Origin of the sequence: Bradyrhizobium sp. ISRA464 (genome assembly GCF_029910095.1) — a bacterium.
Lineage (GTDB): Bacteria > Pseudomonadota > Alphaproteobacteria > Rhizobiales > Xanthobacteraceae > Bradyrhizobium.
In genome coordinates, this window is record NZ_CP094526.1 from 5,979,448 (window position 1) to 6,902,193 (window position 922,746).

Sequence of the window (922,746 nt, forward strand, 5' to 3'; positions counted from 1 at the left end):
AAAGCGATGTCGCGGGCGGCGGCGCGGTGGAACGTGACGTCCTCGCCATCGAGCAGGATCTTGCCTTCGGTAGACAGCTCCAGACCGGCAATCACGCGCAAGGTGGTGGTCTTGCCACAGCCGGAGGGTCCGAGCATCGCGAAGAAGCTGCCGTCGTCGATGGTGAAGGTCGAGCCTTCCACCGCCGTGAACTGATCGAACGATTTGCGTAGGTTTTCGATGCGGATCTGTGCCATGGTCCTATTCCGGAAAATGGCTGACGATGACGAAGCCGACCGTTCCGGCGAGGATCGTCACGAAGGAGTAGCTGTACAGGTCGATCGACCAGGGCTGAACCAGCATGATGATGCCGCCCCCGATCAAGGTCATCGCACCGGCTTCCCACGGCCCGCGACGGAACCAGCGCTGGAATGAACCCTTGGCAACAGCAGAACCGCTCATTTGCGCACCGCTCCGAAGGTGATGCCGCGCAACAGGTGCTTGCGCAACAGCACGGTGAACATGACGATGGGAACGACGAACAGCGTGGTCGCGGCGGCAACGGCCGGCCAGTCCTGCCCACCCTCGCCGATGATGAAGGGGATGAATGGCGGCATTGTCTGCGCTTCACCGCTGGTCAGGAGAACCGCAAAGGCGTATTCGTTCCAGGAGAAAATCAGGCAGAAGATCGCGGTCGCCGCAATGCCTGTAACGGCCTGCGGCAGTACCACCTTGCGCAGCGCCTGTAGCCGCGTATAGCCGTCGACCAGCGCGGCCTCCTCATATTCGCGCGGAATTTCGTCGATAAATCCCTTGAGCAGCCAGACCGCGAGCGAGACATTCACCGCGGTGTAGAGCAGGATCATTCCTAGGCGCGTGTCGGTCAGGTTGAGCTGCCGGTACATCAGATAGATCGGGATCGCGACTGCGACCGGCGGCATCATGCGCGTCGAGAGGATAAAGAATAAAAGATCGTCGGCGAGCGGAATGCGGAAGCGCGAGAACGCGTAGGCGGACAGCGTGCCGAGAAAGACCGCTAGGAACGTCGAGCCGAAGCCGATGATCAGCGAGTTGACGAAGCGCGGCACGACCTTTGATGGTCCGGCGATCACCATGTCGTGCTTGCGCACCAGCTTGTCGTACCAGGTCGCGGGCGGCGGCAACTTGGCGATGAAATCCGGGGTCTGGCGGGTGCGCACGGTGAACAGGTTCACATAGCCCTCAAGGGTCGGCTCGAAGATTACCTTGGGCGGATAGGCGATGGCATCGCTCTGCGACTTGAATGCGGTGGCAACGATCCAAAGCAGCGGCAGGATCGTGATCAGGGCATAGAGAATGACGAGGCCGCCGGCGAACGCCTTGGCGCGCGGCGAGGCTTCGACGATGGAATGCGCGGTCGATTTGGCCAGGACAGATTTGGCGACGGCAGCGGTCATCGTTGCTTCACCTTGTTCAGCGTTTTGACGTAGATGTTGGCGGCACCGAACACGGTCACGAACAGGATGATGGCGAGCGCCGAGGAATAGCCGGTGCGCCACTTCTCGAACGCCGCACGCTTCAGCGAGATCGACACCAGCTCGGTGGTCGAGCCCGGTCCGCCCGAGGTCAGGAGATTGACCATGTCGAACATCTTGAAGTTCTCGATCGCGCGGAACAACACCGCGAGCATCAGGAACGGTACCGTCATCGGCAGCGTGATCGACCAGAACTGCCGCCACGCCGAGGCACGATCAACTTCGGCCGCCTCATAGATGTAGTCGGGGATCGATCGAAGCCCGGCAAGGCAAATCAGCATCACGTAGGGCGCCCACATCCAGGTGTCGACCAGCACGATGGTCCAGGGCGCGAGCGAGACCTGCCCGGTCATGCTGAACGAGCTCGGCGGCGCACCGGTGAACAGGCCGATCAGATAGTTGAACGGCCCGATCTGCGGCTGCAGCAATAGCGTCCAGAAATTGCCGACGACCGCCGGCGACAGCATCATCGGCAGCAGGATAATCGTAGTCCAGAAGCTGTGACCGCGGAACTGGCGGTTGATTAGCAGCGCCAGACCAAACCCGACCACCACCTGCAAGGCCACCGAGCAGATCACGAACTGCGCTGTGGTCTGGAGCCGGATCCAGACGTCCTCGTCGGTGAGGATGTCGCTGAAATTGTCGAGGCCAACGAACCGCAGCGGCAGGTAGGACATGCTGAGGTTCAGGTTGGTGAAGGATAGCCGGATCATCCAGACCAGCGGGAAGATGTTGATCGCGAGCAGAAGTGCGATCGTCGGCGCAACGAACAGCCACGCAATGGTCCGGTCGGACAGTCCGCGGACGCGCAGCGCGGCGCGGGATTTGGCGGGCTCGCTCACGCTCGGAATCGTAACATGATCAGGTTGGAAGATCGTCGTCATCTTGTCCATCGGCTGGGCTGGTTCGGCTTCCCCGGGGGCGACCTCGGGGAAGCCAGTTCAGTTGGGTCGCGGCGTAGCGGGTCTATTGCGAGGCGACCTCCTTGCCTTGCTCCTTGAACACCTTGGTCCAGTCCTTGACCAGGAGATCGAGCGCCTGCTGCGCCGCGCCCTTGTCGGCAACAACGTAGTCGTGCACCCGCTTCTGCATGTCGAGCAGCAGCTGCGCGTAGGACGGCTCGGCCCAGAAGTCTTTCACGATGCTCATCGATTCCAGGAATTGCGGTGCGAACGGCGCGCTTTTCGGGAAGTCGGGCGCATCAACGACCGCCTTCAGGGCAGAGTAGCCGCCGATCTGCCACCATTTCTGCTGCACTGCGGGCTGCGCGAACCACTTGATGTAGGCGAGCGCGTCGTCCTTGTGGTCGGAGGTCGACACCACCGAGATGCCCTGTCCGCCGAGCTGGGTGAAATGCCCTTTCGGACCGGCCGGATTGACGAAGAAGCCGATCTTGTCGCCGCCGACGTTGGGATCCTTGTAGAGGCCGGGGAAGAAGGCGAACCAGTTCATCTGCATCGCCACCTGGCCAGACTTGAAGGCATCCAGCCCTTCCTGCATGTAGGCGTTGGTCAGGCCCGGCGCGGTGCAGCATTTGTAGAGCTCCTTGTAGAACTCGAGCCCCTTGGCCGCGTCGGCGGAATTGACGATGCCCTGCATCTGGTACGGCTTCTTCGGATTGTCGTAGGCGAAGCCGTAATTGTAGAGCACGTTGGTCACGCCCATGGTGATGCCTTCCGAGCCACGCTCGGTGAAGATGTAGGCGCCATAGACCTTCTTGCCGTCGATCTCGCGGCCCTGGAAGAACTCAGCGATCTGCTTCAGCTCGTCATAGGTCTTCGGCGGCGCCAGATCCCGGCCGTACTTGGCCTTGAATGCCGATTGAACGTCGGGCCGCGAGAACCAGTCCTTGCGGTAGGTCCAGCCCACCGCATCGGCCATGGCCGGCAGCGCCCAGTAGTTCGGCGAATTCTTCGGCCATTGCGAGTAGCCGACCACTGTCGCAGGAACGAAGTCGTCCATCGAGATGTGCTCTTTGTCGAAGAAGTCGTTGAGCTTGACGTACCACTTGTTCTCGGCGGCGCCGCCGATCCATTGGCTGTCGCCGATGATCAGGTCGCAGAGCTTGCCGTGGGAGTTGAGCTCGTTGAGGAAGCGATCCGCATAGCTCGTCCAGGGGACGAACTCGTATTTCATCTCGATGCCGGACTGCTTGGTGAAGTCCTTGCCTAGTTCGACCAGTGCATTGGCCGGATCCCACGCCGCCCAGCACAGCGTGAGCTGCTTGCTCTGGGCTGCCGCTTCGCCTCCGCCGAATATCCCGAGCAGCGCCGCCCCGAGGACGGTGGTTGCAGCCGAGCTTTTTAACCAATTGAATGTCCGCATATTCGTTTCCTCTCTCGTTGATGCATCCAACCCGCACGCCGTTCCCTGCCGGAACGACGCCAAGACCTGAAACCGAGTTTGAGGAGCGATGAGTGAAGGACGAGACGAACCATTCCGGACATGGGTCCAGATGGACTTGGGCTCCTCCCGCACATCTTGCTCGATGCGCAGTGTTTAGTATTTTTGTTGCGCTAAATGTATTACTAAATTTCCGAGACGGTCAAGTGGGTTTCTCGCAGGCCCTACGAAAAGATTTGAGACGTACACGCGCGCAAGCGCCGCGAAGCCTTTTCATTCAACCAATCGCATATCGCTGGGGATTATGATCGTCGATCTAGCTCGGCGATGGCTGTCCAGCGCGCCCCGACGACTGGCACGCAGGATGACTGGCTAGGACGACATGTTTAGTAATCAGTTTTACTGAACGTTCAATGAAGCTAAGGCGATGGCTGTCCGAACACGGCGAGGATCAAGTATGAAATGAAGCTCATCCTCTATTTCGATCTTTTTGGCGCAGGACCACGGTGAGCTTCAGGTCGACGACATCGTGCAGGCGAGCGCGGCACGCGGCAATTTCGCGCTACGGCCCGGCAACACGCCGGTTGTCCTGTTATGTGCCGGCATCGATTTAACGCCGATGCTCGCGATGCTTCATGCGTTGGCGGCTCAATCTTCGACGAGAGATATTTGCGGCTATACGGAGCGCGTAGCGGCCGGGAGCATCCCCTTGTCGCTTCGCCACGCTAGCCTCCACATTTGCCGGTAGGTGGCTCTCGTCCGGCGCCACGAGCTTCGCCCGCGCGACCGTCATTGTGGTCGCGCGCTCCGGCCCGAACCAGGGTTTCGTGCGACCGGCGTTCACGGGCTTGCGCGTGGTGGTGACGAGCCACGTGGGGTCCACGGAGAGGGACGACGCGTCGAAGCGCGCGCCGGTCGCGCCCAAGCCTGCGCATCCGCCAAGCGCGAGGGCGCTGCCTGCCGACACAAGCCCGCCCAGGAGCGCGCGGCGCGACACGAGAGCCTCATGTTGAAGAAGATGTCGGACGATCACACGGAACCTTCGGAAATTCTGCCCACCGTTTGCCCCGCCCTGGTAGCTCCGTGAATGATGGAAAAATGGCAATCCGGTTCCGCTTCAATCAGAACCGATCAGTGCTGGCGCTGATGCCGGGTCTAGCTCAGGATTCTTGCCATGACGGTGTTGCAGATCGCGGATCAGGTTTCATCCTTGCCACAACTTCAGGCCGGTTCTTCTCGAGCCAGGCCAAAGCTTCCGGCCCGTCGACGACACACTCGAAAGTCTCCCAGGTTGGGTCCTCCAGGGATTCCGATTGCAGTCGCTTTGCCGCATACTCAATGAGGTCGTGCAAGCGTTCATATCCTCGTCGGTGCTCGAGGGAATCTGCAATCGCCGTGCTGGTCCATCCTCGTTGGGCCAAATCGATAATGATCGGAGCATCAGCCTCGCTGAACCACGGTGTGGCATCGAACTCGATGCAGCGGACATTGTCGGCTGTATGGCAAGTGGCGTGGATCATTGGATTCCTCCGTTTGCCGGCTCCAACCTGCGCTAGCATTGCACTTCTTACATCGCCGCTTCGCACGCCCTCAGGCTTTGACCAGGTCCCCCAGCAGGTTCGCCGCCACCGTCAGCTTGGCGAGCGTCAGGCCGCTGGCAGCAATTTCCTCGACCGAGCGGCGGATACGCGTCGCTTCGGGGTGAGCCGCGAGCCATGTCTCGACGGCCGGATGGCCGGACTGACCGGTTGCCAGCATATCCGCGGCCAGCCTTCTTTCGGCGCCAGCGATCTGCTCAACGGCGCGATCAATGGCCATACGTTCGAAATAATCGTTTGCCGGCACGCTGCGCGCGGCGGCGATGATGCGGTCGAGACGGAAATTCGCCTCGGCGTCGAAGAAGGTCGCGGCGGCGTCACCGATGGGGCGCGTGGTGCGCTCGGCAACCGTCACGATGTCGGGTGCCGAGACCAGAGCGTCAAGATCGGCGAGCTCGCCGGCAAGGCCGGCCGGGACACCAGCATCGGTCAGGTCCTGTCGACGCTTGCTGCGCGCGGCTTGCAAGTCCGGCGGCAGGGCGGTGTCGAGCCCGGCGACGATCTCGCGGATCGCCGGGCCGAAACGCGCGATGACCGCCTCGAGGCCATCCTTGAAATCAACATTGCGCACGTACCAGACCATGCGGGAGAGCAGGAGATCTTGGACGGTCGCGTAGAGCGACAGCTGCAACTGCCCGTCGATGCAGGCGTCGAGTGCATCGATCGCGTCATTGAGCCACTTCAGCCCGTAGGATTCGTCCACCGCCACGTAGGCCATGACGATGGTTGGGATATCGGCATCCGTCTCGTCGATCAGGCGCACGACGCAGGCCGGGCCGCCGCGGTTGATCACGGCATTGACGAGACTGGTCGCGATGATCTCCCGTCGCAGGCGATGGAAGTCGACCGCCGTCGGGAATTTGTCCCGAACCTCGCGCGGAAAATACTGAGATAACTCGCGGGCAAGATAGGGGTCATCGGGCACGCTGGTGACGAGCAGATCATCGTAGAGGGTCAGCTTCGCGTAGGCGAGCAACACGGCAAGCTCGGGCCGCGTCAGGAACTGGCCGCGCCGTGTGCGCTCGGTGAGCGCTGCGTCGTCGGGCAAGAACTCCACCGCGCGGCTGAGCAAGCCGCGCTGCTCGAGCGACTGCATCAGGCGGGCGAGGAAGCCGGTCTCGGCCACCCCCTTGCGCTCGGCCAGCGAGAGCGCCAGCGTCTGCAGATAGTTATTGCGCAGCACCAGCGCGCCGACCTCGTCGGTCATCGCGGCAAGCAGGCTGTTGCGGTCAGTAGGACTTAGGCGTCCCTCGCGCTCGGGGCGCGCCAGCGCGATCTTGATATTGACCTCGACGTCGGACGTGTTCACGCCGGCCGAATTGTCGATGGCGTCGGTGTTGAGCTTGACGCCCTTCAGCGCCGCTTCAATGCGGCCGCGCTGGGTGACGCCGAGGTTGGCCCCTTCGCCGATCACCCGGGCGCGCACGTCGCCACCCGTGATGCGGATCGGATCGTTGGCGCGGTCCCCGACCTGATCGTCGCTTTCCCCGGAGGACCGGACATAGGTGCCGATGCCGCCGAACCACAGGAGGTCCGCGCGAGCCTTCAGGATCGCCGTCATCACCTCGAAAGGCGTGGCTTGCGGCTTGTCGAGATCGAGCAGAGTGCGCACTTCCGGAGCGAGCGGGATCGCCTTGAGCAGGCGCGAGAACACGCCGCCGCCCTGCGAGATCAGCGACTTGTTGTAGTCCTGCCAGCTCGATCGCGGCGCGTCGAACAAGCGCTTGCGCTCAGCGAAGCTGATCGAGGGATCAGGCGAGGGATCGATGAAGATGTCGCGATGATCGAAAGCCGCCACAAGCTTTGTCGCCGGCGAGAGCAGCATGCCATTGCCGAAAACGTCGCCGGACATGTCGCCCACGCCGACCGCGGTGAACGGCATGGTCTGAATGTCGGTGCCGAGCTCGCGGAAGTGGTGCTTGACCGCCTCCCAGGCGCCGCGCGCCGTGATCCCCATCTTCTTGTGGTCGTAGCCCTGGCTGCCGCCGGATGCGAAAGCATCGCCGAGCCAATGGTTCTTCTCGGCCGAGATCGCATTGGCGACGTCGGAGAAGGTGGCGGTGCCCTTGTCGGCGGCGACGACAAGGTAGGGGTCGTCGCCGTCATGGCGCAAGGTGGATTCGGGCGGCACGACGATGTCGCCGTCGAGATTGTCGGTGAGTTCGAGCAGCGAGCGAACGAAGATGCGATAGACTTCGGTGCCCTCCGCGAGCCAGGCGTCGCGATTGGAAGGTGGCGGCAGGCGCTTGGGCACGAAGCCGCCCTTGGCGCCGACCGGCACGATCACGGCGTTCTTGACCTGCTGCGCTTTCGCAAGGCCGAGGATCTCGGTGCGGAAATCCTGCGGCCGGTCGGACCAGCGCAAGCCACCGCGCGCAACCTTGCCGAAGCGCAGGTGAATACCTTCGACACGAGGTGAATAGACAAAGATCTCGTAGAGAGGTCGTGGAGCGGGCAAGTCGTCGATCCGGCGCGCCTCGAACTTGAAGGAGATCACCGGACGCGGATGTCCATTCTCGCCGATCTGCCACAGATTGGTGCGAACGGTTGCCTGCACCAGATTGGTGAAACGGCGCAGGATGCGATCTTCGTCGAGCGAGGCGACTGATGTGAGCTGATCCTCGATCTCGGCGAGCAGAGCCGTCTCGCGCGCCGAGCGCTCGGCATCCGTCAAGGCGAGGCGCGGATCGAGGCGGGCCTGGAACAGCGCGACGAGGGTGGCCGTGATCGCGGCGTTCTTGCGCAAGGTCTCCCACATGTAATCCTGGGTGAATGGAGCGCGGATCTGGTGCAGGTAGCGCGACAGCGCCCGGATGGTCGAAACTTCCCGCCAGCCCAGGGCCGTGCGCAGGATCAGGGCATTGTATCCGTCGGATTCGGCGCGGTCGGTGACCACCGCCATGATCGAGGCTTCCAGGCGATGGCTGAATTCCGGGTTGATCTCGATGGGCTGGCCGTCACTGGTCTCGATCGTCATGTCGTGCAGCCAGACCGGCTCCGGCCGGTTACCGGGCACGATCTGATAGGTGCGTTCGTTGACCACGCGCAGACCATGATTTTCGATCACCGGCACGCGATAAGACAGCGACAGCGGTGCGGCGTCCGAAAACACCTTCAGGCCGAAGCGCCTGGGATCGTCGCCATCGATGCGGTAAACCGAAATCGTCACCGGGCGGGCTGGCGTCAGCTTCTCGATGGTTGTGATATCGGCGATCGCCTGCTCCGCCGTGAAAACCTCGGTATAGCCGCCGCTAAAGGCCCGGGCATATCGGTTGGTCAGCATGCGCGCCCGCATGCCGTCGGTCGACGCAGTGAGCGCGGCCCTCAACTTGTCGGCCCAGGTTGCGGCAATGGCGCTGATTCCGGCTTCCAGGGTGGCGCGCTCGACGACGGGCGTTTTGCCTTCGTAGCGACCGACGATGTAGTGGACGCGCGCAAGCGCCCCCTCAGGGAATGATACGTAGGAGGCGGCAAGGGTCCCCTTGTAGACTTGCGACAGGAAGGCGCCGACGCGCGTGCGGACGTCGGTGTCGTATTTGTCGCGCGGAATGAAAGTGAGGATGGAGACGAAGCGATCGAACTTGTCGACCCGCGCCAGCGTCCGGATGCGCGGGCGCTCGTAGAGGATCAGGATTTCTATGACGAAATTGTAGAGAGCGTCGACATCGATCTGGAACAGTTCGTCACGCGGATATTCTTCGAGAATATGCATGAGCGCCTTGCCGGAATGGCCGCTCGGGTCGAAGCCGGCGCGCTGGAGCACCCGCGAAACCTTGTGGCGGACATAAGGGATCTGTCGTACCGAGCGGGTATAGGCGCCCGAGGTGAACAGGCCGACGACTCGCAGTTCGCCCTCGAGCCGGCCGTCGGGCGTATAGAGCTTGATGCCGACATAATCCATCCGGATGCGGCGATGGACGCGGCTGGAGACATTGGCCTTGATGACGATGAGCAGGGTGGGTTCGTGCAAGAACTCGCGGATTTCCGACGTCATCACCACCATTTCGGTACCGCGGCGCAGGACCTTCGCTTCCGGATCGCGGAGGATGCCGAGGCCTTCACCGGTGGTGATGTCGTCCGACGCATCGCTGTCGGGCGAGAAGCGATATTCGCGCACGCCCAGGAAGGTGAAATTGTCCGCGCAGAGCCATTGCAGGAACTGGTTGGCTTCGGCCACCTCGTCGATTGGCAGCGGCGGCGGATTGGAAGAGAAAGTCTTTATCGCTTCCTCGACCCGGTCGCGCATGGTTCGCCAGTCGGTGACGCAGGCGCGCACGTCGTTCAACGTCCCGGTCAGGCCGTCGATCAGCTTCTGCCGGTCGGTCTCGACATCCAGACGGGTGATGTGGAGGTGAATCAGGCTCTCTCTCGCGCCCTTTGCCCCTTCCGGCAATGCTTCGCCGTAGAAGTGCAGGAGCTTGCCTTGGTCATCGCGCTCCACCGCGATGATCGGGTGAGCGACGAGGGCGACTTCGATGCCCTGCTCGGCGAGCTCCGCCATGGTGGAATCGAACAGGAAGGGCATGTTGTCGTTGAGAATTTCGAGCACGGAAATCTCGCGCCCATCCGACATCATCGGATTGACGATGCGGATATCGGCGCTGCCGGCTGCGCGCCGCTGCACGTGCTCCCAGGCTTGCTCTGCGAGGAGGGCAAGCGAGGCGGCATCGCAATTGGCGAGGTCCTCGATATTGGTGTAGCCGAACAAAAGCTCGGCAAAGGCCCGGGGGCTCTTGCCCGGCTGCACCCTGCCCGCGGCATCGCGGATCAAAGTTGCCCGGGCCTTGTCGTCGCGCCACGGCATAATATCCTCCATTTGCCGCACCGTCCGACCGCAGTCGCGATCATCAGCTTGATTCTGGAGTGCATCTCTTCGAGCGCCATCGCCTTGACCGTGATCGAGCGCGTACGCGCAATCCTCGATCTCAACACTTCGACAGCTCGAGACGACAATACTACCAGAGCGGTCCAGGCACACGTTGTCGTGAGGCGCACCGAGATGCACTACGGTAGCCGAAGTCGGTGCCGACGGCCGCCGAGCCATCGGGAGGAATCACAAGCAATTTCAATCGGGTGCGGCCCCATGGCGCGTACAACGAATCCTAGGTCAGCCATCCCCGCGCGCACGAGATTCCGCAGCACGTTGCTCGCCTAATCCGAGACAGACTGCACGTTGATGGGGGAAGGTCTTAGTGGCCTATACTGCTTCCCCGCGGACCGCGCGCCGGTTTCGGTCTGGGTGGGGGATGGCGCCGGCTTCAACGTTGCGCCAATCCGACCGTGCTTCTTCCGCTTTCAAAAATATGTGCGGCGACGCCGCGCTTTTCCAGCGCTTCGCCGAGCTTGATGCGCAGAAAGCCCGACGTGGTGTAACGGGAGACGCCCGAATAAAAGCGGTCGGTTAGGCCTTGCACCATTCCTGAATAGTCGTCGAGCAACTCGGGAAGAACCGAGAAGTTGTCGTAGTTGACGATCGCATAGACGCGGCGATCGATGTGGCCGAGCTTGGCTTCGACGGCGCGCGCGATCGCATCGATGTCGCCCCTGCCGCGCAGCGCGAAGCGCTCCAGGTTGACGAAGAACAGGTTCTGCTGCTCGTCCAGCGTGAAGCGCCGGTCGAGCGGAATGGTCAACAGGTCGTTGCGCAGGTCCATCGGGCCGTCGCGGAAAATCCGCGCGTCCATGAGGAGCGGATCGCGCGGGATGAGCGGCCTGAAATCCATCAGCCCGAGGATGTCGCGCTCGATATCGATGCCGGGCGCGACCTCGATCAGCTCGAGTCCGCCTTCGGTCAGCGCAAGCACGCAACGCTCGGTGACGTAGTGCACGGTCTGCCCGCGTTTGGCGGCGAACGCGCCGCTGAACGTCACATGCTCGACTGCCTCGACGAATTTGCGGGCTTTCGGTTCCTCGGCGATAACCAGCCTGCCGTCGGTTACGCCAATGCGCTGGCGTCCCGCGCCAAACGTACCGACAAAGATCACCTTCTTGGCGTTCTGGCTGATGTTGATGAAGCCCCCGGCCCCGGCGAGCTTGGGACCGAACTTGCTGACGTTGAGATTGCCGGTACGATCGACCTGGGCGAGGCCCAGGAATGCGGCGTCGAGCCCGCCGCCATCATAGAAATCGAATTGATAGGGCTGGTCGATCACCGCCTGCGTGTTGACGGCGGCGCCGAAGTCGATCCCGCTCGCCGGCACGCCGCCAATCACGCCGGGCTCGGCCGTCAGCGTGATCAGGTCGATGACCCGCTCCTCGTTGGCGACGGATGCGATGCCTTCGGGCATGCCGATGCCGAGATTGACGACGCTATTGGCCTGGAGCTCGAACGCCGCCCGGCGTGCGATGATCTTGCGCTCGCTCATCGGCATCGGTGGCAGCGAGCCGGCGCGCACCCTGATCTCGCCGCTGTAAGCCGGATTGTAATGCGTGCCAAAGGTCTGCCAGTGGTTTTCCGGTTTCGCCACCACGACGCAGTCGACGAGGACGCCGGGGATTTTCACCTGGCGCGGATTGAGGCTGCCGTTTTCTGCGACGCGCTCGACCTGGGCGATGACGATGCCGCCGGAATTATGCGCCGCCATGGCGATCGCGAGCGCTTCGAGCGTCAGCGCTTCCTTCTCCATGGTGAGGTTGCCGTCGGCGTCGCCCGTGGTGGCACGGATAATCCCGATGTTGATTGGAAAGGTCTTGTAAAACAGGCACTCCTCACCGCCGAGCGTGACCAGCTCGACCAAATCCTCGATTGTGCGGGCGTTGAGCTTGCCGCCGCCCTGACGTGGGTCGACGAAGGTGCCGATGCCGACGCGCGAGATGTGGCCGGGACGACGCGCGGCGATGTCGCGGAACATATGGGTGATGACGCCCTGCGGCAGATTATAGGCCTCGATCTGGTTTGAGATCGCGAGTTGCTGCAATTTGGGCGCGAGCCCCCAATGACCGCCGATCACGCGCCTGACCAGACCCTCATGCGCGAAATGGTTGAGGCCGCGGTGCTTGCCGTCTCCCTGTCCCGCCGCATAGACCAGCGTCAGGTTGCGAGGCTTGCCCTGCGTGTAGGGGGCGACCGTTTCGTTGGCGAGATAGAGTTGCTCCAGCGCGAGCGCGATCTCTTCGGCAAAACCGATGCCGACAAAGCCGCCGGTCGCCACCGTGTCGCCGTCGTGGATCAGGCGCACCGCTTCGGCGGCTGTGACGATCTTGCCCTTCTCCGCCGTGCGCAGATACGACAAGGCCTGCTGGCTCACGGCATTCCTCCCAATTTATTGCCGCTTTGAGCGGTCGGGAAATGACTTTTCGTCAGATCGTCAGCCCGCTCTATCTTCTTGTTTGAGCATGATCTTCTCGAAAAACTGCGTCTAACGCGGCCCTCCGGGTCCGGATCATGCTCTAAGGCGGGCGCTTGTCAGGCCTCGGCGTTCTTCCGTGTTTCAGTCGCGAAATACACCGAGACGATGGTGATCAGCGCCAGCGCGACCATATAGAGCGAGACCGGCCACGTCGCGGGTGCATAGGCGGCCATCAGACCGGTGGCGATCAACGGCGACAGCGCGCCGGCGAAGATCGAGGCGAGGTTGTAGCCGAGCGACACGCCGCTATAGCGCACCTTGGTGCCGAACAGCTCGGACAGGAAGCTCGCCTGCGGGCCGTACATCGCGGCGCGCCCGACGGCGAGCCCGAGCACGATAGCGACCCAGGCCGCATGCGGGTTCTTGGTTCCAAGCAGCATGAACAGCGGAAACGACATAAGCGCCGAGAAGATGGCACCGAAAATATAGACCGGACGGCGCCCGACGCGATCGGAGAGCGCACCGAAGGCGGGAATGGTGAAGGTTTCGATCGCAGCCGCGATCAAGACGCCGTTCAGCATGTCCTGCCGGTTCAGGCCGAGCGACTGGGTTGCGTAGGCCAGGACAAACGTGGCGTAGATATAGAAGAAGCCGTTCTCCGCAAAGCGGGCGCCCATCGCCAGCAGGATGTTCTTGGGATAGAAGCGGATCGCGTCGAGGATCGGCATCTTCACCTCCTGCTTGGAATCCTTGACCTTCTGGAACTCGGGCGATTCCGCGATGGTGAATCGGATCCATAGGCCGACCAGCACGAGGACGATGCTGAACAGGAACGGCAGACGCCAACCCCAGGCGTAGAGCTGGGCGTCGGTCAGGAATGCCGAGACGATCGAAAAAACCAGCGTGCCAAGCACGAGACCAAGCGGCGCGCCGAGCTGCGGCCAGCTGCCGTAAAAGCCCTTCTTGTCTTCCGGCGCGTGTTCAACCGCCATTAGCACCGCGCCGCCCCATTCGCCGCCGAGGCCAAAACCCTGCACCAGACGGCAGGTGATCAAAAGGATCGCTGCCCAGACGCCCGCCGTCTCATAGGTCGGCAAGAGACCGACCACCGCGGTCGCGGCGCCCATGATCAGAAGCGTCAGATACAGCATCGTCTTGCGGCCGATCTTGTCGCCGTAGTGGCCGAAGACGAGCCCGCCGAGCGGCCGCGCGACGAACCCGAGCGCATAGGTCGCGAATGCGAGCAGCGTGCCGATCATGGGGTCGAAGGTCGGGAAAAATAGCTTGTTGAAGATCAACGCTGCGGCGGTGCCGTACAAGAAGAAATCGTACCATTCGATGGCGGTGCCGATCAGGCTCGCGGTCGCTACCGTCACGTGCGACGGCGCCGATGGTCTGCTTTCCAGCGCAATGGTCATATCGTCCCTCCCATGGTCAACGTTCGCGCATTTGCCATGCGTCGCGTCGGAGGGAGCAGAGCAAGGCGCGGGCCAATTGCCTCGCGATGCATCAAATGATTGAAAGGCCAGCGGGTTCAGCGCCGGCCTGTGGATGTGCGGCGGATCGAGTCATGTCAACGGTCTGAGACTCAAGACACCTTGAAGTCTCAAAACTCAGACGGCTGATGTATCCGATTGGGCGAGACCGAATTTTGCGAGCTTCTTATAGAATGTGGCACGCGAGATGCGCAGCATCCTCGCGGCTTCCGAAATCTGCCCATTGGCGGCCTGAAGCGCGCACTCGAGCGTCCGCTTTTCGAACGCCGCTTCGGCCTGCGCGTAGGGGATCACGGTCCCCGCAGGAAGCGCCGGCGCGGCGACCCGCCCCTCGGCGCCGACGGGCAGGATGCGGGCGAAATCGTCGCCGGCGAGGCGGCCCGAGTCGCTTAGAATCAGCGCACGCTCCAGCACGTTGCGCAGCTCACGGACGTTTCCGGGCCAATCGTAGCAGGCGAGCGCGGCAAGGCCCGACGGCGTGATCTTCGCGTTGAGGTAATCGCCGGAACGGACGATGTCATCCAGCAGCCTTGCGCAGATTTCCGGGAGATCGCCGGCGCAATCGCGTAACGGCGGCAGCGCGATCGTGAGCACGTTGAGCCGGTAGAAAAGGTCGGCCCGGAACGTGCCCTCGCTGACGCGCTTCTGCAGCTCGACATTGGTCGCGGCGATGACGCGAACGTCGACTTTCGTCACCTTGTCGGAGCCAACCGGCTCGATTTCCCGCTCCTGCAAAACCCGCAGCAGCTTGGCCTGCAGGTGCAGTGGCATTTCGCCGATTTCATCCAGGAACAGTGTGCCACCGTCGGCGCTCCTGAACTTGCCGTCGCGACCTTTGCGGTCGGCGCCGGTATAGGCCCCCGGCACCGTCCCGAAGAACTCGGACTCGATCAGCGTATCCGGGATGGCGGCGACATTGACGCTGACGAAGGGTTTTTCTGCACGCGCGGAGGCGTTATGGATGGCCTGCGCCAGCAGCTCCTTGCCGGTTCCGGTTTCCCCGATCAGCAGGACCGTCACGCTTTGGCGTGCCGCCCGGCGGGCGAGCTCCTTGGCTCGCGCGATGCGCTCGGTCTTGCCGACATAGTCATCGAAGGTAAACCGCGCGCTGCGCGGCTGCGACAACTGCCGCTTCGCGAGCCTGAGGTCGCTTTCGAGTTGGCCCATCCGCGCGATCAGGGGCTTCAGGTTGTCGAGACGGTCTGACAGCACGAAGCCGATCGCGCCGATGACGTTCCTGTTCTCGTCCTCGATCGGCATGCGCGTGACCACGAGCTGCTCGCCGCCGAGCTCCATGATGTCCAGAAGGATCGGCTCGCCGGTTTCGGCCACGCGGCGCATCAGACTGTTGGGAATAATCTCCTCGATCGGGCGCCCGATCGCCTCGGAGACATGATCAAGGCGAAGCGAGTGAAGGTATTTTTCATTGACGTAAACCACGCGCCCGTCGCGATCGATCGCGATGGCGCCTTCGCAGAGATCCTCGAGGCGCTCAAACAGCGTTTCCATGGCGCGTGCGCGGATGGTCGCGGGATCGCTGACGATGGGCTGGCGATCGGACATGGGGTTGCGAATGGCCCTTCAACAATTACCGAACGCGGATCGTGGCGAAATGACCCATGCGTCCCGTCCCGCGCTCCATTTGTCTCCGGAAGGGGCTGGAACTGCGAAGCTCACTGGTTCGCGCCAAACCTAGCAGGAGATTGCATGGTTTCACATCAACGCCGGACAAAAATTCGAGGTCAGCGCCGCGGCGTATCTGCATCGTAGGCGGGATAATTATGTCGTAATTTCAATAATATAAGAGCTCGTTGTTTTATTCTGGATGGCGCGCCGGTTTCGCGAAATATCGCGGATCTCTTAACCACGCCGCACCGCGATCTTTTTGACATCGATGCGCGGCTCGGCGGCTGACGCAATTCGATCCGTGAACTCCGATTGCTACAATCTGGCGTACAAAATCGTAGCAGATCGTAGTTGGCGCACCAAATCGTGGCTGTGGTAGCGGGGTCCGCTACATCGCGAAACCCACCATTTTAGAACCCGTCTTTTCCTACTGGAGGGCATCCTAGCTCCCAGCGTGCGGTGCTCGTCGAGGAGCGCACGCTTGGCATTTCCTTTCGAAATACTCCCGCGAAACTCGCCTATCGTCCGAGCTCCGGAATCAGAACTCTTACGCTCTCGAATTCCTTCGCTCTGACATCAGGTAGCAGGACGATGACGAGTGCTGCGATGAGGAAACCAGCACCGCACGGCCCGATCGAAACTGAAAGTCCAAACGAGGCGGCGAGACTCCCCAAAATGAATGGCGCAAAGGGGCTTCAATGCTGCGACTGGCGAATATCAGGATCTGGTCAAGGCCGGCGTGATCGATCCCGCAAAGGTCGTCCGCACTGCGCTGCAGGATGGCGCCTCGATTGCTTCGCTTCTGGAGGGCGTTGACGCATGTCGGCCGCGACAATCGTTTCGATCAGGAATCTGAAGCTCGCACTGCCGCCGGGCTCCGACCGTCCCTACGCCGTCGACGACGTCTCCTTCGATCTTGTGCCTGGCAAGATTCTCTGCGTGGTCGGCGAGTCCGGCTCCGGCAAGTCGATGTGCGCGCACGCGCTGATGGGGCTGTTGCCGGACACCATCATCCGCGAGTTATCGTGATCCGCTGTGATTTATGGCCAGTTTCCGCGAATTGGATACATTAGGTCTAAGCCAGCTCAGACCGATGGCACTAGCTTGTTCACGATCGGTAGGCTGTGCGGATCAAGGCGTTTGAGTCTAGGACCGCTGACCTAGCCCCACGGGCTTAATCCAGTTTGAAGTTCGTTCTGGCCCACGACAAGGACCAGAGCATGAAGCGCAGCCGCTTTTCGGAAGAGCAGATCATCGGGATTTTGAAGGAGCACGAGGCCGGCGTTTCGGTCGCCGACCTGTGCCGCAAGCACGGTGTCAGCGACGCCAGCATCTACAAATGGAAGGCCAAGTTCGGCGGGATGGAGGTGTCGGAGGCCAAGCGGCTGAAGGCACTGGAGGATGAGAACACGCGGCTGAAGCGGCTGCTGGCGGATGCCATGCTCGACAATGTCGCGCTGAAGGACTTGCTGGGAAAGAAATGGTGACGCCCGCGGCCAAGCGGAAAGCTGTCGCCCATCTCATGGATGCCCACGGGATGAGCGAACGGCGGGCGTGTAAAACCATCGGCAGCTGCCGCATGACGATGAGATACCGGACGATCCGGACGGACGATGCCGGCCTGCGCCAACGCATGCGAGCGATCGCCCAAGAGCGTCGCCGTTTCGGCTACCGGCGCCTGCATGCTCTGCTCAAGCGGGAGGGCTATGCAATCAACCACAAGAAGCTGTTCCGGCTCTACCGGGAAGAGAAGCTTGCGGTGCGTCGCCGTGGCGGCCGCAAGCGGGCGATCGGGACCCGGGCGCCGATGACGGTGCCGCTGGCGCCGAACGACCGCTGGTCGCTCGACTTCGTCTCGGATCAACTGACCGACGGCCGCCGCTTCCGCATCCTGACCGTGGTCGATGACTGCACCCGCGAGTGCCTGGCGCTGGTCGCCGACACCTCGCTCTCGGGCAGGCGGGTGGCGCGGGAACTGGACCGGCTGGTGATCGAGCGCGGCAAGCCGACAATGGTGGTCAGCGACAACGGCAGCGAGTTGACCAGCAACGCCATCCTGACCTGGGCCGATCAGAGCCGCGTCGCATGGCATTACATCGCGCCGGGCAAGCCCATGCAGAACGCCTTCATCGAGAGCTTCAACGGCCGGCTGCGCGACGAATTGTTGAACGAGACGCTGTTCACGTCGCTGGCCCAGGCCCGCGTCGCACTCGGATGTTGGCGGGCCGATTACAATAACACACGACCGCACTCGCAGCTCGGATGGAAGACCCCATCCGAGTTCGCCATCACCTACCATCCGCGCCGGGATCTGGCGCTGCGCTATGCCGAAGGCTCCGCGCCAGCTCCCGTCGCTCCCACCGCCCGACCGGGCAAATCCAACAGCCAGGGCGAGCTCAGGACTGGATAAAACTTGGGGGCAAGGTCACCGCGTTAGGGGCTGCCGTCAATCAAGCCTCCTGCCGCCGCACGTGACGTGCTTCGTCAGGCAGGTAGCTTGCCACAGCTATCGCACGTCCGCTCGCGGCGAGTGCGGACGCGCCTCGTGAGGCCATAAGTACGCGGGTAGCTTATCGACCGTCGTTCCAAATGTCGGCGGCAAGCTTCCAGTCATTTCCGACCTTTTCCCAAATCACAACGTACTTCCCGGTCACGTCCTTTGGGTTCGGGCCCTTCGTCTTCAAACTGAAAGTCCCTATCTCGCGCGCCGCCGACGGACCGAGCGGCTTGACGTCAAGAGTCTCGAGCCTCGGGTCGCCAATTTCGTTCGCTGTGCCTTTCCACATCGCTCCAATGGCGGTGTTGCCATGCACCATCGCGGAGCCAGGTGGAAATGCAGTCGCATCAACGGTGTAAAGCGACGCAATGCCGGCAAAATCCCCCTTATTGAAAAACTCAATCCATTTTGCATTCGCGGCCTCGATCTCGGCTTTCTGGGCGAACGCCGGCAGGCTCATTCCAACCACAACTGCAATCGACAATGCAATTCTGTGCATCATGCAACTCCATTGGCTAGACAAGTTGATACCACATCGCAAATTGACGGGCCGATTGACACTGATCCCTACGTCGACGGCAACCCTGCCTCTGTTAAGGCCTGGTGAAAAAGCTGTTGTATCACCTTAGGCCGCACTGGCTGTATGGGCATCGACTTGATCGACAAACGGGGCAGCGCAGCCAACAAGCCGGCACACGCCATCGCTGCTTCATTGGTCTTGCCAACGATCTGAAGGCTTGCCGTCAAAATCGCGTGCGCCACCCAATAATCAGGCTTTCTCTCGATAGAAGATCGCGCCCATCTTGCTGCTTCCGAATAATCCGCCAGCAAGAAATACGAAATGGACAGCACGGTGTACCGAAAGAAAATGCTGGGGTCTTTCGGATTTAGCCTTATCGCAAACTTAGTTGTCTCGATGCTTTCTTGCGCGCGGCCGCCGTAGGCGAGAGTTGTGCCTAACGTCCCATAACCGAGTGAAAAGTTCGGATTGATGTCGATCGAGCGTTGAAGGGCACCGATCGCCTCGTCAATCCGGTCGTTCAGGACACCAAATACAATTCCAAGACCCCAATAGACATGCTCATCGTTGACCGAGAGCTTCAGTGCGGTTCGAATTGACTGTTCCGCCTCAGATTTGAGCTCCTCCACGTTTGAGGCAAAGCCCATAAATATTATGTGGCTCGTTACTAGGGACAATAATTTGTCGCCCTCTGGGCTTCCCGGGAAATCGACGGTCATTTGCTTCGCAAGATCTCTCGCCTTCGCTAGGCTATCCCGATTAAGTCCGTAGAACTCTTTCCAAGCCTTCTTGCTCGCAGCCCAAATATCGAAGCCAGCCGACGATGTCCGATCTATCAGGCTGCCCTCCAAGAATATCAGCTCAGTCTGGAGCGTCGCGACGACCCGCTTCGTGATGTCGTCTTGCAAGTCGAAAATGTCGACCAAGTCACCGTCGTATCGCTCCGCCCAGATATGACCACCTGTCTCAACGTTTAATAACTGAGCATTAATACGCACTCTCTGACCCGCGCGTCGAACGCTCCCTTCGAGGATGTATTTGACGCCTAGCTCGGTGCCGATCTTCTTTATGTCTACCGGCTTTCCCTTGTACGTGAAGGTGGAGTTGCGTGCGATTACGAGCAGTCCCTTAAAACGAGAGAGCTCAGTGATGATGTCTTCCGTGATGCCGTCGGCAAAGAAATCTTGCTCGGGATCGCTGCTCATGTTGTTGAATGGCAGGACCGCGATCGATGGGGTCGCGTCCAAGGCGGGGAGCGCTTGGCTTGGGTTTTGCATCCCTATCCCAACCGAATATGCTCGGATGGGCTTGCCAATGTTTTTCAGCTTCAACTCACCGCGGTCCTCAAACCGAACATCGATTTTGCGGACTACCTCGGAATAGAGCTTCTCCGATACCAGGATCGCTCCTGGCTCACACAGCCCCTCTAGGCGAGCAGCAATGTTTACTCCTTCACCGTAGACGTCACCGTCGGCCTGTATGATTACGTCGCCCAGATTGAGGCCTATCCGAAGCTGCAGGGGTAGAACGAGTTGGGAAACCTGTTCTTGGATTGTGATTGCGCTGCGGAGTGCCGCCATCGGACTAGCAAATTCAGCAAGAAAGCCATCTCCGGTCGTCTTAATGAGCCGCCCGTGCTCCTCTTGGAGACAGGGCTCAATAACTTCCGTCCGAAGTTCAGTAACGCGCGCAACGGTGCCTTCTTCGTCCGCCTCCATGAGGGCGGAGAAGCCAACAATGTCAGCTGCTAGAATGACTGCGAGGCGTCTCAGCATCTAGACACCGCATGCATGAAACAATTGATCAAATGTATGGGCTTAATCATACCCACTCATTCTAGGTTGTAAATCGACTGTTCTCGCTGTTCGGACACTATTCCTGGTCGACCCAAGCCTCAGCTTAGATTGCTCCGCAGATGACAACTTCGATTCTCCGACAATGGCCGCCCGAGCCCATTTTTTCCCGGTAATGTCGGCTTGAGGGCCTATAGCTGACGGTTCTTTGACCCTATCGGAATATCGGCTGTTCGGGATAGATCGGACGTCGCGTCGCCGGTCGCCCTTGCATGATCTCCGACGTCGCCCTCTTGGTAACCCCCGGCCATGCGGGTAGCGGATCTTCATTGCAGCGGAAAGCGTCTCGCTCTCTGCGTGGGCCGGAACAGTCGATTGCATTTTTCGTCTGACAGCAAGGCACTAGCCTCGGGACTCCGGCCATCCGTAGACGGTGACGCACGCGCTCGCGCTCGGCGAGGTAACCTGGATGATCACTTTGCGCGCCGTCGCAGCGCGACGAGGGGTAAAGCTTCCTCGACGACGGGCGCCTTTGCATGTCGAACAATGCCGCCGAACGCGAGCTGCGGGCTGTCGCTATGGGAAGAAGAAACTGGACCTTCGCCGGCTCCGATGAAAGCGGCCGGCGTGCGGCTGCAATCTACACCCTTATTGCCAGCGCCAAGCTCAACGACATTGATCCGCAGGCTTGGCTCGCCGACGTCCTGGCCCGCCTAGCGGATCATCCCGCCAAGCGCATTCACGAACTGCTGCCCTGGAATTGGCAGCCTCAGAGCGTTGCTCACGCCGCCTGAGCCAATCAGCCATTCGCGCCAAACGGCTTAACCAGGGGTCTTCACCGGATGCTTACAGCCAAACGACTGGCGGCCAGCAATTTTTGGCGTGTACAATCGTATGCCAAAGGGATCAAAGCTCCGGCTTTCCGAAGTCCTTAAGCTGTTCGAGTTGATGCGATGATCGGAACGCCTGGGCGCAATCTGAAGAGAGACCAATGACAGTCTTCGTCTATGTCAACACCAGCAAGCAGGTTGGCGACAAGGATCATCTCAAGGTCTTCGCCAACGAGGATGCCGCGGAAAAATGGTTCGAGGAGAACGACCCAGAAGGCGTAGCGTTCGAGTACGAGGTTCTCGAGTGAGTCTTAGATCAACGCCTGCTCGTGATCTGATCGCTAAAGAGATACCCGGTTAGGCCGAACAGAGATGCACCCGCTATGATGAAAAGGACGACCTGCACCACAATCATGTTGAGCCCCCTAAACCTATAAGGCTCTCTAACATCGTGACTGCAGCTGCGTAAATCCCGTCAATCTACGGGTGGCGAAGCCCCATCTCCGGCTCATAAAAGTCGCGCGCCAAACGCGCAGCGGCGCCGCCCGCGTCCCCCGTAGAACCACGGCGACCTGATCGGCGCCGCCTACCGCGCCCAGGCGGATGCGCTTGAGATCGAGGCCGGCGCCAAGCGTCGCCTCGCCGATGAATACGACGCAGCGCAGGAGCGTGGCCAAGTAGCGACCGTAGGCAAACGTCCCCAACCGGAACGTTTGCAGGAAGCGCCCGTCAGCCGCCGACATTCGGTCTTTCTCTCCCAGGGGGCACTCGCCCCATGTCGCACGCGTGCGGCACCTGAACGACAAGAAGGAGCCGGACCATTGAAGAGAGGTCTAGCGTAGCGGCCTCGGCATCAATCCTCTTCGATACTGGGGCCGCTGCTATTCGACAATTTGATTGCCAGCCTTCGAATGGAGTCTCGCAATGACAGCAGTTTGGAATCTACGTGAATACAAGCAAGCAAGTTGGCGATGCCGATCATCTCAAGGTCTTTGCCTCCCTTGAGGCCTCGGAGCATTGGCTCGAGGAGCATGATCCTGAAGGTGTCGCGTTCGAATATCCCGTGATTGTCAGAGCGACTTAAGCGGTGGGGGCGTGCGACTGCGCAACATTCTCGATCCTAGGTCCGGCGGGTGGCATGAACCGTGCTGTAGATTTCCTGCGGGGGATTTCAGTGCCCCAGTTCAGGAATATACGCCGCCGAGCGGTGTCATTTTGAGACCGCCGGCCCGACAATTCGGGAGGTATCGTTGAACGACTCAGCACCTCTGCAGGCTAGGTTCCTTGTACGGCAAGGAACCACTGGCTGGATGGTTTATGATCGAGAACGCAAGGGGCCGGCGCTGCTGAAGAACGGCGACTTTGCTGAGAAGCTGACGAGAGAAAAGGCCGAATACGTAAAGCAGTGGCTGACGGACCAGCCCCACCTGAGCGAAGGCCGGCGCCAAGGGCGCTGACGGATTAGCAAGTCCGGCCCCGGATACCTATCTTCGGGGTGTCGATTACCCGAAAGCCGATCGAGATCCCTCCGGAAGTCGCGCGCCAGTTTGTCGCCGACATGGAGGCTTATCACGCGGAGCGCGACCTCTTGCGCCGTGACGAGATCGCCGGGCGCACGCGACACACGCTCCTCGGGCACATGCCTGCCGGCTCAAAGCTCCGGCTCAGCGAGGTCAAGGAACTCTTCGACCAGTTGAGGTCGCTGGCATGACCGTCCAATGCATTCTCTGCGATGACACCGGCTGGGTCTGTGAGAACCATCCGGACCAGCCCTGGAGCGGTAATCACGCCTGTAGGTGCGGCGGTGCCGGCGCGCCCTGCCCGAAGTGCAACAGGCCGAATCCGGATGATGGGATTCCGCGGCTGCTGCGAGGGTTTCGGAACGTGTTCAGCAGGCGCGACCGCAGACGCTGATGGCCGGCGATGCGTCCCAATCTTGAACGCATGATCGAAATCTTGGGCATTATGACCTTGCTGGGAGGCGGTCGCGCCGCGGAACTTTGGGAAGGACGGGCCAATCTTCTTCAAAACAGCTTCTTCTCGAGTTCGCGCGCCTCGTCCGATCCAATCGATCTTCCGATGGAAGCGACCATCTTCCCTAGGGAGACTTTCCTCGCTCCGCGAACCCGGGCCGAAGCCGCATGATCCAACCTGTTCTACTGGAACGGTTAAACAAGGGCGAACACTTTGCCACTTTCGAGCAGCCGGAAGTTTTCGCGAAGGAAATGTGGCAAGCCTTTGAAACGATCCGAGGCTGAGCCGCGGACCGCATCGTAGACAAAAGCATCTTCGAATCCGACACGTTGTGCCGACCACCCTGCTCGTCGGCGGGCCGGCTAGATGTCGAAGAACACCGTCTCGTTGTCACCCTGCAGGTGAATGTCGAGCGTGTAGACATGCCCCGCACCGGCCTTGCGCCTGGCGATCAGGGTCGTGCGACGATCGGCCGGCACTAGCGCCAGCACGGGATCGCTGGCGTTGCCGGCTTCGTCGTCGAAATAGATCCGCGTGTAGAGATGCAGCAGCATGCCGCGCGCGTAGACCGCGAGCAGGATGTGCGGCGCCTGCGGCTTGCCGTCGGGGTCCGGCACCACACCCGGTTTGATGGTGTCGAAGGCGTAACCGCCGCTCGCATCAGTGCCGCAGCGGCCAAAACCCTTGAAGCTCGAGTTCGGCAGCGCGCGCTTGTCCTGCGGATCGGAGAAGCGGCCCTGGGCATCGGCCTGCCAGATCTCCAGCATGCAGTCCGGGATCACGGCGCCGTCGCCGTCATAGACCTTGCCCTCGATGCGGATGCGCTCGCCGGAGACGTCGGGCGTCAGCAGGTTGTTGGTGAAGGCGTCGTTCCACGCATATTCGCCGTTCGGCGTCAGGCCGTACTTGAAATAAGGGCCGACGGTTTGCGACGGCGTGATGCCATCGGGACGCTGGTTCGACACGTTACTTGGTCTCCATCGGCGTGGCGTTGCGCCCGCGCAGCACGATATCGAAGCGGTAGCAGAGCGCCCATTCCGGCTTGGTGTTTTCGAGATCGAACGACGAGATCATCCGCGCCCGCGCCTTCTCATCGGTCACCGAATTGAAGATCGGATCGAACGGAAACAGCGGGTCGCCCGGAAAATACATCTGCGTGACCAGCCGCGAGACGAAGGAGGGGCCGAACACCGAGAAGTGGATATGCGCGGGCCGCCAGGCATTGTGATGATTGCCCCAGGGATAGGCGCCGGGCTTGATGGTGATGAACTTGTAGTAGCCCTTGGCGTCGCTCTGGGTGCGGCCGGCGCCGGTGAAGTTCGGATCGAGCGGCGCCGGATGCTGGTCGACGACGTGGATGTAACGGCCGCAGGCGTTGGCCTGCCACAGCTCGACCAGCGTGTTGGGCACGCCGCGGCCGTCCTCGTCGAGCACATAGCCGTGCACGATGATGCGCTCGCCGAGCGGCTCACCCTTGTGCTGGATGGTGAGGTCGTTGTCGTGCTCGCGCACGGTCTCATGACCATAGACCGGACCGGTGAGCTCCGAGAGCGTGTGCCGCATCGGGATCAACGGCTTCGAAGGCGCGCGCTTGATCGCGCTCCGATACGCGGGAGACAGACGCGCGGGATGGACGCTGTTCGAAGCGACCGGATAGATCAACGCCATGTGCCTTCTCCAGACCGGATTACTGCCGTGGCCTATGCCACCGGCGCGCGACATCAGGCCGGCGCCTTGAAATCGTAGGAGATGCGCCCGGCCGGCAGATAAAACAGGGCGATCATCGCGCCGCCCCTGACCTCGGGATAATGCCGGCTACCGGGATCCGGCGCCGTCCATCCTGGTCCTTGCCAGCCCTGCAATCCCTTGAGCTGCGCCCCCTTGTCGAGGGGAACGACGAGGTTGAGCTCGCCATAGGGATGGCCGTGATATTGCCCGCGCAGCACGTGATGGTCGTCCTCGTCCTTGAAACGGCGTGGATCGGTGCTGTTCATGTAGACCGCGGTGATGCTGAACTGGAACGTTTCGGGGACCGGCTCAAGGATGCGGCTGCGCCGATAGTTCGGGCCATCCACCTCCTGGTTCGCCGCCCAGCCCTCCTCGACCCCCATTTTGATGAGGCGAGCGAGATCCTGGTAGAGCGCGCTGTCCTCTCCATAGGTCTCGTTGAGCCATCGCTCCATCGCCGCGCTCGGCGTCATGTCCTTGACCTCGCGCAGAAACGGAATGCTGCGTTCGATCAGTTGTTCACGGCTTCCCATGACTTTCTCCTGTTCTAATTCTCGAAACCCTTGAAGGAGGCGAACGCCTCCAAATCCGCGCGTGGCATCAGCCGCTCCCTCGCCTGCTCCTTGGGGTGACCCATCGAAATCCCGCAGGCGACCATCTGCTCGGCAGGAATCGACAATAGCGGACGCAGTATTCGGTGGTACCTGGCGAAGGTTTCCTGCGGACAGGATTGCAGCCCTCGTCCCACCGCTGCCAGCATCACGTTCTGGATGAACATGCCGAGATCGAGCCAGCTTCCCATCGCCAGGCGGCGATCGATTGTAACGATCAATCCAACCGGTGCACCGAAGAACGCGAAGTTCTTTGCGGTCTGCCTGCTCCTCGCCGCACCGTCGCTCTGCGCGATTCCGAGCGAGCCATAGAACAATCGCCCGAACTCCTGGCGACGACCAAGATACGGCTCGGGAAACTCGCTGGCGTAGTATTGATATTCGGAGACGTGCTCGTTCGGCTCCTTCTCATACGCGTGCAGAAGCGCAGCCGACACCTCGGCCTTGGCGGCGCCCGCCAGCACGTAGACGTGCCAGGGCTGAATGTTTGCGCCACTCGGCGCAAACCGCGCCACGCGCAGGATTTGCTCGATGGTCGAGCGTGAGACCGGACTGCCGGAGAACTCACGGCACGAGAGACGGGCAGCGATCACTTCATCGATCGGATTGCGCGGAGCTCCACACGCCACGCCGCGGTCGATCACGGCTTCTCCACAAGCGGGCATCCGCTGTCCTCCATCGGTCTGAAGGCCTCATCTCCCGGGATGGCGGCCAGCAGCTGGTAGTAGTCGAACTGGTACTTCGACTCCTCCGGAGATTTGACGCGGAAGAGATACATGTCGCGGACCAGCCGGCCGTCCGGACGGATCTTGCCGTTACGGGTCATGAAATCGTTCACCGGTAATTCGCGCATCTTGGCAGCAACAGTGGGTCCATCGAGCGTGCCCGCGGCTGTGACTGCCTTGAGATAGTGCATCACCGCGCCATAGGTGCCGGCGTGGATCATGGTGGGCACCTTCCTGGTCTTCTCGATGAAGCGCTTCGACCACGCGCGCGTCTCATCGTTGAGATCCCAGTAGAACGCCGAGCTGAGCATCAGGCCTTGCGCGCTCTGCAGACCGAGGCTGTGAACGTCGGCGATGAAGACGATCAGGCCGGCGAGCTTTTGCCCGTGCGTCACGCCGAACTCGCCCGCCTGCTTCACGGCGTTGATGAAATCGCCGCCGGCGTCAGCGAGTGCGATCACGTCCGCCTTGGAGGCTTGCGCCTGCAGCAGGAAGGACGAGAAATCGGGCGTATTGATCGGATGCTTCACCGCGCCGACGACCTTGCCGCCGGTGGCATCGATCACCTTGCGGCTGTCGGCCTCGAGCTGCGCGCCGAGCGAATAGTCGGCCGAAACGAAGAACCACGACTTGGCGCCGAGACGTGAAATCGCTCTCGTCGTCCCCTGCGACAGCGCGTAGGTGTCGTAGGTCCAGTGGATGCCGGTCGGCGAGCACTCATCGTCGGTCAGCCGGGACGTCGCTGTGCCGGTGGCGAGAAATAGCTTCTTCTTGTCGCGCGTGATGCCTTGCACGGCCAGCGCGACAGCGGAATTCGGCACATCGAGGATGACCTCAACGTTCTCGTTCGCCAGCCACCGCCGGGCAATCGCCGAACCGACGTCCGCCTTGTTCTGGTGGTCTCCCGCTATGATCTCGATCGGGCGCCCGAGTACCTTGCCCTTGAAATCGTCTACCGCCATCTGCGCGGCGACGACCGAGCCCTGGCCGCCATTGTCGGCGTAGAGCGACGACATGTCGGTCAGCACGCCGAGCCTGATCGGACCGGTCTGTGCAATCGCCGACGTCGCCACCGCCACGAGTGTCAGCGCCAGTCCGAGCGATTTGTGTGCGCCGCTTCGTGCCAATCTCACCCAGACCTTCATCGCTTTTCTCCTCCCAACCCGGCGGCGGCAATCTTGGCCAGAACGGCGCGTTGCGGAAGTGAAAGTCTTGCAGGGTGATCCTGAACCGGCTTCAGATAGCCGGCGGTGACGGCACGGCGAGACGCTCATGATGAAATCCGATCGGTTGCATCCGCCGAACGTCTGGCCTTAACTGCGCGCGATCGCACAATCCTGCCAAGGCGCGCGATCCGCTACAGACGGGACTCCCAGCGTGTCGGTTTCCTTCAAGACATTGGACCTGAACCTGCTCAAGGTGTTCGACGCCGTCATGGAGGAGCGCAGCGTGCTGCGCGCCAGCCAGAAGGTCGCGTTGAGTCAGTCCGCCGTCAGCCACTCGCTGGCGCGGTTGCGCGAGATGCTGGACGACGAACTGTTCGTCCGCACCGCCACCGGCATGCAGCCGACGGCGCGTGCGCTCACGATGGCGCCGCAGGTTCGCCAGGCGCTGCGATCGCTGGAGGCCGCGGTCGAACTGCCGACCTTCGCTCCGGCGGTCTCCACCAAGCCGTTCACGCTCGCCGCCAATGACTTCACGACGATGGTGCTGGCGCCACCGCTGCTGAAGATCTTGAGCCGGGAGGCTCCCGTCGATCGACCTCACCATCAAGCCGGTGACGCGGATCGATCTCGCCGAGCAGATCGACCTCGGGCGCATCGACGTCGCCGTCGGCGTGTTCTCGTCGCCGCCGAGCCGCTTCCGTTCGGCACTGCTGTTCGAATATGACGATGTGCTGATCGTTGGCAGAAAGTGCAAGCTTGGCCGGCTCGACAAGGCAAGGCTCGCGACCTTGCCGCTGGTCGTCGTCTCCTTTGGCGGAGAGCAGGAAGGCGCGATCGGCGGCTTCATTTCCGAGCGCGGGCTTGCCAGACGTTCAGAGATGTACGACCGCCCCGCGCTTGAACGGGCGCTGTCCGACAGCGACCGGCCGCCACGGATCGCGGTCTCGCTGCCGCATTTCCTTGCATTGCCCGCACTGCTGGTCGATTCCGAGCTGGCGGCCATCGTTCCGCGGCCGTTGGCGCGCGCCTTCGAGCAAGCGCACGCGATCACGACTTATGAACTACCCTACAGCACGACTCCCGTGGAGGTGCGGATGCTGTGGCACGAGCGGATCGAGGACGAGCCATCGCACGAATGGCTTCACGAGGTACTCCGCCGCGCGACCGAAGAGCTGAGGCGCGGGGGTTAGTTGGTCGTCAGCGGCAATCACCGGCCGGCGCTTCATCTCGCGGCCATGGTGCCTGACCCAATGGCGGCGTGGTTGACTTGCCGATATCTACTGTTGCGGACAAAAGCGGCTTCGAAGCGCTCGTAGATGACATGGCCGATGCCCATGGACTGACGCTGAATACCGTGGAAGACGCCGACGATCTGCCGGTGTTATTGCAGTTGGTGAGGTCGGGCTTCGGCTGCACGATCCTCGACGCGTCATTCATTCCGACGCTGCCACCCGGTGTCAGACCACTCAAACTTGATGGCGTGACAGCGGCGCTCGACATTTCCTTAGTATGGCGACCCGACGGTATGTCACCCTTGGTACCCCGCTTCGTGAAAGTCGCCGAACGGTTGAAGCGCAAATCGAGCCGGGCACGTCGCAATGATTGAGACTGAGACACCCAAGCCTCGCAACCTTCCTTTGGTCCGCTTCACGGAGTTGGTGAGCGGCGCATTGCTTCGCCGGAAATTGAAAGGCCACCGCGTCCGCTTTTGGGGATCAGTTGCGTCGATCGGATCATGCCGTGAGGACGTCTGGTTTATCGGGACCGCGCTTGTTTCCGCATGCAACGCTCCTGCTGTGCGAGACGGAACACGCGACAGAACAAATCAACGGCCATGCGGCGCTATGGCATCGATCTAGGACTCATAGGACGAAGAATACCGCCCAGTCGATCCGAGAACGGTTGGCGCAACCGCATCAGACCAGACTTCCTCACACTTCCAGCACGGCGACCGTCTTACCCTCGTCAACTGCGCCGCCTTCTTCGACCGCGATCGTAACGATCACGCCGTCAGCTTCTGCCACGACCGGAATTTCCATTTTCATGGACTCAATTACGATGAGCGTGTCGCCCTTCGCCACGCGCTTGCCGAGCTCAGTCTCCACCTTCCAGACGAAACCGCTGACCTCGGATTTTGCTTCCAGCTTTGCCATTCCAAATTACCTTCCAATTGTCTCAATGTAACTCACTCAGGTGTTCGATTATCTGCCGCCGAAGGCGCCCGCGGCGGCCAGTTGCGCCAGGCGCTCCTCGTCGCAGTCCAGCACCCGCCGGAGCGCGTCCCTCGTCTGTGATCCCAGCAGCGGAGCACCAGCCGGCTTGCGCATCGGCGTCTCCGAGAATTTGATCGGCAATCCAACATTCGGAATCTTGCCGAGCTTCTCGTGCTCGGCTTTACCGAGGATACCCAGCGCGCGCACCTCGTCTGATTCCAGGGCCTCGCCGACGCTACGCACCGCAGCGGCAGGAACGCCCACGCGCTGCATCGCGCTCAGCCAGTCCTCGCGTGTGCCCTGCGACAGCGCCGCGCTGATGATCTGCTTGAGCGCTTCATTGTTGGCGCGGCGGCTGGCGCTGGTGCGAAAGCGCTCGTCATCGGCAAGCTCCGGGCTCTTCAGCACATCCCGCATCAAGCGCCTGAACGTGCCGTCGTTCGCGCAGGCGATGTAGAGCGGGCCCGTCCTGGTGGCGAAGGAGCCAACCGGCACCGCGGTCACCTGCCAATTGCCGAACCGCTTCGGACTCACGCCCGACATGAGGTAGCCCATGTGGAAATTGCCGAGCATGTTGACGGCCGCGCCCAGCAGATTGGTCTCGATCAGCTGTCCCCTGCCGTTCCGCGCACGCGCGTGCAGCGCCGCGAGGATGGCGTTGCAGGAAAGCATCGCCGTTGCCATGTCCATGATCGACGATCCGGCCCGCATGCCCTCATCATCCGGACGCCCGTTCATCGAGATGAAGCCGCTTTCGGCCTGCGCGATCGGATCGAAACCGAGACGGTGTGCGAACGGGCCGCTGCGGCCATAGGCCGAGATCGAGCAATAGATCAGGCCCGGATTGCGCTTCCTGAGCGCCACGTAGTCGAGGCCGAGCCTTTGCATGACGCCGGCCGAGAAATTCTCGACGACGACGTCTGCCTTGTCAGCGAGCTCGAGCGCAACCTGACGGCCGGCCTCGGTTTTCAGGTCGAGGGCAACGCTGTCCTTGTTCCGGTTGGTCCAGAGATACGGCGCGCCCTCCCCGGCGCGGTGCGGCGGATATTGCCGGAAGCCATCGCCCCCATCCGGGGATTCGATCTTGATCACCTCGGCACCGAAATCCGCGAGGATCATGGTGCAGAAGGGCCCGGCAATGAAATGGGTAAAATCGACGATGCGCACATCCATCAGCGGCGTCTCGACCTCGCATTCGCTCATCGCGCGGCCCTCAGAATGGCTCGATGACCCGCTTGCGCGTCGCGCGTAGTGCGGGCTGCGGCAGCGTCTCGAGTGTCTTGACGAGGATGTCGCGCGTGTCGGCGGGATCGATCACGTCGTCGTAGAGGAACTTGGCACCGCTTTCGACAGCTGTATTCGAGCGCTTCAGCTCAGCGGTCAGGCTGGCATGCAGTCCGGCCCGTTCCTCCGGCGTCGCCGCTGCCTCGAGCTCCTTTGCGTAGATAATATTGACGGCTCCCTCGAGACCCATGCCGCCGAACTCGGCGGTGGGCCAGGCGACGAGAATCGCCGGCTCGAACGGACGCGAGCCCATGATGTAATAGCCGAGGCCATAGGCCTTGCGCAGCACGACCGTCAGCACCGGAACGGTGGCGTTGGCGAGCGCCGATAGCACGCGCGCGCTGTGACGCATCAGTCCGGTCTTTTCGACCTCCGGTCCAACCATCAGGCCGGGGGTATCGCAGAGGACGACAAGGGGGATATCGAAGGCGTCGCAGATCTGGATGAAACGTGCCATCTTGAGGCAGGCTGGCGTATCCATGGCACCAGCGAGATACATCGGCTGATTGGCCACGATTCCCACAGTTCGGCCCGCGATACGGCCGAAGGCCGTCACCGCGGCCTTGCCGTAACCCGCCTTGACCTCCATCACGCTGTCGATGTCACAGAGCGTCTGGATCACCGTGCGGACGTTGTAGGCCCTGCGGGGATTTTCCGGCACGATGTCGCGCAGAAGCGTCTGGTCCGGCGCTTCACCCGCCGGCTTCTGCATGTCGAAATAACCGAGATATTTCTTTGCTGCGGCGATTGCCTCGGCCTCGTCCTTGACGAGGATGTCGATCACGCCCGAGGCCCAGTGCACCGACGACGGACCGATCTCTTCCGGCGTGTATTTTTTGCCGAGCGCGGCTTCGACCAGTGGCGGACCCGCCATGCCCATGGCCGAATCCTCCGTGGCGATCAGGACATCGCACAGCCCTGCCAGATTGGCGTGCCCCGCGAAGGCGCGGCCGGGCGAGATGCCAATCGTCGGCACGAGACCGGAAAGACGGGCGAACACGACGAACGTTGGTGTCGAAGGGCGGGCTGTCACATGCATGTCGTGCGGCCGGGCACCGCCGCCATCGAGCCAGCAGATCACTGGCAACCGGTGTTTCTCGGCATGCGTGAACATTCGCGAAATCTTCGCGTGGTTCATCGCACTCTGCGTGCCGGCATAGACCGAATAATCGTAGAGGACCATATCGACCGGCCGCCCGCCGACCTTGGCCATCCCCATGACCAGCCCATCGGCCGCGCCTTCCATCCCCTTCGTCGCAGGACGCACCAGCCCGCCATATTCGACGAAGCTATCCTGATCTGCGATGGTCTCGACTGCCCGACGCGCGGTCCAGCGTCCTCGCTTTTCCTGACGCGCGACGGCGCCGGGACGCGCGGCATCAAGACGCTCGGCTTGGGCATCCAGAACGAGCCTGAGATCAGGCCGCAGTTTCGTATCGTCCTTCATCGTGCGACCTTCAAATCTCCGACTGAGAGTTTCTCACGCTTGAGGCGGATACCCGCCTGCTCGCGATCCCACGTGTCGCCGGTCACGCCTTCCGCGCGCAGCACATGCTTTTCGATCTTCTGCGTCGGCGTCTTCGGCAGCTCCGCCAGGAAGCGGATGTAGCGGGGCACCATGAAGTGCGGCAGGCGCAGCGTCAGGAACGAGATGATCTCGAGCGGGTCGAGATCGGCACCGGGCACCGGTGAGATGACGGCCATGACCTCGTCTTCAGCGAACTCGCTGGGAACGCCGACGACGGCACTCTCGCGCACCTTCGGATGCGCACCGATTTCCGCCTCGACCTCGAAAGAGGAGATATTCTCGCCGCGCCGGCGAATGGCGTCCTTCATGCGATCGACGAAGAAGAAATTGCCGGCCTCATCCTGGCGAAACGCGTCGCCCGTGTGGAACCAGCCATTGCGCCAGGCGCGCGCGGTTGCTTCCGGGTTGCCATAGTAGCCGTGGTTCATCGTCCAGGGCTCATCGGCCCGGACCATCAACTCGCCGACGGTGCCGTGCGGCACCTCGACATCGTTCTCGTCGACGACCCGGGCCTCAAAGCCGGCGCGCACCCGCCCACAGGTCTTGAGCACATCGGGATTCCGCACCGACACGATTGGGCACGAAATCTCCGTCATGTTGAAGACCGTATAGATGTCGACGCCGAAACGCGCGGTAAACTCCGCCGCGTCGTCGGCAAGCGGCACCATGATCGCCTGCCGGAACGAGTGATCGCGGTCGCGGGAGGTTGGCGGCGCCTTCATTAGAAAAGGGATCATTGCGCCGAGCAGCGTCATCGTGGTGGCGCCGGTCCTGCGTACGGTGTCCCAGAAGGTCTGTGTGTCGAACGCCTCAACCAGCGCGACGGAGCCGCCGCGCACCAGCATGCGGTACACACCGCTGGTGCCGCCGACATGGAACAAGGGCAGATTGACCAATGCGCGGTCGTCGGAAGTCACGGTATCGATCGCCTCCGTCGTCGCCGCCAGATGCCGGTAGGACGACAGCACGCCTTTCGACGGACCCGTGGTGCCGGACGTGTAGATCACCGCATGCGTGTCCCAGGGCATGATCGCGCGGCATGGATCGGCGGGTTCGCGGGTTGCGGATGCAAGCGCATCTTCGGTCAGGCCGCGAATTGCGTTCAGGCCCGATGGCGGATTCCCTGACACCGCGACGAGCGTGTCGAGCGCGGCCGTCTCCACCTCGGTGAGACGCTCGGCGAGCCTCGCGTCGGCGATCATCAGGCGCGCGCCGGAATTTTTGATCACATGGGCAAGTAGCCGCCCGCGATAGGAGACGTTCACCGGCACATAGACCGCGCCGATGTAGTTCAACGCGAACCAGACCGCGATCGCATGCGGACCGTTGGGGAGCCAGGACAGGACGAAATCGTCCTGCTTCACGCCGAGCGCTTGGAGGCTGGCGGCAACCCTGCGCACATTTTCGCGCAGCTGCGTGTACGTCCATTCTTCCCCCGTCGACAGCACGATGAACGTCTTGTCGCCCCACTCGCGCGCATGGCGGTCGAGCAGATTGCGCAGCACGTATCTGTCCGACGGGGACAGCGACAGCCGATCGTCATCGCCACTCATTGGCGCCTCCCATTGCGCCGCCTTCAGGCGGTCGTTCTATTTCGGCGCGAACGCCGTCAGTCGTTCTTTCGACGGCCGGAAGCGTTTCCTCCCGCACCGTTGAGCCGCTTGCGCAAGCCCGCATCAATGAATGCATGAATCTGCGCCCGGTTCGTTGCGAGACTCCTGGCATCGCCCTCGAGCAGCGACTGGATGATCAGGCCGCGCAACATGCCGACCAGGATGTTGGCCATCTTCGAGCAATCGACCCTTTCGCGCAGCTCACCGCTGCGGCGCGCCTGTTCAAGATGCCTGCGAAAGCCGTCATGGAAGCTGGCGCTCAGCGCACGCGTGCGGGGCTGCAACTCCGGGATGGCACAGAGAGATTCGACGAACAGCGAATAGAGCGCGGCGGTCGCCACCGGGCTGGCGCAGGCACTGTCCACATGCGCGTCAATCCGCGCTTGCACGGCGTCGAGGCCTGCCTTGTCGCCGATTGCGTCGCGCAAGCGCTCGGCAAACCAGCCCTCCATGAAATCCATCAGCGCGTTCAGGAGCGCGAGCTTTGTCCCGAAGCGCTCGGCCGGAAGTCCACGGCTGAAACCCGCGGCGACACCGATTTCAGCCAGCGTCGCACCCGCAGCCCCCTTCTGCGCGATGATCGACATCGCTGCGCGCAACATGCGTGAGTCTGATGCACGCCGCCGCTCATCCTGCCGTGATGGGGGCTTTGTCTTGAGTTGAGGCGCTGGAGAAACCATGGCCGAAGTTAATAATCTACTTGCTGGTCGATTAGCAAGTATTATGATCAGCCAAATGATGGCCGACGAATGAGCCGTTCATCCGGGAGAGAAAACGCATGCGCACGACGCCCGCAATCCCTTTGCTTGCCCGCAACGTCATCGACAGGCGCGCGCTGCTGCGGCTCGCCGCACAGCTTGGTGTTGCCTCGTTGGTCGGCCCCGCCTTCGCGCAACAACAGCAAGCCTTCAAGGTCGGCTGGATCAGGCCAACGACCGGCCGCCTCGCCTCGTCCTTTGCTCCGCTTTATTTCGGTGGCCTCATCGCCGTGGATGAAATCAACGCCGCCGGCGGCATTCTGGGTCGCCGGATCGCGCGTGTCGAGGAGGATGACGAGGCGTCGCCGGCGAAGGAACCCGGCATCGTCCGCAAACTGCGGGAACAGGATATCGGATGTTTTGTCGGACCAACCGGCAGTTCCCAGTCGCTCGCATCGATCGCTGCTACGACGTCAGCGAAGACCATCCAGGCGACCTATGCGGCCGCCGCGGAAGCCGGCGATGGCCGCAAATATCCCTATCACTACCAGATCATGTTCAACACCGACCAGCAGGCCGGTGTCTGCGTCGAATACATGGTCCGCTCGCTCGGCTTGAAGAAGATCGGCATCCTCCAGGAAAACACGGCGTTCGGCGAGCAGGGAACGGCCGCAACGAAAGCGATCCTGCAGAAAACGTTCGGCCTCACACCGGTCAGCGAGCAGGTGTACCCGATCTCCGCGCCCGATCTGTCGGCCTACGTCGCCAACCTCCAGAAGGCCGGCGCGGACGGCGTGATCGGCTGGATCGCGAACGTCCCCAATGCCGCGATGATCTTCAATGCGATGAAGACGCTCAAATGGTTCCCGCCGGTCACCGGTCACAGCGGCCTGATGCTGCCGGCCCTGTTCGATCTCGTGCCCGCCGAGGCGGTGAAGAACGTGTTCGCGACCTACTACCGCAACTTCACCTGGACCGACACCGAGCAACCCGGAACGCGGCAGGTCGAGTTCGCCAAGAAGCTCGCGCAGTACCCGGAGTCGAACGGCTACGAGGTCAACGTCGCCGCCGCGCCCTACTACGACTTCCTTTATTGCCTCAAGGCGGCGATCGAATCGGAAAAGAGCTTCGAGCCCGAAGCCATCAAGCGCGGGCTCGACAATCTCAAAAACCATAAGGGCCTGCTGGGCGACATTTCCTTCACGCCCGAAAACCATTCGGGGATCGGGGCAAAGGACGTCGTGCTCGTATCGGTGGCGTCGGGACAGGATCCGCGCGCAATGGGGTGCCTGCGCGCTCGCGCGGCCGGTCAGTGAAAGCACGCCGATGGATATCGACGTCCTCGCGCATGGAATAGTCGCCGGCAGCCTCTACGCGCTGGTCGCGGTGAGCTTTAACATCCTCTACCGGCCGACCAACGTGTTCAATTTCGCGCAGGGTGAGCTTGTCATGCTCGGCGCGATGATCTTTGCGAGCCTCACCTCGCTCGCGGGCATGCCCTGGCTGGTCGCCTTTGCCGGAACGCTCGTGACCGTCGGATGCATCGGGCTGGTCGAGGAGCGTATCGCGGTTGCCCCCATCCTTGCCCGGTCGCAGACGGGAACAGGCTGGGTCATCACGACGCTCGCGACCTCCCTGATCATCTCCAATCTCGTCGGTCGCTTCTGGGGACCCGACCCGATCCTGGTCAAGCCGCCCGCGCTGCTCAGCATGGATTCGCTCGACATCGGGTCATCGCGCATCTCGTCCTACGAGATCGCGCTCGTCCTCGTGACCCTGGTTCTCGTCGCCATCGTCGAGAGGGTGTACCGCACGCTCAAAGGCAAGGCCGTCATGGCGGTCGCCGAAGATCGCGAGGCCGCCCTGCTGCGCGGCATCGATCCTGGCAGTCTCGGCCGCTGGTCCTTCTTCCTGGGAGCGGCCTTCGCGGCCATGACTGGCGTTCTCGCCGCACCCATTCTCTATGCTTCAACCTCTCTTGGACCGGATCTGCTGCTGAAGGGCTTCGCCGCCGCCGCGGTCGGCTCGATCGGCAACAACCGCGGGGCTCTCATTGCCGGATACGTCATCGGTGTGACGGAAGCGGTCGGCGCCGCCTTGTTGTCGCCCGGCTACCAGGAAGCGGTGATTTTCATCGTCGTCCTGGCCATGCTGCTGTTGAAGCCCGAAGGGCTGTTCGGTAGCCCGAACGCACGGACAGTTTGACCATGTCGCGCGCCGTCATCCCCTTCGCCACGCAGGCCGCCGCGCTCGGCGTTGCACTCGCACTCCCCGCCGTCGTTGGCGCCAATTCCTATGCGCTGTTCGTCGCAACCCAACTCGGAATCTACATCATCGCGGCGATCGGCCTCAACCTGCTGGCGGGCTATGCCGGACAGGTCTCGCTCGGGCATGCCGCGTTCGTCGCGATCGGCGCCTACTCCGTCGCGCTCCTGACCGTCGATCATCAGTGGCCGTTCTGGGCCGCTGCCGTGGTCGGGATGGTGCTGGCGGCCGCGCTCGGTGTGCTGGCGGCCCTGCCAGCCTTTCGGCTCAACACCTGGTACTTTGCTTTCATCACGCTCGCCTTTGCGCTCGTCTTCGAGAAAATGATCGTCGAATGGCGCTGGCTCACGAAGGGCTTTGCCGGCGTTGTCGGCGTACCGCCGCCCTCGGCGTTCGGCTACGAGTTCGGCCCGCGGCCGCTCTACTACACCGTCGTCGCCGTCACGATCATCGCCTTCATCCTCGTGCGCAATGTCGTCCACTCGCGCTTCGGGCGCGCCTTCGTCGCCGTGCGCGACGTCGAACCCGCTGCGCTGGCGGTCGGCGCCTCGCCGCAGCGGACCAAACTCGTCGCCTTCGTGATGTCGGCCGCGCTCGCGGGCATCGCCGGCGCCTTCTTCGCCGTGCAGAAGACAGTGGTCACGCCGGACGATTTCACCGCCGACTTTTCGATCTTCTTCCTGCTGACTGTCGTGCTCGGCGGCCTTGGCACCCTGTGGGGCCCCATCATCGGCGCGCTCGTCTTCTTCCTTATCCCCGAACTACTGGCCGGCCTGCAGAGCTGGCGCATGCTGATCTACGGCGGCATGCTGCTTGGCCTGATGCTGTTCGCACCACATGGCCTGTACGGCGCGCTGCGGCAAGTCTGGCGGCGCTTTGCGGGCCCCTCTCCAAGAGCGAGCGCCGCAGCGGAGGCTTCCGAAGCCAGGGAACATCCTCCAATCGCCGGCCTCGCGCTCGCAATCTCCGGATTGCGCAAGCAATTCGGCGGCGTTCAGGCGCTCGACGGCGTGGATCTCTCCGTTCCCGCCGGAAGCTGTTGCGCAATCGTCGGCCCGAACGGCTCCGGCAAGACGACGCTGCTCAATCTCGCGAGCGGATACTACGTGCCCGATGCCGGCAGCGTGAAGATCGGCGACGTCGAGGCGCTTGGATCCGGCGCACAATGGATCGCCGCACGCGGCGTCGGTCGCACCTTCCAGACCCCCCGCCTCGTTGCCGACCTCACCGCGCTCGATAACGTCATGCTCGGTGCGTATACGCGCGAACGCGCCGGGCTGCTTTCGACGGCGCTGCGCCTGCCATTTGCGCGCGCGGAGGCGCGCAGGCTGCGGCAGGAGGCACTCGGCTTTCTGCAATTCGTCGGCGTGGCCGACCGCGCGGACGTCGAGGCCGGCGAGATCCCGCACGGCCAGCAGCGGCTGATCGAGATCGCGCGCGCCATGATAGGTGGTGCACGGCTGATCCTGCTCGATGAACCCGCGGCGGGGCTGTCGATGTCCGAACTGGAGCGGCTCGAGCGGCTGATCATGCGCATCTGCGGGCTCGGCGCGACGATCGTCATCGTCGAACACCACCTCGACCTCGTCGCCAATGTCGCAAGCCACGTGACCGTTCTCGACCGCGGCACGGTGCTCGCGGCGGGCAAGCCTGCGGCGGTGTTCAACGACGGACGCGTCATGCGGGCCTATATGGGCGAACGGGCCCTGAAAGCAGGAGTTCCCGCATGAAGGTGACGGTCTCCCGGCCGCTTCTGTCGGCGACCAATGTCGACGCGGGGTATGGTCACGTCCGCGTGCTGGAGGACGTTTCCATCGACGTACGCCAGAGTCGCATCGTCGTGCTGGTCGGCCGCAATGGCGCGGGCAAGTCGACGCTGCTGCGCGCCTTGTCCGGCCTCAATCGCCCGACTTCAGGCAAGGTTACTTTCGACGGCCGCGACATCACCGGCGCGCGGCCGAATGCGATCGTCGATGCCGGCCTGCTGCACGTCGCGGAAGGCCGGCGGCTGTTTCGGCGCCAGAGCGTCGCCGACAATATCGAACTCGGCCGCTATGGGCTGCGCCTGACCGAGCAGGAGCACGATCGGCGCGTCGACTGCATCCACCAGCTCTTTCCTGTTCTGCAGGAAAAAATGGATCTGCCGGCCGGCAGCCTGTCCGGCGGCCAGCAACAGATGCTCGCCATTGCCCAGGCGATGATGCGGGAGCCGAAGTTGCTCATGCTCGACGAGCCCTCGCTCGGCCTTGCGCCGGTGCTGGTGGACCAGATGCTTGCCGCCATCCTCGCTCTGCGCGCGCAGGGCGTCGCCATCCTCCTTGTCGAGCAGATGGTGGAGCGCGCACTCGAGATCGCCGACGATGCCTATGTCATGCAGAATGGCCGCGTCATCGCCAGCGGACCAGCGCCCGAGATCGCGGCCGGAGACGCATTGCACGCCGCGTTCATGGGCGAGCACGGCGCACCTCATCATTCCGAACCACGACAGAGCGGATCATGAAATACCATCCGGACGCCGGACAACGGCAAATCCTCGAAGCCATCGAGAGCGAGCGCGCCCAGTTGATGGACGAGGCCCGCCCCGAAGCGATGATGCGGCTTGCCGAACGCGGCCGCATGTCGCCGCGTGCACGGATCGCGAAGCTCGTCGATCCCGGCACGTTCGATGAGATCGGAGCGCTCGCCTCGGAAGAGCCGGAAGCGGGCCAGCCACATCCCCGGAACAAATCGCCGGCCGACGGCGTCGTCACGGGCACGGCGCGTATCGACGGGCGGCCCGTCGCAATCGTCGCCCAGGATTTCAGCGTGTTCGGCGGCAGCATCGGCAAGCTCGGCAGCGCCAAGACGCAGCGCATGGTGAAGATCGCCATCCGCCGCGGCATCCCCATGGTCATGATGCTCGATGGCGGCGGTCACCGGATCCAGGGCGGGCAGAACTCGCGGCACTTTGCCCAGGCCAACGGCATGTTTCACGACCTCGCGCGAGCCTCGGGCTGGGTCCCGATGGTCGCGCTGATGCTGGGCGCTGGCTTTGCCGGGCCCACCAACTACGCCGGCCTTGCCGATCTCGTCGTCATGGTGCGCGGCCAGTCCGTGATGGGCCTTGCAGGGCCGGCGCTGGTGAGAGCCGGGACCGGCGAAGAGACCGACCAGGAGACGCTCGGCGGCGCCGCGGTCCAGGTGGACAAGCAGGGCCTCGCCGATCTTGGCGTCGGCAGCGAGGACGAAGCGTTTGCCGCGGCAAGGCGCTTCCTGTCCTACTTGCCCGGAAACGCCCGCAAGCCCCTGCCCCTGGTCGCGACCGACGATCCCTCCGATCGCGGCGACGATGCGCTGCTCGACATCGTACCCGCTTCGACGCGACGTGCCTACGACATGCGCCGGATCATCAGCGGTATCGCCGATGTCGGCAGCCTGTTCGAGATCAAGCCAACCTTTGCCGCCAACATCATCACGACCTTCGCGCGGCTGGGCGGACGGCCGGTCGGCTTCATCGCGAACCAGCCAATGCGGACCGGCGGCATCCTCGACGCCAACGCCTGCGAGAAAGGGGCGCACTTCATTGCCCTGTGCGATGCCTACGGTCTGCCGCTGATTTCGCTGATCGACGTGCCCGGCTTCTATATCGGCTCGGCCGCGGAACGCACCACGCTCGGGCGCCGCAGCGCCAAGCTTATCTACGAATGGGGCCATGCCAGCGTGCCACGCGCATCAGTGGTCATCCGCAAGGGCTTTGGTCTCGGCTATTTCGCCATGAACGGCGGTCGCGCCTTCGATTCCGACGCCTCCTTTGCCTGGCCTTCGGCGCAGATCTGCGCGATGTCGATTGAGGGCGCGATCGACGTGGCTTTCCGCAAGGAATACATGTCGGCTCCCGATCCGCAGGCCCGCAGGCAGGAGATGATCGAGGAGACGCGCGCCCAAACCGGCTCCATCCATGCGGCCGAAGGCTTCGGCGTCGACGACGTGATCGATCCGCGCACCACGCGCCGACGCATCATCGAGATCTTCGAGCAGGCACCGCCGCGGCGCGAGCCCGATCACCCTCCAAAGTTCCGATCGATCCCGCCGATCTAGTGCCGGCGCGTTGCGCCGCGCGCTAGCGGCAGGGAAGAAACAAGCAAACACTGGGAGGAGTGCTATGAAAATCCAACGCAACACACTCGACCGCCGTCTGTTTCTGGGGGGTGTGGCGGCCCTGGGCGCAAACGCCCTCCTGCGGCCAGCCTTCGCGGCGGACAATGCGTTCAATATCGGCTGGGTGCGACCGACGACCGGCCGGCTCACCTCCTCCTACGCGCCGCTCTACATCGGCGGGCTGATCGCGATTGATGAGATCAATGCCGCCGGCGGCGTGATGGGCCGGAAGATCGCGCGCCAGGAAGAAGACGACGAGGCGTCTCCCGCACGCGAACCGGCCGTCATCAAGAAGCTTCAGGAGGGTGGCGTTCGCTACATCTGCGGTCCCACCGGTTCGAGCCAGTCGTTGGCTGCGCTCGCGGTCACGACGGCGTCGAAGACCATCACCACCATGTACGCCATCGCCTCGGAAGCTGGGGACGGCACGCGCTATCCCTGGCACTATCAATGCACCTTCAATTCGGACCTGCAGGCGGAGATGGCCTCGCGCTACCTCGTCGAGACGCTGAAGCTGAAGAAGATCGGCATTCTCCAGGAGAACACTGCTTACGGCGAGCAGGTCGTCACCGCCTGCCAGACCATCTTGAAGAAGCTTGGCGTGACGCCCGTCGGCGTCGAAGTGTTTCCGATCACGGCGCCTGACCTCAACGGCTACGTCGGCAATCTTCGCAAGGCCGGCGCCGATGGCGTGCTGTTCTGGACCGGCTCGACGCCAATCACGGCCAAGGGCTTCAACTCCATGCACGGCCAGAAATACTATCCGGCGATCGCCGGCCACAGCTCGCTGTTCGCGGATTCGCTGCTCGATCTCGTGCCTGCGGAAGCGTTGCAAAATGCGGCCGGCACCTACTACAAGACGCTGACCTGGAGCGACAAGGAAGACATCGGTAACAGGCAGATGGAATTTGCCAGGAAGGCGAACGCTTTCCCTGAAACCAAGGAAACCGGCGTCAATGTTGCCGCTTCGCCCTTTTACGACTTCCTCTACATGGTGCGCGCGGCGATCGAGTCGGAGAAGTCGTTCGAGCCCGAAAAGGTCAAGCGCGCGATGGATGAGACCAAGGACTACAAGGGTCTGCTCGGCAACCTGAACTTCACGCCGACCAAACACGCTGCGATCTCGATCGAGGACATGACGATGGCAACGCTGTTGTCGGGCCGCGATCCCAAGGCGATGGCCGTCTTCCGCAAGCGCGCGATCTGAGGAACGACGGACATGCAAGCCACGAGTTCGACCGCCGAGGCGACCTGGAAGGACCCGCGTATCCTTCCGCCCGAAGTCTGCGTGCTGCGTCACGTCCTCGACCGCAACGCGGCGGAGGCGCCGGACAAGGTGTTCGTCCACTTCGATGACGGCCACGAATGGACCTATGCGCGGATCCACACGACCGTTCGACGCACTGCGGCAGCCCTGCAACGCATGGGAGTTGCCCAGGGCGACCACGTCCTTACCTGGTTGCCCAACAGTCCGGATGCGCTGCGCATCTGGTTCGCCATCAATTATATCGGCGCCGTCTACGTCCCCATGAATATTGCCTGGCGCGGACAGGTGCTCGAGAATGCCGTGCGGATTTCCGGCGCGCGCCTGCTGATTTCGCACGCCGAACTCGCGGACCGCCTTCACGATATCGACCGGTGCGCACTGACTGACCTGCTGCTGATTGGGCCAGACGTTCACGACAAACGCCTCTCCGGCTTCTGGCACCATGACGCCGCCGATCTCTCCGCGCCCGGCGAGCCGGACGCGCTACAGCGGCCGATCATGCCCTGGGACAACCAGATGATCATCTACACGTCGGGCACGACCGGCCCGTCCAAGGGCGTGCTCTGCACCTACATGCATTGCGGCTCCAGCGCGCTCGCCTTCTCGCCGCTCACCGCTGATGACCGCAATCTTGTCAACCTGCCCTTGTTCCACATGAGCGGTACGGGCGCCGTTTACCGCATGCTCGTGAAGGGCGGTTCGATCGCGCTCGTCGAGTCCTTCGACACGCGCTCGTTCTGGGACACGGTGCGGCGAACGCGATCGACCTACCTGACCCTTCTTGGCGCTATGGTGCCCTTTCTGCTGAAGGAGCCGCCAGGCCCTCGCGACCGGGACCATACGCTGCGCGTGGTCAACATCGTGCCGCTGGCCGACGGCTTCCGGCAGTTCGGCGAGCGTTTCGGGGTTGAGGTCTACACGGTGTTCAACATGACCGAGACATCCTGGCCGATCATTTCCGAACGCGATCCGGAGACGCTCGGCACCTGTGGTCGTCCCCGCCCCGGCGTGTTCGCACGCGTCGTCGACGAAAACGATGTCGAGGTCACGCCCGGCAAAACCGGCGAACTCATATTGCGCACAGACGCGCCCTGGGCCATGAGCCACGGCTACTATGGCAACCCGGAAGCAACCGCGCGAGCCTGGCGCAATGGCTGGTTCCACACCGGCGACGCTTTCCGCCAGAATGAGCGCGGCGAGTTTTTCTTCGTCGATCGCATGAAGGACGCGATCCGGCGGCGCGGTGAAAACATCTCCTCGTTCGAGGTGGAAGCTGCGATCAACGGACATCCTGACATACGCGAGGTCGCGGTTGTCGGCGTCCCCAGCGAGTTCGGCGAGGACGAGGTGCTGGCCGTAGTCGCACCGGTCGAGGGACGATCGGTCGACGCTGCCGCCTTGCTCGAGTGGCTGCGGCCGCGGCTCGCACATTTCATGATCCCGCGCTACATCCGCATCATGCCGGAGCTGCCGAAGACGCCGACGCAAAAGGTCCAGAAACACCTTCTGCGCGCCGACGGCGTCGCCAGTGACACATGGGACCGCGAAGCGGCGGGGCTCAAGGTCCGCCGCGAAAAACTTGCGAGCCTTGGTGGCGCCGGCGAGATCAGCCGATGAGCGGACCGCTCGCCGGCTTGCGCGTCGTCGAGATGGCAGGAATCGGTCCCGGCCCCTTCTGCGCTATGCTGCTCGCGGATCTCGGCGCAGAAGTCGTCCGCGTTCGCCGGCCGGGCGGCACCATGTTCGACACGGAGCCGCGTTTGGACGTGACAGGGCGCGGCTGCCGCTTCGTCGATCTCGACTTGCGCCAAGACGACGCCGTCGCGGACGCTCTTGCATTGATTGAAAAAGCCGAGGTCCTGATTGAGGGCTATCGCCCCGGCGTGATGGAGCGCTTGGGTCTCGGACCCAATATTTGCCTCGCGCACAATCCGCGTCTCGTCTACGGTCGCATGACCGGCTGGGGTCAGGACGGCCCGCTCGCGCAGCGCGCCGGGCACGATATCAACTACATCGCCCTGACCGGGGCATTGCACGCGATCGGCCGCCCCGACTCGCCGCCTCCACCGCCCCTGAACCTGGTCGGGGATTTCGGCGGCGGCGCGATGTTCCTGGCCTTCGGCATCATGGCGGCGCTGCTCGATGCCCGCGCGTCAGGCAAGGGACAGGTCGTCGACGCCGCCATGACCGATGGCGCGGCCCTGCTCGCCGCCGGGCGCTATGCTGGCCGTGCCTCCGGAAGCCAGACCAACGAGCGCGGCAACAACCTGCTCGACGGCGGCGCCCCCTTCTACGACACCTATGTCTGCGCCGACGGAAAGTTCATCGCTCTTGGCGCGATCGAGCCGCAATTCTACGCACGCTTCCGCAAGCTTTGCGGGCTGACGGATCCGCTGTTCGACGAGCAGATGAACAAGGCAAAATGGCCGGCGCAGAAGGAGCGACTTGCGGCGATGTTTCGCACGCGGAGCCGTGCCGAATGGATCGCTCTTCTGGGTGGCGACGATACCTGTGTCTCGCCCGTCCTCGACTGGGACGAGGCGCCGGCCGATCAGCACAACATCGCACGAAAGACCTTCGTCACAATCGACGATGTGACGCAGCCGGCCCCGGCGCCGCGTTTCAGCCGCACGCCGACCGCCATCCCACGATCCGCTCGCATCTCCGGCGATGATACACATGAGGTCCTCCGCAATTGGGGCCTAGCGCAGCCGATCATCGAGGGCCTCTTGCCGCCCCTTGCGGTGCGAGACTGAAAGAAAGCTCCGGCAGGTTGCAATGACTCGAGCCGTTCCATCGCGACGGAGAACTGTTCTTTCGTAAAGGGCCTCACGTCGACCCACCACCCGCACTTGATGGAGCCATCTCAGGAAGTGGCCAAGCTGGGCACCAGCCGGAACGCCGCGCGCGGCATCAGATCGTGGGTGGCCCGACTCAGCGGTTCTCATCGCATCGACGCACAGCCGACATTCCACCCACGGCCGTCTTCGCCAAACATCTCGTATCCGGTCGCAGTGACCGCGATTGTGTCCTCAAGCTTGATGAAGCCGCGCTCGAGATGCTTCATCGTGGTTTCGACCGAGATCACCATGCCAGGTTCGAGCGGACGGTCGGCATCGGCAGCATCGTAGCGGACGGGGCCTGAGGCGGTCAGCCGGGGCGCTTCGTGGCTGACAAGGCCCATCCCATGAGCCAGGAACTCGGTGTTGTCACGCTGGCTCGTCTCCTTGAGCGCGCGCTCGGCCGCGGTATATATCACGCCGCCCATCGCACCCGGCTTGATGACCGCAAAAGCCGCCTGCTGCACGGTGTCGATCTCGGCAAGCAGGTCCTTCAGCTCGGTATCCGGCTCGCCGAGCACAGCCATGCGGGCAAGGTCGCCGATATAGCCGTGATAATTGCCGCCTGAATCAAGCGAGAGCACGTCGCCCTCTTCCCAGCGCTGCTCCGAGGGCGCGCGGTTGTGGCTCCTGCCGGCGGCCAACAGGCAATATTCGAAGGTGAGCCCGCGCTTCACCTCGGCGACCCGTAGCGCTTCGAATAGCTCCCGCTTGGTGGTGCCCGGGCCGTGTTGGGCGATCACATCAAGCATGGCTTCGGTCACGAGTTCGGAGGCGGCGCGCAGTTTGGCGAGTTCGGCCGGCGTCTTCACCGCGCGCAGCCGTTCCAGCACGAACAGTGCATCCTTGATCTCGCTGTTGGGAAACGCGTCCTGCAGTGCCTTGCCCGCGTCCATCGGCAGAAAGGCGGTCTCGACGCCGATGCGTTTGGCGGGCACGCCGCTGGCGCGGATCATCTGCACGGCGGTCGCGATCGCATCCACACTGCCATGGCCGGAGGTCTTGAGCGTCGGCACCCAGGGACGCACCACCTCCCGCTGATGCGTCTCCAGCCCGTGGCCGACATAGCCGGCCTTGTCGGGCGCGCCCTTGGCATAAACCACGACCGGCAGATAGCGGCTGATGCCGAGCGCATCCATGTAGTCGAAGAAAATCGCCCGCTCGACATCGAGCATGTACTGCACGTTATGTTTGGACGTGACGAGCAGCACGTCGAGGCCGGCCTCCTCCATCAGCCGGTCGAGCTTGGCGGTATCGAAGGGGATGGCCCGGGCGGCCGCTCTGGTCTGGACGCTGTCCTGCATGATGCGTTTCCTTGTTTGTTGTGACGGCTGTTGGACAGGAGCTATGACGGCGTCGGGCGTGCCGCAACGCCCTCCGCGTCCCGGCCGAGACGAACGACAACGGTTTCCGCGCCTTCGACGGGTTGCGGCATCTCCAATGCGAGCGGGCGGCCATGGGTTTCGACACCGAGCAAGGTGAAGGCAAGCCCGATCGCCAGCCCGCACGCCGCAAGGAACAGGAACGCCGGCGTCACCGCGTCGATGGTGGCCTTGGGCGTGATCAGGTTCGAAGTGCCGGCAATCAGCGCGAGACACAACGGACCCGCGATCTTGCCGACACCGTTGGCGGCCTGCGCGAGCCCCACGCCACGCGCGCTCAAGCGAACGGGAAAGATCTCAGCGGAATACGGCGCGATGTTGGAAAAGCCGCCGTCAAAGAAGAGTGCTGCGGGGACCAGGAGCACCACGAAGGCAGGATAACCGAACAGTGTCCGGTCGAAGACTAGCCCTGCCGCACCGAGGGATAATGCGATGCCGTAGCCCATGATCTCGCCGCAGCGCCGCCGCCCGATCCGTTGCGCCAGCACGGAAAAGATGGCGCGCCCGATCATGCCGGTGAGCGAAACGATCACGAACAAATGAGCGACCTCAACCGCGGACACGCCCATCAGCAGGGCGACGATCGTTGGCCCCCAAAGAAACACGCCGTAGTTCGCCGTGCTGGCGCCGAACCAGACGATCAGGGCCAACCAGACTCACCTTGGCTCCTGCAGCAGTTCCGCAAATCCCGCACTTTGCAGCTTGACGGTCATCTCGACCGCAGATGACGACGGCAATGTGTCGGGCGCAACCCTCAGTGCGCGCGCGACGATGCGGCGAGCCTCCGCATCGCGCCCGCGCGACACCAGCCAGCGCACGGATTCCGGCATGATCAGCCCGATCAAGAGCGCCGGCAGCAGCGGCAGGAAGCCGAGCGCAGCAAGGCCCCGCCAGCCGATCTGGTGCAGCAAGGTCGCGGCCGACAACGACGCGGCGAGGATACCAAGCGAGACCGGGATGACGGTGGCGCTGGTCACCAGGGTGCGGTGGCGCGTCGGCGTATACTCCACGATCAACGGGACAGCGACCGAGGCTGCGGCGCCGACACCAAAGCCGACAAAGAAGCGCAGAGCGGCGAAGGTAATCCATGCCCCGTCCGGTATCAGCGAGACGGAGCCCGCGCTCAACGCGCAGAGCGTAACAGCGGCGACCAGGAGCACCTTGCGGCCGAAGCGGTCGGCGAGCGCGCCCCACGCCAGCGATCCCAGGATTGCGCCGACGCCCGCACTGAGCAGGATCAGCGAGGTCTGCCCGAAGGTCAGCTGCCATTGTGGCGCCAGCACCGCGACGAGGAAGCCGACGACGTAATAGTCGAAATAGTCGAACACGCTGGTCGAGATACCGAGTGCGATGCTGGTCCAGTAGCGGGCATTGAGCCGCGCGCCGTCATAGGCTGTAACGAGATCCTCTCCTGACTCCACCATTGTCGTCCTCCTCCACGATTTGCCTTAGTTCTTGCTTTGCAGAAAGGCCCTCACTTGCGCTGCCACCGCCGCCGGATCCTGAATCGTGCCGACATGGCCGATGCCTTCGATGACGGCGCTACGGACGCCCGGAATCTCACGCGCCAGCGACTGCGTATGCGCGGGCGGAATCAGGCGGTCCTCGCTTCCCGCCAACACCAGCGTTGGCGCCTTGATCGCGCCGAGCGAGATCTCGATCGGCTGCCCCAGCACCGCACCGCGGCGCTCTCTCTGTCCGGTGTCACGCTTGTTGCCCGTGAAGAGAGCGAGCGCTTCCGGATGCGCCGCGATGTAGCTTGGCGCGAAGAAATATTCGGCGAATGCCGGCAGGCTCTCCGGCAGGCGTGCACGCAGCTCGGCAAACCTCGGAACGCCTTCAGGGTTGATCGACGCGACCGACACGCCGACGCGAAAGGTCGAGGCGAGCACCAGGCGGTCGATCCGCGCCGGGTGACAGACGGCAGCCAGCTGCGCAATCGCGCCACCAAAGGAGGTGCCGAACACATGCGCGCGCACATAGCCGAGTGCTGCGATCAGCGCGGCAAGATCGTCGGCGAGCTCGCCCAGGCCGTAGGGCACTGGCGGATTGCGCGTGGCGCCGGAATCGCGCTGATCATAGGCGATGACGGTGAAATGTAGTGCAAGCACAGCACCAAAAGCATCGAACATGGAATGATCGGCTTCCGCGCCATGCAGCAGAAACAGCGGCGGCCCCTCGCCGCTGCGTTTGAAGCTGATCGAGGTGCCGTTGGCCTCAACTCTCTCCATGGCTAGTGCAACACGGCTTGCAGAGCGCCGGCGAGTTCGCGCGCGGGATCCTGCGGGATGTAGGGCATGCGCCAGGCCACATGGCCGTCGGGTCGGACCAGCGCGGCGCCGCGCAAGCCCATCTGGATGCCCTCCGATTGATGCGCATTCGGCAATTGCTGGAGGTTGAGCGGGATGCCGAGCTTGTCGGAGACAACGCGGCCGGCCTCCAGCCATTCGCCGCCGAGCGCGCCGGTGACGACGGTGAACTCCTTGTCGAACCAGTCGAGCGTCGAGCGCTTGCGCGCCATGTCGAGCCACAGATGCGGAAAACGTCCGCCCGGGCGGTCGGATGGGAAGTAGGTTCGCGTCAGGTGGCCGCCGCGCGGCGTGCCGTCAGGAACCACGGCGCCCTCCTCATAGGAGAAGCCGAGCGCCTGGCCGATCGAGTGCAGATGATTGTCGAGGTCGTTGACCCAGAAGCGGATGCGGTCCTCATTGCCGGATCGCACGGCCTCGTCGAGCCGGCGGAAGCGGATCAGGTTGCCGTAGCTGAAATCGGCGTTCGATTGCGCCACCGGGCGGCGCTCGACATCGTAGCTCTCGAGCAGCCGCTCCGAGGCGAGCCCGCGCAACGCATAAGCGAGCTTCCAGGCGAGGTTGTGTGCGTCCTGCACGCCCGAGTTCAGGCCGAAGCCGCCGGTCGGCGGAAAGCGATGCGCGGCATCGCCGACCACGAAGACGCGGCCCTTGCGGAACTGCGCGGCAACCTGCTTGCTCATCCGCCAGATCGAGCGGTTGAGCAGCGTCACCTCGAGGTCGGGGACGCCTGCGTGGGTACGGATGATCTCGACGGTCTCCGCATCCGTCCACGGCCGCGGCCGCTCATCCTTCTCCTCGCCGATCTGCATCACCGACAGCCAGCGATCGCGGCCATTGGTGTTGAGAATGCCCGCTCGCCGCGGCATACCCGGCTTGTCGCTATAGACCTGGTAGCCCGCGGCCTCGCGCGTGATCGGAAACCGTGAGAGATCGCCGCGCCAATATTCGTTGAGCATCACCGCAAGCGTCGCTGGGCCCACCATGTCGATGCCGGCGCGGCGCCGGGTCTGGCTGCCGGCGCCGTCGCAGGCAAGAAGATATCTGGCGTGCCGGCGCTCGCTGCGACCCGTCTCCACCGATCGGATCTCGCAGACAACGCCATCCTCGACCTCCTCGAAGCCCACCAATTCGGTCGAGAAATGCACGTGAACCAGGTTGGAATGCGCAATGACCTTGTAGATCTCCTCCTCGACCGCATCCTGCGCGACGAGCGATTTCCAGGCCGGAGTCTGGCCGAGATTGGGCTCGGGGCGCGAGCGGCTGATCTCGCGGCCGGCGATACTTTCGACCTGAACGAACATGTCGGAGGAATCCTGCAGGCCGCGATCGCGGATCGCCTGCTCGATCCCCCATTGACGGAAGATCTCCATGGTCCGAACCCAGCAGCCGCGCGACTTCGGATGATCGGTCGTGGTTGGGCTCTTCTCGACGATGATGGCGTCGATGCCGAAGCGATCGAGCAGCAGCCCCATCGCGAGCCCAACCGGTCCGCCGCCGACGATCATGATCGATGTCCGGCGCTGCGTCTCGACAGAGGTGCCCATCAGCGTTTCCTTCCCCGTTACGCGTTGTTCGCCGTAGGATGCGTTCTTTTTGACATCTCACAAGAACATGTTTGATATGCTCTCCATCTCATTCCGAGATGGAGAGGCGAATGGACCTGCGTCAGCTTCGCTATTTCATCGGTGTGGCGGAGCGCGGCGGCTTTGGCGCAGCCGCCAGCGCGCTGAACATCGCGCAGTCCGCGCTCAGCCGTCACATCAAGGAGCTGGAACATGAGCTCGGCGGCGCGCTGCTCACGCGCACCGCGCGCGGCGTCGCGGTGACCGAATCCGGCAAGGTGCTGCTGGAGCGCGGGCGGTGGCTGCTCGGAGCGGTCGACGACATCAAGGCCGAGGTGCGCACCGAGAACCGCGAGCCGAGCGGCACGGTACGGCTGGGCGCGCCATCGAGCGTTGCGGAGATCTTCTATCCGCCGCTCGCCCGTCTCATTGCCGAACGCTTTCCTCGCGTGCAGCTCGAACTCGGCGAGGCCCTGACCGAGCTTGCCTGCGACCGCCTGATGCGCGGCCAGCTCGATCTTGCAATCGTCACGGCGCCGCAGCCGAACGATCATCTGGCCTATGAGACGTTGGTGGTGGAGCAGGTGTTTCTGATCGGCCCGCCACGCGATCCCCTGCTCAAGCGCGGCAGGATGACAGTCAATGACGTGAAGCACCTGCCGCGTGCCGTCCTCCCGTTGAGCCGCACGCCGTTCCCTGCGGAAGTCCCCTCTTTCGTGCGCGTCGAAAGCAGCACGCCGATGAAACGCATCGTCGCTTCCGGTCTCGGCTACGCGCTATTGCCCTATTCCGGCATCTACCAGGAGATCGACGCCGGCCAGCTCTCAGCGGCACTCTTGCCGTGGATGCGCGCCGAACGGGTGCTCGCCCTGCCGCGTGGCCGCCCCATCAGCAGAGCGACGCATGAGACCACGACCCTTCTCAAGGAGATCTGCGGCGATCTGATCCGCGACGGCATCATCCGGACCACACAACGCGCGACCACGCGCAAGAGAACGACCTGACGAGGCGATGCCGGATTGAAGGCAAAAACAGGTTAAATGCCAGCGCCGCGACACCCATCATCAACGAACGGATCCAAGAGACGACCTCACGAGAAGGCGCCACCAAGATACCCTTGTCGAACTCCCGTGCCTTCACATATACGCCGAGCTCGGAATTGGCCTATAGGCGGACTTTCGGATCAGCTCTAGCTCTTCTCGTCAATCGGTCGCGCCTGCTGCCTTCACCTAACTGATGTTCCATCTAGCCCGGAGCCACAGAACAACCGCGCCGATCAAAGCCGTCATCAGACCGCTCCACCAGATCGACCGCGATCGCGCGGCGTTGATGGAGACGAGGTACAGGATCGCACCAAGCACGACGCCATAGTGCTTCCGAAAGTCGCCGTTTCTGCGCGCGATCTCAACGAGGTCCGAAGACCTGACGTGTTCATCCGACATCACCGAACCCCAACTCACTGAGACAGGATTATACCGGCGATCGGTCAACTGGTCGAGTCGCATTTCTGTTTTTCAGCAATAAGTGATTGAGCGGATGCTATGCACGGCGCGAGGGTTTTCGAAGCCGGCAGCCATCACTCGATGCGGCACGATTCACCAGAACCCGCCACGCATGCGCGGGCCCGCCAATCTGGAGGTCAGTCACCAACCACTTGCGGCGATCCGACCCCTCTAATCGCACGCAAACTCGACACCTCTGCATCAGCGTTTCCCAAACCCCGGCCGTTCTACGTGTCTATCCACAGGCGGGATGTGCCCGCCTTGTGCCGGATCGGTTAGACTGCGAGCCCATGCATGGAGTCCTCCACCGCCAACATGACCGCTCATCCGACTCTCGCCGACATCGCGGCCACGCTGGAGCAATCCCCCGACTACCGGGTGTTGCGCCGTCTGGTTCCGCGCTCGGAGTTCACCCCGGGCAATGGCGAAGCTGCAAAGACCGCGATCTTGCTTGACGTCGAGACCACTGGCCTCGATCCGGTCCGTGACGAGATCATTGAACTCGGCATGGTCAAGTTCACTTATCTGCCGGACGGCCGGATCGCACGCGTCATCGACAGCTTCAGCTGCTTCAACCAACCCTCGGTGGCCATTCCCGCCGAGATCACCGCCCTCACCGGGATAACCGATGAGATGGTCCGTGGGCACCAGCTTGAGGAGGATCGTGTCAACCAATTCGTCTCCGATGCTGTCGTGGTCATCGCCCACAATGCGGCCTTCGATCGCAAGTTCATGGAGCGCTACGCGCCGCTGTTCGCGCACAAGGCCTGGGCGTGTTCGGTCAGCGAGGTGGAATGGCGCAGCCACGGTTTTGAAGGATCGCGCCTGTCCTATCTCCTCATGAAGGCCGGCCTGTTTCACGAGGCGCACCGGGCGGTCGACGATTGCCTGGCGCTGCTCGAGATCCTGGCGCTTCGCCTGCCCAACCTCGATCGCACCATCCTCTCCATCCTGCTCGAGCGAGCCCGGCGCAAGACGATCAGGATCTGGGCTGAGCACTCGCCCTTTGAACTCAAGGACGAGCTCAAGCGGCGCGGCTATCGCTGGAGCGACGGCGCCGACGGTCGACCGCGATCCTGGTACATCGACGTTGAGGAAAGCGATCAGGCGGCGGAGATCGACTACCTGCAGCGAACAATCTATCAGCGCGAGCTCGAGGTGCGAATTCAGACCCTGACCGCGTTCGACCGCTTCTCGATCCGGGTCTAGGCGATTGATGGTGTGCAGCGGCCTTTGTGCGTCGCGAAGCGCCTCGCCCTGCGAGGGCCTAGCGACAGCCGATCTATCGTATCCGTGCATTTCGGCGTATCCCACGTCATCAACTCCTGCCGCCAAGCACTTTGGGCTTGGTCTTGGCAGCTTGGCCCTGAATTTGTCGCGCCCGCCGCAGAGACGGTCGAGCTTGCGCGCAAGCAACGCTTTGGCCGAGCGCAACGGTATACCAGCAGGTTCTAGCGAGTGCGCGATTTACGAGGTCGGGCCCACGCGGGAGATCTGCGTGCACACAGGAAAGCTACGATTCTCGTCAGGTCGAAGAGGACTAGAGTACTGTCTTGAACATGAGCTTAGATGGCAAGGAGCGGAACGGCATCTATGTCGGCCGGCGCAAGGGCGACTCGCCAAGCTGTCCAGCACGAGATGGCATGCCTCTGATCCTCGGTGTGCAGGCTGCTACACGCTGGTGTGTTCGGCACCCGAACACCTCCCGCCCTGGACCGCGTTGTCGTCTGATAATAATCGCGCCGCCCTTCCGAACACTGCATGAGGGTCGAGATGCTGCAGGAGGCACTCGCAGAGGCATTCGTCACCGGCCATCCGAGCATGCCCGAGTTCAGCTTCGAGCCGGATCAGGTCAATGATTTCATCCTGTTCCTGAAGTCGCTGGAGGGCAGGAAGCCTGGCCGTTGAGTGAGATCAATGCGTCGCTCGGACGGTGGCGGAGGGATAGGCCTTGCGACAATGCCATGATCATCCGCAAGCTCGAATTAGCTCACCCCGGGGCGGAGCGGGGCATGGCAGCCCTATCGCGCGATCTCTATCGGCACGCCGGGCGCCCGATCAAGCGGCGGGTGTGGCTTCGCAAGCCCGGTCGTACCTGGCGGCGTGTCATTGCTGGCCACGCGCGTCTTGACGTTCTCCAGCGTGGTAACTGTTGCTGCTATAAGTGCGAGCGCGAGAGCGAATGCGAAAAGGATCAGTGCCGTTCGATGACTGTTCATCACACTCACCTCCAGCGGAAACTGGAATAACGCACTGCAGCGATTTTGGGTTCCGCGCCAACCTACCGAAGGGCCCTCATGCTTTACGAAACGAGAGGCTCAGACCGGCACACCGCTAAATTGCGAGCATCCCCAAAATGGGAAAACTCGGATCTCCAGGGGACTTACGGCGATGTGGCCAAAGTAGTGCGGCTGCACGACGAGCGCGCTACTGGGAACGAACCCCACGATGGTTCGTTGGCCGGACCGCACCACGATCGGGGAAACCGTCATGACCGACCCTTTAACGCCCGCCGACACACGGCAGCGATCATCAGCACTGTGGCTGGTGGCTGCACTACTTGTCATCATCGCGGCTGGCAGCTTCCTTTGGGTGCACTACAGTACCGGCAGCAAGTCGGTTGCCCCGCAACAAAAGGCCGAGGTGGCGTCTCCCCCAGACCCGGCGGTTGAGCAGATCAGGCAGACTTTGTCGTCGCTCCAACAGGCGGTGCAAGGGATTCAGTCTGATCAACAGAAGCTGGCTGCTCAGGTCAACGAAATTCAACAGAAGGCATCAGTACAACAGGGCGAGCAAAAGCTATTGTCTGATCAGCTTGGTTCGCTGACTTCGCGACTTGACTCACTGGCATCGGCGAACGCTGAGAACCCCGCTGCAACACAGCAGACCGCTCCAGCCCCGCAAAGAGCCAAGCGTAGCAAGCGATAGCGGTCACGATTCTGCCGCGAATCTTGGGCGAACTCAGACTGCGCTGCCTCACATGGCTGTCGCAAAGCGGCCTCAGTCCAACCCCAGCCACTACCCCGGACCGAGGCCGCTCTTTTTCCGCGGTCTAGTCGAGCGCTTGGCGCGTACCCCAGCACATTTTGCGCCGAAGCATCTCACGACATTTGCGAATCTGCATCCGGGGTCATCAACCCTACCACAGGCGCGCCAAAGCGCATCTTGAAGCGGCCGTCCTTGGAATTCGTCAGGGGTGCTCCCTTCCGTCATGCGGCTGTCGGCCCCGGATCGTCATCCGATGTCCCTGCCTCTGCGAATGTTGGAGCGCGGAACACCGGCACGACATTCGAGCGCGATCGTTCCACGTTCTCGATCCTGACGACGTTCAGGCAACCGGCGACGAAGTAAGGCATCCGGTCGCCCGCCGCAGGCCAATCAGGGCGGCCCCCAATGTCGACAGCACCGAGATGCGGGCAAGATCGAAAGACTGGTCTTCAGGCCAGACCAGTTGAACCGTCTTTAGCGGAACGCCCCAGTTCGCCCGGTAGGTCACCCATGATCCTATCCTCAAGCGAGTCGGCATCTTCCACGTCGGACACGATCTCCGCCCGATTGATCTCACCCATCAGGAGAAGTGCGTCCATATCCCCTCGATTCCAGGCTGCGCGCGAGTCGCGGGTAGTCTGATGCCGTCAACGCAATCTTCGGAAAAGGCAACAAGAGCGACCTCGTTCTTCGCAAGATGAAGGGGCTTCGAAGATGAAGCCACTCTCTCAGGTTTTAAGGAGGTGAAGGACCCGGACGGCGCGAGCAGCCGATTCGGAAAAAAGGGGACCGCAAATGCGCGACCTGCATGCGGACGATGGCGCGCGACACCTGAATCGATTTCGACGACTTAAGTCATGGATTTTCGCCAACATAGTCTGTTACCTGGAGGTCGGCATTGCGACGAAAGCGCACACGTCGAATTCAAGCGACGATCACTTCACCTTGCGTCCGCATTACGCCAAACGAGGTACAGTCAAGGCAAGCGAATTGAATTGACATTTTTCTGCAAAGATCCTGCTATCAACGCATGGATATCGAACTCGCCAGAACATTTGTCGAGATCGTCTCAACCGGCAGCTTCATCAAGGCTGCCGAACGCCTGAATGTCGCACAGACGACGGTCAGCGCGCGCATACGCCTCCTTGAGCAGCAACTCGGGCGGCCTCTGTTCGTTCGAAACAAGGCTGGCGCGAATCTCACTCCCGCCGGTCAGCAGTTCTTGCGCTTTGCCCCAAATTTCGTGCAGTTGTGGCAGCGTGCAAAGCAGCAGGTGGCGGTGCCCGAAGGCCACAGCGCCGTGTTGACGATCGGAAGCGAAGTCAGCTTATGGCAGCCGCTTCTGGTCGATTGGGTCAGGATGATGCGACGCTCCCATCCCGACATCGCACTTCGTGTTCATGTCGACGTTCCCCTGGATTTGACTTCGCACGTTGCGGCGGGACTCGTGGATATTGCCATCATGTATGCTCCGCACCATCGGCCGGGAATAGGGGTCGATTTGTTGATGGAGGAAGAGCTCGTACTCGTGACCACCGATCTTGCGAAACATCGCAAAAGCGATCCTCGGTATGTCCATGTCGAATGGGGCTCGGAGTTCTCCCTTCATCACGCAATGAGTTTTCCGGATACGGTCCCGAGCCTGCTGACCAATCTCGGTCCGTTTGCCCTGACCTACACTCTTTTGGAAGGAGGCTCCGGATACTTTCGAATGCACGCGATTCAGCCCTATCTATTGACCGGAGACCTCCATCTGGTGCCGGGCGCGCCGCGGTTCTCTTTCCCAGTCTACGCAACGTACTCCACGAATGTTGATGCCGCCGCGCTGGACGTGGCGCTTGCCGCACTGCGCGCCGCTACAGTCGTGAAGAAGTAGGAGACGCCTTCGTGAAGAGATCGACCGCGCCGATATTGTTCCGGATGGCGTCGTGCTGAATTCGGTCGTCAGACTCGGATCCAAGGTAAAATTCGTCGAGCACGCAAATACACTTGCTCGACCTGCCCGTCTTGTCGTTCCGGAGCAGGCCGGAGGTCGCCAGTGCATATCGGTCCTGACTTCGGTCGGAAGTGCTCTAATCGGCCTCGGGCCCGGACAGTCGTTCCGTTGGACGGAGCATGGCTGGGAACGAAGCCTCACGGTCCTGGACGTAGGAGCAAGCCGGGGATCAGCTCAACCCCCATCCAATATGACACGCCCATTGCGCCGACGTTGACGGGGCGAACAATCACCCGCGTTTCTGACGGCGCCGTTTTCCGCCGCGTTGCACATTGGATGCCCGCTCGGCCTCCCTAAGAAACCACACGAAGGCGGCACCCAGTCCGACGGCAACGGCCACAAGAACGAATGTCAAGGCCGGCGCGGCAAGCATTCAGCTACCGTTCTTTGAGACCTTGCCGTCGGGAGCTCGCGTCACGATCTATCACCGCTCGGACAGAGATCGGGACTTTCCGCTCGCGGCACCGGCATGAACCGTATCGAGTAGCTCGACCTGCTTGCGATGCAGCAGCAGCAAATACATCAGCTTCGCATTCAGTCTTGAATCGAAGATGTTCAAGACGGCATCCTCGATCATATCCGCCAACCGGGCCTGATGCGAGCGGGCGAATGCGATGGCACTCCGAATGCCGCCTGCCGGATTGGACGGAGCGGCCTCCCTTCTCCGGCCCACCATGTGTGCGCCGCCTTTCCTGATCATTTCCTTTTTAAGCAGAACGCAAATCGCTCCCTGCGCCAGTTCGGACTCGAAGATGAGGTCTGCGAGATGCTGTTCGATAGAGCGGCCGATCGCTGCGAACGCTCCGATGCCTGCTCGCTCGCCTTCGAGGAGGCTATCAAGAAAGATCAACACTTCTCCCCTGGACCAATAACCGATGTACGCGGGGTCGCTCTCGCTCATTCCACATGGAGATGATGCGAGTTTACGGCCGCTATCGTCTACGCCAGCTTGTAACGAGGCTTTGTGCATGATGTCGTTCCTCAAACGAGGAGAATTGGCCGTCAAGACCGCTCACTTGATGATGCGTCTCGGCCATTTTGACTTGTCGTTCTTTGCACGACATTTGCAAACGAGAAGATTTGCCGATTTTCAGCAAGGACGTTGATGGGTCCGAGATGCCGGAGAGCCTCGAACATTCAGCACACTCGCGTCGTGCGCCCCACCGCGCCTCATGTCCAAGCAATCAATAATGTTGCCGTCAAATGACGGGACTTTTCATTTGCCGCGATTGATCGGGGGAATATGTTGACGCCAGGCCCCTAGCTCTGGCCGAATGTCATCATAAGCGGCGTGTTCGCCAGAGACCAATCGCAAAGAGGGAGATTGCACGTGTACCAAAGAATTCTCTTGGCCTTCGACGGATCGGCAGACGGCCGCGAAGCGCTCGCTCAGACCCAAGGCTTGGCATTGTCGTGCGGTGCTACCGTTCATCTCGTCGCGATCATCGACGGGACCGAAAGCATGCCAGTCGTCGAGGCGATGTCGTTTGTCGTTTCCGACGCCCAACGATTTGCAGTACAGGCGGCGATTGACGAAGGCGTGAGACGCCTGCATGACGCCGGCTGCTCAACAATGGGAGCCCTGAGGTACGGCAAGCCATCCGAACAAATCGTTCGTGCTGCCAAGGAGATGAGCGCCGATTTGATCGTGGTCGGTCATCGAGATCAAGGAACGCTCGCGCGTTGGTTGAATGGCTCCGTGGGAGAAACCATCTTGCACAAGCCGCCATGCAGCGTGCTCGTCGCCGTAAAGTCCGAGACCCGTACGGACAATGTCAGGCCGGAAGCCAAAGACGAGAGGGAAGCAGCACACTCCGTGATCAATTCGTTCTGACCTGCCACATGGTCTTGGTGGGACGTAGAGGTCGGCCCCCTCGCCCCGCTGCGCTGGGCTCTATTCCCCACAGGCGACATCCAGCGTCGCCCCCTACTCGCAACGAAGAACCGTTTTGCTGCTGCGGTCTCCGCTGGCCGCGCACCAATCAATCGAAGCGCCCTCGGACAACCCAATCAAGGCGGCTCCCAGGAGCGTCAACACCGAAAGGGCATTTGGTCCGGCGCACGTCTCGCCGGGAAGCACGAGGGTAATTCGGCTGTCTTCTCCCGTGATATTGTCGCGCAAGTGAACCCGCGAGTGGACGGCGACGACATTTTCTGGAAATTGAGCGTCCGGGACAATGGTGGCGCGGTCGAGTTCTCGCAGCAGATTTGAAGCGGCCGCGGACCGCCGCCTGTCTGTCAGTGCTGCAACGGCGATAGAGACCAGTCTTGCTCGATCTGTCTTTGAGATCGTAACCGGCGGCAATTTGGTCGGATGAAAATGGCTGGATCTTGCGTAGTTCACGCTCGCCCCTCATTCTCGGCTGGTTGACGGATCAATTGCGACTCTCCGGAAGGCGCCTCCTGACGATGCAGCGGACGGTCCCTACGATTCCGATCGGCTTTGCCGTCTACCGACCGAAGCGTCCATTCCCAATGCTTCGCTAGACTTGGCGACGCCTGATCGCGCTTGACAAGCGACAAATATTGCGTGTTCGAAGCAAAAACGCTGATCGCTCCTCGAATAACCCCGCGCGCCGCGGAGAACTCGCGCCTGAGGACTGTCGTCCTTGTACGTCTTGCAGCGTTTCTTTGATACGAACGAGCACAAATTATCGCTTGTCAACGGAGAGGAAAGGAAGGCAATGAGCGGGACAGAACCATCGTCCATGCATGTCTGCGTCTCCGGCACTTTCAACCTGGAACGCAGGGGAGGATCAGATGGAGATCCGTACAACCTCTGTGCCGTCGTCCAGATATGACGACTTTCTGTTTGCAGTGATCTGCGAGGATAGTAGCGGAACGCAGCTCAGTGTCATTTCTGCATTGACACGAATGGGTGTCGACCCCTGGGAAGAAGCGGCTCGTCTTGAAACAATGGCCGGGACACTTGCGCAGAAGCGTTTGGTCTCGGTGCTCCGCAACGTATCCGGACAGAGCTGGAGCGTCGCCCAGAGGGAAGCGGTCGCGTCGCGGTTGACTGGACTGCTGCCGTCTTCCAAAGCAGACGCAAATTCGATGCCGGCTTCGGAGATAAGCGTCCGACTGCTGTTTTGCGTCGTAGTTTGGTGGAGCTTCCTGTTCGCAACCGCCGTCTCGACGTATTACAACAACAACAAGGCGGATGGCGCCTCCGCAAGTTACTCCAGCGCAACGGCCCCCCTGCCGAACTCGAGCACGAGCAGCAGCGCAAGGATTGCCACGGACTGACGTTTCCGACAGCACCGCAATGATCGAACCCGGATGTTTCGCTGTGGTGTTTTCTCCAACCCGGTGTCACGACCGGGGTGCGCTCACCCCATTGCCCGGCGGCACGAACTCCTTCGTAAGTTTCTTCCCTCCCACACATCGTGTCAGTCCTTCGACGTTCACTGCAATTCTTTTGGTTTAATTGAGCGATTAAATTCGTTTGTTTGTCCGGAAAGGGCGAGCGACCATTCGGGCAACCAGACAGACATATTTCGCCGTGGGCGACAAACATCCGGGAGGTCGCTATGCCGGAGGATAGCAACGGTTCAGCACTCGTCGCGCTGTTGTGGGGACTTTGGGTCTACGGGTTATTCACCTTCTGGTTCGAGCATTTTTCATCGCTTGCGAGGGCAAGAGCCGCTCAACGATCGGGGCGAACAATCTCTCCTGCGAATGCTTCAGCATTGAACGTTCCAGCACGCTGCGCAGAACTCGAAGCGATGGCATCCAATGTCCTCAAGCGTTGTGGCGGCATCGCCTTGAACGACTTCCTCAGCGACAGACTTGCGGCCTACGAGGCGATCGTCGCGGCATTCGATGCCGGCGACCAAGTGACACTGCTCAGGCACGTTTCCCCTGAGGTCTATGCTGCTTTTTCGGACGCGATCGCGGCGAGAGAGGATCGACACGAGAAGGCGGACACTCTGTTCGCACTGATCGCGCCTCCTGAGATCGTTGCCGCGCGCATCGACGATGATCGTGTCGAGATTTCCATCCGCTTCATCGCCGGCTCTTATAGGCTTTCGGAAAGCAGCCAAAGAAGGACCGAAGAGCGACACAGCATCGACATCTGGACATTCGGTTGCGCGCCACCGACCAACAAGTGGCGCCTGATCGCGACGCAGGCCGGGCGATGACTCAGAACCGTGGATGCTTTGACCGATACGAGGACGAACCCAGCCCTCACGAATCTGCGTCGTCCCCCTGTTATATGCACGAAGTCTATCCCGCCTACTTCGGGTCGTTGCCCCCGACCTGGCCAACTTCGGACTGGAAACCGAACGACCGCCTGAAAGATCGCGTTCCGACGGAAGCAAACGTCTCGTGGACGACATTGCTAAGCGACGCGCTTTCTCGGGCCATCGGACGACACGCAGCAACACAAGTCGAACGAGTTGAGAGCCGGATCACCGCTCGACTGGAATCGAATAGCCGGGATTAAGCCGGCTCCGCGCATCTCGAAGCTCAAGGAAGAACAAAAATGTCAATTTCCACAGATGTCTCTTCCCATGGCCACCCACACGATCAGCCGACTGGTTGGCGTCGGTACGTCTATTCGACCAATCACAAAGACATCGGCACGATGTATTTCGTGTTTGCGATCTGCGCGGGATTGATCGGCGGGATCCTCTCGGTCGTGATCCGGGCCGAATTGCAGGAGCCGGCCCTTCAGATCTTCGCGAACCCGCATGCCTATAACGTCTTCGTAACAGGCCACGGCCTGATCATGATCTTTTTCACACTTATGCCGGCCATGATGGGCGGCTTTGGCAACTGGATGGTGCCATTAATGATCGGCTCGCCAGACATGGCGTTCCCGCGCATGAACAATATCTCGTTCTGGCTGCTTCCTGCATCGTTCGCGCTCCTCATCATTTCGATGTTCGTCGAGGGAGAGCCCGGCTCCTCCGGAGCCGGTACGGGCTGGACGCTCTACGCGCCGCTCTCTACCGCCGGACATCCCGGGCCGTCGGTCGATTTCGTCATTCTATCGCTACATCTGGCCGGCGCATCCTCGATCCTTGGCGCGATCAATTTCATCACCACTATCTTCAACATGCGCGCTCCAGGCATGACCATGCACAAGATGCCACTCTTCGTATGGTCGGTGCTGGTGACCGCATTTCTGCTGTTGCTCTCGCTGCCTGTGCTCGCCGGCGGAATTACCATGCTGCTTACCGATCGGAATTTTGGGACAACATTCTTCGCGCCAGAGGGCGGCGGCGATCCACTGCTGTTCCAACATCTCTTTTGGTTCTTTGGCCATCCGGAGGTCTACATCATGATCTTACCGGGCTTCGGGATTGTCAGCCAAGTTGTCTCGACCTTCAGCCGCAAACCCGTGTTCGGGTATCTCGGAATGGCCTATGCGATCGTTGCCATCGGATTCATCGGCTTCGTCGTTTGGGCCCACCATATGTACACCGTGGGTATGTCGAGCAGCGCTCAGGCCTATTTTGCCGTCGCCAGCATGGTGATCGCGGTGCCCACCGGCGTCAAAATCTTCTCTTGGATCGCCACCATGTGGGGCGGATCGCTCACGTTTGAAACGCCCATGCTGTGGGCCATTGGCTTCATCTTCGTGTTCACGATCGGAGGCGTAACCGGTGTAGTGCTGGCCAATCCAGGCATCGACCGGTCACTTCAGGATACCTATTATGTCGTCGCGCACTTCCACTATGTGCTGTCACTAGGTGCCGTGTTCTCGATTTTCGCGGGCTGGTACTACTGGTTTCCGAAATTCACGGGATACATGTATTCCGAAACTCTCGGCAAGTTGCACTTCTGGCTGACGTTTGTCGGTGTCAATCTTGCGTTCTTCCCGATGCATTTCCTCGGCCTGTCGGGCATGCCGAGGCGCATTGTCGATTATCCGCACGCTTTCGCTGGTATGAACCTGATTTCCTCGATCGGAGCCTATATTTCCGCCGCCGGGTTCGTCGTTTTCTTTCTGGGCGTGATTTATGCTCTCGTCCGCAAGTCGAGGGCGGCCGGTAACCCTTGGGGCAGTGGAGCAACAACACTAGAATGGACGCTGCCTTCACCGCCGCGATTTCACGAATTCGAGGTTCTTCCTCTAATTCGATGATCCGCCGAGGACAGAAAACGGCCGGCCGTGACGACCGACGATTGACCCTGCGTCGGCCACGATGCCACGTCCTCACTCCGAGCATCGCGTCAGCATTTGACGCTCCCCTCGCGCTGCGCCGCCACGTCGGCATTTGCGAGCGCGGGAAGAAGCTGCGGCTAAATGACAATCGCTCCAAATGATGAGCAGCGTTAGTCTGATGCCCGGGAGCAATTGGGGGAGCGATCGGCGGCGTCAGACATCAAAAAACCGGCCTATATACGATCGAGATCAAGATGGAAGACGGTTCACGCGCTCACGCGAGCGGCGTTCTCGTTCTCCTCAACGGTCGCATCTTGGGCGGCGAACCTACTTCTATTATTCGGGATCGTACAGTTTCGAGAATGGAAAGTGGCGCGGAGAATTGACGACGCGCCAGCATGCCGACGCGATCGGCGTCAGTCTGATTTTCGGCGGTCGAGAAGTATCGTGTGGCTTTACCGGCACTTATGACAGCAGCATGGCGAGGGTCGACGGGACGGCCTTGGTCGGCAAGAATAGCGTGGCGTTTACAGCTAAGCTGATGCTCAAAACAGCACTCCAGCCCCCACTAACCTGACAGGAAGCGCGGCTTTTATGTACCTGTGAGGGCGGTCTTAGGTATCGCTCTTGCTGCAGAATCGACGATCTCGGCTGATCCCGAGATGACGCTCCGAGGAATAAGTCTGATGCAAATCCTCGATCAATGCCGGCACAGATCAGATGCATTCAGATTTGGCTGCAGTTTGCAGTTTGCACTTGCCCACTTCGCCTGCAGCGCGGACTTGCCGGGACAGAAGACTTCGCGAACAAGACCCACTCATACCAGGCGTCGTTAGGTCCGATCTGCTCAGCAGCTATGCGGGTGAGTTAGCCGACGCGGCAAACCCTTTTTGCGAACTGAACGGAATTGATAAAATGCGACGCATCGGTTTCGACGGCAAGAAACCGCCTTCATCGAAAATTCGTGCGCATGAGGAAATCGCAACACGGGCTTCTGTGGACCGCCCTATGCTTGTTGCGATGATGTCACTGTGCCGCTGAGTTGCCCGACGTGTCAAGCCAACGGGCAGTTCATCGTTCGGCTCAGCATCAGGACAATTCTGACTGGCGTTGGCCGGATTGGCACGCGCCGTTCTCGCATCGCAAGGAGGCGTCAATGTATTTCGTTGCTGCCATGCTCGCGGTCTTGTCTGGCCTGTTCTATGCCGCGGGTCATCATCAGGTCGGCTCGCTCGGCACTACCATGTGCCAGTATGGCGGCGTGTTCTGCGATAGTCCGTTCCTGGTTCTGGTCGGGGCCGGCCTTGCCGCAGCGTGGGGCATGCTCGTCAGCGTGCGCTGACTGCTGCAATCTCGAATGATGGCTTTGTGCCGCTGATTTGCCCGACCGCGTCAATTCTTGTCTCGCGGCTCATTCGACGTACGAAGGATGCATGCTGACGCCTCGCTCGTCGTGTCACGTCTAGGTTTGCGTCGGATCAGGTTTCCACCACGCAACGGAATCTGAATCTATTGCAATGGACTCGGGTTCGCTGGTTGGACCGGCGTCGGTCCCGGCGGCGCGGGTTCGATCGGTGCCCTGGGTTCGGTCGGTATCACCTTTGCACCGGCTGAACGTGCAGCCTCGCCGGTCGTTGTGTGGTTGGCCGTCGCGGCCGGCTGCACCTTGGGCTTGCTCCATGGGCCGTGATCCACGATCAACATGCCCAGCACGCCGAGAGTAGCGACAACCACTGCGACCACGAGCGGCGCGCCGCCGTGCCGCTTCCTCTCCTTGATCGGACGAACATCCGTCATGACTTGGGGCCTGCGCTGCGATTGTCGTTACTGCAACAAGCCCTGACATGCCCGGAAGTTTCCGGTTCCCTTCATTGAAAGCGAGGTTATCCCGCGGAACCAATCCGCACCTGCAGCATTTTCAGAACGTGGCCGTAATCCGCCGCTCAGACCGGCGCCTGTCGCGGATAGTCAAAGCTCATTGACCCACCGTTCAAGGCAAGCGCACGCGCGGATAGCGAGATCACGGCCGCCTCTAATCCTTCAGTGCAACCACGGCATGTCGCATGAGTTTCGAAACGCCGGAATCCCCGCGGCAACCCAGCCTCGCCGAACGCGCGATCGATACGGCAACCGATGTTTCGCGCACGATCACGGAGGTGTCGGATGGGCTTCGGGCCGCAGTCGATCGACTCAGCCGCACGATCGCTCATTCGCGTCGTCAGGGCGGAGCCCTTGCCACCGTGAGTGCAGTCACGCGCGAAGCACCGCTTGCCAGCCTGTTCGTCGCCTTCCTGCTCGGCGTCGCGGTTGCCCGCCGACGCTGAGCACGCGGGAAACTCTGTCCTAGGTTTTGCCCTTGGTTGCGTCCTTGGTGGCAGACATCACGCTGCCGGTGATCTGCCGCATATGTTCGCCGGCATTGGTGAACTGGCTGCGCAGGAATTCCGACTGGATCCGCATCGCCTCCTCAAGGTCGGTCGCGTGCACCAGCTTTCGCGCATGCTCGAACGCTGCTTTCATATTCTGCTCGGTGAATGACAGCGCCTGTTTGGAGATTTCCGTTCCGCTACCCGGCATCGTCGCCATCGATTTGCTGGCCGCATCGAAGAACAGGCCGAAGGCCTTCTCGGCCTGATCGATGGTCTTTTCCGCGAGGTCGCGGAGCTCGGCAGGAACTTCAAGCTTCGGCTCGATCATGATCGCCCCCTGAACATAAGCGTCCGGCGACGTTAGCATAGATTGCGGTCCCGTCAGCGCTGGATCGCTAACCGCCATTGTGATCACCCGATCTGGCCTGGCAAGAAAAAGTTCCCTAGTCCGGGAGTTTCAGACCCCGTTACCGCCCGAATTCGGATCGGGTCAGTGCAATTCCGGCGAGAGCTTCCTGAAAGCCCACTAGATCACTGCAGCTCCGCCCTAGCCGCTCAGGATTTCGGCTCCCTCCGGTGTCAGCGCCGGACCATCATCGTGCAATTCGATCAGACCGAGCTCAGTGAGGACGCGCAAGTCCTCGTCGTTGACCGGCGACAGTTTCAGCCGGCGGGCCTGTATATCCCGCAAGATCCAGCGTAAGCCGATAGCTCTCTCAAGTGAAAATTCAGCGAATGAATCGTCTGCCATTCGCCTCAACTAATGCGGCATTTCGATCAGACTTTGTCTTTGCCGCGGCGTCTTCATGGACATCAGAGACGCCGCGCCCGCCAGGTCATTCGCGCGAGCCTGGCCCGCGGCTCAATAACGGTAGGGTTCGATGTCCAGAAGCGGGAATGCGCTGAACACGCTCGGCAGGTTGGTCGGCATGGCCGAATGCAGATAGGACTTGTCGAGCTCGGCAAAGCTGGTGACCCCGAGCAGTCCGAGGCAGCGGATCACCTCGTCCTCCAGCAGTTCAAGCATCCGCACAATGCCAGCCTCGCCTGCGGCGGCAAGCGCCCAGCACTGCAGCCGGCCAATGCCGACGAGATCAGCTCCCGAGATGATCGCCTTCACGATGTCGGTGCCGCGATAGAACGAGCCGTCGACCATGATCTTCGCACGGCCCGCGACCGCCTGGACGATCTCGGGCAACACATGCATCGAACCGCGGCCGTGGTCGAGCTGCCGCCCGCCATGGTTCGACACGTAGATCCAGTCAACCCCGTGATCGAGGGCGATCTTCGCATCCTCCGCGGTGGCAATCCCCTTGAGGACGAGTGGGATCTTGAACTTGTCCTTGATCAACTTCACCGTCCGCCATTCCAGACCTTTCTGGAAATCGCCGCCGGTGGCGCGAATTCGGCTTTCACGCACATAGCGCTTGGCAATGTCGCGTTCGCGCCGGCTGTAGTGCGCGGTATCGACCGTGAGACAGAACGCGGCATAGCCGTTGGCGATGGTACGGCTGACGACATCCTCGACGAAAGCGTCATCGCCGCGCACATACAGCTGATAGATACGCAAGGCGTCAGGCGCCGCCTTGGCGGTGTTTTCCAGCCCCGGCTCCGACACCGAACTCAGCATATGCGCCGCACCGAACGTCCCCGCACCGCGCGCGACGGCCGCGCCCGCGTCGAGATCGAAGATCTCGAGCGCTCCGACCGGGGCGATCATTACCGGAAGCCGGACTTTGCGACCGAACACCTCGACGGAGGGATCGACATTGACGACGTTGCGCAATACGCGGGGCCTGAAGGCGATCTCGTCCAGCGCCATTCTGTTGCGGCGCATCGTGGTCTCGGTTTCCGAGGCGCCGACGATATAGTCCCAGGCATTCTGGTTCAGCTTGGCACGGGCCTTCCGCACGAATTCGTGCAGATTCTGATATTCCTCGCCGCTGGCGCCGAGCTCGACGTTGCGCGCCGATTGAATGGGGGTCCCGTCATTCATGGTGTTTCTTCTCCCGATTTGGCCGGCACATTAGCCGCAGACAAACCGGAAAAGCTACCGTCTTGAACGGTGAATCCCGCCAGCGAAGGCCAGCTATTCGCTCGCGAGATGGATCCGCTTTGCATGAATAGGCCGTGTCCGAACACACCTCTTCAGTCGGGCTACCCGCCCGAAAAGCGGTTTCGATATTCGGTCGGAGATACGCCGAGGTGCCGCAGGAAGGCCCGACGCATCCGCTCGTCATCGCCGAACCCTGCGCGCTTGGCGACCTCGACCACGCCGCCGATCTGGCGGCTCTCTAGCAGCAAGCGCGCCGTCTCCACGCGGAGTGCCTCGACGCCGCTCGCAGGCGTCATCCCGGTGCGGCTGACATAGGTCCGGGCGAATGTGCGCGGTGTCATCCCAGCCCTTTCCGCGAGCGTCTCGACCCTTAGGTCGCTGGTGATGTTCTCGATGATCCATGCATGCAGCGCGCTGAAGCGCCCCTCGACATCCGATGCCTGCGCCGCAAGGACAGTCGAAAACTGGCTCTGACCACCCGGTCGCTTCAGGAAAACCACAAGTCTGCGTGCGACATCCAGCGCGGTGGTATGGCCGAAATCCTCCTCGATCATGGCGAGGGCAAGGTCGATGCCGGCGCTGACGCCGGCCGACGACCAAACCCGCCCGTCCTTGACGAAGATCGCATTCGGCTCGACCCGGATTTTGGGGAAGCTGTCCTGCAACCGCGGACAATAGCGCCAGTGCGTTGCAGCACGCTTGCCGTCAAGAATGCCGGTCCAGGCCAGCGCGAACGCTCCGAGACAAACGGACGCGACGCGACGCGCTTTCGGAAGCGCCCCCACAATCCAGTTCATCAGCCTTGCGTCATTGCGGATCTGCCAAATGCCCGGTCCACCGGGGATCACCAGCGTGTCGACCTCGCCAGGTCCAAGAGTCTCGATCGGAGCAGTGTCGATCATCATCCCGACATCGGTCGGCACCAGTCCGCCCGCGGCTGAAAGGTACGACAGCGAATAGCCCGGCCCGGGCAGTTCGATCGCCTCAAGTTCCGCAAACACCTGCGCGGGCCCGGAGATGTCGAGCAAGGTCACGCCCGGAAAGGCGACGATCGCGATCCGTCGCGTGAATGTCTTGTCGGCTGGCTCGGGCCGGGACGGTTTGGCAGTTTTCGAGGGCATATTGTCCTTTAAGCCATTTGAGGCGCCCCTGTATAGCTCGCGATGGAATACGGGAGTTCCTGCCATGTTGCGAAATCTGGGCGGTCGATATCAGGCGATCAAATCGCCGTGGCCGGATTACGCGATCTACAGCCTACCCGACGCCTCCCGGATCGAAGCCTGCGACCGCCAGTCGCTGATGGACGCAATGAACGGCATTATCGCCGTCAACTGGCAGGCCACCGAGCCGCACTGGACAGCAATCTCCTCGCCCTTCGACAGGAAATACAGCCTCATCCTGGTCTATGACGGCTCCGCCCTCGTGGCCTTCTCAGTCTATCGCATCCTTCAGCTGTCGGCCGGACCCGGGATCTACCGCAGCGGCACCGAAGTGCTGCCGGCTCATCAGGGCCGCGGTCTCTACGGCTTCTTCACCGCCGAAGTTCTGAAATGTTCGGGTGCCGCGGAAGGAGCCGACGGCAGCGTGCTCTACGGTTGGCGCACCCGCAATCCCATCGTTTGGGCGGCCAACGCCAAGATTTGCGAGAAGGTGACGCCATCGCTGCTCGACGAGGTGCAGGATCCTGCATTGCAGGCTGCCTGTGTCGAGATGTGCGCTTCGCTTTATCCGGGCAAGCCGCTCGAGCTGCCCGACATGATCATGCGCGGCGCGTACGGCCACATCAAGCATCATCGCCAAGCCTATCACGGCACTGCGTCGCTCGTCGACGCGGCGATGTCACGGAAGATACCGAATTCAGCGGACGCTCTTTTCTCTGTCGGTTACGCGAGGGTCTGATGTCGGTACTCGGACAACAAGCCGTCTATACGCCGACGTCGCGGTTGACCGACCGCGCCTATCTCGCCTGGGCGGCTGTGGCGATCGCTTACGCCATCGCGTTCCTGCAGCGCGTCTCGCCGCAATCCATGAGCCTGAGCTTCATGCACGACTTCAACACCGATGCGGCCGGTGTTGCGATGCTCGCCTCCAGCTATTTCTGGGGCTACACCTTGATGCAGATTCCGGCGGGTCTTCTGGTCGACCGGTTCGGTGTCAAGCGCGTCGTTCTGACCAGCATGATTGCGTCGTCTCTCGGTAGTGCCGCGTTCGCGCTGGCACCGAGCCTGCTTGACGTCTTTGCCGCGCGCTTGATCGTCGCCTGCGGCGACGCGCTGGTCTTCACCGCACTCCTGAAACTCGTCGCGCAAAGCTTCGCGGACGAGCGGTTCGGCGTGATGTCGGGGATTTCGCAGGTTTCCGGCTATGTCGGGGGTGTGATCGCGACCACGCCGCTTGCGGCTGCGGTCTCGGGCTTCGGCTGGCGTGCCTGTTTCCTCTTCATTGCCTGCATCGGCCTTGCCAACCTTGCTTTCGCCAAGCTTGCGCTCAAGCCTGATCCGGTCCCGCACAGCAACAAGACGCTGAAGGGCGTCGTCAGGGTTGCGCGGCAATCGCTGTCACACATTGGCAACTGGGGTTGCGCAATGACCTTTGCGTCGCACTTTGCGGTTGTGACCACGCTATCCGGCGTCTGGGGCATCCCGATGGTGGCGCACTTCTTCCACATTTCCCCGACGACCGCCGGCACGCCCCTGCTCGCCTTCATGATCGGCAATGCCATTGGTTCGATCTTCCTGGGCCACGCCGCCGATCGCGCCGCGGCGACGCTCGATCGCGCGCTGATCCGCATTTGTTTGTTGCGCATGCTGCTGATCGCGATGCTCCTGCCGTCGGTCGCACGCGCATTTGGCTTTGTCTATGTCACCGTCGTTTTCACGGCGCTGGGCCTCGTCGCCGGCGGCACCGTCCCGCTTGTGCTGAAATGCGTCAAGAAACTCTACACCGCCGATCTCATCGGCGTCGGCGCTTCGGTGAACACCACGGCTGCCGGGATCTTCGCCGGCGCGTCGCAACCCGTGATCGGCTTCGCCATGCTTGCCGCCAGCCGGGTTTCAGGAACCGATGCGGTGCACAACGCGGCATCGATCGGCGACGCCGGCTACGGCGCCTTGATTGTCATTCTGCTCCTCATGTCGCTGCCGGGCATTGCCGGGCCGCTACTGATGAGGAGCAAATTGATATCTCGGTAGTCTCGTTATGAGTGAAGGGGGTGTTATGGAGCGCTTGTTTTTAAAAAAAGGCGAAGTATCCGCAAACTTTCCGGTGAGCAGCTGGCAAAGCGTGATGTTCTCGGAATTCGAGGCGCAGATGAGCAGCGAAGCGAGGCCGTTTCCTTGCGTGTTCGGCGTGACAGGCCATCGCCAGGATCAGCTGCGGTACCTCTTCCTTGATCCATACGACGTCGCCGTACTCGGCGAACAACTCGCGCGTTACGTTTCTCAGGCTCGCTCGTTCGGCCCCAATACCTCGTTGATCGTTTTCACGCGGCCTCGGCCGGTGCAGACGCTCGACGCGTATTACCGCAAGATGTGGATGACGCTCGACCAACTGGCGCGCCTGGACAAAAGTCCGTGGCCGGCCGACATCCCGGAACAGATCGACCACCCGATGTGGGAGTTCTCGTTCGCGGGCGAGCCGATCTTCGTGGTGTGCACCACGCCCGCGCATGTGATGCGGCAGAGCCGTCGATCCAGCGCGTTCATGCTCACCTTCCAGCCACGCTGGGTGTTCGAAAAGATCCTTGGCACCGAAAAGGCGGCCAATGCTGCGTTCGGCGAGGTCCGCAAGCGTCTCGTCCCGTACGACAGCGCAAGCCCGTCGCCGCTGCTCGGTCGCTACGGCGCAACCGACGGGCGCGAGTATCTGCAGTACTTCCTGCATGACGACAACAATACGAGCGCGGGCTGCCCGTTCGCCAAGCTCGCGCAGAACAAGACACCATCCATTGCAGACAAGGAGCAGGCGGCATGACCCAGATCATCGCAGGCACAAAGACCGAATTTTCCATCGATCCGGAGATCCTGAACCTGCTTCCAGCGCAGGGCTCCGTGGAGCTGCAGCACGACGCAGCCGGCAAGGTGCATCACTTCCATACGCACCCGGTCGACGAGATCCTGATGATCATCCGCGGGCGACTGAACTTCATCTGGGATGGCGGCGAGCGTGTCGTGACCGCTGGGGACACCATCCTGTTGCCGGCCGGCACCCGCCATCAATCGGAGGCGCTCGAAGGTGGTGCAGTCTACGTGATCGCGACACAGCCGCCGGCCAAGCCAGTCAGCAACTGACATGCAGCGGGAATTGAAGCCCTCAAGACAATGAGGGATCGCCAGGCGGTTCAGCCGCCAAACGTTCGACCAGCTCGATGACCTCGCTACGCTGGTCAGGCGCAAGCCGAAGGAAGGCCTTCAACAGTCGCAGGCCTTCTACTGTTTCGCTCGATGGAGCTCCGAGCTTCTTGTGCAGCTCCGCAACATAAGTGGGATTTTTCATCTCGCACCGTAAGTGAGGATCACGAATGGCATACCCAGGTAAACGTGAAGGCTTGGCCCAGAAGGTCGAGACCGCAGCTCAGGAGGCCGAGCGCCTCGGCCTGACGACGGCAACCTTGATACTTCGGATGGCGCGCCTCGAAATCGACCGGGCGGAGCCTGAAGAGGTTGAAAGTATGCCAAGGAACAACCTGCGCAGCAAGCCGAACTGAGTATCGAAACGGACCGATTTCGGTGCCGCGCTATCGGCGGGCGCCAGTCGGCCCGTGTCGCGGGAACGATGTCGGCATGAGCTTGCGGGCGGGCGTCTCTCTGCTCACCTGCGATCAGGTTGGCTTGTGACGATTGGCGGTCGATGCAACCAGTGCACGCCGGCGCGTCAATCGGTGTTCCCTGGCTTACCGAAGGCTCCTGCGTCAGCCAACGCCGCGATGCGCCGGTCGTCATAGCCAAGCGTCTTGCGCAGGACGTCCCTGGTATGTTGACCGAGCAACGGAGCGGCGACCGGGGCGACCGCCGGCGTCAGGCTCATGCCGACCGGTGACTCGATGTTTGGAACCGAACCGGCGGTTGGGTGCGGGATCTTGCTGAGGCGATCGCGATCGCGCACCTCGGGTGCATTGAACCCCTCCTCGACCGTCCGCAAATAGCCGACCGGAATGTTGGCCTTCTTCATCTTCGCCATCCAGTTTTCCAGCGTATCGCTCGCAAACACGCTGGCAATGATGGCGCGCAGCTTCTCTCTGTTGGCGGTTCGGGCCTTGCGCTGAGCAAACTCCGGATCGGTGACGAGATCCGGGCGCTGGAGCACCTCGGTGACAAGCCGGCGATAGAGCCGGTCGTTGGCGCAGGCCATGTAGAGCGGCCCATCGGACGCCCGGTAGACGCCTACGGTCGGTGAACCGTTCGGAGAGTTTCCGAAGCGGCCGGGATTGTTGCCATTGATCAGATAGGCCATGCCGTAGAAGCCGGTCATTGCCACCGCGGTGTCGATCAGGGCGACCTCGACCTGCTGACCACGACCGAGCCGATCGCGCGCGATCAGGGCGAGCAGAATGGCATTACAGGCCGACATTCCCGTTGCCATGTCGACAATCGGCGGCCCGGTGCGAACCGGTTCGCCGTCCGGAAAGCCGTTGAGCGACATGAATCCGCTTTCGGCCTGCGTGATCGGGTCGAAGCCGGGGCGCAGCGCGAAATCGCCCTTGCGGCCATAGGCCGAGATCGAGCAATAGATCAAGCGCGGGTTGGTCGGCGCCACCGAGGCATAGTCGAGACCGAACTTCTTCATGACGCCGCCGGAGAAATTCTCCACCACGACGTCGGCCTTGGCGATCAACTCGCGCGCCACCTCCAGCGCGGCCGGGTTGTTGAAATCGAGCGCAATGCCGCGCTTGTTGCGATTGAGGCTGAGGAATGCGGCGCTCTCACCGCCGATTTCCGCGTGCTCGTAAGCGCGCGTGTCGTCGCCGCCGTCCGGGTTCTCGATCTTGATGACTTCGGCTCCGAAGTCGGCCAGCGTCTGCGTGCAGGCGGGCCCGGCCACGACGCGGGTGAAGTCGACAACCAGCAGACCGTCTAGCGCCGTCGGGACGTCCTCTCCGCGCGGCGTGCGCTCTGGCAATTCTGGTCTGGCGGTCATGGTCGGAGGTTTCCTCTGGTTATTTTGTCAGGCGAAATTCGATAGCCGCCACTGAAGGCGGCTTGACCGCCTTTTAGCGGAAGCGTGCTATCAGAACCAAATCCGGATTTTGCAGAGCGGGACCTTCGCCCGACATGGCTGTCGCCGGCCACGGGGCCGACGACCTTCGCTATCGTCGTGCTGGACGGTCGTGGAAACCCGTCAGAGACCAGCTCGATCGGGCATCGGACGGTGACGAGACGACACGTCAAACGCGTGGCGCCACGAGTCGCCACGCCGTTCTCGTTATCGGACGACCGCCGAGCTATTCGGCGAGCATTTCGCCGGAGCCACCGAACTCGGCCGGAAAATCCTTCAGCTTCGGCAGACCGTCGCGTATCGGCAGCACCGCCTCGGCATAATTGACGTGAACGCCGGGGGTGAATTTGAGCGTCGGGATCGTGGCGCTGAAAACGTCGATGAGCCCAAGCGTCGGATGGTTCGTCATCAAATGGCCGCCGCATTTGCTGCAATATTTGCGCTGGCTCATCGGGGTCTTCTCGAATGTCGCGATATGATCAGCTCCCTTTGTGACCTCAACCGCCTGAGGCTTCCAAAGGCTGAACGCATTCACCGGACCGCCGGACCAGGAGCGGCACGAGCGACAGTGGCAGTAGCCCATGGCCTCCGGCTCCCCGGTGACCTGCAGTTCGACGGCGCCGCAAAAGCAATTTCCAGTGTGCTTCATCAGTCAGTTCTCCTTGGGTGATTTGATCACGTCAATCTTCCCACCGGGCACCAGACACATCCTGCAGTCCTTGAGATATTGTTTTGAGCAGAGAGACGCTGGAGAGGATTCAGGCGGTGACGATCGCCGCAAACTCCGGTTCTTCGACGCGCCAGACGGTTGCCTGCACGGCGCTGATGCTCCAACAACCCACGAGCCGTGACGCTACGCTCGACCGCAAACAGGACCATCAGCACAGGCGAGAACGTTACATGAAAGTCCGATCCGCTGTCGACCGTCTTCGACACAACCAAGCCGAACGCATCAGATCGTGGGGAAATGTGAGGTGCGGCACAGAACCGTGCTGCAATGTGATGAACTTTATACTCGGTTCCCTGACGGGGCCGAGCATACTCCACCTGACGACCTCTGCTGGGGAGCTTTTGCCGCGCCGGACAACGGCGCGGCAATCGATGTGCTAGACAAGCGCCCCGCTTCAAAGACTTTTCGCTGGCCCCCGATGCGGTGTGGCAAAGCCATAGATCAATGCCAGCCGGTCCAGGCATTCCTTGAGGCGTCGTGCGAAATAGTCCTGCCAACGCTGGGTACGCAGCCCTCTCCTCTGCCCAACCTGCTCCATCGTCATGCCGAGGATCAGAACTTCGTGGACCAGCATCGAACCGTCGGCCCCGAGCTCGTGCTCGGCACGCTGCAGCCGCAGGACCGCCTGACGTTGGCCTTCCGTGATCGGCTCGCGCCGCTGGCCGCCATCGACATATTCGCGCGTCGTATCGACAGCACGCGGCCCGCGCTCGGCCTTTTCCCAATCGCCCTGGAAGGCGCGGCCTCCCCGATATTGCGAATCGTCGATCTGGCGGTGCGCATGCAGCCGACCGAGCGGATCGTTGCGGATCGAGCGCAGCGCGACAATCCTTTCGCCCCGTTGAAGCGCGAAAGGATCGTCGACTTCGACCGTCGCCACCTCGGCATTGTAGGGCAGGTCCTGGGAGCGGCGGTCGTGCCCGCTCGCAGGATCGTACGGTTTCCGGCGTTTGGCTCACGGCATTAATGATTCTCCGTAGTGTCTGATGAAGGGCGCGCGGACAGTTCCGCGCGATCGTGATCGCGGACCGAAATCCGGTACTCAGGAGATGATCTGCGTCAGGTCGCCCCGACGACGTGGAGCCAGGCGGCGCTCAGGACCGGCTCTGCCGACAGCTCGGGATCGCGGCTCAGGTGGAAATGCGGCGTGCAATAGTTCGAGCCCGGGCGACGCGGGTGGACACAAAAGGTGATCGGCTCATCGTCACGGTGTCGAGTCCCCACGTTCAAGTTCGACCAGCGAAAGATGGCGCGGCGTGATCTCGACACAGTGAAGCTTCGGCGCCTGCGCTTCTCCCGAGAAGGGTTTCGGCCAGCGAACCACGTCGGCCCTTGGCTCCCTGTGAACCTCTCGCGCCATCTCGATACGCGGCGGCACCGGTGCGGTCGATTCGGGTCGGTCGACCCGCTTTGGCAACGACGGTTCAAGCCGCTCGAGACTTCCCAGCGCCATGCGCTGGCCCCGGCTGAGGGGCGCGTTTCGCGTGTAGGCCGTGTGGAACCTTTCATTGATTGTGTCGGCAATCTCCGAATAGGACATGCCGCGGGCACGAAGATCCCGTAGCGCCGCCGAATGCTCCGGCAGCCAGTTTGTCATTTCCATTCCAAATTCCCATTTCTGCCATTCCCCCGGCGCCGCCGTTAATTTCCGATATTCAGAGAGGAAAAAATCAAGCTTGATTTCTGATTATCGTAACTGCTATGAAGGTACAGAGATTCGGAGAGGATGAGCCATGCTGGACGCGAAACTGATCGAACGGGGACTGGAGAAAACGGGCAAGTCCAAGGGCGGTCTTGCCCGCGCGATGGGCGTTCGGGCCGGCGCGGTGTCCGAGATTCTCTCTGGAATACGACTGATCAAGGCGGCGGAGATCCCCCTGATCGTCGAGTATCTCGAGCTGAACTCGGTGCCGATCATGGGGCGGATCGGCGCCGGAGCCTCGATCGAGCCGGATTACGAGCAGGTACCGCCCGAAGGTCTCGGCGAGGTCGAACTTCCGTTTCCCCTCTCGGAGGAGACCATCGCCTTCGAGGTATCGGGCGATTCCATGCTGCCGAAATACGAGAATGGCGATGTCATCGTGGTCTATCGCGAGCAGCGCCATCCGCTGTCGAGCTTCTACGGAGAAGAGGCCGCGGTCCGGCTGAAGTCCGGTGAGCGCTATCTCAAGACGGTCGAGCGCGGTCATTCATCCGGCGTCGTCAACCTGACCAGCTTCAATGCCAAGCCGATCAACGGCGTGAAGCTCGAATGGATCGGCGAGATCTGCGTTACCTTGCCGCGCGGCCAGATCGCAAGGATGCGGGGCAAGACCGCATCGAAGGGCCGCAAGGCTGCCCGGACATCCGGCGGACGCTCTTCCGAGAAGTAGGAGGGAGTTGCCTGGGACCGCCCGGCCGATTCGCGCGAGGCCCAGACCGCGGCGACCCCGTCAACGACGCCGAATTCTGATTATCAGAATCATGACTTGGTTCGAATCATCGGAAATGATGCCCGATGACAGTCAAGGCATCGAACTTCGAGCATGCAGTATTTGGTCGTGATGATCGACTATGGCCGCCGCGGTCGCGCGGCCATCGTCGATCCGAAATGACACGACGCGAGGTGGTCGCGCGGGTCGCATCGGGAGAGTACGCGAATATCAGCTTCATCGATGAGATCGCGGTGTCCTCCGTCGAGGACGTCACGGATGACATCCTCGCCGAGGCCGCCCTCCCCAAGGTCGGCTTGACCGAGGCAGATTTGCAAGCCAATACCTTCGATCATGCTCGCGACCTGCACAAGCACGAGCCGGTCTGACATCGTATCATTCACGTGACAATTTCGAGAACGTGATTTTCTTCGCGTTCGGCTACTTGGCCGGAACTGAATGCAGACTAGATATCGTTCACGCAAAGTCTATTCGGACTGCGCGGAGCTTCCCGCTAGGGTAGCGATTTCGATTCTCGGGCCGGTAGACGTCTGCTTTCAATGAATCCGACAACAAACGCCGAGATCGCGGCACGCAATAGCGATCTCAGGATTGCGCTGCTGCTTGGCATCGCCAACTGGTTTCTGTTCCTGGACCACATCCCTCACAACGCAGTCAGCATGCTGACCCTGCGCAACTTCGGCTTTAGCGGCGCGACCGACCTGTTCGCTTTCGTGGGCGGCTACGCTGCGACCTTGATCTATGCCGGGATGGCCCGGGAACGCGGGTTCCTGGTAGCCGCAACCCGCATCTTCAAGCGCGTGTGGCAACTCTATGCAGCCTACATCGTACTGTTCGTGATTTATGTCGAATTGATCAGCTATGCAGCCAGCCGGACCGCAGCCCCCGAGATCATCAGCGAATTCAACATCACCGGATTCATCGATCACCCGATCCGGACTCTGATCTACGGCCTGTTCTTGCAGGCCAAGCCGCTCAATCTCGATGTCCTGCAACTCGTCATCGCCTTGATGGCATCCCTGCCCATCATCCTGTTCGGATTGCTTCGCTTGCCGAACGTGACGCTCGCCGCGTCGGCGGCACTCTATATGGCCGCACATACGCTTGACTGGAATCTGGCGGCCTATCCGGACGGTCGCTGGTACTACAATCCATTCTGCTGGCAGTTCCTGTTCGTGATGGGAGGCTGGTTCGCCCTCATAAGCAAGCGCTACGCGCGCGTTATCCGCGCCATGCAGGCCGTGCCCGCGTTGCGTGCCGCGGCGCTGCTGTATCTCCTGTTCGCGCTGACCATCGTCGCCAGCAGCAATATCCCGATACTCGCTGAGATGATTCCCGGCTCGTTCGTCGGTGTATTCCTGCCGGACGACAAGGAAAGCGTTGAGCCGTACCGTATCCTGCACTTCCTGACGCTGGCATTCCTGTTCACCCCGTGGGTGCCGCGTGGCTGGACACATCTGCGGTCCTTCATCCTGCAGCCCATTATCAAGTGCGGCGAGGAATGGCTGGCTGTGTTTTGTTCGGGCGTGTTCCTCTCCTTTGCCGCGCACTTCATCCTGATTACCGGCCCGAACGCGCTGGCGATGCAGGTCGTCGTCAGCGTCGCCGGCATCGCGGCGATGATTGGAGTGGCCTACTACGTCTCGTGGTCGAAGCATCAGGACTACAAGTCGGCAGTTGGCGCACCGTCCTGATCGGTCTGAACCGGCTCAGACGCGCTCGATGATGATCGCCGGGGCCATGCCCCCGGCAGCACACATCGTAACCAGGCCGCGCTTGAGGTCGCGACGCTCGAGCTCGTCCAGCACCGTCCCGATCAGGATCGAGCCGGTCGCGCCGATCGGGTGGCCGAGCGCGATCGAGCCGCCATTGACGTTGACCTTGTCGCGGTCGAGCTTGAGGTCGCGGATGTATTTCTCGGCGACCACGGCAAACGCCTCGTTGATCTCGAACAGATCGATGTCGTCGAGCGTCAGGCCGGCCTTGGCCAGCACCTTGCGGGTCGCCGGCACTGGCGCGTTGAGCATCAAGGTCGGCGAGTCCCCCATATTGGCCGTCGCGACCACGCGCGCACGCGGCGTCAGACCATGCTTGCGGGCATAGTCCGGCGACGCCAGCAAGATCGCCGCAGAGCCGTCCACCACACCCGAGGAATTTCCCGCGTGGTGGACAAAGTTGATGTCGAGATCCGGATATTTCTCCAGGATCAGCTTCCGATAGGTCGTCCCCTTGTCGTCGAGCGCGTAGTCGGCAATGGCGGGGAACGCCGGTTTCAGTCCGGCAAGGCCCTCCATCGTCGTCTGCGGCCGCGGATACTCCTCGCGGTCGAGCGCCAATGCGCCATCCTCGCGACGGACCGGAACCAGGCTTTTGTCGAAATGCCCGCCCTTGATCGCCGCAGCCGCGCGCTTTTGGCTCTCGAGACCAAGCGCGTCGACGTCCTGCCGGGTGATCCCTTCCATGGTCGCAATGGCATCGGCGCAGACGCCCTGGTGCGATTGCGGGTGGCGGGCGCGCAGGCGAAGGTTGCCGTTGTCCATCATGAACGGCCCCTCGCCGCGGCGGCCTTCCATCGACATCATTTCCGTGCCGCCCGCGATCACGAGGTCCTCGGAGCCTGCCATGATGGCATTGGCAGCCATGCTGACGCTGGTGATGCCGGAGCCGCAGAAGCGATCGAGCGTCACGCCGCTGGCGCGCACGTCATAGCCGGCATCGAGCGCCGACATCCGGCCGAGGTCGCCGCTCTGCGGACCGCGCTGCGAACTGGTGCCCCAGATGATGTCGTCGACGTCGGCCGTGTTGATACCGGTCCTGTCGGCCAGCGCGCGCAGCACCGTGGCGCCGAGCTGCTGCGGATGGATGCCCGAGAGCGCGCCCTTGCCGGCCTTACCGATGCCTCGCGGGGTCCTGCATGCATCGATGATCAGCGCGTCAGCCATGGTGATTTCCTCTCGGCAGTATTGGTTTGAGGCATTTGCCGTCGATCCCGGATCAAAGTCAATTCGCGGCGGCGGGCGCACGATGCATGGCGCCCCGCGCTTTCCGGTTGTCCGATCGGCCCTGCTCAGCCGAGCCATGCTTGACGCGCAAATTCGTTTATGCGCAGCTAATCAAAACAACAACGGATCCTCAGGGGAGGAAATATGGGCGGGCTCTGGCGGGCGGTGGTCGGTTACGGCTTTCTCGTCGCATCGGTCAATCTGGCGGCAGCGGAGCCGATCAAGCTGCGTGTGGCCGACTCCTTTCCGAAGGGGCACTATCTCGTCAAGCTCGTGCTCGAGCCCTGGATGGAACAGGTTCAGAAGCGCACCAACAATGCGGTGACGTTCGAGCACTATCCGGCTCAGCAACTCGGCAAGGCTGCCGACATGCTCAAGCTGACGCAAACCGGCGTCGCCGATATCGGCTATGTCGCCCCCGCCTACGTATCCGACAAGATGCCGGTCTCCGAAGTCGCGATGCTGCCGGGCGCGTTCGATCATTCCTGCCAGGGTACGCTGGCCTACTGGAAGGCTGCGCGAAGCGGCGTCATCGCGGAGCAGGATTATACTCCCAATGGGATCCGCCTCCTGCTCGCGGTAAGCCTGCCGCCCTATCGCATCCTGACCGTGAAACATCCGGTGAAGGACGTCGCCGACATCAACGGACTGAAGTTGCGTTCGACCGGCGGCGCGCAAGATCTCACCTTGCGCGCCATCGGTGCGGTGCCCGTGCGCATGGCTGCGCCTGACGCTTACGAATCCCTGTCGCGGGGCACGATGGATGGCCTGCTGTTTCCGCTTGAGAGCGTTGTCGCTTACGGCGCCGACAAGCTCGTGAAATATTCCACCGACGGCTTCGGCTTCGCAAGCTTCGTGGTTGCCTATTCGATCAGCGAGAATGCCTGGAAGAAACTGTCGCCTGAGATCCAGAAGGCGATGGTCGACGCAGCCGAGGAGATCCTGCCCTCCGCCTGCAAGGAAGTTCAGAGGCAGGACAGCGAGACGATGAAGTCGATGGAGGGCGCAGGTGTCCACTTCGAGACCTTGCAGCCCGGCGCAGTTGCAAAGCTCAAGGATTTGACGAAGGGCGTGGGCAAGGCGTGGGCCGATGGGCTCGATGCGCGCGGCAAGCGCGGCAGCGACGCATTGAGGGAGTTCGACGCGGCGGTTGCCACCATTCCGGCCAAATGAACGCGCGAAACGACAGGGGCGAAGTTTGATCGACGGATTACTAAAGGCGCTCCGCGCCATCGAGAATGTCGCGTCGACGATAGCCGCGGCATTCATGTTCGCGATCATGGTCATCGTGTTTGGCGATGTCATCATGCGTTACGTGTTCAACAGGCCATTCTCTTGGGCTTATGACCTGATCTCGCTCTACCTGATGGCCGGTATTTTCTTCCTGGTGCTGTCGGAGGCTTACGCCAGCCACGCGCATGTCAGCGTCGATATCCTGCAGCAGAAATTCTCGCCCGCGATGATCCGCGTCTCGGAGATCGTCACCTGTATCGTCGGCATCGCCGTATTCTCGCTGATCGCATATCTCGGCTACTTGCGCGCCGTCGACAGCTTCGAGTCCGCCGACGTGATGGCCGGCGCGATACCTTGGCCGATGTGGCCGTCGATTGGACTTGTGCCGTTCGGCGCCGGACTGATCACGATCCGCCTCGCGCTGCACCTCATTGCTCACGTGCTCTCGCTCGCGACCGGGCGCAGCGTGATTGCGCTGCCCTCCTCTCACGCCGCCGGAGAGACGTTCGAATGACGCTGATCTTGGCGATCCTGCTGCTCTTTGTGCTGCTTGCGATCGGCACACCGGTCGGCTTGGCGATGGCAGGGGCCGGCGTACTCGGCCTGTACCTGATCGGCGGCATGCCGATTCTGACAGGCATCCTGCAGACCGCACCGCTCTCGGCGGTCACTTCCTACGAGCTGATCACTATCCCGATGTTCTTGCTGATGGCGGAATTCGTGCTCGTGAGCGGCATCGCCAACGACCTGTTCAAGGCAACCGCTGCCTGGGTGGGACGAATTCCGGGCGGCCTCGGCATGGCAACGGCGCTGGCCGGCGCCGGCTTCGGCGCAATCTGTGGCACAAGCACAGCTTCCGCCGCCACCCTGTCCGCCACAAGCCTGCCGGCGATGCTCAAGCAGGGCTATGAACCGAAGATGGCAGCCGGCGTCGTGGCGATCTCAGGCACTCTCGCAATGCTGATCCCTCCATCGGTGGCGCTGGTGATCTACGGCCTGCTCGCGGAAGTGAACATCGGGGCGCTTCTGATCGGCGGCGTGATCCCCGGGATTCTGGTCACCTTCACGATCATGGCCACGGTCTGGTTCCTGGCCTGGCAGGACCCTTCGCGGGCTCCGTCAGCGCCCTCCGTCCCGCTCGCGGAGAAAATGCGGATGCTTCGCGTGGTCGGACCCATGCTGCTGCTGTTCGGCCTGGTCACCGGCGTTATCTACACCGGCGTCGCCACGCCGACCGAGGCATCTGCGCTTGGCGCATTTGGCGCGTTCGGGCTCGCCTGCTGGAAGGGCAGGATCAACCGCAAGACGCTGCGCAGTGCGTTGCTACGCTCGGCACACGGCACGTGCATGATCGCCATGATCCTGTTTGGCGCCTCGATCTTCGGCTACTTCTTCACGCTGACGCAGGTGACGCAGAATCTGGTGAGCTGGGTCGGCGGCCTGCCGGTGCCGCCGTGGCTGGTCCTGACCATCATTCTGTTCGGCTACATCGTGCTCGGCTCGTTCATGGACCAGATCGCGATCCTGGTGTTGACCGTTCCGATCGTGCTGCCGCTGATCAAGTCGCTCGGTTACGATCCCCTGTGGTTCGGCGTCGTCAAGATCGTGACCGCGGAAGTCGGCATGATCACACCTCCGGTCGGCCTCAATTGCTTCGTGGTAGCGCGCTACTCGGGGCGTCCCGTGGCCGAGGTCTTCCACGGCGTCTTTCCGCACTTCGTCGCTCATTTGATCGCAATCGCAATCCTTGTGATCTGGCCGATCATCATCCTCTGGCTGCCCATGAAGATGGGCTACTGACAACGAATAAGGGAGAGAGTTGTGATGTCCGCCTGTCCAATGAGGCCGCTTACGCTAGCCGCAGCGCTGTACGTGGCCACAGTCGGTTCCGGCCATGCCCAGACGAACATCACGCTGCGCCTTGCCGACAGCCTGCCGTCCGGCCATGTGATCCACGAGTTCGTCGGCAAGCCGTTTTCGGAGCTCGTCGGCAAGCTAACCAACGGCCAGGTCACGTTTCAGCACTTCCCGGCGGAACAGCTCGGCAAGGCCAAGGACATGGCCCAGCTCACCGCGCTGGGCGTTGCAGACGTCTCCTACATTGTGCCGTCCTACTCGTCCGACAAGTTTCCGCTGACCGCCGTGGCCGAGCTTCCCGGCATCTTCGACAACGAATGCCAGGGCTCACTCGCCTTCTACAAGGTCTCGCACAATGGCGGGATCCTGGAGACCAAGGAGTTTGCCCCCAACCAGCTCCGCCCGCTGGTGACGCTTGCGCTGCCGGCCTATCAGGTCCAGCTTGCCACCGGCCGCGACGTGAAGACGGCAAAGGACCTCGAAGGCTTGAAGATCCGCACCACCGGCGGCGCGATGGATCTGATGATGCGCTCGATCGGCGGCGTGCCGGTCCGGATGGCCGCACCCGAGATTTATGAATCGCTGACACGCGGAACGCTCGACGGGCTGATCTTCTCCTATCAGAGCTCGGTGTCCTACGACTTCGGCAAGATCCTGAAATCCGGCACCGAGGGACTGAACTTCGGCACCGCAATCTTCACCTATTCGATCGGCGAGACGAAGTTCAAGTCGCTGCCCGAGAACGTGCGCAAGGCGCTGGTCGAGGCCGGCGAGCAGACCACGCGCGAGGCCTGCAAGCGCTTCGAGGACGGCGAGAAGGCTGCGACCGACAAGATCAAGTCGCAGGGCATGAGGGTCATCAACTTCGGCGCCGACGACAAGAAGGTGTTCAATGCCGCGTTCAAGTCCGTCGCGCAGGAATGGGTGAAGGACGTCGACAAGCGCGGCAAGCCCGGCACCGATGTCTACAAGGCCTTCACTGAAGCGCTGGCCGCGACCCATTGAGCGGGACGCCGACCAAAGACGCGCAATCCGCGCCGGCGGGTCCGCTCGCCGGCGTCAGGATCATCGACCTCACCAGCGTGATGATGGGGCCGTACGCGACTATGATCCTCGGCGACTACGGCGCCGACGTGATCAAGGTCGAGAGCCCCGATGGCGACGTCATGCGCCATGCAGCCCCGATGCGTCATCCGCGGATGGGGGCGATGTACTTGCAGGGCAACCGCAACAAGCGCTCGATCGTGCTTGACCTCAAGAAGGCCGGTGGCCGCGCGGCGTTGCTGCGTCTTGCCGCCACAGCCGACGTGTTCGTGCACAATGTCCGCCCCGCGGCGATGGCGCGACTGAAGCTCGGGGCGGACGATCTGCTCGCGGTCAATTCGCGGCTGATCTACGCCAGCCTGCACGGCTTCGGCGAGACCGGGCCCTATGCGGGACAGCCTGCCTATGACGACCTGATCCAGGGCCTGACCGCTCTGCCCGCGCTCACCGGCCGGATCACCGGCGAGCCGCGCTATTCGCCGGCGACCATGGCCGACCGCATCGTCGGCCTGAACGCCCTCCACGCGATCCTCGCAGCGCTGTTCCACCGCGAGCGGACCGGCGAAGGCCAGGCCATCGAAATCCCGATGTTCGAGACCATGGCGCAGTTCGTGCTCGGTGATCACATGGCCGGCCGCAGCTTCGAGCCGCCGGTCGGGCCGCCGGGCTATTCCCGGCTGCTGTCACCCGACCGCCGCCCCTATCAGACCAGCGACGGCTACATCTGCGCGCTGGTCTATTCCGACAAGCAGTGGAACGCGTTCTTCGCCAAGATCGGGCTCGCCCATGAGGCCGACCGCGACCCCAGGCTCAACAGCATCTCGGCGCGAACCCGCAACTACGACTTCGTCTACGATTGGTTCTCGCAGATGATGAAGACCCGCACGACGGCCGAGTGGATGCGTTTCTTCGAAGAGGCGGATATTCCGCATGCGCCCTTGCACGACCTCGACAGCCTGATCGACGATCCGCATCTGACAGCGGTCGGGCTGATCCAGACCATCGAGCACCCGACGGAGGGCAGGCTACGGGTCGCCGGTCCCGCCGCGACCTGGAGCAGGACGCCGCCGTCGATCCGGAGCCATCCCCCGGGGCTTGGCGAGCACGGCCGGGAGATCCTGCGCGAGGCAGGGCTCGCAGAGGCGGAGATCGCCGCCCTCATCGAGGGCGGCGCACTGATCGAGCCTGCTTCCTGACTATTTTCCGCGCGACGCCAAGATCTTCTCGGCGGCGCGAAGATGCGGCTTGTCCAGCATCTTGCCGTCCATCTTGACGACACCGGACGGATTACCCGCAAACGCGGCGATCACTCGCTTCGACCATTCGACCTCCTCGTCGGTCGGCATGAACGCTGCGTTGACGATGTCGACATGCTTGGGATGGATCACGGCCTTGGCCAGGAAGCCGTCCTGCCGCGCGGCGATCGCCTCGGCCTTCAGCGCGTCGAGATCGTTGATGTCGGTGGCGATCGTGTCGATGGCAACGACGCCGGCTGCTGCCGCGCCAATCAGGCAGAGGTCGCGGGCCAGGATGAAGGGCGAATGATAGCGGCCGTCGGTGCGGTTGCGCGACGCACCGAGCGAGGCCGCGAGGTCTTCCGCACCCCACATCATGCCCCATAGCCGCGGGCTCATGTTCTCGAAGTCGAGGATCTTGAGGACCGCACGCGCCGTCTCGGTCGCAACCGTCACGATCCGCGTGGTGCCCTGCTCGATGCCCGAGGCCGCCTCGAAGGCATCGAGATAGAGCGCGAGCTTGTTGACGTCGGCGACACCTGCGCATTTCGGTAGCACGATGCCGTCAGGCTTGCCCGGCATCACGGCCGCGAGGTCGCCGAGCGTCAGGTCGGTATCCAGCGCGTTGACGCGGATGTAGAGCTTCTGGCCCGGATTGCGCTCGTCGAGCATCTTTCGGGTGATGCCGCGCGCCGTCACCTTCTGGTCGGGTGCGATCGAATCCTCGAGGTCGAGGATCAGCGCATCGGCCGCGGTCTTCTTGGCGCTTTCATATTTCCGGCTGCTGTCGCCGGGAACGAACAGGAACGATCGCATCACTCAGGCCTTCGGTTTGCAATGCATCAGGCCGGTACGACGGCAGCTCGCCACCACCTCGCCGCGCTGATTGGTCATGGTGTGCTCGAACTCGACTAGGCCCTGGTTCGGCCGCGACTTGCTGGCGCGCTTGCCGATGATCTTGGTGTGCGCCTTCAGCGTGTCGCCGTGGAAGACGGGCTTGGGAAACTTGACGTCGGTCATACCGAGATTGCCGACCGTGGTTCCCAGCGTCGTGTCGTACACGCTCATGCCGATCATGATGCCGAGCGTGTAGAGGCTGTTGAACAGCCGCTGCCCAAACTCGGTCTTCTCGGAGAAATGCGCATCGAGGTGCAACGGCTGCGGGTTCATGGTCAGCAGGCTGAACATGGTGTTGTCCATCTCCGTCACGGTCCGGCTGAACTCGTGATGGAACTCCTGCCCGACCTCGAACTCTTCGAAATACAATCCGGCCATTTACCGTCCCTTGTAGTTGGGCGTCCGCTTCTCGACGAACGCATTCAGTCCTTCCTGACAATCCTCGGTCGACGCGACGACGACGAAGCTTTCCGCCGTGTTCTCGACCGACCGGCGGAAATCCGCATCGACCGCGCGCATGAAGGCGTCACGGCCGATCTTCATCACGATCGGCGACTTCGTCGCAAACTTGCGCGCGATCTCGCGGGCGCGATCGAGCGCCGTGCCTTTCGGCACGACTTCGCTGAGCAGGCCCATGCGATAGGCGGTGGCTGCATCGAAGGGCTCGCCGAGGAACAAGGGGGCGAAGGCGTGGTGCTTTCCGACCAGCCGCGGCAGCTGCACGAAGTGGATCGCCGGGATCAGGCCGACGTCGATCTCGGGATAGCCGAAGGTCGAGCCGTCACCGGCGATGATCATGTCGCAGGAAATCGCGATCGTCATGCCGCCGGCCCGCACCGCGCCATCGACAGCCGCAATCGTCGGCTTGCCCATGCGGTACTGCATGTCATTCAGCGCGAAGTAGAGACGCTCCAGGAACGTCTTGGTCTCGATCGCAGGCTTGCCCCTGACGATGTCGAGATCGAGGCCGGCGCAGAACACCTTATGGGCGCTGCCGATGATGACGGCGCGGACAGTCTCATCATCGCGCGCCTTGGCCAGCGCCGCCAGCAACGCGTCGATCAAGGGCAGGCTGAGCGCATTGACCGGCCCGCGATCCAGCATGATTTCGGCGATTTGGTCTCTCACCGAGTAGCGTACGAGATCTGTACTCATGAATGCTTGCCTTCGTTATTTCTTGGCCTGCCGCACGGCGCCAGATTGCAGCAGCCGGTCGATCGCGGCAGGCGCAAAGCCGGCCTCGACAAGCACTGCATGGCTGTCCTGCCCGACATCCGGCGCGGGACAGAGCCGATCCTCGGACAGGCTCGCGATCCCCGGCGTCCGCGGCGTGTAGACCGGGCCGACGCCGGGCGTATCCTGGCACACCGACGCTTTGGTCGCCTCGACATGGGCGTTGCGCAACCATTCGCCCGGATTGAGGATGCGCTCTGCGATGATATCGGCGCCATGCAGCCGCGTCAGCCAAGCCTCCGTCGGCTGGGTCAGAAAGACCTCTCGCAACTGCGGGATCAGCGCGTCGGCCGCATCGGCGCGCCGGGCGAAATCGGCGAAGCGTGGATCGCTGGCGAGATCCTCGCGGCCGACCGCTGCGCACAGGCGCTTGTACTGCGGCTCGTTTACCAGCGTCACCATCATCCAGCCGTCCCGCGTCTGATAGGTGCCGGCCGGCACATTGAGCGCGCGCGGCGCGCCGCCTTCGAGGATGAACTCGGCCACTTTGTGACCGAGCAGCGCCGCCGTCGACTGGCATAGATTGACGTCGATCCAGCGGCCAGTGCCGACGGTCGCACGCGCGAACAGGGTCGTGGCAATTGCCTGAAAGGAATAGACGCCGGTGACGACGTCGGAGATCGTGGTGCCAACCCGATGCGGCACGCCATCGGTGCCGACATTAACGGAGACCAGCCCCGAAAATGCCTGAGCCACCGAATCCGAACCGGGCCGCTTGGCATACGGCCCGCTCTGCCCGAAGCCGCTGACCGACAGATAGACTAGGCCGGGATTGTCGCACGACAGGCTCTCATAGCCGAGCCCGAGCCGCTCGGCGACGCCGGGCCGGAATCCCTCGATCAGAACGTCCGCTTCCTTCGCCAGCCGCTGCGCGATCGCAATGCCGTCCTTGTGCTTCATGTCCAGGCACAGGCTGCGCTTGCCGCGGTTATAGACGGCCGACAGAGTGGTATGATTGCCGTAGGTCGTCCCGAGATAGCGCGACCAGTCGCCCTCGGGCGGCTCCACCTTGATGACATCGGCGCCATAGACCCCGAGCAGCATCGCGCAATAGGGCGACGCGATGCCCTGCCCGAAATCCAGCACCTTCAAGCCCCGATAGGGCGCCTCATGCGTCGGCGTCAGCTTGCGTTCGCCCGCCATTTATCCTCCCACAGCTTGCGAAGGGCCTTACAGCGCGAGATAGCGCTGCCGAATATTGTCGTTGGCCTTGAGCTCTTCGATGGAGGATGTGTAGACGATCTGGCCCTTGTCGATAACCGTCGCGTGGCTCGCAAGGCCAAGGCAAAAATGCATGTTTTGCTCGGCGATCAATACCGTGGCACCAGCGCCGCGGAGCTGCCGCAACAGGTCGCCGATTCGCTGCACGATGATCGGCGCCAGCCCCTCGCTCGGCTCGTCCAGCAACAGGAGCACCGGATTGCCCATTAGCGTGCGGGCGATCGCCAGCATCTGCTGCTCGCCGCCGGACAGCCGGCCGGCGATCCGGTGCCGCAGCGGCTCCAGCAGCGGAAACACATCATAGACGCGACGGATCGACCATTCGTCCTCGCCGTTCGGCCCTCTCTTCTGGCCGATGACGAGGTTGTCCTCGACCGTATGCTCGGGAAAGATCTGGCGGTCTTCCGGCACGAAGCCGAGCCCGGCCCGCGCGATGTGATGCGGCTTCATCCCCGACACCACATTGCCGCGCAAGGTCACCCTGCCGCGGCGCGCAGGCGCCAGTCCCATGATCGCCTTCATGGTCGTCGACTTGCCGGCGCCGTTGCGTCCCAACAGCGCCATGGTCTCGCCCTGCCGCACCGACAGGCCGACGCCGAACAGGATCTGGCTGGTGCCGTAGTAGACGTCGAGGTCCTCGACCTGCACCACCGGCTGCGCGCTCATGCGACAGCTCCCGCATGGTCTTCGCTGCCGAGATAGGCCTCGATCACAGCATCGTTCCGGCGGATCGCGTCCGGCGTGCCGGTCGCCAGAATCCGGCCGTAGCACAGCACGACGATCTCGGGTGCGATCTTGAACACGATGTCCATGTCGTGCTCGATGAACACGACCGTGATCTTCTGCTTCTCCCAGAGCTCGCGCACCTTGTCGATCATGCGCCAGCGCTCTTCGGGGCCCATGCCTGCGGTCGGCTCGTCAAGCAGCAGCACCTTCGGTTCGAGCACCAGCGCGAGCGCGATATCGAGCAGCTTCTGGTCGCCGTGCGATAGCGTGGCGGCGGTTCTGTTGCGCTTGTTGACGAGGCCGAGCAGCTCCATGGCATGCTCGGCGCGGTCCCGCGTCTCGGCCAAAGGAAAGCGGCGATGCATCACGCCGGCCCGGCGTTGGTCGGCGCAGACCGCGGCCAGCATCGTCTCCTCCACCGTCAGCGACGGGAAGATGCTCGCAACCTGAAAGGCGCGGCCGATGCCGTGACGCACGATCTCGGGCGGCGCCTTGCCCGCCATGTCGACACCATTGAGCAGGATCTGGCCGGCATCCGGCCTCAGCGCGCCTGTGATCATGTTGAAGAACGTGCTCTTGCCGGCGCCGTTCGGACCGATCACGGCGGTGAGCGACCCGTCGGCAAAGTCGAGCGAGACGTTGTCGGTTGCCTTGACGCCGCCAAAGGATTTCGAGAGGGAGCGGATCTCCAGCATGGTCAGCCGTTCGCCTCCCGCAAGCCGCCATAGGTGCTCCACGAGGTGGCGGCGAGCCAGCCGCAATCGACCGGAACGTTGGCGCCGGTCATGGCCGACGCGGCACTCGATGCAAGGAATGCGACCACACGGCCGATCTCCGCAGGATCGACCAGACGACGCAAGGCCGCATTGGCCGCCAGGGCGGAGACATCCCGCTCCCCGCGATCGATCGCATTCTTCAACGCCGGTGTGAGCGTGTAGCCGGGAGACACCGCGTTGACGCGAATGCCGGACGGCCCCCACTCGGCCGCCAGACATTCCGTGATCGCGATCACGGCGGCCTTGGCTGGCGCATAGGCGTGCAGCGGCATCGACCGCATGCCGGCGATCGAGGCGATGTTGACGATGCTGCCGCGCTTGCGCGCGATCATCTGCCGCGCAAAGGCGACGCAGGCGACGTAGGTGCCGCGCTGGTCGACGCGCACGACATCGTCCCATGAGGTCATCGGCAGCTCGTGCGGCCGAACCGGCACCTGGATGATCCCGGCGCTGTTGACCAGCACGTCGACCGGACCGCAGTCCCGCTCGACCGCGGCCGCACAGGCCTCGACGCTGCGCTCGTCCGCGACATCGGTGGCAAACGCCTTGCCGCCGACCTCGGCCGCAACCGCCTGAGCCTTCGTCATATCGCGGTCGACGACCGCCACCAGATCGCCTGACGCTGCAAGCTCACGGACGCACGCCGCGCCGATGCCGCTCGCGCCGCCGGTGACCACGCTGACCCGTCCCTTTGTCGTCATGGCGCGCGCTCCCCGGTTTCACTGCGACGATGGCCGTACCATTCGACGACGAAGTCCATCAGCCCCTTCCGCAGGCCGATGGCAAAGAACAGGATCACGATGCCCAGCACGATGCCGTGATATTCGGTCAGGCGGGTGACGGTGTCGTTGAGGATCAGCAGCAGCACCGTCCCCACCATCGGTCCGAGGAACGTGGTGACGCCGCCGAGCATGTTGATGAAGATGCCCTCGCCCGAGATCGTCCAGTAAGCGAATTCGGGATAGGCGCCGGAAACGAACAGCGCCATGATCATGCCGCCGGTCGACGCGAACAGCGCCGCAAGCACGAAGATCACCAGCTTCGCGCGCCAGACATTGATTCCGATGAAGCTCGCGCGCGTCGGGTTGTCGCGGATCATGCGCAGCGTATAACCGAATGGCGACTGCGCGATCTGGCGCATCAGCAGCAGGCCGATCACGAGCAACGCACAGCTCGCGATGTAGAGATGCAGGGGGTGCGACAGATCGATGCCGAGGAATGGCGGTCGCGGAATGCCGCCGCGCAGGCCCTGATCGCCACCGGTCAGCGATTGCCACGACAGGATGGTCGAATGGATCAGCATCTGGAATGCCAGTGTGACGAAGGCGAAATAGATCTCCTTCAGCCGCACGCAGATCGCGCCGATCACGGCGGCAACGACCAACGTCATCGCCAGAGTTGCAACAAAGGCCACCGGGATCGACACGCCGGTCTTCTGCATCATCAGGCCGAAGCCATAGGCGCCCAGGCCGAAGAACATGCCATGGCCGAACGAAATCATCCCGGTGTAGCCGACCAGCAGGTTGAGCGAGGTCGCAAACAGTCCATAGGCCGCGCAGCGGATCACGAAGTCGAGCAGTTGCTTGCTGCCGAAGATGGTCGGCAAGAGCGCCAGCACGACGAAGGCCGCGAGCGCGATCAGGATATCGCGAAAGCGTTGTGGCCTGGCATCGATGCGGGGCACCTTGACGACCCGAGCGCACTCACTGGCCTGCAATTCGGTCATGCGACCTCCTTGCCGAACAGGCCGGTTGGGCGCGACACCAGCACGATCACCATGAAGAGATACATCAGCCCTTCGGTGAACAGCGGAAAGCCGAGCGATCCGAATGAGCGGATCAGGCCGATCAGGAGTGCCCCGAGTAGCGCGCCCAGGATCGAGCCCATGCCGCCGATCACGGTGACGATGAAGGACTCTATCAGTACCGAGAACCCCATGCCCGGCGTCAACGAACGCACGGGCGCTGCCAGCGCGCCAGCCAACCCCGCCAGCATGCCGCCGAGCGCGAACACACCGCCATAGATCAGTCCGGTGTTGATGCCGAGTGCGGACACCATTCCCGGATTATGTGCCGCGGCGCGGATCACCTTGCCGATCCTGGTGCGCGCCAGCCCGAGCCCAAGAACCACGGCAGCAGCCAGCGCGACGCCGATCAGCAGCAGATAATATGGCGGCACCACGCCACCGGCGATGAACAGCGGCGCGACCTGGAATGCGGCCGGCATGCCCATCGATTTGAATTCCGGCCCCCAGATCATGCGGACGACGTCATCGAAGATCAGCACGAAAGCGTAGCAGACCAGGAGCTGCATCAGGACGTCGGCGCCGTAGACCCGGCTCATGAAGGCGCGTTCGAAGATCAGGCCAAGGATCGCCGTACCTACGGCGCCGCTCAGCATCGCCAGCGCAAAGCTGCCCGTGAGCTGGTAGGCGGTCATCGCGAAATAGGCGCCGAACATATAGAAGGCGCCGTGGCTGAAATTGACCACCTTGAGCACACCGAAGATCAGGGTGAGCCCGACGGCGACGAGAAACAGCAGCATGCCGATGATCAGGCCGCTGGTGGTTTGAGTCACCAGGCAAGCGGGACTGGCGAAACAACTGGCGAGCGCGTCGAGGTCCACGGGAAGTCATCCATTACGGCGGCCGCAACGCCGGCGCGCGACAAGCATCAGATGGCCGGCGGAGACAGCCCATCGCTGTCCCGCCTGGCATGCGGATCAGGTGTAACCCTTGCTCTTCTTCCACTCGGCCTCGAGTTCGAAGATGGTCTTCCAGTCACCGGCCTTCACGTCAGGCACGTAAGGCTCCTGCGGAATCGTGGTGCCCCACCCGATCGCATAGCCGACCAGCGTATGGTCGTCGGCGCGCATGGTGACTGTGCCATCGGCACCGAACGGACATTTGATGGTCAGTCCGGTCAGTGCTTCCGCGACCTTCTTGCCGTCCGTCGAATTCGCCTTCTTGACGGCCTCGTTGAGGAACATGACCGCCGTTGCGTTCTGCCAGGACCAGTTGGTCGGATACTCGTTGTACTTCGCCTTGTAGGCGTCGCCCCAGGCCGCATTCTCCGGTGTCGGCGGGAACGTCTTGATGTAGCGGTCGCCGGAGTGGATGCCCTTGGGCAGGTTCTTCACCACGGTGAGCGCGGTGTAGTCGGCCATATTGACCGCGAACACCTCCATCTGGGCGAACATGGCATAGATGTTGGCCTGGTCGATGTAGGAGGTGAGATCGCCGCCCCACAGGCAGGAATAGAGCGCCTGCGGCTTGGCTTGCAGGATCTTCGTGATCACGTCGGTGTAGTCGGGCTGGAACAGCTTTGGCCAGGATTCGCTGATGACCTCGACATCGGGCGCGAACTTCTTCAGATACAGCACGAACTCGCCGGTGGTGTCGCGGCCATAGGCATAATCAGGCGAGCAGGTCGCCCATTTCTTCAGGCCCTTGGCCTTTGCGATCGACGCCGCATAGCTGCCGCCGACGATCGAGTCGTGAATGCCCTGGCGGACGCAACGGAATGCATTCGGGATGTGCTGCTTGGGGTCGGCCGTCAGCGACGAGGCCTCCGAGCAGGTGTGGATGCAGAGCACGCCGAGATCGCGCGCCACCTCGTGAACTGCAAACGAGCCCGACGACGCCTCGCCATCGAGCAGCATCTCGCAGCCGTCGGTGTTGACGAGCTCGCGCGCGATGCGGGCGGCTTCCTGCGGCTGCCCCTTGGAATCGCGGATCACCATCTCGATCTGCCGGCCGGCGAGCCCGCCGGCCGCATTGACCTTCTCCACTTCCAGCAGCACCGCGTTTCGGGAGGAGGTTCCGAGCTGTGCCACCCGGCCCGACAGGATGGTCGGCATGCCGATCTTGATCGTCTTGGCCTGTGCGCGCGCCACCCATGGCGCAGCCAAGGTCGCCGCACCGGCGCCCATCAGCGCGAGAGTCGCACGCCGGCTGACGCCCGGTTTACGGGTTCTCTTCATTCTCCCCTCCCTGTCGGGTTCGCGTTCCCAAATCCCTGTTGGAGATCGTTCCGTCTCCGTGTCCACGATGTTTTCAGAGCAAGGGGGGTGACGTCAAGCCAAATATGAATTACGAGTCACAGTTCATTCAGGGAGAAAACCGGCCGGCAACCGGCCTTGTCGAGCGGCGAATGATCAATCTTTCCAGCTTCATCGCCTTTCATGCCAAGCGGACGCCGGATCGCTGTGCGCTGAAATATCGCGGCGAAGATATCTCCTATGCGAGCTTCGACCTGCGGATCAGGCAGGTCGGCGGCTGGCTGGCCGCACGCGGCATCGGTCCCGGCGACGTCGTCGCCGTCCTGATGAAGAACAGCGCGGCCTTTCTCGAACTGGTGTTCGCGGTAAGCCACATCGGCGCGGTGTTCCTGCCGATCAACTATCGCCTGTCGGCCGACGAGGTTGGCTACATCGTCGGCAATTCCGGCGCGCGCCTCCTGATCGCGGACGAGGAGCTTGCGGCGATCGCGGCCGGCGGCGCAGCCGTCGTGCTGCTCGACGAAGTCGCGCAATCCAGCATCACGAGCCTCGCGCCCGACATCGCGCCGGCGCCGATGCATGTGTGCCAGCCGCGCGACCTGATGCGGCTGATGTACACCTCTGGCACAACCGATCGCCCCAAGGGGGTGATGCTTACCTACGAGAACATCTACTGGAAATCCGCCGACCAGACGCTGGTGCTCGGATTGAATGCGGATACGCGACTGCTCGTTGTCGGTCCGCTCTATCATGTCGGCGCGCTCGACCTGCCCGGCATCGCCGTGCTCTGGCACGGCGGCATGCTGTGCATTCATCGCACCTTCGAGCCCGAACCGGCGCTCGCCGCGATTGAGCGAGAGCAGCTGAATGCCGCGTGGTTCGCGCCGGTCATGACCACCGCCCTGCTCACCTGCCCGAACCGTGAGCGCTACGACGTCTCCAGCCTGCAATGGGCGATCGGCGGCGGCGAAAAGACGCCGGAGGTGCGGATCCGCGCCTTCTCGGAGTATTTCAGGAATGCACGCTACATCGACGCCTACGGCCTCACCGAGAGCTGCGGCGGCGACACGTTCATGGAGCCGGGGCGCGAGATCGAGAAAATCGGCTCGACTGGCCGTGCTATCGCCCATGTCGAAATCGAAATCCGCGACGACGCCGGCAAGCGTGTGGCCGCTGGTCAGAACGGCGAGATCTGCCTGCGCGGTCCGAAGGTCACCCAAGGCTACTGGAAGGATCCGGAGAAGACGGCGTCCGCGTTCTTCGGCGATTGGTTCCGGACCGGCGATATCGGCTATCTCGACGAAGACGGCTTCCTGTATCTCACCGACCGCAAGAAGGACATGATCATTTCGGGCGGCGAGAATATCGCCTCCTCCGAGGTCGAGCGCGTCATCTATGAAATGCCTGAGGTGCGCGAGGTCGCCGTGGTCGGCCTCCCCGACGACCGCTGGGGCGAAAAGCCGGTTGCCATCGTGGTGCTCGCCGATGACGCAAGGCTCGACCTGCCCGCTCTTACTGACTACTGCCGTGCCCGGCTCGCCGGCTTCAAGGTGCCGAAGCAATTGATCATTCGCGACAGCCTGCCGCGCAACCCGTCCGGCAAGGTGCTCAAGCGCGTTCTCCGCACCGAACTCGAGGCCATCGCATGACGCAAGCCACATCCGCCAAGGTGACAAAGCTCAACCGGGTCGAGCGCAACGCCTGGACCAAGCAGAAGATCTTCGACGCCGCGACCAAGATCGTTGGCAAATACGGCTACGCCGAAGCATCCGTTGCCCGCATCACGGAAGCCGCCGGTGTCGCGCAAGGCACCTTCTACAATCACTTCGAGAACCGCCAGGAACTACTCGATCAATTGCTGCCGAAGATCGGCCTCGACATGGTTCGCTTCATCCGTGCCCGGACCGGGACTGCCGACGCTGCACGCCAGGAGATCGAGCGCTTCAGCGCATTCTTCGATTTCATCCGCGAGGTGCCGGAGTTCCTGCGCATCCTCAACGAGGCCGAGTTCTTCGCGCCAATCGGCTATCAGAAGCACTTCGACAACATCTCGAGCGCTTATGTGCGGATCCTCCAGCGTGCACGGGCTGCGGGAGCCACCAACACGTTCAGCGATGAGGAGTTCGAGGCCATCGTTCAGGTGTTGATGGGTGCGCGGGGCTATCTCAGCCGCCGTTACTCGTATTCCGAACGAGGCGTCACCGCGGTGCCCGATTACGTTATCTCCGCGTACCAGAAGCTGGTGACGCGCGGCCTGTTCGCCGCCAGCGGCAAGGAACGAAAGTCGTGAGCGCTGACGGCACCATCCTCGTCACCGGCGGCAGCCGTGGCATCGGCGCGGCGACCGCGTCCCTGCTTGCTGATCAGGGCCATCACGTCGTCATCGTCGACATCGCACCCGAGCCGCTGGTCGGAACCACGGTCATCCTTTGGCCGGCGCCGTTCGACGTCGCGAGTGAAAGTGCCGTCGTCGCCGGCGTCGCCGATATCGAGAAGGCGCACGGTCCGATCACGGGCCTCGTCAACGCCGCCGGCGTGTTCGGCAAGATGCATTCGATCGAGCGGGTGCGGATGGAGCAATGGGACCACGAGGTCAACATCGACCTGCGCGGCACGTTCCTGGTCGCGCGCAGCGTCGGCGTCGGTATGGCGAAGCGGCGACACGGTGCGATCGTCAACGTCGCCTCGGTCGCCGGCATGACCTCGGGACCGATCCATGCCTATACGGCGGCGAAGGCCGGCGTCATCCAGATCACACAGACACTCGCCGCCGAATGGGGCCGCGTCGGCATCCGCGTCAACGCGGTGTCGCCCGGCTTCACCCGCACCGCGGCGCTCGAGGCCGGCATCGCATCGGGCGCCCTGAACAAGGACATGCTCGCGCGCCCGACCGCCATGAACCGGCTGGTCGAGCCGATGGAGGTAGCGCAGGCGATCGTCTGGCTGCTCTCGCCCCTGAGCAGCGGCCTCACCGGCATCAACCTGCCGGTCGACGCCGGCTACATCGCGGGCACCACCTGGGCGGCCTATGGCGGCCTGCCGGACGCGCCGGTCAGCTAGGAACAACAACGCATGAACATCGAGCTTCCGCGCAAGACCCTCGATCTGTCCTCCGCCATCGCGGAAGGCGATATCCGCGTGCTGCTGATGGTGCTGGTGCACATGACCGGCGACGAGAAGTGGCTGGAGCCTCCCTACAAGCCGAAGCGCGACGTCCGCCTGATCCCCGATCCCGATGCCGGCGTGCCGAGGGAGATCCAGGATGAGATCCGTGCGGCCGTGCTCAATCTGTTCGCGCACGGTACACCCAAGCCCATCATCAGCGATCCCGGCGACGAACTGATGCTGAGGATGATGCGGGCAACGCTTGGTGAAAACGTTGCGGCGGAATATGCGCCGTTGATGCGCGAAGAGATGGGCTTCATCCCCCGCGACGCGCGCTGGCAAAAGCGCCCCTCCGACGAGACGTTGGCGCGGCAGCATGTGCTGATCGTCGGCGCCGGCGTCTGCGCGATTGCGCTCGGTGTCGCGCTCGGACGGCTCGGCATCCCCTACACGATCGTCGAGAAGGAAGACGAGATCGGCGGCACCTGGTACGTCAACCGCTATCCCGGTTGCGGCGTCGATACGCCGAACCACTCCTATTCCTTCTCCTTCGGCGCACGCAATCCATGGACGCGCTATTTCGCGCAGCGCCAGGAGTTGCTGGACTATCTGCTCAAGGTCGTGCGCGAATATGGCATCCGCAAGAACGTCCGCCTCAACACCGAGCTCGTCGCCGCGCGCTGGGATGAGGGCAAACGGCGCTGGATCTCGACCCTCAAGACACACAACGGTGAAGAGACTTTCGAGTCGACCGCGCTGGTCAGCGCGATCGGCCAGCTCAACGATCCCTCGCCGGCCCGCTTCAGAGGAGACGAGGATTTCAAGGGCCTGACGGTTCATTCGTCGCTGTGGTCCGACGACATCAAGCTCGACGGCAAGCATGTCGCGGTGATCGGCACCGGCGCGACCGCGATGCAGCTCGTGCCGTCAATTGCCGATCGTGTCGCCTCGGTGACCGTCTATCAGCGCACCGCGCAGTGGGCGCGCCCGGTGAAGGGCTATTCCGATCCGATCACCGACGGCGCGCAATGGCTGCTCGCGCATCTGCCGTTCTATGTGCAGTGGTACCGCTTCAACATGTTCTGGCGCTACGGCGACGGTTTGCTGCCATTCCTGCGCAAGGATCCGGCCTGGCCGCATCCGGACCGCGCCGTCAACAAGGGCAACGATCGGCATCGGCAGGAACTGACCGATTTCATCCTGTCGGAATTGAAGGATCGCCCCGACCTGATCGAGAAATGCGTGCCGACCTACCCGCCCTACGGCAAGCGCATCCTGCTCGACAACAACTGGTTCAAGACGCTGACCAAGCCGAACGTCGAACTCGTCACCGACACGATCGACCACTTCGCACCGGAAGGCATCGTCACCGCCGACGGCAGGCTGCGGCCGCACGACATCATCGTGATCTCGACCGGCTTCAAGGTCTCCGAGATGGCCGCGCGACTGAACATCACCGGGCGCGACGGCAAGAACCTCAAGCAGGTCTGGCGCGACGACAATCCGACCGCATATCTCGGACTCACCGTGCCGGACTTTCCCAATCTCTTCCTGATGCTCGGACCCAACTCCGGACCCGCGCACGGCGGCAGCGTGATCTTCCAGTCCGAATGCCAGAGCCGCTACATCTCCGCCTGTCTGGTCGAGATGATCGAGAACGACATCGCGGCGATCGACGTGCATCCTGACGCGCATGATCAGTATGTCCGCGAGGTCGACGCCGAGCATGAGCAGTTGATCTGGACGCATCCGGGCATGACGACCTACTACCGCAACAGCCGAGGGCGGGTGTTCTCGGCGATGCCGTGGCGATTCGTCGACTACTGGAGAATGACCCACGATCCGGATTTCAGCCAATATCGCCAGACCAGAGCCTGACAGGGAACCTGACCTGAATCGCCTTCTCCTTAACTTGACAGGTCGCGATATCTGCCGCAGCATTTGCGCAATGCACCTGTTGAGGTGACGGAGCGAGTGCTCCCCACGTCGCAGGAAATGACGGCGGATCATATGGTCTGCCGGCACGCAGTAGAAGCGGACAGATGTCCGTCGGACCACCCTTGGAGAGGAGCATGACGCCACCGGCGAAAGCCAGCGACCTTGCTCAGCGGCAAGGTCTCGGCGCACGTTGAAGCGAACAGCAGCTGCTAGCTACGTCGCGCCGCCGACAATCTGAACATATCCGCAGGACAGGAGCGCAAAGGCCAAGCGCTTTGGGTCCCGAAATACTACTGGTGTGTACCAGATATCCTTCGCTAAAACGAAGTTGCAGGGCCCCGCGATGCTTGAATGCACCGGGGCCCGTTCGTTTGCGCTCTCCCGTCCGGGATCGCCACCTCGCATTTGCGTCGTTGCTTCCGATCGGGAACAATCGCCCTGAGCAAGCGAGGATCGATGATGGAAAAGCCGCGGGTACGCATCTACACCGACTACAAGAGTCCGTATGCCTACGTCGCCAACAAGCGACTGTTCGAGCTCGAGGAGAAATACGGCGCTGAACTGGAATGGCTTCCGTACACCCTGCGCATTCCCGAATTCATGGGCACGGTCGAGGAGCGGACGCCGCATTTCTGGCGCAAGGTGCGCTACTCCTATATGGACGCGCGGCGCTTCGCCAACGCACAAGGCCTCATCATGAAGGGCCCGCGCCGAATCTACGACGCGTTCTATTCCAGCGCCGGAATGCTGTTCGCGCAGCGCCATGGATTGTTCCGGCCGTACCACGACACGGTGTTCCGGCGGTTCTGGAACCATGAGCTGGAGATCGACGACCTAGCCGAGATTGCCGGCGTGATTTCCTCGATTGGCGGCTCCGCCGGCGACTTCGAGGCCTATGTCCGCGGGCCCGCCCGCGCGGAGCACGACCGCATCATCGACGAGGCCGAAGCGCTCGGCGTGTTCGGAGTTCCGAGCATGGTGTTCAATGGCGAACTGTTCTGGGGCGGCGACCGCATCGATATGCTGATCGAACGGATCGAACGCCCGGAGACAATCGCGATCGCACTCGGAAGCCGGCATCGCAAGTAGACTCAGCTGGGAACACCGACCGCGCTCGTTTCGAATCTGTTTACCCTCTTTGACTAGCCTCGCCGGCGACGTGAGCATCGAGAGCCGGGCATGTTCAAGGAAGGCCTCCCGATTTCCTATGATGCGCCAGCCGACCTGAAGAAGTGGCCTTCTCTCAGGAACGAGCGGATCGCCAGCAAGGCGCCCTACCTGGTCTACAACGGCACGCTGGCGGACTGCATCCGGCTGCTGCTGGCCAAACCGGTCAACCAGATTTCGCTCTACGACATCGTGACCGAGCGCCAGGTGGCGTTCGACAGCAATGTGCTGTCCCCCGCCGACGCAGCCGAGATCGCGCTGCGCAAGGACTTTCCGAAGGCTTGACGATCACCCTCCGTCCAGGACGGCCCAGCAGCCGGTGCGCTCGAGTACGCCCCTCAAGGCGGCACGATCGGCGCCGTCGAGCGCGGCGAACTTCGCGCGAAGCTGCTGCAGGCACTTGACCTGATATTTGAACGGCGCCAGCGCGTAAGACAGGCCCCAGACGTTGATCTCGAGCCGGTCGAGTCCTTTCGCGTGGGCATCCGCATTGGCGACCAGGAACGGCAAATAGAGCTCGCCGGCGATCCGCAGCAGCGCTTCGGCGAACCCGCCGAGCGCCTGCTCACGCGAATACCACGCTCCTTCGACGCCGGACGCGTCATCGAGCCGCCGCACCCAATGATCGGTGAACGGCGCCCGCTGCCGCATGATCCGCATCGGCGTGGGATCCGTCGCCATCTCGCTCAGTTGTCCGAACCAGGCAAAATCCGCCAGCGACGGCCGGCTGCCGAACAGATAATTCGTCATGCCGACATGTGGCTCGAAGGCCGCGAGGATGCGGCGGTGGCTCTCTTCCAGAAGCGGCTTGTTCTCGGCGGTCGCGCCGAGAATGACCATGCGCGAGATCTGCCGCTCGCGGAATTCCTCGATCTCCTCCGGGCTGCCGGTCTCGGCATCCGATGTCGACCATTCCTCGGCGGCCCAGCGCGAAACATAGGCCTGGTCCTCCGGATCCCACCAACGATAGAGAAACAGCGGCTTCACCGCCCACTCGTCGGCGAGGTCCTCGAGCAGGTCGCAGACGAAGGCGACCGCCTTGTCGTCAGGGATCACCGAACGTCCCTGATGCCGCGCTTCCAGATCATGGGCGAGCGCCGTGGTCTCACCGCGATAGCTGCCGTCGGGATATTGCAGCACCGGGATCAGCATCGGCTTCAGATGCGCGGTCGCCTTGCGCAATGCCTTGGTCATGATGACCCAGTCATGCGGAATCCGTCGGTAACGCATCAGCGCGCGCAGCTTGATCGCATAGGGTGACGCGGTCGATCCGATCAGGCGATAGCGGCCGTCAGTCATGATATCGCTCCTCGCCGTCACACGGAAAAGCCCGGATTGCCGTAGGGATAGAACTGCGTGAGCCACCCATGTAGTTGGTGGGATCGGAGCGCAGCAACGCCTCGCCCTTGGCCGGCGAGCCCGGACAGATGAAGTCGTCGCGCGTGGTCTCGTTCGGCAGGAAGGAGACGGTTTCGTGGGAGAATTGCAGGACGGCGATACGTATCTTGCGATCGCTCATTTTGGGCGCCTCGGCTCTTTTCCTGCATACTGACATCGATCCCGGCGCGCGCCAATGGCGCATTCGGATTTTGCCCGCCAGACCTGCAAATAAGCTGACGAGGTCCGGCTTTCCCTCAGGCGAATTCTGCTATCTTTCCGTCCAATCAGCGGCCTCGGCCCGCTCCATTTCTTCAGGAGAGAACGCATGAACCCGCCCGTCAGTTCGCCTGCGATCAAGGTCGCCAAATCGGTTCGCGATCAGGTGAGCGCAGAGGAATGGCAGGCCCGCGTCGATCTCGCCGCTTGCTACCGGTTGACGGCGATGTACGGCATGACCGAGATGATCGCCAACCACATCTCCTGCCGCGTTCCCGGCACCACAGACCAATTCCTGATCAATCCCTACGGCATGCTCTACGAAGAAATCGACGCGTCCTGCCTGATCAGGGTGGACGTCGAGGGCAACACGCTGTTCAACGCAACAGACTATGACGTCAACGTCGCGGGCTTTGTCATTCACAGCGCCATCCACATGGCCAAGCACGACATCGACTGCGTCGCGCACACCCACACGCCGGCCGGCATGGCGGTCTCGGCGATGGAATGCGGCCTGCTGCCGATTGCGCAGACCTCGATGCGCTTCCTGCACATCGCCTATCACGACTTCGAAGGCATCGCCGACAATATCGACGAGCGTGAGCGGCTCGTCCGCGACCTCGACGACAACGAGGCGATGATCCTGCGCAACCACGGCCTGCTGGTCGTCGGCCGCTCCGTGCCGGCCGCATTCAACGTGCTGTTCCGCCTCGAACGCGCCTGCCAGACCCAGGTCATGGCCCTGTCCTGCAACACAAAGCTGGTCTATCCGCCGCAGAACATCCTCGAAGACACCTATGAGCGGATGCTGCCCAAGCCCGGCCGTGCCGCGCGCAACGGCGAGCTCGCCTGGCCCGCTTTGCTGCGCAAGCTCGACCGCGTGGATCCCTCGTTCCGGAATTGAGGTCCGGCGTTCCTCTGCACGTATCAGTGAGTCTGTCCACGATGTCATCACCCGTGCATGCGGGTGATCCAGTACTCCAGTGACGCCGGGACTTGAACCGAGAGGCCGCGGCGTACTGGATGCCTCGCATGCGCGGAGCATGACGACTGATACCAACGGCCCCCGGATTTGACTCACATTTGGGATTCCCAAATCAGTGAGTTTCTGAATCGATGTTGCTGCGTAGACAGGAGCAATATCGATGGGGGCAGCGGTAGCGATTACGCGGCTTGATTTGACCGCGGGCGAGCTTCGGAAGGCGGCGCGCAGAGAGAAGAATAGTACGGTAGCGCGGCGGATATTGGCGCTTGCGCTTGTGCTGGAGGGCGCGGACCGCAAGAAGGCAGCCGAAAGTTGCGGGATGGATCGTCAGACCCTGCGGGACTGGGTGCATCGTTATAACGCCGAAGGCTTGGCGGGACTGCGGTCGCGCAAACCGACGGGACCGCGGTCGCGGCTGACGACAGAGCAGCAGGCCGAATTGGCCGCGTTGGTCGAGGCCGGTCCCGATCCTGAGCAGCATGGGGTCGTACGTTGGCGGCGGGTGGATTTGCGCGACGCGCTTGAGCGGCGGTTTGGCGTCAAACTGCACGAACGTTCGGTCGGCAAGGTTCTGGCCAAGCTCGGGTACCGCCGGCTCTCGGTGCGGCCGCGCCATCCGCAAGCCGATGAAGCGGCTCAGGAAGCGTTCAAAAAAACTTTGCTACGACCCTCACGACAACGCTCCCCGCTCACGCCCAAGGCAAGCCGATCGAAATCTGGTTCCAGGACGAGGCGCGGATCGGCCAGCAGGGCACGCTGACACGCGTGTGGGCCAAGCGTGGCTCACGGCCTCGCGCGCCGCGCGATCGACGTTACGATTGGGCTTATCTCTTCGGTGCCGCCTGTCCTCAACGTGGCGTCGCCGCGGGTCTTGTCATGCCGACGGCAAATGCAGAGGCGATGTCACTGCATTTGGAGGCAATCAGCCGCAAAGTTGCACCCGACGCACATGCCGTTCTCGTCTTCGACGGCGCCGGCTATCACAGTGCCGGCACCGTCCGAGCTCCGGAAAATATCACTCTGTTACAGCTGCCGCCTTATGCGCCCGAGCTCAATCCGATTGAAAACGTCTGGCAGTACCTGCGCGCCAACAAGCTCGCCATCACCGTCTTCGACGACTACGACGATATCGTCGCCAAGACCTGCGAAGCCTGGAACTTCTTCGCAAATGATCCAGATCGCATCGCCTCAATCACAAGCCGCACTTGGGCAACAGTCAATCCTTAGGGCCATTGGTATGAGAGGATATGGGTCCGCATTCTCGCGACATGATTTGTCCGAGTTTTTGCATTTCGTTCTGCCCTCTCATCGAGCAGAGGGCGCAGGGAAAGCCGGGTGCCGATCGCACCCATGGGTCCCGTGCAAATGGAAAGCACGGGAGATAGGACCACAGGTGAAACCGGAGCAATCCCGGCTTTCCCTGCGCGATGGGTTACGGCTTACTTCGTGCTCTCCCCGGCGAGACTTGGCTTTTTTGTCACCGTCTTCGCAAAGATGCGTTCCGCATCTTGCGAGGAGACACCTGCCACTGGGGCGTCGGAACCACACGACTTCACCGTCCGCCTTACGCGTGCTCGTCAGTCACACGCTCGGCGTCCACCGCATCTCGACCCAACACTCGTGACGATCGCGAAGCGCCCCTCAAGCGGGTGAGACAGAGGCATTAGACTGCTGAGTTGGGTCAAACGCGAAACGAAAAATTGCCCGTCGGGTTACTTTGTCGCAGGCGCCGTGCGACAAGGCGCTCTAAACTGCCCCGCATTTTCGGTTTTGATCTATCGCAAATGTTACCCGCCCATGCCGGCCAATTTTATATATAGTTCAATTCCACCATTGGAAGTTCGCGCCATGTTGACAGGAAAGGATTGCGAGAGGTACGCGGCAGAATACAAGCGTCTCTCCGAACAGTCCGGTCTTTCGCACGACTGCGTCGCAGTCATGAAGAACATCTCGCGAAGTCTCAAGGGGCTTGCGGGCCAGCTCGATCGCCTCGCAGCGCTACAACGACACGCGACACAGTCTGACGCTGGTGATCGCTGCCCACCTCTTCCGCCCGGATGAATTCCGACGCTAAGCACTCGCGCGCTCCCGAGCGAGAATCTCGCAATCCCGCTACGGCTAAGCGCGGCGTCGACCACCGACTTGGGCAGCATCCGATCCATCCCCGTGGGCCGACGTGCCGATGGTCATTGAAGCTTGGGCCTCAGCAGGAGCAGAAATTCAAGCTGGAGGCATCTTTGGCGCCGGTGAGGCCCGCTCGATGAAGCCCTTGGCGAGTGCGTGATAGACCCCCTCCTTGCAAATCAAGCGCGAACTGGCGTGAGCGATCAACGCAGCGGTCATCAGTGGCACGACCATCGCGTGGTTGTCGGTCATTTCAGTCACGATCACGAAGGCGGTAATGGGGGCCTGAACGACGCCTGCGAAATATGAAACCATGCCGAGCAGCATGATCGCGGCCAGCGGCGCACCGTGAAACAGCGCCGCGATGTTGGAGCCGATCCCTGCGCCCACCGCGAGCGAGGGGGAGAAGATGCCGCCCGGCATGCCGCTGATCGACGAAAACGTCGTCGCTAGGAACTTCAACACGCTGAAGCTCGACGACAACGGCGCTCCGCCTTCGAGAGCGGCTTTGACCTGCGAATATCCGGTGCCGTAGATCGCCCCGTCGGAGGCGAGACTGCAGATCGCAGCCGCCAATCCGCACACCGCGGCAAAGCCGACCGGGTAGCGCTTGATCGCCCTCCCCACCGGATTGGAGAACCCTTGCGCCATCATGATCAGGATGCGGCTGAAAAGACCTCCCGCGAGGCCTCCGACCACGCCGCAGACGGGGATGGCCATCCAGTCGATGCCGTTGCGCAAGCCCATCGCGCTGGTGCCGAAATAGGTGTAGTTGCCCATCAGTGCGAGCGAGGTGAGACCGGCAGCGATCACCGCGCCGATAATCAGGCTGCTGGTTCTCGTCTCGAACGCGCGGCTCATTTCCTCGATGCCGAATACGATTCCGGCCAGCGGAGTATTGAAGGCCGCCGCGACTCCGGCCGCGGCACCGGCAAGAATCAAGCCGGGTTGACGGCGCGGCGAGAAGCGGCCGATCGCGAACATGATCGAGGCGCCGATCTGAACGGTCGGCCCCTCGCGCCCGACCGACGCGCCACATAGCAGGCCCAACAGGGTCAGGATGATCTTGCCGGCTGCAATCCGCAGCGAGACCAGACCTTCGCGCGCGGTCTGATCTGTCAAATGGCGTGCCGCGATGGCCTGCGGAATTCCGCTGCCCTGGGCGTTTCGAAACAGGCGGTTGGTCAGGAATACCGACAGCGCAAATCCAGCCGGCGCCACCACAAGCGAGGCATATCGAAAATGCGACACCAGCGTGGAAAACGCAATCTGTGCCACATCGGCGAGCTGTGCGAGCGCGACAGCCGCAGCACCAACCGCAATGCCGCCCAGCAGGAAAATGGCCCGCCGTTGCCAACGCGCGGAGATGACTATGAACAGCCGCTTGTGGCGGTTGGATGGGAACGTCATGCTAGTGGTATTCTCGCTGATTTCACGGCCGAAACCGAGGGATCCTTACGCTTCATTCTTAGCGTGTCCCTCAAGACCCGTCGATGGGGCTTCTGGCTTGCGAACCTGCGAGGCTCAAGGAGCCTGGTCGGCAAGGCGCTGGCTCAAGCGAATGTATCTCCTGCTGTCGCTATCAACAGTTGTCGACTGCTCTCCGCGATAACGTTAGCGACACGCCAACCGATATCGAATTGCTACTCAGCTCTCATTTCGATCTTGTGTGGGCTGGTTCATAAAGCTGGCGTGCGCTGTCGCTGTAGCGATCCACATGTTCCGGTCGCCGATGGAAGCGACAATGCCGGCTCGATCCGCAATCCGGCCGCCACAACAACCTGCTTGCGCTCCGACCCACGCAAGCCACCCTAATGAGTCAGCGGGTCCGGACGTAACTGGAATTGTACCACCAGCGGGCTCGACCGCGTTGCCTCGGTCGCGCCTGGCGCTCCCGGATGAGGCGCATCAATACCCTCGATATGAACGGGTGTGCGGTTGCCGGAGCTCACCCAGAGAGCGCGGCCTTTCCAGCCCGCAGCGGGATCGTCGATCCGCCCGTCGATCTGCTTGGCGAAGAAGCCCATCGGATAGGGTACTCGCAATTCGACGATGTGGCCATTCACCAGCGCGTGCAGGGAGTCGGACTGATTGCCGGTGGCGATCGGCGTGTTCGCGCCGAGTCCCAGGATATCGTGCTGATCGACCCACAAGTAGTATGGGTTTTCGGCCGCACCTGTGTCGCCCTGCAACGGCGGGCCCGGCAGCGGGTAGAAGCTCCAGCCTTCCGGACATTTGTCGCCAGTCTCGGCGCCGGGACCGTTGAGCGGTCCTTTGCATTTGCGCCGATCGAAGCTGCCGATATGGCCGCTGTCGAGCGGCACCCACACGACGCCGTTGCGATCGACGTCCATACCGCGAATGCCGTAGCCGGGCAGCGGCACCTTGTAGACCTCCGCGAGCGCCGTGTCGGGTGGATTCGTTCCGGGATCGATGCGGATGATATAGCCGGGATGCGGCAGGCTCGAGCCCCAGACCGCGCCATCGAGCGGGCTCACGGAGATGCCGTAGAGCCCGAGCGCGATGCGCGTGTCCTTGGCGGCATCAACCGGCTGACCGGGCTCGTTATAGCCCTCGTCGCGCTTGCCGTTGCCGTTGGTGTCGACCACGAGCGCGCTCCAGCCCTGTGACGCCGCCGCGTCGCCGGACGCCCAGAATTTGTTCGTGTTCACCCAGCCGACGACGGCGTTCTTGCCCTGCGTATTGTTGCTGAACCAGAGTGTGTTGGCGTCGTCCTCGGCGAAGTTCAGGTGCTGGGTGCCGAAGCAGGTATCGATGAATGTGAACTTCCCGTTGCGGGGATCATACACCGTCACCTGCCGGGAGTTCTGACTGAACCCCTCGGGCCTCGTCGTCAGCGGATAGAGCTGTGCAGAGCGGAGCTGCGAGTCCTTGCCGCAATAGGCGGGGACCTCGATCGGCGGCCGTACCTGGGCAGTGAAATAGACGCGCCCTTCCCGATCCATCGCCGGCGAATGGGCGTTGACCTGACTGTCCCAAACCTGCTCGCGCCCGAAATAGGGCGAGGATGCGAACACCGGATTCGCCAGTGCCGAGCTCGGCGTATGTTCCGGCTCGCGGACCGGCACAGGGACGACACGCTTGAGGTTGGCCAGGGGATCGAGCACGGGCATCGTGTTGCTGGAAAGCTCGGTCGCACCATAAAGCGGTCCATTGGCATTCACGGTCGGCTGGCGCTTGTCGGTCGCCAGGAGGTCATGCAGATAATGTTTCGGATCGAGCCAGTCGCGCACCGTGACGACGAAGTTGCGCTCGATACCGGCCGGACGCGGCGGTGCGGCTTTCGGAAGCTCGCCCGCCTTGATGCGGTCGGTCCAGTCCGCGAGCGCAGCGAGGTGCCCGCCATCAGGCGTCAGCAACCGGCCCATGGTGTGTACCATCGTGGTCCCGCCGGGCCCCGACTGCAGGCGGCGCGCCCATGCGGCAATTCCGGATTGAAAATGATCGAAGGCCGGCGGCATCGTGCGCGTGGCATAATTTCCGATCTGATGACAGTTGCCGCAGCCGTTCGTCTTGATGACGTCGAGCCATTGATCGCGGGTCTTGAACTCAGTTGGAATGCCGTTGCCGTTCGGACCGGTGCCGGGAAACCTGTCGGTGCCGGGCGGCCTGAGCAGCGAGAACCAGTAGATCGCGGGATAGTACTGCGCCGCCGCGGCACGATCCGGCGCGATCACCGCATCAAGGTTTACGTGCTGCCCTCTCTCAGCCGCAACCCTCGGCGCGTCGACAAGACCATAGCCGCGGACCCAGAGCTGATAGTGCGCCTCTGGTAGATCCGGAATGACGAAGCGGCCCGCATCGTCGGTGACGACGATCTTGGCGAAGCGCGTGCCGAGATCCCTCGTCTCGGCGATCACCCAGACGCCGCCTTCCGGTCCGTTCGCACTCTTGACGACGCCGCCGACATCGTGCGCGCCGATTTCGACCGGAGCAGCCTCTTGTGTCGACGCCGGGCACACGAACGATTGAACGATCGCCAAGACTCCGAGCAACCCTGTCGGCAGTCTCATGGGCGCCTCTATTTCTGGGCCGCCAAATAGGCGACGAGATCGTCAATCTCTGCATCCGGGACGCCCTGGAACACGGACATCCTGTTGCCGGGAATCATGAGGCCGGGTGCAGCGACGAAAGATGCGATGGCGTTCGGGCTCCAGGTCCAGATCGCCATCGTGATGAATTCCGGCGAATACGCGTATCCGGGCGCTGTGGCGGCCTTGCGCTCGGTGATTCCAAACAGATTGGGTCCAAAGCGATTTGGTTCGCCCTTGCCGATCGTGTGGCAAAGCGCGCATTCGCGGGCGAAAATCGCGGCGCCCTTCACGGGATCGCCCGCCGCGAAGCAGAAGCCGGCGCCGCACGCGGTTGCAACTACCGTCAGGGCAAGAAGACGCGTGAGCGCAAACAACGCCTGGCGCACGGGCGTGACTCCTTTTGATGATCGCGGCTACAACACCTTCTCCAAGGGTCAGTTCCTAGCCGTAGGCAGGGATCAAGGAACTACGCCGCGACCGGCCAGTTGGGTTGAGCCCGCCACGCCTCGGGCCCGTGAAGGCGCAGCACGGCCAGCAGGAGGTTCAGAGATGAAGCCCGCTTTACACCGACGAGCACTCATTCATGCCGCATCGGCATTGTTGATCGCGAGCACGGCCGGCACGCACGCGGCGGAAGCCGATCAGGCCGCGCAGGTGACGCCTCCCGAAGATCTGATGCGAGAGCACGGCGTGCTCAACCGCGTGTTGCTGGTCTACGAAGCGGGTCTGCAAAAGCTGACTCGGGGCGAGGATTTCGATGTTGGCGTTCTGTCTCGCGCGGCAACGATCGTGCATGAATTCATCGAAGACTATCACGAGCGCAACGAAGAGCAGCAGCTCTTTCCCCGCTTTCGCAAGGCGGGGCAAATGGTCGAGCTGGTCGACGTGCTCTACCAGCAGCATCAGGCCGGCCGCCGTCTCACCGACACGATTCTCGCGCTTGCGCCGGCAAGCCGGGCGCCAGGGGAAAGCCGGGGCCGCGTGATCACGAGCCTGCAGAGCTTCATTGCCATGTATCGGCCGCACGAGGCGCGGGAAGATACGGAGCTCTTTCCGAAGCTCAGGAGCATCGTCTCGCCGCACGAATTCGACGCCATGGCGGAGGATTTCGAGCGCGACGAGCGGCGCAAATTCGGTGAGGACGGATTCGAGCGCTACGTGGCACGGGTTGCGGTGCTCGAGCAGGCGCTCGGAATCCACGACCTCGCCCGAATGACTCCTACCTGACGCCGCATGCTTCGCTCGCTATGACCACGACGGGTTGCTTCCGCTTCCTTGCGGCGCTCGCGCACCCGGTCGGCCCCGCGCGCCTTTTTGCGCTTCGCCCGGCCGCAGCCATCTCAGCGCAGTGTGCCAAAGAACTCGCGCGTTTCTCGGACGAACAGCTCAGGCTGCTCGAATGCGGAGAAGTGCCCGCCCTTCGGCATCTCCTTCCAGTGCTGGATGTTGGTGTAGCTCGCCTCCATCCACTTGCGCACCGGGGTGACGATCTCCCTGGGAAAGACCGCGACGCCGGTCGGCACCGTCACCTTGTGCACGGTTCGCTTGTTCGCGCCAAAACTTTCCCAGTAAAGCCGCGCCGACGATGTCGCCGTCGCGGTGACCCAGTACAGCATGACATTGTCGAGCAGTTCGTCGCGGCTGAGGATGTTTTCGGGATGCCCGTCGCAATCCGTCCACGCCCAGAACTTTTCCAGGATCCACGCCGCCTGCCCGCTGGGTGAATCCGTCAGCGCGTAGCCAAGCGTCTGCGGCCGGGTGGATTGCTGCTTGGAATATCCGGAATCCCAGTCGGCATAGTATTTGATGCCGTTGAGCGCGCGGGTCTCTTCCGGCGTCGGCTGTCCCTCGACATTGGGCCGCGTCGACATCGCAAGCGTGATGTGGATGCCCGCGCAGTGCGCCGCATCCTGCCCGCCGATCGCGGCCGTGACCGCCGAGCCCCAATCGCCGCCTTGCGCGAAATAGCTAATGTAGCCGAGCCGCTCCATCAGGACGGCCCACGCCTTGGCGATCCGATCGACGCCCCACCCCGTCGTGGTCGGCTTGGCGGAGAAGCCGAAGCCCGGCAGCGACGGGCACACCACATGGAAGGCGTCGGCGGCGCTGGCGCCATGCGCGGTCGGGTCGGTCAAGGGTTCGATCACCTTGTGGAATTCGACCACCGATCCCGGCCAGCCGTGAGTAATGATCAGCGGCCTGGCGTCCGCGTGCGGCGAGCGGACATGGATGAAGTGGATGTCGAGCCCGTCGATTTCGGTCGTGAACTGGCTGAAACGATTGAGCCGCGCCTCGCGCTGGCGCCAATCATAATCCTCCGCCCAATAGCGGCAGACGTCCTGGATCCATTGCAGCGGCGCACCCTGGCTCCAGTCGTCGACCAGCTCCGCCTCGGGCCAGCGCGTCCGGCGCAGCCGGGTGCGGAGATCGTCAAGGACATCGTCACTCACGGCAATGCGAAACGGGCTGATGGCGGTGTTCATGGCGTCTCCCCGGGGGCACAAGACCTCGGGAGACGATAGGCTCGGGCCGTCGCCCGATCAAACCGGCGTGTGCCCCTATTGGCCGAGAGACGTTTCCAGGAGCACCTGTGCCTGCCTGGTCGCCTCGGCGAAGGCCGGTTGCTGCGGCGCGCGCTCCGTGAAGCATCGTTTGAAGGCCTCGTCGCCCTGCTGACGCAGATTGCCGAGCTTGTCGTAGGCCTTCTTGTCGATCCGCTTCTGGCGGAATTTCTCCTCCGCCTCCTCCGCCCTCCTGGTGTAGCCGGCGCGGATCGCGGTGCAGGCGGAAATCTGCACGGCCGGGTCGATGGCGCCGTAGGCGATATAGACCTTGCCGTTGGCAAGCGCGGCCACGAACACCTCGTCGGCCATGTCTGGGCTCTCGTCCTGGGTGCGGCCGGCAAGGAACGCGTAGCTCGACGTGACCGCCGCCGGTTTGGTGATCGGCAGTGCGTTGAAATTGATCACCGCGGCATCGGTCGAAATCGCCTGGGTATAGAGGCCTTCGAACTTCAGGGCCGCATCGGTCTGCTGCGGCACGTTCTTGACGCCCTTGTCCCACCAGGTCTTGTGTGCGTGGAGCCACCGGGTGAACAGGACTTCGGTCGTGACGATGATGTGGGCTTTCGGCTCGACATAGCTGCCGTCGGCGGCCTGTCCCACCTTCACGCCCCCCTTGCCGGTCTCGGCATCGAAGCGCAGGCCGTCCAGCATGCCGAAGCCCTCATCGCCTTTATATAGAGTGTCGAGATTGAGCTGGGCCGGCGCAAAGCCCGGGCGAGCGGGTTCGGACAGAATCGTGGTTAGCTGGGCCCTGAGATCTTCCCGCGCCGCAGCCTCGGCCTTGTCGACGGCGTCGCCGGTCTGTCCGGCGTCCATCTGTTTGGCGAACCTGGCGACCGCGGCGTCACGGGTGGCGATGTAACGGTCTTCCGGCGACGCGGCGTTGGCGTGCGACAGGACCAGGATCGGAGCGAGACAAAGGGAAAGCCGAATAAAAAAATGCATGCCCTGTGGTCGTCCGCAGAGCATGCAAGGTTCACCAGTCACGGGGTACTGGAGCCTCGGTCCTGGTTGAATCAGGACCGGGGGCTCAAGATTCCTGCCCTGACGCGCCTTCCGCGCGCGGACCGGTGTCCACGTCGCTCGAAGCGCTCTCACGGATCATTCCATGCCGACGGCGGCAGCCGCCGGCACGGGATTTCGTCAAGCGAAGCCGCTCAGGCCGCCTTGGCCTTCGCCACGTGGGTGGCAATCGCATCCATCAAAGCCGGCGACAGGCAGTCATAGGGCTCGAGCCCGAGCTCCTTCAACCGCGCCCTGATGCCGGCCATCTCGGTCGGCTTGACGCCGGACTCGATGACGGAGGACACGAACGCGGCAAATCCGGGCGCCGCCGAGCCGGACTCCTGGAACAGCTCGGGATGGATGAAATCGAGGCCGTAGAACGGATGGCCCTTGTTCTCGATCCGGCCATACATATGCGTTCCGCAGCCCTTGCAGGCATAGCGCTGGATTACCGCCGCGGTGTCGACGATCTGCAGCTTGTCGCCGTTCTCCAGCACGGTGACGTTCTCGCGCGGCACCACCGCGACCACCGAGAAGATCGCGCCCGAGGGCTTCCAGCACTTGGTGCAGCCGCAGGCGTGGTTGTGGGCGACGTCTCCCTTGATACCGACCTTGACCGGCTTGTCCGCGCATTTGCAGACCAGGGTGCCGCCGGCGAAGTTGCCGGAGCCTTGCTTGACGCCGTTGTCGACCGATGGGTGGATATGAACAGTCATTGGCCTATCCTCCTAGTGCTTGGTGTTTTGATTTCAGAACACGACGACCGAGCGGATCGATTTTCCCTCGTGCATCAGGTCGAACCCGTTGTTGATCTCCTCGAGCTTCAGCACGTGGGTGATCATCGGATCGATCTGGATCTTTCCGTTCATGTACCAGTCGACAATCTTCGGCACGTCGGTGCGGCCGCGCGCGCCGCCGAACGCGGTGCCCTTCCAGACGCGGCCGGTGACGAGCTGGAACGGCCGGGTTGCGATCTCCTTGCCGGATTCCGCGACGCCGATCACCACCGAGACGCCCCAGCCGCGATGGCAGGCTTCCAGCGCCTGGCGCATCACGTTGGTGTTGCCGGTGCAGTCGAAGGTGAAGTCGGCGCCGCCGTCGGTCAGCGTCACCAGATGCTGCACGATATCGCCGCTCACCTTGGTCGGATTGACGAAGTGCGTCATGCCGAACTGGCGGCCCCAATTATCCTTCGAATCGTTGATGTCGACGCCGATGATCTTGTCGGCGCCGACCATCTTGGCGCCCTGGATCACGTTGAGGCCGATGCCGCCGAGCCCGAACACCACGACGTTGGAGCCCGGGGTCACCTTGGCGGTATTGACGACCGCACCGACACCGGTGGTGACGCCGCAGCCGATGTAGCAGCTCTTGTCGAACGGCGCGTCCTCGCGGATCTTCGCCACCGCGATTTCAGGCAGCACGGTGAAGTTCGAGAAGGTCGAGCAGCCCATGTAATGATAGATGGTCTGCCCCTTGTAGCTGAAGCGCGAGGTGCCGTCGGGCATCACGCCCTTGCCCTGGGTGGCGCGGATCGCCGTGCAGAGGTTGGTCTTCTGGCTGAGGCAGCTTTTGCACTGGCGGCATTCGGGCGTGTAGAGCGGGATCACGTGATCGCCGGGCTTGACCGACGTCACGCCGGCGCCGACCTCGCGAACGATGCCGGCGCCCTCGTGGCCGAGGATCGAGGGGAAGATCCCCTCGCTGTCGAATCCATCGAGCGTGTAGGCGTCGGTGTGACAGATACCCGTCGCCTTGATCTCGACGAGGACCTCGCCGGCCTTGGGTCCCTCCAGATCAAGCTCGACAATCTCGAGCGGCTTCTTTGCCTGGAATGCGACTGCGGCGCGCGTTTTCATCTTGGTCTCTCCAAAACACTCATAGGGTTATCATCCGCGCCGGTCACTTTTTCTCGCTGTTGCCCATGCAGGCGTCTTCAGCCTTTGTGTAGGCTTCCGACTTGTCTTCGTGCTTGGCGGGCCGGCCGCGCGGGACCGCGTTGTTGGCGCGGGCGCGCAGGTACACATAGAGGTCGTCCATGTAGCAGGCAACGTTCGGGTTATCGCCGAACGCCGGCATCACGTTTTCCTGCGCTGTGTTGACGTTCTTGCGTCCGCTCGCGACGATGCCGAGGAAATCGGCGTAGCTCATCGTCTTCAGCGAATTCGCCAACGCGGGCGCATAAGTCGATCCCATGCCGTCGGGACCGTGGCAGACATGGCACTCCGAATGATAGCGGCGGAATCCGGAATAGGTGTACCAGTCCACGGTGCCATCGGGTGCCACCTTGAAGGTCGGGTTTCCATCCTTGTCCAGATACTTTCCGTCCTCGGACTTGACGGCGGTCGGATCACCGACGTCTTCGGCGGAAGCAACTCCTCCCATTGCCACGACAAAGATCGCGGCAGTCACAAACCAGATCTTACGCAAAAGCCTATCCTCGCGGGCGATTTGAAGACGGACCGGCGCATGGAGATCACCCCATGCGCCGGAACAGGGTTGCATCAGCTCACTGCGGCAACGCGAACACGGTGAGCGTCCCGCCGAGCGCAGTGTAGTTGCTCAACGCAGCGTAGCCACCGACGGCACCGAGACCGGCAGTCGGATCGGTCAGACCAGCCGCGAGGCCGATGCCTGCCCAACCACCGACACCCGAGAGCACGGCAATGTACTGCTTGCCATTGTGTTCATAGGTCGTGACGTTGCCGATGATGCCGGACGGAGTCTTGAACTTGTAGAGCTCCTTGCCCGTCTTGGCGTCGACCGCCTTCAGGTAGCCTTCCAGCGTGCCGTAGAACACCACGCCGCCGGCGGTCGCGAGTGCACCCGACCAGACCGAGAACTCCTCCGGATCCGACCAAACGATCTTGCCGGTCTTGGCGTCCCAGGCAATGAAGTTGCCCATGTTCTTGTCGCCGGGAGGCGGATACATCGACAGCGTCGCGCCAACATAGGGCTGACCTGCGGTGTAGCTCACCTTGAACGGCTCATAGTCCATGCAGACGTGGTTGGTCGGCACGTAGAACAGCTGAGTCTCCGGCGAGTAGGCTGCAGGCTGCTCGTCCTTGGTGCCGAGCGCGGCCGGGCAGATGCCCTTGGTGTTGTGATCCTCTCCGCCCTTCTCGGTCGAGGCCGCGTCAAGAACCTTCGGACGACCGTAGGTCGGCGAGCTCTTGTTCATGTCGACGCCGGAGGTCCAGTTCACCTTCGGATCGTACTTTTCGGCGACCAGCAGCTCGCCGTCGGTGCGATCCAGCGTGTAGGCAAGGCCGTTACGATCGAAATGGGTCAAGAGCTTGCGCTCCTTGCCGTCGATCTTCTGGTCGGTGAGGATCATCTCGTTGACGCCGTCATAGTCCCACTCGTCGTGCGGCGTCATCTGGTAGACCCACTTGGCGATACCGGTGTCCGGATTGCGCGCGAAGATGGTCATCGACCACTTGTTGTCGCCGGGGCGCTGTTTCGGATTCCAGGTCGAAGGATTGCCCGAACCGTAATAGACCATATCGAGCTCCGGGTCGTAGGCGATCCAACCCCACGTGCAACCGCCTCCGATCTTCCACTGATCGCCTTGCCAGGTCTTGAGGCTGGAATCCTTGCCGACCGGCTTGCCGAGCGCCGTGGTCTTGTCGTTGAACAAGAGCTCGCTATCCGGCCCTTCCGAGTAGGCTTTCCAGACCTGCTTGCCGTCCTTGACGTCGTAGGCCGTCATGCTGCACTGAACGCCGAACTCGCCGCCCGAGGTTCCGACCAGCACCTTGTCCTTGACGACCAGAGGCGCCGACGTGCCGGTCTGCCCCTTCTTGGGGTCGCCGTTCTTCACCGACCACGCCACCTTGCCGGTCTTGGAATCAAGCGCGACCAGCGTGTCGTCGGCCTGATGCAGGAAGATCTTGCCGTCTGCATAGGCGAGGCCACGGTTGACCGTGTCGCAGCACATCACAGGGATAACATTTGGGTCCTGCTTGGGCTCGTAGCTCCAGATGATCTTGCTCTCCTGAGATAGGTCAAGAGCATAGACCTTGTTCGGGAACGGCGTGTGCACGTACATCGTATTGCCGATGATCAGCGGGCCGCCTTCGTGGCCACGCAGCACGCCGGTCGAGAACGTCCAGGCGACCTGCAACTTTCCGACGTTCGACGCGTTGATTTCATTCAGCTTCGAATAGCGGGTGTTGGCGTAGTCCCCGGCCGGCATGACCCAGTCCTTGGGGTTCTTCGCCATCTTGATGAGTTCTTCGTTGGCGTTGGCAGCCCCGGCGGCAAACATCGCCATTGCCCCAACACCCGTCGCGTAAAGCACCTTGCGCATCGTGGATTCCTCCCAGTTTCAAGAGCTCAGGGTTTCCGTCGAAACGGCCCGCTTCTTCCATTTTGGTTCCCTAGCCGTACCCTGATCGGTTCTTGCCGACTTGCCCAAGAGAGAACACCCGTTTGCTCGAAAGCGAACCTTCGCTAATTTTTTGCCGCTCCGGCCTGAATTGGTTTGGGAGGCTGGGCTTATGCTGCAAAGCATTAGGCCCGGCGGCAGCCTTCGCCGGCCCTTGTGCCCTCCAAGGTTGCGCTTGACGGCGCAAGAACTTAGACGGAGGATTGCCCAACATTGACCGGGAGGAATCCCGTCGCTCCCCTCTGCCTCTCGCGAAATGAGGGAAAAGGCGCGGCATCTCGGGCCAGGCTTCGCGCGGTGGGCAGTCACGCTTGGGGATCGAATCGGTGGCTGGAAAGATGTCCGACACAATCCATTCACTCAACACGACCGGCTTGACGCCCAAGCGGCAAATCGAGCGCTGGTCAGACGCATTGACTGACCTATGTGGTCAGTTCGAGGTCGATGCTCTGGAAGGATCCTCGCTCGAGGGACGGATCAACTACACGACGGTGTCGCGCTTGAAGCTGTGCCAGATCGAGGTAGGCCAGCATCGGATCGCGCACACGATCTCGCGCATCAAGTTGAGCGAGCATCCTTACATCAAGATCCTCTTCCAGACCTATGGCGTGTCGCATTTCGAGCAGGAAGGCCGGCATTTCGACATCATGCCCGGCGATTGCTTCGCCTATGACGTGTCCTGCCCGCACACCATCGTCAGCCCGTCGCTGACTCGTCATGAAGTCGTCATCGTGCCGAAGGACCTCTTGAAGGAGCGCGGCTTCCAGCTCTCCAAGATGGCGCCGTGCAAGCTGTCGGCGCGCAACGGCACCGGCCGCATCGCCTATGACTTCGTGCATGCCGCTTTCGGCGAGGCGTCGAAGCTGTCTCCGCTCAACGCGGTCGGCGTCGCCGATTCGCTGATCGACCTGCTGCTGCTGCCGCTGCGCGAGACCGGCGCGATGTTCGACCGCGGCAGTGCCGAGGCGACCTATGTCCGGGCGCAGGGCTTCATCCGCGAGCACCTGCGCGACCCCGACCTTTGCATCGACCGCATTTCCGGGGCGCTCGGCTGCTCCAAGCGCTACCTGCACATGCTGTTCAGCGATCGCGGCATGACGGTCAGCGATTACATTTGGAAGGCCCGGCTGCAGCATTGCCGGCAGGAGCTGGAATCGCAGAACGGCAAGACCATCACCGACGTCGCGTTCTCGTGGGGCTTCTCGAGCTCCTCGCATTTCAGCCGGGTGTTCCGGAAATATTTCGGCATCGCGCCCTCCTCCGTCCACAAGGGTCAGCACGGCGGCATGCCGGCGGACGTGGTGCTGGAGTAACGTCTCCGTTCGGCGTGCAAGCACGCCGACGGGCATTCCCTGTCATGCTTTCCAGCATCAAAGCCTGGGCGCGCAACCTCAAACGGGATAGCTACGCGCTCTATTTGGCATCACGCGATCCGCGTGTGCCCTGGCACGCCAAGGCACTCGCCGTCGCGATCGCGGCCTATGCGCTCTCGCCCATCGACCTGATTCCGGACTTCATTCCGGTTATCGGCTATCTCGACGATCTGATCCTGCTGCCGCTCGGCATCTGGCTCGCGATCTCGCTCATCCCACCCGATGTCATGGCCGAGTGCCGGGCGAGCGCAAACAGCGCCCTGCAGCGGCCGACGAGCCGGGCCGGAATGATCGCGATCATCCTGCTCTGGATCGCCGGTGCGCTCGCGCTGGCGTGGGCGATTGTCGTCCACTGGCCGCGACAATCCTAGGAGCCTGTCTGAGTAGTGACTGGTCAAGAGGGTGCGAGTCTGATTCCTTACATAGCGATGAGCAAGGAATTTCGCCCCTGGAAGATCGATGAGGCCCAGCTTCTGCCGCCGCGCGTGCAGGATTATGTGCCGCAAGATCACGTTTCGCGGTTGATCGTGTCGCTGGTCAGGGAAAGCCTTGATCTATCGGCGCTCCTCGGCAGCTACCGGAGTGGGCTGGGTCAGCCGCCGTTTGATCCGCGGATGATGACGGCGCTGCTTCTGCACGGCTATGCGAGCGGCATCTACTCGTCGCGGCGGATCGCCAAGGCGACGGTGGAGCGGGCGGATTTCATGATGATCGTGGCCGGCGACCCGCCGGACTTCCGCACGATCTCGGAGTTCCGGCGGCGGCACCTTAAGGCGCTGGCCGACCTGTTTGTGCAGGTGCTGAAGCTCGCCGAGAAGGCCGGGTTGGTGAAGCTCGGGCACGTTGCGCTCGACGGCACCAAGATCAAGGCGAACGCGTCCAAGCACAAGGCGATGAGCTACGATCGCATGAAGAAGCGGGAAGCGGAGCTTGAAGCGGAGGTCGATCGCTGGCTCAAGGCCGCCGAGGCCGCCGATGCGGAGGAGGACCAGCGCTACGGCGACCAGCGCGGCGACGAAATGCCCGATTGGGTGGCCGACAAGCAGAAGCGGCTTGAGAAGATACGCGAGGCCAAGGCCGCGCTGGAGGCCGAAGCCAAGGCTGCAGCCGAGGCGGAGAGCAAGGCGCGGGCCGAGGCCGAGGAGCGTCGCGTCGCCGAAGGCCGCAAGAAGAGCGGCAAGACGCCGACGAAAACCGAGCCCGACGGCAAGGCGCAACGCAATTTCACCGACCCGGAGAGCCGCATCCTGAAGACCAAGGACGGTTACATCCAGGGCTACAACGCCCAGGCCGCGGTCGATGGTGCCCATCAGATCATCGTGGCGCAGACGCTGACCGGTTCCTCCAGCGATCAGGCGCAACTGGCGCCGTTGCTCGACGGGATCAGGGCCAATTTGGGGACCAATCCCGACGAAGTGTCGGCCGACGCCGGCTACTGCTCCGCCGCCAATCTTCGCACGATCAAGCGGCGGCGCATCGAGGGCTACATCGCCACCGGGAGGCAGAAGCACGGCACCCCGTCCGCCACTGCGAAAACGGCTTCAAGAGCCGGATCGCTGATCGCCAGGATGAGCACCAAGCTCAAGCGCGCCGGCTACCGAAGTCGCTACCGCTTGCGTAAGCAGATCGTCGAACCCGTCTTCGGACAGATCAAACAGGCAAGAGGGTTCAGGCAATTCCTGCTGCGCGGCATCGACAAAGTGAAGGCCGAATGGGCCCTGATCTGCACCGCTCACAACCTCGTCAAGCTGGCGAGGGTCGCATGAGCCGCTATCATTAGCCCGCCTTCCCGGAGCTAACTGGACAGGCTCCTAGAGCGTTTTCGGGCGAAGTGGACACCGGTTCGCGTGAAGAAAACGCGTCAAGACAGGAAATCCGGAGATTCGGTTCTGATTCAATCAGAACCGAAAACGCTCTAGCTAGAACGTCGCCTTCAAGCCGGCATAGAACGCGCGCGGCCGCGCCGGGCTCAGCGAGGTCGGATCCGTAAACGGCGCGCCGCCATTGGCGAAGTTCGGCAGCACGTCGGTCTGGAAGAAGGTGCCGTAGGTCGCGTACCGCTTGTCGAAGATGTTGTCGACGCGGCCATAGATCTGAAAGGTCTTGTTGATCTGGTACGAGGCGTGCACGTTGAAGACAGCATAGGAGGGCAGCTTCGGCGCCTGGTTGGATTCGTCGCCGACGAAGAACTGGCTGCTGACCCAGAGAGCGTCGCCACCGATCTTGAACGCATCGGTCACGGCGTAATCGAAGCCAGCCTTGACGCGATGGCGGGGCACGGCCGGAATCTGGTTGCCCGGCAAGATCTGGACGTTGCCGTTGGCATCCGCAAACGGGCTGTTCGAGCCGACCTGCAGCGAATCCAGGAAGCGGGCATCGACGAAGGAGTAGCTCGCATAGACCTGGAATGCCGACGATTTCAGGTTGACCTCGGCCTCGATGCCCTGCCGGTGCGTCGAACCGACATTCTGGTAGTAGCCGTGGCCCGGTAGAAGCGGGCTCGGAATGGCGAGGATATCGTCAGTGTTCTTGGCGCGGAAGCCTCCGAGCTTCCAGCTCAGCGTGCCGATGTTGAGGTCCTTGGTGCCACGCAACCCCGCTTCGACCGTGTGCGACACCACCTGCTTGAGGTCCGGGTCCGACACCAGGAAGGCCGCAATGGTGCAGGGATTGCTCGGATCGGCACAGCCCAGCTCCAGCGGCGTCGGGGCGCGATTGGCCTCCGAATAGCCGGCATAGGCCGTCAGCTCCGGCGTGATCTTGAAGGTGCCGCCGATGATGGGATTGAAGCGGTCATATTCGTGGGTGCCGTTCAGCGCGGTGCCGAGCTGGTCCTCGAGCGAGATATGGGCCGCGTTGAACCGGCCGCCGCCGGTGATCGAGAACCTGTTGGTGACGTCGAAGGTGTCGAGCGCGTAGATGCCGGTGTACTGGTTGGTGGTTCGCAGCGACACCGGGCCGATCTCACCGACCGTGGGATTGCCGGATTGCCCGAGATAGATGCCGCTGCCTGACAGGACATAATCCGTGCCGATGGTGGCGAGCTCGGCGCTGGCGTTGAACCAGGTGACGCTGGTGTCGTAGCTGCCGCCGATGGTGAAGCGGTTGTCGTGCCCGAATAGCTTGTCGTCGTTGGTCGCCTGCAACGAGAAGCCGGCGGTGGTCGACCGTGTCGACGTTCGATCGATCTCGCCAAGGAATGCGCTTGACGGGAACGGATTGCTGAGCTGGACGCCGTTCACGTCGTTCGCCGGCGTTGCACCGTCGCCGAAGCACAGCAGTGTCGGATCGTCGCAGGGCTGCACGCCGGTCGGATTTCCGTCCACGGTCTTCTGGCCGAAGAAGCGCAGATGTGCGGCGCCCTCGATCGTCCAGGTCGGGGCGGCCTCGACCTTGCCGGTGAGGTTCAGGTAGCCGACGCGATTCGCTGTGGTTTGCGGCGTCGTGTAGGTCGCGCCCCAATATTGCTGCAGCAATTCGGCCGGCACGGTGACTGTGGCGCCGAACTTGTTGTCGGCAACGCCCATGCTGAGATGGAATTCGTTGACGTCGTTCCTGTAGGCGACGTCGCCGTAGAAGCGCCGGACGTCGGACTGCGAGAAGTTGCGGAAGCCGTCGTCGTGCACGCCCTCGAGGGCGCCGTAGACGGCATAGTTGTTGTCGATCTGCTTGCCCCACTGCGCGGAGCCCTGGATGCGGCCGAACGAGCCGCCCATCACGTTGAGCTCGGTGCCGTGATAGCTGAAGCCATCCTTCATCTGGAGGTCGACCGCGCCGCCCAGCGCATTCAGGCCGAAGGCCGGATTGTTGGTCACAATGGTGGCTGACCTGATCGCCGCGGTCGGGATCAAATCCCAGTTGACGGTGTCGCCGAAGGCTTCGTTGATGCGAACCCCGTTCTGGTAGACCGCGAGTCCTTGCGGCGTGCCCGACAACGGCGAGGCGACGAAACCGCGGAACTCCAGGTTCGGCTGGAATGGATTGCCGGAGACCTCGTTGATGTTGACGGACGGCACGTTATGCAACAGCGCGTCCGTGACATTGGGCGAGCCGGTCCGTTCGATCTGCTTGCTGTCGACGACGTTGACGCTGGCAGAAACCTTGTCGGCATCGATTTCGGAGGCGGACGACGCTGTGGCTGCAGGCGCGGTCGGTATCACAACTCTCGGCCGGGGACGAACGATGCGCGGGCCCTCCCGCGAGCGACTGCGCTTGACGCCCTCGCTCGGCGCCGTGACCTCAACGGGCGGCAGCGTTTGAACGTGCTCGGACCCGCCTTGAGCAAAGGCAGCGTCTTTGCCAACGACAATGCCAGTCGCGATTGATGCGACCATCACAAATCGCACGCCGCCCATCTTCCCACCCATCGACGGCCGGCCTTGCTTGTCCCCGCCGGTTCGTGCCGCGATACTAGTGAGCAGGTTGCACGCCACGCCACCGAAATCTGTTCCCGAAAGATTCGGGAATAATTCCCGAAGAGAAGGCGAGCGATAGCTCCCAAGCTGGTACGGCCTTCAAGCCTGCACGGCTTTGGGAACGAGAGCCTCGACCGTCACGCCATCATCGCCGGAGTTGACGTTGAGCGTCCCGCCCAATGCGAGGATCCGTTCGCGCATGCCGGTCAGACCTCGCCCAAGCCTGTAGTCCGGTCGGAGACCGCGGCCGTTGTCGCTCACCCTCACCAGCGCGCATCCCCGGCTGTCGCGCACGCCGGTCTGCCGCTCCGCCGGTTCGATCGTGATGCTGACCGCGGTCGCGCCGGCGTGCCGGAAAACATTGGTGAGCGCCTCCTGCACGATGCGATAGATCGTCAGATCGGCCGTCTCGCCGGTGTCGCCGAGCGCGCTCGAAACGCTGCTCTCGATCTCCACCTCGGGATGCGTCTCGCTCCACAACCGCACCAATGCACCGAGAGCCTCGCGAAGCCCGAGTTCGGCGAGACCGGCGGGCCGCAACCGTTCGAGGATACGACGCGTGAATTGCTGAAGCGCATTGACCTGTTCGAGGATGGCATTGCCGTGCTTGCGCAGCGCCGCCGGATCCGGCTTGTCGACCTCCGCCATGCGCATCAGGGCGCCGGCGTGCGCGCGCAGCGCAAACAGATAGGGCCCGAACTCGTCGTGCAGCTCGCGTGCGATCTCCTTGCGCTCGGAATCCTGCAACGACACCGCGCGCTCGGCGAGCTGCCGCTTGCCGTCCACGGCCTCGCCCAATGTCGCCGCCAGATGGTTCAGTTTGGAACAGATCGCGGCCAGTTCGGGCGATCCCCCCGGCTCGACGCGCACGTCGTAGAACCCTGCCTCGATGCTGGTCATGGCTTTCGATAACCCTTCCAGCGGCGCAAGTGCGCGGCCGACAACCAGCATGGTCACCAGAAAGAGCGCGACCGCGATTGCAGAGCCGACCTCGACCTGGGTGACAATGCCGTCCCAGATCTCGGCCATTTCGTCGTCGGGGTGCGAGGTGATGAGCAGCGATTGCGGCTCGCCGTGAATCGAAATCGGCACCCGCACCGAGGTCTGCTCGGGATGGACCAGGGCGACGAACCATGCCGGCGGAGCGCGCGGATTGCCGGTTTGCTCCGCGGGCTCGGACGCTTTGGCCGTCGCGTCATCCTGCCGCGTGATGCTGACATGGCGCAGCCGGCTCAGGTCCTGGACGATCTGATCGAGCCGCGCATCGGGATCCGGCGCCCCCTTGAGGCCCGCAACGATCGTCTCGACGAACTCGCGCGCCAGCCGGATCGTGCTCTGGTCCTCGGCCTGCACCCGAGGTCCCGCTTCCAGCACGAGCCGCGCAATATTGACGCCCAGTCCGATCAACAGGATCAGCGCCAGCAGCAGGTTGATCCGTGCGCGCAAGGATAGTTTTCGCCACATTGCGTTGCCCCTGACCGCGAAGTCCTCCTCCCAGAGGATCGTTGACAGCCAAACTTGCCCGGCTATCTAATCCCACCCTACTGCAATCCCGCACGAGGTGTACAACCGGATTGGAACCGGTGTTCGCCTGCACGTCGTGCAAGCTGATGCGATGATGAACGGATCGAAGCGGGCCGACGGGAAACACCATGCGCATTCTGATCGTTGATGACCATCCCATCGTCGCGTCGGGTTGCCGCACCGTGTTCGCCGACGATCCCGATGTCGTGCTGCTGGAAGCGCCGGACGCCGAGAGCGGCGAGCGTGCCTTTGTCGCCGAAAAGCCGGATATCTGCGTGATCGACATCAACCTGCCGACGGTCTCGGGTTTCGAGCTGGCGCGCCGCATCCTGGCGCGCGAGGCGGGAGCCCGCATCATCATGTTCAGCATGAACGATGATCCGGTGTTTGCCGCCCGCGCCATCGATATCGGCGCCAAGGGCTACGTCTCCAAGACCGGCGATCCCAATGATCTCCTGGAAGCCGTGCGCGAGGTCGGCAATGGCGGCGTCTATCTGCCGCCCGCGATCGCGCGCAGCGTCGCCTTCGCGCGGCCGGCCTTCGCGCAGAACCCGCTGTCGAAGCTGACATCGCGCGAGATGGAAATCCTGCGCCTGCTCTCCTCGGGCAAGAGCCTGTCGGAGATCGCCTGGCTGGTTCATTCCTCGTACAAGACGGTCGCCAACACGTCATCGATCATGCGCCAAAAGCTCGGCGTGCGCACCTCGGCGGAGCTGGTGCGATTGGCGATCGAAAGCGGCGTCGCCTGACGTTACGCTCCGCCGTCAAGGAACATGACAATGCAGATGGTTTCCCAGAACAAATCCCATGGCGGCGTCCAGGGCGTGTATCGGCATCCGAGCCGCGAGACCAAGACCGACATGACCTTCTCGGTCTTCGTCCCAGCCCATTCGGCAGGCGCCAAGCTGCCGGTCGTCACCTATCTGTCGGGACTAACCTGCACCCACGCCAACGTCACGGAGAAGGGCGAGTTCCGGCAGGCATGCGCCGAGCTCGGCCTGATCTTCGTCGCGCCCGACACCAGCCCGCGCGGCGAAGGCGTGCCCGGCGATCCCGCCAATTCATATGATTTCGGGCTTGGGGCGGGCTTCTATGTCGATGCAACGGAAGCGCCGTTTGCCCGCAATTATCGCATGTGGAGCTATGTCACCGAGGAGTTGCCGAAGCTGATCGCCGAGCAATTCCCTGTCGATACGCCACGGCAATCGATCCTCGGCCACTCCATGGGCGGTCACGGGGCATTGACCGTGGCGCTGCGCCACCCCGAGCGCTATCGCGCGGCGAGCGCGTTTGCGCCGATCGTGGCGCCCTCGCAGGTGCCATGGGGCAACAAGGCGCTCGGTGGCTATCTCGGCAGCAACAAGGCTGCGTGGCGGAAGCACGACGCCGTCGCGCTGATCGAGGACGGCGCCCGCTTCTCCGACCTGCTCGTCGACTATGGCGATGCCGACCAGTTCCTCACCGAGCAGCTGCGCCCCGAACTGCTGAAGACTGCATGCGAGAAGGCCAACATTCCCCTCACCCTGCGGCGCCAGCCGGGCTACGACCACAGCTACTACTTCATTTCAACGTTCATGGCGGATCACCTGCGCTGGCATGCGGCCCGACTGAAGGCTTGAACTTTCGCTAAACTCTAGCGCGACTGCGGCGCGCCGTAATTCGGCGCGAGCAGGCGGTTGCGCACGAGATAGTCGGTGGCGCGCTGCCAGGACTCGTCGGTGTTGCCGCGCATGTCGACGCTGGCAGCCGCAAGCAGCTTCCCGCTATGGACGTCGCGCAGATAGAGATTGATGTTGAGGATGAGATTTGAGACCTTCTGTACCACGCCGGTGATCGCGAGATCGGCGCCGAGTTTGTCAGCCAATGTCACTTCGCATCCGCCGCAGGCCTGGAGATGGCGGCCGTGCGCCGCAGCATTAACCGGTGCAATATCGACAACCCGGAACTTGCCGGACTCGGCCAGCTCCTTGCGCACCTGATCGCCGACCCGGCCGAGCCGGGCCTGCTCATCGGCCCGCGGCCCGCTCACTTCGCCCTGCAGACTGGTATCGATCATTTCGAAATCGAACACCGCGAGCTTGGGCGGTTCGGCATGTGCCGCCGACATCACCAGCGTTGCAACGATGACAATGAACGTCGATCTCACGATTGTGAACCAGCCAAATTTGTAATCTCGCAACGCCAAAAGGCGGGGTTGCAAGCTAGGACAATTCGGTCATCTTGCAAGCCAAGGCATGATCCGGAAGAGTGCAAGCCGGTCTTCATGCTCCGACAACGAGAAGACGTGACGGGAGGAATTATGTTCCGATGGCTGATCGCCGCGCTCGCGCTCGGCCTGGCGACAAGCCAGGCGCTGGCGGCGGATCCGGTCGAGATCCATATCGGCTATCTCGGCCATGCCGGCGTCAAGGAAACGCTGTCGCTGGCCGAGCAACCCGCCGACAATAACGGCATCGCCGGCGCGCAGCTTGCGATCGACGACAACAATACGACAGGCAAATTCCTCAACCAGCACTTCGCCCTCGATGTGGTGCGCGTCAAGGACGGTGACGACATCGCCAAGGCGGCAACCGATCTCGCCGGACGCGACGATTATATCATCACCGACCTGCCTGCCGATGCGCTGCTCAAGGTCGCTGACGCCCTGCGCGATCGCGGCACGCTGCTCTTGAATGCGGGTGCAACCGACGATCGGCTGCGCGAGCAGGACTGCCGCGCCAACGTCGTCCATGTCGCGCCGACGCGCTCGATGCTCGCGGATGCGCTTGGCCAATATCTGGTGTGGAAGCAGTGGAAGCGCTGGCTGCTGGTGGTCGGCTCGCATGAGCCGGACAAGCTCTACGCCGACGCGCTGCGCCGCGCCGCCACGCGCTTCGGCGCCAAGATCGTCCAGGAGCGGACCTTCGAGGACACCGGCGGCGCGCGCCGCACGGACAGCGGCGTGACGCTGATCCAGCGCCAGATGCCGGTGTTCACGCAGCAGGCACCGGCCTATGATGTCCTCGTCGCGGCCGACGAGAGCGAAGTGTTCGCCGGCTATCTGCCCTATAGGACCTGGGACCCGCGGCCCGTGGCCGGTTCGGCCGGCCTGGTGCCGACCAGCTGGGACGCCGCACATGACCAATGGGGCGCCGTCCAGATTCAAAACCGCTTCATGAAGTTGAACATGCGGCACATGACTGCGCTCGACATGCAGGCCTGGACCGCGGCCCGCATGATCGGAGAGGCAACGGCCCGCACCAATTCCGGTGACCCGAAGAAGGTCATCGCCTTCCTGAAGGGGCCGAACTTCTCGGTCGCTGCCTTCAAGGGCACGCGGCTGACCCTACGGGACTGGAATCTGCAGCTCCGGCAGCCGATCCTGCTGGCCGACGGACGCATGGTCGTCTCGGTGTCGCCGCAGGAGGGTTTCCTGCACCAGTTCTCCGAACTCGACACGCTCGGTGTTGACCGGCCGGAGACGAAGTGCAAGCTGCAGTGAAGGAGATTTAACGCATGTGGCGCCGCTGTCTGTTCACCGGGATGCTCGCCTGGCTCGTCGCCGCCGCACCGGCGTCCGCATTCGTCGCCTACGTCTCCAACGAGAAGGGCAACACGGTCACGGTGATCGACACCGACAACTGGACCGTCACCAACACGATCAAGGTCGGCCAGCGGCCGCGCGGCATCGAGTTCTCGCACGACGGCAAGTTCGTGTGGGTCGCGGTGGGAGACGACGACACGATCCAGGTGATCGATACCAAGACCCGGCAGATCGTCGACACCCTTCCCTCCGGTCCCGACCCCGAACTGTTCACCCAGGATGCCTCCGGCAAGATCATGTATGTCGCCAACGAGAACGACAACACGGTCACGGTGATCGATCTCGAGAAACGTGCCCGGCTCGGCGACATCCAGGTCGGCGTCGAACCCGAAGGCATGGCCGTCAGTCCCGACGGCAAGATCCTGATCAACACGTCCGAAACCACCAGCATGGCGCATTTCATCGACACGACGACGCGCCAGGTGGTGGCCAACGTGCTGGTCGACTCGCGACCGCGCTTCGCCGTCTTCAAGCAGGACGGTTCCGAACTGTGGGTCTCCTCCGAGATCGGCGGCACGGTGTCGATCATCGATCCCGCCAAGCACGAGGTGACCGGCAAGATCACCTTCGCCATTCCTGGCCTGCGCAGCGAGGCGATCCAGCCTGTCGGCATCGGCATGACCAAGGACGGCAAGACCGCGTTTGTCGCGCTCGGCCCGGCCAACCGCGTCGCGGTGGTCGACGCCACCACGCACAAGGTGCTCAAATATCTGCTGGTCGGCCAGCGGGTTTGGCACATGGACTTCACCCCGGACGAAAAGTACCTGATGGTCACTAACGGCGTCTCGAACGACGTCTCGGTGATCGATGTCGCCTCGCAGAAGGTGATCAAGACCATCCAGGTCGGCGAGTTGCCCTGGGGAGTGACGATCGGGAAGCCATGACAGCAACGGACGCGCACATCGCAAGTCAGCCTTTGCCGGACCCGGCTCCCGGACCCGGCGCAGCGGTGCAACCCGCGCTGTCGATCGACAATATCAGCCACAGCTATGGTTCGCGCCGCGCCCTGATCGACGTCAACTTCACCGTGGCGCCGGCCAGCTTCACGGCCCTGCTCGGGCTCAACGGGGCGGGAAAGAGCACGCTGTTCTCGCTGGTGACGCGACTGTTCGGCATCCAGAGTGGCCGGATCAGCATCTTTGGCCACGACATCAGCCGGGCGCCTGGCGAAGCGCTGCGGCTGCTGGGCGTGGTGTTCCAGCCGCGAACGCTCGACCTCGACCTCTCGCTGACGCAGAACCTGCTCTATCACGCCGCGCTCCACGGCATTTCGCGGCGCGAGGCGCGCCTGCGCAGCGCCGAGGTGCTGGGCCGCATCGGTCTCGCCGATCGCGCCGGCAGCAAGGTGCGCAACCTCTCCGGTGGCCAGATGCGGCGGCTCGAGATCGCCCGCGCGCTGCTGCACCGGCCACGGCTGCTGCTGCTCGACGAGGCGACCGTCGGGCTCGACGTCAAGGCGCGCGCCGACATTCTGGATCATGTCCGGCAGCTCGTCACCGAGCAGGGCATCGGCGTGCTGTGGGCGACGCATCTGTTCGACGAGATCATGCCGAGCGACGATCTGGTCGTGCTGCATCAGGGCAAGATGCTGGCGCACGGCCAGGTGTCGCGCGTGATCGCCGATGCCGGGGCCCAGGACGTCAACACCGCGTTCATGCGCCTGACCGGCACGCAGACGCTTACCGGGAGGCCGCCATCATGAGCAGTACGACGGTTACACCCGCGCGAAGCGGCTTCTCGCTGTCGGAGTACATCGTCTGCCTCAACGGCATCGTGTGGCGCGAGGCGCTGCGCTTCCTGCATCAGCGCGAGCGCTTCGTCTCGGCGCTGGTCCGGCCGCTGGTGTGGCTGTTCATCTTCGCCGCCGGCTTCCGCCAGGTGCTCGGCATCTCGATCATCCCGCCCTACGAGACCTACATCCTCTACGAGGTCTATATCGCGCCCGGCCTGATGGCGATGATACAGCTCTTCAACGGCATGCAATCCTCGCTGTCGATGGTCTATGACCGCGAGATGGGCAACATGCGGACACTGCTCGTGAGCCCACTGCCGCGCGGCTACCTCTTGTTCTGCAAGCTGCTGGCCGGCACGGCCGTTTCCCTGCTCCAGGTCTACACGTTCCTGCTGATCGCGTGGTTCTGGGACATCGCGCCGCCGACGATCGGCTATTTCACGGAGCTTCCGGCGCTGGTGCTGTCCGGTCTGATGCTCGGCGCGCTGGGCATGCTGATCTCGTCCGTCATCAAGCAGCTCGAGAATTTCGCCGGTGTGATGAACTTTGTGATCTTCCCGATGTTCTTTGCATCATCGGCCCTCTACCCGCTCTGGCGCGTGCAGGAAGGCAGCCCGATGCTGTATTACGTTTGCCAGTGCAATCCCTTCACCCATGCGGTGGAGCTGATACGGTTTGCATTGTACGGCAAGATGAACTGGATCTCGCTCGCAGTGGTTGGAGGCTGCACCGTGGTCTTCATGATCGGCGCCATCGTTGCATACGATCCATCGCGCGGCCTGGTGCGCCGCGGGCCTGGCGGAGGCGAGGCATGAGATGGCACATCGAAATATGGCGGATCACAATCTGGCGGATCGCGCTCGGCGCGCTGTTCACCGTCACGTTGTGGAACCAGGCGGCGCTGGCCGTGGACCCGCGCTATCCGGACTGGCCGTGCGCCCAGGCCAAGGTGCCTGAAATCTCGGTCGCCGCCGTCTGGGCCGGGCCGCCGCTCGATGACGCGGAAAGCAAATGGAAGGACGATCCGAAAGTCAGCGCACTGGTGGCGAAGCTTTCGGCGCGCCGTGTCCCGCTCGATGAGGCGGAGAAGGAGATCACCAGTTTCCTGTCGGCTTCGGCGGTAGACAAAGCCAATGCCGGAAAGCTGCTGTTTGCCGGCCTGTTCGATACGCTCAATGCGCAGCGCGCATCCGTCATGAACGGACTGGAGCGCGTCATGCGCAAGCAGCGCCAGGCGGCGGAGAAGATCCGCACCGATACGCTTGCGCTGCAGGCGCTGCAGGACGCCACGCCGCCGGACGAGGCCAAGGTCGGTGAGCTCGGCAATCAGCTGACCTGGGAGACGCGGATCTTCGAAGATCGCCGGCACGTGGTGAAATATGTCTGCGAGGTGCCGACCACCATCGATCAGCGCCTTTTTGCGCTCAGCCGCGCGATCCAGCAGGAACTGGACTGACGCCTGCGGCGAGACACCTCGGATATCCTGAGCAAACGTCCACGACAAAGTGCGGAACCAACCCGTCCACCTCTCCGTTGTCTGCAACTATCTCTGAAATTGGGAGACATCGATGAGAGCAGCTAAGATCGCCCTGACCAGCCTTGCGGCCGCAAGCCTGGTCATGTCAGCGGCTTTGGCCCAGCAATCCATGTCGGGAATGATCACCAAGATTGACCGATTGGCCGGAACTATCACCATCCAGCAGACGCAGTCCGGCACGGTCGGCGCGGCCGCCGGCGCGGCCCAGGAATACAAGGTGCCAAAGGGACAGACACTCGAACCCTTCCACGCCGGCGACAAGGTCTCCTTCTCAACCACCGAGAACAACGGCACCAAGACGATCGACAAGCTCGAGAAACAGAAACCGTAGCCCCTCACGGACGGACGCGCGAACCGCAGGGGTCATTTCTCTTCGCCGCTCCGCGGTTCGGGCTCAGCGGGTGCAAGCGGCAGGAGGGCTCGCTCCCAACCGTCGGTTCCATCCGGATACCACGCGACGTTGCGATAGCCGTAGGACAGCACGCGCTTGGCGGCGTTCCAGGACATCCAGCAATTCTCCTGGCAGTAGATCACGAGCAACGTCGCGGTGTTGCCGCCGGAGGCATGGACCAGCCCGCGCTTCAGATAATCCTCCGTCGATGCGGCAAGCATGCCGTAGCCGGTATCGGGCAGCCAGATGCTGCCGGGGATATCGAGGCGCGGCTTGTCACGCCATACCGTGCCGGCAGGCAGGTTGGCCGGCTTTGGCGCGCGCGGCAGCACGTCGATGAAGGCGCCGGACTTCTCGCGCCAGACGGCCTCCGCTTCCTCCGTGGTGAGCACGCGTGCCCCTGCCAGCCGCGCAGGCACCGGCGCGCGGTAATCCTCAGTGCGATAGCCCGCGGGTTCAGCAGGCGCCGGGATGTCCTGCGCGAAAGCAGGCGCCGCCGCGACGAGCATCGCGGCAAGGACGGCTGCAGACAATCCGATCATGGCGCCTTGTTCACGGTCTCCGGGCCGATGAGTTGGTCATTTTCGTCGAGGAGCGGCACGCCGTAGTCGAGCAGGATCTTGTTGATCGCCGGCTGGTTCTCCTTGATCAGGCGATTGAGCTGCCGCTTCCAGTTCTGGTCGGCCGCCCGTACCCCCATCCCGATGCGATAGACGAGCTTCGGTCCCGTGGTCTCCTTGACCAGCGGCGTGACATGCAGCGGCGGGTTGGTCTTCTTGGCATAGAAGCCTGCCATCGGCCCCCACAGGATGCCGGCGTCTATCTCACCTTTGGCGAGATCGTTCATCATGTCCTGCACAGATGAATCAAAGCGCGTGTCGATCATCAGCGGGTAAGGCTTCGCATTCCCCATCAGACCGGCGATGGCCATATTGGTCGCGGGCGGCGTACCCGCAATGATGCCGATATGCTTGCCCTTCAGCCGCTCATCTTCCAGCGTTGCGACGTCATCGAGCCCGCCGCCCGGCTTGGTGACCAGGGCGTAAGCCGTGCGGTAATAGGGATTGGTTCCCTGCGCGAGGTCGTCGCCCTGCGGGAATCCCATGATCACATCGCAACGATGCGATCCGAGCGTCACCCGCACGAAGCCTGTCGCCTGCGGAAAATACATGTAGTCGAGCTTCTTCTGCAGCTTCTCCGCGAACAGCTCGCCGATCTTGTTCTCGAACCCCTCGCCCTTGTCGTTCGAGAACGGCAGGTTGCGCGGATCGGCGCAGATGCGCAGGACCTTGGGATCGACGAGTTCGATGGAGAGTTCGCCCTGCTCGTTGACCTGGGCGCGCGCCATGTCCCGTCCGACGAGGCAGGCGATAACGCCGGCAAGCGCGAACAATACGGGACGACATCCGACAATTCTCATCACATGGTCTCCTCTCGATCGGATGGGTCGCCATCCATAGATTGCCCCGCGCACCGTGGCATGCAACAGGAATAATCTTCGCGACGGCGCCGCGTTGCTTGCTGCAATGCAAACCGGGAGCTCAAGCGATCGACCGCGCGCTCCGGCGAAACTAAGGCGGGAACATGGCACATGGCGTTTCAGTGATGGCGCTGTTCCTGATGCTCGGCGCGTCGACCATAGCGCGCGCGCAGGAACCGGAATTGCCTGTAAGCGAAGTCGCCCCGGGAATATTCGTGCATGTCGGGGTCGTCGCGCTGATGACGCATGAGAACGAAGGTGCCATCGCCAATGTCGGGTTTGTCGTCGGCGACAGCGCCGTCGCCGTGATTGACACCGGCGGCAGTGTCCGCGAGGGGCGCCAGTTGCTGGCCGCGGTCCGTAGCCATACCGACAAGCCGATCCGCTATGTCATCAACACACACGCCCACCCGGACCACAGCTTCGGTAACGCCGCCTTCGTGAAGGAGGGCACGAGGTTCGTCGGCCACAAGAACCTGCCGAACGCGCTGGCCACGCGCGGGCAATTCTATCTCGACGGCTTCCGCCGGACGATGGGCGACGCGCTGATCGACGAGGTCCGCATCATTCCACCGACCGTGCTGGTCAATGACACGCTCAAGCTCGACCTCGGCGGCCGGATCCTCACCCTCAAGGCATGGCCGGCCGCGCACAGTGACAACGACCTTACGGTGCTTGATGAGCGGACCAGAACCCTGTTCGCCGGCGATCTGGTGTTCCTGACCCATATTCCCGTGGTCGACGGCAGCCTGAAGGGCTGGCTGCGTGCGCTCGACGACCTTGCCGCCATCCCCGCGCAGCGCGTGGTTCCCGGTCACGGAGCCGTGAGCAAATGGCCTGCGGCGCTCGCGGACGAACGGCGTTATCTCGGCACGCTGGCCGTGGACGTTCGCGCGCTGATCGCGAGCGGCAAGCCGATCACGGAGGCGGCCGAACATGCCGCAGCGTCCGAACGAACCCGCTGGCAGCTGTTCGACGATTACAATGCGCGCAACGCAACTGCAGCATTTTCGGAAATGGAATGGGAATAGCCGTCGCGGTGCCCTATAGTGACGCGGCCACATTGGATCAGCGAACATGCTTCGACATCGCATCCGCCTGCTCTGCCTCGCCAGCCTTGTGTCGGTCGCGCTGGCTGTACCCGTCGCGCCCGCGGCAAGCACGGATTCCTACGATCCCTGGCCGGGGCTCGTCCAGGACATCTTCAACAACCGTCCGATGAACGATGGCAGCGACGTCATCGGCATCGAGATGCCGGCGCGGGCGGAAGACGCCGCGATCGTCCCGGTGAGGCTGCGCACCAAGCTGTCGCCCGGCGACAACCGCCGCATCAAGACGATCACGCTCGTGATCGACCAGAACCCCGCACCGATGGCAGCGAAGTTCACGCTGGCTCCGGACGCCAACGTCACCGAGATCTCCACCCGGGTCCGCGTCAACAACTATACCAATGTGCACGCGGTCGCCGAGCTCAGCGACGGCAAGCTCTACGTGACCAAGACCTATGTGAAGGCGTCCGGCGGCTGCTCGGCGCCGGCGGTCAAGAACGCCGAAGAAGCGAAGAATCGGCTCGGCCAGATGCGCTACCGGCAATTCGCAAGGCCGGAACAGGGACCGGCGAGCAATATCCGCGAAGCCCAGATCATGATCGGCCATCCCAACAATTCCGGTCTTCAGATGGATCAGATCACGCACCTCTACATCCCGGCCTTCTTCATCAACGAACTGCACCTTTGGCAGGACGACAGCCCGGTGCTGGCGATGGAGGGAGGAATCTCGATCTCCGAGGACCCCAATATCCGCCTCACCTATGTGTCGAACGGGGCGAAGCACTTCCGCGCCGAGGCCAAGGACACCGACGGGCATGTCTTCCAGCACGAATGGAATGCCGACGCTTCCGGGACCTGACGCCCGTAGCGGGCACGGACGCAAAGTTCACTGCATCACATGCCATACCCTCATCCTGAGGGCCCGCGAGACGCGGACGTCTCGATGTAGGCCAAGAACAAGGCCTCCTGGTTCGCCTGGCGATGCGCAGCATCGTCCAGAGACGCGCGTTCCGCGCTCCTCACCATGAGGGGCTGTTAGAAGCACCTGACTTCGGCTTCCGCCTGCGCGCGCCGCAGATCGTTGAGCGCGTTCGTCGCCTGCTCGGACGAGCGGAACTGCGTTCCCAGATTGCCGCGCACCTGCGACATGCTCAATACGGTCTCGGCCGTGACATAGCGGTCATAGGGTATGAGCGACGCAACGACGTCCACCGAGCAGGAACACTGCTCGAGCGTCTGCCGGGTCTCGCCATTGGCCTTCATGCAGCCGAACACATATTCGGCCCGCGCCGAGGTCGGATAGTCGTTGACCTCATCGGCCCGCGCGCTCATGCCCGTCGCGGCGAGCATGGCCGAGACGGCGACAATCGGTCCTAGCATGCCAGCTCGTGCCATGGTCCTGCTTCCTCTTCTCCTGCCGCAGGCTATGCTATGAGTCGACGACAGAAAAGAAAACATTCGGGGAAGTGGCTCACGAGGCAATGAAGAGTTCTGTTCGCATGCTGCTGGCCGCGGCCATTCTGGCCGTCATGCAGGTCGGCACCTCCTGCGACGCGGAGACAATCCGCGTTGCAGCGCAGAAGACCGGGACGCTGGCCTGGGAACTGGCGGTCATCCGCTCCCACGGTCTCGACAAGAAGGCCAACCTGTCGATCGACATCGTCGAACTCGCAAGTCCCGAGGCCGGCAAGATCGCGCTGCGTGCCGGCACGGCCGACGTGATGGTGTCCGACTGGCCCTGGGTGTCGCGCGAGCGATCGCTCGGCGCCAAGCTGCAGTTCTATCCCTATTCGAGCGCGCTCGGCGCCGTGATGGTCCCGGCGTCGTCCCCGATCAAGACGCTCGCCGATCTCAGGGGCCGCAAGCTCGCCGTCGCCGGCGGGGCGATCGACAAGAACTGGCTGCTGCTGCAGGCGGCGTTGAAGCAGGAGGGTATCGACCTGAAGTCGCAATCGACCATCGTCTACGGCGCCCCACCGCTGCTCGCGGCCAAGACGCTCGGCGGCGAGATGGACGCTGTCCTCAACTACTGGAATTTCTGTGCCGCGCTCGAGGCCAAGGGCTTTCGCCGCCTCGCCGGCATGGAAGACGTCCTCAAGAAGCTCGGCACCAAGGGACGGATTGCGATGATCGGTTACGTCTTCGACGAAGCCTGGGCCAACGCCAACCGCGACCTGGTCGCCCGCTTCATCGCCATGACGCGCGCGGCAAAGGAGATCCTCGCGACATCGGACGCCGAATGGGATGCGATTGCGCCGCTCACCGGCGCACCCGATGCCGCCACCCTGCACGCCTATCGCGACCGCTATCGCGAAGGCATTCCGCGCCGATCGGTCGCCGACGAAGAGGCCGATGCGCGCGTGCTCTACCGCGTGCTGGCGCAGATCGGCGGCCGCGAACTCGTCGGGAACGCGACCGAACTCGACCCTGGTACCTTCTATCAAGCAAATCCCGGAGACTGAGGTGCTGCGTCTCCTGTCATTCGCGCTGTTCATTACGACCTGGTGGATTGCCTCGCTCCTGGTCGGCGAGGCGAAATTGCCGGCGCCGCCGGTGGTGCTGTCGGCGATGATCGCCGAGGCCAGGACCGGGGCGTTGTTTCTCAATCTGGGCGCGACGCTGGCGCGCGTTGCGCTGGCATTCACACTGGCCATGGCGCTCGGCTCGGCGATCGGCTACGCGATGGGCCGGGTCCGGCTGGTCAACCGGCTCGGCGATCCCTGGCTGATTCTGCTGCTCAACCTGCCGGCGCTCGTCGTCATCGTGCTGGCCTATATCTGGGCCGGGCTCACCGAGGTTGCGGCCATCGCGGCGATCGCCATCAACAAGCTACCGACCGCCGTCGTGACGCTGCGCGAGGGGGCGCGCGCGCTCGACCCGGCGCTGGACGAGATGGCGACGGCGTTTGCGTTTCCGCGTGGCCGCCTGTACCGGCACGTGATCCTGCCGCAGCTTGCGCCCTACATCGCGGCCGCTGCGCGGTCCGGGCTCTCACTGGTCTGGAAGATCGTGCTGGTCGCCGAGCTGCTGGGCCGGCCGAACGGCGTCGGCTTCGAGATCGGCGTCGCCTTCCAGCTCTTCGACATCCCGCTGCTGCTCGCCTACTCGCTGAGCTTTGCGGCGGTCGTGCTGGTCATCGAAACCCTGCTGGTACAGCCGTTTGAAACTAGGCTATCGCGGTGGCGGCTCCGTGCAGCTTGACGTCAATATCACGGGCAAGAGCTTCGAGAACGCCGCCGGCAAGCGCCACGACGTGCTCGGTAGCATCACCTTCACGCTGAATGCCGGCGAAGTCGGCGTGGTGTTCGGCCCCTCGGGCTGCGGCAAGAGCACCTTGCTCAGGATTCTTGCCGGCCTCGACCGCAACTACCAGGGCAAGGTCGCGCGCTCCGCCGACGTTCGGCTCGGCATGGTATTTCAGGAGCCGCGGCTGTTGCCCTGGCGCTCGGTCGAGGAGAATGTGCGGCTCGCCGCGCCACATGTCGACGACAGCGGGCTTGCGACGCTGTTCGATGTGCTGGAGTTGACCGCGCACCGCAGCCATTTCCCCGGTGAACTGTCGCTCGGCCTCGCCCGCCGCGTCGCGCTGGCGAGGGCCTTTGCCATCGACCCCGATTTCCTGATCCTCGACGAGCCGCTGGCTTCGCTCGACAGCGCGCTTGCCGGCCGGCTGCGGGACCAGATCGCCACGCTGGTCGCCAGTCGAAAGATGATGACGCTCCTGGTCACCCATGATCTCGACGATGCGGTCCGCCTCGGCGACCGCCTGTTCTTCCTGTCGGCGCGGCCGGCCCGGATCGTTCACGTCGAAACGATTGCGACGCCGCGGGCGACACGAAGCGAGCAGGAGATCACCGAAATCAAGACGCGCCTCTCGCAGCTGGACCTTGCAAATATGTGAGGCGCGTTCATCCTTGAGGAAAATCCACGGAGGTTTCTCGATGTCGCGTGCGTTGATCGTGGTTGCTGTCTCGTTGCTCGCCGTGCCGAGCCTGGCGCTCGCGCAAAGCAAGGGCAAGGGCATCCGCCTGTGGAACCTGACCAGCGCGACGATTTCGGGCTTCGAACTGTCGCCGGCCGGCAAGAACGAGTGGGGTCCCAACCAGACGCTGAACGACAAGGACAAGGAGGTCGACCACGACGAGAGGCTGCGCATCACCGGCGTCGAGCCCGGCCGCTACGATGCCAAGGTCAGCTACGCCGGATCGAGGCAGTGCTTCGTCCGCGACATCGAGATCAAGGCCGACGCCGTGTTCTCGGTCTCCGACAAGGACCTGAAGGACTGCAACAAGTAAGAGCCTTCGATTCTGATCGAATCAGAACCGAAGCTCTAGATTGTAGTCTTGACGCATTTTCTTCGCGCGAACCGGTGCCCACTTCGCTCGAAACGCCCTAGACTAGCCGGGCGACATGTTGCCGCCCGCGCCGGCATGGTCATGAGCGTGCGGATATTCGCAACGCCACCTCACCGCTGTCCATTTCGGATGCTCGCCGATCCATTGCGCGATATAGGGTGGCGCGGCCATCGCACATTGCTGCGGCGATCCCTGCCAGTCGAAGACCAGGTGCTTCTCCTCGCAGGTGGCGGGCGACGTCACGACACATACGGTGACGATCAAATCGATCAGGTTCATGTGCTATCCTCAAACATGCCCATTGGCAGATAACACTGCAAAGTACGCAATCAGGCAATCCGCAGTTTCACAGCCCCGTGAAACAGCGCAGGAACCGGCCCCTGGCGAAGCGACCCGTGGTCTCGCTTTGGAATTCGCGCTCGCCGACGGTGTCGACATCCGATCCGATCATGAACCCGAAGAAGATGTGTTCGGTATCGATTTCCTCGGCTTGCACGGCAAGCGGTAACTCCGCGGCGACGATCGCGGTCGCAGCACATGGGGTCTCTGCCCACCTAACCTTGTTGATTCCGAAAACCATCGGGCCGGCTTGAAAACCCGCGCCCCTGCAACAACGATGTCCCCCTAACTCAGCCGTAGGGCGGCGAGCAAATCTGGCTGCAAGCGCAGATCAGCGCGCAACGCGGCCTCTGCCGATCGCGGCGATCGATGGTTCAGAGCCCGGCGGCACAGTCGCCGCCGAAACGCAGACGCCTGCCACGGCTCGACGCAGCGAGCCGCACGAGCCGGGCAGAACGTCTCAACTCACTTGCGCGCTGCGCAGGCGTACATGTTGATTTCCATGCCCACCGGCACTTCGACGATCTTCGGGGTTTTCCAGGTCATTCGCGTGCTCCCAAGTAAGCTGGCGCGAGACTCGCGCCGGGGGCGAAACCTAGGGCCGCCTCCAACCCGGCGCAAGCGGCCGGGACAATGGCCGACTTCGCTGCTGGACATATGTCTTGACCGATGGCTCGACCGCATCCGTCCGGGCGGGAGCTGGCCAGGCAACGCCCGACACTGTTCTGTCAGGCATTTTCCGGCTTCCGCCACGTGCGGGGGCAATCCCCGCCCCCTGTCACTTCAACCGTGTCTTGTCCAGGAGTGAAATCGCAATTTTTTTTATCATTGCCGGAGCAAGACCTTCAGGGCCTGCTCCCGACCCACGAATGCTCCGCCGAAGCCGCCCCCAGCCCTATTTGAGCAGGCGCAGCAGCGCACGTCCGGCGCGCGAATTCAGCTCCTTCGCATCCAACGTTCCGTCCTTGTCCGGATCGGCCGCATTGAAGCGCTGTTCGACGACCGCAAGATATTCGTCGAGAGTAAGCGTGCCATCGTGATCGGGATCCGCGGCAGCCAGCCCCTTTGCGGTCAGTCGTCCTCTCAATTCGCGCACGTCGAGTGTGCCGTCATGATCATGATCGAGCCGCGCAAACAGATCGGCGGCGGCCTTCTTGGCCTCGGCGAGATCGACCGTGCCGTCATTGTCCAGGTCGAGCATCTTGAGCGCGCTGGTACGGCGGGAGGCCGCCAACGCGGGACCTGACAGGACTGCTGCCAGCAGCGTCAGAGCAACAGATCGGCGCGATATCATCGTTCGTCTCCTCCTGGAGCCCCCGACAGCGATGCGGAGCGCAGCCCGCAAGTCGAGACTGATCATAGCAGATTTCAGCGAAACTTCGCACAGATTGTGCAGCCCGCGGAATGCCGTCAGGTTTCGGGTGGAAAGAAACGACCTATCTGATCATCTGACGGTGTCTCTCGATTGCGTCGCACCATGAGAACGAGCGAGGCCAATCATGTGCTGCATTGACCGGAATGCCTTGGGCTGCGTCTTCGCGCTCTGTCTGGTCGCATCTGCGTCTGCCCAGAGCGGGCACCCTGCTCCGCTCGGACAGACGACCCTGCAGGGTACGCTGACCGGCAAGGAGCGGCTCGGCCGCAAATGGACGGATGAGCAGCGCATCGACAATTGCAACGTGCCGCCCGACAAGCGGGGTGCCAAGCCGCGCCCGACCGCCTGCCGGCACGCACCATCGAGTTGATCGATTCTCTCACGTCGAGCCGGCCGCGAGCGGCGGCGCACCGCTGTGTTGGGTATTCCACGGCGGGGTAAGCCGTGGAGACATTTGTGGAAAATCGAATGCTCGAAGCCTGCTCGCACCAGCAGCAGGCTTCGCGCGCGTTTCCGTATTGACGCGTTTTGGTTTCCAGCGGATGGTTGCAACTGCAACGTCAGGAATAGGCGTGCAAAAAAGGTCCATTGGAGGAAACAATGAAACGCATTGCGCTGGCCGCAAGCCTCGTAATCCTTGCATCCTATGGTGCAAGCGCCCAGACCACGGAGCAATTGGTCAAGGGTGCGACTGATACTTCGAACGTTCTCAATTATGGCATGGGCTACAATCTTCAGCGTTTCTCGACGCTGAATCAGATCAACAAGGACACAATCAAGAACCTGGTCCCGGTCTGGAATTACAGTCTCAACGACGACCGCAGCGAGGAATCGCAGCCGCTGGTCTATCAGGGCGTCATCTACCTCACCACACACAACGCAACGATTGCGGTCGACACCAAGACCGGCAAGCAGATCTGGAAGAGCAAGGTCGAATATCCCGCGGAGACACCGCGTATCGTCTGCTGCGGCATCATCAACCGCGGCGCTGCGCTGTACGACGGCAAGGTGTTCCGCACCACGCTCGACGCCAATGTGATCGCGCTCGATGCCAAGACCGGCAAGGAGCTGTGGCGCCAGAAGGCCGCCGATATCAAGGAAGGCTATTCGATGACGGTCGCCCCGCTGGTCGCCGACGGCGTGGTCATCACCGGCATCTCCGGCGCCGAGTTCGGCACTCGCGGCTTCATCGACGGCTGGGATCCAGCGACCGGCAAGCGGCTCTGGCGCACCTACTCGATCCCGACCCCGGATGAACCCGGCGGCGATACCTGGAAGGGTGACACCTGGAAGCTGGGTGGCGGCTCGACCTGGATCACCGGCTCCTACGATCCGGAGCTGAACACGGTCTATTGGGGCATCGGCAATCCCGGACCGTTCAATGCGGCCGTACGTCCCGGCGACAACCTCTATACGTGCTCGGTGCTCGCGCTCGATCCGAAGACCGGCAAGATCAAGTGGCACTACCAGTTCTCGCCGAACAATCCGTTCGACTACGACTCGGTGGCCGAAATGGTGCTTGCCGACATGAACGTCGAGGGCAAGCCGACCAAGGTGCTGATGGATGCCAACCGCAACGGCTTCTTCTACGTGCTCGACCGCACCAACGGAAAGCTGCTCGCGGCCAATCCTTACGTGAAGGTCAACTGGGCCACCGGCATCGATATGAAGACCGGCCGCCCGATCGAGACCGACGTCGCCAAGGACGCCCGCGACGGCAAGAAGGTCACCGTCTATCCGTCGATCCTCGGCGGCAAGAACTGGGAGCCGATGTCGTACAACCCGCAGACCGGCCTCGCCTATGCGAACACGCTCGCATTCGGCGGCAAGTACAAGACCGAACCTGTCACCTACAAGCAGGGCGAGTGGTATCTCGGCATGGACCTGACCGATCCCTGGGAATGGGGTGATGGCCCGCGCGGTCATCTCAAGGCGATCGATCCATTGACCGGCAAGGCGAAGTGGGAAGCACCGAGCGACATTCCGCGCTTCTCCGGCGTGCTGTCGACCGCGGGCGGCGTGGTCTTCACCGGTGCGTTGACCGGCGAGTTCGAAGCCTTCGACGCCGACAGCGGCAAGAAGCTCTGGCAGTTCCAGACCGGCTCGGGCATCGAGGGTCAGCCGGTGACCTGGCAGCAGGACGGCGTGCAATATGTCGCCGTCACGTCGGGCTATGGCGGCGTCTACTCGCTGTTCTCCGGCGACGAGCGGCTTGGCAAGGTGCCGCCCGGCGGCTCGCTCTGGGTCTTCGCGGTCAAGCACTGAGCGCGGAGCGGACGTGACTGAAAGAGCAACTCTGTTGACGGCGGCGATCCTCGCCGCCGTCGCGACGGCCTCGATCGTGCAGATTGCGGCTGCCGCCCAGCAACCCAGTGCAATTGACCTTCAGGGTCAGGTCGACCAGGGCAAGGTGACCTACGCGAAGAACTGCTCGCATTGCCATGGGCCCAACATGGTCAACTCCGGAACCATCACACCGGACCTGCGGACCTTCCCCGACGACAAAACGCGCTTCGTGACGACCGTGAAGCAGGGAAAGAACGGCAGGATGCCGCCCTGGGCGGATATTCTGACTGACCAGGAGATCGCCGACGTCTGGGCCTTCGTGTCGAGTCGGAGGAGCCCATGAGGGCCTTCCTTGCGGGCTCGGTGACCGCCCTCCTCCTTGCAATGGCGGCGGCGGCCGCGGTGCGGGCCGCCGCCGAGCCGCTGAAGGTGTGCCTCGATGAGGATCTTCCGCCCCTCTCCGCGCATCATCGCGGCAAGCCCGACTCAGGCTTCGACGTGGCGCTCGCGCAAGTGATCGCCGAACGGCTTGGGCGGCCGCTGAAGATCCAGTGGTTCGAGAGCAAGCTCGACGAGGACTCGAGCCCCTCTCTCGAGGCCAACGCGCTGCTGTCGGACAGCCGCTGCTCGCTGGTCGGTGGCTACGCGCTGACCAGGGACTCCCTCGTCGTGCCCGGCGTCAAGACGGCAAAGCTGCCCGACTTCGACGGCGCGACACGTGACGATCATCGACGACGCATCCCGATCGGTGTGCTGGTGCCGAGCCAGCCCTACATCTATTCGCCGATGACGGTCGTGCTCGGCCCCAAGGCCAGAGATCACAAGATCGCCGGCATCGGCGATCTCGCGGGCCTCCGGATCGGAATCGAGAGCGGCACGCTGGGCGATGCCATCCTGATGACGTTCGACAAGGGCAAGCTGATCGACGACGTCACCCATCTCGTCCCGGGCCGCAGCGATCTGCTCGGCTCGATCGAACGCGGCGAGTTCGATGCGACGCTGCTCGACCTGCGCCGGTTCGATGCCTATCGCGCAAACCATCCCGACACCAAGATCGCTACGTCCGGCTACTACTATCCGATCGGCGCCAACCGCGGCTACGTCGCGCTCGACAGCGATAGGGCGCTGCTGGACGCGGTGAACAAGGCACTCTCGGAGTTGCAGTCCGCCGGCAAGATCGTTGAGCTGGGCCAGACGGCCGGCCTCACCTACCTCGCCCCGCGCGAGCCGATCATCCTGGGCGACGTCTGGCTGAAGATCCTGAACCGGTAAGGTTGGGACCGCTCCCTGGAGGCCGGTTACTTCAGGTAGTTCGCCAGGCTAGAGCATGATGTTTTTATACGGAAACGTAACCTGAGTTTTTGAAGTAGTTGGTGCACTCCTCCTTGGAGAAGAGATCGAGGAGTTCACCGGCCTTTCGCCAGGTTGCCTCCACGTCACGAGGCTCTGCAGCTCGCATGAGGTGTTTGAGTTTGGCGAAGACCTGCTCGATCGGATTGAGGTCAGGGCTATAGGGCGGGAGGAAGATGCGGTGGGCGCCTCTGGCGCGGATGGCTTGGCGAGCCGCTTTGCCCTTATGGCTGCCAAGATTGTCGAGGATGACGATCTCGCCCGGTGCGAGGGTGGGTGCCAACACCTTCTCGACGTACAGCGTGAAGAACTCACCATTGATGGGACCATCGATCACCCAAGGCGCGCTGATCCGATCGTGACGCAGCGCCGCGATGAAGGTCATGGTCTTCCAATGACCGAAAGGCGCAGATGCTTGGAGGCGCTGCCCACAGGGCCCCCAGCCGCGCAGCGGCGCCATATTGGTTTTGATCCACGTCTCGTCGATAAAAACCAACCGCGCTACGTCGATCCTGCCTTGATGTGCTTTCCAGCGGGTCCGCTTACGGGCGACGTCGGGGCGATCCTGCTCGGCTGGTAGAAGCGTTTTTTTTGAAGCTGAGCCCCTCGGTGTGAACAAAAGTCCACACCGCCCGCACGTCTGTCTTGATCCCGCGTGCAGCCAGCTCCTGTGTCAGCTTGCGCAAGGTGAATGGCCCCGAGCGAATGCGTTTGCGCAGCCAGTCGGCGTTGGCATCCGATAGAACCCGCTTCTTGTGGCCGCCGATCTTGCCAGGCGACAGGCTACCGGTATCCCGCCTCAGATTCTTCCACTTCGTCACACAGGAGGGACTGATCTGTAGCGCCTCTGCAATCGAACGAACTGTCTCCCCCGCGTCAGCTCGCGCCAAGGCCCGCTCGCGGATGTCTTCCGAATAAGGTCGCGTCATCCATGCTGGCCTCCGTCCTCCAGCATGGAGTTTGAATCAGAAATTGCCTCCTCTGGGAATCCCGATTCCAGCCAAAAACAACGTGCTCTAAGGCTCCGGATCTTGGCGATCGCCGAGTAGGACGCAGTCAGCTGCGTCTGGTAGGTCGATAGTTGCGCGGTGACAGCGGCAACGTCGACATTGGTGAGGTCGCCGCCCAGGGTTTGAGCGAAGTTCTGGTAGTCGCTCTGGTTCTCGCTCGCCGTCTCGATCTGCGACGCCGCGGTCGAGAGCTTTGCCTGCACCGTGGACACCGCATCGAGCGCGCTGCTGGCGAGGTCGAGCGCCTGCGAGATATCGCTCGACGACAGCGACGTGCTGTTGCCGACGAACTTCAGCACCCGCATGACCTGCTCGAAGGCCGAATTGTCGGCGGTGACGCCGTAGGAGACGGTCTGGTTGTCCGCGACCCGAACCGATGCGATTTCGCTGTCGCCCTGGTAGTAGCTGGCATCGGGCGTCGTCAGCGACCCGGTCCCCGTCGAAAAGCTGGTCAGATCCACCGGCGCGGTGTCGGTGCGGGCGCCGCTGAACACATACTGCCCATCATATTGTGTGTTGAGCAACCCGCCCATTTGCGACAGCGCCTGCTGGGCCGAGTTGATCACCGACGTTGTCGCCGTGCTGCTACCCGTCGTGGCGGCGCTGAGCTGGGTGCGCAGCTGCGTGATGATATTAGTCATCGTGCCGACTGCCGAATACATCACCTGCACCTTGCTGTCGGCGACATTGGCGGCGTCGATGTAGGACTGCGAACGCGTCACCGAGACCTGCAGGTTGAATCACGCGCTCCGCGTCGGCCCCATAGCCGGCGAAATCCTGCGATTTCTGCCCGGAGGATTCCTGCACCTGCTCATTGGCCATCACAGCCTGCATCCGCAGGGCGCTTGCGATCATCTGGTCCGACAGCGCAACGGTGGCGACACGCATCACCATGACCGTACCCTCACTCTCAGCCCGCCGACTGCAGCGCGGTGATCAGTGACGAAAACATGCTGTTGATCACCTGAATCAGCTCGGAAGCGGCCGAATACTTGTTCTGCAGCGTGCTCAGGTTCGCGGTCTCCTCGTCGATATTGACGCCGGACTGCGAGGACAGCGAGTTCGCATTGTGTCGCGTAATCTCGCGTGCGATCCCTCACCGCCGGCCGCGTTGCCGATCGCCTGGTGCGGGATCAAGAGCACACGGCGGATGTACCGGGAAATATGCGAGCTTCCCTCGGGCATCAGCGCCGCCGAACTGGCGCGCCGTATCAGAGCGTTCCACGACGATTTCCGCGGCATCCCGCTGACCTACAGCCTGCACGGCATCCGCTTCCAACTCGCGACGGCGCCTGCTCAGTTGACAGCGGAGCCGGCGGTCGTTTCGCCGCCGCTCGCCGCTGCATCCTGAGCAGCGGCGCCAGGGCATTTTCGCGCAGGAGACAGCTTGTGCCCTGCGCGAAGCCAACGTCACCCCACTTGAGCGACCCGCGTTGACTGCTCAGTCGGCACCACCTGCGTCCTCCGCTCCAGCCCGGAGTTGATGCCGAGCCGATCGAGCAGCTCGGCGTCCCGGTCACGCTGCGGATTGCGCGTGGTCAGAAGCACGTCACCGATGAAGATCGAATTGGCGCCGGCGAGAAAGCAGAGCGCCTGCAACTCGTCGGTCATGTATTGCCGTCCGGCAGACAGCCGCACCACGCTCTGCGGCATCATGATGCGGGCAACCGCGACGAGGCGCACAAGGGCGATTGGATCCGGCCGCTCCGCGGTGGCGTTGACCGGCACGCCCTTGACCTCGTTCCAGAGATTGATCGGAACGCTCTCCGGATGGGTGGGCAGATTGGCGAGCAGCACGAGCATGCCGAGCCGGTCAGTGACCTGTTCACCCATGCCGATGATGCCGCCGCAACAGACCTTGATGCCGGCCTCGCGCACGTGGCTGAGCGTATCGATCCGGTCCTGCAACGTCCGCGTGGTGATGATCCGGTCGTAATGCTCCGGGGAGGTGTCGACGTTGTGATTATAGAAATCGAGCCCGGCATCGCGGAGCCGGCTGGCCTGCGCAGGCGTCAGCATGCCCAGCGTGACGCAGGTCTCCATGCCGAGGCCCTTGACAGCGCTGACCATCTCGCAGACCTGGTCGAGATCGCGATCCTTCGGATTGCGCCACGCCGCAGCCATGCAGAAGCGCTCCGCGCCGGCATCCTTGGCACGCTTCGCGGTCGCGATCACGTCCGCCTTGTCCATCAGGCGCGTCGCCTTCAGGCCGGTGTCGTAATGGGCGCTCTGCGAGCAATAGCCGCAATCCTCCGGGCAGCCGCCGGTCTTGATGCTGAGAAGGCTCGCGGTCTCGACATGGTTCGGATCGAAGTTGGCACGATGGACCGTTTGCGCGCGAAACATCAGGTCGGAGAACGGCAGGTCGTAGAGGATTTCGGCCTCGGCGCGGGTCCAGTCGTTGCGGACGGGCTCGGGATGATTCCCCGTGCCCTGTTTTGCGCCTGCGGTCTTGGTCATAACGCTCAGTCTCCGGTTTTCGACATTCACGCTCCTGGCAGCCTAATCTGCCAGAGCAGATGCATCTCAGCTGGAGATATGCGTCCATTCCATGGCGGACCGCAACCGCCCCTGCAGGGCGGCCACCGCGTCGCATATTCATGACGAGGTATTATCTGCCGATCCCGCGCCGGCCGGATGGCAGGATGTCCCCGGCGTCCGGCCGCGCGCTGGCTTAGGGCACGATCGGCGGGTGGTAGGCGAAGGTGGCCATCAGGATCGCGGCCAGCAGCATCACGATCGGGAAGTGGATGAAGAACTGCACCGACGTATAGCCGATCAGATCCTTCGACTTCAGGCCGAGAATACCGAGCAGCGGCAGCATCCAGAACGGGTTGATGAAGTTCGGCAACGTCTCGGCGATGTTGTAGACCATCACCGTCCAGCCCAGATGCGCGCCGATATCGTTGGCCGCCTTCATGATGTAGGGCGCCTCGATGATCCACTTCCCGCCGGCCGAGGGCACGAAGAAGCCGAGCAGCGCCGAATAGATTCCGACCAGGAACGAGAATACGGTGGAGTTGCTGGAGGCGCCGACGAACCAATGCGCGATGGTGTCGGACAACGTCGTGCCATGGCTGTTCGGCACCTTGGTCAGGATCTGCGCGATGCCGGCATAGAACGGGAACTGCAGCAGCACGCCCGAGACGCTTGGCATGGCCTTGGAGAACGACTCGATCAGGCTGCGCGGACGCCAGTGCAGCACGATGCCGAGGATGAGGAAGACGAAATTGTAGGTGTTCAGCCCCGACAACGTGATCAGCGGATTGCCGGACTGAAACGTCTGCCACATCCAGCCGCAGGCGAGAACGGCAATCAGGATCGTCAGGATCGGGCTGAACTCCAGCCAGTCGCCGGGGCGGGCCGGTTTCTTCGCTTCGATGCGATCGTCTCCGAGAGCGACGCCGAGATCCTCCGCGGTCTTTGCCTGTTCAGGCGCCGGCGTCGTGAAATAGCAGATCACCGCCGAAATCACCGTCACCGCCACGACGGTGACCATGTTCTGCCAGGTCAGGATGGTTTCGGAGAATCCGATGACGCCGGTGATCGGCAGAAGAGACGCAGGAATGCTGCCGGCATTGGCCTGGAGCTGCGCGGCCGACGACGTGATGCCGAGGGTGAAGCCGCAGCCGAGCCCGAGATAGCCGGCGGCTCCGGCCGCACGGTAGTCGAGCCGGATGTCCGAGCGTCGCGCGATCTCGCGCACGAGCAGACCGGAGAAGATCAGGCTCAGGCCCCAGTTCAACAGCGACAGGAAGATGCTGAGCATGCCGACGAAGACCACCGCGCCGCGGCCGGTCTTCGGCAGGCTTGCGAGACGCGCAAGAAGCGCGGCCACCGGTGGCGACATCGCGACGACATACCCCCCGATGGCGACCAGGGCCATCTGCATGGTGAAGGGGATCAGATTCCAGAACCCGTCGCCAAATGCACGGCTGACCGCAAGCGGCGAGCCGCCATGCAGGATCGCGCCAACGGCAACCGCAATCACAGCGATCAATACGAAGACATAGGCATCCGGAAACCAGCGCTCCGCAAAAGACACCAGGGCCTGCGAAAATCGCGCCATGATGTTATCAGCAACCGGTTTTTGCAGGCTCATGGTCTGATCGTGCGTTGCATTCGTCATCAATCTGATCCCCCTTCTGGTGACGCGGTTACAGCCTTCAGTCTGTGTTGATATTCAAAGCGCGAGCGTGAGATCGGTTAAGGGCACCGCCTGGCAGGCAAGGCATTGCCTCTCGCTTCCATCGACGGGACCGAGGTGCGTGAAGTCTCCGTCGACGACCTGCACCGCGCAGCTCTCGCATTGACCGACGCGGCAGCCGCTTGGCAGCGCGACGCCGACCGCATTCGCGGCGTCGAGCAGCGTCCCCTGCTCCGGCCCCCAGGAAAAGCTCTGCTCGCTGTGGGCGATCCGGATGGTGCGCGGGACAAGATCGCTCGGGACAACCGGCGGCGACACGAAACTCTCGGCGAAGATGTCGAAGCGCGGCACGCCGAGCGCAGCCACTGCCTCGATCTGAGCCGTAACGAACTCCGGCGAGCCGCAGATGTAGACAAGCGGACGCCGCGCCGACAGCGGCTTGACCAGCTCAAGATCAAGACGACCTGTGCGCAACGGACCGCAATCAACGTGATCCTGCGCAAGCGGCGCGGAATAGAACGTCACCCGCTTCAGCTCCGGCGTGGCATCCTCCAGCTCGGCAAGCCGTTGTGCGAAGGGATGCTCGCGGCTGGAGCGACAGCCGTGGAGCAGCAGGATCTCGGGAACGCGGTCCTGCCGCGCAACGCGCTGCAGCGTCTCGAGATGGCTCATGAACGGCGTGATGCCGATCCCCGCCGCGAGGAAGACAAGAGGCCGCGGCCCCTTCAAGGGCGGTGTGAAGATGCCAGCCGGCGGCTTCAACACGATTTCGTCGCCGACGGCGAGACCATGCAGGCGATCCGGCATGAAGAACGGCGCGTCGCTGCTGCGCGTTTCGTCAACGAAGCGCCCTTTCACCGCGATCGAAAGGACGCCGGGCGTGTCGCCTGGCCCGGTCAGGGAATAGGCACGCCCCTCCCGAGAACCGGGCAGCGATGTCATGACGTGCTGGCCGGGCAAGAAATCCGGCAACGGACCGTTGTCATGCGGCAACAGGTCAAACGCCACAACATTGCCGGCTTCAGTGCGCCGGCCGCCGACCACGAACCGCCGTTGGCCGCTCCACACGCCGCGGCTTGCGATTGCGTCGCGCCTGATGTCGCAGACCGTCGCGCGCAGCGGAACGGAGCCGCTGACGGGATCGCGCGCATCGTCGTGCAGCACGGCGTTGATGTTGCGCGTGCCAGTGCCGGCCGCCGCGGAGCGATCGCGGCCAAGCGGCGGACAGTCCTCCCACCAGCCGAATTCGGCAACGACCACGCGCTCGTCGAGCGCCGCATTGAGACGCACCTTCAGGCGCACGGCGCCGCCGCGCGTCTGCACCACGGCCCAATCGCCCTCGACAAGCCCGCGCCGCGCGGCGAGCTGCGGACTGATCTCGACGGCGGGATCGGGTGACTTTCGCCGCAGCGAGGCGATGTGCCGATATGACGTGTGAACGAACCATCCGCTCTTGGCCGTGGTGAGCACGAGCGGATAGTGTTCGTCCGCCGCCGCGAACGGGCTGCCGGCGGGTTCGACATGATCGGGCAAGGGATCATAGCCGTGCCCGAGCATGAGCTCCGAATAGAGCTCGACGCGGCGTGTCGGCGTTGCAAAGCCCGTCACGGTCCCATCGTCCCGCGCCGCGGCGTATTTCTCGTCGCGGACGCTCTGCGGGAAGCGGCGTCCCTCGGGATGGCCGCGCAAGTCGTCGACGCCGATCCCAAGCGGCGCCAACTGGTAATTCCAGCCGGCCTTGATATCGCCTCCGAAGAACAGCTCATCCATCCCTAGCTTCAGCGCGAGCGCCGCTGCGATCTCGTAGTCGGCCTTCACGTCGCCGACCGGTTCGACCATGCGCGGGCGAAATTGCACGGTTTCGACCGCCTCCTGCGTGATTTCGAAGCCGATCTTGAGCGCATCGCGCTCCCACGGCGTGCTCGCCGGCAGAACGAAATCGGCGCTCTCCGCGGTCGGGTTCATGAACATGTCGATATGAACCTGGAATTCGAGCGCGTTCAGCGCTTCGCGGTTTCGTTCCGAATGCCCCTGCGAGACGACGAAATTGGTGCCGAAGGCGACCAGCGCGCGCACCCGGTAAGGCTCGCCATCGAGCGCGGCCCTGCTGAAATCCCGCGCCGTGATCCATCCTTTGGCCGGCGGGCCGAGCGGCAGTTCGGCAAGGCCAAGCGCCTTGGCCTGCTGCTCCGGCGGCAGGATGTTGTAGTCGTTGAGCGCGCGGGTCGGCGGCGGGACCGGCCAGCGATTGCCGCCCGGCCGATCGCAGGCGCCCGTCAATGCATAGAGCGTCGCGATCGCGCGCTCGATCCCGGTCGCGTTGGTGTGCTGGCCGACGCCGGTCCAGGAGTGGTAGGCGAGCCGTGGTCGACCAGCGAACAGCGCGTTGAACGCTTCGATGTCATCGATAGGAAGCCAGGTCAGCGCTGCCACACGCTCAGGCGTGTAATCGGCGACCCGCGCGGCCAGCAGTTCGTACGCCGTCGCTGCCGAGATCAGGCGGCCGTCGCGCCCGCGGATAGACAATGTTCCGCGCAGTTGACCGCCGGTCTCCGGCGCGTAACGGGTATCGCAGGGCACAGGTGAGCCCGCCGCATCCAGGCGAACGAAGTTGTCCGGCGCGCCATCCGACCACAGCGCGTCGGCGTGGAGAAAGCGTCCGGTCGCGCGATCAACCAGCAGAGGCCCGTTGGTCCATCCGTTGACGAATTCCGCGTCGTAAGCGCAGGTCGCGATGAGGTGACGGATCGCGCCCAGCGCCAATGCGGCATCGGCGCCCGGGCGGATGCGCAGCCAGAGATCCGCCTGCTCGCCCGACCCGTTCGGCTTGGGATCGACGACCACGACCTTTGCGCCGCGTCGCCGCGCGTCGGCGATCCGCGTCGCCTGGGCGAGCCAGGTGCGGGCCGGATTGTGGCCCCACAGCACGATCGCATCCGCATTGTCGTAATCGGGGAAGCCGATGCCCAGGCCGAAGGTCAGGGCATGGGCATAATCCTTGTGCCAGCCGCAGATCTCGACCGCGTAGATCAGGTTGGGACTGCCGAAGCCGCGGATGAAGCGCTTGACCCACTCGAAGCTGTCCACCATCGGCGTGCCGCTCGGCGTGGTGACGCCAAAGGCGACCGCTTCGGCGCCGCTCTGGGCACGGATGGTGCCGAGCCGCCCAGCGATCTCGGTCAGCGCCTGGTCCCAGGACACCTCGACCCAGCCGGGGTCGGCTGCATCGCGCGGGTTGGTGCGCTTGAGCGGGACTGTCAGGCGCCGCGGGCTCGCCACGATTTCCGGCGCCGCACGCCCCTTTGCGCAGAGCGCGCCTCCGGTCGGATGGTTACTTAATACCTCTACACCGACAAGGCGCCCGTCCTCGACGACGCTGAGGGCACCGCAGCGCGAGCGACAAATAGCCGGGCAGCCGCTGTTTCATCTTGGTCTCGCAATCCAGCGCGGGTCAATTGTAACGCATCTTTGTAATGCGTTACACATTTACGTCACACACTACCAGCCTCGTCAAGACTAAGTAATAATCAGAGACGAATCGGAATTCCCAACGAGAGGCGGCCGCGACCACCCATAGACCAGAATTTGCGAGAGCAGGTGCTGCAGCGCGTGCGCGCCGAGATCATTTCCGGGCAAAGTGCGCCCGGCACGATGTATTCGGTCCCTAGCTTGGCGGCGAGCCTCGGCGTCTCCTCGACGCCAGTGCGGGAGGCGCTGCTGGAGCTCAGCCGGGGCGGGCTGGTCGAGCCGATGCGCAATCGCGGCTTCAAGGTCGTGGAGCCGACGCTGACCGAGTTGCGCAACCTCTTCGACATGCGCGAGGTGCTGGAGCTGCACGCGGCCGCGCTGGTCGCCGCCAATCCCCCGCAGGATCTACCCGCGGTGCGTGAGTGGGCCGACCAGATCGCGAAGGCCGTCGCGACCGACGACGTCCAGCTCTATCTGGAAGCCGACCGAAACTATCATCGCGAGTTCATTGCGGCCGCCGGCAACGACTTGCTGACCGAGATGGTGATGGGCCTGCGCGACAAGATGCGGCTCTACGGCATCAGCTCGCGCGCCGGCCTGGAGCGGCAGCAGGCGTCGGTCCCCGAGCACTATCGGCTGATTGAGCTCGCCCTTGCCGGCGAGACCGAGGCGCTGACGACCCTGCTGAGGAGCCACATCCGGTCCTGGGAGCCGATCTTCGTCGACGCGCTGCTGCGTTCGAAGGAATACGCCCGCGAACCGCTGTTGAGACAGGCGCGCAGCTGACAACGGCGATCCGATGCCACCGCCAGCGCTCGCACGCCGCGACGGATCGTCGTGACCTTCGATCTGCGGAAAATAAAACAGGCCCTTGACGGGCCATCACTTGAGAGTGGTGGGCGCACCAGGGCTCGAACCTGGGACCCGCTGATTAAGAGTCCTGCATTTATCCGCCTTATCAATTAGTTGGCAGCAAACCGACGGCCTGAGGGGCCATTGATTCGATTCGAGAAATTCGAACTCTTCAAACTATCGGAGCATCCGACCGCGCTGACATTTCAGACTAACGAGGATTACCGCCGCCCCCGGACATGCCGCGGGGTGGGTAACTTAGGGGATCGGGTCTAAAGGTCATTCCTCGCCTACTTCTCTCTGCTGGCTTTTAGCCCGGCCTCGATCAGAGCCCGGATCGCGTCCGACAGGTTCGGGATGGGCCGCTGTTTCGCCCGCCACTTCTCAATGGCATCCAGCATCGTCTGATTGAACCCGATGATCTTCTTCACCGGGTAAAGCTCGGTACGCGGCACTGCACCCTCCAAAAATATTTCGCATATATCGCATATGTCTTATTGACGCATATAGAGCATATATCTTATATTTCATTCGAGAGCAAGCCAACCCGGAGACAGCCAATGCCCAAGCGCACCAAAGCCACCATCAAGGACACCCGCGCCCCGTTCGCGATCTTCCTCGATCAGCAGAGCATCGACGAAAACCTCCCCTGCGCGATCCGCGAAACGAAGATCATCGCCGACTATCGGAAGGACGGCGACGAAGCCTCGCTCTGGACCGCGCTGACAGAGTTGCAGTGGGACTACGCATCCATTGAAGCCGTGATCGCGAACCGCTCCTACCAGCCGCGGACGATCTACGGTCTCGCCTCATCATTTTAAGCCCTCAACCCGGAGTGACAGCCATGCTGCGGCTTTCTCAGTTCATCAAAGACCCGATGGTCCGTGCAGCCTTCGAGCGTGCCGAGCGGGACAACCCGCCGGCTCCGGTGCAAACGCAGCGCCCTGCCCCGAAACTCAGTGGTGGCGAAGCTGTGCGGGTTCTGGAGGATGCTTAGAGACTTGCCCCACCTCACACGGATGAACGACCATGCCCAAACTCTACATCAAGGAATTCTCGAAGGTCCTGAACGGTGTCGGGGTCGAACCGGCCTATAATCAACCTCCGATCGAAATCGGCAGTGCGTCAAATGCGTCTGATGCACTGCAACTTGACACCGTGCTGGTTCGAATTTGGACCGACGTTGACTGCCACTTCGTCGTCGACTGTCCGACTGATGACAAAGATCCGATTGCAACGATCAAAGATGCTCCGTTGACCGCCGGGAGTGAAGCGGCGTTCGCGATTTGGGAAGGCGGACTCAAGATCGCGGTCATCGCGAAGGACGGCCGGCTTTCTTGAGCCGTCTTTTCTCTCTTTCGGCTCGTTCTTGCTCCACAAACTCGCGTCTCTTGGTCGTCAAATTGGCCAGTGCCTTGTCCAGAGCCATGTTGGCAATTCGCTCCCCGGTCAGTCCAAACGGCAACGGCGGCTCTGGTTGAGGCGCCTTCCAACCATCCATTGGATGCGGCTTGGGTTTCACGCGACACTTCTCGCGCATCTCGGCAATTGCTTTTAGGGAAACGTAGTCCTTGCCGGCAATTCGCTCCATAACCAGGCGACCTTTTTCGGCCTCGCGTCTCAAGCCAGCGGCAGTCATTCCGCCATTCGGGAACGCCAAGGCCGCGGCGTCCTTAAGTCGCAGCGGAGTGTCGTCGGTCCAGTCGATGGTCATCGCGCGACCTTCCGGGTTGCGTATCGACGCTCCCATTCCTCCTCAGCCGCTTGGGCTTTGCGCGCCGCATTTTCACGCTCCCACTTCTGCCAGGCTAATTCCGCTTCATCCGTAGCCGGTGACGCTATCCCCGACGCTTTGTTGAGCGCCAGGTCGATCGCGTGGCGATCCCATCGACGTGTACCGGTGATTGGTGACGGCATGATTCCGGCCCCACTTGGAGAATGTCACCCTTGTAACGCCGCAATAAGCCGCGGCGTCGGCACCAGAAAGCAAACGGGGTTCTACCATAGGGCGGCAACGTAACGCCGATTCGAAATCACGAAAAGTACTTATTTTACAGCGGTTTTGCTACGTTGATGTAGTTAGTCACCTCCAGGTAAAGTGCTTGCGCTCGCGTCGGGGTTGCGGGATGATGTGGCTTTAAACCAAAGCCAATTTTCAACGCGAGTTCTCCAGATGATTTTGATACCGTTCCGTTGCTCAACGATAGCAATACCGGCATTTGCAGCCACCCTGTTTCTAAGCGCCAGCTTGATGTTTCTCGTCGAGCCAATGGTAGCGAAGATGGTGTTGCCAAAACTGGGCGGGGCCGCAGCAGTCTGGAGCACATGCCTCGTTTTCTTCCAAGCCATGCTGCTACTTGGCTACGCCTACGCTCATTTCTTAACGAGACTATCATCGCGAGCAGCCCAGGTTATTCTTCACGTTTGCATCCTGTTGCCGATAGCGGCCACTGTGCTTCCATTAGCGCTTGGCGCCGACGGCCCCTCAGCAGAGCAATCCCCCATCTGGTGGCTTTTGCTGCGCCTCACCCTGGCGTGCGGGATCCCCGTGTTTTTTATTTCGGCGACCGCCCCGCTTCTGCAGCATTGGTTTGCGGATGGCGATCATAAGGGAGCGCACGATCCATACTTCCTTTATGCCGTGAGCAACGCCGGCAGTCTTCTAGCGCTGCTTGCATATCCACTGATCGTTGAGCCGTTGCTGCCACTTGACCTGCAGGCGACACTTTGGTCCGCCGGATTTGCAGCGCTAACTCTAGGTGTCGCCTTGTGCGCGGCAATCATGTTGTCACACAAACGGCTGGACGCGCCGAAGCGAGTCATTGAAGAAAGGACAGCCGTCGGCGCGCGAGACCGCTTAGCGTGGACGGTGCTCGCGTTTATTCCCTCGTCTCTACTGCTCGGAGTCACCCAACATATCGCCGCGGACATTGTGTCCGCGCCGTTGCTATGGGTGTTTCCACTGATGCTGTATCTTCTGACATTCATTTTTGCCTTTGCGCGACGGCCGCCCTTGCCTCATGCAATCATGCTACGCGCGCTTCCGATAATGCTAATTTTAGTTGTGATGACCAGTGGTGCTAGCGGCAATTTGCTTCCCCTTCCAATGGCCTTAGCTTTCCACCTCGGCTGCTTCTTCGTCGTCGGTATGGTCTGCCATGGGGAGCTAGCAAAACGGCGGCCACCCACCACGCAACTGACCGGATTCTATTTCTTTCTCTCGTTGGGCGGTGTTTTGGGCGGCGTCTTTAATGCGCTGATCGCACCGTTCATCTTCAACGGCATATGGGAATATCCGCTAGCATTGATCGCAGCGTGGCTGATCAGGCCCCGGATGCCTGCCGACAAACAGCGCAACCTGCCGATGGATATTGTGCTGCCCTTGCTGCTGTCGGCGGGTTTGCTGATTGGTCGAAGCATCCTCGTTGGAGCCATCAGTTCGGGACCGCTATCGATGGTGCTCCTTTACGGGCTGTATCTTGTGCCCGCGTTGGCGCTAGTAAATTTCTCCCGAAGGCGATGGCGCTTCGGTCTTGCCATTGCACTCATTCTGCTTTTTCAATTGATGCCTCATAATACAGGAAAGCAGATCATCGCCGAGCGAAGCTTCTTCGGCGTTCATCGGATCGAGCTGATTTCCGATGCGGAGACGCCGACCCTCGTCCTCATGAACGGCACGACACTGCACGGGGCTAAGAGTTTGCGGTCGGATGAAGCCACGCTGCCGATGACGTACTATAGCAAGGAAGGTCCCTTCGGCCGCTTCTTCAACGCATCAGCCCCGGACAAAGTGCGACATGTCGCAGTTATCGGATTGGGCACAGGCGCCCTCGCTTGTTACGCGAAAGATCGGCAGGACTGGACCTTCTATGAAATCGATCCGGTCGTTGAGCGGCTGGCGCGAGACCGTTTCCAATTTTTAGAAAAGTGCGCCCCTGCTGCGCGCGTCGTGTTGGGCGATGCTCGGATGACCATCGGACATGCGCGGGACGGCGCCTACGATGTGCTGATCGTCGACGCATTCAGTTCGGATAGCATCCCGATGCATTTACTGACTCGGGAAGCTCTCGCGCTTTATATGCGAAAGCTAGCGCCGGGCGGACGGCTCTTGTTCCACATCAGCAGTCGAAGACTAAACCTGGCTCCCGTGGTCGGAGCCTTGGCAGCAGACGCGGGCTTCCCAGCACGAATATTGTCTGACAGCCCGCCTCCTGGCACGTCGCCCTTGCGACGCTCGGCGGCGCTGGTAGTCATAATCGCTGCTCAAACCAGCGACCTTGACGCCTTATCAAGCAAGGATGGCTGGAAAGCGCTTCCGCCGGCACAACCTAAGTATCTCTGGACCGATCAGCGCGCCGACATTTTACGGGTGATCAGTTTCTGATTGTGCTCGATGGGTCAATCGCATGCCACGCTCTCCTCGCGTCGGCACCTACATCCCCCACTTGCTCTTGAGATAAGAATCCAGCAGGGCGACGGTGGCTGCGTCGTGATATCCTGTCGCGATGCCGATCTCGGCAATCGCACCGTGGAAATAGTGGCCGAAGATGCTCGCATCTCGCGAACCACCGACGACCAGGTCACCTGTAGCCGCAAAGGTACCGGCGGACGTCACCGTGGCAGATGCAACACCATCCACATAGATTGTCATCGTACCGTCGGCTTTTACCGTTGCTATGACGCGACGGGGTGTCCCGTAGCCAACCGATGTTGACGGAGTTTGCAGGGAGTTTCGGACGAAAAGTGCGTTGCTTGTTTGGGCATCCCGCGCAAGAGCGAACGAGCCGACGTTCTGGTCATCATGAGACTGCCCGGTCGCCGTGTATGAGATCAGGCGCCCGCTCTGATCCATAAAGAAGCCGGTTTCGAAAGAGGCCGCAGCAAAAACGGTCAGCGTGCTGCCGCCCCCGAATACGAAGCTTGCCTTTCTCAGGGCCTGCTGGCCGTTCCCGCTGAACACCATCGCAGGATGACTGCCGTTAAATCCGGTCGCACTATAACTCGGAGTGCCTGAACCAGGGTCACCGAGATTGTTCCCATGTCCGCTCTGATCGGCGATGCTCAGGATCGCATTATCGGTGCCGTTAACCGCGAGTGTCATGCTGTCGAAGATGCTCGCATCCCACCATCCGATCAGCCCGGTCAGCTCTGGAATCGGCGTTAGCGGTATGGTCGGCGGCGGTGTGGTCAGCGCCTCCACGTCGCATCGAAGGATCGATTCTGCGGTGAATTCGACCATGTAGATTTCGCCGGTCATTGCGCGATCTCCTCATCCGCGATCGAGTCAGCAAATCCCCGCGAAAGCGTCTCGTCGGCGCCCCACTTACGTCCCTCACGCATCCAACTGCGCGCAACCTCTTCCGAAATGCCGAGCCGAGCTGTTAGCAGGGCCGCTACCTTGTCGTCGCTGGCCAACAGCGACTCGTTGATAACGTCCTTATCTGCCTCGGGCATCTGTTGAATCGCGTCCCATTGCTCACGCACATAAATGCGGGCGGCGCGATGGATCAACACCGTTCCGTGAGGAACAATGCTTCGCCGGTCTGCCGCCAGCGCAATGAGCACTGCGGCACTCGAACAGCGCCCGACAATGCGCGCGCTTACTCGAAACGGATGCTGCAAAAGGGCGAGCGCGATCGGCAGAGCATCGTCTTCCCGACCGCCAGCGCAATCTATCCGGCATTCGATACTGCGATTGCCGGCGCCTCGGATGGCCTGGAGATAGGCAAGAGTATCGCGGCGGGGCATTTTTCCCGCCGCCACGTCCTCACCCGCCGGCACGGGTGAGTGAAACTCCAACACCAAAGACGGCCCGACGCCTTCCGGCCGGTCCGTCGGGTTGGGAAAGACTGGCAGAGGCATCGGCACGCTTCGCGGCGTCGCGCGGACGCAATAGATCTCGGACATTCAGAGGATCCCTTAATGCAGCGCGTCGATAATTACGCTCCAACTGGCCGACGTATTTGACGTGGTGAACGACAAGCCAGAAGCCGGCGAAGAAATCGTCTCATAAAACGCCTGTATGTAGGCGAATTGCGATCCGCCACCATTTTGCTGAGGCGCTCGAACGGCCGTGGTACCGGGCGGCAATGTCACGACGATACTTCGCCACGATCCCCAAGAACCGATGATCATGCCAGGGTTATCTGTGCTTACTCCGCTGACGGTCAGACTCGTGTTGAATGATGTAGCGCCCGTATCAGCATTAGCCGACGGCAAAGACGCATTTGTGTCCCATGGCGACGATATATTCGAGCAACCATTGACGCCGAACACCTGATAAGCTGCATCGTCAATTGTGCCAGTCATCGTTATGGTGATGACCTCTGACGATAGCGCCGCGCTTGCCGGAGCCCACCATATCTCATGAGTGCTCGGGACCGGCCCGGCAGCGGTATACGTCCACGAATATCCCTTACGCTTGGCCCACGTAAGATGCGGAGACGTGACGCTGGAGATCGTCTGCGCGGCTCCTCCAGAGTGCTCGGCATAAAACATCAGAACGATAACGTCGTTCGCCTTTGTAGTCGTCAAGGTGACGGTGCCGGTGTTGGTCCCGCTAAACTGGCCGCCCGCCGTTCCGTCGATCGTCAACGTCGCGCCGCCGGCCGTAGCCGCTTCAGCGAACATCAACATCTGCATGTTAGTCGCCATTAGACCTGTCCCCCTGATTGTGTTTAACTAGCTTTTCGGATCGACCACTTCCAAAGCCTGCTTGAAGGCTAGTCCCGTAGCATGCACGAGGAACGGCGCGTACTGACGCATCGCTCCGTAGCCAAGGGCTGGCCCGAATATTAGCGTGAGCCCGTGCGCAATGAACTCCAACCCAGCCTCGTGCTTGTGATCGGGCGATAGCTCCGCGGCAAAACGGGCCGCGATCTCTGCGTGGTTCAAGCCCGCATTGTTATCTTGTTTGATCATGCGACAAGCTTCCGAGCGTTGGCGGGCGCGTTATTGTTCAAAGGGTTCCGGAATGACTGTTGCCGCTCAGCCCGCCAATGGAGCCAACCCACGTAGCGCTCGACAGGTGTCGGCTCAATCCGCGCACCCACTACGTCCGGCCACGTGTGAATTCGCCGTTGCCTTACATTATGCCTGGTTACGGTGGTCAACGTGGCAAAGCCGCCGACCAAATGGTGTCCTGTTCTTTCGAACCTATGACGTCGTTGCAGTTCCATGATCTGCAAGAGATCAATTTCAGGAACGAGTTTGTCCGAAGCGGTGAGCGACGTCGGAAAGAGTGCCTGAGACAGGTCCGGCACCGGGTTGAAATGGATTCCGATCGGGTGAAGTTCGCTAACGACGAACGGTCGAAGCAAATGGGGGTCGTTGCTCTCTTCGTAATCCGCCATGTGATCCATCGAGATCGTGAAGCCTTCAGGACGACGACGACGCTTTGACCAACCGACGACCCAGGCCATGCAGGTCACACGGCTCCATCTCGTGATGGTTCGGGCATGACGATCGAACAACTCTTGCAAAACCGGACCAATCCCGGCTTTAAGATCATCGAATGATCTGAAGTTGTCGCGGATGGCATCAAACACGATCGGCTGCCAACTCGTCGGCCCTAGCGTCGTGATTGCGCATCCCAAGTCGGGAAATGCTTTCGTCTTCTCCCGAAAGTTTGCAACAATCCCGTCTTCGAAGTACTCAGCACCATCGGTTAGAAGATGGATGCGATCTTTCTGCCGCAACATGATAACTGCAGACATAAATTTATCCTCGTCCCTCTAGGGTTTGAATGGCCCGCGCCACAACCGATTGATCAGTGGGCTTTTCGAGAGCGAGAGCGACCGATTGGCCGACGTCGCCCCACTGCGTGCTGATCTCTTTGACGCGCTGATTGTAATTTGCGGCCTTCTCTTGCGCGTCTTGGAGCGCGGCAATTTGATTTTGGAGTGCCGTGACGGCGTTATCGTCTTGACCAAGTGACCTGCTCACGCCGGGTGTGTCCTGCGCGGCTTGCAGTGCGGTCAATGCCTTTTGCAGACTATTAATCTGATCAATCTGCGGAATGACCGATTTGACGACAGCGTCACCGGCCTCGGACATGGCATTAAGCTGCCCGCTAATCCCCTTAGCGCTGAATGCATCCATCTTCTTCTGCAGAGCATCGATCTGCGCGTCGAGGTCAGCAAGTTGCTGCGATTTGCCGCCCGCGAGAGCACCGGTATTCAGGAGGCCATAGCCGCCGGCATTCGAACCGACGAGACTCGGAGAGGCCGCCGCCGCCGCCCGCTGTGCCTGCAACTGCGCGAGCTTATCGGCGTCAGACGTCGTATTCGGGGCGCCGTGGAAAACGTTGCTGATGACGTTGGCAAACCCCTGATACGCCTTGGTCAGAACGCCGACGCTGTCGGCTGCCTTCTGATTGGCGGGAGCCATCGCGTTGAGAACGACTTGTATGGCCCCGGATCGATCCCCGGCGAGTTCGAGCGTCCGGATGTATTCCAATGTACCGGAATTCAGGCCCCCGTAGGTCTGGTCGATCTTCTCTGCACCCTTAACCAGATCCCCGCTCAGCGCATCGGCGAATGTTTTCGTTGCGGCCGTTGCGTCCTGGCCAGTCAAGACCGCGTAACCATGGATGGCGTCGCCAACACCCTTCAAACCCTGAACCGCGATGTTACCGGTCTTCGTAAACTCGATCGCGACGTTTCGAGCCTCGCTGATGGTGAGACCGGTCGCCGACGAATTCGCCCTCGCGAAGTTGTTGAGATCCGTCGAGGTGGCTCCGGTTCGGGCACCGATACCGATCAGAGCCCGGTCAACCTGCGCGGAGGATTCCGACCAGCTATTGCCGAGGTAGAGCGCACCAGCCGCCAGTGCGGCCGTTGCCGTTACGGGGTTGACCAGCGACGACACGAGGCGTCCGGCCATGGTGGCAACACCGCTGAACGCGCCCGCCAGGCCACCTTCACCCGAGGCTGCGTAGGTCAGGTGATTCATCTGAGCGGTGAGCGCCTGCGTTACCGGCACACCCATACCGATCTGCTCGATCGAGCCGCGGATCGCGTGAAACAGCGACATGCTCTGCGTCGAGAGACCGGCATGTGACGCGGCGAGCGCATCCGTGGCGGTCTTGGCGGCAGTCATGCCGGTCGACATTGAAGCGAAGCTTGAGTTGACGCGATCGGCGTTCGTAACCGACGCTCCAACGTTCTTTACCGCCGTGCTGGCCTTGGTGCCAAAATCTTCCGCAGCCTTGCCGGCGGAATTGGTCGTAACGACGAGCTTGTCGAGTTTCGCGTTCGCATCGTCGATGCCGTTCGTCGTTACGGCAATACCGAGTGTTGCAAGGTCGGTCACTGATGTTGCCCCTTAATCATGCCGCCGAAGACGCCGGCCAAATCGAACTTCATTGGTTGGCCGGGGCATTTTGCGAGAGCTTTCAGCCAATGCTCCGGAAGATGATCGCGCTCGATTGGCGGGTCGAACTTTTCATCCGCCGGCCACTGCTGACCATCTTTCGAGCGGCCCCAAATTGAAATTGACATGATGCGTCCGTCAGACTCGCACATCGTGAATATCTTCGACCGATCGGCGTCGATCTGAGCGACCTCAAGGGACCTGATGCGATCCTTCAATCTGCTCACGCGGGCTCCCCCAGCGCTGCTATTTGCTCGTCGGTCCACTTCCCAAGTTCCACACCAAGCAGATCGGCGCGCGGTGAAACGAAGACGATTTCGATGGGCGGTGCATTGCGGCGTGTGCGCGTAATGCACCCAATGCCAAGTACGATCGGCTTGCTGCGGATGGGGATGCCTATACTGTCCAGGTTCGGAGCTACAATGGTGTTGAGGATGGTCACTCGCCGCCATCGCTTCGGAGCGTGCTTCTCTGCTTCCTTGAGCCGGTGATCAGTCAGGCGTATGCGACGCATAGCGCTCCTCGATTGCTGCCACGCGCCGCTCCAGCTCGACCGTATCGACGGCCGAGCAGTACCGATCCAAGGTCGCGGCGATCGCAGCGCCCTCCTCCGGTGAAATGCGCCCCTTGGCGACGGCATTGATCAGGAAAGCGTGCGCCGCTGGCACATCGGCAAGAGTTTTCACCCGCGGGAAATCCGGCAACTCGATGCGGGCACCCTTCCGGACCGGCGCCAGGCGATCGATGACCATCTTAATGGCGGGTGAATCGCCTGCTTTTGCCAACTCAATTGCCTTCCTGGCGATTGCCTCCGCTTCACCTTCGAACAGCGCTTCGAGTGCCACTGTCCGCTTATTGCGCGATCCGCGCGGACGCCCCGGTGGGCGAGCCGGTGGCGTGATCGGCTCGGGCGGAGGTGGCAGAACAATCGGCGGGGGCTGCGGAATCATATTTGGAGGATCAATCGACAAGTTTCCATCCGTCTCGGATCTTCTCCGCCCTCCCCATGGGGTCTAATTTGTCCCAATCGGCGCGATAGATCTGGTTGCCGCTCAATGCGGGCCTAACTTTCTTAGGGTCCGGCACGATGCGATAACCCGACTTGATCAAGGTCGCGCGCTGCCTTTGATCGAGACCGTCAAAGGTCGATCGCGTGACGAACGGCGCAGGCGCGAGTGGATCGTAGGTCATTTCCTCAATTCCTTGCTGTCGGCTCATGGGGTAGCGCTGTCGGCGAGGCTCTTGAGCCATTGGTCGCGGTCTTCGATCCGAATGACCGATCGGCAGCCGATCCTGGTCACACGAGGACCACGGCCGTCCTTGATCAACTGATAGAGGAGCGATTTGGACACGCCGGCCGACACGGCGGCCTCAGGAATGCTTAAGGCGGCGATAGTGGACGACATTGAGTGTTTCCCATCCGATGAAGTTCATCTGGACAGAATTGTCTCACAGGAAGCTGCGCACGTCACCGCGTCGAAGTTTGAACAATTAACGACCGTTAGTAACTGCGTTGTCGAATGACTCGCCAAGCCGGCGACCACTTCTGCATCAAGCGGAGCATAGTATCTTCGTTACGACCGGAGGCTCTCGGATCATTCTCGGCAGCCCATGTGGCAGCTTCCATTTGAGAATCGGTCGACGACGTAACGTAGTCGCCTTTACCGAAAGTGATGCGATCTAGCATAGCGAATGCAAGCTCGCGATCCGCCGTGTTCTTAGCGGCTCCATACCCCGGTGATCCCTCCGGATGCAGTTCTCCCGAAAGCAGTTCCGCAAGCATGAGACGAGAGGCGCGATCTAACGTCTTTGCTCTAAGCAAACTGATCAAAGTAGTTGTGGCATTGGACGCGGCCTCTCGAAGTTTTCGGCCTCGTTTTGAGAACGCCCTTCCGGCGTTCAAGACCAGTGCTCTAAATTCGTCGTCTATCGGTACCGGCACCTTCTTCGGCCGCCCGCGCGGCGGAACACATCTTCCTGCAATTAGATCGGCTAATAGGGCTTGCGAATTAGCCGGAAGCACTTCATCGGAGAGAAGTTTCAAAATGAGTGGTTTCAGCGGACCATTACGCGTAGCCTTCCGCAGATCGGCGCCTCGAAACGCATCGCGTGCTACCATTATGGCTTGCGCCAAAACAGAATCACGCAACGGATATTCGTTCAGTACGTTCGCAAAGGCATCACGAACGGCGGGATCCATGTCCCGACGCTTTCTCGGTCGATGTGCCGTCACCATGACGTTCGCTTGTTTTCATGCCGTAGTTTATTGGCAATATAACCAAAACCTGGATGGCGTTTGGACGCCACTGGACACCACGACGTTGGTGTAATGCCGTTCTCCATCCAGTGGTTTTGTCTCCGTGTAATTATGAGTTGACTCCTACATCGTTTCGTTCGTTTCACCCCAAGGATATGGATGAAACGGAACGATCCTGGCGGAGGCGTAAACGCCCCGCCGCCATGGGGGTGTCGTTTCAGATGTCGTTCCGTGTGAAACGCCCATTTTGCAAGGGTTTCTTGAATCGTCGTTCCGCGATCGTTCCGAAATCGTTTCACTGCTTTTGCGGCAAAATCGGTAGTGGAAAACGCCCACCCCCAAGAAGCGGCTGAAACGATGGTGAAACGATCGCATCTAGGCTGTTCAGTTCTTTTTCGCCAATTTGCGTCAACACCAATTTGCGGCCTTCGCGTCGGACCATTTTGATTGCGGTCAGTTTTTCGACCAGCCGATTTACCTTCGACTTGTTCAATCTGAGCAGGCCGGCCAATTCCTGAAGGGACGCCTTCGGGTGCTTTTCGATTGTCCGCAACAGGCGGTTTTCGTCACGTTCCTGGCTGGCAGCATTGGACGCCATTTCACTATCGCTGATTGCGCGTGCGATCACCGTCGGGATGTTGCGTCCCTTGCTGTCCTTCAACAGCGGATGCTCTCTCACGGCGTCGAGTTTGAACGCCAACGGCGAGAACGCCGGTCCGCGGAACTTCCCCTGCGCCTCGGCGCCGACGATGGTGTCGTTCGCTTTCAGGGCAATATTGCCGTCCACCTCGTTGAGGAACGCACCGCCGCCGCGTGGCAAGAGATCGTCATCAGCCGCTCGCTTCGTGGGGTGGCACAGGATCAGTACGCATGGACCGCCCGGAAGCCGTGTCAGCGACCGAAGCAGGCGAGCATTGTTTCCCTGTTGGACGTTGTCGTTTTCATTGTCGCCTTCAAAGTACGCTGCCGCAGTGTCGACGACCACCAAGGTCGGAAAGAGCGCCCTGTCCTTCACTTCCCGCTCAATGTTCGCGACGTTTTGCGAAATCGATACGACGCCAGGGAGGAAGTAGACGGGCACCGTTTCAGGGTCGATCCGCATTTCCTGCGTGAGGCCCAACCAGCGCATTTGAATATCGGTCGGGTTTTCACCGGCCAGGTAGACGACCGAGCCTTGTGACACACCAAGGCCATTGAGCGGGCGTCCCGTAGCCACGTGGGCACTGAAGCACATGGCGACTGCGGTTTTGCCCGTGCCAGTCTTTGCCGTCATCGAATAGCAAAAGCCGCGCTGCAAGACGCCGTCCAAAATGTAATCCGGCGGCACGAACCCGCGAAGGAACTCGCCAGAAGACTTGATCAGTGTCGTTGCAGCGGGCGCCAAGGAAGGCGCTGCTATCGTATCGGCACTATTGCCGAACATATCCGTGATCGTCTTGGCCGGATCTTTCCTGCCGGCACCGAGCCCGCTTTGGATCGTAGCCAGGCATTGACGCTCGCCATCCTCTGCGAGCAGTCCGTTTTCTCCGCAAGCCGCGAGCAGATCATGGACTGCAACGTCTGTAGCGATCTCGCCGTTTGCGACGTAACGCCCGACTTTCAAGGCCTGCTTGTTGAGTTCGTCGTTTCGGCCGGTCTCGGTCGTGGCGATCTTTTCACACGCGTCGGCGAGCACCTTAGCGGCGTGTGTCCCTACTGAGGGTCGATGCCCGGCGGGTGCAACTATCGTCGGGAGGTTGCGATCGGCTTTGATCTGTTCCGACTTTCTGAGTACAGGCAAATCGCGCAACCACTGTGGCGCCTCGGCGATCGTATGGCCCGCGTTGAGCCATCTGTACTGGTCGCCGTTTGGCTTAATGCTCGGCGGTGCAATGACAAAGCCGCCGTCGCCTTTGACGTCGATTCCGGGAGCGAGACCTTTCGCATCCGTACCCGCGATAGTCTTAACTTCAAAACCGGGATGCTTGAAAAAATAGTGCCGAGATCCCGACGGACTTTCCGCCATCAGTGTGGGTGGTAGCGGGCCATGCCGGGCTTCCAGCATCGCAAGGGATGCGAACCCATCGAAGGTGTGTCCACCTTCGATCGTATCGACATCGAGAACGAAAATGCCATTGCGCGCGCCAGTCGGAATACCGATCATTTGGCGCGTTGGGTCGGCGAAATCGTTGCGGATTTCATCTAAGTTACGCGTCGCGCCCCAATTGATGCCAGCGCCTTCGCCTTCGGCAGTGTCTGCGCTCTTATAGGATTTCTTGGATTTGCCCTCGATCCGCGCCGGAAATACAGCCAATTTCCATTTGTCAGCGAAGTTCAAGGCATGTGGCAGCAAACTACTTGCGGAATCCGCAGAGCATGATATTGTGTTCGTCATTCAATATGCGCCCTCCTACGGCGCTCATCCAAGAAGCCCCGCCCTGGCCGGCGGGGTTTTCTTTTTGAGATCAGAGGCGGCTACCTCGGGCAGCAATGAGGGACGGACAACGCTCTCTCACGAATTCGAGTCGTTCGAGGTCTTCGCGAAGAAGATCAAAAACTCTTTGCCAGCCGATCAACACCAACGGATCCCCGTCGAGCGGATAAAATTCGCAATGGCGGATGATGGCATTGCGACGATTTTCGAGAACAACGTCGAGCGGTTGTCTCATTCGGTCACCGCCTTTCCGTCGTCGATGAGACACGTCCCCCAATCTCGGATGGTGTCTGCGTCAAGACGGCGGATCAATTGTGAGCCGGGTTTTCGTGAAACAAATTCGTTCTCAGCATCGGGCATAGGCTGGATGAACCGAACCTCAATCGTGTCGGCTTCAGTGTGATCCCGTGAATAGACGCGATTGCGCGAAACGACCAATCTAAGTGCGAATTCGTCGATGTAGAAATCGAGCGTCATCTGATGGCGGATGGCCCCTTTGCCCCCGTTCACTCGGTCAAATTCGTCGCCGGTCTCCTTCAGCCATGCGTCAAGCGCGCCGCCGTTTAGGTCTTCCCGAATTAGTCCAACGAGGAAGTCTTTGACATTTTGTGCTCGTGTGAACGCGAAACGATCGTCTCGCGCTGCAGCGTCAATCCGAACGAGTCGACGCCAAATGCGGACATGCTCGGCCGCGCGGTTGGCCACTTCCACTCCGCATACGCCGAGCAAAAGATTGATCTTATCGTCATCAGTCATTTCCGCACCGCGCGGACTTCGACCGACCGAAGAAATCAGCCCGGCTGGCTGCAAGACCCTGGCCACCGTTTTGACGTTCGCTTCCGCGATCCGCAGCCGCTCTGAGGTATGCGGAATGAGCTGAGAAAGCTTCATCTCAAAATTTCCGTTGACTTTCTACTATGTGGAAAGTAGTGCCAATCTCGCCGATTTCGATCTGCACTTCCACGATTTACGAGGAACAGCGGTGACCCGTCTGGCGATGGCAGGGTGCAGCGTGCCGCAGATAGCGGCAATCACCGGCCATAGCTTGCGGGACGTCGAAGTGATTCTGAACGCTAATTATCTCGGCGGCCAGGCTGAGTTGGCCGAACAAGCGCACCTAAAGTTGCTGGCGAGGTATGGAAATGGCCATCAGGAGAGTAAATCTGAACGCTCCAACTGACGCCTTTTGCCTCGGCGTCCATTCTTTCGTCGTGGGACCTTTGCCACTTCTCGAAACACAAGTTTGGGTTTGTAATCTTCCGGTACGATCTGTGGTTCGTCGCTAAACAAAAGCGACTGCTCCAAATCATCTTCTTTCCGCAAAGCCGCCTTTGGCTCCTCGGGAGCCGGCCAGTTTTCAGGAGGCGGCAGCTTGGTACGCTTCAGCGTTGGTGAGAGCAACTGCCTCTCTTCAGGCGAAAGGTGCTCCGTGATAGATTCCAATTCTGACCGCAATCTTCCTAATTCTCGTTGCATGTCGTGCGGGCTCAACTCGCCGACTGATTTTTCTAGTTGTTCAAGCCGTTTATCAAGACGATACAGTTTTCCCGGGACCTTCAACCGACGCTCAAATCGATAAACATCCTCTTTCGGAACTCCAGCTTTCTTGATGAACGGCTTGCAAACATCTACCGCGAACTCCCGCGCGTCATTGCACATTTCAACGACGCCTTCCTTAAAGCCTTTGTAATTCGCGACGAACCCGTAGACTCCCAAGAAGATCGAGCCAGCGACCGTGACACGCGTGATGAGCGAGCCCTCTTCAATCTGAACTTCGATTTCGACTTCGCCGCCATAAATGTCCGCCGCAGCCCTAATGGCGACGCGCTTTGCGTAACGCCCGAGCGATCGAATTTGCTTATGAGAGGCAGAATACGGCTTTAGATGAATGTATGCTTGCGCAAGTTGTGTCACTGAAAGGCCCCCGCCTAACGCGAGAGTTCAGCACGGAGCTCGACCGAAATGAAGGTGTATTGAACGAATTACGAACAGAAACTGCAAACTGAGCACCAAACCGGCGCAACCGTTCCGGTGCCGTTCTCACTGAGGGTCGTCCAAGTGATTGATTTCCTTGGTGGGCGCACCAGGGCTCGAACCTGGGACCCGCTGATTAAGAGTCCGATGACAATCCAAATCATTTCAATGACTTGGCTTCTAAAGAGCGGATAGAGCACAGAAGGAAGATCAATCACTTACGAACGGATTTCGAAATGAAGGCTATCAACTTTACCGCTATTACTTTCGCGCTCACGACCTCCGCGTCTTTCGCCGATAGCCCCCGACGCCAAAGCCTGATGGCTCTCAGCGCATCCAGAGGACCGGTACCTGCCCTAGCTACGTCGGAGTCGGCAAGGTCGAAGGACACCCCCAGCGCATCCCGCAAGACCGGCAACCGCCGGTAGACCCCGAAATAAAGTACAAGTAAGCTATTGGCCGGCAGGGGGAAATTCGGAATGCCGGAACCACTTTTCGAGCCGATACCTATTGCGTACAGAGGACTACTTGCCGACCAGCATTTTGTGGACGCACAGCAGTTCGGGCGATCGCTCATCGGCGCGACCAAGCTCGCGAACAGCATTTGTCACGAACTCTTTTGGGAGAGCATCACCCACGACCCGCGCTCTTACCACATACGCTTTTGCGTCGGGCCGAGTCGCGAGAACGGTCTGCTGCAGGAGATCTTCGCCATTTCCAATTCGGGACAGCTCCCACTCTATAGTCCGATCCTCATCACGGTTGCGAAGAAGTTCATCGAGCTCTCGATCAAAGCGATCATCGACAAAGTCCTATCGAAGAAGGACAGCAGCAGTGTCGTTGACCGGATCCATGAACTCGCGATGGCCCACAACGAGTTCGCCAAGCAGGTTCACGAAGGCCATATGCGCGATAAGGTCTGGCTACAACGGATGATCACAACGATGGCGCGCGAGAACCGCGCCTCGGTCCGGCAGCTCCCCGACCCGGTCGGAAGGACTGTCAATCACATGCAGATCGGCGATGCGACCGCCGCTACTGTGATCGACGAGCCCGCAGCTGAAGTGCTCCGATCGCCGGATACTCTCAGCCTCGGCGATAAGGAGGAGTATGTTGTTCGCATTCACGGCGTCTTTAAGACAAACGGCGCCTGTCGCGTCGAAATCCTGAACGAGCCAAAGAAGAAGATCGTCTCCGGGAAGATCGCCGACGATGAACTTGGCAAGCCTGGGAACGTGTACACTCGCGCACTTAATGAAGGCCTCATCCTTAAGGTCTTCGCACAGCCGACGATGAAGGATGGAAAGATCAACCGGCTCTTTATTACGCAAGCGGAGATTGCGGACAGGGAACTCGTCTAGCTGCTCCTAGTCCATGCTGATCACTCGGACAATCGAGGTGCCGATCATCTGCACGCCGGCATCATGGACAGTGGCGAGTGCGTCTATGATTACGATTCTACACACCAGCGCGACCGTCCCGACCATAGGGACACGGCTTCGCGGCTTTCGGAGAACTGAAGTGGCGCGCAAAACCAAATCGACACGATGGACCCGCGCTGCATTATTAGACGGATTGAAGCAGCTACCGGACCGCGCACCAATCGCGGAGGCGCTTCCCGGAGCGGATGCACCTCTGAAGGAACGATGGATTGACTGGGTCTCGAATTACAGCAGGGGCCGGCAAAAAAAGAACGCGTCTGCACGCACCATCTACAATCGGGTGCAACAACCACGATGGATTGTGTGGCTCGCTGAAGCAAGCGGGATCAATACTCGTTTGATCCGAAAGGCGACTAACAGTGTCGCCCGTCACGTTCGCCGCCAAACGCAAGCCAAGGAGGTACGGCGTATATTGCCATGGTCGCTCGTTGCTCGCCACCTCGAACAGATAAGATCATCTCGAGAGGTGGACAGTTCCCGTCAGTCTCCAAAGCATTTCGTCGGATATCACAATCGAGACGAGCAGGGTCCTTATCTTAAGGGCGACACGGTCCGTCAAGGCGATGAACTTGGCTTTGTTACGGCCAAACCCTTCCGCGAAGATACATTACTAAATCAACGCCTCTGGGTGTTCGAAGGTGTAGGATCGCCAAAGCGATACCACTTGGTCAGTTCTGGCCTGATCAAGCGGCTGTCGCCATGGAAGCGCCCCGCAGTTTACCGTAAGCGCGGCCGTCAATACGGAAAACGAATCCACTACAGAGTGGACCTGACCCAGGATGCGATGGAGGTCACTGACCTGCCCTGGTTCAAGCAGCTTTTGCGCCAGCAGCAATCGTTCCGCAACGGTTTCAACCGCTTGTCCGACCGCAATATCATCCGTTCCCTCGAGCAGCTCCCACGGTGCACGGTGACCATCGACTTAACTGTAGACCGGACCTCACTCGTGGCAGACCTGGAGCAAATCAAGAAAGGGGTCAAGGATCGAACAACGAGGAAGGCCTTGATCGACGCCCGTCTAGGGCAGGGGCAGTTTCGTGTCGCCGTCGAGAAGCTCTGGGAAAGCGCATGCGGGGTGACGGGCTGCAGGGTTTCCGCAGTGCTCCGCGCTTCGCACATCAAGCCATGGTCTCAGTCGAACAATCAGGAACGCCTTGATCCGGAAAATGGGATTCTGCTTGCGGCACACATTGACGCCCTATTCGATCAAGGTCTCATAACTTTCTCGGATGATGGGGCCATGATGATATCCAAGCGCATCAGCGTTCACGATCGCAAGCTCCTGGGGTTACCAGGACGACTACGGTGCCCGCCCACCAAAGCGCAACGCCATTTCCTCGGTCATCACCGGCGTGATATCTTTGAATGAGGTAGATATCCGATGCGGTCCGGCGAATAGCGCCTTGCGCCGTCTCGCGCCGCTTCTAGGTAACCACGTTGGGCTTTGTCGAGGGTCGAAGGGCAGATCAATCGGTTAAGCCGCGCGATCCCGCTCAATTCAGCTTGCAGCCTTACTCCTAAGGGCGACAAAATTCTTGAGCTTGTCTATTCCACCGCCGACGTTGCAGTACCCGCAGTAGAACAGGCTTCGATCCGGCTGGAGTTCTAAGGTGTGATTGGTTCCGGGGCATCGAGCGTGCCACGTTCGCCGGGCACGGTGACGCCTCCGGCGCTAGTCCGAGCGACTCCGCTCTGACCACAATTTCGGAATCACGTAACGCAGCGCTTTCATTCGCGACACGCTCCATCTCGCGGCAGACATCTTCAACAATTTTTTCGACGTGCTCCTTGCTCAGCAACCCTGATCAGACGGATCTTAGTTTCCCGACAAACGCTAAACAGCCCCTTATGATGTCTGGCAACAACAGCTCGACCGAATTGAGCAGGATCGAATCGCTCGGCCGTTCGGCACGCAGCCAGGGCATGGTTGATGAAAAGAGCCGGATCGCTGCGAAATCGGCTTGGGCCCGCGCCCTCCCACAACGGCTGCGTGCGTTCCTCGAAAACTGCCTGGACCTCCCTCCGCGAGTGAAACACAGACCTGTATGCATTAGACTTGGGGCTAACCCAATGAAAACGCCTACCAAATTACAGAGCCGTTATGTAATGTCGTATCAACCAATAGATGATAGCGGAGGGGTTGGCTATCGTGAACGTATTCGATCTCGATAGTGCTTTAGTCCGAGATTACGAGCGGTTTGCTCGGTCTTTCACAAAAATTCGTGCAAAGGACATTCGCGAACAGGTTGAAAGCCTTTATTCAAGCGATCGCTTCTGGCCTGACCCGCTCATCAGCATTAATCCCCGGTTCGAACGCGGCGAATCGGTGCGCAAGCTTGTTCGCGAGGGCACACTTCACGAATCGACGGCACGCGTATTCAGCATCGACGGGACAGGCATAACGCTCCACCGCCACCAAGCGCAGTCGGTGGCGAAGTCCGCAGCCGGCCAGAGCTTTGTCGTCACAACGGGTACCGGATCAGGCAAGTCCCTCTGCTTTTTCATTCCAGTTATCGACGCGGCGATCCGCGCCCGCGCGACCGGCGAGGCCCCCCGCACCCGCGCAATCGTGATTTATCCCATGAACGCTCTGGCTAACAGCCAGCGCGAGGAACTGGACAAATTCCTCAAACAGTCTGGTTTGCCGGACCATCTCCGGCCGACGTTCGCCCGCTACACCGGGCAAGAGAGCCAAGAAGAGCGCGAGCAAATCCGGGACGCTAAGCCGGACATTCTTCTGACCAACTTCATGATGCTCGAGCTGCTGATGACGCGCCAGAATCAGCTTGACCGGGCTGTGATCGCGAATGCGCATGGGCTCAATTTCATAGTGCTGGACGAGCTTCACACGTATCGCGGTCGGCAAGGTGCCGACGTTGCTATGCTGGTCCGTCGCGTAAGAGACAGGTTGTGTCCTGATGAAGCCCCGATCTGCATCGGCACATCGGCAACGATGGCGACTGAAGGCGATGATGCCGAGCGAGCGAAAGTGGTCGCGAATGTTGCGTCTCGACTGTTCGGAACGAAGATCACGCCTGATGCCGTAATCGGGGAGAGTTTAGAGCGATGCACTGATCCAACGCTGAAACCGGCAGCTCTCAAGGATGCCCTGGTCAACGCGATCTTATCAGACCTCCCGCCAACTTTGGACGATGACGCTCTCTGTCGGCATCCGCTTGCGGTCTGGACCGAGCTCGAAGTTGGCTTGGAAGATGGTCAGCGGCTGTCCCGTCGTCAGCCCATCACCGTAACCGAGGCAGCAAAACGACTTAGCAAACAGACGGGTTGCGATGAAACGCGCTGCAGATCGCAGCTACAGGCATTCCTAATTCTGGCCAGCCGTCCAGCCCATGAGCGTGGCGGCACCGGTGAACGTGCCTTTATGGCGTTCAAGCTGCACCGGTTCATCTCAGGGGCCGGCCACGTCTATGCGACGTTGCGTGGTGCTGGCCAGCGGCGAGTCACCCTGGACGGACAACAGTTCGATCCGGGGGACAAGGATGCGCGGCTCTATCAGACCTTCTTCTGCCGACGATGCGGTCAGGAGCACCATCCGGTCGCTCTAACTATTGCAGACGGCATTGCTCACGTCCTTCCTCGGGACATTGACGACACGCCACTCGATGATTCCGCTGTCGCAGAACGGCCCGGTTACCTGATGCCGGTCCCGGAGAAGGATGATGACTTCATCTTCAACGGCGATCTCGATGGTTATCCCGAGGATTGGCTCGACTTAGACCGCGGTGGAGCGCCCAAGCTTCGCAAGGACCGTAGGGCGTTTGCACCCGAGCCATTGACAGTTGACGCCTCTGGTGTTGTCGGTTCGGCTGGACAGGCGTCCTGGTTCATGCCGGGAAAGTTCCGTTTCTGTCCGGCGTGCAAGCATCAGCCACCTAGCCAGGCCCGTGAGATCAACAAGCTTGCCGGTCTTTCTGCCGAAGGTCGAAGCTCAGCAACTACTCTTCTCGTGTCCAGCACCATACGCTGGATGCACAAACATGGCGTCCTGAAGAAGCACAGCCGCAAGCTACTGGGCTTCACCGATAACCGGCAGGATGCGGCGCTGCAGGCGGGCCATTTCAACGACTTCTTGTTTGTCGCACAACTGCGCGCGGCCATTTTTGCGGCAGTCCGGAACACCGGTTGTGCAGGTCTGAGCGAAGCAGATTTCGGCCGGCATGTGCAGGCAGCCCTTGGCTTCACGGCCGCCAATCATGAACGTCGACAGGAGTGGATGCTAGACCCTCAAAGCAAAGGTGTGGCTCCGCTCAACGCGGAGCAAACGCTTTCCCGGGTGCTGGCCTACCGGGTTTGGGCCGACCAGCGGCGCGGTTGGCGCTTTACAAACCCCAATCTGGAAGAGCTGGGCCTCGTCCGCGCAGAGTACCTCTCCATCGATGAACTCGCTACCGACGACGCGGCATTTGCAGAGTCCCCACCTGAGCTCCGGAACGCGCCAGCGGAAAAGCGCAAAGAGGCACTGACGGACCTCCTCACTTACATGCGCCAGGGCCTTGCCATCACCGCCGACTCACTCGACCCCGGATCTGTAGAGACAGTGGGCAATGCTGCGCGTCAAGCCCTGCGTGATCCCTGGTCTATTTCCGCCCAGGAAACCCCAAGGATCGCAGCTTCGCTGATCATCGATGCTCCAAAGAGAGCTGAAGTTGGCGTACGCGGCGAACCGCTGATCGTGCGTGCGGGACCGCGCAGTCGGTTAGCGCGACAGATGAGCCGTGCTGGACTCTGGGGCAAACGTCTCGATCAGAAGACGTACCTTGATGTAATCAGGGCGCTCTTGGGAGCTGCATCACAGTACGGACTTGTGGCCAACGTGGCCACGCCGTTTGAGGTTGAAGGCTGGAGACTGAAGGCGGACGCAATCAGGCTCGTTGCGGGCGATGGGACGCTCGACGGTCGCGTCGTAAACTCCTACTTCGTCGAGCTATACACCACGCTCGCGGATTCACTCGTTGCTAAGAGCCATGCCTTATTCGGGATCGAAGGACGCGAACACACTGCACAAGTTGATCAGAACCGACGCGAGTGGCGCGAGTGGCGATTTCGTTACGGAGAGGACGATAAGGCCAAGCTCGCGGAGAGCAAGGACGAACTCCGCTTGGCCGGAGAGCCGGACGTGTTTCTTCCCGTCCTATTCTGTTCGCCGACGATGGAGCTCGGCATCGACATATCGGCCCTAAACGCCGTGTACCTGCGTAACATGCCGCCGACGCCGGCGAACTATGCCCAGCGCAGCGGACGTGCCGGACGATCCGGCCAGGCTGCGCTCGTCGTGACATATTGCTCCGCCCAAGGCCCCCACGACCAGTACTACTTCGGCAAAAGAGAGGCGATGGTAAGCGGAATCGTGCGGCCGCCTGCGATTGAACTTGCTAATCGCCAACTCATTGAATCTCATCTCCATGCCGTATGGCTTGCAGAGTCAGCACAGGAGCTGCAAGCCGACATTCCGCATGTACTTGACCTCACCAACGCCGCGCTGCCGGTTCAGCCTGACATCGCACAAGCTTTCGCCGACCCGAAACTGACCGAGCGCGCTACCAATTCAATGCAGCGAGTGCTCGACAGCGTGAAAGGCGAACTCACGAACGAGGCCGCGCCCTGGGCGGCCGACCGCGCAGCCTTTGCGAAAGGCACAGCGGCGCTTGCTTCAAATAGCTTCTCGGACGCATTCGAAAGATGGAGGCAATTGTATTTGGGGGCGCGTGCGCAATTGCTGGAAGCCAATCGCCGCTCAGAAATGCACGGCCTGTCGCCGGCAGAGCGCAAAGAGGCCAAGACCCAGCAAGCACAAGCAAATGAACAACTGGCCCTCCTCGAAAGGGGCGCAGCCAGCAATGGCTCGGATTTCTATACCTATCGCTATCTCGCGACAGAAGGATTCCTCCCAGGATATAACTTCCCTCGCCTGCCGCTCTACGCTTACGTTCCGGCCGCGGGCCAAGGTTCAAGGGCCGCTTATCTGCAGCGAGCGCGTTTTATTGCCATCTCGGAATTTGGCCCCCGCAGCCTGATCTATCACGAAGGCCGCGCTTATCGGGTTTGGAAAGCCAAGTTGCCTCCAGGAACGCGGACAGAGGACGGCAGCCGTCTCGCCACGACTGCGGTCTTTATTTGCGACGAGTGCGGGGCGTCGCACGCAAACGAAATGGAAAAGTGTCACGCCTGTGGCGGCTCGATGGTCGGCGTTCATCCGATTCGAAATGTTCTCCGTATCGATAACGTCGAGACGAAAGCCGCTGAGCGCATCACCGCGAACGATGAAGACCGTCAACGTCAGGGGTTTGAGATCCAGACTATTTTCGCGTGGTCGCAACGGGATGCAGGCTTTGACGTTGTACCAGCGATTGCCGGTGACAGCGCAGATCCTGTTGCGAGATTGAGCTATGCCCCTGGAGCCTCGATCAGCCGACTGAACAAAGGTCTCCGCCGACGGAAGGAAAAGACGATCTTCGGGTTTGGTATTGATCCTGCGACGGGCCGCTGGACCGGGAGTCCAGTCGATGATGACCCGGACGCCGATCCTGATGAACCGGTCAAACAGCGGGTCGTGCCCATCGTACAGGACCACAAAAACGCGCTCCTGCTCCGGGTCGGAGATGGACCGTTATCCGAAGGCGCGATGACGACCCTTCAGCATGCGCTTGCACGCGGCCTCGAAATCGTCTTCCAGCTTGAAGAGGGGGAAATTCAGACCGAGCCTGTCCCCTCGCGTGAGAACCGGCGAGGAATTCTGGCGTTCGAAGCGACGGAGGGCGGTGCCGGCGTGCTTGGCCGCCTCACAAGCGATCGGGATGCGCTCGCGAAGGTAGCGCGGGCAGCATTGGACCTGATGCACTACCGCAGGATTCCTCGGGCAATCGAGGCAACTGATCCCTCGCTGCTTGAAGAGGTCGATAACGCCAATTGCGTCAAAGGCTGCTATCGCTGTCTTCTGTCATACTATAACCAACCGGATCACGAGCTGATCGATCGCACCGATAAGGACGTCCTGTCAGTCGTGCTGAAGATCGCAGCAAGCGAAGTGGCAATCGCTCCATGGGCAGCGACCAGCGATGCGGCCGCGGGCGCCGGGAACGCCGAGTGGCGTGCCGCCTTCAACCGTTGGGGATTACCCACACCTGACGGCCCTCCGCTCACAGTGGATGGGATCACCTTACCGCTGACATGGCCCGCTCATCTCGCTGCTGCGTCTATTGGACCGATCGACGACAAGACGCGCATGGCTGCCGAACAGCTCGGTTACGCCGTTGCCACATTGCCCGCAGAGCCCGGCGAGCAGCCTCCAGCTGAACTCGTCGCCCTACTTGGGGCCACGACATGAGTGCCTTGTTCGCTCCGGGCGATCTCGTCTATGCGCGGGGAAGAGAATGGGTCGCCCTGCCCTCGCCCGCCGATGAAACTCTTTGCCTTCGCCCGCTCGCCGGCGCCGAGAGTGACGTCCAAGTCATTCATCCAGCGCTCGAGCGCGAACCCGTCCGTCCGGCACGTTTTGCGCTTCCGACCAGTGAAGAGATATCTACACAGGAGGGCGCTCGGCTGTTGTCGCAAGCGCTTCGTCTTTCGCTCAGACGAGGAGCCGGGCCGTTTCGCTCGGCCGCGAGGTTGAGCTTTGAGCCGCGCGCTTACCAACTCGTGCCGCTGCTGATGGCCTTGCGTCTCGATGTCGTACGACTGCTGATTGCCGACGATGTCGGTATTGGCAAGACAATTGAAGCGGCATTGATCCTGCGGGAACTGATCGATCGCGGAGAGGCCGATCGCTTCGCGATCTTGTGCCCACCGCATCTGGTCGAGCAGTGGACGGGCGAGCTCAACGCCAAGTTCGATCTCGACGCGGTCTCGGTGACGGCAGCCTCAGCGGCACGGCTGGAGCGTGGTCTTCCGGCGTCCCAAACCCTGTTCGATGCTCACCCTTATACCGTGGTAAGCCTTGACTACATCAAGGCGGACCGCCGTCGTGACAGTTTCGCCCGTTCCTGCCCCGCTCTCGTCATTGTCGACGAGGCCCATGCGTGTGTCGGCACGCATCAAAGCCGGCACCAGCGGTTCGAGCTGCTGAAGAGGCTTGCCGAAGACAAAGCGCGACACCTCATTCTTTTGACCGCGACGCCTCATAGCGGTGATGAGGCTGCGTTCGACCGGCTACTCGGCCTGCTCGATCCAGCGTTCAGCCAAGGCGCGCTTGAAAGCGAGCAAGGCCGCACGAAGCTCGCGCGGCATTTCGTGCAACGCCGGCGAATAGACATTACCGGACGCGATTGGGGAGAGGATCGCGCATTTCCGAAACACGACACGGCTGAGCAGGCCTACGAGCTGACGCCCGCTCACAAAGCCTTTCACGACGCTGTGCTCGACTATTGCCTTGGCGTGGTCGAGAGCGCCGGCGCCAGCCAGAACCGACGACGACTGGCGTTCTGGGGTACACTAGCTCTGATGCGATGTGTCGGCTCCTCGCCGGCAGCCGCCGCGAGTGCCTTGCGCAACCGGCTCGCCGCCGATCCTGATCGCCTGGAAGGTCAAGTCTTCGATGAAGATTCTGATGAAAGCGACGCAGTAGACGTTGAACCCACGTCCGGCCTTGAGCAGGATGGTCCGCTTGAGGCGCTGGTGGTACAAGCAGAGCGCCTAGGTAAGGCACCCGACCCCAAGTTCAATGCAGTCGCGAAGCTGCTGAAGCCGCTCGTCGATGAAGGTGCAAATCCGGTTATCTTCTGCCGCTTCATTGCGACGGCGGAGCACGTCGCTAGCGCGCTACGCAAGATCTTCCCAGAACTCCGGATCGAGGCCGTCACGGGAGAGCTTACGTCAGAGGAGCGCCGCGAGCGCGTGGAGGCAATGGTCGGAGCCGAGCAACGACTTCTCGTTGCGACAGACTGCCTTTCTGAGGGCATCAATCTTCAAAACCTGTTCGACACGGTGATCCATTACGATCTATCGTGGAACCCGACCCGCCATCAGCAGCGCGAAGGGCGCGTCGATCGCTTCGGCCAGCCCGCCAAGCTCGTGCGCTCTGTTCTTCTCTTCTCCCCCGACAGCGCGATCGATGGCGCGGTTCTCGAGGTTATCCTGCGCAAGGCGGAGCAAATCCGCAAGGCAACCGGTGTGACTGTTCCACTGCCCGACGAGCGAGGCGCGGTCACTGGGGCACTGATGAATGCCGTGTTGCTGCGCAAAGGTCGAAGCCAACAGCTGAGCCTGGACCTTGGCCTCGCTGGCGACGCGAAAGAGATGGAAACCATCTGGCGCGACGCCGAAGAAGGCGAACGGCGCTCGCGCGCACGCTTCGCGCAGAACACGATCCGACCCGAGGAGGTCAAGCCGGAGTGGCAGCGCTGGCGCGATCTGCTCGGTGGTCCCGACGAGGTCCGTCGTTTCGTGGAGCGCGCGATGAGCAGGCTCGACGCGGCGCTCGACAACGGCAAGAATGGCACCGTACGCGCGCACATTTCGGCCTTGCCGGCAGCGGTGCGGGAACGGCTTTCATTGCGCGGTCTCGAGGGCACGGTTCAGATTGCGTTTGATGAGCCTGCGCCGTCAGGCGCAGAAATGATCTCGCGTAGCCATCCGCTGCCAGCGACGCTGGCAGAGACACTGCTGGAAAGTGCGCTCGATCCAAGTTCAGGCCCACTTCCCTCTCTTGGGCGGGCCGGTGTGTGGCCAACACCGGCGGTCAAAACCGTTACAACCGTCGCCGCACTGAGATTGCGTTATAAGCTGATTGTGCACGGTCGCCGCGAGCGCATGCTTTTGGCCGAGGAAGCGGTCATGATCGCGTGGGATTCCGGCGGCAACACGAGGCTGTTAACTGCGAAAGAGATCGCGACGTTGCTCGATCAGCCCGCTAGCGCCGACCTGGCGGAGATCGCGCGAAAGCGCCTGATCGCAAAGGCCCTCGAACAAACGCCGGCCATGCTTGAGGGGCCGATTACCATCCATGTACGGGAGCGTGCAAAGGCACTTGAGAATGATCACGCGCGCGTACGCGCCGCCGCCTCTGGCAGCCCGCGTGTCACGGTCGAACCCGTCCTGCCGGCCGACGTCATAGGCCTTTACGTCCTGGCGCCAGCGGGTCACTGACGATGGCACGATTTCGCAGAGATCTTACTTCCGCGCTGATCTTCGATGCTATCGAGGTGGAAGGTGCGCTGATTTCTCCGGCCATGCTGGCGCTCATCGCACAGCATCAGGCGGGAGGGCAGACCGAGGCGGACTATTGTGTGCCGAAAGGTCTCTCACTCAGAGACGAGATTGCCCGCTATTTCCGCATCGGTCAGGCTATATTCCGAGAGCTTACTGCAAGCGACGCCCCCTCCCCCACGACAACGCTCAATTTTGTCGAAAAGCTTTTGCGCGACGTGTTCGGCTTCACCGACATCGCTCGGGTCGGCGCACGTGTCCTGCAGGAGCGCCAATTCACAATCTCCCTCGAGGCCCTTGGGGGCCGCGTACCGGTGACGGTGGTCCCGGCAACGGACGACCTGGATCGGCCAAGCGCCCAGCTACTGACCGATGGACAAAGACGCTCTGCCTCGTCGGCGCTCCAGAATTGGTTGAATGCTTCTGACTCTGCGCTGTGGGGTTTGTGTAGCAACGGCCTACTACTACGTCTCGTGCGCGACAATGCGAGTCTCACGCGGCCTGCCTTTGTCGAGGCTGATCTGCGACGCATCTTCGAAGGCGATGCCTTTGCGGATTTCGCCGCCCTATGGTTGCTCATCCATGCCAGCCGTTTTGGAGCTCCAGGGACCCTGCCGAGCGACTGTGGGCTCGAACGGTGGCGTGACGCAGGCCAAAAGCAAGGCGTGGCGGCGCGGGATAAGCTACGAGACGGGGTCGAGGACGCCCTGTTGAGCCTCGGTACCGGTTTTCTGTCGCATCCCGACAATGGCGCGCTACGTGGGCGATTGCAGAGCGGCGACCTGCCGCTCCCCGAGTTTTTCGGCGAGCTGCTTCGCCTAGTTTATCGGCTGATCTTTCTGTTCGCCGCCGAGGATCGCGATCTCCTCCACCAGCCTGGCACGGCAGTCGGCGCTCGTCAGCTTTACGCCAAGGGCTATTCGGTGGGCGCGCTGCGCGGCCGTGCGGTTAAGCGCGCAGCCTGGGACCGGTACCACGACCGCTGGGAAGGATTGTTGATCACCTTTGCCGCGCTTATCCGAGGCGAGAAGCGGTTAGGTTTGCCGGCACTTGCTGGCCTATTTGCGCACGACGTAATCCCGAATTTGGAGAATTCGCGCCTCGCCAACCGCAACCTCATGGAGGCAATTTTTCGTCTCGCCTGGCTACGCGACGAATCCGGATTGATGCCGGTAAACTGGCGCGACATGGAGACGGAAGAGCTTGGCTCGGTCTACGAAAGTCTGCTCGAACTCACCCCGCAATTGAGCGATGACGGGTGGGCGCTGGCGTTCGCCGAAGGCGGTGCAGCCAAGGGGCACGCCCGCAAGACGACCGGCAGCTACTATACGCCCGATAATCTGGTGCAGGCGTTGCTCGACAGCGCGCTCGATCCGGTCCTTGACCGGGTCGAGGCCGAAACAAACGACTCCTCGAAGGCTCTACTCGCCGTAACTGTACTCGATCCGGCCTGTGGGTCGGGCCACTTTCTGCTCGCCGCCGCGCGGCGAATCGCCACCCGATTGGCTCGCGTTCGCACCGGTGGTCTAGCGACCCCGGCCGATTATCGGCACGCGCTCCGCGACGTAGCGCGCGCCTGCGTCTATGGTGTGGACCGCAACCCGATGGCGGTCGAATTGACTAAGGTTGCGCTGTGGATCGAGACGGTCGAGCCCGGCAAGCCGCTCGGCTTTCTCGACGCCAACATTCGCTGTGGCGATGCGCTAATCGGTGTCTTTGACCTCACAGCGCTGGAGAAGGGTATCCCCGATCCCGCCTACAAACCACTAGCGGGTGACGACAGGGAAACAGCGAAGCATTTCGAGAAGAACAATAAGGCCGAACGTGATGGCCAAGGCACTCTCGACTTTGCTGTTGGATCGGGCCGGCTCCCGGCCGCGACGCCGATTGCCGGCGAGGCGAAAGCCCTTCGAGCGATGCCAGAAGACAGCCCCGAAGAGATCGTGGCCAAGCGCAAGCAATTCGATGTCGCGCTCAGCGATCCGCGCCGCTGGCGTTTGCGGGTCGCTGCTGATCTTTACATCTCTGCATTTTTTAAGACCAAGATCGGGGGCGTTCCGATCAACCGCAACACGGCCACGATTCCGACGACGGCGCATGTCTGGGAGGCGCTCGCCGGCCGCATGCCCTATGATCCGCTGGTCGGTCGTGCGCAGGTCTTGGCCGGGCACGCGGGGGCCTTCCACTGGCCGCTGGAATTTCCTGATATTATAGCGGCGGGCGGCTTCGACGTCGTGCTTGGCAATCCACCTTGGGAGCGCGTCAAACTCCAAGAGCAGGAGTTCTTTGCTGCACGCGATCCCGAAATCGCAACCGCGCCGAACGCATCTGCGCGCGGCAGGTTAATCGAAAAGCTCAAGGACGCCGCACCCGGTACGCGAGAGCGAGCGCTGTACGAGGAGTTCGAGACAGCCAAGCGCACAGCCGAGGCTTCATCGGTCTTTGCCCGCGTTCCAGTGGAAGACGGTGGCCGCTTTCCGCTCACCGGCCGCGGCGACGTGAACACCTACGCGCTGTTTACCGAATTGTTCGCAAACCTCACGTCCACCCGCGGACGCGCCGGCGTGATCGTGCCTACCGGCATTGCGACTGACGCGACCACTGCCCCGTTCTTCGCTGCACTTGTGAGTCAAGAGCGATTGGCGCAACTGATCGATTTCGAGAACCGTGATGCGATCTTTCCGGCAGTTCATCGAAGCTACAAGTTCAGTCTTCTGACCATCGGCCGCCACGTCAAACAGAGTCATTTTGTCTTCTTCCTGACTGAGCCGCGTCAGCTCGCCGAACGCGAGCGCCGCTTCACTCTCTCCACCAACGACATCGCCCACATCAATCCGAATACCAAGACAGCACCTATCTTTCGCTCGCGGGCCGATGCCGAGCTGACGGCGAAAATCTACGCGCGCGTACCGGTGTTGAGCGATGAAACGAAGGCCAAGGACGGCAATCCCTGGGGCATGTCCTTCCACACCCGAATTTGGCACATGGCAGAGGACTCGGAATGGTTCCGCACCGCTGCGCAATTGCACAAAGCAGGCTTTGTGCGCGACGGCAGCCATTGGGACCCGCCGATAGGCGCGCGGCCGCGCCAGAGCGCGCTTGCGCTTGCAGGCGGGCACGACAACCGCAGTCTCGCTTTGAAGGGCGGATCGCCAGGCCGCGACCGGGAGCGCTACGTGCCGCTCTATGAAGCCAAGATGATCCACCAGTTTGATCATCGCTGGGCGACCTATGACGCTGGCGACAGCCGCGACACGACCGTCGCCGAGAAGACCGATCCTGATTTCGAGCCGACCCCGCGCTATTGGGTGCCCGAACGCGAGGTCGCTGATCGCCTAACCCATCAGGGGTGGACGCGAGGCTGGCTCATGGGCTGGCGGGACATCGCGCGCGCAACGGACGAACGAACATTGATATCGGACGTAATTCCAGCGTTTGGATCAGGGGACAAGTTCCTCTTAATGTTTCCTGTTGCTGAGCCGGCTAAATGCGCCGCCTTGTTAGCATCCCTGAATAGCTTGGCATGCGATTTTGTGGCGAGACAAAAAATTGGCGCCACGTCGTTCAAGCTTTACCTTATTAAGCAGATTCCTATTCTTCCACCTTCCTTTTACACCCCCGCCGATCTCTCCTTCATCACACCGCGCGTGCTCGAGCTCACTTACACCAGCCATTCTATGGCGCCGTTCGCGCGCGACCTCGGCTATGACGGCCCTCCATTCAATTGGGATGAGGACCGCCGCGCACGGCTGCGGGCCGAGCTCGACGCCTTCTACGCCCGGGCCTATGGGCTTACACGCGACGAGCTTCGCTACGTCCTCGATCCCACTGACGTCAAGGGCCCGGACTATCCGTCGGAGACTTTCCGTGTTCTGAAGAAGAATGAGACTGCGAGATACGGCGAATATCGTACCGCGCGGCTTGTGCTGCAGGTTTGGGATCGTCTGGAACGTGGAGAGCTTACGACATGAGCGCTGGCGAATGGCACGACGCGGAACCCGTTGACGCGCGGTTTGCTCGATGTCTTCCTCATTCTCATCTGATCGCATCAACTGATCAGCTACAATTGCGACGGGGGCAATACAGTGACGAAGATTAGTGAGTTACTTGACGATATTCGAACCCAAGATCTGGTTCTGCCCGAGTTTCAGCGCGAATATGTTTGGACCTTAGATCAGGCAAAGCAACTATTGGTGTCCCTTGTAAAGGGATATCCAGTTGGAGGCCTTTTGATCTGGAAAACGGATCGACCACCCGAATTGAAGAATGTTGCAAGGCTCCCAGACAAGATGGGAACTGTTCAGGTTCTGCTTGATGGGCAGCAACGCCTGACCACGCTTCATATGCTGCTCACCGGAGCAATACCCGCCTACTACCGCGAAGAAGATATTCTAAGTGATCCGCGGGAGCTGTATTTCAATCTAGAGAGTGGCGAATTTCAATACTATCAAAGTTCACGGATGCACGGCGATCCGATGTGGCGACGGGTTGTCGATTGCTTCGTAGATAACAGCATCGACCCCATCGGCATCGCAATGGAAAGCGGGCGTGAAAGCGCTATCGTTCCAAAACTTGCCCAACAACTCAACAAGAACCTGAACTTGTTGCGAGCGATTAAGGACGTCAATCTTCCCGCTCAAGTTGTCCCGCAACATGCAGAGCTGGAGGAAGCGATTGATATTTTCGATCGGATCAATAGCCAGGGTACCAAGCTGACTGATGCCGAGCTAGCACTTACGCACGTAACAGCGAAATGGCCCCAGGCACGACGCGCGTTAAAGGAGAAGATGACCTTTTGCGCAGATCGGGATTTTGATTTTAATCTTACCTTCATGACACGCGCACTTGTGACGAGCGTCACGGGTCGCGCGCTTTATGAACTGATTCATCCGAGACCATTGGGGGAATTACAAAGCGGCTGGAAGACCCTCAGCAACGTGCTCGACTACCTGATGAACTTGTTGCCTAAAACGGCGCATGTGCACGGCACCGACGATCTGAGCACAACCAACGCCCTGATTCCAATCATCGCGTACCTGGCCCGAAGCAATGGCGTGTTTCCAGATCAGAAATCAGCGCAGCATGCGCTCAATTGGTTGTACTCAGCTCTTGTGTGGGCGCGGTATGGATCTCAGACGGATCAACGCCTGGAAGCGGACTTGTCGATCGTTGCCAAGGAAGTAGAGCCATGGTCGGCGCTTCGCGCCAACATCATCGAGCAACGTGGCAGGATCGATGTAAAGTCAGACGACTTTGAAGGCCGCACTGCACAACACCCATTGTATCGAATGGTATACATCCTGATGAAGGCCCACGGCGCATTCGATTGGTTCAATGGAGTGCCGTTGGGTAAGACGGTTGGAACGTCATATGCGATCCATAGCCATCATATCTTCCCCCAAGCGCTGCTGTATCGTTCGGGACTGGATGCCGACAATCACGTACATCGGCAGATGGTCAATGAAATTGCAAATCGTGCCTTCCTCACGGCAGTTAGCAACATCCCACTCTCCGATACAGAGCCAAGCGCCTATCTCCCTACGATTGAAGAAAAATATCCCGGTGCGCTTAAGAAGCAGTTCATACCCATGGATCCGGCGCTCTGGCGCGTGGATCGGTACGAAGACTTCTTGAATGCGAGACGTGAACTCCTGTCGCTCAAGCTGAATGAATATCTCGACAGCCTGATCGCTGAGCCCGACGAGGTCAAACATCGCCCTATTGCCGAACTGGTTAAGCTTGGCGAAAGCTCCGTCCTGGAGTTCAAGAGCACCCTACAATGGGATGTTACTCAGAAGCAGGCGAACAAAGGGCTGCGCAGGGAGTGTTTGAAAACAATTGCTGCTTTCATGAATTCGGATGGAGGAACACTTCTGATAGGCGTCGAAGACAACGGCAACGTTCTTGGGCTTAGTCATGATTTTAGTTTGTTCGGCGGCTCACGTGACAGGTTCGAGCAGACGCTGGTCAACATCATCTTCGAAGCGATTGGAGCAGCGTTCGGCCCCTATTACAGAATTCGATTCGAGCCGATCGATGATAAGCTAGTTTGCGTGGTTGAAGTCGATCCAGTTCGTGATGGCGGCGTCTTTGTGAAGACCGAGAAAGGTAACGAGTTTTTTGTCAGGCAGGGCAACACGACGCGATCACTCGACCCAGCAGAAACGCACGACTACCTAAAGACACGCTGAGCGGGAGGGGCGCGGGCAGCTTTTGGTTTTCATGGCGGCATGAGATGAAAAGCATTGAAGATCCTCCCGGCTTTATTCTACGCACACAGGTGCAACAGGTGGCTTGGGAGAATGGGTATAGGCTGGAGCGAGGCGTGGAGGCCGGCTGGCTTCACTACGCATCAACCACTGCGCCCGGTTCTATCTGGATAGCGGGAGACTCTGGTCAAGGCCCATGGCATCTGTCGCTCGACCGATCGAGCATCGCGGCCGAAATCGGAGACCTTCCTACTTCGTCCGTTAGAGGGCCTGGATTGATAACCTACGTTCTGCAAACTCTAACGGAGCTCCACAGCGCCCTTGACCATATCTATCGGTTGGCTATCAGCCTTCCAGAGGCGCCGCTCGACCGTTTCAAAGCCAAGACGGCCAATCTTCCTCGGACCACGGAGGCCGAGAGGATGCTCGTTCAGCGAATCGGGCAAGACGTGTTCCGTGACGCCTTGATGAACTATTGGGGCAGTCGCTGCCCAATGACCGGCATCACCCAACCCGCGCTGCTTCGTGCGTCACATATCGTCCCTTGGGCAGAGTGCACGGATGAAAAGCGGCTTGATGTACACAATGGTCTGCTGCTGTCAGCACTATGGGACGCTGCGTTCGATCGTGGGCTTGTCAGTTTTGGCGACGATGGATTGGTGCTCGCAAGTCCGAAGTTGGACGTCAAGGCGCGCAACGCGCTCGGACTGGCTGCCGCTCCTCAACTTCTGCGCTTGCACGACGAGCACCGCGCCAACCTTGCTCATCACCGGAGCCGATATGGATTCTAACGTTGCGATCTCTTCTGGCAAAAATCCATGCGAAGCAGCGAAAGATCGAAGTAGCAGCTATTCCGCGACCTGGTTCGGGCTGCTTAAATCTTTCCAGAACGCGTCCCTCCGATTGGAGCTTATCTAATCCGAAAATCAGCCTCTTCGTAAACATTAACACTTGAGACGCCAACCGTGCTTGAGCTCGCTAATACATTTCATCGCAGCCTGGATCGGCTTACAAATGCCGAGCAAATGGCGACCAAGACCGTAGTGTTCGACTATATGGCCGACCCATCCAGACCTGGATTGTCGGCGCATCGCATAGACAGGGCTAGGGACAAGGGATTCTGGACCATCAGGGTCAACCGTGACTTGCGCATCGTGGTCTATAAGCAGCACCAAAAGTCGGTCTTTTGCTACGTCGCTCATCACGACGACGCCTATTCCTGGGCAGCACGTCGGCGGTTCGAGGTACACCCTGTCACCGGTGCGGCGCAAATAATCGAACTCGTTGAAGTTGTTCGCGAGGAAGTCAGAACTGTTGCTCGCGAGGCCACGAGGGCCAGCGTCCTCGCGAATGAGGACCAGGATTATCTGCTCTCGCTCGGCGTGCCCGCGACTTATCTCGAGCTTGTGCAACAAGTTGACGAAGACGGCTTGCTTGAACTGCTACCACGGCTACCGGAGGAAGCGCAGGAAGCTTTGATGGCCATCGCGACCGGTGAGCGTCCGGAGCCTCGTCCGGTTATACAAACCAGCGCTGAAGCCGATCCCTTTACACATCCCGATGCTCTGCGGCGCTTCTGGGTTGCTAGTGACGAGCAGATGGTCGCTCAGGCACTTGAGAAGCCGTGGGCGGAGTGGCTCGTTTTTCTTCATCCCTCACAGCGAGCTGCCGTCGAGAAGAATGTTATCGGGCCCGCACGAATATCCGGATCGGCCGGAACCGGAAAGAGCGTCGTTGCCATGCACCGCGCCGCTCACTTGGCACGTGAAACTCAGTCCGGAAGAATCCTGCTGACGACGTTCTCGAAAGTCTTATCGGCGAGACTATCCGAGGGAATGGATACGTTGCTGGGGTTCTCATCTGAGGTACGGCAAAAAGTTGAAGTAATCCACCTTCATGCTTACGCCCATAGTCATGCGTCGCGGCTCAAGCCGCTGGCGATTGCTGACGACCGCGCGATCGATGACCTCATTGAACAGGCGCGGCATGACTTGGATGCAACCATAACGAACGAGTTTCTAAGGGCTGAATGGGACGCCGTCGTTGACTATTGGGGCATCAGATCGTTTGACGAATATAAAGGCATCGCACGCACCGGCCGCGGCGCGGCCATTAGCGTTGGTCTTCGTCGGCGATTATGGGACGTTTTCGAACGTGTGCAGCGGCAACTAGCTGCAAAAGAACTGCATACGTTTGGCGAGGTCTGCGATCGGTTACGACAGCGGATCGAGGAAGACGGGGCCCGACCATTCACACATGTCGTAGTGGATGAAGCTCAAGACCTGGGTCCGCGTGAGTTGAGATTAGTCGCCGCCCTGGCACCGCCCGGCCCTCGCTCGCTGACATTTGCCGGGGATGTGGGTCAGCGCATCTTCCGCTGGCCCTTCTCCTGGCTGAGCGCCGGCATTGACGTTCGTGGACGATCTCACCGTCTTAAGGTCAACTATCGAACGACTACCGAGATACGCCAATTCTCGGACCGCCTCTTGCCAGCTCGTCTTACCGAGGTGGACGGAGAAGCGGAAGAGCGTGGGGTCGTCTCACTGTTGAGCGGGCCCAAACCGGATCTCAAAGGTTCGACCGACCTTGCTGGAGAAGTACAGATCCTGGCCAACTGGCTCAGTGGCCTTCGTGAACGCGGTATTGCACCCAGTGAAATCGCGATCTTTGCGCGCACAAGGCGGGTGCTTCAGGAAAGGGCCGCCCCCGCATTGAAACGCGCTGACATGAGCAGCATCTGGCTCGTGCCGGACAAGACCCATGAAGGCGGAAACGTCGTTCTGGGTACACTTCATTCCGCCAAAGGCCTTGAGTTTCGAGCAGTCGCAATCGTTGCATGCGACGACTCCCAAGTGCCCCTCCAGGTCGCCCTGGACTTGATGAAGGAGCCTGACGAGAAGCGCCTGACCCAAGAACGGGAACTAAGCCTGTTGTACGTCGGCTGCACCAGGGCTCGCGATCAACTGCTGATAACCTGGTCCGGAAACCCATCGCGATTTCTCGATGCTGCGATGTAAGCTCGCGATCAGCTCCGCACGGTTTTGCCGAATAAGCTCTCAATGTCGCTGTCGCTCGTCGGCGGCGTCAGCATGTCGCGCGACAATCTGCGCTTGGCCTCAAGTAATCTGTCCAGGACTTCATCGAAGGACTCGTTGGGCAAATCCGGATGGGTAGCCATAGGGATGTGGATGTTAACCGGCTTGGTCTGCCCAATCCGATATGCGCGATCGTTGCACTGATCTTCGACGGCGGGATTCCACCACCTGCTGAGGTGAATGACATGATTGGCCGCGACGATATTAAGACCAACGCCAGCAGCCTTTGGCGAGAGAATCAGCAATCCGAAGCCATCCCCAGATTTCTCAAAGCTCTCGACGATGGCCAACCGCCGCTCGCCGGGCGTAGAGCCATTGATGATCGCGGGCTTTCGGTCCAACCCGAAAGACATGGCAAGCCCCCGCGCAAGCACCTCCTGCATGGCTAGGTTTTCTATGAAGAGCAGAGCCTTCTCGTTCCGGCTCGCGATTTGTTCGAGTAGCTCGACCGTCGTCAACAGGCGAGCGGACCCACGCACAAACATATCGAAGCGAGCCTTGCCCGTCAGATCGATTGAAGATGGATCCTCCGGATGCAGCGAAACGCCTCGCATTCCGTGCAAGACCTTCAGCATGAAGCCCCGGGATCGATCGCCGCTGCCACGGGCCTCCTGAATCAATTCTCGATATGCCTGAGCTTGTCCCGCAGGCATCTCAGTCGGATATTTCTTCTCTTGCTTCGTTGGAAGACCCTCTAAGATATCGACTTTCATACGACGCTTCATGACCGGCGGCGCCGCTTGCAGTGGAGTATCGAGCGTTCGTTTCAGTTCGCTCAGCTTTTCCGGAGAGTCTTGTTGGAATGTTCTTGAAAAGCTTTTCAGATCACCCAAGAACCCTGGAACTAGCCGATCGAACAGGCACCAGAGATCCTCCATCCGGTTTTCTATCGGGGTGCCGGTCAGACCAATCACAAATTCAGCATTCAGCGCTTTTGCCGCCTTGGTGTTGAGAGTATCCGGCGACTTGATTTTCTGCATCTCGTCGAAGAGCACAACCGAATAGGCGACCCGCGCAAACGATCGTTCATGATCGGTCAAGGTTTCATAAGTGGTCAAAATCCAGTCGGCTTCGCGCAGCTGTGCGACGTCAAGTGTGTCCTGATCGTTGCCCTCTGCGGAGCGCGGTAGCTTGAGCTGCTTGAGCGCGCTGCCATAGGCGTCGATCCGCTGTCCTAGCCCAAGCCCGGAGAGTCGGTCGAGGCTTTCCTTCTCCCAATTCCTCAGCAAAGCCGTCGGCGCAACGATAAGGAATGGTCCATGAGTTGCGCCCTGGGCGCGCAATGCCGCCGCATTGGCCTTGAGCCAAGCCAGAAACGCAAGAGCCTGGTACGTCTTACCCAAGCCCATGTCATCGGCAAGAAGAACACCCGGCCAGCCAGCTGTCCAAGTTTGGACCAGCCACCTGAAGCCCTCGATTTGATGAGGTTTGAGAGGGGTTGACCCCATCCGCGCCGCCGGCGGCGTTTCGGCGTCGATCAAAGCCGTCCGCCGTCTCAGTCCGAGTTCGTACTCGACTCCATCGAAATTGGTTTTCTTGATCAGCAAGACCAACCGCTGTTTGGGATCCTTGCCGTGGCCTTCAGTCTGAATATCCTCCAAAGTTAAGACTTCTTCCTGCGGCACCGTAGCTGACCGGCGGCGCTCTTCCGCCAGTACTTCTGGAGCAGAGTCGATTGGAATAGGACAGCCGCGAATGACAACGTGTGCATCACCGCGGATCTCGGCCTTTTGTATATCTTCCTCAACCTGTGCCAGTTCTTCCGCGCTGAGTGGCGCCAATTCCGAGACTGGCCCGTCCACGATCCAGCCGGCTTCGGGCAGCCAAGCATTCGGGCGGCGCGTCAACCAGGGTAGTTGTGGACGCTCCCACAGCCCCAGTCCTTCCACGCGGTCCGAATAGTGCTTGGTCTCCACGAACAACTGTCCGGGCACAGTGCCCTCACCGGCGCTTTCCAGTGCGTGAGCAATGGCTGCCCGGGGATTTCGAACGAAGGCGCGCCGCTCCTCTTCCGAGCCTTTTCGCTTTTCCTTGAGGACGTCAAGCGCCAGCTTCAGCGCAGGATCTATCAGGACGAAGCGATTGCGGCCGACCTGATAGGCATCTCTCGCCTGCCCCGCCCCGCCGATCGCCTGTACAACAAACGACCGCTGATCCTCGGCTGATAGCAGAGCCGCGTTCCAGTCCTCCGATGCATGGGCCTTAATCGAATCGGTTACGTTGGACTCTATTGGGCTTTCGGCGGCATCGGCCGGTTCGTCGTCCTGCGCAGTGAACTCCCGATTTCGACTCATGAGCACGGGAGCAAAATCCACCCCATTTGCGGTCTCGCGAACGTCTAGAGCAAAGGCGCCAGCCTGATATAGCGTAAACGTTTCCAGAAAGCCGTCGCGCTTCACCTCGGCTCCCGTGAGATGCTTCAACGTATCCTGCACCGGAAGCCAGGCAGACACCCGCCGCTCAAAATCGCTCCCGATGGTGCCGTTATACGTACCGATCGCATCCACGAGTCGAAACAATGTCGCATTGAGTCGACCAACCTGCTCTCCCCATTGCAGCAGCAGGCCGGCTCGTTCCGGCCGCACCTCCCTCCCCCACTTGTCGGTCCAACGGAGCCTGAGCAGGCCCGCGGGAGTTTCGATTCTTCCATCCAGCGCTATCGATAGCCCGAGCGCGGCGGGAGGCGGAAATCCCAGGGCGTCACAAATTCGGCCCGGCAACGACACCGCCTGGTCTGATGATATCCAGACATCCATGTCTGTCGATTTGGTCGCTCCGTTCTCGACCAGAGACTCCAATTCGAGCAGACACTCGCGGTCTAGCCCGGCGGCAGACCAATCCACGCGTGGAATGTCACGCATCCGGCCAAACCTACGTTTCTCGAGAGCACGAACATGAACGCCGTGCGTCGTAAACTCAGCCTTGAAGGACGCTCCCATCTTAGCGCACGGTGTATTCAGATTGCGGGATACGAACTCCCGTCAATTCCTGCAATCTGCGGGCGACTCGATTCTGCCAAACGTAATTTTCTGAACCGCCATGACCAAAGATGTCGTGGCGCGTGAGACTTTGTTCGGTGCGATCGGTTGGAACAGGTCGTCTGACATCATCCGAGCTGTATGCCCTCAAATTGAGACCTGGTGGCTTTGCCCGGCTATTGTTCGGCCAAATATTGCAAAATCCGTTGTAGCTCCAATCCGCAACGATGCACTGTCCGAAGTCGAGCAGAAGCACGGCGTGACCTCTTTGGACAGCCTTACGCCCGCCATAGTTGAAGACCCCAAAAGGCGCTTCGCGGCCAAATGCGCTGCGCGCCTCTGCGGCTCCATCCTCTCCGAACACAACCCAGGCATTTCTGATAAGCCCATGATTATGAAAAGCGAGCCAGAATTTGCGACGATATTTCCAGGCTCCATCCGGCGCTATTCTGTCGACAACGTCGAAGAACTGTCGCAACGACTGCTCGGTTAGCCACCGCTTCAAAATGTCGGCGACATCATCCAAACCTATCCATTGCGCGCCATTGATTCTGGGATCGCCGAAACGGCCAACCAAGAAGTTGGAAATAAGGTCTCGATCGGCCTGAGCCGGAAGCGCGTTTCCGAAAGGCAACGTCAGCGCACGCGCCATTTCCTTGCGCCAGACAGGGAAGATGAGCCTGTCATCTGGTCCGAGGCACCATCTGCGAATGATGTCCAGTCGCTCCGGAGCCGCCACGATGGGAGCTCCTTGCAAGATTTTGAGTCCCGCTGCGTGCATGAATGCCGCAAATTCTCCCTCAGCGAATGAGCTGGAAAGTCCAATCGTCTCCAGAAATGCTTGGACGTTCAGCTGCTTGCCAAGCGCTGCCTGTGCCAGTTGAACGATTCGAGCAGCTCCATTGAAAATGTCATATCGAGCGTTCAGACCGATCCACGGTTCTCCTGCAACGGGCGCAAAGCTGCTGAGGACGTATGATATTCGATCTAATTGAGGTCGATTTGGTGCGAACTCCATCAAATACACAGAGGCGAGCTGGCGATAGGGGCGCTTGCGTCTCATCTCAGCCACTCGCGCGAGGACAGCCTCGAGAGCGCCATTGTACTCCGCTATGGCAGGTTTCGTTGTCCAAATGCACCAGGTGATCTTGTTCCAGTCTCCGACGGTGGGCTCTCCACCGCGAGACAGTTGGTAAACAAACCTCTCCGCTACTGCATTGAGATCAACCGTCGGTTTCGCGAACTCGCCAGATGGTCTTGCCGATAGCGTTGAAAGAAGGCGCGCCACCGCTGTCGGTCCGCACAATGGCGGGGGAAGCCTTCTCCGCGCTTTTAAAGCGTCACGGAAGATCATAGGGAACCACCCTTCAGTTCCTGAATGGCAGCCCTCATCCTCTGAAGCAGGCCCTGCACCTCCTCAAGTCCAGAGGTCGGGTCAGTATCCATCACGAATCGCAAATCGATCCTGCGATTTCTTCCCCGAGCGATTGTAGTTTCTGACGGATCAATCGGACGGGTCGACGAATATCCTGAAATCGATAGAATCTCTTGTTTACGCCGATTGACGATCCTACGGAGCTCCGGCGCTACTGCTATAAGCTCGCGATAGGTACTGGCAGCACGCTGAGCCGAGAGCGACCAATTCTGATCATCATTCCCAGTCTCGTCGGTGTGCCCCTCAATGAAAACAGTTTCGACCGATGCTTGATCGGGATTCCGACATGCGAACTGAGAGCGCGGGCCGGGACAGATCGAATAGGCAGGCAACACCCGAGAGAGGACATGCGCAATCTTGTCAACATTCTTCTTTGCGTCACCAAGAAGAGAAAAATTGTTGACTGGAAACTGAACCGCGGCTTCCGTCAGGCGGAGCACATCACCTGAGGGCGATATCTCAACAGTTAGCCCTTCCCGACTCAATTGATCTCGAACTTCAGTAAGGAGGCGCAGGCGCAGTTCACTTGCTTCGCGAATTTCGTCAAGCCGCCTCCGGATCCGCAATTCCGTCTCGTCAAGCTCTCGTCCTACCGATTCTGCGACCTCAATCTTCTTGGATTGGACCTTTGTCTTGGCCACCTGGACATCAGTCTGCTGCCGAAACAGAAGAGCGAAGCTCATCAACAAGATGATGAAGATGAACAGCACCCCCACCATCATGTCCGTCATCGAAATGAAATAATTTTCGCCCTCCTCATGCGAATCCGAAGAACCTTGAGGCGGCAAGTCGGAAGCTGCATCGTGGTAGGTCATATCATGTTACTCGGCAGGCTCACGGGTAATCATGGCCTGCAGAAACCCGTCGAGCGTTTCATGGAGGGTCTCCACGTTCTCAGAAAGACTTACCACTGCGGAGCTAATCTTGCCCAAGATGGCTCCCGTGTGATCGTCTATTTGCTTGACGAAGTCGCGCATAGACTCCTGATGCCGAGAAACCTCCTCGTGAAAGCGGTCTGCGGCCCTGCCGAGGTCTTCGTCAACCGACTTGAACCTTGTTTCGTACTGATCCCAGACCTGTGCGATCTGAGCGAGATGCGCTGAAAGTTTTTCAGCAACGTTGTCCGCAGATTCCTGCGTGCTGGAAAGTGCTTCCACAGATTCCGCCATGGACGTACTCATGCGCTCAGTCGATTCGGCGACACGAGCTGAATGCATCAAAAGTGGCTCGCTCGCTGAACGGACATCACTTGCCACTTGGCTGAACGCATCAGCCGTCTCTCTCGAACGATCGCTGATCGTCTCGATTTGCGCAGTTTGCCCAGAAAGAGCCAATGAGACTGATCGCAATGTGTCAGAAAGAGCGGCAATATCGCTCCGTAGCACCCCAACCACTTCATCTATGCCGGCATGCACGGCCGCGGCCGCTTGCTCTCCTGCAGTTACGGATCGCCGAGTGCTTTCCTCCAGCTGATCAGCAAGTCGCTTCTGCAGATCTGTAAGCGTACCGCCGAACCCCTTCGATTGCGCTTCAAGACTTTCCATTACCTGAGCAAGACCGGCTTGAACCGATTTTGCGACATCCGCCGCAGAGCCGCTCAGGTTCTCACTCGCGGTGGCGAGCACCTTGCCGATCGCCTCCGCCGCTTGCGTTAACTTGCTAGAGAAGTCTTGTCCTGAACCCGACAAGTTGTGTTGTGTCTTGTCCAGCGAGTCGCGAAGGCTCTTGAGCGTATCAACAATCTCTCGCATCTCACGACTGGCACCTTGATCAAGCCGCTCGACGAAATTTTGAACCAAGCTGTCCGCACCCGTCCGGGAGGTTCGCGCGAGTTCCTCCGTGGTCCGCTCGAGCCGATCCGAAAGAGGAGCGACTGCTTTCGTTATCGCACTCCCTAACGCCGGAGCCACCGACTCGCCGAGACGCGCAAAGAAGCGTTCGCTGTTTATCTCCTTCAACTGATCCCTTTGCGCAGCGAGTATCTGACGCGACTCTTCTGCAATGCGCTGGGGCGGCGAAAATATCATCCGCTGCTCGATCGCGCGTGATAGCCCCTCGAAAGCGCCCTCGATCCAAATCTGGTACGTTCGAAACGTCAGGGCCAACCCCAACGACGCACCCAAACCCGCGATTGAGGTTGAGAACTTGAATGTCGCCGCAGCGAGCAGTTCGTTCAGAGAAGTGGTCATTGCCTCAGCTGAACCTGCAGCAGTGCTGCCCGCAGCCCGATTTAGCGCCAAGACAAGACCAATGAATGTCAAGAGGAGTCCGAGCCCGACGAAGTAGCCTGGGATCGAACTCATCATCTTGAGCCCGAAGAGCTCACCACGAGCATCGGCTAGGTTGATGTAAGTTTGCGGCCGGACGGTATACCGAACTACGTTGTCGTCTCGGATAACTGTCGCCGAGAATTGGCGCCATCCGTGGCCGACCACAGCATTGCACTCCAGTCGGCCTGAAATCCCGTCAAATGCCAGCGCGAAACCTGCAAAATCACCGGGACGCCCGAGGAAACCTCGGGCGCCCCTCAACGTAGCTCGAAGCAGAAGTACGTGCGAGATCAAGAAGGCGCCGGCGAGCGCGATCGCTATTTGTCCGATCCCGGACGATAACGCAAAAGCGAAGCTCCGCTCTGACACGTGCTCGATGTCCCCGTTGCTGACTTCTCGCAGCACATCGAGAACATGGTTCCAATCTGAGTGGGGAGCGAATCGGGCCATTGCAATTAGAGTGGCCGCGAAGCTTCCCCAGAAAAGCGCCAGGCGAAACCAGCCACGCCAGAGCAACGGTGTACCGAGAACCCCCAAGACTGCCCCCACTGTAGTCACTCGAAACAAGTACGTGTCAATTCTTTCTTATACAACTGAACTTCAGTCCCGCCCTCACTGCCAGTATTGGAGAAGGCATGCAGCCCCTGGCCATCGCGTCTCTGGAACACCGTATTTACACGGTTCGGGTTGAAAATCAGGTATCTCACTACCTGGCAAAGATCCGATCATGGCTACGATTAGCGAGATCTTCCCCTCCGACCAAATAACCGATTGATTTATCTACTTAAAACACACCTTTGGCACAAACAGTGAACGTCAAGATGAGAAACTTTCCAAATGCAACTATCAGTTTTAGATCTACCTTGGCTCACATCTAGAGCAGAGTGCGAGATCTTCGACGAGTTCAGATTCTGCGCGATCGTCATCACGAGACCGATCCAAGGTCGATCCTTACGCATCAGTTAGACGGGATACCCACGTCGTCTCCGGAACATCACCCTTCACGCCATCGCCTGGACGGTCGATCCCGTGATTGCACGGCGCGAGGTCAAGGAAGTTACGTTGTTGCTCGACAGCCGCCGCCTGACCACGGACGTTATGACGTATCGGTCGAGGTGGGAGCGCAGCTAGTCGATACCGAGTTCGGCGATCTTCATGCCCCCTCGATCAGCTCACTATCTACGAGTCTCGTCGGAGATGATAATAGTGCCGAAATTTAGAAATTTTTGAGCGCGATCTCCGCGGCACTATGCCAACGCGATGCGATCGTCGCCCCTATAAAACCATCCACCCCTTCGATGTCACGGTGGACCATCAAGGGCGCGTGACTGCGGCTGACCGATCGTCTTGAAACCCGCGCGCATCAGAATTTCGATTGAAATCCGGTAGCAGCGACGCTCGCTGAATCCATGGGCTGGCTCGAACGCCGCGCGGGAGCTGCGCACACCAGCAGCATCGGATCCGGCTGAGGCTCGAGCGGCATCAGCCGGATCTGTATCGCTATTTCTCGCTCTGAGTCCCTAGCGTTTCCACTCTCTAAGAATCTCCGGATACTCTTCCTCCGGCTCGGGAGCAGACGGCATCCTAATCCAGCCCTTTATGATTTCGCCGCCGACGACGTCTGAGAGCGCGAATTCGAATGACACGTCGCGTGACAGTGCCTCGATGTCCTCATCGACTTCCCCGCGTTCGACGCCGATTGCAGGCACTTTGCCCGGCCAGGTTATGGCCGCCGGAGCGTCGACCACACAATATTCACAGTCGTCAGGATCGATGATCGCTTCGACCATCCACCACAGCGTCTCAAGGTCCGGCGCCCAATAGAGCCCGACAGCCTCTTTGGTGTCGACACAGCGAATTGCAAAAAGGACCAACTGCAACATTTTCTCTCCACGGTGAGATCAGCTAAAGACATTTTCGGATTGATTGATGTGCCGGCCTGACAAACCAGCCCGTCGAGCGGATCGTGGTCATGGCTGAACACGCTGCTTGTAGTGCTCGATGAGAAGTCCGACAGGATCGGGGCACGTGCGGCCCCAACATTCGATGCACTGCCGCGCTCGCGTCAGGAGATCGATGCCCTCGTGAATGCTGGGGAGATCTTCGTCGTCGACGTCCCCAAATTCGAGTGCCAGGGCCGCGGCCAAGGCGCCGATCAGATCGATTTCATCTGCTGTCATTGAAAAAGCCTTTGGTTTTGCTCAATATGAAAAGACCGCTTTAGTCGGACAGGCGACGGCCCTGCGCACCGCCGACTTGTTAATATTGGAAAGTCGCAATGAGTTCCGGATACAATCAAAAAAAGAAAGCACGTAGGTTCGGAAGACCACCGACATACGCGACGCCGATTATGGTGCGCCTGCTTCCTGAGCAGCTGGCTGCCCTTGACGCATGGATCAAGCGGCAACCAGATAAGCCCGGGCGCCCGGAAATGATCAGGCGGATCCTGAACGAGTACTTGGCATTGGAATAGGTGACGAAGAAGCGTCTTAGCGAGTGCCTCAAGCCGGGGACTAGCATACGGGACCTCGAGTAACAGCTAACCAGATAAATTGTGTGGTTCGAAGCTAGAGCCAGGACCTCATACTCCACCCGGGTCAGACCGGTCGGGTTATGCCTCGAAGCGTTTCGGATTGCTGATCTGCTGGCGCAGTCAAATGCACACAAACGGCGATGGGCAGGCGAAGGGGAGTGTGTATCTACTCGACAAATCGAAGGCTTGAAGCTTGGACAACGGCTCTCCACCTCATTCAAATCCAAAGAGAATACTTTACGAACAACCGCCATTACTAAACTGACGATTGCACTGAGACTGAGACTGACACTGAGACTTAATTCGTACCCCCCTATGAAACTCACATTCATAGGGTGTTCGTCGCCCGCTGCTGGTGAGCATGTGGCGGCTTTATTGAAGTATTCACCTCAGCGACAGAATGCACGACTTATGTAGTGTTGAGACGAATTCCACCCTGACCGCCGCTTTGGATCTTATCCGGCGTGGCTTTAAGATCTTTCCTGCTCGTGCTCGCGACAAGGTGCCGGCGCTCTCCGGCTGGCAGGAGCACGCTACCACAAATGAGGACCAGATCCGGGAATGGTTCTCGCGAGACGGCTACAACATTGGCGTCAAAACAGGCCGGGACACTGGCCTGCTCGTCGTTGACATTGATCCGAAGAATGGTGGCGACGAGAGTTGGGAGCAGCTCAAGGCAGATCTCGGAATCGCCGATATCCTCACTCTGACCTGTCGCACCGGTGGCGGAGGGCGGCATCTTTATTTCGCCCTGCCGAGCGGGTTGCCGCACCGCGTTAAGGGGCCCGCCCCCTTCATGGGCTATGCCGGCGTCGACATCCGCGCCGACGGCAATCTTGTCATTGGCCCTGGTTCTGTCCATTCGAACGGTGGTCGCTACGAATTCGTCGATCCGGCGATTCCTATCGCTACTGTCCCGGATGTTATTCTGCAGAACCTTGTTCCGAGCCCCGGAAAAAGCGTTTCGGGCGCAGCAGCTGGAGCATCTATCCCCGAGGGAAGCCGGAACACTAATCTGCACCGCGAGGCTACCAGACTTCGTCTGCATGGCCTCGCCCAGGATGAGGTCCTCGCAGCTATCAACCAGATGAATCAGGGCCGTTGTCGTCCGCCGCTACCTGACGGAGAGGTGGAGCGGCTGGTCAAGTCCGCATTCGATTGGGTGCCTACCGTCATTCCCACGACCCACATCGAAGCGGCAGAGCACTTCGGGAAACTCATTCGCGGCTACGCCTCATGGGTACCCGAAGAAAAGACCTGGCGTGTTTTTGACGGCCGGGTCTGGCAGAAAGACATCACCGGTGACGTCGAGAGGCGGATCAAGGGATGGGTCAAGCTGCTTATCGAGCATGCCGAGGCCCTCCCCGACTTGGACCTTCGCAAGAGCTTGTCGAAGGTCGCCCGGCGCCTCGGCCAGGGCCGTGACATCGCAGCGGTCCTCAACCTCACCAAGTCTGAGCCCGAGATTTCGTGGTCGAGAACGAGCTTTGACCAGCACGCCGACCTTATCTCCGTGTCGAATGGCGTCCTTCGATTTGCGGCGAGTGGTGAGATTGAGTTCCGCCAGCACCGGCCCGAAGATTTGCTCACGAAGAACCTCGACGTTGAGTTCAATGCCGCAGCCGAAGCACCCACTTGGCACCGCTTCTTGACGCGCACGTTCGATAACGATGCTGAGATGATTGCATTCGTGAAGCGGGCCGCCGGCTACTCCATGCTGGGCGAGGTACGCGAGCAGATCTTTTTCATCGGGTATGGTATCGGCCGCAACGGCAAGAACACGTTTATAGACGCCATTGCGCACGTCTTGGGAGCCTACGCGCGCACCGTAGCGTCGGGAAGCTTTCTGAAGGGCAAGAGCGGTATCAGGTCGGACATCGCCTCACTGGCTGGGGTACGGTTCGCCTACACGTCCGAGATTCCCGAAGGCCAGAGCTTCGACGCCGCCCTGCTAAAGTCGCTCACGGGCGATGCCAAGATCTCGGCTCGTTTCCTGTTCGGTAATGAGTTCGAATTTTCGCCGACGGCGAAGCACTGGTTCGTGACCAACTACCTCCCCGAGGCTGACGCTGAGGATTACGGCTTGTGGCGCCGGCTCATCCCGATCCCCTTCAAGATCGTGATCCCGGATGAAGAGACCGATCCTCTTCTACTCGATAAGCTTCGCGCCGAAGCTCCCGGAATTCTTCGTTGGCTCGTCGAGGGCGCTCAGGACTGGCTGAAATCCGGCATCGTCCCACCGGCATCGATCAGGGACGCACGGCAGTCTTATCGGCAGGATGTCGATGTCCTGGGTGCGTTCCTCACAGAAGAATGCAAGCAGGCCGACGAGCTCCAGGTCGGAGCGAGCGAGTTGTTTCAGCATTTTCGCTTCTGGACGCGCTCGCAGGGCCATCCCGATTGGTCAATGCGGAAGTTCAAGGAAAATCTCCTCCGCAAGCATTTCCGCCAGAGGAAGACCAACAAGGGTCAGGTCTGGCATGGCCTGCGTTGGGAGCCTGGGCGGTAGCCCGACCCGCCACTACGCCTCCTCCGGGGTGACATCCGCCGTGGAGGAGTGGTGACGGTGACGTTAGTCAGCAGACGTTCAATACAGAACTAGTTACTCGAGATCACAACAATGAAAAACTCCTCCACCTCCTCCACTCTCTGCAAACCCCACTCCTCCCCAACGGAGGGAGCGGCGCAGCCGGCTGATATTAGAAGGACGAGAGCATCGTCCACAGGCCTCCATCATCTCCCTTCCCCGGACGAACTGGATCTTGCCGGTCAAAATCCTTGGGGTGTGGTTGGCACAAAAATTCTCGCCAAGGCTCTCAGCGTAGACCGAGCGCTCCTGAACGTGTGGCACTACCGTACCATCCTCCCCCCACCAATGCCGCGAAAGTGGTTCCGTACCAACACCTTGGTTTTTCGGGTCGATCATATTTTGGCTTGGCTTGGCGACACCCGCGAACCGCATGAGATCTGGAGGCCGCATCTGCGTAAGATTTATGGAGATCAGACTAACGATCTCAGCGGCGATGAAGTCTGCCGATTGACTGCACACCTGGTCGACCTGCTTGGCCGGGGAAGTGCAACACCTGAAGGCATCAATTGGAAGGACTGGGGCTTCAACGAATACGTCTTGAGTCTGGCAAGCACAGCGGGGGTCATGCGATGAACGACTTCCACTACGATGCCGACAGCGGCTTCTATGTTCACGTTCGGACAGGTCGCCCAATTGCCACCGCTTTTGAAAGGAGCGTGCATATCTTCCCTTGGGAATTTCGGGACGTGGTCAAAGTTATTTGCCCGTACTGCGGACAGGTCCACGAACACGATGCCTGCACTGGCCTTAGGGGATCGCACTGTCAGTTCATTCAGCCCCCTGACTACTACGTCTACGTGCCACCGCGAACACCATTGGTATTGCGATACGGCATACTCCGGCCGATCACAGTGATCCCTCGCCTGTAAAGTCACCTCGATCGCGCCGTCCCGTTCCACCAGAACGCAGCTTATGCCGGATGACAGAGAGCGACATGACGTTCGCTCTCATCATCTGAAACATCTTCTGCGGCCCGCAGCTTAAGTTTGGGAAGTGTATATGTACTTCCCCACACCGATACTCGCGAAGAAGCCGTCAAGTATCTAGATTTCTGCTGGTTGCAGATCGTTAGGACGTCTCAATGAGCAAAAGCGGTCAGGTCGAGTTGCCTTCGCGATTTCGGAATGTAGCGCCCAGAGGTATGACGAAGGATGAGGCAGCAGAATACTGCGGATGCGACACTAAGGCAGCATTCGATAGCTGGGTCATTAAAGGGATCGTGCCCGGTCCAATTCCGGGGACACAACGCTGGGATCGCAAGGCCATTGATATATACTTGGATCGCGCGTCCAACATCTCGACGACACTGTCAGGCAGCGCCTTGGCCGACTGGAAGACAAGGCGTGCGGCTCGAACAAATTGACTGATACAAACGCCAATAGTGATAGACTTTCGTTTCAGACCTTTTGGAAGCCAGCAATGCGTATGAACCTGGTGGGCCTATATTGGACCCAAGCCAAGTTGGCCAATGGCACTCTCGTCAAGTACTACTACGCTTGGAAGAAAGGCCCACGCATTAAGGCCAAGTACGGCACCCAGGATTTTATCCGCGAGTACAACGAGCATATCGCCTCCAGGAAGAAGCCGAAACAGGGCCTGGTTTTCGCGCTGATCGCAGAATTCAAGATCTCGTCTGAGTTCAAACAGCTCAGCGACAAGACGAAGAAAGATTACCTTCGCTACATCAAATTAATCGAGGAAGAGTTTGGCGACATGCCCCTCGAGGCAATCGAAGAGCCCGGTGCTCGCGGTGAGTTCAAGTCCTGGCGCGACAGCATGGCCAACAACCCACGCAAGGCGGACTACGCCTGGACAGTGATGGCCCGTATTTTCTCCGTTGCCAAGGATCGCGGACGCATCACAATTAATCCCTGCGAGCGCGGCGGCCGGCTTTATGAAAGCGGCGATCGCCTGGAGAAGGTTTGGGGTGAGAACGCCATCCAGCAGATGATCGAAGCCGCAGCCCCGCCTCTGGTCGATGCCATGATGCTTGCACTTTGGACCGGCCAGCGTGAAGGCGACCTTCTGAAGCTGAAATGGTCCGATTATGACGGAAGATATATCCGCCTCATTCAATCCAAGTCGATCCGTCACGGCAAGAGGAGCAAGGCAAAGCGGGTGACCATTCCAGTCAGCGGGCCACTTAAAACCTATCTCGACGCGAGCAAGAAGCGAGGCATCTTCATTCTGATGAACACTCGCGATCGCCCATGGACCAAGGATGGGTTTCGCTCGTCATGGGGCAAGGCATTCGCCAGCGCCCGGATCAATGAGGATCTGACATTTCACGATCTGCGCGGCTCGGCGGTGATCCGTTTGGCGCTTGCCGGATCGACAGTCCCGGAGATCGCGACCTTCACTGGCCACAGCCTGAAAGACGTAGAGACCATCCTAGATAAGCACTATCTCGGCCGCGACGTGAGGTTGGCGGAGAGTGCCGCACGCAAGCTTGAGGCAATGTTTCACGGCAGGGTCTCGGCAAGCTCGGGACTTGCATCGAACGAAGGCACCTGAGCGCTTGCTTGAGGCTGTTCAACCGGCATCGGGCGGCGTCCGTACGCAGCCGTATAGAAAACAGTAGGGCGACCGGAGAAATTGAAGCGAAATGGCGCTCAGGGGCACCGGTTGCCAACATCACATCAGGATCAACGAATGACGCTTTGTGTTGGCTTCATCGATTCAGAAGCGGTTTACCTTACTGCCGATTCAGCCGTGACCGTTCCGCACAGACCGCTGAACACCGAGTACAGCACGTTTGGAGAAAAGCAGCCTCAGACCCCCGTTTTCAACGTCGAAGAGTCCGCCCTAAAGATCCTGAGGCACGGCGAGACGGCCGCAGCGTTTGCGGGGGACGCATCCCCGATCAACGATCTATTTTCCAACTACATCAGTGCGTCGCGCATGTGGTCTCCCCAGCAGGCGTTCGGCAACGCCTGGGCAAGTTCACACGATGGGCGAAATTTACAAGCTTTGCTCGCCTACCACGACGAGGGCGGGCCGCACCTTGTAAGATACGATGCGACGTCGGTTGCCGGAACTGAAGTGACATCTGCAAGCATTGGCAATATCGCTGCAGAAGACAAGGAATATCTTCGCTCTGCTCTACAGACGATGCCGCTCAACTCTGACGTAACGGATCGTCTTGCTTGCACCGTTTGCATCTCGCAGCGCGTCAGCATTCTCCTCAATATCTTGGAGACGCACGGGATCGGTGGCGCGATAGCCGGCTGTTCGGTGAGCAAGAAGGGGCTTTGCTGGGCTCCCGACACCTTGCATGTTATCCTCAGAGGAGAAATGGCGGATCAACTGTCGAACGACGTTCTCACCACAGTCTTGACCTGCACGCGGCTCGACACTCTCTTTGTCCGTAATAATTTTGGTCCCAGTTACAGCGGCTTCACAACCAACTTCGGCGTCAACACTGGACGAAGTCGGCGAGAAGTAGTCGACAGCATCCTGAGCAACATCGCACTTCTGCCTCCGGTCGATACTGACCTAAAGGTCGAATACATCGTCTTTCACGATGTCCTCACTCACCTAAGCACCATCTTTGATGTCCGGGCCGGAGAGCATCCAAACCTAAAATATTGGCTCCATCGCGCTCCATCCGGACAGCTGAATGTTCACTTTACAGCATCCGGAAATGGTTTGGGTGCTTTGAGGAGGCCAACAACCAGTGGTGACATAGCCTTCGTGCCGCTGAGATATTGAACTCGGCACTCCCCCTTGAGAACTGTGGTTATGCGCCAATGGTTGGCGGAAGGGGCGGGCCGCCGCCATGACCACCTGATCCAAAGTCTCTCAGAAAATCGATGATCGGACCAATGTGCGGCCTCAGCAGATGATACGTCCTCCGCCAACCTTCGGCGGCCTGCGCGGTTTCCTTCCCCTTTTGTAGAATCCACCAGATCCGATTGAAGGCGCTGGCGATGATGTAGCTTCGCGACTTTTGGGGATCGGCATCAGCGATTGGATCCTTCGGTGGCTTCGGCCGAGTTGCGTCTGCCGGCGGCAGGTCTTCAGCTGGCAGCGCCTTGAAATCCTGCTCCGGTTTGGTCGCTTCATCGATCGCGGGCGAGAGAGTTTCATCGAAGACTTCTGGAGTCTGAGCGTGAATTATCCTCTGAATTGCCTCGACCGCGTCTCGCGCAAGCGGCTTTACCAGGCGGCCGATCGACACTGCATGGTAGTGCTTTTCAATCTCGGGATAGAACGATCGTAGACCGATATGATCCTCCAGCAAGACGGCAAGCTTGCTCGCGAACGCGGGAGAGAGAATAGGTTCATCTGCTGTAAAAAGCTTGTTGAGGGTTCTGGCTTCGCCGTCCGCCAGCAACATATTTCCCGTTCCGATCTCAGTCGGTAGCCATTCGACGTAGGCGGTAAGAATCTGCGCGTAGTCAGAGCGGCTTTGGAATTTCGGTGATGACGCCAGTTCTGCAAGCTGCAGTGCTCGACTTCGACACGCCATCAGCGCGTCGCGGTGGTGGCCGGACGTGAAGGATGGTGGCAACGTTGGCAATGAAAAGGAGCCGGGCTCAGTTCCGATACGGCCGTTCGGAAGACGGTTGATCGTTATCGGACTGACGATACCCTCGACTGCAACGGGATCAGGTTGCGTGGCCCACAATCGACGTTCGATCTCGGCATTAACGGCTTCCGCACCCTGATCCCAAGGCAAATCTCCAGGAACATCCGTCACGGCAGCATCTGCAAGCTTGGCCATGCGCGGACCATGAAGGAGAGCTTCGTACCAACTGATCCACACCTCCCAGTGATCACCATCGTCGAGCATGTGCTGCGATAGCCGTTGCCACCAATGATCGAATTTTGCGGGTGGCCCGTTAGGCCAAGGTGGCTCATCCGCCAACTGTTCAAAGGTAGAAGCGCCCGTTTGCAGGCGCTCTATGTCGACAGTCACAGCTCTCAGAAATTCTGCAGCAACATCCATCATGGCCGCGGCACGGAATGCTTCTGAAACGGCGTTGGCCGCAGCGGAGTGCGCGGAAGCGGCCTCCGTCCGAGTAATACGAGCCTTAGCGACCTCTGCGGCGACCCGGGCGGCGGCCGACGCTGATTGAGCGCTGGCCGACGGAACCGATGCGGCTTGTGTGCTTGCCTCCACAGCCAGCCTGACGAAAGGTAAGTCCACCGCGTCGTTCGGATGTTTGGCAGAAAACCGGGCTAGCGAATTTGCACGAAAAATCGAAAGTACGTTCAGATCTCCGAGCTGATCCAACTGAGAGGCAGGTAGGATCCTTAGGGACGCCCGAACGGCAATGACCGTCGACCACTGTAGCGGCTGCGGCCGCAGCCAGGTCGCGAACTCACTGGCGTCCGTCAGCATTGACAAGTCGACCATTGATTTGCCCGTCCCGTCGGGGCCCGCGTCTGCTCCCGATTGATTCCAGAGATGTATTTTGCTCACTTTTCAGGTGGTTTATGCAACCGCGCAATAGGTTACAGTGTTTCGTGGGTGGATTTGCAAGGCTTAGCCACAAGCTATGTGCTGGGAAATGACTGCGATCTGCAGTGGCTTACCCGCGTTCCGTGCCCCACATGTTGACGATTTGCGCCGACCGCTGACCCCCGCTTTGATGCCCAGCATGGGCTCGAAATCGCGCGAGTATATGTTCGGCGCCACCGTTCGGCATCTGGCCGAGCGGGCCGAGGAGGCGCGGCTGAACGCCGACGTGGCGGCCTGCCAGGCCTGGAACGCCCGCATGCTCGCATTCCAGGGGGCGGCTCAGCCGTCCCCTGCGCTCGGCGACGCGCTCAACGCCGGCTATCGCTACCTCGAAGTGAAGTGCCTTGGATGCGAAACGCATCAGACGGTCGCGCTCGACGTCGTCCGGCGCCCAAAGTGGACGCCGATCCACGAGCTCGAGCGTTACATGCGGTGCAAGCAGTGTTCTCGATCGAATGGCTATCCGTTCAAGCGCAGCCACCTTGTGGCGCTGCGGACCAATAGGATATCGACCATGAACCCGCCATCGACATGGTGGCCGGGGGAGAGGTGACTGACAGCGCCGATGTGCAACCTTTACAGTATCACCACCAATCAAGCCGCGATCCTGAACCTGTTCAAGGTCGTCAACCGATACGTCGGAAACCTCGCCCCCATGCCGGGCGTCTTCCCTGATTACCCAGCTCCTGTCGTGCGCAATGCCGGCGTCGAGCGCGAGATGGTGCTGATGCGCTGGGGCATGCCTCCGCCGCCGCGCACCGGCGGCCCACCGGCGACCAACATCCGTAATACGTCATCGCCGCACTGGCGAGGGTGGCTCAAGCTGGAAAACCGTTGCCTAGTGCCATTTAACAGCTTTGCCGAATATGCGCCCGAGGCAAATCCGGAGACCAAGAAAAAGGACGTCGTTTGGTTCGCGCTCGGCGATGACCGGCCGTTGACTTCGTTCGCCGGCATCTGGACCGAGTTCAAGGGGGACCGCGGCACCAAATCCACGCCGGTCCCGGGGCCCCACTTGGTCTATGGTTTCCTGACGACCGAGCCGAACGTAGTCGTCGAGCCGATCCATCCCAAAGCCATGCATGTGATCTTGACGACCGACGAGGAGCGCGACGTCTGGATGCGCGCACCGTGGGACGAAGCGAAAGCACTGCAGCGCCCATTGGCCGACGATGCGCTCAGGATCGTCGCCAGGGGCGAGGCGAAGAAGATATCTTGGTGTCAGGTGAGAGGTCGTGCTGGCGTCTCGTTGCCGCGGTGGCTGGTTTGTTCATCGCTACACCTGCGACAGCAGATGATGTTGCGGGTCGGGCTACCGTGATCGACGGCGACACGATCGAAATCCACGGCACGCGCATTCGACTGTGGGGCATCGACGCCCCCGAAAGCGATCAACTCTGCAGAAACGGTGATAGCGAGCTCTACCAGTGCGGCCAGCGGGCCGCGACCGCGTTAGATGCGCTCCTATACCTGGTTAAGCGTCCGGTCATCTCCGCACCGAAAGACCATGACCAGTACGGCCGGACCGTCGCCGTTTGCAAGGTGGGCGATCCTGGTCCCGACATGGCCCATTACCTTGTCGGAAAGGGGCTGGCTCTGGATTGGCCGAAATACTCCGGCCGCTACTACGCGGCGGCCCAAGCCAAAGCACAAGCCGCCGGCCGCGGCATGTGGGCGGGATCCTTCGTCACCCCTTGGCTTTACCGGACCTGCATCCGAGCCGGCCAGAGGCCGTCCTACTGCTCGGACGAGGCCAAATGATCAGCGTCCGAGGCGTCGCTACGACGCGCTTCCGGCTGTTGCCCACCTTCTTGACCGCCTTCTTCACTCAGGCCGCCGACTTGCGGGTCTTCTTTGCCTCTTAGCGAACTTCGTAGTCCCCGCAGCGACGCGCGCCCGGTCCTGCTTGCGCCAGCGCGCCCTGAAGCCAAAACGTCCCACCAGTCGATGCGGACGACTTCGACGGCTAAGAACACTTGTCGTACGAGAGCGTCTAAATAGCCCCAAAAAGCGTCTAAACGTTCACACTCTGTGCTAAGTGAATGGAACGCTAGATGCTTGATATTGCTGAGGAGTTCATGGTGGGCGCACCAGGGCTCGAACCTGGGACCCGCTGATTAAGAGTTCAAAATCAGCGCTTCGCTGCAATTTCTGAATCCACGACGCGCTACGACGATGATCGAGAAGTCCTTTGTTTATGGGCATTTCTCGCATAGCTTCGCAGTTCGTCGAACCCGAACCCCCAAACACCCCGGTTTGCCAAAACCGTTTGAAAAACCGTTTTAGTTGACTGCTCCCTCCAATGAACAACACTCGCATTCTCCTGAGCGACAAGACCATCGCTCAGTTACCTACCCCGAAGGACGGATGGTACCTAGCCCGCGACACCGAGTTGAAGGGCTTCTTCGTCGTCGTGGGGCGGAGGAAAAGGACCTTCACTGTCCAAGGCGACCTCCGGCAAGGAGGAAAGCGGTCATCTTCCATCAGAGTCTCTATCGGTGATACGCGCGAGTTGACGACCCGAACCGCGCGCGCGATGGCGAAGGAATATCTGGCCCAGATCAGCAAGGGACAGCACCCGAAGGCGACAAAGGAAGTGGGGCACAGTGGCTCCGTCCCGGTCGGAAATACGGTCGGCGCGACTGTTACACTCAGGCAAGCATGGCAGCGATATCTGGTGGCCCATCTGATCCGAAAGGGGCGTAGTGAGAAGACCATAAGTGGTTATCGCGACCATGTAGAACGTCTCTTTGCGGAGTGGCTTGATACTCCATTGAGCGAACTTGCGATGAATCCTGCTCGTGTTGCGAACAAGCACGACGACCTCACGAAGCAGAACGGTCCCTATATTGCGAATGGCAGCATGCGAACGCTGCGCGCAATTTACAATCACGCTCGTAAGACCAACAGATCACTGCCGCGCGACAATCCAGCAGACGCTATCGACTGGAATGAGGAAAAACGTCGCGATACTGGCATGGGCATCATCGACCTGACCGAATGGTTCAGGGAGTTGGCCGCTCTTGAGAATCCAGTCCGTCGTGAATTTCATCTGCTCACGCTGCTGTCTGGTTCCCGGACCACCGCGTTGCAGCAAGTAAAGCCAAGCCACATCGATTTTCACCGCCGGACTTTGCATATCGAAAAACCGAAGGGTGGCAGGAAGCGAGCTTTTGACATCCCGCTCTCCCGCGAAATGATCCTGTGTCTCATTCGGACAATCCGATTCGGCAGACAAATTTATCCGTTGCAGTCGCAGAAATGGGTATTTCCCGGCGACAGCGCGTCAGGGCATCTAGCTGAAACAAAGGAGGATCGGGGTACACTCTCGAAATGGGGCAATGATCTTCGCCAAACGTTCCGCACTGTTGCATCGGCTGCTGGAGTGTCCGAATTCGATGCGAAGCTTCTTATGAACCATTCGATTCCAGGCGTGAACGCCGGCTACGTTACCCGACAGAAACTCCTCGAGGATCACCTGCGCGGCCAGCAGCAAGCTATCAGCACTGCTGTATTCTCCGCTCTTGGTAAGTCGCTCACGAAAGATTCCGATTTGGGAGCTTGGCTCGGCCGATGGGCAAGCTGCCGTGCAGCCAGCAGAGTTCAAACGAAGCCAGACGTTCCGAGCAACGAACAAGACCGAGCTACCTCCGCGCATACCCGAAGAGGCTGAACTCATATATCGTCGATTTGCCGCGCGCCTGCTGCTCTGTGAGGCGGCTTATCGAGCTTATCGACCGGCGTCATTGTTCGATTCCCTACGTTAACGCACCCAAGAGATCGTCTAAGCTGGCTCAACACGGTTGCGTGAATTGCCGCATGATGCAGAGGCCACGGCCGTGTCGCAAGGCGTTGTATTCCGGCCAGCGAAGCGCTCCGTCAGACGAGCTACTACCCGCGCTGCAATCTTCGGCGATCATCTCGGATGATTGCGCCGTTAGCGAACTCGCACGCCGTCGCGGCTGCCGTGTGCGAATGCCGCCGTTCGGATCGCCGGCCCATGCGTCCCCTGCCACATTCGGGCTTGATCTAGAATCGAACTCGCGGTCGGAACGAACACTCGGCCCACGGCACGACCAAAGTGATTGAGCCCACAGCCGATCCCTTCAAGATCCGACGCGCAGCCGTGGACTTTTTACCATCTTAAGTTCGCGGACCGGCGGCCTCTGGGCCATTACAACCGCCTTACTTAGCCACATCCCTTTCCAACGGGCGCGACGTTCTCTGCCTGATCATCGGCTGGCCAGGTCATGAGCAAGGCCGCTGGATCCACCGGCGAGCCTCTGCCGGGCCGACCGGAACTGGCAGTTTCCAGCGTGCCGACCTGGGTTTATCTCAGAACCACAAACCGGAGAGCTTTCATGTACATACCACCGGCCTTTAGAGATGACGATCTCGATAACATTCGAGAGACGATCCGCTCCGGCCGTCTCGCCAATTTGATCACGGCTACGTCAGACGGACCACTTGCGACACCCCTCCCGCTCTTCCTAGACGAGACCGAAGGCGAACACGGAGCACTGTACGGGCACCTGGCGAAGGCCAATCCGCAGTGGCGTGCGGCCTCGATCGGTGAAGCTCTGGCGATCTTCATGGGGGCGGAGGCCTATGTGACGCCCTCCTGGTATGTCACCAAACAAGAAGCTGAATGTGTGGTGCCGACCTGGAATTACGTCGCGGTCCACGCCCACGGGCCGATTGAGTTCTTCGAGGATCCCGAACGTCTGCTTGCGGTCGTTACGCGGTTGACCAATATTCACGAGACGTTACGCGCGACGCCTTGGTCAGTCAGTGATGCCCCCGCTGATTTCATCGCCGCCCAGCTCTGTGGAATTGTTGGCGTGCACATTCCCATCACCAAGATCGAAGGCAAGCGCAAGATGAGCCAAAATCGTCCCGCGGCTGACCGCATCGGTGTTGCCACCGGCCTCGCGGCGAGCAAACAGCCACGGGATCAGGAAGTGGCTGCCCTGATTCTAGCTCAGGCCTGAGGCGAGCGTAACGAAAATGTACAAGACCAGTTAGGAACGACAGCTGATGCAACGTCGGGTGAGTATCTTGGGTCTCCAAGCTTGGCCCTCATGCATGGACGTGTCCATGGAATCCATGGTCATCGGTCCAAGTTCGGCAGGCGAGACTCGAGCCTCGATTCAACGTACAGCCGAAATACCACAACATGACCAGTCGTCAGTTCGACACCTCGGCCCCGCCCGCCGTGCAGGTTCTTGTCCATGTTCCGACAGCGGCACAATTGTTGTGTCGGCTTCAGTACACCCCGCGAAAGCACGGGTTGATATTTTCCAACGGATACTCAGCCGCTTAGTACGCACTAGCAGAGCTGGCACGACCATTGCTCCAGCAAAAGCCGACCTAGAGCATCCAAAGGCACGAAACCGGCAGGCAATCTCTCCTTTCCTAAATCCTCGTGTCTAGCTCTCGGAAGAATGGTCAACGCGGTCAACGCACCTCTCAATCCCTCACTGGAGCCTAAACGTAACTGAGGCAGGTCCACATTTGTGGCTCGTATGCTCAGATGAGACCCTTACGATCTGCTCGACGCAGACATATGGATCCAAACTTTAACAATCACGAGCAGACTTACCGCGCCACCACTGCTCTAGGTTCACGCATGAAATCCGCGATCGTATTCGACTGGAATGGTACGCTGCTCGACGATGCCAATGCGGTGTTGCAAACCGTCAATGCCATTTTGAGCCGGTTCAGTCGCGCGACCGTAGACATGCAAAGGTTCCGCGAGGAGTTTGAGCTTCCGCTCTCCGTTCTTTACCGCAATCTGGACATGTCGGAAGATGAAGTCGAAGTCGTGCATAGTAACGACAGCGCCATCTTTCACGACACCTACGAATCCTTGGCAAGTAAAGCTCTTTTACGGAAAGGCGCACGAAATATCTTGCTAGCTGCACATCGCCAAGCCGTTCAAACCGTCATTCTGAGCAATCACATTGTCGAACCAATTCGCGTACAGGTGCGAAGACTTGGCATCAAGAGTTGCGTCACCGAGATTTTGGCGTTTGAGAGCCGCGCAACTCAGTTTAGGAGCATGAGCAAGGAGGACCGGCTGCGCCTGTACATGCAGGCCAATGATCTGTCCGTCGAAAGAACCGTCGTCGTCGGCGACATGCCAATCGAAACGGAGATCGCCCGCAATCTCGGCCTTATCAGCGTGTCGATCACGGGCGGATTTGTTTCCGAATCGCGCTTGCGCGCCGCACGGCCGGACTACATGATACATGACCACCATGACCTAGTACCCATTTTGCAGAAACACCGCATTCTCAATTGAGTGATCGAAGGTCTGCCGTTGGTCACTATTGCTAATCACTGCTTCTTCGCGACTCCATGATATTGAAGGATGATGCCGGCGACCGAGCCCGTTGACTGTCCGTTCCAGTCATCGGTTCTATCCGGTGACCGCACGATTCCTATTGCTCATCTCGGTCCGTAGCCACTCAGGCTCGATCTTTGCGACTGGCACAATGCTTGCTGCTGATCATTCGCTACCGAGGGGCCTAGGAAGCGAACCGCAAGCTTGGAAAATACCGCTATGAGCGAAACGGATTTGATCGATGATGTCATCTCGCGTACCGACGTCGTAAAACGAGCAGTGCGTATCGGCGCCGAGGTCAAAAATATCAAGCTATCGGGGGACTTGCCGAGCCGGACGATTGCAGCGATCAACAGCTTGCTGCTCGAACACAAAGTAATCTTCTTCCGTGGGCAAGGCCATCTCGATGACGCCGAGCAGGAGCGCTTTGCCGCTCGTTTAGGAACTCTAGTGCCGCATCCGATGCTCGGCGTTACCAAGGGAATGGCATCGATCCTCGAACTGGATTCCACCCGCGGCGGCGGTCGCGCCGATGTGTGGCATGCGGATGGGACATTCGCCGATGCCTATCCAAAGATTCTGGTGCTACGAGCCGTTGTAATGCCGCCGTTCGGCGGCGATACGGTGTGGTCGAATACAGCGGCAGCCTATCTCGATCTGGCGCCACCGCTACAACGACTTGCCGACGAGCTCTGGGCCGTTCACAGCAACGTTTTCGATTACGCCGGAATGGCTCGCGTCCGCGACATTGACAAGAAGCATTTTGACGAGGTCTTTACCAGAACGATTTTCGAGACTGAGCATCCCGTCGTGCGAGTTCACCCCGAGACAGGCGAGCGGGCGCTAGTGCTCGGCGCCTTGGTGCAGCGTTTTGTCGGCGTTCCCAAATATGACGGCCAGAAGCTGTTCGATCTATTCCAGTCTCATATCACCGCGCCCGAAAATACCGTGCGCTGGAACTGGATGGAAGGTGATGTCGCGATATGGGATAACCGCGCAACACAGCATTATGCGGTCAACGACTATGGCGATCAGCATCGCGTCGTGCGACGTGCCACAATCGACGGTGATGTGCCCGTCAGCGTTGACGGCCGAAACAGTGTCAGGCGGCTCAAGGTCAACAAACAGCCGCCTATCGACGTCGCTCAACACTCGCGAAGCTAAGAACTCGACAGAACCTGGTGAGCGCGGCGGTATCCCGGGAGACGCGGGTGCACACCTCCCGACAGGGCATCTCCACGCGCACTCCGTGTCGGGCTGCCGCGATCAAGTTGCGCACGCCCACTCGCCCGACATGCCGGCGGGCTCGGCCGTTGCAACGAGAGCGATCCGCTTCGGCTGATGCGGAGCATGTCTTCAGCAGTGGTCGACAGGTTCGTGAAGCGGTAGTGGACGACTATCCTTCACCAGCGACAGGCACGTGAGCTCCACGCTTCAGCCTGGAAAATCCTCGATCGGTGGCCATGAAGCGCGCCAACATAGGTGCGATGAGCTTGGTCGCCTCGATCGGCTGACCACCCTGACGTGTCAAGACTTCTGCATAGGCAATGAGATCACGGTGCACCGCCGCCGGCAATTCCACACTCACTTTGACCGACCTGTCGTCTGGGAGCGCTCCAATTTTGAGCTTTGGCATGTTTTCACCCTCTGTACGGTTCAAGAACGAGATCACGATGGACAATGACACGGACCGGGAACCCCGGCCGTATGGTCAAAGTAGGCTGGATATTCAGGCCGCGTCGAACCACCTGCTGTCCGGTTTGGCTCAGCGAATCGGCCGCGCCGTGGCGCAACGCCTGAACGATTGCGCCATTATTGCTATTGGCGTCTGAGCCCTCACCTAGCTCCGTGCCGATTGCCAATGAGGTCGACAGCGCCGCGGCTTTGACTAACTCACCCCAGTGATTGTCGACTTCATCTTCGAGGCCAGCATAACCTGCGGCGTCGGCACCAGGCTGTCGCTCGAGAACGATGGAACGTCCGTTCGGCATGATCAGCCGCGTCCATACGAGCAGCACGCGAGACTGACCGAAGGCGATCTGACTATCGTAAAGACCAATCAGGCGTGCTCCCTGCGGAACCAGCAGAAAACGTCCCGTTGGAGAATCATATACGTTCTCTGTTACTTGCGCCACGATTTGGCCAGGTAGATCCGAGCGAATACCTGTGATGAGTGCTCCGGGAACGACGGTTCCTGCCTGAACCACAAATGCTGACGCCGCTTTCGTGATGCGATCCGCGTTCGTGGTGCGGCGATCCACGACGGCGTTGGCGAAAGCAAGCTTTCTGTCCTGCGCGTTCAGCGTTAGTCCATCTTCATTGTTGGATGGCGACGTAGATGGAATCACGCGATCGCCGGTCGATTCGTTCGTTGTCGGATTTTGACTCCCTCGAACGCTTGTCGACACGAAGAGACGGCTGACACGCGCAGCTTCGTTCTCCTGGTTCTGCCGTTGCTGATCTTGGTCAAGTGTAGTCCCAAAGACTGTTGGCGACTGCCCTTGAGCAGAAAGAATCGGACGACCAAGATCGCCCGGAAGCGGCGGCCCGAGTTGCGGCACCTGACGTTGGGCGGCAGCGTAGTCACGTGGTAGAGCCGCAATGCTATCAGCAATGCTATGATGGTCGGTACTATAGAGCTCTTCCGGGGAAGGGCCCGTTGTCTTGTTCTTCTGTAGGGCCCAAAACGCTGCGCCAGCGACGACCGTCAACCCCATCGCGCTGCCAGCCAGGAGAACCTTTCGAGAGAGTCGCGTAACGCGTGGATACCCCGGTCTGAGCCGAAAGGCGTTTGGCGTTTCGGCAGGACCTTGCATTTCAACAGGTGGACGATCGTCCGAAAGATTCTGGCTCATTATGATGGCCTCCCGTCGGTCCGAACAATTCTTACCTTCTGCTGATGCTCCCCTCCCAGGCGCAGTTCGGCAGCGGCGAACAGACGATCGACGATGAGCAGATTGCTGTAGGCACGATAGTTGACGATTTCGGACTTACCGTCCGGGCCAAGCACGAACAGTGGAGGCATCTCGCCCTGAACGATACCTTGGGGGAACTCTATGTAGACCTTGCGGCCGTCATCGTAAGCCGCGAGCGGTCGCCAAGGCGGGCGATCACCTTCGATCGCGTAACGGAAGCGGCGTTGTGAGGCATCAGGCAAGGTGGGCGTTAGAGATAGTGATTGCCCCTTTATTTGCTCTTCCGGATAGTACCACGAGATCAGCGGCATGTAGGGCTTCTCGCGGGAGCGGAGTTCAATGAGATAGGTCCGCCGGTCGGTGTTGATAACGAGGTTCGTCTCGATCGAGGAACGAGTCGGCTTGACCAGGACATGGACCCGTCGAGCCTCACCACTACCGCTCTCGGTATCACCGATGACCCAGCGCACGGTGTCACCGGCTGCAATCGGCCCGGAACCGACCAGTTGCTCGCCCTCCTCGAGTGCAATGTCGGTAATCTCTCCCGGCGCCGCGTAAACCTGATAGAGCGCGCCCGCACTGAAACTGTAGATCTGTGCGGCGTTGAAGTATCCTCGTCTCCGCGGTTCGACCCGAGCCGCACTATTCGCGACTTCGATCCTGCCAACCGGTTCGGCTTCTTCCTTGGTTCCTGCTTTCCCGCCAAGGGTTGGCTTCCAGGCCGGCGGAACGTGGAGCGGCCGCGACCGATCGTCGAAGGTCGCCGGCGCGGGCGGTAACGGCGGCACGTCGGAATCGTATGAGATCTCGGGCGGGATGAATGTTGAGCAGCCTCCCAACGGGCACACGAAGATGGCTATCATTGAGACCAGCGCACATCTGGGGGCGATGACTCCGGTCCGGCGTTCATAAGGTTGCCGCTTCATTGTCCGAGCTCCTTCGACCAGCTGATTGCGTTGACGTAGATCCCGAGCGGGTTCTTGCGCAAGCGATCGGCGTCGTGAGGCGTCTGAATGACGACAGTCAGAATAGCGGTCCAGCGTTCGGTCGATGCCAGCGATCCCTTCTCATAAGAACGCTGGATCCAGGCGACACGAAAACTTTCGATAGAGGCGCGGATCGCACTGGAGACTTCGACCGAGATCTGCGCCTTGCCGAGCTTGGCAAATGGATCATTGCTCCTGGCATACTCGTTGAGCGCGGCAGCTCCGCGATCGGTGGTGAAATCGTAAGCCCGCAGCCAATTTTGACGAAGGACGATGCCGTCTGCCGGCAGGCCGCGAACGTCTTCGATGAAGCGGGCTAGATGATAGGCAATCTGCGGATCGGTCGGCTCATAATCCGAGTTGGCGGGCGCAACTCTCTGTGCTTGCCCGATGTGATCGACTTCGACAATCCACGGCGTGATCGCTCCCTGCGTCGACTGCCAGACCAATCCTCCGGCTAGGCCGCACGACAACACCAGGCAGCAGAATGCCATTAGCCTCCAGTTCTTCGCCTGTATGCGAGCCGATCCGATACGCTCATCCCACACTTGGGCGGCCTTTTGATATGGTGTGACTGGCGCTGGCGCTCGCCCGTAGTGAACTGAAGACCTTTTGAACATTAGCATTTCCCCAACAGAGCAGAGTTTTTGACCAACTAGCGCCCGCCCTCCGACAGATCGACTGAGCCGCCACTTCCCCCGGGATCACCTGACCGAACAGCGTGTGTTGCCGCCGAAACGCCCTGACTGATCGTCTGGGTGCGCTTCATGTGCCGTGCCCATTCCGGCGGGCTTTCGACCGAGCCCCCTGACACCTGGCCGACGGATTGGGCGCTGCCGCCCACAGCCGCAGCGAGCCGGCGTAGAGGACTCCCTGGCGCGGAGGTGGCAGCTTCGGCAACGCCGAGAACGCCGCCGCTCCGGTAGGCAGCAGCCGTTCCGCTTGCGATCGCGCTGCCTCCCCGCACAGCACCTGCGATCGCTCCGCTGGCGAGTCCCATGCCGCCGGCGGCGAGACCGGCACCCGCGGCAACAACGCCACCGGCAGCGAGGCTCGTACCGACTGCGGCGCCCGCCCCGAGCTGCGGGCCACCCGAAACCAGACCATTGGCAATGCCAGGCCCAAAGATCCCCAGCCCCAGCAGCGACAACGCGGCAAGAACCAGCGTCATTGCATCTTCAATAGTCGGCTGGCCGCCATTGAAGCCGGAGGTAAATTGGGAGAATAAGGTCGATCCAATGCCGACGATCACGGCCAGCACCAGCACCTTGATGCCGGATGAGACGACATTGCCGAGGACCCGCTCGGCGGCAAATGCAGTCTTGCCGAACAGACCGAACGGAATCAGCACGAAGCCAGCAAGCGTCGTCAACTTGAATTCGATCAACGTGACAAAGAGCTGAATGGCCAGGATGAAGAAGGCCATCAGAACAACGGCCCAAGCGAAGAGCAGAACGGCGATCTGAACGAAATTCTCGAAGAAGCTGACATAGCCCATTAGATTCGAGATCGAGTCCAGGATCGGCCGGCCGGCATCGAGGCCGACCTGCGCAATCTTCCCGGGGTGAACGAAATCACCGGCCGAAAGACCGGTCCCTGATGCCTTCAGTCCAAGACCGGCGAAGCTTTCAAAAACGATCCTGGCGAGACTGTTCCAGTTCCCGATCAGATAGGCAAAGATCCCGACAAAGAGGATCTTCTTGATGAGCCGCGCGATTACGTCATCATCCGTGCCCCAGCTCCAGAACAGACCTGCCAGCGTAAGGTCGATGGCAGCCAGCGTCGTCGCGAGATAGCCGACCTCACCTCCGACAAGACCAAAGCCGTTGTCGATGTAGCGGGTGAACGTTTCGAGGAACTGGTCGATGACTCCGGTGCCCGTCATTGATCACCTTCCCGTGGCGCAACGACCGAGGGACTGCCCTGCGGGATACGGCTTTGATCCTTTGGTGCGGACAATGATGGCGAACCACCGGTATCAGCTTCGGCGATACCGGGCGAGTTTGCCTTGTGACCAAAGAATCGCCGTCGGTTTTCGGCCCAAGCCCTTTGGCAGCGCTCGTAAGCGGGTGCTTGCTCCGACGTCACCGAACGGCAACGTGCCAGATCCGACTCGAGCGCAGTGTTCGCCTTCTCGTTCGATTGCGTCGGCCCCGCAACCTTGTGAGGCTCACGCAGTTGGATCGTGCAGGCAACGATGGCTGCCAGTCCGGCGATCGCCGAAATAGCCAGCGATAGTGCTCTAAAGGCCTTGAGGTCGGTCATCAGTGAAACATCTGGACGTTGGAGGACTGATAACCTTGGCCTTGTCTCAGAAACCGCCAAAGCTGCTCGCGCCCTTGGTCTTGGGCAGCGGCGCGCTGCGCGGATTCAAGCGATTGAGCCCTGCCCTGCGCCGCCACAGTTGCGGTCAGATCGGCGAGCTGCTCCGCCTCAAGCGCAAGGATCTGATTGCCGGCTTGCGTCGCTTGCAAGGCGCCACTTGCGCCCTGGCTTGAGCTCACGAGGGCCGAGGTCTGAATGCGGTTGGTATCGAGGTTACCCACGACACCCGCCTGCACACGAAGCGCGTCCTGAAACGCCGCAACCGAGTTTTGCCAGCGTGCTTGTGCACCTACAAAGAGCGCGGAATCGGATTGGCTGCTGTTCGTCGGCGCGTAACTGGTCGCGAAGGCCCGATCGATCTGTTGCACGTCGTAAGCGATACGCTGTGCCTGGGCCAGGAGTTTCTGGGTCCGTTGAATCGACGCCTGAAGCTGCTGCAGCGAAGAGTACGGCAGGCTCGCCAGGTTCTTCGCCTGATTAATCAGCATCTGTGCCTGGTTCTGCAACGAGGTGATCTGATTGCTGATCTGCTGCAGCTCGCGCGCTGCGGTCAGAACATTCTGAACGTAGTTGTTGGGATCAAAGACGATCAGTGCCCGCGCCGGTCCGGTAGCTGCAAATGACAATACGATGATGCTGATGACTAGGAATCTATGACGGATCATTGTGACTTCTCCAGATTGCTGAGACTGGGAATGAGATCCACGGCCCAACTCGCTTCGCGGTGCCGGAGCCAGGCGGCCACGAAGCCATCGCGGCCGTGCTCTGCGATCAGCCTCTCAATCGCCGCCTGGTCAGTCTTGGAGGATGCGGCCGTAAAGGCGAGCGCAACCTCGCCGAGACCGAGGTCGAACATGCGATTGCCGCGGCGAGATTGGCAGTAATAGTCCCGCTTCGGGGTGGCTCGGCTCAACAGCTCGATCTGGCGATCATTGAGCCCGAAGCGGCGATAGATCGCGGTGATCTGAGGTTCGATCGCCCGCTCGTTTGGCAGAAGCAGCCGGGTCGGGCAGCTCTCAATGATGGCCGGAGCAATGGCTGACCCATCGATATCCGATAGCGACTGGGTAGCGAAGATGACAGACGCGTTCTTTTTCCGCAACGTCTTCAACCACTCGCGGAGCTGACCGGCGAAATCCACATCATCGAGCGCAAGCCATCCTTCGTCGACGATGATGAGGGTCGGACTGCCGTCGAGACGGTCGCCAATGCGGTGAAATAGATAGGCAAGTACTGAGGGCGCCGCGCCAGTTCCAATCAATCCTTCCGTCTCGAATGCCTGGACGGAGGCCTCGCCGAGGCGCTCGAACTCCGCGTCAAGCAGTCGGCCGTAGGGACCGCCAAGGCAATATGGTTGCAAGGCGCGCTTCAGAGCCGTCGACTGAAGAAGCACTGAAAGTCCCGTCAACGTCCGTTCCGCGCGGGGTGCAGAGGCCAGGGACGTCAGCGCCGACCACAGAAGGTCCTTCGCCTCCGGCGTAATGTCGACCTTCTCGCGGGTGAGGATTGAAGCAACCCATTCGGTGGCCCAGCCTCTTTCGGCCGGATCGTCGATCCAGGCCAATGGCTGCAGCGCGACCGGCCCCGTCGCATCTTGCGACAGCACTCCACCAAGGTCGTGCCAATCTCCATCCATCGCGATCGCGGCCGCGCGGATCGAACCGCCGAAATCGAACGCGAAGACTTGGGCGTTGGGGTAGCGGCGGAACTGCAGCGCCATGAGCGCCAGCAGAACCGATTTTCCGGCACCGGTCGGGCCCACAATCAAAGTGTGTCCGACGTCTCCGACGTGAAGCGAGAAACGGAAGGGGTTCGCTCCCTCTGTTTTGCCATAAAACAGGGGCGGACCCTTGAGATGATGGTCCCTCGCCTCGCCGGCCCACACGGCTGATAGGGGAATCATATGCGCGAGATTAAGTGTCGAGATCGGCGGCTGCCGGACGTTCGCGTACACATGTCCGGGCAAGCTGCCGAGCCAAGCCTCGACAGCATTGATCGTCTCGATCATGCAGGTGAAATCGCGCCCCTGAATCACCTTTTCGACCAGCCGTAGTCTCTCATCGGCCGAACGCGGGTCTTGGCTCCAAACCGTCACGGTTGCCGTGATGAGGGCTTCACCAATCTGGTCAGCCCCCAGCTCCTGGAGCGCAGCGTCGGCATCCATAGCCTTGTTCTGGGCGTCGGTATCGAGAAGCGAGGACGCCTCGTTGGTCATCACTTCTTTGAGGATCGCCGCGATCGATTTGCGCTTGGCGAACCATTGGCGCCTGATTTTCGTCAGTAGTTTTGTGGCATCGGTTTTGTCGAGCATGATAGCCCGCGTCGACCATCGGTACGGAAATGCCAGACGGTTGAGGTCGTCAAGAATGCCGGGCGTTGTCGCGGTCGGAAATCCGACGACTGTCAACACACGCAGGTGTGCCGCGCCCAGCATTGGCTCGAGCCCGCCCGTCATCGGCTGGTCCGCAAGCAGCACGTCCAGATACATCGGGATTTCCGGCACACGAACCCGATGCCTTTTCGAGGAAATCGTCGAGTGGAGGTAAGTCAGCGTCTCCGAGTCATCGAGCCAAGCGCATTCCGGCATGAACCCCTCGACGAGTTGCAGAATGCGATCGGTTCGATCGACGAACCCACCGAGAACCTCGCGCGCGTCGCTGCTCGGAGCGCGATTACTGCCTTCATATAGAAGCCGTTCGGCTCTCGCCGCGTCCTCTACCGGTGGCAGGTACAGAAACGTCAGGTAATAGCTCGACTGGTAATGGGCGCCCTCCTCATCGAACTGCGCCTTCCGCTCCGCATCGACCAGCGCGGACGCCACATCCGGAAACGAGTTCAGCGGATAGACTCCAGCGGAATGGCGCTGCGCCTCCACGAACACCGCCCAGCCGGAACCCAGACGACGCAACACGTTGTTCAGCCGGCCCGCGACGGCGACGAGTTCGGCCGGTACAGCACTGTCGAGATCCGGTCCGCGGAATCTGGCTGTCCGCTGGAATGAGCCATCCTTGTTCAGGACGATCCCCTCATTGACCAGGGCCGCCCACGGCAGAAAATCGGCAAGCCGCGTATTCGATCGGCGATATTCGGCAAGATTCATCATGGAAGGCTCTAAAGGCTGAGATGAGCCGGAACCCGCAGATGGCGGCGCACGACCTCGACGAAGGCGGGATCGCGTTTGGCGGCCCAGACGGCTGCGGCATGGCCGATGGCCCAGAACAGCAGGCCCGCGATCCACAGACGCAGTCCGAGTCCAAGAGCCGCGGCAAGGGTCCCATTCACGATGGCGACCGCGCGAGGCGCTCCCCCCATCAGGATCGGTTCGGTCAACGCACGGCGCACTGGCGTGACGAACCCTGCAACTGGCTCGTCCATCAGATCACCATGCCGCCGCCGAAGGAGAAGAACGACAGGAAGAAGCTCGAGGCTGCGAAGGCAATCGAAAGCCCGAATACGATCTGAATGAGCCTGCGAAAGCCGCCGGACGTATCGCCAAACGCCAGCGTTAGGCCTGTGACCACGATGATAATGACAGCGATGATCTTCGCGACCGGTCCTTCAACCGACTGCAGGATTTGGTTCAGCGGTTGCTCCCATGGCATGTTGGAGCCCGCAGCTCGGACAGGTGAGCTCGCAAGCATACCCATCGCCGCTGCGAGCAGCCAAGTCGCGCGCGGCGAGATTGAAAATGGAAAGCTCATGTCAAGTCTCCTGCTGGTGAGAGGCTGTAATCGCCGGTCGCCCCAAGGCCGTCGACACGTGCAAGCTCGGTGAGCCGGCGGGCGGCGCCGCGCCCGGAAAGGACAGCAATGACGTTGATGGTCTCGGCGATCAGCGCGCGCGGTACCGTGACGACGACTTCCTGAATGAGCTGCTCGAGCCGGCGCAACGCGCCGAGGGCGGTGCCCGCATGGATGGTGCCGATGCCGCCGGGGTGCCCCGTTCCCCAGGCTTTGAGCAGATCGAGCGCTTCAGCGCCTCTAACCTCGCCGATAGGAATACGATCTGGGCGCAGTCGAAGGGAGGAGCGCACAAGATCCGAAAGCGTGACCACCCCGTCCTTGGTGCGCAGCGCGACGAGGTTCGGCGCCTTGCATTGCAATTCGCGAGTGTCCTCGATTAGAACCACGCGATCGCTGGTCTTCGCGACCTCCGCAAGCAAGGCATTGGTAAGCGTCGTTTTTCCCGTCGAAGTACCGCCGGCGACCAAGATGTTCTTGCGTGCGCCGACAGCCAGACGCAGAGCAACTGCCTGCTCAGGCATTATGATGCCCGCGGCAGTATAATCGTCGAGCGTGAATACCGCGACCGCGGGCTTGCGGATAGCGAAGGCTGGCGCGACCACGACAGGCGGCAAGAGTCCTTCGAACCGCTCTCCAGTTTCGGGTAGTTCCGCAGAAATGCGCGGCGCAGCGGCATGGACCTCGGCACCGACATGATGCGCCACCAGGCGGATGATACGCTCTCCATCTGTCGCGGAGAGCTGCTCACCGGTTTCGGTCAGGCCGCCTGGCAGCCGGTCGATCCATAGCCGTCCATCGGGATTCAGCATCACCTCGACGATTGCCTCGTCTTCAAGGTAACGAGCAATAGCGGGCCCTAGTGCACTGCGGAGCATTCGCGCACCGCGCGAGGTCACCTCCGATTGAAACGAATGGATTGCCACTGCCGCCCCCGCCGACCGAGGGCAGAACAAGCAGCGCCCTCAGATGGGGATGATTAGAAAAGGCAGAAATAGACCGGGATCAACAAGGGTGTTGCCGCGTTCGTAGCCTGGCGTATGAAAAGAAAGGTTGGGAGTGGCTCACAGCAGGTTCCGGACCCATGCCGTATACGATCATCCTCGAATGTGACATGAACCGCAAAAGATCGGCGTCACCATTCCGCTCCTTCAAGTGGCTCCAGGATGGCGGTGTCCGCCGACGGCACCATCGACTCGTGCCAGTCGCCTGAAGGCTCTCGCACGAACGACGGTGTAGTCGTCCGGCCAAGACGACGGATACTGGGCCAAATGAACCATGCCAACGCCAGCACCTGGAAGCCAACACTGGCACCAAATGCCATCCGGTAGGCGACCACTGGGTAATGGCCATCCTGCGGCAACCATTGCCCAAGGATGAGGCCAGTGCTCCATTGGACCACGAAGGCCCATCCAAAATGAAGAAGGTTTAAGCCGCCATTGGCACGGGCGCCAAGTTCAGTTGGGAAATAGTCGGCTATGATCGCGTAGCTGAGGACGGAGGCCGCTCCCACGACTGACACGACAGACCATGGTAACAGCGAAGGGAACGGCAGACGCAGAATCAGCGCAAGCTCCGCCGCAACAAACACCACCGCCAGTGCGGCAAACAAGACTTCGGTTTGGACCCTACGTCGACGCAACCGATCCGCGACGATGCCTAAAAGCGACGCACCAACGCTGATCCCTAGCGCCATAACGAAAAGGTGCGTGGCCAAGCTCGGCCGATCCAGTCCTTCCACGTCTGTAAGCCAGGGCGCCGCCCACAAGGCCTGGAGGGCCCAGGCTGATCCGACGCAGGATGCAGAGAGAGGCGCTATTCGCCAGAAGCGCCGATTCAGATAGATTTCTTTGAGAGCGCGCGAGTGAGAGTGCTGGCTCTGAGCCGGTGGACTGTCAGGAACCAACAGGTAGATCAGCGCGGCCACCCCGCCAGTTGCCACGGCCAGGAGTTCGAACAACCCCCGCCAACCTATCCAGCCCAGCAGGACGTCGGCAGGCGCGGTCGCGGTTACGGCCCCGAGCGAGCCCAGCATGACCATGTAGCCATTGACCAGCGCGACCCGCTCTCTCGGAAACCATACGATAATCGCCTTCAGCCCGGCCATCAAGGAGGCCGCAACGCCGAGTGCGATCAACGCGCGGGCGAGCAAGAGCGGGACAAATGCCGTTGATGTGGCAAATAAGCCCGCACCCGCGGCAGCAATTGACATCAGCCCGCTCTGAACCCGACGCGGTCCGAACCGGTCCAGGAGGGTGCCAACAGGAATCTGGGCAGCTGCGAAGACCAGGAAATACACCGATGTCAGCAGCCCGAGCTCTGCCGCATCGAGACCGAGGTCACTGACAAGTGGACCAGAGATCAGCGTATTGATCGTCCGGAATAGATAGGAAAGGTAGTAACCGGCCGCGAACGGCAGAAATACACCCGCGATTAGGCGCCAGGTCGGAAGGCGTCGCGCGATACCCCACATTTGACTGTCGAATCGATCGCCCTTCGCGCGTGGCGCGCTAGGCTCGACCTTACCGGCCGTCTCAGCAGAATTTGTTCGGCAGGTGCCGAAAATTGGGCTGCCGTCCTCCCGGACGGCAGCCGTTAACTCGGAGTTCGGGACCTCAGCGGCTATCGGAGGCGTCTCTTGATCGGCTGTTCTCGAACTCTTCGAAGTATCCTTCTGACTCTCAAGCAGGGATCCCGCGACGTTGGGCACGGTTAGCCCGCTGATCGTTTCCTGGATCAGTGATCGGCCGAGACGAAAGCGGCTGTCGACTTGCCCGGCGAGAACCGTGGGCCGGTCATGATCGATCTGACACGCTTCGCGCTGCTGCGACTGCGGCATCGGCGGGACGGTCAGGCGGTACCGGACGTGAAGAGCGGCAGTTTCGCCGATGATGCGGAGCTCGTGTTCAAGACGCTCAAGCTGTTTGCTGATCCGATCGAGATGCCCATGGGCGATGTCTTCGCCGCTTGGCACTGGATCAAGGTACCGTTCAAGAGCCGCCTCTACGACCATCCTCTTACCTGCGCTCGAGTGCTCCATTGTGGCCTTAAGCTGTTCGAACAGCTGCTCGGAAAGCTGGACGCATACCTTTCTTGTCATTGCGAACCTCACTAAGGAGCGCATCTCGTCAGCTGTTTGCGCGAGTAGCTCCGTCGAGCGCAGAATTGCGGTCTCTGCACGGTCGCGCAGAGTGCAAACCTAGCTATCACTCGGACTGGATGAATTGCCCCGTTGATACGGCGCCTCACAAAGGACAGGGCGATCGCTGCTTCAAGAGTGCAAGGCCCCTCATCGTAGGCGGGCGTGAGGAAAGAAAGGATCGGCCAGTTTTCTGGCGGGATAAGAACAGCTGACGTGAAAGGAAATGCCCAGGTCCATCAGTCGGCGACATCATCCGATGCGCCGCGCAAAATGTCCGCAGGGATCTCGCGCAAATAACTCTGGCCCTTCTGCAGGCGACGCCCCAAGGTCTCAACGAATCCCTCAAACCGCTCGCGGCCCTTGATCTGTGCGGCTGTCTGAGCCTCGTTCGGCAAGGGCGGTGTGATCGTCAGCCAAAAGCGCACGAACAGGGCCAAAGTCTCGGCCGTCACACCGACGTCACGCTCGAGCCTCTGCATTTGACGCGACAATCGGTCAAGACGGCGGACGAAGGCCGCTTCTCTTCGGTCAGCTCCGTCGGGCGACAGAAAGGAGTTGACAGCCGCCTCGACGATTGCCGAACGAGAGAGATCCTTGCGATCCGCAAGATCGGAAATCTGCTTCAGTAACTCGGGCGGGAAATACACGTTCATGCGATTGCGCATGGAACCTCACAGATCGATACCGTCGTTCGGGTCGAGAGCTACTTGGCGGACGACACCGCGCATCTGTTGGCAGAGAAGCCGGGATTGACGAACGGCGTCATCGTCGTCCTCGAGAACGGCGAACTCTTCCGCTGGCGTCACGTCAGTCGTCTCCTTGACGATGGCGATATGATCTGGAAGCTCAGGCTCGCGGCGAAGACCAGTGTTGGCGGCATCCGATTGGGTCTGCTCGGCCTCCACAGCCAAGTTGGTCGGCACGAGCGGCCTAAGATTAGACCAACCGTCCTCGCGCGAAGACCGCGGCAACCCGGCCGAATCTGGCGGCGCGAGAACTCGTTCCGTGAGGCGTCTGTCTTCGTAGTAACGTACCTTCTTGGCTCGGATCGGTGGCGTGCCCGCCACCATCACAATCTCATCGGTCGGAGGAAGCTGCATCACCTCGCCAGGCGTCAGCAGCGGCCTTGCGGTCTCTTGCCGGGAGACCATCAGGTGCCCAAGCCAGGGATTGAGGCGGTGACCAGCATAGTTCTTCATGGCTCGCATCTCGGTCGCGGTACCGAGCGCGTCCGAGACACGCCTTGCTGTCCTTTCGTCGTTCGTCGCGAAACTCACACGGACATGGCAATTGTCCAGGATTGCGTTGTTTGGACCGTAGGCTTTCTCAATCTGATTCAGCGATTGCGCGATCAGGAAGGCCTTGATCCCGTATCCGGCCATGAAGGCGAGTGCAGATTCGAAGAAGTCGAGGCGCCCCAATGCCGGAAACTCGTCCAGCATCATGAGAACACGATGCCGGCGGACCTTGGCCTGCAGCTCTTCCGTGATGCGGCGGCCAATTTGATTCAACACCAGACGGATCAGCGGCTTCGTTCGGGAGATGTCGGATGGCGGTACCACAAGGTATAGCGTGGTCGGACGATGATCTGCGATCAGGTCCGCAATCCGCCAATCGCATCGGCTTGTCACCTCGGCGACGACCGGATCCCGATAGAGCCCGAGGAACGACATCGCGGTCGAGAGCACCCCAGAGCGCTCATTCTCGGATTTGTTCAGGAGCTCCCGCGCCGTTGAGGCAACGACCGGGTGCGGTCCCTCCTCGCCCAAATGCGGCGTCGTCATCATCGCCTTCAAGGTTGCCTCGATCGGCCGCCTAGGATCCGACAGAAAGGCGGCGACGCCGGCCAGCGTCTTGTCGCGCTCTGCGTAGAGCACATGCAGGATTGCTCCGACCAGCAAAGAGTGGCTGGTCTTCTCCCAGTGGTTCCGCTTGTCGAGAGAGCCTTCGGGATCAACAAGAACGTCGGCGACATTCTGGACGTCCCGGACCTCCCACTCTCCGCGGCGAACCTCGAGGAGCGGGTTATAGGCTGAAGATCTGGCGTTCGTCGGATCGAACAACAGTACCCGGCCATGGCGCGACCGAAAGCCAGCCGTCAGTTGCCAGTTTTCGCCCTTAATGTCGTGTACGATCACTGACTCTGGCCAGGTCAGCAGCGATGGAACTACGAGGCCGACGCCCTTGCCCGAACGGGTCGGCGCAAAGCAAAGCACGTGTTCCGGTCCGTCGTGGCGGAGGTAGTCCTTGGCAAGCCTACCGAGAACGACCCCGTCAACACCTACCAGCCCGGCCTTCCTCACCTCGTTCGGGTCCGCCCACCGCGCCGATCCATAGGTCTCTACATCCTTGGCTTCGCGTGCCCGCCAGACCGACATCCCGATGGCGACCGCGATCGAAAAAAGACTCCCCGACGCGGCGATGTAGGCGCCTTCCACGAAGATGCTGGGCGCATAGGCATCGTAGACAAACCACCACCAGAAGAAGGCATGTGGGTAGTAGAGCGGAAAGCCATGTACCGTGAACCACGGTTGCCCCAGCTCTGGCTGGTAGGCCAACCGCCAGGCGGTCCACTGTGTGGCTCCCCAGATTGCGAGGAGCACGATCGTTCCCACGATGATGATCTGTCCCCATAGAATCTTGGTTCCGGACATGCTGAGTGCTCTTACTTCTGTTCGGGCCGGATCACGTCGGACTAGAGTCCAAGATCTCGTTTCCGACCGAAGCTCCATTCGATGCCACCGGCGTCTTTGGCGGTACCGGTGACATGTCGGCCGATCCTTTTCTCGAGCTCGCGCGACCAAGGCACGAGCTGAAAGCCCAACCCGTCGTCGATCATTGCAAAGCGGCCTGAGGTCATCGTCACACGCTGCCGGTACGTGCCCGACACTTGCTCACCGACGGCCGCCTTCCGTTGCGGCAATCCCGTCTCGGCAGCGATCCTAGATCCGACTGCATCGAGTTCTCGACGGCGCAAGGTATTCAAGAGATCGCGCTGGAAAATGATGCGTTGGCCCTGCCGTCTTCCTAACCCTGTTGCGGCGAGATGCTCAGCTCTGGCCTGCATCGCGTCCCGCGCCTCGCGGCCGAACCCACTGAGCGCAAGTGGCATGGGTTCTCGCTCGACAAGGCGATGGTCAAGCCAGGTCGCACCTTGCGCCTTGATCTGAGCCGCGAGGTCGAAATCCGATCGGTTCGCAAGCAGTCGCGTCGGCTGCAGTTCCTCGGCAGCTCCAAATTCCCGGATCTCGACAATCCCTCCGACTGGCGGCGCATGTTCGAAGGCCTCAACACCTCTAAAGCGAACGTGATGGACACGGCCGTCAGTGGCATCGATCAACGCATATGCCTCACCGGTCAGCTCGTTGTGAAGTCCCGTTCCGACCAGCCGTCCGAGGATCGGCGCTGAAGATTTTTCGCCCTCGATAACGAAGTTGGCAACGCTGCGCTCTTGCCCACGCTCCACATAGGCGCGATGCATGGTCTTGATGATGTCACCGCGCATGCCGAGATCGCGGAGGTGGCGCTCGACTTCAAGCCCCACCATCCATTCGCCGGGGGAGGCCGAGGAGGCCAGCCCCATTTTTTGGAGATGCTGGAGGCGCCCGATCATGAGGCGACGGACTTCGGGATCGAAGGTAGCAGGATTGTCAGGACGGAGGTCGATGTAGCCCGTTTCATCGGCGGCGAGGCGAATTTCGCGATCAAGCCGCGTCCAGCGCTCGGCGGAAACCTCCCGTTCAAGAGCATTGCGAACCTCGTGCTCCGGTTTGGGTCCGAGCTCAATCGAGACCAGCTCTTCGGCACGCGAGCGCAAACCGCGACTGATGTAGTCGCGGGAGATCACGAGATCGCCGCCTGTCTCGTCCACCCCACGAATAAGCAGATGGATGTGAGGATTGTCTGTGTTCCAGTGATCGACGGCGATCCATTCGAGCCGGGTGCCTAAATCCGGTTCCATATGCTTGGCCAGGTCACGCGTGAATGATTTGAGGTCGGTCAGGTCGCTGGCGTCCTCCGGCGAGATGATGAAGCGAAAATGATGCCGGTCCTCCTTGCATCGGGCAGCGAAGCTAGCACCATCGACGTGATCGCTCTGCGCATCGAACATCGCGGCCTCTTGCCCGCTTCGGCTCACGCCGTCGCGCTTCAAATAGACGAGATGAGCGTTCAGCGACGCAGATCGGAACGCACGTCCCTGATGACGCACCACGCGCGCTTTCACTGTGACGCGACGCGTCGGGCTGAACAGGCGATCACGGCTGAAATGGGTTCGGCCGCGCCCGAACGTCGAGCGTCCGCGACCTGAAGCGCACCGATAGACCCCTGCGTGAGTCGAGGTGTGGCCAGCCCTCATTGCCGCACGCAGCACCTGGTTGATGAAGCTCTTCTGCTTTGGCGCCCGTGTGCTGCGGATTCGTCCCGGTCGGATGCGGAGATCGCTATCGCGCGCAATCATGTCAGGTCCTCCGCCGATGCAAGAAAGCCAGGAGTGCCGAAGGCAGTCTTGAATTTGCTCGTGAATTCGAAAGGCGCGGCACGCGTCACGACCGGCCGGCACGGAAGAACGCATGCCATGACAATGGCTTGCGGCTTGACGGGCGAGCCCCTTTTATCTTGCCGTCGTGCTGTCGTGCGCTCCTGTCCTCTCGTTTCCGCCAACTTCCCTCTACCGCTTCCCATCGCTCGTCGATTCACGCAGTTGCTCATCGTGTGCCTCCAACATCGGATCTCACGATGAACAGACCGGTCCCTGTGGGAATCATGGACGATAGAGGGTGAACACCTGAAGAAGCGAGTGCCCCGTTCGCGACGCTTCTAGCCTGCTCCCAATCCGGACGACTCTTGTGTTCCGATCGCCTAACAAAGAACGGGGCGGTGGTCCAAAGGACCTCGCGACAGGAGCGACGGGAAGCGAGCTCAACTGCCAACAAATTTGCGAGATGGCTGACATAGGCTTGAGTCTCGACTGGCAATGGGGCGCCGGCGAGATGCCTTTCGTAGCGTGCTGGCCCAGCATTGTATGCTGCAAGCGCACCGGGCATGCCATACCTGTCGCGCAGTTCCGCCAGATATGCCGTGCCGGCCACAATATTGTCGCGAGCGTCGTAGGGATCGTTGCCGAGATCGTGCCGCCGACGAAGATCCGCCCAGGTCTTTGGCGTGATTTGCATCAATCCCATTGCGCCTTTCGACGATTTGGCACGCACGTCGCCGGCGCTCTCCAGCCGGATCACGGATCTGATCCAGCGCACGGGCACTGCGAACCGTTGTGAGGCTTCTACAATGAATAGCGCAAACGCATTGCTGACCTGTTCCTCGGCTGGCTGGCTAGCAGATTCTTCTCCGGCAACAGCGGCATTGCCGCAGACCGTGAAAACGAACAGCAGCGGCTCGACAGCCCAGACGAGCGCTCCCGACCCAGCCAAGCATGCCACCGTGCTCACGCCCGTCCAGGGTAAAGCTGCTTCGCGCCGGCCGTTCGGCCGCCCTGGACCGCCGCTGCGCACGTCGGCCTTGCAGACATTGGTCGGGATGGAGGAATGGTCCCTCAATTGATCGAACAGAGGAATGGCGCGCTGGCCACATGAAACACGCACGATCACTCCTCCCACGTCCACATGGGAAAGGCACGGCCGATGACAGCCGATGCGGGCAGAAAACGAAAATACCGGCCATCGAGTGAATCATCCGACTGCCAATTCATGAGAAAGAGTTCGGCGTCCCCGACCACGCGGCACCCGTCCCACTTGGGCAGCGGTCGGCCGCGCCTGTCGCGATCCCTCGCCTCGCCCACCGCAATCCCGTCGACCGAAATCGTGAGTCCGGTTCTGCAGACCGTCTGTCCTGGAACCGCTAGCACGCGTTTGAGCATCGGGACGCCCGAGGGCAGATAGCCGTTCAGGTCGAGAAAGGTCGCGAGCGGCTCCGGCGGCAGAACGGCGACCAGCTCCGTGACGAAGAGCTTTTCCAGGGGCCGCAAGCGATAGAGGCCGATCGGGACACTCGCAGACCCGTTCCAGATGTAGAGTGGATTTGATTCGAGCACCATTGTCGTTATCAGCGCAGCAGCGGCCCCACACATCGCTATCATGATCTTCAGCTTGCTGATCATCGCATGACTCTCCGCCGGTGAAGCCAAGCCTGATGTCGCGCTTTCGTGTACGGACGCGGGCTCTCATTCACAGAGAGGCGGTTGTGAACGTGATGCCAATGATCAGGAGCAACATCGGCTGGATCAATGTCGAGCGCCTCAATCGCATCAATCATCTGCAACACCCGCTCGACCCTCAGCCAACCGGAAAGCCGTAGCAGGATTTCCCCTCCAGGCTTCACATAGGGTACGGTTGAGCAGCGCTGCCCCGGTGCAACTGCGCGCAAGATGTCAATTCGTGAGACGACCGTTCCAAAGTCGTTCGATGTCCAGCGGACAAAGGCGAAGATGCTGTGCGGCGCAAATGACAGGATACGGCGGTGACGATCGACCTTTTTTTCTTCGATGATGCGACCGAACCGGATACGGTTTTCGATGCGCCTCTCAAGCCACAGGACTTCCACTTGCGTGAGATCGCTCATGCGTCAGCTCTTCCGTTGTGGAGGCAAGCGCTATCCGTCGAAGCCCTGGATGCGGACCAGTGCGGCGGCGGGGCAGAGATGTAAATCTTGGTACGGTTCGTCGACCGCCGTTGTCTGTCGATCGGAACGACGCAAAAGACATCGTACAGGCACGGACCGGCTGGTTCCGGGCTGTGCACGTCAAGTCGGAGGACGTACAGACCCTGCAGGCGCTGCTGGTCCGGCGCAGGGCAATGCTCGGCAGGGTGCTGCCCATGGAGAACATGATCCGCGGCCTGTTGCGCCCGTTTTGCCTCAAAGTCGGCAGGATCTCGGTCGACCGCCTTGACGCGCGGGTGCACGAGATCATGGCCGGGAAGAAGAAACCGGAGGCGGTTATCGCGTCGCTGGTCCACGCCCGAAACGCGATGCCGCCGCGATTGGCCGAACTGCAGCGCCCGGCGCTGATGGCGCGGCCGCACACCATACTGCTGCTCAAGGTCTGGATCGGCGGCACGACCTTCCAGTTTGACGCCGGCAACAGGCGCCGCCGGGTCGCGGCGTCCGCTCAAGGACCTCCGCGACCCGGCCCCTTCCATGAGGGCCTTCGCCTTCCGCCACGGCGGAGCGGCGTCTTTCGAGGAGGCGGAGCTGTGGGTGAGACCGGAACTTTTGTTGCCGGCGGCTTTGAGCCCCTCATTGAGGTCATCACGAACGGCGCAGCTTAGCGTGAGTGCCCATTTTGCAGCTTCCGGCATGCTGCGGGCATCGTGCCCACCACGGATATTGCAGAGTTCTTCTCGCCGCGTGAGCTGCCGCAAGGGAAAGTGACGAACACGACGCAGCGATGTCGATACTGATGATCGCGAGCGCTTGCGTGCGACTGCGAAGGCACGCGTGGCTTCGACAGGAGAATCGGATTGCAGAAGGGCGGCGCGCGAGAGAGAGAACGTGCATGAGGCATCCTCACCAGAGCGGCGCACGACTTGTTCACAACGCACTGATTCACAACAAGAAGTTAGTGTCAGTATGTTAGTAACGTTACAGCGACCGCAAAGCGCTGAAAAACAGGCACTTGAGCTCGATTTCGGTCCTCGATAGCACGAGGATTCGGTCCTCGATAGCACGAGGGGCGCAGTCCCCGATAGCACGAGCTGATTCACAGGCCGTCCTCCGAGTTTGGAGTGATACCGCGCCCGCGAAGTCCTTGGGTGAGCGGGCCGATCGGGTTGCACGCGAACTTCAACCGCTCAGCGCCGGTCCGATCGCGGGTGAGCAAGAGCCGGTAGCCGGGCAATGTCTGACGCTGGACAATCTGCCGTACGTCGTATGCAAAATGCTTGAGCGGCGAGAGGCTGCCGGACTTGGCATGGAGGTGCACAAGGTCAAAACTCCAGCCGCCGACCTGGCGGCCACCGTGCTTGCGCACGAGCCGATAAAGCCAGCGCTCAAGTCCGCCTGTCAGATCGAAGTAAGTGCGATCGATCGTGAGCACGAGCGAGTCGTCGATAACGCCTGCATAGAACCAATCGGGGAGGATCAACTCCAGCCCGCGTGCGCGCCCGTTTGCATCGGCAGTTTCTTTCCACTCGTTGATCCATGAAAAACGATGTCGCCGCCGCTCAGCAGGTTGACGGATCGATGTCAGCACCGTCGTTGACTGCAACCTGTCGAGGCCCGCCTTCAGCCGATCATAGTCTCGCGCGCCTGTCCCGCGGCCGGCAAACGTCAGAATCTCGTAAGGCGTTGCAGCCATGAGGCGTGAAGTCTTCAAGCCCGCGTCGCGTGCTTCGACGATCTGGGAAGCTGCCCAGATCAGAACATCCGCATCCCAGATGGTGGCCATACCGTGCTCCGGCACGGCTTCAACGCGAATTGCTATTGTGCCGGCGCGGAAATCGATAGGCACGATCCGCTTCGTTTTCGCGAGCGAAAAGAATGGATACGCCATAAGATCCTGGGTGTCCCGGGGCGCGAGATCGCCAGGCAGCGCTCGAAACAGCTGGAGTTGGTCTCGCTCGGAGTGATGTTTAAGTCGCATCGCAAGCTCCCCCCGATGCTCACCGGCGTTCTTGTCCCGCATACGGGCGCAGGGTCGGGTGCTTCTTGGCCGGCAGTACAGCCCCCTTGCCGGGATCGGAAGTTGATGTCCGGGAGCCGAGATCGGCCCAAGCTTTCAGATCATCCAAGGCGTAGACGACGCGACCGCCAATCTTGCGATAGGTCGGGCCAGTGCCGTATGTACGGTGCTTTTCAAGCGTGCGACCGGACAGGCCGAGATAACGCGCCGCTTCTGCCGTACGCAGAAAGCGTGGGGGTAGGCCGGCCATTGGATCGGGCATTAGATAGCTCCTGGATGACAGCACGCTGCGCACGGCAGCGCCGCCGTGCGTGTGGTCATTATGGAGGAGCTTGTTTTCGGAGCGGGATGCCGAATATTGAGGGGCCGATTTTCGATACCCCAAGCTGATAGCGCTAGCTCTCTACGTCCAGCTCATGGAAGTCAGCCATATCCACCCTGCATCAGTGGCAGGCCCCGTCGGCGCTCTCATCTGTTCGCTGGCCACTGGGGCGCACCGAAACGGGGCAAACGGGAGCTTTTAGATGCGCCGAAGGGCGGGGTTTACCCGGCGCATGCTGCATTCGCGCGGCATTCTCCTGCTCAGCGATGGAGGTCGAGCCGGCCACAGTCAAACGAATTTGAGCCTCTATGGCTTTCCTTTCCGTCAGGTCCGCTTTTCGAAAGCCGCGCCTGGAATACTGAAGAAACCTTGAACGGCCTACGTTGGGGACAGAATGAAGATCGATCCACGAAGCATTGAAGTCGGCTGGCCGTTGCCCCGAGTGCACAAACCAGCTCACCAGCGCACGCGTCCGCCAATCAACCAGCCTTCGAGTGTCAGCTAAGTGAGTTGCGGCCAATCCAGCAAACATTGGATGCCGTTACCATTTTGACAGATTCGGAGACTGGGCCGACTGCAATGACGAGCCGCGATGCGCGAGTGCCCCCTGTCCGAGAAGCCGATCGCTGCCTGGCGATATCATATGTCAGGGGGGGCACCGAACTTGCTGCATCGCTGGCCGGGCGAATGTCGAGGTGCTCAGGAGTGAGATCGGGCTGGCTGAGCAACGATCAACACGGTGGCCTGCAATGACCGGATCGCTCGTCAGCAGTGTGGATACCGACAGCGTTTTCAAGACGGTGCTGGCATCGTGCTATGCAGCTGCACCGTTTTCAGAACGAGGCGGGATTGCACGCCGCGCCTCGATGGGAGTCAGCACGACGACTACAGAGGGGGCCCATTGTCGGCTGCCGACGGCGAACCGTCGCCCGAGATCGCGCGTATCTGGAGTTTCCCCGAACAGCCGGCGCGTACGCCAGCTGCGAACCAGCCCGCCCTGATTCATAGCAAAGTCGCGACCGCGAGCGCCCTGGCGGTCGCAACTGTATCGCATGGGACGCCGAGCGAGCGCCTCGGGCGCAGATCGAGTAGTCGATGCGAGCGGGTCATCCGGCGACGACGGATACTCGCTGACCAGTGGACAAAACAACGAAGCGCCCCGCCCGATGAACCGGGCGGGGCTTCGACGGATCGACCTCAGTCGCCGTTCTTGCGCGGCCGCGACCAGAGCAGCGTATAGCCTTCGCCGGCTTCATCGTCGAACAAATTCGCATAGATCGGCGCGTTGAACGACGGATCATCGAGCTTGAGTGACAGGTAATCCCGGCCCTCCTCGGAGCGCTTTGACCAGGCCGCTCCGATCTCCGCTCGACCCACATAGACGCGATGGCTCGGAGCGTTCTCGTTTCCGCGGCTGGCCTCGGCGACGATTCGGACACCCTTGGCCTGCAGGCTCAGCGTGATGATCTCTCCCTGAAAATCGTTGCCGACCTTCTTGAAAGAACCGATGTTAGCCATGTCTCTTCTCCTTCTGTTGTTCGAGCCCGCGACCACCGCAGCCTCGATGGCGATCTACAGGCCGACGACGATCGGCGGCGCACCCGCTTCTGGGCCGGAGCGCAGCGAAGGACGCCGGCGAGAAACTTTCTTGTCTCGCGAGGAATGGGCGTCAGCCCAGGGGAAGAAAGTTTTGATTGCCGGCGTTGCGGCTCAGACGATCGAGGCGCAGCCGGTCGTCGGCCAGATCGAGCCAACGAGGTCAGGTGCGTCCGAGCGCTGAACACTCTGGAGAGCAAGACTTGGCGGACGTCGTTGTCCAACACAAGGGGTCGTCTGGGCTGGGCGTAGAGAAGGAAAGAGCATGCGAAGAAAAGGCGCAATCGTCGAATGGCACAATGCCGCAACGACGCGCCTGCCGCCGGCACATCATCGGCCCAATGACACTCGGCACGCTCAGTGCGACCCAGGCCGCGCGTTCGCCGACACGTCATCCGGCGACGCCCTCCGGCCTGGGCGCGTGTCCAGAACAATAATCCGCGTCCGCGCTATGCCGACACTGACGGCCGCACAGAGGCAGGCGGTCGTACCAGCTGTCCGGAACCACTCAGATGCAGACGAGAGCATCGTCCGGCGCTTGAGCCGTCGTCCGACTGGTTCGCTGACCGTACGCGCTGCCTGCTCTAAATGATTTCGAAGTACCGCTGACGTTCAAAGTCAGTGACTCGGTGCTGAACCACTTCCCACTCCCAGCGGCGGGACGACGAAAAAGCTTCGACAAACTCGCCTCCAAAAAGGTCAACCGCCTCTGGAGATTGTACAAACCGACCTGTCGCCTCCGATAGATCTTGGGGAAGACGCTCGGCCGCAGCGCAGTTTAGTGCACTTGCATCACCGGCAACTGGAGCTGTCAAGCCAACGTCCTCCTCGATCCCCAGCAGGCCGGAGCCGATAGCACATGAGAGGGCGAGATAGGGGTTCACGTCGGCGCCACTCAGCCTGTATTCGATGCGGTGCGCGGCTGGCTCTCCCGGAATGACGCGTACTGCGCAGGAGCGGTTGTCGAGCCCCCAGCTCGGGCAGGTTGGAGCCCAATAGCCGGGCCTTAGCCGTTTATAGCTGTTCACGTTGGGCGCGGCGAGCACACAAAACTCTTTCATGTACTTCAGCTGTCCGCCGACGAACTGACGCATGGCTTTCGAGACGTTACGGTTAGTTTCGCGGTCGTAGAATAGATTCTCGCCGCCCGACGACATCGAGATATGAATATGGCCCGACTGGCCCGGCCAGTTCTCGGACACCTTGGCCATGAAGGTCGCCATCAGGCCTCGCGTCTGCGCCCACGATTTTATCATCGACTTGAATATCACGGCACGGTCGGCAGCATCCAGGGCATCGCAATGGCGAAGTGCCGCTTCAATAACGCCAGGCCCCGTTTCAAAATGAAGCCCGCTGAGAGGTATTCCAGCGTTCTTGCAAAGCACGCGGATTTCGTCGAACAGCTCATTGTGTGCGACGGCGCGTGCGACTGAATAGCCGAACGGACCGTGCGTCAAAGGAGTCCATTGGTCAAATGGCTTGCCGTCAATTGTCTCGGCGGTTTCCTTGAATAGCACAAACTCGAACTCGAATCCGGCTGTGCAGCCATATCCGTGATCGGCAGCTCTTCGTAGGACTTTACGCAAGACGCCACGCGGGCAGATGCTCTCATGCGCTCCCACAAACTCAGCAAGATAGAGGTACTGACGACGATCAGGAGACACCGGGCGACCAGTGCGTGAGAGAATCCGCAGGTCGGCATCTGCGAATGCTGATGTCGGCTTTTGTGTAACAGTCGCCGGGATCACCTGGTCTGCGCAGTCCCAGGCGAGCACGGCCTCCGAGAATTTGATGAGCTTATCTCCATCAAGGACATCGTCGGCCATCACGTGCTTGCCTCGAAGGACGCCGTCAAAGTCGCACACGCCAATCATTGCCGCACGGGCTCCATTCGCGGCGCTCCCCCGTACTTCGCCCGACATCAATGCTGTCCTTGCGTCTTCAATTCGAACACCTGGTCCATACGCATGGCGCGCAACGCTCGATAGTCATCCTCGAGCTGGATCAAGTTATTGTTGACGAGATACACGATGCCCGGTGTTGACGCCAAGTCAATCGTCGGTACCAGGTTCTGACCAATCGGAACGAATGCAATCGCATCCGCAAAGCTCGGCAGTCCGCGGATTGCCTCGAGTCCCGGATATCCAGCAACAACACCGCCCACATCGGAGATGAGCGAGACACACAGCGAGTGAGCGCGCCGCATGTACGGCCCGCGCCGCCTCATATACTCCGCAAAGCCGACGGGATCTGCATAGCGCCACGCAGTCAGCGTCATATGATTGTGACCCAAAGCCATCGTCCGGGCCTTTGTCGACATTGTCCCTTGAAGCCTTGCTCCAAAGTCCACCAAAACCGCTCCCCGATCATCAACGAAGATCTCGGCATGAGCGGGTCCGTTGACGATCTTCAGCGCCTGCAATGCTCGGACCAAATAGTCGGACAGCTCTTGAACGACGGGCTCCTTACCTCCCAACAGTCGCTCGAGCGAGCAGACCGACCCCGCCCCTTTTATGGGAACGGTGTCATAGGTCCACACCTCGGTGACGAACGTTTCCCCCTCGATCGAGACTGCATTTACGGTGTACTGTTGACCGTTTATCTTCTCCTGAGCAAGGGCAACGCGGTTCAACGATCCGACCCGGTTCGTCTTTCCGACGATGACACTTAACGCTCGCCGGACATCCGCATCAGTCGCGCAGAAAAATACATCCTCCGTACCGGTGCTGTTCACCGGCTTGATGACGATTTCGTCGAAATGTTCCTGACGCATCCAACTTATGACGTCCTCCGCATTATCAGACACCAGTTGACTGATCGATCGTACCCCTGCAGACCTCAACGCCTCAGCCAGGCGCGATTTGTCTCGTCTTGCAGACGACATGGCGGTCCCATTCGTCGGCAAGCCCAGCCGTTCGGACAGGCAATCGGCCAGCTCAACTCCTGTCTCACATCCGGCTATCACGAAGTCGAATTCTCGACCTCTAAGGGCTTGCAGGTGATGCTCGACAAGCCGATCGTCAGCCATGCATTCGCTCGGACGAATGACCTCATCATATGACCGATCGTCGAAATGCGAGCGAAAGATGGCCGGAATCTGTGCAGACGACATCACATGCACCGTTCCAATTCCATACCGCTTGAACTCCTCCGGCAGGTATCGGCCGGTTGAGTATGCGTCCACTATTACACAATGCCGTTCCTTCATGCGGATCTCCGATACTGCAAGTAGATGTTGCACAGGGCGATAGCCGTGATGAGAAGATTTCCAACGAACGTGTATGAAGACGGCACGATGCGAGCGTCGAAATACTGGAACAAAAATGTGATGATCGGAGCCGTGGACAGGACCATGTTCACCGTGAACGGCTCCACGCGGCGAATGCCCTCCTGTATCAAGAGCAAAGGCACAATGATTGTCGATAGCGCGATCACTACGATTGCGCACCAATGCTGCGCGATCTCCGACGCGATAGACGAATGATCGCTCAGCGCAAGCAGCAAGAGGATCGCCCCGTAGAAGCGATGGGCCAGCACTTGACGACCGGAGAATCCACGATCGAACAGCATTTTCACGAGGATATTGGTAAGGGCAAGCGATAGACCGGCCACGACTGCCAGGAAGATGCCAAAGGACGATTGAGGTCCCCACGCGACGCCGGCGTTTCCGGTCGCCGAAATCCAGATCATGTAACTGCCAACGACCGCAATCAGAAGGCTCACGACAATATCTGACCTTGGGGGAATGCCCTGCTTTCTGATCAGCGCGTTTAGCCACACTGTTGCGGAAGGCCCCAACGCCACCATGAACGCGACGATGATGGCAGGTTCGGCGTACGTCAGTCCGACGAACAGCCCAACCCAGCTTATCGCGGTCACGAAATTGAGTGAGACAAAGACCGGAAGCGACGACTTCGTGACTTCCACTCGTCCGCCTGCCCCGCGAGCCAAGACGTTGAAGGTCATACATACCACACCAAAGGACAGCAGAAGAGCGATGGCCGCGTCTGCCTGCTGGAAATATGAAGCAGCATAGACCTCACCTGCGGCACTCACGGTGACGTAGAGGGCCACAAAGACCACTCCCGCGGCGAAGCGATTGGTCAGCAGCCCGGGCGCGGCTTGCGGCGAACCGGACCTGCGGGATTCTCCGTTCGGCTCCGCAGGGCCGCATTTCGATCGGAACTTCACGATCCGCCCCTAGTATGTCTTGCTTTGGCAGTACGCAGCGCACGCGTCGCCAAATGCGCTGAAGAGGTGCTTGCTCACGCGGTCGGTTGCCACGTGCCATTCGGGGTGCCATTGCACGCCAATCTGCAGCGTCGGCGCGCCAATGACAGACGCCGCTTCAACCAGACCGTCGGACGCCCAGGCCTCTGGCTTCAGCGCAGCGGCAAGCTGTTCGATGCCTTGATTATGCAAGGAGTTCACTTGCGCTTCGATCGCGCCGGCGATCGGAAAGAGCGCGCCGTCAGGACATATCCTTACGCTATGTGCCACATCGTATTGCCGATCCCTTGGAAGATCTGCTTTCTCGGCATGCATCTGACCACTTTCGGACTTCCACTGCGAAAGCGACGGGTGAAGCGTGCCGCCGAAGTAGACGTTAAGCTCCTGCAGCCCACGGCAAATACCCAAGATCGGCATCCCGTAGGCAACGGCCCTCTCGATGGCCGCCGCCGACAGCCGGTCGCGTGGGCGGTCGCGGATGCCTCCTTCAACGTCCTGCTCGCTTGTCTTCGCAAGGGAAGCGGGCGCGCGCAAGATTGCAGGATCAATGTTCGATTCATCTCCTGTCAACACGAGGCCGTCCAATCTGGGCATGATCGCCAGTCCGGCATCGGCGTTCACATCCTCAGCATCGATGGTCGGCAGTATCACACAGGTCGCGCCGGCATAGTGAGCGAGGGCGTGCAGATACTTGCGGCGCAACCAGTCGCGGTGCACGCCATCCACCAAGAGGCGATTTGACGTGACGCCCACGACGGCTCGGGTCGAGAGTCTCCGTTGCGGTGTCAAGCTGGTTGCTCTTTCGTATCGACGCTGGTCAACGACTGCTCATACAGGCGTCGATTTCGTTCCTTTAGTTGAGTCATGACGCTGGGTTGACCTTGGGGTCCCTTGACGAAGAGCCCTCCCCAGGTCGCAGCAACGCTTGCGTAATGAGGATCTTGCATTCGAATCTTCTGTGCCTTGTGCAGGAGCCAAAACGGAATGCCGGGCGACAGATGATGCTCGAGGTGATATTCATCCAGGTTCTGACCAAAGATGGCTCGCTCGAGGAAGTTTCCTTTCCTATTCCGGGTTAGATAGACGTTCTGCGTCTCCGTCTCGCACATGGGGGAGTGTTCGGCGAGCTCGATAAACCAGCCGAGGACCTGAAACGTGGAGAGATAGGGCACGATCCAGAACAGCACGACGATGTGGAGCAGTCCAAGGGCATATGATCCGACCAAGATGGTCGTCCAGAAAAGATAGAAGCCATACTTGTCGATAAGTATGCCCGACCGGCTCGCGTCGTCGGCATCTGTTATCGAAAACCGGTTGGTCCAGAGATACTTCAGGTACGCGACTGTCGCGCCACCCAATATCGGCTTCCAGATCATGTTGAAGGCGTAGCGTCCCGGGGGCTGGACGTCGTAGACGCCGCTGGCCAGGAAGAACTTCAGATCAGGGTCCTTCTGCGGGTCGCCGAGATAGGGATGATGTTGGTAGACATGTGAAATCCGGTAAGCCCAGTGGCGCTGAAACAAGGGATAGGCGGCGAACAGAATGCCAAGGACATAGTTCCAGGTCGTGTTTTTCGCGAGGGTGCGGTGAGCCGCATCGTGCGCGATCGTTGTCAATCCCCGCTGGTAGGCGCCGATCAGAAGAACAGCGAGCGGATAGAGCCACCATGAGACGTAGACCGTCGCGAGCGCGCAAGCTGTAATGACAGCGTAATCTTTCGCGATATAGGCGGCTCCCGTTATGTTGTCCGGTCTCAGCTCGGAGAGCTGCTTGTTGATCTCGCGGCTGAATTGAACAGCCTCATAGCGCGACGACCTCAGTTTCCAAGCCTCTGCCTGTGTCATGAGAAATCCCTTCCTGATGGGCTTACAGGTTGTCAGATTGCGGAAAGCGCCTTGTCCAAGTCCTTGATGATGTCGTTGACATCTTCAATGCCGACGCACAGTCGGACTGAGCCACCAAATATGCCGGCGGCCTCACGCTTTTCCCGTGGGACAGTGGTGTGGGTCGTGGACACAGGATGCGTCACGAGCGTGCGGGCATCCCCCACATTGGACACGTGATACATCAAGTCGACGTTCTGGATGAACCTGCGCCCTGCCTGTTCGTCCTCCACCTCAAACATCACCATCGCCCCATATCCGTACGCGACATCGAGGGTCTGATCGACAGTTTCCCGATCGGCTCCTTCAAAGAGCCCTGGGTAGAAGACGCGCCGCACTTTTGGATGCTCCTGAAGAACGCTGGCCACGATCCTGGCATTCTCGCAGTGCTGCTTCATGCGAAGAGGCAGTGTCTCGAGCCCTTGGATCAGTTGAAAACTCGCAAAGGGGGCGATGGCGGCCCCGGTATCGCGCAGCCATGTCATTCGCGCTTTCAGTAGAAACTCGCTCTTGCCGAGGTCTTCGACATCCCGCAGCGCGTTGCGCCAGATAATTCCCCCATGCGCGTCGTCAGGATGATTGAACAGGGGAAAGCGAGACGCTCCCCGGTAATCGAACTCTCCGTTGTCAACGATCAGACCGCCTAGTGTCGTGCCGTGGCCGCATATGTATTTGGTTGCAGAGTACGTCGTGATCGCCGCACCGAGCGCTGACGGCCGACACACCAAGGGTGTCGTCGTATTGTCCACGACCAGGGGGACGCCGTGCTTTCTGCCGATCTCCGCCAGTTGCTTGACAGGGAGCGGAATAAGGCATGGGTTCGAGATCACCTCTCCGAACAGACATATCGTGCGATCATCGATTGCACGTTCGAAGGTCTCGGGCCTACGAGGATCCGCTGTCCTGACGCTAATACCAAGACGCTTTAGCGTGTTGTGGAGCAGGTTCCAGGTATTGCCGTACAGATACGGAGAGGCGACGACGTTGTCCCCCACCTCGCCGCTTGATAGGTTGACGATCGCAAGGAATGTCGCGGCTTGACCCGATGCAACCGCGAGCGCGTCGCTTCCCACGTCGACGGCGGCGTACCTTCGTTCCAGCGCTCGGGTCGTTGGGTTGATGATCCTGGTATAGGTGAAACCATCAGCCTTTACGTTGTAGACATCGGCGATATGGTTCAGATCGCCGTCGAGTTCATAAGCCGTGTTCTGATAGATCGGCACCGCGACAGCTTTTGTTGTCGGATCACGCCGGTATCCCGCATGCAGAACGGCAGTTTCGGTGGAAAATGGGGGCTGGGAGGTTGTCGCGACCGGACGCGAGATCTCGCCTTGCCGGCCGGCAATCTCCTGGGGTGACATCCGCCCCGCCAACGGCGCCGGACCTGACCTGAAATATGTGCGAAAAGCGCACCCCAACCGTTCGATCCAACTGGATTGGATTTCTCCAATACAACCGATCCGAAAGCTGCGGGTAGGAGGATGCAACTTGGAGTAGACGTAAAGGTTATGAGCCGCCAGATGACGATATAGGCCATCGAACGCGACCTGGTCCGAGATTCCGGTCGGCGCGGTGAACGCGACGCAAATGGGCGACTGCAGGTCGGCTGGCAGAAGTGGAGACACTACTCCTTCGAGTTCTTTGATAAGATGGTCCCTTATCTTCTCATACCTGCGGCGCCTGGCATCAATGCCTTCGGCGTGCAAAATCTCCAACGCTTTTGTAACCGCTTGAACGATATGAGTGGGAGGGGTCGATCGCCACTCTCCCGTGCGCTCGAACGAACGCCATTGGTCTCTTACGTCGAGCACAAATGACCTTGGTTCGTGAGCCGCATTCTCCAGCAGCTCGCGAGAGGCGATGACAAAAGCGACTCCCGGCGGCGCTTCTATGCACTTGTTGCTAGACGTGACAAGGACTTCCGGTCCGTCGTGGCTCAGATCGGTGTTGATGGCACCAAACGAGCTCATCCCGTCGACAATGGTCTTCACGCCACGCCGCTTCGCCTCCGCCACAATCGCTTCCAGCGGGTTGACGATCCCGGTCGTGGTCTCGCAATGGACAAAGCAGATGTGCGTGATGCCTGGATTTTGACTGAGACGCTCAGCAACCTCCTGGGGATCCAAAGGCTCGGTGGCTCGCTTGACAAAGTGGAGCGCGTCGACGCCCCATAGCCGCAAGATCTTGAGAATGCGCTCCCCGTAGATCCCGTTGATGCAAACGAGCGGCTTGTCGGCCTGGGCAACGAACGAACAGAGAGCGGCTTCCATGGCAAAAGAGCCGCCACCCTGAATAGGCACCACAGAATAGGTTTCAGGGTTCCCCGACAGATTGAGCATCAGCCGCCTCATACGGGCGGTTACTTCCTTGAACTCGCAATCACGCGATGCAAGATCAAATTGCATCTGGGTCTTAACCGCCGCCGACAGCGACATTGGACCAGGCGTCAGCAGAGAGCGCTGCCTTGTCATACCATCCCCCTCATTGTTGTATTCAACGGATCTGAAGCATTGCGGCGCGACCGAGAAACGGCGCTTTGTCAAGCCCGGAAGCCGGCGACGATTCCCTCATTGCGGCCGCTTTGAACGACACGGCACTCGGCGGAATCAGGATGGCGCCTCGCGTGTCGGCCTTTCGAAGGTCCGCGAACAACAACCTCCATATCTACGCAGATGCGGAACGATCTCCGCAAAACCAGTGGCTGACGTCATTGAGCTCTCTTGGACATTGCGCTTACGATCCACGCCTCCGATCGCAATTGGTACAATGGTCAGCTCGATCCTGAGCTTGCGCACAGGCAGGTTGAGCTTGCCGCCAATCTTCGATCGCAGGCGAGGCAGGTCAGCCGATCTGCTTACGTAGGATGTCGACGTTCGGCCAACGGCGCCCGTCAGACCATCGCGTGCCGATCCTGATCCGGAGATCGCCCGCCTTACAGTGTCGCTAACAGTGGGGCTCGTCTTGCATGAGACTGAGACTGAGACTTGAGACATTCGTACCTTTGTTGCTCGCTCGAAGCTTTTCGGTTTGTGAATACCAACACTGCCTATTCCGAGACCGTACAACTTGACGTTAGGTGCGATTCAACCCTCACCGAGATGTTGTCGCGTGAATATTTCCTGACACGCACCTCAACTAGTGGCGAATAGGTCAAAGTCGGCGGCCGAATTGAAGGGACCGCGGGACCGAGCCGCGCCCGCGGCGTCGTACGGTTGCTGTTCTTGAAACCAGTTGCGCAATTGCATGTGCACTCATGCGACGGAAGAAGACGCAGCTGCAGCAGCCCTGGCGGTAGGATCGGGTCTCAGAGTTCGACGCAAGGTTCGGCACTTCGGCCTGCGCGCTTCGGACACCCGCAGGCACGTGAGGCGGATGGAGATTCTCGCTCATGCGCGATCCTTGCCAAACCTCCAGACAGGGATGCCGAGCTTCTTCGCCTTGTCGGCAAGATTTTCCTGGATGCCGGTGCCTGGGAAGTGCATGAGGCCGATCGGCATGACCGCCAGCATGGCATCGTTGCGCTTGAATGGCGCAGCCTTGGCATGTTTCGTCCAGTCCGGTTTGAAGGCAATCTGGGGTACCTTGCGATTGCTGGCCCATCTTGCAGCGATCAATTCGACGCCCTTCGGCGATCCGCCGTGGAGCAGAACCATGTCGGGATGTTTTGCGTGGACCTTGTCGAGCCGATCCCAGATGAATGACACATCATTGAAGTCGAGTCCGCCCGTGAGCGCGATCTTCGGGCCGGGCGGCAGCATCAGTTCGGCGTCAGCGCGGCGCTTTGCGGCGAGGAAATCGCGAGAGTCGATCATTGCGGCGGTCAATGTGCGGTGGCTGACGACAGAACCTGAGCGCGGGCGCCAAGGCGAACCGATCTGGACTTCGAATCGTTCGGCGGCCTGATCGCGGAAGAGCTCCATCGCGTTGCGGCGCTCGACGAGTGTGATTCCCTCGGCCGTGAGCCGTTCGAGTTCGACGGATCGCACCTCTGAGCCATTCTGTTCGTGTTGGCTTCTCTGCTGTGCCTGCTCGTTGGCGTCGAGCTCGCGTTCGATCCAGCCTGTTGCACGGTGAAACAGGTTGACGGTCTGCCAGAGCAGGTCCTCGAGGTCCGATTCGAGGCGAGTGCCGTGCAAGGTCGAGACCAGGGCGCCGAAAATGTCGGAAACGGCGCCGGCGACAGCGTTGCCTTCCGGAAGGGGCCTCGGGTCGGGTTCATCCTTCAAGGGACGGAAGCCATAAAGCTGAAGCTCGTCGAGGATGTGAGCGGTCGGGGACGGACTGTGGGGCGGTTCGAGGTCGCTGTCGTCGTGGTCGCTTGCCATGGGTGGGCTCCTTTGGCCGGCTCGGCCGCGCCCATCGCGGCCTTCGTGGCGATCACCCGACGGCAAGCGGAATGGACCAGAACCCGGAGCGCAGCGAAGGGCCGAAGCGTCAGCGGAGGATGGCAGAGGCGCGGCTATTTTGTTTCGCGATGCAAAGGCGCTGATAAGCGCCGGCGGAAAATAGCCGCGATCCATGCCATTGAAGGGCCGAGCCGCTTGCCGTCCGATCGCCCTTCAGAAGGCTGGGGTGCGGATTTGGCCGGGAGAGGACGCCCTCGTGGAATCGGATGACGACGCCACGAACTCGTCATTCAGCCAATCCCGGTCATGACGGGACAGATGAAGCGCGCGGCGTCCTGTGGAGTTGAACTGGGCGGATAAGGCTGAGCGCAAGTGACCGAGCCCGAAATGTCGCAGCTCCTCATTGAACTCCCCGAGCCGGGCAACAGTGCGATTGCCTCGATACCTGTCTGTTCGGCGCGCCTGGTCAGGGCCGACACTGCTGTATCGCCGGCCGAATCGGCACCACGCACCATGTAGAGCCGGCCGGAAGCTGGAGCGCAGCAAGGTGCTTTGCGGAGAGCGCTGCACGATTGGCAGCATCGGAGCTGGGCATCGCAGCGACAGCGTGGTCTTGATGCCCTCTCCCGCTGCGAGCACTTCGTCGGCCGTCCCGAATCGAAGCGCATTACCAAGAAGGAAGGCCGGGTCCGTGATCTGGCGCTGTTCAACGTGGCCATCGACGGTAAACTTCGTGGCTGCGATGTCGTGGCGCTGAAAGTCGACGACCGATCGTGCAAGCGTCCGACAAAAGAAGACGGGACGGCCGCTCAGATTCGAACTCACCGGGTCAACGAGCCAAGCCATCGACGCCTATCTGAGGGCGACGGGCAAGAAGCCGGACGAATACTTATTCACCGGCCGGCGAGGACCTAACTGCAGCCTAACCACGCACCAGTACGCACGGCTACTGTCTGATTGGCTTACCAGTGTAGGACTCGATCCGCACCTGTTCGGAACACAATTCACCACGTCGAACAAAGGCGCCCCTCATCTACCGATGGAGCAACGTGACGCCGATCGCTTGGCATGGTATTTTGTTCGGCCGATCCTGGAGATTTAAAATCGACTACGGACCGCTTGGGTCAAGAACGACGGCCGGCCCCTGAGACAATTTGCCCGGTGTATCCCCGACAGCCGACGCATAGAGGCAGACATTCGCGGTCTATCCGATCTGCGTCTCCAAAAAGAAGTCGGCGTCGGGTTTGACCATCGAGTTCATCGTTACATGCAGCGAGTGTACCTGCTCGCCACGTTGTTTGACGTATTCGTACGCGGCATGCTCCCGCTCCAGGTCTGGATAGATGAGTTCGCCTCGATACATGAAAACCGGCAGCGTTCTGCCGAAACCGGTCAGTGCCTCGCGGCGCATGATGCGATAGCTGGTAGCAAACCCAATATCTATGAAATGCTGGAGGAAGGCGTGCAATCTTGGCAAAAACTCTTCTTCACTGATGCCGTCGCGCAAAGTAAACACCCGCTAAAGCTAACCAATGACGTCTCCCGCATCTGTATCCGTTTCCTTACCATTTCGAATTCTGCTGCCTGACTCGATCACCACTTCGGCATAGACGAGCGTCCGCTGATCGCGGCTACTGGATCATTCGGGTAACCCGGCAAGGCGCAGTGGCTTCATCAGTGCGTCCAGGTGTTCCTGGTGGCGGTAAGGTAATCCCTGCGCCCAGCGGCTTGCGGTAAGGTTGGGATGGGTTGTCAGCATCTTCCTGACGATTGCTCGAGCCTCGTCCTCACTGCCGAGGTTCCAGAGCGACGCTGCAAGAACGGCCTGCCCTGTTAGCCAGTGTGGCCTCTCGATTAGGACGCGCGAGGCAATGTCGCGTGCAGCGGTAAGATTACCAAGGTGAAACTTTGCCCGTGCCTCATCGACCATCGATTGACTAATACTAAGCGGGCTGAGCCGCTGTGCTTGCTCCTCGTACTGAGCGGCTTTTCGGAAATCGCCAGCGTAGCCGTGAAACATGCCAGCCATGTGATACGCATCCGCGCAGTTCGGGCCGAGGGCAATCGCCTTGTCGCCGGCTGCCAAAGCCTCATCATGCCGGTGTTGAAACAACCGCGCATAACCTATCACCACGTATGCCATGTAGCTGTCTGGGTCGGCCGCCAGAGCCCGGGCAGCACACTCCATCGCCGCCTCGTAGGTTGTCGCCTCGTCTCTTTCCCAGCCAAAGCGAACCTGGTCGGTTAATGTGAGCCCCAACAGGTAAAGCACCGGAGTATAGTCAAGGTTGATGGCCAAGGCCCGTTCAAATTCGAGGCGCGCTTGTGCATGAGTGTGCTTGGCAAAATTGACGTACAGGGTACGGCCTTTGAGGAAATGCTCGTAAACCAGCGGGCTGCCGGAGCGCTTGCGCCACACCCGCACCTGTTCGCCAAGCGTCAACCGGACCTCGAGCGCGGCAGCGATGTCCTGCGTAATCCGGTCCTGAAGTTCGAACACGTCCTCGAGGTCGCCCTCGAAACGGTCGGCCCACACATGACTGCCATTCAGGCTGTCGATTAACTGTGCCGACAATCTCACGCGATTGCCGGCCTTGCGAACGCTCCCCTCCAGTATGTAGCGAGCCCCAAGTATTCGCCCGATTTCGCGGATATCCCGCGCCTGTCCCTTGAACACGAAACTCGAATTGCGTGCGATGACCAGCAATTCTTGGATTTTCGACAAAGTCGTCAGCAAGTCTTCAGCGATGCCGTCGACAAAATACTCCTGCTCGGGATCGCCGGACATGTTCTGGAACGGCAGGATCGCGATGGACGGCTTGTCCGCGAGTGGCGGAGGCGGTCTCAGCCTGTCGCTCAGCCCGCCAGACGCTCCCGCGCGCACAGCAAAAGCGCGGACCGGCCTGGAGATGTTCTTGAGGTGCTGTTGACCCCGGTCCTCGAAGCCAACGTCCAGCTTACCCTCGACCTCGCTGTACACCTTCTCGGAAATCAGGATGCCGCCGGGATCGGCGACACCCTCTAGCCGGACAGCAATGTTGATCCCGTCGCCATAAAGGTCTCCGTCCTGCCCAACAATAACGTCACCGAGGTTCAGCCCGATACGTAACCTTAGGGGGCTGCTGCCTGAGGCAAGATGATCCTGGATCTCGACCGCGCATCTCACGGCGGCAACGGGACTCGCGAACTCGGCGAGCGCACCATCGCCCGTTGTCTTGATGAGCCGCCCTTCGTGGCGGGAGAGGCCAGGCTCGATCAATTCCCGCTTGAGCCGCTCAAACTCGGAATAGGTGGCTTCCTCGGCGCGTTGCATCAACGCGGAGTAACCGACCACATCGGCGGCCAAAATCGCCGCCAATCGCCTTTGAACCCGCTGCTCGGTCAAGGCGCCCTCTAAACGACCAGACTAACCACGCCGCTGGCACAAGGGGTACCCTAGCATTTTGTTGCCGACATGTGAGCGGTAATCGCAGGAGCCCGATTGCCTCAAATGGCACTTTGCCGGGACCACAGCGCGGAACGCTCAACTCGGGAGGTCCGAGTTGGGCCAGGAATGGTCAGTCGCCCTTCCGAAGTCACCGATACCTCCCAGCTTCTGTTCGTTGCCTCTGGTTGGTGATATCTTCGACTGCCGCGGCTCTTTCTAAACGCCACCAAGAAACTCTGATCGGGGTTCAGAACATGCCAATTCAGGTGTCGAACGAGCCGGACGCTTTTCGAGACTTTGAACGAAGCGGATGGAACGCAGTATCCGAGGGTTACGAAGCTGTCTTTGGTCCGCTGACGGCGCAGTCGGTTGATGTCACGCTCGATGCAGCTGGGGTCATTCGCGGATGTGACGTGCTCGATGTCTGCACGGGACACGGCGTGCTCGCGCTGGCTGCTACGGAGCGCGGTGCGAAGGTATCAGCTGTCGATTTTTCAGAGGCCATGGTCGCCGCCGCCCGCCGGAACGCTCCTTCGGTCGATTGTCGCCAAGGGGACGCGCAAGATTTGCCATATCCCGACAATATGTTCGATGCCGTTGTTTGCGGCTACGGTTTACTCCATGTGCCCGAGCCGGACCGCGCTTTGGCGGAAATGTATCGTGTCCTTCGTCCCGGCGGCCGCGTGGCGATCAGCGTTTGGGAACGACCCTCACCAGCCAATGGCTTCGGCCTTATCTTGGGGACGGTGAAAGCTCACGGGCGTGTTGACGTTCCCCTGCCGCACGGTCCCGATTTCTTCCAGTTCGGCGATCCGGAGGATATGAAGGCCGCGCTTGCGCAAGTGGACTTCTCCGATGTCGCTGCAACTACTGTGGCTCAGACGCTGCTGCTGAAAACTGCGACCGGATTGGTCAATCTGGCGTTGCAGGGAGGGGTAAGGATAAGGGCCCTTCTTCTTGCTCAAGACAGCGCTGCTCTCTCGGCAATCAACGTCGCCGTCGCTGAAGGCGTGGATCAGCTGTTCCGAAACGGGGACCGCTTCCGGGTCCCCATGCCTGCCATTCTTGGAAGCGGGGTAAAGCCGCGACAGTAATAGATCCGATCTGTTTCCGATGGAGCAACGTGATGCCGGTCGCTTGGCATAGCATTTCGTTGGGTCGACCGTGGAGACTTACAACGATCCATGCGGCGAGGCGGCTACCCCAACAGAGGAGGCCGGTTGGCGCGGCCCAACGTTGCCTCAAGCGATAAGCCGACGGACAGCAGCTCCCGGTCCTGTCCGCTCAATGCGTCAAATTCCAATCCGACAGGCAGACCACTGGGGGTCTCACCGGCTGGCAGAACCAAGCTAGACATGCTTGCACAGACTCCCAAGGCGATGTTGCGCCCGATCGCGACACTTTTGTCCGCCGACCTCGGTTTCACTTCGGTCAGACATCTTCGGTGGGAGACCCATGATCACGGGATGTGCAAGCATCAGAATATTGTGTTGGCTGTACCAATCGCGGACGGTAGCCTTCAGTTGATCGCGCCTGGCCAGCGCTGCCTCATAAGCCTCACGACTGGGTCTGCTCGGTGGCAGCGCTCGAGTCTCGATGTATGTTTTCATCGAAGGGCCGACTTGCGCAAACATTGCCTCGAAGGGTCAGGCCAGTCCCCTGCTCCTGCAAGTACCTCGCGACCCCCTGGACGAGTTCGCTGATCAGGATCGTCCCTCCAATGTCCGTAGCCGCCCGCACAACATCGGGGGTGGCGACCTCCACCAGCGTCGCGCCGGCCTCACGGAGCTTGCCGAACGCTTCAGTGACAACGCGCCCGACCTCCGGGTCGAGGCCGCTGAGGAGATGATCGCACGACAGGCCAATTCTGACACCGCGCGACGGCGTCGCGGTCGGCGCCGTGTCGTCGCCGGTGACGACGCGATCGAACAGAAGGAGATCGACGACGGCGCGCGCCAGCGGACCGACCTGATCAAACTTGTTGTCGGTCAGCGCCATGATGCCCTGACCGGGGTAGCGACCAAAGCTCGGCCGCAAGCCCGCCAGCCCGCAACATGTTGCCGGCACCCTGATCGACCCGAACGTATCCTCGCCGATTGCCAGTGGCGCAATGCGCGCGGCGACCGCTGCGGCCGATCCGCCGCTGCTGCCGCCCGGAATCCGCGCGCGGTCATAGGGGTTGCACACACTGCCGAAGGTTTCATTATTGCTTGTCCAGCCAAACGAGAGTTCGTGCAGGTTTGTCTTTCCCATCACGATTGCGCCCTCGGTCAGCAGTGGCTCGAAACGGCTGCGTTCTGTTTGGGCCTGAAATCGCGCAAGGCACGGGTGCCATTGGAGGTCGGGAAGTCGCGCGTGTTGATGCTGTCTTTCACGGGGATGGGCAGTCCGTGCAGCTTGCCAAGCACGCCGCCTGCCCTGCGCCTTATGTCGGCAGCGCGAGCAGCTTCGAGCAACATTTCGGGATCAAGCGTTCGAAAGGCGTTAAGGTCAGAAAACTTCGAGCCCGCTCCAACAGAGCTTTCGCATAATGCTCCGCAGAGACGTCGCCTCGACGCATCAAGTCAATTGCGGCCGTTGCCGTAAGGTCAATCAGGCTATCGTTAGCCGTGTTGCCTTCTCGAGCCGTCACAGTGTGCTCACTCCGCCGTCTAAGTGAATGCCCATATTATAGCATTGATAGGGAGGCCCGCATTGGGTCATGTGCTGCCTTCCGGAATGCGTCAGTGCCACGACCCGTGTACCCCGGATAGCTGCCGACTTGCTGCACCGCGCAAGTCGGCAGGGGTGGGCAAATCCGGCTGTGCGCTCCAGCGTCCAATATGGACGGCAGTCCGCAACACTACAACACGACATGATCTGCCCAATTGCCGGCGGCGCCGGAGGCCGATCGGTCAATCCGCCTCGGCCTCAGTGAAGAGCATGAAACGAACGACCTCCTGTGGCGCGAGCTGGATGCGCAGTGCCGCTTGCAGCGCGCCGAGGCCGAATGCACGCAGGTCCTCGTTGAAGTCGTCCGTCTGCGGCGACAGGGCAAGCGCCTCGATGCCCGCCGCTTCGGCGCGTTCGGTCAATGCCGCGAGCGCCATGTCACCTGAGGCATCGGCATCGCGGGCGATGTAGAGGCGGCGCAGCGTCAGCGGAAGCAGCAAGGCGGCAAGGTGGTTGGCCGAGAGCGCGGCAGCCATCGGCATGGCAGGCAGCGCACAGCGCAGCGACAGCATCGTCTCGATGCCTTCGCCGACAGCGAGGACGTCGTCGGCCGCGCCAAAGCGGACGGCATGGCCGAGCAGACCGCCCATGGCACGTCGTGGCGTGTCGATCGGCGCCTTGCCGAGCGTCGCCTCGCTGAATCCGTCAGGGTCGAGCCAGGTCCGGTGCGCGCCGGTGAGTTTGCCCTCAAGGTCGGTGACGGCGGCGATCATCGCCGGCCAGGTCTCGGTTGTGCTGTGCTCATCCGGCCGGTAGTAACAGCGCGGATGGAAGCGCAACGATGCGGTGTCGTGCAACGTCGTAATGCCGCGATGGCGCAAGTACGCTGCCGCGAGCGTACCTGTGATCGGTTGCGATATCGCGAAGAGCCGCTGCGCTGCTTCCGGCGATCCGGCGGGGACAGGCGTGCCCACGTGCTTTGGGCTGCGGCGCGGTTCGGCGCGCGGCAGACTCAGAAAGCGTCGTGCCTCATCGGCGACGTCGCGGAAGTCGATGAATCCGCAGCTCTCGCGGATCACGTCAAGCAGATCGCCATATTCGGTCGAGGCGGAATCGGTCCAGCGCCCGGCGGCGCCGGGACCGGATTCCGGTCCGCTCAGCCGGACGAACATCGACCGGCCTGGCGTGTTGCGAACGTCGCCCACCGTCCAGTAGCGGCCCTGGCGCCGTCCGTTGGACAGGTAATGGCGGCATACCGCCTCGGCATCACGGGCAAGGCGGCGCGCCAGCTCGGCAGCGTCACGCGGCATCACCGGACCTCCCGTTTACCGATGCTCCTTGACAACTTTGCACAACCGTTGCCGCGTGGTTTCGATATTGCCTGCCGGGCGCCAGCACGCCGAACGCGCCGTAGTCGTTTCGGACAGCCATCATCATTTCGGTTCTCCAGAACGGGCAGCCGAGAGCCTCTCTCTCGACCTCCGACCCGTCGCGGAAACCCGCCCGCCTCCTCTCACTCTTCGCCCGTAAAGTGAGGCTTCAAGCCACGTGAATCCGTGCCTTCTGCTGCGATGTCCACGTCGGAATCGGGCAAAAAGCCGAGAATGTAATCCGCGGCCCTGCTGGCCTGGCTTGCCGCGCGGATGATGGCCCGATTATCCTCGCGCAGCACTTCAAGCCATGACGCGATGTAATCGGCATGCCGGACAGTCGGCGTGATCCCGAGCGAGGCACAGCAGAAAGCCGCGTTCAGTTCGGCGATCAGTTCCTCAAAGGCATACTTCCTGGTGCCATATGAACCACTGAGATCACGATTGAGGCGTGAGGGGTGGCCGCTGGCGTGACCGATCTCGTGCAAGGCTGTGCGGTGCCAATTGATCGGTTCGAAATAGGCCGCCGGTGGCGGCACTTGCACGTAGTCTTCGGCCGGAACGTAGAAGGCGCGGTCGCCGCCGATGCGAAAATCGATGCCGATCGCCTTGATCAGATTGTCGACGGTCGGCTCGATCATACCCGGCGGTGGAGGTGTCGCGCACGTCGCAATCTCCGCGGGCAAGTCGTCGCACTGATCCGTGTTAAAGACAGTGAAACGTTTCAGAAACGGGATCGCCTGCGCTTCATCGCCGGCCTCGCATGCACGGCGTTTTTCGTCGGCCGGAACGAAACGATCGGCATAAACGACAGTAGCGCCGCGCTCGCCTTTGCGGACGTGACCGCCAAGCGACAGCGCCTGACGGAAGGTGATCCAGCTCTGAGCTGCGAATCCGCGCACCGTCGCTGCGCTCCAGAGAAGCAGGATGTTTATGCCACCATAGCGGCGTCCGGTGGCGGCGTTTCTCGGCATGGCCGGCGGCGCCCCGTCCGTCGCCGCCCTCCAGGGCTGAACCCACGGCACATGGCCGGCTTCGAGTTCGGCGATGATCTTATCGGTGATTTCGTCATAGAGGCAGGCCCGGTCCTGGCCGGCGCGCGCCCGGGAAGGATTTCGCTTCATCGCGAGTCTCCGCGACGGGCGTCGCGAGACTCTCTCGCGGCTACAAACCCGTCACGGCGAAGCGGGCGCTCCTCTCACTCTGCTCTGCAGCTGCGGCCCTCGGTGCCGATTTGTTCGCGGGCAGACCGGCAGCCTGCCTCTTGAACCGTCTATCTGTTCGCGCTCCGGCCGAGCGGCCGGCAAAAACGAGGCCACGAGGAAAGGACCAGCATGGCGCCGCCGGTCGCGAGAATTCGGAACCGACTGCTTCTCCCCGAAGTGGTTCACAGCGTATGGCAGAAGGTCATCGCCCGGGCCCAGTCACGACGGGGATACCTCATTGGTGCGCGAGGGATCGACGCCGGCTGGCCCGAGACGCTGCGTGGCTCGGTTCGAGAGCCCGGTGCGGCGCCAGCCGCACGCGCGGAAAAACACGTCTACGGAACAATCAAGCGCGTGGAAGCCGGACTTCCTCCCGGGCCTTTGTCAGGGTGTTGTAGATTCTGACCTGAAGCATCGGACGACGCGCCTTAAGCTCCTCCGCTCGTGCCCAGGCTCCATCTCGGGTCGAGAATTCGGCTTTCAATTGGCCGTCGACTTCGAGCACGTAACCGGAAGTCGGCAGTCCACGGGTGGGTGCGACCATTTTATTCCTTTCGGCCAGTTCGTCTGATCAATGAGCACGGCTTAACCCGAGTCGACCCGACCGGGCCAGGATGCCGGTGATAGTCATGTGCTGCAAAATCGGTGATGGACCTACAGGGCGTGCCGATGCTAGCGACCGCCAATGATTCCGCGCGCCGCCAAGAAATCGACGACAGTCTCCGCCAATTTGTCGGGCGTCTGCCCCACGGTCCTGAGGTGAATTTCGGGCCTCGTCGGCGCTTCGTAGGGCGCATCGACGCCCGTGAAGTTCTTGATCTTTCCGGACCTCGCCTTTGCATACAGACCCTTAGGATCGCGCCGCGCGCATTCCTCGATCGGCGTGTCGACGAAGACTTCGATGAACTCCGCCTCAGCAACGAGGTTTCGCACCATATCTCGTTCGGCCCTGTGGGGCGAGATGAACGAGCACAACACGATCAAGCCGCTGTCGGCCATCAGCTTGGCGGCTTCGCCGGCGCGCCGGATGTTCTCCACGCGGTCAGCCTCGCTGAAGCCAAGATCGCAGTTCAATCCGTGGCGGACGTTGTCGCCATCCAACAGCATGGTGTGGCGCGACGCTGCGAACAGCTTTTGATCGACGAGGTTGGCAATTGTCGATTTTCCCGCGCCTGACAGGCCAGTGAACCAGACGATGCAAGGTTTCTGATTCATCAGTGCGGCGCGCTCGCTCCTGCCCACCGAAACCGCTTGCCAGGCAACATTGGTGGCCCGCCGCAGCGGAAACGCAATCATGCCCGCGCCAACCGTACGATTGGTGTAACGATCGATGACGATAAATGATCCGGTTTTCCGATTGACATCGTAAGGATCGAATACGGCCGGCAATGCGGTCGCAACATTGCAGAATGCGATCTCGTTGAGAGAAAGCGTCCGGGCTGCGAGGTGCTCACATGTGTTGACCTCGATCCGGTGCCTGATTGCGGTAACGTTGCCGGCCACGGTCTGCGATCCGATCCGCAGGATGTAATTGCGTCCCGGAACGAGTTGCTCCTCGTCCATCCAGATCAGATAAGCGGCGAAGTGATCAGCGACTTTCGGCCGCTCGCCTGGCCGCGCCAGAAGATCGCCACGGCTGATATCGATCTCATCTTCCAGCGTAAGGGTGACGGCATCGCCAGCCTCGGCTCGGGGCAGGTCACCCGCCTGGGTCACGATCCGCTTGACGCGCGTCGTTCGTCCGGATGCGGCGACAACGATCTCGTCTCCCGCCGAAATACTCCCCGAGGCTACTGACCCGGCATAGCCACGGAAATCCAAGTCGGGTCGGTTCACCCATTGGACCGGAAAACGGAAAGCCTGGCTTGCGGCGTCGGACTAGATATCGACGCTCTCCAAATGCCCGAGCAGACATGGACCATGGTACCACTTGGTATGCGCGGAGCGGTCCACGACGTTGTCGCCGTAGCGGGCCGAAATCGGGATCGGAATGATCGAAGTAAAGCCAAGACCGGCGGCAAAGCCAAGGTACTCACCGACGATCCGATCAAAGCACTCCTTCTTGTATGCAACGAGGTCGATCTTGTTCACCGCTAGTGTCCCGAATCTGAAGTTCAGCGGACTCCAAATCGACTCGAAGATAGCAGACTGTCCTGATGGTTTGAGGAGGATGGTTATGGGTCGACGCTTTGCTCCGCTGGAATTGACTGAGGTTGAATGCGCTGAGTTGACGTCGCTGGCCTCGCGCCGAAGCACGGCGCAGGGCTTGGCGCAGCGAGCCCGGATCATCCTGGCCAGTGCCGACGGCGAGCAGAGCAAGATCGTGGCGGCTCGCCTGGGTATTGATCCCGATACGGTCGGCAAGTGGCGCCGGCGCTTCGCCGAGCATCGGCTTGAAGGTCTTCGGGATGGGCCGCGATCAGGGACGCCGCGCACGATCGAAGATGCCCGGATCGAGGCGGTGATCGTCCGCACCCTTGAGACGAAGCCGCCCAACGCCACCCACTGGAGCTCGCGCAGCATGGCGCGGGCCAGTGGACTGTCAGTCTCGACGGTCCAGCGGATATGGCGCGCCTTCGGCTTACAGCCGCATCGGTTGGAGACCTTCAAGCTTTCAACCGATCCCGACTTCGTCGCCAAGGTTCGCGACGTCGTCGGTCTCTACGTGGCCCCGCCCGAGCGGGCCATCGTGCTGTGTGTCGACGAGAAGTCACAGATCCAGGCACTGGATCGCAGCCAACCCACGTTCCCGATGCGACCTGGTCAGGCGGAACGCCGCAGTCACGATTACAAGCGCCATGGCACGACATCGCTATTTGCCGCCCTCGACATCGCAACCGGCCGGGTCATCGGCAAGTGTTACGGGCGCCATCGCGCCACAGAGTTCCGCAAGTTTCTCGATGAGATCGAGGCCGCCGTTCCAGACGATCTGGACGTTCATCTCGTCATGGACAATTACGCAACCCACAAGACGCCGCTGATCCGCAACTGGCTGGCCAAGAGGCCGCGCTGGCACGTCCATCTGACGCCCACCAGTTCATCCTGGCTCAATCAGGTCGAACGTTTCTTTGCCCTCATCACCGAGCGCAAAATCAGGCGCGGCATCTATCGCAGTGTGGCGGCGCTACGTGCCGAGATCACGGCCTTCATCGAACATCACAACGCCGACCCAAGACCATTCCGATGGACCAGATCAGCCGACGACATTCTCAGCTCCATCGAACGCTTCTGCGCTTACAATGCGCCAGCCAAAGCCTAAAATGCCATGAACTTCCGGTTCAGGACACTAGCACGATATGGCGAATACCGAGCAGCGAGCAGATAAAGGAGTGGCGCCGGGTCTGGACCAACACGCCTTTGCGCGCATCGATCAGGATGATGGCGAGCTGGGCGTTCGAGGCGCCGGTTGCCATGTTGCGGGTGTACTGCTCGTGCCCGGGCGTGTCGGCCACCATGAAGGAGCGCCGCGACGTCGTGAAGAAGCGGTAGGCGACGTCGATCGTGATGCCCTGCTCCCGTTCGGCTTCGAGCCCGTCCACGAGCAGCGCGAAATCGATGTCATTGCAGGCCGAGCCGTGCTTGGCGCTATCGAGTTCCAGCGCCGTGAGCTGATCGCCGGGAATCATCTTGCCGTCATGCAGCAGGCGTCCGATCAGCGTCGACTTTCCGTCGTCTACGGAACCGCAGGTGATGAATCGCAGCTGATCCTTTGTTCCGGCCTCAACGGGTGCAGTTGTCATTGTGGAAGCCATCAAAAGTAGCCTTCCCGCTTCTTCTTTTCCATCGAAGCGGCCTCATCGGTATCAATCAGGCGTCCTTGACGCTCCGACGCCGTTGCCGAGCGCATTTCCGCGACGATGCCCTCGATCGTGGTCGCGTCTGACTCGATGGCTCCGCTCAGGGGATAGCACCCCAACGTGCGAAACCGGACCATCCGCATCTCCGGGGTTTCGTTGCATTCAAGCGGCAACCGTTCGTCGTCCACCATGATCGTCGCACTGCCTCGTCGCACGACAGGCCTTCGCTTAGCGAAATAGAGCGGCACGACTGGGATCTTTTCGAACATGACGTACTCCCAGATGTCGAGCTCGGTCCAATTCGACAGCGCGAACACGCGCATGGTTTCGCCCTGACGAATTCGCGTGTTGAAGAGATTCCAGAGCTCCGGCCGCTGATTGCGGGGGTCCCACACATGACGCGCTGATCGGAAAGAGAAGATTCGTTCCTTTGCGCGGCTCCTTTCTTCGTCACGTCGTGCGCCGCCGAAGGCTGCATCGAACTGGTAGAGGTCGAGTGCCTGCTTCAGAGCGTCGGTCTTCATCACCTGGGTATGGAGAGCCGAACCGGATACGATCGGGTTGATCCCGCGTTCGATGCCTTCATTGTTCACATGGATGATCAGATCGACGCCGAGCCGCTTGGCCGTCTCATCCCGGAACGTGATCATTTCGCGGAACTTCCAGGTCGTGTCGACGTGAAGCAGGGGAAACGGCAACTTCGCGGGATAAAAGGCCTTGATCGCGATGTGCAGCATGACGCTCGAGTCCTTTCCGATCGAATAGAGCATGACCGGCTTTTTGAACTCGGCGACCACGTCGCGCATGATTTCGATCGATTCAGCTTCGAGTCGGCGCAGATGTTTCGGCAGCATATGTCTTTCTTCGATGCAGGATCTCTGCTCGCTCAGTCCCGTATTGACGTACTTGCTCCGATCCGCACAGCCGTTCCGGCGATCGGGTGTGCTATATCGCGTGGCTTTCAATTGGGTCAAATACCGCGACGGTCGCAAGGCTAGTTATCTGGACGTCCTGCCGCTCCTTCGTTGCTCTCCACGACCAGCCCATCGGATGTTTTGTTGACGTGCTTCGTCGCGAGACAACGATCACCAAAAGGTCAGGTCGTTCAGTTTGATGGCAAGCCTATCGGTCATCGCTCGATTCCCTTGAGGCTTTGCTCGAGCCGCACGATCTCGGCCCGCAACGCCGCGATCGTGGCATCGCGATCGCGAATTGCCTCCACTTGCGTACCTCGAGCGGCCTCAGAGGCTGAAAGTGCGTTGCGCAACGGAGCCGCCATCGCAGCTTCCAGCCGCGCACTCGCCTCGACTATGGTCTCGGATGTTTGCTGCGACTCCGGGGAGCAAGCATTGTCTGAAGCCTGCCGAGCCACGGAGGTCAATTCGCCGGCGTTGGTTGGGAAGCCGGAGGACGTGCGCAAATCCCACCAGATTCGAAATATCCGGCGATATAGTTCAGTTACGTCACGTCCCTTATCCACGATTCCAGCTTGTTGCGCATGCCGAAGCTCCTCCTCATAACCGAGCTTTATCATGAGCTCGGCGCCGACCAGATCGGTTACCGTTTGCATTTCTTCGATGCTCAACTGGGCTTGCCACGCGTGGACGGAGCCGCCATCGATGGTCCTTCTTTCCAGGATCTTTCGATCTCCAAAACTGCTGGACAGCAAATAGCCCGCTTGCTCCATAGTCGCCCCAATGCTGATTGGTTCACAGCCGAGGCCAGCAACCAGGCGCTGTATTTCCTGCTCCGGACGTGCCACCAGCAGTTCATACTGCACGACCTGCGTCTGTAGGCGAGCGCGGTGCGCCGCAAGCCGGGGCAGGCCCAGAACCAGGTCGGCGAGCGCCGACGCAATACCGTCGGGTAGACGGAGCATAAGATCAGCGAGAGACGAGACGCTGACGGATCGAGTGTTTTCTGCCTGAAGTGGAATTCCCCATGTCGACTTCAGGGATGCAGCAATGGCGTAGGGATTGCGCATCAGGAGGATTTGCGGAGCGTCCGGATAAAGCGCGTCCAAAAATTCGAGCACCATCCAATAGCGGGGGGTCTTATCTATGATGATGCGCTTGCCCGCGGCAGCCAAATATTGACCGTATGCCGCATCTGCAAAAGCGCGGCTGACCATATTGCGGTCGATACGACCCAGGAATTCGGAGGCCGCGGCTTCAATCAGTGATGACCCAGCCGGATGACCGTGGCGCAACCTGCCAAATGCCTCAAGCGCCAGCATGAGCCAAGGTTCAGGCGGAGCCGCAATATCCGGATGCTGCTGGAGCAAATGCGCCAGCAGCGTCGTCCCGGACCGTGGAAGACCGAGAAGAAAACAGACTGCAGGTGCGCAATTAACATCCCGGCTCATGATACTGCTCCCTCTGCCCCTTGGACAGCGCAAGCGCAGCCCACCCCTTCCCCACCGGAAAGAAATGATGGTGGCCGCGGCATTCTACACAGGCGGACCGCTCGGACCGAGCCATCGTGCACGAAGGATTTCGGCTGCAACTCTTCATCCGGGAGCCATCAAACTCGGATGACCTGGCCGGATGTCAGCAATTTCAGGTCCTGGCCCGGGATCGCCCGACGGCCTACAGAGCTAACGCAGACAGAACGGCGAGTTCAATTCTACGAAGATAAGCAGCCGATATAGAATCGCTTCGAAAAACTATACGAACGTTTATCGCGCAAGTGCTCATCCGCATGGATCTGTTGTCGGGACGACTCGGCCCTCGATGCTGCTTCCAAGATCGCTAGCTAGTCGAACGGAGAGACGGTCGACACGATCGGAGATGCGTGGACGAGGCCGCTACGATGCAAGGAACTCACCACGCGGGAGGCCCAGCCGATACATCACCAACAAGCCGGGTGCCGCGAGATATTCGCAAGCATCTCACCTAGGCGGAACGAGATCGCCTTCCGCGTGGATACCCACTCCAGGTCAACGCACGAGGAGCTTGCAGGCACGCTCGATGCTAGTATACGTCGCGAACTCGCCTGCAGGTACAGCTGCCTCCTTCATCGCGTGCCGTTCAGCCCCTTATTCCGTCCAGATCGTACCAAGCATTTGATCCGCTTTCCGCAAGCTGCCATTTACCCACACGCCCAATTCGCGGTAAGAGAACAATCGAGAAGGACATCTTGATTTACAATGCTGTCGGATCCGCCCAGCTCCGCGAAAGCGCGGGGTCGTACCATTGCTGAACATCAGGAGATGGTGCGAAAGTTCTCATGGGAGATCAGATCCATCAACGGATGCCTGGAGGACGTTCGTCAACTGTTGGCGCACGCGCTTGGCATTACCGGGCCGCAGTGGATGGTCTTGGTCGGCTTGGCAGATTTGAAGGCAGAGAATGGTGTTCCCGTTAATGTGGTATCAAAGCTGATACACGCCGACGCTTCATTCGTCACGCTCCAATCAAAGGCACTGGAGAAAAAGGGCCTGGTGCGTCGCAAGTCCTGCACAAGCGATGCTCGGGTTGTGCGGCTGTCGCTGACGGAAACAGCTTACAAGCATCTAGCGAACGTTGCTACGCAACAGAAGGCACTGGATGAGTTCATTTTCGGCGAATTCAGCGCTGCGGAGTTCGCCGAGTTCGCTGGCAAGCTGGCCGCCGTCAGGCGTCGTCTGGAAAAGGCTCGCTTGAAAATCGCCCTGGAGTTCTGAGGACCAGTTGCACGATCCTCAGAAATAACGAGGGGCAAATGCCGTGTCCGATCTTTCAACTTTCGACGTTTTGTTAAAGCAACGCAGACGACGCTGGCTGTGGTCAGTTTGCACGATCGATGGTGCGCCGATTATGACATGCTCAGGACGGAGCCGATCTGCCGCCAACTATGAAGCCACGCGAGCACTTTTCTTGTTGCTACTCAGGGCACCGTATCGTTCGGGACGTCGAGGACTCAAACCGAGCAGGAGACCCATCCGCAGCGCTTGCTTTCACCTACACTTCAGGCCCACCGGGCTCTTCGATGAATGGCCGGCTCCGGAATTTGTCTCTTCTTGAGCCTGCGCGACTGACGACGGTTGTTGAGCATTTGCCGCATTACGCCTCGGCCTAGTGTCGCGGAAGGCTGCTATCCCGTCGAGTCGATGCAAGCATCGGCTGAAGATAACAGCCGGTGCATTCGGGTCAGGCGATCACATTGCTCCGCCATTCTGGCACCTTGCCGCGGATTTCGGGGTCTTCGGAAACCATTGGATCCGCACTTGGCGGTATCAGCAAATCGCCTCAACCTCGAGGATATGGGCCCTCCAGCCTAAGTGGGATTGGCCGTGCAGCACTATTGCGCCGAACCCCGGCGGGAACGTCATACGCCCGCCGCTTGCGTCTCCTGGATGGAATCCGGAAGCCTCTTACTGGCTTACTGGGTACATCGATCTATTTCGTGCGATCCTGAATTTCACGACGAACTCGGCATGGACGGCGAAGCAATGCTCTCATCTCTGCTGCACTGATACGGCCAGCGAAGCCGGCCTCCCCGCCGCGGTGAACCTTAGCATTCCGATTGCCGCGGCGATGCAAATTACTCGGCAGCATGTGAAGAAAACGAAACGCTTGTGAGGAAGCCGATAAGCAAGCTGCTTCGCTCGCAATTCGACCACTCAACAATGTACGGCAGGGGGTCCGCAGGTTTCCAGGATTACCCCGCTCAAACAGAAAATGGTGCGGGACAACGCAGAGGACGAGTGGCGGACAACAACGCAGTCTGCAGTCAGGTCTAAGACACAATCTCCAATCGCTCACAAGGGCGGCTCGCGAGCCGCCCTACTCTGTTCCGCGACACGGAGTTGCTATCGCAGATGTCCGAGTCCAATTCCGAGATTCAAGGCCTTCTGGCGTAGCGCACCGACAGTACGCTTGGTCATCTTTGCTAATTTTGCGACCGGAGTCCGAGCCTTCGAATGGGCCTTGAGCTCCTTGATATCTGCCTTGGTCCACTCGCGCCGCTTAACGCGTTTCTTCTTTGCTTGCTTCACAGTAGATGCTCCTTTCAGAGGAGCGGCTTGTAGCACAACTTTTCCGCAGCGACGACCCATAAAAGACGATCAATCACAGGAACTCGCGCTGCTTTGGCGACCCAAGAGCTAAAGCGATTATCAATGGCAGCTGCGGCGTTGCGTGAATTCGTCAGGTTTCGGCCCGACTTGGCTACGCATTTGCAAACGCAGCAATCCGCGTTTACGGGCTTCAACAGGGCAGCGCTCGCTATTGAGCGAGGACGAATCGCACAACGCCTGAAAATGATCCGACCCCGGAGTTCCCTGTTTCTTTCCTTCATTTTTCCATCCTGTTGGACGCCTTTTTGAGAGATGGGCCCGTCTCATGGAATCACAGGAGCGCACGCTGTAGTTTGGATCACCGCTCACACATACACCATATAACTATGCAGCCTTGCTGTGATATACTTTGTGTGCAGCTACTTGACCGGCACGATTCACACGAGATGCGAGGCATCATAACCATAGCGCAGGACATTTCTGCGAAATGGATACAACTTATGTGCCGCTGAACAAGCGCTTCTCCCCGCCGCGATGACGAAGTAACAGGCGCGGAGACAACACGAGTATCCACGCAGTCGACTACTGGCCCTTCCATGCGGTATCGCCGATTCAACCTTCGCACGGAACATATTCGGCTTCAGCCCCGCCTATTCCGGGCGAGCCGACGAATCCTTTTGCTCATCGGAGCATACCGCGGGCGCCTGGACCGTCTCCTCATCTGATTCCGATCCGCGTTTTGTTTCGTCACCGGATTCCTGACCTTCGTCCACCGTGCAGGGACGGATCCGACTGATACGCGTCCGAAAGATTTCCGCGCGCTCACATCGCGGACATGCACACCATGATGGCGTTCGTCGAGACCCGGAAGTGCTCACTGGCCGGATTGACGCCTTGGGGTAAACGATTGCGGATTTGCGATACGCAACCGATGCACCGCTGTTGATCATGTCATTCACGATGGTATCCACGGCGTTGTCGAGAGCATGATGCCGAAGATCTGAGCACAGTCCGGCGGCGCTGGATGTTGTCGATGTGCGGCCCGATCAGATGGAACAGCGCTACGAATAGTCAAGCCCCTCAGCGCGCTTCTTGGAGATTAGTACGAGCCCCCACGAAGCGGGCGCTGCAGATCGACTGGAGCCCATATATCGAGGCCACGACAATTGCGTTGGCGCCGAACGCCAGGTTTGTCCATTGCGCTATAAGACGCCCAGAGCCGATCAGAGCTGACTCCAAGGAACGGCAAGCTCAGCACCCGTGGCGTAAAGTGTTAAGCGATCACTGGCCCACAAGTTGGGCGATGCAGGGGCACAGCCAGGCCGCTCATCTTCGGATCGAACAATGGCTATCGGATCGTATCCCCGAGCACGACGGATTGGCATCAATCCCCAACGTACTGCAGGTGTTGTCCGCCTCACGAGCGAGGGCGTGCAGCGTCGCCTCGTTCGGGCAGTATTTCACGGCACTTGCCGGCTTCTCTCGTTTAAGGCTGGCCGCACATCGGGCCTTGACGTGGCACAGTCCACATACGCGCTGAAGATCGCGCAACACGTCGCCTTGCGCGGAGGCAAGCGATTCCTCGGAAATGCCGGCACGCGCGAGACGCTTGCTCAAGAGCTCGGGCAAGCTCGGACTTTGCGCCAGCGCTCGAAAATCGGACGTGGAGAGATTAAGCTCCCGCGCGATAAAGTCGATGTCCTGCCGGCTCAAGTAAGCCAATTCTGATTGCTGGGAGAGGCTCGCCCGTAACCTGCGGAGCAGATTTTTGAACAGTCCAGAACCACGAATATGTGCAGGTTGAGTAACCATGCGCGATACTTCTCAAGCTTGCTTTAGCTGCCCGAGCCTGGCTGGTTTTTGACATCCATCAAATAGGACCCCGACTTGCGGGAAGAAACTCCCCGGGTAACGCCCACCGAAATGCATCTGCGGCGACAGCGAGCTAGCTACGTTCCCTGGTGACAAAAACCCGTCTATCGGTGGCGATAGCCCCGCTGGCCAACAAGGATTGGCGACAGAGAAGTCTCCCTAATCTCATGTTCGCGAGCAACTGAAAACCAACGCGTTGTCGCTCTTGAGGGCCCCTCAGCGGCCGCGATCGCATAGCCAGTGATCAGGTTGATGCGAGCCTACACGATGCCGCCGAGACTCGGTTCTTCAGTGCTCATAGCTGTGGCCGCGACCAGTGCCGGAAAGACCATCGACAATCCGCGGTAAGCAATCAATCCGCCAACTGCTTCGCAGCCCACGTCACCACACGTCTCGCCCTGATCTACAGCGAACCAGTGCGATTCTCCTTCGATTCTCTTCCCACCAGAATCCTCACATCATTGCGCATTCGAGATTTTGATCTCGCTCAATCCGATTGCGCACCGGCCTGATAAGGTACCACGCGGGGGGATGAAGGCACGCTTAAAACGCATAGGACACACCATTCATGATACACATTCTCCCGGCGTCGATCGGTCTGATCTTGGTCATTATCATCACATCCGCTCAGATGGCTGCACTGCCCCGGCCGATTCAGCGGAGACATCCAGCTAGCCTCGCCGGCTCGTCGCCGCCGTCCATTCTACGCCGCGTTTGACGTTCGTTGACCTGCAACATGGGTCGGTTGCGTCTTGCCATCGCGGGCGAGACAGGCGATGCGGACCGCACTGCCCGGAAGATTGCTTGATCTTGTCAACCAGCAACGATGAACGGCACCGCGGAGCCGGTCGCCATCTCACTTGGGAACGCATCGAAACGGCGCCCTTTGATCGCGTGTTGGAGATTGCCGTGATCGAGGGGAACATCATTCACCGGCTGGTCTTCCCCTGCCGCCGCAGCTTCGGTGGCTGGATCAAGGTACAGACGGGAGAACGCGTCGCCGTGCAGCCCACCCATTGGCGCGTCTGGTGCGAATAGCATCGGATGTCATCACCGCGGATCGGGACGCATCTGCTGGCTCGACTGCCACCCTTGAAGCCGCAATGCAATCGGCACGATCGCACCAGGCGAGTTCCGAGCACCGCGCTAATTTAGATCGCTCGCCACGGCCTTGAAACACGAGTGGCGCAAGCCAAGGACAATTGAGAGCGGCGAGGTTCGCGGCACAATCCTCAGCTACCCCCGAGCCACCTGCAACTTCTTCATTATCCCGCCAGTGAGAGCTTCACTCGAGAGTGTGCCGACCGCCCCCATTCGAAATTTCACGGTTGATCGGCTCGATGTACTCGGGCACCACCCTCATCGTGTCTTGGCCGACTTTCTGGTTGCTCTCCTACATTCAGTCGAGGTGGAATCGCTTTCGTCCCAATGCCACGATTTCCCGGTCGCTCGGCCGATCGCACGACTCAACGTGCACGGTGAGGTCCGGCCGCGCCCTTATCAGAAAGTGCATAAGGTCGGTCTTCTCGGCACCTGGCCCAATGATGAGCAGATCAGTGCAGCCGCCGACAGCTTCGCCGACCCTGATGAAGAATGTGGGATCTTCATGGATGCAGCCAGGGCCGGTCGTATTCGCTTTGTGATGCAGCTGCTGGGATGGCAAACGCGCACGCACGGCCGTTGCGCTGGCGCCTGTCATTCCGACAGAAAATATCTTGGCTATGAAGTGATCGATCCAGATGACTGAGTGCACATGCGTTCGAACTGTCATTCCGCTCATGAACTGGCTCCAATATCCCCTCTCGCGGTTTACTCCCTCAATCGGAGCACTGCCGCCGCAAGCCTTACTGCGGCTGACGCACCGATTGCGGTTCCTGCGGCGACGACGGGACCTGAGCAACGCCGTAGATGTCTAACGCCTCGGCCACATCGTCGACACTCCGTGGCAAACAGCGCGCCCGTGACGACCACACGTCGGCAGCTAGGAATGCGAAGGCTCCGACGAGCTTTCCGGGTCGGCCTCATTGTCCGATCTGTGCTGCGGCAGAATGGCGGTTTGCATGAATCGCGAGCTATCGCGACCAGCAGGCCTGTGTTGACATGCACGAGACGCAGCCAGTCGATCACAACGCCGGAACCCGCAGATTGGGGTGACATTGCGCGTGTAGTGGCTGCGCTCGACCGATTTTGCCACCGTAGAGTTCGCCTGCCCGAGCGATCGCCCATCGCATGGTCTGAATTGACGGCATCGTGGGGCATCGTCCGAGCCGCCACCCATGACGCGCGGGAACGGGTCTCGATTTCTCAGCTCCACCGATTACTAATGCGACAGGCATCATGCCGGTTCTCCTTACTCGGCATCAGAGCATTGCAAGAAATACGCCGCGGCCGAGTTGATCTCGCTCAAACGAAGTCGGCAAACGATTATGCGAAACGTCCAACTGTCCCCGCGAAGGCCAGGGTCTGACGGGCAACGCGTCCTTTCATGTTAGGAGAAGGGCAATGTTCGGAACCATACTGGTCCACATTCCCACGGAACTTCCGGTGCGTCCTGCGCTGAACGGATCGATCTCCCTCGCCGTCAGCACGGGTGCCCATCTCGACGCTACGGCGATCGGATACGAGAGAACGATCATGCCCCTCATTGCGACCGGCGGCGCACCGGTCACCTCGATTTTCGAAGTCGAGCACGACCGGGCGCTGAAGCGAGCTGAGGCGGCGATTCGCGTCTTTGATCGGGAGGCGAGGAACGCCGGCATCTCCTACGCGACCCGCGCGGTCAGTGCGGTCCCATCCGAGGCGCGCGCGCTCCTCTGCGCGAGCGCGCGCGTCCACGACGTGACTATCGTCACGCAGCCGCGGAGCGACCACGACAGCTATGATAACGTTATGCCAAGCGAGATCCTTTTTAGGGCCGGAGGTCCAGTCCTGTTCATGCCTTACGCCTTTCATAGCCCTTTTTCAGCCAAGCGAATCGGGATTTGCTGGGACAGCAGCCGGCTGGCAGCCCGCGCGGTGCACGATGCTATGCCGCTGCTGCGCAAAGCCGATGCTCTCACCATCATCATGGTCACCGGCCGCGGCACTGTCTCGCCCGAAAGCTCCTGCGACCATCTGGTAACGCATCTGGCAAGGCTGGGCCTCGCGGCGAAGGTCACCTCGGTCCTCCCGGTGCGCCGGTCGAAGCTCCAATCGATCCTCTCGCGCGCAATGGACGATAGCTTCGATCTCATAGTGATGAGCGCGTGCAGCTCCTCCTGGCTGCACGGAAAGCTCCTCGGCCGTATGAGGCGCGATCTGCTTCGGTCAATGACCGTCCCGACCTTAATGTCGCACTGAGCGAGGGATCATCCATGCGATTTTCCGCCATTCCCTCCTGCATGCTCCCAGCGCCAGCCAGATATGAGTCATCACGATCGAGGGCATCTGAAGCTAATGGCCGATGAGCGTCGGCGAACCAAATCAGCGACGCCGTCGATCCGACGGGACGTACTCAGGTTTCCTCTTCGTCACGAGCGATTGATCGAGACCCATCGATCAGATGCTGCGATGCTGCCATGCGGACCCAGGCGACGGGTCCTTTCCCAGATCAGCTCATCCAAGCAGCGTGTTGCATTAAGGAACGTTCGCTTGATCGGCAAGTCGACGGTTTTCCTGCTGCACCGCAATTGGCCTGAGCTGATCTGCGCGCGACGGAACGGCTGGTGAACTGCGGCCTCCTCTTTGCGACTTAGGCTGGCAGCGCCCGGTGGATCCCGGCTCGGATCGGGCTTGATCCAGCGCAATTGGGCACAATCGCTTTCAGCTTACATTGTCTAAGTCGAAGGTTCTTGCCTGGGAGCACTACAATGATCGTCGATCGTTTGCGTCGAGAGCATCGCAATATCGACCTGCTCCTCAACGCGCTTCAGCGCGAACTGGATATTTTTGAACGTGGGGATCGTCCCGACTATGAAGTTATTCGCGCGATTATCAGCTACTTCGAAGTCTACCCGGAACTGTACCATCACCCGCAGGAAGATTTGATCTTCGCCAAACTGAAGATCCGTGATCCGGATGCGGCTGCAAGCCTCGGAGACATCACATGTGAGCATCACGAAGGCGCTGATCGTTTGCATCATCTCGCTGAAGCGATCGATGGCGTTCTCGCAGATCGAGAGATCCTTCGGCAAGATGTCGGCAACATTGTGCGCAATTTTATAATGCACGAGCGACATCACATGACGTGGGAAGAACGGGATCTCTTTCCCACCGCCCTCAAGGTGCTATCAGCTGAGGATTGGGCGGACGCTGCTTCCGCCCTCAACGATCATGGAGATCCGCTATTTAGTGAGGATGCCGAAGCGATTTCCGACGCGCTAAGAGCGCACATTCTGGAACTCGCGCAAGAGGCTGAAGCCGAACGACGCTCGGCCGCGCTTTCATCCGCGATGGCGGTGGTCGCACGCGGCGGCACCGAGGCAAACGGGCCGTTGCCTTGACGGCGGGTCATCTTCGGCGATGTCAAGTAACTGCAAACCGGCGACTTCGGCGATTGTCGCAGAATGTGCATATTCGGGTCCCGCGCCGGACCACATCACACCAAGCCGGATGGGCATCGTTGCCTATAACCACACTGCATGCGCGAAGGCGCCTCCAAGTTCCTCACGACATGCCCGTTTATCGCCGGTTGGCAAACCTCGGCTGGATGGCGTGTCAAGACAGACGCCCACGACGTCGGCGAACGGACGAAGAGCGATCCCGGCGGATCGAGACGGCCTGCCTTGAACCGCTGTCACTTGCGGCTCGAGGCGATCCGACGCAGGCAACGGACAGGCCTCACCGAACATGCTGGGGGCGCGAACGGCTTTGGCCACTCTGCGCGATGACAGGCGCGAATGGGCCGCCACGAGAACTGCGGTACCTTGGTAGCACGCGCATATCGCTCGTACCTTGTCAGTTCATCCGCGAACTCATCTATGCGCCGTGTGGTCATCGCCTAGCCGATCCCGACTTGAGGATGGTTGCATGGGCACGCCGGGCAATTTTTTTGAGCAAGCGCAATGATCGTCTGCCGCAAGTCCGATAGTCGCGCCGGAGAGAAAGAAAGGAAACCGAATGCGACCGGATCTGGCAAACTCCTACGGGCAGGACCGGCTACCGCGCTACACCAGCTATCCCACAGCTCCGCATTTCTCGTCGTCGATCAGGGAATCAGACTACCGCGTATGGCTCAAGTCGCTGCGGAGCCGGCAGTCGGCATCGATCTACCTGCACGTGCCCTTCTGTCGCTCGATGTGCCGGTACTGCGGGTGCCACACGTCTGTCATGAAGCGGAGCGAACCGATCGCGACCTATGCGGCAGGGCTGCGCACTGAGGCCCACCTCGTCGCAGAAGCCATCGGTCAGCAACTGTCGATCTCTCATGTCCATTTCGGGGGTGGCACTCCGACGATCATGATGCCCGAAACCTTCGCTGATCTCGTCGGCGCGCTACGCTATTCGTTCCTTGTGTTGCCTGGTGCCGAGATCGCGGTCGAGATCGATCCGCGGACGTTGACAGAGCCGATGGCGGAGGCGCTGGGCTATTGCGGGGTCAATCGAGCGAGCCTTGGCGTCCAGAGCTTCGATCCTTTGGTGCAGCGCGCCATCAATCGCCGGCAGAGCTTCGAACAGACCGCAATTTCGGTCGAGTGGCTGCGCCGTGCCGGCGTGAACCGGATCAATTTCGACCTGTTATATGGCCTTCCCGTGCAGACCGTCGCGTCGTGCCGGAACACCGTAGCCAGGTGCCTCGAGCTGCGGCCGGCTCGATTTTCGGTTTTTGGCTATGGTCATGTTCCATCGTTCAAGAAACATCAGCGCAAGATCGACGAAGCCTCTTTGCCTGACAGCGTCGCACGGCACCTCCAAGCCGAGACAATCGCGGAAGTTCTGGTCGATGCCGGGTACGTACGCATTGGCCTCGATCACTTTGCCCTCCCGGACGACAAGCTGGCTCTGGCGAGGCGGCAAGGCACGCTGAGGAGGAACTTCCAGGGCTATACGGACGATTCAGCGGACGCTCTCATCGGTCTCGGCGCCAGTGCGATCGGTCGCCTGCCCCACGGATTTGTCCAGAACACCGTCGCGATACGCGAGTATCTCGCTCGTATCATCGACGATCGGCTCCCAACCGCCAAGGGTTACCTGCTCTCGAAGGACGATCGCTTGCGCGCCGAGATCATCGAAAGGATCATGTGCGACATGTCCGTCGATCTTTCTCAAATACTTCGCCTTCATGGCCAGGATCCGGAATCGGCCATCATCGACCGTTCTCGGCTCGACAGGCTTGTCGCGGACGGCGTCGTGATCATGGACGGTGACCGCCTTACCGTCAGCGACGGTGCACAGTTCCTTGTCAGAAGCGTCGCCTCGGCGTTCGACGCTCATCTTCCTCGTTCGGAAGCTCCCCACACTCGGGCGGTTTAACTCGACTCGCCACCGTCCTGTCCAGAAGGACGACCGTCTCCAGACAGTCGCTGAAAGAGGCGCTCGGCGCACAAATTGATCGCACATCCAGCAGACCACTTCGTTCCGGCGCAGGACAATCGTATCTGTCGCAGAAGCAAGTGCCTGGCTCCTGCAGAGCCCACCCCGTTAAGGGGACCTTCGCGCTTCACTCACTCATTTCAAAGCAGATTCTGGACGAGCTCATGGTCCCCGGACGCACTTAAGGTGCGTCGAGCAACTCAACAAGCCTGTCAGCAAAAGAGCTCCGATTGCACCGATCCAGGCACGGTCAGCCATGTCGACGCCCGCTGGTCGAGCGCACCGCGCCGCCAAAGAACGGTTTACGTCGCAAACCTTCGTATATGTTCCCAAACCCATTCTATATTGGCCGCATACCGCCGCGCAATTGAGCCACGTCTCAACTGCGTCTAGCCTACCGACTATCGGACCAGCGATTTTCCGGCGCCAAGCGGTCGTACAGTCGAGCTCGCTGATCCAATGTCCAATGCAGTCAAGTCGGTTGAACGATGAAGGCAACCTCCTTGGTGGATCTGACGCGAATGCTCTGCTCGTTCACTGTCACATTTTGTCCGGATGACAATGGGCCGGCTCGTGACGTGTCGTCGGCGTTCCCAAGGACGCGACAGCCATCCAAGGTTACGCGAAGGAGACACAGACTCCATTACCGACTTTGTTGCACGCAAAGGCCGGGTTGACTTTCACGGGACGTTGTCCAAGTCGGCCAGACTGATCCGAGGCCCGATTTCGCTCAGCCATCGGGTTTTTCGCGACCACAGTTTACGGCGAATGCCCTCGCCGTAGTCGAGCCGTCGGTAGCCCTCCCTCTACCGATGGAAGTTGGCGCGATGTGTAACAGCGTCGCTCCTCCCGGGCTCACTTCCGCCCGGCCGCCGAACAGCGGCCGGGCGTTTTTTTTGCGAACGCGCCGAAATTCACGAGGTCGCGGTTCCGGAGCAGAGGGAGCCACTTCTTTATCGGAATAAATCCCTTGAACCTCACGTTGCGTCAGGGCGTAGGACTCATACGCGCGCTTTTTCAAAGCAGGACGCCGGATGGGGATGCAACGCAAGCCGAATAACAGACATGGTGCCATCAAGCGGCCCGATGGGAAGGCCGAATTGAACGTGTTTACTAGCGGATCGGTCAAATGCACACCGTTGTTGTGATGAAGCACTGCGTTGTCATCACGACGTTGCTCGCTGTCACCGCAGCTCCGGTTTGCGCGGCAAAACTCAGCGGCCCGGCGCGCGTCATCGACGGCAATACGATCGAGATCGAGCAAACCAAAATTCGGCTCTCGGGCATCGACGCGCCGGAAACAGATCAGATTTGCCTCGACGTCCATGGCCAGAAATGGGCCTGTGGCATAAAGGCCCGCGACGAACTTATCAAGCATTCGAATGGCCAACTCTGGGACTGTCATACCACAGGTGTCGACCAGTACGGCAGGTCACTCGGCAACTGCTTCATCGCAGGCGAAGACGTGAGCGCTTGGATGGTACGGTCGGGCTGGGCACTTTCATTGGGGCGATATACCCATAGCTACGATATTTATGAAGTTGTGGCGAGCAATGCCTATGCAGGCCTGTGGTCGGGGGCGTTCATCGCGCCTTGGGACTGGCGTCACCGCAACAAAGCGACGATCATCGTCGGCGCGAGCTCGGTACCAACCAACGCTCAGGAACTGCTGCTCGGACCCGATTTGCTGTCGGACCCGCCCTCACCCGAATGCCTGATAAAGGGCACCGTGGACGGCAAGGGCAAGCGCGTTTATCACTTGCCCGGACAACTCAGTTACGGACAAATCAACATGACGAAGAAACCGGATGAGCGCTGGCTCTGCAGCGAAGCGGAGGCCGAGGCCACTGGTTGGCGCAAAGCCGCGCGATAAGATGACCCATATGCGTGCAGACCTCTCCCCAAATATGTCTCGTCCGATCGCGATCTCCCCTTCTCGTCGTTCCCTGATGCTGCTCGCAGCTTCGGCTGTCGGCTTGCTGCTTGGCAACAGCATTGTTGATGCGAAGGACGTAAAGGCGCCGCCAAAGCCGGATAACTTGCTTTCGCCGGACGCAGCCCTAAAGCGGCTCATGGAAGGTAATGCCCGCTATGTCCAGGGCGTATCGCGCCGCGACGATTTCAAGCACGAGCGCGAAGTATTGGTCGATGGGCAAAATCCCTATGCGGCGGTTCTGAGCTGCGCCGACTCTCGTATAGCACCTGAACTTGCCTTCGACAGCGGACTTGGCGATCTGTTCGTCTGCCGCCTCGCCGGCAATTTCGCCAACGACGACACCGTCGCCAGTATGGAATATGCGGTGGCCGTGCTGCATACGCCGCTGATCTTCGTACTCGGTCATGACCGTTGCGGCGCCGTCGACGCCGCGATCAACTCGCTCAAGGACAACAAGCCACCGCCGGGGCATATTTCGTCCCTCGTCACCGCTCTGAGGCCCGCGGTAGAGGCATCTCGCCACCAAAGCGGCGATGTGTTCGCCAATGCGATCCGGCAAAACGTGATCGATAACGTCAACAAGCTCAAAACGGCAACCCCCATCCTGAACGCGGCAGTTGATCAGAACAAGCTGAAGGTCTTAGGCGGCCTCTATCGGCTCGACACCGGCAGGGTCGATATGCTGAACTGACGCGGACATCGGACGTTGCTTCGCGCGACTGCGAACGACCACACTCAAAGATCACCCGCGCCACGCACAACGACCATTTGATTTGGCGCAGTGTTGCAGCCACATGAACAGATCTTTGACCCTCTTGCGGCGAAGACAGGAGATATTCGAGTTCCGAGTTTTCGATCGAGGAGCCCTCGCCCGTTGCGGGCCTTACAAAATTGGGTGTGGCGATAGGCTCTTCTCGCCACAACCTAGGCCAACGCGCCGAACGTGGGCTGCGTCACACTTACAGTACAGCTTCAGGAGTAAGCTTTGATATGCGTGGGCTCTTAATCCTCCTCGTACTCTTGGTAGTGATGTTGGCAACGCGGGGCCAGTACCAAGATAGATTCGCGCCACGGCCGACGGCGTCAATACCTGCCGTCAATGCGCCCTAGCCAACAGAGTTGATTGGAGCGGCAGATTGCGCCGAGGCACGTTGGATTTGACCGGCCGCCGAATATCGAGTGCACTCCAACCTGGCAGGACAGACCCGGCGCGGAGACCGCTTCGTTCATAACGTCATGAATGGCGCCGGATCAGTCCGGCGGGCCGGCCCTCAACTGTTACCGCATGAAGAACTAATCAGCATCATCGACCCGAGTCTGAGCACCACCTTCCATCGGAACATCCATTCAGCGACGTGGTTGAATTCATCCTCGCAGATCGACCAGTCATAGCCCATCGACGCGGACGGGTGGGTGAGCTCGATACCATTGTCCCCATGGAGTTTCTTGCCGACGCGAGACAATCTGGCAAATATTCTCGTGGCTCATCTGCCGTTGCCGTCGATACAAATCATCCTGCTCAGGATCAAGCGGTCAGCCTGGACTGAAGACCAGATAGAGCAGGATTACGACCACGACAGCTGCCCAGCCCACCGACGTGAGGAAGATTGATGCTCGCGTTGGCATTCGGATAGGCTCTCCCGCATCAGGCAAACGAAGGGACCGCCGACGCCAAAAGCGGTCTGGTCCACCTCGCGCCATGACTTTGGACCCGCCATAAGCTCGGAACTTCCGCGGGTGTGAAGTAAAAACAGCTTGCGATCGAGTGGAATAGTTACGACGTTGCGAAAGCGACACACCCGGCGTACGATACGGACGGATCCACGAGCGCATTCTGCACGATTGCCGTCATCCCTCTGCCGGTCCGGTTCAGCAACCGCTCATGGTCGAGTCCTATCGGGACGCTCCGTTAACTCCGGTAGCGACGTTCACGTGTCCGCTGGGTTTTGTCGCCAGTTCTGGGGTCTGCGCGCTCCGACGCGGGGTCCGATGCGGATCAGTGAGAGGGGACGTGCAGAAACGCCATTTCCTTCGGTTTTCTATCGACGTCGCTGCTGTTTACCAGCCCAGGCCTCCCATAAGGCGTCGATCGCACCGTGCCCACGGGACAACATTGGTGCGCAACGCATGGCTTCATCATTGAGCTGCCTCGTCACGGGTATCTCGTCGCCATTGGATGAGCTGTTGGACGTATGGAAGGATGTGTCGCTCTGGCGGCAGCGCCATGATCACGATCAGCGGATTCACCGCGCGTCACCCCACGTCTCTTCGACCAAGGCATCAACCATATCGGATACATCGTCTTGTCCGACGTTAAGCGTCAGGGAGATTCGCAACCGGGCCGTTCCCACGGGCACGGTTGGCGGCCGTATTCCACGGATGTCAAAGCCGCGCGACTGCAGCGCAGAGGCTAGCCGCATCGCGCGCGCGTTGTCGCCCACAACGTAAGGAATGATCTGTGAGTTCGAGGTGGTCGGGCGGCCGCACAAAGCGAGTTCCCGGTGCGTGAACTCCATCAGATCGACCAATTTTTTCTGCCGCTCAGGCTCCTCCTGCAGGATCAACAGTGCTTCCCGCACGGCGACCGCCATCAGGGGTGACGGCGCGGTGGCGAACATGAATGGTCGGCAGTGATTGATCATAAAGTCACGCAGTACACCGGAGGCGGTGACAAGCGCGCCCGCTGCGCCAAGCGCCTTCCCACAGGTGTGGATCACCACGAGATTTTCTCGCCCTTCATAGGGCTCGGTGAGCCCTCGCCCCTGCTTGCCGTAAACGCCTGTGGCATGAGCCTCGTCCACCACCAGGAACGCCTCGTGTCGTTCGGCGATTGCCATCAGATCCTTCAGCGGCGCAAAATCGCCGTCCATGCTGTACAGGCTTTCCACCACGATCCAGACGCGCCCCATTCCGCCCTTGGCGCGCCAATGGCCAATCGTGTCTTCGACCGACTGGGGCTCGTTATGGCCGCTTATCTGGCACTTGGCTCGACCGGCTCGCGCGCCTTCATGGATACTGGCATGCACGAGCGAATCGATAACAAGTAGGTCGCCTTGCTGCGGCAGCGTTGTCAGAACAGCAAAATTGGCGATGTAACCGCCGCCGAAGAAAAGGGCTGATTCGGCTCTGAAGAACTGCGCCGCTTCAGCTTCAAGAGCTTCGTGCTCTTCACAATTGCCGCGCAGGAGCCGCGATCCACCTGCGCCAATTGGCGTGCCGGCCCCAAGCGCGGCGAACAGAGCCTCTTTCATGCGCGGCGCGCTCGCCAGTGCCAGATAATCATTCGATGCAAAATCGAGTCCTGTGCGCGGCTTCAGCCCGCGCAGCCGGTCATCGTCCTTCAGGGCCTCCAAGGCCGTGACATAGCGGTTAAGCTTGCCGATGTAGGTTGGGTTCATTGCTCACTCCGCCCGATGCCATCATCGCGATGACGGCCTCATGGCCGCAAAACGACAGATGAAAGATCCACAATTGTCTCCGTCAACCGGCACAACTCAGGGCCCTGCACGTTTCGCTCTCTCGCGCGTTCACCTCTCTGCGGATGCCGCAACTCGTGTATCCACCATTCGGGTCTGATTGGAATCATTGGGCACACCTTGATTACATCGATGACAGGGTGCGCTTCGCTTCGATATTGGTCGGTTTCGGCGTGTTTGTTGATCAGGTATCCTGTCGCTTTGAGCACCGCGATGGATCGAATCCTGATAGTGCAGATCGGCTTCTGTCACGCGACGAACTTGCAAGAAGATCCAATGCGCGCCGTCCCAAAACGCGCAGCGCCTGCACGTCATCGGTCATGAACTGACGTCCGGCGACGAGGACGCGTGCCCGGATGCGTCAGGGTTTGGGTCGTCGCGAGCAAGCGTGCCGGTGCGGTCGGATCGAGGCACTCAGCGGCAGCGTCGCTCATCGGCATACGATTGGCTTCGTTGCACAAAGCGGATCGGCAAGCAGGGCGAACATGCCGAGGCAACCATCGACACGCTCGCCCATGCCGTGCCGCCCCCGCCGCGTACCTCAATGCCAGCGCCATGCAGAGACGTCCGCACCCGCGATCGTTCGCACCTTAAAGGGCCTTTCCCGAATGCCGCCGAGAGAACGAGAACCAGAGAATAGCGCGGGCAATTCCGCACTCCGCGTCGTGTTGTTGGCATATTGCGCTTCGCTATGCGCGCGCAAACTTCGTTCAGAACGGACAAATGCGCCCGCACTTAGCGGTCGTGACCTAATCGCATCATAAACGTACGATACGTACTATATCTTTCCTAACGCGACCGCCCACTTCGTCGTCTCGAACCACCAACCGCCATCCCGCGTGTTGCGCCAGGCCGGAGCGGCGTTGCGAAGCCGTCGATCTCAAGATAGTTATCTGACCGATCTGCGACAGAAGCTCCCTCACCCATGATTCGTCACATCGTCTTGTTTGCTGCCAAGGATGAGGCTCGGCTTGATCAGCTCATCGAAGGCTTGGCGGTACTCACCACAATCCCGCATGCACGCCGCATCGAGATTGCTCACAATCGCAAGACCGACCAGTTCGACAACGATATCGACGTCGTGGTCTATGCGGAGTTCAACAACGAGACGGAGCTCGCGGCCTACAAAGCGCACGGCCTGTACCAGCAGGCGATCAGGCTGGTAAGGCCGTTTCGGGAGCTGCGGTTCGCGGCCGACTACAATGTATCCACAGATGCGCGCTACGCGGCGATAGGAGGAATGATTCAACTTTGCCGACGCACCGCGCCTACACGCGAGCGACCACCCGACAATTGACGTCAAGGACTTACGGGATCCCGGCGAGCGGCGCTCTCGCTTTGGGATGGGACTCACAATGGAAGCGCCTCGGTCGCCAGTGATTTTCGTGACAAATCGTTCAACGCACATCCGAGAATTGCAATGGATCGCGCCTGTCACCGCAATGCGCTGCCTGGCGCACCGACCGCATCTGACGTTTCTCGATAGCGCAGCGATGCATACCTTGCTCGGACGTTACTCTTATCTGAGCTGCGAACCATTCAGCACTTACGTGGTCGAGAACGGCCAGGCAAGTTACGATGGAGAGCCCCTGGATGGCGACCCATGGGAAGTGCTTCGCAGCCTTCTCGCCAAGTATCCGCAGGAGCACGATCCCGATCTGCCGCCGTTTCAAGGAGGCGCAGCCGGCTTTCTTGCCTACGATCTCAACCGGACACTGGAGCGATTGCCGGCGCCGGCGATTGCCGGTCAGCATTTGCCCCAATCGATCCTGCACTTCTATGACGTGGTCGTCAGCTTCGATCACCGCGACAAGAGATGCTGGATCGTCTCGACCGGATGGCCAGAGCAGGATCCCGCGCGACGAGCCGAACGTGCGCGCCGTCGAGCCGATGAGTTCGCTGCATTGCTGGCCAGGCCACGGTCGCCGCGAATTGTGCTCCCTGGCACAGCGGGCGCATGGCGTTCGAACTTCAGCCGCGCGAGATACATTGCGGCAGTACAGCGCGTTATCGAATTGATCCTGGCTGGTGACTTGTTTCAAGCGAATATCGCGCAACGTTTCAGCGCCAGGGTGTCGCGTCTATTCGACCCACTTACTTTCTATTCCCAGCTACGTTCGTTGAACCCGGCGCCTTTTGCAGCTCTGCTGCGTTACGGCAAGCTGACCATCGCATCGAGCTCGCCGGAGCGTTTTCTCAAGCTTGACGGACGACAGGTCGAAACGCGCCCCATCAAGGGCACGTGTGCGCGGTCTACGGATTGTGTAGAGGACCGGCGCCGCGCCGAACTGCTTCTCGCGTCCGAAAAGGACCGCGCGGAAAATATTATGATTGTCGATCTTCTGCGTAACGACTTGTCACGTGTCTGCCTTCCGCACTCAGTAGACGTTCCGGCGCTGTGCAACCTCGAATCCTACGCTTCAGTACACCATCTCGTGTCCGTCGTTACGGGTGAGCTGGCAGACAATCAGGATGCAGTCGCCCTGCTTCGGGCCTGCTTTCCCGGCGGCTCCGTGACCGGGGCGCCGAAGGTGCGCTCAATGGAAATCATCTCCGAAATCGAGCAAGTGGCACGAGAGGTCTATTGCGGGGCAATCGGCTTCATCGGCTTCAATGGGCAGATGGACACGAACATTGCGATTCGAACTGTCACGATCGACGATGGTCTGGCCGTGTTTCACGCAGGTGGCGGGATAACTGCGATGTCGGATCCAGAGGCCGAATACGAGGAGACGCTCGCCAAGGCGCAGCGGATATTTGACGCGTTTCGTGCTGAAACGTCCGCCACATTGTGACTGTCATCATCGATAATCGTCTTGCTGGGTCCTTAAACCTTCCCTGGAGCAATTCGGTTGCACGCAACATCAGCCAGAACACAGGCAAGAGGACCGGCAGATGGACAGATGCTCAAATAAGGCACCGCATCACTAAGGCATCGGCCGCGACGGCCACCATCTCAAGCCTCCGACGGGAGTCCACTCTCGCTCCACGACAAATCCCCGACGTCGATTCCGCTTCGGACGCCGTTTGTTGAGACCCAGGACCGGGGGTTGGTTGTTGCTTACGCCGGGCGGGTCTATCCCGGCGCCAAGATCTTCGAACGCGACGAACTCTCGCATGAGCGATGGCAATCGTGGCCCATAACCGCGAGGATGCACCTGCTGCCCGCGCCGTTCGAATGCGGATGCCCCTAAAGCGCGATGAGATTGGGATCATTGATCATCGCGCTTTGGCTTCGTACTTGAGCAAGATTTCCGCAAAAGCTAAAAGGCCGGATTTCGCGTGTGCAGCATGACGTGTACTTCGTGACGACGTCGCGAGTCCACGTCAGCAAGAACATCACCCTATCAGCCACCTCGCTGGCCTCGAGGAGATTTTCGGAAAATCCCAGGCCCGTCTCAGCTTTTCGGGCGGCTCGTCCGCGAGGAGCGCGCGTCAACCACACCAAGGTCGTCCTCGCGCCGCGCATGTTTCGCCCAGCTCACCAGCCCGCTTAAGCAAGCATTTGAGACGGATCGCGACCCAAGCCAATCAACTGAAAAATTGAAGAAGAGCGCCTTGGCCTCGATTAACCAACTGGTTCTTCTGCCGAGATTGCAGATTGACACGAGACGTAGGCGCTTGAGACAAGCTTATAACAACAGCACGCTTTTTGCTCGAGTTTCTTGCGCTCGTCGATCTGCAGAAAGCCCCGTATCTTGCGAATTAGTCCTTGTTCTTCGAATCGGATCAGCGTCTCCGTGACGCCTGCACGACCCAGTCCCAAGACGTTGGAAAGGTAGTCACGCGTCACGGGCAGCATGCGGGCTTCGGCAGCATCGCTCGCCAAACAGAGCCAGGACGCGAGCCGCTGTTCCCGATTATGCCGAACTCCGCACAATCCCGTCTGAACGCATTGAAACGTCAGCGCTTGAACGTACTCAAAAAGGCGATCTCGGATCACAGGACGTCCCTTTATCACCCGGCGCAAATCCTCAACAGGGATCCTGCGCGCGCGCCCGTGAAAGAGCACAACCGATTGATGCGTCGAACGACGCCCTCCCCACAAGAACGAACCGCCGACCAGACCCCGGTAGCCCACGACCGCCGTTTCAAGCATGCTTCCCCCCGCGGCAACCCTAAGCGAGATGAGCCCTGAGTCGATGAAGTAGACGTGCTCGACATGTCCTTTCGGCTCTTGCAGGATCATGCGCTCTTTCAGCACAATCGGCTCAAGGCATTTTCCGATCGCGGTACGGTCTCGCAGGGGGAGGCTCGTCAGGATCGCATTCTCGACAAAAGGCCGCTTCTTACGCGTCGCAAAGGGCCGGTGCGGCATCGGCCATGCGCCGTACACCGGTTTGCGAGCTGCATTTCTGGAACCGGCAGGCGCGTCGACGACGGCGGACACGTGGTCGGTCATGGTCCCTCTCCGGCCGAGCGGTTTTGTGCATCACGCAGTCAGTAGCCCGGCCTCTACCGAAACGAGGGCCGGGCCGGGTCCCTCTTGTCAGGAGGCGATAAATCGCGCTGCGCCATAGGCTCGCGGCAGTTCGGCTCTTCCGCGCGTTTTACGACGTCGCGTAAGACAATTTCGGATAGCCATACAACCAGCTCTTTGAGGCGCGCATTCTCTTGCTTGCAACGCTCCAGCTCATCGCGCTCGTCTGTCATTGTTGATGCTTCATGGAGACTTTGTCGTCATGGTTCAGTCATGATTGATGTAAAACCTGCGCAAGACAAGAATGCTCCGACGAACACCGCACGTCGGGTACAAACAATCGAGCTTCTGGGCGGAGTGTGTGATCCCGGCCTCAGATTGGATCGTTTCGTACAGCTGGCGGATGGATCTCAGGAGCTTTCCATGGCGCCGCAGATGATCGGGGCACGACGACATCGCGGCGTCCCAAGCCCGCATGGGGTTGTCCGACAGACCGAGAACGCTCTGGCACCAGCGTGAGCGCGATTCGCAGGGCGAATGGCTGTTGATGCCATCGTTCTAGAAGAGAATCGCGAAGGGCTGCCTGATGTTGCAAGGCGCAACCAAGCTTGGCATCTCGCGTCATCGGGCTCGATCAACGTCAAGAACGGGCCGCGATCAACCCATCGTTCTCTCCAGGTGGAGTGCATCACATGCACGCTCGCTTCTTAACGATCCTGCCGATTGGAGGCTTCCTCGACGGCAACGGTACTCTTCGCACCGATCAGGTTCGACATACCTTGTGTTGCGCGAGAAACTCTGCAGCGCTTCTCGTTCTGTTGACCTCCGGGCAACTCGTCGCTCGTCCGTCGATACCGCGGTCGATCGTGACGCTGTCGCACGGACGCCGATGCGATCGGCGCGTTTGGAGTCGAGTTGTTCAAGATCTATGCCGCTGGCCGCCAAGCGGGTCGGGGTGATGTCCCCTTGCTCAACTGGCAGAACTAGGATGGCTTTGCCCCGCGAGCCGGCATGCAGGCCGGCTTGTCATGCCCTCGACCAGCTTTGACCGCTGAGCATTTGGGTCAGTAGGGCCGCCCATAGACACGACGCTCGCGCGCAAAGGCAAACCTCGGATTAATGCCGCAATAAGCGTACGTGCCGGAAGCCGTCGCCATGCATTGCGCGTAGCTTGCGAATTGGCAGTTGCCTGGATAACCCCAAATCCGCCCCTGCAGGCAGTAAGGATAATCTCGAGCGGCGGCGGAAGTTGATCCGGCCGCTGCCAGCGCGGCAGCAGCGCATACAAACAGAAGACGGCGCATGAAGAGCTCCTCTGTCCTGGTCGATCAGATAGGGCGGCCACAGAGCCATTCGCTGAACCGAGATCGACCGCTCGCTCAAGATGGCGACTCAAGTCTCACCCGTCAATCGATATGACGATCCGCTCGGCCAGCTTTCTGCCGCGGGGCCGGCCAGTTTCGCGCGCGAGGCCTGCCAACACCGTAGCTCAGCCCTGACCAGACGTGCGGTACATGTTTGAAGAACGCCTCCCCCGTCAGAGATGAATGATGAACTCTTTAGCTCACGGGCGCTCGTCACAATCATGAACTGATCGACGCGGCCGTGGCTGCCACACTGCCCAAATTGATGCGCCAGGTCGCGCCGGTTATCTGCAATTTCGAATCATTCTGTAGATATGACGATTGTATGTCTTGACTTCTCCAAGAATAATTTGCGGACAAGCGTCGGAAACCCAACAGACAGTGTGAGTTTGGCCGAGCATACTGCCATCCGTGTTGGATTGAAGCTCAGCTCATAGCCGAACATCGGAGCGGAACTACCGTCCGCCTCCGCGACAGTCTTGCGACCGCAATCTCGGGATGTGTATTCGCTTGAGAAAGGTACGGCGCCATGAGTGAGAGCGAACCAAATGGACAACACGGCTTCGCGATGTCGTTGTTCACGCTCCCGAGAGCCACGTCGCCAGCCACAACTGGCGAACACGCCGCCCAGAGCATCGCCAGCGCTCAAGACGCCTGCAGGAAGATCAAGGCCATATCGCAGGAGATGGCGGCGACGTTGCGTGAAACGTACTCACGGAACGCCAGAAGCGTAACTGACTATGGCCTCAAGGTCATCGAACTCTCCAACGCCAATACCACGTCCGCGATCGATTTTTTCACCCATCTCCTGGAGAGCAAATCAGTGACGGACGTCCTCATCCTGTCCGCAACTGAGGCGCGCAGGTCGTTCGAGACCACATCGGCACTGAACCGCGAACTCCTGGAGCTTGCGCAGAAACTTGCGAAGGACACCGCAGAGCCGATGAGGAAGAGCGTCACGAAGGCTCTGTGTCAACCCAGCTAAAGTGGCGCTGCTCCAATCGGACGGTTTCAATCACGAGAACCAAATCCAAGGAGGCTCACATGGGTATGGTGATGGTCAAATGCCCGCAGACCGGACGCGCGATCCCGACTGGCCTCACGATCGATCGTGAGGGTTTTCGGCGTAGCGCAGTTTTCTTCAGCAGAACCCACTGCCCGATCTGCCGCGCCGATCATATGTGGTTCGCGCAGGACGCGTGGGTCGACGAGCCGAACACCTTGCCGCCGTGCCGCCCCGCCAAGCCCCAACAGTCGTTCGTCTGAGGAAAGTCCTCTGCTTGGTCAACGATTGCGATGGAACCGACATCATGGCCGACATGCAAATTCAACCGCAATGTCTACTTGGCGGCTGCAGGCCAAGGACTTTCTTGAAGGGGCACGGCGGATGAAGCCGGGTCCCACGCGCAACGAGCTGCGCGAGGTGGCCAAAGTGTTACGCGCGATTGCCAAGCTCGACGAGCATCTGCGGATCGCGCCAAACGGGGTGAGGCGACAGGCCGCTGATCGCCTCTCCTCACCTTCCGGCAACGACGTTCCGATTACAGGGACGTCTCGCCAGTCGTCGAAAGAGGCGGTGCCTTGGAGCAGCCTTGTGGTGAGGCCTACTCAAACCGCGACGTTGCCCCCTCCTCGGCATACATCCCGTCGATCCGACGACGCATCAGCGCGTAGCATGCGCAAGCCGAGGCCTGGAGCCGCGGCCGGTCGATCTCGATCATCCCCCGCCGGTCAGACCTGATGGCACCGGCGGCCCGCAACTTGCTCATCTCCAGCGTCACCGTCGTCCGCTGCACCCCGAGCAGTTGCGCGAGTGCTTCCTGGGTGAGAGGCAGGACGTCGTCCGCAACGCGATCGCGCAGCTGCAAAAGCCAGCGTGCGATACGAGCCTCCACAGGGTGCAGCGCGTTGCAGGCAGCCACGTGTTGCAGCTGAAGGAAGAGCGCGCGAGTGTGAAGCTCGACAACGTGCCTGATGGCTGGACTTCGCGCGTAAGCGAACCGAAACTTTGCGGCGGAGATCTGCGACACGGTGCCGGCCACGCGAACGATGGCGGTAACTGAAGACTGCGAGTGTCCAAGTATGGACAGCAACGGCCCGACCGCGCCTTCCCGCCCGATCAACGTGGTGGCGACTGTCTGGCCGTCAGGCATATCGATCATCAACGTTACGGCGCCGCTATGAGGAAAATAGACCTGATCGAGCTCTTCGCCTGATCGAACCAGCAGGGCGTTTGGCTTCAACGACAGGTTGCGAAAATGGGGCGCGAGCAAACCGAAGTCTGCAGGCGCCAGTGCGGCCAGGAGCCGATTCCCAACCTTGGTCGAGGCCCTCGTCACAGGCTGCTTGCCTGCCGCCAAGAGCCCGGAGGAAGAGGTACGTTCATTGCAATGTCCCGGATGCTGGCAGATCCCGTTTGCGCACTTCCGTCACTCATTCGCTGAGGTCGCGTGCGCCCCATACGGAAAAGGTACCTGACGCCCGCTCATCCAAGGTCAAGCGAGCTCGTCGTTAGAAGTTGACCAATGCCATACAATACAGACAGTGCCACGCCCACAGCGTAGAGATAGACAGCAAGTTGAGGCCAGAATTCACCGTCACGGTCGAACATTAGCGCCCGTATTGTTATTGATCGGATGTTTGTCCACATAGAACCTCAAAGGAAGCGGCCGATCGGAAATCCTGTCGATTGCGATCTCCGCCGCCGCCGGAAGGCGCCAAACCCTCTTGGGTGTGCTCCGGCGACGAAGAAAGTCGGGCAAGATGCTCGTTATCACCCCCGCGGCTTCGGTACTATGTGCCGCGCGTCATGGACCAATCGGATTAGGATCGCAATTGAACCTCTCATTGCGCAAATATTGGTCACACCAGCTCAGACGCACTCTGCTGCCATATCCCAAGATAAATGCTCCGATGAGCACCGCACGAAACGTACGGAAGATCCCGCTTCCTACGCGAACGTGTCTCCGCAGCTCCAGATTGGAACGAATCGTACCAACGCTCTGCTGGCCGCCAGCTTGGACTTGCTCTCCAAGAGCTGCGGTCGTGACGTGAAGGCAACCGAACTCACTAAAACCGCGTGAGCACTCGACTATTGGTTTGCCGCGGCAAGAATGGCTTGGTCCCTCCGTGGCGCCAAGGAGCCGATCGCGCTCGCAGAATTTGGTAGGTCTTCGACCGGCCGCACGTTTGCGCAAGAAGCGCGCGGCGCACGCAGGATCTGAACGCAGCCGCCCTCGTGTAGCCGGAGGCGCGGATCGAGCATCCTGCCTGGCGGGGTCCATGAACTGTCAAAGCTTTCCTTTCAGCGCATCGCGGGTTCAGCCTGCACCCGGCGCGCCGAGGTCCGCTTGATCGATGGGCGGACATTTATGCTTACGTTGCCCGGTCGCAGGTGACCCCGCTTGATAAACCGGCCCTGGCCCGACTTCACGAAGGTCCCCGCTGGCCATCCGTCGCGATGCAAGGTGAACGCCAGCTGAATGCTCTGTGATCACGACAAGACGCTCTCGATCGTTGCTGCACGCAAACTTCTGTGCCGCCGCAAAGTGAGATGAGTAATTCCGCGAAATCGCCTGAAAATCACTCAACGATGACCACACGAAGCAGATTGTTATGACAGCCGCGCCGTTCGCACGATTGACGCGATGTGACGGGTCTGTCGAGGCGAATGGCGCGGGGAATCATCAAATCGTTCCCTCGCAAAACACTCAATCCAGGAGACAAGGATGACGTTAGTGAAGACCTCTGTGATCGCATGCGCCCTTTCGGCTTTGCTTGCGGGCCCTGTGCTTGCGCAAGGTCCGTCAGCCGACACCAAGGGTCGCAATGGCGCGCAGAGCATCCAGGGCGGCATGAGCGAAGATGAGGACTTGGCCCCTGAGCCTCACGCCACGGGTGGAAAGATGGGCGTGAAATCGACGAAATCGACTAAGGACACCAAGGGTGCGGCCGGCACCGCCACGCACAAGGGGACAGTTGGCGATTCCGCAACCAGCGGCGCGCCGGTAAGCGGCAAACGCCAATAACGCGTACGCCTACGTCCGCAAACCTCCGGCCGCGCTGCGGCCGGAGGTTTTTGTGCGACGACGACCCACTGGCACGGCCACCACCAGAAACGCCCCTTTGTAAAGTCCAACCTAGTTGAGGTCGGACACCTGCGCCTTCATTGACCAGGCGGACGATGTCGAGGACGGCACGCAACGAGGTCGCGACGAGGAAACCGATGATCGAGTTTGGTCAGGCTTCACGATCCGCCTGCGGTAACATGACCAGCCGGATCGGCCACCCAAGGCTCAGTTCGAGCCTGCGGCCTCCTCCTAAGTGATCTCCGCTGGGGGCGGCAAATCTGGATCGTGGGACGTGGCACGGACCGTACCGTTATGTTGCTACCAGAACACGCCTGCCAGGCGTCGGCTTCACATCAGTCCATTCTGTACAAAATTTGCGCACCGACAACGCACCCACTCGCTTATGCATCGCTCGGGCGATGTCTGCTCACTCCCAGACTTGGGCCCCGCTTCGGCGGGGCTTTTTTGTGCCTATTTTCCGCCCTCGGCTGATCGGCCAACGCTTTCGCCAAGATGCCGGACCCCGCTGCGCCGCGCGAAGGTTTTTGACACTGGCGACGGCTTTTTTGCAGGTCACAGTGATCCCGCAATACCCAGAGATCGGAGCTGGCGACGATCCAACTTACAATCCACCCCGCCGCGTAGATCCCCCGGCCGGGATGCACGCCAGCCGAATTCAATTCACGATGTCCGGTTGACGACGCGTTATGCCTTGAATCAGACACTGAGGCGCAAGCATCCCGTTGAGGAGACCGAACCACGTGGTCCCGCCTCCGTTCAAACGCAGCCAGAACGATGGCACGTCGTTTGCTGGAGGACTGTAAAGGATCCGCAGGCTGGGGCTGTCTCGCAGTCACCGACCAGACGTTCACAGATGTGGGCTGCCGTAGTTGGCGCTTGGTGAAACCGCCAATTGGGAAGCCATGACAAAACGTGCGCGGCCGCTCCAAGACGCAGTGCAGCAGCGCCACTCGCATCACGCCATCGAGGACCAGCTATGAACGCGCCGCCAGGGACGATCACGCGAGAGACTGACATTACGGCTGCAGCCGAGGACACCCTGTCGACGCTCCTCGCCGAGATCCGTGCGCGTCGAAACGAGTTCGGCGCCGCACAGAAGGTTCCAGATGACATCATCGACGGCTTCAAGCGCGTTGGCGTCTATCGGGCCATGGTCGCCAAACGTTTCGGCGGCGAGGAGCGCACTCCGGCCGATTTTTGTCGCCTGATCGAGCGCATTTCCGAGGCGGACGGCTCCGCCGGTTGGGTGGCGAGCTTCGGTGATGGGGCGTGCTATCTCTCTGCTCTCCCGGATGACACGCTTGGCGAATTATATGCGAATGGCCCCGACGTGGTCTACGCAGGTGCGCTTTTCCCGCTACAGCCCGCCAAGCGGAGCATCGGCGGTTTTGTTGTCAATGGCGTGTGGCCGTTCGCCAGCGGCTCGCCCGGTGCGGAGATGATCGGCGTCGGCATCACGGTGGAAGGTGATCCAGTCGATGGCCTTCCTCGTATCGCCGTCATTCCGGCCGAGAAGGTGACAATTCGCCCCAATTGGGACGTCATCGGCCTGCAAGGCACTGGCAGCCACGATTTGGTTGTCAAAGATGTCGTTGTGCCGGAGGAATGGACCTTGATCCGCGGCGGTCCGTCGACGCTCGATGCGCCGATCTACCGTTATCCGTCCGTGGTTTTCGCGGCCCAGGCGCACGCGATCGTCGGCGTCGGCATTGCGCGCTCCGCGCTGGACGACGTGATTGCCATGGCCGGAAGCCGTACCTCGATCACTGGAGCGCCGGTGATGGCGGAGCGTGGCTACGTTCAACTGGAGATGGCCAGAGCTGAAGCCATGCTGCGTTCCGCCCGCTCCTTCTTCTATGAGGCCACCGATCAGCTGTGGAACGAAGCGCTCAACGGCGTGATCAATCCGAACACGGCGATGCTGATGCGGTTAGCCGCGACAAACGCTGCGCGGCAGAGCGCCGAAGTTTGCAAGATCGCCTGCGGTCTCGCTGGAGCCGGTTCGGTGTACACGACGAGCAATCTCGCGCGTGCGATGTGTGATAGTTTCGTGGTGGCCCAGCATGCGGTCTTCAGCGAGGGAACACTTCAGAGCGCTGGCCGACTCTTGCTCGGATATCCGGCGCAGCCGGGCGTTCTATAAAATCATTCTTCTGCGAACATTTCCGCCCTTCGCGCGATAAGACGCTTGCGAGATCAACATGGGGGCATCCCCAATCGTCTGTCCATTTACCTGCGGGGTTGCCGGGTCTGGGCTATGAAGCGGTCTGCAGCGCGATGCCCTGTTCGGCAACCGCTTCACGCGCAATGCCTGCCGGGTCCAACTCACGAAGTCTCCTCGCGCCAAGTGCTCCTGCCGTAGCACAATGCCAAATTGAATCCGGACGCAAGGGCGGGCTCGTCAGCTTGTCGAAAGCTAGCACGACTAGACTGGCTAGTCGTGCTGCGAACGTACGAGGTGAGAATGGACCCGCACAATTTCAATCCATTCGACCCGGGGTGGCGGGATATGTACCACGCCATGCTGGAACGACAGCAGGCCGGGCAAGAGGACTTTGAGCAGAACCTGGACCGGGCGCGCCGAGCCGATAGCGCTCCCATCGCAGCGGCTCCGCCGCCTCTGGACCGGTATCCTCATCTGTCTCACCAAGACCGGAGCCTGATCGAGGCCGCGATCAAGGCCGAGGCCGAGCACGGGACTCTGAAAGAAAAGACGTGCCTGGGTTATGCGATTGCTCTTCGCAAATTGGGAAATGATCTCGGCTCTCGGGGTCAAACGATTGATGCGCTCGATCACAATTCCCTGGTCGCTCATGCCGAACAGGTCTTTCCGCGCGTCACAGCCATGAGGCCTGCATTGGCGGCGGTTCGCAAATATCGCGAGCCCGACGCATCCGCTGACGAGCGGCGATATGAACTCTCTGCGGACGACAAGAGCCTCATCGACGCTGCGGTCCGGGCAGGCGCTGAGCGTCATGGATGGAAATCGACGTCTGCCCAGAATTATGCTGGGGTTCTTCAAAGATTGGCGAATTCCCTCGGGCCCGGCCAAACGATTGCTGCACTCGGTCACAACTCGCTGCTCGCTCACGCCAACAAGTCATTCCCGAACAACCGTCCAATGAAGGCCGCGTTGACGGCGCTTCGAGAGTATCGTGAGCTCGGCGAGGCTACCCGCGGTGCGGGCGGGTCTGGCCAGGCGGAGGGGCAGACCATTCCGTCGCCAGTGCAAGTTTCGATCCAGAGGAGCTTTGGCGGGCGGTGGATCAAGCCGGCCCGTTGCCAGCCGACAGCTGGGGTGCGGCAAACGTCTGGCAGAGCGGCCCTTCAATGCCTCACTTGCCAGCGCCAAGCGTCAATCAACCAAGTTCGGCATGCTGGGAGCACAGCCTCGAGGAGTCGATCTTGGGCTCGCCATATCAACCGGCTGACGCGGCGCCTGCCCCGCCTAATCTATCACTGTGCCTCGCCGGGCCCTGGCAGCATGGCGACCAATGGGCGCCGCCAGACCTCATTGAAGGAATGCGCTTGCACAACGTCCTGCCGAACCCGTCTCAGCCGCAGACAAATCTCACCATTCACGGCGTGAACTACACGGCCATGCAGGGGCCTCCAGGCCTGCAGCACGTGATTTTCCTCCGCCGAGCCTGAGCAGGATCCCCCAACTAATCCTGGTAGCTGATGGAGCGGCGTCTTCCTGACTCATACTGGTTGCTCCAACCCCAACGGACGTGGAATCCTGTTCGCCGTCGCGGCAAGGCGCGGCAGAGCGAGCCTGATCGTTTCTGACATAAGACCTCTCCAACCGAACACGGCTGAACAGAGTAGCCCGGGTGCCGACTTGGTGTCGGCCGGCCTCTCAATCCAGGTCGAACATTGGCTCAAAATGATGCCCGACCCCGCGCAGCTGATGGACGCCGCTCTGGTACGCGCCGATAGGATTGGCCTACGAGCGATAGTCCAAATTGCCACCGCGATGGGACCGACGGAGCGTCGGCATCCCGCTGCACGAGAAAGCGGATCGGCAGATCGGCGATCTGCGAGCAGATGTCGATGCCTTCGAGATGGTCCAAGAGACAGGTCACGCGCCAGGAGAGAAGTCATGCTCCTTCAACGAATACAGCAATACTTTCGTTGCCTCATTGGCTCTCAGAGGAGAAGCTTTTGCTTTCGGCAACCTCAGACCACGTTGCCTGTATAGCTCAGCGCTTGGATACGTCCGTTTAAAGGCCGGTCGTCCGACACTGGACGGCAAGAGCCCGCCTTCAGTAAGCGGACCGACGGACCCATCATGGAGCGTATGTGAATGGACGACCAATCCCGAGGGCTGAGCCAAATCAGCGGTCACCGATGCAGCGAAGGCCGTAACAGCTCGATCTGGAGATTTCGATACGAGGGACGGCTGTAAAGGGTTCGATCGCAAACAATAAAAAAAGATATCGCCCCATATTGGCTGAGTTGTCCTGGTCAGGTAGTGGGAAACACCGCACGGCTCCCGGGATGTTGCGATCGATCTGGAGTTGGCAGCGGGCGCACCTATTAAGGCTCGGTGCTTGACTGCAGCCCCCGCTACTTTGAAGGCCAACCGGAGCTGATTTGCGAGTGATATGAAGCCGCTGCGAGCCTGATGAAGACTCACGTCCTGGTGGCGTAACGCATTGTCCGGCGCCACGCCGAAACTGGAAGCTAACGAAATGCCCCCTTTCGATGCCGCCGCGATCTTTCTGGCCGCAACGGCCTTTTTTGCGGCCTTTGTGAACGGAGCCATCGGTTATGGTTTTTCGTCCCTCACAGTACCGCTTGCGCTCATTGTCTACACCAATCGTATCCTCAATCCCGCGATCGTCATTATCGAGGTCCTCGTCAACTTCTACGTCCTCTTGATCAATCTGAACGGAGTCCGGGCGGTTTGGAAACGGGTGCTTCCCATCTTGCTCGGCCTCTTACCGGGCATTGCGATTGGTGGTTATGTTCTGGCCTCGCTTCAGCCGGGCTGGATGAAGTTCGCTACCTACTTAGGTATTCTGCCCCTGATCTTGCTGCAGGCGGCGGGGTGGCGGCGCTCGATCAGGGCGAACTGGCTGATAGGTCTGCCGTTCGGTTCGATGCTGGGTGTCCTCTATTCCGTGACGACCATCTCCGGCCCTCCCTTGGCGATGCTGTTCAACAACCAGGGCTTGGTCAAGAACGAGTTTCGCGCCGGCCTTGCGCTGGTTCGCGTGGTGGAATCGAGCGTGACTGCCATCGTCTATTACAAGCTCGGCCTGTTCGTCTCGGAAAGCGCGAGCCTGCTTTATGTTTTTGTTCCCAGCGTCGTGCTGGGTATCCCGGCGGGATCCTATGTCATCCGGCGGATTGATGCGGAGACCTTCCGCCGCATCTGCATGAGCTTCGATGCGTGGGTCGTTGGCTTCGGTTTATCGCGGGTGCTGATCGAGTTGAAGCTGATGGAAAGCCCATGGGCCTATGGCGTCATGGCGGCCACGATGCTGATCGACCTTTGCTTGCTGTACACGTTCTTTATGGCGCATGCGCCCTTGCCCAGACGGGACAATCGTTTCGCCAAGTGACGCGGCATCGGGGCCGACCTCGCCGCGATGAGGTCGCGTTATTTGTGCATGGGCCAAAGGATCGCCGTCCATTCGACGGTGATTGCCAGGGCACTCACGATCTAATTTTGAACCGGCAGGTCCGAGCCTCGGACCGCTCGACGAGCCGGTCCCCTTCCGTTTACGACTGCCAGACGGTCCGCGTCTACAACCATTATGTACGGCGCTTTGCCGATCTATCGGCGAGAGCCGTTCCAGCCAGCTCGATCAGTCCAAGCCGGATGAGCCCTGACTAGGTTTTGGAGTGGCCGCCGATCGGCGCGGAGGTTGTCGAGCTGTGGCACGGCTGGCCGTCGTCTTTGCGCCAATCGGCGAATCAGTGCCCACGTGCCATCCACCACGAACGCTCCGCAATCGTAGTCGGTCCCCTGACGGCTGCGATCGTCGGCAAGACGATCGGCAGGTTGACGATAGTCGGCGCGCTTTCTGGTCCGGCGGCCGTTCGCACAAGCGATCGGGGATTCGGTGCTAACCGCTGGCGGTTGTCGGTTTAGCGGTGCTTCATGTAGGCCGCTTCTGCGGTTGCCGCCGTTGTGCAAGGCCTCCGACCTGTGATTGAGCGCGGTCGTCTGTCAGGTCTTTCTCTTTCGACGATTGCAGAAGCCGTCCGCCGGTATGGTGATCCACGGGCCAGGTCCAAATCTCACATTCGTACGGGTCGGCTGTAGCTGGCTGTCCTCATCCAACCTATTCGATCGTTACGCCCATTCGGTTCGTCGTCTACCAGCCACACGTTATCATCGTGATTGATAGAGCATCTGGCGATGGTGATGACTACTGGATCTAGTAGGTTTGTTGCTTTCCGGCCTGAGCTAGTGGTTAGAGCTGGTTTGACAGACGCCACGCGCACCAAAGTGCGCGTCGGGACAGGAGCAACTCGATGCAATTGACCGCGCCGCACCGCACGTCTCTTGCGGTGATCCTGTTTGCCTGCGGTGTAATGGGGAGCGCGCGTGCCGCAGATCCGCCGCCGCCTACCCAGATCACGACGGCGGACGGCCAGAATGGTGGCGCCGGCCAGACGCCGAGTATGCCGTCGGCGACCGAGCAGCATCGCCTGCCGCCGGACTCCAGCACCAGGCATACGCTTGAGCTCCCTGGGCGGACGCTTTCTTTCATCGCGACCGCTGGCTCCATCCGCTTGTTTGACGATAAGGGCAAGCCGCAGGCCGACATCGCCTACACCTCCTATCAGCTTGACGGCACCGATCGCGGCACTCGCCCGGTAACATTCTTCTTCAACGGCGGACCGGGCTCATCATCGGCCTGGCTGCAGCTCGGCAATGCCGGACCGTGGCGGCTGCCAATCAATGCTGACGAGGTCACGCCATCGACATCGCCGGAAGTAAGGCCAAACGCAGAAACTTGGCTCGATTTCACCGATCTGGTGTTTCTCGATCCCGTGGGCACCGGCTTTAGCCGTTTCGTGGGGACCGGCAAGGATGTGCGCAAGCGGCTCTATTCCGTTGAGGGCGACGTCAACGCGCTCGCGCTGGTGGTTCGCCGCTGGCTCGAAAAGCATGACCGGCTGTTGTCGCCGAAGTATCTCGCGGGTGAAAGCTATGGCGGCATTCGCGGGCCAAAGGTTGCCCACCAATTGCAGACGCGGCAGGGCATAGGCATCAAGGGCCTGATCATGGTCTCGCCAGCATTCGATTACAGCCAGTTTGCCCGCACGAGCCTACTGCAATACGTCGCAAGGCTACCAAGCTATGTCGCGACCATGCGTGAAGCCGAGAGCCCGGTGAAGCGAGCCGATCTCGCCGACGTAGAAGCTTATGCTCGCGGCGAATTTCTGGTCGACCTCATCAAAGGCCAGGCGGATAAGGAAGCGACCACGCGTCTGGCCGACAAGGCCGCGGCGCTGACCGGCATCGACCAAGCGGTCAGTCGCAGGCTCGCGGGCCGCTTTGGGCTCGCCGAGTTCCGCCGTGAATTCGACCGTAAGAACGGCAAGTTAATCGGCAATTATGACGCCTCAGTGCGTGGCCTCGATCCATATCCGGAGTTCGATTTCCAGCTGTCCGGCGATCCCTCGAGCGATACGCTCCTGGCGCCTCTGACCAGCGCCACCGTCGATCTCCTCACGCGCAAACTTAATTGGCGACCGGATGGGTCCTATGAGCTGCTCAACGACACGGTCCGGCCGGCTTGGGATTTCGGCCGTAGCCCTCCGGAGTCTCTTTCGGAGCTGCGCCAGATCCTGGCAACGGACCGCAAGATGAAATTGCTGGTCGCGCATGGCCTTTTTGACCTCGTCACGCCGTATTTCGGATCACAGATCGTGCTTGATCAATTGCCGCCATTTGCCTCCACACCGCGTGTCAAACTTATGGTGTTTCCGGGCGGGCACATGTTCTATTCACGGGACGCCTCGCGCCAGGCTTTTCGTGCGGAAGTCGAGGCGATGATGAAGTAAGCCGACCAGGACCTCGTCACAGGCAAGCTCGCGCTCCACAAGCATCTTCAATCTTGCGCTAGTGCTGCCGAATCCTGGCGCCTGTTCCGACGCCAGACCCAGCCAGAACCTTCGGGCAATCGAGGCGGTCCTGGATGGATTTGTGCCTGATCATCCAGCAGTGCCCTGGACTGTTTGAGATTCCGGCCATCGAACGGTTTTGTCTGTCTCGATGGGAATTCCGCTCCGATCTGGCGCGCACTCGAGTGCGCTCAACAGCACTGCGCTGGCCGCAATTGCAAGCGACAGGAGGTTCCGGCTCATCTTGCGAGTCGGCGAGCACCCGGTCTGATACCGGGAGGCATCCTGCCCGGCGAGGCGCATATTCAGTGCTTCGCGCTACGGCCGGGAGCCAATCCAGCGGGGCTCGATGAGATCCCGCTTGATGTAGTCAGCCCGTACGGGGCGTGACGCCTGCCCAATCCCTTTTCACGCTGTCCATTCCTTTTCTGAAAGCACCATTGGCCTCCGACCTCCGGTGTCACAGCAAAGCCCGCTCAAGAGCGCGCGCGATCTCGATGGTGTTTAAATATGATTATTGAGCGCACAATCGAGTATCGTTGGGAAGGCCGGGCGCTCTCGATCGGAATGGCCAGCGCGGGAAACGGTCCGGACGTTAGGGGTCCTTACGCACACCTACGCTCTCGGCCAGCCCGACCGCAGTGCCGGGCGAGTACCAACATGCCCAAGTAACGGCAGTATCCGCAAACTTTGCTGTCTCTTATGTTGTGGGCTTAGTCGGGCGGAATTGTCATCTGAGAAGACACTGAAGATGGCGCACCTTGTACCATCTAGCAGCGCACCCTCGTACGCGAAGAGGACGCGGCCGCTGTCCCCGCGAGCGGCCGGTGCACGAGACCTCCATCCTATTCTCTGCTTGGTTTGTTTTCTGTTATTAATGCTGCACGCACGACGGATCGGTCAAACAAAAGAAGAGATCGCAGATACCGTCCAACGGGTCATCCGCGCATTGAGGATATGACGTATCGGCTACCTGCACCGTGGTGGTGACCCGTTGCGCGGCAACCTTCGCAGCAAAAGTCGGCACCGCCGCCGTTCCAAGCGCGAGGGCGCTCGCAGTCACAAACACGAATCTTTTCATTCGAGAGTCGCTTCCCTAGGTTGGCCCCAGCCGTCCTTCAAGGACTATATGACTACGCCACAAGTGGTAAAATTGATTTTCTTGATTGGGTCCATCTACGGCATGGATAAGCTCGGACATCGCGGCCGCCTTGATCTTAAGTCGCGCAGAACGAGCGACGCTGCTTATGGTCTGCCTCTCGCTCCGCTCCGAAATGGCCGACGCATTTCTCGGAGCATCGAACATCACGTGTTAACCCCGACTATGTCGTCCGCACCGGACCAGTGAGTTGCATTGGTTCGAGGCCCGACGTGTGCTGCCAACGGCCCTACGTCACCTTCCGTGATGAGATGGACAAGCAATTTCTTCATGTCCAAGATGGCGACTGGGGAGATCGCTGCAATTCCATTCTTTTGTTCGGCTGCGCTGCAGGCCGCACCACACGGCTTCGACCGACTCGAGCACGGTGGCATGCTGGCAGGGAACAGGACTACATTCCCGGCTAGAACTTGCCATCGCCGCGATATAGTTGTTGAGGGCGGCCGATCTTGTAGCGCATTGACTGCAAGCGCCAATGCCCATTTTGTCTTTCCGAGCTGAGGCGGCGGCGCGCCGGTTCTTGCCGCCGAGGGTTTTCATTGCAACTCGAATCGTTCGTAGCCTTGCCGGGGTTGGGTGGCAATTCTCGCGGTCGCGCGGCGCCTTAGTGATGTGAGCTTAGGCTATTCGCGGTGTGTTGCGGATGCCTGGCTCGAAGTGCACCGCGCGGGCCTTGTTGGCGACAAGCGCCGCGCGCCCGCGCGAATCCTCGCCGCTCGGTACAGTCGCAAGGACTGGATTTTCTTCAAGCAATGAGTCGTCCGTGAAGAATGCGGATTGATCTGAGAAATAAGCAGAATTGGTCTTGATGTAGCATTCAATTTTGTAGGAAAGGGGGATATTGGACCTCGCTTTCTTGCGTTTTTGGTTTTGCTTTTGGGCGATTCGTGATTCCCTGACGGCGTCGTCGACATTGCGAATTGCGATGAGCAAGCCGCGGGATGATCGCCAGAAAGACTTGTTGCTTCCGCCGCTTGATCAGATCATCGACATGGGTCATCCGCGGGTGCGGTCGGCAGCGCTGATCGACTGGAACATCGTGAATGAGCGCTTCAGTTCAGCTCGCCTATGTGGTGAACGGCGTCTGACGCGTGCGTTACGACAATGAACGCGGCAAGGGCGATCATCGCCATCTGGATGGCAAGGAAAGCCCATATGCGTTTCGTGGGCTGGAGCGGCTGCTGGCGGATTTTTCGCGCGACGTGAATAAACGGAGATAGAGCATGCGGACGGTTATCCTGAGCGTCGAGACACAAAGCGACGTGATGCGCCGCATCCTGGCGAGTGCGCACGGGCAGCGTAAAGCCGGCGACGACCGAATTTCGTTCGAGAGCGTCAGCGATCGTTGGCGAGTGCTTGCGCCCAAACGCATGGAAATTGTGCGCGTTATGACCGGAACCGGCCCCCTGACGATCCGGGAAGTCGCACGTCGGGTCGATCGTGACTTCAAGGGGGTTCCACTCTGACGTGACCCTGCTGCGGGGATTTTGGAGCGCACCGAAAGTGGGGGTGTGGAATTCCCCTATGACCGCGTGCATGTCGAGTTTGACATGATGGCGGCGTGACGTCGCCGCCCGTATCAATAGTCAGGTTGAACCGGGCAGTCAGACAATGCCGTCCCTGCTCAATTATCTTTGACGTCCGACCGCCCGTGCGCTGGCCTGTTCAGGCGGCCCGAAATTCGTCTGGTTCGACCGGAGCATCGAAGAAATAGTTGTCAGTCGCGGCATAACGCTTCTGCTGGCGTGCCCAGTCGTAGTGACCACGCATCAGCGTGCCCATGTCGTGGAGGAAACGCCGAAGCTCGGCACCCGACCAAGGCGTGATCCGCGCCTCCAGGTCTAGATACTCGCGGACCACATCATTGTGAATGCGCACCGTATTCGTAATAGCTTCCTGTTGCGACATGCCCTGTGCGATCAGGATGTTCGGCAGATTCCAGATTACGCCGATTTCGCGGGGGAACGACATGACGTCGTTGCATAGACTGAGGACGATACCCACGAGAGTCTGTAGCCGTCTGACCTCGACGCGCTGGTGCTCGTTGGCCGGCACCTCGTATCCGGCGACGATATCGGCCAGCGCGCAGGTAGGTGGCGCGCCGGAAAAGCTGGCCCGGCCGAGCAAATACTCCTGCACACTTGGCGGCGGCCCGCTCATGTCGAGTCCCAGCTGCCAGATGGTGCTGAGAAAATAGCACGTCATACTTTCCATCCAGCGCACGTATTGCATCGGGCTGCTCACCTTCTCGATGCGTTGCGCCATGTCGGTGGTCGCCTCTCCCGTCCTGATGCAAAGTTCGGCATATTCAGCCGGAAGGCCGCGGACAATCTCCCGGTACATCGACCGCCAGTCGTATCCGCCCGGATCGGTCAAGATCGCCCTTAGCCAGAGGTGGAATTGTGCAAGTCGGCCCGGCGAACCGTGATACGCGCCGGTCTCGCAGAAGTGCTCGTCCACCAGGAACATCCACGCACTCCAGATCGATGCAGCCAGGAATGCTTCGCGGTTCCTGCAATGATACATCCGGCCGCATACGTCGGCTGGGCCGAGGCTGCGCAGCATGGCTTCACCCTTGCCGCCGCGCCCGACGAGCGCATAGCGGACCGCCCATTCCACGACTTCCGCTTCCACGGCGTCGGTATTCGGATCGCGCTCCTCCGGAAACGGATAGTAAAACGCTGGAAGACGCAGCTTGCTGCCGAGCAGTGTGCTGTTGGGGAGGAGCCTGCTTTCGGGATTGCTCGGATGTGCCGATTGATTCATATGCGATCTCCGGGACGTATCGTTACTGTCGATTCTGTCGCTTCTACGCCGGCGGCGAGCCCGTATGGCGATGCCACATGTACAGCAGGCCGTTGACTTCGTGCGCGGGCCGGCGGTGCCCGAGCGAGACGCGCCGCGGCCGGTCGCCGCGCCCCGTGCGTGCGCATGCGCCTTGCTTGTCGTATGCGAATGCGTGGAACAGGGAGACGAGGTGATCTTCGCCGTCGACGCAACCGCCGTAGCCCAAATGCGTGTCGAGGTGCAGACACTACGTCACATATACCCGCGCGTCTGTACGATAGAGCATGCGTCCTCGTTCATCAGACCCGCGGCGGCGACTTCGCCCGGCCGGATCTTGTCGCTGGCCAGGATCGCGAACCATCCTTCGGGATAGGGAGACGTCATTGCCCGAATCTGCGATGCCGCAACCGATAGACCGTGAGCGCCTCCTCGAAATCCGCGCGGCTGAAATCAGGCCAACAGACCGGCGTAAAATGAAACTCGGAGAACGCACACTGCCAAAGCATAAAGTTCGACAGCCGCTGCTCTCCGGACGTCCGGATGACGAGATCCGGATCGGATTGCCCTGCCGTATAGAGCCGGCTCGCGATCGATTCAGGACCCAGGTCAGTTTGCAGCGTGTCCACGGTGCCGGCCGTGAGGTGGTCCGCGATCAGCGTCCTGATGGCATGCAGCAATTCGAGGCGGCCGCTGTATGCGACGGCGATGTTCACGTCGAGCCCGGCAATGCCTGCAGTATGGCACTCGGCGTTGCGAATGCGGCGCTCCGCATCGGGCGGAAGACGGGACAGGTCGCCGATCGCGCGCAGGTGCCAGAGGTGGCTGCATGCAAGTTCCTCAAAAACATCGGCGATGACGGTCAGCAGTGCGTGCAGTTCTTCCGGATCGCGAGTGAGGTTTTCTGCGGACAGCGGCCATAGAGTGACTATCGGAATGCCGGCCTCGCTGCACCACGATAACAGGGCATGAACGTTGCGTCCCCCTGCCCGGTAGCCTTCGATCGACTGCAGGCCGAGTCGTTCCGCCCACCGCCGGTTGCCGTCGAGGATGACGGCAAGATGCCGAATCGCTACGGGTCGATCGGACAACTGCGCATCGCCCCGGTTCGTCGCGCACGCGTCGGAAGTAGCCAAAGCGGTGACTTGCATCATCAGCGCTCCCTCAATTGATCACGAAGACAAGAGGCTTCCTTCGCGAATGCATTGCGCGCTCGGGCGGGATAGCTCGGCGTGACCGTCGCTTGATCATTGAACGGTCTTCCTAGTATCTTAACTATTCAGCGGCAGGTACAAACTACCAGCTATGGGGGGGGCAGCGATTGCTCCGCCGCCGCCGGCCAACGCGACTGCGGCGATGCCCATAGAACTAAAATTCGAATAGCGGCACTGCCAACCTCAGAGCGACCGACGTTCAGAACCTACCCTGCACATCCCTTGGTAGATTTGCTCAGCGTTAAAGACCGTGTAGCCCTTCATGAAAGGAATCGCCCGTTCGGCTTCGTCGCCGGTCTCGGAATTCGTCTCTTTGCGAATGATCTTGTCGGCATAGACCACGAGCGTTCCGGTTTCGGCTTTGCGAATGTAGGACTCGGACGAAGGTAGATCGTGCCGTCGGCGCGACGCTCGACCGTCATCTCGGGATTGCCGAACGAGATCGGACGAAGCAAATGCGCGCCGGCGAGCGGCGAAGGCCTATCAGGCTTTGCGCTCATGTCGGCTTCACCTTAGCGGTCTTGCGATCAAGGAACGCGTGGATGCGCCGCTTGGCTTCCTTGTCGCTCTGCGCGACGGTCGCCATCAGGGATTGTATCAAAAGCCCGGTCTGCGGATTGGCCTCCGCGATCATCGGCAACGCCTGAAGCACCGCGAAATTTGTCAGCGGCGCGTTCGCGGCGACCCGTTCGGCAAGCTCCAGCGGGGCCATGGGCGTCGCCTCAACCGTGGCTGGCGGGCTCACCGACCATACTATGTTTGTCGATGGGCAAGTTCGCCCTGATCAAGCACCAGCGCGATGCCCACGCCAAGCAGTTCAAGCGCGCCAACCGGGCCTTGAGGACGCTGCGAACCTATCTCGGCCGCGTCATCCGCGATATCACCCGCAAGCTCGAAGGCAGCGTCGGCTTGCTTCATGAGATCGCGCTCGACCGCATGCTGGCGCTGGCGCGAGGGGTGCTTGACCAGAAGCAGCGCCAGCGAGGACCGAAGGTCTACTCGCTGCACGCGCCGGAGGTAGAGTGCATCGGCAAGGCAAGGTGCACCGGCCCTACGAGTTCGGCGTCAAGGTCTCGGTCGCCACGACGCTATCGCCGGCCTGCGGCGGCCAGTTCGTCACCCATGTGAAGGCCTTGCCCGGCAACCCCTATGACGGCCACACGCTCAAAACCGTGATCCGGACATGGAGGCGCTGATCGGCAACATCATCGAGCGCCTCGTTTTCGACAAAGGCTATCGCGACCACGATGCGCCACCCGACTACAAGTTCAGGATGTTCATCTCAGGGCAGAAGCCAAACGGTGTCGTCGCGCTCGGCGTGAAGGGTCTATGGTTGTGTCCGCCGTGAACCCAACGGGCAAACGTCCGGCGAGACTTGGCTTTCGGATGGTTGGCAAGCCAGCGAGATAATCATTCCCGCCGGTTTGATGAATCGACTTCGCGATGCACAATGACGCCGCCTATCCGTTTGCATCTCTTGGATAAGGCTACGACGGCCTCAGCACCTTGGCTTCCACGGCTCGCAGAACGTGCTGGGGCTTTTCGTTCTTCCTTAAGTTCCTTCGGCCCATGAGGTCGGAGCTGCTCCTCTTCAAAGCGGATGGCGAGGCGCTCCTGCCAAGGTACAACTGCGGTACGAAGCCTTACATAGGCGTACCGCAGCCATGTACCTTTCAGTCGCCATCACCCTTTAAGTAACGATGGCATCGCCGATAGACGATGCCTCCGTAGCCGATCACCTCGGCAGGGCCGTCATTGCGTAGGGGTGCGATCTCATGACAGCAATCTGTATCATGGGTCTGGCCGATCTTTACAGTTCGACACTAAGCCTCCCAACCGCCCGGCAGCATGACCTTGCTTTTGATTTCCCGGGCGATCTCACTGACGATTTGAGGTCAAGCGTCCGCTCGGCAGCGGCGTCGCCCGTCAGACCCTCTTCAGCGAGCCGCTGGTTCAGGCGAGTTTGAAACTCATCGCCCATCGCGCGATGAGCCGATCTTCCATCTCTGCATGGTCATCCGAGGCAATGCGCCTCAGCACGGTGCCCCAAGGATGCCAACGTGTAGCCAAATAGTCCGCAAAGCCTCTAGCTTCCTCGCCCGGCACCGTCGCCATGGCCCCGGCAACGTCGTCTCGGGCGACGTGAGAGACAGTAAGAAAGCGCACGTAGCTCCAATGGCTCGCGCAACGGGGTCTGGTAGGCGAGGTAGACCTCGATATCATTGATCGGCTCGGACCGGCCAAGGGCTACACTCTGGCGCACTAGCGCGCTATTTCGTCCAGCGCCCCCAAACGGAATATGACACGGCCATGCTGGAGACCTGCTCAACCAGCCTGCGACGCCCTCGTGTAGCGGCAGGGGCCCGGCCTCCATCGGTTCAAACGAGAAAAGGATCTGCGAACCGGCATAGTCGTCGCCACGCATGACCGTCGTCAGATTGGTCTGCGACACCTCGTGCAATGATGACTGCGTCACCGTCGCGCGAAGCTCGTTGTTGCTCTGCTGGCATTGCCGTCAGACTCGCGCATGAAGCTCTGCAGACTATAGCGGTGCTATATTGGGATCTTGGCGAGCGAAATACCCTGTCTTCAGTCCGACGACAAGCGCGGCGAATCTGAAAACGGTACAGGCTTCGGGGGAAACTCTGATTGTCGAAGTGCGGTACGCGGCCAGCTCCACCGCTCGCCACTTCGATCGGACTATCATAGATGCCGCAAACGCTGCTTCCGATTTTTTCGAGCATCGCAACAAGACATATCGCCTCTCTGGATCTTCTACCTCAGCCTCTTGTCTCTGACTTTCTGTATGGATTCGATTCGCTAGCGGTCCGATAGTCATCCAGATTCCCGCCCAGAAACAGTACCTCCCGCTCCTCAGTTGGGGTATCGCTCACCCATGCTAGACTGGGTTCATCATTCTCAGTCCCGTCCTCAAGAATCCTGACGATCTCTTCGGCCGTCCAAGTGGTGACCCTCGGCACCGTGTAAGTGTGCAACTCGTTCGCGTTTTCCGCGATTGCTTTGGCGCCATACCCGTCGTCATCGTCCGGCGAAACGAGCAGTTGTGAAGCGTCCTCGGACAGTGATACAAAAGGTGAAGAATTGGTGTCCCCTCTCATGTGCTCTGCCGCTGCGCGACCCAGATCAAGTTGTTGGCCTCCCCAAATATTCCAGGGAGCGGCGTCGAAACGCAAAGCCGCCATGGAACGCAAATGGTCCAACGCGCTTTGACGGTCCAGCACATGTGGCTTGCAATGGCTGGCGTGGTCTTGAAAGCGCTGCAGCTCCGCGTACGACGATGCCACTACGTCGTCGTAAACGCGACCACTATCGACGCCGCTGGCTGACGGCCTGGTCGCGCTTGACCATTGTGCTGATCTTTGCGCAGCAAGTTCGATTTCTCTTCTGAGTTCCGCAACGTTTGCGCAGGTCAGCGTTGCGGCAAGCTGAGCGCGCGTTCTGACAAAGGATGCAGCTGCGCACCGCTCGTTCTCCTGGATAGACTGCGCTCTCACATTGCCTTCCGTCACAGTGCGGGTCGATCCAGCCCCGGGTGAAGCTGATGTTCGAAGGATTGGCTGAGGCTCTCTAAGCCGCCGCTCAAAGTCTGCTTGCCCTGTCTCTTCCTGTTGCGACTCGACGTAATTTGTCCGAGCCGCGGATGGGTCGACATTGTGAAATGGGTCCATTCCATTTTTCCTTTGGTAGCCTTATCGACATCAATCCAACAAAGTTGATCCGATTTGAGCGAGTCACGAGTCAGAAATCGAGACGCGCGCAAATGTCTGTAAAATGATCGGATCTGGTTTCTCGAACGGTTCGGTATGTTGAGGGGGGGGCAGGTCCTTCTCTTCCAGATTTTGGTGAGCCCATCAAACTTGGCCCTTGTCTGGATAGAGATGTTCGTATGCTAGAGGGCTTAGCTGTCGATCAGCTGACCAGCCTCATTGGTCGTCCGTGAAGAACCCAGCACTTCAGCTCGGGGCGAGGTGAAGTCGGAGGATGAGGTGATCAGCGCAGACCTCGAAGCGGCGCTGACAGCGCGCCGAGGCGCTCGGGGGAATGGCGTCGGCCGCCGCCCGCGGATAGTGTGCGTCAAAGTCACCCGGTTGTTGCTCCAATAGTCGTTGCTCGCGCAGGAGATCATAACGTCAATGAAATCTCGGCATGGGTCGAGTTGGGTCGTTTCGGCTAGATTTTTGCAAGGGGAGCTTTCGAGAAGCTGACGAGTGAGGAACGGTACGCACGTCCACCTCGCCCAATAGTTCGGATCCTCCCAGCCTTCTGCCATCACTCTGATACTACGTGGCTCGACGTAATCAACCTTCGCGTGGCCACAGGCCTCCATGGCAATTGGGCATGTCGAGCGATTCACGAAGTTGCGATAAATATCTTGCACTTGAGCTGGCCGCCAATCAGTTCGCTGGTTTCTATACGGGATCTTAGGTGACGAGGTTATTCAGGCGGCTGGTTCGCCGACATCCGAATCTGACGTCTGCAGTGAGCTTCGGCAACTGATCCGTGTCTTTGAGCTGCCCCAGATCCTTGACGCGGCGATCACACCATCAGCCTGGCGGTGGTCTGCACAACGAGCCCCTGGTGCGCACCGTGCGGTACTGCGCGGTCGCGAACACGCTGGGGTTCGTCGTGCAAGAGGCATCTTGAAGCCAGCCCAGCAGCATTCGCGATAAATCCCGATCCGGGATAGCCTGCTTACGTTACGCTGGCATCCATCTATACCAATGTCTATACGAGCTAGCCACGCGGATGATTGGCACGAAGCGCGCACGCAATCATTCTGCTCTTATGGCTATGTACACTCAAGCTTATCCCTTATGCGATGAGGCGCAGGAACGCACGTCTGAACTTGGTGCACCTACTGCCCTATATTCCCGTTTGATCGATGACCTCAGTCAGTTGAATTTCGCAGACGCGGATGACCGTCGAGCATTCCCTCCGACCCTGCACAGCGTATTGGCAAAGCATGGGCTATTCGGGCTCACGACACCAACAGAGCATGGCGGGCTAGCTCTTCCCCTGCAAGACGCCATCGACCTCATCTCCGCCACTGCGTCCTTCGACGTCTCGGCTGCCTCTACCCTCGTGATCCATAACTTCCTGGCCTTGCCCTGCATCGAAGCGGCACCGCATATCCCTGAACAGAGGCAGGTCATGCGGGGCGCAACACGCGGCGACCTTTGCGCTTTCGCTTTAACAGAGCCTGGAGCTGGCTCCGCCCCGCGACATATAGAGGCTTCGGCTTTCATGCACGAAGATAGAGTTCGCGTCTCTGGCCGCAAAATTTGGATCGGCCTCGCTGACTGGGCTCGTTGGATCGTTTGCTTTGCGCGCGCTTCCGGTCCCGATGCGAAAGGCCGGGTCGTTGGCGTATTGGTTGATAGGCAGGCTCCTGGCCTAAAGGTCACGCACGAGCATCGCACGCTCGGTCTACGCGGAATTATTCAGAATACCCTGGAGTTCCACGACGTCGAGCTGCCGAGTGCTTACGTGCTCTCTCGCGATCAGGACGGCTGGGGAGCGGCAGCATCCAGTATGAACCGCGGGCGCATCGGTGTGGCAGCCATGGGCCTTGGAGCGCTTGAACGCGCCATCCAGGTCGCAGCCTCATATGCAAGCCATCGTCGACTAGGCAAGCTGCGCATGCTCGAGAACAGCTATATCGAGCAGTTATTTGGACAGATGGTACTGCGGCGGGAAATCGTGAAGGCAATGCTGGCTGCATCCTGCCGACTTGTCTCAACGCAGGGCGCACCCAACGTCCACCTTGCGTCAGCAACGAAGGTTTTGTCGTCAGAGTGGTGCGGCCTCGTCGCTGATCAATGCGTCCAACTGCTGGGCGGACGTGGTTACGATGAGGGAACGCCTGTCGCTAAGATCTATCGAGACGCACGCATTCTCCGCATCTTCGAAGGTCCGACCGAGACGCTGCTATCACATCTCGGCCGCTGCCTTCTCTCTCGAGCCACACGTGACGAAATAGCCGCTCTCTTTCGGTCTCTCGGTGCGGCACAAGTCCACGCTGCTGCAATTGAGGATCTGTCTGGGCTCAATGAGACAGACGGCGCCGTACTCGTCTATGCGGGTTGGCTCACCACACTCGGACTGGCACAAGCTGTCATGTCTGCCGGTTGCTTCTCGGCCTCAGATTGTTCGGCGGCCGCAGCGGACCTGGTCAGTTCCGAATTAGCGATTCTCCGTACTCGCGCGCCGAAGCGGCTATCTTTCGAAGACCGCATTCGCGCTCGCCGGACTCTGAATACCTTCCTTCACGACGCGGCTTCTTCCATCCGCTCACCAGTCCTCACGGACGATTACCTCAAATTGGTGCAGTATGTCTGACATCCCAGATGGCAAGGGGAGCGAGGGAGGCCGGCCGAAGACGACTTCGGCCTCGTTTGACCAGGCTGTCTGCCCGAAACGTTAAAGACATGAGCGCCTTCGCTGAGGCGTGTCGAATGGCGAATTTGTGCAACAGCTTGCTGCACTATTGCCTTGGGCCAGAACGTCCGCCCGCTTGACGCAGTCAAGGCGCCGACGCGCTTGATACGCTCGCCACCGGGACGGTCAGCCGACTATTGGCATCATCCAGGACGATACGCGAAGAGGGAGCTGCTCCAAATCTGCGCAAGCCCCTGCTCGCGCGCTTCCCATCCAGATTGTCGCGCTATAAGTGGACGCTTTCGACCGGGTACGTGGAACCCGGGAGCGGCAGGCGCTTCGACCGCCCAAGTTCGCGGTGGCCCTCTCACATGCCAAGGCAATCGGCGCCAAACTGCTCATTGCGAAGCTTGACCGGCTCACCCGCAACGTGGACCCGCTTCGGTCGCTGATGGCCATAGTCGAGCCAACCGGGTGTTCTGCAGCGACGCTCGTCAGCTAATTGACAGGTAGGCCTGCTAACGGCAGCACGCTTCCGCGTTGACGGCCTTTCCGGATTTATCCGGTCAACGAAACGGCAGGAAGCAATCGTCGGCGGAAGTTCGAAGATGATGTCAAGCACGATCGATCTTTCGGCGGCGCCACAGTGCACCCAAATATTTCTCCGAGAATCTTGGGAAGTCTCATAGTTCGAGGCCACGGTCTGCGAGCACACGGTGCATGACCTCGCGTTTGATCTCGCCGGCGATTTCGTTTCGGACTTGGGCTCCGAGCACCCGCTCGGCATCCAGGTCGCCGAGCAGGTTATGCTCGGCCAGTCGCTGATCCAGGCGGTTTTGAAACTCCTCGCCCATGGCTTCGACGAGCCGGTCTGGCATCGCCGCATGTTCGTCCGGAGCGATACGCTCTAGCACCGTCTCCCACGGTTACCAGCGGGTTGCCATGTAGTCGGTGAATTGGTTCGCTTCCTGCTCTCGAATCAAGTCCAGCGCCCGCGCAGCATCATCCGGAGTTACGTGAGAGACCCCCAGGAAGCGCATGTCAGGGGCGACGTGACTGAGCTCGAGCGGGGTGCGCAGCAGATGTTGATAGGCCAGGTAGACTTCGACGTCGTCTATGCTCGGGTCGGAGTTGACCCTGTCGCGCGCGATCCGGTCCAGCGCCTCCAAGCGGAACGCAACACGGCCATGTTGGATCAGTTCGGCAAGCCGATCGTCATATACCCCGGCCTCGACGTCAGCGTTAAGGCGCGCGGTCCGCATACCGTTCCAGTGCAAAGTAACACGATCCTCGCAGCTCTCATTGGCCTCGGAAGCCTGTGCGAAAAACAGCTCGCGCAATCTCGGATTGGTCGTCGCCTGCCGCAGATCATCAGCCACTGCCTGCCGAAATGCGTCATTGCGGTAGTTCACGGTTCCTCGTAGCCTCTCTAGAAACCGTGCGTAGTCCTGGGCGCCTGGCTCATCCGCAAAGTGCTGCCATTCGGCCAGTGCCGCCGGGTCGTCCCCGAGCCAGTTCGCGGCCGCCTCGTCCAGAGACGGCTGCGCAAGCCGCGGTAACGCCTCAGCCGCCAGATGAGCGAGGACGGCGGCCGGCAGTGGGTTATCCCCGAACTCGAGGTTCGCCAAATGCGGGTAACTAAGTAGAAGGCCCTCAAGAAGCCCCTCAGGCAGGCTGGTCAGGCGGTTACCGCTGAGATTGAGCGATTGAAGCCAGCTCGGAAGGGGTTCGGGAAGGTCGGTCAATTGATTGCCGCTGACGTCGAGCTCGATGAGCCCCGATGGGAGGGACGGCAGGTCGGTCAGCTGATTGCCGCTAATCGCGAGCGAGGAGAGTGTGCTCGGAAGAGAGGCGGGCAGGCTACTTAGCTGGTTGTTATTTGCGCTCAGGATTTCGAGCTGAGCCGGCAGAGTGGCCGGCAGACTGCCCAACATGTTATCGCTCACGTCCAGCTCAACGAGGCTCGCCGGAAGGGTGTCCGGCAAACTGGTCAAACGGTTGTGGCTGATGAGAAGTTGTCGGAGACCGGGCGGGAATCCAGCGGGCAGGCTGCTCAGCTCGTTGTGGGTGGCGCGAAGTTGCAGCAACCTTCGCGGCAGGGCGGCGGGCAAAGCGGTCAGGGACAGGGATGACAAATCCACCGAACGCGAGCCGATGTTGTTTGAAGCCCTAATTCGTGAAACCCCCCGTTGCCGATCCTCGGCTTCGCCCAGCCCCTCCTCGCCAGCCCAGTCTCTCAGGATTCGCTCGCGCGAGGAGGCGGAGGTCTGATACCCCGTCAAGGCTTCGACCCAATCCGCCACGGCTCGGGTGGAGCCGCCGAGGTAACTTTCCTGCGGCCCCTCTTCAAACGTGTTCGGGGAAGAACCTGCACTCCGCTGTGCCTGTCCTGCGTCCATCAATTTCTCCATCGTCAGAACTAAAGAATACGCTTGCCGCTTCTCAAGGGCCGCCAAGCAGGTGGTCCTGCAGCAACGATCAGTCGAGAGTCAGTGCACGTGCGGCCGCGCTCCCGCTCCCGATTAGAGCCGGCACAGGTTCACACGAAGCCCAACGCCGCAAATGGATCGATACTGCTGCGGCCGCTTGGCGCTCGACTTTCATCAGCGGATCAAATAACGCGGGCCGGGCCATGGAGACCCTTCGGCCCGCTCAAGAGCGATGTGCAAGTGACGGCGTGGCAGAAATGGTGATCGATCGAACGGCACGCAGCGGGAGCGATAAACCCTGCCGAAGACACTCACAGCATAGTCTCGCAGGCTTGGGACGATCCAGTTGTGCATTGCCGGGCCTTGCTCACGACGCGATGTGGCCCGGCCTAAGCAAGGGAGTTGCTGGTCGACATGGGGTCGGAAGCATACGTTCTTTCAGCACGGGTTCCCGCAGGTGCGCTCGGACCTGAGCCACTGGCGCCAACGGCTCTGCGACGAGCTAGAGCCGTTGCCGTCTGAGAGCTTGCTGGATGCTGCGTGGCGTCGTCACAGCAGAGCCAGCGTTGGTCAGTGTCTCTTGACCCGTTGAGCGGACGCGCAGCAAATTATCAAAGACCTCGCATGGAAGGCACGCCAAGACAACTGCAGTTGCGGCGGTGGCAAGCGAGTTGCTCGGCTTCATTTTGGCGGTATGCCAAAACGTTAAGCCAGTTGAAGGTAACTCCGGCGATCCCTCCAATCCGGCTTCGCGCCAAAGAACGGAAATCGCATTGCCCGAGGGCATGGGGTGCGGTGTGGAGACCCCTCCGGCAAGTCAAAGGGCGAGCATCGATCCCCGCAGCCAGAACGAGGCAGGCCACGGCGCATGGTCACGACTGGATAAGCGCAGGTCACCTCACGGCCCGTGGATCCTCATTTTGAGGTCACGGTCCAGTCGTTGAAATTGAAGTTCATTCCGCCTGGGGACGAGGTGATCTCGACGCCGTATTGGACGCTACCGACGTTTATGTCGCCAAAGTAGCCCTTCGACTTGATCCACTCCAGGATACTCTTGATGTCCACTGTCCCACTGTTGGTCTTCGAAGTGCGAAGGAGTGAGATGACCTTGTGACCATTGAAGCCTTCAAACACGTTCCAAGTCGCCCCGCCTGCATCGATATTTCGATAGACCGGGATCGCCGCCCGCGAAGGAGAGTAATGATATGAAATGGGCTTTACGTTGCCGCCGCCGTCCGAGTTTCCGGTGTAGTTTGTCCATAGCATTATCTCATACTGGTTTGAGCTGTCCCAGATATCGTAGGCAACGTCCCAGGCGCCGCCGGCAGGAACACCCTGATTGAAGCTCGAGCGTAGCGTGTTGATTGAACTCAGCGGCTTCCCGACATTGAAAGCCTGGTGCGGATAGCTCTTGATTCCCCCGGTATTAGGCTGGTTCGACCACACGCCCCACTGGTTGACCGCACGCACAGAAATCGTCTGAGGTCCGGCGCCCGCGCCCCATACGTCGTTGTTCCAAGCGTAGCCATCGCGTGAGAAGTTCCCGTATGGAGCGCTCGAACTCCAGATCGGAGCCTTTCCAGGCGTGGCAGACGATGACCTGGCTTCATTCAGAGCCTGCCCAAATAGAAGACTATGATCCTCCTGTGCGCCAATATACCGCGTTGGCGCCGCTGGCGAGCCGGTACCGCTTATCCGATTGGAATCCATATTGCCCTCCTCGCTGTTATGAGAACTAAGCTTCTCGCCGATCCGCCCAGCGGGTACCCCAAGGTTTGTGACCAGTTCAGTCATGGACGGCATCGACACCTAGAGACCAGGTTCGAATGCTAGGAAGGTTGGCTTTCGAGAAGCTGACTAACGCGAGGAGAAGGGTGAGCCCCCGCTGCTGGGTCTGCCGTCTCGGATGACGGCAGGCTGGCTGAGAGGCGTTCTGGACTCTGTTGGTGCGACGAGCGCGCTCCTCGACTCCGACAAGCACCGGCACCTCAACCCTCGGTTGCGCCTGGGCAATCGTCGGCGAAAGCCCCTGATTTCAGGCCGGAGCAACGACTAAGGACGCGGCGGCGGGACGAGACAGGATTTGCCGCAACAGAAGCCTGAGCCAGCGCGTGCGGCGGCGGAAGCGTCGCCGACGGCAACTCGGGTTGAGCCGTGCCGCATCTGGACCCATTCATCATGCGTATCGTACGGATGCGCCAGACATTGCATCAGCATAATATGGCTCTGACTGTGTCCCGACGCACCGCCAAATGGACTGAAGGAGCAGAGCGCCGGGGCGACCGTGCTCCGCCCTGGTGCGGTCGTAACCGCTCGACACATGCCTGCCGTCATCGCGGTCGCCAAACGACACGCGAGCACGGTCGCTGGCCGTTCCACTTGAGAGTCTCTCGCGGCTGCGTCGCGCTCAGTCAATTCGGTGCTCGGATATCGCTACGGAAACAGTCCACGCGTGTCCTTTGCACCACGGACCCGCTCCACACCAATTGCCATAGCGGCGCTCCGGTTGAAAATCTTGTCTCGCCTGCTTCGCGACAATACGCGCTCAAACGCGCGATCGAGCACTTGGTACTCTCGCCGCATCACCTCTTCCTCCTCCCAGAACAATCGCTGAAGGTCCTGCACCCATTCGAAGTAGCTGACCACCACACCTCCTGAGTTGCACAAAATATCCGGGATCACAAAGATCTCCTTCTGACGCTTCTCGAGAACTCGATCGGCCTCTGGCGTGGTCGGACCATTCGCTCCTTCAGCAAGTATCCGGCAACGCAGGTTACCGGCAATTTTGCCGTTGATGACCCGTTCCACGGCGGCTGGAACAAGCACATCGCACTGCAACGTCAGCATCTCCATTGAGTCCAAAGCAAGTTCGCTGGAGTAGCCGTTCAGGCTCCCTCGCGAGGCTGCATGCCTGACCAACTGGGGAATGTCGAGGCCCGCGGGCCGATATAGCGCGCCGGTGTGATCGCTTACCGCAATCACTTTCACACCCATATTGTGCAGTTCGAGCGCGGCGATCGAACCGACATTTCCGAACCCCTGTACGACCGCGGTTGCACCACTGAGACGGATCTTAAGCTCATCTGCGGCACGATGAACCAAATGAGCGACGCCTCTGCCTGTGGCTTCACGACGTCCCAATGTTCCGCCGGCGCTGACGGGCTTTCCCGTCACGATTTCCGTGACTGTTTGCCCTTGATACATAGAGTAGGTGTCCATGAACCAGGCCATGATCTGCTCGTTGGTTCCCATGTCGGGCGCCATCACATCTGTATGCGGTCCAACGAACGGAATCATCTCCTGCATATAGCGACGCGAAAGCACCTCAAGTTCGCGCTTGGACAAGCTTGAGGGATCGACGTTGATTCCTCCCTTCGCGCCACCATAGGGCAATCCGACCAGTGCGCACTTCCAGCTCATCCAGATGGCGAGTGCCGCAACTTCGCCGAGATCAACGCTTGCAGCGAAGCGCGTACCACCTTTCGTTGGGCCAAGCGTTAGGTGATGCTGCACGCGATAGCCCTCGAAGACCGCCATCGTGCCGTCATCACGATGAATCGGACAAGAGACCGTGACCGCGCGCTTTGGCATCAGTAGCCGAGCTCTCGCGTCCTGCGGTATGCATAGATAATCTGCGATGACCTCGAATTGCTTCACGGCCATGTCAAAGACAGGTCCACGGTATGCCGTCACGTTCGCTTCCCTAGGATGAAGATTGCATGGTGGATCAAGCAACGGTGTCAGTATTTCGATTCTCGAATACTTTCATTCCACCTGCGATAGACCCGCTCTCCGCGGCCTCAACAATCGTTGGTCCCGCAGCTCCAATCGAGATCGATCTCTTGCGCCATCTTGCGTTCGGCGGAGCTCGTTCGCTAGCATCGCCGCCTGAGACGGGTTAGAACCCGCGCCAGACACACTGGCACGAAGCCATTCGGTAGGCGACAGCAAACTCCACCAATCACCGCACACCTGTGTGAGTTTGATATTGGACAAGTCCCGCGACATGGAATGTGTCGGCTCCGTCTGATCGAGAGCGCAGTTCACCACGCATCTCGCGGCGCAGAACATTTCGTACACCGCTGGCAGGGTTATATTGACAGATTGTGCTCGCAGTTGGATGCGCACTTTGTACGAAACGGACCAATGCGATCGTTCTACGCCCGCCTTCTTCTCGTGGCATAGCGCGCCTTCATCGTCTTCAGCGATCGCCGGACGTTGTGGGACAAGTTGCGACAGGTGGCTCGAGGAGCAAAAGCGTACGCGAGAGCGCGATCGGCGCTTCCCTGTTGCATCTTCGTTGCATCATGTCGTGATAGGAGATTGCAGATATCACGCCGGTAAGGGTGCCGCTTCGCACGCCGCCATTATCATCGTCTGCGTCACAGGCGATCGACGCAGCGCTTCACGCATGCCAGACTTTTGAGCGCGGCATCGCGCCGGGAACATCCTTGTGATCCGCACCCGACTCGAATCATGGTAGATCATCACGAACCGATATGATCGATCGAGCCAAAGTCCAGATGCGTAGCGCTGCCGACGGCATCACGGCGCCGCTTCGGCACGCGACCTTCCGGCGCATCTGGCTTGCGAGCCTCCTCTCGAATCTCGGCATCCTGATTCAAGGTGTTGGTGCGGCTTGGGCAATGACGCAGATGACGTCCTCGGCCGACAAGGTCGCATTGGTGCAGACCGCACTGTTGCTGCCGGTGATGCTGATTTCGTTACCAGCCGGCGCGATCGCCGATATGTATGACCGTCGCATCGTCGCACTGATCTCGCTTGGCATCGCGTGCGCCGGCGCAACCGCCCTCACCGTGGTCGCCTGGCTTAGTCTAGCCACACCGAACCTCTTGCTCATGCTTTGCTTCATCGTCGGCAGCGGCATGGCGCTGATGGGACCGGCTTGGCAATCGTCGGTTGGCGAACAAGTGCCGTTGGAAGCGCAGCTGCCTGCGGCAGTCGCGCTGAACGGCATCAGCTACAATATCGCGCGCAGCGTAGGTCCGGCGATCGGCGGCGTCGTGGTGGCGACTGCGGGCGCAGTGGCCGCATTCGCGCTTAACACGTTGCTCTATCTGCCGCTGGTAATCGCCTTGTTCCTTTGGAAACGCAGCAGCGCGCCCTCACGCCTGCCGCCTGAAGGGTTCAGCCGCGCGATAGTGTCCGGTGTGCGCTACATCAGCAATTCGCCATCGATCAAGATTGTGCTCGTCCGCACTTTGGTGACCGGCGTCGTCGGCGGCGCAGTCACCGCGCTGATGCCGCTGGTGGCGCGCGACCTCTTGCATGGTGACGCTCAGACCTACGGCATCATGCTCGGCGCCTTTGGCCTGGGCGCGGTGGTCGGCGCACTGAACATCACCGAGATCCGCAAGCGGATGAGCGGCGAGGCCGCAATCCGCGCCTGCGCGCTGACGATGGGCGCGGCGATCGCCGCGGTCGCGCTCAGCCGCGAAGCTGTGTTGACCGCGGCGGCACTGGTCCTGGCCGGGGCCGTCTGGATGATGGCGTGGACCGTGTTCAACATTGGGGTGCAGTTGTCGGCACCGCGCTGGGTGGCCGGACGCTCGCTCGCAGCCTATCAGGCGGCGAGCTCAGGCGGAATTGCCGTCGGCAGCTGGGGTTGGGGTCATCTAACCGACGCGGCAGGGGTCGAAACTGCGCTCATGGTGTCGGCCGCCTTGATGCTGGCCTCTCCACTGATCGGCCGTTGGCTGCCCATGCCCCGCGTCGGCGCGAGAGGAGAAGAAGCCGCGCTTGTCGGCGATCCCGAGGTACGTCTCGCCTTGACCGGGCGTAGCGGACCGCTCGTCGTCGAGATCGAGTATCGGGTTGCACAGGAGAATGCGCGAGCGTTTCATAATGTGATGCAGGACGTGCAACTGTCACGCCAGCGCAACGGGGCCTATGGCTGGTCGATCGCGCGCGACATTGCCGATCCCGAATTGTGGACCGAGCGCTATCACTGCCCGACCTGGTTCGACTACTTGCGCTGGCGCAACCGCTCGACCCAGTGGGAACGTGAATTAGAGCAGCGGGCCATTCGTTTCCATATCGGCCCTGCGCCGGTACGCGTCCGCCGCATGTTGGAGAGGCCGTTCGGCTCAGTCCGTTGGAAGGACGACACGCCCGAACTGGGACCCGCGATAATACGGCCGCAAGCTCGGCAAAGGCACCAATAGCCGGCCGCCCCGGCCGATCGGGTGGACCAGCTTGCTGAGAGTTGAACCGTCTGGGACACTAAACAGCCGAACACCGATTTTCCCGCAGGTTCCACAGCGAGTTCAAAGGCTGGCCATCGGCCCGCGATCGGGTCATTGGTCTCAGCTTCGCCTGGCGTGCCGATCAACATTCGACAATCGCCGCATCAGATCCTGCCTTTTTCGGAAGGCTCTCAAAGAGCCTGCCTGCGCCAAAGTTCAACGAACTTCAGTCCAATGGCGCAGCGAAGATGCATGATGTCCTCGAAGAAGCAGGAATAGTGCATCCGGAATCAGTTATCGGTTTTATATCAAAGTGGGCATTGGAACTACCGCTCCTGGCTTGTCTAATTGTGCAATCGAGGGTGATTGATGCGCAATCATGACCTTGTCTCCGGCAGCCTTCTCGCACTGACTGCGACCAGCTTCGCGCTGCTCTGTTCGAGCCTGCTCGTCCTTGCCTTCATTTAGCCGGACGTCCTGATTGTTTTACACGCGCCGTGAAGGCGAACCACCGCGCTCCACGGGGCCCAAAGCCGGCAAGGACTTTGATGCCGTCGTTGTCCGAGGGAAGCTGAGAACGTCGCGTTGCACGTGCAGCCTACAGCCAGGACAGCGGACACAACTGCGTGCATATGCATGTCTGGGTTCGTCGAGGCGCATGAGGCACGTAGACTGTCCTGGACGACGTCGCATAAGCGCCCTTCTTTCTGCGCGATCGTCACGAGCTTCGAATGGCTCACCCCTCGGTGGAAATGGATCATTGCCGCGCTGATCGGCGCAGCCGGCCTCATATCAAGGGCCGCAGAGAATGTCCGCTGTCGACGGTCGTGGTTTGACCGCTCACCGTCGTCAACCTAACCATCCGATTTCAGCGGTGACGGTCATGGGTCAGGTAGAAAAACGCTTCAATTTGAGTCCGCGCCGGCCGCATGGCGAGTACGGCCGCATTGCGCATAGACGAAACAAAAGACAGCCTTGTGGTGATTGCGGGCGAAGATCAGTTGCCCTGTGGTCACGCGGTTTCTTTTGGCCAAATACATCTGTCGAGCTGCTTGTCGGATGGTGAGGATACCGTCTCGCATTGCATCTCGCGCTTCAGGCGCTCGCGCATTTCCTTGCCGGCCTTGAAGGACGGAAGGCGCTTCTGGTCAATGTGAACGTTCCGCCCTGTTCGTGGGTCGCGGCCCGTGCGAGCCCGGCGTTGCTTGACCGAAAATACTCCGAAGCCACGCAACTCGACCCGGTCGCCGCGCACGAGTGCGTCGACGATCTCGTCCAGGATTGCGCTTACGATTTTCTCGACGTCACGCTGATAAAGATGCGGGCTGCGGTCGCTGATGCGCTGAACGAGCTCGGACTTGATCATCGACGCGGGTATCCACTCTATTTTGCGAGAGGCCGCCATATCTGCGAAAGCGTCGGCAACTGTCAAGCATGCCAGGCAGATCGGGCGACGCTTGAGACACCCGCCATTGTCACTGTCAAATTTGGCAGACTACGGGAATTTGTCCTCGTCCTAGACGAAACCAGCGCCTGCCATACCTCGCTGCTCGGCGCTGGGCGGCCGACGAGTTTCGGCGCCGTCCGGATCGTACCAGCGTTGGTGCCCTTGCAGGCCAGCGCGAGATCAGTGCGGACCTCGAGGCAAGACTGTCCATGGCCGAATAAAAGCACCTCAGATCAAAATGAGGATTATTGACGAAAACACGCCGTCACCAACGAAGGACGACCCAGGACTTTCACGATCGGCTTATAGAAAACGGTCGCGCAGATGTAGGCAATAAGACGCAAAGGCAGCGATTGGCAAGATCGCGACATGTCAGCATTCGCTCAGTGGTCGGATGGCGTCTCCTCTGGAACAGCAAAGCCGGCCTTTACGCGATCCAACACGACCATCATTTTGACCCTCGATGTCCTGGTTCCAGAGAGAGTGCTGGTGAACTGCTCGAATTCTCCCATGATGCGGGCCGTATTATATAGGACGAAATCCGCCTCGCCGGATTATCGAGGTACATCGGCTCCTGCTGAGGCCGTTCGCTCTGCGCCAATCGTCCAACCAGCGCCCGCGTTGCGTCCACGACATGGACGCCGCAATCATCTGGTCATTGACGATTCCGAGGACGGTTTCTCGCCGATCGTGCTCGGCCCGGGCCGCAACGTCAGTCGATACCGACGGCTTTTGCCGAACCTCGGGCAAACACGGAACCTTCTTGAGCCAGGCAGGACAAATTGAGCTCCTGAACGCGCTCTTTCGGCGGAACCCATCGGCTCGCTCCATAGGCTTGATCACCACCAGGAAACCATGACGTTCTGACGCACGGCCGCGGAGATAGAATTGATCGACCGCGTATCGAATATTCAGGCGATGTGGGCGCGTGGACTGCGCCGTTGCCGCGATCTTCCACGAGCTCGCCGAGATGCCTTACCCCTCATCGGCGGGATTTTACCAAGGGCACATTCGGGCTCTGGAGTGTTTGTGTCGACGACTGACGGCCGCTCGTGGCTCTCCATGTATTCCAGCACGCCACGCCCCTTCTCCGTGATGTGCCATCCGAACGAGTAGCGTTCGACAAGCCTCATGGAAAATATACTCAGATCAGGTACCCTGGCAGCGAGGCGCTTGGTGCGCTCGGACCAATCTTGGCCGCTCGTGGCCAGAATGGCAATGTCGCGCTTGAGATCGTCGAGCTTGGCGAGGCCATTCGGATAGCTAACAAGCAGCTTCAAAATGGTCACCTGAAGATTCATGGACCACTACAGGGCAACGAGAAATAGGCGAGCTTCTGAAGCAGGCCGACACATGGGACGTCACTCAAAAAGTATGGAGCGCAATGTGCCTCAACTGCTTATGCGGAACAAGCCCATCCGAAGACGGCGCGAGCGTACGCCTCGGACATAGTGCGCGGATGAGCTCTCGCCTGTGAGAAGCGGCCGCCTTGAAATATTCGAGCGACCGCCAGTTCAAGGGTCTTGAATCGCACGTGGCGTCATATTGTAATATCTGAAACCAGATCAACCGACGGGGAAACCCGGCCGTCTGGGACGATCGCGTAGATCCGGCGCGACGAATTTCACCTCGTTGGCCTGCAGATCCTTTGCCGCGCCTGAGGCGAGGCAAAGACGGTCGATGCCGTTGATCGATGCAGGGTCGCAGGCGGCGCCGGGAATCAATAGTCGCGCGCGAGATCGCTCGACAGGAGCATGGCGGGTCTGATGCTGGACGAAGATGGGTCGTGCTGACTGCCAAGTACCGTTAGGACTGAAGATTGCGCCGATTGCAACCATTCAAGCGCGACGGTCGGGATTGAAGCGAGGATGCGCCATCAAAACCAATCGTGCACCATCTCGCTCCTCTTCGCAACGTGCCGCATAGAAGCTGGCAGGGTCGATATCACAAAACGAGTACCCTGTGGTTCACGGTCGGCCACGATGCGAACATTGGATGGCACGCCTGTCGTGCCCAAAAGCGGCGATCGTTCTAAAATCGCGTGTTCTTGAGCAGCACATCGCCTTCTACCGCGCCCGGATAATGGGTTGCCACTTCGAACGAAGGCAACAGCTCAAGAATGGCCTGCAAGGATAGCTGCCCTTCGTAGAGCTCCCGGTCGCTGTATTCTGTATAAATAAAGCGCGTATTGCTGAAGGCCTTTCTGCCGCCCGCGATCACATCGGACTCTGCTCCCTGCACGTCCATCCAAATGAAATCGATCTTGTCCAGCTTCGCTTCGCTACACCAGTCGTCCAGCCGTCGCGTTTCAACCGAGAATGGCTTGTCAAACCGGACCCACCCGTACTCGGTCAGATGGTTTTTGGGCCGGCGTATCGAGCCCGAGAGATCCCATTCCTTCGCCTCTCCCTCCCCATTGCTTGGGTGGAATTCGATCGTTCCATTTCGATCGCTGATCGCGACCTCAAACAGCCTCACCTTGTCGAGGCACGGCCCCAGGTTGTTCTTGAAACGAGCGATCGCTCGAGGGTCCGGCTCAAAGCAATAGAGCTGCGCCTGCGGGCACAGCTTGAGAAAATGTTTCGTATCGGTGCCGTCGTTGCAACCGATGTCCAGGATGACCGGGTTTGGCTTCTGGAGAAGCGAAATAATGTGCCGGTGCACTTCTGCGGAAGACATGGGCTCTTTTCCCATCGGCGTGGAGGTCCATTGATACCTTGTCCGAAAAGCGCAATTACACGGCAGCTCTCCACGCACAACGTATATCAACGTATATTGTAGATATCCCGAAACTGGCCATGGTTCAGGGCGTCGCTAGCATCGATGGTGCCACTCGCACGCGAGCCTGGCGATCTACTGCCCACCGGAGGGTCAACGCTCCAAGAACCGAAAACGGTGGCAGCGAAGGATCGCGTCTCGAGCACATCAGATGATCTCGAATCTCTGCAAGAAGAGCGTTCTGCACGCCGGCGCGCTCGATACTCTCGGCGGAATGATGATGCGGATCTCCTTTACTGCAAGCAAAAAGGCTGATGACGTCAATACTTGACGAGATTCGACGATTGGCTTGGACTGCCAAGGCGTCCGCGTGCTGCTCGCTGCAGGCAAGCCATCCGGTGTCTGCAGTCCGCCAAGCTGTCTGCTGCGCGACATTTGCCGCACAAGGAATGTCGGTATTTCTCAACATTTGCAATGGCCCAAATCCTGCTTCTTGTTCGAGACCAAGAAGATCGAGGTGAAGTCATCTGCCTCGACACCACATTCAACCATCGCTCGCCAGATATGAATTGATGCATCTTTTTCCCACCTTCTTCATTGCGCGTGTCTCGGCTCCTTCGAGATCAGACTGGCGTCGCTGCAGGTCTTTCTATCGACAACGAAGACGCACCGCTGGGCGTGACTGAAGAAACCGGAGAACCTGCAGGTCTATCCCATCGCTTCACACTCCGATCACGGATGCTCGTTGACGCGGCATCTTCGTGGCCGGCGCCATTGACGGCTGGCGGTCCGGCCTCAACAGCAACCGATCACCAAAATCCGTCCGACGGCCGCTTGCCGGACCTTCGTCGGCCCCAACCACCAGCAGACGCCGGCGGCAGCGCCTGTTGCCGACGCCGGCTGCGAACAATGCCAAGCAGCGAGCACTTTCTTGATTGAACGATTGGGGGCCGCAAGCCGCTGGACGCTCACCGCTGGGGCCGGCTGTCTGCTGACATCGAACCTGAAGTTCCGATCCATGATAAAGAAGAGAGGGCGATAGAAGAATGAAAGGGGATCTCATACTCGTTGGGCTTGGTCCCTACGCCCGGGCGAAGTACATTCCTCTGATCGAGAATGCCGTCGCCGGCAGGCTGGCGTCGGACTTTCATGTCGTTGAGCTTGAGAGCGCCAGAGATGGCGTGAATGCCTTCTTTCGGAGTCGCGCATGCAAGCCGGCGAGCGTCTCATACGTCCCCGATCTGCGCCGATACGGAATCTGGTACTCCCGTGATGGGGAGGACGTTCTCAAAGCCAGAGCAACTCCAGCCACGAAAGTAATCATCTCAACGGAACCAAAGGCTCATCTAGGCTACCTCCGAGCGGCTCTCGGACTTGGCCTCGATTGTCTGGTCGATAAGCCCGTCATACTTCCCATGACTTCGTGTGGGCGCCCTGCAGCCAACCGCATCGTTGATGCAATCACGGAGCTGAAGGAGATCTGCAGGCGCACAGGCGGCCGTTGCGCCGTAATGACGCCTCGCCGTTACAAGCCGTCTACGAACTGATTGGACGGTATGCGCGCCACGCTTCTCGCAAGCTCGGTACCCCGGTCACGTATATTGGTATCGAGCATCACGCGGGGGTATGGAACACCGAGGAGGAGATACTCTGCCGCGAAGACCATCCCTACCGGTACGGCTACGGAATGCTTTGTCATTCCGGCTATCACTACATCGACGTTCTTTCCGGCATGCTGGCTCACAACGAGGATAACTTTGGGGGCCTCGCGATCGAATTGGATATCCACCGGGCGACGGCGGCCGACCAGGTCCGGCAGATCGGCCCGGACGCGGTGCGCAGGCTTCGGGGCGAGGCACCAATTCCTGGACTGTCCCCCACTCCGACGTTCTGGGGCGAGACTGACCTCGTCTCAGCTGGAGCCGCACGCCGTAGTGGAAGCCGCGAAACCGTTTGCCTTTTCCGGCTCGACCTCCTGCAGACCAGCGTATCACTTCGCAATTGGCGCCAGCTGCCAATCAATGTCTACAACAAGAATGGGCGGCACACCTTGGAGGCTATCCGCTTGAACATCGGTCCGTTCGCTGCGATCGAGGCTAGAGTTTTTCAGCGGATGCATTCGGACAGAGACGGTGGTCCGCGGTCCGCCAAGGAGGCGCATATTATGCTTTGGCGGAATGGCGGCTTCCTCGGCCGATCCGCTTTGCGGGAGAGGGTCTATTCAGCACGCGATACCCTCGTCGAAAACGCCGACCTTGGCGCTAGCCGCAAACGACTGTTTAACGATTGGCTTGGAGGCCGCAGCGGCAAGAGCGCCCTCGAGTCGCACACCCGAACGATCTCACTCTTCGCTCGCTATCTGGCGGCGCTCACAACGGATCCGGCTGATTCCACCGCATCACTCACGATTGACGATGTCTCGGCGTGACATTCGTCCAAGTTGAGTTCGGCGTGCTCTGGCCCGTTCCGCAACGTTGGCGCGAGAATTATCGAACCCGGAGGATACCAATTTTCATTGTAAGCCGGCAGGCCCACCGGGTGCGGCCCCGCATTGGCGGGGGATGTCCGTCCCGAATGGACTGCCATATGATTGGAGCGTTCATGAAATTCGTATTTGCCTTCGCCCGGTCGCTGTAGCTGGCGGCCGGGCTTTTTGGGCCGGTCTTCCAGCGGGACGATCAGGCCAGACGCCCGTCCGCGATGGGCCACTTCTTCACAGTTGCCGCCGCTTGCGCCGCGCTGGCAGGCACGCATAACTGCGTAGGCTGGGTGTCAATCCAGCGTGATGGATGAACGCCGGCACCAGAGAACCGAGAGAGAGTCGCCTGAAGGCGAGGCTGAGCGACTGCAGGATAGCGAAGTCACCGCTTGCCGACTGGATTTGACGCCGACTTCGCTGCAGCCCGTCGCGTCGGAGGCCTGAGGGTGGCGAACCAAATTCCTCGCGGCCATAGCAGCTCCCACGCCGGTGGCCGCCCAGTCTGCCCGATGATCGACGACGAGCAAGCGAGAAGCAGCCCTCATGCGCAGTCCGGCCCATTCCTCCTATAGCTCCACGAAATGTCGACGGTTTGCTATCCGTGCGAGCCGCGGCGAGGGTCAGCTTCCCGGTATTCCGGCAACCGATACACAATCGGGAACAGAGCCACATCCCTTGAATGGCGGCACATCCCGTCCCGCCGATCATCGCTAGCCAGAGTTGTGGAGGCGGGTCGTCACCAGCGCATCCGCGGTCAGATCACGCACTGCCTTGGCTGTCGCCAACACCGCAAGGTCGGCGAACGGCTCGATGACGATGACGATCACATAGGATGCGGCGAAAGTTACGATGTTGGAAAGGTTCGCCGCGCCAAATCCGGCGCCATACAGGGCCCAGAAGGCCACCCACGCCACGATACCCGACTGATATGCGGTCGATAGCGCCAGCGTTTGCGAGTATCGGAGGTCGACATAAGCGGTGTTGCGGGAAACGATACGCTGGGCAAGCGCCTGAATCGCGAGCAGCGGGACCAAGAGTGTGGTTACGTTCATGCCATATTGCGGTAGGTCGGTCGGCACGAAGCACAGGCCTTGCACCAGAAGGCCGAGCGCCAATCCGAGCGCAGCTGGCGCTGCACCGAACAACAAGAACAGCGTCGAGCCGAGGATGAAGTGCACTTCGGACACCCCGACCGGAAAGTGCGGCAAGATCTCGAAAAACGTGAAGACGAGCGCAGTCGCCACGCCCGTCCGCACCAGAAACGACGCGATGCCCTTTTCACGAACGGTTTCGACCGCGAGCTTGAGTGCGACGCCGCCTACGGCCATACCCGTCGCGTAGCCCAGCACGAGCTTCGTGCCCGTTACGAGTCCCGGTTCGATATGCATCCTCTTATGTCCTTCCTGCCGTCACACCCGACGGCCCTGGCGCCAAAGAACGAGCGGAGCCGCTCTCCTGGCTTGCGGGCCAAGAGAGATCGCCGGCATTGCTTTGCTGCTCGGGCCAGTGGCGCATTGCAGCCTCTCGCCTTGCGGTCGTAAGGGCGAGCGCAATACTGGGCGCAGCAACTGCCTCATCGCTCATTCCCGATCATGCTTCGACCTCTTGTGCTATAGTTCGAGTGGCATGCATGTGGTGTTTGCCTCTTCCGAGCAACGGACGTCAAGTGTGGAGTGAGCGATGGCGTTATCGCGAGATGTTCGCCGCCAGCGAACTGACTGGGACGACGAAGGTCGTGATCGCCGCGCCGACGCTCGAAATAAGAGTGGCGAGCGCTGCGAGCTTGGCGCGGACGGGCCGGTTATCGGCAAGCGTTGGGAGCGAAACCGTGTTGGAGCAGTTTTCTGCCCGTTCGCGAGTAAGCGACTCACCTAGATCACGCTGGTGTTGGTGGATGGGCGAGCGTCGTCCAACCGAAATCTGCGCGGCAATTCGCCGCGCTCGGCGTCCGGTCCGCGAAGCTGCAAGGCAACGTCTTTCCCCGACCTTCAGAGATGCTCAACGAAGGCGAGCAGATCTCCTTTGCAGCCGCTCGACGTCATTGACCAGTTACCGACATCATCGATCAAGTCACGATGTCGCCGTCATCTGCGCAAACAACGTTGCAGAGTCCGACGGTCCAAGTCCGACAATGCCTACAAAGCTTGGCGGTGGCATCGGAATGTCCCGATATGTCGGCTTCCACAGATGCAGGCAATAGCGGCTGTTATTCACATATTGCGAATGAGGCGGATGCAGCTGCATCACGCATTCCTCTTCATCCCAGAACAGATCCTTGACAAAGCACATCTCTTCCCAGTTCGGGCAGCGCCGCGCCGTCGACGCGGAGACATGCTCCCAGCCTGGGCGAACCAGTCCGCTGATCTTGAGTTCACAGCCGCAAGGCCCTTGGACCAAGAACAGGCCGCAGGGACCTGATCCCGGAACACTGGCGAATCGGCCGGATCGTATACGGCCAGCCTCCAGCTTTTCTATGATCCGTGATCGCATGCCCCCTCCTTCGCTTCGCGGATCCTTTTGAAATCCACGTGGATTACGTTGTCCCGCGTCCCATTGATCGGCGCGAGTTGAGTTTTCAATGCAACATTCCGGTCAGCCTGCGTGAGCGGCTGCACGAACAATCTGCGAAGCAAGGCGCAGATGCCGGTCATCATTCATCCCTCCACTACCCATTTTTGAAAGCTCAGGACCCTCTTCGAAGAATTCGATCAAGCGGTCTTGCCGGCGCGCCGGAATGGCGCTTTCCCGATTCATCACCGCCTAATGGCAAAGCGGCTCTCACAGAACCCGGCGCGACAGGGATCCGGAGGACTTTGCCAACCCCAGATTTGGTTTTCCTCGCTCTTGCCCACGTACGATCCGTCTTGCGAGCCGACCGCAATCCGGGCCGCAAGACGCGCGACTGACACGGACCGGTTGGAAGCGAAGGAAGAACGCCCGAAGGCAGGCCTACGAACCCGTGACAGCTCGGCCGGTGATCGTCTCGCCCAGCCTTCGTTTACGACGCGATCATTGCGAGCGACCCGATCGAACGCAGAGAGCGCATAGTCGCGGCGGTGGGCGGAATAAATGAGCAGCACAGGACTTGCGCCGCTGACAAATGGTCTCCTTCATCGCGGATGCGTCGACTGGCGTGCGCAATACAATCCTATCGAGCATGTTTCGTCCGGACTTTCCGTCATGGCCAGCAAGCCGTGTGGCGCCCTCACATGGTTGTGGCTTCCACAAGCGTTGCCGCCTCGGTCAGATGCGCGCTTGTCGCCGTAGTACTCGATCATTCCTAGGCCCTCGCTCCTCGGCGAGCCTGAAACAGGCCAATGCGTCATCTATGTGGCCGCATGAGCGAAGTTCGGCTCGAAAGCCTGATAAAGCGTCTGCATTCGCGGGGTGGACGGTCACGTGCGCCGATGCCGCCCCTCTTTAATGTCCCATGCCGGCGGCGAGCTCCCGCCATAGATCTGCATCAGCCTGTCAGATGCGCTTTGCAGAATAAGACCACATGCTTTCCAGTATCTGACGGACTGCCATCGCCACGTCAGTTTCAAGCCGAGCGAGCAAGCCAAGGGCGACGATGGTTCGCTGGCACTGTCTCCAAACTGACGGCGCGCCGAGGGCCAGATCGTCAAGCGACCTTGATCGGCCGCGAGCCCGGGGTTGTCTGGCACGCCGAAGCCGCAACGCGGCGGCCGCCACGGGGGCGACGTCCAGATCCTGCGCTTGATGCTCGAACTTGAGCGGCATCACTTGGGGTCGTCCTACCATCGGCGTCTGTTTGAGGACAAAGCAGGCCGGAAACCTGACAACGGGGTTCTGTCCATTCCAGAGTAGCGCGGGCATCTATCCCCGTTTCGTGCTCGTTGGGCACGGAACGCGCCGTGCTTCGCGAGCGGCACGGCGATTGCTGGATGGGGAGCAATGAGTCGCCGCGGCCCAGCGCTAGAGGCGACGCTGTCTCAGGAGATTTCGATGAGGCTCGCCCAACTGATGCTTGTCAATTCGGTTCTGATTCCTCTCCTGCTTGGAAGCGCGGACGCGTCGGACATCAATATACCGGTCGTCCCGAACCTTCCTGTGTTGGCCAACGCGCCCGCGGGGTCGTCGAAGCAGGCAAACCGGCCCAAGGATCGCCTTGAACGTGCGCTCCAGCGAGAGGTCTTACAGAGAATTCACCAACGCCGTGGCATTTCAGGTGTCGCTCTCGCCTGGCGACGTCCGCCCGATCCAGCTCATCGAGAACACCCATACGGCTGCGAAGGTCCATTTCATGCCTACGCTTGGCGACCTCTGCCCGTCGCGTTCGATTTCCGACGTCATGGATGGTGCCAGGACAGTGGTCATGACAGCTGTCACAACATTGAGTATCCGCGACCGCGCCGGTAGAGTCGGGGAAGGGCGCGGTAGCTTGGGCCATTCGGCAACGCCCCGTTTCCCTTCCTCGCTCATCAAACCGGACGTGCGGAGCTACCGCATCCGGCTTTCCGACTGGCTTCAGTGCAAGGCCCACGGCGGCGGTCCCAAGTGGACGCGTCGGAGGTGCAAGACCCCGAGCGCGCCAAACACAGCCTCTCGCGGGAAGAGGCGGGTGCCACGCGACGGCACCTTGTGACGTCGGACCAGGAATCCGCGGACCCGTTCGTACACATGGTTATCGACGGTCCGGTACGCCGGTTTCCGAGTGCCGTAGCCGAAGTACGTGCTCCAGCCTCGCAACAAGCGATTGAGCCGGTCACGCACGTCAAGCCAGCACCCGGTGTTGCCGGGGACCAGGATATCGCTCACCTTGGCTTTGAGCCGCTGAACACTCTTCTTGGACGGGCTCGCGCCCAGATACCAATGGCCATCTTTCCGGTACCGATGCGGCCCGAAGCTATAACCAAGGAAGTCGAAGCTCTCGCGCCGGGCATCCTTCACCGAGGTTTTCGCCTCGTTGAGCGTCAGCCCGAGTTTCGTCATCACCGCTTTCGTCCACGCCAGAGCCTCGTGCGCATAGCCGCGGCTGAGGATGACGAAGTCGTCGGCGTACGAGACGATGTGGGCGCGGAAGGCTTCGCCGCGTCCGGTCAATCGCCAATGCTTCAGGAACCGGTTCATATAGATGACGGAGAGCAGCGGGCTTGCAACACCGCCTTGCGGTGTGCCGCGCTTGCTGTTCTTGCCGCCACTCATGCGCCGCTTCCCGTTGCCGTCCCGCTCCTCGACCGGCGCTTGCAGCCACAGCTTGATCAGCCACAGCACATGCCGGTCAACGATGCGTCGGGCCACCGATTTGAGGAGGTCCGAATGCGGGATCGTGTCGAAATATTTCGACAAATCGGCGTCAACCACGTCGGTATAGCCCCGGCAAATCAGCCGGTGCGTTTCCTTGATCGCATCGACCGCGCTGCGACGCGGACGATAGCCATAAGCACTGTCCTCGAAGTCCGCTTCGAATATCGGTTCCAACACGAGTTTGGCGGCAGTCTGAATGACGCGACAGCGGATCGTGGGAATGCCGAGCGCGCGCTCGCCTCCCCCGGGCTTCGGGATCATCACCCGCCGCACCGGATCGGGTCGGTACGTCTTCGAAACGAGGTCCTCGCGCAGCCCCGCTAACCATGCTTCCACGCCCGACGCCTCGATCTGCTCAAAGGTCACCCCGTCAACACCAGGCGCACCCGCATTGGCACGGGCCAGCGCGTAGGCGTGGCGCAGAATGTCCTCACGGCAGATCTTGTCGTAGAGCAAATAGAAGCGGTAGGCAGGCTCCGCCTTCGCCTTGCAATAGAGCTTTCTCTGAAGGGTCCTGATCCTTTCAGGCGTTTCGAGGCTCATCGCCAATCACCTGTTTCCTCACCGTCTTTGAAAGCACACCAGAAGTCAGGGACCTTCCCTCCGCCGGCATTACCCGGTTTCAACGGTACCGCGTCCCTGTCCGACTCCCGCTGCAGGCCGCCGCCAATTGCGACGTTGAAGACGCGACCTCCGCCCGCTGCGGGTCTCCCCCGATTACCCGCATCGCCCTTCCAGCGTGCCGAGTCCACTACCCCGGCGGATCAAACAGGTGCGCACGTCGATTGCTTCCCTATCCACACGGCCTTCCCCGTATCTCAGGCGGGTCGGCATCCGCATCTTCACTTTCGAGGCCTGCTCAGACTTCACTCATATTACGGCCCGCTGGATTGCTCGACCGCCCAAGGCGGCCTTTGTCACGAGGCTTCGAACCGGCCGGTTACCCGACCGATCCGCTCGTCAGCTACCAGATCAATCGACAACTATCTGGGTGGAATCCTCCTCCACTGGTGATGCGCGCCGTCGGGGCGCACTGAGATATGACGGCGCAGGCAAGATGCAGACGATGAATGCGTTCGCAACACCTGATGCGGAGCGGCAGACGCTCTTTGCGCTGGCAGCCACCACTGAGCTTCATCGACGTGTGGAGATCGCAGGCGCCGATGTTGGCCCCGCCGCTCCGTTACGACCAAGCAGCGAAAGCACGCACCGGACGGAAGCAGAGCAGTTTAGTGATCCGAGCTGGATGGGTGCCGCGTCCTTGCTCAGTGACGCTGCTACGACGGCGATGGGCATCCTTGCCGTTTTTGCCAGCGAGCTTGATGTCCAGGCGGTCGTAGCGCGACCCGGCTTGCTGCCGTCAACCTTGGGGTAGCGTGGATGGATGCCTTTTCGACCGAGATCTGGCAGTCGGTCGCGCTGACAATCGAGCTTGCGGGCATAACGACCGCAATTCTCTTGATTTTCGGCACGCCGCTCGCGTGGTGGTTGGCGCGCTCGAAAGGCGCTTTGGCCAGCGCGATCGCGACGATTGTTGCGCTTCCGCTGGTTCTGCCACCGACCGTCCTCGGATTCTGCGTGCTTATCCTGCTCGGTCCGAACGGTCCAGGGGGCTTTCTGGCCTCTCTGTGGGGCGAGCACACGCTCGCCTTCACCTTTGTTGGTGTCGTGGTCGGCTCGGTTTTCTCCGCGCTACCGCTTGTGGTGCAGCCAATCCGAAACGCCTTCGTCGCAATGGGTGACCGCCCGCTGGAAGATGCGGCGGCTCGCCGCGCCTCTGCGATGTATTCGTTCTTCGCAGTCGCCCTGCCGTTGGCTCGGCCGGAATGTCTCAAGGCAGCTGTGCTAGGCTTTGCTCATACGATCGGGACGTTTGGCGTCGTGATGATGATCGGCGGCAACATTCCTGGGCGCACCAAAGTGGTGTCGGCCTATGTTTTGGAATATGTTCAAGCGTCGCGTTGGCAGGAAGCAAGCTGGGTCGCCGGCGGCATGGTGCTGTTCGCCTTTGCAGTGCTCCTCAGCCTAGGCGTGATCGACAAATACTGTGGAAAGAGGGGCAGTTGAGGACAGGTGCCCCACGCCGGATCGGATCGCCCCTAGCAGCCGAGGCAGCAGCATCTCGGCTTGATGGGGCTCAATGTGGCAGCCGGCGGCCAGGCTGCGATCTTCAGACCGGCTCGGCCGCGACCCACCAAGGTCCGGATTCATCCTCGAAGCTGGAGCGTTTCGGCGCCGATCTCCGCAATCGATGGCGAGGCCAAACATCGACAGACGGGGTCTTTCGCGCATCCATCAATCCACGACCGCTTGTTCGATGTTCGGACCATTTGCGCAAAGATGGTCAAGGCAGACATCGCTCAAGATGCCGGCCTGCGGTCGGATCAAGGCAGGTAGGGACGGCGCCGCGGATGCGACGCGGCTCGTCGTGTAAAGGCCGCGCTCTGCACAGGGCCGGATGGCCGCACGTTTTTAAGGCGAACAACCGGGCTATCAACAATGTGATCCGATCATGCAAACACGAGGGACAGGTTGCACGACGAAAGATCCATCCATCCTGTGAGGGAGATGCCCATGAAGGAGCTTATCATCGGCGCGGCGGCAGCGGTAATCGGCCTCAATTCGGGGCAGGCCGCGCCTCTACCTGAGGTCAAGGCCGATGACGTCGGAGTTTCGCAGCAGCGGCTCACCAGGCTGGATGAGTTCTTCGCGCGCGAGATCGCGGACCAGCGCGTGCCAGGGGCGGTGGTCGCCATCGCCAGAGACGGCAAGCTGGTTCACTACAAGGCGTACGGGCAGCTCGATCCGGCAAAAGGCACGCCCATGCCGCTCAATGCAGTGTTCGCACTTGCCTCCATGACCAAGCCGATGGTGGCGGTTGCCGGGCTTACGCTCATGGAACAAGGCCGCCTGCCCCTGCAGGCCAAGCTTACGGACTACTATCCGACATTCGCTAACATGAAAGTGGGCGTTCCGCGGTTTGACGAATCGCTGGAGTTCAAATCGCAGGCCTCGCCGATCCGCATTCATGATCTCTATCGCCACACGTCAGGCCTCGCCTATGGTGGGCGGCCGGACAGCTCGAACCAGGTCGCGCGCCTCTATCCGGATTTTGCAACTCCAGCGATCAGAGGCGATAAAGAGGCTTTCATCGACAGCATTACCAGGCTTCCACTGGCGCACCAACCGGGGACGGAATTCGAATACGGCTGCTCGATCGATGTGCTGGACGCCGTCGTCGAGCTGGTCACTGAACAGCGATTGGGGGAGTACCTTACGAAGGCCCTGTGGGATCCGATCGGGATGCACGATGCCACGTTTCACCCTTCCGCGCGGCAACGTGAACGTCTCGCGCGTCCATTTCCGCACGATCCGCTGACCGGCAAGCCACAGGCGATTGAGCTGCTCGACACGCCAACGAAGTTCGATTGCGGGGGAGCCTGCGCATTTTCGACGGTCGGTGACTACGTGCGCTTTGCACAAATGCTGCTAAACGGCGGGGAACTCGAGGGACGGCGCATTCTCGGTCCCAGGACGGTGCATCACATGATCTCCAATCATCTTGGGCCGGAGATCAAGAATAACGTCGCTCATGTGGAGCCACATCGTGCTGGCTTCGGGTTCGGGCTCGGAGTGGCGGTCCGGACGAATGAGGGTCTGTCGGCAGTGCCAGGTAATCCAGGCGAGTTCACCTGGGCAGGCGCATACGGTACGCAATTCTTCTGTGATCCCAAGGAACGTCTCGTCGTCGTGGTGGGAACGGCAGCTCCCGGAGAAATCCGGACGTATTACCGTGAGCAGGTCCAGGACATCGTTTATTCCGCAATCGTCCGATAGTCCGACTGCGGTTGGGCTCGCCGAACAAAGTGAACAGCGATTCTGGCCACGTGACGCCTGATGGCCGCTGACCTGAGAGCGCAACAGAACTCGCCGATCGGCAACGAGGCATGGGTTGAGGCCTGCGGCTGTCGCGCAACTCCAGGCGCCAGGGCTCCGACAACGGAAGTGATCGCTATTCGCCGCCTGCTTGCAATTGCTACATCCGACACAAGGACGTTTAGTCGCCGGCGCCGGAAGGCACGTCCTCATGCTTGAGGTGACGCTTTCGGATATTGTAACTCACCAGCCAGATCACGCCGACGGCGATCGGCACGAAGACCGCGGTCAAGTACGACGGCTCGACACGAAGTCCGACATCGTGCGCGCCCTTGGCAAGGTAGCTAAACAGGCTGACGACATAGTATCCGATCGCCGCAACCGATAATCCCTCTACCGTGCATTGCAACCGCAATTGTTGCTTAGTGCGATCATTGATGGCGCGCAACAGGTCACGATTTTGTCGTTCGATTTCAACATCGACACGGGTGCGCAACAAATCGGCAGCACGGGCCAGCTTGATCGATAATGTCGCCTGACGATCCTCCACTGTTGCGCAGGTTCGCATCGCAGGCGCCATGCGGCGCGCCAGAAACGACGACCAGGTCGGATAACCCGTAACCTCGTTGCCTTCGATGATGGACAGGCGCGATTGGACCAGCTCGTTATAGGCCCTGCTGGCGCCGAATCGAAACAGGCTGCCGGTTGCGCTTCGCTCGAAAGATGAGGCCAGAGCCGTCAATTCCGCAAGCAGATGGCTGTTGAGCTTCAATCCCTCCGCGCCTTGCATTTCTTCGAGCACTTCAACAAGACGTTTATCGATGCGATCGACTGTCGGCGACAGCTCAAGGGCGGCCGACAGGCCAAGCAGTGCCAGCGGACGATAGGTCTCGATTTCCAGGAGCCGTTGCACCAGCGCGCCGAGGTCGTGCGGCGTCAGTCCGAGATCGCAAATGCGGATTTTGGTGAAGCCCTTGTCGTCGACACGAAAGTCCGAGGCCACCACGGCTGCACCGCCCCTTATACGGACCATAGCCAGGCTATTCTTGTCAAACATCTGTTCCGCACGTTTAGTCGGAAACGCGTCGCGCTCCGCCTCCAACTTGATCGCGACCAGCAGCTGTCCATCCTGCCGCAGCGCGCGCATCAGCGACTGGACCGTACCTCCGGCTGGGTCGAATTGGTGAGCGGTCGGACTGTTCGCGGTACTCCAGATCAAGGTGAATGTCGCAAATTCCGAATGCTGCTCCCAACGCAGCACAATAGGTCCGATCCCTATCTCATGATGTTTCGCCGATAGCTCGGGCACGGGAAGGTTATTCTGCCGGCAGAACTCAAGAAAGCGGCGACGATCGCTAGCGGCCACCTCGCCCTGCGCTAGGAGAGCAAAGTGGACCACGGTGAATGGTGAAACGAGGCGCATGAAAGGCCGGGCATGCACTTCACCGAGGGCGGCCTCGCGTTGCGGATGCAGCGTGAAGATTCGCAAATCCAGTTCATCGAGCATATTGTGACGACCCGCCTCAGAAGAGCAACAACCGTCAGCCTTGGCATGAGCGGCCTTGGCGTGAGCGGGCCATAGGCGGGCACCCCAGCCGTGGGCTGCAGTCTTGTCGACGACCGATTCCGAGGTCGCCTTCAGTACCTGAAAGCTTTTTTCCCGGAGCAGAATCAGCGTCGGCAACCAGGGACGGAATAGCGTCTTTCAGCTTTGGGCTAAGGCCGTCCAGGACGTCAGCTGGATACCGCCCCGCGCCTGGAGCCAAATCCGGGCATTGTCGATCGGTGCCCGTAACGCGGCGGCCGCGGGTCGCTCCATGACCTCGGCGACCACTGGTGCTGGCCGATGATTGGCTCCGCCATTCGACCGACATCGCGCGCCGTCGAAGCGACGCGATATGCCGATCACGATGTGCCAACGGAGTTTCGAAAGTGGCTTTCCGGCAGTGAGGCCAGCGCTGCGGGATGCTTTGATGAGCGCAAGGCTCTTCGGTGTTCACTCCAGCATGCGCATGGGCGGCCTGCGAAGTCGGCATTTGACCGGCAACCGCATCGTCCATTGGCAGATCGAGGCTCAAACGCGACTCCCGTTCCATTGCCGCAGCCGTCTTCTCTGACGCGCAGACGATGGTGCAGGATTCGGGCCAGCACCGGAGCAGCCGACCGCTCCCATATTTCGTGCAAGGGTGTTCTGAATACAGTTGGAATCGATTTCAGGGAAAGCCAGCTAGCATTCTGGACGAAAGATACTCGCAACGCGAGCCGCGCATGTTCGGCAGGCTGACGCGTATGCACACCCTCAGCCGTGGTCGTCGCATTGACCGATCCGTCAGCCAAATTGCTTCGCATGCAGACGAGCCGCGTAGCTAAGGCCTGCGATTGATAAAAGGGCTGTCCAAACCTGGACTGGTCAGCTGATCGCAAGACGCTGGCGCGTGCGTGATCGCCTGGGTCACTTTTTGGCGTGGGCTTGGCTTCCCAGCGATCGCCCACTGCGGGCCGAGCATCTCTTGCTGCGAGCATCTTGAGCCGGCCACAACGACGTCCGGTAGCGCAGGTACATCCGGACCATTTCAACTTCGGCTGCGGCTGGCGCGCTCTGGCTCACTGATGAGCCACGCCCGTCCAATTCCGCCGTGCTGGGGCGCATTCGCAAACCTCGCGCGCAAGCCGGGAGCCAATCCCGGGAGGATTGCGACAAGATGCTGGCATTCGGACGACATGGAACCAATCCAAAGCCTGAACGCGGGGCGCAGCGCGAGCCGTCGGAGCCTCCGACAACGTCAGGCCAGCCGCTTCGCAGGTCTACGACGCGCTTGGGCATTCCACCTGCGCCCACGCCAACGGTATCCGCTTTCGCGCTGCCCCTCACCATCGTGCAGACACCGATTCTCTCCTTAGCGCGCCCATCGCGAGCTCGTTGGAAGTCAAGTCGTGCCAACCGATATCGTCCCGCGTGATGCGCCCCGTTCAGCTCTGGCCAGAACGCAGCGCCAGACCGCGATCCTCATTCGGCGCCCTTGCCGGGGCGCATGGGTTGTTCGTTCACCGACCCAGAACCGCCCGACGCCGCTGCTGCTCGTGAGCTCCTGGATGATTCCCTCGCGGAACAAAGTTAATTCCATGCGCACGGATCCGACAATCGAACTGTCTGTCGCGCAGCCGCTATGAAAAGGAGATCATCGCTGGAGACCATGATGCGCATGCGCATTTCAAGCGAAAGAGCCGCGGACTGTTCGGGAGGAGTCACCCAGTTCTCACGCATCGCGTTGTGTTTAAGACGTCGTCGTAGCGAATGCGACGATTGCGCAGCTAAATCATTCCGCCGCCCCGCGGCGAACACGCTCGTTTCTCATTTATAGCGACGCTCGGTACGTTTCACTCGTGGCATGGCGATTGCTCAGATGAAGATGCAGGAACCAAGGCCCACCGCATGACCTCGTCCTCACGACCCTGATCCCAGGCATCGGAACGAGGTATGGCCTTGAGTGACCTTATTCGACCATAAGCCAAGCCATGGCTCGTGACGACGGCAGGGTAAGAAAGCGTACGGATGACACACTGGCGCGTATCAAGACATTCCGTGATCAAACACGACAACCGCGCATCGGACCTCAGCGCTTCACAAGCGCGGACCGTCTGGAACTTCTGGCCGCTTGCGGCGCTCCTCCTCAACGCGCTGCTCTGGATTTTGATCTGCTGGGCCATCGCCTGGGCTTTCGCCGTGTTCTTTTGACCGGAACAAGCCACCGAACGTCGTAAGCCAGCGCACATGCAAGCCTGTCGTCGGAGCCACGGATCGACGCGCGTCGGGCTGTCGACCGAACACGCGCCTCACGACCTGTCGGGAACATGCGCCCCCAGATGGGATGCTTGGGAGCGCGTGATGAGCTGGCTCGGGCAAGATGAGCCGACCCGGCGCACATTGCAGGAGATCAATGTGCGTCGAGCCGCTCAGGGCATCGGCGAGGCAGTGGACCATCGTGGCGCTTCCCGGCGCACGGCCATCGCGATGCCCATATTTGCTTTTGCAAATGCCGTGCCGAGCCATTCGCAGATCGCTTGACCGCACCATCAAGTCGACCTTCTCGTTTGCAAGGAAGCGTCCAAGCACTTGGTTCGGGCTCAACCCCTCGCTTGTCACTGGAATAGATCGAGATCGCTCCCCTTCTCGGCCTTGCGAATTCGACCAGCCACGCTCGCATGTGCGTAAACCCGATATCGAACAAGGCCGGCTGGCCTTCCCAAAGGGCTCCGACCGAGCGTCGGCCCGCCCAACTCTCACTTAGCCCAGACGCAGCGAAGCATCAGAACTCCTGACCAGGATCTGGCTCGTCGTCGTTTCTGCGCGCTTGCCATTCTTGGGCACGCCGGGCCAGCTTCTCGTATTCTTCGGCAACCCTGAGGAGTTTGTCTCGGGGCCTGCCATTCGCCAACGATTCGGCCTTGGTTCGCGTTGCTCGCGCACGGCCTCGCCAATGGTCGGGATCGTAGAGTTTACTCTTCGGATTCATGTCGACCAAGATGCAGTCTTCGGATCAAAGTAATGCGACATGTGGGCTCCGTACGATTACGTAAGCGCCTTCCCTCGCAACACGAATTGTCGAAATGACGTCCGAGCTTTGCACGCTCTTGCAGCGTTGTGACGGTCGATCCGTGTGCTCACCAGCAAGGCGGTGCGCGGTTGCTCGCAAAACGAGAGTGGCTGATTCGACGCGCATTCGTTCGGATCGTTGTTCACGTCCGGCGATCAGCAACAGACCTGTGAGCGGCCATGCGCAAATGAGCCGGATCGCACGCCTACAAGCCACGAGATCCTCTATCGCTTACGCCGAGCCGCCATGCCAGCACTATCGTGCGTATCGCGCACCATCGCTCAGCCATCCAGTCGAGCGAGAGCGAGCCGCGCAATTCCGCTTGTGACCTTCCGCCCTCGCTTTGTGCGAGGTTCATCTCGAACATATGTAAGTGCGAATATATTCGCACGACCATCGCGAATGGGCTTGAATCGCACGTAGCGTCAGATTGTACGATCAAGGACAATTGGGAGCCACCCCGGACAATCTAGACGATTCATGACAGCCAATGAGAATTGCGAATGTCTCACACCTGAAAGCTCAATCACCATTCTCAAGCATGCTGAGCGACGTTGGACGACGTCAATCATGAACTGCCGACTGCATTGGCCCTCGATCGAGCGTTCACTCCTGCTTCAGGGCGCTCCGCTTAATCGCGAGCCATCCCTGTGGCGCCTCGCGGGCAACCAGCGCTAATCGCCTTCGCTTCTCCGCCGTCGCGACCGTCTCCCATCGGGACCGCAAGTCTCACTTTGCGTTCCGGTCGATGATCTCATCGGATCGCCGACGATTTCCGGTAGCGACCGGCGTGTGACGACAAAAGCTACACATCAAAGCCATGGTACAACCAAGAGCACACATCGGAAGGTCGCCCTATCAATTGCGCAGCGAGCCTTGCTGCAACTCCAGCGGATCTGATTCCGCTTCAATCGCGGCCGTGGCCGAGCAGCGACCAACAACCGAGCCACCACCGCGGTAAGCCCGCAGAAAGATCGCGACGGTCGAGACCTTCAATGACTTCGGCCTGTTATCGGTAGTCAGGTCACAGTGCGCCTCGCGCAGGAAAACCGCTACCGCAGGCACCACCATCCAAAGAGGATATCGTGAATCAACAACGACGAACGCATAGGTCTTCGCGCCCCAAGGCCAATCGCTGTGCGATTGGGATTGTTGCTGGTCTTACAGCAACCTTTCTAGGTTTCGGATGCGTGAGTGCGCGAGATCAGACACCGACCGCGGATGAGAAAGAGGCCTGCATGGAGGACGTCTTCCGCCTGTGCAGCAGCCAGATACCGGATCGGGCCGCCATCACTGCGTGTCTCAGGGCCAAGCAGGCGAGCCTGAGCCACCAATGCCGCTACGTGATGTCAACGCGAGACACGACCAAAGGAAAAGCTGACTCCCGATGAAGTGCGACAGGGCAGCCCGTATCTCCGGGCGCCTTCGGTTCGGGGAGCTCCTCCAGAGCCACGCCTGACGGAGACTGCTCGCCGGCACGGGCGTTCGGGACGAACGACCCGCTCTCGCAACCAATGGACTGTCTGATTTCACGCATTGATTCGGAACGGCGAATGCACACACTCCCCTTCGATACGGTTCTGATCGCCAACAGGGGCGAGATCGCCGTCCGAATTATCAAGACATTACGCAAGCTGGGACTTCGGTCCGCAATCGTCTATCACGAGATCGATGCGCAAACTCCCGCCATCGCCATGGCCGACGCAGCGATTGAGGTCAGCGCTCGCACGCCGATCGCGGCCTACCTGGATATCGCGCAGATCATCGCCGCGGCCCGCAAGGCGAACGCCGGCGCGCTACATCCGGGTTACGGCTTTCTCTCCGAAAATGCGCAGTTCGCCAGGGCGGTGATACAGGCCGGAATGGCGTTCATCGGACCCACTCCCGAGACCATAGAACTCATGGGCGATAAGATCCGGGCCCGCAACTTCGTGCAGCGGAACGGATTTCCGGTCGCCCCCTCTGCGATTGAGGAGGATGATCCGGCGACGTTTGTTTCCAAAGCGCGGGCTATCGGCGCGCCCCTGCTGGTCAAACCGTCGGCAGGCGGTGGCGGCAAGGGCATGCGGATCGTGCGCGATCTCGATACCCTGGAAGACGCTATTGACCTGTCGCGGAGCGAGGGCCGGCGATACTTCGGCGATGGCCGGCTCTACGTCGAGCGATATGTCGAAGACCCACGGCACATCGAGGTTCAGGTGCTTGGCGACGCCTTCGGAAACGTGGTGCATTTGTTCGAGCGCGAATGTTCTGTCCAGCGTCGCTTCCAAAAAATCATCGAAGAATCGCCCTCTCCAGCGCTGTCACCAGAATTGCGGGAGCGGATCTGCGAAACCGCGGTCGGCATCGCCCGCGCCGCGAACTACCAGAACGCAGGGACCGTCGAGTTCATTTTCGGCCGAGGTGAGTTTTATTTTCTGGAGATGAACACCCGCCTGCAAGTTGAGCACCCTGTGACGGAGATGGCCACCGGCATAGATCTTGTTGCCCAACAGATCTATGCGGCCGCGGGCCGAGAACTCGACTTCTCGCAATCGGCCATAGTCTCGGACGGACACGCGATCGAAGTCAGGCTGTATGCAGAAGCTCCCGAGCGCGGATACGTTCCGACGACCGGCAAGGTACTGCTTCTGGAGTACCCGCACGGCGTGCGCATCGACAGCGGTATCCTGCAAGGTCAGCACATCACGACGGCATTCGATCCGATGCTTGCCAAGATTATATCTCATGCTCCGACGCGCATGGATGCCGTGACAAAGGCCCATCGGGCGGTTCAGGAACTGGTGCTTCTCGGCTGCGAGACGAATGCCGGCTTTCTCGCCCGCATTCTCGCCGACGAAGCATTTCTCGGCGGACAATTCCATACCGGATACCTTGAACAGAACCCGCACATCGCAGTGGGCAATACTTCTGACGGCTTGTCCGCCTTCCTGGCATCGGCAGCCCTTTTGACGCGAACCGTCCGTGATTCGGCCGATGCTATCCCTGATCTTCACGCAGCAATCGGCAGTTGGAGAAATTGACGTGTATCACACTTTCGAGGTTGATGGCGTCGACCACAAGCTGTGGCTTTCACCCTGCCGGCAAGGGTACCGTCTTCACCTAACTGACCAGGTGATTGCTCCGGTCAAGTTCGTCTATCACAACGACAGTTGCGGTCTGCTGACCATTGCCGGCGAAGCCGAGCCAGTCCGCTTCGTCGTCGACGGTGATGTCATTCACGTTCTCATTCGCGGCAGGACGCGTACCTTGCGCTACCGCGACCCACTGCGAACGCTCGCTTCCGTAGCTGGACAGGACAATTCCCTTGTGGCCCGCGCGCCGATGCCGGGCGTGGTTGTAACGACCACGGTATCACCGGGCCAATCGGTCTCCGCGGGCATGGCGCTGATGATGATCGAGAGCATGAAGTTGGAAACCATCATACGCTGCCCGCAGGACGGTGTCGTCGATCGAATTCACTTCGAGGAAGGGGACAGCTTCGAGCGGGACGCAGTGCTGGTCACGCTGACCAAGGAAGGACGCTGACATGCAGCGGATCACTTCTGTTCTGAAGGTCAACTCGCACGAATTCCGCAACAACGAGCTCCACAACAGACGCCTTGCGGACGAATTGAAGGAGCGGCAGCGTGCTGCCCGCTTCCAGAGGCCGGAGCGAGAGCTCGAGCGCTTGCGTCGCCAGAATAAGCTCTTTGTTCGAGATCGGGTCGAAGCGTTGCTCGATCCACACACGCCGTTCCTTGAATTTTCGACGTTAGCCGCCAACAAGGCTTACGAGGGCGAGGTACCCGGTGCAGCCCAGGTGGTCGGCATCGGCATCGTAGCAGGTCGCGAGGTGATTGTTCACGCCGATGATGCCAGCGTCAAGGGCGGGGCATGGTATCCGCTCTCCGTCAAGAAGATCGTGCGAGCGTTGGACATAGCCATCGAAAATCGCTTGCCGGTGGTCCATCTATGCGACTGCGCCGGCGGATTCCTGCCGTTGCAGGCCGAGTTCTTTGCAGATCGTTACCACGCTGGTCGAATTCTGCGCAATCAATCGATCCTGTCCAAGATGGGAGTACCGCAGGTCGCCATTGCGATGGGCCACTGCACGGCGGGAGGCGCCTATGTCCCCGCGCTCAGCGACTACAACATTATCGTTGAAGGAACGGGAGCGATTTTTCTTGGCGGCCCGCCGGTCGTGAAGGCCGCCACCGGCGAAAATGTATCGGTTGAGGAGCTTGGCGGAGCCCATATGCATACCGGCGTGTCGGGCACGAGCGACTACCTCGCAAGCTCCGAGATGCATGCGATTGCAATTGCCCGCGACATCGTGGCTCACCTTAAGCGTCCCGCCAAGGCGTCGATTGATCGAGCTGCCCCGGAGCCGCCCCTCTACGATCCGTGCGAACTGTATGGCATCATCCCGAAGGATCCCCGTGTCCAGTTCGACATGCGGGAGATCGTCGCCCGACTGGTTGATGGCAGCCGATTCCACGAATACCAGCCGCGCTTTGGTACATCGCTGGTTTGCGGCTTCGCGCGGCTTCATGGCTATCAAATTGGCGTAATCGCAAACAACGGCGTTTTGTTCAACGAAAGCGCATTGAAGGGTGCTCATTTCATCCAGCTGTGCGACCGCAACCGCACGCCCCTGCTTTTTCTGCAGAATGTCACGGGCTTCATGGTCGGCCGCGAGTACGAACGGCGCGGTATTACCAAGGATGGCGCCAAGCTCATCATGGCGATGTCCGGCGCGTCGGTGCCAAAATTGACCGTCATTTGCAATGGCTCACACGGCGCAGGTACTTACGCGATGGCGGGACGCGCTTTCGATCCCCGTTTTGTGTTCACTTGGCCGCAAGCTCAGATCTCTGCGATGGGCGCCGAGCAAGCGGCCGGCGTGCTCACTCATGTCAAGGCAAGGCAATTGGCCCGCGAGGGCGGTCGTCTGTCGGAGCAGGAGCTGGAAACCATTCGCGAACCGATTCTCGAAGAGTATCGGGAGCGTTCCAGCGCCTACTATGCAACCTCTGAAATCTGGGACGACGGCATTCTTGATCCGATCGATACCAGAAGCGCGCTCGCGGTTGCCCTGAGTGCTTCGTTAAGTGCTCCAATTGAAGCACCGCATTACGGCGTATTCCGAATGTAGCGGCGGATCTGGGTACGCGGTGCAGCTGGATGCGACCTTGGGTTCGCGAGGGCGCCACGGTCCATGATAGGGCGCGATCATCAGTGATGCGGTCCGGTCGCCTGCGCCGCAGTTGAGCGTGGCGGATCCGTAGCGCCAAGTGCCGGCCCAACCTCAGCGCGAAACCGCTCATCTATGAATTTCCGGATTTCGTCTTGTTGCGGATCGCTCTCGATCAGCCTTTGAGCTGACGAGAGCTCCACGAGCCGGAAACAGCGAGGCGATGCGTCAGGCGGAATGCAGCGATAAACGGGTCGCCAAGCTATCCCTACGCGGCTTGTCGAACGTGCCTGCAATTTGTCTGCAATGTCGCGAGGTCGTTCGCAGCGCGCCGGCACAGCAGAGCCGGCGTCGGTCAGACCGGAAAGCCGGGCACCGCCTTGATGATCCACCTCTGCGTTTCGGCCCGCGCACCACAATTTTCATTTGGCAACCTCGGTCGGATGATGACTTACTCGAACGGCACCAGTCCATCCCACGGATCAGATTGCAACGTTCGCGACCACCCTTGCGCTTTGCACTGGCCCACCGCCAGATTGGAATGGAAGGGCTTGAATCTGACGTGACGTCAGGTTGTAGCTTCCACAGCGCTCCCGGGATCAAGCTAACACCACGCATCCGTCGAAGGCGCGTCAGCTGGGTCTATGTTCGGGCGACGGGTAACTCGCCACTTCCGTCTCGGACCAGGAGATGAGGCGGGCTAGCCGGTCGATGGGGCTGCATGCGCATACGGCTAATTGGGACAACTAGGCACGCTCTGGAGCACGATGGACGTCCTCAAATCGATCATTGGCAAAGTCGCCAGCGGTGCCACCCTGACCCGCGAGGAGACAGCGATCGCCTTCGACATCATCATGTCAGGCCAGGCGACGCCCTCGCAGATCGGCGGACTGTTGCTGGCAATGCGGGTGCGCGGCGAGACGGTGGAAGAAGTCACCGGGGCAGCGTCAGCGATACGAAGCAAAATGCTGTCGGTGAGCGTACCGGGCGATCCCGTCGACATCGTGGGCACGGGTGGCGATGCTTCTAGCTCGCTCAACGTGTCGACATGCGCCTCCTTTATCGTCGCCGGCGCCGGCGTTCCGGTGGCCAAGCACGGCAACCGCGCGGTGTCCTCGCGATCAGGCGCCGCGGACGTTTTGGCGCGCCTTGGCGTGAAGATTGACCTCAAGCCGAAAGCCGTTGGTCGTTGTATGCACGAGGCCGGCATAGGTTTCATGTTTGCGCCGACCCATCATCCGGCCATGCAGCGCGTTAGACAAATTCGGACCGCACTTGGGACCCGCACGATCTTTAATCTGATCGGACCTCTATCCAATCCTGCTGGGGTCAAGCGGCAGATCGTCGGAGTATTCTCGCGCCAGTGGGTGCAGCCTTTGGCGCAGGTGTTGCAGACCCTCGGCGCTACGTCGGTGTGGGTGGTTCACGGCTCAGACGGGCTCGATGAGATCACTCTCACTGGCTCCACATTTGTTGCCGCGCTTGATGCGGGTGCGATCCGCACCTTCGAAGTAGCGCCCGAAGACGCTGGTCTGGCCCGCTGTGACGTCGATTCACTGAAAGGCAGCGACGCCGACGCCAACGCGGTAGCGCTCAAAGGCGTGCTCGACGGCAAACCAGGCTCCTATCGCGACGTCGCGCTTCTAAATGCCGCCGCGGCATTGATCGTAGCCGGCCGGGCTGCGACTTTGGAGGAGGGTGTTGCGCTCGGCCAGCGCTCGCTTGACAGCGGCGCTGCCGCCGCACGATTGAAACGTCTGATAGCGGTCTCCAACGCTTAACCGCCGAGCTGACCGATGTCCGATATTCTGACCAGGATCGAGTCCTATAAGCGCGAGGAAATTGCAGCTGCCAAACGGGCGTTACCGCTGCCGGACGTCGAGGCACTCGCGAAGCGAGCGCAAGCTCCCCGCGGCTTTGTCGACGCGATCCGCAATAAGCAGGCTTCCGGCGAGCATGCTCTCATAGCCGAGATCAAGAAGGCCTCGCCTTCCAAGGGTTGCATTCGTGGCGACTTCGACGCCCCTGCGCTCGCGCAAGCCTATGAGGCGGGTGGCGCAGCCTGCCTCTCTGTCCTGACCGATACGCCATCGTTCCAGGGACATCTCGATTTCATGGTGGCGGCGCGTAGCCAGACAACTCTTCCGGTGCTGCGGAAGGACTTCATGTTCGATACCTATCAGGTGGCCGAGGCACGCGCCCATGGCGCCGACTGCATCCTGATCATCATGGCAGCGCTGGAGGCCGCTGCCGCGCGCGATATCGAAGCCGCTGCCCTAACGCACGGCATGGACGTGCTGGTCGAGATCCACGACGTCGCGGAACTCGACCGTGCTCTCACCCTTCGCTCACCGATGATCGGCATCAATAATCGCAATTTGCGCACGTTCGAAACCACGCTCTCAACGAGCGAGACCCTGGCACCGCTCATCCCGAAAGATCGTCTGATCGTCTCGGAAAGCGGCATACTCGGGCCCGGCGATCTTACGAGGCTTTCGCGTGTTGGGATTTCGACCTTCCTGGTCGGTGAGAGCTTGATGCGGCAAGCTGATGTACGCACCGCAACACGTTCGCTGCTGGCGCCGATGGCAGCCATTACAACTTAGTGAAAGACACGCAGTGCGTCAAAGGAGACAATCGACGATGTCATGGCAAACGCTGGAAGTTCTCGGATCGATCGCGAAGATAGAACACATTATTCGAAAGTTTCGAGAACTGATCGATACAGATGGCTCGATCCCGCCGGAGCTGCGGGGCACGCTGCACATCACGCTCGATGAGCATCTGTGCGCGGCAAAACAGCGCGTTCTGGATACGCAACCGGTGCGATGATGCCCCTTATACGAAGAGAAACACGAACGGCGGTCCAATATCGGAATCGGCCTCACATGGCGCCGCCAAACACTTGCAGACCTGGCAGGCGCGCTCTGACGCCGATTGCCGCCAGAAGGCGGTCATGAGCCCGTACGCCGAACCGCAAGTTCGAGAACGGCCACCACGGCACTCTCCGCGCGGCGAATGAGACAGCCAACTCGACGCCCCTTTACAGGCCAATCATCATGAGCTGCCGGTCCCCTTTCAAGATGCACGATATTCCGTCGGTCCAGGCGATCGAGTTCCGCCAGGCTATGCGAAATCTGGCGAGTGGCGTCGCGATTGTGACGACTGGAGCGGCCGTCAGGCGGCGCGGGTTAACAGTCAGTTCTGTGACTTCGATCTGCATGGAGCCTCCCTGTCTTCTGGTCGCCATTAACGCCAGTTCCGAGACGCATGACGCGATATTCGCCAACAACAGTTTTGGAGTGAGTTTTCTGTGCAGCGATCAGGAAGACCTTGCGCTGCGGTTTGGGGGGCGGGATGGCGCGAAAGGAGTTCACCGTTTCGTTTCGGCGCAGTGGAATCAGGGTATTCTCGACGTACCGCTTTTGCAAAGCGCGATGTTTACGCTCGAGTGCATCTTGCATGACCATAAGAGGATTGGCACGCATACCATCTTTGTCGGACGAATTGTCGCGACCCGGCCAGGCCAGGGCGATCCGTTGATCAACTTCCGCGGTACGCTTCGAACCATACCGGAAGATTGAATGCATTTTGCACGCAAGAGGCGGACGAGCAGCCGGCTCAATCACGTTGAAGACCGCAATGAGGACCGGAGCAAATGATCATAGAATACTCACCCGAAAGCGGCGTACAGTTGGTGGATCCTTTGGACTTTGGCGGATTCAAACTCGTGCTGAAGGGCTCACTTGCTCTAACACTCAAGCCTTGAGGGGCATCACCCTCGTTGACAAAGGCAATGCGCTTGTCCCTGTCGACTTGGTGCCTACGCTGTCCGGTTGCCCCAAGGAAAGCAAAGCCTGGCAAGTGGCCTATGGCAAGATGGTGGCGAGCGCTCGCGAGTACGGCTGGATTGACGTCGACGCAGATGCGATTCGCGCACACATCGAAAGAAGGTCCTAAGGTCGGAGACGCTATCGCTCATTTCGAGAGCGAGTCAGATCTGTCCTGCATGATTTGCGTCGACACCTACCAACGTTGACAGCTCCGTTCCTGCCGGCAAGTAAGTAACATCAGTTTCCGCCGACAGGGCCACTCTCGGCCGGTAACGGGTTGCGAGCGGAACGTATCCTCGCGGGACATCATGGTTGGGACCAGGCGAATCGTATCATGATCTCGTGCCCGCAATGACAATCTCATTTCACAGGCGGCGACAACATCCATGTCGAGCAACCGGTTCCAATCAGGCGCGATCCTCGACGGCATCCGCCGCTGGGTCGAGATCGAGTCGCCGACCGAACGGCCCGATCAGGTCAACAAGCTCGCCGACCTCGTCGCCTCAAGCTATCGCGATCTGCCGGCCACCGTGGAACGTATCGCGGGGCGCGACGGCCGCGGCGATCACCTGGTCGCACGCTCGTCCTGGGGCCAGGAAGCGCCGGGCATCCTGGTGCTGAGCCATCTCGACACCGTGCACCCGATGGGCTTCATCGAACGGCTGCCGTTCAGGATCGACGGCGACAGCGCGTTCGGCCCCGGCATCTACGACATGAAGGGCGGCGCTTATCTCGCCTATCACGCCTTCCGGCAAATCTGCGCCGACGATGCACGCGCGCCGCTCGGCATCACCCAGCTCTACGTCTCCGACGAAGAAGTCGGCAGCCCGACCTCGCGGGCGCTGATCGAGGCCGAGGGCCGCAAGGCCAAATACGTGCTGGTCACCGAGCCGGCGCGCGCCGGCGGCAAGATCGTCACCGGGCGCAAGGGCGTCGCCCGGTTCGACGTGTTCATCAAGGGTGCGCCGGCCCATGCCGGCACGCGCCCCGAGGATGGCCGCAGTGCGATCCGCGAGCTCGGCAACGTGATCTTGACACTGGAGGCGATGAACGATCTCAAGCGCGGCGTCACCGTCAATGTCGGCGTGGTCCGCGGCGGCACCAAGCCGAACGTGATCGCCGAAGAGGCCTATGCCGAAGTCGACCTGCGCGTGCCGACCATGGCCGACGCCGACGAGCTGGTGTCGAAGATCCTCGGGATCACATCGCGCACCGAGGGCGTCACCGTGACGGTGACGGGCGAGCTCAATCGTCCGCCCTATGAGAAGAGCAATTCCGGCACCGCGCTCTACGAGCACGCGAGGACGGTCGCCGCCGAGCTCGGCTTCGATCTGCTCGATGTCTTCACCGGCGGCGGCTCCGACGGCAATTTCACCGCGCCGCACACCGCGACCCTCGACGGTCTCGGCGTCGACGGCAAGGGTGCGCATACCCATTACGAGCAGCTTTATATCTCCTCGCTCGAGCCGCGCGCGCGGCTCCTGCATCGCCTCTATCAGACGCTGCGATGATCGCTGCTCCACGCGATGCCGGCGACCATGACGCGCCCAGGGGACGACCGGACAACGCGGACGCTAGTGCGGGAAACACCAGAAGGCGACGTGCCTTTCGCTCGTCGCGACTAGCCTGACTTACGACCGCCGAGCACTCGTTTTGACCATCGCAGGTTACGCAGCAAATCGTGCACGGTTGTGTCCTGGAATTCGCTACCGCCGTCCCAGCACACACGAGCGGCGAACGGACTGCTTCGGGCTCGCGCCAAAGGGTTGGGATCATCCAGCTTTCTTGTCGCGTTTCCCACGTCCGGTTGTAGATATTCCACATGACCAGCTCCGAGGGACTTGAATCGCACGTAACGTTAAATTGTACGTTCTTGAGGTGGCCAGTCTTTGACTTGCATCGAGGTAAGGATTCCGAATGCCCCAAATTGAAAGACTGACGCCACGAGATCTCATCTTGACACTGGATCCCGACATCGAGCTTGCCGACATGGTGATGCATCGATCGTCAACTGCGGCGCCGTTATTGGCGAACGATAGTGAAAGACAGGGCAATCCAGAACCGAGGCCATATGCCCGCTGCGATCGGCATCGCCTGAGAGATTCTGCGCGGGTCCACCGTTTCACACATCCGAACACAAGCACCTTTGCCAGCCGACGTGCGCCTCGAAACCAGTTTGGCGAACATGCCGCTCACAGCGGTCGATGAGCAATGGTATGGTGCTGCTATCGCGCAAATCCATGACGATCGGTCTTACTGTGGAGATTTTCAACCGCGTTAGGTTGAAAGGGCCGCTCTGCATAAGCGGCGCTTCGATTGCTTGGCAGATCGGAGCAGCAAAGTGAAAAAACCCGATGGCGCCAGGAAGGTTCTCTTGATCGACCATACTGAGGGGCAATGCCGGGCCATTGTCGGTTTCAAAGATGAGGATGAGAGAGAGGCGTATATGTGCGGCGAACCTGTACTTAGAAAGCCGGGCAAGAAGATTTCGTCGTGGTGCGCCTATCATTACGGACAGATGCACTCAACATCCGTTGAGCAACCCTCAGCGCGAAATGAAGCGTCCGGATCACCAGCTCTCGAGGGCCCTTCACCGAAACGATTGTAACATCGTTTGACTGGCATTCACTGAGACAGTCTGACGATCGTCCGCATCTGAGATGCCTATCAACACAATAGCATCACCATCAACAGACTTTCCAAAGAATTTCAGGAAGGGCCTGATCGCGCATGGACCGATCCAGGGGAACGGAAATGAATCTCGCAACACTGATTGAGCGTAATGCGGCGTTCGCTCCCAACAGGCCGGCGATCCATTTCGAGGGCGAGACTTTAAGTTATGCGGCCTTCAATCAACGGATCGGGCAGATCGCTGGCGCCTTGAAAAGCCGGCTCGGTGTGGATAAAGGCGACCGGGTCGCGATTCTCAGCTTCAACCGGCCTGACTATCTGGCGCTGCTTTATGCCTGTGCACGGCTCGGAGCCATGGTCGTGCCGTTGAATTGGCGCCTTGCTGTCACCGAGCAGCTCTTCATCCTGTCCGACGCCGGGGCCAAGGTGCTGCTTCTCGAGCAGGCGTTCGACGGTCTGCTGCCCGCACTTGCACAGAAATCGCCTGATACCGCCGTTGTCGGGTTGGATTTTGCGCCTCCCGGCGGCAGCAAGTGGGACAGCCTGCTGGACCGTGCCCCCGGCGATGGTCGCAATCCGGGTGCGGACCTCTCCTGCCCGCTTCTCATTGTTTACACCTCCGGCACCACCGGTCGGCCGAAAGGCGCCGTGCTACGGCAGGACGCGTTGCTGTGGAATGGGGTCATGAGTCAGCACATGCATGACCTCAGTTCGTCGGATCATGTCTTGACAGTATTGCCGCTGTTTCACGTTGGCGGCCTCAATATCCAGACAACGCCAGCCTTGCACAATGGCGCGACCATCACTCTCCACGCGCGGTTTACGCCGGAGGCGACGCTCGCTGCATTTGAGCGCGATCGGCCGACGCTTGCGGCATTGGTGCCGGCAGCGATTCAGGCCCTCACAAACCATCCATCATGGCCGACGACGGACTTGTCCTCGCTGAAAGCAATTTGCACCGGCTCAACGATGGTGCCGCGGCATCTTACCGACCGTTTTGCCGCGCGGGGGGTGCCGGTTCTGGAGGTTTACGGTTCGACGGAGACCTGCCCCATTGCTGTCTATACGAAGCTTGGCGGCGATCCTGCGCACGAGGGTTCGAGCGGCTTGCCCGGTCTATGCTGTGAAGCAGCGATCATCAATGATGCCGGCACCACGGTGCCCCCGGATAGCCCAGGCGAGATCGTGGTGCGCGGCCCCAACGTCTTCTGCGGATATTGGGGTGACAAACAAGCAACCGAGGCGGCCCTACATGGCGGGTGGTATCGCACCGGCGACATCGGACGACGCGATGGTGATGGGTATTTTTGGATCCAAGATCGCAAGAAGAATCTGATCATTTCCGGTGGGGAGAATATCTCTCCTGCCGAAGTTGAGCGTGTGCTCAGGGAGCATGGCGACGTCGCGGACTGCGCCGTTGTCGGTCGTCCGGACCCACGCTGGGAGGAAGTTCCTGTCGCTTATGTGATCAAACGAGCTGGAGCACAAATTGAGGCTGAAGCGCTGATCGCCCATCTGCGATCGCAACTCGCCGGCTTTAAGGTGCCGCGCGAGATCATTTTCACAGAAGAATTGCCGCGAACGGCGCTGGGTAAGGTCCAGCACTTCATGCTGAAGCAACTCGGTACGCGATCACCACAGCAAGGCGATAACAATTGAACTCCGTCACCTGGAATCGGCACGGCATCCCTCAACCAGGCACGGACGACGTTCATTCTCGCCGCGATGAAAGTCGCGGCGATCAAAAAGACCACGCGAATTTGCGGCTAGGTGTTTGTCGTCACGGATGGCGGCCCTCTGCGGCCAACAAAGCCAAAAGCGCCCGAGACAGCTGATGCCTCAGATCCTCATCATGAACGCCGGTACGGCTCAAATGTCGGGGACCGACTTGACGGCGATCCAGCTTTCGCTTGCCGCGAAGTCGGCCTGGCGCTCGGTGTGGCTGGCACAGGAGGGTGACTTGATTGTCTCGCCGATCCCCATCCCAGCAGATCTGCTGTCATTCGTTGGCTCGACGCTTAAGTTCGATCCTGCGAGCCTGCTGCTGTTTGTTCCTGAGGGCGCGCACGACCATCCGGTCCTTTGTGATGTCACCCTACAGTCCGATGCTGTTGTCGAACGAATAAGCCACATCGTTCGTCAGAATACACATTGGAAGATATCCGCCTGCTACGCAACTGAAGGTGTTGCCCGGCTGGCCGCCGTGCTCGGCATAGCCAAGGACGGGGACAAGTTCGCTCTTCAGCGAGGGCCCGACCTACTGAATCGCAAGAGCCACTTTCGTCAGTTGGCAACGAGTGTCGCCCTTCCGTTGGCCAATGGATGCGTAGCGACGAGCTCGGACGAACTCCTCGCAGCCGTTACCTGCCTGAGGTCTGAGACCGGCAACGTGATCCTAAAACTGGACAACGGAGCCGGCGGCGCGGGGAATATCGTCCTAACCAGCAAGAAGACCACGCCGCTCCCCGGCGCAAGAGAAACTCGGCGAGTCCATTGGCCGACGTTTGATCCCGATGCAGTTTGGTCCGAGATGACAACACCGTCATGCAGGACGCTGGTTGTTGAATCGTACCACCTGGCTCGGTCCATGTTCTACCTCGAGTTCGAGATCGAGGAAAAAGGTGCAATCACATACGTCAATAGTGGAGACATCCGTCTGCGTCGAAGCAAAGATCGGTCGGAAAGAGCTCTCGTCTGGACCGGACTCGAGCTTCCAAGTGACATGAGCAATCGTCAACGCTCGATCGCTCACGCTCACGCCTATCGATTTGCAGAGTTGGCGCGGACCTTGGGGTACCGCGGCTTGATCAACATCGACGCCATCTTCTCGACGGACGGTCGACTGCTGTTCAATGAGGCGAACGGCCGGTGGGGTGGAGGCTCGGTGTTGCACAGCATCGCAGCCCGGCTGCTCGGTTCCGACTATTCTGATTCCTACGTGGTTTCGTCTGTACGGGACGTTCGATCAAGCTCCCTGCGAGCTGCAATTGACCATTTCGCCAAGAGGGGATGGCTGTTCGACGACACACGCAAGGAAGGGCTCATTCCGCTCGCCGCCGACCAAGATGCAGGCACGGTAGAGTGTCTGGTGATCGCGCACGACAGGCTGTCGGCTCGCAATTTGCAGTATCGACTACCGAGATAATCCGATTTGGATCATGGCGACTCTTTCCGAGGTTGAGCACGAACGCCCACAAATCGGGTATCTACCGCTGGGTCGTGCCTGCTTGATCTGTCTGGCCCCGGTCGTCAAAGCGTTGGGGCAAGTAGTATTTTGGCCAATTAAGAAAAGGGCGCCGCCTAAGCGGGGCCTTCAAAATTTAGGCGTATGCGCGGGCTAGTTCGTATTGAGCCGTCAGGGCATCAATTGGAATGTTCCACTCCTTGCTAATGGTGCGGATCATTTCCAGCGTTAGAGGTCGAATTCGGTTCAGTATTTCAGATGCGCGATTGCGCCCGATAAGATTGCCGAGTTCGGCTTGAGATTTGCCCATAGACTCAATCGCAAAATGGAGAACGTCTACCGGGTCGCCGCGAGGCGTGGAAAAGTGCCCATCCTCGTACTCCTTAATAAGTGAGGAAAGGACTTCGAAACGATCACCATCGGGCGTGCCTGGAGCGGGCTCTGCCTCGAAATAACGGGTTACTTCGCGGATCGCCCAGTCGTAGTCCTGTTCGTTGTGGAGAGGCCTTACGTCCATCATCACACAGTCTCCGCATTAATTCCGTTGTACTCGTCGTGCGTGCCTACAAACTTGATCAGGCCGGTTTTGAACTTGTAGGAGAAATGGACCACGAGGCGGTACTTGTTGCCGCCGATATCGAAAATGGCCCGATTATCTCCAACAAAGTCCACATTGTTCCCAAATGCCGTCTTCAGGTCTGCTGGGCCACCCCAGTTACCTTTGGAAACGATTTCGTACCAAGTTCCCAAAGGGGTCTCTGCTTGGGGGTACCGCTCCCAAAAGACTTTGAGCGCCCTCCTCGCTATTACGTTCATTGCCATAGCATGTTCCCAATATGGGATCAATTTAAAAATTCCCAACGTGGGAACGGTTCTCGTGGGTTTCGTGGCGGCCTCTTGTAATGTTGATTTTTGTGACCTACTTGTAGGGCGAGAAAATCAACATCGAGGGCTCTATGGATATCGTCCAAGCCATCATACTGCGCGAGCCTTGGGAAGTGACGCCTAGGTTGCAGGAACTAACTCTCCACAAGAATAAGTTGCTAGAGGTTCGTGATATTGCAGTGCACGAAAGGGCCAATGCGACGGCGTTCCATGCCGCCAACGCACCCGGCACGTTCTCATATCACCACGGCATTTGGGCGCTCCGACACCGCTTCGTCGGAGCCGATTGGCGAGTGGATCGGACCAACGGGGTAGAAACGATCCGGAACGACAGACTCAAACTGGTGGTGAGTTTCTGCAACGTCGATCTTGCCTGCGTGGATTTCCATAAACCTCAACCAAGAACGAAGAAAGGAAGCGGTGTTGAGCGAGCATCCGAGCCCGGATTGTTCGAGCAGCTTCCCCAGTATGCGCCGCGTCCCAAAGGGGAATGGCAGTTCTTTTACCTTATGGTCGATGAAAACGGGGCGGCTGAGTTATCTAGGCCTGTGGTGAAAGGCGGTGGATTCACAGCCATGATCGAGCGCATCTATCTATCCTACGGAGCTGACGACGATGGGACTGGGCTCCTGCAAGATACACCGGACGCGCCCGTCGAATTTGATCCGCAGATTGCGCGCAAGCTCTGAGTAAGTAGATGTTCAATCCTAGGAGGCTCAGCCTTGCGCGAATGCGCAGAAGGCTGACAGCGCGAGCGCTTGCGGAAAAGACAGGGCTAGCCGAGTTAACAATATCTCGGCTGGAGAAGGGCACCAACGTGCCTGATGCCGCAACATTCGACAAACTTGTGCAGGCTTTAGAGTTTCCGCGTGAGTTTTTCCTCGACCGTGATCCGGAAGAAATTGACACAGGCGCGGTTAGCTTTCGCAGCTTCACTAAAATGAGCGCGAAGGAGCGCGATGCGGCTATTGCCGCTGGCACGATGGGCTTGCAGTTGAGCGCATGGGTAGAAGAGCGCTTTCAGCTTCCCCAGCCGAGTTTGATAGATCTAAGCTATGAGACCGAGCCGGAATCCGCTGCTGCGGCGCTTCGTCAGCACTGGGGACTGGGCGAGCGCCCAATAGCCAACATGCTGGCCCTTCTGGAAACCAAAGGAGTGCGGATTTTTTCCCTTGCCGAGAACACCGCGTCAGTCAATGCGTTCTCATTCTGGCGAGATAATAAGCCGTATATTTTCCTGAACAATTTCAAGACAGCGGAAAGCAGTATTTTTGACTCGGCTCACGAGCTTGGCCATCTCGTAATGCACAAGCACGGTGACCCTAAAGAAACGAGAGCTGCCGAACGAGAGGCCAACGGTTTCGCGTCCGCATTTTTGATGCCTTCAAGAGATGTGCGGGCCCAAGTTCAAAGACCAATCTCCACGCAGGCGATCTTAGGAGCGAAGTCCAGGTGGCGCGTTTCCGCGATGGCTCTCTCATATCGTCTGCATGCCTTAGGCATGCTGTCAGACTGGCGTTACAAGTCGATCATCATGGACTTGGGCAAATGGGGATATCGCGACGGAGAACCGAATGGCATTCAAAGAGAAACGTCAGCAATTTGGCGAAAGGTGCTTACACAGCTATGGAGCGAGAGAACTACGAAGAACGACATCGCAAAAAGCCTCCATTTGCCCCTTGATGAGCTTGAAGGACTGATTTGGAACCTAGCAGGTCCGGAGAGCCGTCCGGGAGAGAGGGAGTTGCGGGAAGTCAAGTAAATGAATTTTCACATTGACGCTAAGCATAAATACTCGGGGCATGAACAAGCTGTCGCTCCAAACCCGCGTCCAAATCCGCGAGGGGTATGACGCAACCGGCGCAACGTGCCCTCAAAGCCCGTCCAGTGTGATGAAATCTGGTCGTTCAGCTACGCCAAGGCCAGGAATGTCAAGTTCGCCAAGTCAGCCCCGGCCGATGCTGGCGACGTTTGGACGTGGACCGCGATGGATCCAGACTCCGAACTGATCGTTTCTTGGCATGTGGGCAACCGTGGCTCGCACACCGGTACGGCGTTCATGCACGACTTGAAGGCCCAGCTCGAGCCTATTCAGCATGCCAGAGATTGCCGGCATACATCAATCGTCCTCGTCCGGATCCGAATCCGACCGTTCCTCTCAGCTGGCCTGGATTATCCGGCAACTACGACGTCTTCGATCATCCGGCGGTTTGCACCGCCGCGCCTCGAACAAAAGTACACCAATGAGCGGCGTTCCCCGCTATGCACGGGCTTGACCTCGTGGCGGAACTTGCACGTGGTGATAACCACCGTACCTAGCGATGGACGAAATATTTCGGGCTCGCGCCCGGTTGGATATACGACGAACTCACCACCCTCGAAGTCTTTCGCGAGCTGAACAATCACAGAATACTCAAAGTCTGGGTCGCTCTCAGCATCCAAATGAATGCCGACAAAGGACCCAGGCGGCATGCGATGCATTTGGCATCGCCGGACGACGTACTCTGACGATGCTCCGAAGATCTTCTTAAGCACGGAACTACGGTCCTTCCTTTCGAGAAGTTCGATGATCCGCGCTGATGATTTCCCATTTACGTTGCTGGGACGACGGCCGGGGTGATCTGTGCGGAGCCGCCTCACGAACAGATTGTGAGAGTCTCCAGCATCTCCCTGTAGAACCACCTCTTCAGGGATATCTGACTGCAGCTGATTGATCTCCGCCAGGTCGTCTTGGGTGAAGAGCACCCCGGGACTAACCAGGACGGTACCTTTATCTCTTAGCTCGCCTCGGTATTTCGCGAGAGCTTCTTCTATAAGCAGGCTGGATTTATCGTTCATTGTGCACGCCTTTCAGGTTCATTCAACGATTCGAATTTAGGGAAGCCTACTGTATCTGCCATGAGCGGATCGCCTGCTCCCAATTCTCACCGTCGAACTCATCCACTGTGATGCTTTCGATGGTGGTCTTATCCAGGCAGCGAACGTTCACACTGAATCCTGCAGGATTTGACCGCGGCCGGTAAAATGGCTTTACGCCGCAAATCCGACAGAAGGTGTGATGAGCAATATTGCTGTTGAACTTGTATGTCGTTAGGAATTCTTCGCCGCACTCGATTCTGAACTTGTCGCCAGGAACGAGCAGGTGCAGAAATCCGGACATATCGCAGATTGAGCAATTGCAGCTCACTGCAGCTACGTCCTGCGGCGCACGGACGCAAAATTTGACAGATCCGCAGTGGCAGCGACCGTAATGCTCAATCTCGAGCCGATCGTCTCCACCAGGAGAGCCGGATCGAGCGACGTTGCGGCACCATTCCAAGTTGAGGCGGTACGCACGATCGTACTCATCTGAGAAACGGCTATAGGCGTCGATGGGGACCAGTTCGCTGATAAGGCGGCTTGTCATCTCACCATGGTACTTCTCCGCGGGATCCTCTCCACCGACGTGGATTCGGAAATACTCAAGGTCGTCAGAGCGAACATCAAAGGTTTTAACCACACTGCCCCACAGCGCCTGGATCATCTCGGCAGCGTGCAGCTCAAACGCGACCATGTAGGCGCAACGCACTATGGCGTCTGTAGATGACAAGCCATGATACAGCGCTCGCAGGTACCGGCGCGTCGTGGAGCTGTAACTAGGCTGTATCGGCCGGCCGAGCAGCCGCGACGCGTCTCTTCTAAAGAGATTGGCGTGAAAGCTGTCTGTGTCCAGAATATCGGGCAACGCAGCGTTGCCGCCTTTGAGAACGCGACCATGGCCTCCCGTCTCGTCCCAGCAGATGAAATTTGCGACCACGCTGGTTAATTCAACGTCCTTCGGCACGCTTCGATTGCGATGCATTGCATCGAAGATGAGATCGCTTTGTGATCCCGATTGCAGATACGGAAACGCCTGTGACATCGCGAAGTATTCAGGCAGTAGGGTCGCAAGCTGCTCTTTGGACATCTCCGCAGCGAACGGATGGGGGCCGAACCTGGCCCGAGCTTGGTGCACCGGGTGATCGCCGGCTGATAGCCCGGAAGGTTGCTGCATCTTAGAGTGAGAAGCGAGAGACGACGTCATGCGACCCCAACTATGCACGAGAGCTTTCCCTGGATAAGCGGGAAAGACACAAAACAGGAGCTAACCAAGATGGGTGCCTTTCGTTTTCAATAGCTCTGGCGGTTGGCAAGAGATCGTGGTGAGCCAAAGAGACCAGTAGAACGTCGTCCGACATGTGTGCTTGCGGCTGTGATCGCCCGGTCGGCCCATGCATCGCGCGATGCAAGTCCACATGTCTCACGACGTTGTCGCGTTGCAGCGAGTTGCGGCTGAGCTTCGTGGCCAGCGTCTTGGTCAGTTCGACCTCCTTATCGGTGTGCCGCATGTTTGCAGATCGGGACGAGCGGCAGGCAGCAATGTTACTCTCCTATCGGCAGCTTTGCGAAAAGTTGCACGCATGTGAGACGCATTAAGATGAAGGAAAGCGGCGCGCCTCCGCATGCCCTCGCCTCATTCCGCGTTGTAGCATGCTCAGAGCAACCGCCGTGCCAACCCGTCCTCACATTGTAAGACACTGAGTATGCGTTGAAGGTGCGCAACTAACCGATCACGCCAAATGTTTTGAATCCGACAGGATTGATGGGCGGTCAGAAAGTGAACAATGGCGACGGCTAAGAAGCGACGGTTTGCCACTTCCGCTAACCAGAGGTAGTTGAAATCGTGGTGCTCAAAGCGCTGCTCACAGATCACCAACTAGCCCGAGGAATCGGACACATGAACGCACAGTCCACTTGCTGGCGCAGGGGACGCCATTCATGGGGAAACAAGATACGGTGAATTTAGCGCCTGCGCCCTCACGACGAGCAAGAGCCCGATCAGCTTCTTTCACTCATCTGGCGATATGTAGGATGCCCCTCGCCCCAATGAGGCGCTTCGTAAGCCGGCGCGCCGGCTTCACCAGCGACCCCGAGCAGAGCGCGGAAGCCGTTAACGGACAGAATAGCCGAACCGGAAGCTGAACTCGTTGAGGCACGCTTGCAGGTGCTGCGGGCTGACGCCGTGGCACGATGAGCAAGTCCAGTTTCAGGAAAACCGGCGACTCGACCTCGGCGATGTTCCACATTCGCCCAATCGAAAATGTCAAAAAGCGAGCGATCGATTGGAGATTACGCCGGCTGGCGGAGATTTCAGAACCTCCTTGAACGCGTCAACTCCGACGCATTCGATGAGCGCGGTGCCGTCTTCCCACGTACCCATCTCCATCACATTGGCAACGAGCCTTGACATTCCTTCGGACACGACGATGTCGGGGGGGCGTCCACCAGACGTATTTGGCCGCGAGCCGCAGCATTTCTGCGCTTCGAACAGATTCGGTCATTGCGGCGTCTCCAGTGACAACAGTGGCACGACTTGGTGCGGGTATCAACCGGATAGGTATACGGCGCACCTCGCGGGACAAGGCAGGTTTGCAAGAGGAAAGTAAGAACCCGCAAACGACATCAGTGTTGCGAGAGTGCGCGTATATTGCGCGATATTTGCCTTCGCTGACCGCCACAAGCGTCGCGGCGCCCTCGCAATTCCGTCAATTTTGACAATCTGACGGCATCACGGATCTGAGGCGGATTGCCTTCAATTTGATGGGGCAGCGACGGATATTTCCGTCGCCGCCCGCTTGTAAGGCGCCGCCAATCAATAGCAATTTGTTGGGCATGCAGCTCGCACAGCCGACGAGCACGATTAGAGGAGCGGCCCTGGTGGCGAGCAAGCGGCAAGATTAATCTAGTCGCGCACCTCCCAGTGACAACAGGGGATCCAGATCCCGATAAAAGGTGCCGCTCCCCAAGCGAACTCGTCGCTCGAGAGAGCCCAACCGAAGTTATCGCAGATGTCGCGACAGATGACGTCCGCGGCGCGGCAGCCGACATACGCTCATGCCACCTCCCTCTCCGCGCGGTCCGTCCAATACTCGCTCGACAAACACCTCTATGCGGAGGACCACCTGGTCGAGTGCGGCCTCGCCAAACTGAACCAACTTCGTGGCGGCTAGCCGCCACGAGAGGAAGGCCAAAAAACTATCCGGACGTACCTGCGATCGCGGCCACCGAGACATGGCTGCGACGAACGTTTCGCGGATCAGGCTGGAAGAGCGGCACCCGTCGGGTGCGCGGTGCTTCTCCAATTACCAGATAAACTTGGCGCCGTCCGGCAGTTCGCAGACGAATTCGCCCTGGTTCACGACCTCGGTCGCCCCCGCGGCCAGCTTAGCGGCCCGCACGGTGAGCCTGCCTTCGCGGCTGAGGCTGTGGCGGATGTACTCCGTCACCGGGCGTCCGGAACTATCCAAGGTCTGATGCGCATTGGCAAAGCTAATACCATTCTGGCTGGTCACCCTGAAGGCACTGATTACCAGCCCTCCCTGCGTGGCCGGCCCCGGCTTGCCCCCATCGACGGTGGCACAACGACTGAGGTCCAGGATCAGCTTCACATTCTTGCCGGCTTGCAGTGCACTGAGCACCTCAACGTATTTCGGCGATGGTTCATCGGCCTTGGCGATCGGGCTCACGGCTGCAGCCATAAGCAAGGACAACAGGATCGACAGGCCTTTGCCACTGAGTTGCATACTCTTCTCCTCTACAAGAACCATAGACCACGCAACTGGCCGACTTGCCTGATGTCGTGTTCGCGAACATCCTGGCGGATTCCAAACATCAGGAACGTTCACATTCGGACAGCAGCAGCTGTCGCAGCGGCTCGCAAGCGGTTCTGAACCCTATCGAACGTCACGACTTCGTAGGTCAGGTTTGCGAAGTGACGCTGTCACGCCCGCACCGGTTCCGTGCCCGCCAAATTGCTCGCGACGATCTGGCGCATGCTTGCTTCATCCAGGAAGCCTGCCCGACGCGTTCACCGAGCATCGATGCGAAGCTGCATCCCACCCAAATCGACAGGCGACAGCATGTTGTGCGTAGCACAGTATGCGCGGCGATCATTCAACAAGATAACAAGCGTCTGGCAGATCGCCTGCACCGGTTCGGAGCAATCAGATGATCACGCCGGTTCGGCGGAATTGGGATGCGAAAGGGTTATTCAATTCATTGACGCCGGCGATGTTCGCCGCCGAACCACCAGTTGTCCGCGCTCGCTGGGACAAATTGTGGCCAGACCTGTACACGGAATATGATGCAAGGTATCTGCAGGCAGAGCTATCCAATCGCCACTTGATTGCGACCAGCGAAGCCGAGGCGTTTCTTAATGCCTGGACGGTGGACGAGGAGCGCCACACCAATGGCTTCATCCGCATCATTGAACTGGTCGCTGGTGGATCCGAAAGGGATCTTTGGGAGCGACTGGACGCTCGACCGCATGATTTTAGTCACATCACCGAATTTCTGAAGGACGAATTCGCACTGATGGTCGTGATCGCATTCGATGAAATGTGTACTTGCCGCGCTTACGCTGCGGATAAGGATTTCTATGCCGTATTTCAGAACCAGAGCTTCGTTTGTTGGCTGAGGGAGTTGATCGCCGACGAGGCGGTTCATTCGATGAACGCTGTTAATGTTATCCGTGCCCGCTATCGCGGTCGCGTTCGCGAAGCCGGCGCAATTCTCGATCGCCTGATCAGCGGCGTCGTCAATGATCCGACTTATCGTGGCACCTTCCTTCTGGACTACTTCGGCCGGGTGTACACGAAGGAAATGCTTGCCAGGTGCCGCGCCACGATCCTGAGAAATATCGCAAAGCCGCTCACAGCCGCAGAGCAAGACGAACTGAATCGCCCACCCAATTGATCCCGACGCCGTCGCAGCCCACCAGAGCGCGATGAAAGACACCACGCGCGCAGCCCGCTTGGGCCCGCACAAAGACCGCTCCCCCGAAAGCGAACAAGTCAGATGAACCTGGTCGTCCAAGGCGTCGGCGGACTGACCACGCTCCTGCTTCCATTTCACATCACCTCGTTTTCCCGGATCAGACTTTGTCAGCATCGGATCAGGGATGATCTATCGTCGGTCTTGGCCGTGCCGCAGTTGGCCAGTGTCTCAGCCTATAACGGCAGTTCGCGCGGTGCCGACCTGAAGATCGGATTGCGATCCAGCCTCCCGATAACGGACTATCATGTGCTTGGCGAGCCGGTGACTGTTGACGAGCAAGGCGGTCCAGAAAACCCACCTCCGGCGACGGTGCTTGTCGTTGCGATCGTTCGCCACGATGGGCCTTCTGCCTTGAACGACCAGGTTCCGCTTGTTGTCAGCTCACACGGTCGAAGCCAATGAAGGCGTGGGTTACCTATCTTGAGATGACAGATCCATCGAAGGTCATGAGATTTCCAGCGCCAGCGCTGCCGCTCTCGATTACCGGACGGCGACTTGCTGTGAAGGACTACCTGCGCCTATTCCGTCTGGTCGGGGATCGCGTTCAATGGGACCTTCGCACCAAGGCATCCGAGGCCGAGGTAGCGCAGCTGATCAGCGCGCACGACCTGATGACGCTCGTGCTGCGTGTCAGCGATGTTGCCCGCGGTCTATGTGAATTCCGCCAACAATCCGACCGCGAAGTCGAGCTCCTGTTCTTCGGCATCGATGCCCAACTGGAAGGGCAAGGACTTGGACGTTATTTTCTGTCGAAATGCCTTACAATTGCATGGGCTCGCCAGCCAGGCCGGATTTGGCTTCGGACCGACGAGTTCGACAGTCCGAAGGCGGTGAAGTTGTACGCATCCGTTGGCTTCTCGATTTTCGACCGCCGATATGAGGACATCGCCGATTGATGACGTGAACCTTGGGTTGCACCTGCATATTTGGTGTGCAGCTACGTCATCGACGAGAACGGTCACATCCACGCCGTCCATCACAAGATGCACGATCGCCTTGGAGGTTTGACCTGCTCAGGCAGGCCTGATTCGGCTAAACAGCTTGACGATCGCGCAGCTGCGAGAAGTTTGCGCGGGCGGTCGATGATGTGCGCCTACCAACGGCCAAAGCTGCCACTTCCTCCGCGATTGGTTCCTGACGTAACAGAAAAAAACTGGTCTTGATAATCTGTGTAACCACGCGGCAACCGCCGAAAATATGCCGAAAAGATCAGGCGCTGTCCGACCGGTCGGCAATACCCAATCATGGCAATTCCCGGCCCGAATTACAGCTCGGCCGGCGAGAGGGTCTTCCGCAACCGGCCATTTCAGATGGGAAGGAAACTCGCGGTGTCACAAGCGTCCAATTCGCATGCAACGGCCAAGTCGCGCATCGGCGCGATCTTGCGTGCGACCAGCGGCAATTTCCTCGAGCAGTTCGACTTTTTTCTGTTCGGCTTTTACGCCAGCGCCATTGGGAAGGCGTTCTTCCCCTCGGAGAGCGAAACAGCTTCGCTGCTCAACACCTTCGGCGTGTTCTGGCTCGGCGCCCTGATGCGTCCGGTTGGCGCGATCGTGCTCGGAGCCTATATCGACAAGCTCGGACGTCGGCAAGGCTTGATCGTCACACTCTCGATCATGGCAATCGGCACCGTGATTATCGCCTTCTGTCCGACTTACGCGACAATCGGCATCGCAGCGCCCATCATCGTGCTGGTCGGGCGGTTGCTGCAGGGCTTTTCTGCCGGCGTCGAGGTTGGCGGCGTTTCGGTTTATCTGTCGGAAATCGCAACGCCGGGCCGGCGCGGTTTCTACACCTCCTTCCAGTCGTCCAGCCAGCAGGTCGCGATCTTCGTCGCAGCGATCATAGGCTACGTCCTGAACGAATCGATTCCGGCCGAAACGGTGGCCGCTTGGGGCTGGCGCATCCCGTTCTTTCTCGGCTGCCTCATTATTCCGCTAATCTTCTTCCTGCGAAGGACGCTGGAGGAAACGCCGGAATTTCTGGCCATGAAGAAGCATCCCACGACCCGCGAGGTGTTTGCTTCGGCGCTGGCCAACTGGCGCGTGGTCATTCTCGGCATGATGATCGCAATCCTGACCACGACGACCTTCTATTTCGTCACGGTTTACACGCCTACATTTGGCAAGAGTATCTTGAAACTGTCCAGCCAGGACGCTCTCTTCGTGACACTCTTGGTTGCCGTCACCAATTTCATCTGGAATCCGGTTGGCGGCGCCGTTTCTGACCGAATCGGCCGCAAGCCGGTTCTGCTGACCATTGCGGGGCTCGCGCTGGTGACCACCTATCCTGCCTTGTCCTGGCTCGTCAGCGCGCCCTCGTTCGCCAAGATGCTGGCAGTGGCGATGATGTTCTCATTCTATTTCGGCATCTACAGTGGCACCATGTTGGGCGCGCTTGTTGAGATCGTACCGATGCATGTGCGCACCACCTGCTTCTCCCTGGCCTTTGCGCTCGCGGCCGCCCTGTTTGGCACCTTTACGCCATTTGCCTCGACCTGGCTCATCAATCAAACTGACGATAAGGCTTCGCCCGGCTTTTGGCTGATGTTCGCGGCCCTGCTCGGCATCATTGCGGCACTTACGGTCTATCCCGGAACCAAAAAGCCCTCGAGAGTTGCGAAGCCGGCGCGGCCCGAACGACCCACCGGGGCTTTGCAGGCCACACCGCGCTAGCCCCAATCGCTTGGCCGTCATGACGGCCCCTGACGCGAATCGTCAGGGGCCGTCTTGGCGGATGGACTCTCGACCCCGCTCGCGATCGCCATCAGCGCAATTCTGGCGCTGACGCCCGCGCCGCGAGGACACGACCATCATCGCGATCATCGACTTGCTCCAGTTGGGATTCGTGGATCGGTATCGGTGGCCTCTGATCCCCACTGTGGCTCGGCTGGCAGGCGCTCCGCTTCACCTCGCAGAGGTCGGCCTCGACCCGGCTGCATCCTCCGCCTGAAACAGAGCGAATTCATCATCAGGGCCGAAGTATCGCGCCACCTTGAAGTGATACGATGGTATACCACACGCGCTCGACTGGGCAGACAGTTCAGCGAGCCGTCATGCGATACGAGAATATTCGCGACCCGCGAGCTGCGCTGTACGCACTGAACAGCTCTTTTGACGAGGGTATGCTCACTCGCCGGCAACGCGCTGCTCCGACAACGTGGCCCATCGCCAAACGATCCTGCGGATCAGACATCGCGGACGAGTGTCGCAAGATCGGTCTCAAGCTTTGGCTGGTGCTTGAAGATGGCATCGATCAACGCTTGCGCCGGCTGCTCGGCCGCCTCCACCAGCGCCGCCTTTTCAGCGCGCGCAGAGGGAGCGAACACGCGCTTGACGACGGTCGGCGAGCCCTTGAGTCCGCATTTGGAGAGGTCCTCGACGCCGGCGTCCTGCGCGCTCCATTTCACGATTGACGCGCGAGCGGCGCGCAATGCATCGGCCATGGCACCGCGGCGAATCTGGTTGGTCGCCTCGAGCATCGTAATGAGACATGGCAGTTTGGTCTGCAGAACTTGGACGCCGCCTTCGGAGCGTCGCTCCGCTTCGATCGTACGCGCTGTCAAATCCAGATCTCTGATCTTGGCGACGTAGGTCAGCTGCAGGGCGCCGAGCCGCTTGGCGATGCCGGGCCCGACCTGCGCGGTATCTCCGTCGATAGTCTGCTTGCCGGTAAATATGACGTCTGGCGCGCCATATTCCTGACCAATCTTTTGAATCGCAGTCGCCAGCGCATAGGTCGTTGCCAGAGTATCGGAGCCGGCGAAGCAGCGATCGGTAAGCAGAACGGCGCGGTCGGCGCCAAAGGTCAACGCCTTGCGTAACGAATCCTCCGCCGACGGCGGCCCCATTGTAAGCACCGTGATCTCACCGCCGAATCGATCGCGCAGCTCCAGTGCGGCCTCAAGCGCAAAGAGATCGTACGGGTTGATGATGGTCGGCACGCCCTGGCGCATGATCGTATTGGTGACTGGGTGAACGCGGATCTGCGCGGAATCGGGGACCTGCTTGATGCAGACGACGGTGTGCATGTTGTTCTCCGGAGGCTTCGACAGCCAACGGGAACAGCAAGTGTCGTACCATCGCAGATTCCAGTAATAAATTAATTAGTACAGCAACTTATACGATTCCAGCATAACCAGCCCAAGCTCCGGCGACGACAGAACTCCGACATTCGTCGTGGGTGCGACAGCAGGTTCGGCCTGCTTGATGTGGAGTTGACCTGCGACCTACGGCGCACCATTCAAAATGGAATCTGTGTTGCTGGCGTCAATCCCGACGCTGATCAGGCAGCGGCAGCAAGGCCGCAGCGCCCAACGGACGACAGGTTTGACGTGGCGGGCCGTTGGTGATCGCGCCGCTTTGGCGGCGCTCTCAGCGTCCAGTTAACTACCTACGGGCAGCCTTTGACGCGCTTCACCGCTGCGACTAATCATATGCAGGAGTCCGCGCGAACCCTTGAGCCTTGCTCTGTGCCGACCGCTTGCCTCACTTGATTGCCGTCGCGACGCGCTCTTGCGTTCAGAAGCGCTTGATCTCGACTCCATATTTCCTCAATGCATAGCCAATCTGCCGCGGCGTTAGTCCAAGCAGCCGTGCTGCCTTTGCCTGCACCCAGCCCGACCGTTCCATCGCGGCAATGACGCGCTCGCGATCGGCCGTCTTCCCGCCCGCCACGAGAGCTGTGCCGGCAGCAGGCAGCGGAGGCCGATCATCGCTGACAGGTACGAGCGGCGCAGCCGCTTCAGTGGGCCGCGTGGCCGGCCTCACCGACATTGGCGCAGCAAGTCCCGGTTGGGGCGTCGCCTCTTCCGGCTTGCTCTTCCACAGCATCGCGGAAAGGCATTGACCGTGGCAGCATGCAAAGTCACTCCTGACGATTGAAGGTCCCGGCGCCAGAGTGGCAGTGCGTTCGACGCAATTTTCAAGCTCGCGGACATTGCCAGGAAATCCGCAGTTCATCAGCACCTCAATCGCGCTGGTATCGAACGTCAGCGCGCGGCCGTTCTCCTTGTTGAAAGCGGCGAGAAACTCAACGGCGAGCAGCGGAATATCACTGCGCCTTTCGCGCAGCGCCGGCAGCAGCAGAGGAACCACGCTGATCCGATAATACAGATCGGCGCGGAATTCGTTCCTTACGACCGCCTCTTCGAGGTTCTTATTGGTTGCCGCAATCACGCGAACGTCGACTTTGATGGTCTGATTGCTGCCGAGGCGCTCAAACTCCTGCTCTTGCAGGACGCGTAGTAACTTTGCCTGAAACGAGGGCGAGATCTCGCCGATTTCATCAAGGAACAGAGTGCCTTTGTCGGCGAGCTCGAAGCGTCCCTTGCGCGAACTGAACGCGCTGGTAAACGCACCTTTCTCATGACCGAACAACTCGGACTCCAGCACCGCCTCCGGGAGGGCAGCGCAATTCAGCTTGATGAAGGGCCGCTTGGCACGCGGCGAGAGCTCGTGAATAGCCTTGGCGACCAGCTCCTTACCCGTTCCGGATTCGCCGCGCAGCAGAACCGTGCTGTTAGACTTGGCAACCACGGCAATCTTGTCCAGCAAGCCTCGCAGAGCCGGGCTGTCGCCAATGATGCCCTGAACATGAACCTTCTTACGTTCCCGCGCGGGCGGCTTAAGCTCGAGCAGTTGCTTCTGCAGCCGGTCCTTTTCCGTCATCAGTCGCTCGCGGTCACAGGCGAACAGGCGATGCAGCTTCACTGTCTGCCCGACCAGATTGGCGATCATGGTCAGCAGACGTACGTCGTAATCGAGCAAAACGTCCGACCTGTCGTCGAGAATGCGGTCGATGGTCAGGGTCCCGACGACTTTTGCGTCGATGCGAATGGGCACACCGATGAAGGAGACCGGCTGATTGTCGGACGCCCCAAGCACCTCCAGGTCCGCGGCAGTAAAGGCCGGCTCAGCAGCCACATTTTGAGCGACGAGCGGCCTGTCCGTCGCCATAATTTGATCGATCGCCTTCTGTGGCAGACGCATCCGATAACGCTCATCACTGCCTTCGCTCCAGCCGGCTCCGACCGTGATATCCGGCATGCCATCATCGTCGAACAGCGAGACGATGCCGTGTCGCATCTGCACAAACGATTGCAGCAGATCCACGACATTGGTCAACGTGACTTCGAGCCGGCACGGAGCGGCGAGCACCTTCGATATTTCAAAGATGCCGCTCAGCGCACTCTCGCGCCGCGGCTCAACACAGATCTCGCGGTCTGTCTCTGACTGTGATCTTTCGCGCGCGCAAGCCATATGCAGCATGCGAAGGTCTCCGTTGTTATGATCATCCTGCCTGGCATCTTGTTCGGGTCTGCGAGCTTCGTGTTGCATGTCATGCTCAATCTAGCGCCCAGTTTGACGAGATGACATAGATAGATGACATCCTTTCATGGTGCGACAGCAACTTCACAAAGCGTTGATCCGCCATCTTCATGTTCGTGGATCGCTGCACGTTATCGGCGGAGAACGCGAGATCCATTGATCTGCTCAAATCAAGTTATGAATTGCCAGATCCTGCCGGCTACAGATGCTGGCCGCCATTAATCGGCACCTCGGTACCCGTGACATAGCTTGCCGCGTCTGAGCATAGGAAGAAGATGACCTTGGCGACTTCTTCGGGCGTGCCTATCCGACGTAGCGGGATGTTTGGCACAAGCTGGGCTTCCGTGTCCGGCGATAACATCTCGGTCCTGATTTCGCCAGGAGCGATCGCGTTCACGCGAATGCCGTGTGGCGCATAATCGTGCGCCATTTCGCGCGTGAGACTTGCAAGCGCAGCCTTCGACGTCGCATAGGCGCTGCCCGCAAACGGATGCACCCGTGAGCCGGCGATCGAGGTCACGTTGACGACCGAACCTGACGCTGATTTCAGCTCGTCAAACAAACCCTGTACGAGCAGGATCGGCGCCACCAGATTGAGATGAAACACCTGCATCCAGGTCTCGATAGACGTCGCCAATGATGTCAAGCGGGTGCCATCTGGTGTCTTCGGTGACATGCCGGCGTTGTTGATCAACGCATTCAACGGCGTCCCTGCAAGTCGCTCCTTGACCTCGGCGATGGCGCGCGGGAGCATCCGATGGTCGCTGAGGTCGGCCTGAACATGATCGTCAGTCCCTGATTCCCATGGGCAGCGGCTGCCATCAAACGGTTGGCGCGCGCAGGAAATGATACGCCAACCCGCGTCCGAAAACAGCTTGGCGGTCGCATGGCCAATGCCACGCGATGCCCCTGTCAGCAACAGCGTTTTCTGTTCTCCCGGTCGGACGCGCGCTTGATCGGCATGAAACGGGCAAGCCACGCCCCTCACCAAAGGCGCGGTGGCTGCCGGATCGGCATTTGCGAAATTGAGATTCAAGCACGCCTCCCCATCCTTCAGCCTGCTCCCGAATGCATTGCAGGATTTGGGCCACGGCAAGGCAGACGATGTCCGCGTCGGTTTTGCAGCCCAATGTCGCGTTCGCGCACAGCCTGTTCTGTTCCAGACATTGCGCGTTTGCATTCTGACAATGACAAATCGTAGGGCACGCGCCCTCCCCTTGAGCATGGCGGCGCGCGCCATGTGATCCATCCGACGTTAACCGACACATCTTGCCCGTCGCGCGCTATCGAACTCATCTATAATTCGCGCGTGCCCGACAGGCTGCCGGCCCACGCTCATTGACCCGATAGAGTTGGCCTCGCCCGATCGCATCCGCAAGCTGGTTGTGAGAGCGCAGACGAGCTACTTCTGGCCGGATCGGAGTGCTGCGTCAAGAAGGCGCGTCGCCGCAGCTTCCAACGGCGCACGATCGCAAGCACAAATCTGACGCGACATGCTTCTACGTCAGGTTTGCCTACGACTGCGCTTTGCATCGATATGACATTGCAAAGTTTGGTCTGCCGCTAACACCACGAAACGAGGGAGACGTCGTAAAGCTGATCCGCCCGCAACAACTCTACACTGCGCGTCGGTTCATACGAGTGTGCACGACCGTTGCACGCACAGCGTCGCTCCCCGATTTGGCGTCGGAAACCGGCCATTGATACGTTGACGCTCCGGCTTGAGGCTCTTGGATGCCGGCGTCGGACGCGATGCGTAAGATTTCGTGATGGAGACCCGTCAGATCGGCCGGGTCGCGATTGGTCTTTCCGGCCTCGCTTGGTACGCACGCGTTGGCCGCGCGCCATGCATAAGCAAGACCATTTGTTCGCACTCCGTCAGCTTGATGAGGCCGTCGCCTTTCAAGGCTACCGCCCCCGCCAAAAATCACACTTGCACCCAGCGTCATCTATTGTGAAGGGACAGATTCTCGCAATGGAGGATCGCCGGGGCGACTGACGCGGATGCTGCCGAGCTCACAAATGCACAGCTGTGATCGCCATCAATCGGCACACTCCGCCGCCGGCTCTTCAATCACGATCAAGCGGCTCGGGTCATTTAGATCGAACTCGATCACACGCGGGACGAACAGGCTGGCATAGCGGGTGAACGCGCTGGTCGGCGGAAACCGAACCACAGTTTCGCACCTCGCCAGGAGATACATCTCGATGAGGGCCGAAAAGCCGCCGTCTGCTCCGAGTGTTGCACTATGCAAGGGTCCGGCATGAGGCGCCTGGAACCGCTTTGGGGTCGTGAAAACATCAGGAAATATACCTGTTATCTTCTCAAGGACGAGCTCACTGTCCGTGCACACGAACACCCGTACGGGTCTTGGGTGAGGCATCGCCTTGGCTTTATCAATCGCCGCACAGACTTGGCGCAAAGCGAGTGTCGGGTCCGCCCAGTAGGGCGCATGTCCCATAATGTCTTCGCCGTTGCCGTGACGGACGTGAACTCCGATGATGCTGCGCCCCTCAAAGTGCTCGCGGTAGATCGCGTCAATCCGGGTCTGCACTTCCGATCGCGGTTTGACACTCCGGAATATCTGCCGCTCGGCGTCAGAATCGCAACGCCACATGAGGCAGGCGTCACACACTACCGTATTGGCGTCGGTGTCCTCTTCGCTTTGGAACAGCTTGTCCAGTTCGTCGCGCTCTCGGAAAATCTGCTCATCTGGCCGATAAACGCACTCGATCGGTGGCTTATTCCACCACTGCGGAAAGAAGGGGCCCGGAAATGCAAGCTGATTGATCCGATCATCGCAAATGACCGGCACACCGGCGATCTCCTGAACCGGCTCAAAAAACACTGGAAATGCATTGGTGAATGGTTGATCGAGATAGCAGGAGCCCCGCCAATCAATGGCAAGCGTGCGCCCGGTTCGCCGCGCATACCGCCACGCTGCGGCCAGGGACCATAGGCAATCACCGAACCCTGTGCGTCGTCGAGAAACAACGAAGCGATCGTTCGTCGAGTTACCAGCGAGCATTTGCTTTGCCTCGTTCCGGGATATGGGTTGGATAAGAGAAGGCGTCGCGGAAGCGGGATTTGCCTATCCCACAATAAATTGGGCTGTCCCCTCGAAGTCCTCCTGAAACCCGCGCGACAAACATCCCAACCGAGCTCCTCACAAGTCTCGCCCGACTTGGCGACTTGCGATCAATCAATCGCGCCTCTCTTGCTTCGTGGCGCCGAGACGGCATGCCCTGGGCTGCGACCTGGCACTGACTGGCATTGTCCGTCCGAAGACAGGTGTGCGCCCGACGTGTCATGCTGCGGCGTTCCGAGGTGCCGCGACCCCAACCGCAGGCCGCATCCTTTGTAACCTCTTCCTTCAGCCTCACGTGAGGTCAACGCATCAGGCGCCGACGGAACAGTGCTGTCGAAACCAGGAACGGCAATATCGCGTATACGCACAGCGCTGCGATGTGCAGGGTAATGCCACCATCGGCCCGCCCAAGCATCACCGGGCGGATGAGGTCGACCGAATGCGCCAGCGGCAATAAGCTCGCCAGGCGTTGTAATGCGCCCGGCAGTTCGCTGGCGGGAAAGACTGCCCCGCACAGGAATACCATGGGCGTGATGAAGAGCGTCTGGTAAAACACGAAGTAGTCATAGCTGGGCGCGAGAGATATCACGACCATGGCTAGGCTCGCGAATACGACGCCGGTCAAGGCAATTGCAGGCATTGCGTAGAAAACGGAGCGCCACGGCGCATAGCCCAGCATGACCGCGACAATTCCGATTGCCGTCCCCGCCAGGACGGACTTGCTCGCCGCCCACGCCAATTCGCCCAGAACAATGTCGCCGAGCGTAAGCTGCGTGGACAGGATCGCTTCCCAGGTGCGCTTTGCGTCCATGCGGGCGAACGCTGCGTACATTGTTTCGAAGGTCGCCGACGTCATCGCGCTAGTCGCGACCATTCCGGCCGCTAGAAATGCGATGTATGAGGTACCCTCGACACGACCAACGATGATGCCGAGGCCGAAGCCCAGACCAAACAGATTGGTGAGGGGATCGGCGAGATTGCCGAGAACGGATGCGATCGCCACTTTCCTCCATGCCAGAAAGTTGCGTCGCCATACCGCGATCCAGTTATATGCGTTGGCGGGCAAGGTCGCCGCATAACCTTGAACCATCCTCATTTCTCCATCTCGCGCCCAGTCAATCGCAAGAAGACGTCCTCGAGATTTGGCGGGCGCTGCAGAAGGCGGAGCCCCGCCCGACCTTGCAGTCTGCTGCGAACCTGGCCTGGATCTGCCGCATAGCAAAACAGCGTCTCGCCGCTCGCTTCGACGTGCCGTACATACGGTTCAATCAGCGCACGCAGGTCGTGTGGGTCGCCGCCGTAGATTTCGATCACGTCGCACCCGATCTGCTCATCAATCAACGAGCGGGGTTTGCCCTCGACGAGCTTGACTCCATTTTCTAGCACGCACAGCCGATCGCATAACCGCTCGGCTTCCTCCATGAAGTGGGTGGTGAGGAGAATCGTCATACCGCGCGCCACCAGCACTCGAAGACGTTCCCAAATCAGATGGCGCGCGTGCGGATCGAGACCGGTGGTTGGTTCATCCATGACCAGCAGGTGCGGATCGTTGATCAGCGCACGCGCCAGCGTCAGCCGCCGTTTCATCCCGCCCGACAATTGGGCGACGCGCGCGTCGGCCTTGCTCTGGAGGCGGGCGAAATCGAGCAGTTCCGGCACGGCCGCCTCGACCTGACGTGAACTCATGCCGAAGTAGCGACCGAAGACCAGCAGATTTTCTCGTACCGTAAACTCGAGTTCAAGGTTGTCGAACTGCGGCACCACGCCGATACGCAGGCGTGCCACCCGAGCGCGGGCCGGCACAGGTTCGTTGAGGACTGTAATCTTTCCCGCATCGGGCGCCATCATCCCCATGACCATCCGCGCAATCGTGCTCTTGCCGGCGCCGTTCGGCCCGAGCAGACCGAAGCATTCCCCTCGTGCCACGCTGAACGACAGATCGTTGACAACGATCCTGTCGTCGAATGACTTTCTAACGCCGGCAAGGTCGATTGCTACGCTCGACATGTTTACCTTAGGCTGAAAGAAGCGGTTCAGGCGACAACGGATTCCTGACAACCGCTTTGGTCCAGAGCAGGCCGTCGCACCATATGTGTTCAACGCGACCCCATTGGCAGGCCGCGGCAGCGTCTGGGAAAAAGCCGCGTCCGTGGTGATTGGCGCTGGTGTTGCAAAGCAAAGGAAGGCCTGTGAGGCGCTCGTACTCGACAAGGAGCTCGGCGACTTTGTGTTGCGATGTCCTGGGAACGGTCTGCAATCGCGCAGATCCGTCCAGATGGACTATAGCGGGGACCTTATGGCGCCATTCCGCTCGCGTCTGATGATCGAAGAGCATGTACGGATCTGGCGTTCCAGGATCGAAGATCTCCGGTGCCCGGTCCTCAAGGCAAATCGGGGCGACCGGTCGGAAGTGTTCGCGACGCTTGATGTCGTTGAGGTGATCCTTCATCTCGGGAGACGTTGCGGCTGCAAGGATGCTTCTGCCACCCAAAGCCCGCGGTCCGAGCTCGGCGCGTCCGGTAAGGAAGATCACGGGCTTGTTGCTGGCGAGAATGGCTGCAAGCTCCTGCATGCTGCAGGGCGTGGCCTCCCATTCCGGGGCGACCTCTCCGGCCTGCAGGGCCGGACCACTGTAGACTGACCATTCGAGCGGAACGTAGCCATTCTGCGCCGCCATTGCAGCGCAAGCAGCCCCAATTGCCGAGCCGCTATCATTCGGAAACGGCGGCACCCAGACATCATCGAACAGACCGGTCGCGCGTAGCGCACTGTTCCATTTGATATTGAGGCCGCATCCACCGGCGACGCAGAGATTTCGTGCGCCCGGAAGTGATGAGTGCCGCAGCAAGACAAGCGCAATTTCCCGCACGAGCAGGCGTTCGAGGAACTCATGGAATGATGCAAGTACATCTTCCGGCCGCTTCTCGCCCAATCGCAGCGCACATGCGTCGAAGAAGTCGTGCAGAGCCGCAAGCGAGGACTCCGCGTTGTTGATATCGGCACGATAACGACGAGCTTCGTCCGTATCGGATGCAAAGCGTTTTTCGTAGAGCTCCTGAAACACCGCCACGATGGTTTCATCAACGGCTCCGAGAGCGATGTAAGCCATCAGTTTGCCGGCGACGCCTAAATCCCAATTGCTGCGGTTCGCCTGCTTGTAAGGTCCGAAATGATGGCCTGCGACAGCATAGGCGTGACCGATCATGGGAAGCAGGCAGTCAATGAGGCGCGCGCCGCGGCGTTCAACATAGTAAAGGCGCGGAAAGATGCAGCCGTCCCAGACCAGGCAGAACGCGGGTCGCCCGGCTTTGGCAAATGGGCTCGTACAGTATGCGGAGGCGACATGGCCCGTGACATGCGGATAGCTCTTATATGGAAAGACCTTATTGGCCAGGATCAGGCCAAAGCCGTCCACCGAATCGAGCAGTCCCTCGCCATGGCGCTCGACATAGGGCCCCCCTTTGAGCGTGATGGGTACCGCCCCGCTGAGAACCTGGAATTTGGACTCGACTTCCCCGTCCCAGCCGTCGATGACAAACTGATCAATATCCCGCGGATCGAGACCATGCTCGGTGAGGGCAGTCACGACTGCATCGAGGTTGTCGATGAGCTGGTAGCGAGGATTGTTGCTCCGCTTCTCCTGCTCGGTGCAGAAGACAAGCCGCCCGTCGTCGACAACAGCAATCGCCCCGTCATGGGTTAGTTTGATACCACAGATACGCATACGTCCCCCTTGCCTAGTCGCGGCGATTCGATTGGTCTGAAGATTGGATCGGACTGCGGAACTGGACCAGCAGGCAGCCTTCGTCGATCAGATCCCCCTGGCAGTGCAGACGTTCGACCTCGATCAAGGTCTCCTTGAAAATGTCAATGACGGTCTCGGCACCGGCCGCGTGCCCCCAGCGCCGGCACGTGGCATCACGCGCGGACCCAAACACCAGACGTCCATCCGGCGCCAGCATCTTCACCAGCTTCGCGATGGCCTCGCGCATCTGGGGTATGTCTTCGAGGTAATACAGAACCTCCGCCACCACGATCAGATCGAACTGCTCCGGGGGTGAAAACAGTTGGATGCTGGCGGTGACCCACGTGATGTGCGACCATTTGCTCATTCGTTGACGCGCACGCGCGATCGCACGCGGCATGACGTCGACCACTGTGAGCCGCTGGCAATTGGGCGCCAGCTTTTCCGTGAACGCTCCGGCTGCACAGCCGACCTCGAGTGCGTTTGCAATTGCACCTCTGGAAAGCGACATCCGGAGCATTTGCGCGTGACGCTCGTGTTCGAACGGATTACCGTCGAGCCGCCACGGATCATCGGCCGCGAGCTCACGCTCCAGCAAGTGGTACATTGTGCCCTGCGTCACGAGAAACCCCATCCAGTTGTCGGTCTTTTGGTCACTCGCCGCTGCAAACGTTGTCGCTCGTCACCAAGCCTGACGGCCTGCGCGAAAGATCGGCCCGCCGAACGGCGTCGTCAGTGCCCGCGCCCGCTGCGGCTTTTCGTCGAGTGTTGGCCTGATGAACGGCGAGGCGTTCTTCACTGCCAGCCGGTAGACTGGTGACCTTACGCGACAGCCAATCGCTGTTGCTCAAGGTACACAGGGCGTACGCTTTCACGGGAAGCAAGAGAAGGATATTGATCGGCGTATGCAGCGAAAAGCCGAGAAATCGAATATCGCGAGCGCGAAACGCTGCCACGCTGCATCGAATCATGGTCATCGATGCGATCGTCAGCACGGTCCACCATGGCATTGTACCCGTGACAGCGATCTGCGCGAGCGCGGTCAGGAACGACACAGCAAGAAGCAGGGGGCCGAGATTCTGTCCGATCACGTCCAGCGTCAGGTAGCTATCGAGACCGGGCAGCAGGCGCATCGCCAGCCACGTGTCGCGGAAGGTGCTCCGCGCCCACCGCAGTTGCTGGCGCAGATACGGCGCAAGCCTGTCCGGAACCACTGTTGCGGCGATAGCGTCAGGAACATATTCGGTTCGAAACCCTGCCTTCAGCATGAGAATCGTAAGATGGCGATCCTCACCGAAATCACTCGGCTTTCCGCGAAAGAACTGCGCTTCGTACTGATCGAGCAGCAGAACGAGCGCCGACCTGCGATACATCGCACATGGGCCGCAGCAGCACATAACCGCGCCAAAGCGGGCCTGTGCGGCCCGCTCTTCGTTGCAGGCCAGCCAGTACTCCATGTCAATCAGCCTGGTCAGCCAGGTGTCATTCCGATTGCTGGCAGTCAACTGCCCCATGGACGCACCGATCTCAGGATCGCTCATCTTCGATGCGAGTTTCGTTATCACGTCGGCGTCGATGACAGTGTCCGAGTCGACGTTGAGCACCAGATCACCGGATGAGCGGCGTATGGCGGCGATCTGCGCTTTGCGCTTTCCGGCGTTCTGGCGCAGCAGAATGAAGCTGAATCTCGGATCATCGGCGTAGATCCTCTGGACGGCCCCAACCGCATCCCGGTTTGCCGAACCGTCATCGACGACAAAGACCTGGAGCTTGCCGGCATAATCCTGATTTGCAATGGACTGCAGGCACGCCGACAGGATTTGCGGGTCTTCGTTGAAGCAGGGCACGATGACATCTACACTCGGCAGACCGGCAGCCGTTTGCCGCAGTCCGGGCGGCGGAGATGGCGCCTCTGTCGGCGTAGCATAGAGCGCCTGCACGCTCTTATAGACGGTCGAGAGCAGCGCATAAGACGAGACAGCGACGGTACTGGTTGCGGCGAGCAAATCCATAGGAAGCCAGTCTGTTCAGTGGAGTTGAGGAAGCGGACGGATTGCAAACCCGCGCGTGCGCAGCGCGGGGATCAGAGTCGATAGCGCAATGAGGGTCTGGTCGCGATCACCAGCTTGATGGTCCAGCTCCAACTCACCAGGCGGACATCCGTCGTGCAGCAGCACAACTGCGCCCGGCCGGACAGCTGCCAGTACCGTGTTCACGATGCTATCAACGCCCGGTCGAGACCAGTCCAGTGGATCTACCGACCAGTGGAGGGCCGCAAGCCCGCTCTGAGCTGACAGAGCGAGAACCTCTTCGGTCCATCGGCCATAGGGCGCGCGCACGTGCCTGACCGAAGCCTGCGGGCACGCCGCATTGATGAGCCTGCTTGTCGCGACGATTTCATGTTCCACGTCGGCTGGCTCGCATCGGGACAGGTCAGGATGCGTCATTGTGTGGTTTGCTACTTCATGCCCTTCGGCAATCATTCGTCGGACGAGCCCGGGCTGATCGGCTGCATGAACGCCGATGACAAAGAACGTCGCCGGACACTGGTGCTCCGCCAGCGCGTCGAGGATCGCCGGCGTGCAGAGCGGATTTGGGCCATCGTCAAACGTCAAATAGACGCTCCGACTCCCGTCAATGTCCGGGTACTCGCTTCGCACCACGGACAAACAATCGCGCCGCTTCACAGCTCGGGCCCGTTCCGATCAATGAAGGTGCCGGTCGGCCAATCGCTGATTGCGCGTGAAATCGGGAACACGACGAGGATGACCTCTTCGATCCGAGTGGGCGGCACATTGAGATACACGTCTGGACGGGTCGACCGTACGCGAACTCCAGGGGTCAGGGTCGCGAGCTTTTGTCGGCCAACCAATCTTGTGAGATGCTTCTCGAGTGCTGGACGAACCGTACCAAAGCCGAATGGGACATCGAGTTGCTGGAGGACCGGATACATCACGCGCAGTGAATGGCTGATGCCGAGTCCTTCGAGATCCGGTCGTACAGCGTAGAGTCCCAGTTCGGCGACGAGCAGGTCGACTTCGTCGACCTTGATGCAGCGCCGCAACAAGCCGAGATGTGCCGCTACGCCGCGGTTATCGTAACCGATTATGCGCAGCTCAGGCCGCGCACCGGCCCAACTTCGACCACCTTCGAAGGGCTGCGCGTTGAACGCGCCCGTCGGGCCGTAGCTCTTTCGAAAGAATTCGGACAGCTCGATATGGTCGGCGAGCTGAAGCTCGCTTTCCCAGCGCACGATCCACTGCACTTGAGAGCGCATGGGAACACCTTCCGTCGAGCCTGAAACAGCAATATTCATGGCGTGCTCTCCTTCGACAGCGGCTCGAAAGCGGCCTCGGTGACGTGAGCAGTCCGCCAACCACGTCCGCCCGACCGGCAATCACACGCCGAAAGCACGGAAGCGTTTCGACGGCCTCGCGGTCTGTCGAACGAGCTATCGGCACGGGCGATGGTTGCAATCTCCTGCACCGCAGGCCGCCGATCTATGAGTGTCATTTGCATTTTCGATACACTTTGAACGCGATGGACGCGCGAACCATTTCGCAGGTGGTACGGAGAGTTGCGCGCGCGATCCGCGTCTGCCGTGTCGTCGCGAACCTAAGTCAATGACGATCGTTGCCTCAAGTGTACGCGGGTAAATCGCCGGTATGGAAAGGCATGAAAAAACCATACCAAGGTTTATCGAAAGTAGGTGCCTGTCAGTCTTTCCAAGCGCCCGCCGAACCAAATTGACGGAATTCAGTTCGCATAGTCCAGCAAGACAGACCGGCCCAGCGTGGCCCGGCTGACGCTGCGCGCATTCCCTGGAACTGTTTTCGGAAACCACGGCGCGAAGAGCGACAGCCATCTTGCTATGCCTGATTCACTTTCTCCAACTGATGTTTGCTATCCAACATTCGGCATGATTGGGTAAAATCGATTGTTTTGATAGAACACATCCATACGATGGATAGAGTCACAAGATGCGGTTCAAGGGCCTTGATCTAAATCTTCTCGTTGCGCTCGATGCTCTGATGACCGAGCGCAATCTCACTGCAGCGGCACGCAAGATCAATCTCAGTCAACCGGCCATGAGCGCCGCGATCGCACGGCTGCGGACATACTTCCGCGACGAACTATTTACGATGAGGGGTCGCGAACTTGTCCCAACATCGCGCGCAGAAGGGCTCGCTGCTCCAATTCGGGAGACCTTGCTGCACATCCAGCTCTCCATCATTTCGCGGGACGCGTTCGACCCGGCTCAATCGAGCCGGCGCTTCCGGATTATCCTCTCCGATTTCATGACGATCGTATTCTTCCGAAAGATCATAGACCGCGTCGCTCGGGAGGCTCCCGCTGTCCGCTTCGAGTTGCTTCCGTTCTCAGATGAACCCGGCGAGCTTCTCAGACGTGGCGAAGTCGATTTCCTTGTCGTGCCCGAATTGTTCATGTCGAGCGCGCACCCCAAGGCCAGTCTGTTTGAGGAAACACTGGTATGCGTCGGCTGCCGTACAAATAAGCAGCTCGCACGCAAGTTCACGGCCGAGAGATACATGTCGATGGGACATGTCGCGGCCAAGTTCGGCAGAGCCCTGAGGCCCAATATCGAGGAGTGGTATTTGCTTGAGCACGGCCTCAAGAGACGAATCGAGGTCGTCGTGCAGGGCTTCAGCCTCATCCCCCCGGTCGTATTGGACACCACTCGGATCGGAACAATGCCTTTAAGATTGGCTCGGCACTTTGAAAAACTGGTGCCCCTACGGATCGTCGAACCACCGCTGGCCCTTCCCGCCTTCACCGAAGCCATCCAATGGCCTGCCACCCACAATACCGATCCGGCCAGCATCTGGATGCGGCGGATATTGCTGCAGGAAGCGTCAAGCATGACCTTGCCACCCGAGACGCCACCACGTCGCAGACGCTGCTAGGTTGATCGCGAACCTTCGCAAGCCGTTGCGGGCGGGGATACTGATTTGCGCCTGAGAGCATTCGAAGGCCCTTCGGTCGCTGACCTGCGACGTTTCAGCAGGACCGCGTTCACGGCATCTTGGCAGGGCCGGCTTCGATCGGACGATAGCCGCGGCGCGGACCCAACGTGCCCGCCGAGCTTTCCGGTGCCGACGTCCCACTCATCCAGATCTAAAGCCGGTTTTGGCGGGCGCCTCCCGCCTGCCGATGCTGCCAGACCTTGCCAAGCAAGCACCACGATCGGCTCTTGCACGATGGTGATGCTCTGGATTCGACCGTGCGCCTTCGCCGAAGGCAGCAGAGACCTAGGAACGCTCCACTTTACGGACCATAACAACAGCAGTGGAACGAAAACGCTTGAACCTTACACTGCGTCAGGTTGTAGGCTGGCAATCGTGAGCAACGCTCCGTCACACGGATGTCGATAGCGCACTTGCGACATTGTCGGCGTGAACACCAGCGTTCTACCTAGAATGGTCTTCACGCTGAGGGATGTTGTTGCCGGAGTGCGGCAACGATCAGGTCCGAAACCGCCGAGTTACACGCTCCTCGCCCGCTCCACCTCGGGTCGATCAGCCTGTTGGCCCAAACACGTGAGCTGTTTCTCACGATCGCGCCGCCAGATCGAGACCTCCTGGACGGTTAGCGCGATCGTTCCAGACCTAACCGTTGCGGCTCAAGGAGTGCAACGCAAACGCTTTCAGCGGGGTGAAAAGATATGCGTTTCAAGGGCCTTGACCTGAATCTTCTCGTCGCCCTCGATTCCCTGATGACCGAGCGCAACCTGACCGCGGCAGCGCGCCGAATCAATCTCAGTCAGCCGGCCATGAGTGCTGCCGTCGCCCGGCTGCGCGCCTATTTCCGCGATGACTTGTTTGCGATGAGCGGCCGAACACTTGTCCCAACACCGCGGGCGGAAGCGCTCGCTGGTCCCGTTCGCGAGGCCTTGCTGCACATCCAGCTTTCTGTGATTTCGCGGGAGGCGTTCAATCCAGCCCAATCGGAGCGCCGGTTCAGGATCAGCCTTTCCGATTTCGTCACGCTGGTGTTTTTTCGTCGGATCGTGGAACGTGTTGCGCAGGAAGCGCCCACGGTCAGCTTCGAACTGCTGCCGGTCGCCGACGACCACGATCAGCTGCTCCGGCGTGGGGAAGTCGACTTTCTGATTTTTCCGGATTCATTCATGTCAAACGGGCATCCTAAAGCAGCGCTATTCGAGGAACGGCTCGTCTGCGTCGGCTGTCACACGAACAAGCGGCTATCGCGTCGGCTTACACTCGAAAGATATATGTCTATCGGGCAGGTCGCCGTTGGATGCGATCTGACGCGAAAGCCCTCGATCGAAGAATATTTTTTGCTTAGACATGGGCTCAAGCGCCGCGTCGACCTCGTCGTGCAAAGCTTCAGCATGATCCCACCGATGCTGATAGGTACTGACCGAATCGGAATGATGCCTCTAAGGTTGGTTAAGCACTTCGAGAAAACGACGCCACTGCGCATTGTGACACTTCCGTTCTCGCTTCCCGCATTCACTGAAGCCGTCCAGTGGCCTGCTCTTCACAATAGTGATCCAGCAAGCATATGGATGCGAGACATACTGTTACAGGAAGCGTCATGCATGTCCCCTCCTCGTGACGTCGCGCGAGCATCTAAACGCTCGAAGTCCAGTCGGCACCTCGCTTCAGCCATTCTTCCCACCAATCAGCGCCCGTCCGGATACTTCGTGAGGGCGGACTCCCATTCATCGTGAGCGCAATTCCATAAAGCGCGCCACACCCGTGAATCGGATGCCGGATTTGGCCACCTCAACCGCCTGACATTTGGACTCTGCCGATTGCTATTGTCGTCTCGCGCGCGACAGCTTTCAGACTGACCACTTGCACCACCCTATTGTGCAGCCCGTCGCAAATTGCTATCGAGCCGCCCGCCCGAGCAACGGCGCTCAGCCGGCAATAGAGTCTGCTCAGGAAACAGAGCCCAACATCCGACGGCAGCAATATAGTGCTATTCTCGCTTTGCTCGGCCACTCCAATGTCGTCAGCTGATAGATTGTGCGAAGAACGGCTCGCTCAATCGCTCGCGAGACATCAAGACAAAGCGATGCACGATTGTGTTGCTCGACGGCATCACTTGAGGGCATACCGCATCATCGCCGCTGCACGCCGCCAGCCCGTCTCCTTTTGGCCCTACCGCAGCCAAACGTCTTGGCCATGGGCGCGCGCCTCGCACAATGACAAATAGGGAGCCCGACGTTGCAGCAGCACAATGGTATCTTCGATCCCGAGGATCCATCAGTCCTGGGAACGATGTTTGACAAAGCCGTCACTGCGCTGCCCGCCTCGATGCGCACTCCTGAAAACCGAACGGCAATCGCAAAGCTCATTCTGGAGCGAGCAGCGACGAGCGAAGCTGGCTTGGCGTCCCTGATCAGCTTGATGGACGCTATTTCCCCTGCCGCTTGATCGAGCGGCACCCTAAGATCGTCCCCTTGCTTGCGCCGGAATGGAAGAAGATTCAGCTAGGTCATTGAAATAGCTTGAATCTCACGTGACGTCAGGTTGTAGGCTTTGAAATCGAAAGAACATGACCAAAGCTACACAACGAAGGCGTCGATGGCGCATTGGCGAACTTGCAGATGCTACCGGAGTAACGGTACGCACGCTGCATCACTATGAGCATACCGGACTCCTTGCCGCCTCGGGGCGCACGGATGGCGGTCATCGCATGTATGATCGCGAAAGCATGCAACGTGTCCATCAGATTCGAGCGCTGCGCGAGCTTGGCTTCTCCCTTCAGGAGATCCGCAGAGCAATGGAGGGACGCACCTCGCTTACTGACTTGTTGCGCAAGCATCTGGAGCGTATCGAGCTGCAAGTTGCTCGTGCGACTCTGTTGCGAGACCGCTTACGCAATATGACAACCGATGGCGAAGTTCGCGTCAGTGTAGATGAGCTGCCCGCCACGCTGGATGCGATGGCGCGGGTGGAGAAACGCACCGAGCCACGACCATGCACGTGCACCCTGGCTGCGGATCGCGAGGAGCGGTGGCGACGAATCCGCGATGAACTGCGTGACTGTGTGGATCGCGACGAGCATCCATGCAGCGAGCGGACAAGATCGGTGGCTCTTGAGGCACGCCAGTTGATCGGCGAAATCGCAGGAGCCGATTCGACCGTCCCAAAAATCCTGAAAGTGCTCGCGCGATTGAGTGCGCCTCAGAGCCTTGCTGGTTGGGATCCCAATCTCATGCAGTATCTCGATCTCGCACTCGCCGCCCTGGAGGATCAGCCGTACTGAGCGGCGCCGCCTGATCATACGAGACTGCCGACCTGCCTCCTGATGCTGATGTCACTGACCTCCGGTTTCCGACCTTCGCGGGGGGGGGGGGGGGTGAGCGAGCTATCGCATATCTCTTTCTACTGTAGCTTCATCAGCCGACGAATTTTTGACTTATTGATCGCGCGCTCCCGATAAGGGGCTTGAAACGCACCTAGCGTCAAATTGTACGGTCTAACCCGGGTCCCACGGTCTTCGACGAACGATCGGGGATAACCCTGGCCCATCGCACCGACCAGCCCATGATCGGAGCGACCAGGCTGACAGCACAAGGCAAACATCGGGAGCTCCACAATGTCGAGTTGGCATATCCGTTGCGCTGCAAGCGCAGCCATCCTGTGTTGTGCCCTGGCTTCCGCAGCGTCTGCCGCCGATGTCTCCATTGCGGTAGCTGGTCCAATGAGTGGAAGCAGCGCTGCATTCGGTAAGCAGATGCGCGATGGTGCCACTGCGGCCGTCGATGCGCTAAACGCATCGGGCCTGCTTGCCGACACCAGGATCGTATTGAGTGTCGTCGATGATGCGTGCGACCCCAAACAGGCCGTCGCGGTTGCAAACAAGCTGACCATCGATCGGGTCCGGCTGGTCGTCGGCCACTTCTGCTCGTCCTCGTCGATTCCAGCCTCCGATGTTTACGCCGAGGCGGGAATTATTCAGATTTCGCCTGGATCCACCCATCCGCGGCTGACAGAGCGCGGACTTAAGACCGTCTTTCGCATTTGCGGCCGCGACGACCACCAAGGCATCGTGGCAGCCGAATACATCCTGCGGCACTATCCGAACAAGGCGATCGCTGTCCTTGACGACAAGAGTACAGCTGGCAAGGGCATTGCCGATATTGTCGAGGCAAGGCTTCGCGACGGCAGCGCAAGTGTCGTGCGGCAAAGCTATGTGGCCGGCGAAAAGGACTACATGGCACTCGTCTCGAGACTGAAAAAGGACGGGATCCAGATTGCCTATATCGGCGGCTATCACACTGAAATCGGGCTGATTGTGCGACAGGCGGCACAAGCTGGTACCGGCCTGACGGTGGTGGGGAACGATCCACTGATGACCTCTGAATTCTGGGCCATCACGGGCAGTGCTGGGAACGGTACCTTGTTCACCTTCATGCCAGATCCCGCCAAGAACGCGAGCGCAGCCGACGTCGTGGCAAGGCTCAAAGCTTCGAATTCATCCGTCGAAGGCTACACGCTTTACGCCTACGCAGCCGTCCAAGCATGGGCCGAAGCGGTGAAACGGTCCGGATCCTTCAACGCGACACGGGTGGCCGCTGCGCTTCGTTCGCAGCCGATCGATACGGTGATCGGCCCGGTCCGATTCGATCCCAATGGAGACAACGCGTCTCCAGGCTTCGTCGTCTATCGCTGGCACGATAACGCCATCGAAGCCGCCGAGCAGAACTGATCGTCCCGATCCGAATAGCGCCTGGATATTGAGCAAGGCCATCGCATGACGAGACATCCTCTCGACCTAGGCGTTGCGATCCTCGCGATTGTCGTGGCGTTCGCGATCATCATCGCGTTCGTTGTGCTCGCTGTCGTGCTATCGGACTTGTCTGATGCCAATGTGCCGAACGACGAATTCGCACCCGGAACACTGACGCCAAAGCTGATTAGGCGCGGAAGCGCTTCCTCGCGGAACGAGTCATGATTTGCTTCGCGCCGACAAGTCGAGCTCGTCACAGTCTGTCTGGTATCGGTCATTTCGCGTCGAGGACTCCTGGTTCGACCTCCCCTCGCTGCGAGGCTTTGGTTACCTGCAGCGTCGTCCGCGAATAACAATCATCAATCTCCTGCAACGTCTCATCAGCTCAATCGACCCGCATACGCTGCGCCGGCACTTGGCTATTCTTAGGGAGAACACACCATGTCGGACGATAAACTGCGAAGCGTGCTTTCCGCCCTCAGCCCGGTGGCGCGCGGATTGGAAGTTCTGCCAACTGCCCGGGCGGCTCCAGACACAAGCTACGTGAAGCTGGATATGAACGAGAATCCCTTCCCCATGCCCGCCATTGTTATGCAAGGCGCGCTAGCGGCCCTTGAACGGCAGCATCTCTATCCGGAGCATGACAACCTCCGCTTGAGGGAGGCAGCCGCCAACGCCTACGGCGTCCCGACGAATCATGTGATCGCTGGCAACGGATCATCTGAACTTCTCGGCTTGATCTACAAGGCTTTCCTTGTCTCTGGCGACCGCATCGCAATGGTCGCCCCAGGCTTCACGTTCAACCGCAAGCTCGCCATGTTGCAAGCTGCCCAATTGATAGAGGTCGAATGCGCAGCTCCTCAGCGTTTGCCGATCGAACAGCTTCTGTCCGGGCCTGCAACAGCTGCCAAGTTTCTTCTGTTGGCGAACCCGAATAATCCGACCGGACTCTTCATTCCGATCGCCGATATCGAACGCCTGCTGGCCCAATCCGATCGCCTGATCGTTCTGGACGAGGCTTATGTCGACTTCGCTCCTGACAACGGCCTGCGTCTCCTTAGCCGTTATCCAAATCTTCTCATCCTGCGGACGCTCTCGAAAAGCTATGCCGCCGCGGGCATTCGCGTTGGCTTTGGTATCGGTCATCCCGAGCTCATTGGCAGACTCCGTAACATCCAGAACGTCTTCAATATGAATGTGATCGCTCACGCGGTTGGCATCAGCATTCTTGCACATCGCAGCGCTTATGAAGCCAATCATCGGCATATCAAGCAAGAACGGGAGAGAGTTAGCGCCGAATTGTCGCAGCTTGGCTTCTGCGTGGCGCCGTCCCACGCAAACTTCGTGCTTGCCCGCGTGCCGGGACCACAAGACGGCAGATGGTGGCAGGCAGCCCTGGAGAAGCAGAAGATCCTTGTCGCCTTCTTTGCCGACAAGGGTCTGGAAAACAGCATTCGCATTAGTATCGGGACAACAAGCCAGATCGATGCGTTTCTCGCCGCGGTCCACGCGATTTCCGCACACTTGAAGACGGCCAGCAACCAGGCGCGAACGTTATGCAGCGGGTGCAGATGTCCAAACGGCAAACAGTGACGACAAGTAGAAACCAACGCCGGGTGACGGCGGCGGGCGGCCGAGATCATCTTCGCGCTTGCGCATCGTGCAACCGGCCAAAGAGGCAACGAATGCTGACAAGCCGTCGCATGCATGAACGTCGATAACACTGCTCCTTCGACGGCGCGGATCGGGCCGGCCTGCAGTAACCTACAATCGGAGACAATTCGAATGAACAACGGCATTCCTTCAAAGTTGACCTGCGGCATCTTCGACCATCTGGATGACGACGGCCGCGACGCAGCTCAGCAATACGCGGACCGTCTCACATTGGCGGAGAAGTGCGACTCTCTTGGTTTCTACGCGTATCACCTGGCAGAGCACCACTGCACCCCACACGGCAGAGGTCCGTCGCCGAATCTGTTCCTGTCAAGTGTCGCGCAGCGCACGCGGCGCCTTCGTCTTGGTCCTCTGGTCATGCTGCTCAATCTTTATCATCCATTACGCGCGTTTGAAGAAGTCTGTATGTTGGACCAATTGAGCGGCGGCCGGCTCGAGCTCGGCATCGGACGAGGCTCGGTGCCGATCGAGTTGGGCTATTTCGGTATTGGCGCCGACGTCGCGCCGAGCCGCTATGACGAAGCCAGCGAAATCCTTGCGAGCGCGATGAAACAGCATTCACTGTCCTATCAGGGGCAGCATTTTGAACTCAGCGGCATCCCTGTGACGCTGAGGCCTCATCAGCGTCCCAATCCGCCGACATGGATCGCCAGCAATCGAGCCGAGTCGGCGGCTTGGGCGGCCGCGAACGGCGCCAATCTCGCATGTGTAGGTCCCTCCTCAATCGTGCGAACAGTCACGGACGCCTTCCGAGCTCATCGAACGCACAGCGCTGAGGCGAGCGATCGGGAGCCATTCCTTGGGTTGCTCCGCATGGTTGTGATTGCGCGCGACCACCAAGACGCCTACTCCTTGGCGGCAACGGCTTACCAACGATGGCTGGAGAGCTTTAAATTTCTTTATGAGCTCAATGCCATTCCCACACCACCTAACCTGCCGCTGACCTTCGATGCGGCACTTGAGAGTGAGTTGTGCGTCGTCGGAACGCCATCTTCCGTGCGACAGGACCTTCTTAACCAGATGGAGGAGGCAGGCGCCAACTACCTGCTTTGTCAGCTTGCTTTTGGGAATCTGCCGCTGGATGTCTCGCTGTACACCGCAAGCACGATCCAATCCGAAATCATCGCTCGGGCATGCTGACCGCCATGCGGCCCTTGGGATCACATCGTGTGGCAGGGCAGCCTCAGTTCCAGCCCCGTTCGGATAGATTTTCCGGCCACGCTGGTTTTTCACCGCGTTCGAGCATGAGCGTGACCATGGACCATCCGCGTCTTTGACAAAAATCCTGAACATGAACCTGTGATCGACGAACGTCCGTGGAGGACGCTTGCGCGCCCCCCACGAGCGCCTCCAGGTCGGTCCCAGCGTTCGGCGAAATGATGAGGTCCAGGCTGTCGCTCCGCCGCGTTGGAAGGCTACGCTGTGAGAGAAGGCGCCTGGAGATCCGACCAGATTTCCAATCGTCACTTCGACAAATGGTAGCGCGACAATCTCTGCAGACAGATTGTCATCCTTTTTTGATGCGGCAAACAATATCGCCTCGAAGGCACTCTGCCTGTCTTTGGCCATTAGCGCAGGCCGCGGCTGACATCGTTGCACATGGCACAGAGATTTGGCTCGTCCTAAGCCGAGCTTGCCGAAATATTGCTCAATAATCGCACTGGCATTTACGAGGTCGTGGACACTTGCCTCGTTGGATTTTCATCATCCAGCCAGCCGATCTTGCTCTTCAGGAAGCTGAAACCGAGCGCTTGAAAGCCGGCCCGCTCCTTGTTGTTCTTGCCATAGCTGTGGCCGCCCGCGGCGAGTTCGTAGAGATAGGCCTCATAGCCCATCGCTTGCAGCTTCGCCACCATCTTGCGGGCATGGCCGGGATGAACGCGATCGTCGCGCCGCGTGGTGGCGATCAGGATCGGCGGATAGGGCCGGCCAGGCTTTGCGGCATGATAGGCCGAATAGGTTTTCAGCCAATTCCAGTCTTCTGCCTTGTCGGGATCGCCATATTCAGCGATCCAGCTCGTTCCCGCGAGCAGCTTGGTGTAGCGACGCATGTCGATCAGCGGGACCGTGCAGAACAGCGCGCCGAAGCGCTCAGGATATCGCGTGAGCATGTTGGCGATGAGGAGGCCGCCGTTCGATCCGCCCTCGGCGACGATGCGTTTCGGCCGTGTCACGCCGCGGCGGACAAGATCGGCGGCGACCGCTGCGAAATCATCGTGCGACAATCTCTTGCCGGCGAAGCGGCCGGCGTCGTGCCAGCGCGTGCCGAACTCACCGCCACCGCGCAAATTCGCCAGCACCGTGGTGCCGCCGCGCTCCAGCCACAGCTTGCCGAGCGCCGAATTGTAATATGGTTTCATCGAAAGCCCAAAGCCGCCATAGCCGCTCATATGGACCGGCGCTTTGCCCGTCTGGTCCGCAGGACCAGTTTCTACGTAAGGAATGCGCTTGCCATCGACCGAGACGGCCTCATGTCGCCTGACCACAAGACCATCCGCGGCAAACGCTTTGGGCTCCCGCTTGAGCACGGCTGGACTGGCGACACCTTGCTCGATCAACATCAGTGACGGAGGCGTAAGCGGATCCTGGATGTTGGCGAGCAAGTCGCCATTGCTCTCGGACGGATAGCGATCGAGAGGCCAGACGTCCGCGACACCGATATCGGGCAGTCCACGCAACTGCTCGCGGGTCCAACCGTCTGCGTGCGGCGTAGCTATTTCGAAGACAGGCCGCAGTTCGTCCAGAATGGAGAGCACAAGCCTGCCTGCGCTCCAAAAAAATCCCTGCAGCGCGCGGCGCGGGCCCGGTTCGAAGAGAATGTCGAACTGACGGTTGCCTCCGAGGAAAGCCGCCAATGAGGTGACGAGGACCGTATCCGCGGCATAGGTCTGCCTGGCCGGAGACCAGGTTTCGCGGGGCTTCATGGCAAGCCAGTCGCGATGAGGCTGTATCCGGATGCTGCTCGGCAGATCCAGCTTCGTCGTGGGGCCCGATCTATCGCCGAGCCAGACGACAGAATTGAAGAAGTCCGCGTCGTCCACGTACCACATCCTTGGCGATGCAGCGGTGTGGTCGACTGCGCAACGGACGCCCACATGATCGGTTGTGGTCTCAAACGTGACTGTCGCTTGGTTCGCTCGCGTGCCGCGCCGCCACAGTCTCACCGTGCGTGCATAACCGGCGGTCGTCGCCATGCCGTCTCCATAAGAGCTTGACAGCACCAGCGTGTCCGGGTCGAGCCAATCGACGCTGCTCTTGGCTTCCGGCAGGAGGAAGCCGCCGCGAACAAAGCTTTTCGCCTCGGTATCGAACTCTCGCAGAGTGACGGCATCGCCGCCGCCGCGCGACAGGCTCAAAATCGTCCGCGAATGAGACCCAGGCAGCCAGGCTGTCGCCCTCAATAGCCAGTCTTCACCCTCGGCGGCGGCGAGCTGATCGATGTCGAGGAGGAATTCCCACCTCGGCTCCGGCTTGCGAAATTCCTTTAAAGTGGTTCGCCGCCAGAGCCCGCGTGGATTGTCAGCATCCTTCCAGAGATTGTAGAGATAGCCACCGCGCCGGCTGACATAGGGAATATTGTCTGGCCGGTCGTAGATCGCCGTGAGCGTGTCGCGATCGCGGCCGGTTGCCGCTCCGCCAAACGCTTGCAGCGTTCTACTCTTCTGCCGCTCGACAAAGTCAAGCGCTCTTCTGCCTTCGATCTGTTCCAGCCACAGATAGGGATCATCGTCTGGATCAGCGAGCGTGGGCTTTTCAACTCGCGACTTTGCCTTGACCACGCTTCACTCCAACCTCGGCAGCCTTCGAACAGTCCGCCCCACAGGTAGTCGTATTCCCGAGAGTGGACCAACTACGAGTTCTGGTAGGGCTCGTCTCCCGATCGGTCCGATTAACAACTCTCCGATGTTCCATGCCGAAGTCAATTTGCTCCGTCGGCAGGCTGACGTTCAAGCGCTCTCCTCGAGGAGATGGTCACGGTCACGACCAATCGTCATCGTCCCGGCTGGGCCGCACTTTGCATATGTCGGGACTGACGACACCTGCTCGTTGCAGAAGCCGAAAGTCCAGTACAGTAGCGGGCTTTCGTATCGCTTATCCCGGTCGCCGAGGGCATCGAAACCCGGTCCGAGGCCGCCTGCCTGACGCTATGGGGGTACATTCCCGCAACGCTATTCCCTCGCCCAAGCCGATACAGATTCGGATCTGCTTATCGCTTCGGCGAGTCCGCCCTGGTCATTGGCAAGCTCCTAGGTCCTCGATTTTGAGACGATCGGTCCGTATGTCGAAGCGCGCAGAAGCCGGACCAAGTCCGCCCATATCGCACCTATGACGGATATATGCTGAGTGCTCGTGGTTCAGGGACGCAGTCGCCAATCATGACCATCGACCCATATCCCGCACTTGCCTCAAGGCACACGCATGAGGCTATCCGCGCATCGACCACGGCCGATCGGTGGCCTGGATGCGTTCCATAAACACAATGGATTTTACCGGTTCCAGTCGAACGCCCATACTCAACTGCCAATTCTTAAAAAGCATCCCCGGAATGTCACATCACGAGCAATTCCAGATCTTCGGTCCCTGCAGGCCGAAGCGACCTTTTGCGAGCAAGCTGTTGCCCCAACATCGAGGTCCCTGCCCGTCAGCTTGCGATCATCGCGCAGCCGTGGCAGTCGGTTCACCTCGCCCGATCACGCGCTCGGCCAATAACAATCATCTTTCGCCAAGCGAGCAATCAGAACGATTGGGTCTCGCCTCCTTTCATCGGTTGGTGCGCGTGGGTACGCCGCGCGAGAGCCAAGCCAACGAACTGTCGCCAATCGCCAGGACCGCCTTGTGCAGCCCTGCGCGGGTCGTCAGACTGGCCACCGGCACGGCCGCCACCTTCCGCCGATCAGTCCGGGCTGCTCTCTGGCGAAACGAGTTTGTGCTCTTACGCAATGCATCTGCTCCTCTGCGTCGGACCAATGACAGAACGTTCGGCCATTTGATCATCGCAGCTCGTCCGGTTTTTTTCGTGCTTTTCATGACAGCGCTTCTCAAGCCGCCTGCTTGGCAATCTCGATGAGTAAGCAATCTCGCAGTGGACCTGCCCGCTACGGCCGATAGTTCGCTCGCGTCTTATGCCCGGCTCTCGCCGATTTTTTGGAAGCGACAAGCGCTGTGTGCTTGTCGGAAAGCCGTTCGCCAGTGTCCGATGACGTGATCGCTCTCCACGCCCCCGCCAATGGTCGATGTCATCGTATCTCAGCGTCAAGATACGCTCCGTGCACCCGCCGCGCATCAGAGCAGTTCACGATCATACCGGAACGTCATGGGGAGGTTGTGCGATTTGTAACGATGATGAAGACCAGGGCGCTGCGGTCCCGAGTCCGGCACCTACGCGCCTGACTTTCAACGGACGTCGATTGCGAAGACGCAGGTCATTGATCGACACGGGGTTTCCGCGCGAGGTCAAGACCTACCAAGCGGAATTGGGAAGACAACTCGTCTTCCCGCAGTTATCACTCATTTTCGATTAATCCGGAGAACTACAGTGGACATCGAGCGTTGCGATTCAAGCACTCACTGCTTCAAACACGGCGCCAACCAGCTGGCAGACGCCAGCGCAGGACCCGTTTGCGAAGACAAGGGTGCTCGCGAAACGATTCAGTTGCTCAACGCGCTGACAAGCGCACTGATAGTGGCGGAAACAGAGCGCGATAGCCTCGATAGGCCGAGAACCAGCGATGGCGTTGGCGAGCGGGAAACCGGACGAATATTACAGGGACCCAACGTTGTCTACTATCCGGAAGACCTTCAGCTTCTCGGCAGAATTTTTGACCTCGCGATCGCTGCCTTACCAGAAGCCTTGCAAACTCCAACCAACCGGTCGACAGTCGCCAAGTTCATTTTGTCGCATGCCGTGATTACCGAGGGTCGGCTGCATGTTTCCGATCCAACTCCTGCGGCACTTTGCTCCTGCCGATTGATAAAGCCGACCTCCAATCCTTGCGCGTGCAGTTCATAGATGCTCTGATGCCGCATTATCCGAAGACTATTCTCTCAGATTGCGAGCTGCCAACAAGCATCTTTCCGGCCTGCCGCAATTCCTCTTCGACACAAATCGTCGTTGTCCTGCTGGCGTGATGCAAGGCGCACGGGCGCCATGCGTCCGTCGCGCGAGGCCAGCATCACAGACGACGAACTAAGCGGCATCCTTTCCGCTGTCGAGCGAAAGCCGGCAAGCAACCGGGGACCTGGCTTACGCTGCAGACCGCCGGAGCCACGACGACAAGATGCTTATCGCAATGGCCGCGTGCCGACGAGAGCTGATACGGCAGCGATTCGTTCGTTTGCGCCGGCATGCAAGCCGGCATGCAATGCAACTCGGTGAACCGCGAACTTTTGACGGTTACATCAACCCACCAAGAACGACATCCCCGCACCTGTCGAACGCTGCGTGAAGCCCACAATCGGGCAAGCGTGCCCGCGCTGCTAGGCATGATCGCCTCAATTGAACCACCACTCCTCTCTCATGCACGATTCGCTCCGCTGAGAAGCAAACGCTGCGCCACGCGCGCCGGACTTCCGCATCCGGGCACCTCGGCAACAGTCCCGATCCGGATGGGCATGTCACGAATACGAGCGTCCCGGAAACAAATTTGCAGAAAGCCGCTCTAAAGTTCGGAAGCGCTAAATTGAACGATCGGATCGCTGCACCGGAAGAGCGCAAAAGCCGGTTACGACTTCAAAGTCCATGTCGCACGGCCGCCACCGCAAGCAGAGTACTCGGCCACAAGCAATGCAAATTACTTCGAGACCTGACGGCGGGTCATCTCAAGTTCAACGAGCGTTGCTATTAATGTCAGCGGCCGCGTCGAGTTCTCCCTCAATGGGCATGCCGCCAACGGATCCAATGCTCCACTATGGCACGCTGAGCACGCAAATCGGGGAGCCGGATTGCTCATCACCCTCTGCATCAGCATGTCGCAGGAGCATTTGAGATGGACCAGACTTTATCCAAGCCCGATCAAACGCCGCAGGCTCTCGTAAGCGCTGCATTTGATAAGGCGTGGCGCTTTGTCGAGGCCGATCCGATCTTGGCACACACTCGCAAGACAGTTTTGCACAGCCGACTGCGAGCTCATCTGCAATGCTCAATTATGAGCGGTGAACGCAGCACATTGAAGCTAGCAAACGAGGCGATAGCAAAGCTACGTGCCGAACTGGCGGGGCCACCAAAACGATAGGCGGGGATAGAGAGATGTTAGCGACCGCTTTCCGGACTAAAGGTGGGCGTCTGAGGATCTCAGTCTGGCAATGCCCAGCGCCGAATAAGCATTTATGATCGAGGCACGAGTCCACTGGACGGTCGAGATCGTTCTTTGCCAGATCAAAACGAGCGACGACCGAGCGATCGATAAGATCCGGGTGGCGCGCCAATGTCCGCGACTCGGCGAGTATCATGACGTCGTAAGTGCGGGCACACGACCTGCGTCCCGCCCGACGAATGATACTCGGTGGGAGCTCGCACCTGCCGCTTTCGACAATGGCCTGCGGCAGGACGAAGCGGCTGCCGTCGTCATCACGCATCATCACGACGACTCTGCAAGCTGACGCAGCGTACGATTGCAGCCATTTCTTCCGAAAACATGTTGTGCTGAAGTTACAGCAATTCGTGACGATCTTGCTAAGACGCGCAGCGCCGGGCACATCGAAAGGAACGACACCAGAATGAAGAATTTGCTGCTTTTGACTGCAAGCATCCTCGCGCTTGGCGCGTTGACGCCTGCATTTGGCGCGGACCTCGCTGCGCAGCCGATCGCCAAGGCTCCCCCGCCCCCCGTAACCGCCACGCTCAATGACTGGACGGGCTACTATATCGGTATCAATGGCGGCTGGGGCTCGAGCCGCAACTGCTGGGACGCCGGGGGCATCCTACCCGAGGGCTGCCATGACGCGGTTGGCGGAACCCTCGGTGGCCAGATCGGCCATCGTTGGCAGATATTCAACACGGTCTACGGTCTCGAAGCCCAAGGTAACTGGGCCGACTTCAGCGGCTCCAATGTGAGCGCTGCCTTCCCCGCAGATACGATTCGCACCAAGGTCGATGCGTTCGGTCTGCTTACCGGTCAGATCGGTTACGCGTTCAATAACGTTCTGCTCTACGCAAAGGGCGGAGCTGCGGTGACCAGCAATACCTATCAGATCAACGCGGCGTCTACCGGTACCGAGCTTGCCAAGAGCGACAATATTCGTTGGGGTGGTACGATCGGCGCGGGTTTTGAAGTCAGCCTGACGCCCAGCTGGTCGGTTGGCGTCGAGTATGACCACCTGTTCATGCCAGACAGCAATCTCACCTTCACCACGGCCGCTGGCGGGGTCGCCACCGATCGTATCAGCCAGGATATCGATCTCGTGACCGCGCGGCTCAATTACAAGTTCGGCCCGGCATTGCCCAAGTACTGATCTCTGCGCGCTTGGGGCGACGGATCAAGGAGCCCCGACCTTTGGTCGGGGCTCCTGCTTTTGGTGCGTCTGTCGCGAGCAACAATCATTCATGCGGCTGCCGCATTCCAAGCTCCCCGATTCGAGATCGCGGGCTCGTTTTTCCGGCGAGCCGGTTCGGCTCGTCAGGACCGATCGTCCTCAATGGGCTACTCTGGTTCGCGATGCCCAGAGGCGTTTTGTGATCGTTGCAACACGTCCCGCGCCAACTTCCTGGACGTGTCAGGATCCGATGTCACATCTGCATTCGCTCAACACGACTTCCACGCAGTTGGTTTCAGAGAAGATTGAGACGCATCGCAATAATGATGGCTTGGATCCGACTTGTCGCACCCAGTTTACGCATCGCGTTCTTGAGATGAAAGTTAACTGTGTTTTCGCTGATCTTCAATATTACCCCCATTTCCCACGACGATTTGCCCTCTGCCGCCCACCGCATACACTCTAATTCGCGCTCGGAGAGCGTCACTTTCCTATTGCAGCTGTCGTCGGAGGGACGCACGATCTCCACGCACGCGGTGTGAAAGTGCCAAGCGAGCGCGTTGAGATGGCTGATGCGATGTCGAGGATCAACATCGTCAGACGGCGATGCAAACGATACCACCGAGAGTCGTCCAAGCGGCCCGAACAATGGCACACTCATTCCGTGCTTCAGTCCCGCTTCTCTGGCTTCATTCAGTACCCGCCTTTCATCGGCCTGGAGTTGATAGTACTCGGGGAGCTGATCCCACAGAAACGGCCGAGCAAGCATTGGTGTTCGGCGGACGATTGGATCGATCGTATGGTACTTGCGTTTAAAATATCGATCGCACCAATCTGCAGGCCATTTCACGGCCACTGTGGGCGGTGGATACTCCGGAAAACGAAGCGGCTCCACGAAATTGAGCGCTCCGTAGGCAACTTCGCTGAATCCCTCCTTGCTCGCGCAGCTCACCAGGAGCTCGAATAACACTCTGAGGGATTGCGTTTGATTTGCGCATTCGGTGAAGCTGAAAAGATCCATTATGGGCGCCTCTGGAGGGCGCGCCAAACGGTCAGCCTCGCGCCGTTCTATTGAGCTTGCTCTGGGCGAAGGCAAGTTCTGTACGATCAACTGCACTGTCCGACTCCACTCTTTGCGCGCTTAGACGCTCCGCCCGTGGCAGCCGCTGTTGTCGGATCCGTTACTCTTTGCGGCAGGTGCAAAATCGCGGGCGGGTCGATCAAGCAGCAGCGCTGCGGCGACGCTCGCTTTTCCAGGCTTAAACAGCACGCCGGGCGTGCCGGAAACCCTCGGAAGTCGCTAGAGGCGACAATTGCTCTTGCGAGGTCGCCGCGCGGCATCAACGACGCTTCGCTGCATCTCGAGGGAGCGTTCGGCCAGAGCCGGGATGACGAGGTTCTCCACTTTGGTGAACTACAGCGTGCTGACCCGCTTCGCGACACCGGACACCACCAAGGCTGTTGCGCGGTTGATGCTCGGCTTGCCGGCGAAGACGAAATCAAGTGGGTCATATCCCGTCCCGATCCTGCAGATCGGCGTTACCGGCCCGCATCTGGTCGTCAGTATGTGGCTGCGGGCGAGCACACGATCGGTGAGGTGCCGGGCCTAATCGTTGCGAATGGAGCGCTCCTTGCGCGACTATGAGGCGTCTGCAGCTCTCAGTTCGGCGCGAACAAATCGTATGGCTCAATGGCGATCGGCTTCCCCAGTGCATGCCGGCCGGGCTACCCAGGCACTCGTGGAGCCGAGAGACCTGCTTGACGCAGAGGACACTTTGCATGCGCATCTCCAGGCGGGAGAAGAACTGGGGTGGCAGCAGCAAGTGTCGTACCAATCGCAGGAGCTGAGAAAATCGACCATCAAGACAAGTACTTGACCAGGATTGCAGCGCACTGCAGATTGAAGCAATCGCGACATCAGGAGGAAATGCGACAATGCCGTTCGTGCGGCCTGACATTGGTTGACGTCGATCAAGCAAGGCGCTGTAAGACGACACCTCCAGGCCGGATTTCAGCCCAAGCGCGCGTCGAGAGACTACTCGATGCCAAGGTCACTGCGATGCTGTGACAACTCATTCGCAGCAGCTCTACTATTCTTATTGCCAGCCGGTTTAGGTGGCTGCCGCCCGCTTTTACCCAGAGCTGTCGCATATGCGGCTCGTGCCGCGGTTTCGATGCGCCCTTTTTACGTTGGATAACTCCACAAACTCGTCATGCCGGCCTTGGGCCGCCCTTGGCATCCATGTCTTGGCTTCCCGGCGAAAAAGACGTCATTGCCGGGACAAGGTGCCCGACGAATCTCGGAGCGTCCATCACATAAGCTCGCCAGTGCCATATGCGATAGCCGTGTCTTTTCACCGTGATAGGCACTCTCAACCTTCCCTCGTGACCTGCCACTGAGTTGCGGTTAACCTCTCGGAATTGTTGCAGCGAGACCGAAGTTTGGACCACCGAGAACTAGAGATTTGCGCCTCTGTCACGTTGGTGGGTTGGCTGCGCCCTGGGGGCGACGTCGGCCTCTTGCCGCACTCCGGTCAGGCCGCCTCGATGTCAGTCTGCGCAAAATCGCCACCTTTGAACATTAAGGGCTGGCCCAGGTGTCTGGCGCAGGCATAGGCGAAACAGTCCCCGAAATTGAGCCGCGCGGGATGGCGGCCCTTGCCGTAGCGATCGAAGGCGTCGAGCGCGATCCTGGCCGCCTGCGGCGGCACCGCCACCATCTCGATCTTGACCAGCACGAGATAGGATTCTAATGCCTGCGCCGCCTCGTGGATCGGCAGGTTGAGCACCCGCGCGACCGCGATTGCCGCCTCCCACGCCGCCAGCGGCGAAGTCAGGCGGGTTCGCGTCATCTGCAGGCGGGCCAGAAGCTCGCGCGCTTCGCTCTCATCAGTGAACAGCGCCCGTCAGCGCCGAGGCATCGATGAACATCAGCCATCCTCGTACAGGCTGTCGCGGAACGCCCGGTCGGCCGGTTGGCCCTTCGCCGGATTGCCTTTCGCGCGCAGCTCGCTGCAGAACCGAACGCCGATCTCGACTAGGGAGGGAGTGCCTTGTTCGCGCTCGAGCTCATGGGCCAACGCGGTGTGCACGGCCTCGGTGAGGCCAATTCGTTTGAGCGCGGCCACCTTGCGGGCCAGCGCATCGGGCTCCGGATTCTTAATATAGAAGGCCATGACGCAGCTCTCTACACTACGCGTATATCCGCATATATAGATTTAGATATACTAGGCAAGGACAGATTGGCAATTGCGGGCAAAATGAAAACCCGACCCTCCCCTATTCCGGTGAGAATAGCAGCTTCCTGCTCAACATTGTGGTGATTGAGCCCTGGTTCCATCCCGGTCGAACTTGATCGCGGCGATCTTCCGTCGGCCTTCGCTCAGTTCCATATGCAACCGTTAGTTTAATCATACGTGAGTACGATCTTAGGAAGAGCGCACGGCGCTTGGCGATCAAGCCGGCGGCTTGGGGCGATGTCGCGCTTCACCGCCCCGCCCCAAAACTGGCTCGGCCAGTATTCATGGCTGCCGTGACAAATCTTCGTTTCCAAAACAGCGAAAATCGGGACGCGTTCAAGGGCGACCGATCGGCCGGCGCTCGCCACCGGCGCTGGATCATCGAGAGATTGTATCTATATCATTTCACACGCCTCGCCTCCCTTGGGGAGCCTGTTCGTCCTGGCGCGTCCCACCCATCGAACGTCCGTTTGGCGATGTTCGGCGTCGCGATGCCGAGATGAAAAGCATGAGCGATTTTGTGCGAATGACACAAGCTCCGGCCCTAACGGGCAGTAAGCGATTGCGTGAGAGCAGACGACAGCAGGTGCTGACGCACAAGAGCGCATCGCGTGCGCGTGCTGACAGGATCGAACGTTCCAAACTCTTATGAAAGCTAGATGAGCTGCTTGGCTCTGGTCATCGAAGGCCCTGAACCAAGGCGCCCCCGACGCACTTTGCCGGGTAATAAGTGCGCCGGGTCCACCCCACATCATCAGTACATCCGGATGATATTGCCGGGAATGAAACAAGTAGCGTGGCGGAATTGAGGCGCGCTGCGCTTGAGCCCGGGTGTTCAAAAATACATTCGTGCGCAACCGTGCGGGAGCTTGAATCGTACGTAGCGTCAAGTTGTATGATTTCCAATTCGGCGCACCCTTCCGTAAACAGTTTCCCGTTCGTGATCGCGCGGGCCTTGCGACAACGATCAAGGAAGGCATGATGCTCTCATCGTCAGCGTCTCACAACATTGCCGCTGTCGTCATGCACCGCAGAACGGACCTCACGCGTCCGCTCTCCTCAAGCTTTCAAATATTTTTTCCGCGAAACCCTCCAGCGGCGAAGCTGGGTGTCCTCCGAGCACGATCGCGTTCAGGCACTCATTACCCCGGGAACTCGACGTGGAGTTCAAGGCCTCTGTCCGAGAGGTGTCTTAATCGAGCGATCCGGCTTATTCGATCGGCGTCATTCACGGCGTGAACCATTTGGCAGGAGCGCCGTATCACACCAGGGTCGAGTTGGTGGTTAGCAGGTAGGCACGGCATGTAGGCCGATCATCGATAAATTTAGTCTCACGCCACCTCACCGGCGATCCGCCGCTAAGCCGCGCGCTTCGCAAGGAGATCACGGAACGCAGGCTTTGCAACGAGGGCGGACCGATTGACATAGCGCAAAGACAGGTTCGCGCGCAGCGAACAGGTTAATGGCAACAGAACTCTGGGACAGCAAAGCATTGCAGACTTCAATCCTGGATAAATACTGCGATGCTCGGCTGCCCTGGTACACGATTTATCCAACTGTGTCGGAGTTCTCAGCGGCAGTCAGCGTCGGCGCCTGTGAGAGATGGTTGAGGCGTCTTCCTGGTGACGATCCTGTATCGCTCTATCTCCACGTTCCGTTCTGCCGATCGATTTGCTGGTACTGCGGCTTTCCGACACAGCTTACGTGTCGGGATAAGCCGATCCTCGATTTTGTGGCAATGCTGCGAGAAGAGATCCGTTTGGTGGCAGATCACGTGCCGCAGGCGTTACCGGTGAGTGACGTGCACTTCGGTGGCGGAACACCGACCAGCATCGGGCCAACGGCGTTCCTGGAGCTATTGGAACTTCTACGCCGCTGCTTCATGTTCAGCAAAATGGCAACGATCGCAATCGAGATCGATCCGCGCGCGTTGACGGCTGAGATGGCCGAAACCCTGGGAGTCGCCGGGGTCAATCGCGCAAGCATCGGCGTGCAAAGCTTCGATCCCATCGTTCAAAAGGCGGTCAACCGGGTCCAGAGCGAGGCTCAGACGGCGACCGCGGTCGAACGTCTGCGTCGACACGGTATACGCCGCATCAATTTCGACCTGATCTTCGGTCTCCCAAATCAGACCGTACCGTCCTGCGTCCAGTCTGCGAAAACGGCGATTGCCATGCGCCCCGATCGGCTCGCGGTTTTCGGCTACGCGCACGTTCCGTCCTATATGAAGCGACAGCGCTTGATTGACGAGGAAGCACTCCCGGATAACGCCGCTCGCGCCGAGCAAGCTGCGGCCGTGGCCGATACGCTGGTTGCCGCCGGCTACCGTCAAATCGGGCTCGACCATTTTGCCTTGCCGGACGACGAACTTACGCTGGCGCAGAAAGCCGGCCGGCTGCGACGCAACTCCCTGGGCTACTCGGCTGACACCTGCAAGACCGTGATCGGCTTCGGCCCGTCGGCCATCGGCCGTCTTGGTGATGGCTACGTCCAGAACGAAATCGCGACGGGTTCCTACAACCAGCACATCAGGGCCGGCCGTCTGGCAATATCGAGGGGCTACACTCTCACCGACGAAGACCGCCTCCGCGCCGCAATCATCGAGCGGCTGATGTGCGACTTGCAGGTCGATGTGTCGGCCATCTGCGCCGCTCACGGGTTCGACCCGGCCGCTTTTCTTGATTCGGCTGAACGCCTGGAGATGCTCGCCGAGGACGGCCTCGTGGACATCGATAAGGGTTTCATCCGCGTAAAGCAGGAGCACCGCTTTGTACTTCGCGCGGTTGCTTCCGCGTTCGACGCCTATCTCGGCCGCTCACCCTATTAACAGGGCCAGACAGGATAAGATTGCGGCTGCTGCGGCTCCGTTCCATCTTCGGTCGGGCGCTTCGGTATTCATCAACCGCTCCTCTGCAGTGGTGCGGCTGACAGCATCGGCTCAACATTGCCGGCGAAGCGTGCGATGGAGCTGCAACCTTCCTCTCACACGGCTGATTATTCGCTCTGCTGACTGAGCGAAGCGAGCCGCGAGAAACCTCACGATGACTCTTGGGATAGTCCACGCGTGCCGCTCCCCGCGAAGCATCTGATGGTAGAAAGCCGCGTGATGCTCGGCCGGCAAACAGCATCAGCTACCGGTCCGACGTGTATTTCTCGCGCCTTTCACGGGCGGGACTGCGCCGTTCGCACTCTTGAGAGCATCAAGGCTCGTCTGTCTTTGAGCTCGATGTCAACGGCGCCCCTCCGACTGAAACTGGCCCTTGTGGTTTGGCGGACCGCGGCATTCTTTTGGCGGGGTTCGCAACGGCTTGGTCTGGCGAACGAGGAACAAAAGAGGAAGAAGAAGAAGAAGCGGAGGACGTCAGTTTCTGCAACAAATCGATTCGTAAAGCCAAGGCTGCGATCTGATCCGCGATTCGCTTTAGGTCGGCCCGTTGGGCATCGATGCTGAGCTTGAGCTCGGCGATCCCATCGCCGACCTCGCGTTGTCCTGATTGAATTTCAGACAGGGCTGCCTTGTCCTGCCAGACAAGGCCAGCGGTGCGACAGCTTCACGGGAGGCCGCTACCTCGCCAACCTCTTCGATGCTTGCCCCAAAATAAACTCCCGCAGCGCCCAGCCCGAGGCAGAAAACTAAGAGCACCAGAACACACAGGGGGGCGCCTGGACGACCTCCGCAAGATCGGCGGCAACTCCGACGTCACGGCTTGATCCATCATCTACATCATCCCTCGTCCGACGCACCGATCCGGATCGGCTCCGTTGACGCGCCCAGAAGCGGGTCAGCGAACCGCGGCCGCCACAACATCTTGAGCGGCGACGTTATCCCATCGTTTTGGGTCATGTGCCCTATGAGGCGCACTTGATGAGGAGCGCGATGCGACACCGTTGCGCACGCGCGCCTCTACATCATCGCGCCACCGCGACGCAACAGTTCTCGTCACTATTGACCCCGCCGCAGCATTTTGTCGCCATTGAGAAGAACCTTGCAGATTATCTTTCGTCTTTTTGGGCGCTCGAATGCGCGCCAGCCGAAATTCCCTCGATTGCCGTTCGGCAGCTCAGCCTGGCTTCGTCACTTGGCATGGCCAGCAAAGTCTTGATCGGGCACCGCGGCTGCTCGACGAGCTGCTCGCCGGTTTACGCCAGGTCACCCGGCAGTAACGCGGCAGCCGGCATAACCCGCAAGACCAATCATGTGGATCACTCGCCAATCTCACCGCCCCCGGACACGGATCTTCGATGCTCGACTGAACTGCAGACTCGACCAGCTTGTTGCGGGTCTATCTATCCGGCCCTCGATCGGCAGAGCGCGGCGTTCGCGATGCAGAACTTTGCGGTTCAACGCCGCCTCGCCGAGACAGCGGCGCATAAGAGCGGGTGTCAGCCAGCAGCACTTTGGAGTGACTGACACTCGATTTGTAACTGACGAGCCGGCCTTGCCGAATCTCCTGATTGTGCCGCGACCCAAGCGCGGGATCGCGACGGTCTCGGGTGACGCCTTGAGAACCAGTCAACTGCCAACCTTGGCAATTGATCGAGATGACCGGGACATGGCAATCGTGGCCAGCGAATACCGGACGGATCACAGGTCAGGAAACTTGGGATTGCAGTATCAATCTGGCCGCACCAACGGACCTGTTGGGTTTGCCACTCCTCATCTGCAGCTTTCAGATCCGCTCGAACGCCATATAGGACATTCGGACGCGATCGCCTGGCGCTCATGCGTCAAAGGTCCTTGGTCTCCGGGCCCATGGTCGTTCGGCGACACGATGCCTCCGGCACGTCCTGGAGTCCCGCCCTGGCGGGCGAGGACCTCCTTCTGGGCGACTGGCATATGTTCGAAGGAGAGGTCTTTGACGAGATATGTTTAGGGCCAGCACTGCGGAACGCGCCGCATGCGCGCCAACGAGTCGTCATCGTGTACTCGCCTTGCCTGCCATGACGTAACGGCCTGCGATCTAGCTCGGGGGATGGCTGAGCTGCGGCTCGCTGGTCGGCCAAGTGCTGTCAAATCCCGACTGCCCTCAGTCACCGGGCAGCTCAACAACCAGTCGAGCCGCAGCGCAATTCATTCAAGACCAGCAGTACAGACGCGGAGTTCACGATGCATGATCGCCTGTTCGTGGCTATATCGATTTTGATGTATCCGGCTGCGGCAGCCGTACTCGAGCGTCGATCGACTCCGATACAGCGAGCGCATGTTGTCGCATTGTCTGTGGCAGCAAGTCTGCTTCCTAGTCCCGCGCTGGCACAAAGCGTCAACGTGCTCAACCCAGGAACAGACATTCTGCATGAAGCTAGCAAAAGACAAGCTCAAACGGCGTCGAATCCGGCGACGACGCCCCGACGCCGCCAGCTGAACCAGGCACCGCGTCCAATCGGCAGCTTAGCGCTGGCACCGACCACCAGTATGCTTGCCGCAAAGCGCGACGGCGCGCATGACGTTGCTTTGAAGAGAACTCAAAAGCAGATCGATCCGTTCGCAAAATTCGAGAACCTTCGTGAAAAAGGCATGTGGCTCAATATACCCGGTCCCGCTGATACGATAGATCAGGATACTGGCGGCGTTAGATCCGCGCTAGCCGACCTCGGGATCGGTTACGCCGGCTGGACGCTCAACGCCATTGTCGACAATCAACTTCCAAATGCGGCTCGAAGCACCATCGCCAATCAGCTCTACATGGGCCAGAATCCGACGTTCTACAGCGCAAATATCGTGACCGTAACCTACGATCTCAGCCGCTTTGGAATTTCAGATGGCCAGATTGTCGTGGGCGCCGAGCAGCAATACTGGACATGGGAGCGGCCAGGCCCGGATCGACTGGGACTCAATACGCTGGCCTACTATCAGACCTTTTTCGACAGGAAACTCGAACTCAAGCTCGGTTATCTCAGGAATCAAAATGAGTTCGCAGGTGCAGTGACCGGAGCGATTACGGGCGCGACCCTTTTTCTCCTGTACCAGGCCGGCATGAGCAACAATGCCGCGCCAAGGCCTGCCGTCAACCTGAAGTACAATTTTGACGATCGCTTGTATGACAAAGTCTCGATCCAACGCTCGCTCAATCCGGACGGTCAATATGCGGAAATAACCGAGAACCCGACGGGCTTAAACTGGAGCACGGCCAACGCCGGCGTTCTTCTCATCGATGAAATTGGCTACAAGACCAAAGCTGCTCCTGGCATACCCGATACTTGGCTGCGGGCAGGCTTTGGCTTCAACAATAGTCATTACAGGAACGTCGTGGACCCGGCTCGACCAAGGGCAAACGACAATCATTTCTATTATGTCGCTGCCGACAGACAGCTCTGGCAAAGTGATGCCCGGAGTGCACCATCTCATGGCATCTATGGTGGTTTCTCGGTCATGGGCGCTCCGCCCGACGTGAATAGGCTCAGCCAGTATTACGAGCTTCGCCTTTATGCGAGGGGACTGTTTGATAGCAGGCCGACTGATCAGATTGCTCTTGTTGCCACCAACATGGTCTGGAGCAAGTTTGCAGTGGATGCCGCCTTGACCAAACAGCAACTTGCGCATCGCGACACTACGGCGATCTCGGCAACATATACCGCGCATCTGGCACCAGGTATCTATGCAAGCGTCGGTCTGACATACATTCATACCCCGACAAGCATCACGCACGCGGTAGAAACAGGACATGCCCTGAATCTCCTGGTATCGACATCTATATTCTTCTAACGGCCCGTCTGAAATGCGAAATACCTTCCCTACAGGGACCCATGACCTGCGTCATCTCGAATATCTCGCCTGCAAGGCAGGCCAATCAGGGCTCGACGCGCATCTGCCGGCTTTCGACCAATTTGTGGTAGGGCCGGCCCCCTCGAACGCGAATGCGCTGCGGATGGGTGTTGCAGCAGCGTAAGCGCGAAGCTGAGGCCGTTCATGCTTTGAAGTGCCAGGGCATGAGAGCATCGATCTGAGAGATCGGCCAGCCCTGCGCGATCCGTTCGAGAGTTTGCGTGAGCCAGGCGTACGGATCGACATCGTTCATCTTCGCGGTCTGCAGAAGCGTGGCGATGGTCGCCCAGGTCCGGCCGCCGCCATGGCTACCCGCAAAGAGCGCATTTTTTCTTGTAATGGTTTGCGGCCGGATTGCCCGCTCGACGGTGTTGGAGTCGATCTCGATACGGCCGTCGCTTAGAAAGCGCTCGAGGGCGGCGCGTCTGGATGTGGCGTAGCGGATCGCCTCGGCGAGTTTGGATTTGCCCGACAGGCGCGGCAGCCCCTTGTCCCACAGATCGAAGAGCGCCGCGACGATCGCGGCGGACTTTTTCCTGGCGCGCTTTCACTCGCGTGTCAGGATCGAGGCCGCGGATTTCCGCTTCGATCGCCCACAGCTCCGCCATAGTCGTGACAGTCTGCGTCGCCAGGGGCGAGCTCTCATTGACGTGCAGCTCGTAGAATCGTCTCCTGACATGCGCGAAGCAAGCCGCAAGTCGCACGCCCTCATTGGCACCCGCTGACCTGACGAGCCGATTGTAGGCGGCATAGCCATCGACCTGCAGGATGCCGGCAAAGCCCGCCGGATGCCGCTCGACGCATTCGCCGCCGCGACTGTCCTCAAAGCGATAAGCCACCATCGGTGGACCGATGCCGCCAAATGGCCGATCGTCGCGCGCATAGGCCCACAACCAGGCCTTTTGCGTCTTGCCGGATCTGGGAGCGAGCGTTGGCAGGGTCGTCTCGTCGGCGAAGATCCGTTCGCCCTGCTTGATCTTCTCAAGCACATAGTCGGCCAGCGGCTGCAATTCAAAACCGACCTTGCCCATCCATTGCGCCATCAACGACCGGTCGAGATCGACGCCGTCACGCGCGTAGATCGCTTCCTGCCGGTAGAGCGGTAGCCCGTCGGCATATTTGGCCACCGCGATCTGGGCGAGAAGGGCTTCGGTCGGAAGGCCGCTCTCGATCAGATGCGCGGGGGCCGGAGCCTGAGCCACGCCATCGCGGTTGCGATACGCGTATTTCGGGCGGCGCGTGACGATCACGCGGAACTTCGCCGGCGTCACGTCCAGCCGCCTCGACACATCCTCGCCGATCAGGACTTTCTCCAACCCTTCACACCCAGGGGGCACCTCGGGCTCGACAACGATCTCCACCCGCTCCAGATGCGCGCCGAACTCCTTGCGCGGCCGCGGCGCGCGTTTCGATTTGTCCCGGCCGCCCGCCTTGGCCAGTTCGGCTTCAATGGCCGCCACGCCGGTGGCGATCTCGTCAAATACGAAGGCGATCTGCTCATCGCTCGGCGTGTCGCTACGCAAGCGTTCCGAGCGCGTGCCGTAAAGCGTGCGCTCCAACATCTTCACGATCGCCGTCAGCTCCACGATCCGCCCGTCGGCCGCCTGATTGACCGCGGCAAGATCGGCGTTGGCTGCCGTCAGTGTTGCAATCTCAGAGGCGATGCGGCTGTTTTCGGCCTCGATCACCGCCCGCTCTTCCGCCAAAGCGAGGATCAGCGCATGGGCTTCGGCAAGGGTCGTCGGAAGCTCTGCAACGGGCGTCGTCATCGCCGCCATCACAGCAGAGTCGCCGCCAATCTCCCAAACCTTTCAGCCGCCCTGATTCAATTCGCCGCAGCTTGTCAGCCCACCGATTCCGGGCGCTTCACAACCACCGGACGGACCTTCGTCCAGTCCAGCCCGTCGATCAGCGCGAGCAATTGCGCATGGTTCAGCTGCACCCGGGTCGGCGCAATCCTCGGCCAGCAGAACTTTGTTTCCTCAAGCGTCTTGGCAAAAAGGCAAACCCCAGTTCCATCAAACCACACGATCTTGATTTTGTCCGCTCGTTTCGAGCGGAAGACGTGGAGCGCCCCTGAGAACGGATCGATGCCACCATCCCGCACCAGCGCCATCAGCCCCATCGCTCCCTTGCGGAAGTCGACTGGCGTGCTGGCTACGTGAACCTGAACACCCGCCGGGATCATGCCTGCCGAACCGTCCGGATCACGGCGGCAAGCCGCTCTACCTCCACCTCTCCGCCAATGCGCACCACAACATCGCCGACGACAATTTCCACCATTTCGCCCGCCACGGCTTCAAACCGCGCGAACTTGACCGCTTGCGCTCGCGCCCCAGACGCCGGCGCAACCAGCCCCGAGGCCAGCGCCTTGCGTCGCCACGCAAACAACTGCGATGGATCGAGCCCGTGGGAGCGCGCGATCGCCGAAACGTTCGCTCCCGGTGCAAACGTTTCGCCGACGATCCGTTCCTTCTCCTCCCGCGACCAAGTGCGGTAGCTCCGCCCAGGACTGACCGAAAGCCGCTCAGCTGTAGCCGTGATAACTTCGAAATTCTTGCTATCAGACATATGTTCGCTCTCATGAACTCCTGGGACAAATCACCAGGAGATTCTCCGACAATCGAACATCATCCGCTACGTGGGGTGACCTACGCGCTTACGCAGCAGCGGCCGCCGACAATGACTTGACAGGATGCTGGTATCACGACCGTTGGGCGGTCGACTGCGTACCGTCTGATGTCCCGTTGCGGCAAACGCCATCCTTGATGGACTGATTCACAATTGGTCGGTGATTGCTGTTGCTCCGTTTGCTGCAACGCCATCGCGGCGCTACCGGCCAAAGTGAAGGGCATCTTGGCCGGAGCTCAACATATCTTGTGCTGCCGAGCTGCTACTGCCGTCCGGCTCCTTCGTCCTCAGCCCATTTCAGTAGCGACAGTTCGGCCGAGAACCCTGGTCCGAACGCAGCCAGGATTCCGTATGATCCTGGCGCCTGCTCCGCATGCGCGAGCACGTGATCTAAAACGAACAATACGGTTGCGCTCGACATATTTCCATGACGTCGAAGGGTCTCATAACTGGACATGAATTCATTAGACGGCCTACCCAGGCTCTGCTCAAAAACCTCCAAGACTCTCCTGCCGCCTGGATGAAAGATCAAGCTCTTCACCTGATCAAGATGGATGCCATCCTCCCCTAGCAACGACCGCAACGCCTTGGGCATCAATTCGCTGATCATTGATGGGATACGCTCTGAGACGACGACTTCAAATCCGGTGTCGCCAAAATGCCAGCCCATCAAAGACGTCGTTTCGGGGTAAAGCAAACTCGTACTTCTCACGATATCCAATTTGCCGACACCGATTTCAGCTGGGCCAATCAGGACCGCGCCAGCGCCATCACCAAAGAGGCTCGCAGCGACAACGTTCTTCGGTGTGAGATCATTCGGCTGGAATGTCAGCGATGTCAGTTCGACAGCCACAAGAAGAACACGTTCGTTCGCCGCGCGGCAGATCGCTCCTGCCAAACTCACCCCGGATGCGCCCCCCGCGCATCCGAGGCCAAAGACGGGCGTCCGTTTTACATCCGTTCGTAATCCTGCCTTCAAGATCAGATCCACATCGAGACTGGGGGTCGCTATCCCGCTCGTTGAAATGAATATGACCCTATCGACTTGCTCGGGCTTTATGCCGGCGCTGTCGAGACAGCGCACTGTCGCTTCGTACGCGAGCTGCTTTGCCCACTCCAAATATATTTGATTTGTTTCACTTATCCGATGCTCGCGGAGAAGCCATTCGGGGGCAACACAAAGGAAACGCTGATCGACTAACGCGTGGTCGAATACGCTGAGATACCTCTTAAGCGCCTGTACCCTGGACCCGAAGTGGCCCCCCGCCAGTTGCTTGGCGTCGCTCTGCGAAAGTCGGAATGGCGGTAGCGCCGTCCCAACAGCCAAAATTCTGGACATCGGTTCCTCTGTTTGCTGTGCGGAAGGCTTGATCCAATGCCAGGATCAGTATGTCACGACGTCCGCGCCATTTCGGTGGACGTTGGCACGGAGCAAACCAATGTCGATGTCCCTGCAGAGGCCATTCCCGCGAGAGCTCACGGACGACCAAGGCCCATCTCGTCGCCGAATGGGCCTCCTGTCGCATGATGGCATGCCATGGCAAGCGGTGCAGCGAAGCCCTCACCTCCAGATCGGCGGCGGAGGCGGGAGTGGCCAGCGCGATGAAAGCCACGGCGCCCAGCAAGACCTTTTTCATTCTTGAGCCCAATTCCGGTGCGACTTCCTTCACGATTTATGGAGCAGGATTGCCATGCGTCGGTCTGCTCCATCAATTGCCAAGGTTGGTAGTTGGCCGGCAAGGTTGTTAGCTCGCCTCGTGACGGCTCCGGCCTATACTACGCGCGGAAAGGTTGCTCTGGTGGTCGAAGCCGATGTTCACATAGCGCAATTGCGGCTGGCTTCTTGACCTTGGAAAACAGATCATGGCGACGTACTGGGAACGAGACATGATCCAACATCTCGATGATCGGGCGTCGATGTGAGGACTGTGGCGTCCATTGTCGCCCGAGGCCCGAGATCGGCAAAGTCCGGGCGCTTGATGATGGGCCCTGGCTAGGTAGACAACCCAGCCGCGGGGCAGTTGAAGGTTCGGCACCGGCTCACAATCAGCATCGTCGGGGCCTCAACCGGTGTCGGTGCTCCCGGATCAGTCAATGCCACCATTGATGTCCGACTGCCCGACAAAGGGTACCAGCGCGGGTTGCTCGGCATGGCGGCCACTTATCCGCATCGATGTCTTCAGATCAATCAGCGTCCCAATTCTCGTAACGGCGCCGGCGGATGGCGCCGACCGTCCAGTTTACGATCTGCGGCGAAAGTCTGACCGTGCGATCCTCTGCTAAAGGGCCTGCGCAGCGCTCCGGCGGAAAAGCGCGAGCTTAATGGTCGCAAGAGATCTGCAGCGCCGAGCCCAGCTCGGCCCCGGCAGGAATCGAGCCAGAGCGGATCGATCGATCACCCCTGCAGATCCAGGCTGCCGTGAACTCCTTCGCACAGTCTGGAGCCGGATCTCCAATATCCTCCATTCTTGTCCGGAATGTGCACTCGTTCTTGCCATTACAGGCCGCGGCAAGCGCGCGCGTGGCGTTGCCGCGCGCTGACATCCAGCGGCAATTACCGCCATAAGTGCCAGCGACAACTGAAATACCCGGCTGTGTGACGGCGTATGCGGTTGCACCTTGGACTGCATACACAACGGCAGCGGCGGCAAGGGTGACAAAGCCTGCACCGCACAATCGAATCACGGACCTGCGCTGCTGAGCGGTGGCGTCTTGAAAGCATCCTCGAATCAGCCTTCGTGCAGGCACCTCAAAACTGAAATGCAGCAGGACGGCGACGCAAACAGCCAGCGTGAAAGCCAATGCGAGCGCCCCGAGATGGGCGAACAGTTCGCTGCTCGTCTGCCAATGCACGACGGGAAAGCGCTTGTAGATGATGAAGTGAACAAGATACAGGCCAAAGCTCGCTTCTCCGAGGAAGACAAGCCATCTTGCCGACAACAACCGTCCTGCACTGCTGACGGGATGAGCGGCTGCAACAAGGATCAACGCAACCGGCGCCGTCAGGGCGACGTTGCAGCGCGCGATATCGAACAGGGTGAGTTGCAAGCCAAATGGCGATTTATGAGCAGTAAACCAGAACACCGAGGTTACCGCGACGACACCAATCGCTGCGACGATGTCAAGGAGAACTCGAGATGGTCTCAAATTCTGAGCCAGGCACAGCTCGTGAAGTTTAGCCAAAGAGCAGCCGAGAAAAAACTCCCATACCCTGCAGAAGGGCGAGAAGTAAACGAGCCAAAGGATGGGGCTGTTGTTCCAATTCGGCAGAGCCGTCTCCGTCCCATAGGTATGAAGCGCAAACAGATTGATATGGTTCTGAAAAGTCAATATCGCAACGTCGATTCCCAGTTCGATTGTGACCGCCCCGATTGCGCACAGGATTGCATCAGGCACGGTTCTGATGCGCGAAAGTAACGGGCAAACGATCGGAAAGGCGAGATAGAAGAACCATTCGGTGCTGACCGACCAACTGACTGTTCCGATCGACTCATACTGCCAGATCGGCGCGACACCAGCGACGTTTGCGAAGAACCAGCTTTGGAGCATTGCGAGTTGAAACGGCACAATGTGCCACGAAAATCCCTCTGCCGGTCCCGGCGTTCCGAGAAGCCAGCGCCAGGCCATCGGTCCGGTCAGCAGTTCAACAAGGAAAAGAACGACAAAGAGTGGATAGATTCGCGCTATGCGCGCCACCAGGAAGTCCGGTATCGCTTTCCGCGGACTGTCGGCAATCGTGGTGCCGTAGTTGTATTGGATAACAAAACCACTCAATACGAAGAAGACCGACATTCCAAGCAGGCCAAGCGTCCCGATACTGATATCGAGTGTCAGGTTGGCGCCCTCCAGGAACAGGCTGCCGCCGTGAGACAATGCCACGCTTGCTGCGGCGATAAATCGGATGCCGGTCAATGCGGGTATCTGTTTCGCCATCGATGTCCTTCGCCGGTCGCGGCAGCGTGTACCAACCCTGGTGGCCGAGTAAACGAAACGCAGTCTGCCAGGGGTCCAGACTCATCAAATCTACCGCACGACAGCGACGGAGACGCAAACAGAGCGAGAGAAGAAAACGGAGGCGAGCCCGCTCACGCGAGCTTGTCCGATCGAGTGGCCGATCCGCCCAAGTCGCTCGACCGGTTGAACGCGCCCTGCGCAGCCTATAGAGGAGTTCGTTGAATCTGCACCTCTGCTTTCTGGTAGGATGGTTCGGAAAAGGCTGGTCTGTTTCTCGTACTCGACAATTTCTTGCGCAAGCCACCCTCTTTTCGTGACCGTGAAAGGCGACACGTTCGGTGAACCGCGTGGGCCTCGATTTGATCGTCGTCTGCAAGGACGATGACATCGTCGAAACAACCAAAGCGAGAGTCGAGCATCGGCAACATCCTGCGGCACGAGTATCAGCGAGCCGATAGCCAGATTGTCTGGAAGGCGGTGAAGGACGATCTGCCCGCTCAAGGAAGCCCTCCTGGAAATGAAAGCTGCCCTGGAGGAGGATGAGTAGCATCAAGGTTAACTCAGCACGGATGGTGGTCCATCTTGACATCTATCTCTTGCTCAAGCGCGAGACCTCAACTCGCGATCACCGCAGGATTGTGCCAAAGGCCGGCTCGACGCGTGGCGAACCTCCAAGAGCTGCTCCCGTGCGCTGTTGACGATATCCTGAAGCGATCGCGATCCCGTGCTAGGGCCTGACTAGAACGCCGCTCGCGTGAGCTGCGCCAGCGATCCTGTGAGGTTGCAGGCCAGGCGGATTCTTCAGCCAGGTTCAGGGCGAATGCGAACGCGCCGGCGGCCGCCTGTTTCCTCCAATTCGCCTCTATAGGGCACGCCGCGAATGTTGAAATACGTTGGGTTCTCGGCGTCCGGCATCAGGTTCTGGCCCTCCAGTGCGCTGACAAGGAAAGACGGAAGGTAGCGTTCGCGGTGCTGCCATCCTCCGTGAATGAGATAACCAAGATCCACGACGCCTTCGCGCGATGGCCCAGCGTCGCTTACCTGCGGCGGCTGATGGCGCTGCCGCGATGGCCCGGCTGACTGATTGATCTGCCGGGTGCCAGGATAGTGGATGAGACGAACGTCCCTGCGTCCTCCCGGTCCGAACGTAGCCGAGTAGCGCTCACCGTTGATCGCAAACTGGCTTGGCCCGTATTGGTTCGGCAGCAGATTGATATTGCCCAGTACGTCGATCAGGACGTCTGAGGCCGGTTGTGAGCCGTGCTGCCAGTCCTCGCCAACGATAGTTCCGATGTCCCGTAGTTCCTGCGGTGTCCCTGATGGTCCAGCAACCGACGGCGGTCCAGCGAACCGAGGCGCAGGCACGGACTGGGCATCGTCACGCAGTTCATACGGCGTGGGCGGATCCAGATTAACCAATTGATCGAGACTGCCGTAGATGTCTGACGACGGGCGCCTCACAGATGATGGTGAGGCGGCTTCGTGCATCTGTTGCCCGAGCCAATCCCAAGCTCCCGTGCTCGGCGTGGCTGGGGTCGCCGGAAGCCCGTGTGACAAACTGGGCTGCCGGTCCCGTGGCGGCGCTGGCAATGCTGACGTGGATCCATGGATCTGCTCGCTGAGCCAGTCCCAGGCTCCCGCGCTCGGGGTGGCCGGCGTTGTGGGAAGGCCCTGCGACAAGCTGCCTTGAGGGCCGCGTTGCGGTGTGGACGACGATGATGAGGGTCCATGGATCTGCTCCCCGAGCCAATTCCAGGCTCCCGCGCTTGGGGTAGCTGGCGTTGCCGGCAATTCCAGCGGCGCCGATCGCTGCGCACCTTCCCTGGCGAACGGGGGCGCACCCGCGGCAGGAGACAGCCCGAGCGCTCTATTCGCGTCGAGGACTTGTTGGTATTGGCCAAGCCTCATCAAATCAGGGCCAATTTTAGTCTCCTGTGTTTCACGCTTGTAGTCCTCGACGTCACCAGAAAGCCCGTCGGTGAAGAGCCGGCCAGCGATGGGCTCCAGGTTTCGGGCTTGCAGCCACTCGCTCAGCCTGTAAAGGCGACGAACCTGCCTGTCGACGGTCTTCGGCTCGATCCTGTGCGTCGCCTTTTCCGCCGCAGCCCACATGTCGATAAGCGTTGCGTCTGCAGGATAGGGATTCAGTCGGCGAACATCGGCCGATAGGGCCCGTCCGGCGCCAACCTCACGAAGTTTTTTCAAGGCCGCCTTGATCCGCCTGCCGCGGTCATTTGCATAGGTGTCCACATCCTGATCGAGCTCGGCTTCCAGCTGATGGTTGTCCACCTCCGGATTTTCCAATTGCGCGTTTTCCAACTCACGGCGAATCCGGTCTGCTATTGATGGCCTGCCGTTCATGCTCAGGCGCGCGCTCAAATGACGCAGATCTGCGGCCGCATTTTTGATGGTGCCGTCGCTGAGATTGCCTCCCGCTTTGTTTCTGAAATCCTGCATGAGCGCCTCGTCCGCCGCAGGGACAGGGCCACCGCGCGCCCGGCCGGGCTGCCTGGCGTAATCCACGCGAAACGTTGGAAGGGCCTCTTGCTGCATCGTGGCGCCGGACGAGCCTTCACTGCGACCTCCTCCGAACGCCTTTCCGACCCCTGACTTGATGCGCGACCACAGTCCGCGGCCTTTGCTGCTCTTAGATTGAATCGCAGGCTCTGCATCTGGCAAGGTGTAGCGCGCGCTGCTGAACACGTTATCGCGCAAATTGGAGCGCGGCAGCTGGGCCGCACTTCCAGGACGAGGGCGGGGAACGTCCACGCTGTGGCGCGCGCTACTGAATAACTCGTCCCTGAGCTGGGGATACGGCGGCATCCGCATCGAACCGCCGAGGCCAGCGTGCTGGTGCTGTGCAGTCCGCTCTGCGGGGCTTTCATCAGGCGAAGCTGAGCTGGCTGAACTCCGATCAGGTGAACTGAGTTGCAAACTCTCCATCTGCTGCTCAAAGCCGCCTTGCTGGCTCGCGTTGCCCGATTGCTGCCCCGCCCGCTGCCGTTCCTGCCTGGCAGCGTATTCCTGTATCCAGGCTTCTGAATTGAAAAATGGGTCGATTGGATCCATCCTGCTCTCCTCTTGACGGTGTAGGTGCTGCGCAATCTGGACTTACACTTCGGCCTGGAGTGCCAGCGAGCAGCGTTTTCAGTCAGAGCTAGATTGTGCTTTTTGCAGGAGCTAGCTTTCGAGAAGCTGACGAGTGTAGGGAGCCGCAAGTCGGAAACGGCGATCGCGCCCGCGTCTTCGAAGGAGCCGCCAATAACTGGCGCGAGCCCGCAATGGCTGCCTGAGCGCGTCGCACGGTCCACCGGCAGCGGTTAGATCGCCGGAGGTTTGTTAACGCCGACCCGCCAGCGAGCGCTTGTCGACATTCATGTCCCACGCGGCAGGCTCGGCCGCAGCATCGGGCGTCATGCGCTAAGCGAGCTCGTGTCGACGGAATTTTCGAGACCAAAGGTGACGCGGCGCGCCGATCATTGCAAAGACCGTTCTACAGATTCCAACTGGAGAGCGCCGCGCCTTAGATGGCGAGTACGAACAGGATAGCTTCCCTATCGGTTATCATAACCGGCATGCCTATTGTGATTCGGGCGCACCGGCGCAATCGCACGGACAACGACAGAACGATGACGACTGCCGGCTAACAACTGCCGAGCTATGAGGACGTTAGATATCCCCGACCTTCTCAAATACGACGTGTACTGGGCTCCCTTGGACGACAAGGGCCTGGACGCTACCATCAGCAAAATCGTCCGGCCAATCGAGCGCGATGCTCCATCTGCTGCCCGCAGGTACCTGAGCGTCGGTTACAAGCGTGCCACCGGTCGGCGCATAAAGATCAACAGTGCCCTGCAAGCGGCCGCCCTGCTCCGTAAAGGTGCCTGTATAGCGCAGGTTTCCGACATCGATCCCGACGATCTTGCCATTACCAACATAAACGGCACCGCCACCCCTTCCGCCCTTTCCAACAAAGTGTGCATCGCGTAAAGCGCACTCATGGCGAAAGCCCTCTTAAATCAAGCCTCTCCATAGAAGCGCCGTCGAATTGATCGCCAAACACAACAATTGCGAGATTGGCGCAACGCGGGTGCCATCCCAAACGTCTCATCGATCTCGAAGTCGGAGTTCCCTCAATCGCCGATACCCTCGAATCGACATTGCGCTCTGCCGAGAGCAACACGCAACTGGTTCGAAAGCGGCCGCGGACAAGCCAAGCCGAACGTCAGGACCGCAACAACAATCTCACGCCTGCAAAAAGCAAAATCGTTGCCAGAACATATCGAGTGGTCCAATTCGACATCCAGCGCAGCCCAATGAAGGTTCCCAGCACTGCGCCAAATACCGCACCGATCGCATAGAACGCGACCTCGGAATTCACCGATTGGCCGGACACCAGCACTCCAGCCAGTGCGAGCACCGAATTGACAAGGATGAACGGAGGAGAGAGTCCAGCTGCCTGTCTCGGCGAGACCCAACCAAGCGCCAGGATCAATGGGATCAGAAAGACACCACCACCTATCCCCGTCAAGCCGGAGAGCAGCCCCGTGGCAGCACCGACCGACGCGGCATGAGCGGGCCACACCTGGCGGTGCCTGGTGCCGTCAAGTCCAGGCTTGAGCAACATCAGGATGGAGGCAGCGATCAGCAGAACGCCGGTCATGACACAGTACAGCGACCCGTCAAGCGCCAACCATCCGCCGACAAAGGCGGTCAACATCGATGGGATTGCGAGCTGCCAAAGCAGCTGCCACTCAATCTTTTTGTGCTGATGCAACACGAAAGTCGCATAGCCGGCGGCAAGCACGTTTAAAACAAGCGCCGTCGGACGCATCTGCTCGGCCGGAAGCCCTGCGAAGGCCATGACAGCGAGAAACGCTGTCCCCCCGACCAGGCCGGTGGACGCGTACAACAGCGAGACAACGCCTATCAACAGCGCGGCGAACAGGGTCAATTCGATTGTCCGTGGGCAGCAGGACTCGAACATGGCCGAACGGGACCCGACAGGCGCTTTACCCACATTCGCTCATTTCGATCTAGCAAACAGAGCGCGTGACTAACATATTTATCCGCCACTGCGACCTCCTCTTGCGCAAGCCCTGCTCAACAAAGTGAAATCACGGCCGAACATGACCATGCTTGCGAACATCTCCCACTGCATCATTTGCTCTACCTGCAATGGTTGGGCCATGCCGCGATAGATGACGACGCGATCATGATCAAGGACACGCGTGTCCTTCTCCCGAAGAGCGGCCATGACGTCGCGCAATGTACGAATGCCGACAAATCCTGTCCGCAGTCAGACAACGAGGACATTGATCGTGCTGACAGCGTCCGAGACGTGCCTCAACCGAGCAGCAGGTCTGGAATCATCTTGGCGAGCCTCGAATATGCCACCGGATCCCATTTTGATGGCTAGTGGGGCAGCCACGCCGTCTCGCCGGCAAAGAACGTCTTGAGTGACCACTGCATGGCTTCGCTGCCATTCAGTTGATGGGAGTAAGGTTCGCGCCTTGCGGGATTGGATCCGATGCCGGTGGACTTGTATTCGGCGTAGTAGGCCGTTGTCAGTGTGTCAGTCTTTCCGGGCGTCCATTCGCGCCAGCCTTGTGGGATCACTGGCGCGTCTATCTCAGTCGACAAGAAGATCACCGCAGCATAGGGCCGCCAGGCGCGCCCGAGGGCGATCTCTCGCGCGGCAGGATCGGCCGTCAGCCTGCAGTGATCGAACACATAGGCGCTATCCTCGTCCGGCGAGGCCTTGCTTTGCGCGGTATACACGACCGTGTGGTGGGCGATGGCGTGCAACTCGCATCGATGGAAATAAGCCTTCGCGTTGCCAAAGATGAAATCGACATGGCCTTCGATGTAGCAGTCCGAAAAGTATTGACGCGACATTCGGCCGTTCGGCCCCTTATTGGCGAACAGCGTGTCCTGTGCGCCGAGCACGCGGACGTGGGTGATCACGTCCTTGTCTCCGGTCACGGATAACGCCACCGCTTGGGAGGGCGGATTGGCCTTGTCTAGGGAGTAGTCGTTTTGGACCGTCAGATTGTCGAGCCGAAAGTCGTCGCCTGACGCCTCCAGGGTCGCGGAATGGGAGGTTCCCCCCACATTGATCGCGGCGTCGTTGTAGACAACAACCGTGTCGTCCGGCTTCTTGCCGGAGCCTTTTATATGAACACCAGGCTTGACGACTTTGACTTTCTCGCGATAGGTGCCCGGCGCTATCAGGATATCGCCGCCGCGCGCCGGCAATGCCTCGATCGCCGCTTGAAGGGAGTGATACGCATTCTGGTCGACTTGCGAGACCAGAAGTGGTTGCGCATGTGCTTGCGAGGGATCAAAGCATCCGGCCAGAACGACGGCGGAAAGCGCGAAAATCCTCACAACAATCTTACTGTTGATGATGACCCAAGATGTCATCTAACCGCCGCAATAGTCGCAGTCGGGGTTTGAGCGCGTCCGTGCGCTGATGCCGAGGGTTCACGCCCGCTTGCGCGTTGCGATCGCTTTCCGGATGCGTCCGACATCAGCTTGTTCCGACGGCCTAGTGATTGGGAAGTGTCTGCGAACAGCCTTCCCATCCAATAGCTAGCGGTCCGGCAGTCGCCCCGGCAGGGGCGGCGATACGCCGGAATTTCCCACCGTCACGTCGGCATTTTCGATCTGCCAAGCCGCTGACTTGCCAAAGCGCACGTCGTCCATCGTAATCTGAAGAGCATGCGCCTGGTCAAGCCCGCGCATCAACAGCGTCCCATTATCGCCGCGGACATGACGCAGAACGATCTGGCGATAGAGCGGAATTCTATCACCATCGGCGCGAGGATCGTATTTTGTATCGAACATGATTGGCCACCGGTTGCCGCGCAGGCACACATTCTCATAGGTCACCCGTTCCACCAGGCCGCCTCGACTGACATCGCTCTTGATGCGCAGGCCTGATGTCGTGCCGTCCAGGGTCAGGTCGCGCACGAGGATGTCGCTGACACCGGAGTTCACTTCGCTGCCAATCGACATCCCGTGTCCCCATCCGAAATAATTATGGATGATCGAGATATACCGGGTCGAACCGTTGTTGCCAGCCTTTACCGCGACATTGTCGTCTCCAGTGCGGATCATGCTATGGGAGATGGTGACATCCTGGCTAGCGCCCGGATCGATGCCATCGGTGTTGCGGGCGTCCGCGGGCGTATCGATGGTGACGTCCCAGAAGGTGGCTCCCTCGACGCGGTTCATCGCAACGTGGAAATTGGGCGCATTGCGCAAGGTGATGCCGTGGAAAGTAATGTCTTGTGCATGGTCAATCTGAATCAAACGCGGCGCGTTCTGGTGGCCGCCCTCTGCCTGCGCACGGCGAGCAAGCTGCCACCAGGTTTCGGCACTGCCGGCCATGGCTGTGCCGCCTTGGCCATCGATGATGCCCTCGCCATAGATGCCGCCGCCACGCGTTTTGGAAAAGCTGATGAGCGGCCGGCAACCGTCACCTTTGCCGGCGATGCGCCCACAATGGCCCCAGCCCTTGTCATACGCAGTTGGTTCGGGAATGGCAAAAAGCCTGGCCCCACGCCCGATCCAGAGCGTTACGCCCGATTTCATCTCGAGTGGACCCGAGCTGAACTCACCACGCCCCAAATAGACCGCTGCGCCAGCTGGACAATGGTCAATCGCGTCTTGCAGCCTGGCCGTATCGTTGTTGCCAGATGGCACCGGCCGGTCACAGACCGCACGAGGTGCAACGGGTTCGACGACCACGCGGCGGTCTTGCGCTCTGGCAGCGGGGCAAAGAGTCATCACGCCAACTATGGACAACAAGATCCAGTCGCGAAACAGATTTGTCATCGACCTCTTCATGCTTTGCTGCGTGCATCCTTGCGGCCTGCCCTGTCGGGGCTGCGCGCAGACCAGATCAACCGCCGCTCGGCGCACTGGCCCGTGCAAGATGACAATTGTAAGACGCAAAGCAGACGTGGACTTGACGAACTCGCAGGAGCGCTGCGCGAAGAAAGACTTTTCCTGCAAGAGGTCACCCGTTCAGGATGGCTATCGCGAGGGCGCACTTTCTCGTAGACCCGTCTCACCGTGCCTTTCGTCGAGCTGGATCGACTCTATTCGCGAGAGGAAGAGCGATCCTGCAGGGCGTCGGTGCGCGGCTGCGAAAGCAATTGATGGATGCGCGGACTGCCTCTCTGAACGTTGTTGTAATCCTGACATAGCCCCTATCGTTCGCCTATTACGGCTACCGCTATCATCACGCGGCCAGGCCGGCATTCGCCTATGACCCGCATGCATCGACAACGCTCGCGTTTTGGTCGTAAGCGTAGCTCTGAGGCCCATTTGATTGGCGCTTGACGTCTATTTTGAGCGCGTGGTGCGCCGGCGCGGCTTCCATATGTCGGACAACGCATTGACAGCGGCCGCAAGCGCCTTCCGGTCGATGACGTTGGGATCGAACTGCTGCGGGCCCCAGAGGCGCATATGTTCGTGCTCCGGATGGGTGGGGTCGCTGATGGCGTCGAGGTATTCGGCATAGCCTGGCGCACCGCCGACATCTTCCGGAGGACAACGGCCGGCGGCCTCGAGCAAGAACGGAAGTCCCTCTGTTGTCGTGTTGTCGAACCACTTTTCGAGCTTGATCACGTGATCCCAGCTATCGCCGAAGTCGTAGAGATAATGGATCGTCTTCGCGCCGGTCTCCTGAACGATATTAGAGAGCCGCGTCTTGCGGGCATCGATGGGCTGAGGGCCAAAATCTCCATCGGGATCAGGGATACCCCACGTCCTTCGCCGGCCAGGAACTCGAAGAGATGGCTGTTCGTCCAGCCAAACGCCGCCTGAAGCGTCAGATGCAGCCGATCAAGGCGCAGCGTGAGCGGCACGACAAGGCATCGCATCACCTCCGGTTTCACATCCTTGAGGGTCACCTTGATCCGGACCGCGGTCGTGTTCAGGCTCATGCCGCCAGCCTCGGATCGTGTGCATGCATCGTGTAGATCGACGCCCAAGGGAGCAGTTCGTCCAGTCGCGCCGCAGGCCAACCATTGACGAGCTTCGCGAGAACATCAGCGAGCCAGTGCTCGGCGCTGACGCCATTGAGCTTACAGGTCTCGATTAACGAAGCCAGAACTGCCCAATTCTCGGCGCCCTCGTCGCAACCGGCAAAAAGGGAGTTCTTGGCGTTGAGCTTGATCGGCCGCATCGCACGCTCGACAGCATTCCATCTCGATGCGCCCGTCATCAAGGTAGAGCGTCAGGCCGTCCCAATGACGCAACGCGTAACGCAAGGCCTTCGCCGTGTCGCTCTTTTGTGCAAGGTGATCAAGCTTGGCCTCAAACCACTGCTTCAAGGCTGTAGCCAGAGGTCGGGCATGCGCCTGCCTGCCAGCACGGCGCTCGGCATCCGATCGGCCGCGGAGCGCTTTCTCGACCGCGTAAAGTTGGGCGATGCGCTCAAGAGCCTCGCGGGCAACCGGAGCTGGCGCCGGAGCAGCCTCGCGCTCGATCTTCACAAACTGGCGCCTCAGATGCGACCAGCAGAAGGCGAGCGTTCCGGACAAGGCGTCCGCACGCGTCTCTCGGGTCATGGTCTTGTAAGCCTGATAGCCGTCGCAGTGGATGATGCCGCGATAGCCCTCGAGCAGCCTCAAGCCATGAACGGCCCCACGGCCCGGTGCATAGGCGTAAACCACGCCAGGTGGGTCAGGTCCGGCCCAGGGCCTGTCATCGCGTGACAGCGCCCAGAAGTAGCCGGTTTTGGTCCTGCCGCGCCCTGGATCCAGCACCGGCGCCGGGGTCTCATCGACACAGAGCTTCGAAGAGGCGAGCAGAAGCTGGCGCAGACGATGCCACAAGGGCTTCAATTCCTGGGCGGCGTAGCCGACCCAGAAGGCGAGCGTGGAACGGTCCAGCGCTATTCCGTGCGTCGCCAGCATCTGCGCCTGGCGGTAAAGCGGCAAATGCCAATGATACTTGGCATCGATCACATGCGCGACCAGCCGCTCGGTGGGCAATCCTCCCCTGATCAATCGCTCGGGAGCGGCGTGCTGGAGGACGACGCCATGACAGGCGCGGCAGGCCAGTCTGGGTCGGCGGGTAACGATGACGCGATACTGCGCCGGTACGACGTCCAGCCTCTGGCTCTCATCGTGACCGATCTCAAAAAGGGCGCACGGGCAGCAGGTTGCAGCCGGCATCAGGGTTTCGACGATGCGCGGCAAATGCTCCGGCAACTGACCACGATTGGCTCTGCGCTCGGCAGCTCTCTTCTCGCATGTTTTGGGATTGGCACTATCTTCGGCTGCTTCGAGAGCCGCGACGGCCTGATCGATATCCTCCAGAACAAGCTGGAGCTGATCAGCGTCCAGCTTTTCCGAGGACCGACCGAACTGCGCATCCTTCGCAAGCTTGAGCAACCGCTCAAGCCTGGCGCAGCGATCCAGCAGAGCCGCGGCAAAGACACGCAGCTCGGCTGGATCGCTGGGCAGCTCATCAGGCAAATCACTCATTGGCCCAAGTCTGCCATGCTTCGCGCCCCGATGCAGCGAAGATTTTATGTCCTACGCAAGTGCTTTCGGCTGCGGGATTCGAGGCGCGTGCATCCGCGTCCAATCCATGCCGGCCAGAAGCGCGGACAGCTGGGCGGCATTCATCCGCATCACGCCGGCCACGATGGGAGGCCATTTGAAGCCGCTGCCATCGAGCCGCTTCCAATACATCACAAGGCCGCTGCCATCCCAGACGACAATCTTCACCCGATCGGCGCGCTTCGCACGGAACACCACCGCCACGCCCTTCATCGGGTCATGGCCCAGCGTCTCCTTCGCCAACAGCGCCAAGCCCTCCGCACCTTTTCTGAAGTCCACAGGTTGCGTCGCCACGTAGATCATGAGGCTCGCGGGCGGCATCAGCATGAACGTGTCCGTCGAAGCGCCAAGAACATCACTCAACACAGCAAGGCCAGGCGTCCCCCGCACCTCCACGCGTGCCCCCTGGAGCTCAACCGTCACTACGGCTGCTTCCGGCGACCCGGTGGCCTCTGCGGCCGCTGGTAGCGCCGATTCCGACACCACCGGCACGAACGACAGCGTGTCCGCCGAAGCCGGCAGCACTGGCCCAAACGCGCCCGGCGCCGCCAGTCGTGCACCTGCTGGGGTCGGCACCCATGGCGACGCGCGACATCTGTGACAATCGCGCCCGGCTCGAGGCTTTCCGCGGCAATCTGTGCCTTCAAATCGTCCGGCCAGCGCTTTCGACCTGCGCCTGCGTACACTTCGATACGCGGTGACAACGGTCGTCTTATGTCGTCCGAATGGTCGTCCATTGTGAGCACCCTTGCAGAAGATGACTCTTCTAGCGGTGCTCTCAGGATTGAGTACCAAAATTCTCAAGGGCCTCAACGCCACGCTTACTTTTGGTCGTAGTGATAACACTCACCAGCGCGAACTCACCGGAGAAGCGGGTTCGTCATTGCAGAACAGATTCCCGGATCGCGGCCGAACGATAAAGCTGGACTGAAAGTGAGCAATCGTACCCCCCGCTTGCCAAAAAGAACCCGCGGGAGCGCCGGAAAATCACCCTATATCGGCATCCGCCAAACCGGCGACATATCATCCCTTATGGCCACTTTTCTTTCCACAGCATAAATTCGATCTTGCCAGGGACATCAAGATGCTCAGGAAAATCGGGAAAGGAAACTGACTTTCCGTCTCGTACGAAGATGGCAACATCAGTCCCGCTATTCGTTTCAGAATAATGTTCTCGCCTTACCTTCCCGCGACTGGAATCGAACACAAAGCGTGTCGAATTGATCCATGATGGTGAAATGAAGTTAAGACGATCAGAAATGTGCCAGACGCGACTCAAACGCACGCGGAAGGCTGCGGAGAAGTTGATGGGATCCGGAATGAAGATCGACAGATTGCGCACGCCCCTGTCGTCGAGCATTTCCAGGAGTCGATAAAGGACCAACTGGTGATCATTAGTGTTACGTAGCAGCGGAAATTGGTTGTAAAGTCTAAGCTTGCGCTGTCGAAGCTCTGCGATCTTTTCGGACACTTCGTCACAAATTTCGTATGGGTGCACGATGTGGAAGGTGATACGGAGGTTATGTTTCGCAAAGAGATCAATTTTCTCCGCAGTGAAAGCCTTCGGTTCATACACGATCGCCCTTGTATGAATTCGGATTGACTTCACCGATGGAACCGATCGAATTCCTTCAATGATTGCCTCCAGCCGTGATCCTGGCAGGATCAACGGATCTCCACCCGACAGGATCACCTCAGTGACTTCTGGTTGGCTACGAAGGTATTCGAGCAGATAACGCAGATCTGCATCTAGTTCAGATCGCCCGTCAATGGCGGCGTTCTCTCTAAGTACGTCCGTGCGGAAGCAATACTGGCAATTCCCAAAGCACCTCGAGGTGGTCAAGAAAAGCACGCGATCGGCGTACTTTCTGACGGCGGAGGTCTTATTGGCGGGGCCACACGCATTTGACCGGTCGTCGACGAAGTCCTTTACCTCGTTGGGGGCCCTCAATGAGATTCTGTCCCGCGTTGGAAAGGACACCCGGTGAAGCGGTCCCAGATGATTGCCTAGCGCCCCAACTTCTTCCTTGATCTTCCTTTCATAGAATGGCGTGACCTTCACGGGTAACAGGCCCTCCTCGATCGAGATGGCCCTGAATACCTCATTGATATGGAGCTGGTTCATATCAATCTCGTTCGATTGTTTCGGACTAAGACGTAGGCAATGAGGGCAGTCGATGCGATATAAGAAACAGAAGACGCGGCGCTGAATATGATCAACCCGGAGGGAATCAAAATCGCAGCAGCGAGCAACCACGCAGCCAATCCTCCTCGGAGCCTAACCAATGCAATCGCAGAAATCACGTAAACGGCAATAAAGTTCGTTCCAGCCAAGCTGAACATCATTTCAATATCGAGCAACCCAATCTTGTCGCAGACCACGATTACGATCAGTGATGCAGCCACGAAATAGACACTGTTGCGGGGCGCACCGTCGCGCAAGTATCCGAGGCTGGCAGGAAGGAAGCGTCGACCGGACAGGTAAAGAACAAGTCGTGAGACGGCCACAACTGACCCGAAGAGATTGGCAACGATCAGCGATACACCAAGCAAAGGAACCAGCCAGCCTGGTGCGAATGGCGCGACTTGCGCCGCAGCCTGAAATATTGGTGTATTGAAATTCGCCTTAATATCAGCGATATGCACGAGCGCCGCGCTGCCGACGTATGCACTACAAACCAGAACAAATGCGAAGAACATTGCTCGGCCAAAATTCTTAGGATTCCGAAAATCCGCGGACAAATGGGACGCGATTTCCCAACCCGTGAAGGAGAAGAAGATCAACGGGATCTGACTCGCAACCGACAAGAAATCTGAGGGGCGACTGAACCCAACACCGCTGGCTCGCACTGCTAGCACGATGAGGGCAACGAGAGCGCCTACCAGAAGGAATAACGACGATCCGCCCACCAGCCTCACGCCACTTGAGAGTGTCTCGCCGCCAGACAGGGCAATGAAGGCAGCAAGCAAAATCAACAGCGCGGCAAGCAGATGAATATCCACGCTGGAGCCGGTTAATTTCTGTAAGTAGGCCGATCCCACAATTGCGATCGATGGCAAACCCAATAATGTCGCTCCAAGAAAGAGCAGTGCCACGAGCAACTCTGGGTACTGGCCGAAGGCAAGTTTTGCATAGTATGCAACCCCGCCAGTGTTCGGATATGCGCTACCGAGAACAACCATCGTTGTTAGGATCGGTACAGAGAGCAGCGAACATGCGAGCCAAGCGTAGATGCCATCCCGCCCGATTTTCTGGAACACAAGTCCTGGGAGCACGAGGATGCCGGACCCAAGGATTATTGTGACTATAAGCAATATCCCTGAGGCAAGTCCCAGGTGTCCCTTGAACTCACCTTGACTTTCATCTTTCACACCAGTCCTCGGAATGAGAAATAGATTCTCTGTAGTAACCACACCGAGTCGTGCGTCTGCGTACTACCGACAGTATGTCGCAAGCGGGCATCACCGCAGCGTCTCTCATTTGCAAGACCATTGACCCTGCTCAATCATTGTACGGCCACAAAAGCGAAGCGCGACCGGCCACATTGCCTGACACCCAAATTGGTCTCAAGATCCAGGTGGAGAGAAGGACGGAGGGAAGCCGTTGACATGCCGCCAGTCACTTGAAGTGCAGAGGGCACTCGAGTGGAGCGTCCTCATTGTTGTCGGGGATCATGTACTGCTGCCACTGCGCTTCCCCTAGAACGTACGATCCTAGCAATGGGCTGTGTGTGACATCATCATAGATGTCGATGCTGCGTCTGATCTTCGCTGTAATAGCTCTGCCTCGCTGATCGGCGGGAGCTGCAATGTCGAAGATCTTTCGCGGATTGATAACGAAGGCCAGTCCGGCTCCCATGTTCCTGCTTCTGCGAAGAACGTAGGCAGGATGACTTACATTCACGAAGAGTTCACATCCGTGAAAGCACATCGTCCACGTGTGGTGCGCAGGATCCTTGGCCACGTGCACAGGCCAAGGTCGCCGATCTTCATCGATGAGAAACTGCATCGCTTCTATGAAGACCTGTTTGAAGTGATCCGTGGTGGAGAGCGCGGCGACTGGCTCAAAAAGCACGAGGAGTGGGTGGTGGCCCTTAACATCGAGAGCGTCGATATCGATCTGTTCAATGTAAGTTCGTAAGCCGCAAGCTAGAATATCAAGCTCGTACCGTGATTTTCCGTAATCGTATGGAATGAGGAGAAAGCGCAACTTGCCGCGCTTGACCGCGCTCCGCCCGAAAAAACATGGAAATCCAGGACCGTTTTCGGCCACATTGTTGAACTTCGATAGAACATACGAGATCGCTGCGTGCCCCCACTGGAATTTATCAGTGAGGTTGGCAAGTTCTCCTTGATTGATTAGCATATGTTTTCCTCGGATTTAGGTGACAAGCATTGTTGACGATCCCTGACGGATTGACGCGATGCGGCGTACACGTTTGCGACGACCGGCTCCGTTCTATCGGCCCCTACCGTGTTCCCGCGCAAAGAGCATCCCTCATAAAGCGTTGCCGGATGTCTCCATCTGGGCCCCCAATGCGCGGGGTCGGCTCGGGAGCGCAGCCACTGCTGACAACCGTATGTTCGGCGCGCCCGACCAAGGGATGAGTTGTTCTCAGTCCATGATACAGCGCGTTCGCGGATCCCTTGCAGGCGTCGTGCCAAATGAGAAACTCATTTCAGAGCAATACGACCACTCCGACATCGCTATGTCGGATGTCCTACAGACGACACCGAGGCTCGCAACGGCGCGCGAGTCAGGGGGCATTGAGGGCGGCAAAGGAGGATGCGAGTTCGCCGAGGACGTTCGCTTTGCGCGGGCACGGCGGTTGTTGCCCTATTGAACCAACTCGGCGGGTTCAATGCTCCGCTTTCGGCGATGAGCCTTGCGTAGCGACTTTCCTGCGAATGGTCGCTCCCCTCTTTCGGCAGGAACAGGCATTTGTCATCAAGATGCTGCAGCATTTTTGCGGTGCAATCGAAGGTATCGCAAGGACGCTATTCGATATGGCATTGCTGCGGCAGTCGCTTGAAGAGCTTGCTTGTCCGCAGAGCGCATAGCGGATCATCGCAGCGGACAATCGCTTCGCGAGCACACATTCAAACACATCTGCGGGCAACACGAACGAAGGAGAGTATCTACGCGAGCGAACGGGTCCTGCCCCGGGCGGATAGCTCTGTATTCGTGATTGACAACATATTTTTGTAGGCAGCCAAAGCACGTAACAGGCGCATCGCCATAAAATAACGCGGCGATCGCACCCCTATCTGCGTTGCCATCCGCGCGCATGTGATCGCCAAGCACCGCGACCGACCCGATCCCGCCGCCGAGTTCGCAACGCGATGCGCCCAAGATGCATGGCTCCGTGATGTTTGTGCCTCATGACACCACCTTTCTCCGACGACGCGCGCGGCCGCCGCTGTCAACGATCCGCGATCGAGGCGTCAACGCCATGGCATCCGCTTGCGGGCCAATAGGCTCCGCGGCGGTTCGAGGCTTGCGCAGTCGCGCGCTCCGTGCCGCAGCACTTGCCGCAGCGCTGCTCTGGCGTTCACCGAGCGCCGACAGGCCCTCCCCACGCTCAAGCCTCTGCTCGAGGTCCGCCAATTCTGCCTTGCACTCGATTACAACCGTTGAGCGCGAAGGAGTGTTATCTTGAGCTCGTCTCGTCGCCTCGATATTTCTTCGAGCTCCCAATCGCCCTGCATCATCTTTCTTGTTATCTATAATTGCCGATGCGTGTCCGGCGGTCAGCTTTAAGAACACAGGTTCGGCATCTCGCCGCCATGCGATACTTGCGCTTGAGCCTCAGGTTAACGGCCGCGCGGTCGATTGCCTCGTGGCATAACGTTTTGACTATGGTGCACACCATCTCTTTGAGTCCCGCCATTCGTCCATGCCTTGTACCGGGCAATTGGATAGCGGCCGACAAACTGAACGCCACCCGAAGATGAGAGACGTCGCGAGGCAGCTGCGCGCTTTGGACGCGAGCGCATCAGGACAGCTCTGACCGCGATCAATTGAGCAAGTCTCATCTGAATATGTCGATCAGGGTTGGACGACGATCATGATCGCGACGGATTTCGCCGCATCTTCAAGCAACCGGCATGCCAAAGACATTTGAGAGCTTTCTCGATGAAAGGACAGCTCTCGCCGCACTGTCTGGATGCAGACATCTTGTTGTCGCGCCTAAGCCAAGCGACGTCTTGAACGAGACAGTTCAACGTCGCAGCACGACGTCGATAGCCGCGATTACTGAAGAGAAACCTCCCTTGCAGCCAGAATGCTCTCACCAATTTCGGGTGGCGCGCTATCGAGTAGAACATTCTATCAATAGACATGACGCCGGTGATGCGAACGCGACCGCGGCGAGACGATCGTCTCAACAAAGCAAAAGATCGGTGTTCTGGAGAGCGCAATCCGGAGCCAACCTATTGAATGAGCAAGACAGTACAAGCAAGGTAGCATCGCCGTGGCGTCACCAGCGTCCGTCGCGTGACCGGCGACTCGCCGCAACCGTGACGCCCGCGACACCGATAGCGCTCACGCAGCTTGGGCACGTCGCAATGATGGGCCAGCGAGCCGATCAAGCACCGCTGGCGCTGAGTGCGGAGGACGTTGCCCGTTTCCTGGAGGCTGTCCCGATCCTGCGCGACCGCATTGCGTTGGTGACGGCCTACGCTGCCGGGGCTACGGGTCGGCGAGGTCGGCCGCCTGACGCCAGCGCAATCGACAGCAAGCGCATGCTGATCCTGATGACGGCCCGCAAGGGCGGCAACGATCGCTACATGATGCTGTCGCTGCGGCTGCTCATCATCCTGCGATCCTATTGGTATCTTGCCAAACCGCGCCATTGGCTGTCTTCGGGATGCAATCTGGGCGATCTGGTGAGCGTTGCCACCTCCAGGAGACTTGCCGCAAAGCTTGGCAGCATGCCCGCCTCGATCAGCGGGTGATGGCACATGTTCTGCGGCACAGCTTTGCTACTCACCGTTATGGGCGCGGTACTGGTATCCGGCTCATCCAAGTACTTCTTAGGCATGCGCGACTGTCGTCGACGGAGCGATGCACGCAAGTCGCAACCAATCGGACGCACTAGCCAGAAGTCCGCTCGACGATCTCGACGCACGATTGAGATCTCGCCCAGGGCAGGTGCCGGGCGCACGTCCGCGTTCGAGGTGGCGGACTCTTCCCCCAGCGCGGCAATGCGCTCCGCGTCACCCACGCCGGGCACCTGAGCCGGTTCCAGCTACGCTTAATGGGGGTCATCGAAGAGTGCTGGACTGCGGCGCGCTCGTGCCCGGCTCGCGCATCCTCAGGCGCAACCAAGCTCAACTCTAAAGATTTCGATCGCTTGCACTGAATGCGAAGGTCGACCGACTGTGCCGCGAGCTCCACCTTGAGCTCGTTGCTCAGTGCAACCACGCATGGCCCGAAGCGCCGCGGTCGAAAGCCACGCCAGCTCCTCCGGCGCGATCCGCTGCACTCAGCTCGATCTCGACCAGCCCGCAGGCCTTCGTCGGCCGCGCGCTGATGTCCAAAGGCCTCGCCGATGAAATACGCACGTCAGCTGCGCTGCGGCTCTCGACACCAATTTAGATCGGCACGAAGCTCGGCGTCTTGACCGCCGGCGCCGCAACCTGGCGGCGCCCTCCCGTGAGCAGTCCGGGCCGATGCCATTGCGCTGCGTCACCTCCGAAGCGTTCGTTCGCTCCCGCCTCAAAGCTCTGCGCCGACTATTGTTGGGTTTGTCGAGTTCGCAACAGGTGGTGTTTCGACCCTTGCTGTTTCGCGCTCACTTAAGTCTCTGAATAAAATGCAGAACGGTTTCAGGGGTGCCTTTCGCAGCAGTCGGCACGAGTCTTGATTTGGCAGGTGCCGCCCGAGCTCAACGAGCGATCATCTCATTCGAAGGAACAACAGTGAAGACCAACCTGTCAGCCATGGTGCATCCGAACAAAACGCATATGCAGCGTCTGGCGCGCCGCTTTGGATAGAGGCGGGAGCGGCTGACGGAGCTTTGTTGCTCCCTAGCTGCATGTCTACGCGCCTCCCGTAATTGCGAATTCCGGACGACGCTGAGCTACGCGCGCTTCTATTGGTCCCCCGAGCTGAGGCTATAAATTGAGAACGAAACAATTCGCAAGGACGGCTACGGCCGTCGCGGCCTATGCGTTGCTCGCCACGCCCAGCCAGGCCATTGAAACTTATGATGTCAGGGATTCGAACGGTGTGCCGTTTATACGGGCGCGAATATTCGGTACCGGCGACGCCCCCTATTGTTGCGAAAATGCGGAGCCGGTGTCCTCGGTGCGGAATTTGTCGCAATGGGAAACAGATCAGGCGCTGGCCGGGATTCAGTATTGGGCTGAAATCATCAAGGTTGTCCCTGGTCAATCGCCGGCCATTATCAATATCGTCGCAGACCATAGTGACAACGCGTCTGGCTTTTCCGCTTATCAGGGGGTCGTCACGAAGGTGCAGGCGGCACTCACCGGTCAGGATCCGGGCGAGCTTGACGATGGTGCGCATGGCGTGATTGGAATCGGCCAGATGGGATTCTCATCCGAGCCGTATATCCCGTCCCAAGTGTCGATGACACCCAGTACGAATCTACCAGCGGTCGTAGTGCACGAGATGGCACATGCGTTGGGCATGCTGGGCGACGGTACTAACTGGGTGTCTTTTTCCAAAACGATAGATGGGTGGACGAGCCATTGGTACGATGACAATGGCAAACAGGCTCGGCCGGGGCAGACGATTTATTGTTCCCGATGCTTGAACCCACCAGCTGCCGACGTTTTCGACCTCCGGCGCGATCAAGGCTATTTCGGTGGGAGGCACGTGAGCGAAGTGCTCGCCGGCGCCATGCCAGGTGTTCCGCTGCGATCGACGAGTGGCATGTCGCATATCGAGCTCAACAACAGTTTGATGAGCCATCAGAAATACCGGAACTACACCAATCTGATGGAGGCGGAGCTCGCAGCGCTCCAGGATCTCGGCTACACCATCGATCGGCGCAATTTCTTCGGCTACTCACTGTACGGCAGTGGCCAGACTCTGGTGAACGACAACCCCTTCTTCAGCCGCAACGCCGGTGGTACCGCCTACCTTCCGAACACCTACAATACGGCCATGCTTGGGCTGGGATTGCACGTGTATGGCAGCAATAATACGGTGGTTCAGCGCGCCGACCTGCTCTCACGCGGCGTCGGCGGTGCGGGCATCCGCGTCGACGGCGGAAACAATTCAATAACAATCCTGCCCGGGACTCGCGTCTATGCGGACGGCGCCAATGGGCGCGCCGTCATGTTCATCTACGGCAAGGATCACACATTTACCCAGCGTGGTGACGTGCAGGCTGTCGGCAACCATGGCATCGCCGCAAGCTTCGATTTCGGCAACAACGTGGTAGGGAATCGCTTCGAGTATCGTGGCTCGTACATTCACACCACGCGTAATGAACCGGCCCCAATTCTCGATGAAATCAATGGTCCGCTGGTCAGCACGTTCGACCTGACCGGACGTCTGGCTGGCAACTATGCGGCGATGTACATGTCGAACAACGCTTATGTGGGCCAGATCAATGTGATGCGTGGGGCGGTGCTATCAGGGGACATCCGTTCAGATTACGCCCAGGTTGATGGAAACGGTGCGCCGCGGCTAACAAAGTTGACGTTCGGCATAGCGCCCGATGCGAGTGGTCACTCTACAGGGCAACCAGACCCAAGCTTTGCATTTCGCTATCATGGCAATATCGTCGGACACAACAATCTGTCATTGCAATTGTTGGGCGGCAGCTCTTTTTTTACCGGACATCACGAAGTGTACGACGCGAATGTCGCGCAAAGTGCAACGCTGACTGGCAATGGCAGTTACCTGCTCAACACCGATGGCCGTTTCATCAATAGCGGCACGTTCGCGCCGCTAATCAATGGCCGTGACAACAGCATAACGGTGAAAGGCGACTTCTTACAGACCTCTAGCGGCCGCTTGCAAGTCGCACTGAACGATACTGGCGCATTCAGCCGACTCGTGGTGAACGGCAATGCAGCTGTCAACGGTACGTTCACGATTGCGCCGCAGCGTGGCTGGTATGGCAGCGGTTTCAAGTTTGCATCCAATCAGTGGTTGAACGCCACAGCTCTCACCGGTTCATTCACGAACGTGGCGACATCTCTTCAATCACCTACCCTGACAGCCGTGGCCGCGGCTCAGGGCAACAATACGTACGCTGTGACGTTCTCGCGTCCACCCGAGGCTTACTCTCGCTATGCCGCCGATTCCAACAGCCGGCAGGTGGGAGCGGCACTTGATCAAGTCGCGGGCAACGCCGCTTTAGGGTTGCACACCCTCGTCGGAGCACTCGACTTCTCCGCGCCGGACGGTACAGGGGTTACATCTGCGCTGGGTCAGCTTTCGCCAGCGGCCTATGCGTCGGCCACAGCCGAGCAGGTCAACAACAGCTTCTATGCCCGTTCGGCGGTCTACAACCGTCTGAAGCAGGCTTTCGGCGGCGCGCCATCCCACCCGATTGCGGTGATGACTTATGGGTCTGAGCAGGCTACCGGCAAATCCGGCACCGCTGTCGGTTCGATCGGACAGACGCCTCCCGGCGCTCCATCCGATGACTTGCTGCGTTACGCGGCGTGGGGCTTCGCCTTTGGTGGCTGGTCAACGCAATCAGGTGAGAGCAATGCCGCCAAGACCAAATCCACCATTGGCGGTTTCCTAACTGGTATTGATACGGCCGTCGATGACGACTGGCGTTTCGGCGTTCTTGCAGGCTACAGCCGCTCTACCTTGATAGCTAATTCTCCTCGGTCGTTCGGCAGCAGCGAGGAGTACACAGTCGGTACCTACGCCGGCACCGAGTGGGCTGCACCAAAAGGAGCTATCGCGTTCCGCTCAGGCCTGGCCTTCACATGGCACGATCTGCAGATGACCCGCAACGTTGCCTTCCCGGGCTTCAGGGACAATCTGAGCTCCGACTACGATGCACGCACCTTCCAGATCTTCGGGGAGCTCGGCTACACGGCTCACGTCAGCGACCATTCCTTGGTCGAGCCCTATGCCAATCTCGCCTATGTTCAGGGCGAAACGGACGGTTTTAGCGAGAAAGGATGGAGCGGAGCGACACTTGATATGCGCGCCGACACAATAAGAACGACCCTCTCCACCCTCGGCATCCGAGCCACTAACAGCCTTCAGTTTGGGCACGTAGCCTCGACAGTACGGACCGGCCTTGGCTGGCGCCATGCCTTTGGGGACTACATTCCGCTGTCAACAGGCAGCTTCGCTGCCGGTTCTAGCGCCTTTGCAGCTTCGGGCCTATCCATTGGCAGGGACTTGGCACTCGTAGAATCCGGTGTGGACTTCCAGCTCTCCAGCAACACGACCCTTGGCGTCGCCTATCAGGGTCAGTTCGGCTCAGGCGTCGCACAGAACAGCCTCCACGCCAACTTCAACGTGAAGTTCTGAGGACGCCGGAGGCGAGAGCTTTTGGAGGACCGGGTGTCCGGATCGACCCGGAATCCGAAGGGATCGAGGAGAAGTATAGGGCTATCATCGAGGGGTGACCCACAGATTGTCAAGGATCGACAGCGTCACGTCCCCGCGCTTGAATCGGCCTTGCACGGCTGCGCAGTCAGGTTCGGCGAGGCGCCAATGCCGCGTGCCGGCTGCCGGGGCCGCACTTGGCGAATAGCGAATAGCCCCGCTTCCAGGACCGCGTCGGTGACATCGTCCGGCAGTCCCGTGCAACTCCGAGGCAGTTTGCAGTTGCCCGCGGCAATTAGCCAGTCATGTCCAACGGTGCACTAAAAGACTGGGTGGCACTTGGAGTAAGATCAGACTCGACCGATAGTTTCAGCTCGAGATGACAATTGCATTCGCGCGTTCTGTGCGAGACCGAACAACATTGTCGGCGAGACTTCAAACAGCACAGCCTCCACGCACGCTGATTGTCGCGCAAGCCTGTGACGTTGGATAGCTTGTCAGCGCCATCGTGACTCGCATCAATGCAAGGCGCGAGCGAAATCACAAAAGCTCGCCGGATGAACAAATGGTCAAGAGCCTGGAGCAAATGGCGTCAGGTACGATGCTTGAGGACGAGAAAAGCATGCCAAGTGAGGCCGGGTGCACTGGCGGGTTACGGGTCGGGGTCGTTGGTCTGGGACATGGCTTCGTGATGGCGCAGCAGGTTCTCGCGACCAGAAAGGCGATGCTGGCAGGATTATGCGTTAAAGATCCGTCCAAACACGCTCAAAAGGCCGAATACCTTGGAGCTCCAGTCTATAACTCTATCGCGGCTTTGCTTGACAATGCCAGGCCGGACGGCGTCATCGTCGCAGCCTCGACTGACAGCCTGGTTGAGATGGCCGAGCGATGCATTGAACGAGGCGTTCCTGTCCTGCTCGAGAAACCAGGAGCTCGAGACGTGACGGAGATTGGACGCCTACAATCAGCCGTCAAATTGCGTCGAACGCCGGTGCTTGTCGGATATCACCGCAGATTCTCAAATCAAATTGGATGGCTGAAGCGCGCCATCGACGAAAAGATCGTAGGATCAATCAACCGCGCCGTTGCGCTTTGGCTGGTACGCAAGCCAGACGATTATTTTGGTTCCTGGCGCGTTGAACCGTCTGCTGGTGGCGGCATGATGATGATCAACATCGTGCACGAGATAGATACGTTTCAGCATCTTCTTGGTCCGATCTGCGAGGTGAGCGCTGTCGGTCAGGAGACGATACGTACTCGGGATGAACTCGATCATTCATGTACGATCACGGCCAAAATCGAGAACAGGATGGGCGGCGCCTGTCACCTCACCTTTATCCACTCTGACCTAAGCCCCTCACCGTTCAGCTATGAGAACGACGCTGCAGAGAACGGCGTCTTTCACAGATATCCCAAGGACTGTTACCTCCTGTTCGGAGCAACCGGCACGATTTGCTTTCCATCGGGAGAGATCTGGTCGACCAAGCGGCCCGGTAAGGGATGGACGGAGCGGCTTGAACACTCGATCTTTGCAGACGTGACCGACAATGCTTCGTGCAATCCTCTTTTACGCGAGGTCGAGCACTTTCTTGCCGTGATCGAGGGACAGTGCAATCCGGCAATTACCCTGGAAGACGCCGCGTCGACATTGTCTGTCATACAGGCAATCAAAGACTCCATGTCGTTGGGCCGACCCGTTGCTCCGCGTGCCTGCCTCGCGCCAACCGGCACACGCTCGAATGGAGGCGGTGTCCTTGCGGGTCGCCGCGGCAAAGGAGGGTAACAGGATGCATTCCGCGTTTGAGGGCAAGACCGTGGTCGTGACTGGAGGCACGCAAGGAATAGGCGGCGCCATCACATCGCTTTTTCTGGAACAGGGGGCCAATGTGTGCGCTTTCTTTCATAGTGACGAGCAGGCTGCCAAGCAGCTGCGCGAACATGTTGGGGAGCACCGCGATCGGCTCCTGACGCTTCGCGTCGATGTTTCTGATTACCATGCGGTGAGTTCTGCGTTCGACATGCTCAGGGTCCGTTGGGGAAATGCAAATATCCTGGTCAACAATGCCGGGGTCCATTGCCCGGTCAGCCCGTTCGAACAGCATGACAATCAGACCTGGAGTGACGTCTTCTCGACCAACGTGTTTGGAGTTGTATTCGCGACCAAAATTGTCATTCCCGCCATGAAAGAAGCACGCTGGGGTCGCATCATCAACATTTCTTCGATAGCCGCGACAGAAGGCTTGCCCAATGGCAGCCCCTATGCGGCAAGCAAGGCAAGCTTGCTCGGGCTTACGCGCAGCCTGGCAAAGGAAGTCGCCTCCTACGCCATAACGGTCAATGCGCTCTTGCCTGGGATGACGGAAACGCGAATGGCCGATGCGTTGCCGCGTGACGCTTACGACCGCATCCTATCAACGATCCCGATCGGCCGAATTGCGACGTCGATGGAAGTCGCCTCCTTGGTCGGGTTTCTCGCGAGCGATGCGGCAAACTATGTCTCCGGTTCACTGATCCATGTGTCGGGCGGGCGCTAATGGCCCAGCGCCGATGGACGCTCTCAAAGCGCGATCGAGCGCGACGGGATGGCTCGGACATATTTATCAAGAAACCATTCAGCCAAGCAGATGCAACCGCATTTGGCTTGCCTGGAACAAAAACGGAGATTTCTTAATGCTCGCTAACCGGCAGGTTGCAATCGTCACGGGCGGTTCTGGCAATATCGGACAAAGTATCGTGCACGCATTGTCGGATCAGGGCTATCGCACAGCCGTTTTCGATCGACGTCCCCCATCGCGGGATCGTTCCTCCGATGAGGTGATCTACTTGCCGGGAGATGCTTGCAGAGAAGATCAGGTCAACGGGGCCTTCGCGCAACTGTTTGATCGGGAGGGCAGACTTGATCTATTGGTCAACGCGGCAGGAATCTCGCCCAAGCGAGAGGGCTCAACAAGAGCACGGCTTTGGGATCTGACCCTTGATGAGTGGACCAATGTGATCAACGTCAATCTGAACGGCGTGTTCTTGACCTGCAAGGCCGCAAGCGAGTATTTCCGTCGGCAGCGCTCGGGTCATATCGTCAACATCGGCTCAGTGATGGGCTTCATTGGAGCCACAAGCGCGACGTCAAACAGGTTTCCGTACAGCAATTCCGGTCTGCATTATTGCGCATCAAAAGCCGCGGTCCACAACCTCACCAAATCACTGGCGCGCGAACTTGCAGAGTTCAATATCAGGGTCAATTGCATCGCGCCTGGCGGAGTAGAGGGAGGAATGTTTCGCCTGCAGGAGGAACAGCAGCAATCGCTCCTACGCCAGGTGCCTTTAAACAGCTTCTGTCAGGCTCGAGATATCGCCGAGGTCGTCCTCTTCCTCGCCTCCGACACCAAGAGCCGGATGATCACAGGCCACACCGTAACGGTGGATGGCGGCTGGAACATGCGTTAGTCGGCATGCGTGTCGTCACGGCCGTCGAGCAGTTGCATAACGGCCGTCGATATTTTGACGTCCGTCAATCCAAAGCTGTCGAGCGCGTCCTCATAGGACAGATTGTTTTGATATCTCGAGGAACCAGAGAGCGGCAAGTGTCTGACGTGATCCAGGCGATGCCGTACGAGCAACTCCGAAACAATGCTGGCTAGCCCGCCGACCTTCCCATGTTCTTCGACAGTGACGAGTACGTCTGTTTCTTTGAGCACTGTCAGAAAGCTGGTTTCGTCAAACGGCCACAGACGGATTGCATTGAGAAGGCTGCAGCTGATCCCTTTGTCATTTAGCAAATCAGCGGCGTCGATCGCGCCGAGAAGGCAGCGGCCCATGCTCAGAATTGTCACGTGATGGCCTCGCCTGAGGATCTGCACCCTGCCGAGTTCCAAGCTCTCTCCACCATGCTCCTTCATCCTTGCCGGCAAGAACGAGTTCTCCACGCGCAGGTAAGCAAATCCCCGTTCGGCAAATAAGCGATCGACGATGTTGCGCATGTCGAGCTCGCTGCTTGGGCAGTAGATGGATACGTTGTCCAAGCTACGCATGATCGAAATATCTTCGTGGGGAACATGGGTATGCCCCTGGAAGGTGTAGTAGAGGCCAGACCACAGGCCGACAATCTTAACGTCGTAGTTTTCATGAGACAGGACTGTGCGGATCTGCTCATAAGCCCTCATGGTGACGAACGATGCGATGCCGACAATGAATACTTTGTGGCCGCAGCTGGCCAGTCCGGCAGCGACGCCGGCCGCACACTGCTCCATCACCCCGAGGTCAAGGAAGTAAGCCGGATACTCTGCTTCGATTTGCTCGACCTGCGATGATGTCTTCGAATCAACGGAAATGAGGGTGAAGGCGTGTCCCTTCCTTGCTTTTCCGATGAGCGCGGCTGCGAACGCGGAACGAAGATCAAGAGATTGGTTTGGCACGACTATGTGCAGCTCCTGACTGGACTTAACAGGCTTCTGGCCATAAGCACCGACTATTGCGGTCACGGCCCAATGAATTGGATCTGCGTTGCGAGGGACACTCGGATGGAACTTGTGTCACGCCTTTGACATGGCACCCCGACGATGAGCATTGCGCCGCATTTCTTCCGCAAGGCGGAGCGAGCGAACCATACTCTGCAGTCGGCGCAATCGCGGAGATATTGGGTCTTTTGGCTTGACGGGTATGTCCGCTGCGGTCCAGTCGACAGACCTCAAAAGACATCGTCAACACAATCGGATTCTGACGCAGGATCTCAGCCGTGTCGGATCGCGCGCAGGAGCTGCGCTCTGGAGAGCACGATAATCCTCAAGGAGGGCGGGTTGCCATCTGTTGCTTTTGCTCCATCGAAGATTCGCGCCGCGGGACAACTCGGCGCGCCACATTGGCCGGTCTATTCCGCCAGCCGGCGCTTCGCCAGCGAGGCTCACTCACGACATTCCAGGTCTCTGAGCTGGGCCAACCTGATCCACAGGTCACGGCTGTTATTGACCGCGAGCGCACCGGCACGCCTCCAGCTCTTTGATCGCCATCTCGTACTCCGCCTCAGATGGAACCCGGTAATGCCAATCCAAAGAATTCTCCATGAAGGATACACCCCGCCCCTTGGTCGTGTGCGCGATCAAGATTTGCGGAGATGTGGACGTTTCAGCGTTGGCCCTGGCAAGGTCGAGCGCGTGCAAGATGTCCGATGGCGAGTGTCCGTCGGTTTCTTGCACAGTCCAACCGAACGATTTCCATTTCTCAGCCACGGGCTCAAGGGCCATGATCGATTCGGTTGGGCCATCAATCTGAAGTCGATTTCGGTTGATGACGACCAGAAGATTGCTCAGCTTGAGGTGGCTGCCCGCCAGAGCTGCCTCCCAGATGGATCCTTCGTTCATTTCCCCGTCGCCGATAAGCACGACAGTTAAGTAGGATTGACCATATCGTCTTGCGGACAGCGCCGTTCCGATTCCAAACGCGATCCCGTGCCCTAAGGATCCCCCCGTCATCTCCACGCCGGGTATCTTGGTGGTTGGAAACATCGTCAGTTCAGAACCGGGCGCGAGAAACCGCTCCAGCGAACAAGGCGGCAAGAACCCGCGAAGCTGCATGACGGCAAAGAGCGCCACGGCTCCTTGGCATGAACTCAAAATGAAGCGATCTCTGCCAGGATCGTCTGGTTTCAGCGGATCGATGCGCAGAAATCGATAAACCAGGCAATAGAGGATTTCGATCAACGAAAGCGATGAGCCAATGTGTCCACCCCCGCTTTCCTGGACTGCACTTAGCGTGCGAACTCGAAGTGAGCGGCAGAGCAATTCGTCGGCTCTATGCATTTCCGCCGCCGACGCGAGCTTCGATAGGTCGTTGGTCGGCTTGATCTGCTCCATAAGATTCAACGCCTGATAAGGGTGCTGCATGCGCAATATCGTGCCGAGATGGAGTGGCGTGGCCTCGTTGGTTAGTTTGATGGACTTCCTGTCGTCGAACTGAGCAACAACCTGCCGTCCATGCTGTGCGGTGCGGCACTGTCCGCCACGATGAAAATGTCAATATCTCGTTCACTGGACGTCGCACGCTCCGTCGACTGGCCATTGCCGAGCCCATAACGTTCAGACATTGGATTGGCAATGAGTTTGTCCCCCTTCACAATCATGATCTAAACGCTCTTAAGCTGCTTCAACACCACCACTTCCGGCTTCTCGCACGAGCGCCGAAATCGTCGACCCGCATTTCGCTCCGCGGTTCGAGCATCCGGTTGGCCAGACTGACGTCGGCCGGCTCCATCTCATGGAAGAGCTCTCCGCCGGCGAGTGCCTGGGAGCTCCCTCTGCTGCCCTCAAGGACCGACGCCGCCGCGCGCGCAACAATGACGCGCTCGAGCCACATGGCAGCGCTTCGATCCATGAAGCTGCCTTCAACGGATTGATCAGCTGAGATCGAGCAAGTTCCATCAGAAATCCAAGGCCGGTGACCGGTTGAGACCGTCTGGGTCGTAAAGGCTCTGTCAGGGGATGTCAGAGCAATCGGCATGCCGCAAAGACGCTGTCATAAGCCTGCCTGAGAGGGCGGCATCACGTCCCTCGCCCGAAGATTGGACGTCAGTTGTCGGACTCCTGACACACATAGTGTCTTCACCCCGACGCCGTTTGGACAAGACGGGATGAATCGCCAAGTCAAAAAAGTCGTCTTTGGTGACGAGCTCGAAGGTCCTCGAGGCGGGCCGGTGGCTCTCACGACGGGAGCGCCCACGCTCAAATGTGGCGGTTGCGCTTGCGTGCTTGCCGACCAGCGGATCGTCGCTCGACAGGAGATCCCGCTCATGCGAGACTGTTGATGAAATCCGTCCGGGCCGTTGCCGTCGCTCGCCAAGGTCTAGCTCCTGTGTCGATCGAAAGATTTGACTGTCGCGCCGATCGTGATCGCGGCCGTCCGCTCGTCCAAGACTTCGAGGCCTGTCAATGGCCCCGCGAGCCATCTTGTCGTCCTAAGCCAACATCGGCTGACGCGCGTGCTCCGCAACAACACTTGCCGCGACGGCATCTTCAGGTCGATCGGCCGAACACAGCCTGGCGCGGCTGGTCCCTGCAAGCTCAACACGGGAGAACCCGACGGCGAGCTGCGCGCCGGGGCTCGCGAAGCGCCGTAGCCCGTCCTTCAGCGAACTGCGGGCTCGGTTCGCAAGCGAAGGCTTGATGCGCAAGATCATTGACGGCTCGACGCAGCTCCTTGGTATTGTTGGGGATCCGATTGAGCAGGTGCGCGCACCTGAAGTCTGGAGCGCTCTGTTTCGCGCAAATGGCTTCAATGCGGTCTGCGTCCCGCTCCATGTCAAGCCTGCCGAGCTGAAGACCGCCCTCAGGAGTCTGCAAACGATCCGGAACCTGGCCGGTCTGATCGTTACGATCCCGCACAAGCTGGCGGCTGTGCACCATGCGGACATCCATACAGACCGGGCACGTCGGGTGCAGTCTGTGAACGTCATGCGGCGGGACGACCAAGGCCGCTGGCATGCAGACATTCTCGACGGCGTCGGGTTCGTCAGGGGATTGCTGGGCGCAGGTCAACGCATTGAGGGACGTCGCGCGCTCGTCGTTGGCGCGGGAGGAGCTGGCACTGCGATCGCCTTCGCCATTGCAGAAGCGGCGGCGGCATCTGTCCATGTCGCGGACATCGTGACAGATCGCGCGCACGCTCTCGCGAGCCGACTTCAGGCAGCCGGAATCCCGTCCGGGATTTCGGCAGCATCGGCGCGAGGATACGATCTCATTGTGAATGCCAGTCCGGTCGGGATGAAACCGGATGATCCGATCTCGATCGACTGCACTGATCTGGTGCCTTGGGCATTGGTTGGGGACGTTGTCGTTCATCCCCAGATGACCCCGCTGCTGCTTACCGCACAAGCGCGCGGCTGCTACGTGCAGCCGGGCGTCGTGATGATGGACAACCAACTCACCGAGATGCGCGAATTCTTTGGTTTTCCTCAAGGAGACTACAGCCCTACGGCGGTCACGCGGGCGACCTCCATATAGGTCTTGGGCTCGCCAACTTGCCCCGCTCGAGCTCGAAGGGAATAGCGGACTCGTGTATTGGCGATGGATCGCTGAGCACGTGGCGCCACGGTCCTTGGTTGCTTGCGACTTTTTGCGTTCAGCCGGTGAATATCCCGAACCTGATCGGTGCTCATCGGAGCTTTTGCCAACGCGATCGCCACACTCGTCCAAGGCGAAGATACCAACGACATCGAGGTTCCAGCTGATCGGGCCAGCCGAGCAGCCGCAACGACCGCATGAACAGGTTGATGAGGTCTAGGTGCGGTCACGGCGCATTGTGGTGGCCGCACGCTCCGTGATGCCACCGACGGCCGAGCACAATGTCGAGTGACATTGTCCGATCTACGACGACCCCAGATATCGGACATTGGCCGTTGCGGACGACTTTGTTGCGTTTGCACCTTGGCATGACGAATGCATACAGCAGATCGGACACTTGCCGCTCAGAGCGCAGAACGGCGACGGAGGCCATGAAACGTTCATGTTAATCGAGCAGCGAACGAACCGGGGCGGTGACGATACAGGGAGCAGTTCGTCGGGTGGGATTTGCCGATCTTCGAGAGGAATACCCGCGTCGAGGGCACCTACGTTTTCATCGGCTGTCTTCGCATTGAGAGCAACCAGAACCGCCCATCCAGATGTCCGCCAGTGCGCCGTGTGATTCTGCCCAGCTCGAGCCAACGTTCGCGGTCGCGTCATGCGCAAGACGGCCAGAGCGGCTCTCCCCAAGAAGACATTGACGCTGCTGCACGTGATTGGCGACGTTCAATCCCAGCATTCCGGTATCGACATACAAACAGGAGGGATCATGTACAAGTACGGCGCCTTGATGCTTGCGCTGTTGGCTGCGCAGGACTCGGCAGCCGCGCGGACTCTGCCCGAGGACATCGCTAAACCACCGCCGGCGCTATCCGATTACGAGCGAGCGCTCACGATCGGCGCTCGCTATGGCCGGCTCACCGTGAATGTCCCCGCCGAACCATTCTGGCTCCGCGAGGGCGAGGCGTTCGTCTACCGACGGACGACCCAAGGCAAGCAGCAGTTCATGCTGGTGAATGCGGCAACTGGCGTAAAGCAGCCGGCTTTTGATCAGGCCCGCCTCGCGAAGGCTCTGAACAGGGCGAGCCACAAGAACTATAAGGCCGACGACCTGCCCTTCGCCCGTTTCGAGCTGACCGACAATAAGATCGACTTCAGCATTGAAAATATCCGATGGAGCTGCGACCTTGTAAGCTACGCCTGCACACGAAACGCATCGCGCCTGGACGCCGATCAGCAGAGCTACTACGACCACACGCCACCCGCGGAGAATGATCCGCACAAGGCAAGCGTATCGCCTGACGGCAAATGGCTGGCCTATACCAGGAACTACAATATCGTCCTGCGCAGCAAGGACGGCTTGCAGGACATTCCACTGACCTTTGACGGATCCGAAGGCAACTACTATGCCGTCTCGACGCTGAAATGGTCTCCAGATTCACGTCACCTCGCAGCTTACCGCATCCGTCCGGGCCACAAGCGAGAGATCCATTACGTGGAGTCATCGCCGAGGGATCAGCTTCAACCCAGACATTCGACGATACCGTATCCGAAGCCAGGTGATGCCCTGGCACTGTCCCAGCCGGTGCTGTTAGACATCGTTAGCCAGCGCGAGATCACAATCGATAATACCCTGTTTCCAAATCCCTATGAACTTTCGCCGATCCAGTGGTGGGAGGACGGGCGCGGCTTCACCTTCGACTACAATCAACGTGGGCATCAGCTCTATCGACTTGTCGCGGTAGACGCCGCCACGGGCCACGCGAGCTCTTTGATTGATGAGGTCAGCCAAACCTTTGTCGACTACCATCCTCTGGTGAACCAGCCGCATAGTGGAAAGATCTTCCGCTACGACGTGGACGACGGAAACGAGATCATCTGGGCCTCCGAGCGCGATGGATACGAGCATCTTTATTTGTTCAACGGCCGGACCGGCGAGCTCAAAAACCAGATCACCAAAGGAGATTGGGTGGTCCGCGCGGTCTATCATGTCGATCCGATCAAGCGCCAGATCTGGTTTGGCGCCAGCGGGATGAACCCGAGGGAGGATCCCTACTACGTCCACGCCTATCGCATCGATTTCGATGGGAAGGGCTTGACTGCGCTCACGCCTGAGCAGGCCAATCACCACATCGAATTCTCACCTGACGGCCGCTACTATGTCGACCTATGGTCCCGCATCGATGCCGCGCCGCGCATGGTGCTGTATCGCGCCAGCGATAATGCCAAACTGATGGATGTCGAGAGTGCCGAGATCGCCGAACTCAGCGCTGCCGGCTGGCGGCCGCCGCTCAGCTTCCATGCCAAGGGGCGCGACGGCAAGACCGATATATGGGGCATCATTCACCTGCCGGCCAACTTCGATCCAAACAAGAGATATCCGGTCGTCGAGCGGATCTATGCCGGTCCGCAGGGCTCTTTCGTTCCGAAATCCTTCTCGACCTGGGTCGAGCCGCTCACCGAGCTGGGATTTGTCGTCGTTCAGATCGATGGCATGGGGACGAACAACCGCTCGCGCGCCTTCCATGATATCGCCTGGAAGAACCTGAAGGACGCAGGCCTTCCCGACCGCATCCTCTGGCACAAGGCGGCGAGCGCGAAGTATCCGTGGTACGATATCTCCAACGTCGGCATTTTTGGCACGTCCGCCGGCGGCCAGAATGCGGTGAGCGCGCTGCTCTTCCATCCTGATTTTTACAAGGTGGCCGTGGCCAACAGTGGCAACTACGACAACCGGATGGACAAGATCTGGTGGAACGAACAGTGGATGGGTTGGCCGGTCGGCATCGAATATTCGCAATCCTCCGCCATCGACAACGCCCACAGGCTGCAGGGCAAGCTGTTGCTCATTGTCGGCGAAATGGACCGCAACGTCGATCCGTCCTCCACCTTCCAGCTTGCCGATCGGCTCATCAGGGCGGGAAAATACTTCGACATGCTTTATGTGCCCGGCGCCGATCACGGAACGCCCGGCCGTTATACCCAGCTCAAGGTCCTAGACTACTTCGTTCGTAACATACTCGGGCAGGTCCCGCCGAACTGGAATGCCGCATCGATCGAGCTGCCGAAGAGCGAACCAGGCCTCGATGGCATGAAGGCGCTTCTGCATTCATGTCCGAGGCCGTGACGCTTCGCATCAAGCGCCTTCGCGAAATCGGGACCCTTGGTCCGGGTCTGAAAGCGAAAGCCAGTTGGATCAAGTACACGAGATCGGCGGGCATTGCTCTTTACGCAAAGCATGCCCCTGGTGACTTGCCGCAACTCGCCTAACCCGCCTTGAAATTCGCTTTGGCCAAAGGGACCAGAGCATGAAGCGCAGCCGCTTTGTGGTAGAACAGATCACCGCAATCGCGGTCCGGCGATTGCGGTCCCGGTCATGCCAAGGCGATCGCCGCGATCATCGCCGTATCGATCGCGACGCCGACGATCATCATGCTGCCGCTGATGCTGCCGGCACTGACCTGCTTCGCCGAAAAGCTAGGTTCTCTTTAGTAGACGTTGGCAGTCATTGGCTCTTTTACGCAGCAAGGTTGCCAATCGCCCGACGACGGCGTTATCCAACCCCTCTTTTTGTGCGCGCGCGTGAATATCCGCCACGCGGTTGGGAATCTGTTCGGCCATGGAAACCAGGCTTGCAATAAGCTCGTCCGGATCAACGCGCGTTTCGCGCGCAAATTTCTGCCATTGACGCACACCAATTTGGTCAAGCTTGTATTCGCCCCCGACCTTCACGGCGAGCTTGACTTTTCGCGGGTCAATGCGGTCGTAGGTAAGAATGCTCGCTATATCGTACAGCGGTGCGAGACGGACGTGAGGGCCGCTGGCCAGAAGCAAGGAATAGTTCTTGGCATGGGCATCGGAGCCTCCAATGAGCCAGTTGAAGCCCAAAGCCCTGACGAACGTCTCAAGGTCGGCCGCGCGGTCCGTCGAGTGGGTGCGTAAGAGCTCAATCACATCCGCAGGCGTTGGTCCGCCCTCGTTCTGGTATTTCCTGGTCGGCGGGATGCCCATGGCCAGGCAGATATCTTCCTGGTGTACCCGGATGATGTCGTTCCCACTGGCTTGCCGGTCGTAGCGTTCAACAACGATCGCGACTTCCTTTTCGAACCGCATCACCCTAGATTCGGCGGCGGGCAGCGCGAGTTCGCGTGCGAGCTGCAGGCAGATGTGCTCATTCTCGGCGTGGCCATCGAAGTGGCTCGTCGGCGGCTTCAGCAAGCTTGATCGGGAAAAGCCAAAAGCTGCCGGCGCTCCCGCGACCGGGACGAGTCCGTCGAGGAGGCCCATGCGTTTCAAGCCGAGCGGCGCGGAAATGCCGGACCAGCCGATTGCCGAGTTCGTTCAGCGCAGTCGAATTCGTGCCCCGCGTCGCAAGACCTTCAGCCGCAAGCGGGGTAGCTATGGCCTGAGACACGATGCGGAGCGCACGACAGTCGGCTATGTGCGAACGACATGTTACTCGCGGCCATACTGACCGTGGGTTTTGCGGCCGCGCCTCCCTATTCGGCTTTGCCGGGCGCTCCCCTTCGATATCGCCCCCAATGCCGCATAAGCGGCCCGAAGAGTAGCTAACAGTTCCCGGTTTCAACAGTTGCGTCAATATTTCGCTCAAGTTGTTGAAGCCAGATCCCGAATGATAAATACGGTTTCAACAGTGAGGACCAAGCCAAGCATCTAATGTTGAAACCGTGTATTTTCAAGAACTTAATAACGATCAGCGCCGCGAGATGGTGAACAGCCTGCAACGGTTTCAGGCCCTGCGAGACGCTAAGGGAATCCATGCCGCGCATCGCGGTTCCCTGACCTGGATGAAGTCCAAAGGCCACGAATACCTCGTCCGCAGCTATTACGACAAAGCCTGCCGCCGAAAGCAAAGTTCCCTCGGGGCGCGGTCTCCCGGAACCGAAAAGATGAAGGCCGACTTTGAGGCCAAGCGTGCTGCGGCGGAAGACCGATTGAAGAATTTGCGCGATACGATGGAGCGCCAAGCCGCGGTCAATCGCGCGCTCGGCCTTGGTCGCGTACCGCTGATCGGAGCCCGGATTATGCGCGCCCTCGATGGCTTCGGGGTGCTGGGTTCGGGCATTCGGATTCTCGGAACGAACGCGATGTACGGTTATGAGGCCCCCTCCGGCGTCAGGATCGATTCAGGCCTGGCCACGACGGAACATATCGACCTTCTGTTCGACGCGCGTGGCGGACTTACGTTCGTGGGAGATGACGACGTCTCCGAATCTTCACTGCTGAGAATACTTCAGCGCGTCGACACCAGCTTCGAACGCGCCAAGCAGCCATGTCGAGCTGTGAACCGGGATGGCTATCTCGTCGATCTGATCAAGCCCATGCAGAGCCGTCCTTGGAAGGAGGTTCCGGGCAAGATCGGCTCGGACCCCGAAGTTCCTTCTGCCATTCAAATCGAAGGACTCGATTGGCTACAGAATTCTCCGGGTTTCGAGGCGGTCGCAATCGACGAAAAGGGCGAGCCGGTTCGCATCGCCGCTCCAGATCCGCGGGCCTGGGCCGCCCATAAGCTTTGGTTGTCCGGTCGCGCGAACAGGGAGCCACTGAAGCGCCAACGAGATGCAGCACAGGCGGAAGCCGTGGGCGCTCTGGTCGCGAACTATCTGACCCACCTGCCCTTCGACACAGAGCAGCTAAGGATGCTACCGAAAGAATTGGTAGACAGCGCGGCGCGACTTTTCGTTCAGAAAGATACCGCAGTGCGGACCTAGCGGTCAGGCTCGACAATAGCCGGCGCGTAGCGGCGGTACCATGATTATGATCCAGCGCTCCTGCTCATCCCCGTAAAGGTCCGCCATGGGGATATACGGGAGATGAGTGGAGTAATGCTCGACACGGTGGAATACTTATGCGCAGTCGCGACTGCCGAATTGGCTTCGACGAGACAGGTCTCATTACCGAACTGAAATCTGCCATCGATCTGTTCGTCCATTAATCGAAAGGCTGCCGTTGCGCGAAGCCAGAGGCGATCGAACAGACCGTGGAGAGATTTTTTCGAAAGCGTAGCCGCGCGCATGCGCTTCTAGCGCAGCCAAGCCGAGGAACGTCATGTCAATGGATCTAATGTTGTTCATGATGCGCCCTCGCGCATCGGATTGACGATCTGTAGCCCGACGAAATCCTTTTCGTGATCGGTAACCACGACGCAGTCATTCGCACCAGCGACGGCGGCGGTGACATGCCCACTGCGCGACGGGCGGCGGCCTCACCCTCCGCCATGAGGCGGGCCCAGACCAGGCTGGCCCAGTCGTCGAACGGCAGGATGCGCCCCGCAAACAAGACCTGAGGCCCCTCCGATCCCGAGCACCAGGTGTCGAGCGCATCGCGCTTCTTGCCGCGCGGCTTTTCGAGAGCCGCGCGACGAATTTCCGTGACGGTTGGTGACGCGATGACGGTTGGTGACGCGATGAACAGATCTTCATCTCGCTGCGCCACCATCCAGGCCAGCAGCGACCCCGACGGCTATGGGTTGACGACGTTGCTGATGATGTTGGTGTCGAGAAGGTAGCGCTTCACGGGCCGACCTTGCGCCCCTCTTCACGATGGCGGGAAAGATCAGGTCAGCACCCACCAGAGGCGAACGACGCAGTGCGGTGAGGATAGCACCATGTTTGGAGGGCTCGCCCGCGATGACCGTCTTCACGGCGACGCGAACCTGCTCTGCTTCCGGTCCTTCCTCGGCCAGGCCGCGGGCCAGCGTCCGGATCAGATCGCGACCGGACTCGTGGGCCATAACTTCGAAGCGCGTGAAGCCGCGCTGCGTACAGGCGCGCACGGTAGTTCTTCGTCGCTCTCTTCCGTGCGGCGTTGCCCATGGCCCGCCCTCCATACTACATCTGGTGGCAATGGTCCCGAACCGCGCCTGATCGAATTGACTCATCTGCTCGCCCGTCGTGCCGGCCGAGACTGTTCGAGGAGCAGAGAAGGCACGCCATTTGATACGCTCCTGAGTGCGGCTGAGACTCGCGATGGGCAGACCGGTCCGGCCGGACACCGCTGTGTAGCGCTCGATGCCCCTGAAGAAGGCACCCGAATCCTCAGATTCCGGGCGCATGCGGTCCATGACGGCATTGAATAATTGGTGCTCTTCAGTACGGCCAGCGGCTGGTCCAACACGAGAGGCGTCGGCGTTGGCAGCTTCATTGGCCCAAAGATCGGAAATGGGCGATTGCCCGCGCTCGTCAATGTCCCGCATAAATCATCTCCGATGAAAACGGGACGGCGCCGCCTGCCCGCAACGATTTCGTTCTTCCGAAACGGACGATCGTCACGCGCCGGGGCGACGCCGATACTTGGGTTACCTGACGGAACGCTAATGGTTGAAACGATCGGCCGTCGACTGGTGTCAGCGCCATCGTTCGTCTGTGATCGATGGCAGAGTTCCAGCGCCAATACTGATCAGCAGAAGTTCAGTGGTATCGCCGCAAAGGCTCAGAGCGCGTGGCTCTGCTTAGCAGTGCGGTGACTACCAAGCGCATCCAGAGCAGCGTGAATTTGGGACGGCCGACGTGGACTTTGCGGTTCCGCCGCGCGTGAATATGAAGTTCGTAAACTCGACGGATAGTGGAAGGACGATGTCCGCGGCCTGGGCGACTGATCGCTTGCCTGTAAGATCTGAGAGGCCTCACGACGAGCACGCGTCGCGCGAGCAATCGGCTTGCCGTCGGACTCATGCAGGCCGATATAGCTGCGGCATAACGTGGCTATCCACCCGCACTCCGCGCCCGCCTGGTCCGCTTCGCTTTTCGCACTAGCGTATTTGCCTTTGCAGGAACAGGACCGATCAAAGGCAAACTCTGTACGAAACGGACCAACACGCGCGCTCGGCGAGCGTGAACTATTCGGGTCATAGTGCTACGCTTCATATCGGAATGCCCGACGCCATGACCGATTTCGACGTCTCAAGCCAACAACCGCATTACCGCGCGTCACGGCGGGCCGCTTTAGTCTCGTAGACTTGCTGGTGTCCTTCAAATCGTCGGGGGGCGCTAACTACTTACCGCGGAATGAAGCGCCCTTCGGATTCCGGACGCTCGCGCACCTGTTTAGTCCAACCATGGCACTCACACCACTGATCGCCTACGCCCATGTCGTGAAGAGCTTTGGTAACGGTCATGACGCCGGACGCGTCATGGCCGTCGACGATGTCTCGCTCGATATTGCAGCGGGGGAATTCGTGGCGATCGTGGGCGCCTCGGGCTCCGGCAAATCCACGCTGTTGCGGCTTGCCAATCGTCTGCTCGACGCCGACAGCGGTCGTGTTGTGGTAGAAGGCGCGGACGTGCGCGACGTCGATCCGGTGCGTTTGCGCCGGCGCATGGGCTACGTGTTCCAGAGTGGCGGGCTATTTCCGCATCTGCGCGTCGCCGACAACATCGCGATCACGCCGAGACTGCTCGGATGGGCCGCCGCCGAGATCGCCGCGCGGGTCGATGAGCTCCTCGATCTGGTACGTCTCGATCACTCCCTCCATCGCGATCGCCTTCCGCATGAACTGTCGGGCGGGCAGCAGCAGCGTGTAGGTGTGGCGCGGGCGCTCGCCGCCCGTCCTCGTATCATGCTGATGGACGAACCCTTCGGCGCGCTCGATCCGCTGACCCGCGACACTCTCGGCGAGGACTACCGCGCTCTGCATCGCAGGCTCGCCTTGACCACGGTCATGGTCACCCACGATATGACGGCGGCCTTGCTGCTTGCCGATCGCATCGCGGTGATGCGGGCCGGGACAGGTTGTAGCGCAAGGCCGGCCAACTGAGCTCTCAAACAACAACGATCCCTATGTGGCGGAGCTGTTGCGCACGCCCAGGCGTCAGGCGGAGCGGCTGAACGCCCTGCTCCCGGGGGCAAGCACTGGATGAGTTTCCTGTCCGACCCGCGTTGGCGCGACGCGGCAGCGCACCTGCCGGACTATCTTGGCAGCCATGTTCAGGTCAGCTTGGCAGCACTGGCGCTCGGGCTTGTGATCAGCCTGCCACTCGCGATCCTCGCGCGCAACCACACCGTGAGTCGCGGCATCCTGCTAGGCCTCGCAAGCATCGTCCAGACAGTGCCGGGACTGGCACTGCTCGCGCTGTTCTACCCGCTCCTGCTCGCCATTGCGTCGTTGACGCTTCGCTGGTTCGGCTTCGACTTTTCCGGGTTCGGATTTTTGCCAGCCATGCTGGCGCTGGCGCTCTATTCCATGCTGCCGGTGCTGCGCAACACCATCACCGGGCTGAACGGCGTCGATCCCACACTGCTTGAGGCAGCGCGAGGAGTAGGCATGACCCCGGGGCAATCGCTGTTCACGGTGGAGTTGCCGTTGGCGCTGCCGGTGATCATGGCCGGCATCCGCACCTCGGCGGTATGGGTGATCGGGACCGCGACATTGTCGACGCCGATCGGGCAGACCAGCCTCGGCAATTACATCTTCGCCGGATTGCAGACGCAGAACTGGGTGTTCGTGCTGTTCGGCTGTGTCGCTTCAGCGGTGCTCGCGCTCGCGGTCGATCAGCTTCTGGCGCTGATTGAGCGAGGCTTGCGCGAACGCAGGCGCCTGCGCACGACGTTTGGCAGCGTCGGGATTGCCGCACTTATCGCGGCCACCCTGACCCCTTCGATAGCGCGGGCGCCGTCGACCTACATCGTCGGCGCCAAGACGTTTGCCGAGCAATATGTGCTGTCCGCGTTGATCGAGCAGCGGTTGCAGGCGGCGGGATTGCAGGCCTCGACGCGCGAGGGCCTCGGCTCCAACGTGATCTTCCAAGCGCTCGCAGCCAACAACATCGACGTCTACGTGGATTATTCCGGCACGCTGTGGGTCAACCAGTTTCACCGCACCGATATGCCGCCGCGCGAAACGTTGCTCGCCGAGTTGACGACGATCCTGGCAAAGCAGAATATCACCCTGCTCGGCGCGCTCGGTTTCGAGAACGCCTATGCGCTGGTGATGCCGCGGCAGCGCGCCGATGCGCTGGGAATGCATTCGATCGCCGACCTGGCTGCGCACGCACCGGCGCTGTCGATTGCGGGCGACTACGAGTTCTTCTCACGCCCTGAATGGGCCTCCCTGCACAAGGCTTATGGCCTGTTATTCCGCACGCAACGACAGATGCAGCCGGATTTCATGTATGCGGCAGTGGCCAGTGGCGACGTCGACGTCATCGCGGGCTATACCAGCGATGGGCGGATCAAGAAATACGACCTGGTGGCGCTGGCCGATCCCAAGCACGCGATCCCACCTTATGATGCGGTCCTGCTGCTGGCACCGCGGCGCGCGCATGACGCGGCGTTGCAGGCCGAACTGAAGCCGCTGCTTGGCCGGATCGACATCGCGACGATGCGCGAAGCCAATTTGCGCGCCGGCGGAAGCGACGCGAATTCTTCGCCCGCCGCGGTGGCACGTTGGCTGTGGCAGAGGATCAGTGGGCAGTAGGCGGGGGCCGGCGCGCAAAATAATCAGGGCACAGCACGGTGGACGCAGTGCGGTCGGCCTCTGCCCTCCGCCCCTCCCCCCGCTTACGCACTCACGCCCGAAGTCTTGCCGCTAAAACAGCACGTGGCCGGTCACGACGAGCAGAATGGTGCCGGCGATCGGGCCGCCTCTGCGACCAGGCGATCACGAGGCTTCGGACAGTGGCAGCGGCGCGCCTCATCACGGCGTTTTGCGACGTGTGGAGGACGAGAGCCACGATCTTGCCAGCGGCGATCTTGTGGAGATCGGCGACTTCGTCATTCTTGACGACGCCGTCTCCTCAGTTCGTCGGATCCATCGGCGACGCGCCAAGGGACGGTGTCCAGCTCCCGTCGATTTACAGTGCGTCCCGGGCCTGATGTACGAAGACGTATTTCGCGCGCGAGTCCGCGTCCCTTACGTTGCAGGGTGCGCTCGCGGGGCGTGCCGATGACGTTGGTCTCGCGCAGCATCGCCTCTTTATCAGAGGCGCCGACCATGGAGCGACAATCGCTCCTCGCGATGCGCATCAGCGGAAAGGTTACCGAGGGACGATCCCAGAGACGTGCATAATTGTGCCGATTCCGGGCATTGATCTCAGATCCGTGCGTATGGGCCATCGCTTATTCCATGCTTATACGGGCTTGCGTATAAATCTGAAATATACGCGATCACGTGTATTTACTTAGTATACGAGATCGCGTATATCCCCCTTGGAGGCTGGATATGACGCAGCATATTGCCCGCACGGAAAGGCAACTTGGAGCCGTCCTGCGCCGGGTTCGCAAACAGGCCGGGCTGACGCAGTCCGATCTAGGTAAGCGCATTCACCTGCGTCAGGGAACAGTTTCCCGCCTGGAGGGGGGCGCGCCCGCAATTCAATTGCGCACCCTGATGGAAGCCCTGGCAGCCCTTGATCTCGAACTGGTGATCCGCCCGCGCAGCAAGTCGAGCGCTGCCGACATTGAAAGCGTCTTCTGATGGCCCGTCGACGAGCGAACGCCCCCTTAAATGTGTTCGTCAACGGACGGTTGGTCGGCATGCTTCGGCGCGAATCAAGCGGAGCAATCGATTTCCGGTACGATCCGCAATGGCTGGCCTGGGAATCCACTTTTCCAATTTCTCTCTCGCTGCCCCTTCGAGAGGACCGCTACATCGGCGCGCCGGTCGTCAACGTGTTCGACAATCTGCTTCCCGATAGCGAACCGATGCGCAGACGCGTGGCCGAACGTGTCGGGGCGAGTGGAATCGACGCCTACAGCATGCTGTCCGCGCTCGGGCATGATTGCGTTGGCGCGCTCCAGTTTTTGCCTGAGGGGGTCGATCCAGGTCCGGCCGGGAAGGTCGACGGGAAGCCGGTTAGTGACGCCGATATTGGCAACATCATCCAGAACCTCGCTACAGCTCCGCTCGGGGTTGGCGAGGATGAAGACTTCAGACTTTCGATTGCGGGCGCGCAGGAGAAAACCGCCTTACTTCGCCGCGATGGCAAATGGTACAAGCCGGTCGGCACTGCCGCGACCACGCACATTCTCAAGCCGCAAATTGGCAGGCTGCCAAACGGCATTGACCTCTCCAACAGCGTTGAGAACGAATATTTCTGTCTGAAACTGCTGTCCGGCCTCGGCATACCGACTGCCAACGCGGAGATCGGCGAGTTCGGGGGACGCCGGACCCTGATCATCCAGCGATTTGATCGACGCTGGACAGGCAACGGGCGCTTGCTGCGCCTTCCCCAGGAAGATTGTTGCCAGTCTCTGTCGGTGCCGCCTTCGAGGAAATACCAGTCGGAAGGTGGCCCCGGGATGAAAGAGATTCTGGAACTGCTCAAGGGTAGCGACGCGCCGGCGGAGGATCTGGCGACATTCATGCGCGCGGCCGTCGCGTTCTGGCTGATTGGAGCAACGGATGGTCACGCCAAGAACTTCAGTGTCTTCTTGAGCCCTGGGGGGCGCTTCCGCCTCACCCCCCTGTACGACGTGCTGACCGCCCAACCGAGCCTGGATGCAAAGCAGATTCAGCCCAAGGTATTCAAGCTCGCGATGTCCGTCGGCAAGAGCCGACACTATAGAATGAGCGAAATCCAGCCTCGCCACTTCATCCAGACGGCCGAAATGTCCGGTGTCGGAGCTCCCCTCGTCCGTTCAGTTTTCGAGTCTCTGGTCGAAAGTTTCGAGCCGGCTTTCGCCCGGGTTCTTGACAAGCTTCCGAAGGAATTTCCGTCGGAGCTCACGGAGTCGATCAGGATCGCCGCACTGCACCGGATCACCCTGATGAAGGAAGCCTGGTCCAATGCAGCACCTTGATTCCGGTCAGGATCATGACAGAGGAACCAGCGGAGCACGGGATTCTTGAGGTGCGACGCATGGACCTATTCAAGGCTTCGACGTCGGCACGGGCGAAGACCGACAGACAAGAAGCGATCCAGCATGGCATTGACCTGATCGGCAACCTCGATCGTGTTGAAATGTCCGGCGAGCATCGTTTTCGCGATCACCAGCTGCGGGCAGATCTCCTGCAGCCGATCGAGGTCGCGCGCCATGTTCACCAGCGGAACGTCTGCGGAAATATAGGCCATAGGGATCCGGCAGGCTCGAGCGGCAGGGACGGGATCATAGTTCAAGGTTGCGTTCCGTATCATCGAATAGGCCACATGCTGTGGCGTTTTCTCGCAAGACGGACGTACATAGGTCTCGTAGATCGTCTTTCTCCGGGCGGGATCGTCGAAATCGCAGCCCATGTCCCATGCGTTTGCGGTCAAGACCGCAAGATAGTCGGGCCCGCCGATACCTTCCAGGAACGCGGAAAGCTCGCGAGAATCGCGCAAGCTGGGCGGTGGCATGACAATTGTGTCGATCATGACCACGCCTGAGGCCAAGTCCGGATAGCGGCCACACAGTTCGAGCGCGATCCGGCCTCCCATGCTGTGGCCGATCACAACCGGCTTGATCAGGTCCAGTTGAGCGCATTGCCAGGCGATATCGTCCGCAAATCCCGCGATGGTGTACTCCTGCTCAGGCGCATCGCTGGCGCCATGGCCGCGAATATTGACGGCCACCACGCGACGGTGCTGCGCAAAATGGGCGATCTGCGGCGTGAAGATGCCGTGGTCGCCAGTCCAGCCATTGATAAGGAGCAGCGGAGGGATTTGACCGGTGCCAGGTCCGGCCTCAACATGCGCCAGACGTACGCCGTCGCGACGAAGCACGATGGGCTCCAACGTGTCATAAGAAATCACGATCGTTCCTTTCGAAATTGGTTGGTGTTCAAGTGGCCTCGACGACATGTTCGGCTGGAAGAACGAGGCCGACATAGATGGCGAAGGCCAACAGGCAAAAGCCAAGCATCACGGCAGCCATCGAAAATGCCGAATGCCCGTCGAAAAGTGCCGCGACCATTGCGCTCGACAACGCCGCGCCGATCATTTGAACGAAAGCCCTTGCAGCACTGATGGTGCCTACGATTTCGGGCATCGGCCGCACGGCTTCGTTCGTGGTGTGAGGCGAGATCAAGCCGAACGACAATGCGACTCCGACGATCACGATCACCACCAGACTGGCCGACGTGCCTTCCGCGAGCATCACGACGACCAGGGAGGTGGCCAGGAAAGTCGAGAGTGCGAGGCCCGTCACAATCACTTGCGCCGGCGATAGCCCCGAACGGCCGAGAATCCTGTTAACGCGGGTACCGAGCATGACCGATAGCGAACTGGCTGCGAAGATCACACCATATTGATACGGGCTGAGCCCCAGAGCATTGATGAAGAATAGTGATGAACCGGTAACGTAGGCGAATACGGCTCCGGCGGCCGCGGCGTTGCAAAGGATGTAGCCCACACAGAGTGGATGCCGCAGAACGCGACGATAGTTTTGCAGCATCGTCGCATGGCCGAGCTTGAGGTTCGGATCGATTGTCGCGCTCTCGCTGAAGGCCGACATTGCGGCGAGCAGCACTAATCCTGCCGCAAGCGGCACAAGGTAAACAGTCCGCCAACTGCCCAGCGCAAGCAGCGCTGCGCCGACGATTGGCGCAATCATCGGGACGACGTAGATCGCGAGCACCACATTGGCCATCCTTGCCGCCGCGGTCTCGCCCTCAAAGAGATCGTTGACAATCGCAACCGCGGCGATCCCGGTTGCGGATGCGCCTGCTCCTTGGAGGGCACGAAAGACTAGGAGCTGCGATAGCGAACTTGACAGGAGGCAGCCTAAGCTCGCGGCGACAACGAGTGCACAGCCAAACATAATGATCGGCTTGCGGCCGAAGCGATCGGATACCGGCCCATAGATGAGAAGCGATGCTCCCATGGTCATGAGATAGACGCTCATCGCGAGCCCGACATCGGCCGACGTCACGCCGAGATCGGCTGCCGCAGCCGAGAGGCTTGGCAGGATCATGTCGATGCCAAATGTCGGCAAGGAGGCCAGAAGGCCGAGCAACAAGGTGAAGGCGAACGAATTTGGATTGATGCGCACGGCCATGTTTCCATTGATCGGCGTCAAGGCGGGCGCCATGTCGCGGGCTTGGAGGAGTTTCATCAGGGAAAGACAACGCATCGATCAGGCAACTGTCCGGAAGCACCGCCCGATCAGCACCTCGGCTCGCTCGTCATGCGCGGCTGCGCCGCCGTCGTCCGATCGCCGCAAGGATCTCCATCTCTTGGACAACAGGCGAAGTGTCGATATCAGCCTGGATGATTTGGCCAAGCCTTCGGGCTGCGACTTTGAATTGCGGTTCGCTGATCAGCTGCTTGATGGCTGCCGCTATCTCCGGCGCGGACGCTGTCGGTGCCAATCGAAGCCCTGCTCCCTTCGCCTCTATCCGCGCTGCATTGGCTGATTGGTCTCGTCCCATTGGCAGGATGAGTTGCGGCAAAGCATTGATGAGTGCCCGGGTGACGGTTCCGTGGCCGCCTTGGGATATGACAACAGAAACGTCCTTCATAATGGTGTCGTGAGACGCGCCGCGCACCAGATGGACGTTCTTCAGAGCTTGAAGATCGGCGATGTCCAGATTTGGACCGGTCGTGAAAACAGCCTCGAGATCCATGGCGCCGACGGCATTGATGACGCGCTGAAATACGTCGCGCTGGCCCTGTGCACCCGTGCTGCAGGCGATCAGCGCACGAGGGCGATCGGATCGCGGGGACCTGGGACCCTGCCACGACTTCGACCAACTCGGCACGTCAAGCAAAGGCCCGATGTAGCGAAAATTGCCCGGAAGAGCGTCCGCCTCAAAATCGAAGGCCTGGCTGATGGCAAGCAGAACGCGATCGGCTTCGTCAAACAGCTCCATAGCGTCGCTAAGGACGGGAAGACCGAACTCGAGACGGGCTTGATTGAGGATAGGAAGAGAGGCATTGAATGTTGCCGCGAGCGCATCGGAGGCTCGCCTGACTTCGGCGTGTTCCTCCGGCGTTTTCGGTTGCCCCAGTCCGGAGGTCGCGGGCGGCATTCCGGGCAGCGGACGAATGCTGACATGAGGCGAGAGAAACGCGAACGGCACGCCACATGCTTTCGCCCCGACCGCCGCACCAAATAGCAGGTCGAGACCGAGCACCGCATCCGTTGGCACGCGTCCAATCTCCTCGCGAATGTCGGCTGCGTAGGCAGAACAAGGCTCGAAGACGACCCTGCGCATCCTCTCGCGCATATCCGAGACATCGGTCGGGTCCGCGGCCCCGCCTGTTGGAGCGCGGCGCCATGTCACGAACTCGAAATCCGCGGCCTCGACTTCGACCCGCATGGCCGGATCGGCGATCACGCGGACATGGTGACCATACCGGCGCAATCGGCGGGCGACTGTCAAGAGCGGACTGAGATTTCCCAACGTACCCCACGAGGCGAAGAGAAAATTGTAAGAAGTCATCGGCGTCTTTCTTCGCAGTCGCGCATTCCAAGATCTGCGGCCCTCGCCCGGAAGGCGCAACTTAAAGCCCGCGCGCTAGCCCAAGGATGCTGCGCGCGAGCCGTCCAGCATGTGGGGACGGAACGGTGCGCCCCCGCGTGACACAAACGCTTCGAGTTTCCGACGTGCCAGTCACCCCGTTCCATCGACGACGCGTCTTCTACAGCGCGCCAGGTCAGCTTTCTCGTATTGACGAGATCTGGTCGATCTGTTTGACGCGGATCTGTTTCGACCTAATGGAGCGACGTCGTGCAACCGAAGAGAATTCGATTGAACCCGTCGTTACGACTCGCCTTGCGCTCTACTGCGTACGATTCTCCCAAGAGATACGCAAAGCGCACAGATGATTTGCCGATGATCCGGCGATGCCAGCGCGTTGTTTTGATCATGGCCTCAAACCTACAATCTGACGCCACGAGAGATTCAAGCTGTTTTTGACGATCTCGGGAGACCTCATTCCAATCTGCCGAAGGCGACGCTTGGAAAGCTTCGTCTGATGGAAACGTGATGGATCGGCTCGTGCCGATTTGGGCGCAGTGCCCGGACGACGTGCGCGCAGCAAGCGATTTACATTCGTTTGGCGTCGGGTGAGGTTTTCCCGCAGAGAGCACGGTCAACAACGAAGCGGCCCCAGCACCTTTGGGGGCCATGGAGGCGGGTGCTGGGGCCGTCGTCGCCTGACCCGGGACTAGCGCGGATCAGCAACCTGATCGTGCATATCCAATTCGATTCCCGCAATGACCTGAGCCATCAAAATCGCGTAGGTCATATTATTTGTTCTGGCGAGTGTCCCAATTGAGACAGCGGCCGATCACGACGACAATGACCGCACCTCGCGGATCATGATCACGAAGGAAGGAACTGATGTCAGTCGAAGCTGACGGATCGTTGTGCCGACATTTTCAAAGACAACGACATCGGAAATTCGGACCAAGCTGTGCGAAATCAAGCCCGCCGCCGCCCCGCTGGCGAGCGTCTTGGCCGAAGCGCCAACAGATCATCATTCGATCGCGTCATCCGACCTGAACATGGCGATTGAACTGCAAGCCTCGATATAGACGTTCTGTGCAAGACGCCGGGAACGCGCCTTGTCTCACCGCACGGCGATCTCGGCATCGACATCGGCAAGCCCCGCCAGAATATTTTAAGAGCCAAGCGATCTGGACCAGCCGTCCACGCTCGAAAAAGGCGCGCCGACAAACTGCGTCATAAGCGATTTACGTTCGTTTGAGACCCAAACCGAAATCTGTTTGCGATTACGAGGCGCTTGGATTTTTCTGGTATACCAACGAGAGCTTTTTTGGCGCGGGGGAAAGACCGCTCGAGCTGGCGGCCGAATAGACCGGCGCCGGGATGACGCGACGCGGGAAAAACCTTTAGCTGAAAACGTCAGATAACCCAGCGGGTTGGTCGGGGCAGGATGAGATCAGCCAATCCGCAGATTTTCGGCGGACGTCTTGCCCGAGCGATTGGCCTTTAGCTCGTAACTGACGCGAGCGCCCTCCTCAAGACCGGTATAGCCCGCCTTTTCGACGGCACGGATGTGCACGAAAACGTCTGGCCCTCCATCGTCCGGCCTGATGAAGCCATACCCTTTGGTCGAACTGAACCACTTCACAATACCCATAGCCACCGCACTATCTCCATAATTGAACGATGGTGATTTAGTGAAGAGTTTTGCAGTCATCAAGCTTGTGGCAGGGGAAACGCACGGCTTGGCAGCGTACGTTACGTACCAACTTTTTTGCCGCATGGCTTGAGTCCCGCCGCTTTGTGCGGGGACCACCAGCACAAGCCCTGGCTCGGAGCACACTTCGCTTTGAGGCTTCAGGACACGGACGGCGTTTTCACTTGCGCGTCATTCGTCGCAGGCTTACCGGTTACAGGACAATTGCAGAGCCGGAACCATACCGCACTCATGAGGAGCCGAGCTGGAGCGGAGCGTCCGATCCGCCTTGCAGAACCAGGCGGCCGTGAACTCCATCCCGAAGCTCGTCGCGTAACTCCCTGAAAATCTGAAGCCGTCTCCTCGAGGCAAGGGACGCAGCCGGGCGTCGGCCGTCATGTACTGAAGCCGAGTTTGAAGGTGCTCGAGATCGGCCATGAAGATGGCTGCGCGTCGGCCGGCGCGCACACATCGGATCTTCGCCAGCACTTGACGCGACCGGGACGCTGGACATCTCATCGGGACATGGTGAGAACCGGCCGGCCAGGCTCAAAACCCGAAAACTCGGCCCTTTCAAAAAAACCGCCGGAGCCCGCCGCTCGCTCCTGATTGCATAGCCGTTTCAAAGAGCTCGCGCCATTCTCGATTGCCAGGCCCTCACCGATGGTCCCGATTCCGACGGCAGACCGGACGAAGGAGGCTGCGCATCTTTTCAAGGAAACGTATCTCACGAAAAACGAAGGACGAGACTTCCCTCGCCCGCTGCTGCCGGGCCAGCGCGCTGGCCCGAGCTAGCGCCGCCTTGCCGCGAACTGGCTATTGCGCACCGGCATGAGGCAACCGCCGCTTCCGACGCGCAGCGGCCAGCAAGCAGCAGCGGCTAAACGGTACCGCCGCCACTCGCGAGACTGTCGTTTCCTGGCAGGAACAGGACATTGGCTTGTCGCTGCCATTTCTGGTCCTGGACGATTGTCTCATGGAAGGTCCATGCGAGCCATTCACGCGGCGAGCCGCGAGCCAGGATTGGGGCGGCTGCACGAGCGCCCGCCGGATCGGATCGTCCCCTGTGCAATGCCTGCTACGGCAGAGCGTAATCCGCCGCGATATGCTCCTCATCCGGTCGGTCGCTCGCGGCCGGCTCTTGTCCGCTGGGGCCGATGGGCGGAGCCGTCGTTGTCGGTAGCGCGCAAAGGCTATCCTGCGGATGTTTCACCGGGTCCGCTAACGCCGCAAAGGCTTCTCTCGCATGGGCGCCCTCCCTCGGCTCCGTGCCGGCGGGTTTGATCCTGTCGTGGGCGGTCACCGCGGCTGCGGTAACTCGGCTTTTGTCCAGCTCTCGAAGGTAGTCTGCCGACCAGTCGTGGATCGTATATGCTTCTAGTTTGTCCATCATCGACCGCCAGCGCCTGACACGCTCCTCACGCGGCATCTTGGCCGCCTGCAAAATTGCATCCCTGATCTCTTCAGGACGGTTCGGATCCACCAAGAGCGCCTCGTCGTCGTTGAAGTCTTCAGCCGCACCCGCAAACTTCGAGAGCACCAGAACGCCGGGGTCCTTCGGATCCTGTGCAGCAACATATTCTTTCGCGACAAGATTCATGCCGTCACGCAACGGCGTCACGACGCCAACACGCGCCGCGCGGTAAAGACGCGCGAGTGCCGACTGGCTGAACGATTCGTTCCTGTACTGGATCGGGCTCCACTCGTCAGTGCCGTGCTCGGCATTGACCTGGTTGATCCGGCTCTCGACCTCGTTTTTATACTTCTGATACTCCTCGACGTCGGCGCGTGAGGGGGGCGCGATCTGCAACAGCGAGATGCTGCGCGGCTTGGCCTTCGCCAAAGCCTGATTGAAACCTTCGACCCTTTTGTCGATGCCCTTGGTGTAGTCGAGCCGGTCGACGCCGATCGCAAGCGTGGTGCCCTCGACGCTTTTCAGCAAGGACGAGACTTTTTCCTGCTCTGCGGGAGACAAGTCTGCAGCCAGGTAGTCTGCGAACTGCTTCGGATCGATACCTATCGGGAACTTTTGACATCGCGTCCGGCCACGTTCCGAGATCACAACGCCGTCCTTGCTCTCCAGCCCGAGATGGGAACGCAGACAGTCGAGAAAGTTGTTCACGTCTCGGTTCGTCTGAAAGCCGAGCAGATCATACTCCAGCATCGACTTCATCAGTTCGCGATGATTGGACACGAGCTTGATCATGTCAGGGGTCGGCCATGGCGTATGCAGGAAAAAGCCGGTCGGCCGCTCGATGCCGAGCTGACGCAGATCGGCCGCGAGCGGAAATAAGTGATAGTCATGCACCCAGAACGCGTTCCGATCCTGCAAGCCGGACGCTGCCCGCGCGATGAAGGCGTTCATCTCTCGATAGCTGCGGTACCCCTCTTCCGCGCGCGACATCCGATCGGGCAGGGAGTGCAATACCGGCCACAACGTCGCGTTCGAATAATCTCGATAGTAACCGGGATAATGCGCGGCCGGCAGATCGAGCTTGGCCACATGGCCTTCGCCAGCTTCCTGGAGCGGGAGAGGCTTCTCAGTCCCGTCGCCGCGGCTGTCCGAGGAGAACATCCAGATCGCGCCGGACCGTTCAACGACCGGCTCGAGACCCGCGGCAAGTCCGCCGACCTGGGGTTCATTGGGATCGAAGGGCGCGCCGCGGTTCGAAATGACGACCAGCTTCATGTCCGGTCGCCGGGCTCGCGTATCGACGCGATCATTCAGGTCGCTGGAGACAACGCAATGGGAAGGGCCCGCGCCGGCTTGTTGCTCCAGTTTCAGTGGGATCTCGCTCAGGTGTCGATCAAACGCCGCCTCCTCTGTCGTGTCAGGTTGCTGAGTGGCGTATGATATAGCATCGGGGCTCGATGTGGCTGCGTCGAGAGTGTCATGGACTCGATCCATTCCGTAACTCCGTTTGACGATGTTTGCGTTTGATGCGGTTTGCCGATCAGCTCCCAGTCATTTCCACCTCACAAGGCTGACAGGTCTAGCTTTCGGGAAGCTGACCGGTCGTACAAGTGGCCGCATTAGTTCTCCCATCGAGGACTATCGGCTCGATCGGAGCGGTAGGTGCGACGACACGTCAGATTGAAGGGAAGACGAGCTCGACCTTCATCGCCTTGATGAGCGCACGCCGCCACAGGCGGTCCGGCGAGGACATGACGGGCCCGACGCCAAGGACCCGAGCGCTGGAGCAGGATCGCCCCTTACGTGATCATCACTTGGGCGGCCGTCCGCGCGCATCTGCGAGCATATGCAGGAGTAGGCATGGACCGTGACTTGACCTTTTTGCCCCGCCCGGCGGCTCGATGGACAAGCGGTCAAATCCATTGCGGAACATCACGAGCTATCACCCGCGCCTGCTGGTGAGCACGCGCAAGGGTCACGGGCCGCGCCAAATCGTTTGCTCGAGCAAATTCTGGACAGGTTTGCGAAGACTGGGGCGCACTTAAGATTTTGTCCTTGACAAGATCCGCTGCGACCGCGGACGTGCGCTATCGATGCCTGCGACCCGCGTTCGGATTTGCTTGAGCGCGACGCGGCGGCTGGAGGCTCGTCACCTATTTGATGCCAATCGGAATGGGGTCATCGCGCCAAAAGCACACTTCGGCGACCTCGAGCGCGGGCGCCAACCTTCGAGGTTGGGCTCGGCGATCACTGTGCTCCAGTTGCGGGATGGCGGTCGTGACCGAGCCGGTTTCAATGCCGAACCCTGCTTGCGCAAGCTGGGCCATACATCGCGCTCGTTTTCCGCTCGCGCCGTCCACCACCTGCGACAGCTTCCCGAATGCGGCCTGCCGCTGTCCGAAAGCCGATGGAGCCTGTATGCCTCGACAACCGTTTCGTCGACATGATCGCGATCGGTCGATACGTCCGCTCCACCAAGTTCGGCGCGGTTAAGCGTTTCGTCGTCCGCGAACGGTCGGCCGTTGTCGAATTGGCAGACAAGTCGGCGCTGCCAGCCCTCAAGGCTTCATTGCGCCTTGCACATTTGTGTCAAGTGCGTAGATCGACGTCGTGCCGCAGATATACAGTCTGTTTGGCTGCTGACCGCCGAAGCACAAATTGGCGACGGTTTCCGGGATGTGGACCCTGCCGATCAAATCTCCATCCGGCGTGTAGCAGCGTACGCCGTCCTCGCTGGGATCGCCCCAACCCACGGAGCACCAAACCCGTCCGGCGGTGTCGCAACGCACCCCGTCGCTGACATTCGACTTGGGCATTCCGCAAAGACTTTGCCGTTGAGCAGCTTTCCGGCTCCGACATCGACGTCGAATACGCGGATCTGGCAGGGATTGTCATGACTGTCCGAGAAGCCACTGTCGATGATGTAGAGCTTCTTTTCGTCGGGTGAGAAGGCAATGCCGTTGGGCTCCACGAAATCATCAGCAACAACCCTGACCTCGCCGGATTTCGGATCGACCCGGTAGACGTTCCTCGTTTCCTGCTCAGGCTCGGCTATGTTGCCACCCGAATAGTCGCTGATGCCGTAAGCAGGATCGGTAAACCAGATCGAACCATCGGACGAGACAACCACCTCGTTGGGTGAATTCAGCTTCTTGCCATTGTACTTGTCGGCGACGATCGTGATCGAGCCGTCGAGCTCGGTCCGGGTGACCCGTCGGCCGCTGTGTTCGCAAGTGATCAGGCGACCTTTCTCGATCAATGGTGTTGCCGTTGGCATTCATGGATGGTTGGCGGAATACGCTTAAGTGATTGTCATCCTCTGATAGCCGCATGATGCGGTTGCTCGGAATATCGCTGAACAGGAGGTAGCGCCCTGCCGGGAAGTAAACCGGTCCCTCGGCCCAGCGCAATCCAGTCGCGATGCGCTCAACCGCGCTTGCGCCAGAAAAAATCGGAAGGTCCGTGGAGCCAAACAAAATCTTGGGCTCCTTGAGAAACTCAATGTGAGTGTCTGGATGGCGACTTCCGGCGAGTGGTCCCAAGGGCAACGGATCCGCATTCGTGATAGGAGCGCCTGTGTGGCCGAACGGCGTGACGGTCGACCCGGCGGCCGTCTTCATGGTTGTGGCCGTCGCAGCTGCAGCGGCCGCCGTGGTCAGGAATGCGCGTCTGTTCATCATTTCCTCTTTTGCATCCGTCTTGAACGATGCCAGGCGGCCTTCCGGCACAGCGGGACCGTTCTTGACCGGTTTCTGCGGGTGGGGAGTCGTCTAAGACACCAGAGATCGCACGTTGCCGAAGCGCCGACTGCGATCTATTCGTCTTGGCGATCAGGGCAAATCGCGCCGGTCATCGGAAGCTCCCCGAAGGACCGCTGTCCGTCCTGCTTGCGGTCGGTCGTCCATCTCGTCCCAGCAATTGGCGTGCCGGTCGCGGTCCTGTGCGTACGTCGCGTCAGGGCGGAAAACATGCGTTTGCTACCAGCATGACTCTGGAACGACGCTGCCCCTTGTCAGAATTCCGACATTGCCGTTTCCAACCGGACGTCGCTCTGATCTCACAGCACCGACGCATTTCGCGACTGCTTTCGGTGGAGACGGACGGATGACGCGCTTCAATGCGACACGGTGACTACGGTCCTATTCGAACCTTCCCGAAGGAAGGGTGCCGGTCCGCAGTGCTGCGAGCAGCGAACCGTCGTCGGCGAACAGGTCCCAAATCATGATCCCGGCGAGTGCACGGTTGCGCGCGTATAATGCCTTGCGTGCGATGGAGAGCGGATCGTCGTAGCTGATCCATATGCGCTGCTCGGCGTTATAGAGCCACGGCACCTGGCCCTCGTCGCTCCAATACCTGTGAAAGCCATGCTGCTGCGGCCGCCTGGCGACGAGATCCCGATAGTCGATGCCGTCGCCCCCTCCCCACTCGCCGCTCGCTGTCGCGCCCGTTTGGAAGAGCCCGCCGTTTTCCGGCGGAACGCCTGCGACGGCTCGGCCATAGAAGGCGACCCCGAGCGTCACCTTGGCGGGCGGCACGCCGGCCCCGATCAAGGCGTTTACACTCGCATCGACATTGAGATCAGGATTTGGATCACCGGCGCTGGCGAATAACGGGGCATTGAAGGCGGCAAGGGCCGAGCCCGCGTGATAGTCGTAGGCCATCAGATTAATGCGGTCGACCAACCGGGCCAGAGCGGCCGCCTCCAGATTGACAATCTTGTCGGGGGCGGCCGACACGGCAATGGTGAGTTCGAGCTCCCTGTGCTCGACGGCGGACAGCTCGGCGAGTTTTCGGCGGAGCTCTGCGATCAGGAGCGTGAAATTGATACGGTCTTCAGGGCGCGCGAGATTTCCTGGAGTTCCTCCTGAGACGGGAAACTCCCAATCGACGTCGACGCCATCGAACAGGCCCGGATACGGCCGAAAGAACACCTCGATGACGGATTGGGCGAACCGTGCACGCGACCGCGCAGTTGCAGCAGCCGCCGAGAAATATTTCGATCCGCTCCAACCACCCAATGAAATCAGGATCCGAAGCTGTGGATTATGCCGCTTCAATTCGGCGAGCTGGGCGAAATTGCCGCCCAACGGTCTGGCCGCTGCGGTCCCGTCGCACACTCCGGCGTCGAGGCAACGATCCGCAAGTTCAGCCAGTCCTTCTGGCGAGACGGTGCCGAACGCGTACATCAAGTGGGTCAGTTCGCGAGCCCGGATCGTCTTGATGTTTGGACCGCCGGTCCGGGCCTTCCACGGGGCGACATAACCGGCGACCACAGAGCTTGAGGCCGGCGCAGTCCGCCCCTGCTGCATCAGCGCGTATCCGCACATAAGGGTAGAAAACCCCGCGGCGGTGAATATTCGACGATTAACTGTCACTGCTCACGCCCTTAAGCTCTCTGCCGGATTGCTCCTTGGTACCACTGACAGCTTGATCACCCCCACCATATCGCCCGCCATTATAACCGCATCGACCAACCTCGCACTGATCGAGTCCGCAGCTTGTAGTTAGCCGATCAGCGAAGAGTTCAGGAGGTGTCGTCCTTATCTTTGCGCTTGCGACGGAGCAAGTCACGATAGCCGCCCCGCATGAGACGCAGCCCCATCTGGACCAAGCGAATGGTCCGGCTGCGCAGATCGTGTGTCTTCCACCCGCGATCGGGAATGCGAGGCGTGCCAAACAGGCCCTGGGCGATTTGGCGATAGCTGTTCCCTTCCAGCCACCCGTCCACACCACGCAGCGCGAGAATGTGCCGGTGCCGGGTCGCGATCGATTGAGAAAGAGGAGCCGGTCCAAGGGAACGGTGTTCGAGCGCCAACCACAATCGATGTGCTGCGTGCAAACGGATGTCGAAGTTACGGTCGATTGGCAGGTCGACGGCAACCAGTAAGCCTCGCGGTGGAAGTTCTCTTAGCCAAAGGCGATGCTTCACTCCTCCGAGCGGCACGATAGCATGCCATCCATCTGGCGCGTGACGGAGCTCGGCGCCTGCCAGTATGCCGAAATCAAGCTCGTACGGTTTGGACGTCGAGCAGACCGCCGCGTGGACGCTTAGTACGGTCGACAACGCCTCAGGCGCCCAGAAAACAGCTTGTTTGTCGAATGCTTTTTGCGGATCAGCCGCGAAACGTCAGCCCCCACTTCCTCCGGAAGTGATCCGTCGCGTTTGATTGTTTGCTGATGAGGAGGGCCTTATAGTCTTTTTGATAGTCGCGATCGCGGCGTAACCATTCCCAGGCTATGTCGATTGTTTCTGCTTTCTTGACATCCTGGTACGCGCTCTCTGATCTCCAGTCGTCCCCAGGCATCGCACCATTTCCCTGCATGTTCTCAATGCGCGCTAAGGAAACTGCTACTTGTGACGATTTATGGTTGTGCCCTCGCTGTTATTCAATATTTGACGCACTTACGCGATGGAACGATCCACTTTTTCGATTGGAACGAGGTCTGATCCGTTTCAGTGCGTTCACCCTTCCGCATTTGGTCGCCCCCAGCGCAGGGGATCGGCGCGCCACCCAGTTCGTTCGTTTATGAATCGGGATGACCGCTTGCGAAAAGGTCGAGCTTTGGCATGGTGAATACAACGAAGTGAGACCCGTAGGACAATCGGATGATGGATGCCTATGTCCCCTTCCATCAGCCTCGATCAACCGGCGCGGAGACTCGCACTTGGTCCGACCCACAGTTTTGCGGGGGGCCAACGGGCGCAAAAATCGAGGTCTGGGCAGGTTCGGCTTCGGTCTCATTGAGCACGTCCCGCCGTCGTGTCTCCTGTGCAATCCCACGACAGTCGCGTCCGGCCCCGAACAGGAAGCCGAGATTGGCCTGTGCGCGCTACACACGGGGCTGCTGGTTGAGCGGCACGGGCGATGTGGGTTCTACCAGCGCGGCCTCGGTCCGCTTGGCAGCTTGGATCGTCTCAGCCGCACGCTCGGCCGCTGTGGCGATCTCGCGGGAGGCTTTTTCGTAGTGCGAATGCAGAGCTCGTAACAAACCCGCGAATGCAGCCTGCTCGTTGACCAGTTTACCGCCGAGTTGGCGGGCGAGATCATCAAGCGCGTCATAGGCGACGATCACGGCCGAAGAATCGGCTTCGATCGGCACATTCCTCGCCAATTCCGGCCCAAGGCGAGTAACGAGCCAATCGACCGCTTCGAGCCGCGCACGTTGCTGCTTGATCGGCGGAAATAGCTGCTCCCAATGCGCGTACATCATGCCACGCAGGATGCCGAGACCGACGGCAAGACCTTCATATCCCTCGATCCGAAACGAACCATAAGTCGCCCAACAGCCGATCAGAATGTCCTTGGACCGGTTCGACAGGATATTGAGCGACAGCGTATTGACTTTAATCCAATCAACCGCCGTCGGTCCGTCGACGTCCATGCGCCGTACCTCGGCTTCAAGCCATTTGAATTCGTCTGTCTCACGAATGTCGACGCCGGCAGGTACAGGACCGGGCACGGGCGCAGCGCCGCGGCGCGAGCGCAGGGCAACGTTGTCGCGAACCATGATCCAGTAATCGATCATGGTGACAAAACCACGCGGGCTCCCCTGTTTCGACAGGTCCCGCTATTGGAACGGTTGACGTCGTGCCCGCCCCAGGCAATCCACTGAGAATCGATGATCTTGTAAGCCACCACTGCCGCTCCTTGCACAGGCGCTGCTGCTGACATGCCTCAATCAAGGCCTATGCCAATAGCGATAGATTGATTTGCAAGAGCTATTTGCTCGATCGCCGTGTCATGGTCCCTACACCATGTCGCACACGTAACATCAGAGACTCTGGCTGCGCTTAGGTCGGCCCCATCATTGGCCCACTGCCGGTGTCTCAGGCTCAGGTAGACCGCGCCCTGCGCCCTGCAAAAACTCAAATACCGGGATCGCCGCCGAAGACTACGCTTTCAAGCTATGGAACCGAGCAGCGGGAGGCGGTCATACTGTCGCAACTGAGACTAGAATCTAAGCTGGCGGACTCTGGGGGCTCCCCAACCGGCTCCGACGGCGACCGCCTCTGCGACGTCTGATGATCCAAGGGCCATCGAATGCAGATAAAGGTGAACCCTCGGTAGAAGCAGAGCGCCTCCAAACCGCAGGGAGGATTGGCAAGATCAACGTGGTTTCCTCCAGGGACGCTCGGACATCTCGTGATCGTCTGACGTATCGCGCACCTAAGGCGAGACCCAGCAATTTGAGCTCATGTCAACTACCCACCCTCGTGATTGAACGAGATGCCAGACGCATGTCACCTTCACTGATGAACGTCGGCCGGTCAGGCGCACAAGGAATCGGCATGCAAGACCAATCACCATCTGTCGTCTCCGTTCAATCTGCCGATTCCTCATTTGCCGAATCGATGCGTGCGCAGGTCTGCTGCAGCGGCGAACTCTCCTTCCTCATGGAGGCGCATGATGGTCTCTCTGCCGCGATCGCTGAGCGCGCGGGTTTCAAGGGCCTCTGGGCGTCGGGTTTATCGATAGCCTCCTCTCTAGGATATCGCGACGCCAACGAAGCATCGTGGAGTCAACTTGTCGACGCCGTCGAGCGGATTGTGGATACGAGCCAGTTGCCGGTCCTGGTCGACGGCGACGGGGGCTTCGGCAACTTCAATAACGCTCGCCTGCTGGCACGCAAGCTCCATCAGCGTGGCGCTGCCGGCCTCGCGCTGGAAGACAGCTGCTTTCCGAAGACGAATTCGTTCGTTGGTGATCGGCATCTCCTCGCCGACGTCGATGAATACTCTGGCCGCTTGCGCGCCGTGAAGGACACGGTCGCGGACGATCTCATTCTCGTCGCGCGCACCGAAGCGTTAATCGCCGGACAAGGAATGGACGAAGCCATTTCGCGCGCTCACGCTTACGCCGATGCCGGAGCCGATGCGATCCTCATTCACTCGCGAAGGAGCGCCGCGGACGAGATCCTTGCGTTCATGCGCGCCTGGCAAAACAGGCTGCCGGTGGTGATCGTTCCAACGAAATACTATCGAACGCCGGTCTCGACCTACCGCAAAGCCCGCATTTCCACAGTGATCTGGGCCAACCACTCGATGCGAGCTGCAATAGCGGCAATGCGGCAAGTCTGCGGTCGCATTTTCGCTGAGGAGACTCCTGCGAGCATTGAGCCCAATATTGCGACGCTCGACGAGCTCTTCGAACTGTTTAAGTACGGCGAACTCGCCAGTGCGGAAGCGCGATATCTGCATCCTGACGACATCCGGCAATAGCCTCATTCTGCTTTTGTATACTCCTTCTCGAAGGACTGCCGCCATGCAACCATCTGCTCTGCTACAACACTCTATTTCACCTTCAGGCGAGGCTCTTGTTAGCCCTCTTGAAAGTGGACATAGCATCATGTGGCATGAAACTTCTTACCAAGGTGACCTGTGCATTGCTGCGGCGCCTGGCCCCGATCCTCTCACCCAGCGGAATAGCCAACTGAGATCTACAAGCACTTTGAGTCGGCCGATGCGGACAATATTTCGCTCCTCTTGAATGCGCGTTCTCCTTTGCAAGGTCTCCGTCGACCTCGCGCCACAACCGCCAACTGTCAGCAACAACTTGGACCGACGGAGCGCGCTCGTGTTGGCGCAACGGACAGCTCGATTCGACTTTCGTGAATAAGAAATGGTGTCTCAGCGACAAACGATGAGAACACGCTGTGCGCCGATTTCAGCGGCGTGGACCAACGTTCATTGACGTCTCTGGCTCGAACGCCCCTGACACGGCTCGTCGAAAACTCTGAACGCCTTTGAACGAAGACGAGATACCTGGCGACGGTAAAGCGAATTCAAATGGCAATCAATGCTCCCAAGAAAGCGGTCATCCTCGCTGCCGGCGTCGGCTCTCGCCTGCGACCATTGACGGATCTGCGGCCGAAGCCCCTGGTCGAGGTCAACGGCACGACGATCCTCCACAATGCCCTGCGCAAGTTGGAGGCAGTCGGCGTCGACGAGGTGACGATCGTCGTCGGTTATCGCAAGGATGCTATTCAATACGTATGTAGCCGCCGGTTCGGTGCGATCGATATCAATTATGTTGAATCGCCGGTCTTTGACCGCACCGGCAGCGCCTACTCGCTCTGGCTGGCACGCGACACGCTGCTTTCCGGAGACTGTTTTCTCCTCGAGGGCGACGTCTTCTTCGAGGAAGATGCGTTGCGCTATCTGATGCTCAGCCAAGCGACCGACGTTGCTGCACTTGTTCCTTTCGACGAAACGATGGAAGGGTCGGCAGTTCTGTTGTCGGATAGCGGCTTCATCACAGAATTCCGAATGAAGCAAAGTGGAGCGAACCTAGTTGCGAATGGGCCAAGGCTTTTCAAGGCGATGAACCTGTTACGATTCTCGGCACGGACTCTCAAGGCAACGATCGTTCCTGCGTTGGACGAGATCATTGGGTCTGGAGCGACCCAGGCCTACATAGAGGAGCTTCTTTCTTATCTTGTCGAACTGCGCGGCCTGCAGCTTACAGCGGTGCGATGTGATGGCCTCAGGTGGTACGAAATTGATACGACCGAAGACCTGCAGGTCGCAGAACGCATTTTCAGGAGGGCGCAAGGCCAAGGCTTGCGCCGCAGAAGGTGAAAACCCAATGCTCAAATATCTTTGGGATCCGGCGAACGCCATAACGATCGGCGGCCTTCTTTGTTCTTCCGCCAGCTTATTTCTTGCTCTTTCCGGGCGCCTTGAGCTGTCGGTCGCGGCAGCGCTTTGGGCCGTTCTATCGGATCACCTCGATGGAATCGTGGCAGGTCGTACGAAGGATCGCGATCCAGATGTTGCAAAAATGGGAAAGAGTCTCGACGGGTTCGGTGACATTGTCTACGGAGCTGTTTTGCCTGCGGTCATTGTGATACAGCTCAGCCACGCCTCACTTCTTGCCCTTATGACCGCAACCGCGCTGCTGGTTGCGGGAGCAATCAGGCTTAGCTACTTCGCCAATTTCGGCAGGTCGTCCGATGGGCGCTTCCTGGGTGTTCCCTTATCATACGATATGCCTTTACTGGCGCTCCTATTCCTTCTCAAGCCTCTAATCCCTGCTGAAGGATTTCCTGGCGCCGTCAACATCTGCTGCTTGCTTCTCGCTATCGCTCATGTGTCGTCTATTCGTGTGCCGTCACCGAACGCGGCAATGTATGCGGTAATCAGCGTCTTCGCCGTCGCGTCCTCGGCGGCTTTAGCCAGTCGTTCCTTTTGAATGGTCGTGAGCAGGTACGTACCCTACCTGGAAGCGCCTTTGTTCGCCAGCCGCGGCGCAACTTGCTGATCATCACCCGACACTTTACCGGGCCAGGGCGGCTGGTACTGAGACCATCTTATGATGATGACGCGTCCGACGATGAGCACCGCCCAGATCAATGTGGATCTTAGATCCGGCAACGATTCCGACCTCGTCAACCGATTCCCCGGCGGCTATTGGAAGTATGACATCAAAGACTTTGTCCTTCTGGTCAATCCTTATTTTCCGCCGCAGGCGTTCCTTGACGAGCTTAAGGACGCTCTACCGAGGCTAATTACCTGCTATCCCTCCCCTAATGCGCAGATGGTCGAGCTTCTTGCCGACGTCGTGAAAATCCCAGCGAACAATCTCGTCGTTTGCAATGGCGTGGCCGAATTGCTTCCCATCTTTCTCGGTCGACTGGGTATGAAGATCGCAGTCCCGGTCCCATCCTTCAATCCCTATGAGACGACTGCCCTACCGGGGCGGTTGTCGCGCTTTATTCTTCCACCGCCAGATTTCGAACTCGATGTGCACCATTACGCAGCTTTCGCGCGTGCGAATAGAGTGAGCGGTGCAGTCGTGATATCCCCGAATAATCCTACCTCACGAATGGTTCGATGCGAGGATCTGCTGAGTCTCGCCTCGGCGCTTCGCGCTCAACAGCAGCTCCTACTGCTCGATGAATCGTTCATCGAATTCAGCGAGGCCGGACATCGTGCGAGTCTCGAAAATCATCTGTTCGAATTTCCCAATGTAATCATTCTGAAAAGCCTGGGCAAGATCTACGGGACCTGCGGTTTGCGGATCGGCTACGCCGCATCCGCGAATGAACAACTGATCAATGATATTCGAGCGGCCCTCCCGACGTGGAATGTCAATACGTGTGCTGAGTTCTTTCTGAGCAAGCTTCCTTACCTGACGCACAATGCAAAGGAGTCTTGGGCGAGGGCGGGCAACGATAGGGACAAACTATACACAGATCTGCTCGGCATCGATGGGATGAAGGTTCTAAAGCCCGACGCCAATTTCGTCTTTTGCGAGCTCCCGCCTCATTGGCCGAACGGGGACGTTATCGCCTCAAGACTTCTGAAGAATAGGCGCATATTGATCAGGCACAACGGCGGCAAGACCCTTCACAACGGCAAACGATACTTGCGCATTGCAAGCCGCACTGGGGATGACAATGAATTTTTGGTCGAAGCACTGAGAGACATCGCCAATTAAACGCAATGAGCGGTTTCTGTGCAACGTTCTCGCTCGGACGAGATGATCCGAAGACCGGCGATGTTGGCTAAAGCCAGAATCGATCGCGCCGGCGGCCGCGGAATCCGACTGCGGCGATGCGTTGCTGAAAGTGACGTCTTCGGTCTGAGGAGATTTTCTTGCCCTTTCGATCCTAACGGCCTCGGATCAAGACCGACTGATGCATATCGTTCAGACAGGCAAAGGCTTTGAGGACGAGACCGAGCTACCGCACTGCGGTCAGACCGTCGGCGCTAACGCGGATCGACGCGCGACTTGTGTCAAGTGCGGGGAGCACATCATAGAGCAGCGGCGGCATCAAGATAGACGGCCGCACCGACCTGCACGCGACGGAGGTTCTGCCGGTATGCGCCCTCGCTCGTCTCGTAGGACGTCTCGATCGTTCGAGGCATCTCCTCTCCGCCCTCGATAAAGACCTCAGTGAGGGAACGACCGGTCATCCCTGACGGCTGAGAGATGCCAAGGAGACGGAGCACAGTCGGTGCGAGGTCGCAGATCCCTGAGGGGACCTGAGAGGTGAAGCCGCTCTTGATCTGCGACCCCGCCAAGATGCCGACCGATGACATCTCCTTGGCATGCAATCCGCCGTGCACGCCGACGCCAATCGGCCAATTTTCGCTCCAGCAGCGGCCACCAAGACCGAATGGATCGAGACCGTCGTCGGCCCGGAACGAGAACAGGATGTCCGCCGAACGGGCATGATCGGCGAAGACCAAGTGGCGGGCGAAGCTGCCCGGTGCAACGCCATCGACCCCGCCTCGGCCGGCGGTGAAAACTGGCCCACACCAGGGCCGCTCGATCATCGCTGCTACAGCGCGGCGGATACGGGCATCCGACGGCTCGGCGAGGTAAATCGCTCCGACCTGCCCTGGTATGACGATAGCGTCGATCCGCGGCGCGGGTGCCGGGCCGCAGCATAGCCCTGTTGCCTCAAGTGTCTCGAGGAGATCCGCCCGCGCATGCACCGTCACATGGCCGTGATCGGATATGGCCATCAGATGCACCCCTTGGGGTTCGCCCTCGGCCTCCCACCAATCGAGCACACGGCCAAACTGGCGGTCGACAAAGCTGATCGCCTCCAGCGTCTTTGGCGCGCCAGTTCCGCAATCGTGCGAAGAAATATCGGGCTCGCCAAAGGAGAGGATTGCGACGTCGGGTCGAATTTGAGGCCAGATTACGTCGAGGAAAGCAGACGTTAGAAAGGCTTGAGCTGTCAGATCCGGTACGCCCGGAGGAGACGGCGCCGGCGTCGGCCCGAGCAGGGTTTCGACCCGAGCGAGCACCTTGGTCGAGGTCGCGACGTGAGGGAAGTGGCCGGAGAGCGTCACGTGGCCGAGCTTTCGAGCCCTATGATTCAGCAGGCAGGTTGCACCGGCCGAGTTGGAAGCGAGAACCGACAAGGTCCTGCCGTTCGCCTGGAGCACCTCGCCAAGCGACGGCACGCCAAATAAATGGCCGCCGCCGGCGGCATCAAGATCCTCGATCAGGCGCGCGTCACCGGTATCGACATAGCGCGGCGTCGGCGACAGCCGGTCGAGATACTCGTTCCCAACGATGCCGTGGCGATCTGGCGTCGTGCCCGTGACGAGGCTTGTTAGGGCGATCCGGGTCTCGCTGGGGTAGACCGTGCGCTGCCGCGCCAACATCGCGCCTCGGCGCTGAAGCCTAACCAGGTTTGGCGTGAGCGATGGTTTGACGAGATCGGGCCGAAGCCCATCGAACAGAACGATGAGAACCCGGTTCGGGGTCGATCGGTCAGACATGGTGCAGGCTCTTGCTTAGCTGAGACGTAGCGGGTCGGGAGCAGGCAGGCGCCAAATTGACGCAAGAGCGGCGGCATCGGAGAACACATCTCGACCAGTGCCGCGCCGGACAAAAGCGGCCCAGGATCGCGATGCGAGCGAGCAACTCTCATCGGCCGTGGACTGCGCCCGTCGGATTGGACGGCCGGATCGATTCGGGGGGCGCCCTACATCTCGTGCGATCGTCATGGATTGCGCAGATGCCGGGTTCGCAAACCTGCTGAAACCCGGCGTTGCCCTGACTAAGCGTGATCGCATCGACGGCTTGATCGTACGGCTCGGCCGCATGAGTCTCATGACTTGCTTTTCGAGCGAGGGACTAGGCTGAAAAGCGCGCGAGTTGTTAAAGAACGCTTTGAGACTTTACTCGCTGTCAAACTGGCCAGCCAATTTGACCATCGAATTTTGGGATGAAATTATCGAAATATACGATGTTTGCATCGTGCACAGTCTCTTTGCAGGCGCGCTATGAACGGCGACTCGTTGCGGCCGGCACGTTTCATCCGCCCCAAAAGTTCGCCCCGGTGGTCATGCACGCCACCGGATAATTTATGCTTCAACCGTAACGTTGCACCGGCTTGCCAAGCGTCGAAAGCGGAGAATGAGGAGTGCTGCGTAGACAGTCGTCCCTGTCGACAAGCCAATCCAGATACCAATGACGCCAAGGCCGATGTTCAAACCAAGCAGGTAGCTGAGGGAAAAGCCGACGAGCCACCAAGCGATACTGGCAAACAGAAGTGGCACCCGCGTGTCCTTCAGTCCGCGCAGACCACCAGCCGTAATGCACTGCGCGGCATCAGTGATAAAGAGGATTGCGCCGACCAGGAGGAGCTTTGCCGTAAGTCCGATCGTCGTGTCGGCATCGTCGCCGGTTCTAACGAGAAACAGCTCAGCGATCTTAAAACGGGCGGCGATCACCGCAAGCGTTAGCGTTGCGGCGATGACGACACCGATCAGCATCGCGGCCCGATTTGCCCGTTTGATGCCGCCACCGTCGTTGCGGCCGACCGCTTGGCCAACCCGCACAGCGGCCGCCATGCCGACGCCGAAATAGATCATGTACAGGATCGCGGCGACCTGAACCGCGATCTGATGAGCGGCGAGCGCACTGGTGCTGATCAGGCCCGCCAGGAGTGCCGTGGCCCAGAATAGACCCGACTCGATCAAGGAGGCGATTGAGATCGGCGTTCCGATCGCGATCAGCTGCCGCAAGACAGGCCAATCGAAGCGCCAGGGACGCGCAAAGGCATGGTAGTCACCAAACGGCCGACGCTTTGTAGCGCACCACAAGCCGGCCAAAAACGTGCCGCAGTTCACCAGCGTGGTCGCAAGACCCGCCCCGAACAGCTCCAGCCGGGGCAGTCCGAGCTTCCCATAGCCGAGCATATAGACCAGCAGTGCATTGATCGGAATGGCTGCCGACGTGATCCAGAAGATCGGCTGCGGCCGATTGACCGCGCCCATGAAACTGCGAATGGCCAGAAAGCACAGCGCCGGCGCTGCGCCCCACGCTAGTCCGAACAGGTATTGCTGGGCGAGCCGCGCCACGTCCGGCGCCTGATCAAGAGCAAGCAGTATTTGCTCCCCTTGCAGCGCAATCGCCATAATCGGCAAGGACAGAATCAGCGCCGCCCATAGGCCCATGCGCAGCGCGCGCCGGACTAGGGCCAGATTATTCGCCCCAAACGCCTGCGCCGCCAAAGGCGCTATGGCAGACATCAGCCCTACACCGAGCGTGACGCTGATGAGGTAGAACCGGCCGGCTAGCGCTGCGGCGGCGAGCGCCTCAGCGCTGATGCGTCCGATGAAGGCAAGATCAGTCGTCATCATCGCGATCTGACCAACCTGGGTCAGTACCATCGGCAAGGCGAGTCTCGCGGTTTCACTGAGCTCGACAGCGAATTGATGGGCGGCCGCCCCTCTCGTCAGTCGGCGCCGGGAAGCCGATACCGCCTTTGGTTTGGCTGTCTTGCCCATGAAAATGCGCAGCCCGCTAGTGTCGGCGGACGAACCATTGCCATTCCTCCGCGAGGTTCCTCATCTTGCCTCAAATCCGCGATCGCCCCTCGGATGCTGGCTCATGCGCAGCCCGCTGCGGCTGCGCGTCACAGAGGTGAAGCGTGCCAACGGCTCAGACCTGCTTGATCTCGATCAGCGCTTTCGACCTTGTCGCAAAGAAGATGCGGCAGGTGGTGGGCAACCCAAAAAATGGACGACCACCGCCATCACGCAATGTTGCCGGCGCGTCTGGGACCTGAGCGTGGTCAATCAGGATGCTAACGTCGTGCGCGCAGTGCGATGGATCGCACCGGTTGGAGACCTCGAACTCGGACCATATGGTGAGCTGAAGGGCGATCATCTTGTAAGCCATCACTGCAACTCCTCCTGAGGCGGCCTCTCTTCAAGGTTCGTGCCAATGGAGAGCTTGATGAGGCAGAGTTGCTCAAATCGGAGCTGTCGTGGATCCGATAACTTGTCAAAGTCCGATGATGGGACTTATGATGCTTCGTGTGTGACCCGTCACGTTGCGACTAACTCGCTGGAGGGCTGCTCTCGTCGATTGGGAAGACTTATCGGGATCATTCGCCTGGAGGTCTTCAACCCAGCTTCAGCTCGAGCAGATCAAGGTCGATGAGCATTCGCATGTCGAAGGGCTACGCAGGCCTTACACTGGGGCCTTGGCGTCCTACGGTCGAAGTTCTTCAGCGTGCCGAGACCTCTGCGGCGTCTCCACTCGGATAGCACATGCTCGCAATGCAGGTCATGGTGCAACCGATCGCCGCATTCGGCGCCTGACACCAAGCTCTTGCTGGGTGTACTCTTCGACCCTTGACTCGCGCCGTGCAACGCATTCGAGACTGTTGAGGCCATCAAGTCTCATCTTCCATCGAATGTTGTGATACAAAAGGCAGGGAGGCCTCCGACAGGCATGTCGGAGGCCTCCTTGGAGGTTAACTTTTGTCCATAGAGCCTTTTTCTTTGTCTGCTTTCGCTGGGTTTTGCACTCACCAGTTACGCTGAGCTCGGAGTAGCAGGGTCAGCGTGCTCTGGTCCTTCAACTCGTAGACGGCAGCCGGTTTGGCGATGGCCGACTGTGGCGGCAATGTAACCGTGCTTCCGCTCGCGTATTTTTGGTCGAGCATGGTGTAGGCGAGGTCAGCCGAAAACGTCAGGTTCTTGACCGGCGTCCACTGCGTGACAACACCAACGACCCCGTAGTTGAAGTCTGGATTGCAGCCAGCAGAACCGCTCGAGAGCGAAAGGTTCGCAACGAAGGCGCTGCAGATATAGCTTTTGGCCGTGCTATTATGCCGAACGGCGGCCCACCCGCCGTAGAGGCTCGTATTCCAGTGTGGATCCCAGTTATGCGTGTAACCACCATGGAAGCCGTAGGTCGTGGTTAACTCCTGGCCGGCGCCGGCGACGAACGCGGAGTCAGACAGACCGGCTAGGCCGACGCTCTGGTAAGCGCCCGCCAGCCCCGTACCACCGTACATCGCGTAAGTGGTCGCCATCAGGTCGTTGAAATTGTAGCGCGTGGCACCACTCGTATAGGCGCCGGACAAGTTGACCGTGTCACCCGCCCCAGTCGGGATGTTTTTAAGAGACAACGCCAACTGAGCAGCCCACCCCCACTTGCCACCGGGATGGCCGCTCGTTTCGTCAACGCCGTAATAGGCCGCATGGTTGTCATGTGCAGCAAGTGAGGCCTGAAAAAGACCCCAGGCTTGATCGATGCGTATCATTGCGATGAGGTCCGGAGAGCGCGAACCGCCGATGTCGTTGACGCCGTACGCCCCTGTCGCAAGGCTGGCAGCCGTGCCGCCGTTTATGTTCCAGATGTTGGTCGTGCCATAGGCGACCTGATCCTGGGCTGAGACCGAGGCTGTAATGCCTTGGCCGAAGTCAGCGGTATAGGTCAGCTGGTTCACGCCAGTGACCCAGCCGCCGCCCCCGGGTAGATCATCGAAGTTGTTCGCCGGATAATTGGTCCAAGGTGCGGAGAATTGCGAGATGGCTTTACCCACAGTAAAGCCCGCGAACTGGATGAACGCCGAATAGACGCCGAGCGATCCTTGGGCGATCGCGCCAGTGCCCTGTCCTCCGGAAATAGCCCCGTTATATGTGGTTGCACCTCCGGCGTCACCTACGCCCGCACCAACATAGCCACCCGAAGTCCAGCTGAACACGCCTTGGAAGAAGGTGCGAACCACGCCGTACTCGGTCGCAGTGCGCGTGTCGACATTCAAGCCTTCGCGAGAGCGCCAGGTGTAGAAGTTACTCAAGCGGTTCCGCGCCCCTGCCGCACCATTAGCAGCCGGATCAAAATCGCTGTTACTGTTCGCGATCAAGTCAACGCGTAGATAACCACCCAGCTTGATACATGTGTCGGTGCCAGGGATGTAGTAGAAGCCAGCACCATACAGCGCGCAAGCCTTCACGTACTCGATCGCTTTGGCCTTGACGGGAAGGTCAGCTGCCCGTGCTCCACTCAACGCGATCAGACCTGTCGCTGACGCCAGGACAGCCTTTTTGATCGTTCGAAATAGATCAGAGCTCATCTTTGAGAATGTCATTGCCCTATCCTCTAGGTCAGAACTTGTGCGGGCGAGGCAGTATCGTTCCGACGCAACCATTGGGTGACAAACATCAAATAGTGCGATGGGACGCTCCGATTTGATGATGGATCGATTGAATATCGACTGCTGGACCAATCGCGAGTCGGCTCACCAAGCTGGCAAATCGGGCGTAGTACTGGTCATGTTAGAAACAGCGCGACGGAGCGCTTTCAAATCTCTTCTCGTGACGCAGCAGGCCAGAGGGATTTCTGCTGCGGGCGGGCTGTGACACACTGCATTTGCGGCAAAGCCATTTTTTGGCTTCACGTCGCGCTCGCTATCACAACGCAGGTCCCTATTCGGCGTCTGCAGTATCCTCAGAACGCCTTCCACAAGTGCTAGCGATTGGCGCAACGGCGCAGGATCAATACGAGCAAACATAAAATGATGTACGCGCTGATCCCGTCGACAATCCCAAACACCCTACCCTTCAGCAGATCGGGCACGACAACACAGCCGATCAAACGCCTGCCGTGACACTTGCGACCTTCTCACGCCCGAGATAGCAGCGCGCGCTCGGTCCCGATCCCCTTGTGCAGCCACTTGGTGATGTCACCACGATGGTCCAGCGCTTGCAAGCGATGCACCGCGTCGGCAGCATCGCGAGCGCGATGGCAGCTCCAGATTCCATCAATCCTAACCACGGGTCGGCTGATCTACCGCACGGACCGCGCCGGCATGCCGGCCCCCCCATTGGATCGTCCAGTCCGCCATGGTCCGGTCCGCTGCAGCTTGTCGAGAGAGGATGGTAAGATTAGTAGCAGGCGCTCAACTGGAGGTCTCAAGACAATGTCTTGTCGATCCGGTCGCGCAGCCAATCGCCGACGAGCGAAATTGATAGCGTCGTGAGCGAAATGGCCAGCGAGGGCAGCGCGAGGATCCAGGGCGCACGCGCCAGATAGTCACGACCGTAGCCAACCATATTGCCGAGCGACGTAAGCGGCGGCTGTACCCCAAGGCCAAGAAAGCTGAGACCGCTCTCGAGCAGAATGACGTCCGGAAACGCAAGCGTCATGGTGACGATCAAGGTCGAGGCGATGTTCGGCAGAATATGTCGCAAGTAGACGCGCCATGGCCCTGCGCCAAGCTGGCGCACGGCGATCGCATAGCCTTGCGCATTCGAGCTCATCGCAAGCGCGCGCGTGACACGAGCGTATCGCTCCCAGCCGTGGAGACCGACGAGCGCCACGAAGAGCAGCAGAGAATTGCCGAAAAACGCGAGCACCGCGAGCGCCAGAATGAGAAACGGTATGCTTGCCTGGAAATCGACGCACGCGAGAATGACTTGCTCGACCCAGCCGCGGAAATGAGCGGCGAGCACGCCTAGCATGGTGCCGAGGGCGGCACTGATCAGTGTGGCTCCGAAGGCGATAAGAAGGCTCACACGGATCGATATGACGAGACGCGCAAGTACGTCGCGGCCGAGCTCATCCGAGCCGAAAAGGTGCGCGGCGCTTCCACCCAGGCCAAGAGGTGGAGCGAGTCGATGGCGAAGGTCGAGGGTTGCATAGTCGTAAGGGGCGAGGCGATCAGCCAAGACCGCGACCGCAAGCATGAGGGCAAGCCAGACGACCGCCACGCCGATTGCACGATCGCGCCACCGCCATAGCCTGCCCATCCTGGAAGACGGCAGAACCCGTTCTGCGGAAATTTCGGACAATTATGATCCTCCGGCAGAGCGGAATTCGCGCAAGCGTGGATCGAGGATGCCATAGAGCAGATCGACCGCGACATTAGTGGTGATCATGGCGGCCGCTACGAAGAGCATGATGCACTGGACGACGGCCAGATCGCGGCTTGCGACCGAAACGACCAGCAGGCTGCCAATCCCTGGCCATGAAAAGACGCTTTCAACGAGGACCGTTCCCGCAATGAGGTTGCCAACCATGAAGCCTATGATGGTCAAGAGCGCTATGGCGGCGTTGGGCAAGGCGTGGCCGGTCACGACGCTGCACCAGGGCACTCCCTTGGCGCTGGCGGTGCGGATATAGGGCTGCCCAAGGACTTCGAGCATGGCGCTGCGGGTGAAGCGAGCCAGAACGGCTGCGCCAGCAAGGCCGAGCGTTAAGACCGGCAGCACCATATGGGGCCCACTGCCCGCACCGCCCGAGGGAAACCAGGGGAGCTTGACCGCGAAGAGCAGCACGAGCACGAGGCCGAGCACGAAAGACGGCACCGTGAAGCCAACAACCGCCACCATCATCACCAGCCGGTCAGCAAGGCGATCGCGTTTGAGCGCCGCGTAGATGCCGGCCGGGATGCCGAAGCAAAGATTCAGGATGAGTGCGGGCACAGTCAGCATCAGCGTGACAGGAATGCGCTCGGCGACCACCGCGATGGCGGCCCGCCCGTCACGCATGGATTGGCCAAGATCTCCATGGACGACCGCAACCAGATATCTGGCGTATTGGACCCAGATCGGCGCGTCGAGCCCCCATGATTTCCGGAAGGCCTCGACCGCTGCCGCGGGAGTCTCCGGCGATAACAGCGCGCGGGCGGGATCGCCGGAGGCACGCAGCACCACGAAAGCGAATGTGACCACTAGTCCGATGGTGAGCGACGCGCGCACCAATCGGATCGCTATGAAGCGAGCCATCATGCTTCCCTTCCGCGCTCGGGGTCACCATCGCCGATCAGATGGCAGGCGACGCGGCGCCCGTCAGGCGCGGATCTGAGTTCTGGCGCGAACCGCGCGCAAATGGGACGCGCTGCTGGACAGCGGGGATGGAATGCGCACCCGCTTGGTCGCGCAGCCGGATTCGGCGGATCTCCTTGAAGGGTCGTGCGATCGCGACGTCTTCCGGGCCTCGGCACGGCGGAAACGAGGGCCTTGGAATAGGGATGCAAAGGATCCAGCAGAACCGTGTCGGACACTCCTTCTTCGACGATGGCGCCGAGATACATGACAGCAATCCGGTCGCTGATTTGCCGGACCACGCGCAGATCATGGCTGATGAAGATCATCGCCATGCGCCACCGCTCCCGTAGATCATGGAAAAGATTGATCACTTGCGCCTGGATGGAGACATCCAGAGCTGATACCGGCTCGTCGCAGACGATGAGATCTGGATTGGTCGCGAGCGCACGGGCCAAGACGGCACGTTGGCGCTGGCCGCCTGAAAGCTCATGCGGATAGCGCTTGACGTGGTCGGGTCTGAGCCCGACATCGGCGAACAGCACGTTGACCCGATCCTCACGTTCGGACCTGCTGCCGATCCGATGAATTTCGAGCGGCTCGGCGATCTGCGCGCCGATGGTCAGGCGAGGATCGAGCGCGCCCAGCGGATCCTGAAACACCATTTGGATCCGCATCCTCAGACGCCGCCATTGAATATCGCCAATGGGAGGTAAAGCTTCCCCGCCGAAGGTGACCACGCCGGCATCGGGCTGTTCCAGGCCGATCAGGAGCCGGCCGGCCGTGGACTTACCGCAGCCGGATTCGCCAACCAATCCGAGCGTTTCGCCACGCGCCAATTTCAGAGAGAGCCCATTGACGGCATAGACCATCGCTTGATGTCGGAACAGGCCCTGTCGCAAACAATAATGGCGGACCAGCCGATCGGCTTGGAGAAGCGGCGGAGCAGTCCTCGTCATGCAGCCACGACCTCACCCCCAGGCGGTTCGCCGGTAACATGCAAGCAGGCGGCCCTGTGTCGGGCATCGCCACGGAGCGACGCGAGCTCAGTCACCCATGCACCGCAGCGTTCGATCCGCAGATCACAACGCGGGGCGAACGGACAGCCTGGCGGAAAATCTGCTGCGTTTGGAACCACACCCGGAATGGCCGGCAAGCGGTGCCGTGGCGCTTCCAGGCTGGGAAGCGCTGCAAGCAGACCTCGGGTATAGGGGTGAATAGGCTGGTCAAAGAGGCGATCCGCGGGCAATTCTTCGACGATGTGACCCGCGTAGAGGACCAGGATGCGTTCGCAAATCTGGCCGACGACGCCCAGATCATGCGAAATCAGCACCAGCGCCATGCCCGTCTCGCGCTGGATGTGCTGCAGAAGGTCAAGGATCTGCGCTTGAATGGTGACGTCCAAGGCGGTCGTGGGTTCATCAGCAATCAAGACATCGGGCTGCCCGGCGAGTGCCATGGCGATCATGGCGCGCTGGCTCTGCCCGCCGGAGAGTTCGTGCGGATAGGCGCCAACCCGGCGCGCCGCATCGGGAATGCCAACCTGGTCCAGCAGGCGCCGCGCTTCGGCCAATGCGGTGCGCCGGTCCATGCCGCGATGGAGCCGCAGGGCCTCGATGATCTGATCGCCGACCGTGTGCACTGGATTGAGCGCGCTCGCCGGATCCTGAAAGATCATGGCGATTCGACCACCGCGTACCCTATCGAGGCAAGAGGCGGGCGCGTGCAGAAGCTCCTCGCCGGCCAAGCGTACGCTGCCCGTTATCCGAGCGCGCCGGGTTAAAAGTCCAAGCGCCGCAAGCCATGTCACGGACTTGCCGCAACCGCTTTCGCCGACCATGCCTAGCGATTCACCCCGCGCGAGCGTGAGATCGATCCCACGCAGCATCGGCACACCGTCGAACGCGACACGCAGACCAGTGATCTCAAGAATCTGCTCCATCTGAGGTCCCTGCCCTTGGCGCATCATCGCGGCTGCATCTGTTCAAAGCGAGCGGCATCGTTGCGGCCGCAGGACCGCGACGTCAGCGCGGCGAGGAACTCCAGGGATGGTGATCCGTCGCAAGGATCCAGACGCCGGCGGCCGATTGCACAAGATGTGCGTCCGCGTGCCCGAACCTTGCTGGTATCGATGGTGACCGCCAGGCTACCCGACCGCTCGTCAAGCATCCTCCCGATCGTGGCAACCGGCTCAGAAATTGCCTCGTTCGTACGCATCTCGAACAATGGCAGGATAGCTTCAGCGGCCAGCACCTCGCCCTCATGCCCGATCTCTGGGCGCTTCGTAACCGACAGTTGCGCCGTCAGATCGAGGCGATAGCTTGGAGCCGCGCCACCATGAACGCGACGCAGCGTCCCGGCATCCTCAAGGGCGCGGTTGTCGCGTCGGCCGGTCTGTTCGCACTGGATCGCAGGATTGCCATCGGCGATGATATTGCCGGGCGGGATCATCAGGACGATTCTCCGTTGAGGAGAGCCCCCAAACCGGGGATTGATGCAAGATCGTAGATTGGAGCCGTCCATCATTACGGTCAGGTCCGGATCAGAGCTTTGTTGGACGGTCCGAAATTGAGATCGAGCGTCAGCCCCGGCAACCACGGCACGTCGCGGCGCTTGCCGTAGAACTGTCCTGACACGTGCAGGATCACGCAAGGCGGATCGACCTCGTTGATGATTTCGAGCATCCGACGGATGATCGGCCGGCGCTGTTCCGGCTGGACGGCTTCCTGCAGCTTCTCGCCGAGGGAGAAATATTCCTCGTTCCTCCAGATTCCGATCGACTTTGGCAGGGAGCCGCTCGGACCATATTCGCGCCAGGGATGGCCGAGATGATCGAGAAACAGCGCCGTGTTGGACGTATCAAAGATGGCCCGCACCGGTTGAGCTTGAACTTGCGCGAAATTTTCCATCATCTGGATTTCGACATTCAGCCCAACAGCACGCCACATCTCGATCATGGTCTGCGCGGTGGAGACCTGATTGGGATAGTAATTGTTGAGCAGGCGATAGGTGATCTGCTCTCCATGGTAGCGCGCCGCCGCGAGCAGCTCCTTTGCTTTCTCGGGGTCATAGGCAAGCGGCGGGAATTCTTCGATATAGCCTGCGCCATAGCTCGGCAGCTGATAGCCATTCGGGATCGGAAGCCGGTTCTCCCACAGGCTTTCCACGATCAGCCTGCGATCGAGTGCAAGGCTCATCGCGCGGCGGACGCGTACATCCTTCAGAACTGGATCGGTCTGATCAAGCACGAGGGAGCGGATATTCTGCACAGCGCCGCCCACGACCTCGAGATCGGTACGCTTCTGGATGCCGTCGAACTGGTCCGGTGGAATGTCGGTCACGATATCGACCTCGCTGGCGAGCAGGCCGTTGACGCGCGCGGAGAGTTCGGGAACGATGCGGTACTCGATACCTTCGAATGGCGGCCGTCCGCCCCAATACGCATTATGCGCGGCCAACGTGACATGGATGTCGAGCTTATGATCGACCAGCTTGTACGGCCCGCTTCCGACGGGTGCCGTCATCCAGCGCTCCCACGATCCCGCCGCCGCGAAGGCGCGCTTACTGACGATCTCCGATCCCCAAGCGGCGAGCCGCTGCTCGAGCAGCGCGTCAGCGCCCTTTGCACGCACGACGATGGTGTAGGGATCGACAATTTCGACCTTCTCAAGGCGGTCAAGCGACTGCAGCGCCTCTGACATTCCGCTGCGCCCAGGTCCCAACAGGTGGTCGGGACCCAGGCTGAAGGCGACGTCTTCGGCAGTCAGCTGGGTACCGTCGTGAAAAGTTACGCCCTTACGCAAAAAAAGTCGTAGCGACTGCGCGTCGATCCGCTCCCACCTCTCAGCCAAGCTGGGCTGCAGCGTCATGTCCTGGCCGTGGTCGAAGGTGATAAGCGTATCGAAAAGCTGCGGCATGATCCGGCGAATCGCAGTGTCGGTCGCAATGACTGGATCGAATGCGCGAGGAAATCCGGACATTCCAACTCTCAGCCGGGGACGCGCCAGCTTCTGAAGGTCGCCCTCGGCAGCTCCCAGGCCCGTGCTGGCCAACATGCTTGCCGAAAGGGCGCCAGTGAGCGCTTGTCGTCGCGTCAGATTTATCGGGGTCATCACCGCCTCCGGAGTCCGCTTTAAACGATTAAGGATGCCATAGTCGTGACTTCGAGATCAGCATGAGACATGGCAGATCACAGAAATCGAACGTCTATCCCGTCTAGGCATCTCGCGAATGTGCACGACCTTAGAAACCTGCACTGCTACGGTAGAATGACATTCATCGAATAAGTCGACGTGAACTTACGAACATGCGATGATCCATGGATCTCCGGGGACGAAAACGAAGAACGAGGAAGCCGTATCTCTCAACGCAATCACTGGTTGGTGCGTAGGGTTATGGTGTGGGACCTTGCCACTGATCAAGGCCACGAACCCGATCCAAAGCCAAACCTCTTCACACGCCACTCAATCTCGCAATATGCCGCCATCGAGGCGATGTCTGGCGGAGGGAAATATATCGATGAATTTGCGAGCCGTTGCTATCGACAATGACGAGCCTCGTTGCCGATGGGCGTCAGGAACTGCTGCGCATGGTGGAATTCCGCGGCAAGATCGAGGCTGCCGGGACCCGGACTTTCTTGTCATCGCGCGGACCGAAGCCCTAATAGCAGGTCTCGGCGAGGCGGAAGCCCTGCATAGGGCCCAAGCCTATGTGGGGCCTGGCGCCGACCAGATCCTGATCCACTCGAAAAAGAAGGATCCTTGCGAGACCGAGAGTTTTTCGCGCGCCTGGATCGGATCGGCGCCGCTCGTGATCGTGCCGAACGCTTACCCGGATCTCGACGCCAAGCGGGTCAAGACGCTGCGCAATGTCCGCATGATGATCTACGGCAATTGCGGCATCCGCGCCTCCGGCACTGCCATGGAGGAGACTTTCTGCCGAATCATGGCCGACAGCGGTGTCCAGAACGTCCGCAAGGACATCCTGCCAGTGGAGGAGACCTTCAGGTTTCAGAATATGCATGAGGTTAAGGCGATCGAAGCTAGCTTCCTTCGCTGAACGCTGCGGTCCCCTCTGTCACCAGCGAGATCTTGAGACCATATTCAGCGCGTGACCTCCGCCCAGCGCTACCCTGAGCTGTCGGGGACAATCTGAGTAAAAGGCTTTTCATCTAAAACGTTGCGCGCTCGTCGAGGCGAGAGCCAGTGATCGGGACGACCATCCTCACCTTCCGCTTAGATAAACCCCTGAAGACAGCCGTCGACGATCATTGAAGTCGTGAGTCCGATCGCACGTATCGTACCAAAGAGGCCGATTTTGCGCGCGAGGTATCATTGATAGGCAGTAATCCGGCTATACACATCGAATAATGTGATGGAGCCTTCATTTTTGACAATGACCTACCGCGACAATTAGCGGACATTCAAGATGCTACCGGAGCGGAAGATGGCCGCCGAACACGATGGAGTGCCCCTCAATGCGATCCGAGTGTTTGTGACGATTGCACGAGAGGGAAGTGTAACACGCGCAGCTAGCACATTGGGAACAACACAGAGCTCGGTCAGCCGTTATCTGGCTGTGTTGCAAGACTACTTTGGTGCAGACCTCGTGGAACGGAAGGGTCGGCGCAGCGAGTTGACGGAATTCGGACGGCTTTTTGTAAACACCGTTGCCGAACCGCTTGATACAGTGTGCTTTACCGCCAAGAGAATGCGGCGCCGGAATCGACCTGACGACGCCAATCGGATTGTGGTCCGCACCTCGCTTTCCACTTTTGCCTACTCCGTTCTGATTCCGAATCTCCAGGCGTTCTCTGCTGAGATGGGCGGCGTAATCGTGGACGTGATCAGTTCATTGTCTCCGCCAACATCCTCCGACAATTTCGACGTCTTGATTACTCGTGATCTTTCCGTCGTTGAACCAGCCGACGATTGGGAGATCTACAATGAGACACTTGTATGCGTAGGGTCTCCAAATCACGTAGCGGGAAAAACGCTCTCCGTTGTTCGTTCGATGCCAATTTTGAACATCACATCTCGGCCGGATATCCTGCCCACATGGCTGAGGGCGATGAATCTCACCACAAAAGATATAAAGTCGGGAGCGCGATACGATCACAATTACCTTGCTCTACCGGCTGCCATCACGGGAAACTGCTTGCTGGTAGCGCCTGAAATCATTGTCAGCGAACTCGTGCGCGGCGGCGCGCTGCATGCGATACCAGGATCGCGGGCTCCCAGTGGCATGCAGTATCGCGCCTACGCGGTCGATCGCAGCGACAATCCTGAAATCGCTCGTGCCTTCTGCCGATGGATCGCTCGGCTCTGCAAAAAGGCCGCAATCCCGGAAGCCGCCTAATACCGCATCAACTGATAATACAAACTAGGTATATAGACACAGAGACCGCAGCCCAACGTGGCCGATCATTCAAGCGGCGAGACGAATAGTGCAAACCAATCTAGTCCTTTCCATTCATCTATAGTCCTTCCGCGGTCACTAAAACCGAAGCGAAGCAATGCCAAGGATACCAAAAGCGCAAGGATGACATCACTTAGCTTACCTGCCGGTTGTTTTCCGGTACAGCCGCGACAGATCAGAGCTTATAACTCATCGTACTTGTCTTTGCGCTTGTGACGGAGCAAAGCGCGATAACCGCCCCGGACAAGACGCAGCCCCATCTTGACCAGGCGAATGATCCGGCTGCGCAGATCGCTTGTTTTCCATCCTCGATCGGGCATGCGAAGCGCGCCGAACAGGCCTTGCGCGACTTTGCGATAGCTGTTTCCTTCCAGCCATCCATCTGCGGCACGCAGAGCAAGAATGAGCCGATGCCGGGTCTGGATTGGCAGAGCACGTGGAGACGGGCCGAGGGGACGCTGTTCGAGCGCTCGCCAGAAGCGCTGTGCCGCCTGCGATCGAATGTCGAAATCGCGGTCGAGCGGCAGGTCGACGACAATCACTGAGCGGCTCGATGGCAGTTCTCTCAGCCAAAGACGGTGTTTCGCTCCTCCGAGCGGCACGATGGCATGCCATCCATCTGGCGCCCGTCGAAGCTCGCTACCCGACAGTTTGCCGAGATCCAGGTCGTACCGTTTGGACGACTTCAAAGCGGTAGCTGGGTGGACGGACAGCACGGTCGACAGCGCCTCGGGCGCCCAGAAAATGGCTTGTTTGTCGAACGCCGTTCGCGGATCCGCGGCGAAACGAAAGCCCCCACTTCCCCCGGAAGTGATCCGTCGTCGCGTCGGATCGTTCGCTGCTGGTCAGGACCTCATAGTCTCTTTCATACGCAAGGTCGCGACGTAGACATTCCCAGGCTATGTCCTCAGTTTCTGCCGCCTTGGCGTCAGGATATGCTTGCTTTGATCTCCAGTCAGCAGCTGCCATCCTACTTTCTTCCCCGCACGTCCATGCAAGGGAATTGCAGCCCGCGATTGTGACGATTTCTGGTTGCGTCAATGCATTTGTTTGAATATTGATGTGCTCCGACGATGGAACAATCAATTTTTGCGATTAGAGCTGGACAAGGAATCACGTTCCCTTCAAGAGCATCCATTATTCACCCTTCGGCCAACCGCGTCGCAGGAGATGACGATAGCCGTGACGCGCCATCCATTTGGCCCGAGCCAAATGAGTGTCGAAAGCACGGCGCGCGCGATCCGGCTCAAGGACCGGATCAACACCGAGCACAATGCGCGCGACTTCGCGCCAATCTGCATTATCCGCCTGTGCATCGAGAAGGCGCATGTAGGTAACGACGTGCTGCTCGTCGTATGGCGTAAGCTCAGGCGCGTTGGGCGCCACATCTGCAATCTTCGGATCGGCCGACACTGCCTGGAACTCCTAACAAACTGAATAACCTCTATCCAAATCGAATCGATGGCAACCGTATTCACGGCACCTTGGTACCGCCCAATTGTTGCGATCCGCGGGAATCCCGCCGAGATTGGAGCCCACCACGGGAAACTTTGGCATCCTTGGTTGTCGATCGTTCTCCATCTGATTGCAGTTCATGTCGCTCGCAGCCTGATCAGCAGATTTGCGGTCCAGCCAGTGTGTTCACTTCTTGCCTGCGAGACCGAATCGAGGTCGTGCGATTTGCGCGACGCGTTGCGTGCTCGCTACCGGATGGCTTGGTCGCGCGGCCCGGCCGGCTGGCGAGAACTCGTTCTCAATTTCGTATGCCAGGTGTCTCGATTTGCTTGGTCGCGCAGCCAGGAAACACCGTAATCTTGGTTTGCTGGCTGTCCGTTTTGCGCCCACCAACGCCTCGCGAGCACGTTCCGCCCAGCGATCTGGATTGATATGCAGTACGATCCGAGCAACGTCTTTCCAGCCGGCGTCAGCGGCTTCGGTATCAAGAAGTTGCCAGCAGATGATGAAGTGCCGCTCGTCACGGGCAGTGAGCACTGAAGTATCCGAAGCAGGATCGGTGAGGATTGAGTGGCGGGTTCCGGTTGATCTTAAGCATGCGAGCAGATTGATGCAGTTTCCGTTCCCAACGGACACGCGACGACATTTTGTCGAGTATATCGAGGTGCAGTATATTGAGCAAGCGGCATCCTTTCCTGCATGGACCTGCGGGAGACATTCGCCACTAACTTGCGCCGTCTGCGCAATGCGAGGGGATGGTCGCAGGACGAGCTTGCCTTCGAGGCAAAGATAAGCCGGGGCTATTTGAGTGAGCTTGAAACGGGCGAGTACTACGTCAGCATAAAAATCATAGGTCGCCTTGCCGACAAGCTCGACGTTGAGCCTGCTGAGTTCTTGAAACGGCCTTCAAAGAGAGGGCGCTAGCTAGACCCACCTCGATACAGGTGTTGCTCTCAATCCATTTCTTCTGGCTACCGTAGCCGTTGAATGCTGGTCCAGGAGACGATCTCCGTCGGCGCACACGCGGCAGATTGAGCAGTTTCGGTTCTCAATGCGCATGAGACGACGTTTTGTGAAGTATATCGAGGTGCAGTATGTCGAACAACCGGCTTCCTGTCCCGCATGGATTTGCGGGAGACATTCGCCACCAATTTGCGCCGTCTGCGCAATGCGAGGAGATGGTCCCAGGACGAACTTGCCTTCGAGGCCGAGATTAGCAGGAGCTATTTGAGCAAGCTTGAAAAGGGCACGTACTACGTCAGCATCAAAATCATAGGTCGCCTTGCCGACACGCTCGACGTTGAGCCCGCTGAGTTCCTGAAACGGTCCGGAAAGAGAGGCCGCTAGGTAAACACATCTCAATACACGTCTTCCTCCTGATCTGCCCCCGAGTATTTCCTCCAGAAGGAGTTAGAGTCCGACATGAGTGTGCAGCGAGGCCGAAGTTAGAACCACTCAGAACGAAAGTTTTGGACCTCTAATCACTTTTGGCGAGTTGGTTGCGCCAGTTTTGCAGCAAAAATCGGCGGTTGATGCCGATCGCTCCATCGGAGCCGTACTTCATTATAGTATGTGCGCCAATCCTCCACTTTTTCCCGGGCGTCCGCAAGGGACAGGAGCCAATGGGCGTTGAGGCATTCGGCCCAGAAGCGTTGAAGGCCTCGATGAACGCTTGTCGGTTGGCTTGCCGGGCCGCGAGAAGTCCAGCGTGACGCCGCGCGGGTAGGCCCGCCGGTCAAGATCGCGCGACACGAACTCGCTGCCTTTGATCGACGCGGATTGTCGCCGGGAAGCCCACTTCCTTGCAGGCCCTTTCCAGCACCACCATGTCGTCGGCGCCGCGGAAGGTGAATCGTGGCGTCAGCGCCGGTGAGAATCGCGAGAAGATATCGACGATCGCAAGCACGCGAAGCTTGTGCCCTTTTGCCAACCGATCATGGACGAAGTCCATCGCCCCGGTGTCATTGGATCGCGTCGCCGGCTTGCGGTCATCGCGCAGCTTGGCCTTGACGCGGCGCTTGAGCGCTTTGTAGCGCAATTGCAGGGCACACTCGCGGTAGACGCGCCGGTCTTGTTCTGGCCTGGCGCCACCATTCACGACGCAGTAGCACGCGAACGAAGCGATAGCCGCAGCGAACGCGGAGCATGACAGATCTCCTTGATCTTCTGTTCGAGGGCGGCCCTGGCCGGAGCGACGTGGCGTGTAATGGTAGGTCGACCTGTAAAACTCTAGCGCCGCCAACCCCTGCGGATTGAAACGCTGCCATTCGTTGCGGACTTCGTCGACCGGGTTGCGCTTCCGGCCAGGCATCATAGCTTTCGGCAGATTACATCCTGCAGCATCTCCTGACAGTCCGCCAGTAGCTATTTCGTAACCGGTATGAGCCCCCACCTGGGCATCGCGCGAATGAGATGCGATACAGCCGGGCATGAACTGTCTTTGGAGGTGGGCTATGGCAGATGCCATGCTTGATGCTAGGCAGGGCACTGGACGGCGGAAGAGAAGGCCCCAATCGTGGCGGAGAGCTTCGAGGAAGAGGCCAATATTTCCGAAGTCGCTCGGCGCCATGGCGTTGTCCATGGGCTGCTGACGGTGTGGCGGCGCAAGTTCGCGACGGCAGCGCACTTTCAGGCGCACAGGCTTCGTGCCGGTCCGGAATGCCGAGATCGCGTTGTTGCCACTCCGCAGGGTCGGGTGCGATCGCTAACTGACCTATTGAGCGAACGCGGCCTCGCCCATCACGAACCGCGGCCGATCTTCGTCGGGGTCCATAACAGCGCTTGCGCGTTTCGGCGCGACACACATCGTGCGGCGTGCCGCCTCCCAGACCGGGTCCACCAAGCCAACCTTGGAGGCAAGCCGACATCGCCGCACATCTTCCGGCATTCCCTCGCCATGAAGCTTCTCCCGTCAGGCGTGGACCTCCTAACGATCCAGGCCTGGCTTGGCCACGCTCAGGTCGCCACAACCCACCGATGCGCCGCTGCGGATGTCGAGATGATGGCGCCGGAGACTCGAGAAGGCGGGCGTCTCAGGCGACCGCAGCGCGCTTCAGGCCAAATGATACCGTCCCGCAACTGCTGGCCCTGTGGCAGAGGAATCCAGCCGTGAGCCGGCGTTAGGGCGCCCCCGCCACATAATCTCGTCCGACGCATAAGAACGGGTCGAGACCAAGCGTCTCCTGCACCTTCGCAGCAAGGCCATCGTGGCCAAAGCGGAAGTCGACAGGCCGCGTCGAGATATAAATCTTCAGCTCGGCGCCGGGCACGATCATCGTGGCGCTCGCGCCGCGGGAATCACCCGAGACAGCTGCTTCCCATCTATCGCCCCGTTCGTCCGCACAACGACGTCGCCAATCGCAATCTCGAGCTCGACTGCCGGGACCTGACACTACTCTAACGGCGCCTCCACCAGCAGCGGCGTGAATGTCAACTGCGACGCCTCGCACGATGGCAATTCGCCGCTCTGGCGAAAGCAGCGTCGCCAATCGTAAGCCTGTCAGCGCGTCTCCCCTACTTGGGCGCCGCCCCAACTGAGCGGCGGGCAGCAGCTACTACGAAGGCATTTCACTCGGATTGGCGCAGCGAACTTCTATCCTCAATCCCGTATGGCTGACGGAGCGATCGCCCGGTTACTCACGCCTTGAAAGCAAGAGCGCGATGAAAAGAAGATTGCTGAAATCAAGACGACTACCTATCGCAGCTGAGGCAATTCCACGCATTGCGAATCGAGGTCAGCGGTGGGCGCAACGTCGTCCCAAGTCTCCAGTCCCAAGCATCCTAAGATAGATGATTGAGCGAATATGTAAATCGAGAGTGGATTTGCGCCTCTCTCCAAAATTGGTAGTGGCCGCCCCTTTTCCTCTGGCTGTACTCTTCAGCGTTGAGATCGACTACCGGTCCGGGACTAAAGCTCCGTAGTTTATCAGCGGCGGCGAGCTCGGACGATGGCGTGAATGGAGGTCGTGAACCTCCAGAGGCTGATACATGATGGAGAGGAGCTTATTCAAGAATCACGTCACAAGATTTGGGGCTCCACACGCATGGTCAATAAACAACCCACACCTCCAGAATTGTTTACAAATTCTGCGCGTAGCATGTCGACTGCTGGCCTGAGAAAGAGCCGGCGCTGAAGCGATGGCTCTTACGTCAGGCGTTTGCGATGGGGCTTTGCCGATTGAGCCTCGGGCATTCTCTGACGAGGCTCTCTGCTTGCCACATAGGCGACGAAGATCAACGTCTCCTGATAAGGTTCGGCGAAAGCGGACGGCTTTGCAAGCGGATCAACCAGGCACGCCGCTTCAGATGCCTTTCCCGGCCAGGGACTCCCGCGTGAAGAAAACTCGCCAAAGGATGGTCTCGCGGTTCCTAGAAAGCCGCATCACTTATACCATCAATACGCTCGAGCTGTGCGGGACCACGGCGAGCTTCAGGAATAGCGGCGATATAATCAAGTCACCCATCAATTATGTCAGGGCCCTTGTTACCTGCCGGATCCGATGATGCGTAAATCTGTCGGATTCATCGAGTTGGAAGTCCTCATCGACGGCTTGCGGCTGGCGGAAGTTCACAATGCGCGCAATCGATCTCTACACCAAAAGCCTTGTCAACAAACATGAACTCCTCGAGCGTGCCACCACTCGAATCCAGTGTACACAGGCCGCCGACAGCCCCTGGAGATCCCGAGCGGCGTTTGTTCCCAATTTTCGGAAAGCACTTTCGTTCGCATATCGACCCTTAGGGCACTCCTTTGAGATCCTATTGCGTATTCTGGATGCGCTTGCAGGTCGCGTGAGGGCCGGTCATGGCAAATGACATCCGGCCAAGTGGCGTCTCTGACTCAGACAGTGAGCACACACTGATCAATTTCGTCAAATTTGTGCTGGTCGGTATCGTCAACACAGCCTTCGGTTATGCCTTGTTTGCGCTTTTCTACCTTCTGCTCGGATCTCATCAACTTGCCATAACACTCGCGACACCATGCGGTGCTGTATTCAATTTTCATTCCACCGGAAGGCTGGTGTTTCGCAATCGAAGGCTTTCCGCACTCCTCCCATTTGTGGCTGGCTGCGCAGCCGTTTGGCTAGTCAATATTCTACTGCTCCACGAATTGACTGCTCTCGCAATATCGCCCCTTGCCGGACAACTTCTCGCCCTTCCGCTACTTGCTCTGCTCTCTTACGTGGTCAATCGCTACCTGGTATTTGGTCGGTCCCGATGAAGACGAGTTCCGATCGCGACGCAGCGCTTCAATGAAGACCCGTAGCGTTTAGCCGCAATGAGATCGATTGTCAGACCCATCGGACTCTGCGGACCTAGGCGATGGCTCCACCAGTTCTTGGAGGAGATTGCGGAGGTCAAGTGCGGTACAAGCTCCTCAAGCTGGTTCGATAGCGGACATCGCCAGAAACCTACAGAGCTACGACTTCCAATCAAGATATCTACAAGATAAGTACGCGGGACCAAAGTAAGAAAGATACTCGAGCTCACGAGGAAAGCTCCGCGAGCATGTATTCGCGGCGGATCCTCGCCCAACTCATAGGGAATTGAGAATGACGGATGATGCAGACTATAGGTGGCAGAAGCGACTTCTGAATGCTGGGCGGCTCCGCGGACAACACTTCCCTTCCTTCCATAGGGTATAACCTTGGATAAAAGTGCCATCGAGGATAGGAGCGTCATCGATAATTCGGCCGGAAGCCGCCTTGGGCAGAGTCGACCAACCTCTCTCTCTATTGTGGTACCCTGCTACAATGAAGAGGACGTTATCGCTGAGCTTATTAGAAGGTGTCGAGGGAGCGCATCTGATGTGGCCGGCGATAATTATGAAATTGTGCTCGTGGATGATGGATCCGCCGATGGAACGTGGCAGGCGATCTCAGCAGAGACCGAGCGCGGAAGCAATATCGTCGGCATCAGGCTCTCTCGGAATTTCGGGCATCAGGTTGCGCTAACGGCGGGTCTAGCAACGGCAACGGGCGAGCTGGTTCTCGTTATCGACGCGGATCTACAGGACCCTCCGGAATTGCTTTCGCCCATGATTGAGGTCCTAAAACGCGATGGTGCGGATGTCGTATATGGTCAGAGGAAAACTCGCGCCGGGGAAGGCTGGTTTAAAACGAAGTCAGCAAGCATCTTCTATCGGCTGCTCAAACGAGCGAGCAGCTTTCCGATTCCCGTCGACGCCGGCGACTTCAGGTTAATGACGAGCCGGGTCGCGCAACTTGTAGCGGAAATGCCCGAACGAGACAGGTTCATCCGAGGAATGGTGGCCTCCGTTGGCTTCAAGCAGGTAGCGTTTATGTATGATAGGGATCAGAGATTTTCCGGAGCATCCAAGTATCCATTGTCAAAGATGGTTCGTTTTGCAATAGATGCCTTGCTCAGCTATTCGTCGACGTTGTTGCGCCTATTATCGGCGAGCGCAGCCTTGCTGTTAGTGACGATCATCGCGGTCTCCGTCTACTCAATATACTCTTCGCTTTACCTTGAAATGGTCCCCGGTTGGACCAGCTTGATGATTTCGCACTTGGTCGTGTCGTTCTTCCAACTTGCCTCACTGAGCATTATCGGAGAGTATATTGGTCGCATCTATTTCAGCACGAAGAATAGGCCACTGTTTATCGTCGATCAGATCAAACGCAGCAGTTAAGTGATGGTGAGGCTATACTGGACATTGCAGGCAGCGTAGCCGGTCCCCTGACGCCGAGGTGATGCCAAAGTGCGCGTAGATTTTGAGGATGCGCCACAGAATTGGCTTACCTCCGATCTCGACCATCGGCTTGGGCCGGGGTACCCATTCGGCGTAGGCCGCAGGGTACCGCCTCAGTAGTCCAGGGTTCTCTTTATAGAACTCGAGGAGCTCGATGAGGTTTTCGATTCCGAAGTCGGTGAACTCCTGGACGCCGTCTTCTCCGATGCCATAGACCCAGATGACGCCGTCCTCGATCTCCATCTCGTGGCAATGTCCCACAACCAATCGTCATCTTCGCCGAGGCTCTTTGCGACCTGGTGACGGATCAACGTCATTCATCTCGCAGGTTTATGCCGCCCGCCGAACCATGCCGAGTTGGGTCGTTTTCCCCCAGACTTCTCGCTGACCGGCGTTTGGTCGGTTCGGCATAGTTCGTTCTGTGCCCCCGCTTTCAACAGCAGGGAACAGGAAGATGGAAGAGTACTTGGGCAGCAGCCGGCTGTACCGGCGTCTCAGAAGCGGGCCGCACGGCAGCTCGTCGAGCGCTACGCCGCTCGTCTCGTCGAAGAGAGGCTCGTTCGGCATGGCGCGTGGCGTTGCCTCAACGTGGTCGACGGGCTCCTGAGTTGGATCGCCGGCCGTCGCTACAAGCTGGCTCGATGAACAGGTCGTTGAGCGGTACCTCCGACATCGAGGCGGGAGGCAGTCTATCCAACCCGGTGACCGCGCCGCTCTCAAGCGATGGCTGTCGGTGCTGCGGGCGGAAGGCGCGATCGCGCCGTTGGTGCTACCGCCTCTCACCCCGCACGAACGGATTTTCAAGGAGTTCGATGCCTAACTACGATCAGAGCGCGGCTTGGCCCCGAGGTCCATCGTCCGCCATCTCCCGGTCATCCGCAGGTTCCTGCACGAGGTGTGCTCCGGTGGCACCGCCGCCCTGTGTAAGATCAGCCAAGAGGACGTGATCCGCTACATTGAGCGCCACGCCCAGGATTGGAGTCAGGCAAGGCGATGCGCTGGTCGTTGCGCGCCTTTCTCCGTTGCCTCCACCATCGGGGGCTGAACGCCCTTGGCGGATTGCGTTCCATCGATGTGACGATGGAAGCTCGCAACTCTGCCGGAGCTATCTGCCTGCCGCTCAGGTGCGGAAGGCTCTCGACGGTTGCGACCGAGGGACGGTGATGGGACGGCGCGACTACGCCATTCTGTTGTTGCTGGCCAAGCTCGGCCTGCGGGCCGACGAGGTCGCGACGCTCAGCCTTGATGATATCGACTGGCGCGCCAGCGAGATACTCGTTCGCGCCAAGGGCCGACAGCGCGCTCGGAGCCGATACCGCCAGACGTTGGCGCGGCCATCGTTGCATATCTCCGCAATGGCCGGCCAAAGTCGCCGTGCCGACGGTTGTTCGTCCGTACGCTCGCGCCACACGTCGGCTTTGCTTCCGGATGTGCGATCACCATGATCGCCAAGGCCGCTCTCGATCGCGTTGGAATCGAAGGTTGCGCCCACCGCGCGCCCATATCTTCCGACACAGTCTCGCGACCGAGCTTCTCCGATCTGGGCGCGACCTTGTCGGAAATCGGACAGTTGCTGCGGCACGAGAACCACGACACCACCCGGATTTACGCGAAGGTCGACCTCGATGCGTTCAGAACATTGAGCCTGCCCTGACCGGGAGGCATGCAATGACCAATCTGCGCGCCGCGCTTGATAAGTCCCTGAGCATGCGCAAGGGTTTGGATACAAGTACGAGCACCAGACCAGTCGGCTCGCTGACTTCGTCGCCTTCATGGCGAAGCGCAATGCCAGGAGCATCACGACGATGCTGGCCATGGAATGGGCAACGCTGCCGCCCGATCCTGGGCGCTGCGATTGAGCGACGTGCGCGGGTCCGCGCGCCATGTCGCCAACTTCGATCTGAGACCGGAGGTGCCGCCCGTCGGCTGCCCGGATGGAAGCGCGCCAAGCCCCATGTTTACAGCGACGCGGAGATCGCGTTGCAACAGGAGCGCTGGCTCTGCCGCCAGCGGACGGGCTGCGCCGATGGACCTACCGTGACCTGTTCGGGCTGATCGCGGTGACAGGCATGCGTATATCCGAGGCGATGGGCCTGGAGCGCGGTGACGTCGACCTCGACGCCGGCGTGCTGACGGTCCGGCTAACGAAGTTCGGCAAGTCGCGGCTCGTACCATTGCATCCGAAACGAGAACCGCGCTGCGCGACTACGCCCACTGGCGCGATGCGCGGCTCAGATCACGCTGCGGCTCGACCTTCTTCGTTGCTGAACAGGGAGGCCGCTTGCTGCACCAGTACGTTCATCGCGTCTTCCGGCGATTGTCCAGAGAGATCGGGCTGCGGCGCCCAGGTGATCGTACCGGGCCACGCGTGCATGACTTCCGTCATCGCTTCGCCATCCGGACGTTGCTCGACTGGTATCGCGAAGGCAAGGACGTCGAACAGCAACTCCCAGCGCTCGCCACTTACCTCGGCCACGCCTGCGTGCGCGATACTTGCTGGTCTCTCTCGGCCTGCCCAGAGTTGATGGAAGAAGCGGCGCAGCGTCTCGATCAGCGATTGGAGGTGACGCCATGAAGCCCGCCTGCAATGTCGCCACGTTGATCGAGCGCTTCTTCACCGAGCGCCTCATGCGCCAGCGCAATGTTAGCGGCAACACGATCGCCTCCTACAGAGACACGTTCCGGCTGCTGTTCATGTTCGCACAGGTGCGGCTGCGGAAGTCCCTATCGGCCCATACCGAGCGAGCGTCACGACAAGCGACAGGTGCACTTTCTGACGCGTCCCGAGATCGAGGCGGTTCTCGCCGCGCCCGATCGAACAACGTGGCTGGCGCCACGATCACACCTTGCTGCTGGTCGCGGCTCAAACAGGCTTACGCCTCTCAGAGCTGACTGGCCTTGACCGGGATGCCGTCCACCCCGGGTCTGGCGCACACGTACGATGCGTCGGAAAGGGCGGAAGGAGCGGACCACTCCGCTGACCACACTCTCGGTGTGTATGCTCCAGGCATGGCTCAAGGAAGCGTTGCGGAACGGAGCAACAGCGTTGTTCCCGAACGTGGAAGGGGGCCGGCTCAGTGCCGACAGCTTCCAGTCGCTGCTGGCGTGTCGCTCACAAGAGTTGCCCGTCTTTGAAGGCCAAGAGCGTGTCGCCGCACGTGCTGAGGCACAGCGCTACGATGGAACGTCCAATGCTCGGTCAGGTTGACTTGAAAGTCGACCCGGTTCTCAGATCAAGCAAATCCACTTGGTCACCGTCCGATTCTCTGGCACATCATGAAGGGATACCCACTGGCTTCTAGTTATAAGAGATGAGAAAGTCATCAAGCCCTACTAACAACTGAGCGGCTTTGGCCAAGCGCGTTCCCCATCCCGGACAGAATGACGACCTTCATTCTTACCTCCAAAAGCCGCCAGGAAACTCGCCACTGGGTGAGCTGAATTTGCTCTGTCCGCGCGTGCGAGGATCCCGCTTGTAGGGAACCCCGATCTGCTCGACCCCTAGTCCGGCGATCATACCGCGCAGGTACGGACTCGGCGCGTTCATTCTCGTCAGTGCGTCGAGGACCGCGCGATCGATCGAAGTCGCCTGCGTCCCTGGGAATGGGATACTCGCTCAATTTGTTGATTGTCCAGTAGCCAAGCTGCCGAAACAGATTTATCGTGGCGCCTTCCGCTCGCACCCAGCGAATACCTTAAACAACCCGGTGGCCCGATCGCCACAAGTCAAGGAAATCAGCAAGAAGTTCGGGCGGATCCGGGAGGTCGGCATCGATCTGCATCACGGCTTCGCCGCGCACATGCAGATACTTGGCGAGAATCGACCGCTGAAACCCGACGTTCTTGCTGAAGCGAATGGCCCTTACGCGGGAGTCCTTGCTCGCCAACTGCGAGAGCTTCGTCCAGGTCAGATCACTCGAATGGTTATCGCTGAACACGAATTCAAGTGTGCAGCGCCCGCCATCGTTTCTCCCAGACGGCAAAGTCGCTCGTACAGCGCATCGAGATTGTCGGCCTCATTGAGGACTGAAATGGCGATCGTGATCAGCGGGAGGGACGATTGTCGATCACTGTGGGTCTTGGACGGAGCTTCCTGGGTCATCAATCGACATAGACCCTTAGATATTCAGCGATCGCCGGGCACGCGTCCTTGAACTCGATGTCTCGAACGAGCGGCGACGGCGAACACACAACGTCTAAATTCTCAGGATACGCCATCGGCCGGGCGCCCAGCCGAAACTTGTCAAGGCAGCCGAAGGCTGCAAAGATATGAGTGGCAATCGCAGAGGCGGATTGGCTGTCCGTGGTTGAGATCAAACGCGCCGTTGATATCCGACTGCAGCAAGTGGATGATTGCGCTTACGTCGTCGGCGACGTGATGATACTCGCGCAATTGCGTTCCGTGAGATATCTCAAATTGCGCCTTGCGCGCAATGGCGTCGCGCATCTGTCCGAGGAAAATGTGACCGCTAGGTGGACCTCCGCCATATAGGGTATGCATCCGGATGTGGATGACTCTTCCCCATCTGGCGGAAAAGTCCTCGATAAAATCCCCTAATCGAACCTTGCTGGCCACATAGAGATTGTCGGACTGGTCCGCCCAGGAAGCATCAGCAAAGGCCAAACCGTCGGTGAACAGGCGCTCAGCTAACGCAAGATATCCGGAAAGGGGTTCGAGCACATGTTGCCACGGACGAACAGCGGTCGGCGAGCCGATTTTTGCCACTTCCCCCACTGAAAGGGCGCGCAGGATGTCGGGGATCAAGCGATCCTGGGCCCAGTCGCCACCACCGATGACGTTGCCGGCACGGGCTGTGGCCAGCGCTACCGTGTGGCCCTCATTGCGCCCCGGGGTGGAAAAGGAATCGCGGAAGGCCGAGGGATACAAGCTCGGCACAGGCCTTACTGTTGCTATAAGGATCACGTCCGCCGAGCCGATCGTTTTCACGATAGCCCCAGATCCATTCACGGTTCTCGTAGCACTTGTCAGAGGTGATGTTGAGCACGGCGCGGACCGGGTTTACCTGCCGAACAGCCTGCAACAAGTGCACCGTTCCCATGACATTGGTGCGATACGTCTCATTTGGATTGGCATAGGAATAGCGCACCAGTGGTTGTGCGGCCATGTGGATAACGATATCGAGCACAGCGCGACGAAGCGTGCCAAGCAAATGGTCGTAGTTGGTCACGTCGCCCAGAATCGACTCGATGCCAGCCCGACGCGAGCGATTTCAAAGAGGCACGGCGTCGCGGGCAGCGGGGCCATGGCTTAACCGGTCACCCGAGCGCCGAGATGTTGTAACCAAAGCGCAAGCGCGAGCCCTTGAAGCCCGTGTGCCCCGAGACGCGCTTGCCCATCCAGAAGTCGCTCACTCCTCCCACACTTTCCACGGAGCCTTGCTTTCAATCCAGAGCGCATCAAGAAATGTCTTGTCGCGCAGAGTATCCATGGGTTGCCGGAAGCCATGGCGCTGGTAGGCCGAAAGCTGTTGCTGCTCAGCCAAGGCTGCGAGCGGCTCGCGCTCCCAAACAGTGGAGTCGCCGCCACCAGGTCAATTGCTTTCGGCGAGAGCACGAAGAAGGCTACCATTGATCATCCTCCCATCACCCCGGGGCTTTTCCTTGAAAGTGGCGACGCGGTGATCAGCACGAATTTTCGAGTGCACCAAAACGGCCAGGCGGATAGGTAGCAGTTAGGGTGGCGAGCGTACCTTGGCGACGGTGGAAGGCGATCAATGCGGTTATGTCGATATCTCCCACATCATCTCCATAGGTCAAACAAAAAGCGTCGTCATCGATCAGGTAATTAGGGACTCGCTTGAGCCGACCACCAGTCATCGTCTTCTCGCCAGTATCAACCAATGTCACCTTCCGGGGTTCGGCATGGTGCCGATGAACCTCCATGCAGTTTCTTGTCATGTCAAAGGTAACATCCGACACGTGCAGGAAGTAGTTGGCAATGTATTCCTTAGTCAGATGGCCCTTGTAGCCGCAGCAGATGATGAACTCGTTGATTCCATAGTGCGAGTAGATTTTGGGGATGTGCCACAGAATCGGCTTGCTACCGATCTCGATCATGGGCTTGGGCCGAAGATGGGTTTTCTCCGAGATTCGGATTCCAAGACCACCCGCGAGGATCACAGCTTTCACTGTTGGCTCTATTTCTGGAAATCCGACCGTTGTCGCCTAGCGTCACGGCAGGATTGCTCCGCCAGCGCGGCGGGGCGTACGGGCTTCAACAGAAACTGCCTGACGGGTTTCGGATAGTCCCCTTCAAAGATGCGAGGATCCCACGTAGCAGCGACAACCCAGCTCAACTCAAGGTCAATGAAGGGGCGCTCGAACGTAGCGGCGACGACGTAGTCCGACTGCCCCGCTCCAAAGGAGGCTAAGACACTGGCTTGCTCAAGATGAAGAGGGCCGTCAGGCTCGATTAGTATCCACGCTTTGGCAAGATCGGCGCAATCCTCAAGTCCGAGCGTGCTCACCGCAACCGCACTGCTGCCCCGATATCCCCCAAACAGCCACGGTAGACCGAGCGCTCGCGTCTCGAGCACATACAGCAAGCTCGCCCCGAGGCCAGCGAGATTGACCATGGGGGCACCGCTATCAAGGCCAGCTGCACGAGCCTGGGCTATGGCCGGGGCGAGATAGTCGCGGAAGGATTGCGAGAGCACCAGCTTTCCACCGCCCCGCATTGTCATGATAGCGGTATAAGAGCGCAAATCTTTCACTTGGCCGTGCGGCTTGAGGAGGCCAGCATTGACGACAGATGCAGTCAGCAACTGTGCGAACACCATCAGGGGAACTAGGGTGACGAGGCTGCGCTCCTGTTGCGCAAGAGGGCTCAGAAAGGCAACGACCGCGAGCATCCAAAACAAGGCTGCAAACCCAGCGATGCCCCAGTAATTAACATTGGAGCCCAGTGCTTGCAGGTGCGGCAGGACTAAAAAAATCAGCGCTAGAGCGATGCTTCTGGGAGTCTGGGTGCGCAGAACCAATCCCTGATGATAGAACGTCGCGCCAAGGCATGTCAATGTCGGCACCAGGAACAACAGGTCCGCTCGGGGCTTGATGCTGATCGGATCGATCCCCAAGACGGCAATCGCTATTGTTACGATCAACACCGCAGCGAGAGACAGCGATTGGAGCAACTTGTGCGTCGCCCCGATGAACATGCTAAGCAGAAGAGCTGTCGCCACTAACACAGCGATAGCGATCCCGGATCGACTGGTGGGGAGCCGATCGATCCGAAACATGCGAGACACCTCATGCCCGCTACCCAACAGGATTTCAGTCTCAGCGGTGTTGACCATACGGCTAACCAGCCCCGTGATGCCGCCGTCAATCAAGTATGCTGTAACGATCAATAGAGCGAGAGCGACCAGCGCCGCGCCAAGCATGGGCAGCAGCGACTTTCGGCGCAAAAAGACCACATAGAGAATAACGATGAGAGCAATGGCCGCAGCGGTTGTCGGCCTGGCCATGAAGCAGCCCCAGCCGCCAACGCCAACCAGAATCCCCCCCAAGACCTGCCGCAGGCGCCCTGGCCGATCGGCTAGCAGCAAGCCGATCATCACCATCGAGATCGACTGAATATTCAGTGTATGGTAGTTCGGCGTGAGCCGCAGCCGGGTGAAAAAGGCGAGTAATGCCATACTGGCGATCCCTGCCGATAGCACCGCCGCATACGGCCAGGCCACCGTCCAGAGGCGCCGGATCACAAGAAAGCTGAGAATCCAGCCCAGCGCCATGGTAAGCGTGACGTTCGCCATACGAAGCACTGCGATGTCGCCTCCGGCCCACTTATATGGCCAGTGATAGACGAAACCAAAAAGGCTCGGTGGCATATTGATTGCGTAGGCGAATGGGTTCGCGATGGAGTTGAGGTAAAAACCTTCGTCGTTGAGACTGAGACCGTAGCTGGTGTAATATAGCAGCCAAGCGAAAAGGATCGCTGTGGTAACGGCGGACAGAGCCAGCAAAGTCCGATCCAGCAAGACTGACAATGATCTTCCAATAGTAAAGTAGTTATCTCTCAGCACAGATCGCTTCCCGCCACTCACAGACGAGGCTCATCCCAATGCATCGCGGCCTCAAGGAGCTTCTAGCTGACCTGAGCCCCGCAATCTCCTCCCAACATTGGTAGACCTGCCGCCCCGGAGCGAGATGGACATGACGCCGAGCCGGTACACGGAAGAACGAATAGGATCTTGCGGGACGCTTAGGGAGCAGCTCTAGCTCCGGCTATTTAGAGCTCACGATTCTCATCCGAGCCTGATTGTGATTCAAGCGATCGATGAGCCGATGACTGCAAACAAAGATAAGCCGTTGGCCTTGGCAAGTGAGAGAGCTTGGCCGCAGCAACAAGGGGCCTCGATGACTTGTACGCATCCGGCCAGCATCCCGGGGAGGCGCGGCGGTCTGCCGCAGCAGGCAGAAGCTGCTTTGGATAGTTGGGTCGCCTTCCAATTCCGCGGGAGCAGGTCGGCGACTCTGTTGTCTGGGCGATCTAGCGGCTTGGCCAACACGTCAGCGAGCCAAGCTTGCCGATCGACGTCGTTCATCTCGCGCGTTTCGGTCAGCGTATAGGCAGCGGCGGCACGATTGCCGCCAGCATCTGAATCGGCGAAAGTCCAATTTCTGCGTCCGACCACCACGCCGCTTAACGCTCGTTCGGCAGCGTTGTTCGAGAGGCAGACGCGGCCATCGTCCAGGAAGCCGGTGAACGCCACCCAGCAGTTGAGCAGGTAGTTGATCGCCTTTGCAGTATCGTTGCCTGATGAGAGCAAGGTCGCTGCTGGCGCATCCAGATTTCGAGATCGGCGACGATCGACCTCGACTTATCACGACGTACCGCAAGCCGCTGTTCTGGCGTTCCGCCGTTGATGGCACACTCGACCTCGAACAGAAGATCGATGCGTCGCACGGCCTCGCTGGCAATCGGCGCCTCTAATGACAACGGTCGCCACCATGTTGGCAGAGGAGAGGGCGCCGGGGTTTCAAGAGATCGGTTTGTACAGGACATTTCAACAAAAGCAGACAAAGTGACGAATGATTTACTGGCTTTCTTAATCGAACAGAAGTGCGCAGGCAGGACGGTCGCTGCTTACGGCGACTTCCAGAGGCAGTACATTGATGAACTATGCCGGGTTGAAACACGATCTGATCAGGTCTATCTGCGATCCGGCGGCATCGAAGCAGAACAGTTTCATGCCAACCAGCCATGTCCGGTCTTTGATCCAGCAGAGCTAATGGAGCGAAAGCCCAATTGGGTGGTGATCTTGCCCTGAACATCGCCGCGGAGGTGATGGAGCAGCAACAGCAGATCAGACATGGCGCGCCACGTTTGTCGTTGCACTTCCTGAACTGAAGAGTTTCTGAAATAGGTCGCGGCGGTCTGCGCGATCCTCGTCGAGGCGGGATGTGGTCTCGAGCTGTTAAGCTCGACCATTCCATTGTTGACACCGAGTGCCACCGAGTTTGCATCCAGCGGCGGTTAGATTCTTGGTGCCTTGCACCCCTTGCGTGGTGGAGCAACGGGCGATCGGTTCAGCACGTCGATGCTGCGTAGCTGATCGTTCCTTGCAGTGAGGTGGGCGGCAAGAGTCAACTATTTTGGCGTCGAATACAATCTCGGGGGCACTCCGCTCGCCAGCCAGTGGTGTCCTCGTCCAGATCGAAGGGTGAGGTTCGTTGAGCAGTTGTCGCTCAAGGGTCGGAGTTGACTTTTGGCCAACAAGACCACAGGTAGAGCGACTTTGCGAAGCAGACGTCAAACACTGCATGACGGGGGCGAATCCGGAGGTTTAGGCCTCGATCTCGGACGCTATTATCGCGCGACGCAATGATTTTCGGCACTCAACTGCCAAGGCTAGCAGTTGATCGAGGTGAGGGAAACTTGCCAAGTGTCCATTGAATAGCTTTTGGCCGCCGACTGCAATTCCAAGAGAGCATGATGCAAGATTAACGCAATCTCTTCGTCAAAGATGAACCAGCAATCTCTTCGTCAAGATGAGTAGCCAAGAGATTCCGGAATTTCGGCTCATTGAGATACGATCTGCACCAGCTGGAGGACCTTTTGATCCCCGTGGGTCATCGTGGTTTCTTGCTTGAGGTGCGTAATCGGTCACGGAACTCAATTGTGGAGCGATCGTCATCTGTAACTCTGGCGATACTCGAAGCGGAAGCTCGCGGCCACCTTGTGCACGGAGCGATCTGGTGCTGACGCTCACGTTCTACTGCAGTGTGGTGCCGCTGCTCGCCACCATGCAGATCGACAACGGCCATATTACGAGGAGGTACTGCAGCAGTACCTGCTACAGGGAGCGAACTGACATGCGCCTGCAAGATCGCGTCGCCATCGTCGTCGGCGCCGGCCAAAGCCCCGGTGAGGGCATCGGCAATGGCCGTGCCGCCGCGCTGACCTTCGCCCGCGAAGGCGCCAAGGTGCTGTGCGTCGATCACAATCTGGATTCGGCAGGGGAAACCGTCGATCTGATCGCGGCGAAGGGCGGCACCGCGGTCGCCTTCAAAGCCGACGTCGCGAGGAATGCCGACATCAAGGCGATGGTGGCCGATGCGCATGGGCGCTGGGGCAGCGTCGACATCCTGCACAACAATGTCGGCGTCAGCCACTCCGGCGGCGATGCGGAGTTGCTCGAGATAACAGAGGAAGCGTTCGATCGCTGCATGGCGATCAATCTGAAGAGCTGCATCCTCGCGGCAAAGCACGTAATCCCGATCATGCGCAAGCAGCAACGCGGCTCCATTATTAACATCTCCTCGATGGCCGCGATCACGACCTTTCCCTACGTCGCCTACAAGGCGACCAAGTCGGCGATGATCGCGTTCACCGAGCAGCTCGCCTACCAGAATGCGCAATACGGCATTCGTGCCAATGTGATCCTTCCGGGATTGATGAACACACCGATGGCGGTGGACACCCGCGCACGCGAATTCAAGAAGACCCGCGCCGAAGTGGAGGCGGAACGGGATGCCAAGGTCCCGCTGCGCCACAAAATGGGTACCGCTTGGGACGTTGCCAATGCCGCGCTATTCCTTGCGTCGGATGAAGCCAACTTCGTTACCGGGGTGTCGTTGCCGGTCGATGGCGGTTCGAGTGTGCGGCGCGGCTAAGGCAAGCGATTAACCAGGATTAACCTCGTTAAACAGCTGATGATTAACTTATGTGACGATGTGCGGTCAATCACTGTGACGACATCGCGCGTCAATAGTCGGCAAAGATTCGAATAATTCAAGTATTCCAATGATACGGCGCCTCCACACAAATCGAAATCCTGACTCGTTGTGGTCGCACCAGATGGTATCTAGCGCGCAGAAATTGAGGTGCCTGGAGCGATGAGCGAAGAATTCGAACTCAGACCCCATTAGTGGGAAAGCGCTGAAAGCGTTGCCGGCTCCCACAACGGCCCCCTTCACGGCTGAACCCGTTCGCCGTCGAGGGCCTGATCACGCTCGGCTATGTTGCGGTTACAGGGAGATTGGTTCGCCCTGACGCCTACGGGTGACCTGCCACTGAGTTTTTATCGATCAGCGGTTAGCGTCTCGGGGTTTTGTACGCTAGGTGGCGCGGTTGGAGCAACGGACGATCGGCGGAGTTGGTCGGGGTTGCGCAGCCGATTGTCCGTTGCGGTGAGGTGGGCGGCATAAGCCGCGGGGATCAGGTATTTCAGCGACGAGTGAGGCCGCCGGATATTGTAGTCGGCGACCCAGTTGGCGATCTTGGCGCTGTCATCCAGTTCGAAGAACGGGGTCTCGTTGAGCAGTTCATCGCGCATCCGGCCATTAAAACTCGATGAAGCCGTTCTGCATCAGCTTTCCCGGCGCGATAAAGTGCCAATCGATGACCGTGTCCTTGCTCCAGGCGAGCATGGCGTTGCTAGTGAACGCGGTGCCATGGTCGGACACGATCATTCCTGGCTTGCCGCGTCGCTCGACGATTGCCGTCAGTTCGCGGGCGACGCGCCGTCCTGAGAGCGGCGTCTCCGGAATGGCGCCAAGCATTCCTTAGTGACTCGTCGACGATGTTGAGAATGCGGAAGCGCCGGCCGTTAGCGACTGGTCGTGGACGAAGTCCAGCGACCAGCGCGCGTTGGGCCTCGCCTCGATCAGGATCGGGGCACGGGTCTTCCAGCTTTGCGGCGAGTCTGCCACTTGCGGACGGTGAGCCCTTCCTCGCGATAAAGCCGGTAGACCCGGTTGATCCCCGAGGGCTCTCCCTCCCGTCGCAGTAGGACGAATAGCCGGCGGTAGCCGAACCGCCGCCGCTCGTTGGCGAGATCGCCCAACTGGCCGCGCAGAGCCCGTCCGCAGGTCGGCTGGAGCAATGCGCGACCGCAGCGCGCTTGGCGGCAGGCCTACCATTTTTTAAAGCAGATCGCGAAGAGCGGCCGCGTCGAGCAGCTGCTCGGCCAGAAGCTTCTTCAGCTTCGCGTTCTCCTCTTCCAAGGCCCTCTTCGCCTCGGAAACGTCCATGCCGCCGAATTTGGCCTTCCAATTGTAGATCGTCGCTTCGGAGACCCATGCTTGCGAGCCAGGTCAGCCGTCCTAGCCTCATGCTCCTTCAATTCCGCGGCGCGATCTTTTTCGAGAGCTGTTTTGGGGGAGGAGATCCGCCCCTTGCCATTGCTTGCGAATAGGTCTCCTTGTTACCTAAGCGGATCGATGATGCGCGAATAAGCCGAAACATTGCGTTGGCAAGTCATAGATTTCTGGAAGTTCTCGGGCGCGTGCTTTGGTAAAGTCCTGTAAGCAAGAAGGTGCCCTTGAGCTTACTGCGCTTCAGCGCTCAAATCCGGTTTGCGGCCGACAGATCCTCGGCGGGTTTGCTCCGAATTTCCAAGCTGTTTCGCGCGGGCGTCGACGCTAGTGCCACTACTTGAAGCGAATTTGCCTGTCCTCGAAGCCTCGAGGCGGCCGCAGTCCGCGACAACCGCCCATGGCAAGTGACGATCAGCAAGCGGCCGTGGCCGCGAGGCCGAGCGCACATGGGCGAATTCTCGCAATTCGTGCTGGTTGGTGTCGGCGACGCGGCATCGGCTATAGTGTGTTTGGCTTTTTGTTTTGCTTGGCTCGCCAAACGTTCGCCACTGCTTGCCGAGTTGTCTTCATTTTGCTTCGTCCCCGTGGCGTGTATTTCGCCGTCGAAGACTTTCCGTACTGTCACCTCTGTGGTCGGATACGCAGCGCTCTGGCTAGACAACATCCTGCTGCTGGAATTGAAAGCGCTCGCATTATCACCGCTCGCGGGCAACTCCTCGCGCCCCCTCTGGTTCTGCGGGCTCACGCAATCAATTGCTATCTTATTTGGCAGGCCACGATGAAGGTGATTTCGATCGTAACATTTTGCTTTGATGGAGAGGCTGAACGTCAGAGGTGCCTAAGGTCCGGTTCACCTCGTCTCAGCCCGCAACGCCCGACGAGTAGACATGATCTCGACCACACAAGGCTGGCCCTGGGGCGCCAGTTTCGCAAACTTGAGTAACAGACGATAGTAGACGCTGCGGATCTCCTAACGGCCCTTCTTCAAGCATAGAGCGCGCACCTTGAACCGGACCCACCCGCGTCGTAGCAAAACGCAACTGCTTCGTTTGCTTCGAATTTCGTCGCACATCTGATGCTGATACATCTGACGCAGACGGATAGGCTAGGCTGCATGCTTTGTCACTTATCGTATTTCTTAAACAGTCGACCGGTTAAGAAGCCGCATCGGTCTAAGCTGAACTGTTGAGCGTGCGCCAGAGTGAGACTGGCGACAGGCGCAAAGGTGCTTTGAACCGGGCGTGCGGAGGTGACGGAAGTTGCGGCCGGCGGCTGAGAGGACGGCGTAGATCGCATCATTTGGCAGGGACGCTCGAAGTAGCACCGCCCGAGGTGTCCCTCGGCTTTGACAGGTAACCTTCCCGGCGGGAACTCGTGCTGCGTCCGATCGATCCGATGTGTTCGGCGGTAAACCAACCAGGATCGATCCGGTCCTTTTGCCACAGGATGTTCTTGTCGCTCACTAGGACGCCTCTCGAATGTTGGTTCGCCGATTCCTTTGCCAAGCCGGATTTTAGCGGTCCGCAGGGCCACACCAACCGACTGTCGACTTGAGGTGTCAAACGCCATCCGGAACTGCCCCCTTTGCGTCATGAAGAACTGCCCCCACCATCGGGTTCATGATGTCGGTTGAAGATTGGCTCCGCCGCTGACGGGACGGAGGGAGGCGGAGCCGACCGGAGGGCCGTCAGCGGCGGGCGGCTTGATGAGGCCGCTCTTTCGCTTGGCGCGGAGCCGGTAGCTGTCGCCGCGGATGGTCAGCACGTGGCTGTGGTGCAAGAGCCGGTCGAGGATCGCGGTGGCGACCACCGGATCGGCGAACACGGTGCCCCATTCGGCAACGCTGCGGTTCGACGTGATCAGCATGGCGCCGGTTTCGTAGCGGCGGCTGACCAGCTGGAAGAACAGATGCGCCGCATCGGGCTCCAGCGGCAGGTAGCCGAGTTCGTCGACGATCAGCAGCTTTGGCTTCGCCAGCGCGAGCAGTTTCTCGTCCAGGCGCCGCTCACCATGCGCCTTGGCGAGGCCAGCGACCAGCGTCGTCGCCGTGGTGAACTGCACCGTGTAACCGGCCAGGATCGCCTCTCGCCCGAGCGCGATCGACAAGTGCGTCTTACCGACGCCTGGCGGGCCGAGCAGCAGCACGTTCTCGCCGTTGGCGATCCAACGTGACGCGGCCAGGTCGCGGATCTGCTTCGGATCGATCGACGGCTGCGCCTCGAAGTCGAAGCCCGCAAGCTCCTTCACGGCCGGGAAGTGTGCGAGTTTCAGCGCCATCTCGATGCGGCGATGATCCTTGCGCGCGATCTCGCGCTCGCACAGCAGGATCAGCGTCTCACGCGCCGATAGGTTCGCGCGCGCCGCCTCATCGAGCAGGTTGTCGAGCTGGTCGCGGATGCCGGATAGCTGCAATCGCGCCAGCATGGCGTCGAGCCGATCGATTGGTGCTTCGGTAGCCTTCTTTGTGCGCGCCATCAGAAGCTCCCTCCGATCGCTGCTTCGTATTCGGCAAGAGGACGCAATAACGAGGGCAGTGGAGAAGGCGCCGGCACTGTCGGTGTCGCGATTACCGGTCGGCAGACCGCGCCATTGCGGCCGGCAACCCCGTCCAGGTGGGCGGAATCGACGATCCGCAGCCGGCGACCTTCCGATTGCCTGTGGACCGCAACCTCGCGCATGCCGTGGCGGATGCGCACCTCGCCGGCCGCAACGGTCACCGCCACGCGCTCGCCGATCAGCCGCCACGGCACCGAGTAGCTGTTCGTGTCGATCTCGACGGCACAATCGTTGCCGACGACGCGGGTCAGTTCGCGCAACAATCCGAACGACGGCAGCCCGCCGAGCGGCTTCAACCGGTGTGCCTCGTCACGCACAAAGCGAGCGATCGGCGCCTCGCCGGTGGTGCCATGGATACGCACGTTCGCCACCTCACGCTCCCACTCGGCGAGATGCACCTCAAATGCCTCCCAGCTCGCGAAGGAATGCCCCGCGATCGCGTTCTTCTTCACGTAGCCGACGCCATTCTCCGTCTTGCCCTTCGTGCGCGCCCGATACGGCGCGCAGGCGCGAGGACGGAAGCCCCAATGCTTTGCAAACGCGATGAGCTTGTCGTTGAACTGAACCGATCGGCTCACCGCGTCGTGGCGCACCACGAGCGCGCGTGGATTGTCCATCAGCACTTCCTCCGGCACGCCGCCGAAGGTCGTGAATGCGCTCTCGAGCCCGGCGAACCAGTGCTCTTGCTTCTCGCCCCGGAACGCACGGACATGCAGCCGCCGCGAATGCCCGAGCGTCGCCACGAACACGAATGCCTTGATCTTTACCCCGCCGATCTCGACCAGACGCTCCCCGAAGTCGATCTGCAGCTGTCGGCCTGGGGGCGTCTCGAACCGCGTCGTCGCCAGCGCCTCCGCCTTCAGCGCCTGGCGATAGGGCTGCACGGCGCGTTGCAGCGTTCGCCGGCTGATTGCTACCCCTTTCTCGGCCAACAGGTCCTGGCGCACCACATCCGCATTGCCGCGATGCCGAATGAACCTCTCGCGCAGCCAGCCTTCAAGGCCATCGAGCCGCTTCGCCCGGTCAGGCGACTTGAACGGCTTCACCCCGCCCGCCGCCACGTAGTCCTTCACCGTGTGATGGCTGCAGCCCAGCTGCCGCGCAATCCGCTTCAGACCCCACCCGCACGCCCTCAGGCGCAACATCTCCGCCACGTCATCCGGCGTCTTCATCACCTGCCCCCGTGGATCACTCCACGACGAGCCTTCCGTGATTCGTTCCTCGTTCATTCGCTCTCTCCTCGGCTATCCAGGGAGGGGGCAATTCCTCGTGACGCCGAGGGGGCAGTTTTCCATGGCGCGCGACACTTGAGGGGTCGGTCATTGACGATCCTAGCGAGGGCATCGGTGATATAGGCCAGCGGGTCCACGTGATTCAGCCCGCAGGTTTCGATCAAGGAGGCGATGACGGCCCAGTGCTGGGCACCGCCGTCCGAGCGGGGGCCATAGTACCGGGTTTCTGACATTCGAAGCCGTCATTGTCTATCCGTACAACCCGCTGGTCGGGGACGGGCCTAGTGACCGGCGACCGTGAGAACGACGGTGTTCATTATTTTGTGATGCGGCAACCACAAGTCGGTGGCGCTTCTGCTAGTGCTGCAGAAGCGACAGCGGAGCCGGCAAGCGAGCCTCAGGCCAACTGCAAAAAGGGAGCAGACAACGAGTAAGACCACGCCCCGCGCACTTGGCCCGTGCCGCTTTCCTGCACATCCGACAATCTACAGCGTATCAGCTCGTCAACAATTTCGAGAGCCAACGACGGCAATATGGCTAGGTCGCACGCGCGCGGCACCTTGGCTGAGGAAGACGTCCAGCTTTTCGATGATGATTTCGGTCGATCCGGTGGTACCAAGGGAACAAGCGGCAGGCCACTGACCTGGTGGTATCGAGTGGCCGGGCGATCACGGCGGCCGCAACGAACTCGACTGCGCGACCCAGTTCTTCGGGGCTGGGTAGAGAAGCTCCGGCGGGAGCCTGCTCGGCGATGCCGGCTCCCCACCACGCAAGCGGCGCCGATGTCGGTGGACCAAGCTGCCGAGGTCGCTCGGCTGCCCGAGGAGAACGAGCGGCTGCGGATGGAACGGGACATTACAAAAAGGTTGATCGGAGCCTTTAGCTGACCTGAGCCGCGCAGTCTACTCGCAAAGTTGGTAGAGGATTTCAGTTCGGGGCAGGCTCATTGGGAAGCCTGCACGGAGGCGAGGATGATCGACGGTGCCGGCAATACAACCCAGCGGACCAGGCGCGGTCCAAAACTATCGGCGTCAAGCAAATGTAGCCGCTGAATGGAAGATGACGACTTTGTCGGGAGATGACTGACAATGTATGGCCCCTTCCATCCACCTCTCATATGCCCTGTCCCTAATGCCACCAGCCCACCAATGCCAAGCGGCTAAGAGCGTTGAGCCTGAAGTCATCGGTGATTAGCACCATGGCCACAGTAGACAAGCGGCGCGGGCAAACACGCCGATCTCGCAATTGGTGATCTTGCCCGCCGAACCAGTGCTCCCGCGCCCAACGAGACGAACCGTTTGCTTGCAGAAATTCCGAGCTCCGGTAAAATTTGCTTTGGTAATTGCAGACAAGATACTGGGTGTATTCAATTTGGCGTGGCAGCGACTACGGTCTAGCCCGACTGTTAAGAGGCTGGCCGCCGCTTCCCGAGACACGGTCGTCATACCCAGCGCGCCGCTTGACCTGCGGATACTGCAAGCAGCGACGCACCGATCAGCGCAAAGCAGAGTAGTCTTAGTGCAGTTTGCGAACGCCCTAGCTAGCCGACGTTCGGGATGGGCTGCTTTTTGGCTTTGACGTGCGTTACACTACACTGTCCATGGACACTTACGGGCAGCTCTGCCTCGATCGTGGAGCGACAGACGACCCGATGCTGCTCACCGTAATCCCTAATCCCATAATGTTCGGTTGCGCGGTTATCCCAAATCGCGACATCGCCCTCCTTCCACGTCCAGCGCACGGTGTTTTCCGGCGCAGTGACGTGAGAATGGAACAAATCGAACAACCTCTGGCCATCATATCTCTCAACCCCAACAAAGCGCTGCAGGTAACTTCCGAGCACCAGCGTACGTTCCCCGGTCTCGGGGAGGACGCGCACGACGGGATGCTCGGTCTCATAAATCGTTCTGGTCATAATATCGTCCCAAAACTTTTTGTCGGCTTCGTTGCTTGCGGCCATTACGGCCGCGTCAAGGGCATTGCTGTGGACGGCCCAGAGTTCGTCGGCAAGTCGCTGCAGCTGTGGTGGAAGGTCGAGATAGGCGGCTGCGGTGTTTGACCAAATCGTATCCCCGCCGAATGCTGGGATCACGGCACCTCGCGTCATCGTGATTTTGGGATAAGCGTCGAAGAAGGCCAAATCGATATGCCACGCGTCGGCTCGGTGACCTGCGCAAGCGGAATCAAGCTTGAGGACCGAGGCCGTTCCTTCCGTGACACGGCCCATCGGCGGCACGAGCTTTCCTAAGCGAAGGGCAACGCGCTCCTGCTCCGCGTCATCGAGATGACCTTGGTCACGGAAAAAGATGACCTTGTGTTCGTGTAGGACACGGGTAATTGCAGAAACTGTCTGGTCCGGTAAATCGCCTGACAACTTGATATTTAGGATTTCAGCGCCAATGCGGGCTGCTCGTTTGAGAATGTCACTGCGCGGGATGACGTCGTTGATTACGGCGGTTCCACTCATAGGTGTCCTCCAAATTTGAGCTTCCTTCAGAAGCAATCCATTCAGCTGCTGTCGTTCAACTGTGCACGAACTCGGGAGCGTCGTGTCCCGCACCTGACGTTTGCCCCGAGTGCTCCAAGCAAACACCGGGCCAATCGCGAACGACGGCGCGAAGTGCTCACCCCCGAAGAGAAGCTTGCTCATCTTAGTCTCGTCACCGAGGGCAGCATCTTTAAATGAAACGTCAGTTCGGGAATTGGCAGGCGCCGTGCGACCGTCGTGGACATCGAGCCTACCCCGACCGTCGGTCTCGAGCTTTGCTATTGAGCTGGGCTTTTGCTAGCGAGGCGCACTAAACTAGAGGCGGTCTCGAAAGCGGAGAGGATGATTAGCGAACGGTATCGTGCTCATGCACATTGAGCGAAGCTTTCGAGCACAGCCGACAACTGTATACAAGCACCTGGATGCGCCCTTCGGCGAGGTCGCACATTGTTTCAAACTCAGAGCGCAATAGGCTCGCGTCGCTATAGCGTTGTGTTAGGTCGCGCTTTCTGCCCGTACGTTGTAGTTTCTCGTACGCAGAACTCGCGCGCTCGCGCGAATTGAGATCCGTTCTTTTTTCTTGTCTCATAACGTTAGATCGTAGGTTGTAGGAACTGAACGTCGACACAAGCCAGCCGAACCGATGAATTGCGCCGGACCAGCACTTTCGTCGATCGCAAGATCTCCCCGGTTGATCTTGGAGCGCGGGCATCTAATTGGGCACCATCTCCTCATGCGCGGCAGCCCATCGCCCCCCGTCTATTCCAGAGAACGAGCGAATCACAACTCGCGTCTCAACTCATCCTTCACTATTGAAGGCTTCACCATAGGCCTAAATGCCCGCATTTGTGAAAGCCCAAGCAAATCTGTAAAGCGAAAGGATTCTTTCTTCAGGAACTGGTAGGGGGACTCTCTTTTCATCGAGGTATATATTGTTGACCGAGACTGATGGTCAATTCGAGATGCTCAGAGCTCGTATAAAGCTCTCCAGAGCATGCAGCTACTTGGTGGAGGGCCGCACATTCAAGGAGCAAGTCGGACGTCACGTCCGCCAAGCAACGCATGACATACCGGAGTCTTTCATGCGCAAGTGGACTGCCTTGAGGCAAAGTACGTTAGGCGTTTCCTTTCGAGTGCTTCTTTCTGGCTGATTTTTCCAACCAAACGAGGATAGCGCGCCGTCGTTCTCAGAACCAGGCATCACGTACACCGAGCCATGCTGGATGGCCGCAAATGCCGCGACGGCACGCAGACGCCAAGTTGCCAGCATGTTCAGTAGAGGATGTGAGCTTCTCAAGATCGGCATACCCCGTTCGAGTCCTCAGCTCTGGCCAATACTCGGCGCGGTTAGCGAACTTGGGGTTTGAACAGCTACGGGATTGCTTGGCTATGTCGCCAATTTGCTGCGGTTTTGAATGCGACGGAGCAATCATGAACATGGAGTACTTGCTGCCTGCATTTAGCCCGGCAATCCTGATCATATTTGTAGGAAGGAACAGTGTGGCAACTGGATCGCCCGCGAACGAAATGGTCTTTTCGGTGGGCTCTTCGTGAACCGTGCCCAAGCGCTCAAATACGCGCGCTTCAAGAATGGCAACCGTCGACAAGCCATTATTGAGGTATTGCACGACATTGAGCTCGAATTCCCGGCCAATTCGCAAACCGCCAGCGAGAGGTCGTTCGCCTCACGTGTCGATGCAGCCAGGAAGGACTATGTTGCGGGCTTTGCGGCATCATGATGGGGAGTTGATCGTCGGTTCCATAGTCGCGCTCAGGCCCGGTTACGGCCAAGTGCAGGCGGACCGAGGGACATAACGACGCGCTCTGGTAAGCTCGGTTCACGTGACCTGATCGTTGCCGCCGTCGTTCGGCGGACGTGAAAGCAGCAACGATCGGCGCACGTCGGACAATTTGTATTAGCGCCGCTCATGGGTAAGCTTGGTCCCGCTCCCATTCTCGCGGCACATGAGATAGGCGAGTTTCACGATGCCTTTGAATGGGTCCGCTTGTGTCTATGCCTGACCATACGCTTAAAATGGATCAGCCGGACCTCGTGACCGAATTTACCGATCTCCCGTCCCCAATAATGAGCGCTGCGCAGGCCTCCATCGCGACCACACACCATGGCAACTTGGCGAAGAAGTCGAGCAATTTGCTACGCTTGAGCTAGAACGGTGCTTCCGTCTTGCCCAGCGACATGGAGCTGAGGTACGTTCTTGGTCAAATCCAAACCAATGATGTTAACTGGATGTCCTCCTTGCTGGCTTGAAACACCCGCACTTTGGGTCGATGCTGTCATGGGGCGTCCACTCCATCGGGTGCACCGCGTACTCCAACGAGGCGGGGATGTTGCGATCCCCGCCCTCAGAGACCCGGACGAGCGGATTACCCGCATCCGGTTCTTCACGCGTAAGCTTCGCTCACGAGACGGCATATTGGTGGACGATCTTGGCTGTCGGCAGCGGGTGTCGCGCGGGCATGGCCCGGAAGCGTGACCACGGCAGATTGCTGTGGCGATCTCGCCGCGCGAGCCATTTCTTCCAGATCCGCGTGAGCTGGTGGTGATACCATCTGATCCGTCGGCCGTTGCCGGAGATGCCGTAGTAGGCGCAGTGCCTCCGGATCACGCGCGACAAGTGCGCGTGCTGTTCCCGGAACGGGCGATGCAGGTTGAGCCGACACCATTCCGTCACGGAAGCCATAACGGTCTTTTGCCGTTATCTGTCGGAAGACATTCTTACCTTTCCTCGATTGATCCCATACATGGGTGAAGCCAAGGAAGTTGAATGTGGTCCCCGCCGTCGCGGGATGACGCCCACCGGGGCGTTTGAACCGGAAGTCTACGAAGCGCGTCTTGGTCGGATGGAGAAGCCCGTACCGACCGAGCCGCTTACCCAGCACATTCAGCAATCGCTTGCCGGACAGATGGTCCTCGAAGGCGATCACCGCGTCATCAGCGTATCGGACCAGTTGGCATCGCCCTTTGAGCCGCGGTCGCGCCACCTGCTCGGACCATTCATCCAGCACATAGTGCAGATAGATGTTTGCAAGCAGTGGCGAGATCACGCCGCCTTGGGACGTTCCACCAGTCGTGCGGCGCAAGCCGCCCTTTTCGAACACCCCGCCTTCAGCCACTTATCAATCATCCTCCGGACGACGCCGTCCGTGACTCGCTGATCAAGGAATCGGCGCAGGTGCGTGTGATCGATGGTGTCAAAGTATTTCGAGATGTCGACGTCCTCCACCCAGCGCAGCCCTTGCTCCATGAACCCATTACTCAGGGCATGTAGGGCATCATGGGCCGATCGTCCCGGTCGGAAGCCGTACGAGCACGACGGAAGTCAGTCTCGTAGATCGGCTCTAGCAGCAGGAGAATCGTCCGCTGTGCCACCTTGTCTTCCAATGTCGGGATGCCGAGTGGCCGTTTCGATCCCATCCGCCTTCGGGATGTAGTGCCGTCGCACCGGCGGCGCGATGTAACGTCCGGATTTGATGCGCGCCAGGAGCTCGCCGAGATTGGCCTCCAGGTTCGCTTCATAGTCCGTCGCCATCATGCCGTCGATGCCGGGCGCGCCATCCTTGCGCGTCAGGCGATAGGCCTCGAGCATCCATTCGCGGTCGATCAGGTGATGCAGCCAGGTCAGCACCCGCTTGGAATTCTTCCTCGCCAGATCGGCTATCCATTGTCGTTTCGTGGACAGGTTCGTGGGACTCAGCGTTCCCTCCGTGTTTCTCGTCAATGGGTCTTAACGCGTGGCGGCTCCCTTCCCTCAAGCGGGTCCCGGTGAGCCCAGCTCCCCACCTTCCTCGGTACTACGAAGCCGCTACGACTTCCCGCCGTGCGCGTCCGTCGGCTTATGTCTTCACCTCGGGATTCCACATGCCTTGATGTTTTCGTGTTCGCGTGCGCGCTCCCGATGCTCGTCAAGTCGGTCATCAGGCCTGGAGCGTTGTTGTGGCCGGTGCTCCGTGCCGGCTTTCCCATGTGGGCACAAACGGGACCTCTCAGGTTTCCTGGTGGCCCATCCCGTACCTTTGCCCTGCTCAGAGACCCCGGCCGAACCGGTCAGCCTAGCCATAGCGGCTTTCCCAGTGCTGCCCCCGGATCCAACACGGCGAAGGCTTCAGCACGACCATGATTCGAGGCTAGTCACAGGGCTTCAGTACCCGCTGTCTACGCTTCACGAGTGACGTTTCCGTCACCCATGCAAGACTCGCTTCCGGCTGGCGTGCTCCGGCTTTGCCGGGAGGGCGTCGAACCCTCTGGGTCACGTTGAAGGTTTCAGATCACATTCTTCCTCCTTTCCAGGACTTGTCCTGACGCAAGCTGATCACACTGCAGACGCAAGTTCTATGGGCTCGCAACACCTGGCCCGGCACCCATCGCGAGTGAGGCGCTGAAGCACATCGCCGCTTCTATGTGATCGAGAAGAGATCCGCGGCCGCAGCGCGGAGGAACGTCTCTCGTGCGGCAGCAGAGCCGACCACCAGCCGATCTTTCGAAGTATGATTGTGCGCGGGCTGCTTCTCATCAGACAGAAGATCAAGCTCGCCGAGGCCATCCGCTATGCCATCTCGCGCTGGCAAGGCTTAACACGCTTCATCGATGACGCCGCATCGAACTCAACAACAATACCGTCGAACGATGGATCGGCGGTATCAAGCTCAGCCGCAAGAACGCGCTGTTTGCCGGATCCGCCGGCGGTGCCGAACACTGGGCTGTCGTTGCGTCCCTAGTCGGGGACTTGTAAGCTCACGACGTCGATCCACTCGCCTATCTCACCGACGTCTCGACCAGGATCGTCAATGGGCATCCAAACCGCGACATCGACCAGCTACTGCCTTGGGCTTACCGAGGTCACGCATTCAAAGCCGTGGCCTGAGAACGACGCTCTGATGTGGGTTCGCTACCGTATTTCCGATTGTGCGTCCGAGGTCTGCTTATCTTATAAGGGCGTCGGCGCTCTTGCCGGCTACAAAGCGTCTGACGGCATTCCGTCTGCCGCGGCTCCACATCCGCCCATGCACGATGAAGGGTACCTGATTAGGCCCTCCGCACTTGCTTCGTGCGTGTTTCGGCAATTACCGGACACGGCATTTCGGTAATTCGCGGACAGCGATTTCAGTAATTCCGGGACAGGGATTCCGCTAAATCGCGGACAGTTGTGAAGGTTGGTTTTCGGGAGCGCCGTTCGGGCAAGGTTCCCTCTCAAGCTGAGTTTGAGAGGGGCAACGCCGAGATGGAAGCAAGCGAAACGGACAACCGTGAAGGACCTTCGGTCGATCCTGAGGCTAACATATGAGCAAGGCCTGTCGGTCCGGGCTATCTCGGAACGGCTGCAGATCAGCAAGACCTCGGTTGCCACCTACCTGCTGCGGGCACGCGAAGCCGGCGTAAGCTGGCTGCTGCCGCCGATTTACGAGAGCGAGGCGGCGTTAGAGCGGGCCCTGTTCCGCCGGCTCGGACGGCCGCCTCAGGACAAGAGAGCCTGAGTAGCCGCGCGTTGCGCAGGAGCTCAAGCGCAAGGGCGTGACGTTGATGCTGCTGTGGCAGGAATACCGAACGGCCCATCCCGACGGTTAAGGCTATACATGGTTCTGCGAGAAGTTTGCCGTCCACCAGCGCCGGGCGTATCCGACCTTCGGCCATCGCCGTGCGGCAGGGGCGGTCATGCAGACCGATTATGCCGGCCACACGGTGGAGGTGATCAACCGCCAACCGGCGAGATCCGTCAGGCTCAGATTTTTGTCGCGGTGCTCGGGCCTCGTCGCTGACCTTCGCTATGGCGAGCTTCGGTCAGCGACTGCCAGACTGGATTGAAGGCCAGACCCGGGCCTTTGGCGTACTTCGGCGGCGTTCCCAAAGCGATCGTCTGCGACAATCTGAAGGCCGGGGTCGTCAAGGCGTTGTGGTTCGAGCCGACGCTCAATCAAACCTTTGCCGCCGTGGCCAAGCATTGCGACACGACGATTTTGCCGACCCGCAGCCGCAAGCCGCGCGACAGGGGCAAGGTTGAAGGCGCGGTGCTGATTGTCGAGCGCTGGATTCTGGCACGGCTGCGCCACCGGCGGTTCTTCAACCTGGCCGATCTCAATAGCGCGATTGGTGAATTGCTCGAGGAGCTGAACAGCCGGCAGATGCGCCATGTCGGGAAATCCCGCCGGGAGCTGTTCGAGGAGATCGAACGTGCCGCGCTGGCGCCACTCCCCGGCGAACCATTCGAATATGCCGGAAAACGGCCAAGGTCCACCCCCGATTATCATGTCGAGGTCGACAAGACCTTTTACTCAGTGCCGCACCGGCTGACTGGTCGTCGAGTGGACGTCCGGCTTACGTATCGGGCCGTCGAGATCTTCCAGGATCATTAGCGTGTCGCCAGCCATGTGCGTCGTTCCCGGCGCGGCGGCCATGTTACGGTGAATAGCACATGCCCAAGGCCCATCAGCGTTACGCCTATATGACGCCGGCGGCCTTGATCAAGATGGCGGCGCGGATTCGCATCTGCGTCGCCACGCTGGTCGAGCGGTTGATGCGCGAGCGCCCGCATCCGAACAGGGTTATCGTTCCGCCATGGGCATCATCGCTCTGGCGCGACGCTACGAGCGCAGTCGGCTGGAAGCAGCCCGCGAGAGGGCGCTCGCCATCAACGCGATCAGCTACTCCTCCGTGAGCGCCATCCTCAAGTCCGGGCTCGACCGTGCGAGCTCTGCCACCGAACCCGTCAAAGCCACGCCCTCTCACGCCAACATCCGTGCCGGGCCTACTATCAATGAAGGAAAGGACCATCGTGATGCTGCCCCGCGCCCCTCGACCAGATGCAGGCACTCGGCCTGGCCGGAATGGCGGCCGCCTACCGGCAATTGGCCGAACAGGACAATGCCGCCGATCTCAGCCGGGAGGAGTGGCTTGGCCTGATGCTCGATCGCGAAGCCGCCACGCGTGCCGACAAACGCCTGACCAATCGCCTGGCCGCAGCAAAGCTGCGCTTCGTCGACGCCTGTATCGAAGATATCGACTTCGCGTCCCGCCGCGGGCTTGATCGGCGTAACACCCTGCAGCTGGCGCAAGGCGCCTGGCTCAAAGCCCATGAGAACTTCATCGTCACCGGCCAGACCGGTATCGGCAAAACTGGCTGGCCTGTGCCTTCGGACGTCAGGCTCGATCATTCCATCCTCTACTTGCGGATGCCACGCCTGTTCGAACACCTCGCCATGGCCCGCCTCGACGGTCGCTTCCAACGTCTGATCGACAAGCTCGCGCGTCCAGTTGCTCATCGTGGATGATTGGGGCACCCACACCCTCAATGACCAGCAGCGCCTCGATCTCCTGGAAATCTTCGAAGAGCGCTACAGGCGCAACTCCACCCTGATCACGGCCCAGCTGCCCGTTGCGCAATGGCATGACATGATCGGAGAACCCACCATCGCCGACGCCATCCTTGACCGGATCATCCACAATGCGCACCGCATCGCTCTCGAAGGCGACAGCATACCCAGCGGCTCCCCCCCAAAGTGATAGGCGACGGGGTCAGCCCTTTGCGTATTTACTCCATTTGGAGCTACCTATGAGCGTCTACATCGAGCATAGGTCAACCGAAATATTCTAGTCGCCTCGAACCGGTCGAAACTGTAACCCAACGGGAACTCTTTCATGAGAGCGCCTGCTCAGGCAATGACCACCACAGGATTCCTTCACCAAATCGTGCGCGACAGAAAGCCGGAGTCGGCTGCGGATGCCGTTGACAAACGACGTGAGCAACTTATGGTCATTATTGACCTAATTCGTTATGCTGAGGTTGAGGTGCTCGAGTTGAACCTTGAAACATCGGCCGTTCTTTTGGAAGCAGCCATCACCGATCTCACTCGATTTTTGGATTAGATTGTGGACAGCCTTAGCTTTCATGGGTGTTCGCCTCGTTGAGATGGATCTCGGTTCCCGAAGTGCGATACGACGGAATAGGCCCCGACCGTACCCGAAGCGCATTCAACAGCGTCTCGATGCGGATCTTGGATTGGTGTTGTGGGTTGCCGCCAGTGGACTGGCATCTTGATTCAGCAATGCAGACCGCTGCTGCGCCTGAGCTTGTTCCATATGCGAAGAGCCCCGCCGCTACGTGAGTCCATTGGACTCAGTCTCCCAACTTGGCGCGGCCCCGGTGTGCTGTAGCCTAGTGCAAGCGAGCGCAGGGATTGAGGTAGTCGATGGTGTCAGCTTGCATACCAGCGTTCGAATTCGATACGTCGGTATAAATCGGCGCTCCTAATCAACCGCTTCGGCATGCGCTCGGCCTTTAACAGTAGAAAAGCTCACCGGCCCTAGCTAGGAGCTCGTGGCATTCGAGAACGGGTATTCGGACGCATCGGCTCAGGGCAACCGGGTCGCAGTTTCATCCACCCCGGCGACCGCGCAATGCTGCCTCGACGGTACACATGCTACAACTTTGGCTCCTCCTTCTGCATGGCTTTCGGGCTTTGTGCCTCATCCGCACGTTTCTTAAACCGGCAGAATTCATCGCCAAGCGAAGCGTACTTCTTCGCGAATCACTCCTAAATAGAAGACGAACATGCCGCCAGCATCGCCAATGTCCCGAGTCACAAGTTCGCAATCGTAGATTGCGCATCAGATTCTCGTCGGTGTGCCAGAGATGGCGAGTGCAACAGGCGATGGCAACTTGCAGCCCTTATATTAACCGATGATGAGCGTGCCGAACTACAGTCGCTGACGATGCTTCGGAAGAGGGCAGGCGCTGGCTCTGACAGTGCGGGTCGTGCTGACCTGCGCGGAAGGCGCTCAGAACAACGAACTGGCAGCCAAGCTGGAGCTGGGCCGGTAGACCGTGGGCAAGTGGCGGCGTTTTGTAGAGCGGCGCGTGGCCGGGCTGCAGGAGGAGCCGCGTTCCGGGGCGCAGCGCGCGATTGACGATGCCCGCATCGAAGCCGTGATCGTGCAGACGCTGGAGAACTGCCCCGAGAACGCCACCCATTGAAGTTCCCGCGGCATGGCGAAGGCCAGCGGCCTGTCGGTGTCAACGGTGCAACGCATCTGGCGGGCCTTCGGGCTCCAGCCGCACCGGCTGGAGCCGTTCAAGCTCTCGACCGATCCAAACTTCGTGGCCAGGGTGCGCGACGTCGTGGATCTCTACGTCTCACCGCCGGAGCATGCCATCGTTCTGTGTGTGGATGAGAAGTCGCAAGGCCAGGCGTTGGACCGCAGTCAGCCGATGTTGCCGATGCGTCCCGATCAGCCGGCCCGAAGGAGCCATGACGACAAAAGGCACGGCACCACATCGCTGTTCGCCGCCCTCGACATCATCGCGCTCCTTACCGATAAGAAGATTAGGCGCGGTGTCTATCGCAGCGTCGTCGCCCTCAGGGCCGACATCACTTCGTTCGTCGACAGACACAACGTCGATCCCAAGCCGTTCCGATGGACCAAATCCGCCGATGACATCCTTTCATCCATCGAGCGCTTCTGCCGATACAACGCCCGGGCAGAACACGACACGATGTTGCGAACTTCCGGTCAGGACAGTAGCTCTCTAGCAACGTCGTGGCTCCCCTCCTATCCAAACGACGATCGATCGATGCAAATTCGCTGATTCCGGTCCGTCAACTTCGCTTGCAATCCAGAGGCAACGAACGCCATTCGTCCTCATTGTAGTATCAGGGCTTCCATTTTCTTTGCGTAATTCGAGCGAAATGCGCTTGGGCAAAGCTGCTACGGAATCCATCCAGAATGATATCTTTCGCCATTGGCTTCAGCTCCTCCAGTCCCCCAATGAAAGAACGGTTCACCGACTCTTTCGTTCGCTGGTAAGCGACTTGCGGATATTCCCCAAGCACGCCGGCTCTCCAAATTGCTCTCTCGACGACGTCCTGCCTCTCGGCAATCTCATTGAAGAACTTGTGCTCTAGAGCCCAGTCAGGCGGCACAACCTCACAGCCGAAGATAACATCAGACATCGCGGAACGACCAAATGATTTCCGAAGCATGTAGGCGCCGATTGGACAGGCCAGCCCCTGCTTGAGCTCCCACCCCAGTGCCTTCGTCGCGGCCGTTCCTACACGCCAGTCGCAGCAGAGTGCGATCTGGAGCCCGGCGCCTATGGCATATCCGTCAATTCCTGCGACGATGGGCTTGGTCACGCTGAGGATGGCAACGTAAAGCCCGATTGTCCGATCTATCAGATCTTCGACGCCGGCCGGGGTTTTGATTTCGCGTGCTTCGTTTAAGTCATCACCGACACCGAAGGAGCGATCCACTCCACCAGTAAGGACGATTGCCCTGATGGCCGGTTCGGCTTGCGCCCATCGACATGTCTCGACAATACCTTGCTCGAGTTCGCGGTTGAGTGGATTTAGAGGTTTCTCGCGGTTGAACTGCGCCACAAGAACGGTCCGCGCCTTATGAACATTTAGGGCTGGCATGGAAATCTCCGGTCAGGTTGGAGGAACGCCACCGCTTGGCAGCCCGTAGGCCCAAATACGATCAGGAAACGTGTAACCGAGCCCGACCATTAAGCCGGGGCCAGTCCATCACCTCTCCTGGTGCTTGGAGCCGCTCCTTCGCGTCTGAACCTTATCAGTTTTGCCATTCAATCCAACAACCAATTTCTCAACCGAGATGCAGTTACCCATTCAAAAAATCTCCTAGCAGGTGTATTGTGCTTTTCAGTTGCGCAGCACGACAAGCCACTAGGCATCGCTGGCGCTCCGGAAGAGAGATACCTGAACAGAAACGGAGAGCCGCTTTTTGCCCGCCGCAAGTACAAGTGCCTGGAGAAAGAGATCGTGCCTCATTGGACAGGCTCGCGATCGCGTCGAGCTGGATCTCTCACCCGATCGGATGGCAGTTCAGCGTGAATGGATATCAGATGCGCTACCCGCCATGCGCAGGCGCCCATGCCCGGAGTGGCCGTAGTGTTGTCTCACTCCCAGAGCTCACGGGCTTAAGGGATCTCGGCAGCCGAGCAATGGGCCGCAAATGCCGCCTTGCAGCCAAGCATCGACTGACATTGCAGGGGATCGTTTGACGGGCACATGAAGGGACGAGGGCGACTGGCCCGGTTTCCCGTGCCCGTCGTTATTTCATGAGGTGACTGATGAGCGGAATGAATCAATGCAACGGACAGGATCCGTCGACTGTCAAGAGTGTCCGGCCGATGGAGAAGGATCTCTACGAGATTGGCGAAATTCCACCATTGGGCTATGCACCGAAGCACATGTTTGCATGGGTCATACGCCGGGAGCGGCATGGAGATCCGGAGGATGCAATGAAGGTGGAGGTGATTGAGACCCCCACTGTGGGACCCGAGGATGCCCTAGTCATGATCATGGCGGCAGGGGTAGGCTACAACGGCGTCTGGGCCTCTCTGGGGCAGCCTGTTTCGCCCTTCGATCTTCATCGGCACTCCCGTCACGTCGCGGGATCGGATGCCTCCGGAATTGTTTGGTCGGTTGGAGAGCGAGTAAAGAGATGGAAGGTGGGTGACGAGGTCGTTGTCCATTGCCATCAGGACGATGGCGACGATCTCGAGTGCAACGGCGGAGATCCCATGTTGTCGCCCTCCCAGAGAATTTGGGGATATGAAACTCCGGACGGAGCTTTGGCGCAATTCGCTCGCGTACAGTCCCGTCAACTGTTGGCAAGGCCGATGCACCTCAGCTGGGAGGAGAGCGCGTGCTATATGGGCACGGTAGGCACTGCATACAGAATGCTGTTTGGCCATCACCCGCATGCCGTTCGACCAGGTCAGAACGTGCTGGTGTGGGGTGCAGCTGGTGGGTTGGGCTCGATGGCGATCCAGCTTGTATCACTGACGGGCGCCAATGCAATCGGCATTGTTTCCAATGACTCAAAGCGCCGCTATGTGATGTCATTGGGCGCAAAAGGCGTGATCAACCGTAAAGAATTTGACTGTTGGGGGCGGCTTCCGGATAGTCATGACGTGACTGCTTACAGGGAATACATGAAGGAGGTGCGCCGCTTTGGCAGAGCTATCCGGGAGATTGCAGGAGCCACCGATATTGACATTGTTTTTGAGCATCCGGGAGAGACGACATTTCCAGTGAGCTGCTACATCGTGAAACGGGGCGGAATGGTTGTGTTCTGTGGTGGGACTTCTGGCTACCACCTTACTATGGACGCTCGCTTCGTGTGGATGAGACAAAAGAGAGTACAAGGCAGCCATTTCGCAAATCCATATCAATTGTGGGAAGTGAACCGGCTTGTTCATGAGCGGCGTATCGATCCATGCCTTTCCGAAGTCTTTACCTGGGAGGAAATCCCACGCGCACACATGAAAATGTCAAGGAACGAGCACCGGCCCGGAAACATGGCTGTTCTCGTCCAGGCAAATGTGGCACAGGCCAGCTCTCAGGCTTCAGGAGTTTGACTGAGGCTCAGGTCCCGACGAAGGCTGATGCTGCCGGACAGCAATCATTCAGAGGCTAACCGGGTCCAGCAGAATGGCTGCTCGCACCTAACGAACTACATCCTTTCAAAGCGCTCTCGAAGAAGAATTAGCGAGATCGCGACCCGGTGCAGTCCCGAGGTCTCCACCGGGCAGGGCCAAACAGAGCGTTTGATCGCCATCAATTCGGGATCTGACCGACGATCCTGACGAGCCTCTCTCGATGTCAAGGCGGTATTCTCGCGACGTTCGCCCGTGAGCCAGACCCGCTTCGGATCGCCTGAACAGCTCGCCGGCGTCGCCCTGCGACTCCGATCCTGGCCAACCGACCGGAGTTACTGACCTGCGCGGACGTTGTTGAGGTTGAAAAGTTCGTTAAGCCTCATTCGCATCCCTAAGCAGAGGCAGTTGAACGAACTATCTGAGAATGCTATCGATTTTTATCTGTCAATGCGAAAAGAGCCTGAGGCCGGACCTAATCCGTGACATACAACGACCTTGACGCGAGAATTGGCGAACGCATTCGAACGCAGCGAAAGCTGGTTGGCCTGAGTCAGAAAGAGCTCGCCAGTCGATTGGACATAGTCTTTCAGCAACTGCAAAAGCACGAAAATGGCACAAGCAGAGTGCCGGCCAGTCGGCTTTACGAGATCGCTCAAGCACTGAACACGCCGATCACACATTTCTATGAAGTTGATGACAGCGTAACACAGCGGCGGAGGTCGCCACTCACGGATGTTTCCGCGATCGTCGGCGCACAAAGGGGCAAGCTGGCAAAGCAGGTTCTTGAACTTGTCACGGATTTCATGAAGATCAAGGATGAGCGTGCCCGAACGGACATTGTTTCGTTGGTCGCCAAACTTTCGAAGTCAAACGCCAAGCGTTAGAGTTGCCGTCAGACGGCTTACGAGATCAACAATTGCAGGCTGGGCCATCGCATTTCTGGCCACTGCATAGCACGCTTTTGAAATGCTGTTGTGCGGCACTGCTCGCAACACCAGCAACATGTCCCTGTTTTGCCTCGAGTGAGATGCTGCGCAAACCAGCAAGCAAGCCTTGATTGATCGATTCCTTCGTTCGGCGGAAGGTGATTCCGGGAAATTCGCCGAGGATCCGCGCGCGCGCAATAGCCGTCTCCATAAGGTCTCCTGGATCCGCGACCTCGTGAAGCAACTTGTGGTCCAGCGCCCAGGAAACCGGAACGGCCTCGCACCCGTAGACGATGCTGGACATCGCGGCCCGACCGACGAAACTCTCGAGCAGATACCCGCCGACAATACAAGCGATGCCGTGCTTCAGTTCCCACATAATCAGCTTCGTTCCGAGCACTCCAACGCGCCAGTCGCAGCATAGCGCGAGCTGAAAGCCCAGACCTATGGCATAGCCAGCAATTGCGGCAACTGTAGGTTTCTTGATGCTGAGTATCGTCGAATAAAAGTCAATCAACCGGTCGATATACGCCTCCACTGCCACACTTCCGGAAAGCTGGGCCACTTCCGTGAAATCGCCGCCAGCGCAAAAGGATCTCTCATTGCCTCCTGTCAATACCAGAGCCCGCACCTCAGGATTGTCATTTGTTTCCCGGCATATCGAGCGGACTGCAGTCTCGAGTTCCAAGCTCATCGGATTATGGGGCGTTGCGTGATTGAACCGCGCGACCAGAACCTCACCTCGTGACTCGGTTTCCAATATAGCCATGGTTTCTCCGATTGATCACGTCCATATGAAAGCCGTAGCTTAGGTCCTCCTGATGATGCACCTATAATGAGAACATGTCAATCAACAAAAACACCCATAGTAAGAGTTCAATCTTGCAAACGAGGCCATTGGGCAGCATAGTGTGAGCTAGCCGCGTCGCTGCATGCATGTGAAAACGGTGAGTTCCATGCCACTTTCCGATCCTGTCGAACGAGAAATGCTTCATCGCCGGGTAATAGAAGTGATTGGCTACCATCGTCGCGATCTCCTCTGGGATATTGAGGCCCGCCTGATCGACTCAAAAACCGGTGCGTACGCGAATCCTTGGCGTGAAGTTCTCCCTGGGCAAGCGATGCATGACATGTCACTGCGGTTGACTGTCGATACAAGCTTCAGGATACGCGCAGTCGATGCTGTCAGCGACAGTAATCCGTATCCGCCATGCTCGGAAGCAGCGGCTGCCTTTGCTCCGCTCGTGGGTCTTACGATCGAGCCTGGCTGGAAAAAGAATGTCAGGGAGCGCGTCCCTCAAAGTGCTTGCTGCACGCACCTTTACGAACTTATTGGCTCTGTCGGATCAGTCATATTCCAGACCATCTTGCCGGTCCTGCAGCAACAAGGAGCTTTCGACAGGCATCCTCGCCCAGGCCTGATCGACAGTTGCTGCGCTTACCGGAGGGGCAACGAGGTGGTAAGGCATTTATGGCCTGACTTGCCGATCAAGTAGTTGGTGATCATCAGGTACGTCGGCTGATGCCAACCTTGAGCAGTACTCAAACAATATCTGCTGCGTGAAGCTGGAAATCTTGCTCGCAAATACATCTGCCATCTAGGTATTTGCCTTAAACGAAGGCTCCTGCTGACATGCGTGGAGCACTGTTCCTGCAATAGATTTTCATGCCAGAGCGCAGAGACAAACGCCGACGTCTAATCGAGCATTGACTGCCTAACTGCCTCTTCTTCGGTTGGCCTCTCGCCCAGATAGCCTGATCAAAGTCCGACCGATATGACAGGACATCCATCGGTAATCGCGCCAGAGGAGCACACCAGCAGATCGTCGCTTGACGCGGCATGCCGAGTTCTTCCTGCCAGAATGCGCCCTCGAGGCGCGAAGAGATTTTTGGCAGGCCAAAACATCTTTCCCGGAAAAGCAGCGACTCGTATGGATCAAGCGGTGAATGCCGTTCGCGACGAACCGGTCTGCCATCATGCTGACGGCACAGATCGGCGCAAAGACGCCAGCTCTACCGTTGTTCGCAATCAACCTCCCGCGATAACGAGCTTTGATCTCCAGATTTGCATTCGCATCTCCAGTCGGATCCACGCCCTGGATTGGATATGTCAAGCTGACGCCGGTTTCGTCGATGCGAGCTCGTTTTCAGAGAGCATTGCCGTACCTATAATGCCATCCTTCATTAACTGAGCAATCGAGCACTCGGAAGCCCGAGAAGTTCCGACAGCACTTCTACATTGTGCTCTCCGACGGTAGGCGCAGCCGCGGATACGACATGGCACCTTCACGTATACGGGCTGATGGCTGCGGGTGTCGGCCAATGAATGCTCGTTCAACATCCTGCAGGAATCCTCGCGACGCAAGATGCCGACCTTTAGGAAGTTCAATCGGCAGGCTAGCCACGCCAGAAGCTATCCCTGCTGCCTGCAACTCAGACATGGCCTGATCTGCGTCCCGCGAGATCGTCCAGGCTGCAATGCCTGCTTCAATTAGGTCATCGATGTCACGGCGGTCGTGTCCCCATTGGTGGTGTAGCTCGGTAGAGCAAAGCCGTCCGCACGCGCGGCCTCCCATGGCGCCGTAGCGGGCGGGCGGCTTTGCGGTGGTCACCGGCAGTTCGCCGGTAGGGTCGGGTTGCTGATACCAACCTGATTCGAGGAACCACCGATGACCGATGAGATGATGAACCTCCGCACGCTCGTGGAGAAGACCCCTGATGCCGATCTGCTGCGCGAGATGATCGGCTTTGCCGCCCAGCGCCTGATGGAGCTGGAAGTGGAAGGCCAGACTGGGGCCGCCTATGGCGAGAAGAGCTCCGAGCGCCTGGCGCAGCGCAACGGCTACCGCGACCGGACCTGGGAGACCCGCGCCGGCACGGTCGAGCTGCGTATCCCCAAGCTGCGCAAGGGTTCCTACTTCCCCGGCTTTCTGGAGCCGCGCCGGATGGCCGAGAAGGCGCTCACCGCCGTGGTGCAGGAAGCCTATGTGCAGGGCGTCTCCACCCGCTCGGTCGACGACCTGGTGCAGGCGATGGGCATGAGCGGCATCTCCAAGAGCCAGGTCTCGCGGCTGTGCGCGGAGATCGACGACAAGGTGAAGGCGTTCCTCGCTCGCCCGATCGAGGGCGATTGGCCGTATCTGTGGATCGACGCCACCTACGTGAAGGTGCGCCAGCAGGGGCGCATCGTGTCGGTCGCGGTGATCGTCGCGGTCGGCGTCAACAGCGATGGCCGGCGCGAAGTTCTCGGTATGGACATTGGTCCCTCGGAGGCCGAGACATTCTGGACGGCGTTCCTGCGCAAGCTCGCCCGCCGCGGCCTGCGCGGCGTCAAGCTGGTCGTCTCCGACGCCCACGAGGGCATCAAGGCGACCGTCGCCAAGGTGCTCAACGCCAGTTGGCAGCGTTGCCGCGTGCACTTCATGCGCAACGCGCTGGCCCATGCCGGCAAAAGCGGACGGCGTGTCGTCTCCGCCTTCATCGCCACTGCGTTTGCCCAGGACGATGCCGAAGCCGCACGAGCGCAATGGCGAAAGGTCGCCGATCAGCTCCGCCCCAAGCTACCCAAGCTCGCCGGCTTCCTCGACGAGGCCGAGACCGATGTGCTGGCCTACATGACGTTCCCGCCGCAGCACCGCACCAAGCTGCACTCGACCAACCCGATCGAGCGCCTCAACGGCGAGATCAAGCGCCGGACCGAGGTCGTCGGCATCTTCCCCAATGAGGACGCCATCGTCCGCCTCATCGGCGCGATCCTGCTCGAACAGAATGATGAATGGGCCGTCCAGCGCGCCCGTTACATGACGCTGGAAACCATCGCGCCGTTGAGCGATGATCCAACCGTCAGTCTCCCGGCTATCGCCAGCTGACCAGTCCGGCTCTTGCCGGCGAACGCGGTGTCCCACCGCCAGTTACACCACGCTCAGGGACACGATCTGTCACGGCAGCCTTCTGCTGATTCCAACGATGGGTCCCTGCCCCAGTCCGGCCGGCCAATGAGGCGCGTGAGCTGACGCCACATGTCCGCGCCAGTAACCGCTGTCATGATCCAGTTGTCCTCACCGGCATAGCGAAGGCACCCATCCGGCACGAACTTGGGGGTGTCGATTGCCGTATCTCAGCGGTGGGACACCCTCTATCGGGTGGAGGGTGATCCACGGCGCTGCGAACGGCATCATGCAGTCTATCCGCGCCAGATCGATGAATTGCCCCTGCCCGGTGTTCCGGGCGTGAACCGGACGACCAGAACCGCAGCGCATCCGTTTAACCCGCCAACTGCATCGCCAAAGGCGGTGTGGCTCATTGTGGGCGGGCCATTGGGTCTTCCAATCACGCTCGGTAAGCCCGATCCCTGCTCGAGAGTTGAGCCATTGGCACGGCAATCGCGATGCATGCTGTCTGCACCAAACGCAGGCGTCGACATCGTGACGAGCTGCCGGTTTAGCTGTTTGAGCACATCATAACAAAGCCCGAGCCCGGGCAGTACATCAAATGAATAGTTATTGACGACGACGTCCGCTCCCACCACAAGCCGTTTGGCGAGCGCTGCGCCTTACGGCCGCGTCAAGTCCAGCGTGATACCGCGTTTGTTGCGGTTCATAACGCAAAATTGTATCGTCTTTTCGTACATCCGCCATCGATGTAAGCAAGACGCCGGTCAACACCGCGCCACCAATCGGGATATTGAATGGCCTCGATCTTGAGCACGTCAGCGCCAAGATCAGCCAATGTTCGGGTGCATAGCGGCCCCGCCCGGCCCATCGAAAGTCGATCACGCGAATTCCATGCAACGGCGGTCCCGCCGGATTCATGGGATGGGCTCTCGATCCAGCGGCGCAGCTTACATATCTCGAACTCGGGAAAGCTTCCTGCTGCGCGGGGACCGGTACCTTCCCGCCCCGACGCGGCGGAGTGACCGTAAGCCGCTGGACCGAGCCAACCGTCAGGCCATTTTCTTCGCCCAAGACGACAGGCACGATGGCGCCACGTTCACCTTTCTCGGGATCGAGGAATAGATCAGATATTTCGGGCACCGGGATGATCGGGATTTTGCGTCTGAAATTCAGGAACAAACCTTCCTTCCAGCTCTTGCGCCCGCTTCAGGCGATCTTCCCCAAGCATGAGAGCAGGATCATCAAGCAAGTCGGAAAGACCAAGCATGTCTCAAAATGCGCGCCATTGTGCTGGCGTTACCCTGGTAACACCCAACCCTCTCCTTGTCGCATAGATTCCCACCGGAAAGCCCGGCCAGAATGTCGGCCATCAAGTCTCCAACAGCCGTTGCCCACAGCTTCGCTCATAGAGCACGCTGCCGCTGATGTTGCACAGGCGCTCCTGTGATCGAGTGAACGAGCGCCCTTGTCTGCGCCAAGTCCCCGCCACTTTCGATCGGCACTCTTCTCTGGCGCGCTCTCCACAGGGAGCCACTGGAACTTCAGGGTTAACAACCCTGCAGCACCGCAGATATCGAACCGTTGTGACGGCGTGCGAAGATTCATCTTAGCCTCGCCACGATCATTTACCTCTCCGCGTCGCGATCGCTCGACTTCTTCATCTAGCGCTATCGTTGACAATCGCTGTTCCAACAATCTATATCGCCTCCACAGAAGGGCTCGATGCTGCAGGCCGCACATCCTGCTGGGCACGAATTCTTTGTTACTCATTGGAGCTAGATCAGGCGCTTGCGCCAGGACTGCAATGTGCATCGCCTCAGGCGGCGAACTCTCCTCCTGTCATGTCGATGGTGGCACCGGTGATAAAGCCTGCCATCGGCGAGGCCAGAAAGGCCGCCACGTGTGCCACTTCTTCAGCTGTTCCAAATCGCCCGACTGGAATCCGGTTGAGAGCTGCCACGTTGATCGGGGCTTCGGCTGGCCCACTCAGATCGCTGAGAACCCTGCCGGGAGCAATACAATTGACCGTGATACCATACGGCGCCAGATCTCGCGCAGCAGCGCGGGTTAGTCCGACCAGACCAGCCTTCGACGCGGCGTAGTGCGGCCCTGCGATCAGTGGCATGGTACGGCCGGCGACCGACCCCACGTTGATGATACGCCCATGACCTTTCGCAATCATTGCTGGCCCGATCAGTCTCATGAAGATGAACGGTCCGCTGAGATTGACATCGATGACCCGCATCCATTCCTCATGGGAGGTCTGCGATATCCATGGTGTATTCTGATCGAGCCGTTTGGGCGAGATGCCGGCATTGTTCACCAACACGGCAATGTCGCCCCAACGAGACCGGATGCGGTCAATGAACCCCGAAGCCACATCCTGTCGCGATACATCACCGTTTTCAGCATAGAGTCGGCCCTCCGGCCGGCCAAGGGCGTCAAGCGCCCGCTCCACGTGCTCGGCTCTCATCGAAATGAAGGCGACCTGATAGCCGTCGGTCACGAATCTGCGTACGATTTCGAATCCGATCCCTCGCGCTCCTCCGGTAACGAGCGCAACCCGCCCGTCGCTTTGATCGTTGGACTTCGCTGCTTTCATGTGTTCGGCAACTCAACAACGACATGAATTTGATTTGCACGGCGGCTGGCAGGCTACGTACGAACAGAGAGGATGCGTCTCTTACGATCCTTTCGGGTTCTCTGGAGCTTTAGGTACAGCCATCCTAGGCAGCTTCCCATCATTGGCCCGACAGCAAGAAGATGCGGAAATCCGTGGATCTTCCCGAGCGAGGCGCGTTGCTACGAAAGGCGAACCGCTCGAAACTCAGCGCGTGTGATAATCGGTGCATTCCGTCGGCCGTTGCACGTTCCATGTCTGGCGTCACGTCATCCTCGTTTCGACAGCGCCGACTTGTTCACTCTATCATCGTATCGGGAGTCGCGGATACCGTGGCGACTCCGGTTGTGCCGGCCGCGGTTTCCAAGATGCAGTCGCACAGACGTTCAATATCGTTCGCTTCGTGATCTGCCGTGATACACACGCGAACTCCCGCTTTTCCGCGAGGGACGGTCGGGAAGAAGGTTACGGAAGTATAGAAGCCGGCGTCGAGGAGCTTTCTTGATATCGCAATCGCCTTGGCTTCTTCCCCGATTTCAATCATCCTAATAGGGAAACGATTGCCTTTCTCCGCGGTCGTGACACGACGGTCAAAGATACTGATCCGCTGCGCCAGCTTCCGCTGCCGCTCGCCTAGCTCTGCAGAGCGGTGAATCTTGCACGACCCAAGCGCAGCACCAACTGCCGCCAGATTTGGCGCCACGGAAAAGGCATAGGGAATGGAGTAGCGTCGAAACAGAGCTTCATGGTTGGCTCCGCCAACCATCAACATGCCGCCCGATGCGCCGAACCCTTTTGCGAGCGATGCCGCTATGATCGTCCGGTCGCCCAGCGATTGCGGAAACTGAGAGCGAGCAAATCCTTCGCCTTGGCGTCCAAAGAGAGATATGCCATGGGCGTCATCGATAAAAAGAAAAAGCCCATATCGCTCCTGGAGTTCGCGGAGCTCCTTTATCGGCGAACTCCCACCCATGGAGTAGACACCATCGCAGACGTAGGCGACAAGCGGGTGTTCGCGACACAGGCGCTCGAGAGCATCGACATCGTTATGCGCAATGGTTTCAACTCGGGTTTCATCAGCGACGACCGGCTTGTGGTAAGCGAGCGATACATGCGCGGTCCGATCGAATACGACGACTGGTTTTCTTCCGTTCGTCAATTGGCCCGATGCGAGAAGGGGCATCGCGCCAAGATTGGCCAGCATGACCGTGGAAAATGCGAGCACGCGCGCGCAGAACATCTCGGAAAGAGTTTCTTCAAGCTCTGCCAGGAGATCGAAATTGAGCCGCGTTCGTGCGCACGACCAGTGCAGAGAGCGATGTAGCTCGATTGCTTCCATCGCGCCATCAATGACCACCGGATGATTATCGAGGCCAAGATAGGAGCAGCGCACGAAATCAGTCACTAGAGGTCGACTGTCGAGAGGACCAGTACCCAAGGCGACCATGCGCCCGCCCCTGGACCTTGCCTGGAGGGCCATAAGACCAGATGTGTGGGCAGCATCGAAATAAGGCTTGCTTTCGTTGACCACGTAAGCAGTGTTCCGAAAGCGTCCACGTTTGCGGCGACTATCCGGAACCGTCAACCCTTGCTGCTCTTGCTGCATTTAATTACCCGTTCCGATCTGCCGAAAGAACGTGCTTGACCACTCAAATGACAGCGCGCGACCACCATTCCTGACAATATCGCGCCAAATCGCAAGGTTCTGTCTCTTGCAAGCTCCGGCCGACGCAAACTAACTACGAAAGATGCACTTCGCAGCTACCTAATGGAGTAGGTTGGGATGCGGAGATGTCGCGCACGGAGCGGTGCCGGGTGACTGATCCTATCTCCATCGCGTGGCGCCGACATTCTGCTACTACAGCAGCTGGCGGCTCCCCGGTACGCATGCGACGAAGACCGCGTGATTGACGCACGCGCGCGGGCACAGTGAGTTCTATGATTGCTTGGGTGAAGGTCAGGCGGCCTGCTGACCGGCTGCTTGGCGCAGGAGTTTCCATTCCCAGGACAGCAGTTCGTGCAGACGCGATGCGGGCGAGGACGTCGGCGAGCCAGGCTTTCGGACGTCGTTGAGACGACAGGTCGTGATCATCGTCAGTGTGATGGCGGAACGGTCGGCGCCACGCTGGCTGCCGGCGAAGGTCCAGTTGCGCCTTCCCAGGGCGATGCCTCTCAATCGGTCCAATTGTTGGTCAAGCAGATCTGCCATCGTCGAGGAAGCGGGCGAAGTCGTCCCAGCGCCTTAGCATGTAGTTGATCGGCTTAAGGACCTCGGAGGAGCGTGAGAGGATTTCGCGCTCACGCAACAACCAGGCGTGCATGCCCTCGAGAAGCGGCTTGCTCTCTTCCTGGCGCACGGCGCGCCGCTCGTCGGCGCAGCGGCCGTTGATGGCGCGCTCGACCTCGAACAATGCATCAAGGCGCCTGACCGCCTCCAGCGCGATCGGAGAGGCCGGTTTGCCCTTCTTGCCTTCCCGAGCATTTTTCTCGATGTGGGCCAGTTCGAAGAAGCCCCGTCGTGCATGGGCAAAGCAAAATGCCGGCGTAGTCCGCCGCACCTTCTTCTGCGGGTCGAACAGCGGTTCGAAGCCGCTGTAACAATCGGCTTGCAGGCTACCCATGAAGGAGGCCAGATGCTTCTGGGGATGCTCGCCTCGTCGGTCGCTCGAGGCGTAATAGACCGCCGCCGGCGGCGGGCCCGGCGAAGGACCGGTCATCCCGCACATAAGTCCAGATCCGTCCGGTCGTACACTTGCCCTTCGCCAGGATACGGATGGTGGTGTCATCGCCATGAAGACGTTCGGCAGCCAGCACATGACGTTCGATCAAGTGAAAGAGCGGCATGACGGCGAAGGTCCCGTGGCCGATCTGGTCGGCCAGCGTCGACAACGACAGGTCGATCCCCTCGGCCTTGAAGCGCGCACTCTGGCGGTTGAGCGGGGATATGCATGCCGAACTCGTCGAACAGGATCGTCGCCAGCAATTGTGGGCCAATGAAGCCGCGCGACGTGGCATGGAACGGTGCGGGCGGCTGGCTGACCTTCTCGCAATCGCGGCAGGTGAACTTCTCGCGTACCGTCTCGATCAGCTTGAACCGGCGTGGGATCTCCTCCAGCGTCCTGGTCACATCCTCGCCGATCTTCGCCAGCCGCGAATCCACCGCAGCAGGCGCAGGTCGTTGGAGCCTCAATGACGACGCGCTCGCGTTCGATGTCATCCGGCCAGGGCTTGCGCACCGGCCGCTTGCGCGTGAAGGAACGGATGTTCTGCGTCTTTGCTGCTTCAGCCTGCGCGGCAAGCTCATCCTCGTTCGCCGTGGTAACGAGTTCATCGAGCTCCAACTCCAGCTCGCTGAAGCAGCCACGCCGTGCGCTCGGAGCGCAGTCCGTACAGCTCGCGTTTGAGCTTCTCGATCCGCAGCTCAAGATGCGCGATCAGCGCCTCGTTGTCCGACAGCTCCGCCCGCACACTGGCAGCCACCGCCTCGGCTCGCAGCCGCGCCTCACGCTCGGCCTGCAGCGCAGCCAGGGCACTCGCAAGGTCCGATGGAAGATCGTCCGGCTTCGATATCATGAAGCCGGTGAATCAGATCAAGCTGCAGATTCAAGCCGGAAAAACGGCTATCCCACCCGCGTCGACCGATGGGTTTCTTGAGGGTTACGCCAATCGGTCCCGGACAGCAGATAGCTCAACCGCGCCGGCGAGATCGATACCGATTCACCGGCAACCGATGGCCAGATGAACTTTCCTCTCTCGAGTCTTTTTGTGAACAAGCAGGCTCCCTCGCCATCATGCCAGATCGCCTTCACAAGATCGCTGCGGCGACCGCGGAAAACGAACAGATGACCGTTGAGCTGGTCTTTACCTCCTGCACTTGGAGTGCCAGCGACGGAAAACCTATGCGCATATCCGTGTAGCCTGTCGCGAGCCACACTCGCACATTCCTCGGTATCGCAATCATCGGCGTCCAAGCGCATCGAGGACCCGCGCCAGCGCCTCTGGATCGACGTGCTCATCCAGCCGGATGCACCGTCGGTTGCCGAGATCGATCTCTATCATTCCAGTACGCGCGGCTGCGACGGAGCGAACTCGGCCATCAACCGTAGGCAAAAGCATCGGAGTTTCCTCAGCCGATGCCGCTACGGCGGCGATCTGCGCCGGCGTAAACGATGTACAACTTGTTCCGATGTCCGCGCTTGTCGACGCCAGGTAAACACCAGGCTGGCCGCTACTTCGTTGCGACGCGCAACCTCAGTCATCTTCGCGCCCGGCGCCAATGTCTCCTCGACAATCCGTGCCCTGTGGTCCTACGACCAGCGCCGCCGCTCCAGCCCGCCCAAAACCTCGACCCGCATCGCCTGATGACCTTAAAGCTAGACTTAAGGCAACACGCTTCGCGAATTGCCACCCGTCACGTAAGACGGCTCCCGTCGGCTTTCAACTACCCACATCTTCTGGGTGACCCGGTAGCGATGAAGGCGACATCTTGCAACTTGGTCAGACGTCGCCAAACAACGATGTTTCCTGGAGGATGATCACGTGTGCGGGCGAGATAGCCGCCAAGCATGGTGATCTGCAAAAGGTAAGTTGCGAGCGTTCGGCGAAGGATGCGCGGTTTGGAACGCGCCGCATCTATGCGGTCGAGTGTTTCAATCTCCGCGGGGGTAAGGACAGTCTCGGGTCTCGCATCCGGTTGAGCGCGCGCGGACATAGTGATCCAAAAAATGCGCCAGCTGACAACCGTAATGAGAGCGAGAAGCTTCACCAGCCGCTCGGTGGTCTGCAATCTCGCGTCCTCTGCACGGCAACCAGATTCATGATCTTATGGAACATCTCGACCTTCCAGCGCAAGGCGTACCAGTCGAGCTTTTCGACGGCGGCTGCCAGATCGTCGACAGGCAAATTGGTCACGAGCTTCCAGTCGATCGGGTCACGATTCGAAGGCGGATCGACATCCAAAACATAAATATAGATGAGCGTTTGTAGCGCGTAGCGCTTTTGCTTGCCGATAGGCGGCAATGTTTTCACCGAGGCGAACTTGATCTGCAGGAAAGCAGTTTCGCCATCTTGACCGCCAGTCGCGACTCGGTGGCGGCCGGACCAAGGGACCGCGGCAACTTGAGCGAAGACGCGATGGGCCGCATTCGTCGGCGAGGGACTCGACGGTGGCTCGGCGAGCCGATTGGTCTGAACGCGCACAAGAAACCGTGCCCCGAGAACCTGCGCCAGGCAAAAAAAGTTCGTAGATATCGCTTTCGCGATCGCCAATGTGCACACAGCGCTCGGGCGAGCCCAGAAGCGCGATGGACTGACGCAAATTCTCGAGCCAGCAATAACTTTCTTTGGTCTCGATCGGCACGCGCGTTTGGTTCAGGAGCCGCCTGAGCGCAGCCGTTGCTTTGAACTTGCTGCGGGTCCATAACTTCACCGCCGACAGGCCGAGTGGAGTCCCGCTGGTGGTGACGACCAGACTCGAATGCATCAACACGCCGCACAAGTTGCAGGCGGTGGGTTGTCCGGCTTTATAGCGCCCAGCATTGATGGTCTTTGTGTAGCCGATCTTGCCGGGCGACTCGCGACTGTAGGTGAACTCGGTCGTATCCTGCAGGATCAGGACACAGGCCCTTCGCTGGCTTTGGATATACTTGTCGAGGCTGGACGATCGCGCAAAATCGCAAGGATGAGACTGGCCTGCCCGGCTCGTTTTGAGCAGGCCAGACCTCCTCATGAGGTTGTGTCTCGAAAGGTAAAACGATCACTTCCATGGAAGAGCCGTGCAGCACCGACCTTTTGGCAAATTCTCTCACCCCTCATGCTAACAGCCTGCGGGCGAGGGCTCTGTATTTCAGAACCTCCGTTGCGCCTTCGTAGATGCGAGCCATCCGTTGCTTGTCGTACCAATGCGCTAGTGGACTCTCATAGGTACAACCCGCACCGCCATGAATCTGGATGGCACGATCGATGATGCGCCAGACCATCTCCGTGCACGTAAACTTGGTGACCGCCGCTTCGACGCGGGTGTCATCACCGCGATCACCTTTCTCGGCGTACTTATACATCATCAGTCGATGCTGCTGGATTTCAATCCATGAGTCCACGATAGCGGACTGAATGGCCTGCATTTCGCTAAGCGCCCCCCCGAACAGCATTCGTTGCTTGGCTTGTTCGACCATCATCTCGTAGCAGCGCATGGCAATGCCGGTAGCCGCCGCAGCATTCCCGAATCGGGTCCAACTAAGTGCGTTTTGCGCTTCCTTGAATCCTGCGCCTTCGGTGCCGATGCGGGCAAGATCGTCCACTCTGCAATCTCTAAATATGAGCCGGTATGTAGTGATATAAGCTCCCCTGTCGATTGAGTTCGCGCCACCGAGCATCGGCACCGGGCCTTCTTCAATGAGCCCCGGGTTGCCTCTCTCCACCGCGAACATCGACAAACTGCCGAGCTTTTCTTCTGCACTTGTGATGGCCAAAACGAATACGAGGTCAGCATCCTCCAAGCCGCTAACGAAACTCTTTGAACCGTCGATGACCCATCCGCTACCGCTCCGTTTCGCACATGTGGACGTTTTTCGAGCCGGATCCGACCCCCCCTCCGGCTCAACAAACGCAAAGGCGCACCGTTTGGTATCGGAGAGGACGGGATCGAGGTAACGCGCTCTCTGCTCGTCGCGCAAATGGAGTAAGTCAGGGGGGACCTCGCCCCCGAAGAGGATGGGCGTCAGGCATTTCCGGTTTTCCTCAATAATGGCAAGTCGATCGATAAGAGAAAGGTTCGCCCCGCCAAATTCGGGCGGCAGGCTAAGCCCCCACAGGCCAGCCCTCCGGGCCGCGTCCCGTCCAGGCTCATAGTCCGCCAGAAATAGATCCTCGCCTCTGAGCTTACGCTTTTCGAGTGGCTCCTGGTGATCCTTCACGATTTTACGGACAAGCTCTACGAGTGCCCGTGTTTGTTCCTTGAACGCATACATGTACTTTTTGCCTCATTTCTCTTCGATGCAGCACGATCGAGGATCGCCGGCTGCGTGCTACCCGCAGTCCGCAATTGGGTGTTGCTGTAGCATTCCAGCTTCGTTGATACTTGCAAATAAATGCGGAGTCTGCGCCGGTCGCGATCTATCTAGATCCCTGTGGACGTCAACAGATGCCGAGCAAGCACACGATACTTGAGCACTTCGCTCGGCCCAACCCAGATGCGAGACATTCGCTGAGTATCGTACCAGTGAGCAAGTGGACTTTCATATGTGCAACCCGCGCCGCCATGAATTTGGATAGCACGGTCAATGACGCGGCCGACCATTTCCGTGCAGGTCAACTTGGTCATGCTTGCTCCAACACGGGTCTCCTCGCCGCGATCATGCTTCTCGGCGCAGGTGTACATCATCAGCCGGTTCTGTTGTATTTCGATCCATGAATCGACTATCATAGACTGGATCGCTTGCTTGTCGCTGAGCGCGCCTCCGAACAGCACGCGCCCCTTGGCATACTCTACCATCATGTCGTAGCAGCGCTGCGCAATTCCGAGGGTAGCCGCCGCATTTGCGAACCTGGTCGCGTTTAGTGCGTTCTGTGCACCTTTGAATCCGGCGCCTTCAGCGCCGATGCGCGCGATCTCGTCCACTCTGCAATCTTCAAGAATCAACTGATGCGTCGTGTACCCCCCGAGCATCGGCACTGCACGTGCAATAAGCCCCGGGTTTCCTTTCTCCACAACGAACGTCGAAATACTGGAATCTGTATTCTCGTTGGCTATGCGAGCGAAAACGAATACCCGATCGGCTTCATCGTAATCGCTGACCCAGAGTTTGGAACCGTTGATCAACCAATCTCTACCGTCGCGCTTGGCACGCGTCGAAGTATTGCGAGCCGGATCAGAACCGCCGCTCGGCTCGGTCAGCGCAAAGCATATCGCAGTAGCATCAGACAGAAACGGGTCGAGGTATCGCGCCTTCTGCTCGCCCTCAAGGTGCAGCAGGTCAGGCAACGCGTCGCCCCCAAAACGGATCGGTGTTAGGCTTTTCCTGTTTTCTTCAATTACAGCCAGTCGATCCACGAGACAAAGCTCCGCGCCACCTAGATTGCGTGGTAGGCTTAGTCCCCACAGTCCACACTTTCGAGCCGCTTCCCGTCCAGGCTGAAAGTCAGCAGAGGTCAGCTTCTCACCTCTGAGTCTGCGCGCCTCCAGCGGCGCTTGGTGATCCTTGACTATCCGCCGAACCAGTTCGACCAGAGCCTGTGTTTCTTGCTTAAATCCATACATATCGTCTCTCGTTTCCTATCTGCTATCCTGGCTAATCAAAGTGGAAGCTGCCCGCACTTCAGTTCCTGCCGTTCTGTTATGACCGAGCGACCGCCACTCACTCTATGCCGCGGCATCTCCCGACGTGGGATGCTCTGGCATGAACGACTGTCAGACTGTTGCTGTGATCGGTCAATCTACCGACGCGGGTAGGCCGAACGCATTTTTCTGTTCCTATGATTCGTCCATCTCTCGGTATGCTTGTGGCGCCAACGTTCAAGGGAATGGCAGCATGCTCCGATACGATGATTATCACGTCAGGCCGGATCATTTGTGCGCTGGTACCGATGCTGGCAGATAGCCAGAGCCACAAACTGGCGTCATGGATCGCGACGACGAGCAGCCCCCGGATTCATCCGGACGTTGCCACTCTCCAGTTTAGTGGTTGACATTAGCAATCACGCGAGATTGATCGCGGGACGCGACGTTCGCCATACATTCGTGCACGGCCTTTTACCTAACGACCGACATTGCCAAGGTAGAGCCGCCGACTGGCTACTTCGATCGGCGCCATCGATTTATAGATAACGCTTCCAACGACTCGATAGCGTGCGCAGCGCGTCGACCAGCGTCAGTGGAGACAGTCATCGCGTTCATACCGGGTCACAATCTCATGCGTCACTGCCCCCCCGCGCTCAAGCCAGAATGTTCTCCTAGATGAAGATCGAGTGTGGATGTGGTGAACGACAATGTCCATCGTGAGCGTACTCACGCCACATCGGGCCTATGAGCTTCTTGGTGCCTTCTATGAGATCCCGAGCGCATTGCGGCCAGCATTCGTTTGGCGCGCACAGGCTGAGAGTAGTTTTGACCGGATCTCGCGCTAGAACTACGCGATCTCGCGGCGCCACGCCTTCCAGTTCCACAGATCTTAGAATATCAGAAAACGCCCTCGCCAGAAAGACGGACCAAGAAGGCTTGCAGCCTCCCCACGAACGGCCAGCGAATGACAAATTTCGAACATTGGACAAGACGCTAACAGTTGAGTTAGCCGTCCCTTTTTGCGGACAGAATTGCCCACACGTGTCCTTAGATAAGTACCAGCTTGAGCCGCATTGCGTTCATGCCGGCCCGGACCAGCGGTGCTGGAACGGCCTGCGATTGCATCGACGTTCCTCAAGTTTGCAAGTTCCGGTAGCACGCCTTTGAGCCGACAAATGCGACGACAGCCGCACGCGGAATGCGCTTATGAGCTCTGGCAACTGCGTAGAAGCCGACGTTAAGGTGTGCGAAATCACTTATTGGAGTGTCCGTGTTGATATCGCGGCACATCGGCCCACTCGCGCCCACCCTATGCTGGGTTGTCCCGGAATAATGGCTGGCAGCGATATAGGGCTTCGTCCGGACAGACTATCTTGGCCGATCTGAGTGTCAGCGCGAAGCACACCCATTCTAGGTAAGGAAACGCGAGCAGCCATATTCGGAGCCAAGCGCAGCGGGTGGTTGACGTACGAAGTCAAATCTCTCCTGCGATCCGGGTGTGCCGCCGGCAGCCATGACATCGGAGAGATCGACTTTTCGTAACTGAGATACTGTATGGATAACAGCACACTGGTAAGATACGGATTTCGACGAGATCAAGCGGATGAATGACTATACGGGCCGCCATCGCGCTCGACCCGAGCTGGCATGGACATCACGCCCGGCCGCGCAGTCGCCGTCTGCGGTCGGCGTTTCGCTTTATAACTCGTGTAAAGCAGGGGACCGCCACACGAGCTCGAGCCGGCGATTGCAAGTGAACCATCCAGTTGACGTCGAAATCGGTGCAATCAGCTATGAGGACCGTCGGTCGAGTGGCGGCTACCGAGGCCCCGACATCACGACCAAGCCCGGTGGCTCCCAACAGCACGATTCTGGGCTTATAGATATTTATGAGTTCGGTCAGCGTCTTGACGCAAAATTCATTTGGCATACCCGCCAGCACATAGTTGGCCACGAGGTCGGCTAGGTCCGCCTCGTAGCAGAACACATCGAGCGCGATGTTGCTTGTGACATCGCCTTCCTGGCCGGTTACGACAGCCTCGAGGTCGGCCTGCAGTTTGTCGGCAATCTTGCGTCCATGGCCTACAACGACACAGGATGTATTCGACCCTGCTGCTGCTCGACAAGGACCCAGATCTGATTGTAAGCGTGAAAGCGTTCCGCCCATCTTTTCCTTTGGGCGGCGCGATGGCCTCCGGGTGAAGTGCGGATCTTAGCAACTTTGTTCATGTCTTGAACTCTGCTCGTTCAGGCGCGCCAGCGCTTATCGACGAATGTCTGGCTTAACCCGGCATTTAGGCTTTGTTAGCGCCGCCTCCTCATCGAATCTAGGAAACGGGGCCGGCCGTGCCCCTAGAGAATAGTGCTTGTCACGTCGCCCGATCCACCCAATCAACCATATACAAACATCTCGTCGTCCAGATTGATCGCCGGAATCGCATCTTTCTCCGTCCAGTAATCTTGACTGTGCTGCCATTCGGATCGGTCAGCGCGTTTGGGAAACAGGTGCATGTTACGCATCAGGTAGCCAGGATTAAATATATTCGGGTCAATCCAGGGTAAGAGACGCATGCTGTGGTCTTCGGGACGCATTGCAACTTCCACTCTCTTGGCCCGCTTCTCCGTCATGTGTTTGAGTAGGCGGCAGACGAACTCAGCAACGAGGTCTACACGCAATGTCCAGCTGGCACGGAAGTATCCGAATACCCATACCATATTCGGAACGCCGGTAAACATCATCCCGCGATAGGTGACCGTCTCAGCGAATTGCAGCGGCTTGCCATCAATCGCGAAATCGATATCGCCGAGCACGCAAAGATTGAAGCCAGTCGCAGTGACAATGATGTCTGCTTTGAGTGTCCTACCCGATTTCAATAGAATGCCTTGCTTAGTAAAGCGCTCGATCTCGTCGGTGACGACAGATGCCTTCCCATTCTTGATACCCAAGAACATGTCGGCATCTGGCACGAAAGCCAGACGCTGCTGCATCGGGTTATACCGCGGGGTGAAGTGGGTGGCGACGTCATACTCTGGCCCTAGCACGGCGGCAATCTGGCTGATCAGCTCCTTCTTCACTTGCTCCGGTTCGGTCAGGCAGCGTCTGCTGAACGCATACTGCTCGAATAGCTTCTTGCGTCGGACTATCTCATGGATCCACGCTTCATCAATCTGGAGCCGGCGCAGTTCTTCCGCGAGTTCGATTGCGTTGCGCCCGATCCAGAAGTATGTAGGCGAGCGCTGCAGCATCGTTACGTGGGCGCACCGATCTGCCAGGTTCGGGATCAAGGTTGCTGCGGTGGCGCCGGACCCGATCACGATCACCTGCTTGCTCGAAACATTCAGATTATCCGGCCAATGTTGCGGATGCACGACGGGCCCGGCAAAATCCTTCAGACCGGGCCAATCGGGCGTATAGCCTTCCGAATGGCGATAATAGCCTTGGCACATCCACAAGAAACTCGCGGTAAAAGTCGCACGTTCAGTGTTATCGGCGATCCCCACCTCGAGCGTCCAGAGGTTTGTCTCGCTCGACCAGTACGCCGACAGGACGCGGTGCTTGTAACGAATGTGCCTCGCTAAACTATTCTCCTCGATCACTTCATTCATGTAGGACAGAATTTCGGCAGCCGTCGCGATCGGCGGACCGACCCAAGGTTTGAAGCTATAGCCGAACGTGTGAAGATCACTGTCGGAGCGGATGCCGGGATACTTGTGCGTGATCCATGTGCCGCCGAAGCTCTCCTGCTCATCGAGGATAACAAACCTGGTTCCGGGAAGCTGCCTCCTCAGGTGATACGCAGAGCCAATCCCGGAAATACCAGCGCCGACTATCAGTACGTCGAAATGTTCGGTGGCGGGGGACACTGAACGGGTGGCTCTCGCGGTTTCGACGTTCATCTGAGCGTTCTCTGTGTTCATTACTCGCCTCTTTTGCGTGCGCCTCGGGCGCTCTCGGCCCTGGGTTGCTCATCGTAGGTCTCGATCTACCTCAGCCGGGCTCGCATCATCGGGCGGCGATCGATATCTTTTCGCACGCAACGCTGCGTGCCTGCTCTCTGTCACTTCAGGATCGGCCTCGTTCAGGACATCTTGATAACGGCAGTTTGTTAGCGCTGGCGGCAGCGGTCATGACAAGCCCGTTTTGTGATTAGCTCGTGCTATTCTGAGCAAGCGGCATGCCACGCTCGGATTCCTCCCAACCTTCTAAGCAATAGATAGTTTTCGTCACGTCGCATTGTCGTAAAGGCAACGCTTCAGTTCGACTCTGAACACTTTGCTGGAATCAACTTGGCCTGTCGCGCGAATGGATGATGAATCTGCTGTCAAGTAGCTCCATCTGTCGTACCTGCCTGCGGACTTTGCGGTCAGCTCGCGCGGGCACAATCGTGGACCACACTAAGAATGCAGAGCTGTCGGTGAGCTGATGCGAGCGAAGTCGAGCGACCAGTGATGGTTTGGTGTTGTCGGGCATTCGGGGTCTGATCGCGCACCAGGGGCCGCCACGGCCACGCACCGCGAGCCTCCAGTAGAATCGGACCGGGCTGTTATTGTCGACTAGGTGTGAGCTTTCAGGAGGTTGTCCATCTGGTCTGAAGCAAGGAAGCTGAGGTTGCGACGCTTCAGGGTTCCCCGGAGAGACCAGATGAACGTCCACAAGAATGCGCCTCTGACACCGAAAGGTCGAGAGGCGATGGTGCGGAGCGTGATCGAGGGCGGTCTGACGCAGGCGGCAGCCGCGCTCCAATTCAATGTCACAGCGAACGCGGTCGCCAGATGAGTCGGGCGCTTCCGCGCAGAAGGCGTCGATGGTTGCAGGATCGGTCCTCGCGGCCGCATTCCTTGCCAAGCCAAACCCCCGCAGCCACATGCGCCGCGGTCGAGACGTTCCGCCGGCAGCGCCAAACGGGCAAGCAGATCGCGCTCGAAGTTGGCATCTCGCCAGCAACCGTCAGCCGGATCCTGCGCCGGCTCGGTCTGAACCGGCTGGCTGCTCTGGAGCCGGCCGAGGCGATCCGGCGCTATGAGCGCGACCGTCCCGGAGCTCGGAAGCTGAGAAGCCAAGACCAGCCGTCCCGTCCATAGCCAACCCACAGCTTCCGCTCTTGTTCATATACAGCTGCTTACAGCTCGTTGACTAAACCGATTAAGGGGTCGCTTAAGACCAAGATTCTCTCTCAATGTTTGTCCGGAATATTTAGACCTGAACCTTCCTCGTCGGCGTAATTCTGGAACGACGAGCTCAACAAAATCCTTCAGACCGCTAGGGACGATCGCTGGCAGTATGTTAAAACCGTCAGCCGCACGTTGATCGAACATATCCACCATGCTATCGGCAACCTCGTCCGGTGTTCCAGCGACCATGAAGTGGCCTTGGCTATCCGCTATGAAGCGGATGAGATGCCTCCAAGTCCATTTCTGGCGGACGGCGAGGTCTACGAGCGACTTCTGACGACTCTGGAACAAATTCGTCTGCGGTAAGGCGTCAGGCACGAATGAGTCCAGATCCATTGAACGGAGGTCGACCACCAGTCCCAGCCAACGATTGGCCACTCCTGTCAGAACGTCTATGTGCGCACGAGAATGTAGCCCTTCTAGTTTTGCGGAAGCTTCTTCCTTTGTCCTCCCAACAATCGGGACAATGCCCGGCATGACTAGGACCTGATCATCCTCGCGCCCCAGTGCGCGAGCCTTCCCTTTGAGGGTTGCGTAGTATCTTTTACCGTCCTCTAAAGAAGACACCGCGGTGAACACGACCTCGCCGAATTCAGCTGCGAAATCTATTCCGGCCTCGGATGCGCCAGCTTGAACTAAAACGGGATACCCTTGCGGCGGCCTCGCGATATTAAGCGGACCTCTCACTGACAAGTAAGCTCCTTGGTGATTGAGCAAATGCAGCTTCGTAGTGTCAGCGTAAATCCCACTATCCTTATCGCGAAGGAACGCGTCATCCTCCCATGTATCCCAAAGACCCTTGACAGTCTCTACGAACTCCTTTGCTCGAGCATAGCGCGCGTCGTGATCTGGAAGTTCGCTTTCACCGAAATTGGCCGCTTCAAACTTGTATCCCGAGGTAACGATGTTCCAAGCCGCACGTCCACGTGACATGTGGTCAAGTGAGGCAAACATGCGTGCCAGATGATAAGGTTGGTGGTACGTCGTCGTCGCTGTCGCGACGAGACCGATGTTTTTTGTTCTCGATGAAAGCGCTGACAGGAGTGTAATTGGCTCGAATCCATCATTTCGGCTTACACGGGCTATGGTCGCATTATCTTGATCTAATATGCTTGGGCTATCGGGCCGAAATATGAAGTGAAATGCCGCAGCTTCGGCAAGTGATGCCAGATGAGCAGAATGGTCGATATCCACTCCGCCATTCACCGGCACGCTTGGATCGCGCCACGCACTTTCGTGTAGTCCCGCCTGAAGGACCATCACACCGAGTGCCATTTCGTCATTTCGCCGCATACCTTATCTCCTTTCCTTTGACTGTCTGCGCGCCGTTAGCCGGTGGATCGTAAGCCGTTGATGCTACATGTCAGCCTGACTTAGCGCGTGCACTCCGGGCAAAGTTGCTGGAACGCGGGCGACCAGAGCCCTCAATGCCTGGTCAATGTTCGTCCTCTGTTGAGCTTCCCTAAATATTCCCGGATCAGCGACTCCACAGACGTTCAACGCTTCGCCGAATTCTTCGAAACCAGGTTACTAGCGCTAGCAGGATGGGAGTCACATGACGTTACGATCTTTCAAAGGACCCGCCGAAAATGCTTGCTGTGCCGCCGCCGGCTGTTTCGGCAGAACAAATGCCCATCAATCCTACTCATTCTCAGTCGAATCTTGAGCAGCGACCGGCTGTGTAGCCAGCGAGCGCGGACAACGCTGCCTGCGCGTAAGGAAGCGCACATTGTTGGAACTCTCGATGTGGATACTGTCGGAATTCGGTCGACACCGGGAGAGTCGGCCCTTGACGAGCCCGACGCTCATGACTCCTTTCAGACCGGTGCGACCGCAACTCGAGCCGCAAAGCTCATCATGCGAATCCAATCCCAATTGGAGCAAACATGACTGCCCTGAACTCCTGTTGGCAAGGACGCAGTGATCCGAGCCGCTGGCGACGACAGATCGCAATAATGTCTCATGTCTCCAGTCCTTACATTGATTTTAGGCCGCCCTGTTGGTTAGCCCAGCGGTGCCATGCTTCTGTTATGTAGATCAATTACCAACGTTGGTAGTTGTCCGGGATTGCCGCGCCAAGCTCCAGGTGGTGGAGGATTCGAAGGATTCTCTTTTGAGAGCAAATTGGATTCAAAGCTGCCTTTTCGGAGGTCGCCGTGGCTGTCATGGATCGATTGGTATTGAGCGACGCGGCGTGGAAGCGGATCGCGCCGCTGATCATAACTCGGTCAGATCAGAAGGGCTCAACCCGGGCGCGACAATCGGATGTTCGTAGAAACTCACCTGTGGACCGTGCGTACGGGTGCTTCCTGGCATGATCTTCCGGACGCATTTGGAGAGTGGAACAGTGTGTTCCGCCGCTTCAGTCGATGGAGTGCCAAAGATATCCGGATATCCGAGGCGATGTCCGAGGATCCGGAGTTCGAGTGTCTGATCGTCGATTCAACCACTGTCCGGACCCACCAGACTGCCGATGCTAAAACGTATGGCCCGCCCCAGTGCGAGCGTGAGGAGCGATGGTTTGAATACTCTGCACAGGCGCTCTGGCCGCTGCCAAGATGGAGATCAGCATGTCCCGATCCTCATAAAGGGTAGCGACCTCGAATCCATCAACTGCAAGTCATTTTTCCGCACCGCTCACGGTTCGTCGCGTCCGACAAAGTATCCGTCAGGCGCTTATTCCTTATGCCGCTATCGACACGGCAGATAAGTCCGTTCATGGCGGAGTAACGCCCAGACGGTGCGGCCCATCTTCTCTGCTAAGGCGACTACGGTGACGTCGGATGGGCGCGAGCAAGAAGCGCCCGCAGTCAGCTCCAGTCGCCGCATCACTCTTGACCAGCGATGGTCATGACGGATCGTGGGTGACCTGCCGCTGAAGTTTCATCCAGCAGCGGTGAGAGTCTCGGGTTTTGTACGCCAAGTGGCGCGGTTGGAGCAACGGACGATCGGCGGAGCTGGTCGGGGTTGCGCAGCCGATCGTCCGTTGCGGCGAGGTGGGCGGCATTGGGACGCCGAGATCATCCCGATCCTGAAGGCGGCGCCCGGCATCCGCGTGATCGGCGTGCTGGACGAGCTTCGCCGCCGGCATCCCGACCTCAACCCCAACATCGACGCACGCTGGAGCGGCGCATCGATGCCTGGAGGGCGCTCAACGGCCCCGAACAGGACGTGATCTTCCGCCAGGAGCACGAGCCCAGCCGCCTGGGTCTGTCGGACTTCACCGACGTGAGCGCGCTCGGCATTGTCGTCGCGGGTGAGCCGCTCGATCACCGGCTCTATCACTTCCGGCTGGTGTTCTCCGGCTTCGAGCATGCCCATGTCGTGCTTGGCGGCGAAAGCTTCGTCGCCCTGGCGGAAGGCTTGCAGAACGCCCTGTGGGCGCTCGGCGGCGTGCCGCGGGAGCATCGCAGCGACAGCCTGTCGGCAGCATTCCGCAATCTGGCGGCCGACGAGCGGGAGGATCTGACACAGCGCTACGCCGCGCTGATGGACCACTACGGTATGGCGCCAACGAGCAACAATGCGGGGATCGCACACGAGAATGGCTCGATCGAGAGTGCGCACGGTCATCTCAAACGAGCCCTGGAGGATGCGCTGTTGCTGCGGGGCACGCGCGACTTCGCCAGTCGCGATGCCTACCGGGCCTTTGTCGACGAGATCGTCGGCCGGCGCAACGCCAACCTCGCCAAGCGGATCGCGATTGGCCATTGCCTGCCTGTGCGCATCTTCGACGACCGGCTCGAATGCTTCCTCGGCGTCACGCCGGTCGGGACGCTGCGGCGCGGCCGGCTTGTGTCGGAGAGCCAGGGCGGGCATGTCGTCGATTATCGGCACGTCATCCATGCCCTGCGGCGCAAGCAGATGGCGCTCGTCAATCTCGTCTATCGCGACCAGCTCTTCCCGCGCGCGGCTTACAAATGTCTGTTCGAGACCTTGCGGGAGCACGGTGACGACCGGCGAGCCTGGAAGGTGACGGTCGAGCTTCTGGCGCTGGCCCACGAGCGAACCTGCGAGGCCGAACTCGCCGAGGCGATCGCGACCGATGTCGATGCCGGACGGCTACCCGATCCGGGCGCACTGCGCGCTCGCTTCCGACCCTAGGCGACGTCGATCCCGAGTGTCGCCGTCAAGCTGGCGCCGCTCGACGTATACGATGAGCTGGCCTCCGTCAGCATCGTGTCGGACCGCTCGAATCTGGGAGAAGCAGCATGACCAGCATAGTGACCTCAATCGATGCCGCCCGCGTCGAGCTGCTGCTCAATGAGCTCTGCCTGCCGGGCGTCAAGGCGATCTGGCCGAAGCTCGCCGCACGGTCGGACAACGAAGGCTGGCCTGCCGCCCGCTTCCTCGCTGCTCTTGCCGAGCACGAGGCCGCGCATCGTACCCGCCGTCGCATAGAGCGACACATGGCGGAAGCGCGTTTGCCCGCCGGCAAGACGCTCGCCACGTTCGACTTCGAGAGCGTGCCAATGCTATCAAAGGCTCAGGCGATGGCGCTCGCCGCCGGCGACGTCTGGTTGAAGACTGCATTGCCTCGCCCTAAATGTTACCGGATGCTGAGCCGTTGCCTCACGTAAATTGCTCCCTTGGGAACGAGCGGGGGCAAAGATGGGGTGGCTGAGCATGGCGACGCTCGAGAAGGGGCTCGAGCAAAGCTGCGTCATCATGCCGTGCCCGAGGATATCGACTACCGCGCACCCCGTGGGTTCGACCGCCGCTTGTTCGACATGCTGCTCAAGGGAGACTGGATCAAAAACCACGACAATTGCGCCATTGTCGGGCCGACCGGCGTCGGAAAAAGCTGGCTTGGCTGTGCGCTTGGTCACAAGGCCTGCCGGGACAATCACTCTGTACTTTACACCCGGCTGCCGCGGTTGTTCGAAGAACTGGACCTTGCCCGGGGCGACGGCTGGCTCACCTCGCGGATGAAGAGCATCGCCGCCGTCGAGCTCCTGATTTTGGACGATTGGGGCCTCCAGGCCATCGACGCCAATGCGCGACATCATCCGCTCGAGACTGCAGTCCTGAATCTGATTTGCTCCTAAAAGGAATCCCTAGAATCCAAACCACCTAGCGCCTCCGCGGCCTTGTGCAGTTTGCGAGCAGTGCGGTTACGAAAGACCTGGCGGACGGTAGAAGTGTAGCCACGCAGTTATCACCAGAGTGGCTTAGCTTTCGTACCACTCACGTCGCACGATTGGGCTACAAGCGTTGGTGAGCTCGAGGAAGTAGGCGGTCGCCGCATTGAGGCTTTTGAAACTCTTTTGATCCGCACCGATCCGGCGCACCTCCTGTACTTGTGCTGTCTTTGGGCGAGCTGTGTTCCGCACCGCCGCGACTGCCCGCGCTGGACGTCGGTTGCGCGCAACACCAGAAACGCGAGCGCTCTGCATTACAGGAAGAGGGCGAATCCCGAGAGCTAAATGCCACCGGTGCCATAAAGTGAACAGATTTTCACGTACTGGACCGCCTTGGTGTTGATGCGCAGATCAGCTGCCTGCACTCACGCCGCTTGCCGCGGCCAGACACACCGTCGAACCTAGGAAAAGGTTTTTCACGATCTTGATAAGAATTCTCCGAATTGGCGGACCTCAAAGACGGCCGGTCAACCGTTACCGCAGAGATCAGCCACCTTTATTTTACAGTCGAATTCGGGGCGAGTCCTTTTGAGCAGAGCAGCATCGCGCGAGACTTGCCTCAATCAAAAAGTGGATCAGAAGTCTAAAAAGCCCCCGGCGGGCATGCCGGAGGCCTTCTTGGAGGTTAAGCTTTGATCTATTTAGTCGGTCCTTTTCTCCTTCCGCTAGTTTGACGAAGACTCACCAGTTGCGCTGCGCTCGGATTAGTAGGCTCACCGTGCTCTGGTCCCTCAGCTCGTAAGTGGCGCCGGGCTTGGCGACACCTGCTTGCGTCGGCAACGCCACCGTGCTTCCGGCCGCGTACTTTTGGTCGAGCATGGTGTAAGTCAGATCGGCCGAGAAGGTCAGGTTCTTGACCGGAGTCCAGCGTGTGATCGTACCAACAACCGCGTAGTTGAAGTCGGGGTTACAGCCGCCAATTCCACTAGAGAGCGCTAGGCCCGCGACGAAGGCGCCGCAAATGTAGCCTTTGGCTGTGTCATTGTACCGCACGGCACCCCACCCACCATAGACCGATGTATTCCAGCGAGGGTCCCAGTTATGGGTGTAAGCACCGCTGAAGCCATAGGTCGTGGTCAGTTCCTGGCCGGCGCCGGCCACGAACACGGAGTCAGAAAGACCGGCAAGGCCGACGCTCTGGTAAGCGCCCGCGAGGCCCGTACTACCGTACATCGCGTAGGTGGTGGACGTGTATTGCTGGAAATTGTAACGGCTTGCACCGTTTGTATATACGCCGGACATGTTGATCGTATCGCCCGCACCAGTCGGGATGTTCTTGATCGACAAGGCCAACTGACCAGCCCAGCCCCATTTGTCGCCCGGATAGCTCGTGTTTTCGGTGGCACCGTAGTAAGCGGCATGATTGTCATGCGCGGCGACCGACGCTTGGAAGAGCCCCCAGGCGTGATCGACGCGAAGCATGGCGACGAGGTCGGGGGACCGCGAACCGCCGATGTCGTTGGCACCGTAAGCACCGGTCGCAAGGCCTGCGACGGTCGTGCCGCTCACGTTCCAGATGTTTGTCGTGTCATGTTGGACTTGATCTTCAGCCGAGAAGGACGCCGAAACGCCCTGACCGAAGTCCGCGGTGTAGGTGAACTGGCTCACAGGTTCAAAGCCGCCACCTCCCGGCAGACCGTCAAAATTGTTCCCAGGATAGTTCATCCAGGGCGCGGAGAACTGCGAGGTTGCCTTACCGATCGTGAAACCAGCGAATTGGATAAAGGCATAGTAGACGCCGAGCGAGCCGCCTGCGACGAAGTCACCAGAGTAGGCGGTACCGCCACCGCCGGCACCAGCATAGCCACCTGAAGTCCAGCTGAACACGCCGTCGAAGAAGGTTCGGACCACGCCGTACTCCGTCGCGGTGCGCGTATCGATGCTAAGATCCTCACGAGAACGAGTCGTGTAATAGTTACTCAGGCGGTTGTTAGCTCCGCCGACACCGTTCACTCGCCCTGACGCGTAAATCCCGTTGGTGTTTAGCGCTACCTCAGCGCGCAGGTATCCCCCAAGTTTAATACACGTATCAGTCCCGGGAATGTAGTAGAAGCCAGCACCATACAGTGAGCAGATTTTCACATATTCGATCGCCTTGGCTTTAACAGGCAGATCGGCTGCCTGCACTCCGCCTGCGGCGATCAGACCTGCCGCCCAACCGAGCAAAAGGCTCTTCACCGTTTTCATAAAATCCTCCGAATTGTTTCATCTCAAAAGCGGCCGCCTCAATCGACGCAGCCACTGTCGCCCCCAATCATTCTCGACCTGCAGGGCCCTTCCCCGAACGCCGACTGATAAATCGAACCAGTGAACGTCGCGGCGCGGACCATTCCGCAGCTCGCTCGATTATGTTGACAGATTGCGTTCGTTGTCCGCGCGCAAACTTTGCACGGAACGAACCAATGCGTATGCGCGCTGTGTAAGCGTGTTCTAATCGCGTCACAACGGTACGTACCGTACTTCTTCGTATCGTTCGTTTCGTGCGCTGCGGATAGAAGTGGCGCTCAAAACTCAAATGTTCTCGGACGCATAGCACGACATTAATCCAAGCGAGCCACCCATCCGGCAGTTCGCAGAATCAATTGCGCACGAGTCCAAAATTCGCTGAAACAGAACCGTGAGCTCCAAGGACGGCATGCTCAATGATCATCCGTGCGCACCGGAAACTAAGGGTCGAGCTTCGGCAAAACGTAGTCGCAGCCCTCCTTGGAGCACTGCGGCGCCCGTGCAAGTTAAAAAAATCGGTCGATCGGACCGACGAGCGATCCGCTCCCATACGTTAACGCGCGCACGATGGAAGCAATTTACCCAGCAATATGGCTCCGGCGTGTGCCTCTATTTAAAAAGGCTTGAGAAGGCGAGGTTCTGCTAGTGTCCTGAACCGGAAGTTCATGGCATTTTAGGCTTTGGCTGGCGCATTGTAAGCGCAGAAGCGTTCGATGGAGCTGAGAATGTCGTCGGCTGATCTGGTCCATCGGAATGGTCTTGGGTCGGCGTTGTGATGTTCGATGAAGGCCGTGATCTCGGCACGTAGCGCCGCCACACTGCGATAGATGCCGCGCCTGATTTTGCGCTCGGTGATGAGGGCAAAGAAACGTTCGACCTGATTGAGCCAGGATGAACTGGTGGGCGTCAGATGGACGTGCCAGCGCGGCCTCTTGGCCAGCCAGTTGCGGATCAGCGGCGTCTTGTGGGTTGCGTAATTGTCCATGACGAGATGAACGTCCAGATCGTCTGGAACGGCGGCCTCGATCTCATCGAGAAACTTGCGGAACTCTGTGGCGCGATGGCGCCCGTAACACTTGCCGATGACCCGGCCGGTTGCGATGTCGAGGGCGGCAAATAGCGATGTCGTGCCATGGCGCTTGTAATCGTGACTGCGGCGTTCCGCCTGACCAGGTCGCATCGGGAACGTGGGTTGGCTGCGATCCAGTGCCTGGATCTGTGACTTCTCGTCGACACACAGCACGATGGCCCGCTCGGGCGGGGCCACGTAGAGACCGACGACGTCGCGAACCTTGGCGACGAAGTCGGGATCGGTTGAAAGCTTGAAGGTCTCCAACCGATGCGGCTGTAAGCCGAAGGCGCGCCATATCCGCTGGACCGTCGAGACTGACAGTCCACTGGCCCGCGCCATGCTGCGCGAGCTCCAGTGGGTGGCGTTGGGCGGCTTCGTCTCAAGGGTGCGGACGATCACCGCCTCGATCCGGGCATCTTCGATCGTGCGCGGCGTCCCTGATCGCGGCCCATCCCGAAGACCTTCAAGCCGATGCTCGGCGAAGCGCCGGCGCCACTTGCCGACCGTATCGGGATCAATACCCAGGCGAGCCGCCACGATCTTGCTCTGCTCGCCGTCGGCACTGGCCAGGATGATCCGGGCTCGCTGCGCCAAGCCCTGCGCCGTGCTTCGGCGCGAGGCCAGCGACGTCAACTCAGCGCATTCAACCTCAGTCAATTCCAGCGGAGCAAAGCGTCGACCCATAACCATCCTCCTCAAACCATCAGGACAGTCTGCTATCTTCGAGTCGATTTGGAGTCCGCTGAACTTCAGATTCGGGACACTAGCCGCGGATCGGATATCATCGGGTGCAGCTGAATGCTGCGCAGTTGATGGCACTGGTGGATGGGATGGACTGGAAGCGGGTCCGGACCGCGGCGGTCGAGCCGCCGGAGATTGTTGGGTAAAAGCACTGTGGCGAAGTGAATCAGTGAGCTGAAAGCGCAAGAGATCCGGAGCAAAATGTGCTCGGGTCGGGTCAATGACGCCGCCCGATCCCAGCCTCCCGAATGACGTAGGGACGCTGAAGGCCATGGTACTTGCCATGGCCGAGAAAGCGGCCCGCGCCGATGCTCTGGCGAGCGAAGTCGCCGATCTCAAGGCCCGCAATGCCGATGCCGATGCGCGCATCGAGCGGCTCACGCAGATCCTGAAGGCCTTCGACCGCGCCCGGTTCGGCCGACGATTGGAAAAGCTCGGTTCGGCGAACGGCGACGATGAACAGCAGGCCTTTGTCTTCGAGGAGATCGAGACCGGCATCGCCGCCATAAAGGCCCAGGTCAGCGAGGGCCGTGCGCAAGCGGATGGCAAGCGTGCACCGCGTCGGCGCAAGGGCTTTGCGCCCCATCTGGAACGAATCGAAACCGTCATTGAGCCGGAAGAGCTGGCTGAGCATGCCGGCAAGCAGAAGGTGCTGATCGGCGAGGACAGTGTCGAAGCGTCTGGATGTGGTGCCGGCGAAGTTCCGGGTGATCGTCACGCGCCGTCCCAAGTATGCCTTCAAGAATGCGGACGGCGTCATCCAGGCTCTGGCCCTGGCCCATATCATTGAAGGAGGTATTCCAACGGAAGCGCTTCTGACCCAGATCGCCGTCGCCAAATATGCCGATGGCCTGCCGCTCTACCGGGCGTAGATGGCCTCCTGCCCGACGCTCGCTCCGGGCTCCGGATCGACAAAGACGGCCTAGCTATGGGTCTATGCCCGAGATGACCGAACCTGCGGGCTGTTGAACCGGCTGATGTTGCCGATCGCCGCCATGATCCCGGCGGCGACCGCCAGATTCACGCCGGTGATCGTCATCAATCTGTTGACCGCGGAATCTTCGATTGCGTCCTGTGCGATCTCGCGGTCGAGCAGGGCCAGGTCTTCCGCTAGCCGATCCAGTTCACGGACGCGCCGATCGATGGCCGCTCGCTCGTCGTCCGGCAATTGTTGAGCGGCCAGCCACGTCCGACCGCGGGCGTTGAAAAGATCGGCATGTGGGCACTTCGGGATCAGGTGTGCGTGCAGGATCGAATGTACCTCGTTCTTGAGCCGCGTGCGATGCCGCACTACCTGGTAGCGCCGCGCCACCAGCCTGCGTCGGCGTTCGGTCTGCGCGTCAGGACGTCCAGATTTGCGGCAGGTACCGCGCCGCCTGCAGACTGGCGAGCGTGCTCCATCGATCTTGTCGGTCTTGACGTGAGCCTGGGCGATCGCCTTCACCTGCAGCGGATTGGCGATAATCACCCGCGCCACGAATGGTGCCAGAACCCGCGACACCGCGATGCTGTTGCCGGTTGCCTCGAGCACCACCTCGTCACTGGCCAGCAAGGTCTTGCCAACCCCCTCCAGCGCAGTCCGCGTCATATCAATGCGGCCCGCACGTCGGAGCCTGCCGTCCTCCCAAAACACCACCTCTCCGAAAGTTCGGTGGACGTCGATGCCAATCACCCGTCGCATTCGCTCCTCCTGTCCGCCACATGACGGGGAGCCGCGGGCGACACGACAACTACGGATTCGTGCTCTCGGCGCAACCGCGCGAGTCGCAGAGGCGGCTCTTGGCTCATCGTGTGTATCGGCCTGCCCGAACTTCGTGCTCCCGGTGCCTCTGTCCCGATGGTCGCGCATACGCTACGATGTGGAATATCGCAGCGGAACGTTGGCAGCGAGAAATCTAATACCGGTTACCAACCCGATCGAGCGCCTCAACGGCGAGATCAAGCGGCGCACCAAGGAGGTCGGCATCTTCCCCAACGAAGACGTCATCGTCCGCCTCATCGGCGCGGTCCTCCTCGAACAGAACGATGAATGGGCCGTCCAGCGCGCCCGCTACATGACGCTGGAAACCATCGCGCCGTTGAGCGATGATCCAACCGTCAGCTTCCGGGCTATCGCCAGCTGACCAGTCTGGCTCTTGCCGGCGAACGCGGTATCCCACCGCAAGTTACACCACGCTCAGGGACACGATCTCCGCGACAATCCTCACTGAGACCAGGACCCTCTCTCTCAAATAGAGTGATCAGGATGCCTTCGCGGCTCTTCCGGAACCATACGTTCTCTGAGAACAATCCGCTCTAGGGAGTGCCGCAGCGAGATCTGACACAATTCTCGCCAGAATCGCATTCTTGAATAGGGATCGCGCGCATTCGACGCATGCAACGTGTCCTATTTCCTCTGTCCTGCGTATGCAAATGTCCCAAGTAGGCACGGCCGCTACGCGTGGAGTCGCTGCCGACGAGCGGGAGCTTTGAACCGACGGGACTTTGGCCTTGCCAAAGACCGACAAGACGATCAATCGACTGAGGATGGTCAACGACTGCGCAGCGATGCGCGGTCTACGCGGCTGCCCAAAGTCAAGCGCTGCCTGCGAGTGAACCAAGTGATCCATTCCGTATTGCATTGTGACGGATGTTTCGGGTAGCATCGATGCTTTGGAGATGCCTTGGCATGGACGATCGGGATTTGCGTCAGCAACTGGTATCAGCGGGTACTGAAATTGTCGGAAGTCACGGAATGCTGTACCAATCCGAAGACACTGCTTCATATTTTGAGGATTGGAGGCGGCGCTATAAGGGCCGCGCATTGGCAGTGGCGCTGCCCAAGAGTGCAGAGCAAGTTGCTGCGCTTGTGAAGGTTTGCTGTGGGTTGGGCGTGTCGATCGTGCCGCAGGGGGGAAACACTGGCATGACAGGTGGTGCTATCCCTCTGGCAAATCGTCCCTCGATGATACTGAACGTTTCCAAATTGAACCGGGTTAGAGAGATCGATATTCAGAATAACTCCGTGATCGCTGAAGCTGGCTGCGTTCTCGGATCCCTCAGAGAAGTCGTAAAGAAGAAACAGCGTCAGTTTCCGATGCTTCTTGGAAGCGTTGGAAGCTGCCAAATAGGAGGACTTATTTCCACCAACGCCGGTGGAACCGGCGCCGTCAGGTATGGCAATATGCGCGATCTCGTCTTTGGATTGGAAGTTGTTTTGCCGGACGGTCGAATCTGGAACGGCTTGAAAGTGCTCCGAAAGGATAATTCGGGATACGACCTAAAACAACTATTCATCGGCGCCGAAGGAACGCTTGGGATTGTAACTGCAGCAGCCTTGAAGCTGTTTCCGTTGCCGACGAACAGCGGAACAGCAATGGCGTCATTCTCCCGCGTCTCAGCAGCCCTTGATCTCCTGACGTTGCTGACCGAACGAAGCGGCAGCAAAGTTGAAGCATTCGAGCTGATGTCCAGAGGACAGTTAGAAAATGTCCTTGCCCATTTGAACGAACGGTCCCCCTTGGATATCTCGTTCCCATGGTACGCGATAATCGAGCTTGCCGACAGCAACTTGAATTGGGAACTGTCTGAACTGCTCGAGCAGATTTTGGGCGAGGCGCTCGAACGGAACCAGATCGATGACGCGATCATAGCTTCCGACTTGTCGAAGGCTGAACGTATTTGGAGGCTTCGACATCATGTCTCTGAAGCCAATATGCATAAGGGCTTTTCAGTGGCTAACGACACGTCCGTTCCCATCTCAAAGCTGGAGACGTTCATCGAGCGTGTCGACGCGCGACTTAAGACCGAATTTCCTTTCGCGAATATCTATCATTGCGGACATATCGGAGACGGCAACATCCACGTCATCATCGTCTTTTGCAATCGCTTTTACGATACCGCTGCGAAGAAGGAGGCTGCTGCCGCGCGCGCCAACTTTATCGTTCATGAAACAAGTGTCGAATTGGGAGGAAGCATCAGCGCGGAGCATGGTATCGGCATGATGCATGTCAAAGAGCTTGAGAAATTTAAACCAAGGCTTGATATAGAAATGATGGCAAGCATCAAGCGAAGCCTCGACCCGCGAAACATAATGAATCCAGGCAAGATCTTGGCCTGCTAACGGCCAAGAGCAACATCGCTCCGATTATCAGTGGTGGGAATTCATCATTCCATCAACGCCAGTTTGACGTTGATGGCCACCGCAATCGGGAGACGGTGTGAAGAGCGGGCTCTCTCACGGTAGTGACAGCTTTGCAAAAGATTTTTCTTTCTGCTTTCTCGCAGTTTCAGCATGATGGACGGGCGCGTTCGCTAAGCTTATCCCGCTCTCTCTTCGACACCGGGGGAGAGTTGTCTTCAATAGAACTATTTTATGCTCAGCTACTTTGTATTCGGAAAAACCTGCAAAGGTTCAGGAGAGACGTTTCATGAGTAGATTGTTGGGCAAGGTGGCTATCATTACGGGCGGGGCGAGCGGGATCGGACGCGGGACCGTTGCTCTCTTTGTCAAAGAAGGCGCGTCAGTGGTTGTCGCCGATCTTCAGGATGACAAGGGAGAGCAGCTTGTCTCGGAATACGGTCGGAAAGTCAGCTATGTGCGGTGTGACGTAACCAGTGAGGCAGACGTCAAGGCGGCGATTGCTCACGCGACTGAGAGGTTCGGCAGGCTTGACTGCCTATTTAATAACGCCGGAGTTCCCGGATCGGGCGGACCAATCGCCGACACGCCGGTGGAGGAATTCGACTCTGTTGTTGCAGTCGGATTGCGTGGGGCATTCCTCGGGATCAAGCATGCGTCGCGGATTACGTGTGTACAGAAGTCTGGCTCTATTATTTCGACCGCCTCCGTAGCAGGTATCCGCGTCGGACTTGGGCCGCACGTATATAGCGCCGCAAAGGCTGCCGTGATCCAACTCACGAAATCGGCGGCGCTTGAACTTGGCGAGAGCAATGTGCGGGTTAATTGCATATGTCCTGGCGGTGTCGCTACTCCTATTTTCGGCAAGATGTTCGGGCTTGCAACGCAGATCGCCGACCAGACGGTCCCGGCGATGGAAATGGTGCTAGGCGTGACGCAGCCAATCCCCCGAGCGGGCAGCACGGAAGACATAGCTCGAGCGGCGTTATGGCTGGCGAGCGATGACTCCAGCTATGTTACCGGCCACGAACTTGTGGTTGACGGGGGAGCGGCGCTCGGGCGAAAGTGGTCTGAAATCCGAGGCGGACGTCAGATCATGATGGATGCTATGGGTATCAGCGAACGCAAGTAGCGCTTCGGACCGCGGCAGTGACACAAGTGTTCTGTAAAGCAGAACGAACAGTATATTTGACCGATGAGAGCTACTTGGCGAAGAAGCTCTTGAGGCGGCTCGCGATAGTCGACCGTTAAGAAGCCGAATTGAGCTGAGCTGGACAGTTGAGCGTGCGCCATAGCGCGACCGGCAACAGGCACAAAAGTTCTCTGAACCAGGCGAGGATGCGACGGAAGTTGTGGCCGACACCTGAGAGGACGACGTTGGCGGCATCGCCGGCGCGGCCTTTGAGGTAGCACCGGCCGAGGTGTCCTTCGGCTTTGAGGTGTCCGACGATGGACTCGATGGCGGAGCGGCGGCGCAGCTCGCGCTTGGTGGCGCCGATGACGCCGCGCTTCTGGCCGGAGATGAAGAGGCGGCGGGGATTTTGCGCGTCGTGGCCGCGGTAGCCCTTGTCGACATCAGCTCGCTCAATCGCACAGCCGGTGAGTGTCTCGGTACGGTCAAGGACGTCCCGCAAGATGTGACCGTCGTATGGGTTGTCGGGCAGCGACCTGGCGTGCAGCACGAACAGGCCGCCGGGAGCCCGGCGATTGTTGGTGACGATGGAGCCTTCACCCCGAATTCGTAAGGCGCGGCGGCCTTGCCCTTGCCGATGCACTCCACCTTCGGGGCATGGAAGGAATAAAGCTTGGAGCCGCGCTGGCGCTGTTGCTGCGAGCGGATCTGCGCGGCCCGGCCAAGCGGTAGAGCGAACGTGTCCTCCAGCGCTGGCTGGCCCTCGGTCTTGCAGCGGATGTCGCGGATGTTCCGACCCAGCCGGCTGCACAGGATGCGCAGCTGCCGCTGGCACCGGTTGAACTGTTTGGCATGAGCGTAATGGCCCGCCATCATCGCTGCGCCTTTGGCACGCGAGAGTAGGATTGCCGCGACCTGACTCCGCGCATCCTCGCCGGGCGATTCACCCCCGGATCGCTGCATGCAGCAGTTTGGGGTCGGTCGGAAAGCTAATCGCCTTCGGTTGCACTGTGGTGTCGACTGTGACCCGGCTGAGGTCCTGGCTACGTAACGCGCCGGCTTCGTGCGCCACCCGATGGCTCTCGGCCAACAACTGCTCCAGCTTGTCGCCGAGCCGCTCGCGCCAATGGCTCAGGTCTGAGCGCTCGTGCGGGAAAACGTGCCGGAAAAACTCTTCGCCGGTGAAGAACTGGAAGTACGGATCGTGGACCCAGCGCTCGCCCCCCATCAGCCCGTAAATGTGCTTGAGCAACAACGGCCCGATCATGAAGCGGGTCTCGATTCCTGGCCTGCCGCCCTCGCTGTAGAGCGGGGCGATCTCGCCGTCGATCCAGTCTCAATCGATCTTGCCGGCAAGCAGAACAAGCTCGTGCTTCATGTTGATGATCTGGTCCAGCCGGGCCGGAACAGATCGTTCGATCCCGTCGTCTTGTGCTTCTTCGGCCGCATCCTCCTCCCTCGATGCGCCACACAAGCACGGTTCACGGCGAAGGAGAATCCTCAAACGAATTTGCAAGGTTTGGGGCGCTCAAGCACCAAATCCCTGCAATCTCAAACGCCCGCAAATCCCAAAAACAGACTCCTGCCCAATCGCTTAGAGACTTGTTCACAGGCGACGCGATAATCTCCCTGAAATCAAACTGTTCGCTAGCGTGGCGATAAAACGCTCGATCAGTTGCTCGACAATAACTTACGCGCAAAAGGATGCGACGCTCATGACCGTTATTAGCAAGTCCTAAGCCGCTGGCAGCTCATCGTCAAGTTGTCATTAGACTGGCAGGATCATCCGTGTGCAGACCTGAGGGCTAGGAAGGGTAACAAACGTCGATCTAGAATGCGCACGCAAGCAGCGGTCGTCCCACAATTTTGAGACGACCGATCTGCCCGCAGCATAGTGCCTAGCTCTGACATCCAAGGTATGGTGTCTATCGAACCATCTCTCGCAAAGTACTCAAGATCGCGTCTGCCAAGGCATCGATGTGGTCCGCATTCATCGGCGTCGACAAATAACCATGCCCCTTAGTTGAGAGGATGAAGCCCCGCTCTAACATGCCGCGCTGTAGCAGCCGGGTTGCCTGAACTTCTTCAGGCAACTGGCGGACGCTGCGATAATCCCGAATGTCGCGTTGATTCATGTGAATTTGGAACATTGACCCAACGCCAGTGACTTGGCCCGGAAAGCGACTGTCTACGATAGCCTTGGTGATCACCGCTCGAGCACGTTCGCCCAGCGCCTCGAGATGATTGACTCTGTCCTTCGTCAACAGTTTTATCGCCGCAATTCCTGCTGTCAGGCCAATCGGATTAGCGGTGAAGGTGCCGCTTGAGGGATTGAGTGGCTTGCCCTTGCTGTGGTCGAATACTGACATCACTTCTTCTTTGCCAGCGACACACGCAACTGGAAAGCCGCCCCCGATAAGCTTCGCCGCGGTGGTCAGATCGGGTTCAAGTCCGAAACGCCCTTGACCACCGTTGTACCCGAGACGGATAGATATAACTTCATCGGCGATCAGGACTGCGCCGATTTCCTTCGTGACCCTGTGCAACATGTCGATGTATCGGGGCGACAGTGGCGCGAAGCCCAAGGTCGAGGGACACAGATCAATGAGAACTCCAGCCAGTTCGTCGGAATGCTCTCGAATGATGCGCTCGGATGCTTCTACCTGATTGAAGGGGAGGACCACTACGTCTTCCAGCACGCCGCGCGGCGTGCCGCGCGTGTAGGGCACTGATTGCGGCTCATTACCCCAGTTAGCAGGTGAGGAATCTAGGCTTACTTCGGCAAAATCGTACATGCCGTGATAGGCCCCCTCGAGCTTGGCGATCTTGGGTCGGCCGGTGTAGGCGCGCGCAGCCTTCAACGCCAGCATGACTGCTTCCGTACCGGTGTTGCAGTAGCGCACCTTCTCGAAGCTCGCGATGCGTTCGCACAGGATCTCCGCAAGCTCGACTTCGAGCCGAGTAGGAAGCGCAAAGCATGTACCGTTATTCACCGCAGCACAAACGGCATCAACGATCGTCGGATGCGCGTGCCCGTGAATCAAGGACGCAAAATTGTTGACAAAATCGATGCGAACCGTGCCGTCCTCGTCGGTGACATGCACCCCGGAGCCGGACTTAGCGTAAAGGGGAAATGGCTCGCTCCAGATCGTAAGTCTACTAATGCCTCCCGGCAAGACATCGAGCGCACGACGGTAAAGCTGCGCGGAGTTGGAAGATGGATCCGACCATTTGGTCATGCACGAGGCCTCCGTTCGGTTCTTGGTTGATGCTGCACCTCTGCGACTCCAGAGTGCCGCAGCTCGGGCAGATTCACGCTGGACTATAAACGAACATTCGTTAATGTACCATGACACAGGCTGTACGCAGCGTACGGAACTCATGCTTGCACAACTGGCCCGATGAGGCACAGCTGTGCGCCGATAATTGTCTAGGGGAAAGCGCTTCATGGGATACCGCGTTTCGGTTGATACGGGTGGGACCTTCACGGACGTGGTTGTTGCCGACGCGAACGGTAATCATACGGTCGGCAAGGCACTCACCACGCACGACCGCATATTTGAGGGAATGAGAAAGGCACTAGCGGCAGCTGCAGAGGAGCTGGGCTTCGGACTTGAGGATCTGCTCAGCCAATCGGAGCTCCTAATCTACGGCACCACACGCTCAACAAATGCCATCGTCACGCGCAAAGTAGCGAAGACAGCCTTTCTTACGACGAAAGGCTTTCCTGACACTCTAGTGCTGAAGGAGGGCGGCAAGTATAACCCGCACGACTTCAGCGTCGCGTATCCCGAACCTTACATTCCACGACGCTATACGTTCGAGATCACCGAACGTGTTAGTTCGGAGGGCGAGGTTCTAGTGCCGCTTGATCCCGAACAGGCGGTCGAAATATTGCGTACACTTAAGCACCGCAATTTTGAGGCGGTGGCTGTGAGCTTTTTGTGGTCGATCACCAATCCAGTCAACGAGCAGGCGATGGGCGAACTCATCGAGACGGTATTGCCGGGCATTCCCTACACACTCTCTCACAGGCTGATTCCGATCGTACGTGAATATCGTCGCGCCTCAGCAACCGCGATTGATGCCTCGTTGAAGCCGTTGATGCAGACCCATCTCAAGGAGATGGAAGAAGACCTACGCGCTGCGGGATATCACGGCGAAATACTGGTGAGCACCAGTGTGGGCGGCTGCATGCATGTCGCCGAAGTCATCGAGAAGCCGATCCATACCGCAAAATCCGGGCCGGCCATGGCGCCGGTCGCCGGGCTCACTTACTCAGAGATGGAGGGGTTGGGCAACAATGTCGTCGTTTGCGACACTGGTGGCACAACCTTTGACGTCGGATTGGTGCGCGACGGCCGCCTTGTCTACAGTCGCGAAACATGGCTCGGACCGCAGTGGACCGGCCATCTGCTGAGCATTTCGTCGGTTGACGTGCGCAGTGTTGGAGCTGGCGGCGGGTCCATCGCCTGGATCGATTCGGGTGGTCTACTCCGCATCGGGCCACATAGCGCTGGCTCGGATCCTGGTCCCGCCTGCTACGGTGCTGGGGGGCAGCAGCCAACAGTGACAGATGCCGCCGTGGTGCTGGGCTATCTCGACCCAGAATTCTTCCTTGGCGGACGTATGAAGCTTGACGTGAACGCGGCGCATCGCGTGATTGGTGATCTCGCCAAAAGGATGAACAAAACGACGGAAGAGACCGCCTATTCAGTGATCCAGCTGAGCAGTGAATTGATGATCAAAGCGGTAAACGAGATCACTGTGAGAGAAGGGTTCAATCCGAGGGAGAGTACTTTGGTCGCTGGCGGCGGGGCGGCCGGGCTCAACATTATCCCGATCGCTGCTGAGCTTGGGTGCGAGAAGATCGTGGTGCCGAAGACGGCAGGTGCGCTGAGCGCTTGTGGCATGCAGTTCTCGGACATCGTCGCGGAGCATACGGCAAGCTACGTCACCCTCTCACGAAGATTTAATTTCGAAGCTGTCAATGCTGCTCTGCAAAACATTGACGACGAGCTCCATCGTTTTCTAGCGACGCTAGCGGGAAAGGGCTTCGAGAACCATAAGATCGAATACTTTGTGGAGGCGCGCTACCAATTCCAAGTATGGGAGCTTGACACGGCCCTGCCCGTGAGGAGGTTCTGCGACAAGGCCGATGTCGAAGCTCTCGTGAACGCGTTCCATGAAGTGCACGAGCGAGTGTTTGCCGTTTACGACGAAGATAGCCAACTCGAATGCCTGAATTGGAAAGGTCGGCTGACTGTACGGCTCCCGAATTCGGTTAGGAGGGACGGCGTGAAATCCAAGGCGGTCCGTACGGGTGAACCGTTCGCCCGTCGTCGTGTGTACTTCAGTGAGACCGGTAGCGTTGAAGCACCGATCTATAAAGGTTCAAACCTGGCGCGCGGCAATCGCATTACCGGGCCTGCGATCATCGAAGAACCGACGACCACCATCGTCATCTATCCTCTGGCCACCGCACGGGTGAGCGACTCGGACAACTATATTCTGGAACGGAATTGACGGGAGCAGCGGAGATTCTCTATGTCAGCAATCGGCAATGCCAAGACCAGCCCAGCGTTTGACCCAGTCCTCACCTCGGTGATGGCCAATCGTCTGGACGGCATAATTCGCGAAATGTCTAACACGATGCTTCGCACCGCGCGCTCGGCGGTGATCAACATGGCCCGTGATTTCTCGTGTGCCATCACTACTGGCGACAATCAGCTGCTGTCGTCGGCGGAAGGTTTGCCTGTCCACATCTTCGGCTCGCACCTGCAAAGTGCCGCGATGACCGCCCTACACAAGGATCTTGCCAAGGGCGATGCCTTCCTGCACAACGATCCATATCTAGGCAATACTCACCCTGCCGATCATACCATCCTCGTGCCGGTGTTCTTCGAGGGCGAGCATCTATTCACCGCTTGTGCGAAGGCCCATCAGGCCGACATCGGTAATAGCATTCCTACGACCTACCATGCCGCAGCGAAGGACGTATATGAGGAAGGCTCCCTAATCTTTCCCTGCGTACGCGTGCAGCGGAATTATCAGACTATCGGCGACATCGTGCGCATGTGTCGAAGCCGTATCCGAGTGGCTGAGCAGTGGCACGGCGATTTCCTCGCCGGCATCGGCTCGGCCCGCATCGGCGAACGGCGGCTGATGGATTTTTGTGCAAAGTACGGCAAGGAAACAGTTAAGGCATTCATTCGCACGTGGCTGGATTATTCCGAAGAACGAATGACCCAAGCTGTCCGCAAGTTGCCCAGGGCGCGCTTGGTGAACGAAGGGCGTTACGACCCGTTCTTGCCGTTGTTGCCGGAAGGCATCCCTCTTAAGGTTGTGGTAGACATCAATCCTGACGCTGGCGTGATCGAGCTCGATCTGCGCGACAACATCGATTGCGTCGACTGCGGCCTTAACCAATCGGAGGCATGCACCATCAACAATGCGCTCACCGGCGTGTTCAATTGTATAGAGTCCGATATTCCCCACAATTCCGGCTCATTCAGACGGCTGAAGCTGCTGCTGCGCGAGAACTGTGTCGTCGGGATCCCGCAGTTTCCGCATAGCTGCTCTGTGGCGACGACGAACGTCGGCGATCGCTTGGTAAATATTACGCAGAGCGCCTTCGCCCAACTGGGGGATGGCTACGGCTTGTCCGAAGGAGGCGAATCGGGAGGTGCGGGCTGCGCTGTGGTCTCGGGTACCGACTACCGGCATGCTAACAGCGCCTACATCAACCAGCTTTGCATCGGAAGTAATGGTGGCCCGGCGAATCCCAAATGTGATGGCTGGGTTACCTACGGGTTTCCCGTGGTGGGCGGGCTCATGTACCGCGATTCAGTTGAGATCGACGAACTTAAGCACCCCATCCAGTTTGATGAGCTGCGGTTGGTGCCCGGCACCGGGGGCGCAGGTCGCTTCCGCGGCGCTCCCGGCGCTGAAGTCGTCTACGGTCCCAGAAACAGCGAAATGACGGTCGCAGCTACAAGCGATGGTCAGGAAAACCCACCTAGGGGAATGCAGGGCGGTTGGGACGGAAGGCCGGCGGCGATGTTTCATGTGAGTGCCGAAGGCGGTGAGACCAAGTTGCCCAGCGTCATCAAACTCGTATTGAAACCTGGCGAAAAGATTCGCAGTGTAGACAACGGGGGTGGCGGCTACGGAAATCCATTGGAGCGCGACCCCAAACGTGTGCTGCATGATATCTTGGAAAACTGGGAAACCATGGAGCGCGCGTACGACGTCTACGGCGTAGTATTGACTGGCTCCGCCGCCGATGAATCACTAGTCGTCGACATGGTCGCCACTCATGCGCGGCGTGTCGAGCTCGCGGCCATTCGCAACATCTGAGCACAGCACAGCGAACGGTGGTGCAAGAAGCAATATGATGAGCAGGTCAACTGAAGTTCGGCGCGGGAAATCTTGCCTGTGTCCTGCTCATCGTACGCGCCTTGGTTTCCGGCTAGCTCTGTCTCGATGGTATTGCAAGGTGCCCTCCCCTTGTGGAGCAAAGAGGGGTTTCGCTCCTCATGGCATCGCTGCTGGCGTAGCGCCTCAGGCTTAGATCATTTTCGTATTTGCCTTTCGCGCTTATCATCTTTTGAGCTTGCTGGTGCGACTTGAGCCCCATAGGATGAGCGCTGTTATGGTCTTTGGCATTACATTCACCGGCCAAAAATCCTCCTCGCCTCAAGCTAGAGCAGTCCCCGATCAGGTTGGTTGGTATCCAGCGGCGGCGAAGTAGTTGGCGCATTCGTGCGGCGTGAAGCGGTCGAGGCGGTGTCCGATTGCGTTCCACAAGCCTTCGACGCTCTGCGGCGGCGCGCAGCAGCGCTTTCAGCTTGGCGAAGGCGTTCTCTATCGGATTGAAGTCGGGACTGTAGGGGCGGCAGATAGAGGAGTTTTGCGCCAGCAGCTTCGATCGCTGCGGGCACGCCTGCGCCTTTGTGGCTGCCGAGATTGTCCATGACGACGATGTCGCCTTCCCGCAATTCTGGAACGAGCACGTGATCGACATAGGCCCGGAAGGCGAGGCCATTGATGGGCCCATCGAGTACCATCGGTGCGACCATACCCGACAGGCGCAGGCCTGCAACGAAGGTCGTTGTCTTCCGGTGGCCGTGCGGAATGGAGACCCGCAGCCGCTCGCCGCAGGGTGCGCGCCCGCGCGCGCGCGCCATGTTGGTCGATGCCCATGGGTGAGTAGGCCGGGCGATTTCCGTCCCCTGCCTCTCGCAGAACGGTGCGTGAGCCTCTCGGTTCACACCGCTCCCGTCAGTTGAACGTGGCCGTTCCGAACAACTTCCAGCGTACGAACAGCTCCGCATTGTCCCGAGCCAGCTTTCGCAAGAACAGCGAAGCACCGGTTTTGTGGAGCCGGAAGCGCTTGTACTTTCGCATGATCCACCCCTTCAGCTTCTGATTGACGTAGTCGACCAGGGAGAACAGCGCTGAACGGCTGAATCGACCGTAATAACCTATCCACCCCCGGAGGAGCGGATTGATCTGTTGGGCAATCTCAGCCAGCGTCCCCGGCGTTTGCCGGGGAATGTGCAAGCTTCGGATCGTTGCTCGCATGGCCTTCAAAGCTGTCGGACTGAGCGCCGGGGTGTATCCACAAAAGAATCCCTTCCGTTGTGACGTTGCCACCTGCCGCGAAAGTCAAACTTGACCCTTGGATACGTTCGCCGACGCCTGTTGTCCTTTGCAATAGACGATCTGCGTCTTTGTCAGGTGCATCTGAAGTCCGCACACCTCCAACCTCGCTTGAAGCTCCGCCCTAATGGCCTCTGCTTCGTCCGGCTGTGCACCAGTCCGTCGTCAGCATATCGACACCAAGGGAGGTCGGGATGTGTCCGCGCCATCCAGAGATCGAACGTATAATGCAGGAACAGGTTGACTAGTATTGGGCTGATGACGCCCCCTTGCGAGGTTGCGCAGCTCCGCTCAACAAGCTCCCCGTCCTTTTCAATTGACGCCATCAGCTACCTTTCGATGTAGAGCAGCGCCCATCTGCATTGTACGTGTTTCCAGACCGCCTTCAGCAGAAGATCATGCGGAAGATTGTCAAACAGCCCTTTGATGTCGAACTCCAGAACCCAATCATATTTCCAGCACCGCTGACGCGTGACCCCCACGGCGTCCGGAGCCGATTTTCCTGGCCTGTATCCGTAGGAGTCCTGCAGAAAGATGGATTCCAGTTCGGGCTCATCATCTGTTTGACCACCATCTGCGCGATCCGATCGCAGATAGTGGGCACACCTAAAATCCTTTCGCCGCCAGTCTTCTTTGGAATGGAGACAGCACGCACCGGTGGTGGAAAGTAGGTCCCTGACGACATGCGATTCCAGATCTAGTAGAGATCCCCTGCAAGATCTGTCTCGAACATCTCCAAGGTTCGTCCGTCCACGCCGGCCGCTCCGCGATTAGATTTGACCGCCTTGTACGCTTCGTACACTCGCCGCTTATCTATCGAGAACGGCTTGTTTGTCGCACTGTTCGAAGTCATCCTGTTTCCAAATGGTTCAAGAGTGCCGATTCCGAGGTGATGGTGCGCACCGTACCGACTTGATGGCGCGCAGCGTTCCGAAATGATCGCGCGCAGCATTCCGAGCATTGTCCGCGCAGCATTCCGATTTGATCGCGCGCAGTTTCGGATGGTGTGAGGCCCGATCGTTGGGCCATTTCTCCGGCTGGAAGCAGCTGGTAGGATTGGATGCCGACGAGAAGGGTTATCATGCGCCAGGTGCGCGAGATTGTGAGGCTGAGCCTTGAGGCTGGGCTCTCGACGCGCGTGGTTGGCGAGCGCGTCGGCATCGGGCCGACGACGGTACGTGACACACTGAAGCGGTTTGCGCGCGCGGGCCTGGTATGGCCAGTCCCGGAAGCGATAAGCGACGCCGAGCTGGAGCAACGGCTGTACGGGGTGCCCGGCGTGAAGCCGGGTCGCCGCAAGGTGGCAGAGCCTGACTGGTCCGTTATTGCCCGCGAGCTCAAGCGCAAGCATGTGACCTTGCAGGTGCTGTGGGACGAGTACATTGCAGAGCATCCGGACGTGCACCGGTACAGCCGCTTCTGTGACTTGTTCCACAACTGGGAAGGCCGGCTGCCGCTGGTGATGCGCCAGCACCACGGCGGGGCTAGAAATTGTTTGTCGACTATGCCGACGACACAGTGCCGGTGGTTGACCGTAAGACTGGCGAGGTGCGTGACGCGCACATCTTCGTCGCGGTCATGGGCGCATCCAGCCTGTCGTTCGCGCTGGCGACGTGGACCGAGCAGCTCGGCGACTGGATCGCGGGACATAACGCGGCCTACAGCTTTTTTGGCGGCGCGACCCAACTGCTGGTGCCCGACAACGCCAAGGTCGCGGTGATCAAGGCCTGCCTCTATGACCCTATGGACAACCGCAGCTACAGCGATATGGCGCAGCATTACGGCGATTTTGCCGGCACGGCCGCGTCGCCCGAGAGATAAGGCGAAAGTTGAGGCCTGCGTCGGAATCATCGAGCGCTGGCTGCTGGGGCGGCTGCGCAACCGGACCTTTTACAGCTTGGCCGAGCTCAACGGTGCGATCGCCGAGTGGCTGGCCAAGCTCAATGACGGACGGGTGCTGCGCCAGTATGGCCGCCAGCTGTTCGAGGAAATTGATGCGCCGAATCTTAAGCCGCTACCCGGCGAACCGTGGGTCCATGCCGAATGGCGTCGCTGCCGGGTCGGGCTCGACTATCACGTCGAGATCGAACGATACTACTACTCGGTGCCCTATCGCTTCGTCCGTCGCGAGGTAGAAGCGCGGATCTGTGCGCGAACGATTTAAATCTTCCTGGGGGCGAGCGTATCGCCGCGCACATGCGCGGCAGCGGCAACGGGCGGCACACGACGATCAGCGCCCACATGCCTTCCAGCCACCGGCGCTATGGCAAGTGGACGCCGGCAAAGATCCGCAGCGAGGCAACCCGGATCGGCCCGATGCCGCGCTTGCTGGTCGACCGGATCATCGAGGATCGGCCGCATCCCGAACAGGGTTATCGTTCGTGCCTGGGGATCATCCGGCTTGAGAAGCGCTTTGGCGCCGAGCGCCTCGAGGCGGCCGCGCTGCGCGCGATTGAGATCCAGGCTCGCAACTACCCAAGCGTCAAATCGATCCTCGAGAAGGGGCTGGATCGTGTTGCAACGCCCGCGTCCCCCGAGGGCGAGCCGATCATACACAACAACATCAGAGGCTCGGACTATTACCACTAATAGGGAAGAAAATGCTGACACACCCCACGCTCCACTTGCTTACCCAGCTCGGCCTTACCGGCATGGCCGAAGCTTTTAAGAGCCTCGCCGACAACGAGGAGGTCCATGGTCTCGCTCACGCCGAATGGTTGGCGTTGCTGCTGGACCATGAAGCGACCTGGCGTAACAACCGGCGCCTGGCGCTTCGTCTTCGCAAGGCAAAGCTGCGTCATCATGCGTGCCCGAGGATATCGACTACCGCGCCCCCCGTGGGCTCGACCGCCGCTTGTTCGACATGCTGCTCAAGGGAGACTGGATCAAGAACCACGAGAATTGCGCCGTTGTCGGGCCGACTGGCGTCGGGAAAAGCTGGCTTGGCTGTGCGCTTGGTCACAAGGCCTGCCGGGACAACCACTCTGTACTTTACACCCGGCTGCCGCGGTTGTTCGAACTGGACCTTGCCCGGGGCGACGGCCGACTCGCCTCGCGGATGAAGAGCATCGCCGCCGTCGAGCTCCTGATTTTGGACGATTGGGGCCTCCAGGCCATCGACGCCAATGCCCGGCATCATCTGCTCGAAATCCTCGAAGACCGCTACGGCCGTCGATCAACACTCGTCACCAGCCAGCTTCCAATTGCCAAATGGCATGAGCTCATAAATGACCCAACTTACGCTGATGCCATACTTGATCGGTTGCTTCACAACGCTCACAGGCTCGAACTGAACGGTGACTCCATGCGTCGCCCGCCGGTTCTTCCTCAGCCTTGATTACATCGTCGGCCCGATGAAGACCGGGACTGCAGCCCGCGAAGCTGACCGGCCGCTACGGCACTGTCGGGGGTGCGCGTCCAGTCAGCTTCGCTCCATCGAGCGACACCAGACGTGATCTCTTCGGCGGCCGCTTGACCACGGGCTACCGATAGTGCCAATTGCCTTTAACGATCGGGGCTCACATGCGCGCGATCAGATTGGAATGCTGCGCGGCATCGGATTGGAATAGCTGCGCGCGATCATCGGAATCCGCACAAGAGTACGACGACCTGACCCGATCCCTTCTCCGACCCATTACAGGGCCCTCAACGCTCCTACGGATCGGTCCGCCCCAGTCTCTTGCATCGGAACTCTCACCTCACGGTTGGCGCCGCTTGCGCTTTTCCCTTGGCATCAAGAGCCTGGTTCCTGCAGTTCCGCGCGAAAGCCTGTGTCCGACTCGCGCCCTCTCTACGCCGGTCGCCGCCCGCCCGGTCCTCAGGCATCTGGCGGACTTGTCCCAGGATGACGAGACGGTCCTGGTTTTGACGATACTTGGATTCATAACGACGCGTCCTCGGAGGGTTCACTTTCGTTCGTCTTTCGGACACTCACCTGCTCGGTTTGATCCGAACTTTTGATCCGATGCTCACCACCACGGCTCCTTACCGCAGCAGCTCGGACTGGTTTGAGACCCGCTCCTGAAAGCCGATCTCGGAGGGCCTGCCCCCATCTTTCCCGCAGCTTCACCACCGCTCTTAGTTCATGTTGAACTTCTTCCGCTGTCTGCAGCACGCTCTCTTCAATGAAGATGAGCTTGTCAGGATCGAGGCCAATCTGGCCATCGCCCCATTCTTCTCGCCTCTTCAGGACCTCCGGCCGCTCCTGCTCGGCGGCGTGTGCGGCCTTTTTTTGAGCGTGATCTTGCGACGCTGGAAGAAGCGAGACAACGCGGAGGCGCTGAACGTATGTCCATCGGCGGCAACGCTGCCTTCAATTCCTCCAATGTGCTGTCGGGCTCAGCCGCAATCAGCGCGAGGATGCGTTCAGGCTGCGCCTCGATCGCCTGCGAGCGTCGATCGCCGCCTTGTGGCTTCGGCGTCACCTCGCCGGTCTCGCGCGCTTGTGTTACCCATCTGATCGCGCTCGACACGTCCACTCGAAAGTGCGCTGCGGCCTCCCGACAGGACATGCTGTCCGCGACGGCTCCAACTACACGCTTGCGGAGATCAATCGAAAGAGGTGGCGCCGTGCCTGCCGGCCTCCTTCGCCAGCAGGCAGTTTGAATCAGAACCGGCGTGATTTGGGAATCCCAAATGCTTCAATCCGGTCGGGAACCGCCCTAGTGCGAGTTTGGCCTTGGCGCTCCATAGCTTCGGCGCATGAAGGTATCTCTCCGTCGGCTTTCAACTACCCACATCTTCTGGGTGACCCGATAGCGATGAAGGCGATATCTTGCAACTTGGTCAGACGTCGCCAAACAACGATGTTTCCTGGAGGATGATCACGTGTGCGGGCGAGATAGCCGCCGAGCATGGTGATCTGCAAAAGGTAAGTTGCGAGCGTTCGGCGAAGGATGCGCGGTTTGGAACGCGCCGCATCTATGCGGTCGAGTGTTTCAATCTCCGCGGGGGTAAGGACAGTCTCGGGTCTCGCATCCGGTTGAGCGCGCGCGGACATAGTGATCCAAAAAATGCGCCAGCTGACAACCGTAATGAGAGCGAGAAGCTTCACCAGCCGCTCGGTGGTCTGCAATCTCGCGTCCTCTGCACGGCAACCAGATTCATGATCTTATGGAACATCTCGACCTTCCAGCGCAAGGCGTACCAGTCGAGCTTTTCGACGGCGGCTGCCAGATCGTCGACAGGCAAATTGGTCACGAGCTTCCAGTCGATCGGGTCACGATTCGAAGGCGGATCGACATCCAAAACATAAATATAGATGAGCGTTTGTAGCGCGTAGCGCTTTTGCTTGCCGATAGGCGGCAATGTTTTCACCGAGGCGAACTTGATCTGCAGGAAAGCAGTTTCGCCATCTTGACCGCCAGTCGCGACTCGGTGGCGGCCGGACCAAGGGACCGCGGCAACTTGAGCGAAGACGCGATGGGCCGCATTCGTCGGCGAGGGACTCGACGGTGGCTCGGCGAGCCGATTGGTCTGAACGCGCACAAGAAACCGTGCCCCGAGAACCTGCGCCAGGCAAAAAAAGTTCGTAGATATCGCTTTCGCGATCGCCAATGTGCACACAGCGCTCGGGCGAGCCCAGAAGCGCGATGGACTGACGCAAATTCTCGAGCCAGCAATAACTTTCTTTGGTCTCGATCGGCACGCGCGTTTGGTTCAGGAGCCGCCTGAGCGCAGCCGTTGCTTTGAACTTGCTGCGGGTCCATAACTTCACCGCCGACAGGCCGAGTGGAGTCCCGCTGGTGGTGACGACCAGACTCGAATGCATCAACACGCCGCACAAGTTGCAGGCGGTGGGTTGTCCGGCTTTATAGCGCCCAGCATTGATGGTCTTTGTGTAGCCGATCTTGCCGGGCGACTCGCGACTGTAGGTGAACTCGGTCGTATCCTGCAGGATCAGGACAGGCCCTTCGCTGGCCTTGAAACGCGCTGCAGTCGCAGCGAAATGTCCCGCCATCATGCCGTGTTCGGTGACGCGCGGATTTTCGAAAATCTATGGCCGCCTTCGTCGCAGCCCAGTCGCCGCACGCCGCCGGAACCGGCTTACCCGGCGCGGCGGAAAGCTGTCCAGCAACCGTCGTAAACGACGTTGCAAACGCTTATCGGGAAGACTCGCCGCCGCAACCTCGGCATCTTGCCAGCCGGCCGGGCCGGACTCCGATCCAACATTCATCCATGACGCCCTAGTGATTCGGCGTCATGGACAGAATCACGCCAGATTCAGACTGGGCAAGCCCGCTCGAAGTTGTGGGTAATTGAAAGCCGGCGAAGGCCGCCTTGTGTAGTTTGCGAGGCGGCCTGAGGCATCGCGCAGACGAGGGCGCTGTGCCGGCAGATGTTTGACACCGAAGGGCGCGTTGGACAACGCGCGTCATGGGCGGTGAATACTCCCCAATTATGGGCATCGAAAATTCCCTACCTGGCATCCCAGCCTGAAGGGGCCGCGGCGCGTAGGCCCCACATATCGGAGCGCTGCGGACCCAAGTATATCGCCCGCGGTCTCGAACCACCCGCCTACGGGCCACGGCAGGCTGGTCGGCCTGGCAAGCTCGCGTCCAGTCAGCTTCGCTCCATCGAGCGACACCAGACGTGATCTCTTCATCGGACCACGGGCTACCGATAGTGCCAATTGCCTTTAACGATCGGGCGCTTCATATGCGCGCGATCAGATTGGCATAGTTGCGCGCGATCATCGGAATCCGCATCCGCCTTTATCGCGACCGACTTCGCCCAAGACAAAGCCGAAGCGGCCAGGGCTCAGTGGCGCAAGGTCGCCGACCAGCTCCGCCCCAAGCTGCCCAAACGCCCAAGCTCGCCGCCTTCATGGATGAAGCCGAAGCCGACGTGTTCGCCGACATGAGCTTCCCGGCTCAGTACCGGGCCAAATCGCGCCGTTGCAGAATGTTTTCGACCGGGATCTCGAGGCCCTCGAAAACCAGCTCGCGATGGCCGTCATGCTCGTCCAGCCCCATGGTCGCGATGCGCCGGTCGATCTTCCAGCCGGGCTGGTCGCGGTCGAACCGTCAGCCGTTGCGCGGATAGTGTGAGGTACGCGCGAGCAGGATGAAATGCCTCTCCTCCGCCCCTGTTGGGAACCATTTGCAGCCGCGGATCACGTACCCGTCGCCCTTTCTCGTCGCCGTGTCAGCATCATCGAAATGTCGGAGCCGCTGCCCGGATGCGGCTCGGTCATCACAAAGGCTGAACGCACTTTGCCTGCGACGATGGGCGCGATCCAACACTCCTTCTCTCGGCCGGCGTCGCCGCCATCTCCAGCACCGTCATGTTGCCGTTGTTAGGGGCCACCAATTGAAGACCAAAGGGCCTCATAGCCCTTCGGCCCGCGCCTACGCGCTCAGTTCGTTGGCAAGGTCGAGCCGGATGTTGTCATGCGCGTCGTAGTTTGCGGGGTTCGCCTTCAGCGGCAGCAAGCGGTCCTTGACGAAGCGGACGATGCGGGCGCGGAAATCCTCCACGCGCGGCGAAACCATGAAATCCATGTCGTTTCCTTGCTCGGTGTTGCCTAGTTCAAAGGCTCTAGACGAGGTGGCCGCCATCGACCGCGAGCGATGCGCCGGTGATGTAGCGGCCTACGTCGTAGGCGAACAGCAGCAACGCGCCGTCGAGATCCTCCGGCCTGTCAAGCCGGCGCTGCCGAATGCGCTTGACGAGGGCCTTGCCCGATTCGCTCTCGAAGAAGTCGCGGTTGAGGTCGGTTTCGATGTAGCCGGGACACAGCGCGTTGACACGGATGCCATAGCGTCCACTCCAGTGCGAGAGCCTCCGTGAGCCGAACCACGCCCGCCTTCGACGCGGCGTAAGAGGAGACATTGCCGGCGACGCGGTGCCCCAGAATGGAGGCAACATTGACGATCGAACCGCCGCTGCCCTCGGCGTTCATTCCTCTTGCAGCCACCTGCGCGAGACCAGAAACACATCCTTGAGATTGGTGTCGATCACGCGGTCAAAGTCTAAGGCCGTCATCTCGAGCGCCGGCTTCGCTTCCGAGACCCCAGCATTGTGGACGAGGATGTCCGGCGCGCCGCCGGTTTCCGTAAAGGCTGCAGCAATGGATTCCGAATCGGTGACGTCGAGAGCGACGGCGGACAGCTTTCCGTCCGCGCGGGCGATCTCGGCGCAGACCTCGTCCAGTGCATCGAGCTGGCGCGCGCGCCAGAACCACGGTTGCCGGCCGAGTCCAGCGGACGCGCCGGTGACGGGAGCGGTCTTGCCGTCGAGTCTGTCGACCATTAGAGTGTTTCGCTCCTCATAGCACCGCTGCCGCCATAGCGCCTCAGGCTTGGATCGCTTTCGTATTTTCCTTTCGTCGCTTGCACCTTTCGAGCTTACTGATGCGACTTGACGTCTCCATAGGATGAGCGCTGATTATGGCCTTGAGCATACTAATCGTCGGCCAAAAAGCTCTCTCTTTTGGCAGTGCGAATTCCGGCCTCTGGCCCTCTCCATAGCTTCGGTGCCATTAAAGACATCTCCATGTGATGTTATTCTTGGAGTCCGTTCCCGTGGCCGGCCCAGTGTGATTCTCGCAGCTAAATCACCCTGCGGTAGGCCGCCATCCGCTAATGTCTTGCTGTGGGGACGGCTCGGCATCTACATCTGCATGACCATCAGGCACGGCGCTGCTAGTCACCGCGAGAGAAAAGATCGCGCGGCTGCTGGGCGGCAACCCCGAACCTTAGGCGGATCTGTTCCAGCCGGCGCAGCGGAGGCGAGAGCTCAAAGCCCCTCATCAGGCCCTGAGGCCGAAAAATCAGAATCAGCGCCATGGCGATCCCGAGTCCGATCTCCGCTGATCCTTGCGGCAACGCGAACTTCTCGCTGGCTATGACGATACCATCCTCCAGTGTACGCAGGCTTTCGATAATCAGCGTGACCGCGACGCTGCCAATAACTGCGCCGGTCAGGCTGCCGATGCCGCCAACGACCAGCATCGCCAGAGTGGTGAAGGTCAGCCCCATGTAGAACATGTCAGGCGTCAGGAAGCCCAGGAACTGCGCATACAAACTGCCTCCGGCCCCAATCAGGAAGGCACTGATGACGAAAGCGATGAGCCGAACCTTGACTACGTCGACGGCCGAGGCCTTGGCGGCAATCTCGTCGTCACGCGAGGCACGCAGCATTAGGCCGAAATGCGATCGCTGAAACACGCTGGCCACGACGATCGCCAGGCAAGCAAAGGCGAGGGCGCCCCAGGGGCCGCCGAGTGTGGGAATACCCAAGATCGAGCTGGTGGCACCCGTGACTGACGTCCAATTCGAATAGACGCTATTGACCACGACGAGAAACGCGAAAGTGGCGATCGACGCACCAATTCCCGAAAGCCGGAGCACGACATAACCGAACAAAAACGCCACCGCCGCCGACAACGACGACGCCATAACTATGGGAAGCGGAAACGGGTACGTGCGCTCCTTCAGAAAGTTTGGCAGACCCTGCAGCATGATCTGTTTCCAGTTCGGTTCGGAGGTGGCCCACGCGGTGGCGTAGGCTCCGATACACATGAAGCCGATCTGACCGAACGAGAAGATTCCCGAATTTCCTATGAAGACGTACATGGCAACGACGATGCCGAGGTGTATCAGCATCGCAGTCAGCGTTACGCGCAACGATTCGCCGCCCACCAACTGAACGCCGACGACACAGATTACCAGTCCGAGGGACAGGCAAGCGGGCAGCCATACTTCATCGATCAAATGGCGAAAGGTAATGATCATGGTGCGCCCACTCAAACGCGTTGTGCTAGCGCCTTGGTCGGGACGATCCCGGCCGGTCGCACTAGCAGGACAAGTATCACCACTCCGAACACGAACGCGTCGCGGAACGACCTCAGATCGTCCGGCAGATATGCCTGGAGCATGACGGCTAAGAACCCGACGGCAAAGCCGCCCACAACGGCGCCGACCAGGCTGCCCATGCCGCCGACGACCGTGGCGATGAACGCATAGAGCATAAGCGGCACGCCCAGGGCGCTGGTTAACGTGCCAGTCTGGCTGATGTATAGCAATGATACAGCCGCCGCCAGAATGCCGGACAGAGCGAACGCCACGCCGATGGCAATATTAGCTTTGACGCCAAGATAGCGCGCCATCTGGAAGTCCTCCGCCGCAGCGCGGATCTGGACGCCATATGGTGTCCGCTTGAGGAACGCTGTGAGCGCCAACATCAACAGTAGCGTGACGCCGATTGTCACCAGCTGGATCTGGGGGACGTGGATCGGGCCGATGGTAATGGATTTTCCGAGAGCCGACCAAAGGTCGATTCCCTTGGGCCGTGCGCCGAAGATCACCAGGATCGAATGTTGGATAACATAACTTACCGATGAGGACGCGATCATCAACGTTGGCGCATTTGCCCGCCGTAGCGGGCTAAACACGAGCCTGTCGGACACCAGAGCAGTGATTACGACGACAGCGCATACGGCCAGAACCATGAAAAGAAGCGGCAAGCTACCAATGCCCATAACTGCTGTTTCATTGCGCGACGGTACAATGAGGGCGAAGGCGCCGATCGTTATGAAATCTCCGTGCGCCAAGTTGATGAGCCGCAGTATACCGAACAAAAGGCCAATTCCCAGCGCGGCCAAGGCATAGAGACTACCGAGGCTCAGGGCATCGACGACATTTTGAATAAATCCGATCACTGGCTGCTCCCACTCGCGGTCGCCGGCTGTACCGGCTGAGCATTGAACCCAAAATAGGCATTCATGATCGCCTTGCCGTCCTGCAGGTTGGCAGCGCTGTCGCTCAGCTGAATCTCACCATTGCGCAACACGTAGACGTGATCGGCGAACCTGAGGATACGTTCGGACGATTGCTCGTTGATCAGCAATGTGAGCCCTTTGCGTCGCCGAAGATCGAGAAGCAGCTCGTACACTTGGTCGACGATGATCGGCGCTAGTCCCAGAGAGGGCTCATCCATCATCAGCATACGAGCGTTAGTAAGCAAGGCACGACAAATGACCAGCATCTGCTGCTCACCACCCGAAAGGCGGCCGGCCGGCTGGTGGATACGCTCGCGCAATCGTGGGAACAACTCGAGGACCCCTTTCAGCTCCTTGGCGGCTTCTCGACGATCGCGGCGCTGATACGTGCCGATTAATAGATTCTCCTCGACCGTCAGGGTACCAAAGACGTGCCTCCCCTCTGGGACAAGAGCCAATCCGCGGCGCGAGATCGCCTCTGGCATTAGGCTGGACGTAGTCTCTCCCTTCCAACGAACGGCGCCTGCATGGATTGGGACGCCACCGGCAATAGCTGCAAGCGCCGTCGACTTGCCAGCGCCATTGGGGCCCAAGACGCATACTACCTGTCCTTCGTCGACCCTCAGCGATACGCCGCGCAACGCCGTTAGCTGACCATATCGAACGCTCAGACCTTCCACTTCAAGCATCATATCTATTTCGGCCGTATGTTGCCGGTCCCAAGATAGGCGTTGATGACGGCTGTGTTAGTTTGGATCTCAGTCGGTGTCCCTTCGGCAATAGTGCGTCCGCCGTCGAGAACATGAATCCTATCGCAGACGCCCATAACCACGCGCATGTTGTGCTCGACAAGCAAGACTCCACACGCGAAGCTCCCAGGGATCTGCGAGATCGCCCTCATCAGTTCATCACACTCGGCGTTCGTCATCCCAGCTGCTGGTTCGTCTAACAGCACGAACGCTGGCGCCACCACTAGAGCGCGCGCGATTCCCACGCGGCGCTCATCGGTGTATGGCAGCGTGCCGGCGACTATATGCGCTTTGTCAGCTAGACCGAAGTAACCTAGTATATCCAGTGCCAAGCGACGCGATACTTGGCGGCTTCGCCCTAGACCGGCCGCCGTCACCTCAACATTTTCTAGAACCGTCATTTCGCGGAATAGCCGGCCCGCCTGGAAGGTCCGACAGATACCCGCCTTGCGATAACGCTCAGGGCTCCAGGCCGAAGTGACCAACTCGCCGACCCTTATCTCACCGCTGCTCGGCTCCTGGAAGCCAGTGAAACAGTTCACCATCGTGGTCTTCCCAGCACCGTTCGGTCCAATCAGACCGAGTATCTCGCGACGCTCAAGCCGCAGACTGACATTCCCAAGAGCGGTGAGGCCGCCGAACGCCACCGTGACGTCATGAGCGACCAAATCGGCGATTTCGGATTGCTTTGCCATAATGCCCGCTGCCGTCTCCGTCGCGGAGGAGACGGCGAATAGCAAAGCGCGCCCCAGCGTTGCCATTCGCCCATCCGCCACGTTCTGCCTAGTTTCCGGTTCGATACAGGACCTTGCTCGGTATTGGTTCCTTGTCATAGACCTGATCAATTACTTTGCCTTCGCCGTTGCTGATGCTGATGATCAAGAGCGGCACCGAGGTCTGGATATGCTGGCCAGACGCGAACGTGCGCGGCCCAAGCGTTGTCGGCTCATGTTTGAACGTGTTCATGACCTGAACGACCTTCGCTGTATCAAGGCTGCCAACCTTGGCAACGGCCTTGGCCCAAAGCTCCAAAAAGGAATAGATCGGAAAGGCATAGTTGGTAGCCGGCGTCGAGTTGAACTTTGCTTTGTACCTTTCGATTAGCGCCGCCACCTCCTTACGTGGATCATCGCCAAAGATCGACACCGCCACCGGAAGGTAGAACTCCTTCAGACCAGGGACTGAATTCAGCCAGTAGGTGCCGTCCATGGCACTATCACTCATCACCGGCAGGTCGATGCCAGCGGCCCGGATCTGGCGCATCGCGCTTGCCCCACCTGGCGGATTCGAGCACAGCATGATGACATCAACCTTCTTGGCCGCGGCGGCTTCCCTGATCCTAGTCACCTGCGAGGCGATCGAGACGTCGGTATTCTTGAAGGTGTCACGACCTACAACGCTGCCGCCGTTGCTGGCGAACTTCCACTCGAATCCACCGCACACCGACTTGCCGTACTCAACGTAATCGTCTAGCAGCACATATGCTGAGCGAAAGCCTTTCTTCTCGTAGCCCCAGTTGGCCATAGCAACTCCTTGAGCCTGGGCGACGGCGGAGGTTGTGAAAACATTGGGCCCCGCGATACCCGCCTTGGGATCCTCTGCACAGAGATAGGCTCCGATCTTGCCCGCCTTCTGCGCCTCGAACACTGCGGGCGAGCCGTAATCGTAGTCACAGCTGCCAAACACGATGTCTGCACCTTGCCGCAAGACTTCCTGGGCCGCCTTCACTCCTTCGACGCGGTCGGATTTTGCATCCGCGAAAACCACCTTCAACTTCTTGCCGAGCAACCCGCCCTTCGCATTGATGTCGTCGACGAAGATCTGCGCCATCTTGGTGGGATTGTCGTCAAAGGATGCCATTGCCCCTGAGGTCGAGCCGGCTAAGCCGATTAAAATCTCGTCAGCCGCGCGCGCCGAACTCCAACCCGCTGCAATTGCCACGATGACGCCTAGCAACGATAAAACAAACTTAGCCTTCTTTTTCCCCATGTCTCAGTCCTCCGTTTGCACCACCTAATTTAAGCATGCCCTTCTCGGGACGCTGACGAACCGACTACGTAATCCTCGCGAACCAATTTCTCATTCCGCCGATCGGGGAAGTTGTTTGCAACATCGCCCTGTATCGCGCCACTCAGACTTCCCTAAACCGCCGCGTCTGTTGTGCCTCGACAATGGAAATTGTCTTTGCCAGCGATCCCACGGCATTTCATGTTCTTATGCGTACGAACATTCGTTAATGTACGAGCGCCTCAAAGTTGCTGTCAAGCCCATTTCCGCGGCCTCAGGCTTCGACCTGCGGCTGGTTACAAAGCTCGCTCAAAGATTTCTCTCTTGAGCGGCTTCAATGATGTCGGTGACGACCTGGAGGCCGGCAACGCCGGATACCTCCGGTTCGCGATTCTCGCGGATGGCATCGGCAAAATCCTGTATCTGCGCCTCAAAAGGTAGAACCGGAGAGAAGTCGAGCGCCTGCCCGTTAACTAGAATCGTCCCTTTCCCGTGCTCACCGAGTGTCCCATCGCAAATGGCAAATCCCTTGTCGCCGTACAGTTCGAGCCGAGAGGGACCATCGAACAGAACGGATGTCGTGATTTCTGCCGTCAAGCCATCCGAGAATTGCAAAGCGACGAGAGCAGTTTCATCGTGTGGACCACCGTAGATTTTTCGGTTGATGAGACTGCGGCGGCCTTCAACGGTCCGCGGCGCATCGCCCGCAAACCAATGCATGAGATCGAAACAATGCGGTCCGACCGCAGCGAGAGACCACCAGCGCCCAAGCTCTTCGTGAGCTCTCCAATTCAAAGGGTCCAGCTCCTTATAAGCCCACTGAATCCGGATGTGGCAAAGCCGGCCGATCACTCCATCCTGCAATAATCTATGCAGTTTGCGATGGCCCATGTGCCACCGTAGATGCATGGCCACGCCTAGCTTGACACTATGTATTTGGCATACCTCGATGACTTTCAGTCCCTCCTCACGAGAGGTGACCATTGGCTTCTCAACGAGCACATGCTTTCGGGCGCTAGCGCATGCAATGACATGTTGAGCGTGAAGATTGTCCGGGCTTGTGATCAAGACGGCCTGGAGGTACGGATCCTCCAGGAACTCCGACAAGACCGCGTGGGCAGGATGCGGTGATGCCGCACCGTGCTTTTGCGCGAACTCCTCGGCTCGAGCCTTGTCGCGGCTTAACACGCTCCATAGGGTGGCGCCCGGAATGCGCCGTAAGGCCGGCGCATGGGCAGCATCGGCAATGCTACTGGCTGCAACGATGCCAAAGCGTATGTGCTCGTCATCCATTGATTACCTCTCGATGGGAAGCCGGATACATGGAAGAGCCAGATGATGTCCCTCTGCGGCCTGCCCCAATGCGGAAAGATCGATTGCGCGATGAGAACGTTGACATACAAGCATCTGATTATCTGAGATTGACGAAGTGCAGCAGGACAACGTCAGCCCCCTTTCGAAACATGAGGATGCAAGCGCGGCGGCGATGGCAGTCGAGCCCGTTCGACTGCGACATCGCAGCTGATGATCCATCGCGCATGTGGCCACAAGAGGTACGTTCGCAGCGCCACAATTACCACGTTGCTCATCAAGTGCCTTTCGAAAGATCTGTGGTTCTCGGCTAGATCTCTTTGGGGTGAGGTTCTTCAAGTCCACGCTGCTCATATGACTTCGCACGCAAGAAGGAGCCTACGGCTTATGAGCCAATTTTGTGCCTGCTCATGCGAATCTCAGTAAGTCCGATAATCCACCTTTCCGATCTCTTTCGTGCTGCGCACCTGCTCGACGGCCTCAGCGAGATTGGCCAAGTAATCATTGAGAGCGGGAGCTACGCTCGGGTTAAGCGCAACGTGGATCGCCTTCGGCGTGATTGACTTGCCGACGAACCATCCCTTCTTGCCCATGCGATCTGCGACGGCATAGATGTCGACGTGCGGATCGATCGAGTCGTACATCAGGATACAAAGATCCGTCGGCCGAATGACCCGAAGACCTTTGATATGTTCGACGCCGGCGATGAGCCGGTCCCTGGTGCCCATGATCACACGCGCGATGTCGCGGTAGCCGGCGCGACCCAGGGTATTCATCACCGCCCAAGCCGACGCGACGGGTCCGGCAGCCCGACTTCCCTGGAAGGTCTTGGTCACATAAGTTCCGCGTGGCCAACTGCTGAACTCGAAGCCCTGGTACTTCTGGTACTCGCGATCCGCGAAGAGGAGCAAGGACGCTGGCTTGGCGGCGAAGCCATACTTGTGGAGGTCGGCCGACAAGCTGCTGACGCCTGGGACCGACAGATCGAAGGGTGGAATGGGATAGCCGATGTCTCGTGCAAAGGGCGCCAGAAAACCGCCTACGCAAGCATCGATGTGCAGCCACAACCCGCGCTTCCTGGCGAGCGCTCCAATCTCCTCGATGGGGTCGATGACCCCATGGGGATAGCCCGGCGCCGAGGCGTAGATCATGCACGTGCGTTCGTCGATTGCGGCTTCGAACAAGCCGACGTCCGCGCGGAAGTCCTCTCGCAACGGGGTGCGTACGACCTCCATCCCCAAATAACTGGCCGCCTTGTCGGCCGCGGCGTGAGCGGAGAAAGCCGCCACGACCTTGGGACGGTCAATGCCTTTCTCCTTTCGTGCCCAATCTCTGGCGGTCTTGAACGCAAGGAAAATGCTTTCAGTTCCGCCGCTGGTAAACGTACCTCCGGCTTGCGGGCCCCCGCCCAGGAGATCAATACCCATCTCGATGACTTCCCTCTCGAGTTGGGCGACGCTCGGAAACGCGTGGGCGCCCAAGGCGTTCTCAGTGAAGAACTCCGTGTAGGCTTCTTGCGAGACCCGCAGGAGCTCCTCAGTGTAATAATAAATATAGACTGGAAGCCGCCCGTCTTTCCAGGCGTAGTCGCCCTGCTTCATATCGCGCAGCCGAGCTTTGAGCTTAGTCCAGTCGGTTCCGGTCTGAGGCAGTGAAGTCATGACTTTGATCCCATCTTTGAAATTCAGAAGAACCGCAGCCCCAACTAGGCGCTGCGGAGCCGCGAAGTCTTTGCCTGGTCAATGCTGCATCCGTCGGATGTGATGGCCACGGCATAGTCCCGCTCGGCCGCTCCGACGCTTACGACGCCGTCGCGCACGTCACGCAACACCCGGGATGGGTCCCGCGTTTTTGGGTCGCCGAAGCCGCCGCCGCCGCCAGCGAGCGCTTGGTAGGTAGCGGGACCGTGGCGTTCTACTTCGCAGTTGAGGGGTTGGATCTTTGTGCCGTCAGGCAGCAAGACTGTAAGTTCCGGGACGGAGCCCGGCTTACCTAGTCCGACACCGAAAGAGGCCGATCGTTCGGGGACTCCGACGATCATGTAGGCATAGTCGGCGGGCGTGAACACCTCGACTTCGTAGTCGCATCCCGTTCCGCCGCGGAAGCGGCCGGGACCAGCGCTGTCGCAGCGGAATTCCTGGCGGTTGAAGCGCACCGGATAGAGCTGCTCGTAGTCCTCGAGGTTGGGCAACGTGAGCCCACCCAGCGTAATCAGGTTGCCCAACGAATTGATGCCATCCCGGCCTTCGACAGCGCCGATGCCAGACGCCGCGGCGAAGTGATACATGACGTAGCGGTCGCCATCAGGGCGAAAGCCAGCAGTAATGACTTGCCCCTCCTTCGACCAACCGGCCGAAGCGCGTTCTGGCAAAGCTTGGGCCAGCGCCTTCCAAACCGCATGGATGATCTCGAAGGCCGGGAACATCGTATTCGCCGTCATCGCCGCCGGCGGCCGCGCGTTCACGAGAGTGCCTTCGGGCAGACGGATCTCGACGCTGCGGAAGGCGCCCTCGTTCTTGGGCAGATCCGGTTCGAAGAACGCCGCCAGCGCCATGAACACCGCCGACGTGGTGTTGGCAATCGAGCTGTTCTTGAAGCCGCGCATCTGCGGCGACGTTCCTTCGAAGTCGACGATCAGGCCCGTCTCGCCGACGGTCAACGTCACCGCGATCACACTGTCCACGGGGCCAAAGCAATCGTGGTCCATGGGTTCCTCCGCCTTCCAGCTGCCCTGGGGCAAGCGGGACACAGCCGCCCGAAAACGCCGGTCGGCGTGGTCCACCACGGCTTCGAAGAACTCGTCGGCACGATCCGCTCCTACCTCATCGACCAGCATCGCTATGCGCTCCGCGCCGATGCGGGTCGAGCCGATCATGGCGCGCACATCACCATCGATCCCCTCGGGCAGACGCGTATTGAGAAGCAGCAGGCGCCAGAGGTCCTCGCGCATTCGGCCCGCTTCGATCAGCTTCAGCACGGGAAGGCGGATGCCTTCGTGGAAAATCTCTGTTGCCATCGGGTTGTAGGAGCCGGCCGCACCACCGCCGATGTCCACTTGATGTGCACGATTGCAGGCAAAGGCAACAAGCCTGCCCTGCACGAACACCGGCGTCGCAATCACCCAATCGGGCAGATGATTGCCGCCGGCCGTATACGGGTCGCTTAGCAGGAAGACATCTTCGGGCGCAATCGCGTCCTTGAAGTCGCGCAGGATGGCACGAACAGCGAACCCGCCTCCGCCGGTATGAATAGGAAGGCCATCCGCCTGGCTCATCAAGATGCCCCGGCCATCGGCAATGAAGCAGGAGAAGTCGTGGCTCTGGGTCAAGTGGGGACATCGCGCGGTTCGCGTCATCACCCATCCCATCTGGCGCGAAATATGATCCAGCCGGTTCTGCACCATCGCGAGCGCTATCGGGTCCATGGCGGGATTCATGCGGCAGCTCCAATATGGACCAGGAAGTCGGCGGCGGCGTTGACTTCGACGATGTCGCTCGGGCCGACGAAGGCGGTGGTCGTACGCTCTTCGATCAGCAATGGCCCTTGCAGCTTGCAGCCCGGCCTGAGATCCTCTCCGTCGTAGACTGGGATGTCTTGCCAGCCGCGGGTCGAATCAATCCAGACAGGACGTTTTAGACGCGGCATAGGAGTCTCTTGCCCAGAGACATCCATCGGCGGAAGCGACCACTCCAGATGGCCGCGCCCGACGACGCGCAAAGCCCTGATCTCGAGGCGGCCACCAGGCTGGATGTGCCCGAACAGGCGCTGGTGTTCGGCTTCGAAGGCCTGCCGTACTGCAGCTTCGTGGAAACGGTTGCCTTCGAGGGCGACGCGCACGGGCCATTGCTGCCCCGCATAGCGCAGATCGATCTCGCGCTGGATCGCGCTCTTATCGGCAAAGCCCTGTCGTGCCAACGAATCTCGCGCCCTCGCTTCAAGCTGGGCAAAGCCGGCCTCGAGTGCGGAACGGTCGACCTTGTCGAGGTCGGCGACAAAGACATGCAAGTAATCTTGCCGCACATCCGATTGCAGGGCCCCCATGGCGCAGAAAGCGCCGGCGGCGCGCGGCAAGAGCGCGCGCTTGCATCCCAAACTGCGCGCGACGGACGAGCCATGCATGGGCCCCGCGCCGCCTGCGGCGACCAACGTGAAGTGCGCCGGGTTGTGGCCTCGCTCGATGCTGAGGCGCTCGACCGCGTGCAACAGGTTCTGCTCCAGCAGACGGATCACGCCTGCCGCAGCATCTTCGACAGAGAGGCCAAGCGGGCGCGCCAGCTTGGTTTCGATGGCGTGTCGCGCCAGGCCGAGATCGAGTTTCACCGTTCCGCCGGCGAGCGGTCCTTCGCGCATCCGGCCGAGGACCAGTTGCGCATCGGTCACCGTCGGCTCCTCCCCTCCGAGTCCATAGGCCGCGGGACCCGGCTGCGCACCAGCGCCCTTCGGGCCGACATTCAACAGACCAGCGGAATCGACCCAAGCAATGGTGCCGCCGCCGGCGCCCACGGTGTGGATCTCCACGGACGGCGTGGTGAGGTGATACCCATCGATGACCAGTTGGTCTCTCACCGGCACCTCGCCCTTCGCCATGACCATCACGTCGCAACTGGTGCCACCAATCTCCATCGAGATAAAGTTGGCGAGATCTTGCGAGGAAGCACAGCCCTTGAGCGCACCGACGGCCGCGGCCGGTCCGGACAAGACGAGCATCACCGGACGGTTGGCGACCTCCATCACGGACACGGCGCCGCCATTGCTCTGCAACATGAGAAGCGAACGAGGCAGGCCAAGTTCGCGGAGCCGTTCGTCGAGGGCTTTAAGATAGCGCGTCACCTTGGGAGCGACATAGGCATTCACCACGGCCGTAGAGCCGCGCTCATACTCACCTATCGTCGGCATGATATCGCTCGAGAGCGAGATCCAATCGCCGCCCCAGCTCTTGGCCAACGCCTCTCGGGCCTGGTACTCGTGCCGACCATCGAGAAAGCTGTTGAAAAGGCATACCGCGACGGCTTCGACTCCTTCTTGTTTGAAGATATCGGCGGCCTTGGCCACATCCTCGGCGGCCAGTGGCGCGGCTTCAGTGCCGTCGGCGGCGATCCTTCCGCGGACGGGCTGGCGCAGATAGCGCGGCACCAGGACCTGCGGCGGCGGCGCACGATGGTCCCATTGGTTCTCGCGAATGCCGCGGCGGATTTCTAGGGAATCGCGGAAGCCATGGGTGGTCAACATCCCAACTCGCGCGCCCTTCTTTTCCAGGATCGTGTTGGTCGCAACCGTCGAGCCGTGGACGAACAGCGCGCAATTCCGCAGCAGAGCAGAGACAGGCAGATCGAGTTCAGCCGCGGCTCGCCGCAATACGTTCAACACGCCCTCGCTGGGATCAGCGGTGATCGATGGCGCCTTGAAGATACGCACATACTCCTTTGCATCCCGGAGGACCATGTCTGTAAAGGTCCCGCCTACATCGACGCCGATCCGCCAGGGAGCTGCCAAGAAGGTAGAAGGCTCTCTCATTTACACCTCGAACGATCCAAGTGTTGCTAAGTGATCTTTGCAGGCCGCTACGCTACGAGCAGGCTCTCCGCCTGGATCACGTTGCTAGCTTACCGGTTGCCTGTGCCGAAGGCGCGGAGCAGGACGAAACATAAGCCGCGGTAATTAGTTTGTAACAACAGCATGCTTTTTGCTCGAGGCACTTGTGTTCAATTATCTGCAAGACGCCGCGCGTCTTACGAATTAACCCTTGTTCTTCGAATCGGATTAGCGTTTCCGTCACCCCAGCGCGGCGCAATGCCAAGACGGAGGAGAGATAGTCATGGGTAATTGGAAGTACATGAGCGCCAACAGCATCACTCGCCAAACAGAGCCAGGAGGCGAGCCGCTTTTCGCGATCGTGGCGAACGCCGCATAATCCTGTCTGAGCGCTATGCAAGGTCAGCGCTTGAACGTACCGCGCAAGATATTCTCGGATCTCGGGACGCGCGTTCATCACCCGACGCAAATCCTCTACACGGATCCTGTGGGCTCTTCCGGGAAGGAGCACAACAGATTGGTGCGTTGAAAGATGTCCCTCCAACAATAGCGGAGCGCCAACTGCGCCCCGATATCCTATTACCGCCGTCTCAAGGATGTTTCCCTCCGCGACAATCCTCTGTGAGACCAAGCCCGACTCTATGAAATAGACGTGATCAAGATGCCTTTTCGGCTCTTGCAGAACCATACGTTCTCTGAGAACAATCGGCTCTAAAAACTCCCCTATTGTGGCGAGATCCGGCATGATTATTCTCGCCAGAATCGCATTCTTGAAAAAGGATGGCGTATTGGGACGCATGCGTCGTTCCTATTTCCTCTTCCCTGCGGTCGCAAATGACGGTCAGTACCCGAGCCCTCTCAAATGGGAACGCTTGGACAACAGGCTGAAGTCTATGTCCTAGTGTGTGCGTCGAGTTCGGCCTCTGCGTGGATCTGCCGCTTCGCTCTCGCAGCGGTCGAACAGACGGACTTGCCGTCCGCGGAGATCTCGATGCCATAGAGGGCGAGCGCCGCCTCTTTGGAGACGACTTCATCGCGAACGTCCCTTAGTACGGCTTCCGGATCCCGGTTATGAGGATGACCCCATCCTCCGCCAGCAGAGGCTTCGATAACGAGGCGAAACGGCTTGACCTGCTGAACACCATACTGCGGACAGTAAAACTCTTCGCCCGTAGTCGAATCGAATCCCCTCAATGAACCTTTTGCACCCCAAAGCCCCCCGTTGACGCCCGCGCCTGTTGGCTTTCGCGAGCCCTCACCACGCAACAGATGCTCACCGCCGACCAGGATGTCAGCAACATAGTCGACTCCAGGTCCGCCTCGGTATTGTCCGGCCCCCCCAGCATCGAGGCGCATCTGATAACGATGAATGCGAATCGGATAGGATTGCTCGTATGATTCCACATTCGGAATGATCATTCCGCCGAGCGTCATCTGGTGGCTGGTCGTGACGAAGCCATCACGTCCCTTGACTGCTCCGCCCCCTGAACTGCCATGCCAATGGTAAAGTACAAATACTTCCCCAGAAGGCTTGGTGCCGGCGGAGATGCTATACACCGCCTTGCCCCAGCCCGCGCACGCACGATCAGGGTCGACTTGCGCTAACGCGCCCCAACATGCGTTCATGATATCGATGGCCGGAAATACCGTGTTCATGGTCATGGGCGCGGGCGGCAAGGCATTGACGATCGTGCCATCCGGAGCAACAATTTTGACGCAGCGATAAACCCCTTCGTTGCGCGGAATGGCCGAATCTAAGAACGACGAGAGTGCGCAATAAACGGCAGAGTGTGTATTGGCGATGCTGCTGTTCTTGAAGCCCTTTATTTGTGGCGAAGTGCCGGTGAAATCAAATGTGATCTCGTCTCCGCGAATCGTGACCTTTACACGCGTTTCGATGTCGACGCTTTCGAAGCAGTCATTGTCACTAACGTCGGCCGCCTCCCAACTCCCATCGGGGAGTTCGGCGATTGCTTGACGCATCCTACGCTCTCCATAGTCAAGAAGCGCCGCCAAATAGGCATTACCCTTTTGCACGCCGAGTTGTTCGATGACTTCTTTCATCCGATTTGCGCCGATCCGCGTCGAGCCGAGCATCGCGCCCAGATCACCTTCCATGAGTTCCGGGCAGCGAGTGTTCAAAAGCAACAGGCGCCAGAGATCGTCTCGCAATTTTCCCTTTTCAACCAGCTTGAGTACTGGCAGTCGAATGCCTTCGTGAAAGATTTCTGTAGCCGCGGCGTTATAGGTTCCAGCGGCTCCGCCGCCGATGTCGGACTGATGAGCGCGGTTGCTGCAAAATCCTAGCATTTCTCCGTCAACAAAAACGGGACGAATGAGTGTCCAATCAGGCAGGTGGTTTCCGCCGGCAACGTAAGGATCGCTCAGCATGAACACGTCTTCATCTTCGATGTGATCAGCAAAGTCTCTTAGAACCGCGCGAACGGCGAAACCTCCGCCCCCTGAATGAACCGGCAAGCCATCGGCTTGTGCGACCGTCTCTCCAGTTGCATTGCTCATAAAGCAGGAAAAGTCGTGGCTCTGGCTGAAGATTGGGCTGCGCGCCGTGCGCATCATGACGGTGCCCATCTGCAAGGTAATGTGATCTAGCTGACGCTGCAGAATGGCAAGCATAACAGGATCTTGATACCTGGCGGCCGCGACATTCATGATCTCACCTCGTTCAAAACTCTGTCGACAGAATGCTGAGCAGCGAACCTCGACCTTCCAGCGGCGTGTCCCGTTTCTTCGCGCCACGAATGATCGTCAAGTGCGTTCTCACGCCACTTCCTCGGCATGAGCAAGCCGCACATGATAGTTGCCTGCATCGGTTATCGTAAGCCGATCACCAAGACCTATAAAAATCGTAGTGGTGGCCTCTTCGACGACTGCGGGGCCCACCATTTGTTGACGTGGCGTAAGTTTAGTGCCGTCATAGATGGGGATATCAGCGAACCCCGTCTCCCTACCGATCCACACTCGTCGACGTGAATGTGGCAGCGGGTCTGATACAGTGGACGGCACTGGAGCTACCTTCAATGCGTCCAGTTTGCCAATTGCTGCAAGCCGCAGATTAACAACCTCGATAGACCCAGCGGTCTGGACATAGCCAAACAGCCGCTCAAAGACCTTCTCGAATGCTGCACGTATGGCTGTCGGATCCGTCGAGGAACATTCAACCGCAACTGTCCATTGCTGACCAAAATATCGAAGGTCATAGGCGCGCTGCAGGACGGCTTTGTCGCCCTCGAACCCCTCTCGGGCAAGGAGTTTGCCTGCAGCCTCATGCATCTCCCTAAAAGCGCCTTCAAGTATCTCGGTGCTGCATGTCGTTCGGCTGTCAAGGTCTTGCAACCAACTCCGTACGTGGTCATGCCGGAGATCCGAGTTGCACATGCCAAAGGCGCAGAATACGCCTGCCAGACGCGGAATATACAGGCTCTTGCTGCCAAGCAGGCGGGCCGTGGCAACACCGTGCAAAGGTCCCGCCCCCCCCGCCGCAACGAGCGTAAACGTTCTTGGATTGAAGCCTTTTTCGAGAGAGGCTCGCTCCACGGCGTGGAGGATGTTCTGCTCAACTAACTGAATGATGCCGGCAGCCGCATCCTCGACACTAAGCCCAAGTGGTCGCGCGACGTAGTCGTTAATAGCTCTAACTGCGCTATCCAAGTTCAATGCAATTGCCCCCCCAGCATAGGGGCCAGGCTTGAGGCGACCCAAAACCAATTGCGCGTCAGTTATCGTGGGGCGTTCGCCGCCGCCACCGTAGCAGGCAGGGCCTGGGATCGAGCCAGCACCTTCGGGGCCTGCCTTAAGCAGGCCGGCGGCGTCTACCGAAGCAATGGTGCCACCTCCCGCACCTACGGTATGGATGTCAACCGCGGGAATATTGAGATGGTAACCGTCGACCACGATTTGATCTGTCATACTGACGCCGCCGTTCTGCATTAGCGTGACATCGCAACTCGTGCCGCCAACCTCGATCGAGATCAAATTGTCCGACCCAGTGTCATGGCCAAAGAACTTCAGCGAGCCAACCCCGGCTGCAGGCCCCGATAGAACTAGACTCGCCGGAAGATGCCCAATCTCATCGACCGAAATTGCACCGCCGTTCGACTGGATCATCAAGAGCTTTCGGGGCAGCCCCAGCTCACCAAGCCGATCCGCCAAGCTATTCAGATAAGGAACGACCCGAGGAGCCACGTACGCATTGACGACCGTGGTCGAGGTCCGTTCATATTCACCGATCGTTGGCGCAACTTCGGAAGAGGCGGTGATCCACACCTTCGGTAGGAGCTTTTTCAACTCGTACTTTGCTGCCTGCTCGTGGGCCGGATTCATGTAGGAATGCAAAAAGCAGATTGCGACCGCCTCGACTCCCTCTTCATCAAAGACACGCGCCGCCGTCGCGAGCGAAGCGGGATCGAATGCAATCCGGACACTTCCATCGGCTTCCATCCGTTCCCTTATCGGCAACCTCAGATAACGAGGGACTAAAACTTGTGGGAATGGTCGACGATGGTCCCAAATATTCTCTCGGATTGAACGACGAATTTCCAACGAGTCGCGAAAACCTTCCGTGACCAACAATCCAACCTTGGAACCTTTTTTTTCGAGCAGCGTGTTGGTGGCAATTGTTGAGCCATGAACGAACAAGTTGGTGTTGGTGAGGAAGGTTTTGGGACTGCCCTTCAGATATTGCGCGGCCAGTTCAACGGCGGCGAGGACACCTTTGGTGGGATTGGCTGGTACGGATGGAGACTTGAACGCCCGGACCTCGCCCCGAGCATCGACAAGCACCAAATCGGTAAATGTGCCACCGACATCAACTCCAACTCGATAAGGCGCAACTAGCATTGACGATCCATCAGCCCCATTTTCGTTGCAGATCAGGTGATCGAGCGCTGTCATCCCGGAAGCGCACTTGTATCGGCTAACTCCTTCGCAACCACAGCGATGAGCTTGTCCGCGAGAAGGGAGACTTCGGCTTCCGTCATAGGAGTGGATAGCGCGCCGGAGCAGTTGGGTGTCAACAGGATGCCCTCGTCAAGTATCGCCAGATGGATTCGACGGATTAGCTCCGCCTTCTCAGGAGCGGCGTAGGCAGTCCTGTACCCGGTGATATTGGTCGAGCCTAGATGAAGCCGAAACAGAGAACCCATGCCCGTGAGACTGGCCTCGATGCCAGCCGCGGAGAAACCTTCGCGGACTCTATTTCGAAGCTTGCAACCAAATCCGTTCAGTCTTTCGATGGCCGGCCGTGAATAGTGGGAAAGCGATTCGAGCCCCGCTGCCATACTCAGCGGATTGGCACTGAAGGTGCCTCCCATTGAGACTTTTGGCTTGCCATTTGCATGGTTGAAGACCGACATCCGATCGGACGGACCGGAAACCGCACCAATGGGAAGCCCTCCACCAATGATCTTGGCCGTCGTTACTAGATCGGGCTCAAGATCGAAAAGCGGAGAAGCACCTTCATATGAAAGACGAAAACTGATGACCTCGTCGCAGATCAGAAGAATGCCATCTCGGCGGCAGGCGTCTTGCACGACGGCGGCGGTTTCTTTCGACACAGGCACCATTCCGGCGCGGGCGGCGTGAGGATCGAGAACAACTGCGGCGAGCGAAGGCCCCTCACGTTGAAGAATGTCAGCGCAGCGCTGGGGATCATCATAAGGTAGCACAACTGTCTCGCGGAGCACCGATTCCGGCGTGCCGGCGCTGTTTCGCACCGAAGCGGGATTTCCGCTCTTGTCGCTCCAAGCGGCGGGCGTTGGATCCAGGCTCACCTCGATCCAGTCGTAGGCGCCGTGATAGCAGCCCTCAAACTTGGCGATTCTTTCCCTAGCCGTGATGCCCCGCGCTGCCTTGACTGCAGCAAGCACCGCCTCAGTTCCAGAATTGCAGAAGCGGGTCTGCTCCATCCTTGGATTCCGAGCAGCGAGCGCCTCCGCAAGCAGGATCTCGCTCTCGGTAGGCATACCGAACGCCGTTCCCTTGGTCATCGCATCGCGCACCGCATCGATCACCGGCGGAAATACGTGGCCGTGAACAAGAGAGAAGAAGTTGTTGGCGCAATCCAATATGCGCCGCCCATCAATATCAACTACCCAGCACCCCTCGCCGCGAGCGGCATACGGGGGATGAGGCCTAAACCATGAAGCCGCCCGCATCGACCCCCCCGGAACGACCTTCGCCTCGCGCAGGTAGGCGGCCTCGGACCGCGATTTCACCGTAGCGCTCGCTGCACTGCTCTTATGCCCCCGACCCGGCGCCGTCATTACTATCTCCGATCAATCAGACTGGAGTGTAACCACATGATCCCATCATATGTCAATTGGATCAATTGATCCAAATCGCATTGGGATGCGACTTCCGGGACCGCAGCTTCATCAGCGAGGGCCGTGACTGCTCTCGCCGTCGAAGCGCGAGTCTCAGCTTTTGTGAGCGTTCTCTTCCTCGTTCGGCCGAAAAGTCGGGCTCGACACACAAGGATTCCGGGACCTGCTGGCGCTAATGCCATCGAGCAGCGGCTACCGCCGGACCGCAACCATGACTACGGATTTTCAGAAGTGGCCAAGCAGGTGTTTAGTCCCTGCATTTGCTGGAGCGGATTGAGTTTGAATCGTTCTGGCTGGGAAGTCCAGCATTTGCAGATGTATTCGTAGGGCGTGAGACCCTTCAGGGTCTTCAGCCGCCGGGCGTAATTGCAGGCGGTGACGACGACGGCAAGGTGAGCTTCGAGCTGATCGTGTCGATCGTCATGGTAGCGTTGGACAGTCGATTCCTTGATCGTGCGGTTCATGCGCTCGAACTGGCCATTGGCCAGGGATGCTTGATCTGGTCAGCCGATGTTCGATCCTGTTTTCTTGGCATCGCATATGGAACATATGCATCGTGTATCTTGCCGTCGGGCCGTCCGAATCGCTGGTCGGACGAGTTTAAGGCCCAAGTCGTGACGGAGGCGCTGGAGCCTGGCGCGAGCGTCTCGGCGATCGCTCGCCGGATTGGCATTCACCCGTCGCAGCTGTTTGCCTGGCGCCGTGATGCTCGGGCGGAACGACATGGTCGCGAGCGGCACTCGAGTTGCGGGGTGAGGTGGCGTCTGTGGTAGTCGATGATCCGGACGCTCCACTTTTGCGCTCCTTTTCTGACTATCTGAGCAGGGTACGAGGCCCTTGAGCAAAGGTCCCGCGATGGCGTTCTCTTGGGCGCACGGCGCTTTCTGGATTGGCTCCGCCATCGCCATCCTGGCCTGGCCCATTTACCGGCCCGGCTTTCGTGGGATGTGCGATCGATTGCAACGGGGAAGTAGAGCTGCCTTCGGCGGTCTGAAGCTCGGCGATATCGATGTGGGAATAACCGATCGGATAAGCCTTGAACTTTTTCTTCGAAGGCTTGCCGCCTTCAACCTCCGGCAATGGCTGATGCCGTGGCGCGCTACGGACAGCGATGCAGGAATGACCGCGTCGGATGCGGGATGGTCGGCTGCAGGGCATAGAGGCAATCGTCGAGCGGCAGCAGCGTATGCCGCCGGAAGCGACGATGATCGCCTTCTCGATGGAAAGGACTGTTTTACTTGGCTTTCTTGGGGCCAGTCGAACGATCGGCGACGGTCTCGCGCTGCTTCCATTTCGCGACAGTCTTCTGATTGATCCCGTAGCGCCTGGCGAGTGCTCTTCAGGCTCTCTTGACTATTTTGTATTGCTCGACAGACTGCCTCCCTCGTGGCGGCGCAGCCGTGTAAAACTTCTCCCAGAGCGCTTTCTTCGAATCGTGCGATAAGGATGCGCACCATCAAAGTCTGGGACTACACACCTACCGCTTTGAGCGCTTTTGGGAGGCCGCAGTTCGCGCAGGGCGCCGTTTGGCAGCATTGCCAGACAGGATATATTCACCAGATCCAACTAAGAATTGCTCGTTCTCGCGGATCCTAGTCTGCGCAGGCTCACCAAGGCGGCTAATCGTCAAAGCCGCCAGGAGTTGGGCCACAGCAATGGCCCCAAGCGCCGACTCCGGAAAGGCTTGTCCAGATGTTTGCGCCACAAAATGTAGACGCCTGGCGAATTCGGCGACAGGCGCAGCATAGCTGTCGGTGATTGCTACGATACGAGCGCCCGATAGCGACGCTTTCTCCGTCAACCGGTGAACCAATCGATTGAAAGGCGCGAAGGTCACCGCCACAAATGCGTCGCTTGGCAAGAGGTCTTCCAAAACGCCCTCAGGCGCCCCTCCCGGGCCGTCTAACAGAATGACGTTTGGCCTCGCTTTTCGCAAGCTGTAAGCTAGCGTATAGGCCGGAGTAAATGCGCTTCTCCTACCAAATACAAAGACCTTTGGCGCGTTCGCCAGAAGCTCGACCGCTTCTCTCAGCTTTTCTTCCGATAAGTGCGCACGAGCCTGTCTTACGACATCCAGCTCAGCAGCAAAGAATGAATCGACGAAGTCCTCCAATCCGATACCTTCACCCATCTTGCGAATGAGTGCCGAAGCGCTCTGCTGGTTGCGAGTGATCGAAAGGCGATCTCTCTGCTGACGATCTCGCATCATATCGATGAAGCGCTGTCGCAGTTCGCTATAGCCGGCCAATCCCAGTCGTTGTGCCAGCCGCACGAGACTCACGGGAGGAACGTTTGCGCGTCGAGAGATTTCGCGCATCGTCTGAAAGGCGACTTCATCCGGATTATTGATTAGGTAGTGAGCTGCGTCCACCGCCTGCCCGGACAGTTCGGTGCATATCTCCTTAATCTCTTCGACCAGATCAGCCGAACTCATGCGCATCTCCGATCCTCGTATTGGGTACAATACCAAAACCAAAAAAACTTGCCGGAGCGCGCCAGCCAGACGCTGTCACGAAAGTGGCACAATCGGCTTTGGCAGACGCTTCCATATTCAGCTTTTAGGCGAGCCGCCACGATAACGCCAGAGATCGTTTGCTATCTCCGAGGTGATGTGATCGGCATCCGGCGGATTTGGCGGTGCCATCTACCGCGTGCACATGCGATCGAGAATCGGGAAGCACCACGCGCGGTCCCGCGACTGAAAAATCCATCAAATCGGCAACAGTTAAGTATCCGGCCTACAACTTCGGGACGCAGGACTGATTTGACGATTTGAAATCAGCACCAGTCCATTGTCGTTCCCATCGCACATGACGTTTACAGGCGCTTTATCACTTGTTCTACTTCAGGGGAGTGCGGAGGTCGAAGGGCCGCGAGCGCGTCCGAGCTTTCCCGGCTCATCCTTCTTGGGCTGCTCTCCTCTCTGATCACGAGGAGCCCGGATAGAGTGTCTTGCAGGTTCACGCTGCCAACGTGATTTTCGCCCACGAGCTAATCGGCCGATATCCCCCCACAATGGGTTTCACATGAGGCGGCGGCTTTACGGTGGTAATCCATGATTCATCGGTGGGATTCTCATTCGACGACCTACTACGCTGAAGGCGCGCTGCATTCTGGCAGCACGCCGCGGACACTGAGCGAAATTCGGTGGCCGACATTCTCGAAAGGGCTTAGGGACATTTAATCCAAGAATAGCCTATGTGACCAAAACCGTTGTGGACAATACGACGCACGAGGGGCGGCAACGCCAGCTTGTGGCACGTGTGCAAGTCGCATGAGCAAAAGTTGCGAGCAACGTGCTGAATTTTCTGATCGGACGAGAGGCAGAGCCGGTCGTGGCAATGAAGGAGTCTATCGTCGTCTTCGATGCGGCCGAACACGAGAGCATTGACCCGAAGGGCATCGCGATCCGGGGGCCAGAATTAGCTCAACAACGAAGGGCGCCCCAACGAGATCATCGACACGGTTCTGACCGGCCCTCGCCGAAAAAGGGTTCGCGCCGATCGTCGAGCCGGTACGCGAATCGCTCGGAGGCCTTGGGCGAACGCTGAAAGCAATCTGTGATGCCGGCGGCGGGCAATAGAAATCGTCAATCCCTATCACGGCGACCATCAGGAGTGTGGCGCGAGCATCAGCGCACTACTGCGGAAGGAGTATATCGGTAACGAGCTATCGCTGCGGGCATTCTGCTCCGTAGTGACATGACGGCGGACGAGGCAGCCGCTAAGTTATGCCGAATAACCTTCGGTCATGAAAAACATTCACCGGCCCTGAAAATCGCGTGCTCATTCAATCTTCACTGAAAACCCTCCCCTTTACGAATTTCCTTCACAATAGCCCCGCTTGGACCAGCAATCTTATCGTGGAATTCGAGCTGGATGGGAAGACCATTGCGGTTCGGTGTTGACACGGCCGCGCCCTGCCGGTTTTGGAGTTCACAATCGGACCATTCGGTGGCCTAAGGAGCATTCAAGCGCGCGACCACTGCAATGATCAGCGAGGCATCACGATCACTCTCATCGCCCATCCGGTAAGGGAGAGATCGCGAACCAACCTTCAGCACCGTAGCGCCGCGAGGAAAACCAAGGCGGCAATGGTCTTACCCTCCAGCTCATCGTGAACCGCGAGTGCGGGAACGGAGGGACCGCTCGAATCTGAGCACAGCATCCACGAGCATAGTGCGCAAAGATGCATGTCTCGTGGGTCAAGACGGGCGAGAGCCGGCGCCGGGGCTTCGGCTTGAGCGTCGGCAGCCGATGAGCGCGGCGCAGGCCCTCGCGAGATCCGCGGCCGTTCCAGCTCGACCACGAAAGCCGCCGAGTTTCTCGCCGCGAGCTTTCACCGCCGCCAGCGCGGCCTTGGTCCGCGTCGAAAATCATGCCGGCTTCCAGCTCGGCAACGGACATCATGCTCTGAAGCAGAAAGCGGCCCGTCGCCCCCTCGATCTGCGGCAGGTCGCAAAGACGGACGTCGACCCAGATTCCAGAACGCGAGACGGAAACCCCTGCGAACGAGCTAGGCGATCAACCTTTGCGCAACCAGCGCCGCCTGTGCGCGCGGGCACAACGCAAGCGCCTTCGCTGCTCCGGTCTATCGGCGCGGTTGCCGCCTTCGACATAGCGCATCGTCACGCCATCGTCTGTGGTGGCGGCTATGCAAAGAAGGCGCCAGCGTTAATAGCGAGGCTCAAATCGTGGCGCGAACACTGGCCCGTTATCCCACAGACGCTGCGAGAAGACACCTCGTTGTCGTCAGATTGGCCGGTTCATCCTTGGCTTTTTGCTCCTGAAGAGGTGATGGTACAGTTGCGGCCCATTGCAAAGCATCCCGATGTCCGGTTTATGGAGCTGGAAAAGATTGTGCCTTGGCGCTATCGCACCTGGGATCGTCATCACGATGAGCCGCCAGAGCCGCTAACGATTTCTCCCTTGGCCCAGTTGATTAGATGCTGTCGGCGTTCGAGACTGGGTCCTTCCGCACGGGGACCTACGACCCGGGACTCGCGATCCCCGGCTTCAAAAGCGTCCACCTTCGCCGCCAGCCGCTGGTATCGCACATCACATCCGGTGCTGGCACGGAATTTGAGGATGCAAAGGGACGACATCGGGGCGAACCGCCGATGGGCGACGAGATGATGAGCCTGTGCGCCGTCGAGGAGAAAACTCCCTTGTACGATCTGTTGCGCGAAATGGTCGGCGTTGCAGCACAGCCGCCGCGTTGGAGAACATGCTGGCGCGCAGTTAATGGCTCGATCTTGCGCTCGAAGCCTTGGAGTTGCTACGGCCCGGCAACCGGATTGCTCGTGGCTCCCACCCCCACCAACAGCGCGTGGCACTGGCGCGCGATTGTCTCCAAGCGGGGCATCCTACTGCTCGACGAACCGCCCGGTGCGCGCGATCGATGCCGCGACGTTCTGAATGGCAAAAGCGCAATAGCACGCCGATGACTTCGGCGCATAGGCATGGCGTACCAAGATCGGCCCTACGCTCAGCTTGTTCTAGTAATCGCCAAGAACGCTTCGATACAGAAGCCGAACTTCAACGCCAGGCAACCATCTGCGCGGCCAGCGAAGTGCCTGCACCGCTTGCTGCCTCTCGCTGTCAGTTGAGTCCAACCGATCCTCCGACCATCAAGTGACGGGTGAACCAATCGCGCGCACTATTGCTGGTTAGGCCAAATTCCTCGGCATAGGGAACGAAGTGGTTGCCTGGGACCAGGACAAGCTTTTTGGGTTGAAGCGCAGCCTCGTAGGCGCGAAGCGAGAGGTCGGGCGGCACCAGTTCGTCGTCCAATGACAATATCATGAGCAGCGGAGTCGGCATGATGTATGGCGTGAAGGCTCCATTTTCCAAGCCACGGAGCAGGTCGAGAGAACGCAGCGTTAGCTCGTTCTTCCAATTCGGCGCTTGCTTAGCCTGATCCATGAAGTAGCTATACGCGGCTTGTCCTGGCATTGCACATGGTTCGGCCGGGTCGTCTGATACCGCCTTTATGGTCGCTGGTTTCTGGCCAAGAAACCGAGCCTCCCGGTCAGCATCCTGGGCAGCCAGGACTTCATTGCGCTGTTGCGGCTGGACACGGCGCAAGAAGTTCTGAAAGCCACTTGAGAATCCACTCTGTGAAACAACGCATTTAACCCGCCGATCATGCGCGGCGACCTCTAGGACGTGACCACCGGAATAGCTTGTGCCCCAGATTCCGATCCGACCGCCATCGACCTCCGGCCGCAATGATAAGAAGGTGATAGCATCACGATAGCCACGGCGCTGCAAGACGGGATCCGCTTCCTGCCGAGGCTCACCTTCCGATTCGCCGAAATTAATGTTGTCGTAGGCCAAAACCACGAAGCCACCGCGCGCGAAGAACTCGGCATATTTGTAAATGGAGCCTTCCTTCACGCCTGACATTCCCGGCGCCATAACGATGCCCGGCAACGTTCCCTCGCGTTTGACTGGAACCAGCAATAGCCCTCGAAGCATCACATTGCATGACGGAAATTCGACTTTCATGCGTTCAAATGCATGATCCTTATCGTTGTGGACGATATTAGCAGACCGACCATCTGCCTGCTTTGATTTCACTTCTTTTGTCCTTCCCTATTTCAATCGGACATACTCTACGACGCATTGTGCGCATCGAGGACCTCACGAATTTCGCTACGCGTCTGCGGCCAACAAGTGGAGTTCCTGTTGGTGATGATTAAGGCGAATGCATTCTAGGTGCGGCCACGGCCTGCCAAAGCCGACTGCGCATTAGGTCCAGCTGCCGTGCATTAAGACCGTGGGAAGTTAAAGACCAATCATCTTCGACCAAGTGCTGCCTTCTTCGTGCCTGCAAGCTCCAGTTAAGACGATCACAATTTTGAACGCAAATCAACCCGCATAATGAACGATCGTTAAGGTGAGCTTCCTAGACGAACGAACACTAGCTAAGATAGCCTGAGCATGTATTTGAGGCTCATAGAGTGAAGCTACGTACTTGAAGGGTCGTGAGATAACAGCGACCCAAAATTCCAACGCCCAGCGCGACGCCCATCTCATTCCTGTATGGCTACGGTCCTCTATCCTCCCTTGAAATCGCCGGACCGACCGTGTTCACCGCCGGCAAGGGCGTCTGGGTTTACGACGAGAACGGCCGACCGTTCCTGGAAGCTCTAGCGGGCATGCGGTGCACCTCGCTAGGATTTGGCGACGTCGAGCTTATCGAGGCGGCCGTCGAGCAGCTGCGAGTTGCCATTTTATCATACCGCTGGAAACAAATCGGTAGTTCGCAGCATTGAACTCGCCGACAGGCTCTGTACGTTTGTTCCGATCAAGGATGCGCGCATCTATTTCGCGTTGTCGGGGTCGGAGGCAAATGATTTCTTGGCCAAGTTCACTCGCTTCGCGAATGCCGCGAGCGGCAAGCCTTCAAAGATGAAGATCATAAGTCGGGTGAATAGCTACCACGGCGCGACTCTCGCTGCCACGAGCATGACCGGTATCGCAACGGCGTATGCTTTATTCGGACCGCCGCTGCCAGGCTTCCTCCATACAGACGAGCCGAACTTTTATACGCCCTACCGAGCGAATCAGGGCAGGATTTCGTTGCTCGCCTCGCCAGGAATCTTGAGGCCCTCATCGAACGCGAGGGCGTCCGACACGATCGCCGCCTTCATCACCGAACCGGCGACTGGAGGGGTGGCGTGATTATTCCACCGACTGGTTACTATCCGGCTGTCCAAGACGTGCTGAAGCGCCATGATATCAGCTTCATCGCCGACAATGTCATTACCAGCTTCAGTCGCACGGCAGCATGTTCGGTTGCGAAACGTTCCGCATGAGCCCTGAGGCCATGACCCTCGCCAAGGGGATGACCTCGGCGTATCAGACCTTGGCGGCGATAGTCATTCCCGATGAAAGCCGGTGCTGAATCCGCGACGGGCGGGATACTCACCCATGGCGCGACCTGCTCCAGACGCCCGGTCGGATGCGCTGTCGCGCTGAGGGTTCTCGAGATATTCGAGAAGCGCCAGCTACTCACACACATTCGCGCCGTTTCGCAGGTGTTTTCCAGACGCATCCATGGTTTCGCGGATCACCCTTTGGTCAGCCAGACGCGGGCGTCGGCCTTCTGGGGGCGATCGAGCTAGTGGCGTGCGAGCCAAGCCCCCGTGGCCTTAGGGAAACTTGTGAAGGAGATCAGCGAAAGCCGCTATGGCCTGATCTTCCGCTCGATGCGCCTTCTCGCCGCCTCCAATCATCTCTAAGGAGGAAATTAATGAATTGTTTGACCGGTTCGGTAAGGCGCTGGATGACGCTATGGCAGTCACCACGAGGGAGTAATTGCTGGCGTCTGACCATAGCATTAACTGACCGGAGAGACCTGCAGCTGGAGCGTTCTGTAACAACGTGCAGCCAAGGTGATGGCGGGACCGCTTGGCGCGCGTCCTGCCGGATAGTCGCCATCTCGCCCCGCGCGACGTAGAAGGCTTCTGGGCGCAATAATCGCAGCGGGGCGCCACGCTAACAGCATCCTGATCAGCCTGGACGAGGTTGGCGAGACGGCTAGTGTCGTCACGATGAATTTGTCGACCGCGAAGCGTGCGACTAACTCAATCGTCACGTGAGAGAGTACGTACGACTTCGCTTCGGGCTCTGAACGGGGTTGGTTATGCGGTCGAGCGCTGTCTTGTCGAGCTCCGCTACTAAACTGGATGCGACTTGGATCGGAAGCTGCTCAATGTTAGGTTATCGTCGGCCAAAGCGAAGGAGATTGTCGGGATGTACAAAGAATCAGCGAGGCGCAGGAACGGCCGAAGCCAAAATGCGCTCGCATTGCCAAAGCCGCGTCAGCGCCGCTCTGTAAGCGCCCGGGCCCTGCGCTCGGATACCCGCGAACGCATTCTGGAGGCGGCTATACGCATGTTCGGCGCTTACGGCTTCGAGTCAACCACAATGCGCGACCTCGCCGACGCCGTCGGCATCAAGGCACCGGGCATCTACAGTCATTTTAGTTCGAAGGAAGCGATCCTGAATGCCGCCGTCGAATGGGCGATGCACAGTTTCAGCAGCCAAGTGATTGGACCCGACGACCCCTTGGACCTACCAGCACATCGGTTGAAGGGCATTGTGATGCGCCACGTCAGCAATGAAATCAACGACCCCCAAGCTACCAAGGCCTTCAGCATGTTCATTTTCGGCCCAGCACGCGAACGGTACGTTAGTAAGCAGGCCGTTGCTCAAGTGCGCTCCTTGTCGAAGCAGTACATCGACACCGTTACGGATATACTCCAACAGATCGACCGCAATCTCAAGCCGCGCGAAGCACGGATGCGAGCCTTGATCATCACCGACATGTGCGACTCGGTCACTCGCTGGTACCGTGCCGACGGCCCCTACTCCCCGGAGAAGATCGGCAACTTCTATTGGCTATTGGTCAGCAAGATCGTCGGCCTCAAATAGCCGAATTTCGCTTACGAATCGCTCATAGGTGAGCAGGGTCAATTTAGCTTGACAAAACGCCACTCCCGACCAATAGGGAACTGTGGGAGAGGAGCCTATCTGGATAGCAGGGTTCAGCTATGACGGCTCATTGTTTGCTAAAGTAAGCGTTCGACCGCGCACCTGCGCTCGGGCCGGCCTACCAGCAACCGCCTGCAAACCAATAGCCGCCGTGGTCCCCAACAATGGACGTCGACTGATCTAACAGCCACCCATGTGCGTCTCCTCTGTCGATATGGACAACTTGAGAAAGATGACAGGCCACTGCCCGTGCTTCGCATAGTTGATGCTTCCTTACCACTGCGGACAGTGGTGGAGCTGCAAGACCCCGAATAGCTGCACCTCTTGCGCTGAACTCGCGACCTCAGCACCTGCCCTGCGCTGAGAGCGCGTTTACCGAATGCCTGAGACTGCAGAAAAAAGATCGCGCAATACAGATGACATACGGCGGCGGACGACGGCTGCAAATTTGTACCGGCGTTCTTAGGAAGGTATTGCACGCCTTCCACTCCGCATTCGGATGCCGCAAAAAGTAGCGACGACTTTTGCCAGCATACTAGTGATGAGAAGGGCGGATGAACCTCCTCCGAATGAGTGGACACCTTTAGTAGGCTCAGAGAGCTCGGAGGTGTCGAATGCCGGAACGTTAACGTCAATCTTTTACAGAGGACTACAAGCGCCAGCGCGCGGAACCTTGAGCGGTCAAAATAGGCGCTTGAGCTGGCGCAGTCAGGTCACCCCCCTGCAGATGCGAGAGGCATCCAAAGAATCTAGTTCCAACCGCTTGCACCGCGCCTCCAGGGCCATGCGCGACTCCCCTACTCTTGCCGGGAGCAAGAATCTCCATTATTCGCTACGCGCGGCAATCGAGCGTGGCACTAATGTACGGTATCGCCTGGTTTAAGCATGTCGGCCGAGCCGCCGGCGCACCGGGTGATAGCATGGATCGCTCCAGCCAAGAGATGCAGCGACTGCTTCCACAACTCGCAACCTACCTTAGCGATATCGATATCGGTTCAAGGCAGCGCTGTTTGCAGATGGACGCCGCGTTCTCCTCCAAGGTCGGCGAGCTGTAGCTCGAGCTGATCCAGCAATGCAATTCGCTCGGAGGACTGTCCGGACTGCTCGTGCCAGAGCTTCTTGATCGCGAGTTTGAGCTTCTCGATCAGCAAGGTGCCTGCGTGGGCGTCGGCTTCCGCTGCCGACCGGGCCGCTCGCTCGCGCGCAGCATCGCCTGCAGCGTGGTCGCATCGTCGGGAAGAGAATCATCGGCACCCATCGCCGACCAGAGAATCACAAGACGCGGTCTCTGTCCGAACCGCTGATCGTGCCGCCGATTCAAATCCCAGCGATCAGCCAGCCGCCTGCGGTCGCTAGGTCTGTTGCAACATCCGCTAGTCGATGCCCTCCAGCCCCGCGATTGGACCGGGAGATCGGTGAGGAGCTTCCACTCGACCTTCTTTCGCCGCTTCGGCCTTCCCCGCTCTTGAGCATGGATCACGGTCAGAGTGAGTGTGGGATATTTCGTCTGTTTTCCGATCGGCGGCAGGACGCGTATCTTGCGATACCTGATCTCAAGAACGGCGTCGTCTGGATCGCCTTTGTCGTTCCTAACGGTGATCCGATGTAGACCCTTGATCGTAACCTCGTCCATTTCGTCGGCAATTGTATGATTGCCGTCCCCGGCAAGCCGATCAACACTGGTTCGCACCAGGAAGTGCGTTCCAACCTCCTCGGCCAGCAAAACAGCGCATAGATGTCGCTCTCGCGATCACCAATGTGAACACATCGTCCAGGGGAAGCGAGAAGGTCGGTCGATCGCCGTAGATTTCTCGAGCCAGCGGATGCTCTCCTTCTGCTCGATGGGCACCCGTGCCGGATTGATCTTTCGCTTCAGCGCCGTCCTGCCCTTGAACTTCTTGCGAGTCCAGAACTTGATTGACGACAGTCCAAGCCGAAGCCCCTCGGTCGTCACCGCGAGACTCGAATGCATCAAGATGCCGCACTGCGTGCGTCCTGCCGTCTTGCCCGTAAAGCCGTTCAGATCCGGCTTCTCGCGCTTGAAGCTGAATTCCGTTGTGTCATGGAGGACGAGGATCGGTCCTTCCGTCGCCACCACGCGCCCGCGCGTCGCCTCGAATGACCGCAAAGAATATCCGCCTCGTTGACCCATCCATTGGAGAAGAAGCGATAGGCGGCCTTCGCGTTGGCCCAGTCCTGACAAACCAACGGGATGCTTTGACCCGTCTCGCTCCCGATTTGTGCGAGCAATTTGCAGAAACGGCGGCCAAGCCGCTCATCCTTAAACTCGCGTCCCGCAGCTTCCCGATCAAGCCACGTCTCGATAGCCGTCGTCAATCGCTGAGCATGCGCCCCTGCGCGTTCCTTCACCAAGTTCATCGAGCACCCCGCGCCTCAGAATCAGGTGCTCAACAATGAATCACAATAGATTCTGCCGATTCAAGATTTCGCCTGCGAAGCATCGCTCAAATCCGACGTCAAATGTGGGTAATTGAAAGCTTCACCGGACGGATACGATAGGGGACTATCACTGCACTCAGCAAAATCGTTGGGAGGACGTACGCGACCACAACGAAAAAGCTAGGAGAGCATCGTCTCGCGTACCGGACGGATCGCTGCCCCCACTACGGAAATTCTCGTTTGCCGAGCGAGCGGTGAAGTGACAGCCGCCTATGCGGTAAACTATGGATCCTAACTAGCAAGCCTGCTGCTTGTCAGCAAGTGGAAACGCAGAACGATAAGGACCGCGTAAATGGTCGTGCCAATTGATGAGCCAATCCAGATACCGGTGACGCCAAGGTCCGCCTTGAAACCAAGGAGATAGCTTAGGGAGAAGCCAATCAGCAAATAAGCGATGCAAACGAACAAAAGCGGCACCCGCGTATCCTTCAGGCCGCGCAGGCTTCCTACCCCGATAAGTTGCACGGCATCCGCAACAGAAACGGTTCCCCCGATCAAGAGTAGTTTTGCAGCCACTTCGATCGTCGTGTGGGCGTCGACCGCTGATTCATCGAGGAACAATGCGGCGATCTCAACACGCATGGCAATCACCGGAATCGTCAGCGTCACTGCAATCACAATACCGAGCAGGATCGCGGCCAAGCCTGCACGCTTAATGCCGGCATAGTTGTTGCGGCCAACCGCCTGAGCAACCCGCACGGCCGCGGCTGTGCTAACACCCAAATGGACCATAGACAGTATCATGGTGACCTGAAGCGCGATCTGATGAGCAGCGAGTGCGCTGGTACCGATCAGACCGACCAGCAGCGCCCCAGCCAAGGCCGCTCCAAAGCCCATCAACGTGGCAATTGAGCTCGGAGCGCCGATCCCGATCAGTTGCCGCGCCAGAGGCCAGTCAAAGCGCCAAAACTGCGCAAGTACGTGATAGTCACGGAAAGGTCTACGCATTGTGACGAACCATAAGCCAGCAGAGAACGTCGCACAGTTCACGAAGGTCGTAGCAAGGGCCGCTCCGAGCAGTTCAAGACGCGGCAGGCCAAGTCTTCCATAGATCATAAGATAGGCTAGCAAGGTGTTGATGGGAATGGCCGCGAGCGTAATCCAAAAGATCGGCTCTGGCCGGTTGACCGCGCCCATGAAACTGCGGATAGCTACAAAGCCCAGCGCTGGCGGCGCGCCCCAAGCCAATCCGAACAGATATATCTGAGCGAGACGCGCAGTATCGGGCGCCTGACCGAAAGCTTGGAATGCTCGCTCTCCGCATAACGCGAACGCCATAATCACGAATGATAGCATCATAGCTGCCCAAAGCCCAATGCGCATCGCGCTCCGTACCATAGCGAGATTGTTCGCTCCAAACGCCTGCGCCGCCAATGGCGCGATCGGCGCCAGGAATGCCGCACCGAATGTAAAGGCAAGAATATAGACTCTGCCGGCGAGTCCTGCCGCGGCGACTGCCTCTGTACCGATGTGCCCGATGAAGGCGAGATCAGTTGCCGTCATCACGATCTGCCCAACTTGAGTCAACGCCATCGGCCACGCGAGCTTTGCGGTCTTCTTGAGCTCGACAACGAACTGATAGCCCATCCGTCTCGTCACTTCGCGCCGCGAATTCCACAGCGACCTTCTTTCGACTACATTTCGCAACATTTATGCCGCTCCCAGTTATTTTTCTGGGTCTAGCGCACCCTTGCCCAATTTGAGATGACTTCCGTGGCTTTTCGCAAAAACGTTGCTGTCAACGGATCATCTTTTCGCGCGTTAATTCGAAGAAGAGCGCCAAGTGGTCCGCACATCAAACGCTCGATCGTCAGGATCTTGCAATGGATGCGGTGCGAGCCCTGATTGATCACGAGATCGACTCGCAAGTGAGCACACAGCAAAATGGAGAGACGGTGCTGCAAGCGCCTGAAACCAAAACGCGCACTGGCGTGAGCTTGAGACGCGATATTCCACTAGACAATCTGGCACTCCTTGAGCGAAGCAGCATTTGCTGAGTGTAGTCCTTCTGCAAGGCTCGCGCCAACTCCGAGAACTCTATGAAGCCGCAGTTATTTGCTCAAACTGCACGTGTCGTAGGTCCGACATGTCACAGACCCAACAGCCGGTATTAGATATACTTGAGTTAAGCGCCCGCGGCAGGCTGCCGCCGCTGGCGGGCGCTCTCAACTGCTAGGAGTAACTGGCGTGAGGTCCCCACCTAGCCATCCCTCGGTTAGCGCTCGATACAGCCTGGCACGAGCGGATCAGGGGAAGTGGAACGATGGCAAATGCCATGCTTGATGCCAGGCAGGAAGACGGACCTGTCGTCGCGTCGAGATGATTACCGGCGAACGTCGGCGGCGGCGATGGGCGGGCGAGGAGAAGGCCCGATCGTGGCGGAGAGCTTTGAGGAAGGCGTGAACATCTTCGATGTAGCGCGGCGCGATGGCGTCGCCCGCGGGCTGCACACGTTGTGGCGACGCGAGGTTGCGGCGATGGCCATCAAGGTGCCGAGCTTTGTCCAATCGAAGTTGGTGCCGGGAGCAGCGGCACAGCCGACGAGCGCATTGCGTCGGCACAGATGAGGTCTTTGGAGACCAGCGCGCCGCCGATCAAGACCTGCGGGGTGGTCGAGATCGAGCTGAGTGGGGCGCATCCAGATCGAGCCGGGCGTGGAGCTGGCGACGCTTTCGACGGTGCGTCGGCGCTTCGGGGCCTCCGGTGATTGCACTGAGATCCGACCTCAAGTGGTGCTGGCGGCACAGCCGGTCGACTTTCCCAAGTCGGTGGGCAAGCTGTCGGCGCTGCTGAGCGAAGCGCTGCGCGCGAACCCGTATTGCGGCGACGTCATCGTGTTCCGCAGCGAGCGCGTGGACAGAGTGAAGCTCCTGGCGTAGGACGGCAGCGGCATGGTGCTGGTAACGAAGTGATTGCACCAGGGCCACCCTGGCCACCGATCCGCGACGGCTTGCTGCATCTAAGTACGACGCAGCTCGCAATGCTGCTTGACGGGTTGGAGTGGACGCGTGTCACACCCAAGCCTGTGAAACACAGCGAGGCGTTGAACGTGATCCCCGCGATCCTGCGCGTGCTGTGGACGATCCGTCCCAAGTACGCCTGCCGCAGCTGCACCGATGGCGTGGTCCAGCCGAAGGTGCAATCTATACACTAGCTAGGAGAACATCCTCTCGTTTCCTGCCTCGAGAACAGTGCGAACTTCACGTGCAATACCGCGGCTCTGTAGGAAACGTCATCCTTTTTCGGCTATTCTCACGATCTTCTCAAGCATCGAGCTTTGCAACGAGACCCGAAAGAACTGCTTGGCGATCCCAAAACAGGCTTTCGAAGTCCCTGCAGCCGTTCGGAGTAGCTGAGGATGACCGCGCGGAGTTGCATAGGACGAGCCCCGCGAGCGCGCTAGCCGAGGACCTCCTCGCAAAGGGCAGTCTTTGGACCGTTTGCGCCCGCGGCAAATATTGTCAGTTGAGATGCGGAGCGAGGTCGCCATCAATCAGGCGTTCGGCCACGGCCGGAAGGAGGACGTCTGATTCCTGTGCGAAGAGCAGATTGCCAGCTCGCTGGTGACTCCCTCCAGCCTAACCATTACGCTATGAGCTGATGCACGCACGCTCCTTACGCCGCACCTGTCCAGTTCGTCGGCCGCACGGACATTGCCAAACCCGAAGCCGGATTCGAAGTTCGGGCGGGCCATCAAATGCGATCAGGCAGCGAGGTATCTCGCAATTGGCCGCTGCTCATCTTCTAACTTCAGCGGAGACTTGCCATGAGCTACTAGGTCCATCTTCGAGAAAGACCTGGCCCGTGTCCTTCTCAGCCGTCCGTCGTATGTGCCGGTGATCATTGACGTCACGGTCACAGATCGGATCATTTATTTGCGCGGATTCAACGCTCGCCACACCTTTTGGGCTGTGATGGGCATGTCAAGATGAAGCACGCCGAGAGGGCGCAGCGCATCAACAATGGCATTGCCGACCGCAGCAGGCGCGCCGTTGGTCGGCAGCTCCCCAACGCCCTTGATTCCCATAAAATTGTTTGGCGAGGGCGTGCTGATCGTCTCGATGCGGAAATTCGGCACCTCGTCTGCGCGCGGAAGTGCATAGTCCATGAGGTTGCGGCTGAGCAGCTGGCCTGTAGTCTCATCATAGATGGCTGCTTCCATCAGGGCATTGCCGATTCCTTGAACTGTGCCGCCGTGTATCTGACCGGCGAGCAGGCGCGGATTCACGATAACTCCGCAATCAGCGACCGCTGTGAAACGGTCGATCCGTGTTACGCCGATCTCGGGATCGATCTCGACTTCGCAGACCATGACGCCGGTAGGATAGGATTCGATTTTATCGGCGAAGACCGCCCTTGCCTCGAACGGCTCATAAGCTGCGAGCTCCAGCAAGCTTATGCTACGGTCGGTTCCGACGATCTCGAATGCGCCGAGGCGGAACGTGATGTCCTGCGTCGCTATCTCCAACCACTCGGCCGCGAGGTCGCGTCCGCGTTGGATCAGGACGTCCGCCGCGCGCCTCAGCGTAGTGCCAGTAATAATCAGTGACGAGGAACCGCCGGTACCACCGCCGTGGGCGTTGGCGCACGTGTCGCCTTGCCGGATCTCGATCGTGTGCGTCGGAATGCCGAGGGCCGCCGACAGGATCTGCGCGTAGACGGTCTCGTGTCCCTGTCCCTGGCTTTGCGTGCCGATTTTGGCGACTACGCGCCGGGCATCGACCTGGAGGATGGCATGTTCATCTGCGATCCCGCCTGTCGCGTGGAGGTGGCAGGAGACGCCAAGCCCCCGTCGCAGACCGCGAGCTTCGCTGGAGGCGCGGCGGATGGGGAAGGCCGGCTCGTCGGCGGCCTCGAGCGCCGTCTCAAACAGCCGCCGACAGTCGGCTGCGTCATAGGTGTAGCCGCTCGCCGACGCATACGGCATTTTCTCAAGATTCAGCAAATTGAGCCGGCGCAATTCGATAGGCGACCGGCCCGTCTCGTGCGCGGCGATATCGACCAGCCTTTCCAGCAGGAACAGTGCTTCCGGTTTGCCAGCGCCGCGCATGGCGTCAACAGGAACAGTGTTGGTGAAGGCGCAGTCGAAGTCAAGACGGATCGCCGGGATTCGGTAGAGCCCAGAGATCACTTTGGCAAGACCGGTCGTGGGGGTAGTCGGCGCGAACATCGAGACATAGGCGCCTACGTTGGCATCGGCTTTCACGCGCACGGCGAGAAAGTGGCCTTCGCCATCGAGGCCGAGCTCAGCCGAGGCGATAAGGTCTCGCGCGTGGATATCAGCGACTGCTAGCTCGGAACGCTCACAGACCCAGCGCAGGCCTCTTCCGAGCTTGCGCGTCGCCCACGCGATCAGCGCCACTTCGGCATAGATCTGGTACTTTGGCCCGAAACCGCCCCCAACATCCTCAGTAATCAGACGAAGCTTCTCCTTCGGAACGTGGAGCACGTGCTCGCACATGAGTCGGTGCGGAATGTGCACGCCCTGCGAGGAAAGAGTAACGGTGACGAGATCGTGGCCCATGTCGTAAGCCGACCAAGCCGCTCGCGGTTCCAAATAGTGCGCGATCTGGCGCGGCGAGCGGATGGTAAGCTTCGAGACATGCGCTGCGCTGTCAATGGCCGCCTTGGTCGCGGCCGCATCGCCCTTGCTCCACCGGCACATTAAATTGCCTGGCGCTTCGTCGTGCAGCAGTGGCGCGCCAGGCGCGAGCGCCTGCGCCACCGTTACAACAACGGGCAGTTGCTGGTATTCGACAGCCAGCAGCTCGGCCGCGTCTCGCGCCTGATTCAGCGTTTCGGCGACGATCATTGCCACGATGTCGCCGACGTGGCGCACCTTGCCCTCCGGCATCGGTGGATGCGATGGCTCGCGATGGCGCTTACCCTCAGCATCCTTGATCTCGCTGACGGCAGGGAGATGGCCGAGTTTGTCGGCAGTAGTATCCGCCGCGGTATAGATTGCCATGACCCCCGGCGTTCTTAAGGCGGCCTCGTTGTGGATGCTGACGATGAGTGCATGAGCATGGGGCGAGCGTACGAACAGCACTGAAAGCGCGTCGGCGGGTGCTGTGTTGCTGGCATAGCGCCCGCGTCCAGTAAGGAAGCGCTGGTCCTCGCGGCGGGCGATTGGCTCGCCTATCTCACTTGGTGCGTTCATGGAATAAGGGCGTGTCATCGTCTCGAGAAGGCAAGAATGTCCCGGCGTTCCACAGAATGCCGTTTGGATAAGCGCTAAATAACTCGTCGCGCTCAAACCAGAGCGCCGTTCAACGGTTTGGCAGCCCTTACGGACGACGCTGACGCGTACCGCCTAAACGGATTAACTGGCCGCTTGAGGCGAGGCCCTCTACCTCCCTTCGAATTTCCTTGGTGACGATAACGAGCTCGACATCAATCCACCGAAAAGACGCGAGCACAGCGCTTGCGGCGAGTTCCGTTTACTGCGAGCCGGATCGGGCATCGATGAGCAAGTATGTATTGGACAGACCGCCCCCTTCATGGGAGCGCGGGGTCGACTGGGCTCGAACAAGGATTCGAGGTCGGACCTCCGCTTAAGTTTCCGAGAGCGCGCCACGCATTTCAGTGAGATCCAACAAGTTCGGTTCCTGGAAAAGCGCCGGCTTAGTTTCGCTGATGCAAGGTCCGCATGCCGCACAGCTTATTGGTTTCCTATGGTTTTATGCATAGCGGCTAGCCGAAACGGGCCCCTTGCTTCTCTATCTCCGCGCGCTCGGCGATCACGTCGGAGATTCGATTATGCGGCTCCACGAGACGAGAGAGTCGCGGTTGGCCGAACCGCTGGATCTGCACGCGATGAGTCAGCGCATCGATCGAGATTCTTCGTTAGAAACGAATTGGGTGAGTGTGCATGCTGCGTGCTTCCCGACGTTTGGCAGCTCTGAGAGCTAGAGGCTTCTCAACTGATGGTCGTATGCTTCCGTTTTTTAGACAACTACAAGCTTTGGTAGGAACCAGGCACACAGATTGTAGAATCGCCCAGAGATCAGGATACACTAGCGCCGTTAGTGTGCTGTCCCGGCAATTCGTGAGCAAAGTCGATGCAGCTTCTCGAGGATTGCGTCTGCCGTAGACGTCCAGCGGAATGGCTGGCAGGTGGCGTTGTATGCCGAGACGAAGTGATCGATTTTCCGGACGAGTTGCTTAACGTTGGAGAAGGAGCCGCGGCGGATCGCCTTGTCGGTGATCAATGCAAAGAAGCGCTCCACCTAGTTAAGCCAAGAACTGTAGCTGGGAATGAAGTGCATCTGCCAGCGAGGTCTGATCGCGAGCCAGGCCTTGATCTTCGGGTGATTGTGGGTCGCGTAATTGTCGATGATACAGTGGATATCCAGTCCAATGGGAACCGCTTTATCGATCGCGCGCAGGAACGACAGGAATTCCTGATGCCGATGACGCGTCTCGGGATCGCCAGGCAGGGCGTCGCCAAATCAGAGCATATTCGTCGCCATCTGGCGACGCGTTCGGCGCTCCTGATTCACTTCGCCGCAGCACTACCAACAGCTATCCGTGCTGCGCTGGCGCCGGTGTCTCCCGTGCCTCATGCACAAACCGCCAGTCGAGTCCTTCCAGCAGCGCCGACAATTGCGCCGCTGACAGGCGCATCACACCGTACTCGATCTTCGGCCAGCGGAAGATCCCATCCTCAAGCCTCTTGGCGAACAAGCACAGGCCCGTTCCATCCCAGAACACCAGCTTGATCCGGTCCGCCCGCTTGGCCCAGAACACATAGACAGCTCCCGAGAATGGATCTGCACCCATGCTCTCGCGCACCAGGGTCGCAAGACCCTCTATGCCCTTGCGGAAGTCTACCGGTTTGGTTGCCACCATCACCCGGACCGCGCCTGACGGACCGATCACCGGCTCGCCTTCAGCGCCTGGACGATCGACGCAATCATCGCGGTGTCCGCTCCCGGACCGGCTCGGATCGTGATGCCGTCGACTTCAATCTCGATGATCCCGCTATCTGCCTTGCGCACCGCTTTACGCTCCCGGTGAGCAGTCGGCAGCGGCACCACGGCGTCCACCACCGCCGGCACAAACTGAACTTCGTCCTCTTGGGAACGACCGCCTGATGCTTCTCGCAACTGGCGTCGCCAGCGAAACAGCTGCTGCGGCGACAATCCATGCCGTCGCGCCACAGAACACACCGAGTCGCCACTCGCCACGATTAAGGCAATCGCCAACCTCTAGATTCCGCCCATTGCTGCTCTCCATGGCCAAAACGATCGGAGCGCATCTCTTGCTGGGGAAGCTGCCTCTTTACGGTGCCTGTCAACGGCGGAGGCGATCGCCCTGGACGCTCGCAAAGGCGATGATCCACCTAGATGGCATGACTACGCGCAAGCCTCCACGCGCTAGGTGACGTAGTGGATGACGATGGCGCCAACGTACCATTCCCTACCGTAGCCCCATCAGGTTCAGGCGCGCTTTGGCTTCTCCGTAGCACAAAGATTATCACAAGCGTAGAATCAAGGGCTGGAAAACGCTGCCCGCAAAACCCATGCCATTTGAACCGCGTAATGAGATAGCTTCAAGTATCGGCTACGCTTTTGGGGAAAGTTCGACCGTTTGAGCCGCGATCTTCACGGCTTCGTTGGCGCTTTCCTTGATCAAGTCCGCGCCCTTCTCGGCCACCATGATCGTCGGGCCACAGGTGTTACCGGAGGGCACCGTCGGCATAATCGAGGCGTCGATCACGCGTAGACCGGCAAGGCCGCGCACGCGCAGTCGGTCATCGACCACGGCCATCGGGTCATGACCCATCTTGCAGGTGCCGACAGGATGGTACATCGTACGTCCAGCGCGGCGCGCGTAGTCGAGCCATTCGTCGTAGGTCTGTATCTTCTCTCCGGGAGAGTGCTCGAAGGCGATGTATTTGGCGATGGTGGGATGTTGCATGATCTTGCGCGCGATCTGCATACCGGCCACCGTACAGTCACGGTCGGTTTCCGCGCAGAGGAAGTTCGATTGTATGAGGGGCTCGCTGCTGGCTACCCGTGACTTTATATGGATTGAACCGCGCGAGTCGGGCCGGCACTGGTTTATGGTGACCGTCATACCGGGCTTCAACTCGAGGCGCGTCCGCGGAAACTGCGCAGCGTCGTAGCTTGCGGGCAACACGTGGAACTGCACGTCTGGCGTAGGAAGACCAGGCAGCGAGCGCACAAAGCCGAATACTGGACCGGCCGACCGGGTGAGCAAGCCTGTGCCGGTGAAATAGTATCGTACGATCTCCCGCAGGAGCCGGAGTCCGCGCGCCTGCTCGTTAATGGTGATCGGCTGGTTGACACGCCAGTTCATATCTAGCGCGCAGTGATTGCCATAATTTTCGCCGACCCCTTTGAGTTCGTGGCATACTTCAATGCCCAGATTCTTGAGGACCTCGGGCTGACCAATGCCGGAACGCTCCAGCACGCCAGGCGACTGAACCGCGCCGCAGGATAGGATCACCTCTCGGCCACAGCGCGCCTTGCGCTTCTCGCCATGCAAGGTATAGCCAATGCCGACGGCGCGCTTGCCCTCGAGCAGTATGCGGTTCACGAGTGCATTAGTCTCAATGCATAAGTTGCGCCGGGCTCGCGCTGGATCCAGGAAGGCACGAGCGGCTGACCAGCGCCGACCGTTCTTAATCGTTACCTGATAGTAGCCAAAGCCTTCCTGACGCCCATTATTATAGTCTTTTTTGCGCGGAAACCCACTGGCTTGCGCGGCATCGATGAAGGCGTCGCCAAGAACATGGTGCTCATCGATGTCCCGCACGTTGAGGAGGCCTCCTCTGCCGCGCGACTCGTCTCCGCTGCCCTCGTAGTGCTCCGACTTTTTGAAGTAAGGCAGCAGGTCCGCGTAGGACCAGCCCCAATTGCCTAGTTGACTCCAAGTGTCGTAATCGAGCGGCTGACCGCGCACATAGAGTAAGCCGTTGATCGAGCTGGAGCCGCCGAGGGTGCGGCCACTCGAAAGCGGTAACCGCCGGCGATTCATGCCCTCCCCCGCATCTATCTCAAAATTCCAGCTGAACTTCTTGTGGTTGAGGAGCTTGGTGAAACCGGCGGGGATATCGATCCAAATCGATCGATCACGGGGTCCTGCCTCAAGGAGCAGGACCCTCATGCTCGCATTTTCAGTTAGACGATTTGCAAGGACGCAAGCGGCCGCCCCACCACCGATAATGATGTAATCCCAAACCGGCATCGCCGGATCCTCTCTTCACCCACCTTGCCTTCAATATGCCCGCAACATTGAGCGGGCCTTACAGTTCAAAGCCGAGGGAGCCGCAAGCGCTTATGCAAGGGCCTCGCGTTGCACTTAGGCCAACCCAAGCGTCTTCCCGCCGGGGTAGGAACTTACGCGTTGTCCCAGACCGGATAACCTCCGACAGCACCTCACTTCTCCTTCATTGAGTGCGATGGAATAATTGGATCGCCGGAAACAGGCTCCATTGAGTTCAAGACAACCCGCGACGCCATTCCACAACGTGCAGCGACAGGGGTAGCTCCTTTTCCTAAAGAATCGCCGAGGATTGCCCTCCGAAATTGCGACGCATCCCGCTTGGCTGACGCCGCGGAGCCGCAACATTGGGATGAAATCGGTTAACCTGTAGGTGTGTTCCAAGGTCTTCGTGAATTCAATTTGTTCGATACTTGCGATTTCCTCGAAGGTTAGTCGGCGCGTCACCGGATTGCCAAGATAGCAGCAGAGACGATTCATGCTGACCTTGACCTGCGCGCGAAAACCATCGTTTACGAGCTTCGCGATGTAGTTGGCGCAAACTTCGTTACGCTGAACGTCCTCCATCCCGATTTGATCGAACCCGATGTAAGAGCCAGCATCCACTATCCTTTGATGGTAAGCGTGATCGGGGTTGGTGCACGCGCCGCCAATCGGCACCCTTTACGCCTATGTAGGCAGCGGTGAAGGATTTCCTCTCCCGGTTCTATACCGCCAAGCTCCGGCACACTGACTTAATTACAACAAGCAACCGATGCGATGACAACTACCATTTCTCGCAATTGAAATGTGCCGTTAGTGGATATACGTTTTACTGTCCAGAAATCGCACCGGGCTCTGGGATATCCCGGCACGTCGTGGCTCCACATCCGCCCTTGCTATCCTCGTCGTTGACGTTCATCCTTAGTGCAACGCCGGTCATGCCTCCCTGGGGCGCCCAGACGAGAGCCTTTGCGTTGTGCAAGTGTGAAACGTCGTCGCCGCTTTGGCGACTCTCTCGCCGCTCACCCAGGTTGAGAATAATCCAACCTCAACTACTCTCAAAACCGCAAAAGCAAATTTAATGGTCAAAGGCTTGGTCGCAATTCGGTCTTAGCTGTTGCTCAAAGTTGGCTCCAATCCGCGGGCGCGTGTGTTGATGAGTTGGTATGTTAGTTTACTGCTGCTGTTGTAAGATCGAACTCGCCAATGGGCTCTTCTGCGGTGCTCCGTGGATTGACATTTCTTGTCGTACCCTCAAGTACGCATCTTCATGTGATCCTTTCGTCGGTGGCCTTTGAGACGCTGACGAGTCGGAAGGAATTACTTCAGCACCGAACCTTGTTCGAACACCAGCCCGCACTTGGCTACGCCGCTGAGGACACAGTCCAGTGAGACACAAAACCGAAGATTTGACCAAGAGTGGCAAAGAAAAGCCGGATGGACAGTGCATGCAGGGAAGACGAGGCCCTGGATGCGTCAGCCAAGGCTACTTGCCTCCGGCATGCCCACGCATCATCATCCTTGAGCGGATGCGACTTGAATTGAGAGATAGCGCCCCTAATCCAACACTCCCAATACTCCATTGTTGTGTTCGGTCGCGTCGAGTTGACGACATCCAATGTCCGCAACAGATCCGTGACGCGCAACTATTGTGTCTTCGCGCCCAAAGCTCATATTTTGGTTCACTTTAAGCAAGGCTCAGTTCGTGGCACATCAATTGCTGTGACATAGTGATGGATCCTTATGAGGATGGCAGAATCGCAATCGCCACACGCTGAACTTAGATGGGATCGCTCGACCAATGATAACTAATGCCATCGCGTCGCGATCGTTAATCAGGTACAGCAGGATGCCTTGCCGCTCGGCCGTGGTCGTCATCGGAGTAGGTTAGCGCACGACTGTCGAACCTCTTTTGATTCGGCGCGATCACCACCGGGCGAGAGCGTCATAGGTGAGGCCACTATATATGACTGCAACCGCAATTTACGAACTATTGGCCTATCGAGGGCGGGGCAAACCTAGCAACGGAGCCTTTGATGGCTGCGCGACAGACGCATCTGCATCACGTGCGTAATTTGTTCTTTTGCAACTTGGCACGAGCGCTGATCCCGCCCACGCGAGGCAGGCAAATTTGGCAACGTCAATCTGCGATAGTCGCGGCGCTTATGGACAACTTATCGCGCATTTCCAAACTCTCGACATGGGCACCAAGGCGATGACTTCACTGCCTCAGACCGGAACCGACTGGACTAAGCTCAAAGCTCGGCTGCGCGATATGAAGCAGGGCGACTACGCCTGGAAAGACGGGCGGCTTCCAGTCTATATTTATTATTACACTGAGGAGCTCCTGCGGGTCTCGCAAGAAGCCTACACGGAGTTCTTCACTGAGAACGCCTTGGGCGCCCACGCGTTTCCGAGCGTCGCCCAACTCGAGAGGGAAGTCATCGAGATGGGTATTGATCTCCTGGGCGGGGGCCCGCAAGCCGGAGGTACGTTTACCAGCGGCGGAACTGAAAGCATTTTCCTTGCGTTCAAGACCGCCAGAGATTGGGCACGAAAGGAGAAAGGCATTGACCGTCCCAAGGTCGTGGCGGCTTTCTCCGCTCACGCCGCGGCCGACAAGGCGGCCAGTTATTTGGGGATGGAGGTCGTACGCACCCCGTTGCGAGAGGACTTCCGCGCGGACGTCGGCTTGTTCGAAGCCGCAATCGACGAACGCACGTGCATGATCTACGCCTCGGCGCCGGGCTATCCCCATGGGGTCATCGACCCCATCGAGGAGATTGGAGCGCTCGCCAGGAAGCGCGGGTTGTGGCTGCACATCGATGCTTGCGTAGGCGGTTTTCTGGCGCCCTTTGCACGAGACATCGGCTATCCCATTCCACCCTTCGATCTGTCGGTCCCAGGCGTCAGCAGCTTGTCGGCCGACCTCCACAAGTATGGCTTCGCCGCCAAGCCAGCGTCCTTGCTCCTCTTCGCGGATCGCGAGTACCAGAAGTACCAGGGCTTCGAGTTCAGCAGTTGGCCACGCGGAACTTATGTGACCAAGACCTTCCAGGGAAGTCGGGCTGCCGGACCCGTCGCGTCGGCTTGGGCGGTGATGAATACCCTGGGTCGCGCCGGCTACCGCGACATCGCGCGTGTGATCATGGGCACCAGGGACCGGCTCATCGCCGGCGTCGAACATATCAAAGGTCTTCGGGTCATTCGGCCGACGGATCTTTGTATCCTGATGTACGACTCGATCGATCCGCACGTCGACATCTATGCCGTCGCAGATCGCATGGGCAAGAAGGGATGGTTCGTCAGCAAGTCAATCACGCCGAAGGCGATCCACGTTGCGCTTAACCCGAGCGTAGCTCCCGCTCTCAATGATTACTTGGCCAATCTCGCTGAGGCCGTCGAGCAGGTGCGCAGCACTAAAATAGGTCGGAACGGTCGATCTCCACATTCGATCTGAGGCCAGCGAAACTAGAATCGCTGCCGAATCTGCCGAGTGAGAGGAGCGACGGATTTGGCTTCAATTTTTCGGACAATAAGCGTACGAGATGTAGAATTTGATACCTGACGCGTCTTGTTGGCGACAGCACACATCAGAGGCAGCGCCTTCGCAAGATCATGCACGATTTCTAAGCGTAACGATAGTTCGACCTTGATAAGTCTAACGATCCACTCACGAGATCAACTTTCGGCTCCCCGCCGATCGCTTGACTTGCCCAACTTATCAGTCGAACTTCGTGCGGACGCCTCGGCGACCGCATCAACGCTGTTCTCGCCGCTGCCGGCTATAACTTCGGCCTGCTGCCGCGATGGCTCGCAGAGCTCTTGCGTGTCATCATCCGAGCCTTCTTCGAGACCGTCCCGGCTCGAAACATCGCTTGAGCCGGGCGCCGTGCCAGTTCTTCACGAACGGCGAATTCAACCGTCTCAGCGAGGTCGTCGTCCACACGGACCTCGCTATCCCGTTCCGGGTCTCAAGCCCTCCCAGCCAGATATGTAGAGGCGTTTTAGCCGGGGTTGGCGACCGAAACTGGTCCACGGGCACGCAAAACAAGTGAGCTGCGCCTAACTGATGCAGCCTCGCTGAGCCGCGGTCCGGCCTCGCTGGCATTGAGACACACGACGTAAAGCTCCACTGCATAATACGCTTAGCCGATTATGTCAGCAGTTTTCTACGGGGCAGGGCTTCTACCGGAGATCCACATTGGAAGCCGGACTTGATTGGTAACTTGCCCCCACCATAGCTCAATCCGCAGCAGTATGTTCCAATCGTCGGCGCGGACAGCTGTCATTTCCTTAAGTCCCGCTACGGTCTCAGGGTGGCCACGAGGAGTCCAAGTCGTCGGCGGAGCGAGGGATGCCGCGTCTTCATCATCCGCAAGGCCGCCTCTCCTCGACGCGAGCATCATTCAACGCAAACTTCGCGACCACGAGCTAGCACCGTGTGAAGCCTTTCGATAGCCCAGGTTGACGCTGCCGCGGCGGCCGCGAGGCCTTGCTGCCGAGGGTTCCTTAGAGGTGTGCTTCGCAACCCAGGCATGATCTCCAACCCGGAGCGAAGATTCGATCACAATTAATACAATGAGCCCGCTCGCCAACATTAAACCCCTTGCACTAGTCGCCTCTTTGATTGCGAACGGCTGACGAACAACGCCAGCTACCGCACGCGTTGTACGGCCTCCATCGCTTGACTTGATGGCGCCGAGCGCAAGCATCTGCTCAGGCGAATCGAAAGCTTTGTCGCAGATGCGCGTGTGGCTTATTTTGGGAAGCGCTCGCGCAGCTTGATTTTCCAAAACTTGCCGGTCGAGTTTCGCGGTATGCTCTCGATGATCTCGTAGCGCTCGGGCAATTGCCACTTGGCGAAGCTCTTTGCCAGCAGATGGTCGTTTAACTCCTTTGGTTCGAATTGCTGGTCAGGCTTGAGCACGACACAGGCAAGCGGCCGTTCGCTCCATTTCTCGTCGGGGACCGCGATCACTGCTGCTTCGGCGACCACCGGATGCTCCATCAGCGCTTTCTCAAGGTCCGCCGAGCTGATCCACTCACCGCCGGACTTGATGAGATCCTTCGTGCGATCCGTAATGCGCACGAAGCCAAGCGGATCGATAGAGGCGACGTCACCGGTGCGCAACCAGCCATCCTCTGTGAACTTGTCCAGCGTTAGAGGCACCTCGTGATACGATCCAGTAATGAAGGGTCCGCGCACCTGGATCTCGCCGACGCTCTTGCCGTCCCACGGACGTTCGCCTTCATCATCCCACAGACGCAAGTCCACCAGCGGCACCGGCACACCGGCCAAGGTCGCGCGACGGAACGTCTCGTCTTCACCGGCATCACGCAGTTCGGCCCGGCGGTATGATCTCGTGCAAACCGGCGAGGTTTCAGTCATGCCCCATCCCTGCTCGAGCCAGACGCCATGCTTGTGAAAAGCGCGGATGAGGGTTTCAGGCACGGTGGCGCCGCCTGTTATTCCGTGCATTGCCTTCGGCAACGTCCATCGCCCCTTGTTGGGCGCCCCTTCGGCTTGTGAGGCCTCGAATGTCTGCATCAAGGTCATCCAAATCGTCGGCACCCCGATGGCAAGGGTCGGCGGCTCGACCTGCATCAGATCGAGAAGGTCATCGGCATGCAAATGCGGTCCCGGGAACACGAGCTTCGCGCCAAGATTCACCGCGCCATAAGGGATGCCCCAGGCATTCACGTGGAACATTGGTGTGACTGGCAGCACGACGTCCGTGCTGCGCAAGGCCCAGAACTCGGCAAGACTGGCCACCAACGTGTGCAAGACCGTCGAACGATGTGAGTATATCACGCCTTTGGAGCGTCCGGTCGTGCCGGACGTGTAGCACATCGCAACTGGATCGGTTTCTTCGTGCGGAACATACTCAAAACCGGCAGCATCGCCGCATGCCACTAAGGCCTCATAGTCTTCCATATCCGGCGCAACCTGCCCCCCAGAGAACGGGAACACAATCACGCTGTCGAAGTGATGTAGGTGTGCGAACTGCTTGTACAATGGCAGCAGGATGTCGTCGACGATCAGAAAACGATCTCTGGCGCTCTCCGCGATCCAACCGATTTCGTCTGGCGGCAAGCGCAAGTTCAGCGTGTGCATCACGCCGCCCGCGGCGGGGATGCCGAAGTAACACTCAAGATGGGCGTGGTGGTTCCAGCACAGTGTCGCAACGCGCTCACCCTTCTTCAGGCCAAGCTGCCGCAGCGCTGATGCAAGCGAACGCGTGCGTCGGTAAAACTCGCCGTAGCTGTGTCGACGCAGGCTTTTGTCCGGCAGTCGGGAGACGATCTCGTTTTTGGAGAAGATTTTTCCTGCACGCTCCAACAGGTGATTGAGCGAGAGCGGCACATCCATCATCGTGGCTTGCAACTTGTGTCTCCTTGTTTCGAGGCGATGCAGTGCGGCGAAGCAGCGAACCGTCAGGTCCGCGGCACACGTCGCGGCCGGACAACGACACTGTCAAAGATGCCGGGCACGAAGCGCATTGTGACCTTCCGCCTGGATCTGGGTAACTGATGGCATGCCAGAGGTCCGGGCTTGGCCTGGATGGAGGGCCGTGCGATTCCGGCCGCCCTTTGCTTGACCAGAAACTGATAAAATCGCTGCACGCAAAGCTGCGAATGACCGCACGTCTTTGCTGCTACAATCCGTCTCGAGCACCTTATGCCACCTCGAAAAGGCCGGCCGCTCCCATGCCGCCTCCGACGCACATCGCGACCACGACATACTTCGCGCCGCGGCGCTTGCCCTCGATCAGGGCATGCCCCACGAGTCGCGCTCCGGTCATGCCATAGGGATGGCCTATTGAGATGGCTCCGCCATTGACGTTGTAGATGGCGGGATCGATCTCGAGGTGGTCGCGGCAATAGAGGGCCTGGCAGGCAAAGGCCTCGTTGAGCTCCCACAGGCCGATGTCGCCAACCTTTAAGCCATGTAGCTTTAACAGCTTCGGAATGGCGTAGATCGGGCCGAATCCCATTTCTTCCGGAGGACAGCCGACAACTGCGATGCCGCGATAGATCCCGAGCGGCTCGATGCCGCGCCTCTCCGCCAGCGATCGTTCCATAAGAACGCAGGCTGAAGCGCCGTCCGACAGCTGGCTGGCATTTCCGGCCGTCACAAAACCACCCTCGATCACGGGCTTCAGTCCTTGCAGGGAATCGAATGTCGTATTCGGCCGATTTCCTTCGTCGGCCGCGATGGTTACATCTTCGTAGCTTGTCTGACCTGTTGTTTTGTCGACCACCGCCATCGTGGTCGTGAGAGGAACGATTTCCGCGTCCAATCGCCCGGACTTTTGGGCTGCCGCCGTCCGTCGCTGAGATTCCAGGGCATATTGATCCTGGATCTCGCGGCTGATGCCGTACTTCTTTGAGATAAATTCGGCAGTCTGTAACATCGGCATGTAAGCGTGAGGTACCCGGGCCGTCACGGCATCGTCGTGCGTACGGCCCGTCCATTGGTAGTACTCATTCTGAACAGCGGAGATGTTCTCGAGGCCACCAGCTACCGTCACATTCATGCCGTCAAGCATGATCTGCTTGGCGGCCGTCGCGATCGCCATCAAGCCTGAAGAGCATTGCCGATCGATGGTCTGAGCCGAAACTTGCACCGGGAGCCCGGCGGCAAAGACCCCGAGGCGAGCGACATTCATGCTCGAGGTGCCCGCAGCAAGACAACATCCGATCACAGCGTCCTCGACCTCCGCGCCATCGATTTTCGCACGCTGGACCGCGTGATGGATGGCATGACCAAGAAGCGTTGGCGACTTGATGTTATTGAAAGCGCCCTTGAATGCACGTCCGATCGGTGTGCGGGCTGTGGAAACAATGACTGCTTCGCGCATGATGTCCCTTCGGTCGTCCTTTGCATCTAGATCGATACCGCAGATGCCGGCGCGGGGAGCCGCACGTCCGTCTCCGCTTCGGATACGAGACGACGACTGCTGGTCAGACGCTGCGCCACCGTGACGACAGAGGCGCGGATTTGCGTCACCTCCCCTTCCATCCGAAGCGTTTCTCCGGCGAAGGCCATCGACTTCATCTTGAATGACAGCCGCGTGACGAACGCCTGCGGTCCGGCCCAATCCACGACGGCACGCGCGAACAATGCGCCGAATACCTGCCCGTCGATGACCACGTTCGGCAGTTTCATGGCAGCCCATGCAAAATCGATATCGTAATGCATGCGGTGCCAATCCCAGGTGGCAGCGCCGTACGCCATGAGATCGACCGCGGTGAAAGTCTTCTCCAGCACCGGCAGCGACTCCCCCGCCTGGACCATCGCGGCGCTCCTGGTCGGCTTGATCATGGGTTTCCCATCGGCTGGTAGACGACCGTCTCGCGGTTGATGGCGATCACCTCGCCGGCTGCATCCTTGTAGCGGGCGAGCGAACTGACGAAGAGCTGCGTGCCGCCGCGCGAAGAAGAGCGCTCCACGATGTCTTCCAGCGTCCAGGTGACGGAGATGCGGTCGTCCGGCAGGACCGTTCGCATGAACTGATACTCGTTGCCGGCGCGGATCATGCGGCAGTCGGTGATGGGCAGATGCCACTCGTGGCCAATATAGCCGTTCGCCTCCGGCTTGCGATGGGCGTATTGGCAGGTTTCGCAGACCAGCGTCGGCGGCGCGATCACAGATGGATAGCCAGCCGCCTGCGCGTAAGCTTCGTCGAGGTAGAGCGGATTCTCGTCACCCAGGGCCAGTGCAAAATAGCGGATCGAGGCACGGCCGAGCTCCTCCCGCGCCGGGTAGTTGACTTCCCGGCCGATCGAGGCCTTGAGCTCGTCAGTCAACAGCGCCATGGGTCAGTCCAAAACAGCAAGGGCATCGACATCGATCCGCATGCCGGGTTGCAACAGTGCTTCGCTGATGAGGCCGGTGGAGGCCGGGCGCGGTTCCTGGAGCATCTTCGAGCGTAGCCCAGAGACTTCGCGATAATGCTCGAGCGAAGCGGGCGTCACGTACTCGATGGTCTTGACCAGGTGACGTGGCTCGCCTCCGGCCAACCGGACCAGCTGGAGCACGTTGTTATAGACGTATTCGGCCTGCGCGACGACGTCCCCCTTGTGCAAGACCCGACCAGTCGTCGGGTCGAGGGCGCCTTGGCCCGACATGTAGAGCAGCTTTCCGGCCCGCACCGCCGGGCTGCAAGCCAAGCCGTCGTAGCGCTTCCAGCCGGGGTTCACCGCCACTGGCGTTTCGTGCGTGGCGATGAAGTCGCACTGGACAACTGCCTGTGGATGAAGCAGCCGCGGCATGACGATGTCCACTGCGGCTGGAAAGACAGGACCGAGCCGCTCGTGCCGTACTCGTAGCGCGTTCTCGTAATCAGGCAGCGCACGCGGCGTGATGTATGTGGCGGTCTTCACGACGCGATCGAGACCGATGCCCAGCGCGGACAGCATGCGCGCGGCGCGGTCGTACACGACCTTGGTCTGGACTACGAGGTCGCCGGCGCCCAGGATATTCCCCTGGTCGTCCACAGGCTGAACCGACGGCAGGAAGACGGAGCTGGGGCCAACACCAGGTGCGGCCGCTGCGCTCACCTCGATCTCAATGAAGGCGTCTGATCTGAGCAGGCTTTTCACCGGGACCGTGTTGACCACGGGCTGATATCCGCCGAACAATTCCGCCCGCACCGCCGCAGCTTCCGCATAGCGCTCGATGCCCTCGGGGCGCACGTATTCAACTATTCTGGACACATCGCCGTATCCGAGGCCGCCGCCCTCCAGAATGGCCGCGACCTTGGCATAGACGGTACGCGCCTGCTCGGTCATTCCGCCGCGCACGACCATGCGCATTGTTGCGGCCTCGTACTCGGAGGCTGTGTGGCCTGACAGATAAGTGCCCGCGGATGTTTTGAGCCCGAGGGAGAAGGAATAGCGTTTGTGGTCATACCAGGGGAAGTGGCCTGGATTTATGGGCGTAATGGTCATCGGATCGTCCAACTCGTCTTTGCTGTCGTCGGAGGCGCCCTCAGTAGCTTCGAGGGAGCCCCAGGCGCTCCCCGATAAAGTTGCGCACCATCTCGTTGGAGATCGGGCTGAACGGCCCGAGACGCGCGTCGCGGAACAGCCGCTCCAACGGCGACTCCTCGACCATCCCGAAGCCGCCGAGCACGCGCATGCAGCGGTCGGTGGCGCGCACCGCGACCTCGCTGGCCGCAAGCTTGGCCATCGCAGCCTCCGTCGCGCAGTCGTGACCGTTGCTTTGCAGCCAGGCGGCCTTCGCGGTGAGCAAACGGATCTGCTCGAGCTCGGCGGCAGTGTCAGCCAGCGGATGCTGCACGGCCTGATAGGCACCGATCGGCCGGCCGAATGCCGTGCGGTCCTTTGCGTACTGCAACGCCAAGTCCAGCGCGGCGGCGGTGATGCCAACATACATCGCCGCGCATAGGATGCGCTCCTCGTCCAGGGAACGCAGCAGCGTATGCCATCCACGCCCCAATTCTCCGACCACTGCGTCGGCCGGCGCACGGGCGTCGTCCAGGAACACTTCGCAGGTACAGGCGGCGCGTTGGCCCATCAGCTCGAGGCGGCGCACCTGCACGCCGTCTTGATGCCGGGGCGTCAGCACCAAGGATAATCCGCGCGAACGCTTGGCGCCCTCGGCGGGTTCGGTGCGGCACAACACCAGGATTGCGTCGGCATCATCTGCAAGCGACGTGTAGAGCTTCTGCCCGCGCACCACCCACTCCTCGCCCACAAGCGTCGCCCGTGTTTTCAGGCCGAGGACGTCCGTCCCCCCACCCGGCTCGGTCATCCCGAAGCTCATCAAAAATTCGCCGGCGGCGAGTTTGGGTAGGAGTTCCGACTGCTGCTTCTTCGTGCCGGATTCACGCAACACCCGTGCAGTCATCGAAATGAGCAACCAGTCGGTGGCAAGCGAGGGGAAGCGCCGCGCGATCTCCTCACAGAGGATCGCACCCGTCATCACATCGGCGCCACTGCCGCCATACTCGGCGGGCACCGACAGTCCGGGCCAGCCAAGCTGGGCGAGGCGCTTCCAGAGATCACGCGGTATGCGCCGCGCGCGATCCATCGCGCGAATCTTCGGCTCTTGAAGCTCACGGTCAAAGAAATCGCGCACGCTGTCGCGCAGAACCTCGTGCTCGCTGATGCGCTCGAAGTTCATTGCCGACCTCGATGAAGAAATTCCTCTTTCGTCACCGCCATTACGCTTCCCTTCATCACGCCGGAGAAAAGCTCTTGACGAGCGTTCCGTTTTTCGGTACGTTATTCCGATATTCAATACGATGACTCGTCCTCCCATCAAAGTCAAGGGAGGCGGGTTAATTTGCTTGAGAGAGGTGGAAAATGGACTCGCAAGGAGCAGCCGCGGAAGATCCGGCAGGCCCACTTGAGCGCTACATGCAAATTCTTGAGGTGCTCGCAGCCTTTCCTGGTGCTCTCACCTTGGGCGATGTCGCCGCCCTGCTCGAACTACCGAAGACTACGGCGCATCGCTTGCTGAGAGGCTTGGCCCGCTCCGGGCTTGCCAAGGGCGGAGGAAATCGCCCTTACGAACTTGGTGAGCGCCTGATGAGGCTGCTTCACGCTTCCGCCGATGACGGTTGGCTGACGTCACTTGTACGTCCTCATCTTCGCGCATTGACCGATAGCACCGGAGAGACGTGCTATATCACACGTTTGATGGGTGCGCGCGTTGTCGTCGTTGCATCTCTTTCACCTGACGCGAGATGGCGTGGTTACGTCCAGCCTGACGTCGAGATGCCGATCAACGCCGCGGCATCGGCGAAGGCAATTATGGCGTATCAGTCGAAGGCTGTGATCGAAGAAGCCCTCTCACACGAATTGCCGACGTTGACGGCCAATACACAAAACGATCGCGTGTGGATCGAACAGCAACTTGCCGAGACACGACACCGAGGTTACGCGACCTGCATTGGAGAGATAGATGAAGGCCTTGCCGCGATCGCCGTACCGATAAAGCTTTCGAACGGAATGGTATTGCACTCTGTAGCCATGACAGGTCCCCTGCAACGCATCATGAACGACCAATTGGCTGACAGGCTGAGAGCTTTGCGCGGTGCGGCCGATGCGCTAGCGGCGTCGCTCTCCATCGGAGAGCGATTGAAGCGGACTCGAGAAATCAGCCGCCCTTGAAAAAGCCCAACTTGGTTTCACATCGCCCTGGTCGATAGCAGTGCGATCAGCACGGCCGATCGGGCCGCTTTAGCTTGGGCGGCCGTGCTGTTCGTCGCGAAATCCGTCCGCCGACCCCCACGCTCAGAAGCTGCGGCGCGCGCGTTGACCAGGGGTCACGTCACGAAACTGGCCGCAACAACCGTTGTCGCGCTACTCATTGATTTGTTGCCGGATCGAACGATCGGATACAATGAAGACTGGGCAGCGCCGCATAATCGGCGACGACTTTTTTTCTCTCGTCAGCGACGGGACAACTTCGCCGGCCCGCGGCCGGGCTCCAAGATCAGCCTTGACTCGAGCCTTGGAAAGGCCGTGTGCAGCCCTGGTTTCTTAGCCCCCTTAACAAACCATCGAGGTGGTTCGATAAATTAGAACGACGAAATATTAAACCCATTATGAGGGGTTGAATAGTCGTCAGCTTGGATGTATAAACCCATTAAAGTGGGTGTATAAAATGATCCTGACTATCCAATCCTTCTTCGACGAAGCATGGCACGACGCCGCCGTGGTGGAGATCGAAAAGCCCGAACTAGGGCATAAGGGACCTTCGAAGACGAGCTACGAAATCGAGTACTTCGCGGAGCATGCCGCCCTCGCTTTGGCGGACGGAAAGACGGTGCGGGATCTGCGCGCGTATTCGGTCGCGGCACCCGTGGATCTCGACGATCGATACGCCAACACTTGGCCGGCATTCATTCTGGATTTCGTCCCACAAGGGCGGCAGGCCAGACGCATCGCAGAGTTCATGCAACTCGATCCGAATGCCGCCTCTACCGAAATCGAGCTACTCAAACGGTCCGCCGGCTCCCCCGTCGGAAATCTTCGAGTCAAAGAAGCTCATCTCCTGGAGGTCCAGCGGGTCGCCAAGATGACGCCTGTAGGCGTGACCATGCAAGACATCCTGAGCCATGACGCGACCTTCCTCGAAGTCGCGGATCACTTCTCGATGCTGGCATCCGGATCGTCGGGCCTTCAAGGAGATTGGCCGAAGGTCGCTCTCACTCAGTCGAAGGATGGTCTTTGGTATCCTGCTCCCATGGTGGAGGACCAGGACGCGCGCGCTCATGTCATCGCCAAGCTCCTACGAAGCGCCGAACCTACCGACAAGCGTATCCTCGAGGCCGAAGCCGGCTATCTGAAGGTCGCCAAGGATTTCGGACTGAACGTCGAAGGCGAAAACACCTACGGCGACGGAGTGCTTGTCATTCCCCGCTTCGACCGCCTAGTCACCGACCAAGGACTGGTACGCTATGGCCAGGAAAGCCTCATATCGGCGCTCGGGGTAGCCGAGTTCGGCGCGCGAGCCCGACACGAGACCTATATCAAGCTCATTCAAGACGTTTCGGCGGATCCCTTCGAGGATACGGTCGAATACATACTGCGGGACATCCTCAACCTTGCGATGGGAAACCCGGACAACCACGGCCGGAACACTGCGCTCAGGAAGTTTCCGGACGGACGCATCCGGCTGTCTCCGCTGTTCGACTTCTGCCCCATGAAGATCGACGCGGCCGCGATTCCCAGATCCACGACTTGGGAATGCATGAGGATGAAGAACCGGGACACGAACCCGGATTGGCGCGAAGTCTGCGAGGCCGTGGCCGCTCCGAACGTTCCTGCGGGCCGCCTGATGGAGCGCTTGGCGGCGAAGGAGAATCTTCTGCGTGCCCTCCCCGGCCTCGCAGCACAGCACAAGGTGCCGGAGTCGGTCGTGAAGAACGCAATCGTCAGAAACATCGAAATGGCGGACGGCGTCGCGGCATTGCGCAGCCTTCCCACCCAAAGGTGATCGATATGCCCCGATGGCGTAAACCCACCAAAGAGGAAATCCGCGATCGTCGCGCGGCGGTCTCGGCGAAAGCACGAGCGGGAGAGTTGCGGCTTCCCCACGCGGTCGCGGAGATGCGACATGCTCTCGGACTGTCGCAACCCGAGTTCGCGAAGCTTTTCAAGCTGACGACGCGTCAAATCGCCGAGATAGAGCGCGGCGTGGCAAATCCGACCTCCGAGACGCTTCAGAAGATAGGCCGTGCGTTCGGCTTCCAGATCGGCTTCGTGCCGATCCCGACTTCCAGGCCTGCGCAGAACGCGGAAGCATGATCGCTCTCGGCCCGGAGACCGAGCTATTCGACCTGCTGAAGCCGGCAGCCGAACCGGCCCCGTTCCTACCGCGACCGGCAGCAGCATCACCATCATCATGGTGGTGTCGGAATGCGGTGATCGCGGCGATCATCGCGTTCATCGCCCGTGACGCGACCGTGATCGTCGCACTCGCACCACGCGGACCAAAAGCAGAGATCGACGACGACAAGGCCGCAAAGATCGGGCCGAAGGTCGGAACCTGAATACGCGCCCGCCTCACGATCGCAACGCTCGAGTCCGTGCTGGCGTTCACGGATCGGAGATTGCGAGCCAAACCTGGATCGGACGCTCGACAGCAAGCGTCACGGCTAGAATCAATTACAGGTAGATTAGCTCGCGGGAGCATCCATGCCTGCGAAAACCTGGAGTTCTATTTTTCTGTCTTTTTTCTTTGGGCGGCGGCAGCCGCACAGGGACTTCAGGTCATCGGGAACGGTCCGCAAGGGCCCATTTGCGCCGGTCCGCGCTGCGGTCCAACAATGCATCATGGCCCATCCCGCGCCGCCACCGATGGTGGGTCCCCTGCCGCCTCCCGTAGTCGTTCCGCTTGCGATGCCGCCGCCAGTAGTACCAGCCCAGATCGCTCTCGGCGGTCCGATATCACGCCGATTCGGCCGGGCGCATTGCCGCAAAGGGATCGCCGTCGCGTGCGCCTCAGCTCGAGGGGCCAATGTCGCTGGTTTCGTAGAGTGCACCGGAGCCCAAGTCATCCTTCAGCAGCACGATCATTCTTGATTGCGCTGTATCGTCGAGAACAAACGCGGACTTCGCGCAATGTGCAGCGGCGAAGGCTGGCATCACCCCAAACAGCGACCAACGCGTCCTGGCCAACTGCGCGATGAAATCGGAAGGAGACGAGGACGATTTTATTTCGTGCGCCAGCTCCATCGTCGGGAATCATCTAACGCCAGCAGCAGAAGCGGCTCCTCAACCGCGCCGCAGATGCGAGCGACACGTCGGATGTCGCCACCAAGAACTTCCTCGGTTCGAGACTTACGAAGGAGCAGGCCGTCGCCATCGAGTGTACGGCGGACTCTGGGGCCGATTTCCAGCAATTCGCCTCGTGTGCGGGCACCCGATATCTCAAAATGAACCTCAATCCAGAACAACAGATCGCGGTTAGTGAGTCGTCACAACGGGTGGACAGCCGTATGCGGCGGACGGGTGCATGGTCAGCCGATGGACCGCGAGGGAACTGCAAAAGTGCTTCCAGCACGGCTTTGGCGGCAGCGACGGGTGCTTCAGACACAACGACGATCTTATCGGCAGGAGCGGTTGGGTCGCACGCAGGTTTGGCCAGATTGTCGGGGGCCCTAACTCAGTAGTTCACAATCCGTCCCAGATATTCGGAGGACCCAACTCGGTATTCAACAATCCGTCGCAACTCACCGGCGGACCGAATTCCGTAATCAACAATCCAGGGCAAATTGCAGGTGGCCCGAATTCGATCATCAACAATCCAAGACAAATCAGGGGTGGCTCCAACTCCGTAATCAACAATCCGGGGCAGCTAATACCCAAGATAAAGTTCTAGGAAGCCGAGTGGCGCGATCTATGCGCCGCTCACCTCATTCGCTCGAAGACCACCTCTTCATGTTACCGGACCCTTGTCATGGCGACGAGACGATAAGTCTACTCGCAGCCGTCCAGAGCAGAGGCGGACGCAGGTCCCATGCGCCGCTGTCGTGTGCCAATGGTCATATCGATCCAGCCGCGCCGCTGATCGTAGATCGGCCCACTGATGAGGCTATAATCGAAACTCATCGACCTCTTGTCTGCGGAAATCACCGGCGTCGGAAACTGTAGGCTCGGCGGATTAAGGCTTTCGCGCCCGACTGCTTCGATAGCTTCGATGGCGAACCCATCGCGTGCCTGGATGACGTCATGATAAGATTTCACGGTCTCGCCAGTCAGCGCGTGATCGGTTTGCGTTCTGGAGAGAGCATCCGAAACATGGATGACCTCCGCCGCCTGCTTGGCTCCCTGGACCTGCGATGAAGAGACATCAGGCGGAAGGATGGCGCCGAGCGAAACGACCGGCACTGCGAATTTGAGTCCGTAGACCGGTTGCCCTTCGCGGCTGGTGATCGCACCATAGACGACGCCGATCACGCACCCATGTGCGTCAACGACCGGGCCGCCGCTGTTGCCCTTATCAACGAGCGCATTCGTGGTTATGGCGTCTTGTGCGACTGCGCCCACTCGTCCGTCCAAAAAGTGTGCATCCGGCAAGCCTAGCGGATAGCCGAGCACGAAAAGCAGCTCGCCGACTTTCGCGGGACTGCGCCTCAGAGGAAGGACCGTAAGACGCGAGGGCGGCGTGACGAACCGGAGCAGCGCCACGTCGTAGGAATCGCTCCGCTTGACGAGTTCGAGACGGGACGGCTTTGCATCCGCTGTTGTCGGACCGAGTGTACCCCCCAAGATGAGCGTCGTGTATTTGGCGTCGTCCGGTATCACATGACTCGCCGTCAGGACGTAACCGCTCCGACTGATGACGAAGCCGGATCCGTCTTCACCGTCCATCGAGCCGTCGGCTTTTACCCCGACCGCGTGAATACGAACGACGCCCGGGGCTTCAGTCGCGTAGATCACCGGCCCCGTGTCATCGTTTTGCTGAGCTACCGCCGCCTGCATCGAGCAGACGGTCGCAGTTGCGACAAGCCGGCCGTATCGAGCCCATCGCTTGGCCCGATGCCTCGTTACAAAAGATTTCCGCATCGGAGCATCTATTTGAGCGTTTTTGCGAAGTCGGCGGCGTTACCGTCGAAGACGTCCGCATCGACGGTACGAGCGGTCGGCAGCCCTCCTTTTTCCGCCGTCGCCGTGAAGGTGAATTGCCAGAGATGCCATTTCCCCTTGTAGATGTACGGCTGCTCGACCTTCAGGCCCTTCGAGGACAGGTCGCTGATCCAAACTCGATATTGAGACAGCGATTGCTCGATGCTGCCCGCCTTTCCGATGCGTTCCTCCCACCAAAGTGCGTTCGTGTAGACGATCGGCACTTTGTTCGTTCGCGCTTGAACGACTTTCAGCCACGCCAGAACGCGACCGAGTATCACGGCGCCGTCGGTACCCTTCCAGAAATCCTTCGGCTTTCCATCCGGCCCGAGAATAACCTTTCCGGACGCGTCCGTGCGGACATCCCATTCCACATCAAGGGACGGTGTGAGGTCGTCCTTACCCAACTTCGAACCGACCACATCCAGAAAGTTCTTCGCCTGGTCTTCACCGGCGCCGTCCGCGGAGAGAAAGTGGAAAGCACCCACGTCAATCTTTTTCCCGGCTGGGAGCGCCCGAATGCCATCGAGGTTGGGCTCGAACGAGCGGTCATAGTAGCTGACGCCCTGCGTAGCCTTAAGGTATGCGAAGGCAACCTTCTGATCGGCGAGCAGGGACCAATCGATCTTGCAGCGACATTTGTCTGTCAGATGATGCGAGATATCGATACCGAATATTTGATCGGCGCGAGCATCCTCCTCGAGAACTGGATTGCGCCAGAGCGCATCGTGAGCGAAGCGGAAATTGGAGCGAAAAGCGAACTGACTGAACTCGCCGGCCGGAGTTTGTCCTTCGACGACCTGCCCCATGAGTTCGAAGAGCTCGCCGCGCGATGCATCGCTCGTCAACGGCGTCTTGCCTTCCTGGCCCGAAGCGACTGGCGGGCTCATGACGATAATGAGGGAGAGAACGATTATCGTCCGAACTGGACAATTCCACCAACGAAATGATTTAAACACGATCCCCTCCTAACAATAAGGTTTTATGGTAATGTCCATACAATGGAACGGCAACTAAGTCCGCGCGCTTTTTTGCTCCCGATCCCGCCGAGTTCGGCGTCAAGAGCCAGGTCAAGACCGCGTCGTGCTCCCGCCTTAATCCGCCGAGAGATGAGAATTGACAAAGCGGGCGGACCGAACGCGTTACTTCGCGCGTCGCAGCCACCGATCACGGCACGACTACCGTGGGATTGCTTGCGAGGACGGCGGCGGCAAGCTTGGCCGGATCGACTTTCTTATCCACGGCCCACGCGGCGACGCTCCCGATCTGAGCCGCTGTCTCGGGCACTACGTCCCTAGCGGATACGGCGGATCGAACATCACGACCGGACGCTTCGGCGGCACTACTCAGACGGCGGGATCGCTCGGACATGCGTTCTACCGCGGCCGGCGCGGCGCACGCTCCGCGCTCACCGGTCGCTCGACGGAGGAGATCGCCACTGCGATCATCGAAGCGGTCAAACCCGTCGACGGTACGCTGGACGCCGAAGCCGAGCGCGCCTCGATCCACGACGCGATGTCCGAGCTGCTGGCGGAATACCCGGACGCGGATCTGCTCGATCTCTCGGACGACGAGCGCAAGTTTGTCATCGAGAAGTTCACCGCCATCGACGTCGCCCAACGCTTCGCGTTGGATGTCGGCAAGCACCTGCTCGAGAGAGCGCCGACCGCGGCCGTTGCAATGGCGCGCCGCGAGCAGATGAGGGCCTACATCGCCGAGACAGTCGCCGCTTCGTTCCGCAACCTGAAGTCCGCTGGAGGCACCCTCACGACCGGGCGCGTCGCACGCGTCGTTCAGGCCGCGCTTGGGCGAGCCAGAGCCTGTGTAAACGAACATAGGCGCAATCATCAGCATCGAGCTTGTCGACGTTCTCCTTGAGCTGGTTGCCCGAGTAGATCGCAGACTTGCGGCCGAGGCGCTGCTCGACCGGGCGCAGGAAGGAGACGTCCTGCGTGATCGTCGAGAAAGGCGCCTCCTCGTCGCTCGAGATGGATATTGCTTTCCCGCCGCGTCGTGGTCCAGCAGGAAGCTCACTGGCGGCTCAAATACTGGCGCGAAATAAAACACCGGGCCACGACGGCAACACTGGAGAGGATGGTTCGTTTACTTTGCCCCGTCGTCCCTGTTCGTCTCGGGTCTGCTTCGTTGATTGATACGATCCATCTCGCGTCGCAGGACCTGTAGTTCGATCTGCGTCTCCTCGAGTTGGGTTCGCAACCGCTGGACCTCATCTATGGATCCCTTTGCACCGATGGCGTCCACCGCCGTCCGAAGGTCCTTTACGTCGTCTTGCGCTCTCTTGGCATCGGACGCCGCTTGTGTCGCAGCGATCGAGACGCTCGACGCAAGATTGACTGCGGCGATCACGTTGGCCTTCACGGACTCGAAGAACGAAAATAGGCCAATGACGAGGCCAGCGACCGCCAACAAACCGCCTCCGACGAAGATCCTGTTCGTCCGCTCCGCCCTCGTTGCTGCATCGACCGCATCCTTGGCCTGAGAGCGGGCTTCGGCGACCACTAACGGAATCGAGCTCCGGATCGGCCGATTTTTGCTGGCCCGATCGAAATAGTACTCGGGCGGCTGGTCGTTCTTGCGTGGCTCGATCGGCTCGAACTTCTCCTTGACGCGATTCCTGACGATCCCTTCCGTCGCCTTGCGCGAGGTCTTGGTGAATTCCATCCAAATCAGACCTTCGTCGCCGCGTATCGTGTATTCGTCCGACGTCAGATTATGAAGAGGAATGAGCAGCTTGCCATGAAATCCTGGGTCTACCAGGGGCCCGGTACCCAGAAGGAGCCCGCGGTGAACGCGGGTGATCCGCAGGTTGAAGCGTACCGCGATGTATTGGGGTAGACGGAACGTGATGTCGACCTGGACATAGCTAATGGAGTTCGGAGGCAGCGTGATGGTGCCATCCTTCTCGATTGGCTTGGAGATCTTCTCGCCTTTCTCGTCCCAATAGATGAAGCGTCCGCCCGCGCCGACCTCGTAGGAAGCCGACTTGAGGTGTCCTTCAGCGAACGGATGTATCATCCCGGTCTGCCGAACGTATGCCTTGACGTCCTCGGATGACAGCAAGGCGCGCGGAATGTCCGGGAATGGATCTATGTCCTTACCCCCAACCAGGTATCGGGCCGAGCGAGTTTCGGCTACAGCTTCGCTGTCTGCGAAATCGACTTCCGCCAAGAATGTCGGCGGGTCCTCGCCTGGCTCCTGAGCCTGTTCATCGCTGGGAGGCGACATTTGAAAGTCCTCATGCTGGAAGCGGCGCTTTTGCTGGCCATGTCGGTCGGCGTCATCGGCGCGACGGTAGTGTCATACGTCGGCGCCACCCTCTTGCGCAACGTGCGAGATGACGTCGAATCCCTGTTGCGGAGTTTGCCGACGCGGGCTGCGGAAGAGAAACTTGAGGCTAGAGAAGCAAATAGACTGAAGGCGAGGAACGAACTCATCGTGCTCGTCGCGGTCCGCAGCGCCCCTGGGACCATACTCGCTCTCTTGGGGTTTTTCCTCCTTTGCTCACTGTCCTCGCGCGTGCTCGACATCGTAGCGGCCGCGCTGCGGGCATCCTGAGCGGCGGAGTCCGGGACGAATTCGGACTCGACCGGGAGGAAACGGCACGAGAATTTAGGCAGATCGAGGTCGCTTCGCTTGCCGAGAAGCCAGCGAACGTGCCTATCTGGGCGCTCGCAAAATTTCTTGTCGGGTCATCGCACCGACATCGGATCAAGCGCGGCTAGTGCAAAGTTGGCATACATGAGATGAACTACCGTCACGAGTTTCACGCAGGCAATCATTCGGAGGTCTTCAAACATGCCTTGCTGTGCGCGCTGATCGACCGGCTTCAGTTGAAGCCGAGGCCAATCTGCGTGGTCGATACGCATGCCGGATCCGGCCTGTATGACCTCGAGTCACCTGAGGCCGCAATGACAGGCGAGGCCGATCGCGGGATCCGCCTCGTCTATCCGAAGCGGACGCGGGCCCTGCAGAGATATCTCGGAGTCGTCGAACACTTCAATCCAGACCGGCTGCGGTTCTATCCAGGTTCACCGGCGATCGTTCGTCATATGCTCCGCCGCGACGACCGCTTGGTCGCCTGCGAGTCGGAACCCGGACCGGTCGCGCGCCTCAAGGATTTCATAGGGGGCGACAGCCGCGCAGCTGTCCACCAGCGAGATGGCTTCGCCGCGGTTTATGCCTTCGTTCCGCCCAAAGAACGGCGAGGCCTCGTCTTCATGGACCCCCCCTTCGAGGATCCGGACGAACTCGCCCTCGCGGCCGAGGCGCTCAATTCCGGGCTCCGCAAATGGCCGACAGGGACCTATGCCCTCTGGTACCCGATCAAAGGACGCAGTCAAATCAACAAGCTCAGGAAGCTCGTCGTCGCGGAAGTCCCGACGTTCTGCGTCGAGTTTCTCGCCTATGCGAAGAGCCAGGAAGGGCTGATCGGGAGCGGCGTCGTCATCTTCAATCCACCTTGGCAATACGAAAAGGACGTGCACGCCATATGTAAGGCCCTTCAGCCGATCTTCGAGGGGACCGGTTCCGGATACTCGACCGAGTGGTGGGTCAGGCCGAGCTGAACTAGTTCATCCGCCACTTATCGCATTGATCCGAACTGATGGCGTGGATGGCTGCCATCAAGTTGCGCCAGCGCACCGCCGAAGGTACGTCCCGTCGATCCACGCATCTCTCCGCGCGCCGATCGAGCTCCGCCAGCGCCTTATCAGCGCCGAAGCGCCCGATCAGTCGGGCGGCTCTGCGCCACACTGCGGGGACCAATTGAGGAGAAATGCCTTGACCCGATGCAGCGCTTTCGTCGATCACATCCATAGTGACCGTCATCTGGCCGAATGAGGCAATCAGTACTCTTCGAACGATCATGAGCCCTATATAGCAGCCGAACGGAGGCAATTGAATAGGATTCGATACCTGTGTGTGCGACAATCGCCTATGTGAACGTCTCGATCAGGGTCTTTTTGCCTTCGCAAGAGCTTTCCTAGCCCGCTTCCTTGGTGGGGAATTCAGCTTCTCCAACTGCGCATTTAGCTCGTTCATGCGGACATTTAGTTTTTCGTTCGCGTCTTTCAATTCGGCCGATTCGTCAGCTAAGCTCTTGTTGTCTGCCGACAACGTTGTGATTTTCTCGGCCATCGCCTTCGCATCCGTCGAAATCGACGCGATGAGTGATTGGGAATTCTGCACCATCGATGTGAACTGCTGGCCGATTTGGTAAAGTCCGAAGGCGATGCCTGCACCGGCGACAAGGGCAGCGATCAGCCCTATATTTTGGATGTTTCTTGCGCTCTTTTCGGCCTTACGCGCCGAATCGGCCGATTTTGCAATTGCGTTCGGGATCGAGCTTTGAATCGGATTTCCGGCATTGGCTTTTCGCAGGTATTTGTCAGGATCCAGGTATCGTTTGTCGGGGGGAAAACCCTTGAAACTCCGCGCGTCTCGCTGGGCAGCTAGATCGTCTTCGACCTCCGGTTGATAACCGAACGAAGTTTTGGTGAACTCAATCCATATCAGAGCTTCGTTCGTGTCGATGGCGTAGTCGGTGGACGTGAGGTTATGGAGAGGTATCAAAAGCTTTCCATGGAATCCCGGATCCACCAAGGGCCCCGTACCGAGGAGCAAGCCACGATGGACATGCGTGATCCTCAAATTGAAACGAATGGCAATGTAATTCGGCAACCTGAAGATTGGCTCGACTTGAGCGAACACGATGGAATTTGCTTCCAGAACTAGTGGCGTCCCTCTCTTGACGATTTTCGTTTGCCTCCGTCCCTTGCCGTCCCACCAGATCACTTCCCCGCCTATGAACACTTCGTAGGAGGCCGACTTGAGCTGCTTCTCGGCAAACGGCCACATCATTCCCGTGACGCGAGCATAGTCGGCAATCTCGAATGAGGAGAGCAGGGCACGGGGGACGTTGGGAAATGGATCTATATTCTCGAACCTGATGGCACGGGCTTTGGCGTCGTCACCGTCCTTTGGTAGATTCGCTAAATTCATTGCTGGCTGTTTTCTTGGGAAGAGGTTCCGGAACGAGATGCAGAACCGATACGTCGGCGACATCGGCGATTTCGCGAAGTACGCCCTGCTCAGAGCTATCGCCCGAGAAACCAAGCTTCGAATCGCAGTCATATGGTACTTGTATTCGGACGAAGACCACAACGCAGACGGGAGACATATAAGCTACCTCCGCGACGAGGCTCTTGCACGGCTCGATCCGACCCTCCATTCCGCGCTCGCTCGCCTTATTCACAAGAGGAAGAGGAGCGTACGTTCGGTAGCAGCTGCGGGAATTCTACCTCCCGACACCTCTTTTTTTACAAATCTGATTTCCGACCGCCGCAGCGATACGGGATTGAGCCGCGCGCAACGTGCTCTATTCCGAGCTGCTTGGCTTAAGAAGGCACTCGCTAGCGCAAAGGATCACCAGCTGGTCTTTCTAGATCCGGACAACGGGCTCGAGACCGCATCGGTCCAACGACACTCTCCGAAGAGCGGGAAATACGTCTTCTGGAACGAGATCGCGGAGTTCTGGAGTGCGGGTCACTCGCTGGTCATCTATCACCACCTCAACAGGACGGCGACGGTGGCGCGTCAAGCTGAAGTCCTGAAGGCCAAATTCCAGGAGCGATTTCCGGATGCTCCCCTCTTGCGGCATTTCCTGGCGCGCCGCGGATCGTGTCGGCACTTTTGGATAGTGGCGCAAGGCCAACATGCACAGGCCCTCGCCCACGCGATCGAACAGATATCTCAGACGGCCCTGAGGGAATGTCTCGAAGTCGGATGAGTTCGGCCGTCCTTCTCGAACTCGGATCGCGGCACCAAGGAATCAGGTCCGAAGCCGACCATCGTGATCGACGCTCCAATCGACGACTCCACGCGGAGGAGAAACTCGCGCGCAAGTCCACTTCGCTTGTCCCGGCCATGAGCACGATCGACATAATCCAGGTGGTTCAAGACGATCGACGTCGGCTGGTTGGCGGCGATAGCCCTTCGCACCACGTCGACCTCGAAGCGGCCGACACGCCTCACTTTTTTGGTCGCGGTGGTGAGTTCCTGGTAGTCCTCGGACAAACCGGCTTCGGCCGCGAGGTCCTTCCAACTCATCTCGTCCTCGAGCGGGCCAGACGTACCCGCCACCCGGATCGGATGAGCGCGTAAGACGAGCACGATTTCGTCGACGTCGAACGGACTCAGACCGGCTTCCGATACGAAAGCTGCGGCCGTCGTATCCCGGCTGGTCGCGTGCGGGTAGAAGCCTCCGTGGAGCACCGAAAGTCCGAATCCCTGCGATCCTTCGATGACGATGCGCTCGTTCTTCGTCAGAACGTCGCGCATCATACGAGCCGTGTCGTCGATGTATGGGTGCAGCCTCGGCTCCCCCTTCGCCAAGCGGACGGCCGAACCGCGGTCGATGCGACGTACGAGGGCGGCACCTGTTCCCGAACCGGTAGAGCCGATCCTATCAACGAGCCCGGTCGACCTTTCCTTCTCGCGATCTTCCGGAGAGATCAGACTAGCGAACGGGCTGACCTTGACACGGTCGGGCCCCAACCCGAGTTCGGCGACTTCTTTCTCGAATATGTCGACGTCGATGAGGGCTCCGGGCGGGAGCACCGCGATGGTGTCTTTCGCGAAGACGGAGGCAGGCAACTGACGGAAGGAACGAGGCTCTCCTCGTTCGTCGATGATAGTATGCCCCGAATTCGTGCCGCCGACACGGACGACGCAATGTGCGGCCTTCTCGCGAGCGAGCGCGAGCGCGACCTTGCCTTTTCCTTCCGATCCGTATTGACCGCCTACGACTACTGAGACAGGCATTTGCCGCTCTTCGAGATCTCCAAAAGAAGCTGATCAAGCGACTGCTTCAACTCAGACAGACTTCCTTCGTTCTTTAGTTGTATCCGAGCCAACTTCGCGAGCGGTGCGATGCCGGCTTCGACCGGCTGGCCATCCGCCGCCTCGAACGAAACGGCCGCATCCTCCGCATATCTGGCGCGGCGGACATCGTCCGGGGCGGAGATGTGGAGATGAACGAAACGAGCACCGAACGTCTCCACGAAATAGGCTCGATCCTCGGGAAAACGAAGCCCATCGATCACGATCAGGCTCTGGCCTTCGACACGCCGAAGAACGCGCTCGCAGAGCCATCTCTGGCCCTTCTCGCGATGTATCCGTTCACCGAACTGCTGACGCATCGCGCGATCGGGAGTTTCTCCCGCCTCCTTGATCTCGTCGTCGATGACCAGGCTGAAGCGCGTATAGGCGAAGCCTTGCTCTTCCAGCATCCTTGCGGCGGTGGTCTTTCCGGAGCAGATGCGCCCGCTTATGCCCAAGACGAGAGGAGCATCGACGCCGTCGGTTAGCCTCGGCACGATCAAAGCACCCTCGGTCGGACCGCTGAGCGCTTCATACTTGCCCGCAAGGAAGAACGAGCCGACCAACGCCGCCGTAATGGCGTCGAGCTCGTCATGCGTGACCTCTTCCGAGATATATGATCCTTCGATGCCGAAGTCGGATAGTCCGCGCTTCAAGTATTCGATGCCAGCCCCCTTGCGGGGAATGGCCATGATGTCCTGAGCCGCGCCCGGATAGCTCTCGATGACGGCGATTCCTTCGCTTCGGATCCTAGCCGCAAGCAGCATTCCGCGGCGAGTCAGTCCCTGCATGCTCGGCAGCAGCGCAGGATAAACGTTGACGCCGCGCCGCTTCAACTCGCGCTCGCACTTGCGCATGATGCCGTACTGCTTGCGTCCCGGATCGTCGTCGGTCACCACCGTACGTCCGAACGGAAGCGAGAGCGGAGAATCGATGGAGACCAGATCCGGCGTGAGGGCGATAATCCGACCAACCATTTCCTCATCAGTATGTACCGTGAGTGTTTCGGCGTTCGCGCCCTCCAGCACGCACCACCCGGAGCCCCGCTTTTCCGAACCCGTCAGATCGATGCCGACGATCCGGGCGCGCTCGGCAGCGGTGTCGGAGAAGATCGACGCGAAACTGCGGAACGTCACGGCGGGTCGGAGCGACCGATCCGAGATCAGCGGCACCGGTTCGCCGAATATGCGCCGGGCGATTTCCTCGAACGCCTGAGGCTGAAGCCAAAAATCGCGCTGCAGATTGAGCCGAGCCATCACGATGTCCAGGATGGCAGCCATCCCTAGAACGTCGCTGCGATTGTACAGGATGAGCTTCTGCAGCGCAGGTAGACTTCCGCGCAAATAGTCGTGCCAGAGAAGCACGGCTGCGGCACCGTCGACGTCTTCGAGATCGCTCCGGAAGTCGATCCTGAGCTCTCTCTCGATGTTCTTCTGTCCGCCAGCCAGTCCCACCCGGCGCGAAAGGTAGCGCAGATCGACGTGAACCGCCGGCAGCACGAGCTCGCCGAAGGTCTTCTGCAGAAATCGAAGATCGAAAAGAGTGCCGTTGAACGTTACCAGGACGGTGGCGGAGGCGAGATCCCGTAGCAACGGCGCCGGATCTTCGCCCTTCACCAAGACTTTGTATGCGCCATCGATCGCCCAACCGATGATCGTGATCTCGTCGTAGAACCAGCTGAGGCCGGTAGTCTCGACGTCAAGGAACAGGACCCGAGCTTCCCGCGAGAGAATCGGCGACAAGTTGACGTCCGGCGGAGCACTCTTGCGGGCAGATTGGACCGCTTGCGTCCGCGAGGTCGGCGGCTTGCTGCCCCCCTCCGCATCGAATAATGAAAACAAGATGTCGCTCCGCCTCACGCGCGCCGCAGCACGACTTCATCGAGGTTATCCCCGAACGTTCCTTGCCGAAAGTCGCTTTCCGGATCCCACTCACGGAACCCCCTGAAGCTCCACAGGAGATTGGGTTTCGTCGGAAACGCCTCGGATAGATTCTCTCGAATCTCGCCGCTTCCGTGCTTCCTATCTGGAAATCGCGCACGCCGCGAGCCCCGACCTGCATAATCCGCGACATAGACATAAAATGGGCGCCCCGCACCTCCCAAGTCCTTGTTTATTAATGCAAAAATGTCGAAAAACGACCGTATTCCCACCGCGAACTGGTAAAGTATTCCTTCGCCACGACCGCACTGCTGATCTTTAACCGCACCCGGCTAAGCGCGATGTCCCCGAAAAGTCAGCTAATCGGCCAGCCGATCGCTGGGCCGGGCTAACCGTGCGGAATGAGGAACAGGGCAGACTGGCTCGCGTCGGGACAGGCGAAGCGGGGCCCACGGCGATCGTGGTGTCGGAGGCGAACTTGAAAGCGTCCCCGGCAATCGTTCTCTCTGTTGAGAGGGGTATCTGGACCCGCAACCCCGTCCGTGATCGTAACCAAGCGGCGAAATTCAAAAACCCAGTTTGCTGAACAACGATCTTTCATCCGGCAAAAACAAACGGTCCTCCCACCCTATCGTCTTCGCTCTGGGTTTCTTCGATCCGTCGGGCGCGACGATCGTCAATTCGCCCTCGTCGCGAAGGAAAATGAGTTGCTTCTGGAGGATTTCCGAAGTCACAGGCGTGTCGTTGCAATTGCCGGCGAACAGCTCCTCCACGAGAAGACCGCGTCCCGCCCTGCTCGCAGAATGGATCATGGGCGGCAACTGCTCCAGAACCGCCGCCTCTGAGCGCCTCCGTGCATCGTCGTCGAACATGAATGTGAGCATGCCTTGTCGCAGATCCTTCGACGGATCGAAGCCAAGAGCATGGAAACCCGCACCCCCGTGATGTTGGAAGTGGTTGTTCAGCCGCCAATGCAGCTTTCCCATTTCGTCCCGCGCCTGCCGGTGCTTGGACAGGTGCAAAAGCCAGTACGACCGGTGAGCCTCCACTGAGCGAATGAAGAAGGGAGTGTAGAACCGAGCGCCGGCCCGATCGCGGATGTGGCGATAGAGACCGTTCTGGATCAGATAGCGCCAACCATCGTCGTCGCGTAGGCCCGTTAACGCGCGGACATCTTCCCTGTCGAGTTCGACGTTGAGGAGCGCTTGCGTCTCGTTTGTCTTTTCCGATAGGAAATCGATGAGGGCGTCCACGGCGAAGGTCAGGAGGATTTCCGGCTTTTCGATCGAGCTCATGATCTCGCGCATGATCCAGAGGGCGACGTCGCTCCAACCGTATTGATCGAGGAAGAACAGCGACCGCTGCGCAGTGCCCTTTTTGCGGATGTGGGCCACGACCTCGGGAAGCGCTTCCTGGAAGGTGGCTCGCCGGATGAAAACATCCCGACCAATCCTCGAGCCGTACCCGCGCTTGCGAAGCACGTCATCAAGGAAGTCGATGTGATGACGCTTTTCGTCGATGAAGAAAAAATCGACCCTTAGATCGAACCCCTTGGCGCGAGCGGCTCCCAGCGCCTCATCGACGGCCTCGACGGCCTTCAAAAGCCGTAGGGGCGATCCGTCCACCTCTCTCGATCCCGATCGATAAAGGCCGCCGCCGCAGAAGCCATCGACGATGGTCAGATTGAGCATCGTCTGGCTCGGCGTCCGCGTGACGCGATCGATGTAAATCTTCACGTAGTGTTCGAAGATTTCGTGCTTCGCGAGGCTATGCTCTCCCAGGACGGGAGGGCGCTCACCCAGCTTCCAGGCGTACTGTCCGCTCATGTCGCCGACGTTTCTCGGGGAATTCCGGAAAATCAGCCTATTCGATTCGCTTTCGGCCTGGCGAGGCTCGACGCGGCCATCCCTGCTGTCCACAGACCCCAAGGTATCGCGCGTGGCCTGCTACGCCGCTCCGACCGAGCCGATCCGCCCGCCCGGACAGCGCCAAAGGAATGTTGAGGCCGTCAGGAGAACGATACGGACCGAGGCATCTCGTCCCAGACCTGGTCGCGGTAGATCCGTCCATTGGCCTTCTTTGAGCGGCGCCTGTTGTCCTTCCCCCACGTGCCCCATTGCTTGAAGAAGAACGCTGTATGATACGCTGCGCAGCGGTCGAAGATCTCATCGATCCACTCTTCGCGGATCGGCCGGGCCGACCTGCCGCTCTCGCCCCCGACGATAGCCCAATCGATTCCTCTCAAGTTCACCATGCCGACCGAACCGATCAGCGGTTCGAACGATATGAAGCGGATCGCTGCCGGAATGGATCTCAGATGATCGATACGGTTGACCACGTCCGCGTTTTCGACGCTGGTGCCGAGCCAGACGTTCGGTAACACCTTGCCGATCTTCGCTTCGATCAATTCACCCATGCGTTCGGGCCGCTTACTGAGAATCTGGTAGTGGTGATGTGGTGTGCGACCCATGACGTCCCAAACCCTTAGGATGAAGGCGTCGGAGACGCGCTCGTGGAATAGGTCCGACATAGAGTTGACGAATATCTTGCGGGGCTTCCGCCAGCGCAGAGGAATCTCAAGCGCGTCCGGATCCTCTCGGACGACGCCGTTCCAAACAGTCCTCCTCCCGCTACGGCGCGTAAGCCCCTTGTATTTGGGGACGCCCATCGCCTGAAGTCGCTTCGCCATCTCCATGGCGTAGCAGTTGGTGCAGCCGGCACTGACGATCGAACATCCGGCTACAGGATTCCAGGTGGCATCGGTCCATTCGATCTGTGTCTCGGCCATGACCGTCTCCGAATAATGCCGCATCCGTCGCAGCAAGCCGAAACCGGCTATAGCAAAGCATCGGTTAACACCCGGTTTGAGCCTTCCGACGCATCGAACGGTGACTGGAACATATCAGGAACGGGCCTACACGGCAACTCAAACGTCGACTCCGCCGTCACGGGCGTCTCGCTCAAATCGGCAGCGAGCGCGCGGGTCGCCCTCTCTCGCTTGACCGTGGCGCTTTCTTTCGAAGAACTTGCGCCGGTTCAATTCGCACCGCGGGGCCTCAGGAACAGACCATTTGGCTTTGGCTGACGATAGGGCTTCGGGTTCGCATAGTGGAGTAACGTGAAAAACAGCGACCGAATGTTACAGAAATTCGTATCGTTCGCGTAGAGGCGGGAGAGCGCCGACGTATCTGTCGGCCGCCACGCCAACCGATCCGGGTCAGCACTGAAAAGCCGCCTGGCGTTGGAGCACCACAAGTTCTCAGCCTTCCTGCATCGCAGCAGCGTGGCGACGGCTCCTGTCCTGGAAGACTCCCGCAACAGGCATGCGGTGATCGTTTAGGGCTCTTCCATTCAAGGTAGCAAGATCATCAATGCGTTGCTAGAAGAGGCCGTCCTGAAGCTCATCGGCGGCTCGGAGATCGTGATCGTTCACGTTGAACGGCGGCAACAAAAGCTTATGGATGACATTCAAAAGAGCTACCCCGGCGAGGCGAGAGCCGAAGGCCCCTGGTCGACGCTCGCCCTTGAGACGATCGCCTGGAAGGCATGTGCTCCCAGGTCTGTGAAGAAGTCCTAAGGCCGCCCGTCCAAGTCTACAGAGAGGCGCAGGACGGGGGTCAAGATGCCGTCTTCCTGGTCGATGGACTCCACGGCGCTGTGGACGCGAGGGTGCAATGCAAACACGCGTCCGATCCGCACAGGCGGCTGAAGGAAAGCGACCTAACGGCAGAGCTCGAGGTCGTGACGGAGCTCGTGGCGAGGAAGCAGGCCGACACGTACTATCTGATGACAAGTATGGGGGTCGATGCGCCGATAGCGCTCAAAATTCGCGCGAGACTGCGAACTCTTGGGGTCCGAAAACCGCATGTGTTGGGCCGCGAATACTTGGTGCGAACGATCCGGGGCAGCGCCCGTCTACGCGCGCTCGTTCCACAGGTATACGGGTTGGGCGACCTGGCGGCGATTCTCGACCAACGATTAATCCAGCGGACTAGGATGCTCCTCGATCATTGGATTCCTAAGCTCAAGCTTTACGTCCCAACGTCCTCCCATCGAAAAGCGGTGGTTGCGGAGATGGTCGGAGACCCGCCTCACCGATGGCGCGGCCCCATCGTTGGATACGATCTTGAGGAACTTTCACCTTCGATCGCATCGCTCGACTTCGAATCCTTCAGCAGCAGAAACGAGTCTGTCCTCGGCAGCAAATCCTTTGGGACGTCGCTCAGGACCGTACTAAGGCCTGTTTCCAGTCAACGGCTTGCGAGGAAGCTCGCGACGAGATTGAGAAGGCCGGCAAAGCTGGCATCGGTTTTTCGTGGCGAGTTGCGATGCGCCGGAATGCCTTGAGGGAACAGAAGAAGTTCTCGACGAGATGGCGCCATTTGTACATTTCGGCGTCATGAGGGATGCGCCCGGCGCGGCCGGCCTTGGACAGGATGACCGCGGCGCGGCGTAACCCGCCAGGGCTGCCCTTTCGGGTAGTCTCCGGTCATGAATAAACATTCGTCGACCCTGAAAATTGCGCGCTCACCCAATCGTCCTTGAAAAACCATCCCCTTGTGAATTTCCTTCACGATAGCCCACTTGGGACCGAAATCTCATCCCATATTGCGAAAAATAGTCTGCTAAACCGATTCTCATGAAAAACATTCTCGGATAGCCCGCAAAATGTGCGTTCCTCCCCGAAAGAGGAGAATGGCGCTTACGCGCCTTTCTCCTCGCTATTTTCGGAAGGCTCGCGTAGGACCCGTCCGCCTGCGACCGGGAAAGATCGAGCTAGACGAGAAGACCCTTGCGGCGCGATGTTGAGGCGCGCCCTGTCGGGTTCTGGCGTTCACAGTCGGACCACTCGGCAGCCTACCGCAGGGAAATCACTCCGCAGAAGCGCGGCGCCCACGTCGAAGACGCCGTGCTGGCGCGAATGTAAGCGGCAAGGAGACTTCGCCTGGCGGATTGGGGAACGATTGGCTATCGGCTGCTGTGTTGCAAGCCGATGTGAGCTTCTCTGTCCGCCTAGTTCTGGAACTAGAACCTTCCATATGATCGAAGCGGTCGCCGGCCGTCTTCAGGGAGCGCCGCAGCAGCTTCGCCGACGCTGGTCGGACGAGTTCAAAGCGCAAGTTGTGACTGAGGCGCTGGAGCCAGATCCGAGCGTCTCGGCGATCGCCCATCGGATCGGCATTCACCCGTCGCGGCCGTTCGCCTGGCGCCGTGATACTCGGCCGAGCGGTAGCGCTGCCAGATGACTGCGCTGAAACGAAAGCCTGGCACGGGCGAACGGCCTCGAAGAGTATACACGAAAAAAGAGGCCGCCAAACAGGCGGCCTCCCAAGATAATCAAACCTACCATCCGCAGTTTGGATTAGGCAGATTCGCAGGCGAAGGCGGATTGTAGATACTCGTCGCTGCGCCAAATACATACTTCGATGTCGCGCCGGCCGGCTCTTTCTCAGAAAAGCAGCCAACCTGTAGTACGGTTGCTCCAACTGCTTGGCCCATGTTGCGGCAATCGTCCAATCCCCAAGTGCTTGGTACTGGTGTGACTGTTCGCCAGACATTTGGGACGAAAGGCGCACATGTCTTCGTTGTCCCCGCCGGTGGCGGAGCGACAGCGGCCTGCTGCGCGGCCGCCACTCCGACCGATCCTAGCAATAACGCGGAAGCAATAGTCAGACGGACCAAATTCATGATCAAATCTCCATCAGTATTTGCGCCCCACTTGGGAGCGGCACAACTCTAGCGGATAGGAACGTTATCGACAATCTAGCGATGCGTTTAATTCTGATGCCTCCACCACGGAGCAAACAACAAACGCCGGAATCCTCCGCTCGACCCGCGCGCCCGATCCGGGTTGCCTTAAAGCGATCATCGATCAAGGCTTCGTAACTGCGGCGTCGATACGCGCGATGCGATTAGGCATGCTCGGGGTTGTCGTAATCGGCGCACTTTGCTACTTTGACGAACGCGATCGAATGCCGCGGCAGGCCGAATCCGTCGCCCGTGTATTGCCAAGGCCAGCACTTCGCGAAGCCGTCCGGCAGCGCGGCGTACGCGCCGTACTGGGCGAGCAGAGCCTATGTGAGCGAACCATAAGCGCGATCATCGGCATCGAGCTTGTCGATGTTCTCCTTGAGCTTGCCGCCCGAGTAGATCGCGCTCTTGCGGCCGAGGCGCTGCTCGACCAGGCGAAGGAGACGTCCTGCACGATCGACATGTCACCCTTCTCCTTCACGCTCTGCCGCTCGAAGTCGAGCACCACGTGGTCTCGTCCGGCTCCGCTTCCTTAAAGAAGCGGTCAACTTGCGCGATAACGACCTCGCCCGCGTCGAAATGGCACGATCCGTACAGAATAACCGCCTGCTTGATCTGCTGGCGGCGCAGTCGATTGGTTGGATCGCCGTAGCGGGCGCCCTCGCTAGCCTTGTGAATCACGCCCCGGATACCGTTGCTGGCGAGTAGATCCAGTCGATTCCGCCGCTCGGCAGCGGCCGACATTATGGTGCGAGATATCGATCACGCGCGCGGTCATGGTCAGGACTTGTTCCGAGGTTGTGAGGTGGTTGCTGCCGCAGGCAGCAAAAAGCCGCCCGAAGGCCGCTTGTTCGCTCACGACGGGCGCAGCGCTGCTCGGTGAACTCACCCGCTGCGTCGGTTCAAAATCACACAACCGCACGCTACGTACAAACAATAATGCACTGGCGCGTCGCTCAACCTGCGTGTGGATAGTATCCACACGCCGATCGTGCAGAGGCAGACCAGATTGCAAAGTCCGGTTCGCGCTACCGTTCCGGTGTACCTAGGAGCTTGCATCCTTACTAGCGGCGCTGCCGCATTGATTCCCTTCATGTTCGGACAGAAAAAGTTGTGTCGGAATTTCTATCCGGCTCCCGTTCGACTGGGTGACGGCGGTTGCCAACGTATTGGGTTCTCTTTTCCTTTTGTTGGCGCTTCTGCCGCTAGCGGCTTTTACATCCGCCAAGGTCGCAACCAGGTTCACACCAGAGATCAATGTCAATGCGCCGCTATGGGGGTCTGTCGCAGTCTTTGGGGCGAAGACGGTATATTGCGCATGGAAGTTGGCTCAAGCCGGCGCCCTCAGCGCTCGCGCGCTCTGGGACACGGGCATTTGCTACGACCAGCGCACTTTGCGGCGAGGAGAGCTTTCTACCCTGCTCGGAAACAAGTATTTCGACTTCGCTTTTCGTGTCTGCCGATCATCAGAGCATAGGTATTGGACGGCGGACTTCGAGAGCGGCAACGAGGCTTGTTGATCCATAACCTCCAGCCGCGCCGCCCTCTCCAACTGCGCTGTGAGCAGCAACTGATCGCATTCATTATCGATTGACCTTATCAAAACAGATCGATGGCACGGCATGGGACAGCGTATATGGGCTCGCCGACCATCGCCCATTAGTGCCGAACCATTCCTGCCAACGCTGCGAGGCTGTGCATTGTATCAAGTACCGCTTGATGGAGCCGGCGAGGGTGATGGAGCAAAGCGCCGATCGAGTCGATCGTGACGCTCAACCTCGCGCCTCAGCTCCTCGCCGGTTATCCACACCAGCCAATCGTCGTCAACGATATCCTCTTCCACCAGCCGCAATATCGATCCGCCGGGTTCATGATGCGTGACCTCGTAGACACCTTTTTCCACTGTCCAGCGCGCGACAAGTCCGCATAGGAAGTCAGGAGCCCACATGGCAAATGATACGCCGCGCGCTATTCCTCCGATGATCTTAGCGATCCCCTGGCCCCTAAAGTCTCCGCGGATCCAAGTATCCCCATGGTACGCTATTTTCCCCGTCATCTTCTTCGCACTTGGCGCTGTGCAAGTACAACGGTCCTGAGGATGTGCCTGTATGGTCGGATCTGCGTAAAACGCTTTGAGGGACTGAAGATGTTCTGCAAAGTTGCTCTGCGAAAGATCATACAGCCGAGCGGCCTGTAGAACCGTGACCTCGTCCTTCTTATCGACACCCATAATCCAATACCCCTCGCCGGGCTTGATTGGCGAGCGATCGGGCCGAAAATTGGGATAGGTCAGCCGCTTCGTGGGGGTGGCCCTTGTGATCGAGACGTACTCTTCAAAATCAAATCCGATCGAAAGCTTGATTTCTTTTTGGGCGGCGGCGGCGTCGTATACTTGCAGGAGGCGTGAGACGTGCAACGGATTGACAACGTTCTTCATCGCTGCGCTTCATCCTCTCGTGAGAGCGGGGCCCCGACCTATGTGGCGAGCTGCTAGCTGATCGTCATCACTGATGACCAATCAGGACAACTACCTCCTCTGGTAGGTCAGTTTGCAGTGGGCGTTTGAAGCGGTGATCGGCGCCTGTCAGCAGTTGACGGCTGCGGCGCGCTCTTGAGCGACAGCGGCCGATCGGACGATCCGCGCATTCGGGAGAGCTCAGCGCCAAGGGTATTGCTTCGGGCGCCCATGTCCTGCCAAGGCAGCAAGTCATTCGCAAGAGAACTCGTGCATCAACGAGCGTACCGTGATTGCAAGTAGGCTGTCGGATCTAGACAGCGATCGGTTGGGCATCGCCGACCGGCTCTATTTTCCTTTGGCCGTGGCGCCAATCACCCGCGCCCGTGGCCTCGTCTGGATGGCAGCACGCTCAGGTCACTCGACTCTAGCTTGCTTCACTGTCTCGGCTAGAGAGACTTCGAATATGTCAATACCTCGATTTAAGGCCTCCAGGTCGATCGTGAGAGCAGGCAAGAATTTTACGACCTCATCCCTGGGGCCGCATCGCTCGATAATCAATCCCTTCTCAAATGCCTTGCGCGTCGTCGCCTCCGCGATTTCAGCAATCTGGCAATCAAACCCCACGGCCATGCCTCGTCCGCGAACAGAAAAGCTGTTTCCGTGGCCGGACGCAATGGCCTCAAGCCGGCGGCGCATAAGCTCTCCCATGCGCTGGACCCCTTCTGAGAACGTCCGGCTGCGCCAGTAGACGTTTATAGCTGCGGTCGCAGATACAAGCGCAAGATTATTTCCTCGAAACGTCGCTGTATGTTCTCCCGGGCGCCAAGCGTCGCGCTCCTCCCTGATCAATAGCATCGACAACGGCAGGCCATACCCACTTAGCGACTTCGACAGTACGACGATGTCCGGCGACAACCCTGCGAACTCGAAGCTGAAGAATTCGCCTGTGCGACCGCACCCCATCTGGATATCATCAACTATGAAAAGGGCACCAACGTCCTTTGCTATCGCCTGAAGTGACTGTAACCATTCCTTGCCAGCTACGTTTATTCCGCCTTCTCCCTGCACAGTTTCGACGAGAATGGCTGCTGGCAAATCAACGCCACTGCTCTCGTCCAGCAAGACCTTCCGCAGGTAGTCCGACGTATCAGCACCCGGTCCGAGGTAACCGTCATAGGGCATGAAAGTCGCGCCGGACAAAGCTACGCCACTGGCTATGCGAAAATGACGACCACCGGTTACGGCGGTCGCGCCTAAACTGAGGCCATGGTATCCATGCGTGAACGAGATGACGTTCTGACGTCCCGTGATCTTACGTGAGAGCTTTAGTGCTGCCTCAACCGCATTGGCACCTGTCGGCCCTGTGAACTGAAAGCGATAGTTCTGCAGACCGCGGTCTCGAAGTATGACAGCGTCGAACGTCTCCATGAATTCGCGTTTTGCAGGAGTGGCCATATCAAGCCCGTGCACAACAGCATCTGAGGCCAGATACTCGGTAATAGCCGCTTTGATCTCATGATTGTTGTGGCCGTAGTTCAGCGTTCCGGCGCCTGAGAGGAAGTCAATGACCTCGCGGCCACCATCCGTTAGCATGATGGAACCGCGTGCCCGGCTGAACACATCCGGAAGCGAGCGTGAGTACAAGCGGACATTCGATTCTAACGCTTCGAAAGCTCGCAGGTTAGCCGGCTCGCCGATTACCTCAACCATCGCGTTTCCTTTGCAAGTCAGAGGTTCATGAACGAAAGAGGTTCATGACCAAAGCGGGCTCTTGTCAGATTGCGTGAACGGTGGACTCAGCACTCGGACAGACGCATGTGCAGGCTTGCGTCATTGGGTGTTGCACGATGCCCGCCGCCAAATACGTCCCTCTATGTACTTACATGAGAACCGAAAATCGCGGACCTACTAAGGTCAGCAGCTGTCGTTTCGACTGCTCCCATGAATTTTAACAAGGGCTTTCCGCGAGCCTGCCAAATCAGGCCGCCCGCCTCGCGGCAGGCCAAACTCGAAGCGAGGGAGCCCCATCATGGACATCACCACCCCGGTCCGTCACACCAATTACGGCTTGAACCCGGGGGACGATCTAAACGACCTTCGCATGTCTGAGACCGTGCGGCCGTTGTATGAGCGGGTGCGAGAATTCATCCGCGAAACCGTGGAACCAATTTCGGCTGAGCTCGAGAAGTCTTATGATAACACAGCCGACCGCTGGAGCTTCACCCGGGCGCAGCTCGACATGCTGGAGTGGGCGAAGTCCAAGGCCAAGGCGGAGGGCCTGTGGAACTTCTTCCTACCCGATGCCCACACCGGCGAGGGAATGAAGAATTTGGACTTCGCCTACATCGCCGCCGAGCTCGGCAAGAACCTGCTTGCACCTGAGACCATGAACTGCGCGGCGCCCGATACTGGCAACATGGAGGTGCTGGAACGCGTCGGCACGCCAAAGCAGAAGGAGAAGTGGCTGACGCCGCTGCTCAACGGGGAAATCCGCTCGGCTTATGCCATGACCGAGCCAACCGTGGCCTCCTCTGACGCCAAGAACATCTCGACAAGCGCCAAGCTTATCGGGGACGAGTGGGTGATTAACGGCGAAAAATACTTCATCTCCGGTGCAGGCGACCCGCGCTGCAAGATTATGATTGTGATGGTGAAGACCAACCAGGATGCAGCACCGAGCAAGCAGCACTCGCAGATCCTGGTGCCGATGGACACCCCCGGCATCGAGATCCTCGGACCTATGCACGTTTTTGGACAGGACCATGCGCCGCGCGGCCACATGCATCTACGCTTCAACAATGTGCGGGTGCCGAAGGAGAACCTCCTGCTCGACGAGGGCCGCGGGTTCGAGATCTCGCAACTCCGCCTCGGCCCCGGCCGCATCCATCACTGCATGCGTGTCATCGGCAAGGCGGAGAAGGCGCTCGACATGATGGTGCAGCGCGGGCTCACGCGCGAAGCCTTCGGCAAGAAGATCGCCTATCTCGGCGGCAATCTGCAGTTAATCGCGCAGGCACGCTGCGAGATTGAGGCCATGCGGCTGATGGTCCTGAAGGCGGCGAGAGCCATGGACGTGCTCGGCAACAAAGATGCACGGATCTGGGTCAGTATGATCAAGGCGATGGTGCCGGAGCGTGCCTCCAAGATCATCGATCAGGCGATCCAGATGCACGGCGCGACCGGCATTTCGAATTGGACGCCGCTCGCCGAGATGTACACCGATGTCCGCCAGTTGCGCCTGACCGATGGCCCCGACGAGGTCCACTGGATGGTCGTTGGTCGCCACGAACTGAGCATGCCGTAGGAGGACGAAACGCGTGGCCAAATTCGACTATGCACAGTTGGTTCGGCGGCCCTGCCATGGCAGGCGCAAAGAAGCCGCGGGTCTTCGATTCCCGTCAGGCAGCAGACTTCTCGGTCCTTCGACGGACAAAGTGTGAGTTCTTTACGTCAAGTTCAGCAAATTCGATCATGGGGTCCGGCCGAGCCATCCCCTGGGAGCCGCCGTCGCTCGCTCGCCCAAAGCGTAGCGCTGGCGAGCGACGGCGGCGGAGAGGTGGCGTAACTCCTCCTTCTTGTACTCCTTGAGCAGGTCCATGTTGAGATAGCGATGGTCCTCGAGCCAGGCCTCGTGACGCTCGACGGTCCCGGCTACGATCCGCGTCGATCAAGACAGCGAGTTGGTGTCGCCGCGATCTTGACCTGTGGCCTACCGACGCGGCATCACGCTCAACTTCTCGCGGCCCGGCCGACCGACCTCGAATGCCTTCCGTCGAGGCCTTCCACGGCTGCTTTTGCGCCGAACCCCTCAACGCCCATTGATTGCTCTCAGCCTTGTGGACGCTCAGGAACGAGCGGAGGGATTGGCGCGGGGGTACTACAATGAAGAGCGGCCCCCTGTACCCTTTCATGCGGTCTCTGGGATGAGCGCCGCGGGTCGCGCGAAGTGAAGCGTAGCGGAACGTAGCGTGACCCGCGGGCGACGGCCCGAATTGGCGTAGCCTTCCGGAACCGAGCCGATTCGTCGGGAGCGACCAATCGCCCCCTGTGGCCCGACCACCTGGGGGGGACGCGTGCCCCGTCGGATTGGCCGTGATCGATGCCCCGTGGGGAGTTCGCGCCGGACCAGAGCTGTTTTCTCCGAGCGCCAGTACAGGGATCGGCAAAGGTCGCGGTGGCTCGCTTGCGGCGACAAGGAGAGGGTATGACGGATCAGAAGCATTGGTATGCCGGCGTCGACTGGGCGTCGGAGAGCCATCATGTGTTCCTCACGGATGGCGATGGCCGAAAAATCGGCGAAAGGGTCTTCAGGCACGGTGGCGAGGGACTCGCGGAGATGGCGGGCTGGCTGATGGCGACAAGCGGCGCGGTCGAGGGGCCTCAAATCCAGGTCGCAATCGAGGTACCACATGGCCCCGTGGTCGAAACGCTGATCGAACGCGGGTTCAAGGTGCACGCCATCAATCCGAAACAGATGGATCGCTTCCGCGACCGCTTCACCCTGGCTGGAGCCAAGGACGACAGCCGCGATGCCGAAGTGATGGCGTCGGCCTTGCGTACGGATCGGCGTTGCTTCCGGCTGCTCGCAGCCGCTGACCCCGTCGTCATCGAATTGCGCGAGTGGTCGCGCATCGCGGAGGACCTCGGTGCCGAACGCAACCGGTTGACGAACCGCTTGCGCGAGCAGCTTTGGCGCTACTTCCCCGCAATGCTCGAGCTCGAAAACGACCTTGGAGCAGAGTGGCTGCTCGATCTCTGGGAGACCGTGCCCACGCCAGCCAAAGCCGCGCGGATCCGTGGGGCGGCGATCGCCAGGTTGCTCAAGCGTCATCGTATCCGTCGCTTCGACGCCGTCCATGTGCTCGATATCCTGCGTAAGCCGCCCGTTAAGGTGGCCGCCGGTGCGACCGAGGCCGCCAGTGCCCACATCGCTACGCTTATCGCGCGTGTCCGCTTGGTGAACCGCCAGCTCAGGCAAGCGCATCATCAGCTCGACACACTGACCGCCCGTCTCGTCGCGACCGACGAGGCCGAGCCGGGGCACAGGAAGCAGCATGACGTGGAGATCCTCGCATCCTTGCCGGGAGTGGGAAGGATCGTCCTCGCCACGCTGCTTGCAGAAGCCCTCGATGCCCTGCAGCGACGTGACTACGCCGCCTTGCGCAGTTTGACAGGAGTCGCGCCAGTCACCAAACGGTCGGGTAAGAGCTGCCTTGTGGTCAGAAGACAGGCCTGTCATGACCGCCTCGCCAACGCCATGTACCATTGGGCGCGCGTCGCCATCCAGCACGACCCCAGAAGCCGCTCGAAATACGTCGCGCTTCGAAGCCGAGGTCACAGCCACGGTCGAGCTCTCCGATCGGTTGCCGACCGCCTTCTCAACGTCGCTTGCGCCATGCTGAAAACCGGTACCACCTTCGACCCGTCGTTGGCTGCCCAAAAATCCACTTGTTAAATGGTGGGGAGTCCCCCCCCCGGAGCGACCAGCAATCGACCGCCGATCTTGCGGCAGAACCACGTTGGCGCGACCAGCCCGCCAACTTGATGAGAGACGCAAAGCTCTAGACTAGGCGGGACTTGCGGACGACTGCTTGATGATCTTGACACGGGGCACACTGCACCGGCCGTCGACGCTGACGGGTACCTCGCCCTCGACGGCAGCGCGACGAACGATGCGGCGCTGCTCGCCGTAATCATCGACTGCATAATGCATTGTGGCGCGGTTATCCCAAATCGCGATGTCACCCTGCTTCCAATTCCAACGCACAGTGTTTTCCGGCGCGGTGATATGAGACTCAAACAGATCGAGTAGCTTCTGGCCGTCATATTTTGGGACATCTACAAAACGTGTCACATAGGAGCCTAGGACCAGCGCACGCTCGCCGGTCTCGGGATGGATGCGCACGACGGGATGTTCGGTCTCGAACCTCGCCCTGGTAAGAGCCTCGTCATCGAGATTCTTATCCGCTTCGGTGCGGTGCGCGACCAGCCTGAGGCTGTGAACAGCCCAAAGCGCGTCAGCGAGCCGTTGCAGCGGCTGCGGCAAGTCGAGATAGGCGGCTGCGGTATTTGACCACACCGTGTCGCCACCGACTGGCGGGATCACAACACCACGCAGCACCGAAATCTTGGGATAGGCATCCAGGCAGGACCAGTCGACGTGCCAGACGTCTGTCTGGATGTTTCTGCGCGCGGAATCAATGTCAAGGACCGAGATCGTTCCCTCGGTCGGAACCATCTCTGGATGTAGCGCGGGCTTCCCAAACCGTCGAGCAAAACGCTCGTGCTCAAGATCGTCAAGATGACCCTGGTCGCGAAAGAAGATGAGCTTGTGCTCGAGCAGGAGGGTCTTGATCGCAGCGATGGTTTGGTCCGGCAAATCGCTCGAGAGCTTGATATTGCGGATTTCCGCGCCGATACGCGCCGACCGTTTGATGACATCCATCCCCGGAATGACGCTATTGCTCGAACCCCTTTCGCTCATGGTGGCATTCTCCAGGTTGTGGTTTTTCGCCAGGCAACGCTATTTGGGAACACGAAGGCCATTCATTCGTGGCACTGTGACCGCCCGGTCCGACTTTCGAATTGGCTGTCGGCACGCTCTTGAGCGCCTGTTGAATGTCGCGAGGATGATCGACCTCCAAATCCCGAGCAGGAATACACGATCAAATTGAATGAGAGCAGGCTCGAATGAGGCCAGGTTCTCGGAAGTAGGAGTCAGCGGGCCAGCAAACAGAGCCAGCATTCTCGATCAGTGACACTGGTGCTGTGCTGCACGACGGGTCTCTCTGCGTCGACGAGCCGTCGTGGGAATGATCACGACCGATCCATTCTCCGCAAAACTGCGCCAGCGCGGCAGTTCGCAAGCGCATCAGATGTTCTTTCGGCATATATCCTGATCGGAGTGCCAAGGTTCGGCGCTTTCGCTGGCACGTGCTCGGCAGCTACCGCTTGCTCCATGTCGCCATATCGATTCCCTCGTTTCCTGTTCGCTGGCCACGACCGTTGCATCTCTCCATTGCAACCGCACCTACCTCTCCTGGTGGGCCGCCCCCAACTGACCGAAACCAGCGCGAGGTTGAAACCGCAAAGGGCCATGGCGCCAAACTCAACGTGCGGGGGTTTGCCGAGGCATTCGGCTTCGAAGCAAAGAGCGCTTATCCGCCAGCTCCGCTTTTGGGGCTGCTTTCGGCGCGCGAACGCTCCTTCTCAAAATATCACCTACAGATTGTCCAGGCCTTCTTGGCGCTGACAGATGCCGCTAGTACGATTAACAGCGAGGATCATTTCAGCTTCATGCAGTGTGTGCCAGCCTGGGGAGAGCGTCGGCCTTGCTTGCCAAGACCATCCTAGTCCTGCAAGTCGCGTCCAAGTTGCGGAGCCACATCCTCACAAGCTTCAACTAAATCTCGAAGATCTTGCGCGGCGCTTTGGTTAGGACTTCGACGCCGGACTCGGCCACGCGAAAAGTCTCACTGATTACGTAGCCGAAATCTTCGTCGATCCAATTGCCGAGCATGAGATGAAAGGTCATGTTCGGCTTGAACTCTGTCATGTCCCCTTGCTTGAGACTGGTGACCGCCTCCGTCCAATCAATGCCTATCCCGTAGCCACAACGGGAGTCTTTCTGGAAGCCGAACTTCTCGATCGTGCGATTGAATGCGTGGGCGACATCGCTGCAGGTTGCCCCGGGTCGAACCTCCCCCAGCGCGGCCTCCAGGCCAGTCAACTCCGCCTCATGGATTCGACGCAGGCGATCGGAGGGCTTGCCAATTGAGAACGTTCGCATGATCGCCGCTGTGTAGGTATGCCGCACGCCGGCGAGTTCTAGATTTACCTGCGTACCCTGCCGGAAGACATCGTCGCTCCAAGTAATGTGGCTTGTCCCGGTGCGAGGCGAGGAGCACATGAAAATATTTGCGATCTCCGTTCCGCGCTTGCCATTAGCGCCGCGCGCCAGCGTTCCCAGAATCTCGGCGATCGCGTCAGCTTCATGCACGCCCGGCCGTATCACCTCCGAGGCACGCAGCACGCCGGCATCGGCAATGGCGGCCGCTTCCCTCATCAGCGCGATCTCCAGCTCCGACTTGACGGTTCGGATCCAGGTTACAGCATTCGTACAATCTACGATTCTCGCCTGCGGTAGGCGGGCTTTGAACCTTTCAGCCGACTGCGCCGGCAATTGACCGAGTTCAAGCCCCACGCCGCGCTTCGCGAGACCCGCCTCATGAAGGAAATTGATGATGGCATCGAAGCCGTCCGCCTCCTGGTTTCCAATGAGCGCTTCCGGATAGCCCATTATGCTATTCCGCTCCAAGAAAGTGAGGTGAATGGCCGCTGGCGCATCCTGGCGGCGCAGGATGAACATCGGTTCCTCTCTGTGGATCAAAACCACCAAGCCTTGAGGAACATAGGCGGAGCGCGCAGTATAACCCGTTAGATAATTGATGTTGCGGTCAAAGGTCACGACGAGCGCATCGATGTCGTGCCAAGCCATTTCGGATTTCACTGCGCTTAGTCTGCGCAGATATTCGCTTCGCGGAAATGCCTGCGGTCCTTTGCTGATCGCCATGGTCGGTAGCTCCATTGGGTCTGGTTGCGCTGGAAGGTCGACCGGCGCCCCGGCCGTTACTTAGCTCTCGAACGCCGAGCCAACACCTGCAGCTTCCGCTCGCGCCAAGGCCAACGAGGCGATCGCCGTGTCCTGGACGCCGGTCCCAGTGAGATCGACGATCGTGATCTGCGTCTCGCTCAGACGCCCCATTTTTGAGCCGGCAACAATCTCTCCAAGTTCAGGAAAGCTTGTATCGGCGGGGACCGTGCTCGCTGCAATAGCATGGTGCAGTTCGCCAAGTAGGCGCGTCTGCTTGAGGCTGTCTGCGACGTAGAGATCAGCCCGGGCAATCGCATTCGGATCAACCTCATTCTTATGTTCGGCATCCGATCCCATCGCTGTAACATGCTGTCCGGGCTCCAACCATGCAGCACTCAGGATCGGTCGGTCGGCCGGTGTCGTCGTGACGATGACATCGGAGCCGGCCACTGCCATTATCGGTTCCGGATGTGCCGTTACAGGAAATCCGAGCTCTACCGATAGTTCGCGCGCTGTCGTTTCAGCCCTCAACGCATTGCGAGCCCAGATGCGAGCCTGACGAATTGGCCGAACCAGGGTGAGCGCGTGCAGCTGTAGCCTCGCCTGAATTCCAGCACCCAAGATTGCAGCAACACAGGCGTCCTTGCGCGCGAGATACTTTGCTGCGACAGCGCCTGCGGCGGCGGTGCGCACATTGGTCAAATAGCCATTGTCCAGCAATAGCGCTTGCATCAAACCCGTTTTGCTGGAAAGTAGCACCATCATGCCATTGGTGCTCGGCAGACCGATCCTTGGATTATTAAAGAAGCCAGGGCTGATCTTGACAGCGAAGCCATCAAGCCCCGGAACATAGGCCGTTTTGACGTCAACCTCGCCCCGATGTTCTCTAATATCCAGCCGCAGGATGGGTGGCATCGTTACCGTCTTGGTGGCGAGCGAATGGAATGCCCACTCGATGCATTGAACTGCCACAAGGTCGAGCGGCACGATTTGCCGCAGCTCGCGCTCCGTCAGAATCTTCATTTTCGGCATCAGCCATCTTCCCCGAGCGGCTTGCTCATCCCAGTTACGACACGGCGATGCAGCTCCATGTCGATATTGCGACCGGAAAGCACGAGAGCGATCGGTCCGCGCAATCCAGCGACCTTGTTGGCGAGCAGCGCTCCGATCCCGACCGCGCCGGCACCTTCTAGGATTTCGCGTTCTTTCTCATAAGCATGGCGGATGCCGGCCGCGATCTCACTCTCACTCAGCAAGATGAAATCATCGAGCAAAGTTTGACACATCGCGAATGTCAGCTTGTTGTCGAGGCCAATGCCGCCGCCCAATGCATCGGAGAGACTGCGGACTTCCTTCACCTGGACCGGTCGGCCAGCGTCGAGGCTCGCCTTCATCGCCGCGCCGCATTGCATGCTAACCCCGATGACTTTCACATCTGGCCGCAAGGCCTTGACGGCTGCTGCGATGCCGGCAGCCAGTCCACCACCGGAAACCGGCACGAGCACGGCGGCGATATCGGGCATCGCTTCGACGATCTCGAGACCAATCGTCCCCTGTCCGGCAACAATATCCCGATGATCGAAGGGAGGCAGCAAAACGAGCCGATCTTCACGCACCAGACGCTCGACCTCATCCTGCGCCTCGTCCTGTGACTCTCCGATGATGCGCACGTCCGCACCGAGGCTCCGGATCTCGGAAATCTTGTTCTCCGGCACCAGCCGCGACATGCAGATCGTCGCCCGCGAACCCACGGCGCGGGCGGCATATGCCAGCGCCCGGCCATGATTGCCGGTCGAGACGGAGACGACCCCGGATGCCCGCTCGGCTTCGGTAAGCTTGAGGATAGCATTGCTCGCACCGCGCAGCTTGAAACTGCCTGTCGTTTGGTGATGCTCAAGCTTCAGACCGACCGGCACGCCGCAAATGTCTGAGAGCGTCGGCGAGCGTACAAGTGGTGTTGGAATAATGTGGCCGACGATCCGGCTGCGCGCATCCTCAATAGCAGAGAGATCGATCATAGATAATCTTCCGTCAAGTAGATGTGGCCGCCATGGCCCAATGTTGCGCTCTGATTGCAATTGCTTTCGATCGGCGCAGTCTGGCCTCTGTTAGTCGCCAGCAACTTCATCTGAGCAGAGATAAGATAGATCTGAACGGAGGTGGATCGCCGGCGATCGAGCCATTCTGGTTCCGGTCTCGGCTTGGAAACGGCTTCAGATGGGCTCGATCTTGGTATTGCCGCCGGTCAACTCCACCGACCAAGCCCCTCACCTGACGCAAGGTTCGCGCCATAACTCGGGCGGCGCTACCTGGAATTCCGGGTTCCGAGGACGAGGGTTGGCGAGCTTTTCCTGCATGGGACGCGTGCGACTTACAAAGCGACTCAATTGTTTCCCTTACGTATTGGCGTTTCCATCCACCTCGCAAATATTATTTCGCCTCGAAGATGAATTTCATCATTGTAAGGCCTTACTCAGCCGAAATTCTGCGATCCGTGGGACCATGCGAAGTTTTGTGTCACGCACGACGGGTCTTGCTGGATTACCAGGACGCGGCTTTGCACAAGCCCAATCCGCGGCTGGGTTGGGCTAGTTCGCAACTCTGACCACGCGGAGACGACTCGCAGAGATCCCCCATCGGACATGGTGGTGCGGTCTCGGAAAATCGGACTGATTTTATAGCGGTTCGGCTCTCTCCATCTTGCTTGGATCGAAAACCCACCTGCTACGCTGCGAGCGCGGCAACAGGGTTAGTCTGTTCTGATCCTTAAGGATTCCTGGAGGCGCTATCTGCGTCAATCGCCTCGCCGCGCGGTTTCACAATCCAGAACCGTGGCGACCTCGTTCGTCATCACCTCCGTCAGGAGCAAGGTTGTCGATTTGCGCTTAGCAAGCGCATTGCCTCTCCGATCCTGAGCCATGACGCCAATCAAGCCGCTTAATCTGATAGTTTTGTCCCTGCAAGTCGTTCAGTATTGGTGGGTCCCATCCGACAGGCCATGTCACAGCATGCAAACACCTCGGCGATTGTGCTCTCGCCCATCGACCCGTCGCCAGTCGAAATGGTCAATGCCAGCGGACGAGCGGACGTTGTCCTGATCTGCGACCACGCGGGAGCCGTCATCACCACGAGGTTCGAGACCCTTAATCCGCCTGCGGCCGAACTGCGCAGGCATGTCGCCTGTGAGATCGGCACTGAGGGTGTGGCGTGTCATCTTGCGGCCCGGCGCGAGGCGCCGCTCGTTCTGCAAAACCACCGCCGGCTCGTTGTCGACTGTCACCGTTCCTTCGACGCGCTGGACTGCATTCCAGAGGTGAATGCCGGCAGGACCGTTCCAGGCAACCCGGGCCTGTCGAGAGCTATCGCCGTCAACGCTGTGCGAAAATCCACGAACCGTTCCATCAGGAGGCCTCCCGCCGACCGGCTCGTCGCGCGGCCGTCGGTATACCCACGACCTTGCCGTATCTGGTCGATGATATCAGCGATTACACGATTCCGATGCACGGCGAAGCGCGTGATCTTCCTGTACCTGCTTGAGATCCGCAACGCTCTGATTGGCGAAGCCGATGGCAGCGCTGTGGGCCGGCTTGATCGCCAAGGTATTGCTCGACACAAAAGCGAAAGACCCCACCCATGGATGATATTCCGACGACGCGTGAGATCCCACTCAAGCCGAAAGAGTCGGCGCTATTGTTTATTGATGTGCAGAACTTTTGTGTTCGACGCGATGGCGGCGAGTTCAAGGACGTGCCTGACGCCGATATCGCCGGCAAGTATGGCTATTATTTCGATCGCTTGAGGTCGGTCGCGATCCCTAACATGCAGCGGCTGCAGGCAGCGTTCCGCATGGCAGGCATTGAGGTGCTCTACACGACGATCGAAAGCCTCACCAAGGACGGTCGCGATCAAAGCCTCAGCTACAAGATCGTCGGCTATAACGTCCCGAAAGGCTCGTGGGACGGAAAAGTGATCGACGAGATCGCGCCCGGCGACGACGAGATCGTGCTGCCGAAATCATCTTCAAGCGTCTTTGTATCGACCCATATCGATTACCTGCTGCGCAACCTTAAGGTCAAGCAGCTCGTGCTATGCGGTCTCGTGACCGACGAGTGCGTGGACTCTGCAGTCCGCGACGCCTGCGACTTGGGTTATCTCGTCACGCTCGTGCCAGATGCCTGCGCCACTTATACCCAGGAGCGCCACGACAACAGTCTACGAGTCATCAAGGGGTATTGCCGTTTGGTTCCCACGGACGCACTGATCGCGGAGATCTCGGTCGCCGGCATAGGTGGGGCGGCGGCAGAGGCCCCGACTTAGCGTGCACCGGCGGATTGAAGACGAACCTTTAGCCATCCTCGATCTTGTTGCTGAGCATCGTCGGCGCTCGGCTTGCTGAGCGGCCTCCGGGCGTGGCACGTGGGAGCCGGTCCGGCGATCAGTGGCATGCTGCAGGCAACGCGTGCTTATGTGCAATGGAGCGACGCTCACCGCCTCGCTCAGGCTAAAAGACAGCTGGCGGAAGCAATTGCTCGAGGGATCGGCGCGGGCGTCCGGCTTCAACCTCTCGAGCAGCTGCGAGATCAACCGAGCAACCGAGGTCCACCATCAGGAGCGCGTCGACGTGTATCGGGGTCGGACGGCGAACCTGAGGCGCAGATACGCCAATGAAGAGGTACACTTTCATCGGATATGTTTGAAGCCGGCTGTCGACATTGCGACATGTCGGGCCCACGACACGTCCGCGCGGAAGATTGCCTTCCCAAATCAAGCCCACGCAATTGGCACGAGCCTTGAAGAGGCAGTACCATCCAGCATCGCTTGCTCGGGGAGTCGCATAGTGACTTATGAGATTATGGCCTGTCGCTTCACCGCCAGCATCATGGGCGATTTTGATTGCCTCGATGTCGCTATCCGTCTCATCGCGCACCTGCGCGCGATCGTGCGATGGCGATAGATCAGGGGCGGATCGCGGTAAACGGCGGCCTTCGCGCTGATCGCACAGGCTCGGCGTACCGGCCACCTGCCTCCTGCCTTGCGCGCGTGGACAAGCGCCGGTCGAGGCGCCGGTCACTGCAAAGCAGCTGATCGCATCAGTGGGCGCTGAAAGCGTGATACCTCGGGCGAAATAGCACGATTCAAGCCAACGGAGCGCCTCGTTTGTGAACAGCCAGACAAGGCTTGCAACCTGCGTCTGCGGGTTATCGTGCCCCCTCACCAGCTCGTCGCACAAGAACGCGCTCCTCCAAGAGAACAGGAACTCTTTTCTCGGCCGAGACAAACGGGCAGGTTTCCCATGGATGAGTTCGCCGAAAGAAACCGCCTCCCGTCGCGGCCCGGAGTTGAACCAGCGGCCGCCCGCCGCCACTTCGCCGTTGAGCTCAGCCAGTGCGCTGAACTCGCATTGCCGATGGCGCTGACGCAGCTTGGGCATATCGTGATGGTATCGACTGATCTTGCCTTTATTGGACGTCTCGGGGCTGAGGCGGTCGGCGCGGCTGCACTGGCGGGAACTGTCTATTTCATCAGCATCAACATCGGCATCGGCCTGCTGGCGGCAATCGCACCGCTTGCAGCGCAGGCGTTTGGCGCAGGTCATCTAGGCGTGCTGCGGCGCTCGCTGCGCATGGGGTTGTGGGCCGCCCTGTTGTTGTCCGTTCCGATGATGGCGCTCGCACTGCATGGCGAACAAGTCCTTCTTGCAGCAGGGCAAGCGCCGGATGCGGCGCGGCGCGCTCAGCAATATCTGTTCGGATTGGCCTGGGGCGTGGCGCCGGCACTGTGCTTTCAGGCCATCCGCTGTTTTTTGGGCGCGGCCAACCGGCCCGCGCCGATCTTGTGGATCATGCTCGCTGCCATCCCCGTGAATGGGCTACTGGTTTATCTATTTGTTCAGGGGAGGCTTGGCCTACCACGGCTGGAGCTGTTCGGTGCAGGTCTTGCGACGACGCTGGTGAACTGCACGACGTTCTTGGCCGGTTTGTGGTTCGTCACAATGCGTCGTCCTTTCCGCGCCTATCACCTGCTTGCCCGTTTCTGGCATTTCGACTGGGTTTTGATGCGGCAGCTCATCTGGATCGGCGCACCGAGCTCGATCGCCTTTGTGATGGAATCAGGACTTTTTCCTGCTGCAGCGCTGTTGATTGGTGTGATTGACGCCAGGGCCATTGCCGCCCACCAGATCGCGTTCCAGACTGCCGCGATCGTGTTCATGATTCCTTTGGGCATTGGCATGGCGGCAACGGTGCGGATTGGTCAAGCCCTTGGCCGCAATGACTGTGCCGGTATCAAGCGGGCAGGTCTTGCGGCCCTGTGCCTAGGTATTGTCATCGCCGCAATGTCGGCACTTGTGGTGATCACTGCGCGTTTTGCGATCGCGGAGTTCTTCTTGGGCAAATCGGCCGCTGATCGCGATGCCACGATCGAACTTGCGGCACGTCTGCTTTTGGTTGCCGCGAGCTCCTTTGTCCCGGCCGCAATGCACAGCATTGCCTCAGGCAGCTTGCGCGGACTCAAAGACACGCGGGTTCCGCTTGTGTTCGCCGCAACGGGTTATTGGTTGATCGGCGCATCGCTTTGCTACGTGCTCGGTTTGAAGGCCGGCCTTGGCGCCACTGGTGTCTGGATTGGCTTATCAATCGGGACGATGGTCTACGCCGTACCCGTCGTCGTGCGCTTCCAGCTGCTGGCGAACAGGCTTGCTGCTCAGAGCCGATATATGACCGAGCGGTCGTTCCAGCCCTTTTTCGGGAGTTCAAAGCCTTAAGTGCCCATTCTTCGAAAATGAATGCTGCGGCAACGCGGACAAATCGATAAAAGCTGCATTGAGATCGTTCATTTTCTTTGCAGTATGGCTCTAGCCCGAACTGCCATCGACGCCGCTCCGACAGCTCGCAAGCGCACTCTCTTTGATCATTCCGAGGCGACGTCACGGCAGTCCGTCATTCCGGCTTAGAGATCGCCAGGTGAGCGCGTTGCAACTTTTGACATACAGTCGTCACTCGCGAACAAAGAGTTGAGCCGCTTGGCAGTGGACCCAGGACGCCAACCCTAGTAGCCATTTGCTTCGATTCTTCCACTTAGCCCGATCGAACAGGCCTGCCGCCGGGTGGGATCGATCAAGCCCGGACCTCCATCGAGCACCGACACGCCACGAGCTGCGCGATCTGAGAGTGAGGTTTCGCTGGTGCGCAGCTTGCAAGCAAATTTTGTCCATCCTTTCCCGTGAGTGCATGTCATGGAAGCTCGCTAGGCTCGGCGCAAACGTACCGTATCGACCTATCTTATGCGATGCGGTGGACGGCGGGTCGCTTCTTGCGCGGACATCACGGAAGACTTGAGCGACAGTGACCGCTCTATGCACGTTTCGCGGCCGGAAAGCCATCTCGTGCGCTTGCCACATCGAGACGCGAGGCGCGACGAAGTGGACATGTCGTGACCAAGTGGATGATCCAGTCGAATGAACATTGCGGTTGCTAGCGGCCGGCTCGCAGGCGCACCTGTGATACGGGAGCCTTCCGTCTTTCTCTGTGGTTACGAGTTGTGGCTCGTTTGCACTAGGCGGCGATCTGGAAAGACGTTAGAAGCCATCGTCAGCGAGCGGATGATGAGCAGCGTAGGATATCAGGTGTATTCGAAGAACGGCAACAGCGCCATCGGAGTTGTCGTTTCCTCAGCAAAGCAAGCTCTCGCCAAGGCCCAAGAACTCGCCGAAGCTGGCAACGAGGTCTTGATCAAGGACCTCGCCGGCCGGATCCTCGATATGGCCACGGTCGTTGAACTTGCCGCGCGCGAATAGCGTTCCGCTGGACCACAAGATTGAGCGATTGGACAATTCTCCTTCTAGAGCCAAGAGAGAAACGGCAACGCCGCTCGATTTGATCAGAGCCATGTATTCTCGGCCTCTGCTCCGTCGAGGTCACATTTGCAAGTTGCATGACCGTGGATGAACGGCAACTCAGCGTGGCGGAAGCCGATAGCCTTTGCCCCTGTCCGACCGGCCGGATGACAACAGTCGGCTCGTTGGAGCGGCGCCGATCGCAAACGCGATCTTCGCCAAGCGCCTCATTTCGGTCACGCTCGGCACCCCGGGCGGCAGGATCTCGACGCGGAAGGACCGCCAAACTATTCCAGACTTCCGTCGCTCTACACGCCGGCACGATGAAGGGGCCCTATTCCCGGGTAATGTGGTCCTTCATTTCGGGAGAGCCTTAGACCGAATAGATCGAGACGACATGCGTCAGCTGCGGATGATCCTTTACGTCCTCGCCACCAATCGCAGCGATTGCGCGCGATCAAATCAACGCCGTCGGCGAAGCGCCCCTACCCTCGAGCAGCAATCGAGCGAACAAACCCGGGTTCATTGTCAGCGTCATGGCCCGGCCAGGCGAGCCTCAGCTGCCTCGGTGCGGTCGCGGCCGGCGCCGTTCATGGCTTGGTCGGCACTCGCATCGGCGCGGTGATCGGACGCGATCGCGACATAGACCGCCGGCAGCACGAAAAGCGTGAACAGCGTGCCGATCAACAAGCCCGCGACAAGCACGAGCCCGATGGAAAAGCGGCTTGCGGCGCCAGCCCCCGTTGCGGTCAACAAAGGTACGAGCCCCGTAACCATCGCCGCTGTGGTCATCAGGATTGGACGGAGTCGGACGCGCGCCGCCATCTCGATCGCCGAGCGGCGATCTAACCTCTCCTTGAGCTGCAGCTCATTGGCGAACTCGACCATCAGGATACCGTGCTTGGAAATCAGCCCGACCAGTGTCAGGAGCCCGACCTGGGTGTAGATGTTCATCGTCGACGCGCCAAAGAATAGCGGGATCAAGGCGCCGACGATTGCCATCGGCACGCTGATCATGATGATGAGGGGATCGCGCAGGCTTTCGAACTGCGCCGCCAGCACTAAGAAGATGATGATGAGTGCAAATGCAAAAGTGATCGCAAGTTGGCTACCCTCCTGGACATATTGGCGGGCGTCAGCAAGGAAGTCGTGGCTGAAGCCCGCGGGCAGCTTCTTTGCCTCCCCGTCCAGGAAGTCCACGGCCTGGCCGATCGTGACGCCGGGCATCGGGACGGCCTGGAAGGTTGCGGAGTTGAGCTGATTGTAGTGGGTGAGTGCATTCGGATCGGTCCCGGTCTCGATGGAAACCAGGGTTGATAGCGGCACCATCGAACCCGTTGCAGCCTTCACATAGTAGCTCCCGAGTGATTCCGGCGTCAGGCGGCTCGCGCGCGGCACCTGCGGGATCACCTGGTAGGAGCGGCCCTGCAGGTTGAAGCGATTGACGTAGTTTCCCCCGAGTAACGTCGCAAGCGCGCTGCCAATGCTCTGCATGGTGATGCCAAGGTCGTTGGCCTTGGACCGATCGACCTTGATTCGCGCCACCGGCTGGTTGAATTCGAGGTCAGAGTCGCTCACCGCGAATAGGCCGCTCCTGCGCGCGGCGTCCTTCAGCTTCGACATCTGCTCATAGACGGATTGGAAACCGAACGTCGAGTTGATCACCATCTGCACAGGTAAGCCATCGGAACCGCCCGGAAGCGGCGGCAAGCTAAAGGCAAATGCGTTGACACCTTCGATTTTGGACAGCTCAGCCTGAACCTGCGACTTTAACGCGATTGATGATCGCTTGCGCTCGTCCCAAGGCTTGAGCAACATGCCCGCCAAACCGGCCTGCGACCCGTTGATACCGTTGAGCATGAAGCGTAAGTCGGTCTCGGGAAACTTCTTAAACGCCGTGTCGAGTTTGGCGCCATAATAGTCGAGGTAATCGATATTGGCGTATTTTGGCGCCTTGGTCAGCGCGAAGACGATGCCCTGATCCTCCTCGGGCGCCAGTTCCTTGGAGGTATGCAGATAGAGAAAGCCGACCAGGCCCAACATGGTTAGCGCAAACAGCCCGGTAATCGGCGAATAATCGAGCGAGCGGTCGAGCTTGCGGCCGTACCAGCGCGTCATGGCGCCGAACGTGCGGTTTACAGCCCTTGCAAATCGCCCCTCCTCCGCGTTCGTGAGAAAGACCGAGCACATCATCGGCGACAGCGTGAGCGCAATCACGCCCGAGACGATCACTGAGCCCGCTAGCGTAAACGCAAACTCGCGGAACAGCGCACCGGTGAGGCCGCCAAGAAAGCCGATCGGCGCGTATACGGCGGCGAGCGTCATCGTCATGGAGACGACAGGGCCGACAATCTCGCGCGCCCCCTTTGTAGCGGCCTCTAAGGGCGGTGCGCCGTCTTCCAGATGGCGATAAATGTTTTCCACCACAACGATCGCGTCGTCGACCACAAGACCGATCGCAAGCACCATCGCCAGCAGGGTTAAAAGATTGAATGAAAACCCCAGCGCTAGCATCATGCTGCAAGCACCAACGAGCGACAGTGGAATGGTGACGACAGGAATGATGACGCTCCGCAGCGAGGCCAGGAAGAGGAAGATCACCAGCACCACGATCACGACAGCCTCGATGAGCGTCTTCTCCACCTCATCGATCGATGATTGAATGAACTTGGTGGAGTCGTAGGCGACCTTCATCTTCAGCGATGGCGGCAGGTTGCGCTCGATGTCTGGAAACAGAGCTCGAACGCCTCGCACGATGTTCAGCGGATTGCCCTGCGGGCTTGCCCGAACGCCGATGAAAATCGCGTGTTCACCATTCATGGCAACGCTGGCGTCAGCGCTCTGCGCGGCAAGCTCGACGGTCGCAATGTCCTCCATGCGCACAAAGCCGCCGTCCTTGGCCTTGACGACTATGCGCTTGAAGTCGTCGACATTGCGCAGATCAGTGTTGGCCGTGACATCGAAGAGATTGAAGTGGCCCTTGACCTGGCCGGCCGCGGCCTGGAAGTTGTTGGCGGAAATTGCAGCCGAAACGTCAGCCGGCGACACGCCGCGCCCCGCCATTTTTGCAGGATCGAGCCATAGCCGCATCGCAAAACTCTGGCCACCCAGGATGTCTGCCGCTGCGACGCCGTCTACGGTCGACATAATCGGTTGCACCACGCGAGAGAGATAGTCGGTGATCGCGCTGGCCGTCAGTTCCTCGCTGGAGAAGCCGACATACATGACAGCCGTGGCCTGACCGCTCGACTTGGTGACGACCGGATCGTTCGATTCTTTCGGGATCAAATATCTGACCGAGTTGACCTTGGAGAGCACCTCGGTGAGCGCCTCGTTAGGATCAAAATTGAGCTTGATATAGACTTGGATCGTCGAAGTGCCGAGTACCGAGGAGGACGTAATGTAGTCGACGCCCTCGGCAGAAGCGACCGCCTGCTCCAGGGGCGTGGTGATGAACCCCTGGATCATGTCGGCGGAGGCGCCCGGATAGGATGTCGTGATGTTGACGACTGTGTTCGACAACTTGGGATATTGCCGGATCGGCAAAACGGTGGCCGCGCGAAAGCCGATCAGCAGGATCAGGAGACTGACGACGATGGACAACACCGGACGTTTGATGAAAAGCTCGGTAAATGCCATCGCAACGCTCGCATTCAAATAACTGACGCAAACTCGCCAGCAAGTCAGGCTACGGCTACGGTCACTCAATGCAGCGATGCTGCTAAGGCCCGTCGCATGAGAAAGCGGAATCGGTGGCCCTAAAGGCTCATACTCTCGACCAACGCGCTCCCCCTCAAAGCGCGATCAGATGGCCATCTGGTGACCACTTCGAAGGTCGATGCTTTGGCATGGTAAAGCCGAAGAGCACGTAACGAGCCGTGGCAAGAACCTAAGCCCGAAATCACCGGATCAGGCTTCCACAGCAACGAAGCGGTGTTTTGATGGACCCTCAACTCGGACCTTGGCTCGACGTATTTGCATCTAACTTCGTGTCCACGCCTCCATGGCGAGCAAGAACTTCCAGCAATCATACCGGGTCGGCTGAAGGCTTTGTGCCGATTCGGCACTTGCCTTGACGTGATCCGGCTTCGACGTCGAAACTACAAGCAGGTTGACGGGCGGCTCAACTCTACAAAGGTAAGCGCGCGATATAGAGCGGTTTGCAAAAACCTATACCAAGGTTTGTCGATCGCGCGACGAGGCTGTAAGCCGCGCACGACGTGTAATGTCACGCAGGCGAAAAGCTGTTCATACAGCGTGGCGAACGAGCCGCTTCGAACTGACACGGGCTTGTATTGATACTCCGTCGTCCTGTCTTTCTCGCTGAGGGGGCTGGATGGTTCATCATTTTCGACCTCGATCGAGCCTCCAAGATTCGCCGTCCTCGTGATCCGTAAACTCGACCGGCTTGCTGGGCGGCATCCACACAATGGTCACACACATGCATTCTGGAGCATCTTTGGCTCTGATTGAATCAGAAACCGAGGCTCTCAATTCTTGTTTTGACGCAGCTTATTTACGCGAACCGGTAGCCAGCTCGCCACAAATGCTCTAGCGCTTGGGATGCCGACTGGGGCCCGTGACCGCCGCCGTGACGGCCTCGTAGATTGTCGCCAAATCGCTTTGCAACGCGCGCCTGGCCTGTGGAAGAACCACCTGCAGGATCGCCGTGCCGAGGTCTGATGGCGCTGTCTCCTTTTGTGGTTACACTTCGCAAATAGCGAGGGCTCAAGGCGGTCCTCCCTTGAGGCGTGAACGCAGAGGGGAACAACGGCTTGAGAGGCCACTAACGGCTTGAGAGGCCACACGGCACGTCGCCCTGATTGCCGGCGTAGCGGACAGGACCGCACCGACCCCGCGGAGTATCTGCTTCAGCTCGGCTATGCCGCGCATGGCACCGAGCGCCGCTGGTCCTGGTTCAATAGCGCTCGCGTCAGCCAAACATGCCGGCGCCCTATGCCGTTCACTTCGACCCATCCAGAACAAGGGAACGGGACCCAACTCTTCCTTGGTATGCTCAAGCAAATGCTTGCCATGGGTCACTGAAAGTGCCCCCAGGTGACGTCAAGGTGCGGATGAAATCCGGCTTCCAGCTGATCGTTAAGTCGCCGGCTGTTCAGCCTCGCCCTTCTGGTCGTTCGGCAGCCGAGCTCCCTCCCGCTCCCGTTCATCGCCGCCGTGGCGTTTGTTGCGGCTTCGCAGCAAGGCTCGCGGCAGCACCGAGGCAAGACCCTTCGGAAAGAACACGAGGACGACAATCATGGCGGCCGCAATCAGCATGAACCGGCCCTCCGCAAAGTTTTCGATATTTGCAAGGCCTTCCGAGATGAACGTCAGCACAATCGCAGCGAATATCGGACCGTAGATCGTGGAGGTGCCGCCGACGAGCACCATGCTCAGCACCAAAGAAGATGTCGAGAAGTAGAAGATCTCTGGCGAGGCCACGCGCAGATATATGACATAGAAGCCGCCAGCCAGCCCGGCAAAGAAGGCACTGGCGACAAGGGCTTTGAGTCGCTGGCCGGCGATTGGGATGCCGCGCGACACGGCATACTGCTCGCTGTCGCGCAGCGCCTTGATCGAAAGGCCGAAATCGGAGCGCGCCAAGAGGCGCAACGACAGGGTCGCTACGACCAGAAGCCCGAAGGCGACATAGTAGTAGCCGAATTTGTAGTCGCGCAGAAAATTGTAGCCCGGCAGGTGGATGGTCGGCACGCTCACCAGACCGAGTGTGCCGCCGGTGATCTGGGACTGGCTGATCACGAGTTGAAGCATCAGTTGACTGAAGGCGACGGTGACGAGCACCACATAAACGCCCTGGAGGCGAACGACTGGCAGCGCAACAATCGCTGCGGCGAGTGATGCAGCAAAGCCACCGACCAGCATCGCGACCCATGGATCGATTCCGAGAAGCTTCGCCGTCAGCCCCGTCGCATAGACCCCGACGCCGAAGAAGGCGATGTGGGCGAAATTGAAAATCCCGGCATAGCCGAGCGTCAGGTCCCAGCTTGCGGCAACCACTCCGTAGATGAACGCCATGATGAACAGATGTCGCAAGTAAGTGTCCTGGACGAAGATCGGCAGGAGCCCTCCCGCGACGAGCAGGGCCACCAGAGACCAGGTCTTGCCGTTGAGGAGCCTTGCCATCACCGCACCACCTTTCCAAGCAACCCCTGCGGCCGGACGAGGAGGACGAGGATCAGCAGGAGGAAGATCATGGAGGGCGTCCAATAAATGCCGATGAAGAAGGTGAGCGCCGCCTCCACGATGCCCATGAGGTAGGCCGCGACGATAGTTCCTCCAAGCGAGCCGAGCCCTCCGACGATCACGATGATCAGGGCCTTGACCAACGGGTCGGACCCAAATTCCGGGGTCAGTAGCCGGACCGAGCCGAGGAGCACACCCGTCAAGCCGGCAAGGACGGCGGAGAGGGCAAAGGTAATGATGAAAAGACGGGAGACGTCGATTCCGATCAGGCGAGCGCCATCCGGATTCTGCCCGACCGCCCTGATGCCGCGGCCGATCCGCGAGCGACTGAGGAAGAGCCACAGCGCACCGAGCAATAGCGGTGCCAGGATGATGATCAGCGCTTCCTGGGCCGAAATCATCGTGGAGAGCAGCTGAACGTTGCCGTTCACGATCGGAGCCAATTGCTTGAGCCTTGCTCCCCACAAGAGCTGGATTCCCTTCTGCAGGAAGATCATCGCGGCAAGGGTCGTCATCACCGTGATGAGCAGGATATCGCGATGATCATAGAACGGCCGAACCACCACCCGTTCGAGCAGGATGCCTATGCCGATCATGGCTGCGACCGCGACCGCGATGCCTGCGGCGATCCCGAGATCGAGACCGGCCGCGTTGGAGACTGTCCAAGCGATATAGGCACCGAGCGTCATCAGGACGCCATGGGCGAAATTGAAGATGCCCAGCGTCGTCCAGACCAATGAGAGCCCGCTCGCCATCAGGGCATAGCCGGACCCAAGCACGATCCCGCTGACAAGAATGGCGCTGAGAGTATCGACGGTCATGAGGCGCCCTCCGACCCGAAATACATGTCCATGATCTGTTGATGGTCGACGTCCGCGCTGCGGTTGATCTCGCGGGTGATCTCGCCGTGATCGACGAGATACATGCGCTCGACCAGGGATAGGACGAAAGCGATGTCCTGCTCAACCAGCATGAGCGGAATACCGCGCCTTGATATCTCCGCGATCGCCTCGGCAAGTTCATCCTTGAGCTTGGGCGACAGCCCAAGCGTCGGTTCATCGAGCATCAGCATGCGCGGTGCGCACATCAACCCGACGCCGATTGACAGCATTTGCCGCTCGCCCCCCGAGAGCGTCTTGCACGGCTGATGACGGCGCTCGGCCAGTCGAGGAAAAAGGCCAAGCACGTAATCGAGATTGTCCTTCATGTCCTGGCGCGCGCGAGGCGTGAAGGCCGCTAGCTCGAGCGTCTCCATGATCTGCATGTCGGGGAAGAGATGATTTCCCTGCGGCAAGTGAATCAAACCGCGTCCAACGATTCGATGGGGCGCGAGCTTGTCGATCGGCTCGCCCATGAAGCGCACGCTCCCTGCGCGAGGACGGATCACGCGTGAGATCGTGTTGAGAAGCGTGGTCTTGCCGTGCCCGTTCGGCCCAAACAGTCCAACGCGCTCGTTGGCTCCGACGTGCAGGCTCATGCCGTGCAACACATCGGACGCCTCATAGCCGGCGCGCAGATCAACGATGTCCAGCGCGTTCGTATTGTCGCTCAAGGCCATATGGTTGCTAAAAGCTGTCGTGTTGATCAAAGTCTTGCCTCCCGCTTGCCGAGATAGGCTGCGACGACCTTGGCGTTGCGCACGACCTCTTCCGGCTTGCCGGAAGCGATCACGGCGCCGTGATTGAGCACCATCAGACGTTCGGAGACTTTCAGGAGAAGCGGCAGGACGTGCTCGATGAGCACGATAGCTATGCCGCGTCGATGCACATTACCAATCAGCTCGGCAAGCCCCGCGATTTCCGGCCTGGTGAGACCGGCGGCCGGCTCGTCGAGAAGAAGAACCTTGGGCCGGCCAGCGATCGCGGAGGCGATCATCAACTGCTTGCGTTCGAAGACCGAGAGGCCGGAGGCGGCTTTCGTTCGTCGTTCAGGCGCCAGCGACACATCATCCAGCGCCTGTTCGGACGCATCTGTTGCCTCAGACGAGGTCATTTGCCCGCAATAGACGGCGCTGGCATAGACGTTCTCGCGCGCGGTCAGGGTGGCAAACTCTGCATCCTTCTGGAAGGTGCGCAAGACGCCGGCGCGGCTGATCTGATGCGGCTTCAGGCGATGGATAGGCTTGCCGCAGAGGAGCACCTCACCCTCGCTCGGCGGAAATGGAATGCCGGTGATGACGTTAAAGAGCGTGCTCTTTCCGCTACCGTTCGGACCGGCGATGCCGAAGATCTCATCCTTTTGGAGCGAGAACGAAACCTTATCGACGGCAACCAGTGCGCCGAAGCGCCGGGTCACGTCGCGGATTTCGAGCAGCGGCTCGCTATCGTTTGCGTCGACCATCGTGTGTTCTTCGCGGCTCGCGTAAAGGGAGCGGCCCGCACCGGATGTCCCGCGCGGACCGACTGGTGCTACGGCTTCATCCACGGAGGCATGCGAAACTCGCCGTTGAGATACTGCTTCGGGGAGAAAAGAACGTGCTTGCCGTCCCAGATCTGGTAGAACAGTACGGGAAGCGCATCGTCGCCCTGAACGGCAAGATGGGTCTTCGGATCAAAGGACAGCATGCCCTGTGCAACCTCTTTGCGGGTCTCGCCGATGGCTTTTCCGATGGCGAGCCGCTTGGTCGGATCACCGACTTTCTTGAGCGCGTCGGCGTAAATCATGACCTCTTCGTAGACCGCCGGCGCAGTTGACCCGGGTTCGTAGCCATAGGTTTTCGTAAATTCCTTGATGATCTCAGCTGTCCGAGCATTGGGGATCGTGCCGCCGATCAGGTTATAGATCACACCGGTGCTCTTCTTCCCTGTCAGCTTGAGGAATTCCGGGATTGCCGGCGCGTATTGGATGAAGACGATACTGTCGGTCGGTTGCTCCAGAAACTGAGTGATGAACTTCGCCGCGTTGCCCGTCTGGGGGTCGATGTTCATGATCACCGCTGGATTGTCCTGGCGAACCTTGGCGAGGAACGTGCGCCAGTCATCGATTGTGCCCCACGGCACGAGGTCAGCGGATGTAATGGTCCAGCCGGCCTCCTTGAAGTTCTTGATCAAGCCGTTCATGATCGTCTTCGAATAGGGGATGTCGGGTGCGATGAAAGCCACCTTCTTATTTGGCAGCTTCAGCTTGCCGCTCTTTTCCAGCGCCTGAACGACCGGGATCATATCCGTTTCATAGGCGTCAAACGACGGGCTCAATGACCAGACCGTCGGGAACTTGTCTGGATGGGGCGCAATGATATCACGTGTCTGGTTGGCGCTGCCGTAAAGCAGATACGGCATGTCCTGTTCAGCCATGATATTGATCTCGAAATTGCCGGCGCTCGCATATCCGGTGACGATGGCGTTCAGCTCACGCTCGCCGGTCAGGCGCTCGATGGCGCTCGTCACCTTATCCGCGCTCGAGTCTTGCGCATCGCCAACGACGACCTGCAATTTGTAGCCGGCAGCGCCGCCTCGCGCATTGATCACGTCGACGGCAAGCTTGGCTCCATCGACCATTTCCCTGGCGTCTGCCGCCGATCCGCCTGTCAGCGGCGCGAGCACGCCGATCTTGGCAATCTTGTCTGCTGCATGGGCAGGCATCGCCGCGGCCAGCCCGGAAAAAACAAGACTCGTCCATAGACTAGCAAGTTTCATCGTCATGTTCCCCTCCTCGTTTGATCTGAGCGCTACTTGACGCCGCACCATTCGATTGCCGCCGCTGCCAAGGTTTTGGTCGTCTCCTCCAGCGACGCGATGTCCACGTACTCGTCGGCGCCATGGAAACCATCGCCAGACGGACCACAAATCATGGAGGCGACGCCTGCGCCGGCGTAATGCGCGGCATCGGCTGCGCCGATCATCCCCGTGATCTTGGGCTCCCCGCCAAGTTGCTTGCGGCGCTTCAAAAGCGATAGCGCAAGCGGATGATCTGGCGGGGTGTCCATCGGCGGAAAATGCAAGCCGCAAAGTTCCCATTGAACCTTGACGGGATTCTCCTGCAACCACAGGTCCTGCTGGCAGAAGTAATGGACGAAGGTCTCGAACTCGGATCGAACATCTTCCTTGGTCTGATTGGGGAGAAACTTGTAGTCGAGATCGATGACTGCGACATCCGGGATGATGGCGGGATTGCTCATGATGAGCGGCAAACCATCCGGCCCAAGCCCGGCACCACCGCGTATCGCGCCGACGTTGATCGTGTTCATGCCCGGAGGCAGCAGCGGATGCTGACGATTGCGGCAGCGCGAGCTTTCGAAGTTCGACAGAGCGTGCAGGAAGCGCACTGCGATATCGATCGCATTCACCGCACGTCTCGGCCGATCGGGACCATCGCGTTGTGGCCAGATCTCATTGTAGCGCGTCGCCGAATGGCCCGACCGGCCGGTGATGGTCACACGTATCCATTCAAGCCCACCTTCGCAGACCTGAATCTGGCCCGAACTCGGCTCCGTGATAATCGCGGCACTCGCAAGATGGCCTTTCTTGACCGCATCGATCGCGCCGAAGCCGCCGGCTTCTTCATCGACGACGGAATGGATGGCGATACGGCCCTGAAGTTCGATGCCCGCGGCGCGAATACCTCTGATGGCGCCAATGGCGGCGGCGACGCCGCTCTTCATATCGATGGCCCCGCGGCCATAGAGCTTGCCGCCCCTGATCTCGCCACCGAAGGGCTCAACCGTCCAAGTGCCATTGACCGGCACCACGTCGATATGACCGCACAAAAGGAGGCTTCGCTCTTCCGAACCCGCGATCTGGCCGACGACGTTTGGCCTGCCCGGAAAGACGTCCCAGCGGTCGATCGACATGCCCATTGAGGTCAGCTGCGATTCGACCAGATCTTGGACAGCCCCCTCGCGGTTCTGGTCAGGATCCATGATGAACTTCGGGTTGACCGACGGAATGCGCACCAGCCTTTGGGTAAGGTCGGTCGCATAGCCCCGCTCCTTCTCAATCGCCTTCCATGCGGCTTTCACCGCAGCTTCGACTTTCTGCATTTCGACCTCTCCTCAGGTCCTCAATCACTTTCTTCATCGCCTCGCTCAAGGCGGCTAGCTTGCGCCGCCTATCTCGTCGATCAGCGCGCTTGTAGAGAGTTGACGGCAATATCCCTTGATCGCGCGCAGAGTGTTATCGTGGCGCTCCTGGGTATAGGTGGCGCAGGCATCTGGCACGAGTGTCACGAGGTAGCCCAAGTCGCAGGCGTCGCGGACCGCAGATTCCACGCATTGGTCAGTCACGAGCCCGCACAGTACCAGCTGCTTGATCTTGAGGTTGCGCAGCAGGTAATCGATATGCGTCGACACAAAGACGCTCGAAGATGATTTCGGCAGCACGATCTCGTCGTCGCCGGGCGCGATTTCGTCGATCACTTTGCCGTCCCACGCGCCCTTTGGCACGTTGAAGCCCGTGATCTTGTAGTCGAGGCTCCGATCGCGACCGTCCTTGGTAAGGCTTTCGATCGTCGTGTAGAGCACCTCAATGCCTGCGGCACGGAACGCCGCCTGCAGCCGTTGCATGTTGGGGATCGCGACCGACCTCAAGCGATCGAAATAATAGCCGTACTTGCCGGCGATATCGGCGTCGGGCACATCCTTGAACTCGCCACCATCGCGGCGAACGCAAAAGTTCTGCACGTCGATGAACAATAGCGCCGACTCTTTCGGCTTGAGCGGTATCTCGCGCGTCGTCGGAAACTCAGCCATTGGTGGAGCCTTTCGTTGTGGCATCGAGCAACGTCTCGGCGATTAAGCTGGCCCATAAGCGCCGCCCCCTTGCATCGCCAATCAGATCGTTGCGGATCTCAAGCAGCAGGTGCGGCAGACCACGGGCTTCGCCGTGCATCGGAATCGTGTAATCGCTGATGTCATCGACCAGATACGGCTCATTGTGCGCCGATGGCGTTGTCGGATTGCGCTCCTGGAAGGCACTGAGGAAACGCTCGGCAAAGCTGCGATCACGGTTCGACAGCACGCCGAGCTGCCAGGGCCGCTCAACGCCTCCTGCCAGCCGTGGCGTGAAGCTATGCACCGCAACCAGGGTCGTGGGTAAACCGAGCCCCGCGCGACGATCCAGAAGGCGGGTGACTTGCTGATGGAACGGCTCGTGGATCTCCGCATAGCGCTGACGACGATCACTCTCCGACAGCCCCAGGTTACCTGGCACGAGTGTGCCATCGCTCACTTGCGGAATGCAGTCCGGCGCGTCGAAGGGACGGTTGCAGTCGATGACGAGCCGGCTGTAGGGCTGCAGGATGAGCGGCGCCTTCAGCTCGTCCGCTAGATGACGCGCGACGCCTTCGGCGCCGATGTCATAAGCGATGTGCCTGCGCAGTTCGGCCGCAGGCAGACCAAGGTCCTCGAGCTTCGTTGGGATAGCAGCTCCCGCATGCTCGCAGATCAGGACAACTCCCGCACATCCGTCGGCATTGACCACTTCGACCGGTCGGGGGTCGGACGGCGAGATCACACTCGTGGATAGTTTGCAATGCGACAAAGCATCATCCGAGGCTGTTGCATGGCACCCATCGCCACGCTGCATACCCCGAGTGCACGAAATTATTGGATCAATGTCAAACAATTTTTTCCATTTGACATATTTTTTTCATAGCCATATTCCCCTGATCAGGCCTTTCATGGCTGACGCTCCCAAATCAGGTTAGATTGATGACAACCGTGCGAGAGACGATAAGGCGTGAAAGCGCCAATCTGACCTTAAGCGAACGCAAGATCGGCGATGCGGTCCTGGCGGACTACCCGTTCGGCGCCCTTCAAACCATTCAAGAACTGGCCGAGCGCACGGGCGTCAGTGCGCCCTCGATCACGCGCTTTGTCGGCAAATTGGGCTTTGCCGGCTATCAGGAGTTCCAGCGTCAGCTGATCACGGAGGTGCGGGAAAGTCGAAGATCCCCACTGCAGCTCAAAGCGACCGAAAAGCTCGGTAGCGCCGGCTCGTTCCTGGCCGACTACGCGCGGCGCGCCACAGAACGCATTCACGAGATGAGCGCAAGCGTGCCCCAGGAACAATTCGATCGCGTCCTGACGCTGCTTGCGGATCCTAATCGGGCCGTTTTCCTGGTCGGCGGGCGCATCAGCGACAATATCGCGGGCTTCCTGTCGGTCCACCTCAAGCAGATTCGACCGAAGGTACATCATCTTCCGCCCAACCCGGAGCACTGGCCGGACTTGCTGTTATCGATCCGCAAGCAAGATGTTTTGGTGCTGTTCGACTTTCGCCGCTATCAGCGCGACCTCGAGCATCTCGCCGAGATCGTCGCAAAGCAGTGTCGACCCTCGATTGTGCTGATCACTGACAAATGGATGTCGCCAATCGCGCGTCATAGCGACCACGTCGTTGCCCTGCCGATCGAAATTGAAACAGCGTGGGATACGCTCGTTTGCGCGATCGCCTTCGCCGAAGCGCTGATCGTCAAAGTCTCAGAAATGAACTGGCCCACGACGAAGGATCGACTCGCGGCTTGGGATAGACTTCGCCTGTCGCCGCCAAGCCAGCCTTTGGAGGAAAGCGATGATCGCTGAGGAAATGGTGATTGCCTGCTGCACTGATCTTGCGGGCAAGGTCCGGGGCAAGGCCTTCCCAGCTTCACAATTCGAGGCGCGCAGAAAGCGAGGCATCGGCTGGACGCCGACCAACGTCCAGATCACCTGTTTCGACACCATAGCCGAAAGTCCATTCGGCTCGCTCGGTGACCTGGTTCTGCTTCCTGACGAAGCCGCCCGCGTGCGGGTTCAACTTGATGACGACATGCCAGCGGAACATTTTGCGCTGGGGGACATTCGCCATACCGATGGTCGACCGTGGGAATTCTGTACCCGCTCACTCCTCAAAGCCGCTCTAGAGCGTCTCAATCGCGTTTCCGGCTTGGCGCTGTTTGGCGCTTTCGAGCACGAATTTCAGTTTCGGAATGCCACCAAACTGATTGGAGAGGCATATAGCGTTAATGGCTTTCGTATCGAGCGCCGTCTGGCTGAGACTCTCGTGGCCGCGATGCGCGCGGCAGGCTTGGAGCCGGACACCTTCATGAAGGAGTTTGGGGCCGGGCAGTATGAAATCACGATGGGACCATCGCGCGGGGTCGCCATTGCGGATCAGTCGACGATCATACGTGAGCTGGTGCATCTGGTTGCAAGCGCTTCAGGGAAGGAAGCGACCTTCACCCCAATTCGCGACCCAGCCAGCGTCGGCAATGGTGTGCACATTCACATCAGCTTTTTGAAGGGGGACGAGCCGGCCACATGGGATCCAAGTGGGAAGCATGAACTTTCCAAGGTGGCCGGCCAATTCATTGCCGGCATTCTCAAATACCTGGACGCGATCGTCGCGATGACTGCGCCAAGCGTCGTTTCTTACCTTCGGTTGACCCCACATCGCTGGAGCGCTGCCTTCAACAACCTCGGCTTCCGCGACCGCGAGGCGTCCGTCCGTATTTGTCCCGTTTCTGATTTGAGTGATATTTCCAAGTCTGCTCAATTCAACTTCGAATTCCGCGCTGCCGACGCGACCGCCAGCCCGCATCTGCAACTCGCCGCGATCGTCCACGCCGGAGTGCAAGGCATCGAGGAAGAACTGCCGACGCCGGACGCAACAGCCGAGGATCTCTCGCTTCTTGATCCCTCCGCCTTGGCGGCGCGCCAACTAGTTCGCCTACCGAAATCGCTACCCGAAGCTCTCGACCGCTTACTGGCGAACCAGACAGTCAATCGATGGTTTCCTGCAGGGTTCGTCGACACCTACGCAAAGCATAAGAATGGAGAAATGGCGTTCCTCGAGGGAAAAACCCAACAGGAGATCTGCAGCTTGTATGAGCAGGTCTACTGAAGGCACGAACACCGGAAGCGTACCCGTAACGTCGACGAAGATGGCACGGGCGCGGGTTCCTCTCGGATAGTTCTTCTCGACCGGCGCTGGATCAATGCCCTCTTCTTTCGTCACGATCCGGATCAGGTCCACACATTGCAGGTGATTGTGGAGACAGTCAGCCGGCAGGCAGCTCCCCCTCTCAGCACACCGCCGAAGACTTTCTTCGTTCGTTTCCGTGCTTGCGAACCGTACTGCGAAGGCCGTCGATCGATTGCCGCTGCGCGTCGTGTCAGCGAACCCAATCATAATAAGACGTCTAAGGCAGCGAAGGCTGCGAGCGATTACCGCACGTCGCATTGCGCATTCCTACTCCGCGACACCTTCGTCGGAGCATGTGATCAGGCTACCATCCTTGCGCATGCAAGCCCGATAGCGCCACGGTTCGACATAGCTTCCTTCCCACATGCCCTGTTCTGCTTGCTTCGCTTGACGCTGCGCGAGGGCGTATGCGCCTCCGGAATATCGTGCCCAGTCGAGGGCGTGTCCGTTACGAACTAGCCATTCTCCAAGATCGTCTTTGCCGACACTGCAAGTGGCGACGGATCGTCCATAACGATCACGGCCAACTTCAATGCATGACAGGGAACGACTTGCGATGAACGCATCCAACGCATTGGCGGCCCGGGCACCGCATCGGTATTGCTCACCTTCCTGATTGCGGCAAAGCTGGGAACTCTCCGGAGCATCTATGCCCCAGATTCGGATGCGCGATCCGTGAATTTCGATGGTATCGCCGTCGATGACGCTCGCTTTGCCGGTGACGTCTTGAGCTGCCGCGGAGGCAACTATGACCAGCAGTGACACGGATGTCACGAAGATGCGGAATATTGAACTCATTCTTCGAAGGCAACCTTGAACAGAGCGCTATCATTCCGATAGGACCGGCCTCCTTCTTTTTGCAATATGAGTCTTCCATGAGGCGGCCACGGAGCACCCGAGCTCGGTCCGTCAGACCCTTACAAGAATGTCGGGGCTTCGGCATGCCATCGCACGAGCTCCTCGATATCCACCAGAACGATTTTTTCCGACAGCCCAGCTGACTCTCTCGCTTCTTCGGTAAACGTCGACGTGGAGACAAGGTAGCCCCGAAGTGCGTCCTGCTCTTCAATCACGCCCTTGAACTGTTGAATCGTCGGCCGCCCTACCCTCTTCGCAGAGGAGTTTCGTTTGCATTGAACGATAATCAACCCATCGGGGTGAATGGCGAACCCATCGACTCCGAAGTCGTTTGAGGCGCGTGTCGCCCAAGCTTCAAAGCCCGCCGCATCGAAAAAGCTCATCGTGTGGCGCTCGAAGTGAAACGGATCCATGCCGAGCAGATAAGCGCGAAGAGCCAACTCTTCAGGCGGAACCGCGAACCGTGTGGGATCCATCGGCTGCTCTCTCATGGCAGCCTTCATTTGTGCGCTCGTGCGGCGCAAGCGGTCGTCTTGGACTATGGCGTCAATGATTTCGGCAATGTGGGGCCGCGCTTGCGGGTTCGCAGCGACAGCTTCGATGATCGAGGTAATTCCTGCTGTACCAAGAAAAATCAGCAACAGCACGGGTACACCGACAGCACCGCCAAACGCGGCAACGCCGGCGGCTTGCCCTCCGACCAACGGGATAGCGGACAACGTTATGGGAAGAGCGATCTTCATCGACAACGGCAGATCAGAGTTCCGGTAATCTGACACTGCCGTCGAAAGGTTCTTTGCAATCGCAACGATTGCCGCTCGCGAATTCACGAGCGAATTCAATTCTTTGAATTTTTCCGTCGGACTCAAATCGCTGCCGATAACAGCGCGAGATTCGCTGAGCCATCGTAAGGCGGCTACCCGGTCTTCCGCACGCGTCGTATGCCTTATGGCTGACGCAAACCGGGCGACTAGCCACTTTCGAATTCCCTCCGTGATAACATCAAACATCGCTGCTTCCATAGTGCGGATTGGCGTACCAGTCCTAAAGCGAACCATCCGCTCCCCTGCCGCATTCAGCATCTTTCGGCGCCTCGACAACCTATACTTTAGGCGCACCTGCTATTGCGCGCATCTCCTGGTTGATATTCTATCCGCCTCCAAAGTCCCGGGGCGCTTACAATGCGAATAGTTTCCACAATCTCTGCTTTGCTTGCGGCTAATTTGATGTTCCTCGTCGTGCCGGTTCAGGCCGGAGACGGCCCTCCTAGCAGGCTAGACAGCATGACCAAATCTGCCCGCGAGATGATGCCCTCGATTCCGTCTGTCTCGCTCCCGTCAATGCCAGACCTATCGCTTGCCGATCTCTTCGATCCGACCGGTCGACTGATGGCCGAATTCAATTCGTTCACCCAACAGGTTGGCGACGCCTTGCCCCTGCTCGAACAGATGGGTTACGAGGTAACCATGTTCAAAGTCGCGTGGGGTCTTCCACCCAAGGCGCGGTTGCGGCTCAAGTCCAACAGCAATGCTGACCCGCAGAAGGTAGCTGCTATCGCCGCAAAGGCTCCGAGCAGCGGCGTATTGGTATCCGCGCTCATCTCCAGCGCGGCAGCCGCCAAGCGCATTCAGAGCAACATGAAATTGGTCACGGCATTTCTTGACGTGGATTTTGCAGTTCCGCCGCGCGTGAATATGAAGTTCGTGAACTCAAAGGAAAGCGATAGGGACAAGCCGCGCGATCTAGATGACCTCGAAATCGCCTGCAAGTGATTGGGCATTCCCTCAAACCGTCTCGCGGGAATAGAGCTTAGAAGACCTTTCAAGAGCTCGAAATCTCTGTTCCGGTCCCCCAATTCGTTCGTCTGTGTCCAAATGGCCGCGTGCGTGCCGAGCGAAGTTAATGGGGCGTTTGCACAACGCAAGAGATAGGACGGGTTGCATTGGAGGTATCCAGTTCGCAGCCGCGGCGCCGCTCGCGGGTCGAGCTCACTCTCGTGGCTGCGGCACGGCTGGGTGCTCTCTGTGCCCAGAACGAACCCACTTAAGCCCACGTCTACGAATGGTGGCAGGCTGCAGACGGCCGCGGCACAAGCCGTCAGCCGTTGGCGGTAAGCATCACCATGACAGCAAAGAGAAATACGAAGCCGATCAAGAAGAAACCGATCTTCCGTCCAAGAGCACGCTGTAGGTCGAGCTTTTGCGCACATGCCGGACAGAGCGTTCGCAGAGCAAAGTAGCTCCTGATAGAGGGCGCCTTGGCTCCCGTCAGGGCCGCCAAGACGACGAGGAGGAGCGACGGCGGGACAGTGAATAGGCCCGCCACGCTTGTCCCCGTCCTGACGTTCCTCCGAGCGCCTTGCCCTTTCGTCACAGACGCACCACAGAGATAGCAGTCCGGCATGCTTGCCCCCCTCACTATCTACATCGATAGTATGTCGCATTACCTTTCGCGCTCGACCAGGACAGTGCTATCCCGGAGACGGCAAAATTTATTGTGGCTGGCCACCTGTCCGCTCCAACCTGACAATGGCCTCTTACCGTCCAGCCAGATCGGCTGGGAAGGAAGGCCTCGAACGTGCACACGCCTCCGTCCGTCCGGGCCTCTTGGACCGAGATCGTGAGCTGGGTGCCTTGCGCGCAACTCGGATCAGTGGCCCAGCCCCCAAGAAACGAACGATTGCGAGCAATTGCCCGAGGTGACTGCAATGCCTGAGTGGTCGCCAAGTCCAAACGTGTGTCAGGCGGCAAGTGATTGACGACCTTGAATTCCCGCAGCCCGCTGAGCGCCGCAGCACTCCAGGAAGGCTCAACGGACGCTGCAAATCCCAGATCTTTCAGCCGGCTCAGCCCAGGATCGGGCGCCGCTGCGTTTGGTGTCAGTTGGGCAACGCTTGGCCTAGGATCAGCCGGCGGCTGCGGCGGAGGCCTGATCTCACGCGGCGGATCGAGGGGCGGCAGGACTGGCGGAGCAATTGCCGCCGCTGCGACGCTCTTCTGCAGATCCTGCGTGGGGCTCTCAGCTCGCGGCGCAATCAATGGGACTGAATTCCAAGCCTGCGGCGACGCTGTAGGTTGCGACGTCGTCCGGCTGGGCAAGGTCACATTTGGCGGATTGCTGCTTGGTGCAGCCGCAACATTCGGCGCAATTGTCGCCGATCGAGACGAGGTTGGCGCCGAGGACGTCGTAGTCGCACGAGGGCCGCTGCTATTCGCGCCAGCGACAATGAACGCCGCAGAACACGCGACCCCAAACACCCAACGTCGAGCTACGACATCACCGAACACTCGCACTTTTTCATCAGCTTCGGCTTGCTTGAACTCAACCCAGATCGCTCGTGCTCGATTGGTGAGGTCGGTACGCGAACGCTGAATTTCGGCGGCAGTCGTCCTGATCGCAATCAAGTCAGCCTTCAAGGCGGTCTCGAGAGCAAGACGCCGCTGAGCGATATCGGACTTCACTCGGCCAATATCATTGGGATTGATCGGCTGACTGGGGTCGAAGACAAAACGTCTTTCAAGGCCTGCACGCCATGACAAGAGGAGCGAGGCCGTTGCAGGTCCGAAGCCCGGAATTTGCTCGATGCTCTGTCTTGAAATATCCGCGGCGGTATCAATTCCATGCGACCGCAAGGTCGCCTTTCTTGCGCTGCCGACGTTCTTGATTTTCGCATTTACAAGGCTAAACCGATCAAGAAAATGCTTGAGCTGCATTTCGCGCTGCCGGCGAGACAGATCCGCCAGGCGCCGCGACTCTTCGTTTGGAAGATCGTTATACTCGCGAATTCTCAGCTCGGATTGACGTCTTGCTTCGGCAAAACGGGATGCGTCTCCTTCAGTCCTGTACCGCTGTTCGACTTGATCCCACGCCTGTTTGAGCTGATACGAGCGCGGGCCGTTGGCGTGCGGCTTCTTCGGGTTTCGAAGAGCGAAGTATGCGGACGCGCCGAGAGCCACGAGCCCGATCAAAGGTGGAACAAACCCCAGCCCGAGGAGAATAGCCGCCGCAATGCCACCAACGGTCGACAATAAAAACTGTCCAGCAGAACTATCAAGCGAGCCCTTGTTCTGAGCGCTCGGCACGCTCTGAACCGTCGGCATTGCCGAAGACAATGCTGGCGCGCTTCCCGGATCGGTCACCCCGCGTATCGCGTTGATGAGTTGACCCAGGTTCGGGGGAGTTGTCGTATTGATGATCAGCGGGGATGGAAATGCAACAAAACCGGGAATGGCCTTTTCGAGCCTGCACCAAGGGCAATCCGGTGCGGACGAGAAGTAGTAGTGCCCCGCCGTCGCAGTGCACTTAACTAGCTGCGACTCCGCTTGCTGCAAGAGTGATATCCAATCGGCGGGCTTAGGACGCCCACCGCTCGCTCCACTTGGACCAAAGCAGGCCTCAAAAGCGCTGGCCATCTCTCTTGGCACATAGGCAAGCGTCGGAGCAAAGGGTGGCGGTTCGGTTTGGGTGCGCGAGGTGTCCACCGAATACGCAAAGCGATACTCGGCGATCGCCCGCTCCTCGGGCATATCGCCTCGACCGCGGTATCGCCCCGCGAATGGATGGCGGCCCAAAAACAGCAAGCTGAAGATTGCAACGCCCAATCCAAATGCGTCGTGGTTCGGCGTTCGAAGAATATTCTCGAGCGACCTGCCTTGCAGTTCTGGCGGCGTATAATCAGGCACCCCGACTGCGCAGTAGAACGTTTTGCCATCCTTGGAAAACTGAAAAGAATCGCAATCAATCAGGGTCGCCGTGGCGTCGGCTCCAACCAAGATGCCGGAGTGATTCAGATCCCCTATGACGCAGCCGGTGGCATGCACGGCGGCAACTGCTTTTGCAATATTCAAAGAGGTTCGAAGCAACAGCCTATAGTCTGCGTTCGGAAATTCATTCCGCCGGCTCGCCGGAGAGTACAGCTCATGAACCGGCTTCTGCTTTCCAATGCGCCGCATTGTGAAGCCGGCAAATGTACCGGCTCCTTCATACAATGGTGCAATAGGGAATGCCGCGTTGGACACCTTTGCCTGCAACCCGCTGGCGACCATAGCCGGAATCTTTTGCTGCCGCTCCCGGGCTTTATCAGGATGGTAGATCTTCGCGACGAGATCTGGCTGGCCGACGATCTCGAAGACAGCCCCTTCCCCGCCGCGCCCCAACAGCTTGCCGAGTTGGACCGCCTTCCCCTGCTGATCAAAGATGCTCTTGAGACGCGACATGGCGGATTCGACGTATGAGCAACAGGGTTTTGTCATCATCAGTCCTGTCGCACACCGACGGACTGCTCAAATAGCTGCATAAGTGCCGCGACAGCTTGCGGTTTTTCGCAATCCCGTCGGACCTGAAGCCGGAAAACATCTGGTTGAAGAACGGAGGGAATGCGCTGCGCGTCGCAAAATTCAGAACGAGATGCTCGATGCCGTCGGTAAACACGGCCAGCTCGGATACACCACCTTCAATCTCATTCAACTGAAACGAAGGCTCAGGATCGTCCGTTACAAAGTAGGTGGTCGATGCATATTCTCCATGTGACGGCCAGCTACCAACAGCCCAATCTTCCGAATTGATCGTGCGATAGACGGCGGCCCCGTCGCCGACATGCAGAATTTTTGATCTTTCATCGCCGATAATGCAGCCGACTAACGTCGCTGCAAAGTCGCGCGGCGTAAGCTCCGCAGACCTTGAGCTGATCTCAATCCGTCCGCGCATGTCGTCGAGCCAGTCGCTTGCAATCTCCCGCGAAAGGCCAGCTAACGTTCCTCCGCTCTGAAGATAGCTCCTCGCGCTTCGGCAAAAGGCACGGACGATGATGCGAGACCCTATAGCGGATTTCTGGGCGGATCCCGCGCCATCAGAGCAGACCGCGACGAGCGCGGACTCATTCTTGCCTTCAACAAATATACACGCGCCCGCGTCGTCGCAGCCCCGGTTAACTCGAAGATGCGACGTACCGGTTGCGCTCGCTGAAACCCATTCCCAAGCGGGTCTGGTCATCCCGCCGTGGCCCACCCATCAGGAGCCGTGGGATTCTGAAGCGGCACTTGATCCCCTGGATTCGACTTCGAGACGGATGAAAGCGAGGCAGAAAGCCACTGGAAGAATTCCTTGAACTGAAGTCCTTTCAGCTTCAAAGGCTCGCGAACCGCAATCGTACGCAAAGTACCGAAGTCGGCACCCTCTACGCCCACGGCATAGAACATGAAGGATTTCGCCGCCTCTCCTTCGTGGACGAGTTGGGTGGCGCGACTTACGGAATCTGTCGGGGTGCCATCGGTGATCAAGAACAACCAAGGGCGATAGTGCTTGATGCCGGCCGACCGGTATGTAGCCTTCCTGTCGCGCAGCATGTCGAGCGCTCGCTCGATAGCTTCTCCCATTGGAGTGGCGCCTGCACTTTCGATCCGCGGCGGATAAAAATTATGAACGGTCGCGAAATCGGATTGAACTTGAACGGGCCCGAAGGTGATGACCGCCACCTCAACTCTCTTGGCGGCCAGACTATCCGTGGACAGTTCGTCGCGAAATGCCTGCAGACCGTCGTTGAGTTGCTGGATGGGAGCACCGCTCATCGAACCAGAATTGTCGAGAACGAGAATAACAGGGCACCGATTTTCAGGATTCTCTACGAATTCCGCTGCACTGAACGGCTGTTGCGCAAAATCGGCTTCTGACATACCAGGCCCCCTAAAGAATTCAACAAAACAAGGGATTTCTATACAATGGGCCGGGCTTTACAACTAAAAGAAGTATCCGACCCCATCGTTTTCGACTAAATGAGGATGCCGCATTTGAGCGACCGCCATCGAGCTTTGTCAGCTCGCGTCTAAAGCTTTCGCCATTTATCCCTTCCAGGACCAATGTCACGCACCCGCTCGACGTGAATCGTTGCGTTGGGATCCAAGGCCTTGGCTTTGTCTATGGCCTCAGCTTGAGTGTTAGTTGTTGCGCTCGCCCGATCCGCGTTTGGCCGCAACACGTTGTAGCGACCGTCCTCACGCTGTTCGATAAAGAATTCATTCTTGGCCATGTTTTCCCTCAGAATCGGCAATAGTTTGTGTCAGCAGTGGGCACACAGATAAGCGGCCGTCGTTGAACTACAAGCCGCCCGCACAGGTAGTACTCCAATTTTTAATGGCTGCCAGCCCTTCCAAGGTTGGACGACGAAGGGAGGATGCAGAATCTTGAAACGTTGTCAGCCAGCACCGGCGCCGACGGCCTCTTGCAGTCGTCGAGCTGGGACCGCGAACGGCAAAGGCGATGCTCCCGTTGCGGATCGGCCGCCGTCCAATGTCGTCAATTCGATCAAGAGCGGCAATCGTCCGCACCTGATGTAGAAGTCCGTCAAAAATACTCGAGCCGCTTATCGATGCCTTCCGCAAAACAAGGTGCTGCTGGTACTCGACCCGTTCTGCGGATCGGGCTCAACGCCGGTCGCCGCAAGCGCCAGGGGTGGCTACGTGGACCGTGAGGCGGAGAGCCGGCACTTCGACACCGGCCAGCTTCGGCTGCACTCGTGAGTTTCGGGGGGCGATAACTTCCGGTCAGGATGCACAGCGCTGGGCGTCTGGCCCCGCGCGGTGTGGAAGTGTACGGCCCGTACTCAAATGCGGCCGTCACCGACGTCGATCGGCCTAGGCAGCGTTTAGATGTGGGTTGTAGCGCCCCGGTCGCGCAATCTCGCTTGCAGTCCCTGAAAAGGCCGCTTAACGTTCCGGATCATTTTTCGAGCATCAATTATGTTGCGCCTTGTTTCCATACTCATAGCCACATTGATCGGCGGTGCAGCCATGGCAGGAACGGATTCACCCCCTCCATCATCTCCGGGACCGACGACCAAACAGCACGACTCGGGTCCAAAACCGCAGAAGGCTCCCTCGCCCAAACAGCAATCCAGGGCGACTCCGTTGCCTGGAAAGCCTGGCTCGCCGACGACCACACGAGTGCCGCTGAAGGACGAGTAGCGATGTCGATCCGTCGCTCTCGCGCGCTACTCGCCTTATGCGCCGCGCTGCTCGTTGCCTCCTGTGCGGCTGTCGATCAGTTCGGCTCTCGAATCGACGACGCCAACAAGAACTCCCAAGATGCGCTGAATACGGAAACCCTGCTGAACATTCTGCGTGCCAGCCGCATGCAGCCTCTCAATTTCGTTGCCATCACTCAGATCACCGGCGGTCAATCCGAGTCGCTCAATACCGGACTTCCAACCATCACCATCGGTCCGGAACAAACCGTCGCCCAGCATCAGTTCCAGGTGTCAAATTCGGTGACGAGCGGCGTCAGCAGCGGCTTCCAGTCCAATCCCCTGGTGTCGACGGCCTTTCAGACGGCAATGCTCTCGCCGATCACGCCTCGCGAAGCTGCCCTGCTGTTGGCCGCCCATCCCCGCGAACCCGTATTCAACGCGATCCTCCGCCAAATCACGTTTCGTCAAACGGCTTCCGGGCGCGTGTACACGTTCACTGGCGATACGATTAACGACACCGCTGACGATTGCCAGGCGCAGTACGACCAGGCACCGCCCGAGAAACTTATCAACCTGGCCAGATCCTGCAACTATACGCTTTTCGTCAACTACCTCGCCGTGTTCGTACTGGCTGGACTGTCGGTGGAACTGCTTCCCGCACCACCGTCAAAGGCCGGCAAATCGGGGGGCAGCGGCTCCGGCGGCGGTGGGTCCGCCGACACCGGTTCAGACAAGAGCGCTCAATCCGTTGTGGGCCATATCTGCTTTAATCCGAGCCAGGCATCGGAGAACGTTCCCCAGCCAAGATGCGGCACCCTGAAGGCCGCCAAGGGGCAGCAACCGCCTCTCGTATTCCTCCCGGGATTTGGCGATGTAGAAGTTGAGTTCGGATTTCGGTCACCTATCGGTGCATTCAATCACTTCGGCGACCTCCTCCGTCAGCCGAAGTACAACATTGCCAACTATCACACGAAGGAATCGACGCTCGTCATTCAACCGGGTGAGCCATATCTCAACATTACATATGGCGCCGGCAGAGGCTGCTTCTCGGGCGTCGCCTATGGCGGCGGCTTTTATTGCGTGCCTGCAGATTCGGCGCACACTGCGATGCTGTTTGATATCCTGATTCAGCTCCGCAATATGAGCATCCAGACGACCGATCTCAATTCAGCCTTTACGGTCAGGCTCACGAACTGAAAATCGTCGGCGTATTTTAAGCTGCGCCGCTTTCCTCACCGAAGATAACGAGACAATGACCACATCAGCTACCGCAACAGTCAAGCCCGATGTCCTCGAACAGGCACTTGCAGATTTTAAGCGAAGCGTAGAGATCACCCGCGACGTCCGCTTCCAGGCGAATCTTCGATTGTCGGACCGACAGAGAGGATCGTCGTACATCGTCTCGCTTCTGTCGCTGTATGTCATCGTTCTCTCGATCATCCCGAACATCGTTGAGCTCAAGCAATTCCAGAGCCAAATTTTGCTAGGCTGCTCCATATTTCTGTCAGTCTTCGTGATCTTCACGAGCTTGATCGACGGCGCACAGAATTTCTTCCACCAGGGGGAATTGCTTCATCAATGCGCCCGGAAAATCGCGACAGTACACCACGCGTTAAAGAATATCGACATCGCGGCAGATCCAACCGCGGCAAAAGGCCAGCTGGAGGCGCTCCAGAAGCGATACCAGGAAGCGCTCGACGAGTGCCCGATCAATCATGAGAACCTCGACTACTACAAAGAAGTGGCATCGAAACCTCACCTGTTCCCGAAGCAATACGCCACGAGGATTCCTCGTGCTCTAGTCTCCGGCGGTTACCGCGTTCTCTACCTCGCTCTCGGCAAGCTTTGGATGATGCCGCATTTGTTGGCCGTTCTCTCCATCTCGGCGGTCGTCTATTTCTCGATATTTTGTGATCCTCACCCGATCGGGAAGTAGTCTGGTTCAACAGCTGTCTCGTTACACAGCAGCCCGCAAGCTACGAAACATGGGCGCAACTTGGTCTGAAGTGGTGGGCCAGCAGCGATGTCACACCGCGCGCGGTCTGACCTGAAAGCGGAGGATATGATGATGAAGCGCATTATTGTCTGCTGTGATGGCACCTGGAATGCGGACGACACCCAGACCGACGACACGAACGTCGCGATTCTCGCGCGATCGATCCACGGCTCCCAGCAGACCGGTGGCACGCTGCAGATCGTCCTGTATTTGCGGGGGGTAGGAACGACAGGCCTAAAGCTCGAGAGCTGGATCGAAGGCGCCACCGGTGTCGGCGTCGATGACAACATCCGCTCCGCCTATCAATTCATCGCGCAGAACTATCTGCCTGGCGACGAGATCTATCTTTTCGGGTTCTCGCGCGGCGCGTTCACCGCCCGCAGCCTTGCGGGCCTGATCACAGCTTGCGGCATTTTATTTCGCCAGTCGTTGGGCGCGCTGCCCGATGCCTGGAAATACTACCGCAGCCCTAAACCTCACTCGCCTAAGGCCTTCGCCGACGCATACAGGGTGAAATGTCACCTGGAGCCCAGCATCACCTTCCTCGGAGTCTGGGACACTGTGGGAAGCCTTGGCATACCGGGCAGCCTTCTGGCAGCCAGCAACAAGGAGAAGTTCGCGTTTCACGATACGACCCCGTCGCCGTTCGTGAAGCACGCCGTGCATGCTCTCGCCATCGATGAACACAGGCACGACTTTACGCCCACGTTCTGGACCGGCGACGTCCCCACAGGCGCCACGATTCAACAGGTCTGGTTTGCGGGTGCTCACTCCGACGTCGGCGGCGGCTACAACACCCGAACCCTTGCCGACATCCCGCTGGTTTGGATGGCCAAGCAGGCCGAAGGGATTGGCCTTGCCCTGGACTGGACCTGCCTTCCCGACCCCACCATGCTCGACCCCACAGCGCCCTCACATGATTCCTCTTCGGGTTTGTTCGCACTGGACCGTTACCATCCGACCATCCGCGATGTCGGAATGAAGAAGTGCCCGGTCAAGTTCAACGAAAGCCTCTATTGCGCTCTCGATGAAAACGGCAAACCGACCACCACCATCAATGAGGGCGTCCACCGCAGCGTTCTGGCCCGCTACTCGGGCTCCGCACAGATCTGTTCGGACGACGCCAAAGGCATTTGCGGTCAGGGGCCGTATAGGCCGGAAAATCTGGCGCCCTTGTTCAACGGCGGCACGTTCACCGGTCTGCCGATTGTCGACTGAATCTGGGATGAGAGCCTCGTTGCCGGTAGGCCTGCCGAGCGGCCATCAGTCATGGTGAGCTACGCCTGTATTGTCGTTGACCGTCTGACAATCCGGCCTGGACGTCTTGTCGGCCCGCGAAATCGCAGCGACGAGGATCATTGACGAGCATGTTGATGCCGACGGTTGCTGGTCAGCGAGCGCTCCTGCCGCGCACGCAATTGCACCCAGAAATGGAAATGGGTGCAACCCATGCGGCGGTCCGAGCGGCAGATTTTGGTGTCGACGTTTGATTGGCTGAGGAGATACCCTGGAAGCCTATACGCTCGGTGGGCATCGCGAGCTGGCGCTCTGCGCCGCACGCCAAACAGCGCAAGCAAGCTTTGATCCGACGAACCAGATTGCGAACAACGCGGACGGTCCGCGCACCGGGCTCGAAAACCTCGCAACTCGCGCGACAAGTTCCCGCTCAGCCGGGCGATGCCTCAGCCTCAGCTAGCCCGACCCTCGTCAAAACCAGCACTCCGAGCGCTGTAATCGAAAGACATCCTTCCGGCTCACCGGAAAATCGATCGAATTGAGGGAGTCCCGTTTCATGGTCGACGCGAATATGATTGTTCAGCAGGGCCAAGCGCTCCAATTTTTGGAGCGATGCCGCGTGAAGTTGCCAGCGTTCAATGAGTTCTGGCGGCGATCCAATCACCGGCCGCTCGGGAGCGAGCTTCTGGTATTTTTGATACCCTTCGCGATGAGATTTCGGATCGTTACGCGTATTGTATGACTCCAGTAGCAGCATGTCACCGTTGTCGAGTTCACCGATTAGGACGAGAATACGTTTTGCCTTCAGTTTTTCAGCGTCATCATCCGCGATACCTGTGGCTACGGCTCGAGCGAGATAGCGCCTCCGATCATCGCTCAAAGCGCGGACAGCTTGATAGGCGCCATCTTCGATTAGATCGATATTCTCAGGTTCCTTCACTTTGTCCGCTGAAACCTTCATCTCCTCCAATTGTCTTCCCAAGAGCTCCAGATATCTTTCGACCCGCTCAATTCGCTGATTTGGGATCAGGTCGCTGATAATTTCGCAGAGAGCCTGGCCGAAGATTGGAACGTTGGACATGACTGAACGGACAACGGCTGCTGTTCGGTCTCCTCCTCCTGCACCGAGCGTAGGAAAGCGCCGATTGTTTTTGTCTTGGTCGGTCATAACTCAGCCTGAATATCAACGAGAGCCCATGGTCCCGATCGCGCAAGGGCAGACCGCGATTGCCGATTGCACTGCGGCACAAGGAAGTCTTTCATCCCACGTCGGATTGCGCCATCCCCCTGCGACACCTTCGTCGGACGATGCCCAGATAGTTTTCTGAACGAACGGCGCCCATGCGAGCGCGTACAGCTTCAAAACTCCGACATGCGCAACACTTAAGGGTTTTCCCGTGAACTCGGCTAGCCTGGCGGCGCCTGGCGATATCCCGTGCAGTCCCACCGAGCCCAGAATAGTCCGCCCGCCGTCAGGAATTACCGTCTGATCACTGTCAAGCCGGTATGCCGGTCAAGTGCGCGTACCGGGAAGAAGGAGACCATCGCAAATCGCAAAGGATGTTCCGGCAGGGATAGAAGAGCGCCGAGGTGCTCCGACCGCGGGGCCTTTCACTTGGGTCGTCGGACACAAATTGGAATACGAAAGGCCCCCGACGGGCATGCCGGAGGCCTTCCTGGAGGTCAAGTTGAGATCAATAGAGCCGCTCGGTCTCCTTTCGCTGGTTGATACAGACTACCAATTGCGCTGAGCGCGGAGCAGAAGCGTGAGGCTGTTCTGATCCTTGAGCTCATATACAGTCCCGGGCTTTGCGATACCTGGCTGCGCTGGCAACGTGACCGTACTTCCGCTCGCATACTTCTGGTCGAGCATCGCATAAGCGAGGTCAGCCGAGAACGTCAGGTTCTTGACCGGAGTCCAGCCAGTCGTCAGGCCGACAACCGCATAGTTGAAGTCTGGATTACAGCCGGCGACGCCGCTCGACAGTGCAAGCGTTGTGGCGAACGCGCTGCAGATATAGCCTTTGGCTGTGTTATTATATCTCACAGCGGCCCACGCACCGTAAGCGCTGGTGGCCCAGTGCGGATCCCAGTTGTGGGTGTAGCCGCCGCGGAAGCCGTAGGTCGTGGTCAACTCCTGCCCCGAACCCGCGACGAACACAGCATCAGAAAGGCCACCAAGTCCGACGCTCTGGTAAGCGCCCGCGAGGCCCGTACCCCCGTACATCGCGAAAGTGGTCGTCACATAATCCTGGAAGTTGTAACGGCTCGCGCCGTTCGTATAAACGCCCGTCAAGTTGACTGTGTCACCCGGGCCGGTCGGGATATTCTTGATCGACAATGCCAGCTGGCCAGCCCAGCCCCACTTGTCCGCCGGATGACCGGTCGTTTCATCGGCGCCGTAGTAGGCGGCATGATTGTCGTGCGCAGCGATCGCCGCCTGGAAGAGGCCCCAAGCCTGGTCAACGCGCAACATAGCAACCAGATCAGGAGCGGCTGCACCGCCGATATCGTTGCCACCATACGCACCGGTCGCGAGCCCTGCGGCCGTCGCCGCACTCACGTTCCAGATATTGGTCGTGTCGTGCTGGACTTGATCCTGCGCCGAGAAGGAGACTGAGATGCCTTGACCGAAGTCCGCGGTGTAGCTGAACTGGTTGACAGGATCCCAGCCGCCGCCGCCAGGAAGACCGTCGAAATTGTTACCCGGATAATTCGCCCAAGGAGTGGAGAATTGCGACTGCGCCTTACCCAATGTGAAGCCAGCGAACTGAATGAACGCATAGTAAACACCAAGCGTGCCACCGGCGACGGTCGCTCCACTATAAGCCGTCGAAGCATTTGAGGCCGTTGTACCGGCACCGGCATAGCCACCCGAATTCCAGGTGAACACGCCATCAAAGAACGTACGGACCACGCCATACTGTGTCTCAGTGCGCGTATCGATGGTCAGGTCTTCACGTGAGCCTGTGCTATAGTAGTTGCGGAGCCGATTTTGCGCGCCGGCCACCCCGCTATTGGCCGTGTCATAAAGACCGTTCGTGGCCAGCCCCGCTTGGACACGCAGGTAGCCGCCGAGCTTGATACAGGTATCCGTGCCAGGAATGTAGTAGAAGCCGGCTCCATATAGGGAGCAGGTCTTCACGTACTCGACCGCTTTGGCCTTCACGGGAAGATCGGCGGCCTGCGCGCCAACGCCGGCGAACATGGCCGCGGAACAGAGCACAAGTCTCTTCGTCAACTTCATCGATGAACCTCCAAGTTGGAAACATGGGTCCCGTCCCCCGGCGATCCGCCGCTGCTCTTGCAGCTCGACGGGTGGTCTTTGACGGAACGACTCGAGGCCCCCCTCGATGTCTGGCAAAAACGTTACTCAGTTACCGAAGTCGAGGTTTGGCAAACTCGGCCCTCGCAACTTCCAAATTCTGCGCGTGAGTGGGTGGTTTCGCAGCTTTTGTGCAACTAGGCCGTCAGCCTTAGTCTTACGCTCGGGTCGACGATGGTTGTCGGCTGGCTGCCTAATCCACATGGCTGAACCGTTGCTTCAAACAGCGACTGTCTCGGATGGCATCCCCAGCCCGCGGAGCAAATAGGTCCGAGGTGAAGCTAGTGAGGCAAAGCCGATGAGGTCGATGCACGTCGCATTCGCGAGGGCAAGCCTTGCGCATCCTCGATTTGAATGCCTTGGCGTCCGCCAGCTGGCTGCGCGCCTAGCGCGCGCAACCATTTTTCGGTATGAGCTGATCTTGTCAGCGAAACGCTGTCGTGGACAGCTCGCAACAATCCGCAAGCGACATATGGAATTCGCCTTCAGGCGAAGGCCGATTCTTTCGAGAGCTCGTCGAGCACCTGCTTTGTCGCTGCGTGCGCCAATTCGACAATCTCATCGATTTCAGCTTCGGATACGATTAGAGGCGGGGCGAAACCAAGGATGTCCCCGTGCGGCATCGCGCGAGCAATAAGGCCCCGATCCCGGGCAGCTTTCGAGATGCGGGCGCCCACTTTGAGCTGCGTATCAAATCGGCGTTTCGTGTGGCGATCTGCAACAAACTCGATCGCAGCGAGCAAGCCCACGCCTCGCACTTCCCCGACGATCTCCACCTGCTCGAACCGCTCCTTAAGCCGCTTCTGGAAATGCGAGCCCACGGTTCGGGCGCGGTCGCTGAGTCGTTCCTTCTCGACAATATCCAGGACCGCATTTGCGGCAGCGGCCGCAATAGGATGCCCCGAATAGGTGTAACCGTGCGAAAACGCCCCGACCCGATCTGCGGCTTCCTCCATGACCGCGTAAACCCTTTCGCCAACAATGGCTGCGGAAAGCGGCACGTAGCCGGAGGTCAGACCTTTGGCGACGGTCACCAGGTCAGGCTCGATCTCGTAAAGCGTGCTGCCGAAGTCCGCTCCGGTTCGGCCAAATCCACAAATCACCTCATCGGCGATTAGAAGCACGTCGTAGCGGCGAAGCACCGCCTGAATGTCAGGCCAGTATCCCACCGGCGGCGGCGTGATACCGCCCGTTCCCAGCACCGGCTCAGCAATGAAGGCGCCAACGGTTTCGGGCCCTTCTCTTAGGATCAGCTCTTCAAGTTCGGCCGCACGGCGGCGAGAAAAGGCGTCCTCCGTTTCGCCCGGTTCGGCGCCCCAATAGTGGTGCGGCGCGCCCGTGTGCAAGATGCCCGGAAAGGGAAGGTCCATATGATCATGGTAGAAGGACATTCCAGTCATCGAGCCAGAAACGACTGAGCATCCATGGTAACCGCGCTCACGCGAGATGATCTTTTTCTTGTTCGGCTTGCCACGCAGGTTGTTGTAGTACCAAACGAGCTTGGCTTGGGTTTCATTGGCATCCGATCCGGACAGCCCGAAGAACACCTTGCTTGGCTTGCCCGGCGCCATTCGGACGAGGCGATCAGACAGGGTCGCCAGCTCTTCAGTCGTGTGGGCGGCATATGTGTGGTAGTATGCCAACTTGTAGGCTTGCCGCGCGATGGCCTCGGCCACTTCGGTCCGACCGTACCCGATATTGACGCAATAGAGGCCAGCAAAGCCATCGATGTAGCTGCGTCCCTCTGCGTCCTGGATGCGAATGCCTTGGCCGCCCGTGACGATCGTAGGATCGCCGATCTCACCTCGGGCGAATTCCTTGAGCTGGGTGAAGGGATGCAAGACACTCGAGCGATCTCGCTCAGCGATGGTTTTTATGTCGATCATTCTTTTCTCCTAGGCTACCAAATCGCCGAAGCAGACGTATTTGAGTTCCATGTATTCCGCTAAGCCGTGTCGTGAACCCTCGCGGCCGAGTCCGGATTGCTTCCATCCCCCAAATGGAATTGGCGGCCCCGTGAACGAGGCAGTATTGACGCCGAGCATGCCGCACTCGATTTGCTCAGAAAGGCGGAGCGCTCGACGCAGACTGTCCGTGTAGACATAGCCGGCCAGTCCCATTTCGTTGGCATTGGCACGGGCAACAACCTCTTCTTCAGACTCGAACGGAAGTACGGCAGCTACCGGCCCAAACGTTTCCTCACGCGCAATGAGCATGTCTTCAGTGACATCGCTTAACAGCGTCGGAGGAACAAAGTTCGGCCCCAAACTGGCGCCTTGGTGAGTGCAAAAGACGCGCGCCCCCTTTTTCACCGCGTCGTCGACCTGACTCCTACACTTGTTCGCGCCCGACAATCTGGTCATCGGCCCGATGTCCGTCGCAGGGTCTAGACCGTGACCGACCTTCAGTTGCGCCATGGCCGCGGCAAATGCCTCGACGAAGGCCTTGTAGATACCTGCTTGAACATAGATGCGGTTAGCGGCCAAGCAGTCCTGACCCGATGTCGCAAACTTTGCGACCATCGCTCCCTCGACAGCCTTCTCAAGATCAACGTCATCAAAGATGATGAAAGGGGCATGCCCTCCAAGCTCGAGCGACACCTTCTTGACCGTGTCGGCTGCCCCCTCAAGAAGCAAGCGACCGACCTCAGTAGAACCGGTGAACGAAAGGGCACGTATCCTAGTATCGCGCAACAGCGGCGCGGAAAGCTCGATCGAATTGCCAACCACGACTTGAAACACACCGTGTGGGACCCCGGCTTCTTCGGCCAACCTGGCCACAGCAAGAGCAGAGAGCGGCGTCTCGGGTGCAGGCTTGGCAATCATCGGGCAGCCGGCCGCAAGGGCTGCCCCCGCCTTTCGCGTCATCATGGCAACAGGGAAGTTCCATGGAGTGATCGCCGCCGCCACACCGATTGGCTGCATCCGCACCTGAAGCAGACTCCCAAGCTTGTGGCTGGGAATTGTCTCCCCGTATGCGCGCTCGCCCTCCGCGGCGAACCAATCCAGAAATCCAGCACCGTATGCAATTTCCTGGCGAGCCTCTTCGAGTGGCTTGCCCTGCTCGCTCGTCACCAGAATGGCGAGTTCTTCCGAATGGTCGAGCATCAATGATGCCCAAGACCTGAGGATCGCCCCTCGTCTTGCCGGCAACAATTCTCGCCAAGGGGCAAACGATCGATCAGCTGCCGCAATCGCACGATCCATATCGGCAGCAGAGCAACGAGCCACGTCCGCGATCTCTTCCCCGGTCGCGGGATCGATCACGACGTCTCTTTGGTCACCCCCAATCCAGCGTCCGTCGATCAACGCCGCTCCCGCCACAAAGTCGCGACGACGTAAATTTTCCAAGTGACTGGCAACAAGACCGACCAAATGAGGGCTCTTGTGCCGGATCGTCTGAAAGGCCATTCGAAGTCCGAAGCGTTCATTTTGTTGGAGTTTTCTGTGCATTCAGGATACTGGTGACGCAAAAGACATTTGCGTCGCATTTCCTGCCGCTCGGATGATTTCCTGCATCGCACAGGCATTTTGCGGCGAAATTCACCTGAAGGCTGGAGACGACTATGCAGTACGATCGGATAGACGCTCGAATCCTCGAGATCGTGCAAAAGAACAATCGTTTGACTTCCGAGGTGATCGGCGAAATGGCGGGCCTTTCGGCGACCGCATGTCAGCGACGACTGAAGAGGCTCCGTTCAGAAGGAATCATCGAGGCCGATGTCTCGATCGTTTCCGCGAAGGCGGTCGGAAGACCTATTCAAATGCTCGTACTTGTGAACCTGGAGCGGGAGCGTTCAGATATCATTGATCGGTTCAAGAAGGCGATCAAGTCATCCATTGACGTCGTCAATGGATTCTATGTCACCGGCGATGCCGACTTTGTCTTGTACATCACCGCGCGCACCATGGAGGAATATGAGCAGTTCACCCGGCGCTTCTTCTATGAGAACCCGGACATAAAAGGCTTCAAAACGATGGTTATCATGGATCGCGTCAAAGCGGGCTTTGCTGTTCCAATCGAGGCTCCGCCAGAAGATTGATGTGACAGTCCTCTCTCGCGGATAAGCGCTTTTCATCGCCGTGCAGCTGTCGGGACAAACCGCAGATCATCTATGCGCAAGTAGCAATTCACGTCACGTTGACTGCGCCTCGTTACGAGCCGCCGAGAACGATGATCATCGCATTTCCACCTCCGGCTGCCCGACATGCGCGGTCAGCGTGGATGGCGCAAGGGATGCTGGGCATCAAGGTTCTGCTGCTGCATGGCCTTCAGCCTATCGAAGAACTCAAGCACGGTCTCGATGAACTTGGGGTCATCGAAGATGTCCGGGTTAGTGTCGCCCAGCGCCCTGGCGATGATCCACCGCGAGGTGTTGATGGCCTGGCCGGCCTCGAAACGCTGCACGGTCCTGATGGTCACGAATGCGTTGGTGACCAGTGCCTCCCGCGACAGATGCCCGCTTCGCGGACGCAGCGGGCTGAGAAGCCGAGCATCTCGGGGGCAAGCCGAGCTGAGTAAGGACACGAAGCCATGAACACGCTCCTCGACCGGATTATCGATGAGCACGGGCTGATTATCTGCGGCCTGCCTGAACTAACTCCGAGCGATAACACCTCGCGAGGCCTCGAGTCGCGCGACTTGAAAGTTGCAGTTGTGTCGGGACCTTGCCCGGTAACGCACTTGCCATCACGATCGGGACGATCAGGTGATGACCGGGAGGATGCCCGGTCCGAAACACCGCATGGCTTGCCGCAAGGGTGGCCCCTGGCACGTTTGTACCTGGTCGGTCCGGTACAGGACGCATGCCGGCTGGGGACTCTTCAGGAAATTTCCGTGTCCACACGCGTAACGCGAGCCGCCTGGGTGAAACATTCCGCCAGAACGACAGGTGGATGTCTGACGTATCTACACTGAGACATTACACCGCTCGCGCATGGGAGTTGACGGCAAGTTACGGAAGTTGCCACCTACGAATAAGGAGCGCTTTTCCTGTCGACGCGACGCCAAACGGTCATTGAGTTGGTGCTGCAACACTGGCCCTGCTGTTGCGAAATCCGGGCGCATCATCGGTGAGGCCGAGCTGCTCCCCTCATGCCTTCTGTCCTCTGCCCGTCGCGCGCCATCCCTCATTCCATCGAACAGGAGGCGGGGACGGCGGCCTTCCAGCCCGGGCGGGCAGATAACTGGATCAAGCCACGCAGGGCATGATCTCGCGAGCACCGCTGCCCAGGCTGAAAAAGAGAGCAGCCCGTGCCAAGTGCCTTCTGTCCGGAAGAAGACCTTTGACCATCAGGGACCCGCCAGTGCGTTGCAAATGCGACAATTACCTGGGAAATTTCGCAGCAGTCCTCTCTGGCCCAATTCATGCACGTGAGTGACGCAGGTCAATACAATGTCGTCAGGAGCGCCGCAGCGCCTTGAGCCTTCTCGCTGAAACCGTATCTCTTCCCGGCGCGCTGTCGATGCGGTCCTTCTTCGCATCTATCGTCCTGATGCGAACAGAATCTGCCAGATGCCGCGGAGCGGATACCCCCTCATTGAACGCTCCGCTACGACGATCGCCAGGTTCACGTCCTGCTGCGTCAAAGGGAAGGCGCCACGGCCAGGCTGCGCCATCATCGCAATCTTGCGAGGCGACCCACGATAGCTGGGCGATGGACTTCGCACCTGGCAAGCCAGCGATTGCAGTGTTTTGCAGCAAACCGGCGGCTCGGTTGCCGGTGATCCGCGGGACCGCTCCTCGGTTTCATGTCTGCGTCAACCCTCGATTTTTCCCGCCATCCGATCGTCGAAGGTAAGGACAGCGAGGTACGTGGAGGCCGCCATTGGGCAGACACAACCTGGACGGATCGAATGCCTGCTTCCGGAAAGCACACAGATAGGCGCTCAGACAAGACACCCGAGAGACGTGGAGCTCATGATGATTGAGACGGTTACGGGGGCGATCCCGGTCGAAAGCCTCGGGCGCACCCTGATGCATGAGCATCTGTTCATCGCCTTTCCAGGCGCTTGGTTCGATCCGCTCGCCAGGTTCAGCCGCGCAGAATTGATCGCAGAGGCGGTCCGGCGGCTGGCGCAACTGCGTGCGGAACATAAGGTGCGCACCTTTGTCGACCCCTGCCCGATCGAACTCGGACGCGACGTCACCCTCATGAAGGAGGTTTCGGAAAAGGCTGGCATACAGATCATTTGCACCACCGGATTCTACTACGAGGAAAGGGGGCTGCCGGTCTACTGGCGCTGCCGTACCGAAGATGAAATCGCGGAGTTATACATCCGCGAAATCACCCACGGGATCGGCGACACCGGGGTGAAGGCGGGGGCACTCAAAGTCTCAACGAGCGCGCAGGCTGTCACCGATCAGGAGAAGAAATTTCTCGCCGCAGCCTGTATCGCCCAGAAGGCGACGGGCGTGCCCATTATTACCCACACGACAAATGGCTGCGCCGGGCCGGAGCAGCAGCAGCTGTTCGCCGGCGGCGGCGTTGCCGCCCATCGATGCCTTATCGGCCATTGCTGCGCCAACGCTGATCATGCTTATCATCGGCGGATCGTGGATGGTGGCTCCTACATCGGGTTCGATCAGATCGGGATGGACTACGTCCAGCGTGACAACGTTCGCGCCGACAACTTGGCGAAGCTCGTGCGCGATGGTTTTCGGGCGCAGATCATGATGAGTATGGATCGCCTCTGCGGCTACCTGGGCAAGTCGGTTGTGCGCCAACTGACCTCCGAGGAAATCGCGAAGATCGAACAATTGAAGTCACGGAGGCTCTGGCAGGAGCACACCTACATGTTCACCGATTTCATCCCGATGCTGCGCGCCCGCGGCGTGCAGGAATCCGACATCGTCTCAATCCTCGAGGACAATCCTCGACGCTTCTTTGCCGGTGCGGTTCTGCCGGCAAACGCGGCAAACTAGAGCGCACGCGGCACTTCATCGGGCAAGGGACGGACGCGTTTGCGTCGGAAGCCCTCATCTACGCGGAGCGCCGTCCGACGAACGATGACAGTGCGACAGAGTTCGCTATTTCAAATCTGCACCGTCCCCGCCGGCGTCCCGATGCCCGGGGCATATAGTCCCAACTGCTTCCTGGGATCGACAATTTAGAAGGGGTTGCATCCAGCACGCAAGCCAATCGGTCTCGATGTCCCCGGCCAAGCGATCAAGCAGTCCCAGATGACAGGCCCGACAGCGATCCCGAGAACAAGATTTTCGGAGAGAGTAGCTGATACGGCGGCTGCCGGGGCACATCGGTCGCCGTAACGTTGCACGCCGAACGGCCCACCGCCGCCCTTGCAACCTACGCTTTTAGGGGCTTGACATCCATATGGCAGAACGCGTCCGCAAGTCCTCCCGTCCGCTGATGGATGCGACCCTGCTGCCCCAATTCCTTTTCGAAGTATCCGCTTACAGCCTCGCGCCGCAGGTCATGAAAACGCAGCTCCCGTCAACCGGCCTCGCCTTCGGCATTGTTCTTGCGCTTCTTTTTCCTGCCCTGGTTTTTCGGCGAAATGTCTTCGATGAATCCAAAGCTGGCGCGGACGCTCATAACCTGCAGTGCCTTCATGTTGCGCATCAGGCTTATGCGGGAAAAGAGCGGCAAGTTGTCGGACATGAGCTGTTTATCCTTATGGGTCACAATTCCAAAGACGACATGGAATTTCTGGTCATCCAGCGGTTGGAGTAACTGTTGCGCCGTTCCCTCGGCCGCCTTTTCCTCAATCCCCGCCTTGAGCCGGTCAACAGATTCCGGATCGAGCTTGAGCAGCTCAATAGCGTTTGTTCCCTGATTGAACAGATGGCTGAGCTGCGCCGATAGCGTCGAAATTTTTACATGATTGAAGATGCAATGGCCGTCCGTAACCGTATAGAGATCGCACGGCTCGATCTGCGTCTGCCCCGGCGCGGCTATATTGCCCTTATCGAGGCACACGATTGCGGGATCGCCCGCGGCAACCGCTTCGTTGTAGGCGCCCTCGCCATCGTGGTTGTAGGGCGGCAGCGCGAGATCAGCGTAGAGCGGGTCGAGATATGTCTTGAGTTTTGCGACATACTCGTTCTCGATCCTGTACCAGTTGCCTTCGCATAGATGGAAAGTTTCAGAACCACCGTTCAGGGTGGTATCGAAGATCAGGCAATTGAAGATCGGAAAGCGTTGATGAGGATTGCCATCTTCATCCGTAAGGCGGAGGGTATGCTTCGTCAGATCGCCGAGGCTAATGTCCCCAGCCGTCTTATTGTTCGATTCAAGATAATCGTAATAGCGGTCGATGAAGACATCATCATAGATCAGGCTCGCGCCAGCGCCGGAAAACGAAGAGAAAACGTTGTCATGGTAATCGACCATGGCCGGAATAGTTAGATAGAGATCACCACTTTTCTCACGCAGCGCCGCCAGAAGTTTGGCATCAAGTTGTTTCACCACAACAGGATCACGAATCGGCGCGATGTTTTGAATGTCCGGAAATGTAATCTTGAAAGCGTCGCTTTCATAGAGTTCCTGAAGCTTCTCGCAGAGCTCCGTCAGTCCATCGGAGGTGACTGCTGAACTGATGCGCAAATTACTCGCCCCCGTCGCGTGTTTGAACAATTCTTCGTGCTCGTCTTTCACCTTGCCGGTAAGGCTCTTGAGGATTGCACTGTCGCGGTCGAAGTCGAAATAGGTAAGATCGGAATCAACGGGCACCTGGGTGCGTTGCCGCCGCGCGGCTCCGGGTTCAAGCACATCGGTGCTCTTCAGCTTTTTCGGATCAACGCTGTTGAGCGTGACACGCAAACCGAAATCGTATTCATAGCTCGTATCCTTGAGGTTATGGGCCACATGACCGAAGGAGAGGGCAAAACAGCGATCTCCGACCGTTAGACAAATCAGCGCTCCCTTGCTGACTTGAGTGAGCGGCATGGTCATCCCAAAGTAAGACTTCCACCACGGCTCACGTGGCTCACCGTCGAGTACAAACAGCGTCGCGTTCTCAGGCAGGTGCGCGGCGTCGACACCCTCTTCGAGAACATGATCGTCTTTCAGAGTGTTGGTAGCGTCGAATCCGTCCTTCAGCAGATAAATTGAAAACGATCTGCTCTTACTCACGTCCGCTCCTCCACTGCGAAGCTGAGCCGGACTGTGAACTTGCGGCCATGAACGGCCTGTCAGCTATTAATCTGGCCCTTTTCGATCCCCTCACATTGCAACCTCGGAAAGCGAGGCCAAGACGATGCAATCCACCACAATTGTTAAGAAATGCTCGCGCCCGCAAACAATCTTCCGATTCTCCTTCGTCCAACGCTCTTCCGGGTCGAAGAGCGCCGGTGCCCGCAATATCGGCCAGCAGCGCCGTGCCGTTCTCCTGTCGCCTGACGCGGTCCGGCTCCGGCGTCCCGGAGTGCCAAATTGGGGGGCCGACCCACATGGTGAGGCGCCAGTCGCCGAGCGCCGGATGCTCGAGACCCGCGCGGCTCGGGCGGGCTGGATCGATCGAATTCGAGGCGTCGCTTTCCCGGCGAAAATTTATGATAGATCCGCGCGCATCCGATACGTACCGGCTCTTCCGGCGCCGGCGCGAAATCCATCCGCCAATCGGCCTTACGGCAAAGAGGTGCCGGCATGAGAAGGGCGTCGCCTCCGCGACGGGCCACCACGGGCGCAAGGTATGGATCGACATGCCTCGGTAAGCCGAGCTTCGCAGTGCGATCCCGGATGCCTTCGCGGCGGTGCGGATCGTGACTGCCCAGCAACAGCCGACACCGAGCGGCCTAAAGGCTTTGCCAATTTGCCAATCAGCTGAATGGATAAGACGCATTCCCACTTCTCGTCGCAATGGTTGCAGTTTTAATTCTCCTCTGGTTCCTCGCGCGCGAGAATTCGAACACGTACCCCTGGAGACCCATCAGGCGAGCGGTCCAGATCGGCTCGTTGAGTTGAGGATGGCCGGTGCGCTCCGGCCGGCTTGCTACTCCATCAACCGCGGCAGGCCTGAGGGCTTAAGAATCAGTCGCTAAAAAAGCTGCCGGTCTGGTAAGACCGGCAGCCAAGTCAAGGGAGGAAACGCCCATACGGGCAGCGGCAGCGAGGCTACCGCACGGTACCGCCGATAACTCGGCGGATCTCGACCAAATCAAAGTTCGACAAGCCTTATTCGCAGCTCATGTAATTCAATCGATACTGTACTAGAAGAAGAATCTGCGTACGCGACGTACCGAAGCACTGCTCTGCATATTGCACCTTCGAAAACGTCCCGCACCCAGGTGTTGCCGGGGCAACCTGACTGGATATCAGTTGACGTCTCGAGGCCATGGAGCCTCGAGGATGACACTTTTCGCAATCCGGATGCCGACCAGTGATCTCCCCTAATTTTTCGAGCTACGACGGCCATAGCGCTCGCCGCTCGTCCGTGCTAGCTTGCGAAAGAAGGTGAAGCCGCTCGGCGTAGATGTCACGTGCACCTTGCATTCCACCGCGCTAGAAGACGAAAGGTCGCCAAGACACGTGCACGCCTGGCAGGATGCAGCATATTACAACTGAGGTATCGAGTTGAGCCGGAGCTGGTCGAGATCAATTCTTCTCGCTGCAAGGGGCGGCACATAGATCACCGGGCGAGCGCGCATCACCAGGCCGGACAGCCCTTTGCACCCACTCGGGAACGCACAAGACATTCACCGTTCAGCTGCCGTTAGCAGCCCGTCCAGGTCTCGACGGCCTCTTCAATGTCTGCGTCACCGCCTAGCCAGATGGGCATCGGCCACCTCGGCAAGGTCGCGCCCGGCGACGTTCTTGGCATGGTCGGCAGTCGCGTCGGCACGATGATCGGACGCGATCACGACATTCACCGCCGGCAGCACGAAGAGCGTGAACACCGTGCCGATCGACAAACTCGCGACGATCACGATCCCCAATCGAAAAAGCGGCCCGCGGCACCAGCCTCCGTTGCGGTCAACTAGGCTACGAAGCCCGTAACCATCGCCGCCGTGGTCATCAGGATTGGACGGAGTCGGACGCGCGCCGCTATCTCGATCGCCGAGCGGAGCTCCAGTCTCTCGTTTAGTTGCGGCTCCTTGGCGAACTCGACCATCAGGACGCCGTACTTGGAAATCGGCCCGACCGGTGTCAACAGCCCGACTGGGTGTCGCTGTTCATCGTCGCCACGCCACAGAATTGCGGGCTCAAGGCGCCGACCATTGCCATCGGAACGCTGATCATGACGATGACATGACTCCACTGCGTGTCGCGCGCCGGGCCAAACGATCGATTGACCATGCGCATCAGAACTTCGCGGTGAAGATGGCATTGACTCCGTTCTGGGTGATGCCGGAGCCAAACTGGCCCTGGTAGGCAATGCCAAGGGTGCTATTGCTGGAAAGCTGGAAGTCCAGACCAGATTCAACCAATGCCACGTTCTTGCCAATGGATAAGCCCGAAGCTGCAAAAGCGCTGGACCCGGCAACAAAGCTGGCCGTCGCCAGCGGAATGCGATCACCAACGGCATGGCGCCAGCCAATATCGGCTCGGGCGGTCGTGGCGATTTGGCCAAGTTGAAAACGCCTGGTCGCGTAGACGCCAAGGGTCGAGAGCGTCGTTTCCATCGTGTCAGCGCGAATATCAAGCGCCGCTCCGCTCAGTCCGCGCTCGCTAAAACCATCTGTTGCGACACGAACATGGGCAAGATTGGCATAGGGCTCGATCACCGACCCGTTGCCGACATGGACCTTGTAGCCCAGCTCTCCGAACATCTGGAAAGTGCCTGCATCGTAATCCGAGATCAAGTTGTCATTAAACCCCGGGAACGTAACATTGCGGCTCATCTCAAGATCGTGCCACGTATAGGCAAGACCTGAGCGGAAGCCGATGGCCCCCTCCTGGCACGGTCCACTCGGTGCCGGCATAGGTCCCGAACGTGTAGTTGTCGCTGCGGCCCGACGACGAACGACCGCTAGCGTTGAAAGTGGAACGGCTATAGCCTGCAAGAACACCGAAACGCCAGTCGTCAAATGCCGCCGCGTCGATACCGGTCATGATGCCGCTAATGCTGGATTTGGTGCTTGCAGCGTTGCCGTCACCTGATTGGGTCGTCCAGCCGCCAAAGGTAGAACCCCACGCCGCATAACGCTGCAAGTCATAGGATGGCAGGTCAGAGGAAGCCACGCCGCCGTCACCGATGGCAGAGGCAGAATTGCCGCCTGGCCTCTGCCAGGACCACAACCCATCACCGTCGTCGCCGAGGATGGCGCACCGCCGAACGCCTGTTCGAGGCGGTTATAGACTGCCGAACGCGCATAGAAGCTGTCATTGACACGCCTGCCCTTCTCCGACGCATAGACGGACGGCGAAAGCTGACGCAGCGCAGACGTCACCACCGTGCCGTCGGAGGTGGAGAAGTCGAGTGCCGCGACGAGCGGGTGCAGTCCCGCCGCAGCGTTGCCAGCTGCTCGATCGAGTGCAGTGCCCACCTGGCGGCTGTTGGCATCGGCCCCATAACGCGAATAGGCATCGATTGGGCGGGAGAGTGTCAACGCGTAGGTATTGTCGCCCTGGGCTGTCGCGCTCGCCAGCAAGGTTGGCGATTGCAGCGATGCCGTCACGTTCGTGAACGAGCCCGTCAGATTTGCTGCATTCAGCCATCGATTAGAGGAAACGCTAAAATCGTTGCCATACCAGCCACGCAGGGGCGTGATCGCGAGCGCAGCGTCGCATTGCCGCTCACCACGAGGCGGCTGAACGCACCCATATCGTTCACCTCAACCTGTAAGCGACCGGTCGAGGTTTGCAGATAGTCGCCATTCACCATGATGCTGTTGTCAAGACCATCGATGAGCGGCGCGATCGCGCCATTATTGGTGAAGCGGCCACTGGTATTGAGGAGATAACTGCCATTGCCGGACAAGGTTGCGCCTTGCGCGACGGTGGCGCCGTACACTTCATGATTGCCGGTAAAGAACACGGCGCCACCAGACAGCTCCAGCGACAGGTTGTTGCGTCCAACGATGTTTCCTTCATAGCGGGTTGCAAAGCTTGCGTCGGGCTGTCCCGTGGAATGACCATTCGCGTCGGGCGCCATGCCGAACGTTAATTTGGTCAGGCGCGGAGAACTGTTCTGGTCAAGCTGGGCGTAATCAGACAGGATGTCCCCTGACAATGTTGCGCCACGCATCACATTGATCTGGCCCACATAACCATTGTTCGACATGTACATCGCGGCATAACTACCGGCCAGGCGCCCGGTCAGATCGTACGTGCTCACGAGCGGACCGTCGATTTCATTCAGCATCGGGGCCGGCTTATGTCAATCGTGCGAATATATGAGCCGCGATATTCACGGTCATCGCCTATCGAATTGTGGCCAAAGTCGAAGCTTGCTGCGATACCATGCTCGCCGAGAGCCTGCACGTCACCACGCTGAGTGAACGTATGATCTTTGCCGTAGGCGAACATGACGCCGCGCGCATAGGCGCCGTCCGCATGAACGCGGGTCCCCGGCGGAATTGCGATCCGATGTTTTCGCCATCGACGCGGATGCCAGCGCCGCCCGCTCCTCCCGAAAGCAGGTCGGCGCGCTGAACAACGGTGTTGCCGCTGCCGTAGACATGCAGTCCCACTCCAAGCGTGGCCGTGTTGTAGGTGTTTGGGAGATAGGCGGTACCGTCAGCAGTACGAGCGAAGAATGGATTGTCGTTTACCACATTCAGACCGCTGCCGTAGATGGAGTAGCCGAAGAGTTTGCGTCGATCGATGCTGTAGCCGATATCCTGCAACGCGGCGAGCTCCGCCTCCATCAGGAAGGTGTAATTCCCGTATTGCTGGTGGCTCATCAGGCTGTTCTTGAGCTCGCTATGGGAAGCGAAGGGCGCATCCAGTCGACCATCCTCGTTCATCACTCGCACCGGAATACCCGGCATGGCGCCGGCCAGCACTTCACTGACATACTTGCCTGCGAAATAGCCCCGGTCGCGGCGCAGGTCAAAAACATCGTCAGCTCGCGGGTTCGCGCAGGCGGAACAATAGATCGTCTGTCCCGGCTTGGCTCGTTTGCCGTTGTCGTCGTACAAATGGTCGGTCCAGCCATTGATTGCTTCAGGGAAATGCCCTGACAACGCATACGGCGACCTTTCATAACTGATAGTACTGGAGAATCCCAGCTGATGGGCGAATTCATGAATCATAACGGACGTAAGACCTATCTTTGCGGTCATCGGCAACTGCGAAGGGATGTAGGCTTCGGATGAAAAACCCATCTGGCCGATCATGACCATGCCGTGCGCACCGTAGTGCAATTCGCCCGGATCCTGCCCCGTAAGTGCCGCCTGCACCTTGGTGCCACTACCGGGTGACGCAGGGACAAAGGCATATGCGTTGTCATCGCCAACTCCGCCGATGTTGACAATGGCCGGCGATTGACCCGGTGCGACCTTGATAATTTCAGCCCAATACCGAATTGCCGCCAGTGAATGATCTATTTCCCATTGCGGCAAATTCCGCAGTGAATGCTCGTCATCTCCTTGACAACAAAAAGGGCCATCGCCGGTACCGAATATCCGCGCCCGCATGAAGCGTACGCCGCTCGAATTCCAGACATCGTAAGTTTCAACAGCCCTGCTGGGCGAGCCAAGCAACGCGAGAGCCGCCAGCACGGTGATGGTTAGTGTCTTCGTTCTCATACTACACGTTCTATTCAGAGCTTTGGTTGCAGGGGTGCTTTGTCGTCCGTCTTCGAGCGCGAGCGCACGCTGATGCGCGAGCGAAGCGCGGCCGTCATTGGTCAAACATTGGCCACGAGCCTCTGCGGTCATAACCTGACGGCAGCGCCGCAATATGAAAGGAAGGCCGCTCGTCTGCTGCAACCTTGATGCACCCGGATCCAAGAGGCGCGTCGTCGCTATCGCTGTCTTTGACTTCGACTTCCTGGAGCTCAGACTCTGGACGCATCACGCTTGGCATTTTCGCGCCGCCAACTACGCTCGCGATGAGCAAATATCACCGCCTGATGCCTGCGTCGCCGACGCGATAGCGGTCGTTTTCATGATGCCGTCAACAATGCGAGCTCCTATTAGCTCTGATCGTACAAAGATCCTCTATTCCGCAGGGGAGACTCCCGACAAAGCAGCTTCCCGCACGCAATCGGAAAGCAGTGGGCAAAAGCCGGGCCAATCCCCTCACGCTTGCGCAGACGCGCAGCCGGCCGAACGCACTATGCACGCGCGGCAGTCCTTGTGTGTGAAAGCAGGCCTAGCTGTTCGGCGCCCGCCAACCTTGTCGCAAACTCGCCATTGCACAGGGGCACCATGACTGCCCGTGCCCGACGGTTGCAGCGGGTCGCTATCCAAGTTTCTGGCGATTGCCGCGATCAGTTCTGGGCGTGAATGGGGCTGCAAGAGGCAGGCATTTTTATTGCACTTGCGGTCATAAGCAATAACGCCCCGAACCAGATGCATCGTTCGGACGATGGAAGCTTTGAAGAGCTTCCCTTACGCATCACGTCCACGACAGCGGTGGACTCCAAAGCCAGTCGGTCGGTCCAGTTTTGCGATATCCTGGCAAGGCTGAGCGACTGTGCCGCCAGCGTCGGCAGCCCCGCGCCAACCGGCCACGGAGCCCCCATACCTGGGTCGTCTCTCGGAGATCGAATGACGCTGCCGGCTTACGATCAAGTTCGTCCGTCACATGATACCCCAAGCAGACGGGCATCAGCCATGTAATCCGCGAGCTGCGGCGATGCCTCCAGAAGAGGACCGGCCCGATCGGTCAGCCCGATCTCGACAAGCCATCGCTCGAATTCCGGCGCCGGTGGCCGCTTCAAAATTTCGCGGCAATAGATGGCGTCGTGATGCGCGAGCAACCGCTGGTTCAGCATCACGTCGTCGACACCCGTCACCGTGATGACGAAGTTGACGTTGGCCACGCAGGAGCAGCGTCAGCAGCGCGTTCATATCGTCCTGATCCGCATGGTGTAGCAGACGTCCACGCCCATCGGCAGGCCGAGCAGCTTGCGCAAAAAATGATCCTAGAGGCCAGCTCCGAATGATCTGCTTGCCATTGAAGAGTTATTCCGGCTCGATGAATCCGACCACGGTGTTGACGAGCAGCGGGTTGAACTCCCGCGCAACGGCATAGGCCCCGGCTTCCATGGTCTGCTGATCAACGCCGAAATTTGCTTCGGCCGACAGTGCTGCGCCCTGCCCGGTCTCGAAATACATCGAGTTGGCACCGACGCGCTGGGCCCCGGCCGGGCACGGCCTCGTGGGCCTCCTTCAACAAAGGGAGGCTAACATCGAACCTTTCATTGGCCTTCTGCGAGCCGGCGACCGACTGGAACCCAAGGCCGACAGGCGCGTTCACTGCACTGATTTCAACGCCGTCGTCACATGGCCCAGATAGCAGGTTTGCATCGGGATCGACAGGCGGCTGCGCAATTCGTACAGCAGGGAAACAATCCGGATATAGTCATCCACCGTATCGGTAGCTGGATTGACCCCGATCACTGCGTCGCCCGATCCTATCAAGAGCCCATCGATGGCCGACGCGGCAATGTCATAGCCATCATCGGTTGGGTGGTTGGGTTGATTGCATGTCGAAAGCCGTCCCTTGAGCCCGATCGTCGAGCGAAATGTCGTGACTACTCGCCGACGGTGAGCGATGAGACGATCGCAAAGGACGCCGGATCATGTCGATCCAAGATCAGGCAAGAGACGTCGTCAGTATCGGCCGGACAAGTTCCTCGGCCAGGAAGCCCTTGAGCGGCACATCGGCCAGCGCCATCTGGGCCGCAAGCCGCTCGACCGGACCGTTAGCGGAGATGCCGGCGAGCTGATCGGCCGACCGCTCGGGCGTCGCCTTGGCCCTAAGATCCCTGAAGTCGGCAAAGCCGAAGACTGCCTCCGATGGTTGTCCAGTAGGGCATGATCGGTGGTTATCCCTGGATCAAGGCGAGCGCTTCGGCATGAAGCCGCGGCGTTGCAGTTGCCAAGATGCGCCCTTCCGAGTGAACCGAGAGCGGGCATCCCTCCCAATCGGTGATGCAGCCGCCGGCGCCCTGCACAATCGGTACCAACGCCATGTAGTCATATGGTTGAAGCCCCGTTTCGAGAACGATGTCGCAGTGTCCCGACGCAAGCAGGCCATAGACGTAGCAATCGCCGCCGAAACGGCGCATCCGCGCAGCTCGCGACAGCCGCTCGAATGGCTCCATCTCGCCTTTGCGGAACATGTCAGGCGATGTGGTGTAGAAGCGCGCGTCGGCGACGCTCTCGTATGCGCTGGTCCGTGCCAATCCATCGCCGAACCATGCCACGCCAGGCTTCGCCATCCACCGCTCGCCCGTAAAGGGGACGTCGATCAGGCCGCAGAACGGCTGCTGCTGATAGGTCAACGCGATCAGCGTACCGAACAAGGGAAAGCCGCTGATAAAGCTCTTGGTGCCGTCGATCGGGTCGACGATCCACGTAAACGCTCTGCCGGGCTTGGCTCCGATCTCCTCGCCGATGATGCCATGCTCCGGAAAGCGCGCCTCGATCCTTTCCCTGAGACGCAACTCGACGGCTCGATCGGCGATCGTCACCGGGCTGGCATCAGACTTGGCGACGACATCCAGCGGCGTGCGGAAATAGGACAGCACGATGGGCCTGACCGAATCCGCAAGCTCGGCGGCGAATGACAGATAGATATCGGCATCGTCTGCCGTGACGGCATATTGGACCATTACAGCGCCCTCAGGAACGGCGGCCATCGCGGATTCATTTGCGCCAGGTGCGGTCCAGCCACACGGCATGCCGGTCCGGAGCGCGCCAAGATAGGCTCAAGCAATCCGCTTAGGCGGCTGCAGGCTCCCGCCCGAAACGTCCTGCGCCTGCCACCAGGATTTCAAGAGCCGTTTCGCCACCGCGGTGGGATCATCGTCGTCGCCAAGGGCGGCCTGATACGCAACGCCACTATCTTTGAACTTGTTAAGCAGTACGTATCCATCCTCGACCTTGTATTGTCCTTCCGCTATCTCGCCGGTATCGCCCTTCGCGCCCGACGGGGACCGAACGATAACACTAAGGCTGCGATATTCATGCGGCATTTGGACACCCTAGATATGTGATTGGTCTATCAACGCGTTGCCGATCAAACGTGGCGCGCGAGGTGCGATACGCGTTCGTCAAACGCTACGACATTGCCCTTTCACCTGATCGAGCATGGCCGGTGAAGGAACTTCGTGCGGCTGCCCAGGCACCTTTCGGGCAGCGCCTGACTAACCCCATTCCCTGACCAAAAGCTGACGGCCGCGGTCAATTCCTCGAAGTTGGGAACTTGCGGGGCCGGATGCACTCGAGTCAACTTAGAACAGCGATGCTACGAGCCTCAAACTTGTCAGAGTTTTGCAGCTGCGCGGGCAGTCTTCCTCTTTGTCAAGGCCACCACCAATCGCGGCGACTTGATCGACATTGCCGCCACGTCAGCAACTGCGGGTTCAAAGCTGAAGGGCTGACCGCCAAAAACAAAGACCACTTGGTCATCTTCGATTCGCTTTAACGATCTCAGCCCTCGGAGGGTGAATTGGGTAGTCGGCCCCGTCGACTTCACTCGGCCGTGAATACGCCAACCCGGTTACATCCTTGGAAATAAGTAGCTCGAGCGAAAACGTGCGGGTGGCGATCAATTCGATCTGGTTCTCCGGTAGAGGTTCATTAGGCTCAATATCGATGCCGAGAGCTGCAATCCTTTTCGTCCCTGCAATAGCGGCGGCCGCGACTGTATCGTGGTGCGCCAAAGGTCCGACGACGCCGGCTGGCCAGATCGGAACACCGAAGCGCGTCTTTAGGATCGGCATTGGTGGGACTACGCAGTGGCAGGTCATTCGTGCAAGTGACGGAGATCGCGCCTATATCCCGGTCAAAGCTGTTGACGCTCAATGTTGAGCTTATTGGTTGGTGGTCCAGGTCCAGATAGTTTGCGCCTTTGCCGGAGTGACTAGGATCACTCCAAAACACAAGCATACCGAAGCTAGCGGGACGAATATCTTGGGGGCAATCGCGATTGCCTTTCACGATGGCGACAGAAGGCACCTTTTATACGACCGCCGCGGTCGCCGACTTCAGAGAACGAGGTGAAAGATGCAAACCGGCGGAGACGACTACAACAGAATCCGCCGGGCCGACGCGACGTACACAAAGCGTTCAGAAGCGCAATCGGCGAGCCCGCGGACTAGAGCCGAGGAACGCCAAGCTTAGGGGGTAGGTAGGGAAGGCCTTGGAAAGTGGACGGGATCTAGAATCGGGCTCATTTCTTCGATTTTAGCGTCGATCAATTTGAGAAGGGCGGCCGGAACGACATCCCGCTCTGGGAGCTGCCACCAATGGTCGTTCACCAACGATACGACCTCCTCGACGGCCGAGATGACCGCCGGTTCAGGTAGCCGGGCGCGATTGGCGAACTTGCGCCAGCGGTCCGGAGTAAGCGCTTTGAAAGATTTCTCTCCTCCCAAAGAGAGCGCCATATCGTCCTTCGGAAAATAAGCGGTGGTTGATAGGACGTCGTACACTGGGGCGATGGCCGGAGTGCAACCATCACCTGGGTATATTGTGGACCAGTTCTTCAAGTGCATGTCGCCATTGCCGACGAGCGCGGCAAGGGTCAGTCGGCGAACGAACTCGAGTGCGGCGTCGGTCGAAACCGCCACGTTCAGCACGGAGGCGATGTCGTGGTATGATGCGTCATCGTATTTTTTAGATGGCTGGCGGCCAAAGATTTGAGCGAAGTCTTCGATGTGGATTCGGGTGCCTTTCGGCTCACGGTCGAAACGCTTCACCAGCAACACCTTGCCGGTCGACAGAGTATTGAATTCTTCGGGAATTCCCTCGAAATCGGATTTTTCGACAAGCTCGCGTTCCGGCACATCCATTCCGAGGATTTCGGACAGCGCCAAAATGGCGAACTCGTTTTCCGACAATCCGATAAGGTTGGCCGAAGGGAATTTTGCGATGTACTGACCTTGCTCGTCGCCGATAGGCAAAGTCAGTCCGCCACCCTTGCCCGTGTTTTTCATCACAGAAAGCTTCATCTGAACTCCCGCTAAGGAGAACCGAGCTTTGATCTCATGTGGGTTTTCTTGAACCGCTATCGTTGTGCTGCCGTCGCTCGGCACGACACGCACCGCGCCTGGCAGGTCCTCGCCAAGCGCCGCCAGGAGGTCGAAATCGTTTCCTCGCCTCACTGCGCCCGCGTGGTGCTTTTCCATCGCCTCGCGAAGCTTATCCTCGGGCAGCATGTTCGCGAAGAATGCCGGCAGTATGTGTGCTGCGGGCTTCGGATCTTTGCGAAGGCCACCATCAGCGGAGCGGAACGAGAGACTCAATATCGGGGGCCGCGCCATAGCTCGATAGGTCGGATCGAGACTGAAGGCATTGAAATCGCCCGGCGTGCGCACGAGCGTTCCAACCTTGAGTTGTTGAAGGAACACATCCAGCGACTGAATGGTGTTAGGGGCGCGGACCCGGGTGCTCATCATCATCATCCATGTCGGTCGTGAATGCCGGCCGATCTTCGTCTTCGGATGGACGAAGAAGTGCATTGACGCCGGGCACCATCGCCTGTGGGATCAGCATCAGCTCCATGCCGAGCGCGCGCGCGACGTTAATCAGCGTGGTCGCCCGTGCAGCGGCGTCGCCCAACTCAATATCGCGGTATCGCGGTCGAGAAATGCCCGCGCGTTCGGCCACCCGCCCTTGGGTCAGGCCCGCTTGCTTTCTTGCGTCCCGGAGGAGCCGTCCTAGTTGTTTGGTTGCTTCTGAGTTCCGCCCCATGATCTGTTTTCGTATCTTCTAGCGCCATGAAGAAACGTAAAGGTATCAAACTCCGCTTACATTGTCAATGTCACGATCTGTTAGCGTATCATTATGTGATAAAATGGCCCGCAAACGCATCTTTTAGAGTGCCCCTCCTCTTCGGCCCCCCCAGGGGCCAGGAGAGCCATCGAATCTGCGGCTGCTCCTCCACCTTACTAAAACGGCCATCAAGAGGTCCTCGACAGCACGGACGCCCCCCGCTCCGATCATTGCCGAACATGGGGGCGGTTGTGCTCGAGGACGGGGAATCTCGAATTCCGGAGACCTCAACAACGGAAATCGCGGTCGTCTTCCAGGCGTTGCACAGGGAGAAAGCTGGCGAACCGCCTAAGCTAAGCAGTCCGTGAAGGTGGGATCGATCTTGATCGAGACATCGACCGTTCCGTTGCAGTGACGACCCGGCAAATCTGGTCGCTCGAAGGCGGGCGACCTCCGATAATCCGAATATTTAACAAAACTCTCCTGAGGGGCAGTGGGTTAGCTCTCATTCATCTCCTTGATGAATGCACGCAAGTCGTTGCTGGCATTGGTCGTGTCGGCGAGGACATGATGGGCCACGACGCCCTCGAGGAGTTCGGGTGCTGTGGTGATGTCGCACTGCTGACCGGGGGTGATTATCACCCTGAGTGGCCGCCCGCGCGTCGGCGGGCATGTGGATCTTGGTGGTTAATCCGCCTCTGGAACGCCCCAGAGCCTGGTCACGCACCCCTTTATGGATGCCCCGCCCCTCCCGCCGACGTCGGTATAGGATGTCGGTTTTCAGAAATGGAAGGAGCGGACCGTATTGATCCTTGGCATCGACCTGGGCAAAGCACAGCTGCAGTGTCGTCGGATTGGACGAGCGCGGGACGATCGTTGTGCGACGGCGGATGCGTCGCGACGGGGTGATCGCGTTCGCCGCAAGCTGGCGCCTGCACAATGCCGATCGAAGCGTGCTGCGGCGCCCATCATACGGGGCGGTGGCTGGCGGCGTTGGGCACAAGGTTCGGCTGCTGTCGCCGGAGTATGTGCGCCCTTACGTCAAGGCCCAGAAGAACGACCATCGCGAAGCCGAGGCTATCGCTGAAGCTGCGACCCGCCCCATCGTGCGCTTTGTTGAACTCGAGGAGCAGCTTGACGTTCAGACGCTGCATCGGGCGCGCGACCGCCTGATCGCCGAACGCACGTCATTGACGAACCAGATCAGGAACCTTCTGCTAGAGCGTAGGCACATCGTGGCGCAGGGCCACGCTCGACTACGCCACCTTGCTCGGCGGACTGCTGGATTGCGGCTCCGGTATGTTGAGCCGGCGCATGACGTTCCTGCTCGGAGATATGCACATACGCTGGGAAGGAACTGGACCGGCGCATCGCCACCTTTGACGCTGAGTTCTCTGCCATGGCCCGGGCCGTAGGTCGACTCTAGCGGTTCTCCATGGCTCAATTTTCTGGATCAAAAGCACTCGAGAAAAGCATGGCTAGGATGTTCGAATCTCGCGGTATTTATCTCTTGGAGTCCGCCCTGGCCGTCGCTTTGGCCGCTAATTTCGTTCAGAGGCGCGGACACAACCAAGATTGTCGGCGGAGCGGTCCTTGCCTCCATCGCAATCGCTATCCTCAGCTACAAAAGTTGGCGAGCGGAGCAACTGGCGCGCCATGACTGTGAAGCCGCAGCCTTCTATTGCCTCGATGGCGAGCCATAATCGCGCCCTGGATACGTCCAGGGCTGTACGTCCGCTCAGCGGGTCCCAAATCCGCGTAGAGTCGCGAGGGTGCTTCCCGCAGAATGAAGCGAGCTTTGGATTTGCGACACTAGCGCAGTGGTCCAGTCCAACCATAGCACTCGCACCCTGACCGCTTGCGCCAATGTCGGGAAGAGCTTTACCAACTGTCATGACGCCGAACGAGGCGTGGCCGTCGACGATGTTCGGCTCGATGTTGCAGCGGCGGAATTCCTGGGGATCGTCGGCGCATCCGGCTCCGGCAAATCCACGTTGCTGTGGCTCGTCAACCGCCTGCTCGATCCGCAGCGGCCGCGTCATGCTGGAAGGCAAGGACGTCCGTAACGTCGATCCGGTTCGCTCGCGCCGGCGCATGGGCTACGTGTTTCAGAGCGGTGGCTCCAACGGGCCGGCGTTGAGGATCTTGAAAGCACCTAGTGTCCTGAACCAGAAGTTCATGGCATTTTAGGCTTTGGCTGGCGCATTGTAAGCGCAGAAGCGTTCGATGGAGCTGAGAATGTCGTCGGCTGATCTGGTCCATCGGAATGGTCTTGGGTCGGCGTTGTGATGTTCGATGAAGGCCGTGATCTCGGCACGTAGCGCCGCCACACTGCGATAGATGCCGCGCCTGATTTTGCGCTCGGTGATGAGGGCAAAGAAACGTTCGACCTGATTGAGCCAGGATGAACTGGTGGGCGTCAGATGGACGTGCCAGCGCGGCCTCTTGGCCAGCCAGTTGCGGATCAGCGGCGTCTTGTGGGTTGCGTAATTGTCCATGACGAGATGAACGTCCAGATCGTCTGGAACGGCGGCCTCGATCTCATCGAGAAACTTGCGGAACTCTGTGGCGCGATGGCGCCCGTAACACTTGCCGATGACCCGGCCGGTTGCGATGTCGAGGGCGGCAAATAGCGATGTCGTGCCATGGCGCTTGTAATCGTGACTGCGGCGTTCCGCCTGACCAGGTCGCATCGGGAACGTGGGTTGGCTGCGATCCAGTGCCTGGATCTGTGACTTCTCGTCGACACACAGCACGATGGCCCGCTCGGGCGGGGCCACGTAGAGACCGACGACGTCGCGAACCTTGGCGACGAAGTCGGGATCGGTTGAAAGCTTGAAGGTCTCCAACCGATGCGGCTGTAAGCCGAAGGCGCGCCATATCCGCTGGACCGTCGAGACTGACAGTCCACTGGCCCGCGCCATGCTGCGCGAGCTCCAGTGGGTGGCGTTGGGCGGCTTCGTCTCAAGGGTGCGGACGATCACCGCCTCGATCCGGGCATCTTCGATCGTGCGCGGCGTCCCTGATCGCGGCCCATCCCGAAGACCTTCAAGCCGATGCTCGGCGAAGCGCCGGCGCCACTTGCCGACCGTATCGGGATCAATACCCAGGCGAGCCGCCACGATCTTGCTCTGCTCGCCGTCGGCACTGGCCAGGATGATCCGGGCTCGCTGCGCCAAGCCCTGCGCCGTGCTTCGGCGCGAGGCCAGCGACGTCAACTCAGCGCATTCAACCTCAGTCAATTCCAGCGGAGCAAAGCGTCGACCCATAACCATCCTCCTCAAACCATCAGGACAGTCTGCTATCTTCGAGTCGATTTGGAGTCCGCTGAACTTCAGATTCGGGACACTAGCGCCAACCGAGGAGCAAGGATACGGCAAGGACAGCGAGCACCGGCAAAACTGGTATGACGATGTCGCAACAGAAGCCTAGCGGGTTACTTTCATTGGGTCGCTGGAGGGCTAAAGCGTGGATAATGAGCAGACTTATCTTTGCCTTTGCATAGAAGCCGCAGCGCCTTTGGGAGGCGCTGCGCTTTTCCGCCTGAGTTTGAGTGCCCCTCAGAAGGTGAAGGTCACGTATCGTGTCGGGCGCGCCATTTGCGTACAAAACCGCGAACATTTTCATTCTCGGTCTGTCCGCCGGTGATGGCTGCTTGCGGGACATCCTTGCTGCCGATGATCCTGATGGCATCGCCATCGACTGCATCGATGATCGAACGGATATAACCCCGGCGAGCGTTCGTCTCGCCGGTATCCAGCGATCATGAGTCTCGCCAACGCGCGACGGCATTGGCGGCGAAAGCCGTAAGATGGTAAGAAAGTCCCCCCTGCGAGCAACCCAGTGCCGACTGAAGTCCGACTGCTCGCACCAGCTTGTTCGGGATCGCCATGGCGTCCCCGTCCAGTCCCCGGCGGCATGCCGCGAAAGCATCGCAGCGATAGCCTGTCGGTGACGTAACGGAATCTGGCAGCCTGCGCGCGGGAGGAGCTGGCACAGCACTCCGCCGCGCCACATCAGACATTGTCAGAAGTCCGACAAAGGAACGTTTTTCAAGCCGGACGACAGCTGCCCGTCAGCTCGCCATCAGCTTGTCTGGGTATCCTCGCAGCAGGGCCTAAGCAGCCCGAATTGATGCGTAGATACTAGCGCAGCACAGAAAGGTGAATCGTCATGTATGATCGAATCAGTGGCTTATCCACACGCGTTAGACAAGCTGACGAACCGAGCCAGTCGGTGGATAGCGGCAGATTTACGAAGATAGTTGCAGATCTCGCGCCTCAGTGGAGCTCACAACCGGGGGAATTGCCTGACAAGATGGGAGCCTGCTGCAGCAAGCCACATACCTCGGATGCAAACGTTCACACTTCTAGCGCCTCCGACCCCAGTACATCCTCTTCAGAGAGTTCGGCCACCTCCTTGTTCGAGTACAGAACGGCCGGCCTGCGTGATGCGAATGTGGACGGCATCTGCGTTGGGCTGACTGCGGAATGGTTCCGCCATCTTAACAACAGCCCATCTACCCGAATGAGTGCGCTCACACCCGGATCGGGAACGCATGCCTCAGCGGCTGAACGGCAGCAGCAATATCAAACTCTCAAGGATTTGTTGCGGAGGAGGGGAGCAGGATCTTCTCAGGCCGACCTTCAGGCACAAAATACCATGTTGGAGGACGCAGGCTTGGAACCGGCTGGAGAAGAGAAGAGATTCGTATTCGGCAAGTCTTCGAACATCAAGCGGATGGTGAACGAAATCAACGAAGATGGATCAAATCATTTGCTCAGCTTGTATTTCGCCGAAGGCGGCGCACACACAGTGGCGACGTCGGCCTCGAATGGAAGGACCACACTTTTCGATCCTAACTATGGAGAATTTACTGTTCGATCAGATCCGGACGAGATGGCTTCGTTATTACAAAGCCTCGCCAATCGTTACAGGAATCCCAACGGGCAGCATTTATCGACAATCACGACGCAAAGGATGCAGTGAGTTGGGCCTTTCAGGCCGCTGGTGATTGACGCCTCGTGCGAAGGCGCGGATGCGCCGGCCGTCGCTCGCGTTCGGTTGTGGCGTCGGCGCCAAATCTGCAGCGGACAGCCGGCTGCATGCCGGCTGGCGAGTGTGCCGGCATCGAAAGCGGGGGTGCCGGCCCTCGCGATCCATGACGGCCGGTACAAATTGCAATTCTGTTTCGTTGACCGCCTGCAGTTGCTCTGTACGCATGCGACGAAGACCGCGTGATTGACGCACGCGCGCGGGCGCGGCGAGCTCTATGATGGCGTTGAGTGAAGGTCAGGCGGCCTGTTGACCGGCGGGCTTGTCGGCTTGACGCAAGAGCTTCCATTCCCAGGGCAGCAATTCGTGCAGACGTGACGCGGGAAGATCCGCGATACGGGCGAGCACGTCGGCGAGCCAGGCCTTGGGATCGACGTCATTGAGGCGACGGGTCGTGATCATCGTCAGCATGATGGCGGCACGGTCACCTCGCCAATGGCAATCTCGATCACCGTGCCTGCCACAGGCGCCACCACATCCTCGCAACTCGAGTGCCGTGAGCGAGAAGCCATCCTCCCGAGGTCGCGGCTGCTTCGTGAGCGGTTAGTTCCAGCCAGATTGTAAGATGGCATATCGAGCTTCATTGTTAGCCCCTCTCGAATTGCGGAACGATCGGTCATGCAGGTCGGCAGCTCCTGCGGCCCCCAGAGAGGTTAACGGTCTCTGAGATCGCCAGCCGCCAGCATTGTGTCCTGCCGCAGAGCAACGGACTCCGAGCCACGCAAGCCGACGGCAATATTCGCGCCATAGCTATGGCGCGAAAGCGTCTCGTTCGACAGAATTGCAAAGGGCAGAGGCGAGCCGGCCTGCAGCTTGGCCACTGGCCGGCTCACCAGCTACTTTTCACACAAGTTGCTTAGACAAAGATTGGCTGCTTGTGGGCGACACCCTCAGAAGCACGGATCAATGGGGTCGAAGGGATCGAAGGGGTCTTCGCCCCCACAATCGGGCGGCGGCAAGTCACAATGCCCGCCCGCAGCAGCACACGCCTCTTCGAAGGTCAGTTCGGTTACTTCGTAAGCTGCCAGATTCATGCTTTTCCTTTCGACAGTACGACGGGTCAGCAACTGTTGCCGCCAGCCCACGGGCTTCAAATTTCGTGCCAGACGTTCAGGGAGGCAGCAGGGCGCGTGTTGTTCAAAGGTCTGCGTGAAATTGCGGCAGACGGCTGGAAGCATGTGTCGCGGACGCGACTCGTCGCGAACACAACAAGTCTGAAGAAGGCCGTGAGCATCCGGATAGTGTGAGCCCGCTATCCGAAAATGTGCTCTAAGCGAAATTCCCATTCGTGAAGCTTGCGAGATTGTAGCTGAGGCAGTAAGGCTCGAATGTGGAGATTCTCGTGGAAGGAGGCGTTGCGGATTGGAGGCATCGCGCATCCGTGGTGCAACTGATGTATCGAGCGATTGTTTGGCACTGATCGATTCATAGAAGGCATTGGACCTCGCTTCAGCAAGCAGCGAGAATCCACGCATGGCGAACCTCACGCCAGCGCTTCGTCTTCGCCGCATCGTGCCACCCGCAATACGCGGCAGTTTTTCTTACTTTCGATGCAGCCGACCCTGTTCGGCGGGTCGCGCTGATCCGCAACTGGGGCCGAATGGCACAGTGGCCGTCATGATGCGAACCTTCGAGGACCGCGCGACAAAGCGCGAAGCATTCGGGCGGCTGGAGCGCACCAAGCGCAGGCGCGGATCCAGCTCCGCTGAGGAGAAAGTCTAAGGCTTCGTCAGTTTTCCGGGGATTGTGGCTCTGCCTGCGATATCGGCCTACCCGTCCGGCGCTTTTCATGTCAGACGGGAGAAAATCACAGCAAGATGGAGCCCGTTCCATGACCACCGCGAATGAAATCGCCGAAAAGATCGCCGCCGAGAACAGCCTGACAAAGACGCAGGCGAAGGCCATCGTCGACGGCGTGTTCAAGGCGATCGCCGATGCAGCCGTGAGCGGGGCCGAGACAAGCATCTCCGGCTTTGGTAAGTTTAAGGTCAAGGACACGCCTGCCCGCGAGGGTCGTAATCCGTCGACCGGCGCAGCGATCGCCATCGCAGCTTCGAAGAAGCTGACTTTTACACCAGCCAAAGCCATCAAGGACGTTCTCAACGGATGAGCGGAGCCGTTGCACGGCCCTGCCGTAAATCGCCAGATGAGGAAGGCTACGCTCGCTCCTCGACCCTAAGTGCTTCGTTGCCTTGGCGGATGAGGCCGGCCAGCTCGGCTCCGAGCACTTGGCGCTCCCCCCGGGCGTGAACAGGGATTCCCGCAGTTCGGCGCGCAATTCCTCGATGGTGTCGACGGTCATGAGGGCCTCTCCCACTAAAAGGAAAGAAGGCCTCGCCTCGCGGCAAGGTCAATTACAGGTCAATGGCTTTAAAAGCAGGAAACCAACCGGGAGAGCTGATCACGATCGGAAGACTGGCGCATCCAAAACGTCAGGGGTTCGAGTCACTGGTCCAGTGCATCGCGAACCCCACCAATTTGGAAGCCGCTTTTTCCTATCGAAGGGCAGCGTAGTTGGTTTAGCAGCGCTTTTGGCGGCCCCGTAAATCTGTCTCTTGTGGGCGATCTACCAATCGCCCGCCAAATTCCCTTGAGACGCTACCGGTTCACCGTCGACTGACGAATTAGGCCACGCAGCTTCGCCGGCGTCAGCGGCAAGAAATCGGCTTTAACTCCGAATGGCTTCAACGCGTCCTCTATTGCGCTGGCAATGGCGGCCGGGGCGCCCATCCTGCCACCCTCGCCACCGCCTTTGATCCCATACTCGGTAAAGGGGGATGGCGTTACCACGTGGCCAACCCGGATGTTCGAAGGCACTTCGTGGATACTGGGCAGGATATAGTCGGCGAAGTTTGCGTTCAGGAACTGGCCATCCTCGGCGTACTTGTACTCTTCATAGATCGCTGTACCGATCCCCTGCGCCGTACCGCCCCGAACATGACCTGCGAGTGTCATCGGGTTCACGATCGTGCCGCAGTCATGCACCGCAACGTAGTCGAGAAACTTGACCTTGCCGGTGTCAACATCAACTTCCACGACCGGCATGTGACACATATGGCCCATGATGGGATAGAAGATGCCCAGATCCTTGCGGTCCTCCGACGGCATGGTGGTCAGCGGATGGTCATAGGTGCAGGAAGCATCCAGTCCAGTGTCGAATTCCGGCGTCTCTGGAAACGAGAGGCGAAAGAAATGCGCCATCATTGCAAGATCGGCGATGGACTTTTCAACGCCTTGCCGCCCGTTGACCCTGATCTTTCCGTCGAACAATTCCAAGTCGGAAGGGTCGGCGTCCAGCAGGTGAGCGGCGAGGAAGAACAACTTCTTCCTGATCACTTGAGAGGCAGAGACGATTGCCCCGGCCACCATCACTGTGAAGCGACTTCCCCCTGGCCCGGTGCCGGCGATGCCGCTATCGGTATCAGCGTAGGTGACCGAGATATTTGCAGGATCCATGGTCAGATGCTCGGCCAAGAGCATGGTCGCCATGGTTTCCGGACTGTTGCCCCAGAAGGGAGCCTGAAGGGTGATTACGGCATTGCCGGTCGGATCGATCTTGACCTTGACGCCCTCGGGCGATGAGGTCAGCGCAAAACCGGCCTCGTGGTTCAGCATCCAGAATTCGGTTGCCGAAAAAACCGATCGCTCCTGGCAGGTCGCAAGTCCGATTCCAATGTAGCGCCCCTCCTTGCGAGCCTGTTCCTGCTTCTTCCGCCAGCCATCATAGTCGAGCATCTGCAGCGCCCTCTCGAGCACGGCGGGATAATTGCCACTGTCATAGAGATTACCGGTGGGGATGAAATAGGGAAACTGCTCGGGCTTGATGAAATTCCTGCGCCGGAACTCCACCGGATCGAGGTCAAACTCGGCACACGCCGCGTCGACCATTCTCTCCATGACATAGTTCGACACTTCCGAGCCGAAACCGCGATACGCGCCCTGCTGGCATTTGTTCGTCATGACGGCGGTGATGTCGGCCTCGACACTGCCGATCTGATAAGGACCGGTGATCTGCGACAATGCGTTGCCGTGGTGCCCGATACCGAACTGGAAGTAGGCGCCGTAGTCGTCAATGACCTTGCAGCGCATCGAGATCATCATGTCGTCGTGATCGAGCGCCAGTTCGCAATCATAGAAGCGGTCCGAGCCGTGATGGTCGCAAGCCAGGATGTTGTCGGCGCGGTCCTCAATGTATTTCACCGGTCGCCCCGTTTCGCGAGCCAGAACCGCCGAGATCACCGGCACCTTGTGAAGGAAAAGCTTTGAGCCGAAGCTGCCGCCAGCGATTGTGGGCACGATGTTGAGCTTGTGGGCCGGCACACCCAGCGTGACCGCCAGAAGCCATCCTACATAATTGTACATCGAACTGTTGACGTGAATGGTGAACTTACCCGTCGCGCTGTCGAGCTCGCTGACGGCGCCGCAGGTCTCCAACGGCTGAGCACCCGACCGGGACCAGCGGAGCGAACGTTTGACAACCCGCTTGGCGCGGGCGAAGTCGCCAGCAACATTTCCGAAAGAGAACTTGCGGTGGATTGCGACGTTGGTGTCGCCACGCGCAGGATGCAGAACGCCCTCCCCCGTCACGTGCATCGCCTTGCGCGGATCGTTCATCGGTGGCAGCGGCTCGTACTCGACTTCGATCAGACGTGCCGCATCCTCGGCGATATAACGACTGTCAGCCGCGATGATCGCCACCGGCTCCCCGACATGACGGACACGGTCGGTCGCAACACAGCGTTGTTCCACAGGCGGGTTTGAAAAACAGGGCAACGGCCCCGTCGATCTCGCCACCTCCTCGCCTGTCATCACCGCATGGACACCCGGCAATGCACGTGCCGCGGACGCATCAATCGATATGATCCGGGCGTGGGCGTGAGGGCTGGGCAGAGCGGCCGCATGCAGCATGCCAGGCAGGCGCACATCATCAGCATAGCGGCCCCGTCCGGCCAGAAGGCGCGGGTCTTCGACGCGCTTCATGTCGGTACCGATCCACTTTGTCTTCTGGCCCGGCCTTTCGCGCTGGCGGCTAACGGGGATACGCGTGGCCCGGTCATTCATCTCACGCCTCCGCCTTTTGCGATTTCGGAAAGTGTCGCCGCATGCTCAATCGCGTCCACGATCGTCTGGTAGCCGGTGCAACGGCAAAGATTGCCACTAATCCCTTCGATGATGTCTTCCCGTCCAGGATTCGGATTACTGGCCAGAAACTCCTCGGCTCGCATCAGCATGCCGGGAGTACAATAGCCGCACTGCAAGCCATGTTTTTCCCAGAATGCTTGCTGGATCGGATGAAGCGCGCCTTGTTTGCCGAGGGCCTCCACCGTGCGAATATCATGCCCCTCTGCTTGTATTGCGAAGGTCAAACAGGATCGTGCCGTCATGCCGTCGATTTGAACCGTGCAGACGCCACATACGCCATGTTCGCATCCTACATGGGTGCCGGTAAGCCGAGCCACTTGCCGGATGAAATCCGACAGAAGCATGCGGGGCTCAACCTGACCGGAATAGGTCGCGCCATTGATCGTTAGGTCCACCCTCTGTGTCGTCATCGCGGCCACTCCCTACTTCGCGGCCATTTGGACTGCGGATGTCAGCACGCGACGCGACAAGGCCCGCACAAGGTCAAGCTTGTATGCCACGTCGGCATGAATGTCGTCGCTTGGATCAGCATTCACGACCGCAAGCTCCGCCGCATCGGTCAGAACTCGATCGTCTGGAACGGCACCTTCCAACCTCGCCTCCACCACCGACATTCGCCGCTTTCGGTCTCCGGCACCAGTAAGACCGAAATGTACATTCATCATCCGCCCCTCGCGCATCGACAGCCTGCAGCCAGCGGAGACAATGGCGAAATCGCCCTTGCGCTGTGACATCTCTTCGAATGCATAGCCTTCGCCTGCGGCCTGAGCCGGAATGCGGATCTCGGTCAGCATCTCAGCAGGTCCCACTTGCGTTTCGAAGGCGTCGATGAAGAAATTGTCAGCCGCCACAACGCGTTCGCCACGCGCACCTCGGATGACCATCGAGGCGTCAAGAAGCATGAGGACCAGCGGCATTTCGGACGCGGGATCTGCGTGGCAAATGTTGCCACCAAGTGTCCCGCGATTGCGGATCGTGTGGTGTGCCACGCTCTGATAGGCGACGATGAGCATCGGGCAAGCCAATGCTGAGGGGCCCGCCCCCATGATGGCACTGTGGGTCGCCAGCGCGCCGATCCGAAGACTCCCATCTTGGACCCGGACATACCTCAGATCGGAGAGATTCCCGACGTCAACGAGCAGATCCGGCGTCGCCAGCCCCAAGTTCATCATCGGAATCAGACTTTGTCCGCCGGCCAGCAGCAGCGCTCCCTCTCCATGCCTCGCAAGCGCCGCGATCGCATCCTCGATCGAACTGGCACGATGGTATTCGAAGGGCGACGGCTTCATTCGGATCCTCCCGGCGATCTATTTATTGACCACTTGCTCATCCTCAAGAGTCCGAACCAACCGCCGGAGGGTTTCGCCCGCTTCCTGTCGCCCATCACGCAAAGCACCTTGATCAACATTACGACGGGCGACGGCCCTTTCATGAAGGTCGACGAGCGCAGTGGCATTGTCGGTATTTATCAGAACTACAAGTATCAAGCTGAAATGCGAGAAGCCGTTGATAAATACGAGTGGTTCATAAAGCGGCTGCTCGCTTCCAAGCCAACCCAAAACGTTGCGGCGGCTCCTCCACTTGAGGACACTTGCATTAAAACTATCGTTCGAGAGCGAAGTGAAAGCGCTGACACACTGGTCGCGTGCTTATAGAAGCGCTCGACGAGGTTCGAAATTCCCCAAGGATGGGCGGGTGGTGAGTGCAACCGTGTCGGCACGGACGCTTTGGGGGCCGGAAGGGAGTCGAGAGGCATGTGGGGCTCGCACCGACTGGTACTCATTCTTTGCATGCAAGCTGAGCTCTGCTCGATTCCGTCATTACCCACGGCGTCGGCGCCCGATTTTGGCGCCGACGTCGATGCCCACGAACCGGCTTTGGATGGCTCGAGAGGAAGCCTGGAGCTTGGCTGGTCGGGCCCTTCAATCGAACTTATAGGAGGCCTGAAAGAACGTGCCCCAGCGCTCCATGCTGTACTTCCCAAATACGGACGGTTCACCCACGCAGCCGTGGCTGCTGCACAGAGAGTCGCCCCGTTTTTTGGTCCACATGGCCCAATAGCGCCCCCCGACGCCGACGCTGATGTTCTTTGTGAGGAAGTAGGACAACACGCCTTCAACCTGGACTCCGCCGCCACCATTGCCGTGTTGCTCATCAAAGGTGGTCTCGTCGCGCAAGAGATGATAGTCACGTCCCTTGAAATCGGTCCAGGGCAGATAAGCGATATCAGCGCTCAAGCGCCAGCGCTCGGTCAGCATGGTTTCGGCGCTCAGGCCGATCCGGGGCGCATTCCATTGAGTATCCTCGCCGCCGATGACCCGGCTGTCACCCGGCGCTAAACATCGATGCAGCGGGTTAGCCACTTGCACGCATCCAATCGAGTCCGAGCTCTGGCCGTAATAGGTCCAGCCTATAAATCCGCCGACCTTGTAGTCGCTACCGCGCAGGAAATCGTAACCGACATCGGCCGTGTAGTATGTGAACCTTCCATTTGCTTGCCCTGATAACGTATTGACATATGAGCCGCCCCAATCTTCATCATTCATGTTTCCTTTGTTGAACTGCCCGAGGCCAACATTGCTCTTCAGGAACACTCCCCAAGGGCTATCAAGGCGGCCAAATAACTCTCCCGAAAGTCCGTCCAGTCCGTGATAAGTGAGCCTCGATATGAGCATGCTGGGCTCATACGGCCGGCCATAGCGCACTCCGCTGTGGTCCCACTGGAATCGTCCTCGGCTCAGCCAGAGCCGCGAGCCGCCTTCGAATGACCAGCCGGACGCGTAGGGAATGGGTGGTGCGCTGCTGGCTGACTTCGCGTACGGCGGCGCATTGGACCATTCTGTCGCTTTTGGGTCGGCGTCAAAATGGTAGTTCAGGCCAATCTTTCCGATGTGATAGTTGCTGGACAGATTGGTGGTGTTCGGCGGCAGAATTGCAGACGGGAACTGGACTGTCGCGGCGGTCGCGACAGCTGGCCCGCCGAAATGCAGATAGTCATACTCAACGTTCACCGACCATGCAGGCGTGAGGGCTTGCTCGACGCCCAGCCCGATGACGCTACCGACACGACCATCGTCGAAATGGGTTTTCCCCTGTGGAAAGCGGCCGCCTTCAGCGTTGTTGACGACGTCGCCCCGATTGTTTTGCCAAGCCAAGCCTGCCTTGAGATAGGCCAGCGTGTGCCCGAGCGTGCCAAAGGCGTAACCGACGCGGCCGGTCCCGGTGGCAAAGAGGCTCGGACCTGCTTTGCAGTTTGCGCTCACGACGAAGCCCGAAGAGGCAAGGCATGTATTTGTGCCATCGGAGACAGCGCCGCTGGCATCCAGCTCGATGCCAAACACCCAGCTGTTGTTCTGCCAGTTGTAGCCGACCTGGCCACCTGCAAGGAACGCCGGGGTATCGACGATGCCGCCATAGATTGATGGACCGTACGGACTACTGAAGGAGGTTCGGCCGTACCCACCGCCGACGTGTCCGCCAATATAGCCGCCAGACCAGTCCCACACCGCCCTTGGCAGTTTAAGTTGTGGCTCAAGGTCCGCCGCCTTGGCTGCGCTGCTTGCGACGAGCGCAATTGTTGTCGCACCACAAAAAATAATTGTCGATCGCATCAAAGGTTGCCCTGCACTTCCCGGTCCATAATTCGACTCCTTAAGTTCTCGCCGCACGGCAAATCGTTGGGGCAGACCAGACACTCGCCGCTGCGCGCGCCAAGTCGGCCTCGAAGATCACCGTAGTGCGACTGGTGATGATGCCCTGAACGAAGCAAGCCCCGTGCCGAGCCAAATTCGTATGTTGTGCCGGCGTTTCGTGAGAGTGTGTCGCGTCAACTTGCTGACAATGGTCTAGAGTCTGACAATCGAAGCGCGCGACAATCTCTCCATCGCGTGTTGAATGTGCGAGGCAGGCCCAATGCGCAACATTCATATTTCGTGGAGTGGTCGCGCTGCAAAGCGTGGTATCGACCAACTGGTTTCGAGTTAACGTGATAAGAAAGCTATTTTATGAGGAAGCGAATCGCCGCTTCACTGTTGCGCCCTTATCGTCATCGCACTGAATGGCCGGCTCGGCATGCCGTCGATCATGAGCTTGAGATACATGTGATGGTTTTCTTCCGCAACCAGCCAAGGGTCTTGCTTCGAAAGGAGTTGCATATGCCGATTCTTCCAATCGCCTACTTCATCCTCGGAATTGTGCAGCTTGCCGCATATCTCGAGGGAGTTGAGCTTTGGCTCGGCTTCGGGTTCGTGGTCGACCTGATCAGCTTCGTGATGCTCGCCTTAGCACCGCTCGGCTCGATCGTAGCGGCAGCTGTTTCATTCTATGGGGCGTATCGCGGCTGACATTGGAAGTGGTGGCAAGCCGCACTGCTCTGCTTCCCGTTTGCTATCTTGTCGATTGCGATGCTTGTCCTGCAGGGCTCGGCGAACGTTCTCGACGGTCTGGTAATGCGCCAGGGATCGGTGTGATGAGGCACTTCCATCCCGGTTCGAAGCGATACACCGGCTGGTCGAGCAGGCCCTCGAAGCCTGCACATTCAGCGCAGGAGATCGATCCCAAAGCCTCGCCTTGATGATGCAATCCTCTAAGCTGCGGCGGCCGGCTTCGGCGACGACGCGCCACAGCCGATGAAGATGATGGGATGGACGGCCCCTGCTCCCCGGCATCGAAGTGCCGTAACGTGGTCCTCGCTGAACGCCACAACGAGAGGAGCCGTCCGCATCGGGCGACGGCGTTGCGTCGGGATCGGACGGACGGCAGCGGACGCACGCCGCTACCTCCCGTGTGTTCAGGCCGGCGCACGCTGGCCTTCCCCCGCAGCGTCGCTGCGGTAGCGGCCGGTCGAGGTCTGGTAGTATTGCGCGCGGATCGCCGCCATGGCCTTGATCAACGGTCCCCACGGCGCGGGAAAGCGTTCTTCCGCCATCACCCGGTGCAGCATGCGCGTATGGCCGGCCAGCTCGTCGTTGAGGAACTCCACCACAGGCATAGCCGGATAGCGCTGCAGGAGCAGGATCGCCGCGTTGTCAGCCTCGCCGGCCGACTTGTCCTTGTCGCATCCATGCAGATCGTTCTGCAGGCGCCCTATCGCGCAGATGAGCCGCAGGACCTGGCGAAACGCCGGACGCGCGCGCAAGGTCGCCATGTCCAGCCCCCACAGCAACGACAGGCAACAGAGCACGTTCGCGTAGGCGATCGAATCAATGCCGTTGTAGAGGTACTCGGCGTAGGACCAGCGTTCTGGCCCTGCCGCCTGCGCGCGTCCGGCGCGCAGCGCCGCGCAGTAGGAGCGGGTATCGTCGAGAAGCTGAGCATAGTCGCGACGATCGTAGGCGAGCGCGGCCAGCGAAGCGCGCAGCACAGCACAGCCCTCGAATCCGGGGAGCGCGCACGGCTCGCCTTGCCCCAGCGCCTGCTCCACCGCGGCGAGCTGCTCCGGCGCGACCAGGCCGAGGTCATTGCAATCGTCAAGCCAGAACAGCAGCGCCAGTTCGCGATAGAACGCCACGATCAGGGTTTCGTCCTGTGGATCGCGGCCAGTGCGGGCGCTGGTCTCGCGCAGGCTCGGGTGGATGCGCTGCAGGATGTACTGGCCGCCCCTGACCGCTTCCACCGCATGCTCGTCGGCAAACCCGGTCAGGGAATGCCCCCACTCCAGCACCTGCTGCAGGGCGCGTTCGGTCTTCATCATGGCGCCGCTCCTGCTCCCTCGGCCAGGACGCGCCGCCCCCAACGAAGCGCCAGCCACAACCCGGCGAGTTCGGCCACGCGCACGACCCGGGTGGGGCAATACAGTTCCTTGCCGATCCACAGCGGCGTCCGCGGCAATGCATGCGCCGCGTGGCGGGCGAGCATCCACTCCAGCGCACGCGCCACCGCCTGCGCGATGCGCCGGCGCCCTGTCGGCTCTTCGCTGCCGTCCATCACGTTCAACGCGAACAGCGCATAGGCGGTTTCCTCGAATGTGGCCGCGCGACCGGCGCCCCAGCCGCCATCGTCGCGCTGGGCCTGCAGCAGCGTCGCCAGCGCACGCTCGTCGCGCCACTGGGGCTTGCCTTGCGCCAGCGCAGCGACCGCATGCGCTGTGGGATACAGCCACGAAACGTGCCATTTTTCGTTGTCCCATAGACCGTGCGGGTTGCGACTGGCCTCGACGTAGGCGCTGGTGCCCCCGGCGGGTTTTCCCAACAGTCGCAACGCATGCAGGGCATGGATGTTGGTCGACACCGACGCATTGCGCTCGCCGGGAAAGGTGACGAACAGCTCGCCGATTTCGAAACGGCGCAACGCATCAACCGCCGGGTCGCGGCCTGCAAGGCGCAGGACGCACAACGCAACGGCGGTGTCGTCCGCATCGGCCGCGAAGTGCAAGGCCGGGCCCAGACCGCGCACGCCCAGGCGGGCGCCGAGCTGGGCGACGATGACGCGCACCGCCTCGGCGAGCGCGGGATGCCCGAACAGCCCGGCCAGATGCAGGGTGTACAGCGACCAGCACGGCTCGAACACATTGATTGGCCAGACGTTGGGAACGACACCTTCGATGCCGCTGCGCGTCGCCCGCGATGCCGCCTGCAGATACGCGTCGGCGCGCCCGATCTGCGGCGTGCTCCCCTGTGTCACGGCGCGCGCACGCCACGCGGCGGTGGCCGCCGGACTGATGCCGATGCTGCCGTCGTCATCCGGGCATGCGGTGCTCGGCGACGTTCCCCATGCTTCCCAGGAGTGCAGCGACGGATGGCCGCTCGGCAACGTCGCCACCGCTCTCAGCTTGACCAGGCGCGCTTGCCGCAACGGCAACAGCGCCGGGTGGCGTGGGAACGCCTGGCCGCCCAGCAAGGATGCGGCCTCGCCGCAAACCTGCGGCAGGATCAGCTCCGCGCCGATCGGCGCATCTTCCGGCACCGCATGCGCGTAGGGATCGGGCTGGCACTGGAGGAACCGGGTTGCAGCCTTAACCGCGTCGGCGGCGCCGGGAAGAGGATCGGCACGTTGCAATGCCAGCAACGCCGCCCACGTGGGCGCATGGCGGAACAGCGGAAAGTCGGCGCTTCCCCATCCGCCATCGGCCTGTTGCTGCGCGATGAGCCACGCGTATGCGTCCTGCCGACCGGTGACGTTGCCGTGGAACTGCAGCGCTCGCGCCGTATCGTAGACGGATGGACCGACGCTGCCGCCATCACTCATCTCGCTCAGCAGGCGTCGCAATTCGGAAAGAATCTGTTCGGACAGCGCATTCACGCGGGATGTTCTTTCTGCAGACGGTTGACGAGAACCGATCGGGCAGACGCCGCGCATGTCGCCGTAGGCCCGAAGCGTAGCCAGCGCCGGACGGCCGCCCTGTGCGGGCACGGCGATGCGCCCCGATGCCGGCGCCGCTCCGCCGCATAGGCTTGCGCGCAGCGCGCCGCGTGCGCCGCGGCCGTGCTGGGCAACCGCTGCGATCGGCGCCGCGGACTCGGACACAGTGCCGCATGCACCGCTGCCGCCGGCCGATCGCAGCGGCACAGCGGCGGCTCCATGCGGACGGGCGCGCTCATGCGCATGGCGCGTGCTTGAACAGGTACGCGTTGGCCCGCTGTAGGATTTGCGCCAACCGTTCCGCACGCGGCCCCAGCGGCGCGATGGCCTCCCCGGCATCGCGCAACAAATCCAGCGCGAACTGGCGAGCTGCCTTAAGTCCCATGATCGACGCGCAGGTCGGCTTCTGCGCCGCCGCGTCCTTGCCGGGGGTCTTGCCCAGCGTCGCGGTATCCGCTGTCACGTCGAGAATGTCGTCGATCACCTGCAACGCCAGGCCGAAACAGGCGCTGTAGCGATCGAGCGCACAATACAGCGCGGCGTGCGCGGCATCCTCCGCGACGGCGCATAGAGCGCCCATGCGGACGGACGCTCGCACGAGCGCTCCGCTCTTCATCCGGTGCATCGCCACGATCCTGTCCAGCTCCACGTGCTGTCCAACCAGCGACAGATCCATGGCCTGCCCGCCTGCGGCACCCTCGGCGGACACCGCCTGCGCCAGTTCGCGCACGAGCGCGATAGTCTTGTCGCCCGGCGCATCCAGGCTCGCCAGGGTCAGGAAGGCGTGCGCCTGCAGCGCATCGCCGACCAGGATCGCGGTAGCTTCGCCGAACTTGACGTGCACGGTCGGAAGGCCGCGACGAAGCACGTCGTCGTCCATCGCGGGCAGATCGTCGTGGACCAGGGTACAGGCGTGCATCATCTCGATGGCGGCGCCGACGTCGTCGAGCATGTGCGCCGGCGTGTCGGCCAGTGCGCCGGCAGCCAGACAGAGCAAGGCGCGGGTGCGCTTGCCGCCATGCAAGGTGGCGTAGCGCATCGCCGCCATCAGCTCGGTCTTGCCATCATGTTCGGCGCAGAGAAGACGCGCCAGCACCTGTTCGACCCGCTTTGCGCCGTCCCGCATCCAGATCTCGGGCAGCAGCCCGCCGGATGCGACGCACGCCTGCGCGCCCCATCCGCCGAGCGCGGAATCACCAGTTCTGTCGTCCTGTGGCGTAGAGCCGGTCTGCATGTTGCTCATGTCCTTGTCCCTGACAGGAGACCGCCATGGCGGGCGGCGAGCCGACGCGGTGTTGTCGGCGTCGCACCGAGCGCGCGCGCCGAATGCGGCAATGCCGCGCCGCATCGGCGCCGCTGCCTCGCCACACGCGCATGCGATGCCAGCTCATGAGAATCCGATGCGGACAGTCATGGACGGATGTGCGGTCGGGTAATAGCGCCGGCCTTTTTCGGCGTCGCTCAGCAACCGCGGCCGCACCCCGGCCTCGTGCATGGTCAGCGCCAAGGCGGTGCAAAACTGCACCAGTTCCAGCCACGCCAGGTGGTAGCCGATGCAGACATGGGGGCCGGTACCGAACTGCATCATGTCCACCGGCCGGATCGGCTCCGTGCGTTGCAGCCACCGCGCCAGCCGAAACTGATCAGGCGCCTCGTGCAGCAGCGCGGAGGTCGAGAAATGCAGCAGCGGGATGCACAGATCGGTGGCCGCGGGAATGCGCCGCTCGCCGAGTTGCAATTCACGCCGTGCGCGACGCACCAGGAGCGGCGTCGCCGGATGCAGGCGCAGCGTCTCGCGGAACAGCGCCTCGGCGACCGGACACTGCGCCAGGTCCGCGTGCCGGGTCGGCACCGCGCCCACCCGCTGCGCCTCCTCGACCAGGGCGTCCCACAGAAGAGGCTGCCGCGCCAGCTCGATCACCATCCAAGCCATCGTCGAGGCGGTGGTGTCGTGACCACCAAGCAACAGCAAGCGGATATTGGCGACCAGGACATCATCGGAGAGCGCATCGTCGCTGCGATCGAAGGCGCTCACCATGTCGGTGATCAATCCGGTGCGCGCGGCATGTTCGCGCGCGTCGCGGACGAACTCACGCAACCGCGCATCGATCCAGTCGCGGGCGGCGCGGCCGCGCCGCAAGGGCAGTCCGGGCAGGTCGACCGGGGGCGCGACGATCAACTGCAGCAGTTGCCGGTACTTGCGACGCCATCCCGGCAGATCCTGCGCGGTGATTCCCATGAGGCTGAAGATGAGCTTGAGCATCAGATCGCCGGTTTCGCGCAGGATGGTTACGTCGCCGCGGTCGCGCCACCTCTGCACCCGCGCCTGGATGACAGGTGCGAGCAGCTCGCCGATGCCGGCCTGGGTCAGCCCCGGGGGCAGGAACGCCGCCTGGATCGCATCGCGCGCCTGCCGGTGCGCGCCGCCGTCCTGGGTGACCAACGTTCCGCCAAACAATTCGGGCGCGATCTCTTCGATCAGCGCCGAGGACACGTCCTTGTGCCGGAGCAGTGCGAAAGCATCCGGATCAAGACAGGTCATCAGCTGTCCGGCAGGGCCGAAATCCAGCCAGAAGTGGCTGCCCAGCGTCCGTTCCGCGTGCCGCAGCAGGCGCGGCAGGTCGCAGACGATGGCGGGAAGATGCCCGACCAAGGGGAAAGCGCCGGGCACGAGCGGGATGTCGTGCCGCAGCCGATGCCGACGGTTCAGCGGGTTGAGCAGCATGTTCATCAGCAGCGCGGCGAGGCGGCCGCTTCGGCGGTCTCGTCGGAAGGCCGCGCGGCGCGGCTGTTGCCACCGTCGGCGTACGTCGGCACATGCGCCAGCATGCCGCCGTCGATGCACACGACCTGGCCGGTGATGAACGCAGCATCGTCGGAGAGCAGGAACGCCACCAGCGCTGCCACGTCCTCAGGGCGGCCGACGCGCGGCAGGAGCTGGTGCCGGCGCAGATGCCGTTGCATGCACTCGTCCAGCTTGGCGAGGAGACGCTCGGTCATGATGAGACCCGGCGCAACCGCGTTGCAGCGGATCTGCGCATGACCGTACTGGGTGGCGAGCGAGGCCGATAGCATGTTCATCGCCGCCTTCGACGCGGCGTAGGAGGTCTGCGCGGTGTCACCGCTGAGCCCCTGGCACGACGACATGTTGACGATCGCGCCGCCGCCCCGGGCGATCATCCGTGGGATGGCCTGCCGGCAGCAGAGCAACGTGCCGCGCAGATTGGTCGCCATGGTCTGATCCCAAACCGCCAGGTCCAGGTCGAGGATCGCGCCGTCGCACGGCGTCAGATGCATGGCGCTCGCGTTGTTCACCAGCAGGTCGACCCCAGTGAAGTGCCGCTCCGCCGTCTCGAACAGCGCTGCCACCGCCTGCGCATCGGCGATGTCGATCGCCAGGGCGAGCGCGTGGCCCGCTTCGGCCGCGATTTGCGCGGTGCAGGCAATGGCCGCCGAGCCATCAATGTCGGCGACCACCACTCTGCCGCCCTCACGCGCGATGGCGAGGGCGCATGCCTTGCCGATGCCGGCGCCGGCGCCGGTCACCACGGCCACCTTGCCTTCAAACCGTCCCATCGTGTCCTCCCGGATTGCGTTGGTCTTTCGCGGCATGCTGCTCGGCCTCCGCCGCGGAAGACACACTGTCGGCGCTGGTGCGCTCGTCATCGCCAGCATCGCTTTCGATGACCCGAATGGCGGCAACCGGGCACTGGCTGGCTGCGAGCCGCACGGCGGCGTGCAGCGCCTGCGGGACTGTCGCCCCGCACACTTCGGCCACGCCGTCCGGTTCGCGCTGGCGAAAGGTGCCCGGCAGCGTCAGCACACACTGCCCGCTGGTTCCGCACAGATCCTGGTCGACCACGACGCACATCTCAGTCCCCTGCGCACGCAGCCGCACCGGCAGCCCGCGGAACGTCCTAAGGAACGCGGACGGCTCCCGGGTCGGCTGCTCGGCCAATGCCAGCGTGGGAAAGCGCGCCTCAATCCGCGGCAAGCTCTCGGCCAACTGCACCCGGGCCAGTTGCGCACCAAGGCAGAAGTGGATGCCGTGGCCGAAGCTCAGCATGATCTTCCCATCGGTCGACATGCCAGGACTGGTGCCGTAGAACCGCGCCGGATCGAAGCGGTCGGGATCGGCGAAGGCGTCCGGGTCGCGGTTGCCGGACGCGATCAGCACGCGCACGTCCGCGTTCTTCGGGATCACCACGCCCCCCAGTTCGATGTCGCGCTGGGCGATACGGGGAATGGAGCTGAACATGGCGGGCGGATCGCAGCGCAGGACTTCTTCGACGAACGCCTTCACCCCCGCAGCGTCTCCCCGCAGCCAGTGCCGCTGTTCGGGATACGCCAGCATGGCCAGGACCGCATGGTCGATGGTCGCAGCAGTGGTGGCGAAGCCGCCCAGCAGCATGCCCCACAACATGCTGATCAACTCCGCATCCGACAGCATGTCGGCATCATCGTCGTGTGCACCGATCAACATCGACACGATGTCGTGGCGGGGATCGGTGCGCTTGCGCTGTATGAGGCCGCCGAAGTAGGCCTTCACTGTGGCACTGGCCGCATCCGCCGCGGCGAGCTGGGGATCGCAGGCGTGCGGGCTCAGGCCTTCCAGAATGGTGCCGATGCCGGCGGCGAGGGCGAACATGTCGTCCTGGGGCATGCCGAACAGTTCGGCGAAGACCAGCATCGGCAAGGCCAGCGCGAATTCCCGATGCAGGTCTACCGCCTCCCCGCGCTCCAGCACGGGCGCCATGCCGTCCAGGCGCGCTGTGACGATGCGCGCGATGCTCGGCCGCAGGTTGTCGATCTGGCTCATGGTGAAATCGCGCGAGATCAGCCGGCGCAGACGCGTATGCGTCGGTGGGTCCTTCATCGCTAGCGTGGAGGCCAGCAGATTGAGCGACAGGCTGGTCGCCGCACGCGGGAAATAGCGCGCCAGTTCGCCCGGCGCCGGTCCCCGAAACGCATCGCCCGTGGCCTTGAGTGCCCAGTAGATGTCGGCGTGGCGGCTCAACAGAAAGAGGCCCGATGCCGCGCGATGCACCGGATCGTGCTCGCGCAACCACCGCATGAACGGATACGGATCGCGGATGCACGCTGGCGACGCCAGTTCGGCGAAGGCGTCGGAGCATGGTGCCGTGGTTTCTTGCACGTCCATCTTGGTTACCTGTCGGCTGGCTGATCTGACCGGCGCACGGCGGGCGCGCCGGCAAATTGCTGAGAAGATCGCAATCCCCGAGCGGCTTCCGCGCATCACCAGAGCACCGGGAACTCCTCGAACCCGCCAGTGATGATCTCCTTGCGCAACTTCAGTTCTTCGGGCGCCACGGCTAGGCGCAGCGCGGGAAAGCGCTGGAAGATCGAACCGAACACCGCTTTGAGTTCCAGCCTCGCCAGCGCCTCGCCGATGCAGGAGTGCGGCCCGTAGGAGAACGCCAGGTGCGGCTTTCCTTCGCGTCCGATGTCGAAGATTTGCGGGTCGTCGAAATGGCGCCGATCGAACGACGTTGCCGGCAGACCGACCAGTACCTTGCTCTCCGCGGGAATATGCACGCCCGCGATGGTCACGTCGGTCCTCGGATAGCGCATGATGCCGTCCCAGCCCGCGCCCGGCGGGTACATGCGCAGGATTTCCTCCACCGCCTTGTCCACCAGGGACGGATCGCCGACCAGGCGTTCGCGCTGTTGCGGATGGCGGAACATGGCCAGCAGGCCGAATTCGATCTGCGCGACGGTGCTCTCGTGCCCCGCCACAAGCATGCCCGCCGCCAGGCCGATCGCTTCTTCCTCGGTTGCCTTGCCCTGGTCGACCGCGGTGAGCAGATCCGTCAGTAGATTGTCGCCCGGATCCTGGCGCTTGTCCCGCATCTTGCCGCGAATATAGGCGCGCAGTTCGTCCCAGGCCAAGCGCGATGCCCTGCGCGGGCCGCTTTCATGCTGATGCGTCATCACCTCGTCGGACAGCCCGGCGAAAAAGGCGTGATCCTCGTAGGGCACGCCCATCAGCGCGCTGATGACCATGGCCGGAAGCGGAAAGGAGACGTGGCGCCGCAGGTCCGCGGGCTGGCGCTGGGCCGCCAACGTCTCGAACAACTGCGCGGCGATCGCCTCGACCTGCTGCGCGATCAACTTCACCCTGTGGCTGCTGAAGGCCGGCGCCACGATCGTGCGCAACCGGACATGCTCGCTCCCCTCGTGCGAGACCAGCCACCCCGGCGAACCGAGAATCACCGAATCCGGGGTGAATGCCGCCGGCGGCATTCCCGCCGGCCGGAACGCAGCGTCGGATAGCGCCGCCTCGGCCTCGTCGTAGCCCGTCACCCACCAGCCTTCGTGCCCGGACGGGAAACGCACGCGGTGGATCGGACCGTTGGCGCATAGCGCCAACATCTCGGGCGAGGGCTCGATGTGATCGACGCGCCACATCGGCAGCGTCGGCAAGGGTTGTTCGGGCATGGTGGCGCTTCACTCTCCAAGCGATGGAAGCGCGGAAGGCGACCGGCAGACGCTCCGGGCAGCGGCTTGAGGTGCGATTGCGCTCACTTCTGTTCGTCGATGATGATCGGCGGGGAAGGCGGCCGGACCCTAGGGCCTCAAGTTGGCCTTAGTCATCTACCGAATCTTGTAGTAGCCCCTAACGCCTGGATGTCGCAGACGTCCTTGATCTTCGCTTTACGCGCGTGCCCGAGATGCTGCCGCTGGTCTGCTCTGTTCAATGGTACCCCAGCAGCGTCCGCGCGACCGGTTGCGGCTACGGTCTGGCTCCGCAACCGATCTGGCTGCCCTCTCAGACAACCTCGGCAGCCACAAGTCTGCTGTCCTGCGCAGCCTGATCAAAGCCGCCGGCGCCAGACTCTGGTACCTGCCGCCATACTCGCCAGGCCTCAATCCGATCGAAGAGACCCTCGCCAAGGTCAAGCACTGGATGCGCTCCCCCTAGAAGCTCACGATCGACGATATTTGCCGCCATATCGGCGGCCTTGTCTCAACTATCCAGCCCAACGAATGCAGCAACTATTTCCAAAATTCAGAATAGGCTTCTATCAAAACGTGAAACGCTCTAAATGGCCGGCTGAGCCCCCGACCTCGGCAGTAAACCTATCGTCGCCAGGGGAATTGCGTCGCCTGGGTCAGAGCCGACCCCGTTCGCACGCATTTCAAGCCGGCGACCTTTTGCGCACTCTGCAAGTCAAAGGCCCGACGCGCGACTAGGTAAATGTCAGGCCTTCTTTTGCAGATGCTGGTGCGCTCCGAGAGTGCACTCGCGGGGGACTTCGTTCCAGCCGGACGCAAGCAAACGTTCTGGCCCGCCAGCCCGCACGTCAGGCGAAGTTAGCGCGTGGCATATCCCTTGCTGATCTCTCGCTGCTGGAATTGCACGTCCAGCTTTGAAACAGGGCGCCGTCGGGACAACGTATTTCGAGCCCGGCGGCGTATCTTTCTGGGATGAGGGGATCAGGCGCATTTCCGGCCTCCGATCAAACACCACCATTGCTGGTTTCCCTGGCTGCTGCGAGCCAATCCACTCTTACAACGGGCGATATCTGCCAGGGGTCAAATTGTTCTTCGAGCAGGAATACGGCCCCCTGTATCGGGAAGGAAGCATGCGCGAGAGGCGGCTCGCGTGCACTACTTTTGGCTATCCCGGACGCCCACGGGCTTGCTCTTCACCAATGGTTGCGCTTAAGCCGATGGCGGGAGAGGCTCTTTGATGAAAATCAGCATCGAGTTGGACGTCGCGTCGTGACCGCTCGGCTCCTCGTCACCATTGCAATACTGCTTTGTCTTGCAGGACCGGCAGTCGCAGAGTGCGGAGAACGTGGCGGCCCCGGATATCGTGGCCCGAGTGGCAAATGCGTCGGCTGGGCTGAAATAGGTCGCGTATGCGGCATCCCGCCCGAAACGCGGTGTCGGGCTGAGGCTGTGGCCCCGAACGCAGCTGAGGCAGCCGGTCACGGCGCCAGGATTGAAGAACTGCGCCAGCTGCAGAAAAAGTAAGCGACTCCTGTGACTGAAGGCGCAGTTATCAACACCCACGAAGCGCAGCAGACCGGCGCAGCCTCAAGAGATTGATAATTTGCAAGCTGTCCGCACCCGCCGAAGCAATCGAGCAGCGCCGCAAGCTCGCTCATTATCTCCGATATTGGTCTGGTCCGTCGATCGAAACTGCGCCTTCAGGGCGGTGCTGGTCTATTGCGTCAGCCGCCAGCATCACAGCGGGCGGCTGAACCTCGCCGACCTCCTCAACTGGGATTGGTACGACATCTCGGCGCGCCTCAAGTGAAGCGCCTGCAGCAAGATCGGATGGGTTGATACCCGTCTGGATTGGAACGAGGTGATCGACTTCGCCAAGGGCATCTTGGGCTAAGCCACCTCTCGACAGTCAGCCGGGAAACTGCGGTTGGAGCAGCGATACGATCATCAGGGCGGCGATCAGAATCGCCGGCGCAAAGCCGACCACCGCAGCTAACCAAAGCTCGGCATTGCGAAAGTAGTCGTGCATGGAGGGCTCTCCAGCAAGTCAAAGCGGTCAACGGAAAGATCTGGGCAGCGTTCCTGCATTGGCAGGGTTGACACTCAAACGGGCTTCGAACTCGCGCTCCCGTGGGGCGCCAGCCGAGGCGCCGCTCGTGGTAAGTCCCATCCAAACCAAATCACGGCATACAGCGCGAGCAACCAGAGCACGATCAGTGCTATGTCCCGTTTCACAGCTAAGTTGCGCGCTGAAGGCGAGCGATGCGCCTGTGATCGCGCCAAAGCTCAATGATATCGTGGGTCGCCAAATATGTTTCGGCTCGCCTTCGCGCCTCCGTATCGTCCAGGCTGTTAAATTCGTAAGTCGCGCGCGCTACGCCCGCTGCGTCGACTGCGAAGGCCACGTAGTGTTTCAGCCCTTCGTCCATTGTTGGCATCACGCCTGATGGCAATTGGGAAAGGCCAGAATTGACCCTCGACCGGCCGCTGAAAGAACATTCCTCGTGAGGGCTCGTTCCTATTTACGCGACCCGATTTGGAACATCGTTGCGCTTACGGAGTCGATTCCTCACTCCCGGTTCTATTGCCCCAACCCAGCCGGGAGAAGACCTGTCCCCAACAGGCTGGCGACCCTTGGCGCTCTATCCGCCGGGGGTCGTTTGGGAGTTGGCACTTTTGGCCTGTCGACTCTAGTACAGGCTGACCAACCGCGAGAGAGACCAATGAAAACGGTCTGGATCTACGTAGATATAAACAAGCAAATTGGGGATGGCGAATATCTCAAAGTATTTGCCTCCAATGAGGCCGCCGAGCATTGGCTTGAGGAGCACGCTCCTGAAGGCGTCGCAGTCGAGTATCCTGTTATCGTCAGAGCGACCTGAGAAAACCTCGATCAACGCCTGCTCGCGATCTGATCTTTAGAGAGATACCCAGTCAAGCCGAACAGAAATGCGCCCGCTGCGATGAAAAGGACGAGCTGCACCACGATCACGAGCCCTCCCATTTTCTACAGGGTTCTCTAACATCGTGACTGCAGCTGGGTAAATTCCGTCGACCTACGGGCGCAAGCGGAGCGATCCCCCATTGAGCTCACGGCGTCTCGGCCAACCAGCGCTCCGTTTCCTCTGATGATGCTTTAGGAACAAGACCCAGCGCCGCGGAGTTTACGCCGCGATTTGGGAAACGTACATCCTGGGCCCCCGGTAATGCCTCTGCCGGGTCGAAACTTGCGCCCGCAAAAATGAGGACCATCTTGGATCACGCAGCACCTCTGCAGGCTCGTTTCCTCGTCCGGCAAGGAACCATTGGCTGGATGGTTTATGATCGGCAGCGCAAGGGGCCCGCGCTACTAAAGGACGGCAACTTCGCTGAGAAGCTGACGATGGAGCAAGCCGAACACGTAAAGGAGAGGCTGACGAGGCAGCCCACCTGATCGAAGGTTGGCGCCAAGGCCTTTGGCGGATTCGCGAAGGCATTGCTGATAGGATTCCCGGGCCTCTACCTGCTGCTGGTTACCGAATTCTACGGGCCGTTCAGGGCCCCACCCGACTCTTCCTCGGGCGAGACCCCAACGAGGCCGGGAGAGCCATACATTTCGCGCCGATCCGTGGCCGTTGACCGCGGCCCTCCCGCCGCCGTCGTCAAACTATAGTGCAATCAATACAGTTCGGAGGACGAGATATCCTCCATCGATTGTCGGTCGCCGCGCAGATGCTCGCCGCGGCAAGCGACCTCAAGGATATCGGGAAGAGGAATCTCAGGTTGAGCTTGAGCTGGATCTGTCCTGCGAGCGTGACCCCGCATTCGGACGAGCGCGGAACTCCGGCGCCGGGAGCGAACCGCGGCCGGTCGTTGTGGCACGGTTGGCGCAATCGCATGATGGAAATGGGGGAATTGCTTGAGGATGACGCGTCGAGGTCTTTGGCGCGCGGCACACGGGCCGCGAAGGTAATCGAAAAATGACAGATGTAATCGACGGGGCTCGCGAGTTCGCGAAGGGAAAACACGCGCAGTAGCTACGCAAATACACAGTGAACCCTACTTCGTTTACCTTGAGGATGTCGCCGGAAATGGTCGAGCACGCCGGGCTATCGGCGGAAGGCCCGCCGCGTGGGTGGCATGACGTCTTCGAAGACACCGAAACTCCGGTAGCCGAGCTCGAGGAACAATTCCGCGCCGATGTCACACGCGCCGTCTGGCTCCCGACCAACACGCCGCAGTGGCGATAGATTGAGGTGCCAGAAACCGAAGCTGCGGTTGAAGACCGGCGTCGATCGTCGTCCACGCGATGCTGGACAAGGCGGTGCACCGCATCAGCAACGGAGAGCTCGCGAGCTATTCTGTATCCCTCTCCCAAGGCAGTGGCGGGAGGAAGAACTCCAGGAGGTAATCAATAAAGAAGCGCACTTTGGGAGCTACGTGACGTGTTGCCGGATAAACCGCGGAGATCGTATATGGCGCCTGGACAGCATCCGGCAGAGCTGGAACCAATGTGCCTTGCCGCAAAGGTTCCGCCGCCAGAAACGCCGGAAGCGATGCGATCCCCAAGCCGGCAATCGCCATGTCTCTGATTGCGTCGCCATTATTTGCAATAATGCGGGACCGGATTGGCAATGAGATCGCCCGCCGCCCCTTCTTGCCATCACGTTCGAAGCGCCAGAACCGTTTGGCGTGGACATAGGCGTAGTCAATACAAATATGCTCGGCCAGTTCGGCAGCGCGCTTCGGAAGGCCATGTTGATTCGCGTAGCTTGGACTGCAACAGACCACTCGCGCACACTCACCCAGCTTACGTGCTTTTAGGCTTGAGTCCCGCATATCCCCTATTCGGATGCCAAGATCGTAGCCTCCACGGACCAAGTCAACGTGACGATCCTCGTAGTCGATCGCGAGTTCGAGGTCTGGATGGCGCCGCGCAAACTCGGCAATCACTGGCCCAAGATACATTATCCCGAAAGACATTGGCGTCGTGATGCGCAACTGTCCGCGCAAGGAGCTCACGCCGCGCTCTGACAAGCTCTCTGCCGTTTCGCTGATCTCATGTAAGAGGGGGACCATTCGTTCGAAGAAAGCTCCACCGTTGTCCGTAGGTCGCAGCTGGCGCGTCGAACGCTGAAACAGCTCGACATCCAAGGCGGCTTCCAAGTCACTAATGCGCTTGCTGATCACCGATTTCGACAGGTTCATGCGATCGGCAGCGGCAGTGATGCTTCCCGCTTGCATCACCTGCACAAACGTAACGATATCATCGAAGCGCCACTTCATTGTTCAATCGTAGCGAATGCGACCACGTTTGTGAAGCAAATGCGCTTTCGCGTTAAACTGGGGCATGGCTTGAATCCTCCTTCTGAGCAAGCAGCCAAGAAGGATCGAACCATGCGCATTGCAGTCGTCCTTTCGCCGAACAAACAAATGGGTGATGGACTGTCCCGGGTCGAGGGACGTTCGAGCAGGTCGCGCGTCTCTGCGTGACCGAGCGCAGGCGGCTTCCGTCGACACTTAGTAATCCCCATCTGCGCGGAGCGTCATATTGGGAATGCGCTATCCTCAGATGAGTGTTCGACCAGCCAGAACACCGAGTTCGAGAAATAGAACTTCCGTCCGCACCCTGGAGGGCGCTGATATTTGCGCGGTAGCGCTCAGCTATGCTGTCCAGCATCGCTCCGCGAGCGGGGGGGGAAGGGAAATGAGCAGCGAACCTCTCCGAGGCTCTCAGAAGCATCATCTTCTCAGGTCACAGAATTCAGCATTCATCTATGTTGTCGCCGACGCCGTCGGAGGTGCCTCCATCCCAGCTCACGAAGCGGCGCTTCGGCGCGTAGAGCCGGCCGGCGCTCAGCTCGTCAGTAAATGCAGCTCTTCTACGAACTTCAGTGCGACTGGGCACACAAGAAGACTGTTCCCGACTTTATTGATGTCTTCGAGGCTCGGATCCCGAAAAGGATTTCAACGGATAGAGGCCTGCCGAGATTTAGGGATGTCAAACGTGGAAGCTGTTGTCAGCCCGAAGCCGAAAGCAGGAAAAGGAGACTCACTGCGGCATAATCTGGCAGTCGAGCCCCGACGCAGACAGGAAGGGAGTCGGGCATAAGTGTTCTGATGCTGCGGAGGCCAAAGCGGCGCGAGGCAGCCCAATCCAATTCATTAAAAAAGTGGCGACCAGAATTGCAATGGTGGAGACGAAATGATGATGCATCGCTTGCTGCACCGCGCTTTTCTTTCAACCAGCTCTTGCCAGGCTTTGGCGGGACCGCGGGCGCTGCTGATACCCCTGGTGACGAGCCTAATGGCGCTATGCGTCAGCACCGATCCTGCGTTCTCGGCGCAGCCGACCACACAGGGCCCCACCCAAGCGGAGTTGGATCGCGCCGATGCGGACTCCGTCAACTGGCTCACTGACAACAAAGGCTATATGGGAACTCGCTTTTCGACATTGTCGGAGATTAACCCGCTCAACATTCGCAATCTCAGGGAGGTCTGCTCCTTTGACATCGGAGAAACCGGCTCTTTTCAGAGCGGGCCGATCGTCTACGACGGCCTGTTGTACACGACGACCGGGCCGACCACCGTCGCAATCGACGCGGCGACGTGCGCGAAGAAGTGGGAGTACCACCACAAGGGTAGTCATGTGCTCGTGTCGAACAACAAGGGGCCAGCGATCGCCGGCGGCCGCGTCATTCGTGGCACGCCCGATGGCCATCTGATCGCGCTGGATGCGAAGACAGGCGCATTGCTGTGGGATCAACAGATCATGGATGCAGTGAACGGCGAATACGCAACGGCTGCGCCGCTCGTCTGGAACGATATCGTTTTCATGGGAAAGGCCGGTGCAGACCGTGGTATCCGCGGCGAGATGATGGCTTTTGGCGCTGACGACGGTCACATGATATGGAGCTTCCACGTCATCCCCTCGCCTGGCGAGAAGGGATCAGAAACGTGGAAGAATCCGGCAAGCATCGAGCATGGCGGAGGTTCGCTCTGGACGACGTTTGCGCTCGATTCAGCTGCCGGTCTGCTGTTACTGCCGATCGGTAATCCAGGGCCGGACTTCGACGATGATTCCCGGCCTGGCACCAACCTCTTCACGAATTCACTGGTCGCACTCGATGCTCGAACCGGAGAGCTGAAATGGTGGCATCAGTTGCTTGCGCCCGATGATCGGGATTGGGATACGGCTGTCACCGCAGCCATTGACGCCGCCGACGGCAGTAAGCTGGCAATGGCAGCAGGTAAGGACGGCGTGGTTCACATCGTTGACCGGACCACGGGCGAGCTGAAGGTAGGGGCTCCGCTGGTGACGCGTTATCAGAACACGACAGGCCCTGTGCCCAGGGGCAGCGGCATACGGCTGTGCCCGATCGCTGCCGTGCAATGGAACGGACCAGCCTACAATCCCGAAACCAAATTGATGTACATGAACGGGATCGATTGGTGCGCGCAGGCGATCAAGGGACCGACGCCCACCGCCAAGCCAGGCGAGGAGTATCTAGGCTGGGCCAACTATTATGGGACGCGTGATCCGGTCGATGAGGCATTTGGTTTGGTCAACGCCATCGATCCAACCACGGGCAATGTCGTTTGGCGCGCCAAGACGAAATCGATTCCACTTGGTGGCCTGGTTGCCACGGCCAGCGACCTCATTATTACCGGAACGATCGCCGGAGAGGTACTAGTGCTGGACGCGAAGACCGGCGCGGAAATTCACAAGACCGATGTGAAAGGAGGCATCGGCGGCGGTGTCATCACCTACCAAGCTGGCGGCAGGCAGCTCATCGCCGTCGCGGCCGGAGACAATAACCTCACCTACGGCACGAAGGGTCAGAACACGATCGTTGTCCTGGGAGTACCGAAATAGCCTGAAGTGATTGCGCAACGTCTCCGTCCGCGCAGGGAGCTGATCAAATGGGGCAGATGCTTTTCGAGAGCAACCGGTGTCCGAGGCTCTCCTCCACCCAAGCACCGAGCCAACGCCCGCCGCACCCCTTCGCCGCGCCACAGGTAACGATCAGGACCTGTCGTTATGCGGTCGCTCTGTTCCTGATCGTGGCGACGGCGGGAGCGGTACCATCGGCATTCGGACAGCAGATGCCGACACCGACATCCAGCCAGCCCCAGATCACGCAAACCTGGCCGGCTCCCGCTCACATTTTCGGAGATTGGGGCGGACTACGCACCAAGCTCGAGGATCTCGGCGTCACCTATTCCCTGACATACACGTCGGAGAGCGTCTACAACACGGTAGGCGGCTTGAGGCCTGGCGCCGACTATGCGCAGCAGATCGGATTTACGGCGAACGTCGATTGGGAGAAAGTCGCGGGCGTTCCGGGCCTCGTCACCCACATGTATCTCATCAACCGTGCCGGCCGCAACGCAAGCGCCGACTATGTCGGCGACACCGTGCTCCAGGCCCAGGAAATCTACGGCGCGGGGTTTGGGGTGGGCGCCAAGCTGGTTTGGCTCTACGGCGAGGAGAAACTGTTCAACGACCGCGTCAACATCGCCTTCGGCCGCTTCGCGCCTGGCACGGACTACAACGCATCGCCCTTTTATTGCACCTTCATGACCCTGACCATCTGCGGTCATAATCGGGGTCTGACGGCCAACCAGGGCTTCGAAGACTGGCCGATGAACGTGTGGGGTGCCCGGGTCCGCTTCCGCCCCACGGAAGATACCTACGTGATGGTGGGAGCCTTCCAGTCGCAGCCTTTCCCGACTGCCGCTGAACCCTTCACCCAGGGCGGCCATAGTGGCTGGGACTGGACCTTGCAAGGCACCACCGGTGCCAGCTTTCCGGTCGAAGTCGCCTATGAACCGATCATTGGCAAGGACAGGATGCCCGGACACTACAAGCTCGGCTTCAACTGGGATACCTCCACCTACCGGGATAACTTCTTCGACGTGATCGGGCAGCCGCTTGCATTGACGGGTCTTCCAGGCGCTCCCCACCGAGGTCGCGCCCAGTTCTGGGCGTCCGTGGATCAGATGATCTTTAGGAATGGCCCGAACCCGAATGACGGGCTTATTCTGCTCGCCACCTTCGCGCACAACGAGTCCGATACGACGCTGTTCAACAACTTTGCCTGGGCCGGCATCATCGATCGCGGCTTTTGGCCTGCGCGTCCGACCGATCAAATCGCGTTCGGCATTTCCTACTATGACGTCAGCAAGAAGTTGACCGACACCCAGCGCATCCAGGCGATGCTCGGCTCGCCGCTCGCTGGCGGAGCCTTAGGCGTGCAGCAATACGCCATGGTGCTGGAGGCCAATTACGGGATCTCTCCTATACCCGGCCTTCTTATCCAGCCTGAGCTTGAATATTTCATCCGTCCCGGTGGCACGAACGCCGTTCGCAATGCTTTCCTGGTCGGGCTCAAAGTCGCGGCGGACTTTTGATCCATCCTCGGATGGGAGGCTTTGGTTGGTCCAGATCCGGAGCCGGCCTGGTCCGCTCTTGATGTTGTAAAGACTCATCCACCGGCAGGACAGCGCCGCCGCTTAAGGCTCGCCACGATTCGGAAGGAGCCGGCGATCCAGTCGATTCGACAATTATCTCGATATCGCCAAGTCAGTTCTGCAAGTGCGCGGCCTTGATGCGGCCAGCCAAGTCGCCGGCATTGCACGCGAAGTGAATCGTTAGACCATAGCCATCACAGGCGAGGCCATTGGAGCGAGCAACCAGGCCGAGCACCAACCGGGCCGCGCCTTGACCTGGCGCATATCGACCCGTAGCGCCTTTGCTCGGCAGGCGCAGCAGGACTCGAACCTGCGATGTCGGAATCAAATCCGATGCCTTGACCAGCTTGGCTGCTGGCCCGTGAATGGCGCTCCCTGCGGGAGTCGAACCCGTTTCCTCACCTTGAAAGGGCGATATCCTGATCGGTAGACAAAGGGAGCATACGTTGGATCATACAATGCCGCGCCGATGGATCGAAGAAGCCCGCATGGGCCTTTTCAGGCCCAGTACGTGTATATTTGAATGCGCTGACCGCTGGCTTCACTAGAAGATGCTTAAAATAGTCGTCCGTACCTTAATAGCGGTGACTTGCCACTGAACTTTCATCCAGCAGCGTCGCGATGGTTTTGATCTGAGGCCGGCAAACCGCACCATCTTTGGCTAGAGTTTTCGCTGCCAAATCCCCTCGGCGGGGAGGAAAAGACGATGATGGCCGCGAAGTTCTCGGACGCGCAAAACGCGTTCATCCTGAAGCCGTGAAACCAAGATGTTCCTGTTGCGGAGATCTGCCGCAAGGTCGAGATCAGCCAGGCTGACCTACTTCAATTGGAAGGAGAAGTATGGCTGACTGCTGCCGAGGCAGATGCTGCGCTTGAGATATCTTGAGCAGGATAACGGCAAGCCTCTTCTCGCGGTTCTCAACGGCGCTGGCGCCGCGGGTCACCTTCCGCGGGCCGCCATCGTGGGGGTGCTGGAACGGGCCTGTAAGGAGGTGAGCTTCCCGGCGACGATCCGCGTCGATCAAGGCAGCGAGTTCGCGTCGCGCGATCTTCTATGGGCCTACCGGCGCGGCCACTGGACTTCTCACGGCCCGGCAAGCCGACCGACAATGCCCTCATCGAATCCTTCAACGGTAAATCCCAGATTCGCTTCAGTACACTTACCTTGTCACCCACTCGCAACAAGGGACGCGCTCTCTAAGAGCTCCACGAGCGCTTGAGCGTCGGATGCAGAGATCGTTGGAGATAGGTAAACGACAGGCTGCCTGGCGCGGATGTGGCGAGCAAGCAAGCCTCCTTCATTTCCATACACGACCACGCCGCGTGCACCTGTTAATTCGAGGTACTCCGCTAAATCAATTGCGATACAGATCTCATCTGGGGTTCGGCCGGTCGTAAGGGTGGCCGTGCCGTGCCAAGGGGTGCGCTTCCTCGTTGGACTCACGTGAATGGTAAAATGACCAGAAGATTCCGGTTTTTGGTGGATTGACATACGCAGTGCATTCGGAAACACCGCGGCGACATCATCGAAGCCTACCGGATTTTTCGAACCTGTATTGGCCTCATATGCCGAGCAATATAAAATGGCTCCCCGCAAAGATTCCTCAATTAACTGCCGACGCAATCGCTCAAGCTTCTCATCATCCTGAGGCAAGTATATTGTCTGCATGGCTTCGACGTAGAGCCGCTTCTCGTCCAGCCCGGTTTGGCGCGCAGCATCAGATATACAAGAATGTTCGAGAGAAAATAAAATTGGCTCGAAGAGAGGCCTTAACACTCCCTCCGGATCAATCTCGGATAGTTCCTTGTGCATTTCATCGCGTCCGCGCGCCGACCATATAGCAGGTAGAATTCGCTCTACATCAGATAGGAAAGCAGCTTTGCGTTTGGCGTAGTAGCGCATGGCCTCTTTGTGACCAGATGTGTCTTGCACGCTTTTCTTAATTTCCGCGTAGTCAACAAGACGGAAGAATCGTTGATCAACGGAGAATGCCTCTAACGCATCAGATAGGACTGCGCGATATGCAGCGATTTGTTCCAACGAAACTGTGTCGAAGCACGGATAGCGCCCGGCATCACGACATGCAAGAATTCGCACCGGTATTACAGGAGCGTCTTTGAACGAGAACCAACTGCGTATTGGAATGGACGATACCGCAAGCTCGACGAGCAGACGAACAAAAGTGGGTTCATGGTTTACCTGAAGGCCCGGAGGATTCGCTGCGGCCTTCCGAAGCAGCTTTCGAGTCGCGGCGCATTCTTTAGGGTTTTTAATAAGCTTCTCACATTCCTGGATGGCTGCTTTAAGGAGATGCTTTATGCCGCACGTCTCGTCTGCCGCAGTGGATTGAGCGCATTCGCGGGCGCCGTCTCCTACCCGCTTGGCAACATCTTCGATCAGCTTGGCCATCTTCATCTGCGCGACGTGGCACGCACGTGACAAGCTGTAGAGCAATATCAGAGTATAAAACTCTCCCATGTCGGGAAGTGTTCCACGGTTCTTCAACGGCGTCGACGTGCGAAATGGGAGAAGCAAAATTGCGAACTCTACCTCACCATTTTGTTTAATTGCATGAGAGATTTGGCAGCATCGCTCGTATCGGCCCGCCTCGCTGATAAAACCTTTTCGAATCGACTTTTCGGTCACCACTTCAGAAATCAGCGCCGCGGGACCAATCTCGCCCAAGCGCTCATTCCGCAGGACGCGATTCACTGCCTTTGACGAAAGATTGGTTACCAGCTGGTCTCCGGCACGCTGCAATGACCTTATCATTGTGCGCTCGAACACCTTGGCATCGATCTTCACAGATTCAGCATTAGAGTCTTCGCTACCGCCGAGGGCTTCAATTCGCGTCAAACGCTCAAACGTGCCGCCGAGCGCATCAGTATTGTATTCGATTTTCCGGAACATCCTGGGATCTGTACCTAACAACCGAGTGAACCGCTCCGGGTTTGCCGGAGGCAATTTGGTTTAAGTCATGCAGCCATGCGTCCACATTGGCCGCTTTGGGGAAGACCATCGCCGGCCTTTGTCTCCAGTGACCGGCCCCCGAGTGCTTCCTCCAGGTGAAGTTTGAGTCCAGCCTGAGCTGCAGCGAGACCGAAGCTTCGACCGCTTAAAACTAGATTATTGCGTCTCGCACCACGTTGGCGGGCTGGTTGCGACGACGTGGCTCTGCAGCAAATCGGCGGTCAGTTGCCGATCGCTCCATGGGGCCGCTCTTCGTTGTACAACAAGGTTCAAGAAACCGGGTCGCCGACGCGGTCGCCCGCTCGCGCTTCCCATAAAACGTGGCGCGCGGATTTCCCGCACCGGCTCAGACGTCGGCCGCTCGTCTTGGCGGCCAGACCTGACGGCAGAACATACGAAGGAAGGCTATTTCCCTTGGGTCGGCCGTGATGAAACCAAATCCACTCACAAAGGCGCGTCCCTCATTGCTCGCAACTTTGATTTCAACATCCTCGGAGCTCGATCCCTGGCGCATGACGCTTGCCACTTGCGAACCGCCGAGCCTGACCGAGCATTATCGCCTGATCCCTGCGGCGCCGGGCGAGGTTGATCGTTTTCATGGCACCGGCAACAATGCGAGCTCCTATTGTCTTTTGACCGCACACAGACCCTGCATTGCCCAGCGGACCAACCCGACCAAGCAGGCGGTTGCGCGCAACTAACAAGCAGCGGAGCAAAAGCTGGGCCAAATCGCCTGATGCGTTAGCCCGCGCGCAACCAGCTGAACGCAGCAACCACGCGGCGGCCCTTCTGCGTGAAAACAGGCGCTGCCTGTTCGTCGCCCGCCAATGTTGTCGCAAACCCGCCATTGCACCGGAGCACAACGACTGCCCCGCCCGACAATTGCAGCGCGTTGCCTATTCATCTTTGCTGGTGATCGCCGCGATCGGTTCAACGTTTGAATGGGACAAGAGCCAGGCATTTTTGTTGCACTCATCGCCGTGAGCTTCGTCCTGGCATGCGTCAGCCAGATGTAGCGCGCTGGAACCCGGGCCCGGCCGCCTTGAGCGAGACGACGTGTAGAGCAAGCAAAATGCAACGCCCCCGACCTGACTGGACGAAATGTTCGGCCGGTGATCGGGCTTCAGACGGATCGTGGATGGCTAAGCAATTTACTCGGGAGAAGCCGGAGCCGGTCCTCGTTCCGGCAGACGAACGCTTGACCGGCCGCGCCGTGTGGGGAGCAACCATCGGCAATATTCTGGAATTCTACGACTTCGGCACATATAGCTTTTTCGCGATCCAGATCGGCCAGGCGTTCTTCCCGGCAAGCGACTCGTTCGCCAGCCTCATGTTGTCGCTTGCAACGTTCGGCGCGGGTTTTGTGACCAGACCGATCGGGGCCATCGTGCTCGGCTCGTACTCGGACCGGGCCGGCCGCCGGCCCGTGATGACGGTCAGCTTTGCCATGATGAGCGCGGCGATCCTAGTGTTGGCGCTCACGCCCTCGTACGGGACAATAGGAATTGCCGCTCCGTTACTGGCCATTTTTGCTCGTTTGGTGCAGGGCTTTGCGCTGGGCGGTGAAGTCGGTCCGACGACCGCCTATTTGATGGAAGCAGCCCCGGCCAAAGCCCGCGGTCTTGCTGTCTCGTTTCAGCCTGCCAGCCAACAGATAGCTGCCACGGCCGGAGCGTTGGTTGGAGAAATACTCTCCCTCACCATGACAAGTGAGGCACTGCATGCGTACGGGTGGCGGATCGCGCTTTTGCTCGGCGCCGGTATGCTGCCGTTCGGACTTTGGTTGCGGAGCGCCCTGCCCGAAACGTTACATCGCCCCGAAGCCCCGCCTCCCACCGTCCAGCCTGGAAGGAAATCGTCTGCCGCTCGCCGGCTCATGAGCTTGGGATTCGTCATTTTGGCCAGCTGCACGATTATCACCTACGTCACGGAATATATGACCACCTATGCGCTGAACACCCTGCAAGTGTCTGCGCCTCTCGCCTTTGCCACCACGCTTATCAGCAATGCGGTGGGAATTGTTGCTGCGCTGCTGGGCGGTTGGCTTACGGATCGATTCGGACGCAGGCACATCATGATATGGCCGCAGATCGCTGCGTTGCTGATGACCTACCCGGTGTTCTTGTGGATCGCAGAGAGCCGCAGTGCCGCCGCACTTCTCGGAGGGCTCGGCGCGCTCACGCTCATCGGAACGATTCCGTACAGCGCCTTCTATGTCAGCATGGTCGAAGGTTTGCCCAAGACTATTCGCGGCGGCGCCTTCGCGACGATCTACGCTATTGCGATCGCGATCTTCGGAGGCACAGCTCAACCTGTCGTCGCCTGGCTGATCCACCTGACCGGGAACGCGCTGGCGCCCGCCTGGTATATGCTTGTCGCCAGCGCATCCGGGCTGTTTGCCATGCTCATGATGCCCGAGACCGCACCGCCGAAAATTCTGAGCGCCGCGAATAAGCGAAGCCCGTCATAGCGCTGAACGATGTGATCAGGGGTCTCTTCCGGCTCATATTGCGCGCCCCGTCGCGTCGTCCGCGACGAGTGATCGTGTTGAGAGAAGGGGAACAGATGTCTTGGTGAAGCATTCATTCATTTTTACGGGAAATCAGGCGTTGAATCGCGTCTTAGTGTTGAGATTTTGGTTGGCTCTCAAGCTTTTCGTTTTGTGCTGACGGATGGTCGTCGGCACTTGGAAAAGCGATGGCAAGCCCCGCGATGGTTGCCGCATCACGGCGGTTTCTTGCCGTGCAGCGCCAGAAGCGCCCTTGCCGGGCAGAATAAGTCACCTGTGCCTGCCCATGTCGTTGATGTGATCGATGCTGCGACCGGCATTCGTCAGGCAAGGACGAAGCGGAACAATCAAGAAGCTCCTGCGCATATTTTGCTTCAACCCATCCATCCGGATGGCCAAAGCGCTGCTCCACGTGAGCTCGCAAGTTGAAGGCGTGGATCTGAACGCTCAGCCTGCCGCACTCACGGGCGTCGCTTGCCGCCTAGGCGCCCGACCTTCGCGGCAATCGACCGATTTACCTCGTGGCGCGAGACGTACTCCGTCTTCGTCTGGGCTTCGTTCTCATAGGGCGTTGGCCCCTCCGGACCCAGGTGCGGTTCAGTGCCGCTGGATCGGACTTGGGTGCAGGGCTGATGGTGCCCCAAGCGGCACTCTGCCACAAGACAGCCAGCTCACTACATCCCGAGGCGAGCGAACTGCATCGACGCGTGCTCCGTCTCGGAAAGAGGATATCCCGGGTTGCCGCTCGCGGCGTTCAACAAAGACCTACAGAATGCAGGCGTGAGCCTGCCACGGTGGACCACGACGTTTTCGTGCCCCATCTTAGCTCGCGCGTTCTGCCAGTCCCGATTGTAGCCGCGCTGTTCATGGGACTTCACATGGCAAGCGGCGAAGTCGGCATTGCCCAGCGTCGCCAACTGCCACGCGGGTACCGGTCGCTTGGTATGGATGTGCACCCACATCGGACTCGGCATCGTACCATTGCGCAACGCCTTGGGCTGCAGCTTGATCTCGAACAGCGTCCCCTCGCCATTCAACGCGCGCGGTTGATCCGGAGGCGCCAACTCCCCGGCCGCCTTTAATTGTTCAAGGTAATTCTGGGAAGGAAACGCGTAGCTCTTCATGCAATCGATCATGATTGCGGTCTTTCGCGCGTTCAAAGCGTTTGCCTGCCCCTGCACCTCCGACAACATCGCCTTCAGTCGTACTAATTTGCTATGCACTTCGCGCACTTGCACGGGCGTGAAGAGGCCGCTGCGACGGGGCTCCTCCAGCGCGAACACACAGGCCTCAATCTCAGCGGCCTGGCCTTGCAGGCGCTCAATGACGGTTCCCACGATGTGGTCAGCATCTTCGGGTTTCATCTGGCGGGCTTGCGAGACGGCCCTTTGCTGACGGGGCAGGTCGAACTCCAAGAGTTCGTCCAATCGAGCGAGCAGTCCGGTCAGTGCTTTCCTGGAGGGGGGAGCCTGCCACATCGCCAGCTGTGCAGTTGCCGACGATGACGCCCTCGCGTGTGCCTCCTCCGCGCTCGCGAGTTTCTTCGTGCCGAGATCCGAGAGCACGATAACCTTGGCAGTTGGAGCCGTGCCGGCGTCAGACCTGGCGAGCTGCGGCTCGGGCCGCCCCGTCGAACTCCCCTCGCCTGCGGCCGGCGCGCGCTTGCCTTTCCCCTTCTTGCGCGATGCACTCCCTTCAGCCACTACAGCCCCGGCTGGCGGTTCGACCACGGCTGGCCTCTCAGGCTGCACTGCCATGAGCCGCATGACTTCGTTCGCCGTGACCCACGCACCTTCAACGATGTGATCCAACAGCTCCCATGGCAGGTCGGCACTGGTTCCGACATCTCTTAGCCCGGCAACGATCCCGTGCAATCCTGAAGCGAACTCCGAAAGCCGCTCCATGACCCCTTCAAGGACGGCACGGTGCTCTGCATCGAGTGGCCGTCCTTCGCCTTTTAGGACAGGGCCGGACGCCGAGACGAATGCCGGAAAAACATCCCCAATGAACGTCCCGAGCAGACGTACCCGCCCGTCCTCACCCATGAGGGCGCCGCTCACCGCTGGCTCGAACGTGCTCGCCTGCGCCTCAATCAAGATCTGCGCAAGAGCGATTCGCGATTGCAGATACATGCACTTCGTATACAGCGCCCAGCCTGTATGCAGCCGTAGTCCAGCCTCTTCGGCCTGTCGCATTTCGGGCGAGGCACTTGGCAAGCCAGCGGCGGCTGCGCAGACGGACTGCATCCGCTCCGAGCGCAATGCCTTCTTTCCCCACCACTCCATGCAGTCGATATAGCGTTTCGACACACTGGCGACGATGCGGCTCAACTGATAGGACGGAGCGTCGCGCGTCTTCTCGAGCAGATCAGCCGCATTCTTCCTGGCCTTCTCCAAGTTGTCGATAATGCCTTTGGCCACGACGTTACATTGATTCCCGGCATCCAGCGTGTCATCGCGGAGCCGGCGAGCCTGATCGTCGGAAAGAATGCGACGCGCCAAATCTGGGGGCAGACTCGCGTAGTAGTTCAGAACTGCTGAGCCTGCGCTGACGACTTGATCGATCAGCTCTTGGGCTTCCGCCTCGTTCCGGGCCCGCATGGCAGCATTGCGGCTAGCATCAAAATTCTCAAGCAGGTTGCCGATCTTTCGCTTCGCTGCCTTGATCTCGCCGATCCTTGGGGCTGCCGCCCCCGAACTGATTGCGTGGCTGGAGTGCGACGTCGCCCCATCTCGGTGCCCAGAGCGCATCCGCTCCAAGACGGTGTCGAAGAATTGGCTGCCTTCCCCGGGGGCGAGGGCGGAGTTCGAGCGCGAACTGCTTAATCCTCCAGCGCTGTCCGCACCTGAAGTCCCAACGTGCGATTTGCCAGATCGATCAATGCCCGTCATATTCTATCTCCGGTAAGGTCGAGAATGCGCGGCCTCCCTGGATAGACAGCCTGGCTGACGAGCAGCTGACGAAAGGCGCTTTTCCCGGATGCGCAAGAACCCAGATCACCGCGACTTACAATTCCATGGAAGCTGGCGTGCTGCTGAAGGCAGGGATGCAAGGACGATGGCGTCAGTGACGGATAGTGAGCTGCGGCGGATGACGGCGCGCTGACGCCGCCTCGCCCTGACCGCCATAAGGATCTGCGCTGTCAGGCTGCGACAGGATCCGCCGTGACGGCGCTCCCAAAGAGCCCGCCCGCCAGCGACTTTGTCTGGATGGACCTGGCATCCGGACACCGGAAAGCCGCTACAGCATGCCCCGTCCTCAAACGGTCGGCAGGATCGTCGCGAGAGAAAACTATCTGTGGTATCGATTGCGAGATCTTCGGCTGCCGCGCACGTCTCATCTTCCGAAGGAGGTGCCAATAGCGGACCGAAAACCTTATGGATCCAACCCTGATGCGCCAATCCCGACCAGAGGTAGAACGCTCGTCCTCGTGTTCGATCTCGCAGGGCCGACTTGCGCTATTTCCTCTTCAAAGTACAGCCGTCCACAATACGTTCATAGAAGTATCACGCAATATCGCAGCGAGCGCGCCAAGCGCGCCTAGCGCCAGCCTGCTCAGCGAACCGGCCGTCGGCGCCTCTCGAAAGAGCAGAGCATGAGGATCGGCTCACCGGCAAAAATAACTCCGACCGATACTTACGATCATGCTCCAGATATCCTTAAGGTGCATATTGCCGAATGTGTACCCGCAGACGAGCAGGATGCCGCCGTACGATATCAGCAGGAACATCGGCAGAAGCATAGTCGGATCCCCGCCGGTTTTTCCGAACTGTCTTGAGGCGATCAACTCGGCAATGACCGAAAGCGCTTCTCCAGGAAAACTCGCTGCCACCGCCACGGTTTTCAATAGCAAGCGCATCGCCTGACGATCGAGAACGTAAGGTCAACACCTTGGAATATACAAACCATCCATGGGCTGCCTTGGCCTGTTGGCAACGCAAACGCCTCAGTCAGGCATCACCGTTCATCGCTGGCGAGGCCGCGTAGCAGACGGCTGAAGCCGTGCTGCGTGTCGGGCCCAAGCCAGAGCATCACAGTCTAAGCTGCAATCTTCACAGGGAGTGCCGAATAACCGTGCACAAAGTTAGACGCAATTCGCTCGGGTTCGCCGACCACCTGGACCTCCAACCGCGCGTTCAACATCTCTTCCCAGAGGACTTTCAACTGAAGCTCCGCAAGATGTCGACCAACGCAGCGATGGATGCCGAATCCGAAGGAAAGATGCTGCCGCACGTTCTTGCGGTCGATGATGAAGCTGCTGGCATTCTCGAAGACTTCGTCGTCCCGGTTGCCGGAGATGTACCACATGATGACCTTGTCGCCCTTCCTGATCTTTTTTCCACCTAGGATGCTATCGGTCGCGGCGTTGCGGCGCATATGTGCGATAGGCGTCTGGTATCGAATAATCTCAGACACAGCGCTCGACAGCAGCTTGGGATTGTCACGCAGTTTTCGCAGTTCGCACGGGTACTGATCCATGAACAGGAGGCCGCTGGTAATCGAATTGCGCGTGGTGTCATTTCCCCCCACGATCAGAAGAATCAGATTCCCGAGAAACTCACTCGGCTCCATATGGCGTGTGGCGGGCGAGTGCGCCATCAAGGAAATCAGGTCGAGGCGCGGCTCGGCCTCAATGCGTTCATTCCAAAGTCGAGTGAAATAACTTTGGCACTCGGACAAGATTGCGCTTCGCTTGTCCCAGCTGTCGATCGCCTGACCTGTTTTCGGAGCTGCGACGGCGACGTCCGACCAATAGGTCAACAGCCGCCGATCTTCAAATGGAAAGTCGAACAGCGTGGCGAGCATCTGCGTCGTCAACTCAATGGAGACCATCTCCACCCAATTGAAGGCATCATTGCGCGGCAAGCCCTGCAGAATTGTCCTGGCCCGAGAGCGGATTAGGCTCTCGAGCTTCGTCAAGTTTTCCGCTGCGACTATCGGACTTATGGTGTTGCGTTGCGCGGCGTGTTTGGGAGGCCCCAGCTTGATGAAACTCTGGGTCCAGTGCTTATCAGGCACGTCGACAATCGTGACGCCTTGTTCTGACGAGAATACCTTGTGGTTTGTATCTACTGCTACGATATCTCGGTATTTCGTAACCGACCAATATGGACCGTAGGGACTGTCGTGGCAGTAGTGAACGGGATCTTCCCTTCGCAACCGTTCGAAGCAACCCCATATGCTGTCGTCTCGAAACCGCTTGGCGTCGCTTACATCCAGATTGCTCAGCGGGATATCGCACGCATCATCAGCTCCGTAATCTTCTGAGTGCTTTTCCATTATCGTCTCCCAAGATTCTGCTCTCCCGAGAGCTTCCCGATCCAGGGGTTGCGAGTCAGGACTTCGAACTGTCGTGGCTTTTGGCTGCGGGCGTGTGGCTGCGGGCGTGTCGCTTGATCAGACTATCCCAAACTGCAGGTAGCCCACCCCTGCCAGATCCGGCAGTATGGATCGTATTGACTTTCCAAATCGATCTGCTCTGTGGACGGATGAGAGCTCTTACCGCTCGGTTGGCGGATTGGTGTCGTGCCCAAGGCGACGCAAAGCCAGGATGCACGGACAGCCGCTCCCGATGGGTACTGGCGGCGGCGCGGCTCGATGCTCTATGAGCATCGACTGAGCTGGGATATCGATGTGTTGATCGAGGCGGCTGCTGTTACGGTGGCGCGCGCAGGCAAAATCTTCATCGAGCCTCTCGTCACTTCTGACGGTCGCCCTGGTCCCTTTCGGTGTTGAGAAAGCCGAAAATGAGGATTTCGCGGCGCAAGAATATTCGGCCCGAATAGCTGTCAAGCGCCACTTCCCCATCGCGGCCGCGAGCCCTTGCGACGGCACGTCGCCAGGTGCATTTTTTCGCGGCCACCCCTTGAAACGGCTTTGCGTTTTTCTAAGTCATTTTTTGCCGCGAATGCGGTGCGCCGGGCGCCTTAACGGGTCCGGCGCGGGCGCCGGGCCGGGTAATCAGACCCGCTCTGACTCCTGCCCTTGCGCTCCTTGTATCCATCTTGCTCTTTGGAGGACTTGGTTATGAGGACCACCTTTGACTTCGCGCCCCTGTGGCGCACCACCATCGGCTTCGACCACCTGGCCGATCTCGTCGACAGCACGTTGCGCCAGGCGAGCGAAGACCCCTATCCTCCCTACAACATCGAACGCTCCGGCGAGGACCACTATCGGATCTCGCTCGCCGTCGCCGGCTTCGGGGCCGACGACATCTCCGTGACGGCCGAGCAGAACGCGCTCACCATCGAGGGCAGGAAACCCGAGAAAGCGGCCGGCGAGTTCCTGTACCGGGGCATCGCCGCCCGTCCGTTTCGGCGCGTGTTCAATCTCGCCGACTACGTCCAAGTGAAGGGGGCCTCCTTCCGCGACGGACTACTGATCGTCGACCTCGTGCGCGAAGTGCCGGAGACCATGAGGCCGCGCCGGATTCAAATCGGAAGCGGCGCCTCTCCCGCCTCGCAGATCGAGCAGAAGAAGGCGGCCTGACGCCTGATCGAGGTTCGACAACGGAACGCGGCGCGCGCAGGCGTGGCCGCGCTCCCTGGCCCATGCAACGAAGGAGAAAACCATGGCAGTTCGTGATCTCATTCCCTGGTCGAGACACCAGGAGCTCGCGCCGGCGCGCGGCACCCATGATCCGTTCATGACGCTTCATCGCGAAATGAACCGACTGTTCGAAGATGTCTTCCGCGGCTTCGGCGGGACGGCCCTGTCCCCGCTCATGGAAGGGCAATTCGGCTGGCCCAAGATTGAGCTCAGCGAGACCGACAAGGCTCTGACGATCTCGGCCGAGCTTCCCGGCATGACGGAGAATGACATCCAGATCGAAATCGCGAACGGGGTGCTAACCATCCGCGGCGAGAAGAAGAGCGAGCGCAAGGACGAAGGCAGATACTTCAGCGAGCGCTACTACGGCTCGTTCCAGCGACAGATCGCCCTCGAGGACGTCGAGGAGGACAAGGCCGCGGCGTCGTTCAAGAACGGCGTCCTGACCATCTCGCTGCCGAAGTCCGCGACCCCGCGAGCGGGCGTCAAGCGCATCGCGATCACTTCGCAGTAAAGACGATCACGGGCGGCGGCCGCCGCCGCCCGAACTCACCGAAACCCGTCCCGAGGAAAGGAGCGTAAGGGGAGGCAATCGATGACCAATGCCAACACGAACGCAGGCAATCTTGATCCCCTCTTCCACCCCGCTGCGCACTATGCGTCTGCAGAGGATGTCCTGAACGACGACGAACTCTCCGCGCCGGAAAAGCGGATCATCTTGTCGTCCTGGGCATCCGACATGTTCGCCGTCGAATCCTGTCCTGCTTTGCGCGAGGTCCCCGGCATGGGCCACACTATCCGGCTCGCCGATATCCTCGCCTCGTTGCGCAAGCTCGACGGCGACGACGATCCGCCGCCCCCCGGGGGCGTGCCGATGCGGCTGCGGCGGCCTTGGGCCGCCGCCCCGCGAAGGTTGGCATGATGCTCACACAGACTGTCGTGACGATGGTTCTGCTTGGGCGTGCTTCGGCGACGTGGGCCATTCCGTTCATCGCTTTCATGAGCCGATCGGGGAACCGCCCCGCGCGGCGAGCGTAGGCGACACTCTGGCGATAATTCCGGCACCGGCGTGGCCTGGCCTGACCGCTCTCCGTTGCTTCGTGCCTCCTGTCCGGCCCTAGTTCGGTTACGCGGCCCATCTTTTATGAATGGTTGATGAACGAAATGCGGCAAGCCGCGTTTAGCCACGATGGAACGCAATCCTGGAAAGGTGGGCGCGACGGGCGCTTATGACAGTCACGCTGAGCACGGCGACGCTCATTACGTGCCTTGGACTTCTGGTCACGGTGATCCGTTGAGGCGGCCTCAGTTGGCGGCCTCTTTAGGCGCAACCGCTGCTTTCGCGGGCAGGAGTGACTTGTTGCCGAAGGCGCGTTGTTACCCGATCACCGAGCCGGTGACACGCTGTTCGAGGCGCTGCCTTTAGCACGAGGTGAGCCGTTTCAAGAGGAGCCAGTTTGCGACGGTCATTTCGCATTTCACGTGCATGCCAAGTAGTGGCGGGCGAACGATGTAGATTCATCAACGATGAACAAGGGGATTGAGTATCGAGGTCATCGACTTCTGGTCATCGAGCAACCAGGCGGTGGCTCGTTGGTTGAGATCACACCCCTGGCCGGCGGGCAAGCCATCCGGACAATGACTTACCAAACCAGTCAGGAGGCGCTGGCTGCGGCAAGAGCGAATGTCGATTCTCATCCCGAGGCCAAGCGTGACTGAATTTGCGGATTCGACAACCTAACGGCTGCGCTGCTTCGCGCGGGAGCCCAGACGTCGCTGCACCCGCTTGCGGCTGTCGCCAACTTTCTTTGCCGCCTTCTTCATCAATCGTGCAGACTTGTGGTTGTCTTGGTTTCGTACCTGATCTCGTAGTTCCTACCCACCCGCGACCAGAGCACGGTCGCCGCGCGCCGTGAGCTTCATTGCTTTCGCCACGCGAGCAGCCAGTCGCCGCGGATGATCGGCAAGGAACGGAGACGCTGTCGTATTGCGTCCTGAGCTTCCTGAGCCTGACATTAAGTGTACCCGAACCGAATACTTCGACGACGTCGTGAAGATCAAGAAAGATATGCCGGATCCTGCCAAGCATCTCGTCCAGAAGAAGTCCGAGCACTTCGAACCCGAGAAGTTCGAGGACCATCACGAGTCCACGTTTCAGCAATTGCACGCCAAGAAGCAACATGGCCAGCCGACCGCGCCAACGCGAAATCCAGGCCGCAACGTCGTCACGGGTTGCGGCAAGCATCAAGCCCCTCGCACACTAAGCCAACGAGGACGGCAAAGAGTGCAGCGAAACCGCGCCGCAAGGCCGACGAACGCGGGGCCGACGCGCATCTGCGAGACCCGCCTTCGACGAGCGGGCCGGGAGCGGTAGGCTCGCCGCCGAAACCCGATTCGGTTCTTGGCAATTTGGTCAATTAGCACGCGGCCCGATTTGGAATGCGTTTGCAGCGTCGATTTCCTTGCTCGCGATCTAGTGTTGCCCCTGCCCCTAAACCGGGAGAAGACGTGCCCCTTCCGGCGTTCAGTAACGTTGGCGTTGCCGAGCATCTCGCGCGTGGTGCATTATCGATGTGCTTGAACAGAGATGTCTGAAGAAGCGGATGGAACCTCGAGCGAGCGCGGAAACACCACGGCGGTATTGGCAGTTCCTAGCAGTTGAGCGCCTCTTGTGTGAGCCGGGTCGCAACATTCACACCAAAGCAAGGCGGTCAAACACTAGTCTAGATTGTCTGACAACCGACCGCCCCCCTCCCGGACGAATTGAGAATCGCCGACGCATCCTGGCTAATTACCCCAACCAATCACCAGGCGCGCACCCCATACCAGGCCAGCCAACGCGGCCAGTGTGGCAAGCGCGGCGACGGCAAAGGTCTCCAATTTCCTGATCGTCGCGCTCAGCCGACGGATCGAAGCCGGTCCGGATTGGGCTGGGATCTCGGCAGCGCTGCGAGATCGGAATCGGCTTGTTCGAGGCGTTTAAGGCTTCGCCTCCGCGACCAAAAGGTTCCATGCACCACGGATTCCGGGCGCCGGGATTTCCGAGCACACTGATCACTGGCTCCCGCTCTCCGCCAACCCGCTAAGCCAACGCTACGCAATCTCGCCTCGTCATTGGGCCCTGAATGTGCTGCCAAATCATCGATTTACGGCTTGTCAGGAAGCCCATCAGATATTACATTTGTTTCATTTATTACAGTTGGAGGCCGCGCGTGGCTCAGGCTTTGACCCGGCTAAACATCAAAAGTAGCGAGCGCAACGCGGCGCGTAAGGCAGCCGATTTCCTGGATCGCACCGCGATGCTCGGGCATGGTGGGCTTTTCGCCATCACAGCCGATGGCAAGACACTCACGGAAGAACTGCCTCGGTCTCTGCTCGCAGCCATGAAAGGCATTCTCGCCGTGCTGTCCGAAACGGGCGAAGCTGTTGTTCTCAACCCAGAGCTCGAGATCTCGGCCGAGAAAGCGGCTGAACTCCTCGGCATGTCACGGCCGCTGGTTTATCAGCGAATGGATTCGGGCAAGCTCCCTTTTCGTCTGGTCGGAACGCACCGCAGGATCCGTATCAACGACGTCATGATCCTGAAGAAATTTGAGGAACGCCGGCGCGGCTTCGCGGAGGCGCTCACTGCCGATGCAGAGAAAGGCAAATCAGCGGGGCGCGCGAAGAGATCGAAGAAGAGCATTCAACGCTCTTCCAATCTGCCCCGCAGACCTAGTGATATCGATCAACTCGTTCTGGGCACCACGAACGCTCCGTATCGCCGAACCATGAATGCGGCTGATCTTGTGGCTCGCATTACCTCGAGGGATTGGCACGACTGGATAGCGCACGTCGTGACGTTCTTTACGGAAGTACGACCCGAGCTTGTCTTGGAGTTCGCTCGCTTTCACGCTATTCCCATTCAAGACTTGGCCACTTCTTATCGGTCGATGAAGTCGGCCACCGGCGAAGCCAACCCAGCATTGGAGATCGCACTTGAGCAGCTGGCATAAACTGCTTGGTCGCACGCTCGACGGGCCTTCGGACCTCCAGCAACAGGGCCGCGGTCCCCGAATGGGTACTGGGCGGCGGCACGGCCCTGATGCTCTACGCCGACCATCGACTGAGCCGAGACATCGATGCGTTCATCGACGACCCGCAATATCTTGCCCTATTATCGCCGGATACGACGGACGTGTGGAACTGCACCGATTGGGACAATGCCGCCCACTATCTCAAACTCAGATATCCCGAGGGCGAGATCGACTTCATCGTCAGCGGCGCGCTATCGGGTCTTGATCCAGTTGAAAAAGAGATCGATTTGACGTCGGTTCGAGCGGGATGGAATCCGACGATTGCGGTCGAGCCCCCAGCCGAGATCGGGCTCAAAAAACTGCACCATCGTGCAACAATGCTGAAGCCTCGTGACATCTTCGATCTCGCAGTTATCAAGAAGATCGACGGCAACGCGCTTACCGCAAATTTGAGTGCGGCCGCTTCGAAGAAGAACGACCTTCTTCAGCGTGTCAATAGCATCCGCGTCGACTACCTGAAGGCTGACCTTGCAGAGCTCGCCAACCTGGATGGGAGCATGAGCAGAAGACGTGTCTGGAAACCGTTCGCGTGCTCGTGGCGCAGATTCCATAAGTCGGTCAATTCGGCGATAAAATAGCTCGCCTGGCAGGCGGCAGCTAAAATTGCGAGCGTTTCCTATCGGGGGCCGATCCCGAGCAGGCTCATCGCGGTTGATGGAAGAGACACGTTGCTTGACGACCTTGCCGATTTTGCCAATCCGCTGAATGAATAACCGCAGTCCTTTCGCTATCGCAAAGGCTGCAATTTAAGATGTCATCTGATCCACAAGTGGTGCGCTCGCTGAAACAGGCCAGCAGAACCGTCGGCGGCGATACGTGACCGACAACGTTGCGAAATCCAGAACGCCAGCGCCGTTCGCCCCGATGAATCCGGTCTGGCGCGGCGCCAGCAAGCGGCTATTGAATGACGCTTCAGTGCAGGAGTCAGGGCGCAGCCGAATTGGAAGTCGATCTGCCGCTGGCCACGCACGCGAACGACCTCCTATGTCAGCGCATCAGCAGCGTCCATGATGGCTGCGTATATTGTGTCGAGGTCCGGCTTCGTGACGCAGTATGGCGGCATCACGTAGATCGTGTTGCCGAGCGGCCGCAACAGCAGGCTTCGCTCCTTGAAGAATGTCTGAAGCTTCGGACCGATATCGGCGAGATAGCCAGCGTCGCTCGTTTTCAGATCAACTGCGGTAATGGTGCCGGTGCGACGGACGTTTTCAAAGCGCGAGTCGGCGCGGAATGGCTCGATTGCCTGCTCTTGCATCATCGACATCGCCGCCACCCGCTGGCGAGCTTCCTCATTTCGCCATAGGTCCAGGTTGGCCTTCGCGGCAGCGCAGGCCACGGGATTTGCGGTATATGAGCTCGAATGAAAAAACGTGCGCGTACGGTCTTTCGAATAATGCGCCTCAAAAATATCGCCGCGGCAAAGTGTCACCGCGAGTGGAAGCGCACCTCCCGTGATGCCCTTCGAATAGCAGACGATATCAGGCGTGACGTTGGCCTGCTCGCAGGCGAATAGTGTTCCGGTGCGCCCCCAGCCGGTCATCACCTCGTCGGAAATGAAGAGAACATTAGATGCTTCGCAGATCCGCTTCATCTCCTTGAGCACCCAGGCTGGGTACATCAGCATCCCGCCGGCACCCAATATAAGAGGCTCGACAATGAATGCTGCGGGTCTTTCATTTCGACAAGCGAACTCGAGCGCATCGAGCGTCGCCTGTTCGCAACCTTTCACCGGAAACGGAACCGAGGTCACGTCGAACAGCAGAGGCTCGTAGGCCGCGTTGAATACGCTCCGGCCACCTACGGACATCGCCCCGACCGTATCGCCGTGATAGGAATGCTGCATCATGACAATGCGTGTTCGCTGTTTGCCTATGTTATGCCAGTAGCCGAGCGCCATCTTTAATGCCACTTCTACACTGGCTGAGCCACTGTCGGAGAAGAAGACATGATCGAGACCGGGCGGCGCGAGCTTTAGCAGCTGCGCTGCGACCTCTTCGGCCGGATCATGGGTGTACCCGGCGAAGATGATCTGGTTGAGCTTGCCAACCTGCTCCTGGATTGCGCCAACGATATGTGGATGGCAGTGCCCATGGGTTACGACCCACCAGGAGGAGATGGCATCAATGATGCGGCGCCCGTCTGCGGTGTAAAGATAAGCCCCCTCGCCGCGTACGATCCTTGTCATCTCGTCTTGATGCGCGTGTTGCGTAAACGGATGCCAGATCGGCGACCTCTTCCTTGGTATCATGGCGCGAAATCATCTCGACGAAACGAGGCATTAAACGCGGCCTGCAGCGTCTCTGACGACAGAGGCGCAATCAGGGGTAGCCGCCCCAACCAACGTACCCGGCCAATCTCGCATATCGCCCTTACAGCTTCCGAGTTCTTTTCGCCAATGAAAGCTATTCCGAGAATGTCGATCTGACGCTTTCGCAGGGCCTCTATCGAGAGCAGCGAGTGATTAATCGTTCCCAGCGCAGTGCTCGCGCAGAGCACGACTGGAAGCCGCCATCGCTCAAAAATATCAATGTAGAGTGTGCCGCCACTCAGCGGCACCATGAGCCCGCCGGCTCCCTCGATCACGAGCGGACGCCCTCCGGTGTCCGGCACATCAAGCGTGTCCGTGTTGATGCGAACTTCGTCGAGCTCCGCAGAAAGGTGCGGCGAAGCGGGCGTTCGCAGGCGGTAGAGCTCCGGCACGATGCGATCGGACGCAAGACCGCCAAGCCGCGCGACGACCTCGGTATCGGTCTCTCCTTCAAGGCCAGCCTGAATCGGCTTCCAATAATTCGCATCGAGAAGATTGGCGAGCCCCGCGCAGAAAACCGTCTTTCCAACCCCGGTATCTGTGCCAGTCACCACAATTCGCTGCTGCCTCATTGACTATCACCTCTTGTCTCCTCGACCAGAGCGGTCGAGCATCGTACTCACGTCATCCGCTACGGCATTCTGCGCCCGTGAAATTCGCGAACGGATGCCACTTTGCAGGAACTGTCACTGCCTTGTGGAGGATCGGGGGCCGGTCCAAGGTGATCAGCGCCAGCGCAGAACCGAGCAAACGGCGCTCGGCGCGCTTATAACGGCGTTCCGGATCGCCTCATTTCAACGGTGGCCGCGCAATCGTCATACAGGCGGCCCATCGCCTTCGCTCCATCCTTGAACCAGAGGATCTTGCTCGAATGCCAACAGACGGGTTAAACGCATAGAAGGTCAAGGCACGGCGCATCGCGGCCGCTCTCATGAGTTGAATTTCAAGCGTTGTGACAGGTTGAGATTGCCGTGGGCAGGCAAACATTGTCCGGATCGGACGAATGCGCATGTGCGCTGCAGGATGTCTCCTAATTGACGCAGAACGGTACGCTTTGAACGGCGGTGACGTGTTGGGTGGTCGAGTTCATTTCGTCCAGCGCCGTCGAAAAGAGCTGCATCATCAACCTGGAGACTATTCACTGACACATCCGGCTCGGCCGTTCAAAGCGAATGGTGCGGACAGCGCCAGCGTCGGTAACTTGTCTAACACACGAGCGCCGGTCTTCGGTGTCCGGCCACATCGAGCAACGTCCGTGTCGTTCGCGAACGCCCGCAAAATTGCCAGGATAATTGAGCGAGGCAGGCATTCGAAGACCATAAAATTCGGCCAAGATTCGACCGGGTGCCCGATTGTCCGGCGGCCCGGAAAGTTCGATCTCGATCTCATCATCGGGCTCGGCCAGCATCGGCCTCTTGATAGCTCGCGACCAAAAGATGCCGACACAAGAAGCCGTTTGTCCGATCCTTCACCTGTCACCATGACCCCGACCTGATAACGCGTCATCTCTCGTCTCCTCGAATAGAGCATCGAGCATTGAACGCACGTCATCCTGCCCCGCATTGAGTGTCAGCGAAATGCGTAAACGGGCTGTTCCTGCCGGCACGGTTGGTGGCCGGATTGCGCGGACGTCGAAGCCGCGAGCCTGTAGCGCAGAGGCAAGATTCATTGCACCTGCGTTGTTGCCAACGATGTATGGCACGATCTGCGAGATCGATGAACTTTCCCAACCGCGCACAGCCAACTGTCGATGAGTGAACGCGACCAGCTCGGCCAGGCGTTGCTGACGCTCGGGCTCCTCCTGCAGGATCAAGAGTGCCTCGCGTACGGCGACGGCCATCAGCGGTGAGGGCGCGGTGGCGAAAATGAACGGACGGCAGCGATTGACCATGAAGTCGCGCAGCACACCGGAGGCGGTAACAAGCGCTCCGGCAGCACCGAGCGCCTTGCCGCAGGTGTGGACGACCAGGAGATTTTCGAGCGTCCCGTAAGGCGCGGTGAGCCCTCGTCCCTGCTCGCCGTAGACGCCCGTCGCATGAGCCTCGTCCACCATCAGGAATGCGTCGTACCGGTCTGCGAGCGCGACCAGGTCTTCCAGCGGAGCGAAATCGCCGTCCATGCTGTAGAGGCTTTCGACCACAATCCATACGCGGCCTGTTCCGCCTTTCGCACGCCAATCGCGTATCGCGTTTTCGACCGATTCAGGGTCGTTGTGAGCGCTTATGCGGAAATCGGCCCGCCCTGCCCGCGCGCCCTCATGAATACTCGCGTGCACAAGGCAATCGAGAACGAGCAAATCGCCTCGTTGCGGCAACGTCGTCAAGACGGCAAAATTTGCAACGTAACCGCCGCCAAAGAACAGCGCAGTCTCTGCGCCGAAGAACTGCGCTGCTTCGGCCTCAAGTCTTTCGTGCTCCTCGCAATTGCCGCGCAGCAGCCGCGACCCGCCGGCTCCGATCGGCGTGCCGGTCTCGAGAGCAGCCAGGACGGCCTTTTTCATGCTCGGCGCGCTCGCGAGCGCAAGATAATCGTTCGACGCAAAATCGATGCCCGCGCGCGGTTTGAGGCCGCGCAACCGATCGTCTTCTTTTAAGGCGCGCAGGGCCGCGACATAGTCGGTCACCTTCGCGGCGTGGATCGAGTTCATCGTTGACTTCCTAACGTCGTCAGCTGGCCATATACGTCTCAATTGGCAGACGAAGACCAAGCGGTCCCAACATTGGCCTCGTTCATTTCAGCCCCGCAGAATACGATTTTCTCGATCAACCAGCACAACGCGAGGCTTGAACTCCTTGGCTTCCGCCTTCTCGAAAGAGGCATATGCAACGATGATCACCTTGTCGCCAGTCATCGCCAGCCGCGCGGCTGCACCGTTCAGACCTATGGTGCCCGATCCTTCCGGCGCCTCAATGACGTAGGTGGCGAACCGTGCTCCGGTTTCGATGTTGTAGATTTCGACGCGCTCGTTGACCAGAAATCCCGCCGCATCCAATAGCGCGCGATCGATCGATATCGAGCCCTCATAGTGCAGATCGGCCTGCGTGACCGAGGCGCGATGGATTTTGCCTTTCATCAACGTGACTTGCATGGCTCACCTTTGCTGGAGTTTGCGCGCAATGCGCTCACTGCTCTGTTTCACTTGGCTGAGGACTTGATGCCGAGCCGACCGAGCAAGTTTGCATCGCAATCGGCTTGCGGGTTTTTGGTGGTCAGAAGTACGTCACCAATGAAGATCGAATTCGCGCCAGCCAAAAAACACAGCGCCTGGGCCTCGTCGGTCATGTATTGTCGTCCGGCGGAGAGCCGCACCACGCTCTTTGGCATCATGATCCTGGCGGTTGCAACCAGCCGCGCAAATGCGATCGGATCGGGACGCGCCGCGGTGTCGTTCACTGGCACGCCCTTGACTTCGTTCCACAGATTGATCGGCACGCTTTCCGGGTGCTTTTCGAGATTGGCGAGCATGACGAGCATGCCCAGTCGGTCCGCGGTGCACTCGCCCATCCCGACAATGCCGCCGCTGCACAGCTTGAGACCGGCCCTGCGGGCATGTCCAAGCGTGTCGATGCGGTCCTGCAGGGCGCGGGTCGAGATGATCTTGCCGTAGAATTCGGCTGAAGTGTCGACGTTATGATTGTAGAAGTCGAGCCCGGCGTTGGCGAGTTGTGTCGCTTGCTTGAATGTCAGCATACCAAGTGTGGCACAGGTTTCCATGCCAAGATCTTTAACCGCACTCACCATGTCGCAGACAGTATCGAGATCGCGGCCTTTCGGACTGCGCCAGGCTGCGGCCATGCAGAAGCGGGCGGCGCCAGCAGCCTTGGCGCGCTGCGCGGCGGCAACCACATTTGCGCGATCCATCAGGCGCGTGGCTTTCAGGCCCGTTTCGTAATGTGCGCTCTGCGAGCAGTAGCCGCAGTCCTCCGGACAGCCGCCGGTCTTGATGCTGAGCAGGCTTGCCGTTTCGATGTGGTTTGGATCGAAGTTCTCGCGATGGACGCACTGCGCCTGAAACATCAGGTCGGAAAACGGCAGGTCATGGAGCGCTGCGGCCTCCGCTAGTTCCCAATCACTTCGGATCGATGCGCGGCTCGCGCCATCGTTCCGCTCGCCCTCCACAGCCGCGTCCATCTTGATTTTCCCACCCTCGACGGATCATAGATAATAACCGATATTATCTATGATGTGATTGATTACGGGATGCTAGCCTAGGCCAGATGCGAATGCATTCGTTTTTATGATAGATAATCTATGATGAACGGAGAGAACGCAACCATGACTGGCCGCATTGCGCAAGCAATCGGCGAGCGCATCATCAACGGCGCGCTGCAGCCAGACGCCCCGCTCCGGCAGGATCACATCGCGCGGGAATTCAACTCAAGCCACGTTCCGGTGCGCGAGGCCTTTCGACAATTGGAGGCGCAGTACCTTGTCGTAGCTCAGCCTCGTCGCGGGGTCCGGGTTGCGCCACTCGACACCAATTCAGTGAGGGAAATCGCCGAGATGCGCGCCGCGCTCGAAGTGGTCGCGTTGCGCAATGCGGCCCCAAAGCTCACGTCTCACCATTTGGCACGCATCGAGCTCGCTCTGATCGAGGGGGAAAATGCGCAGACCATTCAGGAATTTGAGGCTACCAACCGCGCCTTTCATCAGGCCCTCGTCGCGCCCTGCGCAATGCCCCGCCTGCTCGCCAGTCTCGACGGACTGCAGCTTGCAAATTCTCGATTGGTGTTCGCGATGGCCCGCACGAGCGGCTGGCGACCGCGGCCCAGTCAGGATCACCGCCTAATTCTGCAAGCGCTGCGAGCGCGCAATATCGATCAAGCCTGCCGCCTGCTCGCGCGTCACATTCAAACGATTGAGCGCCTTGCCCTTCCGGCCTCCTGACGAAATAAGGTCGTTGCAAGTACCAAGGCAGACTGCGGGCAACATCGCTAGCGCCAAGCCCTTGAGCGGTCTAGCGCGGTCCCTATGGCTGCGGCCATTGCGGCGGCCCGGCTCTCAAGATAGTTATGCGGCCTCCTTGCGGCATCACTCCTCCTTTAGGGCTTCCATGATTCGTCACATCGTCTTGTTCTCCGCGAAGGATAGGGCCCATATCGAGCAAATCATCGAAGGCCTATCGCTTCTCACTACAATCCCACATGCGCGCCGGCTTGAGGTTGCACGTAACCGCAAGAGCGATGCCCTCGGCAACGATATCGATGTCGTGGTTTACGGTGAGTTCGACAACGAGACGGAACTCGCGGCCTACAAAGCGCATCATCTGTACCAGGAATCAATCAGGCGGGTGCGACCACTCCGTGAGCTGCGGTTTGCCGCGGACTACGATGTATCGACCAATGCGCGCCCGGCTTCGACGCCGACATGAGCTAAGTGACTGCACGCATCGGTCCGCTGGCAGTCAGCCGGGTCCACCGGCGGGAATAGTTTGAAACCGGTCTCGATGGCTTGCAAGTCGCGGACGATGGTCACCGTCGCGCAAGACCACCCAATGGGAGACCTCTCGCAGCGCTCCACTCGTTGGTCATTGACGGCAACTGCGGTGAATCGAGCCTGCCGCAGCAATGCGACGTCTCGAGCAATCGCCTGATCTTGCGTTTCTCGATAGCGCAGCAAGGCATGAGCTGCTCGGCGGCTACTCATATCCGGCCTGCAAGCCGTTCTGAACCTACATGGTTGCGGACGGAGGGCGGTTGCAACGGAGATGCTATCGAGGACGATTCATGGAGAGTTCTTTGCTCGCCAAGTATCCGTAAGAGCATTGACCGATTTGCTTCTGTTCCAGAGATGCCTGCAGGCTTTTTTGCCTGTCATCTGAACAGGACGTCAGAACGACTTGCCGATCCCGGCAATCGCCCGTCAGCGCTTGTCTCAATCAATCCTGCGCATCTATGGGCTGGTCGTCAGCTTCGAGGCCATCATGATTGCGCAGGATTGTTTCCGCCGGACGGCCCGAACAGGACGCTGCACGGCGGAGCCAGCGTTGGCGTAGTCGCGCCGACGGCAGCTCGCCCCGCTAGCCCGAGCTCGCCGCAGAATAGGGGCTCCAGCTCAACCGACCCGTGGCATTCGAACTTTCAGCCGGCAAAACTAATTGCAGCGTTCCAACACGTCGTCGACCTCGATTCTGGCAGGCGACGTCTTCCAGGTGAACGCTGGGCAGCACTCTTTGCGCACAGCTGTCGACCTCATTGGATCAGCTTGCCTTCTACTGCGGGCTGCCGTCGTCGAATCCAGCGCGCTTTGCAGCGCTGCTGGGCCAGGGCAAGCTGACAATTGCATCGCCGGAACGATTCCTGAGACTCGACGGACGACGCATGGAAGCGCGCTCCGTCAAGGGCACGATCGCACATTCTGGAACTCCAAGGCAAACCGACGCCGTGCTAAAATCCCGCTTCCGTCCGAAAAGGACAGTGGCCGATCGTTGACCCGCTGCGCAACGATCTATCCGCCGTTACACTGGCGGCGGTTGATGGAAGTTCCTTGCGCTGTGCCACCTCGAATCCTGTGCGTCGGCGAACCACTTCGGCTCGATGGTCAGGCGCCGCACTGCAGCAGACCAAGACGCAGAGTGCTCTGAGCTTCGCTTCCGGACAGTTCCGCGAACTGGAGCGTCAACGATGCGATTGATGGGAATCATTGCGGATATCGAACGAGCGGCGCGAGACGTATATTGCGGCATGATCGGCTTCACGGGTTGAATGGGCTCATGGGTAGGAACATTGCGATCCGCAGTATGATGATCGACAATGACCTGGCCGCGCTGCATGCACGCCGCGGGATAATGGCGATGCCTGGTCGGGAGGCCGAATATGAAGAGGCGCTCGCAAAGGCACAGCGAATCGTTGACGCTTTCGCGTCTCAACATTTGGTGCATTTTGATCGTCATCATCGATAACTACGACTCCTTCGTCTTCAATATTGCCCGCCATGTCCGTAAGCTCGGGGAAGAGGCGCAAGTGATCCGAAATGACGCGGTCACCGTCGGCGACGTCCTCGGCCTCAAGCCACAGGCAGTCGTCATCTCGCCCGGTCCCCGCACGCCTATGGAGGCTGGGATATCCACCGCCGTGGTCCGCGAGCTCTCCGGTCGCGTCCCAATTCTCGGGATCTGCCTCGGGCACCAGTGCGTTGGAAGCGCTTTCGGCGGGCGCGTGGCGCGCGCGCGTCGCCCCATGCATGGCCGGCCCTCGTGCATAACCCATGACGGCCGGGGGCTGTTTAAGGGATTACAGTCTCCGCTTTGCGTCGGGCGCTACCATTCTCTGATCGTCGAACTCACTGAGCCATGCGCGCAGGATCTCATGGTGACAGCCCGTTCAGCTGAAGGTGAGATCATGGCTTTGGCCCATCGCCATCAACCAACCTATGGCGTACAGTTTCATCCGGAATCGATACTGACCCAAGGAGGAGACGAGCTCCTTGCGAACTTCCTGCAATTGGCAAGAACTTTCGGCAGCGCGACAGTCGAAAAGGTCACGCCAGCCCAAACCTGAGAAACCAGACCGGGAGATGCTGTATGGCGCGACAATCAATCAGGATGAGAGCGAAGTCTCACTCTGTTCGCCACCGCGCAATGCTGATCGCTTAATGCGCGCTGAGCTGTGGTTAATCGCGCGTGCGAGACAGGCGCAGCACGTATCGGGGATACGCGCGCGACGGGGCGGGGATCACGCGTCTAGTACACGGAATCAGAGCTGAGTGATACGGCGTCCTTTGAAACGGCGTTGATGGACCTTTTTCTTGGTCCAGACGAAGGGTTCGTATCTGTCGTTCTACGCGTTGACGTAGGCATCGATGTGATCCTGCAGCTGCTTGAGGCTTGCGAAGGAGGTGTCGCTGAGCGACTGCCCCTGCAAGATCGAAAACCACACCTCGACCTGATTGAACCAGGACACTCTTGTCGCCGTGAAATGTAATTGCACGTTGGGTGGGCCTTGCCAGTCCTCGCTCTTCTTGTGGGTGTTGAGGTTGTCGAGGATGACGTGAAGCTTCCGGTTCGGAAAAGCCGCGGTGAGGCTGTTCATGAAATCGAGAAATTCGACGCGGCGCCGGCGTTTTGAATGCGTCGCGATGATCTTTCCGGTGGCGACTTCGAGCGCGGCGATTAATGTTGTCGTGCCATGCCGCTTGTAATCGTGGCTCTGGTCGGTCAAGGCGTGGCCAAGAACGCGTTAGGTTTTCTTCGCAGCTTTGGCCATTGGCTCTTCCCAAACAATAAAGGGACGATGGCTTTCGGCTCAACGAGGAGTCGCTGAGCGATGTTGCGCGCAAGTTCATCGGGACGGGCAGCGCTCATTTGCACCGCCCGCCCCATTGCCAAGGTCGCAGAGTCGCTGGAGCAAGCTGCCGTCCAATAACAACCCCGCTATCAGAGCTATCTGGACGGGCTCCTAGTGTCGAGTGTTCCTCGGCGTCTACATTCGTGGATAATGGATGAGCCGAACGTCGTTGGGCCCTTCCGGACCCAAGAGGGCGGTATAGCGCTCGCCGCGAATGTCATATTGTTTTTCCGGCTGCGCCGCGTCCGGCAAGAGGCCCCAGCGGCCGAGCTTCGAAATCATCGTGGGCGGGGCGGGTTGGGTGCCGTGCGAAAAGCCCTCGGGAACGGCCCATGATGCTGCATAAATCTCGCGGACCGCGGGGGACGTCCTCTCAGCCCTGGAGGACGCCGGGGCGGCTTGCTCCGTCGACCGTCCAAGCCGCGCTGGCGAGGCCGGATTCGCCGGCCGCGCGCTAGGCTGCGGAACGCTTTCCAATCGAGATCCGCGACGAATGGCAGCGCCTGGCGGATTGAGTGGGGTGCTTCGCCTCATCGCCGCCGCGGGCACGAACAGCGCGGTGTAGCGGTCAGTGTGAACCAGGAAACTGTTGGGTCGGCTGTCCTGGCTCGGCGGAATGCTGCTACCGTCAGGCGCAGCCAACACGTGCTGGTCGCCTTGCCGGAAGTTGAAGGGACGAACGACGGCTCCTGAATCCAGGGTCTGCTGATGGCGCGCGGTTGGCTCGAGAGACGATGATGGGCCGACGTCTTCCACCATCGCCCACAGCTGATCCTGATCGTAACCTTCCTCAGGAAGGACCAATGGCGAATCGACCGCTGGCCCGAAAGGCGACGGTGCGCCTGCGCTTTCCATCAGCACACGAGCTATTGAATTGCCCGGCTCGCTCAGCTGGCGCTCAATAGCATCCAGTTCCGCATGGCCTAGCGTCCTCTGCCTCTTCGCAGGACACAACTGCCGGCTGTAATCCTCACCCACGCGAGCCGCGTGACTTGAAAGGGGGAGGCTCCCGGTCAGCTCGTTGTGAGCCGGCTGGGAACCGTAGCTCCAGTTGGAGTGACGAACGGCTTCTCCGGGATCCGGTGTTTGGTGATCGCGCGCGGCTGGCTTGAGAGACGATGCTAGGATGACTTCGCCCGTTATAGCTCGCGGCGGATCCTGATCGTGACCTTCGGCAGTCATCTCCTTAGGCCAGTTCAAAGCTTCACGCGACGCGCTGCGCTGAGAAGCGGCGTCCCCAACGCGTCTAGTGACTGCGTCCGGGGGATGAGGACCGCGTGCAGTATGGTCCCCAAGTTCCGACGCCTCGGTGAATCTACGGTCTTCATCAGACAGATGAGGATTGTAGCGATCTGGAGAAACGGGAATCCCGTCGACGGCAGTGGTATCAAGCTGCGGCACTTCATCCAAGTACGGCTCAAACTCCGCTTGCTGCTGTTGCGGTTGTGGCACCGCGGCGTTGTAAGCAGCAAAGTCTCGGTCGAATGGGTTGATGCTGTTAAACGGGTCCATGTCCCCTCTCGGTTTGAGTCGGTTCGCAATCCTGAGCAGATAGGGTCGCTCTCTGGTTCTCGCTCTATCGGGATTAGCTGTCGACAAGCTGACGCGCTTAAGTGAGCCAAGTTGGCCAGTCCGACGCGCCTGCCGGATTGCCTATTTAAGGAAACACTGACCGGTTAAGTCGGAGCCGGCACGAGCAGCTTCTATTGGTGGAATACCAGCATGGGGCCTGCAAGATCGTCCCAAAATAAAGGGTACTGGGAAGCGTTCTGGACGATGCGGTCCCGATGGCGGCCAACTGAGACGGACCTCTTCGTTGAAGGCATGCCGGCCGCTTGGTTGGGCTAGGCCGGTGCCCACCGGTTAGGCTCGCTCCTGCTGGAAGTAGCTGGGGAACACAAAGCGCCGGAGCAGGTGCTCGGCAGATTATGTGCCGATTGCGCGCAGCATTCTTCGCTTCCGTCACTTCTCTGCCGCGATACTTTGCTAGCTGTGGCTTCGTTCCGAGGCTCTGCGCGACTTCCAGCCCGTAAAAAGGATGGGGCAGCACGGCTGCGAGCACACTCCCAGCGGCTGCTAAACTATTTGGCAGATGAGTTACACAGCCGCAACGTCATCCCATGACCCATCAGGCACGCGAATGCGCCGGATTACCTGGCGTACGCAGTTCGTGGGACGCTCTCCCGCAGCGTGGCTAGCCGACCGGGAAGCCCCCCCGAAAAGTTGGCGGCCGCATGCTTTCCTCATTTGTCAGCTTCTCGAAAGCCGCACCTGCCAAGATCAAACCGAACGATCCGCGCGCGAGGGGAGCAGATGAACATCGATCCACAGAACACAATAGAACGCTTGACCCAGCAGCAGCGGACGCAGCAAGAGCCGGGCAGACTAAGCCTACAAACCAGCTCACTAGCATACCCGTCCCCGGATCAAGCGGACTTTGAGCAGCAGCTGAGTGAACTGCGCTCAACATCAGATTCAGCTGCCGCTTCCATGGATTTCCGGATTGGATCACCCTCGACCATGACGACGGGCAATCGGAGAGCGAGCGCCATCCGGGAAAGCGAGCGCTGCCCGGCCGCATCCTTTGTGAGAGGGCGCGCCGAACTTGCGGCATCGCTGGCCGGAGCGAGCGTTAAGGCGCTGAAGAACGAGATCAAACTCGCTGCGCAGCGAGCAACACAGTGGCCACGAACCACCGGATCTTCTGCCGGCAGTGTCGACGGCAAGCGCATTTTCGACGATGTGGTGGCATCATCATATCTGTCGCTGCACCGTTTTCAGAACGAGAACATCGATTGTGAGCCGATTCTAGACGAAAAGGTGAGTGCCATCGCGCATGTGCGTTCCCTAGCGGGTTTGCGTGCTCAGGCTAGCCCGCATGTTTATAAGGCTGCTATCTGCTCGGACGACGAAAGAGAGGACGAAATTGATATGGCGCGCCTCGCGGCATGGCACACGAAAGGCCTTACAGAGAGTGCTTTTGTGTCATTGTGCCAGACCCCCTCGCGACTGCTCCTTTCAAAGGACCATAGCGAGAATGGCGCGAACGCAATTGCAAAAAACGCTAAGAAGCTGCACACTTATACGGTACCAAGCGTCACCGCCTGGCCGATCAAAAAGATCAACGATATTCTAGAGCGTGGGCATGCTCCCGGAGATGAGGAGTTGCGAGATTGGTTAGGGGTAATACCGAGCGAGGAGACCGAGGTCTTGTTTCTGGGCGGCAATCTAGCTGATTATTGGACAGCCAGCGTGGATAATCCGAATACGGCTCGCGCACCGCAAGATCATACACCGATCAAGAAGGTAAGAATCAACTCCGATACGCCCGAGATGGTGACCGACTCTCGAACTCATTCGCCATCGGATTCCGGCCACTGACCTTCGCAGTCCAGGCGAGCTATCGACTATTGCCGAATCGGCCGGGACTGGCGCGCCCGCTTTCAGCTATTTGGAAGTCGAGCGTGCCGGGCGCATGCGCGTCCGGTCCGAAGGTGCGATCGAGTTTGGCCGTGATGATGAGGTCGCTGCCTAGGTTAGGCCATCCGCGTATTCTAGGTCGCGATGATCTTTCCGGTGGCGACTTCGAGCGCGGCAAATAATGTTGTCGTGCCATGCACGCTTGTAATCGTGGCTCTGGCCGATCAAGGCGCGGTCATCGAACAACTTCAGATAACCCTGCGCTCGCTCCAAAGCCTGGATCGAGGGCTTCTCGACCACGCACAGCACAATGGCGTTCGCGGGCGGGGCAACATAGGGCCGACAACATCGGCGGCTTTGGCCGTAAAGTTCGGGTCGTTGCTCTCACATGAGGGCTTGCGAGTCGACAAGTCAACCTGGTGGCTGCGCACAAACCGCCAGACATATTGGACGTCAACATCCCCTGGCGCCTCGGCCAGCAGAGCGCCGGTCCAGCGCGCAAACTTTGCGGGGCTAGCTTGTCCGACAGCTTCAGAATTCGCTTGTCGGTCGTCTTCGTATAGATCGGCTGCTTGTCAGACCGCGGCATGTCCTTCAGACCTTCAAGGCCATGGTCGGCATAGCGATGCCGCCAAAGGTTAACGATCCGTGTTTGGATCCAACTTCCTTGTCGATCGACCGCGTGCTGCGCTCGGCCGGCGCCAAAAGAACTATCCGCACCCACTCCAAATCGGCCTGGAACGTCACTGGCGAATGACAGCACGCCACAAGCACCTTGCGATCTCCCTCGAAAGGTGGACTTCTCTCGCTTTGGGTATCATCCATATCTTGAATCACGACTCACGATCCAAGAAAAGTGGGTACTAGCGATGAAGAACGCTACTACCGGGCATTCGAAAGTTGCTTCAGAAGCACATCTTGATCGCGCGAAAGCGTGATCCTGTGGCGAGAACATCACCAACGCCCCAATGCTCGGAAGCACTCCGATAGCTGATCCCGCAATCGATGATGCGACATCTTGGACGGCCGAAAGGCCGTTGAACATCGTCCAGTCCCGGCGTGCCATGCGGGCGGCTGGGCGTGCCGCACTAGCGATCTATCAGTCCGATCTGAATGGCTTTGGCGCGCATCGAGACCGCCGTATAGTGCTGCGCCGCCTTGATGGACTTGCGTCGCTCCGGGTCGTTCTTCGCTATATCAGGATCGGCCAAGAGCCGCTGGAGGCGAGCCCTGCGCCACGCCTGCACGCGACGGAGGCGCCGAAGAATCGCGGATCTCTCTACCCTCTCGACGCGTTCAAGCCTGCTCGCCATGCTCTTCTCTCTTCAAGGTTGTGATGCTATCCAACTCGGCAGGCCAGGGGAAGAGTGTCCCGTGCTCCTACGGGCCGGTCGCCTAGAACGCCACTCCTGCTGCTATCGCTCGCCTAGAATTTGTGCATTGGTTGCAGTCGCACAGGAGGTACCGGGCGTTTCGTTTTCGGCGCGCTTCGAAAGCTACGCAGAGCCGATACATCGATGCTGGGCACGGCAGTTCCTCGCTTTTGCGTCGTTCGGCTGCGGCACCTGTGCTTGCAGCCACCCATCCTCGCTCCACAGCGCGCATGCCCAAGACGGCGATTTCTTCAAACTTTTCGAGGGCATCACCGCCGCCGGGCGAAACTTCTGGACATCCTCCTCAAAGACACGGGGAAGGCCGAAGTACAAGTTACTCTCTCGTTCTCTCTTAGTGTCATTCCGAGATAAGGCGGTCCGTTAGCACGCAACGCGCTTTGCGCCTTGCTCGAACAGCAGTGGTCGGACCATATGAACGTTCGCTGGATGGCCGAGAAGCCTCGCTGAGCTCCAACCAGGATGGGCGGCGACTCTGCTCAAGTCCTACGGAGAACAATTTCGTGCTCCAGACCTGCCGGTCCGATAGTGGCCGTGTAGTTCACGTCCCGAAGAGTTAGATTTTTGTTTGGGTCAGCCGCGGTTGGCACGTTGTGCAAGCGCATTCCTTCCTTGAGGTCTTCCGGCGCGCACTGGTCCCAGTGCTGCCAGCCCTGGGGAAGATACAGAGATAGAGCCGGCGGCGGACTGCGGTCGAAACCCGGCTGATCTGCCGAACCCAAATTGACGAACGGGGCGGAGTGATCCTCCAACGACGGCCGAAGCTCACCTGGAGGCAAGCTGAAGTCCTCTGGACCGACAAGGAAGGCGCGCGATGTGACGGGTTCATCTTCCAGCAATCACCGAAGCTCATCTGGGGCGGAACTGAAGTCCCCGGATCGACGCTGAAGAGTGGCGCCGCGGCGGGTTCATCACCTAGCAAGGACCGAAGCTCGCCTGGAGGGAACTGGGCCGGATCGAAGGTGAAGAGTTCAGGGTCGACGAGCGCCAACGACGCGGCCTCGCCACCTCGCCCTGGCTGACGCTCATCCCAGGCTGACCGAGACTGTCAATTGTGCGGGCTCATTATTTCCGCAATCGTTGACGCTTTGCCGGAGGGCCCATGAAGTCATTTCGAACATCCAGGATGAAGCCCGACTGCAGGGGGCCAACTTCGAGGCCGCGGCTCGCCGCATCTGCAGATTGGTCACGGAACTTACGAAGGTCATTCAACCCGGTGGGCAAATGCTGCCACGATTGTGTCCCGCCTTTACGTAAGCGCGCAATTCAGCGTCATCGAGCCCCGGACATCGACAGACCCTCAGAGCCAAGGCTATCTGGCCAGATGGTTGGCCTACCGAATGCCGAATCCACCTCCCCGCTCGCAAAAGCGGCACCGATCGCACGCTCGATCAACCTCCAGTCCGAGTTGGACAGATGCGGATAGCACCGACAGAGATCATCGGGCAGAAACGGGCGCCCGTTGGAAAGCCGCCTCCGGGCGTTTCGCTTGCTCCTCTTGCGCGACTGGCTGAGGCACGTGCGCCCAAGCCGTTATGTTGAAATTGCGCACACCCATCCCATCAGATCACCTGAAGAAGACGCAACGACCAAGCTTAGCTGCGAGGAGCTGACGAGCCCTATCCCGCCTCGAACCAAAGCGGCCCATGTAGGCCGCTTGCCGTCGACACGGACAGAACTGCAGGGCTGCTGCCTTTGGTGGTCTCAATCACCGGCCAGGCCAAGACTTGCCACGATTCCATTTTGAGGCTGCTCCCGAACGAGTGGGGTGGGCGGTGTCAGCCACCAAAGCAGGAATAGTAACGCAAGCCCATTTGAGACCATCGCAGTCGACAGTGGGACGTTCACGAGGACCTCTGCCGCTGCCGCCGACGACGCGGCAATAAACGGCGGCGACAGATGGCGGCTCGCAAGCGAACCGATCGACAAGATAGTACCGCAAATCAGCGCCGCCACCGGCGTCCATTGAAGCCCAACCGACGCAATTCCTTCCGTCGCCAGGAACGAGGCATTGAAGTTGCCAGCGCGGTAGACTTGCGCCATGACGGGTCCAAGCTCGCCGTATCGGCAGCCCATGAGGGCGCGCACCAATGAGATTTGGCAAAAGTTCGTCAGCGCGTGATCGTGAAAGAAATTCGCATAATGGTCTATGGCCAGTGCCGGAACACTGATCATGCGTAGATTGAAGACCCCAAACAAGTAATAAGGATCGTTCGGAGAATACAGCCGAACGAGCTCATATTGTGTGAGACCTATGACCATCGGAATTAGCAACGACAGGATCGTCGCGAGCCTTGGATTGAGCCGCGCGTAGAGCAAGAACACGATCGGCAGCCAAAGCGGCAGCAGCAATACGGTTTTATTGACAGCGATGGGATAGTACGCAGCCGTTAGGACAAGCACCAGGAACGCCGCAATCGGCTGCCTGCCGCTCGCAAACCAGGCGAACAGATACGGCAATATCCCCGAGATCACGATACCCGTCAGGTAGTTCAGCACAAGCGGGCGGGTGACCGAATTGCGGGCGGCGCCAAGCGGGCTGCCGAACGTGAGGCCATAAGAGGCATCCGCAGCGAGCACCAAGACCGCGATCGCTGCAAGCGCGAGCGCTATTCGGCGCGATGCATCCTCCGTGACGGCAGGCCGTGAAATCTCAAAATTCACGAACAGCAGCGGCGTCGCGGCACCGACGAGCGCTCCAAACATCGACCACCGCGCCAAGGCATGAGGATAGTCGAATCCGGAATAGAAGGAGAGCCAGACGTAACCGAGCACAGCCGACAGCAGAAAGAATGCGACGATGTAGCCGAACGAGAACCGCGCGACGGCAAAGGCTGGAATGAACAGCATCATTGCGCCCACTCCAACTAGCGTGTCCGGCGACATATTGTCTGACGGCCAAAATTGCATGTTGCGAAACGTCGCTCCGGCGACCATGAGCGAGACGATACTGACCACAAAGAAGACGAGCAGTGCGACTGCAATAATGAGGTCGTCTCGCTTCAACCTGGCTATGGTCTGTTTGAAATAACTGGCGCATTCCGCAGCTACTGAATGAGTATATGACAATCCCCAATCCCCTCTCGGGCCCCATCTGGTAATTTAGCAGACTATAGCCCCACCTTGAGCGTGATGGTGAAGAAGCTGACGCCACTCAACACGGCACTGGTGAAGAACTCCTGACTTGAGGGAAACTCCGTTGCTGCGGTTGTCGGCCGCGACTGACGCCAACAATCAAAGACGCGCTCCGTGTACGTTTCGTACAAACCTATTTCTTTTCTGGACGGCCAACTCAGCTAATATTCGCATGGACACCTTTGTGGCGTTGACTGGCCAGCATGAGACGGGTCGCGTAAAGTTGGCACCGGCGAGCGCGCTTAACGTTCAATCGTTGCTTGGCACATGCGCGCTGGTTCGTTCTTCTGTCCCGACGCCTGCAGAGGTTCTCTCTTTTCGGCCAAGCTTTCTGCAGATGCCTTCGCGACCAGAAGCTTGGTCATTTGAGAGAGGCAGATGTCCTCCTAGCGAGACAAGACAGGACTGCTGCTCTTTTCCGGGACGCGATCGAGGGGTTTGATGCACGATGAAGCCGGCGTCAGCAACAGTGATCTAGCGCGACTGCAGCCGCCAGCGCACTGCTCCACTCGTGCTCACTCGCCATTGCCTTCACTTTGTGAGGACCATTCATGAAATTATTCGACCTCATCGGCCTCGCACTTGGTGCATCCTTCGCGTTCTCCACAGCGGTGTTCGCGGAAGACATCACCATCGCCGTTGCGGGACCCATAACCGGCGGTGAGTCGGCCTTCGGCCGGCAAATGAAGAACGGCGCCGAAATGGCGGTCGCCGATATCAACGCATCTGGCGGCGTGCTCGGCAAGAAGCTCGTGCTCGACGTCGAGGACGATGCTTGCGATCCCAAGCAGGCACGCTCGGTGGCGGAAAAGGTCGCCGGAGCCAAGATCCCGTTCGTAGCCGGACATTTTTGCTCTTCATCCTCGATCCCAGCGTCGGACGCCTATGCCGACGGCGGCGTGTTGCAGATCACGCCGGCTTCGACCAATCCACTCTTGACTGACCGCAAGCTTTGGAACGTAGCGCGCGTCTGCGGGCGTGACGACCAGCAGGGTCTGGTTGCCGGCCGCTTCATCGCCAAGAACTTCAAGGGCAAGAATATCGCTATCCTCAATGACAAGACCACCTATGGCAAGGGACTTGCCGACGAGACTAAGAAGGCCCTTAACGCGGCCGGCATTACCGAAAAGCTGTACGAATCCTATAACAAGGGCGACAAGGACTTTAATGCGATCGTCTCGCGCCTGAAGCGAGACAATATCGATCTCGTCTATGTCGGCGGCTATCACCAGGAGGCAGGCCTCATCCTTCGTCAGATGCGCGATCAGGGGCTAAACACGACGCTGATGTCGGGCGACGCATTGGCCGACAAGGAATATGCCTCGATCACCGGCGCCGCCGGTGCGGGCACGCTCTTCACCTTCGGACCGGACCCACGCAAGAAGCCGACGGCGGCCGCGATTGTCGAGAAATTCAAGGCCAGGAACATCGATCCCGAAGGCTACACGCTCTACACTTATGCGGCGGTGCAAGTGTGGACTCAAGCCGTGGCCAAGGCCGGCACCATAGATCCAAGGAAGGTGATGGATACGATCAAAGCGAGCTCTTGGGACACCGTAATCGGCAATCTTGAATATGACGTCAAGGGCGACATCAAGCAGCTCGACTATGTCGTTTACAAATGGGACGATAAGGGCGGCTATGCCGAAGTGAACTCGAACGGTTCCTGACGCCGATAGGAAAATCCCTGACCACTATCAGTGGCATATTGTTTTGGAGCTCTCGTTGGCGCGACAGCAGCGCCTTCGGGCCCGACCGTGAGTGGGGCGCCTGAGGACAAAACGCGGGCCGAAACAAAGCTGAGCCATCTGAGGCTCGGCCTTCGACCAACCCTACGATCGCCTTGCGCCGGAAATCATTGCAAGGAAGGGCACCAAGATCGGTACAACCGGCGTTTGCGATCCAGCGGAGCTCTCTATGGTTGTCGGCGATCCGTTTGGCATCGACGGACGTCATTGGACCAAACGACGGCCCCCCTCCAGTTGATGGCACGTCAATCAGACGCGAGCGCTCCCTTTGCTTGGCTCGCAAGAGCTCTACGGTTGAAGACTTGCAGGTCCTTCCCGATAAATTTCGAAGCTTGCGCGGCAGCTTGATATCCAGGCTGGAACGTTTCCGCGTCGGGTAACAACGAAGTGAGACCCCGGCTCCAATCTCACGGCAATAGCGCTCCCAGGAGCCGGCCACATCGGTCAGAATACATTTCCACCGCTGCGATCGAATTGAGCGGTTCATAACCCACCGCTTTCACAGAACCACGGTAATTTAGCCTGACACAGATAGCGCTTATAAAAATATCGCTGCCAGAGTGCCAAGTGCGCCCAGTGCCAGCCCAACCAGCGAACCGATCGTCGGCACGTCCCGAAAGAGTAAGAACGAGAGAATCGGTTCCACCACGAGGATCGATCCCACCGATACTGCGACTATGATCCAAATATTCTTGAGATGCATGTAGCCGAGAGCATATCCGCAGACGAGCAAGATACCGCCCAGCATGATCAGCAGGAACATCGGAAGCAGCGTCGTCAGATTCCCGCCAGCTTTTCCGAACTCCTTTGAGGCGATCAACTCCGCGATAATCGAAAGGGCCTCTCCCAGGAAGATCGCTCCCACTGCCGCTACAATCTTCAACATTGAGCTCATCGCCTGAGCATACCGCAATGGGGAGGCAAAAAGGTACTCCCAACATTCGCACTTGGATTCCAATTGCGAGAGCTCGAATCGCGATCGCTTGAAAAGGGCCGACCCATGGCTCCGACTTAACCAGCGACGAATGCGAAGCGTTCGGAGCTGCAATCTTCCGGCCGTTGGACTAACCACCCTAAAGCGCGATGAGATGAGGTCGAACCGTCATCGCGCTTTAGCTTCTTGTTTGAGCATGATCTTTTCGGAAGGCCAGCTCCGGATCATGCTCTAGAAGCTCGACATAGTCGGCCTCTGTTCCGGTGTGGCGCGCCAACAAAGACTGCTTCAGCGCCGCCTTGGTCCTTCCTTGGCCCTCCGACGGTTATGATGAGCTTGGAGATCTACGCTCGCCTCGTCGATGCAATCCATGCTCGGTCGGCGCGTTTGCTCAACTACGCCGCGTCAAGCTGCTCGCTGAATCGGCGCTGGGCTCGCCCGTGGCCGGCAGGACCCAGATTCTGTCCAATGTACTGATCAACACGTCCCGGGGCAGCGCGGCGTCATTGCTCTAGCGGAAGCCGATATGTCCGAAATGATCCGCTGGCACCGTAGCCGGAACGGCGACGTCCGGATATGACACCCGTTCCGAGTGATCTATCGCACCCGATGGGCCTGCTGGGTCGTCGTGGATGGTCCGGCTCTCTGAGCGACTGGAAGCTCCCGCGTCTAACGGAATGGAGTCGCCCGCGGCTACGCCGATCCGGCTATCCTCGAGCTTCGCAACGAAGTCGGCCCACCATGCGCCTATCGGATAGTCTTGGAGCTTCTTGATCATCTTGCGGTAGGAGTCGAGGCGGCGTTCGGGCGGCATCTCTATGGCCTTCGCAATCGTCTCCGCCATACCCTCGATATCGTTGGGATCGACTAGTAGTGCCGCATCGAGCTCCTTGGCCGCGCCGGCATATTTCGACAGAACCAGCACGCCGGGACTTATTGGGTCTTGCGCGGCGACATATTCTTTCGCTACGAGATTCATCCCGTCACGCAGGGGAGTCACGACGCCGACACGTGCGGCGCGGTAGAGACCCGCGAGCACCGCCTGACTGACAGGCTCGGTCTCGTAGCGGATCGGCATCCAGTCGTCCGCGCCGTGGCGAGCGTTGACATCGTCGACAACAGCTTTGACGTCGTTCTGATAATCTCTGTAGCTCGGAATGCCATCTCGAGAGCTGGTGGCGACCTGCAAAAGCGCGATGCTCTTCGGCTTTTTGTCCAAGGCGCGACCGACAGCCTGGATACGATTGTCGATGCCCTTGGTGTAATCCAGCCGGTCGACGCCGACGGCAAGCTTCTCGCGATTGAGACCGTCCAGCAGCTTGGAGACATCGGGATTCGAACTTGCGTCTTTAGCATATCGTGCAAATTTGTCCGTATCGATGCCAATTGGGAACACTTGGCATCTGGTGATGCCACGGGGCGAGATAACAACACCGTCTTCGCTGGGGGCCAGCCCGAGCTCGGCACGGACGCAGGCAAGGAAATTCTGCCGGTCCTCGTCGGTCTGAAAGCCGGCCAAATCGTACGCAAGCATCGCTTCGATCAGTTCGCGATGAGGCCGCACCAGCTGCATCACACCGGGCGCCGGCCATGGCGTGTGCAGAAAGAAGCCGATCGGCCGGTCGACGCGCCGATCACGCAGCTCGGCGCCGAGCGTGAGCCAATGATAGTCATGCACCCAGAATGCGTCCCGCTCCTTGTAGTCAAGCAGGGCATCCGCCATGAAGGCATTCATCTTACGATAGCTCTTGTAGTCGTCCTCCGAGAAGGAGATTCGCTCTCTCAGCGAATGTAGTGCCGGCCACAGTGTCGAATTCGAAAAACCGTTGTAGTAGCCGTCATAATCTGCGGCGGGTAAATCGAGCTTCACCAGCGCTCCCTCGCCGAGCTCGTGGTTGCCGGCTTTCAGCGGGCCCGAGGCCCCGACCCAGAGCGCTCCGGAACGTTCCACCGCGGGAAGCAAAGCCGCAGCCAGGCCGCCTGTCATGGCCCCACCAGGCTTGGAAAGGCGGTTTGAAACAACGACAAGGCGCGGAGATTGCGCCTCCGCCGCCACGATGTGCTCCGCGACACCCGGCGCAACACCGCGACGCGAAGGGGCCGGATCGGTTTGCGGCGGCTCGCGCTGTTGTGCTTCACTGAGATGTTGCTCAAAGGCCGTTTGCTCTACCGGCTGCTTTTGCAGCATAGAGTCGGCCGTCGCGACGGTTTCTGACGCTGATGGTTTGACGTTGCTAGCAGGTTCCACGTATTACCTCCGTTTGATGCAGATTGCAGATCGGAGCACTGGCCTCGGGACCTCTATCTCGCTCATGTTAGGAGCGTCGGCTTTCGAGAAGCTGACGAGTCAGAAAGATTTCTTGGTTGGATGACGGACCCGGCATTGCGTTGCCGCGGGCTCTGCAGGGTCAATGATTCGGAGGCAAAGGCCGGATCGATCAAAGATCGTTTTGTCCCGCGCCGCAAACGTGCTCGCCGCCGATCCAGTAGCCGAGGCTCTGGAAACCAGCATGGAAGTTTCGAGCCGTCGAAATCAGGCTGGTTTGGCCGAACGCTTCGGACAGGCGCTAGCCTAACCCAGGCGTTCTTAATCCGTTTGACGCTGCCGTAATTAGCCTCGCCGCACCCCTCGGCGGCGACTTCGAGACAAGACGACAACTACTGATGCCGTCGATCCCGGCGTTGGCGGACAAGCCTCCGATCACGCCCACTTCAACCAGCCAGCTCACTTTTGGCCAGACAGCGCAATTCCAGTCGGCCCCAGTCTCGCTTCCGCTCCACGGGCGGGACAGGACCGGTAACGCCCCCGTTAAGTGATTACCCAGCATCAGATGAACGTGCCCGGTGTGACGGTCGGCCGCATGAAATCACGCCTGCCGGCCGCGAACACTTGCGCAGCCGATCGCCTACAGATGCCGCAATCGTAGCGCACGGTCTATGCCAGCGCTACCGAACGCCATGCAGTTGGCTGATGAGCTAGAGCGGGCTTTTGCTGGCCGCCGGCCTCTTCCGATCGGATGTCTGGAATAGAGACCTCACTTGCCCGCCCGCAAGGGCGATCCCGACAACACGCTCATCACTTGCTATGCTCGAACATTTCGCGCAGCCGGATAGCAGATCGGTTCGCTACGTACAAAGAATTGGATTGCACTGTTTGGGAGGCCACGATGGAATATCCAGGCAAACAACGATCGGACAAGGATACCGATGAGGCGCCTCCTCCATCCAGGTTCTTAGTGCGTCAAGGGTCAAGCGGGTGGATGGTTTATGATCGGCAACGTAAGGGGCCAGCGGTGATCGGGGTCGGCTTGGCCGTCAATCTCACGAAAGCACAAGCTGATCGCTTCGAGCGGATGCTGGCAGCCAAGGAGGAACACAAGCGTTCCAGTTGAGCAGATCCGATCATTTGGTCGATGGTGCGCAATTTCGATCGTGCACGCTGCATCAGCGACGATGCGCCCGAACCAAAGACATCCGGCTTCATCGTACTCAATGCAAATTTCGAATCAGCGTGCATGTGAACGATAAAAGTGACTTTTGTCGCGGGGTTAGCGCCGTCGTGACTGCCATCAATAAATTGCTCCAGGGCCGCAACCTCGGACCGGACGAAGTCGAGCGCCTAACGTCGGCCTATGAATTGACCCTGCACTCGCTTTGCTTGGTCGATCGTGATGACCCGATCGCCGAAATCGTCGCGAGAAAGACCATCGAGATCGGCGCAACGGGCGTTCGCGATCCAACAAAGATTTCCAAGCTCGTCATCGAGCAGCTTGGCATCGGCAGAAGACCATTGACCTAAAGCCAGCGCGCTCGTGCGGCGTTTTTTGCTATCGCGTTCGTGACCAACAAGCGTAGGTCAAGTCAGGAGGTGCGCCTTCCGCGGTTAGGTGATTTTCGTCGGCAACGTCCATGCCATTTCAGGGGACAAACGGTCTCGATCATGTTCAGCAGCATGTACCGATCCGACACCTCGTCCTCCAAAGCCCTCTTGCGTAGACTCGTACTATACTGAACGCGGCACAATCCACGATTCGCTCCGACGCTGAACGCTCAGCCTCTTGCTCCCCACCCCGCTCCATCACGAACGAGCTCTGCCGATGCAGTCAGAATGGTCCATCGATCGGTTGGCTGCCAGATGGCGCACGCTCTCGAAGCTTTGCGCCTGCCGAACCCGCGAGCGGCCACATCTGCCTTCGCGTCCGCTTCGTTCGACGCTTCAGCGCGGCCAGTGAGACGCTGCCCTCCGCTCGCATGGCGCTCACGGATGACCCGTCACCACCACTGCCGACGCGCCGATCTACGCGACGGGCAGCGAGCTTATCCCGCTCAACACATGGACATTCCGGCGCAAGGATTGATGCAGCGCCTGGTGCACGCGCGCGCAACGTGCCATGATAATCGATCTGGTACCCGCGCACGCGTTGATCGTTTCGGCAGCAGTCGCGCCGGCTGATACCGACAACGACCACGTCTCCTCTCCCGTTGTCTTGGCGTTATCGAACAGTCTGCTCACGCAGGCAGAACCCGGCGACACGCCGCTTGATACTCCCATGCATCTGAGCCCAAGCGCTGGTTTGGACGTTGAGCCAACGTCACGTCGTAAGCAGAAATGCCCCGCCGCTTCTCGATAGCCCGAGCCAGACATGGCCGCGCGTCCAGGCGCTCATGGGGCTTGAACCGCACGTCACGTCAGGTTGTAGAATATTCCGAGCAGCGGACGGTGTATAAGATTCGATGATCGACAGTGAACAGCACGAAGCCTCAAGTCTTAGAGCTCGCTCTGCAGGACCTCCATCACGTCATTCTCGGACGTCCTGGTGTCCGATATGGTCTACGCTCGGCATCGATGGTGGCGCTCCGCCGAGCCGGAGCAGGATTTTTCGACCGATGCCGCGTGATACAAACATACTTGCACGCGCGCGGCCCCATCGTCCGCCGATCGATGATGGCGAACGACAATATACGCCGCCGGACCGATCGTCGCTCTTGCAAGGGCAAGTCGACTGCCGTCTGGAGCCAGCAGTTCTGGTCAGGAGCTCGTAAGACAAAGCGCCGTTTGCGCTTTCAAACGGCTCGGCCTGCGCGGTGATGCCGTTTGCATCTCATGATGAACTACGCCAAAGCGAGCAAGACACGACAAACTACCGCTTCAGACGCCCGCTGCGTTGCCCTGCATGAATGAGAGTGATGCGTGTCGCTCTTGATCCACTTCCGATATCCAACAAAAACCGGTGCTGCACGCCATGAAGAAGTTAGCGATACGAGAGCTTTCCATTGTACGCAAGGTATACATCCTGGGCGTCGGGATGCTGGTGTCGTCAGCAGCCGCCGCGAATGACGATTTGATGAGCGCCGCCAGACAGATCTTCAAGCCGATTCCCTCGATCGTTCCTGCGGTGAAGGACAATCCGGTCACCCATGAAAAGGTCGAACTTGGCAAGGTGCTGTTCTTCGATCCGCGGCTCTCATCGAGCGGGATCATTAGCTGCAATACGTGCCACAATCTTGGTGCCGGCGGCGTGGATGCCGGCCCAACGTCGGTCGGTCATGGCTGGCAGCGCGGTCCACGCCGGGCGCCTACCGTCTATAATGCGGTATTCAATGTGGCGCAGTTCTGGGATGGACGGGCAGCAGACCTCAAGGCGCAAGCCAAGGGACCAGTCCAGGCAAGTGTCGAAATGAATGCGACGCCAGATAGAGTGCTCGACACGTTGAATTCGATGAACGACTATGTCGTCATGTTCAGCAGGGCATTTCCTAACGATGCGACGCCCGTCACCTTTGACAATTTCGCAAAAGCGATCGAGGCTTTCGAAGCGACCCTTATTACACCCGCTGCGCCTTTCGATCAGTACCTCGAGGGTGACAAGCATGCGCTCGATGATCGGCAGAAGGCGGGCCTGAAGCTATTTATGGAAAAGGGATGCTCGTCCTGCCACAATGGAATCAACGTCGGAGGGCAGGATTACTTCCCGTTCGGCGTGGTCGGAAGGCCGGCCGCGCCACTGCTTCCAGCCGCCGACAAAGGCCGCTTCGCGGTCACCAAGATGGCTGGTGACGAGTACGTTTTCCGCTCTGCGCCCTTGCGCAACGTCGCCTTGCGAGCCCCTTACTTCCATTCGGGCCAGGTTTGGAGCCTCAAGCAAGCAGTTGGCGTGATGAGCGAGGTTCAGCTCGGCACCAAGCTCAGCGATCAGGACGAAAACGACATCGTCGCATTTCTCAATTCGCTGACAGGACAGCGGCCCAAGATCGAGTACCCGATATTGCCCGCGCGTACCGAGGCAACCCCGCGGCCCTCTCTGGACAAGTAGGGTCTGTCACGATAGCTGATTCGAAATATACGTAGCGCAGCCTCGCGCAAACAGATCAAAGCCAGGTCAAGATGCCCCAAGCTGTCGCCCACAATTCGAACGTCCAAAAAGACAGGCTTCCGGCTGGTTCGTCCACGATATCGAAATCTAATTCCGGGCCGAAAGGCACAAAACGAGCCGTGCCGGAGCCTCCAGGAGATGCGGCCCGCGGCGACGCCATCAAACAACGAGCGAGCGGCCACGGGGTCATGGTATCGCTGCTCGATCGTTGTGTTGGCGCCATGGCTTGCAGCATTGAACCTATGACATAGGGCGGCCGGCGCGCTGAGGTCTCATGCCCACTGAAACCACGGGCACGTTCGTCTGACGATCAGGAGCTTGCGGGCCTATCCGACGAGCCAAGTCAGGACTTTTCCTCATCGGCCCGTGGGCGAACCATGCCCTGCGCATCGTCTCGTGCTGACATGGTCTCAACCATCTCGATGATACGGCGACGATCGGCAGGATTTCGGAGCGCGCGAAACGCTCTCAAGAGACGAAACGTCTCAGCCACCTCATCGGAACGGCTCTTGATCGACAAATTGCCTCCCACCATTTGCAGCCAACGTTCAGGATAGTACGATCCCGCTTACAGTAACAAGGATCGCGCGCGCGCAAAAATACGGAGCGTGCTGAATTGGACTTCGTCCGCTTTGATGCACAACATGTTGCCGACGGGGGCAAGTTCTGTCCATGCCAACCGAGCGCGTGTCTCACGCGCAAGGCCTTTGACTTGAGGATTCCTGCGACGTCTGGCGTGCACGGATGGATGAGCAGGCGCGGTGGGTCACCGAACGGCCCGGGCGCGGCCGTCCACCAATCAGAACGTTCCGAAGGCGTACCGTTTGATCGTGCTATGACGATCCGATCAAGATCAGCTACATGATTACGATCATCACGGCGGAGCCGCTCTGCTCCCTTTGATCATCGCAGCCTTTGTTTGGCTGACGACTGACACGGCCCGCCAGTCGTTTGGTGCCCGCCCGATACAAGGAATGTCGGCTGGACCCGAAGAAGCTGACTGCGGGGCCGCCAGTCCAATTCTAACTTTCTCCAAGCCGCGTCAGGTTTCAGAAAGCTAACGTGAGTAGCGAGAGAACAACAGCGCGCCACCACCGGACGGGATCATGGACGGATTTAACAATATCAACCCGGGCGATAAAAGCTCGGCTACGTCCAATGCCACAGTGGAGCAGCCGCGCACGCAACAGCAGCAAGCGGAGTTTGAGCAGCACTTGGGAGACGTGCGACAGGTCGATGCCGTCTATCCACACAGAGATCTTTTTGACATCGCTGACGAAGACGACCGCCTCATTCAAGCAGCCTCTGGCGCCGCCCTCGAGCGGGGACCACCGCCGGGCGCTACCACAATCAGTATCTACGATCGTCGACTTCGCAAATTGGCTGAGGCGCTGAAGCAGTATGGCCAATCAATGGCTGGGTTCGATGAAGAAAGTCTGCTCGATTATGCCAAGAAGCTGCTGCCAAAGGACAAGGTCATCGCCCCCGCATTGTCGATGGTTAGTAGGTACCGCGAGCCTGACGCCCCCGCGCGGCCCATCCGAACGCATTACCGTCCGTCCAAGGAAGACGACCGCCTCATCAGGCAGGCCGCTGAAGCAGGCTTTGGCCGACAGATCGACGAGAAAACCGCCGGAAATTATTCTAGCGATCTTCGGAAGTTGGCTGCAGCACTTCGACCGTTATCAATTTCTAAGCTTGGTCACGCCGCGCTGCTCGGCCATGCCGACACTTTGTTTCCGGGCGACAAGAAACTCATCTATGCCTTGAACAGGCTCCGCCACTACCGCGACAGCATCGTGCAGGACCATTGTCGCAGCAGCTCCCGTCAGCCAACAGAGCCGGCCGGCCGCTCACCCGTGCAAGATTTTGATCGGCAGCAGCCTTTGGAGGGTGTCGCGGATCGGGGGAGCCAGCTGGCGGCTGACGGATTCAACGCGCCGGAGCTTGGGCAGGGAACGGGTTCAGCCGCTCACTTTCCCGTACAAAATGCCGGCCACGAACCGCTTTTCGATGTCGCGCATCGAGAGAGCTCGCTTCTGGTCACCACCTTCGATGCACCGGTGCTTTGGCCGACAATGAGTTCGATCGCCCACTCGCCCGTGCGAAGTGTTGCTGCGGATCAGAACGGCCTCACACTTGCCGACGGAATCGATACGCAGGAACCGTGGCAGGCCTTGGCTTCAGCTGCCTACTCGCCAGTGCAAAGCGTCGACCAGGACGAGCTGTTTGATGCCGCTGATCGGGGCGGCTGGACATGCGCCAGCGGGTTCGATGCGCCGGAGCTTTGGCAGCAAATGGATTCAGCCGCTCACCGGCGCACACAAAGTGTCGACCGGGTCGGGCCCTTCGATGCCGCGGCGAGACAGTCCAGCTCGCAGCTGCGCTATCCCGCCTCGTCAGAATTCTTTGGACGGGCAATGGAGCAAGCCGGGCCGCCGCCCGACAGGGCTGCGCAGACGACGCCCACCTCGATCGGCGAGACTTTCGATGCTTCGCTGGTCGTTCCCAATGACTTTGCCCACGGCACTCAACCCGCTCCGGACACGATGCTCTCCAAATCGGGCCGCCTTGGGCTCTTGCCAGACGCGGTACAGCGGATGAAGGACTATGACATTCGCGGAGAACACTACACTGCCGTACTGGGGCCCGCGGGTCCCCATGACGTTCAGCTTATTCACCTTGGGTCGCCGCCCGTCGGCGAGACATTTGATGTTTCCTTCGCCGTCCCCGGGAACTTTTCCCACCGAACCCAGCCCGCCCCGGATACGATGCTCGAAAGGCTGCGTCGCCTGGGCTTCCTGCCGGACGCTGATCAGCGGATCATGAGCTACGACATTGGCGGTGAGCGCTACGCCGCCACGTTAGGGCCAGGAGGGCTGAATGACGTTCAGCTCATCCACCACGCTCGCCTTCGGCCGATGGGTGAAGCTGCGCCAGCGACGAAGCTGCGGGCTCCGACTGATATCTACGGCGGTCTTGAATCTCTGCTTGATCTCAATCCCCCTACACCGCTCGAATTGCGGGACGATGCCCATTCTGCGCCGGTGCCGGATTTTCGACCGCCGTCTACCGAGCCTGAACCGGGTCATCGCCGGCTTCCGAAGCTGGCCGATATCGGCGAGTTCGTCGGCCTCGACTGGCACCACGGCCCCCGAGAGGCCTCACCCGCCGTCATTGACATGCTCCAAACCCTTGGCCTCCTGCCGCACCGGGATGCACCAATGACGTGTTTCTTGATCAACGGTGAGCCCTACACGGCCGAAAACCTGCCCGCAGGGCGCGTTCTTCTGTTCCATCGCCCACATCTTGACTGAACGAGCGGCGGGCCGAGTCGCCTGCTCGCCGGAAGGAGCGCTCCTCGAGCGATTGCCACGGGGCACCGTCTTAGCGCGCGAGCTTGACCGGCGATTTATCGAAGGTATGAGATAACGATCAGATCCGCGATTTTCTGGGCGTCCTTGAGTCCAGGGAACGCCATCTTGGTACCGGGAACCTTCGCCTTCGGGTCCTTGATGTAATCGGCAAACGTTGCCTCGTCCCACGTGATGCCTGAGCCCTTCATGGCTTCTGAATAGCTGAAGCCCTCGACCGATCCTGCCTTCCGCCCGATCAGCCCGTTCAACGTTGGGCCGACGGCGTTCCTGGCGCTGTCGCCGACCCGGTGGCAAGGCTTGCAGGCCGTGAACACCATTTCGCCGGCGGCTGGGGTTTGACCTCTTGCCTGCTCAAGTCCGGCGGCGACTAGCAAGGTCGCGAGAGCAATCCGTTTCATCAACTTATCCCTTTTGCACCTGCCCGGAGTCGAGATGACTGCGTGGGTCGCCCTTGGTCGTGCTTAAAGCCTACAACTTCACGCCACGTGCGGTTCAAGCCTTTCCCGTCGTCTCGCAGTTTGATTGCCGGTTGCTGCGTGCCTCTCCGTTAGTCGTCTGATCGCGGCGAGCGGCTTTCCGACAGTGGTACTTGCGGATGATCTCAGCATCGCCATCGGAAGCCCGATCTCGGTGGCGATTCCGCCGTTTCAGCCGGCACGTGTCGAATGCTACCAACTTGGCGCAGGAGACGACGCATTCTCTGCAAGGCCCCTCGCGCTCGATGGAAAGGACAATGCCCGCGATCCGAGACGGGCCGAGTCACGAGCGAGGCGCAGCATTCACGCAACGGGCAATATGGCCATCAGTTCTCGAAGCCAACACTGGTATCGAAACTGGCTTTCGATGGATTCGCTCCGGCTGCGAGCGATGCACGTCGAGCGTCACAAGATGCACCCAAAAAAGGGGGGCCCGCGCCCCTCACCCGACCAGAAGAGCCTGCCCGACGACCGAAATAATCATTCACTTCCTGACTCGTCAGCTTCTCGAAAGCTGCTTCTACCAAAAAACTCTTGAACGGACCTGTAACTTGAGAGAGCAAATGAATATCGACTCACGGCACGGCCCAGAAGTCGCCAAAGCCCGCGATTTTGAGCCGCAGCGGCAACAGACCGGCGATGCGAGCGCTCAAGCCGGCTCGCCGGCGCACCCGTCCGAGGACCAGGTGGATTTTGAGCAGCAGCTCGATCGCTTCCGCCCGGTCGACCGAACGTCAGACGGCGCTTCCTCATCGGCCAATCCCGGGATTGGACCATCCTCGACTGCAACCAACGGGCCTCGCCCAAGTGAACGCTGCTCGGCTTCATCGTTTGTAGGCGCGCGCGCCCAGCTTGCCGCAACGCTGACTGGGGCGACGCTCGCGGCACTCAGGAACGAGATTGAACTTGCCGAGCAGCAATCGGCACCGTGGTCATCAGCGTCTGGGCCTGCAGACCGCGGCGTCGATCGCGAACGCATCTTCAACGACGTTGTTGGATCGTCGTATGTAGAGCTGAGACGGTTTCAGAACGCGGATGGCGATTGCAAGCCGCGCAGAGCAGCCGAGACCAGCGCAATATCGTATGTGCGTGACGCGGCGCGCGAACACTCCTCCGTTGGAGATCATCCGGAACGATATCCTATGACTCTGGCGCGTCAGGCTGGATGGCATATGCGCGGCAAGGTTGACTCTCCTTTTGTGTCTTTGATTGAGGACCCCTCCAAACTGTCCGCGTCGCGCGATCCGTGGGCCCGAGCAATCGCCAATAACGCGACGATGCTGCACACCTACACTATACCGAAGTCGGCGGTCTGGACCCCTGACCAGATCTTGAGCAGCATTGCGCTCGGGATGAATGTCGACGATCACGAGAACATAGATGCGGATGTGGACCTGATGTGCTCCCTGGGTAGAACACCCACCCGGGAGACCGAGCGCTTGTTTTTGGGCGGCGATCTGGAGGCCTATCGGACCGCCAAGCAAGAAAATCCGTTCAAGACTGAGAGCACTGACTAAATAGTCGATCGCCTTTCGCGTGCGGAGGTCGTGCGCATGTCGGGTTATGCCGAGAGCAGTTTATCGCATCTCGGAGAGGGTCGTCAGTTCGCCCATCACATCCGCCAGCCCGCTCCGTTGCATTTTGGACCATCGGCATCTCGGTGATATCGGCTCTTGGGCGAGCAACGGCGGCTGTGCCAGTCTGTCGATCAGGCTGCGTCTGTCCTCCTGGTCCGGCGCCCTACGAAACGCGAAGACCCAGGCGCTTACCGCAGACACTGCTGAACGAGAGCGCCATGGCGATGCACGTCATGATCACGAACGACCGCGGGTCATGTCCGGGCCGTTCGCAGAAAAGTGAGCTAAGCATCGAGACCCCAGCCCACTTTACTCCTCCCGGGGCCCGAATTCCGCCGGGCGGCCCCAACCAGACGATTGCTTTCCTCCTCCGCTCCAAGCAGCGCACAGCTGCCCGTCAGTTCGTCGTCAGCTTGCTTGATTATCTAGTTCAGCACAGCTTAAGCAGCCTCGTGCTTACCACGAGGAACCGTGCGCTGAAGGGACACGAGAATCGCCATGTATCATCGGATCAGCGACTCATCCACGCGCGCCAATCAAGCGGACCCGCTGAATCAATCGACGGACAGCCGTAACTTTACGGAAACACTTGCCGATCTCGCGCTGCGAGAGGCCTCCTCACCAGGGGAATTGTCCGACAGAATGGGACTCTGCTGCAGCAGGCCAAACACCTCGGATGCAAACGTTCACAGCCCAAGCTCCTTCGACCTCAGCACATCCTCTCTCTCTTCCAGTTCCAGTCCATCCTCTCCCGCAAGGCCGATCCGCCCTCTGTTCGATTACAGGACCGCCGATTTGCCTGAGGCGAATGTCAACGGCATCTGCGTCGGTTTGGCCGCGGAGTGGCTCCGCAATCGTCACAGCAGTCCGTCATCGCGAATGCGTGCGCTGCGACCGGGTTCGGAAAACCACGCCTCTGCGGCAACGCGGCAGCAGCGCTATGAAGACCTCAAGGCACAATTGCGAAGCGACAGGGCACGAGGTTCGCACAATCTTCAAGCGAAAATCACGACGTTGCGGGAAGCAGGCCTGGAACCATCAGGACAACAGACGAGACATAGATTTAGCGCGTCCTCGCGCAACGCGCAGCTCGTAAACGAAGTCACTGAAAACGGTTCGATCTATTTGCTCAGCCTGCGTTTCGCCGGCGGCGACGCACACACAATCACAACGTCGACCTCGAATGGAATGACCACTCTCTTTGATCCTAACTATGGAGAATTTACCGTCCGATCAGGCCAGATAGGTGACTTGTTCAAAAGTCTCGCTGAACGTTACAGGAACCCCAATGGGCTCGTTATATCGACTGTCGTCACGCAAAAGATAGCCTAACTAGCGATTCTGGATTGCCCACGGCGTGCGCCTCATGCAAGGCGCGGATACGCATTCGAGCCGGCTCCGGCCTCTTGTCGCATAGCAGGCAGCGCCTGCTATCCAAGCCACGAGACTTCAAATAGGCCCGTCCGAAGAAGGGGGGCCTCCGACTGCAAATGGGCTCGCTTCATCCCGGCGGCCCACTGTGGCCCAGCACGTGTCAGCAGCTCAGCTTGACGCGCTGACGCTGCGATACGCTCAAGGCACGCATCGCGGCGCCGCCAGATGCGCCTGCGCACGTTCCGCTACACGTCGATCACAGGTCCCCGGCCCGCGTAGCGCGACCTGCGGGCTGACACGGCTCGCACGCCCTAGTTCAGCCGCGCTTGCCTCGCCAACGCGCACCTCTTCGAACGAACAGCGGTCCCATGCGATCCTTCGCTACAGACCTTTATTGCCGACATTAGAAGGTTATTTCCCCCACGCAGCGCTCGTAATGATCAGGCTCGCAACCTCGTTGAAGGTCAGCTTGTGTCCGGCCTGCCCTGCTGCCTGTCGAGGACGCGCCCGGGAGCTCGGGGGTATCGCCTCATTGTCCATTCGTCACTTGGATGTGTTCCATCGAAACAATCGATTTTTCCAATCTTGCCCGAAGGGCCCATAGTCACGCGTCCATTCGCAGCAGCGTTCAGGAGCGCCGTGTGACAATCGATTCTCCCTTCAGACCAGTTGCCGGCGAATGTGATCTTCGCGAACCCATGCTTGCGTCCGGAACGCGACCTTCCTTTGTTCAGATCGTGACATGCGGTTCAACAGCAACCTGGCTGCTGGCGGCAGCGGCAACGCGGATCGATTCACCGCGTCGCGTCGCCGAACACACTCAAGAAAGATTGCCTTTCATGCGCACCACTTGCTGCGGCCATACGTCGGCCGTGCGACGCCTCGATCGACAAAATGCCTGCCAATTCAAGGCGCGCTGGACTTGCCCACGCGCAGATCGATTGTACGCCCCAGAGTGAGGATCATCGCTGCGTCAGGAGGCCTACAAGTTCGTAGGTATTGACGTAATCACCGCTCGAATGGGCTTGAACCGCACGTAACGTCAGATTGTAAGTTTTCTGACAAGTCGCGACGTTCTGTGTCGCGCCAACATTTCTGGCAGGTAGCAAGAATTGCGAATGTCTCAATGTCTCAAGGTCGCGCCGGCCGGCTCGGCCACGCTTGTCGAGCACTCCTCCCGAAGACGCCCTGTCGGTGTCACCGATGCACAGAGGGCAGGAACTGTCGGTGGGTTCGTTGCAGCCGGAACGCCGCGTACCGATCGAGATCAGGACGCGCAACCCTCTGCTCGCCCTCGCCGCGCGCAACCCCGCCCCAATTTTGAGATGCGATCAATCCGTCGCTGTTCGTGGCGAGAGACGACATCCGGCCGGCGACACCGCCTAACTAGGTGCGTGACGTTGCAGACCTGGGATCGCACTCGTCGCGCAACAACCGTGTTCGACGGGCTGCAGCACCGGCGATGTTGTAGGCGATCGGATGCCTGCACCGCTCGCGTTCGCCAGGTCGGATTGCCGGCTATCGAGAGAACTTGTCTTTAGCTCGAACGCGCATCGGTCGTTTCGTCTAGCGGCTTCCGACACATGGGCCAGCTGCGACACGTCACCTGCCTTCAAATGCGATACTTGCATTTGCCGTGACTTAGAGAGGCCACAAGGTCAACGGCATAGCAAGGCCGACTTCGGACTAAGGCAACTTGGGAGCTCCAAATGCCAACTTCTTGTCTCTGTTCAACTTCAACCCCGGACATTCTCTTTACATTGGTTTCGACCGCGCGCATTTGCGCCAAGGACACTTCTCCCAACAGGTCGATGACCGGAAGCACTGCTGCCACTGGCGCGCAGAAGCGCGAGCGGTTCATCAAGGCGCATGATGCAGTGAATAATTTCGTCAGGCTTGCAGGCAATAGATGCACTTTGAGCATCGCCGACGACGCGTGCGGTCACGGGCACGCGGTCAGTTATCGGCCGGTAATGGATCGGGTGAGATTGATCTCGGCTCACTATGCCAGTCCTCGTGGTCGCCACTCGTCAACGCTCGTGCCGAAGCAGCCGTTGTTCAGATTCGCCCGAGATCGTGGTCAATCGTGACGCGCTCAGCTTGGAGGTGATGGACGAAAGGCAATCAAATGCGAATTCTCCTGGTCGACGACCATACGGATTTTGCGCGCGCAGTGAAGGAAGCGCTATTGAACCACGGTTTTGCGGTCGATCTGACGCGCACCCTGGACGAGGCGGCAGCCGCGCTCGATTGCGCTAGCTACGACGTTCTCCTGCTGGAGTTGGTTCTTCCAGACGGAGACGGCTTGAGCTGGCTGAAACATTTGCGGCGCGAGGGATGTTCGACGCCGGCCATGATGATGAGCAGCCTGAATGAGCTCGGCAGGCGGATTGCCGTTTTCAACGCTGGCGCTGACGATTTCCTGCCAAAGCCCGTGTCGACCGACGAACTCATCGCTCGCATGCGCGCTCTTTTGCGACGGGCAACCCAAATGACAGCCCCGCTCGTTACGTTCGGCAATCTTAATTTCGATCCAGTCGCCAGACAAGTCTCGGTTGGAGACCGCATCTTGAGAATTGCGCGCCGAGAAGTGTGTATACTTGAGCATTTGCTCAGTCGCGCTGGCCGTACCGTACCGCGATCCTCACTGGAAGACAGCCTATATGCCTTCGACGACCATGTCTCGACCAACGCGCTTGAGGTCGGAATCTACCGCTTGCGCTGCATTTTGAGCGAATCAGGTGCGACGCTAACCATCAAGACCGCGCGCGGCGTCGGTTACTCCCTTGCGCTGAGTAATGCCGCGTCAGCGGCGTAGCTCGCTCGAACATGAAAGCAAAGACAGCCTTGAAGGCCTTCTCTCGTCGTGACGCTGGACGCCGGATGATCGCCGTGCCGTACATCTCGTGCGCGGCTGCGCTACTGTTTCCATTGTGCGCTGCAGCTCAGACACAACGCGATGGCGTTCAGAGGGCGGCGCGCGCCACTGCTGATAGCCTCAACGGAACCCTCGATCTTGCCTCCTCTCAAGGTAAGACTATCCATCTTCCTGCGCCGGCGGCGAGCATCTTTGTTGCCGACCCGGCGATTGCCGACTATCAGGCGCCGTCGAACACGACCATCTTCGTGTTCGGAAAAAAGTCGGGGCGAACCAGCTTGTTTGCTTTGAACGACAATGGAGAAGCTTTAGCCGAGCTTCGTGTTGTTGTCAGGCAACCCGTCGAGGATCTCCGTGCCGCGCTCAAGGCCGAACTCGGGGACTATCCAATCCAAGTCAGCTATACCCCACGCGGCGCGATTCTGAGTGGGACGGCACCAAACGCCGATGTTGTTGATGCCGCCAAGAAGGTGACGGAGCAATTTCTCGGTGCGGGCGCACTGGTCGTGAATAAGGTTCAGGTTGCCGGCTCATTACAGGTCAATTTGAGCGTGCGCATCGCCGAAGTCTCGCGCAGCGCCATGAAGGAGCTCGGCGTTAACCTCTCCGTCTCAGGTCAAAACGGCACGTTCGTTTTTGGCTTTAGCCGCGGTGGACCTAGCAGTACCGCCGCGGCACGCGGCGGCGGCACGGCAAATATCGGATTCGGCGTCGGCGGCGCGAATATCAGCGCTGTTCTTGACGCGCTCGCCAGCGAACACCTCGCTTCGGTACTTGCCGAACCTAATCTTACCGCCATGTCCGGAGAGTCAGCAAGTTTCCTGGCAGGTGGCGAATTTCCCATTCCGGTCATGCAGGACAATCGGCAGGTCTCAGTCCAATTCCGTCAATTTGGCATCAGCCTGGAGTTCGTTCCGACCGTTCTCAGCAACAATCAGATCAATATCCACGTGAAGCCTGAAGTGAGCGAATTGTCGAAAGAAGGTGAGGTCAGCGTCAACGGAATCTCTGTGCCTGGTCTCTCCACGCGGCGTGCCAGTACCGTCGTCGAGCTTGCCAGTGGTCAAAGCTTTGCAATTGGAGGGCTCATCAGGCGCAATTTCAACACCGACATTGGTGCTTTTCCTTGGTTAGGCGATGTACCGATCTTAGGCGCGCTGTTTCGCTCATCGTCATTTCAGAAGCAGGAGACGGAGCTGGTCATAGTTGTCACGCCCTATATCGTGCGGCCAGCTTCGAATCCGGGCAAGATAAGCGCTCCCACCGGCCGTATCGGACCGCCCTCGGACGCCGGCCGCACTTTAACAAACACATTGGCAAGTTCGCCGCGAGGCCGCACCCCTCCCCCCATGGCAGCACCGGGCACGGCCGGCGGTGCGGGCTTCATCATCGAATGAGGACCGACAATGATCTTACGTCAGCTGTGCTGTTTGTTGGCTATTGGCGTAGCGGTAGGCGGATGCACAAATAGTGGTCCGAGCTCTTTCGGGCCACCCGAACAAGCGATCGAAGTGGAGCAGAAGACCAGCGTCTTGTCCCTAGGCAGCCTGCGTCGTGCCGAGAGGTATCGCCTGCGGGATTTCATTGCGAAGGCAAGTCGCGGTCGGCGGGATGCCCTCCATCTCGACGTCACTGGCTCACCCCGGCTCATTGCTCAAGTGGCGCATGAGGCCCGCGCAATGGGCGTTGCCCCTTATAATATTCGCTTGGCTGCCTCACCCGTCGATTTACCCGCCCATTTCGGTGTACGGATCGAGGCAATTATCTACGAAGCACGGCCTCCCGTTTGCCGGCCGATTTCGATCGTCGGCCCCTCAACTGACGATAATTCCTTTGACCCGACGCTGGGCTGCTCGGTCCGGAATAATCTCGGAGTCATGATCAACGATCCTGGCGACTTGCTGGGGAATAGTGCCGTCATGCCAACGCGTGGTGATCGTGCGGTGCGCCCCCTTACCGCTCGTGAGATCTCCACACCGGACAGCGGCAGCAGATCGGAAGGTGGAACTCATGACAGGGCTTCACCGGAATCCCCATGAGCGGATCACGAGCCCATACTCGTAGCATGACATGCAGTGTCGGCTCATGTTCTGGTCGCTAGGTTCGCGATAGGGACCAGCCACTTCTGTGATTACTACGCCGCTTTTCGATCAAATTGTGTATTTGACCAGGATACAGCGCATCAACCTTACGCGAAGTTACACCAGGCCGGCAGCAAAGACTGCCTTTGCGACCCGCTCAAAACACGCAATCGGAACGGCCCTCCCCATCGTCGCCTTTTGGATCAACTCACGCGCTAAAACATGGTCCTGGACAACAGTCAGATGCAGGGCCCGCGCCTCTTCAAGCAGCCGCGAAGCAAGTTCGCCCTCAGCGCGGCACACCAGCACTGGCACTCCGGTCTCGCCGCGAACGTAGCGCAGCCCGATCACCGTCGCGGGTCCCGTCAGTATCAATGTGGCTCGACGAATGCCGATCGGGGATTCGTTTGCCGCCTCGCGACGGATCCGGCGGTGTTCGCCCTTGATCTGCGGATTGCCCTGCTGTTCCTTGGATTCGCGCTTCGCTTCGCTCTCCGTCATGCGCATGTCGCGCAAAAATAGCCAGCGCTGAATGAGCAGATCAGCCAAGCCGCCGATCAGAAAGGCCCCGGCCGCAATCTCGATCAGGACTTTGAGCTCTTGGAAGACGAAGCCGAAACATCCCATTCCGCAGACAGGCAAGTATACCAACGCCTTCCAGCTTGCGATCACAGTAAGAAGAAGGATTGCGCCCAGGCTGAGCACCTTGATCAGCGACTTACCAAGCTCTACAAGCGATCGCTGAGAGAAAAGCCGCTTCAACCCTTTGATGGGATCCAATTTCTCAAGGCTTGGTTTGAGCGGCTCGACAGAAAATGTCGGTCCACCAGTGGCCAGGACACTGGCCAGAACGGCTGCGGCCGCGGCCGCCCCAATAATTGGGGCGACGGCTGCCATACAGAGTTCGATCAATCCGATCAGCGCCTGCGCGACCGCGTCGTTGAAGGGCTGCGCCTGTACCTTGTCGACGAGCCGCACCGCTTCATGCCATCCATCTTTGATCGAGCCCGCTCTGAGGCATAGACAGCCGAAACCGGCGCAAATGCTGAACGCGCTCACGAAGTCGCCGCTGCGCGCGAGCTGGCCTTTCTTACGGGCGTCACGTAGCTTCTTGGCAGTTGGTGGAAGCTTCTTCTCCTCGCTCGAATCGTTCATTTCAAGAACTTCTCGAGCCACTCCAGCACACCGTTGAACTGGGTGATCTCCGCTCCCATGTATTCGATGAGGTAGACGGTGTAGCTGACCATGATGACGCCAAACGCGGCGTTCTTGATGGTCGGGGAAAGGTCGTTCAGCTTGATTTGCGGGGCAAAGCGCCCGAGCAACATGAGCGATGCCTCAATCAGGAGCAGCAGAGCCAGCACAGGCCCCGAGACCAGCAGGGTCGTACGCATGATATGATCGAGAAGCGCTACGAATTCCATTGCCCCTTGCTGGGTGAGGGGTGGTAGTAGCCGATCCACGGGCCAGATCAGATAGCTGCCGTAGAGGCACCTGACCATCGTCTGCAGACCTCCAGATAGAACGAAAATCGTAACTGCAGCAGTCCCGAGAAAAAGACCTGTCGCCGAGGCTTGGCTGTGTGTCGCAGGATCGTCCACCTGGCTCGAAATACCGCGCTGGGTGTCGATGATGTCACCAACTGCCTGAATGCTCCATAGTGGTATACTGAGCAGGATGCCGAACAGCAGGCCGATGAATATCTCCTTGAGACCGAGCAGCGCGACTGCGACCATACGAGTGCCCGGATCTAGCATCTGCAGGCTGTGCCTGATATGAGCCAAGCATGGCAGCCCAAGCGCGATCGTCAAGCTTCCGCGGATCATCCCGCTAATGTGCGGCCGCGTGAACACGGGATGCACCAACATAATGCCGAGGGCCCGGGCTGCACCAAGACCTGCTGCAATAATGAACTCGGTACCAGTCTGGATCAGACTCTGCGTCTCGGTGAAGGACACATTATGCATTTGAAGTCTGTTGATCGTTCGCCTCGGCCAATCGAACCAGCCACGCTCGCCGCGCCATGATGTTAGAATTCAAGAAGGTCGCAGATAATCCGTCCGTTTCGCTCCAGATCCTGCAAGGTGACGCGCCCATGATGTGAAAGGCAGATCACTTCGGCCCCAACTGCCTCCCATGGCTTCCCCCGCGACGAGACATGGCCAGTTTCAAGGATAGCACCAGCCGCCCTCAGGGCCCGCAGGGCTGACAAACCAGGCTCTATTGACCTCTCACGCCGAACGCATCGTTCGAGCGTCTGCCAACCGTCCTAGCCATCATCGATCTTGACGCCTCGCTTTCCGGTCTCGAGCAGCACTCTTTCGGAGGCGAAATCGTTAAGGCCGCTTGCGATCGAAGTAGCGGTCTTCTGCTCATGCTACTGAGGCTCGCTTTCGATAAGCTGACGGACAATCTCCTCGTGATTCACACGAGCGATGGCGATGGCGGCCCTGTGCCGGACACTCACTCTTTCGTTCCACTTGTTAATACCTCGTGAGAGTTGGGAACTCCGCGAAGATCTGCTGGGCTTGTTCGATAAGTGGCGCGCTCAGCACCGGAGAAAACAAAACAAGCACGGCAACAACAACAAGGAGTTTGACGGTAAGCGGCAAGGTTTGATCCTGCAGCTGCGTTGCCGCCTGGATGATGCCGATGCCCAATCCGACGACGAGAGCCGCGATGAGCGGCGGTAGAACCCAAATCATGAAGAGGACGAGCGATCGGCTCAGGTGAGTGAGAATACTGGCCTCATCCATCTTAACCTCCCCGCGTTGCGTAACTTAGGACTAATCCGTGCATGAGCCGCGACCAGCCGTCGATCGTAACGAACAGAAAGAGCTTGAAAGGGACGGAGATCAGCGTTGGTGAAACCATCGACATTCCCATTGCCATCAAGATCGTCGTTACGATCAGGTCGATCGTGATGAATGGAAGATAGAGAAGGAAGCCGATTTCAAAGGCGCGCTTGAGTTCCGATATCAGAAAGGACGGTATCAGAATCACAAAATCATCGGCCGTTGTGTTGCTGCGCATTTCCTCCGACCAGACATGTTCTGTCGACGAGAGGAAGAACGAACGCTGCTCCTCATTGGTGGACTTCTTGAGATGGGTGCGCAGCGGCTCGCTCCCTTCCTTGGCAGCGGTCACCCAATCATCGAACGTTTGATATCGAAGTTGCGGTTCGGTCAGACGATTGTAGGTCTGCTCAAATACTGGAGCGCCAATGAAGACGGTAAGGATCAATGCAGCGCCATACAGAACGATGTTCGGGGGTATCGACTGTGTCCCGAGCGCGTTACGGACCAGGAAGAGAACAACGGAAACCTTGATGAAGGCGGTCGTTGTGACCACCGCGAACGCGAGCAGGCCAAGGCCGACCGTCACCGCGAGAAGCGCAACGATGCTTGGTTGAATGTCACTCATTGACCGCCAACCTGTCGCGTAACCTGACGGCCAGCTCCTCACCGACACGCACGATGTCGCCGCGGCCGATCAATCGACCGTTCGCAAGAATGTCGACCGGACCATCAAGCGGTCGCCCGAGGTCGAACACATACCCTTCGTTGACGTTTCGCAACGTACCTAACGGTATAGGCCAGCGACCGCATTCGAACACAAGCGTGATCTCAATATTGTCGATGTCGGCTTCCGATGGCGGAACCAGCTGCTGCGCTTGAGGTCGTGGCGTCATATGGGCACACTCTAGAGGATGGGGTGGCAGGCGGAACGGCCCCTGTAGGACCAGTCTGGCACCGGCCACCTGAGCCGGAGCCCATAGCTTGTCCGCATTGAGGATGACTATGTGCTGAGCGAAGGGAATGATGTCCGGCAGTAGCGCGTCGCCACCCTGTGCTTGACGAAGGAGTGCGATGCTCACACGAAGCGAGCCGATTTCTATCGCGACCGTGACAGGAAACTCCGGAGAAAGCTTAGGCATTTCCAGCGGCAGTTGGCCAAGCAGCTGGGCTAAGATCCCGAATGCAGGGGGAACCCGACGATCGAGAGGCGAGAACAGGAATAGGCGCGCCTTGTCAGTGAGCGGTCCGTAGGCAGTGTCGAATTCTAGATAAGGCCCTTCTGTCCGTGCTTCGTCGATGCGGACAAGTTGTAAATCTCGCGCGAACAAGGCCTCTAGTCGCGTGAGCCACGATTCAAGCGCAAGCTCGAGAAGGAGCGAACGGGTTGGGTCGGAAGGTAGAGTAAGGCCTTGCTGCACCGTCGAAATCAGTGCCTCGGCAAGCCGACACGGCAAAGACAAGATCGCCATGTCGTCCCCGACGCGAACTACGCAGTCAAGCATCGAGACGGCCGATGGCTCTGCATGCCAGACAAGCCGGCTCATGCGCACGAACAGGGGATTGTCGCCAAGGCGGCTCTGAAGAACCACGCGCGGCGCGGCGACCTCATTGACCCACGAGACGACCTCGTGGGTCAGCGTTAGCGGTGGTTCGAATGGTAACGGTTCGCCCCGAGTATTTGCCGACCCCATTTGTATAGAACCGCGAGCTCGCGCCGAGATCAGTGAATCAGCCATTAGATCGAATCGCCGACCGCCCGCCCAGACGAGCCGCACTGATAGCGAAGCAAAACCTCATCGTCGGCCTCGATTTCGGCGGCGGACTCCAAACGAGCATTGGTTGTACTGTGAACATCAGATTCAATCTGTTCCCATTTACGGCGCGCTGCCAAACGCCTGGTCCACAGAGCCCGCGCGTCCGCCACTTCCGTCTCGGCCTGCTCTCGAGCGACGCAGGCCTCCTCAAGCGCCTGACGTGCCGATGCGATGCCGGCTGCGAGCCGTTCAATGACGAGATGGCGGCGACGATCGAGTTCTGTGACGGACATCGCTTCGATGGATGACAGCTGCAGATAAAGTTCGGCTTCGACGCTTGCGCGATGTTTCTCGGCGCTTGCAAGCGTCTCGGAAGCTCGCTTCACCCTTTCATCGGCGATGCGGCGCTTGCCCTCCATGTTGGACAATTCCCGAAGCGCACTTCGCTCCCTCATGTCCTTCACGAGCCGCAATTTTGCGGCTTCGACGAGATTCAGGCGGTCAGACGCGACATCCACGTGACGGCCTCCTCAAAACTGGACGGTTCATGTTGGCCCTGGCGCAGGAATGCCCGCAGCTCCTCGATTGAGCCGATTGCCCGGTCCGTTAGCGGATCGCTACCCGGCTTGTACTCGCCTACCTTGATCAGGAACTCCGCCTCATTGTAGCGCGAGAGCAGATCGCGGAAGAGGGATGCCGCCCTGCGATGTGGCGCCGAGACGACCGCATCCATGACGCGACTTCGGCTCGACAACACGTCAATGGCGGGAAAATGCTCTCGCGCCGCAAGCGCGCGCGACAGAATGATATGACCATCGAGAATACCGCGCGTCTCTTCGGCGATTGGATCGCCTGTACCGTCACCTTCGACAAGCACGGTATAGAAAGCCGTGATCGAGCCGCGCTCGCCCATACCGGCGCGCTCCAACAGACCGGGCAGTAGCGCAAATACCGAGGGAGGAAAGCCGCGTCTCGTGGGAGGTTCGCCCGCGGCAAGGCCGATTTCGCGCATCGCGCGGCTAAAGCGCGTCAATGAATCCATCATCAAAACGACGCGCAGTCCTTGATCACGAAAATACTCGGCGAGTGCCGTCGCCGTATGGGCGCATTGCGCGCGCTCCATCGGCGAACGGTCGGACGTCTCAACGACAACGATCGTGCGACCGAGCGCCTCTCCAATGTGACGCTCGATGAATTCACGTACCTCACGTCCACGCTCGCCTATTAGCGCGACCACCGTGACGTCGGCGGCAGCTCCCTTTACAATTTGCGACATCAGCGTCGACTTGCCGCAACCGGCGTCTCCATAGATTCCGATTCGCTGGCCTTCCCCACACGTCAGAAGTCCATCCAGCACGCGGATGCCGAGCGGAAACGGCTGCTCGATACCGCGCCGCGTCATTGGATTGGGCGCCGCGCCGCGCAGCGGGCGAGTGTGCGCTGCCTTTACCGTGCCCTTGCCGTCGAGTGGCCGGCCAAAGCTATCGATCACGCGGCCGAGCAAATCGGGACCGACCGATACTTCCTGCATTCGCCCGGTCGGAACCACCTCCGCACGGCTAGATAAACCCACCATGTCGCCGATTGGCGTGAGTAACACGCCGTCCGGAAGCAGCCCGATCACCTCGGCCTCAAGCGACCATCCCGTACCATGATCCTGCAACACGCAAATCTCTCCAACGCGAGCCCCTGGTAGCACGGCGTGAAGCAACGTGCCGATTGCCCGTTTGACTCGTCCGCGCACAGCACGCGTATCGATCTGCATTGCCGCAGATCGCAAAGACGATAACGCAGCGTGGACGGATTTTTCTCCAGCTGCGTCGTGGTCGCTTGATCGCGACACGGTCACGGTTCACCCATCCGAGAAGACGAGCCAAGTTCGAGACGCAAAGTACGCAGCTGCGCGGCAAGCCCCACATCGACATTGCCAAACTCGGTCCACAAAACGCACTGGTCCGGCGTCAGCGCCGGATCGGGATCAATTCTGATTTTGGGCCGTCCATCCGTTCCATCAAATGCTGCGAACTCACGGGTCAGTGCATCGGCATTCAATGGAGACACATGAAGACATAGTTCGGCACCGCCACAGCTTCGTTCGATGGCATGACGAACGGTCCTGATCAGCATCTCGCCCGGATCGAAGGAGCCTAGCAAATCGCTCAAGATCTCAAGGACGAGCTGTGGTAACTCCCGTTCCAGAACGGCCTTTCGCCGCGCCAACTCAAAAGCTGCGCGGGCGACGATCCGCGCCATTTCGTCCGAGCCTGCCTTCATGCCCTCGGCGTGGCCACGCATACGCTCGCGCTGATAGGCTTTGCTCGCCCAGCTGCGAACCTGCTGTAGATACCGCTCTGCCAGTGCGCGCGTCCGTATTGCATCGTACCATATCCCGAGTTCAGCGGCCGGTATGAGTGGACCAAGCGGACGTATCTGGGGCGCTTCTGGCAACGCTGGGTCAGTGACAATCATGCCGCTGGTGTCTCCGTCGCCAGGTGCTGCATCACCAAAGACAGCAATTGGCTTGCGGCGATGTGGTGTTCGCTGGCAGGGGTCTCCGCGGAGGACCCTACAGGCAGGCGGAGAAGCACGCGGGCGCGGTCGAGCTGCGACGCATTTTCAAGCCAAGCGCCAAGACATGCATATCCATCATGTTCAATCTGGTGCGAAAGTCGCTCCGGATCGGCAATCGACATGGTTGCGATGGCGTTGGATAAGTGTCGGATACCGAAGGCATGTGCTTCCGTTCCGATATTTCCGATTAGAATCGTGAGATCATGTTTTGACACCAGCTTGAGCACCGAACGTGCATGCCAGATGCTGCCAGCGAGCAACGCCACCCGACGCGGATCGTGCCCGGCTAGAACGTCTGTCCCCCAGTTACTTCCTTTCGAGACCAGTTCACTGCCTAACACCAATTCCGCGAATCTTTTCTGCAGCCTGTAAGAATTCTGCAACTTCAGCACTGTTGGAGCCGACAGCAGCGCATCAAGATGTGCGGCAAAACGGCTCGGATGGATCAAGACAGCAAGCTCGCGCAGGCGATCGGAATGCGGGTCGAGTGATTGATTTGGTTCGGCGGACGTCGATACCGACACTGCATTTTACCTATCTCACGTCGGAGGTTAGCTTTTTGCCGACGGCTTGGACCACCGGTCTACTCGAAGCTCCACCGAGATTTGTCAGTTTGCGCAATGATTGACCGAGCTGGCGCGCACGTGTGCTCAGCAGCACGTAAGCCACAATGCCGAACGCTGCGCCCACGCCTCCGACACCGATGGCAAGCATGGAGGGCGCTGACAAGAACTTGGCCGGCTGGGCCGAAGTCGCGGCAGGCGCAGGCGACAGCTCATGCTGAGCCCGCTCGACTGGCACGAACACAACTGCGACCTTGTCGTAGGAGAGCCCTTCGATGCTGTTGGCCACGAGCATCTTGATTTGCGGCAGCAAAGCCGAGAGCTTCGCATCGGAGCTGTGACGAATGAAGACTGACGCCGAGGATGGTGTCGAATCCTGTCGCAGAAGATCATTCTTCGGCAGAACAACATGGACACGGGCGGAGAGCACCCCATCGATATCGTTGATCGTGCGCGACAATTCTTCGCTTAAGGCGTAGACGTAACGGGCACGTTCCTCAACCGGAGAGGCGACCAAGCCCGATCCCTTGAACACTTCACCGAGATTCTTGTAAGGCTGCCTCGGCAAACCCTGCTCGTTCAGCATCTCGATCGAAAAGGCGAGCTGCTTTTCTTCGACTTGAATCGTGCTCGTCCCATCCTTAGCGACAACACGGACAGCGTCGACGCCTTTGCTAAGGAGGATCGCCAGCATCTCGTTGGCTTCACGCTCCTGAACTTTAGTGTAGAGATCGGCCTTACAACCGGCCAGCAAAAGCAGAAGCGGCAGCACGAGGAAAACATGAAACCAGCTTCCCGCCGGCACGTTGCGACCAACCTCTCTTTGCATCGAAACAGCCATCGAGGTCGCTCAGCCCGACGATAGCAGCTTGTTCAAGGATGAACTCACTGTGCCGGCACTCTTGGAGATAAGCGAAACCTGAATGACGCTGTTGTAAACATCCCGCAAATTCGACAGCATCACTTCGAAATTATCCACGCCTTCCGGCTTTCCGATGGAATGAACCTGCATTTCGTGCGACCGCATGACGGGCTGCGCGGCCGGCCCAAGCTGGAGACTTTTCGCAGGAATAGGCTCGCCGCCGATCATCGAAGGGATTGCACCCGAGGGAAATGGTTTGCCCTGGTGCAAGACAGATAGATTCTGAAGAATACGATCGCCGACTGGATTTGCCGGCGCGACGGCACGCTGAAGTTCCACGGCTTGTGGAGCCAAGGCGCCATCGGTCACGGAAGAGGCGACATCTTGATGCAAGGCGACCTGTGCAAGTTTCTGCTGAAACTCGGCCTGCGTCGGTGAACAGGCCCTGGAGAGGCACTCGACAAGGCCGGCGGAGATCGGAGTGACGCCAAACATGAAATCATAGCTCTCACGTGATGCGATTAGCCGCTTGTTTGATCGGCCCAGCACCCTAGCCAAGAGAGCTGACGAAAAGCTGACGAGCATCGCCAAGATCGTCATCTAAAGATCACGCTTGGTCTCCAGTTTGGGCGAAATTTTCGATTTCCAATTTTGGGCGAGTTTCGATGGCTGGTCTCAAGCGCAAATTCCAAGCACACCCACCCGAGCCACGAGGCTACACATCTTGAAGACCATGCTATACGTTTGGGTTTTTATTTCGCTGGGTATCGTTAGGGCGCTCGGCGCTGACCTACCGCTGCCATCGACACCTTATAGCTATACGATCCTGGATCAGGACCTCGCTGCGGCGCTCCAGGAATTCAGCAACAACTTGAATATTCGGGTCAACGTCAGCGCCGAGGTGAAGGGGAGAATTCGGGGGCGGATGCCGGATCTCACTCCGAGAGCGTTTCTCGACCATTTGACCAACCTCTACAATCTTCAGTGGTACTATGATGGATTGGTGCTGTACGTATCTGACGCGCGCGAGGCGCAAAGCCGCCTGCTCGACTTGAATCCGATCACTTTCGATGCATTCAGGGCGGCGCTCGATGCACTTAAGATCTCTGATGAGCGCTATATCCTGAAAGCTGTACCGGGAGATGGCCTCGTCCTCGCGTCTGGTCCACCTCGCTTTGTCGCGCTCGTGGACCAGACGCTCAAAGCCCTGGTAGCGGAGGCAGAGGCGCGGCGAAGCCCGATCGTCGAAAAGCCTTCGCACGAGACGGTTTTAATGCTGTTTCGCGGATCCTCAAGCGTGGTGGTTCGTGATGGACGACCAGAGGCCCCTATGTCGCCCACCGGGCCGCATCAAGGTGGCGTCGTCCACGCGCCGGGCCCAGATCACTGATGACAAGAGGTGGCCTACGAGAAAATTCAATGCCGCTTTGTCAGCTTTTCGAAAGCTGATCCTGCCAGCATGGGAGCCTGCACGAGCGCCGCGATAGACGTCGATATGACAGACGATCGAACCGGAAAGGCTGGCAGCATCATTCTTGACGGCAAGTTTAGTTTAGCTCCCCGCGCGCTGCTCCGAACAACTCCTCCCAACCTCGAGCCGGTCTGTGATCTGAAAGGTGGAACAGGATGGACTTTAACTCAATAAGCCGAACAGACGCGAGCCCGGAGCCAAATTCCTCATCGCGCCAATATCCGAGCGACTTTGAACACGAACTGTTAGCGCCGCATGAAGTCGCCGATGTCAGCCAGGACCTGATTTGGCGGGAGCTCGAGGCCGGATCTTCGCACGCCGAACCATCATCAGGCGCCGGCGTCCGCTCGAACTCCCAACAGCCGATTGCGCACTCCCTCGCGAGCGGCTGCGATCGCGGCAAGGATCCAGTTTGGCAGGAGCTTGAACCCGGGCCAATGCGGGGCCGGCCGCCTCAAGCCGGACCATCGCAAGTCGAGCCGTCGTCACGCGCCGGTGATGCGCCGCCAGAACTCGGAGATTTTGTCCTGAGGGACGGACGTCGCGCCAAGGACTACTGGGTCTTCACTGGCCAAACCGCAACGCGATCCCAGATCGACATGCTAGGAAGTGGCCTTGTCATGCCGAGCAAGGCCTTGCCGATGACGACTTTCACTATCCTGGGTGTACCTCACACAGCCGAATGGCGAGAAGATGGGGTGATTCGTCTTAGACCATCACTGGACCCTGGCTTTTGGCCTCGAGAGTCGAGCGAAGGTCCGCCGGGCGGCCAAACGTAGATGATAAGGAATAAACGCTGAAGCATTTCAGCTTGGTCGCGCTCGAGGCCACCGTCGACCTCCGCTCAACATGCTCGACGATGGCAATAATATCGTGGAATTGCACCGGCAAACAGTATCTGGTCGCATGACTTCGCCGCGGCAATGGAGCAGATGCAGATAGCCTTGTGGCGGAGACGCAGGCGTCGCAACGCGATTAAGTCCGGCATGGGATGTCGGCGGTCCGAGCTTGTCGCGCAAATCGCCGAACGCGACCATTACAGGATAGCACCCGCGAGTTCTTGATTCCGCCAATGTGCCGCGTCAGGACACGATCAAGCATGACGAGACTAAGGTACGTATTGTGCGCCATAGCCGTCGGCTACTTCTCTTTCATTGGCTCGTTGCGAATTCTTCTGAGAGCCGTCAGCTTCTCGAAAGCTAATCCCACCTATCATAACAGCGTGAATAGCTAGACGGCGATGTGCCGATAGATTGTAGCGGAACCAAGCGCTCGGGACGTGCTGAGCAACCGCAAGGGCTCTTGGACTCCGCCTATCGATCTTCTTGCTCGTTGTCCGGCGCGATTTCCCGCTGCGCCATCGACCGGCTTGTGGTGCAATCTCACATCAGAGGAAGTATAATGTCAGTCAACAACCTACCGCTAACCGCTTGCTCAACGGTGACTTTGTCCGGGCTTGCTCCGGGCCTCCCGTCAGCCGGGGAGCTTTCAAGCTTCGAGGCGATTCTGGCCGGTTGCTCCTTGAAAGATAAGACGGGCGATCACTCGGTACCGCAGGATACGGAGGCGGCAGAGTCAGCCAAGCAACTGGCGGAGGAGCTCACGCAGGAAACGCGAAATATCTTGCCGCCAGACCTCAGGGCAGCATTGGATGGATTTGGGCAAGCTCCACCGCCCGCGCCGGCTGCGGGCAGCATTGGAATTGCGGCGGCGCCGGTACCCAGCTCAAGGATTACATGGAACAGCGGCACTCTGACTGATACGGAGTTGCAGATTGTGTCGGTGTTGAACCGTCACAAAGACAAGTGCCCGCTGGATTGGAAATCGCTTGGAGATTTGGCCAATGATCCCTCCACACCGCCGGATCTCAAGGCGGCGATCGAAGCACTGCAGCAGGACCCGGAACTCTTCTATGCGATAGGATCGCAAGGCGACGGCCGCTGCGGTGGCAAGATCAAGGCAGATGACCTCTCCAGCTTCTCCGATCATCACGCACAGGTAGCCGCATTCCAGGACCAGCAGGCGCGACGCTACGAGCACAACTACATTCCATCCGACGGCACCGGAAGCGGTCAGCCATCGGTTATGAGCGAAAACGATGCATTGCGCGAACTTTATCGGTATTCGGATAACCTGCCCAAGAACCTGAGCCTTGCGGATTTCAAGCAGATCGTCGACGGCGAGGCCAAAACCGGCAAATGTCCGCCGCAGGTTGTCGCAGCCGCGCAATACTTCCTCGATCATCCCAACGAATGGAAACAGTTGTATGGTGGCTCGATAGATAAAGTCCATAAGGAGGACTTCCTGCAGGTTGCTTCATCGTCGATGAACCTCTCGCAGACCGAGCTGGATACGTTGAACACGATCAACAAGAATCAAGCCGCTTTCTTCGGAAAGGGCGACCTGACGCGGGACAAGCTCGCCAGCATGGTCGATGACAAGAGCCTGGCTCCCGAGGTACGACAGGCGGCCTCACAGCTGCTGTCGGATCCTCTGTTGTTCGGGCTCCTGAACAATTCGATCACAGGCTACAAGACCCACCATAAGGTCTTTGACTTCGGCGGCGGTCATACGGTCGATTCCGGCAACATCAGCAATAACGACTTCACCCACTTCTTCAGCAACATGTCGGCTGCCAACCGCACGCCCCATCACTTGAAGACGCATGTCGCCAAAACGGCTGCCGATCAGTCCGCTGTCGCAGACATGATGATTGGCGTGGAGGATCAGCCCGATATCAAGTCTCCCAAGAAGAACGGGGGCGCCTTCATGCACGTGCTTGACGATGTGCTCAAGGTGGGCTCGAAGGTGATCGACTGGGCCGCAACGGCGGTTGGTGTACTTGGCGTCATTCCAGGCTTGGGTGAATTGGCCGATCTGGCGTCAATGGTGCTCGAGAGCGAGGCGCAAGCAGCCAATCTTCTGCACACAGCCATCACAGGCGGCAACTTGAAACAAGCGCTGGAAGAAGCCGGCCTCAGTCTTGCGGCTCAGGCGGTGGGCTGTATAGCCGGCCCTGAGGTCAAACTGGCCATGCGCGAAGGCTTGGTGAAACAGGCCATTCAAGAAGCGGCGACAGCCGGCATCAACCTGCCGGTTTCGATGGCGCAGTCCTACGCGGAAAATTATTTGAACGACCTGAAGGCTCGCATCGAGTCCGAGCGGACGCAAGCCGGCGGCGTTTACAGCTAGTCGGAGCGGCACACCGTCCTCTCGAATGATGGCAGGACAATAATGTAGGCGAGCTTGCGTGGTCTTCGCGCAGTCGGGTCCCCCTGCCGATCAGCAGGCCCCGCAAGCTTGCCGGCGAATTCGCGACCGCGGTCTAGCACTCGCTTCATCGGTTCCCGCCTCGTTATCTGCCTTTCGGCGCACCGACACACGATCGACGTCAAGTCGGGCTCGTAGTTGCCGAACCTTAATCGCGCGCCATCCGGCTCTCGTCAGCAACTCTGAAGTTGTCGAGACTGCAATCACCGGCGGAAGACGCGGATGGAGATCGAATGCCACGGTTACAATGTGAGATGGAGAGCCCGTTCTGCAGTTCGTGCAGACCGGGAACAGGCTGGAGACTGCCTCACGAGGGTCGGCACCGGCTCGACACCACGCGAAACCGGACTGATCGCGATCGTCGTGAAGAGCGACGATTTGTCATTGGCTCGCTCCATCTTTTTTTAATTCGTCAGCTTGTCGAAAGCTAATGCTTCCACAATGAGGTCAGCAGAGAGAGTTGCCTCCACTGGCTTAACTGGAACGAGATAGGAGAACCCGATGCGGATTACGAACGCACGCGGCGGTGGGCACGTTGATACCGACGTGCATGCGAATCGTGGCGGCAAAGACCGTGCACGGGCGGATGGCAATCATCGCCAATCGCCGGGTGCAGGTAGCCCGCTCGATAGCGTGGCCAATCCAGCCGATAACTCGCAGGATGCGGCAATGCGTCAAGCGTTTAACGTCGCCCTCGGCTCCATCGCCACCCAAATGTTAGGTAGTCAGATGAGCCGTTTTGACGATGTAATGGCTGAGACTGCCGAGGATTCCTGACGTCGAGCGTTGCGGCGTCAGCGAAGAGGAGCCGCAAATGGCGGTAACACCCTACAAATAGGAGAAACAACATGCCTAACGTTGGTGCGTCTCATACCTCGACTGCAGGTGGGGCAGCTGGCACTATCACTTCTGCGGCTGGTTCCGCGGCTGCTGAAGCCGCAGGAGAAGCGGCCTTCAATCGGCAACTCGCGGCCCTGACCGCCACCAGCACGAAGGCTGCTGAGAGGGACGTGGAAGTGCGCGTCGTTTCAACTGAGCTTTCAACCGTCAAGAAGGTCGCCGACGAGCGGGTTCAATAATAGTTGAAGTGGGACGACGCTGTCGTCCCACTTTTCCCAGGTGCGCAATCTGCGAACTCGGGTTGAGTCGTACGGCGTTGCCGTGCGGCTCTGTTCGCTGTTCAGGAGGCCGGCCGTGAATGAACAGAATCGCCCCCGTTTCGAAGTGCTGTCGGGACCGTATTGCGGACTTACGGGCACAGCAGAGGCCGGACCAACCCTGATTGGCAGCGGCCTCGATGCGGATTTTGTATTTGTCGAGCAAGGCCTCGAACGGCATCACCTGCGCGTCACTCCACATTGCAATGCCATCGAGATCGAGGCTCTTGCCAACGAAATCCGGGTTGATGGAGGTGAGAACATTGCACCGAACGAGCGCGTCGTTGTCCCTCTTCCCGCCGTCATTCACGCCGGCGCGATGTCCATTCGTTGGTCGATAGAAGACTCTCAACCGGCCCGCCGTACCGACCGCTGGCGTGTGTCGATCGTCGCGCTCGCCTTGGTCCTGCTCAGCTCTGTTACGGCCGGCACATTCTCAACGCTTTTCGTTCGTACCGACAGCGCTGCGTCACCTAGCTCCGGCTCCTCCCCTGCCGTGGCAGTTGCGCCACGATCGGCGCTTAACGCAGCTGATGCTCTGACCACGGTTGCAGCGGCCGAACGGCTGCAAGAGGAAGTTGATAGAGCGGGCCTTCTCAACATCAAAGTGGGTTCTGGGACGGGCGTTGTCACCGCCAATGGCACCCTTGCGCCCGCCTCTCTTGCGAAATGGGAGGAAGTCCAGAAATGGTTCGATCGCCAGAGCAATGGCGCTTATACGCTTGTCAATGCAGTAGCCGTCAGGGAGGAAAAGACGCCGTCGTCCATTGCTGTCCAAGCTGTTTGGCGCGGAAGCGACCCTTATCTCGTCATCTCTGGTCAAAAGTATTTCGTGGGCGCGCTGTTGAATAATGGATGGACAGTCAATGGGATCGAAGAAGGGCGTGTGCTGCTGAGCCGGAATGGCCAAGTTGCTATTCTGCCTTATTAACGTTGCAGCCCCACAGATAAGGAAACTGTCATGACGAGGTTGCCCAACCATTCTATCGAGCCTGGCACCTCCTTTCGCCCGCCCAATGTCGACGATCATGGACCTTCCATTACCCCGCTCATTCCTCGAGCAAAGAGCCTCGAGATCGCAAACACGGATGGGAATGCAGGCACGAGCCGCTCGTCGGCTTTTGGGGATTCCTACACACGAGAGCTCCCTGCTGAAGCTACGATCGAGAGCGAACTAGCGCTCGACCCGATCGATCCAGTTTCGCGCATCAATCCTAGCGGTACCCCCGCTCAGCTCGGTGAGGTCGCGCGTAGCGCGGAACTGACTTGCCTCAATGACCCCACTCTCGCTGGCAACCTGCTCGCCTTCGTCACGCCCCGCCTACGTCATTGCGATGTTTTGCGCCCAGAGAAACACGGCCCTCTTCTCGAACGTTTGGCCGATGCGCTATCGAACGCGCCAGAGGATGCGGCCTCACGCGAGGGGATAGCCGTTCTGCAGCTGGAGCTGCGAAGGTTGATCCTGCTCCGCCAGAATAACAACGGCTTGATCAAAGGTTAGCAATGTCCAATTCGGATGGACTGCAACAGCTTCCACCTGGTCGACCGCCAAACGTTCCAAAACCCGGTGAGGCCGTGCTGATCTCCGGGCCGGAGCGTGATTTACTCTGCGCACTTGCCTATGTCCATCTTGCGTGTGGGCAGAGTGCACAGAGCTTAGCCTTGTTGCGCATCGTCGCTCACGAACATTCTCGGGATATCGACCTGCTACGCATGCTGGCCTACGCTCTCATCTCGGAGCGACAGGGTCACGAGGCACTGGCCGTTTTGGACAGGCTTGACACACTTGACGACCAGCCGTCTTCGCGACTGCCTTTGATGCTATTGCGCAGTCACGCCCTGCGTCAGGCTGGCCGCATGGCTGAGGCGCAATCCACCTTCAAACGCTATGTCTCGTTGCGGGCCAGCAGAGCTCCAATCAAACAACAATAAGGCTCATCATGGCCAACGTCTTACGCAGTCTCATCATGCGCGCGCCGGCACACCCGGATTTGATGGTCGCGTTGATGCTTCTTCTGGCGATCGGAATGATGATCATGCCGATCCCCATCGTCGTGATCGACATGTTGATCGGCTTCAACCTGGGCTTTGCCATACTGCTGCTCATGGTCGCGCTGTATCTCAACACCCCACTTGACTTCTCGTCCCTGCCGGGCGTCATCCTGATCTCAACCGTCTTTCGCTTGGCTCTCACCGTCGCAACGACGCGGCTGATTCTCGCTGAGGGCGACGCCGGCAGCATCATCCAGACGTTCGGCGATTTCGTCATATCAGGCAACATCGCGGTCGGAATCGTCATATTCCTAATCGTGACCATGGTGCAGTTCATGGTTCTTGCCAAAGGTGCCGAACGGGTCGCAGAGGTGTCGGCACGTTTCACGTTGGACGCGCTGCCCGGCAAGCAGATGGCGATAGACGCGGAGCTGCGCAACGGTCATATCGATCAACACGAAGCTCGCAGCCGGCGCGCCGTACTCGAGCGAGAAAGCCAACTTCACGGCGCTATGGACGGCGCCATGAAATTCGTGAAAGGCGACGCCATCGCCGGGCTCATAGTCATCTGCATCAATATGCTCGGAGGCATCTCGATCGCTATACTCTCCAAGGGCATGTCCCTTGAAGAGGCGCTGCATCAATATACGATCCTGACAATAGGTGATGCGCTCATCTCGCAGATTCCCGCTCTTCTGTTGTCAATTACGGCCGCAACTATCGTCACCCGTGTCAACGGTCCTTCCAAACTCAATCTTGGCGCCGATATCGTCAACCAGCTGACGGCCAGCACACAAGCGCTTCGATTGGCTGCCTGCGTCCTGGTTGTGATGGGGCTCGTCCCAGGTTTCCCTTTGCCTCCGTTCGTCATGCTGGCCACGCTCTTTGCTGCGGCAAGCTTCGTCAAGGTCGGCATACCCGGCAGCAAGACCGCCGCCAAGCCGGGCACCGGCACCAGCGGTTCGGCTCCGGCTCAGGCCCAAGCTCAGAAGCAGACCGTGCCTGCAGAGGCGCTTCCAATCACGCTGGTCCTCGCCCCGAATCTGATCCATGCAATCGACAAAGACGAGCTTGAGCAAAGCATCGGGCAGATTTCGGCAACGGTCTCCTCAGATCTTGGCATCACGGTTCCACGCATCCCCACCCAAGTCGACCAACACTTAAATGAATCGCAATTCCGGGTCGACGTCGAGGGAGTGCCGGTTGAAGGTGATTTCGTTGACCCGACGCAACTCGTGCTTAACGATGACGCGGCGAACATCGAGTTGAGCGGCATCCCCTTTCGGCAAGATCCCGAGACGAATCGAATCTGGATCGAACAAGGTCATGCGACGGCTCTCAAAGCCGCCGGAATCGGACATCACCGCCCGAGCGACGTCATCGCCTTGCGCGTCCACGCGACATTGACACGCTACGCACAGCGTTTGGTGGGCATTCAGGAGACGCGTCAACTGCTGGGCCGGATGGAGCAAGAGTATGCTGATCTGGTAAAGGAAGTGCTGCGCACAACACCGGTACCCCGGATCGCTGACGTCCTACGCCGCCTATTGGACGAGGGGATTCCCATTCGCAATACCCGCCTGGTCCTGGAGGCGTTGGCAGAATGGAGTGAACGGGAGCAGAACGCCGTGCTGCTCGCCGAATATGTTCGCTCCGGTCTGAAACGACAAATATGTCATCGCTATGCAAACGCCCACGGCGTGGTGGCCGCCTTCATCATCGAACGTGAGACCGAGGAGATCGTGCGTGGCGCGGTGCGCGATACTGCAGTCGGTCCCTACCTGGTGTTAGAGGATTGGCAGAGCGAGAAGCTGCTTTCACAATTCCGCCAGATCCATTCCAGCGTCGCACGGAGCAAGAACCGGCCGGTAGTTCTTGGTTCAATGGATATCCGGCGCTTCGTGCGCGGCTTTCTTACCCGCAACGCGATTGATCTGCCTGTTCTGTCCTACCAGGATCTCGCCTCGGATTTCACCGTCCAGCCAATTGGATCGGTCAAGCTCACGGCTGCCAAGGATAGCGCTTCATCAGGAGCGATTCGTGACCCGATCCCCGCCGCCAGTTAACAGTACACAGTAGTCGCAAGGAGATCGCATGAGCCCGGATGAGATAAAGGATGGGCGGCACTTATGCTCGTTGCGCCCTCCGGTGTGTTCAGCCCTCTTCACCTCACTTGCCATCGTACTGCTCGGAGGCTGCACCAGCATCACTAATCCAGGCCTCTCGCCAGAGACGTCAGCGCGAGAGCCGTTGAACACCAAGGAGATTGACCCTGCTACGCGAGAACGCATCGCGACCGCCCTTGGTCGAGATGCCGATGAGGACGCCTTGCGAGATTCATTAAAGCAACAACCGGGTAATGTTGATGCGGCGATTCCGCTTGCGCGCGCCTTGCTGGCGCACAAGCGTCCCGATGAAGCGCTCGAGGTGCTCGACAACGTCTTGCGTGCCGTCCCCGGTGATCTACGCGCCCTGAACGCGAAGGGAGTTGCTCTCGACAGTGAGGGTCGTCATCGTGAGGCGCAGGCCCTCTATCGGCAAGCTCTCGCAGCCGAGCCCGCAAATCCGATGTTGCGCAACAATCTGAGGCTATCGCTCGCACTTGACGGAACGGCCGAAACCAGCCGCGCTAGCCAACCACCGCGGATGAGCGAGCCACAATGAGCTCCGGCGGTCGCAGTAGCACCCCTCAGGCGGTTCTCACATGCTAGCGTATCCTCGTCATCTTGTCGTCAGCTTGGGTGAATATCTACCTGCTCCAGGGCTTGAGCGGCACACACTCAACGTCAAGTCATTTGTCGAAAGGAATACGCACCGACATGTATGGCCGTATCAACGGCTCATCCAACATCCAATCCAGCCATTCTCCCAACTCCGATAATGCCGAGGACCAGAGCTTTACCGGCATGCTAGACGGCACACCATAGCAGCGCGTGGCTCTCACGCCAGTTCATCTTCGGCAGCTCCACGGCCGTATTCCCCGGCTTCCGATCCGCCTGTGGTAGAGCTCTCACAATCTTCATTTGCGGCGAAAGTGAAAGACTTCTATGGCGACGAGATAAAGGATATCGCCGCAAGACCGCAGAGGTACTCGCGTTCAGTGTCGTTGAGAGCCGAACACGCAGCGGACGTCGCTTACAACCACGGCGGAACGGATTCTGATTCGAAGGACGCACGATATTTCAGCTACCAGTTAGGCAACACGAGCGCAGATGATATGAGCGATGTGTTCGAAGGAGAACAATGGCAGCAGCAATTTCCAGGACGGATCGCCACATCCGTTGTAAGTTTTCAGGTCACTCACCCGCTTGTGGACAACGCAGGCGATATTCTGCTGGAACACCAGCTTCGGCGTGACGGCGAGCGACCATTGCTGCTCTCTCATCCTATCAACGAACAAGCGAAAGCCCGCACGGCAGCATTGGGTTTTGGTGATGTGGGTCACTCGATCATGGCGCTTGACCCGACCCGCCACGGCGACGAGTGGACCAAGAACAGCGAAGGCAAATGGCAGCGAAAAGACAAACCGCCGTTATATCTGTCGACAATCGACGATGGCGAACGCAATGCTCATCACGCCAGCCCCGCGCGTGCACCAGCTCACGCGCCGGAATGGGACGATGACTTGATGTAAGCGAGCGGGCGGACTGCGAAAACGAAAATGGGTCATGCGCCAGACGGAACCGGATATGACAACGGACCGTAACACCGCATTTGGGCGGCGCAGGGCCACTGATGCTGTGGGCATGAGTTCCGGCAAACTCCCGCTTTGTGAATGTCTGAATACGTCCGGTGGCTATACGTTCTCAAGCGCCAACCATGGCGCGCCTGGTCCAAGCTGAGAGACCATCTTGGGGCGGCTCGCCGGGGCTCGTCACGCGCGACCGTTCGCCGGTGGGCGCCGTTGCTGTTTCAAGCTCTCGAGCGCGCGACGCCGCGCTCATGGGTCTCGGGCATCGGACTTCCTGCAAGCTGGGGTCCAGGCCGCGGCATCGCGCGTCACTGCCCCGAGATGCCAGCAGATTCGCAAAAGGCGATATGTAGGGAGGACCTCGAGCAGACCGCCCATATGATGACGATACCTGCGCTATGACAGGCATTTCTTCATAAAATGCTGATCCGTAACGTCGTGCCGAAACCGCAGCTCTACATACTGCCGACACGACTCTTACAAGGTAGGTGCCTTGCACGACCTCCTGCCACATATCCTCGGATCTCACGCTCGGCCCGAGAGTGCCGCCACTGGCAGAGCCCCGCAACGCCGCAGCCCATTGTTGACACGCTTGTTGCCGGCCGTCGTCCATTTTACGCGGCTTACGTTCCGGATGGCCTCACGAATTCTCACTCAAGGACGCCATCGTCAGGTTCGCGTGGTTAGCGACATCGCTTCCCGGCAGCCGCAACGAGATCTCAGTTCGCCAACTTTGGGTTTTCAGTCAATCATCCGATTGCTGGGCACCACGCCGGGCCGGGTGACGAGAGCGGATGGAATTGCAATCCATCTGGCGAACCGCGCCAGATTTCCGATTATGCAACCGCCGCTCAGTGACATGCGCACGCGGTCCGCCATCGCCAACCGCCCATGCGCGTCTGCAACACGATAGATCGGATCTATCCGCTTCTTGATCGCAAGTTCGCCGCTGGCAGCTATCCGTACACAGTTGGCGTCGCTCCGGTTATCTCCGTGACAGCTCCACAACCTGACGCAACGTCAGATTCAACTCGTTTCGCTGGCCATCACTCCAAGGTGCGGATCGTGATGCGATTGACTTTCATCTCCACGGCCCGCCCTTTGCGAGGCGCTGTACTGAACATTCGCACATAGCTCGACATCAACATTGGCGCCGACAGCTCCGTTCTGATCTTTTGTCGCTCGTTGTGTGCGCCGTCATGTCAGCTTGGCAATAAAGCTGTCTATCACTAACGCAGCTCTGCATCATACATTCGAGCGTCCCTCGTTCTGCCATGTTCGCAGCCAAAGCACACGCTTGCCGCAGACGCATGTCGCGTCCGCGATGGTGAGTGTCGCAGGAGAGTTCTATGGTGAAGCCAGTTGTGATCGTGGTTGGTGCAGACAAGGGTGGCGTCGGCAAGACGACAGTGTCCAGAACGCTTCTGGACTACTTCAGCGCCAATAGTGTGCAGATACGTGCATTCGATACGGAATCACCTCGAGGAACATTGAAGCGCTTCTATCCGGATATCACCGAGATCGTCGACATGACGACGACTTCGGATCAGATGAAGATCTTTGATACTCTCAATTCGGGAATCTCCGTCACGGTGATTGATGCTCGGGCTGGCCTGCTATCCTCAGCGCTCGGCTCGCTGCGCGACATCGGCTTTCTGGATGCAGCACGGTCGGGCCAGATCACTTTCGCTGTATTCCACATCCTCGGACCGTCCATCGCTTCGCTTGACGAAATCGCCGAGACTGCATCCTTCATGGCCGGCGCAAAATATTTTCTGGTAAAGAACTTCATCAATGATACGCAGTTCTTCCAGTGGGACCAATCCACCTACAATTCGTATTTCCAGCGTATCAAGTATGCAACAGAGCTGACCATCCCCAAGCTCAACGAGATGGCCTACGAGCAGGTCGAAGTGGCCGCGGTCCCGTTCGTTGACTTCATCGCGAACAAGGCGCGAAACGACGAGCCTGCGAACTACTCCTTCGTGCTACGCGGCTATGTCCGGCACTGGCTCGCAAATGTCTGGAGTGAATACGACCGCATCAGCTTGACAGAATTGGCTGGCGCCAAATCAGTGACTCGCGGCGGCGAGAAATAGACGCATAGTTGGCGAGTCAAGGGCAGCCCAGGTACGACACTCGACTGATATTGCTGGCGATGTTAGCAACACCCGTCTACATCATCTGCTCTCCGAGCCCTCAGGTCGGCAAAACCCTTGTCGCTCGCCTCGTGAGCGAGTTCTTGTTGCTGAAGAACGGCGCGGCGCTCTCCTTCGACGTCAATTTGAAGGAGCCATCATTGCTGGATTACCTGCCAAGGATCACCGAGACAGCGGACGTGATCGACACTTACGGCAAGATGCAGCTAGTGGACCCGCTGATCATCCATGATCGGGTGGCCAAGGTGATTGATCTCGGTTTCCATGCCTTCGACGAGTTCTTCAAGATGTGCGATGAGATCGGGTTCATGAAGGAGACGGCGCGCCAGTATGTCGCGCCGATCATCCTGTTCGTCGCTGGCGCCGATCGTATCTCCTGGCGGAGTTATGAAATGCTGCGGCGACAGGTTCCGCCAGGGAATCTGGTCACCGTTCATAATGAATTCGTGCTGCGCGGCGGATTGCCCGAGAACATGAATGACGGACGTGTGCTCCACATCCCTGCGCTACCGATATTTCTAAAGGCCTACATCGATCGACTGAATTTCTCTTTTACCGGATATCTGCGCAACGAGAGGGATTGGTCAACCGAGCTGCATCAATGGATCCGACGGAACTACACGATGCTTCGGGACTTGGAACTGAGCCTGATCATGCAACGGCGGTACTGAGTACGAGGCTTATATGGAAGGCCGACGTGCCCGCTGTCCATTCTGAGGTTCGTCCGGATTGCTGTATTCAATGCGCAGCTTCACCGGGGCTGTCGAAGCCTACGTTCGCGACATGCCTGGCACAGTCGGCTCGTCGAGCTCGGCGCGCATCGCGCGTTAAGATAACGGCATCAATTCTCGTCGAGGCCGGTCCGGTCGCCGCTCTGATCTTCTGATAGTCGCCAAGTGATCGGGCCGAGCAGACCCAGCTAGCGTATGGCTCCAGTTCAGTGGATACCGACCACTGCACTTGTTTCACTGTAGTTGACGCGCATCGCGAGCGATGAACTCCAGCACCGACCGCGCCCCGTGGATCTCTCGAGAGACACGCTTTAGGATCCGGATCGTCGATTCATCCGTTGCGATCAGCCCCGCTCTTTCGCAAGCAAGCCCGAAATGATGCATCACCTGTTTATCGGTGGGCGCAATGCGGTTCTGCAATGAGATCGTCGTCAATGACGAGAGCATATGCTCGACCACGTCGTTCTCAGCCTGGATCAAGGGTTGCTTTCTTTTAAGCATTGGCTCGGCCTTGGGGAATCTGCGTACCATGGACGGATCCGCGAGAGCTATGCTGCGTGCGGCTTCCGTGTTTTGACGTCTTCGCACCATGCGGGTCGACGATTGCTTGCGAAAGACCGCTTATGTCTGTCGCCGAATCGAGCGCGTGATCTAATCGCTTCTCTCCAATGCAATTCGCTACGGTTTGACGCTGTATGACCTGGAGCTCCGTGGTGATATCCACTATGGCAGACTGGCGCGCGACCTCTTCGGGCCATTGGCTAAAAGCGTTGATCAACCTCTCGGCTTCGAGCCGCGTAAAATCAAAGAGCCCGATACCACGGCGATTGATCTCATCGGCAGCCGCGATTGCGGCTTGGCGAGACGCCACCTGCTCCGGCCATCTGCTGAGACCCATCACGAGCCCCCTCAGGTCTTGAGCAGTAAAACCCGGCAGTCCTGTCTCAGGGTTGGCGCTCCGGAGGACCTCGCCCGCAAGCGCGACGACCGCTTGGCCGCACGGCGGATTCTCTGGCCAGTTGCTGAAGCCGTTCACCAAGAGCGCCAATCCCTGACGGGTAAAATCACCTAGCCGAGGGGACCGGCGCAGGATCTCTCGAGCGAGTGCGGCGGCGGCCTGACGAGAGACCACCTCGTCCGGCCATTTGCTGAAGCCGTTCACCAGGTTTGCCAATCCTTGATGAGTATGATCCGGAAGTTGGCTGTCGCGGCAAAGGACCTCACCTGCGATCGCGATGGTGGCCCTGCGACAGACTTCATCTTCAGGCCATTTGCTGAAGCCATTCACCAGGTTCGCAAGGCCTTGCTGAGTGTAGCCACGCAGTTGGGCGGCACTACGAAGCAGTTCCTGCGCGATCGCGACTGTCGCTTGACGAGCGCCTAGCTCATCTGGCCACTTGCTGAAGCCATTCACCAGGTTTGCCAAATCCTGCTGGCTGAAACTATCAAACCATTTGGCACGCCGAACGACCTCATGCGCGATTGCAACCGCGGCTTGACCACACGCCGGTTCTTCCGGCCACTTGCTGAAACCGTTCACCAGGATGGACAATCCTTGGGGGGCAAACTCTGGCAACTGCGCGGCACGGCGCTGGACCTCACGGGCGAGCACGACCGCGGCTTGGCATAACGCTGGCTCTCCTGGCCATTTGCAAAAGCCGTTCACCAGGTTTGCCATTCCCTGCTGCGTAAAATCAGCGAGCCGGCCGCGGCCGCCCGCGCGGGAAGTGATCTCACCGGCGATCGCAAGGGTGGCCTCGCGAAAGGCCGCCTCTTCCGGCCATTTGCAAAATCCATTTACCAGTGCTGCCAGGCTCAAATTGTTCAATTCCCGAAGTGACCTGCTCTCATCGCGACAGAACTTGGCAATTCTGATTGCTCCGTTGCGGCATTCCGCTCTTCTGGGATGGCGCCCGAATGACGATGCAAAAATCGACAGCGCCCTGATCCCGACTTTCCTGATCAGGGTGTCATCGAATCGCGATAACTGGGCAGCTATCCTTTCGCATGCCTCCATGCCTGGCTGACCACCGGCCCTTCGGCTAACGGCATTGCATGTCGTGGCGTAGCCCCACGATTTTCTCGCACGGATGGTTTCCTCGAAGCATGTCATGAATCTACGCTGAAACTCCGCAGCAGCCTTCTGCAAGAACACTGCCTGTTCGGTCATCCGCAACTGCTTGTCGTGGCTGACCACCGCAGTCGAGAATTCCGCGATGTTGCGAGCCCATTCAATCTCACTCAGCGCGGCATCGAGCTTCGTTTGCGCGAACATCAGACCTCCCGTACTTCCCCCACGAGCGCCCTCGTGGCTATGCGAGCGAAGCGCCCCATCCGGCGCCCAAGAGTGGAGATGAACTGCCTCGTGCCAAGCCTCGCGTCACTGATCGATCGGGCCGACCTGATCGCGAGCGCGGCTGCAGCCTTCACGAAAGCGTTTCAGTGGTCACGCCATTCGATCGTTCTGTGCCACATGGCGCGAGGCTCCTCGTTAGGACCAATCAACTGCTGGCGTGTCAGCTTTTCCTGACGCTCGGTGGACCTGGGGTTAACCAACAGCCCCTCCCACCGAGAGAACTGAGGATGAGCAAGCTGCTCGAGTTTGAGTGCCAATGCATCATGATCCCTGCGCGGCATAGCCTCGTTCATCGCCTTTCGAACCTACAACCTGACGCGACGTAAGGTTCAAGCGGTAAACTGGCCTATGCAGAGAGCGACGTACACCTGACCGAAACGCTCAGCCGGGTATCACAGCGCGGGTTTGTGGCATGGCCCGCCATGGAGGAAGGCCGCCTGCTCGCGCCACCTGAGGTATCGAGCACGGTCGGTTCGTTCTGTTGATTGGTTCGAGCGCGATTGGCGTGTTCCAATTGGACGCAGATGCGGAGATAGCCTATTCCGTGACGTTGATGAGCGCACGCACCCCGCTCGTTGACCGAAGAGGCGATTGCCGCGCCCGGAACTCGGCGTGCGACCGGGCGCGGTCTGGATCGCCGCGAGCGGACGCGCCGGTCGCGCTAGCGCCATCGGCGGTCGCATCGTCACAACGGCTTGCGAACTGCTGCTCTCGTCTAGGCGCAGATCCGAGCACCCGCCGATGAACAAGGTCGGCCACGCTCATGTCAATACTGGCAGCGTCGAGACGAGATCAGGACCCGGCCGGTTCGACCCCGGACCGACCGCCGGCTTCGACCAAGAAGCCATTCCAGCCCTCCCATCAGCTGAGGCGAGAAAGCCCGACCATGGCTCGTGATCAACCGCTGATATCTTCGCAGTCGATCCCGGCACGAGCACATCGTCCTTGTGGACTCGGCCCCAGAGAGACGAGCGTATCCCGCGTCACGTTTGATTCGCCCGTCTAGAAAGAACTTCTCTCATGCGCGCCCACCAAGCTTGGTAGGAGCGCGCATGAATTCCGCACCGTAGATGACCATAACGCAGGGAAACCTCTCGACCTGCGGCAAATTCCAACACATGCGCAGTGACAAGATGATAATCGATTGATGAGGGCCTTCGTGCACACCATGCCTTCGCTCTCCTGACCACCTAAGCAATCTGTGACAGGCTCTCCTCAGCGACTTAATCGAATTGAACATCGCTTCGTGGGAGGGCTGCCTAAGATTGGGAGATTGGACGGGTTTCTTGGCGACTTGAAAGTCGGGTCAGCTTGCGTGATGACGTCAATTGACGACAGATTGAGCGAGATAAGATCGGTAAGAAACAGCATTTGGCGTTGTCGTCGGTTGCTCGAAGCCGAGTTGCCGGACGCGGAACGACACGCCCTTGAAAAGCGCCTGCTTGAGCAACATTCTACTTTTGAGCGACTCTTGGCGACAACATTTCCTCTGACGCTGCGGTTCTGACGTCAATCGAGGTACGCGTCGTTAGAACATCAATAAGTGACGAGGATCGGGCACATTGTCGAAGAACACATCTTGGCCGAGACGCGAGCAAACTCGTCTCCTCCCGCTTCCTACCCGATTGATCAACCTCGATTCACTCAGCGTGATGAAGACTTTCGTGGAGCATCGGTTCGGAAACTCATTCCGTCACCGTTTCCGAATCGACCGCTTCGATGGTTTCTCACGACGGATCACACGCGACGCTGCCTTCTTGTGGACGCCGCCTCGTTTCGCGCTTTCCTTTCGTTCCGTCGCGACCGGAATGGCGCGACGGCATTCAGCACGCAAGGTTTTGAAGTTATCTCTGAGACAGAACATAACGACATCCGTATCCTGACGTCCAGTAAAGTGGCCACAAAAGCGCGTCAAATCCAACCTGCAAGACGACAATGCGTCCTCTGCTTCTACCGCTCGAGCACGTGCGTGTTCCGTGTACAAAGCCGTTATTATCGCCACGACCGCGATAGCCGTCGCAAAGCGAGGTCCTTTATAGATCCAACGAGTGCGCGACCCTTGGTTCACGGCATCTCTCTTGACCCGCACGTCCTCCAGGATTGTTTGAATGCGCAACATCACCCGTCTACCGGAGAACAGGTGGAAGCTGCCAAAGCGGCGAGGCAGGGAACGCGATGTTTGCGACCAGGCGGCGCTCCCAAGGCGCTTGCTGATCATCGTTCTCGAGACGGCCACAACCTCGCGGCTGAGACTGGCTTCGCTTGCTGTTGAACAGCGCCACGAATCGAGATCGGGACGTCTCGATTTGTGCGGCTTGATACATGGCCGGTCTCGAACGTCCTGCGTAACTATAGTTGATGATTCTACGGCCAACCGATGACCTGGGAGCCCCGAGGGCCGAAGGGAATGATCCACGCGGCGATGCTGGATGAGGAACCTCAGAGCTAGAGCGACGTCAAACCGCGCACCGCTCGCTCCTCTTGCACGCGCGCGTCCAAGACGTTGGTGACGAAGTAGCCGCACAAGGAAAACGAAGCCATTTACGGCCACGCAATCGACCCGTCATGCGATTTCAGTGACCTCGCAAGCCTGGCTACCTTCGTCCGCAAAGACGAGCACGCGGGCCAGCCAAGATGGGGCCTGATCCTGGTACGCCGTCGCTGCACAGCGGTAAAGCGAAGGCGCCCCGGTTTGACCCCGAATGGAATGCCCTGCTCAGGCCGCAAACGCAGGGACGTTACCCGCGCGGGGCGTAAGCGACGCAAGGCGCATGCAGCGGCCTCGGGCAGAGCGAGACTGAAGTCTTTGGACATTCGCAACGTTTGTTATCCATCGTGAGGCTTCGGGGCCGTCGCCTTGTACTTCAGATCGTACGACCTGACGCTACGTGCGATTCAAGCCCTTTAAACGTCGGGCGCGAAAATATGTCCTGCGTTGCACATGTCGAGGCCCGGGCGCGAGCATGCAGCATGGCGGTCGCCGATGCCGACGACCTGGCCGCCCGGCGCACAACCGACTGTCGAAGGTTGTGCGCAGCGGTTGTTGCCAATGCCGACAGAGCGACAGCACAATTCGAGCGACTTGCTTGCGGCAGGGCTGTCGCACTCGGGACTCAAGGCCAAATGAACGCCAGATCGCAAGCTCGCGCCAATCGCCGCGCGGCGAGCTAACCAGGCGGCTGGCTCCCGGAATCGGGAACGATTTGCGGCTGCTGGTTTGCGTGATCCGAGCAGCGCACACTACAAATGCAGGAGAAATGAAGAGGCCGTTGCCATCTGCGGCGTCGATCTCCGAAAAGGTCATGACTGTAATGACGATTGCGGATGGATCGACGGCCCTTGCCCTTGGAGGACCGCTTCAGAGCGCAAGCCCTCGGTCTGTGAGCACCTTGCGCAGGAGATCGCCCTTGATCTCGCAAGCGAGCTTGCTGCTGATCTCGGCTCCAAGCTCCCGCTCGGCATCCTGCAACCAGGACGTGGAAGAGGATGCCTGGGTGTCTGCGGTCATCTGAAGCGCGGCGAGGCTTTGGGCCAAGCGAGTCTTGAATTCATTTTCTACTGCATCGGCGAGCCGCTTCTCCATCGCTTCGTAGTCTTTGGGCGCGATACGGCGCGCGACCGTCGCCCAAGGTTGCCAGCGCGTTGCCAGATAATCGGCGAACCCTGTTTTCTCCTGGTTCCGCACGAATGTCTCAGCCGCAGCGACGTCGTTCTGATCGACGTGCGAGACGGCCAAGAAGCGCATGTCGGGGGCGATGTGCAACAATTCCAGCGGGTCACGCAGCTGATTCTGGTAAGCAAGGTAGACTTCGATCTCGTCGACGTCGGAGTCCGGATCGGCGCGGCGGAGCGACTTGACCCTGTCGCGCGCGATGCCGTCCAGCGTCTCCAGGCGGAACATGACACGACCGTGCTGGAGCAGTTCCTCGAGCCGCCCGTCATAGACCCCGTCCTCGACATCAACGTTCAGACGGGCGGTCTGCATGCCATTCCAAGTCAAAGTGATGCGATCTTCGCAACTCGTGCTCGCGTCGAGGGCGAGTTGGAAGTACTGCTCGCGCAATCGCGGCCTGATCGCAGCTTGCCTCAGGTCATCGCGCACCGCCTGCCGGAACGTCTCATTGCCGTAGTTCACGGTACCTCTCAGCCTGTCCAGACAGTGTGCGTATTGCTGGGCGCCCGGTTCTTGGGCGAAGCCCTGCCAGGCGGCCACCATCTTCGGCTCACCAACGAGCCAGTCCGCGACAACATCGGACAAGGAGCGCGCCTGAACTTGTGCGACCCCTTCATCCCCTGTAAAAAACACCTGCGGGCCAGCGTAGTCCCCAGACTGCAGGGCCGTCATCAGGTTGGCCTGCACCTCCTCGGGCAGCGGATTATCCTCCAGGTTGATGCTGGACTCTCGACCTAGCCGGGCCAGCAGGGGCTCGGGCACGCTGGTCAACTGGTTATTGCTGGCATCAAGCCATAGGAGCTCTGACGGGACAGTCTCGGGCAAGCTGGTTAGCCGATTGTGGCTGGCGCTGAGCCACTCGAGCGCAGCCGGAAGGGGATCGGGGAGATCGGCCAGCTGATTATAGTCGACGTTCAAGCGCTCGAGCCCGGCTGGAAGGGCGGGCAGGCTGGTCAGATGGTTGCCGCTGGCATCGAGCTCCTGAAGTGTTGGTGGAAGGTCGGGCAGATCGGTTAGCCGATTGCTGTTGACGTTCAGGCGGCGGAGCCCGGGCGGCAGCTCAGCGGGCAGGCTGGTTAGCCGATTGCTGATGGCGTAAAGCCGCCGCAGTGCGGCAGGAAGGTCGGGCAGACTGGATAGGCGATTGCCGCTGGCATAGAGCCGCCGGAGACCGGCCGGAAGAGGATGGGGTAAAGTGGTCAACTGGTTGTCGTCAAGATTCAGGCGGCGGAGGCCGGCCGGGAGAGCAGCCGGCAAGGTGGTCAGGGACAATGACGACAAATCCAGCGCTTCATCGATATCGCCCGCCTCTTCCCAAGCTCTCGTTCGCCTCGTCGCCTCCGGCCCGTTCGTGTTCTCGCCCTGCCCCTCTTCGGCAGCCCTGTTCTCCGCAACCTGATTGCGCGGCGATTCGCTCGGAGCCGAAGCTTCGCGAGGAGTCTGATCGGCGGCAGACGCCCTCGCCAGTGTCATGGCTTCGCCCCATCGCTCCCTCGGTTCGGAAGTTTCACCAGTTTCCGACGTTTCGGAAGTCGTGCGAGCGCCCCGCTGAGCCCGTCCTGCGTCCATAGATCCAACCTCTGCTGTCACCAAGCAAGGGAATGCGTCAGACCGGCACTTTTCAAAGCCTGAGTCGTCACGACGGACGAACATCACCTGAATGACAAAGCAGAGATCAAAGACCGCCGTTGCCAACCAAGAGTGCTGAACGCCCGCCCAAGGTCGTGAGCGGATCAAGCCGGAGCTGCCATTCCGGGTAGAGAGGTCTTCAACTGCCAGGTTTAGCTGTCGACCAGCTGACGCACGATGCACCATTGCGCCCGGCCCATTTCGCCGTCAGCATAGCACCCGGCAAGCGCAAATGAGGCGACGCCGTCGACGCAAGTGTTCGAGCGCAATGCACGGAGCCGTTCACGAACCTCGTCGTCGCCGTGTCCGTCGCCACAACCGTGGGGCTAACCGCAACTCGTCCGTTATCCGACGGCTCCGCCTGGCGAGATCCTGCGCTCCGATATCGACAGCGACCGAGGCTAGGCGGTAGGTGCCGCCGATCAGGCGGATGACCTCGTCTGCTCCGACATTTCGCAGATAATCGCAGCGGCTCGACGCGATGGACGGGCTGCCTATGATCAAGCCGGTCTCCGCATCGGTGCACATGACACTTATCGCTGCCGTTGGGTCCGCTGCCTCCACGAGTGTGATGTCGCAGTCCCGATAGGGGGATTTGGGGGCGCTGATGCGCAGCGAAGCGATAGCCATGGCCAGTCCTATGTGCCAGCACGAGCGAGTGAGGCGCGAATTTGTGCGCTCTCAGACAAGGCCTGCCGGCGTGCTGCTCGATGAAATCAGGAAATCGTTCGGGAGTTTGCGCTTGGGCGCACGGTGCTCACTCTTGGCGCGATGGTCGCCAAAGTCGTGCGAGGAGGTCGATCGTGATGCTCATGAAGCATAGATGCCTGAAATCTCTGAAAGGTCCGTCCAAGAGATCACTAAACTTCTAGCTAAGGGGTCAATGCCATCACAGTAGCCGTCGGGCGACGCATTTCCCTCGGGTAGCTCGATCGATGAGATCGAGATCGTACACATTCCAACAATGTCGGCTTATGCCCACGGTAGACGTCTCGGTCATCACATCGTCAGACGAACTCATCCTTGACAGTTCAACGCAGAGCCGTCCGACCATCTCTCCCATCCGCGATATGCGGTTGGAGGACTGCAACGTCGAAGACCCGAGCATAACGCGCAGCCATTCGAGAGTACGGCGCTGAGCCACCTGTCCTCGGTTCGATTGGCGCGAAAACGGTTCGGCACAGTATTGCTCGAGCGGCACGAAGCTTGCTGGGATGGGGCGCAAGGTGCTGCAGCGGCAAGAGCGGTTGCAGTACCGGCTTCTGGAGTCGCGATGAGCCTGGTCAATTGATCCCAATCGATGCAACTCTGACGCAGCCTGTGCACGCAGATGCGCTGGCAATAAACCGTACTTTGGTGATAGGCCCGCAGTCCACACGGCCAGCCGACGTCATTGCGGCACGTTGCAAAAACGCAGGGCGCGAGGCCACCTTTGACTTTATCACGACCCGCGGGCAATGCGGCCAGGCCCCACAAGCGGTGCTGCGTCCGATCGGACTGGTCGAGCATCGTCCCACAAGTGCGAAAACCTTGTTCAGCTGTGTGATCGGCCGGCACGCGTTGCGGCGCTCGACTGCGGCCCTCGTAAACGGCACGGAACTATTCAAAGCGCCGCCTATCGTACAGCTGTCAACCTGCAATGCTGCGGCCGCGCCTTATGGCATCGCCGTGATGCAGACGTCACGCTGGAGCGAAACGAACTGGCTCGTTGGCGGCACGCTGATCTTGCTGCTTGCGGTGATCCTGCTCGTTGCCTTAATCGAAATTTGCAGCATGAGCGCCGACAAGTGAGAGCAGCAAAACCAGGCTGTATCGAAGTTGCGTTCAGCGGCTCTCGCGGGCGCATCCCGCTTGATGCGCAGTTTAGCGTACCGGCCAAGGGTATAACCGCGATCGTCGGCCCGCCAGGTTGCGGCAAGAAGACCGTCGCGCGCTGCATCGCCGGCTTTACGCGCCTGCCGGCCGGCTTCTGTGCGCTCGATGGTGAGGTGTGGCAGGACGAGGCCAGGTTCCGCCCGCCGCATCTGCGCCCCGTCGCCTATGTTGCCCAGCGCCCGATCCTGTTTTCGCAGCTGTCCGTCAGACGCAACTTGCTTTACGCCGCCGCCAAGTCCACACCAACCAAGGTTGACTGCAATGAAGTGGTCGAACTGCTTGGCCTGGCGTCGCTGCTTGACCGCTCGGCCTCAACTCTGTCGGCCGACGAACGGCAACGTGTCGCGATAGGCTCCGCCTTGTTGTCAAAACCCCAGCTCCTCGTGGTGGAGGATTTGCTCGCTGCGCAAAATCGAGAGATTCGTCCATTCCTTGAGCGGTTGCACGAAAATCCTACACTGCCAATGATCTATCTCAGCCATCATGCGGCCGATATAGAACATTTTGCCGATCATCTGGTCATGATGGAACATGGAACCGTGACCGCTGCTGGCCCGTTACAGGCCTTGCAAAGCGATCCTGCCCTGCCACTTGCCTCGCGCCGCGATGCCGCAGTCAGTCTTGACGCTGTCGTCAGCGGCTACGACGGACGATATGGATTAATCATCCTGCGCCTCAAAGGCGCGCGCCTGTTGGTGCCCGGGACGCCGCTTGCGCCAGGCACCCGGCGACGGCTGCGCATTGCGGCCCGTGACGTCAGCGTCGCGCGCGAGGCGCCGCGCGCGAGCTCGATCCTCAATATCATTCCGGCACGCATCAAAGCCTCGATGCCGTTCGACGCGGCTGAGGCCACGTTGGTGCTCGCGCTCGAAATTGGAGGCTCAGCCGCCCAGATTCTGGCGCGCATTCCGCGTCGATCCTTCGATGCCCTGGGGCTCTCCGACGGGATGGACGTTTTCGCCGAAGTCGCGCGCTTCTTGCCGGTCGCTGCCTTCGATCCGTCACCGCGCGCCGTGGCGGCTGCGACGCGGGCGAATGAGCAACAATAGGATCAAACCATGACCACCGCATTTGGCGAGATCGATCCAAATTTCTTGGCCGCCATTCTCTACCGGCCCGAAGACCACGTCGATGCCCTGCTCGCCGACTTTGCTCAGGATCTCGCTCATCAAGGCGCACGAGTCGGCGGGATTGTCCAACGATACGTCGAGAACGCAAACGGCACGACGATCATGCTCGCGGTCGACATTGCGACAGGACGCGAGATTTCGATCTGTCAATCCCTGGGGACAGGAGCGACCTCCTGCAAGCTCGATACGAGTGGACTTGCCGAAGCCGCAAGCGTCGTATCCCGGGCGATCAACGAGAACGCCGATCTTATCGTGATCAACAAATTCTCCAGCCAGGAGGCATTGGGCCAGGGCCTACGCGCCGAATTTTCTGATGCGATCGTGCATGGCTTGCCACTTCTTACGGCCGTCCCCGCAAAATGTCTTGCTGACTGGCGGGCTTTCACCGGGGACGCCTTCACGACGCTTGCGTGCGAGCGCCAATGCATGGCGCGATGGTGGAACCGTGTCGACAAGCACCTGGCGGCCATCCGCGTACACAATTCCAGCCACAGCCATCTGGGAACGATCATACCCGACAGGCTGATCACGGTCCCGACGCGATCGACGACGGCGGATCCCCGACGATCCGGCCGATTCACTCGTCATCTGCGGAAGCAGCCTTAAACTCTTTCATTCATGACGTGACGAGTTGTATTTACGGGCGTGCTGTTCAGCGCGGGCCCGGCAAACCCGGCTGTGTTGGGTTCCGCCCTGTGAAGCCCTACGACCGCGTCAGCACTCGACTTAGACGGACGCATCGCTTCGACTCCTGGCTCAAAGGCGTCCGCGACCGCAACTCGTCTTGATCCGGGTGAAGGCAGTTCTAAGCCAAACTGGGGTTCCAACGCCCATGATGCGCCTTCCTTGCTGCACCGTCGACAATTGCATCTTGCGAACAAATGGCATGTCGCTTGCTTCGCCCATGCTTCAGGATCCCTGCGGAGCAATTTTAGTGAGGACAAGCATGCTCGGAATTGGTTGTAAGTTGCCACCGTTCGAAATCACTGGCGTGAAGCCCGGGTTTCACGCGCACGAAGAAGAAGGACAGAGCGCGTTCGAGACGCTGACTGAAAAGAGCTTCCCGGGGAAATGGAAGATCATCTTCTTCTATCCCAAGGACTTTACCTTCGTCTGCCCGACCGAGATCGCCGAGTTTGCTCGGCTGTCCAAAGACTTTGCCGATCGTGAGGCGGTCGTGCTCGGTGGCTCGACGGACAACGAGTTCTGCAAGCTGGCCTGGCGGCGCGCGCACGAGGACCTGCGCAATTTGCCTATCTGGCAGTTTGCCGACACCAAGGGAGCGCTTGTCGACGGCCTCGGCGTGCGTTCGCCAGACGGTGTCGCCTATCGCTACACCTTTATCGCTGACCCCGACAACACCATCCAGCACCTCTATGCCACGAACCTCAATGTCGGCCGTAGCCCTAAGGACACGTTACGCGTTTTGGACGCGCTGCAAACCGACGAGCTCTGTCCCTGCAACCGCGAGATCGGTGGCGAAACCTTGAAAGTTGCTTGAGGCGGCATGTCATCGATCGAGCAACTGAAAGAGAAAATCCCTGACTTCGCCAAGGATGTCCGGCTCAACCTGGCGTCCTTGGTGGCCGATGAGACGCTGTCACCGCAGCGCCAGTATGGACTGCTGCTGGCGAGCGCGATCGCCACTCGTCATCCGGCCGTGATCGCCGCGATGGAGTCGGCCGCGGCCGCCGTGATGCGGCCAGAGGCGATCACCGCGGCAAAATCCGCAGCCTGCGTGATGGCGATGAACAACGTCTACTACCGCTTCGTGCACCTGGCTTCCAACCCGGAATACAAGACGATGGCGGCGAGGCTGCGTATGAACGTGATCGGCAATCCCGGGGTAGACAAATCCGATTTCGAGCTGTGGTCGCTGGCAGTTTCGGCGATCAACGGCTGCGGCACCTGTCTCGACGCCCACGAGAAGGCGCTGCGGGCAGCAGGCGTCAGTTCCGAAGCAATTCAGACGGCGGTGCGCTTTGCCGCCGTCGTGCAGTCAGTTGCGGTTGCGATCGAAGCGGCCGGGCCCGAGCTGCCTGCCGCGACGGGTGATCGGCCCTCTCCAGCTATTCGCGGCGCCGGAGTGAAAGGCAGATAGCCAAGGCTCGGCTTGCAAGAGCGCTCCACCATTCGAGCCCTGCTCGAACTCTCGCCTTCCGCGCACGAGCCTGGCCAGGCAGAATGGGTGCGTCGGTGACTACCGTTCGAGACGGAGATCACTCCCCCGTTTCGTGCACCTTTCAGCCGAATTTGAATAGCACCCCATATCCGCCGCGCGGATAGTTCCATTCGATGTCGCCAGTCGGTTCGGCGATCACGCGGCAGGTACCGCATTCAATGCAGCCGTCGACCGCGACTTCGACCTGGCCCTTGTCGTTGAGTTCGTAGCAGCGCGCGGGGCAGGCTCTCAAAAGTGCAAGCAGCTGCGGCGACGGCGTCGTGTGCCGGCGGACCTTGACGTGCGGGCGACCGACATCGACGAGATAGCGATTGTAGTATAACTTGTCCTCGACGCGTACCGACTGCTCGGCATTCATGTTCCAGTCTCCTTTGTCCAGCTTCGACATTGCTCGTCAGCGCCACGCGCGAGCAAAACGGACGGCATCTCCGAACAGGCCTGTCCAGGACCGCGCCTTGACGAAGGATTTGATTGTCACTTTCTCCTTATCGACCTTCGGCGTACCATCGACGCGCACGAAGTTCTGCATTGCGCGGGAGACGAGCTGCGGATAGGTGAGAAAGAAGCTTTGGCAATTGGTATGCATCAGCCGCGGTAAATCCTTGTACTTCTTGAGATCCTTGATCACGAAGGACTCGTCCAGCATTTTCTTGTAGAGCGACAGATTTTTTGCGGTCATGCCATCGCGGCGCGATTTCACCTGAGAAATCGCTTCGGCCGCGATGCGGCCTGAGGTCATCGCGAGGTTGGAGCCTTCGCGATGAACCGCGTTGTTGAATTGCGCGGCGTCGCCCACCACCACCCAGCCCTCTCCGTAGAGCTGCGGGATTGCCCTATATCCGCCCTCGGGAATGAGATGCGCGGAATATTCCTTGACCTCGGAGCCTGCGATCAACGATGCCACGGACGGATGCTTCTTGAAGTGATCCAACAGCCCGTAGGGTGTCTCGCCGGTCCGCTGGAAGTCGGCGACAAGACAGCCAATGCCGAGCGAAATGGACTCCTTGTTGGCATAGATAAAGCCCATCCCGGTCATGCCGCGGGAAATGGTTCCCGCCGCCTCGATCACGACGCCTTCGTCGTCCTTGAGATTGAAACGAGCCTCGATCGTCTCGCGTGGCAAAAAGTGCATTTCCTTCACCGCGAGTGCCACTTTGTCGGGTGTCGGCCGCGCACGCAAGCCCGCGCGCGTCCCGAGCAGGCCATTGACGCCTTCCGCCAGCACAACGACGTCGGCTTGGATTTCACCGTCACGGCGATCCGTCCGAACACCTCTGACTTTCCCGTAATTGTCTCGTACAAGCTCGGTGGCCGTGGTCTCATACAGAACGGTCGCGCCAGCCTCCCGCACTTTCGACGAGAACCATTTGTCGAACTGCGCGCGGATGATGGTGTAGCGGTTTGGCCGCTCCTCGTTGAAGTCTTCGGAGCGGTAATGCATGCCGACGTGGGACCGATCGTCCATCATCCAAAACCGCTGCTCGACCAAATGACGTTCGAGCGGCGCGTCCTCGCGAAAGTCGGGTATCAGCTTTTCCATCATATCGGCATAGAGGATCGCGCCCTGGACGTTCTTCGATCCGGCATATTCGCCGCGCTCGAGCTGCAGGACCTTCATCCCGCGTTCGGCCATGGTCAGCGCCGCAGCGTTTCCAGCCATGCCGGCCCCGACAACGATCGCATCGAATCTCTCCTGGATCATGACAATCTCCTCTAGCTTGCGATCCGGGCGCGCGACTGTGGCAAAAGCCGCGCTCGAAATGCCGCCGTCAACGACGGTAACAACTGCATGGCGTCATTGACGATCGCGATATGGGCAAAATCGAAGATCGGGGCGTTCTTGTCGGTATTGATCGCGACGATCAGATCGGCGCCCTCCACGCCGACCCTGTGCTGGATCGCGCCGGAAATGCCGGCAGCAATATAGAGCTTTGGTCGGATGGTCTTGCCGGTTTGGCCGATCTGGCGCTCAGAGTGAACCCAACCCTTCTGGACCAGAGGGCGCGAGCAACCATATTCGGCGCCAAGCACGCCTGCGAGTTGGCGCACCAGCTCGAAGTTCTCCGACGATCCAAGCCCTAGGCCGCCGGCTACCACGACATCGGCATAAGCGAGCTTGGATGTTTCGGAATCGCGATCTGGGATAAACGACAGCACCTTGGTGACAATACTGTCTTCAATGAGACCGAGCGGATGGATGATGATGCGGGCGGCATCGCGCATCACGCGCTCGGGCATCGGCATGACGCGCGGGCGGACTGTTGCCATCTGCGGCCTGTAATTCAACGTATAGATCGTGCAAAGCAGCGAACCGCCAAAGGTCGGACGCGTGGCCGCAAGCGAACCATCGGCATCGACTTCGAGGGCGGTGCAATCGGCGGTGAGCCCGGTCAATAGCGTGGTCGCGACAGAACCCGCAAGGTCGCGGCCGAGGGTGGTCGCTCCCAACAGCAAGATCTCGGGCTTATAGGTGTTGACGAGATCGGTTAGCGCCTTGGTATAGGATTCGTTGCGATACTCTGCCAGCACACTATCGGAGACGAGATAACTCAGATCGGCGCCGTAGCAGAAGGCTTCAAGGGCGGCGTTACGCGTGGTCTCTCCTTCCGGACCGATGACAACGGCGGCGAGATCGACATTCAGCCTGTCGGCGAGCCGTCGGCCGGCGCCCATGAGCTCCCAGGAGACGGGATGCACTTGACCGCGCTCCTGCTCGACGAAGACCCAGACATGCTTGTAGGCCTTGAAATGCTCCGGCAGTTCTTTTTTGGCTGCTGCGCGACCGCCTGCGGCCGGCATCGCGGCTTGAGTGACTTTGCTCATATCTATGAATTCCCCTCAGACCCTGCGCACCTGCGCCATAAGATTAGTCTTCCTGCCGGGTCGTCCCCGAAGATGGACCTGATCAGCATCTGACAGCTTCTCGGCAGTCTGCACGGGGCCTGTCTTCCCGGTGCAGGCGCGGTGAGTAAGGAGGCGCTTGACGATGGCGGCCGTACCGCGCGGATCGTAGTTCGAGCTTTTCTCGACAGCAGACCCTGCCCACTCCGTTTCACGACGAGCGTCACCGCTGGCACCGCGCCGCCCCTGCAACCGCGTCGAATCTGGCAGATCACGTCCGGCACGATCGGCCAGGCAAGTGCGCCTTGCGCGAGATGCTTGCACCCCAGCCGCGGCACAGCGCGCCGCATACGACGTGGCGAGCCATGTGACGTTGCTGCTGAGCCGCTTGTGACGTTCGTGCGTGGCGCCGGACGAGCAAGCCGTCTGCGGCCGCTTCCCTCGACATTTGATGCTGTTAGTCAAGCGCTGGACGCGGGACTGCGCCGAACCGAGGACCGACTTGATATAAACGACGTTATGCATGTTTTCTCCAGCTGTTGCGCGGGTGCAGGAACGACCCATTGGCCACCACCTTCCGGCCAAGCCCGGCCTCGACCGCGTCAAAGGCGATTTCGAACGCAAGCTTTGGTCCGCAAACTGATGCGGCGCGAGCGGCGAGCAGTGAAAGAAACGTCATTGATCTTCCTTAACTCTCTTCGGACCTTGCCAAGTCTGTAGCGTCGGCGTCGATAACAGACTGCCGGACAGCAAGCGCCATACCAGTTGCGAGGCCGCCGAAAATCATGTGTCAAAGCAACCGCTTGAGGCTGATTGGACGGCGTAGTCACGATCGCCGACACGACGCCTCCGGACATCGGTCCGGAATGTGACAGCACCGCCTTGTATTTCGCCGCGCAGCCGATCCGGATGAAAGCGAAGACGACGTAACACGCCGAAACAACGCCCATTGAGGGCAGCGACGTGATGCCCAGGACTACTTCAGTGCACTCAGCGGCACGAATGCCGCCGGCTTCTTCGGTTCGACGACTGCATCCTTCAACACCTTGAAGACCCGCTGCTCGATCGGCGATGACGCCACAAAATCGGCGTAGGCCCGCTCCAGCATCGCCTTGCAACGCTCCGTCACCTCCGCCTCCGCGACCCCAGCGAATTGTTCCTTGGCGAGATATTGCCCCATGCGCCTTAAGACATGCAGGCGCGCGACATTGAGGATCTTGGGGTCGTAGGGAACGCCGAGCAGTGCAAAAAAGTCTTCCGCCGAGGAGGCTTCGTCGAGTCGATCCAGGATGCTGCCTGTTCCCTGTGCGCCGTTCATCGAAAAATCTCCGTCGGGTTGGGCCGCCGGTGGCTCGTTGAAATCCGGCAAAGCCTGATGCTCTCGATACAGTCGCTCCTCGCGCAGGCGCTAGATATCGCTCGACCACGCCTGTAAAAGTTCGAATAAATGGACCGGAATGGCGATGACATCGCCGGCAGGAGTCGTGATCAGCTGACAGTAACGCTCGAGGTGAGCAGGCCGGAAATGACCGCCTTGCGGCCGCAGGCATGTCAGAAGATCGCGCACAGTGGCGTCGCGTTGAGCATGCGCGATGGCCGGAGAATTTGCATTGACCCGCGCCTTTGCCGCCCGTCGAGGGAGGGATCCTCTCGACGTCCGGGCCGAGTACGACGCAGCCTTTCGAGGCTCGGCGGCACCTGTCGGTTGCCTTGGCCGGTGGACCGCCACAGGACCAAAAGCTCTGGAGTCCACGGAGCGCGCCGCGCAAGCACGAGCGGACGGCTGCACTATTTTCGCCGATCAACGAGATCGAAGACTGCGCTCGGCGTGCGGCGGCTTTTTCGAAGCGTTCGCAAGCGACAATGCTGGACATCGCCGCCTCAAGGGTGTTCGCAGACGTCGCGCCAGATGGAAATCACCGTCTCGCGCTGAACCGGCAGTTTGTGCGCGATGGCATGCTTTTGCACGCGCGAAAGTATCTGCCTTGCTTGATCGGCGTTGGCTGCAAGCTGCAATTCGTCGAGCAGCAAGGTGATTGCCGAAAGCCCGGAATGCTTTCCGATCGCAAAGCGGTTGGAGCGACCGAACAGGTGGGGATCAAGCGACTGATAGGTGCGTTGATCCTTCAACAGGCCATCGACATGAATACCTGATTCATGAGTGAACACGTGCTCACCCACGATCGCCTTATTCAGCGGAATCGTACGCGCCGCCGCGGCCGCGACCACGGTCGCGACGTTCTCGAGTTCCGACAGAATGATGCCGGTCTCGACTCCGTAGAGCTGTTGAAGTGCCACCGCGACTTCCTCCAGCGGGGCATTTCCGGCCCGCTCGCCCAGTCCGATGACGGTCACCGAGGCATGGCTCGCGCCGCCCTTGATGGCTGCAAGCGTATTTGCGGTCGCAAGCCCGAGATCATCGTGGCCGTGAAATTCGAGCTCAAGATTCGCGGCCGCGCGTAGCTCCCCGACCAGGGCATAGGTGGAATCGGGATCGAGCACACTGAGCGTATCGGCAATACGAAATCGCCGCGCACCCGCGGCTTCTGCGGCTGCGATCAGCCGCTTGAGAAATTCGATATCGGCGCGGGAGGCGTCCTCTCCGCCGACCGCGACCTCAAGCCCCCGCTCACGGGCGTAACCCACCACCTGCTTCACCCGTTCGAGCGCCAGCTGGCGACTGCCGCCGATCTTGGCGGCGATCTGCACATCGGAGGCCGGGATCGACATATTGACCATGGACAGCTTTGCCTCGATCGCCGCGTCGACATCGGCTTCACGCATCCGGCACCAGCCAATCGTGGTCAGCGGAAGAGCCGCCTCGACAATGGTGCGGATGGCAGCAATCTCCTCACCGCCCATGGCGGGCGTTCCTGCCTCGAGCTCCGTGACTCCTGCCCGCGCCAGCGCCTGCGCGATCGCGAGCTTCTCATCCGCGCTGAACGCAACGCCAGGCGCCTGTTCGCCGTCGCGCAGGGTCGTGTCATTGAGCACGATCGGCGTGGCCCGCGTCATCTCGGACCAGGAAGGTTTGGCAGTGGCAGCGATCACGACAACTCCTTACCGTGTTTGATCAAGCAGCGTTTCAGCAACCGCCATGCCACGCCGCCCTCTCCTCAAGTCATTGACAACTCAACCCTTTCCTAGTGAGCCGAGTGTCGCAAACGCGACAGCGTTACAATGTCGACGCCTCAATTCAATTCTTGTCACGCTGAGCTCGAGCTAACGCGGCTTGCGTGGGTGGAGAAATCGCCTGGAACACCAGACTTGTGCGTGCCCTAAGTGGGCTTGAGATCAGGGAGCCGCCCGCAGCAAAACGTCGCGTCGGCGTTCGGCCATCCGGCTCTCGCCGCTTTCATCGCCAAAGCAGACACTGAAGTCGTTGCATTGTGTGCATATCGGCGTCGTGCACATCAGGAGGCCATCATCTTCGCACAGCATGCGATAGAAGAAGCGCTTCCATCGCATATTGTTGATATTGCGCGCGGCGAGCGGCGCGAAATGGCGGTTGAGGAGCCGAGAGAGCTCGCCACGATTGCGCAATCCAAGATCCTCCCACAGGTGGTTTGGCTCTATGGCGCGGCGCGCGATCATTGCAGCCAGCCAGCGGCCGATATCTCCGTTCGTCGATCGTTGCGCGAGCAGAAGGTCACGCACCATTGCGATCTCGTCGGCCCCGTCGCACTCAAAGTTCGAGATCGGCTCCTCGACTTCGATCTGGATTGACGGGAAGTATTGATCGAGCACGGCAGCAAGTTCGTGGCACGACAGGCCAGCCTTCTCGGCAAGTAGACCACCATCCATCGTGGCAACGGACAGAATCGATGCCAGCACATGACGATCGAAATCTCTGTCGCTGGTAATGTCGGCGTCTGCGGGCGCCACTCCAGTGAGCAGGCGGTAGGCGGCCATTCCCGTATGAAGGTCCTCGCTCGCGTCGGTCGTCCCGCCGGCCGAGAACGGAAGCGTTTGCGTTTCGAACATGATGGTTTCTCCACAGCGGCCAAACATGCCACGCCGCGTCCTCATCCCGGAGACGGGTCTTCCGCCAGAATGCCGATCTCCCGGGGATGGGGGTTCGGGAGACCGGCATCCGCTCGCGTGCCCTTACGAGGCCACGAGTCGCAGCCTTTTACGAGGCCGCGAGTTCGGCGGCGGTCTTGCCAATGATGGATTCGTCAACCGGCTTCATAATGCCGTGCTCCATCAGCATATCCTCGAGCTCGTCCATCGAGATTGGAGTCGGGATGATGCCTTTACCGCCATTGTTGTGGACCCTGGTCGCGAGGTTGCGATAATGATCGGCCTGCTTGGAATCGGGCGCATACTCCAGCACCGTCATGCGGCGCAGCTCCGCGTGCTGTACGATGTTGTCGCGCGGTACGAAATAGATCAGCGTGGTTCCCAGCTTCTTGGCCAGCGCCTCTGCCAACTCCAGCTCCTTATCGGTCTGTCGTTCGTTGCAGACCAGGCCCCCGAGCCGCACACCGCCGGAATTGGCATATTTGAGGATTCCTTTGGAGATGTTGTTGGCGGCGTACATCGCCATCATCTCACCGGACATCACGATATAGATTTCTTGTGCCTTGTTTTCGCGGATCGGCATCGCAAAGCCGCCACAGACGACGTCGCCGAGCACATCGTAGGACACGTAGTCGATGCCCTCATAGGCACCGTTCTCCTCCAGGAAGTTGATCGAGGTAATGACGCCGCGCCCCGCGCAGCCCACACCTGGCTCGGGCCCGCCTGACTCGACGCAGCGAATGTCCTTGTAGCCAATCTTCATGACGTCCTCGAGTTCGAGGTCCTCCACACTTCCGGCGCTGGCTGCGAGGCTCAAGATGGTGTCCTGAGCCTTGGCGTGAAGGATCAAGCGGGTCGAGTCCGCTTTAGGGTCACAGCCCACAATCAGGATCTTGTGACCCATCTCAGCCAGCGCTGCCAGCGTATTCTGCGAAGTCGTCGACTTGCCGATGCCGCCCTTGCCGTAGAATGCGATTTGTCTCAGTGAAGACATGTTGCTCTCCATCAACCGATTTGCCGAACGTTGCGCGCTGTTTTGCGCGCGAGCTTGTTTCTCTCTCAGAAACGGGGCACACGGGTCCAAGGGAAGGAGAGCATCGCTCGTCTTGCGCGTCGGCGTGCACTCAGCCCTCACTCAGTGGTGCTGCATCGCAGTAGCAACCGTCGTGCCAGTGCCTACCGACGTTTGTAAGCTCCTGATTTGGTTCGACAATCGTCACAAGAGCGCAGCAGAGCTCGGGTGTTTTGGACATGACAGGATTCGGTGGCCTGTCAGAAATCGAACAGAACATCCGAGTACCAAGCTGCAACACGCGCCTGCCTTCAGCAGTTCGATGTCCCCATCTGTGGAACGAAACTTGCGGATCGCCCTGCAAACCACCTCGGCAGGTCCGAGGAGCGCGATCATGCAAGTCTGGCCGGACACGCTGATCGAGCCGCTAACCATGCAAGCCGCCCGTAGACCAGGACGAGCGTTCTCAAACCCGCCAGCGTCCCTTTGATCGTTCCCAACGTGCACGAACAGGCCACCATGGCGACAATCATTTTCTATCAAAAGCCCGGCTGCTCCACCAATGCGCGCCAGATGCAGGCGTTGAGGGCGGCAGGACACGACGTGATCGCCAAGGATATTTTGAATGAGCCGTGGTGCACGCAGACACTGCGTCGCTTCTTCGGGGATATGCCGGTCGCTTCCTGGTTCAACCGTGCCGCCCCGCGGATCAAGTCGGGAGAAATCGATCCGGGCACCTGCGACGCGGCGAGCGCACTCGCGCTGATGCTGGACGATCCATTGCTGATCCGGCGCCCGCTGATTGAGGCCGGCAGCGCCAGATGTGCAGGATTCAACCAGGCGCTCGCGCGAGCGCTCCTGGGGCAGGCTATCCCAGACGAACTCGATCGATGCTCGCGCAAAGAAGCCGACCCGTCCTGTCCGCGGATGCCGATCGATCACAGCAATCGACCAACCGCGGCGCGAGGTCAAGACGATAGCCCCTCTGATGCTTCATGAAGCTACAAGGAGAGAGGCTCGCGCTGGGACGGTCGCGGGGTGAGAGACACTATCCAGAATGCAGGAGACGACGGTCTTCCCGCTCCCGGATTTCGTACCGCGCATATCGGATCTCGCGCAAGCACTCGACACAACAGGCGCTGTGCAAGATCGATTTGGTGCGTACATGACCATGGGCTCGACGACGCAATTGCGAAGTGACTAGTTCGATTTGATCCGCATCAAATCCTTCGCCACCTCGTTCATGTGAGAGAGCATCGTGCGATTCCTCGCGCTGAGTTCGAGAACGGAGAGTCTGATGAGAACGACAACAATCTTGATGATTACCGCATCACCGCTCGTGCTTGCGGCATGGCTTGGTGGAATGACCACGCCACTACGCGCAGCGGATCTGGCGCCAGCGCCAGCGCCGGTTTATTTCAAAGCGCCCCCACAAGCTGAGCCGTTCAATCCGTGGATGCTCCGCTTGCGCCTACTCGGCGTGTTGCCGGACACCCGGGGCAGCTCGGTAAATGTTATCGGCGTTTCGCCCCTGTCCTCGCCGAGTTCCGGGCTCTCGATCAGCGATCAAGCCATCCCTGAGCTCGACATCACCTACTTCTTCACTCCGAACGTCGCCGCCGAACTGATTCTCGGTGTAAGCCGGCATCACATCAGTGGCGACGGTGCGCTCAATGGGCTCAACATCGGCAAGGCCTCGCTGCTGCCGCCGACGCTGACCCTGCAGTATCACTTCACGGACTTCGGCGCCTTCAAGCCGTATATCGGCGCTGGCATCAATTACACCCTATTTTTCAACCAAACGGCAGCTAATACGCCGTTCGCCGGCCTGACCGTGACGGATTTGCACATCAACAACCAGGTCGGCCCAGCAGTCCAGTTCGGCTTCGATTACATGTTGGACCGTCATTGGGGCATCAACGTTGACGCGAAGAAACTATGGCTACGGCCGGAATATTCGGCGACCGTCAACGGCGTAATTCCCGTCACCGGGCGCGTCAACATCGACCCGTGGTTCGTCAGCGGCGGCATCACATACAAGTTCTGAGGCGCGGCACGATCCGAGAAGAAGCAAACCGATTCACTTAACAGCGGGATCGAGCGCGATGACGATCAAAGCATCATCCCGCTCGGTGCCCGAAGTCGAGCACAGCGCAGCATCCGCTCTAGCCGCGAGCGATCGGCGGCTCCGAAATGAAGTGCGCGGAGGCTATCAGTCAGGCTTGGGAGTGATCAGGTCACTTTCTGATTCCGGCGCGTGCAGAACATCCGCCCTGACATCAGATCAGTGCGGCGGCAACATGGCTGACTTCATCCACAGATGAAGCGCGGCAAGCAGGGGAACATCCATCTCATCTCATCGAAGATTGCGATGAAATCGACGGTCACGCCTGCAAAGTGGAGAGCACGGCCCGTCCGCGCGGCGGTCTTGAATGGGAATGTGAGGCTCCCCTCGCCGTCCAACCAGGGAGGGGAGTCCAATGATCCGGAGTTGCCTGACCTTCGATGGATAAACCGGGCCGACAGTCCGCGCCGCCGAGCGAGCCTCCAGCTACCGTTTCAACGCCATCACGAGACGATCGACACGATGGCCTCGCTTGAGATGGGACTCTACGATTTCGTCAATGTCTTCAGGCGTGGTCGCACGATACCAGACGCCGTCGGGATAGACCACCATCAAGGGACCGGCGCTGCAAAAGCCGAGGCAGCTCGTTGCCGTGAAACCGATATCGGTGAGACCTTGGGTTTCGATCGACTTGACCATCCTATCCCACAGGGCTTGCGCACCTGAGGTGACGCAGCTGCCGTGCGGATGAGTGGGCGGACGCTCGGTGTGGCAGGCGAAGACATGATGCCTATAGAGCTGAGGAAGTTCGAACTTGGTTTCTGCGTTCATACGCCTGCCCGTGATCAGTTCGCTTGATCTGAAGAAATTGTGGGTCGAAGCCCATGCCGCTCGACGCAATTTCGTATTGATCGTCGCATAGACGATCCGATGCGGCAGGCGGTCTTTTCAGCCCGCGAAGAAACGCGGACGGTCCGAATGCTAGAACAATTGTCGACGGGCGAGCGATCAGTCACGGACGCCTCCACCGTCTGGAACGGCGTTCCTGATCAAGGTTACAACGTCTCGTCCTGTCATTACTTGCTTCCGCTTCGTCTGTTTCATCGCCCCGCCTTCTCTATGCAAGCTCCGCACCAAGACACGAGGTGTACTTCTGCGGCGATCGCCCTCGGTTTGCCGGATTGCAACTATCGACCATTGTCAGATTTGCGACAGCAATGTTGTCTTTCGCTGGACATCGCGCACATCGAGCGCCGATTTCGCACTCACGTTTCAGGCTTCCAACGCCTGATCCAGGTCAGCCAAAACGCTCGCTCCTTCTCTATGAGCCGGCCCCTGCAACAGCATCTGACGGGATCGGAAAACGATCCTCGTGATTGTCGTCCTCTCCATAAGGCCTGCGGCTACCACGACATGCCCCAGAAAGACGCTTGCCGCCACTTCACCGCGAACATGCGCACGCGCTGGCTTAAGGTGCCAAGGTCACTCAGCCATCGGCGCGGGACGCCGAGACCGACGACGGCAATCGCAGTCACGCGCTAATCCGTCACAGGAGCACACGCTGTGGCACCGTAATTGCAGTGCGCTTGATGGAGGACGTCACCATATGACAACGCTGGATGTTAGTCAGCCTGATTTCTCTGCCAAACCGACGACGAGGAGGCCTGATCCATCAGATCGAGCCATGTCCCGGCGTGACGGCAGGCATCGGGCCGACAATGCCCGGTTACCTCATCTGTGGCGAGATATCGAAGCCGACGCTGAAATGCGGACAGCGAAGTCGACGGCATCAAAAACATCGATATCTGGTTTGTCTTCGATTCATTCCGGGACACAGCGCGTCAATAAGTCCACTTCAAACCTTTGTGGCGGATCTCATGAGCTCGGCATTCAATCTTGCGAGGCGAGCATAACAATGATCGAAGCCACGGCCCGCGACGGACATAGCCTTTTCACCGATCGCGCCGATCGCGACGGTGCATTTACGAAGGATTCGTACTTTGCAGGGTTATTCCCCGTATCGCCGCAGGTGCAGCCGTCGCGTCACTTTCCCAAGGATCTACGATACAGGATCGTCATTTCACGCCCCCAACGGTCCTGTTAGTCTGGGCCTCCCATTCTCCCTGCCCCAGACGGTGCCCTCGGTGGGACTCCAAGGCCGCCGAGGGCATTTCTTTTTTCGTCGAAGTCATTCCTATCCGTCACAAACAAGGATTGAATTCGGGCCAGCCAGTCCATTCGGGATAACGCTTAGCCGCCTCCTTGGTGCCGCCGATATCGTCCCGGTGCATGATGCGAATGAGTTCGCTTCGTTCACTCCATCTGCGAGCCAGGCGTCGATCAGCCGGCCGATCCTTGCGAGGCCGCCAAATGCGCTCGACGATCGGAACATGGCTGGCCCGACCGTTGCGGCTTGGGCATTCTGCCCACACGACTTGCGCCGGCGCACGCGGGTCCCCTTTGGCTTTCATGGCATCACAAGCAGTTCCGCGGGTAGACTTGGGTCGATAATGACAAGACGGGTGGCTCCATCCGCTGGTCACACAACGCGTGAACGACCTGATCAACGGTCGAGAGATCGCGCCGGCTAATCCGGATGGATCGCAATAGCCATGGTTTCATCGCTGTCTTCGAGCCAATCGGAAGGCCGATTGTCCTCCAGCAGCTTGACGCCACACAGACAGACTTCGCCCTCCTTCACGGTGATCGCGATCGGCTCGAGGAGGCGTCCATTACAGGGGCCGTCGATGCAATAGCCGCTGTCGATCTCGAAGATCGCTCCATGCCGGCCGCATCTAAGAAAAGAGCGGTCCGCTGAGAAAAATTCGCCACCGCCGACGTTGAGCCAGACCCCGTCATGTGGGCAGCGATTGATATAACCGAAAAAGTCATTGTCAAACGTCCGCACGACGACAATTGGGAATGGCCGGCTCTCACCGCCGCCGTCGATCCGGGCCAGGCTAAACCCCTTGGCACCGCCCCGCTCAATGGCGCCGGCAGGACAGACGGCAAACAGGTCGATCTCGCGAGCCGCCATATCGTCGCTGATCCCTTATCGCCGCCTCACAGCTTCCAGTCTGAAGGCATCGACCGCAGTTCGCGGCAACCGAAATAGCCCGCAGCCGCGAGCGAGCGGCCGATAGGCATGGCCTGCGCGCGCGTTGAGAACATTGAACCACTGGTTTGGCGTGAGCTTCGCGGGGCGCTCACTGATCTGCGCCACCGTCCCGTCTGGGGCGAATCGGACGTGAATGATGACCTGTTGCGCGTTCATACTCGTTCCTTTTTTTGGTCGAATTTCGAGGCTTGAGACGAACGCTCAGGAGATTGGTCCCTGACACCCTGGGCTTCGAAGCGCTGAGCGTCGCGTCGAACAGCGGGCTCGAAGCGGCATCTACGCTGCGTTCGCGCTTGCCATTGTCCTCGCGCCCGACCTTTGAGCGCCTCCTGAGCTCTTCCCCACGCCCCGTTGGAGCCGACCTGCTCCGCCCTCGCAATTTGCCTCACGTGGCATTCTCCGCGCCAGGCAACAGATGCGCAGCAATCGACCCCGCCGTCTTGGGCAATGGCAAATCGGTGATCATCATTCGATGCTTGCCCAGCCTGGTTTATGAGATGGCGGCTAGCTCAGTAGATGGCCGCGCCAGCGCCTACATTGACCGATGCATCCTTCATCGTCTCCACGATAAACTCGATCTGTTTGTTCGAGAGATGAGTGTGAAATGGCAGAGCCACGGCGCGATCGGCAATTTTTTCCGTAACCGGGAAATCACCCCGTCGATAGCCGAGATCAAGATAGTGAGGCTGCAAATGTAACGGATGGCTGTAGGCGACAGCTTCGACCTGCTCGACGCGCAAATCGTCGACAATGGCATCGCGGCTCGATCGCGTAAAGCGCGTCCCGAGATGAACCAAATACAGAAACCAGTTCACCTCGGTCGCATCGGGGCCGATATAGGGCGGCTTGATGCCCTCAAACGATTGCATATGCGCATTGTAGAGCTGCTCGATCAGCCGCCGCCGCTCCAGAATTTCCGCAAGGCGCTTGAGCTGCGCAAGTCCTAAGGCCGCTGTGAGATCGCTCATGCCTGCCTGGTAGGGCGGCGCGCTTCCGACGACGACGGAGAAGCGCTCATCTGCTCCATGGGCGCGGTGGCGACGCAGGCTAACGGCGAAGTCGATGTCGTCGGTGACCACCATTCCGCCTTCGCCACAACTCAGTGCCGACGGCTGAGCAAAGTCGAAAACGGCGACGTCGCCAAAGCATCCGACAAGTTCGCCCCTATATCTTGATCCAATCGCCTCGGTGGAATCCTCCAAAAGAAGCAGCCGGCGGCGCTGCGCGATTGCGCGCAGCTCCGACCAGGGTGCCGGATGGCCATTTGGATTCCCAGCGATGATCGCTCGCGTGTTGAGCGTGATTCGCTCTTCGAGTTTCGCCGGGACCAACGCTCCGGACCAATAGTCAATATCAGCAAACACCGCTCGCGCGCCTGCGAGACTGACCGCATGGACCGTCTCGCGAAACGAGTAGGGCGAGGCGATCACCTCCTGCCCTGGCCCGATGCCGAGCGCCTTTAGCGCAAGCAGAAGACCGATAGTGCCGCTCGGCACGGCAACGGCATAGCTGCGGCCAACATAACTCGCAAATGCCTGCTCGAATTCATCGGTGATCGGCCCGTTCGAGAGCCGCGGCGAACACAGCAACGCCTCCACAGCAGAGAGTTCGGCGCTTGTGATATCGGGATCGGACAGCGGAACGAAGGAAACATCCATCCTTGCGTCGGCGGCACAATTATTGTGGTTCTCCGCCAGTCCAATACCGCTCACCGCTCAATATTCCTTCTCGCCAGCAGCATTCCGGTTGCCTTTGCAGGGTCGGCCGTCATGTGAACGCAATGATCGGATCCATCGATGAGATGCAGATCGAAGTCCAAGAAGCGCCGGAATGGCTGCTCCGTCACATCGGACGCGTCACAGCGCATCCAGGCGAGCTTCGGAAAGCGACGGCGCAACGCCTCAAGCGATGCCGCATCGGCGCCAGTCGCCGCAAGCAGCCCTTCGATTTCGGTCAGTTCATCGGCAGCCAGCGCCATTGTAGCTCCTCCATGACGGTCCCCGACCGCATCATTGCCAGAACAATCGCTCGGGATCCGCGTTCAGCTCGTCGATCGCTGACGTCAACCGTTGGAAAATGCTGTAAAATTCCCAGCTCTCTCGCACGTGGTTCTTGAAGAAAAGCTTCCAGACCTCGCTCACGACATCATAATGGACCAGCGCGATATCGATCAGGCCGCCGCCCTTGTCGATATTGTGCGAGCAGCAGGGACTCTCGACGAGATAGCCGCTCCTCACCGGCTTCACATTCGGCATGACGTAGCGATAGCGATTGCGCGTGATCAACGCGCGCTCGATCCGCTTGCGATCGAGTTCGTTCGGGTGAGGAACAAGCCCGGTCTGTGACTTCCGCACTACCGCTGCAGTCATCGCGAAAGTCTCCCCTCAAAGTAGCGCAGTTTCTTCTTCGAGACAGCCGATGACCAGCTGTCCACCACAATCGACAATGTAGATCGGCACATCCGCTTGCGTATGCATGGCGACCCGGATGATGTTTCCGATCCGTCCGGCACTGAGCAGGAGTCCGTCGGCTGGCGCATCGGGAAAAGAATCGTCATTGATGAGGTCGACCGCGGTTTTGACCCGCTGGCCTGATCGATATTTCGGAAGGCCCGTCTCCGTCATGATCCGCTCTTTTTCGGCAGCGCCAGATGATCAGACGCCTCGCGCATGCCGACCGGATCGAGCTCCTTGCGCTTCATACCGACGCGGTAGCCGGTTTCAAGAAATTCGACTCCGTAGATATAGAATTGCTGGAGGAACGTGCCGATGGAAACGACGTAACCAACCTCGCCTTTCTTGGCCAGGAGAGCGCCGATGTCCTTGCCGGGATAGGTGCCATCATTGCGGATATTGCGGTTGGCCCGCACCTTGTCGCCGAAATTGAAGGCCGGGGGCCCGTCCAGCTCAACCACGTCACTGTCGCGAGCGATGTTGCTCATGCTCGCCATCCTTGTGGGCTGATGGACGAGACGGTCAACCGAGCGCGGGCGACCTCCTGCACCATGCTATCCTCGTCTTTGACAAGATCTGCCAACTCGTCGGCCGCAATGCGGCTCGCTACTTCGTAACGGATACGCCAATCAGGGTCACGCCGCAGCGTGGTCAGGGACTGAGGTGACAGTCGCCGCGCGATCTCGAGCCGGATCGAAGCCTGCGGGTCGTTCACCATGGCCATCAGCCAATCGTATGGAATACGTCGCGCCACCATGCGGCGAACCTCGGTGTCCTCGTCATTCATCAGTGATCCGAGCCGCCACGGCGCAATCCGGTATGCCACGACGCGACGGACGTAATAGTCATCGTCCGACAGCATCGGCACCAGTTCGTCGTCATCAAGCAAAGCCGCGACGCCAATCCTGACCGCGCGATGCGGATCGTTGCGCAGACGCAGGACATAACGTCTGGGCAGCCGCTGCGCCGCGTTCCAGCGCACGGTCTCATCCCCGTCATTGATTAGCCGCAGCAATAGAAAGCGATTGGCGTATCTGGCCACAATCGCTCGCACCTCGAAATACGGGTGGCCAATATAACCGTCGGCGAGCCCCGGGTTCTGCTCGAAGAAGCGATCGATGCGGCGAGCGTACCTGTCGTGGACGCAGGCGTGCGAGGGCTCGCAGCCGCCCCTTTTCTTCAGCGACCGATGAGGGCAGGCGCCGCAATCGATCTCACGCCCGAGCCAGTCGAGGGCATCGCCGATGTCAATCGTCATCGCACTTGCTCATCTGTTCTGGAACGTCCAAGGCAAACGCCGGCGCCGACCTCGCCGGCGGGTTCGAATTCGAGCAGATTTTCGTTGCCACAGCCGTTATTCGGATTGCCGAACACCATCTTCAGCAAAAATCGACAGAAGCGCGTCTCATAGCGATCGAGAGCGCTCGCGGCCGCGCTGACTGTTAACCAACCGTCGGCGCCTGTGTTTCCGCGCTTGATCCGGCGCAGACAGGGCTTTGCGATCTCCAATGCTTGGGTTAACCGAGCCGTGTAGAAACAGACATGGTAACGGACCACGGCATGGTCCGCGGCCAGCGCTTGAGCTTTCAACAGGTAAGTTTCGGCTGTCTCGTCCTGGTAACGTCCAGCCCACCGCAGTTGATCTTCGGCGTCACGCGGCAGGTCGTCACCGTGCTGTGTGTGCATGATCTGCACCCCCTTGCGGCAACATGTCGGGTCGACTGCAATGTTCCGCGTAATCGTCGGCCTTGCTCGTTTATTGGAGCGCTCTCGGCGTCGTTGGGCAGCGGTGCTCCTGGTTCCGATTGACTTGCTACGAACTGCGCCGCCACGTCGATCACATCGGCAGCGACACTGCCGAATAGACAATCGGTCCACGGCCTCGAAGCGCAACTTTTGACCAGCACTGGGCTCGACCAGCACACCCGATCCCGGAGGCCGATGCAGCATCGATGCGCGCGACGAACGCTCTCGAGCGATCGGTTCCCTTGATCCGAACCGAAAGCGGGCTTCTGGGACACCATCAACGCGCCGCACGGAACTTATCGACTGCGCTCCGACGCAGCTTGGCCTGAACTTCATCGTCTCATCCCGTTAACCCGGTGCCTTGTAGCGCGGCAATGACACATCGATCACGCAGGTGTCGTCGACCGGGCAAACCTCGACACATTGCGGATCGTCGAAATAGCCGATGCATTCGGTGCACTTCTTCGGATCTATTGCGAAGATTCCACCTTTCTCGACGATCGCAACGTTCGGGCAAATCGGCTCGCAGGCTGAGCAGCCGGTGCATTGCGAAGCGATGATCTTGAACGGCATCGATAGTTCCCCTACGCCACCGAGGTCATCGCTGAATCTCGCATTGCCGTGCGTGCGACATGCTGGATCTCACCGCTTTGCACCCTGCGGAGATAGGCTTTGAACCAGGCGATCATCGAGGTCTCGATGAACTCATGGGCGTATTGATCGACCGGCTCGATGCCGGCATTGATCAGGCTGTTCTTCGGGCAACCGCCGATCTTCGCGACGAATACCGCATGGCAATCGCCAATGGCGGCGATGATGGGTGCAAGCCTGTCCTGCTCGCCATAACCGGCCTGACAATAGAGATCGACCCTGCGGTGGCCAACGAATTTGGTGCCGGATGTCGAAAGTTCGTACACCTGGAACTCATTGGCATGTCCAAAATGCTGATTGATCAGGCCCGAGCCCTTGGTCGCGACCGCGACCAGAAGCGTGATATCGCTCATCTCGCCAGCCAATTCCATAAGCTCCTCTTGCTTGGCTGCGGCCTTTGCCGCGCGCTGATGCTCGACGTTGGCTTGGTAGGCCTTTCGCGTCTCAAAGTCATATTTGAGCTCCATGGTCATGAGCCTCTCTGCCGTGAACTCGGAGCTGCGATCCTGTCCAAGTAGGCCGACGGCGTCGGCGCGGCATTGGCGACAATGCCGCATCATGTTTATCTCGCCTTCACAAGTGTCCTGCAGTGCCTTCAATTCCTGCGCGGTTGGCCCCCGCTGGCCATTGAGGCCGAATACCGTGCCGTGCTCGGGCGCGGAGATCAGTGGCATGATATTGTGCAGGAAGGCACCGCGCGACTTTACCGCCTTGTTGACCTCGACCAGGTGCTCGTCGTTGACGCCCGGGATCATCACCGAATTGACCTTGCACAGGACGCCTCGTTGCGCGAGCATCTCAAGGCCCTCAAGCTGACGGTCCGCGAGTATCCTCGAGGCTTCGGTCCCGGTGTAGCGCCTATGATTGAAGAATATCCAGGGATAGATTTTCGCACCGATTTTTGGATCGATCATGTTGATCGTGATGGTGACGTGATCGACCTTGCAGCGGACGATTGCGTCGATATGGTCAGGCAGGGCCAGCCCGTTAGTCGACAGGCACAGCTTGATGTCGGGCGCGGTCGTTGCGATCAGGTCGAAGGTCCTGAAGCTCTTTACGGGATTCGCGAGCGCATCGCCGGGACCTGCGATGCCAACCACGGTCAGCTGCGGGATGTTTGCGGCAACCGCGAGCACTTTTCTCGCTGCCTGCTCAGGGCTGATCTTTTCGCTCACCACGCCGGGACGCGATTCATTGGCGCAATCGTATTTGCGATTACAGTAATTGCACTGGATATTGCAGGCTGGCGCGACCGCGACATGCATGCGGGCATAGTGATGATGCGCTTCTTCGCTGTAGCAGGGATGGTTCTTCACCTTTTCCCAGACTTCGCTCGGCAAATCGCCTTGACCCGCATATGAGCCACAGCTCGCCTTGCCTCCGGCCGCCGAGGCGCGGCAGCCCTTATGCTCGCCAGTGGGCAGCATCTTGCTGCTCGTCGCCGGATGATTGGCGCCATTTCCGCCTCCCGCCACTGCCTTCATGTTCGGTTCTCCCCTGCGGGCCGGATCGGCTCCCTGGACCGGCCCAGGCGAGCATAGCGAGGAGTTAGCAACCGGCGTGCCATCGCTGACACGACCGGATCTGTTCTTCACGTCAATGAGTTAGCTGGAGCGATCGGGCTCGTCCGTTTGTAGGACAACGATGATGCACGTGTTGGAAAAACGACAAGCCGAACGATTTGGCGCAGAGCCGGCGTTTGTCAGCACAATCGTCCGCCAAGTGAGTCGCCGAGATTCTCCGGACGCAAGCCCGGCCGTTCGCCCCCGGGGTGCGGGTCGAGCCTCGCCGGCTCCGCTTTGCGAGCGCCTAAAGCACGATGGGTTTGAGCTGACTTCTCATCGCGCTTTAGCGCCTGGTCTAACTATGATCCTTTCGGGAGGACCGCATCACACTTTTCCGGGTCATGCTCTAGCTGATCAATATCTCCACCGCGCGCGGGAGCCCGATCGCGAGTGGTATCAGGTCCTGCTCGACCAGAAAGCGAAGCTCGTTGCGCGTAAGCCTGTCCGGATCGACGATCGCGTAGTGGATGTCGGCCGAACGCTTGGTGATCTGGCGCGCATAGGTACGCAACAGCTGGTCGTTGAAGCGACAGCCAACGAAAAGGAATCTCCTACCGGTCCGCCTTTCCTTGATGATGTCGGGGACCGGCGACTGGATATCGATCTCAGTGAGAACCTCGACGTAATCAGCCTCCGAAATCAGGAAGTTCTTGGCCGGCAGCGCGCCGCCATGCGGCTTGTACAGCACTGTCGTCCAATTGCCGGCTGCGGCACGATCAACCTCTTTGCCCGCTGAATCGCAAAAGCGATACCAGCGGTCCTCGCCTATGCCGCTGCGCACGCCCCCCTGCACCTCACCCCATCCGTCGCGTTTGCCGAGTGCGGCACGCATGGCGCCATCGTACCAAGCATCGACAATCATCGGCACCGACAGAGCCGCAAGATGATGATGCAGGGGCGTCGGATCGACCGGGAGGGCGAACGCCTGCGCCATCAACGCCGTCACCGTGGAACGATGCCTTCTGCTCTCGATGTACTGGGCCGACGCCCAGGCATTGCCCTTGACCCGGCGCGGCACCGCCACCTTGCTGGCAAAGAACGCCGCCAAGGCTTCGGGCGTCATTGGCACTTGGGGAGCGGACAAGGCGGCGAGGTCAGGTCCAAGATAGGGAACGATGCTGCCATCTCTCAAGCTGTCCGCGACGTCGGTGAGAACCGCCTCGGCATCGGCGGCGTTGACATAATCGATTCGCGGGGACGCCCTCATCGGCTGTCCCCGTCCTCCCCACGCTTCCTGGCGTTGATTGTAATCGGCAGCGGCGTGTCGCTCGCCATCTCGGGCAAGTCCAGTACCCAGCCATTGGCTATTTTGATCCAGCCGCCCCAAAGCGTTTCATACTCGGACTCCACGATCGGCTCTTCGAGATCTTTCTTGGGCACGTAGATCGACAGCCCCGCCTCGGGAGAGCGACGGATCATGATTTTCATGAGGTCAGCCTTCTGAATGATGCCGTATCGCTGGCTGGATTGGCGCACGCGCGCGGCATGGCGCGCAACTGGGCCACGATATCAGATAGTACACTCACGACCTGATCGACATCTTCGACGGTCGTTTCACGCGACAGGGAAAAGCGCACTGCGCCGCGCAGGCTCGTCGCCGGCACCCGCATCGCGCGCAGAACATGGGACGGCTCCATCGAGCCGGAATTGCAGGCGGCCCCGAGCGAGGCTGCAATGCCAGCACGATTGAGATGATGGACGATTGCTTCGCCGTCGAGATGTTCAAAGGCGATGTCGGCCGTGTTCGATAGCCGATTGCCGACATCGCCGAGCACCGTGCAGTCGCCACCATGCAAAATGGCCTGTTCCAGACGATCGCGCAATGCGCCAATGCGAACCCGCTCCGGCTCGAGCCGTTCGGCCGCAAGCTCTGCGGCCTTTCCAAGGCCGACAATGCCGGGGACATTCTCAGTTCCGCCGCGGCGCCGTCGCTCCTGCGATCCGCCCCAGATTAGCGGCTTGAACTTCGTACCCTTTCGCAAATAAAGCGCGCCGATGCCCTTGGGACCGTGCAGTTTGTGCGCGGATAGCGACAGCATGTCGATCGCACTGTCCTTGAGATCGATGCGCACCTTGCCAACGGCCTGCACCGCGTCGCAGTGAAACAGCGCACCTGCCTCACGCGCCAACCCAGCCAGAAATTCTACTGGAAAGATCGTACCGGTCTCGTTATTGGCCCACATCACGGACGCAATCGCCGTGCGCGGTCCAACCGCCCGCCGAAACGCCTCGATATCGATTCGGCCGCACGAATCTACGGGGATCACATGCGTCTTGACGCCCCTTGTCGCCAGTTGCTCGACCAGCGCAAGGATCGCGGAATGTTCGACAGAGGTGGTGACAATCTCGTCGCGCCCATCTTGGGTCGCAAGCGCTGAGAGAATGGCAGTATTGTTGGCCTCGGTTCCACCGGAGGTGAATGCGATTTCGTGCTCATGGGCATTTCCTAACAATTGCTGCAAGCTGCGGCGCGCCTGGTTCACGGCGCTTGCGGCCTCGCTGCCAAGGTCATGGCTGGAGGACGCGTTGCCGAACCGTTCGGCGAAGAACGGCAACATTGCTTGGACGACGGATGGATCGGCTCGCGTCGTCGAATTGTTGTCGAGGTAAATGGGCACGCAGGTCTCGCTCAATGGCGCGCGTTGGGCGCGCCGGCGACCGGAATCAGGCGGATCAGCCCACCGAGCTTTTCGACCAGGCGATCCTGAATGCCTTCGAGTGTCGCGCTGGACAATTTGCAGAACACACAGGCACCTGTTAGTCGGACCATGATCCTGTCGCCATCGATATCGATCAGCTCGCAGTCGCCACCGTCGCGCCGCAGACGGGGACGGATCTCCTCGATCACGCCGCGAATAACCAGCTCCCGCTCGGTTTCGGTGGCCGACGGCTGCTTCAGTTGCTCAGGCTCGATCAGCATGATTCGCTTTCTTTTGTGCCATCATCCAAAGGACTTGCCGCAAGAGCAGCTAGACGTCGCATTCGGGTTATCGAATGTGAAGCCGGGGTTCTCGAGCGCCATCACGAAGTCGATTGTCGTGCCGACCAGATGCTGATGGCTCTTATTGTCGACGAACACCCTGAGCCCGTCGCGCTCGATCACGGTGTCATCGGGCCCTGGCGCACCGGCAAGGCCCATCATGTATTTGAACCCCGCGCAGCCGCCCGCCTCGACCATGATGCGCAGGCCGCTTGCCGGCTGCGTCGATGCGGCAATCGCGTTCTTGACCGCATTCACTGCGCTCTCTGTCAGATTGATCACGAGTCACCCCTGGCTGCCGGGAACGGCTGACTGTGGGCTGGCAAGTCGCATGCCAGCACGCACACGCCTGATAACGCTTGCCTTTCTCAATCGCACGCGTTCGCTTTGAGACCTATGTCAGCTTGCTGACATAGCTCATGCGGCCGTCGCGGCACGCTTACGTACTTTCGCAAGATGTTGCGGCGGACAGACGCCACACATGCGGCGGCAAGCAATTTGCATTGCATGTCGCGCCGGCCAAGGCGTCGGTAATTGAGCTTCGACCAAGGACGATTTTAATGACTGCAATCGAGAACACCGCACTCGGCCGACTTGAGAAGGAGGGGCGGCTGCTCAACGCCGTCCTCAAGGACGAAACCAGCAAGCCGGGCCGATTCGGCTTTCGCGGCGACATCGCCCTGAAATTCCAGGTCCAGGTCGCGGACGAGAAGCGGCCGCCAGACTATTCGATCGAGCAGGTTCTGACGATCGCGCAAGAAGGTGAAAGCACGATTCCGGTGCTGGCCGGCTATCTGCATTCCTTCGAATATCTTGCTGACGTCGCAGAGGTCCTTGACGGCGCGCTAAGCCCAGCTGGCAGATACTTTATGTTCTGCAACAACATCGACCTGTTGGCGAAATATCGAACCAAGCTCGGCAATATTACCTTCCACATCCTACCATGCGATGAATCCACCGTCTGGAAGGAGATGATGGACCTGATCGGGATCAACAAGGATGACATCAAGAAGCTCAATACAGGCGGTAAGCTCGATTACCTGCTCGACGCAGCCAAGGATCTCGATGTGTCGTACGAGCAGATCTCCTACGAAGAAGGATTGAAGAGGATGGAGCCCGTGAAAAACCGTAACGAAAACCGGCCGGTCTGAGTACCCAGTCATCGCGAATTGGTTTCAGTCATCGCGAGAGAGGTTGTCCTCGGCAAGGTGCAGCTCTGACGGGGCAGATGCCGCCCTCGCCGAGCGTCGACGCAATCGGGCGCGAGTTCTCTGCCTCTAGACGGGCCTTCGGTGCAGCGGCCGGTTCCGAGCTCGGAGGTCAAGCCGTGCTTACCGCACATAGGACGGATCACGTATGAATCAGAGCGACGCCGTCATGCGGTCATTCGTTGAGATTGGCCAAGCACCTTCTTGCTTCAGCGCACAAATGGCGATGAACCACGACTGCTGGTTGCCATCCTCGCCGACGACCACGAGATGGACGCCCATGACCCGGCGGGTTGGAATGTCATTGAGGCCGCAAATCGCACAGACAGGATTGGCTGGACCTATTGCGCATTCGTCACAAGCCTTTCATCACTCACCGTTCGGTCAGCCCTGCAAGAATCGCCTCTCCTTTCTGCGCGATCTGGGGCATCGCATGCGCAACCGCTAAAAGGCTGCGATGGAGATCAATCCCGCGAGCATGGACGCTTTATCGTCAAGCGTACTTCCTCGGACTTCCGTCCATATTCCGGTTTTTGCCGACTACTTGCTGGATGAGCTGAATACAGCGGTCGTTCGCGGCATACCTGTCATCCCGCTTTTGCCTTAAGTCTTACGTCCGGCCACCGAATTTCAGTGCGGGGCCGAGGGGGGAGTGCATGTCGTCATCGTCTGAAGAACTCCACAACGCGGCGCTCGCCTATCACCGCCTGCCGCGGCCGGGCAAACTCGAAATTCAGGCGATCAAGCCGCTCGCCAATCAGCGCGACCTGGCGCTGGCCTATTCGCCAGGCGTCGCCGCCGCCTGCACCGAGATCGCCACCAACCCGGCCGAGGCCGCCACTCTGACCGCCCGCGCCAATCTGGTGGCGGTGGTGTCGAACGGCACCGCGGTGCTCGGCCTCGGCAATATCGGCCCGCTGGCCTCGAAGCCGGTGATGGAAGGCAAGGCGGTGCTGTTCAAGAAGTTCGCCGGCATCGACGTGTTCGACATCGAGATCAAGGCCGACACCATCGAGCGCGTGGTCGAAACGGTCGCGGCGCTGGAGCCGACCTTCGGCGGCATCAATCTGGAGGACATCCGCGGCCCGGAGTGCTTCGAGATCGAGGCACAGCTCAAGGAGCGCATGAAGATCCCGGTGTTCCATGACGACCAGCACGGCACCGCGATCATCGTCGCGGCCGCGATCGTCAACGGGCTGCTGCTGAACGGCAAGAAGCTTGCCGATGTGAAGATCGTCTGCTCGGGCGCGGGGGCGGCCGCGATCGCAACTCTCAATTTGCTGGTCTCGATGGGCGCGCAGCGCAAGAACATCTGGGTCTGCGATATCGACGGCGTCGTCTATGAGGGCCGCAACACCACGATGGACCGCTGGAAGGCGGTCTATACGCAGACGACCAACGCGCGTGTGCTGGCGGACGTCATTCCCGGCGCCGACATCTTCATCGGCCTGTCGGCACCGGGCGTGCTCAAGCCCGAGATGGTCAAGCAGATGGCGGACCAGCCGCTGGTGATGGCGCTCGCCAATCCGGTGCCGGAGATCATGCCGGACGAGGCGCACCAGGCGCGGCCCGACGCCATGATCTGCACCGGACGGTCGGACTTCCCGAACCAGGTCAACAATGTCCTGTGCTTCCCGTTCATCTTCCGCGGCGCGCTCGATGTCGGCGCCACCGCGATCAACGAGGCGATGAAGCATGCCGCGGTCGATGCGATCGCGCAGCTCGCGCGCGATCCGCCGTCGGACGCCGTGGCCCATGGCTTCGAGAGCACCGAGACCCAGGGGTTCGGCCCGGGCTCGCTGATCCCGAGCCCGTTCGACCCGCGCCTGATCCTGCGCATCGCGCCGGCGGTGGCCAAGGCCGCGATCGAATCCGGCGTGGCGACCCGGCCGATCAAGAACTTCGATGAGTACTGCGCCGAGCTGCAGCGCTATGCGTTCCGCTCCGGCATCACCATGAAGCCGGTGTTCGCCAAGGCGAAGACCCAGCCGGTGCGCGTGATCTACGCCGAAGGCGAGGACGAGCGCGTGCTGCGCGCCACCCAGGTGGTGCTCGAGGAGAAGCTGGCGCGGCCGATCCTGGTCGGACGTCCGTCGGTGGTGGAGACCCGGATCAAGCGCTTCGGCCTGGCGATCAAGGCCGGCCGCGACTTCGACCTGATCAATCCCGAGGACGATCCGCGTTACCGCTCCTATGTGCAGTCCTATATCGACGTCGCCGGCCGGCGCGGCGTGACGCCCGACGCGGCGCGCACGGTGGTCCGCACCAACAACACGGTCATCGCGGCGCTCGCGGTGTCGCGCGGCGAGGCCGATGCGATGCTGTGCGGGGTCGAGGGCCGCTTCATGAGCCATCTGCGCCATGTCCGTGAAATCATCGGCTTCCTGCCGGGGATCAACGACTACGCGGCGCTGTCGCTGATGATCACGACCAAGGGCGCCTATTTCCTCGCCGACACCCAGGTTCGGCCGAATCCCAGCGCCGAGGAACTCGCCGAGGTGGCGTCACTGGCCGCGGTTCACGCCCAGCGCTTCGCCTTCAAGCCCAAGGTCGCCTTCGTCTCGCACTCCGACTTCGGAAGCTACGACACCGACTCGGCGCGCAAGATGCGCCGCGCCACGCAGCTCCTCAAGGACAGGCATCCGGAGATCGAGGCCGACGGCGAGATGCAGGCCGACACCGCGCTCTCGGAGATCGCGCGCAAGGCCGTGCTGCCGCAGTCGCGGCTGGAGGGCGAGGCCAACATCCTGATCATGCCGACGCTGGACGCCGCCAACATCGCCTATCAGACCATCAAGGTGCTGGGGAATGCCTTGCCGGTCGGCCCGATCCTGATCGGACCGGCGCGGCCGGCTCACATCCTCACCCCCGGCGTGACGGCGCGCGATGTGCTCAACATGACGGCGGTCGCCGCGGTTGAGGCCCAGGAGCGCGCCGGTCGCGCAGCCGACGCTGTTTGGCCAAGGGGCTGTTGTTCGAGTATGATCTCCGCTTCGTGCTTGTTGCGAGACAAAACCGCGGCGCACTCTGCGCTGACACGACCTTCGGGTTCAGATCATGCTCGAGACGAAATGGATTCGACTTGAGCGGAACATCCCCTCCTCCTTTACCATCCGTGGCAGTCATCTGGAATTTGCGAGTGCGGTCGCATTCATGCCGGCGACTGCGGCATAGGCGGGAGCGCTCGCCCCTGGTGAGCGCTCCCGCCTTTCCTCCTCAGGCCAGATTCATCCTCTGCAGAAAATACCAAGAAAGATCATCATCAGATGATGATGCCTCACTATCCGTTTCGCTCAGCTCGGCTTCGCTGCTTGCTTCTGTATCGACATCACCGCTTTCCATCTTTGAAAGATACATCTCAGGTTTGCCTGCCCGCTGCCATTTCCCTTCGGAGTTCTTCGTCCATTTATCGCTCTGGTTAGGGTCAAGCACCCAGCAGTTGTTGCCCAGTGGCTCACCCAAGTCACCCAAGTGGACGAAACCCATCTCTGCCAAACGCGGTTCCATACCGGCAAGGGCAGGACGCGACATGACCAACGCGCGCTCGCCGTCAAGCCGAAGTTGATGTTCCAGCAGGATGTCGCCAGCGTTCTCGACGAGCGGATGCGTGATCCTCAAGTCGACGACAGACGTAATCCCCTTTCGCCCCGGAAACTGCTCGCGAAATTGATCAGCCTTGATACGGAATCCACCTTCTGTCCTGAGAAGCCCGACACTTTTGTCTCCCAGCTGATAGCTGAAATATCGCGTCTCATCTCCGTCCTCGTCAGTGCCACCGTACAGCTTAGCAACCGTTGCTGTGCGAACAGCTTTCTTGGATACAAAATCGGAGTACTCTTGTGGATTCTCAGCGATGCTCTTGATGTCATTGCCATGAAAGGCTTTCACCTCTCTTTTCCAGGAACTCCTTTTGATCTCCACGATCGGGGCGCGAGGATCGAGAGAATATGTTGCAGCCGACGACGAACTACCCGGATGCATGCCTGCAAGCGTATCCGCAAAGCGGCCACTATCTGACGACGGACCGGCTTCGTCAGCTTGGCTAGCGCCGGCGGACTGGCTCGATGAGCCAACAATTCGTCCATACATCAGATTCAACTTTCCTGTCGGCATGGTTTCTTGCACCTGAGCCCGTGCCGATCGAGCTCGCCGACAGGGATAGAAGGCCTAGCTTACAATAACCTGACACGATGCCATCAAGTGTCGCGCACATCGGTGCTACTCAATCGCGGCGACGCGGCGATTGGCGGCTGCTCTTTTGACTGAGCGTAGCGGGCGAGACGGCTCCAGGACAACGATATCCGAACATAAGTGCCAGCGCCGATACAGGCAGGCCTCGACACCAGTTGATTTTGAAATGTAACCGGACGCTCTCAGCATCATACCGAAACGCATCGGCAACGCGCTCGTTCCCCGGCGCGTGCCTCACTCCGGGCTGATCTCAAGTTGCCCTGACCGATCCTTGATGCCACGACACCGACCACATGACGATGCTTCCTCATTGCCAAAGTCGTGATTGAGCCACTGTCGATTTTGCGACCGTGCGCGCCTTAGCCATCAGATGCCTTTGCCGTGGGCTACCGATCGCACAACGACGGTCCACCGGCCATGGCATCACCAGCAATCCGGGCTGTTTAGACTCTGCAGACGGCCCGGGCTCGCCCGAGAGCGCTCATCGGCCAAAGTCGACTCGTGCGATAGGACAAGGGCAACTTGCCTTCAGCGCCGGCTAGAAATGATAGGCGAGCGGATTTGCTTCAACTATTGCGCGACGTCTGGGAGAGCTGGACACAGCGCGCTCAAGCCGCTGCCGCAGCGCCGCAGACGTGCGACTGGCAGTTGGCGGGACAAACCCTGGCGCAGGCGCCGCAGCCGATACAGGCGCCCTGATCGTTCATCACCATGATTTTCTTCTCGATCTCATCGTCATCATCGTCGAGGTCGACAAGTTCGCCTTCCTCGTTGATCCCCTTCAGCGTCATGACGTCACGACCACAGACCTTGAAGCAGCGGCCGCAGCCGATGCATTTCTTGGCGTCGATTGAATTCAGGTAGTCCGGCGTCCAGTTCCGGCCGTCGCGCGTGGTAAGTGACATGATCCGATATCCTTTTAAGCTTTCTCTAGCCGCTTCAGATCCTGGCTCTTGCGCTCGAGTTCGGCGTAGGCATCGTGCGCCTTCCGCGCCACCGCGATGATCGAGGTCCAGTTAACGGGTAACTCCTCCGAAAGGTCGTGCAGATCCATTTTGGCCTGCAGCGCCTTAGCCGACAGCCTCTTCAACTCTGCTTTCAGTGTTTCACGATCGCTCATGAGCCGCCCTCAATAATTCGCCACGTCAGGGAATTTCTGAATCATCCTGATCCCGTCTCCGATATACTTTCCTCCCTCGTCTGCGAGTTTTGCGAAATTGTCGAAGCCGAAGCGGTGGACGTCGCGCAACTGCTTGTTCACCACAATCAGCCGCCCGCCGATCAGCACCATGCGGCCAAAACCTTCATGGTGCATCTTCAGCATCGGCTGGATCATCACACCGGTCGCCTTTTCGATCGAGAGCGCGACCGCATTGAAGAATAGCTCCAACCGCCAGACCGTATCGGGATCGGGATCGCCGACAATTGGCAACTCACGCCGCTTCGCTTTATCCAGAACGTAAGGTTCGAGGAGTTCGAGATCGCTCTTGCTCTCCCACGCTGCGTTGGTCTCCTCAGCGCGCCAAACCTTGAGCAGTTCTTTGACGAACGGAGCGTCGAGCGCGGTTTCGGATTGCACCGTTTCTGCAGCCACAGTCAACTCGTCCTCACTCGTCAAGGTCGAACGTGCGCTTGCGGTCCTTCGCCAAGGCCTTCCGCAGCCAGGGAGGTGGCGTCCCTTTCAGGACGCGCTGGAGCTTTTCGAGCAACCCGAGGATGTTCTCGGGCTTGTTGACCTTGATGGGATGGATCTTGTTGGCCACCACACGCGCGGCGGCAGAGCCGCCGATGGCACCGACATAGAGGATGGCGCAATCCTTGATTGCCTCGATCTTCGGCGCAAGCTTGTCCTCGTTGCCGTCTTCCTTGAGATCGCCGTCGAACTGGATGGCCTTCAAAAACACGTGCCCGCCTGGCGCGACATCGTAAATCACAATGTTTCTGGCCCAGCCAAAATGCGCGTCAACGCGCCTCAGGTCCTGGGTCGCGAATGCCACTCTCATGCCATCGACCTCTCTGTCGCCTCGATGAAGCCATTACGGCGGCCGGACTTTGACGGCAGTGCCGAGATTCGCCAGCGATCCGGCGTTGGCTGATGATTCTCCTCGCGGTCGGCAATCACGAGATTGGCGATATCGAAGATAAGGTCGCGCGTGCCGCGATAGCCGACGGACAATTGATGTCCGGCGCCAATCCGATCGAACATCGGAAAGCCCGCGCGATAAAACGGAATCTTCAGCCGCGCCGCGGCTTGCCGGCCATGCGAATGGGTGATCAGCAAATCGCAGTTCCTGGTCTTGGCCAACGTTTCCAGATCCTCGAGATCGCCAACCAGCACCTCGCTGGTCCTGATCTTCTTTAGCACCGCCGACTGTGTCGTCGTGACGGCTGCCTCCACCTGCGCGCCCATCTCGTGCAGCATGCTGGACAGGTCGAACAACAGGTCCGGCTCGGCACCGATCGCAAGTCTACGGCCGCCGATATGGAAGTGCGCATCCAGCATCGCATCAGCGAGCTGTCCGCGCTGGCGTCGATACTTCGGTGGTATCGGACGACCGCTGATTTCGCTCAGAAACGCGATGAATTCGTCGTTGGGAATCAAGCCGCACAGCCGCTCGAACAGGCGAAATGGCACGCCGGTCTTGGCTTGCATGGCTTCCGCCGCGCGCCGCATCTGCGCACCGATTGCGATGGTCCAGCCGGCCCGGCCCATGTTGGCGACTTCGTCGACCCCAATGCCGCCGATGGTTGTTGGCGTAAACTCGTCAGGGATATGCCCATCTAGCGATCCCGCCAGATCGGGCAGAAAGGATGGCTGTAGCCCGAAATCCTCCAGCATGACCCTGAGTTCATCCAGATCACCCGGCGTGAGGTGGCATCCTGGAAGCACATTTACTTGCGAGGGATTGCGCGGCGCCTTGACCGCACGCGGCTCCACCAGCACCTCGACAATGCGCGTCACGGCCTTCTCCCAGCCATCCTGGAACGCGTCTTTGAAATCGGGCGTCGAGACATAGACCAGAGGCAACTTGGCGACTTGCGGATGTTTGTCTCGGATCAGCTTGATATAGGCGTCAACATCATCACCATTGGTTTCGGTCACTCCGGTCGAGCAAATCCCGATGAGCTTTGGCTTGGTGCGATTATAGATATTGAGGATCGCCTGCTCGAGATTGTCATAGCCGCCGAGAACGGTCGCGACCTCGCTCATGGCGGTGGTCTGCAGCGGTACCGCCTCCTTGAAATGCCGCACAAACAGCGTCAGCCCGAACGACGTGCAGCCTTGGGAGCCGTGCAGCAGTGGCATCGCTCCACGAAGCCCCATGAAGGCGAATGCGCCACCGATCGGCTGGCTCATCTTCAGCGGATTGACCGCGCAGGCCTTCTTCGGCATCGAGACGGTAGCCATGACAGCGTCCTATTCCGCGGCCTGCATTGCGGACGGAGAAGAGGCCAGAAGGTTCTCGATGCGGCGTCTGCAGCAGCCGCCGACCGCATTGGTGTGCTGTCTGACTGCCTCGACGCTGGTCAGGCCACGCGAACGAATGGCATCCTCGATCGTGCCAAGCTCGACTGTATTGCAGAAGCAGATCTTCTTCGCGCGGTGCGACGTCTGCTTGAGCGCCGGATCGGAGACGGAGTCAGGACTCTGGGAATGCGTCTGCAACGCCCTCGCCAACGCGTCCCAGGGCGCCGGTCGACGCAGCTGTTCCCACATCGGGTTTGACAGCGATTTGTCAATCTCTGAAACCAGCTTGACCATTCCAACGTAGCCCAGATAGGCGTGGCAACGCTCCTGATTGATGTCGAGCCATGGCATCGCCGCTTTGAGTGCGACGAACTGGGACTTTCCGCCTGAGAGCATGATGTCCGCTTTCGCATCCTTCAGCATTTTGTACATCTCACGCGGCGGCATGTCCTCGATCATATGGGCATCGTGTCTCAGCAACTCCTTGATGCGCTCCTTGTCTTCACTGGTGGATTTCTTGACGCTGGTTCCGACCAGCTCGAGGCCGGCCTCCTGCAATGCGGCGACGACTGACCAGGATTTGACGCCGCCCGTGATCAACAAGACCTTCTTGCCCTTGAAGCGCGGCTTATACGGCTCAATGGCTGCCCATGCCCGCGCCTCTTCGCGCACGATCACCGCCTCGGTACGCGCAATCAGCTCTTCCGCTGCGCCGCGCTCGACCAAGAGCCGCGCAATCTGCCGCAATGAATCACTGGAATCCTGGATACCGTAGAATGAACCTTCGAAAAACGGGATGCCATAGCGCTGTTCCATCTTCCGCGCGACATTGATCATCGCTTTCGAACAGACCAGCATGGCCGCGCGCGCCCGATGCGACGAGGCGACTTCGCGGTATCTGCCATCACCTGAAATGCAGGAGAGAATGCGGATTCCCAGTTCGTCCAGCAGCGGCTTGACCTGCCAAAGCTCCCCGGACAGATTGTACTCCCCGATCAGATTGATGTCGTACGGCGTCGTGTACTCCGGCTCCTGCGTTCCAATGACATGCTCGAGCAAAGCCTCGCCGGCCAGCTTGTTGCCGAGATTCTTGGAACCGACGAAGCCCGGCGCATTGACGGGGATAATCGGCTTGCCGAATTTTTGCGATGCAGACTTGCAGACCGCATCGATATCATCGCCTATCATGGCGGGAATACAGGTCTGATAGACGAAGATGGCGGGCGGGTCGCATTTGTCGACGATCTCCTTGATCGCCTTGTAGAGTCGCTTCTCGCCTCCAAATACGACGTCGGTTTCCGTCATGTCGGTTGTAAATCCGCTACGCCACAGGCTTGAGCCCGAAGACGCCGCACCCCGGTTGTCCCACGAATTGCCTTCGCACGCGATCGGACCGTGCACCAGGTGAGCTACGTCGGTGAAAGGCTGCAGCGCGATCTTTGCGCCGTCGAAGGCGCAGCCGCCCGCAGCGCTGCCCGGCTGCAGCTGCTTGGTGCAACCCTTCTTGCGCTCGGCATCCGACTTGTTGGCATTCCTGGCACAGCCCGGTTCGTTAAAGATGCCCTGGACCATAGCCGGTAGAGAACTCATCGACATCTTCCCTCTCAACCGAAGCTATCTGCAAGATCAGGTGGTCGTGTCCTTCCATCGCCGACTTTCGCCGGCGATGGCACGCGCATCGATCAACGAATGATGTCGAAGCTGTAGTCGGTCTTGCCGAGGATGCTGGTTTTCTTGTCGATCTCGTCGAAGATCTTGTCGAGGATCTTCACCAGCACGTTCATGCCGCCCTGGTATCCCCAAATCGGAGAGCGGTGATGGTGATGCCGATCAAAAATTGGAAAGCCGATACGAATCAGCGGCGTGCCTGTGTCGCGCTCCAAATACTTCCCGTGGGTGTTTCCGATCAGGAAATCGACAGGTTCAGTAAACAGGAGCGAGCGCATGTGCCAGAGGTCTCGGCCTGGATAGGCGTGGCAATTCTGCCCAAATGGCGAACTCGCAAACAGCGCCTGGATTTTCTCCTCCCAGGGCTTGTTGCCGTTTGTGGACAGCACATGGACCGGCTCGGCGCCAAGCTCGAGCAGGAAGGCAGCCAGCCCATAGCAGAGATCTGGATCACCATAGATCGCGAATTTCTTGCCATGGATGTGCGTGCTGGAATCAGCGACCGCATCGACCAAACGACCGCGCTCGCGCGCCAATTCCTCCGGGATGGTCTTGCCGCTGATGCGCGACAGCGTCATGACCAACTCATCCGTTGCGGAAATGCCCAGCGGGTAATTGAAGGCCATGACTTCCTGGCCGTGGTCGGCGATGAAGGGCAGGGTTTTTTCCGTGCACCACTGCTGCATGGAGATCGTTGCCTTGGCATGAACCGCCTTCGCGGCATCTTCCAATCTGGTGCCCCCGTCATACATCCGGAACTCGCCGTCCGTCGGTGTATCGAACACGTCGGAATTGTCGGCGAGGATGGTGTATTCGATACCCATCAAGTCCAAGATGCGCTTGATCTCGCGTAGGTTTCCGACTGTATAGCCGTCGAAACCACCAATGAGGTTGATTTTATCGTTGGGCCTGCGCTCGAGCTTCGGCGCTGTTCCGGCCTTGCCGTCCCAAAAATGCTCCAGGATGCCTTTGAGCGTATTGTCGTAGCCGGTAACATGGCTACCGACGAAGGCCGGCGTGTGCGCGAATGGCACGTCGAAGTCGGCCGGAACCGAACCCTTTTCCTTTGACGTCTTGATGAAGGCATTGAGATCGTCGCCGATCACCTCGGCCATGCAGGTGGTGGAGACGGCAATCATCTTGGGTTTGTACATATGATAGCTGTTGGCCAGCCCGTCGATCATGTTGTTCAGGCCGCCAAATACGGCAGCGTCTTCCGTCATCGACGAGGAGACGCAGGAGCTTGGCTCCTTGAAGTGTCGCGACAGGTGGCTTCGGTAATAGGCCACACAGCCTTGGGAGCCGTGCACGAAGGGCAGCGTGCCTTCGAACCCAACCGAGGCGAACACCGCGCCGAGCGGCTGGCAGGCCTTCGCCGGGTTGACCGTCAATGCTTCTCGCGCAAAATTCTTCTCGCGATATTCGGCTGTCTTCGTCCATTCCCTGACGCGTTCGACGTCGGCGGGATCGCGCCGGTTCTCGAACATCTTCTTGTTGTCCAGCATCTGCTGGTATTCCGGACCGCGGAACAGGTCGAAGTGATCGAGCACGTGTTCGGCACTCTGCGGCATAAGTAAGACCCTTCTTAGATATCGTGATTGATGTCGCTCAGCTCCCGGCGGAGAGCGGAGATCTGTTCCGTCACTCAGCAGCCATCAGATTGCGGCTCGGAACATCTTTCCAGGGCGCCTTCATCTTCTTCCAGATCGGAGAGTTGACGGCCATGTCCATGTCGCGCGCGAAGATCGCAAACCCGTCATAGCCATGATAAGGCCCCGAGTAGTCCCAGGAATGCATCTGCCTGAACGGCACACCCATCTTCTGGAACACGTATTTTTCCTTGATGCCCGATCCGACGAGATCGGGCTGTATCCTTTCGACAAAGCGCTCGAACTCGTAGCCATTGACGTCGTCGTAGATGAGCGTGCTGTCCTTCACATAGTGCTGGGCGGTGCGCTGATAGTCGTCATTGTGACCGAACTCGTATCCAGTGCCGACGACCTCCATGCCGAGATCCTCATATGCACCGATCACATGACGTGGACGCAGCCCGCCGACGAACAGCATCACGGTCTTGCCTTCCAAGCGCGGGCGATACTTAGCGATCACGGCATCCACCAGCGGCTGGTATTTTTCAATCACCCGCTCGGCACCCTCCTTGATCTTATCGTCGAAGTAGCTCGCGATCTTGCGCAGGGATTCTACAATTTTTGAAGGGCCAAAGAAGTTGTACTCGCACCAGGGAATACCGAACTTCTCTTCCATGTGACGCGAGATGTAGTTCATTGAACGGTAGCAATGCAGAATGTTGAGCTTTGCCTTCGGCGTAGCCTCGAGCTCCGCCAACGACCCGTCGCCCGACCACTGTGCGATCACGCGCAGGCCCATTTCCTCGAGCAGAATTCGAGATGACCAGGCATCGCCGCCGATATTGTAGTCGCCGATGATCGCGACATCGTAAGGCGTCGATTCGAACTTCGGTTCGCCTTTCGATCCGCTCTTGTCGAATATCCAATCACGCACCGCGTCGTTGGCGATGTGGTGGCCAAGCGATTGCGACACGCCGCGGAACCCCTCGCAGCGAACCGGCACAATCGTCTTGCCGCCATATTCCTTGGACTTATTTCTGGAGACCGCTTCGATATCGTCCCCGATCAACCCGATCGGACATTCCGACTGGATGGTCATGCCGTTGTTGAGCGGGAACAGCTCCTCTATCTCATCCATGACTTTGACGAGCTTCTTATCGCCGCCAAACACGATATCCTTTTCCTGGAAGTCGGAAGTGAATTGCAAGGTCACGAACGTATCGACGCCCGTCGTGCCGACGTAATAATTGCGCCGCGAACCCCACGAATACTGGCCACAGCCGACCGGACCGTGGCTGATATGCACCATGTCCTTGATCGGCCCCCAGACGACGCCCTTGGAGCCCGCGTAAGCACAGCCGCGGATCGTCATCACGCCGGGTATGGATTTGATGTTGGATTTGACCCCGCAGTCCGACTTGCCGCTCTCGTGAACGTTAAGGTGCTTCGCGCGCCGTTTCGCGGTCTTCTCCGGATAGACTTTCAGCACCTCGGCGATCAGCTCTTTGTTTCGCGCCCTGATTTCTGCGATGCTCTGGGTCGTGGCGAGACTCATGCTGATGTCCTTCAGATGTTTGCTGTTACGATTCCGGCCTTCGGCCAAAGCTTTTGCAACCAGCGTGCCAGCTCGGTGTAAGCATCACAATTGACGCGTTTGCAGTCAGTTAGCGCTCCTTCTGCGATGGAGGTGGAGGATTGTTGCGAATCCGACATCGCTCCCTGTCTCGAGAGATCCTCGTTTGGTTCCGTTCGAAACACGGCAACAGCAGCCGGGCGACGTCTTAAATTCGCTACAAGCCCGTCGAGGATTGCGGGTACCTGGACGATGCCCGAGTGCCGAGAGGCGTCGGTCCTGTCGACGCCGCCACGACGATCCATCGTCGCTCGGGCCAGTCGTGCATAGCTCATTACCCGGCGCAATTGCACATTTGCACCTGTCCACCTCGCAGGCGTGAACTCAATCGCGTCAGCAGCCCAGCCACTGAAATCGTGGCAGGTCTACCCCCCTTACGAGAAAAGCTTCTGGGCCTTGACAAGCGCACCCGCGAGCACATCAATCTCTTCATGCGTGTTATAAAGACCGAAGGATGCGCGGCACGTTGCAAGCAGGCCAAAGCGCTTGAGCAGCGGCATCGCGCAATGGGCTCCGGCACGCACTGCGACCCCGTCGCGATCGATAAGGGTGGCAAAATCATGCGCATGCGCGGCTTTCATATCAAAGGAGATGATCGCGCCCTTCTCTGCCGCCGTTCCGATGATGCGCAAGGAGTTGATGCTCCGCAGCTTCTCCTGCGCATAAGCGAGGAGTGACCGCTCGTGCCCGCGGATCTGTGCCTTGCCGATCGAATTGATGTAGTCCGTCGCTGCGCCAAGCCCGATCGCCTCGACGATAGGCGGCGTGCCGGCCTCGAACCTATGTGGGGGGTCGCCGTAAGTGACGCCGTCACGGGAGACTTCACGCATCATCTCGCCACCGCCGTTGAAGGGCGGCATCGAGGCGAGATGCGCATATTTTCCGTAAAGCACACCGATGCCGGTGGGACCATACAGTTTGTGACCGGTCATGACGTAGAAATCGCAATCAATGTCGCAGACATCGACATCTAGATGGACGCACCCTTGCGAGCCATCGATCAACACGGGAATGTCACGAGCGCGTGCGATCCTCACCACCTCTTTTACCGGCACGACGGTGCCGAGCACGTTAGACATCTGCGTGACCGCGACCATCTTGGTACGGTCGGTCAGAAGCGCTTCGAATTGGTCGAGGAGAAAGTTACCATCGTCGTCCACTGGCGCCCATTTGATGACCGCGCCGAGGCGCTCTCTCAGAAAATGCCAGGGCACGATGTTGGCATGGTGCTCCATGATCGAGAGGACGATCTCGTCGCCCGGGGTGATATGCTCACGCCCGAAGCTCTGGGCAACCAGATTGATCGCCTCTGTGGCGCTGCGGGTAAAGACAATCTCTTCGGTTCGACGCGCGTTTAAGAACTTTGCCACCTTGGCACGCGCGCCCTCATAGGCCTCTGTTGCGGCGTTGGCGAGATAGTGCAATCCGCGATGGACGTTGGCACATTCGCTGGAGTAGGCCTGCATCATGCGGTCGAGCACTGCCTGCGGCTTTTGCGCAGATGCGGCGTTATCGAGATAAACCAATGGCTTGCCATGGACCATCATGGCCAGCGCGGGAAACTCGCGACGCAGTCGGTCGACGTCATATGCGCCAGAGCTAACCGCTGGATGCATGCTCATCGCCGCGCCTCCAGCCAGCGCTGGATCTGCCCGACCGCATAATTGCGCAGGCTGTCATTATCGATCTCCTCCACGGCTTCGCCCACAAATGCCTCAATCAGCAGCGTCTGCGCATCGAATTCGGACAGACCACGAGCGCGCAGATAAAATAGGAGATTCCGGTCCAGCGTCCCTAGTGTCGCGCCGTGGCCGCAGGTAACGTCATCGGCCATGATTTCGAGTTCTGGCTTGAGATCAGCCTCGGCCTGGTCAGACAGGAGCAGCGCTCTCGCGGTCAGCTTGCCGTCAGTCCTGCGTGCCCCTGGACGAACAATGATACGTCCCCGGAACACCGAGCGAGCGTGATCGTTGACGACGGTGCGGAACTTCTCCTGGCTCCTGCAATGCGGCGCGGCGTGATCGACGACGAGCGTTGCGTCCGCATATTGCTCGTTTTTGATCAAGTTGACGCCGTTGGCAGAGAGCTCTGTTCCTTCGCCCGCCAGCGTAATGAATGCTTGATAGCGACTGAGGGCGCCACTGTCGGTCATATTGAACAAATTGAGTTTCGCGTTGGCACCGACCGCAGTGATCCCGGACGAGATGTTCACGGCATCGGCCGCATCTGCTGCCACGCGAAGGTGCGATAGGACCGCCTCATCACCAAGCAAAGCAATCATCAGATCGTTGGCCTGGTAGCCAGACGCGCCTTCGGCCGTGACAAAGCTTTCCACCAGGGCCACATGCGCGCGGTTTCCAAGGTGCAGATATGAGCGCGTAAAGCTGGATGCCGATGATCCGGTTGCGACGTGAATGATCTGGATCGGACGGTTCAACGCGCTGCCTGCAGCGACGGTCATCACCAGGCCGTCGGTCACCATCGCTGTATTGAGCGAAATAACCGGATCGTCCCTCGTCGACAGCACCAGGCCGGCCATGGCGTCTGCGGCCGCGCTCTCCAGAACTTCGCGCAGCGTCCGTAGCTCGATGCCACTTTCGAGCTCGGCGAGATCAGATAGTCCAGGCGCGAAGGCGCCGTCAACCAGAACCAGCTTGGCCGCCCGCTCGATTGCCGCTTGCTGGACCGCGTCTCTCGCCCGCGCCAATGCAGCCGCATCGGGATGCGCGGCGAGTGGGAGCACATCGCGCATCAGCATGCGCGGATCAGTGTATTTCCGGTTCTCGATGCGGCGGCGTGGCAGGCCCGCACGCTCGTAAATCTCAAATGCCCTCGTGCGGATATCGAGGACAGGGCCCGCACCCGGCAGCCGTGCGCGCGCTGCAGCGAACACGTTCTCCACTGTGCAGCCGGCACCAGTTTCAGCCGGAACCGGACTCATCTGAAAATCCATCGAGGCCTCAAGCCGCGTCCCCGTATCGGGCGTATCCGGAGGCCTCAAGCTCGATCGCGAGGTGCTTATCGCCGCTCTTCTTCACGCGCCCTCTCGCCATCACGTGCACGGTATCCGGCACGACGTGGTTCAGAAGCCGCTGATAGTGGGTGATGATGACGATCGCGCGGTCCGGCGAACGAAGCGCGTTGATTCCGGCGGCCACGACCCGCATCGCGTCGATATCGAGGCCGGAATCTATCTCATCCAATATGCATAGACTCGGCTCGAACAGTGCCATCTGCAAGATCTCGTTGCGCTTCTTCTCTCCGCCGGAGAAGCCGACATTGACGCCGCGCTTCAGCGCGCTCTGCGGGATGCTCAGCGACTTGGCGACCTGGCGAACCCTCTTCAGAAAGGCCGGCGTAGAGAACTCCTCTTGGCCGCGCGCTTTGCGCTGGGCATTGAACGCCGTGCGCAGGAAGTTCATGGTGGCGACCCCAGGAATCTCGAGCGGATATTGGAACGCCAGGAACACGCCCTTCGCCGCACGCTCGTTCGGCTGCATCGCCAGGAGATCTTCGCCCCGAAACAGAATCTGTCCGTCCGTCACCTCGTAACCCGGCTTGCCGGCGATGACGTGGGAGAGCGTCGACTTGCCGGAGCCGTTCGGCCCCATGATCGCGTGCACCTCGCCGGCATTGACCAAAAGGTCGAGCCCTCGAAGTATTTCGCGGTCCTCGACACGAACATGCAGATCTCGGATTTCGAGTAATGGCATACTAGCTCATCCCGCAATACAGCATTCCATAGGGCGAGCTGCATTTGGCATGCTCGCGGCACATGCAACTATCCGACGGCCCCTTCGAGCGAGATCGAGATCAGCTTCTGCGCTTCCACCGCGAACTCCATGGGCAGCTTTTGAAGTACGCCCTTCACGAAGCCGTTGACGACCAGGCCGATGGCTTCTTCCTGCGAGAGTCCGCGCTGGATGCAGTAGAACAGCACGTCCTCGGAGATCTTCGAGGTGGTCGCCTCGTGCTCGAACGTCGTCAACGAATTCTTGGCCTCGATATAGGGCATGGTGTGCGCGCCGCACTTGTCGCCGATCAAAAGCGAGTCGCAGGCGGTATAGTTGCGCGCGCCGGTGGCCTTGCGGTTGGCGCTGACCAGGCCGCGATAGGTGTTCTGCGATTTGCCGGCCGCGATGCCCTTGGAGATGATCCGGCTCGAGGTGTTCTTGCCGAGGTGAAGCATCTTGGTGCCGGAGTCGACCTGCTGGAAGCCGTTCGAGATCGCGATCGAGTAGAACTCGCCGCTCGAATTGTCGCCGCGCAGGATGCAGCTCGGATATTTCCAGGTAATCGCCGATCCGGTCTCGACCTGGGTCCAGGAGATCTTCGAATGCTTGCCGCGGCAGTCGCCACGCTTGGTGACGAAATTGTAGATGCCGCCCTTGCCTTCCGAATTGCCCGGATACCAGTTCTGCACCGTCGAATACTTGATCTCGGCGTCATCGAGCGCGACGAGCTCGACCACGGCGGCATGCAACTGGTTCTCGTCGCGCTGCGGCGCGGTGCAGCCTTCGAGATAGGAGACGTAGGAGCCCTTGTCGGCGATGATCAGCGTACGCTCGAACTGGCCGGTGTTGCGCTCGTTGATGCGGAAATAGGTCGACAGCTCCATCGGGCAGCGCACGCCCGGCGGCACGTAGACGAACGAGCCGTCGGAGAACACCGCCGAGTTGAGCCTCGCGAAGAAGTTGTCGGAGGTCGGCACCACGCTGCCGAGATATTTCTGCACCAGCTCCGGGTGCTCGCGGATCGCCTCCGAGATCGGCATGAAAATCACGCCGGCCTTCTTCAGCTCCGCCTTGAAGGTGGTGGCAACGGAAACCGAATCGAACACGGCATCGACTGCGATCTTGCGGCTGGCCGACGGCTCGCCGCCGGGCGCAGGTTCGACGCCCTCCAGAATCGCGACCTCACGAAGCGGGATGCCGAGCTTCTCGTAGGTCTTGAGAATTTCGGGATCGATCTCCTCGATCGAGGACAGCGCCTTCTTCGGCTTCGGCGCCGCGTAATAGTAGATGTCCTGATAATCGATCTTCGGATAATTGACACGGGCCCAGGTCGGCTCCGTCATAGTCAGCCAGCGGCGAAACGCCTCCAGGCGCCATTCCAGCATCCAGGCCGGCTCGTCCTTTTTCGCGGAGATAAATCGGACGGTGTCTTCCGACAGCCCCTTGGGAGCCTTGTCGGACTCGATCAGCGTCTCAAACCCATATCGATACTGGTCGACGTCGATGCGCCGGACGCGCTCGACCGTCTCTTCTACAGCTACCATTGTTCGCTCCAACCACGTAAGGATGATGCTAGGCTATTCCGGCGAGTGCTGCGGCGCGCGCCTGATCGCAGAGATCACAGCCTTCTCGGGCGCAGCGGGCGCAACCAGGCCATCGACCGGAAAGGTGATAGCCGCCGACAAACCTCTCACATTCGCTGCGCGCTGCGGAGCCACTCATCGACCGCTCCTTTATGCTGGTACGCAGGTGCCGGGCACCGGGCATACAACGGCGCATTGCGGCGCCTCGAAACGCCCCTCGCATTGGGTGCATTTCTTCGGATTGATGACGTACATGTCGTTCTTGAGACTGATTGCGGCGTTGGGACATTCGAACTCGCATGCTCCGCACGCGGTGCACTGAGAGGCGATTATCTTGTAAGCCATCACTCCGAATCCTTGATCAGCCAATATGGACCGCAACTTCCCTTCAAGGATTGTGCCAAACTTCTGGCGTTCATGTATCTCGGTTGAGATGCGTTGCGCGCATGTTGCGGCCTCGACAATGTGTCGCAAGTTCTACAATCGTAACCGTAAACGATTGCTTCGAGGCCATACCTTTTCGGCCCATACAAGCTGGCGCCGATTAACCCGTGCAGGTGAGCTGGGTTCGCCTGCTCCGATACAACGTCTTTGTATCGCGGTTGCGATCACCTGTCTTCAGTCGCGCGTCCCGGATACGCTCAAGCGCCCGGAGTCGCCCCAAACCGCAATGGATAGGTTTTCGATATCGGAAGTGCGGCAGCCGCGGCGCGATTTCGGCTATGGCGGCACGATCGAGGACCGGCGCAATGACAGTTCGTCTGATCCGCGTCTGCACGGTATCAGCAGATTGGCGGCGATGGCAGCGGGCAAACGCGTCCCGGATGGTGCGTAGCCAAGGCCCGCCGCCGATCGCGCGTCTCAGGGCTTGTCTGGGACTACCGCAATTCTCAAAGTCAGTACGATCCACTTGGCCGGATTGCTGCGTCACTTGGGACCGAGCGTGGAACTCCTGAGTCCCTGCTCACCTTGATGCGCGCATGTTTCTCGCTAGCTTTCCAACGATCCAAAGATCGCGCATCTCGCCCGCTGGACCGGCCTGATCTAACAGCGCTGCGAGACGTTGCCCTGATCCGCTCGCTCAGGCGAGGCCCACGGTCTAGTGTCCGGGAGAGCCGCTCCACCCAGTTCCATCAGCCCAAGCCAGGATGAGATCGAAGTCGGTCCTGGAGCGACTGCCGGTTGATGACGAGGTCGTCAAGGTGCATCGGCTCGTGCCTTGGCTGCTCTCCTTGGGCCAATCGTCGAACCAGCGCCCGCGTGCCGTCCACCAAAAAGAGGCCGCAATCATAGCTATTCCGCTGCTGGGCCATGCCGGGTGACGCCAGGCGGGCGCGCAGCCGTCGTGCGAGCTGCTCTGCCGCCTCGTCGTTGTGTCGCCGGACAGAGTCGTAGTGATAGGCAACCGGCTCTCCTCGCGTGCGGCGATCAAGGAGCAGCAGCGACCAATGGTTGCCGCGGCGATTGGGAGCCGTAGCATCGTTCACGGGCAGGAACACGAAGTCGGCGGTATCATTTCCATTCGGATCGTAGACGATGCGCCGGATTGCGCGGTGCATGTCGCTCGCGGTGCCGAATCGCAGTTGATAGTGGGCTATGAGGGGATCCACGAACTGCGTCCGAGCGGCGAGCTCCGGATGGTCCATCTGCAACTCCTGCGCCAGGAGCTCGTAATCCCTTTGAATATGCTCGTCGCCCAGCCATTCGGTGGCGCCGAGCTCTACTCCGCTTCGGCCGTGAGAGGAGGTTGTCGGATCCAAAGCTCCGATCTGAGCATCGGCGGATGTGCGCGGGAACGGCGCATGATGAGCGTCATCACGACGCAGCTCCTGCGGCGTAGGCGCATCCAGATCAATAAATGACTCAAGGCCGGCGTAGGTGTCTGAGCGAGCCCTGACGGGGTGCGCTGGCCCAAAGTGAGCATCGTCGTGCAAGTCGGACGCCGTCGGCGTATTCAGATCAACAAATGGCTCAAGGCCGCCGTAAGTGTCTGAGCGAGCTCTGGCAGAGGGCGCCGGCGCAAAGTGAGCATCGTCGCGCAACTCGGACGGCGTCGGCGCATTCAGATCAACAAATGACTCAAGACCGCCGTAAGTGTCTGAGCGAGCCACGGCAAGATGCACCGGCGCAAAGTGAGCATCGTCGCGCACTTCGGACGGCGTCGGCGCATTCAGATCAACAAATGGCTCAAGACCACCATAGGTGTCTGAACGAGCCCTGGCAAGATGCGCTGGCCCAAAGTGAGCATCGTCGCGCAGTTCGGACGGCGTCGGCGCATTCAGATCAACAAATGACTCAAGACCGCCATAGGTGTCTGAGCGAGGCCTGGCAGAGGGCGCTGACGCAAAGTGAGCATCGTCGCGCAGTTCGGACGGTGTCGGCGCATTCAGATCAACTAATGACTCAAGACCGCCATAGGTGTCTGAGCGAGGCCCGGCAGAGGGCGCTGGCGCAAAGTGAGTATCGTCGCGCAACTCGGACGGCGTCGGCGCATTCAGATCAATAAATGGATCAAGACCGCCGTAGGTCCGTGACGGGGCACTGGCAGTTGATGGTGATGCTGGTTCTTGCATCTGCTCCCCCAACCAAGCCCAAGCTCCCACGCTCGGGGTGGCTGGCGTCGGAGGAAGCTCCTGCGCCGAGCCGGACTGCCGAGCGCCCTGCGAGCTCGGCTGCTCGCGGACTTGCAGCCCCAGCTCTCGGTTCGCCTCGATGAGTTTTAAGTAGTTGCGAAGATACGACAAATCTGGGCCGTGAATTCTGGCTCCAGTCCGTTGGAACGCAAATACATCGTTGTCCAGCTTTAACTGCTCCTCACTAGAGCCGTTAAGTCTCCCAGTTATGGTTCCCCTGCCATTTTTTTTAAGCCATGCACTCAGCGCACGAAGACGTCTAGCCCGTTGCTGCGCAGCCTGCCTCAGCTTCGTAGTCGGGGTTCTAAGATCGTTCAAGCTTTGGCAGAGCGCGGCCTCGATGAGCGGGGCGTCTTCGGGATGAGGGATCAGTTGACGGGGCCGACCAAGGACACGGGGTTCGACGGCTTCGGCCTCTTCGCCCCCACGCAAGAGCCGCCGGAGAACATTCAAAGTCGATTTAATGCTGTTCCGAGAGTCTCGCCCCAGGCTCTTGTATACCGAAATCTCTTCGTCCAGTGATGAACCGCCTCGCAACCGGGAAGCTAAAGGTCCCTTATTAATCGCGTGGAGAAATCGAATGAACACCCCAAGTCCGGAAACGCTGTTACCGATCGCCCCTGGTGTGAGCTTGCGCCGCTCGGCGTCTAAACGAAACTTCGCCAAGAGCTCCGCGTCTTCGGCTGGCATTTGCTCGGCGATCGGCTGGTCCGGCGCCCGCAGGCTTTCGGACGCAAACGTGTTGGGCGTGCTCGGAACGATGGCATCATCATGCAAGTGGTACGACCTGGACGGAAGCTGAGCTGGGACAGGCAAGGAGGGCGGAGTTTCCGAGCTCGGCCACTTGCTCCAATCAAGTTCGAGTGGCATCTGCAGTGCCCCGGTTGAGGTAGACCTGGCGGGTTCCTGCGATCCGACTTGTTCCGACTCCCGGGGCCGCGCCAGCGGGACTAAGGCGGACCATGATGGGCCGCCTTCCAGCACTACCGGAAGCTTATTCTGAGCGTGCCCTTTCGAGAAGACCAATGGCCTCACGGCGTCACCCAATGGGTTGTGCTGCCAAGCCATGTCTCCGACATGCCTCGCGACTGGATGTGCCGGCGGGGCGTATTCGTGCGCACGCCATGGCATCCGAGCCTGCCTCTGCGATGGTGACGCCTCCAGTTGGTGGGATGGCGGCCGCATCACCTGCTGCTCAACAGCGGCGCCCTGCGGACCGCTTAGCGTCTTCTTTCTCTTCGCTGATCTCAAGTTCCCGACATCAGGCTCATCGCTCATGAGAACCTGCTCGCCAGGCACGACGGTGCTCGTGTGACGTTCATCCGTCGGCTCGTGATCATGGTGGCGCCCGTTCGAGGGAAGAAGGGATTCTGCAGGGTCCAATGCCAGGCCATGTCGCGGCGGCTGAAGACAGGACAATGCACCGGCTTGGTCGACCGTCCCAAAAAATAAATCCTGATCGTCCCCCTCAGACAGTGCCGCTGGCCAGCTGAACGCTGGCTGCGACCCGCCCTGCTTAGTCGCGGCCTCACTCCCCCCTGCCCGGTCAGTGATTGACGCGACTCCGCCTGCCGACTGGGAGGCCCGGAGACGATCTAGTGCGGTAAGAACGAGCCGCCTTCGACTTTTGTCGAATATCTCAGCGTCGCTGTCCAGCGACTTGTCGTGAAGACGAGCAGCTATTCCCGGCTTCTTGTTTGCAAAGAGCCACCGGCCGAACCTGCGAAGAGGACGAACATAATTCGCCGTAGCGGTGATCTTCTTGTACCCTGCCTCAACGAGTGCGCCTTGAAGGCCGGAAACCAAGAGCGCGTCTTCGGAATAAAGAGGAGCAACGTTGGGTTTTCTCGCTCCCTCACGGAGATGATCAAGTGCCGCGCCGATACTTCTGTGACCACCGGCGTCCTTGTAGCGCTTGATCTCTTCATTTAGTGATTCGTCTTCATTCCATGTCTCGTCGAGAAGCCGAGCAGCAATGCCCGGCAGGTTGTTTGCACGCAGGTGGTGGCTGAAATCCGTGAGAAGAGTTGCATAGGTTTGGGCGGTACTCGAAGTTCCGGCCGACGCTGCTCGTTGTTTGTACTCTTTGATGAGAGTCCTGTCCTCGGGATAGGGAGTCAGGTCAGGGCGTGCCGCGATCGGCGCGACTCCTCCCGTCGACTGAGAGGTCCGCAGATGAGCTAGTGCCCAACGGACGTTCACCGTGCCACGTCTTGCTATGAACTCCTCGACATCTTCGTCCATGGACTCGTCATGAAGCCGATCAGCAATGCTAGGCTTGTCGTTCGCAAATAGCCAGCGGCCCAAACCGAGCAGAAACCCGATGTTGCTCGTAGCGGTGCTCTCGGCAGCGCCACCCCTGAGGAGCGCCTCCTTAAGCCCGGAAATAAGGAACGCATCTTTGGCATAAAGCGGCTCCTCGCTGCGACCTACCACCACCCCATTGGACTGACCGGTCTGCAGCGCTGAGGCGCCCAGCATCGCCCCGTCCTCTTCGGCATGCAGTGCTGGGATGTCTTCGTGCCCACTGGCCACCATCATGGCCTGCGCGTCCAATGATGATGCACTAACCTCATGGGCCCAGGACTGCGTTCGCAGGCGACTCCGCAAATTGCCGATTTCATTCGGCTGCCGCTCAATGGCAGCGCCTCGCTTCGCTCTCGAATTGCCTGATTCATGCTCATCGTCGAGGATCTCCTCGTCTGACAGGAAGTTGTTCCTGCCTGACGCACCCATCAGCCGGTCCGCAGCGCTGTGGTGGTTGTGCTGCCAATTCACCTGATGAAAGCTCGCTTGTGCATCAGGTGGCTGACGGCGCTCGGTTGGCTCCAGAGATAACGAAGGGCGGGGTTCGTCCATGATCCCCCAAAGCTGGTCCTGATCGTGACCTTCTGCAAGGAGAACCTCTGGCCAGCCGACAGCTCCATGCGAAGCGCTGTGCTGGACTGTGCCATCCACGATACGGTCCAGCTCCATGAGCGGCGCAGCATTCAGCGTCGTTCCACTGCCTTCGCCGTGCGGAGCCGGCGTATATGGGCGCCCACTTGCCCGCGTGACGGGCCGCGCCTCAGATCGCGATGCATCCGCTTGATGGGCGCGGACCTGCGTGAGCACGCGAGTGGACGGGACAGCGACTTCGCTCAGCTGCCGCTGAAAGGCGGGTCCCTCTGCCGACGAGTCGGCCGGAGCGACATCTTGCGTGTCCACGCTATCCGTCTGTTGACGCCCCCGATTCATTGAGACGAAGTTCATCTGTACCCACTTTCGAAGATGAAGCGCCGGAAAGCGCTGATCGTATGCGCCTGGATTAGAGCGAGACGTCGCCGGCATTTGAGGGTTCAGCTCAGAGTGCGTTCCTGACGTCGGACCCAGCAAACCGTGATTACGGTCCCAACTTGCCGCACCAAGCACCCCGAGAATGGAGCGCTCCGATGTTTCTCATTTACGATCCACTTCCGCCGGCTGGACAGACTTACACTTCTCCCTAGGAGGGATAGCTGTCGAGAACCTGACGGGCAGAATGCTGCGCGGCAATCCTGATTGCAGCGCAGGACACGTGACCCGAACTTCCCGCTCTCGTACGTGAAGGACCTGTTTGAGAGGATTCCGCAGTACGTAGAGAGAGGCAAGACGGGGCTTGAAACGCAAACAACGCTCCGCGGCCATTGAGTGCCGCGCCGCAGACTTGTTTTTGCGATGTGGCGATGCATTGCTTCGCGAGCGACGGCCTCGTCAGCTTCTCGAAAGCTCATCCATAGTAAGGACCAGCTCTATTGATTATTTGGATGTGAGACTAGCGTGGACCCGTACAATTCTGATCCATTTGATGTACCGGCTTGGTCGCAGGTGCAGCACGCCGTCTCGGAGGAGCCACGGGCGGGCCAGGCCGGGCAAGAGGGCTTTGAGCAGCACTTGGCCGAGGCAAGCCAAGCCGATACCACTCCCATCGCCAGTGGGGGCTCCGACCGTGACCGCTATCCCCATCTGTCTACAGAAGACTGGAACCTTATCGATAGCGCGGTTAGGCAATATGCGGCTCAGAAAAACCCACAACCGAACACGGTTAGGCTTTATACTCAGGCGCTTCGGCGATTGGGAAATGATCTGCGCGCTCGCGGCCGAACAACTGATCTAGGGGACCACCAGTCCCTGGTCGATCACGTCAACACCTACTTTTCGAAAAACGAAGCCATGAAGGTAGGGGTGAGCGTCCTTCGTGCATATCATGGCCATCCCGCTCCCGTCGCGCGTCGGTACCCTGACCGCGACCATTATCCCCATCTGTCTACAGAAGACCGGGTCCTTATCGATAGGGCGATTGCTCGATATGCGGCTCAGAAGAACCCACAACCGAACACGGTTAGGCTTTATACTCAGGCACTTCGTCGATTAGGGAATGATCTGCGCGCTCGTGGCCAAATGATTGATCTAGGGGATCACCAGTCCCTGGTCGATCACGTCAACACTCACTTCTCGAAAGACGTAGGCATGAAGACAGGGTTAGGCATCCTTCGTGCGTATCATGATTCCGGCCATTTAGTTTCCCGCGAGCGGCCGCGCACGATCCCCCCAGCGGTAGACGCATCTAGCGACCAGCAGTCCCCGCACGAGCCGATGGGTGCACCTTTCAGGACAAACCTCCTGCCAGGCGAGGAGGTCATCATCAGCCATGAGCATGATACAGCTGAGTTGAGGCCAGCGAAGAGGCCGAGGACCTCAAACGATTCGCAAAGCGTTGCCATTGAGCGACAGGTAGGCGAGATCGCCAATTCAGATCGCGGTGCTGGAGCAATGACGGCGGCCTCGGCGCGGCAGCTGGCTCAACCAACGGGGATCGTTATACGGGAACAGTGGGACAAGCGGCCTCTTTATTCCGAGGATCTTCCCGTCATCCTGAGGCTCGAGGAGGCCCTCATCAAGGCCGGAATGACCGCCCCCGCGGCGAAGAGCTGTGTAACCTCTCTTCTTGGCTTTAGCCGTTGGCTCTTCGCAAAAAACAAACCGAGCATTATTGCGCGGCTCGACAGTAAGTCGCTGAGCGATGGCGCTGACGTACAGGAGTTTAGCGGAAAGAGTAATAACGCGAGACTCCTTAAGGCATTGGAGCATCTTCGGACGTTTCGATCGACGGGCGGGGTGGCGCCCGTCGTACGCCCAGGCCGTTCTCGCGCCAAGCTCAATCTTCACGCCCTGAATGTGGCCGCTGAGAACGCGGTCCCGATGGAACCGAGGCGCGTCGACGACGCCGCCACCGCCGCGCACAGTGCATCGCGCGAAGCTGGCGGTCGGCCAGTGGAATCTCAGGAACCACGAGATGATCAGCCGGCCCCGTCGGCCATCACCCACGGGCACGTCGCGTTCGATCCAGAGCAGACTTCTCAGGGAGAGCATCGGCGAGTGCTGAACCATCTCGATGATCAACCCACGCCGTCAGCAGTCTCCGTCCGACCAGACGAGCTTCCGCGACTGGTAGCGGACTTGCATGACGAGCTTCACGGACAATGGGATAATCCCGCTGCCCAGCCGTTCCTCGTCGATCCAGAGGAGCTTGCTTTCAATCCAGAGCAGCTCCCTGCGGGAGAACTTCGGCGACTACTCGATAATGAATCCGCGCAAGCAGATGAGCTCCAGGATCCACGGGATGATCAACCCGCACCGTCGGCTGTCATCCAGGGGCACGTCGCGTTCAATCCGGAGCAGATTTCGCAAGGGGAGCTTCAGCGAGTGCTGGATCATCTGGATGATCACTCCATTCCGTCGTCAGTGTCCGTCCCATCAGATGAGCTTCTACGACTGGAAAAGGACTTGTATGACGAGCTTCACGGACGACGCGACAATCCCCCTGCCCAGCCGTTCTTCGTCGATCCAGAAGAGCTTACTTTCAATCCAGAGCAGTTCCCTCAAGGAGAGCTTCTGCGATTGCTTGACGATGAACCTGCGCAGTTGGAAGTGGATCGTCTACCTCGCCAGTCGCCAATCGACGAATGAGTCCAACGAACCATTCGCAGTGGATGCTCCGCGGATTTGCCGGCGCAAAGCATCAGTCAGTCGAGCCCGCCATCGCAGTATCAAGACTTTGCTGGGCTCCGGACGGCCCGATCACCGGGGCGCCTTCAGCGCATGGACAATGGCATCAATGCTTGCCGCGGCGGAACCGCCACCGACCCGAATCGTGATGCCGTCGACCTCAATCTCGAGACCCGAAATCCGGCTTGACCGTGCACTGCTGCGCCTTGCGATCTTGGCCTACGGCTGGCGCCGGCTCGTCTAGCACGGTCGGCAAAAGCCGCGGCCCGTCAATCTGCGCTGTCCGCCGTTGGCAGGCCCCGCGTCGCCAGGTGAACGCTTGTTGCGGTTCAACCCGTGTCGCCAGGCAACGTCGCAAACGTCGCGCGCCCAGTACCGGCATCTCCTCGACCGGCAGGGTCTGGTCATCCCTCGAGAACCATGGCCTCGTCCTGTCTCCGCGACCACATCCAAGCGGCCCGTCGCCACGTCCGACTTGAGGACATGGTCAAACATGGCCACGAGCCGATTCTTTCAAGAAACTGCGAACCCCGCCAATCTCTCGCGCCACAAGGTGCGACCAAGACGACGGCTAAAAAAAGGCCACTCCAAAGGAGTGGCCCAAGTCAGGGAGGAAACGCCCGCCATGGGGCCTCTGGGATCAGGCAGCAGCCTGTTCGATCGGTGAGAATGGCAAGCCGAGACTTTCGGCTACAGCCTTGTAGGTAAGCCGACCCCGATAAACATTGAGGCCTGCGCGAAGATGCGGATTTTCGAGCACGGCTGCGAAACCGTTGTTGGCGAGGGCCAACCCAAATGGCAGCGTCGCGTTATTCAGCGCCTGGCTCGAGGTCAGTGGAACGGCTCCAGGCATATTGGCCACACAATAGTGAATGACGCCATTGACCTCGTAAGTTGGATCGGCGTGGGTGGTTGGGTGTGACGTCTCAAAGCAGCCGCCCTGATCGATAGCGACATCGACGATCACCGCGCCTTTGCGCATCGAACCCAACATGCTGCGGCTGACCAGTTTCGGCGCGCTGGCCCCGGGAATGAGCACCGCGCCGACGACCACATCCGCCGCCAATACCTCTTCTTCGACGCTGTCGATCGTCGAGAACCTCGTCCGAACGCGTCCCCCGAAGAGCTCATCCAGCTCGCGCAGCCGGGGGATTGAACGGTCAATAATGGTGACTTCGGCACCTAAACCAACCGCCATGCGAGCCGCATGGGTCCCAACAACGCCACCCCCAATCACCACGATCCGGGCCGGCGGAACGCCCGGCACACCACCAATCAACAGCCCGCGTCCGCCTGCATATCGCCTCAGGGCGCTGCCAGCCGCTTCAATCGCGAGGCGGCCGGCGACTTCGCTCATCGGCGCGAGCAACGGCAAGCCGCCATGCGTATCAGTCACGGTCTCATAAGCGATAGCGGTGCACCCAGACTTTAGAAGACCATTGGCCTGCTCTGGATCTGGCGCCAGATGCAGGTACGTGAAGAGGATCTGGTTCTCTCGCAGTTGCGTCCACTCGGACGGCTGAGGTTCCTTGACCTTTACGATCATCTCGCTCGACGCGAATACCTCACGCGCGGAATCCAAAATCGTGGCGCCAGCCTTGCGATAATTGTCATCTGTAGCACCAATACCAGCACCGGCATCGCGCTCGACCGCCACACTGTGGCCGGCGGCCACATATTCGCGGACAGCGCCGGGGGTCAATCCCACACGATATTCGTGGGCCTTGATTTCCTTGGGGACCCCGATCTTCATTTGCAATCTCCTCGCTTGGACGGCTTTTCTAATCGGAACAGCACCGCGATATTGTGAGGCAGCCGCGCAAATGGCGCAGGATTTCAGCGATTTTTGTCCAGATGCGCAGGATTCAACGAATGGACGCCGACCAAATCGAATCTGATAGCTTTTGCGAAGCTTCGGACCAGCGCGGTCGCGCGCCTTTTCGCACAGAAGCGGCGCTTCGTTTCGATGATTCCGAAGGTGCGTCCTCGCGCACTGGCAAGTGCCAATGAACGGGTCGCATCCCATAACCGCCCCCGATGCCGCATCAAATTGGGTCTCAGCAGAAGCTGAACGTCTTGAGCAGGCGACAGCGATCTTAGAGCGTGCCAGCACGTCACCTCCTGGACATGGAGACGGTTTGATACTCCAAAGCCAGGCGAGGGCCAGACGGGTTGAGCGCTTTGCATCTCGCTGCGTGATGAGGAGCCGGCGGGGCTCGTTCTCGACGGTGCGACATGGGTGGACCACGACTATGGACTTGCGCGGGACGCCGAAAACATTCGCTGGGAGCACGTGTCCGGGGAGCGGTTGCTGACGAGCGGCTGCCCTTGCCACCAAATGCGTACGACGACTGCTCAGCATATGCGAGGCAATTGTTCGCCGGAGAGCCAATCGATGATTCGTCCGCCGCCAAAGCTGGTCGACAGCTGCACGAACCGATGATCGTCAGCTATGGCCTCGCCAATATCAGCTGCATCGCAACCAAGCGGATGCGCCTTCATCGCGGCAAGCACGGAACGGGCGACGTCGGGCGCCACGATGGCAACGAGTTTGCCTTCGTTGGCGACATGGAGCGGATCAAGTCCAAGGAGCTCGCACGCGGCCGCAACCGCTGGCTTCAGCGGAATGGCCTCCTCTTGCAGACGGAATCCAAGCCTCGATTGATGAGCAATTTCGTTGAGCGCTGCGGCCAGGCCACCGCGCGTCGGATCGCGCATGACCCGGATACCATTGCCGCCGGCAGCAACCATGACGGCCACGAGGCCATGCAATGCCACGGAATCCGAGACGATCTCAGTCTGAAAAGCGAGGTTCTGGCGTCTCGACATGATCGCCACACCATGCTCGCCGAGACAGCCCGAGACCAGCACACGGTCGCCCACCCTTGCCTTTTCGGCGGAGAGATCAAGTCCATCGGAGAGACGACCGAGCCCGGTCGTGGTGATGAACAGGCCATCCGCTTTGCCGCGTTCGACGACTTTGGTGTCGCCCGTGATGATGGAAACGCCGGCGCCGCGCGCCGCCTCACCCATCGAATCTGCAATCATCTTTAGGTCAGAGAGGCGGAACCCCTCCTCGATGATGAAACTTGCCGACAGATAGAGCGGACGCGCGCCGGCCATCGCGACGTCATTGATGGTGCCGTGCACCGCAAGAGAGCCGATATTGCCCCCCGGAAAGAACAGCGGTGAAACCACATAGCCGTCGGTCGTCATGACCATCCGGCCGGTGCTGACATCAAAGGCCGACTGATCGTTGCAGCGGTCGAGCCATTCATTGCCGAAGGCCTCGTGAAACAGGCTAGAGATCAGCTGCCCCATGGCGCGTCCTCCCGAGCCATGGGAAAGGTTGACGCATCCATTCTTGATATCAAGCTTGCGGTGATAGGTGTTCATTCTCGTGATACGCGCTTTGGTTGATAGTCGCGAAGACGACCGTATGTCCAATATGCCGCGCAGGCGCCTTCGGACGAAACCATGCACGCCCCGATCGGGGTTTCGGGCGTGCAGGCGGTTCCGAATAGCTTGCAGTCAACCGGCCTCTTCATGCCGCGCAGAATAGCGCAGCACTCGCATACCGGATTGTCGGCGACGTGCAGTTCGTGCATCGAGAACCGCACTTCGGCATCGAATTGGGCGTAAGCCTGCTTCAGCTTCAGCCCACTATTGGGTACGAGCCCGAGGCCGCGCCATTCGAACGGGTCTCGAAGTTCGAAAATATCGAGCACTTCTTCCTTGGCCCGCCGGTTGCCTTCGCGCTTCACCGCGCGGCTGTATTGGTTCTCGACCTCATGACGGCCTTGGTTCACCTGCCGGACCAGCATCAGGATCGCCTGCATCACGTCGAGCGGTTCAAATCCCGCGATCACGATTGGCTTGCCGAACTCTTCCGCCAGGGATTCGTAGGGCTCCGTACCGATGATGGTGCTGACATGTGCGGGCCCGACGAAGCCGTGAATTTCGACCCGACCGATATCGTGGGCGTTGCGGTTCTTCAGAATGCTGTGCATCGCCGAAGGCGTAAGCACGTGATTGCAGAACACGCTGAGATTCTTCAATCGCTTCTTCCTGGCAAGCCGAACCATCACCGCCGTCGCCGGTGTCGTGGTCTCAAATCCGATGGCAAAGAAGACCACCTCGCGTTTCGGCATCTGTTCGGCAATCCGGATTGCATCAAGGGTCGAGTAGACCATCCGAATGTCAGCGCCGAGCGCCTTGGCCCGTAACAAGGACTGTCCTTGCGAGCCAGGGGCACGCATCAGGTCTCCGTAAACACACACAGTGACCTCTGTCCGGTCCGCAAGCCTAATCGCCATGTCGATCCGGCTGGCGGGGAGAACACAGACGGGACACCCCGGTCCGTGGATCAACCGGATATTTGCCGGCAGCAGATCCTCGAGGCCATAGCGGGAGATCGCATGCGTATGTCCGCCGCAGAACTCCATGAAGCGGTAGGCCGGTCGTAAATCGGCTTCGGCGCCAATCGCACCGGCGAGCCCCTGCGCGATCGTCTTATTGCGAAATTCAACGACATATTTCATGGCCGCAATTCCCGGCCCTCAGAACCCACGTCCTGCAGCAGCTCCAGCGTGCGCTTGGCTTCGGCCGCGTCTATTCTGGCCAGGGCGTAACCGACATGGACGAGGACGTAGTCTCCAACACCCGGATCGGCGATGAGTGCGGTTGATATTTCCATGCTGACACCATCGACGGAGACGATGGCCATGTCGTCTGGAAGAATTTGCGCGATCTCCGCAGGTACCGAGAGACACATTTCAGACTATTCCTCCCACGGCTGACGACCGTTCGGCAATCTGCAGAGCAGCGATCCAGGCCTGCCCGAGGCTCAGGCCTCCGTCATTGGGCGGAACCTGCTGAGCGACCAGCGGAGTGAGGCCAGCCGCAACGCAACGGTACTCGATTTCGTTCGCAAGCACCGCATTCATGAAACAGCCACCGCTCAGCACGACGGTGGCGATGCCGGTCGTCCGCGCAGCTCGCACGACCCAGTCAACGCAGGCGGCAGCAAACGTGCCATGAAACAAGCCAGCTCCTTCCTCGGCGTCAATGTCGTCTGCAATCAGGCGCGCAAACAGCGGGCGAAGCGACAGCACGCCGTCATCGATCATCCAGCCACCCTCTAGCACCGCCGGCCGCTGCACATGTGCCTCGAGCTTCATCGCAGCTTCGCCCTCGTAGCTCTGCAACGGCACGACGCCCAAAAGCGCTGCTGCGGCATCGAACAGCCGCCCGGCGCTGGTCGTGGTGACGCCGCCGGGTCGTTCGAGCAATGATTGCAGACGCTCGGCCTGTGGCTGTGCCGCAAACCGACGTTTGATTTCGCGTCCCCGCCCCAATGAATGACATATAGCGCTCGCCATGCGCCAGGGCTCGCGGACCGCACGATCTCCGCCGGGCATTTGCAGGGGCGCAAGGTGTCCAATGCGTCGAAATTTCGCGCCTTCGCACAGCAATAGCTCGCCACCCCAATTGCTACCGTCAGAGCCATAACCGTGGCCATCGAGCAGCAGGGCGAGCGCGGGCTCCGTAAGGCCATGCTCTGCAATGACAGCAGCGGCATGCGCGTGATGATGCTGGACGGCGACCAGCGCGCAGCCGCTTGCTTCGGCAAAGCGGGTCGACGCCATGTCGGGATGCAAATCATGGGCAATGACAACGGGCCTGACGTCAAGGGTCGTTGTGAGGTGCCGGATCGTCTCTTCGAAAGAACGGATGCCTTCGCTCGTGTCGAGATCGCCGAGATGCTGGGAAACGAATGCTTCGTCGCCTCGCGTAATGGTGACTGTCGACTTTAGCGCACCGCCGACGGCAAGAATGGGCGGCACCGACCTCGCCAGGCGGATTGAGTCCGGAACGTAGCCGCGGGCGCGACGAATGAATTGGCGTCGTCCTGCCACCACCCGGACGACCGAATCATCGGCGCGCGTCAGGATATCGCGATCGTGGGTCACGATGAAATCTGCGATGCCCACAAGGCGCTGCAACGCCTCGGAATTATCAATCAGAAGCGGTTCGCCGCCAAGATTGGCACTGGTGCTGACGATGACTGAAGATTTTTCCCCATGAACTGCTGAACGAAGCGCATGGAAGATCAGGTGATGCAATGGAGCCACCGGGAGCATGACGCCAATACGCGACAGCCCCGGAGCTATTGCGGGCGCAAGACTGTTACGCGACGGCAGGAGAACGACCGGGCGGGACACGGATTCGAGCAGCGCAAGTTCGGCCGCATTCGCGTCGGCAATCTCACCGACCTGTCCCGCGGAACCGACCATGACCGCGAACGGCTTCTGGTCACGCCGCTTCCTCCTGCGCAAAAGCTGCACGACCTCATGGTTGCGTGCGTCGCAGATCAGCTGATACCCTCCGATTCCCTTGATCGCCACGACTTGGCCGCCGGCGATGGCCGCTGCAATGGTGTCGACCCCGTGGCTGAGCTGAGGACCGCATCTCGGACACGCGATCCCCTCCGCATAAAATCTACGGCTTGCCGGATCGGCATATTCGGCCGCGCAGCTGTCGCACAGCGCAAAGGACTTCATCGTGGTGTTGCGGCGATCGTACGGCAGCCGTTCAGTGATGGTGTAGCGCGGGCCACAGTGCGAGCAATTGATGAAGGGATAGAGGTAATGACGGCTGGCCGGGTTGAACAATTCATCAAGACATTGCCGACAGGTCGCAGCGTCAGCCACGATCCGCGTCGCAGGTTTGCCCAGCTCGCTGCTGCGGATCGAAAAGTCTTTCGTCGCAAGGGCGCCGATCCCTTCAATAGCGATGTGATCGATGCGCGCCAATGAAGGCCTCTCAAGCGGCAATGCGGCGACAAATTCCGATGTACGATCCCCTTCGATCTCGACGATGACGCCCTTGGAATCGTTGGCAACAAATCCTGACAATCCGAAACGGATGGCGAGACGATAGACGTACGGACGAAAGCCAACTCCCTGCACGGCGCCGCTAATGCGCACGCGCAGCCGCGTTCGGTGCCCGATCGCGTTGCCATTCGCGCTCATCGTGCCGTGCCCTCGGCCAGATCGCGCCCATGCGCGGCCTGCCGCCGGATCCAGGCGCAGAGGTCGGCAACACCTTCGCCGCTACGTGCCGAAACACTCATCACTTCGATCTTTGGATTGATCCGTCTCACATATTCGGTGGCCTGTTGCCGGTCAAAATCGACCATCGGCTCCAGATCGACCTTGTTGATCACCATCAGCGACGATGCGGCAAACATATCGGGATACTTGAGCGGCTTGTCTTCACCCTCCGGTGTCGAGAAGATCACGATCTTGCAGGCTTCGCCGAGATCGAACGCCGCAGGACAAACCAGGTTGCCGACATTCTCGATGAAGAGAATACCATGCTTGAGCGGCGGCAAGCGGCGATATGCGCGGCGGACCATCTCAGCATCGAGATGACAACCCTTGCCGGTATTGATTTGAATCGCGGGCACGCCGGTCGCGCGAATGCGTTCGGCGTCGTTCGACGTCTGCTGGTCGCCCTCGATCACGCCAACCAGATGCGTCCGCTTGAGCTCCGCGAGCGCGCGGACGAGCAGTGAGGTTTTACCTGCACCAGGGCTGGAGACGAGATTGAATACGAGTAGACCATCGGTCAGGAAGCGCGCGCGGTTCTCGGCCGCAATCCTATCGTTCTTGGCCAGAATATCGCGTTCGATCTGAATGACTCGCTCGCCGCTTGTGCGCGCGAGAGTCAAATCTGCTGCTTCAGGACTGCAATCTGCTCGCCGCTGCCCGCCATGAGCCTGCCGAGCACCATGATCATGTCGGCAAACGTGGCTGTCTCGAGAACGACGGCGATGACAACGATGCTCGTCTTGGCTGCCATGCACATGGTCGCGCTCCACGTCATAATGACTATGCGCATGATGATGGTGATCCGCCGTGGCTCGGGGGTATCGGCCGGATTCTGTGGTCGGCGCTCTTTCGCCGCAACCGCATTCGATACACATCAGTCGATCTCCAACTCCCTCAGGCGCATCTGTTCGCCCGCTGTCACCTGCAGTTGATAGCTGCCGCAGCAAGGGCACGGTGCGCCGCGCTGCGCGATCTCGACGCTCGTCGAACACGCCATGCACCAGGCAAGCCCGGGTGACTCGACGATCTCGAGAACCGCGCCGTCGGCGACCGTCCGTGCTGCAACGACCGGGAAACAGAACTTCATCGCTTCAGGAGCGACACCGCTCAATGCCCCGAGCTCAAGACATATGGTCCTTACATTCGAGACCGATCGCCGACGCGCCTCGTCCTCGACGATCTCCATGAGGTCCACGCAAAGCGCCATTTCATGCATCGCAAGTACTGCCGAAACTGACAGTGAAGGCGACGCAAGGATCGAACGAGGCAATCATGGCGCGAACCGCCGCCTGTCCATGCCGTTCCGCCGTCAGCACCGCGCCCTGCAGGCTGCGGACAAGTGGTCCGCGAGGGTGGAAATTCCATTCAGTCGGTGCGAGGAATTCGAAGCGCGAGATCTTTCCGTAACGATCAAGCTCAATCTTATGATAGAGGCGTCCCCTGGCGCATTCGACTGCGGCCGCGCCGCGGCCCGGCCCCAGCCTGTAACTTTCGACGGTTCCATCCGCTGCGGCCTCGTCATGTGCGCCCGCCTTGAGCCAGGCACACAATTGGGCGATTTCATCGATCCTCGCTTTCATCCGCTCGGCCGGCCCAGACCGACTTGGTGAGAGTCCATTACGGGTCACGTGCCGTGCCCATGGGCCTGTTTCGGGCATATACACCTGTCGACCAGTGCAACCGAAGAATCCTGCATCACTTACGAACGCCCCTTCGACGATGGTCCGGTCGTCGGCGACGGACAGGAAGGAGTGCTGCGTTGGCATAGGCTTTAATGCGAGCTTGTCGAGCTCCGCGATGCGACGCGCGAGCGGGCTACCCGGCATCAGCGCGCCGCCTTCATTCGATAGGCCGAACGCGGCCAATTTGTCCGCAACTCTGCCTGTTGCCTCGCGTCGGAAGGCGTCGGAGCCCGCCGCGGCGCTGCCGACGAGCACGGAAGCATCCTGCATCAGGGCCCGGATCGCTGCCATACTTGCGAAATCAAGCGCCAGATGCCCAACAAACAGCCCACGCAGCAATTCCGCCAGCCGCTCGGCAACGACAAGGACAATGCGATGCTGCCGGGTCGCCAGATTGATGTCCTCGCCACGCGCCGCTTCGACCGCGGACAGGAACGCCACCTGATGCGCTATGGCGCATAACGAAAATAGCCGCGGCAGCGCGTTGAGTAACGACACGGTCGGTTTGCCGGAAAATAGCGGGGCCAGCTCGAGCCGACCCCGCGGCAGGACCTCGACGGCGGCAATTGTGTCGCCCGATAGCGATAGGGTGATATCGATCTGGTTGCGGGCTGCAGCGCTCACGGATGCCGCTCCGTCCGTCCCCCGGTCAAGCTGTGCCGACGACCGATCGATCTCATCTGCGTCGCATTATGCCGACGCCGCCCGCCAAGGCCGAACGCTTGCATGCTCAAGGTGCAATCAAGGACCACCAGGTCGCGACCGCAGCTGTCGCGACAGACCGCGGCGAGCATCTTCTCCCGCGCCGGGGTACCGGCCTGCACGCCCCCGCCTAGACACTGCTCGACGTCAGTGGTCATCATCAATCGATATGGAGTTGGATTTGGGCGCATCGCAATTTGGGCCACGCCAACTCTCGGACAATGCGGCGAAAGGCGTTGCTATCGCGATCTGCGCCGTCCCGTCGTCTTCGGCCGGATCGTCGACAATCCGGCAGATGCCGCACTCCATGCGCGCCGGTCGACATATCCTGCCGGCCGTCACAATTGTCGAAGCTCGTCATTTGGAGCAAGCCTCGATGATTTCGTGCAGGCGTTCGGCGGAATCCTCCAAATCCTCGGCGGCCGCCAGCGCAATCTCCGGAATGCCGCCGACCTCCAAAGTATCCAGGATGATGTCGTCTACTGAATTGAAGAACTGCACCGACCAGACGTTCCGGATGCCCGTTGCCTGCACGCGGCAGGTGCTGTAGTCACGCAAGATGAGCTGGATCGGACCATTGCCAACGCTCTGCTGCAGGAATGACCTATCGACCGGGCTCATCGGCAACAGGGTGAAATTGATGATCTGCGCGCGCATGCCCTCGCGCCAAGCCAGCGCCCGCTCGCGGATTTCTGCAAGCACCGGTCGTACATTCATCGCTCCATCCGGCGGCGCATAGATCATGAGATCGGTCGACGTCAAATCTGTCGCAGCCCGTCGCACGATCATCGGAATCGCGCCAACCTCGATGTACTGGTGTGCCGTCTCAGTCCCGAAGCGCAAGCACCAGATTCCTGCAAGCGCGGTCTCCTGGATATGTGCTAGCGAGCCATCGGGCAGCGCAACGATGCCGGTGACCTCCCCCTTTCCAAGCACGTCGCCAACCAGCTTGCGCTCAAGATCGCTGAGATGGCCGAGGCTGAACAGTTGGGTCGAGATGCCGGAGTTTTGGCCAGCAACGGCGGCGGCGACATTCGACAACAGCGTGGTGGCATTCGGACAGCTCCTCGTGAGCTCGGCGCCATCGAGCGAAGCGAGCTTGGCGAGCGCGCAAGCAGTGGTCAAACGGCTATGGATTGCGCCGAGGCAGTCCGCGCTGGCACGAGCCGCACTCACCGGCAGACTGGGCTCTTTGGGCCGGGCCCAGATCTCCGCCTTCATGACGCGACGTTCCACAACAGGCGGGAAGAGATGATACTGGTGAGCATGGATGAAATGACTAGTCTGTTTCGAGATGTGATCGATATCGGCCGGCCAGGCCGGGGGCTTGACGATCTGGTCTCGCCTTCGCGTCCCGAAGGCGACGGATCAGCGTCGATGCGAGGGGGAAGCTCCGCCCCAGTTCGCTTTCAGCGGCCGGCGCGATGACGTCGCCGAACAGGCTTCGCCGAAATGCCTGTGTCAGCTCACGAATTGAAATCGCTAGGTGGATCGCCTCTCGCCAACCTCTTAAGTCGCGCTCCGCCAGCGGCGTCACGATCGCACCGACTGGATCGGCGGAGGCGAACCGCACGTCAGCGCACGCCGTGCCGACCTCGGGCGGACCAGGCCGCGTCAAACCATGCCTTCGAATTTGCAATTTCATCAATCTCTTTTCTGGCCGTCTCAAGGTTTTCCTGGATGAGGTATTTGCAAGGCACGTGCCAAGCGTTGCTTGCGACCGATTGCCCCTCGGCCTGGATCACCAGTGTGACATCTTTCGCACAAGGCTTGTCTTCGGCTCGAGCGTTGCTCTCCATGAAATTGGCGAACAGGACCGATGGCGGTCGCGTGCTAGCGGAGGTGCTTAGGCAGCAGAGGCTCGTGATCTATCAAATCCGCGAAGAAATGATCACAGTTGTGGCCATTGAGGGCTGCATCGAGACCATCGAGCGCCTGCGCGATCAACCGCGCTTCATCGTCATCCAGGAGCCGCACTGCGGCATCGATGTGAACAAGCACCTTCGCGCCAACTGGCGGCTCGCAGAGCAGCATGACACAGACGCGCCGCCGCTCATCGGCGCGCTCGCATAGCGCCCACATGCCGTCGGTCTCGATGATCGTCATTGGCAGGCCAAGGCACATGATAGTCTGCGCCGCTACATCGGCCGCCCCTTCATCTCATAATTCGCATGGTCGATATCGTTTGCGAGCAAGCGCTCCGATGCCGGCAATGGCCTGGTGCGCAGTTTTGGCGGCGCCCCCCATTGCGTGAGCAGTTCGCAGGCCAGTTCGATCGCCGGCGTAATTTGAGCGCGCACGGGAGCAGTCAGCGGCCCGCCCCAATCCTCCAGATCCAATGGCTGACAACCGATCAGCGCGAGCTCTCGCGGGCAGCGGCCGAGCAGGACTGCCGCACTTAAGACCTCCTGGAATCCGATCTGATGCAGGCTCAGCTTCTTGACGGCGGTGAATTTCGGCACGTCGCTGCCCCGCACAAGCTCCAACTGCCCGGGCCGGAACCCATAGTCGATGGCATCGAACACGATCAGACAATCAGCCTCGCCGAGAAAATTGACCAGGTAGAGCCCTTGCGTGCCGCCTTCGAGGATGGTGACGTTTTCGGAGACGACATACCGGCGATGAAACTCTTCCACGGCCCGCACGCCGAACCCCTCATCGGCCCATAGGATATTGCCGATGCCAAGCACCAGGATCCGTCTCGTGTTTGTCGGTTTCGCCATCAGCATCAACCGCGGAATTCACGCTGGCCCGAGATCATGGAGGATATGACGCCCCGGCGCGACATGATGTCTTCCCGGATCACGGCATAGACGTGAACGATTGCAAAGGTCAGAACCATCCATAGGCCGAGATGGTGCCACGTGCGGACGTCTTGACCGTTCGGCCAGATCGCGAACACCCAGCCAAAAAGGCTATACTGCCAGCTTTCGTTGCCGGAGCCCTGCGCGTAAAGGGCAAGGCCGGTGACGATCATGAACGCGACCGTCAGCGTGAACATGAAGAACATCGCGAGCCGAGCTAGCGGATTGTGGCCGACATGCCTCTTCGGCTTAACTTCAAGCAAGGCATACCAGCGCATCGCATCCCACAGCTCGCTCCAAAAGCAGCGACGCCAGAGCGGCACGTAGAAGATTTGCCTGGCGTTGGGGCCACTCAAGAACGCCCAGTAGATCCGCAGCAAGAAGCCGACGGTCAGCACATAGCCTGCGGCGAAGTGCGCAAAGCGGATATAGCCGAACAGGAAATTGTCGCTTGCCTCTCCTGGCATGGCCGGTGTCCCCGTCCCTATCAAGTAGCCGGTGTTGCCCAGCACTAAAATCGCCATCGCGTTGATCCAATGCCACAGACGTACTGGCGCTTGATGGACGTCGACGACAGCTCGGTCGATGTTACGATCACCTTGTTCGGCATCGACGGCCATATGAGGTGTGGGAACTTGCCCGGTCTTGTCCCGCATGACCATCTACCGAACCTTGACGAATGCCATTTCTTGCCCGTCCTGCCCCATCACGTGCGTCGAGCACGCCAAGCATGGATCAAAGGAATGGATCGTACGCAAGATCTCCAGGGGCCTCTGGGGATCAGCCATCGGCGTATTGATCAGAGAGGCTTCAAATGCGCCGATATTGCCCTTGGAATCACGAGGCGAGCCGTTCCACGTCGTTGGCACGACACATTGGTAGTTGTCGATCTTGCTCTGTTTGATTTTGATCCAGTGCCCGAGCGCCCCGCGCGGCGCCTCGCTAAAGCCGTAGCCCTTGGCCTCTTTCGGCCAGCAGTCCGGCTTCCACTTGCCGACATTGGCGGTTGCTGTGTCACCCGCCGTGATGCGAGCGACCAACTTGTCCTGAAAAGAACGCATCTGATGCGCCGCCCACTGGCATTCAAGCGCGCGCGCCGCAGTCCGGCCAAGCGTGGAGAATAACGCGGAGACGGGAAGATCAAGGGCCTTGAGGAGCTTCTCGGTCGGATCCTTGAACTCGGGATTGCCCTGCGCATAACCTATGATGTATCGCGCAAGCGGACCTACCTCGACGGCGTTGCCCCGCCAGCGGGGCGCCTTGATCCAGGAATACTTGCCGCCTTCGTCGAGTTCCTTGATCTCCGTCCTGGTGCCCTTGGTCTTGCCCCCAAGCTGAAAATTCGGCTCGGTTATGCCATCCCAAGGATGCAGTCCGATCGATTCATCAGGATATTCATACCAGGAGTGCGCGACGTATTCCTGAATCTGGTCGGGATCGGCGTGGTCGATGGGCAAAACCTCCTTGAGATTGCCATTGAGAATAACGCCGCGCGGCAGCTTCAGACTTTTGCTCGAATAATCATTGACGATTTCGGGAATGTCGCCATAGGACATCACGTTGACACCCGATAGCCCGCCTCCATAGAGCCAGTCCTTGTAGAACGATCCAATCGCGGCGATGTCGGGTAGGTAAACTTGTTCGACAAACTCGATCGAGCGGTCGATGATCGAGGAGACCAGATTGAGCCGCTCGATGTTGAGCGCTCCCACCGCGCCAGTGCCATCAACGTTGATTGCGCATGGCACGCCGCCGACGAGCCAATTCGGATGCGGGTTCTTGCCACCGTAGATGGCGTGGATCTTGACGATCTCCTTCTGAAAGTCGAGCGCTTCCAAATAATGCGCTACGCACATTAAGTCCGCTTCTGGCGGAAGCTTGTAGGCCGGATGCCCCCAATAGGCATTTTTGAACGGGCCGAGCTGTCCTGATTCGACGAATTTGGTCAGCCTGATCTGCAGATCCTTAAAATATCCCGGTGATGAAAGTGGCCAGGGAGAGATCGACTGTGCGAACACCGACGTCACCTTCGGGTCGGCCTTCAGCGCGGCGACGACGTCGACCCAATCCAGCGCGTGCAGATGATAAAAATGCACCAGATGATCATGCACCTGCAGACAGAGCTGCATGATATTGCGGATCGAGTTGGCATTGTCCGGAATTGTGATTCCGAGAGCATTTTCAACGGCGCGCACGGAGGTGAGCGCATGGGCGCCGGTACAGACACCGCAAATCCGTTCGGTGAACGCCCAGGCGTCGCGCGGATCGCGCCCACGGAGGATGGTTTCGATGCCACGCCACATCGTTCCGCTTGAGACGGCGTTGCAGATCACATTGTGGGAATCGAGGTTGACCTCGACGCGAAGGTGCCCCTCGATCCGGGTCAGCGGATCGACAACAATACGCTTTCCGGCCCCATCGAGCTTGAACTTGTTAGTGGTCTCGGCGTCCATCGTTGTCCTTCCCGGGCACTCGATCATTTTCCTCGGCTGCACCCTGCCGTTCACGGGTCAGCCACTTCGCGGCCGTGACCGCTGCATGCGCCGCAACGGCTACGCCGACTGCGCTGGCGGCGGCCATCCCGATCTGATCGGCGCTCTTCTCAATGCCGAATTGCTTGATGGTTGTAAGTCGGTCGTAAAACGAGCCCTGGTCCCAGAAGCCGTCCTCGGAGCAACCGAGGCAGCCGTGGCCGGATTGGATCGGAAAGGAAATTCCTCCGTTCCAGCGTACGGCCGAGCAGGCGTTGTAGGTGGTCGGCCCCTTGCAACCCATCTTGTAGAGGCAATAACCCTTGCGCGCAGCCTCATCGTCCCACTCCTCGACGAATTGGCCAGCATCGAAATGGGATCGCCGATAGCACTTGTCGTGAATGCGCTGAGAGTAGAACATCCTTGGACGCCCCTGGCGGTCGAGCTCAGGCAACCTTCCGAAAGTGGTGATGAACGTCAGCACGCCGGTCATGACTTCGGCGACCGGCGGGCAGCCGGGCACCTTGATGATCGGCTTGTTCGTGATCACCTTGTCGATCGGCGTCGCGTTAGTCGGGTTGGGCTTGGCCGCCTGCACGCAACCCCAGGACGCGCAAGAGCCCCAGGCGATGACCACCTTCGAGGCTTCGGCCATCCACTTCAGCTTTTCAACGAAGGGCCTGCCACCATCAATGCAGAACATGCCGCCCTCATTCAGCGGCGGATTGCCTTCGACGGCGAGCACATATTGGTTCTCGTGTTTGGCGCGGGTCTCCTCGAGAATGGCTTCGGCTTGATGTCCAGCCGCAGCCATGATTGTGTCGTCATAATCGAGTGAAATCATCGACAGCACGACGTCTTTGACCAATGGGTGGGCCGAGCGGATAAAGCTTTCCGAGCAACAGGTGCATTCGAGACCGTGCATCCAGATCACGGGCACACGCGGCTTCGTCTCCAGCGCTTCGGCGATACGGCCTGCTCCAGGTGAACCGAGCCCAAGAGTCGCTGCGGTCAAGCTACAGAATTTGTAGAAACTGCGACGCGTGATACCCTGACGTCTGATCACGCTGTAAAACGTGTCCGTAGCATCACCCATAATCCCTTCCCTGTGATCGGTTATCGGCCGCAACAAATTGCTGACATGCAGGACAGCAAGAAGCAGGCCAAGAAGTCATGGACAGTCTGACAGATAGCAGGCGATTTGCGATTTATGGCAAGGATTGGCGAGCTGCTGTCGAACCGCTCTTCCGGCAACCGCAAGCTGGATGGCAATTCTCGTGCAAGCCCGCGAGCTCCTACACGACGGGACCGAACGCCATGAGCCGCCTAATGCCCAATTGATGGACCGATTGCGACTTAGGTGCGAAGTCTAATGAGGCGCATCATATGAACGTGCAGGTTGATAGCCGTGATCCGCCACCCATCCCCTTAGCGCCATGCGCGTCCGATTTGAAACGTTGACGTGAGGAAGCCGACCGGTCAGCACGATCTGACATCGCTCGCAGGAGGCGGCTTTCGCTTGCCGTTCGCCACCTTTTGTGGGCCAAAGCAGCCATGACAGGGTCTTGCCGTCCAGAAGCCGTCCGCCGGCCTGCCTTCTCTCGCCGAACCTCGTCAGCTTCTGGCAAGCTAACCGCCCTAACATGAGAATCCAGCTTCTCAATGCCGACGTGGCCGATGACTGAACTGATGACGAATCTGGGATAGCCGCTGGCCGATCCGCAAGAGAGGCTGTGTTCTCAAAACCGAAGGAAAGCCATATGGATTTCAATCCGATCGATGGCGGCGGATCCCCGGGATCCCCACACTCCTACACCTGGACTCAACAGGATCGTGATCTATTCGATCAGATCATGAATGAAGCCGGACCATCATCGTCCGCCGCCCCGGAGGAGACGGCATATGATGTCTCATTCTCCGTTCCCGAGAAATTTACGCAGGGCTCCCAAGCCGCCCCGGGCCGAATGGTCGAGAGACTGGGTCATCTGGGTCTCCTGCCGGACTCGGATCAACCCACGATGACCTACGAGATCAGGGGACATCGCTACACGGCTGCGTTGAGCCCGTCTGACGGCGTTCGCCTCATCCACAATCCTCCGGAGGATCAACGGATCGGCACCGGCCCCGCGGGGCTGCCGGATTTCGGAGCATTCATCCTAGAGGCCAGACGGCGTGGGTTCCCGCTTCCGGAGCAGTGGGCCCCGCCAGCCCTCATTGAGAAGTTGCGCGAAACGGGTTTCATGCCTACCGCCAACAATCCAACGACCATCGCGATCGACGGTCGGACATACAAGGCGGAATTGACCGAAGGAGGGTTCGTCAGGCTTAGACGGTCCGGGTGAGGCGCCCGGCAAATGCGCTGCGTCAGAACCGATCTGGCTACGCGCGGTTATAGTTGAGGTTCGGAAATCGCACGCCATGGCCTCTGCATTGCAGAGGCCATTTCTTTTGCGGATTCGCGATGCAGCCACCTGACTTTAGCGAGGGGCGATTGGTTCGCAATCAAGCCTGACCAATCGCTTTCGTGTGCAAGCGCATCATCGTCTGTCCGCAAACGATCTCGCTCGCGCGGCGGCCGTCTTTGGTGGCTTAGCCGCCGGACCAACAGTTTGAGCTCGATCTTGCGCCCGCGGCCCCCACTTTCTGGCTCTCGACCGCAAGGAGGACGGTAGCACGCGAGGCTCGCGCCCACGCGCCGGTTGCCTGACGGCTAATTCGGTCTGCCCGGTATCGTCGGGGATGGCGTTGCGCCTGGCTGCTCGGCGCTTGGCGGGGGCGTCGCAGCCGATGGCGCGGTGGTCGCTTGGCCTGCGCCCTGTGGGGGACGACCGACCGTGATGGTGAGCAGACCCTGGCCCCAGAGCCGCTCTGCCGCTCTCTTGGCATCCTCCAATGTCACCGCATCCACAATTGCGTTGTGGTTTTCGATATAGTCGATCGGCAACCTGTCGAGCTGATGCTGCAGCAGCGTTCGCGCAAGCTTTGATGATGTGTTGAGAGCCAGCATCTGCGAGCCCTTCAGGTAAGACTTTGCATCATCGAGTTCTTGTTGGGTCGGTCCTTCCTTGGCAATTTGGCGGACCTGCCTCGCGATCTCTTCGACGGTATCATCGGCGCGAACGGTGCGGGTGCCGCTATGGCCGACGAACACGGCGGAATGATCCATCCACGCCAATCGCTCGCTGGCAAAATAGGCCAGCCCCCGCTTCTCGCGTACTTCGCGGAACAGCCGCGACGACAGATCCCCGCCGCCCAGGATGTGGTTGACGACATAGGCCGCCATGAAATCGGGCTCGCTGCGGCGGACGCCGGGTCCGCCGAAAGTCACAACTGTTTGCGGCACATCGAGCGGGATAAAGACCTGCTGTGGCGGCTTTGCTGCGATCACGTCGGGAATCAGCTTCAAATCCGCCTTGGCCGGCAGGCCGCCAAAGGTCTTATCGAGCAGTTTGCAAAGGGTCTCCGGCTCAACGTCGCCGACGGCCGCGATCTTGAGCGTGTCTCTTGCGATCACCCGTCGGACATAGTCCTTAAGATCTGCGATCTCGATCTTCGGCACGCTCTCGAGTGTGCCTCCAGTCGGGCGAGCATAGGGATGATCGTGAAAGGCGACTTCGAAGAACTTGCGGTTGGCGAGCGACGAAGGATCGGTCGAGTCATGCCGAAGGCGCCCAAGCACGCTGGCACGGATCCGTTCGACATCGACCGCGTCGAAACGTGGCGAGATTAGCGCCATCCGTAACAGGTCGAAGGCCTCCTCCCTATCGCCCTCGAGCGTGCGCAAGGCGCCGCGCAATTCGTCTTGAGTCGTTTCAAAGCTCAGCTCGATGGCGCGACGGTCGATCCGCTCATGAAAGGCTTTGGAGTCTAGATCACCGGAGCCTTCGTCGAGCAGGCCCGCAACCATGCGCCCGACGCCTGGTTTGTCGGCGGGGTCCTGGGTCCCGCCGCCGCCGAAAGCAAACTGCATCGCGATCAACGGGACAGTGGCGTCCTGCACGAACCAGGCTTCTATACCGCACGCCGAGACCAGCCGCTGGATCTTGATTGCGGCAAGCGCCTTGGCTGCGGAAAGCGAAGGTGGCGAGGCGAGCATCGCGACGGAAAGCGAGGCGCCGCCGAGGAGGACGTCCCGCCGTGTGAAGGAATACGTCATGATCGGTTCTCCTCTACCTCGGCATTGACTCTTGGGTGAGATAGCCGGTCACCGAGCGTTTTTTGTTGAGCCATTTCCGCGCGGCTTCGCGCACCTGCTGGGCGCCGACTGCGCGGACGCCGTCCGGCCAACCTCGGATATCGTCGATGCTCAGTCCCGTCGTGAGCCCGCGGCCATACCAAGTCGCAAGTACTTCCTGATCGTCCTGACCGTAGATTGCTTGCGCCATCAACTGCGTCTTGACTCGTTGAAGATCCTCCTCGCGCGCGCGATTATGCGCAACATCGGCGATCACCTCATCGACGGCGCGCTCAATCTGAGCGAACCCGACACCGGGTTTCGGTGTGGCAAAAATCATGAAGTGCGAATGATCGAGCGAGCTACGAGGGTAGCTCGCTCCGGCGCTGATCGCGAGTTGCTTGTCGATGACCAGCGCCCGATAGAGATAGGAGTTGACGCCGCCGCCGATCAATCGCGCGAGCACATCAAGCGCCGGACTCTCGCCGGAGGAGGCTGTGTAAGCCGATGGCACGAGGTAACAGCGGCCCAAGGCCGGCTGCCTGACGCGGGCATCGGCCAGCATCACTGTACGCGGCGCGGCCGGCGTCGGCTCCTGCGGTCGCACCCGTTTCGCAGGGATCGATGGTTGCGGGGGAATGTCACCAAAATGCTGCTCCACCATCGGATGGATCTCGTTGGCCTCGACGTCACCGGCGATGATAAGTATGGCGTTGTTCGGCGCGTAAAAGCGCTTATAGAAGGCGAGCGCGTCTTTGTAGTCGAGCTGTTCGATTTCCTGGCGCCAGCCGATCACAGGCCGGCCGTAGGGATGGTTAAGGTAAAGCGCTGCCATCATCTGCGTGGCGAGCTGCGCATCCGGCTTGTTGGCGATGCGCATATTGAATTCCTCCAATACGACGTCGCGCTCGGCCAGCACGTTCTTATCTTCGAGAATGAGGCCGGTCATGCGGTCGGCTTCAAATTCCATCATCTGGCCGAGCTTCTCGCGCGGCACCTGCTGGAAATAGCTGGTATAGTCGACCCCAGTGAAGGCGTTGTGGGTGCCGCCGGCTCGCAGCACAGCCCGGACGAATTCATCCGCAGTATGTTTGGCCGTACCCTTGAACATCAGGTGTTCGAGGAAGTGCGCGAGCCCCGATTTGCCTGGCGGCTCGTCGGCAGAGCCGACCTTATACCAGATCATCTGGGTCACAACGGGGGTGCGATGATCCGGAATCACCACTACCTGTAGGCCGTTGTGAAGCGTGAAGCTCGCTGGTCGATCCGAGGTGGCAGTGTTCAGGACGGGGAGGCTCCCTGAAACGTATCGGACGCCACTATTCCGGCCATCATCGGCCCCGCATTCGACCGCCGGCGCTGTGCATGTCGCGCCAGGGCCGGTGCCGAGCACCTTATTCGTCAAAGAACTCAAGTTCACGCGTCGCCTTTCGTCTCATAGAAATCCACGATCTGTAGCGGAAGTCCCGACAAAGCGGATAGCCGCACATGACTGGAAAGCAACAGAGCAAAGACCGGGCCAATCGCCGACGGCGTCGCGCACGGGCACGCTGCGCGGTCAATTGGACCCAAAACAAAACGCGGCGCGCACAGTCTGGCCACCGGTCAATCGCCGAGATGTCGTGAACACGACATTGCGCACGAAAGCGCACGCCAACCGGCAGGATGGCAACTTCTCTTTTCCGCATCGACTCGCGACAAGCTTAACGATGCGGGTGAAGCCGTCGCTGCGGCGCTCTTCGTCCGCCCGGACATTATGAAATGCCTCAGGCGTCACCGGCAGCCATCGGATTTCGGATGAACAACAATTGTTTTCAAACGCCGAGCGGTCATATTCCACATACAGATCAATGTCTTGCTTGAACATGCGGGCGACGCTCTTCTGCTGGCGATCGATCAACGGGCCGCGCAGGCGCTAACTGGCCTTGGCAAGGCAGAACTCAACGCGCGCTTGTTGGTGTTGCGCTGAACCTCAAGGTCTCGACAAAATAGATCAACCGATCGGTGGCCTCCGTCGACTTGTTGCTTTTGTATGAGACGAGTTCCTGCGCCAGCGCAGCTTCGTTGTCGTGTGCGCTAGGTATATTCCAGCGCCGCAACTCCTCGCCGCTATGATTATGGGGTAGGTTACGCTGGGGAGACGGCGGCAGCCACTTGAAAACCGCTATTGTTGCCGCCTCGCCTGGTTCTGGCCGAGGCTTGACAAAGGCGCTCGGCGCGGGGCTCGACTCTTCAGGTGCAGACCGGGTCGATGCTTTTCTGCCGTTGCCCCTAAAGTCCTGCAGCGATCGCGACCCTCATCAGCTCCGACATGTTCCGCGCGTTCGTCTTGGCCATCAAGTTCGCACGATAAACCTCAACCGTGCGCGGGCTGATGCCCAGCTCGTGGGCGATCACCTTATTAATCTTGCCCGTCAGCAGTCCCTGCAAAACGTCACGCTCGCGTGGTGACAAGTCAGCCAGGCGAGCCTCAGCCTGCAGCTTTACGCTATTATCGGTAACTTTCGGCGGCGACTCCAAGGCGTCACGGATCGCACGCAGAAGCACTTCGTCATCGAACGGCTTTTCGATGAAGTCCGCTGCTCCGGCCTTCATTGCCTCCACCGCGAGTGCCACATCTCCGTGACCAGTCATCAGAATGACAGGACTACTGGCGCGGTCGGACTTCAGCTTGCGGACCAGTTCAAGCCCCGTCATGCCAGGCATGCGAATATCAGATATTATGCAACTGGACTGACCATCCGCAAAATGATCGAGAAACTCGATCGCACTCTCATACGCAGCCACGGCGAAGCCGTTCACCTCCAGCAGGAAAGTCAACGAATCTCGCATCGCCGGATCATCGTCGATCACGAGAATTGTTGGTCGCGCAGTCATGGTCCTTGTTCGCCCTTTGCGGTGGCACCGATTCCGTAATCGTGTATCGGGCTGACTGCCGCCAGCCACTCTGGGGAGCGGCGATACCGGTCGCCGTCAGATGCTACGCCGGCAAGCCTTACACCTGATTTACATTACAGCGTTTGCTGATTGGAAGCCACCGTCCGCGCGGGGCTGCGCACGTCTCAGTAGACATGCATCAATGTGGGAATGTCGTCACGACCCAGCCCAGATGCGACAATGGGAGAGAACCGTGCGCTGGGAGAGTTGGCGGCGCTTGCCTGACCCGGCCGTGATCCCCAGGACGTGCGCGAGCATCCGTGCATATTGACCTCTACACCTCGTCCGTTCACCGCCATAAGGCGGCTCGGAAAGCCTCCCACGAACCTGGTGGCTGATTCCCATGATGGAATCGCTGATATCGATCATGGCCCTAGCTAGTCGACACAGCGTGCTGTGGGACCGGCTGCCGGTCTCGGGGTGGCGGATCCCGCTCGCTTCTTGGGCCATACCTGTTGCGGCAGATCAAGACAGAGATCGATCTCCGATGGCAACATCCGTAGACTTGAGCAGCTCACAAGAGAGATAGCGATGCCATCATTCGATATTCGATTTATCAAGACGGTTTGCGACGACACAGGTCACGAACATCGCGCTTGCCAGGCGGCATTCAAGGTCGATGCCACCTCTCTCACCGCAGCGGCCCAGCAGGCAGAGGCCGATTTCTGCAAACAGAAGGGCGTCCGCGACTGGACCATCTTTGCGGACGCGATGGAGCTTCGAACGCCTCCGGCGTTACCGCCGGGATGGGGCGGCTAGGCGCGGAACTTTTTTTTGGACAGTGCTGCTCGCCGCCACACGGTGATTGAACTGCGCTGCGGTCGCATCTCTTACACCTGACAAACTCGTATTCTCGGTTTTGCGCGGTTGCAAAAGCTGAAAATCAGACCCGCGCCAGGTCGAGCAGGCTGGGCTTCTCAGCGCAGCTATGTTGATCGATGAGGAGTTTGCCGGCCGGCCCAATTTAACGATTGAAAACGATCCTTTCGCGGCGCGGATCGACAGCCAAGGCAGATCAGCAAAGGGCTGATGTGCCACTTCCAAGCGCTGGCAGAAGCCGGTGCTGACGGGCGACCCGCGCCAATTGTGCATGTGGCCACGAACACCTTTTTAACGCGCAGGTATAGACCAGTTCAATACGGCACGTGGACTGCGTTTCTCGATCGTTGTGACCTTCATTTGACGCAGATCAAACCTGCACCTGCGACCATCCGCTACGGAGGGCCAATGGGTGCAAAGAATGGTCATTCAATCAAACAGCAACGCATCTCCGCTGTTAGAGCGCGCCCTCGATCGTCTGCGTTCGCTGCGGTCCCAGCAGCGGACTTTTCTCAAATGACCGACCGGCCGGTCGAGGAGGTCGCGCGCGAACCAAGGCTCTCCAGGTGGGATTTCCGCGCCCTGCCCCTCCGGCCGACCACTCCTGCACTTCTGCGGAGGCGTCTGGCGCATGCCCGCTCATCGGAAGGCGCGCTCGTCACCTCGCGCAATGAGGCGCCAGGCGACCTTCAGGGAATATGCGGCTTGTGTCTCGAAAAGCTGCCCCGTGGTGCAGAGCTTCGTAGAGAGCGGGCGAGCCCGCCGAGATGCCGCCCGGACGAACTGACATTGAGAGCGCTTGGCCGCGCAATGGACGACAAGTGCCCTCGTTCGGCGATTAACGTCACTCAATCTGGTGACTGGCCACCCTGGTTTCCCAAGCTTCCTCGCATTCAAGGAAAGCCTCGACATGACTAGTCCGCCCCCTGTTTCAAAGTCGATGACGACGGGTGAAGCCTGCCTGATGTCTGCATCCGCAGTCCTTGCCTTCACCAGTTTTTTTGCCGCGGCAATGGGACACGACGCGGCCTTTACGTTTCATGCCTCGCTTGCCTCAGTAGCGGGCCTGATCGCTGCGGCCGTGATCCTCAATCGCTACTATGATCGTCCGGCCACGTTGCCGCCGCAAGCGATCGGCGGCAGGCCGAACTACTATCTCGGTCCGATCAAATTCGCTTCCACAATGGCAATGTTCTGGGGCATTGCCGGCTTTACGGTGGGCCTACTGATTGCCCTCCAACTGGCGTGGCCCGCGCTCAAC

At 59.7% G+C, this 922,746-nt stretch carries 731 protein-coding genes, 1 tRNA gene and 68 pseudogenes (2 of these 800 cut by a window edge); 313 read left to right on the top strand and 487 right to left on the bottom strand.

What is annotated here, in order from left to right:
* The 5 genes from MTX19_RS28060 to MTX19_RS28080 all read right to left on the bottom strand — a co-directional run.
* On the bottom strand, positions 1-236 hold the 5' portion of the coding sequence (locus MTX19_RS28060) for an ABC transporter ATP-binding protein (RefSeq protein ID WP_280985572.1). It extends 862 nt beyond the left edge of the window; the window shows 236 of its 1,098 coding nt (coding positions 1-236); its start codon is at positions 234-236; the stop codon falls past the left edge of the window.
* A gap of 4 nt (positions 237-240) precedes the next feature.
* The gene (locus MTX19_RS28065; protein WP_280980280.1) at positions 241-441 is read right to left on the bottom strand and encodes a hypothetical protein; all 201 of its coding nucleotides are present in this window, start codon (positions 439-441) and stop codon (positions 241-243) included.
* Positions 438-1,415 (bottom strand): carbohydrate ABC transporter permease, encoded by a 978-nt coding sequence (locus tag MTX19_RS28070; RefSeq protein ID WP_280980281.1) that lies wholly within the window; start codon positions 1,413-1,415, stop codon positions 438-440. Before MTX19_RS28070 ends, MTX19_RS28065 begins: the two co-directional genes overlap by 4 nt.
* Positions 1,412-2,386 carry a sugar ABC transporter permease gene (locus MTX19_RS28075; RefSeq protein ID WP_280980282.1) on the bottom strand — a complete coding sequence of 325 codons (975 nt, stop codon included), beginning with the start codon at positions 2,384-2,386 and terminating at the stop codon, positions 1,412-1,414. Before MTX19_RS28075 ends, MTX19_RS28070 begins: the two co-directional genes overlap by 4 nt.
* Before the next feature lie 73 nt (positions 2,387-2,459).
* Entirely contained in the window at positions 2,460-3,818 is a 1,359-nt protein-coding gene (locus MTX19_RS28080; RefSeq protein WP_280980283.1) for an extracellular solute-binding protein, read from the bottom strand.
* Positions 3,819-4,344: 526 nt separating this feature from the next.
* On the opposite strand from MTX19_RS28080, the pseudogene MTX19_RS28085 reads away from it, so the two are divergent.
* A pseudogene (locus MTX19_RS28085) lies at positions 4,345-4,544 on the top strand (sulfurase); the annotation flags it as partial.
* Between the two features lie 37 nt (positions 4,545-4,581).
* Here the strand turns inward: MTX19_RS28085 and MTX19_RS28090 are convergent.
* From MTX19_RS28090 to MTX19_RS28115, 6 genes and pseudogenes are all read right to left on the bottom strand, one after another.
* Positions 4,582-4,869: pseudogene (locus MTX19_RS28090) on the bottom strand (hypothetical protein); the annotation flags it as partial.
* Between the two features lie 127 nt (positions 4,870-4,996).
* Positions 4,997-5,356 carry a hypothetical protein gene (locus tag MTX19_RS28095; RefSeq protein ID WP_280980284.1) on the bottom strand — a complete coding sequence of 120 codons (360 nt, stop codon included), beginning with the start codon at positions 5,354-5,356 and terminating at the stop codon, positions 4,997-4,999.
* 70 nt (positions 5,357-5,426) lie between these two features.
* Positions 5,427-10,250 (bottom strand): NAD-glutamate dehydrogenase, encoded by a 4,824-nt coding sequence (locus tag MTX19_RS28100; RefSeq protein ID WP_280985573.1) that lies wholly within the window; start codon positions 10,248-10,250, stop codon positions 5,427-5,429.
* A 442-nt stretch (positions 10,251-10,692) separates the two neighbouring features.
* A complete protein-coding gene (locus tag MTX19_RS28105; protein ID WP_280980285.1) occupies positions 10,693-12,681 on the bottom strand; it encodes an acyl CoA:acetate/3-ketoacid CoA transferase in 1,989 nt (662 codons plus the stop codon).
* 158 nt (positions 12,682-12,839) lie between these two features.
* Positions 12,840-14,141, bottom strand: coding sequence for an MFS transporter (locus MTX19_RS28110; RefSeq protein ID WP_280980286.1), 1,302 nt, complete (start codon positions 14,139-14,141; stop codon positions 12,840-12,842).
* A 195-nt stretch (positions 14,142-14,336) separates the two neighbouring features.
* Positions 14,337-15,782: a sigma 54-interacting transcriptional regulator gene (locus tag MTX19_RS28115; protein ID WP_280980287.1), complete on the bottom strand. Its 1,446-nt coding sequence runs from the start codon at positions 15,780-15,782 to the stop codon at positions 14,337-14,339.
* Positions 15,783-16,709: 927 nt separating this feature from the next.
* Here MTX19_RS28115 and MTX19_RS28120 point away from each other — a divergent pair.
* Together MTX19_RS28120 and MTX19_RS28125 are read left to right on the top strand one after the other, a co-directional pair.
* Positions 16,710-16,856: pseudogene (locus MTX19_RS28120) on the top strand (ATP-binding cassette domain-containing protein); the annotation flags it as partial.
* Positions 16,857-17,065: 209 nt separating this feature from the next.
* Positions 17,066-18,255 (top strand): IS3 family transposase gene (locus MTX19_RS28125; RefSeq protein WP_280984898.1). Its coding sequence is split into 2 segments (ribosomal slippage): positions 17,066-17,315 and positions 17,315-18,255, totalling 1,191 coding nucleotides; the frame shifts between segments, so codons are not numbered across the junction.
* 160 nt (positions 18,256-18,415) lie between these two features.
* Here the strand turns inward: MTX19_RS28125 and MTX19_RS28130 are convergent.
* Both MTX19_RS28130 and MTX19_RS28135 read right to left on the bottom strand, forming a co-directional pair.
* On the bottom strand, positions 18,416-18,841 hold the full coding sequence (locus tag MTX19_RS28130; protein ID WP_280980288.1) for a DUF4440 domain-containing protein: 426 nt from the start codon (positions 18,839-18,841) through the stop codon (positions 18,416-18,418).
* A 68-nt stretch (positions 18,842-18,909) separates the two neighbouring features.
* A complete protein-coding gene (locus MTX19_RS28135) occupies positions 18,910-20,637 on the bottom strand; it encodes an adenylate/guanylate cyclase domain-containing protein (protein ID WP_280980289.1) in 1,728 nt (575 codons plus the stop codon).
* A 530-nt stretch (positions 20,638-21,167) separates the two neighbouring features.
* Between MTX19_RS28135 and MTX19_RS28140 the strand changes: the two are divergent.
* Together MTX19_RS28140 and MTX19_RS28145 are read left to right on the top strand one after the other, a co-directional pair.
* Positions 21,168-21,449: pseudogene (locus MTX19_RS28140) on the top strand (transposase domain-containing protein); the annotation flags it as partial.
* A gap of 197 nt (positions 21,450-21,646) precedes the next feature.
* A complete protein-coding gene (locus tag MTX19_RS28145) occupies positions 21,647-21,793 on the top strand; it encodes a hypothetical protein (RefSeq protein ID WP_280980290.1) in 147 nt (48 codons plus the stop codon).
* 135 nt (positions 21,794-21,928) lie between these two features.
* Here the strand turns inward: MTX19_RS28145 and MTX19_RS28150 are convergent, their stop codons facing one another.
* A complete protein-coding gene (locus MTX19_RS28150; RefSeq protein WP_280980291.1) occupies positions 21,929-22,228 on the bottom strand; it encodes a hypothetical protein in 300 nt (99 codons plus the stop codon).
* Positions 22,229-22,795: 567 nt separating this feature from the next.
* On the opposite strand from MTX19_RS28150, the gene MTX19_RS28155 reads away from it, so the two are divergent.
* The 3 genes from MTX19_RS28155 (at position 22,796) to MTX19_RS28165 (ending at position 23,630) form a co-directional block, all read left to right on the top strand.
* Positions 22,796-22,942 (top strand): hypothetical protein, encoded by a 147-nt coding sequence (locus MTX19_RS28155; RefSeq protein WP_280980292.1) that lies wholly within the window; start codon positions 22,796-22,798, stop codon positions 22,940-22,942.
* Between the two features lie 38 nt (positions 22,943-22,980).
* Positions 22,981-23,196, top strand: coding sequence for a hypothetical protein (locus MTX19_RS28160; RefSeq protein WP_280980293.1), 216 nt, complete (start codon positions 22,981-22,983; stop codon positions 23,194-23,196).
* 212 nt (positions 23,197-23,408) lie between these two features.
* A complete protein-coding gene (locus tag MTX19_RS28165; protein ID WP_280985574.1) occupies positions 23,409-23,630 on the top strand; it encodes a hypothetical protein in 222 nt (73 codons plus the stop codon).
* Between the two features lie 191 nt (positions 23,631-23,821).
* On the opposite strand, the gene pcaG is transcribed toward MTX19_RS28165, so the two are convergent.
* Genes pcaG through MTX19_RS28190 form a run of 5 tightly spaced genes read right to left on the bottom strand, consistent with a single transcriptional unit; the run spans position 23,822 to position 27,668 of the window.
* Positions 23,822-24,424, bottom strand: coding sequence for a protocatechuate 3,4-dioxygenase subunit alpha (pcaG, locus tag MTX19_RS28170; RefSeq protein WP_280980294.1), 603 nt, complete (start codon positions 24,422-24,424; stop codon positions 23,822-23,824).
* Position 24,425: 1 nt separating this feature from the next.
* Positions 24,426-25,127, bottom strand: a complete 702-nt coding sequence (gene pcaH / locus MTX19_RS28175; protein WP_280985575.1) for a protocatechuate 3,4-dioxygenase subunit beta — start codon at positions 25,125-25,127, stop codon at positions 24,426-24,428.
* Positions 25,128-25,180: 53 nt separating this feature from the next.
* Positions 25,181-25,720, bottom strand: coding sequence for a DUF4863 family protein (locus tag MTX19_RS28180; RefSeq protein ID WP_280980296.1), 540 nt, complete (start codon positions 25,718-25,720; stop codon positions 25,181-25,183).
* Between the two features lie 14 nt (positions 25,721-25,734).
* Positions 25,735-26,463 (bottom strand): nitroreductase, encoded by a 729-nt coding sequence (locus MTX19_RS28185; protein WP_280980297.1) that lies wholly within the window; start codon positions 26,461-26,463, stop codon positions 25,735-25,737.
* Positions 26,439-27,668: an ABC transporter substrate-binding protein gene (locus MTX19_RS28190; protein WP_280980298.1), complete on the bottom strand. Its 1,230-nt coding sequence runs from the start codon at positions 27,666-27,668 to the stop codon at positions 26,439-26,441. Before MTX19_RS28190 ends, MTX19_RS28185 begins: the two co-directional genes overlap by 25 nt.
* Positions 27,669-27,921: 253 nt before the next feature.
* Here MTX19_RS28190 and MTX19_RS28195 point away from each other — a divergent pair, with 253 nt between their 5' ends.
* The 3 genes from MTX19_RS28195 to MTX19_RS28205 all read left to right on the top strand — a co-directional run bounded on the left by MTX19_RS28195 (position 27,922) and on the right by MTX19_RS28205 (position 29,295).
* A complete protein-coding gene (locus tag MTX19_RS28195) occupies positions 27,922-28,413 on the top strand; it encodes a LysR family transcriptional regulator (protein ID WP_280985576.1) in 492 nt (163 codons plus the stop codon).
* A complete protein-coding gene (locus MTX19_RS28200; protein ID WP_280980300.1) occupies positions 28,301-28,879 on the top strand; it encodes a LysR substrate-binding domain-containing protein in 579 nt (192 codons plus the stop codon). The genes MTX19_RS28195 and MTX19_RS28200 overlap by 113 nt, the downstream gene beginning before the upstream one ends.
* Before the next feature lie 68 nt (positions 28,880-28,947).
* Complete coding sequence (locus MTX19_RS28205; protein WP_280980301.1) at positions 28,948-29,295, top strand: LysR substrate-binding domain-containing protein; 348 nt, start codon at positions 28,948-28,950, stop codon at positions 29,293-29,295.
* A gap of 325 nt (positions 29,296-29,620) precedes the next feature.
* On the opposite strand, the gene MTX19_RS28210 is transcribed toward MTX19_RS28205, so the two are convergent.
* Genes MTX19_RS28210 through MTX19_RS28230 form a run of 5 tightly spaced genes read right to left on the bottom strand, consistent with a single transcriptional unit; the run spans position 29,621 to position 34,914 of the window.
* Complete coding sequence (locus MTX19_RS28210; RefSeq protein WP_280980302.1) at positions 29,621-29,842, bottom strand: biotin/lipoyl-binding carrier protein; 222 nt, start codon at positions 29,840-29,842, stop codon at positions 29,621-29,623.
* A gap of 48 nt (positions 29,843-29,890) precedes the next feature.
* Positions 29,891-31,105 carry a CoA transferase gene (locus MTX19_RS28215; protein ID WP_280980303.1) on the bottom strand — a complete coding sequence of 405 codons (1,215 nt, stop codon included), beginning with the start codon at positions 31,103-31,105 and terminating at the stop codon, positions 29,891-29,893.
* A gap of 10 nt (positions 31,106-31,115) precedes the next feature.
* Positions 31,116-32,633 carry a carboxyl transferase domain-containing protein gene (locus tag MTX19_RS28220; RefSeq protein ID WP_280985577.1) on the bottom strand — a complete coding sequence of 506 codons (1,518 nt, stop codon included), beginning with the start codon at positions 32,631-32,633 and terminating at the stop codon, positions 31,116-31,118.
* A complete protein-coding gene (locus tag MTX19_RS28225; protein ID WP_280985578.1) occupies positions 32,630-34,267 on the bottom strand; it encodes an AMP-binding protein in 1,638 nt (545 codons plus the stop codon). Before MTX19_RS28225 ends, MTX19_RS28220 begins: the two co-directional genes overlap by 4 nt.
* 56 nt (positions 34,268-34,323) lie before the next feature.
* The gene (locus MTX19_RS28230) at positions 34,324-34,914 is read right to left on the bottom strand and encodes a TetR/AcrR family transcriptional regulator (RefSeq protein WP_280980308.1); all 591 of its coding nucleotides are present in this window, start codon (positions 34,912-34,914) and stop codon (positions 34,324-34,326) included.
* A 191-nt stretch (positions 34,915-35,105) separates the two neighbouring features.
* Here MTX19_RS28230 and MTX19_RS28235 point away from each other — a divergent pair, with 191 nt between their 5' ends.
* The 8 genes from MTX19_RS28235 to MTX19_RS28270 all read left to right on the top strand — a co-directional run bounded on the left by MTX19_RS28235 (position 35,106) and on the right by MTX19_RS28270 (position 45,450).
* Positions 35,106-36,341, top strand: coding sequence for an ABC transporter substrate-binding protein (locus MTX19_RS28235; protein ID WP_280980309.1), 1,236 nt, complete (start codon positions 35,106-35,108; stop codon positions 36,339-36,341).
* Positions 36,342-36,351: 10 nt separating this feature from the next.
* Positions 36,352-37,230, top strand: coding sequence for a branched-chain amino acid ABC transporter permease (locus MTX19_RS28240; protein WP_280980310.1), 879 nt, complete (start codon positions 36,352-36,354; stop codon positions 37,228-37,230).
* A 2-nt stretch (positions 37,231-37,232) separates the two neighbouring features.
* Positions 37,233-39,020, top strand: a complete 1,788-nt coding sequence (locus MTX19_RS28245) for a branched-chain amino acid ABC transporter ATP-binding protein/permease (protein WP_280980311.1) — start codon at positions 37,233-37,235, stop codon at positions 39,018-39,020.
* Positions 39,017-39,790: an ABC transporter ATP-binding protein gene (locus MTX19_RS28250; protein WP_280980312.1), complete on the top strand. Its 774-nt coding sequence runs from the start codon at positions 39,017-39,019 to the stop codon at positions 39,788-39,790. Before MTX19_RS28245 ends, MTX19_RS28250 begins: the two co-directional genes overlap by 4 nt.
* A complete protein-coding gene (locus tag MTX19_RS28255) occupies positions 39,787-41,367 on the top strand; it encodes a carboxyl transferase domain-containing protein (RefSeq protein ID WP_280980313.1) in 1,581 nt (526 codons plus the stop codon). Before MTX19_RS28250 ends, MTX19_RS28255 begins: the two co-directional genes overlap by 4 nt.
* A gap of 64 nt (positions 41,368-41,431) precedes the next feature.
* Positions 41,432-42,634: an ABC transporter substrate-binding protein gene (locus MTX19_RS28260; protein WP_280980314.1), complete on the top strand. Its 1,203-nt coding sequence runs from the start codon at positions 41,432-41,434 to the stop codon at positions 42,632-42,634.
* 12 nt (positions 42,635-42,646) lie between these two features.
* Complete coding sequence (locus MTX19_RS28265; RefSeq protein WP_280980315.1) at positions 42,647-44,311, top strand: AMP-binding protein; 1,665 nt, start codon at positions 42,647-42,649, stop codon at positions 44,309-44,311.
* Positions 44,308-45,450 carry a CaiB/BaiF CoA-transferase family protein gene (locus tag MTX19_RS28270; RefSeq protein ID WP_280980316.1) on the top strand — a complete coding sequence of 381 codons (1,143 nt, stop codon included), beginning with the start codon at positions 44,308-44,310 and terminating at the stop codon, positions 45,448-45,450. Before MTX19_RS28265 ends, MTX19_RS28270 begins: the two co-directional genes overlap by 4 nt.
* A 188-nt stretch (positions 45,451-45,638) precedes the next feature.
* On the opposite strand, the gene MTX19_RS28275 is transcribed toward MTX19_RS28270, so the two are convergent.
* From MTX19_RS28275 to MTX19_RS28295, 5 genes are read right to left on the bottom strand one after another with little or no spacing between them, the layout of a single operon-like run.
* Positions 45,639-46,838, bottom strand: coding sequence for a Xaa-Pro peptidase family protein (locus MTX19_RS28275; protein WP_280980317.1), 1,200 nt, complete (start codon positions 46,836-46,838; stop codon positions 45,639-45,641).
* Positions 46,839-46,879: 41 nt separating this feature from the next.
* Positions 46,880-47,566, bottom strand: a complete 687-nt coding sequence (locus MTX19_RS28280) for an MFS transporter (protein WP_280980318.1) — start codon at positions 47,564-47,566, stop codon at positions 46,880-46,882.
* A 6-nt stretch (positions 47,567-47,572) separates the two neighbouring features.
* On the bottom strand, positions 47,573-48,340 hold the full coding sequence (locus tag MTX19_RS28285) for an MFS transporter (RefSeq protein ID WP_280980319.1): 768 nt from the start codon (positions 48,338-48,340) through the stop codon (positions 47,573-47,575).
* Positions 48,341-48,364: 24 nt separating this feature from the next.
* Positions 48,365-49,147: an alpha/beta fold hydrolase gene (locus MTX19_RS28290; RefSeq protein WP_280980320.1), complete on the bottom strand. Its 783-nt coding sequence runs from the start codon at positions 49,145-49,147 to the stop codon at positions 48,365-48,367.
* 2 nt (positions 49,148-49,149) lie between these two features.
* Positions 49,150-50,772, bottom strand: a complete 1,623-nt coding sequence (locus MTX19_RS28295) for an FAD-dependent monooxygenase (RefSeq protein WP_280980321.1) — start codon at positions 50,770-50,772, stop codon at positions 49,150-49,152.
* Between the two features lie 110 nt (positions 50,773-50,882).
* On the opposite strand from MTX19_RS28295, the gene MTX19_RS28300 reads away from it, so the two are divergent.
* Positions 50,883-51,794 carry a LysR family transcriptional regulator gene (locus MTX19_RS28300; RefSeq protein ID WP_280980322.1) on the top strand — a complete coding sequence of 304 codons (912 nt, stop codon included), beginning with the start codon at positions 50,883-50,885 and terminating at the stop codon, positions 51,792-51,794.
* A gap of 225 nt (positions 51,795-52,019) precedes the next feature.
* On the opposite strand, the gene MTX19_RS28305 is transcribed toward MTX19_RS28300, so the two are convergent.
* Positions 52,020-52,295, bottom strand: coding sequence for a hypothetical protein (locus MTX19_RS28305; protein WP_280980323.1), 276 nt, complete (start codon positions 52,293-52,295; stop codon positions 52,020-52,022).
* 312 nt (positions 52,296-52,607) lie between these two features.
* On the opposite strand from MTX19_RS28305, the gene MTX19_RS28310 reads away from it, so the two are divergent.
* From MTX19_RS28310 to MTX19_RS28320, 3 genes and pseudogenes are all read left to right on the top strand, one after another.
* On the top strand, positions 52,608-53,501 hold the full coding sequence (locus tag MTX19_RS28310) for a 3'-5' exonuclease (RefSeq protein WP_280984899.1): 894 nt from the start codon (positions 52,608-52,610) through the stop codon (positions 53,499-53,501).
* Between the two features lie 521 nt (positions 53,502-54,022).
* Positions 54,023-54,200: pseudogene (locus MTX19_RS28315) on the top strand (cytochrome c); the annotation flags it as partial.
* A gap of 582 nt (positions 54,201-54,782) precedes the next feature.
* Positions 54,783-55,220: a hypothetical protein gene (locus MTX19_RS28320; protein ID WP_280972840.1), complete on the top strand. Its 438-nt coding sequence runs from the start codon at positions 54,783-54,785 to the stop codon at positions 55,218-55,220.
* Positions 55,221-55,620: 400 nt separating this feature from the next.
* Here the strand turns inward: MTX19_RS28320 and MTX19_RS28325 are convergent, their stop codons facing one another.
* Positions 55,621-55,788, bottom strand: a complete 168-nt coding sequence (locus MTX19_RS28325; protein ID WP_280980324.1) for a hypothetical protein — start codon at positions 55,786-55,788, stop codon at positions 55,621-55,623.
* The gene (locus MTX19_RS28330; protein WP_280972843.1) at positions 55,730-55,879 is read right to left on the bottom strand and encodes a hypothetical protein; all 150 of its coding nucleotides are present in this window, start codon (positions 55,877-55,879) and stop codon (positions 55,730-55,732) included. Before MTX19_RS28330 ends, MTX19_RS28325 begins: the two co-directional genes overlap by 59 nt.
* A gap of 431 nt (positions 55,880-56,310) precedes the next feature.
* Here MTX19_RS28330 and MTX19_RS28335 point away from each other — a divergent pair, with 431 nt between their 5' ends.
* Positions 56,311-57,156: a LysR family transcriptional regulator gene (locus tag MTX19_RS28335; RefSeq protein ID WP_280980325.1), complete on the top strand. Its 846-nt coding sequence runs from the start codon at positions 56,311-56,313 to the stop codon at positions 57,154-57,156.
* A 544-nt stretch (positions 57,157-57,700) separates the two neighbouring features.
* Here MTX19_RS28335 and MTX19_RS28340 read toward each other — a convergent pair.
* Entirely contained in the window at positions 57,701-58,126 is a 426-nt protein-coding gene (locus tag MTX19_RS28340; RefSeq protein ID WP_280980326.1) for a hypothetical protein, read from the bottom strand.
* Between the two features lie 480 nt (positions 58,127-58,606).
* Here MTX19_RS28340 and MTX19_RS28345 point away from each other — a divergent pair, with 480 nt between their 5' ends.
* Positions 58,607-59,110 carry a universal stress protein gene (locus MTX19_RS28345; protein WP_280980327.1) on the top strand — a complete coding sequence of 168 codons (504 nt, stop codon included), beginning with the start codon at positions 58,607-58,609 and terminating at the stop codon, positions 59,108-59,110.
* Between the two features lie 93 nt (positions 59,111-59,203).
* Here the strand turns inward: MTX19_RS28345 and MTX19_RS28350 are convergent, their stop codons facing one another.
* Positions 59,204-59,620 carry a GreA/GreB family elongation factor gene (locus tag MTX19_RS28350; RefSeq protein WP_280980328.1) on the bottom strand — a complete coding sequence of 139 codons (417 nt, stop codon included), beginning with the start codon at positions 59,618-59,620 and terminating at the stop codon, positions 59,204-59,206.
* A 416-nt stretch (positions 59,621-60,036) separates the two neighbouring features.
* On the opposite strand from MTX19_RS28350, the gene MTX19_RS28355 reads away from it, so the two are divergent.
* The 4 genes from MTX19_RS28355 (at position 60,037) to MTX19_RS28370 (ending at position 64,736) form a co-directional block, all read left to right on the top strand.
* Positions 60,037-60,525 carry a hypothetical protein gene (locus MTX19_RS28355; protein ID WP_280980329.1) on the top strand — a complete coding sequence of 163 codons (489 nt, stop codon included), beginning with the start codon at positions 60,037-60,039 and terminating at the stop codon, positions 60,523-60,525.
* 284 nt (positions 60,526-60,809) lie between these two features.
* Entirely contained in the window at positions 60,810-61,421 is a 612-nt protein-coding gene (locus MTX19_RS28360; RefSeq protein WP_280980330.1) for a TIM44-like domain-containing protein, read from the top strand.
* Between the two features lie 344 nt (positions 61,422-61,765).
* A complete protein-coding gene (gene ctaD / locus MTX19_RS28365; protein WP_280980331.1) occupies positions 61,766-63,373 on the top strand; it encodes a cytochrome c oxidase subunit I in 1,608 nt (535 codons plus the stop codon).
* A gap of 1,177 nt (positions 63,374-64,550) precedes the next feature.
* Positions 64,551-64,736: a hypothetical protein gene (locus MTX19_RS28370; RefSeq protein WP_280980333.1), complete on the top strand. Its 186-nt coding sequence runs from the start codon at positions 64,551-64,553 to the stop codon at positions 64,734-64,736.
* 167 nt (positions 64,737-64,903) lie between these two features.
* Here the strand turns inward: MTX19_RS28370 and MTX19_RS28375 are convergent, their stop codons facing one another.
* The gene (locus tag MTX19_RS28375) at positions 64,904-65,191 is read right to left on the bottom strand and encodes a hypothetical protein (protein WP_280980334.1); all 288 of its coding nucleotides are present in this window, start codon (positions 65,189-65,191) and stop codon (positions 64,904-64,906) included.
* A 266-nt stretch (positions 65,192-65,457) separates the two neighbouring features.
* On the opposite strand from MTX19_RS28375, the gene MTX19_RS28380 reads away from it, so the two are divergent.
* Positions 65,458-65,718, top strand: a complete 261-nt coding sequence (locus tag MTX19_RS28380; RefSeq protein ID WP_280980335.1) for a hypothetical protein — start codon at positions 65,458-65,460, stop codon at positions 65,716-65,718.
* Between the two features lie 19 nt (positions 65,719-65,737).
* On the opposite strand, the gene MTX19_RS28385 is transcribed toward MTX19_RS28380, so the two are convergent.
* From MTX19_RS28385 to MTX19_RS28400, 4 genes are all read right to left on the bottom strand, one after another.
* The gene (locus tag MTX19_RS28385; protein WP_280978180.1) at positions 65,738-66,091 is read right to left on the bottom strand and encodes a phasin; all 354 of its coding nucleotides are present in this window, start codon (positions 66,089-66,091) and stop codon (positions 65,738-65,740) included.
* Between the two features lie 219 nt (positions 66,092-66,310).
* The gene (locus MTX19_RS28390; protein ID WP_280980336.1) at positions 66,311-66,514 is read right to left on the bottom strand and encodes a hypothetical protein; all 204 of its coding nucleotides are present in this window, start codon (positions 66,512-66,514) and stop codon (positions 66,311-66,313) included.
* Positions 66,515-66,625: 111 nt separating this feature from the next.
* Positions 66,626-67,759 (bottom strand): alpha-hydroxy acid oxidase, encoded by a 1,134-nt coding sequence (locus tag MTX19_RS28395; protein ID WP_280980337.1) that lies wholly within the window; start codon positions 67,757-67,759, stop codon positions 66,626-66,628.
* Between the two features lie 161 nt (positions 67,760-67,920).
* Positions 67,921-68,940: an AraC family transcriptional regulator gene (locus MTX19_RS28400; protein WP_280980338.1), complete on the bottom strand. Its 1,020-nt coding sequence runs from the start codon at positions 68,938-68,940 to the stop codon at positions 67,921-67,923.
* 64 nt (positions 68,941-69,004) lie between these two features.
* Between MTX19_RS28400 and MTX19_RS28405 the strand changes: the two genes are divergently transcribed.
* From MTX19_RS28405 to MTX19_RS28420, 4 genes are read left to right on the top strand one after another with little or no spacing between them, the layout of a single operon-like run.
* On the top strand, positions 69,005-69,718 hold the full coding sequence (locus MTX19_RS28405; RefSeq protein ID WP_280980339.1) for a hypothetical protein: 714 nt from the start codon (positions 69,005-69,007) through the stop codon (positions 69,716-69,718).
* The gene (locus MTX19_RS28410; RefSeq protein WP_280980340.1) at positions 69,718-71,010 is read left to right on the top strand and encodes an MFS transporter; all 1,293 of its coding nucleotides are present in this window, start codon (positions 69,718-69,720) and stop codon (positions 71,008-71,010) included. The genes MTX19_RS28405 and MTX19_RS28410 overlap by 1 nt, the downstream gene beginning before the upstream one ends.
* A 25-nt stretch (positions 71,011-71,035) precedes the next feature.
* Positions 71,036-71,791 carry a YqcI/YcgG family protein gene (locus tag MTX19_RS28415; protein ID WP_280985579.1) on the top strand — a complete coding sequence of 252 codons (756 nt, stop codon included), beginning with the start codon at positions 71,036-71,038 and terminating at the stop codon, positions 71,789-71,791.
* Positions 71,788-72,108: a cupin domain-containing protein gene (locus tag MTX19_RS28420; protein WP_280980342.1), complete on the top strand. Its 321-nt coding sequence runs from the start codon at positions 71,788-71,790 to the stop codon at positions 72,106-72,108. Before MTX19_RS28415 ends, MTX19_RS28420 begins: the two co-directional genes overlap by 4 nt.
* A 22-nt stretch (positions 72,109-72,130) precedes the next feature.
* Here MTX19_RS28420 and MTX19_RS28425 read toward each other — a convergent pair whose 3' ends face one another.
* Positions 72,131-72,313, bottom strand: a complete 183-nt coding sequence (locus tag MTX19_RS28425) for a hypothetical protein (protein WP_280980343.1) — start codon at positions 72,311-72,313, stop codon at positions 72,131-72,133.
* A gap of 25 nt (positions 72,314-72,338) precedes the next feature.
* On the opposite strand from MTX19_RS28425, the gene MTX19_RS28430 reads away from it, so the two are divergent.
* Positions 72,339-72,524 (top strand): hypothetical protein, encoded by a 186-nt coding sequence (locus tag MTX19_RS28430; protein WP_280972882.1) that lies wholly within the window; start codon positions 72,339-72,341, stop codon positions 72,522-72,524.
* 167 nt (positions 72,525-72,691) lie between these two features.
* Here the strand turns inward: MTX19_RS28430 and MTX19_RS28435 are convergent, their stop codons facing one another.
* The 4 genes from MTX19_RS28435 to MTX19_RS28450 all read right to left on the bottom strand — a co-directional run bounded on the left by MTX19_RS28435 (position 72,692) and on the right by MTX19_RS28450 (position 76,365).
* Positions 72,692-73,954 (bottom strand): CoA transferase, encoded by a 1,263-nt coding sequence (locus MTX19_RS28435; RefSeq protein WP_280980344.1) that lies wholly within the window; start codon positions 73,952-73,954, stop codon positions 72,692-72,694.
* Between the two features lie 304 nt (positions 73,955-74,258).
* The gene (locus tag MTX19_RS28440; protein WP_280980345.1) at positions 74,259-74,681 is read right to left on the bottom strand and encodes a GFA family protein; all 423 of its coding nucleotides are present in this window, start codon (positions 74,679-74,681) and stop codon (positions 74,259-74,261) included.
* A 475-nt stretch (positions 74,682-75,156) separates the two neighbouring features.
* Entirely contained in the window at positions 75,157-75,642 is a 486-nt protein-coding gene (locus MTX19_RS28445; protein ID WP_280980346.1) for a DUF6456 domain-containing protein, read from the bottom strand.
* A 324-nt stretch (positions 75,643-75,966) separates the two neighbouring features.
* Positions 75,967-76,365, bottom strand: a complete 399-nt coding sequence (locus tag MTX19_RS28450; protein WP_280980347.1) for a GcrA family cell cycle regulator — start codon at positions 76,363-76,365, stop codon at positions 75,967-75,969.
* A gap of 130 nt (positions 76,366-76,495) precedes the next feature.
* Between MTX19_RS28450 and MTX19_RS28455 the strand changes: the two genes are divergently transcribed.
* From MTX19_RS28455 to MTX19_RS28465, 3 genes and pseudogenes are all read left to right on the top strand, one after another.
* Positions 76,496-77,134 carry a S24 family peptidase gene (locus MTX19_RS28455; protein ID WP_280980348.1) on the top strand — a complete coding sequence of 213 codons (639 nt, stop codon included), beginning with the start codon at positions 76,496-76,498 and terminating at the stop codon, positions 77,132-77,134.
* Between the two features lie 153 nt (positions 77,135-77,287).
* Positions 77,288-77,562, top strand: a pseudogene (locus tag MTX19_RS28460) (hypothetical protein).
* Positions 77,563-77,733: 171 nt separating this feature from the next.
* Positions 77,734-78,888, top strand: a complete 1,155-nt coding sequence (locus tag MTX19_RS28465; protein WP_280980349.1) for an OpgC domain-containing protein — start codon at positions 77,734-77,736, stop codon at positions 78,886-78,888.
* Positions 78,889-78,903: 15 nt separating this feature from the next.
* On the opposite strand, the gene MTX19_RS28470 is transcribed toward MTX19_RS28465, so the two are convergent.
* Complete coding sequence (locus tag MTX19_RS28470) at positions 78,904-80,136, bottom strand: acetyl-CoA C-acetyltransferase (protein ID WP_280980350.1); 1,233 nt, start codon at positions 80,134-80,136, stop codon at positions 78,904-78,906.
* Between the two features lie 204 nt (positions 80,137-80,340).
* On the opposite strand from MTX19_RS28470, the gene dctP (MTX19_RS28475) reads away from it, so the two are divergent.
* The 5 genes from dctP (MTX19_RS28475) to MTX19_RS28495 all read left to right on the top strand — a co-directional run bounded on the left by dctP (MTX19_RS28475) (position 80,341) and on the right by MTX19_RS28495 (position 85,526).
* Positions 80,341-81,369: a TRAP transporter substrate-binding protein DctP gene (dctP, locus tag MTX19_RS28475; RefSeq protein ID WP_280980351.1), complete on the top strand. Its 1,029-nt coding sequence runs from the start codon at positions 80,341-80,343 to the stop codon at positions 81,367-81,369.
* 25 nt (positions 81,370-81,394) lie between these two features.
* The gene (locus tag MTX19_RS28480) at positions 81,395-81,943 is read left to right on the top strand and encodes a TRAP transporter small permease (RefSeq protein WP_280980352.1); all 549 of its coding nucleotides are present in this window, start codon (positions 81,395-81,397) and stop codon (positions 81,941-81,943) included.
* Positions 81,940-83,229, top strand: coding sequence for a TRAP transporter large permease (locus tag MTX19_RS28485; protein WP_280980353.1), 1,290 nt, complete (start codon positions 81,940-81,942; stop codon positions 83,227-83,229). The genes MTX19_RS28480 and MTX19_RS28485 overlap by 4 nt, the downstream gene beginning before the upstream one ends.
* A gap of 72 nt (positions 83,230-83,301) precedes the next feature.
* Positions 83,302-84,291 carry a TRAP transporter substrate-binding protein DctP gene (gene dctP, locus MTX19_RS28490; RefSeq protein ID WP_280980354.1) on the top strand — a complete coding sequence of 330 codons (990 nt, stop codon included), beginning with the start codon at positions 83,302-83,304 and terminating at the stop codon, positions 84,289-84,291.
* On the top strand, positions 84,288-85,526 hold the full coding sequence (locus MTX19_RS28495) for a CoA transferase (protein WP_280980355.1): 1,239 nt from the start codon (positions 84,288-84,290) through the stop codon (positions 85,524-85,526). Before dctP (MTX19_RS28490) ends, MTX19_RS28495 begins: the two co-directional genes overlap by 4 nt.
* On the opposite strand, the gene MTX19_RS28500 is transcribed toward MTX19_RS28495, so the two are convergent.
* The 10 genes from MTX19_RS28500 to MTX19_RS28545 all read right to left on the bottom strand — a co-directional run bounded on the left by MTX19_RS28500 (position 85,527) and on the right by MTX19_RS28545 (position 94,399).
* Complete coding sequence (locus MTX19_RS28500) at positions 85,527-86,381, bottom strand: CoA ester lyase (RefSeq protein WP_280985580.1); 855 nt, start codon at positions 86,379-86,381, stop codon at positions 85,527-85,529.
* 3 nt (positions 86,382-86,384) lie between these two features.
* Positions 86,385-86,840 carry a MaoC family dehydratase gene (locus MTX19_RS28505; protein ID WP_280972896.1) on the bottom strand — a complete coding sequence of 152 codons (456 nt, stop codon included), beginning with the start codon at positions 86,838-86,840 and terminating at the stop codon, positions 86,385-86,387.
* The gene (locus tag MTX19_RS28510) at positions 86,841-87,617 is read right to left on the bottom strand and encodes an enoyl-CoA hydratase/isomerase family protein (RefSeq protein WP_280980356.1); all 777 of its coding nucleotides are present in this window, start codon (positions 87,615-87,617) and stop codon (positions 86,841-86,843) included. It lies immediately after the preceding gene.
* A gap of 15 nt (positions 87,618-87,632) precedes the next feature.
* Complete coding sequence (locus MTX19_RS28515) at positions 87,633-88,838, bottom strand: CoA transferase (RefSeq protein WP_280980357.1); 1,206 nt, start codon at positions 88,836-88,838, stop codon at positions 87,633-87,635.
* Positions 88,839-88,865: 27 nt separating this feature from the next.
* A complete protein-coding gene (locus MTX19_RS28520) occupies positions 88,866-89,582 on the bottom strand; it encodes an ABC transporter ATP-binding protein (protein WP_280980358.1) in 717 nt (238 codons plus the stop codon).
* On the bottom strand, positions 89,579-90,337 hold the full coding sequence (locus MTX19_RS28525; protein ID WP_280980359.1) for an ABC transporter ATP-binding protein: 759 nt from the start codon (positions 90,335-90,337) through the stop codon (positions 89,579-89,581). The genes MTX19_RS28520 and MTX19_RS28525 overlap by 4 nt, the downstream gene beginning before the upstream one ends.
* A gap of 2 nt (positions 90,338-90,339) precedes the next feature.
* Positions 90,340-91,119, bottom strand: coding sequence for an SDR family oxidoreductase (locus tag MTX19_RS28530; RefSeq protein ID WP_280980360.1), 780 nt, complete (start codon positions 91,117-91,119; stop codon positions 90,340-90,342).
* Entirely contained in the window at positions 91,116-92,144 is a 1,029-nt protein-coding gene (locus MTX19_RS28535) for a branched-chain amino acid ABC transporter permease (protein ID WP_280985581.1), read from the bottom strand. The genes MTX19_RS28530 and MTX19_RS28535 overlap by 4 nt, the downstream gene beginning before the upstream one ends.
* Positions 92,141-93,043 carry a branched-chain amino acid ABC transporter permease gene (locus MTX19_RS28540; RefSeq protein WP_280980362.1) on the bottom strand — a complete coding sequence of 301 codons (903 nt, stop codon included), beginning with the start codon at positions 93,041-93,043 and terminating at the stop codon, positions 92,141-92,143. The genes MTX19_RS28535 and MTX19_RS28540 overlap by 4 nt, the downstream gene beginning before the upstream one ends.
* 96 nt (positions 93,044-93,139) lie before the next feature.
* Entirely contained in the window at positions 93,140-94,399 is a 1,260-nt protein-coding gene (locus MTX19_RS28545) for an ABC transporter substrate-binding protein (protein WP_280980363.1), read from the bottom strand.
* A 170-nt stretch (positions 94,400-94,569) separates the two neighbouring features.
* Here MTX19_RS28545 and MTX19_RS28550 point away from each other — a divergent pair, with 170 nt between their 5' ends.
* The 6 genes from MTX19_RS28550 to MTX19_RS28575 all read left to right on the top strand — a co-directional run bounded on the left by MTX19_RS28550 (position 94,570) and on the right by MTX19_RS28575 (position 100,912).
* A complete protein-coding gene (locus MTX19_RS28550; RefSeq protein WP_280980364.1) occupies positions 94,570-96,066 on the top strand; it encodes an AMP-binding protein in 1,497 nt (498 codons plus the stop codon).
* Entirely contained in the window at positions 96,063-96,707 is a 645-nt protein-coding gene (locus MTX19_RS28555; RefSeq protein WP_280980365.1) for a TetR/AcrR family transcriptional regulator, read from the top strand. The genes MTX19_RS28550 and MTX19_RS28555 overlap by 4 nt, the downstream gene beginning before the upstream one ends.
* Entirely contained in the window at positions 96,704-97,477 is a 774-nt protein-coding gene (locus tag MTX19_RS28560) for an SDR family oxidoreductase (protein ID WP_280980366.1), read from the top strand. The genes MTX19_RS28555 and MTX19_RS28560 overlap by 4 nt, the downstream gene beginning before the upstream one ends.
* Positions 97,478-97,489: 12 nt before the next feature.
* Positions 97,490-99,400, top strand: coding sequence for an NAD(P)/FAD-dependent oxidoreductase (locus MTX19_RS28565; RefSeq protein WP_280980367.1), 1,911 nt, complete (start codon positions 97,490-97,492; stop codon positions 99,398-99,400).
* A 519-nt stretch (positions 99,401-99,919) separates the two neighbouring features.
* Positions 99,920-100,549 (top strand): DsbA family protein, encoded by a 630-nt coding sequence (locus MTX19_RS28570; RefSeq protein ID WP_280984901.1) that lies wholly within the window; start codon positions 99,920-99,922, stop codon positions 100,547-100,549.
* Between the two features lie 90 nt (positions 100,550-100,639).
* Positions 100,640-100,912, top strand: coding sequence for a hypothetical protein (locus MTX19_RS28575; protein ID WP_280980368.1), 273 nt, complete (start codon positions 100,640-100,642; stop codon positions 100,910-100,912).
* A gap of 3 nt (positions 100,913-100,915) precedes the next feature.
* Here the strand turns inward: MTX19_RS28575 and MTX19_RS28580 are convergent, their stop codons facing one another.
* Positions 100,916-101,926 carry a glutathione S-transferase N-terminal domain-containing protein gene (locus tag MTX19_RS28580; RefSeq protein ID WP_280980369.1) on the bottom strand — a complete coding sequence of 337 codons (1,011 nt, stop codon included), beginning with the start codon at positions 101,924-101,926 and terminating at the stop codon, positions 100,916-100,918.
* A complete protein-coding gene (locus MTX19_RS28585; protein WP_280980370.1) occupies positions 101,919-102,146 on the bottom strand; it encodes a M81 family metallopeptidase in 228 nt (75 codons plus the stop codon). Before MTX19_RS28585 ends, MTX19_RS28580 begins: the two co-directional genes overlap by 8 nt.
* A gap of 186 nt (positions 102,147-102,332) precedes the next feature.
* On the opposite strand from MTX19_RS28585, the gene MTX19_RS28590 reads away from it, so the two are divergent.
* Together MTX19_RS28590 and MTX19_RS28595 are read left to right on the top strand one after the other, a co-directional pair.
* Positions 102,333-103,127, top strand: a complete 795-nt coding sequence (locus tag MTX19_RS28590) for a class II aldolase/adducin family protein (RefSeq protein ID WP_280980371.1) — start codon at positions 102,333-102,335, stop codon at positions 103,125-103,127.
* 241 nt (positions 103,128-103,368) lie between these two features.
* Positions 103,369-104,435, top strand: a protein-coding gene (locus MTX19_RS28595) for an IS630 family transposase (RefSeq protein WP_280979624.1) whose coding sequence is annotated in 2 segments (ribosomal slippage) — positions 103,369-103,855 and positions 103,855-104,435 — 1,068 coding nt in all. Because the reading frame shifts where the segments join, the coding sequence is not laid out codon by codon here.
* 993 nt (positions 104,436-105,428) lie between these two features.
* Here MTX19_RS28595 and MTX19_RS28600 read toward each other — a convergent pair.
* The 3 genes from MTX19_RS28600 to MTX19_RS28610 all read right to left on the bottom strand — a co-directional run bounded on the left by MTX19_RS28600 (position 105,429) and on the right by MTX19_RS28610 (position 109,677).
* Positions 105,429-106,742, bottom strand: coding sequence for a chloride channel protein (locus MTX19_RS28600; RefSeq protein WP_280980372.1), 1,314 nt, complete (start codon positions 106,740-106,742; stop codon positions 105,429-105,431).
* Positions 106,743-107,143: 401 nt separating this feature from the next.
* Positions 107,144-109,366, bottom strand: a complete 2,223-nt coding sequence (locus MTX19_RS28605) for a carboxypeptidase-like regulatory domain-containing protein (RefSeq protein ID WP_280980373.1) — start codon at positions 109,364-109,366, stop codon at positions 107,144-107,146.
* Between the two features lie 8 nt (positions 109,367-109,374).
* A complete protein-coding gene (locus MTX19_RS28610) occupies positions 109,375-109,677 on the bottom strand; it encodes a c-type cytochrome (RefSeq protein WP_280980374.1) in 303 nt (100 codons plus the stop codon).
* A 70-nt stretch (positions 109,678-109,747) separates the two neighbouring features.
* Between MTX19_RS28610 and MTX19_RS28615 the strand changes: the two genes are divergently transcribed.
* Positions 109,748-110,614 carry a hemerythrin domain-containing protein gene (locus MTX19_RS28615; protein WP_280980375.1) on the top strand — a complete coding sequence of 289 codons (867 nt, stop codon included), beginning with the start codon at positions 109,748-109,750 and terminating at the stop codon, positions 110,612-110,614.
* A 113-nt stretch (positions 110,615-110,727) separates the two neighbouring features.
* Here MTX19_RS28615 and MTX19_RS28620 read toward each other — a convergent pair whose 3' ends face one another.
* From MTX19_RS28620 to xoxF5, 6 genes are all read right to left on the bottom strand, one after another.
* A complete protein-coding gene (locus MTX19_RS28620; RefSeq protein ID WP_280980376.1) occupies positions 110,728-111,870 on the bottom strand; it encodes an epoxide hydrolase family protein in 1,143 nt (380 codons plus the stop codon).
* 75 nt (positions 111,871-111,945) lie between these two features.
* Positions 111,946-112,896 (bottom strand): hypothetical protein, encoded by a 951-nt coding sequence (locus tag MTX19_RS28625; protein ID WP_280985582.1) that lies wholly within the window; start codon positions 112,894-112,896, stop codon positions 111,946-111,948.
* 212 nt (positions 112,897-113,108) lie between these two features.
* A complete protein-coding gene (gene gfa, locus MTX19_RS28630) occupies positions 113,109-113,672 on the bottom strand; it encodes an S-(hydroxymethyl)glutathione synthase (RefSeq protein WP_280972935.1) in 564 nt (187 codons plus the stop codon).
* 33 nt (positions 113,673-113,705) lie between these two features.
* Positions 113,706-114,815, bottom strand: a complete 1,110-nt coding sequence (locus MTX19_RS28635) for an S-(hydroxymethyl)glutathione dehydrogenase/class III alcohol dehydrogenase (RefSeq protein WP_280980378.1) — start codon at positions 114,813-114,815, stop codon at positions 113,706-113,708.
* Between the two features lie 43 nt (positions 114,816-114,858).
* Positions 114,859-115,341, bottom strand: a complete 483-nt coding sequence (locus MTX19_RS28640) for a c-type cytochrome, methanol metabolism-related (RefSeq protein ID WP_280984902.1) — start codon at positions 115,339-115,341, stop codon at positions 114,859-114,861.
* A 124-nt stretch (positions 115,342-115,465) separates the two neighbouring features.
* A complete protein-coding gene (gene xoxF5, locus MTX19_RS28645) occupies positions 115,466-117,268 on the bottom strand; it encodes a lanthanide-dependent methanol dehydrogenase XoxF5 (RefSeq protein ID WP_280980379.1) in 1,803 nt (600 codons plus the stop codon).
* Positions 117,269-117,684: 416 nt separating this feature from the next.
* On the opposite strand from xoxF5, the gene MTX19_RS28650 reads away from it, so the two are divergent.
* Genes MTX19_RS28650 through MTX19_RS28660 form a run of 3 tightly spaced genes read left to right on the top strand, consistent with a single transcriptional unit; the run spans position 117,685 to position 120,485 of the window.
* Positions 117,685-118,659 carry a helix-turn-helix domain-containing protein gene (locus MTX19_RS28650; RefSeq protein ID WP_280980380.1) on the top strand — a complete coding sequence of 325 codons (975 nt, stop codon included), beginning with the start codon at positions 117,685-117,687 and terminating at the stop codon, positions 118,657-118,659.
* Between the two features lie 44 nt (positions 118,660-118,703).
* Complete coding sequence (locus tag MTX19_RS28655; RefSeq protein WP_280980381.1) at positions 118,704-119,090, top strand: YkvA family protein; 387 nt, start codon at positions 118,704-118,706, stop codon at positions 119,088-119,090.
* Between the two features lie 57 nt (positions 119,091-119,147).
* Positions 119,148-120,485, top strand: a complete 1,338-nt coding sequence (locus tag MTX19_RS28660) for an IS1182 family transposase (RefSeq protein WP_280979491.1) — start codon at positions 119,148-119,150, stop codon at positions 120,483-120,485.
* A 153-nt stretch (positions 120,486-120,638) separates the two neighbouring features.
* Here MTX19_RS28660 and MTX19_RS28665 read toward each other — a convergent pair whose 3' ends face one another.
* Both MTX19_RS28665 and MTX19_RS28670 read right to left on the bottom strand, forming a co-directional pair.
* Positions 120,639-123,086, bottom strand: a complete 2,448-nt coding sequence (locus MTX19_RS28665) for a TonB-dependent receptor (protein WP_280980382.1) — start codon at positions 123,084-123,086, stop codon at positions 120,639-120,641.
* 147 nt (positions 123,087-123,233) lie between these two features.
* A complete protein-coding gene (locus MTX19_RS28670) occupies positions 123,234-124,598 on the bottom strand; it encodes a histidine kinase (RefSeq protein WP_280980383.1) in 1,365 nt (454 codons plus the stop codon).
* A 188-nt stretch (positions 124,599-124,786) separates the two neighbouring features.
* On the opposite strand from MTX19_RS28670, the gene MTX19_RS28675 reads away from it, so the two are divergent.
* Together MTX19_RS28675 and fghA are read left to right on the top strand one after the other, a co-directional pair.
* Positions 124,787-125,407: a response regulator transcription factor gene (locus tag MTX19_RS28675; RefSeq protein ID WP_280980384.1), complete on the top strand. Its 621-nt coding sequence runs from the start codon at positions 124,787-124,789 to the stop codon at positions 125,405-125,407.
* Between the two features lie 24 nt (positions 125,408-125,431).
* Complete coding sequence (fghA, locus tag MTX19_RS28680; RefSeq protein ID WP_280980385.1) at positions 125,432-126,277, top strand: S-formylglutathione hydrolase; 846 nt, start codon at positions 125,432-125,434, stop codon at positions 126,275-126,277.
* A 14-nt stretch (positions 126,278-126,291) separates the two neighbouring features.
* Here the strand turns inward: fghA and MTX19_RS28685 are convergent, their stop codons facing one another.
* On the bottom strand, positions 126,292-126,771 hold the full coding sequence (locus MTX19_RS28685; protein WP_280984903.1) for a DUF3280 domain-containing protein: 480 nt from the start codon (positions 126,769-126,771) through the stop codon (positions 126,292-126,294).
* Between the two features lie 186 nt (positions 126,772-126,957).
* On the opposite strand from MTX19_RS28685, the gene MTX19_RS28690 reads away from it, so the two are divergent.
* The 6 genes from MTX19_RS28690 (at position 126,958) to MTX19_RS28715 (ending at position 131,841) form a co-directional block, all read left to right on the top strand.
* A complete protein-coding gene (locus MTX19_RS28690; RefSeq protein ID WP_280984904.1) occupies positions 126,958-128,139 on the top strand; it encodes an ABC transporter substrate-binding protein in 1,182 nt (393 codons plus the stop codon).
* A gap of 14 nt (positions 128,140-128,153) precedes the next feature.
* Positions 128,154-129,125, top strand: coding sequence for a YVTN family beta-propeller repeat protein (locus MTX19_RS28695; RefSeq protein WP_280980386.1), 972 nt, complete (start codon positions 128,154-128,156; stop codon positions 129,123-129,125).
* The gene (locus tag MTX19_RS28700; protein WP_280972949.1) at positions 129,122-129,943 is read left to right on the top strand and encodes an ABC transporter ATP-binding protein; all 822 of its coding nucleotides are present in this window, start codon (positions 129,122-129,124) and stop codon (positions 129,941-129,943) included. Before MTX19_RS28695 ends, MTX19_RS28700 begins: the two co-directional genes overlap by 4 nt.
* Positions 129,940-130,788, top strand: a complete 849-nt coding sequence (locus MTX19_RS28705) for an ABC transporter permease (RefSeq protein WP_280980387.1) — start codon at positions 129,940-129,942, stop codon at positions 130,786-130,788. Before MTX19_RS28700 ends, MTX19_RS28705 begins: the two co-directional genes overlap by 4 nt.
* Positions 130,785-131,429: a hypothetical protein gene (locus MTX19_RS28710; protein WP_280980388.1), complete on the top strand. Its 645-nt coding sequence runs from the start codon at positions 130,785-130,787 to the stop codon at positions 131,427-131,429. Before MTX19_RS28705 ends, MTX19_RS28710 begins: the two co-directional genes overlap by 4 nt.
* Before the next feature lie 112 nt (positions 131,430-131,541).
* Positions 131,542-131,841, top strand: a complete 300-nt coding sequence (locus MTX19_RS28715) for a copper-binding protein (RefSeq protein ID WP_280980389.1) — start codon at positions 131,542-131,544, stop codon at positions 131,839-131,841.
* A 32-nt stretch (positions 131,842-131,873) separates the two neighbouring features.
* Here MTX19_RS28715 and MTX19_RS28720 read toward each other — a convergent pair whose 3' ends face one another.
* Both MTX19_RS28720 and MTX19_RS28725 read right to left on the bottom strand, forming a co-directional pair.
* A complete protein-coding gene (locus tag MTX19_RS28720) occupies positions 131,874-132,443 on the bottom strand; it encodes a PQQ-dependent catabolism-associated CXXCW motif protein (protein ID WP_280980390.1) in 570 nt (189 codons plus the stop codon).
* Positions 132,440-133,321 (bottom strand): substrate-binding domain-containing protein, encoded by an 882-nt coding sequence (locus tag MTX19_RS28725; protein ID WP_280980391.1) that lies wholly within the window; start codon positions 133,319-133,321, stop codon positions 132,440-132,442. The genes MTX19_RS28720 and MTX19_RS28725 overlap by 4 nt, the downstream gene beginning before the upstream one ends.
* Positions 133,322-133,506: 185 nt before the next feature.
* On the opposite strand from MTX19_RS28725, the gene MTX19_RS28730 reads away from it, so the two are divergent.
* Complete coding sequence (locus tag MTX19_RS28730; RefSeq protein WP_280985583.1) at positions 133,507-134,412, top strand: quinoprotein relay system zinc metallohydrolase 2; 906 nt, start codon at positions 133,507-133,509, stop codon at positions 134,410-134,412.
* A 46-nt stretch (positions 134,413-134,458) separates the two neighbouring features.
* Positions 134,459-135,289, top strand: coding sequence for a quinoprotein dehydrogenase-associated SoxYZ-like carrier (locus tag MTX19_RS28735; protein WP_280980392.1), 831 nt, complete (start codon positions 134,459-134,461; stop codon positions 135,287-135,289).
* Positions 135,290-135,465: 176 nt separating this feature from the next.
* Here the strand turns inward: MTX19_RS28735 and MTX19_RS28740 are convergent, their stop codons facing one another.
* Positions 135,466-135,810 carry a hypothetical protein gene (locus MTX19_RS28740; protein ID WP_280980393.1) on the bottom strand — a complete coding sequence of 115 codons (345 nt, stop codon included), beginning with the start codon at positions 135,808-135,810 and terminating at the stop codon, positions 135,466-135,468.
* 101 nt (positions 135,811-135,911) lie between these two features.
* Between MTX19_RS28740 and MTX19_RS28745 the strand changes: the two genes are divergently transcribed.
* The 4 genes from MTX19_RS28745 to MTX19_RS28760 are packed head-to-tail and all read left to right on the top strand — an operon-like array spanning position 135,912 to position 138,725.
* Positions 135,912-136,892 carry an ABC transporter substrate-binding protein gene (locus MTX19_RS28745; RefSeq protein ID WP_280980394.1) on the top strand — a complete coding sequence of 327 codons (981 nt, stop codon included), beginning with the start codon at positions 135,912-135,914 and terminating at the stop codon, positions 136,890-136,892.
* Between the two features lies 1 nt (position 136,893).
* Positions 136,894-137,631: an ABC transporter permease subunit gene (locus tag MTX19_RS28750; RefSeq protein ID WP_280980395.1), complete on the top strand. Its 738-nt coding sequence runs from the start codon at positions 136,894-136,896 to the stop codon at positions 137,629-137,631.
* Positions 137,621-138,331 (top strand): ATP-binding cassette domain-containing protein, encoded by a 711-nt coding sequence (locus MTX19_RS28755; RefSeq protein ID WP_280980396.1) that lies wholly within the window; start codon positions 137,621-137,623, stop codon positions 138,329-138,331. Before MTX19_RS28750 ends, MTX19_RS28755 begins: the two co-directional genes overlap by 11 nt.
* Positions 138,332-138,371: 40 nt before the next feature.
* Entirely contained in the window at positions 138,372-138,725 is a 354-nt protein-coding gene (locus MTX19_RS28760; protein WP_280972959.1) for a hypothetical protein, read from the top strand.
* Positions 138,726-138,827: 102 nt separating this feature from the next.
* Here MTX19_RS28760 and MTX19_RS28765 read toward each other — a convergent pair whose 3' ends face one another.
* The 4 genes and pseudogenes from MTX19_RS28765 to MTX19_RS28780 all read right to left on the bottom strand — a co-directional run bounded on the left by MTX19_RS28765 (position 138,828) and on the right by MTX19_RS28780 (position 140,418).
* Positions 138,828-139,064, bottom strand: coding sequence for a hypothetical protein (locus MTX19_RS28765; protein WP_280980397.1), 237 nt, complete (start codon positions 139,062-139,064; stop codon positions 138,828-138,830).
* Positions 139,065-139,161: 97 nt separating this feature from the next.
* Positions 139,162-139,365, bottom strand: a pseudogene (locus MTX19_RS28770) (hypothetical protein); the annotation flags it as partial.
* A 224-nt stretch (positions 139,366-139,589) separates the two neighbouring features.
* Positions 139,590-139,670: a pyrroloquinoline quinone precursor peptide PqqA gene (pqqA, locus tag MTX19_RS28775; protein ID WP_035721241.1), complete on the bottom strand. Its 81-nt coding sequence runs from the start codon at positions 139,668-139,670 to the stop codon at positions 139,590-139,592.
* Between the two features lie 349 nt (positions 139,671-140,019).
* Positions 140,020-140,418 carry a calcium-binding protein gene (locus tag MTX19_RS28780; RefSeq protein WP_280980398.1) on the bottom strand — a complete coding sequence of 133 codons (399 nt, stop codon included), beginning with the start codon at positions 140,416-140,418 and terminating at the stop codon, positions 140,020-140,022.
* A 205-nt stretch (positions 140,419-140,623) separates the two neighbouring features.
* On the opposite strand from MTX19_RS28780, the gene MTX19_RS28785 reads away from it, so the two are divergent.
* The 4 genes from MTX19_RS28785 (at position 140,624) to MTX19_RS28800 (ending at position 144,057) form a co-directional block, all read left to right on the top strand.
* The gene (locus MTX19_RS28785; RefSeq protein WP_280972962.1) at positions 140,624-140,869 is read left to right on the top strand and encodes a hypothetical protein; all 246 of its coding nucleotides are present in this window, start codon (positions 140,624-140,626) and stop codon (positions 140,867-140,869) included.
* 230 nt (positions 140,870-141,099) lie between these two features.
* Positions 141,100-142,764: a methanol/ethanol family PQQ-dependent dehydrogenase gene (locus tag MTX19_RS28790; RefSeq protein ID WP_280980399.1), complete on the top strand. Its 1,665-nt coding sequence runs from the start codon at positions 141,100-141,102 to the stop codon at positions 142,762-142,764.
* A gap of 34 nt (positions 142,765-142,798) precedes the next feature.
* The gene (locus tag MTX19_RS28795) at positions 142,799-143,128 is read left to right on the top strand and encodes a cytochrome c (RefSeq protein WP_280980400.1); all 330 of its coding nucleotides are present in this window, start codon (positions 142,799-142,801) and stop codon (positions 143,126-143,128) included.
* Positions 143,125-144,057, top strand: a complete 933-nt coding sequence (locus MTX19_RS28800; protein WP_280980401.1) for a transporter substrate-binding domain-containing protein — start codon at positions 143,125-143,127, stop codon at positions 144,055-144,057. Before MTX19_RS28795 ends, MTX19_RS28800 begins: the two co-directional genes overlap by 4 nt.
* A 64-nt stretch (positions 144,058-144,121) precedes the next feature.
* Here MTX19_RS28800 and MTX19_RS28805 read toward each other — a convergent pair.
* From MTX19_RS28805 to MTX19_RS28815, 3 genes and pseudogenes are all read right to left on the bottom strand, one after another.
* Positions 144,122-145,064 (bottom strand): IS630 family transposase gene (locus MTX19_RS28805; protein ID WP_280982053.1). Its coding sequence is split into 2 segments (ribosomal slippage): positions 144,122-144,727 and positions 144,729-145,064, totalling 942 coding nucleotides; the frame shifts between segments, so codons are not numbered across the junction.
* A gap of 89 nt (positions 145,065-145,153) precedes the next feature.
* Positions 145,154-146,039, bottom strand: a pseudogene (locus tag MTX19_RS28810) (flagellin); the annotation flags it as partial.
* A gap of 16 nt (positions 146,040-146,055) precedes the next feature.
* A pseudogene (locus MTX19_RS28815) lies at positions 146,056-146,211 on the bottom strand (flagellar basal body rod C-terminal domain-containing protein); the annotation flags it as partial.
* Between the two features lie 3 nt (positions 146,212-146,214).
* Between MTX19_RS28815 and MTX19_RS28820 the strand changes: the two are divergent.
* Complete coding sequence (locus tag MTX19_RS28820) at positions 146,215-146,496, top strand: hypothetical protein (protein WP_280980403.1); 282 nt, start codon at positions 146,215-146,217, stop codon at positions 146,494-146,496.
* Between the two features lie 59 nt (positions 146,497-146,555).
* On the opposite strand, the gene bioB (MTX19_RS28825) is transcribed toward MTX19_RS28820, so the two are convergent.
* The 3 genes from bioB (MTX19_RS28825) to MTX19_RS28835 all read right to left on the bottom strand — a co-directional run bounded on the left by bioB (MTX19_RS28825) (position 146,556) and on the right by MTX19_RS28835 (position 152,697).
* A complete protein-coding gene (gene bioB, locus MTX19_RS28825) occupies positions 146,556-147,605 on the bottom strand; it encodes a biotin synthase BioB (RefSeq protein ID WP_280980404.1) in 1,050 nt (349 codons plus the stop codon).
* A gap of 214 nt (positions 147,606-147,819) precedes the next feature.
* Positions 147,820-149,274, bottom strand: coding sequence for a TIGR00366 family protein (locus MTX19_RS28830; RefSeq protein WP_280980405.1), 1,455 nt, complete (start codon positions 149,272-149,274; stop codon positions 147,820-147,822).
* A gap of 54 nt (positions 149,275-149,328) precedes the next feature.
* Positions 149,329-152,697 carry a molybdopterin-dependent oxidoreductase gene (locus MTX19_RS28835; protein WP_280984905.1) on the bottom strand — a complete coding sequence of 1,123 codons (3,369 nt, stop codon included), beginning with the start codon at positions 152,695-152,697 and terminating at the stop codon, positions 149,329-149,331.
* Positions 152,698-152,889: 192 nt separating this feature from the next.
* Here MTX19_RS28835 and MTX19_RS28840 point away from each other — a divergent pair, with 192 nt between their 5' ends.
* Positions 152,890-153,546, top strand: a complete 657-nt coding sequence (locus MTX19_RS28840) for a GntR family transcriptional regulator (protein ID WP_280980406.1) — start codon at positions 152,890-152,892, stop codon at positions 153,544-153,546.
* 356 nt (positions 153,547-153,902) lie between these two features.
* Here MTX19_RS28840 and MTX19_RS28845 read toward each other — a convergent pair whose 3' ends face one another.
* Positions 153,903-154,067: a hypothetical protein gene (locus MTX19_RS28845; protein ID WP_280980407.1), complete on the bottom strand. Its 165-nt coding sequence runs from the start codon at positions 154,065-154,067 to the stop codon at positions 153,903-153,905.
* A gap of 105 nt (positions 154,068-154,172) precedes the next feature.
* Here MTX19_RS28845 and MTX19_RS28850 point away from each other — a divergent pair, with 105 nt between their 5' ends.
* From MTX19_RS28850 to MTX19_RS28860, 3 genes are read left to right on the top strand one after another with little or no spacing between them, the layout of a single operon-like run.
* Positions 154,173-154,433, top strand: a complete 261-nt coding sequence (locus MTX19_RS28850; RefSeq protein WP_280980408.1) for a hypothetical protein — start codon at positions 154,173-154,175, stop codon at positions 154,431-154,433.
* Positions 154,434-154,456: 23 nt separating this feature from the next.
* Positions 154,457-154,609 carry a hypothetical protein gene (locus MTX19_RS28855; RefSeq protein ID WP_280980409.1) on the top strand — a complete coding sequence of 51 codons (153 nt, stop codon included), beginning with the start codon at positions 154,457-154,459 and terminating at the stop codon, positions 154,607-154,609.
* A gap of 32 nt (positions 154,610-154,641) precedes the next feature.
* The gene (locus tag MTX19_RS28860) at positions 154,642-154,953 is read left to right on the top strand and encodes a hypothetical protein (protein WP_280980410.1); all 312 of its coding nucleotides are present in this window, start codon (positions 154,642-154,644) and stop codon (positions 154,951-154,953) included.
* On the opposite strand, the gene MTX19_RS28865 is transcribed toward MTX19_RS28860, so the two are convergent.
* Complete coding sequence (locus MTX19_RS28865; RefSeq protein ID WP_280980411.1) at positions 154,925-155,326, bottom strand: excisionase; 402 nt, start codon at positions 155,324-155,326, stop codon at positions 154,925-154,927. The two genes, MTX19_RS28860 and MTX19_RS28865, sit on opposite strands and share 29 nt — an antisense overlap.
* 417 nt (positions 155,327-155,743) lie before the next feature.
* On the opposite strand from MTX19_RS28865, the gene MTX19_RS28870 reads away from it, so the two are divergent.
* The gene (locus MTX19_RS28870) at positions 155,744-157,996 is read left to right on the top strand and encodes a fused MFS/spermidine synthase (RefSeq protein ID WP_280985584.1); all 2,253 of its coding nucleotides are present in this window, start codon (positions 155,744-155,746) and stop codon (positions 157,994-157,996) included.
* A 48-nt stretch (positions 157,997-158,044) separates the two neighbouring features.
* On the opposite strand, the gene MTX19_RS28875 is transcribed toward MTX19_RS28870, so the two are convergent.
* The 15 genes from MTX19_RS28875 to MTX19_RS28945 all read right to left on the bottom strand — a co-directional run bounded on the left by MTX19_RS28875 (position 158,045) and on the right by MTX19_RS28945 (position 168,545).
* Complete coding sequence (locus tag MTX19_RS28875; RefSeq protein WP_280980413.1) at positions 158,045-158,869, bottom strand: hypothetical protein; 825 nt, start codon at positions 158,867-158,869, stop codon at positions 158,045-158,047.
* Complete coding sequence (locus MTX19_RS28880; RefSeq protein ID WP_280980414.1) at positions 158,866-159,519, bottom strand: ATP-dependent Clp protease proteolytic subunit; 654 nt, start codon at positions 159,517-159,519, stop codon at positions 158,866-158,868. The genes MTX19_RS28875 and MTX19_RS28880 overlap by 4 nt, the downstream gene beginning before the upstream one ends.
* Before the next feature lie 12 nt (positions 159,520-159,531).
* On the bottom strand, positions 159,532-160,254 hold the full coding sequence (locus MTX19_RS28885) for a hypothetical protein (RefSeq protein WP_280980415.1): 723 nt from the start codon (positions 160,252-160,254) through the stop codon (positions 159,532-159,534).
* Positions 160,255-160,293: 39 nt separating this feature from the next.
* Positions 160,294-160,533 carry a hypothetical protein gene (locus MTX19_RS28890; protein ID WP_280980416.1) on the bottom strand — a complete coding sequence of 80 codons (240 nt, stop codon included), beginning with the start codon at positions 160,531-160,533 and terminating at the stop codon, positions 160,294-160,296.
* On the bottom strand, positions 160,530-161,327 hold the full coding sequence (locus MTX19_RS28895; protein WP_280980417.1) for a hypothetical protein: 798 nt from the start codon (positions 161,325-161,327) through the stop codon (positions 160,530-160,532). The genes MTX19_RS28890 and MTX19_RS28895 overlap by 4 nt, the downstream gene beginning before the upstream one ends.
* Before the next feature lie 4 nt (positions 161,328-161,331).
* The gene (locus tag MTX19_RS28900; RefSeq protein WP_280980418.1) at positions 161,332-162,924 is read right to left on the bottom strand and encodes a phage tail length tape measure family protein; all 1,593 of its coding nucleotides are present in this window, start codon (positions 162,922-162,924) and stop codon (positions 161,332-161,334) included.
* Positions 162,921-163,211, bottom strand: a complete 291-nt coding sequence (locus MTX19_RS28905) for a hypothetical protein (protein WP_280980419.1) — start codon at positions 163,209-163,211, stop codon at positions 162,921-162,923. The genes MTX19_RS28900 and MTX19_RS28905 overlap by 4 nt, the downstream gene beginning before the upstream one ends.
* The gene (locus MTX19_RS28910; protein WP_280980420.1) at positions 163,208-163,426 is read right to left on the bottom strand and encodes a hypothetical protein; all 219 of its coding nucleotides are present in this window, start codon (positions 163,424-163,426) and stop codon (positions 163,208-163,210) included. Before MTX19_RS28910 ends, MTX19_RS28905 begins: the two co-directional genes overlap by 4 nt.
* Before the next feature lie 49 nt (positions 163,427-163,475).
* Positions 163,476-163,934: a DUF5681 domain-containing protein gene (locus tag MTX19_RS28915; RefSeq protein ID WP_348638323.1), complete on the bottom strand. Its 459-nt coding sequence runs from the start codon at positions 163,932-163,934 to the stop codon at positions 163,476-163,478.
* 10 nt (positions 163,935-163,944) lie between these two features.
* Positions 163,945-164,202 (bottom strand): hypothetical protein, encoded by a 258-nt coding sequence (locus tag MTX19_RS28920; protein WP_280980422.1) that lies wholly within the window; start codon positions 164,200-164,202, stop codon positions 163,945-163,947.
* Entirely contained in the window at positions 164,199-164,390 is a 192-nt protein-coding gene (locus MTX19_RS28925) for an AlpA family phage regulatory protein (protein WP_280980423.1), read from the bottom strand. Before MTX19_RS28925 ends, MTX19_RS28920 begins: the two co-directional genes overlap by 4 nt.
* Positions 164,391-164,485: 95 nt before the next feature.
* On the bottom strand, positions 164,486-165,184 hold the full coding sequence (locus MTX19_RS28930; protein WP_280980424.1) for a hypothetical protein: 699 nt from the start codon (positions 165,182-165,184) through the stop codon (positions 164,486-164,488).
* A 352-nt stretch (positions 165,185-165,536) separates the two neighbouring features.
* A complete protein-coding gene (locus tag MTX19_RS28935) occupies positions 165,537-167,558 on the bottom strand; it encodes a bifunctional DNA primase/polymerase (protein WP_280980425.1) in 2,022 nt (673 codons plus the stop codon).
* A 127-nt stretch (positions 167,559-167,685) separates the two neighbouring features.
* Positions 167,686-167,889 carry a hypothetical protein gene (locus tag MTX19_RS28940; RefSeq protein WP_280980426.1) on the bottom strand — a complete coding sequence of 68 codons (204 nt, stop codon included), beginning with the start codon at positions 167,887-167,889 and terminating at the stop codon, positions 167,686-167,688.
* On the bottom strand, positions 167,886-168,545 hold the full coding sequence (locus MTX19_RS28945) for a hypothetical protein (RefSeq protein WP_280980427.1): 660 nt from the start codon (positions 168,543-168,545) through the stop codon (positions 167,886-167,888). The genes MTX19_RS28940 and MTX19_RS28945 overlap by 4 nt, the downstream gene beginning before the upstream one ends.
* 58 nt (positions 168,546-168,603) lie before the next feature.
* On the opposite strand from MTX19_RS28945, the pseudogene MTX19_RS28950 reads away from it, so the two are divergent.
* A pseudogene (locus tag MTX19_RS28950) lies at positions 168,604-168,834 on the top strand (hypothetical protein); the annotation flags it as partial.
* Here MTX19_RS28950 and MTX19_RS28955 read toward each other — a convergent pair.
* A complete protein-coding gene (locus tag MTX19_RS28955; RefSeq protein WP_280980428.1) occupies positions 168,804-169,568 on the bottom strand; it encodes a hypothetical protein in 765 nt (254 codons plus the stop codon). The pseudogene MTX19_RS28950 and the gene MTX19_RS28955 sit on opposite strands and share 31 nt — an antisense overlap.
* Before the next feature lie 539 nt (positions 169,569-170,107).
* Between MTX19_RS28955 and MTX19_RS28960 the strand changes: the two genes are divergently transcribed.
* The 8 genes from MTX19_RS28960 to MTX19_RS28995 all read left to right on the top strand — a co-directional run bounded on the left by MTX19_RS28960 (position 170,108) and on the right by MTX19_RS28995 (position 190,457).
* Positions 170,108-170,989 (top strand): hypothetical protein, encoded by an 882-nt coding sequence (locus tag MTX19_RS28960; RefSeq protein ID WP_280980429.1) that lies wholly within the window; start codon positions 170,108-170,110, stop codon positions 170,987-170,989.
* A gap of 160 nt (positions 170,990-171,149) precedes the next feature.
* Positions 171,150-172,439 (top strand): HNH endonuclease, encoded by a 1,290-nt coding sequence (locus MTX19_RS28965; protein ID WP_280985585.1) that lies wholly within the window; start codon positions 171,150-171,152, stop codon positions 172,437-172,439.
* Between the two features lie 780 nt (positions 172,440-173,219).
* Positions 173,220-178,415, top strand: coding sequence for a DEAD/DEAH box helicase (locus tag MTX19_RS28970; protein WP_280986145.1), 5,196 nt, complete (start codon positions 173,220-173,222; stop codon positions 178,413-178,415).
* Positions 178,412-181,171 carry a DEAD/DEAH box helicase gene (locus MTX19_RS28975; RefSeq protein WP_280980433.1) on the top strand — a complete coding sequence of 920 codons (2,760 nt, stop codon included), beginning with the start codon at positions 178,412-178,414 and terminating at the stop codon, positions 181,169-181,171. The genes MTX19_RS28970 and MTX19_RS28975 overlap by 4 nt, the downstream gene beginning before the upstream one ends.
* A 2-nt stretch (positions 181,172-181,173) precedes the next feature.
* A complete protein-coding gene (locus MTX19_RS28980; protein ID WP_280985586.1) occupies positions 181,174-185,202 on the top strand; it encodes an N-6 DNA methylase in 4,029 nt (1,342 codons plus the stop codon).
* Positions 185,203-185,316: 114 nt separating this feature from the next.
* The gene (locus tag MTX19_RS28985) at positions 185,317-187,422 is read left to right on the top strand and encodes a DUF262 domain-containing protein (RefSeq protein WP_280980434.1); all 2,106 of its coding nucleotides are present in this window, start codon (positions 185,317-185,319) and stop codon (positions 187,420-187,422) included.
* Positions 187,423-187,715: 293 nt separating this feature from the next.
* On the top strand, positions 187,716-188,231 hold the full coding sequence (locus MTX19_RS28990; protein WP_280980435.1) for an HNH endonuclease: 516 nt from the start codon (positions 187,716-187,718) through the stop codon (positions 188,229-188,231).
* 174 nt (positions 188,232-188,405) lie between these two features.
* Positions 188,406-190,457, top strand: coding sequence for a UvrD-helicase domain-containing protein (locus tag MTX19_RS28995; RefSeq protein ID WP_280985587.1), 2,052 nt, complete (start codon positions 188,406-188,408; stop codon positions 190,455-190,457).
* Positions 190,458-190,465: 8 nt separating this feature from the next.
* On the opposite strand, the gene MTX19_RS29000 is transcribed toward MTX19_RS28995, so the two are convergent.
* From MTX19_RS29000 to MTX19_RS29025, 6 genes are all read right to left on the bottom strand, one after another.
* Positions 190,466-193,396, bottom strand: a complete 2,931-nt coding sequence (locus MTX19_RS29000) for a DEAD/DEAH box helicase (protein ID WP_280980437.1) — start codon at positions 193,394-193,396, stop codon at positions 190,466-190,468.
* Positions 193,397-193,475: 79 nt separating this feature from the next.
* The gene (locus tag MTX19_RS29005; RefSeq protein ID WP_280980438.1) at positions 193,476-194,867 is read right to left on the bottom strand and encodes an EH signature domain-containing protein; all 1,392 of its coding nucleotides are present in this window, start codon (positions 194,865-194,867) and stop codon (positions 193,476-193,478) included.
* Positions 194,864-195,763, bottom strand: coding sequence for an OmpA family protein (locus MTX19_RS29010; protein ID WP_280980439.1), 900 nt, complete (start codon positions 195,761-195,763; stop codon positions 194,864-194,866). The genes MTX19_RS29005 and MTX19_RS29010 overlap by 4 nt, the downstream gene beginning before the upstream one ends.
* A gap of 6 nt (positions 195,764-195,769) precedes the next feature.
* Positions 195,770-197,755, bottom strand: a complete 1,986-nt coding sequence (gene zorA / locus MTX19_RS29015) for an anti-phage ZorAB system protein ZorA (RefSeq protein WP_280985588.1) — start codon at positions 197,753-197,755, stop codon at positions 195,770-195,772.
* 983 nt (positions 197,756-198,738) lie between these two features.
* Entirely contained in the window at positions 198,739-199,101 is a 363-nt protein-coding gene (locus MTX19_RS29020) for a hypothetical protein (RefSeq protein ID WP_280980441.1), read from the bottom strand.
* A gap of 87 nt (positions 199,102-199,188) precedes the next feature.
* Positions 199,189-199,398 carry a hypothetical protein gene (locus MTX19_RS29025; RefSeq protein WP_280980442.1) on the bottom strand — a complete coding sequence of 70 codons (210 nt, stop codon included), beginning with the start codon at positions 199,396-199,398 and terminating at the stop codon, positions 199,189-199,191.
* Positions 199,399-200,151: 753 nt separating this feature from the next.
* On the opposite strand from MTX19_RS29025, the gene MTX19_RS29030 reads away from it, so the two are divergent.
* The 4 genes from MTX19_RS29030 to MTX19_RS29045 all read left to right on the top strand — a co-directional run bounded on the left by MTX19_RS29030 (position 200,152) and on the right by MTX19_RS29045 (position 206,052).
* Entirely contained in the window at positions 200,152-202,260 is a 2,109-nt protein-coding gene (locus MTX19_RS29030; protein ID WP_280980443.1) for a phage/plasmid primase, P4 family, read from the top strand.
* A 111-nt stretch (positions 202,261-202,371) separates the two neighbouring features.
* Positions 202,372-202,914 (top strand): hypothetical protein, encoded by a 543-nt coding sequence (locus tag MTX19_RS29035; protein ID WP_280980444.1) that lies wholly within the window; start codon positions 202,372-202,374, stop codon positions 202,912-202,914.
* An 846-nt stretch (positions 202,915-203,760) separates the two neighbouring features.
* Positions 203,761-204,855, top strand: coding sequence for a tyrosine-type recombinase/integrase (locus MTX19_RS29040; protein ID WP_280980445.1), 1,095 nt, complete (start codon positions 203,761-203,763; stop codon positions 204,853-204,855).
* A 138-nt stretch (positions 204,856-204,993) separates the two neighbouring features.
* The gene (locus MTX19_RS29045) at positions 204,994-206,052 is read left to right on the top strand and encodes a hypothetical protein (protein WP_280980446.1); all 1,059 of its coding nucleotides are present in this window, start codon (positions 204,994-204,996) and stop codon (positions 206,050-206,052) included.
* 28 nt (positions 206,053-206,080) lie between these two features.
* On the opposite strand, the gene MTX19_RS29050 is transcribed toward MTX19_RS29045, so the two are convergent.
* Positions 206,081-207,688, bottom strand: a complete 1,608-nt coding sequence (locus MTX19_RS29050) for a hypothetical protein (RefSeq protein WP_280980447.1) — start codon at positions 207,686-207,688, stop codon at positions 206,081-206,083.
* Positions 207,689-207,947: 259 nt separating this feature from the next.
* Between MTX19_RS29050 and MTX19_RS29055 the strand changes: the two genes are divergently transcribed.
* The 7 genes and pseudogenes from MTX19_RS29055 (at position 207,948) to MTX19_RS29085 (ending at position 215,318) form a co-directional block, all read left to right on the top strand.
* Complete coding sequence (locus MTX19_RS29055; RefSeq protein ID WP_280980448.1) at positions 207,948-208,361, top strand: hypothetical protein; 414 nt, start codon at positions 207,948-207,950, stop codon at positions 208,359-208,361.
* A gap of 12 nt (positions 208,362-208,373) precedes the next feature.
* Positions 208,374-209,018: pseudogene (locus tag MTX19_RS29060) on the top strand (SOS response-associated peptidase family protein); the annotation flags it as partial.
* Positions 209,019-209,125: 107 nt separating this feature from the next.
* Positions 209,126-209,569 (top strand): thermonuclease family protein, encoded by a 444-nt coding sequence (locus MTX19_RS29065; RefSeq protein ID WP_280980449.1) that lies wholly within the window; start codon positions 209,126-209,128, stop codon positions 209,567-209,569.
* Between the two features lie 541 nt (positions 209,570-210,110).
* Complete coding sequence (locus MTX19_RS29070) at positions 210,111-211,481, top strand: integrase arm-type DNA-binding domain-containing protein (RefSeq protein ID WP_280980450.1); 1,371 nt, start codon at positions 210,111-210,113, stop codon at positions 211,479-211,481.
* 688 nt (positions 211,482-212,169) lie between these two features.
* On the top strand, positions 212,170-212,799 hold the full coding sequence (locus MTX19_RS29075) for an FMN-binding negative transcriptional regulator (RefSeq protein ID WP_280972972.1): 630 nt from the start codon (positions 212,170-212,172) through the stop codon (positions 212,797-212,799).
* A 575-nt stretch (positions 212,800-213,374) separates the two neighbouring features.
* Entirely contained in the window at positions 213,375-214,112 is a 738-nt protein-coding gene (locus tag MTX19_RS29080) for an HAD hydrolase-like protein (RefSeq protein WP_280980451.1), read from the top strand.
* A 261-nt stretch (positions 214,113-214,373) separates the two neighbouring features.
* Positions 214,374-215,318, top strand: a complete 945-nt coding sequence (locus tag MTX19_RS29085) for a TauD/TfdA family dioxygenase (protein ID WP_280972974.1) — start codon at positions 214,374-214,376, stop codon at positions 215,316-215,318.
* Positions 215,319-215,550: 232 nt separating this feature from the next.
* Here the strand turns inward: MTX19_RS29085 and MTX19_RS29090 are convergent, their stop codons facing one another.
* The 18 genes from MTX19_RS29090 to MTX19_RS29175 all read right to left on the bottom strand — a co-directional run bounded on the left by MTX19_RS29090 (position 215,551) and on the right by MTX19_RS29175 (position 233,838).
* A complete protein-coding gene (locus MTX19_RS29090) occupies positions 215,551-215,790 on the bottom strand; it encodes a DUF2274 domain-containing protein (protein WP_280972975.1) in 240 nt (79 codons plus the stop codon).
* A 4-nt stretch (positions 215,791-215,794) separates the two neighbouring features.
* Positions 215,795-216,970: a TrbI/VirB10 family protein gene (locus tag MTX19_RS29095; RefSeq protein WP_280984907.1), complete on the bottom strand. Its 1,176-nt coding sequence runs from the start codon at positions 216,968-216,970 to the stop codon at positions 215,795-215,797.
* A gap of 38 nt (positions 216,971-217,008) precedes the next feature.
* Positions 217,009-217,932 carry a P-type conjugative transfer protein TrbG gene (trbG, locus tag MTX19_RS29100; RefSeq protein ID WP_280984908.1) on the bottom strand — a complete coding sequence of 308 codons (924 nt, stop codon included), beginning with the start codon at positions 217,930-217,932 and terminating at the stop codon, positions 217,009-217,011.
* 59 nt (positions 217,933-217,991) lie between these two features.
* Positions 217,992-218,675: a conjugal transfer protein TrbF gene (gene trbF / locus MTX19_RS29105; RefSeq protein WP_280980452.1), complete on the bottom strand. Its 684-nt coding sequence runs from the start codon at positions 218,673-218,675 to the stop codon at positions 217,992-217,994.
* Positions 218,676-218,710: 35 nt separating this feature from the next.
* Positions 218,711-219,940, bottom strand: coding sequence for a P-type conjugative transfer protein TrbL (trbL, locus tag MTX19_RS29110; RefSeq protein WP_280972977.1), 1,230 nt, complete (start codon positions 219,938-219,940; stop codon positions 218,711-218,713).
* Entirely contained in the window at positions 219,937-220,320 is a 384-nt protein-coding gene (gene trbK-alt / locus MTX19_RS29115) for a putative entry exclusion protein TrbK-alt (RefSeq protein ID WP_280980453.1), read from the bottom strand. The genes trbL and trbK-alt overlap by 4 nt, the downstream gene beginning before the upstream one ends.
* Positions 220,320-221,045 (bottom strand): P-type conjugative transfer protein TrbJ, encoded by a 726-nt coding sequence (gene trbJ, locus MTX19_RS29120; RefSeq protein ID WP_280972979.1) that lies wholly within the window; start codon positions 221,043-221,045, stop codon positions 220,320-220,322. The genes trbK-alt and trbJ overlap by 1 nt, the downstream gene beginning before the upstream one ends.
* Complete coding sequence (gene trbE, locus MTX19_RS29125) at positions 221,042-223,483, bottom strand: conjugal transfer protein TrbE (protein WP_280972981.1); 2,442 nt, start codon at positions 223,481-223,483, stop codon at positions 221,042-221,044. Before trbE ends, trbJ begins: the two co-directional genes overlap by 4 nt.
* Before the next feature lie 8 nt (positions 223,484-223,491).
* The gene (locus MTX19_RS29130; RefSeq protein ID WP_280972983.1) at positions 223,492-223,755 is read right to left on the bottom strand and encodes a VirB3 family type IV secretion system protein; all 264 of its coding nucleotides are present in this window, start codon (positions 223,753-223,755) and stop codon (positions 223,492-223,494) included.
* Positions 223,755-224,027, bottom strand: coding sequence for a TrbC/VirB2 family protein (locus MTX19_RS29135; RefSeq protein WP_280978186.1), 273 nt, complete (start codon positions 224,025-224,027; stop codon positions 223,755-223,757). The genes MTX19_RS29130 and MTX19_RS29135 overlap by 1 nt, the downstream gene beginning before the upstream one ends.
* A gap of 50 nt (positions 224,028-224,077) precedes the next feature.
* The gene (gene trbB, locus MTX19_RS29140; RefSeq protein WP_280972985.1) at positions 224,078-225,046 is read right to left on the bottom strand and encodes a P-type conjugative transfer ATPase TrbB; all 969 of its coding nucleotides are present in this window, start codon (positions 225,044-225,046) and stop codon (positions 224,078-224,080) included.
* Positions 225,047-225,255: 209 nt separating this feature from the next.
* Positions 225,256-227,220, bottom strand: coding sequence for an MFS transporter (locus tag MTX19_RS29145; RefSeq protein ID WP_348637511.1), 1,965 nt, complete (start codon positions 227,218-227,220; stop codon positions 225,256-225,258).
* A 278-nt stretch (positions 227,221-227,498) separates the two neighbouring features.
* On the bottom strand, positions 227,499-227,927 hold the full coding sequence (locus MTX19_RS29150) for a CopG family transcriptional regulator (RefSeq protein WP_280972986.1): 429 nt from the start codon (positions 227,925-227,927) through the stop codon (positions 227,499-227,501).
* A 6-nt stretch (positions 227,928-227,933) separates the two neighbouring features.
* Entirely contained in the window at positions 227,934-229,916 is a 1,983-nt protein-coding gene (locus MTX19_RS29155; RefSeq protein WP_280972987.1) for a conjugal transfer protein TraG, read from the bottom strand.
* A 41-nt stretch (positions 229,917-229,957) separates the two neighbouring features.
* Complete coding sequence (locus tag MTX19_RS29160; RefSeq protein WP_280980454.1) at positions 229,958-231,721, bottom strand: DUF3363 domain-containing protein; 1,764 nt, start codon at positions 231,719-231,721, stop codon at positions 229,958-229,960.
* 247 nt (positions 231,722-231,968) lie between these two features.
* A complete protein-coding gene (locus MTX19_RS29165; protein ID WP_280972989.1) occupies positions 231,969-232,868 on the bottom strand; it encodes a lytic transglycosylase domain-containing protein in 900 nt (299 codons plus the stop codon).
* Positions 232,865-233,377: a S26 family signal peptidase gene (locus MTX19_RS29170; RefSeq protein ID WP_280972990.1), complete on the bottom strand. Its 513-nt coding sequence runs from the start codon at positions 233,375-233,377 to the stop codon at positions 232,865-232,867. Before MTX19_RS29170 ends, MTX19_RS29165 begins: the two co-directional genes overlap by 4 nt.
* Positions 233,374-233,838 carry a DUF2840 domain-containing protein gene (locus tag MTX19_RS29175; protein ID WP_280972992.1) on the bottom strand — a complete coding sequence of 155 codons (465 nt, stop codon included), beginning with the start codon at positions 233,836-233,838 and terminating at the stop codon, positions 233,374-233,376. The genes MTX19_RS29170 and MTX19_RS29175 overlap by 4 nt, the downstream gene beginning before the upstream one ends.
* A gap of 59 nt (positions 233,839-233,897) precedes the next feature.
* On the opposite strand from MTX19_RS29175, the gene MTX19_RS29180 reads away from it, so the two are divergent.
* Entirely contained in the window at positions 233,898-234,545 is a 648-nt protein-coding gene (locus tag MTX19_RS29180; RefSeq protein ID WP_280972993.1) for a hypothetical protein, read from the top strand.
* 431 nt (positions 234,546-234,976) lie between these two features.
* Here MTX19_RS29180 and MTX19_RS29185 read toward each other — a convergent pair whose 3' ends face one another.
* From MTX19_RS29185 to MTX19_RS29195, 3 genes are all read right to left on the bottom strand, one after another.
* A complete protein-coding gene (locus MTX19_RS29185; RefSeq protein WP_280980456.1) occupies positions 234,977-235,858 on the bottom strand; it encodes a replication initiator protein A in 882 nt (293 codons plus the stop codon).
* A gap of 19 nt (positions 235,859-235,877) precedes the next feature.
* Complete coding sequence (locus MTX19_RS29190) at positions 235,878-236,159, bottom strand: helix-turn-helix domain-containing protein (protein WP_280972996.1); 282 nt, start codon at positions 236,157-236,159, stop codon at positions 235,878-235,880.
* 1,257 nt (positions 236,160-237,416) lie between these two features.
* Positions 237,417-237,737 (bottom strand): DUF736 domain-containing protein, encoded by a 321-nt coding sequence (locus MTX19_RS29195; RefSeq protein WP_280972997.1) that lies wholly within the window; start codon positions 237,735-237,737, stop codon positions 237,417-237,419.
* Here MTX19_RS29195 and MTX19_RS29200 point away from each other — a divergent pair.
* Positions 237,736-237,999: a hypothetical protein gene (locus MTX19_RS29200; protein ID WP_280972998.1), complete on the top strand. Its 264-nt coding sequence runs from the start codon at positions 237,736-237,738 to the stop codon at positions 237,997-237,999. The genes MTX19_RS29195 and MTX19_RS29200 overlap by 2 nt on opposite strands.
* Before the next feature lie 400 nt (positions 238,000-238,399).
* Here MTX19_RS29200 and MTX19_RS29205 read toward each other — a convergent pair whose 3' ends face one another.
* The 10 genes from MTX19_RS29205 to MTX19_RS29255 form a co-directional block, all read right to left on the bottom strand.
* Complete coding sequence (locus MTX19_RS29205; RefSeq protein WP_280980457.1) at positions 238,400-239,737, bottom strand: glutamine synthetase; 1,338 nt, start codon at positions 239,735-239,737, stop codon at positions 238,400-238,402.
* Positions 239,737-241,023 carry an ATP-grasp domain-containing protein gene (locus MTX19_RS29210; protein WP_280973000.1) on the bottom strand — a complete coding sequence of 429 codons (1,287 nt, stop codon included), beginning with the start codon at positions 241,021-241,023 and terminating at the stop codon, positions 239,737-239,739. The genes MTX19_RS29205 and MTX19_RS29210 overlap by 1 nt, the downstream gene beginning before the upstream one ends.
* Positions 241,020-242,006, bottom strand: a complete 987-nt coding sequence (locus MTX19_RS29215; protein WP_280973001.1) for a DMT family transporter — start codon at positions 242,004-242,006, stop codon at positions 241,020-241,022. Before MTX19_RS29215 ends, MTX19_RS29210 begins: the two co-directional genes overlap by 4 nt.
* Positions 242,007-242,015: 9 nt before the next feature.
* Positions 242,016-242,798, bottom strand: coding sequence for a gamma-glutamyl-gamma-aminobutyrate hydrolase family protein (locus MTX19_RS29220; RefSeq protein WP_280973002.1), 783 nt, complete (start codon positions 242,796-242,798; stop codon positions 242,016-242,018).
* Positions 242,799-242,830: 32 nt separating this feature from the next.
* Positions 242,831-243,889: a dhydrorhizobitoxine desaturase gene (gene rtxC, locus MTX19_RS29225; RefSeq protein ID WP_280973003.1), complete on the bottom strand. Its 1,059-nt coding sequence runs from the start codon at positions 243,887-243,889 to the stop codon at positions 242,831-242,833.
* 32 nt (positions 243,890-243,921) lie between these two features.
* Positions 243,922-246,399, bottom strand: a complete 2,478-nt coding sequence (locus MTX19_RS39315; protein WP_348638366.1) for a 2-aminoethylphosphonate--pyruvate transaminase — start codon at positions 246,397-246,399, stop codon at positions 243,922-243,924.
* Positions 246,400-247,314: 915 nt separating this feature from the next.
* Entirely contained in the window at positions 247,315-248,253 is a 939-nt protein-coding gene (locus tag MTX19_RS29240) for a DUF2493 domain-containing protein (RefSeq protein WP_280978189.1), read from the bottom strand.
* A gap of 234 nt (positions 248,254-248,487) precedes the next feature.
* The gene (locus MTX19_RS39320; protein WP_348638213.1) at positions 248,488-249,120 is read right to left on the bottom strand and encodes a hypothetical protein; all 633 of its coding nucleotides are present in this window, start codon (positions 249,118-249,120) and stop codon (positions 248,488-248,490) included.
* 358 nt (positions 249,121-249,478) lie between these two features.
* Positions 249,479-249,781, bottom strand: coding sequence for a DUF6614 family protein (locus MTX19_RS29250; RefSeq protein WP_280973004.1), 303 nt, complete (start codon positions 249,779-249,781; stop codon positions 249,479-249,481).
* A gap of 132 nt (positions 249,782-249,913) precedes the next feature.
* Complete coding sequence (locus MTX19_RS29255; RefSeq protein WP_280973005.1) at positions 249,914-251,659, bottom strand: adenylate/guanylate cyclase domain-containing protein; 1,746 nt, start codon at positions 251,657-251,659, stop codon at positions 249,914-249,916.
* A 296-nt stretch (positions 251,660-251,955) separates the two neighbouring features.
* On the opposite strand from MTX19_RS29255, the gene MTX19_RS29260 reads away from it, so the two are divergent.
* Positions 251,956-252,795 carry a methyltransferase domain-containing protein gene (locus MTX19_RS29260; protein ID WP_280973006.1) on the top strand — a complete coding sequence of 280 codons (840 nt, stop codon included), beginning with the start codon at positions 251,956-251,958 and terminating at the stop codon, positions 252,793-252,795.
* 463 nt (positions 252,796-253,258) lie between these two features.
* Here MTX19_RS29260 and MTX19_RS29265 read toward each other — a convergent pair whose 3' ends face one another.
* The 5 genes and pseudogenes from MTX19_RS29265 to cysC form a co-directional block, all read right to left on the bottom strand.
* Entirely contained in the window at positions 253,259-253,978 is a 720-nt protein-coding gene (locus MTX19_RS29265; protein ID WP_348638324.1) for an amidase family protein, read from the bottom strand.
* Positions 253,972-254,181: pseudogene (locus MTX19_RS29270) on the bottom strand (amidase family protein); the annotation flags it as partial. The gene MTX19_RS29265 and the pseudogene MTX19_RS29270, both read right to left, overlap by 7 nt.
* Positions 254,182-254,595: 414 nt before the next feature.
* Positions 254,596-255,663, bottom strand: coding sequence for a toprim domain-containing protein (locus MTX19_RS29275; RefSeq protein WP_280980460.1), 1,068 nt, complete (start codon positions 255,661-255,663; stop codon positions 254,596-254,598).
* Positions 255,664-255,866: 203 nt separating this feature from the next.
* Entirely contained in the window at positions 255,867-256,847 is a 981-nt protein-coding gene (locus MTX19_RS29280; protein WP_280973009.1) for a zincin-like metallopeptidase domain-containing protein, read from the bottom strand.
* A 753-nt stretch (positions 256,848-257,600) separates the two neighbouring features.
* The gene (gene cysC / locus MTX19_RS39325; RefSeq protein WP_348638367.1) at positions 257,601-258,317 is read right to left on the bottom strand and encodes an adenylyl-sulfate kinase; all 717 of its coding nucleotides are present in this window, start codon (positions 258,315-258,317) and stop codon (positions 257,601-257,603) included.
* 159 nt (positions 258,318-258,476) lie between these two features.
* Between cysC and MTX19_RS39330 the strand changes: the two genes are divergently transcribed.
* Positions 258,477-258,725: a hypothetical protein gene (locus MTX19_RS39330; protein ID WP_348638216.1), complete on the top strand. Its 249-nt coding sequence runs from the start codon at positions 258,477-258,479 to the stop codon at positions 258,723-258,725.
* An 81-nt stretch (positions 258,726-258,806) separates the two neighbouring features.
* Here MTX19_RS39330 and MTX19_RS39335 read toward each other — a convergent pair whose 3' ends face one another.
* Positions 258,807-259,019 carry a hypothetical protein gene (locus MTX19_RS39335; RefSeq protein ID WP_348638368.1) on the bottom strand — a complete coding sequence of 71 codons (213 nt, stop codon included), beginning with the start codon at positions 259,017-259,019 and terminating at the stop codon, positions 258,807-258,809.
* A 79-nt stretch (positions 259,020-259,098) separates the two neighbouring features.
* Here MTX19_RS39335 and MTX19_RS29290 point away from each other — a divergent pair, with 79 nt between their 5' ends.
* Positions 259,099-260,187, top strand: coding sequence for an IS630 family transposase (locus MTX19_RS29290; RefSeq protein WP_280980713.1), 1,089 nt, complete (start codon positions 259,099-259,101; stop codon positions 260,185-260,187).
* Positions 260,188-260,218: 31 nt separating this feature from the next.
* On the opposite strand, the pseudogene MTX19_RS29295 reads toward MTX19_RS29290, so the two are convergent.
* The 3 genes and pseudogenes from MTX19_RS29295 to MTX19_RS29305 form a co-directional block, all read right to left on the bottom strand.
* Positions 260,219-260,668: pseudogene (locus tag MTX19_RS29295) on the bottom strand (GTP-binding protein); the annotation flags it as partial.
* 11 nt (positions 260,669-260,679) lie between these two features.
* The gene (gene cysD / locus MTX19_RS29300; RefSeq protein WP_280984910.1) at positions 260,680-261,594 is read right to left on the bottom strand and encodes a sulfate adenylyltransferase subunit CysD; all 915 of its coding nucleotides are present in this window, start codon (positions 261,592-261,594) and stop codon (positions 260,680-260,682) included.
* A gap of 260 nt (positions 261,595-261,854) precedes the next feature.
* Complete coding sequence (locus tag MTX19_RS29305; protein WP_280973011.1) at positions 261,855-263,090, bottom strand: sulfotransferase; 1,236 nt, start codon at positions 263,088-263,090, stop codon at positions 261,855-261,857.
* A gap of 783 nt (positions 263,091-263,873) precedes the next feature.
* Between MTX19_RS29305 and MTX19_RS29310 the strand changes: the two genes are divergently transcribed.
* Positions 263,874-264,389, top strand: a complete 516-nt coding sequence (locus MTX19_RS29310; protein ID WP_280973012.1) for a MarR family transcriptional regulator — start codon at positions 263,874-263,876, stop codon at positions 264,387-264,389.
* A 2,661-nt stretch (positions 264,390-267,050) separates the two neighbouring features.
* Here MTX19_RS29310 and MTX19_RS29315 read toward each other — a convergent pair.
* On the bottom strand, positions 267,051-267,536 hold the full coding sequence (locus MTX19_RS29315) for a hypothetical protein (protein WP_280980464.1): 486 nt from the start codon (positions 267,534-267,536) through the stop codon (positions 267,051-267,053).
* A gap of 864 nt (positions 267,537-268,400) precedes the next feature.
* Here MTX19_RS29315 and MTX19_RS29320 point away from each other — a divergent pair.
* From MTX19_RS29320 to MTX19_RS29350, 7 genes are all read left to right on the top strand, one after another.
* Positions 268,401-268,634 (top strand): hypothetical protein, encoded by a 234-nt coding sequence (locus MTX19_RS29320; protein WP_280980465.1) that lies wholly within the window; start codon positions 268,401-268,403, stop codon positions 268,632-268,634.
* A gap of 331 nt (positions 268,635-268,965) precedes the next feature.
* Positions 268,966-269,343 carry a hypothetical protein gene (locus MTX19_RS29325; protein ID WP_280973017.1) on the top strand — a complete coding sequence of 126 codons (378 nt, stop codon included), beginning with the start codon at positions 268,966-268,968 and terminating at the stop codon, positions 269,341-269,343.
* A gap of 797 nt (positions 269,344-270,140) precedes the next feature.
* A complete protein-coding gene (locus MTX19_RS29330; protein WP_280985589.1) occupies positions 270,141-270,935 on the top strand; it encodes a universal stress protein in 795 nt (264 codons plus the stop codon).
* A gap of 509 nt (positions 270,936-271,444) precedes the next feature.
* Positions 271,445-272,077 (top strand): hemerythrin domain-containing protein, encoded by a 633-nt coding sequence (locus MTX19_RS29335; protein ID WP_280973019.1) that lies wholly within the window; start codon positions 271,445-271,447, stop codon positions 272,075-272,077.
* A 616-nt stretch (positions 272,078-272,693) separates the two neighbouring features.
* Complete coding sequence (hemN, locus tag MTX19_RS29340; protein WP_280973020.1) at positions 272,694-274,046, top strand: oxygen-independent coproporphyrinogen III oxidase; 1,353 nt, start codon at positions 272,694-272,696, stop codon at positions 274,044-274,046.
* 1,189 nt (positions 274,047-275,235) lie between these two features.
* Positions 275,236-275,979 carry a thermonuclease family protein gene (locus MTX19_RS29345; RefSeq protein WP_280980467.1) on the top strand — a complete coding sequence of 248 codons (744 nt, stop codon included), beginning with the start codon at positions 275,236-275,238 and terminating at the stop codon, positions 275,977-275,979.
* A gap of 10 nt (positions 275,980-275,989) precedes the next feature.
* A complete protein-coding gene (locus MTX19_RS29350; RefSeq protein ID WP_280980468.1) occupies positions 275,990-276,733 on the top strand; it encodes a carbonic anhydrase in 744 nt (247 codons plus the stop codon).
* A gap of 1,552 nt (positions 276,734-278,285) precedes the next feature.
* On the opposite strand, the gene MTX19_RS29355 is transcribed toward MTX19_RS29350, so the two are convergent.
* Positions 278,286-279,440, bottom strand: a complete 1,155-nt coding sequence (locus MTX19_RS29355) for an 8-amino-7-oxononanoate synthase (RefSeq protein WP_280980469.1) — start codon at positions 279,438-279,440, stop codon at positions 278,286-278,288.
* A gap of 1,003 nt (positions 279,441-280,443) precedes the next feature.
* Between MTX19_RS29355 and MTX19_RS29360 the strand changes: the two genes are divergently transcribed.
* Complete coding sequence (locus tag MTX19_RS29360; protein WP_280973025.1) at positions 280,444-280,815, top strand: Dabb family protein; 372 nt, start codon at positions 280,444-280,446, stop codon at positions 280,813-280,815.
* An 88-nt stretch (positions 280,816-280,903) separates the two neighbouring features.
* The gene (gene pabB / locus MTX19_RS29365) at positions 280,904-282,313 is read left to right on the top strand and encodes an aminodeoxychorismate synthase component I (protein WP_280978192.1); all 1,410 of its coding nucleotides are present in this window, start codon (positions 280,904-280,906) and stop codon (positions 282,311-282,313) included.
* 773 nt (positions 282,314-283,086) lie between these two features.
* Here pabB and MTX19_RS29370 read toward each other — a convergent pair.
* Entirely contained in the window at positions 283,087-283,920 is an 834-nt protein-coding gene (locus tag MTX19_RS29370) for a Crp/Fnr family transcriptional regulator (protein WP_280985590.1), read from the bottom strand.
* Between the two features lie 1,082 nt (positions 283,921-285,002).
* Complete coding sequence (locus MTX19_RS29375; protein ID WP_280973027.1) at positions 285,003-285,242, bottom strand: DUF3551 domain-containing protein; 240 nt, start codon at positions 285,240-285,242, stop codon at positions 285,003-285,005.
* A 589-nt stretch (positions 285,243-285,831) separates the two neighbouring features.
* On the opposite strand from MTX19_RS29375, the gene MTX19_RS29380 reads away from it, so the two are divergent.
* Together MTX19_RS29380 and MTX19_RS29385 are read left to right on the top strand one after the other, a co-directional pair.
* Positions 285,832-286,287 (top strand): phasin family protein, encoded by a 456-nt coding sequence (locus tag MTX19_RS29380; RefSeq protein WP_280980473.1) that lies wholly within the window; start codon positions 285,832-285,834, stop codon positions 286,285-286,287.
* A 59-nt stretch (positions 286,288-286,346) separates the two neighbouring features.
* Complete coding sequence (locus MTX19_RS29385; RefSeq protein WP_280973029.1) at positions 286,347-286,568, top strand: hypothetical protein; 222 nt, start codon at positions 286,347-286,349, stop codon at positions 286,566-286,568.
* A 338-nt stretch (positions 286,569-286,906) separates the two neighbouring features.
* Here the strand turns inward: MTX19_RS29385 and MTX19_RS29390 are convergent, their stop codons facing one another.
* The gene (locus tag MTX19_RS29390) at positions 286,907-287,662 is read right to left on the bottom strand and encodes a Crp/Fnr family transcriptional regulator (protein ID WP_280980474.1); all 756 of its coding nucleotides are present in this window, start codon (positions 287,660-287,662) and stop codon (positions 286,907-286,909) included.
* A gap of 1,368 nt (positions 287,663-289,030) precedes the next feature.
* Between MTX19_RS29390 and MTX19_RS29395 the strand changes: the two genes are divergently transcribed.
* Together MTX19_RS29395 and MTX19_RS29400 are read left to right on the top strand one after the other, a co-directional pair.
* On the top strand, positions 289,031-289,330 hold the full coding sequence (locus MTX19_RS29395) for a hypothetical protein (protein ID WP_280973032.1): 300 nt from the start codon (positions 289,031-289,033) through the stop codon (positions 289,328-289,330).
* Positions 289,331-290,369: 1,039 nt separating this feature from the next.
* Positions 290,370-291,536 (top strand): acyl-CoA dehydrogenase family protein, encoded by a 1,167-nt coding sequence (locus MTX19_RS29400; protein ID WP_280980475.1) that lies wholly within the window; start codon positions 290,370-290,372, stop codon positions 291,534-291,536.
* Positions 291,537-291,827: 291 nt separating this feature from the next.
* Here the strand turns inward: MTX19_RS29400 and MTX19_RS29405 are convergent, their stop codons facing one another.
* Positions 291,828-292,370, bottom strand: coding sequence for a hypothetical protein (locus MTX19_RS29405; protein ID WP_280980476.1), 543 nt, complete (start codon positions 292,368-292,370; stop codon positions 291,828-291,830).
* A 1,681-nt stretch (positions 292,371-294,051) separates the two neighbouring features.
* Between MTX19_RS29405 and MTX19_RS29410 the strand changes: the two genes are divergently transcribed.
* Both MTX19_RS29410 and MTX19_RS29415 read left to right on the top strand, forming a co-directional pair.
* Positions 294,052-294,963 (top strand): sulfite exporter TauE/SafE family protein, encoded by a 912-nt coding sequence (locus MTX19_RS29410; RefSeq protein WP_280985591.1) that lies wholly within the window; start codon positions 294,052-294,054, stop codon positions 294,961-294,963.
* 919 nt (positions 294,964-295,882) lie between these two features.
* On the top strand, positions 295,883-297,421 hold the full coding sequence (locus tag MTX19_RS29415) for a peptidase S10 (RefSeq protein ID WP_280980478.1): 1,539 nt from the start codon (positions 295,883-295,885) through the stop codon (positions 297,419-297,421).
* Between the two features lie 934 nt (positions 297,422-298,355).
* On the opposite strand, the gene MTX19_RS29420 is transcribed toward MTX19_RS29415, so the two are convergent.
* Both MTX19_RS29420 and MTX19_RS29425 read right to left on the bottom strand, forming a co-directional pair.
* Positions 298,356-298,562, bottom strand: a complete 207-nt coding sequence (locus tag MTX19_RS29420; protein ID WP_280973038.1) for a hypothetical protein — start codon at positions 298,560-298,562, stop codon at positions 298,356-298,358.
* 696 nt (positions 298,563-299,258) lie between these two features.
* The gene (locus MTX19_RS29425) at positions 299,259-299,573 is read right to left on the bottom strand and encodes a hypothetical protein (protein WP_280973039.1); all 315 of its coding nucleotides are present in this window, start codon (positions 299,571-299,573) and stop codon (positions 299,259-299,261) included.
* Here MTX19_RS29425 and MTX19_RS29430 point away from each other — a divergent pair.
* Genes MTX19_RS29430 through MTX19_RS29440 form a run of 3 tightly spaced genes read left to right on the top strand, consistent with a single transcriptional unit; the run spans position 299,566 to position 300,106 of the window.
* Positions 299,566-299,748 (top strand): hypothetical protein, encoded by a 183-nt coding sequence (locus MTX19_RS29430; protein ID WP_280985009.1) that lies wholly within the window; start codon positions 299,566-299,568, stop codon positions 299,746-299,748. The two genes, MTX19_RS29425 and MTX19_RS29430, sit on opposite strands and share 8 nt — an antisense overlap.
* Entirely contained in the window at positions 299,732-299,860 is a 129-nt protein-coding gene (locus MTX19_RS29435; RefSeq protein ID WP_280973040.1) for a DUF6516 family protein, read from the top strand. The genes MTX19_RS29430 and MTX19_RS29435 overlap by 17 nt, the downstream gene beginning before the upstream one ends.
* A 3-nt stretch (positions 299,861-299,863) precedes the next feature.
* Positions 299,864-300,106 carry a hypothetical protein gene (locus tag MTX19_RS29440; protein WP_280980479.1) on the top strand — a complete coding sequence of 81 codons (243 nt, stop codon included), beginning with the start codon at positions 299,864-299,866 and terminating at the stop codon, positions 300,104-300,106.
* Between the two features lie 199 nt (positions 300,107-300,305).
* On the opposite strand, the gene MTX19_RS29445 is transcribed toward MTX19_RS29440, so the two are convergent.
* The 4 genes and pseudogenes from MTX19_RS29445 to MTX19_RS29460 form a co-directional block, all read right to left on the bottom strand.
* Complete coding sequence (locus MTX19_RS29445) at positions 300,306-301,406, bottom strand: hypothetical protein (RefSeq protein ID WP_280973042.1); 1,101 nt, start codon at positions 301,404-301,406, stop codon at positions 300,306-300,308.
* Positions 301,407-301,807: 401 nt separating this feature from the next.
* A complete protein-coding gene (gene uppS / locus MTX19_RS29450; RefSeq protein ID WP_280973044.1) occupies positions 301,808-302,578 on the bottom strand; it encodes a polyprenyl diphosphate synthase in 771 nt (256 codons plus the stop codon).
* Positions 302,579-302,821: 243 nt separating this feature from the next.
* Positions 302,822-303,007: an ArdC-like ssDNA-binding domain-containing protein gene (locus MTX19_RS29455; RefSeq protein ID WP_348638325.1), complete on the bottom strand. Its 186-nt coding sequence runs from the start codon at positions 303,005-303,007 to the stop codon at positions 302,822-302,824.
* A 127-nt stretch (positions 303,008-303,134) separates the two neighbouring features.
* A pseudogene (locus tag MTX19_RS29460) lies at positions 303,135-303,341 on the bottom strand (enoyl-CoA hydratase); the annotation flags it as partial.
* 56 nt (positions 303,342-303,397) lie between these two features.
* On the opposite strand from MTX19_RS29460, the pseudogene MTX19_RS29465 reads away from it, so the two are divergent.
* A pseudogene (locus tag MTX19_RS29465) lies at positions 303,398-303,932 on the top strand (IS5/IS1182 family transposase); the annotation flags it as partial.
* A gap of 659 nt (positions 303,933-304,591) precedes the next feature.
* On the opposite strand, the gene MTX19_RS39340 reads toward MTX19_RS29465, so the two are convergent.
* Together MTX19_RS39340 and MTX19_RS29475 are read right to left on the bottom strand one after the other, a co-directional pair.
* A complete protein-coding gene (locus MTX19_RS39340) occupies positions 304,592-304,861 on the bottom strand; it encodes an NEL-type E3 ubiquitin ligase domain-containing protein (protein ID WP_348637515.1) in 270 nt (89 codons plus the stop codon).
* A gap of 557 nt (positions 304,862-305,418) precedes the next feature.
* On the bottom strand, positions 305,419-306,153 hold the full coding sequence (locus MTX19_RS29475) for a hypothetical protein (protein ID WP_280985592.1): 735 nt from the start codon (positions 306,151-306,153) through the stop codon (positions 305,419-305,421).
* Positions 306,154-307,405: 1,252 nt separating this feature from the next.
* On the opposite strand from MTX19_RS29475, the gene MTX19_RS29480 reads away from it, so the two are divergent.
* Positions 307,406-308,998 carry an acyl-CoA dehydrogenase family protein gene (locus tag MTX19_RS29480; protein ID WP_280973047.1) on the top strand — a complete coding sequence of 531 codons (1,593 nt, stop codon included), beginning with the start codon at positions 307,406-307,408 and terminating at the stop codon, positions 308,996-308,998.
* Positions 308,999-309,720: 722 nt separating this feature from the next.
* Here MTX19_RS29480 and MTX19_RS29485 read toward each other — a convergent pair.
* From MTX19_RS29485 to MTX19_RS29495, 3 genes and pseudogenes are all read right to left on the bottom strand, one after another.
* Positions 309,721-311,436, bottom strand: a pseudogene (locus tag MTX19_RS29485) (NEL-type E3 ubiquitin ligase domain-containing protein).
* 945 nt (positions 311,437-312,381) lie between these two features.
* A complete protein-coding gene (locus tag MTX19_RS29490; RefSeq protein WP_280980481.1) occupies positions 312,382-313,260 on the bottom strand; it encodes a glycosyl hydrolase in 879 nt (292 codons plus the stop codon).
* Positions 313,261-313,899: 639 nt separating this feature from the next.
* Positions 313,900-315,159, bottom strand: coding sequence for a Glu/Leu/Phe/Val dehydrogenase (locus MTX19_RS29495; RefSeq protein ID WP_280973050.1), 1,260 nt, complete (start codon positions 315,157-315,159; stop codon positions 313,900-313,902).
* 806 nt (positions 315,160-315,965) lie between these two features.
* On the opposite strand from MTX19_RS29495, the gene MTX19_RS29500 reads away from it, so the two are divergent.
* Entirely contained in the window at positions 315,966-317,651 is a 1,686-nt protein-coding gene (locus MTX19_RS29500) for an MFS transporter (RefSeq protein ID WP_280985593.1), read from the top strand.
* A gap of 1,033 nt (positions 317,652-318,684) precedes the next feature.
* Here MTX19_RS29500 and MTX19_RS29505 read toward each other — a convergent pair.
* The 3 genes from MTX19_RS29505 to MTX19_RS29515 all read right to left on the bottom strand — a co-directional run bounded on the left by MTX19_RS29505 (position 318,685) and on the right by MTX19_RS29515 (position 321,798).
* Positions 318,685-319,038, bottom strand: coding sequence for an integration host factor subunit beta (locus MTX19_RS29505; protein ID WP_280973053.1), 354 nt, complete (start codon positions 319,036-319,038; stop codon positions 318,685-318,687).
* Between the two features lie 992 nt (positions 319,039-320,030).
* Positions 320,031-320,420 carry a hypothetical protein gene (locus MTX19_RS29510; RefSeq protein WP_280973054.1) on the bottom strand — a complete coding sequence of 130 codons (390 nt, stop codon included), beginning with the start codon at positions 320,418-320,420 and terminating at the stop codon, positions 320,031-320,033.
* Positions 320,421-321,150: 730 nt separating this feature from the next.
* Entirely contained in the window at positions 321,151-321,798 is a 648-nt protein-coding gene (locus MTX19_RS29515) for an FkbM family methyltransferase (protein ID WP_280980483.1), read from the bottom strand.
* Between the two features lie 1,540 nt (positions 321,799-323,338).
* Here MTX19_RS29515 and MTX19_RS29520 point away from each other — a divergent pair.
* On the top strand, positions 323,339-324,265 hold the full coding sequence (locus tag MTX19_RS29520) for a hypothetical protein (protein ID WP_280985594.1): 927 nt from the start codon (positions 323,339-323,341) through the stop codon (positions 324,263-324,265).
* A 761-nt stretch (positions 324,266-325,026) separates the two neighbouring features.
* Here MTX19_RS29520 and MTX19_RS29525 read toward each other — a convergent pair.
* The 4 genes from MTX19_RS29525 to ltrA form a co-directional block, all read right to left on the bottom strand.
* The gene (locus MTX19_RS29525) at positions 325,027-325,704 is read right to left on the bottom strand and encodes an energy-coupling factor ABC transporter permease (RefSeq protein WP_280980485.1); all 678 of its coding nucleotides are present in this window, start codon (positions 325,702-325,704) and stop codon (positions 325,027-325,029) included.
* A 682-nt stretch (positions 325,705-326,386) separates the two neighbouring features.
* A complete protein-coding gene (locus MTX19_RS29530) occupies positions 326,387-326,605 on the bottom strand; it encodes a hypothetical protein (protein WP_280980486.1) in 219 nt (72 codons plus the stop codon).
* A 182-nt stretch (positions 326,606-326,787) separates the two neighbouring features.
* The gene (locus MTX19_RS29535) at positions 326,788-326,970 is read right to left on the bottom strand and encodes a hypothetical protein (RefSeq protein WP_280973059.1); all 183 of its coding nucleotides are present in this window, start codon (positions 326,968-326,970) and stop codon (positions 326,788-326,790) included.
* A 1,834-nt stretch (positions 326,971-328,804) separates the two neighbouring features.
* The gene (gene ltrA, locus MTX19_RS29540; RefSeq protein ID WP_280980119.1) at positions 328,805-330,127 is read right to left on the bottom strand and encodes a group II intron reverse transcriptase/maturase; all 1,323 of its coding nucleotides are present in this window, start codon (positions 330,125-330,127) and stop codon (positions 328,805-328,807) included.
* A 514-nt stretch (positions 330,128-330,641) separates the two neighbouring features.
* Here ltrA and MTX19_RS29545 point away from each other — a divergent pair.
* From MTX19_RS29545 to MTX19_RS29555, 3 genes are all read left to right on the top strand, one after another.
* The gene (locus tag MTX19_RS29545) at positions 330,642-330,959 is read left to right on the top strand and encodes a hypothetical protein (RefSeq protein ID WP_280980487.1); all 318 of its coding nucleotides are present in this window, start codon (positions 330,642-330,644) and stop codon (positions 330,957-330,959) included.
* Positions 330,960-330,964: 5 nt separating this feature from the next.
* Positions 330,965-331,651 carry a molybdate ABC transporter permease subunit gene (modB, locus tag MTX19_RS29550; protein ID WP_280973061.1) on the top strand — a complete coding sequence of 229 codons (687 nt, stop codon included), beginning with the start codon at positions 330,965-330,967 and terminating at the stop codon, positions 331,649-331,651.
* Positions 331,652-332,158: 507 nt separating this feature from the next.
* Positions 332,159-333,421, top strand: a complete 1,263-nt coding sequence (locus MTX19_RS29555; RefSeq protein ID WP_280980488.1) for a serine hydrolase domain-containing protein — start codon at positions 332,159-332,161, stop codon at positions 333,419-333,421.
* 220 nt (positions 333,422-333,641) lie between these two features.
* On the opposite strand, the gene MTX19_RS29560 is transcribed toward MTX19_RS29555, so the two are convergent.
* Positions 333,642-334,967 (bottom strand): DUF3422 domain-containing protein, encoded by a 1,326-nt coding sequence (locus tag MTX19_RS29560; RefSeq protein ID WP_280984911.1) that lies wholly within the window; start codon positions 334,965-334,967, stop codon positions 333,642-333,644.
* A gap of 2,076 nt (positions 334,968-337,043) precedes the next feature.
* Between MTX19_RS29560 and MTX19_RS29565 the strand changes: the two genes are divergently transcribed.
* On the top strand, positions 337,044-337,196 hold the full coding sequence (locus MTX19_RS29565) for a hypothetical protein (RefSeq protein WP_280973063.1): 153 nt from the start codon (positions 337,044-337,046) through the stop codon (positions 337,194-337,196).
* 150 nt (positions 337,197-337,346) lie between these two features.
* Complete coding sequence (locus MTX19_RS29570) at positions 337,347-337,526, top strand: hypothetical protein (protein WP_280980489.1); 180 nt, start codon at positions 337,347-337,349, stop codon at positions 337,524-337,526.
* A gap of 1,387 nt (positions 337,527-338,913) precedes the next feature.
* On the opposite strand, the gene MTX19_RS29575 is transcribed toward MTX19_RS29570, so the two are convergent.
* Positions 338,914-339,126 (bottom strand): hypothetical protein, encoded by a 213-nt coding sequence (locus tag MTX19_RS29575; RefSeq protein WP_280980490.1) that lies wholly within the window; start codon positions 339,124-339,126, stop codon positions 338,914-338,916.
* Positions 339,127-339,608: 482 nt separating this feature from the next.
* On the opposite strand from MTX19_RS29575, the gene MTX19_RS29580 reads away from it, so the two are divergent.
* The 8 genes from MTX19_RS29580 to MTX19_RS29615 all read left to right on the top strand — a co-directional run bounded on the left by MTX19_RS29580 (position 339,609) and on the right by MTX19_RS29615 (position 348,575).
* Positions 339,609-341,078 (top strand): biotin carboxylase N-terminal domain-containing protein, encoded by a 1,470-nt coding sequence (locus tag MTX19_RS29580; protein ID WP_280980491.1) that lies wholly within the window; start codon positions 339,609-339,611, stop codon positions 341,076-341,078.
* On the top strand, positions 341,032-341,583 hold the full coding sequence (locus MTX19_RS29585) for a biotin/lipoyl-containing protein (protein WP_280985595.1): 552 nt from the start codon (positions 341,032-341,034) through the stop codon (positions 341,581-341,583). The genes MTX19_RS29580 and MTX19_RS29585 overlap by 47 nt, the downstream gene beginning before the upstream one ends.
* Before the next feature lies 1 nt (position 341,584).
* Positions 341,585-343,192: a carboxyl transferase domain-containing protein gene (locus MTX19_RS29590; protein ID WP_280980492.1), complete on the top strand. Its 1,608-nt coding sequence runs from the start codon at positions 341,585-341,587 to the stop codon at positions 343,190-343,192.
* A gap of 806 nt (positions 343,193-343,998) precedes the next feature.
* Positions 343,999-345,012 (top strand): anthranilate phosphoribosyltransferase, encoded by a 1,014-nt coding sequence (gene trpD, locus MTX19_RS29595; protein ID WP_280980493.1) that lies wholly within the window; start codon positions 343,999-344,001, stop codon positions 345,010-345,012.
* Positions 345,013-345,027: 15 nt separating this feature from the next.
* Positions 345,028-345,837 carry an indole-3-glycerol phosphate synthase TrpC gene (trpC, locus tag MTX19_RS29600; RefSeq protein WP_280980494.1) on the top strand — a complete coding sequence of 270 codons (810 nt, stop codon included), beginning with the start codon at positions 345,028-345,030 and terminating at the stop codon, positions 345,835-345,837.
* A gap of 37 nt (positions 345,838-345,874) precedes the next feature.
* Positions 345,875-346,063, top strand: a complete 189-nt coding sequence (locus MTX19_RS29605) for a hypothetical protein (protein ID WP_280973071.1) — start codon at positions 345,875-345,877, stop codon at positions 346,061-346,063.
* Between the two features lie 227 nt (positions 346,064-346,290).
* A complete protein-coding gene (locus MTX19_RS29610) occupies positions 346,291-346,815 on the top strand; it encodes a flavin reductase family protein (RefSeq protein WP_280973072.1) in 525 nt (174 codons plus the stop codon).
* A gap of 635 nt (positions 346,816-347,450) precedes the next feature.
* Entirely contained in the window at positions 347,451-348,575 is a 1,125-nt protein-coding gene (locus MTX19_RS29615; protein WP_280980495.1) for a M20 family metallopeptidase, read from the top strand.
* 611 nt (positions 348,576-349,186) lie between these two features.
* On the opposite strand, the gene MTX19_RS29620 is transcribed toward MTX19_RS29615, so the two are convergent.
* A complete protein-coding gene (locus MTX19_RS29620) occupies positions 349,187-349,588 on the bottom strand; it encodes a hypothetical protein (RefSeq protein WP_280980496.1) in 402 nt (133 codons plus the stop codon).
* A gap of 230 nt (positions 349,589-349,818) precedes the next feature.
* Here MTX19_RS29620 and MTX19_RS29625 point away from each other — a divergent pair, with 230 nt between their 5' ends.
* Positions 349,819-351,354, top strand: coding sequence for an AMP-binding protein (locus tag MTX19_RS29625; RefSeq protein ID WP_280973075.1), 1,536 nt, complete (start codon positions 349,819-349,821; stop codon positions 351,352-351,354).
* A gap of 175 nt (positions 351,355-351,529) precedes the next feature.
* Positions 351,530-352,840: a hypothetical protein gene (locus MTX19_RS29630; protein ID WP_280980497.1), complete on the top strand. Its 1,311-nt coding sequence runs from the start codon at positions 351,530-351,532 to the stop codon at positions 352,838-352,840.
* A 175-nt stretch (positions 352,841-353,015) separates the two neighbouring features.
* Here MTX19_RS29630 and MTX19_RS29635 read toward each other — a convergent pair whose 3' ends face one another.
* Both MTX19_RS29635 and MTX19_RS29640 read right to left on the bottom strand, forming a co-directional pair.
* Positions 353,016-353,399 carry an XRE family transcriptional regulator gene (locus MTX19_RS29635; protein WP_348637516.1) on the bottom strand — a complete coding sequence of 128 codons (384 nt, stop codon included), beginning with the start codon at positions 353,397-353,399 and terminating at the stop codon, positions 353,016-353,018.
* Positions 353,399-353,695, bottom strand: a complete 297-nt coding sequence (locus MTX19_RS29640) for a type II toxin-antitoxin system HigB family toxin (RefSeq protein ID WP_280978196.1) — start codon at positions 353,693-353,695, stop codon at positions 353,399-353,401. Before MTX19_RS29640 ends, MTX19_RS29635 begins: the two co-directional genes overlap by 1 nt.
* A gap of 140 nt (positions 353,696-353,835) precedes the next feature.
* On the opposite strand from MTX19_RS29640, the gene MTX19_RS29645 reads away from it, so the two are divergent.
* The 3 genes and pseudogenes from MTX19_RS29645 to MTX19_RS29655 all read left to right on the top strand — a co-directional run.
* Positions 353,836-354,453, top strand: a complete 618-nt coding sequence (locus tag MTX19_RS29645) for a hypothetical protein (protein WP_280973077.1) — start codon at positions 353,836-353,838, stop codon at positions 354,451-354,453.
* A gap of 8 nt (positions 354,454-354,461) precedes the next feature.
* Positions 354,462-355,526, top strand: a complete 1,065-nt coding sequence (locus MTX19_RS29650; protein WP_280985596.1) for an ImmA/IrrE family metallo-endopeptidase — start codon at positions 354,462-354,464, stop codon at positions 355,524-355,526.
* Between the two features lie 99 nt (positions 355,527-355,625).
* Positions 355,626-355,847: pseudogene (locus tag MTX19_RS29655) on the top strand (IS1 family transposase); the annotation flags it as partial.
* Between the two features lie 89 nt (positions 355,848-355,936).
* Here MTX19_RS29655 and MTX19_RS29660 read toward each other — a convergent pair.
* The 4 genes and pseudogenes from MTX19_RS29660 to MTX19_RS29675 form a co-directional block, all read right to left on the bottom strand.
* A complete protein-coding gene (locus MTX19_RS29660; RefSeq protein WP_280973078.1) occupies positions 355,937-356,602 on the bottom strand; it encodes a 2OG-Fe(II) oxygenase in 666 nt (221 codons plus the stop codon).
* A gap of 46 nt (positions 356,603-356,648) precedes the next feature.
* Positions 356,649-357,710: a GFA family protein gene (locus tag MTX19_RS29665; RefSeq protein ID WP_280973079.1), complete on the bottom strand. Its 1,062-nt coding sequence runs from the start codon at positions 357,708-357,710 to the stop codon at positions 356,649-356,651.
* Positions 357,711-358,621: 911 nt separating this feature from the next.
* Positions 358,622-358,808: pseudogene (locus MTX19_RS29670) on the bottom strand (hypothetical protein); the annotation flags it as partial.
* Positions 358,809-359,925: 1,117 nt separating this feature from the next.
* Positions 359,926-360,366 carry a VirK family protein gene (locus MTX19_RS29675; protein WP_280973080.1) on the bottom strand — a complete coding sequence of 147 codons (441 nt, stop codon included), beginning with the start codon at positions 360,364-360,366 and terminating at the stop codon, positions 359,926-359,928.
* Positions 360,367-360,410: 44 nt separating this feature from the next.
* Here MTX19_RS29675 and MTX19_RS29680 point away from each other — a divergent pair, with 44 nt between their 5' ends.
* From MTX19_RS29680 to MTX19_RS29700, 5 genes are all read left to right on the top strand, one after another.
* Positions 360,411-360,794: a hypothetical protein gene (locus MTX19_RS29680; RefSeq protein WP_280973082.1), complete on the top strand. Its 384-nt coding sequence runs from the start codon at positions 360,411-360,413 to the stop codon at positions 360,792-360,794.
* Positions 360,791-361,537: a hypothetical protein gene (locus MTX19_RS29685; RefSeq protein ID WP_280973083.1), complete on the top strand. Its 747-nt coding sequence runs from the start codon at positions 360,791-360,793 to the stop codon at positions 361,535-361,537. The genes MTX19_RS29680 and MTX19_RS29685 overlap by 4 nt, the downstream gene beginning before the upstream one ends.
* Before the next feature lie 102 nt (positions 361,538-361,639).
* Positions 361,640-362,020 carry a hypothetical protein gene (locus MTX19_RS29690; protein WP_280973084.1) on the top strand — a complete coding sequence of 127 codons (381 nt, stop codon included), beginning with the start codon at positions 361,640-361,642 and terminating at the stop codon, positions 362,018-362,020.
* Positions 362,021-362,118: 98 nt separating this feature from the next.
* Positions 362,119-362,514 carry a GNAT family N-acetyltransferase gene (locus MTX19_RS29695; RefSeq protein ID WP_280980500.1) on the top strand — a complete coding sequence of 132 codons (396 nt, stop codon included), beginning with the start codon at positions 362,119-362,121 and terminating at the stop codon, positions 362,512-362,514.
* Between the two features lie 414 nt (positions 362,515-362,928).
* Entirely contained in the window at positions 362,929-364,293 is a 1,365-nt protein-coding gene (locus tag MTX19_RS29700) for an MFS transporter (RefSeq protein WP_280986146.1), read from the top strand.
* A gap of 512 nt (positions 364,294-364,805) precedes the next feature.
* On the opposite strand, the gene MTX19_RS29705 is transcribed toward MTX19_RS29700, so the two are convergent.
* The 11 genes from MTX19_RS29705 to MTX19_RS29755 form a co-directional block, all read right to left on the bottom strand.
* Positions 364,806-365,648 carry an electron transfer flavoprotein subunit beta/FixA family protein gene (locus MTX19_RS29705; protein WP_280980501.1) on the bottom strand — a complete coding sequence of 281 codons (843 nt, stop codon included), beginning with the start codon at positions 365,646-365,648 and terminating at the stop codon, positions 364,806-364,808.
* Between the two features lie 490 nt (positions 365,649-366,138).
* Entirely contained in the window at positions 366,139-367,956 is a 1,818-nt protein-coding gene (gene nifA / locus MTX19_RS29710; protein ID WP_280985597.1) for a nif-specific transcriptional activator NifA, read from the bottom strand.
* Positions 367,957-368,146: 190 nt separating this feature from the next.
* Positions 368,147-368,938 (bottom strand): SDR family oxidoreductase, encoded by a 792-nt coding sequence (locus MTX19_RS29715; protein WP_280978199.1) that lies wholly within the window; start codon positions 368,936-368,938, stop codon positions 368,147-368,149.
* A gap of 1,051 nt (positions 368,939-369,989) precedes the next feature.
* Positions 369,990-370,976, bottom strand: coding sequence for a nodulation protein NodZ (locus MTX19_RS29720; RefSeq protein ID WP_280985598.1), 987 nt, complete (start codon positions 370,974-370,976; stop codon positions 369,990-369,992).
* Positions 370,977-371,337: 361 nt separating this feature from the next.
* Positions 371,338-372,126, bottom strand: coding sequence for an ABC transporter permease (locus tag MTX19_RS29725; protein ID WP_280980503.1), 789 nt, complete (start codon positions 372,124-372,126; stop codon positions 371,338-371,340).
* 2 nt (positions 372,127-372,128) lie between these two features.
* Complete coding sequence (nodI, locus tag MTX19_RS29730; RefSeq protein WP_280980504.1) at positions 372,129-373,043, bottom strand: nodulation factor ABC transporter ATP-binding protein NodI; 915 nt, start codon at positions 373,041-373,043, stop codon at positions 372,129-372,131.
* 7 nt (positions 373,044-373,050) lie between these two features.
* Positions 373,051-374,760, bottom strand: coding sequence for a nodulation protein NodU (gene nodU, locus MTX19_RS29735; RefSeq protein ID WP_280985599.1), 1,710 nt, complete (start codon positions 374,758-374,760; stop codon positions 373,051-373,053).
* 13 nt (positions 374,761-374,773) lie between these two features.
* Positions 374,774-375,415 (bottom strand): nodulation methyltransferase NodS, encoded by a 642-nt coding sequence (nodS, locus tag MTX19_RS29740; protein ID WP_280980505.1) that lies wholly within the window; start codon positions 375,413-375,415, stop codon positions 374,774-374,776.
* Positions 375,416-375,434: 19 nt separating this feature from the next.
* The gene (gene nodC, locus MTX19_RS29745; RefSeq protein ID WP_280980506.1) at positions 375,435-376,793 is read right to left on the bottom strand and encodes a chitooligosaccharide synthase NodC; all 1,359 of its coding nucleotides are present in this window, start codon (positions 376,791-376,793) and stop codon (positions 375,435-375,437) included.
* Between the two features lie 15 nt (positions 376,794-376,808).
* Positions 376,809-377,468 carry a chitooligosaccharide deacetylase NodB gene (nodB, locus tag MTX19_RS29750; RefSeq protein WP_280980507.1) on the bottom strand — a complete coding sequence of 220 codons (660 nt, stop codon included), beginning with the start codon at positions 377,466-377,468 and terminating at the stop codon, positions 376,809-376,811.
* Positions 377,465-378,097 (bottom strand): NodA family N-acyltransferase, encoded by a 633-nt coding sequence (locus MTX19_RS29755; RefSeq protein WP_280980508.1) that lies wholly within the window; start codon positions 378,095-378,097, stop codon positions 377,465-377,467. Before MTX19_RS29755 ends, nodB begins: the two co-directional genes overlap by 4 nt.
* 664 nt (positions 378,098-378,761) lie before the next feature.
* Between MTX19_RS29755 and nodD1 the strand changes: the two genes are divergently transcribed.
* The 7 genes from nodD1 (at position 378,762) to MTX19_RS29790 (ending at position 387,324) form a co-directional block, all read left to right on the top strand.
* Positions 378,762-379,706 carry a transcriptional regulator NodD1 gene (gene nodD1 / locus MTX19_RS29760; RefSeq protein WP_280973096.1) on the top strand — a complete coding sequence of 315 codons (945 nt, stop codon included), beginning with the start codon at positions 378,762-378,764 and terminating at the stop codon, positions 379,704-379,706.
* A gap of 758 nt (positions 379,707-380,464) precedes the next feature.
* Positions 380,465-381,496: a LysR family transcriptional regulator gene (locus tag MTX19_RS29765; protein ID WP_280980509.1), complete on the top strand. Its 1,032-nt coding sequence runs from the start codon at positions 380,465-380,467 to the stop codon at positions 381,494-381,496.
* Positions 381,497-381,998: 502 nt separating this feature from the next.
* Positions 381,999-382,208, top strand: a complete 210-nt coding sequence (locus tag MTX19_RS29770) for a hypothetical protein (protein ID WP_280980510.1) — start codon at positions 381,999-382,001, stop codon at positions 382,206-382,208.
* 121 nt (positions 382,209-382,329) lie between these two features.
* Positions 382,330-383,043, top strand: coding sequence for a MerR family transcriptional regulator (locus MTX19_RS29775; RefSeq protein WP_280973099.1), 714 nt, complete (start codon positions 382,330-382,332; stop codon positions 383,041-383,043).
* A gap of 333 nt (positions 383,044-383,376) precedes the next feature.
* Positions 383,377-384,489 (top strand): branched-chain amino acid ABC transporter substrate-binding protein, encoded by a 1,113-nt coding sequence (locus MTX19_RS29780; RefSeq protein ID WP_280980511.1) that lies wholly within the window; start codon positions 383,377-383,379, stop codon positions 384,487-384,489.
* Positions 384,490-384,951: 462 nt separating this feature from the next.
* Positions 384,952-386,103: a histidinol-phosphate transaminase gene (gene hisC / locus MTX19_RS29785; protein WP_280973101.1), complete on the top strand. Its 1,152-nt coding sequence runs from the start codon at positions 384,952-384,954 to the stop codon at positions 386,101-386,103.
* A 192-nt stretch (positions 386,104-386,295) separates the two neighbouring features.
* Complete coding sequence (locus MTX19_RS29790; RefSeq protein WP_280973102.1) at positions 386,296-387,324, top strand: LLM class flavin-dependent oxidoreductase; 1,029 nt, start codon at positions 386,296-386,298, stop codon at positions 387,322-387,324.
* Positions 387,325-387,851: 527 nt separating this feature from the next.
* Here the strand turns inward: MTX19_RS29790 and MTX19_RS29795 are convergent.
* A complete protein-coding gene (locus MTX19_RS29795; protein ID WP_280985600.1) occupies positions 387,852-389,963 on the bottom strand; it encodes a prolyl oligopeptidase family serine peptidase in 2,112 nt (703 codons plus the stop codon).
* Between the two features lie 1,757 nt (positions 389,964-391,720).
* Between MTX19_RS29795 and MTX19_RS29800 the strand changes: the two genes are divergently transcribed.
* The 3 genes from MTX19_RS29800 (at position 391,721) to MTX19_RS29810 (ending at position 394,635) form a co-directional block, all read left to right on the top strand.
* On the top strand, positions 391,721-392,194 hold the full coding sequence (locus tag MTX19_RS29800) for a NolY (RefSeq protein ID WP_280980512.1): 474 nt from the start codon (positions 391,721-391,723) through the stop codon (positions 392,192-392,194).
* Positions 392,195-393,170: 976 nt separating this feature from the next.
* The gene (locus MTX19_RS29805) at positions 393,171-393,416 is read left to right on the top strand and encodes a hypothetical protein (protein WP_280973106.1); all 246 of its coding nucleotides are present in this window, start codon (positions 393,171-393,173) and stop codon (positions 393,414-393,416) included.
* A 484-nt stretch (positions 393,417-393,900) separates the two neighbouring features.
* Entirely contained in the window at positions 393,901-394,635 is a 735-nt protein-coding gene (locus tag MTX19_RS29810) for an outer membrane beta-barrel protein (RefSeq protein ID WP_280980513.1), read from the top strand.
* 316 nt (positions 394,636-394,951) lie between these two features.
* Here MTX19_RS29810 and MTX19_RS29815 read toward each other — a convergent pair whose 3' ends face one another.
* Positions 394,952-395,677 (bottom strand): LuxR family transcriptional regulator, encoded by a 726-nt coding sequence (locus MTX19_RS29815; RefSeq protein WP_280980514.1) that lies wholly within the window; start codon positions 395,675-395,677, stop codon positions 394,952-394,954.
* Positions 395,678-396,044: 367 nt separating this feature from the next.
* Here MTX19_RS29815 and MTX19_RS29820 point away from each other — a divergent pair, with 367 nt between their 5' ends.
* Entirely contained in the window at positions 396,045-396,266 is a 222-nt protein-coding gene (locus tag MTX19_RS29820; protein WP_280973110.1) for a hypothetical protein, read from the top strand.
* A gap of 924 nt (positions 396,267-397,190) precedes the next feature.
* Here MTX19_RS29820 and MTX19_RS29825 read toward each other — a convergent pair.
* Both MTX19_RS29825 and MTX19_RS29830 read right to left on the bottom strand, forming a co-directional pair.
* Positions 397,191-397,587 (bottom strand): annotated as a pseudogene (locus tag MTX19_RS29825) (type II toxin-antitoxin system VapC family toxin).
* Positions 397,587-397,832, bottom strand: a complete 246-nt coding sequence (locus MTX19_RS29830; RefSeq protein ID WP_280973111.1) for a type II toxin-antitoxin system VapB family antitoxin — start codon at positions 397,830-397,832, stop codon at positions 397,587-397,589. The pseudogene MTX19_RS29825 and the gene MTX19_RS29830 overlap by 1 nt, the downstream one beginning before the upstream one ends.
* A 1,555-nt stretch (positions 397,833-399,387) precedes the next feature.
* On the opposite strand from MTX19_RS29830, the gene hemN (MTX19_RS29835) reads away from it, so the two are divergent.
* Together hemN (MTX19_RS29835) and MTX19_RS29840 are read left to right on the top strand one after the other, a co-directional pair.
* Complete coding sequence (gene hemN, locus MTX19_RS29835) at positions 399,388-400,722, top strand: oxygen-independent coproporphyrinogen III oxidase (protein WP_280984912.1); 1,335 nt, start codon at positions 399,388-399,390, stop codon at positions 400,720-400,722.
* 2,280 nt (positions 400,723-403,002) lie between these two features.
* A complete protein-coding gene (locus MTX19_RS29840) occupies positions 403,003-404,598 on the top strand; it encodes a carbohydrate porin (RefSeq protein WP_280973112.1) in 1,596 nt (531 codons plus the stop codon).
* Positions 404,599-404,800: 202 nt separating this feature from the next.
* On the opposite strand, the pseudogene MTX19_RS29845 reads toward MTX19_RS29840, so the two are convergent.
* From MTX19_RS29845 to MTX19_RS29870, 6 genes and pseudogenes are all read right to left on the bottom strand, one after another.
* Positions 404,801-406,427 (bottom strand): annotated as a pseudogene (locus tag MTX19_RS29845) (IS66 family transposase).
* Between the two features lie 74 nt (positions 406,428-406,501).
* On the bottom strand, positions 406,502-406,846 hold the full coding sequence (gene tnpB / locus MTX19_RS29850) for an IS66 family insertion sequence element accessory protein TnpB (protein ID WP_280973113.1): 345 nt from the start codon (positions 406,844-406,846) through the stop codon (positions 406,502-406,504).
* Positions 406,843-407,145: pseudogene (locus tag MTX19_RS29855) on the bottom strand (transposase); the annotation flags it as partial. The gene tnpB (MTX19_RS29850) and the pseudogene MTX19_RS29855, both read right to left, overlap by 4 nt.
* 406 nt (positions 407,146-407,551) lie before the next feature.
* Positions 407,552-408,661, bottom strand: a complete 1,110-nt coding sequence (locus MTX19_RS29860) for a 3-oxoacyl-[acyl-carrier-protein] synthase III C-terminal domain-containing protein (RefSeq protein WP_280984913.1) — start codon at positions 408,659-408,661, stop codon at positions 407,552-407,554.
* 947 nt (positions 408,662-409,608) lie between these two features.
* Positions 409,609-411,222, bottom strand: a complete 1,614-nt coding sequence (locus MTX19_RS29865) for an acyltransferase (protein WP_280973115.1) — start codon at positions 411,220-411,222, stop codon at positions 409,609-409,611.
* A gap of 822 nt (positions 411,223-412,044) precedes the next feature.
* Positions 412,045-414,312 carry a hypothetical protein gene (locus MTX19_RS29870; protein ID WP_280973116.1) on the bottom strand — a complete coding sequence of 756 codons (2,268 nt, stop codon included), beginning with the start codon at positions 414,310-414,312 and terminating at the stop codon, positions 412,045-412,047.
* A gap of 645 nt (positions 414,313-414,957) precedes the next feature.
* Here MTX19_RS29870 and MTX19_RS29875 point away from each other — a divergent pair.
* On the top strand, positions 414,958-415,233 hold the full coding sequence (locus MTX19_RS29875) for a hypothetical protein (RefSeq protein WP_280973117.1): 276 nt from the start codon (positions 414,958-414,960) through the stop codon (positions 415,231-415,233).
* Between the two features lie 235 nt (positions 415,234-415,468).
* Here the strand turns inward: MTX19_RS29875 and MTX19_RS29880 are convergent, their stop codons facing one another.
* From MTX19_RS29880 to MTX19_RS29930, 12 genes and pseudogenes are all read right to left on the bottom strand, one after another.
* Entirely contained in the window at positions 415,469-416,197 is a 729-nt protein-coding gene (locus MTX19_RS29880) for a sulfite exporter TauE/SafE family protein (RefSeq protein WP_280973118.1), read from the bottom strand.
* A 461-nt stretch (positions 416,198-416,658) separates the two neighbouring features.
* The gene (locus MTX19_RS29885; protein ID WP_280980515.1) at positions 416,659-417,669 is read right to left on the bottom strand and encodes a pectinesterase family protein; all 1,011 of its coding nucleotides are present in this window, start codon (positions 417,667-417,669) and stop codon (positions 416,659-416,661) included.
* A gap of 168 nt (positions 417,670-417,837) precedes the next feature.
* On the bottom strand, positions 417,838-419,085 hold the full coding sequence (locus MTX19_RS29890) for a glycosyl hydrolase family 28 protein (protein ID WP_280973120.1): 1,248 nt from the start codon (positions 419,083-419,085) through the stop codon (positions 417,838-417,840).
* Positions 419,086-419,598: 513 nt separating this feature from the next.
* Positions 419,599-419,979 carry a plasmid pRiA4b ORF-3 family protein gene (locus MTX19_RS29895; RefSeq protein ID WP_348638326.1) on the bottom strand — a complete coding sequence of 127 codons (381 nt, stop codon included), beginning with the start codon at positions 419,977-419,979 and terminating at the stop codon, positions 419,599-419,601.
* Positions 419,880-420,200, bottom strand: a complete 321-nt coding sequence (locus MTX19_RS29900; protein ID WP_280980516.1) for a hypothetical protein — start codon at positions 420,198-420,200, stop codon at positions 419,880-419,882. The genes MTX19_RS29895 and MTX19_RS29900 overlap by 100 nt, the downstream gene beginning before the upstream one ends.
* Positions 420,197-420,442: a transposase domain-containing protein gene (locus MTX19_RS39345; RefSeq protein ID WP_247388122.1), complete on the bottom strand. Its 246-nt coding sequence runs from the start codon at positions 420,440-420,442 to the stop codon at positions 420,197-420,199. The genes MTX19_RS29900 and MTX19_RS39345 overlap by 4 nt, the downstream gene beginning before the upstream one ends.
* Positions 420,342-421,748 (bottom strand): IS66 family transposase, encoded by a 1,407-nt coding sequence (locus MTX19_RS29905; RefSeq protein ID WP_348638217.1) that lies wholly within the window; start codon positions 421,746-421,748, stop codon positions 420,342-420,344. The genes MTX19_RS39345 and MTX19_RS29905 overlap by 101 nt, the downstream gene beginning before the upstream one ends.
* A gap of 51 nt (positions 421,749-421,799) precedes the next feature.
* Positions 421,800-422,351 (bottom strand): IS66 family insertion sequence element accessory protein TnpB, encoded by a 552-nt coding sequence (gene tnpB / locus MTX19_RS29910; protein ID WP_280980517.1) that lies wholly within the window; start codon positions 422,349-422,351, stop codon positions 421,800-421,802.
* A gap of 2 nt (positions 422,352-422,353) precedes the next feature.
* A pseudogene (locus tag MTX19_RS29915) lies at positions 422,354-422,530 on the bottom strand (transposase); the annotation flags it as partial.
* A gap of 326 nt (positions 422,531-422,856) precedes the next feature.
* Positions 422,857-423,951 carry a radical SAM protein gene (locus MTX19_RS29920; RefSeq protein ID WP_280980518.1) on the bottom strand — a complete coding sequence of 365 codons (1,095 nt, stop codon included), beginning with the start codon at positions 423,949-423,951 and terminating at the stop codon, positions 422,857-422,859.
* Positions 423,948-425,198, bottom strand: coding sequence for an amino acid permease (locus tag MTX19_RS29925; RefSeq protein WP_280980519.1), 1,251 nt, complete (start codon positions 425,196-425,198; stop codon positions 423,948-423,950). Before MTX19_RS29925 ends, MTX19_RS29920 begins: the two co-directional genes overlap by 4 nt.
* Before the next feature lie 247 nt (positions 425,199-425,445).
* Positions 425,446-426,192 carry a YqcI/YcgG family protein gene (locus MTX19_RS29930; protein WP_280980520.1) on the bottom strand — a complete coding sequence of 249 codons (747 nt, stop codon included), beginning with the start codon at positions 426,190-426,192 and terminating at the stop codon, positions 425,446-425,448.
* A gap of 1,742 nt (positions 426,193-427,934) precedes the next feature.
* Here MTX19_RS29930 and MTX19_RS29935 point away from each other — a divergent pair.
* The 6 genes and pseudogenes from MTX19_RS29935 to MTX19_RS29960 all read left to right on the top strand — a co-directional run bounded on the left by MTX19_RS29935 (position 427,935) and on the right by MTX19_RS29960 (position 436,770).
* On the top strand, positions 427,935-428,783 hold the full coding sequence (locus MTX19_RS29935) for a hypothetical protein (protein WP_280985010.1): 849 nt from the start codon (positions 427,935-427,937) through the stop codon (positions 428,781-428,783).
* Positions 428,696-428,890: pseudogene (locus MTX19_RS29940) on the top strand (tyrosine-type recombinase/integrase); the annotation flags it as partial. The gene MTX19_RS29935 and the pseudogene MTX19_RS29940, both read left to right, overlap by 88 nt.
* 1,061 nt (positions 428,891-429,951) lie before the next feature.
* Positions 429,952-433,308, top strand: coding sequence for an autotransporter domain-containing protein (locus MTX19_RS29945; protein WP_280985601.1), 3,357 nt, complete (start codon positions 429,952-429,954; stop codon positions 433,306-433,308).
* Positions 433,309-433,891: 583 nt separating this feature from the next.
* Entirely contained in the window at positions 433,892-435,109 is a 1,218-nt protein-coding gene (locus MTX19_RS29950; protein ID WP_280973127.1) for a Gfo/Idh/MocA family oxidoreductase, read from the top strand.
* 4 nt (positions 435,110-435,113) lie between these two features.
* Positions 435,114-435,860, top strand: a complete 747-nt coding sequence (locus MTX19_RS29955) for an SDR family NAD(P)-dependent oxidoreductase (RefSeq protein ID WP_280973128.1) — start codon at positions 435,114-435,116, stop codon at positions 435,858-435,860.
* Between the two features lie 13 nt (positions 435,861-435,873).
* Entirely contained in the window at positions 435,874-436,770 is an 897-nt protein-coding gene (locus MTX19_RS29960; RefSeq protein ID WP_280980524.1) for an SDR family NAD(P)-dependent oxidoreductase, read from the top strand.
* Here the strand turns inward: MTX19_RS29960 and MTX19_RS29965 are convergent.
* The 3 genes from MTX19_RS29965 to MTX19_RS29975 all read right to left on the bottom strand — a co-directional run bounded on the left by MTX19_RS29965 (position 436,767) and on the right by MTX19_RS29975 (position 440,491).
* The gene (locus MTX19_RS29965; RefSeq protein WP_280985602.1) at positions 436,767-437,738 is read right to left on the bottom strand and encodes a transketolase C-terminal domain-containing protein; all 972 of its coding nucleotides are present in this window, start codon (positions 437,736-437,738) and stop codon (positions 436,767-436,769) included. The two genes, MTX19_RS29960 and MTX19_RS29965, sit on opposite strands and share 4 nt — an antisense overlap.
* Before the next feature lie 543 nt (positions 437,739-438,281).
* Positions 438,282-439,202 carry a transketolase gene (locus MTX19_RS29970; protein WP_280980526.1) on the bottom strand — a complete coding sequence of 307 codons (921 nt, stop codon included), beginning with the start codon at positions 439,200-439,202 and terminating at the stop codon, positions 438,282-438,284.
* A 1,067-nt stretch (positions 439,203-440,269) separates the two neighbouring features.
* Positions 440,270-440,491: a hypothetical protein gene (locus tag MTX19_RS29975; protein WP_280985603.1), complete on the bottom strand. Its 222-nt coding sequence runs from the start codon at positions 440,489-440,491 to the stop codon at positions 440,270-440,272.
* Between MTX19_RS29975 and MTX19_RS29980 the strand changes: the two genes are divergently transcribed.
* Together MTX19_RS29980 and MTX19_RS29985 are read left to right on the top strand one after the other, a co-directional pair.
* Positions 440,478-441,314 (top strand): shikimate dehydrogenase, encoded by an 837-nt coding sequence (locus MTX19_RS29980; protein WP_280980527.1) that lies wholly within the window; start codon positions 440,478-440,480, stop codon positions 441,312-441,314. The genes MTX19_RS29975 and MTX19_RS29980 overlap by 14 nt on opposite strands.
* An 829-nt stretch (positions 441,315-442,143) precedes the next feature.
* Complete coding sequence (locus tag MTX19_RS29985) at positions 442,144-444,501, top strand: S9 family peptidase (protein ID WP_280984915.1); 2,358 nt, start codon at positions 442,144-442,146, stop codon at positions 444,499-444,501.
* Between the two features lie 350 nt (positions 444,502-444,851).
* Here the strand turns inward: MTX19_RS29985 and MTX19_RS29990 are convergent, their stop codons facing one another.
* Positions 444,852-445,661, bottom strand: a complete 810-nt coding sequence (locus tag MTX19_RS29990; RefSeq protein WP_280980528.1) for a HipA domain-containing protein — start codon at positions 445,659-445,661, stop codon at positions 444,852-444,854.
* A 401-nt stretch (positions 445,662-446,062) separates the two neighbouring features.
* Between MTX19_RS29990 and MTX19_RS29995 the strand changes: the two genes are divergently transcribed.
* A complete protein-coding gene (locus MTX19_RS29995) occupies positions 446,063-447,106 on the top strand; it encodes a nucleotidyltransferase domain-containing protein (RefSeq protein ID WP_280980529.1) in 1,044 nt (347 codons plus the stop codon).
* A gap of 359 nt (positions 447,107-447,465) precedes the next feature.
* On the opposite strand, the pseudogene MTX19_RS30000 reads toward MTX19_RS29995, so the two are convergent.
* Both MTX19_RS30000 and MTX19_RS30005 read right to left on the bottom strand, forming a co-directional pair.
* Positions 447,466-447,911 (bottom strand): annotated as a pseudogene (locus MTX19_RS30000) (VapC toxin family PIN domain ribonuclease).
* A pseudogene (locus tag MTX19_RS30005) lies at positions 447,908-448,210 on the bottom strand (hypothetical protein). The pseudogenes MTX19_RS30000 and MTX19_RS30005 overlap by 4 nt, the downstream one beginning before the upstream one ends.
* Before the next feature lie 1,241 nt (positions 448,211-449,451).
* On the opposite strand from MTX19_RS30005, the pseudogene MTX19_RS30010 reads away from it, so the two are divergent.
* Both MTX19_RS30010 and MTX19_RS30015 read left to right on the top strand, forming a co-directional pair.
* Positions 449,452-450,253 (top strand): annotated as a pseudogene (locus MTX19_RS30010) (ATP-binding cassette domain-containing protein).
* Positions 450,250-451,809: an ABC transporter permease/substrate-binding protein gene (locus tag MTX19_RS30015; protein WP_280980530.1), complete on the top strand. Its 1,560-nt coding sequence runs from the start codon at positions 450,250-450,252 to the stop codon at positions 451,807-451,809. The pseudogene MTX19_RS30010 and the gene MTX19_RS30015 overlap by 4 nt, the downstream one beginning before the upstream one ends.
* A 296-nt stretch (positions 451,810-452,105) precedes the next feature.
* On the opposite strand, the gene MTX19_RS30020 is transcribed toward MTX19_RS30015, so the two are convergent.
* Positions 452,106-452,447 carry a hypothetical protein gene (locus MTX19_RS30020; RefSeq protein ID WP_280980531.1) on the bottom strand — a complete coding sequence of 114 codons (342 nt, stop codon included), beginning with the start codon at positions 452,445-452,447 and terminating at the stop codon, positions 452,106-452,108.
* 106 nt (positions 452,448-452,553) lie between these two features.
* On the opposite strand from MTX19_RS30020, the gene MTX19_RS30025 reads away from it, so the two are divergent.
* On the top strand, positions 452,554-452,808 hold the full coding sequence (locus MTX19_RS30025) for a helix-turn-helix domain-containing protein (RefSeq protein WP_280973140.1): 255 nt from the start codon (positions 452,554-452,556) through the stop codon (positions 452,806-452,808).
* Positions 452,808-454,133, top strand: coding sequence for a type II toxin-antitoxin system HipA family toxin (locus MTX19_RS30030; RefSeq protein ID WP_280985604.1), 1,326 nt, complete (start codon positions 452,808-452,810; stop codon positions 454,131-454,133). Before MTX19_RS30025 ends, MTX19_RS30030 begins: the two co-directional genes overlap by 1 nt.
* 65 nt (positions 454,134-454,198) lie before the next feature.
* Here the strand turns inward: MTX19_RS30030 and MTX19_RS30035 are convergent, their stop codons facing one another.
* From MTX19_RS30035 to MTX19_RS30080, 10 genes and pseudogenes are all read right to left on the bottom strand, one after another.
* Positions 454,199-455,065: an alpha/beta hydrolase gene (locus tag MTX19_RS30035; RefSeq protein ID WP_280980532.1), complete on the bottom strand. Its 867-nt coding sequence runs from the start codon at positions 455,063-455,065 to the stop codon at positions 454,199-454,201.
* 28 nt (positions 455,066-455,093) lie between these two features.
* Positions 455,094-456,383: a Bcr/CflA family efflux MFS transporter gene (locus tag MTX19_RS30040; protein ID WP_348638220.1), complete on the bottom strand. Its 1,290-nt coding sequence runs from the start codon at positions 456,381-456,383 to the stop codon at positions 455,094-455,096.
* A gap of 52 nt (positions 456,384-456,435) precedes the next feature.
* Positions 456,436-457,695: a glycosyltransferase gene (locus tag MTX19_RS30045; protein ID WP_280980534.1), complete on the bottom strand. Its 1,260-nt coding sequence runs from the start codon at positions 457,693-457,695 to the stop codon at positions 456,436-456,438.
* A 1,465-nt stretch (positions 457,696-459,160) separates the two neighbouring features.
* Positions 459,161-459,367, bottom strand: a complete 207-nt coding sequence (locus MTX19_RS30050) for a cold-shock protein (RefSeq protein ID WP_280978203.1) — start codon at positions 459,365-459,367, stop codon at positions 459,161-459,163.
* A 1,111-nt stretch (positions 459,368-460,478) separates the two neighbouring features.
* Positions 460,479-462,089 carry a trehalose-6-phosphate synthase gene (locus MTX19_RS30055; protein ID WP_280980535.1) on the bottom strand — a complete coding sequence of 537 codons (1,611 nt, stop codon included), beginning with the start codon at positions 462,087-462,089 and terminating at the stop codon, positions 460,479-460,481.
* Positions 462,090-462,967: 878 nt separating this feature from the next.
* On the bottom strand, positions 462,968-463,141 hold the full coding sequence (locus tag MTX19_RS30060) for a hypothetical protein (protein ID WP_280973147.1): 174 nt from the start codon (positions 463,139-463,141) through the stop codon (positions 462,968-462,970).
* Positions 463,142-463,372: 231 nt separating this feature from the next.
* Positions 463,373-464,494: pseudogene (locus MTX19_RS30065) on the bottom strand (SMP-30/gluconolactonase/LRE family protein).
* A 459-nt stretch (positions 464,495-464,953) separates the two neighbouring features.
* A complete protein-coding gene (locus MTX19_RS30070) occupies positions 464,954-466,189 on the bottom strand; it encodes a glycoside hydrolase family 18 protein (RefSeq protein WP_280980536.1) in 1,236 nt (411 codons plus the stop codon).
* Between the two features lie 149 nt (positions 466,190-466,338).
* Complete coding sequence (locus MTX19_RS30075; RefSeq protein ID WP_280980537.1) at positions 466,339-466,878, bottom strand: DUF2285 domain-containing protein; 540 nt, start codon at positions 466,876-466,878, stop codon at positions 466,339-466,341.
* 767 nt (positions 466,879-467,645) lie between these two features.
* Positions 467,646-468,341 carry a type VI secretion system ImpA family N-terminal domain-containing protein gene (locus tag MTX19_RS30080; RefSeq protein WP_280980538.1) on the bottom strand — a complete coding sequence of 232 codons (696 nt, stop codon included), beginning with the start codon at positions 468,339-468,341 and terminating at the stop codon, positions 467,646-467,648.
* Positions 468,342-469,167: 826 nt separating this feature from the next.
* Between MTX19_RS30080 and aepX the strand changes: the two genes are divergently transcribed.
* The 4 genes from aepX (at position 469,168) to MTX19_RS30100 (ending at position 473,254) form a co-directional block, all read left to right on the top strand.
* The gene (aepX, locus tag MTX19_RS30085) at positions 469,168-470,034 is read left to right on the top strand and encodes a phosphoenolpyruvate mutase (protein WP_280984916.1); all 867 of its coding nucleotides are present in this window, start codon (positions 469,168-469,170) and stop codon (positions 470,032-470,034) included.
* A gap of 567 nt (positions 470,035-470,601) precedes the next feature.
* Positions 470,602-471,393 (top strand): phosphocholine cytidylyltransferase family protein, encoded by a 792-nt coding sequence (locus tag MTX19_RS30090; protein WP_280980539.1) that lies wholly within the window; start codon positions 470,602-470,604, stop codon positions 471,391-471,393.
* A 7-nt stretch (positions 471,394-471,400) separates the two neighbouring features.
* Entirely contained in the window at positions 471,401-472,006 is a 606-nt protein-coding gene (locus MTX19_RS30095; protein WP_280980540.1) for a CDP-alcohol phosphatidyltransferase family protein, read from the top strand.
* 120 nt (positions 472,007-472,126) lie between these two features.
* Complete coding sequence (locus tag MTX19_RS30100) at positions 472,127-473,254, top strand: aminotransferase class I/II-fold pyridoxal phosphate-dependent enzyme (protein WP_280980541.1); 1,128 nt, start codon at positions 472,127-472,129, stop codon at positions 473,252-473,254.
* Between the two features lie 317 nt (positions 473,255-473,571).
* On the opposite strand, the gene MTX19_RS30105 is transcribed toward MTX19_RS30100, so the two are convergent.
* The 10 genes from MTX19_RS30105 to MTX19_RS30150 form a co-directional block, all read right to left on the bottom strand.
* Positions 473,572-475,056, bottom strand: coding sequence for an alkaline phosphatase family protein (locus tag MTX19_RS30105; protein ID WP_280980542.1), 1,485 nt, complete (start codon positions 475,054-475,056; stop codon positions 473,572-473,574).
* Between the two features lie 588 nt (positions 475,057-475,644).
* Positions 475,645-477,072: an MATE family efflux transporter gene (locus tag MTX19_RS30110; protein WP_280980543.1), complete on the bottom strand. Its 1,428-nt coding sequence runs from the start codon at positions 477,070-477,072 to the stop codon at positions 475,645-475,647.
* A gap of 154 nt (positions 477,073-477,226) precedes the next feature.
* Positions 477,227-477,466, bottom strand: a complete 240-nt coding sequence (locus MTX19_RS30115) for a hypothetical protein (RefSeq protein WP_280980544.1) — start codon at positions 477,464-477,466, stop codon at positions 477,227-477,229.
* Between the two features lie 634 nt (positions 477,467-478,100).
* Entirely contained in the window at positions 478,101-479,672 is a 1,572-nt protein-coding gene (locus tag MTX19_RS30120) for a porin (protein ID WP_280980545.1), read from the bottom strand.
* 823 nt (positions 479,673-480,495) lie between these two features.
* The gene (locus MTX19_RS30125) at positions 480,496-481,332 is read right to left on the bottom strand and encodes an ABC transporter permease (RefSeq protein ID WP_280984917.1); all 837 of its coding nucleotides are present in this window, start codon (positions 481,330-481,332) and stop codon (positions 480,496-480,498) included.
* Positions 481,333-481,374: 42 nt separating this feature from the next.
* Complete coding sequence (locus MTX19_RS30130) at positions 481,375-482,310, bottom strand: ABC transporter permease (protein ID WP_280980546.1); 936 nt, start codon at positions 482,308-482,310, stop codon at positions 481,375-481,377.
* Positions 482,310-483,308, bottom strand: coding sequence for an oligopeptide/dipeptide ABC transporter ATP-binding protein (locus tag MTX19_RS30135; RefSeq protein ID WP_280980547.1), 999 nt, complete (start codon positions 483,306-483,308; stop codon positions 482,310-482,312). The genes MTX19_RS30130 and MTX19_RS30135 overlap by 1 nt, the downstream gene beginning before the upstream one ends.
* Positions 483,305-484,291, bottom strand: a complete 987-nt coding sequence (locus MTX19_RS30140; protein ID WP_280980548.1) for an ABC transporter ATP-binding protein — start codon at positions 484,289-484,291, stop codon at positions 483,305-483,307. Before MTX19_RS30140 ends, MTX19_RS30135 begins: the two co-directional genes overlap by 4 nt.
* A gap of 23 nt (positions 484,292-484,314) precedes the next feature.
* On the bottom strand, positions 484,315-484,800 hold the full coding sequence (locus MTX19_RS30145; protein WP_280980549.1) for a hypothetical protein: 486 nt from the start codon (positions 484,798-484,800) through the stop codon (positions 484,315-484,317).
* Between the two features lie 80 nt (positions 484,801-484,880).
* Complete coding sequence (locus tag MTX19_RS30150; protein WP_280985605.1) at positions 484,881-486,329, bottom strand: ABC transporter substrate-binding protein; 1,449 nt, start codon at positions 486,327-486,329, stop codon at positions 484,881-484,883.
* Positions 486,330-486,756: 427 nt separating this feature from the next.
* Between MTX19_RS30150 and MTX19_RS30155 the strand changes: the two genes are divergently transcribed.
* Both MTX19_RS30155 and MTX19_RS30160 read left to right on the top strand, forming a co-directional pair.
* Positions 486,757-487,407 (top strand): isocitrate lyase/phosphoenolpyruvate mutase family protein, encoded by a 651-nt coding sequence (locus MTX19_RS30155; protein ID WP_280980552.1) that lies wholly within the window; start codon positions 486,757-486,759, stop codon positions 487,405-487,407.
* Between the two features lie 387 nt (positions 487,408-487,794).
* Positions 487,795-488,706 carry a LysR family transcriptional regulator gene (locus MTX19_RS30160; protein ID WP_280980553.1) on the top strand — a complete coding sequence of 304 codons (912 nt, stop codon included), beginning with the start codon at positions 487,795-487,797 and terminating at the stop codon, positions 488,704-488,706.
* A gap of 242 nt (positions 488,707-488,948) precedes the next feature.
* Here the strand turns inward: MTX19_RS30160 and MTX19_RS30165 are convergent, their stop codons facing one another.
* Together MTX19_RS30165 and MTX19_RS30170 are read right to left on the bottom strand one after the other, a co-directional pair.
* Positions 488,949-489,308 (bottom strand): DUF2285 domain-containing protein, encoded by a 360-nt coding sequence (locus MTX19_RS30165; protein ID WP_280980554.1) that lies wholly within the window; start codon positions 489,306-489,308, stop codon positions 488,949-488,951.
* 595 nt (positions 489,309-489,903) lie between these two features.
* On the bottom strand, positions 489,904-490,179 hold the full coding sequence (locus MTX19_RS30170; RefSeq protein WP_280980555.1) for a DUF2285 domain-containing protein: 276 nt from the start codon (positions 490,177-490,179) through the stop codon (positions 489,904-489,906).
* Between the two features lie 741 nt (positions 490,180-490,920).
* Between MTX19_RS30170 and MTX19_RS30175 the strand changes: the two genes are divergently transcribed.
* On the top strand, positions 490,921-491,145 hold the full coding sequence (locus MTX19_RS30175) for a helix-turn-helix transcriptional regulator (protein WP_179733551.1): 225 nt from the start codon (positions 490,921-490,923) through the stop codon (positions 491,143-491,145).
* Positions 491,146-491,343: 198 nt separating this feature from the next.
* Positions 491,344-491,568: a helix-turn-helix transcriptional regulator gene (locus MTX19_RS30180; protein WP_280980556.1), complete on the top strand. Its 225-nt coding sequence runs from the start codon at positions 491,344-491,346 to the stop codon at positions 491,566-491,568.
* 134 nt (positions 491,569-491,702) lie between these two features.
* Here the strand turns inward: MTX19_RS30180 and MTX19_RS30185 are convergent.
* Positions 491,703-492,591: pseudogene (locus tag MTX19_RS30185) on the bottom strand (DDE-type integrase/transposase/recombinase); the annotation flags it as partial.
* Positions 492,592-492,721: 130 nt separating this feature from the next.
* Between MTX19_RS30185 and MTX19_RS30195 the strand changes: the two are divergent.
* Positions 492,722-493,333 (top strand): annotated as a pseudogene (locus MTX19_RS30195) (tyrosine-type recombinase/integrase); the annotation flags it as partial.
* 7 nt (positions 493,334-493,340) lie between these two features.
* Here MTX19_RS30195 and tnpB (MTX19_RS30200) read toward each other — a convergent pair.
* Positions 493,341-493,496, bottom strand: a complete 156-nt coding sequence (gene tnpB / locus MTX19_RS30200) for an IS66 family insertion sequence element accessory protein TnpB (protein ID WP_280980557.1) — start codon at positions 493,494-493,496, stop codon at positions 493,341-493,343.
* Between the two features lie 1,529 nt (positions 493,497-495,025).
* Between tnpB (MTX19_RS30200) and MTX19_RS30205 the strand changes: the two genes are divergently transcribed.
* On the top strand, positions 495,026-495,442 hold the full coding sequence (locus MTX19_RS30205) for a GtrA family protein (RefSeq protein WP_280980558.1): 417 nt from the start codon (positions 495,026-495,028) through the stop codon (positions 495,440-495,442).
* Between the two features lie 426 nt (positions 495,443-495,868).
* Positions 495,869-496,873: a glycosyltransferase family 2 protein gene (locus MTX19_RS30210; RefSeq protein ID WP_280980560.1), complete on the top strand. Its 1,005-nt coding sequence runs from the start codon at positions 495,869-495,871 to the stop codon at positions 496,871-496,873.
* Positions 496,874-497,041: 168 nt separating this feature from the next.
* Here MTX19_RS30210 and MTX19_RS30215 read toward each other — a convergent pair.
* Positions 497,042-497,250 (bottom strand): annotated as a pseudogene (locus MTX19_RS30215) (hypothetical protein); the annotation flags it as partial.
* Between the two features lie 846 nt (positions 497,251-498,096).
* Here MTX19_RS30215 and MTX19_RS30220 point away from each other — a divergent pair.
* Positions 498,097-498,378: a hypothetical protein gene (locus tag MTX19_RS30220; RefSeq protein ID WP_280980561.1), complete on the top strand. Its 282-nt coding sequence runs from the start codon at positions 498,097-498,099 to the stop codon at positions 498,376-498,378.
* Positions 498,375-498,587 carry a hypothetical protein gene (locus tag MTX19_RS30225; RefSeq protein ID WP_280980562.1) on the top strand — a complete coding sequence of 71 codons (213 nt, stop codon included), beginning with the start codon at positions 498,375-498,377 and terminating at the stop codon, positions 498,585-498,587. Before MTX19_RS30220 ends, MTX19_RS30225 begins: the two co-directional genes overlap by 4 nt.
* A gap of 582 nt (positions 498,588-499,169) precedes the next feature.
* Here MTX19_RS30225 and MTX19_RS30230 read toward each other — a convergent pair.
* Entirely contained in the window at positions 499,170-499,379 is a 210-nt protein-coding gene (locus tag MTX19_RS30230; RefSeq protein WP_280985011.1) for a hypothetical protein, read from the bottom strand.
* A 125-nt stretch (positions 499,380-499,504) separates the two neighbouring features.
* Here MTX19_RS30230 and MTX19_RS30235 point away from each other — a divergent pair, with 125 nt between their 5' ends.
* Positions 499,505-499,825: a hypothetical protein gene (locus MTX19_RS30235; protein WP_280980563.1), complete on the top strand. Its 321-nt coding sequence runs from the start codon at positions 499,505-499,507 to the stop codon at positions 499,823-499,825.
* Between the two features lie 803 nt (positions 499,826-500,628).
* Here MTX19_RS30235 and MTX19_RS30240 read toward each other — a convergent pair.
* From MTX19_RS30240 to MTX19_RS30265, 6 genes and pseudogenes are all read right to left on the bottom strand, one after another.
* A complete protein-coding gene (locus tag MTX19_RS30240) occupies positions 500,629-500,916 on the bottom strand; it encodes a glycosyltransferase (protein WP_348638221.1) in 288 nt (95 codons plus the stop codon).
* Positions 500,917-501,176: 260 nt separating this feature from the next.
* Positions 501,177-501,821 carry an NAD-dependent epimerase/dehydratase family protein gene (locus tag MTX19_RS30245; RefSeq protein WP_280980565.1) on the bottom strand — a complete coding sequence of 215 codons (645 nt, stop codon included), beginning with the start codon at positions 501,819-501,821 and terminating at the stop codon, positions 501,177-501,179.
* Positions 501,772-502,122, bottom strand: a complete 351-nt coding sequence (locus MTX19_RS30250) for a GDP-mannose 4,6-dehydratase (protein WP_280980566.1) — start codon at positions 502,120-502,122, stop codon at positions 501,772-501,774. The genes MTX19_RS30245 and MTX19_RS30250 overlap by 50 nt, the downstream gene beginning before the upstream one ends.
* Before the next feature lie 180 nt (positions 502,123-502,302).
* Positions 502,303-503,083: pseudogene (gene rfbF / locus MTX19_RS30255) on the bottom strand (glucose-1-phosphate cytidylyltransferase).
* A gap of 8 nt (positions 503,084-503,091) precedes the next feature.
* The gene (locus tag MTX19_RS30260) at positions 503,092-504,918 is read right to left on the bottom strand and encodes a hypothetical protein (RefSeq protein ID WP_280985606.1); all 1,827 of its coding nucleotides are present in this window, start codon (positions 504,916-504,918) and stop codon (positions 503,092-503,094) included.
* A gap of 303 nt (positions 504,919-505,221) precedes the next feature.
* Positions 505,222-505,725 (bottom strand): transposase, encoded by a 504-nt coding sequence (locus tag MTX19_RS30265; protein ID WP_280980568.1) that lies wholly within the window; start codon positions 505,723-505,725, stop codon positions 505,222-505,224.
* A 126-nt stretch (positions 505,726-505,851) separates the two neighbouring features.
* Between MTX19_RS30265 and MTX19_RS30275 the strand changes: the two genes are divergently transcribed.
* Entirely contained in the window at positions 505,852-506,226 is a 375-nt protein-coding gene (locus MTX19_RS30275; protein ID WP_280980569.1) for a hypothetical protein, read from the top strand.
* A gap of 1,045 nt (positions 506,227-507,271) precedes the next feature.
* Positions 507,272-508,072 (top strand): SDR family oxidoreductase, encoded by an 801-nt coding sequence (locus MTX19_RS30280; RefSeq protein ID WP_280984919.1) that lies wholly within the window; start codon positions 507,272-507,274, stop codon positions 508,070-508,072.
* Positions 508,073-508,590: 518 nt separating this feature from the next.
* On the opposite strand, the pseudogene MTX19_RS30285 reads toward MTX19_RS30280, so the two are convergent.
* Positions 508,591-509,523: pseudogene (locus tag MTX19_RS30285) on the bottom strand (IS3 family transposase); the annotation flags it as partial.
* Positions 509,524-509,943: 420 nt separating this feature from the next.
* Here MTX19_RS30285 and MTX19_RS30290 point away from each other — a divergent pair.
* Entirely contained in the window at positions 509,944-510,279 is a 336-nt protein-coding gene (locus MTX19_RS30290) for a hypothetical protein (protein WP_280980570.1), read from the top strand.
* A gap of 835 nt (positions 510,280-511,114) precedes the next feature.
* Here the strand turns inward: MTX19_RS30290 and istB (MTX19_RS30295) are convergent.
* The 9 genes and pseudogenes from istB (MTX19_RS30295) to MTX19_RS30335 form a co-directional block, all read right to left on the bottom strand.
* Positions 511,115-511,972, bottom strand: coding sequence for an IS21-like element helper ATPase IstB (gene istB / locus MTX19_RS30295; protein ID WP_280980571.1), 858 nt, complete (start codon positions 511,970-511,972; stop codon positions 511,115-511,117).
* Positions 511,972-513,282 (bottom strand): IS21 family transposase, encoded by a 1,311-nt coding sequence (istA, locus tag MTX19_RS30300; protein ID WP_280980572.1) that lies wholly within the window; start codon positions 513,280-513,282, stop codon positions 511,972-511,974. The genes istB (MTX19_RS30295) and istA (MTX19_RS30300) overlap by 1 nt, the downstream gene beginning before the upstream one ends.
* Before the next feature lie 92 nt (positions 513,283-513,374).
* A pseudogene (locus tag MTX19_RS30305) lies at positions 513,375-513,488 on the bottom strand (transposase domain-containing protein); the annotation flags it as partial.
* Between the two features lie 1,337 nt (positions 513,489-514,825).
* Positions 514,826-515,752, bottom strand: coding sequence for a TauD/TfdA family dioxygenase (locus MTX19_RS30310; RefSeq protein ID WP_280984920.1), 927 nt, complete (start codon positions 515,750-515,752; stop codon positions 514,826-514,828).
* Between the two features lie 1,208 nt (positions 515,753-516,960).
* On the bottom strand, positions 516,961-517,401 hold the full coding sequence (locus MTX19_RS30315; RefSeq protein ID WP_280980573.1) for a hypothetical protein: 441 nt from the start codon (positions 517,399-517,401) through the stop codon (positions 516,961-516,963).
* 410 nt (positions 517,402-517,811) lie between these two features.
* Positions 517,812-518,072: pseudogene (locus tag MTX19_RS30320) on the bottom strand (hypothetical protein); the annotation flags it as partial.
* A gap of 104 nt (positions 518,073-518,176) precedes the next feature.
* Positions 518,177-518,908, bottom strand: coding sequence for a reverse transcriptase domain-containing protein (locus MTX19_RS30325; protein WP_280980574.1), 732 nt, complete (start codon positions 518,906-518,908; stop codon positions 518,177-518,179).
* Entirely contained in the window at positions 518,836-519,054 is a 219-nt protein-coding gene (locus MTX19_RS30330) for a hypothetical protein (protein WP_280984921.1), read from the bottom strand. Before MTX19_RS30330 ends, MTX19_RS30325 begins: the two co-directional genes overlap by 73 nt.
* Before the next feature lie 60 nt (positions 519,055-519,114).
* On the bottom strand, positions 519,115-519,420 hold the full coding sequence (locus MTX19_RS30335; RefSeq protein WP_280980575.1) for a hypothetical protein: 306 nt from the start codon (positions 519,418-519,420) through the stop codon (positions 519,115-519,117).
* A 684-nt stretch (positions 519,421-520,104) separates the two neighbouring features.
* On the opposite strand from MTX19_RS30335, the pseudogene MTX19_RS30340 reads away from it, so the two are divergent.
* From MTX19_RS30340 to MTX19_RS30360, 5 genes and pseudogenes are all read left to right on the top strand, one after another.
* A pseudogene (locus MTX19_RS30340) lies at positions 520,105-520,656 on the top strand (transposase); the annotation flags it as partial.
* A gap of 337 nt (positions 520,657-520,993) precedes the next feature.
* Positions 520,994-522,547 (top strand): annotated as a pseudogene (gene istA / locus MTX19_RS30345) (IS21 family transposase).
* Positions 522,548-522,589: 42 nt separating this feature from the next.
* Positions 522,590-523,289: pseudogene (gene istB, locus MTX19_RS30350) on the top strand (IS21-like element helper ATPase IstB).
* Positions 523,290-523,424: 135 nt separating this feature from the next.
* On the top strand, positions 523,425-523,652 hold the full coding sequence (locus tag MTX19_RS30355; RefSeq protein WP_280980576.1) for a hypothetical protein: 228 nt from the start codon (positions 523,425-523,427) through the stop codon (positions 523,650-523,652).
* Between the two features lie 846 nt (positions 523,653-524,498).
* Positions 524,499-525,249: pseudogene (locus tag MTX19_RS30360) on the top strand (IS630 family transposase); the annotation flags it as partial.
* 187 nt (positions 525,250-525,436) lie between these two features.
* Here the strand turns inward: MTX19_RS30360 and MTX19_RS30365 are convergent.
* Positions 525,437-526,201 (bottom strand): enoyl-CoA hydratase/isomerase family protein, encoded by a 765-nt coding sequence (locus MTX19_RS30365; protein WP_280980577.1) that lies wholly within the window; start codon positions 526,199-526,201, stop codon positions 525,437-525,439.
* Between the two features lie 683 nt (positions 526,202-526,884).
* Between MTX19_RS30365 and ccrA the strand changes: the two genes are divergently transcribed.
* Complete coding sequence (gene ccrA, locus MTX19_RS30370; protein WP_280984922.1) at positions 526,885-528,168, top strand: crotonyl-CoA carboxylase/reductase; 1,284 nt, start codon at positions 526,885-526,887, stop codon at positions 528,166-528,168.
* A 500-nt stretch (positions 528,169-528,668) separates the two neighbouring features.
* Entirely contained in the window at positions 528,669-529,073 is a 405-nt protein-coding gene (locus MTX19_RS30375) for a helix-turn-helix transcriptional regulator (protein ID WP_280980578.1), read from the top strand.
* Positions 529,074-529,098: 25 nt separating this feature from the next.
* On the opposite strand, the gene MTX19_RS30380 is transcribed toward MTX19_RS30375, so the two are convergent.
* The gene (locus MTX19_RS30380; RefSeq protein WP_280980579.1) at positions 529,099-529,884 is read right to left on the bottom strand and encodes an enoyl-CoA hydratase/isomerase family protein; all 786 of its coding nucleotides are present in this window, start codon (positions 529,882-529,884) and stop codon (positions 529,099-529,101) included.
* Positions 529,885-530,071: 187 nt separating this feature from the next.
* On the opposite strand from MTX19_RS30380, the gene MTX19_RS30385 reads away from it, so the two are divergent.
* Positions 530,072-530,611 carry a DUF2889 domain-containing protein gene (locus MTX19_RS30385; RefSeq protein ID WP_280980580.1) on the top strand — a complete coding sequence of 180 codons (540 nt, stop codon included), beginning with the start codon at positions 530,072-530,074 and terminating at the stop codon, positions 530,609-530,611.
* A 1,173-nt stretch (positions 530,612-531,784) separates the two neighbouring features.
* Complete coding sequence (locus MTX19_RS30390) at positions 531,785-532,984, top strand: IS256 family transposase (protein WP_280973221.1); 1,200 nt, start codon at positions 531,785-531,787, stop codon at positions 532,982-532,984.
* Positions 532,985-533,298: 314 nt separating this feature from the next.
* On the opposite strand, the gene MTX19_RS30395 is transcribed toward MTX19_RS30390, so the two are convergent.
* The 12 genes and pseudogenes from MTX19_RS30395 to MTX19_RS30455 all read right to left on the bottom strand — a co-directional run bounded on the left by MTX19_RS30395 (position 533,299) and on the right by MTX19_RS30455 (position 547,803).
* The gene (locus MTX19_RS30395; RefSeq protein ID WP_348638222.1) at positions 533,299-533,643 is read right to left on the bottom strand and encodes a CoA transferase; all 345 of its coding nucleotides are present in this window, start codon (positions 533,641-533,643) and stop codon (positions 533,299-533,301) included.
* A 488-nt stretch (positions 533,644-534,131) separates the two neighbouring features.
* A complete protein-coding gene (locus tag MTX19_RS30405; RefSeq protein WP_280980583.1) occupies positions 534,132-534,275 on the bottom strand; it encodes a hypothetical protein in 144 nt (47 codons plus the stop codon).
* Between the two features lie 549 nt (positions 534,276-534,824).
* Positions 534,825-535,610 (bottom strand): SDR family NAD(P)-dependent oxidoreductase, encoded by a 786-nt coding sequence (locus MTX19_RS30410; protein ID WP_280980584.1) that lies wholly within the window; start codon positions 535,608-535,610, stop codon positions 534,825-534,827.
* A gap of 316 nt (positions 535,611-535,926) precedes the next feature.
* A complete protein-coding gene (locus tag MTX19_RS30415) occupies positions 535,927-537,234 on the bottom strand; it encodes an aminotransferase class I/II-fold pyridoxal phosphate-dependent enzyme (protein ID WP_280980585.1) in 1,308 nt (435 codons plus the stop codon).
* Between the two features lie 351 nt (positions 537,235-537,585).
* A pseudogene (locus MTX19_RS30420) lies at positions 537,586-539,201 on the bottom strand (IS66 family transposase).
* Between the two features lie 47 nt (positions 539,202-539,248).
* Positions 539,249-539,644, bottom strand: coding sequence for an IS66 family insertion sequence element accessory protein TnpB (gene tnpB / locus MTX19_RS30425; RefSeq protein WP_348638223.1), 396 nt, complete (start codon positions 539,642-539,644; stop codon positions 539,249-539,251).
* Between the two features lie 425 nt (positions 539,645-540,069).
* A complete protein-coding gene (locus tag MTX19_RS30430) occupies positions 540,070-540,414 on the bottom strand; it encodes a hypothetical protein (protein WP_280980586.1) in 345 nt (114 codons plus the stop codon).
* Complete coding sequence (locus MTX19_RS30435) at positions 540,390-540,896, bottom strand: hypothetical protein (RefSeq protein ID WP_280985607.1); 507 nt, start codon at positions 540,894-540,896, stop codon at positions 540,390-540,392. Before MTX19_RS30435 ends, MTX19_RS30430 begins: the two co-directional genes overlap by 25 nt.
* A 542-nt stretch (positions 540,897-541,438) precedes the next feature.
* A complete protein-coding gene (locus MTX19_RS30440) occupies positions 541,439-542,596 on the bottom strand; it encodes an acyl-CoA dehydrogenase (RefSeq protein WP_280985608.1) in 1,158 nt (385 codons plus the stop codon).
* Between the two features lie 149 nt (positions 542,597-542,745).
* Complete coding sequence (locus MTX19_RS30445) at positions 542,746-543,885, bottom strand: acyl-CoA dehydrogenase family protein (protein WP_280985609.1); 1,140 nt, start codon at positions 543,883-543,885, stop codon at positions 542,746-542,748.
* Between the two features lie 1,675 nt (positions 543,886-545,560).
* Positions 545,561-546,073 (bottom strand): hypothetical protein, encoded by a 513-nt coding sequence (locus tag MTX19_RS30450; protein ID WP_280980592.1) that lies wholly within the window; start codon positions 546,071-546,073, stop codon positions 545,561-545,563.
* 224 nt (positions 546,074-546,297) lie between these two features.
* Positions 546,298-547,803, bottom strand: coding sequence for an NAD(P)/FAD-dependent oxidoreductase (locus MTX19_RS30455; RefSeq protein ID WP_280984923.1), 1,506 nt, complete (start codon positions 547,801-547,803; stop codon positions 546,298-546,300).
* Positions 547,804-548,548: 745 nt separating this feature from the next.
* On the opposite strand from MTX19_RS30455, the gene MTX19_RS30460 reads away from it, so the two are divergent.
* Positions 548,549-548,683 carry a hypothetical protein gene (locus tag MTX19_RS30460; RefSeq protein ID WP_280980594.1) on the top strand — a complete coding sequence of 45 codons (135 nt, stop codon included), beginning with the start codon at positions 548,549-548,551 and terminating at the stop codon, positions 548,681-548,683.
* A gap of 329 nt (positions 548,684-549,012) precedes the next feature.
* Here the strand turns inward: MTX19_RS30460 and MTX19_RS30465 are convergent, their stop codons facing one another.
* Positions 549,013-550,371: an LLM class flavin-dependent oxidoreductase gene (locus MTX19_RS30465; protein ID WP_280980595.1), complete on the bottom strand. Its 1,359-nt coding sequence runs from the start codon at positions 550,369-550,371 to the stop codon at positions 549,013-549,015.
* Positions 550,372-551,234: 863 nt separating this feature from the next.
* On the opposite strand from MTX19_RS30465, the pseudogene MTX19_RS30470 reads away from it, so the two are divergent.
* The 4 pseudogenes from MTX19_RS30470 to MTX19_RS30485 all read left to right on the top strand — a co-directional run.
* Positions 551,235-551,550: pseudogene (locus MTX19_RS30470) on the top strand (transposase); the annotation flags it as partial.
* A 535-nt stretch (positions 551,551-552,085) separates the two neighbouring features.
* A pseudogene (gene istA, locus MTX19_RS30475) lies at positions 552,086-553,293 on the top strand (IS21 family transposase); the annotation flags it as partial.
* Positions 553,290-553,601: pseudogene (locus tag MTX19_RS30480) on the top strand (ATP-binding protein); the annotation flags it as partial. The pseudogenes istA (MTX19_RS30475) and MTX19_RS30480, both read left to right, overlap by 4 nt.
* Positions 553,602-553,730: 129 nt before the next feature.
* Positions 553,731-554,057: pseudogene (locus MTX19_RS30485) on the top strand (ATP-binding protein); the annotation flags it as partial.
* An 843-nt stretch (positions 554,058-554,900) separates the two neighbouring features.
* Here the strand turns inward: MTX19_RS30485 and MTX19_RS30490 are convergent.
* Together MTX19_RS30490 and MTX19_RS30495 are read right to left on the bottom strand one after the other, a co-directional pair.
* Complete coding sequence (locus MTX19_RS30490; RefSeq protein WP_280980596.1) at positions 554,901-556,406, bottom strand: porin; 1,506 nt, start codon at positions 556,404-556,406, stop codon at positions 554,901-554,903.
* Positions 556,407-557,118: 712 nt separating this feature from the next.
* Positions 557,119-558,207, bottom strand: coding sequence for an IS630 family transposase (locus MTX19_RS30495; RefSeq protein WP_280980713.1), 1,089 nt, complete (start codon positions 558,205-558,207; stop codon positions 557,119-557,121).
* Between the two features lie 271 nt (positions 558,208-558,478).
* Here MTX19_RS30495 and MTX19_RS30500 point away from each other — a divergent pair.
* Positions 558,479-559,181: pseudogene (locus tag MTX19_RS30500) on the top strand (IS66 family transposase zinc-finger binding domain-containing protein); the annotation flags it as partial.
* A gap of 11 nt (positions 559,182-559,192) precedes the next feature.
* Here the strand turns inward: MTX19_RS30500 and MTX19_RS30505 are convergent.
* Complete coding sequence (locus MTX19_RS30505) at positions 559,193-559,939, bottom strand: transposase (protein WP_280985610.1); 747 nt, start codon at positions 559,937-559,939, stop codon at positions 559,193-559,195.
* On the opposite strand from MTX19_RS30505, the gene MTX19_RS30510 reads away from it, so the two are divergent.
* The 3 genes from MTX19_RS30510 (at position 559,920) to MTX19_RS30520 (ending at position 563,510) form a co-directional block, all read left to right on the top strand.
* Positions 559,920-560,381, top strand: a complete 462-nt coding sequence (locus MTX19_RS30510; RefSeq protein ID WP_280985611.1) for a transposase — start codon at positions 559,920-559,922, stop codon at positions 560,379-560,381. The genes MTX19_RS30505 and MTX19_RS30510 overlap by 20 nt on opposite strands.
* Positions 560,382-560,926: 545 nt before the next feature.
* Positions 560,927-562,360 (top strand): FAD-binding oxidoreductase, encoded by a 1,434-nt coding sequence (locus MTX19_RS30515; RefSeq protein ID WP_280980599.1) that lies wholly within the window; start codon positions 560,927-560,929, stop codon positions 562,358-562,360.
* A gap of 307 nt (positions 562,361-562,667) precedes the next feature.
* A complete protein-coding gene (locus tag MTX19_RS30520) occupies positions 562,668-563,510 on the top strand; it encodes a glucose 1-dehydrogenase (protein ID WP_280980600.1) in 843 nt (280 codons plus the stop codon).
* A gap of 115 nt (positions 563,511-563,625) precedes the next feature.
* On the opposite strand, the pseudogene MTX19_RS30525 reads toward MTX19_RS30520, so the two are convergent.
* Together MTX19_RS30525 and MTX19_RS30530 are read right to left on the bottom strand one after the other, a co-directional pair.
* A pseudogene (locus MTX19_RS30525) lies at positions 563,626-564,959 on the bottom strand (IS5 family transposase).
* Between the two features lie 476 nt (positions 564,960-565,435).
* Entirely contained in the window at positions 565,436-566,749 is a 1,314-nt protein-coding gene (locus tag MTX19_RS30530; protein WP_280980601.1) for an aspartate aminotransferase family protein, read from the bottom strand.
* A 208-nt stretch (positions 566,750-566,957) separates the two neighbouring features.
* Here MTX19_RS30530 and MTX19_RS30535 point away from each other — a divergent pair, with 208 nt between their 5' ends.
* Positions 566,958-569,036, top strand: a complete 2,079-nt coding sequence (locus tag MTX19_RS30535; protein WP_280980602.1) for a hydantoinase/oxoprolinase family protein — start codon at positions 566,958-566,960, stop codon at positions 569,034-569,036.
* A gap of 21 nt (positions 569,037-569,057) precedes the next feature.
* Positions 569,058-570,869 (top strand): hydantoinase B/oxoprolinase family protein, encoded by a 1,812-nt coding sequence (locus MTX19_RS30540; protein WP_280980603.1) that lies wholly within the window; start codon positions 569,058-569,060, stop codon positions 570,867-570,869.
* Between the two features lie 344 nt (positions 570,870-571,213).
* On the opposite strand, the gene MTX19_RS30545 is transcribed toward MTX19_RS30540, so the two are convergent.
* From MTX19_RS30545 to MTX19_RS30555, 3 genes and pseudogenes are all read right to left on the bottom strand, one after another.
* Positions 571,214-571,699 (bottom strand): transposase, encoded by a 486-nt coding sequence (locus MTX19_RS30545; protein ID WP_280980604.1) that lies wholly within the window; start codon positions 571,697-571,699, stop codon positions 571,214-571,216.
* A gap of 94 nt (positions 571,700-571,793) precedes the next feature.
* On the bottom strand, positions 571,794-572,096 hold the full coding sequence (locus tag MTX19_RS30550; RefSeq protein ID WP_280980605.1) for a group II intron maturase-specific domain-containing protein: 303 nt from the start codon (positions 572,094-572,096) through the stop codon (positions 571,794-571,796).
* Between the two features lie 152 nt (positions 572,097-572,248).
* Positions 572,249-572,656 (bottom strand): annotated as a pseudogene (locus MTX19_RS30555) (reverse transcriptase domain-containing protein).
* Positions 572,657-573,255: 599 nt separating this feature from the next.
* Between MTX19_RS30555 and istA (MTX19_RS30560) the strand changes: the two are divergent.
* Together istA (MTX19_RS30560) and istB (MTX19_RS30565) are read left to right on the top strand one after the other, a co-directional pair.
* A pseudogene (gene istA / locus MTX19_RS30560) lies at positions 573,256-574,763 on the top strand (IS21 family transposase).
* A gap of 11 nt (positions 574,764-574,774) precedes the next feature.
* A pseudogene (gene istB / locus MTX19_RS30565) lies at positions 574,775-575,511 on the top strand (IS21-like element helper ATPase IstB).
* Positions 575,512-576,903: 1,392 nt separating this feature from the next.
* On the opposite strand, the gene MTX19_RS30570 reads toward istB (MTX19_RS30565), so the two are convergent.
* From MTX19_RS30570 to MTX19_RS30585, 4 genes and pseudogenes are all read right to left on the bottom strand, one after another.
* On the bottom strand, positions 576,904-577,248 hold the full coding sequence (locus MTX19_RS30570; protein WP_280985612.1) for a hypothetical protein: 345 nt from the start codon (positions 577,246-577,248) through the stop codon (positions 576,904-576,906).
* Positions 577,224-577,730, bottom strand: a complete 507-nt coding sequence (locus MTX19_RS30575; RefSeq protein ID WP_280985607.1) for a hypothetical protein — start codon at positions 577,728-577,730, stop codon at positions 577,224-577,226. The genes MTX19_RS30570 and MTX19_RS30575 overlap by 25 nt, the downstream gene beginning before the upstream one ends.
* A gap of 254 nt (positions 577,731-577,984) precedes the next feature.
* Positions 577,985-578,210, bottom strand: a pseudogene (locus tag MTX19_RS30580) (hypothetical protein); the annotation flags it as partial.
* The gene (locus MTX19_RS30585) at positions 578,170-578,349 is read right to left on the bottom strand and encodes a transposase DNA-binding-containing protein (protein ID WP_280985613.1); all 180 of its coding nucleotides are present in this window, start codon (positions 578,347-578,349) and stop codon (positions 578,170-578,172) included. The pseudogene MTX19_RS30580 and the gene MTX19_RS30585, both read right to left, overlap by 41 nt.
* Before the next feature lie 531 nt (positions 578,350-578,880).
* Between MTX19_RS30585 and MTX19_RS30590 the strand changes: the two are divergent.
* Positions 578,881-579,062, top strand: a pseudogene (locus MTX19_RS30590) (IS256 family transposase); the annotation flags it as partial.
* Between the two features lie 461 nt (positions 579,063-579,523).
* On the opposite strand, the gene MTX19_RS30595 reads toward MTX19_RS30590, so the two are convergent.
* The 17 genes and pseudogenes from MTX19_RS30595 to MTX19_RS30675 all read right to left on the bottom strand — a co-directional run.
* The gene (locus tag MTX19_RS30595; protein WP_280980608.1) at positions 579,524-579,676 is read right to left on the bottom strand and encodes a hypothetical protein; all 153 of its coding nucleotides are present in this window, start codon (positions 579,674-579,676) and stop codon (positions 579,524-579,526) included.
* Between the two features lie 140 nt (positions 579,677-579,816).
* A complete protein-coding gene (locus MTX19_RS30600) occupies positions 579,817-580,077 on the bottom strand; it encodes an SDR family NAD(P)-dependent oxidoreductase (protein WP_280980609.1) in 261 nt (86 codons plus the stop codon).
* Positions 580,074-580,427: an SDR family NAD(P)-dependent oxidoreductase gene (locus MTX19_RS30605; protein WP_280980610.1), complete on the bottom strand. Its 354-nt coding sequence runs from the start codon at positions 580,425-580,427 to the stop codon at positions 580,074-580,076. Before MTX19_RS30605 ends, MTX19_RS30600 begins: the two co-directional genes overlap by 4 nt.
* Before the next feature lie 392 nt (positions 580,428-580,819).
* Positions 580,820-581,911: a branched-chain amino acid ABC transporter permease gene (locus MTX19_RS30610; RefSeq protein ID WP_280980611.1), complete on the bottom strand. Its 1,092-nt coding sequence runs from the start codon at positions 581,909-581,911 to the stop codon at positions 580,820-580,822.
* A gap of 11 nt (positions 581,912-581,922) precedes the next feature.
* Complete coding sequence (locus MTX19_RS30615) at positions 581,923-582,837, bottom strand: branched-chain amino acid ABC transporter permease (RefSeq protein ID WP_280980612.1); 915 nt, start codon at positions 582,835-582,837, stop codon at positions 581,923-581,925.
* The gene (locus MTX19_RS30620) at positions 582,834-583,589 is read right to left on the bottom strand and encodes an ABC transporter ATP-binding protein (RefSeq protein WP_348638224.1); all 756 of its coding nucleotides are present in this window, start codon (positions 583,587-583,589) and stop codon (positions 582,834-582,836) included. The genes MTX19_RS30615 and MTX19_RS30620 overlap by 4 nt, the downstream gene beginning before the upstream one ends.
* A gap of 2 nt (positions 583,590-583,591) precedes the next feature.
* Positions 583,592-584,407, bottom strand: a complete 816-nt coding sequence (locus MTX19_RS30625; protein ID WP_280980613.1) for an ABC transporter ATP-binding protein — start codon at positions 584,405-584,407, stop codon at positions 583,592-583,594.
* A 22-nt stretch (positions 584,408-584,429) separates the two neighbouring features.
* Positions 584,430-585,635, bottom strand: coding sequence for an ABC transporter substrate-binding protein (locus MTX19_RS30630; RefSeq protein ID WP_280980614.1), 1,206 nt, complete (start codon positions 585,633-585,635; stop codon positions 584,430-584,432).
* Between the two features lie 327 nt (positions 585,636-585,962).
* Positions 585,963-586,946, bottom strand: a complete 984-nt coding sequence (locus MTX19_RS30635; RefSeq protein ID WP_280980615.1) for a Gfo/Idh/MocA family oxidoreductase — start codon at positions 586,944-586,946, stop codon at positions 585,963-585,965.
* Positions 586,947-587,383: 437 nt separating this feature from the next.
* Positions 587,384-588,625: an aminotransferase class V-fold PLP-dependent enzyme gene (locus MTX19_RS30640; protein WP_280985614.1), complete on the bottom strand. Its 1,242-nt coding sequence runs from the start codon at positions 588,623-588,625 to the stop codon at positions 587,384-587,386.
* Positions 588,626-588,669: 44 nt separating this feature from the next.
* Positions 588,670-590,400, bottom strand: a complete 1,731-nt coding sequence (locus tag MTX19_RS30645) for a hydantoinase B/oxoprolinase family protein (protein ID WP_280980617.1) — start codon at positions 590,398-590,400, stop codon at positions 588,670-588,672.
* A complete protein-coding gene (locus tag MTX19_RS30650; RefSeq protein WP_280980618.1) occupies positions 590,397-592,478 on the bottom strand; it encodes a hydantoinase/oxoprolinase family protein in 2,082 nt (693 codons plus the stop codon). Before MTX19_RS30650 ends, MTX19_RS30645 begins: the two co-directional genes overlap by 4 nt.
* A gap of 76 nt (positions 592,479-592,554) precedes the next feature.
* Complete coding sequence (locus MTX19_RS30655) at positions 592,555-593,295, bottom strand: Crp/Fnr family transcriptional regulator (protein ID WP_280985615.1); 741 nt, start codon at positions 593,293-593,295, stop codon at positions 592,555-592,557.
* Between the two features lie 92 nt (positions 593,296-593,387).
* Positions 593,388-595,166, bottom strand: coding sequence for a hydantoinase B/oxoprolinase family protein (locus tag MTX19_RS30660; RefSeq protein ID WP_280980619.1), 1,779 nt, complete (start codon positions 595,164-595,166; stop codon positions 593,388-593,390).
* A 108-nt stretch (positions 595,167-595,274) separates the two neighbouring features.
* A complete protein-coding gene (locus tag MTX19_RS30665; RefSeq protein ID WP_280985616.1) occupies positions 595,275-597,407 on the bottom strand; it encodes a hydantoinase/oxoprolinase family protein in 2,133 nt (710 codons plus the stop codon).
* Positions 597,404-598,729, bottom strand: a complete 1,326-nt coding sequence (locus MTX19_RS30670) for an aminotransferase class III-fold pyridoxal phosphate-dependent enzyme (RefSeq protein WP_280985617.1) — start codon at positions 598,727-598,729, stop codon at positions 597,404-597,406. Before MTX19_RS30670 ends, MTX19_RS30665 begins: the two co-directional genes overlap by 4 nt.
* A gap of 323 nt (positions 598,730-599,052) precedes the next feature.
* Positions 599,053-599,371: pseudogene (locus MTX19_RS30675) on the bottom strand (integrase core domain-containing protein); the annotation flags it as partial.
* Positions 599,372-599,397: 26 nt separating this feature from the next.
* On the opposite strand from MTX19_RS30675, the gene MTX19_RS30680 reads away from it, so the two are divergent.
* A complete protein-coding gene (locus MTX19_RS30680) occupies positions 599,398-599,610 on the top strand; it encodes a transposase (RefSeq protein WP_280984926.1) in 213 nt (70 codons plus the stop codon).
* A 170-nt stretch (positions 599,611-599,780) separates the two neighbouring features.
* On the opposite strand, the pseudogene MTX19_RS30685 reads toward MTX19_RS30680, so the two are convergent.
* Positions 599,781-600,255 (bottom strand): annotated as a pseudogene (locus MTX19_RS30685) (IS481 family transposase); the annotation flags it as partial.
* 59 nt (positions 600,256-600,314) lie between these two features.
* A complete protein-coding gene (locus MTX19_RS30690) occupies positions 600,315-601,271 on the bottom strand; it encodes a MurR/RpiR family transcriptional regulator (RefSeq protein ID WP_280980622.1) in 957 nt (318 codons plus the stop codon).
* A gap of 2,511 nt (positions 601,272-603,782) precedes the next feature.
* On the opposite strand from MTX19_RS30690, the gene MTX19_RS30695 reads away from it, so the two are divergent.
* Positions 603,783-604,283: a hypothetical protein gene (locus MTX19_RS30695; protein WP_280980623.1), complete on the top strand. Its 501-nt coding sequence runs from the start codon at positions 603,783-603,785 to the stop codon at positions 604,281-604,283.
* A 154-nt stretch (positions 604,284-604,437) separates the two neighbouring features.
* On the opposite strand, the gene MTX19_RS30700 is transcribed toward MTX19_RS30695, so the two are convergent.
* Positions 604,438-605,418 (bottom strand): alpha/beta hydrolase, encoded by a 981-nt coding sequence (locus MTX19_RS30700; protein ID WP_280980624.1) that lies wholly within the window; start codon positions 605,416-605,418, stop codon positions 604,438-604,440.
* 648 nt (positions 605,419-606,066) lie between these two features.
* Between MTX19_RS30700 and MTX19_RS30705 the strand changes: the two genes are divergently transcribed.
* Together MTX19_RS30705 and MTX19_RS30710 are read left to right on the top strand one after the other, a co-directional pair.
* Positions 606,067-606,525, top strand: coding sequence for an aminotransferase class III-fold pyridoxal phosphate-dependent enzyme (locus tag MTX19_RS30705; protein WP_280980625.1), 459 nt, complete (start codon positions 606,067-606,069; stop codon positions 606,523-606,525).
* 1,074 nt (positions 606,526-607,599) lie between these two features.
* Entirely contained in the window at positions 607,600-608,280 is a 681-nt protein-coding gene (locus MTX19_RS30710; protein ID WP_280980626.1) for a TetR/AcrR family transcriptional regulator, read from the top strand.
* 1,055 nt (positions 608,281-609,335) lie between these two features.
* On the opposite strand, the gene MTX19_RS30715 is transcribed toward MTX19_RS30710, so the two are convergent.
* The 4 genes from MTX19_RS30715 to MTX19_RS30730 form a co-directional block, all read right to left on the bottom strand.
* Positions 609,336-609,491, bottom strand: coding sequence for a hypothetical protein (locus MTX19_RS30715; RefSeq protein WP_280980627.1), 156 nt, complete (start codon positions 609,489-609,491; stop codon positions 609,336-609,338).
* Between the two features lie 599 nt (positions 609,492-610,090).
* Entirely contained in the window at positions 610,091-610,468 is a 378-nt protein-coding gene (locus MTX19_RS30720; RefSeq protein ID WP_280985012.1) for a hypothetical protein, read from the bottom strand.
* Positions 610,360-610,719, bottom strand: a complete 360-nt coding sequence (locus MTX19_RS30725) for a transposase (protein ID WP_280980628.1) — start codon at positions 610,717-610,719, stop codon at positions 610,360-610,362. Before MTX19_RS30725 ends, MTX19_RS30720 begins: the two co-directional genes overlap by 109 nt.
* A 312-nt stretch (positions 610,720-611,031) precedes the next feature.
* The gene (locus MTX19_RS30730; protein WP_280980629.1) at positions 611,032-612,387 is read right to left on the bottom strand and encodes an MATE family efflux transporter; all 1,356 of its coding nucleotides are present in this window, start codon (positions 612,385-612,387) and stop codon (positions 611,032-611,034) included.
* Between the two features lie 236 nt (positions 612,388-612,623).
* Here MTX19_RS30730 and MTX19_RS30735 point away from each other — a divergent pair, with 236 nt between their 5' ends.
* From MTX19_RS30735 to MTX19_RS30750, 4 genes and pseudogenes are all read left to right on the top strand, one after another.
* Positions 612,624-612,797: a hypothetical protein gene (locus MTX19_RS30735; protein WP_280980630.1), complete on the top strand. Its 174-nt coding sequence runs from the start codon at positions 612,624-612,626 to the stop codon at positions 612,795-612,797.
* A 378-nt stretch (positions 612,798-613,175) separates the two neighbouring features.
* The gene (locus tag MTX19_RS30740; RefSeq protein ID WP_280980631.1) at positions 613,176-613,367 is read left to right on the top strand and encodes a hypothetical protein; all 192 of its coding nucleotides are present in this window, start codon (positions 613,176-613,178) and stop codon (positions 613,365-613,367) included.
* A 150-nt stretch (positions 613,368-613,517) separates the two neighbouring features.
* Positions 613,518-613,813: pseudogene (tnpB, locus tag MTX19_RS30745) on the top strand (IS66 family insertion sequence element accessory protein TnpB); the annotation flags it as partial.
* A gap of 21 nt (positions 613,814-613,834) precedes the next feature.
* A pseudogene (locus MTX19_RS30750) lies at positions 613,835-613,930 on the top strand (IS66 family transposase zinc-finger binding domain-containing protein); the annotation flags it as partial.
* A gap of 741 nt (positions 613,931-614,671) precedes the next feature.
* On the opposite strand, the gene MTX19_RS30755 reads toward MTX19_RS30750, so the two are convergent.
* The 5 genes and pseudogenes from MTX19_RS30755 to MTX19_RS30775 all read right to left on the bottom strand — a co-directional run bounded on the left by MTX19_RS30755 (position 614,672) and on the right by MTX19_RS30775 (position 621,015).
* Positions 614,672-616,978 carry a xanthine dehydrogenase family protein molybdopterin-binding subunit gene (locus MTX19_RS30755; protein WP_280980632.1) on the bottom strand — a complete coding sequence of 769 codons (2,307 nt, stop codon included), beginning with the start codon at positions 616,976-616,978 and terminating at the stop codon, positions 614,672-614,674.
* Between the two features lie 847 nt (positions 616,979-617,825).
* Positions 617,826-618,218, bottom strand: a pseudogene (locus tag MTX19_RS30760) (transposase); the annotation flags it as partial.
* 106 nt (positions 618,219-618,324) lie between these two features.
* On the bottom strand, positions 618,325-618,681 hold the full coding sequence (tnpB, locus tag MTX19_RS30765; protein ID WP_280980633.1) for an IS66 family insertion sequence element accessory protein TnpB: 357 nt from the start codon (positions 618,679-618,681) through the stop codon (positions 618,325-618,327).
* Entirely contained in the window at positions 618,678-618,944 is a 267-nt protein-coding gene (locus MTX19_RS30770) for a hypothetical protein (protein WP_280980634.1), read from the bottom strand. The genes tnpB (MTX19_RS30765) and MTX19_RS30770 overlap by 4 nt, the downstream gene beginning before the upstream one ends.
* 421 nt (positions 618,945-619,365) lie before the next feature.
* Positions 619,366-621,015: a GMC family oxidoreductase N-terminal domain-containing protein gene (locus tag MTX19_RS30775; protein WP_280980635.1), complete on the bottom strand. Its 1,650-nt coding sequence runs from the start codon at positions 621,013-621,015 to the stop codon at positions 619,366-619,368.
* A gap of 2,149 nt (positions 621,016-623,164) precedes the next feature.
* Here MTX19_RS30775 and MTX19_RS30780 point away from each other — a divergent pair.
* Entirely contained in the window at positions 623,165-624,493 is a 1,329-nt protein-coding gene (locus MTX19_RS30780) for an aminotransferase class V-fold PLP-dependent enzyme (RefSeq protein WP_280985618.1), read from the top strand.
* A 281-nt stretch (positions 624,494-624,774) separates the two neighbouring features.
* Positions 624,775-624,915, top strand: a pseudogene (locus MTX19_RS30785) (IS5/IS1182 family transposase); the annotation flags it as partial.
* 877 nt (positions 624,916-625,792) lie between these two features.
* Here MTX19_RS30785 and MTX19_RS30790 read toward each other — a convergent pair.
* The 6 genes from MTX19_RS30790 to MTX19_RS30815 form a co-directional block, all read right to left on the bottom strand.
* Positions 625,793-627,421, bottom strand: a complete 1,629-nt coding sequence (locus tag MTX19_RS30790; protein ID WP_280980637.1) for a long-chain-fatty-acid--CoA ligase — start codon at positions 627,419-627,421, stop codon at positions 625,793-625,795.
* A gap of 292 nt (positions 627,422-627,713) precedes the next feature.
* Positions 627,714-628,898, bottom strand: a complete 1,185-nt coding sequence (locus MTX19_RS30795) for an acetyl-CoA C-acyltransferase (protein ID WP_280980638.1) — start codon at positions 628,896-628,898, stop codon at positions 627,714-627,716.
* Positions 628,899-628,924: 26 nt separating this feature from the next.
* Positions 628,925-629,362, bottom strand: a complete 438-nt coding sequence (locus MTX19_RS30800) for a MaoC/PaaZ C-terminal domain-containing protein (RefSeq protein ID WP_280980639.1) — start codon at positions 629,360-629,362, stop codon at positions 628,925-628,927.
* Positions 629,359-629,856, bottom strand: coding sequence for a MaoC family dehydratase N-terminal domain-containing protein (locus MTX19_RS30805; protein ID WP_280980640.1), 498 nt, complete (start codon positions 629,854-629,856; stop codon positions 629,359-629,361). The genes MTX19_RS30800 and MTX19_RS30805 overlap by 4 nt, the downstream gene beginning before the upstream one ends.
* 3 nt (positions 629,857-629,859) lie before the next feature.
* Positions 629,860-630,990, bottom strand: a complete 1,131-nt coding sequence (locus tag MTX19_RS30810; protein WP_280980641.1) for a RidA family protein — start codon at positions 630,988-630,990, stop codon at positions 629,860-629,862.
* A gap of 40 nt (positions 630,991-631,030) precedes the next feature.
* The gene (locus MTX19_RS30815; protein WP_280980642.1) at positions 631,031-632,188 is read right to left on the bottom strand and encodes an acyl-CoA dehydrogenase family protein; all 1,158 of its coding nucleotides are present in this window, start codon (positions 632,186-632,188) and stop codon (positions 631,031-631,033) included.
* Positions 632,189-632,370: 182 nt separating this feature from the next.
* On the opposite strand from MTX19_RS30815, the gene MTX19_RS30820 reads away from it, so the two are divergent.
* The 4 genes from MTX19_RS30820 to MTX19_RS30835 all read left to right on the top strand — a co-directional run bounded on the left by MTX19_RS30820 (position 632,371) and on the right by MTX19_RS30835 (position 635,567).
* The gene (locus MTX19_RS30820) at positions 632,371-633,180 is read left to right on the top strand and encodes an IclR family transcriptional regulator C-terminal domain-containing protein (RefSeq protein WP_280980643.1); all 810 of its coding nucleotides are present in this window, start codon (positions 632,371-632,373) and stop codon (positions 633,178-633,180) included.
* Positions 633,181-633,676: 496 nt separating this feature from the next.
* Positions 633,677-635,011, top strand: a complete 1,335-nt coding sequence (locus MTX19_RS30825; protein WP_280980644.1) for a HipA domain-containing protein — start codon at positions 633,677-633,679, stop codon at positions 635,009-635,011.
* A 5-nt stretch (positions 635,012-635,016) separates the two neighbouring features.
* A complete protein-coding gene (locus MTX19_RS30830; protein ID WP_280984927.1) occupies positions 635,017-635,322 on the top strand; it encodes a helix-turn-helix transcriptional regulator in 306 nt (101 codons plus the stop codon).
* Positions 635,319-635,567 (top strand): hypothetical protein, encoded by a 249-nt coding sequence (locus MTX19_RS30835; RefSeq protein ID WP_280980645.1) that lies wholly within the window; start codon positions 635,319-635,321, stop codon positions 635,565-635,567. The genes MTX19_RS30830 and MTX19_RS30835 overlap by 4 nt, the downstream gene beginning before the upstream one ends.
* Before the next feature lie 451 nt (positions 635,568-636,018).
* On the opposite strand, the gene MTX19_RS30840 is transcribed toward MTX19_RS30835, so the two are convergent.
* The 3 genes from MTX19_RS30840 to MTX19_RS30850 form a co-directional block, all read right to left on the bottom strand.
* Entirely contained in the window at positions 636,019-636,252 is a 234-nt protein-coding gene (locus tag MTX19_RS30840; protein WP_280980646.1) for a hypothetical protein, read from the bottom strand.
* 744 nt (positions 636,253-636,996) lie between these two features.
* Positions 636,997-638,001 carry a serine protease gene (locus MTX19_RS30845; protein WP_280980647.1) on the bottom strand — a complete coding sequence of 335 codons (1,005 nt, stop codon included), beginning with the start codon at positions 637,999-638,001 and terminating at the stop codon, positions 636,997-636,999.
* A 92-nt stretch (positions 638,002-638,093) separates the two neighbouring features.
* A complete protein-coding gene (locus MTX19_RS30850; RefSeq protein ID WP_280980648.1) occupies positions 638,094-639,104 on the bottom strand; it encodes a GH25 family lysozyme in 1,011 nt (336 codons plus the stop codon).
* Positions 639,105-639,261: 157 nt separating this feature from the next.
* Between MTX19_RS30850 and qatB the strand changes: the two genes are divergently transcribed.
* Entirely contained in the window at positions 639,262-640,023 is a 762-nt protein-coding gene (gene qatB / locus MTX19_RS30855; protein WP_280980649.1) for a Qat anti-phage system associated protein QatB, read from the top strand.
* A gap of 225 nt (positions 640,024-640,248) precedes the next feature.
* Here qatB and MTX19_RS30860 read toward each other — a convergent pair whose 3' ends face one another.
* Complete coding sequence (locus MTX19_RS30860) at positions 640,249-641,391, bottom strand: hypothetical protein (RefSeq protein WP_280980650.1); 1,143 nt, start codon at positions 641,389-641,391, stop codon at positions 640,249-640,251.
* Between the two features lie 12 nt (positions 641,392-641,403).
* On the opposite strand from MTX19_RS30860, the gene MTX19_RS30865 reads away from it, so the two are divergent.
* On the top strand, positions 641,404-641,721 hold the full coding sequence (locus MTX19_RS30865) for a hypothetical protein (RefSeq protein WP_280980651.1): 318 nt from the start codon (positions 641,404-641,406) through the stop codon (positions 641,719-641,721).
* 188 nt (positions 641,722-641,909) lie between these two features.
* The gene (gene rlmJ / locus MTX19_RS30870; RefSeq protein ID WP_280985619.1) at positions 641,910-642,731 is read left to right on the top strand and encodes a 23S rRNA (adenine(2030)-N(6))-methyltransferase RlmJ; all 822 of its coding nucleotides are present in this window, start codon (positions 641,910-641,912) and stop codon (positions 642,729-642,731) included.
* Between the two features lies 1 nt (position 642,732).
* Here rlmJ and MTX19_RS30875 read toward each other — a convergent pair whose 3' ends face one another.
* Both MTX19_RS30875 and MTX19_RS30880 read right to left on the bottom strand, forming a co-directional pair.
* Entirely contained in the window at positions 642,733-642,981 is a 249-nt protein-coding gene (locus MTX19_RS30875; protein WP_280980653.1) for a hypothetical protein, read from the bottom strand.
* Positions 642,982-643,116: 135 nt separating this feature from the next.
* Positions 643,117-644,166, bottom strand: a complete 1,050-nt coding sequence (locus tag MTX19_RS30880; protein WP_280985620.1) for a hypothetical protein — start codon at positions 644,164-644,166, stop codon at positions 643,117-643,119.
* Between the two features lie 37 nt (positions 644,167-644,203).
* On the opposite strand from MTX19_RS30880, the gene MTX19_RS30885 reads away from it, so the two are divergent.
* The gene (locus MTX19_RS30885) at positions 644,204-644,953 is read left to right on the top strand and encodes a hypothetical protein (RefSeq protein ID WP_280985621.1); all 750 of its coding nucleotides are present in this window, start codon (positions 644,204-644,206) and stop codon (positions 644,951-644,953) included.
* Here the strand turns inward: MTX19_RS30885 and MTX19_RS30890 are convergent.
* The 5 genes and pseudogenes from MTX19_RS30890 to MTX19_RS30910 form a co-directional block, all read right to left on the bottom strand.
* Positions 644,917-645,987, bottom strand: coding sequence for an adenylosuccinate synthetase (locus MTX19_RS30890; RefSeq protein ID WP_280985622.1), 1,071 nt, complete (start codon positions 645,985-645,987; stop codon positions 644,917-644,919). The genes MTX19_RS30885 and MTX19_RS30890 overlap by 37 nt on opposite strands.
* Complete coding sequence (locus MTX19_RS30895) at positions 645,972-647,885, bottom strand: ribonuclease H-like domain-containing protein (protein WP_280985623.1); 1,914 nt, start codon at positions 647,883-647,885, stop codon at positions 645,972-645,974. Before MTX19_RS30895 ends, MTX19_RS30890 begins: the two co-directional genes overlap by 16 nt.
* Positions 647,886-648,490: 605 nt before the next feature.
* Entirely contained in the window at positions 648,491-649,750 is a 1,260-nt protein-coding gene (locus MTX19_RS30900) for a three-Cys-motif partner protein TcmP (RefSeq protein WP_280985624.1), read from the bottom strand.
* 182 nt (positions 649,751-649,932) lie between these two features.
* Entirely contained in the window at positions 649,933-650,712 is a 780-nt protein-coding gene (locus MTX19_RS30905) for a phage Gp37/Gp68 family protein (RefSeq protein ID WP_280980660.1), read from the bottom strand.
* 1,462 nt (positions 650,713-652,174) lie between these two features.
* Positions 652,175-652,368 (bottom strand): annotated as a pseudogene (locus MTX19_RS30910) (IS5/IS1182 family transposase); the annotation flags it as partial.
* Between the two features lie 595 nt (positions 652,369-652,963).
* Here MTX19_RS30910 and MTX19_RS30915 point away from each other — a divergent pair.
* On the top strand, positions 652,964-653,170 hold the full coding sequence (locus tag MTX19_RS30915; protein WP_280980661.1) for a transposase: 207 nt from the start codon (positions 652,964-652,966) through the stop codon (positions 653,168-653,170).
* A gap of 672 nt (positions 653,171-653,842) precedes the next feature.
* On the top strand, positions 653,843-654,211 hold the full coding sequence (locus MTX19_RS30920; protein ID WP_280980662.1) for a hypothetical protein: 369 nt from the start codon (positions 653,843-653,845) through the stop codon (positions 654,209-654,211).
* A 1,169-nt stretch (positions 654,212-655,380) separates the two neighbouring features.
* On the opposite strand, the gene MTX19_RS30925 is transcribed toward MTX19_RS30920, so the two are convergent.
* On the bottom strand, positions 655,381-656,112 hold the full coding sequence (locus tag MTX19_RS30925; protein ID WP_280980663.1) for a hypothetical protein: 732 nt from the start codon (positions 656,110-656,112) through the stop codon (positions 655,381-655,383).
* Between the two features lie 435 nt (positions 656,113-656,547).
* Entirely contained in the window at positions 656,548-657,843 is a 1,296-nt protein-coding gene (gene ectB / locus MTX19_RS30930) for a diaminobutyrate--2-oxoglutarate transaminase (RefSeq protein WP_280980664.1), read from the bottom strand.
* Positions 657,844-658,162: 319 nt separating this feature from the next.
* On the opposite strand from ectB, the gene MTX19_RS30935 reads away from it, so the two are divergent.
* On the top strand, positions 658,163-659,437 hold the full coding sequence (locus MTX19_RS30935; RefSeq protein WP_280980665.1) for an acyl-CoA dehydrogenase family protein: 1,275 nt from the start codon (positions 658,163-658,165) through the stop codon (positions 659,435-659,437).
* 900 nt (positions 659,438-660,337) lie between these two features.
* The gene (locus tag MTX19_RS30940; RefSeq protein WP_280980666.1) at positions 660,338-661,588 is read left to right on the top strand and encodes an IS110 family transposase; all 1,251 of its coding nucleotides are present in this window, start codon (positions 660,338-660,340) and stop codon (positions 661,586-661,588) included.
* 111 nt (positions 661,589-661,699) lie between these two features.
* On the opposite strand, the gene MTX19_RS30945 is transcribed toward MTX19_RS30940, so the two are convergent.
* The 5 genes from MTX19_RS30945 to MTX19_RS30965 form a co-directional block, all read right to left on the bottom strand.
* Entirely contained in the window at positions 661,700-662,617 is a 918-nt protein-coding gene (locus MTX19_RS30945; protein ID WP_280980667.1) for a TauD/TfdA family dioxygenase, read from the bottom strand.
* Positions 662,618-663,535: 918 nt separating this feature from the next.
* Positions 663,536-664,705, bottom strand: a complete 1,170-nt coding sequence (locus MTX19_RS30950) for a Xaa-Pro peptidase family protein (protein ID WP_280980668.1) — start codon at positions 664,703-664,705, stop codon at positions 663,536-663,538.
* 60 nt (positions 664,706-664,765) lie between these two features.
* Positions 664,766-665,758 carry an ectoine utilization protein EutC gene (eutC, locus tag MTX19_RS30955; RefSeq protein ID WP_280980669.1) on the bottom strand — a complete coding sequence of 331 codons (993 nt, stop codon included), beginning with the start codon at positions 665,756-665,758 and terminating at the stop codon, positions 664,766-664,768.
* Positions 665,758-666,744 (bottom strand): hydroxyectoine utilization dehydratase EutB, encoded by a 987-nt coding sequence (gene eutB, locus MTX19_RS30960; protein WP_280980670.1) that lies wholly within the window; start codon positions 666,742-666,744, stop codon positions 665,758-665,760. The genes eutC and eutB (MTX19_RS30960) overlap by 1 nt, the downstream gene beginning before the upstream one ends.
* A 983-nt stretch (positions 666,745-667,727) precedes the next feature.
* On the bottom strand, positions 667,728-668,006 hold the full coding sequence (locus tag MTX19_RS30965) for a hypothetical protein (RefSeq protein WP_280980671.1): 279 nt from the start codon (positions 668,004-668,006) through the stop codon (positions 667,728-667,730).
* Between the two features lie 353 nt (positions 668,007-668,359).
* On the opposite strand from MTX19_RS30965, the gene MTX19_RS30970 reads away from it, so the two are divergent.
* Entirely contained in the window at positions 668,360-669,043 is a 684-nt protein-coding gene (locus MTX19_RS30970; protein WP_280980672.1) for an isochorismatase family cysteine hydrolase, read from the top strand.
* 184 nt (positions 669,044-669,227) lie between these two features.
* Here the strand turns inward: MTX19_RS30970 and MTX19_RS30975 are convergent, their stop codons facing one another.
* The gene (locus MTX19_RS30975) at positions 669,228-670,157 is read right to left on the bottom strand and encodes a hypothetical protein (RefSeq protein ID WP_280985625.1); all 930 of its coding nucleotides are present in this window, start codon (positions 670,155-670,157) and stop codon (positions 669,228-669,230) included.
* On the opposite strand from MTX19_RS30975, the gene MTX19_RS30980 reads away from it, so the two are divergent.
* Positions 670,134-671,489 carry an MATE family efflux transporter gene (locus tag MTX19_RS30980; protein WP_280985626.1) on the top strand — a complete coding sequence of 452 codons (1,356 nt, stop codon included), beginning with the start codon at positions 670,134-670,136 and terminating at the stop codon, positions 671,487-671,489. The genes MTX19_RS30975 and MTX19_RS30980 overlap by 24 nt on opposite strands.
* A gap of 861 nt (positions 671,490-672,350) precedes the next feature.
* Positions 672,351-672,521, top strand: a complete 171-nt coding sequence (locus tag MTX19_RS30985) for a hypothetical protein (protein WP_280980676.1) — start codon at positions 672,351-672,353, stop codon at positions 672,519-672,521.
* Positions 672,522-673,094: 573 nt separating this feature from the next.
* On the opposite strand, the gene MTX19_RS30990 is transcribed toward MTX19_RS30985, so the two are convergent.
* Entirely contained in the window at positions 673,095-676,139 is a 3,045-nt protein-coding gene (locus tag MTX19_RS30990) for an efflux RND transporter permease subunit (protein ID WP_280984928.1), read from the bottom strand.
* On the opposite strand from MTX19_RS30990, the gene MTX19_RS30995 reads away from it, so the two are divergent.
* Positions 676,060-676,221, top strand: a complete 162-nt coding sequence (locus MTX19_RS30995) for a hypothetical protein (protein ID WP_280985013.1) — start codon at positions 676,060-676,062, stop codon at positions 676,219-676,221. The genes MTX19_RS30990 and MTX19_RS30995 overlap by 80 nt on opposite strands.
* A 1,439-nt stretch (positions 676,222-677,660) precedes the next feature.
* Here the strand turns inward: MTX19_RS30995 and MTX19_RS31005 are convergent.
* The 8 genes from MTX19_RS31005 to MTX19_RS31040 form a co-directional block, all read right to left on the bottom strand.
* Positions 677,661-678,791 carry a branched-chain amino acid ABC transporter permease gene (locus tag MTX19_RS31005; RefSeq protein ID WP_280980677.1) on the bottom strand — a complete coding sequence of 377 codons (1,131 nt, stop codon included), beginning with the start codon at positions 678,789-678,791 and terminating at the stop codon, positions 677,661-677,663.
* Complete coding sequence (locus tag MTX19_RS31010) at positions 678,707-679,588, bottom strand: branched-chain amino acid ABC transporter permease (protein ID WP_280980678.1); 882 nt, start codon at positions 679,586-679,588, stop codon at positions 678,707-678,709. Before MTX19_RS31010 ends, MTX19_RS31005 begins: the two co-directional genes overlap by 85 nt.
* Positions 679,585-680,319 carry an ABC transporter ATP-binding protein gene (locus MTX19_RS31015; RefSeq protein ID WP_280985627.1) on the bottom strand — a complete coding sequence of 245 codons (735 nt, stop codon included), beginning with the start codon at positions 680,317-680,319 and terminating at the stop codon, positions 679,585-679,587. Before MTX19_RS31015 ends, MTX19_RS31010 begins: the two co-directional genes overlap by 4 nt.
* 32 nt (positions 680,320-680,351) lie before the next feature.
* Positions 680,352-681,107 (bottom strand): ABC transporter ATP-binding protein, encoded by a 756-nt coding sequence (locus MTX19_RS31020; RefSeq protein WP_280980681.1) that lies wholly within the window; start codon positions 681,105-681,107, stop codon positions 680,352-680,354.
* 68 nt (positions 681,108-681,175) lie between these two features.
* Positions 681,176-682,408: an ABC transporter substrate-binding protein gene (locus tag MTX19_RS31025; RefSeq protein WP_280980682.1), complete on the bottom strand. Its 1,233-nt coding sequence runs from the start codon at positions 682,406-682,408 to the stop codon at positions 681,176-681,178.
* Between the two features lie 26 nt (positions 682,409-682,434).
* Positions 682,435-683,745, bottom strand: a complete 1,311-nt coding sequence (locus tag MTX19_RS31030) for an ArgE/DapE family deacylase (protein WP_280980683.1) — start codon at positions 683,743-683,745, stop codon at positions 682,435-682,437.
* A gap of 54 nt (positions 683,746-683,799) precedes the next feature.
* Positions 683,800-684,453: an isochorismatase family cysteine hydrolase gene (locus MTX19_RS31035; protein ID WP_280980684.1), complete on the bottom strand. Its 654-nt coding sequence runs from the start codon at positions 684,451-684,453 to the stop codon at positions 683,800-683,802.
* Positions 684,446-685,183, bottom strand: coding sequence for an N-formylglutamate amidohydrolase (locus MTX19_RS31040; RefSeq protein WP_280980685.1), 738 nt, complete (start codon positions 685,181-685,183; stop codon positions 684,446-684,448). Before MTX19_RS31040 ends, MTX19_RS31035 begins: the two co-directional genes overlap by 8 nt.
* Positions 685,184-685,413: 230 nt before the next feature.
* Between MTX19_RS31040 and MTX19_RS31045 the strand changes: the two genes are divergently transcribed.
* Positions 685,414-686,286 carry a MurR/RpiR family transcriptional regulator gene (locus tag MTX19_RS31045; RefSeq protein ID WP_280985628.1) on the top strand — a complete coding sequence of 291 codons (873 nt, stop codon included), beginning with the start codon at positions 685,414-685,416 and terminating at the stop codon, positions 686,284-686,286.
* Positions 686,276-687,586, top strand: a complete 1,311-nt coding sequence (locus tag MTX19_RS31050; protein WP_280980687.1) for a glutamine synthetase family protein — start codon at positions 686,276-686,278, stop codon at positions 687,584-687,586. The genes MTX19_RS31045 and MTX19_RS31050 overlap by 11 nt, the downstream gene beginning before the upstream one ends.
* A 348-nt stretch (positions 687,587-687,934) precedes the next feature.
* On the opposite strand, the gene MTX19_RS31055 is transcribed toward MTX19_RS31050, so the two are convergent.
* Together MTX19_RS31055 and MTX19_RS31060 are read right to left on the bottom strand one after the other, a co-directional pair.
* On the bottom strand, positions 687,935-688,465 hold the full coding sequence (locus tag MTX19_RS31055) for a thermonuclease family protein (RefSeq protein WP_280985629.1): 531 nt from the start codon (positions 688,463-688,465) through the stop codon (positions 687,935-687,937).
* A 119-nt stretch (positions 688,466-688,584) separates the two neighbouring features.
* Entirely contained in the window at positions 688,585-689,535 is a 951-nt protein-coding gene (locus MTX19_RS31060) for a restriction endonuclease (protein ID WP_280980689.1), read from the bottom strand.
* 273 nt (positions 689,536-689,808) lie between these two features.
* Between MTX19_RS31060 and MTX19_RS31065 the strand changes: the two genes are divergently transcribed.
* Positions 689,809-690,297: a hypothetical protein gene (locus MTX19_RS31065; RefSeq protein WP_280980690.1), complete on the top strand. Its 489-nt coding sequence runs from the start codon at positions 689,809-689,811 to the stop codon at positions 690,295-690,297.
* Between the two features lie 645 nt (positions 690,298-690,942).
* Here MTX19_RS31065 and MTX19_RS31070 read toward each other — a convergent pair.
* The 4 genes from MTX19_RS31070 to MTX19_RS31085 all read right to left on the bottom strand — a co-directional run bounded on the left by MTX19_RS31070 (position 690,943) and on the right by MTX19_RS31085 (position 695,549).
* Positions 690,943-693,741 carry a hypothetical protein gene (locus tag MTX19_RS31070; protein WP_280985630.1) on the bottom strand — a complete coding sequence of 933 codons (2,799 nt, stop codon included), beginning with the start codon at positions 693,739-693,741 and terminating at the stop codon, positions 690,943-690,945.
* Positions 693,716-694,516 (bottom strand): PP2C family serine/threonine-protein phosphatase, encoded by an 801-nt coding sequence (locus MTX19_RS31075; protein ID WP_280985631.1) that lies wholly within the window; start codon positions 694,514-694,516, stop codon positions 693,716-693,718. Before MTX19_RS31075 ends, MTX19_RS31070 begins: the two co-directional genes overlap by 26 nt.
* Entirely contained in the window at positions 694,513-695,196 is a 684-nt protein-coding gene (locus tag MTX19_RS31080) for a VWA domain-containing protein (RefSeq protein WP_280980692.1), read from the bottom strand. The genes MTX19_RS31075 and MTX19_RS31080 overlap by 4 nt, the downstream gene beginning before the upstream one ends.
* A gap of 149 nt (positions 695,197-695,345) precedes the next feature.
* Positions 695,346-695,549 (bottom strand): DUF2188 domain-containing protein, encoded by a 204-nt coding sequence (locus MTX19_RS31085; protein ID WP_280980693.1) that lies wholly within the window; start codon positions 695,547-695,549, stop codon positions 695,346-695,348.
* 936 nt (positions 695,550-696,485) lie between these two features.
* Here MTX19_RS31085 and MTX19_RS31090 point away from each other — a divergent pair.
* The 3 genes from MTX19_RS31090 to MTX19_RS31100 all read left to right on the top strand — a co-directional run bounded on the left by MTX19_RS31090 (position 696,486) and on the right by MTX19_RS31100 (position 699,699).
* Positions 696,486-697,682, top strand: a complete 1,197-nt coding sequence (locus MTX19_RS31090) for a hypothetical protein (protein ID WP_280980695.1) — start codon at positions 696,486-696,488, stop codon at positions 697,680-697,682.
* 55 nt (positions 697,683-697,737) lie between these two features.
* Positions 697,738-698,421 carry an SLATT domain-containing protein gene (locus MTX19_RS31095; protein WP_280980696.1) on the top strand — a complete coding sequence of 228 codons (684 nt, stop codon included), beginning with the start codon at positions 697,738-697,740 and terminating at the stop codon, positions 698,419-698,421.
* A 132-nt stretch (positions 698,422-698,553) separates the two neighbouring features.
* A complete protein-coding gene (locus MTX19_RS31100; RefSeq protein WP_280980697.1) occupies positions 698,554-699,699 on the top strand; it encodes a DUF2235 domain-containing protein in 1,146 nt (381 codons plus the stop codon).
* 448 nt (positions 699,700-700,147) lie between these two features.
* Here MTX19_RS31100 and MTX19_RS31105 read toward each other — a convergent pair whose 3' ends face one another.
* The 4 genes from MTX19_RS31105 to MTX19_RS31120 all read right to left on the bottom strand — a co-directional run bounded on the left by MTX19_RS31105 (position 700,148) and on the right by MTX19_RS31120 (position 706,416).
* Positions 700,148-700,885, bottom strand: coding sequence for a hypothetical protein (locus tag MTX19_RS31105; RefSeq protein ID WP_280980698.1), 738 nt, complete (start codon positions 700,883-700,885; stop codon positions 700,148-700,150).
* 567 nt (positions 700,886-701,452) lie between these two features.
* Entirely contained in the window at positions 701,453-702,964 is a 1,512-nt protein-coding gene (locus MTX19_RS31110) for a porin (protein ID WP_280980700.1), read from the bottom strand.
* A gap of 563 nt (positions 702,965-703,527) precedes the next feature.
* Positions 703,528-704,928, bottom strand: coding sequence for an aminotransferase (locus tag MTX19_RS31115; RefSeq protein WP_280980702.1), 1,401 nt, complete (start codon positions 704,926-704,928; stop codon positions 703,528-703,530).
* 9 nt (positions 704,929-704,937) lie between these two features.
* On the bottom strand, positions 704,938-706,416 hold the full coding sequence (locus tag MTX19_RS31120) for an NAD-dependent succinate-semialdehyde dehydrogenase (protein ID WP_280984931.1): 1,479 nt from the start codon (positions 706,414-706,416) through the stop codon (positions 704,938-704,940).
* Positions 706,417-706,607: 191 nt separating this feature from the next.
* Here MTX19_RS31120 and MTX19_RS31125 point away from each other — a divergent pair, with 191 nt between their 5' ends.
* The gene (locus MTX19_RS31125) at positions 706,608-707,084 is read left to right on the top strand and encodes an Lrp/AsnC family transcriptional regulator (protein ID WP_280980703.1); all 477 of its coding nucleotides are present in this window, start codon (positions 706,608-706,610) and stop codon (positions 707,082-707,084) included.
* A gap of 173 nt (positions 707,085-707,257) precedes the next feature.
* Here MTX19_RS31125 and MTX19_RS31130 read toward each other — a convergent pair whose 3' ends face one another.
* Positions 707,258-707,611, bottom strand: a complete 354-nt coding sequence (locus MTX19_RS31130; protein ID WP_280980704.1) for a hypothetical protein — start codon at positions 707,609-707,611, stop codon at positions 707,258-707,260.
* A gap of 1,354 nt (positions 707,612-708,965) precedes the next feature.
* Here MTX19_RS31130 and MTX19_RS31135 point away from each other — a divergent pair.
* Positions 708,966-709,967: a hypothetical protein gene (locus tag MTX19_RS31135; protein ID WP_280980705.1), complete on the top strand. Its 1,002-nt coding sequence runs from the start codon at positions 708,966-708,968 to the stop codon at positions 709,965-709,967.
* A gap of 529 nt (positions 709,968-710,496) precedes the next feature.
* Here MTX19_RS31135 and MTX19_RS31140 read toward each other — a convergent pair.
* The 18 genes and pseudogenes from MTX19_RS31140 to MTX19_RS31205 form a co-directional block, all read right to left on the bottom strand.
* The gene (locus tag MTX19_RS31140; protein ID WP_280980706.1) at positions 710,497-712,137 is read right to left on the bottom strand and encodes a DUF6119 family protein; all 1,641 of its coding nucleotides are present in this window, start codon (positions 712,135-712,137) and stop codon (positions 710,497-710,499) included.
* 1,622 nt (positions 712,138-713,759) lie between these two features.
* Positions 713,760-714,252 (bottom strand): annotated as a pseudogene (locus MTX19_RS31145) (efflux RND transporter permease subunit); the annotation flags it as partial.
* A 53-nt stretch (positions 714,253-714,305) separates the two neighbouring features.
* Entirely contained in the window at positions 714,306-714,926 is a 621-nt protein-coding gene (locus MTX19_RS31150) for an autotransporter outer membrane beta-barrel domain-containing protein (RefSeq protein ID WP_280985632.1), read from the bottom strand.
* Positions 714,847-715,155 carry an autotransporter outer membrane beta-barrel domain-containing protein gene (locus MTX19_RS31155; protein ID WP_280984932.1) on the bottom strand — a complete coding sequence of 103 codons (309 nt, stop codon included), beginning with the start codon at positions 715,153-715,155 and terminating at the stop codon, positions 714,847-714,849. The genes MTX19_RS31150 and MTX19_RS31155 overlap by 80 nt, the downstream gene beginning before the upstream one ends.
* A complete protein-coding gene (locus tag MTX19_RS31160; RefSeq protein WP_280985014.1) occupies positions 715,053-715,622 on the bottom strand; it encodes a hypothetical protein in 570 nt (189 codons plus the stop codon). Before MTX19_RS31160 ends, MTX19_RS31155 begins: the two co-directional genes overlap by 103 nt.
* Before the next feature lie 32 nt (positions 715,623-715,654).
* Positions 715,655-716,308, bottom strand: coding sequence for a hypothetical protein (locus MTX19_RS31165; RefSeq protein ID WP_280980707.1), 654 nt, complete (start codon positions 716,306-716,308; stop codon positions 715,655-715,657).
* Positions 716,309-716,366: 58 nt separating this feature from the next.
* Positions 716,367-717,695: a hypothetical protein gene (locus tag MTX19_RS31170; RefSeq protein WP_280980708.1), complete on the bottom strand. Its 1,329-nt coding sequence runs from the start codon at positions 717,693-717,695 to the stop codon at positions 716,367-716,369.
* Positions 717,696-718,681: 986 nt separating this feature from the next.
* Positions 718,682-719,005 (bottom strand): annotated as a pseudogene (eutB, locus tag MTX19_RS39350) (ethanolamine ammonia-lyase subunit EutB).
* A 73-nt stretch (positions 719,006-719,078) separates the two neighbouring features.
* The gene (gene eutB, locus MTX19_RS39355) at positions 719,079-719,231 is read right to left on the bottom strand and encodes an ethanolamine ammonia-lyase subunit EutB (protein ID WP_348638334.1); all 153 of its coding nucleotides are present in this window, start codon (positions 719,229-719,231) and stop codon (positions 719,079-719,081) included.
* Positions 719,173-719,373: an ethanolamine ammonia-lyase subunit EutB gene (gene eutB / locus MTX19_RS39360; protein WP_348638225.1), complete on the bottom strand. Its 201-nt coding sequence runs from the start codon at positions 719,371-719,373 to the stop codon at positions 719,173-719,175. Before eutB (MTX19_RS39360) ends, eutB (MTX19_RS39355) begins: the two co-directional genes overlap by 59 nt.
* Positions 719,370-719,516 (bottom strand): ethanolamine ammonia-lyase subunit EutB, encoded by a 147-nt coding sequence (eutB, locus tag MTX19_RS39365; RefSeq protein ID WP_348638226.1) that lies wholly within the window; start codon positions 719,514-719,516, stop codon positions 719,370-719,372. The genes eutB (MTX19_RS39360) and eutB (MTX19_RS39365) overlap by 4 nt, the downstream gene beginning before the upstream one ends.
* Before the next feature lie 196 nt (positions 719,517-719,712).
* Positions 719,713-719,844 (bottom strand): annotated as a pseudogene (locus tag MTX19_RS39370) (hypothetical protein); the annotation flags it as partial.
* Positions 719,845-719,944: 100 nt separating this feature from the next.
* Entirely contained in the window at positions 719,945-720,733 is a 789-nt protein-coding gene (gene hisN / locus MTX19_RS31180; protein WP_280984933.1) for a histidinol-phosphatase, read from the bottom strand.
* Between the two features lie 96 nt (positions 720,734-720,829).
* Positions 720,830-721,096, bottom strand: coding sequence for a hypothetical protein (locus tag MTX19_RS31185; RefSeq protein ID WP_280980709.1), 267 nt, complete (start codon positions 721,094-721,096; stop codon positions 720,830-720,832).
* A 432-nt stretch (positions 721,097-721,528) separates the two neighbouring features.
* The gene (locus MTX19_RS31190) at positions 721,529-721,873 is read right to left on the bottom strand and encodes a hypothetical protein (RefSeq protein WP_348638227.1); all 345 of its coding nucleotides are present in this window, start codon (positions 721,871-721,873) and stop codon (positions 721,529-721,531) included.
* Between the two features lie 369 nt (positions 721,874-722,242).
* Positions 722,243-723,520, bottom strand: a complete 1,278-nt coding sequence (locus tag MTX19_RS31195; protein ID WP_280980711.1) for a HipA domain-containing protein — start codon at positions 723,518-723,520, stop codon at positions 722,243-722,245.
* Complete coding sequence (locus tag MTX19_RS31200) at positions 723,495-723,818, bottom strand: helix-turn-helix domain-containing protein (protein ID WP_280980712.1); 324 nt, start codon at positions 723,816-723,818, stop codon at positions 723,495-723,497. The genes MTX19_RS31195 and MTX19_RS31200 overlap by 26 nt, the downstream gene beginning before the upstream one ends.
* A 600-nt stretch (positions 723,819-724,418) precedes the next feature.
* Positions 724,419-724,560, bottom strand: a pseudogene (locus MTX19_RS31205) (IS5/IS1182 family transposase); the annotation flags it as partial.
* A 91-nt stretch (positions 724,561-724,651) separates the two neighbouring features.
* Here MTX19_RS31205 and MTX19_RS31210 point away from each other — a divergent pair.
* Both MTX19_RS31210 and MTX19_RS31215 read left to right on the top strand, forming a co-directional pair.
* Complete coding sequence (locus MTX19_RS31210; protein WP_348638369.1) at positions 724,652-725,254, top strand: transposase; 603 nt, start codon at positions 724,652-724,654, stop codon at positions 725,252-725,254.
* Positions 725,255-725,749: 495 nt separating this feature from the next.
* A pseudogene (locus MTX19_RS31215) lies at positions 725,750-725,960 on the top strand (ATP-binding cassette domain-containing protein); the annotation flags it as partial.
* 65 nt (positions 725,961-726,025) lie between these two features.
* On the opposite strand, the gene MTX19_RS31220 reads toward MTX19_RS31215, so the two are convergent.
* Complete coding sequence (locus MTX19_RS31220) at positions 726,026-727,114, bottom strand: IS630 family transposase (protein ID WP_280980713.1); 1,089 nt, start codon at positions 727,112-727,114, stop codon at positions 726,026-726,028.
* Between the two features lie 308 nt (positions 727,115-727,422).
* Here MTX19_RS31220 and MTX19_RS31225 point away from each other — a divergent pair, with 308 nt between their 5' ends.
* Positions 727,423-727,608 (top strand): hypothetical protein, encoded by a 186-nt coding sequence (locus MTX19_RS31225; protein WP_280980714.1) that lies wholly within the window; start codon positions 727,423-727,425, stop codon positions 727,606-727,608.
* A 404-nt stretch (positions 727,609-728,012) separates the two neighbouring features.
* Positions 728,013-728,828: a YopT-type cysteine protease domain-containing protein gene (locus tag MTX19_RS31230; RefSeq protein WP_280980715.1), complete on the top strand. Its 816-nt coding sequence runs from the start codon at positions 728,013-728,015 to the stop codon at positions 728,826-728,828.
* A 303-nt stretch (positions 728,829-729,131) separates the two neighbouring features.
* On the opposite strand, the pseudogene MTX19_RS31235 reads toward MTX19_RS31230, so the two are convergent.
* The 3 genes and pseudogenes from MTX19_RS31235 to MTX19_RS31245 all read right to left on the bottom strand — a co-directional run.
* Positions 729,132-729,323: pseudogene (locus tag MTX19_RS31235) on the bottom strand (transposase domain-containing protein); the annotation flags it as partial.
* 224 nt (positions 729,324-729,547) lie between these two features.
* Complete coding sequence (locus MTX19_RS31240; RefSeq protein ID WP_280985633.1) at positions 729,548-729,715, bottom strand: hypothetical protein; 168 nt, start codon at positions 729,713-729,715, stop codon at positions 729,548-729,550.
* 69 nt (positions 729,716-729,784) lie between these two features.
* Positions 729,785-730,072 (bottom strand): hypothetical protein, encoded by a 288-nt coding sequence (locus MTX19_RS31245; protein ID WP_280980716.1) that lies wholly within the window; start codon positions 730,070-730,072, stop codon positions 729,785-729,787.
* Positions 730,073-730,725: 653 nt separating this feature from the next.
* Between MTX19_RS31245 and MTX19_RS31250 the strand changes: the two genes are divergently transcribed.
* Positions 730,726-731,004 (top strand): HU family DNA-binding protein, encoded by a 279-nt coding sequence (locus MTX19_RS31250; protein ID WP_280980717.1) that lies wholly within the window; start codon positions 730,726-730,728, stop codon positions 731,002-731,004.
* 488 nt (positions 731,005-731,492) lie between these two features.
* Here the strand turns inward: MTX19_RS31250 and MTX19_RS31255 are convergent, their stop codons facing one another.
* The 3 genes from MTX19_RS31255 to MTX19_RS31265 are packed head-to-tail and all read right to left on the bottom strand — an operon-like array spanning position 731,493 to position 735,325.
* Entirely contained in the window at positions 731,493-733,955 is a 2,463-nt protein-coding gene (locus tag MTX19_RS31255; protein WP_280980718.1) for a xanthine dehydrogenase family protein molybdopterin-binding subunit, read from the bottom strand.
* The gene (locus MTX19_RS31260; protein ID WP_280980719.1) at positions 733,952-734,446 is read right to left on the bottom strand and encodes a (2Fe-2S)-binding protein; all 495 of its coding nucleotides are present in this window, start codon (positions 734,444-734,446) and stop codon (positions 733,952-733,954) included. Before MTX19_RS31260 ends, MTX19_RS31255 begins: the two co-directional genes overlap by 4 nt.
* A 12-nt stretch (positions 734,447-734,458) precedes the next feature.
* Positions 734,459-735,325 (bottom strand): xanthine dehydrogenase family protein subunit M, encoded by an 867-nt coding sequence (locus MTX19_RS31265; protein WP_280980720.1) that lies wholly within the window; start codon positions 735,323-735,325, stop codon positions 734,459-734,461.
* On the opposite strand from MTX19_RS31265, the gene MTX19_RS39375 reads away from it, so the two are divergent.
* Complete coding sequence (locus tag MTX19_RS39375; protein ID WP_348638370.1) at positions 735,299-735,691, top strand: hypothetical protein; 393 nt, start codon at positions 735,299-735,301, stop codon at positions 735,689-735,691. The two genes, MTX19_RS31265 and MTX19_RS39375, sit on opposite strands and share 27 nt — an antisense overlap.
* Positions 735,692-735,958: 267 nt before the next feature.
* Here the strand turns inward: MTX19_RS39375 and MTX19_RS31275 are convergent, their stop codons facing one another.
* Positions 735,959-737,647 carry an outer membrane beta-barrel protein gene (locus tag MTX19_RS31275; protein WP_280980721.1) on the bottom strand — a complete coding sequence of 563 codons (1,689 nt, stop codon included), beginning with the start codon at positions 737,645-737,647 and terminating at the stop codon, positions 735,959-735,961.
* A 393-nt stretch (positions 737,648-738,040) separates the two neighbouring features.
* On the opposite strand from MTX19_RS31275, the gene MTX19_RS31280 reads away from it, so the two are divergent.
* Positions 738,041-738,379, top strand: a complete 339-nt coding sequence (locus tag MTX19_RS31280; RefSeq protein WP_280980722.1) for a hypothetical protein — start codon at positions 738,041-738,043, stop codon at positions 738,377-738,379.
* 446 nt (positions 738,380-738,825) lie between these two features.
* Here MTX19_RS31280 and MTX19_RS31285 read toward each other — a convergent pair whose 3' ends face one another.
* From MTX19_RS31285 to MTX19_RS31320, 7 genes are all read right to left on the bottom strand, one after another.
* Positions 738,826-739,728, bottom strand: coding sequence for a hypothetical protein (locus MTX19_RS31285; RefSeq protein WP_280985634.1), 903 nt, complete (start codon positions 739,726-739,728; stop codon positions 738,826-738,828).
* On the bottom strand, positions 739,725-741,275 hold the full coding sequence (locus MTX19_RS31290) for a hypothetical protein (protein ID WP_280980723.1): 1,551 nt from the start codon (positions 741,273-741,275) through the stop codon (positions 739,725-739,727). The genes MTX19_RS31285 and MTX19_RS31290 overlap by 4 nt, the downstream gene beginning before the upstream one ends.
* A 295-nt stretch (positions 741,276-741,570) precedes the next feature.
* A complete protein-coding gene (locus MTX19_RS31295) occupies positions 741,571-742,569 on the bottom strand; it encodes a polyprenyl synthetase family protein (protein WP_280986148.1) in 999 nt (332 codons plus the stop codon).
* A 153-nt stretch (positions 742,570-742,722) separates the two neighbouring features.
* Complete coding sequence (locus MTX19_RS31300; protein WP_280980725.1) at positions 742,723-744,066, bottom strand: cytochrome P450; 1,344 nt, start codon at positions 744,064-744,066, stop codon at positions 742,723-742,725.
* Positions 744,066-744,911 (bottom strand): SDR family oxidoreductase, encoded by an 846-nt coding sequence (locus tag MTX19_RS31305; RefSeq protein WP_280980726.1) that lies wholly within the window; start codon positions 744,909-744,911, stop codon positions 744,066-744,068. Before MTX19_RS31305 ends, MTX19_RS31300 begins: the two co-directional genes overlap by 1 nt.
* Positions 744,898-746,496: a cytochrome P450 gene (locus MTX19_RS39380; protein WP_348638230.1), complete on the bottom strand. Its 1,599-nt coding sequence runs from the start codon at positions 746,494-746,496 to the stop codon at positions 744,898-744,900. The genes MTX19_RS31305 and MTX19_RS39380 overlap by 14 nt, the downstream gene beginning before the upstream one ends.
* Before the next feature lie 95 nt (positions 746,497-746,591).
* Positions 746,592-747,794: a cytochrome P450 gene (locus MTX19_RS31320; RefSeq protein ID WP_280980727.1), complete on the bottom strand. Its 1,203-nt coding sequence runs from the start codon at positions 747,792-747,794 to the stop codon at positions 746,592-746,594.
* 328 nt (positions 747,795-748,122) lie between these two features.
* Here MTX19_RS31320 and MTX19_RS31325 point away from each other — a divergent pair.
* The 3 genes and pseudogenes from MTX19_RS31325 to MTX19_RS31335 form a co-directional block, all read left to right on the top strand.
* Positions 748,123-748,269 (top strand): annotated as a pseudogene (locus MTX19_RS31325) (transposase); the annotation flags it as partial.
* 1,212 nt (positions 748,270-749,481) lie between these two features.
* On the top strand, positions 749,482-749,622 hold the full coding sequence (locus tag MTX19_RS31330; RefSeq protein WP_280980728.1) for a hypothetical protein: 141 nt from the start codon (positions 749,482-749,484) through the stop codon (positions 749,620-749,622).
* A gap of 913 nt (positions 749,623-750,535) precedes the next feature.
* Entirely contained in the window at positions 750,536-750,694 is a 159-nt protein-coding gene (locus MTX19_RS31335; protein ID WP_280980729.1) for a hypothetical protein, read from the top strand.
* A 1,453-nt stretch (positions 750,695-752,147) separates the two neighbouring features.
* On the opposite strand, the gene MTX19_RS31340 is transcribed toward MTX19_RS31335, so the two are convergent.
* Positions 752,148-753,077, bottom strand: a complete 930-nt coding sequence (locus tag MTX19_RS31340) for a LysR family transcriptional regulator (protein ID WP_280980730.1) — start codon at positions 753,075-753,077, stop codon at positions 752,148-752,150.
* Between the two features lie 919 nt (positions 753,078-753,996).
* On the opposite strand from MTX19_RS31340, the gene MTX19_RS31345 reads away from it, so the two are divergent.
* The gene (locus tag MTX19_RS31345) at positions 753,997-755,667 is read left to right on the top strand and encodes a PQQ-binding-like beta-propeller repeat protein (RefSeq protein ID WP_280980731.1); all 1,671 of its coding nucleotides are present in this window, start codon (positions 753,997-753,999) and stop codon (positions 755,665-755,667) included.
* 47 nt (positions 755,668-755,714) lie between these two features.
* Entirely contained in the window at positions 755,715-757,205 is a 1,491-nt protein-coding gene (locus MTX19_RS31350; RefSeq protein ID WP_280980732.1) for a carbohydrate porin, read from the top strand.
* 426 nt (positions 757,206-757,631) lie between these two features.
* Here the strand turns inward: MTX19_RS31350 and MTX19_RS31355 are convergent.
* Positions 757,632-757,706, bottom strand: a tRNA-Glu gene (locus MTX19_RS31355).
* A 265-nt stretch (positions 757,707-757,971) separates the two neighbouring features.
* On the opposite strand from MTX19_RS31355, the pseudogene MTX19_RS31360 reads away from it, so the two are divergent.
* Positions 757,972-758,403: pseudogene (locus MTX19_RS31360) on the top strand (transposase); the annotation flags it as partial.
* Positions 758,404-758,433: 30 nt separating this feature from the next.
* Here the strand turns inward: MTX19_RS31360 and MTX19_RS31365 are convergent.
* The gene (locus MTX19_RS31365) at positions 758,434-760,176 is read right to left on the bottom strand and encodes an L-tyrosine/L-tryptophan isonitrile synthase family protein (protein ID WP_280980733.1); all 1,743 of its coding nucleotides are present in this window, start codon (positions 760,174-760,176) and stop codon (positions 758,434-758,436) included.
* A 572-nt stretch (positions 760,177-760,748) separates the two neighbouring features.
* Between MTX19_RS31365 and MTX19_RS31370 the strand changes: the two genes are divergently transcribed.
* The 3 genes from MTX19_RS31370 (at position 760,749) to MTX19_RS31380 (ending at position 762,706) form a co-directional block, all read left to right on the top strand.
* On the top strand, positions 760,749-760,937 hold the full coding sequence (locus tag MTX19_RS31370) for a hypothetical protein (RefSeq protein ID WP_280980734.1): 189 nt from the start codon (positions 760,749-760,751) through the stop codon (positions 760,935-760,937).
* Positions 760,924-761,220: a hypothetical protein gene (locus MTX19_RS31375; protein ID WP_280980735.1), complete on the top strand. Its 297-nt coding sequence runs from the start codon at positions 760,924-760,926 to the stop codon at positions 761,218-761,220. Before MTX19_RS31370 ends, MTX19_RS31375 begins: the two co-directional genes overlap by 14 nt.
* Positions 761,221-761,374: 154 nt before the next feature.
* Positions 761,375-762,706, top strand: a complete 1,332-nt coding sequence (locus tag MTX19_RS31380; RefSeq protein WP_280980736.1) for an MFS transporter — start codon at positions 761,375-761,377, stop codon at positions 762,704-762,706.
* A 151-nt stretch (positions 762,707-762,857) separates the two neighbouring features.
* Here MTX19_RS31380 and MTX19_RS31385 read toward each other — a convergent pair whose 3' ends face one another.
* From MTX19_RS31385 to MTX19_RS31400, 4 genes are all read right to left on the bottom strand, one after another.
* A complete protein-coding gene (locus tag MTX19_RS31385; protein WP_280980737.1) occupies positions 762,858-763,157 on the bottom strand; it encodes a hypothetical protein in 300 nt (99 codons plus the stop codon).
* A 262-nt stretch (positions 763,158-763,419) separates the two neighbouring features.
* Positions 763,420-765,636, bottom strand: a complete 2,217-nt coding sequence (locus tag MTX19_RS31390; protein WP_280980738.1) for a hypothetical protein — start codon at positions 765,634-765,636, stop codon at positions 763,420-763,422.
* 716 nt (positions 765,637-766,352) lie between these two features.
* Positions 766,353-766,598 carry a hypothetical protein gene (locus MTX19_RS31395; RefSeq protein WP_280980739.1) on the bottom strand — a complete coding sequence of 82 codons (246 nt, stop codon included), beginning with the start codon at positions 766,596-766,598 and terminating at the stop codon, positions 766,353-766,355.
* A 185-nt stretch (positions 766,599-766,783) separates the two neighbouring features.
* On the bottom strand, positions 766,784-768,025 hold the full coding sequence (locus MTX19_RS31400; RefSeq protein WP_280985635.1) for a cytochrome P450: 1,242 nt from the start codon (positions 768,023-768,025) through the stop codon (positions 766,784-766,786).
* Between the two features lie 747 nt (positions 768,026-768,772).
* Between MTX19_RS31400 and MTX19_RS31405 the strand changes: the two genes are divergently transcribed.
* The 6 genes from MTX19_RS31405 (at position 768,773) to MTX19_RS31435 (ending at position 773,948) form a co-directional block, all read left to right on the top strand.
* Complete coding sequence (locus MTX19_RS31405) at positions 768,773-769,234, top strand: Hsp20 family protein (RefSeq protein WP_280980740.1); 462 nt, start codon at positions 768,773-768,775, stop codon at positions 769,232-769,234.
* A gap of 82 nt (positions 769,235-769,316) precedes the next feature.
* Complete coding sequence (locus tag MTX19_RS31410) at positions 769,317-769,808, top strand: Hsp20/alpha crystallin family protein (protein WP_280980741.1); 492 nt, start codon at positions 769,317-769,319, stop codon at positions 769,806-769,808.
* An 81-nt stretch (positions 769,809-769,889) separates the two neighbouring features.
* Entirely contained in the window at positions 769,890-770,216 is a 327-nt protein-coding gene (locus tag MTX19_RS31415; RefSeq protein WP_280985636.1) for a hypothetical protein, read from the top strand.
* Between the two features lie 605 nt (positions 770,217-770,821).
* Entirely contained in the window at positions 770,822-771,013 is a 192-nt protein-coding gene (locus MTX19_RS31420; protein WP_280980743.1) for a hypothetical protein, read from the top strand.
* Positions 771,014-772,506: 1,493 nt separating this feature from the next.
* Positions 772,507-773,289 (top strand): excisionase family DNA-binding protein, encoded by a 783-nt coding sequence (locus MTX19_RS31430; protein ID WP_280980744.1) that lies wholly within the window; start codon positions 772,507-772,509, stop codon positions 773,287-773,289.
* Between the two features lie 5 nt (positions 773,290-773,294).
* A complete protein-coding gene (locus MTX19_RS31435; protein ID WP_280980746.1) occupies positions 773,295-773,948 on the top strand; it encodes a nucleotidyl transferase AbiEii/AbiGii toxin family protein in 654 nt (217 codons plus the stop codon).
* A gap of 404 nt (positions 773,949-774,352) precedes the next feature.
* Here MTX19_RS31435 and MTX19_RS31440 read toward each other — a convergent pair whose 3' ends face one another.
* From MTX19_RS31440 to bioB (MTX19_RS31460), 5 genes are all read right to left on the bottom strand, one after another.
* Positions 774,353-775,618, bottom strand: a complete 1,266-nt coding sequence (locus tag MTX19_RS31440) for an adenosylmethionine--8-amino-7-oxononanoate transaminase (protein WP_280980747.1) — start codon at positions 775,616-775,618, stop codon at positions 774,353-774,355.
* Positions 775,615-776,250 carry a dethiobiotin synthase gene (gene bioD, locus MTX19_RS31445; RefSeq protein WP_280980748.1) on the bottom strand — a complete coding sequence of 212 codons (636 nt, stop codon included), beginning with the start codon at positions 776,248-776,250 and terminating at the stop codon, positions 775,615-775,617. Before bioD ends, MTX19_RS31440 begins: the two co-directional genes overlap by 4 nt.
* Positions 776,251-777,146: 896 nt before the next feature.
* Positions 777,147-778,325, bottom strand: a complete 1,179-nt coding sequence (locus MTX19_RS31450; RefSeq protein ID WP_280985637.1) for an 8-amino-7-oxononanoate synthase — start codon at positions 778,323-778,325, stop codon at positions 777,147-777,149.
* Positions 778,326-778,412: 87 nt separating this feature from the next.
* Positions 778,413-778,766 (bottom strand): aspartate 1-decarboxylase, encoded by a 354-nt coding sequence (panD, locus tag MTX19_RS31455; RefSeq protein WP_280980750.1) that lies wholly within the window; start codon positions 778,764-778,766, stop codon positions 778,413-778,415.
* Positions 778,767-778,813: 47 nt separating this feature from the next.
* Positions 778,814-779,809 (bottom strand): biotin synthase BioB, encoded by a 996-nt coding sequence (gene bioB, locus MTX19_RS31460; protein WP_280980751.1) that lies wholly within the window; start codon positions 779,807-779,809, stop codon positions 778,814-778,816.
* A gap of 120 nt (positions 779,810-779,929) precedes the next feature.
* Between bioB (MTX19_RS31460) and MTX19_RS31465 the strand changes: the two genes are divergently transcribed.
* The 4 genes from MTX19_RS31465 (at position 779,930) to MTX19_RS31475 (ending at position 783,177) form a co-directional block, all read left to right on the top strand.
* Positions 779,930-780,565 carry a GntR family transcriptional regulator gene (locus MTX19_RS31465; RefSeq protein ID WP_280980752.1) on the top strand — a complete coding sequence of 212 codons (636 nt, stop codon included), beginning with the start codon at positions 779,930-779,932 and terminating at the stop codon, positions 780,563-780,565.
* 166 nt (positions 780,566-780,731) lie between these two features.
* A complete protein-coding gene (locus MTX19_RS31470) occupies positions 780,732-781,049 on the top strand; it encodes a Dabb family protein (protein WP_280973376.1) in 318 nt (105 codons plus the stop codon).
* Between the two features lie 823 nt (positions 781,050-781,872).
* A complete protein-coding gene (locus tag MTX19_RS39385) occupies positions 781,873-782,109 on the top strand; it encodes a chorismate-binding protein (RefSeq protein ID WP_348638231.1) in 237 nt (78 codons plus the stop codon).
* Positions 782,110-782,559: 450 nt separating this feature from the next.
* On the top strand, positions 782,560-783,177 hold the full coding sequence (locus MTX19_RS31475) for an aminodeoxychorismate/anthranilate synthase component II (protein WP_280984935.1): 618 nt from the start codon (positions 782,560-782,562) through the stop codon (positions 783,175-783,177).
* A gap of 195 nt (positions 783,178-783,372) precedes the next feature.
* Here MTX19_RS31475 and MTX19_RS31480 read toward each other — a convergent pair.
* Positions 783,373-783,840: pseudogene (locus MTX19_RS31480) on the bottom strand (IS630 family transposase); the annotation flags it as partial.
* Positions 783,841-784,098: 258 nt separating this feature from the next.
* Entirely contained in the window at positions 784,099-785,475 is a 1,377-nt protein-coding gene (locus MTX19_RS31485; protein WP_280985638.1) for a hypothetical protein, read from the bottom strand.
* A gap of 801 nt (positions 785,476-786,276) precedes the next feature.
* Between MTX19_RS31485 and MTX19_RS31490 the strand changes: the two genes are divergently transcribed.
* Positions 786,277-787,344, top strand: coding sequence for a hypothetical protein (locus MTX19_RS31490; protein ID WP_280980754.1), 1,068 nt, complete (start codon positions 786,277-786,279; stop codon positions 787,342-787,344).
* A gap of 176 nt (positions 787,345-787,520) precedes the next feature.
* Here the strand turns inward: MTX19_RS31490 and MTX19_RS31495 are convergent.
* Both MTX19_RS31495 and MTX19_RS31500 read right to left on the bottom strand, forming a co-directional pair.
* Positions 787,521-788,204 (bottom strand): annotated as a pseudogene (locus tag MTX19_RS31495) (IS630 family transposase); the annotation flags it as partial.
* Positions 788,205-790,478: 2,274 nt separating this feature from the next.
* Positions 790,479-791,843 (bottom strand): hypothetical protein, encoded by a 1,365-nt coding sequence (locus MTX19_RS31500; protein WP_280973380.1) that lies wholly within the window; start codon positions 791,841-791,843, stop codon positions 790,479-790,481.
* A 617-nt stretch (positions 791,844-792,460) separates the two neighbouring features.
* Between MTX19_RS31500 and MTX19_RS31505 the strand changes: the two genes are divergently transcribed.
* Entirely contained in the window at positions 792,461-793,579 is a 1,119-nt protein-coding gene (locus tag MTX19_RS31505; RefSeq protein ID WP_280973381.1) for a branched-chain amino acid ABC transporter substrate-binding protein, read from the top strand.
* A gap of 616 nt (positions 793,580-794,195) precedes the next feature.
* On the opposite strand, the gene MTX19_RS31510 is transcribed toward MTX19_RS31505, so the two are convergent.
* On the bottom strand, positions 794,196-794,543 hold the full coding sequence (locus MTX19_RS31510; protein WP_280973382.1) for a hypothetical protein: 348 nt from the start codon (positions 794,541-794,543) through the stop codon (positions 794,196-794,198).
* 559 nt (positions 794,544-795,102) lie between these two features.
* Positions 795,103-796,578: a trehalose-6-phosphate synthase gene (locus tag MTX19_RS31515; RefSeq protein WP_280984936.1), complete on the bottom strand. Its 1,476-nt coding sequence runs from the start codon at positions 796,576-796,578 to the stop codon at positions 795,103-795,105.
* Positions 796,579-797,758: 1,180 nt separating this feature from the next.
* On the opposite strand from MTX19_RS31515, the gene MTX19_RS31520 reads away from it, so the two are divergent.
* From MTX19_RS31520 to MTX19_RS31535, 4 genes are all read left to right on the top strand, one after another.
* Positions 797,759-797,983: a hypothetical protein gene (locus MTX19_RS31520; protein ID WP_280980755.1), complete on the top strand. Its 225-nt coding sequence runs from the start codon at positions 797,759-797,761 to the stop codon at positions 797,981-797,983.
* Positions 797,984-798,150: 167 nt separating this feature from the next.
* The gene (locus MTX19_RS31525; RefSeq protein ID WP_280973384.1) at positions 798,151-798,390 is read left to right on the top strand and encodes a hypothetical protein; all 240 of its coding nucleotides are present in this window, start codon (positions 798,151-798,153) and stop codon (positions 798,388-798,390) included.
* Between the two features lie 1,444 nt (positions 798,391-799,834).
* The gene (locus MTX19_RS31530; protein ID WP_280980756.1) at positions 799,835-800,905 is read left to right on the top strand and encodes a cytochrome-c peroxidase; all 1,071 of its coding nucleotides are present in this window, start codon (positions 799,835-799,837) and stop codon (positions 800,903-800,905) included.
* Positions 800,906-802,071: 1,166 nt separating this feature from the next.
* Positions 802,072-804,282 (top strand): hypothetical protein, encoded by a 2,211-nt coding sequence (locus MTX19_RS31535; protein WP_280980757.1) that lies wholly within the window; start codon positions 802,072-802,074, stop codon positions 804,280-804,282.
* A 95-nt stretch (positions 804,283-804,377) separates the two neighbouring features.
* On the opposite strand, the gene MTX19_RS31540 is transcribed toward MTX19_RS31535, so the two are convergent.
* Entirely contained in the window at positions 804,378-804,740 is a 363-nt protein-coding gene (locus MTX19_RS31540) for a cytochrome c family protein (protein WP_280980758.1), read from the bottom strand.
* Between the two features lie 641 nt (positions 804,741-805,381).
* On the opposite strand from MTX19_RS31540, the gene MTX19_RS31545 reads away from it, so the two are divergent.
* From MTX19_RS31545 to MTX19_RS31565, 5 genes are all read left to right on the top strand, one after another.
* The gene (locus tag MTX19_RS31545; RefSeq protein ID WP_280985639.1) at positions 805,382-806,335 is read left to right on the top strand and encodes a hypothetical protein; all 954 of its coding nucleotides are present in this window, start codon (positions 805,382-805,384) and stop codon (positions 806,333-806,335) included.
* 558 nt (positions 806,336-806,893) lie between these two features.
* Positions 806,894-807,727: a YopT-type cysteine protease domain-containing protein gene (locus tag MTX19_RS31550; protein WP_280980760.1), complete on the top strand. Its 834-nt coding sequence runs from the start codon at positions 806,894-806,896 to the stop codon at positions 807,725-807,727.
* Between the two features lie 2,170 nt (positions 807,728-809,897).
* Entirely contained in the window at positions 809,898-810,587 is a 690-nt protein-coding gene (locus MTX19_RS31555) for a response regulator transcription factor (protein ID WP_280980761.1), read from the top strand.
* Between the two features lie 65 nt (positions 810,588-810,652).
* The gene (locus MTX19_RS31560) at positions 810,653-812,044 is read left to right on the top strand and encodes a type II and III secretion system protein family protein (RefSeq protein WP_280978225.1); all 1,392 of its coding nucleotides are present in this window, start codon (positions 810,653-810,655) and stop codon (positions 812,042-812,044) included.
* Between the two features lie 9 nt (positions 812,045-812,053).
* Complete coding sequence (locus tag MTX19_RS31565; protein ID WP_280973399.1) at positions 812,054-812,686, top strand: CpaD family pilus assembly lipoprotein; 633 nt, start codon at positions 812,054-812,056, stop codon at positions 812,684-812,686.
* Positions 812,687-812,845: 159 nt separating this feature from the next.
* Here the strand turns inward: MTX19_RS31565 and MTX19_RS31570 are convergent, their stop codons facing one another.
* The 11 genes from MTX19_RS31570 to MTX19_RS31620 form a co-directional block, all read right to left on the bottom strand.
* Positions 812,846-813,883 carry an EscU/YscU/HrcU family type III secretion system export apparatus switch protein gene (locus MTX19_RS31570; RefSeq protein WP_280980762.1) on the bottom strand — a complete coding sequence of 346 codons (1,038 nt, stop codon included), beginning with the start codon at positions 813,881-813,883 and terminating at the stop codon, positions 812,846-812,848.
* Positions 813,880-814,695, bottom strand: coding sequence for a type III secretion system export apparatus subunit SctT (gene sctT, locus MTX19_RS31575; protein WP_280980763.1), 816 nt, complete (start codon positions 814,693-814,695; stop codon positions 813,880-813,882). The genes MTX19_RS31570 and sctT overlap by 4 nt, the downstream gene beginning before the upstream one ends.
* A 516-nt stretch (positions 814,696-815,211) precedes the next feature.
* Complete coding sequence (locus MTX19_RS31580; RefSeq protein WP_280973403.1) at positions 815,212-815,484, bottom strand: flagellar biosynthetic protein FliQ; 273 nt, start codon at positions 815,482-815,484, stop codon at positions 815,212-815,214.
* Between the two features lies 1 nt (position 815,485).
* Positions 815,486-816,151 carry a type III secretion system export apparatus subunit SctR gene (sctR, locus tag MTX19_RS31585; RefSeq protein WP_280973404.1) on the bottom strand — a complete coding sequence of 222 codons (666 nt, stop codon included), beginning with the start codon at positions 816,149-816,151 and terminating at the stop codon, positions 815,486-815,488.
* Positions 816,144-817,262, bottom strand: a complete 1,119-nt coding sequence (gene sctQ / locus MTX19_RS31590) for a type III secretion system cytoplasmic ring protein SctQ (RefSeq protein WP_348637526.1) — start codon at positions 817,260-817,262, stop codon at positions 816,144-816,146. Before sctQ ends, sctR begins: the two co-directional genes overlap by 8 nt.
* A complete protein-coding gene (locus MTX19_RS31595; protein ID WP_280973405.1) occupies positions 817,262-817,798 on the bottom strand; it encodes a hypothetical protein in 537 nt (178 codons plus the stop codon). The genes sctQ and MTX19_RS31595 overlap by 1 nt, the downstream gene beginning before the upstream one ends.
* Positions 817,774-819,045 carry a type III secretion system ATPase SctN gene (gene sctN, locus MTX19_RS31600; RefSeq protein WP_280980764.1) on the bottom strand — a complete coding sequence of 424 codons (1,272 nt, stop codon included), beginning with the start codon at positions 819,043-819,045 and terminating at the stop codon, positions 817,774-817,776. The genes MTX19_RS31595 and sctN overlap by 25 nt, the downstream gene beginning before the upstream one ends.
* A gap of 80 nt (positions 819,046-819,125) precedes the next feature.
* Positions 819,126-819,749, bottom strand: coding sequence for a type III secretion system stator protein SctL (sctL, locus tag MTX19_RS31605; RefSeq protein ID WP_280980765.1), 624 nt, complete (start codon positions 819,747-819,749; stop codon positions 819,126-819,128).
* Positions 819,746-820,375: a nodulation protein NolU gene (locus MTX19_RS31610; RefSeq protein ID WP_280980766.1), complete on the bottom strand. Its 630-nt coding sequence runs from the start codon at positions 820,373-820,375 to the stop codon at positions 819,746-819,748. Before MTX19_RS31610 ends, sctL begins: the two co-directional genes overlap by 4 nt.
* Positions 820,376-820,385: 10 nt before the next feature.
* Positions 820,386-821,243, bottom strand: a complete 858-nt coding sequence (gene sctJ / locus MTX19_RS31615; protein WP_280984937.1) for a type III secretion inner membrane ring lipoprotein SctJ — start codon at positions 821,241-821,243, stop codon at positions 820,386-820,388.
* 21 nt (positions 821,244-821,264) lie between these two features.
* Positions 821,265-821,876: a nodulation protein NolB gene (locus tag MTX19_RS31620; RefSeq protein WP_280980767.1), complete on the bottom strand. Its 612-nt coding sequence runs from the start codon at positions 821,874-821,876 to the stop codon at positions 821,265-821,267.
* 133 nt (positions 821,877-822,009) lie between these two features.
* Here MTX19_RS31620 and MTX19_RS31625 point away from each other — a divergent pair, with 133 nt between their 5' ends.
* From MTX19_RS31625 to MTX19_RS31680, 12 genes are all read left to right on the top strand, one after another.
* Positions 822,010-822,666 (top strand): nodulation protein NolW, encoded by a 657-nt coding sequence (locus tag MTX19_RS31625; RefSeq protein ID WP_280984938.1) that lies wholly within the window; start codon positions 822,010-822,012, stop codon positions 822,664-822,666.
* Positions 822,667-822,675: 9 nt separating this feature from the next.
* Entirely contained in the window at positions 822,676-822,921 is a 246-nt protein-coding gene (locus MTX19_RS31630) for a hypothetical protein (RefSeq protein WP_280980768.1), read from the top strand.
* A gap of 1,227 nt (positions 822,922-824,148) precedes the next feature.
* The gene (locus MTX19_RS31635; RefSeq protein ID WP_280980769.1) at positions 824,149-825,939 is read left to right on the top strand and encodes an HrpF/NolX family T3SS translocon protein; all 1,791 of its coding nucleotides are present in this window, start codon (positions 824,149-824,151) and stop codon (positions 825,937-825,939) included.
* Between the two features lie 579 nt (positions 825,940-826,518).
* Positions 826,519-826,794, top strand: a complete 276-nt coding sequence (locus tag MTX19_RS31640; RefSeq protein ID WP_280980770.1) for a hypothetical protein — start codon at positions 826,519-826,521, stop codon at positions 826,792-826,794.
* A 71-nt stretch (positions 826,795-826,865) separates the two neighbouring features.
* Positions 826,866-827,096: a nodulation protein NopA gene (locus MTX19_RS31645; RefSeq protein WP_280980771.1), complete on the top strand. Its 231-nt coding sequence runs from the start codon at positions 826,866-826,868 to the stop codon at positions 827,094-827,096.
* A gap of 115 nt (positions 827,097-827,211) precedes the next feature.
* Positions 827,212-828,105 carry a hypothetical protein gene (locus MTX19_RS31650; protein ID WP_280980772.1) on the top strand — a complete coding sequence of 298 codons (894 nt, stop codon included), beginning with the start codon at positions 827,212-827,214 and terminating at the stop codon, positions 828,103-828,105.
* Between the two features lie 30 nt (positions 828,106-828,135).
* The gene (locus MTX19_RS31655) at positions 828,136-828,675 is read left to right on the top strand and encodes a hypothetical protein (protein ID WP_280980773.1); all 540 of its coding nucleotides are present in this window, start codon (positions 828,136-828,138) and stop codon (positions 828,673-828,675) included.
* 439 nt (positions 828,676-829,114) lie between these two features.
* Complete coding sequence (gene sctV / locus MTX19_RS31660) at positions 829,115-831,232, top strand: type III secretion system export apparatus subunit SctV (protein WP_280980775.1); 2,118 nt, start codon at positions 829,115-829,117, stop codon at positions 831,230-831,232.
* 184 nt (positions 831,233-831,416) lie between these two features.
* On the top strand, positions 831,417-831,830 hold the full coding sequence (locus MTX19_RS31665) for a tetratricopeptide repeat protein (RefSeq protein WP_280980776.1): 414 nt from the start codon (positions 831,417-831,419) through the stop codon (positions 831,828-831,830).
* 370 nt (positions 831,831-832,200) lie between these two features.
* Positions 832,201-832,800, top strand: a complete 600-nt coding sequence (locus MTX19_RS31670; protein ID WP_280980777.1) for an effector protein NopP — start codon at positions 832,201-832,203, stop codon at positions 832,798-832,800.
* A gap of 1,406 nt (positions 832,801-834,206) precedes the next feature.
* The gene (locus tag MTX19_RS31675; protein ID WP_280973420.1) at positions 834,207-834,956 is read left to right on the top strand and encodes a hypothetical protein; all 750 of its coding nucleotides are present in this window, start codon (positions 834,207-834,209) and stop codon (positions 834,954-834,956) included.
* A gap of 59 nt (positions 834,957-835,015) precedes the next feature.
* Positions 835,016-835,687 (top strand): hypothetical protein, encoded by a 672-nt coding sequence (locus MTX19_RS31680; RefSeq protein WP_280973421.1) that lies wholly within the window; start codon positions 835,016-835,018, stop codon positions 835,685-835,687.
* A gap of 294 nt (positions 835,688-835,981) precedes the next feature.
* On the opposite strand, the gene MTX19_RS31685 is transcribed toward MTX19_RS31680, so the two are convergent.
* The 3 genes from MTX19_RS31685 to MTX19_RS31695 all read right to left on the bottom strand — a co-directional run bounded on the left by MTX19_RS31685 (position 835,982) and on the right by MTX19_RS31695 (position 843,345).
* Positions 835,982-836,227 carry a hypothetical protein gene (locus MTX19_RS31685; protein WP_280973422.1) on the bottom strand — a complete coding sequence of 82 codons (246 nt, stop codon included), beginning with the start codon at positions 836,225-836,227 and terminating at the stop codon, positions 835,982-835,984.
* 13 nt (positions 836,228-836,240) lie between these two features.
* Positions 836,241-838,022 (bottom strand): hypothetical protein, encoded by a 1,782-nt coding sequence (locus MTX19_RS31690; protein WP_280980778.1) that lies wholly within the window; start codon positions 838,020-838,022, stop codon positions 836,241-836,243.
* 3,439 nt (positions 838,023-841,461) lie between these two features.
* Positions 841,462-843,345 carry an NEL-type E3 ubiquitin ligase domain-containing protein gene (locus MTX19_RS31695; RefSeq protein WP_280984939.1) on the bottom strand — a complete coding sequence of 628 codons (1,884 nt, stop codon included), beginning with the start codon at positions 843,343-843,345 and terminating at the stop codon, positions 841,462-841,464.
* A gap of 1,347 nt (positions 843,346-844,692) precedes the next feature.
* On the opposite strand from MTX19_RS31695, the gene MTX19_RS31700 reads away from it, so the two are divergent.
* From MTX19_RS31700 to MTX19_RS31720, 5 genes are all read left to right on the top strand, one after another.
* Positions 844,693-845,196, top strand: coding sequence for a hypothetical protein (locus tag MTX19_RS31700; protein ID WP_280973424.1), 504 nt, complete (start codon positions 844,693-844,695; stop codon positions 845,194-845,196).
* Positions 845,193-846,329, top strand: a complete 1,137-nt coding sequence (gene modC, locus MTX19_RS31705; RefSeq protein ID WP_280980779.1) for a molybdenum ABC transporter ATP-binding protein — start codon at positions 845,193-845,195, stop codon at positions 846,327-846,329. The genes MTX19_RS31700 and modC overlap by 4 nt, the downstream gene beginning before the upstream one ends.
* Before the next feature lie 45 nt (positions 846,330-846,374).
* Positions 846,375-847,016: a DUF2478 domain-containing protein gene (locus MTX19_RS31710; RefSeq protein ID WP_280980780.1), complete on the top strand. Its 642-nt coding sequence runs from the start codon at positions 846,375-846,377 to the stop codon at positions 847,014-847,016.
* A 340-nt stretch (positions 847,017-847,356) separates the two neighbouring features.
* Positions 847,357-847,911, top strand: coding sequence for a peroxiredoxin (locus MTX19_RS31715; RefSeq protein WP_280973427.1), 555 nt, complete (start codon positions 847,357-847,359; stop codon positions 847,909-847,911).
* Positions 847,912-847,917: 6 nt separating this feature from the next.
* Positions 847,918-848,511: a carboxymuconolactone decarboxylase family protein gene (locus tag MTX19_RS31720; protein ID WP_280973428.1), complete on the top strand. Its 594-nt coding sequence runs from the start codon at positions 847,918-847,920 to the stop codon at positions 848,509-848,511.
* A 142-nt stretch (positions 848,512-848,653) separates the two neighbouring features.
* Here the strand turns inward: MTX19_RS31720 and MTX19_RS31725 are convergent, their stop codons facing one another.
* The 7 genes from MTX19_RS31725 to nifH all read right to left on the bottom strand — a co-directional run bounded on the left by MTX19_RS31725 (position 848,654) and on the right by nifH (position 856,450).
* On the bottom strand, positions 848,654-848,950 hold the full coding sequence (locus tag MTX19_RS31725) for a ferredoxin family protein (RefSeq protein WP_280980781.1): 297 nt from the start codon (positions 848,948-848,950) through the stop codon (positions 848,654-848,656).
* Between the two features lie 36 nt (positions 848,951-848,986).
* Positions 848,987-850,294, bottom strand: coding sequence for an FAD-dependent oxidoreductase (locus MTX19_RS31730; RefSeq protein ID WP_280980782.1), 1,308 nt, complete (start codon positions 850,292-850,294; stop codon positions 848,987-848,989).
* A gap of 11 nt (positions 850,295-850,305) precedes the next feature.
* A complete protein-coding gene (locus MTX19_RS31735; RefSeq protein WP_280973431.1) occupies positions 850,306-851,415 on the bottom strand; it encodes an electron transfer flavoprotein subunit alpha/FixB family protein in 1,110 nt (369 codons plus the stop codon).
* Between the two features lie 994 nt (positions 851,416-852,409).
* Positions 852,410-852,751: a nitrogenase stabilizing/protective protein NifW gene (gene nifW, locus MTX19_RS31740; protein ID WP_280973433.1), complete on the bottom strand. Its 342-nt coding sequence runs from the start codon at positions 852,749-852,751 to the stop codon at positions 852,410-852,412.
* A gap of 563 nt (positions 852,752-853,314) precedes the next feature.
* Positions 853,315-854,448 carry a homocitrate synthase gene (gene nifV / locus MTX19_RS31745; RefSeq protein ID WP_280984940.1) on the bottom strand — a complete coding sequence of 378 codons (1,134 nt, stop codon included), beginning with the start codon at positions 854,446-854,448 and terminating at the stop codon, positions 853,315-853,317.
* A gap of 279 nt (positions 854,449-854,727) precedes the next feature.
* Complete coding sequence (locus tag MTX19_RS31750; protein WP_280980784.1) at positions 854,728-855,417, bottom strand: nitrogen fixation protein NifQ; 690 nt, start codon at positions 855,415-855,417, stop codon at positions 854,728-854,730.
* Between the two features lie 148 nt (positions 855,418-855,565).
* On the bottom strand, positions 855,566-856,450 hold the full coding sequence (gene nifH / locus MTX19_RS31755; protein WP_280978230.1) for a nitrogenase iron protein: 885 nt from the start codon (positions 856,448-856,450) through the stop codon (positions 855,566-855,568).
* A gap of 537 nt (positions 856,451-856,987) precedes the next feature.
* Here nifH and MTX19_RS31760 point away from each other — a divergent pair.
* Both MTX19_RS31760 and MTX19_RS31765 read left to right on the top strand, forming a co-directional pair.
* On the top strand, positions 856,988-857,467 hold the full coding sequence (locus MTX19_RS31760; RefSeq protein ID WP_280980785.1) for an ArsC/Spx/MgsR family protein: 480 nt from the start codon (positions 856,988-856,990) through the stop codon (positions 857,465-857,467).
* Positions 857,468-857,786: 319 nt separating this feature from the next.
* Complete coding sequence (locus MTX19_RS31765; RefSeq protein WP_280978231.1) at positions 857,787-858,515, top strand: OmpW family outer membrane protein; 729 nt, start codon at positions 857,787-857,789, stop codon at positions 858,513-858,515.
* Between the two features lie 504 nt (positions 858,516-859,019).
* Here the strand turns inward: MTX19_RS31765 and MTX19_RS31770 are convergent.
* From MTX19_RS31770 to MTX19_RS31850, 16 genes are all read right to left on the bottom strand, one after another.
* Positions 859,020-859,364, bottom strand: a complete 345-nt coding sequence (locus MTX19_RS31770; protein ID WP_280980786.1) for a (2Fe-2S) ferredoxin domain-containing protein — start codon at positions 859,362-859,364, stop codon at positions 859,020-859,022.
* 1,756 nt (positions 859,365-861,120) lie between these two features.
* A complete protein-coding gene (locus MTX19_RS31775) occupies positions 861,121-861,570 on the bottom strand; it encodes a Rieske 2Fe-2S domain-containing protein (RefSeq protein ID WP_280980787.1) in 450 nt (149 codons plus the stop codon).
* A gap of 590 nt (positions 861,571-862,160) precedes the next feature.
* Positions 862,161-863,309, bottom strand: a complete 1,149-nt coding sequence (locus tag MTX19_RS31785) for a DegT/DnrJ/EryC1/StrS family aminotransferase (protein ID WP_280978232.1) — start codon at positions 863,307-863,309, stop codon at positions 862,161-862,163.
* Positions 863,310-863,359: 50 nt separating this feature from the next.
* Positions 863,360-863,629 (bottom strand): DUF6129 family protein, encoded by a 270-nt coding sequence (locus tag MTX19_RS31790; RefSeq protein ID WP_280980789.1) that lies wholly within the window; start codon positions 863,627-863,629, stop codon positions 863,360-863,362.
* A 31-nt stretch (positions 863,630-863,660) separates the two neighbouring features.
* Entirely contained in the window at positions 863,661-864,020 is a 360-nt protein-coding gene (locus MTX19_RS31795; RefSeq protein ID WP_280973440.1) for a DUF3024 domain-containing protein, read from the bottom strand.
* A 15-nt stretch (positions 864,021-864,035) separates the two neighbouring features.
* On the bottom strand, positions 864,036-864,275 hold the full coding sequence (locus MTX19_RS31800; protein WP_280980790.1) for a nitrogen fixation protein NifZ: 240 nt from the start codon (positions 864,273-864,275) through the stop codon (positions 864,036-864,038).
* On the bottom strand, positions 864,272-864,592 hold the full coding sequence (locus MTX19_RS31805; protein ID WP_280984941.1) for a nitrogen fixation protein NifZ: 321 nt from the start codon (positions 864,590-864,592) through the stop codon (positions 864,272-864,274). Before MTX19_RS31805 ends, MTX19_RS31800 begins: the two co-directional genes overlap by 4 nt.
* The gene (locus MTX19_RS31810; RefSeq protein ID WP_280980791.1) at positions 864,589-865,362 is read right to left on the bottom strand and encodes a 4Fe4S-binding leucine-rich repeat protein; all 774 of its coding nucleotides are present in this window, start codon (positions 865,360-865,362) and stop codon (positions 864,589-864,591) included. The genes MTX19_RS31805 and MTX19_RS31810 overlap by 4 nt, the downstream gene beginning before the upstream one ends.
* The gene (locus tag MTX19_RS31815; RefSeq protein ID WP_280980792.1) at positions 865,359-865,790 is read right to left on the bottom strand and encodes a hypothetical protein; all 432 of its coding nucleotides are present in this window, start codon (positions 865,788-865,790) and stop codon (positions 865,359-865,361) included. The genes MTX19_RS31810 and MTX19_RS31815 overlap by 4 nt, the downstream gene beginning before the upstream one ends.
* Positions 865,791-866,198: 408 nt before the next feature.
* Entirely contained in the window at positions 866,199-866,423 is a 225-nt protein-coding gene (locus tag MTX19_RS31820; protein ID WP_280973445.1) for a 4Fe-4S binding protein, read from the bottom strand.
* A gap of 11 nt (positions 866,424-866,434) precedes the next feature.
* Complete coding sequence (gene nifB, locus MTX19_RS31825; protein ID WP_280984942.1) at positions 866,435-867,928, bottom strand: nitrogenase cofactor biosynthesis protein NifB; 1,494 nt, start codon at positions 867,926-867,928, stop codon at positions 866,435-866,437.
* Positions 867,929-868,412: 484 nt separating this feature from the next.
* A complete protein-coding gene (locus MTX19_RS31830; RefSeq protein ID WP_280984943.1) occupies positions 868,413-869,273 on the bottom strand; it encodes an SIR2 family protein in 861 nt (286 codons plus the stop codon).
* Positions 869,270-869,494, bottom strand: a complete 225-nt coding sequence (nifT, locus tag MTX19_RS31835) for a putative nitrogen fixation protein NifT (protein ID WP_280973448.1) — start codon at positions 869,492-869,494, stop codon at positions 869,270-869,272. Before nifT ends, MTX19_RS31830 begins: the two co-directional genes overlap by 4 nt.
* The gene (gene nifS / locus MTX19_RS31840) at positions 869,491-870,699 is read right to left on the bottom strand and encodes a cysteine desulfurase NifS (protein WP_280973449.1); all 1,209 of its coding nucleotides are present in this window, start codon (positions 870,697-870,699) and stop codon (positions 869,491-869,493) included. The genes nifT and nifS overlap by 4 nt, the downstream gene beginning before the upstream one ends.
* A complete protein-coding gene (locus MTX19_RS31845; protein WP_280973450.1) occupies positions 870,696-870,986 on the bottom strand; it encodes a NifU family protein in 291 nt (96 codons plus the stop codon). Before MTX19_RS31845 ends, nifS begins: the two co-directional genes overlap by 4 nt.
* 21 nt (positions 870,987-871,007) lie before the next feature.
* On the bottom strand, positions 871,008-871,328 hold the full coding sequence (locus MTX19_RS31850) for an iron-sulfur cluster assembly accessory protein (protein ID WP_280973451.1): 321 nt from the start codon (positions 871,326-871,328) through the stop codon (positions 871,008-871,010).
* Positions 871,329-871,606: 278 nt separating this feature from the next.
* Here MTX19_RS31850 and MTX19_RS31855 point away from each other — a divergent pair, with 278 nt between their 5' ends.
* Both MTX19_RS31855 and MTX19_RS31860 read left to right on the top strand, forming a co-directional pair.
* Positions 871,607-872,197: a hypothetical protein gene (locus MTX19_RS31855; protein WP_280978234.1), complete on the top strand. Its 591-nt coding sequence runs from the start codon at positions 871,607-871,609 to the stop codon at positions 872,195-872,197.
* A gap of 713 nt (positions 872,198-872,910) precedes the next feature.
* Positions 872,911-875,239 (top strand): annotated as a pseudogene (locus tag MTX19_RS31860) (NADP-dependent malic enzyme).
* A 231-nt stretch (positions 875,240-875,470) separates the two neighbouring features.
* Here the strand turns inward: MTX19_RS31860 and MTX19_RS31865 are convergent.
* The 15 genes from MTX19_RS31865 to MTX19_RS31935 all read right to left on the bottom strand — a co-directional run bounded on the left by MTX19_RS31865 (position 875,471) and on the right by MTX19_RS31935 (position 895,730).
* Positions 875,471-876,367 carry a host specificity protein gene (locus MTX19_RS31865; RefSeq protein ID WP_280973453.1) on the bottom strand — a complete coding sequence of 299 codons (897 nt, stop codon included), beginning with the start codon at positions 876,365-876,367 and terminating at the stop codon, positions 875,471-875,473.
* Positions 876,368-877,053: 686 nt separating this feature from the next.
* A complete protein-coding gene (fdxB, locus tag MTX19_RS31870) occupies positions 877,054-877,350 on the bottom strand; it encodes a ferredoxin III, nif-specific (protein ID WP_280973454.1) in 297 nt (98 codons plus the stop codon).
* Between the two features lie 14 nt (positions 877,351-877,364).
* The gene (locus tag MTX19_RS31875; RefSeq protein WP_280973455.1) at positions 877,365-877,565 is read right to left on the bottom strand and encodes a CCE_0567 family metalloprotein; all 201 of its coding nucleotides are present in this window, start codon (positions 877,563-877,565) and stop codon (positions 877,365-877,367) included.
* A gap of 9 nt (positions 877,566-877,574) precedes the next feature.
* Positions 877,575-878,045 (bottom strand): NifX-associated nitrogen fixation protein, encoded by a 471-nt coding sequence (locus MTX19_RS31880; RefSeq protein ID WP_280978235.1) that lies wholly within the window; start codon positions 878,043-878,045, stop codon positions 877,575-877,577.
* Positions 878,046-878,052: 7 nt separating this feature from the next.
* Positions 878,053-878,448, bottom strand: coding sequence for a nitrogen fixation protein NifX (nifX, locus tag MTX19_RS31885; protein ID WP_280973456.1), 396 nt, complete (start codon positions 878,446-878,448; stop codon positions 878,053-878,055).
* On the bottom strand, positions 878,445-879,854 hold the full coding sequence (nifN, locus tag MTX19_RS31890) for a nitrogenase iron-molybdenum cofactor biosynthesis protein NifN (RefSeq protein ID WP_280973457.1): 1,410 nt from the start codon (positions 879,852-879,854) through the stop codon (positions 878,445-878,447). Before nifN ends, nifX begins: the two co-directional genes overlap by 4 nt.
* Before the next feature lie 9 nt (positions 879,855-879,863).
* Positions 879,864-881,504 carry a nitrogenase iron-molybdenum cofactor biosynthesis protein NifE gene (gene nifE, locus MTX19_RS31895; protein ID WP_280978236.1) on the bottom strand — a complete coding sequence of 547 codons (1,641 nt, stop codon included), beginning with the start codon at positions 881,502-881,504 and terminating at the stop codon, positions 879,864-879,866.
* Between the two features lie 92 nt (positions 881,505-881,596).
* Positions 881,597-883,153, bottom strand: coding sequence for a nitrogenase molybdenum-iron protein subunit beta (nifK, locus tag MTX19_RS31900; protein ID WP_280980793.1), 1,557 nt, complete (start codon positions 883,151-883,153; stop codon positions 881,597-881,599).
* A gap of 70 nt (positions 883,154-883,223) precedes the next feature.
* Entirely contained in the window at positions 883,224-884,726 is a 1,503-nt protein-coding gene (gene nifD / locus MTX19_RS31905) for a nitrogenase molybdenum-iron protein alpha chain (RefSeq protein WP_280973459.1), read from the bottom strand.
* Positions 884,727-885,178: 452 nt separating this feature from the next.
* Positions 885,179-886,420, bottom strand: coding sequence for a cysteine desulfurase (locus MTX19_RS31910; RefSeq protein WP_280978237.1), 1,242 nt, complete (start codon positions 886,418-886,420; stop codon positions 885,179-885,181).
* A gap of 2 nt (positions 886,421-886,422) precedes the next feature.
* On the bottom strand, positions 886,423-887,745 hold the full coding sequence (gene sufD / locus MTX19_RS31915; protein WP_280978238.1) for a Fe-S cluster assembly protein SufD: 1,323 nt from the start codon (positions 887,743-887,745) through the stop codon (positions 886,423-886,425).
* 19 nt (positions 887,746-887,764) lie between these two features.
* Positions 887,765-888,517, bottom strand: coding sequence for a Fe-S cluster assembly ATPase SufC (sufC, locus tag MTX19_RS31920; RefSeq protein WP_280973460.1), 753 nt, complete (start codon positions 888,515-888,517; stop codon positions 887,765-887,767).
* A gap of 68 nt (positions 888,518-888,585) precedes the next feature.
* On the bottom strand, positions 888,586-890,082 hold the full coding sequence (gene sufB, locus MTX19_RS31925) for a Fe-S cluster assembly protein SufB (RefSeq protein ID WP_280973461.1): 1,497 nt from the start codon (positions 890,080-890,082) through the stop codon (positions 888,586-888,588).
* 189 nt (positions 890,083-890,271) lie between these two features.
* Positions 890,272-890,466, bottom strand: a complete 195-nt coding sequence (locus tag MTX19_RS31930) for a 4Fe-4S binding protein (RefSeq protein WP_280973463.1) — start codon at positions 890,464-890,466, stop codon at positions 890,272-890,274.
* A 788-nt stretch (positions 890,467-891,254) separates the two neighbouring features.
* Positions 891,255-895,730 carry a Ulp1 family isopeptidase gene (locus tag MTX19_RS31935; protein ID WP_280985640.1) on the bottom strand — a complete coding sequence of 1,492 codons (4,476 nt, stop codon included), beginning with the start codon at positions 895,728-895,730 and terminating at the stop codon, positions 891,255-891,257.
* An 822-nt stretch (positions 895,731-896,552) separates the two neighbouring features.
* On the opposite strand from MTX19_RS31935, the gene MTX19_RS31940 reads away from it, so the two are divergent.
* Positions 896,553-898,742, top strand: a complete 2,190-nt coding sequence (locus MTX19_RS31940; protein ID WP_280973465.1) for a hypothetical protein — start codon at positions 896,553-896,555, stop codon at positions 898,740-898,742.
* Positions 898,743-899,421: 679 nt separating this feature from the next.
* Here the strand turns inward: MTX19_RS31940 and ald are convergent.
* The 16 genes from ald to MTX19_RS32020 all read right to left on the bottom strand — a co-directional run bounded on the left by ald (position 899,422) and on the right by MTX19_RS32020 (position 914,651).
* Positions 899,422-900,534, bottom strand: a complete 1,113-nt coding sequence (gene ald, locus MTX19_RS31945) for an alanine dehydrogenase (protein ID WP_280973467.1) — start codon at positions 900,532-900,534, stop codon at positions 899,422-899,424.
* A 602-nt stretch (positions 900,535-901,136) separates the two neighbouring features.
* Positions 901,137-902,177, bottom strand: coding sequence for a hydrogenase expression/formation protein HypE (gene hypE / locus MTX19_RS31950; protein ID WP_280980800.1), 1,041 nt, complete (start codon positions 902,175-902,177; stop codon positions 901,137-901,139).
* Positions 902,174-903,322, bottom strand: a complete 1,149-nt coding sequence (gene hypD / locus MTX19_RS31955) for a hydrogenase formation protein HypD (protein WP_280980801.1) — start codon at positions 903,320-903,322, stop codon at positions 902,174-902,176. Before hypD ends, hypE begins: the two co-directional genes overlap by 4 nt.
* Positions 903,319-903,507 (bottom strand): HypC/HybG/HupF family hydrogenase formation chaperone, encoded by a 189-nt coding sequence (locus tag MTX19_RS31960; protein ID WP_348638232.1) that lies wholly within the window; start codon positions 903,505-903,507, stop codon positions 903,319-903,321. Before MTX19_RS31960 ends, hypD begins: the two co-directional genes overlap by 4 nt.
* Before the next feature lie 49 nt (positions 903,508-903,556).
* On the bottom strand, positions 903,557-905,815 hold the full coding sequence (gene hypF, locus MTX19_RS31965; RefSeq protein WP_280980802.1) for a carbamoyltransferase HypF: 2,259 nt from the start codon (positions 905,813-905,815) through the stop codon (positions 903,557-903,559).
* Positions 905,812-906,771, bottom strand: a complete 960-nt coding sequence (hypB, locus tag MTX19_RS31970; protein WP_280973474.1) for a hydrogenase nickel incorporation protein HypB — start codon at positions 906,769-906,771, stop codon at positions 905,812-905,814. Before hypB ends, hypF begins: the two co-directional genes overlap by 4 nt.
* Complete coding sequence (gene hypA / locus MTX19_RS31975; RefSeq protein WP_280973476.1) at positions 906,771-907,112, bottom strand: hydrogenase maturation nickel metallochaperone HypA; 342 nt, start codon at positions 907,110-907,112, stop codon at positions 906,771-906,773. Before hypA ends, hypB begins: the two co-directional genes overlap by 1 nt.
* Entirely contained in the window at positions 907,105-908,202 is a 1,098-nt protein-coding gene (locus MTX19_RS31980) for a nickel-dependent hydrogenase large subunit (RefSeq protein WP_280973477.1), read from the bottom strand. Before MTX19_RS31980 ends, hypA begins: the two co-directional genes overlap by 8 nt.
* A 225-nt stretch (positions 908,203-908,427) precedes the next feature.
* Positions 908,428-908,589: a rubredoxin gene (locus MTX19_RS31985; protein ID WP_280973478.1), complete on the bottom strand. Its 162-nt coding sequence runs from the start codon at positions 908,587-908,589 to the stop codon at positions 908,428-908,430.
* A 48-nt stretch (positions 908,590-908,637) separates the two neighbouring features.
* Positions 908,638-909,501, bottom strand: coding sequence for a hydrogenase expression/formation protein (locus MTX19_RS31990; protein ID WP_280985641.1), 864 nt, complete (start codon positions 909,499-909,501; stop codon positions 908,638-908,640).
* 58 nt (positions 909,502-909,559) lie between these two features.
* A complete protein-coding gene (locus tag MTX19_RS31995; RefSeq protein ID WP_280985642.1) occupies positions 909,560-909,925 on the bottom strand; it encodes a hypothetical protein in 366 nt (121 codons plus the stop codon).
* A 188-nt stretch (positions 909,926-910,113) separates the two neighbouring features.
* Entirely contained in the window at positions 910,114-910,404 is a 291-nt protein-coding gene (locus MTX19_RS32000) for a HypC/HybG/HupF family hydrogenase formation chaperone (RefSeq protein WP_280973482.1), read from the bottom strand.
* A 14-nt stretch (positions 910,405-910,418) separates the two neighbouring features.
* Positions 910,419-911,003: a HyaD/HybD family hydrogenase maturation endopeptidase gene (locus MTX19_RS32005; RefSeq protein ID WP_280978239.1), complete on the bottom strand. Its 585-nt coding sequence runs from the start codon at positions 911,001-911,003 to the stop codon at positions 910,419-910,421.
* Positions 911,004-911,008: 5 nt separating this feature from the next.
* Entirely contained in the window at positions 911,009-911,740 is a 732-nt protein-coding gene (gene cybH / locus MTX19_RS32010; protein ID WP_280973483.1) for a Ni/Fe-hydrogenase, b-type cytochrome subunit, read from the bottom strand.
* Between the two features lie 6 nt (positions 911,741-911,746).
* Positions 911,747-913,537 (bottom strand): nickel-dependent hydrogenase large subunit, encoded by a 1,791-nt coding sequence (locus MTX19_RS32015; protein WP_280973484.1) that lies wholly within the window; start codon positions 913,535-913,537, stop codon positions 911,747-911,749.
* On the bottom strand, positions 913,518-914,651 hold the full coding sequence (locus MTX19_RS32020) for a hydrogenase small subunit (RefSeq protein ID WP_280973485.1): 1,134 nt from the start codon (positions 914,649-914,651) through the stop codon (positions 913,518-913,520). The genes MTX19_RS32015 and MTX19_RS32020 overlap by 20 nt, the downstream gene beginning before the upstream one ends.
* 664 nt (positions 914,652-915,315) lie before the next feature.
* Here MTX19_RS32020 and MTX19_RS32025 point away from each other — a divergent pair.
* Positions 915,316-915,897: a hypothetical protein gene (locus MTX19_RS32025; RefSeq protein WP_280980806.1), complete on the top strand. Its 582-nt coding sequence runs from the start codon at positions 915,316-915,318 to the stop codon at positions 915,895-915,897.
* Between the two features lie 368 nt (positions 915,898-916,265).
* Here MTX19_RS32025 and MTX19_RS32030 read toward each other — a convergent pair whose 3' ends face one another.
* The 4 genes from MTX19_RS32030 to fixJ all read right to left on the bottom strand — a co-directional run bounded on the left by MTX19_RS32030 (position 916,266) and on the right by fixJ (position 920,606).
* Complete coding sequence (locus tag MTX19_RS32030) at positions 916,266-917,651, bottom strand: pitrilysin family protein (RefSeq protein WP_280978240.1); 1,386 nt, start codon at positions 917,649-917,651, stop codon at positions 916,266-916,268.
* A 73-nt stretch (positions 917,652-917,724) separates the two neighbouring features.
* The gene (locus tag MTX19_RS32035; protein WP_280978241.1) at positions 917,725-919,014 is read right to left on the bottom strand and encodes a pitrilysin family protein; all 1,290 of its coding nucleotides are present in this window, start codon (positions 919,012-919,014) and stop codon (positions 917,725-917,727) included.
* Positions 919,015-919,287: 273 nt separating this feature from the next.
* Positions 919,288-919,629, bottom strand: a complete 342-nt coding sequence (locus MTX19_RS32040; RefSeq protein ID WP_280973487.1) for a hypothetical protein — start codon at positions 919,627-919,629, stop codon at positions 919,288-919,290.
* Between the two features lie 371 nt (positions 919,630-920,000).
* Positions 920,001-920,606, bottom strand: a complete 606-nt coding sequence (fixJ, locus tag MTX19_RS32045; protein WP_280980807.1) for a response regulator FixJ — start codon at positions 920,604-920,606, stop codon at positions 920,001-920,003.
* Between the two features lie 591 nt (positions 920,607-921,197).
* On the opposite strand from fixJ, the gene MTX19_RS32050 reads away from it, so the two are divergent.
* Positions 921,198-921,425: a hypothetical protein gene (locus tag MTX19_RS32050; RefSeq protein WP_280980808.1), complete on the top strand. Its 228-nt coding sequence runs from the start codon at positions 921,198-921,200 to the stop codon at positions 921,423-921,425.
* 1,000 nt (positions 921,426-922,425) lie between these two features.
* On the top strand, positions 922,426-922,746 hold the 5' end (the start) of the coding sequence (gene ccoN / locus MTX19_RS32055) for a cytochrome-c oxidase, cbb3-type subunit I (RefSeq protein WP_280978242.1). Its footprint extends 1,302 nt past the window's final position; only the first 321 of its 1,623 coding nucleotides appear in the window; its start codon is at positions 922,426-922,428; its stop codon lies beyond the right edge, outside the window.

What these genes read in the sequence shown, in the direction of transcription:
- MTX19_RS30710 (WP_280980626.1), top strand. Translation starts at nt 607,600, where the DNA reads ATGTACAAAGAATCAGCGAGGCGCAGGAACGGCCGAAGCCAAAATGCG.
- MTX19_RS29145 (WP_348637511.1), bottom strand. Translation starts at nt 227,220, where the DNA reads ATGACAAGAAAGGTATGCGTCCAGCTTTCCGAGCAGCTGTTCGAACAG.
- MTX19_RS31635 (WP_280980769.1), top strand. Translation starts at nt 824,149, where the DNA reads ATGTCAGTCAACAACCTACCGCTAACCGCTTGCTCAACGGTGACTTTG.
- MTX19_RS31185 (WP_280980709.1), bottom strand. Translation starts at nt 721,096, where the DNA reads ATGCCGCATGAATATCGCAGCCTTAGTGTTATCGTTCGGTCCCCGTCG.
- MTX19_RS30920 (WP_280980662.1), top strand. Translation starts at nt 653,843, where the DNA reads ATGCTCGGGGTTGTCGTAATCGGCGCACTTTGCTACTTTGACGAACGC.
- MTX19_RS30775 (WP_280980635.1), bottom strand. Translation starts at nt 621,015, where the DNA reads ATGCCGGTTTGGGATTACATCATTATCGGTGGTGGGGCGGCCGCTTGC.
- MTX19_RS31045 (WP_280985628.1), top strand. Translation starts at nt 685,414, where the DNA reads ATGACAACCGTGCGAGAGACGATAAGGCGTGAAAGCGCCAATCTGACC.
- nodS (WP_280980505.1), bottom strand. Translation starts at nt 375,415, where the DNA reads ATGGGGTTTCTCGTGACGCAGGGCACAATGTACCACTTGCTGGAGCGT.
- MTX19_RS28510 (WP_280980356.1), bottom strand. Translation starts at nt 87,617, where the DNA reads ATGAGTACAGATCTCGTACGCTACTCGGTGAGAGACCAAATCGCCGAA.
- MTX19_RS30415 (WP_280980585.1), bottom strand. Translation starts at nt 537,234, where the DNA reads ATGCAGCAAGAGCAGCAAGGGTTGACGGTTCCGGATAGTCGCCGCAAA.
- MTX19_RS28215 (WP_280980303.1), bottom strand. Translation starts at nt 31,105, where the DNA reads ATGAGCGAATGCGAGGTCGAGACGCCGCTGATGGATGTGCGCATCGTC.
- MTX19_RS29955 (WP_280973128.1), top strand. Translation starts at nt 435,114, where the DNA reads ATGCATTCCGCGTTTGAGGGCAAGACCGTGGTCGTGACTGGAGGCACG.
- MTX19_RS28385 (WP_280978180.1), bottom strand. Translation starts at nt 66,091, where the DNA reads ATGATCGAGCCGAAGCTTGAAGTTCCTGCCGAGCTCCGCGACCTCGCG.
- MTX19_RS31255 (WP_280980718.1), bottom strand. Translation starts at nt 733,955, where the DNA reads ATGAATGACCGGGCCACGCGTATCCCCGTTAGCCGCCAGCGCGAAAGG.
- MTX19_RS30150 (WP_280985605.1), bottom strand. Translation starts at nt 486,329, where the DNA reads ATGTCCGGATTTCCTCGCGCATTCGATCCAGTCATTGCGACCGACACT.
- MTX19_RS31730 (WP_280980782.1), bottom strand. Translation starts at nt 850,294, where the DNA reads ATGATCCAGGAGAGATTCGATGCGATCGTTGTCGGGGCCGGCATGGCT.
- MTX19_RS29685 (WP_280973083.1), top strand. Translation starts at nt 360,791, where the DNA reads ATGATCACGCCGGTTCGGCGGAATTGGGATGCGAAAGGGTTATTCAAT.
- MTX19_RS29040 (WP_280980445.1), top strand. Translation starts at nt 203,761, where the DNA reads ATGCGTATGAACCTGGTGGGCCTATATTGGACCCAAGCCAAGTTGGCC.
- MTX19_RS31625 (WP_280984938.1), top strand. Translation starts at nt 822,010, where the DNA reads ATGCTATACGTTTGGGTTTTTATTTCGCTGGGTATCGTTAGGGCGCTC.
- MTX19_RS29610 (WP_280973072.1), top strand. Translation starts at nt 346,291, where the DNA reads ATGAGCTGCCGGTCCCCTTTCAAGATGCACGATATTCCGTCGGTCCAG.
- MTX19_RS29360 (WP_280973025.1), top strand. Translation starts at nt 280,444, where the DNA reads ATGATTCGTCACATCGTCTTGTTTGCTGCCAAGGATGAGGCTCGGCTT.
- MTX19_RS28710 (WP_280980388.1), top strand. Translation starts at nt 130,785, where the DNA reads ATGAGATGGCACATCGAAATATGGCGGATCACAATCTGGCGGATCGCG.
- MTX19_RS31910 (WP_280978237.1), bottom strand. Translation starts at nt 886,420, where the DNA reads ATGCATCCAGCGGTTAGCTCTGGCGCATATGACGTCGACCGACTGCGT.
- MTX19_RS31515 (WP_280984936.1), bottom strand. Translation starts at nt 796,578, where the DNA reads ATGACAGGCGGCCTGGCTGCGGCTTTGCTTCCCGCGGTGGAACGTTCC.
- MTX19_RS28590 (WP_280980371.1), top strand. Translation starts at nt 102,333, where the DNA reads ATGAACCCGCCCGTCAGTTCGCCTGCGATCAAGGTCGCCAAATCGGTT.
- MTX19_RS30205 (WP_280980558.1), top strand. Translation starts at nt 495,026, where the DNA reads ATGGCAAATGACATCCGGCCAAGTGGCGTCTCTGACTCAGACAGTGAG.
- MTX19_RS28190 (WP_280980298.1), bottom strand. Translation starts at nt 27,668, where the DNA reads ATGAAGGTCTGGGTGAGATTGGCACGAAGCGGCGCACACAAATCGCTC.
- MTX19_RS28800 (WP_280980401.1), top strand. Translation starts at nt 143,125, where the DNA reads ATGAGGGCCTTCCTTGCGGGCTCGGTGACCGCCCTCCTCCTTGCAATG.
- MTX19_RS29175 (WP_280972992.1), bottom strand. Translation starts at nt 233,838, where the DNA reads ATGAGCGATCTCACGCAAGTGGAAGTCCTGTGGCTTGAGAGGCGCATC.
- MTX19_RS28465 (WP_280980349.1), top strand. Translation starts at nt 77,734, where the DNA reads ATGAATCCGACAACAAACGCCGAGATCGCGGCACGCAATAGCGATCTC.
- MTX19_RS31170 (WP_280980708.1), bottom strand. Translation starts at nt 717,695, where the DNA reads ATGAGAACGAAGACACTAACCATCACCGTGCTGGCGGCTCTCGCGTTG.
- MTX19_RS30095 (WP_280980540.1), top strand. Translation starts at nt 471,401, where the DNA reads ATGCTCAAATATCTTTGGGATCCGGCGAACGCCATAACGATCGGCGGC.
- ald (WP_280973467.1), bottom strand. Translation starts at nt 900,534, where the DNA reads ATGAAGATCGGGGTCCCCAAGGAAATCAAGGCCCACGAATATCGTGTG.
- MTX19_RS30735 (WP_280980630.1), top strand. Translation starts at nt 612,624, where the DNA reads ATGGATGCGGTGCGAGCCCTGATTGATCACGAGATCGACTCGCAAGTG.
- nifK (WP_280980793.1), bottom strand. Translation starts at nt 883,153, where the DNA reads ATGCCGCAGAGTGCCGAACACGTGCTCGATCACTTCGACCTGTTCCGC.
- MTX19_RS32020 (WP_280973485.1), bottom strand. Translation starts at nt 914,651, where the DNA reads ATGGGTGATGCTACGGACACGTTTTACAGCGTGATCAGACGTCAGGGT.
- MTX19_RS29030 (WP_280980443.1), top strand. Translation starts at nt 200,152, where the DNA reads ATGCACGACTTATGTAGTGTTGAGACGAATTCCACCCTGACCGCCGCT.
- MTX19_RS30060 (WP_280973147.1), bottom strand. Translation starts at nt 463,141, where the DNA reads ATGGCCCAGCTTGCGCAAGCAGGGTTCGGCATTGAAACCGGCTCGGTC.
- MTX19_RS28155 (WP_280980292.1), top strand. Translation starts at nt 22,796, where the DNA reads ATGGTTTATGATCGAGAACGCAAGGGGCCGGCGCTGCTGAAGAACGGC.
- MTX19_RS30660 (WP_280980619.1), bottom strand. Translation starts at nt 595,166, where the DNA reads ATGAATGTCGCGGCCGCCAGGTATCAAGATCCTGTTATGCTTGCCATT.
- fghA (WP_280980385.1), top strand. Translation starts at nt 125,432, where the DNA reads ATGACAATGCAGATGGTTTCCCAGAACAAATCCCATGGCGGCGTCCAG.
- MTX19_RS31335 (WP_280980729.1), top strand. Translation starts at nt 750,536, where the DNA reads ATGAAAACGGTCTGGATCTACGTAGATATAAACAAGCAAATTGGGGAT.
- MTX19_RS30880 (WP_280985620.1), bottom strand. Translation starts at nt 644,166, where the DNA reads ATGAATTTAGCGAATCTACCAAAGGACGGTGACGACGCCAAAGCCCGT.
- MTX19_RS28420 (WP_280980342.1), top strand. Translation starts at nt 71,788, where the DNA reads ATGACCCAGATCATCGCAGGCACAAAGACCGAATTTTCCATCGATCCG.
- MTX19_RS30975 (WP_280985625.1), bottom strand. Translation starts at nt 670,157, where the DNA reads ATGCCCAAGCTGCGTCAGCGCCATCGGCAATGCGAGTTCAGCGCACTG.
- MTX19_RS28180 (WP_280980296.1), bottom strand. Translation starts at nt 25,720, where the DNA reads ATGGGAAGCCGTGAACAACTGATCGAACGCAGCATTCCGTTTCTGCGC.
- MTX19_RS31380 (WP_280980736.1), top strand. Translation starts at nt 761,375, where the DNA reads ATGGCTAAGCAATTTACTCGGGAGAAGCCGGAGCCGGTCCTCGTTCCG.
- MTX19_RS31125 (WP_280980703.1), top strand. Translation starts at nt 706,608, where the DNA reads ATGCAGTACGATCGGATAGACGCTCGAATCCTCGAGATCGTGCAAAAG.
- MTX19_RS29665 (WP_280973079.1), bottom strand. Translation starts at nt 357,710, where the DNA reads ATGTCCAAAGAGCAGCTTGCGACCCTACTGCCTGAATACTTCGCGATG.
- MTX19_RS30925 (WP_280980663.1), bottom strand. Translation starts at nt 656,112, where the DNA reads ATGAAGAACGTTGTCAATCCGTTGCACGTCTCACGCCTCCTGCAAGTA.
- MTX19_RS29480 (WP_280973047.1), top strand. Translation starts at nt 307,406, where the DNA reads ATGATTGGCACGAAGCGCGCACGCAATCATTCTGCTCTTATGGCTATG.
- MTX19_RS28585 (WP_280980370.1), bottom strand. Translation starts at nt 102,146, where the DNA reads ATGAGCGATCGCAAGATACGTATCGCCGTCCTGCAATTCTCCCACGAA.
- MTX19_RS30980 (WP_280985626.1), top strand. Translation starts at nt 670,134, where the DNA reads ATGGCGCTGACGCAGCTTGGGCATATCGTGATGGTATCGACTGATCTT.
- MTX19_RS29930 (WP_280980520.1), bottom strand. Translation starts at nt 426,192, where the DNA reads ATGCTAATCAATCAAGGAGAACTTGCCAACCTCACTGATAAATTCCAG.
- MTX19_RS31400 (WP_280985635.1), bottom strand. Translation starts at nt 768,025, where the DNA reads ATGGAAAAGCACTCAGAAGATTACGGAGCTGATGATGCGTGCGATATC.
- MTX19_RS29645 (WP_280973077.1), top strand. Translation starts at nt 353,836, where the DNA reads ATGGATATCGTCCAAGCCATCATACTGCGCGAGCCTTGGGAAGTGACG.
- MTX19_RS32050 (WP_280980808.1), top strand. Translation starts at nt 921,198, where the DNA reads ATGCCATCATTCGATATTCGATTTATCAAGACGGTTTGCGACGACACA.
- MTX19_RS32030 (WP_280978240.1), bottom strand. Translation starts at nt 917,651, where the DNA reads ATGCTCGCCTCGCCACCTTCGCTTTCCGCAGCCAAGGCGCTTGCCGCA.
- MTX19_RS31150 (WP_280985632.1), bottom strand. Translation starts at nt 714,926, where the DNA reads ATGCCGGCACCGAGTGGACCGTGCCAGGAGGGGGCCATCGGCTTCCGC.
- MTX19_RS29960 (WP_280980524.1), top strand. Translation starts at nt 435,874, where the DNA reads ATGGACGCTCTCAAAGCGCGATCGAGCGCGACGGGATGGCTCGGACAT.
- MTX19_RS31135 (WP_280980705.1), top strand. Translation starts at nt 708,966, where the DNA reads ATGATTGAGACGGTTACGGGGGCGATCCCGGTCGAAAGCCTCGGGCGC.
- MTX19_RS31010 (WP_280980678.1), bottom strand. Translation starts at nt 679,588, where the DNA reads ATGACCGTCGATACTCTCAGCGCCATTCTTGTCAGCGGGATCGTGCTT.
- MTX19_RS30635 (WP_280980615.1), bottom strand. Translation starts at nt 586,946, where the DNA reads ATGGATGACGAGCACATACGCTTTGGCATCGTTGCAGCCAGTAGCATT.
- MTX19_RS28400 (WP_280980338.1), bottom strand. Translation starts at nt 68,940, where the DNA reads ATGCCCTCGAAAACTGCCAAACCGTCCCGGCCCGAGCCAGCCGACAAG.
- MTX19_RS28210 (WP_280980302.1), bottom strand. Translation starts at nt 29,842, where the DNA reads ATGGCAAAGCTGGAAGCAAAATCCGAGGTCAGCGGTTTCGTCTGGAAG.
- eutB (WP_348638334.1), bottom strand. Translation starts at nt 719,231, where the DNA reads ATGTATTTCGAGACCGGGCAGGGCGCAGCACTGTCGGCCGAAGCAAAT.
- fdxB (WP_280973454.1), bottom strand. Translation starts at nt 877,350, where the DNA reads ATGTCACTTACCACGCGCGACGGCCGGAACTGGACGCCGGACTACCTG.
- MTX19_RS28625 (WP_280985582.1), bottom strand. Translation starts at nt 112,896, where the DNA reads ATGCATTTTTTTATTCGGCTTTCCCTTTGTCTCGCTCCGATCCTGGTC.
- fixJ (WP_280980807.1), bottom strand. Translation starts at nt 920,606, where the DNA reads ATGACTGCGCGACCAACAATTCTCGTGATCGACGATGATCCGGCGATG.
- MTX19_RS28920 (WP_280980422.1), bottom strand. Translation starts at nt 164,202, where the DNA reads ATGAGCCGACAGCAAGGAATTGAGGAAATGACCTACGATCCACTCGCG.
- MTX19_RS29280 (WP_280973009.1), bottom strand. Translation starts at nt 256,847, where the DNA reads ATGAAGCGAAATCCTTCCCGGGCGCGCGCCGGCCAGGACCGGGCCTGC.
- MTX19_RS31640 (WP_280980770.1), top strand. Translation starts at nt 826,519, where the DNA reads ATGCGGATTACGAACGCACGCGGCGGTGGGCACGTTGATACCGACGTG.
- MTX19_RS30175 (WP_179733551.1), top strand. Translation starts at nt 490,921, where the DNA reads ATGGACCTGCGGGAGACATTCGCCACTAACTTGCGCCGTCTGCGCAAT.
- sufC (WP_280973460.1), bottom strand. Translation starts at nt 888,517, where the DNA reads ATGCCATTACTCGAAATCCGAGATCTGCATGTTCGTGTCGAGGACCGC.
- MTX19_RS31465 (WP_280980752.1), top strand. Translation starts at nt 779,930, where the DNA reads ATGATGAACGGAGAGAACGCAACCATGACTGGCCGCATTGCGCAAGCA.
- MTX19_RS28660 (WP_280979491.1), top strand. Translation starts at nt 119,148, where the DNA reads ATGAGCAAGGAATTTCGCCCCTGGAAGATCGATGAGGCCCAGCTTCTG.
- eutB (WP_280980670.1), bottom strand. Translation starts at nt 666,744, where the DNA reads ATGATCGATCTCTCTGCTATTGAGGATGCGCGCAGCCGGATCGTCGGC.
- MTX19_RS31875 (WP_280973455.1), bottom strand. Translation starts at nt 877,565, where the DNA reads ATGAGCGATCGTGAAACACTGAAAGCAGAGTTGAAGAGGCTGTCGGCT.
- MTX19_RS30840 (WP_280980646.1), bottom strand. Translation starts at nt 636,252, where the DNA reads ATGGAGCTGGCGCACGAAATAAAATCGTCCTCGTCTCCTTCCGATTTC.
- MTX19_RS29865 (WP_280973115.1), bottom strand. Translation starts at nt 411,222, where the DNA reads ATGGCGAAACAGATACCCGCATTGACCGGCATCCGATTTATCGCCGCA.
- MTX19_RS28760 (WP_280972959.1), top strand. Translation starts at nt 138,372, where the DNA reads ATGTCGCGTGCGTTGATCGTGGTTGCTGTCTCGTTGCTCGCCGTGCCG.
- nifT (WP_280973448.1), bottom strand. Translation starts at nt 869,494, where the DNA reads ATGAAAATCATGATCCGTCGCTCTCCCGAGGCGGGGCTGTCGATCTAC.
- cybH (WP_280973483.1), bottom strand. Translation starts at nt 911,740, where the DNA reads ATGCGGGACAAGACCGGGCAAGTTCCCACACCTCATATGGCCGTCGAT.
- MTX19_RS29805 (WP_280973106.1), top strand. Translation starts at nt 393,171, where the DNA reads ATGGACCAGACTTTATCCAAGCCCGATCAAACGCCGCAGGCTCTCGTA.
- MTX19_RS29005 (WP_280980438.1), bottom strand. Translation starts at nt 194,867, where the DNA reads ATGATCTTCCGTGACGCTTTAAAAGCGCGGAGAAGGCTTCCCCCGCCA.
- MTX19_RS29525 (WP_280980485.1), bottom strand. Translation starts at nt 325,704, where the DNA reads ATGCATATCGAACCGGGACTCGTAACGGGCACGAAGCTCGTGCTGGGC.
- MTX19_RS31060 (WP_280980689.1), bottom strand. Translation starts at nt 689,535, where the DNA reads ATGTTTGATGTTATCACGGAGGGAATTCGAAAGTGGCTAGTCGCCCGG.
- MTX19_RS28285 (WP_280980319.1), bottom strand. Translation starts at nt 48,340, where the DNA reads ATGGTGGAGTCAGGAGAGGATCTCGTTACAGCCTATGACGGCGCGCGG.
- MTX19_RS30935 (WP_280980665.1), top strand. Translation starts at nt 658,163, where the DNA reads ATGGACATCACCACCCCGGTCCGTCACACCAATTACGGCTTGAACCCG.
- hypF (WP_280980802.1), bottom strand. Translation starts at nt 905,815, where the DNA reads ATGAGCGCGAATGGCAACGCGATCGGGCACCGAACGCGGCTGCGCGTG.
- MTX19_RS28520 (WP_280980358.1), bottom strand. Translation starts at nt 89,582, where the DNA reads ATGAGCGCGCAGCCGGTGGTGCAGGTCGAGGACCTCGACGTCTACTAC.
- trpC (WP_280980494.1), top strand. Translation starts at nt 345,028, where the DNA reads ATGTCCGATATTCTGACCAGGATCGAGTCCTATAAGCGCGAGGAAATT.
- bioB (WP_280980404.1), bottom strand. Translation starts at nt 147,605, where the DNA reads ATGACCAAGACCGCAGGCGCAAAACAGGGCACGGGGAATCATCCCGAG.
- MTX19_RS31440 (WP_280980747.1), bottom strand. Translation starts at nt 775,618, where the DNA reads ATGATACCAAGGAAGAGGTCGCCGATCTGGCATCCGTTTACGCAACAC.
- MTX19_RS31550 (WP_280980760.1), top strand. Translation starts at nt 806,894, where the DNA reads ATGTATCATCGGATCAGCGACTCATCCACGCGCGCCAATCAAGCGGAC.
- MTX19_RS30510 (WP_280985611.1), top strand. Translation starts at nt 559,920, where the DNA reads ATGCCAATCACCCGTCGCATTCGCTCCTCCTGTCCGCCACATGACGGG.
- MTX19_RS28240 (WP_280980310.1), top strand. Translation starts at nt 36,352, where the DNA reads ATGGATATCGACGTCCTCGCGCATGGAATAGTCGCCGGCAGCCTCTAC.
- hisN (WP_280984933.1), bottom strand. Translation starts at nt 720,733, where the DNA reads ATGGTCCAATATGCCGTCACGGCAGACGATGCCGATATCTATCTGTCA.
- MTX19_RS29640 (WP_280978196.1), bottom strand. Translation starts at nt 353,695, where the DNA reads ATGAACGTAATAGCGAGGAGGGCGCTCAAAGTCTTTTGGGAGCGGTAC.
- MTX19_RS29555 (WP_280980488.1), top strand. Translation starts at nt 332,159, where the DNA reads ATGAAGGAGCTTATCATCGGCGCGGCGGCAGCGGTAATCGGCCTCAAT.
- MTX19_RS28980 (WP_280985586.1), top strand. Translation starts at nt 181,174, where the DNA reads ATGGCACGATTTCGCAGAGATCTTACTTCCGCGCTGATCTTCGATGCT.
- MTX19_RS30535 (WP_280980602.1), top strand. Translation starts at nt 566,958, where the DNA reads ATGGGATACCGCGTTTCGGTTGATACGGGTGGGACCTTCACGGACGTG.
- MTX19_RS28740 (WP_280980393.1), bottom strand. Translation starts at nt 135,810, where the DNA reads ATGCTAGGACCGATTGTCGCCGTCTCGGCCATGCTCGCCGCGACGGGC.
- MTX19_RS28355 (WP_280980329.1), top strand. Translation starts at nt 60,037, where the DNA reads ATGGAGATCCGTACAACCTCTGTGCCGTCGTCCAGATATGACGACTTT.
- MTX19_RS28705 (WP_280980387.1), top strand. Translation starts at nt 129,940, where the DNA reads ATGAGCAGTACGACGGTTACACCCGCGCGAAGCGGCTTCTCGCTGTCG.
- nifW (WP_280973433.1), bottom strand. Translation starts at nt 852,751, where the DNA reads ATGAACGGCGCACAGGGAACAGGCAGCATCCTGGATCGACTCGACGAA.
- MTX19_RS29050 (WP_280980447.1), bottom strand. Translation starts at nt 207,688, where the DNA reads ATGCTGACGGACGCCAGTGAGTTCGCGACCTGGCTGCGGCCGCAGCCG.
- MTX19_RS31805 (WP_280984941.1), bottom strand. Translation starts at nt 864,592, where the DNA reads ATGAGCAACATCGCTCGCGACAGTGACGTGGTTGAGCTGGACGGGCCC.
- MTX19_RS30040 (WP_348638220.1), bottom strand. Translation starts at nt 456,383, where the DNA reads ATGCGTTGTCTTTCCCTGATGAAACTCCTCCAAGCCCGCGACATGGCG.
- eutC (WP_280980669.1), bottom strand. Translation starts at nt 665,758, where the DNA reads ATGCCGAAAATGAAGATTCTGACGGAGCGCGAGCTGCGGCAAATCGTG.
- MTX19_RS28735 (WP_280980392.1), top strand. Translation starts at nt 134,459, where the DNA reads ATGCTTCGACATCGCATCCGCCTGCTCTGCCTCGCCAGCCTTGTGTCG.
- MTX19_RS30520 (WP_280980600.1), top strand. Translation starts at nt 562,668, where the DNA reads ATGAGTAGATTGTTGGGCAAGGTGGCTATCATTACGGGCGGGGCGAGC.
- MTX19_RS28310 (WP_280984899.1), top strand. Translation starts at nt 52,608, where the DNA reads ATGACCGCTCATCCGACTCTCGCCGACATCGCGGCCACGCTGGAGCAA.
- MTX19_RS28855 (WP_280980409.1), top strand. Translation starts at nt 154,457, where the DNA reads ATGCTGCGGCTTTCTCAGTTCATCAAAGACCCGATGGTCCGTGCAGCC.
- MTX19_RS29885 (WP_280980515.1), bottom strand. Translation starts at nt 417,669, where the DNA reads ATGACATCTTGGGTCATCATCAACAGTAAGATTGTTGTGAGGATTTTC.
- MTX19_RS28580 (WP_280980369.1), bottom strand. Translation starts at nt 101,926, where the DNA reads ATGACTGACGGCCGCTATCGCCTGATCGGATCGACCGCGTCACCCTAT.
- MTX19_RS28250 (WP_280980312.1), top strand. Translation starts at nt 39,017, where the DNA reads ATGAAGGTGACGGTCTCCCGGCCGCTTCTGTCGGCGACCAATGTCGAC.
- MTX19_RS30495 (WP_280980713.1), bottom strand. Translation starts at nt 558,207, where the DNA reads ATGGTTATGGGTCGACGCTTTGCTCCGCTGGAATTGACTGAGGTTGAA.
- MTX19_RS30490 (WP_280980596.1), bottom strand. Translation starts at nt 556,406, where the DNA reads ATGAAAACGGTGAAGAGCCTTTTGCTCGGTTGGGCGGCAGGTCTGATC.
- MTX19_RS29615 (WP_280980495.1), top strand. Translation starts at nt 347,451, where the DNA reads ATGTCGAGCAACCGGTTCCAATCAGGCGCGATCCTCGACGGCATCCGC.
- MTX19_RS28295 (WP_280980321.1), bottom strand. Translation starts at nt 50,772, where the DNA reads ATGGGCACCTCTGTCGAGACGCAGCGCCGGACATCGATCATGATCGTC.
- MTX19_RS31725 (WP_280980781.1), bottom strand. Translation starts at nt 848,950, where the DNA reads ATGAATGCCGAGCAGTCGGTACGCGTCGAGGACAAGTTATACTACAAT.
- aepX (WP_280984916.1), top strand. Translation starts at nt 469,168, where the DNA reads ATGCGTGCGCAGGTCTGCTGCAGCGGCGAACTCTCCTTCCTCATGGAG.
- MTX19_RS31065 (WP_280980690.1), top strand. Translation starts at nt 689,809, where the DNA reads ATGACCAAATCTGCCCGCGAGATGATGCCCTCGATTCCGTCTGTCTCG.
- MTX19_RS31770 (WP_280980786.1), bottom strand. Translation starts at nt 859,364, where the DNA reads ATGAACGCAGAAACCAAGTTCGAACTTCCTCAGCTCTATAGGCATCAT.
- MTX19_RS31190 (WP_348638227.1), bottom strand. Translation starts at nt 721,873, where the DNA reads ATGACCTGCCACTGCGTAGTCCCACCAATGCCGATCCTAAAGACGCGC.
- MTX19_RS28275 (WP_280980317.1), bottom strand. Translation starts at nt 46,838, where the DNA reads ATGCAGGACAGCGTCCAGACCAGAGCGGCCGCCCGGGCCATCCCCTTC.
- MTX19_RS29185 (WP_280980456.1), bottom strand. Translation starts at nt 235,858, where the DNA reads ATGCGACTTAAACATCACTCCGAGCGAGACCAACTCCAGCTGTTTCGA.
- MTX19_RS29415 (WP_280980478.1), top strand. Translation starts at nt 295,883, where the DNA reads ATGCAATTGACCGCGCCGCACCGCACGTCTCTTGCGGTGATCCTGTTT.
- MTX19_RS31415 (WP_280985636.1), top strand. Translation starts at nt 769,890, where the DNA reads ATGACCAATGCCAACACGAACGCAGGCAATCTTGATCCCCTCTTCCAC.
- MTX19_RS29045 (WP_280980446.1), top strand. Translation starts at nt 204,994, where the DNA reads ATGACGCTTTGTGTTGGCTTCATCGATTCAGAAGCGGTTTACCTTACT.
- MTX19_RS30530 (WP_280980601.1), bottom strand. Translation starts at nt 566,749, where the DNA reads ATGACCAAATGGTCGGATCCATCTTCCAACTCCGCGCAGCTTTACCGT.
- MTX19_RS30610 (WP_280980611.1), bottom strand. Translation starts at nt 581,911, where the DNA reads ATGATCATTACCTTTCGCCATTTGATCGATGAAGTATGGCTGCCCGCT.
- MTX19_RS30120 (WP_280980545.1), bottom strand. Translation starts at nt 479,672, where the DNA reads ATGACATTCTCAAAGATGAGCTCTGATCTATTTCGAACGATCAAAAAG.
- MTX19_RS29445 (WP_280973042.1), bottom strand. Translation starts at nt 301,406, where the DNA reads ATGAATCAATCGGCACATCCGAGCAATCCCGAAAGCAGGCTCCTCCCC.
- MTX19_RS30290 (WP_280980570.1), top strand. Translation starts at nt 509,944, where the DNA reads ATGGGCGAATTCTCGCAATTCGTGCTGGTTGGTGTCGGCGACGCGGCA.
- MTX19_RS30620 (WP_348638224.1), bottom strand. Translation starts at nt 583,589, where the DNA reads ATGATGCTTGAAGTGGAAGGTCTGAGCGTTCGATATGGTCAGCTAACG.
- sctR (WP_280973404.1), bottom strand. Translation starts at nt 816,151, where the DNA reads ATGAGTGACATTCAACCAAGCATCGTTGCGCTTCTCGCGGTGACGGTC.
- nifD (WP_280973459.1), bottom strand. Translation starts at nt 884,726, where the DNA reads ATGAGTCTCGCCACGACCCAGAGCATCGCAGAAATCAGGGCGCGAAAC.
- MTX19_RS29530 (WP_280980486.1), bottom strand. Translation starts at nt 326,605, where the DNA reads ATGTGCTTTGTCAAGGATCTGTTCTGGGATGAAGAGGAATGCGTGATG.
- MTX19_RS28150 (WP_280980291.1), bottom strand. Translation starts at nt 22,228, where the DNA reads ATGTCGGCGGCTGACGGGCGCTTCCTGCAAACGTTCCGGTTGGGGACG.
- MTX19_RS31470 (WP_280973376.1), top strand. Translation starts at nt 780,732, where the DNA reads ATGATTCGTCACATCGTCTTGTTCTCCGCGAAGGATAGGGCCCATATC.
- MTX19_RS30800 (WP_280980639.1), bottom strand. Translation starts at nt 629,362, where the DNA reads ATGATCAAGCCGACCAGGAGCGCCGCGATGGTCCAGGCGGGGGAGTCG.
- MTX19_RS29820 (WP_280973110.1), top strand. Translation starts at nt 396,045, where the DNA reads ATGACGAGGTTCTCCACTTTGGTGAACTACAGCGTGCTGACCCGCTTC.
- MTX19_RS31220 (WP_280980713.1), bottom strand. Translation starts at nt 727,114, where the DNA reads ATGGTTATGGGTCGACGCTTTGCTCCGCTGGAATTGACTGAGGTTGAA.
- MTX19_RS29010 (WP_280980439.1), bottom strand. Translation starts at nt 195,763, where the DNA reads ATGACCTACCACGATGCAGCTTCCGACTTGCCGCCTCAAGGTTCTTCG.
- MTX19_RS28720 (WP_280980390.1), bottom strand. Translation starts at nt 132,443, where the DNA reads ATGATCGGATTGTCTGCAGCCGTCCTTGCCGCGATGCTCGTCGCGGCG.
- MTX19_RS28940 (WP_280980426.1), bottom strand. Translation starts at nt 167,889, where the DNA reads ATGAGACAACCGCTCGACGTTGTTCTCGAAAATCGTCGCAATGCCATC.
- MTX19_RS30915 (WP_280980661.1), top strand. Translation starts at nt 652,964, where the DNA reads ATGATCGAAGCGGTCGCCGGCCGTCTTCAGGGAGCGCCGCAGCAGCTT.
- nifN (WP_280973457.1), bottom strand. Translation starts at nt 879,854, where the DNA reads ATGGCTACCGTCTCGATGCCGAAGAAGGCCTGCGCGGTCAATCCGCTG.
- MTX19_RS29725 (WP_280980503.1), bottom strand. Translation starts at nt 372,126, where the DNA reads ATGGTTCAAGGTTATGCGGCGACCTTGCCCGCCAACGCATATAACTGG.
- MTX19_RS31080 (WP_280980692.1), bottom strand. Translation starts at nt 695,196, where the DNA reads ATGTCAGAAGCCGATTTTGCGCAACAGCCGTTCAGTGCAGCGGAATTC.
- MTX19_RS29650 (WP_280985596.1), top strand. Translation starts at nt 354,462, where the DNA reads ATGTTCAATCCTAGGAGGCTCAGCCTTGCGCGAATGCGCAGAAGGCTG.
- MTX19_RS30445 (WP_280985609.1), bottom strand. Translation starts at nt 543,885, where the DNA reads ATGTATGGATTTAAGCAAGAAACACAGGCTCTGGTCGAACTGGTTCGG.
- MTX19_RS30045 (WP_280980534.1), bottom strand. Translation starts at nt 457,695, where the DNA reads ATGACTTCTTACAATTTTCTCTTCGCCTCGTGGGGTACGTTGGGAAAT.
- MTX19_RS29210 (WP_280973000.1), bottom strand. Translation starts at nt 241,023, where the DNA reads ATGAAGGAACGGCATTGTGTAATAGTGGACGCATACTCAACCGGCCGA.
- MTX19_RS29970 (WP_280980526.1), bottom strand. Translation starts at nt 439,202, where the DNA reads ATGCAGCACCCTTATCAGGCGTTGAATCTTATGGAGCAGATCAAGCCG.
- pqqA (WP_035721241.1), bottom strand. Translation starts at nt 139,670, where the DNA reads ATGACCTGGAAAACCCCGAAGATCGTCGAAGTGCCGGTGGGCATGGAA.
- MTX19_RS30890 (WP_280985622.1), bottom strand. Translation starts at nt 645,987, where the DNA reads ATGCCTGTCTCAGTAGTCGTAGGCGGTCAATACGGATCGGAAGGAAAA.
- trbG (WP_280984908.1), bottom strand. Translation starts at nt 217,932, where the DNA reads ATGATAGCCATCTTCGTGTGCCCGTTGGGAGGCTGCTCAACATTCATC.
- MTX19_RS31960 (WP_348638232.1), bottom strand. Translation starts at nt 903,507, where the DNA reads ATGGCCATCGTCTCCGTCGATGGTGTCAGCATGGAAATATCAACCGCA.
- panD (WP_280980750.1), bottom strand. Translation starts at nt 778,766, where the DNA reads ATGCAAGTCACGTTGATGAAAGGCAAAATCCATCGCGCCTCGGTCACG.
- xoxF5 (WP_280980379.1), bottom strand. Translation starts at nt 117,268, where the DNA reads ATGCGCAAGGTGCTTTACGCGACGGGTGTTGGGGCAATGGCGATGTTT.
- sufD (WP_280978238.1), bottom strand. Translation starts at nt 887,745, where the DNA reads ATGAGTCCGGTTCCGGCTGAAACTGGTGCCGGCTGCACAGTGGAGAAC.
- MTX19_RS28470 (WP_280980350.1), bottom strand. Translation starts at nt 80,136, where the DNA reads ATGGCTGACGCGCTGATCATCGATGCATGCAGGACCCCGCGAGGCATC.
- MTX19_RS30640 (WP_280985614.1), bottom strand. Translation starts at nt 588,625, where the DNA reads ATGACTTCACTGCCTCAGACCGGAACCGACTGGACTAAGCTCAAAGCT.
- pcaH (WP_280985575.1), bottom strand. Translation starts at nt 25,127, where the DNA reads ATGGCGTTGATCTATCCGGTCGCTTCGAACAGCGTCCATCCCGCGCGT.
- ctaD (WP_280980331.1), top strand. Translation starts at nt 61,766, where the DNA reads ATGTCAATTTCCACAGATGTCTCTTCCCATGGCCACCCACACGATCAG.
- MTX19_RS28515 (WP_280980357.1), bottom strand. Translation starts at nt 88,838, where the DNA reads ATGGCGGGCGAACGCAAGCTGACGCCGACGCATGAGGCGCCCTATCGG.
- MTX19_RS29205 (WP_280980457.1), bottom strand. Translation starts at nt 239,737, where the DNA reads ATGTCGGGCGAAGTACGGGGGAGCGCCGCGAATGGAGCCCGTGCGGCA.
- MTX19_RS31785 (WP_280978232.1), bottom strand. Translation starts at nt 863,309, where the DNA reads ATGGATGTTTCCTTCGTTCCGCTGTCCGATCCCGATATCACAAGCGCC.
- MTX19_RS30140 (WP_280980548.1), bottom strand. Translation starts at nt 484,291, where the DNA reads ATGGAGCAGATTCTTGAGATCACTGGTCTGCGTGTCGCGTTCGACGGT.
- MTX19_RS30755 (WP_280980632.1), bottom strand. Translation starts at nt 616,978, where the DNA reads ATGACACGCCCTTATTCCATGAACGCACCAAGTGAGATAGGCGAGCCA.
- MTX19_RS31320 (WP_280980727.1), bottom strand. Translation starts at nt 747,794, where the DNA reads ATGCCCGAACAACCCTTGCCGACGCTGCCGATGTGGCGCGTCGATCAC.
- nodC (WP_280980506.1), bottom strand. Translation starts at nt 376,793, where the DNA reads ATGGATTTGCTCGCCGCAACCAGTACCGTCGCTGTCTCGTCTTATGCG.
- MTX19_RS31675 (WP_280973420.1), top strand. Translation starts at nt 834,207, where the DNA reads ATGGTGAAGCCAGTTGTGATCGTGGTTGGTGCAGACAAGGGTGGCGTC.
- MTX19_RS31030 (WP_280980683.1), bottom strand. Translation starts at nt 683,745, where the DNA reads ATGCAGAAAGTCGAAGCTGCGGTGAAAGCCGCATGGAAGGCGATTGAG.
- trbF (WP_280980452.1), bottom strand. Translation starts at nt 218,675, where the DNA reads ATGTTCAAAAGGTCTTCAGTTCACTACGGGCGAGCGCCAGCGCCAGTC.
- MTX19_RS31105 (WP_280980698.1), bottom strand. Translation starts at nt 700,885, where the DNA reads ATGACCGACCAAGACAAAAACAATCGGCGCTTTCCTACGCTCGGTGCA.
- MTX19_RS30950 (WP_280980668.1), bottom strand. Translation starts at nt 664,705, where the DNA reads ATGGCGATCAGCAAAGGACCGCAGGCATTTCCGCGAAGCGAATATCTG.
- MTX19_RS28700 (WP_280972949.1), top strand. Translation starts at nt 129,122, where the DNA reads ATGACAGCAACGGACGCGCACATCGCAAGTCAGCCTTTGCCGGACCCG.
- MTX19_RS31095 (WP_280980696.1), top strand. Translation starts at nt 697,738, where the DNA reads ATGACCACATCAGCTACCGCAACAGTCAAGCCCGATGTCCTCGAACAG.
- MTX19_RS31305 (WP_280980726.1), bottom strand. Translation starts at nt 744,911, where the DNA reads ATGGGACGGTTTGAAGGCAAGGTGGCCGTGGTGACCGGCGCCGGCGCC.
- bioB (WP_280980751.1), bottom strand. Translation starts at nt 779,809, where the DNA reads ATGGACGCGGCTGTGGAGGGCGAGCGGAACGATGGCGCGAGCCGCGCA.
- MTX19_RS29675 (WP_280973080.1), bottom strand. Translation starts at nt 360,366, where the DNA reads ATGCAACTCAGTGGCAAAGGCCTGTCGATCCTGTTGTCCTTGCTTATG.
- MTX19_RS29510 (WP_280973054.1), bottom strand. Translation starts at nt 320,420, where the DNA reads ATGAATCTTCAGGTGACCATTTTGAAGCTGCTTGTTAGCTATCCGAAT.
- MTX19_RS30020 (WP_280980531.1), bottom strand. Translation starts at nt 452,447, where the DNA reads ATGGCCCATACGCACGGATCTGAGATCAATGCCCGGAATCGGCACAAT.
- MTX19_RS28165 (WP_280985574.1), top strand. Translation starts at nt 23,409, where the DNA reads ATGCGTCCCAATCTTGAACGCATGATCGAAATCTTGGGCATTATGACC.
- MTX19_RS28390 (WP_280980336.1), bottom strand. Translation starts at nt 66,514, where the DNA reads ATGGCAGACGATTCATTCGCTGAATTTTCACTTGAGAGAGCTATCGGC.
- trbJ (WP_280972979.1), bottom strand. Translation starts at nt 221,045, where the DNA reads ATGATCCGTCATAGATTCCTAGTCATCAGCATCATCGTATTGTCATTT.
- MTX19_RS30235 (WP_280980563.1), top strand. Translation starts at nt 499,505, where the DNA reads ATGAAGCCCGCCTGCAATGTCGCCACGTTGATCGAGCGCTTCTTCACC.
- modB (WP_280973061.1), top strand. Translation starts at nt 330,965, where the DNA reads ATGGATGCCTTTTCGACCGAGATCTGGCAGTCGGTCGCGCTGACAATC.
- MTX19_RS29690 (WP_280973084.1), top strand. Translation starts at nt 361,640, where the DNA reads ATGAACCTGGTCGTCCAAGGCGTCGGCGGACTGACCACGCTCCTGCTT.
- MTX19_RS31070 (WP_280985630.1), bottom strand. Translation starts at nt 693,741, where the DNA reads ATGTCGCGTCTCAAGAGCATCTTTGATCAGCAGGGGAAGGCGGTCCAA.
- nodI (WP_280980504.1), bottom strand. Translation starts at nt 373,043, where the DNA reads ATGTCGAGCGTAGCAATCGACCTTGCCGGCGTTAGAAAGTCATTCGAC.
- tnpB (WP_348638223.1), bottom strand. Translation starts at nt 539,644, where the DNA reads ATGAGCACGTCGATCCAGAGGCGCTGGCGCGGGTCCTCGATGCGCTTG.
- MTX19_RS31510 (WP_280973382.1), bottom strand. Translation starts at nt 794,543, where the DNA reads ATGTTGAAGATTGTAGCGGCAGTGGGAGCGATCTTCCTGGGAGAGGCC.
- MTX19_RS28230 (WP_280980308.1), bottom strand. Translation starts at nt 34,914, where the DNA reads ATGTCGATCATCGCGCAGAAGGGGGCTGCGGGTGCGACGCTGGCTGAA.
- MTX19_RS29950 (WP_280973127.1), top strand. Translation starts at nt 433,892, where the DNA reads ATGGTCAAGAGCCTGGAGCAAATGGCGTCAGGTACGATGCTTGAGGAC.
- MTX19_RS31990 (WP_280985641.1), bottom strand. Translation starts at nt 909,501, where the DNA reads ATGAAGGCGGAGATCTGGGCCCGGCCCAAAGAGCCCAGTCTGCCGGTG.
- MTX19_RS31815 (WP_280980792.1), bottom strand. Translation starts at nt 865,790, where the DNA reads ATGCACACACAGCACGGTGACGACCTGCCGCGTGACGCCGAAGATCAA.
- MTX19_RS29975 (WP_280985603.1), bottom strand. Translation starts at nt 440,491, where the DNA reads ATGATCTTGCGCATCAAGCCTTCGCTTGCGAACCGAGCCCGCAGTTCG.
- MTX19_RS31295 (WP_280986148.1), bottom strand. Translation starts at nt 742,569, where the DNA reads ATGCAGACCGGCTCTACGCCACAGGACGACAGAACTGGTGATTCCGCG.
- MTX19_RS31090 (WP_280980695.1), top strand. Translation starts at nt 696,486, where the DNA reads ATGTCGATCCGTCGCTCTCGCGCGCTACTCGCCTTATGCGCCGCGCTG.
- MTX19_RS31230 (WP_280980715.1), top strand. Translation starts at nt 728,013, where the DNA reads ATGTATGATCGAATCAGTGGCTTATCCACACGCGTTAGACAAGCTGAC.
- MTX19_RS28650 (WP_280980380.1), top strand. Translation starts at nt 117,685, where the DNA reads ATGTCCGACACAATCCATTCACTCAACACGACCGGCTTGACGCCCAAG.
- tnpB (WP_280980557.1), bottom strand. Translation starts at nt 493,496, where the DNA reads ATGATCGTGCCCGGCGCCGAGCTGAAGATTTATATCTCGACGCGGCCT.
- MTX19_RS31505 (WP_280973381.1), top strand. Translation starts at nt 792,461, where the DNA reads ATGAAATTATTCGACCTCATCGGCCTCGCACTTGGTGCATCCTTCGCG.
- MTX19_RS31115 (WP_280980702.1), bottom strand. Translation starts at nt 704,928, where the DNA reads ATGATCGACATAAAAACCATCGCTGAGCGAGATCGCTCGAGTGTCTTG.
- nifH (WP_280978230.1), bottom strand. Translation starts at nt 856,450, where the DNA reads ATGTCTTCACTGAGACAAATCGCATTCTACGGCAAGGGCGGCATCGGC.
- MTX19_RS28300 (WP_280980322.1), top strand. Translation starts at nt 50,883, where the DNA reads ATGGACCTGCGTCAGCTTCGCTATTTCATCGGTGTGGCGGAGCGCGGC.
- MTX19_RS30550 (WP_280980605.1), bottom strand. Translation starts at nt 572,096, where the DNA reads ATGCGAGCAACGATCCGAAGCTTGCACATTCCCCGGCAAACGCCGGGG.
- MTX19_RS29635 (WP_348637516.1), bottom strand. Translation starts at nt 353,399, where the DNA reads ATGATGGACGTAAGGCCTCTCCACAACGAACAGGACTACGACTGGGCG.
- MTX19_RS31195 (WP_280980711.1), bottom strand. Translation starts at nt 723,520, where the DNA reads ATGAGCACCCGGGTCCGCGCCCCTAACACCATTCAGTCGCTGGATGTG.
- MTX19_RS30995 (WP_280985013.1), top strand. Translation starts at nt 676,060, where the DNA reads ATGTTGACGACTGTGTTCGACAACTTGGGATATTGCCGGATCGGCAAA.
- istB (WP_280980571.1), bottom strand. Translation starts at nt 511,972, where the DNA reads ATGGCGCGCACAAAGAAGGCTACCGAAGCACCAATCGATCGGCTCGAC.
- MTX19_RS30645 (WP_280980617.1), bottom strand. Translation starts at nt 590,400, where the DNA reads ATGAATCCCGCCATGGACCCGATAGCGCTCGCGATGGTGCAGAACCGG.
- MTX19_RS30025 (WP_280973140.1), top strand. Translation starts at nt 452,554, where the DNA reads ATGACGCAGCATATTGCCCGCACGGAAAGGCAACTTGGAGCCGTCCTG.
- MTX19_RS31285 (WP_280985634.1), bottom strand. Translation starts at nt 739,728, where the DNA reads ATGATGAAGACCGAACGCGCCCTGCAGCAGGTGCTGGAGTGGGGGCAT.
- MTX19_RS31565 (WP_280973399.1), top strand. Translation starts at nt 812,054, where the DNA reads ATGATCTTACGTCAGCTGTGCTGTTTGTTGGCTATTGGCGTAGCGGTA.
- MTX19_RS30515 (WP_280980599.1), top strand. Translation starts at nt 560,927, where the DNA reads ATGGACGATCGGGATTTGCGTCAGCAACTGGTATCAGCGGGTACTGAA.
- MTX19_RS30655 (WP_280985615.1), bottom strand. Translation starts at nt 593,295, where the DNA reads ATGCGTCCCAATACGCCATCCTTTTTCAAGAATGCGATTCTGGCGAGA.
- MTX19_RS28270 (WP_280980316.1), top strand. Translation starts at nt 44,308, where the DNA reads ATGAGCGGACCGCTCGCCGGCTTGCGCGTCGTCGAGATGGCAGGAATC.
- MTX19_RS32000 (WP_280973482.1), bottom strand. Translation starts at nt 910,404, where the DNA reads ATGTGCCTTGGCCTGCCAATGACGATCATCGAGACCGACGGCATGTGG.
- MTX19_RS30015 (WP_280980530.1), top strand. Translation starts at nt 450,250, where the DNA reads ATGAGTTTCCTGTCCGACCCGCGTTGGCGCGACGCGGCAGCGCACCTG.
- MTX19_RS39320 (WP_348638213.1), bottom strand. Translation starts at nt 249,120, where the DNA reads ATGGCTTGGCTCGTTGACCCGGTGAGTTCGAATCTGAGCGGCCGTCCC.
- MTX19_RS29575 (WP_280980490.1), bottom strand. Translation starts at nt 339,126, where the DNA reads ATGGTGGTGCCTGCGGTAGCGGTTTTCCTGCGCGAGGCGCACTGTGAC.
- MTX19_RS29160 (WP_280980454.1), bottom strand. Translation starts at nt 231,721, where the DNA reads ATGATTGCGCGCGATAGCGATCTCCGCATCCGACCGGGACGAATCCGC.
- MTX19_RS31680 (WP_280973421.1), top strand. Translation starts at nt 835,016, where the DNA reads ATGTTAGCAACACCCGTCTACATCATCTGCTCTCCGAGCCCTCAGGTC.
- MTX19_RS30900 (WP_280985624.1), bottom strand. Translation starts at nt 649,750, where the DNA reads ATGAGCGGACAGTACGCCTGGAAGCTGGGTGAGCGCCCTCCCGTCCTG.
- MTX19_RS30385 (WP_280980580.1), top strand. Translation starts at nt 530,072, where the DNA reads ATGCCACTTTCCGATCCTGTCGAACGAGAAATGCTTCATCGCCGGGTA.
- MTX19_RS31260 (WP_280980719.1), bottom strand. Translation starts at nt 734,446, where the DNA reads ATGACGACACAGAGGGTGGACCTAACGATCAATGGCGCGACCTATTCC.
- MTX19_RS31300 (WP_280980725.1), bottom strand. Translation starts at nt 744,066, where the DNA reads ATGAACATGCTGCTCAACCCGCTGAACCGTCGGCATCGGCTGCGGCAC.
- MTX19_RS31245 (WP_280980716.1), bottom strand. Translation starts at nt 730,072, where the DNA reads ATGCTTCCAGCCGTCTGCCGCAATTTCACGCAGACCTTTGAACAACAC.
- MTX19_RS30945 (WP_280980667.1), bottom strand. Translation starts at nt 662,617, where the DNA reads ATGAGCGAAAGGGGTTCGAGCAATAGCGTCATTCCGGGGATGGATGTC.
- MTX19_RS29290 (WP_280980713.1), top strand. Translation starts at nt 259,099, where the DNA reads ATGGTTATGGGTCGACGCTTTGCTCCGCTGGAATTGACTGAGGTTGAA.
- MTX19_RS31405 (WP_280980740.1), top strand. Translation starts at nt 768,773, where the DNA reads ATGAGGACCACCTTTGACTTCGCGCCCCTGTGGCGCACCACCATCGGC.
- MTX19_RS29560 (WP_280984911.1), bottom strand. Translation starts at nt 334,967, where the DNA reads ATGCTCGATGAACTGGATTTGCGAATCTTCACGCTGCATCCGCAACGC.
- MTX19_RS29070 (WP_280980450.1), top strand. Translation starts at nt 210,111, where the DNA reads ATGAACAACACTCGCATTCTCCTGAGCGACAAGACCATCGCTCAGTTA.
- MTX19_RS28945 (WP_280980427.1), bottom strand. Translation starts at nt 168,545, where the DNA reads ATGAAGCTTTCTCAGCTCATTCCGCATACCTCAGAGCGGCTGCGGATC.
- MTX19_RS29260 (WP_280973006.1), top strand. Translation starts at nt 251,956, where the DNA reads ATGCCAATTCAGGTGTCGAACGAGCCGGACGCTTTTCGAGACTTTGAA.
- MTX19_RS31365 (WP_280980733.1), bottom strand. Translation starts at nt 760,176, where the DNA reads ATGTTCCGGAAAATCGAATACAATACTGATGCGCTCGGCGGCACGTTT.
- MTX19_RS29790 (WP_280973102.1), top strand. Translation starts at nt 386,296, where the DNA reads ATGAACAACGGCATTCCTTCAAAGTTGACCTGCGGCATCTTCGACCAT.
- MTX19_RS31560 (WP_280978225.1), top strand. Translation starts at nt 810,653, where the DNA reads ATGATCGCCGTGCCGTACATCTCGTGCGCGGCTGCGCTACTGTTTCCA.
- MTX19_RS31055 (WP_280985629.1), bottom strand. Translation starts at nt 688,465, where the DNA reads ATGAGTTCAATATTCCGCATCTTCGTGACATCCGTGTCACTGCTGGTC.
- MTX19_RS30865 (WP_280980651.1), top strand. Translation starts at nt 641,404, where the DNA reads ATGCTGGAAGCGGCGCTTTTGCTGGCCATGTCGGTCGGCGTCATCGGC.
- MTX19_RS28485 (WP_280980353.1), top strand. Translation starts at nt 81,940, where the DNA reads ATGACGCTGATCTTGGCGATCCTGCTGCTCTTTGTGCTGCTTGCGATC.
- MTX19_RS39375 (WP_348638370.1), top strand. Translation starts at nt 735,299, where the DNA reads ATGGTATTCGAAGGGCGACGGCTTCATTCGGATCCTCCCGGCGATCTA.
- MTX19_RS31280 (WP_280980722.1), top strand. Translation starts at nt 738,041, where the DNA reads ATGAGGAAGCGAATCGCCGCTTCACTGTTGCGCCCTTATCGTCATCGC.
- MTX19_RS28745 (WP_280980394.1), top strand. Translation starts at nt 135,912, where the DNA reads ATGAAGAGTTCTGTTCGCATGCTGCTGGCCGCGGCCATTCTGGCCGTC.
- MTX19_RS29150 (WP_280972986.1), bottom strand. Translation starts at nt 227,927, where the DNA reads ATGCGCAATCGCATGAACGTGTATTTCCCGCCCGAGTTACTGAAGCAG.
- MTX19_RS28080 (WP_280980283.1), bottom strand. Translation starts at nt 3,818, where the DNA reads ATGCGGACATTCAATTGGTTAAAAAGCTCGGCTGCAACCACCGTCCTC.
- MTX19_RS31545 (WP_280985639.1), top strand. Translation starts at nt 805,382, where the DNA reads ATGAATATCGACTCACGGCACGGCCCAGAAGTCGCCAAAGCCCGCGAT.
- MTX19_RS30625 (WP_280980613.1), bottom strand. Translation starts at nt 584,407, where the DNA reads ATGGCAACGCTGGGGCGCGCTTTGCTATTCGCCGTCTCCTCCGCGACG.
- MTX19_RS30600 (WP_280980609.1), bottom strand. Translation starts at nt 580,077, where the DNA reads ATGAACGCCGAGGGCAGCGGCGGTTCGATCGTCAATGTTGCCTCCATT.
- MTX19_RS28425 (WP_280980343.1), bottom strand. Translation starts at nt 72,313, where the DNA reads ATGAAAAATCCCACTTATGTTGCGGAGCTGCACAAGAAGCTCGGAGCT.
- MTX19_RS28440 (WP_280980345.1), bottom strand. Translation starts at nt 74,681, where the DNA reads ATGAAGCACACTGGAAATTGCTTTTGCGGCGCCGTCGAACTGCAGGTC.
- MTX19_RS29580 (WP_280980491.1), top strand. Translation starts at nt 339,609, where the DNA reads ATGCACACACTCCCCTTCGATACGGTTCTGATCGCCAACAGGGGCGAG.
- MTX19_RS30380 (WP_280980579.1), bottom strand. Translation starts at nt 529,884, where the DNA reads ATGGCTATATTGGAAACCGAGTCACGAGGTGAGGTTCTGGTCGCGCGG.
- MTX19_RS28690 (WP_280984904.1), top strand. Translation starts at nt 126,958, where the DNA reads ATGTTCCGATGGCTGATCGCCGCGCTCGCGCTCGGCCTGGCGACAAGC.
- MTX19_RS31845 (WP_280973450.1), bottom strand. Translation starts at nt 870,986, where the DNA reads ATGCTGATCGAGCCTGAGCAACTGAAGCAGCCGTCGGCCACCGAAACC.
- MTX19_RS30630 (WP_280980614.1), bottom strand. Translation starts at nt 585,635, where the DNA reads ATGGGGAAAAAGAAGGCTAAGTTTGTTTTATCGTTGCTAGGCGTCATC.
- MTX19_RS29570 (WP_280980489.1), top strand. Translation starts at nt 337,347, where the DNA reads ATGAGCTGGCTCGGGCAAGATGAGCCGACCCGGCGCACATTGCAGGAG.
- MTX19_RS28380 (WP_280980335.1), top strand. Translation starts at nt 65,458, where the DNA reads ATGAGTTTCGAAACGCCGGAATCCCCGCGGCAACCCAGCCTCGCCGAA.
- tnpB (WP_280973113.1), bottom strand. Translation starts at nt 406,846, where the DNA reads ATGATCCCGGCGGGTGTTCAGGTTCACGTAGCCAGCACGCCAGTCGAC.
- MTX19_RS28435 (WP_280980344.1), bottom strand. Translation starts at nt 73,954, where the DNA reads ATGACCGCCAGACCAGAATTGCCAGAGCGCACGCCGCGCGGAGAGGAC.
- MTX19_RS28320 (WP_280972840.1), top strand. Translation starts at nt 54,783, where the DNA reads ATGACCGACCCTTTAACGCCCGCCGACACACGGCAGCGATCATCAGCA.
- MTX19_RS28115 (WP_280980287.1), bottom strand. Translation starts at nt 15,782, where the DNA reads ATGTCCGATCGCCAGCCCATCGTCAGCGATCCCGCGACCATCCGCGCA.
- MTX19_RS28375 (WP_280980334.1), bottom strand. Translation starts at nt 65,191, where the DNA reads ATGACGGATGTTCGTCCGATCAAGGAGAGGAAGCGGCACGGCGGCGCG.
- MTX19_RS29200 (WP_280972998.1), top strand. Translation starts at nt 237,736, where the DNA reads ATGTCTCTTCTCCTTCTGTTGTTCGAGCCCGCGACCACCGCAGCCTCG.
- MTX19_RS28780 (WP_280980398.1), bottom strand. Translation starts at nt 140,418, where the DNA reads ATGATATCGCGCCGATCTGTTGCTCTGACGCTGCTGGCAGCAGTCCTG.
- MTX19_RS28145 (WP_280980290.1), top strand. Translation starts at nt 21,647, where the DNA reads ATGACAGTCTTCGTCTATGTCAACACCAGCAAGCAGGTTGGCGACAAG.
- MTX19_RS31110 (WP_280980700.1), bottom strand. Translation starts at nt 702,964, where the DNA reads ATGAAGTTGACGAAGAGACTTGTGCTCTGTTCCGCGGCCATGTTCGCC.
- MTX19_RS28070 (WP_280980281.1), bottom strand. Translation starts at nt 1,415, where the DNA reads ATGACCGCTGCCGTCGCCAAATCTGTCCTGGCCAAATCGACCGCGCAT.
- ectB (WP_280980664.1), bottom strand. Translation starts at nt 657,843, where the DNA reads ATGGTTGAGGTAATCGGCGAGCCGGCTAACCTGCGAGCTTTCGAAGCG.
- MTX19_RS30725 (WP_280980628.1), bottom strand. Translation starts at nt 610,719, where the DNA reads ATGAACTTGGTGAAGGAACGCGCAGGGGCGCATGCTCAGCGATTGACG.
- MTX19_RS28505 (WP_280972896.1), bottom strand. Translation starts at nt 86,840, where the DNA reads ATGGCCGGATTGTATTTCGAAGAGTTCGAGGTCGGGCAGGAGTTCCAT.
- MTX19_RS30835 (WP_280980645.1), top strand. Translation starts at nt 635,319, where the DNA reads ATGATCGCTCTCGGCCCGGAGACCGAGCTATTCGACCTGCTGAAGCCG.
- ltrA (WP_280980119.1), bottom strand. Translation starts at nt 330,127, where the DNA reads ATGAGCCTCGAAACGCCTGAAAGGATCAGGACCCTTCAGAGAAAGCTC.
- MTX19_RS28570 (WP_280984901.1), top strand. Translation starts at nt 99,920, where the DNA reads ATGGAAAAGCCGCGGGTACGCATCTACACCGACTACAAGAGTCCGTAT.
- MTX19_RS30105 (WP_280980542.1), bottom strand. Translation starts at nt 475,056, where the DNA reads ATGTCTGACCGATCGACCCCGAACCGGGTTCTCATCGTTCTGTTCGAT.
- MTX19_RS31985 (WP_280973478.1), bottom strand. Translation starts at nt 908,589, where the DNA reads ATGGAGTGCGGCATCTGCCGGATTGTCGACGATCCGGCCGAAGACGAC.
- hypB (WP_280973474.1), bottom strand. Translation starts at nt 906,771, where the DNA reads ATGTGTATCGAATGCGGTTGCGGCGAAAGAGCGCCGACCACAGAATCC.
- MTX19_RS29380 (WP_280980473.1), top strand. Translation starts at nt 285,832, where the DNA reads ATGAGTGAGAGCGAACCAAATGGACAACACGGCTTCGCGATGTCGTTG.
- MTX19_RS30275 (WP_280980569.1), top strand. Translation starts at nt 505,852, where the DNA reads ATGCGTCGCACGGCCTCGCTGGCAATCGGCGCCTCTAATGACAACGGT.
- MTX19_RS30310 (WP_280984920.1), bottom strand. Translation starts at nt 515,752, where the DNA reads ATGAGTGGAACCGCCGTAATCAACGACGTCATCCCGCGCAGTGACATT.
- MTX19_RS28875 (WP_280980413.1), bottom strand. Translation starts at nt 158,869, where the DNA reads ATGACCGGCGAAATCTACATGGTCGAATTCACCGCAGAATCGATCCTT.
- MTX19_RS31830 (WP_280984943.1), bottom strand. Translation starts at nt 869,273, where the DNA reads ATGAGGGCGTCCCCGCGAATCGATTATGTCAACGCCGCCGATGCCGAG.
- MTX19_RS31800 (WP_280980790.1), bottom strand. Translation starts at nt 864,275, where the DNA reads ATGACGGAGACGGGCCTTCCGAAATATCGATCAGGCCAGCGGGTCAAA.
- MTX19_RS30905 (WP_280980660.1), bottom strand. Translation starts at nt 650,712, where the DNA reads ATGGCCGAGACACAGATCGAATGGACCGATGCCACCTGGAATCCTGTA.
- MTX19_RS31345 (WP_280980731.1), top strand. Translation starts at nt 753,997, where the DNA reads ATGATGATGCATCGCTTGCTGCACCGCGCTTTTCTTTCAACCAGCTCT.
- MTX19_RS28790 (WP_280980399.1), top strand. Translation starts at nt 141,100, where the DNA reads ATGAAACGCATTGCGCTGGCCGCAAGCCTCGTAATCCTTGCATCCTAT.
- MTX19_RS29935 (WP_280985010.1), top strand. Translation starts at nt 427,935, where the DNA reads ATGCCAAAGACATTTGAGAGCTTTCTCGATGAAAGGACAGCTCTCGCC.
- trbK-alt (WP_280980453.1), bottom strand. Translation starts at nt 220,320, where the DNA reads ATGACCGACCTCAAGGCCTTTAGAGCACTATCGCTGGCTATTTCGGCG.
- MTX19_RS28925 (WP_280980423.1), bottom strand. Translation starts at nt 164,390, where the DNA reads ATGTCGTCCACTATCGCCGCCTTAAGCATTCCTGAGGCCGCCGTGTCG.
- MTX19_RS30030 (WP_280985604.1), top strand. Translation starts at nt 452,808, where the DNA reads ATGGCCCGTCGACGAGCGAACGCCCCCTTAAATGTGTTCGTCAACGGA.
- MTX19_RS28960 (WP_280980429.1), top strand. Translation starts at nt 170,108, where the DNA reads ATGCCGGAACCACTTTTCGAGCCGATACCTATTGCGTACAGAGGACTA.
- MTX19_RS29700 (WP_280986146.1), top strand. Translation starts at nt 362,929, where the DNA reads ATGGGAAGGAAACTCGCGGTGTCACAAGCGTCCAATTCGCATGCAACG.
- MTX19_RS28640 (WP_280984902.1), bottom strand. Translation starts at nt 115,341, where the DNA reads ATGGGAGGAGTTGCTTCCGCCGAAGACGTCGGTGATCCGACCGCCGTC.
- MTX19_RS28110 (WP_280980286.1), bottom strand. Translation starts at nt 14,141, where the DNA reads ATGACCATTGCGCTGGAAAGCAGACCATCGGCGCCGTCGCACGTGACG.
- MTX19_RS30465 (WP_280980595.1), bottom strand. Translation starts at nt 550,371, where the DNA reads ATGCGGCGAAATGACGAAATGGCACTCGGTGTGATGGTCCTTCAGGCG.
- MTX19_RS29430 (WP_280985009.1), top strand. Translation starts at nt 299,566, where the DNA reads ATGAGCAAGCCGCGGGATGATCGCCAGAAAGACTTGTTGCTTCCGCCG.
- MTX19_RS28095 (WP_280980284.1), bottom strand. Translation starts at nt 5,356, where the DNA reads ATGATCCACGCCACTTGCCATACAGCCGACAATGTCCGCTGCATCGAG.
- MTX19_RS30650 (WP_280980618.1), bottom strand. Translation starts at nt 592,478, where the DNA reads ATGAGAGAGCCTTCTACCTTCTTGGCAGCTCCCTGGCGGATCGGCGTC.
- MTX19_RS29630 (WP_280980497.1), top strand. Translation starts at nt 351,530, where the DNA reads ATGCCTCAGATCCTCATCATGAACGCCGGTACGGCTCAAATGTCGGGG.
- MTX19_RS31775 (WP_280980787.1), bottom strand. Translation starts at nt 861,570, where the DNA reads ATGGCGGCTCGCGAGATCGACCTGTTTGCCGTCTGTCCTGCCGGCGCC.
- MTX19_RS30440 (WP_280985608.1), bottom strand. Translation starts at nt 542,596, where the DNA reads ATGTATGCGTTCAAGGAACAAACACGGGCACTCGTAGAGCTTGTCCGT.
- MTX19_RS31935 (WP_280985640.1), bottom strand. Translation starts at nt 895,730, where the DNA reads ATGGAGCTGGACCGTATCGTGGATGGCACAGTCCAGCACAGCGCTTCG.
- MTX19_RS28715 (WP_280980389.1), top strand. Translation starts at nt 131,542, where the DNA reads ATGAGAGCAGCTAAGATCGCCCTGACCAGCCTTGCGGCCGCAAGCCTG.
- MTX19_RS29275 (WP_280980460.1), bottom strand. Translation starts at nt 255,663, where the DNA reads ATGCCGCGTGACGCTGCCGAGCTGGCGCGCCGCCTTGCCCGTGATGCC.
- hypE (WP_280980800.1), bottom strand. Translation starts at nt 902,177, where the DNA reads ATGAACACCTATCACCGCAAGCTTGATATCAAGAATGGATGCGTCAAC.
- gfa (WP_280972935.1), bottom strand. Translation starts at nt 113,672, where the DNA reads ATGACTGTTCATATCCACCCATCGGTCGACAACGGCGTCAAGCAAGGC.
- MTX19_RS31645 (WP_280980771.1), top strand. Translation starts at nt 826,866, where the DNA reads ATGCCTAACGTTGGTGCGTCTCATACCTCGACTGCAGGTGGGGCAGCT.
- MTX19_RS29590 (WP_280980492.1), top strand. Translation starts at nt 341,585, where the DNA reads ATGCAGCGGATCACTTCTGTTCTGAAGGTCAACTCGCACGAATTCCGC.
- MTX19_RS30970 (WP_280980672.1), top strand. Translation starts at nt 668,360, where the DNA reads ATGGATGATATTCCGACGACGCGTGAGATCCCACTCAAGCCGAAAGAG.
- MTX19_RS31520 (WP_280980755.1), top strand. Translation starts at nt 797,759, where the DNA reads ATGGAATATCCAGGCAAACAACGATCGGACAAGGATACCGATGAGGCG.
- sctV (WP_280980775.1), top strand. Translation starts at nt 829,115, where the DNA reads ATGGCCAACGTCTTACGCAGTCTCATCATGCGCGCGCCGGCACACCCG.
- MTX19_RS28065 (WP_280980280.1), bottom strand. Translation starts at nt 441, where the DNA reads ATGAGCGGTTCTGCTGTTGCCAAGGGTTCATTCCAGCGCTGGTTCCGT.
- MTX19_RS31420 (WP_280980743.1), top strand. Translation starts at nt 770,822, where the DNA reads ATGAACAAGGGGATTGAGTATCGAGGTCATCGACTTCTGGTCATCGAG.
- MTX19_RS31695 (WP_280984939.1), bottom strand. Translation starts at nt 843,345, where the DNA reads ATGGACGCAGGACGGGCTCAGCGGGGCGCTCGCACGACTTCCGAAACG.
- MTX19_RS30115 (WP_280980544.1), bottom strand. Translation starts at nt 477,466, where the DNA reads ATGGCTTACAAGATGATCGCCCTTCAGCTCACCATATGGTCCGAGTTC.
- MTX19_RS32015 (WP_280973484.1), bottom strand. Translation starts at nt 913,537, where the DNA reads ATGGACGCCGAGACCACTAACAAGTTCAAGCTCGATGGGGCCGGAAAG.
- MTX19_RS31020 (WP_280980681.1), bottom strand. Translation starts at nt 681,107, where the DNA reads ATGGTCGACGCAAACGATAGCGAGCCGCTGCTCGAAATCCGCGACGTG.
- MTX19_RS28785 (WP_280972962.1), top strand. Translation starts at nt 140,624, where the DNA reads ATGTGCTGCATTGACCGGAATGCCTTGGGCTGCGTCTTCGCGCTCTGT.
- MTX19_RS31570 (WP_280980762.1), bottom strand. Translation starts at nt 813,883, where the DNA reads ATGAACGATTCGAGCGAGGAGAAGAAGCTTCCACCAACTGCCAAGAAG.
- MTX19_RS30405 (WP_280980583.1), bottom strand. Translation starts at nt 534,275, where the DNA reads ATGCTTGGTCTTTCCGACTTGCTTGATGATCCTGCTCTCATGCTTGGG.
- MTX19_RS29500 (WP_280985593.1), top strand. Translation starts at nt 315,966, where the DNA reads ATGATCGATCGAGCCAAAGTCCAGATGCGTAGCGCTGCCGACGGCATC.
- MTX19_RS30810 (WP_280980641.1), bottom strand. Translation starts at nt 630,990, where the DNA reads ATGACCATTACGCCCATAAATCCAGGCCACTTCCCCTGGTATGACCAC.
- MTX19_RS28555 (WP_280980365.1), top strand. Translation starts at nt 96,063, where the DNA reads ATGACGCAAGCCACATCCGCCAAGGTGACAAAGCTCAACCGGGTCGAG.
- MTX19_RS31085 (WP_280980693.1), bottom strand. Translation starts at nt 695,549, where the DNA reads ATGGCCAAGAATGAATTCTTTATCGAACAGCGTGAGGACGGTCGCTAC.
- MTX19_RS31165 (WP_280980707.1), bottom strand. Translation starts at nt 716,308, where the DNA reads ATGCTGAATGAAATCGACGGTCCGCTCGTGAGCACGTACGATCTGACC.
- MTX19_RS29170 (WP_280972990.1), bottom strand. Translation starts at nt 233,377, where the DNA reads ATGATCAGCAAGCTGAAGATCATGATAGCGATGTGTGGGGCCGCTGCT.
- MTX19_RS29755 (WP_280980508.1), bottom strand. Translation starts at nt 378,097, where the DNA reads ATGAATATTGCTGTTTCAGGCTCGACGGAAGGTGTTCCCATGCGCTCT.
- MTX19_RS28565 (WP_280980367.1), top strand. Translation starts at nt 97,490, where the DNA reads ATGAACATCGAGCTTCCGCGCAAGACCCTCGATCTGTCCTCCGCCATC.
- MTX19_RS31795 (WP_280973440.1), bottom strand. Translation starts at nt 864,020, where the DNA reads ATGACTGCAGCGGTAGTGCGGAAGTCACAGACCGGGCTTGTTCCTCAC.
- MTX19_RS28360 (WP_280980330.1), top strand. Translation starts at nt 60,810, where the DNA reads ATGCCGGAGGATAGCAACGGTTCAGCACTCGTCGCGCTGTTGTGGGGA.
- MTX19_RS29440 (WP_280980479.1), top strand. Translation starts at nt 299,864, where the DNA reads ATGCGGACGGTTATCCTGAGCGTCGAGACACAAAGCGACGTGATGCGC.
- MTX19_RS29810 (WP_280980513.1), top strand. Translation starts at nt 393,901, where the DNA reads ATGAAGAATTTGCTGCTTTTGACTGCAAGCATCCTCGCGCTTGGCGCG.
- MTX19_RS29980 (WP_280980527.1), top strand. Translation starts at nt 440,478, where the DNA reads ATGCGCAAGATCATTGACGGCTCGACGCAGCTCCTTGGTATTGTTGGG.
- MTX19_RS28330 (WP_280972843.1), bottom strand. Translation starts at nt 55,879, where the DNA reads ATGGACGCACTTCTCCTGATGGGTGAGATCAATCGGGCGGAGATCGTG.
- MTX19_RS28890 (WP_280980416.1), bottom strand. Translation starts at nt 160,533, where the DNA reads ATGATCAAACAAGATAACAATGCGGGCTTGAACCACGCAGAGATCGCG.
- sctQ (WP_348637526.1), bottom strand. Translation starts at nt 817,262, where the DNA reads ATGGCTGATTCACTGATCTCGGCGCGAGCTCGCGGTTCTATACAAATG.
- istA (WP_280980572.1), bottom strand. Translation starts at nt 513,282, where the DNA reads ATGAACGAGGAACGAATCACGGAAGGCTCGTCGTGGAGTGATCCACGG.
- MTX19_RS30595 (WP_280980608.1), bottom strand. Translation starts at nt 579,676, where the DNA reads ATGGATTTCATGGTTTCGCCGCGCGTGGAGGATTTCCGCGCCCGCATC.
- MTX19_RS28725 (WP_280980391.1), bottom strand. Translation starts at nt 133,321, where the DNA reads ATGAGAATTGTCGGATGTCGTCCCGTATTGTTCGCGCTTGCCGGCGTT.
- MTX19_RS29310 (WP_280973012.1), top strand. Translation starts at nt 263,874, where the DNA reads ATGCTGTCGGATCCGCCCAGCTCCGCGAAAGCGCGGGGTCGTACCATT.
- sctT (WP_280980763.1), bottom strand. Translation starts at nt 814,695, where the DNA reads ATGCATAATGTGTCCTTCACCGAGACGCAGAGTCTGATCCAGACTGGT.
- nifA (WP_280985597.1), bottom strand. Translation starts at nt 367,956, where the DNA reads ATGCAACACGAAGCTCGCAGACCCGAACAAGATGCCAGGCAGGATGAT.
- MTX19_RS29905 (WP_348638217.1), bottom strand. Translation starts at nt 421,748, where the DNA reads ATGAGTGATTTGCCTGATGAGCTGCCCAGCGATCCAGCCGAGCTGCGT.
- MTX19_RS30730 (WP_280980629.1), bottom strand. Translation starts at nt 612,387, where the DNA reads ATGGGCTATCAGTTCGTTGTCGAGCTCAAGAAGACCGCAAAGCTCGCG.
- MTX19_RS30055 (WP_280980535.1), bottom strand. Translation starts at nt 462,089, where the DNA reads ATGAAGCTGGTCGTCATTTCGAACCGCGGCGCGCCCTTCGATCCCAAT.
- MTX19_RS30940 (WP_280980666.1), top strand. Translation starts at nt 660,338, where the DNA reads ATGACGGATCAGAAGCATTGGTATGCCGGCGTCGACTGGGCGTCGGAG.
- MTX19_RS28255 (WP_280980313.1), top strand. Translation starts at nt 39,787, where the DNA reads ATGAAATACCATCCGGACGCCGGACAACGGCAAATCCTCGAAGCCATC.
- MTX19_RS28075 (WP_280980282.1), bottom strand. Translation starts at nt 2,386, where the DNA reads ATGGACAAGATGACGACGATCTTCCAACCTGATCATGTTACGATTCCG.
- MTX19_RS28550 (WP_280980364.1), top strand. Translation starts at nt 94,570, where the DNA reads ATGATCAATCTTTCCAGCTTCATCGCCTTTCATGCCAAGCGGACGCCG.
- MTX19_RS28245 (WP_280980311.1), top strand. Translation starts at nt 37,233, where the DNA reads ATGTCGCGCGCCGTCATCCCCTTCGCCACGCAGGCCGCCGCGCTCGGC.
- MTX19_RS28185 (WP_280980297.1), bottom strand. Translation starts at nt 26,463, where the DNA reads ATGCCCGCTTGTGGAGAAGCCGTGATCGACCGCGGCGTGGCGTGTGGA.
- MTX19_RS29195 (WP_280972997.1), bottom strand. Translation starts at nt 237,737, where the DNA reads ATGGCTAACATCGGTTCTTTCAAGAAGGTCGGCAACGATTTTCAGGGA.
- nifE (WP_280978236.1), bottom strand. Translation starts at nt 881,504, where the DNA reads ATGAGTTCTCTACCGGCTATGGTCCAGGGCATCTTTAACGAACCGGGC.
- MTX19_RS30460 (WP_280980594.1), top strand. Translation starts at nt 548,549, where the DNA reads ATGAACGTCCACAAGAATGCGCCTCTGACACCGAAAGGTCGAGAGGCG.
- MTX19_RS31690 (WP_280980778.1), bottom strand. Translation starts at nt 838,022, where the DNA reads ATGTTCGCGCAAACGAAGCTCGATGCCGCGCTGAGTGAGATTGAATGG.
- MTX19_RS30100 (WP_280980541.1), top strand. Translation starts at nt 472,127, where the DNA reads ATGATGATGACGCGTCCGACGATGAGCACCGCCCAGATCAATGTGGAT.
- MTX19_RS28455 (WP_280980348.1), top strand. Translation starts at nt 76,496, where the DNA reads ATGCTGGACGCGAAACTGATCGAACGGGGACTGGAGAAAACGGGCAAG.
- MTX19_RS28635 (WP_280980378.1), bottom strand. Translation starts at nt 114,815, where the DNA reads ATGAAAACGCGCGCCGCAGTCGCATTCCAGGCAAAGAAGCCGCTCGAG.
- rlmJ (WP_280985619.1), top strand. Translation starts at nt 641,910, where the DNA reads ATGAACTACCGTCACGAGTTTCACGCAGGCAATCATTCGGAGGTCTTC.
- MTX19_RS29585 (WP_280985595.1), top strand. Translation starts at nt 341,032, where the DNA reads ATGCTATCCCTGATCTTCACGCAGCAATCGGCAGTTGGAGAAATTGAC.
- MTX19_RS29000 (WP_280980437.1), bottom strand. Translation starts at nt 193,396, where the DNA reads ATGCGTGACATTCCACGCGTGGATTGGTCTGCCGCCGGGCTAGACCGC.
- MTX19_RS29660 (WP_280973078.1), bottom strand. Translation starts at nt 356,602, where the DNA reads ATGAACGATAAATCCAGCCTGCTTATAGAAGAAGCTCTCGCGAAATAC.
- MTX19_RS29035 (WP_280980444.1), top strand. Translation starts at nt 202,372, where the DNA reads ATGAAAAACTCCTCCACCTCCTCCACTCTCTGCAAACCCCACTCCTCC.
- MTX19_RS29395 (WP_280973032.1), top strand. Translation starts at nt 289,031, where the DNA reads ATGACGTTAGTGAAGACCTCTGTGATCGCATGCGCCCTTTCGGCTTTG.
- MTX19_RS30825 (WP_280980644.1), top strand. Translation starts at nt 633,677, where the DNA reads ATGATCCTGACTATCCAATCCTTCTTCGACGAAGCATGGCACGACGCC.
- MTX19_RS30125 (WP_280984917.1), bottom strand. Translation starts at nt 481,332, where the DNA reads ATGGGCAGGCTATGGCGGTGGCGCGATCGTGCAATCGGCGTGGCGGTC.
- MTX19_RS30540 (WP_280980603.1), top strand. Translation starts at nt 569,058, where the DNA reads ATGTCAGCAATCGGCAATGCCAAGACCAGCCCAGCGTTTGACCCAGTC.
- MTX19_RS29775 (WP_280973099.1), top strand. Translation starts at nt 382,330, where the DNA reads ATGACCAAAGCTACACAACGAAGGCGTCGATGGCGCATTGGCGAACTT.
- MTX19_RS30135 (WP_280980547.1), bottom strand. Translation starts at nt 483,308, where the DNA reads ATGACGAGGACTGCTCCGCCGCTTCTCCAAGCCGATCGGCTGGTCCGC.
- MTX19_RS30545 (WP_280980604.1), bottom strand. Translation starts at nt 571,699, where the DNA reads ATGGCGCGCGCGCGCGGGCGCGCACCCTGCGGCGAGCGGCTGCGGGTC.
- MTX19_RS31855 (WP_280978234.1), top strand. Translation starts at nt 871,607, where the DNA reads ATGACTGCAATCGAGAACACCGCACTCGGCCGACTTGAGAAGGAGGGG.
- MTX19_RS31370 (WP_280980734.1), top strand. Translation starts at nt 760,749, where the DNA reads ATGACGCTTGCCACTTGCGAACCGCCGAGCCTGACCGAGCATTATCGC.
- MTX19_RS30410 (WP_280980584.1), bottom strand. Translation starts at nt 535,610, where the DNA reads ATGAAAGCAGCGAAGTCCAACGATCAAAGCGACGGGCGGGTTGCGCTC.
- MTX19_RS29830 (WP_280973111.1), bottom strand. Translation starts at nt 397,832, where the DNA reads ATGGCCTTCTATATTAAGAATCCGGAGCCCGATGCGCTGGCCCGCAAG.
- MTX19_RS28410 (WP_280980340.1), top strand. Translation starts at nt 69,718, where the DNA reads ATGTCGGTACTCGGACAACAAGCCGTCTATACGCCGACGTCGCGGTTG.
- MTX19_RS30080 (WP_280980538.1), bottom strand. Translation starts at nt 468,341, where the DNA reads ATGATCGATTACTGGATCATGGTTCGCGACAACGTTGCCCTGCGCTCG.
- MTX19_RS29305 (WP_280973011.1), bottom strand. Translation starts at nt 263,090, where the DNA reads ATGAGCCGGGATGTTAATTGCGCACCTGCAGTCTGTTTTCTTCTCGGT.
- MTX19_RS30605 (WP_280980610.1), bottom strand. Translation starts at nt 580,427, where the DNA reads ATGGTCGACAGACTCGACGGCAAGACCGCTCCCGTCACCGGCGCGTCC.
- ccrA (WP_280984922.1), top strand. Translation starts at nt 526,885, where the DNA reads ATGAATCAATGCAACGGACAGGATCCGTCGACTGTCAAGAGTGTCCGG.
- MTX19_RS31050 (WP_280980687.1), top strand. Translation starts at nt 686,276, where the DNA reads ATGATCGCTGAGGAAATGGTGATTGCCTGCTGCACTGATCTTGCGGGC.
- MTX19_RS30450 (WP_280980592.1), bottom strand. Translation starts at nt 546,073, where the DNA reads ATGGGCGGAACGCTTTCACGCTTACAATCAGATCTGGGTCCTTGTCGA.
- MTX19_RS28605 (WP_280980373.1), bottom strand. Translation starts at nt 109,366, where the DNA reads ATGAGACTGCCGACAGGGTTGCTCGGAGTCTTGGCGATCGTTCAATCG.
- MTX19_RS31810 (WP_280980791.1), bottom strand. Translation starts at nt 865,362, where the DNA reads ATGACGATTGACATCGGCGATGCCCTCGACTGGCTCGGGCGTGAGATC.
- MTX19_RS28545 (WP_280980363.1), bottom strand. Translation starts at nt 94,399, where the DNA reads ATGAAGAGAACCCGTAAACCGGGCGTCAGCCGGCGTGCGACTCTCGCG.
- nodU (WP_280985599.1), bottom strand. Translation starts at nt 374,760, where the DNA reads ATGCGTATCTGTGGTATCAAACTAACCCATGACGGGGCGATTGCTGTT.
- MTX19_RS29335 (WP_280973019.1), top strand. Translation starts at nt 271,445, where the DNA reads ATGATCGTCGATCGTTTGCGTCGAGAGCATCGCAATATCGACCTGCTC.
- MTX19_RS31720 (WP_280973428.1), top strand. Translation starts at nt 847,918, where the DNA reads ATGTCATCGATCGAGCAACTGAAAGAGAAAATCCCTGACTTCGCCAAG.
- MTX19_RS29515 (WP_280980483.1), bottom strand. Translation starts at nt 321,798, where the DNA reads ATGTCTTCCGCAGAAGTGCACCGGCACATTATTTCGCTTCTCCAGAAG.
- MTX19_RS39345 (WP_247388122.1), bottom strand. Translation starts at nt 420,442, where the DNA reads ATGCGGCCGATCAAGCTCAACGCCAAGAACTCCCTTTTTGCCGGTTGC.
- MTX19_RS31450 (WP_280985637.1), bottom strand. Translation starts at nt 778,325, where the DNA reads ATGAACTCGATCCACGCCGCGAAGGTGACCGACTATGTCGCGGCCCTG.
- MTX19_RS29985 (WP_280984915.1), top strand. Translation starts at nt 442,144, where the DNA reads ATGTACAAGTACGGCGCCTTGATGCTTGCGCTGTTGGCTGCGCAGGAC.
- trpD (WP_280980493.1), top strand. Translation starts at nt 343,999, where the DNA reads ATGGACGTCCTCAAATCGATCATTGGCAAAGTCGCCAGCGGTGCCACC.
- MTX19_RS28335 (WP_280980325.1), top strand. Translation starts at nt 56,311, where the DNA reads ATGGATATCGAACTCGCCAGAACATTTGTCGAGATCGTCTCAACCGGC.
- MTX19_RS28765 (WP_280980397.1), bottom strand. Translation starts at nt 139,064, where the DNA reads ATGAACCTGATCGATTTGATCGTCACCGTATGTGTCGTGACGTCGCCC.
- MTX19_RS31410 (WP_280980741.1), top strand. Translation starts at nt 769,317, where the DNA reads ATGGCAGTTCGTGATCTCATTCCCTGGTCGAGACACCAGGAGCTCGCG.
- MTX19_RS29990 (WP_280980528.1), bottom strand. Translation starts at nt 445,661, where the DNA reads ATGGGCCTCCTCGACGGACTCGTCCCGGTCGCGGGAGCGCCGGCAGCT.
- MTX19_RS28500 (WP_280985580.1), bottom strand. Translation starts at nt 86,381, where the DNA reads ATGCGATCGTTCCTGTTCGTTCCCGGCGACAGCAGCCGGAAATATGAA.
- MTX19_RS31200 (WP_280980712.1), bottom strand. Translation starts at nt 723,818, where the DNA reads ATGGGGCGGAACTCAGAAGCAACCAAACAACTAGGACGGCTCCTCCGG.
- MTX19_RS28865 (WP_280980411.1), bottom strand. Translation starts at nt 155,326, where the DNA reads ATGACCATCGACTGGACCGACGACACTCCGCTGCGACTTAAGGACGCC.
- MTX19_RS31765 (WP_280978231.1), top strand. Translation starts at nt 857,787, where the DNA reads ATGATTACCGCATCACCGCTCGTGCTTGCGGCATGGCTTGGTGGAATG.
- MTX19_RS29055 (WP_280980448.1), top strand. Translation starts at nt 207,948, where the DNA reads ATGGGCTCGAAATCGCGCGAGTATATGTTCGGCGCCACCGTTCGGCAT.
- MTX19_RS31535 (WP_280980757.1), top strand. Translation starts at nt 802,072, where the DNA reads ATGGACGGATTTAACAATATCAACCCGGGCGATAAAAGCTCGGCTACG.
- MTX19_RS31555 (WP_280980761.1), top strand. Translation starts at nt 809,898, where the DNA reads ATGCGAATTCTCCTGGTCGACGACCATACGGATTTTGCGCGCGCAGTG.
- MTX19_RS30280 (WP_280984919.1), top strand. Translation starts at nt 507,272, where the DNA reads ATGCGCCTGCAAGATCGCGTCGCCATCGTCGTCGGCGCCGGCCAAAGC.
- MTX19_RS30860 (WP_280980650.1), bottom strand. Translation starts at nt 641,391, where the DNA reads ATGTCGCCTCCCAGCGATGAACAGGCTCAGGAGCCAGGCGAGGACCCG.
- MTX19_RS31750 (WP_280980784.1), bottom strand. Translation starts at nt 855,417, where the DNA reads ATGTTCGAAACGCAAACGCTTCCGTTCTCGGCCGGCGGGACGACCGAC.
- MTX19_RS29345 (WP_280980467.1), top strand. Translation starts at nt 275,236, where the DNA reads ATGCACACCGTTGTTGTGATGAAGCACTGCGTTGTCATCACGACGTTG.
- MTX19_RS29780 (WP_280980511.1), top strand. Translation starts at nt 383,377, where the DNA reads ATGTCGAGTTGGCATATCCGTTGCGCTGCAAGCGCAGCCATCCTGTGT.
- MTX19_RS29420 (WP_280973038.1), bottom strand. Translation starts at nt 298,562, where the DNA reads ATGAAAAGATTCGTGTTTGTGACTGCGAGCGCCCTCGCGCTTGGAACG.
- MTX19_RS29405 (WP_280980476.1), bottom strand. Translation starts at nt 292,370, where the DNA reads ATGACGCTCAGCGCCTGCCCGGACCGCAGCGTCGATGAGGCTCTTGTC.
- MTX19_RS28305 (WP_280980323.1), bottom strand. Translation starts at nt 52,295, where the DNA reads ATGCGACTCGACCAGTTGACCGATCGCCGGTATAATCCTGTCTCAGTG.
- MTX19_RS30355 (WP_280980576.1), top strand. Translation starts at nt 523,425, where the DNA reads ATGAGAGCGCCTGCTCAGGCAATGACCACCACAGGATTCCTTCACCAA.
- MTX19_RS28220 (WP_280985577.1), bottom strand. Translation starts at nt 32,633, where the DNA reads ATGAAGGACGATACGAAACTGCGGCCTGATCTCAGGCTCGTTCTGGAT.
- MTX19_RS29375 (WP_280973027.1), bottom strand. Translation starts at nt 285,242, where the DNA reads ATGCGCCGTCTTCTGTTTGTATGCGCTGCTGCCGCGCTGGCAGCGGCC.
- MTX19_RS31580 (WP_280973403.1), bottom strand. Translation starts at nt 815,484, where the DNA reads ATGGATGAGGCCAGTATTCTCACTCACCTGAGCCGATCGCTCGTCCTC.
- MTX19_RS31250 (WP_280980717.1), top strand. Translation starts at nt 730,726, where the DNA reads ATGACCACCGCGAATGAAATCGCCGAAAAGATCGCCGCCGAGAACAGC.
- MTX19_RS29890 (WP_280973120.1), bottom strand. Translation starts at nt 419,085, where the DNA reads ATGACAAATCTGTTTCGCGACTGGATCTTGTTGTCCATAGTTGGCGTG.
- MTX19_RS29705 (WP_280980501.1), bottom strand. Translation starts at nt 365,648, where the DNA reads ATGCACACCGTCGTCTGCATCAAGCAGGTCCCCGATTCCGCGCAGATC.
- MTX19_RS28895 (WP_280980417.1), bottom strand. Translation starts at nt 161,327, where the DNA reads ATGTCTGCAGTTATCATGTTGCGGCAGAAAGATCGCATCCATCTTCTA.
- nifX (WP_280973456.1), bottom strand. Translation starts at nt 878,448, where the DNA reads ATGAGAGTGGCATTCGCGACCCAGGACCTGAGGCGCGTTGACGCGCAT.
- MTX19_RS28975 (WP_280980433.1), top strand. Translation starts at nt 178,412, where the DNA reads ATGAGTGCCTTGTTCGCTCCGGGCGATCTCGTCTATGCGCGGGGAAGA.
- MTX19_RS30695 (WP_280980623.1), top strand. Translation starts at nt 603,783, where the DNA reads ATGCTGTCGGCGTTCGAGACTGGGTCCTTCCGCACGGGGACCTACGAC.
- MTX19_RS39380 (WP_348638230.1), bottom strand. Translation starts at nt 746,496, where the DNA reads ATGGACGTGCAAGAAACCACGGCACCATGCTCCGACGCCTTCGCCGAA.
- MTX19_RS28100 (WP_280985573.1), bottom strand. Translation starts at nt 10,250, where the DNA reads ATGGAGGATATTATGCCGTGGCGCGACGACAAGGCCCGGGCAACTTTG.
- MTX19_RS30160 (WP_280980553.1), top strand. Translation starts at nt 487,795, where the DNA reads ATGGCCGCCGAACACGATGGAGTGCCCCTCAATGCGATCCGAGTGTTT.
- MTX19_RS31735 (WP_280973431.1), bottom strand. Translation starts at nt 851,415, where the DNA reads ATGAGCAAAGTCACTCAAGCCGCGATGCCGGCCGCAGGCGGTCGCGCA.
- MTX19_RS29400 (WP_280980475.1), top strand. Translation starts at nt 290,370, where the DNA reads ATGAACGCGCCGCCAGGGACGATCACGCGAGAGACTGACATTACGGCT.
- MTX19_RS29545 (WP_280980487.1), top strand. Translation starts at nt 330,642, where the DNA reads ATGCAGACGATGAATGCGTTCGCAACACCTGATGCGGAGCGGCAGACG.
- MTX19_RS31530 (WP_280980756.1), top strand. Translation starts at nt 799,835, where the DNA reads ATGAAGAAGTTAGCGATACGAGAGCTTTCCATTGTACGCAAGGTATAC.
- MTX19_RS29370 (WP_280985590.1), bottom strand. Translation starts at nt 283,920, where the DNA reads ATGACCGACCACGTGTCCGCCGTCGTCGACGCGCCTGCCGGTTCCAGA.
- MTX19_RS29315 (WP_280980464.1), bottom strand. Translation starts at nt 267,536, where the DNA reads ATGGTTACTCAACCTGCACATATTCGTGGTTCTGGACTGTTCAAAAAT.
- MTX19_RS28225 (WP_280985578.1), bottom strand. Translation starts at nt 34,267, where the DNA reads ATGAGTGGCGATGACGATCGGCTGTCGCTGTCCCCGTCGGACAGATAC.
- MTX19_RS28405 (WP_280980339.1), top strand. Translation starts at nt 69,005, where the DNA reads ATGTTGCGAAATCTGGGCGGTCGATATCAGGCGATCAAATCGCCGTGG.
- MTX19_RS31265 (WP_280980720.1), bottom strand. Translation starts at nt 735,325, where the DNA reads ATGAAGCCGTCGCCCTTCGAATACCATCGTGCCAGTTCGATCGAGGAT.
- hypD (WP_280980801.1), bottom strand. Translation starts at nt 903,322, where the DNA reads ATGAAATATGTCGTTGAATTTCGCAATAAGACGATCGCGCAGGGGCTC.
- MTX19_RS29720 (WP_280985598.1), bottom strand. Translation starts at nt 370,976, where the DNA reads ATGCTCGCTGGTAACTCGACGAACGATCGCTTCGTTGTTTCTCGACGA.
- MTX19_RS30805 (WP_280980640.1), bottom strand. Translation starts at nt 629,856, where the DNA reads ATGGCGCTGTTGACTGACGAGCTCAAGGCCTCGATCGGCCGGGAAGTC.
- MTX19_RS28450 (WP_280980347.1), bottom strand. Translation starts at nt 76,365, where the DNA reads ATGGAAATGACAAACTGGCTGCCGGAGCATTCGGCGGCGCTACGGGAT.
- MTX19_RS31820 (WP_280973445.1), bottom strand. Translation starts at nt 866,423, where the DNA reads ATGCCGTTCAAGATCATCGCTTCGCAATGCACCGGCTGCTCAGCCTGC.
- MTX19_RS28290 (WP_280980320.1), bottom strand. Translation starts at nt 49,147, where the DNA reads ATGGAGAGAGTTGAGGCCAACGGCACCTCGATCAGCTTCAAACGCAGC.
- MTX19_RS28655 (WP_280980381.1), top strand. Translation starts at nt 118,704, where the DNA reads ATGCTTTCCAGCATCAAAGCCTGGGCGCGCAACCTCAAACGGGATAGC.
- MTX19_RS31100 (WP_280980697.1), top strand. Translation starts at nt 698,554, where the DNA reads ATGAAGCGCATTATTGTCTGCTGTGATGGCACCTGGAATGCGGACGAC.
- MTX19_RS28830 (WP_280980405.1), bottom strand. Translation starts at nt 149,274, where the DNA reads ATGACGAATGCAACGCACGATCAGACCATGAGCCTGCAAAAACCGGTT.
- MTX19_RS28620 (WP_280980376.1), bottom strand. Translation starts at nt 111,870, where the DNA reads ATGAACACCGCCATCAGCCCGTTTCGCATTGCCGTGAGTGACGATGTC.
- MTX19_RS30130 (WP_280980546.1), bottom strand. Translation starts at nt 482,310, where the DNA reads ATGGCTCGCTTCATAGCGATCCGATTGGTGCGCGCGTCGCTCACCATC.
- MTX19_RS29240 (WP_280978189.1), bottom strand. Translation starts at nt 248,253, where the DNA reads ATGGCAAGCGACCACGACGACAGCGACCTCGAACCGCCCCACAGTCCG.
- MTX19_RS28675 (WP_280980384.1), top strand. Translation starts at nt 124,787, where the DNA reads ATGCGCATTCTGATCGTTGATGACCATCCCATCGTCGCGTCGGGTTGC.
- MTX19_RS30110 (WP_280980543.1), bottom strand. Translation starts at nt 477,072, where the DNA reads ATGGGCAAGACAGCCAAACCAAAGGCGGTATCGGCTTCCCGGCGCCGA.
- MTX19_RS29095 (WP_280984907.1), bottom strand. Translation starts at nt 216,970, where the DNA reads ATGCAAGGTCCTGCCGAAACGCCAAACGCCTTTCGGCTCAGACCGGGG.
- MTX19_RS29190 (WP_280972996.1), bottom strand. Translation starts at nt 236,159, where the DNA reads ATGCCCGATCCAATGGCCGGCCTACCCCCACGCTTTCTGCGTACGGCA.
- MTX19_RS28265 (WP_280980315.1), top strand. Translation starts at nt 42,647, where the DNA reads ATGCAAGCCACGAGTTCGACCGCCGAGGCGACCTGGAAGGACCCGCGT.
- MTX19_RS29020 (WP_280980441.1), bottom strand. Translation starts at nt 199,101, where the DNA reads ATGTTGCAGTTGGTCCTTTTTGCAATTCGCTGTGTCGACACCAAAGAG.
- MTX19_RS29155 (WP_280972987.1), bottom strand. Translation starts at nt 229,916, where the DNA reads ATGTCCGGAACCAAGATTCTATGGGGACAGATCATCATCGTGGGAACG.
- MTX19_RS30690 (WP_280980622.1), bottom strand. Translation starts at nt 601,271, where the DNA reads ATGAGTTCGGCTGATCTGGTCGAAGAGATTAAGGAGATATGCACCGAA.
- MTX19_RS29075 (WP_280972972.1), top strand. Translation starts at nt 212,170, where the DNA reads ATGTACATACCACCGGCCTTTAGAGATGACGATCTCGATAACATTCGA.
- uppS (WP_280973044.1), bottom strand. Translation starts at nt 302,578, where the DNA reads ATGATGCAAGTCACCGCTTTGGCTACTTCCGACGCGTGCGCGACGAAC.
- hisC (WP_280973101.1), top strand. Translation starts at nt 384,952, where the DNA reads ATGTCGGACGATAAACTGCGAAGCGTGCTTTCCGCCCTCAGCCCGGTG.
- MTX19_RS29870 (WP_280973116.1), bottom strand. Translation starts at nt 414,312, where the DNA reads ATGGATCCAATCGACCCATTTTTCAATTCAGAAGCCTGGATACAGGAA.
- MTX19_RS31340 (WP_280980730.1), bottom strand. Translation starts at nt 753,077, where the DNA reads ATGAAGTGGCGCTTCGATGATATCGTTACGTTTGTGCAGGTGATGCAA.
- MTX19_RS39315 (WP_348638366.1), bottom strand. Translation starts at nt 246,399, where the DNA reads ATGACAAGGCAGCGCTCTCTGCTGACGCCTGGTCCAATGTCGCTGTCG.
- MTX19_RS30820 (WP_280980643.1), top strand. Translation starts at nt 632,371, where the DNA reads ATGGACTCGCAAGGAGCAGCCGCGGAAGATCCGGCAGGCCCACTTGAG.
- MTX19_RS29765 (WP_280980509.1), top strand. Translation starts at nt 380,465, where the DNA reads ATGCGTTTCAAGGGCCTTGACCTGAATCTTCTCGTCGCCCTCGATTCC.
- MTX19_RS30585 (WP_280985613.1), bottom strand. Translation starts at nt 578,349, where the DNA reads ATGAATGTTGGATCGGAGTCCGGCCCGGCCGGCTGGCAAGATGCCGAG.
- sctN (WP_280980764.1), bottom strand. Translation starts at nt 819,045, where the DNA reads ATGCAGATCGATACGCGTGCTGTGCGCGGACGAGTCAAACGGGCAATC.
- MTX19_RS28670 (WP_280980383.1), bottom strand. Translation starts at nt 124,598, where the DNA reads ATGTGGCGAAAACTATCCTTGCGCGCACGGATCAACCTGCTGCTGGCG.
- MTX19_RS30455 (WP_280984923.1), bottom strand. Translation starts at nt 547,803, where the DNA reads ATGAACGTCGAAACCGCGAGAGCCACCCGTTCAGTGTCCCCCGCCACC.
- MTX19_RS29385 (WP_280973029.1), top strand. Translation starts at nt 286,347, where the DNA reads ATGGGTATGGTGATGGTCAAATGCCCGCAGACCGGACGCGCGATCCCG.
- hemN (WP_280973020.1), top strand. Translation starts at nt 272,694, where the DNA reads ATGCGACCGGATCTGGCAAACTCCTACGGGCAGGACCGGCTACCGCGC.
- MTX19_RS30180 (WP_280980556.1), top strand. Translation starts at nt 491,344, where the DNA reads ATGGATTTGCGGGAGACATTCGCCACCAATTTGCGCCGTCTGCGCAAT.
- MTX19_RS28235 (WP_280980309.1), top strand. Translation starts at nt 35,106, where the DNA reads ATGCGCACGACGCCCGCAATCCCTTTGCTTGCCCGCAACGTCATCGAC.
- MTX19_RS29355 (WP_280980469.1), bottom strand. Translation starts at nt 279,440, where the DNA reads ATGAACCCAACCTACATCGGCAAGCTTAACCGCTATGTCACGGCCTTG.
- MTX19_RS28135 (WP_280980289.1), bottom strand. Translation starts at nt 20,637, where the DNA reads ATGCTGAGACGCCTCGCAGTCATTCTAGCAGCTGACATTGTTGGCTTC.
- MTX19_RS28370 (WP_280980333.1), top strand. Translation starts at nt 64,551, where the DNA reads ATGTATTTCGTTGCTGCCATGCTCGCGGTCTTGTCTGGCCTGTTCTAT.
- MTX19_RS39340 (WP_348637515.1), bottom strand. Translation starts at nt 304,861, where the DNA reads ATGATATCGAGGTCTACCTCGCCTACCAGACCCCGTTGCGCGAGCCAT.
- MTX19_RS28915 (WP_348638323.1), bottom strand. Translation starts at nt 163,934, where the DNA reads ATGATTCCGCAGCCCCCGCCGATTGTTCTGCCACCTCCGCCCGAGCCG.
- MTX19_RS29535 (WP_280973059.1), bottom strand. Translation starts at nt 326,970, where the DNA reads ATGATGACCGGCATCTGCGCCTTGCTTCGCAGATTGTTCGTGCAGCCG.
- MTX19_RS29090 (WP_280972975.1), bottom strand. Translation starts at nt 215,790, where the DNA reads ATGCCAAAGCTCAAAATTGGAGCGCTCCCAGACGACAGGTCGGTCAAA.
- MTX19_RS28880 (WP_280980414.1), bottom strand. Translation starts at nt 159,519, where the DNA reads ATGTCCGAGATCTATTGCGTCCGCGCGACGCCGCGAAGCGTGCCGATG.
- MTX19_RS30885 (WP_280985621.1), top strand. Translation starts at nt 644,204, where the DNA reads ATGCAGAACCGATACGTCGGCGACATCGGCGATTTCGCGAAGTACGCC.
- MTX19_RS30090 (WP_280980539.1), top strand. Translation starts at nt 470,602, where the DNA reads ATGGCAATCAATGCTCCCAAGAAAGCGGTCATCCTCGCTGCCGGCGTC.
- MTX19_RS30145 (WP_280980549.1), bottom strand. Translation starts at nt 484,800, where the DNA reads ATGATCCCGCCCGGCAATATCATCGCCGATGGCAATCCTGCGATCCAG.
- bioD (WP_280980748.1), bottom strand. Translation starts at nt 776,250, where the DNA reads ATGAGGCAGCAGCGAATTGTGGTGACTGGCACAGATACCGGGGTTGGA.
- MTX19_RS28260 (WP_280980314.1), top strand. Translation starts at nt 41,432, where the DNA reads ATGAAAATCCAACGCAACACACTCGACCGCCGTCTGTTTCTGGGGGGT.
- rtxC (WP_280973003.1), bottom strand. Translation starts at nt 243,889, where the DNA reads ATGACACAGGCAGAGGCTTGGAAACTGAGGTCGTCGCGCTATGAGGCT.
- MTX19_RS29080 (WP_280980451.1), top strand. Translation starts at nt 213,375, where the DNA reads ATGGATCCAAACTTTAACAATCACGAGCAGACTTACCGCGCCACCACT.
- MTX19_RS29605 (WP_280973071.1), top strand. Translation starts at nt 345,875, where the DNA reads ATGTCATGGCAAACGCTGGAAGTTCTCGGATCGATCGCGAAGATAGAA.
- MTX19_RS28665 (WP_280980382.1), bottom strand. Translation starts at nt 123,086, where the DNA reads ATGGGTGGGAAGATGGGCGGCGTGCGATTTGTGATGGTCGCATCAATC.
- MTX19_RS28575 (WP_280980368.1), top strand. Translation starts at nt 100,640, where the DNA reads ATGTTCAAGGAAGGCCTCCCGATTTCCTATGATGCGCCAGCCGACCTG.
- dctP (WP_280980351.1), top strand. Translation starts at nt 80,341, where the DNA reads ATGGGCGGGCTCTGGCGGGCGGTGGTCGGTTACGGCTTTCTCGTCGCA.
- MTX19_RS32025 (WP_280980806.1), top strand. Translation starts at nt 915,316, where the DNA reads ATGGATTTCAATCCGATCGATGGCGGCGGATCCCCGGGATCCCCACAC.
- MTX19_RS31995 (WP_280985642.1), bottom strand. Translation starts at nt 909,925, where the DNA reads ATGAAATTGCAAATTCGAAGGCATGGTTTGACGCGGCCTGGTCCGCCC.
- MTX19_RS29625 (WP_280973075.1), top strand. Translation starts at nt 349,819, where the DNA reads ATGAATCTCGCAACACTGATTGAGCGTAATGCGGCGTTCGCTCCCAAC.
- MTX19_RS31350 (WP_280980732.1), top strand. Translation starts at nt 755,715, where the DNA reads ATGGGGCAGATGCTTTTCGAGAGCAACCGGTGTCCGAGGCTCTCCTCC.
- MTX19_RS28130 (WP_280980288.1), bottom strand. Translation starts at nt 18,841, where the DNA reads ATGCACAGAATTGCATTGTCGATTGCAGTTGTGGTTGGAATGAGCCTG.
- sctJ (WP_280984937.1), bottom strand. Translation starts at nt 821,243, where the DNA reads ATGCAAAGAGAGGTTGGTCGCAACGTGCCGGCGGGAAGCTGGTTTCAT.
- MTX19_RS31540 (WP_280980758.1), bottom strand. Translation starts at nt 804,740, where the DNA reads ATGAAACGGATTGCTCTCGCGACCTTGCTAGTCGCCGCCGGACTTGAG.
- MTX19_RS31930 (WP_280973463.1), bottom strand. Translation starts at nt 890,466, where the DNA reads ATGGCTTACAAGATAATCGCCTCTCAGTGCACCGCGTGCGGAGCATGC.
- MTX19_RS31655 (WP_280980773.1), top strand. Translation starts at nt 828,136, where the DNA reads ATGACGAGGTTGCCCAACCATTCTATCGAGCCTGGCACCTCCTTTCGC.
- trbL (WP_280972977.1), bottom strand. Translation starts at nt 219,940, where the DNA reads ATGACGGGCACCGGAGTCATCGACCAGTTCCTCGAAACGTTCACCCGC.
- MTX19_RS28430 (WP_280972882.1), top strand. Translation starts at nt 72,339, where the DNA reads ATGGCATACCCAGGTAAACGTGAAGGCTTGGCCCAGAAGGTCGAGACC.
- MTX19_RS29490 (WP_280980481.1), bottom strand. Translation starts at nt 313,260, where the DNA reads ATGACTGAACTGGTCACAAACCTTGGGGTACCCGCTGGGCGGATCGGC.
- MTX19_RS30815 (WP_280980642.1), bottom strand. Translation starts at nt 632,188, where the DNA reads ATGAACTTCGAGCGCATCAGCGAGCACGAGGTTCTGCGCGACAGCGTG.
- MTX19_RS30220 (WP_280980561.1), top strand. Translation starts at nt 498,097, where the DNA reads ATGGGACGGCGCGACTACGCCATTCTGTTGTTGCTGGCCAAGCTCGGC.
- sufB (WP_280973461.1), bottom strand. Translation starts at nt 890,082, where the DNA reads ATGGTAGCTGTAGAAGAGACGGTCGAGCGCGTCCGGCGCATCGACGTC.
- MTX19_RS29505 (WP_280973053.1), bottom strand. Translation starts at nt 319,038, where the DNA reads ATGATCAAGTCCGAGCTCGTTCAGCGCATCAGCGACCGCAGCCCGCAT.
- nifV (WP_280984940.1), bottom strand. Translation starts at nt 854,448, where the DNA reads ATGACGCGGGCCACGCCGATCGTGCTCAATGACACGACCCTGCGCGAC.
- MTX19_RS31035 (WP_280980684.1), bottom strand. Translation starts at nt 684,453, where the DNA reads ATGGCTGAGTTTCCGACGACGCGCGAGATACCGCTCAAGCCGAAAGAG.
- MTX19_RS29130 (WP_280972983.1), bottom strand. Translation starts at nt 223,755, where the DNA reads ATGGACGAGCCAGTTGCAGGGTTCGTCACGCCAGTGCGCCGTGCGTTG.
- MTX19_RS30795 (WP_280980638.1), bottom strand. Translation starts at nt 628,898, where the DNA reads ATGCGCGAAGCAGTCATTGTTTCCACAGCCCGCACACCGATCGGACGT.
- MTX19_RS31490 (WP_280980754.1), top strand. Translation starts at nt 786,277, where the DNA reads ATGAACATCGATCCACAGAACACAATAGAACGCTTGACCCAGCAGCAG.
- MTX19_RS28530 (WP_280980360.1), bottom strand. Translation starts at nt 91,119, where the DNA reads ATGACGACAAAGGGACGGGTCAGCGTGGTCACCGGCGGCGCGAGCGGC.
- MTX19_RS29350 (WP_280980468.1), top strand. Translation starts at nt 275,990, where the DNA reads ATGCGTGCAGACCTCTCCCCAAATATGTCTCGTCCGATCGCGATCTCC.
- MTX19_RS29920 (WP_280980518.1), bottom strand. Translation starts at nt 423,951, where the DNA reads ATGAACCAGCTCCATATCAATGAGGTATTCAGGGCCATCTCGATCGAG.
- MTX19_RS28415 (WP_280985579.1), top strand. Translation starts at nt 71,036, where the DNA reads ATGGAGCGCTTGTTTTTAAAAAAAGGCGAAGTATCCGCAAACTTTCCG.
- MTX19_RS29025 (WP_280980442.1), bottom strand. Translation starts at nt 199,398, where the DNA reads ATGACAGCAGATGAAATCGATCTGATCGGCGCCTTGGCCGCGGCCCTG.
- MTX19_RS31075 (WP_280985631.1), bottom strand. Translation starts at nt 694,516, where the DNA reads ATGACCAGACCCGCTTGGGAATGGGTTTCAGCGAGCGCAACCGGTACG.
- MTX19_RS28525 (WP_280980359.1), bottom strand. Translation starts at nt 90,337, where the DNA reads ATGCTGGAGATCCGCTCCCTCTCGAAATCCTTTGGCGGCGTCAAGGCA.
- MTX19_RS31485 (WP_280985638.1), bottom strand. Translation starts at nt 785,475, where the DNA reads ATGGACCCGTTTAACAGCATCAACCCATTCGACCGAGACTTTGCTGCT.
- MTX19_RS30665 (WP_280985616.1), bottom strand. Translation starts at nt 597,407, where the DNA reads ATGACAGCGCTCGATCACCTGATCTGCAACGAAAATGGGGCTGATGGA.
- MTX19_RS30390 (WP_280973221.1), top strand. Translation starts at nt 531,785, where the DNA reads ATGACCGATGAGATGATGAACCTCCGCACGCTCGTGGAGAAGACCCCT.
- MTX19_RS30505 (WP_280985610.1), bottom strand. Translation starts at nt 559,939, where the DNA reads ATGCGACGGGTGATTGGCATCGACGTCCACCGAACTTTCGGAGAGGTG.
- sctL (WP_280980765.1), bottom strand. Translation starts at nt 819,749, where the DNA reads ATGATTGTCACTGACCCAGCGTTGCCAGAAGCGCCCCAGATACGTCCG.
- MTX19_RS31620 (WP_280980767.1), bottom strand. Translation starts at nt 821,876, where the DNA reads ATGACGATCTTGGCGATGCTCGTCAGCTTTTCGTCAGCTCTCTTGGCT.
- MTX19_RS28695 (WP_280980386.1), top strand. Translation starts at nt 128,154, where the DNA reads ATGTGGCGCCGCTGTCTGTTCACCGGGATGCTCGCCTGGCTCGTCGCC.
- MTX19_RS32005 (WP_280978239.1), bottom strand. Translation starts at nt 911,003, where the DNA reads ATGGCGAAACCGACAAACACGAGACGGATCCTGGTGCTTGGCATCGGC.
- MTX19_RS29815 (WP_280980514.1), bottom strand. Translation starts at nt 395,677, where the DNA reads ATGGATCTTTTCAGCTTCACCGAATGCGCAAATCAAACGCAATCCCTC.
- MTX19_RS28730 (WP_280985583.1), top strand. Translation starts at nt 133,507, where the DNA reads ATGGCGCTGTTCCTGATGCTCGGCGCGTCGACCATAGCGCGCGCGCAG.
- MTX19_RS28535 (WP_280985581.1), bottom strand. Translation starts at nt 92,144, where the DNA reads ATGACCGAATTGCAGGCCAGTGAGTGCGCTCGGGTCGTCAAGGTGCCC.
- MTX19_RS31865 (WP_280973453.1), bottom strand. Translation starts at nt 876,367, where the DNA reads ATGCCGACAGGAAAGTTGAATCTGATGTATGGACGAATTGTTGGCTCA.
- hypA (WP_280973476.1), bottom strand. Translation starts at nt 907,112, where the DNA reads ATGCATGAAATGGCGCTTTGCGTGGACCTCATGGAGATCGTCGAGGAC.
- MTX19_RS29135 (WP_280978186.1), bottom strand. Translation starts at nt 224,027, where the DNA reads ATGGGTATGCTTGCGAGCTCACCTGTCCGAGCTGCGGGCTCCAACATG.
- MTX19_RS29900 (WP_280980516.1), bottom strand. Translation starts at nt 420,200, where the DNA reads ATGAGCCTGAACACGACCGCGGTCCGGATCAAGGTGACCCTCAAGGAT.
- nodD1 (WP_280973096.1), top strand. Translation starts at nt 378,762, where the DNA reads ATGCGGTTCAAGGGCCTTGATCTAAATCTTCTCGTTGCGCTCGATGCT.
- MTX19_RS29085 (WP_280972974.1), top strand. Translation starts at nt 214,374, where the DNA reads ATGAGCGAAACGGATTTGATCGATGATGTCATCTCGCGTACCGACGTC.
- MTX19_RS28600 (WP_280980372.1), bottom strand. Translation starts at nt 106,742, where the DNA reads ATGACGTTCCCATCCAACCGCCACAAGCGGCTGTTCATAGTCATCTCC.
- MTX19_RS31275 (WP_280980721.1), bottom strand. Translation starts at nt 737,647, where the DNA reads ATGCGATCGACAATTATTTTTTGTGGTGCGACAACAATTGCGCTCGTC.
- MTX19_RS28860 (WP_280980410.1), top strand. Translation starts at nt 154,642, where the DNA reads ATGCCCAAACTCTACATCAAGGAATTCTCGAAGGTCCTGAACGGTGTC.
- MTX19_RS31390 (WP_280980738.1), bottom strand. Translation starts at nt 765,636, where the DNA reads ATGACGGGCATTGATCGATCTGGCAAATCGCACGTTGGGACTTCAGGT.
- MTX19_RS30365 (WP_280980577.1), bottom strand. Translation starts at nt 526,201, where the DNA reads ATGCCAGCCCTAAATGTTCATAAGGCGCGGACCGTTCTTGTGGCGCAG.
- trbE (WP_280972981.1), bottom strand. Translation starts at nt 223,483, where the DNA reads ATGATGAATCTTGCCGAATATCGCCGATCGAATACGCGGCTTGCCGAT.
- MTX19_RS30875 (WP_280980653.1), bottom strand. Translation starts at nt 642,981, where the DNA reads ATGGATGTGATCGACGAAAGCGCTGCATCGGGTCAAGGCATTTCTCCT.
- MTX19_RS31025 (WP_280980682.1), bottom strand. Translation starts at nt 682,408, where the DNA reads ATGACGATGAAACTTGCTAGTCTATGGACGAGTCTTGTTTTTTCCGGG.
- MTX19_RS31715 (WP_280973427.1), top strand. Translation starts at nt 847,357, where the DNA reads ATGCTCGGAATTGGTTGTAAGTTGCCACCGTTCGAAATCACTGGCGTG.
- MTX19_RS28885 (WP_280980415.1), bottom strand. Translation starts at nt 160,254, where the DNA reads ATGCAGATGTTGATGTTCGCTGAAGCGGCTACGGCCGGCGGCGCGACG.
- MTX19_RS30845 (WP_280980647.1), bottom strand. Translation starts at nt 638,001, where the DNA reads ATGCAGGCGGCGGTAGCTCAGCAAAACGATGACACGGGGCCGGTGATC.
- nifB (WP_280984942.1), bottom strand. Translation starts at nt 867,928, where the DNA reads ATGCTGCCCACTGGCGAGCATAAGGGCTGCCGCGCCTCGGCGGCCGGA.
- MTX19_RS28930 (WP_280980424.1), bottom strand. Translation starts at nt 165,184, where the DNA reads ATGGATCCCGCCGTTCGTGATGCCTTTGCGAACGTACTGAACGAATAT.
- MTX19_RS28395 (WP_280980337.1), bottom strand. Translation starts at nt 67,759, where the DNA reads ATGAATGACGGGACCCCCATTCAATCGGCGCGCAACGTCGAGCTCGGC.
- MTX19_RS30830 (WP_280984927.1), top strand. Translation starts at nt 635,017, where the DNA reads ATGCCCCGATGGCGTAAACCCACCAAAGAGGAAATCCGCGATCGTCGC.
- MTX19_RS31760 (WP_280980785.1), top strand. Translation starts at nt 856,988, where the DNA reads ATGGCGACAATCATTTTCTATCAAAAGCCCGGCTGCTCCACCAATGCG.
- MTX19_RS29840 (WP_280973112.1), top strand. Translation starts at nt 403,003, where the DNA reads ATGCATGATCGCCTGTTCGTGGCTATATCGATTTTGATGTATCCGGCT.
- MTX19_RS30225 (WP_280980562.1), top strand. Translation starts at nt 498,375, where the DNA reads ATGATCGCCAAGGCCGCTCTCGATCGCGTTGGAATCGAAGGTTGCGCC.
- MTX19_RS28850 (WP_280980408.1), top strand. Translation starts at nt 154,173, where the DNA reads ATGCCCAAGCGCACCAAAGCCACCATCAAGGACACCCGCGCCCCGTTC.
- MTX19_RS31790 (WP_280980789.1), bottom strand. Translation starts at nt 863,629, where the DNA reads ATGGCGCTGGCTGCCGATGAACTGACCGAAATCGAAGGGCTGCTTGCG.